General features: G+C 62.2%; 748 protein-coding genes, 53 pseudogenes, 4 riboswitches and 1 other annotated feature. Of the genes and pseudogenes, 430 read left to right on the forward strand and 371 right to left on the reverse strand.

Translation table 11 applies throughout. The annotated features are described in order from the left end of the window. Window positions 1-16: 16 nt before the first annotated feature. Window positions 17-1,897 (reverse strand): ABC transporter ATP-binding protein/permease, encoded by a 1,881-nt coding sequence (locus AC4P1R_RS22450; RefSeq protein WP_492177904.1) that lies wholly within the window; start codon window positions 1,895-1,897, stop codon window positions 17-19. A 1,297-nt stretch (window positions 1,898-3,194) separates the two neighbouring features. Beyond that, window positions 3,195-5,072, reverse strand: a complete 1,878-nt coding sequence (locus tag AC4P1R_RS22455; RefSeq protein ID WP_492177905.1) for an ABC transporter ATP-binding protein/permease — start codon at window positions 5,070-5,072, stop codon at window positions 3,195-3,197. Between the two features lie 290 nt (window positions 5,073-5,362). Continuing rightward, window positions 5,363-5,474, forward strand: a riboswitch (TPP riboswitch). 96 nt (window positions 5,475-5,570) lie between these two features. Between AC4P1R_RS22455 and thiC the strand changes: the two genes are divergently transcribed. Genes thiC through AC4P1R_RS22480 form a run of 5 tightly spaced genes read left to right on the forward strand, consistent with a single transcriptional unit; the run spans window position 5,571 to window position 10,013 of the window. Continuing rightward, on the forward strand, window positions 5,571-7,400 hold the full coding sequence (gene thiC, locus AC4P1R_RS22460; protein ID WP_492177906.1) for a phosphomethylpyrimidine synthase ThiC: 1,830 nt from the start codon (window positions 5,571-5,573) through the stop codon (window positions 7,398-7,400). A gap of 1 nt (window position 7,401) precedes the next feature. Then, window positions 7,402-8,442 (forward strand): glycine oxidase ThiO, encoded by a 1,041-nt coding sequence (gene thiO, locus AC4P1R_RS22465; protein WP_492177907.1) that lies wholly within the window; start codon window positions 7,402-7,404, stop codon window positions 8,440-8,442. Then, entirely contained in the window at window positions 8,439-8,636 is a 198-nt protein-coding gene (gene thiS / locus AC4P1R_RS22470) for a sulfur carrier protein ThiS (protein WP_151612532.1), read from the forward strand. The genes thiO and thiS overlap by 4 nt, the downstream gene beginning before the upstream one ends. 1 nt (window position 8,637) lies before the next feature. Then, a complete protein-coding gene (locus AC4P1R_RS22475; RefSeq protein ID WP_151612534.1) occupies window positions 8,638-9,411 on the forward strand; it encodes a thiazole synthase in 774 nt (257 codons plus the stop codon). Further along, a complete protein-coding gene (locus AC4P1R_RS22480; RefSeq protein WP_151612536.1) occupies window positions 9,408-10,013 on the forward strand; it encodes a thiamine phosphate synthase in 606 nt (201 codons plus the stop codon). The genes AC4P1R_RS22475 and AC4P1R_RS22480 overlap by 4 nt, the downstream gene beginning before the upstream one ends. A gap of 313 nt (window positions 10,014-10,326) precedes the next feature. Here the strand turns inward: AC4P1R_RS22480 and AC4P1R_RS22485 are convergent, their stop codons facing one another. The 6 genes from AC4P1R_RS22485 to AC4P1R_RS22510 all read right to left on the reverse strand — a co-directional run bounded on the left by AC4P1R_RS22485 (window position 10,327) and on the right by AC4P1R_RS22510 (window position 19,351). Further along, entirely contained in the window at window positions 10,327-11,700 is a 1,374-nt protein-coding gene (locus AC4P1R_RS22485) for an alpha-glucosidase/alpha-galactosidase (protein WP_151612538.1), read from the reverse strand. A gap of 22 nt (window positions 11,701-11,722) precedes the next feature. Then, window positions 11,723-13,393 carry an ABC transporter ATP-binding protein gene (locus AC4P1R_RS22490; RefSeq protein ID WP_492177908.1) on the reverse strand — a complete coding sequence of 557 codons (1,671 nt, stop codon included), beginning with the start codon at window positions 13,391-13,393 and terminating at the stop codon, window positions 11,723-11,725. An 11-nt stretch (window positions 13,394-13,404) separates the two neighbouring features. Continuing rightward, a complete protein-coding gene (locus AC4P1R_RS22495) occupies window positions 13,405-14,529 on the reverse strand; it encodes an ABC transporter permease (protein WP_069460950.1) in 1,125 nt (374 codons plus the stop codon). Window positions 14,530-14,531: 2 nt separating this feature from the next. After that, window positions 14,532-15,539: an ABC transporter permease gene (locus AC4P1R_RS22500; RefSeq protein WP_069460949.1), complete on the reverse strand. Its 1,008-nt coding sequence runs from the start codon at window positions 15,537-15,539 to the stop codon at window positions 14,532-14,534. Between the two features lie 107 nt (window positions 15,540-15,646). Next, window positions 15,647-17,728 (reverse strand): ABC transporter substrate-binding protein, encoded by a 2,082-nt coding sequence (locus AC4P1R_RS22505; protein WP_492177909.1) that lies wholly within the window; start codon window positions 17,726-17,728, stop codon window positions 15,647-15,649. A gap of 150 nt (window positions 17,729-17,878) precedes the next feature. Continuing rightward, window positions 17,879-19,351, reverse strand: coding sequence for an alpha-glucosidase/alpha-galactosidase (locus AC4P1R_RS22510; RefSeq protein ID WP_492177910.1), 1,473 nt, complete (start codon window positions 19,349-19,351; stop codon window positions 17,879-17,881). Between the two features lie 184 nt (window positions 19,352-19,535). Between AC4P1R_RS22510 and AC4P1R_RS22515 the strand changes: the two genes are divergently transcribed. The 11 genes from AC4P1R_RS22515 to AC4P1R_RS22565 all read left to right on the forward strand — a co-directional run bounded on the left by AC4P1R_RS22515 (window position 19,536) and on the right by AC4P1R_RS22565 (window position 29,810). Further along, window positions 19,536-20,471, forward strand: coding sequence for a helix-turn-helix domain-containing protein (locus AC4P1R_RS22515; RefSeq protein WP_492177911.1), 936 nt, complete (start codon window positions 19,536-19,538; stop codon window positions 20,469-20,471). A 57-nt stretch (window positions 20,472-20,528) separates the two neighbouring features. Beyond that, window positions 20,529-21,590 (forward strand): LacI family DNA-binding transcriptional regulator, encoded by a 1,062-nt coding sequence (locus AC4P1R_RS22520; protein ID WP_492177912.1) that lies wholly within the window; start codon window positions 20,529-20,531, stop codon window positions 21,588-21,590. Window positions 21,591-21,775: 185 nt separating this feature from the next. Next, window positions 21,776-22,096: a c-type cytochrome gene (locus tag AC4P1R_RS22525; RefSeq protein ID WP_492177913.1), complete on the forward strand. Its 321-nt coding sequence runs from the start codon at window positions 21,776-21,778 to the stop codon at window positions 22,094-22,096. A gap of 105 nt (window positions 22,097-22,201) precedes the next feature. After that, window positions 22,202-23,224 carry an ABC transporter substrate-binding protein gene (locus AC4P1R_RS22530; protein WP_492177914.1) on the forward strand — a complete coding sequence of 341 codons (1,023 nt, stop codon included), beginning with the start codon at window positions 22,202-22,204 and terminating at the stop codon, window positions 23,222-23,224. Between the two features lie 62 nt (window positions 23,225-23,286). After that, complete coding sequence (locus tag AC4P1R_RS22535) at window positions 23,287-24,792, forward strand: sugar ABC transporter ATP-binding protein (protein WP_492177915.1); 1,506 nt, start codon at window positions 23,287-23,289, stop codon at window positions 24,790-24,792. Beyond that, on the forward strand, window positions 24,792-25,784 hold the full coding sequence (locus tag AC4P1R_RS22540) for an ABC transporter permease (protein WP_492177916.1): 993 nt from the start codon (window positions 24,792-24,794) through the stop codon (window positions 25,782-25,784). The genes AC4P1R_RS22535 and AC4P1R_RS22540 overlap by 1 nt, the downstream gene beginning before the upstream one ends. Then, the gene (locus tag AC4P1R_RS22545) at window positions 25,781-26,737 is read left to right on the forward strand and encodes an ABC transporter permease (RefSeq protein ID WP_492177917.1); all 957 of its coding nucleotides are present in this window, start codon (window positions 25,781-25,783) and stop codon (window positions 26,735-26,737) included. The genes AC4P1R_RS22540 and AC4P1R_RS22545 overlap by 4 nt, the downstream gene beginning before the upstream one ends. Then, entirely contained in the window at window positions 26,734-27,750 is a 1,017-nt protein-coding gene (locus AC4P1R_RS22550) for a LacI family DNA-binding transcriptional regulator (RefSeq protein ID WP_151612558.1), read from the forward strand. The genes AC4P1R_RS22545 and AC4P1R_RS22550 overlap by 4 nt, the downstream gene beginning before the upstream one ends. A gap of 17 nt (window positions 27,751-27,767) precedes the next feature. After that, a complete protein-coding gene (locus AC4P1R_RS22555; protein WP_069460938.1) occupies window positions 27,768-29,012 on the forward strand; it encodes a Gfo/Idh/MocA family protein in 1,245 nt (414 codons plus the stop codon). Between the two features lie 124 nt (window positions 29,013-29,136). Next, complete coding sequence (locus AC4P1R_RS22560; RefSeq protein ID WP_151612562.1) at window positions 29,137-29,376, forward strand: type II toxin-antitoxin system VapB family antitoxin; 240 nt, start codon at window positions 29,137-29,139, stop codon at window positions 29,374-29,376. After that, complete coding sequence (locus AC4P1R_RS22565; protein ID WP_151612564.1) at window positions 29,376-29,810, forward strand: type II toxin-antitoxin system VapC family toxin; 435 nt, start codon at window positions 29,376-29,378, stop codon at window positions 29,808-29,810. The genes AC4P1R_RS22560 and AC4P1R_RS22565 overlap by 1 nt, the downstream gene beginning before the upstream one ends. 375 nt (window positions 29,811-30,185) lie before the next feature. Here the strand turns inward: AC4P1R_RS22565 and AC4P1R_RS22570 are convergent, their stop codons facing one another. Further along, window positions 30,186-30,857 carry a hypothetical protein gene (locus AC4P1R_RS22570; RefSeq protein ID WP_492177918.1) on the reverse strand — a complete coding sequence of 224 codons (672 nt, stop codon included), beginning with the start codon at window positions 30,855-30,857 and terminating at the stop codon, window positions 30,186-30,188. Between the two features lie 331 nt (window positions 30,858-31,188). Here AC4P1R_RS22570 and AC4P1R_RS22575 point away from each other — a divergent pair, with 331 nt between their 5' ends. Beyond that, entirely contained in the window at window positions 31,189-31,626 is a 438-nt protein-coding gene (locus tag AC4P1R_RS22575) for a hypothetical protein (protein WP_492177919.1), read from the forward strand. Here AC4P1R_RS22575 and AC4P1R_RS22580 read toward each other — a convergent pair. Both AC4P1R_RS22580 and AC4P1R_RS22585 read right to left on the reverse strand, forming a co-directional pair. After that, window positions 31,616-32,269, reverse strand: a complete 654-nt coding sequence (locus AC4P1R_RS22580) for a response regulator (protein ID WP_151612568.1) — start codon at window positions 32,267-32,269, stop codon at window positions 31,616-31,618. The two genes, AC4P1R_RS22575 and AC4P1R_RS22580, sit on opposite strands and share 11 nt — an antisense overlap. Next, complete coding sequence (locus AC4P1R_RS22585; RefSeq protein WP_151612570.1) at window positions 32,266-33,666, reverse strand: sensor histidine kinase; 1,401 nt, start codon at window positions 33,664-33,666, stop codon at window positions 32,266-32,268. Before AC4P1R_RS22585 ends, AC4P1R_RS22580 begins: the two co-directional genes overlap by 4 nt. Before the next feature lie 275 nt (window positions 33,667-33,941). On the opposite strand from AC4P1R_RS22585, the gene AC4P1R_RS22590 reads away from it, so the two are divergent. The 3 genes from AC4P1R_RS22590 (at window position 33,942) to AC4P1R_RS22600 (ending at window position 36,125) form a co-directional block, all read left to right on the forward strand. Next, the gene (locus tag AC4P1R_RS22590) at window positions 33,942-34,631 is read left to right on the forward strand and encodes a hypothetical protein (protein ID WP_192803841.1); all 690 of its coding nucleotides are present in this window, start codon (window positions 33,942-33,944) and stop codon (window positions 34,629-34,631) included. A 57-nt stretch (window positions 34,632-34,688) separates the two neighbouring features. Continuing rightward, a complete protein-coding gene (locus AC4P1R_RS22595) occupies window positions 34,689-35,546 on the forward strand; it encodes an EAL domain-containing protein (protein ID WP_492177920.1) in 858 nt (285 codons plus the stop codon). A gap of 165 nt (window positions 35,547-35,711) precedes the next feature. Next, window positions 35,712-36,125, forward strand: coding sequence for a hypothetical protein (locus tag AC4P1R_RS22600; RefSeq protein ID WP_273362616.1), 414 nt, complete (start codon window positions 35,712-35,714; stop codon window positions 36,123-36,125). A 23-nt stretch (window positions 36,126-36,148) separates the two neighbouring features. Here AC4P1R_RS22600 and AC4P1R_RS22605 read toward each other — a convergent pair whose 3' ends face one another. After that, window positions 36,149-36,829, reverse strand: a complete 681-nt coding sequence (locus AC4P1R_RS22605; RefSeq protein WP_151612578.1) for a cupin domain-containing protein — start codon at window positions 36,827-36,829, stop codon at window positions 36,149-36,151. Window positions 36,830-37,291: 462 nt separating this feature from the next. Beyond that, window positions 37,292-38,653, reverse strand: a complete 1,362-nt coding sequence (gene hmgA, locus AC4P1R_RS22610; RefSeq protein WP_492177921.1) for a homogentisate 1,2-dioxygenase — start codon at window positions 38,651-38,653, stop codon at window positions 37,292-37,294. Window positions 38,654-38,742: 89 nt separating this feature from the next. Between hmgA and maiA the strand changes: the two genes are divergently transcribed. Together maiA and AC4P1R_RS22620 are read left to right on the forward strand one after the other, a co-directional pair. After that, a complete protein-coding gene (gene maiA, locus AC4P1R_RS22615) occupies window positions 38,743-39,381 on the forward strand; it encodes a maleylacetoacetate isomerase (protein WP_492177922.1) in 639 nt (212 codons plus the stop codon). 51 nt (window positions 39,382-39,432) lie between these two features. Continuing rightward, the gene (locus AC4P1R_RS22620; protein ID WP_151612581.1) at window positions 39,433-39,876 is read left to right on the forward strand and encodes a MarR family winged helix-turn-helix transcriptional regulator; all 444 of its coding nucleotides are present in this window, start codon (window positions 39,433-39,435) and stop codon (window positions 39,874-39,876) included. 124 nt (window positions 39,877-40,000) lie between these two features. On the opposite strand, the gene AC4P1R_RS22625 is transcribed toward AC4P1R_RS22620, so the two are convergent. The 7 genes from AC4P1R_RS22625 to AC4P1R_RS22655 form a co-directional block, all read right to left on the reverse strand. Beyond that, on the reverse strand, window positions 40,001-41,005 hold the full coding sequence (locus AC4P1R_RS22625) for a GlxA family transcriptional regulator (protein ID WP_492177923.1): 1,005 nt from the start codon (window positions 41,003-41,005) through the stop codon (window positions 40,001-40,003). Continuing rightward, window positions 41,002-41,562 carry an isochorismatase family protein gene (locus tag AC4P1R_RS22630; protein WP_151612583.1) on the reverse strand — a complete coding sequence of 187 codons (561 nt, stop codon included), beginning with the start codon at window positions 41,560-41,562 and terminating at the stop codon, window positions 41,002-41,004. Before AC4P1R_RS22630 ends, AC4P1R_RS22625 begins: the two co-directional genes overlap by 4 nt. A 287-nt stretch (window positions 41,563-41,849) precedes the next feature. Further along, on the reverse strand, window positions 41,850-42,884 hold the full coding sequence (locus AC4P1R_RS22635; protein ID WP_151612585.1) for a GlxA family transcriptional regulator: 1,035 nt from the start codon (window positions 42,882-42,884) through the stop codon (window positions 41,850-41,852). Window positions 42,885-43,092: 208 nt separating this feature from the next. Next, entirely contained in the window at window positions 43,093-44,592 is a 1,500-nt protein-coding gene (locus AC4P1R_RS22640) for an NCS1 family transporter (RefSeq protein ID WP_069456462.1), read from the reverse strand. Between the two features lie 71 nt (window positions 44,593-44,663). Beyond that, window positions 44,664-46,466, reverse strand: a complete 1,803-nt coding sequence (locus AC4P1R_RS22645) for a hydantoinase B/oxoprolinase family protein (RefSeq protein WP_492177924.1) — start codon at window positions 46,464-46,466, stop codon at window positions 44,664-44,666. 17 nt (window positions 46,467-46,483) lie between these two features. Next, window positions 46,484-48,565, reverse strand: a complete 2,082-nt coding sequence (locus AC4P1R_RS22650; RefSeq protein ID WP_492177925.1) for a hydantoinase/oxoprolinase family protein — start codon at window positions 48,563-48,565, stop codon at window positions 46,484-46,486. Between the two features lie 57 nt (window positions 48,566-48,622). Continuing rightward, window positions 48,623-49,345: an isochorismatase family protein gene (locus AC4P1R_RS22655; RefSeq protein ID WP_151612589.1), complete on the reverse strand. Its 723-nt coding sequence runs from the start codon at window positions 49,343-49,345 to the stop codon at window positions 48,623-48,625. A gap of 190 nt (window positions 49,346-49,535) precedes the next feature. On the opposite strand from AC4P1R_RS22655, the gene AC4P1R_RS22660 reads away from it, so the two are divergent. The 3 genes from AC4P1R_RS22660 (at window position 49,536) to AC4P1R_RS22670 (ending at window position 51,250) form a co-directional block, all read left to right on the forward strand. Then, window positions 49,536-50,435 (forward strand): LysR family transcriptional regulator, encoded by a 900-nt coding sequence (locus AC4P1R_RS22660; protein WP_151612591.1) that lies wholly within the window; start codon window positions 49,536-49,538, stop codon window positions 50,433-50,435. Between the two features lie 207 nt (window positions 50,436-50,642). Continuing rightward, window positions 50,643-50,897 carry a type II toxin-antitoxin system HicA family toxin gene (locus tag AC4P1R_RS22665; RefSeq protein ID WP_069456457.1) on the forward strand — a complete coding sequence of 85 codons (255 nt, stop codon included), beginning with the start codon at window positions 50,643-50,645 and terminating at the stop codon, window positions 50,895-50,897. Next, window positions 50,894-51,250: a type II toxin-antitoxin system HicB family antitoxin gene (locus AC4P1R_RS22670; RefSeq protein ID WP_069456458.1), complete on the forward strand. Its 357-nt coding sequence runs from the start codon at window positions 50,894-50,896 to the stop codon at window positions 51,248-51,250. Before AC4P1R_RS22665 ends, AC4P1R_RS22670 begins: the two co-directional genes overlap by 4 nt. Window positions 51,251-51,895: 645 nt before the next feature. Here the strand turns inward: AC4P1R_RS22670 and AC4P1R_RS22675 are convergent. Further along, a complete protein-coding gene (locus tag AC4P1R_RS22675; RefSeq protein WP_207543999.1) occupies window positions 51,896-52,267 on the reverse strand; it encodes an ArsR/SmtB family transcription factor in 372 nt (123 codons plus the stop codon). Window positions 52,268-52,576: 309 nt separating this feature from the next. Here AC4P1R_RS22675 and AC4P1R_RS22680 point away from each other — a divergent pair. The 3 genes and pseudogenes from AC4P1R_RS22680 to AC4P1R_RS22690 all read left to right on the forward strand — a co-directional run. Next, window positions 52,577-52,734 (forward strand): annotated as a pseudogene (locus AC4P1R_RS22680) (Y-family DNA polymerase); the annotation flags it as partial. A 94-nt stretch (window positions 52,735-52,828) separates the two neighbouring features. After that, complete coding sequence (locus tag AC4P1R_RS22685) at window positions 52,829-53,410, forward strand: glutathione S-transferase N-terminal domain-containing protein (RefSeq protein WP_151612593.1); 582 nt, start codon at window positions 52,829-52,831, stop codon at window positions 53,408-53,410. Next, window positions 53,407-54,279, forward strand: coding sequence for an alpha/beta fold hydrolase (locus tag AC4P1R_RS22690; RefSeq protein ID WP_069456461.1), 873 nt, complete (start codon window positions 53,407-53,409; stop codon window positions 54,277-54,279). Before AC4P1R_RS22685 ends, AC4P1R_RS22690 begins: the two co-directional genes overlap by 4 nt. A gap of 90 nt (window positions 54,280-54,369) precedes the next feature. Here the strand turns inward: AC4P1R_RS22690 and AC4P1R_RS22695 are convergent, their stop codons facing one another. The 7 genes from AC4P1R_RS22695 to AC4P1R_RS22725 all read right to left on the reverse strand — a co-directional run bounded on the left by AC4P1R_RS22695 (window position 54,370) and on the right by AC4P1R_RS22725 (window position 61,493). After that, the gene (locus tag AC4P1R_RS22695; RefSeq protein ID WP_492178823.1) at window positions 54,370-54,804 is read right to left on the reverse strand and encodes a VOC family protein; all 435 of its coding nucleotides are present in this window, start codon (window positions 54,802-54,804) and stop codon (window positions 54,370-54,372) included. Between the two features lie 440 nt (window positions 54,805-55,244). Continuing rightward, window positions 55,245-56,300 (reverse strand): GlxA family transcriptional regulator, encoded by a 1,056-nt coding sequence (locus tag AC4P1R_RS22700; RefSeq protein WP_492177926.1) that lies wholly within the window; start codon window positions 56,298-56,300, stop codon window positions 55,245-55,247. Between the two features lie 165 nt (window positions 56,301-56,465). After that, window positions 56,466-57,560: an ABC transporter ATP-binding protein gene (locus AC4P1R_RS22705; protein WP_225191617.1), complete on the reverse strand. Its 1,095-nt coding sequence runs from the start codon at window positions 57,558-57,560 to the stop codon at window positions 56,466-56,468. Beyond that, a complete protein-coding gene (locus AC4P1R_RS22710) occupies window positions 57,557-58,393 on the reverse strand; it encodes an ABC transporter permease (protein ID WP_492177927.1) in 837 nt (278 codons plus the stop codon). Before AC4P1R_RS22710 ends, AC4P1R_RS22705 begins: the two co-directional genes overlap by 4 nt. Next, a complete protein-coding gene (locus tag AC4P1R_RS22715; protein WP_492177928.1) occupies window positions 58,390-59,235 on the reverse strand; it encodes an ABC transporter permease in 846 nt (281 codons plus the stop codon). The genes AC4P1R_RS22710 and AC4P1R_RS22715 overlap by 4 nt, the downstream gene beginning before the upstream one ends. Window positions 59,236-59,351: 116 nt before the next feature. Next, the gene (locus tag AC4P1R_RS22720; protein ID WP_492177929.1) at window positions 59,352-60,488 is read right to left on the reverse strand and encodes an extracellular solute-binding protein; all 1,137 of its coding nucleotides are present in this window, start codon (window positions 60,486-60,488) and stop codon (window positions 59,352-59,354) included. A gap of 90 nt (window positions 60,489-60,578) precedes the next feature. Then, window positions 60,579-61,493 (reverse strand): LysR substrate-binding domain-containing protein, encoded by a 915-nt coding sequence (locus AC4P1R_RS22725; protein ID WP_492177930.1) that lies wholly within the window; start codon window positions 61,491-61,493, stop codon window positions 60,579-60,581. 98 nt (window positions 61,494-61,591) lie between these two features. On the opposite strand from AC4P1R_RS22725, the gene AC4P1R_RS22730 reads away from it, so the two are divergent. Continuing rightward, window positions 61,592-62,371, forward strand: a complete 780-nt coding sequence (locus AC4P1R_RS22730; RefSeq protein WP_151612606.1) for a creatininase — start codon at window positions 61,592-61,594, stop codon at window positions 62,369-62,371. Window positions 62,372-62,589: 218 nt separating this feature from the next. Here the strand turns inward: AC4P1R_RS22730 and AC4P1R_RS22735 are convergent, their stop codons facing one another. Continuing rightward, window positions 62,590-63,804 carry a M24 family metallopeptidase gene (locus AC4P1R_RS22735; RefSeq protein WP_069457682.1) on the reverse strand — a complete coding sequence of 405 codons (1,215 nt, stop codon included), beginning with the start codon at window positions 63,802-63,804 and terminating at the stop codon, window positions 62,590-62,592. A 254-nt stretch (window positions 63,805-64,058) separates the two neighbouring features. Here AC4P1R_RS22735 and AC4P1R_RS22740 point away from each other — a divergent pair, with 254 nt between their 5' ends. Then, window positions 64,059-64,988: a complex I NDUFA9 subunit family protein gene (locus AC4P1R_RS22740; RefSeq protein WP_083265272.1), complete on the forward strand. Its 930-nt coding sequence runs from the start codon at window positions 64,059-64,061 to the stop codon at window positions 64,986-64,988. A gap of 23 nt (window positions 64,989-65,011) precedes the next feature. Here the strand turns inward: AC4P1R_RS22740 and AC4P1R_RS22745 are convergent, their stop codons facing one another. The 3 genes from AC4P1R_RS22745 to AC4P1R_RS22755 are packed head-to-tail and all read right to left on the reverse strand — an operon-like array spanning window position 65,012 to window position 66,998. Further along, window positions 65,012-66,250 carry an RNA polymerase sigma factor gene (locus tag AC4P1R_RS22745; RefSeq protein ID WP_151612608.1) on the reverse strand — a complete coding sequence of 413 codons (1,239 nt, stop codon included), beginning with the start codon at window positions 66,248-66,250 and terminating at the stop codon, window positions 65,012-65,014. 18 nt (window positions 66,251-66,268) lie between these two features. After that, entirely contained in the window at window positions 66,269-66,628 is a 360-nt protein-coding gene (locus AC4P1R_RS22750; protein WP_069457680.1) for a YciI family protein, read from the reverse strand. A 10-nt stretch (window positions 66,629-66,638) separates the two neighbouring features. Then, a complete protein-coding gene (locus AC4P1R_RS22755) occupies window positions 66,639-66,998 on the reverse strand; it encodes a YciI family protein (RefSeq protein WP_069457679.1) in 360 nt (119 codons plus the stop codon). A 154-nt stretch (window positions 66,999-67,152) separates the two neighbouring features. On the opposite strand from AC4P1R_RS22755, the gene AC4P1R_RS22760 reads away from it, so the two are divergent. After that, entirely contained in the window at window positions 67,153-67,407 is a 255-nt protein-coding gene (locus AC4P1R_RS22760) for a hypothetical protein (protein WP_131820476.1), read from the forward strand. Here AC4P1R_RS22760 and AC4P1R_RS22765 read toward each other — a convergent pair. Then, a complete protein-coding gene (locus AC4P1R_RS22765) occupies window positions 67,349-67,825 on the reverse strand; it encodes an Lrp/AsnC family transcriptional regulator (RefSeq protein WP_069457678.1) in 477 nt (158 codons plus the stop codon). The genes AC4P1R_RS22760 and AC4P1R_RS22765 overlap by 59 nt on opposite strands. 84 nt (window positions 67,826-67,909) lie before the next feature. Here AC4P1R_RS22765 and AC4P1R_RS22770 point away from each other — a divergent pair, with 84 nt between their 5' ends. Continuing rightward, window positions 67,910-68,923, forward strand: a complete 1,014-nt coding sequence (locus AC4P1R_RS22770) for a threonine ammonia-lyase (protein WP_151612612.1) — start codon at window positions 67,910-67,912, stop codon at window positions 68,921-68,923. Here the strand turns inward: AC4P1R_RS22770 and AC4P1R_RS22775 are convergent. Next, window positions 68,916-70,433: a sulfatase family protein gene (locus AC4P1R_RS22775; protein ID WP_069457701.1), complete on the reverse strand. Its 1,518-nt coding sequence runs from the start codon at window positions 70,431-70,433 to the stop codon at window positions 68,916-68,918. The two genes, AC4P1R_RS22770 and AC4P1R_RS22775, sit on opposite strands and share 8 nt — an antisense overlap. A 269-nt stretch (window positions 70,434-70,702) precedes the next feature. Beyond that, a complete protein-coding gene (locus AC4P1R_RS22780; RefSeq protein ID WP_492177931.1) occupies window positions 70,703-71,512 on the reverse strand; it encodes a glycerophosphodiester phosphodiesterase in 810 nt (269 codons plus the stop codon). A 190-nt stretch (window positions 71,513-71,702) separates the two neighbouring features. Here AC4P1R_RS22780 and AC4P1R_RS22785 point away from each other — a divergent pair, with 190 nt between their 5' ends. The 5 genes from AC4P1R_RS22785 (at window position 71,703) to AC4P1R_RS22805 (ending at window position 77,245) form a co-directional block, all read left to right on the forward strand. Next, window positions 71,703-73,076: an ABC transporter substrate-binding protein gene (locus AC4P1R_RS22785; RefSeq protein WP_492177932.1), complete on the forward strand. Its 1,374-nt coding sequence runs from the start codon at window positions 71,703-71,705 to the stop codon at window positions 73,074-73,076. Window positions 73,077-73,243: 167 nt separating this feature from the next. Then, complete coding sequence (locus tag AC4P1R_RS22790; protein WP_069457676.1) at window positions 73,244-74,197, forward strand: carbohydrate ABC transporter permease; 954 nt, start codon at window positions 73,244-73,246, stop codon at window positions 74,195-74,197. 1 nt (window position 74,198) lies between these two features. Beyond that, window positions 74,199-75,266: a carbohydrate ABC transporter permease gene (locus tag AC4P1R_RS22795; protein ID WP_151612620.1), complete on the forward strand. Its 1,068-nt coding sequence runs from the start codon at window positions 74,199-74,201 to the stop codon at window positions 75,264-75,266. 5 nt (window positions 75,267-75,271) lie between these two features. After that, on the forward strand, window positions 75,272-76,336 hold the full coding sequence (locus tag AC4P1R_RS22800; protein ID WP_492177933.1) for an ABC transporter ATP-binding protein: 1,065 nt from the start codon (window positions 75,272-75,274) through the stop codon (window positions 76,334-76,336). 42 nt (window positions 76,337-76,378) lie between these two features. Then, window positions 76,379-77,245, forward strand: coding sequence for a glycerophosphodiester phosphodiesterase (locus AC4P1R_RS22805; protein ID WP_492177934.1), 867 nt, complete (start codon window positions 76,379-76,381; stop codon window positions 77,243-77,245). A 55-nt stretch (window positions 77,246-77,300) separates the two neighbouring features. Here AC4P1R_RS22805 and greA read toward each other — a convergent pair whose 3' ends face one another. Beyond that, entirely contained in the window at window positions 77,301-77,783 is a 483-nt protein-coding gene (gene greA, locus AC4P1R_RS22810) for a transcription elongation factor GreA (protein ID WP_069457673.1), read from the reverse strand. Between the two features lie 322 nt (window positions 77,784-78,105). Here greA and AC4P1R_RS22815 point away from each other — a divergent pair. The 4 genes and pseudogenes from AC4P1R_RS22815 to AC4P1R_RS22830 all read left to right on the forward strand — a co-directional run. Then, window positions 78,106-78,494: pseudogene (locus AC4P1R_RS22815) on the forward strand (YcnI family copper-binding membrane protein); the annotation flags it as partial. A 55-nt stretch (window positions 78,495-78,549) separates the two neighbouring features. Next, window positions 78,550-78,849: pseudogene (locus AC4P1R_RS22820) on the forward strand (copper resistance CopC family protein); the annotation flags it as partial. A 70-nt stretch (window positions 78,850-78,919) separates the two neighbouring features. Continuing rightward, a complete protein-coding gene (locus AC4P1R_RS22825) occupies window positions 78,920-79,840 on the forward strand; it encodes a copper resistance D family protein (protein ID WP_492178873.1) in 921 nt (306 codons plus the stop codon). Further along, on the forward strand, window positions 79,822-80,112 hold the full coding sequence (locus tag AC4P1R_RS22830) for a hypothetical protein (RefSeq protein ID WP_492177935.1): 291 nt from the start codon (window positions 79,822-79,824) through the stop codon (window positions 80,110-80,112). The genes AC4P1R_RS22825 and AC4P1R_RS22830 overlap by 19 nt, the downstream gene beginning before the upstream one ends. A 172-nt stretch (window positions 80,113-80,284) precedes the next feature. Here AC4P1R_RS22830 and AC4P1R_RS22835 read toward each other — a convergent pair whose 3' ends face one another. Next, on the reverse strand, window positions 80,285-81,439 hold the full coding sequence (locus AC4P1R_RS22835; RefSeq protein WP_492177936.1) for an RHE_PE00001 family protein: 1,155 nt from the start codon (window positions 81,437-81,439) through the stop codon (window positions 80,285-80,287). Window positions 81,440-81,922: 483 nt separating this feature from the next. Here AC4P1R_RS22835 and AC4P1R_RS22840 point away from each other — a divergent pair, with 483 nt between their 5' ends. Further along, window positions 81,923-82,762 carry a glycosyl transferase gene (locus tag AC4P1R_RS22840; protein ID WP_151612648.1) on the forward strand — a complete coding sequence of 280 codons (840 nt, stop codon included), beginning with the start codon at window positions 81,923-81,925 and terminating at the stop codon, window positions 82,760-82,762. Between the two features lie 594 nt (window positions 82,763-83,356). On the opposite strand, the gene repC is transcribed toward AC4P1R_RS22840, so the two are convergent. The 3 genes from repC to repA form a co-directional block, all read right to left on the reverse strand. Further along, on the reverse strand, window positions 83,357-84,652 hold the full coding sequence (gene repC, locus AC4P1R_RS22845) for a plasmid replication protein RepC (protein ID WP_069457668.1): 1,296 nt from the start codon (window positions 84,650-84,652) through the stop codon (window positions 83,357-83,359). 156 nt (window positions 84,653-84,808) lie between these two features. Then, entirely contained in the window at window positions 84,809-85,813 is a 1,005-nt protein-coding gene (gene repB / locus AC4P1R_RS22850; protein ID WP_069457667.1) for a plasmid partitioning protein RepB, read from the reverse strand. Between the two features lie 3 nt (window positions 85,814-85,816). After that, on the reverse strand, window positions 85,817-87,013 hold the full coding sequence (repA, locus tag AC4P1R_RS22855; RefSeq protein WP_069457666.1) for a plasmid partitioning protein RepA: 1,197 nt from the start codon (window positions 87,011-87,013) through the stop codon (window positions 85,817-85,819). 388 nt (window positions 87,014-87,401) lie between these two features. On the opposite strand from repA, the gene hutC reads away from it, so the two are divergent. Beyond that, a complete protein-coding gene (hutC, locus tag AC4P1R_RS22860; protein WP_106407788.1) occupies window positions 87,402-88,103 on the forward strand; it encodes a histidine utilization transcriptional repressor HutC in 702 nt (233 codons plus the stop codon). Window positions 88,104-88,288: 185 nt separating this feature from the next. Continuing rightward, window positions 88,289-90,250 carry an elongation factor G gene (locus tag AC4P1R_RS22865; RefSeq protein WP_492177937.1) on the forward strand — a complete coding sequence of 654 codons (1,962 nt, stop codon included), beginning with the start codon at window positions 88,289-88,291 and terminating at the stop codon, window positions 90,248-90,250. A gap of 82 nt (window positions 90,251-90,332) precedes the next feature. On the opposite strand, the gene AC4P1R_RS22870 is transcribed toward AC4P1R_RS22865, so the two are convergent. From AC4P1R_RS22870 to AC4P1R_RS22885, 4 genes are all read right to left on the reverse strand, one after another. Next, entirely contained in the window at window positions 90,333-91,220 is an 888-nt protein-coding gene (locus tag AC4P1R_RS22870; RefSeq protein ID WP_492177938.1) for a branched-chain amino acid ABC transporter permease, read from the reverse strand. Between the two features lie 131 nt (window positions 91,221-91,351). Beyond that, window positions 91,352-92,089 (reverse strand): ABC transporter ATP-binding protein, encoded by a 738-nt coding sequence (locus tag AC4P1R_RS22875; RefSeq protein ID WP_492177939.1) that lies wholly within the window; start codon window positions 92,087-92,089, stop codon window positions 91,352-91,354. Between the two features lie 72 nt (window positions 92,090-92,161). Beyond that, window positions 92,162-93,325, reverse strand: a complete 1,164-nt coding sequence (locus AC4P1R_RS22880; RefSeq protein ID WP_492177940.1) for an ABC transporter substrate-binding protein — start codon at window positions 93,323-93,325, stop codon at window positions 92,162-92,164. 22 nt (window positions 93,326-93,347) lie between these two features. Then, the gene (locus AC4P1R_RS22885) at window positions 93,348-95,219 is read right to left on the reverse strand and encodes a branched-chain amino acid ABC transporter ATP-binding protein/permease (RefSeq protein ID WP_492177941.1); all 1,872 of its coding nucleotides are present in this window, start codon (window positions 95,217-95,219) and stop codon (window positions 93,348-93,350) included. 193 nt (window positions 95,220-95,412) lie between these two features. Here AC4P1R_RS22885 and AC4P1R_RS22890 point away from each other — a divergent pair, with 193 nt between their 5' ends. The 4 genes from AC4P1R_RS22890 to AC4P1R_RS22905 all read left to right on the forward strand — a co-directional run bounded on the left by AC4P1R_RS22890 (window position 95,413) and on the right by AC4P1R_RS22905 (window position 99,497). Further along, window positions 95,413-96,342, forward strand: coding sequence for a MurR/RpiR family transcriptional regulator (locus tag AC4P1R_RS22890; protein ID WP_492177942.1), 930 nt, complete (start codon window positions 95,413-95,415; stop codon window positions 96,340-96,342). Beyond that, window positions 96,339-97,001: a cysteine hydrolase family protein gene (locus AC4P1R_RS22895; RefSeq protein ID WP_492177943.1), complete on the forward strand. Its 663-nt coding sequence runs from the start codon at window positions 96,339-96,341 to the stop codon at window positions 96,999-97,001. Before AC4P1R_RS22890 ends, AC4P1R_RS22895 begins: the two co-directional genes overlap by 4 nt. A gap of 248 nt (window positions 97,002-97,249) precedes the next feature. Further along, on the forward strand, window positions 97,250-98,596 hold the full coding sequence (locus AC4P1R_RS22900) for a glutamine synthetase family protein (protein WP_492177944.1): 1,347 nt from the start codon (window positions 97,250-97,252) through the stop codon (window positions 98,594-98,596). A gap of 10 nt (window positions 98,597-98,606) precedes the next feature. After that, window positions 98,607-99,497 carry an N-formylglutamate amidohydrolase gene (locus AC4P1R_RS22905; RefSeq protein ID WP_492177945.1) on the forward strand — a complete coding sequence of 297 codons (891 nt, stop codon included), beginning with the start codon at window positions 98,607-98,609 and terminating at the stop codon, window positions 99,495-99,497. On the opposite strand, the gene pepT is transcribed toward AC4P1R_RS22905, so the two are convergent. Then, window positions 99,494-100,726, reverse strand: a complete 1,233-nt coding sequence (gene pepT / locus AC4P1R_RS22910) for a peptidase T (protein WP_492177946.1) — start codon at window positions 100,724-100,726, stop codon at window positions 99,494-99,496. The two genes, AC4P1R_RS22905 and pepT, sit on opposite strands and share 4 nt — an antisense overlap. Window positions 100,727-101,013: 287 nt before the next feature. On the opposite strand from pepT, the gene AC4P1R_RS22915 reads away from it, so the two are divergent. Beyond that, entirely contained in the window at window positions 101,014-101,223 is a 210-nt protein-coding gene (locus AC4P1R_RS22915; protein WP_492177947.1) for a dodecin, read from the forward strand. Window positions 101,224-101,278: 55 nt separating this feature from the next. Here AC4P1R_RS22915 and AC4P1R_RS22920 read toward each other — a convergent pair whose 3' ends face one another. From AC4P1R_RS22920 to AC4P1R_RS22945, 6 genes and pseudogenes are all read right to left on the reverse strand, one after another. Then, window positions 101,279-101,680: a hypothetical protein gene (locus AC4P1R_RS22920; protein WP_273362128.1), complete on the reverse strand. Its 402-nt coding sequence runs from the start codon at window positions 101,678-101,680 to the stop codon at window positions 101,279-101,281. Window positions 101,681-101,804: 124 nt separating this feature from the next. Beyond that, on the reverse strand, window positions 101,805-103,226 hold the full coding sequence (locus AC4P1R_RS22925; RefSeq protein ID WP_492177948.1) for a DUF2254 domain-containing protein: 1,422 nt from the start codon (window positions 103,224-103,226) through the stop codon (window positions 101,805-101,807). Between the two features lie 277 nt (window positions 103,227-103,503). Then, window positions 103,504-103,950: an FKBP-type peptidyl-prolyl cis-trans isomerase gene (locus AC4P1R_RS22930; protein ID WP_492177949.1), complete on the reverse strand. Its 447-nt coding sequence runs from the start codon at window positions 103,948-103,950 to the stop codon at window positions 103,504-103,506. A 225-nt stretch (window positions 103,951-104,175) separates the two neighbouring features. Beyond that, window positions 104,176-104,879 (reverse strand): annotated as a pseudogene (locus tag AC4P1R_RS22935) (IS6 family transposase). A 543-nt stretch (window positions 104,880-105,422) separates the two neighbouring features. Continuing rightward, a complete protein-coding gene (locus AC4P1R_RS22940) occupies window positions 105,423-106,520 on the reverse strand; it encodes a lysophospholipid acyltransferase family protein (protein WP_492177950.1) in 1,098 nt (365 codons plus the stop codon). Window positions 106,521-106,530: 10 nt separating this feature from the next. Then, on the reverse strand, window positions 106,531-108,270 hold the full coding sequence (locus AC4P1R_RS22945) for an AMP-binding protein (RefSeq protein WP_492177951.1): 1,740 nt from the start codon (window positions 108,268-108,270) through the stop codon (window positions 106,531-106,533). Between the two features lie 128 nt (window positions 108,271-108,398). On the opposite strand from AC4P1R_RS22945, the gene AC4P1R_RS22950 reads away from it, so the two are divergent. After that, entirely contained in the window at window positions 108,399-108,527 is a 129-nt protein-coding gene (locus AC4P1R_RS22950) for a hypothetical protein (RefSeq protein ID WP_492177952.1), read from the forward strand. Window positions 108,528-108,674: 147 nt separating this feature from the next. On the opposite strand, the gene AC4P1R_RS22955 is transcribed toward AC4P1R_RS22950, so the two are convergent. Beyond that, on the reverse strand, window positions 108,675-108,998 hold the full coding sequence (locus tag AC4P1R_RS22955) for a hypothetical protein (protein WP_492177953.1): 324 nt from the start codon (window positions 108,996-108,998) through the stop codon (window positions 108,675-108,677). Window positions 108,999-109,682: 684 nt separating this feature from the next. On the opposite strand from AC4P1R_RS22955, the gene AC4P1R_RS22960 reads away from it, so the two are divergent. Together AC4P1R_RS22960 and AC4P1R_RS22965 are read left to right on the forward strand one after the other, a co-directional pair. Next, window positions 109,683-109,991 carry a hypothetical protein gene (locus AC4P1R_RS22960; protein WP_492177954.1) on the forward strand — a complete coding sequence of 103 codons (309 nt, stop codon included), beginning with the start codon at window positions 109,683-109,685 and terminating at the stop codon, window positions 109,989-109,991. A gap of 340 nt (window positions 109,992-110,331) precedes the next feature. Next, window positions 110,332-110,718, forward strand: a complete 387-nt coding sequence (locus tag AC4P1R_RS22965) for a DUF302 domain-containing protein (RefSeq protein ID WP_492177955.1) — start codon at window positions 110,332-110,334, stop codon at window positions 110,716-110,718. A gap of 95 nt (window positions 110,719-110,813) precedes the next feature. On the opposite strand, the gene AC4P1R_RS22970 is transcribed toward AC4P1R_RS22965, so the two are convergent. Then, window positions 110,814-110,984, reverse strand: a complete 171-nt coding sequence (locus AC4P1R_RS22970) for a hypothetical protein (RefSeq protein ID WP_156433236.1) — start codon at window positions 110,982-110,984, stop codon at window positions 110,814-110,816. 473 nt (window positions 110,985-111,457) lie between these two features. On the opposite strand from AC4P1R_RS22970, the gene AC4P1R_RS22975 reads away from it, so the two are divergent. Beyond that, entirely contained in the window at window positions 111,458-112,153 is a 696-nt protein-coding gene (locus AC4P1R_RS22975; RefSeq protein WP_492177956.1) for a VIT1/CCC1 transporter family protein, read from the forward strand. Window positions 112,154-113,166: 1,013 nt separating this feature from the next. On the opposite strand, the gene AC4P1R_RS22980 is transcribed toward AC4P1R_RS22975, so the two are convergent. Continuing rightward, window positions 113,167-113,517, reverse strand: coding sequence for a hypothetical protein (locus AC4P1R_RS22980; RefSeq protein ID WP_492177957.1), 351 nt, complete (start codon window positions 113,515-113,517; stop codon window positions 113,167-113,169). A 140-nt stretch (window positions 113,518-113,657) separates the two neighbouring features. Then, window positions 113,658-113,813: pseudogene (locus AC4P1R_RS22985) on the reverse strand (WGR domain-containing protein); the annotation flags it as partial. A 289-nt stretch (window positions 113,814-114,102) separates the two neighbouring features. On the opposite strand from AC4P1R_RS22985, the gene tnpA reads away from it, so the two are divergent. From tnpA to AC4P1R_RS23030, 9 genes and pseudogenes are all read left to right on the forward strand, one after another. Next, window positions 114,103-114,549 carry an IS66-like element accessory protein TnpA gene (gene tnpA, locus AC4P1R_RS22990; protein ID WP_113133470.1) on the forward strand — a complete coding sequence of 149 codons (447 nt, stop codon included), beginning with the start codon at window positions 114,103-114,105 and terminating at the stop codon, window positions 114,547-114,549. Then, window positions 114,546-114,899, forward strand: a complete 354-nt coding sequence (gene tnpB / locus AC4P1R_RS22995; protein ID WP_159415856.1) for an IS66 family insertion sequence element accessory protein TnpB — start codon at window positions 114,546-114,548, stop codon at window positions 114,897-114,899. The genes tnpA and tnpB overlap by 4 nt, the downstream gene beginning before the upstream one ends. A 64-nt stretch (window positions 114,900-114,963) precedes the next feature. Then, the gene (gene tnpC, locus AC4P1R_RS23000) at window positions 114,964-116,613 is read left to right on the forward strand and encodes an IS66 family transposase (RefSeq protein WP_247961104.1); all 1,650 of its coding nucleotides are present in this window, start codon (window positions 114,964-114,966) and stop codon (window positions 116,611-116,613) included. A gap of 117 nt (window positions 116,614-116,730) precedes the next feature. Next, window positions 116,731-116,919, forward strand: a pseudogene (locus tag AC4P1R_RS23005) (hypothetical protein); the annotation flags it as partial. Between the two features lie 99 nt (window positions 116,920-117,018). Beyond that, a complete protein-coding gene (locus AC4P1R_RS23010) occupies window positions 117,019-117,657 on the forward strand; it encodes a peroxiredoxin-like family protein (RefSeq protein ID WP_492177958.1) in 639 nt (212 codons plus the stop codon). Between the two features lie 210 nt (window positions 117,658-117,867). Then, a pseudogene (locus AC4P1R_RS23015) lies at window positions 117,868-118,086 on the forward strand (IS21 family transposase); the annotation flags it as partial. A gap of 266 nt (window positions 118,087-118,352) precedes the next feature. Then, window positions 118,353-118,826, forward strand: a complete 474-nt coding sequence (locus tag AC4P1R_RS23020) for a nuclear transport factor 2 family protein (RefSeq protein ID WP_492177959.1) — start codon at window positions 118,353-118,355, stop codon at window positions 118,824-118,826. A gap of 3 nt (window positions 118,827-118,829) precedes the next feature. Next, window positions 118,830-119,411 carry a TetR/AcrR family transcriptional regulator gene (locus AC4P1R_RS23025; protein ID WP_492177960.1) on the forward strand — a complete coding sequence of 194 codons (582 nt, stop codon included), beginning with the start codon at window positions 118,830-118,832 and terminating at the stop codon, window positions 119,409-119,411. Further along, a complete protein-coding gene (locus AC4P1R_RS23030) occupies window positions 119,408-119,761 on the forward strand; it encodes a helix-turn-helix domain-containing protein (protein ID WP_492177961.1) in 354 nt (117 codons plus the stop codon). Before AC4P1R_RS23025 ends, AC4P1R_RS23030 begins: the two co-directional genes overlap by 4 nt. 328 nt (window positions 119,762-120,089) lie before the next feature. Here AC4P1R_RS23030 and AC4P1R_RS23035 read toward each other — a convergent pair whose 3' ends face one another. The 3 genes and pseudogenes from AC4P1R_RS23035 to AC4P1R_RS23045 form a co-directional block, all read right to left on the reverse strand. Continuing rightward, window positions 120,090-120,416 (reverse strand): GYD domain-containing protein, encoded by a 327-nt coding sequence (locus AC4P1R_RS23035; protein WP_492177962.1) that lies wholly within the window; start codon window positions 120,414-120,416, stop codon window positions 120,090-120,092. A 626-nt stretch (window positions 120,417-121,042) separates the two neighbouring features. Beyond that, entirely contained in the window at window positions 121,043-121,186 is a 144-nt protein-coding gene (locus AC4P1R_RS23040) for a hypothetical protein (protein WP_492177963.1), read from the reverse strand. Window positions 121,187-121,478: 292 nt separating this feature from the next. Then, window positions 121,479-122,182, reverse strand: a pseudogene (locus AC4P1R_RS23045) (IS6 family transposase). Window positions 122,183-122,341: 159 nt separating this feature from the next. Here AC4P1R_RS23045 and AC4P1R_RS23050 point away from each other — a divergent pair. Continuing rightward, window positions 122,342-123,919, forward strand: a complete 1,578-nt coding sequence (locus AC4P1R_RS23050; RefSeq protein WP_492177964.1) for a phospholipase D-like domain-containing protein — start codon at window positions 122,342-122,344, stop codon at window positions 123,917-123,919. Here AC4P1R_RS23050 and AC4P1R_RS23055 read toward each other — a convergent pair. Further along, window positions 123,817-124,755: a putative bifunctional lysylphosphatidylglycerol flippase/synthetase gene (locus tag AC4P1R_RS23055; protein WP_492177965.1), complete on the reverse strand. Its 939-nt coding sequence runs from the start codon at window positions 124,753-124,755 to the stop codon at window positions 123,817-123,819. The two genes, AC4P1R_RS23050 and AC4P1R_RS23055, sit on opposite strands and share 103 nt — an antisense overlap. Window positions 124,756-124,789: 34 nt before the next feature. Here AC4P1R_RS23055 and AC4P1R_RS23060 point away from each other — a divergent pair, with 34 nt between their 5' ends. Beyond that, complete coding sequence (locus AC4P1R_RS23060) at window positions 124,790-125,626, forward strand: endonuclease/exonuclease/phosphatase family protein (protein WP_492177966.1); 837 nt, start codon at window positions 124,790-124,792, stop codon at window positions 125,624-125,626. Between the two features lie 204 nt (window positions 125,627-125,830). On the opposite strand, the gene AC4P1R_RS23065 is transcribed toward AC4P1R_RS23060, so the two are convergent. From AC4P1R_RS23065 to AC4P1R_RS23085, 5 genes are all read right to left on the reverse strand, one after another. Then, window positions 125,831-126,853, reverse strand: coding sequence for a glycerophosphodiester phosphodiesterase family protein (locus AC4P1R_RS23065; RefSeq protein WP_492177967.1), 1,023 nt, complete (start codon window positions 126,851-126,853; stop codon window positions 125,831-125,833). Between the two features lie 238 nt (window positions 126,854-127,091). Further along, complete coding sequence (locus AC4P1R_RS23070) at window positions 127,092-128,867, reverse strand: SLC13 family permease (RefSeq protein ID WP_492177968.1); 1,776 nt, start codon at window positions 128,865-128,867, stop codon at window positions 127,092-127,094. 498 nt (window positions 128,868-129,365) lie between these two features. Further along, window positions 129,366-130,322 (reverse strand): SDR family oxidoreductase, encoded by a 957-nt coding sequence (locus AC4P1R_RS23075; RefSeq protein ID WP_492177969.1) that lies wholly within the window; start codon window positions 130,320-130,322, stop codon window positions 129,366-129,368. 176 nt (window positions 130,323-130,498) lie between these two features. Next, window positions 130,499-131,725: an NRAMP family divalent metal transporter gene (locus AC4P1R_RS23080; protein WP_492177970.1), complete on the reverse strand. Its 1,227-nt coding sequence runs from the start codon at window positions 131,723-131,725 to the stop codon at window positions 130,499-130,501. Window positions 131,726-132,049: 324 nt separating this feature from the next. Beyond that, window positions 132,050-132,640 (reverse strand): helix-turn-helix domain-containing protein, encoded by a 591-nt coding sequence (locus tag AC4P1R_RS23085; protein WP_492177971.1) that lies wholly within the window; start codon window positions 132,638-132,640, stop codon window positions 132,050-132,052. Between the two features lie 207 nt (window positions 132,641-132,847). Between AC4P1R_RS23085 and AC4P1R_RS23090 the strand changes: the two genes are divergently transcribed. The 3 genes and pseudogenes from AC4P1R_RS23090 to AC4P1R_RS23100 all read left to right on the forward strand — a co-directional run. Next, window positions 132,848-133,303, forward strand: coding sequence for a fasciclin domain-containing protein (locus AC4P1R_RS23090; protein ID WP_492178825.1), 456 nt, complete (start codon window positions 132,848-132,850; stop codon window positions 133,301-133,303). Window positions 133,304-133,354: 51 nt separating this feature from the next. Continuing rightward, a complete protein-coding gene (locus AC4P1R_RS23095; protein WP_151612692.1) occupies window positions 133,355-133,576 on the forward strand; it encodes a DUF378 domain-containing protein in 222 nt (73 codons plus the stop codon). A gap of 79 nt (window positions 133,577-133,655) precedes the next feature. After that, a pseudogene (locus tag AC4P1R_RS23100) lies at window positions 133,656-134,153 on the forward strand (hypothetical protein); the annotation flags it as partial. A 108-nt stretch (window positions 134,154-134,261) separates the two neighbouring features. On the opposite strand, the gene AC4P1R_RS23105 reads toward AC4P1R_RS23100, so the two are convergent. Continuing rightward, the gene (locus AC4P1R_RS23105) at window positions 134,262-135,074 is read right to left on the reverse strand and encodes a Crp/Fnr family transcriptional regulator (RefSeq protein WP_492178826.1); all 813 of its coding nucleotides are present in this window, start codon (window positions 135,072-135,074) and stop codon (window positions 134,262-134,264) included. A 229-nt stretch (window positions 135,075-135,303) separates the two neighbouring features. Here AC4P1R_RS23105 and AC4P1R_RS23110 point away from each other — a divergent pair, with 229 nt between their 5' ends. The 15 genes from AC4P1R_RS23110 to AC4P1R_RS23180 all read left to right on the forward strand — a co-directional run bounded on the left by AC4P1R_RS23110 (window position 135,304) and on the right by AC4P1R_RS23180 (window position 151,038). Beyond that, complete coding sequence (locus AC4P1R_RS23110; protein WP_492177972.1) at window positions 135,304-135,591, forward strand: hypothetical protein; 288 nt, start codon at window positions 135,304-135,306, stop codon at window positions 135,589-135,591. 85 nt (window positions 135,592-135,676) lie between these two features. Next, window positions 135,677-135,904, forward strand: a complete 228-nt coding sequence (locus AC4P1R_RS23115) for a hypothetical protein (RefSeq protein ID WP_492177973.1) — start codon at window positions 135,677-135,679, stop codon at window positions 135,902-135,904. Between the two features lie 132 nt (window positions 135,905-136,036). Further along, window positions 136,037-136,246 (forward strand): hypothetical protein, encoded by a 210-nt coding sequence (locus AC4P1R_RS23120; protein ID WP_492177974.1) that lies wholly within the window; start codon window positions 136,037-136,039, stop codon window positions 136,244-136,246. Window positions 136,247-136,449: 203 nt separating this feature from the next. Beyond that, window positions 136,450-139,320: a cation-translocating P-type ATPase gene (locus tag AC4P1R_RS23125; RefSeq protein ID WP_492177975.1), complete on the forward strand. Its 2,871-nt coding sequence runs from the start codon at window positions 136,450-136,452 to the stop codon at window positions 139,318-139,320. Window positions 139,321-139,650: 330 nt separating this feature from the next. Continuing rightward, window positions 139,651-140,259 (forward strand): nutrient deprivation-induced protein, encoded by a 609-nt coding sequence (locus AC4P1R_RS23130; protein WP_492177976.1) that lies wholly within the window; start codon window positions 139,651-139,653, stop codon window positions 140,257-140,259. Further along, the gene (locus AC4P1R_RS23135; protein WP_492177977.1) at window positions 140,252-140,671 is read left to right on the forward strand and encodes a phage holin family protein; all 420 of its coding nucleotides are present in this window, start codon (window positions 140,252-140,254) and stop codon (window positions 140,669-140,671) included. Before AC4P1R_RS23130 ends, AC4P1R_RS23135 begins: the two co-directional genes overlap by 8 nt. Continuing rightward, window positions 140,668-141,630, forward strand: a complete 963-nt coding sequence (locus AC4P1R_RS23140) for a DUF3618 domain-containing protein (protein ID WP_492177978.1) — start codon at window positions 140,668-140,670, stop codon at window positions 141,628-141,630. The genes AC4P1R_RS23135 and AC4P1R_RS23140 overlap by 4 nt, the downstream gene beginning before the upstream one ends. A 103-nt stretch (window positions 141,631-141,733) precedes the next feature. Further along, a complete protein-coding gene (locus AC4P1R_RS23145; RefSeq protein WP_492177979.1) occupies window positions 141,734-142,690 on the forward strand; it encodes a YihY/virulence factor BrkB family protein in 957 nt (318 codons plus the stop codon). A gap of 76 nt (window positions 142,691-142,766) precedes the next feature. After that, window positions 142,767-144,014, forward strand: coding sequence for an L-2-hydroxyglutarate oxidase (gene lhgO, locus AC4P1R_RS23150; RefSeq protein WP_492177980.1), 1,248 nt, complete (start codon window positions 142,767-142,769; stop codon window positions 144,012-144,014). Window positions 144,015-144,108: 94 nt separating this feature from the next. Beyond that, complete coding sequence (locus tag AC4P1R_RS23155; RefSeq protein ID WP_492177981.1) at window positions 144,109-144,819, forward strand: GntR family transcriptional regulator; 711 nt, start codon at window positions 144,109-144,111, stop codon at window positions 144,817-144,819. A gap of 176 nt (window positions 144,820-144,995) precedes the next feature. After that, entirely contained in the window at window positions 144,996-145,949 is a 954-nt protein-coding gene (locus tag AC4P1R_RS23160; RefSeq protein WP_492177982.1) for a dihydrodipicolinate synthase family protein, read from the forward strand. A 101-nt stretch (window positions 145,950-146,050) separates the two neighbouring features. Further along, a complete protein-coding gene (locus AC4P1R_RS23165) occupies window positions 146,051-147,295 on the forward strand; it encodes an NAD(P)/FAD-dependent oxidoreductase (protein WP_492177983.1) in 1,245 nt (414 codons plus the stop codon). A gap of 14 nt (window positions 147,296-147,309) precedes the next feature. Continuing rightward, a complete protein-coding gene (locus AC4P1R_RS23170; protein WP_492177984.1) occupies window positions 147,310-148,311 on the forward strand; it encodes a 4-hydroxyproline epimerase in 1,002 nt (333 codons plus the stop codon). Further along, window positions 148,308-149,996 carry a cis-3-hydroxy-L-proline dehydratase gene (lhpI, locus tag AC4P1R_RS23175; RefSeq protein ID WP_492177985.1) on the forward strand — a complete coding sequence of 563 codons (1,689 nt, stop codon included), beginning with the start codon at window positions 148,308-148,310 and terminating at the stop codon, window positions 149,994-149,996. The genes AC4P1R_RS23170 and lhpI overlap by 4 nt, the downstream gene beginning before the upstream one ends. A 13-nt stretch (window positions 149,997-150,009) precedes the next feature. Beyond that, entirely contained in the window at window positions 150,010-151,038 is a 1,029-nt protein-coding gene (locus AC4P1R_RS23180; RefSeq protein WP_492177986.1) for a trans-3-hydroxy-L-proline dehydratase, read from the forward strand. A 107-nt stretch (window positions 151,039-151,145) separates the two neighbouring features. On the opposite strand, the pseudogene AC4P1R_RS23185 reads toward AC4P1R_RS23180, so the two are convergent. Together AC4P1R_RS23185 and AC4P1R_RS23190 are read right to left on the reverse strand one after the other, a co-directional pair. Continuing rightward, window positions 151,146-152,164, reverse strand: a pseudogene (locus tag AC4P1R_RS23185) (SDR family oxidoreductase). A 3-nt stretch (window positions 152,165-152,167) separates the two neighbouring features. Continuing rightward, window positions 152,168-152,611, reverse strand: a complete 444-nt coding sequence (locus tag AC4P1R_RS23190; RefSeq protein WP_151612722.1) for a PPC domain-containing DNA-binding protein — start codon at window positions 152,609-152,611, stop codon at window positions 152,168-152,170. 264 nt (window positions 152,612-152,875) lie between these two features. On the opposite strand from AC4P1R_RS23190, the gene AC4P1R_RS23195 reads away from it, so the two are divergent. From AC4P1R_RS23195 to AC4P1R_RS23205, 3 genes and pseudogenes are all read left to right on the forward strand, one after another. Further along, the gene (locus AC4P1R_RS23195; RefSeq protein WP_492177987.1) at window positions 152,876-154,633 is read left to right on the forward strand and encodes a thiamine pyrophosphate-dependent enzyme; all 1,758 of its coding nucleotides are present in this window, start codon (window positions 152,876-152,878) and stop codon (window positions 154,631-154,633) included. A gap of 127 nt (window positions 154,634-154,760) precedes the next feature. Next, window positions 154,761-155,075, forward strand: coding sequence for a DUF2231 domain-containing protein (locus tag AC4P1R_RS23200; protein WP_492177988.1), 315 nt, complete (start codon window positions 154,761-154,763; stop codon window positions 155,073-155,075). Beyond that, a pseudogene (locus AC4P1R_RS23205) lies at window positions 155,012-156,157 on the forward strand (PQQ-dependent sugar dehydrogenase); the annotation flags it as partial. The gene AC4P1R_RS23200 and the pseudogene AC4P1R_RS23205, both read left to right, overlap by 64 nt. Window positions 156,158-156,330: 173 nt before the next feature. Here the strand turns inward: AC4P1R_RS23205 and AC4P1R_RS23210 are convergent. The 3 genes from AC4P1R_RS23210 to coxB are packed head-to-tail and all read right to left on the reverse strand — an operon-like array spanning window position 156,331 to window position 159,841. Then, window positions 156,331-156,675 (reverse strand): hypothetical protein, encoded by a 345-nt coding sequence (locus AC4P1R_RS23210; RefSeq protein WP_069457631.1) that lies wholly within the window; start codon window positions 156,673-156,675, stop codon window positions 156,331-156,333. After that, window positions 156,672-159,185, reverse strand: a complete 2,514-nt coding sequence (gene ctaD / locus AC4P1R_RS23215; protein WP_492177989.1) for a cytochrome c oxidase subunit I — start codon at window positions 159,183-159,185, stop codon at window positions 156,672-156,674. Before ctaD ends, AC4P1R_RS23210 begins: the two co-directional genes overlap by 4 nt. Continuing rightward, window positions 159,182-159,841, reverse strand: coding sequence for a cytochrome c oxidase subunit II (coxB, locus tag AC4P1R_RS23220; protein ID WP_492177990.1), 660 nt, complete (start codon window positions 159,839-159,841; stop codon window positions 159,182-159,184). The genes ctaD and coxB overlap by 4 nt, the downstream gene beginning before the upstream one ends. Before the next feature lie 69 nt (window positions 159,842-159,910). Between coxB and AC4P1R_RS23225 the strand changes: the two genes are divergently transcribed. Continuing rightward, the gene (locus AC4P1R_RS23225; RefSeq protein WP_069457629.1) at window positions 159,911-160,411 is read left to right on the forward strand and encodes a DUF2231 domain-containing protein; all 501 of its coding nucleotides are present in this window, start codon (window positions 159,911-159,913) and stop codon (window positions 160,409-160,411) included. Here AC4P1R_RS23225 and AC4P1R_RS23230 read toward each other — a convergent pair. Both AC4P1R_RS23230 and AC4P1R_RS23235 read right to left on the reverse strand, forming a co-directional pair. Continuing rightward, window positions 160,389-160,889, reverse strand: a complete 501-nt coding sequence (locus AC4P1R_RS23230) for a CopD family protein (protein ID WP_069457628.1) — start codon at window positions 160,887-160,889, stop codon at window positions 160,389-160,391. The two genes, AC4P1R_RS23225 and AC4P1R_RS23230, sit on opposite strands and share 23 nt — an antisense overlap. Window positions 160,890-161,077: 188 nt before the next feature. Continuing rightward, window positions 161,078-161,788, reverse strand: coding sequence for an Hsp20/alpha crystallin family protein (locus AC4P1R_RS23235; RefSeq protein WP_492177991.1), 711 nt, complete (start codon window positions 161,786-161,788; stop codon window positions 161,078-161,080). A 137-nt stretch (window positions 161,789-161,925) separates the two neighbouring features. Here AC4P1R_RS23235 and AC4P1R_RS23240 point away from each other — a divergent pair, with 137 nt between their 5' ends. Then, window positions 161,926-162,729 carry an aldo/keto reductase family protein gene (locus AC4P1R_RS23240; protein WP_225191552.1) on the forward strand — a complete coding sequence of 268 codons (804 nt, stop codon included), beginning with the start codon at window positions 161,926-161,928 and terminating at the stop codon, window positions 162,727-162,729. 77 nt (window positions 162,730-162,806) lie between these two features. Here the strand turns inward: AC4P1R_RS23240 and AC4P1R_RS23245 are convergent, their stop codons facing one another. Next, window positions 162,807-163,199, reverse strand: coding sequence for a VOC family protein (locus AC4P1R_RS23245; RefSeq protein WP_492177992.1), 393 nt, complete (start codon window positions 163,197-163,199; stop codon window positions 162,807-162,809). A 98-nt stretch (window positions 163,200-163,297) separates the two neighbouring features. Beyond that, window positions 163,298-164,338, reverse strand: a complete 1,041-nt coding sequence (locus tag AC4P1R_RS23250) for an extracellular catalytic domain type 1 short-chain-length polyhydroxyalkanoate depolymerase (RefSeq protein ID WP_151612737.1) — start codon at window positions 164,336-164,338, stop codon at window positions 163,298-163,300. A 369-nt stretch (window positions 164,339-164,707) separates the two neighbouring features. On the opposite strand from AC4P1R_RS23250, the gene AC4P1R_RS23255 reads away from it, so the two are divergent. Next, window positions 164,708-165,709: a PQQ-dependent sugar dehydrogenase gene (locus tag AC4P1R_RS23255; protein ID WP_151612739.1), complete on the forward strand. Its 1,002-nt coding sequence runs from the start codon at window positions 164,708-164,710 to the stop codon at window positions 165,707-165,709. Window positions 165,710-165,799: 90 nt separating this feature from the next. Here the strand turns inward: AC4P1R_RS23255 and pdxR are convergent, their stop codons facing one another. Beyond that, window positions 165,800-167,272, reverse strand: a complete 1,473-nt coding sequence (gene pdxR / locus AC4P1R_RS23260) for a MocR-like pyridoxine biosynthesis transcription factor PdxR (RefSeq protein WP_246231956.1) — start codon at window positions 167,270-167,272, stop codon at window positions 165,800-165,802. Between the two features lie 3 nt (window positions 167,273-167,275). Between pdxR and AC4P1R_RS23265 the strand changes: the two genes are divergently transcribed. After that, window positions 167,276-168,031 carry a pyridoxamine 5'-phosphate oxidase family protein gene (locus AC4P1R_RS23265; protein ID WP_151613895.1) on the forward strand — a complete coding sequence of 252 codons (756 nt, stop codon included), beginning with the start codon at window positions 167,276-167,278 and terminating at the stop codon, window positions 168,029-168,031. Window positions 168,032-168,379: 348 nt separating this feature from the next. After that, on the forward strand, window positions 168,380-168,571 hold the full coding sequence (locus AC4P1R_RS23270; protein ID WP_069457621.1) for a DUF6494 family protein: 192 nt from the start codon (window positions 168,380-168,382) through the stop codon (window positions 168,569-168,571). Window positions 168,572-168,893: 322 nt separating this feature from the next. Here AC4P1R_RS23270 and AC4P1R_RS23275 read toward each other — a convergent pair whose 3' ends face one another. The 5 genes from AC4P1R_RS23275 to AC4P1R_RS23295 all read right to left on the reverse strand — a co-directional run bounded on the left by AC4P1R_RS23275 (window position 168,894) and on the right by AC4P1R_RS23295 (window position 178,587). Further along, window positions 168,894-169,721 carry a carbohydrate ABC transporter permease gene (locus AC4P1R_RS23275; RefSeq protein ID WP_151612741.1) on the reverse strand — a complete coding sequence of 276 codons (828 nt, stop codon included), beginning with the start codon at window positions 169,719-169,721 and terminating at the stop codon, window positions 168,894-168,896. Then, window positions 169,718-170,620, reverse strand: a complete 903-nt coding sequence (locus AC4P1R_RS23280) for a carbohydrate ABC transporter permease (protein WP_225191545.1) — start codon at window positions 170,618-170,620, stop codon at window positions 169,718-169,720. The genes AC4P1R_RS23275 and AC4P1R_RS23280 overlap by 4 nt, the downstream gene beginning before the upstream one ends. Window positions 170,621-170,652: 32 nt before the next feature. After that, complete coding sequence (locus AC4P1R_RS23285) at window positions 170,653-171,882, reverse strand: ABC transporter substrate-binding protein (RefSeq protein ID WP_151612745.1); 1,230 nt, start codon at window positions 171,880-171,882, stop codon at window positions 170,653-170,655. A gap of 144 nt (window positions 171,883-172,026) precedes the next feature. Further along, window positions 172,027-177,555 carry a trifunctional serine/threonine-protein kinase/ATP-binding protein/sensor histidine kinase gene (locus AC4P1R_RS23290; RefSeq protein ID WP_492177993.1) on the reverse strand — a complete coding sequence of 1,843 codons (5,529 nt, stop codon included), beginning with the start codon at window positions 177,553-177,555 and terminating at the stop codon, window positions 172,027-172,029. Between the two features lie 405 nt (window positions 177,556-177,960). Beyond that, complete coding sequence (locus AC4P1R_RS23295) at window positions 177,961-178,587, reverse strand: response regulator transcription factor (protein WP_151612749.1); 627 nt, start codon at window positions 178,585-178,587, stop codon at window positions 177,961-177,963. A 622-nt stretch (window positions 178,588-179,209) separates the two neighbouring features. Between AC4P1R_RS23295 and AC4P1R_RS23300 the strand changes: the two genes are divergently transcribed. Beyond that, window positions 179,210-180,646: a polyhydroxyalkanoate depolymerase gene (locus AC4P1R_RS23300; RefSeq protein ID WP_492177994.1), complete on the forward strand. Its 1,437-nt coding sequence runs from the start codon at window positions 179,210-179,212 to the stop codon at window positions 180,644-180,646. 193 nt (window positions 180,647-180,839) lie between these two features. Next, window positions 180,840-181,211 carry a response regulator transcription factor gene (locus AC4P1R_RS23305; RefSeq protein WP_069457693.1) on the forward strand — a complete coding sequence of 124 codons (372 nt, stop codon included), beginning with the start codon at window positions 180,840-180,842 and terminating at the stop codon, window positions 181,209-181,211. Between the two features lie 83 nt (window positions 181,212-181,294). Here AC4P1R_RS23305 and AC4P1R_RS23310 read toward each other — a convergent pair whose 3' ends face one another. Continuing rightward, the gene (locus AC4P1R_RS23310; protein ID WP_151612752.1) at window positions 181,295-182,179 is read right to left on the reverse strand and encodes a helix-turn-helix domain-containing protein; all 885 of its coding nucleotides are present in this window, start codon (window positions 182,177-182,179) and stop codon (window positions 181,295-181,297) included. Between the two features lie 153 nt (window positions 182,180-182,332). Here AC4P1R_RS23310 and pobA point away from each other — a divergent pair, with 153 nt between their 5' ends. The 14 genes from pobA (at window position 182,333) to AC4P1R_RS23380 (ending at window position 196,323) form a co-directional block, all read left to right on the forward strand. Further along, entirely contained in the window at window positions 182,333-183,505 is a 1,173-nt protein-coding gene (gene pobA, locus AC4P1R_RS23315; protein WP_151612754.1) for a 4-hydroxybenzoate 3-monooxygenase, read from the forward strand. A gap of 85 nt (window positions 183,506-183,590) precedes the next feature. Further along, on the forward strand, window positions 183,591-184,352 hold the full coding sequence (locus AC4P1R_RS23320; RefSeq protein ID WP_492177995.1) for an SDR family NAD(P)-dependent oxidoreductase: 762 nt from the start codon (window positions 183,591-183,593) through the stop codon (window positions 184,350-184,352). Window positions 184,353-184,361: 9 nt separating this feature from the next. Further along, window positions 184,362-185,156, forward strand: a complete 795-nt coding sequence (locus AC4P1R_RS23325; protein ID WP_492177996.1) for a crotonase/enoyl-CoA hydratase family protein — start codon at window positions 184,362-184,364, stop codon at window positions 185,154-185,156. Window positions 185,157-185,199: 43 nt separating this feature from the next. Next, window positions 185,200-186,240 (forward strand): TRAP transporter substrate-binding protein, encoded by a 1,041-nt coding sequence (locus tag AC4P1R_RS23330; protein WP_492177997.1) that lies wholly within the window; start codon window positions 185,200-185,202, stop codon window positions 186,238-186,240. A gap of 2 nt (window positions 186,241-186,242) precedes the next feature. Next, window positions 186,243-186,785 (forward strand): TRAP transporter small permease, encoded by a 543-nt coding sequence (locus AC4P1R_RS23335; protein WP_492177998.1) that lies wholly within the window; start codon window positions 186,243-186,245, stop codon window positions 186,783-186,785. Then, window positions 186,782-188,104 carry a TRAP transporter large permease gene (locus tag AC4P1R_RS23340; RefSeq protein WP_492177999.1) on the forward strand — a complete coding sequence of 441 codons (1,323 nt, stop codon included), beginning with the start codon at window positions 186,782-186,784 and terminating at the stop codon, window positions 188,102-188,104. The genes AC4P1R_RS23335 and AC4P1R_RS23340 overlap by 4 nt, the downstream gene beginning before the upstream one ends. Window positions 188,105-188,233: 129 nt before the next feature. Next, window positions 188,234-188,611 (forward strand): MarR family winged helix-turn-helix transcriptional regulator, encoded by a 378-nt coding sequence (locus tag AC4P1R_RS23345; RefSeq protein WP_207544016.1) that lies wholly within the window; start codon window positions 188,234-188,236, stop codon window positions 188,609-188,611. After that, complete coding sequence (locus tag AC4P1R_RS23350) at window positions 188,608-190,422, forward strand: feruloyl-CoA synthase (protein ID WP_083265263.1); 1,815 nt, start codon at window positions 188,608-188,610, stop codon at window positions 190,420-190,422. The genes AC4P1R_RS23345 and AC4P1R_RS23350 overlap by 4 nt, the downstream gene beginning before the upstream one ends. Window positions 190,423-190,433: 11 nt before the next feature. Beyond that, window positions 190,434-191,309: an amidohydrolase family protein gene (locus tag AC4P1R_RS23355; RefSeq protein WP_492178000.1), complete on the forward strand. Its 876-nt coding sequence runs from the start codon at window positions 190,434-190,436 to the stop codon at window positions 191,307-191,309. A gap of 298 nt (window positions 191,310-191,607) precedes the next feature. Next, complete coding sequence (locus AC4P1R_RS23360) at window positions 191,608-192,114, forward strand: Lrp/AsnC family transcriptional regulator (protein ID WP_492178001.1); 507 nt, start codon at window positions 191,608-191,610, stop codon at window positions 192,112-192,114. A 131-nt stretch (window positions 192,115-192,245) separates the two neighbouring features. Beyond that, window positions 192,246-193,388, forward strand: a complete 1,143-nt coding sequence (locus AC4P1R_RS23365; protein ID WP_492178002.1) for a glycine cleavage T C-terminal barrel domain-containing protein — start codon at window positions 192,246-192,248, stop codon at window positions 193,386-193,388. Between the two features lie 23 nt (window positions 193,389-193,411). Beyond that, window positions 193,412-193,861 carry an OsmC family protein gene (locus tag AC4P1R_RS23370; protein ID WP_492178003.1) on the forward strand — a complete coding sequence of 150 codons (450 nt, stop codon included), beginning with the start codon at window positions 193,412-193,414 and terminating at the stop codon, window positions 193,859-193,861. Between the two features lie 21 nt (window positions 193,862-193,882). Next, entirely contained in the window at window positions 193,883-194,683 is an 801-nt protein-coding gene (locus AC4P1R_RS23375; protein WP_492178004.1) for an enoyl-CoA hydratase, read from the forward strand. Between the two features lie 8 nt (window positions 194,684-194,691). Next, on the forward strand, window positions 194,692-196,323 hold the full coding sequence (locus AC4P1R_RS23380; protein ID WP_492178829.1) for an acyl-CoA synthetase: 1,632 nt from the start codon (window positions 194,692-194,694) through the stop codon (window positions 196,321-196,323). 258 nt (window positions 196,324-196,581) lie between these two features. Here AC4P1R_RS23380 and AC4P1R_RS23385 read toward each other — a convergent pair. From AC4P1R_RS23385 to AC4P1R_RS23415, 7 genes and pseudogenes are all read right to left on the reverse strand, one after another. After that, a pseudogene (locus tag AC4P1R_RS23385) lies at window positions 196,582-196,728 on the reverse strand (YeiH family putative sulfate export transporter); the annotation flags it as partial. A 204-nt stretch (window positions 196,729-196,932) separates the two neighbouring features. Then, window positions 196,933-197,199: a DUF2277 domain-containing protein gene (locus AC4P1R_RS23390; protein ID WP_492178005.1), complete on the reverse strand. Its 267-nt coding sequence runs from the start codon at window positions 197,197-197,199 to the stop codon at window positions 196,933-196,935. 78 nt (window positions 197,200-197,277) lie between these two features. Next, on the reverse strand, window positions 197,278-197,787 hold the full coding sequence (gene msrA, locus AC4P1R_RS23395) for a peptide-methionine (S)-S-oxide reductase MsrA (protein ID WP_492178006.1): 510 nt from the start codon (window positions 197,785-197,787) through the stop codon (window positions 197,278-197,280). After that, complete coding sequence (gene msrB, locus AC4P1R_RS23400; protein WP_492178007.1) at window positions 197,788-198,231, reverse strand: peptide-methionine (R)-S-oxide reductase MsrB; 444 nt, start codon at window positions 198,229-198,231, stop codon at window positions 197,788-197,790. Between the two features lie 128 nt (window positions 198,232-198,359). Beyond that, on the reverse strand, window positions 198,360-198,809 hold the full coding sequence (locus AC4P1R_RS23405) for an MgtC/SapB family protein (protein ID WP_492178008.1): 450 nt from the start codon (window positions 198,807-198,809) through the stop codon (window positions 198,360-198,362). 143 nt (window positions 198,810-198,952) lie between these two features. Then, a complete protein-coding gene (locus AC4P1R_RS23410; protein ID WP_492178009.1) occupies window positions 198,953-200,329 on the reverse strand; it encodes an aspartate aminotransferase family protein in 1,377 nt (458 codons plus the stop codon). Between the two features lie 17 nt (window positions 200,330-200,346). After that, entirely contained in the window at window positions 200,347-201,843 is a 1,497-nt protein-coding gene (locus AC4P1R_RS23415) for an NAD-dependent succinate-semialdehyde dehydrogenase (RefSeq protein WP_492178010.1), read from the reverse strand. Between the two features lie 216 nt (window positions 201,844-202,059). Here AC4P1R_RS23415 and AC4P1R_RS23420 point away from each other — a divergent pair, with 216 nt between their 5' ends. Next, a complete protein-coding gene (locus AC4P1R_RS23420) occupies window positions 202,060-202,275 on the forward strand; it encodes a hypothetical protein (RefSeq protein WP_069457600.1) in 216 nt (71 codons plus the stop codon). A gap of 45 nt (window positions 202,276-202,320) precedes the next feature. Here the strand turns inward: AC4P1R_RS23420 and AC4P1R_RS23425 are convergent, their stop codons facing one another. Then, window positions 202,321-202,803, reverse strand: coding sequence for an Lrp/AsnC family transcriptional regulator (locus AC4P1R_RS23425; protein ID WP_069457599.1), 483 nt, complete (start codon window positions 202,801-202,803; stop codon window positions 202,321-202,323). A 104-nt stretch (window positions 202,804-202,907) separates the two neighbouring features. On the opposite strand from AC4P1R_RS23425, the gene ehuR reads away from it, so the two are divergent. The 11 genes from ehuR to AC4P1R_RS23480 all read left to right on the forward strand — a co-directional run bounded on the left by ehuR (window position 202,908) and on the right by AC4P1R_RS23480 (window position 213,021). Then, window positions 202,908-204,293: a MocR-like ectoine utilization transcription factor EhuR gene (gene ehuR, locus AC4P1R_RS23430; RefSeq protein WP_069457598.1), complete on the forward strand. Its 1,386-nt coding sequence runs from the start codon at window positions 202,908-202,910 to the stop codon at window positions 204,291-204,293. 116 nt (window positions 204,294-204,409) lie between these two features. Beyond that, window positions 204,410-205,195, forward strand: coding sequence for an ectoine/hydroxyectoine ABC transporter ATP-binding protein EhuA (gene ehuA / locus AC4P1R_RS23435; protein ID WP_069457597.1), 786 nt, complete (start codon window positions 204,410-204,412; stop codon window positions 205,193-205,195). Between the two features lie 64 nt (window positions 205,196-205,259). Beyond that, window positions 205,260-206,111: an ectoine/hydroxyectoine ABC transporter substrate-binding protein EhuB gene (gene ehuB, locus AC4P1R_RS23440; protein WP_492178011.1), complete on the forward strand. Its 852-nt coding sequence runs from the start codon at window positions 205,260-205,262 to the stop codon at window positions 206,109-206,111. 106 nt (window positions 206,112-206,217) lie between these two features. Continuing rightward, on the forward strand, window positions 206,218-206,877 hold the full coding sequence (ehuC, locus tag AC4P1R_RS23445) for an ectoine/hydroxyectoine ABC transporter permease subunit EhuC (protein ID WP_492178012.1): 660 nt from the start codon (window positions 206,218-206,220) through the stop codon (window positions 206,875-206,877). A 2-nt stretch (window positions 206,878-206,879) separates the two neighbouring features. Further along, window positions 206,880-207,542, forward strand: a complete 663-nt coding sequence (gene ehuD / locus AC4P1R_RS23450; RefSeq protein ID WP_069457594.1) for an ectoine/hydroxyectoine ABC transporter permease subunit EhuD — start codon at window positions 206,880-206,882, stop codon at window positions 207,540-207,542. Continuing rightward, window positions 207,542-208,327 carry an ectoine utilization protein EutA gene (gene eutA, locus AC4P1R_RS23455; protein ID WP_492178013.1) on the forward strand — a complete coding sequence of 262 codons (786 nt, stop codon included), beginning with the start codon at window positions 207,542-207,544 and terminating at the stop codon, window positions 208,325-208,327. Before ehuD ends, eutA begins: the two co-directional genes overlap by 1 nt. Beyond that, a complete protein-coding gene (gene eutB, locus AC4P1R_RS23460; RefSeq protein WP_492178014.1) occupies window positions 208,324-209,328 on the forward strand; it encodes a hydroxyectoine utilization dehydratase EutB in 1,005 nt (334 codons plus the stop codon). Before eutA ends, eutB begins: the two co-directional genes overlap by 4 nt. Beyond that, window positions 209,325-210,314, forward strand: a complete 990-nt coding sequence (eutC, locus tag AC4P1R_RS23465; RefSeq protein WP_069457592.1) for an ectoine utilization protein EutC — start codon at window positions 209,325-209,327, stop codon at window positions 210,312-210,314. Before eutB ends, eutC begins: the two co-directional genes overlap by 4 nt. 32 nt (window positions 210,315-210,346) lie before the next feature. After that, window positions 210,347-211,528: an ectoine hydrolase DoeA gene (doeA, locus tag AC4P1R_RS23470; protein WP_492178015.1), complete on the forward strand. Its 1,182-nt coding sequence runs from the start codon at window positions 210,347-210,349 to the stop codon at window positions 211,526-211,528. Window positions 211,529-211,531: 3 nt separating this feature from the next. Further along, entirely contained in the window at window positions 211,532-212,545 is a 1,014-nt protein-coding gene (doeB, locus tag AC4P1R_RS23475; RefSeq protein WP_492178016.1) for a N(2)-acetyl-L-2,4-diaminobutanoate deacetylase DoeB, read from the forward strand. Between the two features lie 209 nt (window positions 212,546-212,754). Further along, window positions 212,755-213,021 (forward strand): hypothetical protein, encoded by a 267-nt coding sequence (locus AC4P1R_RS23480; protein WP_069457589.1) that lies wholly within the window; start codon window positions 212,755-212,757, stop codon window positions 213,019-213,021. A gap of 21 nt (window positions 213,022-213,042) precedes the next feature. Here AC4P1R_RS23480 and AC4P1R_RS23485 read toward each other — a convergent pair whose 3' ends face one another. Then, window positions 213,043-213,750: a LysM peptidoglycan-binding domain-containing protein gene (locus tag AC4P1R_RS23485; RefSeq protein ID WP_492178017.1), complete on the reverse strand. Its 708-nt coding sequence runs from the start codon at window positions 213,748-213,750 to the stop codon at window positions 213,043-213,045. Between the two features lie 391 nt (window positions 213,751-214,141). Here AC4P1R_RS23485 and AC4P1R_RS23490 point away from each other — a divergent pair, with 391 nt between their 5' ends. The 3 genes from AC4P1R_RS23490 (at window position 214,142) to AC4P1R_RS23500 (ending at window position 218,839) form a co-directional block, all read left to right on the forward strand. Beyond that, entirely contained in the window at window positions 214,142-214,957 is an 816-nt protein-coding gene (locus AC4P1R_RS23490) for an ion transporter (protein ID WP_069457587.1), read from the forward strand. A gap of 142 nt (window positions 214,958-215,099) precedes the next feature. Then, on the forward strand, window positions 215,100-215,711 hold the full coding sequence (locus AC4P1R_RS23495; RefSeq protein ID WP_342585785.1) for a hypothetical protein: 612 nt from the start codon (window positions 215,100-215,102) through the stop codon (window positions 215,709-215,711). Between the two features lie 491 nt (window positions 215,712-216,202). Then, the gene (locus AC4P1R_RS23500) at window positions 216,203-218,839 is read left to right on the forward strand and encodes an outer membrane protein assembly factor BamB family protein (protein ID WP_492178018.1); all 2,637 of its coding nucleotides are present in this window, start codon (window positions 216,203-216,205) and stop codon (window positions 218,837-218,839) included. A gap of 163 nt (window positions 218,840-219,002) precedes the next feature. On the opposite strand, the gene AC4P1R_RS23505 is transcribed toward AC4P1R_RS23500, so the two are convergent. Beyond that, a complete protein-coding gene (locus tag AC4P1R_RS23505) occupies window positions 219,003-219,353 on the reverse strand; it encodes a hypothetical protein (protein ID WP_069457584.1) in 351 nt (116 codons plus the stop codon). Window positions 219,354-220,119: 766 nt separating this feature from the next. Between AC4P1R_RS23505 and AC4P1R_RS23510 the strand changes: the two genes are divergently transcribed. From AC4P1R_RS23510 to nuoG, 7 genes are all read left to right on the forward strand, one after another. Then, window positions 220,120-220,485 (forward strand): NADH-quinone oxidoreductase subunit A, encoded by a 366-nt coding sequence (locus AC4P1R_RS23510; protein ID WP_069457583.1) that lies wholly within the window; start codon window positions 220,120-220,122, stop codon window positions 220,483-220,485. Further along, entirely contained in the window at window positions 220,473-220,976 is a 504-nt protein-coding gene (locus tag AC4P1R_RS23515) for a NuoB/complex I 20 kDa subunit family protein (protein WP_069457582.1), read from the forward strand. The genes AC4P1R_RS23510 and AC4P1R_RS23515 overlap by 13 nt, the downstream gene beginning before the upstream one ends. Further along, window positions 220,973-221,506: an NADH-quinone oxidoreductase subunit C gene (locus AC4P1R_RS23520; protein ID WP_069457581.1), complete on the forward strand. Its 534-nt coding sequence runs from the start codon at window positions 220,973-220,975 to the stop codon at window positions 221,504-221,506. Before AC4P1R_RS23515 ends, AC4P1R_RS23520 begins: the two co-directional genes overlap by 4 nt. Window positions 221,507-221,536: 30 nt before the next feature. Further along, window positions 221,537-222,751 carry an NADH dehydrogenase (quinone) subunit D gene (gene nuoD / locus AC4P1R_RS23525; RefSeq protein ID WP_069457580.1) on the forward strand — a complete coding sequence of 405 codons (1,215 nt, stop codon included), beginning with the start codon at window positions 221,537-221,539 and terminating at the stop codon, window positions 222,749-222,751. Between the two features lie 17 nt (window positions 222,752-222,768). After that, window positions 222,769-223,284, forward strand: a complete 516-nt coding sequence (locus AC4P1R_RS23530; protein WP_492178019.1) for an NADH-quinone oxidoreductase subunit NuoE — start codon at window positions 222,769-222,771, stop codon at window positions 223,282-223,284. A gap of 4 nt (window positions 223,285-223,288) precedes the next feature. Then, complete coding sequence (gene nuoF / locus AC4P1R_RS23535; RefSeq protein ID WP_492178020.1) at window positions 223,289-224,554, forward strand: NADH-quinone oxidoreductase subunit NuoF; 1,266 nt, start codon at window positions 223,289-223,291, stop codon at window positions 224,552-224,554. Between the two features lie 131 nt (window positions 224,555-224,685). Next, window positions 224,686-227,286 (forward strand): NADH-quinone oxidoreductase subunit NuoG, encoded by a 2,601-nt coding sequence (gene nuoG / locus AC4P1R_RS23540; protein ID WP_492178021.1) that lies wholly within the window; start codon window positions 224,686-224,688, stop codon window positions 227,284-227,286. 5 nt (window positions 227,287-227,291) lie between these two features. On the opposite strand, the gene AC4P1R_RS23545 is transcribed toward nuoG, so the two are convergent. The 11 genes from AC4P1R_RS23545 to AC4P1R_RS23595 all read right to left on the reverse strand — a co-directional run bounded on the left by AC4P1R_RS23545 (window position 227,292) and on the right by AC4P1R_RS23595 (window position 238,791). Next, window positions 227,292-227,732, reverse strand: a complete 441-nt coding sequence (locus tag AC4P1R_RS23545) for a CBS domain-containing protein (RefSeq protein ID WP_492178022.1) — start codon at window positions 227,730-227,732, stop codon at window positions 227,292-227,294. Between the two features lie 133 nt (window positions 227,733-227,865). Further along, a complete protein-coding gene (locus tag AC4P1R_RS23550; RefSeq protein WP_492178023.1) occupies window positions 227,866-228,432 on the reverse strand; it encodes an NADH-quinone oxidoreductase subunit I in 567 nt (188 codons plus the stop codon). Window positions 228,433-228,615: 183 nt separating this feature from the next. Beyond that, complete coding sequence (nuoH, locus tag AC4P1R_RS23555) at window positions 228,616-229,602, reverse strand: NADH-quinone oxidoreductase subunit NuoH (protein ID WP_492178831.1); 987 nt, start codon at window positions 229,600-229,602, stop codon at window positions 228,616-228,618. Window positions 229,603-229,717: 115 nt separating this feature from the next. Next, on the reverse strand, window positions 229,718-231,823 hold the full coding sequence (locus AC4P1R_RS23560) for a mechanosensitive ion channel family protein (protein WP_492178024.1): 2,106 nt from the start codon (window positions 231,821-231,823) through the stop codon (window positions 229,718-229,720). Between the two features lie 92 nt (window positions 231,824-231,915). Further along, the gene (locus tag AC4P1R_RS23565; RefSeq protein WP_492178025.1) at window positions 231,916-233,145 is read right to left on the reverse strand and encodes an HlyD family secretion protein; all 1,230 of its coding nucleotides are present in this window, start codon (window positions 233,143-233,145) and stop codon (window positions 231,916-231,918) included. A gap of 3 nt (window positions 233,146-233,148) precedes the next feature. Beyond that, window positions 233,149-233,646, reverse strand: coding sequence for a hypothetical protein (locus AC4P1R_RS23570; protein ID WP_492178026.1), 498 nt, complete (start codon window positions 233,644-233,646; stop codon window positions 233,149-233,151). Window positions 233,647-233,784: 138 nt separating this feature from the next. After that, window positions 233,785-235,722: a DUF3604 domain-containing protein gene (locus AC4P1R_RS23575; protein ID WP_492178027.1), complete on the reverse strand. Its 1,938-nt coding sequence runs from the start codon at window positions 235,720-235,722 to the stop codon at window positions 233,785-233,787. Between the two features lie 25 nt (window positions 235,723-235,747). Beyond that, window positions 235,748-236,419, reverse strand: coding sequence for a hypothetical protein (locus AC4P1R_RS23580; RefSeq protein ID WP_192803847.1), 672 nt, complete (start codon window positions 236,417-236,419; stop codon window positions 235,748-235,750). Window positions 236,420-236,430: 11 nt separating this feature from the next. Further along, window positions 236,431-237,429 (reverse strand): HupE/UreJ family protein, encoded by a 999-nt coding sequence (locus AC4P1R_RS23585; protein WP_492178028.1) that lies wholly within the window; start codon window positions 237,427-237,429, stop codon window positions 236,431-236,433. Next, window positions 237,426-238,295 carry a peptidyl-prolyl cis-trans isomerase gene (locus AC4P1R_RS23590; protein WP_492178029.1) on the reverse strand — a complete coding sequence of 290 codons (870 nt, stop codon included), beginning with the start codon at window positions 238,293-238,295 and terminating at the stop codon, window positions 237,426-237,428. Before AC4P1R_RS23590 ends, AC4P1R_RS23585 begins: the two co-directional genes overlap by 4 nt. Before the next feature lie 196 nt (window positions 238,296-238,491). Further along, window positions 238,492-238,791 carry a hypothetical protein gene (locus AC4P1R_RS23595; protein ID WP_492178030.1) on the reverse strand — a complete coding sequence of 100 codons (300 nt, stop codon included), beginning with the start codon at window positions 238,789-238,791 and terminating at the stop codon, window positions 238,492-238,494. Between the two features lie 141 nt (window positions 238,792-238,932). Here AC4P1R_RS23595 and AC4P1R_RS23600 point away from each other — a divergent pair, with 141 nt between their 5' ends. The 5 genes from AC4P1R_RS23600 (at window position 238,933) to AC4P1R_RS23620 (ending at window position 244,122) form a co-directional block, all read left to right on the forward strand. Continuing rightward, complete coding sequence (locus AC4P1R_RS23600; protein WP_492178031.1) at window positions 238,933-240,693, forward strand: hypothetical protein; 1,761 nt, start codon at window positions 238,933-238,935, stop codon at window positions 240,691-240,693. A 132-nt stretch (window positions 240,694-240,825) separates the two neighbouring features. Beyond that, entirely contained in the window at window positions 240,826-241,641 is an 816-nt protein-coding gene (locus AC4P1R_RS23605) for a DUF2092 domain-containing protein (RefSeq protein ID WP_492178032.1), read from the forward strand. A 2-nt stretch (window positions 241,642-241,643) separates the two neighbouring features. Continuing rightward, window positions 241,644-241,925, forward strand: coding sequence for a hypothetical protein (locus AC4P1R_RS23610; protein ID WP_151612829.1), 282 nt, complete (start codon window positions 241,644-241,646; stop codon window positions 241,923-241,925). Beyond that, window positions 241,916-243,217, forward strand: a complete 1,302-nt coding sequence (locus AC4P1R_RS23615; protein WP_492178033.1) for an alpha/beta hydrolase — start codon at window positions 241,916-241,918, stop codon at window positions 243,215-243,217. Before AC4P1R_RS23610 ends, AC4P1R_RS23615 begins: the two co-directional genes overlap by 10 nt. Before the next feature lie 113 nt (window positions 243,218-243,330). Continuing rightward, window positions 243,331-244,122, forward strand: coding sequence for a hypothetical protein (locus AC4P1R_RS23620; RefSeq protein ID WP_492178034.1), 792 nt, complete (start codon window positions 243,331-243,333; stop codon window positions 244,120-244,122). A gap of 190 nt (window positions 244,123-244,312) precedes the next feature. Here AC4P1R_RS23620 and AC4P1R_RS23625 read toward each other — a convergent pair whose 3' ends face one another. The 6 genes from AC4P1R_RS23625 to AC4P1R_RS23650 all read right to left on the reverse strand — a co-directional run bounded on the left by AC4P1R_RS23625 (window position 244,313) and on the right by AC4P1R_RS23650 (window position 251,430). Then, complete coding sequence (locus AC4P1R_RS23625) at window positions 244,313-244,732, reverse strand: GFA family protein (protein WP_151612833.1); 420 nt, start codon at window positions 244,730-244,732, stop codon at window positions 244,313-244,315. 37 nt (window positions 244,733-244,769) lie between these two features. Continuing rightward, the gene (locus AC4P1R_RS23630) at window positions 244,770-245,216 is read right to left on the reverse strand and encodes an SRPBCC family protein (protein ID WP_069457274.1); all 447 of its coding nucleotides are present in this window, start codon (window positions 245,214-245,216) and stop codon (window positions 244,770-244,772) included. Then, window positions 245,213-245,533 carry an ArsR/SmtB family transcription factor gene (locus AC4P1R_RS23635; protein WP_069457273.1) on the reverse strand — a complete coding sequence of 107 codons (321 nt, stop codon included), beginning with the start codon at window positions 245,531-245,533 and terminating at the stop codon, window positions 245,213-245,215. The genes AC4P1R_RS23630 and AC4P1R_RS23635 overlap by 4 nt, the downstream gene beginning before the upstream one ends. A 416-nt stretch (window positions 245,534-245,949) precedes the next feature. Then, window positions 245,950-248,160, reverse strand: coding sequence for a xanthine dehydrogenase family protein molybdopterin-binding subunit (locus tag AC4P1R_RS23640; protein ID WP_151612837.1), 2,211 nt, complete (start codon window positions 248,158-248,160; stop codon window positions 245,950-245,952). Window positions 248,161-248,163: 3 nt separating this feature from the next. Further along, window positions 248,164-248,622 (reverse strand): (2Fe-2S)-binding protein, encoded by a 459-nt coding sequence (locus AC4P1R_RS23645; protein WP_151612839.1) that lies wholly within the window; start codon window positions 248,620-248,622, stop codon window positions 248,164-248,166. Between the two features lie 477 nt (window positions 248,623-249,099). Further along, the gene (locus tag AC4P1R_RS23650) at window positions 249,100-251,430 is read right to left on the reverse strand and encodes a heavy metal translocating P-type ATPase (RefSeq protein ID WP_492178035.1); all 2,331 of its coding nucleotides are present in this window, start codon (window positions 251,428-251,430) and stop codon (window positions 249,100-249,102) included. Window positions 251,431-251,912: 482 nt separating this feature from the next. Here AC4P1R_RS23650 and AC4P1R_RS23655 point away from each other — a divergent pair, with 482 nt between their 5' ends. Then, a complete protein-coding gene (locus AC4P1R_RS23655; RefSeq protein ID WP_069457268.1) occupies window positions 251,913-252,335 on the forward strand; it encodes a MerR family transcriptional regulator in 423 nt (140 codons plus the stop codon). A 250-nt stretch (window positions 252,336-252,585) separates the two neighbouring features. Here AC4P1R_RS23655 and AC4P1R_RS23660 read toward each other — a convergent pair whose 3' ends face one another. The 3 genes from AC4P1R_RS23660 to AC4P1R_RS23670 form a co-directional block, all read right to left on the reverse strand. Continuing rightward, window positions 252,586-253,563 (reverse strand): threonine/serine dehydratase family protein, encoded by a 978-nt coding sequence (locus AC4P1R_RS23660; RefSeq protein WP_492178036.1) that lies wholly within the window; start codon window positions 253,561-253,563, stop codon window positions 252,586-252,588. Beyond that, entirely contained in the window at window positions 253,563-254,555 is a 993-nt protein-coding gene (locus tag AC4P1R_RS23665; RefSeq protein WP_492178037.1) for an ornithine cyclodeaminase family protein, read from the reverse strand. The genes AC4P1R_RS23660 and AC4P1R_RS23665 overlap by 1 nt, the downstream gene beginning before the upstream one ends. Before the next feature lie 394 nt (window positions 254,556-254,949). Then, complete coding sequence (locus tag AC4P1R_RS23670) at window positions 254,950-255,432, reverse strand: GNAT family N-acetyltransferase (protein WP_492178833.1); 483 nt, start codon at window positions 255,430-255,432, stop codon at window positions 254,950-254,952. Window positions 255,433-255,687: 255 nt separating this feature from the next. Here AC4P1R_RS23670 and AC4P1R_RS23675 point away from each other — a divergent pair. Next, window positions 255,688-255,762, forward strand: a pseudogene (locus AC4P1R_RS23675) (haloacid dehalogenase type II); the annotation flags it as partial. A gap of 40 nt (window positions 255,763-255,802) precedes the next feature. Here AC4P1R_RS23675 and AC4P1R_RS23680 read toward each other — a convergent pair. The 5 genes and pseudogenes from AC4P1R_RS23680 to AC4P1R_RS23700 all read right to left on the reverse strand — a co-directional run bounded on the left by AC4P1R_RS23680 (window position 255,803) and on the right by AC4P1R_RS23700 (window position 260,850). Next, window positions 255,803-256,279 (reverse strand): Lrp/AsnC family transcriptional regulator, encoded by a 477-nt coding sequence (locus AC4P1R_RS23680; RefSeq protein ID WP_492178038.1) that lies wholly within the window; start codon window positions 256,277-256,279, stop codon window positions 255,803-255,805. A gap of 144 nt (window positions 256,280-256,423) precedes the next feature. Continuing rightward, window positions 256,424-257,480, reverse strand: a pseudogene (locus AC4P1R_RS23685) (tartrate dehydrogenase). Window positions 257,481-257,684: 204 nt separating this feature from the next. Beyond that, window positions 257,685-258,368, reverse strand: coding sequence for a GntR family transcriptional regulator (locus AC4P1R_RS23690; RefSeq protein ID WP_492178834.1), 684 nt, complete (start codon window positions 258,366-258,368; stop codon window positions 257,685-257,687). A 101-nt stretch (window positions 258,369-258,469) separates the two neighbouring features. Beyond that, window positions 258,470-259,840 carry an aspartate aminotransferase family protein gene (locus AC4P1R_RS23695; RefSeq protein WP_492178039.1) on the reverse strand — a complete coding sequence of 457 codons (1,371 nt, stop codon included), beginning with the start codon at window positions 259,838-259,840 and terminating at the stop codon, window positions 258,470-258,472. An 8-nt stretch (window positions 259,841-259,848) separates the two neighbouring features. After that, window positions 259,849-260,850: a phosphotransferase gene (locus AC4P1R_RS23700; RefSeq protein WP_492178835.1), complete on the reverse strand. Its 1,002-nt coding sequence runs from the start codon at window positions 260,848-260,850 to the stop codon at window positions 259,849-259,851. 475 nt (window positions 260,851-261,325) lie between these two features. Between AC4P1R_RS23700 and AC4P1R_RS23705 the strand changes: the two genes are divergently transcribed. The 5 genes from AC4P1R_RS23705 (at window position 261,326) to AC4P1R_RS23725 (ending at window position 266,636) form a co-directional block, all read left to right on the forward strand. Further along, entirely contained in the window at window positions 261,326-262,015 is a 690-nt protein-coding gene (locus AC4P1R_RS23705; protein WP_018238777.1) for a haloacid dehalogenase type II, read from the forward strand. A gap of 623 nt (window positions 262,016-262,638) precedes the next feature. Then, window positions 262,639-263,307, forward strand: coding sequence for a haloacid dehalogenase type II (locus AC4P1R_RS23710; RefSeq protein ID WP_492178040.1), 669 nt, complete (start codon window positions 262,639-262,641; stop codon window positions 263,305-263,307). 436 nt (window positions 263,308-263,743) lie between these two features. Then, a complete protein-coding gene (locus AC4P1R_RS23715) occupies window positions 263,744-264,697 on the forward strand; it encodes a phosphotransferase enzyme family protein (RefSeq protein WP_492178041.1) in 954 nt (317 codons plus the stop codon). An 85-nt stretch (window positions 264,698-264,782) separates the two neighbouring features. Further along, entirely contained in the window at window positions 264,783-266,108 is a 1,326-nt protein-coding gene (locus AC4P1R_RS23720) for an aspartate aminotransferase family protein (protein ID WP_492178042.1), read from the forward strand. Between the two features lie 51 nt (window positions 266,109-266,159). Beyond that, complete coding sequence (locus AC4P1R_RS23725) at window positions 266,160-266,636, forward strand: Lrp/AsnC family transcriptional regulator (protein WP_492178043.1); 477 nt, start codon at window positions 266,160-266,162, stop codon at window positions 266,634-266,636. Window positions 266,637-266,672: 36 nt separating this feature from the next. Here the strand turns inward: AC4P1R_RS23725 and AC4P1R_RS23730 are convergent, their stop codons facing one another. Genes AC4P1R_RS23730 through AC4P1R_RS23740 form a run of 3 tightly spaced genes read right to left on the reverse strand, consistent with a single transcriptional unit; the run spans window position 266,673 to window position 269,574 of the window. Then, window positions 266,673-267,404, reverse strand: a complete 732-nt coding sequence (locus tag AC4P1R_RS23730; RefSeq protein WP_492178044.1) for a 4-hydroxythreonine-4-phosphate dehydrogenase — start codon at window positions 267,402-267,404, stop codon at window positions 266,673-266,675. Then, window positions 267,401-268,408: a 4-hydroxythreonine-4-phosphate dehydrogenase PdxA gene (gene pdxA / locus AC4P1R_RS23735; protein ID WP_492178045.1), complete on the reverse strand. Its 1,008-nt coding sequence runs from the start codon at window positions 268,406-268,408 to the stop codon at window positions 267,401-267,403. The genes AC4P1R_RS23730 and pdxA overlap by 4 nt, the downstream gene beginning before the upstream one ends. After that, window positions 268,405-269,574 carry a four-carbon acid sugar kinase family protein gene (locus AC4P1R_RS23740; protein ID WP_492178046.1) on the reverse strand — a complete coding sequence of 390 codons (1,170 nt, stop codon included), beginning with the start codon at window positions 269,572-269,574 and terminating at the stop codon, window positions 268,405-268,407. The genes pdxA and AC4P1R_RS23740 overlap by 4 nt, the downstream gene beginning before the upstream one ends. A 75-nt stretch (window positions 269,575-269,649) precedes the next feature. Here AC4P1R_RS23740 and AC4P1R_RS23745 point away from each other — a divergent pair, with 75 nt between their 5' ends. Then, the gene (locus AC4P1R_RS23745) at window positions 269,650-270,534 is read left to right on the forward strand and encodes a LysR substrate-binding domain-containing protein (RefSeq protein WP_492178047.1); all 885 of its coding nucleotides are present in this window, start codon (window positions 269,650-269,652) and stop codon (window positions 270,532-270,534) included. A gap of 94 nt (window positions 270,535-270,628) precedes the next feature. Here the strand turns inward: AC4P1R_RS23745 and AC4P1R_RS23750 are convergent, their stop codons facing one another. Continuing rightward, on the reverse strand, window positions 270,629-271,297 hold the full coding sequence (locus AC4P1R_RS23750; RefSeq protein ID WP_492178048.1) for a FadR/GntR family transcriptional regulator: 669 nt from the start codon (window positions 271,295-271,297) through the stop codon (window positions 270,629-270,631). Between the two features lie 227 nt (window positions 271,298-271,524). Between AC4P1R_RS23750 and AC4P1R_RS23755 the strand changes: the two genes are divergently transcribed. The 7 genes from AC4P1R_RS23755 (at window position 271,525) to AC4P1R_RS23785 (ending at window position 280,263) form a co-directional block, all read left to right on the forward strand. After that, window positions 271,525-273,189 (forward strand): ABC transporter ATP-binding protein, encoded by a 1,665-nt coding sequence (locus AC4P1R_RS23755; RefSeq protein ID WP_492178049.1) that lies wholly within the window; start codon window positions 271,525-271,527, stop codon window positions 273,187-273,189. 36 nt (window positions 273,190-273,225) lie between these two features. Continuing rightward, complete coding sequence (locus AC4P1R_RS23760; RefSeq protein ID WP_492178050.1) at window positions 273,226-274,890, forward strand: peptide ABC transporter substrate-binding protein; 1,665 nt, start codon at window positions 273,226-273,228, stop codon at window positions 274,888-274,890. A 74-nt stretch (window positions 274,891-274,964) separates the two neighbouring features. Beyond that, entirely contained in the window at window positions 274,965-275,915 is a 951-nt protein-coding gene (locus AC4P1R_RS23765; RefSeq protein WP_492178051.1) for an ABC transporter permease, read from the forward strand. Between the two features lie 34 nt (window positions 275,916-275,949). After that, entirely contained in the window at window positions 275,950-276,828 is an 879-nt protein-coding gene (locus tag AC4P1R_RS23770; RefSeq protein WP_492178052.1) for an ABC transporter permease, read from the forward strand. A gap of 172 nt (window positions 276,829-277,000) precedes the next feature. Next, on the forward strand, window positions 277,001-278,311 hold the full coding sequence (locus AC4P1R_RS23775) for an NAD(P)/FAD-dependent oxidoreductase (RefSeq protein ID WP_492178053.1): 1,311 nt from the start codon (window positions 277,001-277,003) through the stop codon (window positions 278,309-278,311). A gap of 27 nt (window positions 278,312-278,338) precedes the next feature. Further along, window positions 278,339-279,673 carry an NAD(P)/FAD-dependent oxidoreductase gene (locus tag AC4P1R_RS23780; protein ID WP_492178054.1) on the forward strand — a complete coding sequence of 445 codons (1,335 nt, stop codon included), beginning with the start codon at window positions 278,339-278,341 and terminating at the stop codon, window positions 279,671-279,673. A 113-nt stretch (window positions 279,674-279,786) separates the two neighbouring features. After that, window positions 279,787-280,263 carry an Lrp/AsnC family transcriptional regulator gene (locus tag AC4P1R_RS23785; RefSeq protein ID WP_492178055.1) on the forward strand — a complete coding sequence of 159 codons (477 nt, stop codon included), beginning with the start codon at window positions 279,787-279,789 and terminating at the stop codon, window positions 280,261-280,263. A 129-nt stretch (window positions 280,264-280,392) separates the two neighbouring features. Here AC4P1R_RS23785 and AC4P1R_RS23790 read toward each other — a convergent pair. Both AC4P1R_RS23790 and ltaE read right to left on the reverse strand, forming a co-directional pair. Beyond that, window positions 280,393-280,785 (reverse strand): annotated as a pseudogene (locus tag AC4P1R_RS23790) (Lrp/AsnC family transcriptional regulator). Window positions 280,786-280,951: 166 nt separating this feature from the next. Next, window positions 280,952-281,986, reverse strand: a complete 1,035-nt coding sequence (ltaE, locus tag AC4P1R_RS23795; RefSeq protein WP_492178056.1) for a low-specificity L-threonine aldolase — start codon at window positions 281,984-281,986, stop codon at window positions 280,952-280,954. A 350-nt stretch (window positions 281,987-282,336) separates the two neighbouring features. On the opposite strand from ltaE, the gene AC4P1R_RS23800 reads away from it, so the two are divergent. Next, entirely contained in the window at window positions 282,337-283,833 is a 1,497-nt protein-coding gene (locus AC4P1R_RS23800; protein WP_492178057.1) for an NAD-dependent succinate-semialdehyde dehydrogenase, read from the forward strand. Window positions 283,834-283,955: 122 nt separating this feature from the next. Further along, window positions 283,956-284,309 (forward strand): cupin domain-containing protein, encoded by a 354-nt coding sequence (locus AC4P1R_RS23805; protein WP_492178058.1) that lies wholly within the window; start codon window positions 283,956-283,958, stop codon window positions 284,307-284,309. A gap of 183 nt (window positions 284,310-284,492) precedes the next feature. Here the strand turns inward: AC4P1R_RS23805 and AC4P1R_RS23810 are convergent, their stop codons facing one another. The 6 genes from AC4P1R_RS23810 to AC4P1R_RS23835 form a co-directional block, all read right to left on the reverse strand. Then, entirely contained in the window at window positions 284,493-285,332 is an 840-nt protein-coding gene (locus tag AC4P1R_RS23810) for a GNAT family N-acetyltransferase (protein ID WP_492178836.1), read from the reverse strand. 297 nt (window positions 285,333-285,629) lie between these two features. Further along, window positions 285,630-285,983: a cupin domain-containing protein gene (locus tag AC4P1R_RS23815; RefSeq protein WP_492178059.1), complete on the reverse strand. Its 354-nt coding sequence runs from the start codon at window positions 285,981-285,983 to the stop codon at window positions 285,630-285,632. A 135-nt stretch (window positions 285,984-286,118) separates the two neighbouring features. Beyond that, complete coding sequence (locus AC4P1R_RS23820) at window positions 286,119-287,105, reverse strand: threonine dehydratase (RefSeq protein ID WP_492178060.1); 987 nt, start codon at window positions 287,103-287,105, stop codon at window positions 286,119-286,121. Window positions 287,106-287,388: 283 nt separating this feature from the next. Then, the gene (locus AC4P1R_RS23825; RefSeq protein ID WP_492178061.1) at window positions 287,389-288,711 is read right to left on the reverse strand and encodes an NAD(P)/FAD-dependent oxidoreductase; all 1,323 of its coding nucleotides are present in this window, start codon (window positions 288,709-288,711) and stop codon (window positions 287,389-287,391) included. Between the two features lie 32 nt (window positions 288,712-288,743). Continuing rightward, entirely contained in the window at window positions 288,744-289,169 is a 426-nt protein-coding gene (locus tag AC4P1R_RS23830) for a RidA family protein (RefSeq protein WP_492178062.1), read from the reverse strand. Next, window positions 289,169-290,347, reverse strand: coding sequence for a DSD1 family PLP-dependent enzyme (locus tag AC4P1R_RS23835; RefSeq protein ID WP_492178063.1), 1,179 nt, complete (start codon window positions 290,345-290,347; stop codon window positions 289,169-289,171). The genes AC4P1R_RS23830 and AC4P1R_RS23835 overlap by 1 nt, the downstream gene beginning before the upstream one ends. A 91-nt stretch (window positions 290,348-290,438) precedes the next feature. On the opposite strand from AC4P1R_RS23835, the gene AC4P1R_RS23840 reads away from it, so the two are divergent. Further along, the gene (locus tag AC4P1R_RS23840) at window positions 290,439-291,380 is read left to right on the forward strand and encodes a LysR family transcriptional regulator (RefSeq protein WP_492178064.1); all 942 of its coding nucleotides are present in this window, start codon (window positions 290,439-290,441) and stop codon (window positions 291,378-291,380) included. Here the strand turns inward: AC4P1R_RS23840 and AC4P1R_RS23845 are convergent. From AC4P1R_RS23845 to AC4P1R_RS23870, 6 genes are all read right to left on the reverse strand, one after another. Then, window positions 291,364-292,791: an aldehyde dehydrogenase family protein gene (locus AC4P1R_RS23845; RefSeq protein ID WP_492178065.1), complete on the reverse strand. Its 1,428-nt coding sequence runs from the start codon at window positions 292,789-292,791 to the stop codon at window positions 291,364-291,366. The two genes, AC4P1R_RS23840 and AC4P1R_RS23845, sit on opposite strands and share 17 nt — an antisense overlap. Before the next feature lie 171 nt (window positions 292,792-292,962). Continuing rightward, the gene (locus AC4P1R_RS23850; RefSeq protein ID WP_492178066.1) at window positions 292,963-293,406 is read right to left on the reverse strand and encodes an Lrp/AsnC family transcriptional regulator; all 444 of its coding nucleotides are present in this window, start codon (window positions 293,404-293,406) and stop codon (window positions 292,963-292,965) included. Between the two features lie 18 nt (window positions 293,407-293,424). Beyond that, window positions 293,425-294,210, reverse strand: a complete 786-nt coding sequence (locus AC4P1R_RS23855; RefSeq protein ID WP_492178067.1) for a phosphotransferase — start codon at window positions 294,208-294,210, stop codon at window positions 293,425-293,427. Between the two features lie 4 nt (window positions 294,211-294,214). Continuing rightward, window positions 294,215-295,684, reverse strand: coding sequence for an aldehyde dehydrogenase family protein (locus tag AC4P1R_RS23860; protein ID WP_492178838.1), 1,470 nt, complete (start codon window positions 295,682-295,684; stop codon window positions 294,215-294,217). Beyond that, on the reverse strand, window positions 295,684-296,745 hold the full coding sequence (locus AC4P1R_RS23865; RefSeq protein ID WP_492178068.1) for a homoserine dehydrogenase: 1,062 nt from the start codon (window positions 296,743-296,745) through the stop codon (window positions 295,684-295,686). Before AC4P1R_RS23865 ends, AC4P1R_RS23860 begins: the two co-directional genes overlap by 1 nt. A gap of 253 nt (window positions 296,746-296,998) precedes the next feature. Further along, a complete protein-coding gene (locus AC4P1R_RS23870; RefSeq protein ID WP_225192136.1) occupies window positions 296,999-297,205 on the reverse strand; it encodes a hypothetical protein in 207 nt (68 codons plus the stop codon). Window positions 297,206-297,341: 136 nt separating this feature from the next. Between AC4P1R_RS23870 and AC4P1R_RS23875 the strand changes: the two genes are divergently transcribed. Beyond that, a complete protein-coding gene (locus AC4P1R_RS23875; RefSeq protein WP_207544010.1) occupies window positions 297,342-298,409 on the forward strand; it encodes a LacI family DNA-binding transcriptional regulator in 1,068 nt (355 codons plus the stop codon). Window positions 298,410-298,412: 3 nt separating this feature from the next. Here AC4P1R_RS23875 and AC4P1R_RS23880 read toward each other — a convergent pair whose 3' ends face one another. Genes AC4P1R_RS23880 through AC4P1R_RS23905 form a run of 6 tightly spaced genes read right to left on the reverse strand, consistent with a single transcriptional unit; the run spans window position 298,413 to window position 306,532 of the window. Then, on the reverse strand, window positions 298,413-299,471 hold the full coding sequence (locus AC4P1R_RS23880; RefSeq protein WP_225192134.1) for a carbohydrate ABC transporter permease: 1,059 nt from the start codon (window positions 299,469-299,471) through the stop codon (window positions 298,413-298,415). A gap of 2 nt (window positions 299,472-299,473) precedes the next feature. Beyond that, window positions 299,474-300,463 carry a carbohydrate ABC transporter permease gene (locus AC4P1R_RS23885; protein ID WP_492178069.1) on the reverse strand — a complete coding sequence of 330 codons (990 nt, stop codon included), beginning with the start codon at window positions 300,461-300,463 and terminating at the stop codon, window positions 299,474-299,476. Between the two features lies 1 nt (window position 300,464). Beyond that, window positions 300,465-301,562: an ABC transporter ATP-binding protein gene (locus tag AC4P1R_RS23890; RefSeq protein ID WP_492178070.1), complete on the reverse strand. Its 1,098-nt coding sequence runs from the start codon at window positions 301,560-301,562 to the stop codon at window positions 300,465-300,467. Between the two features lie 13 nt (window positions 301,563-301,575). Next, the gene (pglB, locus tag AC4P1R_RS23895) at window positions 301,576-302,904 is read right to left on the reverse strand and encodes a polygalacturonase PglB (protein WP_492178071.1); all 1,329 of its coding nucleotides are present in this window, start codon (window positions 302,902-302,904) and stop codon (window positions 301,576-301,578) included. Next, window positions 302,904-303,995 carry a beta-galactosidase BglB gene (bglB, locus tag AC4P1R_RS23900; protein WP_492178072.1) on the reverse strand — a complete coding sequence of 364 codons (1,092 nt, stop codon included), beginning with the start codon at window positions 303,993-303,995 and terminating at the stop codon, window positions 302,904-302,906. Before bglB (AC4P1R_RS23900) ends, pglB begins: the two co-directional genes overlap by 1 nt. A gap of 14 nt (window positions 303,996-304,009) precedes the next feature. Next, on the reverse strand, window positions 304,010-306,532 hold the full coding sequence (locus AC4P1R_RS23905) for a hypothetical protein (RefSeq protein ID WP_492178073.1): 2,523 nt from the start codon (window positions 306,530-306,532) through the stop codon (window positions 304,010-304,012). A gap of 190 nt (window positions 306,533-306,722) precedes the next feature. Here AC4P1R_RS23905 and AC4P1R_RS23910 point away from each other — a divergent pair, with 190 nt between their 5' ends. Continuing rightward, window positions 306,723-307,994 (forward strand): ABC transporter substrate-binding protein, encoded by a 1,272-nt coding sequence (locus AC4P1R_RS23910; RefSeq protein ID WP_492178074.1) that lies wholly within the window; start codon window positions 306,723-306,725, stop codon window positions 307,992-307,994. 278 nt (window positions 307,995-308,272) lie between these two features. Here AC4P1R_RS23910 and AC4P1R_RS23915 read toward each other — a convergent pair whose 3' ends face one another. Beyond that, window positions 308,273-308,773 carry a hypothetical protein gene (locus AC4P1R_RS23915; RefSeq protein WP_492178075.1) on the reverse strand — a complete coding sequence of 167 codons (501 nt, stop codon included), beginning with the start codon at window positions 308,771-308,773 and terminating at the stop codon, window positions 308,273-308,275. 273 nt (window positions 308,774-309,046) lie between these two features. Next, on the reverse strand, window positions 309,047-309,910 hold the full coding sequence (locus AC4P1R_RS23920) for a DMT family transporter (RefSeq protein WP_069457235.1): 864 nt from the start codon (window positions 309,908-309,910) through the stop codon (window positions 309,047-309,049). Window positions 309,911-309,993: 83 nt separating this feature from the next. Here AC4P1R_RS23920 and AC4P1R_RS23925 point away from each other — a divergent pair, with 83 nt between their 5' ends. Further along, window positions 309,994-311,412: an aminotransferase-like domain-containing protein gene (locus AC4P1R_RS23925; RefSeq protein WP_492178076.1), complete on the forward strand. Its 1,419-nt coding sequence runs from the start codon at window positions 309,994-309,996 to the stop codon at window positions 311,410-311,412. Between the two features lie 74 nt (window positions 311,413-311,486). Here the strand turns inward: AC4P1R_RS23925 and AC4P1R_RS23930 are convergent, their stop codons facing one another. Further along, window positions 311,487-312,275 (reverse strand): pseudouridine synthase, encoded by a 789-nt coding sequence (locus tag AC4P1R_RS23930; RefSeq protein WP_492178077.1) that lies wholly within the window; start codon window positions 312,273-312,275, stop codon window positions 311,487-311,489. A gap of 323 nt (window positions 312,276-312,598) precedes the next feature. Here AC4P1R_RS23930 and AC4P1R_RS23935 point away from each other — a divergent pair, with 323 nt between their 5' ends. The 5 genes from AC4P1R_RS23935 (at window position 312,599) to AC4P1R_RS23955 (ending at window position 319,012) form a co-directional block, all read left to right on the forward strand. After that, window positions 312,599-313,873, forward strand: a complete 1,275-nt coding sequence (locus AC4P1R_RS23935) for an ABC transporter substrate-binding protein (protein WP_492178078.1) — start codon at window positions 312,599-312,601, stop codon at window positions 313,871-313,873. Between the two features lie 81 nt (window positions 313,874-313,954). Further along, window positions 313,955-314,854, forward strand: coding sequence for a carbohydrate ABC transporter permease (locus AC4P1R_RS23940; protein WP_492178079.1), 900 nt, complete (start codon window positions 313,955-313,957; stop codon window positions 314,852-314,854). After that, window positions 314,851-315,672 carry a carbohydrate ABC transporter permease gene (locus AC4P1R_RS23945; protein WP_492178080.1) on the forward strand — a complete coding sequence of 274 codons (822 nt, stop codon included), beginning with the start codon at window positions 314,851-314,853 and terminating at the stop codon, window positions 315,670-315,672. The genes AC4P1R_RS23940 and AC4P1R_RS23945 overlap by 4 nt, the downstream gene beginning before the upstream one ends. A gap of 8 nt (window positions 315,673-315,680) precedes the next feature. Next, window positions 315,681-317,939 carry a glycoside hydrolase family 2 protein gene (locus tag AC4P1R_RS23950; RefSeq protein ID WP_492178081.1) on the forward strand — a complete coding sequence of 753 codons (2,259 nt, stop codon included), beginning with the start codon at window positions 315,681-315,683 and terminating at the stop codon, window positions 317,937-317,939. Further along, window positions 317,936-319,012: an ABC transporter ATP-binding protein gene (locus AC4P1R_RS23955; RefSeq protein ID WP_492178082.1), complete on the forward strand. Its 1,077-nt coding sequence runs from the start codon at window positions 317,936-317,938 to the stop codon at window positions 319,010-319,012. Before AC4P1R_RS23950 ends, AC4P1R_RS23955 begins: the two co-directional genes overlap by 4 nt. Before the next feature lie 169 nt (window positions 319,013-319,181). Here the strand turns inward: AC4P1R_RS23955 and AC4P1R_RS23960 are convergent, their stop codons facing one another. Beyond that, complete coding sequence (locus tag AC4P1R_RS23960; RefSeq protein WP_492178083.1) at window positions 319,182-320,231, reverse strand: LacI family DNA-binding transcriptional regulator; 1,050 nt, start codon at window positions 320,229-320,231, stop codon at window positions 319,182-319,184. A 116-nt stretch (window positions 320,232-320,347) separates the two neighbouring features. Here AC4P1R_RS23960 and bglB (AC4P1R_RS23965) point away from each other — a divergent pair, with 116 nt between their 5' ends. The 16 genes from bglB (AC4P1R_RS23965) to AC4P1R_RS24040 all read left to right on the forward strand — a co-directional run bounded on the left by bglB (AC4P1R_RS23965) (window position 320,348) and on the right by AC4P1R_RS24040 (window position 338,103). Beyond that, window positions 320,348-321,448 (forward strand): beta-galactosidase BglB, encoded by a 1,101-nt coding sequence (gene bglB, locus AC4P1R_RS23965; RefSeq protein WP_492178084.1) that lies wholly within the window; start codon window positions 320,348-320,350, stop codon window positions 321,446-321,448. After that, window positions 321,445-322,281, forward strand: coding sequence for a 5-dehydro-4-deoxy-D-glucuronate isomerase (kduI, locus tag AC4P1R_RS23970; protein ID WP_492178085.1), 837 nt, complete (start codon window positions 321,445-321,447; stop codon window positions 322,279-322,281). Before bglB (AC4P1R_RS23965) ends, kduI begins: the two co-directional genes overlap by 4 nt. After that, entirely contained in the window at window positions 322,278-324,761 is a 2,484-nt protein-coding gene (locus tag AC4P1R_RS23975) for a hypothetical protein (RefSeq protein ID WP_492178086.1), read from the forward strand. The genes kduI and AC4P1R_RS23975 overlap by 4 nt, the downstream gene beginning before the upstream one ends. A 78-nt stretch (window positions 324,762-324,839) precedes the next feature. Continuing rightward, window positions 324,840-326,108 carry an ABC transporter substrate-binding protein gene (locus tag AC4P1R_RS23980; RefSeq protein WP_492178087.1) on the forward strand — a complete coding sequence of 423 codons (1,269 nt, stop codon included), beginning with the start codon at window positions 324,840-324,842 and terminating at the stop codon, window positions 326,106-326,108. 130 nt (window positions 326,109-326,238) lie between these two features. Beyond that, window positions 326,239-327,252, forward strand: coding sequence for a carbohydrate ABC transporter permease (locus AC4P1R_RS23985; protein ID WP_425353218.1), 1,014 nt, complete (start codon window positions 326,239-326,241; stop codon window positions 327,250-327,252). Next, a complete protein-coding gene (locus AC4P1R_RS23990; RefSeq protein WP_151612950.1) occupies window positions 327,249-328,301 on the forward strand; it encodes a carbohydrate ABC transporter permease in 1,053 nt (350 codons plus the stop codon). Before AC4P1R_RS23985 ends, AC4P1R_RS23990 begins: the two co-directional genes overlap by 4 nt. 9 nt (window positions 328,302-328,310) lie before the next feature. Further along, window positions 328,311-329,393 carry an ABC transporter ATP-binding protein gene (locus AC4P1R_RS23995; protein ID WP_492178088.1) on the forward strand — a complete coding sequence of 361 codons (1,083 nt, stop codon included), beginning with the start codon at window positions 328,311-328,313 and terminating at the stop codon, window positions 329,391-329,393. Then, entirely contained in the window at window positions 329,350-330,135 is a 786-nt protein-coding gene (kduD, locus tag AC4P1R_RS24000; RefSeq protein ID WP_492178089.1) for a 2-dehydro-3-deoxy-D-gluconate 5-dehydrogenase KduD, read from the forward strand. Before AC4P1R_RS23995 ends, kduD begins: the two co-directional genes overlap by 44 nt. Before the next feature lie 301 nt (window positions 330,136-330,436). Then, entirely contained in the window at window positions 330,437-330,871 is a 435-nt protein-coding gene (locus AC4P1R_RS24005; RefSeq protein WP_492178090.1) for a curlin, read from the forward strand. Between the two features lie 12 nt (window positions 330,872-330,883). Further along, window positions 330,884-331,279: a curli-like amyloid fiber formation chaperone CsgH gene (gene csgH, locus AC4P1R_RS24010; RefSeq protein WP_492178091.1), complete on the forward strand. Its 396-nt coding sequence runs from the start codon at window positions 330,884-330,886 to the stop codon at window positions 331,277-331,279. Window positions 331,280-331,361: 82 nt separating this feature from the next. Then, window positions 331,362-331,775, forward strand: a complete 414-nt coding sequence (locus tag AC4P1R_RS24015) for a curlin (RefSeq protein ID WP_492178092.1) — start codon at window positions 331,362-331,364, stop codon at window positions 331,773-331,775. Window positions 331,776-332,612: 837 nt separating this feature from the next. Continuing rightward, the gene (locus AC4P1R_RS24020; RefSeq protein WP_492178093.1) at window positions 332,613-333,803 is read left to right on the forward strand and encodes an aminotransferase class V-fold PLP-dependent enzyme; all 1,191 of its coding nucleotides are present in this window, start codon (window positions 332,613-332,615) and stop codon (window positions 333,801-333,803) included. 55 nt (window positions 333,804-333,858) lie between these two features. Next, window positions 333,859-334,824, forward strand: a complete 966-nt coding sequence (locus tag AC4P1R_RS24025; RefSeq protein WP_492178094.1) for an HpcH/HpaI aldolase/citrate lyase family protein — start codon at window positions 333,859-333,861, stop codon at window positions 334,822-334,824. Window positions 334,825-334,837: 13 nt separating this feature from the next. Continuing rightward, window positions 334,838-336,022 carry a malate--CoA ligase subunit beta gene (locus AC4P1R_RS24030; RefSeq protein WP_492178095.1) on the forward strand — a complete coding sequence of 395 codons (1,185 nt, stop codon included), beginning with the start codon at window positions 334,838-334,840 and terminating at the stop codon, window positions 336,020-336,022. 12 nt (window positions 336,023-336,034) lie between these two features. Then, window positions 336,035-336,934, forward strand: a complete 900-nt coding sequence (gene sucD / locus AC4P1R_RS24035; RefSeq protein WP_492178096.1) for a succinate--CoA ligase subunit alpha — start codon at window positions 336,035-336,037, stop codon at window positions 336,932-336,934. 518 nt (window positions 336,935-337,452) lie between these two features. Beyond that, window positions 337,453-338,103: a LuxR C-terminal-related transcriptional regulator gene (locus AC4P1R_RS24040; protein ID WP_492178840.1), complete on the forward strand. Its 651-nt coding sequence runs from the start codon at window positions 337,453-337,455 to the stop codon at window positions 338,101-338,103. Window positions 338,104-338,193: 90 nt separating this feature from the next. Here AC4P1R_RS24040 and AC4P1R_RS24045 read toward each other — a convergent pair whose 3' ends face one another. Further along, entirely contained in the window at window positions 338,194-338,919 is a 726-nt protein-coding gene (locus tag AC4P1R_RS24045) for a pyrroline-5-carboxylate reductase (RefSeq protein ID WP_492178097.1), read from the reverse strand. Between the two features lies 1 nt (window position 338,920). Between AC4P1R_RS24045 and AC4P1R_RS24050 the strand changes: the two are divergent. The 12 genes and pseudogenes from AC4P1R_RS24050 to AC4P1R_RS24105 all read left to right on the forward strand — a co-directional run. Continuing rightward, window positions 338,921-339,061 (forward strand): annotated as a pseudogene (locus tag AC4P1R_RS24050) (SDR family oxidoreductase); the annotation flags it as partial. A gap of 179 nt (window positions 339,062-339,240) precedes the next feature. Continuing rightward, a complete protein-coding gene (locus AC4P1R_RS24055; protein ID WP_492178098.1) occupies window positions 339,241-339,741 on the forward strand; it encodes an NADH-quinone oxidoreductase subunit J in 501 nt (166 codons plus the stop codon). Continuing rightward, window positions 339,741-340,043 carry an NADH-quinone oxidoreductase subunit NuoK gene (nuoK, locus tag AC4P1R_RS24060; protein ID WP_069456738.1) on the forward strand — a complete coding sequence of 101 codons (303 nt, stop codon included), beginning with the start codon at window positions 339,741-339,743 and terminating at the stop codon, window positions 340,041-340,043. The genes AC4P1R_RS24055 and nuoK overlap by 1 nt, the downstream gene beginning before the upstream one ends. A 4-nt stretch (window positions 340,044-340,047) precedes the next feature. Continuing rightward, on the forward strand, window positions 340,048-341,514 hold the full coding sequence (locus AC4P1R_RS24065; RefSeq protein WP_151612988.1) for a monovalent cation/H+ antiporter subunit D family protein: 1,467 nt from the start codon (window positions 340,048-340,050) through the stop codon (window positions 341,512-341,514). After that, on the forward strand, window positions 341,511-341,765 hold the full coding sequence (locus AC4P1R_RS24070; protein WP_151612989.1) for a hypothetical protein: 255 nt from the start codon (window positions 341,511-341,513) through the stop codon (window positions 341,763-341,765). Before AC4P1R_RS24065 ends, AC4P1R_RS24070 begins: the two co-directional genes overlap by 4 nt. Then, window positions 341,758-343,533, forward strand: a complete 1,776-nt coding sequence (locus AC4P1R_RS24075) for a Na(+)/H(+) antiporter subunit D (protein WP_492178099.1) — start codon at window positions 341,758-341,760, stop codon at window positions 343,531-343,533. The genes AC4P1R_RS24070 and AC4P1R_RS24075 overlap by 8 nt, the downstream gene beginning before the upstream one ends. A gap of 8 nt (window positions 343,534-343,541) precedes the next feature. Beyond that, window positions 343,542-345,017: an NADH-quinone oxidoreductase subunit M gene (locus AC4P1R_RS24080; RefSeq protein ID WP_492178100.1), complete on the forward strand. Its 1,476-nt coding sequence runs from the start codon at window positions 343,542-343,544 to the stop codon at window positions 345,015-345,017. Further along, window positions 345,014-346,453, forward strand: a complete 1,440-nt coding sequence (locus AC4P1R_RS24085; protein ID WP_492178101.1) for an NADH-quinone oxidoreductase subunit N — start codon at window positions 345,014-345,016, stop codon at window positions 346,451-346,453. Before AC4P1R_RS24080 ends, AC4P1R_RS24085 begins: the two co-directional genes overlap by 4 nt. Window positions 346,454-346,588: 135 nt before the next feature. Beyond that, window positions 346,589-347,458: a tyrosine-type recombinase/integrase gene (locus AC4P1R_RS24090; RefSeq protein WP_492178102.1), complete on the forward strand. Its 870-nt coding sequence runs from the start codon at window positions 346,589-346,591 to the stop codon at window positions 347,456-347,458. A 9-nt stretch (window positions 347,459-347,467) separates the two neighbouring features. Beyond that, window positions 347,468-348,631, forward strand: coding sequence for an IS91 family transposase (locus AC4P1R_RS24095; RefSeq protein WP_492178103.1), 1,164 nt, complete (start codon window positions 347,468-347,470; stop codon window positions 348,629-348,631). Between the two features lie 406 nt (window positions 348,632-349,037). Next, window positions 349,038-349,506 (forward strand): annotated as a pseudogene (locus AC4P1R_RS24100) (helix-turn-helix domain-containing protein); the annotation flags it as partial. Between the two features lie 528 nt (window positions 349,507-350,034). Continuing rightward, window positions 350,035-350,640 (forward strand): annotated as a pseudogene (locus tag AC4P1R_RS24105) (reverse transcriptase domain-containing protein); the annotation flags it as partial. Between the two features lie 18 nt (window positions 350,641-350,658). Here the strand turns inward: AC4P1R_RS24105 and AC4P1R_RS24110 are convergent. After that, window positions 350,659-351,848, reverse strand: a protein-coding gene (locus AC4P1R_RS24110; protein ID WP_106407708.1) for an IS3 family transposase whose coding sequence is annotated in 2 segments (ribosomal slippage) — window positions 350,659-351,596 and window positions 351,596-351,848 — 1,191 coding nt in all. Because the reading frame shifts where the segments join, the coding sequence is not laid out codon by codon here. Between the two features lie 51 nt (window positions 351,849-351,899). Between AC4P1R_RS24110 and AC4P1R_RS24115 the strand changes: the two genes are divergently transcribed. After that, window positions 351,900-352,568, forward strand: coding sequence for a group II intron maturase-specific domain-containing protein (locus tag AC4P1R_RS24115; protein ID WP_492178104.1), 669 nt, complete (start codon window positions 351,900-351,902; stop codon window positions 352,566-352,568). Between the two features lie 80 nt (window positions 352,569-352,648). After that, window positions 352,649-353,143, forward strand: a pseudogene (locus AC4P1R_RS24120) (IS630 family transposase); the annotation flags it as partial. A gap of 26 nt (window positions 353,144-353,169) precedes the next feature. Here the strand turns inward: AC4P1R_RS24120 and AC4P1R_RS24125 are convergent. From AC4P1R_RS24125 to AC4P1R_RS24135, 3 genes are all read right to left on the reverse strand, one after another. Beyond that, window positions 353,170-354,153 carry a L,D-transpeptidase family protein gene (locus tag AC4P1R_RS24125; RefSeq protein WP_492178105.1) on the reverse strand — a complete coding sequence of 328 codons (984 nt, stop codon included), beginning with the start codon at window positions 354,151-354,153 and terminating at the stop codon, window positions 353,170-353,172. Window positions 354,154-354,277: 124 nt separating this feature from the next. Next, the gene (locus tag AC4P1R_RS24130; protein ID WP_492178106.1) at window positions 354,278-355,528 is read right to left on the reverse strand and encodes an NAD(P)/FAD-dependent oxidoreductase; all 1,251 of its coding nucleotides are present in this window, start codon (window positions 355,526-355,528) and stop codon (window positions 354,278-354,280) included. A gap of 5 nt (window positions 355,529-355,533) precedes the next feature. After that, window positions 355,534-356,916, reverse strand: coding sequence for an aminotransferase-like domain-containing protein (locus tag AC4P1R_RS24135; protein WP_492178107.1), 1,383 nt, complete (start codon window positions 356,914-356,916; stop codon window positions 355,534-355,536). A 260-nt stretch (window positions 356,917-357,176) separates the two neighbouring features. Between AC4P1R_RS24135 and dctP the strand changes: the two genes are divergently transcribed. The 3 genes from dctP to AC4P1R_RS24150 all read left to right on the forward strand — a co-directional run bounded on the left by dctP (window position 357,177) and on the right by AC4P1R_RS24150 (window position 360,134). Beyond that, complete coding sequence (gene dctP / locus AC4P1R_RS24140) at window positions 357,177-358,181, forward strand: TRAP transporter substrate-binding protein DctP (protein WP_492178108.1); 1,005 nt, start codon at window positions 357,177-357,179, stop codon at window positions 358,179-358,181. A gap of 70 nt (window positions 358,182-358,251) precedes the next feature. Next, window positions 358,252-358,830, forward strand: coding sequence for a TRAP transporter small permease (locus tag AC4P1R_RS24145; protein WP_492178109.1), 579 nt, complete (start codon window positions 358,252-358,254; stop codon window positions 358,828-358,830). Beyond that, the gene (locus AC4P1R_RS24150; RefSeq protein ID WP_069456729.1) at window positions 358,827-360,134 is read left to right on the forward strand and encodes a TRAP transporter large permease; all 1,308 of its coding nucleotides are present in this window, start codon (window positions 358,827-358,829) and stop codon (window positions 360,132-360,134) included. The genes AC4P1R_RS24145 and AC4P1R_RS24150 overlap by 4 nt, the downstream gene beginning before the upstream one ends. Window positions 360,135-360,185: 51 nt before the next feature. Here the strand turns inward: AC4P1R_RS24150 and AC4P1R_RS24155 are convergent, their stop codons facing one another. Next, the gene (locus AC4P1R_RS24155) at window positions 360,186-360,359 is read right to left on the reverse strand and encodes a hypothetical protein (RefSeq protein WP_492178110.1); all 174 of its coding nucleotides are present in this window, start codon (window positions 360,357-360,359) and stop codon (window positions 360,186-360,188) included. Then, on the reverse strand, window positions 360,352-361,284 hold the full coding sequence (locus AC4P1R_RS24160) for a LysR family transcriptional regulator (protein WP_492178111.1): 933 nt from the start codon (window positions 361,282-361,284) through the stop codon (window positions 360,352-360,354). Before AC4P1R_RS24160 ends, AC4P1R_RS24155 begins: the two co-directional genes overlap by 8 nt. A 95-nt stretch (window positions 361,285-361,379) precedes the next feature. On the opposite strand from AC4P1R_RS24160, the gene AC4P1R_RS24165 reads away from it, so the two are divergent. The 15 genes from AC4P1R_RS24165 to AC4P1R_RS24235 all read left to right on the forward strand — a co-directional run bounded on the left by AC4P1R_RS24165 (window position 361,380) and on the right by AC4P1R_RS24235 (window position 374,320). Further along, complete coding sequence (locus AC4P1R_RS24165) at window positions 361,380-362,531, forward strand: muconate/chloromuconate family cycloisomerase (RefSeq protein ID WP_151613002.1); 1,152 nt, start codon at window positions 361,380-361,382, stop codon at window positions 362,529-362,531. 4 nt (window positions 362,532-362,535) lie between these two features. Continuing rightward, on the forward strand, window positions 362,536-362,826 hold the full coding sequence (catC, locus tag AC4P1R_RS24170) for a muconolactone Delta-isomerase (RefSeq protein ID WP_069456723.1): 291 nt from the start codon (window positions 362,536-362,538) through the stop codon (window positions 362,824-362,826). 74 nt (window positions 362,827-362,900) lie between these two features. Further along, a complete protein-coding gene (gene catA, locus AC4P1R_RS24175; RefSeq protein ID WP_492178112.1) occupies window positions 362,901-363,839 on the forward strand; it encodes a catechol 1,2-dioxygenase in 939 nt (312 codons plus the stop codon). Window positions 363,840-363,957: 118 nt separating this feature from the next. After that, window positions 363,958-365,316 carry a Rieske 2Fe-2S domain-containing protein gene (locus AC4P1R_RS24180; RefSeq protein WP_225192092.1) on the forward strand — a complete coding sequence of 453 codons (1,359 nt, stop codon included), beginning with the start codon at window positions 363,958-363,960 and terminating at the stop codon, window positions 365,314-365,316. Beyond that, window positions 365,313-365,801 carry a benzoate 1,2-dioxygenase small subunit gene (gene benB, locus AC4P1R_RS24185; RefSeq protein WP_069456721.1) on the forward strand — a complete coding sequence of 163 codons (489 nt, stop codon included), beginning with the start codon at window positions 365,313-365,315 and terminating at the stop codon, window positions 365,799-365,801. The genes AC4P1R_RS24180 and benB overlap by 4 nt, the downstream gene beginning before the upstream one ends. 42 nt (window positions 365,802-365,843) lie before the next feature. Then, window positions 365,844-366,869 carry a benzoate 1,2-dioxygenase electron transfer component BenC gene (gene benC, locus AC4P1R_RS24190; RefSeq protein WP_151613005.1) on the forward strand — a complete coding sequence of 342 codons (1,026 nt, stop codon included), beginning with the start codon at window positions 365,844-365,846 and terminating at the stop codon, window positions 366,867-366,869. After that, window positions 366,866-367,654 (forward strand): benzoate diol dehydrogenase BenD, encoded by a 789-nt coding sequence (gene benD, locus AC4P1R_RS24195; protein WP_151613006.1) that lies wholly within the window; start codon window positions 366,866-366,868, stop codon window positions 367,652-367,654. Before benC ends, benD begins: the two co-directional genes overlap by 4 nt. 34 nt (window positions 367,655-367,688) lie before the next feature. Further along, on the forward strand, window positions 367,689-369,023 hold the full coding sequence (locus tag AC4P1R_RS24200) for an MFS transporter (RefSeq protein ID WP_492178113.1): 1,335 nt from the start codon (window positions 367,689-367,691) through the stop codon (window positions 369,021-369,023). 123 nt (window positions 369,024-369,146) lie between these two features. Then, window positions 369,147-369,977, forward strand: a complete 831-nt coding sequence (gene pcaD / locus AC4P1R_RS24205; protein ID WP_492178114.1) for a 3-oxoadipate enol-lactonase — start codon at window positions 369,147-369,149, stop codon at window positions 369,975-369,977. A gap of 35 nt (window positions 369,978-370,012) precedes the next feature. Further along, the gene (locus AC4P1R_RS24210) at window positions 370,013-370,369 is read left to right on the forward strand and encodes an ArsR/SmtB family transcription factor (RefSeq protein ID WP_069459332.1); all 357 of its coding nucleotides are present in this window, start codon (window positions 370,013-370,015) and stop codon (window positions 370,367-370,369) included. Window positions 370,370-370,388: 19 nt separating this feature from the next. Beyond that, window positions 370,389-370,898, forward strand: a complete 510-nt coding sequence (locus AC4P1R_RS24215) for an arsenate reductase ArsC (protein ID WP_151613009.1) — start codon at window positions 370,389-370,391, stop codon at window positions 370,896-370,898. A gap of 3 nt (window positions 370,899-370,901) precedes the next feature. Further along, window positions 370,902-371,600: an aquaporin gene (locus AC4P1R_RS24220; RefSeq protein ID WP_492178115.1), complete on the forward strand. Its 699-nt coding sequence runs from the start codon at window positions 370,902-370,904 to the stop codon at window positions 371,598-371,600. Between the two features lie 2 nt (window positions 371,601-371,602). Further along, window positions 371,603-372,028, forward strand: coding sequence for an arsenate reductase (glutaredoxin) (arsC, locus tag AC4P1R_RS24225; RefSeq protein ID WP_492178841.1), 426 nt, complete (start codon window positions 371,603-371,605; stop codon window positions 372,026-372,028). Further along, the gene (arsH, locus tag AC4P1R_RS24230) at window positions 372,003-372,728 is read left to right on the forward strand and encodes an arsenical resistance protein ArsH (protein ID WP_492178842.1); all 726 of its coding nucleotides are present in this window, start codon (window positions 372,003-372,005) and stop codon (window positions 372,726-372,728) included. Before arsC ends, arsH begins: the two co-directional genes overlap by 26 nt. Window positions 372,729-373,018: 290 nt before the next feature. Continuing rightward, window positions 373,019-374,320 carry a DUF445 domain-containing protein gene (locus tag AC4P1R_RS24235; RefSeq protein ID WP_492178116.1) on the forward strand — a complete coding sequence of 434 codons (1,302 nt, stop codon included), beginning with the start codon at window positions 373,019-373,021 and terminating at the stop codon, window positions 374,318-374,320. Window positions 374,321-374,396: 76 nt separating this feature from the next. Here AC4P1R_RS24235 and AC4P1R_RS24240 read toward each other — a convergent pair whose 3' ends face one another. The 5 genes from AC4P1R_RS24240 to AC4P1R_RS24260 all read right to left on the reverse strand — a co-directional run bounded on the left by AC4P1R_RS24240 (window position 374,397) and on the right by AC4P1R_RS24260 (window position 380,328). Further along, window positions 374,397-375,941, reverse strand: a complete 1,545-nt coding sequence (locus tag AC4P1R_RS24240; RefSeq protein ID WP_492178117.1) for a malonate--CoA ligase — start codon at window positions 375,939-375,941, stop codon at window positions 374,397-374,399. Then, window positions 375,938-377,377, reverse strand: coding sequence for a malonyl-CoA decarboxylase (locus AC4P1R_RS24245; RefSeq protein WP_492178118.1), 1,440 nt, complete (start codon window positions 377,375-377,377; stop codon window positions 375,938-375,940). Before AC4P1R_RS24245 ends, AC4P1R_RS24240 begins: the two co-directional genes overlap by 4 nt. Continuing rightward, the gene (locus AC4P1R_RS24250) at window positions 377,374-378,690 is read right to left on the reverse strand and encodes a TRAP transporter large permease (RefSeq protein WP_151613015.1); all 1,317 of its coding nucleotides are present in this window, start codon (window positions 378,688-378,690) and stop codon (window positions 377,374-377,376) included. Before AC4P1R_RS24250 ends, AC4P1R_RS24245 begins: the two co-directional genes overlap by 4 nt. After that, complete coding sequence (locus AC4P1R_RS24255) at window positions 378,687-379,256, reverse strand: TRAP transporter small permease subunit (RefSeq protein WP_151613016.1); 570 nt, start codon at window positions 379,254-379,256, stop codon at window positions 378,687-378,689. The genes AC4P1R_RS24250 and AC4P1R_RS24255 overlap by 4 nt, the downstream gene beginning before the upstream one ends. Window positions 379,257-379,323: 67 nt before the next feature. Continuing rightward, window positions 379,324-380,328 carry a TRAP transporter substrate-binding protein gene (locus tag AC4P1R_RS24260; protein ID WP_069459342.1) on the reverse strand — a complete coding sequence of 335 codons (1,005 nt, stop codon included), beginning with the start codon at window positions 380,326-380,328 and terminating at the stop codon, window positions 379,324-379,326. A 123-nt stretch (window positions 380,329-380,451) separates the two neighbouring features. Between AC4P1R_RS24260 and AC4P1R_RS24265 the strand changes: the two genes are divergently transcribed. Continuing rightward, entirely contained in the window at window positions 380,452-381,117 is a 666-nt protein-coding gene (locus AC4P1R_RS24265) for a GntR family transcriptional regulator (RefSeq protein ID WP_069459343.1), read from the forward strand. Between the two features lie 64 nt (window positions 381,118-381,181). Here the strand turns inward: AC4P1R_RS24265 and AC4P1R_RS24270 are convergent, their stop codons facing one another. The 3 genes from AC4P1R_RS24270 to AC4P1R_RS24280 are packed head-to-tail and all read right to left on the reverse strand — an operon-like array spanning window position 381,182 to window position 384,343. Further along, window positions 381,182-382,057 (reverse strand): 3-hydroxybutyryl-CoA dehydrogenase, encoded by an 876-nt coding sequence (locus AC4P1R_RS24270; protein ID WP_069459344.1) that lies wholly within the window; start codon window positions 382,055-382,057, stop codon window positions 381,182-381,184. Window position 382,058: 1 nt separating this feature from the next. Continuing rightward, the gene (locus AC4P1R_RS24275; protein ID WP_151613018.1) at window positions 382,059-383,228 is read right to left on the reverse strand and encodes a CaiB/BaiF CoA transferase family protein; all 1,170 of its coding nucleotides are present in this window, start codon (window positions 383,226-383,228) and stop codon (window positions 382,059-382,061) included. After that, window positions 383,228-384,343, reverse strand: a complete 1,116-nt coding sequence (locus tag AC4P1R_RS24280) for an acyl-CoA dehydrogenase (protein ID WP_492178844.1) — start codon at window positions 384,341-384,343, stop codon at window positions 383,228-383,230. Before AC4P1R_RS24280 ends, AC4P1R_RS24275 begins: the two co-directional genes overlap by 1 nt. Before the next feature lie 230 nt (window positions 384,344-384,573). Here AC4P1R_RS24280 and AC4P1R_RS24285 point away from each other — a divergent pair, with 230 nt between their 5' ends. The 5 genes and pseudogenes from AC4P1R_RS24285 (at window position 384,574) to AC4P1R_RS24305 (ending at window position 389,368) form a co-directional block, all read left to right on the forward strand. After that, window positions 384,574-385,479: a LysR family transcriptional regulator gene (locus AC4P1R_RS24285; RefSeq protein WP_069459347.1), complete on the forward strand. Its 906-nt coding sequence runs from the start codon at window positions 384,574-384,576 to the stop codon at window positions 385,477-385,479. Window positions 385,480-385,526: 47 nt separating this feature from the next. Further along, window positions 385,527-385,759: riboswitch (cobalamin riboswitch) on the forward strand. 262 nt (window positions 385,760-386,021) lie between these two features. Then, a pseudogene (locus AC4P1R_RS24290) lies at window positions 386,022-386,972 on the forward strand (ABC transporter substrate-binding protein); the annotation flags it as partial. Between the two features lie 5 nt (window positions 386,973-386,977). Continuing rightward, complete coding sequence (locus tag AC4P1R_RS24295; protein ID WP_069459348.1) at window positions 386,978-387,997, forward strand: FecCD family ABC transporter permease; 1,020 nt, start codon at window positions 386,978-386,980, stop codon at window positions 387,995-387,997. Then, window positions 387,994-388,797, forward strand: coding sequence for an ABC transporter ATP-binding protein (locus AC4P1R_RS24300; protein ID WP_225191101.1), 804 nt, complete (start codon window positions 387,994-387,996; stop codon window positions 388,795-388,797). Before AC4P1R_RS24295 ends, AC4P1R_RS24300 begins: the two co-directional genes overlap by 4 nt. Before the next feature lie 337 nt (window positions 388,798-389,134). After that, on the forward strand, window positions 389,135-389,368 hold the full coding sequence (locus AC4P1R_RS24305) for a hypothetical protein (RefSeq protein WP_069459350.1): 234 nt from the start codon (window positions 389,135-389,137) through the stop codon (window positions 389,366-389,368). A 45-nt stretch (window positions 389,369-389,413) separates the two neighbouring features. Here AC4P1R_RS24305 and AC4P1R_RS24310 read toward each other — a convergent pair whose 3' ends face one another. Beyond that, window positions 389,414-389,662 carry a hypothetical protein gene (locus AC4P1R_RS24310; RefSeq protein WP_083265360.1) on the reverse strand — a complete coding sequence of 83 codons (249 nt, stop codon included), beginning with the start codon at window positions 389,660-389,662 and terminating at the stop codon, window positions 389,414-389,416. Window positions 389,663-390,358: 696 nt separating this feature from the next. On the opposite strand from AC4P1R_RS24310, the gene AC4P1R_RS24315 reads away from it, so the two are divergent. The 6 genes from AC4P1R_RS24315 to AC4P1R_RS24340 all read left to right on the forward strand — a co-directional run bounded on the left by AC4P1R_RS24315 (window position 390,359) and on the right by AC4P1R_RS24340 (window position 394,195). Then, window positions 390,359-390,481, forward strand: a complete 123-nt coding sequence (locus tag AC4P1R_RS24315) for a hypothetical protein (protein ID WP_097527302.1) — start codon at window positions 390,359-390,361, stop codon at window positions 390,479-390,481. Between the two features lie 312 nt (window positions 390,482-390,793). Continuing rightward, window positions 390,794-391,003: a cold-shock protein gene (locus AC4P1R_RS24320; protein ID WP_069457508.1), complete on the forward strand. Its 210-nt coding sequence runs from the start codon at window positions 390,794-390,796 to the stop codon at window positions 391,001-391,003. Between the two features lie 335 nt (window positions 391,004-391,338). Beyond that, entirely contained in the window at window positions 391,339-391,719 is a 381-nt protein-coding gene (locus AC4P1R_RS24325) for a DUF6481 family protein (protein WP_069459351.1), read from the forward strand. 85 nt (window positions 391,720-391,804) lie between these two features. Continuing rightward, window positions 391,805-392,845: a fatty acid desaturase gene (locus AC4P1R_RS24330; protein WP_492178119.1), complete on the forward strand. Its 1,041-nt coding sequence runs from the start codon at window positions 391,805-391,807 to the stop codon at window positions 392,843-392,845. 63 nt (window positions 392,846-392,908) lie between these two features. Next, window positions 392,909-393,196, forward strand: a complete 288-nt coding sequence (locus AC4P1R_RS24335) for a hypothetical protein (RefSeq protein WP_225191104.1) — start codon at window positions 392,909-392,911, stop codon at window positions 393,194-393,196. Between the two features lie 261 nt (window positions 393,197-393,457). Further along, window positions 393,458-394,195, forward strand: coding sequence for a rhomboid family intramembrane serine protease (locus AC4P1R_RS24340; RefSeq protein ID WP_225191105.1), 738 nt, complete (start codon window positions 393,458-393,460; stop codon window positions 394,193-394,195). A gap of 52 nt (window positions 394,196-394,247) precedes the next feature. On the opposite strand, the gene AC4P1R_RS24345 is transcribed toward AC4P1R_RS24340, so the two are convergent. Continuing rightward, window positions 394,248-395,462, reverse strand: a complete 1,215-nt coding sequence (locus AC4P1R_RS24345) for a TIGR03862 family flavoprotein (protein WP_151613026.1) — start codon at window positions 395,460-395,462, stop codon at window positions 394,248-394,250. A gap of 11 nt (window positions 395,463-395,473) precedes the next feature. Continuing rightward, entirely contained in the window at window positions 395,474-396,502 is a 1,029-nt protein-coding gene (locus AC4P1R_RS24350; RefSeq protein ID WP_492178120.1) for a substrate-binding domain-containing protein, read from the reverse strand. 356 nt (window positions 396,503-396,858) lie between these two features. Between AC4P1R_RS24350 and AC4P1R_RS24355 the strand changes: the two genes are divergently transcribed. The 6 genes from AC4P1R_RS24355 (at window position 396,859) to AC4P1R_RS24380 (ending at window position 403,236) form a co-directional block, all read left to right on the forward strand. Beyond that, window positions 396,859-398,115, forward strand: coding sequence for an ABC transporter substrate-binding protein (locus AC4P1R_RS24355; protein WP_492178845.1), 1,257 nt, complete (start codon window positions 396,859-396,861; stop codon window positions 398,113-398,115). A 146-nt stretch (window positions 398,116-398,261) separates the two neighbouring features. After that, window positions 398,262-399,245: a carbohydrate ABC transporter permease gene (locus AC4P1R_RS24360; protein WP_151613029.1), complete on the forward strand. Its 984-nt coding sequence runs from the start codon at window positions 398,262-398,264 to the stop codon at window positions 399,243-399,245. Continuing rightward, window positions 399,245-400,075 carry a carbohydrate ABC transporter permease gene (locus tag AC4P1R_RS24365; protein WP_151613030.1) on the forward strand — a complete coding sequence of 277 codons (831 nt, stop codon included), beginning with the start codon at window positions 399,245-399,247 and terminating at the stop codon, window positions 400,073-400,075. Before AC4P1R_RS24360 ends, AC4P1R_RS24365 begins: the two co-directional genes overlap by 1 nt. A gap of 101 nt (window positions 400,076-400,176) precedes the next feature. Further along, window positions 400,177-401,205, forward strand: coding sequence for an ABC transporter ATP-binding protein (locus AC4P1R_RS24370; protein ID WP_492178121.1), 1,029 nt, complete (start codon window positions 400,177-400,179; stop codon window positions 401,203-401,205). A 191-nt stretch (window positions 401,206-401,396) separates the two neighbouring features. Then, a complete protein-coding gene (locus tag AC4P1R_RS24375) occupies window positions 401,397-402,182 on the forward strand; it encodes a ThuA domain-containing protein (RefSeq protein ID WP_151613031.1) in 786 nt (261 codons plus the stop codon). A 10-nt stretch (window positions 402,183-402,192) separates the two neighbouring features. Then, entirely contained in the window at window positions 402,193-403,236 is a 1,044-nt protein-coding gene (locus tag AC4P1R_RS24380; protein ID WP_151613032.1) for a Gfo/Idh/MocA family protein, read from the forward strand. A gap of 195 nt (window positions 403,237-403,431) precedes the next feature. On the opposite strand, the gene AC4P1R_RS24385 is transcribed toward AC4P1R_RS24380, so the two are convergent. Next, a complete protein-coding gene (locus AC4P1R_RS24385; protein ID WP_069459360.1) occupies window positions 403,432-403,788 on the reverse strand; it encodes an SPW repeat protein in 357 nt (118 codons plus the stop codon). A gap of 267 nt (window positions 403,789-404,055) precedes the next feature. Further along, a complete protein-coding gene (gene hemN, locus AC4P1R_RS24390; protein ID WP_492178122.1) occupies window positions 404,056-405,408 on the reverse strand; it encodes an oxygen-independent coproporphyrinogen III oxidase in 1,353 nt (450 codons plus the stop codon). Between the two features lie 222 nt (window positions 405,409-405,630). Here hemN and AC4P1R_RS24395 point away from each other — a divergent pair, with 222 nt between their 5' ends. The 4 genes from AC4P1R_RS24395 (at window position 405,631) to AC4P1R_RS24410 (ending at window position 408,185) form a co-directional block, all read left to right on the forward strand. Further along, window positions 405,631-405,906: a DUF2249 domain-containing protein gene (locus tag AC4P1R_RS24395; RefSeq protein ID WP_151613034.1), complete on the forward strand. Its 276-nt coding sequence runs from the start codon at window positions 405,631-405,633 to the stop codon at window positions 405,904-405,906. A gap of 88 nt (window positions 405,907-405,994) precedes the next feature. After that, complete coding sequence (locus AC4P1R_RS24400) at window positions 405,995-407,359, forward strand: hypothetical protein (protein ID WP_492178123.1); 1,365 nt, start codon at window positions 405,995-405,997, stop codon at window positions 407,357-407,359. Beyond that, window positions 407,356-407,892 carry a DUF2249 domain-containing protein gene (locus tag AC4P1R_RS24405; RefSeq protein WP_151613036.1) on the forward strand — a complete coding sequence of 179 codons (537 nt, stop codon included), beginning with the start codon at window positions 407,356-407,358 and terminating at the stop codon, window positions 407,890-407,892. The genes AC4P1R_RS24400 and AC4P1R_RS24405 overlap by 4 nt, the downstream gene beginning before the upstream one ends. After that, on the forward strand, window positions 407,892-408,185 hold the full coding sequence (locus AC4P1R_RS24410) for a metal-sulfur cluster assembly factor (protein ID WP_151613037.1): 294 nt from the start codon (window positions 407,892-407,894) through the stop codon (window positions 408,183-408,185). Before AC4P1R_RS24405 ends, AC4P1R_RS24410 begins: the two co-directional genes overlap by 1 nt. Before the next feature lie 156 nt (window positions 408,186-408,341). Here AC4P1R_RS24410 and AC4P1R_RS24415 read toward each other — a convergent pair whose 3' ends face one another. After that, window positions 408,342-409,556 (reverse strand): NnrS family protein, encoded by a 1,215-nt coding sequence (locus AC4P1R_RS24415; protein WP_492178124.1) that lies wholly within the window; start codon window positions 409,554-409,556, stop codon window positions 408,342-408,344. 243 nt (window positions 409,557-409,799) lie between these two features. On the opposite strand from AC4P1R_RS24415, the gene nirK reads away from it, so the two are divergent. The 4 genes from nirK to AC4P1R_RS24435 all read left to right on the forward strand — a co-directional run bounded on the left by nirK (window position 409,800) and on the right by AC4P1R_RS24435 (window position 413,394). Continuing rightward, window positions 409,800-410,942: a copper-containing nitrite reductase gene (gene nirK / locus AC4P1R_RS24420; RefSeq protein WP_492178125.1), complete on the forward strand. Its 1,143-nt coding sequence runs from the start codon at window positions 409,800-409,802 to the stop codon at window positions 410,940-410,942. A gap of 85 nt (window positions 410,943-411,027) precedes the next feature. Further along, window positions 411,028-411,939, forward strand: coding sequence for an SUMF1/EgtB/PvdO family nonheme iron enzyme (locus AC4P1R_RS24425; RefSeq protein ID WP_151613040.1), 912 nt, complete (start codon window positions 411,028-411,030; stop codon window positions 411,937-411,939). A 99-nt stretch (window positions 411,940-412,038) separates the two neighbouring features. Next, on the forward strand, window positions 412,039-412,734 hold the full coding sequence (locus tag AC4P1R_RS24430) for a Crp/Fnr family transcriptional regulator (protein ID WP_151613041.1): 696 nt from the start codon (window positions 412,039-412,041) through the stop codon (window positions 412,732-412,734). A gap of 216 nt (window positions 412,735-412,950) precedes the next feature. After that, complete coding sequence (locus AC4P1R_RS24435) at window positions 412,951-413,394, forward strand: pseudoazurin (protein WP_151613042.1); 444 nt, start codon at window positions 412,951-412,953, stop codon at window positions 413,392-413,394. A 51-nt stretch (window positions 413,395-413,445) separates the two neighbouring features. Here the strand turns inward: AC4P1R_RS24435 and AC4P1R_RS24440 are convergent, their stop codons facing one another. From AC4P1R_RS24440 to AC4P1R_RS24455, 4 genes are all read right to left on the reverse strand, one after another. After that, the gene (locus AC4P1R_RS24440; RefSeq protein WP_492178126.1) at window positions 413,446-414,678 is read right to left on the reverse strand and encodes an ABC transporter permease; all 1,233 of its coding nucleotides are present in this window, start codon (window positions 414,676-414,678) and stop codon (window positions 413,446-413,448) included. Next, window positions 414,675-415,403 (reverse strand): ABC transporter ATP-binding protein, encoded by a 729-nt coding sequence (locus AC4P1R_RS24445; protein ID WP_492178127.1) that lies wholly within the window; start codon window positions 415,401-415,403, stop codon window positions 414,675-414,677. The genes AC4P1R_RS24440 and AC4P1R_RS24445 overlap by 4 nt, the downstream gene beginning before the upstream one ends. Then, window positions 415,403-416,482 carry an efflux RND transporter periplasmic adaptor subunit gene (locus tag AC4P1R_RS24450; RefSeq protein ID WP_492178128.1) on the reverse strand — a complete coding sequence of 360 codons (1,080 nt, stop codon included), beginning with the start codon at window positions 416,480-416,482 and terminating at the stop codon, window positions 415,403-415,405. The genes AC4P1R_RS24445 and AC4P1R_RS24450 overlap by 1 nt, the downstream gene beginning before the upstream one ends. 211 nt (window positions 416,483-416,693) lie before the next feature. After that, entirely contained in the window at window positions 416,694-417,104 is a 411-nt protein-coding gene (locus tag AC4P1R_RS24455) for a hypothetical protein (protein ID WP_492178129.1), read from the reverse strand. 868 nt (window positions 417,105-417,972) lie between these two features. Between AC4P1R_RS24455 and AC4P1R_RS24460 the strand changes: the two genes are divergently transcribed. The 4 genes from AC4P1R_RS24460 (at window position 417,973) to AC4P1R_RS24475 (ending at window position 422,910) form a co-directional block, all read left to right on the forward strand. Next, complete coding sequence (locus AC4P1R_RS24460) at window positions 417,973-419,523, forward strand: sensor histidine kinase (protein ID WP_492178130.1); 1,551 nt, start codon at window positions 417,973-417,975, stop codon at window positions 419,521-419,523. Next, window positions 419,520-420,221: a response regulator gene (locus AC4P1R_RS24465; protein WP_492178131.1), complete on the forward strand. Its 702-nt coding sequence runs from the start codon at window positions 419,520-419,522 to the stop codon at window positions 420,219-420,221. Before AC4P1R_RS24460 ends, AC4P1R_RS24465 begins: the two co-directional genes overlap by 4 nt. A gap of 150 nt (window positions 420,222-420,371) precedes the next feature. After that, window positions 420,372-422,159, forward strand: coding sequence for an SLC13 family permease (locus AC4P1R_RS24470; RefSeq protein ID WP_151613049.1), 1,788 nt, complete (start codon window positions 420,372-420,374; stop codon window positions 422,157-422,159). A 34-nt stretch (window positions 422,160-422,193) separates the two neighbouring features. Beyond that, a complete protein-coding gene (locus AC4P1R_RS24475; RefSeq protein ID WP_273361015.1) occupies window positions 422,194-422,910 on the forward strand; it encodes a methyltransferase domain-containing protein in 717 nt (238 codons plus the stop codon). A gap of 27 nt (window positions 422,911-422,937) precedes the next feature. Here the strand turns inward: AC4P1R_RS24475 and AC4P1R_RS24480 are convergent, their stop codons facing one another. The 9 genes from AC4P1R_RS24480 to AC4P1R_RS24520 all read right to left on the reverse strand — a co-directional run bounded on the left by AC4P1R_RS24480 (window position 422,938) and on the right by AC4P1R_RS24520 (window position 432,197). Continuing rightward, a complete protein-coding gene (locus tag AC4P1R_RS24480) occupies window positions 422,938-423,873 on the reverse strand; it encodes a sensor domain-containing diguanylate cyclase (RefSeq protein ID WP_069459378.1) in 936 nt (311 codons plus the stop codon). 196 nt (window positions 423,874-424,069) lie between these two features. Further along, the gene (locus AC4P1R_RS24485; protein WP_151613052.1) at window positions 424,070-425,119 is read right to left on the reverse strand and encodes a sn-glycerol-3-phosphate import ATP-binding protein UgpC; all 1,050 of its coding nucleotides are present in this window, start codon (window positions 425,117-425,119) and stop codon (window positions 424,070-424,072) included. Further along, window positions 425,119-425,967, reverse strand: coding sequence for a sn-glycerol-3-phosphate ABC transporter permease UgpE (ugpE, locus tag AC4P1R_RS24490; RefSeq protein WP_069459392.1), 849 nt, complete (start codon window positions 425,965-425,967; stop codon window positions 425,119-425,121). Before ugpE ends, AC4P1R_RS24485 begins: the two co-directional genes overlap by 1 nt. Before the next feature lie 8 nt (window positions 425,968-425,975). Continuing rightward, window positions 425,976-426,857 (reverse strand): sn-glycerol-3-phosphate ABC transporter permease UgpA, encoded by an 882-nt coding sequence (gene ugpA / locus AC4P1R_RS24495; RefSeq protein ID WP_069459380.1) that lies wholly within the window; start codon window positions 426,855-426,857, stop codon window positions 425,976-425,978. Between the two features lie 52 nt (window positions 426,858-426,909). Continuing rightward, a complete protein-coding gene (gene ugpB, locus AC4P1R_RS24500; RefSeq protein ID WP_492178847.1) occupies window positions 426,910-428,217 on the reverse strand; it encodes a sn-glycerol-3-phosphate ABC transporter substrate-binding protein UgpB in 1,308 nt (435 codons plus the stop codon). Window positions 428,218-428,483: 266 nt separating this feature from the next. Further along, window positions 428,484-428,966, reverse strand: a complete 483-nt coding sequence (locus tag AC4P1R_RS24505; protein WP_492178132.1) for a DUF302 domain-containing protein — start codon at window positions 428,964-428,966, stop codon at window positions 428,484-428,486. Window positions 428,967-429,075: 109 nt separating this feature from the next. Continuing rightward, the gene (locus tag AC4P1R_RS24510) at window positions 429,076-430,350 is read right to left on the reverse strand and encodes an MFS transporter (RefSeq protein ID WP_492178133.1); all 1,275 of its coding nucleotides are present in this window, start codon (window positions 430,348-430,350) and stop codon (window positions 429,076-429,078) included. Between the two features lie 267 nt (window positions 430,351-430,617). Further along, window positions 430,618-431,109 carry a cupin domain-containing protein gene (locus AC4P1R_RS24515; protein WP_151613057.1) on the reverse strand — a complete coding sequence of 164 codons (492 nt, stop codon included), beginning with the start codon at window positions 431,107-431,109 and terminating at the stop codon, window positions 430,618-430,620. A 176-nt stretch (window positions 431,110-431,285) separates the two neighbouring features. After that, the gene (locus AC4P1R_RS24520; protein WP_151613058.1) at window positions 431,286-432,197 is read right to left on the reverse strand and encodes a LysR family transcriptional regulator; all 912 of its coding nucleotides are present in this window, start codon (window positions 432,195-432,197) and stop codon (window positions 431,286-431,288) included. Between the two features lie 271 nt (window positions 432,198-432,468). On the opposite strand from AC4P1R_RS24520, the gene AC4P1R_RS24525 reads away from it, so the two are divergent. Beyond that, window positions 432,469-433,296 carry a 3-hydroxybutyrate dehydrogenase gene (locus AC4P1R_RS24525; RefSeq protein ID WP_492178134.1) on the forward strand — a complete coding sequence of 276 codons (828 nt, stop codon included), beginning with the start codon at window positions 432,469-432,471 and terminating at the stop codon, window positions 433,294-433,296. Window positions 433,297-433,313: 17 nt separating this feature from the next. Then, window positions 433,314-434,399 carry a patatin-like phospholipase family protein gene (locus AC4P1R_RS24530; protein ID WP_151613060.1) on the forward strand — a complete coding sequence of 362 codons (1,086 nt, stop codon included), beginning with the start codon at window positions 433,314-433,316 and terminating at the stop codon, window positions 434,397-434,399. A gap of 107 nt (window positions 434,400-434,506) precedes the next feature. Here AC4P1R_RS24530 and AC4P1R_RS24535 read toward each other — a convergent pair whose 3' ends face one another. The 6 genes from AC4P1R_RS24535 to AC4P1R_RS24560 form a co-directional block, all read right to left on the reverse strand. Next, the gene (locus AC4P1R_RS24535; protein ID WP_492178135.1) at window positions 434,507-436,234 is read right to left on the reverse strand and encodes a GH32 C-terminal domain-containing protein; all 1,728 of its coding nucleotides are present in this window, start codon (window positions 436,232-436,234) and stop codon (window positions 434,507-434,509) included. Between the two features lie 57 nt (window positions 436,235-436,291). Further along, window positions 436,292-437,665 carry a NosD domain-containing protein gene (locus AC4P1R_RS24540; protein ID WP_492178848.1) on the reverse strand — a complete coding sequence of 458 codons (1,374 nt, stop codon included), beginning with the start codon at window positions 437,663-437,665 and terminating at the stop codon, window positions 436,292-436,294. Window positions 437,666-437,864: 199 nt separating this feature from the next. Further along, complete coding sequence (locus AC4P1R_RS24545) at window positions 437,865-439,007, reverse strand: ABC transporter ATP-binding protein (RefSeq protein ID WP_151613063.1); 1,143 nt, start codon at window positions 439,005-439,007, stop codon at window positions 437,865-437,867. A 13-nt stretch (window positions 439,008-439,020) separates the two neighbouring features. Beyond that, window positions 439,021-439,857 carry a carbohydrate ABC transporter permease gene (locus AC4P1R_RS24550; protein WP_151613064.1) on the reverse strand — a complete coding sequence of 279 codons (837 nt, stop codon included), beginning with the start codon at window positions 439,855-439,857 and terminating at the stop codon, window positions 439,021-439,023. Next, window positions 439,850-440,731, reverse strand: coding sequence for a carbohydrate ABC transporter permease (locus AC4P1R_RS24555; protein WP_492178136.1), 882 nt, complete (start codon window positions 440,729-440,731; stop codon window positions 439,850-439,852). The genes AC4P1R_RS24550 and AC4P1R_RS24555 overlap by 8 nt, the downstream gene beginning before the upstream one ends. A gap of 65 nt (window positions 440,732-440,796) precedes the next feature. Continuing rightward, window positions 440,797-442,056: an ABC transporter substrate-binding protein gene (locus AC4P1R_RS24560; RefSeq protein WP_492178137.1), complete on the reverse strand. Its 1,260-nt coding sequence runs from the start codon at window positions 442,054-442,056 to the stop codon at window positions 440,797-440,799. Window positions 442,057-442,223: 167 nt separating this feature from the next. Between AC4P1R_RS24560 and AC4P1R_RS24565 the strand changes: the two genes are divergently transcribed. After that, window positions 442,224-443,243: a LacI family DNA-binding transcriptional regulator gene (locus AC4P1R_RS24565; protein WP_151613067.1), complete on the forward strand. Its 1,020-nt coding sequence runs from the start codon at window positions 442,224-442,226 to the stop codon at window positions 443,241-443,243. Between the two features lie 56 nt (window positions 443,244-443,299). On the opposite strand, the pseudogene AC4P1R_RS24570 reads toward AC4P1R_RS24565, so the two are convergent. After that, window positions 443,300-443,540 (reverse strand): annotated as a pseudogene (locus tag AC4P1R_RS24570) (transposase); the annotation flags it as partial. A gap of 217 nt (window positions 443,541-443,757) precedes the next feature. Between AC4P1R_RS24570 and AC4P1R_RS24575 the strand changes: the two are divergent. The 7 genes from AC4P1R_RS24575 to AC4P1R_RS24605 are packed head-to-tail and all read left to right on the forward strand — an operon-like array spanning window position 443,758 to window position 449,883. Beyond that, window positions 443,758-444,027 carry a BufA1 family periplasmic bufferin-type metallophore gene (locus AC4P1R_RS24575; RefSeq protein WP_069457002.1) on the forward strand — a complete coding sequence of 90 codons (270 nt, stop codon included), beginning with the start codon at window positions 443,758-443,760 and terminating at the stop codon, window positions 444,025-444,027. A gap of 41 nt (window positions 444,028-444,068) precedes the next feature. Beyond that, window positions 444,069-445,097 carry an MNIO family bufferin maturase gene (bufB, locus tag AC4P1R_RS24580; RefSeq protein WP_492178138.1) on the forward strand — a complete coding sequence of 343 codons (1,029 nt, stop codon included), beginning with the start codon at window positions 444,069-444,071 and terminating at the stop codon, window positions 445,095-445,097. Beyond that, the gene (locus AC4P1R_RS24585; RefSeq protein WP_492178139.1) at window positions 445,084-445,887 is read left to right on the forward strand and encodes an HvfC/BufC family peptide modification chaperone; all 804 of its coding nucleotides are present in this window, start codon (window positions 445,084-445,086) and stop codon (window positions 445,885-445,887) included. Before bufB ends, AC4P1R_RS24585 begins: the two co-directional genes overlap by 14 nt. Continuing rightward, on the forward strand, window positions 445,884-446,357 hold the full coding sequence (locus AC4P1R_RS24590) for a DoxX family protein (RefSeq protein WP_151613070.1): 474 nt from the start codon (window positions 445,884-445,886) through the stop codon (window positions 446,355-446,357). Before AC4P1R_RS24585 ends, AC4P1R_RS24590 begins: the two co-directional genes overlap by 4 nt. 4 nt (window positions 446,358-446,361) lie before the next feature. Then, window positions 446,362-447,645 (forward strand): NAD(P)/FAD-dependent oxidoreductase, encoded by a 1,284-nt coding sequence (locus AC4P1R_RS24595; RefSeq protein ID WP_492178140.1) that lies wholly within the window; start codon window positions 446,362-446,364, stop codon window positions 447,643-447,645. Window positions 447,646-447,647: 2 nt separating this feature from the next. Beyond that, a complete protein-coding gene (locus AC4P1R_RS24600; RefSeq protein WP_492178141.1) occupies window positions 447,648-449,570 on the forward strand; it encodes an adenylate/guanylate cyclase domain-containing protein in 1,923 nt (640 codons plus the stop codon). Beyond that, window positions 449,506-449,883, forward strand: a complete 378-nt coding sequence (locus AC4P1R_RS24605; RefSeq protein WP_492178142.1) for a DUF3307 domain-containing protein — start codon at window positions 449,506-449,508, stop codon at window positions 449,881-449,883. The genes AC4P1R_RS24600 and AC4P1R_RS24605 overlap by 65 nt, the downstream gene beginning before the upstream one ends. A 4-nt stretch (window positions 449,884-449,887) precedes the next feature. On the opposite strand, the gene AC4P1R_RS24610 is transcribed toward AC4P1R_RS24605, so the two are convergent. The 3 genes and pseudogenes from AC4P1R_RS24610 to AC4P1R_RS24620 form a co-directional block, all read right to left on the reverse strand. After that, window positions 449,888-450,259 (reverse strand): DUF454 family protein, encoded by a 372-nt coding sequence (locus AC4P1R_RS24610; protein WP_225191146.1) that lies wholly within the window; start codon window positions 450,257-450,259, stop codon window positions 449,888-449,890. A 156-nt stretch (window positions 450,260-450,415) separates the two neighbouring features. After that, a pseudogene (locus tag AC4P1R_RS24615) lies at window positions 450,416-451,174 on the reverse strand (sugar phosphate isomerase/epimerase family protein). Then, window positions 451,171-451,313 (reverse strand): annotated as a pseudogene (locus AC4P1R_RS24620) (hydroxyacid dehydrogenase); the annotation flags it as partial. The pseudogenes AC4P1R_RS24615 and AC4P1R_RS24620, both read right to left, overlap by 4 nt. 17 nt (window positions 451,314-451,330) lie before the next feature. On the opposite strand from AC4P1R_RS24620, the pseudogene tssI reads away from it, so the two are divergent. After that, window positions 451,331-452,454, forward strand: a pseudogene (gene tssI / locus AC4P1R_RS24625) (type VI secretion system tip protein TssI/VgrG); the annotation flags it as partial. A 235-nt stretch (window positions 452,455-452,689) separates the two neighbouring features. Here the strand turns inward: tssI and AC4P1R_RS24630 are convergent. The 4 genes and pseudogenes from AC4P1R_RS24630 to AC4P1R_RS24645 form a co-directional block, all read right to left on the reverse strand. Continuing rightward, window positions 452,690-452,953 (reverse strand): annotated as a pseudogene (locus AC4P1R_RS24630) (transposase); the annotation flags it as partial. A gap of 134 nt (window positions 452,954-453,087) precedes the next feature. Further along, a complete protein-coding gene (locus AC4P1R_RS24635; protein WP_151613076.1) occupies window positions 453,088-454,164 on the reverse strand; it encodes an ABC transporter substrate-binding protein in 1,077 nt (358 codons plus the stop codon). Next, window positions 454,161-455,552, reverse strand: coding sequence for a sensor histidine kinase (locus tag AC4P1R_RS24640; protein WP_492178143.1), 1,392 nt, complete (start codon window positions 455,550-455,552; stop codon window positions 454,161-454,163). The genes AC4P1R_RS24635 and AC4P1R_RS24640 overlap by 4 nt, the downstream gene beginning before the upstream one ends. After that, window positions 455,539-456,216, reverse strand: a complete 678-nt coding sequence (locus tag AC4P1R_RS24645) for a response regulator transcription factor (RefSeq protein WP_069457012.1) — start codon at window positions 456,214-456,216, stop codon at window positions 455,539-455,541. Before AC4P1R_RS24645 ends, AC4P1R_RS24640 begins: the two co-directional genes overlap by 14 nt. A 257-nt stretch (window positions 456,217-456,473) precedes the next feature. Between AC4P1R_RS24645 and AC4P1R_RS24650 the strand changes: the two genes are divergently transcribed. The 3 genes from AC4P1R_RS24650 to AC4P1R_RS24660 all read left to right on the forward strand — a co-directional run bounded on the left by AC4P1R_RS24650 (window position 456,474) and on the right by AC4P1R_RS24660 (window position 459,686). After that, window positions 456,474-457,448 carry a Bug family tripartite tricarboxylate transporter substrate binding protein gene (locus AC4P1R_RS24650; protein WP_492178144.1) on the forward strand — a complete coding sequence of 325 codons (975 nt, stop codon included), beginning with the start codon at window positions 456,474-456,476 and terminating at the stop codon, window positions 457,446-457,448. Between the two features lie 218 nt (window positions 457,449-457,666). Further along, window positions 457,667-458,137, forward strand: a complete 471-nt coding sequence (locus tag AC4P1R_RS24655; RefSeq protein WP_225191149.1) for a tripartite tricarboxylate transporter TctB family protein — start codon at window positions 457,667-457,669, stop codon at window positions 458,135-458,137. Window positions 458,138-458,168: 31 nt separating this feature from the next. Continuing rightward, window positions 458,169-459,686, forward strand: a complete 1,518-nt coding sequence (locus AC4P1R_RS24660; RefSeq protein ID WP_492178145.1) for a tripartite tricarboxylate transporter permease — start codon at window positions 458,169-458,171, stop codon at window positions 459,684-459,686. 56 nt (window positions 459,687-459,742) lie between these two features. On the opposite strand, the gene ngg is transcribed toward AC4P1R_RS24660, so the two are convergent. The 8 genes from ngg to AC4P1R_RS24700 form a co-directional block, all read right to left on the reverse strand. After that, a complete protein-coding gene (gene ngg / locus AC4P1R_RS24665; protein WP_492178146.1) occupies window positions 459,743-461,557 on the reverse strand; it encodes an N-acetylglutaminylglutamine synthetase in 1,815 nt (604 codons plus the stop codon). 1 nt (window position 461,558) lies between these two features. Continuing rightward, a complete protein-coding gene (locus tag AC4P1R_RS24670; RefSeq protein WP_492178147.1) occupies window positions 461,559-463,334 on the reverse strand; it encodes an N-acetylglutaminylglutamine amidotransferase in 1,776 nt (591 codons plus the stop codon). Window positions 463,335-463,456: 122 nt separating this feature from the next. Then, window positions 463,457-464,254, reverse strand: coding sequence for a FadR/GntR family transcriptional regulator (locus AC4P1R_RS24675; protein ID WP_151613082.1), 798 nt, complete (start codon window positions 464,252-464,254; stop codon window positions 463,457-463,459). 4 nt (window positions 464,255-464,258) lie between these two features. Next, the gene (locus AC4P1R_RS24680) at window positions 464,259-465,056 is read right to left on the reverse strand and encodes an ATP-binding cassette domain-containing protein (protein WP_151613083.1); all 798 of its coding nucleotides are present in this window, start codon (window positions 465,054-465,056) and stop codon (window positions 464,259-464,261) included. Beyond that, window positions 465,053-466,855, reverse strand: a complete 1,803-nt coding sequence (locus AC4P1R_RS24685) for a dipeptide/oligopeptide/nickel ABC transporter permease/ATP-binding protein (protein WP_492178148.1) — start codon at window positions 466,853-466,855, stop codon at window positions 465,053-465,055. Before AC4P1R_RS24685 ends, AC4P1R_RS24680 begins: the two co-directional genes overlap by 4 nt. After that, window positions 466,852-467,799 (reverse strand): ABC transporter permease, encoded by a 948-nt coding sequence (locus tag AC4P1R_RS24690; RefSeq protein WP_492178149.1) that lies wholly within the window; start codon window positions 467,797-467,799, stop codon window positions 466,852-466,854. Before AC4P1R_RS24690 ends, AC4P1R_RS24685 begins: the two co-directional genes overlap by 4 nt. A gap of 50 nt (window positions 467,800-467,849) precedes the next feature. Continuing rightward, the gene (locus AC4P1R_RS24695; RefSeq protein ID WP_151613086.1) at window positions 467,850-469,412 is read right to left on the reverse strand and encodes an ABC transporter substrate-binding protein; all 1,563 of its coding nucleotides are present in this window, start codon (window positions 469,410-469,412) and stop codon (window positions 467,850-467,852) included. A gap of 270 nt (window positions 469,413-469,682) precedes the next feature. Further along, the gene (locus AC4P1R_RS24700; RefSeq protein WP_151613087.1) at window positions 469,683-470,843 is read right to left on the reverse strand and encodes an osmoprotectant NAGGN system M42 family peptidase; all 1,161 of its coding nucleotides are present in this window, start codon (window positions 470,841-470,843) and stop codon (window positions 469,683-469,685) included. Window positions 470,844-471,282: 439 nt separating this feature from the next. Between AC4P1R_RS24700 and AC4P1R_RS24705 the strand changes: the two genes are divergently transcribed. The 4 genes from AC4P1R_RS24705 (at window position 471,283) to AC4P1R_RS24720 (ending at window position 474,730) form a co-directional block, all read left to right on the forward strand. Then, window positions 471,283-472,797: a GDSL-type esterase/lipase family protein gene (locus tag AC4P1R_RS24705; RefSeq protein ID WP_492178150.1), complete on the forward strand. Its 1,515-nt coding sequence runs from the start codon at window positions 471,283-471,285 to the stop codon at window positions 472,795-472,797. Window positions 472,798-472,915: 118 nt separating this feature from the next. Further along, window positions 472,916-473,959 carry an acyltransferase family protein gene (locus AC4P1R_RS24710; RefSeq protein WP_492178151.1) on the forward strand — a complete coding sequence of 348 codons (1,044 nt, stop codon included), beginning with the start codon at window positions 472,916-472,918 and terminating at the stop codon, window positions 473,957-473,959. Between the two features lie 169 nt (window positions 473,960-474,128). Beyond that, window positions 474,129-474,317 (forward strand): hypothetical protein, encoded by a 189-nt coding sequence (locus AC4P1R_RS24715; protein WP_151613090.1) that lies wholly within the window; start codon window positions 474,129-474,131, stop codon window positions 474,315-474,317. Beyond that, window positions 474,314-474,730: a thiol-disulfide oxidoreductase DCC family protein gene (locus AC4P1R_RS24720; protein ID WP_151613091.1), complete on the forward strand. Its 417-nt coding sequence runs from the start codon at window positions 474,314-474,316 to the stop codon at window positions 474,728-474,730. Before AC4P1R_RS24715 ends, AC4P1R_RS24720 begins: the two co-directional genes overlap by 4 nt. 32 nt (window positions 474,731-474,762) lie before the next feature. Here the strand turns inward: AC4P1R_RS24720 and AC4P1R_RS24725 are convergent, their stop codons facing one another. Beyond that, a complete protein-coding gene (locus tag AC4P1R_RS24725; protein WP_492178152.1) occupies window positions 474,763-475,236 on the reverse strand; it encodes an SH3 domain-containing protein in 474 nt (157 codons plus the stop codon). A gap of 323 nt (window positions 475,237-475,559) precedes the next feature. Beyond that, window positions 475,560-477,038, reverse strand: coding sequence for a thiol-disulfide oxidoreductase (locus AC4P1R_RS24730; protein ID WP_492178153.1), 1,479 nt, complete (start codon window positions 477,036-477,038; stop codon window positions 475,560-475,562). 531 nt (window positions 477,039-477,569) lie between these two features. Here AC4P1R_RS24730 and AC4P1R_RS24735 point away from each other — a divergent pair. Continuing rightward, entirely contained in the window at window positions 477,570-479,051 is a 1,482-nt protein-coding gene (locus AC4P1R_RS24735; protein ID WP_151613093.1) for a lipopolysaccharide biosynthesis protein, read from the forward strand. Window positions 479,052-479,227: 176 nt separating this feature from the next. Here AC4P1R_RS24735 and AC4P1R_RS24740 read toward each other — a convergent pair whose 3' ends face one another. The 4 genes from AC4P1R_RS24740 to AC4P1R_RS24755 all read right to left on the reverse strand — a co-directional run bounded on the left by AC4P1R_RS24740 (window position 479,228) and on the right by AC4P1R_RS24755 (window position 482,860). Continuing rightward, complete coding sequence (locus tag AC4P1R_RS24740) at window positions 479,228-480,223, reverse strand: phosphoribosyltransferase family protein (RefSeq protein WP_069457028.1); 996 nt, start codon at window positions 480,221-480,223, stop codon at window positions 479,228-479,230. Between the two features lie 34 nt (window positions 480,224-480,257). Next, window positions 480,258-480,701: a hypothetical protein gene (locus AC4P1R_RS24745; RefSeq protein ID WP_492178154.1), complete on the reverse strand. Its 444-nt coding sequence runs from the start codon at window positions 480,699-480,701 to the stop codon at window positions 480,258-480,260. 11 nt (window positions 480,702-480,712) lie between these two features. After that, complete coding sequence (locus AC4P1R_RS24750) at window positions 480,713-482,155, reverse strand: GMC oxidoreductase (protein WP_151613096.1); 1,443 nt, start codon at window positions 482,153-482,155, stop codon at window positions 480,713-480,715. Window positions 482,156-482,269: 114 nt separating this feature from the next. Further along, entirely contained in the window at window positions 482,270-482,860 is a 591-nt protein-coding gene (locus AC4P1R_RS24755; protein ID WP_246231976.1) for a sugar transferase, read from the reverse strand. Window positions 482,861-483,192: 332 nt separating this feature from the next. Here AC4P1R_RS24755 and AC4P1R_RS24760 point away from each other — a divergent pair, with 332 nt between their 5' ends. Then, complete coding sequence (locus AC4P1R_RS24760) at window positions 483,193-484,074, forward strand: NAD-dependent epimerase/dehydratase family protein (RefSeq protein ID WP_492178155.1); 882 nt, start codon at window positions 483,193-483,195, stop codon at window positions 484,072-484,074. A gap of 123 nt (window positions 484,075-484,197) precedes the next feature. Beyond that, window positions 484,198-485,004 carry an AraC family transcriptional regulator gene (locus AC4P1R_RS24765; RefSeq protein WP_492178156.1) on the forward strand — a complete coding sequence of 269 codons (807 nt, stop codon included), beginning with the start codon at window positions 484,198-484,200 and terminating at the stop codon, window positions 485,002-485,004. An 11-nt stretch (window positions 485,005-485,015) separates the two neighbouring features. On the opposite strand, the gene AC4P1R_RS24770 is transcribed toward AC4P1R_RS24765, so the two are convergent. The 4 genes from AC4P1R_RS24770 to AC4P1R_RS24785 form a co-directional block, all read right to left on the reverse strand. Next, window positions 485,016-485,612, reverse strand: coding sequence for a LysE family translocator (locus AC4P1R_RS24770; protein ID WP_492178157.1), 597 nt, complete (start codon window positions 485,610-485,612; stop codon window positions 485,016-485,018). A 10-nt stretch (window positions 485,613-485,622) separates the two neighbouring features. After that, window positions 485,623-486,033 carry a DUF2000 domain-containing protein gene (locus AC4P1R_RS24775; RefSeq protein WP_151613101.1) on the reverse strand — a complete coding sequence of 137 codons (411 nt, stop codon included), beginning with the start codon at window positions 486,031-486,033 and terminating at the stop codon, window positions 485,623-485,625. Window positions 486,034-486,408: 375 nt separating this feature from the next. Continuing rightward, a complete protein-coding gene (locus AC4P1R_RS24780; protein ID WP_151613102.1) occupies window positions 486,409-487,131 on the reverse strand; it encodes a substrate-binding periplasmic protein in 723 nt (240 codons plus the stop codon). Then, window positions 487,128-489,494, reverse strand: a complete 2,367-nt coding sequence (locus AC4P1R_RS24785) for a putative bifunctional diguanylate cyclase/phosphodiesterase (protein WP_492178158.1) — start codon at window positions 489,492-489,494, stop codon at window positions 487,128-487,130. The genes AC4P1R_RS24780 and AC4P1R_RS24785 overlap by 4 nt, the downstream gene beginning before the upstream one ends. A 350-nt stretch (window positions 489,495-489,844) precedes the next feature. Between AC4P1R_RS24785 and AC4P1R_RS24790 the strand changes: the two genes are divergently transcribed. Then, window positions 489,845-490,546, forward strand: coding sequence for an SDR family oxidoreductase (locus tag AC4P1R_RS24790; protein ID WP_492178159.1), 702 nt, complete (start codon window positions 489,845-489,847; stop codon window positions 490,544-490,546). Between the two features lie 78 nt (window positions 490,547-490,624). Here the strand turns inward: AC4P1R_RS24790 and AC4P1R_RS24795 are convergent, their stop codons facing one another. After that, complete coding sequence (locus AC4P1R_RS24795) at window positions 490,625-491,452, reverse strand: SIR2 family NAD-dependent protein deacylase (RefSeq protein WP_492178160.1); 828 nt, start codon at window positions 491,450-491,452, stop codon at window positions 490,625-490,627. Window positions 491,453-491,597: 145 nt separating this feature from the next. Between AC4P1R_RS24795 and AC4P1R_RS24800 the strand changes: the two genes are divergently transcribed. The 6 genes from AC4P1R_RS24800 (at window position 491,598) to AC4P1R_RS24825 (ending at window position 499,490) form a co-directional block, all read left to right on the forward strand. After that, window positions 491,598-492,269 carry a DUF1236 domain-containing protein gene (locus AC4P1R_RS24800; RefSeq protein WP_492178161.1) on the forward strand — a complete coding sequence of 224 codons (672 nt, stop codon included), beginning with the start codon at window positions 491,598-491,600 and terminating at the stop codon, window positions 492,267-492,269. 451 nt (window positions 492,270-492,720) lie between these two features. Beyond that, on the forward strand, window positions 492,721-493,665 hold the full coding sequence (locus AC4P1R_RS24805; protein ID WP_069457039.1) for a TAXI family TRAP transporter solute-binding subunit: 945 nt from the start codon (window positions 492,721-492,723) through the stop codon (window positions 493,663-493,665). A gap of 87 nt (window positions 493,666-493,752) precedes the next feature. Then, window positions 493,753-495,870, forward strand: coding sequence for a TRAP transporter permease (locus tag AC4P1R_RS24810; protein ID WP_492178162.1), 2,118 nt, complete (start codon window positions 493,753-493,755; stop codon window positions 495,868-495,870). Beyond that, window positions 495,867-496,229 (forward strand): DUF1850 domain-containing protein, encoded by a 363-nt coding sequence (locus AC4P1R_RS24815; RefSeq protein ID WP_492178163.1) that lies wholly within the window; start codon window positions 495,867-495,869, stop codon window positions 496,227-496,229. The genes AC4P1R_RS24810 and AC4P1R_RS24815 overlap by 4 nt, the downstream gene beginning before the upstream one ends. A 106-nt stretch (window positions 496,230-496,335) precedes the next feature. Then, window positions 496,336-498,144, forward strand: a complete 1,809-nt coding sequence (locus AC4P1R_RS24820; protein ID WP_492178164.1) for an ATP-binding protein — start codon at window positions 496,336-496,338, stop codon at window positions 498,142-498,144. Then, window positions 498,141-499,490, forward strand: a complete 1,350-nt coding sequence (locus AC4P1R_RS24825; RefSeq protein WP_492178165.1) for a sigma-54-dependent transcriptional regulator — start codon at window positions 498,141-498,143, stop codon at window positions 499,488-499,490. The genes AC4P1R_RS24820 and AC4P1R_RS24825 overlap by 4 nt, the downstream gene beginning before the upstream one ends. 18 nt (window positions 499,491-499,508) lie before the next feature. On the opposite strand, the gene crcB is transcribed toward AC4P1R_RS24825, so the two are convergent. Beyond that, window positions 499,509-499,898 carry a fluoride efflux transporter CrcB gene (crcB, locus tag AC4P1R_RS24830; RefSeq protein WP_492178166.1) on the reverse strand — a complete coding sequence of 130 codons (390 nt, stop codon included), beginning with the start codon at window positions 499,896-499,898 and terminating at the stop codon, window positions 499,509-499,511. A 156-nt stretch (window positions 499,899-500,054) separates the two neighbouring features. Then, window positions 500,055-500,129: riboswitch (Fluoride riboswitch) on the reverse strand. Window positions 500,130-500,764: 635 nt separating this feature from the next. On the opposite strand from crcB, the gene AC4P1R_RS24835 reads away from it, so the two are divergent. The 4 genes from AC4P1R_RS24835 (at window position 500,765) to AC4P1R_RS24850 (ending at window position 506,054) form a co-directional block, all read left to right on the forward strand. After that, the gene (locus AC4P1R_RS24835) at window positions 500,765-502,429 is read left to right on the forward strand and encodes a methyl-accepting chemotaxis protein (RefSeq protein ID WP_492178167.1); all 1,665 of its coding nucleotides are present in this window, start codon (window positions 500,765-500,767) and stop codon (window positions 502,427-502,429) included. Then, window positions 502,429-502,599 (forward strand): hypothetical protein, encoded by a 171-nt coding sequence (locus AC4P1R_RS24840; RefSeq protein ID WP_492178168.1) that lies wholly within the window; start codon window positions 502,429-502,431, stop codon window positions 502,597-502,599. Before AC4P1R_RS24835 ends, AC4P1R_RS24840 begins: the two co-directional genes overlap by 1 nt. A 94-nt stretch (window positions 502,600-502,693) precedes the next feature. Beyond that, on the forward strand, window positions 502,694-504,796 hold the full coding sequence (locus AC4P1R_RS24845) for a putative bifunctional diguanylate cyclase/phosphodiesterase (RefSeq protein WP_492178169.1): 2,103 nt from the start codon (window positions 502,694-502,696) through the stop codon (window positions 504,794-504,796). A gap of 19 nt (window positions 504,797-504,815) precedes the next feature. Next, window positions 504,816-506,054 (forward strand): ABC transporter substrate-binding protein, encoded by a 1,239-nt coding sequence (locus AC4P1R_RS24850; protein ID WP_492178170.1) that lies wholly within the window; start codon window positions 504,816-504,818, stop codon window positions 506,052-506,054. Window positions 506,055-506,154: 100 nt separating this feature from the next. Here the strand turns inward: AC4P1R_RS24850 and AC4P1R_RS24855 are convergent, their stop codons facing one another. Beyond that, window positions 506,155-507,372 carry a glycosyltransferase family 4 protein gene (locus tag AC4P1R_RS24855; RefSeq protein ID WP_492178171.1) on the reverse strand — a complete coding sequence of 406 codons (1,218 nt, stop codon included), beginning with the start codon at window positions 507,370-507,372 and terminating at the stop codon, window positions 506,155-506,157. Between the two features lie 189 nt (window positions 507,373-507,561). Here AC4P1R_RS24855 and AC4P1R_RS24860 point away from each other — a divergent pair, with 189 nt between their 5' ends. Continuing rightward, entirely contained in the window at window positions 507,562-508,887 is a 1,326-nt protein-coding gene (locus AC4P1R_RS24860; protein ID WP_492178172.1) for an SPW repeat domain-containing protein, read from the forward strand. Between the two features lie 354 nt (window positions 508,888-509,241). On the opposite strand, the gene ftsH is transcribed toward AC4P1R_RS24860, so the two are convergent. The 7 genes from ftsH to AC4P1R_RS24895 form a co-directional block, all read right to left on the reverse strand. Beyond that, window positions 509,242-511,080, reverse strand: a complete 1,839-nt coding sequence (ftsH, locus tag AC4P1R_RS24865; RefSeq protein WP_492178173.1) for an ATP-dependent zinc metalloprotease FtsH — start codon at window positions 511,078-511,080, stop codon at window positions 509,242-509,244. 134 nt (window positions 511,081-511,214) lie between these two features. Further along, complete coding sequence (locus AC4P1R_RS24870) at window positions 511,215-511,415, reverse strand: DUF2905 domain-containing protein (RefSeq protein WP_492178174.1); 201 nt, start codon at window positions 511,413-511,415, stop codon at window positions 511,215-511,217. A gap of 172 nt (window positions 511,416-511,587) precedes the next feature. Then, entirely contained in the window at window positions 511,588-513,078 is a 1,491-nt protein-coding gene (locus tag AC4P1R_RS24875) for a SulP family inorganic anion transporter (protein ID WP_492178175.1), read from the reverse strand. 68 nt (window positions 513,079-513,146) lie between these two features. Beyond that, window positions 513,147-513,202 (reverse strand) — a sequence feature (sul1 is cis-regulatory element that is thought to sense ions involved in sulfur or methionine metabolism; They are found in Alphaproteobacteria). 104 nt (window positions 513,203-513,306) lie between these two features. Beyond that, complete coding sequence (locus AC4P1R_RS24880) at window positions 513,307-514,353, reverse strand: glycoside hydrolase family 25 protein (protein WP_492178176.1); 1,047 nt, start codon at window positions 514,351-514,353, stop codon at window positions 513,307-513,309. Between the two features lie 317 nt (window positions 514,354-514,670). Further along, window positions 514,671-515,471: a class I SAM-dependent methyltransferase gene (locus AC4P1R_RS24885; RefSeq protein ID WP_492178177.1), complete on the reverse strand. Its 801-nt coding sequence runs from the start codon at window positions 515,469-515,471 to the stop codon at window positions 514,671-514,673. Window positions 515,472-515,574: 103 nt separating this feature from the next. Continuing rightward, window positions 515,575-516,432, reverse strand: coding sequence for a sigma-70 family RNA polymerase sigma factor (locus AC4P1R_RS24890; RefSeq protein WP_492178178.1), 858 nt, complete (start codon window positions 516,430-516,432; stop codon window positions 515,575-515,577). Beyond that, a complete protein-coding gene (locus tag AC4P1R_RS24895) occupies window positions 516,432-516,905 on the reverse strand; it encodes a carboxymuconolactone decarboxylase family protein (protein ID WP_492178179.1) in 474 nt (157 codons plus the stop codon). The genes AC4P1R_RS24890 and AC4P1R_RS24895 overlap by 1 nt, the downstream gene beginning before the upstream one ends. Before the next feature lie 572 nt (window positions 516,906-517,477). Between AC4P1R_RS24895 and AC4P1R_RS24900 the strand changes: the two genes are divergently transcribed. Continuing rightward, on the forward strand, window positions 517,478-518,254 hold the full coding sequence (locus tag AC4P1R_RS24900) for an intradiol ring-cleavage dioxygenase (RefSeq protein WP_492178850.1): 777 nt from the start codon (window positions 517,478-517,480) through the stop codon (window positions 518,252-518,254). 155 nt (window positions 518,255-518,409) lie between these two features. Continuing rightward, a complete protein-coding gene (locus tag AC4P1R_RS24905; RefSeq protein WP_492178180.1) occupies window positions 518,410-519,867 on the forward strand; it encodes a TrkH family potassium uptake protein in 1,458 nt (485 codons plus the stop codon). Between the two features lie 171 nt (window positions 519,868-520,038). Here AC4P1R_RS24905 and AC4P1R_RS24910 read toward each other — a convergent pair whose 3' ends face one another. Further along, window positions 520,039-521,082 carry an NAD-dependent epimerase/dehydratase family protein gene (locus tag AC4P1R_RS24910; RefSeq protein ID WP_492178181.1) on the reverse strand — a complete coding sequence of 348 codons (1,044 nt, stop codon included), beginning with the start codon at window positions 521,080-521,082 and terminating at the stop codon, window positions 520,039-520,041. Between the two features lie 346 nt (window positions 521,083-521,428). Here AC4P1R_RS24910 and AC4P1R_RS24915 point away from each other — a divergent pair, with 346 nt between their 5' ends. Continuing rightward, window positions 521,429-522,580: an AraC family transcriptional regulator gene (locus AC4P1R_RS24915; protein ID WP_492178182.1), complete on the forward strand. Its 1,152-nt coding sequence runs from the start codon at window positions 521,429-521,431 to the stop codon at window positions 522,578-522,580. Between the two features lie 40 nt (window positions 522,581-522,620). Here AC4P1R_RS24915 and AC4P1R_RS24920 read toward each other — a convergent pair whose 3' ends face one another. Genes AC4P1R_RS24920 through AC4P1R_RS24945 form a run of 6 tightly spaced genes read right to left on the reverse strand, consistent with a single transcriptional unit; the run spans window position 522,621 to window position 529,349 of the window. Beyond that, the gene (locus AC4P1R_RS24920) at window positions 522,621-522,959 is read right to left on the reverse strand and encodes a slr1659 superfamily regulator (RefSeq protein ID WP_069456501.1); all 339 of its coding nucleotides are present in this window, start codon (window positions 522,957-522,959) and stop codon (window positions 522,621-522,623) included. Between the two features lie 14 nt (window positions 522,960-522,973). Beyond that, window positions 522,974-523,531 carry a slr1658 superfamily regulator gene (locus tag AC4P1R_RS24925; protein WP_492178183.1) on the reverse strand — a complete coding sequence of 186 codons (558 nt, stop codon included), beginning with the start codon at window positions 523,529-523,531 and terminating at the stop codon, window positions 522,974-522,976. Between the two features lie 4 nt (window positions 523,532-523,535). Further along, the gene (locus AC4P1R_RS24930; protein ID WP_492178184.1) at window positions 523,536-525,896 is read right to left on the reverse strand and encodes a SpoIIE family protein phosphatase; all 2,361 of its coding nucleotides are present in this window, start codon (window positions 525,894-525,896) and stop codon (window positions 523,536-523,538) included. After that, complete coding sequence (locus AC4P1R_RS24935; protein ID WP_069456490.1) at window positions 525,893-527,071, reverse strand: class I SAM-dependent methyltransferase; 1,179 nt, start codon at window positions 527,069-527,071, stop codon at window positions 525,893-525,895. Before AC4P1R_RS24935 ends, AC4P1R_RS24930 begins: the two co-directional genes overlap by 4 nt. After that, entirely contained in the window at window positions 527,068-527,577 is a 510-nt protein-coding gene (locus AC4P1R_RS24940; RefSeq protein WP_225191192.1) for a ubiquinone biosynthesis methyltransferase UbiE, read from the reverse strand. The genes AC4P1R_RS24935 and AC4P1R_RS24940 overlap by 4 nt, the downstream gene beginning before the upstream one ends. 50 nt (window positions 527,578-527,627) lie before the next feature. Continuing rightward, the gene (locus tag AC4P1R_RS24945; RefSeq protein WP_492178185.1) at window positions 527,628-529,349 is read right to left on the reverse strand and encodes a putative bifunctional diguanylate cyclase/phosphodiesterase; all 1,722 of its coding nucleotides are present in this window, start codon (window positions 529,347-529,349) and stop codon (window positions 527,628-527,630) included. A gap of 603 nt (window positions 529,350-529,952) precedes the next feature. Between AC4P1R_RS24945 and AC4P1R_RS24950 the strand changes: the two genes are divergently transcribed. Both AC4P1R_RS24950 and AC4P1R_RS24955 read left to right on the forward strand, forming a co-directional pair. Then, complete coding sequence (locus tag AC4P1R_RS24950) at window positions 529,953-531,185, forward strand: HlyD family secretion protein (RefSeq protein ID WP_492178186.1); 1,233 nt, start codon at window positions 529,953-529,955, stop codon at window positions 531,183-531,185. Continuing rightward, window positions 531,167-533,161 (forward strand): glycosyltransferase family 2 protein, encoded by a 1,995-nt coding sequence (locus AC4P1R_RS24955; RefSeq protein WP_492178187.1) that lies wholly within the window; start codon window positions 531,167-531,169, stop codon window positions 533,159-533,161. Before AC4P1R_RS24950 ends, AC4P1R_RS24955 begins: the two co-directional genes overlap by 19 nt. Window positions 533,162-533,309: 148 nt before the next feature. Here AC4P1R_RS24955 and AC4P1R_RS24960 read toward each other — a convergent pair whose 3' ends face one another. After that, the gene (locus AC4P1R_RS24960) at window positions 533,310-535,349 is read right to left on the reverse strand and encodes a methyl-accepting chemotaxis protein (protein WP_492178188.1); all 2,040 of its coding nucleotides are present in this window, start codon (window positions 535,347-535,349) and stop codon (window positions 533,310-533,312) included. 676 nt (window positions 535,350-536,025) lie between these two features. Between AC4P1R_RS24960 and AC4P1R_RS24965 the strand changes: the two genes are divergently transcribed. Then, complete coding sequence (locus AC4P1R_RS24965; protein ID WP_492178189.1) at window positions 536,026-537,297, forward strand: MFS transporter; 1,272 nt, start codon at window positions 536,026-536,028, stop codon at window positions 537,295-537,297. A 172-nt stretch (window positions 537,298-537,469) separates the two neighbouring features. On the opposite strand, the gene AC4P1R_RS24970 is transcribed toward AC4P1R_RS24965, so the two are convergent. Next, the gene (locus AC4P1R_RS24970) at window positions 537,470-537,670 is read right to left on the reverse strand and encodes a hypothetical protein (RefSeq protein WP_492178190.1); all 201 of its coding nucleotides are present in this window, start codon (window positions 537,668-537,670) and stop codon (window positions 537,470-537,472) included. Window positions 537,671-537,749: 79 nt separating this feature from the next. Then, the gene (locus AC4P1R_RS24975; RefSeq protein WP_492178191.1) at window positions 537,750-539,051 is read right to left on the reverse strand and encodes an amidohydrolase family protein; all 1,302 of its coding nucleotides are present in this window, start codon (window positions 539,049-539,051) and stop codon (window positions 537,750-537,752) included. A gap of 172 nt (window positions 539,052-539,223) precedes the next feature. Here AC4P1R_RS24975 and AC4P1R_RS24980 point away from each other — a divergent pair, with 172 nt between their 5' ends. The 4 genes from AC4P1R_RS24980 to AC4P1R_RS24995 all read left to right on the forward strand — a co-directional run bounded on the left by AC4P1R_RS24980 (window position 539,224) and on the right by AC4P1R_RS24995 (window position 540,656). Continuing rightward, complete coding sequence (locus AC4P1R_RS24980) at window positions 539,224-539,481, forward strand: FitA-like ribbon-helix-helix domain-containing protein (protein WP_492178852.1); 258 nt, start codon at window positions 539,224-539,226, stop codon at window positions 539,479-539,481. Further along, window positions 539,478-539,903, forward strand: coding sequence for a type II toxin-antitoxin system VapC family toxin (locus tag AC4P1R_RS24985; RefSeq protein WP_492178192.1), 426 nt, complete (start codon window positions 539,478-539,480; stop codon window positions 539,901-539,903). Before AC4P1R_RS24980 ends, AC4P1R_RS24985 begins: the two co-directional genes overlap by 4 nt. Window positions 539,904-540,049: 146 nt before the next feature. After that, a complete protein-coding gene (locus AC4P1R_RS24990; RefSeq protein WP_492178193.1) occupies window positions 540,050-540,325 on the forward strand; it encodes a type II toxin-antitoxin system ParD family antitoxin in 276 nt (91 codons plus the stop codon). Next, window positions 540,306-540,656, forward strand: coding sequence for a type II toxin-antitoxin system RelE/ParE family toxin (locus AC4P1R_RS24995; RefSeq protein ID WP_492178853.1), 351 nt, complete (start codon window positions 540,306-540,308; stop codon window positions 540,654-540,656). Before AC4P1R_RS24990 ends, AC4P1R_RS24995 begins: the two co-directional genes overlap by 20 nt. 128 nt (window positions 540,657-540,784) lie before the next feature. On the opposite strand, the gene AC4P1R_RS25000 is transcribed toward AC4P1R_RS24995, so the two are convergent. Next, entirely contained in the window at window positions 540,785-541,816 is a 1,032-nt protein-coding gene (locus tag AC4P1R_RS25000) for a LacI family DNA-binding transcriptional regulator (RefSeq protein ID WP_492178194.1), read from the reverse strand. A 260-nt stretch (window positions 541,817-542,076) separates the two neighbouring features. Between AC4P1R_RS25000 and AC4P1R_RS25005 the strand changes: the two genes are divergently transcribed. The 7 genes and pseudogenes from AC4P1R_RS25005 (at window position 542,077) to AC4P1R_RS25035 (ending at window position 547,918) form a co-directional block, all read left to right on the forward strand. After that, window positions 542,077-543,165 carry a fatty acid desaturase family protein gene (locus AC4P1R_RS25005; RefSeq protein ID WP_492178195.1) on the forward strand — a complete coding sequence of 363 codons (1,089 nt, stop codon included), beginning with the start codon at window positions 542,077-542,079 and terminating at the stop codon, window positions 543,163-543,165. A 44-nt stretch (window positions 543,166-543,209) separates the two neighbouring features. Beyond that, a complete protein-coding gene (locus AC4P1R_RS25010; RefSeq protein ID WP_492178196.1) occupies window positions 543,210-543,527 on the forward strand; it encodes a MocE family 2Fe-2S type ferredoxin in 318 nt (105 codons plus the stop codon). 40 nt (window positions 543,528-543,567) lie between these two features. Then, a complete protein-coding gene (locus tag AC4P1R_RS25015; RefSeq protein WP_492178197.1) occupies window positions 543,568-544,788 on the forward strand; it encodes an NAD(P)/FAD-dependent oxidoreductase in 1,221 nt (406 codons plus the stop codon). A 317-nt stretch (window positions 544,789-545,105) separates the two neighbouring features. Continuing rightward, window positions 545,106-545,897, forward strand: coding sequence for a 3-methyl-2-oxobutanoate hydroxymethyltransferase (locus AC4P1R_RS25020; RefSeq protein ID WP_492178198.1), 792 nt, complete (start codon window positions 545,106-545,108; stop codon window positions 545,895-545,897). A gap of 205 nt (window positions 545,898-546,102) precedes the next feature. After that, window positions 546,103-546,987 (forward strand): formyltetrahydrofolate deformylase, encoded by an 885-nt coding sequence (purU, locus tag AC4P1R_RS25025; protein WP_151613145.1) that lies wholly within the window; start codon window positions 546,103-546,105, stop codon window positions 546,985-546,987. A 437-nt stretch (window positions 546,988-547,424) separates the two neighbouring features. After that, window positions 547,425-547,529 (forward strand): annotated as a pseudogene (locus AC4P1R_RS25030) (OST-HTH/LOTUS domain-containing protein); the annotation flags it as partial. A 182-nt stretch (window positions 547,530-547,711) separates the two neighbouring features. Continuing rightward, window positions 547,712-547,918, forward strand: a complete 207-nt coding sequence (locus AC4P1R_RS25035) for a cold-shock protein (RefSeq protein WP_273363457.1) — start codon at window positions 547,712-547,714, stop codon at window positions 547,916-547,918. Between the two features lie 91 nt (window positions 547,919-548,009). On the opposite strand, the gene AC4P1R_RS25040 is transcribed toward AC4P1R_RS25035, so the two are convergent. After that, window positions 548,010-549,185: a site-specific integrase gene (locus AC4P1R_RS25040; protein WP_492178199.1), complete on the reverse strand. Its 1,176-nt coding sequence runs from the start codon at window positions 549,183-549,185 to the stop codon at window positions 548,010-548,012. Window positions 549,186-549,255: 70 nt separating this feature from the next. Here AC4P1R_RS25040 and AC4P1R_RS25045 point away from each other — a divergent pair. Then, window positions 549,256-549,572 (forward strand): annotated as a pseudogene (locus AC4P1R_RS25045) (type II toxin-antitoxin system Phd/YefM family antitoxin). Between the two features lie 4 nt (window positions 549,573-549,576). On the opposite strand, the gene AC4P1R_RS25050 reads toward AC4P1R_RS25045, so the two are convergent. Next, window positions 549,577-549,963 (reverse strand): type II toxin-antitoxin system VapC family toxin, encoded by a 387-nt coding sequence (locus AC4P1R_RS25050; protein WP_151613148.1) that lies wholly within the window; start codon window positions 549,961-549,963, stop codon window positions 549,577-549,579. Then, entirely contained in the window at window positions 549,963-550,217 is a 255-nt protein-coding gene (locus tag AC4P1R_RS25055; protein WP_151613149.1) for a type II toxin-antitoxin system VapB family antitoxin, read from the reverse strand. Before AC4P1R_RS25055 ends, AC4P1R_RS25050 begins: the two co-directional genes overlap by 1 nt. A gap of 287 nt (window positions 550,218-550,504) precedes the next feature. Between AC4P1R_RS25055 and AC4P1R_RS25060 the strand changes: the two genes are divergently transcribed. The 3 genes and pseudogenes from AC4P1R_RS25060 to AC4P1R_RS25070 all read left to right on the forward strand — a co-directional run. Next, entirely contained in the window at window positions 550,505-551,098 is a 594-nt protein-coding gene (locus AC4P1R_RS25060; protein ID WP_492178200.1) for a DUF6088 family protein, read from the forward strand. After that, window positions 551,091-552,128 carry a nucleotidyl transferase AbiEii/AbiGii toxin family protein gene (locus tag AC4P1R_RS25065; protein WP_492178201.1) on the forward strand — a complete coding sequence of 346 codons (1,038 nt, stop codon included), beginning with the start codon at window positions 551,091-551,093 and terminating at the stop codon, window positions 552,126-552,128. Before AC4P1R_RS25060 ends, AC4P1R_RS25065 begins: the two co-directional genes overlap by 8 nt. 532 nt (window positions 552,129-552,660) lie before the next feature. Beyond that, window positions 552,661-552,995 (forward strand): annotated as a pseudogene (locus AC4P1R_RS25070) (IS5/IS1182 family transposase); the annotation flags it as partial. A gap of 97 nt (window positions 552,996-553,092) precedes the next feature. Here the strand turns inward: AC4P1R_RS25070 and AC4P1R_RS25075 are convergent. Further along, the gene (locus AC4P1R_RS25075) at window positions 553,093-554,877 is read right to left on the reverse strand and encodes an IlvD/Edd family dehydratase (protein ID WP_492178202.1); all 1,785 of its coding nucleotides are present in this window, start codon (window positions 554,875-554,877) and stop codon (window positions 553,093-553,095) included. 202 nt (window positions 554,878-555,079) lie between these two features. Between AC4P1R_RS25075 and AC4P1R_RS25080 the strand changes: the two are divergent. After that, window positions 555,080-555,403, forward strand: a pseudogene (locus AC4P1R_RS25080) (molybdopterin-binding protein); the annotation flags it as partial. A gap of 264 nt (window positions 555,404-555,667) precedes the next feature. Here the strand turns inward: AC4P1R_RS25080 and AC4P1R_RS25085 are convergent. From AC4P1R_RS25085 to AC4P1R_RS25095, 3 genes are read right to left on the reverse strand one after another with little or no spacing between them, the layout of a single operon-like run. Continuing rightward, complete coding sequence (locus AC4P1R_RS25085; protein WP_492178203.1) at window positions 555,668-555,967, reverse strand: DUF6522 family protein; 300 nt, start codon at window positions 555,965-555,967, stop codon at window positions 555,668-555,670. Continuing rightward, on the reverse strand, window positions 555,964-556,431 hold the full coding sequence (locus AC4P1R_RS25090) for a group III truncated hemoglobin (protein ID WP_492178204.1): 468 nt from the start codon (window positions 556,429-556,431) through the stop codon (window positions 555,964-555,966). The genes AC4P1R_RS25085 and AC4P1R_RS25090 overlap by 4 nt, the downstream gene beginning before the upstream one ends. Further along, window positions 556,428-556,634, reverse strand: coding sequence for a hypothetical protein (locus AC4P1R_RS25095; RefSeq protein ID WP_492178205.1), 207 nt, complete (start codon window positions 556,632-556,634; stop codon window positions 556,428-556,430). Before AC4P1R_RS25095 ends, AC4P1R_RS25090 begins: the two co-directional genes overlap by 4 nt. Before the next feature lie 1,074 nt (window positions 556,635-557,708). Here AC4P1R_RS25095 and AC4P1R_RS25100 point away from each other — a divergent pair. Further along, the gene (locus tag AC4P1R_RS25100) at window positions 557,709-559,952 is read left to right on the forward strand and encodes a glycosyltransferase (RefSeq protein ID WP_492178206.1); all 2,244 of its coding nucleotides are present in this window, start codon (window positions 557,709-557,711) and stop codon (window positions 559,950-559,952) included. On the opposite strand, the gene AC4P1R_RS25105 is transcribed toward AC4P1R_RS25100, so the two are convergent. Next, window positions 559,903-560,361, reverse strand: a complete 459-nt coding sequence (locus tag AC4P1R_RS25105) for a hypothetical protein (protein WP_273360847.1) — start codon at window positions 560,359-560,361, stop codon at window positions 559,903-559,905. The genes AC4P1R_RS25100 and AC4P1R_RS25105 overlap by 50 nt on opposite strands. 100 nt (window positions 560,362-560,461) lie before the next feature. Then, window positions 560,462-562,600, reverse strand: a complete 2,139-nt coding sequence (locus tag AC4P1R_RS25110) for a caspase family protein (protein ID WP_492178207.1) — start codon at window positions 562,598-562,600, stop codon at window positions 560,462-560,464. A gap of 327 nt (window positions 562,601-562,927) precedes the next feature. On the opposite strand from AC4P1R_RS25110, the gene AC4P1R_RS25115 reads away from it, so the two are divergent. Genes AC4P1R_RS25115 through AC4P1R_RS25125 form a run of 3 tightly spaced genes read left to right on the forward strand, consistent with a single transcriptional unit; the run spans window position 562,928 to window position 566,018 of the window. After that, a complete protein-coding gene (locus AC4P1R_RS25115) occupies window positions 562,928-565,234 on the forward strand; it encodes a type VI secretion system Vgr family protein (protein ID WP_492178208.1) in 2,307 nt (768 codons plus the stop codon). Window positions 565,235-565,245: 11 nt separating this feature from the next. Further along, entirely contained in the window at window positions 565,246-565,671 is a 426-nt protein-coding gene (locus tag AC4P1R_RS25120) for a DUF6484 domain-containing protein (RefSeq protein ID WP_225191211.1), read from the forward strand. After that, a complete protein-coding gene (locus AC4P1R_RS25125; RefSeq protein ID WP_225191212.1) occupies window positions 565,671-566,018 on the forward strand; it encodes a hypothetical protein in 348 nt (115 codons plus the stop codon). Before AC4P1R_RS25120 ends, AC4P1R_RS25125 begins: the two co-directional genes overlap by 1 nt. Before the next feature lie 8 nt (window positions 566,019-566,026). Here the strand turns inward: AC4P1R_RS25125 and AC4P1R_RS25130 are convergent, their stop codons facing one another. From AC4P1R_RS25130 to AC4P1R_RS25215, 18 genes are all read right to left on the reverse strand, one after another. Further along, window positions 566,027-567,082 carry a hypothetical protein gene (locus AC4P1R_RS25130; protein ID WP_492178209.1) on the reverse strand — a complete coding sequence of 352 codons (1,056 nt, stop codon included), beginning with the start codon at window positions 567,080-567,082 and terminating at the stop codon, window positions 566,027-566,029. Window positions 567,083-567,097: 15 nt separating this feature from the next. Then, entirely contained in the window at window positions 567,098-568,072 is a 975-nt protein-coding gene (locus AC4P1R_RS25135; RefSeq protein ID WP_225191214.1) for a PAAR-like domain-containing protein, read from the reverse strand. Then, window positions 568,069-569,103, reverse strand: coding sequence for a beta-ketoacyl synthase N-terminal-like domain-containing protein (locus tag AC4P1R_RS25140; RefSeq protein ID WP_273360856.1), 1,035 nt, complete (start codon window positions 569,101-569,103; stop codon window positions 568,069-568,071). Before AC4P1R_RS25140 ends, AC4P1R_RS25135 begins: the two co-directional genes overlap by 4 nt. After that, window positions 569,100-570,200, reverse strand: coding sequence for a DUF2169 family type VI secretion system accessory protein (locus AC4P1R_RS25145; RefSeq protein WP_492178210.1), 1,101 nt, complete (start codon window positions 570,198-570,200; stop codon window positions 569,100-569,102). The genes AC4P1R_RS25140 and AC4P1R_RS25145 overlap by 4 nt, the downstream gene beginning before the upstream one ends. After that, window positions 570,200-570,745 carry a type VI secretion system-associated protein TagF gene (gene tagF, locus AC4P1R_RS25150; protein WP_225191217.1) on the reverse strand — a complete coding sequence of 182 codons (546 nt, stop codon included), beginning with the start codon at window positions 570,743-570,745 and terminating at the stop codon, window positions 570,200-570,202. The genes AC4P1R_RS25145 and tagF overlap by 1 nt, the downstream gene beginning before the upstream one ends. Beyond that, on the reverse strand, window positions 570,727-574,251 hold the full coding sequence (gene tssM / locus AC4P1R_RS25155) for a type VI secretion system membrane subunit TssM (RefSeq protein ID WP_492178211.1): 3,525 nt from the start codon (window positions 574,249-574,251) through the stop codon (window positions 570,727-570,729). Before tssM ends, tagF begins: the two co-directional genes overlap by 19 nt. Window position 574,252: 1 nt before the next feature. Further along, window positions 574,253-575,572, reverse strand: coding sequence for a type IVB secretion system protein IcmH/DotU (gene icmH, locus AC4P1R_RS25160; RefSeq protein ID WP_225191219.1), 1,320 nt, complete (start codon window positions 575,570-575,572; stop codon window positions 574,253-574,255). Between the two features lie 4 nt (window positions 575,573-575,576). Next, the gene (tssK, locus tag AC4P1R_RS25165; RefSeq protein ID WP_225191220.1) at window positions 575,577-576,911 is read right to left on the reverse strand and encodes a type VI secretion system baseplate subunit TssK; all 1,335 of its coding nucleotides are present in this window, start codon (window positions 576,909-576,911) and stop codon (window positions 575,577-575,579) included. Window positions 576,912-576,926: 15 nt separating this feature from the next. Then, on the reverse strand, window positions 576,927-577,385 hold the full coding sequence (gene tssJ, locus AC4P1R_RS25170) for a type VI secretion system lipoprotein TssJ (RefSeq protein WP_209600999.1): 459 nt from the start codon (window positions 577,383-577,385) through the stop codon (window positions 576,927-576,929). Further along, window positions 577,385-578,632 (reverse strand): type VI secretion system-associated FHA domain protein TagH, encoded by a 1,248-nt coding sequence (tagH, locus tag AC4P1R_RS25175; RefSeq protein ID WP_273360867.1) that lies wholly within the window; start codon window positions 578,630-578,632, stop codon window positions 577,385-577,387. Before tagH ends, tssJ begins: the two co-directional genes overlap by 1 nt. Continuing rightward, window positions 578,626-579,693 (reverse strand): type VI secretion system baseplate subunit TssG, encoded by a 1,068-nt coding sequence (gene tssG / locus AC4P1R_RS25180; RefSeq protein WP_273360869.1) that lies wholly within the window; start codon window positions 579,691-579,693, stop codon window positions 578,626-578,628. Before tssG ends, tagH begins: the two co-directional genes overlap by 7 nt. Then, on the reverse strand, window positions 579,657-581,531 hold the full coding sequence (tssF, locus tag AC4P1R_RS25185; RefSeq protein WP_273360871.1) for a type VI secretion system baseplate subunit TssF: 1,875 nt from the start codon (window positions 581,529-581,531) through the stop codon (window positions 579,657-579,659). The genes tssG and tssF overlap by 37 nt, the downstream gene beginning before the upstream one ends. Before the next feature lies 1 nt (window position 581,532). Next, window positions 581,533-582,297 carry a type VI secretion system baseplate subunit TssE gene (gene tssE, locus AC4P1R_RS25190; protein ID WP_273360907.1) on the reverse strand — a complete coding sequence of 255 codons (765 nt, stop codon included), beginning with the start codon at window positions 582,295-582,297 and terminating at the stop codon, window positions 581,533-581,535. Further along, entirely contained in the window at window positions 582,284-582,733 is a 450-nt protein-coding gene (locus AC4P1R_RS25195; RefSeq protein ID WP_209601003.1) for an Hcp family type VI secretion system effector, read from the reverse strand. The genes tssE and AC4P1R_RS25195 overlap by 14 nt, the downstream gene beginning before the upstream one ends. 29 nt (window positions 582,734-582,762) lie before the next feature. Beyond that, window positions 582,763-584,271: a type VI secretion system contractile sheath large subunit gene (gene tssC / locus AC4P1R_RS25200; RefSeq protein ID WP_273360873.1), complete on the reverse strand. Its 1,509-nt coding sequence runs from the start codon at window positions 584,269-584,271 to the stop codon at window positions 582,763-582,765. Window positions 584,272-584,274: 3 nt separating this feature from the next. Next, on the reverse strand, window positions 584,275-584,811 hold the full coding sequence (gene tssB / locus AC4P1R_RS25205) for a type VI secretion system contractile sheath small subunit (protein WP_066877017.1): 537 nt from the start codon (window positions 584,809-584,811) through the stop codon (window positions 584,275-584,277). A gap of 3 nt (window positions 584,812-584,814) precedes the next feature. After that, on the reverse strand, window positions 584,815-585,963 hold the full coding sequence (locus tag AC4P1R_RS25210; RefSeq protein WP_273360875.1) for a type VI secretion system ImpA family N-terminal domain-containing protein: 1,149 nt from the start codon (window positions 585,961-585,963) through the stop codon (window positions 584,815-584,817). Between the two features lie 102 nt (window positions 585,964-586,065). Then, window positions 586,066-588,156, reverse strand: coding sequence for a serine/threonine-protein kinase (locus AC4P1R_RS25215; protein WP_273360876.1), 2,091 nt, complete (start codon window positions 588,154-588,156; stop codon window positions 586,066-586,068). A 161-nt stretch (window positions 588,157-588,317) separates the two neighbouring features. On the opposite strand from AC4P1R_RS25215, the gene tssH reads away from it, so the two are divergent. Then, window positions 588,318-591,038: a type VI secretion system ATPase TssH gene (gene tssH, locus AC4P1R_RS25220; RefSeq protein ID WP_273360877.1), complete on the forward strand. Its 2,721-nt coding sequence runs from the start codon at window positions 588,318-588,320 to the stop codon at window positions 591,036-591,038. A 44-nt stretch (window positions 591,039-591,082) separates the two neighbouring features. On the opposite strand, the gene AC4P1R_RS25225 is transcribed toward tssH, so the two are convergent. Next, the gene (locus AC4P1R_RS25225) at window positions 591,083-591,829 is read right to left on the reverse strand and encodes an OmpA family protein (RefSeq protein WP_273360901.1); all 747 of its coding nucleotides are present in this window, start codon (window positions 591,827-591,829) and stop codon (window positions 591,083-591,085) included. A gap of 118 nt (window positions 591,830-591,947) precedes the next feature. Between AC4P1R_RS25225 and AC4P1R_RS25230 the strand changes: the two genes are divergently transcribed. The 6 genes from AC4P1R_RS25230 (at window position 591,948) to AC4P1R_RS25255 (ending at window position 597,859) form a co-directional block, all read left to right on the forward strand. After that, window positions 591,948-592,718 carry a protein phosphatase 2C domain-containing protein gene (locus AC4P1R_RS25230; RefSeq protein ID WP_273360903.1) on the forward strand — a complete coding sequence of 257 codons (771 nt, stop codon included), beginning with the start codon at window positions 591,948-591,950 and terminating at the stop codon, window positions 592,716-592,718. Between the two features lie 5 nt (window positions 592,719-592,723). Next, window positions 592,724-593,599, forward strand: coding sequence for a M15 family metallopeptidase (locus AC4P1R_RS25235; protein ID WP_273360905.1), 876 nt, complete (start codon window positions 592,724-592,726; stop codon window positions 593,597-593,599). After that, complete coding sequence (locus AC4P1R_RS25240) at window positions 593,596-596,067, forward strand: ImcF-related family protein (RefSeq protein ID WP_492178212.1); 2,472 nt, start codon at window positions 593,596-593,598, stop codon at window positions 596,065-596,067. The genes AC4P1R_RS25235 and AC4P1R_RS25240 overlap by 4 nt, the downstream gene beginning before the upstream one ends. Window positions 596,068-596,297: 230 nt before the next feature. Beyond that, window positions 596,298-597,011 (forward strand): transposase, encoded by a 714-nt coding sequence (locus tag AC4P1R_RS25245; RefSeq protein ID WP_492178213.1) that lies wholly within the window; start codon window positions 596,298-596,300, stop codon window positions 597,009-597,011. Between the two features lie 249 nt (window positions 597,012-597,260). Continuing rightward, window positions 597,261-597,536: a type II toxin-antitoxin system ParD family antitoxin gene (locus tag AC4P1R_RS25250; RefSeq protein WP_020479825.1), complete on the forward strand. Its 276-nt coding sequence runs from the start codon at window positions 597,261-597,263 to the stop codon at window positions 597,534-597,536. Next, the gene (locus tag AC4P1R_RS25255) at window positions 597,533-597,859 is read left to right on the forward strand and encodes a type II toxin-antitoxin system RelE/ParE family toxin (protein WP_492178214.1); all 327 of its coding nucleotides are present in this window, start codon (window positions 597,533-597,535) and stop codon (window positions 597,857-597,859) included. Before AC4P1R_RS25250 ends, AC4P1R_RS25255 begins: the two co-directional genes overlap by 4 nt. Window positions 597,860-598,224: 365 nt before the next feature. Here the strand turns inward: AC4P1R_RS25255 and AC4P1R_RS25260 are convergent. Continuing rightward, window positions 598,225-599,387, reverse strand: a pseudogene (locus AC4P1R_RS25260) (IS110 family RNA-guided transposase). 128 nt (window positions 599,388-599,515) lie between these two features. Beyond that, entirely contained in the window at window positions 599,516-600,454 is a 939-nt protein-coding gene (nac, locus tag AC4P1R_RS25265) for a nitrogen assimilation transcriptional regulator NAC (RefSeq protein WP_273361804.1), read from the reverse strand. Between the two features lie 180 nt (window positions 600,455-600,634). Here nac (AC4P1R_RS25265) and AC4P1R_RS25270 point away from each other — a divergent pair, with 180 nt between their 5' ends. The 4 genes from AC4P1R_RS25270 to AC4P1R_RS25285 are packed head-to-tail and all read left to right on the forward strand — an operon-like array spanning window position 600,635 to window position 604,375. Continuing rightward, on the forward strand, window positions 600,635-601,381 hold the full coding sequence (locus tag AC4P1R_RS25270) for an SDR family oxidoreductase (RefSeq protein WP_273361806.1): 747 nt from the start codon (window positions 600,635-600,637) through the stop codon (window positions 601,379-601,381). Window positions 601,382-601,421: 40 nt separating this feature from the next. Then, window positions 601,422-602,423 (forward strand): TRAP transporter substrate-binding protein, encoded by a 1,002-nt coding sequence (locus AC4P1R_RS25275; protein WP_273361808.1) that lies wholly within the window; start codon window positions 601,422-601,424, stop codon window positions 602,421-602,423. A 1-nt stretch (window position 602,424) separates the two neighbouring features. Next, window positions 602,425-603,018 carry a TRAP transporter small permease subunit gene (locus AC4P1R_RS25280; RefSeq protein ID WP_151613159.1) on the forward strand — a complete coding sequence of 198 codons (594 nt, stop codon included), beginning with the start codon at window positions 602,425-602,427 and terminating at the stop codon, window positions 603,016-603,018. Between the two features lie 52 nt (window positions 603,019-603,070). Continuing rightward, window positions 603,071-604,375: a TRAP transporter large permease gene (locus AC4P1R_RS25285; protein ID WP_151613160.1), complete on the forward strand. Its 1,305-nt coding sequence runs from the start codon at window positions 603,071-603,073 to the stop codon at window positions 604,373-604,375. Window positions 604,376-604,452: 77 nt separating this feature from the next. On the opposite strand, the gene AC4P1R_RS25290 is transcribed toward AC4P1R_RS25285, so the two are convergent. After that, window positions 604,453-605,127 carry a 4-carboxy-4-hydroxy-2-oxoadipate aldolase/oxaloacetate decarboxylase gene (locus tag AC4P1R_RS25290; protein WP_151613161.1) on the reverse strand — a complete coding sequence of 225 codons (675 nt, stop codon included), beginning with the start codon at window positions 605,125-605,127 and terminating at the stop codon, window positions 604,453-604,455. Window positions 605,128-605,179: 52 nt separating this feature from the next. Then, window positions 605,180-606,385: an aspartate transaminase gene (locus AC4P1R_RS25295; RefSeq protein ID WP_151613162.1), complete on the reverse strand. Its 1,206-nt coding sequence runs from the start codon at window positions 606,383-606,385 to the stop codon at window positions 605,180-605,182. A gap of 250 nt (window positions 606,386-606,635) precedes the next feature. Here AC4P1R_RS25295 and AC4P1R_RS25300 point away from each other — a divergent pair, with 250 nt between their 5' ends. From AC4P1R_RS25300 to AC4P1R_RS25325, 6 genes are read left to right on the forward strand one after another with little or no spacing between them, the layout of a single operon-like run. Continuing rightward, a complete protein-coding gene (locus AC4P1R_RS25300) occupies window positions 606,636-607,073 on the forward strand; it encodes an acetyl-CoA carboxylase biotin carboxyl carrier protein (RefSeq protein WP_151613163.1) in 438 nt (145 codons plus the stop codon). Next, on the forward strand, window positions 607,070-608,443 hold the full coding sequence (gene accC / locus AC4P1R_RS25305; RefSeq protein WP_151613164.1) for an acetyl-CoA carboxylase biotin carboxylase subunit: 1,374 nt from the start codon (window positions 607,070-607,072) through the stop codon (window positions 608,441-608,443). The genes AC4P1R_RS25300 and accC overlap by 4 nt, the downstream gene beginning before the upstream one ends. Further along, the gene (pxpB, locus tag AC4P1R_RS25310; protein WP_273361813.1) at window positions 608,440-609,114 is read left to right on the forward strand and encodes a 5-oxoprolinase subunit PxpB; all 675 of its coding nucleotides are present in this window, start codon (window positions 608,440-608,442) and stop codon (window positions 609,112-609,114) included. Before accC ends, pxpB begins: the two co-directional genes overlap by 4 nt. Continuing rightward, on the forward strand, window positions 609,111-610,094 hold the full coding sequence (locus AC4P1R_RS25315) for a 5-oxoprolinase subunit C family protein (protein ID WP_151613166.1): 984 nt from the start codon (window positions 609,111-609,113) through the stop codon (window positions 610,092-610,094). Before pxpB ends, AC4P1R_RS25315 begins: the two co-directional genes overlap by 4 nt. After that, the gene (locus AC4P1R_RS25320) at window positions 610,094-610,501 is read left to right on the forward strand and encodes a biotin/lipoyl attachment domain-containing protein (protein WP_151613167.1); all 408 of its coding nucleotides are present in this window, start codon (window positions 610,094-610,096) and stop codon (window positions 610,499-610,501) included. The genes AC4P1R_RS25315 and AC4P1R_RS25320 overlap by 1 nt, the downstream gene beginning before the upstream one ends. Window positions 610,502-610,514: 13 nt before the next feature. After that, the gene (locus tag AC4P1R_RS25325) at window positions 610,515-611,291 is read left to right on the forward strand and encodes a LamB/YcsF family protein (RefSeq protein WP_273361816.1); all 777 of its coding nucleotides are present in this window, start codon (window positions 610,515-610,517) and stop codon (window positions 611,289-611,291) included. A 65-nt stretch (window positions 611,292-611,356) separates the two neighbouring features. Here AC4P1R_RS25325 and AC4P1R_RS25330 read toward each other — a convergent pair whose 3' ends face one another. Together AC4P1R_RS25330 and AC4P1R_RS25335 are read right to left on the reverse strand one after the other, a co-directional pair. After that, on the reverse strand, window positions 611,357-612,091 hold the full coding sequence (locus AC4P1R_RS25330) for a type II toxin-antitoxin system MqsR family toxin (RefSeq protein WP_492178215.1): 735 nt from the start codon (window positions 612,089-612,091) through the stop codon (window positions 611,357-611,359). 549 nt (window positions 612,092-612,640) lie between these two features. Further along, window positions 612,641-613,117 carry an Lrp/AsnC family transcriptional regulator gene (locus AC4P1R_RS25335; RefSeq protein WP_069461355.1) on the reverse strand — a complete coding sequence of 159 codons (477 nt, stop codon included), beginning with the start codon at window positions 613,115-613,117 and terminating at the stop codon, window positions 612,641-612,643. A 144-nt stretch (window positions 613,118-613,261) separates the two neighbouring features. Here AC4P1R_RS25335 and AC4P1R_RS25340 point away from each other — a divergent pair, with 144 nt between their 5' ends. After that, window positions 613,262-614,281: a 1-aminocyclopropane-1-carboxylate deaminase gene (locus tag AC4P1R_RS25340; RefSeq protein WP_151613170.1), complete on the forward strand. Its 1,020-nt coding sequence runs from the start codon at window positions 613,262-613,264 to the stop codon at window positions 614,279-614,281. Window positions 614,282-614,331: 50 nt separating this feature from the next. Beyond that, entirely contained in the window at window positions 614,332-616,716 is a 2,385-nt protein-coding gene (locus AC4P1R_RS25345; protein WP_492178216.1) for a thiamine pyrophosphate-binding protein, read from the forward strand. Window positions 616,717-616,804: 88 nt separating this feature from the next. Here the strand turns inward: AC4P1R_RS25345 and AC4P1R_RS25350 are convergent, their stop codons facing one another. Beyond that, window positions 616,805-617,647, reverse strand: coding sequence for an IclR family transcriptional regulator (locus AC4P1R_RS25350; protein ID WP_492178217.1), 843 nt, complete (start codon window positions 617,645-617,647; stop codon window positions 616,805-616,807). Window positions 617,648-617,751: 104 nt separating this feature from the next. Between AC4P1R_RS25350 and AC4P1R_RS25355 the strand changes: the two genes are divergently transcribed. From AC4P1R_RS25355 to AC4P1R_RS25390, 8 genes are all read left to right on the forward strand, one after another. Next, window positions 617,752-619,266 carry an ABC transporter substrate-binding protein gene (locus AC4P1R_RS25355; protein ID WP_273363242.1) on the forward strand — a complete coding sequence of 505 codons (1,515 nt, stop codon included), beginning with the start codon at window positions 617,752-617,754 and terminating at the stop codon, window positions 619,264-619,266. A 65-nt stretch (window positions 619,267-619,331) separates the two neighbouring features. Beyond that, complete coding sequence (locus AC4P1R_RS25360; RefSeq protein WP_225191235.1) at window positions 619,332-620,249, forward strand: ABC transporter permease; 918 nt, start codon at window positions 619,332-619,334, stop codon at window positions 620,247-620,249. A gap of 1 nt (window position 620,250) precedes the next feature. Then, window positions 620,251-621,150, forward strand: coding sequence for an ABC transporter permease (locus AC4P1R_RS25365; RefSeq protein ID WP_225191236.1), 900 nt, complete (start codon window positions 620,251-620,253; stop codon window positions 621,148-621,150). A gap of 6 nt (window positions 621,151-621,156) precedes the next feature. After that, window positions 621,157-622,143: an ABC transporter ATP-binding protein gene (locus tag AC4P1R_RS25370; RefSeq protein WP_151613176.1), complete on the forward strand. Its 987-nt coding sequence runs from the start codon at window positions 621,157-621,159 to the stop codon at window positions 622,141-622,143. Then, window positions 622,140-623,120, forward strand: coding sequence for an ABC transporter ATP-binding protein (locus AC4P1R_RS25375; RefSeq protein ID WP_207544047.1), 981 nt, complete (start codon window positions 622,140-622,142; stop codon window positions 623,118-623,120). Before AC4P1R_RS25370 ends, AC4P1R_RS25375 begins: the two co-directional genes overlap by 4 nt. A 13-nt stretch (window positions 623,121-623,133) precedes the next feature. Next, entirely contained in the window at window positions 623,134-624,708 is a 1,575-nt protein-coding gene (locus AC4P1R_RS25380) for a gamma-glutamyltransferase (protein WP_151613177.1), read from the forward strand. A 1-nt stretch (window position 624,709) separates the two neighbouring features. Continuing rightward, the gene (locus AC4P1R_RS25385; RefSeq protein WP_492178218.1) at window positions 624,710-626,098 is read left to right on the forward strand and encodes a M20 family metallopeptidase; all 1,389 of its coding nucleotides are present in this window, start codon (window positions 624,710-624,712) and stop codon (window positions 626,096-626,098) included. A 276-nt stretch (window positions 626,099-626,374) separates the two neighbouring features. After that, a complete protein-coding gene (locus tag AC4P1R_RS25390; RefSeq protein ID WP_492178219.1) occupies window positions 626,375-628,288 on the forward strand; it encodes an adenylate/guanylate cyclase domain-containing protein in 1,914 nt (637 codons plus the stop codon). 119 nt (window positions 628,289-628,407) lie between these two features. Here AC4P1R_RS25390 and AC4P1R_RS25395 read toward each other — a convergent pair whose 3' ends face one another. From AC4P1R_RS25395 to AC4P1R_RS25420, 6 genes and pseudogenes are all read right to left on the reverse strand, one after another. Continuing rightward, window positions 628,408-630,696 carry a xanthine dehydrogenase family protein molybdopterin-binding subunit gene (locus AC4P1R_RS25395; RefSeq protein ID WP_492178220.1) on the reverse strand — a complete coding sequence of 763 codons (2,289 nt, stop codon included), beginning with the start codon at window positions 630,694-630,696 and terminating at the stop codon, window positions 628,408-628,410. 9 nt (window positions 630,697-630,705) lie between these two features. Next, a pseudogene (locus AC4P1R_RS25400) lies at window positions 630,706-631,687 on the reverse strand (FAD binding domain-containing protein). 4 nt (window positions 631,688-631,691) lie between these two features. Then, a pseudogene (locus tag AC4P1R_RS25405) lies at window positions 631,692-632,347 on the reverse strand (2Fe-2S iron-sulfur cluster-binding protein). A 134-nt stretch (window positions 632,348-632,481) separates the two neighbouring features. Further along, complete coding sequence (locus tag AC4P1R_RS25410; protein ID WP_273362107.1) at window positions 632,482-633,366, reverse strand: AraC family transcriptional regulator; 885 nt, start codon at window positions 633,364-633,366, stop codon at window positions 632,482-632,484. 607 nt (window positions 633,367-633,973) lie between these two features. Next, window positions 633,974-634,729: pseudogene (locus AC4P1R_RS25415) on the reverse strand (IS110 family RNA-guided transposase); the annotation flags it as partial. Between the two features lie 284 nt (window positions 634,730-635,013). Next, a complete protein-coding gene (locus AC4P1R_RS25420; RefSeq protein WP_492178221.1) occupies window positions 635,014-635,922 on the reverse strand; it encodes a LysR family transcriptional regulator in 909 nt (302 codons plus the stop codon). A gap of 95 nt (window positions 635,923-636,017) precedes the next feature. Between AC4P1R_RS25420 and AC4P1R_RS25425 the strand changes: the two genes are divergently transcribed. After that, window positions 636,018-636,905 carry an aldo/keto reductase family oxidoreductase gene (locus tag AC4P1R_RS25425; RefSeq protein ID WP_492178222.1) on the forward strand — a complete coding sequence of 296 codons (888 nt, stop codon included), beginning with the start codon at window positions 636,018-636,020 and terminating at the stop codon, window positions 636,903-636,905. Window positions 636,906-637,126: 221 nt separating this feature from the next. On the opposite strand, the pseudogene AC4P1R_RS25430 reads toward AC4P1R_RS25425, so the two are convergent. Beyond that, a pseudogene (locus tag AC4P1R_RS25430) lies at window positions 637,127-637,909 on the reverse strand (DUF4158 domain-containing protein); the annotation flags it as partial. 16 nt (window positions 637,910-637,925) lie between these two features. On the opposite strand from AC4P1R_RS25430, the pseudogene AC4P1R_RS25435 reads away from it, so the two are divergent. Continuing rightward, window positions 637,926-639,740, forward strand: a pseudogene (locus AC4P1R_RS25435) (Tn3 family transposase); the annotation flags it as partial. 114 nt (window positions 639,741-639,854) lie between these two features. After that, a pseudogene (locus AC4P1R_RS25440) lies at window positions 639,855-640,610 on the forward strand (IS110 family RNA-guided transposase); the annotation flags it as partial. Between the two features lie 266 nt (window positions 640,611-640,876). Here the strand turns inward: AC4P1R_RS25440 and AC4P1R_RS25445 are convergent. The 8 genes and pseudogenes from AC4P1R_RS25445 to AC4P1R_RS25480 form a co-directional block, all read right to left on the reverse strand. After that, entirely contained in the window at window positions 640,877-641,578 is a 702-nt protein-coding gene (locus AC4P1R_RS25445) for an HpcH/HpaI aldolase family protein (RefSeq protein ID WP_492178223.1), read from the reverse strand. Between the two features lie 10 nt (window positions 641,579-641,588). Continuing rightward, window positions 641,589-642,395 (reverse strand): SDR family oxidoreductase, encoded by an 807-nt coding sequence (locus tag AC4P1R_RS25450; RefSeq protein ID WP_492178224.1) that lies wholly within the window; start codon window positions 642,393-642,395, stop codon window positions 641,589-641,591. 9 nt (window positions 642,396-642,404) lie between these two features. After that, the gene (locus AC4P1R_RS25455; protein ID WP_492178225.1) at window positions 642,405-644,081 is read right to left on the reverse strand and encodes a hydantoinase B/oxoprolinase family protein; all 1,677 of its coding nucleotides are present in this window, start codon (window positions 644,079-644,081) and stop codon (window positions 642,405-642,407) included. Between the two features lie 10 nt (window positions 644,082-644,091). Further along, on the reverse strand, window positions 644,092-646,155 hold the full coding sequence (locus tag AC4P1R_RS25460) for a hydantoinase/oxoprolinase family protein (protein ID WP_492178226.1): 2,064 nt from the start codon (window positions 646,153-646,155) through the stop codon (window positions 644,092-644,094). 248 nt (window positions 646,156-646,403) lie between these two features. Further along, a complete protein-coding gene (nac, locus tag AC4P1R_RS25465) occupies window positions 646,404-647,342 on the reverse strand; it encodes a nitrogen assimilation transcriptional regulator NAC (protein ID WP_492178227.1) in 939 nt (312 codons plus the stop codon). Between the two features lie 75 nt (window positions 647,343-647,417). Further along, complete coding sequence (locus AC4P1R_RS25470) at window positions 647,418-648,626, reverse strand: aspartate transaminase (RefSeq protein WP_492178228.1); 1,209 nt, start codon at window positions 648,624-648,626, stop codon at window positions 647,418-647,420. Between the two features lie 31 nt (window positions 648,627-648,657). Continuing rightward, window positions 648,658-649,317: pseudogene (locus tag AC4P1R_RS25475) on the reverse strand (branched-chain amino acid ABC transporter ATP-binding protein); the annotation flags it as partial. After that, entirely contained in the window at window positions 649,290-649,550 is a 261-nt protein-coding gene (locus AC4P1R_RS25480) for a cytochrome c family protein (RefSeq protein WP_492178229.1), read from the reverse strand. The pseudogene AC4P1R_RS25475 and the gene AC4P1R_RS25480, both read right to left, overlap by 28 nt. 148 nt (window positions 649,551-649,698) lie before the next feature. Between AC4P1R_RS25480 and AC4P1R_RS25485 the strand changes: the two genes are divergently transcribed. From AC4P1R_RS25485 to AC4P1R_RS25500, 4 genes are read left to right on the forward strand one after another with little or no spacing between them, the layout of a single operon-like run. Beyond that, a complete protein-coding gene (locus AC4P1R_RS25485; RefSeq protein WP_492178230.1) occupies window positions 649,699-650,886 on the forward strand; it encodes an ABC transporter substrate-binding protein in 1,188 nt (395 codons plus the stop codon). 1 nt (window position 650,887) lies between these two features. After that, window positions 650,888-651,853, forward strand: coding sequence for a YVTN family beta-propeller repeat protein (locus AC4P1R_RS25490; protein WP_492178231.1), 966 nt, complete (start codon window positions 650,888-650,890; stop codon window positions 651,851-651,853). A 32-nt stretch (window positions 651,854-651,885) separates the two neighbouring features. Continuing rightward, window positions 651,886-652,602 (forward strand): ABC transporter ATP-binding protein, encoded by a 717-nt coding sequence (locus AC4P1R_RS25495; protein ID WP_492178232.1) that lies wholly within the window; start codon window positions 651,886-651,888, stop codon window positions 652,600-652,602. Next, the gene (locus AC4P1R_RS25500) at window positions 652,599-653,504 is read left to right on the forward strand and encodes an ABC transporter permease (RefSeq protein ID WP_492178233.1); all 906 of its coding nucleotides are present in this window, start codon (window positions 652,599-652,601) and stop codon (window positions 653,502-653,504) included. Before AC4P1R_RS25495 ends, AC4P1R_RS25500 begins: the two co-directional genes overlap by 4 nt. 115 nt (window positions 653,505-653,619) lie before the next feature. Here the strand turns inward: AC4P1R_RS25500 and AC4P1R_RS25505 are convergent, their stop codons facing one another. The 5 genes from AC4P1R_RS25505 to AC4P1R_RS25525 all read right to left on the reverse strand — a co-directional run bounded on the left by AC4P1R_RS25505 (window position 653,620) and on the right by AC4P1R_RS25525 (window position 660,290). Next, the gene (locus AC4P1R_RS25505; RefSeq protein WP_492178234.1) at window positions 653,620-654,054 is read right to left on the reverse strand and encodes a pseudoazurin; all 435 of its coding nucleotides are present in this window, start codon (window positions 654,052-654,054) and stop codon (window positions 653,620-653,622) included. 209 nt (window positions 654,055-654,263) lie between these two features. Then, window positions 654,264-656,465 (reverse strand): hybrid sensor histidine kinase/response regulator, encoded by a 2,202-nt coding sequence (locus AC4P1R_RS25510; protein ID WP_492178235.1) that lies wholly within the window; start codon window positions 656,463-656,465, stop codon window positions 654,264-654,266. Beyond that, window positions 656,465-657,643: an FIST N-terminal domain-containing protein gene (locus AC4P1R_RS25515; RefSeq protein ID WP_492178236.1), complete on the reverse strand. Its 1,179-nt coding sequence runs from the start codon at window positions 657,641-657,643 to the stop codon at window positions 656,465-656,467. Before AC4P1R_RS25515 ends, AC4P1R_RS25510 begins: the two co-directional genes overlap by 1 nt. Before the next feature lie 82 nt (window positions 657,644-657,725). Beyond that, on the reverse strand, window positions 657,726-658,448 hold the full coding sequence (locus tag AC4P1R_RS25520) for a response regulator (RefSeq protein ID WP_492178237.1): 723 nt from the start codon (window positions 658,446-658,448) through the stop codon (window positions 657,726-657,728). Window positions 658,449-658,523: 75 nt separating this feature from the next. Further along, complete coding sequence (locus tag AC4P1R_RS25525) at window positions 658,524-660,290, reverse strand: PQQ-dependent methanol/ethanol family dehydrogenase (protein ID WP_151613200.1); 1,767 nt, start codon at window positions 660,288-660,290, stop codon at window positions 658,524-658,526. A 598-nt stretch (window positions 660,291-660,888) separates the two neighbouring features. Between AC4P1R_RS25525 and pqqA the strand changes: the two genes are divergently transcribed. From pqqA to AC4P1R_RS25580, 11 genes are all read left to right on the forward strand, one after another. Beyond that, window positions 660,889-660,984, forward strand: a complete 96-nt coding sequence (gene pqqA / locus AC4P1R_RS25530; RefSeq protein WP_069460988.1) for a pyrroloquinoline quinone precursor peptide PqqA — start codon at window positions 660,889-660,891, stop codon at window positions 660,982-660,984. Between the two features lie 44 nt (window positions 660,985-661,028). Then, window positions 661,029-661,940, forward strand: a complete 912-nt coding sequence (gene pqqB, locus AC4P1R_RS25535) for a pyrroloquinoline quinone biosynthesis protein PqqB (RefSeq protein WP_492178238.1) — start codon at window positions 661,029-661,031, stop codon at window positions 661,938-661,940. Further along, entirely contained in the window at window positions 661,937-662,707 is a 771-nt protein-coding gene (gene pqqC, locus AC4P1R_RS25540) for a pyrroloquinoline-quinone synthase PqqC (protein WP_151613202.1), read from the forward strand. Before pqqB ends, pqqC begins: the two co-directional genes overlap by 4 nt. Continuing rightward, window positions 662,704-663,015, forward strand: a complete 312-nt coding sequence (gene pqqD, locus AC4P1R_RS25545; RefSeq protein WP_151613203.1) for a pyrroloquinoline quinone biosynthesis peptide chaperone PqqD — start codon at window positions 662,704-662,706, stop codon at window positions 663,013-663,015. The genes pqqC and pqqD overlap by 4 nt, the downstream gene beginning before the upstream one ends. Continuing rightward, window positions 663,012-664,136 (forward strand): pyrroloquinoline quinone biosynthesis protein PqqE, encoded by a 1,125-nt coding sequence (pqqE, locus tag AC4P1R_RS25550; RefSeq protein ID WP_273362077.1) that lies wholly within the window; start codon window positions 663,012-663,014, stop codon window positions 664,134-664,136. Before pqqD ends, pqqE begins: the two co-directional genes overlap by 4 nt. A gap of 219 nt (window positions 664,137-664,355) precedes the next feature. Continuing rightward, a complete protein-coding gene (locus tag AC4P1R_RS25555) occupies window positions 664,356-664,937 on the forward strand; it encodes an MFS transporter (protein ID WP_492178239.1) in 582 nt (193 codons plus the stop codon). 508 nt (window positions 664,938-665,445) lie between these two features. Beyond that, entirely contained in the window at window positions 665,446-665,658 is a 213-nt protein-coding gene (locus AC4P1R_RS25560) for a bile acid:sodium symporter (protein WP_492178854.1), read from the forward strand. Window positions 665,659-665,740: 82 nt separating this feature from the next. Then, window positions 665,741-666,601, forward strand: coding sequence for an FAD binding domain-containing protein (locus AC4P1R_RS25565; RefSeq protein ID WP_492178240.1), 861 nt, complete (start codon window positions 665,741-665,743; stop codon window positions 666,599-666,601). Next, window positions 666,601-667,077, forward strand: coding sequence for a (2Fe-2S)-binding protein (locus tag AC4P1R_RS25570; RefSeq protein ID WP_046119627.1), 477 nt, complete (start codon window positions 666,601-666,603; stop codon window positions 667,075-667,077). The genes AC4P1R_RS25565 and AC4P1R_RS25570 overlap by 1 nt, the downstream gene beginning before the upstream one ends. A gap of 2 nt (window positions 667,078-667,079) precedes the next feature. After that, window positions 667,080-669,332, forward strand: coding sequence for a xanthine dehydrogenase family protein molybdopterin-binding subunit (locus tag AC4P1R_RS25575; protein WP_492178241.1), 2,253 nt, complete (start codon window positions 667,080-667,082; stop codon window positions 669,330-669,332). Between the two features lie 9 nt (window positions 669,333-669,341). Further along, window positions 669,342-669,587: a MoaD/ThiS family protein gene (locus AC4P1R_RS25580; protein WP_151613208.1), complete on the forward strand. Its 246-nt coding sequence runs from the start codon at window positions 669,342-669,344 to the stop codon at window positions 669,585-669,587. Window positions 669,588-669,736: 149 nt separating this feature from the next. On the opposite strand, the gene AC4P1R_RS25585 is transcribed toward AC4P1R_RS25580, so the two are convergent. Further along, window positions 669,737-671,116, reverse strand: coding sequence for an enoyl ACP reductase FabMG family protein (locus tag AC4P1R_RS25585; RefSeq protein ID WP_273362069.1), 1,380 nt, complete (start codon window positions 671,114-671,116; stop codon window positions 669,737-669,739). An 829-nt stretch (window positions 671,117-671,945) separates the two neighbouring features. Next, complete coding sequence (locus AC4P1R_RS25590) at window positions 671,946-672,251, reverse strand: hypothetical protein (protein WP_151613912.1); 306 nt, start codon at window positions 672,249-672,251, stop codon at window positions 671,946-671,948. 289 nt (window positions 672,252-672,540) lie between these two features. On the opposite strand from AC4P1R_RS25590, the gene AC4P1R_RS25595 reads away from it, so the two are divergent. From AC4P1R_RS25595 to AC4P1R_RS25640, 10 genes and pseudogenes are all read left to right on the forward strand, one after another. Next, a complete protein-coding gene (locus tag AC4P1R_RS25595) occupies window positions 672,541-673,518 on the forward strand; it encodes a 3'-5' exonuclease (protein WP_151613210.1) in 978 nt (325 codons plus the stop codon). A 130-nt stretch (window positions 673,519-673,648) separates the two neighbouring features. Then, window positions 673,649-674,242: a hypothetical protein gene (locus tag AC4P1R_RS25600; RefSeq protein WP_151613211.1), complete on the forward strand. Its 594-nt coding sequence runs from the start codon at window positions 673,649-673,651 to the stop codon at window positions 674,240-674,242. Between the two features lie 315 nt (window positions 674,243-674,557). Continuing rightward, window positions 674,558-675,010, forward strand: coding sequence for a transposase (locus AC4P1R_RS25605; protein ID WP_151613212.1), 453 nt, complete (start codon window positions 674,558-674,560; stop codon window positions 675,008-675,010). Between the two features lie 253 nt (window positions 675,011-675,263). Beyond that, the gene (locus AC4P1R_RS25610) at window positions 675,264-675,866 is read left to right on the forward strand and encodes a hypothetical protein (RefSeq protein WP_492178242.1); all 603 of its coding nucleotides are present in this window, start codon (window positions 675,264-675,266) and stop codon (window positions 675,864-675,866) included. A 767-nt stretch (window positions 675,867-676,633) separates the two neighbouring features. Further along, a complete protein-coding gene (locus tag AC4P1R_RS25615) occupies window positions 676,634-678,784 on the forward strand; it encodes a ParB/RepB/Spo0J family partition protein (protein ID WP_492178243.1) in 2,151 nt (716 codons plus the stop codon). A gap of 78 nt (window positions 678,785-678,862) precedes the next feature. Continuing rightward, a pseudogene (locus AC4P1R_RS25620) lies at window positions 678,863-679,333 on the forward strand (UCP036055 family protein). Then, complete coding sequence (locus tag AC4P1R_RS25625) at window positions 679,333-679,515, forward strand: hypothetical protein (protein ID WP_492178244.1); 183 nt, start codon at window positions 679,333-679,335, stop codon at window positions 679,513-679,515. Before AC4P1R_RS25620 ends, AC4P1R_RS25625 begins: the two are co-directional and overlap by 1 nt. 80 nt (window positions 679,516-679,595) lie before the next feature. Continuing rightward, complete coding sequence (locus tag AC4P1R_RS25630) at window positions 679,596-679,988, forward strand: hypothetical protein (RefSeq protein WP_151613216.1); 393 nt, start codon at window positions 679,596-679,598, stop codon at window positions 679,986-679,988. A gap of 244 nt (window positions 679,989-680,232) precedes the next feature. Then, window positions 680,233-681,423: a DUF932 domain-containing protein gene (locus AC4P1R_RS25635; protein ID WP_151613217.1), complete on the forward strand. Its 1,191-nt coding sequence runs from the start codon at window positions 680,233-680,235 to the stop codon at window positions 681,421-681,423. A gap of 110 nt (window positions 681,424-681,533) precedes the next feature. Next, the gene (locus tag AC4P1R_RS25640) at window positions 681,534-681,977 is read left to right on the forward strand and encodes a DUF3846 domain-containing protein (RefSeq protein WP_492178245.1); all 444 of its coding nucleotides are present in this window, start codon (window positions 681,534-681,536) and stop codon (window positions 681,975-681,977) included. A 359-nt stretch (window positions 681,978-682,336) separates the two neighbouring features. Here AC4P1R_RS25640 and AC4P1R_RS25645 read toward each other — a convergent pair whose 3' ends face one another. Next, on the reverse strand, window positions 682,337-683,527 hold the full coding sequence (locus AC4P1R_RS25645; RefSeq protein WP_151613219.1) for a DUF1173 domain-containing protein: 1,191 nt from the start codon (window positions 683,525-683,527) through the stop codon (window positions 682,337-682,339). Between the two features lie 238 nt (window positions 683,528-683,765). On the opposite strand from AC4P1R_RS25645, the gene AC4P1R_RS25650 reads away from it, so the two are divergent. The 5 genes from AC4P1R_RS25650 to AC4P1R_RS25670 all read left to right on the forward strand — a co-directional run bounded on the left by AC4P1R_RS25650 (window position 683,766) and on the right by AC4P1R_RS25670 (window position 687,175). Next, on the forward strand, window positions 683,766-683,924 hold the full coding sequence (locus AC4P1R_RS25650; RefSeq protein WP_165614767.1) for a hypothetical protein: 159 nt from the start codon (window positions 683,766-683,768) through the stop codon (window positions 683,922-683,924). Between the two features lie 13 nt (window positions 683,925-683,937). Continuing rightward, window positions 683,938-684,987, forward strand: coding sequence for a DUF7146 domain-containing protein (locus AC4P1R_RS25655; protein WP_151613220.1), 1,050 nt, complete (start codon window positions 683,938-683,940; stop codon window positions 684,985-684,987). A gap of 291 nt (window positions 684,988-685,278) precedes the next feature. Next, window positions 685,279-686,220, forward strand: coding sequence for a DUF2493 domain-containing protein (locus tag AC4P1R_RS25660; protein ID WP_151613221.1), 942 nt, complete (start codon window positions 685,279-685,281; stop codon window positions 686,218-686,220). A gap of 160 nt (window positions 686,221-686,380) precedes the next feature. Then, the gene (locus AC4P1R_RS25665) at window positions 686,381-686,665 is read left to right on the forward strand and encodes a type II toxin-antitoxin system TacA family antitoxin (RefSeq protein WP_069461332.1); all 285 of its coding nucleotides are present in this window, start codon (window positions 686,381-686,383) and stop codon (window positions 686,663-686,665) included. After that, window positions 686,666-687,175: a GNAT family N-acetyltransferase gene (locus AC4P1R_RS25670; protein WP_492178246.1), complete on the forward strand. Its 510-nt coding sequence runs from the start codon at window positions 686,666-686,668 to the stop codon at window positions 687,173-687,175. 116 nt (window positions 687,176-687,291) lie between these two features. Here AC4P1R_RS25670 and AC4P1R_RS25675 read toward each other — a convergent pair. Then, a pseudogene (locus AC4P1R_RS25675) lies at window positions 687,292-687,433 on the reverse strand (AbrB/MazE/SpoVT family DNA-binding domain-containing protein); the annotation flags it as partial. A 71-nt stretch (window positions 687,434-687,504) separates the two neighbouring features. Between AC4P1R_RS25675 and AC4P1R_RS25680 the strand changes: the two are divergent. The 4 genes and pseudogenes from AC4P1R_RS25680 to AC4P1R_RS25695 all read left to right on the forward strand — a co-directional run bounded on the left by AC4P1R_RS25680 (window position 687,505) and on the right by AC4P1R_RS25695 (window position 690,158). Continuing rightward, window positions 687,505-687,765, forward strand: a complete 261-nt coding sequence (locus AC4P1R_RS25680) for a type II toxin-antitoxin system Phd/YefM family antitoxin (protein ID WP_151613223.1) — start codon at window positions 687,505-687,507, stop codon at window positions 687,763-687,765. Between the two features lie 663 nt (window positions 687,766-688,428). Next, the gene (locus tag AC4P1R_RS25685) at window positions 688,429-688,752 is read left to right on the forward strand and encodes a DUF736 domain-containing protein (RefSeq protein ID WP_069461328.1); all 324 of its coding nucleotides are present in this window, start codon (window positions 688,429-688,431) and stop codon (window positions 688,750-688,752) included. 413 nt (window positions 688,753-689,165) lie between these two features. Further along, the gene (locus AC4P1R_RS25690) at window positions 689,166-689,330 is read left to right on the forward strand and encodes a hypothetical protein (protein ID WP_165614766.1); all 165 of its coding nucleotides are present in this window, start codon (window positions 689,166-689,168) and stop codon (window positions 689,328-689,330) included. 460 nt (window positions 689,331-689,790) lie between these two features. Continuing rightward, window positions 689,791-690,158: pseudogene (locus AC4P1R_RS25695) on the forward strand (hypothetical protein). Between the two features lie 42 nt (window positions 690,159-690,200). Here AC4P1R_RS25695 and traG read toward each other — a convergent pair. Genes traG through AC4P1R_RS25710 form a run of 3 tightly spaced genes read right to left on the reverse strand, consistent with a single transcriptional unit; the run spans window position 690,201 to window position 692,627 of the window. Continuing rightward, window positions 690,201-692,120, reverse strand: a complete 1,920-nt coding sequence (gene traG / locus AC4P1R_RS25700) for a Ti-type conjugative transfer system protein TraG (RefSeq protein WP_492178247.1) — start codon at window positions 692,118-692,120, stop codon at window positions 690,201-690,203. Next, the gene (locus AC4P1R_RS25705; protein ID WP_492178248.1) at window positions 692,117-692,350 is read right to left on the reverse strand and encodes a conjugal transfer protein TraD; all 234 of its coding nucleotides are present in this window, start codon (window positions 692,348-692,350) and stop codon (window positions 692,117-692,119) included. The genes traG and AC4P1R_RS25705 overlap by 4 nt, the downstream gene beginning before the upstream one ends. Further along, window positions 692,340-692,627, reverse strand: coding sequence for a TraC family protein (locus AC4P1R_RS25710; protein ID WP_069461322.1), 288 nt, complete (start codon window positions 692,625-692,627; stop codon window positions 692,340-692,342). Before AC4P1R_RS25710 ends, AC4P1R_RS25705 begins: the two co-directional genes overlap by 11 nt. 224 nt (window positions 692,628-692,851) lie before the next feature. Here AC4P1R_RS25710 and traA point away from each other — a divergent pair, with 224 nt between their 5' ends. From traA to AC4P1R_RS25730, 4 genes are all read left to right on the forward strand, one after another. Beyond that, on the forward strand, window positions 692,852-697,471 hold the full coding sequence (traA, locus tag AC4P1R_RS25715; RefSeq protein ID WP_492178249.1) for a Ti-type conjugative transfer relaxase TraA: 4,620 nt from the start codon (window positions 692,852-692,854) through the stop codon (window positions 697,469-697,471). A 495-nt stretch (window positions 697,472-697,966) separates the two neighbouring features. Further along, a complete protein-coding gene (locus tag AC4P1R_RS25720) occupies window positions 697,967-700,795 on the forward strand; it encodes an MFS transporter (RefSeq protein ID WP_069461321.1) in 2,829 nt (942 codons plus the stop codon). Further along, complete coding sequence (locus tag AC4P1R_RS25725; protein WP_069461320.1) at window positions 700,795-701,796, forward strand: ABC transporter substrate-binding protein; 1,002 nt, start codon at window positions 700,795-700,797, stop codon at window positions 701,794-701,796. The genes AC4P1R_RS25720 and AC4P1R_RS25725 overlap by 1 nt, the downstream gene beginning before the upstream one ends. A gap of 330 nt (window positions 701,797-702,126) precedes the next feature. Next, window positions 702,127-702,453 (forward strand): GYD domain-containing protein, encoded by a 327-nt coding sequence (locus AC4P1R_RS25730; RefSeq protein ID WP_225192202.1) that lies wholly within the window; start codon window positions 702,127-702,129, stop codon window positions 702,451-702,453. A 242-nt stretch (window positions 702,454-702,695) separates the two neighbouring features. Here the strand turns inward: AC4P1R_RS25730 and AC4P1R_RS25735 are convergent, their stop codons facing one another. After that, the gene (locus AC4P1R_RS25735) at window positions 702,696-703,946 is read right to left on the reverse strand and encodes a bifunctional alpha/beta hydrolase/OsmC family protein (protein ID WP_273362370.1); all 1,251 of its coding nucleotides are present in this window, start codon (window positions 703,944-703,946) and stop codon (window positions 702,696-702,698) included. A gap of 265 nt (window positions 703,947-704,211) precedes the next feature. Between AC4P1R_RS25735 and AC4P1R_RS25740 the strand changes: the two genes are divergently transcribed. From AC4P1R_RS25740 to AC4P1R_RS25775, 8 genes are all read left to right on the forward strand, one after another. Continuing rightward, window positions 704,212-705,969: a cytochrome c biogenesis protein DipZ gene (locus AC4P1R_RS25740; RefSeq protein ID WP_273362373.1), complete on the forward strand. Its 1,758-nt coding sequence runs from the start codon at window positions 704,212-704,214 to the stop codon at window positions 705,967-705,969. A 412-nt stretch (window positions 705,970-706,381) separates the two neighbouring features. Continuing rightward, a complete protein-coding gene (locus tag AC4P1R_RS25745; protein WP_492178250.1) occupies window positions 706,382-707,185 on the forward strand; it encodes an SDR family NAD(P)-dependent oxidoreductase in 804 nt (267 codons plus the stop codon). A 112-nt stretch (window positions 707,186-707,297) separates the two neighbouring features. After that, window positions 707,298-708,854 carry an MFS transporter gene (locus AC4P1R_RS25750; protein WP_273362958.1) on the forward strand — a complete coding sequence of 519 codons (1,557 nt, stop codon included), beginning with the start codon at window positions 707,298-707,300 and terminating at the stop codon, window positions 708,852-708,854. A gap of 107 nt (window positions 708,855-708,961) precedes the next feature. Further along, window positions 708,962-709,900: a GlxA family transcriptional regulator gene (locus AC4P1R_RS25755; protein ID WP_273362955.1), complete on the forward strand. Its 939-nt coding sequence runs from the start codon at window positions 708,962-708,964 to the stop codon at window positions 709,898-709,900. Window positions 709,901-710,105: 205 nt separating this feature from the next. After that, on the forward strand, window positions 710,106-711,152 hold the full coding sequence (locus AC4P1R_RS25760; RefSeq protein ID WP_069461312.1) for an alpha/beta fold hydrolase: 1,047 nt from the start codon (window positions 710,106-710,108) through the stop codon (window positions 711,150-711,152). 386 nt (window positions 711,153-711,538) lie between these two features. Continuing rightward, the gene (locus AC4P1R_RS25765) at window positions 711,539-711,955 is read left to right on the forward strand and encodes an organic hydroperoxide resistance protein (protein ID WP_273362951.1); all 417 of its coding nucleotides are present in this window, start codon (window positions 711,539-711,541) and stop codon (window positions 711,953-711,955) included. Window positions 711,956-712,167: 212 nt separating this feature from the next. Next, window positions 712,168-712,833, forward strand: coding sequence for a VOC family protein (locus AC4P1R_RS25770; RefSeq protein WP_492178251.1), 666 nt, complete (start codon window positions 712,168-712,170; stop codon window positions 712,831-712,833). A 155-nt stretch (window positions 712,834-712,988) separates the two neighbouring features. Continuing rightward, entirely contained in the window at window positions 712,989-714,209 is a 1,221-nt protein-coding gene (locus AC4P1R_RS25775; protein WP_273362961.1) for an NADH:flavin oxidoreductase/NADH oxidase family protein, read from the forward strand. Between the two features lie 122 nt (window positions 714,210-714,331). On the opposite strand, the gene AC4P1R_RS25780 is transcribed toward AC4P1R_RS25775, so the two are convergent. The 4 genes from AC4P1R_RS25780 to AC4P1R_RS25795 all read right to left on the reverse strand — a co-directional run bounded on the left by AC4P1R_RS25780 (window position 714,332) and on the right by AC4P1R_RS25795 (window position 718,245). Continuing rightward, window positions 714,332-715,651, reverse strand: coding sequence for an ATP-binding protein (locus AC4P1R_RS25780; RefSeq protein WP_492178252.1), 1,320 nt, complete (start codon window positions 715,649-715,651; stop codon window positions 714,332-714,334). After that, entirely contained in the window at window positions 715,651-716,388 is a 738-nt protein-coding gene (locus AC4P1R_RS25785; protein WP_492178253.1) for a response regulator, read from the reverse strand. Before AC4P1R_RS25785 ends, AC4P1R_RS25780 begins: the two co-directional genes overlap by 1 nt. 95 nt (window positions 716,389-716,483) lie before the next feature. Beyond that, the gene (locus AC4P1R_RS25790; RefSeq protein WP_492178254.1) at window positions 716,484-717,800 is read right to left on the reverse strand and encodes an epoxide hydrolase family protein; all 1,317 of its coding nucleotides are present in this window, start codon (window positions 717,798-717,800) and stop codon (window positions 716,484-716,486) included. A 43-nt stretch (window positions 717,801-717,843) separates the two neighbouring features. Continuing rightward, a complete protein-coding gene (locus AC4P1R_RS25795; protein ID WP_151613250.1) occupies window positions 717,844-718,245 on the reverse strand; it encodes a cupin domain-containing protein in 402 nt (133 codons plus the stop codon). A gap of 326 nt (window positions 718,246-718,571) precedes the next feature. On the opposite strand from AC4P1R_RS25795, the gene AC4P1R_RS25800 reads away from it, so the two are divergent. The 3 genes and pseudogenes from AC4P1R_RS25800 (at window position 718,572) to AC4P1R_RS25810 (ending at window position 720,454) form a co-directional block, all read left to right on the forward strand. Next, window positions 718,572-719,219 carry a TetR/AcrR family transcriptional regulator gene (locus tag AC4P1R_RS25800; RefSeq protein WP_492178255.1) on the forward strand — a complete coding sequence of 216 codons (648 nt, stop codon included), beginning with the start codon at window positions 718,572-718,574 and terminating at the stop codon, window positions 719,217-719,219. A gap of 35 nt (window positions 719,220-719,254) precedes the next feature. Then, window positions 719,255-719,476 carry a DUF2798 domain-containing protein gene (locus AC4P1R_RS25805; RefSeq protein ID WP_069461387.1) on the forward strand — a complete coding sequence of 74 codons (222 nt, stop codon included), beginning with the start codon at window positions 719,255-719,257 and terminating at the stop codon, window positions 719,474-719,476. Between the two features lie 31 nt (window positions 719,477-719,507). Next, a pseudogene (locus AC4P1R_RS25810) lies at window positions 719,508-720,454 on the forward strand (alpha/beta fold hydrolase). Window positions 720,455-720,630: 176 nt separating this feature from the next. Here the strand turns inward: AC4P1R_RS25810 and AC4P1R_RS25815 are convergent. From AC4P1R_RS25815 to AC4P1R_RS25835, 5 genes are all read right to left on the reverse strand, one after another. Further along, the gene (locus AC4P1R_RS25815; RefSeq protein WP_192803790.1) at window positions 720,631-721,359 is read right to left on the reverse strand and encodes a hypothetical protein; all 729 of its coding nucleotides are present in this window, start codon (window positions 721,357-721,359) and stop codon (window positions 720,631-720,633) included. Between the two features lie 283 nt (window positions 721,360-721,642). Continuing rightward, the gene (locus AC4P1R_RS25820) at window positions 721,643-722,602 is read right to left on the reverse strand and encodes a YeeE/YedE thiosulfate transporter family protein (RefSeq protein ID WP_492178256.1); all 960 of its coding nucleotides are present in this window, start codon (window positions 722,600-722,602) and stop codon (window positions 721,643-721,645) included. Between the two features lie 140 nt (window positions 722,603-722,742). Continuing rightward, the gene (locus tag AC4P1R_RS25825) at window positions 722,743-723,198 is read right to left on the reverse strand and encodes a carboxymuconolactone decarboxylase family protein (RefSeq protein WP_492178257.1); all 456 of its coding nucleotides are present in this window, start codon (window positions 723,196-723,198) and stop codon (window positions 722,743-722,745) included. 24 nt (window positions 723,199-723,222) lie between these two features. Further along, a complete protein-coding gene (locus AC4P1R_RS25830; RefSeq protein ID WP_151613254.1) occupies window positions 723,223-723,633 on the reverse strand; it encodes a cupin domain-containing protein in 411 nt (136 codons plus the stop codon). Between the two features lie 162 nt (window positions 723,634-723,795). After that, complete coding sequence (locus tag AC4P1R_RS25835; RefSeq protein ID WP_492178258.1) at window positions 723,796-725,004, reverse strand: NAD(P)/FAD-dependent oxidoreductase; 1,209 nt, start codon at window positions 725,002-725,004, stop codon at window positions 723,796-723,798. Window positions 725,005-725,285: 281 nt separating this feature from the next. On the opposite strand from AC4P1R_RS25835, the gene AC4P1R_RS25840 reads away from it, so the two are divergent. Beyond that, the gene (locus tag AC4P1R_RS25840) at window positions 725,286-725,822 is read left to right on the forward strand and encodes an RrF2 family transcriptional regulator (RefSeq protein WP_492178855.1); all 537 of its coding nucleotides are present in this window, start codon (window positions 725,286-725,288) and stop codon (window positions 725,820-725,822) included. A gap of 124 nt (window positions 725,823-725,946) precedes the next feature. Here AC4P1R_RS25840 and msrA (AC4P1R_RS25845) read toward each other — a convergent pair whose 3' ends face one another. From msrA (AC4P1R_RS25845) to AC4P1R_RS25860, 4 genes are all read right to left on the reverse strand, one after another. Continuing rightward, on the reverse strand, window positions 725,947-726,453 hold the full coding sequence (gene msrA / locus AC4P1R_RS25845; RefSeq protein ID WP_492178259.1) for a peptide-methionine (S)-S-oxide reductase MsrA: 507 nt from the start codon (window positions 726,451-726,453) through the stop codon (window positions 725,947-725,949). Continuing rightward, window positions 726,454-726,897: a peptide-methionine (R)-S-oxide reductase MsrB gene (msrB, locus tag AC4P1R_RS25850; protein ID WP_492178260.1), complete on the reverse strand. Its 444-nt coding sequence runs from the start codon at window positions 726,895-726,897 to the stop codon at window positions 726,454-726,456. A 45-nt stretch (window positions 726,898-726,942) separates the two neighbouring features. Further along, a complete protein-coding gene (locus AC4P1R_RS25855; protein WP_492178261.1) occupies window positions 726,943-728,403 on the reverse strand; it encodes an amidase family protein in 1,461 nt (486 codons plus the stop codon). Window positions 728,404-728,503: 100 nt separating this feature from the next. Further along, the gene (locus tag AC4P1R_RS25860) at window positions 728,504-728,968 is read right to left on the reverse strand and encodes a DUF6130 family protein (protein WP_151613259.1); all 465 of its coding nucleotides are present in this window, start codon (window positions 728,966-728,968) and stop codon (window positions 728,504-728,506) included. A 219-nt stretch (window positions 728,969-729,187) separates the two neighbouring features. Between AC4P1R_RS25860 and istA the strand changes: the two genes are divergently transcribed. Both istA and istB read left to right on the forward strand, forming a co-directional pair. After that, the gene (gene istA, locus AC4P1R_RS25865; protein WP_492178262.1) at window positions 729,188-730,477 is read left to right on the forward strand and encodes an IS21-like element ISSme2 family transposase; all 1,290 of its coding nucleotides are present in this window, start codon (window positions 729,188-729,190) and stop codon (window positions 730,475-730,477) included. Then, window positions 730,477-731,277, forward strand: coding sequence for an IS21-like element ISSme2 family helper ATPase IstB (gene istB, locus AC4P1R_RS25870; protein ID WP_225111138.1), 801 nt, complete (start codon window positions 730,477-730,479; stop codon window positions 731,275-731,277). Before istA ends, istB begins: the two co-directional genes overlap by 1 nt. 209 nt (window positions 731,278-731,486) lie before the next feature. On the opposite strand, the gene trxB is transcribed toward istB, so the two are convergent. The 3 genes from trxB to AC4P1R_RS25885 form a co-directional block, all read right to left on the reverse strand. Then, window positions 731,487-732,479 carry a thioredoxin-disulfide reductase gene (gene trxB / locus AC4P1R_RS25875; protein WP_492178263.1) on the reverse strand — a complete coding sequence of 331 codons (993 nt, stop codon included), beginning with the start codon at window positions 732,477-732,479 and terminating at the stop codon, window positions 731,487-731,489. A 56-nt stretch (window positions 732,480-732,535) separates the two neighbouring features. After that, window positions 732,536-732,691, reverse strand: a complete 156-nt coding sequence (locus tag AC4P1R_RS25880) for a DUF1127 domain-containing protein (RefSeq protein ID WP_151613261.1) — start codon at window positions 732,689-732,691, stop codon at window positions 732,536-732,538. 108 nt (window positions 732,692-732,799) lie between these two features. Further along, window positions 732,800-733,330 (reverse strand): YkgB family protein, encoded by a 531-nt coding sequence (locus AC4P1R_RS25885; RefSeq protein ID WP_492178264.1) that lies wholly within the window; start codon window positions 733,328-733,330, stop codon window positions 732,800-732,802. 285 nt (window positions 733,331-733,615) lie between these two features. On the opposite strand from AC4P1R_RS25885, the gene AC4P1R_RS25890 reads away from it, so the two are divergent. Then, window positions 733,616-734,230, forward strand: a complete 615-nt coding sequence (locus AC4P1R_RS25890) for a TetR/AcrR family transcriptional regulator (RefSeq protein ID WP_492178265.1) — start codon at window positions 733,616-733,618, stop codon at window positions 734,228-734,230. A 371-nt stretch (window positions 734,231-734,601) separates the two neighbouring features. Here AC4P1R_RS25890 and AC4P1R_RS25895 read toward each other — a convergent pair whose 3' ends face one another. The 23 genes and pseudogenes from AC4P1R_RS25895 to AC4P1R_RS26005 all read right to left on the reverse strand — a co-directional run. Then, complete coding sequence (locus AC4P1R_RS25895; protein WP_192803893.1) at window positions 734,602-734,748, reverse strand: hypothetical protein; 147 nt, start codon at window positions 734,746-734,748, stop codon at window positions 734,602-734,604. A gap of 66 nt (window positions 734,749-734,814) precedes the next feature. After that, window positions 734,815-736,113: an amidohydrolase family protein gene (locus tag AC4P1R_RS25900; protein WP_492178266.1), complete on the reverse strand. Its 1,299-nt coding sequence runs from the start codon at window positions 736,111-736,113 to the stop codon at window positions 734,815-734,817. 24 nt (window positions 736,114-736,137) lie between these two features. After that, window positions 736,138-737,082, reverse strand: a complete 945-nt coding sequence (locus AC4P1R_RS25905; RefSeq protein WP_492178267.1) for an ABC transporter permease — start codon at window positions 737,080-737,082, stop codon at window positions 736,138-736,140. After that, a complete protein-coding gene (locus AC4P1R_RS25910; protein ID WP_492178268.1) occupies window positions 737,079-738,128 on the reverse strand; it encodes an ABC transporter permease in 1,050 nt (349 codons plus the stop codon). Before AC4P1R_RS25910 ends, AC4P1R_RS25905 begins: the two co-directional genes overlap by 4 nt. Further along, the gene (locus tag AC4P1R_RS25915) at window positions 738,118-739,644 is read right to left on the reverse strand and encodes an ABC transporter ATP-binding protein (protein ID WP_492178269.1); all 1,527 of its coding nucleotides are present in this window, start codon (window positions 739,642-739,644) and stop codon (window positions 738,118-738,120) included. Before AC4P1R_RS25915 ends, AC4P1R_RS25910 begins: the two co-directional genes overlap by 11 nt. Further along, on the reverse strand, window positions 739,641-741,056 hold the full coding sequence (locus AC4P1R_RS25920) for an amidase (protein ID WP_492178270.1): 1,416 nt from the start codon (window positions 741,054-741,056) through the stop codon (window positions 739,641-739,643). Before AC4P1R_RS25920 ends, AC4P1R_RS25915 begins: the two co-directional genes overlap by 4 nt. A gap of 11 nt (window positions 741,057-741,067) precedes the next feature. After that, complete coding sequence (locus AC4P1R_RS25925; protein WP_069461287.1) at window positions 741,068-742,054, reverse strand: BMP family protein; 987 nt, start codon at window positions 742,052-742,054, stop codon at window positions 741,068-741,070. A gap of 270 nt (window positions 742,055-742,324) precedes the next feature. Next, on the reverse strand, window positions 742,325-743,236 hold the full coding sequence (locus AC4P1R_RS25930; protein ID WP_492178271.1) for an ABC transporter permease: 912 nt from the start codon (window positions 743,234-743,236) through the stop codon (window positions 742,325-742,327). Then, window positions 743,233-744,333 (reverse strand): ABC transporter permease, encoded by a 1,101-nt coding sequence (locus tag AC4P1R_RS25935; protein WP_492178272.1) that lies wholly within the window; start codon window positions 744,331-744,333, stop codon window positions 743,233-743,235. Before AC4P1R_RS25935 ends, AC4P1R_RS25930 begins: the two co-directional genes overlap by 4 nt. After that, window positions 744,330-745,856: an ABC transporter ATP-binding protein gene (locus tag AC4P1R_RS25940; protein WP_273361605.1), complete on the reverse strand. Its 1,527-nt coding sequence runs from the start codon at window positions 745,854-745,856 to the stop codon at window positions 744,330-744,332. Before AC4P1R_RS25940 ends, AC4P1R_RS25935 begins: the two co-directional genes overlap by 4 nt. Before the next feature lie 3 nt (window positions 745,857-745,859). After that, window positions 745,860-746,957, reverse strand: coding sequence for a BMP family ABC transporter substrate-binding protein (locus AC4P1R_RS25945; protein ID WP_492178856.1), 1,098 nt, complete (start codon window positions 746,955-746,957; stop codon window positions 745,860-745,862). Window positions 746,958-746,982: 25 nt separating this feature from the next. Further along, complete coding sequence (locus AC4P1R_RS25950) at window positions 746,983-748,362, reverse strand: amidohydrolase (RefSeq protein ID WP_492178273.1); 1,380 nt, start codon at window positions 748,360-748,362, stop codon at window positions 746,983-746,985. Beyond that, window positions 748,363-749,022, reverse strand: coding sequence for a glutathione S-transferase family protein (locus AC4P1R_RS25955; RefSeq protein ID WP_492178274.1), 660 nt, complete (start codon window positions 749,020-749,022; stop codon window positions 748,363-748,365). It abuts the gene before it with no gap. After that, the gene (locus AC4P1R_RS25960; protein ID WP_151613272.1) at window positions 749,019-749,861 is read right to left on the reverse strand and encodes an aromatic ring-hydroxylating oxygenase subunit alpha; all 843 of its coding nucleotides are present in this window, start codon (window positions 749,859-749,861) and stop codon (window positions 749,019-749,021) included. The genes AC4P1R_RS25955 and AC4P1R_RS25960 overlap by 4 nt, the downstream gene beginning before the upstream one ends. Continuing rightward, a complete protein-coding gene (locus tag AC4P1R_RS25965; RefSeq protein ID WP_492178275.1) occupies window positions 749,858-750,511 on the reverse strand; it encodes a Rieske 2Fe-2S domain-containing protein in 654 nt (217 codons plus the stop codon). The genes AC4P1R_RS25960 and AC4P1R_RS25965 overlap by 4 nt, the downstream gene beginning before the upstream one ends. Before the next feature lie 150 nt (window positions 750,512-750,661). After that, window positions 750,662-750,931 (reverse strand): acylphosphatase, encoded by a 270-nt coding sequence (locus tag AC4P1R_RS25970; protein WP_492178276.1) that lies wholly within the window; start codon window positions 750,929-750,931, stop codon window positions 750,662-750,664. Between the two features lie 331 nt (window positions 750,932-751,262). Then, window positions 751,263-751,847: a HupE/UreJ family protein gene (locus AC4P1R_RS25975; protein WP_492178277.1), complete on the reverse strand. Its 585-nt coding sequence runs from the start codon at window positions 751,845-751,847 to the stop codon at window positions 751,263-751,265. Between the two features lie 25 nt (window positions 751,848-751,872). Beyond that, the gene (locus AC4P1R_RS25980) at window positions 751,873-752,400 is read right to left on the reverse strand and encodes a hypothetical protein (RefSeq protein ID WP_492178278.1); all 528 of its coding nucleotides are present in this window, start codon (window positions 752,398-752,400) and stop codon (window positions 751,873-751,875) included. A 10-nt stretch (window positions 752,401-752,410) separates the two neighbouring features. After that, entirely contained in the window at window positions 752,411-753,616 is a 1,206-nt protein-coding gene (locus AC4P1R_RS25985) for an agmatinase family protein (protein WP_492178279.1), read from the reverse strand. Continuing rightward, complete coding sequence (locus AC4P1R_RS25990; protein ID WP_492178280.1) at window positions 753,609-754,415, reverse strand: ABC transporter ATP-binding protein; 807 nt, start codon at window positions 754,413-754,415, stop codon at window positions 753,609-753,611. The genes AC4P1R_RS25985 and AC4P1R_RS25990 overlap by 8 nt, the downstream gene beginning before the upstream one ends. Then, window positions 754,412-755,236 carry an ABC transporter permease subunit gene (locus AC4P1R_RS25995; RefSeq protein WP_225192243.1) on the reverse strand — a complete coding sequence of 275 codons (825 nt, stop codon included), beginning with the start codon at window positions 755,234-755,236 and terminating at the stop codon, window positions 754,412-754,414. Before AC4P1R_RS25995 ends, AC4P1R_RS25990 begins: the two co-directional genes overlap by 4 nt. Window positions 755,237-755,318: 82 nt before the next feature. After that, window positions 755,319-756,401, reverse strand: a complete 1,083-nt coding sequence (locus AC4P1R_RS26000; RefSeq protein ID WP_492178281.1) for a putative urea ABC transporter substrate-binding protein — start codon at window positions 756,399-756,401, stop codon at window positions 755,319-755,321. 94 nt (window positions 756,402-756,495) lie between these two features. Continuing rightward, a riboswitch (guanidine-I (ykkC/yxkD leader) is annotated at window positions 756,496-756,602 on the reverse strand. Window positions 756,603-756,933: 331 nt separating this feature from the next. Then, a pseudogene (locus AC4P1R_RS26005) lies at window positions 756,934-757,458 on the reverse strand (transposase); the annotation flags it as partial. A gap of 828 nt (window positions 757,459-758,286) precedes the next feature. Between AC4P1R_RS26005 and AC4P1R_RS26010 the strand changes: the two are divergent. Beyond that, window positions 758,287-760,353, forward strand: a complete 2,067-nt coding sequence (locus AC4P1R_RS26010; RefSeq protein ID WP_492178282.1) for a hypothetical protein — start codon at window positions 758,287-758,289, stop codon at window positions 760,351-760,353. Between the two features lie 214 nt (window positions 760,354-760,567). Here the strand turns inward: AC4P1R_RS26010 and AC4P1R_RS26015 are convergent. Further along, a pseudogene (locus tag AC4P1R_RS26015) lies at window positions 760,568-760,864 on the reverse strand (ATP-binding protein); the annotation flags it as partial. On the opposite strand from AC4P1R_RS26015, the pseudogene AC4P1R_RS26020 reads away from it, so the two are divergent. Then, window positions 760,864-761,466, forward strand: a pseudogene (locus AC4P1R_RS26020) (NAD(P)/FAD-dependent oxidoreductase); the annotation flags it as partial. The pseudogenes AC4P1R_RS26015 and AC4P1R_RS26020 sit on opposite strands and share 1 nt — an antisense overlap. Window positions 761,467-761,783: 317 nt before the next feature. On the opposite strand, the gene AC4P1R_RS26025 reads toward AC4P1R_RS26020, so the two are convergent. Next, entirely contained in the window at window positions 761,784-761,954 is a 171-nt protein-coding gene (locus AC4P1R_RS26025) for a hypothetical protein (RefSeq protein WP_210249914.1), read from the reverse strand. Window positions 761,955-762,402: 448 nt separating this feature from the next. Here AC4P1R_RS26025 and AC4P1R_RS26030 point away from each other — a divergent pair. Then, window positions 762,403-762,713 (forward strand): annotated as a pseudogene (locus AC4P1R_RS26030) (triose-phosphate isomerase); the annotation flags it as partial. A 64-nt stretch (window positions 762,714-762,777) separates the two neighbouring features. Here AC4P1R_RS26030 and AC4P1R_RS26035 read toward each other — a convergent pair. Genes AC4P1R_RS26035 through AC4P1R_RS26050 form a run of 4 tightly spaced genes read right to left on the reverse strand, consistent with a single transcriptional unit; the run spans window position 762,778 to window position 766,763 of the window. Next, window positions 762,778-763,851, reverse strand: coding sequence for an ABC transporter substrate-binding protein (locus AC4P1R_RS26035; protein ID WP_225192246.1), 1,074 nt, complete (start codon window positions 763,849-763,851; stop codon window positions 762,778-762,780). Window positions 763,852-763,901: 50 nt separating this feature from the next. Next, on the reverse strand, window positions 763,902-764,723 hold the full coding sequence (locus tag AC4P1R_RS26040; protein WP_255642858.1) for an ABC transporter permease: 822 nt from the start codon (window positions 764,721-764,723) through the stop codon (window positions 763,902-763,904). A 34-nt stretch (window positions 764,724-764,757) separates the two neighbouring features. Next, window positions 764,758-765,648 carry an ABC transporter permease gene (locus AC4P1R_RS26045; RefSeq protein WP_151613284.1) on the reverse strand — a complete coding sequence of 297 codons (891 nt, stop codon included), beginning with the start codon at window positions 765,646-765,648 and terminating at the stop codon, window positions 764,758-764,760. Beyond that, window positions 765,645-766,763 (reverse strand): ABC transporter ATP-binding protein, encoded by a 1,119-nt coding sequence (locus tag AC4P1R_RS26050; RefSeq protein ID WP_492178283.1) that lies wholly within the window; start codon window positions 766,761-766,763, stop codon window positions 765,645-765,647. Before AC4P1R_RS26050 ends, AC4P1R_RS26045 begins: the two co-directional genes overlap by 4 nt. A gap of 282 nt (window positions 766,764-767,045) precedes the next feature. Here AC4P1R_RS26050 and AC4P1R_RS26055 point away from each other — a divergent pair, with 282 nt between their 5' ends. From AC4P1R_RS26055 to AC4P1R_RS26075, 5 genes are all read left to right on the forward strand, one after another. Then, entirely contained in the window at window positions 767,046-767,744 is a 699-nt protein-coding gene (locus AC4P1R_RS26055; RefSeq protein WP_151613919.1) for a GntR family transcriptional regulator, read from the forward strand. 102 nt (window positions 767,745-767,846) lie between these two features. Beyond that, window positions 767,847-769,208: an aspartate aminotransferase family protein gene (locus AC4P1R_RS26060; protein WP_151613286.1), complete on the forward strand. Its 1,362-nt coding sequence runs from the start codon at window positions 767,847-767,849 to the stop codon at window positions 769,206-769,208. Continuing rightward, entirely contained in the window at window positions 769,205-770,917 is a 1,713-nt protein-coding gene (locus AC4P1R_RS26065) for an acetolactate synthase catalytic subunit (RefSeq protein WP_151613287.1), read from the forward strand. Before AC4P1R_RS26060 ends, AC4P1R_RS26065 begins: the two co-directional genes overlap by 4 nt. Beyond that, window positions 770,914-771,687 carry an SDR family oxidoreductase gene (locus AC4P1R_RS26070; RefSeq protein ID WP_151613288.1) on the forward strand — a complete coding sequence of 258 codons (774 nt, stop codon included), beginning with the start codon at window positions 770,914-770,916 and terminating at the stop codon, window positions 771,685-771,687. Before AC4P1R_RS26065 ends, AC4P1R_RS26070 begins: the two co-directional genes overlap by 4 nt. A 12-nt stretch (window positions 771,688-771,699) precedes the next feature. Then, window positions 771,700-772,395, forward strand: coding sequence for a response regulator transcription factor (locus AC4P1R_RS26075; RefSeq protein ID WP_151613289.1), 696 nt, complete (start codon window positions 771,700-771,702; stop codon window positions 772,393-772,395). A gap of 405 nt (window positions 772,396-772,800) precedes the next feature. Here the strand turns inward: AC4P1R_RS26075 and AC4P1R_RS26080 are convergent, their stop codons facing one another. The 3 genes from AC4P1R_RS26080 to AC4P1R_RS26090 all read right to left on the reverse strand — a co-directional run bounded on the left by AC4P1R_RS26080 (window position 772,801) and on the right by AC4P1R_RS26090 (window position 774,634). Continuing rightward, entirely contained in the window at window positions 772,801-773,202 is a 402-nt protein-coding gene (locus AC4P1R_RS26080; RefSeq protein WP_492178284.1) for a hypothetical protein, read from the reverse strand. Between the two features lie 115 nt (window positions 773,203-773,317). Beyond that, window positions 773,318-773,548: a Y4oE-related protein gene (locus AC4P1R_RS26085; RefSeq protein WP_151613290.1), complete on the reverse strand. Its 231-nt coding sequence runs from the start codon at window positions 773,546-773,548 to the stop codon at window positions 773,318-773,320. A 150-nt stretch (window positions 773,549-773,698) separates the two neighbouring features. Beyond that, entirely contained in the window at window positions 773,699-774,634 is a 936-nt protein-coding gene (locus AC4P1R_RS26090; protein WP_492178285.1) for a nucleotidyltransferase and HEPN domain-containing protein, read from the reverse strand. Between the two features lie 264 nt (window positions 774,635-774,898). Between AC4P1R_RS26090 and AC4P1R_RS26095 the strand changes: the two genes are divergently transcribed. From AC4P1R_RS26095 to AC4P1R_RS26110, 4 genes and pseudogenes are all read left to right on the forward strand, one after another. Then, on the forward strand, window positions 774,899-775,627 hold the full coding sequence (locus AC4P1R_RS26095; RefSeq protein WP_492178286.1) for a winged helix-turn-helix domain-containing protein: 729 nt from the start codon (window positions 774,899-774,901) through the stop codon (window positions 775,625-775,627). Window positions 775,628-775,812: 185 nt separating this feature from the next. After that, entirely contained in the window at window positions 775,813-777,075 is a 1,263-nt protein-coding gene (locus AC4P1R_RS26100) for an 8-amino-7-oxononanoate synthase family protein (protein WP_151613293.1), read from the forward strand. Window positions 777,076-777,134: 59 nt separating this feature from the next. Then, window positions 777,135-777,437: an SMa0974 family conjugal transfer regulator gene (gene rctB / locus AC4P1R_RS26105; RefSeq protein ID WP_151613294.1), complete on the forward strand. Its 303-nt coding sequence runs from the start codon at window positions 777,135-777,137 to the stop codon at window positions 777,435-777,437. A 447-nt stretch (window positions 777,438-777,884) separates the two neighbouring features. Then, a pseudogene (locus AC4P1R_RS26110) lies at window positions 777,885-778,067 on the forward strand (ISNCY family transposase); the annotation flags it as partial. Here AC4P1R_RS26110 and AC4P1R_RS26115 read toward each other — a convergent pair. From AC4P1R_RS26115 to AC4P1R_RS26130, 4 genes and pseudogenes are all read right to left on the reverse strand, one after another. Further along, a pseudogene (locus AC4P1R_RS26115) lies at window positions 778,065-778,208 on the reverse strand (ISNCY family transposase); the annotation flags it as partial. The pseudogenes AC4P1R_RS26110 and AC4P1R_RS26115 overlap by 3 nt on opposite strands. A 55-nt stretch (window positions 778,209-778,263) precedes the next feature. Next, window positions 778,264-778,560, reverse strand: a complete 297-nt coding sequence (locus tag AC4P1R_RS26120; protein WP_151613295.1) for a type II toxin-antitoxin system RelE/ParE family toxin — start codon at window positions 778,558-778,560, stop codon at window positions 778,264-778,266. After that, window positions 778,557-778,805 (reverse strand): CopG family ribbon-helix-helix protein, encoded by a 249-nt coding sequence (locus AC4P1R_RS26125; RefSeq protein WP_151613296.1) that lies wholly within the window; start codon window positions 778,803-778,805, stop codon window positions 778,557-778,559. Before AC4P1R_RS26125 ends, AC4P1R_RS26120 begins: the two co-directional genes overlap by 4 nt. A 288-nt stretch (window positions 778,806-779,093) precedes the next feature. After that, window positions 779,094-779,237: pseudogene (locus AC4P1R_RS26130) on the reverse strand (ISNCY family transposase); the annotation flags it as partial. Window positions 779,238-779,256: 19 nt separating this feature from the next. Here AC4P1R_RS26130 and AC4P1R_RS26135 point away from each other — a divergent pair. Continuing rightward, window positions 779,257-779,742, forward strand: a complete 486-nt coding sequence (locus AC4P1R_RS26135; RefSeq protein WP_492178287.1) for a ParB/RepB/Spo0J family partition protein — start codon at window positions 779,257-779,259, stop codon at window positions 779,740-779,742. Window positions 779,743-779,946: 204 nt separating this feature from the next. Here the strand turns inward: AC4P1R_RS26135 and rctA are convergent, their stop codons facing one another. Beyond that, complete coding sequence (gene rctA / locus AC4P1R_RS26140) at window positions 779,947-780,315, reverse strand: conjugative transfer repressor RctA (protein WP_151613297.1); 369 nt, start codon at window positions 780,313-780,315, stop codon at window positions 779,947-779,949. A gap of 97 nt (window positions 780,316-780,412) precedes the next feature. Between rctA and AC4P1R_RS26145 the strand changes: the two genes are divergently transcribed. The 16 genes and pseudogenes from AC4P1R_RS26145 (at window position 780,413) to AC4P1R_RS26220 (ending at window position 792,219) form a co-directional block, all read left to right on the forward strand. After that, window positions 780,413-780,931 (forward strand): hypothetical protein, encoded by a 519-nt coding sequence (locus AC4P1R_RS26145; protein ID WP_151613298.1) that lies wholly within the window; start codon window positions 780,413-780,415, stop codon window positions 780,929-780,931. Between the two features lie 3 nt (window positions 780,932-780,934). After that, complete coding sequence (locus AC4P1R_RS26150) at window positions 780,935-781,606, forward strand: lytic transglycosylase domain-containing protein (protein WP_151613299.1); 672 nt, start codon at window positions 780,935-780,937, stop codon at window positions 781,604-781,606. Then, on the forward strand, window positions 781,603-781,902 hold the full coding sequence (locus AC4P1R_RS26155) for a TrbC/VirB2 family protein (RefSeq protein WP_151613300.1): 300 nt from the start codon (window positions 781,603-781,605) through the stop codon (window positions 781,900-781,902). Before AC4P1R_RS26150 ends, AC4P1R_RS26155 begins: the two co-directional genes overlap by 4 nt. 4 nt (window positions 781,903-781,906) lie before the next feature. Further along, window positions 781,907-782,248: a VirB3 family type IV secretion system protein gene (locus AC4P1R_RS26160; protein ID WP_069461258.1), complete on the forward strand. Its 342-nt coding sequence runs from the start codon at window positions 781,907-781,909 to the stop codon at window positions 782,246-782,248. Continuing rightward, window positions 782,241-784,622 carry a VirB4 family type IV secretion/conjugal transfer ATPase gene (locus tag AC4P1R_RS26165; protein WP_151613301.1) on the forward strand — a complete coding sequence of 794 codons (2,382 nt, stop codon included), beginning with the start codon at window positions 782,241-782,243 and terminating at the stop codon, window positions 784,620-784,622. The genes AC4P1R_RS26160 and AC4P1R_RS26165 overlap by 8 nt, the downstream gene beginning before the upstream one ends. Then, window positions 784,622-785,320 carry a P-type DNA transfer protein VirB5 gene (gene virB5, locus AC4P1R_RS26170; RefSeq protein ID WP_151613302.1) on the forward strand — a complete coding sequence of 233 codons (699 nt, stop codon included), beginning with the start codon at window positions 784,622-784,624 and terminating at the stop codon, window positions 785,318-785,320. The genes AC4P1R_RS26165 and virB5 overlap by 1 nt, the downstream gene beginning before the upstream one ends. Further along, window positions 785,317-785,541 (forward strand): EexN family lipoprotein, encoded by a 225-nt coding sequence (locus AC4P1R_RS26175; protein ID WP_151613303.1) that lies wholly within the window; start codon window positions 785,317-785,319, stop codon window positions 785,539-785,541. Before virB5 ends, AC4P1R_RS26175 begins: the two co-directional genes overlap by 4 nt. A gap of 5 nt (window positions 785,542-785,546) precedes the next feature. Continuing rightward, a complete protein-coding gene (locus AC4P1R_RS26180) occupies window positions 785,547-786,482 on the forward strand; it encodes a TrbL/VirB6 family protein (protein ID WP_192803792.1) in 936 nt (311 codons plus the stop codon). After that, complete coding sequence (locus AC4P1R_RS26185; RefSeq protein WP_151613305.1) at window positions 786,479-786,787, forward strand: hypothetical protein; 309 nt, start codon at window positions 786,479-786,481, stop codon at window positions 786,785-786,787. The genes AC4P1R_RS26180 and AC4P1R_RS26185 overlap by 4 nt, the downstream gene beginning before the upstream one ends. A 4-nt stretch (window positions 786,788-786,791) precedes the next feature. Further along, window positions 786,792-787,463: a VirB8 family type IV secretion system protein gene (locus AC4P1R_RS26190; protein WP_069461252.1), complete on the forward strand. Its 672-nt coding sequence runs from the start codon at window positions 786,792-786,794 to the stop codon at window positions 787,461-787,463. Then, window positions 787,463-788,317 carry a P-type conjugative transfer protein VirB9 gene (gene virB9, locus AC4P1R_RS26195; RefSeq protein WP_492178288.1) on the forward strand — a complete coding sequence of 285 codons (855 nt, stop codon included), beginning with the start codon at window positions 787,463-787,465 and terminating at the stop codon, window positions 788,315-788,317. Before AC4P1R_RS26190 ends, virB9 begins: the two co-directional genes overlap by 1 nt. A gap of 9 nt (window positions 788,318-788,326) precedes the next feature. After that, window positions 788,327-789,499 carry a type IV secretion system protein VirB10 gene (gene virB10, locus AC4P1R_RS26200; RefSeq protein WP_492178289.1) on the forward strand — a complete coding sequence of 391 codons (1,173 nt, stop codon included), beginning with the start codon at window positions 788,327-788,329 and terminating at the stop codon, window positions 789,497-789,499. Between the two features lie 9 nt (window positions 789,500-789,508). Continuing rightward, window positions 789,509-790,492 carry a P-type DNA transfer ATPase VirB11 gene (virB11, locus tag AC4P1R_RS26205; protein WP_492178290.1) on the forward strand — a complete coding sequence of 328 codons (984 nt, stop codon included), beginning with the start codon at window positions 789,509-789,511 and terminating at the stop codon, window positions 790,490-790,492. Window positions 790,493-790,766: 274 nt separating this feature from the next. Continuing rightward, a pseudogene (locus AC4P1R_RS26210) lies at window positions 790,767-790,915 on the forward strand (transposase); the annotation flags it as partial. A gap of 251 nt (window positions 790,916-791,166) precedes the next feature. Continuing rightward, on the forward strand, window positions 791,167-791,367 hold the full coding sequence (locus tag AC4P1R_RS26215) for a hypothetical protein (protein ID WP_225192271.1): 201 nt from the start codon (window positions 791,167-791,169) through the stop codon (window positions 791,365-791,367). A gap of 459 nt (window positions 791,368-791,826) precedes the next feature. Further along, complete coding sequence (locus tag AC4P1R_RS26220; RefSeq protein WP_492178291.1) at window positions 791,827-792,219, forward strand: response regulator; 393 nt, start codon at window positions 791,827-791,829, stop codon at window positions 792,217-792,219. On the opposite strand, the gene ligD is transcribed toward AC4P1R_RS26220, so the two are convergent. From ligD to AC4P1R_RS26280, 12 genes and pseudogenes are all read right to left on the reverse strand, one after another. Further along, complete coding sequence (gene ligD / locus AC4P1R_RS26225) at window positions 792,214-793,215, reverse strand: non-homologous end-joining DNA ligase (protein ID WP_225193334.1); 1,002 nt, start codon at window positions 793,213-793,215, stop codon at window positions 792,214-792,216. The genes AC4P1R_RS26220 and ligD overlap by 6 nt on opposite strands. A 1,015-nt stretch (window positions 793,216-794,230) precedes the next feature. Further along, window positions 794,231-794,413: a DUF3102 domain-containing protein gene (locus AC4P1R_RS26230; RefSeq protein ID WP_492178292.1), complete on the reverse strand. Its 183-nt coding sequence runs from the start codon at window positions 794,411-794,413 to the stop codon at window positions 794,231-794,233. Beyond that, window positions 794,410-794,706 (reverse strand): hypothetical protein, encoded by a 297-nt coding sequence (locus tag AC4P1R_RS26235; RefSeq protein ID WP_225193282.1) that lies wholly within the window; start codon window positions 794,704-794,706, stop codon window positions 794,410-794,412. The genes AC4P1R_RS26230 and AC4P1R_RS26235 overlap by 4 nt, the downstream gene beginning before the upstream one ends. 10 nt (window positions 794,707-794,716) lie before the next feature. Continuing rightward, window positions 794,717-795,604 (reverse strand): head maturation protease, ClpP-related, encoded by an 888-nt coding sequence (locus AC4P1R_RS26240; RefSeq protein ID WP_492178293.1) that lies wholly within the window; start codon window positions 795,602-795,604, stop codon window positions 794,717-794,719. Continuing rightward, the gene (locus tag AC4P1R_RS26245; protein ID WP_492178294.1) at window positions 795,592-797,034 is read right to left on the reverse strand and encodes a hypothetical protein; all 1,443 of its coding nucleotides are present in this window, start codon (window positions 797,032-797,034) and stop codon (window positions 795,592-795,594) included. Before AC4P1R_RS26245 ends, AC4P1R_RS26240 begins: the two co-directional genes overlap by 13 nt. 128 nt (window positions 797,035-797,162) lie before the next feature. Then, on the reverse strand, window positions 797,163-797,468 hold the full coding sequence (locus tag AC4P1R_RS26250; RefSeq protein ID WP_492178295.1) for a hypothetical protein: 306 nt from the start codon (window positions 797,466-797,468) through the stop codon (window positions 797,163-797,165). Between the two features lie 3 nt (window positions 797,469-797,471). After that, complete coding sequence (locus AC4P1R_RS26255) at window positions 797,472-798,050, reverse strand: DUF1441 family protein (RefSeq protein ID WP_492178296.1); 579 nt, start codon at window positions 798,048-798,050, stop codon at window positions 797,472-797,474. Between the two features lie 571 nt (window positions 798,051-798,621). Next, entirely contained in the window at window positions 798,622-799,638 is a 1,017-nt protein-coding gene (locus tag AC4P1R_RS26260) for a hypothetical protein (RefSeq protein ID WP_492178297.1), read from the reverse strand. Window positions 799,639-800,066: 428 nt separating this feature from the next. Next, a complete protein-coding gene (locus AC4P1R_RS26265) occupies window positions 800,067-800,273 on the reverse strand; it encodes a helix-turn-helix transcriptional regulator (RefSeq protein WP_492178298.1) in 207 nt (68 codons plus the stop codon). A 558-nt stretch (window positions 800,274-800,831) separates the two neighbouring features. After that, window positions 800,832-800,912 (reverse strand): annotated as a pseudogene (locus tag AC4P1R_RS26270) (4-oxalocrotonate tautomerase); the annotation flags it as partial. A gap of 76 nt (window positions 800,913-800,988) precedes the next feature. Further along, entirely contained in the window at window positions 800,989-801,702 is a 714-nt protein-coding gene (locus tag AC4P1R_RS26275) for an SDR family NAD(P)-dependent oxidoreductase (protein ID WP_492178299.1), read from the reverse strand. Window positions 801,703-801,844: 142 nt separating this feature from the next. Continuing rightward, window positions 801,845-802,777 (reverse strand): LysR family transcriptional regulator, encoded by a 933-nt coding sequence (locus AC4P1R_RS26280; RefSeq protein WP_492178300.1) that lies wholly within the window; start codon window positions 802,775-802,777, stop codon window positions 801,845-801,847. A 179-nt stretch (window positions 802,778-802,956) separates the two neighbouring features. On the opposite strand from AC4P1R_RS26280, the gene AC4P1R_RS26285 reads away from it, so the two are divergent. After that, entirely contained in the window at window positions 802,957-803,631 is a 675-nt protein-coding gene (locus AC4P1R_RS26285; protein WP_492178859.1) for a type 1 glutamine amidotransferase domain-containing protein, read from the forward strand. A 732-nt stretch (window positions 803,632-804,363) separates the two neighbouring features. Here AC4P1R_RS26285 and AC4P1R_RS26290 read toward each other — a convergent pair. Beyond that, window positions 804,364-804,687 (reverse strand): class I SAM-dependent methyltransferase, encoded by a 324-nt coding sequence (locus tag AC4P1R_RS26290; protein WP_492178301.1) that lies wholly within the window; start codon window positions 804,685-804,687, stop codon window positions 804,364-804,366. 306 nt (window positions 804,688-804,993) lie between these two features. Between AC4P1R_RS26290 and AC4P1R_RS26295 the strand changes: the two genes are divergently transcribed. After that, the gene (locus AC4P1R_RS26295; RefSeq protein ID WP_225193014.1) at window positions 804,994-805,272 is read left to right on the forward strand and encodes a hypothetical protein; all 279 of its coding nucleotides are present in this window, start codon (window positions 804,994-804,996) and stop codon (window positions 805,270-805,272) included. Window positions 805,273-805,432: 160 nt separating this feature from the next. Here the strand turns inward: AC4P1R_RS26295 and AC4P1R_RS26300 are convergent, their stop codons facing one another. Both AC4P1R_RS26300 and AC4P1R_RS26305 read right to left on the reverse strand, forming a co-directional pair. Further along, a complete protein-coding gene (locus AC4P1R_RS26300) occupies window positions 805,433-806,044 on the reverse strand; it encodes a class I SAM-dependent methyltransferase (protein WP_492178302.1) in 612 nt (203 codons plus the stop codon). Between the two features lie 39 nt (window positions 806,045-806,083). After that, a complete protein-coding gene (locus AC4P1R_RS26305) occupies window positions 806,084-806,239 on the reverse strand; it encodes a DUF1059 domain-containing protein (RefSeq protein WP_492178860.1) in 156 nt (51 codons plus the stop codon). Window positions 806,240-806,470: 231 nt separating this feature from the next. Between AC4P1R_RS26305 and AC4P1R_RS26310 the strand changes: the two genes are divergently transcribed. From AC4P1R_RS26310 to AC4P1R_RS26345, 8 genes are all read left to right on the forward strand, one after another. After that, window positions 806,471-808,348, forward strand: coding sequence for a sigma-54-dependent Fis family transcriptional regulator (locus AC4P1R_RS26310; RefSeq protein WP_492178303.1), 1,878 nt, complete (start codon window positions 806,471-806,473; stop codon window positions 808,346-808,348). A gap of 168 nt (window positions 808,349-808,516) precedes the next feature. Next, window positions 808,517-809,590: a 2,3-butanediol dehydrogenase gene (locus AC4P1R_RS26315; protein WP_492178304.1), complete on the forward strand. Its 1,074-nt coding sequence runs from the start codon at window positions 808,517-808,519 to the stop codon at window positions 809,588-809,590. Window positions 809,591-809,657: 67 nt separating this feature from the next. Next, window positions 809,658-811,460: a flavin-containing monooxygenase gene (locus AC4P1R_RS26320; protein ID WP_492178305.1), complete on the forward strand. Its 1,803-nt coding sequence runs from the start codon at window positions 809,658-809,660 to the stop codon at window positions 811,458-811,460. Between the two features lie 263 nt (window positions 811,461-811,723). Further along, on the forward strand, window positions 811,724-812,551 hold the full coding sequence (locus AC4P1R_RS26325; RefSeq protein WP_069461236.1) for a transporter substrate-binding domain-containing protein: 828 nt from the start codon (window positions 811,724-811,726) through the stop codon (window positions 812,549-812,551). 136 nt (window positions 812,552-812,687) lie between these two features. Next, window positions 812,688-813,968: an NAD(P)/FAD-dependent oxidoreductase gene (locus AC4P1R_RS26330; protein ID WP_492178306.1), complete on the forward strand. Its 1,281-nt coding sequence runs from the start codon at window positions 812,688-812,690 to the stop codon at window positions 813,966-813,968. Between the two features lie 16 nt (window positions 813,969-813,984). After that, complete coding sequence (locus AC4P1R_RS26335) at window positions 813,985-814,956, forward strand: amino acid ABC transporter permease (RefSeq protein WP_069461234.1); 972 nt, start codon at window positions 813,985-813,987, stop codon at window positions 814,954-814,956. Further along, on the forward strand, window positions 814,946-815,827 hold the full coding sequence (locus AC4P1R_RS26340; protein WP_492178307.1) for a DMT family transporter: 882 nt from the start codon (window positions 814,946-814,948) through the stop codon (window positions 815,825-815,827). Before AC4P1R_RS26335 ends, AC4P1R_RS26340 begins: the two co-directional genes overlap by 11 nt. 16 nt (window positions 815,828-815,843) lie before the next feature. Beyond that, entirely contained in the window at window positions 815,844-816,599 is a 756-nt protein-coding gene (locus AC4P1R_RS26345) for an amino acid ABC transporter ATP-binding protein (RefSeq protein ID WP_492178308.1), read from the forward strand. A 34-nt stretch (window positions 816,600-816,633) separates the two neighbouring features. Here AC4P1R_RS26345 and AC4P1R_RS26350 read toward each other — a convergent pair whose 3' ends face one another. Continuing rightward, window positions 816,634-817,446 carry a PfkB family carbohydrate kinase gene (locus AC4P1R_RS26350; protein ID WP_492178309.1) on the reverse strand — a complete coding sequence of 271 codons (813 nt, stop codon included), beginning with the start codon at window positions 817,444-817,446 and terminating at the stop codon, window positions 816,634-816,636. Window positions 817,447-817,585: 139 nt separating this feature from the next. After that, window positions 817,586-818,599 carry an SIS domain-containing protein gene (locus tag AC4P1R_RS26355; RefSeq protein ID WP_492178310.1) on the reverse strand — a complete coding sequence of 338 codons (1,014 nt, stop codon included), beginning with the start codon at window positions 818,597-818,599 and terminating at the stop codon, window positions 817,586-817,588. Window positions 818,600-818,797: 198 nt separating this feature from the next. On the opposite strand from AC4P1R_RS26355, the gene AC4P1R_RS26360 reads away from it, so the two are divergent. Further along, the gene (locus tag AC4P1R_RS26360) at window positions 818,798-819,529 is read left to right on the forward strand and encodes a GntR family transcriptional regulator (protein WP_492178311.1); all 732 of its coding nucleotides are present in this window, start codon (window positions 818,798-818,800) and stop codon (window positions 819,527-819,529) included. 89 nt (window positions 819,530-819,618) lie between these two features. Here the strand turns inward: AC4P1R_RS26360 and AC4P1R_RS26365 are convergent, their stop codons facing one another. Further along, window positions 819,619-819,810 carry a hypothetical protein gene (locus tag AC4P1R_RS26365; RefSeq protein WP_165614762.1) on the reverse strand — a complete coding sequence of 64 codons (192 nt, stop codon included), beginning with the start codon at window positions 819,808-819,810 and terminating at the stop codon, window positions 819,619-819,621. A gap of 1,091 nt (window positions 819,811-820,901) precedes the next feature. Between AC4P1R_RS26365 and AC4P1R_RS26370 the strand changes: the two genes are divergently transcribed. The 3 genes from AC4P1R_RS26370 (at window position 820,902) to AC4P1R_RS26380 (ending at window position 822,780) form a co-directional block, all read left to right on the forward strand. Next, window positions 820,902-821,300, forward strand: a complete 399-nt coding sequence (locus AC4P1R_RS26370) for a hypothetical protein (protein ID WP_492178312.1) — start codon at window positions 820,902-820,904, stop codon at window positions 821,298-821,300. Next, window positions 821,239-822,051 carry a hypothetical protein gene (locus AC4P1R_RS26375; protein ID WP_492178313.1) on the forward strand — a complete coding sequence of 271 codons (813 nt, stop codon included), beginning with the start codon at window positions 821,239-821,241 and terminating at the stop codon, window positions 822,049-822,051. Before AC4P1R_RS26370 ends, AC4P1R_RS26375 begins: the two co-directional genes overlap by 62 nt. A 204-nt stretch (window positions 822,052-822,255) precedes the next feature. Next, window positions 822,256-822,780 (forward strand): DUF4334 domain-containing protein, encoded by a 525-nt coding sequence (locus tag AC4P1R_RS26380; protein ID WP_492178314.1) that lies wholly within the window; start codon window positions 822,256-822,258, stop codon window positions 822,778-822,780. Window positions 822,781-822,824: 44 nt separating this feature from the next. Here AC4P1R_RS26380 and AC4P1R_RS26385 read toward each other — a convergent pair whose 3' ends face one another. Both AC4P1R_RS26385 and AC4P1R_RS26390 read right to left on the reverse strand, forming a co-directional pair. Beyond that, window positions 822,825-823,052, reverse strand: coding sequence for a PIN domain-containing protein (locus AC4P1R_RS26385; RefSeq protein ID WP_492178315.1), 228 nt, complete (start codon window positions 823,050-823,052; stop codon window positions 822,825-822,827). 216 nt (window positions 823,053-823,268) lie between these two features. Further along, window positions 823,269-823,482, reverse strand: a pseudogene (locus AC4P1R_RS26390) (prevent-host-death protein). A 290-nt stretch (window positions 823,483-823,772) separates the two neighbouring features. On the opposite strand from AC4P1R_RS26390, the pseudogene AC4P1R_RS26395 reads away from it, so the two are divergent. After that, window positions 823,773-823,910: pseudogene (locus AC4P1R_RS26395) on the forward strand (ATP-binding protein); the annotation flags it as partial. 493 nt (window positions 823,911-824,403) lie between these two features. Here the strand turns inward: AC4P1R_RS26395 and AC4P1R_RS26400 are convergent. Next, complete coding sequence (locus tag AC4P1R_RS26400; protein ID WP_492178316.1) at window positions 824,404-825,582, reverse strand: polysaccharide biosynthesis/export family protein; 1,179 nt, start codon at window positions 825,580-825,582, stop codon at window positions 824,404-824,406. 214 nt (window positions 825,583-825,796) lie between these two features. Further along, complete coding sequence (locus AC4P1R_RS26405) at window positions 825,797-826,891, reverse strand: hypothetical protein (RefSeq protein ID WP_492178317.1); 1,095 nt, start codon at window positions 826,889-826,891, stop codon at window positions 825,797-825,799. 223 nt (window positions 826,892-827,114) lie between these two features. Here AC4P1R_RS26405 and rfbB point away from each other — a divergent pair, with 223 nt between their 5' ends. The 4 genes and pseudogenes from rfbB (at window position 827,115) to tnpC (AC4P1R_RS26425) (ending at window position 831,453) form a co-directional block, all read left to right on the forward strand. After that, window positions 827,115-828,176, forward strand: coding sequence for a dTDP-glucose 4,6-dehydratase (gene rfbB, locus AC4P1R_RS26410; protein WP_492178318.1), 1,062 nt, complete (start codon window positions 827,115-827,117; stop codon window positions 828,174-828,176). A 157-nt stretch (window positions 828,177-828,333) separates the two neighbouring features. Continuing rightward, entirely contained in the window at window positions 828,334-829,833 is a 1,500-nt protein-coding gene (locus AC4P1R_RS26415; protein ID WP_492178319.1) for a glycosyltransferase domain-containing protein, read from the forward strand. A 389-nt stretch (window positions 829,834-830,222) separates the two neighbouring features. Continuing rightward, window positions 830,223-830,477, forward strand: a pseudogene (locus AC4P1R_RS26420) (transposase domain-containing protein); the annotation flags it as partial. Window positions 830,478-830,502: 25 nt separating this feature from the next. Next, a complete protein-coding gene (tnpC, locus tag AC4P1R_RS26425) occupies window positions 830,503-831,453 on the forward strand; it encodes an IS66 family transposase (protein WP_492178320.1) in 951 nt (316 codons plus the stop codon). Here tnpC (AC4P1R_RS26425) and AC4P1R_RS26430 read toward each other — a convergent pair. Together AC4P1R_RS26430 and AC4P1R_RS26435 are read right to left on the reverse strand one after the other, a co-directional pair. Next, a complete protein-coding gene (locus tag AC4P1R_RS26430; RefSeq protein WP_492178861.1) occupies window positions 831,433-831,825 on the reverse strand; it encodes a hypothetical protein in 393 nt (130 codons plus the stop codon). The genes tnpC (AC4P1R_RS26425) and AC4P1R_RS26430 overlap by 21 nt on opposite strands. Before the next feature lie 328 nt (window positions 831,826-832,153). Continuing rightward, window positions 832,154-834,058: a glycosyltransferase family 2 protein gene (locus AC4P1R_RS26435; RefSeq protein ID WP_492178321.1), complete on the reverse strand. Its 1,905-nt coding sequence runs from the start codon at window positions 834,056-834,058 to the stop codon at window positions 832,154-832,156. 270 nt (window positions 834,059-834,328) lie between these two features. On the opposite strand from AC4P1R_RS26435, the gene rfbC reads away from it, so the two are divergent. Genes rfbC through rfbA form a run of 3 tightly spaced genes read left to right on the forward strand, consistent with a single transcriptional unit; the run spans window position 834,329 to window position 836,688 of the window. Next, complete coding sequence (gene rfbC / locus AC4P1R_RS26440) at window positions 834,329-834,901, forward strand: dTDP-4-dehydrorhamnose 3,5-epimerase (protein WP_492178862.1); 573 nt, start codon at window positions 834,329-834,331, stop codon at window positions 834,899-834,901. 18 nt (window positions 834,902-834,919) lie between these two features. Next, window positions 834,920-835,795 carry a dTDP-4-dehydrorhamnose reductase gene (gene rfbD / locus AC4P1R_RS26445; protein ID WP_492178322.1) on the forward strand — a complete coding sequence of 292 codons (876 nt, stop codon included), beginning with the start codon at window positions 834,920-834,922 and terminating at the stop codon, window positions 835,793-835,795. Window positions 835,796-835,821: 26 nt separating this feature from the next. Then, window positions 835,822-836,688, forward strand: a complete 867-nt coding sequence (rfbA, locus tag AC4P1R_RS26450; protein ID WP_492178323.1) for a glucose-1-phosphate thymidylyltransferase RfbA — start codon at window positions 835,822-835,824, stop codon at window positions 836,686-836,688. Window positions 836,689-836,755: the final 67 nt, after the last annotated feature.

An 836,755-nucleotide genomic window follows, 5' to 3' on the forward strand; every position in this document is an offset into this window, starting at 1 on the left:
GCGCGGATCGTTGGCCTCACCTTGATCCGGAGCCGACCGCTGTTTCCGCATGCGCCTTTATGCGTGCAGGGCCGACGGGGCCGATTATCAGTCTGGACAGCGGCATCTTGGCCACCCTGCCGTCGGCAATGGCGAGCTTGCTGTCGTAGAATTCCAGGCCCTTCACGGATTTCGGCGGCACGACGTTGTGCATGATACTGATCACCGTTGCGCCGGGGCATTCATCCTTGATCGCCTGGTGAAACGCGACCGTCGCCTCGCTGTCGAGCGCGCTCGTCGGTTCATCGAGGAAGAGCAGCCGCGGGCGGTGCAGCAAGATGCGCGCCAGCACGAGCTTCTGCTTCTGCCCCCCGGAAAGAAGCTGGTCCCAGCTTCCCGTGCCGCGACCCTCCTCGGCAAGGTCGCCGACGAATTCGGCAAGGCCGGCCTTGGAGAGCGCCGCGGCGGCGGCGGCGTCCGAGTAGACGCCGACGAGGCCGGGCAGGCATACCAGCGCCTTCAGCGATACGGGCGGAAGCTTCACGTCCTGCGCGGCAAAGAAGGTCCTGACGTTTCTCGGCAACACGACCGTGCCGCGGCCATGCGGCCAAAAGCCGTTGATGGCCTTGAGCATCGATGTCTTGCCGCTGCCCGACTTGCCGACGAGAAGGGCCCACTCGCCGGGGTCGAGGTGAAGATGGCTGGTCTCGACGAAGGGCAGAACATCACCCGGGTGCATCAGCTCTAGCCGTCTGATCGTCAAGCCGAACTCGGGAGCCTGCTGGGCATAGCGCAATTCCGACCGGCCCGTGCGGGCATAGAAGTCGCGCGGCTGCTGCACGTCCTCGATCGCCTGCGCCAGGTCGGTGATGCGGCGTGCATTCGCCCGGAGCCTTGCTATATTGGGCATGACATGAATGAACCATGAGCAATCGTTGATGATCGCATTGGCAAGCTCCGCCCCGGTGACATAGGACTGCATGCTGATCCTGCTGGCGACATAGGGGAGCAACCCGGGCGCATAGGCGACGATGCGCGAGCCGAAGAAGTTGTAGACGCGCTCGAAGCCCATGTAGCACGCGGCCAGGATGTTGAGGATCGACCAGGTGTGGTCGATGTCGCGATAGCGTCGCCTGTGGATGTCCTTCTGTACTGCCTCGCCATCGGCGACCGCCACATGGTAGCTGCGGTGAAGCAGCGTCGTCAGTTCGCGACGGTAGCTGCCTTCGGCCCATTGCATCCTGACTTCCAGCCTTTGCTGGATCGCCCCGAGCTTCGCCGCAAGGAAGGTGTTGATCGGAACGTAGACGATGACGGCTGCGAGCGTCAGGCAGGCGCTGGCATAACTGCCGAGGAACTCCAAGCCTTCGACCTCGGTCGAGGTTTCGATAATCTTGCGGCCGACGAAGAAGAGCGACAGGATGACGCCGGCAATGCCCATGGCAAGCCCGATGGCGCCGCCGGTCATGCCCTTGATCGATTCCTGGATCCGCTGGTCGATATTGTCCGGGACTGCCGCGTTCGACGCGTTGGCCTTCGCCATACCGTGCTGCAGGTGCAGATGCGTGTGCTTGCGGTCGAGCAGCGCCTCATTGAAGCGATGGTCGAGCCACGCGCGCCATTTGCGGTGCAAGGTCGTCGAGAAGAAGTGGCGGATTGCGATGAATCCGATCTCCTTGAGCACGACGATCCCGGCCAATGTTCCCGCGCTTGCCAGGATGGAGGTGAGCGTCGTCGCGTTTTGTGGATGGTGAAGAAAGGCGATTGCACTGACGAGTTCGCCCGACGCCTCGGCAAACCAGACACTGGCCATTGCCGACAAGGCCGTAAGCACGATGATAACCGCGGCGAGCCCCCATGCTTCCTTCCATCTGTCGGAAAGCCAGTAGGCGCCCATTACCCCCCAAAAGCTGCGCATTGCGGAAACGGGCGTCGATTGCGGCTCCCTTACCCGCCTGCGGCTCCCCCGGTGTAAATTGCGACTCCCCCAGTGCAAATTCACGTCCCCCCCTCCCTTGCCTGTGAGCATCCCTGTTCGGGACCTCAAGCACACAGGGGTCACGCACGGCCGCTTCGCAAGCGCCCGTCTGCCCGCTCATTCCGAATGTCCAACTGCAGTTTCAGCCCTGGCGACCGACCATGACCGGCCGCGATAGGAACCCGCCCCTCTTGGAAATTCGATGACAGCCCCTATGCAATTAACAACAATACCACGCTGGGACGCACGTATTCGTGACGCCCGATAGTGTGCAGCGGTCTGGGTCGACGGCACGCGACGCCCGTTAATGCAATCAATCGCAGCAAGAATAACCGTTGCGGGTTCGCGTCTCAACTACCGCGCAGCCCATCTCTTCAGATGCGATGGATCGTTACAGCACTTTTTATTACAGCCTGTATTACGATTTAAGGAAATATGAGCCGCGGCGCCTTTGTCGCAGGCCGCGGCGCAGCCACATTTGCCCACGAGTGCTGCCGCGGTGGCGCAGCTGCGGGCAGTAATCCCGAATTCTTTCCGCCTGCAGCGTGGTGCGTCTTATCCGCGGTCGCGACGATCGTCCCCGACGGCCTCCAGACAGCGCCCGGTCAGTGCTGTTGCCGCCCGCCGGCTGGTGCGGATGCGCCCGCGGCGCTGCTCGCAAGCTCCGAACGCTCACCAACCGTAGCTGAGGTACCGCCGCTGCCGCCATTGCCGTTCTGCTCGGCGTTGACGGCGGCGGGTCACCCCCTACCAAGCGCATAGACGACGGTACCGAGGAATCAATGTCGGTTCGGTGGGCGGCGCCTCATCTCTTGGGCCCACTGCCAGGATACTCAATACGACAGCGATGAGGGTGAAGATAAGTACCAGGACCGCAATGCCGGCTTGGTCCATTCCCTGTAAAGCGTTTGAATGCGAGGGCAGTGAGTGAAGCAGCCGACCGTTAACTGCTTGCAAGTTCCTGAGCCGTCGCCACGATCTGCACATTCCCCAGAGAATGATCAGCGTATTTGAAGGCAAGTATGCTCAGAACTGAGGCAATCATAGCGACTAGAATGACACGCATCGTGTGCTCTCCTGGTTGGCTGCCCAAATTTAGCAGCCGATCAGGGGAACCCTTGTTACCGAGGGAGCAGGCGGCGCACCCGGTCATTGATAGCGACATGGAGGGGCTCCTGTCGCTTCGCATCCAAATTAATTTAATTAGGGTCTTCCTCAATTCATATGGTGGCGGGCTTCATCTCGATCCTGGCCCCATTGGCTCCGGATGCCGCCTCACGCGCGCGGGACCGACCGGGCCACCTGCCAGTTTCGGCAGCGACCGCTTCGTCACGCGGCCGTCGGCAATGGCGAGCACGCTGTCGTAATAATTCTCGCCTTTTGCAGATTTCGGCGGCACTGCGTCATGCATGATGCTGACGACGGTTGCGCCGGGGCACACATCCTTGATCGCCTGATGGAACGCGACCGTCGCCTCGACGTCGAGCGCGCCGGTCGGTTCGTCAAGGAAGATCAGGCCCGGCCGTTGCAGGAGGATGCGCGCAAGCACCAGCTTCTGCTTCTGCCCTCCGGAAAGGAGCTGGTCCCAGCTTTGCGCACCGCGCCCCTCCGCGGCGAGATCGCCGACGAATTCGGCAAGGCCGGCCATGGAAAGCGCCGCTAAAGCTTCCCGATCCGTAAACGCGTCGCCCGGCTCGGGCAGGCATATCAGTTCCTTCAGCGATATCGGCGGCAGCTTCACGTCCTGGGCGGCAAAGAGCGTGCGCACGTTTCCGGGCAGGGCGACGGTGCCGCGGCCATGCGGCCAGAGACCGTTTATCGCCTTGAGCAGCGACGACTTGCCGCTGCCCGACCTGCCGACGAGAAGCGCCCATTCGCCAGGACTGATGTGGAGATAGCCGGTCGTGATGAAGGGCAGGTCATGGCCAGGATGCATCAGCTCGAGACGGCGGATCGTCACGCCGAATTCGGGATCCTGCCAGACGCGGTTCAACTCCGCGTGACCTGTCCGGGCATAGAAAGCGCGGGGCCGCTGAACGTCCTCGATCGCATTGGCGAGATCGGTGATGCGGCGCGCATTCGCTCTCAGCCTTGCTATGTCCGGCATGACGTGGATGAACCAGGAGCAATCATTGATGATCGCATTGGCAAGCTCCGCCCCGGTGACATAGCCCTGCAGCGTGACCTTGCCGTCGACATAGGGAAGCAGACCTGGAGCATAGGCGACGATGCGCTGGCCGAAGAAATTGTGAACGAGCTCGAAGCCCATATAACACGCCGTCAGGATGTTCAGGTTCGACCAGGTCTGGTCGATGTCGCGATAGCGCCGCCTGTGGATCCGCTTCTGTACCCCTTCCGCTTGCGAGGCCGCGACATGGAAGCTGCGGTGGAGAAGCGTCGTCAGCTCGCGGCGGTAGCTGCCCTCGGCCCATTGCATCCGGACGTCGAGCCGCTGCTGGATCGCGCCGAGCTTGGCGGCGATATAGGTATTGAAGGGCACGTAGGCGGCGACGGCAACAAGCGTCAGAAAGGCGCTGCCATAGCTGCCGAGAAACTCGAGCCCGCTGACCTCCGTCGAGGTCTCGATGATCCTGCCGCCGACGAAGTAGAGCGACAGGGTCACCCCGGCAACGCCCATGGCAAGCCCGATGGCGCCGCCGGTCATGCCCTTGATCGATTCCTGGACGCGTTGGTCTATGTTGTCCGGCACGCCCACCGACGTCGGAATGGCTTCCGCCACGCCGCGCTGCAGGTGAAGATGGGTATGATTGCAGTCGAGCAGTGCGTCATTGAAGCGTCGGTCGAGCCAGGCCCGCCATTTGCGATGCAGGGTCGTCGAGAAGAAGTGGCGCACGGCCGTGAACGCGATGGATTTCAGCACCATGATCGCGGCGAGCGTCCCCGCGATCGTCAGAATGGAGCTGAGCGTCGTCGGATTTTGCGGATGGTGGAGAAAGGCTATCGCGCTGACGAGTTCGCCCGAGGCTTCGGCGAACCAGACGCTCGCAATCGCCGACAGACCCGTGAGCACGACGATGATCGCTGCCAGCCCCCAGGCCTCCTGCCACTTCTCGGAAAACCAATAAGCCCACATCAGCCCCCAGAAGCTGCGCATCGGCGATACGGGAGTCGACCGGGGCTCTCTTCCCCACTTTCGGCTCCACACGTGCAAGGCCTTCTCCCCGAACTTACTGATCAGAACACGCTCCTCATTCCCATCCCATCCACTATCGACAAGGCTGCGCCCGACCGCACTGATCGCGATCAGTTTCCAAAAGAGAATAGTCCCTGTGCCCTGATGTTCCAACCAAGCGGGAGGCGAGAAACGAGACAGTCCACCGCGAGTGCCTCGCTGGGGTCCCAAAAAACCATCTTGACGGCGCGGCGATATCGGTGACTATGGGCGCCATTCACCAGGGGGGTCCCGGCAAGGGGCTGAGATACTGCTGAAGCGCGCAGTGACCCGTTGAACCTGATCCAGTTCATACTGGCGTAGGGACGGTGCAGACGTGCGAAAGCCAGGACTCCGTAGTTTCACGTTCCGTCGGCACAGCGTCTTTTCATCCTTCCGGCTTCAGAACTGGGTCTCCAACGCAAGAATTGGAGCCTCAAGATGAACGTTCTCAAACCTCTTTCCACGCCGCCCTCCGTCACGCAGGGACCTCTCCCCGCCTCGAAAAAAGTCTACAAACCGGGCGAACTCCATCCCGATCTGCGCGTGCCGATGCGCGAGATCGCACTGCATCCGACCTCCGGGGAGCCTCCGGTCACGGTCTACGATTCCTCCGGCCCCTATACGATCGAAGATGCCGGTATCCGCATCGATGCGGGCCTGCCGCGGTTGCGCCACGACTGGATCGTGGCACGCGGCGATGTCGAGCGTTACGAGGGCCGCGCCGTCAAGGCGGAGGACAACGGTTTTGCCACCGGCGAGCGGCTGACGCCGGAATTCCCCATGCTCCATCAGCCGCTGCGCGCCAAGCCGGGCCGGGCCGTCACCCAGCTCGCCTATGCCCGGGCCGGCATCATCACGCCGGAGATGGAGTTCATCGCCATCCGCGAAAACCTCGGGCGCAAGGCGGCGAAAGAGACACTCACACGCGACGGCGAGAGCTTCGGCGCGTCGGTGCCTGATTTCGTCACGCCGGAATTCGTCCGCCAGGAGGTCGCTGGCGGCCGGGCGATCATCCCCGCCAACATCAACCATCCGGAATCCGAACCGATGATCATCGGCCGGAACTTCCTGGTGAAGATCAACGCCAATATCGGCAATTCCGCCGTCACCTCGTCGATGGCCGAGGAAGTCGAGAAGATGGTCTGGGCGACGCGCTGGGGCGCCGACACGGTGATGGACCTTTCGACCGGCCGCAACATCCACAATATTCGCGAATGGATCATCCGCAACTCGCCGGTGCCGATCGGCACGGTGCCGCTCTACCAGGCCTTGGAGAAGGTGAATGGCATCGCCGAGGATCTCACCTGGGAGGTTTTCCGCGACACGCTGATCGAGCAGGCCGAACAGGGGGTCGACTATTTCACCATCCATGCCGGCGTGCGGCTCCATTATATCCCGCTGACCGTCGACCGCGTCACCGGCATCGTCTCGCGTGGCGGCTCGATCATGGCCAAGTGGTGCCTGCACCACCACCGCGAAAGCTTCCTCTACGAGCATTTCGAGGAGATCTGCGACATCTGCCGCGCCTATGACGTCTCCTTCTCGCTCGGCGACGGCCTGCGTCCCGGCTCGATCGCCGACGCCAATGACCGGGCGCAGTTCGCCGAACTCGAAACGCTCGGCGAACTGACGAAAATCGCCTGGGCGAAGGACTGCCAGGTGATGATCGAGGGCCCCGGCCATGTGCCGATGCACAAGATCAAGGAGAACATGGACAAGCAGCTCAAAACCTGCGGCGAGGCCCCCTTCTATACACTCGGGCCGCTGACGACCGACATCGCGCCCGGCTACGACCACATCACCTCCGGGATCGGCGCGGCGATGATCGGCTGGTTCGGCACCGCCATGCTCTGCTACGTGACACCGAAGGAGCATCTGGGGCTGCCCGACCGCAACGACGTCAAGGTGGGCGTCATCACCTACAAGATCGCCGCGCACGCGGCCGACCTCGCCAAGGGGCATCCGGCGGCCCGCATCCGCGACGACGCGCTGTCGCGCGCCCGCTTCGAGTTCCGCTGGGAGGACCAGTTCAACCTCTCGCTCGATCCGGAAACGGCGCGCAATTTCCACGACGAGACGCTGCCTAAGGAAGCGCACAAGGTGGCGCATTTCTGTTCAATGTGCGGCCCGAAATTCTGCTCCATGCGGATCTCCCACGACATCCGCGCCGAAGCGCAGAAGGAGGGGCTGGAGACCATGGCGGCGAAATACCGCGACGGCGGTGATCTCTACATGCCGGTCGCGCCAGAAACGCAGCCGGGAGAATGAGATGCCGGTCCTGATCAAGGGAGCCGGCGTCGCCGGTCTCGCCACCGCCCTCGAGCTCAGCCGCCGCGGCATCGCGGTGGAGGTGGTCGATGCGGCGGAAACCGTCGGAACCGGCGCATCCACCTATGCCGGCGGCATGCTCGCGCCGTTTTGCGAACGCGAAGCGGGCGACGAAGCCGTGTTGACGCTTGGGCTTTCCTCTGCCGACTGGTGGGAGGAGGCCCTCCCTGGCGCGGTATTCCGCAAGGGTACACTTGTCGTCGCGGCTGGCCGCGACAGCGGAGAACTCGATCGCTTCGCCGCCCGCACCCGCGGATATGAATGGGTCGGCGGCAACGCGATCGCAGAGCTCGAACCGGACCTCGCGGGCCGCTTCGAGCGGGCGCTGTTCTTTGCCGAGGAAGCCCATCTCGATCCGCGGAAGGCGATGGCCGGCCTCTACGAGACACTGATTGCGAGCGGCGTCCATTTCCACCTCGGCTGTTCGGACGTGCCCTCCGATCGATCCTATGCCGCCGTGGTCGAATGCACGGGCGCCGCGGCGATCGCCACCACGCCCGGCCTTCGCGGCGTGCGCGGCGAGATGCTTTTTCTGGAAACCCCGGAGATCAGCCTCTCGAGGCCGGTCCGCCTGCTTCATCCGCGCCATCCGCTCTATGTCGTGCCGCGCGAAGACCACCGGTTCATGGTCGGCGCGACCATGATCGAGACCGATGATGACGGACCGATCACCGCTCGCTCGCTGATGGAGCTGCTGAACGCCGCCTACGCGGTACATCCCGCCTTCGGCGAGGCGCGTGTCGTGGAGACTGGCGTCGGCATTCGTCCGGCCTTCGCCGACAACCTGCCCCGCGTCCTCGACCGTGACGACGGGTTCGCGATCGCCGGCATGTACCGCCACGGCTTCCTGCTTGCCCCCACCATGGCGCGGCAGCTGGCGGAAAGGCTCTGTGCCGGGGAACATCCGCCCTTCACTCCCGTCTTCGAGGAACCCGCGGCGGCGGACCGCCACCCATCTTTTCGACACGGAGCAATCCAATGACCTTGATCGTCAATGGCGAGACGCTGGAGAGCGGCGCAGCGACGTTGTCGGAGCTTTTGCTGGCGCTCGAATACGAGGGCGAGTGGCTGGCGACGGCCGTCAACGGGGAACTGGTGCACCGCGAGGATCGCAGCACCTGCCGGCTTTCCGACGGCGACCGGATCGAAGTGCTCTCGCCGATGCAGGGAGGCTGACATGCTCGAACTCTACGGAACCCGAGTCTCCTCGCGCCTCCTCCTCGGGACCGCGCGTTATCCCTCCCCCGCCGTTCTCGCGGAGGCCGTGCGCCGCTCGGGCACGGAGATCGTCACCGTATCGCTCCGCCGCGAGACCGCCGGCGGCAGGAACGGCGGCGCTTTCTTCGAATTGATCCGCGAGCTCGGCGTGCGCGTGCTGCCGAACACCGCCGGCTGCTATTCCGTGTCGGAAGCGGTGCTGACGGCGAAGATGGCGCGGGAGGTCTTTTCGACTAACTGGATCAAGCTGGAGGTGATCGGCCATCACGACACGTTGCAGCCGGACGTCTTCGGCCTGGTCGAGGCGGCGCGCATCCTCGTCGGCGAAGGCTTCGAGGTGTTCCCCTACACGACCGACGACCTCGTCGTCGCGGAACGGCTGCTCAGCGCCGGCTGCAAGGTGCTGATGCCCTGGTGCGCGCCAATCGGCAGCGCCATGGGCCCGCAGAACCTGCCGGCGCTGCGCGCCATGCGGGCGGATTTTCCCGATGTGCCGCTGATCGTCGACGCCGGTATCGGCCGCCCGTCGCATGCCGCAACGGTGATGGAACTCGGCTTCGAGGCGGTGCTGCTCAACACGGCGGTCGCCGGCGCCGGCGACCCGGCCGCAATGGCGGAGGCCTTCGCCAATGCGATCGAAGCCGGTCATGCGGCCTTTCAGGCCGGCATGATCGAGCCGCGCGACATGGCCGTCCCCTCAACCCCGGTCATCGGAAAGGCGGTGTTCTCGTGAAGCTCGACCCCTTCTATCTCATCGTCGACAGCGCCGCCTGGATCGAACGCCTCGTGCCGCTCGGCGTCAAGCTGGTGCAGCTTCGGATCAAGGACTTGAGCGACGAGGACATCCGCGGCGAGATCGGCGCCGCGAAGGCGACCTGCGCGGCGCATGGCTGCCAGTTGATCCTCAACGATTACTGGCGCCTCGCGATCGAGGAGGGTTGTGACTTCGTCCATCTCGGCCAGGAGGATCTCGCCGACGCCGACCTCGGTGCGATCCGCGCCGCCGGGCTGAAGCTTGGGCTCAGCACTCATGACGAGACGGAGCTTGAGGCCGCGCTTGTTGCCGAGCCGGACTATGTGGCACTCGGGCCGATCTACCCGACGATCCTGAAAAAGATGAAATGGGCACCACAGGGGCTCGACCGGCTTTCCAGCTGGCGCGAACGCGTAGGAACGCTGCCGCTCGTGGCGATCGGCGGGCTCAATCCGGAGCGGATCGGCGGGGTGTTTGCCCATGGTGCGGACAGCGCCGCGGTGGTGACGGATATCACGTTGAATGCGGATCCCGAAGGTCGGACCCGGGAGTGGATTCGGAAGACTGAGGCTTGGCGGTGAGGGTCACACTCTGCCCCTCTCCTCGGGTTTAACCCGAGAACTAGCCCTCTCCCCGCAAGCGGGGCGAGGGGACACCGTCGCAATTTGTCGCTACCGGTGAACGCCCACCGTGATCCGCGCCATAGTTGGAGCTGTTATGGGCAATGTGGGCGCCGCGAGTCTCCTTCGCCCCGCTTGCGGGGAGAAGGTGGCCGGCCCACCCTCCGCAGTTGCTGCGGAGGACGGGCAGGCCGGATGAGGGGGAAACCACCATCGAGAAAGGCCCCGGAACCAATGTCCCGGGGCCATCTGGTCGCCTGACCGGGAGAAAGAATCAGGCGGCCTCAACCTTCTTCGACACGCGGGCCCATTCCGGGATCCAGTCGCGGTGGGCGGCGAGCAGGTCGTCGACGAGCGACCAGATCTGGTCGAGGTCGAGCTCTGCGGCCGTGTGCGGGTCCATCATCGCCGCATGGTAGAGATGCTCGCGATTGTCGGTAACGAGAGCCTGGACCGTCAGTTCCTGGACGTTGATATTGGTGCGGATGAGTGCGGTCAATTGCGGCGGCAGCGCGCCGATATAGGTCGGCTGAATGCCGGAGGCGTCGACAAGGCAGGGCACCTCGGCTGCGCAGTTTTCCGGCAGCGAGGTGATGCAGCCATTGTTGCGGAGGTTGCCGTAGATCACCGACGGCTCGCCGGTCCAGACCGAGTTCATGATCGAGGAGGCGTATTCGTGGCTCTCGGCAACCTCGATCGTCTCGGCCTCCCGATATGCAGCCGCCTGGCCCTTCCACCGCTCGATCTGCTCGATGCAGCGCTTCGGATATTCGTCGAGCGGAATGCCGTATTTCTCGATCAGGTCCGGGCGGCCGTCCTTGATGAAATAGGGCGTGTATTCGGCGAAATGCTCCGAGCTTTCGGTGACGAAATAGCCGAGCCGCGTCAGCATTTCGTAGCGCACCTTGTTCGGGCAGCGCGGGTTCCAATGGCTGGGCTTCGGAATGCGTCCCTCGCGATAGCCGCGGATCAGGTCCGGATAAAGATCGCGATAGCTGCCGTCCTTCTGGCGGTGCTCGAACTTGAGATAGAACGCCATGTGGTTGATGCCGGCGGCGCGGTAGCGGATTTCGTCGAGCGGAATATCGAGGTCGCGGGCAAGCTCGAAGGCGGTACCCTGCACCGAGTGGCAAAGGCCGACCTGCTTGATCGTCGGATATTTCTCGGCGATCGCCCAGGTATTGATCGCCATCGGGTTGACGTATTGCAGGAGGATCGCCTCGGGGCAGACCTCGAGCATGTCCTCGCAGATCTTCCAGAGATGCGGCACGGTGCGTAGACCCCGCATGATGCCGCCGACGCCGAGCGTGTCGGCGATCGTCTGGCGCAGCCCGTATTTCTTCGGCACTTCGAAATCGGTCACCGTGCAGGGCTCGTAGCCGCCGATCTGGAAGGCGACGACGACGAAATCAGCGCCTTCGAGCGCCTTCAACTGATTCGAATAGGTCTCGATCTTGGCCTTTGCGCCGAGCGTGCGCACCAGTTTGCCGGCGACGATCTCGCTTTCGGCAAGACGCTCCGGGTTCAAATCCATCAGCGCGATGGTCGCGGCCGAAAGCGCCGGACGCTGCAGCACGTCGCCGATGATGTTCTTCATGAACACGGTCGAGCCGGCGCCGATGAAGGTGATCTTGGGTTGTCGGGTCATGGAGTACCTCTGTTCTGATAGGTCATGCGGCCACTTCGAAGGCGGCTCTTACCAGCCGTTCCGTGTAGGCAGTCTTGGGATTGGAGAGAATTTCGTTGACGGGCCCCTCTTCAACGATCTTGCCGTGCTGCATCACCACCACCCGGTGGCAGAGCGCGCGCACGACCTTGAGATCGTGGGAGATGAAGAGGTAGCTCAAACCCCGTTCGTCCTGCAGCTTACGCAACAGCTCGATGATCTGGGCCTGCACCGAGAGATCGAGCGCCGAGGTCGGTTCGTCGAGCAGGATGAATTCCGGCTCGAGCGCGATGGCGCGGGCGATGGCGATGCGCTGGCGCTGGCCGCCGGAGAATTCGTGCGGAAAGCGCGACAGGATATTGGCCGGCATACCGGCGCTGACGAGCGCATCCTGGACATGTGTCAGCCTGTCCTTACGGTTCTCGCCGATGCCGTTGACGATCAGCCCTTCCTCGATGATTTGGCCGATCGACATGCGCGGATTGAGCGAGGCGAACGGGTCCTGGAAGACGATCTGGATCTTCGAGCGCAGCGGCCGCATGCCCTTTCGGTCTCTGCCGTGGATCGGCTGGCCGTCGAAATAGATTTCACCGGCGTCGGTGTTGATGAGCCGGATTAGGGCCTGGCCGAACGTGGTCTTGCCGGAACCGGACTCGCCGACGAGGCCGAGCGTTTCATGACGGCGGAGATTGAGGCTCAAGCTGTCGACCGCGACGAGCTCCTTGAGTTCCGGCTTGAAGAAGCCACCCTTCTTCAGCATGAAGGAGACGCGCACGCTGCGGCCGTCGAGCACGATCGGCGCAGTGTCCGGCAGCGGATTGGCCGAACCGGAGGGCTCGGAGGCGAGCAGCCGGCGCGTATAGGCATGCTGCGGGTTGGCGAAAAGCGCCGCCGTCGTGTTGTGCTCCTTCACCTCGCCGAACTGCATGACGTAGACATAGTCGGAGAACTGCCGCACCACGGTCAGGTCGTGGGTGATCAGGATCACCGCCATGCCGAGTTCCTGCTGCAACCCGCGAATCAGGTTGAGGATCTGCGCCTGCACGGTGACGTCGAGCGCCGTCGTCGGCTCGTCGGCGATCAAGACGTCGGGATCGTTGGCGAGCGCCATGGCGATCATCACGCGCTGGCGTTGGCCGCCGGAAAGCTGGTGCGGATATTGGTTGAGCCGCGCTTCCGGGTCGGGGATCTGGACGTGGCGAAGCAGTTCCAGCGCCCGCTCTGCGGCGGCGCGGCGACTCACCCGCCGGTGTGCCCGGATCGCCTCGATGATCTGGCTGCCGATCGTGTAGACCGGGTTGAGCGAGCTCATCGGCTCCTGGAAGATCATCGCAATGCGGTCGCCGCGCAGCGCCCGGCGCTGCCTGGCCGAGAATTTCAGGACGTCCCGGCCGTCATATTCGATCCGCGATTGCGAGGCGATCGTCGCGCGCTTCGACAGGAGGCCCATCACGGTGCGCGCGGTCACTGACTTGCCGGAGCCGGATTCGCCGACGATCGCCACCGTCTCTCCGCGATAGAGCTGGAAGGACACGTCCTTCACCGCCTCGACCGTGCCGTTCTCGACCTTGAAGGTAACGGCGACCCGGCGCGCGTCGATGACCGGCCGCGTATCCTTCGTGTGGCGGTCCCGCCGTTCTTCCGGCGCCGGGACAATGCTTTCGATCGTTGCCATCGGCGTGCTCCTCAATAGGGGTCGATTGCGTCGCGGAGCCCATCGCCCAGCGCATTGAAGGCGAAGACGGTGACGAGCACGAAGGCGACGGGCGAAAGGATCCAGGGATAGGAGCCGATGACCGAATAGGTCGCCGTATCCTGCAGCATCAGCCCCCAGGAGATGAGCGGCGGCTTCACGGCGAAGCCCAGGAAGCCGAGGAAGGATTCGAGCAGCACCACCTGTGGGATCGCCAGCGTCACCGCGACGATCACGTGGCTCATCACGTTCGGGAAGATGTGCTGGAAAATGATGCGCCGATCGGTCGCGCCAATCGCGATCGCGGCGCGCACATAGTCGATGCGGGCGAGCGCCAGCGTCTTGCCGCGGACCTCGCGCGACATCTGTGCCCAGCCGAGCGCCGACATCACGATGATGACGAAGGCGAGGAAGACGTTGGTCGGCGCGGTCACCGGGATCAGCGAGGCAAGCGCCAGGTAGAGCGGCAGCTGCGGAAAGGCGAGCACGAGTTCGACGAAGCGCTGCACCCAGGCGTCGAAGCGGCCGCCAAAATAGCCCGACACCATGCCGACGGTCGTGCCGACCACAGTGACGATGGAGACCACGATCAGCGCGATCATAAGCGAGATGCGCGACCCGTAGAGGATGCGCGAGAGGACGTCGCGGCCGAACTTGTCGGTGCCGAGGAAATGCACCGCCGACCCGTCGACGGTACCGAAGAGGTGGCGCTCGGCCGGGATCAGCCCGAGGAGCTTGTAGGGCGCGCCCTTGACGAAAAAGCCGAGGATCTGCGGATTGTCGTAGTCCAAGCCGACGATCGGCTGGAAGGTGATCGGGTCGAGTTCGTCCGTGTCGCCGAGCGGATAGGTCCTCGGCGGGAGGACGAAATTGCCGTCCTTGTCATGGAAGCTGATCGCCTGCGGCGGTGCGAAAGCGACCCCCGTCGCCTTCGGATCGACGGGCGACAGGAAGTCTGCAAAGACCGCCATAAAGATCAGCAGGCCGACGAGAAAGAGGCCGAGCATGCCGGTCCAGGAACGCTTCAAGCGTCGCCAGACGAGGGCCGAATAGCTCTCGTGGTGCTGTTTTTCGTCCGGCTGCGCCACTGGAACCGTGGTCGGAACGTCGATGGTCATGATCAGGCCCCTCCTCCCATGCGCACGCGCGGGTCAAGCGCGGCGAGCATCATGTCGGCGATGATGTTGCCGAGGATCAGCGTTGCCGAGAGGACCAGCATGAAGGTTGCCGTCACATAGACGTCGCCGACCCACATGGACCCGACGATCGCCGGTCCGACGGTCGGCAGCGCGAAGATGATCGCCGTCTCGATCTCGCCGGTCAGCATGTAAGGCAGAACGACGCCCTGATACATGATGAGCGGATGCAGCGCATTGGGAACGGCGTGCCGCATCACGACGGCGCCTTCGCTCAATCCCTTGGCGCGGGCCGTTTCGACATATTGCGCGTTTAGCGTGTCGAGCAGGTTGCCGCGCATGACGCGCATGTTATAGGCGAGCCCGCCGAAGGTCGCGATCGCGATCACCGGCCAGACATGCTTCAGTAGGTCGACGAACTTGCCCCAGGACCAGGGGGCGCCGCCGTAGCGGGCGGAATGGAAGCTGTTGATGTCGCTGACGTTGAAGTGGAACACCAGGACGTAGACGATGATCAGCGCCATCAGGAAGCGCGGCACTGTCATGCCGAGGAAGGAGACGGTCGAGAGCAGGCTGTCGATCCAGGAATATTGCCGGGTGGCGGCAAGGATGCCGAAGCCGATGCCGATGACGGAGGCCAGGATATGGCAGACGAGCGCCAGCGCCAGCGTGCGCGGCAGGCGTTCCCCGACGACGTCGGCGACCGGCTTGTTGTAGTAGAGACTGTGGCCGAAATCGCCGCGCGTCAGGATGCCGGTGACCCAGTTGACGTACTGAACCGGCAGCGGCTTGTCGAGGCCGTGCGCCTTGCGATAGGCCTGCGCCTGGGCGTCGGCCGCCTCGAATGAAGCCCCGCCCTGGTTGATGAGCTGCGAGCGGATGTAGTCGCTATAGTCTCCGGGCGGCGCCTGGATGATGGCGAACGTCACCACGCTCAGGACGAACAGCACGGGTATGGCAGAGGCGGCGCGGACAAGCAGAAATCTGAACATGGCCGTTTCCTTCTGTCGGTTTTCCCTGGACGACGCGAAGATCGCCGCGGACTGAAAGGGCTGCCTCCCGGCCCGGAGCTTCGAATCCGGGAGGCCTGGGTTCAGTTTCAGTTGATCGGCCCACCTTCGCCGGGCTTGCCGGGAAGCTGTTCCGGATAGAGCTCGTAGTCGCCCTGCTTGTCCGCCGCGACGAAGACCCGTTCACGCATGATCGTGTCTTCCGCCCAGTTGAACATGTAGATCGGCGCACCCGGCGGAATGTTCGAGAAGCGCTTGTTGATGATCAGTGCGCCCGGATATTCGGTGAGCCCGACGGTATCGACATTCGTCGTCGACACTTTCTGGAACTGTTTCATCAGCTCCGCCCGCTCGTCATTGTCGTTGGTCGCGATGAATTTGTTGACGATGTCGACGAGTTCCTTCTCGTGCGGCAGGAGATCGACCTCGCCGCTTTCCGGCGCGCGGTGGTGCCAGCTCGTGCGCGGACCGACCGGTGCGAGCTGGGTAGTGTTCTGCACGACAGAGGTCAATTCCTGGTCGTTTCGGCGCACGAGCCAATCGAAGTTGCCGGCATATTGCGTCGCGTCCCGCTTGGTGCCGTCGACCGCGTTGAGGACCACCTTCAGGCCCAACCGCTCCATCTGCCCGACGACGCCTTCCGCAAGGTTGCGGTCGGTATTGTAATCGGAGTTGACGAGCATCACGATCTGCACGTCGCTGCCGCCGGCGGTGCCGGCGGGGAAGTTGACGAAACCGTTGCCGTCGGTGTCCTTGAGGCCGACCTTTTCGAGAAGCGCCTTGGCGCCTTCGAGGTCATAGGGATAGTAGACCGTCGAGCCCCGGTCATAGAAGCTGGTACCGGAGGAGAGCCCACCCGGGTAAATCGCCGTGAAGGGTCCCTTGACCAGAGCTTCGCCGAGCTTCTTGCGATCGACCGCCATGGTTACGGCCTTGCGGAAGTCGAGATTGCGATTGAGCTCGCGGACTGCCTGCGCGCGGTCGTCCGGCTCGCCCCAGCCATTGGCCGAGTAGTTCATGCGCAGATTGTAGCCGATGACACGCGGACCGAAGGCCAGTCGAGCGGGCGCGGATTCATCCGCCGCACGCTTCAGCGATTCCACGAAATTCTCCGGCTGCTCCAGGTTCGAGAAGTCACCGGATCCGGCGATCGCCTGCACGTCGCGATCCGCCCAGGTCGAGAGCTTGTAGTGGACCTCGTTCAGATAGGGCAGCTGGCTGCCGCCCTCGTCGACCTTCCAGTAATAGGGGTTGCGGCGGAGCACGATGATGTCGTCCGACCGATAGGCGACCGGAACCCATGCCCCCATTACCGGAATATTCAGATATTCCGGCGGGAAACCGTTCTTGTACTGGTCGTAGGTGGTATCGGCGAATTTCGGATGCTTGGTCTTGAGGATGTGCGACGGACCGGGGCAGAAGGTGCCGTAGGCCATGGCGTAGAGGTGTTGGCGCGGGAAGGCTTCCTTGAAGGTCCATTCGACCGTGTACTTATCGATCTCTTTCAGCGTCGTGCCCTCACCGAAGGTCTCGGGCGTCGCGCCGTTCAGTGGGGAAACGTTTGGATCGACGACGTTGTTGTCCCAGTAGAACATCACGTCCTCGGCATCGAAGGGATCGCCGTCCGACCATTTCGCGCCTTCGATCAGGTGCATGGTGAGCTTATGGCCGTCCTCGGACCACTCCCAGCTCTTGGCAAGATTCGGGAGCGGCTCGACGTCTTCGGCTTCCACCTGGTAGAGCGGCGCCGTGCGCGTCAGGCATTCGTACATGCCGATGTCGATACCGCCCCAGCCCTGGGTCTGGCCGGCGCTGTAGTTCCAGCCTTCCGGCCGGCCGCCTATGACATGGCGCATGACGTCGCCATAGACGCCGGCACCGTCCGGCATGTTGCCGGTCTTGAAGACCATCGGCTCCTTCGGCAGGCGCTCGGCCACCGGCGGCAGCTTGCCGGACTTGACAAATTTCTCCGTCACCCATTCAGGCTCGTGATATTCGGAGAGCGCCTTGAATTCCACAATGGAATCGCGCGGCACATAGGTGATCTCGCCCTGCGCCGGAAACGGCGGCGGTTCCGGCACGACGGTCGGTTCGGATGCAGCGGCCTGCACCGCAAAGGCGGAAATGCCGATCAGCAGGCTGGCCGCTGTCTTCAGTCGGTACGTTTTCATTGTCTCTCGTTCTCCCTCCTCATTCGCCACGCCGGGTCGGGTGGCACTCCTCCTTGGTCACGAGCACCCGCGTCTCCTCACGCAGATGACCTCGCCGTGATTTCGATGCGCGTGCGGATGCGGCCGGGTTATCCCCTCTGCCCACACAACCTAACCAGCAGCGCGCAACTTTGCGGCTTCCTTTTCCGCGCGGATCTCCTCGATCGAGCGCACATCGCGGCGCGCGGCGCCCTTCCAGTCGCGGGTCTTGACCGTCGCCTTGCTCAGCCGCTCCTTCGCCGCATCGACCGCATGCGCATATTGCGGCAGCCATTTCGCCTGGGTGACGACCATCTCGTCGACCATCTGCCACACCTCCTCCGGCGTGCAGATCGCGCCCACCAGCGGATCATGCAGCACGGCGAGCTTCAGGAGATCGATGTCTCCGGCAATCGCCGCATGCACCGACATGCGCTGGACGTTGATCGACGAGATGCAGGTGGCCGCACAGGCTTCCGGCAGCGTGATGCCGGACACCATGTTGATGCCGAAGCGGTCAACGAAGCCCGGGGATTCGATGATCGCATCGGCCGGCAGGTTAGTGATCACGCCATTGTTCTTGACGTTGAAATGACCGCGATAGACGCGTCCGGTCTCCAGCGCCTCGAGAATATAGCTCGCATGCTCGTTCGAGCGCCTGATCGTGTCCAGCGGCCGGGCCGCCTCCTGGAGGAAGCGCGGAAATTCCGTTTCGAACCAGTTGCGGGTCTCGGTCGAATAGCGCAGATAGCCGCCGGTCTCGCCATGGATCCAATCCGACATGTCGATCCATTTGGCGATCTCGTCCGGACGCTTGCGATACCAAGGAAGATATTCGGAGAGATGGCCGTTGCTTTCCGTCGAATAGACGCCGAAGCGCTTCAACACGTCGATGCGGAGCTTCTCCTGCCTGGAGAAGACCGGATGCGCCTCGAAGGCGGCGACGAGCTCATCCTTGCCGATCCTGCGACCGTTCGCCCGCACATCGATGAACCAGGTCTGGTGATTGATGCCGGAGCAGATGTAATCGAGTTCGCCGTCCGTGGCGCCGAGGATCTCGGCGATCTGCTCGGCCCCGTGTTGGACGCCGTGGCAGAGGCCGACCGTGTCGACCTTGCCGTATTCGATCGCCGCCCAGGTGTTCATCGCCATCGGATTGGCGTAGTTCAGGAATTTCGCGCCCGGCTCGGCAACCTCGCGGATGTCCTTGCAGAAGTCGAGGATCACCGGAATATTGCGCTGGCCATAGAGGATGCCGCCGGCGCAGATCGTGTCGCCGACGCATTGGTCGACGCCGTATTTCAGCGGAATGCGGATGTCGTCGGCATAGGCTTCGAGACCGCCGACGCGCACGCAGCTGATGATATAGCGTGCGCCCTCGAGTGCCTTGCGGCGATCGGTCGTCGCCGTCACCCGCGTCGGCAGCCCGTTCGCCTCGACGACCCGGTCGAGGATCGTCTTGATCATACCGAGATTGTGCTCGCTCAGATCCGTCAGGGCGAATTCAGCGTCCCTGAGCTCCGGCACGGACAAAATATCGGTAAAGAGCTTCTTGGTGAAACCGACGCTGCCGGCGCCGATGATGGCGATCTTGAAGCTGCTCATGGTCTTCTTGTTCCTCCTCGCGGACCGCGATCCTCGCGCCAAAAGGGTAAAATCAATTCATCGAACTGATTTCAGACGCCGAGCACTGCCGCGCCCGCCAAACCCGGCCAAACCGGTTGCCTTGCGTGATCTGCAGCCATTATGTGTATAATCAGTCGCACCGCTAGAGAGGTATTGTGCTTTCATGGGTAATACTGTGCTGCAGCAATTGATCGATAGAGGGCCGGTGATGCGGACCGTTTCACTCCCGCGGGGACGGCAGAGCCTGCACACCATGCCGACGAGCACCGGCTATGAGATCCGGACCGATGCGGGCTATGACTGGGACGGGCGAAAGCGCGGCCAGACGCCGTTCACGGTATTGCAGCACACGATCGGCGGCGCCGGCAATCTGCGCTATGAGAACCGTACCTATCGCCTGCGCGAGGGCGAGACACTGCTGTTGCTCGTGCCGCACAATCATCGCTACTGGCTCGAGGACGGCGGCCGCTGGGAATTCTTCTGGATCTCGATGAACGGCGAGGAGGCGTTGCGCATCCACCGCGCCATTCTCGCGGTCACTGGCCCCGTCGTCAGGCTGCACCCGGAAACGATCGAGCATCTCTCTGACTGCAGCCTGCGGCTGATCACCGGAGCGGAAACGCCTGGCCGCGCCTCGGCAATCGCCTATGAGGCGGCGATGGCGCTTTACGACGACGTCTTCGGCTCGCACCCCGTCCTCAGCGAGGAATATCGCCGGATGCAGCACGTGATCGACCACATCCTCGCCAATCTGGAAAAACCCTTGCCCGTCGAGGAACTGGCCCGTGTCTCAGGCTTGAGCCGCGCCCATTTCTCCCGCGTCTTCGCCGCGAGCGAAGGCATGCCGCCGGCGGAATTCGTGCTGCAGAAGCGGCTGCAACGGGCGGTGAAGCTCCTTACCAAGACCGCGGACCTGCCGGTCAAGGAGGTCGCGATCTTGTCCGGCTTCGAGGATCCCAACTACTTCGCCAAGGTCTTCCGCCGCGTCTTCGGCGCCAGCCCCACCGAGTTCCGCACGACCGGCATGTATGCGAGCGTGGCGCCGAATGGACAAAAAACAAGCGGATCCGTCACCACCTTGGCCGCTGCACGCGATTGAAATCGCGGCGATAAAATTTTACTAAACGAAAGAGGATAGGCACGCGGGAATGTAAAAATGGTGACAATCAAGGAAATCGCTGCGGCCGTCGGCGTTTCATCAGCAACCGTCTCGCGGGTCCTGAACTACGATCCGACGCTCTCGATCTCGACGAAGAAGCGTCAGGCGATCATCGAGACGGCGGAGGCGCTGAATTATGCCACGCCGCGCAACCGCAGCCGCGCAGCCGCTCAAAGCCTCGGTGCCGGGCTGAAGATCGCGCTCGTGCATTTCCTCGACCCCGCCAAGGAACTTGCCGACCCCTATTACGTCGGCGTCCGGCTCGGCATCGAAAGCCGCTGTCAGGCCTTGAAGAGCGAGGTCGTCAAGGTCTTCCTCACGGGAAACGCTCCGGAAGCGACGATCCTCGAGGGCGCCTCGGGCGTGGTGGCCGTCGGGCACTATTATGGCGAGGAACTCGAATGGCTGCGCCGCCATAGCCGCCACCTCGTCTTTGCCGACTATGCGCCGATCGGAGACTTGGACGACAGCGTATTGAGCGACGTCGCCCATGCCATGACCCGGCTCCTGGAAGCTGCCCATGGCATGGGCTATCGCCGGATCGGCTTCGTCGGCTGGGTGGACGCCTTCTACGGGCCCGACAATATCCATGCGGAGCGGCGCTGCCGCACCTTCATCGACTGGATGACGAAGGCAGGGCTCTATGATCCGGATCTGTGCATGGTCGAGCGCCTGACCCCCGACAGCGGCTACATGCTGACAAAGGCGATGCTGTCGAACCCCAATCCGCCGACGCTCCTGATCACCTGCAACGACAACATGGCGCTCGGCGCCTACAGGGCAATCCGGGAATTGGGGCTCAGAATTCCCGAAGACGTCGCGGTGGCCAGCTTCAACGACATTCCGGTCGCGCAGTTCCTTGCTCCGCCGCTGACCACGGTAAAAATTCCGGCAGAACTGATCGGCGAAACCGCGGTCGACCTGCTGCTGGAGCGCCTTTCCGGGCGCGAAGTCGCCAAGAAGGTGATCCTCGCCACCGAGATCATCTGGCGCGGCAGCATGGCTCAGCCGCCGGAAACCGAGGAAACGACCGGGACCCGGCTGGCGGCGCGGAACTGAGCTGCCTCCGTGTCGCACCAGGCGGAATGTATCGTGCTCCTGCGCCGGACCCAAGCAGGCCCCGCAAAGCGACCGCCGCCAGGTCGAGGCGGTTGCGAACTGACCTTGCGCCCGGTTGCACCGAAACGAAAGCAGGCTACCATCGGAAAGATCATGCGTTGGCCGAATGGCGAGGAGTTGCGACGATGCACATATGCGTTCAATGCGTGACGGTGGCGCTGGCTCTCATCGGCCTTTTGGCAGGGCAAAGCGCGGCGGCCGATTGGGCGAATGGCCAGCGGATTGCCGAGCGCTGGTGCGCCGGCTGTCACGTAGTTGCTCCGGGTCAAAGCCGAGGCTCGGACACGGTTCCGACCTTTGCCGAGATCGGCAGTTCGAAGCGGCTCGACGCCGCCGCGCTCACCGCGTTCCTGACGGATCCCACCCATTCCCGCATGCCGCCGCTGTCGCTTGCGCGATCGGAGATCGCCGACCTCGTCGCCTATATCGCGCGTCAGTCGCGATAATCGCGACAGCAGCGCCTGAGCCGCACCGGCGCACAACGACAGATCGTCGTTGAAATCGATTACATTTTCTGGCTTCATAAGCGTCGCATAAGTTGGGAGGATCTTATGAAGAGGTTTATTGCTTTCGCGATGGGTGCGGTCGCATCCATGGCGATTTCGGCATCGGCTTTTGCCGAGACCTTCAAGATCGGTCTTTCGAACGGCTGGGTCGGCAGCGAGTGGCGCACCCAGATGATCGACGAGGCGAAGACGGCGGCCGAGAAATGGAAGGAGCGCGGCGTCGACGTCGAGGTCTCCGTACAGAGCGCCAATGTCGACGTGCCCGGGCAGATTGCCCATGTCCGCAATTTCATCGCGGAGGGCGTGGACGCGATCATCATCAACCCGAACAGCCCGACGGCCTTCGATCCGATCTTTGCTCAGGCGAAGGAAGCCGGCATCCTGGTGATCGCGACGGACGCCGAGGTTTCGTCGCCCGACGCGATCTATGTCGGCATCGACCAGACCGCCTGGGGTGCCGCCGGCGCCGAGTGGCTTACAAAGACACTTGACGGCAAGGGCAAGGTGGTGGCGATCAACGGCGTCGCCGGCCATCCGGCGAACGAGATGCGTGTCGCGGGCTACCGGCAGGTCTTCAAAGATCATCCGGACATCCAGATCGTCAACGAGGTCAATGCCAATTGGGACCAGGCGCAGGGACAGCAGGCGATGCAGAACATCCTTGCCACCTATCCTGACATCAACGGCGTTTTCGTCCAGGACGGCATGGCGGCCGGTGCCTGGAAGTCGATCATGGATGCAGGCAAGAAAGACCAGATCGCCGCGACCGGCGAAATCCGCAAGGACTTCATCGATCTCTGGATAAAGGAGAAGCTGAACTCCGGCGCGACCGTCAATCCGCCCGGTGTCATGGCGAGCGCGCTCAACGTCGCGGTGCTGATGCTGCAGGGAAAGGAACTCAAGGACCCGGCGAAGGCCGGCCAATACGGCAATGCGCTCTACCTGCCGATCCCGTTCATCGATAGCGAGAATGTGGAGGAGGCGGCCAAGCAGCTCGAAGGCAAGCCCGGCTATTACTCCTATACGAGCTCGCTTTCGATCGAAGAGGCGGAAGCTCTCTTCAAATGAGGTCCTCCGAGCGTGGGCCGGTTGCTCGCGCTCGGCCGACGAACCGTGGTGGACGGGTTTCCATGTCGAAACTGAAACTGAACGGCGTGAGCAAGGCTTACGGCGCTACCGTGGCGCTCCGCCGGGGCGATCTCGAAGTCGTAGCCGGCGAGGTCCATGTGCTGATGGGCTCGAACGGGTCCGGCAAGAGCACGCTTTGCAAGATCATTGCCGGCAGCGTTCGGCCGGATGCCGGCAGAATCCTGATCGACGACACGCCTGCCACAATCACCGGACCGCGATCGGCACGGGCGCAAGGAATCGGCATCTTCTATCAGGAACTCAGCCTCGCCGCTCACCGCTCGGTCGAGGAGAACATCTGCCTGGCGGCTCTGCCGGTCAGGGGCGGCCTCTTTGTCGACCGGGCTTCGATGAAAGAGCGGGCGGCACGCTATATAGCGCTGTTCGACGGCGTGTCCGGCGAAGGATTCGCGGCCGACGTGCTTGTCGGCAATCTTCGCCCGGACCAGCGTCAACTCGTCGAGATCATGAAGGCGCTGGCGAGCGAGGCGCCGCTCCTCATCTTCGACGAACCGACTTCGGCGCTCGACCGCGCCCAGGTCGAGCGCTTCTTCGAGATCCTCGGCGATCTCAAGCGCCGCGGACGCGGTATCATTTTCATTTCCCATCGCATGGACGAGATAAAGGCTATCGGTGACCGCGTCACCATCATCCGCGACGGCGAGACGATCACGACCCTCAATCTCGACGAGACCGATGCCGTCACCGTGATCCGGCTGATGGTCGGCGGCGCCGGCGACATGCCGGCCTCGCAATCCTCCGTCCCCGCCGCCGTCGACACCGCGGCGGAAACCGCGCTGACGGTCCGCAATCTTTCCGGCGCCGGCTTCCGCGATGTCAGCTTCGAGGTCGGCCGCGGCGAGATCCTGGGATTCGGCGGCTTGCACGGCCAGGGGCAGTCCGCCCTGCTTCGGGCAATTTTCGGCGCCGGCGCGATCACCTCCGGCGAGATCCGGATCGGCAGCGAGCGCTTCAGGGCTTCGAGCCCGCGCGAGGCGATCCGGCGGGGCTGCGCCTATGTCTCGGGCGATCGCAGCCGCGACGGCGTCATCAGCGGCCGCCCCATCATCGAAAACGTCTCACCGATCCACTATCTGCGCGATCGCGTGATGATCGCGAGCCCGTCCAAGCTACGTGATCGGGTACTGCCCGCACTTCAGAGCATGCATACGAAGTTTGCGAGCCTCTTCGATCCGATCAGCGCGCTTTCGGGCGGCAACCAGCAGAAGGTGATCATCGCCCGCTGGCTGATCGACCGATCGGACGTGCTGCTGCTCGACGACCCGACCAAAGGCATCGATCTTTCGGCGAAGGCCGATCTTTTCGCATTGATCCGGCAATTGGCGGCCGAGGGCCTCGGCATCCTTCTCTATTCCTCGGAGGATGCCGAACTTCTCGGCAACGCCAACCGCATCCTCGTTTTCAACGGTGGGTCCGTCAGCCGGGAACTCACCGGCGCCGAACGCACCCGCTACAATCTCTATCAAGCCGCTTACGAGGCTGCGTAATGGCAGAGATCGCAACCGGCCCGATGTCGCGCCGCGTCGGCAGCATCCGCAGGCTGCTCGAGCGCTATCCCTTCCTGCCGGCGCTCGCCATATTCGCGGCACTTCTTCTTCTGAACGGCTTCTTCTCGCCCGCAAGCCTCAGCTATCGCGCGCTGACGGGCCTCCTCAGCACCTATATGGCGCTGATCCTGCTCTCGATCGCCCAGACCTATGTCGTCTATGCCGGCGATATCGACCTTTCCGTCGGGTCGATCCTCTCGCTCGTCAATGTGACGATCATCGTGTTGATGGAGCGATGGGGCGGGGGCGCCGGCGCCATTCTGCTTTCGCTGGCGCTCGGCCTGCTGCTCGGCCTTGCCTGCGGCCTTGTCAACGGTCTCGTCGTCGCCGTGCTGCGCCTGCAGGCGATCGTTGCGACCTTCGCGACCAGCATCTTCTTTACCGGGCTCGCACTTTATATCCTGCCGGTCGCCGGAACGCCGGCGCCCGCGCTCTTCTGGCGCACCTATGGCGGTCGGCTGTTCGATTTGCCTTTCGTCTTCTACATCCTCGCCGTGCTGCTCGCGCTCCTTTTCATGCTTGCCCGTACGCGCCTTGCCGCCCAGTTGCTTGCCGTCGGCGACGACCGGCAGGCGGCCTACCAGACCGGCCTCCCGGTCGTGTCCATCCGCATCAGGGGCTACATGCTTTGCGGCCTTTTTGCCGCGCTCGCGGCCTTCTGCATCACCGGAGACACGGCAAGCGGCGATCCGCTCGTCGGTGGCAAGATGACGCTTTACAGCGTGGCTGCCGTCGTGCTCGGCGGCAGTGCCCTTGCCGGCGGCTGGGGAACCGTGGTCGGTTCGCTCCTGGGAGCGCTGACGATCGGGCTCATCAATTCGCTCGTCTTCTTCATGGGCACGCCGTCCGAATGGCAGAACTTCATGCAAGGGCTCGCCATCCTCCTCGTGTTGATGGCGGGCGTGCTTGCCGGTCGGAGGGCGCGGTCATGAGTCGGGTGATTTCCTTTATTCGTCAGCCGGTCGTCGTCGCTCTGGTGCTGATCGTAGTGCTTCTCTATCTCGGCCAACTTCTGTCGCCCGGCTTTGCCAGTGGCGGGCAGATCCTGCGGTTGCTGATCGTCGCCGCGCTGCTCGGCATCGTCGCGGCGGGCCAGAACGTCGTCATTCTCGGCGGGCGCGAGGGCATTGACCTCTCGGTGGGCGGGGTCGTGTCGCTCTCGGCGATCATCGCCGGCAATGTCATGAACGGCGCCGACAGCGGCATCCTGCCGGCGATCGCCGCCTGCCTCACCGCCGGCGCCTTCTTCGGCCTCTTGAACGGGCTCGGCGTGACCCTCCTGCGCATTCCGCCGCTCGTCATGACGCTCGGCATGCTGGGCGTGCTGCAAGGGCTGCTGGTCGTCATCCGCATGGGCATTCCCTCCGGCCAGGCCGCCCCTTCCCTGTCGCGCTTCGTGAGCCAGCCGCTCGTCTTCGGCCTGCCCGGCATCATCTGGCTCTGGATAGCGGTCGGGCTGCTGATGGCCTTCATGCTCCACCGCACCGTCTTCGGCCACCGCATCTACGCAATCGGATCGAACGAGCATGCGGCCCATATGGCCGGCGTGCCGGTGCGGCCGATGCGCATCGCGCTCTTCGTTATCTCCGGCATGTTTGCGGCGCTCGCCGGGCTCTGCCTGCTCGGCTATTCCGGCTCCTCATTCGCCAATGTCGGCGAGCAATATACGCTAACCTCCATCATCGCCGTCGTCTTCGGGGGCACCTCGCTCGCCGGCGGCAAAGGCGGTTATACCGGCACGATGGCCGGCGCGGTCCTGCTCGTCATCCTGCAGGGGATACTGACAACGGTGAACATCGACGAGTCCGGCCGGCAGATGGTCTTCGGGGCGACGCTTCTCCTGTTGATGACGTTCTATGGCCGCGGGCGGGCGATGCGGGCATGAGGGAGCGTCCGAAGATCAAGGACATCGCCGTCAAAGCGGGTGTCTCCGTCGCCACCGTCTCGCGCGCGCTTGCCGATTCCAGCCTCGTCACGGCCGAGACACGCCAGCGTATCCGTGAGCTTGCACGCGAGCTCAACTATCGCCCGAATGTCAGCGCCCGCAATCTGAGGACCCGCAAGTCGATGGCGGTGCTGCTCGTCGTACGCGATGTCGGCAATCCGTTCTATCTCGACGTATTGAAGGGCGTTGAGGCGACGGCGCGGGAGGCCGGCTATTCGGTGCTGATGGGCAATACCGAAAACGAACCGGCCCGCGAAACCGAGTATTTCCACATGCTGCGCGACGGCCATGCCGACGGCATGATCCTGATGACCGGCAAGCTGCCGCCCGATGGCGGCACCCGCGCCGGCGGCTGGAGCCGCCTGCCGGTGGTGGTGGCGCTGGAGATGATCAAGGGCTCGAGGCTGCCGCATGTGCAGATCGACAATGTCGGCGCCGCCCGGGCGGCGGTGGAGCACCTGATATCGCTTGGCCATCGGCGGATCGCCCATATCAGCGGCCCCATTCCCGAACCGATGAGCCTTGACCGCCGGGAAGGCTATCGCCTTGCCATGCGCGCTGCGGATCTCGATATCCCCGCGGGCTACGAGGTGCGCGGCAATTTCCTGCTCGAAAGCGGGCAGGAAGCGTGCCGGCGACTTATTGCCCTGCCGGAGCCGCCGACGGCACTCTTCGTCGCCAATGACGAAATGGCCTATGGCGCCGTGCATGAACTCAGAAGGTCGGGATGCGACGTGCCGCGCGACGTTTCCATCGTCGGCTTCGACGATCTCTATCTGAGCAAGGCCTTTTATCCGCCGCTGACGACCGTCAGCCAGCCGCGCGCCGAGATCGGCCGGAAGGCCATGGAGCTGCTGCTGAAGATCCTGTCGGGGGGCCGCACCGATGCGGACGATGCGATCGTGCTGCCGACGGCGTTGAACATAAGGAGCAGCACGGCGCCGCCCCGCTGATATTCTGGGAGGGAGACATGACCATGCTACCGAAGCAGACGCTGCGTGTCGGTTTTGTCGGAACCGGTTTCATCGCCGGCTTCCATCTCAAGTCGATGGTCGGCGTGCGCAACGTCGAGGTGACCGGCGTCTATAGCCGCAGTCCCGAAAACCGCAATCGCTTTGCCGAAGCGGTGAAGGCGCTCGAGCTCGGAGGCTGCCGCGCTCATGACAGTCTCGAGGCGCTCGTCTCCTCCGGCGACGTGGACGCGATCTGGATTCTCTCTCCGAATTACACGCGGATCGACGTCATGCGGGCGCTGCATCGGGAGATCAAGGCGGGACGCAGCAAGATCTTCGCCGTCGCCTGCGAGAAGCCCTTGGCGCGCACGGTCGCGGAAGCCCGGGAAATGCTGCAGCTTGCCGAGGACGCCGGTCTCAATCACGGCTATCTCGAAAATCAGGTATTCGCCACGCCGGTGCAGCGCGGCAAGGAGATCATCTGGCGGCGCGCGGTCTCGACGACGGGCAGGCCCTATCTGGCGCGGGCGGCGGAGGAGCATTCCGGTCCGCACGAGCCCTGGTTCTGGCAGGGCGACAAACAGGGCGGCGGCGTGCTTTCCGACATGATGTGCCACAGCGTCGAGGTGGCGCGTCATCTTCTGACCGCGCCCGGCGCACCGCGCAACTCCCTGAAGGTCCAGGCGGTGAACGGCACGGTCGCCAACCTGAAATGGACGCGGCCTGGCTATGCCGACCAGCTCCGCCACCGCTTCGGCGGCGAGGTCGACTACCGCAACCGCCCTGCCGAGGACTTCGCCCGCGCAACTGTCATGCTCGAGGACGAAAACGGACAGGAGCTGATGATCGAGGCGACGACCTCCTGGGCTTATGTCGGCGCCGGCTTGCGCATCCAGCTCGAGCTGTTGGGACCTGAATATGCACTCGAATACAACTCGCTCGGCGCCGGCCTCAAGATCTTCCTGTCGCGAGCCGTGCAAGGGTCCGAGGGCGAGGACCTCGTCGAAAAACAGAATGCCGAGCAGGGGCTGATGCCGGTACTCGAAGACGAGGCGGGCGTCTATGGCTACACCGACGAAAACCGGCACATGGTCGAGTGTTTCCGCAAAGGGATCAAACCCATCGAGACCTTTGAGGACGGGCTTGCCGTGGTCGAGATCCTGATGGGACTCTATCGCTCCGCCGAAATCGGCGCGACGCTGCACTTTCCGGCAGCGGAGCTCGAGAATTACGTGCCGTTGGTGGCGCGTACCGGCGCGTGATGCGGCGGCCATGGTCGCCGCCGACGAAACGGCGCATTTTCAGCCTGAAAGGCGGACGGCGGGTTTTACATTGCGGGGATATGTAAACGAGCATATTATAATATCCTCGAAAGGATATGCTGCCATGCCCCTCTACATCAAAGACGCTGAGGTGGATAAACTCGCCGAGGAGCTTGTCGGACTCACCAACTCTACCAAGGTTGAGGCTGTCAAAATTGCGCTCAAGCACGAGATCGACAGCCGCAAGTCCAAACTGCATGTTCGCGATCGTCTTGCAAAGACCCTCGCAATGGCTCGCGCAGCTGGCCCAATGGTTCACCTTGACCACAAGAAGGTCACGGACGAACTGTGGGGGGAGGATTGATGCTGTTTATTGATGCGTCGGTTATCGTGGCGATCATCGGCTTGGAAGACGATGCAGACGACCTGATGGATCGATTGACACAGCACGATGGCCAATTTTACGTGTCAGCAGTCGTCCGCATGGAAGCCGTGTTGTCGCTCACACGGCAATTTGCGGAGGTCGAGGGACCAAACAAGGCCGCCACCCCGGCCATGCTCGCAAAAGCGCGGCAATTGGTCGACCAGTTCATTGCCGACTTGGCAGCGAAGGAAACCGTGATTGGCGATGACGTGGGCACCAAGGCGATCGACGCCGCGCAGCGTTATGGCAAAATCGTCAATCACCCTGCCAAGCTCAACATGGGCGATTGCTTCGCTTACGCCTGTGCCCAGGCGAACCGGCTGCGGATCGCATATAAGGGCCACGATTTCAGCGAAACCGATCTGGCTTGGTAGCGCCAAGCCCTGGCCTTTACCCGAAATGGTTGCAACAGAATAGATTGCGGCCGATTTTCGCCGTGTAGTGGCGATAGCAAATGTGAAGACCCGTGGCCTTCGTCTTGGCCGAAGGACCGATACCGCCGCCAAGGGAACGGTCCTGACCGACTGGCGGCGGCAGGCACGGCTTGAGGATCTGTTGGGGCGGTTATGGTCGTCGGCGACGAAACGGCGCAAACCAGCCTGAAAGGGCCTAATGCATGTCGCCCAAGAGTGTGCAGCGGTTTTGGGCCAACGACGTGCATGAAAACAAGAACTAATGCGCGTTGCACGAATACCATGAAGCGCGACGCGCTTAAGTGCCCCACCCTTTCAGGCTGATGAGACCATGGCTCAATCGACGAACACGGTAAGCGTGCCGTCAGCCTCGACCCCCACCGCAACCGCGGCGTCTATCTGGTCATCGGTGAGGTCGTCAAAGTCGAGTTCGGCCAGATCCTGGCGAAGCTGGGCGATTTCTGCCTCCCGGGCCTCGACGGCGTTGTCGAGTGCGGTGCGATTGACCGCGAACTCGTCGACGTCGACAACGGTGACCTCGACATCATCCGCAATCCCGCTTAGATCGGTCTTGCTGGCGCGGATCGTGGAGATCAGCGTGCCCAAATTCGTGTTGTTCACGCTGCCGGTCGTATCATCGTCGTCTCCATCGTCAGCCCGCTTGGTCTGACCCGGCGCGTAAGTTTTGGCACTTTCGTCGTCGCCTTTCACTTGACCGGGTGCAAAGTCCCTGGCGCTCTCGCCTTCGCCCTTGGCATGGCCGGGGGCGCTTTCGGCGGCACTGTTCTCGCTACCACGACCATTGCCCTCGCGATTTCCATTGCCACTTCCATTGCCGTCCTGTGCGAATGCGGGTGTGGCCACGCTCGCGCAGGCAAGCAGTGCGGCAGCTAAACTGCGACAATTCTCGTCATGTGCGTGTTCCTTTCCTTGGTTCGAAGTGCAAGCCTCAGTTAGGCAAGTTCGAATTCGGCGTTCCCGAGATTGTTCCGTGCGCACCCATGACATCGGACCATTGCCTTTTCGTCTGAGCCGTTGGTCCGATCAACAAAGATCCGATCGGCGGTCCCGACGACCGGCATGAAGCAGAGGGAAGTGGATGACGCTTAGGACCTTCGTCTTGGCCGAAGGTCCGACCGGGCCGAGAGAAAGGTCCTAAAGGTGCTGGCGACGGAAGGCGTGGCTTGACGATCTGTTGGGGCGTAAGCAAGGTGATCTCAAGATCACGCGTGCTTTGTGCGAATTTCGAATTTCGTGTCGATATTGCGCGGAACCCGATCCGGGTGACCTTGTTCACCGATAAGCCGGGTTAAACTTTTTTGAGGCGGAAGGTGCGCCAATGATGGTCCTCAAGGAGACGAAGACGACGCGACGGAAGACCATGGCGGTCCTGTTCGTTGCGTTGGTCGGCTTCGTCGCACTTCCCTATAAGGCGACAATTTCCGGTTCGAGCCTTGAAGTCGCACCCCAGTCTGCCCTCGCCAAGAACGAGGGCAAGGGAAATGGCGGGGGGAACGGCAATTCCGGCGGCAACGGCCGGGGGGGCGGTAGCGGCGGCGGCAGCAGCAAGGGCCGCGACAGTTCAACGAGCGGGTCGAGCGCGCGAGGCACGGGCACCGGAAACAAGGGTTCGACCTTGCGAGTACGCCACGCCAAGGGAATAAGCGAAGAGATCAGAAACGGGCGATACATCATGAAGGATGCCCGCGGGCGCATCATCGTCAACCGCAGCGCCACTGAAGACGATCAGAAACGGCTCCTGTCCCTCATTGACTGAGCGGGCGGTCGAGTGCGTCGCGCAGCACCATGGCTGCCTCCGTGCGGTTGGCGACGTCGAGCTTCGCCATGATCTGGGTCATATGGTGCTTGACGGTCTTTTCGTGCAGATTGAGCCGCCTTGCGACCTGCTTGTTGCTCATGCCGGAGGCGACGAGATTGAGAACCTCCTTCTCGCGGATGGTCAGATCCCGGATCAGGTCGGACTTGCGTGCAGGCTCTGGGGCCCGGCTGGACAGCAGCTTCGCCGAGAGCGTCGGCGCCACATAGCTCTCGCCCGAGGCGACGGTCCGGATGATATCCGCCAGTGCTCTCGAGCCAACACCCTTGAGGACATAGCCCCTGGCGCCGTTCTGCAGTGCGGCGGTGACGTCGTCGCCGGCTTCCGAAACCGTGAGCATGACGATCTTCTGCGAGGGGGCGACCTCCATGATCAGCGGGAGGGCTGCCAGCCCGCCACCGGGCATAGAGATGTCGAGAAGCATCACGTCGGGCTTGAGATTCTCGGCGATTCTCAGTGCGTCGTCGTGTGAGTCCCCCTCGGCGACGACTGCGAATCCATCGATCTCCGACAGGCTCCTCGTGACCCCTTCCCTGAACAGAGGGTGATCGTCGATTACAGCAACACGTATTTCAGCCGTCATATCTGCCCTATCTCCCTGATGTCGAGCCACATCCGGACAACGGTGCCCGACGCGGCCGCGTTCAGTTCAAACGTTCCTCCGAGACTCTCCACCCGTTCCCTGAGACCGGCAAGCCCGAGGCTCGTAGAGCTGATCTGGCTTGGATCGAAACCGGGCCCGCCATCCGCCACCTCGATCCGGATCCTTTCGCGTTCAATGGTCTGCGTGACGCGCTGGCCGATGCCTCCTGCGTGCCGATATGCATTGTTCAGCGCTTCCTGCACGAAGCGGTATATGCATATCTTCGCCGACGGGGAAAGGCGCGCAGGCGGGTCGGAGAGCGACAGATCCACAGCCGAACCGGTCCGCTGCCTGTGCGCCGCAACGCAGCGCTCGAGGATCTCGGGCAGATTGGCGGTTTCAATCTGCGGCAGCACCAGCCCGTTGCACAGCGTCCGGATCTCGTGCATCGCCTCTTCGAGACTGGCCTTGATCGCGGCGAGTTCGCGGTCGCGCTTTTCGTTCGAAGTCATAGGGTTCGTCAATAGGTCGCTGTCCAGCCGCAATGACGCATAGGCCAGGAGCTGCGCCGGGCCGTCATGCAGATCCGCTCCAATGCGCCTTAGCATTTTCTCGTTGAGCGCCGTTGCCCGTTGGGAGGCGTGCTGCACGCGCCCACGCAGGGTCTCGTTCTGCAACAGGAGCGCAGAGAGCTCGTCGATGCGCTGCTTGAGCGCGGCACGCTGCTTTTCGATGGTTCTGCTCCCCCGCATGACGATCGCCGAAAGCATGATGAAGAAGGCGAGCGTAAAGCCCGCAACCGCGAGCCAGGTGAGAAACCGCGCCCGACGCAGACTCAGTTGGAAGTCGTGGGCGATTTCGTGGAATTCGGAAACCGCCACGACCTCGCCCGACCAGGGCTGCAGGACCGGATTATAGATTTCAAGGAACGGATTGCCTGCCGGGCGGCCGGTCACATCCTGACTGCCGTCCTGCGACTGCAATTGAGCCACCATCTCGCCGGAAAAGGCCGTGCGCAATTGCGGACTGAGCTCGAACCGCTTTCCGGCTATCTCCGCTTGATTCGAGTAGAGGACGGTACCGTCGGCGCGCCAGAGGCGGAATTCCAGCAGCCGGTTTCCGAGTGCCCCCTGGCCCAAGGTTTCGTCGAGCGCCCGTGCGACGGCATCGTCCAGCACTTCCGTGGTCTGCATGTCAGGCAGGAGCGGAGCGATCACGCTGTCGACATAGAGCGCGGTCGTCGCTGCGGAGTTTCTCGTGACCGCCTCCTCTATGAGGCTGGTCACGAACGCCCCGACCACCAGCATCGCCGCAGCCGCAACTATGCCGCCGGCCAGCAGGAACTGCCTGCTCAGCGCTTGCGCATTCCATCGTGTGATCAAGTCCTTGGTGCGCACGAAAAGTTCTCGGGATCGCCCGCCCGATTCGCTGGCGGCACTGAGGTCGAATTGAAAGCATAAACTATCGCCCGCGAAAAAGCGGTCAATGGCATGCCATGGTTCGCGCCACGGATTGGACCTTTTTCCCGACGGCCGATGCGACCTAAGTCCTACCGACCAGGGCAATGGTCCGGGAGCGGTGGCGCCTTGCCGTCTTGCGAGCTACCGTCGCAGCCGATCGACTGTGCCTGTTCCCTCCGCAGAGAGGGGCAATTGATTCGAAGGAGGCCTGCATGAGTGTGTCCAAGACTATCGGGCGGAGCGTCGTCGTCCTGGCCATCGCGCTTGCTCCAGTGGCGAGCATTGCTTTGGGCACCGCCGAACTTGCTTTTGCCAAAGGCGGCAACGGCGGCGGCGGCAATGGCAACGGCGGAGGAAACGGCAAGGGCGGAGGAAATGGCAATGGAGGGAGCCACGGGAAAGGGCATTCCACCGGCGGCAAACAGGACAAGGCAGGCAAGAGCAATCGAGACGCTGGCGATCTCCTGAAGTCGCTTTTCACGCGGGGCACCAAGACCAAGAAGACGATCAAATCCGCGAAGGTCCCGAAAACGGGAAGCGTTGCAACGATCAAGCCGAAGAGCGTCAAGAGCGACACCGCCGGACTGAGTTCGCTGAAGAGGAATTATCACGCCTATCTCAACTCCAACGATCCGCGCATGGCGGCGATCTCTGCCTATGTGATTTCCTATGCCGAGTTCGAAGCCGAGTTCGGTCCCGACGCCGTTCCGACAGATCCGGCACTCAGCGACGAGGCGCTTCGGGAGGCGCTCGAGAGTTTCACCAAGGGAGGCGTTGTGACCGACGATGCGCTTCTTGAAGCCAAGGAGATCCTCGGCGTTGGACCCGCAGTCGGCAAGATCGACCAGATTCGCGAAACGCTTCCCGAACCTGCGGACACTGAGCTCGAAGCGTCGGAGTGAACCTGACCCATCGACAATTGGGCGCCGCCGGTGAAGCTGAACGAAAGAGGTCGACTGATGAACGTAGAGCAACTCGACCTCGCAGGCGGCGGCGCGTCGCAGGCGATGGGGCAAGAACGGATCGGGTTTTCCCTGCAGCAGATCAACGCGGTCGACGACCCGGCAAAGGTCCTCTATTCGGAGTGCCTGGGCAGGTTCACCGAGCCCGATGGCACGATCCGAACCAGTGACGAGCTATTGGCAATGCCCGAAATTTCGGGCGTTGGCCCGGCCTTCGACCGGTATCTCCTCCAACTTGCATTGGGCTGGCTGGCCCGTCGTCCGTCATGTGCGCTGGGCTGCAACATCCAGGCTTCGGGTCTGGTCGACAAGCACAGCTCGGCGACTTTGTACGCATTGCTCTTCAAGCACCGGGCAGCGGCGCGGCGCATGGTTCTCGAAGTCACGGGAAGCGTTGCATTGAAGGCACATTCGGCAGCGATGCTCCAGAGCGCCCGCGCGCTGGGGTACCGGATTGCGATAGAGGCGTTCGGAACCGAACACGCGACCGCGGGCACGCTCCCGTCCTTCCCCGTCGACATTGTCAAAGTCGATGCATCTTTCGTACGGCATTGCCGGGGCGACGCCGCGCCCATGCTCCGCCACATTATTGCCCGGGCATCCCGCTCGGCATCGATCGTGGTAATCGAAGGTATCGAGACATACGAGCAGCTTGACGCAGCAAGGATCGCCGGGGCGACCCATGTGCAGGGTCTTCTCCTGTCGGAGCCTACCCTGCCGCCCGTATTTTCCGAGCCGTATCGCCCGCTGGTCCAACGCGGGAATCTACTCGCGCATCTGCCCGAAAATCGGAACCGATTGCCGCAAAGCTCGAGGCGCAGTTTCAAAGAGTCACAGCGACCTTTGCGCGTCTGAAAGACGCACGGCGGTATAAGAGATCACGGCTCGACCTACGGCTGTTACCGCGCCTTGCGTCGATCGCGACGACCTTTCCCACAACCGCAGCATGTAGGACCTTGGTCCGATCTTTGCATCCAAAGGTCCTAGTGTCGTTGCCAAACAGCTCGCCCGTTCCATATGGTGCGAATCAGCGCCGAGGGGGCAACGGCCAATGACGAACTGAGGTTCTATCTGGGAGTCCCCGAAATGGCTTTCTCGTTCACCGAACGAAAAAATCGCCCATCCGTTTTCGCCTTTCGGCTGCTGGCCAGCCCGCTCGCATTCGCGGTCTACGTTGCAATCGCCATGGCGATCGCGTTTCTGGCAAGTGCCGGCACAGGTATTCCGGCCTACCTGCTCGTGCCTGTCGGCTTCCTGCTCGTAACCTTCCTCGACCCGCCGGCGAGACTCATGAAACTTCGAGAGGGCCGGAACGGACAGGTTGTAAAAAGGCGGCTTCGACAGATCACCGCGGCCAACAATAATCGCCCGAGCGAATTTGCGCACACCCGGACAAAGGCACGCGAGTCCAGGTCCGATAGCCGTCTTCGCTGACCAGGCAGGGTCATAGCGCCGTTTCAGGCGGGCATCTGCAGCACGTCTGGATGCTGAAGGGGCGCATCCTTGATCCAGATCTGCGTTCCCTCGGAGCCAACACCCGCTTCAAGAGGTTCGCCAGCGGGCATCCGGCCCCAGCTCTGCGGGCCCAGTTGCTCGCTCCCAACCGTAAGGCTGCCGGTGAGCACGAGGAACTCGAGACCGCGCTGGTTTTCAACGATTACCGTCGAACCCGGCCGCCAGTCCTCGATTAAGACGCGCTCCTTCCCATCATCGAACAGCACGCGCGCGGCCTCGGCCCCCTCGCGCAACGGCGCTGCCTCGCCCTCGCCGGGCTGCCGAACGATTTGCGCGTCGTCACCCTCGCGATACTGCCAGAGACGCACAAAGATCGTGCAGCCGTCCTTTGATGCCGGCACATGTGAGGTGCCGGGCGGGTTGCGGAAATAGCACCCCGCCGGGTAGTCGCCATGCTCGTCCTGGAATGTTCCCTCGAGCACGAGAATTTCCTCGCCGCCGCTATGGACATGGCGTGGGAAGGCGCTTCCCGGCACGTAGCGCACGATGGAAGTCGCGCGGGCGACCTCCCCGCCGATGCGGTAAAGCATGCGGCGATCGACGCCCGCTGAAGGGCTTGGAACCCAGTCGAGTTTAGCCGCTTGGACGATCACCGGTCTTGCCAGGTCTTCATTGATGCGCATTGGTCTGGTCCCCCATCGTCAGCACGATCCGAACTTTGCGTCACCGGACCTCATCTTTTGAACAGCATCCTGGGCGCTCTCCAGCGGCATGGTCTCGATCGTCGGCCGCACGGCGGTCGGTACCCTGGAATCCAACGTCTTCTCGAACGCGGAGCCGGTCACCGAGCCTATCACGCCGCGTTCGGCTCCCACCAGATAACCCGCCGACACCGGCAGCGGATCCTTGCCGACGCCGAGCGCGATCAGGCGGGCGGGCCTTGAAGAATTCGCCTCGAGCTTTGGCCCGGCGCTTCAATCCGGAACTGGGCATGAGCTTGCGCTCATGGCGGCGGCTGCGCTCCGGCAAGGGCGATGACACCCTTGCGTTCCGGCGCGGTTGGCGCTTTCCACCCTGCTCAGCTAGGCTTCAGGGGCCTCGTCGATTTCCAGTTTCATTCCGGTATGGCGACCGGCGTCGGGCGATCAGGGCTTGATGCCCGGCGTGCCGTCGAACTTCTTCTCGCAGTCCCAGCAATCGATGTAGTCGTCCTGCAGCGGAGCATTGTTGACCGCCCATTCCGTCAGGTGCTGCGGAAATCTGGTTTCGAACATAAAGCTCATGGTTTCGGCCTGGAACTGCGGCACCATCGGCTCGTTCGATCCATGCTCGAAAGCATTGCGATCCGGTCCATGCGGCAACATGCAATTGTGAAGGCTCATGCCCCCCGGCGCAAAACCCTGCGGCTTGGCGTCATAGACGCCATAGATATTGCCCATGAGCTCCGACATGATGTTCTTGTGATACCATGGCGGGCGGAAGGAGTGCTCGGCGACCATCCATCGATCGCGGAAGAGCACGAAATCAATGTTTGCCGTGCCCTCTTGCCCCGACGGCGCAGTCAGTACGGTGAAGATCGACGGATCGGGATGATCGAACAGGATCGCGCCAACAGGTGCATAGGTGCGCAGATCGTATTTGTATACGCAGTAATTGCCGTGCCATGCCACGATATCGAGCGGCGAATGGCCGATCTTCGTCTCGTGGAATTGGCCACACCATTTGAGAATGACCCGCGAGGGAACCTCGCGATCCTCGAAGGCTGCGACCGGGCATTTGAAATCGCGTGGATTGGCAAGGCAATTTGCCCCGATCGGCCCTCGATTGGGCAGGTCGAACTTCTGGCCATAGTTTTCGCAGACGAAGCCGCGGCAGGGGCCTTCCAGTACCTCGACCCGGTAGACGAGGCCGCGCGGCAGGATGGCGATCTCCTTCGGCTCCAGATCGATGACGCCAAGCTCGGTTGAGAAGCGCAACCGGCCTTCCTGCGGTACGACCAGCAGTTCGCCGTCGGCGGAATAGAAATATTCGTCCACCATGGATCGGGTCACGAGATAGACATGGGCCGCCATGCCGGCCTGGATATTCACATCGCCGGCGGTGGTGACGGTCTTCATGCCCGTGACCCAGGTCAGGTCTTCGTCGGCATACGGGATCGGGTCCCAGCGGTACTGCCCGAGCGAGGTGACATCGGGAAGGATATGCGGCGCCGACTTCCAGTGTGGAATGTCGACCTTGTCGAACCTGGTTGTGTGCTTGACGCTCGGCCGTATGCGATAGCACCAGGTGCGCTCGTTCTGGCCGCGCGGGGCGGTGAAGGCTGTGCCGGACAGCTGCTCCGCATAGAGGCCGTAATTGCATTTCTGCGGTGAATTCTGGCCCTGCGGCAGCGCCCCGGGCAATGCTTCGGTCTCGAAGTCGTTGCCGAAACCGGGCATGTAGCCTTCATGCGGACCGGTGTTGCTGAGGGCCCGGATCATGCCGGGGGCAAGCGGATGGTGAGTCATCGTCTGCTCCGAAAGGCTCTGTCTCAGGAGCCCCGAGTAGATAGTTGCATTCGCAACTTTGTCAAGATAAAGTTTGACGGAGCGCAGGGATGGAATGGAAGATGAGCCACGCCGTGCTTTTTGATTATTGGCGGTCCTCCGCCTCCTATCGCGTCCGCATCGGGCTCAATCTGCTCGGATTGGCTTACGAAAGCCGGCCCATCGATCTCCTTTCCGGTGCGCAACGGAGTGAGGAAAACCTGGCGCGCAATCCCCAGGGTCTGGTGCCGACACTCGCGATCGACGAGGTCGAACTGACCCAGTCCCTGGCAATTCTCGAATATCTCAATGAAACGCGGTCCGCCGGCTGGTTGCCCGCCGATCCGGTCGGAAGGGCAAGGGTGCGAGCGCTGAGCTATGCCATCGCCATGGAAATTCATCCGGTATGCAATCTTCGCGTCGCGCGGCATGCGGTGTCGCTTGGCGGCACGACGATCGAGGACTGGATGAAGCATTTCATCAGCGATGGGCTGGCCGGTTTCGAAGGGATGCTTGGAGACGACCCCGACGATCTCTACTGCCATGGCGACAGCCTGACCCTGGCTGACATCTGCCTGGTGCCGCAGACCTATAACGCCCGTCGCTGGGGCGTGGAGATGGAGCGCTTCCCGAAAACGGACGCTCTTTCATCGCGACTTGAGGATATCCCCGCCTTCATTGCGGCGCATCCCGACCGAGTAGGATCGTGACTTGTTTGCCATCCTGTGGCAGGGTCGCGCCGCAGGACAATGGATGTCGGAATGGTAGAGCGGAACACGGATCCGGATTTCGATCTCGAGCGATTTCTTCCCTATATGCTGAACCAGGCGGCGGAGGCGACCTCGCGCTCCTTTCAGGCGGTCTACCGCAACCTTTACGGCATGACGCGGACCCAGTGGCGGGTGATGGCCAATCTCGGCAAATTTGGTGCGATGACGGCGAAGGACATATGTGTCATCTCGCATGTCGAGAAAACCAAGGTCAGCCGCGCAGTCTCGGCGCTCGAATCCGAGGGCTTCCTCCTGCGCACCCCAAGCGAGGACGACCGGCGCGCGGAGATCCTGAGCCTCACCGAGAAGGGGCAAACAGCCTTTAGAGACCTTGGCCATCGTGCGAACGAGTATGATGAAAAATTGAGAGCCGAACTTGGCGATCGGGTGTCTTCGGAACTCATCCGATCGCTGCAGTTCCTGATGAAGCTCTAGGCCGAAGAACAAGCTCTTTTAAGGTCTTGCCCGGAGCTTTGCCGTCTACAAGGCTTTGCCGCAGCATTTCGCGGGATGAAAGCGATTGCTGCCTGGCGCAATGGCCCCCGCACTCGACGGCGCATTACGCGTCCTCCAATCTCTCCCGGCGATAGCGACTGGGCGGCGCGGCATTGTGCGCGGCCCAGACGCGGCGCAGGTGCCGGGTCGAGGAGAAGCCGGCACGTTCGGCAACGCTCTCCATGTCGAGACGGCTCTGGGTCAGCAGGTCGCGGGCCAATGCGACGCGCATGGCGTTGACATAGACCGTCACCGACAGGCCCGTATGTGCGCGAAAGAGCCGCGTCACGTGACGTTCGCTCAGCGCCCCGAGCCGCGCCAGATCGCCGAGGTTCCAGTCGCGCGCCGGATCGCCCATCACGGCGTCCTGGATGCGGTGGATTGCGGGATGGATGTGATTGCGGCCGGAAAGCCAAGGCGACAATTGCGGATCCGAGCCGCTGCGCCTCAGATAAATCACCATGCGCCGGGCAACGGCAAGCGCAACTTGCGCGGAGGTGAGCCGTCCCACTACATGCAGCATGAGGTCGATGCCGGTGGAAATGCCGGCGCTCGAAAAACGGTTGCCGTCCTCGACATAGAGCCGGTTCTCCAACACCGAGGCGGTCGGCGCAATCGCCCGCAGTTCCTCGATGCAATCCGAATGAGTCGTGCATTGCCGGTTGTCCAACAGCCCGGCTGCAGCGGCGAGCAACGCGCCGGAGCAGATCGTTACCAGCCGGGTATCCGCGGTCACGGCCCTGCGCAGCCAGTCGCGCAAGTGCTGCAACTGAGGACAAGCGCCAAGTTCGGCTCGGCCCACCGAGAGACTGCCGGAAATAACCAGCATCGACCCCGGCGGAAGCCTTTCCGGCAACGTCTCCAGACCGTCCAGCCTGAGCCCGATCGAGGTCGTCTGGCCTGGGGTCGCAGAAATGTAGCGGCAGTCGAAGCGGAGCGATTGCTGTTCGAGATTCGTGTAGCGCAGCACTTCGAGCGGCCCGGCGATATCGATCAGCAGCGCCTCCGGCGGCACCAGCGTGAATACCGGAATGATCTGCGCTTCGTTTGCCGGGCCGGTCCTGATCATGCGGCGAGCGCCTTTCTTTCCAGTGCTTCCTCGACGGTCACGATACGGGCGAAGCGACCGGCGAGCACCAGTTCCGTGCGATTGCGAATCGCTGCGGCATCGAAGGTCTCCCCCGAGGCATGGGTCATCGGGAAGGTCAGCGTCGCTTCCGAGACGAAATCGACATCCCAGCCGAGGTCCGAGGCATGCCGCGTGGTGGTCTCGCAGCACTGCTCGGTGCGGATGCCGGAGACAATCAGGCGGCGAATGCCGTTCTCGACCAGCCAGACGTCAAGACCGGAACCGACCAGCGCCGAATGGCGGTGCTTGTGGAACGTGACGTCGGGTTCGAGCCGCAATTCCTCGAGCGTGCGCACATGGCCGCTTTCGAGCCTGAAGGGCCCATCATCGTCGACATGGAAGATCCGCACGACGGGAATGCCTGCGGCACACGCCCCGTCGATCAGCGCTTGCTGGCGCTCAAGATAGAAAGGCACCTCCGCCGGATCCCAGTACGATCTCTGGCGGAAGGATTCCTGGGCGTCGATGACAAGCAGCGCCGTTTTCTGATCGGACATTTCTCATACTCCCGAGTTTTGAGGATAGCCGAAAATAGCCCTTCCTATACAGGGCAAAAGCACGCCGCTGGACGAATGGCGGACATATCCGGCCATTCTACCCGCGCCCCCGACAAGGCGACGCTTCAACTCGCGATGAACCATTATGTGACTTCGAATCAGGGAATTACAGTCACACTTGCTGCAGGAAGGCTCCTGAACTCCGGATAAAGCGGACCAGATGCAAGGCATCTGGTCACTCGAGTATTGCCGGCACGGAATGCGATAGAACGACCGGCACCAACGACTTACCGCGCATGAGCGGTCTCTCCGGGCGCTTCTCGATTGCGTGCTGCGGAATCTCGGATTTCTGCGGGCGTCGTGCCGTAGGTGCGCCGAAACTCCTTGGTAAAGTGGGACGTGTTCACAAAGCCGACATCGAGCGCAACCTCGATGATCGGCTTCTTGCTCGTCAGCAGAATCTGCCTCGCCCGGTCCAACCGGAGGCGACGGAACGCCAGCGCGGGCGACATCCGCGCCTTTTCGGTGAACAGCCGCTCCAGTTGGCGTCTCGAGAGCCCGACCGAGGCGGCAAGCCCATCAATGGTAATCCCGCCTTCAAGATGCTGCTCCATGGTGATCAGCGCGGCCGCGACACGGGAGTCGTTGAAGTGCTCGCAGAGCGGCTGTCGCGTCTGGATGTCGAACTGGGAACGGGCCTTTTCGATCTGCAGCACTTCGAGCGCATTTCGCTCGGCATCCCGGCTGATATGTCGTCTCACGAGTGCGGCGGCGAGGTCGGCGGCACTGCTTCCCCCTGCACACGAGCCGCGCTTGCGCTCCAGGTTGAACAGCCGGTCCGGCCGCACGTCATGATCGGGAAAACGTTCGCGGAACTCATGAAAGTGAAGCCAGCTCACACAGGTCTCGTGTCCTTTCATCAGGCCGGCTTCGGCGAGAATGAAAGAACCGGTGCACAGACCGAGCAAGGGCACCCCTTTGGAAGCGGTGAGTTTGAGAAACCGAATGGTTTCATGGTCAACTGGCTGCTCGACGGTAAGCAGGCCTCCGACGACTGCAATATAATCGAATTGACGAGGATCGACGAAGTCCGAAGTGGGGGCAACCTGAACGCCGCAGCTCGAGGTGATCAGGTGCCTGGTGCTGCCGAGCACCTGCCAATCCGCGAGCACCCGGCCTGATCGATCAAGCTGGTCGCTCGCCAGTCGCAGGGTGTCGACGAACAGGGCGAAGGCCGACAGCGTGAAGGAACGCGCGAGGACGAAGCCGATCTTCAGACGGTGCGCTTGCGGGGCGGCTCTGGCCGCTTGAACGTGTCCCACTTTACTTTGCTCCTCTGATCCGGCGCCTCCAAGTCAACTCACAGCAGGCGAAAGAATGGCCATCGCGAACGCGTGACTGAACAGCTGTTCGATGGCGTAACCGGCGTGCCGGCGGTCGGTGCAGTCATTGGGCTGCGGAGAAACAACCCCCTGTAGCCAAAAATTCCCACGCCGCCTGAGTGCGGCGTGGGAAGCCGCTCGCAACGGGCTAGAGGTCCTCGCGGCCACCGCTCTTGAGCTCGGCGGTCGCCACGCGCTGGAATTGGCCCTCGCCGAGATGAACCCAGCTCATGCCGACCGAAGTTCCGAGAAAGCGATCTGAATAGCCGCTGGAAAGCTCTTGCTGCGGATTGGAAGGCAGCACAAACGCCTTCATCAGCACGTAGTAGAGCACCAGTCCCAGCGGGAAGCCGATGATGAAGGCATAGTCGGAGTACCAGGCAGCCATGCCGCCCGCTCCGATCCAGGAGACGATACCTGCCCAGTTGACCCCGCCGGCGTAACGAAACTGGCCCTTCATGTTGTAAAGGTCGGGCACGTTCACACGGCGGCGACGGATCAGGTAGTAGTCTGCCGTCATGATGCCACCAATAGCCGACAAGAAAGCGCCGTAGTATCCGAGGAAGACGAAGAGATTATTCAGGATCTGCCACGGAAAGCATAGCGTACCGATGATGCCGGCAAGCACAACGCCAAGCTTGTAGTTGATGTAACGAGGCGACAGATTAACCAGCGTCAGCGCCGACGGTACCAAATTGGCTGCCGTGTTGGTCGACCACTGCGCAAGAACGACCAGCACCAGCAGCAGGATGAGCGAAAAGCCCTGGCTTTGCCCCTGGATCACCTCGATAGGGTTCCAACTGCCGGTGGCGATGAACGACACGCCGCCGATGCCGGCAATCATCGCCTGTGTCACCGGAAGGGCGATGAGTTGCGCGGCGAAGATGTTCTTGTTGCGCTCGAAGAAGGGCCTCGCACCCGACTCGGTCTTCACGAAGCGGGTCAGATTCGGGATATCGATCGCCATCGTCGACCAGAAGCCTAGATTGGCGATGAACAGCACCAGAAGCGACATGCGGCCTTCTGCGTGGAAGTTCCAGATATTCAGGCCTTTCGTCTGGGCGATGCCCTCGAGGGTGAAATACATCCAAACCGAGATGCCGATGATGCACGGAGCGGCGAGGGCCGCGAGGCGTTCGATCGATTTGATCCCGCAGGCCGTGTTGACCACCTGAACGATACCGAAGGCCACATACCAGGCGAACCAGTTGTCGAAGCCGAGGAAATGCGAGCCTATTCCGTTCAGGGCCAATGCGCCGAGGTAGGTCTGGATTCCGAACCACATTGCGGCGACCAGCCCACGCGAGATTGCCGGCAGGTGCGTACCACGTACGCCGAACGGCGCGCGCAGATAGACGGCGAAGGATAGGCCGTGCTCCGTGCCGATATCGGCGGTCAAGAGCATGAACAGGCCGATACCGACATTGGCGAGGAAGATCGTAAACACAACCATCCCAAGGGAAATTCCGCCGCCAATGCCGGTCGCTCCCAATGAGTAGGTGGCGATGATGACGGCAATGCCGACCCAGATCCAGGCGTAGCCGAGCATGCTGATGGGACGCTGGTTGAGTGCCGTCGGCAAAATCGATTCTTCAATGAGCGCATTCCGCTCTTGCGCGGACTGCGTGTATTGCGCAGTAATTGTCATGATGTCCTCCACCATAGATGGCATATCGGGGCGCGCGTTCCCCATGCGCCCCGAATTTCTGATTGCTCTTGCTATGAAGCCCTGGCGAGCGCTGCTCGCTGTCTGGCCGTGGCCTCGACGTCGACCGTCTCATTATCGAGATCAACGACGACGCCGTAGACCTGGCGGGCGTGCTCGGCCGAATAGAAGCCGTCGAGCACGTCCTCGAGCACCTTCTGGGCCGGTCGCTTCAACGGTGAGCCGTAGCCACCGCCATTCGGGCTGTAGTAGGCCATGGTGTCGTTGGCCTTGACCGCCAGCCCCGAAAACTTCGAGTGCATCTCCCGTGCATCCGAAGGCGCCGCCGCGTTGTAAATCAGGCATTTGCCGACTGCGCCGTCGGTGCCGCCAAAGATGCCCCAGGGTGCGTCCTTGTGGCGTTCCGATTCATGGGTGATGAAGCCATCGGTGAGCATACGCTGCGCCTTGACCACGCCAAGACCACCGCGGAACTCGCCGGCACCGGGCGGCACGTCATCGCGAAGCTCGTAGCGGTCGCAGATCATCGGGATATGCATGGCGAGATCCTCGAGCGGGTTATTGCGTGTATTCGCCATGAGGTTGTCGATGCTGTCGGGACCGTCGGATCGCGGTCGGCCACCATAGGCGCCTTCGTTGACTTCGAGGAACACCCAGTAGTCACCGCTCGGGCGCACACCCGAATAGGCGGCGAACGAGATCGAAGCCGAGCTTCCGGCGATCACCGTGTCCGGCATCACCGGCGCGAGCGCGCGGATAATGAGATCGATCATCCGGTTGCACTGGGTGAATCGCGCCTCGGCCGAGGCTGGAGGCTTCGGGTTGAAGATCGAGCCCAGCGGCGCAATCACGTTGATCGGCCGGAAAGAGCCCTCGTTGGAGGGCACTCTGACCTCAGACGTGTAAGCATCGAGCAGCAGCTTGCGGAACGCCGCATAGGCGGCCACCTTGGTCGAGCCTTCGAAGGGCACGTTATAGGCGGTTGGCGTCTGGTCGGCCGAGCCGGTCAGGTCGACGTCGAGTTCGTCGTCCCTCACCCGGACCGTCACCTTGACCCTGAGCCGCTGGTCGCGGTTGCGCCCGTCGTCGTCGAGCCAGCCCTCGGCGACATATTCGCCGTTCGGGATCGCGGCGATGCGCTGCCGCATCATGCGTTCCGCATAATCCATCAGCTGGTTGGCCGCCTGGAAGACCGTGTCCTCGCCGAACTTCTCGATCAGCTCGATGAAGCGTCTGGCGCCGAGGCGGGCGGAGGCGACCTGGGCCTCGATGTCGCTGACCAGTTGCTGCGCCGCGCGGCTGTTGTTGCGGATGAAATTCCACATCGCATTGTTCGGCTGGCCCTTGCGGTAGAGCTTGGTGCCGGCAAACAGCATCCCCTCGGCAAAGACGTCGGGCACGTCAATGATCAGACCCGGTGTCGCGGCGCCGATGTCGACATGGTGCGCCGTGTTGCCGGCGAAGCCGACGAGCCTCCCCCGATAGAAAACCGGGACGACGATGGCCAGGTCGGGCGTGTGGCTCGAACCATGATAGGGGTGGTTGTGGACGACCACATCGCCCTCGAACCATACGCCGTCCTCGAGCGTCGCCTGTATGCCACGCAGATATCCCGGGATGGAGCCAATATGCATCGGCGTGGATTCCGACTCGCAGAGCGTGTTGAAGTCGACGTCGAACAGGCCCGCGCCGAGGTCCTCCGACTCCCGGATGATCGAAGAGAACGACATGCGGTAGAGCACATGCGCCATCTCTTCGGCAATGGTTTCAAACGAGCCGCGGATTACCTGCAGCGTGATCGGGTCGATTTCGGCGGGAACTGCCTTCGCCGCCACGGCGCTTGCCATGCTGTTCATCTGAATTACCTCCCTGATCAGGCAACGCCGGCGCGGTGGACGCGCATGTTGCCGTAGTCGAGCACCTGGGCGACGTAGCCAGGGGGCACGAGCGTGGTTGAATCATGCTGGACAATGATCGCTGGTCCGGGAACCAGGTCGCCGGCAAGAAGCTTCGCCTTGTCATAGCGCGGCGTCTCCAGCGTGCTGCCATCATCGAATGTGGTCGACCGCACGAACTTGAGAGCCCGATCGATATCCAAGCCGTCTGTCGGCCTGAGCTTCGGCACATGCAACCGGTCGACCGAAGCCTTGCCGATGACACGCAGGGTGATCAGTTCCACCTCCGCGTCGCGGTAGCTGTAGCCGTAGTCGAGCTGGTGCTGGTCGTGGAAGCTGGTGACTACCGCAGCCTTGTTGGCTTGGGTCATCGGGCCGTCCGGCATGGTGGCGCGCAGTTCGAAGCCCTGGCCGTGGTAGCGGCACTCGGCGACGACTTCGACATGCTGGCGCTCGCGCGGAATGCCATCGTCGTCGAGCTCGGCCATGACCCGCTCGCGCAGGCGGCTGGCGGCATGATTGATGCGGGCGAGTTGGCTGTCGGTCGCCGCATTGAGTTCAACGATGACCGCTTCGGTGTGCTCATATTGCAGGTCGGTCTTAAGCAGGCCGACGGCCGCGGTGATGCCGGGCGCCACGGGCACGATGACATCCTTGGCGTAGACAGCCTCGGCAAGGGCCACGCCATGCAGCGGGCCGGCCCCCCCGAAGGGCAGGATAGAGAACTCTCGGGGATCGATGCCGCGGGCCACCGAATTGGATCGGATGGCGAGCGCCATGTTCGAGTTGATGATCTTGAGAATGCCGAGTGCTGCGTCCTTGACCGACATGCCGAGCGGCTTGGCAATCTTCTCCTCGATAGCCTTGTGCGAGAGCGCAGGATCAAGCTTGAGATCACCGCCAAGCACGAGGTCAGGGTCGAGGCGGCCGAGCACGATCTGCGCGTCGGTCACCGTTGGCTCGGTGCCGCCGCGGCCGTAGCAGGCAGGTCCCGGCTCAGAGCCCGCCGAGCGCGGCCCGACATTGAAGGCACCCGCCTCGTCGATATAGGCAACCGAACCGCCGCCGGCACCGATCGTCACCAGATCGATCATCGGGGTCAGCACGGGATGTCCCGACACGTAGGTATCGCGCGGGTTCATGATCTTCAAACGACCGTCGGGAATGGTGCTGATGTCGGCCGAAGTACCGCCTATGTCGACAGTAATGATGTTCCTCTCACCAGCCATTTCGCCCTCGGAAGCGCCGCCGATAACGCCGCCCGCCGGGCCCGACATCAGAATCCTGATCGGGCGCGCCGCGCAGGATTCGACCGTTGAGACGCCGCCGTTCGACTGCATGATGCGCAGCTTGGCCGATACGCCCGCCTCGCGCAGCTTGGATTCCAGGTCGCGCAGGTAAAAGGCGGTCTTGGGCCCGACATAGCTGTTCATCGCCGCCGTCGAGAAGCGCTCGTATTCGCGCATCACATTGGCAACCTCGCTCGACAGCGTCACGTAGGCGTCGGGCATCTCCTCGAGAATGATCTCCTTGGCCCGGCGCTCATGTGCGTCGTTAAGGAAGGAGAACATAAAGCCGACAACGATCGAACGGATGCCGCGCCTCTTGAAGAGGCGGGCGGCCGCACGCACTTCGCCCTCGTCGAGCGCGGTTTCGACCTCGCCGTTTGGCGGGACAATACGCTCACTAACCGCGATGCGGTTGCGCCGCTTCACCAGCGGTTGACTCTGCCACGGCACCGTGAAGTGCAGCGAAAAATTATACGGGCGCTTGTGACGCCCGATATGCAAGATGTCGCGGAAACCGCGCGTCGTCAGCATGCCGGTTTCGGCGCCATTATGCTCGATAGTAATGTTCGTTGCGGTGGTCGTGCCATGCACGATGAGATCGACATCGGACGCGCCAATGCCGGCCAGCTCGCAAATGTGCTTCACGCCTTCGACCACGCCGATAGACTGATTCTTCAGCGTGGTTGGAACCTTGTGATAGAACACGCCTTTGGCGCATTCGAGCACCAGATCGGTATTCGTTCCTCCGACGTCTACGCCGATACGGGCCATGATTTTCCTCCCTGTATGTGAATGTGCGCGCCGCTGGCGGGCGCGCACGCTTCTAGGTCACTCGGCCGCCGCGAGGGTGGCTTTGACGGTGTTGAGGTACTGCACGCATTCATCGACGCTGTGGACATCGGCGAACTTTGCGTCGATGTCGTAGAGGTTCCAGGCGACGGCACCCGGTACGCGGTCGCCAATGCACTCACGTACGGCGATCGTACGGAAGCCGTCGGCAAGGCCGTCGCAGATGGTAGTGCGCACGCAGGCCGTCGCGGTCACGCCTGTCACAAGGATGGTGTCGACGCCGGCCGCACGCAGGATGCCGGCGAGGCCGGTTCCATGAAACGAACTCGCGCGCTTCTTCAGAAGCGTATATTCGCCTTCGACCGGAGCGATGCGCGAGTCGATCGCCCACAGCTCCTTGTCCTTGAGGTTGACCACGTCGATCGGGATCTTGCAGTGCCAGAGGCCCATGTCGGTGAAACTGGCGTCGCGGTCGGTGATTTCATAGGCGGTGGTGACATGGATCACCGGGTGACCATTGTCGCGGCAGGCCTTGAGCAGCCGCTGCATGCCCGGGATGATCTCCTTGTCCATCGCCTCCTGGTCGCAGGTGAACGGGTTGCCGGGCCGGGTCCACGCATTGGCGAGATCGACGCTGACCAGCGCGGGACGGCTGCCGAAGCCGACCCGCCGCTGGAAGCCGCGCTCCTGGTAGATCTTGGTGGAAGCGTCGAACGCCTGCTTCAGCATTCGGTCAAGTTCTTTGTTGTCGACATTGCTCATGAGGTTTCCTCTCGACTACGCGGCGCTGGCCGCCTGATCCGGTTTCGATGACCGTCTGCCGTTTTCGGTTCCGGTTATCTACGAGCGAGAATGCCGTTCAGCCGAGAAATTCGGAAATGGTCTTTCGCCAATTATTGTTGCGCGCTATGCATCAATATAAAAACGACCAAAACCCTGAGATTGCTTGGCCATGGATCTCGAAGCCGGACTTGAGCTCACCCAATCCTTCCTAATAGTTGCAGAGGAACTGAACTTCCGCCGCAGCGCTGAACGGCTGAATGTCGATCAGTCGGCGCTTACCCGCCGCATCCAGAAGCTGGAGCATCTCCTGGGTTTCGCTCTCTTTGAGCGCAGCACGCGAGAAGTGTCGCTAACGCCGGCTGGCCGCCGCTTCTACGAGGAGAACGCCCGGCTGATGCACGATTATGCTCGTTCGGTGAAGGCTGCCCGCCTGGTTGCCGAAGGCAAGACCGGTGAGCTGCGCGTTGCCTACATGGCGTTCGCCGCGACCGAACTGATGCCAAATGCGGTGCTGCGCTTCCGCAACGCCTATCCACATGTTGAGGTGAACCTTCGCTACATCCGCACACAGGGGCAGAAGCTTGCCCTGGCCGATGACGAGGTCGACGTCGGCTATATGATCGGGCCGTTCGACCATACCGACTTTCACAGTCTGCTGCTCACCTCGGACCCGCTCTACGTTGTTACTCCGCGGAATCATGCGCTGCTCCACAGACCCGAGATCAGGCCGGCAGACCTCGCCGACTACAACCTCATCCTCGGCGACATGATCGAGTGGGAAGCTTATCGCTGGCGGCTCAACGAGATGTTCTCTGCCGAAGGCGTGCCGCTCAACATCACGCTTGAGGCCTCGAACACCCTAGCGTTGCTGGGGCTGGTAGCCGCAGGTCTCGGCGTCACGGTCTACCCGGAAAGCCTGATCGGCTTCCTCGGTCGCAACGTCGAGGTGCGGCCGATCATGCATCCCGATTTCCGCATCCAGACAATTCTTGTGTGGAAGCGTTCCAACCGGGCGAAGTCGGTCCGTCATTTCGTCGACATTGCCAAGAACCTGCCGCCGCGCATCTGAGAGAACGGCCGCAGATTCAGCGCCAGCAGGTTGAAATGGAGACCGCCGTCCAACGAAGGACGCTCGCCTTGAAGGGGCGCGAATTGTCGGCCGTGATTATTTGCCCCGCCACGGCGACTTCTCCGATCTTGGGAAGGAACCTTCGTTCGCCATCCAGCTGACGATTTTGTGCTTGCATAATCAGCAAGCGTCTTTATATTTGCTAGCATGAACAGCAAGCAGAGAAAGACCCTCGCGGCCGTATTCAAGGACCCGGTCTCGGGAACCATTGAATGGGCCGCTATAGAGAACCTGCTTGTAGCTGTCGGAGCGAACGTAATCGAGGGAAACGGTTCCCGCGTTAAGTTTGAAAAGGACGGCATCATTGCGAGCTTCCATCGACCTCATCCGGACAAGGAAGCAAAGCGCTATCAGGTGCGCGATGCTCGCGAGTTCCTGATGCAGATTGGAGTAACCCCATGAACACCATGACCTACAACGGCTATCACGCTCGCATCGAATACGACGCTGAGGACGAAGTGTTTTTCGGCAAGATTGCAGGTATCTCCGATGTAATCGGCTTTCACGGTGACAGCGTCGCTGAACTCAAGAAAGCCTTCCAAGAGGCAGTCGATGACTACCTCGAGACCTGCAACAAAATCGGCAAAGAGCCTCAACGACCCTATTCTGGGAAGATGATGTTTCGTGTCGCTCCCGAAGTCCATCGCCGAGCAGCTCTCGCCGCTGAGCTTTCGGGAAAGAGTCTCAACCAGTGGGCAGAAGAGGTGCTGGAAAAAGCCGCCGACCACTTTTCCGAGGCACGCCTGTCAGCGTAGTACCGTTGCGGCCATCGTAGAACCGTTCACGATATCGCTCACCGGCGACTCCGATGAACTGATGAACTGGCGTTCCATTCGATACATATGCGACTTTCGCAGCACAGAACGAGAACGCCAGCTGACTCCGCCGCCAACGGAAGGCTGCCATTTGTACTCTGCACAAGCATGGAACCCGGGAAGCAATCAAGAAGAAGAAGACTATTTAGATGGAGCGCATCTCGTAAAGAGCCGTTTCACCCGTGTAGGTGCCAAGGCGGCCGCAAGGCCCGCCTGCCCTGCTCCATTGACCAGTGCATCAGACTTGGAACAGTCGTCATTCGAAATGTGCCTCTTTTGCGGGGAACGTCGCGGTAAGCGTTCTTCAGAATGGAAAGGGGGCGTAGAAATTTCTGATCCCGACCACAGGGTGGTCACATCGGGCGTCGAACTTCCAGAGCGGCTCCACGCGGCGGCAAGACGGATCGGTGCGGTAGGGATGCACCGCCAACTGGCCAGAAGCGATTGGAATGCCTGAGCTTACGCAGCCAACGAGAGTTATTGCGGTGATCAGCATGGCGCTTGCGATCCGTGTCTGCGCCAGAACAATGATTATTACGTGCATCCATGCGTCCTTATGCATATTTATGGTAAAATTCAATCGACCTATCGCGGCTCGGCCGGGCAACATAGCGGCAGCACAGCCTTGAGCTGGCCCAGGATTGCCTCAAAGCGCTGGATGCTGGCGAGAGCGTCAAGTTCATAGAACACATGCCGCCCTTCCTGACTGGCGCACACGATCCCCCCGCGTTCGAGCACTTGAAGGTGCCGCGAGATCACCGAGCGGTCTTGCGGAAGCTCTTCAGCAATGGCACCGACATCCGATCGACCCTTCCGGATGAGGACCAATATAATCTCGATACGGACAGGTTCGCACAGGGCGCGGAAGAACTGCGCATCAAGGATGCCGGCAACTCTGTCGGCCGCAGCTTGGCGAGAAATGCAGGAGCTATCGGGTGCGGTGGAATTCTGCGTCATGATATATGCATATGTGCACATTCAGACACATGTCAAGAGGTTGAAGCGACATCGCTGCCAGATGGTGGCGGGATTTGGAGGGAAGCAGGCCCCGCAGTGATTTCCATTCCTCCTCCATCAGACCGCCTCGCATCTACTGGTCTCCGCTAACTCCGCATGGCAATGGGCTGCGAGCGCATGCAGACGCCGGAGGGTGACAAATGCGGCGCGCACTTCCCTTGTCTGGGCGATATAAGTAGTCCTGATGGAAGCTAGGCTACGACAACCGACGAAGGCAGCGAGCGGCCGCGCAAGATCGTTCACGTGGACATGGATGCCTTCTACGCGTCCGTCGAACAGCGCGACAATCCGGAACTCAGGGGCCTGCCGGTGCCGTCGGTCATCCTGCGGCCCGTGGTGTCGTGGCGGCCCCAGCTACGAGGCACGGAAGTTCGGTGTTCATTCGGCGATCCCTTCGGTGACACCATTCGTCGTCCTTCCAAAACCGCTTGCATTGTCGAAGCGATCTATCTATTTTGCAACCAGTTGTAGTTTGCAATCATTAGCGAAGGAGTCGGATCGATGAAGCTCTACTCAGCGCCCGGTTTCACCAGCTTGGCCGACCATATCGCGATGCTGGAGGCTGGAATTCAGTTCGACTTGGTCAAGGTCGACCTCGAGACTAAACAGATTGAAGGCGGCGGCCGTTACACGGACATCAACCCGACGGGCTATGTGCCTGCCCTTATGTTCGACGATGGTGAGGTACTGACCGAGAATGTCGCGATCCTGGCATTGATCGCCGATCGCGCACCGGAGCTCGCGCCGCATGGTCAACTGGGTCGGTACCGCCTGCTCGAGATGCTGAGCCTCATCGCGACCGAGATTCACAAGCGCTTTCCCACCTACTTGTCGCTTCCGGAGGAAGTCAGGGGGCTGACCGGCCAGCAAATATTGCACTGGTTTGGGTTCCTCGCGGGCCGATTGGATCGGGGTTACCTTTTCGGAGAGACCTTTACGGTTGCGGATGCCTATCTCTTCCAATTGGCGTGGGGTGCGGCGCAACTCGGGTTCCCTCTGCCCGAACCGTTTGGCGATTACATCGCACGGATCGAACAGCGGCCTGCGGTGCAAGCGGCGCTGCGCCGCGAGGGCCTCGCATGAGTGAGCTAGTCATTCGCACTGATGGGGTCGAGCTCGCGACGCAGAACTTCGGCAATCCAACCCATCCACCGCTACTTCTCATCATGGGCGGAATGGCGTCCATGCTGTGGTGGCCAGACGAATTCTGTCATCGGCTTGCCGAGCGGGGCCGGTTCGTCATCCGCTATGACCAGCGTGATTCCGGTCTTTCGACGAAATATCCCCCCGGTCAGCCGGGCTACACCTTCGACGACGCCGTCGATGACGTTTTCCGCGTTCTCGACGGCTACGGGATTTCGAAAGCCCATATCGTCGGCTTTTCCCTGGGCGGCATGGTGGGCCAAGTCGCTGCGCTGAAGAGTCCGCAACGCATGCTTTCCCTGACGGCGGTGAGCACGTCGCCGGTGGGAGTGAACACGTCCGACCTTCCGGCCAGCGGCGAGGCTTGGATGGAACATATGTCCGTGGAGGCGGACTGGTCGGACCGGGCAGACGCGGTCGCGTACCTGGTCGAGGACGCGCGCCTGACTGCCGGGACGGCGCATCCGTTCGACGAAGCCGGGACCCGCGCCTTCATCGAACGGGATTTCGACCGGTCCGGAGGCTATCTCAGCGCCACCAACCACAGCATCCTCTTTGAGGTCGGCGAGAGGTGGCAGGGCCGCCTGAACCAAATAAAAGTGCCCCTTCTCGTCGTTCATGGCACGGCCGATCCGGTTTTTCCAGTTGAACACGGGGAGGCCCTCGCGCGAGCGGTAGCGAATGCGAACTTCATGAAGATCGAAGGTGGCGGCCATGAAATTCATCCCGGAGATTGGGAAGAGATCATTTCTGCTATCGACGAACAAGTCGGGGAACGAAGTCCCTTCAAGCGAGACAAGACCAAGTGAGGGTGGAGATATCGAATCGTGCCGACTTTTATGACGGCGTTCGGGTCCCGCCACCGGACAAGCGCGAGGTCGAGCTTGTCGTAGGGCCGATCAATCACCCAAGCCTTCGGGCGGCAGATTGGCCGGGTTCCACACGACCTCCCACAGATGCCCGTCTGGATCGGTGAAATATCCGGCATATCCACCATAGAATGTCTTTTCGGCAGGTTTTACGATCCGCGCGCCGGCACCGGCTGCCTCTTCCATGACCTCGTCCACTTCGCTTCGGCGGGAGACATTATGGCCGATCGAGAACGACGTCGCGCTGGATGGGGCCTTCGGCAAGCCGCTGTCATGCGCCAGGTCGTCCTTCGCCCAGATTGCCAGTTTCATGCCGCTCGCGAGATCGAAAAACGCCACGGCGCCATGCTCGAATTCGCGGCCGACGATCCCTTGCGTGGGCAGGTTCAGACCGTCGCGATAGAACGCAAGCGACCGTTCCAGGTCGGCGACGCCAAGCGTCAGGACAGATATCCGTGCCTTCATGATCATTCCTCCATCCGATCGAGCTATGCCATGTCGCAGCATTGACTCACTGCCAGCCTAGTGTTGGAAGCAGATTTTTCTTGGGCTCGGAACGAGCCGGTCCCTTCACCGGTCGGCGAGAACAGCCACGAGATCCTTCAAGCCGGTTATCTTGACATTTGCCTGAGACGCCTCGGGCCGCCGCGCAGGCACGAATCCCCAAGGACTGCGAATGAGAGCCACCGCGAACAGCCCGGCCTGCCTTGATGGAAGCACATCATTGTCGCGCCAGCCCCCCAACAGGCGGATGATGCATATGGTCGGCCACGACGCCGCATTTTCAGAGCGCCGCTGCCGCTTCCTCCGGTTGGTTGCCAGCTATACCCTACAGCAGGGCTGCCGTTCATACTCGGCACACACAACAATGCCAATGCGCACTGCATGGCAATCAAGAAGACGACTTAGATGGAACGCATCTCGTATAGAGCGGTCTCTCCGGGCGCTTCTCGATTGCGTGCTGCGGAATCTCGGATTTCTGCGGGCGTCGTGCCGTAGGTGCGCCGAAACTCCTTGGTAAAGTGGGACGTGTTCACAAAGCCGACATCGAGCGCAACCTCGATGATCGGCTTCTTGCTCGTCAGCAGAATCTGCCTCGCCCGGTCCAACCGGAGGCGACGGAACGCCAGCGCGGGCGACATCCGCGCCTTTTCGGTGAACAGCCGCTCCAGTTGGCGTCTCGAGAGCCCGACCGAGGCGGCAAGCCCATCAATGGTAATCCCGCCTTCAAGATGCTGCTCCATGGTGATCAGCGCGGCCGCGACACGGGAGTCGTTGAAGTGCTCGCAAAGCGGCTGTCGCGTCTGGATGTCGAACTGGGAACGGGCCTTTTCGATCTGCAGCACTTCGAGCGCATTTCGCTCGGCATCCCGGCTGATATGTCGTCTCACGAGTGCGGCGGCGAGGTCGGCGGCACTGCTTCCCCCTGCACACGAGCCGCGCTTGCGCTCCAGGTTGAACAGCCGGTCCGGCCGCACGTCATGATCGGGAAAACGTTCGCGGAACTCATGAAAGTGAAGCCAGCTCACACAGGTCTCGTGTCCTTTCATCAGGCCGGCTTCGGCGAGAATGAAAGAACCGGTGCACAGACCGAGCAAGGGCACCCCTTTGGAAGCGGTGAGTTTGAGAAACCGAATGGTTTCATGGTCAACTGGCTGCTCGACGGTAAGCAGGCCTCCGACGACTGCAATATAATCGAATTGACGAGGATCGACGAAGTCCGAAGTGGGGGCAACCTGAACGCCGCAGCTCGAGGTGATCAGGTGCCTGGTGCTGCCGAGCACCTGCCAATCCGCGAGCACCCGGCCTGATCGGTCGAGCTGGTCGCTTGCCAGGCGCAGGGTGTCGACGAACAGGGCGAAAGCTGACAGCGTGAAGGATCGCGCGAGGACGAAGCCGATTCTCAGCCGACGCGGCCGGGGGACGGCCTCCGATGACAACGATTGAACCGAACGTTCCATTTTTTCTGGCCCTTCTACTTATGTGGTGGCGGGCGAACGTGAATAAGGATAGGTAGCCGGCGCGCAGGCCGAGACATGTCGCGAGACCACTGAGGCGGCCAATGAATTTCCGCTCTGACTGTGTTTGCGCTGCCGGCCGGCAGGACCGCACGCGCAGGCGCAAATCTATTCGCACGGCAGAATGTGCGCGGCCTCGGGACGCCAAGACACCCAGATCTTGGCACCCGGCGACAAATTGAGGTGCTCGAGTTCGTCGTGGCTCTTCTGGGCCTTGATCTCGATGCGCCCTGTGCCTTCGAGATGAATTACCGCCGTGGCACCGACGAACTCCTCACCCACCACCGAGGCTTCTATGCCGTTGTATCCATCGGCCGGTGGCTCACAGCCGAGATGCACCCGGTCGCCCGAGACCACGAAGGTCGCCCTTTCCCCCTTGGCGAGGGGCTTGACCATGTCGGGCGCGACGATGAATTCGCCGGCGGGCGTCGCGATCTTCGCCGTCCTGCCGTTAACGCCTGACACGCTGCCGGCGAAGATGTTGGACGAGCCCAGGAATTCTGCGACGAATCTGGTGCGCGGGGCGCGATAGATTTCCTGCGGGTTGCCGATCTGCTCGATCCGCCCACGGCTCATGATGACGACGCGGTCGGCCATCGAGAAAGCTTCCGATTGGCTGTGCGTGACATAAACGAAGGTGATGCCGAGCTCCCGCTGGAGGTTGGAAAGTACCGTTTGCATGCGTACCTTGAGATGCGCGTCGAGCGCCGACAACGGCTCGTCGAGGAGCAGGATTTCCGGCTCCGTCACCAGCGAGCGGGCGAGCGCGACGCGCTGGCGCTGGCCGCCCGAAAGATGCGCCACATTGCGGTCGGCGAATTCGGTGATCTGCATCCGCTCCAGCCACTTGTCGACGCGCTTGCGGCGCCCGGCCTTGTCCACGCCGCGCATGCGAAGGCTGAACTCGACGTTCTCGCGCACGGTCAGGAACGGGAACAGCGCGAGACTTTGCCACACCATCGGCGTATCGCGTCGCCAGGTCGGCAGGTCGTTGATGCGCTTTCCGGCGAGACGGATCTCGCCTTCGCTCGGCGCTTCGAGGCCGGCCAGCATGCGCAGCGTCGTGGTCTTGCCGCAACCGCTGGAGCCCATGATGGCGAGGAACTCGCCCTTGCGGATTTCGAAATCGGTCTTCTCGACGGCAACGAAACTGCCGAACCGTTTGACGACACAGTCGAAGACAACGAGAGCCTTGTCGGTCATGACACCTGTACTCCGGCTAGGTCGGCGGCCGCCTTGGGCGCACCGCTGCGTTTCATGAGGAGGGTCTGAGCAAGCACCACCAGCGTCATCGAGGCGATGAAGACAAAGGTGCCGATGACATTGATGCGTGGACTGACCTGCCCCTGCAGGAAACCGAGCACCTTGACGGGCAGCGTCTCATTGAGGCCCGAGACGAACCAGGCGACGGCGAACTCGTCGAAGGACACTGCCATGGTGATGAACAACGCCGCAAAGATCGCCGGCCGGCAGAAGGGTATGATGACGTGGCGCATCGCCATCCATTCAGACGCGCCGAGGTTCCATGCCGCTGCCTCCAGAGAAGGATCCATCTGCGAAAGCCGCAGCCGCACGATGGCCATGGCGAAAGGGGCGCACATCACCACATGGGCGATAATGACCGAATGGATGGCGCCCGACAGGCTGATGTTGGAAAGGAAGGCGAGCATCGCAAGACCCAGGATGACCACCGGGATGGTTGGCGGTAGCAGCGCCAGCGCCACGTAGAAGGTCTTGCCGAAGAATTTGTAGCGAAAGTCGGTATAGGCGGCGCCGAAGCCGATGGCCGTCGCCAACACCGACACTACCAGACCGGCCGTCAGCGTGTTGCGCAGCCCTTCCCAGACAAGCGGATCGGCGGCCACGGTCTCGTACCAAATGGTCGAGAAGCCGCCGAGCGGAAGCGAGGGGAAACGGTCGACGTTGAAGGAGAAGACGAAGCTTGCGGCGATCGGCGCAAAGATGAAGGCGAAGGCCAGCAACACGTAGAACCTCAGTGCCCAGTCGATCAGGCGGTTGCGGTTGAAGCCACTCATTGTCCGCTCTCCTTGTAGGCATAGCTCACCGCAGCGAAGGCGACCGCGAGCAGCGTTGCGATCATCGTGAGGGCAATCACTGCCGCCCGCGGCCATTGCTGACCCGATTTGGTGGTGTCGGTGATCAGGATGGAAAGCGTCGGCGGGTCGCCGCCGCCCAGGTAGAGGGGGCTGACGAAGTCGCCGAAGGTCAGGATGAAGCAGAACAGAGCGGCGATGACGAGGCCGATCTTGGCCGACGGCACGATGACCTCGAAGACGGTGCGCACGCGCCCGCAGCGCAGGTTGTGCGCCGCCTCGATCAGCGTCCTGTCAACGAAGATCAGGCTGAACAGTTGCAGGAGCACGACCAGCGGGAAACTCAGAGTCAGATAGCCGACCATCGTCCCGAACACCGAATTGAGCATCCCGAACGACCCGAGCCCGACCCGGGCGAACAGGGCGTTGATGATGCCGTTATCGGACAGGAAGATCTGCCAGGAATAGACACGCACCAGATAGCTGGTGAAGAAGGGGATGACCATCAGGAAGATGGCCCAGCGCCGCGCGGTATCCGAAAGCTTGAAGGCGATCGCATAGGCGCAGGGAAAGGCCAGCGCGCTGGAGATGACGGCTGCCGATGTGGCCAGTGCGAAGGTGCGCAGGTAGGCATCCCAGAAGACGCCGCGGCCGAGCATCCTGACCCAGTTGACGGTGTCGAAGTCCGGTTCCATGCGGAAATTCTTGACCGTCCAGAAGCTGAGCGCGATCAGGAACAGCAGCGGCGCGAGGAAGAACATCACCTGCCAGACCAGCATCGGCAGCGAGAAGGTCAATCCGTAGAGAGTGATCGATTTCCGCATCGTGTCGGTTCCATGCTCACACGAGCGCGCGGCCCAGCCCGCGCTGAATTGATTGTCGGAATGACCGGATGGGCGCCCGCAAACGGTTGCGGCATGCAAGCCTTTCGGCGCGCCGCTCAAGAGCCCTTGTATTCCGACCAGAAGTCGTTCCAATCCTCGAGGCTCTGCTGAACCGGTAACTGCCGGTACTTGATGCGGCCGTTGCGGATCAGGTCCATGACGTTGCTCTCACTGAGCATCATACCCTGGCGCTTGGCTTCCTCCGGCGTTTCCTTCGCCAACAATTCCCACCCCTTCTGGTTTGGGATTAGCGCCGGATAGGCCGCCATGTTCGCAGACTTCACCTGGCCTTGAGCCGAGGTGATGTACTGGATCCATTTTCTGGCGAGCTCCGCTTTGGTCGAGCCCTTGCCGATCGAGAAGGATTCGGTCCACTGCAGGCCACCCTCTTCGGGGATGACGCTGCGTACCTTGGCGCCGTTCTTCTCCAGCGTACCGGTGATCCAGTCGCCGATGCCGGCCATGGCCAGCATCTGACCGTTCTGCAGCGACGAGAAGGTGCCGCCATAGTCGAAGAAGCCGCCAATCTGCGGACGCAGCGTCGTCACTTTCTCCTGCAGCTTGCCCCAGGCCGTCTCATCGATGTCGTAGGGCGAGGCGTTGCCTCCGAGCAGGCCGATCTGGCCGAGATTGGGCAGGTGCCAGTCGAAGTGCCCAACCTTGCCCTTCAGCTTCTCGGCCCAATAGACGTTGTACGTAGAGGCTTCCTTTTCGGTCAGCGCCTCGGTGTTATAGGCGACACCCAGAAAGCCGAAGCGGGTGAGCACCGAATAGAGCTTGCCGTCCTGCCAATGGCCGGCGAATTGCTGGAATTCGGGGAAATAGTCGTCGAAGTCATAATCCTTCGGATCGAGCTCCTCGATGTAGCCGGCAGCATTGAGCTGCTGCACATATTCGGCGTCGGAAAGGATGACATCGAAGGTGCCGGGAGGTGACTGCGCGATGAGCCCCAGCATGTTGTCGCCGCCGGTATAGTATTTCGGCTTGAACTTGACGTTGTTTTCAGCCTCGAATTCGGCAACAACATCGGGCTCGGAGTGTCCATACCAAGCGAGCATGTTGAGCTCGACCGGTGCGGCGAAGGCAAGCCTGCCGAGATACGGCGTTGCCAAAAGCCCACCGCCGACAACGGTTGCACTCTTTAAAAATTCGCGTCGCGTCGGACGCCCTGCCGAAGTGCCCTTGTGGGTCATCGCATTCCCCTTTCGTTGTTATTGCCGAAAGGGTATGGAAGGCGAACCCATTTGAAAAATTAATTGTAGTTATTTTCCCATTTGCGTCACTTATTGATAATCAAGCCCCACATGGCCGCGTGCCGGATCCCCGGAGACGCCCGTCTCGTCCAGCCGGGCAATCACGTGGTTGACCAGGCGAATACCCGCCTCCGACAGGCGCGGGTGTTTGTAGAACAGGCCAACCCGGATTTCGTCCAGCGGCGGAAAGCCGTCGGAATCGTCCAATGCCCGCATGCCGGGCAACATAGTGTATCGGGTCAGCGCACTCACACCGAGACCGTTGACCACCGCGTTCTGCAGCCCGGCGATGCCAGAACCGGTATAGGCGACGCGCCAGCGAATGTGAGCCGCATCGAGCGCCTGGATCATCCGCGACCTGTAGGCGCAGCCCTCCGGATGGGCGGCGAGCGGAATGCCAGCCGACGGATCGAAGCTGACGTCTTCCGCGGCGGCCCAGATCGGCCGCTCGATCCACGAGCGGGACAGAAATTGCGCGCGGTCGTTGTTAACCATCGCGACGGCGAGATCGAGCTCGTCCGCCCGCAGCCGCTCCAGGATCTCCACGCTCCAACCGCAATAGATCTCAAGCGAGATGTCAGGATGCTGGCGGGTGTACTCCGTGATGACACCCTGCAGGAAGGCGACGGCATAGTCGTTCGGCAAGCCGACGCGAAGCACGCCCGAGATGGTGGCCCGGTTGAAATAGGATGCGACCTCGTCGTTGAGCCGCAGTATTTCGCGGGCATAGCTCAGCAGCATCTCGCCTTCGCTGGTCAGCATCAGGGTGCGCCCCACCTGCTTGATGATGGGTGCGCCGACCAGTTCCTCAAGTCTGCGTATCTGAAGCGAGATCGCCGGCTGCGTGCGGCCGAGAGCGTCTCCGGCTTTGGTGAAGGCACCGAGATCGACAACCGATACGAAGGTGCGGAGCAGGTCGGTCTGAAAGTTGATTATCTTGCGCATTGATTTCAATTCCTCATACGAGGATGACTATTATAAATTTCCCATATCATGCGAACGGCTTCAAATCATCGGGTGATGAGTCAAATTGGGAGATCACCATGCCTCAGCAGTCTGTCTTTGCCGCCGAGCTTTCCTGGCCCGACTATGACGAACGTGTCCGCAACGGCACCACGCCCATCCTGTTACCGATCGGCTCGATGGAGCAGCATGGCCACCATATGCCGATGAACGTCGACGTGCTGCTGCCGGTCGAATTCGCCCGCCGCGTTGCTGGCCGCATCGGCGCACTGGTGGCGCCGCCGTTCACCTATGGCTATAAGTCGCACCAGAAGTCCGGTGGCGGCAATCATCTGCCCGGCACCACCAGCCTTGACGGTGCGACCTTGGTGGCTGCTTTGCGCGATGTCATCAAGGAGTTCGCGCGCCACGGCGTGCGCCGCATCTGCCTGGTGAACGGCCATTTCGAGAATTCATGGTTCATCGTCGAGGGCATTGACCTGGCCCTGCGCGAGTTGAAATGGGGCGGCATCGAGGACATGAAGATCGTCGTGCTGTCCTATTGGGACTTCGTTGACAAAGCAACGATCGCTCGACTCTATCCAAACGGCTTTGCGGGTTGGGATCTCGAACATGGCGGCGTTCTGGAAACCTCGCTTATGCTGGCCCTTTACCCGAAGCAGGTGAGACTCGAGCGCGCCGTAGACCACGCGCCGGCAAGTTTCCCGCCATACGACGTCTATCCGCCCAAGCCGGAGTGGACGCCCGTCAGCGGCACGCTGTCTTCGCCCAAGGAAGCCTCCGCGGAAAAGGGCGAGATTCTCCTGGAGGTCTGCGTCGACGGCATCGTCAAGGCGCTCGAGAGCGAATTTCCACGCTGACGCCGTGCCCGCCGCTATGCCGCAAGCCCATCCATCAGGATCGGGAAAGGCCTTCCTGGCTTGCAACATGAGACGCGAGACCCACCCTCCCCGCCTCTTGCGCAGGCCGCCGGCTGATCCGGCAAATATCGTAATGAAACACAAAGGGTTCGCGGTGGACCGGCAATGCCGGTCCACCGTATTCAGGATAAATCATGAACTAACCGAACCGAGATCCCTCAGTTCCTGATGATGTTGTGCTCCGGACCGAAGGGAAAGCCGGTGATGTTCTCGGCGCCGTCTTCCTGGATGATCAGGATGTCATGCTCGCGATAGCCGCCAGCGCCCGGCATGCCCTCGGGCAGCATGACCATCGGTTCCATCGACACCACCATGCCCGGCTCGAGCACCGTGTCGATGTCCTCCCGCAGTTCCACGCCCGCCTCGCGCCCATAATAATGGCACAGCACTCCAAAGGAGTGACCATAGCCGAATGAGCGGTACTTCAGCAGATCCCATTCTTGATACATCTCATTGAGTTCGAGCGCGATGTCCTTGCAGCGCGCGCCAGGCTTGATGAGCTCCAGGCCGCGGCGGTGAACCGCCACGTTCTTCTCCCATATATCGAGGCTGGCATCATCGACACGGTCGCAGAACAGTGTGCGCTCGAGCGCCGTATAGTAACCGAAGATCATCGGGAAGGTGTTCAGCGACAGGATATCGCCCGACTGGATCTTGCGATTGGTCACGGGGTTGTGGGCCCCGTCGGTGTTGATACCAGACTGAAACCAGGTCCAGGTGTCCATCAGTTCAACGAAGGGAAACGACTTGGCGATTTCGCGGATCATCGCGTTCGTGGTGGCGATCGCCACCTCATGCTCCGCCACGCCAGCGCGTACCGCTGCCACGCAGGCCGCACCACCCACGTCGCAGACACGAGCTCCCTCACGGATCAGCTTCTGCTCTTCAGCCGACTTGATCGTGCGCATCCACATCGACGGTTGTCCGACGTCAACGAACTCGACGCCAGGCAGAGCCTCCTCGAGCTGACGGCGGAAATCGACCGAGACATGGTCGAACTCAATGCCGATGCGCCTGGCCCCCGTCGTCAGCTGGCGCACGGCACGATAGAAATTGTCGCGGCGCCAATCAGTGTAGGTAATGTTGTCGCCGAAGCTGCGGCGCCAAGGCTGGCCACCGTCGATGCCGGCCGAGATCGTAGTGGCATTGCTATGGTCGATGACCATCCCGTACTTCCGGCCGAAGTAGCAGTAAAGCCAACCGGAGTAATAGTTGATGCAGTGATAGGAGGTGAATAAGGCCGCATCGACGTCGTTCTTGGCCATCCAGCCGCGTACATCATTCTGGCGGCGCGCCATTTCGGCATCCGAGAATGGCGAGAAATCCTTCTCGCCATTGTGCCATTTCATCACGTGCAACATGTTTTCGGTCATTGCGATACTCCCTTGCTGGCAATGAATGACCGTTACGTTAAATCTCGATATTGGATTAATAAAATTTATTCATCTGATGTCGGCATTTGGTATCTTAATGGGCATGGGCGCAGCCCGAACGACTGCGATCGTTCCGCTGCCGCTGCGCGTGGGCGCAGCGTTCGCCGCAAAAGACTGCATTTGTTATCTTGGATCAGCTTTCTTCACGCATAGGTCGGAGTCGGCGCGTATTCTCAAGCTGACGAGGTTAGGCCATGGCAGACATGAGCCACCGCATCTTCACTGTCTTCGGCGGGACCGGGTTTCTCGGGCGCCGCATTGTTCGGCATCTCCGCAGCGGCGGGTGTTCCGTTCGGATTGCAACAAGGCATCCGGATAAAGGCAAGAAGCTGTTTGGTTCCGATGATCCGCAGCTTCAATCGATCGAAGCCGACATCCACCACGAGCGCTCGATCGCCGACGCGCTTGGCGGCGCTCACGGTGTCGTCAATGCCGTCAGCCTTTATGTCGAACGCGGACGGCAGACCTTTCATTCCGTGCACGTCGAGGCGGCCCAGCGGGTAGCAGCTCAAGCACGCCGAGCCGGCGTCGAACGGCTCGTCCACGTTTCCGGAATCGGGGCGGATGCTGCCTCGTCATCGCGCTATATTCGCAAGCGTGGCGAAGGCGAACTGGCGGTTCGCGCCGCGTTTGCAGACGCCATATTGATCCGCCCGGCGGTGATGTTCGGGCCGGATGATGCGTTTCTCACCAACATCCTCAAACTTCTCCGCCGGCTTCCCGTCTATCCGATATTCGGCCGCGGCCTGACGAAATTGCAGCCGGCCTATGCCGACGATGTGGCGGAGGCGATCACGAGAGTGCTGCAGGGGGCCAAACCACATACGATCACATATGAATGCGGCGGTCCTCGCGTCTACTCGTACGCGCAGTTTCTTAAAGCCGTTGCGCACGAAGCCGGTCTTAGACCCATACTGCTTCCCGTGCCATTTGCCGCTTGGCAGGTACTGGCACGGGCGTTGGAATTGCTTCCCAGCCCGCCCGTCACCCGGAACCAGGTGGAACTGATGCAGGTCGACAATGTGTCATCGCCCGAGATGCCCGGATTTGCAGAGCTTGGAGTTTCGCCGCACTCCGTCGAGGAAATTCTCAAGGGCATGTTGCGGGACCCGCTGACTACTTAACTGAGGCCCGAGGCCGCGAGTGGCTACAGCGCGTTTGAGTCCGCAAGCTCTGCAATCCGCTTGCGAAGAAACGCTCTCTCCGGTTGCTGACGGCAGAGATCGAGGGCGGCCTGGTAGGCGAACCGCGCGTCGTGGAAACGCCCGAGCTGGCGAAGGAAATCGGCGCGGGCCGCATAGGCGAGATGATAGGTCCGCAGTTCGCCCCTCGACAAGATCGCTTCCACAATCTCGAGCCCTGCCGCCGGTCCCTTGCACATGGCAATGGCCACGGCACGGTTGAGTTCGACGATGGGAGATGGCCAGGCAAGCAGAAGCAGATCGTAGTGGGCGACGATGCGGCGCCAGTCGGTCTCTTTCGCAGTCCGCGCCCTCGCATGTTCCGCAGCGATGGCCGCCTGCAAGGCATAGTAGCCGATGGTCCGTCCGCGGGATGCCGTCTCGACCAGGGCAAGGCCCTCCCGGATCATTTCCGCATCCCAAAGCGAACGGTCCTGGTCGGCAAGCAGGACGATCTCGCCGGAGTTCCCCCGCCTCGCGGTCCGCCGCGACTCCTGCAACAGCATAAGGGCGAGCAGTCCCGAAACTTCGGCGTCCGGGAGAAGGGCCTGGAGCGTTCGGCAGAGGCGAATGGCCTCGACGGTCAGATCCGCTCTGGTGAACTCTCCTCCGGAGGAGGCCGAGTAGCCCTCGTTGAATACCAGATAGATGACGTGCAGGACGCCCTGAAGCCGGTCAGGCAGTTCGGCCTCATCGGGCACTTCGTAGGGGGTGGCCGCCGAGCGGATGCGGTTCTTCGCGCGAACGATCCGCTGCGCGACCGTGGCTGCGGGCATCAGGAAAGCATGCGCGATCTCTTCGGTCGTCAGCCCGCATATTTCCCTCAAGGACATGGCGATCTGCGCGTCCGCTGGAATGACGGGGTGGCAACAGGTGAAGATCAGGCGCAGCATGTCATCGTCGATAATCTCGAAGTTCCCCACTTCCACGGCGGCGGCCGGATAGAGACTGTCCTCGACATCCTTCGCTCGAGCCTCGAAACGCGAACGTCTCCTCAGATGATCGATGGCCCGGAACCGCCCGGTCGAAACCAGCCATGCAGACGGGTTCGAGGGAACGCCATCGCGTGGCCAGCTTCGCGCCGCTTCGACGAATGCGTCATGCAGCGCCTCCTCCGCCCGATCGAAATCACCGAGCAGCCGGATCAAAGTTGCCAGCACCTTTCGGGATTGCGAACGGTAGATGTCGTCGATCAGCTTCTGCATGAAACATCTTTCGCCTTGTCAGTCCTTCTCCATGATGGAGTAAGCCGGGCGCACCTCCAGAGCGGCGAACCTCGCAAGTGGTGAACGGCTGGCGATGTGGAGGGCTTCGTCCATGCTTTCGGCCTTGAAGAGAATGATGCCACCGAGGAATTCCTTGATCTCGGCGAAGGGCCCGTCGGTGACCGAGACCTTGCCGTCGCGCGTGCGCACTGTTTTTGCGGTTGCCGGTGCCCGCAGAGCCTGAGCAAGGATCAGGTGGCCACCTTCGGCGAGCCCATCGTCGTAGGCCCTGCAGTCCGAGGTGAGCTTTTGCTGCTCCTCCTCGGACAGATCCTCGATTGCCGAGGTTTCGAACCATATCTGGCAAAGATAGTTCATCGCCCCCTCCTTAGGAATGATCGTCGAAATCAAGGATCGGCCGCACCTCTATGCTGCCGAGCTTCGCGAGCGGGATGCCCGCGGCGATGCGGATCGCCTCGTTTAAATCCTTCGCCTCGACGAGGATGAACCCGGCGATCTGCTCCTTGCTTTCGGCGAATGGGCCGTCGGTCACCGAGATTTCGGCCTGACGCACTCGAACCACGACCGAATTCGACGGCGGCTGCAGTGCCTCGGCCGCAACCATATGGCCGCGCCTGGCGAGATCCTCATCGTATGCCAGGGAGTTCCGGTCGAGTTGGACCTGCTCCTCCTTGGACAAAGCCTCGAAGGTCCCCTCTTCGCACCAGACCAGACATAGATATTTCATACTGCGTTCCTCCTGTGGTTGACAGCCTGTTGACGATCAGCCCGGGCAGGTTTCGACAGAGCCCAGAAATTTTTCTGCGATCTGGCGAGCGCATGTCGAAATGCGATGCCGCCCTTCGACCATTGGTCGTCAATCCTCAGAAGGAGCGCCGGCCATGACCATCCTTGATGCCGCACTTTCAATTCAGATCCTCATGCGAGGCCAAGGGCTGAATGACATCAAAAATGGGGAGAGCCGCCGCGTTTTCTGGCGACTATGCGCTTTCGTGGCGATCCTGGCTACCACGGTCGGCGCGCTTGAAATCGCCACGCCGAAATCGCGGCTCGTCGCCGACCATGAGATGCTGCGCCTCATTTCAGCGGCAGTGCCAATCCCCGCTTCAGCGTCTTCAGGACGACATTCGTGGTGAATTTGCGGATGTTGGGGTTTTCGTTCATCAGCCGCTCGGCGAGCAGATCGAATTCCTGGATCGAGCCGCATACGACGACGAGCGTATAGTCGCCGCGGCCGGTGATGCACCAAGCCTCCTGGACTTCGGGCGTTCTCGCGATCCATTGGTGCAGATTGACCATCAGTTCCGGCCGATCCCGCTCGAGCTCGAGTTCCACAAGCAGGGTCGCGCCGAAGCCGAGCTTTTTTGGATCGATGATGGAGACGTCACCAAGAATGATTTTCTCCGCACGCAAGCGCTGCAAGCGCCGCTGCGCCGACGATGTCGACAGGCCAGCCTTCATCGCAATCTCGTCGATCGTAGCCCGGGCATTCTCCTGCACGGTGCGCAGGATGGCCCGGTCGGTTGCCGTGAGCTTTGTGGGTGAAATATTCATTTTTTCATCCAATTAGGGAGATTCACTCGATCCTTGAACACTTCACTGCGACACTTTCCCAAGCAAGGCATCTATGCTGCCGCCATGACTGATTTGCAACATCTCCCCAGCGTCGACGGCATCCTTACCGCCTATGATGCAATCGATCCGCTCTTCCTGAACACGCCCCTGGTGCGGCACGCCGCGGCCGACGAGGCGCTCGGGCTGGAGTTCCATGCTAAGGTGGAAACGCTGAACCCGATCCGCGCCTTCAAGGGACGCGGCACCGACTGGCTTCTCGAGACGATGCCTGCCTCCGAGGCACCGCTCGTCACCGCTTCGGCCGGAAACTTCGGTCAAGGGCTCGCCTATGCCGCCGCCAAGCGGGGTCGCAAAGCGGTCATCTTCGCGGCGACGACCGCCAACCCGCTGAAGATCGTCGCCATGCGGCGCCTCGGCGCCGCGGTGCATCTGCATGGAGACGATTTCGACGCGGCTAAGACGGAGGCACGCCGCTTCGCCGAAGCAAAGACATATGCCTTCGTCGAGGATGGGGCGCATGGAGCAATCGCCGAGGGCGCGGGCACAATTGCGCTTGAGATCACGCGGCAGGCGGAACAGCGCGGCACGGCTTTCGACGCCATCCTCGTGCCGCTCGGCAACGGCGCGCTGCTGACCGGCGTCGGCACGTGGCTCAAGGCGCAGATGCCCTCGTGCCGCGTCATCGGCATCGTCGCCGAGGCCGCCCCTGCCATGCTGCTCTCCTGGCAGCGCGACGCTTTGATCAGCACACCTTCGGCACCGACGATCGCGGACGGTATCGCCGTTCGCGAGCCGATCCGATACGCACTCGCTTCGATGAAGGCAACCGTCGATGACGTCTGGACGGTCGGCGAGAATTCCATTCGCGCTGCCATGCGCTTCTGCCATACGCATTACGGTCTCGTCGTCGAACCGGCTGGCGCTGCCGGCGTGGCCGCGGCGCTCGAACACCGGGAAGAGCTCGCCGGGCAATCCGTGGCGACGATTCTGTGTGGCGGCAATCTGACACCGGAGCAGATGCGCGACTACCTTTGCGACGATCCGGTTGAACTGACCCGTCGCGCTCGTATTACTTAGCCTCGATCCCAATACGGGCGTAGGCTTCGGGCGGGGCATCATTGGCGCGCATGAGATCCTGCATGAGACGGATCATTGCCTCCTCGGCCTCCGGGGAAGAGATGGGCGAATCCTGTCCGGGATCATCGGCGAGGTCGTAGAGCCGGGTTTCGCTCTCAAGGAGCGCGCCGGGACCGTAGTTGTCGAACATCGGCGACCGCTTGATCACCGGTATCTTGAGAATGGGCGCCCCCTTCGTGAAGGGCATCGGCTGTGCCAGCGAAGCTCCGGCGAGTTCCTCCGGCGTGAACGGCTCCCAGATGTGCGTCGGCATCAGTGTGTATTGATAGAGCTCCTGCGCGCGAGGATCGGGTGGAAAGCGATGATAGGTATAGCGCCCATCGGTCACGTTGATCGCACCGCCGAAATAGCCGAATAGCGCGCCGTCCCGCAGCACGCCATCGGCGTCGAGCAGAGGCAGCAGGGAACGTCCCTGCATCTCGGCAGGGGCCGGCACGCCGAACAGATCGAGAAAGGTCGGCGCGAGATCGATGGTCTGGGTCAGGGCCGATCGCCGGACGCCGGCGCTTGCCCGTCGCCGCGGATCGTAGACGAAGAGCGGGATGTGTACGATCTCCTCATACATGTTCATCCGGTTCTTCGCCCAGAAATCATGCTCGCCAAGAAGAAAACCGTGGTCGGTGGTGACGACAAGCGCGGTATCGCGCCAGAGGTCATGCTGATCGAAATAATCGAGAAGCTCTCCGATGAGAACATCGCAGAGCGCAACGACGGCGTAGTAATTGGCGCGCAGTTCCTCGCATTCTTCCGGCAGCTCGTCGACGCGGCCATAGCGCGGCCAATCGCGAACCGGACCGTTCCAGCCCGTGGTGAATGCGTCGCGAAATCGCTGGGGCGCCGTGAAAGGTTCATGCGGATCGAACGTCTCGATCTGCAGGAACCAGTTGTCCGCAGCCCGGTTTCGCTCGAGAAACTCCATACCGGTGGCGAAGCAGCGCACCGACGGGAACTCACTCTCCTCCCTGATGAACTCGCGGTTCGCGATGTTGCGGCGAAACTTGTCGCGTGCCGTCTCGCTGAATTGCCGCTCATGATACATCTGGCGCAGCCGCTCCCATGGTGGCTGCACCATCGCCTTCCAGGGGTCGCCCTCCTGCCCGCGGATGAAATCGTAGCTGTCATACCGGGTGTGATAGGTCGCGCCGCCGTCTTCGAAATAGTGGAAGTGATCGGTGACGAGGTGGCTGTACGCGCCGGCCCGGCACAGCATCTCGGGGAAGGAGTTGTCGAACGGCTCAAGCGGTCCCCAGCTCCTGTGGAGAAAGCTGAGCCGCCCTGTCTGCAGGTCGCGACGCGCCGGCATGCAGGGCAGGCTGCCGACGTAGTGGCGCTCGAACGTGGTCGCGCGCTCTGGCAAGCGGTCGAAATTGGGCGTCGGCAGACGCCTCCCTCCATATGGGGCGAGTACGTGTCGGTTGAGCGAGTCAAAAAGCACGAAAACGGCCTTCATCGTCCCGCGGCCTTCCCAAATAAAGCGGCTGGCGCGAATCCCTGGTCGGCCGACCGTCTGGCGCATCGGCCCGAAAATCGGACCCGATTTTCGGAAAGCTCGATGCGCAGTTTCAAAGAGTTACAGCGACCTTTGCGCGTCTGAATGCGTCTGAAAGACGCGCGGCGCTGTAAAAAGGGCATCTGCTCATTTTCACCGAAAGCGGCGCGGTCGCAACCGGCTTGTGCCTGCGTTCGATCCGATCTGATGAGGCTGCGGCACCCGCGGCCTCAGCCGGCGCGGCCGGCGCGCTTGACGAGCATGGCGATAAACGGCACGTCATCGCCCGAGATCGTGTCGATGAGCCCGTCGGCGATCCATTGCACGAGGTCGGGCAAGGGATCGCGTCCGCCGCGCCAGTACTCGGCGAGGATCTCGGGACGCGGTATGTGTACACGGTTGCCGAAGCCGGCATCATGCAACGCCCTCGCATCGACCGGGTGAAACATGTCGAGTTCGATCGACACCGAGTTCGCGCTGCACGCCCGCAATACCCCGACGAGATCGGCGTGGCGCGCGTGAGTGATGGCTTCCGTCCTGAGGTCCGGATGGCGCTCGACTGCCCGCTTCAGCAGCACATGATCGAAGCAGATCACCATGACCCGGTCGGCGGCGCCCGTCGAGCGCAGCAGTCCCGTCACGAGGTCGACGGCAAGATCCGGCCGCTCCACCTCCTTGATCTCGAGCACAATGCCCACATTGCCGGCTTTCGCCCAATCGAGCACCTCGGCCACCTTCGGTATCTTCACTCCGGCGAAGGTCGAATGGAACCGGACACCCGCGTCCAGCCTGCGGATCTGCTCGAGGCTCAGGTCTGCCGCAAAGCCGTGTCCGTCTGTCGTCCGATCGACGGTCAGGTCGTGCAAAACGATCGGCTCACCGTCCGAGGTCAGGACGACGTCAATCTCGACCGCGGTCGCCCCTGCAGCCTTTGCGGCTTCGAATGCGGGCAATGTATTCTCGGGGTAATGGCGACTATAGCCGCGGTGGCCACAGACATGCACGCGTCCGGCTTCACGGGCAAGAAAGCGGAAGGCCATATCTAACCCCTATCGCGCCGCACGACTTCTTGACCGGCCGGCTCCGAGCGCTTCGCGGATCGACCCACCGGGCCCTCTAATGCGCAATCATAGTTGGACATTCCCCGAAGCGCATTCATAATGCTGTTGCATCATTGCAATAGTCAATGAAAGACACGATGAAATCGTGTCGCGGCTGGGAGAAATCATGATGTTTCACTGGAAAATTGGAACTGCCGCACTTCTGAGCGCGGCACTGGCAGGCGGCACTGCAGCATTCGTTATGGCCACGCCTCTGTTCGCACAGGAAGCCGTGAAGCTCGAACTCTGGTCGCGTCAGGATCCCTCGGGACCCCTGCGCGCAGGCAACGTGGTCAAGGCTGCCGAGCGGCTGAACAAGGAACTCGAAGCGGAGGGCTCCCCCAAGCGCGTCGAGGTTGTCGTCCGCGAGAGCCCCGCCAAGGGCTTCGACGACGACGCGCTGCAACTCCTCAAGGTCTTCGGCATCGGCGAGGGCCCGGATATGTTCATCGCCGCGCACGAATGGATCTGCGCCTTCCAGGAAGATGGCTTCGCTCTCAAACTGGACGACTACATCGCCAAGTATCCGCAGCACTTCGGGACGATATTTCCGTCGCTCTGGTCATCGGCGAAGTGCCCCGACGGCACCTACGCAATTCCGCAGGACGCGGAAGCGAGGATGTTCTTCTACAACAAGAAGCTTCTGCGCGAGGCGGGCTATGACGATGCCTTCATCGACTCCATGCCGGAGCGCACCCTGTCCGGCGACCTGACCATGGAAGAACTGCTGGAGATCGCCAAGCAGGTCGTCGAGAAGACCAATGCGCAATACGGCGTGCTTCATCGGCCGAACAAAGGGCCGGACTACATCATGGCCTTCAACGCCTATGGCAACGACTTCGTCGATCCGGAAACCGGCAATTTGCTCCTCGAGCGCGACAAGCTCGCTGCCGCCTTCGGCTGGTTCGAGCGCGGGGTGAAGGCAGGTGTCATCCCGGCCAACAACACGGCGATGGAATTCGATGCACTGCGCAAGGAATTCTATACCGGCAACGCCGCGTTCTGGATGTACGGCATCTGGGATCTCGGCAGCGTCGCGTTCCCGACCTACGGCTTGCCACAGGAGGAGAAGGCCTTCTTCGAGGATTGGGGCTGGATCGCCGGGCCGGCGGCAGAGAAGGGCGGCTCGCCCGTCAGCCTGACTCACCCGATCGTCTATGTGATCGCGGCCAACACCAAGGAGCCGGAACTGGCCGTCCGCCTGCTTGGCCACGCTTCGGCAGCCGACCTCAACACCGATCACGCGGTCACGACGACACATCTCGGCATCAAGCCGGAGCAACTCGAAGATCCGCGCTATGCTGAGGCCTGGCCGCTCGCCAGGGCGACCGACCTGCTCAAGATCACCAAATTCCTGCCCAACAACGCACAGTTCGGCGAGCTCAACGGCATCATCTATGCCGGCATCCAGGGCGTGGAATCGGGGCGGTTGTCGGCGCAGGAAGCGGCTGATTTCGTCATCGACGAAGCATCGGCTTCCCTCGAGGACGTGATCGTCAAATAGGCCCGATCGGTCTCGCGGCTATCCACCGGGCGGCGCCGGCCGAGGTTGCGAGACCTCCTAAGCAGACATTCATGGGTTTACCCACGAATGTCTGCTTGGGTTTGCCAGGGTCTGATTGCAAAGCCATGGGGCACTTTTGCAGAACCTGCTTAGGTGTGAGTCGAACAATGGCGACGATAGCAGACGAACTCGCGATTGAGCGTCGGGGCCATGCGGCGTCGGCGGCGCGCCGGCGCACGAATTTCGTGATCTTTCTCGGCCCGGCGATCGTGCTCACGATCCTCTTCTTCGTTCTCCCGGTGATCATCGATATCGCAGTGTCGTTCACCGACCTCGGCCGCTCTCTGCGCATCACCGAGTTCACCACCGAGCAATACCAGAAGGTCTTCCGGACCGATCGCCGGCTGACACAGGTGATAGGACTGACCTTCATCTATGTTTTTGGCACGCTGGCGATCTTCAACGTCACCTTTGGCCTGATCCTCGCCATCACCACCACGGCGATCCAGAATGTATCCGGCAGCTTCTTCCGGGGTGTGTGGCTGCTGCCGCGAATGAGCCCGTCGGTCCTCTACATTCTGCTCTGGCTATGGGCGGTGAGCCCCACCGAGGCCGGCCTCGTGAATCAGGTGCTCATGCGGGCTTTCGGACTCGATACGCCGCTCGACCTGCTGACCACGGCGCCAATCGCGCTCATCATCATCTCGAACGGCTTCATCGGTGCTTCGATGGGCATGATCATCTTCACCGCCGCGATCCGCGGGATCCCGGAGCACCTGTTTCACGCTGCGGCAGTAGACGGCGCCGGAACATTCGCAAAGATCCGCTTCATCACCCTGCCGGCGCTGCGTTGGCCGATCAGCTTCGTGACGATCTACCAGACATTGTCGCTGCTGGTCAGCTTCGAATACATCCTGCTCCTCACCAAGGGCGGCCCCTTCTACGACACGACCGTCTATGCACTTTACGTCTACCGTCGCGCCTTCGAGAGCGGCCAATACGGCTACGGGGCGGCGCTGGCGCTTTTTCTCATCGTCATCGGCATAGTCGTCGCTCTCATCGGCTGGCGGTTCTTCGACATGGAGCGTCTGCTGCAGCGCCCGCGTATCGAGGTGCATTGAGATGGTCACGCAAGCCATGGACGATTGGGATGCATTGGCAGCGCGGGCGCGGCGCGCCCGGCGCTCGAAGGCGGTCGTCCTCTACGCCTTCTTGATCGCCGTGTCGCTGCCGATCATCCTCCCCTATTTTTGGCTCGTCACGATCGCTTTCTCCGCCAAGACCGGCGTCGCCGAGACAGCGGTCCTGTGGCGCTCGATGGCTGTGGTCGTGCCGGCCGTCATCGCCTTCTGGCTTGTTGCCGCGCTCGCCCAAAACAGACGCCAATTGTGGATCGGCGTTGCCGCAGTCGCCACGGTCGCTGTCTTCTGCTTCGCTCTCCTGGTCGGGCCCGACCTGCACCTCGGCAATTTCATCTTCCTATGGGAGCCGGACTTCGCCTCGGTGGTGCGTTCGCGAGTGGGTGAAGTCAGAGGCGCGGTCCAGTTTCCCAATGTCTGGCATGCCTTCGGCAACTCGATCCTGATTGCCGGTTCACAGACTGCCATCGTCGTCACCGTCGCCTCCTTGGCGGCCTACTACCTGTCGCGCTTTCAGTTCCCTGGCCGCTCGTCGATGCTTCGCTCGCTTCTAGTGCTCCACGCTTTCCCCGTGTTGACGCTGATCGTGCCGATGTTCCTGATGCTCTACTGGATTGGACTCCTCGACACGCTTTCGGGGGTCATACTCGTGCTTGTCGCCTTCGAGTTGCCGTTTGCGATTTTCATCATGAAGGGCTTCTTCGACGCCGTGCCCTGGGACATCGAGATGAGCGCGCTCACCGACGGCGCGTCACGGCGGCAGGCATTCGTGAGCGTGGTGCTGCCGCAGGTGCGGAACGGCGTCCTTGCGATCGCCGTATTCACCTTCATCCGCGGTTGGGAAGAGTACATCTTCGTATTCACCTTCCTGATCAGAAACAGCAATTGGACGATGAGCCTCTATATGTACTGGGTGCGCGATGACGTCATGGGCGTCGACTACGGCGTCGTCTCCGCGGTCGGCGTCTTCTACCTTGTGCCAAGCCTCATCCTCTACATGGCCGCGCAGCGCTATCTCATGCAGATGTCGATCGGCGGCGTAAAGGGCTGACGAGGATGGCGAAGATCGAATTCCGAAACATCTCGAAGCGCTTCGGTTCCGTCGAAGTGATCCCCGATATGAACCTCGTGATCGAGGACGGCGAGTTCGTCGCGCTTCTCGGCCCCTCTGGCTGCGGCAAGTCGACGAGCCTGTTCATGCTCGCCGGCATCTATCTGCCGAGCGGCGGCGAGCTCCTCTTTGACGGCCATATCGTCAACGAGGTGGAGGCACGCGACCGCAATGTCGGCATCGTCTTTCAATCCTACGCGCTCTACCCGCATATGAGCGTGCGCGACAACATCCTGTTTCCGCTACGCTTCAAGAAGACGCCGCGCGACGAAGCTCTCGATCGGGTGAAGGCGGCTGCGGAGCTTGTTCGGGTCGCAGAGCTTTTGGATCGTCGCCCGAGCGAGCTTTCCGGCGGCCAGCAGCAGCGCGTCGCCCTTGCGCGCGCCCTTGTGAAGAAGCCGCAGTTGCTGCTCCTGGACGAGCCGCTTTCCAACCTAGACGCATCCCTTCGCCTTTCCATGCGCAGCGAGATCAAATCGCTGCACGAACAGCTGGGCGTTACGACCGTTCTCGTCACCCATGACCAGATCGAGGCGACGACCATGGCCGACCGTATCATCTGCATGCGCGCCGGGCGCATCGAACAGGTGGGAACGCCGGACGACCTCTATCTCAGGCCGTCGAGTCTGTTCGTCGCCGGTTTCATCGGCTCGCCGCCGATCAATCTCATCGCCGGCGAAGCCCAGGCCGGCATGGTCACCGTAAATGGCATCCGATTTCCGGTCGTAGGCGCGTCTGGGTTGGTGACGGTCGGGCTGAGGCCGGAGCATCTCCGCTTCGGCGATACCGGCTTTCCCGGCCGTATCGCTCAGGTCGAACCGATGGGACGCGAGGTCCTCTATGTCGTCGAAACCGGTATGGGCGCCGTGCGTGTACTGGAACAGGGTTCGTCCGTCGGACACACGACGGGAAAGCAGGTAAAGATCGGCTTCCAGCCCGAGAATTCGCTTGTGTTCGACACCGAGGGACAAAAGCTCATCGCCGGCGCGCATGTGCGTGCACCGGATTGACAAGATGAGGGCAGTTGCCCCTCAGGGTAGGAGTCCGCGTCGGTGACAGCTTTCGAGACGGGCGACCGGACATCGAACACGCCGGTGGCAGTTGAAGGGCCACATGGCCCTGTTCGACTGAAGTGGCACAAACTGCGCAGGCACCTCACCGAGGCGCCCTTCAAGCGCTCGAACCTCGCCCTCGGCTGGCAGCTCGGCGCGAGCCTCGAGATCGATCTACTCGCGACCGCCGACAGCCGCTTCGCTGTTCTCCACGACGCAACGCTCGGTCCATCGACGACCGGCCGGGGCCATGTTGCGCGCATGCCGATCGCGGCGACGCGAGGGCTTTTCCACCGGGACGCCGCCGGCGCGCCGGATCCCGATGCACCGGTGTTGTCGCTCACCGAACTGGTGGCGCCTCTACGAACGCTGCCGAGGGCGCCGTCGGCCATCCTTCAGCTCGACCTCAAGCTGCTCCAGGGACAAAGGCTACCGGATGCGGCGATCGCCGATGCGGCGGCGGCCGTCGCCGGGCTCGGGGACGCCATCATCGTCGGATCCCATCATCTGGAGGATGCACGTCGTCTCGTCGCCGCCATTCCCGGAGCGAGGCTCGGCTACGATCCGATGCTGGCGGTCTCCCGCCAGCCGACCCTTCGCGACCCTGAGCGACTCCTGCGCCACATCGAGCGGCGCAGGCTGGGCGTGAGCCTCGCCTACCTCCGCTTCGACGCCATCCTCGCCGCCGAGAGGCAAGGCTTCCCGCTCGCCAGGCGTCTTTTGGATCTCGGCATCGAGACAGACGCCTGGACGGTCAACCCGGGCCGGATCGGCATCGACACCATTCTCCGCACACTCATGGAAGCGAATGTGCGCCAGGTCACGACCGACGCTCCGGGTGCGATCTTTGCTGCTGTTTCGTTTTAACCGCCGGCGCCTGCCGGACTTTTCTCTTGCGAGAGCCGCAAGCTTTTGGAGCGCTCTACCCGATGGCGACGATTTCGAGCTCTTGATCGCCTACGCTCACAATGTGCCCTACAGCTCTGCCCATCAGCAGCCTCGCGACCGGGGACACATAGGAAATGGTTCCGCGCTTGGGATCCGCCTCATCCTCCCCAACGATGCGATACGTCTGCACCCGTCCGTCGTCACGGCTGAAGGTTACCGTGCTCCCGAAGCCAACAGTGGCAAGTGAAGTCGGGTCGGGAACGAGCTGAGCCGTGCGAATTCTTTCTGCAAAGTAGCGCAGATCACGCAACGGGCTCGCCGCTTGCCGCCGTCGCTCGTTAACATCTTCGATTGTGCTGATAGCGTCATAGGCTTGGCGCGCCTGTTGGAACTGCAATTTCAGAGCCTTCAATCCCGCTTCCGTGACGAGGTTCGGATGAGGCGAGACGGGACGGTCGGGCAACAGAGTTTCCGCAGCCGTTTCGGCACTTTCTTCCTTGGTGAAGGCGACACTCAATGATCGGACTCCTTATGAGCGCCGTGCGCTCTCCATCGTGTCTCTCGGAACGGTACAGCTGACGGCGATGGTCGCGCACTCTCCAAGATTATGCCGGGAGGACCAGCGTGCCACGGCTGGCAGGCTGATGAGTGGATCATCGCTCATTTGGGTGATGGTTTCCAGCCTCATGTAGCGGGTGCGCTGCGCCGCAATTCTACCGGCGTCATCGATATGCTCATTACCGCTCGCCTTCCCGTTCGGCCATACCGCACAACTGCAGCCCGCTCCGATTCCGCCGTAGTTGATATGGAACAATGAAGTGTGTACCAGTCCCGGGTAGGGCAAGCCTACGATCGCGGTGCGCGTTCAGCCACCGGAAGGTGTCATTGCGGCGAAGCCGATGCCGAAACCGGTTGGACGCTGGAGAAGATCAAGGGGGCTTACGAGAAATCCTACGACTATTACGGCACGCCAATGAATGAGGGCGTGAAGGAGATCGTCTGGAAGGGTGGCAGTCTCGCCGATGAAGACTATGACGAGTTCGTGTTCCGAGCGTTGCTGACCGATAGCCTGCCCGTCGGCAAAACACTTTATCTGTCCGTCGTCCAGGAATGCCAGGATGGCGCCGCCGAGCGGCGGATCGAGACTCCGGCCGAGGGGCAGTCGAGCGATGATCTCGAATATCCGGCGCCGGGAATCAACCTGCTTGAAAAGACGGGCACCCACTGATCAAGCTCGATCGGCAGCTCCGGTAACCGCGATGAGAGGACACTTCACCCTCGCCATGCCAGCGGCCCTCTCTCGCATTGCGAGGGTGGTGACGCTTGCGCTGTTCGGCGTTCTCGCGCAGATCGCCGTCGCTTCCGCGCACGCGTCGTACACCTCGAGCAATCCCGAAGACGGCGACGTCGTCGAGACGGCCCCGTCAAGATATGCCATCGCCTTCAGCGAACCGGTGTCGCCGCTATCGCTGAAGCTGGTGCGGCCGGACGGCTCCTCGATCCCGCTCGAGCGCTTCGAGGTTAAGGATAAGACCGTCGAGATCGTTGCGCCGACCGGCCTCGGCCGCGGGACGCATGTGCTGAGCTGGCGCGTGATTTCGGCGGACGGGCACCCGGTCGGCGGTTCGGTTGTGTTCTCGATCAACGAGGCGGATGCCGCGCCTCCGCCGATCGTGGACGAGATCGACCGGACCGTTCGCGCTGGCGTCCTCGGTTCTCATCGGCGTCTGCGGCGTGTTCGCGTCGGTCTGGCTGCTCGGCGGCTCCCCGCCTGGCCGCAATGTCGCCGGCGGCGCCCTCGGCATCGGCATTCTTGGTGCTCTCGCTTCCGCCGGTTTCCAAGGGCTCGATGCGCTGGCGGCACCCGTGGCGCGCATCGCCGAACCCATTGTCTGGTCCACGGCCATGGCGACAAGCTTCGGCCATACGGTCGCCGTCGCCGTCCTCGCCTTCACCATCGCCGCGGCGGCTCTCCTATCGGGCAAGGGGCCGATTTCGCGCCCTTCTTCGTTCCTCGCCTTCATTCTCGCCGGGCTCGCGTTGTCGCTGAGCGGCCATGCGGCCGCGGCACAGCCACAATGGCTGATGCGCCCGGCGGTCTTCGTTCACGCCGCGGCGATTGCCTTCTGGGTGGGAGCGCTTGCGCCTCTGGGTCTTGCTTTGAAAAGAGCTGACCCGGCGGCGGTCGCCGGATTGCGCCGCTTCTCTGCGATGGTTCCCTTTGCGGTCGCGGCCCTTGTCGGCGCCGGGGTTACGCTGGCCATCGTCATCTCACGCTCTCTTCGATACGGCCCATGGCCGCGTCCTTGTCGTAAAATTGGGGCTCATCGCCGGGCTGTTCCTGCTCGCCGCCATCAATCGCTGGAGCCTTACCGCGCCGGTTTTGGCCGCGATGGCCCCGCCACCACGCGGCTGGTTCGCACGATTGCCATCGAGACGGCGATCGTGCTGCTGATCTTCCGGTCGCGGCGTCCTGGCGTTTCACGCCGCCGCCGCGCGCCTTGGCCGCCGCCGCGGCTCAGCCTGCGACGGTGCATATCCACACCGACAAGGCGATGGCCTTCGTTCAGGTGATGCCCGGACGCGCTGGCAATGTCGGGGTCTCGATCAATGTCCTGACCGGCGAGTTCCAAAGACTTGATGCCAAGGAAGTGACGCTTGTCCTGTCCATGCCCGATTCCGGCATTGAGCCGTTCAGGCGACCGGCCGTGCGGCGCAGCGAAACGGACTGGCGGATCGACCAGATGACCATCCCGCTCCCAGGCGTCTGGCATGTCCGCGTCGAGATCCTGATCAGCGACTTCGACATGGTGCGGCTCGAAGGGCAGCTTAGCATCCGGCCGTGACGCCAATGACCTGAGCGCATCGATCCGCACGCATCGCGTTCGGCTTGGCGCCTGCTTTCAATGACCGAAGACGTGCGCCGATCCCGCATCGAATCTCAGGACGCACGAATAACGCCATTTGCGGTGTGGCAGAATGGATGGTTTCTCCGCCAGCGCGTTGGAACCCGCTGTCTTACAACACACCCCAGCCGCGATAGCGGCCCCTGCCGGTCATCTCGCGTAGTCCGAGCTCGCGCACGAGGTTGAGCGCGCCCCGCGGCGTCACGCCCAGTTGGCGGGAAATCAGCGCGGTCGAGACGATCGGCCGCGACAGAACGAGTTCGATCAGCCCCGGCAGATTGCTGTTAGAGCGCCGGTCCTTGATCCTGATCTCCATCTGCGTCCTTGCGAGCAACAGGCGGTCGAGTTCCTTGAGGCCGAGATCGGCCGTTGCCGCCATCGCCTCGAGGAAGGCATTGAGACGGGTCAGCCTGTCCTTCGAGCGCCGGCGATCATGGCGGATCGTCTTCAGCCCCGTGTTGAAGGCAAGAACATGCGACGCCGCCTTGCCGCGAAACCTGAGATACGCCCCGACGAGAAGCGATCCGAGCCAGTGCTGGCGCCGCAAAGGCTCGATGCGTTCCCAGGCATCGAAAAGGATGGCGGCCCCCAGCGTCGCCGGCACTTGATCGGCCGTCGCCAGGACCGAGCGCCAGGCGTCAAGCCGGCTGGCCTCGTCCCAATCCTCCTCGAAGAGCAGGCCGAGCTGTCCCTTGGCTTCCTGCCTATCCCTGAATGCCGGCTGCGACGCTGGTTCAGCCTCGACGAGGCTCTCCCTGTGGCTTGCCAGCAGCCGCTGCGACCGCGCAAGCGCCGCATCGAGTTCGGCAAACTCGCCGGCGAGCGGGTTTTCCTCCGTAAACTCATCCTCGAACACGGGCGAACCCGTCGCGTCTTGGCGGCAGGCGTCGAAATCCGCGCCTTCCTTTCCCGCGCTGCTGCCCTGCTCTCCCCGCAGCGCATCGAGACCGTTGCCCGACAGCGCCCATCCGGGCTCCGCCAATTCCAGCCGCCGCCGCGCCCGCAGCACGGCATGGGCAATCGTCAGCTCATGGGACGGCGCTCGCGCATCCATATGCGAATCGTGTAGAACGAGATCCTCGACATGCACCAGTTCGCCTGCGACCCAGAGAGCGGCAACGGCATCGAAGAACTGTCCGCGTTCGCGAAAGCCCTCGGCGACCGCATGGCGTGCGGCCCGCTCGTCGAGACGCGCAAGCCCGTCCTCCGCCGCGATCAGGGCAGGAAGGAGGCTTGGATGCAGCGGATCGAGGATTTCGTATCTCATTTGGACAGTTGAGCTTCGGCGGCGAAACGGAAGGTAGCACGCGTTTCCGTTCCGTCACAGGCACTGCGGGAGTTGCCCACCGGAATATCGCGCCGCGCGCATCGCCATCCGGGCGGCAGTGACCCGGAAATGGCGACCGGCCATGTCCGGGTCGATCTCGCCGAAATGCTCCGGGCTTCTAGGCGCCCGGCCCTGCTCGGCACCCAATTGTTGACAGCTGTCAACCGGCAACGCCTCGTCACCTATGGTCAGCGACAACCCCGGGGCTTGGTTACGTCGTCTTGGCCGTCCGTTTCGTCGCACGCCTCGCCACCCCGCTCCTTGCTTGCCAGGTGCCCTGCTTCCTGCTTTAAGACGCACGGAATTGAAACAGCGCATCCAATATCCTTCCGCCGACCTCGCCTCCTGGCGATCTTGCCGGCAAGAACCGCCCGCATTTTTCGGACGGTTTTTAGCGGGCCGGTGGTGTAGAAAGCGACGACGATGACAAGCGTTCTGGCGGCAAGCGGTGGCGTCAAGCAGGTGATCTGCATCAATTGGGGCACAAAATACGGTGCCCCCTTCATCAACAGGCTCTATGCCATGGTGGCCCGCAACATCACGCCGCCCTTTACCTTCACCTGCTTCACTGACAATCGCGACGATCTGCGCGCGGAAATTCTCTGCGAGGATCTGCCGCCGCTCGAGATCGCGAAGATGCCGGAAAACACGAAGGGGATCTGGCCCAAGGCACGGCTCTGGGGAGCGAAGCTCGGAAGCCTCGAAGGACCGGTGTTGTTTCTTGATCTTGACGTCGTGATCGTCGGATCGCTCGACGGCTTCTTCGAGGTCGGCGGACCGGACGATGTGGTTCTTGCCAGAAATCAGACGACGCCGCTGGAGCGGCTCGGCCAGACTTCGGTGTTCCGCTTTCCGGTCGGCAAGCTCGAACCGCTGCAGCACAAATTCCGGGCCGACCCGCAGGGTGTCGCGGACGAATACGAATTCGAGCAGAGATTCGTCACGCGCAATGCTCCGGGTGGTGCGAAGCTCTTTCCCCGGCGCTACGTCCTGCACTTCCGCCAGGACTGCCGCTGGCCGTTTCCGCTGAATTACTGGCTCGCGCCGCGACTGCCGGCCGATGCTCGGGTGGTGCTCTTTCCACGAGGGCTGCTGCCGCAGCACGCCATCGACGGGCGATATGGCCATAAGGGCCGTGCAATGGCGCCGCTCGACCACGTCCGCGGACTGCTTTCGTCGAACCGGCGGGAGAAAAACCCGCTGCGCTATTTGCGGCATTACATTCTACCGACGCCGTGGGTCGCAGAGCATTGGCGCGAATGAAAGGTTGTTGACAGCTGTCAACTGCGCCGGCACCGCCATGTTCCGATAGTCCGATTCAACAAGGATGGGAAATCGCCGCCGATCGCGAGGGCGGGCGTTTTGGCTCCAAAAGGCATACTCCAACCGATCGTTGCAGTGCTTCGGATCGTCGGTTGACAGCTGTCAACACGCTCAGTCCCGACCTCTCCGCGACGTGATAAGACCTGTTCGGGCGCTGCACTTGTAGTCGCCAGCTGCGGTGATTCCGGCAACCCGAAACAGTGGCACCTTGTTGGACCATACGCCGCTGAAGCAACGATCTATTTCAATCGTCCAAGTGACGGAAATTATCGGCGGGATAGCTTCCGCATTGTCGGAACAATGCCCTTTTTCCAATGGTTTAAGATAGTCGCGAAATTGTAAAGAAAGAGATAGCGGGCCGGCAATTCGCGAATCCGACAAGGTCATAGTTTCCGCGATTTCCCGTCGCAAATCAACGTCCGCACGCCAAGCTTGCCCATTCTCCACAGCCGACCTGCAGCGGTGCCCGCATGGCGACGCACGGCGGGACCGAGGCTGCGAGAATGAAAGGACACGTTTGTCGGACGGGGCAGATCAGGTCACCGTCAGCGTTGCCTCCCGTCGGGCGCGGCTGAGTGCGCCGACCATCGGCGCGATCGAAAAGGACTGCAGCCTTGCCCGTCGCGTGAGATCCCTGAGATAGCCGCCGGGCGAATTGATCCGGTCGGCTCGCTCGAGGATGCAGGCAATTACGGCTGCCGTATTCTCGTAGCCGAGTACGGCGCAGGCATCCTCATAGGCGTCGGTGCTCACGTTCAACATGGTTCTGACGACGATGGCCGCCGTCATCAGATCCTTCCAGTTCGAGACGCGACCGGATGGTGCGTAGTCGGCGATCTGCGGACAAGCATGCAGAACGGCTGGCAGGAGAATGTCACGGGCAATCCGCTCGGTCGGCCGGAGCTTCGGCCCCGGGTCATGGCTCGGCCGCGCCGTTGGTGCGGATGCGCCCTCACCACAAGCCGCTGCGGCGCTCTTGGTTTGGTTCTCGTCGCTCGCTGCTCCCTCCCCTCGTCCCAAGCGCTGTTCAGATTCAGATTGGGAATCTGGTTGTGAATTCTGTATGTGGCAGCCATTCTGGCGATCATTGGCATCCGTTTTTGGTAAATTAAGCAATGTTTCCAATCGATTGCTGAGCTCCTCCCGGAGCGACGACAGTTTTGTGAGAACTGTTTCGAGTGTGGCCGCAGAAGCCTTGCGCGGAAGTCCGGCCATGAGCGCCTCGAAACGGTCGCTAAAGGATTGCCAGCCGTCATCGGGGGCGCTCTCAAGCGCGAGTTCGATCAGTTTGAGGACATCGCGGCGGCAGAGGCTCAGGCGCTCGCGCATGAGCCGGAGGTGCTGCTGTTCGGCTGCAATCTCGGCGGCGGCCGCCTTGAACTCCCCTGCCCGCGCCAGGAGCGGCGAAAGATCGAAGCCGAAGGCCTCGCCGATCGATCCGTTGCGGCTCCGGCGGGCATAGCGCTTGCCGTTTGGGCTGTCGCGCCGAATGATCAGCCCGGTTTCCACCAGGCAGGCCAGATGTCGCCGCAGAGTCGTTTCGGCCATACCATGGGTGCGGAGCGAAAGCTGCGCATTCGATGGGAAGACGACGAGACCGCTGTCCCGGGAAAGCTCGGCGCCTGGATAGAAGCTCAAAAGCGCGTTGAGTACGGCAAGCGAGCGATCGGAAACGCCGATCACCATCTTCGCCTCACAGAGAGTCCGAAACAATTTCCATTTGTCGATCGACTGCGCCGGCGGGGCTCGTCCGGCCGTGATCTGACTTGCGAGCATGCCAAACGTCATCGCCCGCCGCCCAAAGGGCGTCGTCACATTTCCACGTTCCATTTTTCTTCACCTTTTTCAAGGCAAAAGAAATCCGTTCGCCGAGACGACGTCAAAAACGCTTGACAGTGATTCGCGGAAATGGGAATCTCAAGTTGCTACACGAGAGAAGGGTTTCCGCAGCGCTAGTCGTTCGGAAGCCTTTTTCTTTTGCTCTGCCTAGTCTCCTGTTTCCTGTTGGTATTCGAGGTAGAGCGCCTCAAGTCTCTGCCTCACGAAATCGCCAAAACCGGGTGCCGCCCTCTTGCTGAAGGCAAGAGTCGTCTCTGCATCGGTTTCGCGGATTCGCACCGCGCGCACACGATCGGGGGCAAGCCAGGTTTCCGTCCTTGTCCGCGCCTTGGCGGCGCTGAGTGACGCGAAGAGCTTCTCGAAGCGCTGATCGCTGTTCAACGCGTGGAACGCCGGCAGCCGCACGTCGGCAAGTGCCTTCGTCCCGTTGCCTTCGCGCTCGAGAAGGTCGGCGAGCTCCATCCAGCGCCTGCGTCCGAACGAGGGCGCTGCACCGATGGCCTCGATGATTTCAAGCGGCAAGCGGCGCACGACCGCAATCATCTTCGACAGCGCCGCCTTGTCGACGCCCAGCGCCGACATGATGGTGTCGCGCAGGAAGCCGCGATCCTCGAGCCGGGTGGCGAAAAGAGCACGCTCGATGAAGGACAGGTCGGTGCGGGCGTTATTTTCCTGGCCCTGGGATATGACGAGCTGTTCGTCGGTCAAATCGCGGATGACCGCCTTGACCCTGCTGCCGATCTCGCGAACCGCCGCAAGCCGCCGATGGCCGTAGGCGACCTGATAGCGGCCCGGTATCGTCGGATGCGGCCTGACGAGGATCGGCACCTGTTGTCCGTGGTCGCGGATCTGCTGAACCAGGGCGGCCTGTGTTTCTGGGTCCACGGCCAGCCGGTCGACGACGAAGGAGGCGTCGATCAGCGATGGGTTGAGTTCGACGATCGCCTGGCCTTCCGCGAGCCGGCGCTCAAGTTCCTGGGCCCGCTCGACTTTTTCGGTGATGTTCGACAGCGAGCGCGTGATGCCGCCGACGAGGCCGTTCGGGCGCTGTGGCGGCTGATGCCCCGCAATCGGCCGCTCGATCGCCGGCCGCTCCGCGCCGATGGGGGCGGCCGCGCTTTCGGAGATCCCGATCAGGTTCTTGCGCGCCATCGCTTACTTCCTCCCCCAGACTTTGCGGATCATCTCTTCGATCTCCGCATTGACGAGCGAAAGCGACTCCATCGCCCGGTCATAAGTGCCGCGGATGAACTGCGAGCGCTCCACCTCGTAGAGCGTCTGTTTTGTCACGCCGGCATCCGAGATGGCGGTCGATTTAACCATGGCGTTCAGAAGCATGCGATTGCCGAAGATCGCGCGCATGAAGCCGGTCATCTGGCTCTGCGGACCGTCGTTCGGCTCGAAACGTGTCACCAGGTAGCGCATCCAGTCGTAGCTCGTGCGCCCGCCGGCCTTTTCGACGACCGCCATGAGCTCGCTCGTCATCGACAGGAACTGCGACATCGACATGACGTCGAGCATCTGTGGATGCACGGTGATGAGCACGGAGGTGGCGGCGCAGAGCGCCGACATGGTGAGAAATCCGAGCTGCGGCGGGCAATCAATGACGACGATGTCGTAGAAGCTCTCGATCGTGGTCAGCACCTCGCCGATACGGGCGAAGAACAATGTTTCGGCCGAGCCGCCGATCATCGCCTTCGGCGTCTCGTGCTCGAACTCCATCAGCTCGAGATTGCCGGGGATCAGATGAAGATTGGTCGTGTAGGTCGAGCGCACGATATCGGCGACAGGACGCGGGTTCTCGTAGCGAATCGCACCGTAAAGGGTTTCCGCCTCGCCGACATCGAGCTCGGGCTGATGGCCGAAGAGGGCGGAGAGCGACGCTTGCGGATCGAGATCGATCGCCAGCACCCGATAGCCACGGAGCGCCAGATATTGGGAGAGGTGCGCCGCCGTCGTCGTCTTGCCCGAGCCGCCCTTGAAATTCATCACCGAGATGACCTGAAGCTTCTCGCCGGCTCTGCGATGGGGGAGGTACTTGCCGGCCTTGCTGCCCTCGTCGAGGACGCGGCGGATGCGCTCGATGTCCTCGACCGCATACATGCGGCGACCGTTTGACAGGGGCTGCGGCCCATGGCCTTCTGAGGCGATCTGGCGCAGATAGCCCTCACCGATTCCGATGAAGGCTGCGGCTTCCGCCGGGCTGAACAGGCGCATGGTTTTCTGCGCCGTCGGGGAGAAGATCTTCTTTTGGTGTTCCTGCAGTTGATGGGCGAGTTCCCGGGCGTCGGCAGCCAGCATGGAGGGCAGATGCTCCTGCTCATCGATACCGTGGATTCTCTGCTGCAACATTTCATTCTCCGGAAAACTGCGCAAAACTCGCCAATACCAACCTATCTGCGCAGTTACACTATGCGCCGATTCGTTGCCATTTTACAAACGCTTAACAAAAGGCCGGATTTATGCTGTCCGCCCGATGCAATCTTGTGAAGTCTCTTGTCCAGAAGTTGTCCGCGGACAACTTCTTTCGAGCGGTTGTCCGCGGACAACTGGCCTCCGATTCGCGGAACTTCGACGTTACTCCAATTGGAGAAATACGGACGCTGCGGCTGCAAGGGCTATCGCGCTCAACGTAAAAAGGTAAGGTGCAGCGAAGGTTTTGAACGAGGATCCGACCATTCCCAACGACCGCCCATCGAATGAAAAGCTCCGGCCCGAGTCCCGGGACCAGCCCCTTTCATTGCACCAGAAGATTCTCAGCGAGGTCGAGGGGCATATCCTGTCGGGGGACTGGCCTCCGGGCCACCGCATTCCCTTCGAGCACGAGCTGACGGAGCAATATGGCTGCTCGCGCATGACGGTGAACAAGGCGCTTTCCGAGCTCGTCAAGCGCGGTCTGATCGAGCGCCGGCGCAAATCCGGGAGTTACGTCACCTTTCCGCAGGTCCAATCGGCGGTGATGGAAATCCACGACGTCAAGCTCGAGGTCGAATCGCTCGGCCTCGATTACGCCTATCGGCGCGACGGACGAATCATACGCAAGATCGGTGCCGGAGACCGCGAACGCATCGATCTGCCGGCCTCGTCGAAACTGCTCGAAATCACCTGCCGGCATTTCGCCGGCGGGCGGCCATTTTGCCTGGAGGAGCGGCTGATCAGCCTTGCGGCCGTGCCGGAAGCCGAGGCCGAGCCGTTCGAGACGGTCGCTCCGGGCTCGTGGCTGCTCGGCAAGGTACCCTGGAGCACGGCCGAGCACCGCATCAGGGCGGTGGCGGCGGGCCGGCTGGCAGCCCAGTCGCTCGACGTCGCGGCCGGCAGCCCTTGCCTCGTCATCGAGCGGCGGACCTGGAGCGGCGGTGCTCCGGTCACGAGCGTGCGGCTGACCTATCCGGGCGACCGGCACGAGCTCGTGGCGGAATTTCAACCGAGTGCAGTCGGCTGATCGAGGGCGGCGGCCGCGCCCTCTCGAACGCAACGCCGCAGCGGCCCTCGCGCGCAGAAGGCCCCGGCAGGCGATTTCGCGCCCGCGATTGGGGCGCTTCGCAAGAAAAGTCAACATTCTCTGGCGCTTTTGCGCTCCGAGGGGCATCCTGTCACAGTGTCATCCAGGCAGAGGGAGGAACGCCGATGCGCTGTTTCACTGTACTCGGTCCTTCGCAGATCGGAAAATCCACGCTCGTGGAAAGATTGAGCTCGCTGGAGGGCGAGCCGAAAAAGTCAGTATCCCCTTATGGTTTAGCAATTACTGAATTCGAATTCGGCGGGGAGCCGTGGTGCGCGCTCGACGTGCCGGGCAACAGCGAGGCGATCCCGCTCGCACAGGATGCTTTGCTCGCAAGCGACGCCTGCGTGCTCCCGATTTCCCCCGTTCTCGAGGAGACCGTGCTGGCCGCGCCTTATCTGCGCGTGATCGAGGCTTCGGGGACGCCTTGCATTCTCTTCGTCAACCGCATGGACGAGCCGCGCGGGCGGCTGAGAGATATCGTCGCGGCGCTGCAGGATTATTGCAGCCGTCCGCTTGTTCTCCGGCAGATTCCCATCCGCGACGGCGACAAGATCATCGGCAGTTGCGATCTCATTTCGGAACGGGCCTGGCGCTATCGCGAAGGCCAGACGTCCGCCCTGTTCGAAATCCCCGAGAGCGCAGCCGAGCGCGAACACGAGGCGCGCGCCGAACTGCTTGAGCATCTTTCCGAGTTCGACGACTGGCTGCTTGAAGAGTTGATCGAGGATCGCGAGCCGGCAAGCGAAACGATCTACCAGATCTCGACGCGGGTGCTCTCAGAAAACAAGATCATTCCGGTGCTCCTGGGGGCGGCAAGCCACAGCAATGGCATCATGCGGCTGATGAAGGCACTTCGTCATGAGTCGCCGCGCGTCGAGGCGCTGCGAAGTCGGTTGGCCGCATCCGCCGGCATCGACGAGTCGACGCTCGCCGCCGTCGGCTTCCACGCCCATCACCGCCAAAGCGTCGGCAAGACCGTCATCGCTCGCGCTCTGCAGAACGGTGTAAAACAGGGAGCGACGCTGGGCGGTGCCGGCCTCGGCGCGTTGCAGGATCCAGCCAATGGCCGGGCCATGTCTTCGGGCATATCGGTTGCCGGACAGGTTTTCGCCGCCGTCAAATCGGACCATCTCGCCGTTCCTTCCCTGCTCACGGCCAATGCGGCGATCGCGCCGCCGGACTGGACGACCCCGCCGCCGCCGATGTTCGAGCGAATCCTGGTGCCGGAAAGCGAGCGCGACGAAAACAAGCTTTCCGAGACGCTGGCGAAGCTTGCCGAAACCGATCGCGGCCTGAAGGTGATGCAGGAGGAGGGGACCGGCGCTCAGATGGTTTGCGCCCAGGGGCCGGTGCATCTGCGCGATGTCTGCCGCATGCTTGCCGATGTCTTCCACGTCACGGTGACCGATCGCGCGCCGAGCCCGGTCTATCGCGAAACCATATCGAAATCCGCCGACGTTCACTACCGCCACCGCAAGCAGACAGGCGGCGCCGGCCAATTCGCCGACGTCAAGCTGAGCGTCCATCCGAACGGGCGAGGGGAGGGGTTCTCCTTCGCCGAAACCATCAAGGGCGGCGCCGTTCCGCGCAATTTCATACCGGCGGTCGAAGCCGGCGCGCGCGAGGCCATGGACAAGGGGCCGCTCGGCTTCAAGGCGATCGATATCGGCGTTGTCCTCACGGACGGCCAGCACCATTCGGTCGACAGTTCCGAACACGCTTTCCGGACGGCCGGAAAGCTCGGCGTGCGTCAGGCGCTTTCGCAAGCGGCCTCCGTTCTGTTGCAGCCGATCTTCCGGGTCGAGATCCACGTGCCCTCGATCCATTCCGGCGGTCTCGTGCCGATCGTCTCCACCCTCAAGGGGCAAATCCTCGGCTTCGACCGGGACGACGCGGCGAAGGGATGGGATATCTTTCGCGCCCTCGTTCCCGGCGGCGCCCTTGAAGATCTGGCGCGTTCGCTCAGATCGGCGACGCAGGGCATCGGCTATTTCTCGAAGAGCTTCGACCATTTCGAGGAGCTCTACGGCAAGGAGGCGCAGGCGATCATCACCGCGCACAGTGCCCAGGCGAACGAGCATTAGGCTTTTCATGATCTTGGACCGATAATGGTCCAAGATCATAAAACCCATATATTTCAATTATTTGACGTGAGTCTCGCCCGCGTCAGAGCTTGACGATCGTCTTGCGGGCCATCAGTCCCTGTGGTGCGAAGAGCAGGACCCCGATGACGAGCAGAATCGTGACGGCGTCACGATAGCTGAGCAGGCTCTCGGGCAGATAGGCCTGCAGGAAGACCTCGATGAAGCCAAGCAGGAAGCCGCCGGCAACGGCGCCGGAGAGACTGCCGAGGCCGCCGATGATCGCGGCGATGAAGGCCTTGAGGACGGGCAGGAAGCCCATCAGCGGATCGACGCTGCCGCGTTGCGCTACCCAGAGAATGCCGGCGACACCGGCAAGCAGGCCGGAGATCGCAAAGGCGGTTGCGACGACGGCATTGGCGCGGATGCCCATCAGCCGCACGATGGCGAAATCCTCCGCGGCCGCACGCATGGCGCGGCCGAGCACAGTCGCGCGCAGGAACTGGTTCAATCCGGTCAGCATGAGGACCGTCACGAGAATGGAAGTTGCCTGGATGATGCCGATATGTAGGCCGACGATCTCGATCGTTCCCGAGAGGCTCTCGGGCATCGGCACCGGTTTCGGCCGGGCGGAGATGAAGTTCTGGAACGCGACGCGCAGGATGGCGCTGACGGCGAAGCTCGTCAATAGCAGCGTGGTGCCGCTCGCGCCGCGCACCGGTCGGAAGGCAATCCGCTCCATCAGCATCGCAAGCGCGATCGCCACAACCAGTGCACAGGCGATGGCGAGCGGGAAGGGCAGGCCGGAAATGATGGCGAAACAGAGACCGTAACCGGCGGCGGTCATCAGCTCGCCATGGGCGAAATTGATCAGCCCCATGATCGAGAAGACGACGGCAAGTCCAAGCGCCAGAAGCGCATAAGTACCGCCGAGGCTGAGCGCGTTGACGAGCTGTTGCAGGAACATGTCCATCGATGTGACCTCTTGGTTTGCCTACAGCGCCGCGCGTCTTTTTAGACGCGCAAAGGTCGCTGTAACTCTTTGAATCTGCGCATCGAGCTTTCCGAGAATCGGTTCCGATCTTCGGCCGACGCGCCAATGTCTCAAGCGCCGAGATAGGCGCCCTGGATTTCGGATGAATTGCGAAGATCGGCCGCCGTGCCTGAGAGCACGATCCGGCCGTTGGCCATCACATAGCCGGCATCGGCGATCTCGAGTGAAAGCTGGACGTTCTGCTCGACCAGCAGGATGGTAAGTCCGCGCTGACGCAGACCGGCGATCAGATCGAAGATCAGATCCACGACCTGCGGCGCCAGACCAAGCGAGGGTTCGTCGAGCAGCAGGAGGTCGGGCGACGACATCAGCGAGCGCGCGATCGCCAGCATCTGCTGTTCGCCGCCGGAAAGCGAGCCGGCCCTCTGGTCGAGCCTTTCTTTCAGGATCGGGAAGCGCGCCAGCATGTCTTCCCTGACTTCCGCAACATTGCCGCGGCCCTTGTGCATGGCACCACCGAGGAGCAGGTGCTCGTCAACGGTCAGGCTCGGGAAAATGCGCCGGCCCTCCGGTGTCAGCGTCATGCCGAGCCGGACGATCTGTTCCGGGGCCATTGCTGAAATGTCCTGTCCGTCGAAGACGACCCGGCCGGCCTTCTTGCCGGCAAGGCCGACCAGCGCGTTCAGGGTCGAGCTCTTGCCTGCCCCGTTTGCGCCGAGCAGGGTCACGATCCGGCCCTTGGCGACCGAAAGATCGATGCCTTTCAGCGCTTCGACGGCTCCATAGGCAACCTTGAGCCCGCTGACCTCGAGCAAGGGCCGGGCGGTGGGAATTTGACTGTGCATCATAAGGGCAATCCTGCCATACCTGTTGGAAACCGGAATGCTCTCCGGCGGATTGCCGGAGAGCATCGGCGCTTCTCAAGGTGCGGGAATATCGGCTGGATCCGGAACGCTCTGGCTGATCAGTTGCCGATCGCCGCCTTGAATTTCGACGAGCGATACCGATCGCAGCGGCATGCCCTGCGTGCCGGCATAGCTGATCGGACCGGTCACGCCTTCAACATTCTCCAACGAGGCAATCGCGTCGCGAATGGCGACCGGATCGGTGCTTCCGGCGGCGGTGACGGCAGCGTCGATGACCTTGCCGAGATCATAGCCGTTGGCAATGTAGACCGTATCCGGCGCCTGACCGAACTTCTTCTGATATTTGTTGTTGAACTCGGCGAGCGGCGTACCTTCGACGGCAAAGCCGGCGGTGGTGAAGGCGACACCATCGACCAGGGTGCCGAGGCCGAAAGTCGTCGGCGAGTCGATGCCGTCGCTGCCGAGGATAGGTGTCGTGACGCCGGCGCCGCGCAATTGGCGGATGAAGGCGGGGAAGTCGGGCTCATAGGCCGAGGTCATGATGACGTCCGGCGCCGGGTTCATTGCCTTGATCTTGGTGACCTCGGCCCCGAAATCCTGCTGGCCCATGCTATAGGTGCCTTCGCCGACGACTTCACCGCCCTTGGCCTTGAACGCCTCAGCGAAGTATTCGGGCAATTTCAGCGTGTAGGCGCTGTCGGGCGATTTGAGTATGTAGGCCCTTCTGTAGCCCTTCTCGGCCGCGAAGCCGGCGAGCACGGCCGCCTGGACGTTATCGGCCGGATAGTTGCCGAACATGAAATCGCCGACGGCGAACGGCATGGTCGGCGTCGTGGCGCAGAAGGAGAAGGCCGGAATCTGGGCGGCCTGCGTCACCTGGCCGGCGGCGATCGAGGGATCGGCGTCGCAGGGCGTGATCATGATCTTGACGCCCTCGTCGACAAGTTCCTGGGCGATGAGCGCCGTTTGGGCGGCATCCGAGCGCGTGTCCATCGTGACCAGCTTGATCGGAAACGTGCCCGCCGCGCCGCCGGCGGCGTTGATCTCCTCGACGGCCATTTCGAAGCCCTTCAGCGACGGTTGGTCGTAGGGTGCAAGACCGCCGGTCTGGGCGGTCGCGATCCCGATCAGCAGGTCTTCCGCAAAGGCCGGCAGCGGCGACAGAATGACGCCGCCAAGCATGGTCGTGAGGCACAGGGTCTTGAAGTTCGATGTCATCCGAAAGCTCCCTCTTTTCTCGTTAGGTTGGATTGTGAAGACCGGCGGCACCGGGGTTGAGGCCGGCGGCCTCGAGTGGACCGGGTTGCGCCGGCTTCGGCGTGCGGCGGCGGCCGATATAGGCCTCGATCACGACGGGATCGGACTGGACTTCCGCCGGCGAGCCCATGGCGATCTGCTGGCCTTTGTTGAGCACGACGACCCTGTCGCAGAGCCGCATGATGAGCTTCAGGTCGTGCTCGACGACGAGCAGCCCCAGCCGATGTTTCGTGCGGATGCGGTCGAGCACACGCATCAGCTCCTGTGTTTCGGCCGGATTCATGCCTGCGGCGGGCTCGTCCAGCAGCAGATAGCGGGGCTTCAACGCCAGCGCGCGGGCGATTTCGAGCCGCCGCTGTGCGCCGTAGGAGAGCGTTCCGGCGAGCCGGTCGGCGAATTCATCGAGGCCGACTTCGGCAAGAACCTGGCGCGCGCGCTCCCGGGGATCGGTCTTGTCCTTGAGGGTGCTTGCCGCGACCGTGACGTTTTCAAGCACCGTCAGGTTTCTGAAAAGGCGGATGTTCTGGAAGGTGCGGGCGAGGCCCGCGGCGGGCACGGCGTAGACGGGCAGGGAGGCTATCTCCGTACCGTCGATCACGACGCGGCCGGTCGACGGCGGGACGACGCCCGAGACGCTGTTGATCAGCGTCGACTTGCCGGCTCCGTTCGGCCCGATGAGGCCGATGACGAGACCCGGCGTTATCTCGAAGTCCGCCTTTTCCAACGCCACGAGACCGGAAAAGCTCTTGCCGAGATTTTCAATACGGAGCGTGCCGGCCGTCGTCACCGGGGTGCCGGCACCATCGGACTCAAGACGCGGGGTTCTGGCTCCGAAGCCTTTGAGCCAGGGCAGGCGCTCGTCCAGCTCGCGCACGCCGAAGAGGCCGTCCTGCAGGCGGTACATGACGACGAGGATCGCGACGCCGATACCGATGTCGGTGAGGCCGAAGACGGTCGGCAGCGAGAAGACTCCGAAATCGGCGCCGCCCTCGAGTTTACGCAGCAGTTCGACGATCACCATGATGGCGGCGGTGCCGCCGACCGCGCCGGATACCGTGGTGATGCCGCCGAGAATCAGCATGGCAAGCAGCACGAAGGTGAGATTGAAATAGAAGTCCTTGGGCGAGAAGGCGCCGAGGAAATGCGCCAGCAGCGCACCCGCCGTGCCGGCAAGGGCGGCGCCGATCACCCAGGCTATGAAGCGATGCAGCCTGACATTGACGCCGACGGCGATGGAAGCGATCTCGTCTTCGCGCGAGGCCCGGAGTTTCAGGCCGGCGCTCGAGTCCCGATAGATGCGCGCGATGGCGATCGCCGCGATCGCGAAGGGGAGCGCCATCCAGAGATTGACGGCGCGCGGAATGCCGAAGAAGGTCTGGCTGCCGCGGGTGAAATCGGCCGACGCCACGAGCACGACATGCACGATCACCAGGAAGCCGAGCGTGGCGATCGAGGCGGAGGAGCCGCTAAGACGCGCCACGGGGATGCCGATCAACACGGCGACGGCAATGACCACCAGAAGCGCGACCGCAAGCGCCGGCAGGAAGGGCAGGCCGATGCCCGCCAACCATTCCGGCAGGTGCGGCAGTGCCGTCTTTTGGACGATCGGGTTGATCGTCAGAAGCCCTGACGCATAGGCGCCGATCGCCATGAAGCCGACATGGCCGAAGGAAACGATCCCAGAATTGCCGGCATAGATGCCGATGCCGAGCACGGCGATGACATTGATCATGAAGAGCGCCACGAGCCGCTCGCCGCCGCCCGGAAAGAACAGCGACGCGCCGATCGCCGCTACGAGCAGAGGTAGCGATGTCAAAAGGATACCGATGACGGTTTCTCGCCTGAAGCGCACCATCCTGCATTCTCCCCAGATTGTTTCGGCCCGTACTGTTCTTCTCAAGCCAGCTCTTCAAGGGCCGGTTCCCGATCGTCAGGTTATCGCAACTCGACCGAATGTCAATCTTGTTTCAAAAAACATTCTTCTCTTGCAATTCTGAAACAAAAGTTAGATTGTGAAGCCGCACCATTGTTGTTGGGAGGCAGAAATCGTGGCGATCCGGGATCGGTTGACGGACGGAGCAATCACCTTCACGCGGTCGGAGTTGAAGATCGTGCGGCAGCTCCTGTCGAATTATCCGGCGGCGGGGCTGAACACCGTCGCGCATCTTGCGTCGTCTGCCGGCGTCAGCAATCCGACCGTCGTGCGTTTCGCCAACAAGCTCGGCTTCGAGGGTTATCCCGAATTCCAGCAGGCGCTGCTCGACGAAGTGCAGGAGCGGATGAGTTCGCCGCTCACGATGCTGGACGAGCGTCGGCCCTCGCCGGAGCAGGAGAATTTCTATCAGCATTTCTTGCGCGCCAGCGTGCACGCGCTCGAAACCTCCATGCAGATGCTGCCGTCGGAGGACTTCGAAGCGGCGGTCGCGGCCGCGGCCGACCCGAGCGCCCGCATCCATTGTCTTGGCGGCCGCTTCAGCGGCTTTCTCGCCGGGCTGCTCTGGTCGCATATGAAGCAGTTGCGCGGCGATACCCGCTGGATCAACGGCAGCCGCGCGGACCAGGTCGACCACCTCGTCGATCTCGGCAAGCGCGACGTGCTCTTCGTCTATGATTATCGCCGTTACCAGAACGACACGATCCGGTTCGCGCGGCAGGCATCGGTGCAGGGCGCGCGTATCGTGCTCTTCACCGACCGCTGGCTATCCCCGATCGCCGATTTCGCCGATGTCACGTTGACGGTGCCGGTCGATACCGTTTCGCCCTACGACACGATGGTGCCGGCGGTCGCCCAGACCGAGGCGCTGGTCGCGGCGCTGACCGGGCGTCTCGCCGGCCAGTCGCGCGCCCGCATCGAAAAGATGGAAGAGCTCAGGCGCAGCCACGCCATCACCGAGGACGCCCTCAACCGCACGCCTCAGAAGAGCGATGGACTTCGGCTGGCGGGAAAGGAAACTGAAAGCATAGGAGAAATCGAATGAGTGCCGTCACGGCGAGGATCGGGGATGACATTTTGAGGCGCGACAGCAAGTACGAGCAGGGCCGCACGGCACTGCTCTTCGTCGACATGCAGCGCATCTGGTGCGAGCCCAATCTCGACCCGACACATCCGCAGGGCGCCGAAAGCTATTACCATCGCCGGCTCCGCGAGACCGTAGTCCCGAACCAGGTGCGCATTCTTGAGGCGGCCCGCGCAGCCGGCTGCAACGTTCTGCATACCATCATCGAGAGCCTGACGCTCGACGGGCGCGACCGTTCGCTCGACCACAAGCTCTCCAACATGCACGTCCCGAAGGGCGCGCCTGAGGGGGAAATCATTGCCGCGCTTCATCCGGTGGCGAACGAGATCGTGCTGCCGAAGACCTCCTCCGGAGTCTTCAATTCGACCAATATCGACTACGTGCTGCGCAACCTCGATACGCGCTACCTGATCATCGCCGGCGTCATCACCGACCAGTGCGTTGATATGGCGGTTCGCGATGCGGCCGATCGTGGCTATCTCGTCACGGTGGTCGAGGACGCCTGCGCGACCTATAGCCAGGAGCGCCACGACGCGGCACTTCGCGCCTATGCCGGCTATTGCTGGACGACCGACGCGCAAACCGTCGTCGACCGGCTTCTGGCCCTGCGCCGCGCCTAGATCACGATGATTTAGGTCGAATCGACCTAAAATCATAAAACGTGATCGATTCTAAAGACTTAGAGCGGGATACGGGCGGAAAACCGCGCACGCTTTTCCTCATCCCGCTCTAGCGCTTCGGCGCGAAGCCGGACCCGGTTGTCGGATCGCACGATGCATGGATTCAAAGATCTGCTGCGTCCTTTGCACGTCCCGAAGGACGCAGGGCGCTGCAAGACGGCCATCAATACAAGAGGAGAGGGGACCCCATGACCGAGACCGCGACAGGCAAGGCGCCATTCGCTCTCACGGAGCTCGCGACGTTCGTGACCACCGATATCGCCGGCATCACCCGCGGCCGCAGCTTCGCCGCCAGTGAGCTCGACGATTACATGAGGAAGGGCGTCGGCTGGGTGCCGGCCAATCTGGCGCTGACACCATTCGACGAGATCGCCGAGGCGAACCCCTGGGGCTCGGCCGGCGACCTTAGGCTCATGGCCGAGCCCGAGAGCCAGGTGCGCGTCACCTGTCTGCCGGATGGGACGCCGCTGCATTTCTACCATGCGGACATTACCGACCTTGGCGGAAATCCATGGGACTGCTGCGTCCGCAGCTTCCTGAAGCGGACGCTCGAAGAATTCGAGCGCGAGGCCGGGCTCAAAGTCGTTGCCGCAGTCGAGCAGGAGTTCCAGCTTCTCGGCGTGGACTGGCCGGAGGCGCCGTCCTTCAGCCTGCGCGCACAGCGCCGCACCGATCCGTTCGGGCCGCTTTTGATGACGGCGCTCGAGGAGGCCGGCGCGGAGCCGGAAATGTTCCTGCCGGAATATGGCAAGGACCAGTTCGAAATCACCTGTCGCGCGGCCGATGCGCTCAGCGCCGCCGACCGCGGCGCGACGATCCGGATCGTCGCCAGGGAGGTCGCGGCGCTCTTCGGCTGGCATGCGAGTTTCGCGCCGAAGACGAGTCCTGAGGGAGTCGGCAACGGCGTCCACCTGCATGTGAGTTTCACCGATCTCGATGGCAATCCGGCGACCTTCGATCCATCGCGGCCCGGGCGTCTATCGGCGGTCGCTGGCGCCTTCGCCGCCGGGGTCATTCGCCACCTGCCGGCGATCGCCGCCTTCACGGCGCCGTCTGTGCTTTCCTACCGGCGGCTTGTCCCGCATCACTGGAGCGCGGCCTATACGTGCCTCGGCGAGAAGAACCGCGAGGCGACGCTCAGGATCTGCCCGACGCTCGATCTCGCCGGCAGCAATCCAGCGCGTCAGTTCAACATGGAATTCCGGGCCGCGGATGCCTGCGCGAGCCCGCATCTGTCGCTCGCCGTCGTGCTCAAGGCGGGCCTCGAAGGCATCAGGGCCGGCCTCGATCAGCCGCCGCTGGTCAACTTGGATCCGTCCGAGCTTTCGGCGGAAGAACAGCAGAGGCTCGGCATCCGCCGTCTGCCGGAAAGCCTCGCGGAAGCGCTCGATACGCTGGCTGCGGACGAGGTCGTTACGGGCTGGTTCGCCAAGGAATTTCTCGATTGCTACGTCGCGATGAAGCGCAAAGAGATCGGGATCGTCGAGGACTTGTCCGCGGACGAACTCTGCAGCCGCTACGCGGCCGTCTATTGAGGATTGTTCGATGACTTCGCCAATGGCCATCAAAGATATCGATCGACCGCGCCACGATCCGAGCCAACCGCTGCTGGCGATCGACGAGCCGCCGCCCTATGCCGTCTTCAATCCGGACGGTGCCGCGCCGATCCTGCTCCTCTGCGAGCATGCCTCCAACCGCATTCCCCGCGCGCTCGGCGACATGGGCCTGTCGCTCCACGACCGCCAGCGACACATCGCCTGGGATATCGGCGCGCTGGCGCTGGCGCAGCATTTGAGCCTCAGCCTCGACGCTCCTCTCTTCTTCACCAACTATTCGCGGCTCGTCATCGACTGCAACCGGCCGCTCTCGGCGCCCTCCTTCATTCCCGAGGTCAGCGAGACGACGGAAATTCCGGCGAACCGCGATTTGAGCCAGGCGGAACGGCAGCAGCGGATAGACACGCTCTTCACGCCGTTTGCGGAGGCGGTTACGCGTCGGCTCGACCTCTTCGAAGCCAGGCGCGAGCGACCCTTTGTGGTCGGGGTCCACAGCTTCACGCCAGTCTATTTCGGTGGGCAGCGCCCCTGGAAGGCCGGCATCCTCTACGGCGAGGCCGTCGAATTTGCGCGGTCGCTGATCCGGGCCCTTGGCAGCGAAAGCGGACTGACGATCGGCGACAACGAGCCCTATACCATCCACCCGGACGAGGACTACACGGTTCCCGTCCATGCCGACGCGCGCAAGCTGCCGGGCGTGCTCCTCGAGGTGCGACACGACCTGATCGGCGACGCGGCCGGCGTCGCCGCCTGGGGGGAACGGCTGACGCGGCACCTGAAGGCCAGTGTCGGGGAGGCGGTTCGTCGGGGAGGCGGTTCTGGTCTCGAACCCCGAACGATCACCGGCGCAGGGCGAGAAGCAGCGCTAGAGTCAGACTAGCTCCGCTCCGCCCAGATCTTCGCCAGTTCGACGATCGTCTTCACCGCTTTCTCCATGTCCTGCCGGCTGATCCATTCGAGCGGCGAATGAAAGGCATGGCCGCCGGCGAAGAGGTTGGCCGACGGCAGGCCCATGAAGGAGAGGCGTGAACCGTCGGTGCCGCCGCGGATGCTGCCGCGCAACGGCACCATGCTGGCGCGACGGATCGCCTCCATGGCATTGTCGACGACCTCCGGATGGCGGTCGAGGATCAACTTCATGTTGCGATATTGCTCCTTCACCTCGAAGGCATAGGTGGAGCCGGGATAGTCCAGCATCACGCTTCTGGTCAGGTCCCGCAGCATCTCTTCCTTGGCGGCAAGGCCCTCCTCCTCGAAATCGCGGACGATGAAGCTCAACAGCGCCTTTTCCATCGAGCCGGTGAGGCCGGTCGGATGGACGAAGCCCTCGCGGCCTTCGGTCGTCTCCGGCGCCATGGTCGCCGGCAGCCGCGCCACGATCGCCGCGGCGATCTTGACGGCGTTTTCCATCTTGTCCTTGGCAAAGCCCGGATGGATCGCGACGCCGTGGACGGTGATGTCGACGCGGTCGGCCGAGAAGGTCTCGTCCTCGATGTGGCCGGCGGTCTCGCCGTCGACCGTGTAGGCGAAATCGGCGCCGAGCTTCTGAACGTCCACCTTGTCGACGCCGCGCCCGATCTCCTCGTCGGTGGTGAAGAGCAGCTTGATCGTGCCGTGCGGGATTTCGGGGTTGGAGACAAGAATCTCGGCCGCCGTCACGATTTCGGCGATGCCGGCCTTGTCGTCGGCGCCGAGCAGGGTCGTGCCGTCGGTCGTTATGATGTCGTTGCCGATCTGGTCGGCGAGTGCCGGATTGTCACGCACCCGGATCACCTGCTGTGGGTCGCCGGGAAGCGGAATGTCGCCGCCGGCATAGTGGCGGACGACCTGCGGCCTGACATTCGTGCCGGTGTAGTCGGGCGCCGTATCCATATGCGAGCAGAAGCAGATGGCCGGCACCGGCCTGTCGACATTGGACGGGATCGTTGCGTGGACATAGCCGTGCTCATCCATATGTGCGTCGGCTAGACCGATCGCCAGCAGCTCCTCGACCAGCAGGCGGCCCAGATTTTTCTGCTTTTCCGTGGAGGGCTGGGTCAGCGACAGGGGGTCGGATTGGGTGTCGATGACGACGTAGCGCAGGAAGCGCTCGGTAACGGTATCGATCATGGGCGGTTCCACTGCATTGTTGTTCTGGCGGCTATTGCCTGTGCCGTTGCCGAGGTAAATGGGAGAACGCCTCCGCCGCGGAGCATCGCCGTTCTCGCGCGCTTTTGCTGGCACTTCAATACCAAGCAGCGCGTGATCCACCAACGGTGACGGCGAAGACTGCCCGACCCGCAATGCGATGCTGGCTTCCAACGAGGCGAGCGGACCCTAATTCAAGGAGTTGCAGCGCTTTTATGCATCCCGCACGGCGCTGTGGAAGCGCAACCAGCAACCTTGAGGAGGATAAGGTGAGCGGACACGTTTACAAGAAGGTGGAACTGATCGGCAGTTCACCGGTCTCGATTGACAAGGCCATCGAAGCGGCGATCTCCCGAGCCTCACAGTCGATGCGAAACCTCGACTGGTTCGAAGTCGACCAGGTCCGGGGCCAGATCGTCAACGGCAAGGTGGCGCACTACCAAGTGGTGATGAAGGTCGGATTCCGCATCGAGGAATAGGCTATGGGTTTGGCGATCCGCGAGCAATCTGCTCGCGGATCGCATTAATGCAAAGTCAGCGCCAGGCACCCGACCAGTAGCGGTCCTTCAGATCGCCGAGGCGATCTTCGATATTGGCGATGATGTCCTCCATGCGCGAGGACCGCCGCGAAGGCCAGTAGGGGCGGGCGGTGGCCGCCAGGACCAGGGCGACGAGCCCGACAACCGCAAGCGCGGTCCAGGCGGGATGCTCGCGTGCCATGGCGCCGGCCCGGCGGCTCGCATCCACGGCGGTGTTGGCAACCGCCCTGCCGGACGTAAGGCCCATTTCGGTGAGCGTGTCCTTCAGGGCGTTGACCTGTTCGCGAAGCGAGCGGACTTGCTCCTCGACGCTCTGTTCCGGCACGCCGACCTTTCCGGTTTTTGTGTCGACGACGCCGCGCGGAACGGCGGAACCGAGCGATCTGTTCTGTGCCATTTGCTAATCCTCCATCTCTTGCATGTTCGGTTGGGCGACAGTCCGGGAGAGAAACGGCAGGTTGCCTCGGTGAGTTCCGTTGTCCGGCAATCCTCGCGCGGACCAGTGTTCAAAAAGCGCCGCGTCACGTCTCGCCGGGATTTGCGGCTAAGCGGTCATAGAGATGCGGGGCGAGGGCATTCTCCGTCTTCTGCTCGGACGCCATTGCCTCCAGATAGGCCGCGGGCCCGGAACGCTTCATGGCCGCGAAGCCGCGATATCTCTTCTGAACATCGCCAAGGTCGTCCGGATTGGCGATAGTGCGGCAGGCATCGCCCATCACGAGATCGGCGTGGCGCTCAAGCGTGGCGACGCGTTTCGGCTGGCGTTCACAACTGACGGCTGCCGTCAGCACATCGAGAATCCTGATCAGCACTGCGGTACTGCCCGACCCGCTTTGCCGGATCATGTGAAACATGACGTCGACAAGCCCGTCATACTCAACTGCCGGCATGACCAGGCCAGGCTTGCCCTCGTGGAGCACGACGCCGTTCGGCAGACGCAATGGCGCCAGATCGCACAGCGCTGCGCCGAGGCGGTCGATAACGCTGATCGCCGTGTGAGGGTCGTTCACGCCCGGCGAGAGGGCGCGAATCGCGACTTCGACAAGCTGCCTTATCGCGAATTCGATGTCGTCGGCACCGCTGCGGTCCCAGCCGAGCGCGGTGGCGTTGCGGATTGCCTGTTCGACACCATCGACCGGCGGTTTCACGAGTGCGATCGGTGCGCCGGGGAATACGCGATCACCCGGCCCGACGAGCAGGCGGATGACCGTGTGCCTGTCTGCGGCCCATTTCGCAAGGCTGGCGGCATCGAGTTGCTGGAGGTAGCCGCGCCGCTGATCGACGACGGGGACGGCATCGCGCCAGAATACCGGCGGTGGAGGTCGAGACTGCGGCCCATCGGCGGACAGGCCGTCGATCGCACGCCTGACATCCTTGCTCACCAGGTCGATCACCGTGTCGACGTTGATCCGCCCCGCCATGTGGCCGACGAAATACACCAGCATCGCGACGCAGACGAAAGCGAGGCTGATGCCGACCGTAAGGGCGAGATGCGGAACGAAGGCACCCTCGGCCTCGGTGCGGACCGTCCGCAGCACCATCAGCGCGTAGGAGAAGGTGCCGAGAAATGCCCCCAGGACCGTCTGGTTGCCGCGGTCTCTCGTGAAGTTGTGCAACAGCCGCGGGCCCATCTGCTGGGCCGCCAGTGAAAGTGCCGCGATGGTAATGGTAAAGACGGTGCCGGCAATGCCGATCGTCGTGGAGGCGACCGCACCCAGCAGCGTGCGGGCGCCTTCCGCCCCGCCATTGTAGAGCCAGGCGCTTTCCACCATCCAATCAGGAACGGCGCCGGCCTGGTCGAGACGGACCAGCATCAAAGCAAAAAGAACTCCCCCGGCGGTGAGGATCGCCGGGAGGATCCAAAAGCTCTCGTCGATCGCCGCGAGAGCCTGGTTGAGGCGTGCCTTCACAAGAACCTCCACGGAGCCTCGGACGACGGGCATGCGATGATCTCGCAAAGCTAACCCCCAAGACGGTCTGGTGGTTCCCCTGCGGGCCCTGCGGTCGGGTGCCGCCGGTGCCAAGCGCCGGCGGCCGCTCGCGCCTTGATGACGCAAGGCAGACCCGCTTCGTGGTCCCGTCGCTCACGGACGGGGCCGTTCCGCCACTGTCTTGTCCAGCGCCGTGGTCGGTCTCGCTTGCAAGTGGCCCGCGACGACCTCCTATGGCAAAGCGATGCCGGCGGGGGGCCGTCCACCCCAACGCGTTTGCGGAATCCGCTCAGTCATTGACGACTTCGACGACGGTGACGTCGAAGACGAGGTCCTGCCCCGCGAGCGGGTGATTGGCATCCAGCGTCACCTGGTTCTCGTCGATGCCGATAACGGTAACGGCCATCTGCTGGCCGTCCGGGCCGGTCCCCTGCAGTCTCGTTCCGACCGCGACGCCTTCGGGCACGACCGAACGCGGCATCGTCTGCACCTTGGCGTCGTCATGCGGGCCGTAGGCTTCTGCTGCCGGAACGGTGACGGTATTCGTTTCTCCGACTTCCATTCCGCTGATTTCGCGGTCGAGCCCGGGAATGATCTGACCCGCGCCGACTTTGAGTTCCAGCGGCTCCCGGCCTTGCGAAGAGTCGACCGCGGAGCCGTCCGCCAGCGTGGCGGTGTAGTCGGTCGCGGGCCCATGAGCCCTTTGCGCCGGGCGAGATGCCGATCCTGCCGGCATCCAGCGCATCGCCCGAAAATCGTAACCGATCTTCGGAAAGCTCGATGCGCAGATTCAAAGTGTGACAGCGACCTTTGCGCGTCTGAAAAGACGCGCGGCGCTGTAATGTCAGCGGGAATCTAGGGCGCCGACGACAGATTTAAACCGCTGGCGATAGGGAAGGTGACGCGATCCCGGTGATGTCAGGTTAAATCCGCCAGAGAACACTTTTGCGAGATACCTGAATCAGGCTGCTGCGCCGGTAACGGCCTTCCAATGCGCGATCGCCCTGAGGCGATGCAGATGGATGGCCATGGCTGAGTGTTTCGAGTAAGGCGGAACGAAGAGATTTCGGACTGCCGAGAAGACGGACAGGAAGCGTTGCAATCCGCCTGGCGACCGAAATCCTTGCATGGCCCGCTCTCGTTTTCGCAAAGGCAGATGCGAGTTCTCGGCGCGATTGTTCAGGCCCTTATGCGATCGATGCTCGACAGCCGACATGACCTGGCGTCGTGCCGCGCCATAGGAGCGAAGCTTGTCAGTGACGATGCGCTTCGGCAGGCATCCCTGCTTCTTCATCAACCTGATCAGGAGACGCTTGGCAGCCTTGGTGTTGCGCCGGCTCTGGACGATCTCGTCGAGAACGTAGCCGTCCTGATCGACCGCGCGCCACACCCAGTGCTTCCTCCCCCAATCGTCATGACCACTTCATCCAGATGCCACACATCGCTGGCCCTTGACGGTTTCCGCCGCAAACGGCCAGCATAATCCGGGCCGAACTTCTTCGCCCAGCACCGGACCGTTTCGTAAGAAACAACGATGCCGCGCTCCAGCAGCATCTCTTCCACCAGACGCAGGCTCAGCGGAAATCGAACGTACAGCCAGACCGCATGGGCAATGACAGCGGGCGGAAAACGATGACGCTTATAACTGACAGTGGCTCGGATCATGGCTACCGATTATCAGCCAAGGGCTTCAGCTACCGTTAACCTGACATCACCGCCTGGCCTGCACCTCCCAAGCGTCTGGAATACCGACCGGACGTGGATACGTGCGGTGACGAATCACAACATCGACACACCTGGTTGGGTAATGGCACACGGCTGACCTTTACCTCGGGACTGAAGAATGAGGGGTTCCTCACGGCGGGTACAAGCTCTCTTACGGAAAAGCGCTCGCGGTCATCCGCGTCATGCGGCTGCGCGGGGGCGAGAGCAGACCTCGAGCAACAATACTTGGGCAGAATGAGCGGCGTGCCGCTCCAGCCTGGTTTGCGGAAAGCATCCCTGTCATCCTCGGCCCGACAGTGCCCATCGCAAATGAGCGCTTCGCCAACGGGGGAGAGCCAGTGATCGCTGTCGACGCGGCGCAAGCCTTAATCCTGACCGCGCCTGGCTGTCCCACACGGATCGCCGAGGGAGGATTATTGAACTGCCGCGAAGCATCCGCAGGAATTCCCTCGGTCATGGATTGAGATCACTCTGCGGGCGTCTCTAGGGCTCGGGCTTTGCCAACCCGCCGAGATCGGGTTCTCCACAGCGAGCCAGGATCGCGCGGCGCACCACGTCGCGCAGCCGCAGAATGGACTCGAAATCCGCGCCTGACGGCGTGATAGGTTCGCCGACCTCGAGGCTCAAGGGCGTCCGCCTCGGGAACCATTGATCGCTGCGAAGCATCGATCGTGTTCCGCGGATGACGCCGGGGAAGATCGGCAGACCCGCTTCCGCTGCCACCCTGAACGCCCCGAGATAGAACCCTGAAACGCCGGATCTGCGGGTGAACGTACCCTCGGGAAAGAAGACCAACACGCGGCCCTGACGTGCTAGGCGCGTCAATGCCTCGGCATCCCGTAGGCTGCCGGAAACGTCGTAGCGTTCGACGAACGGAATGCCGAGGCGCCGCAGCAGCGTGCCTGCGGCGTATTGGTCCGCCAGCTCCCGCTTCGCGACAATCGCGGGTTCGCCTGGAAGGACGGCGGCGAGAACGAGCGCATCCGCATAACTCGAGTGATTGAAGACGAGCATCGCGCCACTCTTCGGAACGCGCTCCACGCCGTCCACGGAAACCTGCACGCCCATAGCTGCAAGCGCCGCGCGAGCAATCTTCCGAACGGCATGCCAACGCCAGGCGAGACTCGGGATGGCAAGCACGGCGCTCGATCCGATCACAAATGCGACGCCGAGAACGGTCCACCACCAGACCGCATACAGCGTCTCGCGCAAGAGCCGTGCAAGGCGTCTCGTCCGCGGGCCGACACCCAAGAGGATCAGGCGCAGCAATTGCAGTGCAACGCTGTGCCGAGCAGAGCCCATGCGCCCGCTCTCATAAAGCGCTTTCGCTGCGCTGCGCCGGATCTTGCCGCTCGATGTCTTGGGTACCGATCGCGGCGGCACCAGGACGACCTCGTCGGCCGGCGCGCCTGCAACATCTACGGTGACGGCGATCACGCGCGCCTGCAGCGACGCGCGTGAAACCGGGTCGCTCCCGACCGTCTCGGCAACGACGATCACGCGCTCCGTGCCCGACGTCCGGTCGGATGTGCCGAAGACGGCGACTCCGCCCTTGCGGACTCCCGGGACAGTCGCGACCACTTCCTCGATTTCATGCGGATAGAGGACCGGCCCGGATGATGATGTCCTTGATGCGACCGGTGACGAAGACATCACCGCCTGCCACATACGCGCGATCGCCACTGTCGAGCCAACCGTCATGGAAGAGCGCGCGGGTCTTCTCCTCGTTGCGGAAATAGCCGGCCGTCGTCGAGGGGCCGCGGAATTCGAGTCTTCCTTCCTGCCGTTCGCCGAGTTCATGGCCTGCTTCATCGACAATGCGGATCTCGTGGCCGGGCAACGGTTGACCGCAGGCCACGATGTCCAGCGCCGTGGTATCCTCTTGCCTGGCCACCTGTGCGACGCCGCCGGAGCTCAAGCGATCGCGGTCGACCCGATCGATAAGGGGCGCGCGCCCCAGCGGGGGAAACGCAAGACCGACCGAGCTCTCCGCAAGCCCATAGACCGGGGCCATCGCATGCGCGGGAAAGCCATAGGGAGCAAACCGCTCTATGAATCGGCGCAGAGTTGTCGCGCTCACCGGCTCCGCACCATTCGCAACCATGCGCAACGAACTCAGATCAAGGCCCTCAAGATCGGCATCGGCGATCTTGTTGAGGCAGATTTCGAAGCCGAAATTGGGAGAAGCGGAAAAAGTCGCCCGAAAGTTGTGGATCGCCCAGAGCCAGGTTGCCGGCCTTGCGAGGAAACTCAGGGGCGACATCGCGTAGAGCGGCGCGCCATAATAGAGACACCCCAACCACGCACCGATCAGGCCCATGTCGTGATAAAGCGGCAGCCAGCTCACGAAGATGTCTGTCGAACTCGCCTGCATGACGCCGCCGATCGCGCGAATGTTGGCAAGCAGATTGGTGTGGCTCAGGGTGACGCCTTTCGGGTCGCCGGTGCTACCGGATGTGTATTGTATAAGCGCGATGGCATATGGGTCGTCGGGTCGAGGAAGCTCCGTCCGTGACTTCGCGCCCTCCAGGTCCGCCACGCACGCGACCGCACTCAACGTGTCCAGGAGCACTTTCAGCAATCCGGCGAGCCGCCGCCCTTCCGGCATCGTTATCAGCAGGCGGGCACCGGCGTTCGCGAGAATGCCGGCCTGGCGGCGAATATGTTCCTCGAGCTGCGCAAGCCGCGTCGGGGGATAAACCGGGACCGGGATAGCGCGGGCGTAGAGGATGCCGAAGAAGGCGACGAAAAAATCCAAGCCCGTGGGAAGCATCAACGCGACACGATCACCCGGAACGATACCGCGGACAATCAGGCCGTCGGCGATCCGACGCGCTCTGTCGGCGAGCTCACGATAAGTGAGGGCGCCGAGGCTGGTCACCTCATCCTGCAATACGGTCAGATGAAGGCGTTCGGGGTGGCGCGTCACATGCCACTCCAGGGCTTCGACCAACGTGCGCGCCTCCGTCGCGGCCGGGACGGACGGCAGAGCCGCGACCGGCCGGACACCCGCGACCGGCCGCGCCCCCGCTGGCTGAGCCCGCTCCATTGCTCGAACAAGGTCAGAGACGGTTTCAGCCTCTGCAACCGCCTGAGCCGGCAGCCGGACATGGAACGCGCGCTCGATCCGCAATGCCAGTTCGGTCCGGCCGAGGCTGTCGATGCCAAGATCGCGTTCGATCCGGCTTGACGGGACGACGTCGATAAAGCGGGCTCGCTGGGGATGCAGCTCGCGCGAAAGGTCCGTCACGATCGCAATCACGTCGTGACCGCACACGCCCGGCCCTTCAACTGAAGTGGGCAAGCTCGGCGTCTCAGTTTCTTCTGACATGGCCACATACAATAGCGCTGTACCTCGAATCCGTATTGATGCGTCTCAATGTCGGACGTTGACTCGACCTTGCCGATCTCCACTGCCGCCAGGCCAAGCAGCCGGCGCAAAACTAGCGATCTCGACGGATGCGCACGACCATGGGCCACAGGGCCATCCGCTACGGCGTCGACCAGGCGCGGCGAGGATGGATCGAGCCCGAGGACGTGCTCAACGCACGCCCTTGGAGGGAACTCAAGGTGCTTTTCTCTCGCTGACGTCTCACCGCCGCGGCAAGTCTCTGAGGGGCGAAAGCAAATAGACGCTCAGAATACTCGGCGCGGCGCCGGCTTAGAAATCGAGCCTCCAATTGCTACTCGCAAAGGCCGAGTGGCTGAACTGCGGTCTGGCAGCGAAGCAAGTCATCACGCCGGCAAAACCTTGACCTCTGCCGCGGCGAGGCGGCGATAGAGCCGGCGGCGGCGCACGATCGGCCACCAGCCGTAAAGGAAGATTTCCAGCGCGCGCCAGTTGGCGACCCAGCCGAAGATGACCAGACTTTCGGCGACGACACGCGAATATGCGGCAGTTCCCGCGGCATCACTGACCAATTGACTGGCGACGAGGCTGAAGGCGAGAATCGGTATACCGACGAAAAGCGCTCGCCGACCCTCCCTGAGGAGTTCGCGCAATTCCCGGTGTGCCTGATTGGCGCGGCCCTCGAAATTGTATCGCACAGCCTGCTGCACGGCGATGTCAGGACGGGGGCAGATCTTTGGCCGCCAGCGACGCACAGCATATCAGTCTCACCGGCGACTACATCTGGACCCCAGCGGACAGCATCGAATCTCAGGCCACTGCGGCGCGAAACATCCATCCTCGCAGCGTGAAGTATGTTCTCAAGAGTCGGACAGATTCATCACTTTCGTGTCGTGATGCCTAACTGGGATGCTGGCTTGTCCTGGCCGCGCCTCGACGAGCGCATTGCCCGCTCGACGGTAGCGCAGGGATGGAATCGAACGCATGCATCTCGCCGACGCCTGCGCTTCGCTTTGAACCGACATCGACCTCGTTCATCTCGAAGATGTGGTGCTGCACGAGCCGGCCACGACATCCGCACCCTGATCCCATTGATCGGAATCAAAGCGTAGCACGCCTCACGGAGTAAAATTACCCAATAGCGCAATCCGGATGAGAATCAGCATCATGAAAAGAAACAAGGAAGCCGCCTTACGCCGTGGAGGGCGTTGTGATGATCTCTTCACGGCGGTTCTGTATGTCAGGTATCGATGTGGGTGACGAACTGCGCTCCAATGGGCATCGAGCTAGGCGCGCTGACTGTGATACCCGTAATCTATCTAGGGCTGATGTATCTGACCTTTGTCAGTCAGGAATGATTAAGGCCTGCCATGCTTTTTCGGGGCGAGGTGATCATGTCAGTTGAATTCGAGAAGGCGGTTCAGGATCCTGCCTCGGTCTTTGACAAGCCCGAGGACGTCCTTCGAGATGCTTCACTCACGCGGGAGCAGAAGATCGAAATCCTAAACCGCTGGGAATACAACGCCTCGGAGGAGGCGGTGGCCCTTGAAGAAGGCATGCCGGGAGATGAAACCGGGATATTGAAGCGGATCCTGATAGCGCTCGGCGAGGTCGCTGGTCCCATCAATCTCGACCTGACCGCGCCTATCAAGCAGCACGGTCTATCCCGGAAGGCAGTGGGACTGCCGAACACCAGGAGGTAGAGGTCGCCGCAGCCAACAAAGCCGGCCGATGTGTACAAATGACCTACAAGTGGATCATGAATCCTGATGCCGATCTGGCCGGTGAAGACGACATGGCTCGAACGACGAAACCGAAGCGACCGAGCAATGGGAGGTGGATGCGGACACTGAGCTCGTGCGGTTTCGGCCGCACCATGTCGAAGCGAGCCTGCGGCCTATGTTCGGGGTGATGAAACTGCGCCCCTTTTGCCTGGTCAAGTGCAAGGCTGTCCCCCGAGATCGGGCTTAGATCCAGGCGTGACATCCCGGTCTTTGCATGGCGAAATGGGCTGTTATGGGCACGAACAGAAGGAGATGTCCGATGAGCTATTATTTTGCCAAGACGCTCTCCTGCGGGTTTGACGAGGCGGTGCACCGCACCACGGAAGCGTTGAAAAATGCCGGTTTCGGCATCATCACCGAAATCGATGTCAAGGAGACGCTGAAAAAGAAGATCGATGTGGACTTCCGGCATTACGTCATTCTTGGCGCCTGCAACCCGCGCATGGCGTACGAAGCATTGAAGATCGAGGACAAGGTTGGGACGATGCTGCCGTGCAACGTCATTGTTCAGGATGCTGAGGCCGGCAAAACGGAGATCGCAGCGATCGATCCCGTCGCCTCCATGCAAGCCATTGACAATCCGGGACTTCTGGAGACGGCAAAGCAGGTGCGATCCATGCTGGAGACGGTTGTCAAGGCGCTCTGAGTATGCCCGCATCGCATTTGGGAGCGGGCTGCCGTTGACTTCGGTCAATGCCCTGGCTGAGCGTGCGACACCTGCCACTTTATGGCGGCTTGACCCTACTCGCCATCGCGAACCCTCTGGATGTATCGCTGCCTGTCTTCCTCGGTGGCGCCGGTGGACAAGTCCTGACCAAGTTCGGCCCGATGGGCAACAGGGTACCAAGGACGCCCTGGGTTCTCTTGTTGCCAGAGCTTCTTCGCGCGCTGTTCGATTTCGCGATCGTCCACCTGCATCTCCTTCGTGTCCGGATCGGAGCATACCAGGACGATGGGCGCAAAGCGACGCGGCCTTGATGGAGCCTTTAAACGGCGTGCAGGCTCTTGCTGTTTCGATAGCCCGGTGTTGTCGCCAAATCGGTCAAGCCGGAGTCGACGTCGTCATCAGTCTTCAAGCTGTTCGGCTTCGCGCAGTTGGTGACCCCGCACGTTCGGCGATGTGTGCGAATGGCCGCCACAGCGGCCGGTATTAATCCCCAGGGCAAGGGAGGGCTCGACGTGAATGCAGGAGTAGTGATGTTCACCGACTCCAAAGTCACCTCCATGCAACACGAAAGCGTACTGTCGCACGGTCATCTCGGTCGATCACGGCCTCATCGTTGACACTGAAGAGAGCGGCCATCGGTTTGAGCTGCTGCGCCAGGCACGAGCTCGAACGCCATCGGGTGGGAAGCCTATTTTGAACGCTCGATCAGGAGAAGGCCATGAGCCGATTGCACTCGGAAAATCACCTCGTCTCCCGCATCGGCTGGCTAAGGGCGGCCGTACTGGGCGCGAACGACGGCATCGTTTCGACGGCCAGCCTCATCATGGGGGTCGCTACGGCGTCAGCAGAACCCTCGCAAGTCCTGGTCGCGGGCGCGGCCGGTTTGGTCGCAGGCGCGATGTCCATGGCAGCCGGCGAATATGTTTCCGTAAGCTCACAGTCGGACACCGAGGAGGCCGATCTCGCCCGAGAGCGCACGGAATTGGAAACCCAGCCGGACGCTGAGCTTGAAGAACTGACGCGAATCTACGTCAAGCGCGGACTGGCCCGCGATCTGGCAAGGCTAGTTGCGGTCGAACTCACCGCCAGCGGCTCTCTGTCGGCGCATTCACGCGACGAACTCGGAATTGTAGAACACATGTCGGCCCGCCCGGTGGAAGCCGCGCTGACATCCGCTGCCACCTTCGCCGTGGGCGCCGCGCTGCCGCTGATGATGGTCGTCCTTTCGCCCGCATCGAAGCTCGTCTACGTTGTTGCAGTGGCCTCACTGGCTTTCCTGGCCTTGCTCGGCGCGATCGGAGCAAAGGCCGGCGGCGCAAATGTCCTGAGGGCCACAACCCGCGTAACCCTGTGGGGAGCTGTTGCAATGACGCTTACTGCGGGTATAGGCGCACTGGTGGGGACAGCAGTGTGAAGGACGGCCGTAGCGCCACTGGGAATCCCCGCAGAACTACCAGTTGATGGCTGCCGACAGTCCTGCCTCGTCTTATCTGCAGGACGAATTGACCGCAAACGGCTGGCAGGACTATCATATTTGCGCCAAAACTAAGCGTCAGGGTCTCGGCGCTGGCGGGCGAAGCCGTCGGCATGGTTGCAGCGGCAAGCAGCGCGCGAATGAAAAAGTTCCACATTCAGTCCTCCTAATTGGCCGGTCAACCTCGTCGCTGACCGAAGTGTGAGACCCTGATCGTATGCGAAGGCCATTACCGTAGAGGTTCCTTCACCTGCCGCCGATGGTGACGCCTTTAGCCTGAATGGCCTCCGCCTTCTCTATCGTCCGGTTCCAGGCTTTGACCCGAAAGAGGTAGACGTCAAAGCGACGAGCGGCAAGTGGTGGCATGTGGAGGGAAAGCCGCTACGAATTCGCGTTAGACAAGCATCCAAGAAGAAAGCTTGAGCGCAGCATGGATGCCACTCTTCTGCGGTGACTGACGAAGCCAGCACATTCAGTCGACGCGGATCGGTCAAGCTCCTTGATCGCAGCGTCCTGTACGGCGGGGTCGCCAATCACGTAGCTGTCGTGCCTCACGGCGATGACGTCGCAACTCCGCTACCTGGGTGGGCGGTGGCGCATGTTCGGGAGAGTGTCTAGCCTTGGCTTTTGGGCACGCCGGTTTTCCGCAGGCCTGCCCGATCTCTGCCCTCTCGTGTCGCCGCAACTTGGGTGTCGCCGGTTGAGGCGTCCCTTACTGCTGGTGGAATGCGGGCAGTACCGAACCAGATAGCGCATTCGAGAAGGGAGGCTTCATCCTTGTTCCCGAACCGGAATTCATCGGTGATGAACTTTGCTAGTCGGTCGGCGTCTCGGCTGAGACGGGGAGTGCGAGTTTTGGAACAGGCCGCTTCGAAGACCTTCCGTATCAACGCGAGATCACGCGGACCAAGATGTTGGACTGCCAATTTGGGCGGTATGTGCACTGACACCTCCTATGAAAGAAGCGGGGTGCGGGCCATATCGGGCTTCGAGGAATGCTCAAAAGGTTGGCGTGCGATTACGCCACCTTCATTCTCCCATCGATTAATGGTTTCCGTTTTCGTTTGAACTGGAGTCTGATTTTGTCCGCCTGGCGCGTCGCCGCGCTTACAAAGAGCGGCGGTCAGTTGCGCCTTGGTCCAGACGCCCCGCTGAATAGTATCGGTCAGGAAGCGCGCCGCAGCAAGCTTTTCGGCGCTTTCATCTTCTGCTGTTGGTTCGGAATAACCAGCGACTTTTAGTATTTCCACCAAAAGGTTGATGTCTTCAGAGTCTAAATATTGATCTGGATTTTTGGAAGACATGCGGTCCTCGGCTCTCTAAGGCGCGTGCCAACTATATGATGCGCGCAAAGTTTCCCTTGTTCCATAGGCTCCCGGTAGCAGGCGGACGAGGTCGCAACTTTTTGGCAATGCCGACGGCGTGGCAAACAAGGGCCTGAGCGCACGCGCTCTTTGCCGCGAGTGCCGATCCGGCCCCAACGGCGGACGAGCGAAGCGCCGCCGAAGAGATCCGGCTCGATCGACATTGTATAATAGCGGGCCACGTTCTTGGTCGCGTCAATTCGCTGAACATACAGGCGGAACCAGTGCTGGGTCATGCCTGCGAGCTTGGCCTGTCGAGGACTGGCCGTCCAATGAGATTTATGAATCGGTCAGCGCTGACCGATTCAAGAATTTGATTGCAAGATCTGAGAGTCCGCCGCCACTCGGGAAGCATTGCAACCAAGCACGCTCTGCGCGTCTGTTAAGGCGTCGCGCGGCGCTGTGGTAACTTTGTTTGCGAATGTTGTGCTGAATTGTATGCGCCGCCTACATCCCATTGATTCCGTGTGTTTCTGAGCATTGAGGTTTCTGCCACAAGGTTTTCGGCAAGGCTGGAGATTTGGCATGGCGGATGGTGAAGGATTTGTCGGGCGATGCGAAGTTGTGGAGCCTCGTCGTGGAAACCGACGATGGCCCGATGCTGTGAAGGCGCGGATTGTTGCGGAGAGCCTTCAGCCTGGAGTTCGGGTCGCTGACGTTGCGCGTCGTCATGATCTCGTTGCGCATCAACTTTCTTGCTGGCGACGACAAGCACGTCAGGGTCTTCTGGCGCTGCCTGCCGAACTGATGCCAGCCATTGAGGACGGGCCTATCGAACCCGCTTTTGTGCCACTTGCGATTACGACGGAGCCGAAGACGGCTACCGATGCTTTGCCGATCCCGGATCCGGTCGCGGCCGCTTCGCAGATCGTGACGGTAGAAATAGGCGCAGACCTCGTGGTGAGGGTTCCCGGCGATGTGCCGGTTGATCGGGTTGCAGCCTTGGTGCGTGCGATGCGAGGGACGGCGTGATCGTCGCGGGCCAACGATTACCGATCCTGATCGCGACGCGGCCGGTGGACTTCCGCTGTGGCCATCAGGCGCTGGCATTGATGGTGCAGACCGAGTTGAAGCTTGATCCGCATTCCGGGGTGACGGTGATCTTCCGGTCGAAGCGCGGGGATCGCCTAAAAATCCTGGTATGGGATGGCACCGGAATGGTGCTGATCTACAAGGTTTTGGAGCAGGGAAACTTTGCCTGGCCCAAGGTGCAGGATGGAACGATGCGTCTTTCTCGGGCTCAATACGAAGCCTTGTTCGAAGGGCTTGATTGGCGACGGGTTATGGCGCAGCGGGTGACAGCGCCGACTGCGGCAGGATGACTCACCTGTTCGGTTTTGGCATTGTTTTATTGGGCTTTTCTGCTTCGATTTGCTATGAAGCTGCATGTCGCAGCCCATCGATCTCAGCCAGTTCCCGGACCTTCCCGTCGAGGTATTGAACGCCTTTGCGGCGGTGCAGTTCGAGCTGTCGGTGGAGCGTGCGGCACGTCAGCATGAGCAGGCGGTGGTGGCCGAAAAGGACGCCTTCATCACCGAGCTGAAGGAACTGATCGAGAGGCTTGAGGGCCAAGTTCAGGACTACCGCCGCACGAAGTTCGGGCCGAAATCGGAAAAGCTGGATCCGACGCAGATGGAACTGGCGCTGGAGGACCTGGAGACGGCCATTGCCGAAACACAGGCAAAGATCGCCGTCGTCGAGGAAAAGATCGCGGCGAGCGGACCCGATATCGGCAAGGACGTCCCTCGCAAACAGCGTAAGACGCGCGCGCTGCCGCAGGGCCTGCCGCGGGTCGAGCGGGTGATCGAGCCCGACAGCATTGCTTGCCCCTGTGGTTGCGGCAAAATGGTTCGGATCGGCGAAGATCGGACGGAACGGCTCGATCAAATTCCGGCGTGCTACCAGGTGATCGTCACGATCCGCCCGAAATACGCTTGTCCCAAGGGCCGCACGGGCGTGGTTCAGGCCAGAGCGCCGGCGCATTTGCTGGAAGGTAGCTGGCCGACCGAAGCCCTGTTGGCCCAGGTCGCCGTGTCGAAGCATTCCGAACATATGCCGCTCAACCGTCAGGCGACAGTCATGGCCCGGCACGGAGTGCCGATCGACCGCACCGTCCTGGCAGATTGGATGGGCAGGACGGGTGCTGCGATCGCGCCGGTGGTAGACCACATGGCCATGATCCTGAAACAGGGCAGCTCAAGACTCTATGTCGACGAGACCACGGCCCCGGTGTTGGATCCGGGAGGCGGCAAGACCAAAACCGGCTATCTCTGGGCGGTTCTGCGCGACGATCGCGGCTGGAACGGCTCTGCGCCGACTGGTGTGGTCTTCCACTACCGGCCTGGGCGTAAAGGCGAATATGCCGCAGAAATCCTCGACGGCTTCAACGGCACGATCCAAGTCGATGCCTATGGTGGTTACTCGCACCTCGCCACGCCGGACCGCACGGGCGGCGATCCGTTGAAGCTGGCCTTCTGCTGGGCGCATGGCCGCAGAAAACTGATCAAGGCCAAGCCGAAGAAGGGTTCGCCCATCGTCGACGAGGCGTTGCTGCGTATCGCCGCTCTCTACAAAATCGAGGACAGCATCCGAGGCCGTGATCCCGGACACCGCCAGACTGTGCGCCAGAACCTGTCCCGTCCGCTAGTCGATGAGTTCTTCACCTGGTTGTCCGCGCAGGCCGCGCGCGTCTCGCGCAAGTCCGACCTCGGCGTGGCCATGGCCTATATGCTGAGACGACAAGACGGCTTCCGGCTGTTCCTCGATGACGGCTGCGTCGACATCGATTCAAACCTGGTCGAAAACGCCATACGCAGCCCGGCCATGAACCGCCGCAACGCGCTGTTTGCAGGCCATGACGAGGGTGGCCGAAATTGGGCCCGCTTTGCCAGCCTGATCGGCAGCTGCAAAATGAATGGCGTCGAACCCTACGCCTACCTGCGAGATCTCTTCATCAGCCTGGCCAATGGTCATCTCGCGAAAGATATCGACGCCCTCATGCCATGGGCCTACGCGCAACGGACCAGCGCCTCATAGTGAGCTCGTCAGGGACTCTTCGATGAGCTCACGGGACATCCGCAAGCGATAGACCTGACCGTTGCAACCGCAAAATCAATGGGGTGGAGACGCCGCATACGCTGAATTGCTTGTAATGCCGTCGGAGATCGCGATGAAAACACGGACCACATCGGCCAGACGGTGCGTGACGCGAAGCTGGTGATCCTCAAGGACGTCAGCCACTTTGCGATGCTGCAGGATCCACAGGGTTACGGCTATCCGGGCCTTCCTCGACATGCACTAAACACCATCCCAGCCGGCCGCTTACTGCGCAGCGAAACCTGACTTCTGATCATATTTTGACCGTGAGTGCGTTCGTTTAGAGGATTAATATGATGAGGAGCCACTATTGTTTGCTCATGATCTGGGGCGAGGAGCTTGTCCATGTCCACGAACAATCGCGACCGTCCACTGCAACTCGGCGACCGAGCACCGAACGTGGTACTCGATGCGATCTCGCGGGAAGGCAAGATTGCGCTCAATGATTTTCGAGGCCGTAGCCCGTTACTGATCGGTTTGTTTCGAGGCCTACACTGTCCGTTCTGCCGGCGCCATGTCGCGGCGATGGCGCAACTCAAACCGGCCCTGCATGAGAAAGGCGTCGAATGCCTGGCGGTGGTCAACACGCCGGTTGAACGCGCGCGGCTCTATTTCCGGTACCACCCGACACCAGATCTTCTCGCGGCGTCCGACCCGGAGCGGGCCTCGCACCGTGCTTTCGGCTTGCGAGAGGTCGGTATGGACAAGGTCATGGCGATACGGGTCCATCTCCCGGGCGACTTGCCCGAGCCTATGGACGTAATGGCAATGAACGAGTTACTCAACAAGAAGGAAGGATATGAGATTACGGAAGCCGATCAGCAGATGATGGCTTCCGCCCAGGCGCAGCTTGTCGGTCAGTTCCTACTGGACCGGGCGGGGATCGTACGCTGGAGCTTCACTGAAGTCTTGGAGGTTGGCTATACGTTCAGGGCGCCGAATCCCGAGGAACTGATGTCGGCGGCTTCCGAACTTGCACACTAATAGATAGCCAAAAACTCGGCGGCAGGGCAGGGAGCTCACGCAACCTTACGCGGCTCGTACACCGGCTCGTCGATAGCCATTGAAATCGCTACGATTTCCGGGTGGGGGTACTCGCGTATCGTACCTCCGCTACCTGTCGGGCGAAATGAAAAACTGACCCCCTAACGAAGCGAAGAACTGACCCCCTCGTGTCAAAACGAGGAGGAATGGATGACTAGGGCGATTTCATCGCATCCTGCATTGTCGCGAACGATGCAGGGCGGGGATATGCTTCAGACTGACGAGGTGGTGGCAATGCTGCGGCTGCACGAGCTTGGTTGGGGTAGCAAACGTCTATCGAAAGAATTTGGATGCGCGCGGAATACCGTTCGCCGATATCTTCGAGAGGGCGGATCTGCACCGTTTAAACAGCCGCCTCGCGAGGGCTCTACTTCTATCCGCGCGAGAGCTTGGGTCAGTCTTTCGTGAGCTCATGCTCTGGGCGGACAAACATCTCGCAAACGGCTCCAAACACGACATTTAAGATCTCAATTCCTGGCCGGGCGCACTCGTCAGCCTGCGGCGCAACCTTTCAATTCGCACGGCAAAACGACCAGCGCCGAGCTTTGACCCTTGACGCCACGCGCAGGCGCATGTACCGATTGACACACTGTTTACCGATCGGTACAGTATGACGGCATCAGGAGATCAAGACCATGTCTGAACAGCGCCCGCCATTACCTCCCTTCACCCGCGAATCCGCGGCAGCCAAGGTCCGCGCCGCCGAGGATGGATGGAACAGTTGCGATCCGCATCGGGTATCCCTCGCCTATAGCGTGGACAGCTATTGGCGTAACCGCGCAGAGTTTGTCCAAGGTCGCGATAAGATCGTCGAATTCCTCACCAGGAAGTGGCGGAAGGAACTCGAGTATCGGCTGATCAAGGAACTTTGGGCCCATGACGGCGACCGCATCGGCGTCCGTTTTGCGTACGAATATCGCGATGACTCCGGAAACTGGTACCGGGCGTACGGGAACGAGAACTGGGAGTTCGACGAAAATGGTCTAATGCACCACCGTTACGCCTGCATCAACGACATGCCGATTGCGGAATCAGAACGCAAATTCTTCTGGGACCGGTCTGGGCCACGGCCTGCCGACCACCCGAGCCTTTCGGAACTAGGACTTTAGAACATGCCAAAGATCGTCGCCGAACGCTCGGACGTAATCCCATCCCTGGCCGAGATCTTTCGGGAATTTGGTTTCGATGGAGCGAGTCTTTCAACCATCACCGAAAAGACCGGCCTCGGAAAGGGAAGTCTCTATCACTTCTTTCCCGGCGGGAAGGAGGAAATGGCGGCCGCCGTGCTCGGCGAGATCGACCATTGGTTCGCGACAAAGGTCTTCGAACCGTTGCGGAGCGCGGATGATCCGCGCTCCGCCATCGTCAACATGTGTCACTTGGTTTCGGAGTATTTTCGCTCCGGCCGCCGTGTGTGCCTCGTTGGCGCGTTTGCGTTGGACAACGTCCGGAACAAGTTCAGCGATCAGGTCAGGGATTACTTCAGCGAATGGCGGAGTGCGCTCACCGAGGCAATCGAGAAGGCTGGATGCTCGCACCGAGATGCACTTGCGATCGCCGAAGAGACGATAGTTGCCGTTCAGGGGGCCTTGGTGCTCGCCAGAGCACTCGACGAACCGGAAGTCTTCGAACGAACGCTTGATAGGGTCCAGTCCAGACTTGTTGCTGCGACCCAGAGGGGAGACCAAAGATGAGGAAGCGCGAGACCAGTTCTGTCGTGCTTGCACCGTGGCGGATCAAGCGTGCCGTGGATTTCATCGAAACAAACCTCGCGAGTCCGCTTCACCTCGCTGACGTCGCCCGCGCGGCAGGCCTCAGCCCCATGCACTTCGCCGCCGGATTCCGCTCGGCGACGGGCCTCAGTCCGCATGCCTATGTTCGCGACCGTCGAATAGAGCGGGCAAAAACGAAGCTGAGGAGCGATGAGATGCGCATCGACGAAATCGCCATCGACGTTGGATTTCGCTCGCAGACCCATTTCATTACAGTATTCCGGCGGCAGACGGGACAGCCTCCCGCACGTTGGCGGCGATGCAGTGCCTGACTACGCCGGCCGGGCCCTTAGGCCCCCTACGAAGTTGCTGCAACACTAGCGTGTGTGAAGGACGGCTTGGAGACCGATACAGAGCACTGGATGCTCCTGATTAAGTCGCTGCGTCCAATGGAAGGCCGCTAAGTCTGCACTGCAGACGCTCATCGCCATCCCGTGAACTTCCGCCCTCCACCTTCTGCGACGGTGGGTCAACGTGAAAAAATCGACTCATTGCGGGCTTTTCTTGCCTCCGGCGAAATTCACAGAGAGCTTTCGCCGGGAACGGAGATACGCACGAAGCACGGATCTTCAACAAGGATGGGAAGCAGTGGGTGGCCGCCTACGCTGCCGGTGGACGATACCGAATCGACTTTGCCTTTCCCAAGGCTTCCATCGTATCCTCGACGCTGAGGAGGACAGTGGTCTCAATAGAGCTGAGCGCGCCTCCTGCGCCGATAGCAAGCGCGACAGCCGCCATCGATACGTTATCAGGCGCCTCCCACAGATTCCAACCATCATGCTCGCCAAAGGCGTACCAGAACCCATGGAGCTTTCCGCCGACGGATTCAATGTAAGTACGTGCCGCCTCTCGGCGATCCTCGGGGTTTTCGATCATGCGGGCCCACGTCTCGGGCGTGTAGCTGAAGCGCGTGAGATACATGGCCATGTTTTGCCTCCTCCTCCGTCAGAACAACACAGTTAACGCTCAAGCCGGGGAGAACGCGAGTCATTTCCAATGTGCGGACTTGTCGTGGTGAATGGTTTCAACTTCGCCGTTTTTGGGGCGCGGCGGGAAGCCCAGATAGCCTGTGCCACAATCCGCAGACGGCAGAACCACCTATTGCCGTCCTTCCAGATCGACGGGATGTGGGCAGCTTCGGCCAACAGCGGCCCGCCTTCATGCAGCAAAACGCCCGAAGGCATATTGGGGGGATCGGTTGAGTCGGTCCTCCACAACCAATTTATCTCCGAGTTGCGCGGTGGACCGGTTCCGCGGCACATGCCCGGAATGGGACACCACCCCCTCTGTCCCCGATGTGCTTCTCATGAGTCCGCTTTTCGCCAACAGCAGTCGCACGACAGTTTCCGATGGGTGGCTGGAATCGACCCAAATCCAGCATTCCCACTGGCCCGCCCGAAGGTCCGAATTGCGATCCAAAACACGACTTGGCGGTGAGCCGACCAATCCGTTCACGAGGGTGCGCCACTCGCCTTGGCGGAAGGTTAAACGCAGCTTAGGCTGGCGGCGGAACGCTCTGCTCATCAAAGGCGGGTACGGGACATCCTGCCAGGTTACCTGCGCCGACAGACCATCTCGACCGGGGCAATGAGCCCGCGTTCCAGGTTCTCGATCATGTTGGCGATCTTCTCCGACGCGTTTTGTCCCATATGGAGGTGTATCCCGAGTGGCGGCGGGCCGCTTTCGATGATGCGCATCCGTATCCGACGGAAAAAATCGAGAGCGAATTCCCTCCGATTTTCTTCCGCTGCGACAACAAAGCCGCTCCGCTCCAGAGCTTGTCGGAAAGTAGTGGGAGTTGCGAGAAACGAGAGGGCTGCCGTTTCGGCCCAGGGAACCGGATAGGACAGATCGCCGTCGCTGGTCCGCATCACTTCGTAGGCCCCAAAGACCCCGTCAGTCCTGAGCACGCGGGCGACTTCGGTGCAGAGCTTCTCCTGGTGATGTCAGGTTAAATCCGCCAGAGAACACTTTTGCGAGATACCTGAATCAGGCTGCTGCGCCGGTAACGGCCTTCCAATGCGCGATCGCCCTGAGGCGATGCAGATGGATGGCCATGGCTGAGTGTTTCGAGTAAGGCGGAACGAAGAGATTTCGGACTGCCGAGAAGACGGACAGGAAGCGTTGCAATCCGCCTGGCGACCGAAATCCTTGCATGGCCCGCTCTCGTTTTCGCAAAGGCAGATGCGAGTTCTCGGCGCGATTGTTCAGGCCCTTATGCGATCGATGCTCGACAGCCGACATGACCTGGCGTCGTGCCGCGCCATAGGAGCGAAGCTTGTCAGTGACGATGCGCTTCGGCAGGCATCCCTGCTTCTTCATCAACCTGATCAGGAGACGCTTGGCAGCCTTGGTGTTGCGCCGGCTCTGGACGATCTCGTCGAGAACGTAGCCGTCCTGATCGACCGCGCGCCACACCCAGTGCTTCCTCCCCCAATCGTCATGACCACTTCATCCAGATGCCACACATCGCTGGCCCTTGACGGTTTCCGCCGCAAACGGCCAGCATAATCCGGGCCGAACTTCTTCGCCCAGCACCGGACCGTTTCGTAAGAAACAACGATGCCGCGCTCCAGCAGCATCTCTTCCACCAGACGCAGGCTCAGCGGAAATCGAACGTACACACAGACCGCACGGGCAATGACAGCGGGCGGAAAACGATGACGCTTATAACTGACAGTGGCTCGGATCATGGCTACCGATTATCAGCCAAGGGCTTCAGCTACCGTTAACCTGACATCACCGCGATCCCCACTGGGCGGACCGCCTCTCGCGTTCGGGTCGGGCGGCCGCGGGAACAATTTTCGACCGAAACGGATTCCTCCGCCAGTTGCCACCTGGGACATGAAAGCTTGGCTTGGAAAACGATATTTGCCGGAAAGTCGCGGCCATGGCGGCGCGCAGGCCGGCCGATCATCAAGGAAGCGGAGAACGTCTGGCGCAGCGTGGCTGCAGAGCGCGTGGGCTTCCTCATCGATGCCGCCGCCTATTATGCATGCGTCGCGCGCGTCATGGAGCAGGCGGAGGAGCAGATCTGGATCACCGGATGGGACTTCGATCCTCGCATTAGGCTGCGACCCGAAGATCCGCAATCGGAGACGCTCGGGGCATTCCTGGAGCGGCTCTCTGGGCAAAGCCCGAAGGTGAGAATCCGGATTCTCATCTGGGCGATGGGACCGATCTATTCGGGAAAGTCCTTTCGGCTGTTTCGCCGGCAGAAGTGGGCGGCACATCCGCAGATCGAACTCCGCTTTGCAAACCACCGGGCATTTCGCGGCTCGCACCATCAGAAGCTCGTTTCGATTGACGACCGCATCGCCTTCGTCGGCGGCATCGACCTTACGGCGCGCCGCTGGGACAGGCCGGATCATCTGGCAGAAAACGATCTCAGACGCGATCCGGATGGAAAGCCCTACGACCCGGTGCATGATATCCAGATGGTGCTGGAGGGTCCGGCGAGCCGAGCCATCGGGGATCTCTGCCGCGCGCGCTGGAAATCGTCGGTCGGGGAAGAGATAAGCCCTCCGACGCGGCAGGCCGCCGCGTGGCCGGCCGGCACCGTGCCGATCCTGACGGATTGCCGGATCGCGATTGCGCGCACCGAGCCGGAATACGGCGACCGCCGGGGGCGGCAGGAGGCCGTAAGGCTAACCCTGGATGCGCTGTGCAGCGCGAGCCGCCACATCTATATCGAGAACCAGTATTTCGCCTCGAAAAGGATCGGCGCGCTGCTCTGCCGGCGCCTGCAGGAGCCGGCCGGCCCGGAAATCGTCGTGGTCACCACCTTCAGTTCGCACGGCATTCTGGAAAGACTGATCATGGGGAACAATCGCGACCGCCTTGTCCGGCGGCTGAAGCAGGCCGACCGCCATGGCAGGCTGCGGGTAGTTTATCCTGTCGTCCCTGCAGCGGATGGCTCCGAACAGGAAGTGATCATCCATTCCAAGCTGGTCGTCATCGACGAGCGGTTCCTTCGCGTCGGCTCGTCGAATTTCAACAACCGCTCGGAAGGGCTTGATACGGAATGCGACGTTGCCGTCGAAGCCGCGAGCGATCAGCAATGCGCGGCAATTCGGGAAATACGCAACGGCCTTCTGGCGGAACATCTCGACGTCGACCCGGCGGAAGTCGACGCCACGGTGCGGGAGACCGGTTCGCTCGCCGCCGTCATCGACAGGCTGAACGTGAACAGGCGCGGTCTGCGGCCCTTCGACGGGCTCAAGGAGGACGGGGCGACTTCGCTTGTCTGGGGCACGGACATCGTCGACCCACGCCGGCCGGTCAGGCCGCTTCACGATACGCTCGTCCTCGTGCGGCGCTGGGGCGGTCAGCTTTTCGCTTTGCTGGCGAGGCTTTTCGCCCCGTCGAAACGAAGAAACTCCGCGATCGACAACGAGATTAACCCGAGCGGCAGCGGCAGAAAAAAGTAGATCGCCCGGAATGCGATCAGCGCCCCGATATTGGCGGTCTGGCCGAGCAGAAAGGCAATCGTCGCTTCGAGCACGCCGATTCCGCCTGGGACGTGGCTGACAAGGGCCGCGACATTGGCGCCGACATAGGCGGTCGCGGTCTCGAGGAAAGCCGGCGTCCCGAATGCCAGCACCAACTGATGCAGGCACGCGCTGACGCAGAGGAAATTGGCCGTGCCGACGACCACCTGACCGGCTGCAAGCGGCAGGGAGGGCATTTCGAAGGTCCATTGGAAAAGACGCACCGATCCCCGGAGCAAGCCCGCAAGCATCACATAGCTGAGCGACCCCGCCAGGCAGGTGATGCCGAGCAGAAGGGCCCCGGTTCGCGACAGCCCGATGATCCGCGCCGCGCTCTCCGGCACGGCGAGACAGGAAAGGCCGGCCAGGGTGGCAAGGCCCAGGCCGACGGTAACGGCGCAGAACAGGATGATCTTTGCCACTTCCTCGCCGCTGAAACCCCAGCGTGAATAGAAGCGGTACCGAATGGCTCCGCTGCTCAAGGCCGCCACGCCTACATTGTGGCCGATCGCGAGGCTGGTGAAGGAGGTGATGGCCACGCGGCGATAGGCGAGCCTTTGCCCGACATAGCGAACCGCAAGCGTGTCGAACAGCGTCAGACAGAAATAGGAGAGGCAGACGAAACCGATACCGGCGAGCAGATGGCCGAGGGGGATCTGCAGGATCACACCCAGGATTTCGCCGAACGTGTATCGGCTGAGCGCCCGGTATATCAGCCAGCCGGCGACGCCGATGGCGGTGAATATGAACAGACGTGCAATAATCTTCTTTGACAAGGTCCCGTTCCTCGGTCGCGTCCATCGGAACGAAATGCAGGTCCCGCGTGTTCCCGGATGCGAAAGGGCTGCACAGGGAATGCCTCGAGCGATACGCCTGCTGACCTACAACGTTCACAGCTGCTTCGGCACCGACCGCAAGCTCGACCCTGCGCGCATCGGCGAGGTCATCCGCGAATGCGGCCCCGACATTATCGCGCTCCAGGAGGTCGACGTCGGCCGCGCGCGCAGCGGCGGGATGGACCAGGCGCAGATGATCGCCGCACATCTGCGCATGGAGTCTCAGTTTCATCCGGCCCTCCACCTGGAGGAAGAGCGATATGGCGATGCGGTGCTGACCGCCCTGCCGATGCGCCTCGTCAAGGCGGAGTCTCTGCCGTCGTCCGGCGAGCCCAGAGGCGCGCTCTGGGTCGAGGTCGATATCGGCCATCTCAAACTTCAGGTCATCGTCACCCATCTCGGATTGCGCGGCGCGGAACGGATTCGTCAGGCGACGGCGCTTCTGGGTCCCGGCTGGCTTGGAGGAATACGGCAATCGGAATCGCGCGTGGTTCTCGCAGGCGACCTCAACGCGGTTGCGCGCTCGTCCGCCTACAGGGCACTTGCCGGACATCTCAGGGACGCCCAGCTTCTTTCGAATGCCAGGCCGCGGCCGACCTTTCCGTCGCGATTGCCGCTTCTGCGCCTCGATCATGTCTTCGTCGGCGACGGAATAGGCGTGAAGGCCTGCCGGGTGCACGACAGCCCGCTGGCGCGCTCGGCCTCCGATCATCTGCCGTTGCTGGTCGAGTTGGAACTGGAACCTCACAGGCGGTCTATCGAAAAGGATAACCTGCCCACCTACGGAAGCGGAGCTCCGCCGCTCCCTTGACCTCCCGGCCGGCTGGCGATGCGTTTGGCGATCAGCCCCGGGCGAGCGGCACTGCCCATCCGTGCAAAGTTGATTGTACGTCCTCTATAGCGCCGGCGGCCGTCCTCGCGGGCGCTTGATGCAATGGCTCGATATGCGGCCGGCGACGACGCCATCCTCCGACGGCTGAACCGGGATGCCGTGCTTGCGAAAGACGGCCGTCGCTCAGTTCATCAGATCGTAGGGGATGCGGTAGCCGTTCTCTTCCAGCCAGCCGATCAAAGCCTTTGGCTCGTCGGTCTGGATGATGGTGGCGCCGCGGTCGATCCAGAAGCCCCAGCTTTCCTGCGGCAGGCCGTCGAGCACGGCACGCTCGTCGCCGCGCCCCCCCGCCAACATGCCCGGCGGGCGGTTGACGATCGGATAGGTGTTGACCCAGAGGTGCCAGTTGCCGCGGATAGCCTCGGCGCGAGCCTTGGCGGAAAACAGCACGCCGCCGTCCTTCGTCATGGGCGTGCCGTCGGCATGCCAGTGGACGAGCTCGGCCGCCGGCGCGCCGAAGGTATCGGTCGCCTGGGCCATGAAGCGGGCATCATGCACCGCGTCGTCGGCGAGGATCGGCATGAAGGTGACATCGGGTCCGATCGCAGCCATCAGCGTCCGGGTGTCGGCGATGCGGCGCTCGTTCCAGAGGTTTTCCTTGATAAGGACCTGGTCGGCCATTCCGAGGGCGCGCGCCTCGGCGGCGATCTCGGGCAGGACCGCCGCCGTCAGCTTGTTGTCGATATTGACGAGGATTCTGTCCTTCGCCACCAGAAGCGCCTCCTTGAGGGTCGGCACGGTCTCGTCGGTCACGATGCCCCGGCCCTCGACGATCAGCCGGCAGTTCTTCAGCTCGGCCACCGTCCGGGTCTTGGTTTCGCCGCGGCAGGTCGTCGTGCGATCGAGGAAGTCGTCATGCATAAGGACGAAAGTGCCGTCCGCGGATTTGCGCACATCGAGTTCGATCATCTCGGCGCCGAGGGCGATGGCATTGCGGATGGCCTCGAGCGAGTTCTCCGCCCGGACCATCCGGCCCTGATCCTTCCAGCCGGTGCGGTGGGCGACGACCATGACGTGGCGCCGCCAGTCGTTCGCGTGTTTCAGCCGGTCGAGGATCTGGGTCGCGCGCGTCGTCTCGGCAGAGAATGCCGGCGGGCAAACGAAGGCGAAAACGAGGGCGGAGAAGAAGAGAGCTGTCCAGCGCATGCGATTCGCTCCTGAGCCGATTTCGGTTCTGAAGCGACTAGGGGCCGGGCGTGACAGCGCCGTGAATCAGCGATGACAGCTCGATGAACCCTTTGTATCAGGACGATGACGATCCAAGGAGGCAGAGGGGCCGATCAGGCGCCTGGCGGCGGCAGTCGCGTCCCGAAGCCGTTGAGGTCGGGACCGGCCGCAGCCTTGGCTGTGGGCCCGGAAGATCGTGACCCGCGAGCGAGCCACCTCAAAGGGGAAAGAGCAGATAGATCGCCACGCACGTGGCCGCGCCGACGATGATGTTCATCGGAATGCCGACCTTGAGGAAATCGGAGAAGCGGTAATTGCCCGCGCCGTAGACCAGCGTATTGGTCTGGTAACCGATCGGCGTGGCGAAGCTGGCGCTGGCTCCCAGCATCACAGCCACCAGGAACGCCCGGGGGTCCACGCCGAGCTGATTTGCCAGGCCAATGGCCAAGGGGGTGATCAACACGGCGACGGCGTTGTTGGTCACCACTTCGGTCAAAATTGAGGTGAGCGCATAAAGTGCGACGAGCGTCACGAACGGCGGCAGGCCGGCTATCCAGGGAGTGAGGCTGTCGACAATGAGCGCGACAGCGCCGGTGCTGGCAAGACCTTGGCCGACAATCAGCATGGCGATGATCAGGATCAGGATCGAACCGTCGATCGAGCTCCAGGCCTCGTCGGCATCGATACAGCGCAACAGAAGCATGGCCGCGACCGCCAGCATGGCCAATATGCCGATGTCCATCAGGCCGAGCGCCGCGATGGCCACAACCGCCGCAAGCGCGAGGACGGCGATGGGGGCCTTGCCGCGGCGGTAAGGCCTGCCGCTCGCCCGAGTTACCGAGACGAGGTCGGCATCGTCCATGAGCGCATCGAGATTGGCCGCCGGTCCTTCAAGCAAAAGCTTGTCTGCCGGGCGCAGCCTGACATTCTCAAGGTCCGGACCGGGTATATGCTGATGGCGGTGGGCCCCGAGCACACGAATGCCATAGCGGCGGCCGAGCGCCAGATCCACGAGTCGCTCACCGGCGCTCGCGCGATGCGGCGCGACCACGGCTTCCACCGGCACGGCATCCTGGGCACGTTCCACGCCGCGGCGCAGCCCGACACGCAACTCCGGCTTCTCGTTCAATGTCAAAAGCTCCGAGGTCGTCCCGAAGACGATCAGCGAATCGCCCTTCTTGAGTATCCGCTCGCCGAGATCGGTGCGGATCACCTCGCCGGCGCTGCGCAGCGCCTGGATCCTGAGGCCGGGCCGATTGAAGTCGGGAATCGCGCGGATCTTCCTGCCGACATATTTGTCGTCGCCGCGGATGGTGATCTCGGACAGGAATTCTCCCTCGGCGCTTGGCGCGGCTTCGTTCACGCGACGGTCCGGCAGGAGATAACGCCCGAGCAGCAACATCGTTATCGTGCCCGCCGTGGCCGCCACCATACCGATCGGCGTTATCTCGAAGATGGAGAAGGGCGCGAGTCCTGAAGACCTCGCCACGCCGTCGACCAGGATGTTGGTCGAGGTGCCGATCAGCGTGCATGTGCCTCCGAGTATCGCGGCGTAGGAGAGGGGAATGAGCAGCCGGGTGGCGGCGATGTCGAGCGATCGCGCGAGTCGCATCACGATCGGCATAAGGATGAGAACAACCGGCGTGTTGTTCATGAAGGCGGAGGCTGTGACGGTCGCGAGGAGAAAGATCGCCACCGCGAATGTGGGCTGATGGGCCGCACGTGCGATCACCATGCCTGTCAGGCTCTCGAGCACACCGGTCCTCACCAGCGCACCGGAAAGGACGAAGAGCGCTCCAATCGTGATTGGCGCGGAATTCGAGAACGCGCTCATTGCGTCGGTTGCCGGAACGAAGCCGAACAGCAGGAACAATGCCGCGCCGCCGACCGCCGTAACTTCGGGAGGATAACGTTCCACAACGAAACCGATGAGCAGAAGCAATATGATCGCCAGGGCGACATAGGCTTCATAGCCGGCGAGGAAATTTGCCATTCATCACCCCTGGATGAGCCACATCGGGCCGCGCCATTCTCCTCCTCTGTCGCCATTTTGAACCGGCGCAGGGCACAAGGAGTGTGAGAAATGCGGGCTAGTTCGGCTGGGATCTGCCCAGGCGGCTGAGCGCGTGGCGAATGTTGGAAACCTCATGCAGACACCACAGGGCCTATACCAGCGAGAATTGACTCCGTCTTGTGCCAAATGGAGGTTTGGCATGACGGCAGCGATTTCGCTACGTGTAGACTTTGACGGACCTGCGCTCAAGAGGCCGGCGAAGACGGCAAGGCGCGCCGCTCGGGTTCACGGCGGAGAACATGGCGGAGGCAGCGGAATCCTGGATGACGCCGGCAAGCCCTTCCGGCCTTCCGACTGGCTTGCGTGGCCAGTCGAGACCTTGTTCAAAGGTCTCGAACGCAGGATCCAAGGGTCGCACAGCGCCCGCGCGTCAGAACAGACGTGAAGCGCCGCATGTGACGCGAAGCCGCTGTCCGCTCAATAGCCGCCCACGATCGGCAGGATTTCGCCGGTGATGTAGCTGGAGCAATGCGGTGAAGCGAGGAAGACGTAGGCGGGCGCGATCTCCTCCGGCTGGGCCGCCCGTTTCATCGGCGTGTTCGAGCCGAATTTCTCGACCGCTTCGGCCGGCTTGTCGGAGGGATTGAGCGGCGTCCAGACCGGGCCGGGTGCGACCGCGTTGACGCGGATGCCTTTCGGCACGAGCTGACCGGACAGAGCGCGCGTGAAGGCGTGAATGCCGCCCTTGGTCATCGAATAGTCCAAAAGGTCCTTCGATCCCTCGAGCCCCGTCACCGAACCGGTATTGATGATCGCCGATCCGTTCGGCATGTGCGGGATCGCGGCCTTCGCCATGTAGAAATAGCCGTAGAGATTGGTCTTCAGCGTCTCGTCGAAATGCTCCTCGCTCAGGTCCTCGATGTCATAGGTATGAACCTGGAAGGCCGCATTGTTCACGAGAACATCGAGATGGCCGAACGTCTTCACCGTTTCTTCCACCGCCCGGCGGCAGAAGGCGGGGTCCTTCACGTCGCCGCGGATGGTAAGGCACCGCCGGCCTTCCTTCTCGACGGCTCTCCGGGTGTCGCTTGCGTCCTCGGTCTCGTCGAGATGCACGATCGCCACATCCGCGCCTTCGCGCCCGAAGAGCACGGCGACCGAGCGGCCGATTCCGGAATCGCCGCCGGTGATCAGGGCGACCTTGTCCTTCAGCTTGTCGGACCCCTTGTAGAAGGGCGCATCATACATTGGCTGAAGCGGCAGTTCGGCCTCGCTGCCGGGCTTTGCCTGGTGAACCTTCGGAAGCGGCGGTTCGGGATAGCGCCGGGCGCCGGCCTGCATCGAACCCTTGCTTTCAGGCTTGCCCTTCTTGTCGGCGGCCGCCACTTCGGACTGGATCTCGCGTTGTTTCCTGGCGGTTGCTGAAGATTTCATGGGGAGGCTCCTTTCGGTTCTGGCTCTAGAACTCGTGCGGCGGGCAAAAGTTGCGCGACAGCGGTCGCTTCGGCACACGTCGACCTCCTGAAACTTGCGACGCTCACGTAGTTCCGGGCACGTCGAATGGCAGGTGTTGTCTCCCTGAGCCATGACTGGCGCGGGGGGCGGGCGCGTCAGAGTACGAGCATAGCGATGGTGCCCGCGGCCATCACTATCGCGGTGAGGCCGCCGCCGGCCGCCATCCACCAGGGCGCGGTCAGTTTCCCCATGATGCGCGGATTGACGGCCATCATGGTAATGGCCGCGATCAACGGGGCAGCGAGCATACCGTTGATGACCGCACTCCAATAGAGCATCAGGAACGGATCGAGGCCTGCAAGGAATACGGCGACGCTGCCGAGCGTCGCTGCGGCTATGGTCCCGTAAAATGCCTTGGCCCTTTTGAGCGGCTTGTTCAAGCCCTGCGGCCACTGGAAGAGTTCGGCAACGGCATAGGCAGCGGATCCGGCCAGGACGGGGACTGCCAGCATTCCGGTGCCGATGATTCCGGCGGAGAATACGACGAAGGCAAACTCGCCGGCGATCGGCCGGAGAGCCTCCGCCGCCTCGGCCGACGTTTCGATGTGGGTCACGCCGTTCTGGTGAAGCGTGGCCGCCGTCGCCAGGATGATGAACAGCGCCACGAGATTGGAAAAGCCCATGCCGACAAGCGTGTCGAGGCGGATACGCGCCAGTTCCGGTGCGGCTGCTGCGGGCTCCGCCTTCAGCCTTGGCTGCTGCCGACGGCTGAGCTCCTCGATTTCCTGCGCCGCCTGCCAGAAAAACAGGTAGGGGCTGATCGTAGTGCCCAGAATCGCAAGCAGCGCCATTGCGTGCCGAGCATCCAGGGAAAACTGCGGGAGGAAAATGCCACGCAGTGCCTCCAGCCGGGGGACCTCAACGGCAAGGACGACGGCAACATAGGCAAAAAGCGAGAGGGTCAGCCACTTGAGAAAAAGCGCATACCGCCGGTAGGGAACAAACACTTCGAGGCAAACGCAGATTATTGCAAAGAGCGCCGCGTAGAGGACCTGTGGGCCGTCGATCAGGAGGTAAAGGGCTGCGCCCATGGCTGCAAGATTGGCGCCAATATTTATGAAGTTTGCCGCAAACAGCATCGACACGGCTGTCCTTGCCAGCCACAGGGGATAGTGCCGGCGCAGGTTCTCGGCAACGCCACGGCCGGTAACGGCACCGATGCCGGCGCTCAATCCCTGGACCGTCACCATGAGGGGGTAGGTGAGGATCATCGTCCAGCCGAGGGTGAAGCCGAATTGCGCGCCGACTTGGCTGTAGGTGGCGATGCCGCTCGGGTCGTCATCGGCGGCCCCGGTCACGAGACCTGCGCGCAGACCTTTCAAAATGTGCAGCGCCTTCGGTTTCGCGGGTGTGTGGGGTTTCGCGGGTGTTTGGGGAGACGAGGTTTCCGTCATATCAGGCCACCCCAGGCGTCCGATCGCCGACGACCGCAACGAACGTGCCGCTTCCCCGCCAGCAGCGGAACTGCGCATGTTCACTTGAAGACTTCCATCTGCGAGCGGTCATCCAGGCTTTCCGACGCAATTCCTTCCCTACGGTCCCGCCTTGCAAGCGAGCGCGGGAATAATGCCGCGGCCATCATCTTGTTCCGCCTTCCAGGCGATCAGCCACACCCCCTCCCACCTTCCAGAGCCTTGTGGAAACACTCAGGGCACCGTGACGACGATCGCGGAACACCGTCCGCTTCCCCTTCGGCAATAGCCGTGGCTCACGCTGGAATCGAAATAGGCGGCGTCCCCTTTTCCAAGCAACACGGTCTCCTCGCCCACCGTCAGTTCGAGCTCGCCCTCGATTATGAAGACCAACTCGGCACTTCCGTGCTGGTGCGGGTCGGACGGTCGCGAATCCATCGGGAATTCCGCATAGTAGCTCTCCATCCGGCGATCCGGAGCCGGGTAGTCGAGGCTCTCGAAGAGGTAGGCAGGCGGCCCCTTCGCCGGCGGCTCCGGCAGGCGCAGGCGTTCACTTGCCCGAACGACCGAGACCAGCGGTCGCTGCCGGTCGCGGCTGAAGAAGTGATCGAGGCCGACGCCGAATACCAATGCGATGCGCACGAGAGTGGGAAGCGTGGGGAAGAGCCGCCCCCGTTCGATCTTGGACAGCATCGCGGTGGAAAGCCCCGTATGCGCCGCGAGCTGTGTCAGGGCGAGCTGCTTCTTGAGGCGCAGCGCGCGGATCCGCGGTCCGATCTGATAGCGCTCCAGTTCCGTTTCAAGCGTCTTTGAGAGTCCGTCCATATCAACTTGTTTTCTTCTCATGCCCTGTCGATGCGGCATCTTATCATTTCATGAAAACAAATGTAACTATCACGAAAACTTGAGTGGAATGAAAATAAGATTTCTCTAAATGAAAAGGTGGCCGCAGGCATGACGCCGACGGTTCTGACCAGGAGTTGAAGCATGAGGTTCAAGTTTGCACAGAGAGCGGCCATCGCCGCCGCAACCATGGGATTGGTTCTCGGGGTAAAGGCGGGCGTTGCCGCGGAAAAGGACATCGTCGACACGGCCGCCGCGGCCGGGCAGTTTCAGACGCTTGCTGCGGCTATCGACGCGGCAGGTCTCACCGAGACGCTGAAGGGAGCCGGTCCCTTTACGGTTTTCGCCCCGACCGACGACGCCTTTTCGAAACTGCCCACAGGCACGGTCGAGAGCCTTCTGAAGCCGGAGAACAAGGAAAAGCTCGTTAGCGTGCTCACCTATCACGTGGTCCCGGGCAGGGTCCTGGCGGCGGACGTCGTGAAGCTGAACGAGGCAAGGACCGTCAATGGCAAGGCGGTTTCAATCAAGAGCTCCGGCGACGGCGTAATGGTCAACGACGCTCATGTGACGGCGGCCGACGTTGACGCGTCTAACGGTGTCATCCACGTCATCGACAAGGTGATCCTGCCGCCGGAAGGCTGATAAGGGGTGCTGGAGGGGTGCGCCGTCGGCGCCCCCTCGATGGAGGAAACCATGAAGACTGTGAATCTGATCACGCTCGCGCTCATTGTGGTGGGGGGATTGAACTGGGGTCTTGTCGGCCTTTTCGGACTAGATCTTGTGGCTGCCCTGTTCGGCGCCGGCTCGGCACTGTCCCGCATCGTCTATGTCGCGGTTGGTGTTGCCGCCGCGGCGCAGCTCGTGCCGCTCTTCTCCGGCTTCGGTGGCGGCAAATTCACCGCCGAACGGGGCTGATGATCAGAGGCAATCGGACGCAAAGGTCGCTGGAGCACTGGCTGCCTCCCGACGCGGGCATCACCAAAGGCGAAGGATCATGTCTGTCAAATGGGTGGAAGTGAACGACCGCATGCAGCAGGGCTACCATTATGCCTTGACCGCGACCGCCGGGGAAAACTTTCATGAGGACTTCACGCCGGAGCTCACACCTGCCGAGATGCTGGCCCTTGGGGTGTTCGGCGGGAAATATATGACGGATTGCCTGGACGAGTTCCCGGAAGAGTGGTTCGTGGGCGCGCGGCTGTCGCCGCGACGAGACCCGGAACTCAACTACTTCGGAGTCGATGCCGGTCAGCCGCTCAGCGTGTGGCGTGCCAAAGGGTGGATCCATCCCGATGATCCGCGCGGCTGGTTCCAGTGGTACTGCCGCTATTTCCTGGGTCGGCGGTGGCCGGGTGAAGACGACCGCCAGATCGGGCGATGGAATGCCATGCGGCGCCATCTGGCCCAGCTTCGCCGCCATTGCGAGCCGTGCGAATGGCGCTGCCGCCCGCGGCAGCGCCAGGCGCTGCTTCAATGGGCTTATGACAGCCGTGGATTTGAAGGGCCGCAGCCAAGCCTGCGACGTCATCGCCAAGGAGAATCGGCGAACAAACCCACGGCCGCCCTGGGACCTGGATCGCACGCCGGCCCTTCGCCGGCTCTAACCCTTGTTTGCCGCTCTTTTCGAGCCCTCCCGATCCGAAGCGCGATCCCGGACTTTCATAATCGACGGGCCCTCTTCGCGCCCGCGACTTGCCGAAACGGGTTGCGGCGCCGCCTCGGCGCCGGGATGCAGATAGCCGGGATCGAATTCGGCAAGTCGCGCGAGGCCCGCCGGATCCCGGATTATGATGCCGTTGCGGTGTTGCTCGATCAGCCCCATCGCCTTGAGTTTGCCGATTGTGCGGCTGACATGTTCCGTCGTCAGGCCCAGGAAGTCACCGATCCACCGCTGCGGCAGCAGGATGCGCCTCGCACGCGAAGGCGAGACGCCCGCGAGCTCCCGGCGCAGGCGGAATTCGGTCAGCAGATGCGCCAGCCGCCGGATCGCGGGGCGTCGCCCGACGCTCAGCAGCCGCTCGAACAGGATGGAACGGTTACGCGTTTCCTGATGCAGGAGCAGGATGGGTATCTGCGGATAGCGTGCAAACAGGTCGAGAACCCTGCTGGCCGAGATCTCCACGATCTCGATGCCCGTCAGCGCGGCAAGAAAATGGTCCGACTCGCCGAAAAGGATGCAGCCGAGGTCACAGAACCTCGTCGGAAAGACCAGATCCGCACTCTGCCTCTCACCGTTCCGCAGAATCCGGTACTGAACCGCCAGTCCCTCCACGAGTATCCTCGCGACGTCGGCGGGTTCTTCCGGCCTGTATATCGTATCACCTCGCTGGAACCGGCGGATTTCTCTCGGGGTATTCAGGATCGCCTGCTTTTCCGATTCAGCGAGAGGAAGATGACGGACAAATCGTATCATAGGCCCCTCGTTCGTGATCGTCTCCTGTCGACCTGAGGGTGCACGGCCTGCGGGAGCGCTCGAATGGGCTTTACGGCGCCGTGCGTCCTCATCCACGCATACTGCAGGTTTGCGTTAGGCAGGCAAGGGCCATTGATGATGGCTGTCCATGATCTGGATCAATGATCGCTATTTTAGCAAGGCTTAAAACAACAATCGCCTGGCCGTGCTGACAGATTGGGAGAAGACGATGAGTGAATACTCGATACACCGTTTTCACCGGGTGGAGCGTCAGGAACAGACCGCACCCGGGCCGGATTTCCGCGTGACCTACTCCAGAAGCTCGGGATGGCAGATCCAGATCGTTTCACGGCAAGCGCATGAATGGGCCAGGGCAAATGCGAGCTCGGCACTCTTCAACTATGATGGCGGTCGCATCACGACCGACCTCGCTGGCGTCAATCTCCTCGTGTACAACGCGCGAACGGACGGACTGAAGACCGAGTATATCGGCCCACGTCGTATCCTCACATTTTGACCGCGTTGACCGCGCACCTTTTTCGGAACGACACCGTCGCTGGCTTCCAGGAGGGACCGCCGACGTCCCAACGGAGGCAACGGTCATGAACCGGCACGTTGAAGTGTCGATAGAGGTGCGGGCCGCGATTGCCACTTATCTGCGCGACAGGCGGGGAACGCTCGTGGAGATCAGCGATGCGGTCCGGGTCGTCCGGCGCGGAGTTCCGCATGTCAGGCTGAGCGATCGGCAACTCGGCGATGCCATCGCAGCCGAGGCGGTGAAAATCAACTGTGCTGTCTTCTTCGACGGTTGCTATCGGAAAGACGGTTGACCGCACCCCGGGGGCGAGCCGTCAAGACAACTGCAGCGGCCCCGGGGGGCGGATGCGGTTTGACGGTGCTCAATGCCCCTCGACGCGTCTGGGTGCAAGAGTATTTCTCTATTGCACCGGGAGTCGATCGCGATGAAACGCAACCGCCTTTTTCCCTGGATCGTCACAACCGTCATTGTTTTCGCCGCCGTTCTTTTTGTCGGCTACCGGATGGCGGCCAGCAACTGCGCCCCGCTCGCCATCGACCATCGGCGTACTGGCGATCATTCCGATTACCTACCTGACGCTGATATATCTGGCTTTCGTGAGCCAGGAGTAATTCCGCTCCGCAACGCCTGCTGAGGCGCAGCGGCGGCTCGCCCAACTCTTTCCGAATGGCTGGCCGGGCATATCTCCTTTTAAGGTTCTGCCTGGTTAAGGTTCTGTCTGGCGGTGCCGCCGGCATTTTGACGAAAGTGCCGGATGCGCAGCCTCAACGATGGACAACGTCCTTTGTGCGTCCCGGGGACGCTGGGCGCCGTAATTTTCAGCGGAAGGCGATAATCATGCCGCGCAATGCAGATCGGGCGCCAGCCCTTGAAAAGGCCGCCGAGGGCGGCCCGATCCGCAAGGACGAGCCCTATCGCCAGACTGTCGAGCAGGTGGTTGCGGCCCTTAAATCCGATAGGGAAACCGGTCTTGGCGCCGAGGAGGCCGCACGGCGGCTGTCCCGGTGCGGGCGCAACGAATTGACGCAAGAAAAGCCACCCCCGCGCTGGCGGCGATTTCTCTCCCAATTCCGCGACGTTCTCGTGCTGCTCCTGATTGCGGCGGCGGTGATTTCCGCCTTGCTGTGGCTGGTCGAACGGGACACGCAACTGCCCTACGAGGCCATCGCAATCCTTGCCATCGTCTTGCTCAACGCCGCCATCGGTTACCTGCAGGAGGCACGGGCGACCGAAGCCGTTTCTGCGCTGCGGCAGATGACGGCCGTTCAATCGACGGTTCTGCGCGACAGTGAGCAGCTGGAGATCGCCATTGCCGAGCTGGTGCCTGGAGACGTCCTTCTGCTCGAGGAGGGCGATGTCGTTTCGGCGGATGCGCGGCTGGTCGGGGCTGCGGGGCTCAGCGCAATCGAGGCGGCGCTCACCGGAGAAAGCCAGCCGGTCGCCAAGGACACCGAGCCGCTCGCGCGGGCGGCATCGCTCGGCGACCGCAGCAACATGGTCTTCAGCGGAACCTCCGTGGCCCGTGGTCGCGGCCGCGCGATCGTCACGGCCACCGGCATGCGGACGGAGATCGGGCGGATCGCCGGACTGCTCGAGAAGACGCACGACGAGCGGACGCCGCTGCAGCGCGAGCTCGACCGAGTTGGCCGGCTTCTCGGCGCGGCGGTGGTCGTCACCGCCACCGTCATTATCGCGATGATCCTGTTGATTGAAGAGATCAACGGGATCACTGCGGTCTTCGACGTCCTGATCTTCGGCGTCGCGATCGCCGTTGCCGCGGTGCCGGAAGGGCTTCCTGCGATCATCACGGCCGTGCTCGCCGTCGGGGTGCAGCGCATGGCGGCCCGCAACGCGATCATCCGGCACTTGGCGGCCGTCGAGACGCTCGGCTCCGCCGACGTGATCGCCTCCGATAAGACCGGCACGCTGACCCGCAACGAAATGACCGTCCGGCGGGTGGTGACGGCGAGCGGCGCCGTCGAATTCGAAGGGACGGGCTATACGCCGCAGGGCGCCATGCGCCGGCCCGGAGGCGAGGCGGTCGAGGGAGCGCTCAAGGAGGAGGTACTGCTTGCACTGGCCGCCGGCGCCCGCGCCAACAATGCGCGGATCGAGAAAGAGGAAGGGCGCTGGACGGTAAAGGGCGACCCGACGGAGGGGGCGCTAGTGGTCGCCGCATGCAGGGCGGGCCTCGGCGAGGAGGTCGCCGAACGTTTCGCGCGGGTGCATGAAATCCCATTCTCCTCCGAGCGCAAGCTGATGAGCACGATCCATGTGGACGGCGATTCGGGATCCTTTCGCCTCTTCACCAAGGGGGCGCCGGAAGTCCTCCTGTCGCGCGCGACGCAGGAACTGGTCGGCACGGAGCCCCGACCGCTTTCCGAGGAACGCCGTTCGGCAATCCAGTCCGCGAATGACGAACTCGCGGGGCAGGCCCTCAGGACACTTGCGACGGCCTATCGTCCGCTGCCCTCCGGCGAGCCGGGCGGAGCGGACAGCAAGTGGGCGGAACGGGATCTCATCTTCCTCGGTCTCTTCGGCATCATGGATCCGCCGCGCGAGGAGGCGAAGCGGGCGGTCGCGCGCGCCCGGTCGGCCGGCATCCGGCCGGTCATGGTCACAGGGGACCATCCCCGAACCGCGGCCGTGATCGCGCGCGAACTCGGCATCGCCGAGGGCGAGCGCGCCGTGGCCGGCATCGAACTCGAGACCATGTCCGATGTGGAGCTCGACCGCGTCGTTGCAGAAACCTCGGTCTTTGCCCGCGTCGACCCGGAGCACAAGCTGCGCATCGTCGAGGCCTTCCGGCGGGCGGGCCTTACCGTCGCCATGACCGGCGACGGCGTCAACGACGCGCCGGCGCTGAGGGCCTCGGACATCGGCATCGCCATGGGCATCACCGGCACGGATGTCTCCAAGGAAGCCTCGGACATGGTGCTGGCGGACGACAATTTCGCGACGATAGTCGCAGCCGTCGAGGAGGGGCGGACCATCTTTGCCAACATCCGGAAGTTCCTGCGCTACCTGCTCTCCTCGAACATCGGCGAGGTCATGACCATGTTCCTCGGGGTGCTCCTGGCAGAAGCGATCGGGCTTCGGGCGGCGGGAAGCGGCGGCATCGTCCTGCCGCTGCTTGCCACGCAGATCCTCTGGATCAACCTGGTCACGGATGGGGCGCCCGCCCTGGCGCTCGGGGGCGACCCGGCCGATCCCGATGCGATGAACAGGCCGCCGCGCTCGCGCAAGGAGGGGGCGGTCACGGCGCGCATGTGGAGGGGGATCGCCTTCGTCGGGGTCGTCATGGCGGCAGGCACGATCCTCGTGCTCGACGCCTCGCTGCCGGGCGGCTTCATCGAGGGCTGGGGCACGCTCGCCTATGGCCGGACCATGGCGTTTACCACCTTGATGCTGTTCCAGCTCTTTAACGTCTTCAATGCGCGCTCCGACGAGCAGAGCGCATTTGTCGGCCTGTTCGCCAACCGATGGCTCTGGGCCGCGGTGGGGCTTTCGCTCGCCTTGCATGCCGCCGTCATCTATGTGCCGTTCTTGCAGGCGGCATTCTCCACCGTCGCGATCGGCACCGGCGACTGGGCGCTCTGCGCCGCAGCGGCGAGTTCCGTGTTGTGGGTGCGCGAGATCGAGAAGTTCCTCACCCGCCGGCTGGCCGGCCGACATCGGCGCCGCGACGACGGATTGGGCGCCATCTAATGCTTGTCGCCCAAAAAAGTGTGCAGCGGTTTTGGGGCAACGACATGCATGAAAACAAAGAACTAAAGCGCGTTGCACGAATACGATTGAAGGCGACGCGCTTTAGCGCATCGGCGCGAAAATCGGAGCCGATTTTTCGGAAAGCTCGATGCGCAGGTTCAAAGAGTCTGAAAAGACGCGCGGCGCTGTAGACGAGCCCGCCGTCTACCGGGATTCTCGTGATCCAAACCCATTGGAAGTTTCGTTGTTTCCGCTCCGAGGGAACAAGGCTGCGCGTTGATTGTTGGGGTCAAATCAGGAATCGGCCAACTCATCTCGGGAGGAACCAACATGAACAACGAAGACAATTCCCGCGCGCCGAATGATCCATCCGGCCAGTTCAAAACGTCACCGGGCGCCAACGCTCCACAGAACGCACCCATCGAGAGATCGGGTGAGAGCGGGGCGGAACGCGACCTGCAGAAAGCGCTCTGGGAAGATCTGGATGAAGGACGGCGGTTCGCGAAGGAGCAGGTCGAGCAGGTCAAGACGGACGTCACCCGCAAGGCGGAACGCCAGAAGAACGTGGCGGCACGCCAATTGAGCGGCGTCGGAACGGCCATCGAGAAAGTCGGCACCGAGCTCGAGCAATCCGATCAACCGGCGCTTGGCCGCTATGCCAAACAGATCGGCAGTTCGCTTCGCAAATATGCCCGCGACGTGGAGGGTCGAAGCCTTGGCGAGATCGCTGCCGTGGCTGAAGATTTCGGCCGAAGGCAGCCGCTCGCCTTTCTCGGCCTTGCGGCAATCGCGGGTTTGAGCGCCAGCCGCTTCCTCGTCGCCTCTTCGGAACGCCGTACCCGACGGGCGGCTTCCGGACAAGCGCCCGGACAAGCGCCCGGACAGTCGCCCTCGCCGGATCGGCCGCGTCAAATCCAGGAGGACCTACGCCATGGTTAATCAACGAGACGATCGCCCGTTGACCGAGCTCCTGACGGGGCTGGTATCGGACATATCCGGGCTCTTCCGCAAGGAAATCGATCTTGCGAAGGCCGAGGCATCGGAAAACCTCAATCGTGCGGTGGGCAGCATCGAAACGCTTCTCATCGGGCTGGTCTTCGCCATCGGCGCCATCGGAGTGCTGCTGGCGGCGGTCGTGCACGGCCTGGCGGCATTTCTCGTCGCCCAAGGCATGACCGAGCCGAATGCCGACGCGCTGTCCGCCGCCGTCGTCGGTGCCGTCGTCGCCTTGCTCGCCTGGGCAATGGTATCGCGCGGCCTTTCGACCTTGCGGGACAGTAGTTTCAAGTTCGACAGAACGGCAGCATCGTTGCGGCGTGATGTCGACGTCGTGAAGGAGACAGTGCAATGAACGCTTACGCGCACTCGGCTGCCGAGCTGCAGCGGGAGATCGCGGCCGACCGCGAGAAAATCGAAGCACGGCTCCATGCGATCCAGGATCGCATGTCGCCCGGCCAGCTGATGGATGAGGTGATCCACTACGCCAGGGCGAGCGGCGGCAACGACTATCTGCGCAATCTCGGCGTGGCCCTGCGGGCGAATCCCATTCCGGTCGCGCTTGCAGGGATCAGCATTGCATGGCTGATCGCCAACCCAGGCTCCCGGGCGCCCAAATACAACGAACCCGAGCCTGACCACTATCCGCTGGCAACGGTCAACGGCCCGATCAGGCGCACCGGCCCCGTGGAAGAGAGCTTCGGCGAACGCTACAGCCACTTTGCCGATGAAACGGGCAACCGCTTCCGGGCGCTCACCGATGCCACCGGTCGCCGCGCAGGGCACTTCGTCGACCAAGGCGGCAAGATGTATCGTGGCTTCGCCGACGCCGCGGGCAAGCAGATCGACGACATACGCGACGAAACCGGCGCTCTTTTCGAAGAGGCCACCGGCTGGACATCGCGGACATGGCGGCAGGTGAGCGAATCGACGAGCCGCATGGCCCACTCCATCGCCGAAACCGGCAGATCCGTCGCCGGTAGCGTACGCACCGCCGGCGGGTCGGTGGGAGAGGAGACTGCCCGCCTGAACGCAGCCATCCTCAAGCATTTTCGCGATCAGCCCCTGGTCGGCGGGGCGCTGGCATTCGCCGTCGGCGCTGCCATCGGAGCCGCGCTGCCCCGTACAGAGACCGAGGACGAGGCGATGGGCGAAGTGTCGGACCGGATGCGCGAAGAGCTCGGCGACAGGGCGAGCGAGGCGGCCGGCGAGGCGGTGGCCGCGGCCGAGGACGTCATGCAGAAATCCAGCGATGCCGCTCTCGAAGCGCACGACGCCGCCCTCGAGCGCCTGCGGGACACGCTTCGGGAGTGATCGGTGCCGTCGGTCCGGCAGCGCCCCGCGTCTGAAACGACGAGGGGCGCTGCAAAGCGAAGGGCTTCGACAGGCTGATCGGCAAACGAGCGGGAATCGTCAGATGATCCTTCGCGAAGAAGCAAACGAGGCGACGAAAGGCACGCGCCAGGAGGCGGAGGGGGCACGAAATCCGATCTCGCTCAATGACCTGCGCGACGTTTTCTGGCGTCTCGTTGCCCAGATCAGGGACGACCGCGTAACGCTGGTGGCGGCGGGCGTCACCTTCTACCTCATTCTCTCTCTTTTTCCAGCGCTGACCACGCTCGTCTCGATTTATGGCCTCGTCTCGGATCCGGCCACCATTGCCAATCAGATCGCCTTCCTTTCGGCGGTGCTGCCGTCCGAGTCGCTCGAAATCGTCACGGACCAGTTGAATACATTGGTCTCGCAGAGGGCATCGAGCCTCAGCATCGGTTTCCTAGTGGGATTGCTCGTCGCGCTCTGGAGCGCGCGCAACGGGATTTCGGCGTTGTTCGAGGCGATGAACATCGCCTATGACGAGGAAGAGGAGCGCGGCATCGTTCGGCTGACGCTGTTGAGCCTCGGTTTCACATTGGGCGGCCTCCTGCTCATTGCCGTCCTCATCGCGGCAATCGCGATCCTGCCTGCCTTCTTTGCTCTGTTCCCCGGTGAGCTTTGGCTGGAAAACTTGGCAAAGCTCGTGCGGTGGCCCGTGCTGCTCCTGGTCGTCGGCGCGGGAATCATGGTGCTTTATCGCTACGGTCCGAGCCGCGACCCGGGCAAGCTCAAGTGGCTGGCCTGGGGCGTGGGTTTCAGCCTGGTCGCGTGGCTGGCCGCTTCGGTGCTGTTCTCCTATTACATCGACAACTTCGCCAACTACAATGCGACCTACGGCACGTTGGGTGCCGCGATCGGCTTCATGCTCTGGACCTGGCTCTCCACCTTGATTGTGATCGTCGGGGCGGAACTCAACGCCGTTCTGGAAAAGACGGCGCGGGAATCTGGACAAGCCGGCCAAGGCGCCGGCACGGACAGGGCCGGCGGCGCGAAGGATTAGCGATGGCGGCCCTTTCTCTCCGCCGCCCATTCCTCCTATAGTAGCGGTGCGGAATTCCACAGCGAAGGCGGTCGCAATGTTGAAGCGCGCGATGGTTGCTCGGAACGACTATGACTACTGCGTGATCGGTGGCGGGATCATCGGCCTGGCAACGGCCGGTGAACTAATCCGGCGGGAGCCCGGAGCGCGGCTGCTCGTGCTGGAAAAGGAGGATCGGCCGGGCCTTCATCAAACCGGTCACAACAGTGGCGTCATTCATGCCGGCATCTACTATCAGCCCGGGTCCCTGAAGGCGCGGCTCTGCCGGGAGGGAGCGCGGGCGACGAAGGAGTTCTGTTCGCGCAACCGGATCGCCTTCGAGGAGTGCGGCAAGCTTCTCGTCGCCACGAACGATCTCGAAATGGAACGCATGGAGACGCTGGCCACCCGTGCCGTGCAGAACGGAATCGGGTTCGAACATTTCGATCATGGTCGGCTGCGGGCTGCCGAACCGTCGATCACGGGACTTGGCGCATTGCTTGTGCCGTCCACCGGCATTGTCGACTATGGCGCCGTCTGCGCGGCCATGGCCGCGGAGATCGTCGAGAGGGGCGGCCAAGTCGCGTTCAAGGCGCGGGTGACCGCAATCGACGAGCGGGAGAGCGGCGTCACGGTCGAGGCGGGCGGCGAGACGTTCCGCGCCGCTCGGCTCGTCGCCTGTGCCGGCCTGCAATCGGACCGGTTGGCGCTTGTCGCCGGATTGGCGATCGATCACCGGATCGTACCCTTCAGGGGCGAATATTACACGCTGCCGGCGAGCCGCGCGACGATCGTGCGGCACCTGATCTATCCGATCCCGGATCCGGACCTGCCCTTTCTCGGCGTGCATCTGACGCGCATGATCGATGGCAGCGTCACGGTCGGGCCGAATGCCGTGCTCGGCTTCGCCCGCGAAGGCTATGAAAAGGGCAGCGTCGACTGGAAGGACATTGGCGACATGACCGGCTTTGCCGGCTTCTGGCGGGTGTTGGCCAAGAACTGGCGCTCCGGTCTCGACGAGTTCGGTGGTTCTCTGTCGAGGCGGCGCTATCTCGAAAAGTGCCGCAAATATTGTCCGTCGCTGACGCTTGCCGATCTGACGCGGCCGGGCGCCGGCATCCGGGCGCAGGCGGTCATGCGCGACGGGACCCTCGTGCACGACTTTCTGTTCGTGGCCTCCGAGCGCATGCTGCATGTCTGCAACGCCCCGTCGCCGGCGGCCACCTCCGCCATCCCCATTGCAAGCATGATCGTCGATCGCCTGCTCGAAAGCCGGGTGATCGCCGAGACCGAGGACCAATCCTGAAACCGATTGAGCGGCAGAGCTCGTAAGACCGGCGAACGGTGTTGCTCCCACGGGGGCGGCAACGTATTTCTCTTGTCGACAAGAGGAATGCCAGATGACCCGAAACGACACCGACGCCAATTTCACTCCGGAGCGCAAGCGCGGCTCCGGCGTCAAGATGGTCTATGACACCCTGCGCGATGAGATTCTCGATCTCGTGCTGCCTCCCGGCAGCCCCGTCGACGAGGTGCAGCTCGCCGAACGTTTCAAGCTGTCGCGCACACCGATCCGCGAGGCCCTTGTCCGGCTCGCGGGCGAAGGGCTGATCGACACGCTTCCGAACCGGTCGACGATGGTATCGAACATCGACTTCCTCAATCTGCACACCTATTTCGACGCGTTGGTGCTGATGTATCGGGTGACGGCGCGACTGGCGGCCGAGCACCACCGCATTGAGGACCTGGAGGTGATCCGCGCCCGCCAGGCGGAGTTCAAGGCCGCTGTCGAGGCACAGGACGCGCTGGCGATGATCGCCACCAATGCCGCCTTCCACTCGGCCATCGCCGAGGCCGGACGCAATGCCTATTTCACCGGTCTCTTCAACCGGTTGCTCGACGAGGGACGGCGCATCCTTCGGCTCTATTACCAGTCCTATGACGACCGGCTGCCGCAGCGCTTCGTGGACGAGCACGAGGAGATGATCGCCGCCATTACAGCACGCGACGTCGAGACCGCCGACCGGCTGGCCCGCACGCATGCCGAGCAGATCGTCGATCAGATACGGACGCTCTTCGCCCGCAAGGGGCGGCTGAATATCAGCCTGTGATCCGGATTTCTGTCGACAAATAAAATACAAAGTGTATTATCTCTCCTGGAACGGTCGGAAGACGTGCCAGTGGCGGCGCCTTTTCCCGCTGCAAGTCTTTGAACCAGCGCACCGGGGTTCCCGAAAATCGGTTCTGATCGTCGAGCCGATGCGCGACAGCCAACAGGAGTTCGCACATGAAGGCGAAGATTTTTTCCGGCGTCATTCCGGCGCTGATGACGCCCTGCAAGGAAGACCGCAGCCCGGACTTTGATGCCCTTGTCCGCAAGGGCAAGGAGCTGATCGGAGAAGGCATGTCCGCCGTCGTCTATTGCGGCTCGATGGGCGACTGGCCGCTGCTGACGGACGCGCAGCGCATGGAAGGTGTCGAACGGCTGGTGCAGGCGGGCGTGCCCGTCATCGTCGGCACCGGTGCCGCCAACAGCGCCTCGGCCGTCGCGCATGCGGCGCATGCGGAGAAGGTGGGCGCCGAGGGTCTCATGGTGATCCCACGGGTCCTCTCCCGCGGGCCTTCGCTCGCCGCGCAGAAGGCGCATTTCAAGGCGATTCTTTCTGCCGCCCCGAACACCCCGGCGGTGATCTACAACAGCCCCTATTACGGTTTCGCCACCCGAGCCGATCTCTTCTTCGCGCTGCGTGCCAAGCATCCGAACCTCGTCGGCTTCAAGGAATTCGGCGGGCCTGCCGACTTGCGCTATGCGGCCGAACACATCACCAGCCGTGACGACGGCGTTTCGCTGATGATCGGCGTCGACACCGCCGTCTTCCACGGCTACGTGAATTGCGGCGCGACCGGTGCGATCACCGGCATCGGCAACGTCCTGCCGAAGGAGGTGATCCACCTCTGCAAGCTGTCGGAGGCTGCCGCCCGCGGCGATGTGGAGGCACGCCGGCGCGCACTGGAACTGGAGCAGGCGCTGGCAGTCCTCTCCTCCTTCGACGAAGGCCCGGACCTCGTCCTCTATTTCAAGCACATGATGGTGCTGAAAGGGGAGAAGGAATATATCCTCCATTTCAACGAAACCGATGTGCTGACCGATAGCCAGCGCGGCTATGTCGAGGCACAGTTCAAGCTGTTCAACAGCTGGTATGCCGAGTGGAGCAAGCGCTCCGCCACCGTGGAGGCCTAGCGCGTGACGCCGAAGTTGGACGCTCCACGCTAGACGGTTTTGACAAAGGGAACGCGAATGGCGGTCATCTCGAAGCGCGACCACCGCGCTGTTCGCCGCCGATGACGGGCGAAGCAGACGTCATCGTGATCGGTGCCGGGGTCATCGGGCTCTCCGCGGCGATTGCCGCGCAGGCGCGCGGACTGTCGGTCACCGTGCTCGACCGGGTGGGGCCTGCCGCCGGCGCATCCGCCGGCAATGCCGGCGCCTTCGCCTTTACCGACATCCTGCCGCTCGCCTCGCCGGGCATCCTGAGGCAGGCACCGAAATGGTTACTCGATCCGCTCGGGCCGCTGACGGTGCCGCCCGCCTATGCGCTCCAGATCGCGCCGTGGATGTTCCGTTTCTGGCGCGCCTGCGCGCCCGGGCGCGTCGCTCTTTCGACCGCGGCGCAAACGGCCCTGATGGATCTCTCGAAGTCCGAACTGGAGCCGTTCCTGACGCAGACCGGCACGATGCCGATGCTGCGCAAGGAGGGCAACCTCCAGGTCTATGAGGGCGAAGCGGAGTTCAAGGCTTCGCTTGGCGGCTGGAGGGCGCGGGCGGAGCACGGCATCGCGTTCCGCCACCTCGACGCGGCCGGCATGGCCGAGATCCAGCCGGGCCTCGCGCCGCGCTTCACCCACGGGACCTTCACGCCCGGTTGGTATTCCATAGCCGACCCAAAGCTCTTTGCGCTGGCGCTGGCGGATCACCTCCGCGCCAAAGATGGCGCGGCCGAGCGGGCGGAAGTCACGGCGCTACGTCCTGTCGAGGACGGCGTAGAGGTGCTCGCCGCGGACGGTACGGCGCGGAGGGCGGCACAGGTGGTGCTTGCGGCGGGGGCCTTCTCCCACCGGATCGCCCGAACGATCGGCGAGCGCATCCCGCTCGAGACCGAGCGCGGCTACAACACCACGCTTCCCTCCGATGCTTTCGATCTGCGCACCCAGATCACCTTCGGCGGCCACGGCTTCGTCGCCACGCGGCTCTCGACAGGCATCCGCGTCGGCGGTGCCGTGGAACTCGGCGGTCTCGAACTGCCGCCGAATTTCCGTCGGTCGGAGGCCATGCTGAAGAAGGCGAGTGCCTTCCTGCCGGGGCTGAAGTCCGAGGGCGGCGTCCAGTGGATGGGATTCCGCCCCTCGCTGCCGGACAGCCTACCGGCGATCGGCCGCGCCCGTGCGACGCCGCGGGTGATTTATGCTTTCGGCCATGGTCATCTCGGTCTCACCCAATCCGCCGGCACCGCCCGCATCGTCGCCGATCTGCTGACCGGCGCGACACCCGCTATCGACATCGCATCCTTTTCGCCGCAAAGATTCTGACAGAGGTTTCGAGCATGACCACCCACACCTTCTCGTGCATCGACGGGCATACCTGCGGGAATCCCGTCCGCCTCGTTTCCGGCGGCGGCCCGCGTCTTGAGGGCGCCACCATGCTGGAAAAGCGGGCGCATTTCCTGCGCGAGTTCGACTGGATCCGCACCGGCCTGATGTTCGAACCGCGCGGCCATGACATGATGTCCGGCTCCATCCTCTATCCGCCGACGCGGCCGGATTGCGACGTGGCGGTGCTTTTCATCGAGACCTCAGGCTGCCTGCCGATGTGCGGGCACGGAACGATCGGCACGATCACCATGGGGATCGAAAACGGCCTGATCACCCCGCGCGAGCCCGGGAAGCTGTCGATCGACGCGCCGGCCGGCAAGGTAGACATCACCTACCGGCAGGAAGGACGCTTCGTCGAGGAGGTGCGGCTTACCAATGTGCCCGGCTTCCTTCATGCGGAAGGGCTGACCGCGGAGGTCGAGGGGCTCGGCGAAATCGTCGTCGACGTCGCCTATGGCGGCAACTTCTATGCCATCGTCGAGCCGCAGAAGAACTTCCGCGACATGGCCGACCATACGGCGGGGGAACTTGTCGGCTGGAGCCCGAAGCTGCGGGCCGCCCTCAACGCCAAGTACGATTTCATCCACCCCGAACATCCGGAAATCCGGGGCCTGAGCCATGTCCAGTGGACGGGCAAGCCGACGCAGCCGGGCGCCCATGCCCGCAACGCGGTGTTCTATGGGGAGAAGGCCATCGACCGTTCGCCCTGCGGCACCGGCACCTCCGCCCGGATGGCGCAGCTCGCCGCCAAGGGCAAGCTCAAGGTCGGCGACGAATTCGTGCATGAATCGATCATCGGCTCTCTGTTCAAAGGCCGGGTCGAGGCGGCGACCGAGGTCGCGGGTCGAGATGCGATCATCCCGTCCATCGCCGGCTGGGCGCGGATGACCGGCTACAACACCATCTTCATCGACGACCGCGATCCCTTCGCGCATGGCTTCGTGGTGAAATGACCGAGCAACAACCCGCGCGCGGCATTCTCGGGGGCCCGGCCGAGGGGCCGGTCATCGTCGCGCGCGAGGCGCTGAGCTTCTGGGGCGGGGTCGATCCCGCGAGCGGGCGTGTGATCGACGTGCACCACCCTTTGCATGGCGCCTCGCTCGGCGGGTCCATTCTCATGATGCCGTCGAGCCGCGGGTCCTGTTCGGGGTCGGGTGTGCTCTTGGACCTCGTGCTGACCGGTCGTGCCCCCGCCGCGCTCATATTTTCGGAGGCCGAGGACGTGCTGACGCTCGGCGCGCTGATCGCGTCCGAGATGTTCAGAAAAACGGTGCCGGTCCTGCGCCTGGCGCCGGATGCCTTCGCGGCCCTTTCGCGGGCGAAGTCCGCCCGCATCGGCGACGATGCGATAGAAGCCGACGGCCGGACGATCCCGGTCTCCCCGCCCGCCACCGCCGCGCTCGACCTCTCGGATGCCGACCGGGCGATGCTGGACGGGCGCGAGGGCATCGCGGTGCAGCAGGCAATGCGCATCGTCTGCGCCATGGCGGTCGCGCAGGGCGCGCGCGATCTCGTGGACGTGACCCGCGGCCATATCGACGGCTGCATCTATGCGAGCCCCGCGAACTTGACCTTTGCCGAGAAGATGGCCGAACTCGGTGCCAAGGTCCGAGTGCCGACCACCATGAACGCCATCTCCGTCGACTACGCCAACTGGCCGCAGCAGGGCGTTCCGCCGGCCTTCGGCAAGGCGGCGGCGCGCCTTGCCGACGCCTATGTCCGCATGGGATGCCGGCCGACCTTCACCTGCGCGCCCTATCTGCTCGACGATGCGCCCGAGGCCGGCGACGTGATCGCCTGGGCGGAATCGAACGCCGTGATCTTCGCCAACAGCGTGCTCGGCGCGCGCACCGCCAAGCATCCCGATTTCCTCGATCTCTGCATCGCCCTCACCGGACGGGCGCCACGCTCCGGTGTCTATCTCGATCACCATCGCCAGGCCCGGCGCGTCATTGACGTGGACTTGCCCGACGGCGTGGACGACGCATTCTGGCCGCTGATCGGCTACCTCGCCGGTCGGGTCGCCCCCGATCGCATTCCGCTTCTCAACGGTCTCGCTCCGGCAAAGCCGTCGCGCGATGATCTGAAGGCGCTCTGCGCCGCCTTCGGAACGACGTCGGCTGCGCCGATGCTGCATATCGAGGGCGTGACGCCCGAGGCGGACGGCGCCGCTGCCGACGCGGACAGGGCGAGGATCGGCCGTGCCGACATGATCGCGGCCTGGTCGCTCCTGAACGAAGGGCCGGAGGAGGTGCAACTCGTCGCCATCGGCAGCCCGCACGCCTCGCTGCCGGAATGTCGCGCGCTGGCTGCGGCCTTTTCAGGCCGCAGGAGGGACCCGGGCGTCGCCGTGCTGGTCACGGCGGGGCAGGAGGTGATCGCGGCGGCACGCAGCGATGGCACGCTCGCACGGCTCGAGGCAAGCGGCGTGGAGGTCCTGCCCGATCTCTGCTGGTGCTCGATCTCGGAACCGGTGTTCCCGGTGACGACCCGCGCGGTGATGACGAATTCCGGCAAATACGCCCATTACGGTCCCGCACTCTCCGCTCGCGCGGTCCGTTTCGGCAGCCTCGCCGATTGCGTCGAGGCGGCTTTGACCGGGCGTGTCCCCGCGCGGCTGCCGGATTGGCTTTTCTGAGAGGGAGATTTCGATGCGCAGCACCAAAACCATCCATGTGATCTCTGCCCATGCGGAAGGTGAGGTCGGCGACGTGATCGTCGGCGGCGTCGCGCCTCCGCCCGGCGAGACGATCTGGGAGCAGAGCCGCTGGATCGCCCGCGACCAGAGCCTGCGCAACTTCGTGCTCAACGAGCCGCGCGGCGGTGTTTTCCGCCACGTCAATCTTCTGGTGCCGCCGAAGCACCCGGAGGCCGACGCGGCCTTCATCATCATGGAGCCGGAAGACACGCCGCCTATGTCGGGTTCCAATTCGATCTGCGTTTCGACGGTGCTGCTCGACAGCGGCATTCTGCCGATGAAGGAGCCGGTGACGGAGATCACGCTCGAAGCGCCCGGCGGGCTCGTCCGGGTGCGTGCCGAGTGCCGCGACGGCAAGGCCGAACGGATTTTCGTCCGAAACCTGCCGAGCTTTGTGGATCGGCTGGACGCAAAGCTCGAGGTTGATGGGATCGGCACGCTCACCGTCGACACCGCCTATGGCGGCGACAGCTTCGTAATCGTCGATGCGCCCTCGATAGGTTTCCGCCTCACTGCGGGCGAGGCGCATGACATTGCCCGCCTTGGCGTCCGGATCACCAACGCCGCCAATGCGCGACTAGGCTTCCATCACCCGGAAAATCCCGACTGGAAGCATTTCTCTTTTTGCCTCTTTGCCGGCGCCATCGAGCGCGGCGAAGAGGGCCTTCGCACCGGTTCGGCCGTGGCGATCCAGCCGGGCAAGGTCGACCGATCGCCGACAGGCACGGCGTTATCGGCACGGATGGCCGTGCTCACGGCGCGCGGCGAAATGGGCGAGGCAGAGCAACTGACGGCGGTGTCGCTGATCGGCTCGACCTTTTCCGGCCGTATCGTCGGCACGACTACGGTCGGCGACCGGCCGGCGATCCTGCCGGAAATCTCTGGCCGCGCCTGGATAACCGGAATCCACCAGCACATGCTCGATCCGTCGGATCCGTGGCCGGAGGGTTATCGTCTGACCGACACCTGGGGTGCGCGTTGAATGAGCAGGCTAGCGCATGATCCGACCGGAGTGAAACGAGGATCGATAAGATCATGCGTCAAAAAGAAAGCGTTAGAGCGCCGATCTGATACAGGGAGATCGGCGCTCTAACGCGGCGCCGATCGCCGCGTCGCGAGCCAACTACCGGCGGCGATCAGCCCGAGAAAGAGCGAAGCGGCGCCAACGCGTGCGGCCCGGCCGAAGACGACGGGCGCGAAGGTGCTGGCCCCGGTGCCGAAGGACCCGCGCGTGCGGTGCAGACCCCGCACGGGCGTTTCGAGATTGTCCTTCCGCTCGGCCGGCAAAAGTCGTTGCGTCTCTTGCGCCTCGAAAGCCTGCCTTGACAGGAGGCGGTCAAGAAAGCCTGGAGCAACGATGTTTCCGAGGATGACCTTGACGGTGCTGAATCCGACCCAGATCTCGCGATCGTGCTGGTGCGCGGCCCTGAAGATGGCCGCCGCCGCCGTTTCCGGCTGTATGACCGGAGGAACCGGACGGGGGCATGGTCGAGATGGCTGCGGGCCCAGTCGAATTGCGGCGTGTTGACAGCTGGCAACTGCACCATTGTGTGGCGAATGTCGCTACTCTCGTGCAGAAGCTCGCAGCGCAAGGAATCCGTGAATCCGCGGATGGCGTGCTTTGCCCCGCAATAGGCCGCCTGGAGCGGAATGCCGCGATAGGCAAGCGCGGATCCGACCTGCACAATCACCCCGCGGTTGCGGCGGCGCATCTGTCGCAGCGCCGCCATGGTCCCGTAGACGTAGCCGAGATAGGTGACCTCCGTCACGCGCCGGAACTCCTCAGGCGTCGCGTCCGCGACCGGTGCAAAGACTGTTGCCATTGCGTTGTTCACCCAGACATCAATGGGACCGAGTTTTTCTTCTACCTCTTCAGCAGCTGCAAAGACGGCGTCGGCGTCGGCGACGTCGGCCGGGATCGCCAGAGCTTTCGCGCCGGCAGCCTCCATCTCCGCCGCCGTTTCCTCAAGCGAGGCGGCATCGCGGGCGATCAGGGCCACGGCGGCACCGGCGCGAGCGAAGCGGCGCGCGGTGGCGCGGCCGACGCCGGCCGAAGCTCCGGTCACGACGACGACATTTCCTCTGGTTTTGAAAGCGCGTCCGGTCATGGTTCATGCCTCCGGATGGATCAGCGTCAATCCTGTCTCCGGGTCGTGCTTCTTGCGCAGATGTGCCGGGGATTCCGTGAGCACGATCTCAAGCGTGGGCCTGACGTGCGCTTCAGCGAGATGGCCGGCAATGGCGCTGCCGTCGCGTCTCCCGAGCACGGCATGGATGTGGATGGCGCGTTTTCCGTCCGGAGCGAGCGCCACGTCGCCGTTGAGAGTGGCGACCTCCACCTGCTCGTTCACGGGAATTTGAAGATAGGTCTTTGCCTCCCAGTCGAAGTAGCGCATTTCCGCGTCGCTGAAGGCGCCGATCGCCGAAAACTGCGATGCCGACAGCTGCTCGCGCTCGGCGAAATCCGAAAGGCACGCCATCACCCTGTCGCCCGTTTCCAGCACGAGGGCAAAGGTGCGCTGGCCGTCGTTCCCGGCGAGAAGTTTGCTCTGCATGATTTGACCTCCACGGCTCGGAGCCGCCGGCGCGGTGGCCCGTGCGGCAGTTGACGAATTTGCCCGCCGCGGCGCGCAGTTTCGTTCGGCAAACCCGAGCGGAGGGCCTTTGTTCCGTGACCGGGACCGTGGCGGCATCCTCGGGGAACATAAGCTTTTGTGCTCGGTTTAATCTCAACGGGGAGCGACCGGCGGGGGGCGACCGGCGGATGCCGAGCGATCGAGCCGACAGCAATTTGTTCCATAGAAATCCGGAGAATCGCGATGGCCAAACCAACTGCAGCCGACATCCTCGTCGACACATTGATCGATTGGAACGTCGATACGATCTTCGGCATTCCGGGCGACGGGATCAACGGTATCATCGAGGCACTGCGCACTCGGCAGGACCAGATCCGCTTCATTCAGGTGCGGCACGAGGAGGCGGCGGCACTTGCGGCCTGCGCCTATGCCAAGTGGACCGGCAGGCTCGGCGTTTGTATCGCCACATCGGGTCCCGGCGGCATCCACCTCTTGAACGGGCTTTATGACGCCAAGCTCGATCACCAGCCGGTGCTTGCCATTACCGGCCTGCAGTTCCACGACCTTTTGCACACCTATACCCAGCAGGACGTGGAGCTCGACAAGCTGTTTGTCGACGTGTGCGTCTACAATACCAGGGCCATGGGGACGAACCATGTCGAGAACACCGTCGAGCTCGCCTGCCGCACGGCACTTGCCTATCGCGGCGTGGCGCACGTCACCATGCCGGTCGACGTGCAATCCATGCCGGTCGATGCGAGCCATCGCTCCAAGCGCAAGGTGGCCGAGCATGTTTCCGATCTGATGGCCGTCTCGGCGCAGCTGCCAAGCGACGAGCAAGTCGCCCGCGCCGCTTCCATCCTCAATGGCGGTAAAAAGACGGTGATCCTTGCCGGCCGTGGCGCGCTCGGCGCCCGGGATGAAATCGCCGCGCTGGCCGAGCGGCTCGGCGCGCCCGTCGTCAAACCGCTGCTCGGCAAGGCCGTCCTGCCGGACGACAGCCCCTATTCCACCGGCGGCATCGGTTTGCTCGGCACCAAGCCCTCCCAGGAGGCGCTCGAACAATGCGATACGCTGCTGATCGCCGGCAGCAACTTTCCCTATATCGAATATTATCCGGAGCCGGGGCAGGCGCGCGCCGTGCAGATCGAGCTCGATCCGCAGCGCGTCGGCTTGCGCTACCCCGTCGAGGCGGCGCTTATCGGCGATACCGCGAAGGTGCTGGCGGCGCTGCTGCCGCGGCTCGACTACCGCGAGGACCGCTCCTTCCTCGAAACGGCGCAGGCCGGCATGGAGGAGTGGCGCGACCTGTTGACTGAACGCGGTACCCGCCAGGACATGCCGTTGAAGCCCCAGGTGGTGGCGCACGAGCTCAACAAACCCCTGACGGACGACGCCATCATTGCCGCAGACTCCGGCACCATCACCACCTGGGCCGCCCGGCACCTGATGATCCGGGGCACCATGCAGTTTTCCTGCTCGGGCAATCTCGCCACCATGGCCTGCGGCCTGCCTTACGCGATCGCCGCAGCCACGGCCTATCCCGGTCGGCAGGTCATCTGCTTCATCGGCGATGGCGGGCTGACCATGCTGATGGGCGAACTTGCAACCTGTATGAAATACGGCCTCGACGTGAAGATCGTCGTCATCAAGAACAATACGCTCGGTCAGATCAAATGGGAGCAGATGGTCTTTCTCGGCAATCCGGAATATGTCTGCGATCTGCAGCCGATCGACTTCGCCACCGTGGCCAGGGGGTTCGGGCTGAAGAGCTTCGTGATCGAGGATCCGGCCGAATGCGCCGAAACCCTGCGTGAGGCGCTTGCAACGCCAGGCCCAGTGCTCGTCGAGGCGGTCGTCGACCCGCATGAGCCGCCGATGCCGCCGAAGGCAACGCTGAAACAGGCGGCACGCCTCGCCGAGTCGCTTGCCCGCGGCACGCCGGCACGGGGCAAGATCGCGCTCACCATCGCCTCGGATACGGTGCGGGAGCTTGTGTGATGGGCGAAGACGCAAGCAGGCGGGAAGCGCGGCTTCATGTGGCCGCCTGGCATGAGGAACAAATGCGCAAGCATGAGGTTTCGGCCCTAGTGCCCGGCTTTCGAAAGACATGCAGCAGGAGTTTCCGATGACCCTGGAGGACTCTCGACCCGCCGTAATCGTTGTAACCCCGTTCCATTTGCTGTTCGCGCAGTTTCCGGTCGTCTGCTTCACGCTGACGCTCTTGACCGACATTGCTTACTGGCAGACCGGATTCCTCATGTGGCAGAACTTCTCCGAGTGGCTGTTGCTCGCCGGCTTGGTCTTCGGCGTTATCGCGGCGGTGGTCGGCGCGGTGGAATTCCTGATTCGCCCGGCCCGTTTTGAAGGGCGGACGGTTTGGCCCCGCTGCTGCGGGACACCAACCGGGACGGCCAGGTGGATGATCGACGCGATCTCCTGACCGGGCTCAACTCTCCCTTCGGCGTCGCATGGACCGACGGAACGCTCTATGTGGCGGCGGCGGACGCTATCCTCGCCTATCCCTATGAGCTCGGCCAGGCGGAGATCACGGAAGTGCCGAGGGTGCTGACGCCGCTTCCCGGCGGACCGATCAATCACCATTGGACCAAGGACCTGGCCCTCAGCCCCGACGGGCGCTTCCTCTATGCTTCGGTCGGCTCCAACTCCAATGTCGGCGAGCGTGGGCTGGAGGCTGAAAAGGGGCGCGCCGCCATATGGCAGGTGGACCGCGAAACGGGCGCTGCCCGCGTCTTCGCTTCGGGTCTGCGCAATCCCAACGGCCTGACCTTTCACGCCGAAACCGGCGCCCTCTGGACCGTTGTCAACGAGCGGGACGAACTCGGGCCCAATCTCGTCCCCGACTACATGACCTCGGTGCAGGAGGGGGGTTTCTACGGCTGGCCGTGGAGCTATTTCGGCGATTACGTGGATAAGCGGGTCCACCCGCCGCGGCCGGAGATGGTCGAAAGGGCGATCGTGCCCGATTATTCCCTGTCCAGCCATGTGGCTGCGCTCGGACTCGCCTTCACCAACGGCTCCGCCATGCCGGAACACTATGCCAATGGCGCCTTCGTCGGGATGCACGGCAGCTGGAACCGCGATACCTTCAACGGCTACAAGGTCGTCTACATCCCGTTCGAGAATGGCCGGCCGGCCGGCATGGCGGAGGACGTGGTGACCGGTTTCCTCGACGGCGACCAGGCGCGCGGCCGGCCGGTTGGCGTTGGCATCGACGGCACCGGCGCGCTTCTGATCGCCGATGACGCCGGCAATACGGTCTGGCGCGTCGCGGCCGCCGACGGCTCGGTGACGCCGCTGCCCGTCGGATCTGACGGACAGGAAGGGGATTCGCTCACCAGCGACGTCGGAGAAGAGACCGACGCCACCGCGACGGGCGCGACCGAGCCTCAACCGGCCGAACCGCTGCAAGCCAAGCCGGCGGCCGAAGGCGGGCGTGCTCAGCCCCCGAGACCGGCGCAGATGGAGACTGCTCCGGCGACGTCCCCGGAGGGCGCGCAATAGGGCGGGAGAAAACAAGTCACCGGCGCAGGTAGTCGGTCGCTTGAACCTGCGGAATCGCCAACAGCTCTGAGCCGATGCCGATATCTTCCGCGTCCCCGAGTTCCTCACCTTGAACGCATTGGTGCGAGCGCCCGACCGTATTGCTCGGAGACGAGGCGACTGACGTGATTAGATTACGTGCCGCAGAGCGACAGCCAGACGACACCGCCGAAACAGAACGGCGTCGCTATGGCGGCGGCCAGCCATACATGCATTGCAACCTCGCGTCTGAAAGCTTCCGTGCCGGTGTCGGGGCGCCGATGCCTCCGCCTCGCCAAAAAATAGAATAGTACGACGGCTGCAAATGAGACGAGAAACAACGCCGTGAGAGTTGCGCGAAGTCCCGGCCAATCGCCGAGCGCCGACACCTTGTCTTCGGCGAGATGGCAGCCGGTCGCCTGAACGCCATAGAGCACCACAAACACGACGCTCCAGAGCAGAAAACCAGCCATGATCGACATGAGGGGATTGTTGATCATCGAGAAAGCTCACCGGCGAGGCTTGCCATGACGAATGGGAAACCCGCGGCGGCTAAGCCCGCCACGGCGCTGTAGTCGTGCCAGAGCACTCCTAGGCGAAGATCTACATTGCGCCTTTCAGAGACGTAGCCGCGCCGAATCCGCCAGATGCCGTAGCCGGAGATGACCATGCCAAGCCCGCTGCGTAGGCCAGCATAGGCCAGAACGACAAAGACGCTCGACACGGCCGCATGGCTGCGCGGATCCGGCAAGGCAGCCACCGCAAGCCACGTCAGGGTGGCCGCAGCGACGAGCTGGGCGAAGCCGGTCAGCGCGAGCCAGCCGATCGCATCCGGGCTACGGGCCGCTGCGGATCGGCCCGCCCAGGCTGCCACGAGCAATGCGATGGCCGCGATGGCCGGACCCGCCAACGCGACCTGAGGGAGTTGCTGCGGTGGCCAGTTCGGTGCGGATACCCAAAGAAAAAGACACCCAAACAACAGCGATATGAAGGCCGTCGCATCAGCGACCAATGCAAACACCATAGCCCACCAGGAGGGCGGACGCGCTGTCTCGCCATGCGGCGGAAGCTTTAGTCCGCCCCCGACCGGGAGACCCCCGCAATCGGTCTTTTCGGCTGTATCCCCGCTCCACAGCAGAAACAGCAGGATGACGGATGCGAAGGTGATTGGCGTCAGCCAATAAAGCTTGAAAAGCAGGGACAGGAAGAAACATCCTGTGGCGGCGGCTGTCCAGATGGGGAGGAAAGTCCGCCTCGGCAGGCGCACGACGTGCTCCGGGTTGCCGGAAATCATCTCGACAGCCAGCAACTCCATGCGGCCACGGTTAGGCGCGCCGAGATAGCCCTTGCCCGACGCCAGTTGCGAGCCCAATCGGTCCGGGTCGAGCAGATCGGCGCGACGTTCGATCGAAGGAAGCGATGCGAAGTTGTAGGACGGAGGCGGCGTCGCCATCGCCCACTCCAGCGTACCGGCTCCCCACGGGTTGCGACGACGACGCCGACCGAAGCGGAAGAGCAAAATAAAATCGAGAGCGACGAGCGCGAGGCCCATGGCCATCACGAAGCTTCCCATCGAGGAGATGAAATTTAGCGTCTCCCAGCCGGATTCGATCGGATACTCGAAGATGCGCCTCGGCATGCCTCGCAACCCGGTCAGGTGCATCGCGAAGAACGTCACGTTGAAACCGACGAACACCATCCAGAAAGCCGCGTATGAAAGATGCTGCACGGTTTGGCGGCCACTCAGATGCGGCAGCCAGTAATAAGTGGCGGCGAGCATCGGGAAGACGAAACCGCCAATGAGCACATAGTGGAGGTGCGCCACCACAAAATGCGTGTCGTGGGCCTGCAAGTCGAACGGGACCATGGCCAGCATCACGCCGGTCAGTCCACCGATCACGAAGGTGCACAGAAAGCCGAACATGTGCAGCATCGGTACGGAGAAGCGCGCGCTCCCTTGGGCGAGGGTGGCGAGCCACGCAAAGATCTGAATGCCCGTCGGCACCGCGACGAGCGCGCTGGCGGCCGAAAAGAAGGACAGCGCCACGTGCGGGATCCCGGCTGCGTACATGTGATGAACCCATAGCCCGAAAGACAGGAATGCCATGGCGACAAGAGCAGCCACGATCATCCGGTAGCCGGCGAGCGGGGCCCCGGCGAGGGGAGGCAGGATGGTTGAGATCGCCCCTGCCGCCGGCAGGAAGATGATATACACCTCCGGATGTCCGAACAGCCAGAACAGGTGCTGCCACAAAAGAGGATCGCCGCCGCGGCTCGGGTCGAAGAAGGGCAGGTGAAACGCACGTTCCAACTCGAGCAACACCGAGCCGATGATGAGCGGCGGGAAGCCCACCAGCATCATCGCGGCGACAACGAGCATGTACCAAGCGAAAATGGGCATTTTGTCCAGTGACATGCCGGCTGCCCTTAGCTTCAATACAGTCACCATGATCTCGATCGCGGCAGAAAGGGCCGAAATCTCGACGAAGGTGATGGCCAGCAGCCAGACGTCGGAGTTGATACCCGGAGAATAACTGTTCGATGACAGCGGAGGGTACATGAACCAACCACTGTTCGGCGCAACGCCGCCGAGCAGAGCGGCAATGAGCATGCCGCCACCGAAAAGGTAGCACCAGTAGCCGTAGGCCGTCAGCCGCGGAAAAGCGAGATCGCGGGTTCCCAGAAGCTTCGGCAGCAGATAGATCGCGACACCTTCGAAAAACGGAATCGCGAATAGAAACATCATGATGGAGCCATGCATGGTAAAGCTCTGTGCATACTGCTCCGCATCCATGAAGGCGCTTTCGGACGAGGCCAGCTGTGTCCTGATCAGCATCGCCAGCAGCCCCCCGACCGCGAAGAACACAAGCGCCGTCAGCATGAAGCGTTTGCCGAGGATGTTGTGGTTGACGGCGGCCAGGCGAGCGAGGCCCGGTGGCGTGCCCCAAACGCGCTCCAGGGCTTTGTGAAGGGCGACGGGCGACGGTTGCTTCATGTCCTCCTCAATCATTGGCGCTGCTCGTCGTTCAAGGCAGCCGAGTAGTCCTCGGGCGAATGGGCAAGCACTTCGAAGCGCATCCCCGCATGGCCGGTGCCGCAATATTCCGAGCATTGGCCGCCGTAGCGGCCGGGCGTATCGGCTCTCAGACGAACATAGGTCGTATGGCCGGGCACCGCGTCGATCTTGCCGCCCAGGCGCGGAACCCAGAGGCTGTGGACGACGTCGTCACTGGTCACGGCAATTTCCACGGTCCGCCCCGCGGGAATATGCACGGTCCCGAGGGTTGTCGGTGCTCCCGGAAGATCCGGATACTCAAACCGCCAGTTCCATTGGGTGGCGAGCGCCTCTATGCGGATCATTTCCGACGGTAGCCTGCCTCCGCCTCTCAACTGATGTTCGCCCAGCCAGAAAGCATAAACCGTCAGCGCGACCAGGATCGGCAGCGGAAGCGCAAGACCGCCTCCCACGATCCAGGACTCCGGTGAGATCCTTCTGCCGATCCCGGGAGCAAAAGCGATGGCCAGGAACAGGCCGACCACCAGAAGAAACAGGATGAGCGCCGCCATCAGCATTATCCACCACAGACGCGCGACGGCACTGGCGGAAGGACCTGCTGGCTCAAGTGTCGACAGGTCCCCGGCGCACCCGGCGGCAATGGCAATCACTGCGAAGCTCGCGATTTTCGGGAACCAACGGCGGGAGAGAAGAATTGAGCGCGAAAGGGGAATTCGGCGGTGAACGAAACAGGTGACAGTGCCAACCCGGTGGTTGCCGAGCTCGAGGAGAAGGACGCGAGCTCTGCGATCGCCGTCGCCGGCCACCCGTTGCATGCGATGAGCGTTCATTTTCCGATCGCGCTGGTGTTCGTCACTCTCGCTATAGACGTTCTGTTCTGGTGGTCGGCCGATCCTTTTTGGCTCCGGGCGGGACTCTGGTCCTCCGGGGGTGCCTTCTTCATGGGGATTGCCGCGGGTGCCGTCGGGACGGTTGAGCTTATTTCCGTAGCGGGGATCAGAGAGCGTGTGGCCAGTTGGGCCCATGCGATAGCCGCCATGATGTTGATCGCACTCACCGGGCTGAACTGGGGACTGCGCGTGACCGACGGTGATGTGGTCCTGCCGCACGGCCTTCTCGTCTCCATTCTCACGGCGGGTATGACGGGAATGGCCGGCTGGCACGGTGGCAAGCTCATTTTCCATCATGGCGTCGGGCTCATGGTATCGTCCAAGGACTGACCGCCCGGGCGAGCCTGTGCAGTCCGCCCGGTTCGAACACCGCCAGCGAACCCCCGGCGTGGATGGATGGCTTTGCCAGAACCATAAACATTATTGCCAGGACGACAGCGCTCGTGGCGGCGGTCGTCAACACAAACTGCCACTGCGGGTATGTCTCACCTTGGCGAAACAACCGAATGATGACTAGCCCGGCAAGGACGTGGAGGACGACCAGCGCCGAAACGAAAAAGAGCTTGATTGAAAACCAGCCTGCAAATGTCTGCTGACCAAAGATCAAAACGGTGCCGGTCGCAATGGCGATGAATGCGGCCGGCGAGATGACGGCGACGTATGCAAAACGGACCATCATCTGTAGCCGGTAGAGCGACTCTTCGTCTCGCACGCTCGCCCTTTGGGCATACAGCCCGGGCAAGCTTATGAGGCCACCCGCCCATAGTGCGATAGCCGCGATGTGGAAGAATTTGAGAGTGGTCATCATTCTTCGCGTCCAATCGCTCCGGCACAAGCTTACGTGTTGAGGTTGGGTCCCATGGCGCGGGAATTCACCTCCTGGATGGGAGCACACATAGGGCAAGCCAGTGGCCGGTCTAGCGCATCGGCCCGAGAAGCGTGCCCGATTTTTGAGCCCGGTGCGCCAAGCACCCGGAGCCATCGGCGCCACTCCCTCTAACCTTTTCCGGATTTCCCGCCTCGCTGTCCTTCGGACTGCTTGCCCGACTGCGAGCCTTCGGCTGAGATCGACTCCTGCCGCTTACCGCGCTGCACCTGGATTTTCCGGCTTCTTTCCTGCTCGGCACCCTTGGGCAGGGTCACGGTGAGCACGCCGTCGGCAAAGTCCGCCTCGACCTTGTCCGGATCGACCGAATAGGGCAGCCGCAACGAGCGCTGGAATGTGCCGTATGAGCGTTCCATGAAGTGGTAGTTCTCCTTGTCGTCCTTGCGCTCGAACTTCTTCTCGCCCCGGATGGTGAGCGTATCGTCGTTCAGCGACACGTCGATGTCCTCCTCTCGGACCCCGGGCAACTCGGCACATATGCGGACCTGGTTCTCGGTTTCGCTCACGTCGATGTCCGGCATGATCATGCTGCCGGCCTCCGAGCCGCGCTGGGAAGGGCCGCCGAACCTGCCGCGGAAGGCATCGTCGAACAGACGATTCATCTCCTCGTGCAGAGAGAGGAACGGATCGCCCAAGCCACGCGAGGTCAGGCCACGGAACGGAAGGGAGATAAAGGATTTCGTGCCATGATGTCCTCCTTGGGCTGGGTTCGGGGCGTCGGAGATTGCATCCGGCGCGCCCGTTTGGGTGCGCACTCCGAACTCCGGATGAGAGTTTAGGTTCCCTTGGGGAGGTCGCTGTAACTCTTTGAAATTGCGCATCGCGCTTTCCGAACTTCGGGTACGATTTTCGCGATACGCTGTCGGCCGGAACACTTCGTCCCTCCCGATGTTTGGACCCCGAGAGCAGGACGCCGCGTCAGGGGCAAGCCGTTGCTCAAAATCCGAGGGCGAAAATCATGGATCCGAGGACCGAGATAGCGTTGCGCACCGGCAACAGGATGCCGGTGATGGGCGTCGGCACATGGCAATTGACGAACGACACGGCCGGCGCGATCGAAGCGGCCCTGGAGCTTGGTTATCGCATGATCGACACGTCGGGCGATTACGGGACCCAACTGGGCATCGCCGAGGGCATCAAGAGGAGCGGCATCGAACGCGGTGAGTTCTATCTGGTCACCAAGGTCGAGGAAGTGGATGACGCCTACCAGGCGACCCGCAAGAATCTCGACGAGTTGCAGTTGGACCACGTCGATCTCATGCTGATACATCGCCCGCCAAAAACCGGGGCGGGAGAAGACTTGTGGCGCGGCCTGATGCGGGCGAAAGAGGAAGGGCTGACGCGGGATATCGGGGTCAGCAACTATTCGACGGACCTGATCGATGCGCTGATCGAGGCGACGGGGGTAGTACCCACCGTCAACCAGATCGAATGGAGCCCGTTCGGCTACAGCGAGGACATGCTGCGCTACGCCACGGAAAGGCATATCGTCATTCAGGCCTATAGCCCGCTTACGCGCACGAAGCGGCTGCGGGACGAGGCGCTTGCCGAGATCGCCGCCAGATACAACAAATCGCCGGCGCAGGTGCTTATTCGCTGGAACCTGCGGCGCGCCACGGTTCCTATTCCCAAGGCCAACCAGCGCCGGCACCTCGAAGAGAACATCGATGTGTTCGATTTCGAGATCAGCGAGGGAGACATGGAAATCCTCAACGGCTTGAACGAGCGCTACTCCTCGCTCGGAACGCTCCCATACTTTTAGGCAAGGCAAAGGAGGAGATGATTGAAGAAGGCGGAGGAGGGGCCCCGATCGCGGCCCGGCAGCGCTTCCCGGTCAGCTCACGGATTCCAGCCGCCGCTGCCATAGGGACGTGTGATGATCTCGAGCAGATGCCCGTTCGGATCCTCGAAATAGAGCCCGCGCCCGCCGTCGTGATCATTGATCTCGCCCGGCTTTTTCTGGGCGGGGTCCGCCCAGTAATCCAGCCTCCGCTCGTGAATTCGATCGAAAATCGCGTCGAATTCGGCGTCGCCGACGAGAAAGGCGTAGTGCTGCCGCACAATCTTGCCTTCCGCTTCCATATAATCGAGATTGGCGTCGTTGTCGGTCGTGACCATGTGGAACGGTCCCCAGCGCCGCGGTGCAGGCAGACCCAGCATCTCAGCCAGGAAATTGGCCGAGGCCTTGGCGTCGTGCGCCGACAGGATCGTATGGTTGAAGTGGATAGCCATGTTTGATCTCACGGTGACGAGGGCATCGATTCGCGTAGTTTCGACCGGTTAACACGCCCGCACGCCTCCGGTTCCGATTCCGGAGACGCGTTCGCGCGCTAGGATCGGGGCCGAGGAATAAGGCCTGTCCAGCGCAAGGCACTCGCAGCCGCTGCCTGGATGCCGTCGACCGAATAGGTTGGCAGCTTCGACCCGCCCAGGCCCCAGGCCCTTGCGGTCTCGACAGTCGAGGAGACCCCCACATCGAGAAAGAAGGCTCCACTCCTGCCGTAGCCTCCGGCCGGATCGAGCGGGGCGCCGTGAGCCATGCCCGACAGTGTATGAAGTTCTATGACGCGACGCCCGCTTGCATTTTTCCAGATCTGCAGCGTTCGACTGCCGCGCCGCTTCGTCGACGACGGATGGCGGCCGCTTCCGTGCACGCCGCGCCACTGCTCGACGATCGCCATCGCATTGGCGGGCACCACCGTGTCATCCTTGGTGCCATGCCAGACGGAAATCCTCGGCCAGGGCCCCTGATGGTCGAAGACGCCACGGATCTTGGCTTGCAGTGCATCGGTACTCGGAAGGCCATATCCCCGCATCCGATCGAAGGCCTCGGGTATCGTCGACGCCGCCATGTATGGCAGGCCCGAGAGAATGGCGCCGGCGGCGAACACGTCCGGATAGGCGGCGAGCATCACGTTCGCCATCGCCCCGCCCGCGGAGAGGCCGGTGATAAAAACACGACTCCGGTCCACATTGCAGCGCTCGATCATGTGCTCGACCATCTGGCGGATGGACAGAGCTTCTCCCGAGTTTCGTCTGACGTCGGCCGGATTGAACCAGTTGAAGCAGAGGTTGCTGTTATTGGAGCGAACCTGTTCCGGAAGAAGAAGCGCAAAGCCGCAATCGTCGGCGAGACGCGACCATCCCGAGCAAGCGTCGTAGACGGCGGCCGTCTGCGTGCATCCGTGCAAGACCACGACGAGGGCGGGGGAGGGTGCTATGCTACCGGGCGTGTACCACCAGCCCTGAAGCTCGCCGGGATTAGATCCAAAGCGCTCCAGGGGCCTGAGCGGAGTGGGGATGGTTTCCGTAAATTCGCTGGCGTGGCGCCGCCGGGATAGCCGCTTCACTGTGTCCGAAAGAGATCTCATGCTGCCTCCATTGACGGCCGCGCGCCGGTGGCGAGGGGCCGCTCTGGCCCTTTTAAATGCTGCGTTCTTATCCGCAGATCGAATACGGCTTTGTGAAACATGCTGAAGGAAACGCTGAATTGCGGCAAATGGTTGCTGCGGTGCACAATAAATTTGCCGGCACAACGATCGGGCGGATCACTTCTGCGTGAGGCGCGGCCGCCGGCTTGAAACGGCGGAAGGCCGCTCCAATTCCTTGAAGTGCTGCGCGTCTTTTCAGACGTGCAAAGCTGTAACTCTTTGCATCTGCATCGGGCTTTCCCGACATCGGGTACCGTGTTCGGCCCGATGCGCTCGCAAAACTCAGCTATATCTGCGGAGGGCGCGCCGATGGATGTCTTTTCCTCCAAAGCCGGTTTTCTCCTCGCCAGAACCGCCTTCCTCGCACTCGCCTCGGTTGCGGCGTTTGCCTCCGGTGAGGTGCGCGCCGAGCTCTTCGCGCGCGTTCCGGCGGCGCGGGCAATGGCGGTCTGCGGCGACACTTTGTTCGTCGGAACCAAAGGGTCATCGGTCTATGCCGTCCCCCTGTCCGGTGGCCGCGCCCGCCGGGTCGCCTCCGGATTTTCCGCCCCGAACGGCGTCGCGTGCTCTCGCGGCCGTCTGTTCGTCGCTTCCAGGGACAGGATAACCGCCTTCGAGATCGGAAGCGGGGGCTCTCTGAGCGGCAGGCGGGATATTCGGCGCGGATTGCCGAATTCGGGAGCCCACAGCCTTCGTTACATCGCTGTCGGCCCCGATTCCCGGCTTTATGTCTCGTTCGGATCGCCCTGCAACATCTGTCTGCCGCGGGGCCTGCAAGGCACAATCGTACGCATGAACCAGGACGGGTCCGGTCTTCGGCGCGTCGCCTGGGGCGTGCGCAATTCCGTCGGCTTCGACTGGCGCGGGGGCACCATGTACTTTACCGATAACGGCGCCGACCGCATGGGCGACGACATCCCACCCGACGAGCTGAACGTGCTTCGGCCGGGCGGCTTTTATGGCTTCCCCTATTTCGGAGGGCAAATCCGGCTCAGAGGTTTCGAGGACGCCACGCCGCCCGCAAGGCAGATTCCACCGGTTTTCGACTTCCAGGCCCATGTCGCGGCGCTCGGCATTCACTTCTTCCGCAGCCTCGGAGGCGATGCGCTTGTCGCCCAGCACGGCAGCTGGGACCGGTCGGTTCCGGTCGGCTATCAGGTCGTGCGGGTGCGCTTCCGCGGCGGCCGCCCGGTCTCGGCAACGCCGTTCATCGGAAATGTCGGCCGGCCCGTGGATGTCAAGGAAGCGCCGGACGGCTCCATTCTAGTCTCCGACGATGCCGGAGGCGCAATTCACATATTCAGGCGGTGACGCCGAATGGCTGCGGCAACGAATAACCGGTCAGCAGGATCGCACCGGTTCTGCAAGCTCATTGGTGGCCCTCCCGCGGGCAGGACGGAATCACCGCATAATTTCCGCAAGGCTCCTGCCGGCCCGATGCAGTTCCTGCGGCTCGAAACCGGAATAGCCGAGGATCAGCCCTCTTCGTTTCGGGGCGGCAAGGCAATGGGTCGAAAGCGGCGACGCGCCGATGCCCAGCTTCAGGGCCGCTGCTGCCAGAGCCTCGTCGTCGCTATCGTCGGCAAGGCCGGCGATCAGGTGCAGCCCCTGCTCCGGCGCGGACGCTTTGTCTCGGAGCCCCTCGACCAGGGCATTCCGACAGGCTTCCGCGCGCTTGCGCACCCGCCGCAGATGGGCCGCGAAGTGGCCCTCGTTCAAGAGATCGGCAATTGCGCCCTGCGGCAAGCTCGGCGGCTGGCGGTCCATCTGCCGGCGCTGCGCCAATACGGGCTCGACCAGCGGTTCCGGCAGGATCGCGTAGCCGACGCGAAGTCCTGGAAAGAGCACTTTCGAGAAACTGCCGAGATAGATCACCCGCCCGGCATCGTCCATGCCTTGGATTGAGGCGAGCGGCGGGCCGGAAAACCGAAACTCGCTGTCATAGTCGTCCTCGAAGATCCACGCTCCGTTGCGCTTGGCCCAGTCGATCAGGGCGAGCCGGCGGCGCATGGTCATGGTCACGCCGAGCGGAAATTGGTGCGATGGCGTGCAATAGACGGCCGCAGCCTTTCCGCCGACTGCTTCGCCGGCGGCAACATCGATGCCCTCCCGGTCAACCGGCACCGGCACGATGGCAAGGCCCAGGCCCGCAACGGTCGCGTGAGCCGAAAGGTAGCAGGGATCTTCCAGCCAGACCGCGTCGCCGGGCCGTAAAATGGCACGCATCACGAGGTCCAGCCCGTGGCGGATGCCTGATGTCACGATGATCTGACCGGGATGGCAGCGGACGCCGCGCGCCACTTTTGCGTAGTCGGCGATCGCCTGCCGCAATTCGCGCTCACCTCTCGGATCGCCGTAGTCGTAGAAGTTGGGCTGGGGCCGCTCCAGGCGGCGATGCAGAAGCTGGCGAAACAGCTGCCGGGTGCGCTCATCCGCCATGGCGATGCCGAGGGTGCAAGGGTGCGGCGGTCCGGAATAGTGCGGCTCATCTCCGGCGGTTTTCGGCATGTCCGGACTGAGCCGAGGCACCTTGGCCGCCACGAAGGTGCCGGCGCCGACGCGCGCCTCGGCAAAGCCTTCTGCAACCAGTACTTCATAGGCCTCCACTGCCGCCCCGCGCGAAAGGCTGAGGCGGCGGGCGAGATCGCGCGTCGTCGGAAGCTTGGCGCCTGCCGGCAATTGGCCCGTCTCGATCAGCCGGCGAATGGCCGTGTAAAGCGCACGCGATCGCTTGCCGGCCTCCGGCATCACAGGAATCAGCGCCGACAGGTCCGGCAAAATGGTCTGATTTTTTCCCATTGAATTGGCTCTAGTTTGGACCAATTGGATGGTCCAGTCATGAACCAACAGGCTCATGAACACAAGGCGCAGCATTCGATGCCCGGCGATACGACCCTTCCTCCCCGCGAAAACGAAACGAGTCGAGGCTCCTATCCCGTTTCCGAGCGCAACAAGCTGCGCCGGGTGCACGAGCGTGGCCGCTATGACCGCGAGGCGGTTCATGCAGTGCTCGACGCGGCGATGCTCTGCCATGTCGCCTATTCGATCGAGGGCGAGCCCTATTGCACGCCGACGATCCACTGGCGCGAGGGTGACCGTCTTTACTGGCACGGTTCATCGGCAAGCCGCATGCTGCGTCAGCTCAAGGCCGGCGCGCACGTGTGCCTGACGGTCAGCCATCTCGACGGCCTCGTTCTGGCCCGCTCCGGCTTTCACCATTCGGTGAATTACCGCTCGGCGATGTGCTTCGGTACGGCGCGGATCGTCGATGACCGGCATGAAAAGGAGCATGCGCTCGAGACGCTCATCGAGCGCTTCTATCCGGGACGCGCGCGCCTTCTTCGCCCATTGGAGCCTCAGGAAATCAAGGCGACGATGGTGATCGGCATGGAGATAGAGGAGGCTTCGGCCAAGATGCGCGCGGCAGGCGTTGGCGATGACGAGGACGACTATGCGCTGCCGATCTGGGCGGGCGTTATTCCCGTCCGCACGGTCGTCGACCCGCTCAAGGCCTGTTCGCGGCTGTTGTCGGATGTGCCGGTGCCGGAGGGGCTTTCGGGCTTTGCGCCGGGTCGCGGGCTCGACGAGGTTCTGCTGGAAAACCAGCGGCTCTACGAGATGAGCGCCGGCTGACGTTGGTCCCGTGCCCTGTAGCCTGTCTCGGCCGCTTCCTTCCGCACGCCGCGCTACTGTCGGCACGCCCACGGGCGGTCGGATCACGCTTTGTAAGGAAGCGATGTAACCCAGGGCACATTTTCCTGCGGAGAATGCTCTATTCTCACCTTCGTTAATGCGCAGCAACTCCTCCCAACTGCGCGAGACGTCGATCGGTTGCACGCCCCTCCCGGGACCGATCGGACCAAAGACCCCGACGCCTTCGCCAGGCTCGGGGTCTTCTTCTACGGCACTACACGTCACGTCCCGCTTTCATGGCCGCATGCCTTCCCTTACAATCCCATGCGGACACAAAGGAGTTCTGCCATGAGCGAAGACGCCTTCAACATGTCGGTCCGCAAGTTCCTGAAGGAGGTCGGTGTCACCTCGCAGCGCAAAATCGAGGAGACGGTGCGCGAAGGGCGGATCGGCGGCAAGACGCTGAAGGTCCGCATGACGCTGACGGCGGAAGGCACCGGCCTCAACCACGTCGTTGACGGCGAGATCGAGCTTCCATAGGCCCGGCCGGCGAGCCGGCATTAAATCGGCGTATAGGCCAGAAAATGCTGCCGGATTTTCGGGAAAGCTGGTTGGTCAGGCTCGATTCCGACAGAGCAACACAGCAACGTCGCGGCGATTGATTGAAGGCCTGCTTCATGCTGCCATTGTCGGCCGTTCTGGTCAGTCGTGCGGATCGCGGCAGGATGGACAGCCTGCTACAGCGCCGCGCGTTTTATTAGAATCAGACGCGCAAAGGTCGCTGTAGCACTTTGTATTGCTGCATGTCTTTGTCCTTAAATCGAGGAGGATTAAAGGAGACATGCATTAGTCCCAAGGCTGATCATTTCAGGGCTCCCGAGGTGAGGCCGGAGACGATGCCGCGCTGCAGGAGCACGAAGACAGCGAGCAGGGGGGTCATATAGATGGCCGCATAGGCCATTATGCTGTTCCATTCGTTGGCGTTCGGCGCCATGAAGCTGTAGAGCCCGACGCTGGCCGGCTGCAGTTCGACCCTCTGGATCATGGACCTCGAATAAACGAACTCGCCGAAGGCCTGCATGAAGATCAGCATGCCGCTGACGAGGATGCCCTTGCGCGCGAGCGGCAGGGCGATGCGGAAAAAGGCGCCGCTACGGGAATCGCCGTCCACGAGCGCCGCCTCCTCCAACTCCCGCGGAACGTTCATGAAGGTCGCGCGCACCAGCACGATGAAGAAGGGCATGCCCTTGGCGGCGATCGCGATAATGACCGCCAGGCGCGGATAGTGGAGCAGCCCGACTTGTGAGAAGCCGACGAAGATCGGCGTGATCATCAGCGATGCGGGCAGGACCTGCAGCATGAGGACGAGGAAGAGTCCGGCATCCACCCAGATATTGCGGTAGCGCGCCAGCACATAGGCGCAGCCGACACCGAGAACCGAGACGATGGCGACGGCACCCGAGGCGATGACCAGCGAATTCAAGATATAGCGGCCCATGTTGCGGCTGTGCCAGACGTGGCCGTAGATCTGCCACTGCGGGTCGGTTGGCCAGAAAGCCGGGGGGCTGGCAAATATAGCCGAGCCGGACTTGAGCGTGGTGATGTACATCCAGTAAAGCGGGAACAGATAGACGGTCGTGAGCACCAGCGCCGCGGCCAGCATCAGCCTTTCGCGAAGAGTGTGTCTCATCCCCGAATCTCGTGGCGCGTCGATCGGACATAGACGAAAGCGGCGACCATAACGAAGACGATCATGATGACCGAGATGGTCGCGCCTTTGGCGAAATCATATTGGCGGAAGGACAGTTCCCAGGCCCAGTACTGGGCCACATTCGACGAGTCGTTCGGCCCGCCGGAGGTAATGGCCGCGAAGAGGTCGAACTGCTGCAGCGTAAGGATGATACCGAGCGCGATGACTGCACCAATCGAGGAACGCATCATCGGCAGGGTGATGGTCCAGAAACGCTGCCACGCATTCGCGCCGTCGAGCTCGGCTGCTTCGTAGAGGTCGGCTGGAATGGCCGACAGACCGACCGACAGGAGGATCATATTGAAGGAGATCCCAAGCCAGATATTGGCGATGATCACCCCCAACAACGAGTAGTTCGGGTCGGAACGCCAGAAGATATTGCCGTTGATCAGGCCACTTTCGCGCAAGAGGTAATTCAGGACGCCGAAGTCGCCGGAAAGAATCCAGCTCCAGATCGCCCCCACGACGAGACCCGGCATCACCCACGAGACCAGGAAGAGGCCGCGCAGCCAGGAGGCACCTGGAAAATTCGTCGAGAACATCAGTGCCAGCCCGAAACCGATCAGGAACTGACCGACAATGGATGCGGCGACGAATATCGCGGTATTGGCCAGAATCGGCCAGGTCTCCTGCTGCGCGAAGAGCTCGGAGTAGTTCTTGAAGCCGACGAAGGGCCGCCAGAAGGTTCCGAGGCTGAACAGGTCCACCTGCTGCAAGCTCATCAGCACGTTATAGATGAGCGGCACGCCGGAAAGGGCGAGCAGGAAGGTGAGCGGCAGCGCAACGAGCGCAATGTCGAAGCCCTTGCCGTCCACGATGCTGGACCAGCGGCCCTTCATGTGCGGCACCTCCGCTCGCAACGCTTCTCCTTTCAGCCGAGCACGGCCTTGATTTTCTTCGCCGCCTGGTCAAGCGCTTCTCTGGACGACATCCGCCCGGTGAGCGCCGCCTGGATGGCATCCTGGATCGCCTTGGAGATCTTCGGCCATTCAGGGTGCGGGCCGCGAGGCTTGGCGTATTTGAGCTGCTCGAGAAAGACGTGGAGCGCCGCATCCTTGAGCGGTTGGCCGGTCTCTCCAATATCGATATCGGCTCGAGCCGGAAGCAGGCCGAAGTCGCCGAACATGCGGTCATCCTGAGAGACGAAAAATTCGAGCACCTTGAAGGCCTCTTCGGGGTGAGCCGTGCTTGAGAAGATCGCCCAGTTGTAGTCGCCCATGGACGAGGATCGTTCTGCACCCTCTTCCGGCACCGGCAGCAATGCCACGCCCCAGTCGAACTTGGCTTCAGCGACCATGCGGTCGAGCTCCCAGGGCCCGGAAATGGCCATGGCCGCGTTCCCGGAATTGAAGGTGCCGGTCGAGTCCCATTGGCTGCGCGTCAGCGTATCCCGGGAAGCGAGCCCCTCGTCGAGAAGCGTTTTCCAGATATCGAGCGCCTTGACCGCACCATCGGTGTTGATGTTTTCGTAACTGGCACCGGCCATCTGCGCCCAGGGCAGGAACTGGAAGGTGCCCTCTTCGTTTCCCTTGGCCGAAAACGCTATGCCATAAACGTTGGCGGCCGGATCGGTCAGCTTTCGGGCAGCGTCCACCAATTCGGCCCAGGTCCGCGGCGGCTTGTCGGGATCAAGGCCCTTCGCCTTGAACATATCCTTGTTGTAGTAAAGTGCGATCGTGTTCGTCGCCTTGGGAACGCCGTACTGCCGGCCTTCCCACATCGTGGAGGCGAGCGGGCCGGGGAAGTAGTTTTTCGGCTCGATTACCGTAGACTTCGCGATCATGTCAGTCAGATCGAGAAAGGCACCGCGCGAGGCGAACAGGGCATGTTCCGGATTGTCAATCGCGATGATATCCGGAGCCTGGCCCGTCGAGTGGGCGCGTAGGGCCTCGCTGACCAGGTCATCGAACGGGACCTCTCGGTACTCGATCTTGATGCCCGTATCGAGCTTGTTGTAGTCGGCGACCAGACTAGAAGCCGGCCGGTCGTTGTCGTGGGACCAGACCGAGATCGTCACATCCTCGGCGATGGCCGGAACACAGAAGCCCAGGACGCTACCCATCACGAGAGCGCTGAGCATGGCGCATTTGCGGATATTCATGGTCTCCTCCTCTTTGTGATCCGACGACCCCGCTATAAGGGCGAATCAAACCCGATCACCCTCTCTTGCCGTCCCTAGCTGAAACATGCACCGCATGCGAGAGCTTCATCCAGCCGCTCGTGCCGTTACAGCGCCGCCGCTGCGCTAGTTTCCCAGTACCGCCATTGGGGCGGTATCTTCTGCGCCACCGGTGTCCTCCCGTTCGATCGGCAGAGTGAACTGAAACACTGCCCCACGAGGTTCGTTCCCGGCAGCCCACAGCCGCCCTCCGTGAGCCTCGATGATCGAACGGCAGATTGCCAGGCCCATGCCCATGCCGCTGGACTTGGTCGTGTAGAAAGCCTCGAACAGGCGGTCCATGCACTGCGGGTCCAGGCCAGGGCCCGAGTCGCGCACGCCGACGGTCACGCCTCCCGAGGCCGCTGTCTCGGTGCTGATCAGCAACTCCCGCTCGCCCTCGTCAACGCTGCTCATCGCCTCGATGGCATTCATGATCAGGTTCAAGACGACCTGTTGCAGCTGGACGCGATCTCCTTCCACGGGGCGCAGGTTCTTCGCGAACTCGCTCCGCAGCGACACGCCTTGCCGCAGCACTTCGCTGCGGGTCAAGGCAATCACATGACGAACGGCTTCATTGAGGTCGAACTGCACCTTGCGAGGGGGGGCCTTCTTGACCAGGGCACGGATCCTGTCGATTACCTCGCCGGCACGGTTGGCGTTCTCGACGATCCGGCGGAGCGCCTGAACCCCTTCCTCCAGGTTGGGCGCAGGGGCTCCCAGCCAGCGCAAGGCAGCCTGGGCATTCGTGAGCGATGCGGCGATCGGCTGGTTGACTTCATGCGCGATGGAGGCTGTGAGCTGGCCCATGGTGGCGACGCGGTTTGCGTGGGCCAAGTGCCCCTGAGCCTCGCGCAAGGCTTCCTCGCTCTCCCGCAGCGCCTCTTCGGCGCGCTTGCGTTCGGTCAGATCGAGCACGAAGGCGACCCCTTGGTTCCGGGTTTCTTCGAACGACGCCCGGCCGACCAGCACGGGCACACGGCTGCCGTCCTTGCGGATATATTCCTTCTCGTAAGGGGGCGGGCTCCCGGCCGGTTCGTAATCTTGCGCTCCTCCTGCCGGGCGATCGAGCCATTCCGGCGGCGTCAGGTCCGTCCAGCGGAGGCGACCCGAGACGAGATCATCGCGCTCGTAGCCCACGATATGGAGGAAGGCGTCATTGGCCTCGAGAATGCGGCCTTCGAGATCCCAGATGATGATTCCGATGATATTGGCTTCGACGAGACGCCGTATCTTTGCCTCGCGCTCGACGAGATCGCGGTACAACCGGGTATTCTCGAGCGAGATGGCTGCCTGAGAGGCGAGCAGCTTCAGTACTGCGATGCGGGCCGGCGCGAAGACACGAGCCGCAAGGTTGTTCTCGAGGTAGAGCACGCCCGTCAACTGACCCTGGTTCAGCAACGGCAGGCAAAGCACGGAACGGGCTTGGTGCTGACGGATGTATGGATCTGCGGAAAACGAGCTCCGAGCCGCGGCGTCGCCGAGAATCACGCTCTCCTTTGTGCGCAGAACATGTTGCAGGATCGATTCCGGTAGCGTGATCGCGCTTGGCACCTCGTCGCGGAGCTGCACTACGACCGCGTCTCCGCGGGTCATGGCCTCCGTCATGATCCGTGGCTCACCGCCCGCGATCAACAGGCCGCGTTCCGCCCCCGCCTGCTCGATGGCAGTGCGCATGAGCGTGTTCAGCAGCTTTTCGAAAACGATCTCGCCGGAGATGGCTTGCGACACCTTGATCACGGTGGCGAGGTCGAGATGTTCGATCGACGCCCCGATCGTCCCCGTCTGGCGGCGCACCGGCGCGTCATCCGGCATATCGGGATATAAAGTATCGAGTTGCTGCACTTTGCCAACAGCCCCCCAACTTCGGTAGCAGTGTCGCGCGCTTCGCAAATGGGCGTGGAAATTCGTCTCGAAGCCACGCGCCGCGTAGAAGCGCGCGGCCAGTTCGTGGGCGAGCGCCTCGTGGTGGACAAGGCCGTTGTCTCGAGCCGAGCGGATCGCCTGCTCGTAGAGACGCTGCGCGTCGAGCTCCCGCCCCTTGAGGCGGGCGATCTCGGCTTCCACCAGCGCGGCGCGACTTGCGAAGTTTTCAGGACAGTTCTCGGCCCACTCCCGGAGTCGGCGGCGGTGGGCGGTCAGGGCGTCCCGGTGAAGGGCTCGCTCCTCGACGGAGGCGGTGTCGCAGAGCGCGGCCCGCGCCAGCGCAGAATAGAGATGATATTCCGCCCGCTCGAAGATGGCCGGCGACATCCACAGGAGGCTTTCTGCCTTCGTCGCCGCCAGAACGGCGGCGGGATGGTCGCCAGCGAGGAAGCGGGCCTGCAGCTTGCGGATCCAGTACAACCATGCGGCGACCGACAGGCGCGGATCTTCCTCCAGATGCTGCTCGAACCGATCCTCATCGAAGCGCGCATCATTGAAAGAGCCGAAGATGGCAGTTTGGCCGCGGAGAGTTCGAACAAGGCGGAGCTGTGCGGTGATGAGGTCGACGACAAGACCGAACCGGGCCTGGCGCGCGAAGTCGAGCCCGGCTTCAGCCTCGCGCTGCACCTCGGTGAGCGGATCACCGCCGGCGAGGAGTTGCGTGAGGATGTTGTTGCAACTGAAGGCCGCGTAGGTCAGGTCACCTACCTGATGCGCCGCATCGAAGGCGTGCCGTGCGATCGGCCGGCCCGGCTGGAAGTGCCGTGCCGACGGCATTGCGAGGTTTCCAAAGGCGAGATAGACGCGGGCCTTCAGGCGATCGATCCCACGCTGCTGAACCAGGTCAAGACCGAGCTGGCCGAATCGGAGTCCGGCCTTGTAGTCACCGAAAAACAGCCCCAGCACATTGCCGACCGTGGCGTAGGCGTAGCACGATGCGTCGCTATTGCCGTGTTCAAGGCTCAGAGTCACCATGCGCCCGATGACGAGCGGGCGCAGGTTCTCGTCGGTGAACAAGGCAGGGGACACGAGCGAGGTAAGAACGTTCATCGTGGCGGATGCGACCGGATCGGCCATCGGGGGCAGTTCGAGCAGTGCCTCGATCGGGCGATCCCCGAGCAGTCGCCACATGCGCGCATATTCCCGCCGGACGTGTTCTTTCGTCGGATGCGCGGACCACGTGATGCCGACCCGGCGGAGATAGTCGAGGCCCACCGAGACGGCGCGGTCGCTTCGGCCGAGGGTCATGAAGAGGTCCACTTGCAACTGGGTTATGGTCGCCAGTTCGGGGAGGCTGACAGTGCGGTTTGCCAGTCCGGCGAGGTGCGCCTCCGCTTCCCGCGGCGCTCCCGTGAGGAACTCGCACTCGGCCCGGTGCAGCTCGAGCGCGAAGGTCAGCTCGTGCCGGCGCTCCCAGCTGTCGTCCGGCAATATTGCCAGCCCCGCGGTGAAATACGTCAGCGCCGAGGCGTATGCGGTCGAAGCTCTGGCGCGCCGCCCGGCAATCAAATTCAGCTCGGCAGCTCGCTCCTGCTCCTCGGCCGAGGCGATCAGTGCGACGCCGCGGTTGAGTTGGCCGACGATCTCGAAGACATGCTCCTCGACAGCTTCCGGCGGCGCGTGGGCGGCCAGCCGCCGGCCAATGGAAAGGTGCGCCGCAGCCCGCTCGGCTTCGGGGATCAGCGCATAGGCCGCCTCTTGGACGCGGTCGTGCAGGAATTGATAGGCTCCATCCCTCCGGAATACCAAGCCGGCTCGTTCCGCCTCCGATAGTGCTGCGTTCAGTGCAACCTCGGTCTCGCCCCGCATGAGGCCGAGGGTGGCGCTCTCGCCAGCGTTGCCCAGGCAGGCCAACTGCTGCAGGGCGTCCTGAGTCGCACCGGGGAGGCGGCGCAACCTCCCCAACAAAAGATCCACGACATTATCCGTGTAACCCTTTGCCTGAATGCGATTCAGGTCCCAGGACCAGCGTCCCTGCTCATGATCGAAGGCGACCAGTCCTTCTTCGGCCAGTGCAGTGAGGAACTGGATGCCGAAGAAGGGATTGCCAGCGGTCTTTTCATGCACCAGCCGGGCCAGCGGCGCGGCACAGGCTGGCGTGCTATGCAGGGCATCGGCAACGAGCCCGCCGATATCTTCCAGCCTGAGCGGCGTCAGCACAATCTCCTGTACCGACGCGCCGGCGCCGCGGACCGCCGCCAGCCGCCGCATCAGCGGGTGCGCTGCCGTGACTTCGTTATCCCGGTAGGCGCCGACCAGCAGTACGTGGCGCAGCTCGGGCCGGGTCAGCAGGTGCTCAAGCAGGTCGAGCGTCGCAGCATCAAGCCACTGCAGGTCATCGAGGAACAGCGCGAGCGGATGCTGCGGCCGAGCGAACACACCGAGCAGCCGGCAGAACACCGTTTGGAAGCGGCGCTGCGCGTCCTGTGCCGGCAGCTCCGGCAGCGGCGGCTGTGGGCCTGTGATGAGTTCGAGCTCAGGGACGAGTGTCACCATGAGCTGTCCACTCGGGCCAAGCGCCTCGCCGAGGGCTTCGCGCCAGGGCGCCAGCTCGGCCTCGCTCTTGCCCAGCAGCGGCTGGATCAGCTCCTGCAGCGCCTGCGCCAGGCTCGCATAGGGGATGTCGCGCTTGTACAGGTCGAATTTGCCAGAGGCGAACAGCCCGCGCGGCCCGAGCACCTTATGCAGTTCGTCGACGACGGCGGATTTGCCGATACCGGAATAGCCGGATACCAGCACCAGTTCCGGCGCGCCACCCTGGACGATGCGGTCGAAGGCGGCGAACAGGATCTTGATCTCGCGCTCGCGCCCGTACAGTTTCTCCGGAATGAGGATTCGGTCCGGCGTGTCGTGTTCGCCGAGCGGGAAGTCATGGATGCGGCCCAGAGCGTCCCAGGCCGTGAGGCAGCGCCGCAGGTCGTGCTCCAGGCCGGCGGCGGTCTGGTAGCGCTGCTCGGCGGTTTTCGCGAGCAGCTTCATGATGATCGCTGAGATGACGCCGGGCACCTCCTTCCGCCGCTCTTGGGGCGGCAACGGCTTCCTGGCGAGGTGGCAGTGCACCCATTCCATCGGATCGGCAGCCGCAAACGGCAATACACCCGTGAGCATTTGGTAAAAGGTGACGCCGAGCGCGTAGAAATCGCTGCGATGGTCGACCGATCGGTTCATGCGGCCGGTCTGCTCCGGTGCCATGTAGGCGAGCGTCCCGGCGATGGTCTCGGGCGGCTCGGGTGCCTGACGTTCGCGGGAGAGGCGCGAGGCAATGCCGAAGCCGATCAGCCGCACCTCTTCACTCGCGCCGCTCACCAGAATATTGGCAGGCTTGATGTCCTTGTGGACGAGGCCGCGCCGGTGGACCTTGCACAGGGTCGAGGCGACGCCGATAGCGATTCGTAAGAAGTCTCCGACCTCCATGGGGCCGTCGAGCAGCCGGGCGAGCGGCTCGCCGCCGGGGTCGTCGAGAACCAGCATCGTCCGGCTGCCTTTGCGCACGAACTCCAGTGGCTGCGCGGCCCATGCACCGTCCAGATCGTCCTTCAGTTCATATTCGTGGGCGAGGCGATCGAGGCTCGAGGGTGTCGGGTGCTCGCCGGCGGGAAGGATGATCAGCGCAGTGTTCCACCGCCCGCCGGCACCCCGACGTCGTCCGCGGCACAGCACGCGTTCGCCATCCTCCCACAGGACCTCCAAGGTGCCATCTCCATCAGCGCCGAACGATAGGTTCAACTGCCGGACCCGGTCGACAACTTAGCGTTTCTCGACAGGCTGACAGCAACTTTGAGCGCCAAGATTCGTCCTCCAAGGTTAGCCAGAGCGAGCTTAAACGAGGACTTTTACCACACACGACATGGTGTGACGATGTCTTTTCCACCAGATTTCTTCGTGCGTTAGAGCGGATGCGTCTTCAGCACGGGCACGTGGACATGCAGCAGCCGACCCCCTCGCAGGGAGCCGTCGGGAGAGCTTCAAGGGGCCCACTGTCGGAAGAGGGTCGGCCCCTGGTACGCTGCGGCACCTGACTATTGGCAGGAAGGAAGGATCGGAAACCAAAGAGGGAAAACCTGTCCGCGCGCCCAAAAGCTCCTGTACCCCACCTTACGGCTTTTCCTGCGCGAGCTCCAGCTTGTCCGCCATGCGGGCAAGTTCAGGCAAGGACCTGGCACGCATCTTGTGCATGACTTGGCTGCGGTGAACTTTCACGGTAATCTCGCTCACACCCAGATCGCCTGCGATTTGCTTGTTGAGCCGTCCGGTTACCACCAAGGCCATCACCTCGCGCTCCCGCGGGGTCAGGCTATCGAAACGCCTGCGCAACTCCGCCAATGCCTTTTCATTTTCAAGCCACACGCGGTCGCGTGCGAGGCCGAGGTGAACGGCGTCTAGCAGATCCTGATCGCGAAACGGTTTCGTCAGGAACTCGACCGCGCCCCCTTTCATCGCTTGGACGGACATGGGAATGTCGCCGTGCCCGGTGATGAAGACGATCGGCAGCTGAATGTTTTCCCGCGATAACTCGAGCTGAAAGTCGAGACCGCTTTGCCCCGGCAGCCGGACATCGAGCACGAGACAGGTCGGTCCGTTGGGCCTCCCAGACCTAAGGAAGTCGCCCACCGAAGCGAGGAGCTTTACGTCGAAGCCAACGGACCGCAGCAGGCTGCCAAGCGCCTCGCGTATCGCCTGATCATCATCGATGACGATGACGGTTTCTGGTGCCTCGGCCATCGTCAGCCTCCCCCGAAATGAAACTGCCTCTTTTGGACGTGCGCTGTCTGAACGCGCTGCGGCAACGCCCGACCAGCAGAGCACCATTCACGCCACGCGCACACTCCTTGTTCTCTCCTCCCTTGCTGCATGTCTTTGTCCTCAAATCGATATCGATTCAATAACAAAGACATGCAGCAATTCAAAGTGCTGCAGCGACCTTTGCGCGTCTGATTAGACGCGCGGCGCCGTAGTCCCGGCACCGAGTGCCAGAATGCGCATCAAGCGCTTCGGAAACAAGGCCAGACGTCTCCGCGAGAACGTTCGCCATCCGCCTTCCGTCTTCGGTGGCGTGCCAGGGCCGCAGCAAGGCCGGCCACGTTCGCGACCCAGAACCATGAGGCAGGAACAGGCGAAGTACTTGCCGGGGATCGCCGCGAAGGCTGAACGTCGGTAGACGTCTGTATAAGTATTACGAACCGTTTGGCTGCTCCGCCGGCCTATATGTATAATCGAAAAGAGGGTCTCCCCCACACTATCATCGGGTCCAGCAGCAAGTCTGGCCGCCAGTGGCAGGCTGCTTCGAAACGGCAGTGGATGCCAGAGCCGTCGGGCATCACGCAGGCTGCACCAGGAGACCCCGATGAATCTCGCCTTCGCCAACCCCGCCTATTTCTGGTACGAAACGGCTCATCGGATGCTCACCCCGGCACGGGCAACGACGCGGGGAATGAAGGTCATATTCGGGAACCCGAGCAACCCCATCAGCCGCACGGTGTACGGCCGGACCATTGCAGCCGCCTGCGAACTTTTCGAGAACGCGACGCAGCGCTACGGCAAACCGACGTTCGGATTCTCCACCACTCTCGTCGACGGCCAACAGTGCTGTGTGAGCGAACGCGTCGTCTGGGAACGGCCCTTCGGCCGGCTGATCGCATTCGATCGAGATCTCGGGCAGCCAAGGCCGAAACCGAATGCTCCGATCGGGCAGATGATCCCGTTCGACCAGGCGCGGCACCGCGCGAAGCCGCAGCCAAAGCTGATGATGATCGCCCCCCTATCCGGCCATTTCGCCACCCTCCTGCGTGGCACAGTGGAAGCCTTTCTCCCAACCCACCAGGTCTTCATCACAGACTGGACCGACGCACGTATGGTGCCGCTTTCGCAGGGGCGGTTCGATCTCGACGATTACATCGACTACCTCATCGCCATGTTCCGGGCGCTCGGGCCTGATCTCCACATCTTGGCGGTCTGCCAAAGCTCGGTGCCGGTGATCGCCGCCATTGCCTCTATGGAGGCAGAGAACGACCCGCTCACGCCACGTTCCGTGACCCTCATCGCAGGCCCGATCGACGCCCGCCGTTCCCCGACGGCGGTGAACCGTTTCGCTGAGAAGCGCAGCATCGAGTGGTTCAGGAAACATTGCATCGCAAAGGTGCCCTCTGACTATCCGGGATCTCTGCGCGATGTCTATCCGGGCTTCATGCAGCTCTCCAGTTTCATGGCGATGAATATCGACCGGCATCTCACTGCGCATTGCAAGATGCTCAAGCATCTCGTCAATGGCGACGGAGAAGCGGCTGAGAAGCACCGGGACTTCTACGACGAATATCTGGCCGTCATGGACATGACTGCCGAATTCTACCTGCAGACGGTCGAACAGGTCTTCCTCCGCCATGATCTGCCCAAGGGCGCGATGATCCATCGCGGGAAACGGGTGGACCTGGGCGCGATCCGGCGATGCGCGATCATGGTCGTGGAGGGCGAGAAGGATGATATCACCGGCGTCGGCCAGACACGCGCGGCGCTCGAACTCACCCCCAATCTGCCGCGGGACAAAAAGGTCTACCATCTCCAGAAGGGGGCCGGCCATTACGGGGTGTTCAACGGCTCCCGCTTTCGTGCCGAGATCGCGCCCCGTATCACCCATTTCATCCTGGAACAGCAGATGCACGCAGGTTCCGAACGGGACATCGATCCGGGCGGCATGTCCGAGCGACGGCTGGACACCCCGGTCGCAGCGGCCACCGCAAGTCATGGCGAGGGTCAGGACCCTGCTGCAGGTTTCCTTGGATCCTAGCTGATTCAAGCATAAAAACATGCAGCATTTTCAACTTTCTACCTCGACCTTTGTGCGTCTGAAAAACGCACGGCGCTGCAGTCTATACCATCGTATAGCTTTCGATGCCGTGGTCGGCATATTAGGGTGATCCTACAACGTGGCCATGAAAATGGAATTTTGCACAACCCTGGCCGCGAATTGGGAGGCGGCGGTGCTGACCAACAAGCCTCTGATTGCGATTGTCGACGACGATGAGTCGATGCGGGAGGCTACAAAGGGTCTCATAAGATCGCTGGGTTTTGACGCCGATGTCTTTTCATCCGCAGAAGATTTCTTGAGGTCCCCCCATATCTCCTGCACGGCCTGCCTGGTGACGGACATCCATATGCCCGGAATGAGCGGGCTCGATCTGCACCGCCGACTCATTTCGTTGGGCGAGAATATTCCGACCGTTCTGATCACCGCCTTTCCGGATGAAAACGTGCACGCGCGTGAGTTGGGTCCGGGTATCGTGGGCCATTTAACAAAGCCGTTCGGCGAGCAGGACCTGCTGAACTGCATCCGTTCTGCGCTGGCGCGGTAGCTGTCGCTATCCAGTCAGGGCCAGCGGTCATTCTAGGTCGCGGGATGCTCACAGTGGGGGTCGCAGGTCCTCGCTTTAAGGTTTCACGCGCCAAGCCTCAGCCGCTCGGCGATGCGCCAAGCGCGCGGCGTCATGCCGTTGTGGCGGACGAAGAAGCGCGAGAAATAGGCCGGGTCGGAAAAGCCCAGGCGGAAACTGATTTCCTGCACGCTTGCGCGGGTAAAGACAAGCTCGCGCCGGGCGGCTGTGAGGAGCCTTGCGGCAATGATTTCCTGCACGCTTTTTCCTGTCATCGCTCGGGTGATGCGGTTGAGATGCGTCGGCGACAGGCTGAGTTCTCGCGCATAGAAGGCGGCCGGCTGGTGCGTGAGATAATGCTGCTGAAGGAGCGCGTCGAAGAGCTCCATCCGCCGCTCATTATTGGTTTCCCCCAGCCCCTTCTCGTTCGGCGGCGCTTGTGCAAGCCGCTCCGTCAAGGTCAAAACGGTCATCAGATAGCTGTCGAGGAGTACGGTGCGGTGGCTGCGCCGCCCCTCCCATTCTGCCGCAAGACGCTTCAATGTGTCGGCGATATATCGCCCGTCTTCTCCATCACCGAGCGGCGTCAGGCGCGGTGCGGCCAGCCATGCACCCAGCCTGCTTCGTCCGCCCGAAGCCGGCAGATGGGATGCGAGAACCGTGAAGACGAAGCCGTCCACGTCGCGAGAGAAACGAAAGCCGTGACTGGCGCCCGCCGGGACGGTGACGATCGCCGGCGGCAAGATCGCCTCTGACCGGCCGCCGAAGGTCGCATCGCCGGAGCCGCCGGCGATGTACAGGATCTGAAAGAAGTTCTCGTGTCGGTGCAGTCCGATCTCCCAATGGTGAAGGCTGCTGCGCGACGGGATCGTCTCGCAATGCAGCCAAAATTCCGGCCGTTCTCCGAATTCTTCGCCATAGAGCTCATAGGTCGGGACGGGGCGCTTCATCGGACTCTCTCGGGATCAATGTTCGATTTGTGCAATTTATTGGCGGAAAAGTCCATTGAGGCGCGTGCCGACGATGCGCAGAATTTGACAAGTGTCAGGCCCCGATGGCGGCAGGACATCGACCGGGCCGACAGGCCGGTAAGGGAGGAAAGCATGCGTACACGGGTCGCCGTCATCGGCTCCGGGCCGTCAGGCCTGCTGCTCGGGCAATTGCTCACCCGGGCGGGGATCGACAACGTCGTTCTCGACCGTGCGAGCAAGGACTACATTCTCGGCCGGGTACGGGCCGGCGTGCTCGAGGAGGGCACGGTTCGGCTGATGGACGAGGCGCATTCCGGCGCCCGCATGCATGCGGAAGGCCTGCCGCATGACGGCTTCTCGCTCGCCTTCGATGGCCGCGATCACCGCATCGACCTCGTCGGCCTGACCGGCGGAAAGCGAGTGATGATCTATGGCCAGACCGAACTCACGCACGACCTGATGGACCATCGCGAAAAGGCGGGAGCGTTGTCGATCTACGAGGCGGCGAACGTGACGCCGTGCGACTTCGAAGGACATGCCCCCTACGTCACCTATGAAAAGGACGGCGTCACCCACCGCATCGACTGCGATTTCGTTGCCGGATGCGACGGCTTTCATGGAGTGAGCCGCAAGTCGGTACCGGAGAAGGCGATCCGCACTTTCGAGAAGGTCTACCCCTTTGGCTGGCTCGGCATTCTCGCCGACGTGCCGCCGGTGAGCCACGAACTGATTTACGCCAATCACCCACGCGGCTTCGCACTCTGCTCGATGCGATCGACGAGCCGCAGCCGCTATTACATCCAGTGCTCGCTCGATGAGCACATCGATGAATGGACCGACCAGCGCTTCTGGGACGAATTGCGGCGCCGGCTGCCGGCTCACCATGCCGAGCGCATGGTCACCGGGCCCTCCTTTGAAAAATCGATAGCGCCGCTACGCTCCTTCGTCGCCGAGCCGATGCGGTTCAACCGGCTGTTTCTCGTCGGCGATGCCGCCCATATCGTGCCGCCTACCGGTGCCAAGGGGCTGAACCTTGCAGCGAGCGACGTGCACTACCTGTTCGAGGCCCTGCTCGAGCACTATCAGGACCGCTCCAATGCCGGTCTGGATGCCTATTCGGCGAAAGCCCTGGCGCGCATCTGGAAGGCGGTTCGCTTTTCCTGGTGGATGACGACGATGATGCACCGCTTCCCCGACACCAGCGATTTCGACCAGAAGATCCAGGAAGCCGAGCTCGACTATCTCACCCATTCGCGGGCTGCGGCGACGGCATTGGCGGAAAACTACGTGGGCTTGCCGTTCTGAAGGGGAAGACAGTTGGTTATGGAAAAATATTGTTCATTGAGATAACAATATCCCTGCATAACAAATTGATGAGGGAGGAAGTGCGATGATCGAAGGGCATGTGGCCGTGGTGACGGGAGCGGGCAGCGGCCTTGGGGCGGCGACAGCGCGGCACCTTGCCGGGCTCGGCGCCAAGGTCGCCTGCATCGATTTGATCGAGGATGCGGCGGCGGCTGTTGCGGCCGATATCGGCGGATTGGCCTTGGGCGCGGACGTGTCCGACGCGGCGGCAGTGGAGGCTGCATTCGATCGTATCTTGGGCACGCTCGGCGTGCCGCGCGTCGCCGTCTCATGCGCCGGCATCGGAACGGCGGCCCGCATTCTGCCGCGGAACGGCAGCCTCACCGTGGGCCAGTTCGAGCGCACGCTCCGGGTCAATCTCGTGGGTACCTACACCGTGATGAGCATTGCTGCGCGGGCAATGGCGGCGGCCGAGCCGCTCGACAGGGATGGAGCAAGGGGTGTCATCGTCAATACCGCCTCGATCGCCTATCAAGACGGACAGATCGGGCAGGCCGCCTATTCCGCCTCAAAGGGCGGAGTGGCGTCGATGACGCTGCCGGCCGCCCGCGAGCTGGCGCGCTTCGGTATCCGGGTCATGACCATCGCTCCGGGACTGTTCGAAACCGCCATGAGCGCGGGTCTGCCCGACGACGCCCGTGCAGAAATCCTCAAGGCGGTGCCGTTCCCTGCAAGGATGGGCGACGCGAACGAATTCGCCCGGCTGGTGCAATGCATCGTCGAAAATCCAATGCTGAACGGCTCGGTGATCCGCCTGGATGCGGCCGTGCGCATGCCCATCAAATAGGAGATGCACTTGTCACAGGCGCATGTCACACCCAAGGACGCAGCACCGATCCTGACCGTCGAGATCGAGGGTCCGCTGGCCATCCTGACCATGAACCGGCCCGAGAAGCGCAATGCAATGTGCGACGCGCTGCTCGATGCGATCGACGCATTTTTTTCCAGGCCGCCCCAGGGGGTCCGTGTCGTCATTCTGACCGGCACGGCGGGACACTTCTGTTCGGGGCTCGATCTCAGCGAGCATGTGGCCCGCGATGCCGAGGGCACGATGCGACATTCGCGCAATTGGCACCGGGTGATGGATCTCGTTCAGTTTTCGGGCCTGCCGGTCGTTTCGGCCATGTCCGGCGCCGTCATCGGCGGCGGACTGGAGCTTGCGGCCTCGACGCATGTGCGGATTGCCGAACCCTCCACCATCTTCCAGCTGCCGGAGGGGCGGCGCGGCATCTATGTCGGCGGCGGCGCCAGCGTCCGCATCGGCCGCATCCTCGGCTCCGACCGGATGTGCGAGATGATGCTGACCGGTCGTAAATACGGCGCCGAGGAAGCACTGGCATTGGGCCTCGCCCATTATGCGGTGGGCGAAGGCGAGGCGATGTCGCTCGCGCGCGAGCTGGCCCTGAAGATCGCGGAAAATGCCCAGCTATCGAATTTCATGATGATCCAGGCGATCAGCCGGATTTCCGACATGTCGCGCAGCGACGGCCTCTTTACCGAAAGCCTGGCGGCCGCCGTATCGCAGACCAGTGCGGATGCACAGGAAGGCCTGCGGGCCTTCCTAGAAAAGCGGAAGCCGGAGTTCCGGTAGATCGCGGGACAGAGTGAAAGGTCGAGATAGAGGAGGAATATCGATGACCAGCTTTACAAGACGGACAATCTTGGCCTCGATCGGGGCGGCTCTGACCGCGCCCGCAATCCTGACGCGGGCGCATGCCGCCGAAGTGACCCTTCGGCTGCATCATTTCCTGCCGGGCGTCGCCCCGATGCAGACGAAGTTCTTCGAGCCATGGGCCGCCGAACTGACCGCCGCCTCGAACGGGGCGATCGAGGTCCAGATTTTCCCGGCCATGCAGCTTGGCGGCAAGCCGCCGCAGCTTGCCGACCAGACGCGGCAGGGCATTTGCGACATCGCCTGGACGCTGCCGGTCTATACGCCCGGCCGGTTTCCGGTTGCCGAGACCATGGCGAATCCCTTCATGGTGACCAACGCCGAGAAAACCTCGGTGGCCATGCACAAGCTCATGGACGAGTTCGGGCAGAACGAATACCGCGGTATGAAGGTTCTGGCCTTCCACACCCACGATGGCGGCAAGCTGCACACCCGCAACGCGCCGGTGCGGAGCAAGGCCGATCTGAAGGGCCTGAAGCTCAGGGCGCCGAACCAGTCGACCGGCGATCTCTTGACCAATCTCGGTGCGGAGGTGGTCTTCTTCCCGGTGACGGAAATGGTGGTGGGTCTCTCGAACGGCGTGATCGACGGTTGTTGCCTGCCCTATGAAGTCGTCCCCGCCTTCAAGCTGCAGGAACTGACCTCCTACAGCGCGGCGCCGGCGCCGGCGGCACGCGGGCTCTATGCCAATACCTTTGCACTGGTCATGAACCAGGCCAAATACGAAAGCCTTTCGGACGATCTGCGCGGCGTCATCGACGCTGCCTCCGGCATGACGCTGTCGCATCGGCTCGGCAAGCAGTTCGATGAATTCGAGGCCTTCGGCAAGTCGGTGGTCGAGAAGCAGGGCAATCAGATCGCCGAGATTCCCACAGAGGAAATCGCGGCCTGGCGCGAGGCCGCCGCGCCGATCTATGACGCCTGGATCGCCAAGCTCAACGATGCGGGCCACGATGGCGCCGCCATCATGGCCCGTGCGAACGAACTGCTCGACGAGGGCTGACCATGGCGGAACGCTTTCGCATCGAGGGCGAGCAGGGGGGAGATTCCCTCCTGTTCCGGCTGCTCTATGTCGCCTGTACCGCGCTCGCAGGTCTTGGCGGGCTGGTCGTTCTCGGCGCCGCCTTGATGGTGACCCTGTCGGTTGCCAGTGCGACCCTGGGCCTCGGCGCCATTCGCGGCGAGTTCGAACTGGTGGAGCTCTCCTGCGCGGCCTGCGCCTCCTTGTTTCTGCCGCTGTGTCAGCTGGTGAAGGGACATGTCATGGTTGACGTGTTCACCAACTGGTTGCCCGGCGCGACCAACCGCACCATCGACGCGATCTGGACGGCGATCTTCGCGCTCGCCTGGTCCTTCCTGTGCTGGCGGCTCCTTGAAGGCCTGGTCGAAGTGCGTGGCTATGGTGACCGGACGATGCTCCTCAGCGCCCCGATCTGGTGGGTCTACACTCCGGCGGTCCTGGGCACCGGACTGTCGGCCGTCGTTGCGACCCTGCAGGGACTTTCAACGCTGTTCCCTCGCACTTTCCGGATAAGGACTGCTGCATGACTCCTTTTGCCATCGCGATCATCCTGGTCGTCGCGTTATTCCTTCTGATCTTCATTCGCATGCCGATCGCCCTCGCCATGGGACTGGTGGGCGCGGTGGGCTACGTCCAGCTGAGCTCGACGGCGAGCCTGTTGGCATATCTGAATACGGCCTGGGTCGACAAATTCATGTCCTACGACTTCGCCGTCGTTCCGCTCTTCATCCTGATGGGGCATCTGGCGACGAATTCCGGCATCTCCGCATCGATCTTCGCGGCGGCGCGCGCCTGGATCGGGCATCTGAACGGAGGCCTTGCGATGGCGGCGGTCGCGGGTTGCGCACTTTTCGGCTCGATCTCAGGCTCGTCGCTCGCAACTGCCTCGACCATGACGCGCGTGGCCATGCCGGAGATGCGCAAACACGGCTTTTCCAGCGCACTTTCCTCCGGAGCGCTGGCGGCGGGGGGAACGCTGGGCATCCTCATCCCGCCTTCCGTGGTTCTGATCATCTATGCACTGCTGACCGAGCAGAACATCGTCAAACTGTTCCTCGCCGCAACCGTTCCCGGCATATTGGCCGTCATCGGCTTCATGCTCGCCATTTCGGTCTATGTGCGGCTCTATCCCGAAGAGGGGCCGACCAGCGAGCGCGCAGACCTGCGTCAGCGGCTGCGGTCGCTGCGCGGCATCTGGCACGTGGTCCTGATCTTCGCGATCGTGCTCGGCGGCATCTATGGCGGCTTCTTCACCCCGGCGCAGGGAGCGGCGGTGGGAGTCGTGCTGACCCTGATCCTCGGGCGTCTGAAGGGCAAGCTCACTGCCCTGTCGGTCATCGACAGCCTGATCGACACCGCCGGATCGACCGCGATGATCTTCGCGATCGTCTTCGGGGCCGATCTGTTCAACGTGGCGCTGGCGCTCAGCCGCATGCCGGTCGAGGTGGCCGGGTTCTTTGCCGGCTCGGGCATTCCGCCGATGCTGGTCCTGCTCTCGATGGTCGTCTTCTATCTCGTCATGGGCTGCCTGATGGACAGCCTGTCGATGATCCTTTTGACCGTACCCGTCTTCTTCCCGACGATCATGGCCCTCGATTTCGGTCTGACCCCCGAGCACCTGGCAATGTGGTTCGGAATCCTCTCCCTCATCGTCGTCGAGATGGGCCTGATCACGCCGCCGGTGGGCATGAACCTCTTCGTCATCTCGGCCCTGGCCAAGGACATCCCGATGACCGAGATCTTCCGAGGCACGCTGCCGTTCATCATTGCCGAATTCACCCGCATTGCCGTCATCATCAGCTTTCCGGCCCTGAGCTACTGGCTCGTTGATGTCGTCGCGAACTGAGGAGGCCCGACCATTCCTGCGACCGCCAATTCTGATCCAGTCACGGATGCCGTGGAGCCGGACGACAGGCTGCTCCGCCAGTTCGTGGGATACAGTATCAAGCGAGCGTTCATTCCGGTCCAGGAGGACGTGAGCGACACCCTCGCACCGCTGGGACTGCGGGTCGGTACGTTCTCGGCGCTTGCGGTCGTCGTCGCGAGCCCCGGCATCTCTCAGACCCAGCTTTCCCAGATCCTGAATATCAAGCGTTCCGGCGTCGTGCTCGTCGTGGACGAACTGGAGGGAATGGGTGCCGTGGAGCGAATGCCGGTCGAATCCGACCGGCGCGCCTATGCGCTGCAGGTAACGGCGGAAGGACGGGAACTGTGGCAACGGGCCGAATTCGCCGTTCGGGCGCACGAGGCGGCACTTTTTTCCGAACTCAACCCGGAGGAACTGCGTGTCCTTCGGGGCTTGCTTGACCGCGCCGCCCGCGGGGCGCGGCGCCGACGGGGGGAAAGGCAATGATCGACGCGATGACCGGGCTGCGGACTGTCCCGCATTCCGTTTCCATGCGCCAGCTCCCGGGGCATCTGCTCCTGACCTCGAACCTGCCGCTCGATCCGGTCGCAAGGCGTACCGCCGACTGGCTGCACCGCTGGGCCGAGCAGGCGCCCCAACGGGTGTTTCTTTCCGAGCGTGCCGGCGAAGGCTGGCGCGACATCACCTACGCCGAGACGCTCGGGCATGTGCGGGCCATTGCCGCCGCGCTTATCGCACGCGGTCTCGGCCAGGAAACGCCCATCGCGATCCTCTCCGGCAACTCCGTCGACCACGCGCTGCTTTCCTTCGCTGCACAATATGCCGGCGTGCCGACGGTGCCGCTCGCCGAGCAGTATTCGCTGATCCCGGAGGCCCATGCGCGGCTCGTCTACGTCATCGAGAAGGTCCGGCCGAGGCTCGTCTTCGCCGACGATGCGGGGCGTTATGCCGGCGCGCTGGCCCTGCCGCAGTTCGACGGCATCGAGATCGTCGCGACCAGAACCGAAGGCGCCTCCAGGCCCGTCACTCCCTTCGCGGAGCTGCTCGAAGGAGACACGGCGGCCGATATCGACGGGCGCCTTGCCACGGTCGGCCCGGATACGGTCGCCAAGATACTCTTCACCTCCGGATCTTCATCCGACCCGAAGGGAGTGCTGACCACCCAGCGCATGCTGTGCGCAAACCAGTCGCAGATGGCCTCCGTCCTGCCCTTTCTCAAGGACCGGCCGCCGCGCATCTGCGATTGGCTGCCCTGGAACCATGTCTTCGGCGGCTCGCACAACGTCAACATGATGCTGGCGCATGGCGGAACGCTGACCATCGACAACGGCAAGCCGACCGGGACGCTGTTCAGCGAGACGGTACGCAACATCATTGCAAGAGCCGGAACGCTCTCTTTCAACGTGCCGGTCGGCTTCTCCATGCTGGTACGCGAAATGGAAACCAACGATGCCCTTCGCCAAGCCTATTTCCGCGATCTCGACATGATCTTCTATGCCGGCGCGTCGCTGCCGCAGGACGTCTGGACCCGCCTGGAGACGATGGCCATGGAGGTTCGCGGGCGCCTCCCGCTTATGATCTCGAGCTGGGGCATGACCGAGACGGCGCCGGCCACCATCATGGTGCACGAGCCCATCGGGCGTTCGGGCGTCGTCGGCGTGCCGCTGCCGGGAACCGAGGTCAAGCTGATCCCCGACGGCGACATGCGTTGCGAGTTGCGCGTGAAGGGACCGAACATCATGCCGGGATATTTCGGCGACCCGGCCAAGACCGCCGAGGCCTTCGACGAGGAGGGCTTTCTGCGGACCGGGGACGCGGTCCGGTTCGTCAGCAACGACGATCCCGACCGCGGCCTCACTTTCGACGGCCGCGTTTCGGAGGATTTCAAGCTCCAGACCGGCACCTGGGTCCAGGCTGGCAAGCTACGGCTGCAAGCACTGGAGGCCCTGCGGGGGCTGGTTCAGGATGTGGTGGTCTGCGGCCATGACCGCGATGCGATCGGACTTTTCATCTTTCCGCGCCCCGATCAGCTGCGCGGCGAGAACAGTTCGGATGGCGCCGTTATCGATGCGGCGCTGCAGGCCAGGATCGAGGCGCGGCTGCGCGACATGGCCGCGGCGGCCACCGGATCGGGCCGGCGCATCAGCCGCGCGATCATCCTTTCAGAGCCGCCTTCGCTGAAGGATGCGGAGATCACCGACAAGGGCTCGCTCAACGTCCGCAAGATCATCATGCGCAGGGCCACACTGCTCGAGCGCCTCTATGACAACGAAGACCCGGCGCTGATACGCGTCTGACGGAGGTTAGAATGGTGGATTTTGCCAAGGTCCGCGCGATCGACATCCATACCCACGCCGAAGAGCCCTGCGGCTGTCACGCGGATGATGGTTATGATGAGCTGCAGTCAACGATGGCGAGCTATTTCGGCGCTCCATGGAAGCACCCTCCGACCATTCCGGAGACGGCCGCGCACTACCGCGCCATGAACATCGCCGCGGTGATCTTCCCGGTCGACGCCGAACGTGAAACGGGCTATCGCCGTTACTCCAACGACGAGGTGCTCGAACTCGTCAAAGAGAACGATGACGTCCTGATCCCCTTCGCCTCGATCGACCCCTGGAAGGGGAAGATGGCCGTGCGCGAGGCGCGCCGGCTGATCGAGCAGCACGGCATCAGGGGGTTCAAGTTTCACCCCACCATGCAGGGCTTCTATCCGAATGACCGGATGGCCTATCCCTTCTACGAGGTGCTGGCCGAACACGGCTGCGTCGCACTTTTCCACACCGGACAAACGGGTGTGGGGTCCGGCATGCGCAGCGGCAACGGGATGCGCCTCAAATACTCCAACCCGATGTACCTCGATGACGTCGCGGTCGATTTTCCCGACATGAACATCATCGCGGCCCATCCGAGCTTTCCCTGGCAGGAAGAGGCAATTGCCGTCGCGCAACACAAGCCGAATGTCTATATCGACCTCTCGGGATGGTCGCCGAAATATTTCCCGCCGATCTTGGTGCGCTACGCCAACAGCCTTTTGAAGAAGAAGATGCTTTTCGGCTCGGACTGGCCGATGATTGCGCCCGAGAAATGGCTCGATGCCTTCGACAAGGCGGATTTCAAGGACGAGGTGCGGCCGCTCATTCTCAAGGAGAATGCGATGCGGCTCCTCGGTGTCGGCAGGTGATTCCCTTCACCGCGCCGGTCGAAGGCGCGACTGACCCGGCCACGTTTTCCTGCAGCGGATTTTGCGCGTCTTATTGGACGCGCAAAGGCCGCTGCAGCACTTTGAATTGCCCCTAGACTATCTTACCAAGTGGGACGTTCAAACTTGTCGATGGTGTCGGCGGTGATCTTGTCGATGGCGATCTCTTGCACGTCCGGCGCTCATCGATCCGGTGCGCTGGATAACCGGCAATGCGGTGAAGCAAGTGGGCGAGCCAGGCCTGCGGATTTTTTTGTAGCTCGTTGAAAGATCAAAGTGGATGAAAAAGCTCAGCCTCGACGCGACCGATATTCGCATCCTCAGTGCGGTACAGAAACATGGGCAGCTCAGCAAAACCAAACTGGCCGAGATCGTCAACTTGTCGGCGACGCCGTGCTGGGCGCGTTTGGCCAGGCTGAAAGGGGCTGGATACATCCGGGGTTACCACGCCGATGTTGCCCTTGAGCGCATCGTCGATTTTACCCAGGTCGTCGTCACCGTCTCGCTGACACAGCACCGAAAGGTCGATTTCGACAGGTTCGAGGACCGCATTCGGAAGCAGGACGAGATCGTCGAATGCATCGCGACTGGCGGCGGCATGGATTATGTTCTGAAGATCTTCACCCCGACCCTGTCCGCTTTTCAGGAGTTGATGGAAACCCTGCTTGCCGAGGAACTGGGGATCGGTCGGTACATGACCTATATCGTCACGCGCGAGGTCAAATTCACGCAGCCCAACCTGACGGATCTGGCGACAAGAAGCGGTCATTTGAAAGCAAGAGACTGAACGGTCTTTCCGGCGCCCGCACAAAAGCCCTTTTGGTCTTTCCGGGACGTGTTTTCAGTCCGCAAGTCCACCACATCCCAAGCTAATTGTTCTTCCACGGCAGCAGGCCGCTGGTGCAGAAGGGTGATACCATGACACAATCGAACGACTTTGGGTTCGGCACGCAGATCCGCAAATCCCCCTATTTCGATGCAACCGTCCGCTGGGGCGCCAAGGGATTCTCGGTCTATAATCACATGTACATCCCGCGTGATTTCGGTGACCCGGAACAGAATTTCTGGAACCTTGTGAATGACGCGATCCTGTGTGACGTGGCGGTCGAGCGCCAGGTCGAGATCGCCGGTCCAGATGCCGCCAAATTCGCGCAAATGCTGACGCCGCGCGATCTGTCGAAAATGGCCGTCGGGCAGTGCAAGTACATCCTGATCACCAATGCCGATGGCGGCATCCTGAACGATCCGATCCTCCTGCGTCTGGGCGAAAACCACTTCTGGATCTCGCTGGCCGACAGCGATATTCTGCTTTGGGCTCAAGGCGTTGCCGTGCACTCCGGCATGGATGTCACGATCCGCGAGCCTGATGTGTCGCCCCTGCAATTGCAGGGCCCGAAATCGGGCGAGATCATGAAGGCGCTCTTTGGCGACAGCATCATGGACCTGAAATACTACTGGCTGCGCGAGGTCGATCTGGACGGCATCCCGCTGATCGTGTCGCGCACCGGCTGGTCGAGCGAACTGGGCTACGAGCTCTACCTGCGGGACGGGTCGCGCGGGGACGAGCTGTGGGAGAAGATCATGGCGGCAGGCGCCCCCTTCGGTCTGAAGCCGGGCCACACCTCTACGATCCGCCGGATCGAAGGCGGCATGCTCTCGTATCATGCCGATGCCGATATCCACACCAACCCGTTCGAGCTAGGGCTTGATCGATTGGTGAACCTCGACATGGAGGCCGATTTCATCGGCAAGGCCGCGCTGCGCCGCATCGAGGACGAGGGTGTTCGCCGCAAGCAGGTGGGTCTTGTCATCGACGGCGCACCGCTGAAGGGACCCAACACCACCTCCTGGACGATCAACAAGGACGGTGCCGTGGTCGGCAAGGTCACCTCGGCTATCTATTCGCCGCGACTGAAGCAGAACATCGCCCTCGCAATGGTCTCGGTTGAGATCCCCGGGATGGGAGCCGATCTTGAGGTGATGGCGCCGTCTGGCCCGACGCGCGCAGTGGTCGTTGATATCCCCTTTTTCGACCCCAAGAAATCGCTTGCAGCCGCGTGACAGCCGGAAGGGAGCTTCGCCACATGTCCGAACTTTCGATCCAGCTGCATTGGCAGCGCATTGAGCCGGAACTGAAACCCGGCGCCTATTCGGCCGAACATACCGTTCAGTACAACAACAAATTTCACGTTCAGGTGGACGCCGCCCCGGATTGGGGCGGCGACCCCGCCAACACCAACCCCGAACAGGCCCTCGCCTCGGCGCTTTCGAGTTGCCACATGATGACCTTTCTTGCCCTCGCGGCCAAGGCCGGCTGGCCGGTGGCCACCTATCACGACTACGCGGTCGCACATCTTGGCAAGAACTCCAAGGGACAGATGTCGGTGACCCGTATCGATCTGCATCCGGTGGTGCGCTTCGACACCGGCTTTCAGGTCAGTGCAGCGGAAATGGAGCAGATGCAGGACCGCGCGCATCGCTATTGCTTCATCGCCAACACGCTGGCCGACAGCGTCGGTGTCAACATCCTGTAACAGCCGTAAAGGAACGGACCCGTGCAAGACAGCGATATCCTGCTGCGTGATCTTGATGACAGTGGCATCCTGCGCCTGACGCTGAACGATGCCGGTCGGCGCAACGCTTTGTCCGAGGCAATGCTGTCCGAACTGGGCGCCGCTTTTGCGCAAGCGGGGACCGACCCGGCGGTGCGTGTGATCATTCTGGCCGCGAACGGGCCAGCCTTCTGCGCCGGCCACGACCTGAAGGAAATGACCGCCGCGCGCGCGAATCCGGATCGCGGACGGGCTTATTTCAGTAAGGTCATGCCCATGTGTTCGGGCGTCATGCAGACAATTGTCAACTGCCCCAAGCCCGTCATCGCCGAGGTTGCAGGCATTGCAGCGGCGGCGGGCTGCCAGTTGGTCGCCAGTTGCGATCTGGCGGTTGCGGCGGACACCGCCCGGTTCAGCACGCCGGGCGTTCATATCGGTCTGTTCTGCTCGACCCCGATGGTCGCCCTCTCACGCAACGTGGCTAACAAGCACGCAATGGAAATGCTGCTGACGGGCGAAATAACCGGGGCCGCCCGCGCGGCCGAAATCGGGCTGGTCAACCGAACCGTGGCGCCTGAAGCCTTGCGCGACGCAACCACTGAAATGGCGCGCAAGATCGCGTCCAAGTCGAGCATGACGCTGGCCATCGGCAAACGCGCTTTCTATGCACAGCGCGAGATGCCGCTGTCCGAGGCATATGATTACGCCTCGCAGGTGATGGTCGAAAACATGCTCGCCCGGGACGCCGAAGAAGGCATCGGCGCTTTCATCGAAAAACGCGCGCCCCAATGGCAGGATCAGTGAGGTCCGGCATGGCAAACTCGTACAAAACCGATCTGGACCGTACGCCGGCCAATTTTCAGCCGCTGACCCCGCTGGGCTTCCTCGAACGCGCGGCCAGCGTCTTTCCGGATCACACTGCGATCGTGCATGGCGCGCTGCGCCGCACCTATGCCGAATTCTATGCGCGCTCGCGGATGCTTGCCTCGGCATTGGCCGGACATGGGATCGGGCGCGGCGACACGGTGTCGGTGCTGCTTCCCAACACGCCGCCGATGCTCGAATGCCACTACGGCGTGCCGATGTGCGGCGCGGTTCTGCATTCGATCAACACCCGCCTGGATGCGGCGATCATCGCATTCCAGCTTGATCACGCGATGTCCAGGTTCGTGATCGTGGACAGGGAGTTCATGCCGCTGATGCAAGAGGCGCTTGCCATTGCCAGTGTCGAGCCCGTGTTGATCCAATGCGACGATCCGGAATATGCTGGGCCGGCGCCCACCACCGAAGCGGCCGATTACGAGGCGTTCCTGTCAGAGGGCGACCCCGACTTTGCCTGGCTGATGCCCGAGGACGAATGGGATGCGATCTCGATCAACTACACCTCGGGCACGACCGGCGACCCCAAGGGTGTGGTATCCCATCACCGGGGGGCCTACCTGCTTGCTCAGGGCAATGCGCTGACCACCTCTATGCAGAAACACGCGGTCTATCTTTGGACCCTGCCGATGTTTCATTGCAACGGCTGGTGCTTCCCCTGGACAATGTCGGCCATCGTCGGCACCCATGTCTGCCTGCGGCAGGTGCGGCCTGAACCGATCTGGAACGCGCTGGCCTGCGAAGGTGTCACCCATCTGTGCGGCGCGCCCGTCGTGATGTCGCTACTGATCTCGGCCCCGGACGCGGTGAAACGCGATCTGGACCGATCCGTGCGGTTCTTTACCGCCGCCGCTCCGCCGCCAGAGTCGGTGCTGACCGAGATGAAGGATGCAGGGTTCGATGTGACGCACCTGTATGGGCTGACGGAAACCTATGGGCCTGCGGTCGTCAACGACTGGCATCAAGGCTGGTCAGATCTGGACCCGGCCAGGCAGGCTGCGCTGAAGGCCCGCCAAGGTGTGCGCTACCTGCCGCTGGAACAGCTTGACGTGCTTGATCCCGACACGATGCTGCCCGTGCCACGCGACGGCCAGACGATGGGAGAGGTCATGTTCCGCGGCAACGTCGTGATGAAGGGCTATTTCCGCAATCCCGCGGCTACGCAGAAAGCCTTTGCCGGCGGCTGGTTCCATTCTGGTGATCTGGGTGTCATGCATCCCGACGGGTATATCCAACTCAAGGACCGGTCAAAGGATGTCATCATTTCGGGCGGCGAGAACATATCTTCGATCGAGGTCGAGGAAGTGCTCTACCGCCATCCCGCGGTTGCCGTTGTCGCCGTCGTGGCGATGCCACATGACAAATGGGGCGAGGTGCCCTGCGCCTTTGTCGAGCTGAAAACGAATTCGACGGTCGACGAGGCCACGCTGATCGGCTTTTGCCGCCAGAACCTGGCCGGGTTCAAGGCGCCGAAACGCGTGGTCTTCCAGGAGCTTCCCAGAACATCGACAGGGAAGATCCAGAAATTCGCCCTGCGCGAGCAAGCCCGCGGGCTCGCCGCCTGAACGCCACGTCCGAGGACCGCGAGGTGGCAGGCACGGCAAGTGCTGAGGGATGTGCAGACGGGGACGGAATGACGATCCTGCGGTTGGGCTACGACCACCAGCCCATGCTCTCTTCAAGCCGCACCGACCAGGTAAATCAGGGTGAGGCTGAGCGTCGAGATAAACAGCCAGGCCACCGCGCCCAGAACAAGAGGAAATCCCCTTGAGCCGCAGTTTCCGTATATCCGTTTCCAGCCCCATTGCCGCCAGCGCCACAGCCAGCAGGAAGGCAGTCGCGGTTACGATCCGGCAGTGCCATTCGGTCGGCACCTGCACCGCCGAGTTCAGCAGCATTACGCCGATAAAGCCGAAAACGAACCATGGCACAGGCGGTTTTGTAGCGGCCTGATCATTTGCGCGCCGCATAGCGTAGCGAGTGCGCCCAATGCCAGGATCGCCGGGGCAAGCAGGATTACCCGGCTCAGCTTGGTGATGGTGCCCATCTGGCCGGCGACCTCGCCTTGCGCGAAAGCTCTCCGACAGCCTGCGCAACTTCGTGAACTCTGGAACCGATCCATAGTCTAAATCGAGGTCGATTGAAGGAGAGATGCAGCGCGCCCCGCCCGCAGGTCACGCGAACCGCACGGCGCTTTTCGCGCGCGCTTTCGCGGCTTCTTCCTCACGGTTGCGTGGCGGTTGGGATGTCTCCAGAGAACCGAGCAGCTCGCGGGCGCATTCCGCGATTGAACGCACGGCGTGATCGAACGCCGCTTCATTACGCTTCGACGGCCTGATCGTACCGGATAGCTTGCGCACGAACTGGAGCGCAGCATCGTGGATCTCCTGGTCAGTCGCCGGCGGTTCGAAATTGAACAGCGTTCTTATGTTTCTGCACATGCCTTGCTCCCGGTCATCCTCGTCTTCAAATAGTTTGCGGTGGACCGCGGCCGGTAAAGCCCAATCCCGGCAGCCGGCCTATTCGGCGGCAGTCCTCCGTCGCGGCAACACCCAGTCGGGGCGCGGATAATGGCAGGTGTAACCGTTGGGATAGCGCTGCAGATAATCCTGATGCTCCGGCTCCGCCTCCCAGAAGTCCCCGATCGGGCAGACTTCGGTCACGACCTTGCCCGGCCAAAGTCCCGACGCCTCGACGTCTGCGATGGTGTCCTCGGCTATTCGCTTCTGCTCATCGTCGGCATAGTAGATCGCGGAGCGGTAGGAGAGGCCGATGTCATTGCCCTGCCGATTTCTGGTGGTCGGATCATGAATCTGGAAGAAGAACTCCAGAATCTGCCTGTAGCTGATGGTTTCAGGATCGAAGACGATTTCGATCGCCTCGGCATGGGTGCCGTGATTGCGATAGGTCGCGTTCGGCACGTCGCCGCCGGTGTAGCCGACGCGGGTCGATATAACCCCCGGGAGCTTGCGGATCAGATCCTGCATCCCCCAGAAGCAGCCGCCGGCCAAAACAGCTTTCTCGGTCATTCAGATTTCCTCCACCTGGTCGATGAACGCGCCATAGCCCTCGGCTTCCATTTCCTCGCGTGGAATAAAGCGCAGGGCAGCGGAATTGATGCAATAGCGAAGTCCGCCGCGGTCTGGCGGGCCATCGGGAAACACATGGCCGAGGTGACTGTCGCCATGCGCGGAGCGCACCTCGGTGCGGATCATACCATGGGAGCTATCCCGCAATTCGTTGATGTTTGCCGGTACGATCGGCTTGGTGAAACTCGGCCAGCCGCAGCCGGAATCGAACTTGTCGGACGAAGCGAACAGCGGTTCGCCGGAAACGACGTCGACATAGATCCCCGGCCTTTTGTTGTCGCAATATTCCCCCGTGAAAGGGCGTTCGGTGCCGTTCTGCTGCGTCACACGATATTGCTCGGGCGAAAGCTTCCTGATGGCCTCGTCGGTCTTTGCATAGTTCATTGCCTATCTCCGTCCTCGCATCTGCTTCCTGAATATGGCGATTGCCCACGAGGATTTCCAATGCGGGACGTGCATGGATTCAATGCCCCCGGGAGAAGGCCTTCCGATCTTTGCCGATCTGGTCTGGCTCATTGGCTGCTCTCATCTTCACCGCCGTCGACATTGAGATAAGCGAGGACCACGAGACTGCTCAGATTGATGACGCTCAGAACGACCGCGACGTTCAGGTTTCCCAGTCCGACGGCCGCGCCGATGGCGCCGGCATTCCAGATGCTGGCGGCGGTAACAAGTCCCTTCACATTGTGCCGCAGCTTGACGATCGCACCGCCTCCTATGAAACCCACGCCGGTCACGACGCCCTGGAGCACGCGCGCCTGAGCTTCCGCACTCCCCGGAAAGTCGGTGTTGACGACGAGCGCGAAGCCGCAGGCCGCCACGGCGACGATCGGAAGGGTCCTGAAGCCGACGCTGTAGCGGCCGCGTCCCCTTTCCCATCCGATCGGAAGGGCCAACGTGAAGGCAATCAGGATCTTGGTCAGATCCTGAATCAGGCGGTCGAGATCAAAACCCAGCTCCATTTTCGCTGCACCCACCCGGAAACGGCCTATGGCGCCGCCGCGTTATGCGGAGGCCGAACCAGCTCCAACCGGAGTGCGCCGGATAGGTTCCCAGGACGCGCCCGCATGCACGCCTTCTCTGCCGCGCACTGTATGCCCGCCCCTCAGCGGCCGAGGACGGAATGGATCGCATCGGCTGCTGCCTCGACCACGATATCGGCTTCCTCGCGCGTCAGGCAGAGCGGCGGCGCGAAACCGAGGATGTCGCCCTGCGGCATGGCGCGGCCGAGGACGCCGCGCTCGGCGAGCGCCGTTGCAACCTGCGGCCCGATCTTGCGCCCGGGATCGAAGAACCTGCGATCGTCGCGGTCCTCGACGAATTCGACCGCTGCCATCAGGCCGTCGCCGCGCACCTCGCCGACATGGGCGTGGTCGCCAACCGCCTTTTGCAGTTCGGCTCGGAAATAGGTCCCCGTCGAACCCGCATTCTCGACGATGCCGAGCTCATCGATCAGCTCGAGATTGGCGATGCCGGCGGCGGCACAAATCGGGTGCGCCGAATAGGTCCAGCCATGGCCGATCGGACCGAGCTCGTCCGAGCCCTTCACCAGCACCTGCCAGACGCCGTCGGAGACGATCGAGCCGGAAAGCGGCGCGTAGGCCGAGGTCAGCCCCTTGGCAATGGTGATCAGGTCCGGCTTGATGCCGTAGTGATCGGCGCCGAACATCGTGCCGAGGCGGCCGAAACCGGTCACGACCTCGTCGGCGACGAGCAGGATATCGTATTTCCGGAGCACCGCCTGGATCTTCTGCCAATAGCCCTTTGGCGGCGGCACGATGCCGCCGGTGCCGAGGATCGGCTCGCCGATGAAGGCGGCGACCGTCTCCGGCCCTTCGGCGACGATCATCTCCTCGAGCTTATCGGCGCAATATTGCGAGAACTGCTCTTCGCTCATCGCGCGATCGGGACGGCGGAAATAATAGGGCGCCTCCGTGTGCAGGATCGGCGCACGCGGCAGGTCGAAGGCGTTGTGGAAGAGGTGAAGGCCTGTCAGCGATCCGGTCATCACGCCCGAGCCGTGATAGCCGCGCCAGCGCGAGATGATCTTCTTTTTCTCCGGCCGGCCGAGAATGTTGTTGTAGTACCAGATGAGCTTGATGTTGGTCTCGTTGGCGTCCGAGCCGGAAAGCCCGAAATAAACGCGGGACATCCCTTCCGGCGCCCGCTCGATGATCATCTTGGAAAGCCGGATCGAAGCTTCCGTGCCGTGGCCGACATAGGCGTGATAATAAGCGAGATTCTTTGCCTGTTCGGCAATCGCCTCGGCAATCTTCTGGCGGCCATAGCCGACATTGACACAGTAGAGGCCGGCAAAAGCGTCGAGGCTACGCTTGCCGGCAATATCGGTGATGTAGACGCCTTCGCCGCCAGCGATCACGCGGCTTGCACTCTCGCCGCGCGCGTGCATGCCCATATGGGTGGAGGGATGGAAAAAGTGGTCGCGATCCCAGGCGGTGAGTTCGTTGCTTCTTTCGAGCATGGTCTTTCCTTTCGCGGTCAGGCAGCGGTGTCGATGCAGAGATATTTGAGCTCGGTGAAGGCCTCCATGCCGTGACGGGAGCCCTCGCGGCCCAGGCCGGATTGCTTCCAGCCGCCGAAGGGGATCGGTCCGCCGGTGATCTTCACCCGGTTGATCGCGACCATCCCGTATTCCAGCGCCCGGGCGAGCCGCATCTGGCGGGCGCCGTTTTCGGTGACGACATAGGCGACGAGCCCGTACTCGGTGTCGTTGGCACGATCGATCACTTCGTCCTCGCTGTCGAAGCCGGTGACGGCCGCGACCGGGCCGAATGTCTCCTCACGCATGATCAGCGCCTCGTCGGGCACGTCGGCCAGCAGCGTCGGCTGGAAGAACAACGGCCCTGCCGGGTGGCGCCGGCCGCCGGCGACGAGCCTTGCTCCCCGCTTCAAGGCGTCGGCCACGTGCTCTTCGACCTTGGCGATGGCCCGCGCATGCATCAGGGGTCCAATGTCGGTGCCGGGCTCGAGGCCGGGGCCCGTCTTCAGGCGCGCGATCCGCGCTGCGAAAGCCTCCTCAAAGGCGTTGAGGATCGGTCGTTCGACGTAGATGCGATTGGCTGCGAGACAGTCCTGCCCGGAGGTCGCGAACTTCGCCGCGACCGCAATGTCGGCTGCCTTCCCGACATCGGCGTCGGCAAAGACGATCAGCGGGGCCTGGCCGCCGAGCTCCATCACCAGCCGCTTCATCGTCGGCGCGGAGCTCGCCGCGATGAGCCGACCGATCTCAGTCGACCCGGTGAAGCTCATCGCGCGGACGCGGGCGTCTTCGCACATGTGCCCGACGACCGTCGACGCCTTTCCCGGAACGACATTGAATACGCCCGGCGGGAGACCGGCGCGTTCGCCGAGTTCGGCAAGGGCCAGAGCCGAAAGAGGCGTTTCGGAAGAGGGGTGCGAAATGACGGTGCAACCGGCCGCAAGTGCGGCAGCCGCCTTGCGGGTGACCATGGCGGAGGGAAAGTTCCAGGGCGTGACGATGCCGACGACGCCAAGCGCTTCGCGGCGCACGATCATCTCCGCGCCCGGCAGATGGCTCGTCACGCTTTCGGCGTTGAGACGCTTGCCTTCCTCGGCATACCACTCGATGAACGAGGCGGCGTAGTCGATTTCGCCACGCGATTCCGCAAGCGGCTTGCCCTGCTCCAGCGTCATCAGCAGGGCAAGGTCCTCCTTGGCGGCAAGCATCAGTTCGTACCACTTGCGCAGAATGGCGGCCCGTGCTTGCGGCAGCATGCTGCGCCATGCGGGGAATGCCTTGGCAGCGGCATCGATGGCCTCGGCCGTCTGGGCCTCATCGACCGAAGCGACGAAGGCGAGCGCCGCGCCGCTGGCCGGATCGTCCACTTCGATACACTTGCCGTCGCGTCCGCCAACCCAACGGCCGCCGACATAGGCGAGCTCACGCAGCAATTGCCGGTCGTTCAGCTGCTTCAGGGCTTCGTGAAACGCGGTTCGGGCAAAGACTGCGGTCATGGCGGGTCTCCTCGGTCTGGTCTCCACAAGTTTGCCAGCCTTGCCGCGAGAGATTGACCAAACACCCGGTGCGAGCCGGAGACTTTGACCAAAGTAGCGGCGGTCGCGAGAGAGATTGTCTCCGCGTCCAGGAAAATCGCTTCAGGTTGTGGAACAGAAGCTCTCCTCGGCCGTTGTGCGAAACACGTCTCCGCGTGAACGAGGGAGGATTGCGCCATGAATCCGTCATTGCCCCATCGCCCCGCCGCCACGGCTGATGAGCACATCCTGACCGTGCAGGAGGCGCTGGAGCCGCTGTATGTCGAGCTAGAGCAAGAGGTGGAAGCCGCGCTCATCGAGGCGGCGATTTCCGCCGGCTGGTCCGCCGACGAAGCGCTCGAGGCGATCGACGAATTGAAGCGGCACGACATTTTGGACGATCACACAAGCTAGCGCAAAGCCCCCGGGTCATCGGCGGGCTGCCTGGCTCCATCCTTTTCAATTCACCTGAGGCAAGAGCGAGTCGAGCGGCAGCACGGCCTCTTCCTTGACCGTTTTGGTGACGATGTAGGTGAAATAGCGGTCGATGCCGATGTCCCGGCCGAGCAGCTCGTCGACAAGTCGCTGATAAGCATCGATGTCGGCCGTCACCACCTTGAGCATATAGTCCACCCCGCCGCCGACCGACCAACAGGCGACGATCTCGGGAGTGGAGGCGATCGCGCGCTCGAAGCGGTCGAAATCCGCCTGGCGATGGTTGCCCAGCGTCACCTCGACGAAGACGCTCGCAACCGGTGCAACACGGCGGAGCGCCAGCCGGGCGTGATAACCGGTGACGATGCCGGCCTTTTCGAGCTTCCTGAGCCGCACCCAGCACGGTGTCGGCGACAGGCCGGCTTTCTCGGCGAGCGCCAGCTTGGTAATGCGCCCGTCGGCCTGAATCGCCTCCAGGATGCGCAGATCGATGGCGTCGAGTTTCATTGGCTGGCTTTCGAGGCTTGATTGTTCAAGTGACAAGTCGAGAAAAGAGATTGGAGTCTCACTTTTGCATTGTCAATTGAGATGAATTTTATCAGTGTCAAATCATGACAAGTTGGACCCCCGACATCACGCTCCTCAGCCGTCCGGCCTATCTCTCTCTGGCCGACCAATTCTCCCGCGCCATTCAGGAGGGCAAACTTCAGACCGGGGCGCGCCTGCCTACGCATCGAAAGCTCGCGGAGGAGCTGCAGCTCTCGGTACAAACGGTAAGCCGCGCCTATGAGGAGCTTATCCGCCGGGGTCTCGTCACGGGCGAGGTCGGCCGCGGCAGCTTCGTTCAGACGAGCCCGCGCGAGCCGGACCCTCCCTATCTGCCGGAGCGCCTCGGCGAATTGATCGATCTTTCGATCCTCAAGCCTGTCTGCGAGCAGCTTCATCTTGAAAAGCTGCGTCAGGCCTTTGCCTGGCTCGCGGAGAACCTTCCCGCCAGTTCGGCACTGTCCTTCCGGCCGAACATGGTGTTCCCGCGTCACCGCAATGTCGCCGCCGAGTGGCTGTCACGCTGTGGGCTCGCCGTGTCACCGCTCAATGTCAATCTTACCAACGGTGCGACCTCGGCGATGACCGTGGCGCTGATGAGCGTCGCCCCGCCGGGTTCGACGGTTGCGACGGAAGCCGTCAGCCATCACACGCTCGTGCCGCTTTCCAGCTATCTCGGCATTCACCTACAGGGCCTGGCGATCGACGACGACGGCATGATTCCGGATGCATTGGACGAGGCCTGCCGCAAAGGCGTCGTGCGTGCCGTGTTCCTGCAGCCGTCGGTGATCAATCCGACCGCGACCCTGATGAGTGCCGAACGGCGGGGCGCGCTCGCAGAGGTGGCGCGACGGCACGACGTTGCGATAATCGAAAACGACATCCTGGGCCCCCTGGTGGAAGGCCGGTTGCCGCCGGTGGCGGCCCTCGCGCCGGAGCGAACCCTTTATGTCACCAGCTTCACCAAGATTACGGTGCCGGGTTTGAGGATCGGTTATCTCGTGGCGCCGGACCGCTACGTCGCGGCCGTCGCCAACCGGCATCTCGTGTCGAGCTGGATGGCCACGCCCTCGATTGCGGAGATCGCAACGCGCTGGGTGAGCGACGGCACGGCACTCGAGCTCGTGAATTGGCAGCGCCGCGCACTCGCCGCGCGCCAGCGGATTGCCGCGCAGGCGCTTGCCGGGCTTGCCTATCGCAGCCACCCCCAAAGCCTCCATGCCTGGTTGCCGCTGCCCGAGGGGCATCAGGAAGATGCCTTCGTCTCACAGGCGCGGCTGCGCGGGGTGGCGATCGCCCCGGGCGCTTCTTTCCGCACGGCCGATAGCGGTTGGCGCCCGGCGGTGCGGATATCGCTCGGTTCGACGACGGAAGAGGAGCTCAAGACGGGGCTCGGTACCGTCGCCTCCCTGGCACTGGGCGATCCGGAGGCGCTATTGCTGGCGATCTGAGTGGGATCGCGAGATTTTTGGCTCTGCCAGCGCAATTGTCATGATATTATTATTGGGATTGACATGATTTCGGATGCGTCCCATCGTTAGCGCGTGAATGCCTCGGAGGGACACGCATGACCGAGCCGATCATCCGCATAGACAACATCGTCAAGAGATACGGTCCTCTGACCGTTCTCGACGGCCTGTCGATGGAGGTGATGCCGGGGGAGAAGCTTGCGCTGATTGGCCCGTCGGGCTCGGGCAAGACGACAATCCTTCGCATCTTGATGACCCTGGAGACGATCAGCGAGGGCTTCATCCAGATCGATGGCGAGCAGCTCTACCACATGAAAAAGGCGGGAAGCCTCGTTCCGGCCGACGAGCGGCATCTGCACAGGATGCGCGAGAAGATCGGCATGGTCTTCCAGCACTTCAACCTGTTCCCCCACAAATGCGTGCTCGACAACATTACCCTGGCGCCGATGCTGACCAAGGGCATGGACCGGGCGGCCGCCGAAAAGCGGGGGATGGAGCTTCTCGACATGGTCGGCCTCGCCGATAAGGCGAAAAGCATGCCGGCGCAGCTTTCCGGCGGCCAGAAACAGCGCGTGGCGATTGCCCGGGCGCTGGCGCTCTCCCCGAAGATCATGCTGTTCGACGAGGTGACCTCGGCGCTTGATCCCGAACTTGTCGAGGAAGTGCTGAGCGTCATGCGCAAGCTTGCCGCCGAGACGGACATGACCATGCTGCTCGTCACGCACGAAATGGGCTTTGCCCATGATTTCGCCGACCGGGTGCTGTTCTTCGACCGCGGCAAGATCGTCGAGGAGGGGAAGCCTGGGGACATCTTCCGGCACCCGAAACAGGAACGCACGCAGATCTTCCTGCGCAAGATCATAGCGGCAGGGCACCGCGTCTAAGCCTGAAGGCGCCGACATTGCCTCAGACAAAAACATCGAGAGAACAACAGAGGAGTTGGGAACCATGAAACTGAGAGACTTGATGGCAATGGCGGCAGGGGCCACCGCGCTGATGGCAGTGGCCGCGGATGCGCCGGCCGCAGCGGACGAAACCAAACTGGAGGAACTCAAGGAACAGGGATTTGCGCGCGTGGCGATCGCGAACGAACCGCCTTTCACGGCAGTCGGTGCCGACGGCAAGGTCTCCGGTGCAGCGCCCGACGTCGCCCGCGAAATCTTCAAGCGCCTCGGCGTTCCGGAAATCGTCGCTTCGATCTCCGAATACGGCGCGATGATCCCGGGACTCCAGGCCGGACGCCATGACGCGATCACCGCCGGTCTCTTCATGAAGCCGGAGCGTTGCGCGGCGGTTGCCTATTCCGAGCCGATCCTGTGCGATGCCGAGGCCTTTGCGCTCAAGAAGGGCAACCCGCTGGGACTGAAAAGCTACAAGGATATCGCCGACAACCCGGATGCGAAGATCGGCGCGCCGGGCGGCGGCACCGAAGAAAAACTGGCGCTCGAAGCCGGCGTGCCGCGCGATCGCGTCATCGTCGTGCCGGACGGTCAAAGTGGGATGAAAATGCTGCAGGACGGTCGCATCGACGTCTATTCGTTGCCGGTGCTGTCGATCAACGACCTCATCTCGAAGGCGAACGATCCTAATCTCGAAGTCGTAGCGCCCGTCGAGGGTGCCCCGGTTTATTGCGATGGCGCCGCCTTCAGGAAAGGCGACGAGGCCTTGCGCGACGCCTTCGACGTCGAGCTCGCCAAGATGAAGGAGTCGGGCGAGTTCGCCAAGATCATCGAGCCCTACGGCTTCTCGGCCAAGGCCGCGATGTCGACGTCTCGCGAAAAGCTCTGCTCCGCCCAGTAAGCCTGAGCGCCACCGCTTCCAATGCCTTTCCGCCGGTTTGCCGGCGGGAAGGCGGCAGCAGCCGGCCGCATGAACGAGCCGAATTCTCAGGGGAAACGACACGGGTATGATCGACTGGTCCGGCTATATCGGATTGATTCTGCAAGGCGCGTGGGTGACCGTCCAGCTCACCCTGATGGGCTCGGCGCTGGCCGTCGTCGCCGCCTTTGCGGCAGGCCTCGGGCGCGTCAGCCGTTTCGGGTCGGTACGCGCGCTAGCCACGGTCTATATCGAGTTCTTCCGCGGCACCTCGATTTTCGTTCAGCTCTTCTGGGCCTATTTCGTGCTGCCCTTCGTCGGCATCACGCTGACGCCGCTGCAGGCAGGCGTGCTCGCGCTGGGCTTGAATGTCGGCGCCTATGGTGCGGAAGTGGTGCGGGGCGCGGTGAAGGCGATCGGCCGCGAGCAACGGGAAGCCTGCGTCGCGCTCAATCTCACGCGCTATCAAGCGATGCGCCACATCATCCTGCCGCAGGCATTGCCGCTGATGCTGCCGACCTTCGGCAACAACGCCATCGAGCTCTTGAAGGGGACCGCCGTCGTCTCGCTGATCTCTCTTACCGATATGACGTTTCAGGCCCAGGTGGTCCGGGCGCAAACGGGCAGCACGCTGATCCCGTTCGCCACGATCCTGGTGCTTTACTTCATCATGGCCTGGCTGATCTCGCTCGGCATGCGCTGGCTGGAGCGGCGCGTGACCCGTGGCCTCGATGGCGTGAGGGTTTGACCATGGAATGGGACTGGGAATTCGTTCGCCAGATCATGCCGACCCTCATCGAGGGACTGAAGATCACCATCCTCGCCACCATTCTCGGCGCCGGCGTCGCCGCGGCGATCGGCCTCGTCTTCGCCATCCTGCGCATGGTGGCGCCGGCGCCGATCGCGCGGGCGACGAGTTTTGCGGTGGAGTTTATCCGCGGCACGCCCTTGCTCGTGCAACTCTACTTCATCTTCTACGTGCTGCCGGATGTCGGCATCCGTCTGCCTGCCCTCGTCGCCGGCGTCATCGGCCTCGGCATCCACTACGGCACCTATGCCGCCGAAGTTTATCGCGCCGGCATCGAGAATGTTCCGCGCGGGCAATGGGAGGCCGCCAAGGCGACAAACCTCACGGCGCGCCAGACCTGGATTCATGTGATCCTGCCGCAGGCGATCCCGCCGATGATCCCGGCGCTCGCCAACTATCTGATCGCCATGTTCAAGGAGACGCCGCTGCTTTCGGCAATCACGGTGCTCGAACTCATGAACCAGGCAAAGAGCATCGCCAACAGCAACTACCGCTACATCGAACCGATGACGCTGGTCGGCGTGTTCTTCCTGATCATGAGCCTGATTTCGGTCGTCTTCCTGCGTTGGCTGGAAGAGCGCTACGCCCGGGTGGACGAACGCTGATGCAAAGAAACAACGCCCTCTCCATGACAGCGCGCGCGCCGCGCCTCGACGACCGGCCTTTCGGAAAGCGCATTGGGCTCGTCGTCCTTGCCACGGATCACACGACGGAGATGGACTTCACGCGTCTGGTGGCCTCGGAGCGGATCGGCGTCTACGTCGCGCGCATCGCCTATGCCAATCCGGTGACGCCGGAAAACCTCAGGGCAATGCAGCCGTCGCTTGCGGCGGCGGCCGCATTGATCCTGCCGAACGAGCCGCTCGACGCCGTCGTCTATTCCTGCACCTCGGCCTCCGTGGTCATCGGGGACAAGGAGATCGCCGCGGCTATCCACGCGGCCAAGCCGGAAGCGACCGTGGTGACGCCGACGGCGGCGGCGGTCAATGGTTTGCGGGCCCTGGGCGCCAGGCGGATTTCGGTGCTCGCGCCCTATACGATCGAGACCAGCCGGCCGATGGCGGATTATTTCGCTGATCTGGATTTCGAGATCGACAGGTTCACCTGCCTGGGACTTACCGACGACCGGGAAATGGCGCGGATCGCCCCCGAGGAGATCGTGGCCTTCGCGAGGGAAGCGGCGGCGGCGGAATCGGACGCACTCTTTATCTCCTGCACGGCAGTGCGCGCGGCGGGCGTCCTTGCCGAAATCGAGGCGGCGATCGGCAAGCCGGTTGTCAGCAGCAATTACGCCACGGCCTGGGCCTGTCTCCGGCTTTGCGGTGACGAGGAGACGCGGCCGGAACGCGGCCGATTGATGGCGCTGCCGCTCAAAGGGGAATGGCCATGAGCGGTTCTCTCCCGGTGACGATCGAGGATATCGAAACGGCGGCACACCGAATCTCCGGCCGTGTGCTGACGACGCCGCTCGTCCCGTCGGCATCGCTCGGCAAGCTCTGCGGCGTCACCGTCGGGTTGAAGCTGGAGCACCACCAGACGACCGGCAGCTTCAAGCTGCGCGGTGCGACCAATGCGGTGCTTTCGCTGCCCGCCGACGAGAGGGCCCGTGGCGTGGTCGCCGCCTCGACCGGCAATCACGGCCGCGCGCTCGCCCATGCGGCCAAGGCGGAGGGCTCGGTCGCGACGATCTGCATGTCGCGCCTCGTGCCGGAGAACAAGGTTTCCGAGATCCGTCGCCTCGGTGCCGATGTGCGGATTGTCGGCAAGTCACAGGACGAGGCGCAGGAGGAGGTCGAGCGGCTCGTTGCGGACAAGGGGCTCGTCATGGTGCCGCCCTTCGATCACCCGGCGGTGGTCGCAGGACAGGGGACGCTCGGGCTCGAGATCGTCGAACAGATGCCTGACGTTGCCATGGTGCTCGTGCCGGTCTCGGGTGGCGGTCTTGCCGCCGGGGTGGCTGCCGCAATCAAGGCGCGCAAGCCCGCAACGCGGGTGATCGGACTGACGATGGAGCGTGGTGCGGCGATGAAGGCGAGTTTCGACGCCGGCAAGCCCGTGCCCGTCGAGGAATATCCAAGCCTGGCGGATTCGCTTGGCGGCGGCATCGGACTCGACAATCACGTGACCTTCCGCATGTGCCGCGAGCTCATCGACGACGTCGTTCTTCTGACGGAAGCGGAAATCGCCGCAGGCATGCGCCACGCCTATGCCGAGGAGCGCGAGGTGGTGGAAGGCGCGGGCGCCGTCGGCATTGCGGCGCTCATCGCCGGCAAGATCAAGAACATCGACGGACCGATCGCGGTCATTCTCTCCGGCCATAATGTCGACATGGGCCTGCATCTGCGGGTGATGAACGGCGAAATGGATCCGTTTCGCGAGGAGACGGCATGACAGGGATGAAAATTCTGACCGAGCGGGAACTGCGCCGTATCGTTCCGCTCGACCGCGAGGCGGTCGCCTGCGTCGAGGAGGCATTCCATGCGCTCGCCACGAAAGCCGTGGCGATGCCGCCGATCCTCAGGCTCGATATTCCGGAGCACCGCGGCGAGGTCGACGTGAAGACCGCCTACGTGCCCGGCCTCGACGGCTTCGCGATCAAGATCAGCCCGGGCTTCTTCGACAATCCGAAGATCGGCCTGCCGAGCACCAACGGCATGATGGTGCTTCTGTCGAGCCGGACGGGTCTCGTGCAGGCGCTTCTGCTCGATAATGGTTATCTCACCGATGTGCGCACCGCAGCGGCCGGTGCGGTCGCGGCGAAGCATCTATCGCGGGAAGACGCTTGCGTGGCGGCGATCTTCGGCGCCGGCGTGCAGGCGAGGCTGCAGCTCGAAGCGCTGACGCTCGTGCGCCCCATCCGCGAGGCGCGCCTGTGGGCCCGCGATGCGGCAAAGGCCGAAGCGACGGCGCAAGCACTCTCCGAGAAGCTGGGTTTCCCGGCCAAGGCCGTCATCGACCCAAAGGCGGCCGTCACAGGTGCCGACATCATCGTGACCACTACACCGGCCGAGGCGCCGATCCTAAAGGCCGAGTGGCTGCAGCCGGGCCAGCACGTCACCGCCATGGGATCCGACGCCGAACACAAGAACGAGCTCGACCCGCAGGCGATCCTTCGCGGCACCTACGTCGCCGACAGTTTGAAACAGACGCGCCGGCTCGGCGAGCTGCATCACGCGATAGCCGCTGGGCTCGTGACACAGGACGCCGAGTTCGCGGAGATCGGCGAGGTGATTGCGGGTGTGAAAGCCGGACGAACCACCGCCGAAGAGATCACTATTGCCGACCTGACGGGCACCGGCATCCAGGACACGGCCATCGCCACGCTCGCTGTCGGGCAGGCGAACGCCGCAGACGCGGGAACCACATTCGAGAATTGAGACCGGCACCGCCGGAAAACGAGGGAAGAGACATGACCCAACCCAACCTCAAATTCTCCCTTGGGGAATATGAAGCCCGGCTCGGGAAGACCCGCCAGGCCATGGAGGCAAAGGGCGTGGACCTGCTGATCGTCAGCGATCCGTCCAACATGGCTTGGCTCACCGGCTATGATGGTTGGTCGTTCTACGTGCATCAGGCGGTGATCGTGCCGCCATCGGGCGAGCCGATCTGGTTCGGCCGCGGCCAGGATGCCAACGGCGCCAAGCTCACCGCCTATCTCGGCCATGAGAACATCGTCGGCTATCCCGATCACTACGTACAGTCGACGGAGCGCCACCCGATGGACTACCTGTCGAGCATTCTCACGGACCGCGGCTGGGGGGCGCTGCGGATCGGCGTCGAGATGGACAACTACTGGTTCTCCGCGGCCGCCTTCGCGTCGCTCACGAAACACCTGCCGAACGCCCGCTTCATCGACGCCACGGCGCTCGTCAACTGGCAGCGCGCGGTCAAGAGCGAGATGGAAATCAAGTACATGCGCAATGCCGCGCGAATCGTCGAGGCGATGCATCAGCGCATCTTCGACAAGATCGAGGTCGGCATGCGCAAATGTGATCTGGTCGCCGAGATCTACGATGCCGGAACGCGCGGGGTCGACGGCATAGGCGGTGACTATCCGGCCATCGTGCCGCTCCTGCCTTCAGGCGTGGAGGCATCCGCGCCGCACTTGACCTGGGACGACCGGCCGCTGAAGAGGGGCGAGGGCACCTTCTTCGAGATTGCCGGCTGTTACAACCGATATCACGTCCCGCTGTCGCGAACGGTTTTCCTCGGCAGGCCGACGCCTGCCTTCCTCGACGCCGAGAAGGCGACGCTCGAGGGCATGGAGGCAGGTCTTGCGGTGGCAAAGCCCGGCAACACCTGCGAGGACATCGCCAAGGCTTTCTTCGCGGTCTTGAAGAAATACGGGATCGTCAAGGACAATCGCACCGGTTATCCGATCGGCCTTTCCTATCCGCCCGATTGGGGCGAGCGCACCATGAGCCTGCGGCCGGGCGACAGGACGGAACTGAAGCCCGGAATGACCTTCCACTTCATGACGGGACTTTGGCTCGAGGACATGGGATTCGAGACGACGGAAAGCATTCTGATAACCGAGACCGGCGTCGAATGTCTTGCATCGGTGTCGCGCAAACTGATGGTCAAGAACTGAGACATGAGAGAGCAGCCTATGCGGCCATCGCCGATCAGCGCCACGGTCGATTTCGAAACCGACGGCATCCAGCACGGCTTTCTGCGCCTCCCCTATAGCCGCGACGATTCGGCCTGGGGTTCGGTGATGATACCGATCACCGTCGTCAAGAACGGGCGGGGCCCGACCGCCCTCTTGACCGGCGGCAATCACGGTGACGAATACGAGGGCCCCATCGCACTGTTCGAGCTGGCGCGAAGCCTCGATCCGGCTGAAGTTCAGGGCAGGGTGATCATCGTGCCGGCTATGAATTATCCGGCGTTCCTGGCGGGAACCCGCACCTCGCCGATCGACAAGGGCAATTTGAACCGCAGCTTTCCCGGCCGGCCGGATGGCACCGTGACGGAGAAAATTGCCGATTATTTTCAGCGGGTTCTGCTGCCACTCGCCGACGTCGTTCTCGACTTCCATTCCGGAGGCAGGAGTCTCGACTTCCTGCCGTTTTGCGCGGCCCATATTCTTGCCGACAAGGCGCAGGAGGAGAGAGCCTTCGACTTCGTCAAGGCCTTTGCCGCGCCCTATTCGATGAGAATGCTGGAGATCGACTCCGTCGGGATGTTCGACACGGCGGCGGAGGAGATGGGCAAGATCTTCATCACGACGGAGATCGGCGGCGGCGGCTCGGCGACCGCCGGAAGCGTGGCGATCGCCCGACGCGGAGCCATGAACGTCCTGCGGAATGCGGGCATCGTCGAGGGAGAGCCCGAGATATTGCCGACGGTGTGGCTGGACATGCCGGATGCTCGCTGCTTTGCCTTCGCAGAGGATGTGGGTCTCGTCGAGTTCATGGCAGACCTCGGCGAACCCGTGGAGTCCGGAGCCGTGGTCGCGCGCATTCACCCGACCGGGCGCACCGGTGCAAAACCGCTCGAAATACGCGCCGGGATGGACGGCATTCTCATCGCGCGACATCACCCGGGGCTGATCAAACCCGGCGATTGCTGCGCGGTGCTTGCGGTCAGGATCGAGGAGCAGTAGGCGTCTGCAGCCGGCCGGCTTCGAATCCGGCTCCGGTATTGACTCCGGCACCAGAGCCGACCGAGTGATATGGTCTGTGGATTCGGAACATTCCGGATCTCCGGTGATTGGGGTATGATCAAGGGGGGGCCGTCCGATCGAATGCAATCAGGCGCAGGAAGAGGCGCCTTCCGTATGCCTCGGGCATACTCAAGACTCGAGCGAATCTTATGCTGCGAGAAAGCTTCATCCTTTCCCTGCTGTTAGCGGCTGCATCGCCGGGCGGCACCGGCGCGACAACCGTCGGCGATGTTTGCGCCGACGCCGTCGACAGTGCATTGTCGCAGACCAATGGACAGCTTCTCTCCGTTCGTTTGCACGAGGATCAGTGTCGTTTGACGGTTCTCATTCGACAACCTGGGGAGCGTCCAACAAGGAAAGTCATCGAAATCCAGATCAGAGAGCTGGAGCCTGTCGAAGCACGCCCGCCGCGCTGAATTGCCCGGCGAGATTGCCGCCTACTGACGTGCGCCAACGCTGAACGGCTCGGACACCACACGGACTCGGCCGTTCGCCGTCTCGACGGCAAAAGCAATCTCCTGTCCCTTTTGCGCCTGTTCCGGAACAGGAACCATGACCTGCAGCGTTCCAGCTCGGCTGGTCTGCGCGTGTGATATAGTTCGGAAAGGCGCCCCGTTGCCGACGCGAACCCCGATCAATACCTCTACCCCACCCGGAAGTCCGCTCGCATTCAGGGTCACTTCTTCACCCGGGCGGGCGCTCCTCGTCGTCACCGTCACGTCAGCGCCCCGGCTCTCTTTCGTGGAAACACCAGGCAGTCCGAGCCGCTCGCCGAATTCCAGAATATCCCGGTTGAGGTCCGGCTGATCGGAAAGATAATCCGAGACGGACCTGCCTGCGGCTTCCGCCGCCTGATTCACCCGCTCGCCGGCGTCCCGCACCGCATCTCGTGCGCGACCCAGCCAATCTCCGTCGACGTCTGCAGGCATCTTCAACTGAAGCCCTGCGTGGATTTCGCTGCGGTCGAGTGAAGGATTAGCGGAAAGGATCGCTTCAGCGGTCGTGTTACACCGGGTAGCCAGCTGCTCCAGCGTCTCACCTTGCGCCACCGCCTCGGTATTCCCGCACCCCTGAGCAAGGGCAAAAGACATGGGAGTGCAAAGCGTGACAGCCAATACAAACATCGTCGCTTCGAGATGACGCATCCGTCGCCTCCGTTTTAGTGGTTCTCATCGAATTAATAGAGCTTGTGTCCTCTGGTTCCTGAATCACGCCGTTGTGACTGGCCCATCGAGGGCCGGGCCCATGAGAACCGCGACGGTGCCGTGTCGCTGTCGGGCCATAGTCGGAACCAATCCGGCGAGCTCGGGTTTGGACGCCGAGTCCCTCGCCGGGCAATCGCCTCCAACCCGCAAGTCCCCCGGCGTCGCTTTGGCGGTGGAGGTCGTCAAACAGAAGGGAAGCGTAAGGGACTGTTTACGGCTGCGAGCATCTGGATCGAAGCGGCCGTGTGCTTCGTGCTCGAAACAGGCGGCTCCTGAAGTGTGGTGCCTCACGACATCTCCAGCTCTGCTACGCACTGAAGGAGAGCAAAAAATGCCATTACAGCCGGAACTGCTGCAGGATCAGGCTCCCGATCAAAAGGAGCGCTGGAAAACCCTTCGCCAGCTGGAAGAGTCGCTCGAGACGCCGATGCGGGTCCTGTCTTTCATCTGGCTGGCGCTTGTGCTCGTCGAGCTTGGGTGGGCCACGTCGGGTGTGTTCCAACTGCTCGGCACCCTTATCTGGATCATATTCGTCCTGGAGTTCATTCTGCGCTTCTGGCTCGCGCCGCGTAAATGGCCATTCCTGCGGCGCAATCCCGTGACGGTGATCGCGCTGATCGCGCCGGCGTTTCGATTCCTCAATGCGCTTCGCTTCCTGCGTCTCGCCCGCGGCCTGCGTTTGGTCCGCATAGTCGGCACCGCCAACCGGGGGTTGATGGCATTGCGCAAGAGCTTCGACCGCAGGGGACTGGGCTATGTGCTCCTCGCGACAGCGGTCGTCGTTCTGCTCGGTGCCGGCGGAATGCTCGCTTTCGAGCCGTCAAGAGAGGTGGAGGGCGGCTTCAACGGCTATGGGGACGCGCTCTGGTGGACCGCGATGCTGGTCACGACAATGGGATCGGGCTTCTGGCCGGAAACACCCGAAGGAAGAGTGCTGGCGCTGCTCCTCTCGATGTACGGCCTGGCCATGTTCGGCTACATCACCGCCAGCTTTGCCACGTTCTTCGTCGGCCAGGAAGCGCAGGCGAGGGACGGAGAGATCGCCGGTTCCGTCGAGATCGACAAGCTTCGGCGGGAAATTGCGCGCCTGCGAAGGGAGCTGAGGGCACAGGGTACGGTGAATGAGGAAAGCGGCGCCAACGACTGAGCAGCACCGAGATCCGCCGGCCACACGCCTCCCAGCTGGGTCGCCGGGAACCAATGGGACTCAGCACGGGTTAACTACCCAGTTCAAACGAATTCTACGGAAGAGCGGCGCTTCCTGCTGAAGCTGGTGGAGGTATTTCCAGATGAGGCACAGGCAACTCGGAGAATCTGCCGCGGTAACATTGCTCACGTTCATGTTCGCGACATCGGCCCTGTCCGAAGATCCCGACGCCGATCGCTGTCGCGTTGCTCCCGGCACAGACGAAAGGACCCTCTCCGAAAAGCTGGACGACTGCAATGGCGTGCTGAAGCCGCCTAAGGTCGGCGATACCGAACTCGTTGAACCAGCGCCCGATGTCGGGAAAACACGTGTGATCCGCCCGGGAGAACTTCCCGCGCAGCAAAGCGGCCCGAATGCAGGAAAAACGACCGCGGGAGAGGATTGGAACGGCTCCTATGACGTCCGAGAACTCGTCGACGCGATCGGCCGCTCAAAAGCCACCGCCCGGACGCTGTCGTCCCTTACCGCTCCGCAAGTACGGGTGCTCGACGTCTCGCATATGTTCAGCGGGGCGAAGGCAGCGGCCCTCAATACCTCGTTGGCCGAACACGCGCAGGCGCTGGATGCATTGCGGGAGACGATCGCCAATAGCGATCCACTGTCGCAAGCCTTGAACAGCAAGGGACTGTCGGCCACGAATGTCGTTGCGGCGAAGGTCGAGCAGTCAGGAGCGGTCACGATTTTTGCAAGGTGACCACAAGCCGACCTGGGCAGTTGGCATGCTGGTCGCTTCTGCATGTCCGCAGACCAGCCGGGGGAACACCGAGGAACGGAGGGCTGCCCATTTCGTCAGCCCTCCGTTGGACCGACTATGCCATGGGTATGGCAGAGCAGAGCGCAGGGAAGCAGGCCCTCCCCACTTGAGCTGATCGGAGACGGCTATTGCGTCGCTCCCTTGGGCAGCGTGCACGTGGCGAGATCCGTAACAGGCGGCTGATTGCCGGACCTTCGACCGTCGTGGATGGAACGAGTTGAGTTTTTTCTGGTTACTGAAGGGAATGCTCCGATGGTCCCGAGGAAGGATGCCCTTTTGCGTTGCGACCCTGACCGGGTGAAGCCCTGTCCCGGCTGACTATCGGAGACTCCGGCGAGGTCGCGTCGGACCAGCGGCCATGGGCTGAAAGCTTGCAGTCCTACTCGCGCCCGAGGAGGGCCCGTTCGAAGTTCGATATAGGGAGCGTCAGCATGTACAGGCTCGTGGTTTCTGTCCTCGTCCTCCTGATAGGCATGGTGCTCGCCGCCGGCGGTGTCTGGCTGGCAGCTTGGGGCGGGTCATGGTTCTACATTCTTCTCGGCGCAATGATCGCGGTGTCGGGTGCGCTGCTGACGATGCGCAATGCCATTGGCCTCGGGCTTTACGGGCTCGCTGTTCTGGTGACGCTTGCATGGAGCCTGTGGGAAGTCGGGTTCGACTGGTGGGCGCTCGCTCCGCGCGGTGGCTTGCTGCTTGTCATCGCCGTCCTGCTGCTGCTTCCGCCGATGGTTCATGCGATGCACCGGCCCGGCGAGGCTCGCGCCGGCTACGGGGCTAACAGCCTAGTCCTCGCAGCCGCGGTCGTGATTGCCGCCGCCGTCGGCGTCTACTCCATGTTCCGCGATCCACACGACCTTGCGGGCGCCTTCACCGAAGCCCGGATGGCGGTGGAACCGAGAGAGCAGGCCGTCCCCGCGGGCGAATGGACGGCATATGGCCGCACTCCGCTGGGGCAGCGCTATTCGCCCCTTGCCGAGATCACACCCGAAAACGTGTCACGGCTCAAGGTCGCCTGGACCTATCACACGGGCGAGGTGCGCGACGAGAATGATCCCGTCGAGACCACCTATGAAGTCACACCATTGATGGTGGACGATACCGTTTACATCTGCACGCCGTTCAGCACGGTCATCGCTCTCGATCCGGTTACCGGCGAGGAAAAGTGGCGTTTCGATCCGAAGCTGAAGCAGCCCCCGACCGCGACCACCCAGCATATGACCTGCCGCGGCCTTTCCTATCATGAGGCCTCGCCCGAAGATCTTCCGGCACAACCCTCCGGGCCCTCTTCGCCGCAGGCGGCCGCAGAGCCGCCGATGGGCGCCGGGTCCGCACGTGCAGCAGGGGTGCAGGCTGGTCCGGCCGAGGTCTCGAAGCAAGCCGAGTCGACCATTGCTGGCTCATCCGAAGCGGGCGGGCTCGTCGACGAAAGTGCTGCCGAAGTAACCACAGAGGCTGCTCCCGTGCCGCAAAACATTGTCACTGGGGCAGTGCGAGCGGATGCACCGACCCCCGTCGTCGAGCGCGAGAAACCTCCTGCGGAACCCGTGACCCTAAGCGAAGCGTGCATGAAGCGGCTCTTCGTCTCCACGTCCGATGGCAGGCTGATCTCGATCAGCGCGGAAACGGGCGACATCTGCCCCGGATTCGGTGGAGAGGACGGCACTGTCAATCTATGGGCGAACATGCCCAACATTACCCCCGGTTCGGTTTATTCGACGTCGCCGCCGGTCATCACCAAGGACAACCTCGTCGTGGTCGGCGGTGCGGTCAACGACAATGTCGCGACCACGTCGCCTTCCGGAGTCATCCGCGCTTATGACGCCTTTACCGGCACGTTGGTCTGGAATTTCGACAGCAAGAATCCCGGCGCCACCGAACCGATCCAGGACGGGCAAACCTACAGTCAGAACGCGCCGAACTCCTGGAGCGTGGCAAGCTACGATCCTGAGCTCGGGCTCATCTACCTGCCGATGGGCAACGAGTCGCCGGATCAGTTCGGCGGGAACCGGGGCGCGAACACCGAGCGGTATTCCGCCTCTATTCTGGCCCTGCATGCGGATACCGGCCAGGTCGCATGGGTTTTCCAGACGGTGCACCACGACCTGTGGGACTACGATGTCCCAGCCCAGCCGAGTCTCGTCGACTTGACAATAGGCGGTAAGGCGGTGCCGGCGCTGGTAGCGCCGACGAAACAGGGTGAGGTTTTCGTGATCAATCGCGAAACCGGCGAGCCGGTGTTGCCGGTCCGCGAGGAGCCGGTGCCGCAAGGTGCGGTGGAAGGGGATCGCACTGCCGCCACGCAGCCGCGCTCCGCTGTGTCCTTCCGGCCCGAGCCGCTGGCGGAGTCGGACATGTGGGGCGCAACGCCGATCGATCAGCTCTATTGCCGCATCCGCTTCCGCCAGCTCCGTTACGAGGGCGCGTTCACACCGCCTTCCCTGGGGGGGAGCATCGTCTATCCTGGCAACTTCGGCACTTTCAATTGGGGCGCTGTGGCGGTCGATCCGGATCGCGACGTGATGTTTGCGATGCCCGTCTATCTTGCCTTTACCGTCAAGATGATCCCGCGCGATAGTACGGGACGCGTCGTCACCAAGGAGGGCCAGCCCGTCTTCAATGAAAACTTCGGCGCGCCCTATGCGGCGAGAATGGGCCCGTTTTACTCGCCCCTGAACCTGCCATGTCAGCAGCCGCCATGGGGTTATGTGGTCGGCGTCGATCTGACAACCGGCGAGACGGTTTACAGGCACGTCAACGGCACGGTGCGTGATCTCGCCGGACCGATTCCCCTGCCCTTCGAAATGGGTGTGCCAGGCATTGGCGGTCCGATTGTGACGGCGGGCGGCGTGGCATTCCTGAGCGGGACGCTGGACAACTATGTTCGCGGCTACGACCTGCAAAACGGAAAGGAGATCTGGCGCGCGCGCCTGCCCGCTGGTGGTCAGGCGACACCATCCACCTACCGGGGCGCAGACGGACGACAGTATCTCGTGGTCGTCGCCGGAGGACACGGATCGACCGGCACCAAGGCAGGCGACTCGATCATCGCTTATGCATTGCCGCGCTAGAGTAACGCATCGCCTCGAAGACCGGCCGCGATTTTCGGAAAGCTCGATGCGGAGATTCAAAAAGTTGCAGCGACCTTAGCGCGTCTGAAAGACACGCGGCGCTGCAGGCGCTTGCCTTCTCGCGGCCTGTTCGAGTCGCGCCTCGGCCGGGGGCGATTTTCCTTCAATGAATGGTCCGGGAATACTCCTGAGGACAAAACTCCTCGAAATCCTCCAGGACGCGTACAAGCTCGAACGAGTAGAGGGAAAGACCGAACAACTGTCCTGTCACGTACAGCGTAAATGCGGATTGCTTGAATTGCAGAACTTGCCTGCCCGCGGGTCGCGCCGTCTCTCGTGGGGTGACCGAAAACGCCATCAGATGCTCCTCGGAGCCGAAATTCGGCCGTGAGGAGTAGTCTGGCGAATTTTGGACCGGATTGCCGGGTACCATTCTCCAGCCCTCCGACGCGCTCTCGGAAAACACCTCCAATGGGACCAGATTGATTTCGATGCGGTTGAGTTCCTGTATCATGGCGGCAATCCTCAGAAGGAACGTGGGGGAACGAAGAGACAGATGGTGCGGCCCTCGGGCTCGCCTCCCACCGTGCAGTGGTGAAACTGCCCGTCCGGACTGTTCTTTATGCGCGTGTCTCGCGGCGTAATGAGCTCTCCGGTAAGCTTGATGACATAACCGCGGGGTCCTTCGAGAACGGCTTGGCTCCCGACTTCGCGGCAGTCCATCCCGCTGCAACATGAAAACGGATAGGTCCATCCATTCGGCTGTACCGCTGTCGGCGCCGCGTCATGCGCTGCTGCGGGCGCAGCGAAAACGAGTGCAAAAAGAGTAGCCTTTGGTCTGCCCATGACCCGCACCTCGATGGTGAAAAGGGCCGCTTCGGCTTCGAAGCTTCCGTTCGATCGAGTTCCCGAGACGCTGCAACAAGCATCTCCGCATCCCCGGCGAATTCCGCACCTGATTTGGAAACGGCTCCCACGGGGAGATTATGCTCACGATAGCAGCCGGCCTCCCGGCCTGACTATTGAGCAGGAGGAACGATCGGGTACCAACGAGCAGGGGATGACCTATACGGAGGTTCAGGTGTGCCATCACAGCAGGCTGCTGCTTGCACGCGAGAAACGGGCTTGGTCGATTGGATTTGCAATGCCCCGCACGACGGAATAGAGTCCTAGCCAGAGAAAGGATTGCCCAGCCGCCTCCCGAGGCGATGGCATTTCGGCCCCGAATGGGAGCGATCGCGGCCTGAGCAAAGCCCCTCGCGGATTGCGGGGCGAGTGCTATGACGGCAATGGAATTCCTGCCTGTTCTTTTTATGGTCGCCGGAATCGTTCTGGTGGCGGCAGGGACGCTTTTCGTCTCTTCGCTACTGCGGCCGTCCAATCCCTATCCCGAGAAGAACATGCCCTATGAGTGCGGCATGGACCCGGCGGGCGAGGCTGCCGGGGGGCGCTTCCGGGTGCCATTCTTCATCGTGGCGATCCTGCTGGTGGTCTTCGATGTCGAGGCGATGTTCCTCTTTCCCTGGGCTGTCGTGCTCAAGGACATCGGCATCGTCGGCTATGTCGAGATGTTCGTCTTCATAGCGCTGCTTCTTGTGGGCTTTGCCTATGCCTGGCTGAAGGGAGCGTTGGAATGGGAGGAGTAGGCAACGCGATCCGCGACAGCGTGCTGTTCACCACGGCCGACAGCGTCATCAGCTGGAGCCGGCGGTCGGCGCTGTGGCCGGAGACCTTCGGCATCGCCTGCTGCGCCATCGAGATGATCTCCGCCGGCTGTGCGCGCTACGACCTCGACCGGTTCGGCGTGGTGTTCCGCCCGTCGCCGCGGCAATCGGACGTGATGATCATCGCCGGGACCGTGACCCGGAAATTCGCGCCGGTGGTACGGCGGCTCTACGATCAGATGCCGGAGCCGCGCTGGGTGATCGCAATGGGCACCTGTGCGATTTCCGGAGGGGTCTACAACACCTATGCGGTGGTGCAGGGATCGGAAACCTTCGTGCCCGTCGACGTGCATGTGCCGGGTTGTCCGCCGCGCCCCGAGGCGCTGATGCACGGCTTCCTCATGCTGCAGGAGAAGATCAAGAGAACCCGCGCCTTGGCAGGGACGCCTCTCGATCGGGTTGTGGCGTCATGAGCGGCGATCCCCTCGACCGCGCCCTGATCATGAAGCGCTTCGAGGGAGCAATCGAGGATCTCGGCACCGCACACGGCATTTACGCCTTTGCCGTTCCACCGGAGACGATCGTCGAAGTCTGCCGCTTCCTGAAAGACGATCCCGCGCTTCGGTTCAATTTTCTTTCGGATATTTGCGGGGTCGATCACCATCCCGAAACGCCTCGTTTCGAGGCGGTGTATCATCTCTATTCGCTGCCGAACAAATGGCGGGTCCGCATCAAGTGCCGGCTCGGCGATCCGCCCGAGATTTCCTCGGTCACCGGCGTCTGGCGCACCGCCAATTGGCACGAGCGCGAGGCCTGGGACATGTATGGCATTCGCTTCACGGGACATCCGGACCTGCGCCGGATCTACATGTGGGAAGGCTTCGAGGGCTTTCCGCAGCGCAAGGATTTCCCGTTGCGGGGCTACAAGGACAAGCTGAACCCCTTTGGTGCCGAAGGCCCGCCCCCGACGCAGCCCGATCTCGCCACCAAGGAAATTCCATGAGGGAGGCCGCTTTCGGATTGGACCGTTGAGATGACCGAAGTCACCGAGCTCATCAGGCCGGAGGGCGAAGCGCTCGATACCAAGGAAGTGCTTCTCAACCTCGGACCCCAGCACCCCAGCACTCATGGGGTTCTTCGGCTCGTCCTCGAACTGGACGGCGAGTATGTCGAGCGCGTCGACCCGCATATCGGCTACCTCCACCGCGGCACCGAGAAACTGGCGGAGAGCTTCACCTATACGCAAATCTTTCCACTGACCGACCGGCTCGACTATCTCTGTCCGCCTTCGAACAATCTCGCCTTCGCAATCGCCGTGGAGAAACTCCTCGGCATAGAGGCGCCGGTGCGGGCGCAATATATCCGCGTATTGATGGCGGAGCTGGCGCGGATCTCCGGCCATCTCCTGATCACCGGCGCTTTGCCGATGGATCTTGGCGCCATGACCGCGCTGCTCTACGCCATGCGCGAACGCGAGATGATCATGGATCTCCTGGAAATGGTCACCGGCGCGCGCATGCACACCTCTTACTGCAGGGTCGGCGGCGTGCGCGAGGACTTGCCGGATGGATTTATCGACAAGATCCGCGAGTTCTGCGAAATCTTCCCGAACCGGATCCGCGACTATGAGCGGCTCATGGAGAAGAACCGCGTGTTCCTCAAACGTACGCAGGGGATCGGCGTGATCTCCGGGGAGGACGCCATCGATCTCGGTTTGAGTGGCCCGAACCTGCGCGCTTCCGGTGTCGACTGGGACATCCGACGCGACGAACCCTACGAAATCTACGACCGGTTGGCGTTCGACGTCATCACGCGCGGCGAAGGCGATTGCTACGCACGTTGGCAGTGCCGGGTGGATGAGATGCGCGAAAGCCTCCGGATCATCGAACAATGCGTCGAGGGGCTGCCGGATGGGCCGTTCCAGATCGACATGCCGACCATCGCCTTCCCGGTGGACAAGGAGAAGGTGCACTGCTCGATGGAGGCGCTGATCCAGCACTTCGATCTCTCGGCCTACGGCTTCAACGTCCCCAAGGGAGAGGTCTATTCGGCGATCGAGGCGCCGAAGGGTGAACTCGGGTTCTACATCCTCAGCGACGGGTCGCCGAAGCCGTTCCGCATGAAGGTCAGGGCACCCTCCTTCGTCAATCTTCAGGCGCTGTTTGGCGTCAGCAATGCGCGATACCTCGCCGACATGATCGCCGTTCTCGGCAGCCTCGATCCGGTGATGGCCGAGGTGGACAAGTAGCAGGAGGCTCGGATGCGATGACGATGCGCGAAGAGATCGAAGCGGCGGCGGCGCGCTATCCGAGCCGGCGCTCGGCGATCATGCCCGCGCTGCTGATTGCGCAGAAGGAGCACGGCCACCTGCCGGGCCCGGTGCTGGAAGAGGTCGCCGATATTCTCGGCGTCGAGCGGATCTGGGTTTATGAGCTCGCGACTTTCTACACGCTCTTCCATACGGAGCCGGTCGGCCTTTTTCATCTGCAACTCTGCGACAATGTTTCCTGCATGCTTTGCGGTGCGGAAGCATTGCTCGGGCATCTGGAGGCGACGCTCGGCATCGGGAAGGGCGTGACCACTGCGGACGGATTGTTTACGCTGTCCACCGTCGAGTGTCTCGGCGCTTGCGAGATGGCCCCGGTGATGCAGGTCGGCGACGAGTACTACGGCAATCTCGACGCGATGCGGCTGGAGGCCTTGTTGGAAGGCTTCCGGGCGATGGCGGCCGGGCGCGCGGCAAGCCCCGAACCTGCTTCCGTGCGGCCCCGGGGAGAGTAGCGCGATGTTCGAGCCGGTCCTCCTGAAGAATGTCGATCTGCCGGACGGCCATTTGCTGCGGTCCTACGAAGCCGGCGGCGGCTATGGGGCGCTGGCGAAAGTCCTTCGCGAGCATACGCCCGAGGAGATCGTCGAACTCGTCAAGCAATCGAACTTACGCGGCCGCGGCGGCGCCGGCTTCCCGACTGGGATGAAATGGAGTTTCGTGCCGAAACAAACGGCGAAGCCGAAATATCTGTGCTGCAACGCCGACGAGGGCGAGCCCGGCACCTTCAAGGACCGGATCATCATGGAGCGCGACCCGCACCAGCTCATTGAGGGGCTGGCGGTCAGCGGCTATGCGATCGGAGCGGAAATCGCCTATGTCTATGTCCGCGGGGAATACGTGACGGCGATCCGCCGGCTGGAACAGGCGATCGCCGAGGCCCGGAATGCGGGTTATCTCGGAAGGGGCGTCCTCGGTTCGGACTTCGATTTCGATGTGCATATTCACTGCGGCGCCGGCGCCTATATCTGCGGCGAAGAGACCGCGATGCTGGAATCGCTCGAGGGCAGGCGGGCGCAACCGCGGCTGAAACCGCCGTTTCCGGCCGTGGCCGGGCTCTATGCCAGCCCGACGGTGATCAACAATGTCGAGACGCTTGCCTGCGTGCCGCATATCGTTACGCGGGGGGCGGACTGGTTTCGCGGCATCGGGCCGGACAAGAGCCCCGGCCCGAAGCTCTACTGCGTGAGCGGTCAGGTGCGCAGACCCGGCCTTTACGAGTTGCCGATGGGCATCGCCTTGCGCGAACTGGTGGAGGAGCATGCCGGCGGGCCGCTGCCGGGCCGAAAGGTCAAGGCGGTGATCCCGGGCGGCGTCTCGGCGCCGGTCATCCCGGAGACCGGGCTGGATGTCGGGATGGATTTCGACTCGCTCGCCGCCGTGGGCTCCATGCTCGGCTCGGCGGGGGTGATCGTGGTCGACGATACCACCTGCATGGTCAAGGTCGCGACCCGGATCGTCGAGTTCTTCCACCATGAGTCCTGCGGCAAGTGCACGCCGTGCCGGGAGGGGTTGAACTGGGCCGTCAAGGTTCTGCGCAGGATCGAGGCCGGGGAGGGCACGGCCGGCGACCTGGAGCAATTGGACATGCTCTGCAAGGGCATATTCGGCAACACGTTCTGTGCCCTTGGCGACGGCGCGGCAATGGGGCTGCGAGCAGCACTCAAGCATTTCAGCGACGAGTTCGTCGCTCATATCGAGGAGCGCAGGTGCCCGTTCCACTGACGAGGCGGCGCGGGCTCTACAGCGCCGCGCGTCTTATCAGACGCGCAAAGGTCGCTGTAGCACTTTGAATAGCTGCATGTCTTTGTCCCTAAATCGAGGTCGATTTAAGGAGACATGCAGTAGGAGGAAGCATGGTCAGCATTACGATCGACGGACAGGTTCTCGAAGTTGCGGCCGGCTCCACGGTGCTCCAGGCTGCCGAGCGTCTGGGCATTGAGATTCCGACCTTCTGCTACTGGAAGCGGCTGCCGCCGCTTGCCTCCTGCCGCATGTGCCTGGTGGAGATCGAGGGGCTGCGGCGGCTGCAGCCGTCCTGCGCCACGGTGGTCGCGGACGGCATGGTGGTGCGGGCGAACACGCCTCTGATCGAGGAAACGCGCTCGTCCATGCTCGACATGCTGCTCGCCAACCACCCGCTCGACTGCCCGATCTGCGACAAGGGCGGTGAATGTGAGCTTCAGGACATGGTGATGGCCTACGGGCCGCGTGAAAGCCAGTTTCGCGACCCGAAACGCGTGTTCCACTCGAAGGACCTTCGCCTGAGCCCCGTCATCATCATGAATGTCAACCGCTGCATCCAGTGCCAGCGCTGCGTGCGCATGTGCGAGGAGGTCGTCGGTGCGGTGGCGCTCGGCACGGTCGAAAAGGGCATGGATACCGCCGTCACCGGCTTCGAGGGCAGTCTCGCGAACTGCGACCAGTGCGGCAATTGCGTCGAGGTCTGTCCGGTCGGCGCGCTGATGAGCTTTCCCTACCGCTACAAGGCGCGGCCCTGGGACCTCAAGGAGACCGATACGATCTGCCCGCATTGCGGCACCGGCTGCCAGCTCACCGTGGGCGCCCGCAAGGGCGAGTTCCTGCGGGTCCGGTCGGACTGGGAGCACGGCGTCAACCGTGAAACGCTTTGCGTGCGCGGCCGTTTCGGGCTCGATTTCATCGAGAGCCGCGACCGTATCAAGCGCCCGATGATCCGCCGGGACGGCACGCTCACGCCGGTTTCCTGGCTGGAGGTGGACGATTATCTGCGCCGGCGCCTCTCGGCTCTCAACGGCAAGGCAGCAGGCGGACTCATTTCGCCGCGTCTGCCGAACGAGGTGCTCTATCGGTTTCAGAAGCTGATGCGGACCGCGTTCCGTACCAATAATGTCGACTGCTCGTCGCGCTGGTCCACCCCGGTCGACGCCCTGGTCCCGCTGATGGCGGGCTTCTACAGCCGCGCGTCGCTCGAAGAGGTGATCGGCAACGACACGGTACTTGTGATCGGCGGCAATGTTACCGAGGAAAACCCGGTCACCGAATACCTGCTGCGCGACGCCGCGCGGCGGCGGCGCACCAGATTGCTGATGCTTTCGGCGCGGCCATCGCGGCTGGACGCCGATGCCCAGGCGGTCGTTCGGCTGCGGCCGGGCGCTGAGGCCCAGAGTCTCGCCGCCTTGGCGGCGGCGCTCGCAGGGGGTGAAAGCTTGCCGGGCGAGGGTTTTGCCGAGATCCGTGCGGCAATCGGCGGGCCCGCGGAGGATGCCGGCGGTGCGGGGATCGACCGGATGGCAAGCGCGCTTGCGCAAGGCCGCAGCGTCGCCGTGCTCGTGAGCGTCGACCTGCTGCGATCCCCGGAGGCGCGCGCGATACTTGAGCAGCTTGCCAATCTGCTGCAGCTTCTCCGCCTGCTCGGCAAAGGCCCGGCGATGCAGTTCCTCTTCGATCGTGCCAACCAGCTGGGCGCCTGGGACATGGGGGTTCTGCCGAAGGTGCTGCCGGGGCTGCAGGCGCTCGCCGATGGTCAGGCGCGCACAACGTTCGAACGGGCCTGGGGATCGGAGATCCCGCGTGAACCGGGCGTGGATTTCGACGCGATGCTGGAACTTTGTGCCGGCGGGAGCATGGGCGCCCTCTATATCGTCGGAACCGACCCGCTGATTTCCTATCCGGACCGGGAATTCGTGCGGCGGGCCCTTGATGCCGCCGGTCTCCTGATCGTGCAGGACGCCTTCCTGACCGAGACCGTGGGCCTTGCCGATGTGGTGCTGCCGGCGGCGGGTTACGGCGAGGAAGCGGGCACCTTCACCAACAACGAAGGCCGAACCCAGAGCGTCCGCAAATTCCGCGAGCCCGCCTTCGAGGCGCGGAACAACCTCGCAATCTTCGATTTCGTCGCCGCGCTCGGCAATCGGCCGCTGCAGCCCTCGACCGAGGACGAGGTCTTTGGCGAGATCGCCCGGCTGGTTCCAGCCTATGCGGGACTGACGCAGGACGGGCTCGGCGCCGACGGTGCATTCTCCAGACCGGCCCCGCCGCCGCCGGCCACATTCTTTGCGGCGCCGCCTGCCCCGGCGACGGCCGACCGGCTGATGTTGATCACCGGCAATTGCCTGTTCCACAATGGCTATGATTCCGAGCGCTCGGAGATCCTGAACACGGTTGCGGATGATCCCTATGTCGAGATGAGTGCAGAGGACGCTGCCGAGCTCGGCCTTTCGGATTGCGGTCCGGCGGTGGTGCAATCCGCTCGGGGCGAATTGACGGCGAAACTGAAGGTCAACAGGCGCTTTCCGCGGGGCCTCGTGTTTGTTCCCGAGAATTATCGGGCGCTGCGCCTCAACAGCCTGATGCGGCGGGGTGAATACCCGTGCCCGGTGGAGGTCCGCGCCGCCGGCGCCAGCGATGAGATCGCGCCTATCGCCGGCTCTGCAAAACCTGACGACCTCGGCGGCGGCGCGGCCGGCTCGCCTTGATCCTGTCAGCGAAAATTCGTGCCGCAGATGTAGTCGTGCAGGTCCTGCTCCGTGCGCAGCGCCTCATCGAGCCTGTGTTTGACCACGTCGCCGATGCTGACGACGCCGACAACGTCCTCGCCATCCCTGACCAGCACATGGCGCGTGCGCCGCTCGGTCATGATCGCCATCACGAAAGGCAGCTGATCGTTTGTCGAACAGGTCGCCACGCTGCGGGTCATGATGTCGGCGGCGCGCATCAGGACCGCCTCCGCCCCGTGCGCCGCCACCGCGTTGCAGCAATCGCGTTCCGACAGCGTGCCCAGATATTGTCCGGGCCCGCCGCTGACGACGACGAAGCCGATATTCATATCGCGAAACAGCCGCAGGACCTCCACCATCGACTGATCGGGCGTGACCGAGATCACTCCGGATCCCTTGCCCTTCACGATTTCACCGACAAACATCTCCAAGCCTCCTCTCCTGCAGCGCCATGCGTCGCCCTCGAACACAGCCCTTCCAATCGCCGCATGTTTCCTTAAATCGCGCCGATCTAAGGAAACATGCGCGGAGCGCTCCGGTTTGACAGCTCGCGCGCGTTCATGTCCGCCGGATATTGCGCCACCAGTTGTATCCCCTCGGCTCGTTTGCCTCGACCAGTACAGTCTTCTCCGTATCCAGGCGGGCGCCGACCACGCCACCGCCCGTCGCGGCCTTGCCCGGTTTCAGCAGCAGATCGTCGCGGCCGATCACCAGGTCGCGCGAGGAGAAACTTGAGAATTCGTATTGCTGGCCAAGCGCGATCGCGTCCGCCGGGCAGGCGTCCTCGCAGAGCCCGCAGAACAGGCAACGCGCCGTGTCGATTTCGAATTTTGCCGGGCGGCGGTTACCCTTCTCGTCCTCATAGGGAACGACTTCGATACAGTCGCAGGGGCAAATCCGAGCGCAGAGCTCACAGGCGACGCATTTGATCTCGCCCTCCGCGTCCCGCTTCAGGAAATGATGCCCGCGATAGCGCGCATAGGGCAGCCACTTCTCCTTGTCCGGATATTGCATGGTCACGGATCTGGAGAACATGTAGCCGAAGGTCAGGCCGAGCGCGCTCGCGAGATCGGCGAAGAACGCCCATCCGACCCATGTTCCAACTCTGTCCAATGCGCGCGACATCGCCGCCTCGCTCTACCGCGCCCCTCGCGTCTATCCCAGAGGCGCAAAGGCCGCTGAAATGCTTCCGTTGCTGCATGTCATTTAAACCGAGTTCGATTCAAGAAGACACGCAGCAAAAGCGCGCCGCTTCAACGTATCCGCGCAGCGCGCTCCACGTTCCGGTCTTTCCCGGCCAGCGACCTGCTAGGAAACAATAATCCCGGTTATGATTATGTTCGCCAACGACAGAGGAAGCAAGACTTTCCAGCCGATCGTCATCAGCTGGTCGTAGCGGTAGCGGGGGAAGGTGAAGCGGAACCACATGAACATATAGACGAAGAATGCGACCTTCAGGAGAAACCAGAGCAGCGGCGGCAGGGGGATCAGCACGCCGTTCCAGCCGCCAAAGAAGAGGATCACCACCAGCACCGAGACCAGCACCATGATCACGTATTCGCTGACCATGAAGAAGGCGAAGCGGATGCCGCTGTATTCGGTGTGAAACCCGGCGCCCAGATCGCCTTCCGCCTCCGCGAGATCGAAGGGAATGCGCTGCGCTTCGGCAAGCCCGGCGACGAAGAACACGAAGAAGCCGACCGGCTGGTAGACGATGAACCAGAGATCCGCTTGCGCCCGCACGATGTCAACGAGGCTCAAGGATTGCGCCAGGATGACGACACCGATTACCGCAAACCCCATCGGGATCTCGTAGCTGATCATCTGCGCGCAGGTCCGCAGGCTGCCGAGGAGCGCATATTTGCTGTTGGCGGCCCAGCCGCCGAAGATGACGCCATAGACCTCGAGTCCAACCACCGCGAAGACGAAGAGCAGCGCCACATTCATGTTGGAGACGTAGAGCGTAATCTCGGCGCCGAGGACCGAGACGGTCTCGCCGAAGGGTATCGCGACGAAGACCACGAAGGGAGGGACCATAGCCAGGATCGGTGCCAGCTTGAACAGGAAGCGGTCGGCCTCGGCCGGAATGTGGTCCTCTTTGGTCAGCAGCTTTATTCCGTCCGCCATCGGCTGCAGCAGCCCGTGCCAGCCGACGCGCATCGGCCCCATCCGCTGCTGCATATGCCCAGCGATCTTCCGTTCCATCCAGGTCAGCGGCAAAGGTAATAGCAGCAGGATCGCGATCAGCAACGCGACCTTGAAGGCAATCAGGCCGAGGGCGACGACAAGTTCCATGTTCACGGCCACTCATGCAAGGGATTGAAACACCGAGCACTTCGCGCAGCTGTCCGTAACCACAACGGTACAGCGGCGACGTGTTTCTTGCAATGCGCGCGGGCTCCTGCGCCCGCTATTCCGCAGCGGCTTCCCCGCTCTCCTGCGCCGCGGCGGCGTTCTTCCTGGCCATCGCATCCCGATTTGCGGCGGCGGCGGCCATCGCCTGTTTGTCGTCGCCGGCCACTTGAACGGTGGGCGACGCGAAATGCAGGCCGTTGGCGGCGAAGGCCTCCTTGATCAGCGCCTGGGCTCGGCGCCTCACCTGCGTCTGTGTCCCAGGCTTGGTCTTCATGGCGAAGCTAAGGGTGATGCCGTAGTCGCCGAATTGCTCGACGCCCTTCATCTTGACGGTTTCGAGGATCAGGGGTCCCAGTTCCGGGTCTTCGAGAAGCGTGGCCCCGACTCCCTTCACCACCTTCTTCACCTTGGCGACATCGGTGTCGTAAGCGACGTTGATCCTGAACTTGTCGATCACCCAGTCGCGGCTCATGTTCTGGACGGCGCCAAGCGATCCGAAGGGCACGGTGAACACGGGCCCGCGGTGATGGCGCAGTTTGACGGAGCGGATGCTGAAGGATTCAACCGTGCCCATGTAGCTGCCGCTCTGGATATATTCGCCCACCCGGAAGGCGTCATCCATCATGTAGAAGATGCCGCTGATGATGTCCTTCACCAGCGTTTGCGAGCCGAAGCCGATGGCAACGCCGAAAACACCGGCACCTGCGATCAACGGGCCGACCTCGACGCCGAGCCCGGAGAGCACCATCATGACCGCGACCACGGCAATGAAGGCCGCGAGAAAGTTGCGCAGAATTGGCAGCAAGGTGTGCAGGCGCATGTTGCGGGCGATCTCAGCCGGATCCGCGACGTCGACGGTGGCCCGCTTGAGGTGAAGATTGATGAACGCTTTCGTCAGTTGCCAGATCAGATCCGCCGCGAGCAGGATGACGACGCCGGCGAGAGCACCGCGGAACAGGCGGTTGAAGGCGTCGTCCTGCATCATCGTGCTGCCACGGACCTGGAATACGAGTGCAAGCCAGGCGGCGGCGAGCGCAATGATCACGAAGCGCGCGCCTCGGTCGACCAGAACGTTGCGCACGATCTGCATGTGGCTTGCCACATCACTGTCCTGCATCGATCTCGTCGCGGCACTCGTGAAGCGCAGCAGCGGCGGCAAGGTAAGCACATAGACGCCGAGCCAGAACAGCACCTTCATGCCCGCGACCCAGACGAGCCACATGAGGACGAGAAGCGCAATGAGCAAGGCGCTGCGCAACATCCGCCGCCCGGGCGCTATTGCCGGAGCGGGCCGTCTGATTGTTGTGTCGATCGCCAAGACCAGAACAATAAGGCCAAAGCCGGCGGCTGTGAGATCACTGACATCGCTGGGGACCGCGAGCGCATGCATCATGTCGACCACGGCCCACATGAAGGCCAATGCACCGATAAACAGCACCAGGCGCCGATGCCAGAAGCGCGCCGCCTCCGGCGCAATCGAGACCCCTCCTTCCTGAGGCCCTGCTCCATCCTCATATGCCGGCTTCAACGCGGTCGAAACGACCGCGATCAGCAGACGAGCGACGATCCAGGCGATGAGCAGCGGCGCCACCGCCGCCTCCAGCTGCCTCGGCCAGTCGGCAAGCACGAAGGCGGCGACGACTGCAATCGCAAAGACAAGGAGCGGCGCGATGCGGTCGAACACGGCAAGGCCACGTTCTCTGGGGTGGCGACGTGCACCACGCCGCAAGATATAGCGCAGCAGGAACTCGGCGCCGTAGCCGACGAGGAGCATGAGAGCGAAACCCCTGAGGATGGGCATCTGCCCGTGGCCCTGAACGTCCGTCGCGACGCGGCCTTTTGCCGCCTGCCACTCGGGGCCCAACCGAGGCACCGCATTGCGCAGTCCGGTGAGGTGACTCTTGATCGCAGCGATCCAGCGGGACGCATCGCTCGCCGATGCAGCTGCAACCGCCGGGGACGCGGGCGGGCGGGCAGCGAGCCATTGCCGCACTTCCGGATCGTCCAGCAGCTCGATCAATTGCTGGACCTTGTCCGGCGGCGCGGCCATGCCTGGCTCCTGTGCCGCGAGCGGAGTTGCCAGCGCGAGGAAGAGCTGCAGAACCAGAAGCAGTGCAGCGTGATCGCAGCCTCTGCACGCGTATCTCAAGACGGCCCCCATGCGATATCCCCCATTGTCTGCGCGAGGTCCCGACGGCGTCGAAACCCACGGTAAGGGCCGGGCATCGCCGAGGACATCCGGCGGCCCTCCATTCAATGTCCGGTCAGGACAAGCGTCTGCACCGGCAGCAGCAGCGCCTGCAGCCTGAGGATCATGGCGTGCACCAATCCCACGGCATCGATCATGTGCAGGTACAGCCAGCGCGCCGTGCTGATGCCGGGCGACTGCAGTTCGTCATGGTTGCTGGTATAGGCATTGGCGATGCAGCTGCTGCCGGGCGGAATGCCGGTGAATTGCCCCTCGTAGAGCGGCTCCAGGAACGTCGTCAGGGTCCCGGGGTGGGCGAACTGCTGCGCGTCGGCGAGCTGATCCGTCGGGCGCACCTGGCCGGTGGCGATCACCTCCTGGACCTCGGTGACGACCATCGGGATGACGGCGAAGGGTTTGCCGACGCAGGTCGCCTCGGCGATCATGCCGGGCTTCATGACCTGCGCCTCGATCTGGCCGAAGCCGGCGACGAGGCCGATGCGGCGATCGTCCGGCACGAGGATGCCGGCCGAGCGGATCATCGGGTTGACGATGTCGCCGGGCCTGAGCGAAAACTGCTGGACCATGCCGTGGGTGCCGGCGCGGATGACGGTCTTGTCGAGCTCGACCTGCGCCTGGGCCAACGCGGCCTCGGCGCTCGCCTTCTGTGCCGGCAGCAGCGAGGCGATCTTCGTCTCGAGCGTCTGCTTGTTGGAGACGGCGGCGTCGCGGGCACCCTTGCGGCCGTCGGCCGCCACCTGGCGCCGCTCGATCTCGCGCCTGGCCACCACGTTCGGATTGAGGCGGTTGAGTTCGACCTGCGTCTCGAGCTCGTCAACGGCCTGCCGGTAGGCGCCCTCGGCCTGCGCGATCAGCCCGTCGGCGGCCGCCAGTTCGGTCTCGGCAACCGCCGTTTCGGCGTCGATCTCGGCGACGCGGCGGCGGGCGGTCTCGAGCGCTGCCCGCTGTTCGGTGTCGTCCAGCCGGAACAGCGGATCGCCTGCCGCGACCTTGTCGTTCATGCCGACGAACACCTCGGCCACCCGCCCGGTAGCCTCGGGCAGGATGGTGACGGTGCGGAACGCCGCCGTGACGGTCTTCGTCGAGGGGTGGAAATAGAAGATCAGCGTGATCAGCGACAGCGTGAGAATAACGCAGGCGGTGATGCCCCAGCGGAGCTCGAACCACATGGAATAGAGATTGATCTCCCGGCCGATCCGCTTGCCCTGGACGTAGCGGCGGAAGAGGAAGTCCGGAAAGATCGTCAGCAGCGAGCAGATCATGAATTCCAGCATGGCTCAGCCCCTCCGCTCCGACCGGGTTTCGCCGGCCGGCACCTCCGGCGCGAGCGGTGCCCGTGGCGCTCCGGTCTCGACCGGCTGCGGCTTCGCCGCGACCACATGAATATCGTCATGAATGTCGTCCGGCGCCGGTTCGGGGAGCGGCCGCTCTTCCCGATCGGCAATCTTGCGCAGCGAGTCGGCCATCGAACTCACCGGCGTGGAAAAGTCCGGGAACTCGATCAGCGCCAGCAGCAGGGCCGCGATCCAGAAGAGATGATTGTGGGTGAAGAGCGCGATCAGCGACAGCACCGCCACCAGCTGCAGCTGAACCTTGCTGGCGCCGTGCGCCATATGCTCCGGCAGGGCGTGCAGGCGCAGATAGAGAACGCCGACGAGCAGGACGAGGAGCAGCACGAAGACGATCATCACGTTCATCAGAACGTCCGTCTCCCCCGGAGCCGTGATAAACGCCGGCACGTGGGCAACTGCGGCCGGATGCAAGGATTCTGGCATATCGAGGCCCCCCACGATACGTCGTGTTGCCGACGCATCACTCGCTAACAATACTCCACTTCTCGTCCGGACCGAAGCGATCGATGCGGGCACCATCGCCTCTGGCCGGCGTCCCGGCTCGCGCGTGGGCGAAAGCGTTCAGGGCGCCGGCGTGTACCAGATCGGCGACGTATAGGCGCGCTCCTGCAATGTCATCGTCGTGCCGGGCGCCGGCGTGACGCCGAAGCGCTTGGCGTCGTAGGTGGTCCAGCGCGGCGTCGGGATTTCGATCACGCGGCCGTAATAGAAGGCCGGTTGGCTGGGATCGAAATCGGGGTCCTGCCACACGGCAATAAGCTCCGGCGTGCCGATCGAGTTCGACCAGGTGGCCGCGACCAGGTCCACCGTGTCGCCGACGGGTGGCAGTTTGCCGTCATTTCCGGGCTTGCGCTCACCCGACCAGGCGACGTCGTAGAGTTTCTCCTGCAGGTTGCCGTCCTTGTCGAGCCAACCCTTGATGATCTGGTAGCGGTCGAGATTGGCGCCGATCGGATCCTTCAGCGCGGCGACGAGGAAGGTCGGTGCTTTGTCCTGCGGGGCCTTGCCGAGGTCAGCGCCCATCGGGACGCCCTTGGCGTAGCCGACGATGGCCGGAGCGCGTGTTTCCGCGTCAGCCGGCGCGAAATCCCAGCCGCCGAAGAAGCGCACGATCATGCGCGGACCGGTCGTCGCGTAGGTTTCCTTACGTTGCATGGCGTCCCAGAGCGAGGCGCGCGTGTTCTCCCTGGCCCAGACGGCGGCGTAGCCGGACGACGACACCTCCCAGTCCATGATCTTCACGCCCGTCTCGGCGTTGTTGATGAAGGTGGCGGTCATGCGGTGGGGGCTGGGCTCCTGGGGTGTCGTCTTGCCGAAGAAGTTCTCCTCCTCCATTGCGGAGAGCCCGGTATGGGCATCGCTGCTGCCGACCAGGCCGAACTTGTACGGGTTCGTCCCGAGCTCCTTTTCGAGCTTCAGACCGTTCTTGTAAGCCGAGCGCGCATATTCGAATTCCAGCATGTCTCTTTTCTTGGCGACGCTTCCGTCGAGATTGCCCTTGTCCCAGCGTTCGAAATTGGCGAACTCGTCATTGGGTGAGAGATAGGGGTGTGCTTCGCTGTCGCCCTTGGTCTGGGTTGCCTCGTAGAGGCGCTCCCACCTTGCCCGCGTCTCGACGTATACGCGGTCGAGTTTCTTGCCGAAGGCTTCCACGACCGGAAACATCAAACCGTTGCTCAAATTGCCGTTGTGCGCGATCGCGAGCACGCTGCCGCCCGTCTTCTCTTCGTAGGCCTCCATCCATTTCCAGAGATCGGCGGGGTTGTCGCTGCCGTAAGGCGGATAGACGGTGAAGGGCTCGACCTGGCTTGCCTTGTCGCCATTGTCGCGAAAGATCACATTGCGGTGCAAATTGTTGCCGCCCGTGTTCGACGTCCACTCGTAGCCGATGAAGGCCGTGAACCGGCCCGGTTCGTTATGTTGTTCGGCGGCGGCGATCGTCTCCTTCCAGGCACTGCGGTAGGCGGTGGTTCCCGGGAAGTACATCAGATCCTTGGGGAATGTCCCGTGCGAAAAGGCGATGATGATTTCCGTCGCAGCGTCCGCTCCTTTGCCGGACCGGATCATGTCATACCACTTGCGGCCGGTGGGATCGGAGACGAGATTCGGTTTGCCCGCGAAGAGATCCGGGAAGAAGCCCATATTGTCCGAGTGATCGGCCACGACGAGAAAATCGAGCGGTCGGGAGAGTCTCACTGGCTGTCCGGTGGAGGAGACGACCTCTTCGCCCTTGGCAAATCGATATGCGTCCATCGGTCCAAGACGGGCGCCAAAGGCGCCGGCGTCCATGGAAAAGGACGTGTGCAGATGCGTGTCGCCGAAGTACGGGCGGGCCGGGAAGTCGCGGCCGACATAGGGCGAATAGGCCGGGGGTCGCTGGTGTACGCGCTCGGCGTCTTCCTTGCTGAGCGTGCCGGCGTCCTGTGCCGATGCCGGCAGCCCCAGCCCCGATAGCACGAGACTGGCCAGCGCCGTGCCGTAGAAGAAGGTCTTTGCCATGATTTCCTCCTGAAGATTGATTGATTCAACGGTCGCGGCCGATGTCGGTCTTGCGCTGCGACGGGATGTCCGGGATTGCGGCCTCCGTCACTGGCGCCGCGGGTGTCATCGGTTTTGATTGGCGAGCCTCAGTCGGGGCACAGGCAAGCAGGAACAGCGCCCGTTTTGCAGCCGGCCCATAGAGGCGGACGAGGCCGAGTTCGCGGGCTTTGCCGAAAGTCAGGCGTCCGCTCGCAATCTCACCGATGACCGCCTCGCCGGAGACGAGAACGACATCCTCCGGTTCGGGCCCCGTCACGTGCACGCGCATGTGCAGCCCGCTCGTATCCATCTCGAAGCGCGTCCACAGCATGGGCTCGATGAGAACGAGAGAGACGGACGGGAGCGGCGTCTCGCCGGAGACGGAAGGCAATTTTCGGCCAAAGTGCTCAAGGGATCGCACAGTCTTGCGATAATTCGCGCCGAACAGGTCCGGGCCCGCGCCCGTGGGTTCAGGAGGCGGTAGCCGCCGCTCGGCGACAGCCGCTGAGATGGAGCCGAGCACATGCAGCGCGTCTGGATAGATCCAATTCAGGAGCCCACGAGCCATCATGACGTCGTCGTGATAGCCGCACGCAGAGCTTGCCGATGGCGACAGAATTGCGGCCAGAAGCGATAGCGGTAGGAGCAGCCGGGAAATGCAAGCCTTTCTGTGCATGGTCGCTTCCTCTAGAACATCGCCAGTCGCTGCACGGTCCAGAACATGGCAACGGAGCCGATCGCATAGGCCGGAACACGGTACCCCCACGTCGGGAGCGGCAGGGGAATACGGCGGACCGCAGCCGCGAGCGCCAGTGCCGCTGCCACGAAGAGAAGCTGTCCGATTTCCACGCCGCCATTGAAGAACAGCAGCGCCGGAGGGACGTGTCCTGCAGGCAGGCCGGCCTCGCTCAGCGCACCCGCAAAACCGAAGCCGTGCAGCAGGCCGAAGCCGAAGGCCACGAGCCATGGCGCCCGCGCCGCCATGCCCTCGCGCCCCTGGTCCCGATGGACGATCTCGACAGCGACGAAGACGATGGAAAGTGCAATCACCGCCTCGACCGGGGCGAGCGGCACGTTCACGAGCCCGAGGGTGGCCAGCGCGAGCGTGATGGAATGGGCGAGGGTGAAGGCCGTAATCGTCTTCACCAGCAGCCCGATACCCCGCGTCAGCATCAGAAGCGTGAAGACGAAGAGCAGGTGATCGATGCCGAAGAGGATGTGCTCGATCCCGAGCAGCAGGTAGATGCCGGCAACGTGGAGGACGGTGTCCCGGGCCGGTATCGTCGCCGAGGGCTCGTTCGGCGTCAGGCGTTGCGTCCAGGTGCTGCCGTCAGCATATTCGATGTGCGCGAGCACATCGGTCATCGTTGCCGCAAGCCCGGCGATTGTCAGGGTCTGACCGCGCAAAGCCGGGGCTTGCAGGGACCAGGTTTCGATCGCCGCACCCGGAAGGATGCGGACGGCCGGCAGCGACGGATGGGTCTCTCCGGAGAATTCGGGCTTCAGCGCGAGCCTCATATCGCCGCGCATCGGCACCTTCCACAAGACGGAGAACATACCCGGCTCCTGCTCACGCAGTTCGAGATAGGCGGGCCGCACCTCGTGCGCCAATGCAGCCGCGGCGACCAGCAGCGGCAAAAGGCAGGCCGTCAGCGCTGCCAAGCGGACGATGGCGCGCCACATCATCGGATACCCTCCTGCGCCAGATGGCCGATGAAGGGCTCGACGCTTGGCTCCGCCACGATTTCGTATTTCTCTAACAATTCCGCGAAGTAACGTTCCTGGTGCCGGCGCCGCTCTTCGTCCTGCCATTGCGCGAGCACTTCGCTCTTGACCTCGGCGAAGGGCCTGATCGCGGGAGGGGCAATCTCGGATACGTGGACGAGATGCTGTCCGAAGGCGGACTCGATCGGGCCGCTCCATTCTCCCGCCTTGAGTGCAACGACCTCCTGTGAAAATTCAGGTCCGAACTGTGCGGCGATGTCGCTTTGCGTGTCATCCTCCAGTCGTGCCTCAGCCAGCCACTGGTCCCCTTGTTCGATGATCGCCGTCTCCCCAAGGCCGTCGGATGCGGCAAGCACGCGTCGCGCGTCGGCCGCCGCATCCTGGCGCTTCGAACCGCTGAAAAAGACGTGGACGAAAGACACCCGTGCCTCCTGGCGGAACCGGTCCGGATGCGCATCATAGAACTGGTGAAGGTCGCCTTCGGTCGGCTCGGCGAGGCGCGCGGTATCCTCGATCAGGAATGCCACCTTTTGTGCCAGCCTGCGCCGGATGATCGTATCGTCCTGGTCGAGTCCCAAGGCGCGGGCCTCGTTGGCAAGCAGTTCTTCCTTGACCAGCTCCGCGATGAGACCGCGCAGTTCCTCCTCGGAGGGCGCGCGCCCCCATTGGCCGGTCCATGTCTCAGTGATCCAGCGCAGGTGCCCGTCGTCGAGCCGGATTTCCGGCCGGTCGCCTGTCCCGGCGTTGCTGTTGAGCCAGGCATGGGCGACAAACAGGGCGGCGCCGGCGATGGCGAAGTGGACGAGGGGTTCCTTCAGTAACCTCATGGCGAGTCATCCCGCTTGAGTATCTCCCGGTCAGGCGGAATTGCCCGAAACGCGATACGAAAAAACTGACATGGCGGTCGTGAATGCCTTTGAGCACCCGCCCTGAAGCAGGTTTCGGAGCGTCCGACGCTCCGATAAACTGCGGCGATCAAATCCTGAGCAGATGAAGCGCGGGAGAGCGACACGCGAACCTGCTTCAATGCTTCGGCAATCGCGGCATCGTGACGACATTTGCCCGCTCCAGCGCCTCGGCGATCTCCCCGGCAAGATCCGTGACGATCTCGTCGTATTCCAGGCGCCGCACCGCACGAAGGCTTTCCGGCAAGTGCTCGACCGCAGCGAGCGCCTCTTCGGCGGCTGCAAGATCGTCGCAGATGCAACGGAAATTCTCGTCCCGCGCAAGCAACGCTTCGATCTGGGCACCTCGCGTCGGAAAGCGGCAAGTGGCCGCTTGCAGTCCCCTTTTCCCTACAGTGCCGTCCGACCGCGCACCCATGTTCGAGTAGCCTTCGCAATGCTGAAAACTCTGTCAGGGAGAGTATATTGCGCTAAGTCAATGCAGGGATGTAACTTACGTGGGCAAACAGGCGTATGCGGTAGGCAATGCGCCTGCGGCGGCCTGTGAAGGGGGCGAGGCATGGTCCAGACCCGTTCTGTCCGAGTGGATCAGGCGGCAAAGCCGATGCCGCCGGAGCCGGAGATCCGCCTACAATTGCAGCGAATCCTGTCGAGCCTGGAATTTGACGTGCCGGAACGGGCGCGGAGGTTTCTCTCCTATGTCGTCGAGGAGGCCATCGCGGGCCGAGGGGATCGGATCAAGGCCTACTCGATTGCGGTGGCGGTTTTCGGCCGCGACTCCTCGTTCGACGCACAGACCGATCCCGTCGTTCGGATTGAAGCAGGGCGAATAAGACGGGCGCTCGAGCGCTATTACCTCGTTGCGGGACAATGCGATCTGATCACGATCGACATACCCAAAGGCGGATACGTTCCAGTCTTCAGCCGGAACGATGGCGGCGCGGAGCTGGACGGAAATGCAGAGCATACTGCGGAAGAGCGCAGCGAGACTGGCGAGCGCCCGGCGACGCGCTGGCGGCCGATCCTTGTCGCCGCCGCCGGATTTCTTCTTCTCGGATCCATTCTTCTCTTCGGCATCTCGCGAACGGATCACGTGCCCAACGCGTCCTCGACCCTGGCGCAGACCGTGCCGGACGTGCCACGTCTGATCGTCCTGCCTTTCGAGGACCTGTCCGGAAGTGACAGCTCGGTGGCGAGGGGCTTGACCGACAAGGTCATCGAACAGATCTCGAAGTTCAAGGAAATCGTCGTGGTCGCGGGCGACCCGCCTGATGCGTCGAGCGAGACGCCGGCAGGCGCCGTAGTGCAGAATGCACGCTATGCGCTTTCAGGCGGCGTGCGGTTCGACGGTTATCGGCTGCGGCTGACTAGCCGCCTCGTCAACCGCGCCGACGGATCGGTCCTGTGGGCCGAAAGCTACAATGAGAGCCTGAAGGTCCGTAGTCTTATCGAGCTCGAAACCAAGATAGCGCGCTCCGTGGCCACGGCACTGGCGCAGCCCTACGGCGCCATATTCAGGGCGGATGCCTCGTCGGCGGCAAACATGCCGCCGAAAGATTGGGAAGCCTATCGATGCACTCTGGCCTATTATGGCTATCGCGCCAGCCTTAATCCGCAGACCCATGCCTCGGTTCAGGGCTGCCTCAAGCGGGCGGTAGAGAAATTCCCGGGCTATGCCACCGCCTGGGCGCTGCTTTCGCTGACCTACATCGATCAGCTCCGGTTCCGCTACCGCCTCGATGCTCCCGCTTCGCCGCCGGTCGATCTCGCCATCGCGGCTGCAAGGCGCGCCGTCGAACTCGATCCGCAGAACGTTCGCGGCCTTCAGGCGGAAATGCTTGCTTTTTTCCTGCGCGGCGACGTCGATACGGCACTGAAGATCGGCGAGCGCGCACTGGCCATGAATCCGAACGACCCGGAACTGAGCGGGGAATATGGGCTTCGGCTAGCGCTGTCGGGCGAGTGGGCGCGCGGGTGTCACCTCGTCGCGGAAGCGGTCAGCAGGAACCCCGGGCCTCTCGGCTATTTCGAGGCATCGCTCGCGCTTTGCGCCTACATGCAACAGGACTATGCCGCCGCCGAGCAATGGATCAGGGCAGCCGATGTGCAGGCCAATCCGCTTTACCATTTCATCGCTGCCGCCATCCTCGGGCAACTTGTGAAGTCGGAGGAAGCGGCCAGGGAAAGAGAATGGATCGAGAAGAACGCACCGGGCATTCTCCAGAACATTCGCCAGGAGGTGGCGCTGCGCATCCACCGGCCGGACGACCAGAGCCATTTCCTCGAAGGCTTGGCGAAGGCGGGTCTGGCGGTCCCGTAAATCCGCAGCCTTCCGCCGCCGGCGGATGCGCAAGTCGATAGACGTTACGCGATGTTACATGCGTCCAGCGCGCCGCCATAATAGAAGAAAGAATAGCCTGCGAGGGCAGTCCCAGAGGAAAGGGAGGCGTGCATGAACAGTCTTCCGTCGCATGACACACCATGCAAGGTCCGGCGGATGAGGCGATGGGTCGCGTCATTGGCATTCCCGCTTGCCCTGTCGGTGTCGTCGCCGGTTCTCGCTCAAGACGAAGAGGCGAAGAGAATCCTGAAGGCGATGGCCGACTACGTCACGGCGCAGCAGCAGATCCAGTTGACCTATGACGTGGACATCGAGGTGATCACGCCGCATCTGGAAAAGCTGCAGTTCGCGTCCTCGGGCGATCTCAAGCTCGCCCGGCCCGACAAGTTGCAGGCAACGCGGAGCGGGGGCTACGCGCATGTCGAACTCTTTTTCGACGGAAAGACCGCGACCGTCTACGGAGAGGACAGCAACGCCTTCGCGCAGGTGGAGATGCCGGGCTCGCTCGACCAGATGATCGACCGGCTGAGAGCCGAGCACCACATCGAGATGCCCGGCGCGGACCTGCTTCTGTCCGACCTCTACGAGGAACTGGTCGCCGGTGTCATAGAGGCCAAGTATATCGGCCGCGGCGTCGTGGATGGCGTCGAGTGCGAGCACCTGGCCTTCCGCAACCGGGAAACCGACTGGCAGCTCTGGGTGGAACCCGGAGCCGCGCCCATTCCGCGAAAATACGTCATCACCAGCAAGACCCTTGCGGCTGCCCCGCAATACAGCTTGCGGATCAAGTCATGGGACACGAAGACGTCGCTCGACGCGGGGGCTTTCGCCTTCAAGCCGCCTGAAGGCGCGAAATCGGTCGAGTTCACGGCCTTGACCGATATCGGCGAACTGCCACCGCCTGCGGAAGCACCGAAGGAGCAATGACCATGGACAGGGGTCGAACAGCCATATTTGCGGTTGCCATGCTGGGCGGCATCCTCTGCCTCTTCTGGAGCGGCTCCTTCATTCCGGAGCGGGCGGGCGGCCTGGTATCGCAAGCGCAGGCGAGGGTCGGCAGGCCGGCGACGCCGATAAGCTATGCCGGTGTCGCGCGCCGCACGACGCGGCGAGCCGTCTATGCCGGCGCCGCCGCTGCAACATACTACGGTCCCGCATGTGTGGAAATTCGGGATGCATACGGCAATGTAGTGGGTTACCGATGCCCCTGAAGTGGTTGCCGACCAAGCGGTTGAGCCTGCCCCTCGCCTTCGGCCTGCTTGCGACGGTCCTGGCGGCATGCGCCAGCCGTCCGACCGGCGTACTCGAACCCGTGGCCGCCTCGCCATCGACCAGCCAGGTGGAGATGCTCGTTGCGACCACACGCGGCCGGGCGGAGAAGCGCGGCGAGATGTTCAGCGGCGAACGTGCGCGCAGCCCGACCTTCGCGAACATTACGGTGTCGATTCCGCCTGAAAGTGTGCGCAAGGAAGGCGAAGTGGCATGGCCGCGTCGGCTTCCGCCCAATCCGGCCACGGATTTCGCCACCCTCAAGGCCGAGGAAATCGACCGGCCGGCGGCCGAAAAATGGTTGAGCTCATCCGTGCGCAGGAGCCCGGATCGCAGCGTCCTCGTCTTCATCCACGGCTTCAACAATCATTTCGAGGATGCGGTCTTCCGTTTTGCGCAGATCGTTCACGATTCGGGTGCTCACAGCGCCCCGGTGCTGGCGACCTGGCCCTCGCGCGGCAGCCTGCTCGCCTATGGCTATGATCGCGAAAGCACCAACTATACGCGCAATGCGGTGGAGCGACTGTTCCAGTACCTGGCTCGCGATTCGGAGGTAAAGGAAGTATCGATCCTCGCCCATTCGATGGGCAACTGGCTGGCTCTGGAATCACTTCGTCAGATGGCCATCCGCAATGGCGGGCTGCCCGCGAAGTTCAAGAATGTCATGCTGGCGGCGCCCGACGTCGATGTGGACGTCTTTCGCTCGCAGATCGCGGATATGGGCAGGCAGCTTCCGCGCTTCACGCTTTTCGTCTCGCGCGACGATCGTGCGCTCGCCGCTTCCAGGCGTGTCTGGGGCAATGTGTCCCGGTTGGGTGCGATCGATCCGGAGCAGTCGCCCTACAAGGAAGAATTGTCCGCGAACAACATAGCGGTCATCGACATGACCAAGGTCAAATCCGGCGACAGGCTGCACCACACCAAGTTTGCAGAATCGCCGGAAATCGTCCAGTTGATCGGCACCCGCCTGTCGGCCGGACAGGCATTGACCGACAGCCGGTTGGGGCTGGGCGATCACATCGTTGCGGCGACGGCCGGAGCCGCGCACACGGTCGGTACGGCAACCGCCTTGGCCGTTGCCGCTCCGATTGCCGTGGTGGACCAGAACACCCGGGAAAACTACGCCCGCTATATCGAGGCCCTGACCGGGCCTTCCGGCCAGTCGACACAAGATACGACGGTTCCCGACTGCAGCAATCGAAGCCAGGCGAGGACTGGAAGTTGCAGCCGGTGATGAAAATCCAGCGAAGAGTGCCAGAAAGTGCTTGGTCGAACGACCGCGCTCCGTCATCATCCGCGCCGGGGTGAATCGATCGATCACGGAAGCTATTGTTACCGGGGGAAACGATGAAGTCTTGCCTTTTTCCAGCATTGGCGGCCGTAGGAAACTTGCTCGCTTTCGGCGGCGCGATGGCCGCGGACATCTATTCTCCGCTGACGCCGGCGGTTCAGGAGGCCACGACCGAGAGCGGTTGGACCTTCTCCTTTGCGCCCTATTTCTGGGCGGCGGGGCTCTCGGGAGACGTAGCGGCGTTCGGGCTGCCGGAGGCCAATGTCGACGCGAGCTTCAGCGATATCTTCGAACACCTGGATTTCGGGGCGATGGCGATCGGGGAAGCCCGCAACGGCCCCTACAGCATCTTTGGCGACGTGATGTATACGAAGATTTCGGGGCAGGCCGGCACGCCCCGGGGCATCCTCGCCACCGACGTCGAACTCTCTTCCGAGACATTCGGCGGACTGCTTGGGGCCGGTTATTCGGTCTTTGAAGACAGTTCAACGCGGCTGGATATCGTCGGCGGCCTGCGCGTCTGGCACGCCAAGACGGAGCTTTCCTTCAGTGGCGGCGTTCTCGACGGGGTCTCCCGAAGCGATGATGCGACCTGGGTGGACGGCGTGGCCGGTTTCCGCGGCACCTATTCGTTCACGCCGGAAATCTACCTGACCGGCTGGGGCCTCATCGGGGCGGGCGGCGCCGATCTCGATTGGGACGTCGCCGCGGCGATTGGCTACCGCTTCAGCGACACCATCTCGGCCGTCGCCGGCTACCGCGCCCTGGGGGTCGACTACAGCGATGACGGCTTCGTCTTCGACGTCGTTCAGCAGGGGCCGGTCCTGGGGCTCGTCGTGCGGTTTTAGGGCCAAGGCAATCGAGCCGCTCAATCGAACGGAACGGACCTCGCTTCCTTGCAGAAAGGTTCCAGCATTCTGCCCCTCTCATAAATGGTCAGAGTCGGGTGAAAGCGGTGGTCGGGATCGTTTGGACGGCAATCGGCGTCGAATAAGTGGATCGCCGTGATCTCGATCGTTTGCATGAGTCTTGCGGAATTCAGTCGGGCACCATCCGCTCGAATTTCTGCAAAGAGGGATCGATCGGGTCCCATGCCTGGCCGCGGATGCTGTATGTAAGCGCTTGCGGGTTGAATTGGCTCGGATCGTCGAGGCTGGTCGCGTGGACGGCGATCAGTTCCGGCATGGCCGCAAATGTCAGATAGACCGGTGTTCCGCAGGTGGGGCAGAAGGCGTGGGTCTTGTGGTTCCCACTATCCGCGGCCACGCTCCACCGTGACGCTTCACCAGTCATTCTTACGTCGGCCTTCTGCGGAAAGGTCAAATAAGATCCGTGGCCGGTGCCGCTTCGTTTCTGGCAATCTCTGCATTGGCAGTGGTTCTCGAAGATGGGTTCACTGCTCGTTTCATAACGGATGGCGCCGCACGCGCAGCCTCCTGTGTAGGTCTTCCTGTTCATCGGGTCACTCCCGTTTTCCTGATGTGCCGGCGTGCGGTCAGAGGTCCATGCCCCGACCGGTTTCAAGGAAGGACTTCATGCTGGACAGCACGTACGGCCAGCCTTTGCTGATCCCGTTCAGCATGCTGCTGCCGGGCTGCAGGTCGTCATGCATGACGGTCAGCTTGACGATCTCACCCTGCGGCTCGATGTCGAAGGTGACACGACTGTATTGGTCGGGATCGTCCTTTTGGCTCTCATTCGCCCAGCTGATGACGAGCCGCTTCGGCGGGTCGCTTTCGATGACCTCGCCCACCAGGTCGACGGTTCGCGCCTCATCTGTGCGGATATGCTGCCATGCGGAGCCGGGCCGCCAGTCCTCCGAGACATTCTCATGGCCCCAGTAGCGGCGAGCGATTTCCGGCCGCGTGATCGCTTCGAACACCTTTTCGGGTGTCGTGCGGATAAAAGTGACGTAAACGAAACTGGCTGATTTGTCGGTCATGTCTTCTTCCTCTCAAGTTCCTGTTTGAGGTCGTGGAGAAGGCTCAGGCGTCCTTCCTCGAACTTCCGGATCCAGCGCTCGTAGACCTCGTAGAGCGGGACTGGGTTGATGAAGTGCAGCTTCTCGCGCCCGCGGCGCACCGTGCTGATTAGATTGGCCTGTTCCAGGAGGCCGAGATGCTGGGTCACGGATTGGCGTTTCATGTCCATGGCCTCGCAGAGCTGCCCGAGCGTCTGGCCATTCTGGGCGCAAAGACGGTCCAGCAGCATCCTGCGGCCGGGATCGGCCAGAGCCTTGAACACCTTGTCGTCATCCATTGATATCTCCGTATGCGATGACAGTCATGTATGCAGGTATTTGCCTGCATGTCAACAGATGCAGGCAAATACCTGCATAATTGAAGTGAGAACAATCGAGGGGGGCTTCATCCTGGCGATCGTCGCATCCAGGGCGAACGGCTGCTCCGGGAAACTTTGCGCATCGGGCTTTGCGGAAATCGGGTACGATTTTCGGGCCGATGCGCTATGTGGTCGGCGGACCCACTTCGAGGACCCGCAATTCCTGGAAGTGGTTCATATCCTCGAAACAGCAGAACGCCGGAGGTCGGGTGGGATGGCTTCGGCGTCGATGATGCTTCGTCCAGGATCGGGGGAATTGCAGACCTGCATAGGCAGGTTTCAAGAACGCTGTATGAAAATGCCCGGCCGGCGTTGCAGCCGGCCGGGCAGAAGAGTCAGGCGTTGATCGACCGCGCGAAAGGCAGGACGCGGATGCGCTTGCCGAGCGCCTTATAGGCGGCGTTGGCGACGGCCGGGCCGATCGGCGGGACGCCCGGCTCACCGATGCCGGAGGGCGGGTTGGCGGAGGGGACGATATGCACCTCGACCCGCGGCATGGCGTCGATCCTGAGCGGTGTGTACAGGTCGAAATTGCCCTGGTCGACCTGACCGTCGGTAAGCGTGATTTCCTCGCCGAGAATGGCGCCCAGACCAAAGCCGATACCGCCTTCCACCTGCGCGCGGACCTGATCGGGATTGACCGCCAGGCCGCAATCGACGGCCGCTACCACGCGCTCGACCTTGATTCCACCATTGCCGTCGGCCGACACCTCGGCGATCTCGGCGACGACGGAGCCGAAGCTCTCGGCAATCGCGACGCCGCGGAAGCGGCCCTCGGGAAGAGGCTTGTCCCAGCCGGCCTTTTCCGCCGCGAGCTTCAGGACGGTCGCATGGCGCGAATCCGGTTCGAGCATGGAGAGGCGGAATTCGACCGGATCGCGCCCCGCCGCCTCGGCGATCTCGTCGAGGAAGGTTTCGGCCGCGAAGGCGGTATGGGTCGAACCGACGGAACGCCACCACAGAACCGGCACGCCGAAATCAGTGGTCGTCAGGCCGACCGTCTGGTTCGGGATGGCGTAGGGCAGGTTGCTTGCCCCCTCGACCGAGGTCGGGTCGACGCCGTTCTGAATCATCCCTTGCAGAGCCGTCCTTGCCACGATCGACTGGCCGACGATGTGATCGTCCCAGGCGACGAGTTTCCCGCTCTCGTCGAGGGCGGCCTTGAGGCTGTGGACATAGGCGGGTCGGTAGCGTCCGGCGCGCATATCGTCCTCGCGCGTCCATTGCACCTTCACCGGTGCACGGAAACCAATCGCCTTGGCCGCATAGACGGACTCGACGACGATATCGCCGTCGGAGACGGCCCGACGGCCGAAGCTGCCGCCGGACTTCATGACGTGGAGGCGCACCTTGTCGGGGGTGATGCCTGCGATCTCGCCCGCGAGCTTCTGGTAGATGTCCGGGAACTGGTGTCCGCCCCAGATCTCCAGCGTCCCGTCTTCGTTCATGCGCGCAACCGCATTCAGCGGCTCCATCGCCGCATGGGCGAGATAGGGGAAGTCGAAGCTTGCTTCAAGGACCTTGGTGGCCCCGGCGAAGGCTGCCTCCGTGTCGCCGTCCTTGCGCGCCATCGCAGCGGGGGGCTTCTTTGCCAGATCGCGATACATCGCCATCTGCTCGTCCGTGCCGCGTTTCTCCGCCACCGTCTCGTCCCACTCGACCGTGACCGCATCGCGCCCCTTGACCGCCGCCCACATGTGTTCGCCGATGATGGCGATGCCGCGCGGCGTCTCGACGACGTCGACCACGCCCTTGAGAGCCTTTGCGGCCGAAGCATCAAAGGACTTCACCTTCGCCCCGAACAGCGGCGGATGGATCATCACCGCCGTCAGCATGCCGGGCAGCTTGACGTCGATCGTGTATTGCTCCGTTCCGTTCGTCTTGCGGGCGCTGTCGAAACGCTTCAGCTTGTCATTGCCGATCAGCTTCCACTCGCCCGGCTGCTTCAGCGTCACATCGCCCGGCACCGGCATCGTCGCCGCCCTGGCGGCAAAGTCGCCGAAACCGCCGCTCTTGCCGGAGGGGTGGGCGAGACGGCCGTTCTCGACGGTGATCTCCGCCGCATCGACGCCCCATTCCTCGGCGGCAGCGACAACCAGCATCGCGCGCGCGGCCGCACCCGCCTTGCGATAGCGCTCCCACGATGTGGACATCGAGGTCGAGCCGCCCGTTCCCTGGATGGCGCCGCCGAAGGCGATATTGCCATAGGCCTGCACATTGCCAGCGGCACCCTTCACCTCGATCGCCGACCAGTCGGCATCGAGTTCCTCGGCCACCAGCGTGGCGATGCCGTTATAGGAGCCCTGGCCCATCTCGAACTGCGAGGAAAGCACGGTCACCTTGCCGTCGCCGTCGATCGTCACGTAGGGGGAAAAGGCGTGCGAGCCTGTCGCGTTCTCGCTGGCGGCCGCCGGCGCGGCGGCAAGCAGGCGGAAGCCGACGGCGATGCCGGTGCCGGCGGCAAGCGCGCCGATGAGGAACTGCCGCCGAGAGGCTTCGATCCGCAGGGACGGAAGGGAAACCGATTGCATCAGTCTCGGGATCATGACTTACGCCTCCAAACGTTTTGCGGCTTCGTGGATACCGGCACGGATCCGGTGATAGGTGGCGCAGCGACAGAGATTGCCCGACATCGCCGCGTCGATATCCGCGTCGCTCGGCTTCGGATTGCTGCTCAGAAGGTCCGTCGCCGACATGATCTGCCCGGATTGGCAATAGCCGCATTGCGGCACGTCGAGGTCGGCCCAGACCGCCTGCACCGTTTCGGCGACCTTGCCGTTCAGGCCCTCGATGGTCGTCACCTGAGCGCCTTCGATGTCACCGATGAAGGTCTGGCAGGAACGGACCGGCGAACCATCGACATAGACGGTGCAGGCGCCGCATTGGGCCATGCCGCAGCCGAATTTCGTCCCGGTCAGCCCGACAAGATCGCGGATGACCCAGAGCAGCGGCATGTCCGGTTCGGCGTCGACGGAGCGTTCGACGCCGTTGATCGTTACAATCACCATGGTGTTCTCCTCGCGTTGTGGCGCATGGCTGCACGGGGCGCAGCTCCGGAGCGTACCGGTTTGTGCCCCCAGGCCAAGGCCGACTGCGGCGGAAGCTTAAAAGACCGTCCCGGTGGCCGGTATACTCAATCCTGCCGGATTATTGCCTATTCCTGTCGACTTAAACGAATGTCCTATGGCGTTGAACGGCCACCTTCAGGTGGCCCATGGAAGCAGGGGCCGCGTCAGGCAGTTCGTGCTTAAGGGCACGCAACGTGCAAGCTGGGCCTAGCCCGCTTCCCTCAACTGCTGGCCCGTGCCCATGAAGCCACCGACGAGCAGATGTCCAAACATCAGCCAGGCGGGATGTGGTGCGATGGCCGAAACGAAACCGGCAAACTCAAGATCCATCCCAGACCAGGTGAAACAGCACCACGCCGGCGAAGGCCAGGCCATGAACCATGTTGACTGCGACAAGTTTCGACATCGAACTGACGCTCAATGATCGTGTGTCAGGGCACCGGCCGCCATTCGGTCGCCGGAAGACGACAGCACGTCTGAAAAAGCAGGCGCCCCAACGAGAAGCCGAAGGGCGTTTGCCGTGACCAGAACCGTTGCGCCCGTGTCGGCAAGGATGGCTGGCCACAGGCCGGTGATCCCCATGACCGTCGTCACCAGAAACACCGCCTTGAGACCCAGCGCGATTGTGATGTTCTGCCGGATATTCGCCATTGTCCGCTTCGACAGCGCGATCATCTCGGCGACGTCGTCGACGCGCCCATGCAGGCTGGCGGCATCGCCGGTTTCGAGCGCTACGTCCGTCCCGCCGCCCATCGCGACTCCGACATCGGCGGCGGCGAGCGCGGGAGCGTCGTTGATACCGTCGCCGACCTTGGCCACGCGAACGCCTTCGGCCTGCAATTGAGCGACAATCCGCTGTTTGTCCTGCGGTAGAAGGTCCGCGTGCACCTCGATGCCGAGCTCCCGACCGACGGCTTGGGCGGTGCGCGCGTTGTCGCCGGTCAGCATGATCGTGCGCAGACCGTCACCGGCCAGGCGCTTCAGGGCGGAGACGGCATCGGATCGGGGCTCATCCCGCATCGCCAGCGCACCGAAGGCCTTGTTGTCGGCCACCAGCACAGAGACGCTCTTGCCCTCGTCACGAAGCCCCTGCAGCCGCAATTCGCTTTTGGCATCAAGCGACGCGAGTTCTGCCGCCGCCTTTACGGACCCCAGGAAGAGATCCCGCCCTTCGACGCGGCCGGTGACGCCCTTGCCGCCAAGGGCCTTGGCATTCTCGGCGGGTGGCAGACTGATCGAGAGGTCCGCCGCTCTTTCCAGGATAGCCTTCGCCAAGGGATGGTTCGATCCGGCTTCGAGCGCCGCGGCAAGCCGCAAGACTTCAGCTTCGTCGGCTCCGAAGCCGACGATGTCCGTCACCTTCGGCCGCCCTTCGGTAAGCGTGCCGGTCTTGTCGAAGGCAACCGCTCCGATACGGCCAAACATCTCTAGCGCAGCGCCGCCCTTGATAAGGAGGCCGCGGCGGGCGCCTGAGGCGAGTGACGCCGCGACGGCAGCCGGTGTCGAGATCACCAGCGCACAGGGGCAGCCGATCAGGAGGATGGCGAGGCCCTTGTAGATCCATTCGCCCCAAGGTGCTCCGAAGGCGAGCGGCGGCAGGACCGCAACAATTGCCGCTACGAGAACGACGCCCGGCGTGTAGTAGCGCGAGAAACGATCGATGAAGCGCTCCGTGGGTGCCTTCGATTCCTGTGCCTGTTCGACGAGTTGCACCACGCGGGCGATCGTATTGTCCGCCGCCGCGGCGGTGACCCGGATACGAAGAACGGCTTCTCCGTTGATCGTCCCGGCAAATACCTGCGAGCCTGGCTGCTTTTGAACGGGTACGCTTTCGCCGGTGACCGGCGCCTCGTCCACGCCGCTTTCACCACTCTCGATGATCCCGTCGGCCGGAATGCGGTCGCCGGGCCTGACGAGGACAAGCGATTCCTTTTTCAGACTTTTCGCCGGCACCTCGCGCGTTACGTCCCCCTCCACTAGCAAGGTGGTCTTCGGCACGAGGTCGCTGAGCGCGGAGATCGAGGCACGGGCGCGGCCAGCAGCAAAGCCTTCCAGCAGTTCGCCGATGAGGAACAGAAAGACGACGACTGCGGCCTCATGTGTCGCACCGATGACCACCGCGCCTATCGCTGCGATCGTCATCAGGGTTTCGATCGAAAACGGCGCTCCGGCAAGCACCGCTCCCATAACGGCCCGGCGCGCAATCGGAACCAGGCCGACGAGCATCGCGACGGAGAAGAACCAGAAGCCGTAGGCCGGAAACGCCCGCGCCAGACCCCAGGCGGCAAGGAGTGCCAGACCATTGGCGATGACGCGCCTTAATTTGGGATCACGATACCATGGTCCTTCACCGGGACCGTGCACGTGATCGTGTGCATGCTTGTGAACGAGGCCCTCCGCGTGGCCGCCGCAGCATCCCTCGCTATCATGTGCGTGGGCGTGCCCACGTCCTGCATGATTATGATCATGTGGGTCGCTGCAGCCGGCAGTGTCCGCCGTCTCAGAACCAGAAAGCGTCTCGCCCGCCGATAGCGGCTTCGTGCCATAGCCCAGCGCGCGCACCCGCTTTTCGAGATTCTTCAGATCGGCATCGGCCTTATGACTGATCGTCATGCTGCGCGTCGCGACAGAAACAGCGACATTATCGATGCCTGCAACCCGACGCGCGGCACCTTCGATCTTGGCGGCGCAGCTTGCGCAGTCCATGCCTTCAAGCCGGTAGCGACTCTGGATCGCTTGCTTTTCCATGATACATCCCTTCGGATCCGAATTCATAACGCCCAAAGAAGCCTACATGCTCTAACCGCTAGAGGATCAAGCCCCGAACGGGATGATCTTTATGCTTACGGATATTTAATCCTGGATCTCGGGCTAATCTTGGCCGTCGCCATGCCCGGGCCGCTGTGCCGCCCACTTCCGGGCTCCTGGAAGTGCAACGAAGCCGGTGTGAAGTCGCCGTTCAAGTTCAGGAGGGTGAGTTGAGACGCGCTGTCATTGAAGAACGTGATATCGGCCGCACCGGTCGATCGATGGCGTCCCTACGAGAATGTCGGCATGTTCGACCGTGATTTTTGGAGGGGTCCGCTCCGGCCTCATAGCAGGCGGCGCCGCCACAGCTTCCTGTGTTCTCACTTTAGCCTCAAGCAGCCCATCAACGACTGTGGATCGGGTTGAAATCAGAACACCCTAGCCTACATTCTCTAGTCGCTGGAGAATTAAGAGGCAAAGCGATGCGCACCATATCGATTGGCAAAGCCGCCAGGGAAAGCGGCGTGAAGGTTCCGACGATCCGCTATTACGAACAGATCGGACTGCTCGCTGCGCCGGAGCGCACCGAAAGCAATCGGCGAACGTACACGGATGATGACATTCGCAGACTGGCCTTCATACGGCACTCACGGGAACTGGGATTCGAGATCGATGCGATCCGGACCCTGATCGAACTCCAGGAACATCCGGCCGCCCCTTGTGCGGCGGCTGACGCGATTGCCAGGAGACGCCTCGAGGATGTCCAGGCGCGAATCCGAAAGCTCCGAGCTCTGGAGCAGGAACTGGAGCGGATGCTGGCTTCCGGCGTACACGGTCGCGTCCATAACTGCCGGGTCATCGAGGTCCTCGCCGACCATTATAAATGCGTCCACGAGGAGCATTGACGGCAGAAGGTTCTGCCGTGGCGTTCTGGTAGCCATGGACCAGTGCCTGTCTGCCGCGCCCCCATCGTGGGGGCCAGGATCGGAGTGAACGTCATCCAAAGGGAAGTGCGCCTATCAACGCGGGACGGAACACACCCGTGGCAGCCGTCACATCGCGGCCCGCATCCCGGACCGGCAGATTCTTTGGCGACGCGAAATTGCGGACGTTCAACTGCGATCAGGGTGGTGAACGGACCGAAACTGAAACTGATTACCCCGCTATACTGTATATCTCGGCAAGGTCGCGTAGGTCCCAGTTTCCGCCGGACAACACCGCGCAGACTTTTTCGTCGGGTTTGACGTCTATGCTACCCGCCAGCAGTGCTCCGACCCCGATCGAGGCGGCTGGTTCAGCGATTAATTTCGCATCCTTGGCAAGAGCACGCATTCCGGCGATGATGTGCTCGTCGTCAACAAGAACAATCTCGTCCACATATTTTTCGATAATCGGATACGGGTTTTGACCCGGAACGCTTATCCTCAAGCCATCCGCAATCGTGTTCTTCAAGGGAAGCGATGTGCGCTCCTTGTTTATCCGGCTTTGAAAATACTTCGGGGTCAGGGCGGGCTCTGCCCCGATAACGCGCACGGTTGGTTTCGTTTCCTTTATGGCGGTAGCGATTCCCGAAATCAGGCCTCCTCCGCCTACGGGAACGATGACCGTATCTACATCGTCCAAGTCCTCGAGTATTTCACACCCGATCGTTCCTTGACCGGCCATGACGATGGGGTCCTCAAAGGCGTGAACAGGCGCGTATTTGTTTCCTTCTGCGATTTCATACACCCTTTTCCATCTGGCGGCGGTATCGCCATCGAAAAGAATGACTTCTGCCCCGAGTGCTTTTGTATTTTCGATCTTGATTTTGGGCGTGGTGACCGGAAGCACCAATATCGCTTTTACCCCCAGCATCCTGGCGGCATAGGCAAGCCCCTGAGCATGATTGCCCGACGACGTCGCGATAATGCCGTTTGCGATCTCTTCTCTCGAGAGCGAGAGAGCCTTGTTCAGGGCGCCGCGAATTTTGAAGGCGCCAGTAATCTGCAGGGTTTCGGGTTTGAGATAGAGCTGACAACCAACGGACTTCTCGATTTTGTCCGCACGCAAGAGTGGCGTGTGCCTGACGTGCGGTTTCAGCCGTTCCCGGGCTTCACGAATGTCCTGAATGGTGGGGTAATTGCGCATGGTCATCACTCGAAAAATTGAAAGAAGGTGCCGACGTTATTGGCGATGGCGTTCTGATAGATTTTGCTGGCTGTCGTATTGTCTTGTATGGCCATGCCCGTGGAATCAAAAATCGTGATTTCGTCATCGCTTTCCCGTCCCGGCTTCCTTCCCAACAAGACCTCGCCGATTTCGCCATGGATGTCGTCTTTGGCGATGATGTTTTTATTCAGCGGGTGCCAGGTCTCGCCCTTTTCGGCGCACTGCGCAATTGAGTCGACGACTATTTTTGCGTTCCTGAATATCTCCGGATCCAGTTCTTGTTTGCCGCGTTGATCCGTGCCGATTGCAACGATGTGGGTGCCGGTCTTCACCCAATCCGCTTCCACAAGCGACCCTTTCCCGCGGGTCGTCGTGATCAGGATATCGGCCTGCTCAACGGCTTCTTTCTTGGAGTTGGCCACGATTACAGGAATGCCATACTCGCTTTCGATATCCGTCTTGTATTTGAAGAGCGTATCCCGGTTATTGTCCCATGCATGGATCTCTTCGATCTTCATGATCTCATTGATCGCCCGGATTTGCATCCGTGCCTGGTTTCCTGTCCCGACCGATGTAACTTTCCTGGCGTCTTTCCTCGCCAGTGCCTTCACGGAAACGGCTCCAGATGCACCGGTTCTGAGGCCAAGGATCAAGCTTCCGTCCATGACGCAAATCAACGCACCGCTCCTGGCATCAAACAGGAAAATGGTCGCCATGCCATTGGGTACCCCGTGTGCTGTCGGGTTATCAATGAACCCTCCAGAAGAGGCTTTCATGGAGATCACTTCATTGGCTTTGTAGTAACCGAGCTTGAAGTCGATTTCCCCACGAGGCGACGGGAGATCGATTCCGATATAGTCGGGTTGTTCGACCTGATCGCTGTTAAAGGCCCTGTATGCCTCTTCCACCGCGCCGATGACTTCCGTCATGCCGATCAGCCGTCTTACTTCATCCTTTTTTAGGAGCAGCGTTTTCATGCATGACCTTTCTATTTTTTGGCATCGGTACAGCACCGCCCAGCACCGCAATCACGATAATGGGAGTGCGGGGAGATTAGTGGCCGGATGCGCCTCGACCGGAAGCAGATTGTTCTGTATCGTATAAGGGCTTTGGCAGAGAGTTGCAGCCGGCGCCTTTCCGAGGAACGGCGTATAGATTCCGTCACGGTCGGCATAAGATGCGGCACAGGCGATAAAGCTTGGCCCGGACGCGTGCGCATGTCCGTACGTCGGGCGGAACTGCTGGCTTATGCGGCTTACCTTGAAGACACAGGCCGGAACCGCATCATGACCAACCGAGCGATCATTCTCGAGAAGATGACACCAAAGCATCTGGACAGGGCATTGGAACTGTCCCGAACGCCAACTGCCTTTATAGCGCTTGAAACATAACGAAGGCGTCAACGTAGCCATGCGTCGGGTGCCTGAACGCACCGGGTAATGTGCCCACGACTTCAAAACCCATATTCTGCCATAGCGAAATGGCCCGCCGGTTGGTGCTCACGACGAAGTTGAATTGCATTGCCCGATACCCGCGGGCGCGGGCAGTTGCCATTGAGTGTTCGCACATGCGGCGTGCGACGCCTCTACCCGTCGCATCAGGCGCTGTGACGTATCCACAGTTGCAAACATGCCGACCACCGCCAGCCTGATTGGGACGCATGTAATAGGTACCGAGGATGGCGCCCGCTTGCTCGGCAACGAAGACATCCTTGTCTGCTCCCATCCAGTACGCGAGAGCCTCTGCCTGGCTCAGGTTGGGATCGAGCGCATAGGTTTCTCCCGCTCTGATCACGGGCTCGATGATTGACCAGACGGCGGGAGTGTCTGCGGATGAGACGGGGCGAATATGCATGGCGGCATGATTAGCCTTTGCGGCAGGTGCTGAAAAGCGGGTCATGGTGTTTTTAGCCTTTGCTGACTGGGAAATGGCGGCTCCGCCCTCGGCGTCTCGAGGTTGCATCCCTACGCGCGAAATCGAGAGAGCCGACCTGACCTTTAGTCCAGAATTTTCTGCTGACGATTGGAGGAATCCGGCCGGTACAGCGGCTGAGGCGCGGCCTACGATTGCTCATAATGGAAACAGATTCCGCCAAAAAGGGCGAAGCGCATGACCGCTTTCCGCCCGAAATACATCACCTTCTGCAGGCTCATCAACTTTCAGACAGCGGAGGCGGCACGGGACTTTATGACAATCGAATGAGGGAATCGAGGTCTGCACGAGGTTACTGCTGGAACAGGCTTGCCAGCGGCAAATGCGCTTTGACCAGGGGCGATTTCAGCACGACGAAGCTGAAGTACTTGTCGATGCCGATCTCCGAATCGAGAAGCCGCTCCATTAGCGTTTGATACTCTTCGATTCCTGTGGTGACGAACTTTACGAGATAATCGTAGCCTCCCGAAACCAGATGGCACTCGATGACCTGGTCGACCTTCTCGATCGCAGCAAGAAATCTCGCGAAGTCAATTTGACGGTGGTTCTTCAGCGTGATTTCGGTGAACACCGTCAACGTCTGCCCCAGTTTTCCGATATTGATCTGCGCAGAATAGCCCTCGATATAGCCCTCCGCCTGCAGCTTTTTCACTCGCAGCAAACAGGGACTTGGCGACAGATTGACCAGTTCCGCAAGCTCGACATTCGTCATTCGGCCATTCTTCTGCAATGCGTTGAGTATCTTGACGTCGATCCGGTCAAATTTCATTGGCTTGCTCCCGCTGATGAGGATGGCGCGGATGTCGTTGATGTCGGTGAGAGTAGGGCCGCACTGCCGACAGCAGCGTCAAAGATCCGGCGCGATGCCATTCTTGCTTTCTGATCGTCCCACATCATCGTCTGTCACGTGTCCCTAGACGTTGGATGAAAGAATCGCGTCGCAGACGGCCTCGGTAACCTCCCGGGTCGTGGCGGTGCCGCCTACGTCGGGGGTAAGGATTCTGGCACCAGTCACCCACTCGACAGCGCGCATGAGGCGGGCCGAAGCGTCCTGCTCGCCGAGGTGGTCAAGCATCTGGGCAGCCGTCCAGAAGGTGGCGACCGGATTGGCGATGCCCTTACCGGTAATGTCGAAGGCGGAGCCATGGATCGGCTCGAACATCGACGGGAAGCGACGCTCCGGATCGATATTCGCCGTCGGTGCAACCCCGAGGCTGCCAGAAAGGGCGCCAGCGAGATCGGAGAGGACGTCGGCGTGCAGGTTGGTTGCCACGATGGTGTCGAGGCTCTGCGGCTTGAGCGTCATCCGGACTGTCATCGCATCGACCAGCATCTTGTCCCAGGTCACGTCCGGGAATTCCTCCGCTATCTCAGCAGCGATCTCGTCCCACATGACCATGCCATGTCGCTGGGCATTCGACTTCGTAACGACCGTGAGCAACTTGCGCGGGCGGGATTGGGCCAACCTGAAGGCGTAGCGCATGATGCGGGAGACGCCGACGCGGGTGAAGATGGCGACCTCCGTGCCAACCTCTTCGGGCAGGCCGCGGTGGGCGCGGCCGCCATGGCCAGAATATTCGCCTTCGGAGTTCTCACGCACGATCGGCGCCGCAATTGCGCAGCGGGGGGGTTATGCCAGGCAGGATCTTGGTTGGTCGGACATTGGCGTACTGGTCGAAACCCTGGCAGATCGGCAATCTGAGCCCCCAAAGGGTGATATGGTCCGGAACATCCGGTGCTCCGACCGCGCCGAAATAGATAGCGTCGAATTTCTTGAGCTGCTCCAGCCCGTCCGAGGGCATCATCACGCCATGTTTCTTGTAGTAGTCAGATCCCCAGTCGAAATTTTCGACGGTAAATTTTACGTCGCCGAGTCGCTTCTCGAGGGTTGCAAGAACCGTCCGGCCGGCGGCGATCACCTCAGGTCCGATGCCGTCGGCGGGTATGGTTGCGATGGAGTATTCACGCATCAAACTTCTCCGCACGTTATTCGCTCATGTTGGTTGGCAGCGGCCGTTACTGCGCCTTCACCGCATGCGATTGCGTCGACGTCGCGACTCCGCCGCAAATCAGGCTCTGGCGGAGCCGAGAGGAAGCACCGCGATAGTGCCTCCACCGCGCTGAAACCGGGGCACCGGCATCCTCAGCGCCGCCTGGCAGGCTATGAGCGCTGGTCAGCGTTGATCGAGCAATTTGATCTGGAGATCTTCCCAGTGCTCCTGGAACGCCTCTCGCGCCGTATCGTAGTGGCGGCTTCTCAAGCTGTTGATGAGCCGCTCGTGTTCTTCCGCCATTTCTTCGGCAGTGGCGTAGAAATCCTGCCGCTGTGCGAGGAGAAGCTCGATCTCGCCCTCGAGGTCTGAATAGGTTCGCTTCAGCCGAGGGCTGCCGCTAGCGGCAATGATCGCGCGGTGGAAGTCACGGTCCGCGGCAACCAGCAGGGATCTGTCGGAGGATAGAGTCGACGTGTGCATAACCTCGACCGCCTCCAGCGCCAGAGGCGGGATGACCCCCGTGAGGACGATCAGACGAATGGCCTCGCCCTCAATGGCGCCGCGCACGCGTGTGATATCGACAATATCGTCGGGCCCGAATTCGGGCACCACGAAGCCTCGGTTCGGTATCTGACGCAGCAAACCCTGCGTGACGAGCACCTGGGCTGCTGTACGGAATGTGTGCCGCGAGGTCGAATGCTCCTCGCACATCTTCACGTCGCGAAGGAACTCGCCCGGTTGGAAATCTCCCGACAAGATGCGCCGTCGCAAGGCCTGGGTCAGGATTTCCACCGCGCTAACGGGCAAGGGCTCGACATTCATCTCAAGATCTTCGGCTTGGTTCTTGGTGTGCGGCGTCGGCATGGCTTTGGCTTTGCTCGTTGATTTTTGCATACCTACGCCATATGCGGCGGCGTAGGGCAAGGGAGATGATATTGTGCCGCCCGGCTGCATGGTGGCGGGTCCTAGATCTGCACGGACCGAAGCGCCTCGTCGACGCCCTCGAGCAGACGCGCCGCGTTGGCCGATGTGAAGATGAGCGGGGGCCTGATCTTCAGGATATGCGCGTCCGCTCCCGTCGCGGAAATGAGGATGCGCCGGTCGCGCAGGGCATTGACGGCTGCAAGCGCACGGTCCATGTCCGGCGTTTTCCGGTCTCGATCCTTGACGAGTTCGACGCCGAAATAGAGGCCGGCCCCGCGAACGTCGCCGACAAATTCATATTTCGTCTGTAGATCCCGGAGACCTTCGAGGATTTCGCCGCCGACCTTGGCGGCGTTGTCTAACAGGCCCTCTTCGAGGATCGTGTCGAGCACGGCCCTTGCAGCGGCGATAGCGACGGAGTTGCCGCCAAATGTGTTGAAGTACCGCATGTTGGATCCGAATTCGGCGACGAGTTCGGGCCGCAGGACTACGCCGGCAACGGGATAGCCGTTGCCCATGGGCTTGCCCATGGTTACGATGTCCGGATCGACCTTGTGACGGGAGTGACCCCAAAAATGGGTACCGGTCCGCCCGAATCCGGATTGCACCTCGTCGGCGATGAACAGGCCACCCGCCTTGCGCACCACTTCCGCCACGGGCGCCAATACGTCCGTCGGATCGACATAGAGACCATCGGAAGAGAAGACGGAGTCGGCGATGAAGGCCGCTAGGCCGCCGCCATGCCGCTCCATGTCGGCGATCTGCCGCGCGACATCCTCCGCCATCCGCCGGCCGATTTCTTCGACGGGCAGGCGGTAGGAATCCGGCGCGGCGACCGTGCGAAGATAGGGATCTAGGGCCGACTTCTTGCCGAGCGAAGGCGAGATTGCCGCCACCGCGCCGCTGTTGCCGTGATAGGCTTCGGCCGTGACGATGACGCCGGTCTTGCGTGTGTGGTAACGCGCGATACGCAAGGCGAGATCGTTGGCTTCCGAGCCCGTGCATGTGAACATCGCGCATCCGGTCCGGCCGAGTTCGCCACCGAACGTATTGATCAGGGCTTCGGCATAGTCCAGCAGCGGTTCCTGCATGTAACGCGTGTGGGTACAGAGTAACTCGAGCTGCTTCTGGATCGCCTCGACGACACGCGGATGAGAGTGACCCAGCGATACAACGTTGTTGTAGGCGTCGAGATATTCGTTGCCGTGCTTGTCATAGAGGAAGAGGCCCTTGGCACGCGAGATCTCAACCGGCGACTTGTAGAAGAGCCGATAAGCAGGCCCGAGCAGCCTTTGCCGCCTGGTGATATGCGCCAGATCTTCACTTGTGAGATGAGACGTGTCCTGAGGATTGAAGCCATTGGGCATGTCACCACGGAAGCCCTTGGGCAGGGTAGTCGCTTGCTTGGACATTACGGTTCCTATCGTGTCAGAAGATCGGAAATCTGTGCGGCGGAAATCGAGTGGAACCATTCGAGATGGGCCCAGCCGGCTTCGGTATTGCGCAGGATATAGCGGCTATTCTCGGGGAAGATTTCGGCGCGCCAGCACGTCAGCAGCGCACGGACCGCAAGACGGCCCATTGACAGGAAGGGGATGAGCCGGAGTTCCTCGTCCGTCAGTTCGGCATGGCGGAGATAGCCGCGCAGAACGTCGCGCGGTTCGTCGAACAGGTCACGCCGGTTCCCATGATCGGAGGTTTTTGGCATCTGATTCATCAACGCCGTGGAGACATCGACGGCAATGGCGGTACGGACCGCATCGCCGAAATCGATGACGCCGGTCAGGAACTGCGGGCTGGCGTGATCGACGACTAGGTTCGACGTATTGAAGTCGTTGTGGAGCACCTGCCGCCGGCACAGGTCGAGCCTCGGCTTGACTTCGGCAAACCGCTCGAGCGCGCGGACGGTCCAGGCCCGCTTGTCGGCCGCGGGGACGAAGCGCAACAGATCTGCAAAATCGAGCAGATGGGTCACGTCCCATGCCACCGCCCGGCCGTCTGCAGGATGCGAAAAATCGGCCATGGAATGACGCAGCTTTGCCAGGATTTCGCCGATCCGTTCGCGCTGTGGGGCTGTGCAAGACGTCCGGTCGAGCGGAGTACCGGGAAGGAAGGTAATGAGCCGTACCACTCGCCGCTCGCCGGCTCTCGTAGTGACGACGGGCAAATCCGCGCCGTCGACATCGCGAAGGGCACGGGGGATGGGTAGATCAGGGGCCTGCTGCTCGAGATGACGCATCAGCGCGACCTGGAAATCGAGCTCCTCCATCCGCTCGGAAGGATGAGCGATCTTCAGCACGAACTTCCCTTGGGCCGCACAGTCGAGGAGGAACGTGTCGTCTTTCTCGGTTTCAAAGCGCGTGGCCGAGCCACGCGCGCCATATAGTCGCTCGGCGATTTCTTCGGCTTCCGCAGCGCCCACGGGATGGCACGCCTCGGAAAGCTCAGGGGCGCGGGCTGGCCCGTACTGACTCTTGTGATCCATCTTCAACTCATTCAGATCCTGCCTCGGGAATGGGCAGCTCGATGGCCCCACTATCGCACATCCCAATTTTTGTACAACAATTTTATTTTTTGGCGGAGATTTCTTGCCGCTGGGATGGATCTCTGTCGGCCGAATGATGGTCGACGGCAGCGCAGGGGCATCCCAATGAAATTCTTACGTAACTTGGAAATTCGGGGCGCTTTAGCTATATTTTCGCGTCAGTTTGCTGTTGTTTGGATGCGGCGCACGCAAGCTGTGGGCAAGCGCCAGGGCGACCGGCCAACGGAAAAAATTGTTGTACAATATGTTGCTATCGCCGAAAAGTTATGCCAGTGTGCTCGCACTGACCGGAATGCAGTTACCATGATTGGATAGGCACACTGTGCCGTGAAAATTGGAAGGAATACACGCCATGACTCAATTTCGACCGAAGTACGTCACCTTCGACTGCTACGGCACGCTCACCAATTTCGATATGGCCGGCGCTGCGCGACGCGTCTATGGCGAGCGTCTCTCCCCAGAAGCGATGGCCGGCTTCGTCGAGGCTTTTCGAGGCTATCGCCTTGATGAAGTGTTAGGGCCGTGGAAACCTTTCCTCGAAGTGGTGCACAATTCCATCGAACGCAGTTGCAAACGCATCGGTATCCCGTTCAAACCGGAAGACGCACAACGCATCTATGACGAAGTGCCAACATGGGGTCCGCACCCGGACGTTCCGGCTGGCCTGTCCAGGGTGGCCGAGGAAATTCCGCTGGTCATCCTGTCGAACTCCATGAACAGCCTGATCATGTCGAACGTGGAAAAGCTGGGCGCCCCCATCCATATGGTCATCACGGCAGAAGAAGTTGGGGCATACAAACCTCTGATGAAGGGCTTCGAATACATGCTCGACAAGCTCGGCTGCGGGCCCGAAGACATTACCCACGTGTCCTCATCCTTCCGCTACGACCTGATGACCGCCTATGACCTGGGCATTAAGAGCAAGGTCTGGGTCAACCGCGGCCATGAGCCGGCCAATCCCTATTACGAATACACCGAGATCAAGGATATCGGCGGGTTAGCCGCCGCCGTTGGCCTGGAGCCAGCCCTCAAGCGCGCCTGAAAAATTAGCGCTCAGCCGCTGTTGCTACGATGAGTCCGGGGCGGTTCATTCGCCCCTTCTCTTTATTGTTCGATAGGCGAGCAAAACATGGCCCTTCCGGCGACCCTTCCGCACCAGTGACCTGCTGGCGTTAGAGGATGGTGTGATCCGAATGTAACGCAACGGCAGGTCGGGCTCGGGAGGCGTCTTTTACGCGGCCGCTATCGATGTCCGCTTTCGAGCAAGCGGGGCTGTTCCTCAAAGACCAATTTGGGCGCAGTGACTGGACCGGGTGGATCCTTCCGGTTCCCATCCATTCTGACAGCCCGACGGGCTCGCGGGTCGTTGATGCGTAATGCCCGGCAGGACAGCATCGTCATCCACCCCGAACCCGAACGCCAACTCGTGTATAGCGCTCTCAGGCGGCGGGAGCGTCAGTCGATGTGGCGGGCGGATCTGCATGGCGCCGCCTATCGACGTCCCGACGTTCGGATCACCGTTCACGCGCAATCGAAAGGTCCAACCGGACCTCTAGGGCAGAATTTTCTGCTAACGAGGCGAGGAATACGGCCGGTATAGCGGCTGAGCCGGGCCTATCATTGCTCACGACGGAAACAGATCCCCGCCAAAAAAGGACGAAGCGCATGACCACTTTCCGCCCGAAATACATCACCTTCGACTGCCACGGCACGCTGATCAACTTTCAGATGGCGGAGGCGGCACGCGATCTTTACGGCGACCGCATGAGCGAGCAGAAAATGCTGCAGTTCATCGCAGACTTCTCCGCGTACCGGCTCGATGAGGTCATGGCCGACTGGAAGCCCTATGCGGAGGTGGTCCATAACGCACTGGCGAGGACCTGCAAACGCAACGGCATCGACTTCAAGGACGAAGATGCCCAGATGGTATACGAACGCGTTCCCACCTGGGGGCCGCATCCGGACGTTCCCGCTGGTCTTGCCAAGGTCGCCAAGGAGATTCCGCTGGTCATTTTGTCAAATGCGATGAACTCGCAGATCATGTCCAACGTCGAGAAGCTCGGCGCGCCGTTCCACAAGGTCTATACCGCCGAACAGGCACAGGCCTACAAGCCGCACTTCCGGGCCTTTGAATACATGCTCGACATGCTTGGCTGCGGTCCGGAGGACATTCTGCATTGCTCCTCCTCCTTCCGCTACGATCTGATGTCGGCCCATGACCTCGGGATCAAGAACAAGGTGTGGGTCAATCGCGGTCACGAACCGGCCAATCCCTATTACGGCTATACCGAGATCGCCGGCATCTCGGAACTGCCGGGCGTTGTCGGGCTCTGAAAGTCTCTCTTCCGGCGGCCGACAACGACACTCGGTTCGCCGGGCGTCGCGGGCCGATGGAGGGCAATCGCGGTGGAGCCGTGTTCGGCAGCGGCATCACGGTCCCGCGCGGGCGAGGTAATGCCAAAGCGGGGACCGAGACAATCGTGCTGGAGGCGGGGAGAGTGGTTCCGGCGCCTTCAGCAGCAAACCCCGACTTTTTATCGAGGCTGGCGCCGCGGACTGAATGCCATCTCGACGGTCACTTTTCGGATGAGCATGCCGCCCGGCTCCAAACAGTGCGAGGGTCTCAATCTTGGGTGCTTGCAACGATGCAGTTCCAGACGGCGGGGGTCATCTCGACGGCACGCAGTCGGCCTGTGGGCCTTTCACCGAGGCATATTTTGGGGCCGCTGCCGCTATTCTGGCGACAAAGCCAAGCCCCGGAGAAGCACGAGTGTCGGGTGAGTTGCTACTACGCCACTACGGTTTGACGGGAACGATCATGGTCCTGTCCTCGGAAGTTGAGTGTACGGCGGACGTCACCCTGGTGAACGGCGATCGGTTGATTCTCAAAACGTCATCGCGGCCGGAAGGAAGAGACAGTTTCCGCTTCCAGGTTGCGGCCCTCGCAGGGCTGGAAGGCGCTTCCGGTTTTGCAGCACCTCATATCGTGCGTACCAGCGTCGGCACGCTGATGTTCGAAGAAGAGGAGCTTTGCGGTTACCTGCAGACCCGAGTTTCGGGGGTGCCGTTGCACCAGGCGAACGCAGCTCCGGAGGTCCTTTACCGGGTCGGCCGGGCGCTTGGCAGGCTTAGTTTGGCTCTCGAGCCTCTGAAGGTGCCCGCCATGCACCGCCCAATCCTTTGGCATGTCGGATGCTGGCCGAGGCTGATGGAACTGGAGGAGCATCTGCCTTCGGGGCCCGTTGCAGATTCCGTGCGTGTTGCCATGAGCAATTATGTCGAGCTTATCGCGCCGCAATTGCGGGAGGTCGCATGGCAGGTGACGCACAATGACCCAAGCCCGTTCAACACGCTCCTGACCGATAATGGTATCGCCTTCATCGACTTCGGCGACGGCTGCTGGGGCCCACGGATCGAGGATCTCGCGATTGCGGCAAGCCACGTGGTGACGGATCCGACTTCGGCTCTCGGCGGCGCAGAGCATCTCATCGCCGGTTATGCTTCGGTGCTTCCGCTTTCCGCGCTTGAGGCAAAACTGCTCGTCGGGCTGATAAAGGCGCGGCAAAGCGCACTCATCCTGATCAACTACTGGCGCGCCGGGCTGTTTCCCTCCGAGGCGACATACATCAAGAAGAACGTGGCCCGAGCCGAACGCGGGCTTTCTATCCTATCGGCATTAGGCGTCGGGGAGGCCGAAATGGCTGTGCGTCGCGCGGTGCCTTAGCCCGGCGCTCCTGGAGGCACTCCGAGCGTCTCGTCAATCACTCGCGATTTTTCTCGCGGATGGAACCCTAAGCAGGATCAAAGCTATGTCCACGGATCTCATGCCCAACCGCTTTACTCCCGGGGAAGCCACGATTCCCCCACGTGAATCTGAGTTGATCGCCCGGCGCGACAGCGTGCTTGGGGCCTCCTACAGGCTCCAGTACCGCCGACCGGTACATTTCGTGCGCGGCGAGGGCATGTGGCTCTACGACCCCAACGGACGTGGCTATCTGGATTTCTATAACAATGTGCCCTCCCTTGGGCATTGCAATCCAGAGATCAACGCTGCCATGGCGGAACAAGCCGGCCGAATCAGCGCAAATACGCGCTATCTCGAACCGAGGCTTGTCGATTATGCCGAACGGCTCGTGGCCACTTTTCCCCATGAGTTGAACCGCGTCGTCTTCACCTGCACGGGTAGCGAATCGAATGACCTGGCGCTCCGGATCGCCCGGCTGGCCAGCGGCAGCGAGGGCGTGATCGTCTCTTCCCATGCCTATCACGGCACCAGCGCGGCCACGTCGATGGTGTCGCCCAATCTCGGCGACGCCGTCAAGCTCAGTGCTGCCGTGCGGATGGTGTCGCTGCACGGGCCCGCGGGCGTGCCGGACGGGCAAGCTACGGCGTTCTTCGAAGCACAGGTTCGCTCCGCCATCGCCGATTTGAATCGGCGTGGGATCGGCGTCGCGGCCCTCCTCATCGACAGCATTTTCTCCAGCGACGGCGTCTGGGTGGACCCTGCCGGCTTCATCGCCGGCGGCGCCCGGGCGGTGCGCGAGGCGGGTGGCCTCGTGATCGCCGATGAAGTGCAACCGGGATTCGGACGCACGGGCACACATATGTGGGGTTTCGAGCGGCACGACATCGTTCCGGACCTCGTCACACTCGGCAAGCCGATGGGTAATGGGTTTCCCATCGGCGCGGTCGTCGGCCGTAAGGCCCCGATGGATCGCTTCGGCGCTACTGCCCGGTACTCGAACACCTTCGGCGGCAATACAGTCGGAATCGCGGCGGCCGACGCCGTCCTGACAATTCTGCACAGGGATAGGATCCCCGAGCATGCGCTCGCCATGAGCGAGCGCATGAGGTCGGGGTTGGAGCATCTTGCCAAGCAACACCCCCGCATTCGCGGCATTCGAAATGCCGGGCTGTTCTTCGGCATCGACATCGGGTTGGATGGAACTGGAGAGGCCGGCCGGCGCGCCATGGCATTGGATATCGTAAACCTGATGCGCGAGGATGGTGTACTTATCAGTACGACGGGCGCCAACGAGGATACGCTGAAGGTGCGCCCCCCACTGGTTTGCCAGGCGGAGCATGTGGATCGCTTCCTCGAAGCCATCGAATGCGCGCTCAAGAAGGCCGTTTGAGTAGGCACAGCATCGGCTGCCTCGGAATTTTCATCAGCGAAAGCCAAGACCATGAAACTCGATCGGATCGACATTAAGATCCTCCAGGTGCTGCAGCAGAACGGCCGCATGACCAATGTGGAGCTTTCGGAGGTGGTGAATCTATCGCCGAGCCCCTGCCTCATGCGCGTGAAGAAGCTGCAGTCGGAGGGCTATATCGAGGGCTATTCGGCGCAGATCAATGTTGCCAAGCTGGGGCAGACGCTGACGGTATTCACCGAGGTCACGCTGAAGAACCACCGACAGACCGATTTTGCACGCTTCCTTGCCGCCGTCGAAAAGATCGATCAATTGATCCAATGCCATGTGGTCTCCGGCGGCTACGACTACCTCCTGAAATTCGTGACCGCCGGGATCGGCGAATATCAGGAGATCATGGAACGGCTGGTCGAGTTGGACGTCGGCATCGATAAATATTTCAGCTTCGTCGTGCTGAAATCGCCGATCGTGAAGGGGCACCTGCCGCTGACGGACCTGTTTCGGCCATAGAATCTCGTCAACACTTTGTCCCTTGATCGAGGTCGATTAAAGGAGACATGCAGTAGCGCCCTGGCCAAGGCTGCGCTCGATTAACGCATTCGCCTGGTTCTTCATGGAAGTGATCGCCAGGAGCTGATGCGTCAAGCCTGGAACGCTTGCAGGGAAGCGGCCTTCCAGAGCGGCGGTGCCGACCGTGAAGCCGGCGGCGCGGCCGCTGACGACGGCATGGATGCGTTCAGCGCGGTCGATCGAGCCTGCGATGATGACAGGCTTGGCGACGGCGTCGCAGACGGCCCGGATGAGGTTTGCGACATCGACGTCGGCGCGATAGGCAAGGAGATCGAGGCCGTGGACGCCCTCGCGGCCGGCAAGGTCTTTTGCGCTTGCAACGATCTCCGTCGTGGACCCCTCCAGAACGCTGGGATGACCCACAATGCGGCCGGGGAAGGGGTAGTAGCGGATTCCACTTCCCTTAAGGAGGGGAAGGACGTCGTCGACATGGGTGCCGCCAAGCAGATAGTCGACGCCGAGCGTGAGGGCGGCCCGCACCGAGGCGATTTCGCTGGCGCGGTCGAGTGAAACCACTTCGAGATAACTCTTCGCGCCCGCGGCCCGGATTTCCCGATTAAGCTCGGAAAGCACCTCGAAGGGGAGGCCGATATCCTTGAAGCCGATATGGCGGACACCCGCAGAAAGCACCAAGGGAAGCTGCGCCAGAGCATCCGGGATCGTCCGGTCGTTGCGGGTCAGCATGAAGATGAAATCGATGGGGGTCATGTCAATCCTCCTGGTCGTACGGTGCCTTCGCCCAGTCGGCGGGCGTAGTCGATCGCTGTTTCGAGACTCCTCGGATCGGCGATGCCACGGCCGGCGATATCGAAGGCGGTGCCGTGGTCGGGGCTTGTGCGCACGAAGGGCAGGCCGAGCGTGATGTTCACGCCCCTCTCCAAACCGAGATATTTGACCGGTATCAGCCCCTGGTCGTGATACTGCGCGACGACCACATCGAAGCGGCCGTTTCGCGCCTGCATGAAAACCGTGTCACCGGGCCAAGGGCCGCTGGCGTCTATGCCTTCCGCGCGGGCTGCCGCGATAGCGGGCGCGATGATGCGGACTTCCTCATCTCCGAAGAGACCCCCTTCGCCCGCATGCGGATTGAGCCCTGCAACGGCGATGCGGGGGCGGGCGATTCCCAATGCGCGTCCCCCCTGGTGGGCCAGGCGTATCGCGGACATCTGTGCCGGAAAATCCGCCCGGCGGATCGCGTCTGCCAGCGAACAGTGGATCGTCACGAGAACGGAGCGAATATCGTCATTAGCGAGCATCATCGCCACGCGCCCCGCGCCACCTTTTGCCGCGAGGATTTCCGTGTGGCCGGGGTATGGAAGCCCCGCAGCGGCCAGCGCCTCCTTGTGGATCGGCGCCGTCACGATGCCGGCGACTTTGCCCGTCCTGGCGAGTTCGATCGCCGCAACGATGGCATCATAGGCCATGCGGCCGCTGGCGGCGCTCACCTTGCCGATTGCAGGTGGGGTCTCGACGCGGGACGCGGCGAGGATATTCAGGGCGCCATCCGGTTTCGCGTCGGCGACGTCATGGATCTCGTTCAGGTGCAGACCGCCGCCGAGGCCGGCGATGGCCTTCGCCATCACGGCCGGATCGCCGACGACGACACTGCGACGGAGGTCGGTGCGGGCAAGCATTGTCTTTGCCACGATCTCCGGCCCGATGCCGGAGGGATCGCCCATGGTAACGGCAAGCGGCGTCAGGGAAGTGTTCATGCGGGCTCCTTTCCCGTCCGGCGAATAGTGTCGGTGGCATTGCGCAGCGTCATGTCGGAACCGAAGCCGCCTGCTTTCATGGCAAGGAGCATCATTCGTCCATCGGCAAGGCGAGCGCAGCCGAGGGGAAAGCCGGGCTCGAGTTCGCGGATCAAATCGAAGGCGTGAATGGTGAGGCGTTCCAAAAGGGCTTGCATCGTTTCTCCACCCGTTGCGACGATGGCGTCGTATCGATGTCGGGATAAAGCGATCTCTGCCTCGTCCACCAGGGTGGCGAGAGCCTTCGCGGGATCGCTGGTTCGGATGTGCGGTGTACGGATACAGACAACCGAAGCCGCCTCGTCGAGATCCGTCGCACGCATTGCGACCGAAGCGCCTGTCGCGGCCAACCTCTCGCACTGCGAACGGCTGACATGGTTCGCGCTGCCGACAAGCACGAGTACACGGTTCGGCGTGGCTTCTGGCGTGAAGGTGTCCTGGCCTGTGCGCCGCTCGACTACCGTGGCCAACGCCTCCGCCATGCCTGGCGAGCCGACCCACAACGCTGGCCCGTGCTTCTGAATCTCCGCAATCCGACGATTCAGCATCACCTGCTCGCATGCATCGACGATAACCACAGGAGCGTCGCCAATCGCCTTGCCGATCTCACCGAACTCGGTGTGCGCGGAAATTTTGGCGATCCGGCCGAGGCTGGGCTCGATCAAGTCTTCGATGCGCGACGTGTGGGCGGGATGGACAGGGTCGCGGTTGTACGCCGTTTGTGCAACCGGCTCGCCATGCAGCAGTTGAATACCGTCGATGGTCGTTCGCCCGGCAGCGGGAAAAGCAGGTGCGATGACCAGACGTGGCCGGCCGCTGGCCTGGAATGCGGCGGCAATTTCCACGCGGATGTGGCCACGTAGGGTCGAGTCAATCGTCTTATAGAGGAGCGGCCTGTCTGCAAGCGTGGTTATCGCCTGGCGCGTCACATGCGCTGCATCGCCCTCATCGAGTGTGCGGCTGCCGGTGTCGATTGAGACGAGACTGGCATGGGTATCGTCCGATCCTACTCTGCAGATGCGAGGGATATAGCCGCGTTCCAGAAAAGCGATTGCCCCGTCCGCCGCGCTTGTCAGGTCGTCTGCGACGACGCCAATGTGTTTGAGTCTGTCAATGGTTTCTGCCATGACCTCAAGCTATCGCCCAAATTTCGGGAGGAATATCGATATGATTTCACGCGTATTGGTGATACATTGTCACCAATGAAGCGTTCGGACTTTCCTTCCCTCGATGATCTGCGTGCCTTTGAGGTCGTTGCGCGCCTGGGTTCCGTACGTGCGGCCGCGTCTGAGTTGAACTTGACGCATGGTGCCGTCAGCCGGCGCGTTTCGAAACTCTCCGAACATCTCGATATCCGGTTGCTAGAACCGGATGGGCGCGGCCTAAGGCTGACGGGAGAGGGCACGCGCCTCGCGCAGGCGACGACGAATGCGCTGGCGCTCGTTGCGTCGGCGTTGGAGGATATCCGCAAAGTCGACGTGTCACCGCCGGTCGTCGTTTCCTGCGAGCGGTCGGTCGCCATGCGCTGGCTGATCCCGCGGCTCTCGGAGTTCCAGGATCGTCATCCCGAGATCGACCTTCACCTTTCCGTCGGTGGTGGTGGCTTCGATTTTGCGCGCGACCGTATCACGCTCGCGATCCGAAGGCTGGATTTCGCGCTCGATGCGCACTGGCAGGTCGAGCGGTTGGTCGAAGAGCAAGTCGGTCCCGTCATGCATCCCGCCATGACGGATCGGTTCGCGGCCGGTGATTATATCGCGCTTGCAGCAAAGACCCGGCCTGATGGCTGGCAGAAGTGGTCCGCCGCCCATCCGGAGGCGCCGAAGCCGCGCTCGACGCGCTTTCTTGACCATCATTTCCTGATGGCGGAGGCCGCAGCCGGCGGTCTGGGCGTGGCCATGTGCCCCAAGATCATTGCCATCGACGATATCCGCAAAGGCCGCCTAGTCGCGCCACTCGGCTTTCAGCCTGATGGCTCACATTACGGCATCATCCGTTCGGCGCTGGCGAAGAAGACGGCTGGGATCGAACAATTTGTGTCGTGGCTTCTCGCCACCATTCAAGAAGATTTCTATGCTGCGTCTTGAGTCAACACACCGTCGCGGTGCCCAACCTGACGTGAAACCGGTTAAGCATTGGAAGTGCAACAACACGCTTCAATACCAGACCGCTATGAGGTGCTCAGGTATTCGGGCCAAGGATATTTGTTCTGGCTTCGACGATGTGGTCGTACATGTTTCGCTCGGCCTCTCTGCTGTCGCGATCTTTGATGGCGTCAAGAGTGGCCTGATGCTTTGCGATATAGGCCTTCATGCGCTCAGGGGTTAGTGACTGTTCCTTCATTTTCCCCCAGAGATTTCCTGCCCGTACCGTGTGAATGCCTTCATAGATCGAGGCGAGCAAACCATTACGGGCGGCTCCGACGATGATGCGGTGAAAGACAGCGTCCCATTTCTCGAATTCGACCAGGGTTTCTGCCTCGCTCCCCCGATCAATCGATTTCTGCATTTCGTCGATCTCCTGCCTGGTTGCGCGTAACGCCGCCAACGCCGCGATCTTGGGCTCCATGATCAGCCGAGCCTCGAAGACTTCGGCCGGATAGGTGCGCAACGCATCTCCCGTGCTGCCTGGTGGGCGACGCAGCGCCGTCGAGGTAACCCCGCTGCCAGCGATGAATGTCCCCCTGCCCACATGCCTGATGAGCCGACCCTCCTTTTCGAGATTAGCGAGCATCCGTCGAAGTGCGGTGCGGGGCAGCCCGAGTTTGAGCGCCAGGTCGCGCTCAGGCGGTAACCGATCTCCGGGCTCCAGACCTTCGGCTTCGATGAAATCCTTCAAGACCACGCTCATGAGTCCTCCCAAATTATTTTCCGCAACCAAATTGATCTATATTGACACCAATAGCAAGACCAATCTTATATTGATCGCGGTTCAGGTCACGATTGGTAGCGAATGGCGCTGACCCACAGGGAATGCGTGCTGAGCACTGCTGGCAGAATGATCGTCGGATGGCAGCACGCAGAGAGCAGCGACTAACATCGCAACGTGACGGCTCCGTTGAAATGGGAGGAATCTCAATGGCCGCTAGAACAGAGGCTGTTTCTGGACACGAGGCAGCGCTTTCGGTGCGTGGCCTGACGGTCGACCTGCCGAAAGGCATGGAACGGGCCCATGCCGTCGAGAACATCTCGTTTGATCTCAAGCGGGGGCAGATCCTGTGCATTATCGGCGAGTCCGGTTCAGGTAAGTCGGTCACGGCCAACACGATCATGGGGCTCTTGCCGAAGCTGATCCCCGTCTCGTCCGGCGCCATTCATCTCGACGGCACGGCCATCATCGGCGCACCGGCGAAAAAACTGCGAGGACTGCGCGGCCGCGTCGTATCGATGATTTTCCAGGATCCGCTCTCGGCGCTCAACCCGCTGATGACGGTCGGCGAGCAGATTACCGAAGTCCTGATGGCGCATGGCGTGGGCACGAAGGCGTCGCGGCGCAGCCGCGCCGTGGAGCTGCTGACCGAAGTCGGTCTGCCCGATCCGGAGCTCATGTACTACCAGTATCCGTTCCGGCTGTCGGGCGGGCAACGCCAGCGCGTGATGATCGCCATGGCGCTGGCGCTCGAACCCACGGTCCTGATCGCGGACGAGCCGACCACGGCCCTCGACGTGACGACGCAGGCACAGATCCTCAAGCTGATCCGGGACATTCAGCGCCGCAAGGGCATGAGCGTGATGTTCATCACCCATGACTTCGGCGTCGTTGCGGAGATCGCCGATAGCGTCGTGGTGATGGAGAAAGGCCGCATTGTCGAGCAAGGCAGCGCCGAGCAGGTTCTCAAATCCCCCACCCACCCCTATACGCAACGCCTGATCGCGGCCGTTCCGCACCTGACGGGAGAGGATCGCACAAGTCAGGCGGAGGCGAGCAACGAGACGATCCTGAAGGTGGAAGAGCTGTCCAAGACCTATCGCAGCGGCAGTACCCTGTTCGGCAGCCAGCGTATCGTGCCTGCGGTCAAGGATGTTTCGTTCGAATTGGCTCAAGGGCGCACGCTGGGTGTGGTCGGCGAAAGCGGCTCCGGCAAGTCGTCGCTGGGACGGCTTCTGATCAAGCTGCAGGACAGCGATGGCGGTCGCATTCTGTTCGAAGGCCGCGACATCGCCAAGCTTTCGGAATCCGAATTTCGGCCGCTGCGGCCGCGGATCCAGATGATCTTTCAGGATCCCTTCGCGTCGCTGAACCCGCGTTCGACCATTGGGCAAATCCTGACCGTTGGTCCCGTCGCGCATGGCATGCCGTATCACCAGGCGCGTGAGGAGGCGCGAGCCTTGCTGTCCCATGTCGGCCTCGATGCCGGTGCTTTCGGCCGCTATCCGCACGAGTTCTCCGGTGGGCAACGCCAGCGCATCGGCATCGCCCGGGCTCTCATGTTCAAGCCGAAGCTGCTGATTGCCGACGAGGCGGTCTCTGCGCTCGACGTGTCCATTCAAGCGCAGATCCTCGAGCTGCTCGACCGGATCCAGCGGGAAACCGGCGTATCGATGATCTTCATCACCCATGATCTGCGCGTCGCCAGCCAGATCTGCGACGAAATCGCGGTGATGCAGAAGGGGCGGATCGTCGAGCGCGGCCCGCCATCCCAGATCTTTCTCGACCCGCAATCGGCCTACACGCGTGAGCTGGTGGCCGCGATTCCCGGGGAGCGACCGAGGGACACTCGACCGATTGCCGTTAACTCTTGAGAGCTACGGCCGAAATATCACTAGGGAGGAAATATCATGACGAAAGATTCTACACCGAAATCGGGCTATTCGCGACGCGATGCGCTCCGCCTCATGGCGGCCGGCGGCCTTGCGTGCTTTGCCGCACCCAACCTGCTCGGCAAGCCTGCCTTTGCCGATATCGCCGACCCGACCGGCCGCGTCGTCGTCGGGCTTTCGCAAGAACCCACTGTCTTCCATCCGCTGATGGCGCATATCGAGGTCGACGACGCGGTCCATTTCTCTGTCTTCGACGCCCTCTTCCGCATGGATCCGAAGGGTGTTCTCCAGCCCAATCTTGCGGCCGAAGTGCCCACACAGAAGAATGGCGGCATTTCGGAGGACGGCCTGAACTGGCGCATCCGGCTGCGTGATGACGTCCGCTGGCACGACGGCGAGCCCTTCACCGCCGAGGATGTGAAGTTCACTCTCGAGCTGATCACCAATCCGAACTTCCGCGCGTGGCGCACGGGCGGGCATTCCTTGGTGCGGGACATCACGGTGGTCTCGCCGACTGAGCTGACCTGGCGCATGGAGGAGACTTTCGCCCCTTATCTCTCGTTCCTCGCCGAAACCTTCATGGTGCCCAAGCACATTCTCGAGAAGGAGGCCGATCCCAACACCGCCGCCTTCAATCAGGCGCCCGTCGGCACCGGTGCCTTCAAGTGGGCGCAACGAGTTGCCGGCGACCATCTCGAACTCGTCGCGAACCCGCAATATTTCGGCGACGGCCCCTATATCGAGCGGCTGATCTTCAAGTACATTCCCGACATGACGGTGCTCTATACTCAGTTCAAGAGCGGCGACATCGACCTTACAGACCAGGCGTACATCACCGCCGACCACTACGAGGAGGCCAAGACATTGCCGGGCCGTGTGGTGACACTGGAGCCGGGGGCTTCGCTCGAGTCGATCTTTCTCAATCTCGAGAAGCCGCAATTCAAGGACCCGGCTGTCCGCCAGGCGCTCTATGCCGCAATGGACAGAAACGCCATTATCGACGCGATCTACTATGGCGTGGGCACGCTCACCGAGACGTTCATGCCGAAGCAGTCCTACTATCACAATCCCAACCTGCCGGCGCAGGAGTTCAACCTCGACCGGGCTCGCAAAATCCTCGACGAGGCGGGCTGGGTTCCGGGACCGGATGGCATACGTGCCAAGGACGGAATCCGACTTTCGTTCGCCAATTCGACGACTTCGGGCAATAATCTGCGGGAACAGGTGCAGCAGTTCCTGCAGCAGACGTTCGCGGAGATCGGCGTCGAGATGACCATCTCGAATATGCCGGCGGCCGTCATGTGGGGCGATTTCTGGCTCAAGTCGCAGTTCGACTCGGCGATGGCGGGTGTCACCTATCTCATCGCCGCGGACCCGGACGCCACCAACCGCCTCCACACCAGCGCCATTGGCGCGAAGGGCGGGAAGGGCTCGAACACCGCCCAATACTCCAACCCGGAAGTCGATGCGCTGCTCGACAAAGGTGCCCGCACCTTCGATCCGGAGGCACGCCGCGAGATCTACTACCGCGTGCAGGAGATCGTCCGCGAGGACCTGCCGTTCCTGCCGCTGTTTGCCCCAACCAATGTGGTCGGGCGCAAGGAGGGTCTCGAGGGCTTCGAGGCCAATGCCAACACCCGCACGGCTTCCTGGCATGCTGCAGGATGGCGCTGGCAGGGCTGACCTACGTGTGACATACGCGGCCGCCGCGTCAGGCGGCGGCCATTCTTTGACGCTGTCATGAAGGAGGAGAGCCAATGCGCGGCTTCCTGCTCAATCGCCTTTCACAGAGCCTCGTCCTGCTGCTGATCGTTTCCGTCATCGGGTTCGTCGTGCTCAACCTCCTTCCCGGCGGCCCGCTGGCGCAATTCGGGCTCGATCCCAGCATGACCCAGGACGATCTCAATCGCCTGAAGGAGCAGCTGGGGCTCAACCGTCCGCTGTGGATGCAATATCTGGACTGGGCCTGGCGCCTCGTCCAGGGTGACTGGGGTCACTCCTTCCGCGACGGTGCTCCGGTGCTGGACGTGATTGGTCGCCACCTTGTTGCGACGCTGTTGTTGATGGGGTCCTCCACAGTCATCGCCATTGCCATCGGCACCTGGATCGGCATCCGCGGCGCCACGCACCGCTATTCGGCTTTTGACTATCTGGCGACGGTCGGTGCCATGGTGGCGTTGTCGATCCCGACATTCTGGTTCGGGCTGGTCGGCATCTATGTGTTTTCGCTGCGGCTCGGCTGGCTGCCGGCCGGCAACATGTACACGATCGGCGACGGCTCGGCCCTGAACTACCTTCATCACCTGATCATGCCGAGCATCGTGCTGGCGCTGGTGCATGTCGCCATCTGGAGCCGCTACATGCGATCCGCGACGCTTGACGTCATCAGCCAGGAGTTCGTCAAGACGGCCCGTGCCAAAGGGCTAAGCGAGCGCCGGATCCTGATGAAGCATGTCGTCGGTAACGCGCTTCTGCCGATGATCACGCTGGCGGGGATGCAGCTTCCGAGCGTCCTGACAGGTGCTCTGGTCACCGAGACTGTGTTTACCTGGCCGGGAATGGGCCGGCTGTTCCTCGATAGTCTGGGCTACAGCGACTACCCGGTGGTGATGGGACTGCTGATGTTCTCGGCGATCCTCGTCGTGCTCTGCAACCTGATCGCCGACATCGTCGTCGCCATCATCGATCCCCGTATCCGTCTGAGTTAAGCGCCTCATGGACGCTCAACAGGAGACCGCCAACATGACCGCCATTGTTGCAAATTCACGCCAGGAGCGTTGGTGGAACAGCCGAACCGCACACCGCTTCATGAGCCATCATCTGGCCCTGATCGGGATCGTGATGATCGCCTTGCTGACGCTGGCGTGCGTTCTGGGGCCGTACCTGCTGCCCTATGATTCGCTCTATATCGACCTGCGCGCCCGCTTTGCTCCGCCGTTCACCGGCCACCACTATCTCGGAACCGATCCGCTGGGCCGGGACCTGGCGGCGCGGCTCTTCATGGCGGGGCGGGTTTCCCTGCTGGTTGGCTTCTCCGCCATGCTGCTGTCGACGCTGATCGGCACCCTTGTCGGCGTGCTCGCGGGCTACCGGGGCGGCTGGATCGGCACGACGCTGATGCGGACGGTGGACGGATTCCTGTCGTTTCCGTCGATTTTCCTGGTGCTGGCGCTTGCCGCAGCGCTGAAGCCAAGCCCAATGATGATTACGGTTGTCATCGCTGCCACGAGCTGGATGGAGGTTGCGCGGATCGTCGAGGCCGAGGTCCGCTCTCTTCGCGAGCGGGAATTCGTCCAGGCCGGTCGCATGCTGGGCTTGAGCGGAACCCATATCATGTTCCGCGAAATCCTTCCCAATGCCATTGGTCCGATCATCGTCGCGGCCACTTTGACCGTGGCCCGCGCGATCCTCATGGAGGCCTATATCAGCTTCCTCGGCTATGGGATTCAGCCGCCGCTGCCGAGCTGGGGAAACATGTTGAACGGCGCGCAACAGTATCTGGGTAGCGCCCCGTGGTTGGCGATCATTCCGGGTGCCGCCATTACCATCGCCGTAACCAGCTTCAACTTCATCGGCGACGGCCTCAGGGATGCGCTCGATGTTCGCGGTGATCACACCTGAGGGAAATGGGTCCGGCCGATGGCGCCAGCTTCGTGGAAAGGCTCCGCTGTTGGAGGGGTTTGAAAAGGGCGAAGCGTAGCTGCCGCACTTGATCGAACCATACGGGCGAACGCCGCCTGTTTTCCCAGAAATCTCAGAAAGCCTTGGCCGAACGCAACGAGAAGTCAGTCTAATGGAAGACTCCAGAATCGCAGACAAGAATACGCCCTACTGGTGGGAAGAGGCACCCGTCAAACCGCTGCCGCGACAGCCGTTGGCCAAGAAGCTCGACGTGGCGATCATAGGCGCCGGATACACCGGTCTGTCGGCGGGTCTCGTTCTGGCGCGCGAGGGCCGTTCGGTCGCGGCCTTCGATGCGATGAAGCCGGGCGAGGGGGCCTCGACGCGCAACGGCGGAATCACCAGCGGAAGCATTCGGCTGGATTACGCCACGATTAGCCGGCGCTTCGGCGAAGAGAAGGCGAATGCAATCGAGGCGGAGGGCAAGATCGCCCGCGAGTTCCTTTATGACTTCATCAGGACCGAAGGGCTCGACTGCGACTTTCAGCTGGTTGGCCAGTTCAAGGGCGTTATCGGATATGACGATTACGAGATGACGGCCCGGAGCGCCGAAGTGCTGGCGAAGAGACTGGGGATCGAGGCCTATGCAGTGCCATACGCCGAACAGCGTAACTACATCGGCACGGATTTCTATCGCGGCGGCATGGCGCGGATGGATATCGGTGGGCTGCACCCGGCCAAGTTCCATGCCGAGCTCCTGCGTGTCGCTCTCGCTTCGGGACTGACGGTCCATTCGGAGACCCATGTTAACTCTATAGAGAAAGACAGCTCCGGGTTTCGGGTCGTGACTTCGGCCGGAACGGTTCAGGCGCGGCAGGTCCTTGTCTGCACGAACGGTTATACCGACGGCGCGGTTCCCTTCTTGCGCCGCCGGCTGGTCCCGGTTCGCAGCCGGATCATTGTCACCCAGGAACTCGCACCGGAGGTGATGGACCGGCTGATGCCGAAGCGGATGATGATGATCGAGGGCCGGCAGCTTGGGTTCTATTACCGGCCGACGCCCGACGGCAAACGCATCCTGCTGGGCGGGCGCGACAGTTCTCGTTTCGGCGATCCCGCCGCGCCGAAGCTGTTCCTGCGCCGGGGCCTGGTGAATCTTTTCCCGGAACTGGAAAACGTCCGCCTTTCGCACACCTGGTTTGGCAATGTGGCGATGCACCGCCACATGCTGCCCCGCATCTTCGAGAAGGACGGCGTCGTATATGCAACCGGCTTCTGCGGTTCGGGCGTAGTATGGGCGCCATGGATCGGAACGCGTGCGGCGTATAAGCTGCTGGGACATGGCGAGCAGGCGCGCACAGCCTTCGACTTCCGGCCGCCTCAGTTCATCCCCCTTTACCGTGGCAATCCTTGGTTCATGCCGGCCATCATCCAGGGCTATCGGATGCAGGACCGCATCGCCCTGTACCGCGCCCGCCGATAGAGCTTAACCGTTTGAGGAATTCAGATCATGCCGGTCGAGGTTCAGAAAGTCCGTGACAGCGCCTCTTTCCCAACCCAGGTGGATGTCGTCGTCATCGGGGCAGGGATCGTCGGTACATGCACGGCCTATGAACTCTCCCGCCAAGGGGTCTCCGTTGCTCTGCTCGAAAAGGGCATCGTTGGCGGCGAACAGTCAAGCCGCAACTGGGGATGGGTCCGTCAGCAGAACCGCGACCTCCATGAGCTCGCCCTTGCGATGTACAGTCTGCGGCGCTGGGAGGAGTTGGGCACCGAGATCGGCCGCGATCTCGGGTTCCGTCGAAGCGGGATACTCTACTGCTCCAAGAACGAGGCGGATGTCGCCCGTTGGGAAAAGTGGGGCCGTGCCGCACGCGTCCAGGGATTTCACAGCGAGATCCTCACGGCTTCCGAGGCGAAGGAGCGGGCCTCGGGCGGTACGTCGTCCTGGGTCGGCGGGGTCTGGTCTCCGAGCGACGGGAGAGCGGAACCGAGCCTTGCCGTGCCTGCCATCGCCGAGGCTGCCAAGGAAAGGGGCGTGTCGCTCCATCAGAACTGCGCCGTTCGAGGCCTCGACATTACCAATGGCCGGGTAACGGGGGTGTGGACGGAGCGGGGAATTGTGAAAGCGAGCACGGTTGTTTGCGCCGGCGGGGCATGGGCTTCCCGCTTTTCTCATCGCTATGGCATCGAACTTCCGGTCGCCAACATCGCCGGGACGGCGATCAAGACAACTCCGGCGCCCGAAATCGTTCAAGCAGGGTGCCTATCGGCTTCGAACTTCGTGTTGCGGCGTCGGATTGACGGCTCGTACACCATTGCCGTACCCGGACACGGTACGCTCGACATCACGCCGCGAGGAATGCGATATGCGTTCAAATTCTATGAGATGTATCGCAGCAAGATCGGCAAGAAGCTCAAATACCGCCTCAACAGCAGCTTCTGGAATGGTCCCGATGCCTTCGGCAGCTGGGAGAACGACGAGATTTCGCCTTTTGAAAGGAGCCGCATTCTGGATCCGGCGCCTGACGCCGAGCTCGTCAAACTCGCAGTGAAGAACCTTGAAAGCGAGTACCCGGCGCTGAAAGGGATCGGCGTCGAGCGTGCTTGGGGCGGGCTCATCGATACCTCTCCGGACCTAGTGCCGGTTATCTCCAGAGTGGAGGAACTCCCCGGCTATGTTATCGCCGCGGGCTTCAGCGGACACGGTTTCGCGATCGGACCGGGGGCCGGCCGGCTGGTGAGCGAGATCGTCATGAATGAAGAGCCACTGACCGACATTTCGCCTTACAGGCTGAGCCGGTTCAGCGATGGCTCGGCTATCCGAAGGCCGGAAATGATGTAGCCGTTAGATCGGCTGCCGTTTGGAACCCAAGGGATTATTGTCACCGAGCCTCGTCCACTGACGAGACTCCGACCGCTCATGCAAAGGTCGTGGCAACAATCGGGTGGGCGCACATGAAACTGGACAGAATTGACATCAAGATCCTCTCCGAGCTCCAGAAGAACGGACGCATGACTTATGTCGAGCTCGCTGAGCTGGTTAACCTATCCGCCACCCCTTGCCTCGTTCGAGTGAAGAAGCTGCAGGCGGAAGGCTATATCGGCGGCTACTCTGCGATGATCAACATGGGAAAGCTCGGCCAGGTTCTGACCGTCTTTGCAGAGATAACCCTGAGGAACCATCGCCAGGCCGACATCGCCCGCTTCATGTCGGCCATCCAGAATATAGAGCAGGTTATCGAATGCCACGTCGTCTCGGGCGATTACGACTATCTCGTCAAGTTCGTGGCGAGCAGCATAGGGGAATACCAGTCGCTGATGGAGCGGCTGGTAGAAATGGACATCGGAATCGAAAAATACTTCAGTTTCGTCGTGCTCAAATCGCCGATCACGAAATACCACATTCCGCTCGCGAGCCTGTTCGACCTTTAGTAAGCCGTGGCTGGGCTAGACAGCTCAGAAGCTGGCGCAGGTTCGGAAGGCGAAACAGCCGCAGTGCCGGGCCAGCAGAGCTGTCTACGCTGATTGAAACAGAACTCAAAGTTCGGTAAGGTCGATTGGCTATGCAAAGCCGATCTTCACTCTGTCCATTATCACCATTGTCTTAAATCCTCTGATATCCGGTTTCTCATAGAAGAACTTGCGCGTGAAGATTTCGTAGTCTTCCATGCATCGTGCCGTGAGATCAAACGAAGTCCGAATCGCCGGTCACATAATAGCCGTTCATGACCCCCGGTGTATGGCGGATGGATTGCGTGAAGCGGTCCACTATGTCGGCGCGTTCCCGCTCCAAGGACACAAGCACCAGCATGGCGATCACTCGATGACCCCCTGCTCCCTCAGGCGTTTCGCACGCCTCTGCATGGCCGTCGGCGACAGCCCCACAAGTTGATTAAGCTCCTCATAGCTGTGGCGGTTGTTTGTCTGCAAAACACCAGCGGGCGGAATCGACAATCCTGCGGGCGAGCTTGCGGCGGCCCTCGGCCTGCGTTGCGCCTTCGGTCCGATATATCACCCCTTCGGACGCGGCGCAGGCAAGGGGCCATGACGGCGTAGGGGCTGTTTGGTGCGACAGTGGCGACTGTTATTCCGACGATCAATTGTGGATCGATGACGCCTCTCACCTCCGGCCCTCAGTGATCTCGCGCACTGCCGCGATGACCTCGTCGACAGCGGCACGGTTCACATCGAGATGGGTGACCCAGCGCATGCGCCCGCCGGGCCAGAAACTCGCCGCGATGCCGAGCTCACGTAGCGCCTCGGACAGCCGGGTCGCCAGATCGGGCGCGAGCTCGACAAAGACCACGTTGGACTGCGGCGGGGTCACCTTCAACCCCTCGATTCCCGCAAATGCTTGCGCGAGCACCTGAGCATTGGCGTGATCCTCGACCAGCCGGTCGACATGATGGTCGAGCGCGTACAGCCCCGCCGCCGCAATTATTCCTGCCTGCCGCATCCCTCCGCCGAGCATCTTGCGCCACCGGCGGGCGCGCGCGATCAAGAGGGCATCCCCGACCAGCACCGATCCGAGCGGCGCACCGAGTCCCTTCGACAGGCACAGCGACACGCTGTCGTAGCCTTCGGCCAGGCACCCGACGTCAACGCCGAGCGCCGCGGCCGCGTTGAACAGCCGCGCACCATCGAGATGGGTGGCGAGATTCCGCTCCCGCGCAAAGTCGGCAACCTCGGCCAGATGATCGCGCGGCAGGACGCGTCCGGCGAACGTGTTCTCAATGGTCACCAGTCGCGTGATCGCAAAATGCGGATCGTCGTCCTTCACCGCAGCGTGAAGGTCCTCGAGGGGGATCGTGCCGTCGGCGTGCACCGGCAAGGGCTGCGGCTGGACCGAGCCCAGCACCGCAGCGCCTCCGGCTTCCCACAGATAGGTATGAGCTCCGGTTGCGCAGAGAAATTCCTCGCCGCGCTGGCAATGGCTCATGATCGCAGCGAGATTGGACATGGTGCCGGTTGGCACGAACAGTCCCGCTTCCTTGCCGAGCATTGCGGCAAGTCGGGCCTCGAGCGCCTTGACCGTGGGGTCGTCGCCAAGGACATCGTCGCCCACCTCGGCGGCAGCCATCGCCGCACGCATGCCAAGGGTCGGACGAGTGACCGTATCGGAACGGAAATCAAGGCGGATAACAGGGGTTTGCATAGTCCAGGTCCATTGATGAGGGCTTTCTTGGTGATACAGCCAAACGACCCGGCCGGACTATCGAATTTTGCTGACGGCTTATGGTGATGCAGGATCACCAATACGGCGATCAATATTTCCTCGATTGATGGTTGGCGCGACGGTTTATTATTATCGAGGACTGATAGCGAGGCGCATACATTCCGGTCGGGTCATGCTTTGGTCGACGAGCCTAGTGTTTCGTGGGGGTAGGGCGTTCATGAGCGTCGCAAATTATTGCCGCAACCAATTTGATCTATATTGACACCAATTGCAAAACCAATCTTATATTGATCGCGTGACAAACCTGATTGGTAGCGAAGGTGCTGAACGTGAACCCAACTCCCGCGCAAAAAACAACCCCGCTTGTCTCTCCCGCCTCGGCTGCCGTAGTTCGAGATGCTCCTACGCAACTGTTTATTGGCGGCGATTGGGTTTCTGCAAAAGAAGACCGCACCTTTGAAGTGGTCGATCCCTCGACCGGAGATGTGATCGCCACCGTCTCCGATGGCGACATCGCCGATGGAATATCTGCGGTCGACGCAGCGGAAAAGGCGTCCGAGGCTTGGAAAGCAACCCCGCCGCGGCGTCGTTCGGACGTTTTGATGAAGTGTTTTCACCTCGTGCTCGAACAGGCGGAATGGCTCGCGCAACTGATCACCGTGGAAAACGGCAAGGCACTCGCGGACGCCAGGTCGGAGGTCTCCTATGCCGCCGAATTTTTCCGCTGGTATGCGGAAGAAGCTGTACGGGCACCGGGCGAATTCGGACCTGCACCTTCCGGCGCCAATCAGATCATCGTGAACCACGAGCCGATTGGTATCGCCGTATTGGTGACGCCCTGGAACTTCCCGGCCGCAATGGCGACCCGAAAGATGGCACCCGCACTGGCGGCGGGCTGCACATGCATCCTGAAGCCCGCAGCGGAGACCCCGCTTACGGCGCTGGCGATCGGCGAAATCATGCGCCAGGCCGGCGTTCCGGCCGGCGTGGTCAACATCGTGACAACGAAGAAGGCCGGCCCCGTGGTCAGCGCCATGCTGCATGACAAGCGGGTACGGAAGCTATCGTTTACCGGCTCGACAGGTGTCGGCCGGACACTGCTCCGCGAGGCTGCGGACCAGGTCGTCAGTTGCTCAATGGAACTCGGCGGCAATGCGCCTTTCATTGTGTTCGACGATGCCGACCTGGAGACGGCTGTCGCCGGAGCAATGGTTGCCAAGATGCGCAATGGCGGCGAGGCCTGCACTGCCGCGAACCGCTTCTATGTGCAGAAGGGGATTCTGGCGGACTTTACGCGGCGCTTCGCGGAAGAGATGGCGGCACTCAAGGTCGGACCAGGACTGGCCGCGGACACGCAGCTTGGGCCACTGATCACCGAGGCCGCTGTCGCCAAGGTGGAACGCCTGGTGGACGACGCCGTTGCCAAGGGAGCCCGACTGGTTACCGGCGGCAGCCGGTGGAACGGCGATGGCTTCTACTATCCGCCTACCGTACTGGCAGACGTTTCTCCCGGTGCGGAGATCCTTCGCGAAGAAATCTTCGGGCCCGTTGCGCCAGTCATTGCATTTGAAAACGAGGACGAGGTTGTCCAGATGGCGAACGACACTGAATACGGGCTGGTGTCCTATGTGTTCAGCAGCGACCTCAAACGCGCGCTGGCGGTTGCCGGACGGCTGGAAAGTGGCATGGTCGGAATTAACCGGGGGGTCGTCTCGGACGCTGCGGCACCGTTCGGCGGCATGAAGCAGAGTGGCCTCGGCCGCGAGGGAAGCCACCACGGCATGCTCGAATATCTCGAAACAAAATACATCGCCGCAAGCTGGTAGGCACCCGGCGATTCTGACCGCTTCGTCCTGCTACCGTAATGACAATCTCCTAACGAGGTCGGAGGCATCTCACAACGACCTTGTCGGATATTGCTTTCACACAGGCACAAATGGAGAACCAGATGTCACTACTCAAAACGATCGACCCGAATCCTTCGTTCGAACCGAAGCACGCGACCCCCGCGCCGGATCGCCTTATCGCGGGTTCACCCGCCTTTAAAACCTGGGCGCAGGACAGCGACAAAGAGGGCACGGTTAACACCGGCGTCTGGGAGGCCACTCCCGGCGAGACGCACTCAATCAAGGGCGAGACCTTTGAATTCTGCCATATCCTGCAGGGTGTGGTCGAGCTGACAGAGAAGGGCAAGGAGCCGGTCATTTATCGCGCAGGCGACAGCTTCGTGATGAAACCCGGCTATGTCGGGGTCTGGAAGACGATCGAGACGGTGCGGAAAATCTACGTCACCGTCACTTAGTCGTTGCATCAAAGAAGCCCTGTCCGACGCACCCTACCTCCTATTTTTAAGGCGGCGCCGGGGGGACCTGGCAGAGGAGGTCTGCCGGGTCGGCAATGCCCAAAATGCTTGGGCGGATTGTTCGCCCAAGCGTCTCTTTAAACCCAGCTCGCGCTTCCAGCAGTAACCCCAGGAGATCTTCAGTCAGCCGAGAGCCTGGCTGGCCAGGACGAAAGTTCGAACCTCCGGCGTTCTCGGCTCGCCTGTTGCACCTCGAGCCATCGCAACGACTCCGCCCTCGTGAGGCAGCCCCCAGCGTGCGAGCAGCGACGAAAGGCGGCTCTGTTCAGGGATGTCTATGCGCACGAAACGACCTTCCTTCCCGGAGAGGATAAAGGCAATCAGATCCCTCGCCTGCTCGGCGTTTTCTGCCACGACTGGCCCGATGACTTCGCCCATTCCGAAAGATCGCGTGGCCGCGAAGGCGACGATATTGTCACCCTTCCGGACAACGGCAAACGGCCCCTCCTTCGCCAGGGCATCGTGGAGCGCGTCGCGATCGGCGCCGAAAGCCGCGCGGTCGAGCGCTTTGATTGCCGGCATGGCGTCGCCGGGCCTGACCCACCCGACATTTTCAGGTGTATCGACCTGACCAACAACACCCTGGTGGCGGACGATTTGGTGAGTCGCAACGAAGCCCAGCTTTTCATAAAGAGGCAAGCCGTCTTTCGTTGCCGTCAAGCGGCATTCCCGATCTCCGGCGAGTTCGATCACGGCGCTGGTCAATTTTCTTCCAAGTCCCCGGCCGCGCTGGCTTTCGTCGACAATAATCATGTTGATGGCTGAGCAGGTATTGCCAAAGGGAGTCATGAGAGCCGTGCCCACCACGCGATCGCTCGCGAGGGCAACGCGCCCCTCGCTTAGCGACCATATCATTTCCCAGTCTTCCCTCCTGTGCGCCCAGCCCGCTGCCCGCGACAGCGCTACGGCACCATCCAGATGGTGAGCCTCGAAAGGCGCGAGAGTAACCGTTTCCGTTTGCATGGGTTGATCCATTTCGTTGGTCTCTAAGCTCACCTTGGAACAGCGGCGGCGGTTGTCGCGATACCGGGTGAAGTATTGAAGTTTCAGGCTGTATCCCGCGACGACAGCGATGCACGAGCCCTTGAAGGGGTTTTGGCTGCGCGCGCGAGCCGGGTTTGCAAGACGGCATGGGCGGATAAACCGCCCATCCAATTTCGGGATTGAGCCGATCGAAGGGCCGTGTCTGCCGGATCGCTCCGTTCCTGCCCTGAAATTAGGAACAATGCACGTCGAACCAGCATTCCCTCGCTCAAAGGATCAGGTAACTGTGACGAAGATTTTCCGCACCGTCTCAATTGTCTTCCAAACCCCGACATAGCCGGGCTTCATGACGAAGCTGTCGCCCGCGCGATAGATGACCGGCTCCTTACCCTTCTCGGTCAACTCGATCACACCATGGACGAGGTGGCAAAATTCAAACGTTTCGCCCTTGATGGAGTGCGTCTCACCGGGCGTCGCCTCGAAAACGCCGGTGTTGACTCTGCCCTCCTTGGCGGTGTCCTGCAACCAGGTCTTGAAAGCGGGGCTGCCGGCGATCAGGAGATCCGGCTCGGCAGTCCTATGCTTCGGTTCAAATGATGGATTCGGGTCGATGGTTTTCAGTAGTGACATCTAGTTCTCCGTTTTTTACCTGAGTGAAAGTGATATCCGCGTCGTTGTTAGAAACGGATGCATGACGGCTATCGCATCGGCTTCGACGAGAGCCATAGTGAAAACTCTGCCTGGAAGCTCTCGTGTCGCCGACTGTCACTTGCTTACCGTCACCGTCGGGGTCTCCCCGGCCAGTACTTTCACGAAGATCTCGGCGTCCACATTTGCGCCGCTGAGGATTAGCCCGACCTTTTTGCCGCGCATGGCAGAGGCTTCCTTGAGGAGAGCCGCAAGTGGTGCGGCGCCGGCACCCTCGGCGACATTGTGGGTGGCGCGGTAGATGAGGCGCATCGCTTCGGCGACCTCCTCGTCGCTGACGGCGACGATCCGCGAGGCGCCCTTCGAGTAGATTGCGAAAGCGTCTTCGACGGGTATGCGCACGGCCATGCCGTCGGCGAAAGTCAGCGCCGTTTCGGTTTCGATCAGCCGTCCGGCCTCGAAGGAGAGCTTCGCGGCCGGCGCGTGCTCCGAAACGACGCCGATCACTTCCGTCTTCAGACCCAGGGCCTCGCGCGCGGCGATGACGCCGCAAATCCCCGAACCGCAGCCGATGGGCACATAGACGACATCGAGATCGGGCACCGCGGTAAAGAGTTCCAACCCGTAGGTCGCGACACCCCGGACGATCTCCTCATGAAAGGGCGGTACCAGGAAGAGACCGGTTTCGGCGGCAAGGCGCCGGGCTTCGGCACGGGCCTCGTCGAAGTCGCGGCCGTACTCGATGACCTCGCCGCCAAAGCCCCGCATGGCTGCGTTCTTCTCGACTGAATTGCCGTGCGGGACCACGATTTTGGCGGCAAGACCGGCTGCCCGCGCAGCACGGGCCTGGCTCTGGCCATGATTGCCGCGCGTCGCCGTGACGATCCCTCTGGTCGAACGCCCGCTGCGGCGGAGCCACTCCATGAAGGTGATTCCGCCGCGGACCTTGAAAGCGCCGGCCGGCGTATGGTTCTCGTGCTTGATCCAGACCGCGGCCCCTGCCTTTTCCGAAATCTGCGGCCATGCATATTGCGGAGTGGGTGACATATACCGATAGACGAGTGCGGCGGCTTCTTCGAGGTCCTTGCTTGCGAACAGATGCATGCCTTGCTTCCCTGTTTGTTCGACGCGTAACCAGCGTCGTTTAGCAGCCAATAGCGGTGGTGAAGGTCTCTGCCACCTACGGCATCTCCACCATGATCCGCCCGAACGTCTACTCTTGCCTTGGCAGTCTTTCCGTCGGTCCCAACCGCCCATTCCGGTCTGCATGCTCCCCCGCTGGCAATATTCGAATTGGCCCGCGTCGCGGGGGAACAGGTGACGCATCGGGCCTCCTCGCCTAGGCGAAATCTGTTGCGCCGACCTCACACGCGCTTCATCTACACCATCAAATTCCGCCCACCTTGATTCTGGAGCCGTCAAAGAAGCGCGACAGCCGGAAGGGCGTGGGGTCGACACAGGGTGTATCATTGGCAACCAGGTCGGCTGCCAGGCGGCCGATGCCCGGCCCGAGCCCGAAGCCGTGGCCGGAACCGCCCGCGGCCAGGTAAAGGCCTTTCACACCATCGGCCGGCGAGATGACCGGTACCGCGTCCGGCGTGCAATCCACATAGGCTCCCCAACTGTCGGCGACTTCGATGCCCGTCAGTGCAGGGAACTGCTTTGTGACACCTTTCAGAATAGCCGCTATCGCACGGCGGCTCGGCGCCGGGTCAAGAACGCGCATCCGCTCGAACGGCGACGTCGTGTCGCTATTCCAGTTGGCGAATGCCTCCGGACCACGAAAGAAGGACCCGCCGATGCCTATTTGCACCGCTTTCAGTCGCATCAGGAACATCGGCATGAACCATCGGGCGTAGCGAAGGCCTTGTGGGGTGATATCCAGTGTAGCCCTGCCGCTGATCGCAAGCGTGTAGCTGCCATCCAACCGGCGGGTCAACGCGCACTCCGGCGTATAGATCGCCTCACCCAGATCCGTTGTGGGTCGCGTACGAAGCGCTGTCTGGCGCACGCTCGCCTGCGGAAACAGAACTCCGTACTGGCGACAGAACATCGACGTCCAGGCACCGCCGGCGCAAAGAACGGCTTGCGTCCGGATGAGCCCCTTTTCGGTGATCACCCCAGCCACCGCTCCATTGACCAGATCGAGGCCTCGCGCCGCGCATTCCTGGTGGATCGTCGCCCCAAATTTGCGAGCGCCGTTCGCGATCGTCGGCGCGGCGATGGCGGGTTCGCCCTTGCCGTCATCGATCGAATGGACCCCGCCAAGCCATTGGCGGCCTTTCGCCGGAACCGCGGCAGCCGCTTCCTTGGCACTCAGCATCTTCGTATTGACGTTGAACGGGCGGGCCGACTCACGCCATGCTTCCCATTCTGCCAGCTGCTGGGGATTGTCCGTGGCGTAGAGCAAACCGCAGCGGCGGAAGCCGACGTCCTCACCGATCTCCGCCGCAAATTCATCCCAAGCTTGCAAAGCGATGCCCGAGAGCGGCAACTCGCGGGCATCCCGATTTTGCCGCCGGCACCAACCCCAGTTGCGGCTCGACTGCTCGCCTCCGACACGGCCCTTTTCGACCAGAGCGACGGACAGTCCCCGTTCCGCGAGAAAGAACGCCGCCGTTGCACCAACAATGCCGCCGCCGATGACGACGACATCCGCCTTGCCGGGAAGCTCTTGATCGTTCTGTATGCGCTTGACAATTGGAGACATGGGGCTGACCTGAACTGATTTTGACGGCCGATCTATACGGCACTGTTTCCTGCCTCTCCGACAGGAGCATCTGAGGCAATGACGGCGATGGCATCGACTTCGACGAGATAGCCATAGTGAAGTTCCGGCACTGGGACGACGGTGCGAGCCGGGCGGGAATCCCCTAGACGCGCCGCATAAACCTCGTTGAAGCGGGGCCAATTGGCCGCGCCGACGATATAGGCGGTCACCCTGACGAGATCCGCCGGGGTTCCGCCGGCGGCTTCCAGGATCGCCAGCAGGTTGTCGAGGGCCTGCGCCGCCTGTGTCTCGAAGCTGTCGTCCGTCAGGGCCTCTCCACCCGGTCGCATCGGTAGCTGGCCCGAAATGTAGAGGTGCTGACCGACGAGCTCCGCTTGTGAGTAGTGGCCCGCCGGGCTTGGTGCTCGATCGGTATTCACTGTCATGGATTTGGGCATCACCAGCCTCCAAAGCGGGTCCAACGGGCCTCGACAGCGTGCGAGCGGTCGCGGACCACGTGATAGGTTTCATGCTGCGCAGCGGTCGCACAGGCGTGATTCGGCAGGATCCGCACCCGGTCTCCGACCGCCAGTTCCGGGAGTCGTGCATTCGATCCGGGGCGCACCGCTATGATTCCATGTTCCTGGTTCGCGTCGGCAACGATGATGTCATGATAGGGCGTGCCATCCACGTCACAGACCAGCCCATGGCCCTGGTCGACGGCCTGCTTGCCAGTGCCACGATCCCGCGACAGCGACATCCATCCGCCATCTGTTATGATCCAGCCTTTCTCGCGTTGGTGTCCGATGACGGTCGCGAGCACGCTGAGCGCGATGTCGTCGATTTGGCAAACACCAAGCCCCGCCATCACCAGGTCGAAGAAGACGAACACGCCCGCGCGGACTTCCGTCACTCCCGCAAGATCCGTCGCGTGATGGGCCGTCGGTGTCGAGCCGACGCTGACGACCGGGCACGGTAGCCCCGCGGTCCGCAGAATGCGCGCGGCCTCCACGACGGCCAATCTTTCCGCCTCCGCGTAGAGCCGCAGCGCCTCGACGCCTCCGCCCTTATAGCTGTCGCCGGCATGGGTGAGAACGCCACGCAGCTCGGCACCTTCCGTCAGCGCCTGGCCGATTTCCACCAGCTGCGCCTGATCAGTGGGTCGCACACCGGAGCGGTGGCCGTCGCAATCGATTTCGATCATGGCCGGGATGCGCGTCCCGGTCCGCCGAGACGCCGCGGCCACCGCTTGTGCCTGCTGAACAGTATCCAGAGTGACTACGAGATCGACGCCGTTCGCCCGCAGCTCCGCGACCCGCGTGAGCTTCGCTGGGGCGATGCCTACCGCATAGATCATGTCCCGGACGCCTGCCGCCGCGAACTGTTCAGCCTCCTTCAGGGTAGAGACGGTCGCAGGCCCCTCCGGCGAGCTCATCACCCGCCGTGCCACTTCGATCGACTTAGCGGTCTTCAAATGAGGCCGGAGTGACACGCCCATGGCGTCAAGTCGGCTCCTGAGCCGCTGAACATTCCTGTCCATTCGGTCGGCGTCCAGGACCAAACAGGGTGTTTCCAGGTCCTCAAGGCTGGTCGAGGCGGCCAGCCAGGTGGTCGGGTCGATCGTCGCTAGGACCATGATCTAATCTCCAATTCGGGATTTCACCTTGCGGTCAAATCATAAAGATGACAATTAATGACAAGTGAATGTTAGCTTCAGATTCTGATTAATGTTGACGTCCGACGATCTTGCCTTCTTTTCAGTGCTGACAGGCTCGAAATCTCTCGCGGAAAGCGCGAGAAAGCTGAACGTGACGCCTCCGGCCGTGACACAGCGCCTGCGTGCGCTGGAGGAGAAAGTCGGGGTGCGGCTGATCGACCGATCCGGACGGCGGCTGCGGCTTACGGAAGAGGGCTCGTTGGTCGCTTCTCACAGCGTTATCGTCAGCGAGGCCATCGATTCGCTTGCCGAAGCCCTAGCTGATCGCAAGGGTGCGGTTCGCGGACACCTCAGGGTCGCCGCACCACACGGGTTTGGACGGCTCTATGTGGCCCCGGTCGTGGAAGCGTTCGCACGAGAGCACGGCGGCGCGACCGCTACCCTGCAGCTGTCCGACCATCCGGCGGCTCTGCTCGTCGAAAGCTATGATGTCGTTGTTCACATTGGGGCGCCAGGTCATCTGGACCAGGTCGTCACGACATTGGCGCCCAACCCTCGAATACTCTGCGCAAGTCCGAGGTACCTCGACTCGGCACCGCCCGTTTCAGCGCCTGCCGATCTTGCTCAACATCGCTGTCTCGCCGTTCGCGAGAACGACGAGGACGTGACGCTGTGGCGGTTCAAGGGACCGCGGCAGGAGATTGCCACGGTGCGCGTCAATCCAGTCATGTCGAGCAATGATGGTGCCGTCATCCGGGAGTGGGCGCTTGCCGGTCAGGGCATCATGATCCGTTCCGAGTGGAACGTGGCAGAAGATCTCGCTGAAGGACGGCTGCGGCAGGTGCTGCCCAACTGGAAACTCCCACCGGCCGACATTGTCGCGATGCTCGGCTCGCGGCACGGGCGAAGCGCCCGGACTGCCGCCTTCCTGACGATGCTTCGACAGGCGCTGAAGCCGCCGCCCTGGCAACCCGGGCGCCCGGAACCGGGTCTCGTCAATAGCCCAGGATAGCCTTCGTCTCGAGATACTCTTCGAGCCCGTGCACGCCATATTCGCGGCCATTGCCCGAGCGCTTGTAGCCACCGAATGCGGCCGCCCCGTCCCACGCCGGATAGTTGATATGAACCTGCCCGGCGCGGATCCGGGAGGCAACCCTCCGTGCCCGATCCGGATCCGAGGACTGGACATGGGCTCCCAGTCCATAATCGGTGTCGTTTGCGATCGCGATTGCCTCTTCTTCGTCCCCGTAGGGCATGATCGCCAGCACCGGCCCGAAGATCTCCTCGCGAGCAATGCGCATGTCCGGCCGTACCTCGGAAAAGATCGTCGGTTGCGTGAAGAAGCCTCGATCGAGACCTGCTGGACGTCCCAGTCCGCCGCACAGGAGCTTCGCGCCGTCGTCGATACCCGTTCGGATCATCGCCTGCACCCGCTCATACTGGGCGCGATTGGCGATCGGCCCCATGGCGGTCTCGGAATTGCGCGGGTCGCCGACGCGGATGACTCGCGCGGTTTTGCTAGCCAGATTCTCGACCTCGGCGAGCCGATGGGCGGGTACGAGCATGCGTGTCGGGGCGCTGCATGACTGGCCGACATTGCGCATGCCGGCAAGGACGCCTTTCGGTACCGCCTCGGCGAAATCAGCGTCGTCCAGCAGGATGTTCGGTGACTTGCCGCCAAGTTCCTGGACCACCCGCTTGACCGTCGGGGCCGCCGCCTGGGCGACGAGTACCCCCGCACGTGTTGAGCCGGTGATCGAGATCATATCGACATCTGGATGGCTGGAGAGAGCTGCACCAACACTTTCTCCAGTGCCATTGACCAGGTTGAACACGCCTGGCGGAGTACCGGCGTCGTGCATCAGTTCGGCGAAGAGCAAGGCGCTGTAGGGAGACAGCTCACTGGGTTTGAGGACGACGGTGCAACCCGCCGCGATCGCTGGGGCAAGCTTGGCGGTGATCTGGTAGAGTGGCCAGTTCCACGGGGTGATCAAAGCACAAACGCCGATCGGCTCCTTGGCCGTTGCGGTGCGCCCATTAATCGCCAGGAACGGGTAGTGCTGAAGGACCTGCATCTGGACGCGAACGTGCTCGGCAGCGAAAAAAACCTGCGAGGCTCGCGCGAAGCTGATCGCCGCACCCATCTCCATGACGAGGGTCTCGGCGAAGAGTTCCGCTCTCTCCTTCAGCAGCGCATGCACCCTGCCGAGCAGCTCGAGCCTCTCGGGCACAGATGATTGAGAGAAGGCGGGGAAGGCTTTGCGCGCTGCCGCAACCGCGAGATCGACGTGGTTTGCGTCTCCGGCGGCAATATGCCCGATAACCCGTTCCGAGGCGGGATCAACGACGGGCAGACTCGTTGCGTCCGCGTGTTCTTGCCACTCCCCGCCAATATAGAACTGGCTTCCTCGTTCGGTTATCATGTTTGAACCTTTCGACAGTGCAATGCGGCCGGGGCGCGCCAATGTCAGGAGCATGCCCCATTCCACTTGAAGGCGACAATTCATGTCGCCTGAATGTCGGCTTAAGAGGGGCGTTAACAAAAGAGTCCACGGCAAGCTCAAAACGTAGATGCGCCTTTGCTTTGCGGCACTCTATTTTCGGATCACAGAGGAGAGCGCAAAGGCGGTCAGCGTATCGCGTACCCCGGGCATCTCGGCTATGAGCTGCCAAATCTGCCGGATGCGGTCAGCCTCGGGAGACTCAACCCTGACGAGGAGATCGAAGTCACCAGTCATAACGTCGCAAGCCACGACTTCCGGGATTCTCCGCAACGCCTGAATAACGTCGCCACCCCTCATGCGATCGTGCCGATAGACGAAGATCAGCGCGGTCGTCACGTGTTGGTTACTCCCTCCATCGCCGGTAACGATCGTATATCCTTTGATGAAGCCTTCTCGCTCAAGTCGTTCGATCCGTACTCGCACGGCGTTACGCGAGAGATTCACCTTCGCCGACAACTCCGCATGCGAGATCCGGGCGTTTGCCTTCAATTCGACGATGATCTGTTCGTCAGTTCGATCGAGAAGATATTTCATGGGGTCGGTGCCGGTCGATTAGCCTGTGATTTCGGGCGTTACCGACCGATAAGCTACCACGGCGACTTCCGGTAGGGAGGTTCTTTCCTTCTGACTGGCAAATCGCCTCGATGTCGAAGACATTATGAGGCCTGGCAAAGCTTCCTTTTCCGCGCCGCTCAGGCTTCGAACCTCTTCATAACCCTGCAGTAGCGCGCGTGCCCGCTCCCTGTTCAGTTCTCCGTTGGGTTCCCCCGCCCAACCGACAAGCACATCGGCAACCTCCGAGACCAGCACATCATCGTGCCGCAGCCTGAAGTTAATGACGCCGCTTACTTCCTCTCCAAGAAAAAAGACATTCTCTGGGGCCAGCGCGCCATGAACTGCCCCGGTTGGAAGATCCGATGCTGTGCGTTTTACCTTTCGTTCCAAGACCGCGTGGATTTGAGCCATCACACGACCCAGGCTTCGGCATTTTGCCGCGCCCGCAACGGTGCATGAGGAGCCCGGTACGAAGCTGACGACGGCAACCAATCGACCGGCGGCCCGGCACGTGGCGTGGCCCTCGACGGTGCGCAGCGGTTTGGGGCAGGGGACGCCCTTTTGGTAGAGCTCTTCCATGGTTTCGAAGGCTCTTTCCAGATCTAAAGGCTGGGCTCCGTTCTCGAAAAGGGTAACGATGAATTCGCCTTCCTGGGCGCGAAACAGGTAGGTCGTCTCGCTGTCGCCGTCAGCGATCCCAATCACTGACGAAAGCGACGTAAAGCCATGGGCTGCAGTGATCGATTGGCGATCTTCGTCAGAAAGCTCGGTGAAAACAGCCATTTCCCTACCCTTGTGAGAGATGGAGTGAGATGGAGTGAGATGGAGGAAGCGGCGCCCGTGACCGCTTCAGCCGATTGATGCAGACGACCTTCGGCTGTGTCATGTCTTCGTAGGCAAACCGAACGCCTTCACGTCCCATGCTGCCGAATTTGAATCCGCCAAAAGGCATTGCGTCGAACCGATAGTCGGACGAGTCATTGATCATGATACCGCCGGCGTCAATTTGGTTGGCGGCATCAAGGGCCTCCTCCAGATCGTTGGTGAAAATACCAGCGTGGAGGCTGTATTCCGGGCTGTTCGCCAGCTGGATTGCCTCATCCAGTCCATCGAACGGCTGCAGGATGACAATCGGTGCAAAGACCTCCTCATTCCACAGGTCGCAAGTTGCTGGCACGTTCTCCAGCACTGTTGGGGGGTAGAGAGTGCCGGATGGCCTATGCCCGCAAAGGAGAGTGGCGCCAGCGGCGATTGCGCGCTCGACCATGGCAGCAGCTCGACTGACCGCCTTTTCGGAAATCATCGGCCCCACGTCCGTATCCGCCTCCATCGGATTGCCGGTCTTGAGCTTGGCAGTCCGAGCGACGAACTCTGCCTTGAACCGTTCGTAAATCGGTCTCTGAACCAGAATCCGCTGCGTGCCGATGCAGTTTTGGCCCGCCGCCCAGTAGGCACCCGATACGCACCCTTCAACCGCCGCGTCAAAGTCGCTGTTTTCCATGACGATAACCGGTGCATTTCCGCCGAGGTCCATCGCGAGCTTCTTGATGCCGGCACTCTTCGCGATGGCCTCGCCGGTTGTAAAACCCCCTGTGAAGGAGATCATCCGAACGTCCTTGGCCGAAACGAGCGCCTTGCCCAGGTCCGCCCCGCCGATAGCTACCGTGATGACTTCCTCGGGCAACCCGCTTTCGATCAACGCTTCAACCAGCTTGATGGCCGAAAGAGGCGCAAGCTCCGAGGGCTTCAGGAGTATCGCATTGCCGCCGGCGATCGCGGGGCCGAGCTTGTGGGCCACGAGATTGAGCGGGTCATTGTACGGCGTGATCGCAGTGATGATGCCGAGCGGCTCCCGTGTGTACCAGCCTTGACGGGATTCCGAGCCGGGATAGGAATCAAAGGGGATCACCTCGCCCGCATTCCGCTTGGCTTCGTCCGCCGATAGCTTCAAAGTATTGACGCACCGCGTAGCCTCCTTGCGGGCCTGGTTGATTGTCTTCCCCGCTTCCCGCACGATAAGGAGTGCAAATTCCTCCTTGCGGGCTTCAATGGTCGCTGCCGCCTTTTCCAGGACTGCGGAGCGCTTATAACGGGGCAGGGACCGTGCGATCTGCGCACCACGATTGGCGCGCTCAAGTAGCAGGTTCACACTGTCGGCACTGGTCACAGAGACTGTTCCGACAAAGCTGCCGTCGAAGGGATTGCTGATAATGATCTCGTCTATGGACGTCTTCTTGCTGAGGGCGAGGCTCTGCATCATGCGGCCACCTTCGTAGCGACGGCCGTCTGGGCTCTATGGATGGCGACAATATCGGACAGCAGCGCATACGCGGTCTCAACCCGGCCGGCGCCCGGGCCGGTGATGGTGACAGAGCCAAGCAGTTCAGTGTTGAGCGATACGGCATTGGTCGCGCCGTTTACACCGGCGAGTGGATGTTCGAAGCGAAGCTGCTTCGGAGAAACACTGCCTGTTACCGTCCCGTCAGCATTCCGAACCGCCGATCCGATCAACTTCCAGCGGCTGTTTGCCGCTGCAGCGGTCTGGATATCGGAAGGAGAAAGCCCAGAGATGCCCGTGCACGTGACCTCTTCGCACTTGAGGCTTGCACCCAGCAATTCGTTTGCCAGGATCACCACCTTGAGACGAACGTCAAAACCTTCGACATCGGCGGTTGGATCGGCTTCCGCATAGCCGAGTATCTGGGCCTCCTTGACCGCGGTGGCGAAGTCAAGGCCAGCTTCCATACGGCCGAGGACAAAGTTCGAAGTGCCATTCAAGATCCCCTCAAAACCCTTCACCTCTGCGCCGGCGAGCGTCTTTTCCGCCATGCGGATAACAGGGGTGCCACTCATGACGGAACCTTCATATTCGAAACGAACGCCGTTCGCCTTTGCAAGAGCCTTCAGTTCCTGAGCAGCGGTCGCGACCGGCCCTTTGTTCGTGGTGACGACATGCTTGCCGGATTGCAGGGCCCAGCGGCAGTGCGAAACAGCCGGCTCGCCGTCCTTAGGGTTTGTAAACGTCGCTTCCGCGATGATGTCAGCAGGCGCCGTCTTGATGATTGTTTCGTTGTCGGCTTCCGCTCTGCCGCCGGAGAGCTGGCCAAAGCCGCCTTTCGCGAAGTTCGCTTCAACGAGGGTTTTGGCATCGAGCCCGTTTGGCGAAATGACGGAACCGAGATAGAGATCGCTGACAGCAACGATGTTTAGGCGGAAGCCGAGGTCTCGTTCCCACAGAGCGTTCTTCGTCGCGATGAGTTCGGCCAAAGCGCGATTGACGCCACCAAACCCGATTAGAGCAATGTTGTAGATTGGCATTTGGATCCTCCGGTGAAGCATTGTGTTCCGCCATGATGAGATGCGGATCGCTCAGTCGGAACGGCACAAATAGACCAATCTGCAGTGCGTTTTGCTCGTATCACCGCCGTCGTGGCTGGTGGCCCGGGGTTGAACCGTCGGCAACCGTGTCCAACGCCGCAGCGTGCGGGCAGACAGAACTCGGATCAATGGATGGATTCGGCTGAGGACGGATTATTGACGCCCTGCGTTCCAGCGAAGACAGCGAGTTTCGTCAGTGGCCGGCCGGCGCATCGTCGCGCGCTGGTCGGCCGCCGAGCTTCAGGGAAAGCTGTAGGCCACGTTTCGGCATCGGCAGGGGCGGGCTCAATTGAATGCGACCGAAGGTCTGTCTGCGCCGCTCCTGATCGCGTTCCCGCTGACGGCGGGCTGCGGCCACGGCCGCCATTGCGCGCTCGATGACTTGCTCTGCATGAGTCATGGATGTCTCCATTTGTTCTTGTTATGTTCTCATTTGCTGTGCGCCGTGTCAACCGGCCGGAAAACGCTGTCGCCGTGGTGGTTTATGCTTGCGGATCGCCGGGGTGCTATGGTTTGTGATGGGATAGGGATCAGACATGCGGCGTGAGGTGAACGGCCCGATCGTGGAGCGGAAAACGAATCTCAAGGATGTGGCGCGGGAGGCGGGGGTTTCCCTCAGTACGGCATCGCATGCACTCAATGGAACCGCGCCGCTGACCGTCGAAGTGCGTGAGCGGGTGCTCGAATCCGCCCGCCGGCTCGGCTATCTCGAAATCAGGCGGAAGAAGGCGACGATCGCGACCTTGCACGTCGTCCTGCTGGCGCTCACCAGCGACGCCGCGCCGCAGAGCGACGTCAACATGGTGAGCTGGACGATCCTCAATGGCCTGCGGCGGGAATGCGAAAGGCGCGGAATTCGCATCGTGCCCTTCGTCAGCGCGACCATGCGGCTCGATGCAGCGCAAGTGCGCGATGCGGCCGAGAGCGAAAAGGCCGACGGCATCGTAATCCTGAACGACGACAGGCCGGAACTCATCCGGGCTCTTTCCGCACTCAACCGCTCGATGGTGATTCTCAATGGCGAGGACCCTTCGATGCTGGTCGATACGGTCACGGTCGAAAACCGCTTCGGCGCCCGGCTCGGCACCGAGCATCTTCTTTCGCTCGGACACCGTCGCATCCTGCATCTTACCTGGCAGGGGCGCACCACCATCCGCCGGCGCTATGACGGCTATGTCGATGCCCATCTGGTCACGGGCCTGCCGGTGCCGGAAAATATGGTCGTGGTCGCGGAAAGCTACGAACCGCGTCATGGAAAACAGGTGATGCGGGCTCTTCTGAAGGCGGATCGCAGCCTGCGTGGCGCGACCGCGATCTTCTGTGCTGCCGACAATCTGGCGCTGGGCTGCCTGGAGGCGTTCGCCGAGGCCGGCATCAGCGTGCCGGAGGAGGTCTCGGTGCTCGGCTTCGACGATATCGTGCCGGGCGAATTCAGCACGCCGGCCTTAAGCACCATCCAGATGCCGGCCGACCGGCTCGGCGCCGCCGCGCTTTCACTGCTGGAGCAGCGTCTGATCGCCAACGATCCGCTGCGCCCGGCCCATCGGCTCGAGCTCGGATGCCGGCTGATCCTGAGAGGCAGCGTCGCGCCGCCCCCGAGATAGTTATTACTTCATGCCGGTTCCGGCGATTCCCGTAGTGATGTAGCGCTGCAGGAACAGGAACACGATCGTCACCGGGACGAGACTGAGGAAGGTCATGGCAAGGATATAGTGCCATTGCACCGAGAACTCGCCCTGGAACGCATTGAGGCCGACCTGAAGGGTGAAGTTCTCGCGGCTGCTGAGCACGATCAAAGGCCAGAGGAAGTCGTTCCACCGCCAGAGCACGGAGAAGATTGCCAGCACCGCGAGCGCAGGCGCGGTCAGCGGCAGGATAATGCGCCAGAAGATGCGAAACTCGCTGGCCGCATCCACCCGCGCCGCCTCGATCAGCTCGTCGGGGATCGTCAGCATATATTGCCGGAGCAGGAACACGCCGGTCGGCGTCGCCACGGTCGGGATGATGACGCCCCAGAGATTGTCGACGAGGCCGACCCCGACGACGACGAGATAGGCCGGCACCATGACGACGGTGAGCGGGATCATCAAGGTCGAGATGATCAGCACGAAGATCGCCTTCTCGCCGCGGAAGCGGTACTTGGAGAGTGCGAATGCCGCAAGCGCGTTGACGATCAAGGTCAGGATCGTCGCGACCAAGGTGACGAAGACCGAATTCTTCAGGAAGGTCAGGAAGCTGAAGCGGGTCAGCGGATCCGTGTAGTTCTGCGTTGCGACCGTCAGCCGCTGGGCCGGCGAAATGCTCTTGGTGTCGACGCTGACGACCTTGGCGGGGTTGTCGGGATCGACCAGTTGCGCCTTGAGTCCGATGCGGCGAACCATCGCCATTTCGCGGGTTTCGCCGTCGATCGTCGTGGTCCAGAGGCTTAACGGCTTGTCGTAACCCCGAACCTCCACCTGCACCGTCGCGACGGGCAGCAAGGTCGGCGGAAAGCGGGTGATCTCCGCCTCCGGTTTTAGCGAAGACAGGCCCGCCCAGGCGACGGGAACGAGAACGGCGAGCGTGCCGCCGATCAGCCACAGCCAGGAGAGGACATCGGTGATGTCGATCCGGCCGGGGCGGCGGGTGCGGGTCAGGAAGCCGATGGCGTTGAAGGTGCCGTGCATGATCAGGACTCCACCTTGCGGCTCAGGCGCAGTTGCCCGAGGGTCAGGATGAGAAGAACCAGCCCCATGAGGACGGAGGCGGCGGACGCGAGCCCGTAGAGCCTCAAATCCCCGGCAAAGGCCATCTGGTAGATATACTGGACGAGGAAGGTGTTGGCCGTGCCCGGACCGCCGCCATTGGTCAGCACCCATGCCTCGTCGAAGATCTGCACCGAGCGGATCATCAGGAGAATCAGTACGACCAGCAGGTTCGGCCGGAGCAACGGCAGGGTGATCCGGAACAGGGTGCGGGTCGGCGAGGCGGCGTCGATCGCCGCCGCCTCGTAAAGATCCTTCGGGATCGCCTGCAGACCGGCGAGCAGGATCAGCGTGTAGAAGCCCATGTGGAACCAGACGGAGACCACGACGACGAAGAAGCGCGACCAGCCGACATCGAGAAGGAAGATTTCCGGCGGCACGCCGAGCATCTGGAGGAAGGCGTTCAGCAGGCCGTTGCGGTCGAGAAACCATTTCCAGATCAGACCGATGACGACCGGCGACAGAAGCACCGGGTAGAAGAACATGGCCCGGAAGAAGCCGCGCGCGGAGATCGCGCGATTGAGGATCAGTGCGGTAACCAGCGCGACGAGCAGCGTGGCGACGACATTGAAGCCGACGAACCAGAGCGTGTTCCAGATCGCCGTCCAGAAGAGCGATTCCTCGCAGCTTCCCGGCGCGAGATAATCGGCGCAGGAGAGAAGCTTGCGGAAATTGTCGAGCCCGACAAAGGGGCGGTTGGAGATAAGGAGATCGGTGCCGCCGGTGAAGGCATAGCCGATGGCGATGGCGATCGGCAGGAAGGTGAAGATGCCGAAGAGCACGAGGTTCGGCGCAAGGAAGACATAGGGCATCCGCCGCTTGCCGATCAGCCGCTCGACGGCGTTGATCGGCGCTTCCACCACGGCCATGGCACCGTCGAGCGCCCGGTCCGCAAGTCCTGCCGGCCCGGCCATATCAGGTCCTCCCGTGGCGGCGGGCGAGAGCCAATTCGCTCGCCGGGTCGAAGACATGCAGGCGCTGCTGCTCCGGCATGATCTTGAGAATGCTGCCTGGCGCAGGCGCGAAATGGCCGGGCTGATGGATGATCACCGGCTCCGACTGTCCCTGAAGATTGCCGTAGACATAGGTCTCGGTGCCGAGGCTCTCGTGATACTGCACCTCGAAGGGCAAGCCTTCGTCGGAGAGCATGAAATGCGCCGGGCGGATACCGGCCACCACCTCCTGTCCGGCGGAAACCGCGCCCGGATCGGCATCGCTCGCAAGCAGGGCCGGATGGCCGACGTCGACGAGCACGCGGCAATCGTCGCTGACGACGGCACGGCCTTTCAAAATGTTCATGCGTGGCGAGCCGAGGAAGCCGGCGACGAAGAGGTTGCGCGGATGATCGAAGAGCTCGAGCGGCGTGCCGACCTGTTCGACGCGACCAGCCCGGAGCACGACGATCTTGTCGGCCATGGTCATCGCCTCGACCTGATCGTGGGTGACATAGATCATCGTCGTCTTCATCTGGCGATGCAGCCTGGTGATCTCGGCCCGCGTCTGGACGCGCAACGCCGCGTCGAGGTTCGAAAGCGGCTCGTCGAAGAGGAAGATCGCCGGTTCGCGCACGATCGCCCGGCCGATCGCCACGCGCTGGCGCTGGCCGCCGGAGAGTTGCCGCGGCTTGCGGTCGAGATAGGGCTCGATCGCCAGCATCCGCGCAGCCTCCGCGATCCGCGCCTCGATCTCGTCCCGCTTGAACTTGAGGTTTTCGAGGCCGAAGGCGAGGTTCTTGCGCACGCTCATATGCGGGTAGAGCGCGTAGGACTGGAAGACCATGGCGATCTTGCGCTCGGCCGGCGACAGCGCGGCGACATCGCGCCCGCCGATCGCGATCCCGCCGGAGGTGATATCCTCGAGCCCGGCGATGATGCGGAGCAGCGTGGACTTGCCGCAACCGGATGGGCCGACGAAGACGACAAAGTCACCATCCTCGACGTCAAGGTTCACGTCGTTGAGCGCGGCAACCGAACCGAACGATTTGTTAAGGTTGGAAAGTTTGAGATCTCCCATCGCCCTGCTCCCATCAGGTCAAATCTTCGATGATATCCGTCGGGTTCCAGCCCTCCGGCAGTCGCGTCGGACGCGTGACCGCCACTTGGTGAGCGGAAAAGCCGCGCACGCCCTTGAGGTATATTGCCGGCACGCCGCCGGGATAGTCGCAAAGTCCGACGATCTTGCCGTCGGCGCCGCGCGTCCAGGCATTCGGCCGCCCCTCCGCTTCCGCGCGCGGGGCGATATCCGCGAATGTAGGCCTGAGATCGAAGCTTCGCCCCGTGCCGAGCGGCCCCGGCCCTTGTGCCAGCGTGATGCCGCGAAGCGCGACGTTGTGAATGCCAGCCTTCGAGGTGGAGACGAGATTGATCGCACCTTCCATTCGGCCGCCGATCTCCTCGACGAGCAAATTCTCGACCGCACCGGCCATCTGTTCCGGCCGTCTGTCGACCACCGTCACGGTCAGCGCTTCGCCGGAGCCCCAGAAGCCGTCCGGCGTCTCGCGGCAATCGACATCAATCCGCGAGAAGCGGATGTTGCGCATGTGGCCGCCGTCGCGGGAGAAAAGGCCAAGTCCGCGGTTGGACCGGACGACCTTGCAATCCTCGAAGACGACATTGGTGAAGTCGCCGAAGGATTCCGTCCCGAGCTTGAGCGCGCAACTGAGGCTCGAAACGGTCGAGCGGCGGACGATGACATTCTCGCAAATGCCGATCGCCTTTCCGTCCGGTCCGGCGCTGGTCTTGAGGCAGATGCCGTCGTCGGCGGTCGATATCGTGCAATCCTCGACCAACACGCGACGGCAGGCATCGAGCACCAGGCCGTCGGTGTTCGGCAGGCGCCGGTCATTGGCAATCGAGACATTGCGGATGGTAGCATCCTCGCAGTCCACGAGGTGCAGGGTCCACATCGGCGAGCCGGTCACGTGAAAGCCGTCGAGCAGAACGTTGACGCAGCCTTCGAGGACGACGACGCGCGGGCGGAACTCCGCCGGAACGAAGGTGCCGACCGTCGCATCATCGCCGATGATGAAATGCTCGCCGCCCGCCTCGATCCTGCCGGGCCCGGTGATCCCGATGTTCTCCGCATCGCGGGCGACGATCATGCCGCGGTTCGATTTCTCCGCGATGACGCGGACCGTCGTGGCGCGATAGGCCTCATAGTCCGGGATCGGCCGGAGCAGGGCGCCCTCCGCGAGGTGCAGTTCGACGCCGCTCTTCAGGGTCAGCCCACCCGTCACATGCTCGCCGGCGACAAGCGTGACGCGACCGCCATGCGCGGACGCCACGTCGATCGCCTCCTGAATAGCGGCCGTGGCGTCGCGGCCCGTCGCCTCAATGCGGATGTGCGGGCCCGCCATTAATTCGTGCCGTCCTTGAGAAGCACGTCGATCAGCAAGAGCATCGTCAACGCTTGCCCGTACGGCGTCGGCAGGTTGGGGATCCGCCGATAGAAATCGAGGTCGTGGCCCATCGGCGTTCCGTCCGAGACGCCGTGGACGACGCCCTCCTGGTCGATCTGACGCAACACCGCCATCAACGCCAGATCGGCATGGACCCGATCCGCCTCGGGGAGAATGCCGGCCTCGATGCCGCGCAGGATGCCATAGGCGATCCCCGCCGTGGCGGAGGTCTCCAGCGGCGAGGTCGGATCATTGACGAGGGTGTGGAACATGCCGTCGTCGCGCTGGTGGCGCTTCAGCGAGCTGACCTGACTCTTGAGCACATTCGAGAGGAAGCGCTTGTCCTTCGAGGAAAGCGACGGTACGAGCTCGAAGAACTCGGGGATCGCCACCGTGATCCATGCATTGCCGCGGGCCCAGAAGGCCCTGGCGAAGTTGTGGCGGCCGTTGAAAGTCCAGCCGTGATACCAGAGGCCGGTGATGGGATCGGAAAGATAGCGGGTATGGACCAGAAATTGGTAGACCGCCTCATCGATCCAGTCCCGGCGGTTCGAGATCACGCCGGCCCGGCCAAGAAAGAGGCCGGCCATGAACAGCGTATCGTCCCACAGCTCGCCGTCGTTAAGACGCTCCTTTACCACATGCTGGAAGCCGCCATCCTCGGTCTTCGGCAGCTGATGCACGAGCCAGTCGGCCCAGTCCTCGACCAGGGCGCGGAAATCCGGCCGGTCGACATGCTCGGTCAGGATGGCAAGCGCCAGCATCGGCGCCGTGCTGTTGATTTGTCGCGCCGGCAGCCCGCGCTGGATCTGCCAGGCATACCAGGCGACGAGTTCATCGAGCGCCCTGCGGTCACCGGTGGCGAGCGCTCGGCGCAGGAAACCATAGAGGCCGACGCCGACCTCCCAGTCCCATTCGTCGAACTGGATGCCGCTGGGCTGATCCGCGCCGACAAGGCCTTCCTTTATCCCCTTCAGGCGGCTGAACGCGGCCGCCACCTTGTCGATCGTGATCTTGAGCGACGCTCGCTCGATGGAGATCTGGTTCATCTGCATGCTTTCACTCATGAATAGAAGAGAGGCGCCGGATCCCTGCCGGGAGCGGCACTGTCGAAAGTGATTTCCGGTCTCGGTTGCGTGTGATCGAATGTCATCGGCTGCCCGCCCACCGAGAACGTGCCCTCGTAGGCGAGGCGCAATTCCGGTCGATCGGGTGGCGTCACCGAGAGCATCAGTCGATCGGCGTCGAAGTCGACGGCGGTCGCGATGATCCGCTCGCGGAAGCGCTCGAAATCGGCTGGATCGCCGCAGCTGACTGCGGCGATCCAGCCGGAACGTCGTCCTTCCGAGCGGATCTCCCGTCCGGCGGTCGCGCCCTTCTCCATCATTTCCAGGCCGTTGGTGGCGTGAAGGGCGGCGAAGCCGGCACCGGAGCGAACGAGCAGCCATTTGTCCTCGATCAGCACCTCGTCGAGGCCGTCCCGACCGAGATAAGCATGTGTCCAGCCGTTGCGATGATCTTGCGTATCGAAGATCATCAGTGCGAGATCCCGATGTTGAGCCACGCGCGGGAGCATGCCACTTCCCGCCCAGTAGGAGGGGCGCTGCGTGCCCCAGGGATCGTCTTCACCCGGATGGTTCACCCAGAGCCGCGCCATCGGATGCCCCGAGAGGCGGATGTCGATCACATGCTGCTGATGACCCTTGCGGCCGGTCTTGTGATCGACGACGGTCGAGAGCTGTGCCGACTGGTTCTTGAAGAGGACGAGCTTGCCGGCATCGAGCCCCTGGGCGTAGCGGGCTTCGATGGCACGGCCGGGTTCGAGCCGTGCAAACCCCTTGAGATGCGCCGGCGGGGCGTAATTCGAACAGCAGAACATCGGCAGCGACGCCACGCCCCCGTTCAGCCAGCCCTCTCCAAAGGCGACTTCGGCGAAGGGGGCGAGTTCGGTCAGCGGACCTGCGCGCAATTCCTTGTCATAGGCGCGGCCCTGGGACCCCGCCGGCACGCCGGCAAGCGTGTGGAGCGCGATCATCTCGAAGATCAGGTCGAGCTGGTGGCTGGCGCGCGCTGCAAGGTCAGGTTCCGCCCAATGTTCGAGCGCCATGAGGCCGATGAAGTCGATCGGGTAATAGGCGGCCGAGTTCCACTCGGCGAGCCCATGCGCCTCGACGGCGTCGAACCAGCGGGAGAGGCGCGCCGTGGCGAGTTCCGCCTGTTGACGCCCGGTCCTGCCCGAGGCCGTGAAGAGGGCGTCCGGCAGGCATTCGCCGGCAAGCAGCTGGCTCACATGGAAGCAGAGCACGTGGTTTTCGCTCCAGAACCACATGACGTCGTTGCCGGGCTCGTCTATCCAGTATCGATAGCCGAGCACGGTTTGCCGGATTTTCTCTGCGGTCTCCGGCGCGAGCCGACGGCCGTAGCCACGAAGAAGCCAGAGGAGCGGCACCATGACGAAATCGGAGCAATCCTCGCGCCGGCCGATCGCGTGGAGCGTTGCCGCGAAGATCCGGTCGATCGTCGGCTTGTCGTCATCGCCCGCAGCCAGCATGGCGAGGGCCCGGCCGATGCGTTCGGCGCCGAAGCGAGCACTGTAAGCGAGGGCCGTCCGCTTTCGCACCTCGATTGAGGAAGCCCCCGCACCTGGCGAGGTCTGGCTGAGGAATGCTGCATCGATGACACGGGTGACGGTGCCCGCGCCCGATCCGATCGTCAGCCGCACCGCATGATAGCCGTCGGGAAGCCCGCGCGTTCCCGGGATCGAAAGACGGGTTTCGCGCGCACCGAGCAATACCTCGGCCCGCGCGAGAACGGCGCTGTCACGGCCATGGCTGACGACCTCGACAAGGACAGGAAGGTCACGGCCGGGCGGGGTGTCGAAGATGATTTCCAGCGCCTCGTCGACGAAGACGTCTTGGCTAGGACGGACGTCGCGGGCAAGCGCGGCAAGACGGCCGACTTCCTCTTGGTCGAGGGCAATCGGCAGCACGACCGTCAGCGGCGCCTCGTCCAGGAGTTCGAGTTCGAAGAACCAGATCGTGTCCCGCTCGGCGAGATCCTCCGTGTGCAGCAATACTTCGTTATCGCCCGTCTCAAGCGCGAGCGTCAGATCGCATGCGCTATCGACATTGCGCTGGAATGGCTCGAAGCGGACCTGCTCGGTGCCGTTCACCCAGATGCGCACGCCGCCGCAGGTGCTGAGCCTGAGGTTCAGCTTCCGCGCTGTCTGACATCGGAACGTGCCCTTGAGCCAGCGGCGGACATGGGTCGGGGTGTGCCAGAAACCGGTGAATTCGACGCGGCGGTTTGCGCCCGGCAGGTTCAGGCGGGCCTCCGGCCAATTGCGTTCCGGCTCGATCGCGCGGCCGACCATCTCCGCCCAGAAGGCCTTGCGGCAGGGCAGGTCCCCGACATCGACGAAACCGTTGAGGAAGCGATAATCGACGCGATCCTCGGCCGGTGCAGCCACGCCCGGAAAGTCCGCGCTGATAAGTGCGGACACGATCCAGGCGGTGATCGTCTCGCCCTTTGAAACCCGATAGGTCGGCTCGGACGAGGCCGCGATCGTCGTGGGATTGCTCTCCATAGATCGCCTCCCGCGGATCCAATGAAAACTTTTTCATTACTGTCTCGAGCTGTAGCGCGACGTCGCTCGAGCGGTGTCGCAAAATAAACGGCTTGACCTTTGCTCTGTCAAGTCGCAAAAAAGAGAAAACCGACCACGGATGAGGAGTTCCGGCTCGGCCAATGAAATTATTTTCACGGAGGAGGTGTGTATGTCGAAGCTTTTTTCGGGTGTAAGTGCCCTGGTATTCCTCGTCGCGGCCGGCGCGGCGCAGGCCGAAACCAAGACGATCACATTCGTGTTCACCGATGACGACCAGGGCTATGTCGAGCGCATGGCGGAACTCAGCCAGGAGTTCGAGGCCGCCCATCCGGACGTGAAGGTCAACTTCGTTTCGTCCGGATACGATGCCGTGGTCAAGCAATTGCCTGTGCAGCTTGCCGTCGGCGAGGGTCCCGACGTGGCGAAGATCGCCGATTGGCAGCTCGCGCCCTATTATCTCGACATGCGTCCGTACATGAAGGACCCGGAGGCCTTCGCCAAACTGCATGGAGGAAGCCTCGACCAACTGCGCCTGCCGGGCATCAACGATCCGAATTCCATAAACGGCTATGTGGCGTCGCAGACCCTCAATCTGCCCTTCGTCAACAAGACCCTGTTCGAGCAGGCCGGCGAGCCTCTGCCCGGACCGAAGGCAAGTTTGAAGGAAATCGTCGAAGCCTCGGCACGGGTCGCCAAGGCGACGGGCGTGCAGATACCCTTCACCATGGACCGCTCGGGTCATCGCTTCTCGGGTGGGGCCTTCTCCTACGGCGCAACCTATGTGAAGGACGGCAAGTTCAGCTTCCCGGACGAGGCGGCGAAGAAATATATCGCCGATCTCTACGCCTGGGCCGAGGACGGCAGCTTCCCCAAGGAGATGTGGGGCGCGGCCGGCGGCTCTCAGTACAAGAACATGGGCGACGAATTCGTCAACGGCAATGTGGTGACCTATCTTGCCGGCAACTGGATGGTGAACCCGTTCCAGACCAAAATCGGTGACGGCTTCGACTGGACCGCGATCAATGCGCCCTGCGGCGAAGCCGGCTGCTTCGCCATGCCGGGCGGCACCGCGATCGTCGGCTTCAAGCGCACCAAGCATCCCGAGGTCGTGGCCGAGTTCATCGAGTATCTCGGCTCCGAGAAGATCCAGCGCGAGATCGCCGAAAATTACGTCATCTTGACGGGCGCGGACATCAAGGACCCGCAATATAAGCTTTCGAGCGAAGACGCCAAAGCATCGATGGCGGTCTTCCTCGACAATAAAAAGAATGTGCCGGAGGCCGCGCGCGAATTCGAGCGCTTGAAAGGCGGCACCGCCCTTTACCAGCAGATCGTGCAGCGCATGAGCCAGCTGATCGTCGGCGAATTGTCGCTCGATGAAACCTACAAGGTGCTGGAGGACGACGTCCGCAAGATCAACGAGGCCGTCTCGACGCAGTAGACGGCGCGCCGGATCTGTCCGGCGGCTGGGGAAGCTCTTCCTTCCGGTCCGGCGGCTCGACAGGCTCTCCTTCGGGAAGCTCGTCGGGCCGCGGTTCCTTGACGGGCGGGTCCGGAATGCCGAGCGGGGGAACCGGGTTCGGGGGGATGATCCCGGGTCCAGGACCTGGGCCTGGCCCTGGACCTGGACCTGGGCCGATCGGGTCGGGTGCCATCATCGAACTCCTTCGCTATTTTATATCGCCTAAGCGCGCAGCGGTTCCGGGGCGGGCGGATCCGTCATCTCCGTCGAAGGTCTATGTCGCTGGTAGCCACGCGGTTTCCCGTATTCGGATCGACGTCGATGGTCGTAAGCTGCATGCCGTTCTCTCCCACTTTTCGCAGAACCATGTTCGCGCGATGATCGCCATTCACCGGTTCCGCCCAGCGGACGGCAAGATTGATCGCATTCCCCTGGCGCGCGCCCGTCAGCCTCGACCGGCCGCCCTTCGGTCCGACATAGGTGCCGCGATAGCGCCTGCCGTCAAACCTGAGATCCGCGCTGATCGCGCGCGAGACCACGATCAGGCCGCGGCAGCTGCCTCGCATGGAAAGGGCAGGACCGGCACTTTCCGTGTCGAAGCTGCAGGAAACGTTGATCGGGGCGGAGTCGGCGCGAAGCCGCACGGAACCACGTCCCGTCCAGTCGCCCTCGAGCGAAGCCAGGAAGGCCTGTTCGTCAGCCCGCGCGGCGCCCGCCGGGACGGTCAAGATGGCTGCAAGCAGAAGTCTCCGGATCATTCTCCTACCTCCCATTTGCAGCACTGTGCCGCGAGGATCCCCAGATGAGATGCGCGCGCTGTGGTCCAGCCGGCATCGGGCAAACGCGCGGCCACCGTCGAGGTTCCCGCCGGACGGAGCCAGCGACTTCCAGGGGTGAAACTCTGACGCATCGGGCCGAAATCGTATCGGATATTCGGAAAGCTCGACGCGCGGATCAAAGAGCTACAGCGGCCTTTGCGCGTGTGAAAAGACGCCCGGTGCCGTGGAGGCATCTTGCGTCCGTTTAGCGGTCTATCTTGCGAATTTCTTCGCACCGGCAACACAGGCGACGATCGCGAGCGTAGCGGCAAGCATGGTCCAGCTCACGCTTTCGCCGAGGAAGATCGCCGCGAGAGCAAGGCCGAAAAACGGCTGCAGCAATTGCAGCTGTCCGACGGCGACGATACCGCCTTGCGCAAGGCCACGGTACCAGAAGACAAAACCGACCAGCATGCTGAAGATCGAGACATAGCCGAGACCGATCCAGGAGGCCGCGCTTGATTGTGCGAGGCTCACGGGCATGGTCAGGAGCATCAGCATGGTCATGGCCGGAAGCGAGAGCACGAGCGCCCAGGAGATCACCTGCCAGCCGCCGAGCTTGCGCGACAGGCTCGCACCTTCGGCATAGCCGAACCCGCAGGCAAGGATGGCGGCCAGCATCAGGAGGTCGCCCGCCGGCGACGCTGCGAAGCCTTGCCTCAAGGCGAAGCCGACGACGATGGCGCTGCCCAGGCCGGAGAACAGCCAGAAGGCCGGCCGCGGCCGCTCGCCGCCGCGGACGACGCCAAAGACGGCTGTCGTTACCGGCAGGAGCCCGACGAACACAATCGAGTGGGCGGAGGTGACCTGTTTGAGCGCGAGCGCCGTCAGAAGCGGAAATCCGACCACGACGCCCAGCGATACCAGAAAAAGCGACAGGAGATCGCCACGCTCCGGTCGCCGTTCCCGGAACGCGAGGAGGAGTAAGCCGGCAAGTGCCCCGGCGATCACTGCGCGAGCGACGGTCAGAAACAGCGGATCGAACTCCATCACCGCCACACGCGTCGCCGGCAACGAGCCGCTGAAGACCAGAACGCCCAGAAATCCGTTGACGAAACCGCTCGTCGTCTTTTCCATGCAACTCTCCTTTTTCCTGTCGGGTATCGGGCGAAGTCGTTGGCACTTCCAGATACAATCCGGTACAGTTTCTCCAAACTGTTATGGTCATGGAAACGGTACGGATGGTTGTCGTGACGCTGAACGCAGAGGGCGAGAGCTTGATCGACAGGGTGATGGCGACCGTCAGGAATCGCATTTCCAGCCGCGTCTTGACGCCCGGTGCCAGGCTGCCGTCCATCCGCGCCTTCGCGACGAGCATGAAAGTGTCGAAGTCGACGGTGGTGGAGGCCTATGAAAGGCTTGCGGCCGAGGGGCTGATCCGCTCGCGGCCGGGCTCCGGTTTCTTCGTCGCTGCGCCGCTCGCGCCCTTGTCGCTTGCCGAGATCGGCCCGAAACTGGACCGCGAGGTCGATCCCCTCTGGATTTCACGGCAGGCGCTCGAGGCCGACGATGCCGTCTTGATGCCGGGCTGCGGCTGGCTGCCTCCAGGCTGGATGCCGGCGGACGGCTTGAGGCGTGGCCTGCGCGCGCTTGCCCGCGGCAACGCCGCGACCCTCGTCGATTACGGACCGCCACTCGGATTGCTGCCACTGCGTCAGCTTCTCGCCCGCCGCCTGGCGCCGCGCGGCATCGAGGCCTCGCCCGAGCAGATCCTTTTGACGGAATCCGGCACGCAGGCGATCGATCTTCTCTGCCGCTTCCTCCTGAAGCCGGGTGACGTCGTGCTCGTCGACGACCCGTGCTACTTCAATTTCCTGGCGCTCTTGAGGGCGCATCAGGCGGAAATCGTCGCAATTCCCTATCAGCCGTCCGGACCGGATATCGGTGCATTCGCCGAGGCGCTTTCCGTGCACCGGCCGCGCCTCTACATCACCAATTCAGCCCTTCACAACCCGACCGGTGCGACGCTGGCGCCGCTGGTCGCCCACCGTCTGCTGAAGCTTGCGGACCAGTCGGGCCTGACGATCATCGAGGACGACATCTTCGCCGATTTCGAAGAGACGCCGGCGCCGCGGCTGGCGGCCTTCGACGGGCTTGAGCGGGTCGTGCATATCGGCAGCTTCTCGAAGTCGCTGTCGGCGGCCCTGCGCTGCGGCTTCATCGTGGCGCCGCGCGGCTGGATCGAACCGCTCACGGATCTCAAGATCGCCACAAGCTTCGGCGGAACGGGATTTTCCGCGCCGCTCATGCTGACGCTCCTGAAGGACGGCAGCTACCGCAAGCATATGGAAGCCGTGCGCGGCCGGTTGGCCAAGGCGATGGCGGAGACAGCGTTAAAACTCGAGCGGATCGGCATAACCCCTTGGCTGGAGCCGCAGGCAGGGATGTTCCTGTGGTGCAGGCTGCCGGACGGCGTCGATGCGGCCGAACTCGCGAGAAATGCGCTTGCGAGAAACATCGTGCTCGCGCCCGGCAACGCTTTCAGCCATGCGCAGACGGCCGGCGGTTTCCTGCGCTTCAACGTCGCCCAGTGCGTGGATGAGCGGCTGTTCAGGGAAATTGCTGAGCTTATGGGCTGAGGCGGCTCCAGGCCTTCGAAATGCCGTGGAACGCGCCTGCCAGACGCGATTGCGTGGGCGAACCATCCCCGCGGTCAGGTCCCGGTGCGGCGTTTAAGATACCCTATTTCCGCATTCGTCAGCGGGCGGCTTGCCCCTTTGGGCAGGTCACCGAGGATGATATCGCCGATCGACACTCGCAGGAGGCGAAGGCATTCGAAGCCGAGTGCCTCGAGCATGCGGCGAATCTGACGATTGCGCCCTTCCTTGAGTTCTACCTCGATCCAACTGTTGCGATCGCCGCATCTCAAGCGCCGGACCCGTGTGGCCCTCAGCAATTCGCCGCCCTCGCTCACCCCCTCCATCATCGCCCCGGCCGTTGCCTCGTCGAACTGGCCGCGCACTTTAACGTGGTAGACCTTGCCGAGATGGGTCTCGGGATCGAGCAGGCGCTGCGCCAGCACCGTGTCGTTCGTGAAAAGCAGAAGGCCCTCGCTCGCCTTGTCGAGCCGCCCGACGGGGGAGAGGAAGTGGGTGCCGCGCTGGTCCAGGCAGTCGAACACTGTCGGCCGCCCCTCCGGGTCGTCTCGGGTCGTCACGATCCCGCGCGGCTTGTTCAGCATCAGATAGACCTTGGCCTCCGCCGCGATCACCACCCCGTCGACGGCGATCCTGTCCTTCTCGATGTCCACCCAGCGGGACAGGTCCGTGGTGCCGTGGCCACCTACGCTGACGCGGCCCTCTTCGATCAGCCTCTCGGCCTGGGTGCGGGAGCAATAGCCGAGTTTTGAGATCGCCCGCGCGAGCGTCACGCGCTGGCCGGCCCGATCACCGTCCTGTGCGTCTCTGCCGCGCTTCAGCGCAGATGGGCGGCGCCCTTTCACCCGTTCATCCTCCACCATTCGTCGGTCTGTGCATCGAGCCTTCCGAACATCGGCTCCGATTTTCGGGACGATGCGCCAGCGCATCTGATACGACGCGAGGCACTGTGGTTCATCTGGCATAATCCATGATCGGGGGCCAAGAGGAAATCGCTCCGCCGAGCAGGCGCACGCCGCCGTCTGCGCTGGAAATACGCCCTTCCAGCCGAGCGCAAAAAATCTCTAGTAAAAATTTACTGAAAATATTGCCTCCGCCGAGTTTTTGAGAAATACTCCGCCTCCGAGACGTGAGGATCGTCTCGGGACCGTAATCTTGGGAGGAGTTAATGGACAAACTGGTGCGTACCCATCTGCCGCGTATCGCCGGCCTCGCCGTTGCGGGCGCGAGCCTCTTGGCCGTGAGCGCGGCGCAAGCGAAGGAAATCACCATCTGGTGCTGGGATCCGAACTTCAACGTCGCCATCATGAAGGAAGCCGGTGCGCGCTACACCAAGATGCACCCGGACGTGACCTTCAATGTCGTTGATTTCGCCAAGGCCGACGTCGAGCAGAAGCTGCAGACAGGTCTTGCCTCCGGTACGGCCGACGCGCTGCCCGACATCGTGCTCATCGAGGACTACGGCGCGCAGAAATATCTCCAATCCTTCCCGGGCGCCTTTGCGCCCCTCTCCGGTACCGTCGACTACTCTGGTTTCGCACCCTACAAGGTCGAGGTGATGACCCTCGACGGTCAGGTCTACGGCATGCCCTTCGATTCCGGGGTCACCGGACTTTACTACCGCAAGGATTATCTCGAGCAGGCCGGCTTCAAGCCGGAGGACATGCAGAACATCACCTGGGACCGCTTCATCGAGATCGGCCAGGAAGTCGAGGCCAAGACCGGCAAGAAGATGATGGGCCTCGACCCGAACGATGCCGGCCTCGTCCGCATCATGATGCAGTCGGCCGGGCAATGGTACTTCGACAAGGAGGGCAAGCCGAACATTACCGGCAACGCCGCGCTGACGGCGGCTCTGGAGACGATCGGCAAGATCATGTCCGCCAACATATACAAGCCGGCCAATGGCTGGTCCGACTGGGTCGGCACCTTCACCTCCGGCGACGTCGCTTCGGTCGTCACCGGCGTGTGGATCACCGGCACCGTCAAGGCACAGCCGGATCAGGCCGGCAAATGGGGCGTCGCGCCGATTCCGGCTCTTTCCATCGAGGGCGCCACCCATGCTTCGAACCTCGGCGGATCGAGCTGGTACGTGCTTGAAAGCTCCGAGGAAAGGGCCGAGGCCATCGACTTCCTCAATGAAATCTATGGCAAGGACATCGATTTCTACCAGACGATCCTGCAGGATCGCGGTGCCGTCGGCTCACTGCTTGCGGCTCGCGGCGGCGCGGCCTACGTGGAGGCCGATGCCTTCTTCGGAGGCGAGAAGGTCTGGCAGAACTTCTCGAACTGGCTGGCGAAGGTGCCCTCGGTAAATTATGGCATCTTCACCAACGAGGCCGATCTCGCGGTAACTGCGCAATTGCCCGCCCTGACCCAAGGCACCCCGGTCGATGAGGTGCTGCAGGCGATCGACGCCGAGATCGCCGGGCAGATCCAGTAATCGCGCCGGTCGGATTGCGACCGCTCCCGGCCGTGGCGCTCGAGCCACGGCCAATGACTTCCCATGTTCATGAGGTTGACGATGGTTCAGGCGCGCCGCGGCGGCACCGGCCGGTATTATGACGTCAATGGCTGGCTCTTTGTCGCGCCGGCGCTCGGGCTGATCGCCATTTTCATGGTATACCCGATCCTGTGGTCGCTCTGGATGTCCTTCCAGGCCGGCCGCGGCATGACGATGCAGTTCGCAGGCTTCGCCAACATCGTCCGCCTCTGGAACGATCCCATCTTCATCAAGGCGCTTACCAACACCATGACATATTTTGTGGTGCAGGTGCCGATCATGATCCTTTTGGCGCTGATCCTGGCGTCGCTTCTCAACAATCCGCGCCTCGTCGGCCGCGGCCTGTTCCGGACCGCGATTTTCCTGCCCTGCGTCACCTCGCTGGTGGCCTATTCCGTGCTCTTCAAGGGCATGTTCGCCCCCGATGGCATCGTCAATTCGACGCTCCAGGCGATCGGAGTGATTGCCTCGCCCATTCCGTGGCTGACGCATCCTTTCTGGGCGAAGACGCTCGTCATCATCGCGATCACCTGGCGCTGGACCGGCTACAACATGATTTTCTATCTCGCCGCCCTGCAGAATATCGATAGATCGATCTACGAGGTTGCCCGCATCGACGGCGTTCCGGCCTGGGCGCGCTTCACCCACATCACCATTCCGCTGCTGAAACCGGTGATCCTCTTCACCACGGTGATCTCGACAATCGGCACGCTGCAGCTCTTCGACGAGGTGTACAACCTGACCGAGGGCAAGGGCGGCCCCTCCAACGCGACGTTGACGCTCTCGCTCTACATCTACAATCTGACCTTCCGCTTCATGCCGAGTTTCGGTTATGCGGCGACGGTCTCCTACGTCATCGTCGTGCTCGTGGCCCTTCTTGCCTTCCTGCAGTTCTTCCTGGCACGGGAGCGCGACCGATGAGGACGAAACCCACGAACATACTCCCGGCGGTTCTCACCTATGGCTTCGTCGGGCTGATGGCTTTCCTCTCCGTCTTCCCGTTCATCTGGATGGTGCTCGGTGCCACCAATGCGTCGATCGACATCATCAAGGGCAAGATGTTGCCGGGTGAAGCGCTGGCGACCAATGTCGCCAATTTCTTCACGCTGGTGAACGTGCCGCTCGTCTTCTGGAATTCGGCGAAGGTCACCATTCTCGCGACGGTGCTAACGCTCGCCGTCTCGTCGCTTGCCGGTTACGGCTTCGAGATCTTCCGCTCGCGCCAGCGCGAACGGCTCTACAGCGCCATGCTGCTGACGCTGATGATCCCGTTCGCGGCGCTGATGATCCCGCTCTTCATCATGATGGGTAAGGCCGGCCTCATCAACACCCATATCGCCGTCGTGCTGCCGACGATTGGCTCTGCCTTCGTCGTCTTCTATTTCCGGCAGAGCACCAAGGCGTTCCCCTCGGAGCTGCGAGATGCCGCGAAGGTTGACGGGCTCAAGGAGTGGCAGATCTTCCTTTATATCTACGTGCCGGTGATGCGCTCCACCTATGCGGCGGCCTTCATCATCGTGTTCATGACCGCATGGAACAATTATCTCTGGCCGCTGATCGTCCTGCAGTCCAACGAGACCAAGACGATCACCCTGGTCATCTCCTCGCTCGCCTCCGCCTACTATCCCGATTACGGCGTCGTCATGGTCGGCACGATCCTCGCGACGCTGCCGACGCTTGCCGTCTTCTTCTTCATGCAACGACAGTTCGTCCAGGGCATGCTGGGCTCAGTCAAATAGGAACGATGATGCGCTCTGTTATCTCCTTCAACGATAAATGGGTCTTCTCGGAAGGCTTCGCAGATGCCGGCACGCTGAGGAGCGGTGAGCCGGTAAGCCTGCCGCACAATGCGGTCGAACTGCCCTTCAACTATTTCGACGAAACGTGCTACCAGCGCGCCTTCACCTATCAGAAGGTGCTTGCCTGGCGCCCGGAATTCGAGGCCCGGGAAGTCTCGCTCGTCTTCGACGCCGCGATGGCGGACGCTGTCGTCTATCTCAACGGTGAGGAGGTCGTCGCCCACAGGGACGGCTATACGCCTTTCGAGGCGCGGCTGACCGGACGGCTGCGCACCGGCGACAATCTGATCACCGTCCAGATCGACGGAAGCGAGAATCCGGAGATCCCGCCCTTCGGCGGACGGATCGACTATCTCACCTATGCCGGCATCTACCGCGACGTGTGGCTCAAGGTCACCGACGCGGTGTCGATCGCCAATATCAAGGTCGAAACCCGCGACGTCTTGAACGACACCAAGTCCGTCGGCGTTCGCTGCGATCTGGCAAACCCGCAGAGACTCAGCGTTGCGGGCACGGTGACGGCGCTCCTCAGGGACGCCCAGGGTGAATTGCTGGCCGAAGCGGTCGGCGAAACACACGGCGAGGGTGTTACGCTTGAGATGACGGGCCTTACGGGCATTTCGCTCTGGGACATAGACAATCCTGTGCTCTACCGGATGGAGATCCAGCTCCGGACCGATCACGGCCGCGACCTTCATTCCGCGCATTTCGGTTTCCGCACGGCGCAATTCTCTGCGGAAGGCTTCCGCCTCAATGGGCGGTCGCTGAAGATACGCGGCCTCAACCGCCACCAGGCCTTTCCCTATGTCGGCTACGCTATGGGCCGCACGGCGCAGGAGCGCGACGCGGAGATCCTCAAGCACACGCTTCACTGCAATCTGGTGCGCACATCGCACTACCCGCAGTCGAAATGGTTCCTCGACCATTGCGACCGCATCGGCCTCTTGGTCCTCGAGGAAATCCCCGGCTGGCAGCACATCGGCGGCGAGGAATGGAAAGAAGAGGCGATCCTGAACGTCCGCCGTATGATCGAGCGCGACTGGAACCATCCATCGATCGTCATATGGGGCGTGCGCATCAACGAATCCCAGGATTCCCACGATTTCTACACCGAGACCAATCGGCTTGCGCGCGAGCTCGACCCGACCCGCCAGACGGGAGGCGTACGTTACATCACCGACAGCGAGTTCCTCGAAGACGTCTATACGATGAACGACTTCATCCTCGGCAATGAGGAACTGCCCGGCTCGAACCGTCCGCGCACGCCCTTGCGCCCACAGCAGGAATGCACCGGACTTCCGCGCAAGGTGCCGTACCTCATCACGGAATTCGGCGGCCACATGTATCCGACGAAGATCTACGACCAGGAGCAACGGCAGGCCGAGCATGTGCGCCGCCACCTCGAGGTGCTGAACGCTGCCCATGGCGATGCGAGCATTTCCGGCGCCATCGGCTGGTGCATGTTCGACTACAATACCCACAAGGATTTCGGTTCCGGCGACCGGATCTGCTATCACGGCGTGATGGACATGTTTCGCGAACCGAAATTCGCGGCTTACGTTTATGCGAGCCAGTGCGACCCGTCGGAGGAAGTGGTGATGAAGCCCGTGACCTTCTGGGCGCGCGGCGAACGCAATATTGGCGGGGTGCTGCCCTTGATCGTGCTCACCAACTGCGACAAGGTCGAACTGAAATATGGCGCGCTCACGAAGCGCGTCGGCCCGGACCGCGAGAATTTTCCACACCTGCCGCATCCGCCCGTCATCATCGATCATCGCCACTTCACCAAGGACGAGCTCGGCGTCTGGGGCATGACGTGGGAGAGTGCGGAATTCACCGGTTTCCTGGCCGGCGAAGCGGTCGCCCACCTCCGGATTGCCGCCGATCCGGTGCCGATGACGCTGAAGCTTCAAGCGGACAGTGGCACGATCCGCGCCGAAGGTCGCGACAGCGTCCGCGTGATCGTCCGCGCCCTCGACCAGGTCGGCAATGTCCTGCCCTTCCTGAATGACGCCGTCGATGTCTCCGTGCAGGGGCCGGCACGCCTAATCGGTCCGAGCCGGCTCGTCTTTCAGGGCGGCTCTACCGGCTTCTGGTTGGAATCGACGGGAACCGCGGGCGAAATTTTGGTGACCGTCGCGTCGTCACGGCTCGGCACCACGAAGCTCAAGCTGTCCGCCGAGGCGGAAGGAGCAGCCGAGGCATGAGCGAGCTGCAACTCACCGGTGTCCGCAAGGCCTATGGCGGCCTCGAAGTCATCAAGGGTGTCGACCTCGACATCAAGACGGGCGAGTTCGTCGTCTTCGTTGGGCCGTCCGGCTGCGGCAAGTCGACCCTGCTCCGCATGATTGCCGGGCTTGAGGATATCACCTCCGGCGATCTCACCATCGACGATATCCTCGTGAACGATGTCGACCCGTCGAAGCGCGGGATCGCCATGGTCTTCCAGTCCTATGCGCTCTATCCGCATATGACGGTGCGGGAGAATATGGGCTTTGCCTTGCGTTTTGCCGGTGTCCCCAGGCCTGAGATCGAGAAGCGGGTGAAGGAAGCCGCCAACATCCTGGAGCTCGAGCCGCTGCTGGACCGCAAGCCGAAGCAGCTCTCCGGCGGCCAGCGCCAGCGCGTGGCGATCGGCCGCGCGATCGTCCGCCACCCGAAGATCTTCCTCTTCGACGAGCCGCTTTCGAATCTCGATGCGGAATTGCGCGTGCACATGCGCATCGAGATCGCAAGACTGCACAAGCAGCTTGCCGCCACCATCGTTTACGTCACGCATGACCAGGTCGAGGCGATGACGCTGGCCGACAAGATCGTCGTTTTGCGCAGCGGTGTGGTGGAGCAGGTGGGCTCGCCCCTGGAACTCTATGACGACCCCGCCAATCTCTTCGTTGCGGGCTTCATCGGCTCGCCAAAGATGAATTTCCTGAAGGGCATGATCGAGATCAGCGGGGATGGGCGGGCCTATGCACGACTGCCGGACCATGGCAATGAGAAGATCACCGTTAACCCCAAGGGTCTCAAAGAGGGGATGCCGGTGACGATCGGCATCCGGCCCGAGCATTTCAAGGAGGATGGTTCGGCGAGCCTCGATCTGACGATCGACATGCTCGAGCATCTTGGCGGCGAAACCTTCGCCTATGCCCGCCATGGCAGCGGCGAATTGATCGTGATTGAGACGAAGAACGGCCGAGGCCTCAAATCCGGCGATCGCATCGCGGCACGATTTGACCCGGCTTGCGCGCTTGTGTTCGACGAGCGCGGAAAGAGGATGCGGTAGCGGACGGGTCGGCGGCCGCGCCGACCGCGAGACGGGGAACGCGGCAGCTTCTTTCACCGCAGCAGCCGGCGTTCAAGCAGGGTTGCATGTCGCGCCGACCATCGAGAAGGGCCAGAGTGCATCAATCGGCCGCCATTCGTCTCGACGGGCAGGTCCGGGCTTGGATCATTCAGACACGAGCTGGCCCCGTGGACGAGCGTTCGACCAGATGGCAGGCGAGTTCCAGCCGGCGGGGCGGAAACGGCAGGTTGGAAAGGCTGTCGCGCAGGAGGTCGAGGGCAGCCGAGCCGATCTCGCGCATCGGAATGTGCATCGTCGTCAGCGGCGGATTGAGGAAGGCGGCCTGCGGCAGGTCGTCCATGCCCATGACCGATACATCGCGCGGCACATTGTAGCCCATTTGCTGGATGCCAAGCATGGCGCCGACGGCGAGGCTGTCGCCGGCTGCGAGGACGGCAGTGAAATCCAGCCCGCGCTTCTCGATGCGCGAAATAATGGCCTGCGTCGCGAGTTCCGGCAGCCAGTCATCAACCGGGACGACAAGGTCCGGGTCGGCCGGAAGACCGCGGTGGAGCAATGCATCCCGCCAGCCCTCATAGCGACGCTCGATGGTGCGGCGGCCGGGTCGCATGAGGAAGAGGATGCGCTCGTGACCGAGGCCCATCAAGTGATCGGCCGCAAGCCGCGCGCTCGAGCGGTTGCATGGTGTGACGCTCGACAGCCGCATGAACGGGTCGTCGCCGTTGAGCAGCACGACCGGCTTCTCGAAGTCGCGCGTCGCGGCCAGGAGCGCCTCGTCGTCGATGGTGAGGAAAAGGAGTCCGGCGATCTCCGGGTCGCCCTTTGCCTCCATGAGCAGGGTGAGTTCTTCGGTCTTGTCGGCAATGGGCCGGGTAATGATCTCGAGACCGAGGGCCTGCGCCCGCTCCTTCAACCCGTCCAGCACGTAGAGTGTGAACTGGTTGCGCACGTAGTCGATCATCGCGGCGCTTGAGGCGGCGAGAATAACCTTCTGGCCCGCGACAGCGGTCGGAATGACGTAGTTCGCGATTCTCGCTGCCTCGAGCACCTGCTGGCGGATGTCGGGACGCACGCCCTTTTCTCCGGCCAGGGCTCGCGAGGCGGTACTCAACGAAACGCCGCAGGCCGCGGCGATATCCTCCAGCCGCACGCGGCGGCTCTTCCTGCCTCGTTTGCCCGGCAGCGGTCTTACAGCCATCGCACCATCTCCAGTACCGCAATCATGAGAAAAATTTTCAGATTGCGCAAGAGAAAACATCATGCATTATTTTCTTATGGAGACGCCCACCGGCATGGGCGAATGGGAGGAATGCCATGGCCCCGAACGGCCGCGATATTCGGGAGGGCCTCGACCGCCTTGTGATCGGCATGACCGGCCTCAAGCATGACGGCCGCTTCCACGAGCCGAACCTCGACGGCACGGCCGGCGACTACATCAGCTTCGATAGCTGGGAATGGCCGCAGGGCGTCGGACTTTACGGCCTCATCCGGCTGTGGCTCTTCACCGGGCGCGACGACCTGCGCCAGCTGGTGGAAGAATGGTACTCCGACCGGCTCGGCGCCGGGCTTCCCGAGCTCAACGTCAACACGACGGCGCCGATGCTCGGGCTGTCGGTTCTCTGGGAACGGACGCGCGACCCCCGCTGGCAGCCTGTGCTCGACGACTGGGCAAACCGCGTGATTTCGCAAATGGGTCGCACCCAGGAAGGCGGGTTCGAGCATCACGTCTCCGACAAGATTAACGACAAAGAACTCTGGGACGATACGCTCTACATGGTGGCGCTGTTCCTCGCCTCCTATGGCCAGGCAAGCGGTCGCCAGGAACTGGTCGATGAGGCGTCGCGGCAGTTCCTCGTTCATGCCCGCTATCTCGCCGACACCCGCACAGGCCTGTGGTTCCATGGCTGGACCTTCGATGGCCGGCACAATTTCGCCGAAGCCCGTTGGGCGCGCGGCAACGCCTGGATCACGGCCGGCATACTCGACCTCTTCGATCTGGCGGAGATAGCAAAGCCGGTGAAGGACTACCTGTTGGGCGTGCTCACGGCCCAGGTCGATGCCTTGCTGCCGCTTCAGACGACGTCCGGCGCTTGGCGCACCCTGCTTGACGATGCCACCTCCTATGAGGAGATCTCCGCCACGGCCGGCATCGGCTACGGCCTCCTGAAGGGGTATCGTCTCGGCCTCGGTACGCCGGCATGGCGAAGCGCCGGACTAAAGGCGCTGCAGGCGGTAATGAACAACATCGACGAGACCGGCACGGTGCTCAATGTCTCCTATGGCACCCGCATGGGCCACGACCTGCAATTCTACAAGGACATACCAATCCAACCGACGGGCTACGGACAGGCCCTGGCGATCCTGTGCCTTTCCGAGGCGTTGCAGCACGTCGGAGCAGAGGGACAATCGGCATGACGATGAAGGTTTTGTATGGAGCGTCCCCCGAGGATGTCAAAGGCTATGACACGGAGCGCCTTCGCAGCGCATTCCTTATCGCCGATCTCTTTGCGGCGGATGCGGTCAACTTCGCCTACACCCACGTCGATCGCCTGATCCTCGTCGGCGCGATGCCGGTCGAAAAGAGCCTGACCTTCGGATCGGGCGTGGAGATCGGCACGCCCTATCTGCTCTCTGCGAGAGAAATGGGCATTGCCAATCTCGGCGGCAAGGGGACCGTGACCATCGACGGCAAGGCCTTCACGCTGCAAAACCGCGATATTCTCTACGTCGGCCGTGGTGCGAAGGAAATCACTGTAGCGAGTGCTTCCGCGGAGGCCCCTGCACGGTTCTACATGAACTCCGTTCCTGCCGGGGCGGATTTCCCCCATCGCCTGATAACCAAGGCCGAAGCAAAGCCGCTCGACCTTGGCGAGGCGCGCCGGTCAAACAAGCGCCGGCTGGCGATGTATATTCATCCCGAGGTGGCACCGTCTTGCCTGCTTCTCATGGGCATCACCGACCTTGCCGAGGGCAGCGTCTGGAACACCATGCCCCCGCATGTCCATGAACGGCGGATGGAGGCCTATTGCTACTTCGACATGGCCGACACAGACCGGGTGATTCACCTGATGGGCAAACCGGAGGAGACGCGCCATCTCCTCATCGCAAACGGCGATGCCGTGCTTTCGCCGGCCTGGTCGATCCACATGGGTGCGGGCACCGGACCTTACGCCTTCGTCTGGGGCATGACCGGCGAAAACCAGGAATATAACGACGTGGCCCCGGTGGCTCTGGCGGAACTGAAATGACCAAAACGACATCATATATCAAAAAGGTGCTGAAGCCGGGCGAGGCGGTCCGCTACTGGCAGCTCGGTGCTGTCGCTGAAGAACGTTTCGACGTGCCGGACGCCCCGATGAAAGGGGAAATGGACCCGTTCTTCTTCCTGACGAAGCACAAGAACTTCATTCCGCACGAATATCCCTGCCGCACGATCTTTGCCGAACGCCACCGCGGAAACCGACCCGACATACGTGGCGCATTCCATGCCGCGCGGTGGTGGTTGCCCTTCGGTTCGCCGCGGCTTGACCTCTCGGGCTTCTGGTTCCGTCCGACGCGTCTTGCCAACTGGGCGCGCACCTTCATCGAAGCGGACGCGGCCGGAGAGGCGAAGGTTCGCCTCGGCACCTGCGGCGGCGCTGTCCTGTGGCTGAACGGCTCCGAAATCGGCTGGATGGCGCCCTACAGCCGCAATCTCGAGGCAAAAGCGGAATTCGACCTTCCCTTGAACGCGGGCCTCAACGAGATCACCCTGTTCTTCGACGATCTTGCCGAGCGCGACGCCCGCTATTTCATCCAGCTCGACTATCTCTCGGGCCCGAGCGCCGCCGTCGCGGTGCCGGTTCCCTGCACCGGGGAGGCTGCGGATGCGGTCGAAGCCGCGCTCGACGGCATGCATTTCGACCGGCCGGCCTATTTCGACGGCGACATGACGCTGATCTTCGCCGCCCCCTTACCGATGGACGTCAAGGTCGACGTCGCGGTGGAGGGCGACTTCATGTCTACGGAACGTTTCGATTACGGCTTCGTGCTCAAGGCGGGCGAAACCCGCCTCGTCGTCGGCCCCTCGCGCGACATGCCAGCCGACTTCCGCCATTTCCGGGTGACGCTCGACGCGGAAGGTTTCGTCGCCTCCCGCTCGATTGGCGTCGAAATCTGCGATTCCGTCCGCCAAGGCAATGCACCCGCGTCACTTGCGGCACGGATCGACGAGACGCTCGACGAGATTTCTGAGTTCTCCGAGCGCGACACGGTGCGCGCCTTCGCGCGGCTGGCAAGCGGGCGCGGCGGTGCGGACACGGACGCGATGATCGAGGAAATCCTGCCCTCGATCGAGGACTGCCACGACTGCGCCGACTTCTCCCTCGTGCCGCTCATCTGGTCGCGCACCGCCTGGGGCGCGGAGATTGGCGCGGCGACCCGCACGCGCATAGACCGCGCCATCCTCGGCTTCCGCTACTGGATGGACGAGCCGGGCAACGACGTGCAGTGGTATTTCTCCGAGAACCACGCGCTGCTCTTCCACACCTCGGCCTATCTCGCCGGCAACCTGCTGACGGACAAGACCTTCCTGCGTTCCGGTCGCAAGGGCGCCGAGCAGCGCGCCGTCGGTGCCGCCCGCGTGCGGGCCTGGCTCGACCATTTCGAAGCCTGGGAAATGGCGGAGTTCAATTCCGCCCCTTATTTCCCGATCGACCTCAAGGGTCTGACGGCGCTCGCCGCGCTGGCGCCTGATGCCGACATTGCCGAGCGCGCCAAGAAAGGCATCGTCCGGCTCTGCGAGATCGTCGCGCGCTGCGCCCATCACGGCATGGTGACGGCGGCGCAGGGGCGCTCCTATGAGCACACGCTCTGCGCCGGCCGGTCGCTCGAGCTTTCGGGCGTTGCCCGCCTGCTCTGGGGCAAGGGCTGGTACGGCCGGCGCGTGCACGCGCTGCCGCAGCTTGCCGTCTGCCTGCGCGACCACGGCCTGGTGATTCCGGAAGCCTTCGAGGCCGTCGCGAACCATCGCGCCGATGCGCATCAGGAATGGTGCTTCTCTCAAGGCGAAAATCGCTTTGCCGCGCTCTATCACTACAAGAGCCGCGCCTTCGCCATGGGCTCGGCCGCCCACTACCGCTGGAACGAGTGGGGATACCAGGAGACCGTGCTGCATCTTCGCATCGGCGAGCGGCCGGAGGCCGCCGTCTGGATCAACCACCCCGGCGAGACGATCCAGTTCGGCTACGGCCGTCCGTCCTATTGGGGCGGTTGCGGCTCGCTGCCGCGCGCCCATCAGTATCGCGGTCTGGCGGTGCTGGACTTCACGACGGTCGACGAACAGGCCGACTTCACCCATGCCTGGTTCCCGGTCGCGGAGTTCGACGAAAGCAGCGTCAAAGGCAATCTCGCTCTTGCCCGCAGCGGGTTCGGTGCCGTCCTTCTCAGTGGCAGCGCCCCGTTCGAGAGCGTGACCGTAGGCCCGTCCGCCAATGTCGAACTGCGCCAACGGGGCCGCAGGACCCGCTGGATCGTCCGCGTCTGCGAGTCACCAAGCCTTGCGGAGGTCGAGGCACGCTTCGCGGCTCTTTCCGTTGAAGAAGAGGCCGACGGAACGCTTGTCGTCAACGATCCCGATTATGGGCCGGTGCGGTTCCGAGCGGATGGCTCGGCAGAAGCGGAAGGACGCATCATCGTACCGAAGGCATTCACCGTCGCCGGCGAGGCGACGATGCTATCGGCAGCATAGCCGGCATGCGCCGCCTGTATGGGGCAGGCGGTTTTGAACGCAGCGGGCGGGAGGCCCGCTTCAGGGAGGAGAACGATCATGACGAAGACCAAGACCATTCTGGCGGCGCTCGCCGTCGGGCTTCTGGCATCCACGTCGGCCCTTGCGGGCGACGTTCGCATTATGTGGTATTCGGACGGCGTCGAAGGTGAGGTTCTGAAGGACCTGCTCGATCGCTTCATGAAGGAGAATCCCGGGATCAACGTCATCCTCGACAACGTCTCCTACAGCGTCGTGCGCGAACAGCTTCCGGTGCAGCTCGAGGCCGGCGACGGGCCGGATATCGCTCGCGTGACGAACCTCAAGGCGCAGAGCCAGCATTGGCTCGACCTGCGCCCTTTGGTCGCCGATGCGGCCTACTGGGATGAAAACTTCGGCGCGCAGGCCGATTGGATGCGGCCGGACGGCTCTAACCAGATCTCCGGCTTCATGACGCAGATTACACTGACTGGCGGCTTTGCCAACAAGACCCTGTTCGATCAAGCGGGCGTCGCCATTCCGGGCAAGGACGCGACCTGGGACGACTGGGCGAAGGCTGCCAGCGAAGTGGCGCAGAATCAGCAGGTCCCCTTCGCGATGGCGCTCGACCGCTCCGGCCACCGCCTGACCGGTCCGGTCCTCTCTTTCGGCGCGAACTTCATCGGCGCGGACGGCAAGCCCGCTCCGCTCGATCAGGGCTCCAAGGATTTCCTCACCAAGTTCATCGGCTGGATCGAAGACGGGACGATGAGCAAGGACGTCTGGGTCTCGGCCGCGGGCTCCACCTACCGGGCGGCTGCCGACGACTTCATCAACGGCCAGCTCGTCTACTATTATTCCGGGTCGTGGCAGGTGCCGAACTTCTCGACGAAGATCGGCTCGAACTTCGACTGGGTCGCGACCGGCAGCCCCTGCGGCCCGGTCAATTGCACCGGCATGCCGGGCGGCGCAGGCCTCGTCGCGATCAAGTACACGAAGAACCCGAAGGAAGTCGCGAAGGTGATGGACTATCTCGCCCGCGAAGACATCGTGAAGGAGTTTTCCGAGCGCACGCTGTTCCTGCCCGCGCACAAGGGTCTTCTGGCGAAGGGCCTCGACTTCAAGACCGATGACGCCCAGGCGAAGGAAGCTCTCAACGTCTTTGTCTCCTCAACCGGCTCCCTGTCCGATCTCGCCCAGAAGCTGCCGGGCTGGTTCTGGTCCGATACCTTCTACGGCGCCATGGTCACCCGTGTCAGCCAGGCCGCTGCCGGGGAAATGTCGGCCGACGAAGCCTTCTCACGCATCGACGCGGACATCGCGGCCAAGGTGAAGGACTCCGGCCTCTGACCAGGCCGATCCGCGAGGCGAACCAACCTCGGACATCCGCCGGCGGCATGACGCTGCCGACGGCACCGGGATGCGGTCACGGTCGCCCGCCGCCGCTATCGGCGGGCCTGGGAGGGAAACCGACATGAGAATGGACGAATCCGGCAGATCCGGTTTGGGCCAGATCGCCATGATGCCGATACACTTCCTTATGGGCGTTCTGGACGCGCCGTTGCGCTGGCTGCAGCGGGCTACCGGCATCAATGGCATGGCGGCGTTCTTCCTGCTGCCGAACATGATGATCTTCGGCGTCTTCGTGCTGCTGCCATTCTTCATCAACTTCGCCTATTCGATGACCGGCGGCACCGCCCTCTTCCTGCCGGACCGCAGCTTCGTCGGCGCGGACCAGTATGCGCGGCTCTTCGACTGCGGAAGCTATATCGATCCGGGAAGCTGCGCGGAGGACACGTTCTGGACCGCGGTGCGCAACACCGGCTGGTTCGTCGTGCTCCAGGTCACGCTGATGATCCTCGTCTCGCTCGTCACCGCGCTGATTCTCAACCGCGAGCTGATGGCGCGCAGCTTCTGGCGTGCGGTCTTCTTCTTCCCGGTCCTCCTGTCGCCGGTCGTTGTCGGCCTCATCTGGAAGTGGATCCTCCAGCGCCAGGGCCTCCTCAATTTCGGCCTTTATAGCCTCGGCTTTGACCCCTATGTCTGGCTCAACGACCGCAACTGGTCGTTTGCCGCGACCATCGGCGTGTCGATCTGGGCGCATATGGGCTTCTACACGCTGATCCTGCTTGCCGGTCTTCAGGCAATCCCGAAGGACCTCTACGAGGCCGCGGAAATGGACGGTACGCGCCCGGCGCGCGCCTTCTGGCGCATCACCCTGCCGCTGCTCATGCCCAACCTGCTCGTCGTCGTCGTGCTCGTGCTCATCCGCGCGGTGCAGATCTTCGACGAGGTCTACGTGCTGACTGGCGGCGGTCCTGGCACCAGCACGCTCTATCTCACGCAATATATCTACGAGACCGGCTTCGCGGCGCAGCTGCGCAATCCCGGCCTTGCCGCCGCCGCCTCCATCCTCATGGGCGCCGTGCTCGTCGTGCTCACATTGCTTCAGCTCGGCCTCGGCCGCTCGGAAAAGAAGGGAGGCCGCAAATGAGCGCGATCGTACGCTTCCTCACTCGCCGCCGGGGCGGCAAGGGCTGGCACTGGACCGATATCGTCACCTGGGCCTGGCTGGTGGGCGGTCTCCTCATCATGTTCGGCCCGGCCGTCTGGCTGGTCGGCTCGTCCTTCAAGTCGCCGGCAGCGCTTGCCGAATTCCCGCCGACGATCCTGCCCTATGTCACGCAGAAGGTGACGGTGGAGGGTTACGACAAGCCGCTCGACCTCTACGAGGCGACGCTCGAGGACGGCAGCACGGTGGTACTTGCCGAAGTGCGCCGCATCGGCGTGACGAGCCAGATGGTCGATCCGGCAAAGCCCGGCGAGATCATCAAGGTCAACATCGCCAAGCGCACGCCGGTGCGTGAAATGTCCTTCGCGACGGCAAATTATACCGAACCCTTCACCCATTTCGACTTCGTGCGCTACCTCTGGAACTCCGTCTTCGTAACGGTAACGGCGACGCTAATCACGCTCATCGTCAACTCCATGGCCGCCTTCGCGCTCAGCAAATACGAGTTCCGCGGTCGAACGGTGGCGATGCTCGTGATCCTCGCCACGCTGATGGTGCCGCTCTCCGTCATCATGGTACCGCTTTATTCGATCGTCTCGGCGCTCGGCCTCTTCAACAATCTCTGGGGAGTAATCCTCCCGACGGTAGCGACGCCGACCGGCGTCTTCATCCTGCGCCAGTACATGCTGACCATTCCGGACGAGCTCGTCGATGCCGCGCGCATGGACAAGGCGTCGGAATGGCAGATCTACTGGCGCATCATCCTGCCGCTGACGGCGCCAGCGTTGGCCGTGCTTGCGATTTTTTCCGTCGTCTGGCGCTGGAACGACTTCCTGTGGCCGCTGATCGTTCTATCGCGCAAGGAGCTCTACACGCTGCAGGTCGGTCTCAGCATCTATTCCGGTGAGCTGAACGTGCAGTGGCACTTCATCCTCGCCATGACCGTCGTGACAATGATTCCGGTCGTGCTGGTCTTCATCTTCCTGCAGCGCTTCATCACCACCGGCATTGCCGGCACCGGACTGAAATAGGGGGGCATCATGGGCCATATCAAGCTCACCAATGTGAAGAAGTCGTTCGGCGCCGTCGACGTCATCCACGACATCAATCTGGAGATCGAGGACGGCGAGTTCGTCGTCTTCGTCGGCCCGTCGGGCTGTGGCAAGTCCACGCTGCTGCGCATGATCGCCGGCCTCGACCGGCCGTCGAGCGGTGATCTTGCCATCGACGGCAAGGTGGTCAACACCGTGCCGGCCGCCGACCGCGGACTTGCCATGGTCTTCCAGTCCTATGCGCTTTATCCGCATATGAGCGTGCGCCAGAACCTCGCCTTCGGCCTCGAGAACACCCGCATGCCGAAGGACGAGATCGCCGCACGCATCGCCGAAGCGGCACGCATGCTGGAGATCGACAGCTATCTCGACCGCCGCCCGGGCCAGCTTTCGGGCGGTCAGCGCCAGCGCGTCGCCATCGGCCGCGCCATCGTGCGTCGGCCCGTCGCGTTCCTGCTCGATGAGCCGCTGTCGAATCTCGACGCGGAACTGCGCGGCTCCACCCGCGCCGAGCTTGCCGCGCTTCACGCGCGCCTTGCCGCGACGATGATCTACGTGACGCACGATCAGGTCGAGGCGATGACGCTGGCCGACCGCATCGTCGTGCTGCGCGCCGGGCGCATCGAGCAGGTCGGCACGCCGCTTGAACTCTATAACCGCCCCGCCAACCGCTTCGTCGCCGGCTTCATCGGCTCGCCGCACATGAACTTCCTCGAAGGCACCGTGGAATCGACGCACTCGACGCGGGCAATCACCATGCTTGCCGGCGGCCATCGGCTGGAAGTTCCGGTTGGCAGCGCTGCGGTGACGAAGGGCGCGCGCATCGCTCTCGGCGTACGACCGCACCACATCGCGCTCGGCGGCGAGGCCAGCATCCCCGCGAAGATCCGGCTGGTAGAATCGCTCGGCGCGGAAACCGTACTGCATGCTGACGTCGCCGGGCAGAAGGTCCTTGTCGTTGCTCCGGGCCAGCATCATCTGGAGCCGGGCGCCGACATCGGCCTGTCCTTATCTGCGGCACCCATCCATGTCTTCGACGATAAGGGGCTTCGCCTTGACCACGCTATTTGACCTTGCCGGCAAGACCGCGCTCGTGACGGGCGCCAGAACCGGCCTTGGCAGGGGAATGGCGCTCGCGCTGGCGCGAGCGGGCGCCGACATCGCCGCGATCGGCTCCACGGAAATGCCCGAGACGGAAACGCTTGTCCGCGAGGCGGGCAGGCGTTTCCACGTCCAGAAGGTCGAACTCTCGAAACCGTTTGATGCCGCCGCCGTCATCGGCAATGTGGTTGGCGCCTTTGGCGGCATCGACATCCTCGTCAACAATGCCGGCATCATCCGCCGCGCTGATCTGCTCGACTACAAGGAGAGTGATTGGGACGACGTTCTCGACGTCAACCTGAAGGCTGTGTTCCTGCTGTCGCAGGCCGCCGCCCGTCACATGGTCGCGACGAAGCGGCCCGGCCGCATCGTCAACGTGGCCTCTATGTTGACCTTCCAGGGCGGCATACGCGTGCCGGCCTATGCCGCCTCCAAGCACGGTATCGCAGGCCTGACCAAGGCGATGGCAAACGAGCTTGCACCGCACGGCATCACCGTCAACGCCATTGCGCCAGGCTATATGGAAACGGACAATACCGAGGCACTGCGCCATGATCCCGATCGCAACGCGCAGATTTCCGCGCGCATTCCGATAGGACGCTGGGGGACGCCAGACGATCTGGCCACCGCAGTGCTGTTCTTCGCGGCGCCCGCCTCGTCCTACGTGACCGGCACCGTGCTGCCGGTCGACGGCGGTTGGATGGTGCGGTAATGAATATCCCAAAACCTTCGAGGTTTCGACCGGGGTGATCTACACTTGGCGGCGGCAAGCTTGGTCCGGCAGGCCGAGCCGGCCTTTCTGCCGGTCAAGCTCGTCGACTCTGCCGGATGGGCGCTCACCTTTGTTGCGCTGGCGGGGTCCTGGACAGGCTGAAAGGGCTGGCCAGCATTGCGCAGCAGCCGCGAACATCACCTGAACCCCGACTGAACGGCGCCTTCAGCCTCCGTTCGAACGGCGTGATCTACAAAGAAGCCGTTCAACACGCGGCCCGCCCGCCAAAGGAGACGCTGTCATGATCCGCAATTCCATCGCATCCGCCCTTTTCGTTCTCGGCAGCATTGCCGCTGCTGTTCCCGCGTCGGCGAACGACGTGCGCATCGAGCAATATGGCTGGTCGAACTCGGCCGGCGGCGCCCAGGGCGGCTACAGAAACCGTATCCGCGTCTATCAGAACGGCCGCTACAACACGGCGATCGGCCAGCAGGACGGCCGCCGCAATCTGTCCGCCATCGGTCAGGAAGGCAATCGCAACTACGGCGCCACCTACCAGACCGGCAATCGCAACGTCGCGGGCGTCGGCCAGTTCGGCTCCAACCACACCGCGATCCTGACCCAGGACGGCAACGGTAATATCGCTGCCGGTGTGCAGGTGGGCCGTGGCTGCGACGCCAATGTCAGCCAGGGCGGCCGTGGCAATGTCGCCGCCTTCGTTCAAACCTGCCCGTGAGGGGGACGAACCATGCCCCGCATCGCCGATCATCCTCGCCGCGCCACGGCGGCACTCGCTCTGGTCCTGCTCCCGGCCGCCGCCTTGGCGGCCATGGGAGCCGCAGGACAGGCCGACGGGCCGGTGCGCTGCGAGATCCGTGCCGCTCCTGAAGGAGCCCTGCTGACGCTGGAGGCGCTGGTCCACGCCGATAAGAACGTGAGCGGCACCTATTCCTTCCGCGTCGAAAGTGCCGGCCGTATGGGCGGCACCCATATCGAGCAGGCCGGCGCTTTCGATGCCGCGCCCGGCCGGTCCGTCGTGCTCGGCACCGTCGCGCTCAGTGCAAACGGTGCCGCCTATGACGCCGCGCTCGACGTGACCGTCGGTGGCAGCAATGTCCGCTGCGCCGAGCGCGTCGGAGGCTAGATGTGACTGCAGCAATTCAAAGTATCACAGCGGCCTTCAAGCGTCTGACAGGACGCGGCGGCCCGTGGGAAGCGGAGTTCCGATGACCCGTAACATGTTCAAGACCCTGATCGCCGCCTTGCTCGCGGGCGGTCTCTGCCAACCACTATTGTCTGCGCCGGCCCATGCCGGAGGCTCGGTGTCGCTCACCTATGCCTCGGCGAACGCCCAAAATGCCGGTGTCCTGGCGACGGGCCTGCGCGCCTATTCGCTCTATCGCGGCTGGCGAAGCGCCAGCATCCGCCAGTCGGGCGACGGCAATGCCGCCGGGATCGGCCAGAACGGCCGCGGCCATCTCGGCATCATTCGGCAAAAGGGGAGCGGTCATTCGGCCATCCTGCAGCAGAACGGCGACGATAATGCCTACGGCATTTTCCAATACGGCAAACGCAACGCCGCCAATATCGAGCAGAACGGCAATGGCGGCAGCGGCGTCACCCTCAGCTACGGTTGGTGAGCGTTCGGAGCTTGCGAGCAGCGCTTTGGGCGCACCCGCACCAGCGCGCCGGCGGCAACGGCCCGGCCGCAATTACCGCTCCAGAACAACGAGATCCCCGTGCAGCCCAGTTGAGGAAAATTTCGTCGCCAAGCCGAATGGCGTCTGCCTCCTTGTCGCGCGTTTTTGCAACGATGTCCTGGTGGCCGATCGTTACCATATAGCATGTGGCCTCCCCAAGAAGATGACCTCCTTGAGACGGCCGGCAAGCGCGCCAGTCGCCGGGTCGCGCGAGAGGTGATGTATTCCGGGCGGATCATGTTGGGCAGATCCCGTCTTTCGCGGCCACCTCCGGGATCCTTTCGTGCCTTAGCCGACTCCCTCTACGCCGACGGCGCCAAGCTCGTCATGCCTCTCTGCGTCGAACGCCTGCTGCACCGGCCGTCATCGGCGGTGCAACTGCGCAAAGCCGGCGTCGGGGCATAATATCGTTTCGACCCCGCAGACAGGATCGCCGCCGCTGAGTGCCATGCATTTGCCTGTACGGCATCGATCCTTCCAAGATGTTCCCAGTCGCGCGCAAGTTTGCCATGGGCACCCTGACGCGGATGTCAGAGACATTTGCCGCGCACAGAATGCATGACGGCCGGACCTGGCGCCTTGGGAATACGTCCGCGGGTGGGTTTCATCCTATCCGATAGGACGTCAGCACCACTGAAAGGGTGGGCTTAGCCCAACGCCCAAGGGTCCGCGTTTCTATCCCGACAGGTGTTGTGGGTCGGCGACCGTGAACCGATCATCCTCGCGAAAGCCACAGAAAGGGCACGGCGCCCTGAGCAATCTTCGGGAGGACTTTACATGGCCGGCTTCACCCAGCTTTTCGTTCCAGGACCGACCAATATTCCGGAGATCGTCCGGCAGGCGATGAACATGCCGATGGAGGACATGCGCGCTCCGGACTACCCGACTTTCACGCGCGCCCTGTTCACCGACTTGATGAAGGTGTTCCGCAACGAGACCGGCCGCGTCTTCATCTTCCCGTCCTCGGGCACCGGCGCATGGGAATCGGCGATCGCCAACACCCTTAGTCCCGGCGACCGCGTGCTGATGTCGCGCTTCGGCCAGTTCTCGCATCTGTGGGTCGACATGTGCGAGCGCTTCGGCCTCGACGTCGATGTCGTTGATGTCGAGTGGGGCGCGGGCTGCCCGGTCGAGATCTATGCCGAGCGGTTTGCTCAGGACAAGGAGCATCGTATCAAGGCGGTGTTTGTCACCCACAACGAAACCGCAACCGGCGTAACCAGCGATGTCGGCGCCGTGCGCGCCGCCCTTGACGCCGCCAGGCACCCGGCCCTGCTCTTCGTCGATGGCGTCTCCTCGATCGGCTCGATCGACTTCCGTCAAGAGGAGTGGGGCGTAGACTGCGCCGTCTCCGGCTCGCAGAAGGGTCTCATGCTGCCGCCGGGGCTTGGCTTTCTGTCGGTCAGCCAAAAGGCGCTCGCCACCGCCCGGACCGCCAAGCACAACCGCTGCTACTTCTCTTTCGAGGATCAGATCCGCGCCAACGACACCGGCTACTTCCCCTACACACCGGCTGTACAGCTGCTGCGCGGCCTGCGCGCGGCCCTCGACCTTATCCAGCAAGAAGGCCTTGATAACGTCTTCGAGCGCCACAACCGGTTGGCGACCGGTGTCCGCAAGGCGGTCGAAGCCTGGGGTCTGAAGCTCTGCGCCAAGGAAGCCAAGTGGCACTCCGACACGGTCAGCGCGGTCTTGGTGCCGGAGGGTGTCGACAGCGCCGAGGTCGTCCGCCGGGCCTATTACGGCTACCAGACCTCGCTCGGGGTCGGCCTCAGTAAGGTCGCGGGCAAGGTGTTTCGCATCGGCCATCTCGGCTGGGTCAACGAAGTGATGATGTGCGGCGCGATCTCAGCGGCCGAGATGGCTTTGCGCGATTGCGGCGTGAAGGTGCTGCCCGGTTCCGGCGTGGGCGCTGCGCTCGAGTACTACCGGCTGTCTGCGCAACCGGCGATTGCCAAAGTAGCCTGAGACGCCAGCGTCGCGCGTCCCTTCGATGCGCGGCACTCCAGAAGGAGGAGACAACATGAGCCACACAATTCACCACCTGCGCAAGTTGCGCCTTCAGCGCAGCGAGCTCGCAGTGCCGGGCTCCAACCCGGAAATGATCCGCAAGGCCGCCGACGGCGCTGCCGACTACATCTTCCTCGATATCGAGGACGCGGTCGCGCCGCCTGACAAGGAGCGAGCGCGAAAGAACATCATCGAGGCGCTCAACGAGATCGACTGGCGCGCCCGTGGCAAAACCATTTCGGTGCGCATCAACGGCCTCGATACCCACTATATGTACCGCGACGTAGTCGACGTGATGGAGCAGGCCGGCGACCGGCTCGACACCATCCTGGTGCCCAAGGTAGGTGTTCCGGCCGACCTCTACACGGTCGAGGCCATGGTCAACCAGATCGAGACCGCTAAAGGCTTCGAGACCCGTGTGGGCCTCGAGGCGCTGATCGAAACCGCCCTTGGGATGGCCAATGTTGAAGCCATCGCCGCCTATGGCGGCCGGCTCGAGGCGCTTCATTTCGGCGTCGCCGACTATGCCGCGAGCTTGAAGGCGCGCACCGTCAACATCGGCGGCCTCAATCCCGACTATCCGGGCGACCAGTGGCACGCGGCACTCTCGCGCATGACGGTCGCCTGCCGGGCCTATGGCCTGCGCGCCATCGACGGACCGTTCGGCGACTTTTCCGACCCAGACGGCTACATTGCCGCCGCCAAGCGCGCGGCCGCACTCGGCATCGAGGGCAAGTGGGCGATCCATCCTTCGCAGATCGAGCTCGCCAATGCCGTATTCTCACCGCCGGAGAAGGAAGTCACTCGCGCGCGCCGCATCATCGAAGTGCTGAAGGAGGCCGAGGAAAACGGCAAGGGTGCCGCTGCCCTCGACGGCAAGATGATCGATGCCGCATCCGAACGTATGGCCCGGAACGTGCTCGTCATGCACGAGACAATCGAACGGTCGGCGCGGTCGCGCACGAGCCCGGAAAACTGAGGAGGAACCCCATATGGATATTCATGAATACCAGGCGAAGGAACTGCTCTCGCGCTACTCGGTGCATATCCCGCGTGGTGGCCTTGCCTACAGCCCGGAGCAGGCGACCTACCGCGCCAGTGAGATCGGGGGTGACAAGTGGGTAGTCAAGGCGCAGATCCATTCCGGTGCTCGGGGCAAAGCCGGCGGCGTCCGCATCTGCAAGTCCGACGGCGAAGTGTCGGACGCCGCCGAATACATGCTCGGCCGCAAGCTGGTAACCCACCAGACCGGCCCGAAGGGCAAGCTGGTTTCGCGCCTTTACGTCGAGGAAACGGTCGACATCCGCCAAGAGCTTTATCTCGGGATTGTACTCGACCGCAAATCGGAGCGCGTCATGATCGTGGCCTCCGCGTCGGGCGGCATGGAGATCGAAGAGATTGCCGAGAAGCAACCTGACTCGATCATTCGTGCGGTCGTCGACCCGGGTGTTGGCATGCAGGACTTCCAGGCGCGCGAGATCGCCTTCGGCCTCGGACTGGAGAACAGCTTGATCGGCAAGGCTGTGGACACGCTGCTCGGCTGCTACCGCGTGTTCCGCGACTTTGACGCCTCGATGCTGGAGATCAACCCGCTGGTCGTCACCCGCGACGGCAATCTGATCGCCCTGGACGCCAAAATGTCCTTCGACGAAAACGCCCTCTATCGGCGTCCGGAGATCTCGGAGCTGCGTGACAAATCGCAGGAAGACCCGCGCGAGACCTTCGCCAGCGACCGCGGTCTCTCCTATGTCGGCCTCGACGGCAACATCGGCTGCATCATCAACGGCGCCGGCCTGGCGATGGCAACCATGGACATGATCAAGATTGCCGGCGGCGAGCCCGCCAACTTTCTCGACATCGGCGGCGGGGCCTCACCCGACCGGGTGTCGAAGGCCTTTCGGGCCGTTCTCGCCGACAAGAATATCGAAACGATCCTGGTCAACATCTTCGCCGGCATCAACCGCTGCGACTGGGTGGCCGAGGGGGTCATCAAGGCCATCCGCGAGGTCGGCGTGCATGTGCCGCTGGTCGTGCGCCTGGCCGGAACCAATGTCGAGGAAGGCCGCCGCATCCTCGCCGAGTCCGGAGAAAAGGTAATCGTGGCCGACACTCTGGCCGAAGCGGCCGAGAAATCGGTAGAGGCGATGCGCGCTTTTGGCGAGCGGAAAACGCACTGACAGGAGGTCGAAATGGCAGTTCTCTTGAATCGCAGGACGCGCGTCATCGTCCAGGGCCTGACCGGCAAGATCGGTTCCTTCCACGCCGAGGACATGAAGCGCTACGGCACAAACGTCGTCGGCGGTGTCACCCCCGGCAAAGGCGGACAGGTCCACCATGGCATCCCGGTGTTCAACACGGTCAAAGGTGCAGTGCGCGAGACCGGTGCGGAAGCCTCTGTCGTCTTCGTGCCGCCGCCCTTCGCCGCCGACTCGATCATGGAGGCGGCCGAGGCGGGCGTGAAGCTCTGCGTCTGCATCACCGACGGCATACCTTCGCAAGACATGATGCGGGTCAAGCGCTATATGCGCCGCTTCCGCTATGAAGACCGCATGCGCCTGGTCGGTCCGAACTGTGCCGGCGTCATCACTCCCGGCCAGGCCCTGATGGGTATCATGCCGGGCCACATCTATCTGCCCGGCCGCGTCGGCATCGTGGGGCGCTCGGGAACCCTTGGCTACGAAGCAGCCTCTCAGATGAAGGCGCTTGGCATTGGCGTTTCGACCAGCGTCGGCATCGGTGGCGACCCGATCAACGGCTCATCTTTCAAGGACATCCTCAAACTGTTCGAGGAAGACCCCGACACCGACGCCGTGGTCATGATCGGCGAGATCGGCGGCCCACAGGAAGCGGAAGCTGCGGAATGGGCCAAGCACCACATGCGCAAGCCGTTGATCGCCTACATCGCCGGCCTTTCGGCGCCAAAGGGCAGGCGCATGGGCCATGCGGGCGCCATCATCTCCGCCTTCGGCGAATCCGCCCAGGAAAAGGTCGAGATCCTGCGCGATGCAGGCGTGACGATCGTGCCGACGCCCGCTGCCTTCGGCCCGACCGTCGCAGGCGTGCTCGAGCAGGGCATGAGGGCTGCCTGACCCGGCCTTCAGGGGAGCCGGCATCGCCGGTTCCCTCCTCGCCCCGAACGCAAGGTCCTGTGTCGATTTTCGCTATGGCCGATGCGCACGCTCGCCAAGCGTTCGACGACACTCGCGTGGCCTTTTGGACCAAGATCAGGCCACACGCATGGATGCCGCGCACCGGCCGTCGCAGTCTTTGTCGCACCGTGCTCCCTTCTTTGATCTGAAAATGCGCATCGAAAGTCGGTGTTTGGCTGGGAAATAGCGCCGTCGGGCAGACTTGATGCCGATGGCGGCGATAGATTTCGGCCGTCGTCGCCTACGTTCACATCGAGAATATACCGAAATGAAAAGTTAATTCTTGATTTGAAGAGCCATGCCGAGCGCGCCGGACTTGACAGTGGGGACGGAGGCCCGCCGGGACGCGTAAAATGAACCAATCGGGAGAAGTCGGGAAAGAGGTGGCACGCGCCGCAATCGGGAGGCACATGAACGCGGAACGGACAAGTCAGCGTCAGGGAAACGCAATCGAAAGAATGCCGACTGCCCTGGAGAGCAAGTTTAGAGTCCTGGTAGCCGAAGGCAATCCGTTGGTGATTGCCGCGCTCGGCGACATGATCAAGAACGACTCCCGCTTCGATCTGGTCGGCAGCATCCAGACCGGGGAGACGTTTCTCCGGGCGGCTGCCGCTTCAGAGCCGGATTTCGATCTCGCGGTGCTCGGCTGGAGGCTTTCCGATATGGACAGTGGCGAAGTGCTTGCCGAGATGCAACGGCGTGGCCTCCATGCGCGCATCGTCATCTTTTCTAACGACCATGACGTGGGCATCCTCAAGCGGTGTGTGCGCCTTGGGGTGCAGGGTTATTGCTATCAGTTCGACGATCCGTCGATTCTGTTCGATACGCTGGTAGCGGTCGCGCACGGGCGTATCTGCATTCCATACATCGACGTGTCTAAGATAAATGATACCCCGCTTTCACGCCTGACGACGCGCGAACGCGAGTTGCTGTCAGTGCTTGCCGACGGCTGGACAAATCTCCAGATCGCTGCGCGTACCGGGATTTCCGAGAACACCGTGAAGTACCACCTCAAGAATCTCTATGACAAGCTCGACGTCCGCAACCGTGCCATGGCTGTTGCTCTCTACGCCAGAGAGAAGAATCGCGGCCCGCATGCGAGTTCGTAGTCCATAGGCTCGCGGCTCCGTAAGCGCCCCTGGTACAGCGGCCTTTGCGCTCGGCGCGGCTCCGTGCTGCAGAACAGCGGTCGTCGATGGTTATCCCCGCACGCGTGCAAGCACGCGCTCGAGCGCATCCGTCAATGCCCTACTTCCACCATCGCGGTCGAAATCCTCGAAAACCTGCTCGTTCAGGCCGCCCGGCGTCGAAAACTCGCGTCGGAGGACATCGAGCGCGGTTTGGTCCGCCGCGGCCGCCTTCTGCGCCAGACTGGAAAAGAGCGGTGCCAGATAGGCGCGTGCCTTCTCCCGCGCTATGCCCTTCTCAGTCAGCCAGCCGGTTGCCCGCTCGAGAATGCCGAAATAGGTGCCCATCAGTGCACTGGCGACCGCAAGCAGGTCGTATTCGTCCTTCGTTTCGCATTCGACGGCGCTGCCAATGGCATCAAAGATGGCCGCGATTTCGGCGTTGGGCGGGTAGATGGCGGTCACGCCCTCACAATCGGCGACAAAGGGCAGGGGGATGGCCTGGGTGAGTTGCACGTCTTCGCGAATCCAGCTCTTGAGCCTCGTTCGGTCGGTCGCGGCGACGACGCTGACGATCGTCTTGCCCTTTCGAAATGCCAGTTCACTGATCACTTCTTCCGCGATCTGCGGCCGAATGGCGAGAAACAGGATATCGGACGCATCGACCACCTGCTGATTGTTCGTCGCGATCCGCACCGAAGGAAACCGGCTCGCGAGCCGCGCCGCGATTTTCGCATTCCGCGGTGAAACGACGATCGCTGCGACATCGAGCCCCGAGCCGACGATGCCGGTCACCATCGATCTCGACAGGCTCGTTCCTTTCGGCCGGATCGGAAGGCCGGCGGAGGTGGCGGCCCTCGTCGCCTTTCTCGCCTCCGACGAGGCGGCGTTCATGTGCGGCTCGCCCGTTGAGATCACCGGCGCCCAGGCGGTAGCCTGAGGGAGCGCCGAGGGCCCCGGCTGCCGCGATGGGAGAGGGCCGGCCCGGCACCTCCGTCGACAATAATCTTGTGAAAAAACCGATACTAGGGCACAATTTTTGAATGCACCTGATGTGCGGAACTATCGCAAATCCGGTCGATTCCGGCCGGGCGATCGTTCATGTGGGGGGCGGCGTCAATGGCCCAGGGGTTCTTCCTTCTGTTCGCTGCGGTGTCCGTGATCACGGCCCTGATGGTGGTGCTGGCCCGCAATCCCATCCACAGCGCCCTGGCGCTGATGGCCTGTTTCCTGCAGGTTTCCGCGATTTTCGTCCTGCTCGGCGCGCCACTGCTCGCGGTCATCCAGATATTCGTCTATGTCGGCGCGATCATGGTCCTGTTCCTGTTCGTGATCATGATGATCGACGTGCGCGAGGCGGTGTTGCAGCGCTTCGTGCCCGGCGGCAACCTGCCGGCCCTGGTGCTGCTCGGCCTGCTTGGCATCGAGATGCTGGCGCTCGTGCTCTGGAGCGACCGGTTTTCGGTCACCGAGCCGGTTGCAGCGAGCGGCGGCGATGAGATCCGCCAGCTCGGCACGACGCTTTTTGCCGATTATCTCCTGCCGTTCGAGGTCGCCTCCGTGATTTTGCTGGCGGCCCTTGTCGGCGCCATCGTGCTGGCGCGGAGGGAGTCGGGCTGATGGTTCCGCTCTCCTGGTATATCCTGCTCGGAGTCGTCCTGTTCGTCATCGGGGCGGCGGGCGTACTGCTGAGGCGGAACATTCTCGTGGTGTTGATGTCGCTGGAACTGCTGCTCAACTCCGTCAACATCAATTTCATCGCCTTCGGACACTATCACGGCGATCTCCGCGGGCGGATCTTCGCGATCTTCGTCATTGCCATCACCGCGGCGGAGGTCGCCGTCGCCCTGGGCATCCTCGTCGCCCTCGTGAGGAACAAATCCACCCTCAAGGTCGACGACGTGACCATGATGAAAGGATAGCGGCTTGGACCCCGTCATATCGATCCGGCCGCTCATCGCCATTGCCATTGCAGGCCTGGCCGCCCTCGCCATCCTCCTTTTGCACAAGCAGGAGAAGCTGCGCGATCTCGTTTCGCCCGTGGCCGCGCTCGCCATGTTCGTAATCGTCATGTCGATGGCACCGACGGTGCTTTCGGGCGGGAGCGTCGAATTGCGCCTGTTCGAAATCCTGCCGGGGGTCGACTTCGCCTTCCGCGCCGATGCGCTCGGCATGGTTTTCGCGACCGTCTCTTCGCTTCTGTGGATCCTGGCCGCATTCTATTCGATCGGCTACATGCGGCATTTGCATGAGCACGCGCAGACGCGGTTCTTCGCCTGTTTCGCCACAAGCCTCGCCGCGGCAGTCGGCGGCGCTTTCGCCGCTAACCTGTTCACGCTGGTCATATTCTACGAACTGCTCAGCCTCGTCACCTATCCACTCGTCTACCACCACGAGGACGAAGAGGCGTGGAAGGGAAGCCGCAAATATCTCGTCTATCTGATGGGCGCCTCGAAAAGCGCTCTTCTCGCCGCGCTGGCGCTCACCTACCACATAGCGGGCTCGCTCGATTTCATGGCCGAGGGGATGCTGACCTCAGGCGATGCCTCTGCGGCGCTGCTGACGGTCGTCTATTTCTGCTATCTCTTCGGCTTCGCCAAGGCGGCGGTCATGCCCATGCACGCCTGGCTGCCGGCCGCGATGGTGGCGCCGACACCGGTCAGCGCGCTGCTGCATGCAGTGGCTGTCGTCAAAATGGGCGTCTTCTGCGTGCTCCGGGTGGTGTTTCACGTTTTCGGCGTCGGGCTCGTTGGGGAGCTCGGCCTCGGCGTCGTGACGGCCTATCTGGTGTCCTTCACCATCGTCGTCGCTTCGGTCTACGCGCTGACGCGGGACGACTTGAAGGCCAGGCTCGCCTATTCGACCGTCAGCCAACTCTCCTATATCGTGCTGGGCGCGGTCCTGTTGTCGCCGGTTGCGATCACCGGCGGCATCATCCACATCGCCGCGCATGCCTTCTCCAAGATTACGCTCTTCTTCTGCGCCGGCTCGATCTATTGCGCCTCCGGCAAGCGCAACATCAGCGACATGGCCGGAATCGGCCGCAGGCTGCCCTGGACCATGGGGGCGTTTTTCGTCGCTTCGCTCTCCATGATCGGCGTGCCGCCGACCGCGGGCTTCGTCAGCAAGTGGTATCTGGCGCAGGGATCGGTAGAGGCGGGGGAGATGGCGTTTCTCGCAGTGCTGCTGGTGAGCTCGGTGCTGAACGCCGCCTATTTCCTGCCGGTCAGCTATGTCGCCTTTTTCGGTGAAGCGGCCGCAGGGGAGGGCGCCGCGACGGTCCGTGAAATACCGCTGGTCACGATTCCGCTGGTCGTGACCGCAATCCTGTCGGTGCTGATGGGCATCTTCCCCGGCTATTTTCTCGCGCTCGCGCAGGGAGTGACCCGATGATCAAGCGTGTTGTCGGCTTCTTTGGTGACAAGGAAAATGCAGGGCTGCGCCGCCGGCTGTTTTATCTGATCCTCGTGCTGATCGTCGTTGCCGATTTCCTCGTGCCGCGCGAGCACGCCGAATTCCTCTGGGACCGCCTCCCCGGCTGGTCGGCTCTTTACGGCTTCGGCTCCTGCGTGCTGCTCATCTTCGTTTCCAAATTCCTCGGCCATCGTGGGGGCCTGATGCGGCGCGAGGACTATTATGACTGATTTCATCCATCCAGCCCTCCTCTTCATCCTCGGCGCTCTGCCGATCCCCTTCCTCAACGGACTGATCCGCAAGATCTATCTCGTACTAATCCCGGCACTGGCGATCCTCGCCGTCGTCGCAATGTCCCCGGGCAGCTACGGCGAGGCGCAATTCATCGGTCAGGGCATTCTGGTCGCGAAGGTCGACAGGCTCAGCATCGTGTTCGCGACCGTCTTCACGATCATGGCGCTGATCGGCATGGTCTATGCACTGCATCTGCCACGCGCCGGTCAGCATGTGGCCGCTTTCGTCTATGTCGGCAGCGCGCTCGGCGTGGTCTTCGCCGGTGACTACCTGACCCTCTATCTTTTCTGGGAGGGCATGGCCTTTGCCTCCGCCTACCTGATTTTCGCGGGACAGGGAAACCGCGCGATCCGCGCCGCGTTCCGCTATCTGATGGTACACGTCACCGGCGGCGTTGTCCTGCTCGGCGGCATCCTTCTCCACGGGGCGGCCACGGGCTCGCTGTCGTTCGGCCCGATCGCCGGGGCGGAGATCGACGGGGACCTGGATCCCGGCGCCTATCTGATCCTTTGCGGTTTCCTGCTCAATGCCGCGGTGCCGCCGCTCAATGCCTGGCTGACCGACGCCTATCCGGAGGCGTCCGTTACGGGCGCGGTGTTCCTGAGCGCCTTTACCACCAAGACTGCCATCTATGTGCTGGCACGCGTGTTTCCGGGTGTCGAACTTCTGGTGTGGCTCGGCACCGTGATGGCGCTTTACGGCGTCATCTACGCCGTTCTGGAGAACGACTGCCGGCGGCTGCTCGCCTACCACATCGTCAGTCAGGTCGGCTACATGGTCGCGGGCGTAGGCATCGGCACCGAGCTGGCGGTGAACGGCGCTGCCAGCCATGCCTTCGCCCACATCCTCTATAAGTCGCTGCTGTTCATGGGCGCCGGCGCGGTGATCTACGTCACCGGCCGCCGCAAGCTTACCGAGCTCGGCGGGCTCTACAGGACCATGCCGGTGACTGTGGCGCTCTACATGGTCGGCGCCCTTGCAATCTCGGCCTTTCCGTTCTTCTCCGGCTTCGTCACCAAGTCCATGGTGGTGGCGGCCGCCGGCGAGGATCACCGGGCGCTGGTGGTGCTGGCACTGACCATGGCCTCGTCGGGAACCTTCCTGCACACGGGGCTCAAGCTTCCCTATTACATGTTCTTCGGCACCGACCGGGGGATCGAGGCGCGGGAGCCGCCCCGCAACATGCTGGTTGCCATGGGCATGGCAGCCGTGCTCTGTATCGCAATCGGGGCTTTCCCGGCGCCGCTTTACGCCCTTCTGCCCTATCCAGTCGACTTCGAGCCCTATACGGGCCAGCACGTCACCGAGAGCCTCGGCATTCTGATGTTCACGGCTCTCGGCTTCGTCATCTTCTTGAGGGCTCTCGATCCGGAAAATACCATCAGCATCGACACCGACTGGTTTTACCGCAAGGGTGCCCGCTACTTCATGTGGTTCGCCGAAAGGCCGCTTGCGCGCTATGAGAAGGCGGTAAGCGACGTGTCCGAGACGGCGGTATTGCCCTTCCTGCACAGGTCTGCGCGTGCGGGACTGCGGCTCGATCTCTATGGTGTCGACGGTGTGGTAAACGGCATTGCCCATTCGATCTTCAGCGGCGGAGGCGTGCTCCGGCGGCTGCAAACCGGGCTGGTCACCCATTACGCGCTGGCAATGGTCGCCGGCCTGATCGCGGCCATTCTCGTCTTCGCCGTGGTATGGCGGTAGGGGGTGCGATGGGATTTCCGCTCCTCAGCCTTATCATACTCACACCGGCCACCGGCGCAGCGGTGCTGATATTTCTGCGCAGCGACGATGCGGTGCGGTGGACGGCGCTCGGCGTTACCCTCGTCGACCTTGCGCTCACGGTGGTCCTGCTCGCCGGCTTCGATACCGCGACGCATGAGATGCAGTTTACCGAGGCTCGCCCCTGGGTTCCGGCGCTCGGGATCACCTATGCCCTTGGCGTCGACGGGATAAGCGCGCTCTTCGTATTCCTGACCGCGCTGTTGGGCTCGGTTTCAGTGCTTGCCTCCTGGCTCGCGATCGAGCGCCGGGTGAAGGCATTCATGATCAGCTTGCTCGCCATGCAGGCGCTGATGCTGGGGGTCTTCACAGCGCTCGACCTGTTCCTGTTCTACGTCTGCTGGGAGGCGATGCTGATCCCGATGTACCTGATCATCGGGGTGTGGGGCGGCGAAGGCCGGGTTTATGCGGCGCTCAAGTTCTTCCTCTACACGCTGGCCGGCAGCCTTCTTTTCCTGGTCGGCGTCGTCGTGCTCTATTTCCAGGGCGGCGAGACCTTCGACATGCTCGTGCTGATGCAGCAGGATCTGCCGTTCGGTGTACAGTCCTGGCTGTTCTTCGCTTTCCTGGTCGCCTTCGCCGTCAAGGTGCCGATGGTCCCGGTCCATACCTGGCTGCCGGACGCGCATGTGCAAGCGCCGACGGCGGGAAGCATCATTCTCGCAGGCGTGCTCTTGAAGATGGGCGCCTATGGATTCCTGCGGTTCTCGCTGCCGATGCTGCCGGAAGCCACGCTCTATTATTCGACGCTGATGCTGGCGATCTCGGCTCTTGCGATCGTCTATGGCGGCTTCCTGGCGCTGGCGCAGGACGATCTGAAGAAGCTGGTGGCCTATTCCAGTATCAGCCATATGGGTTTCGTGACACTCGGGATCTTCGCGCTGAACGCCCGCGGACTCGAGGGCAGTATCCTGCAGATGTTCAACCACGGCATAACGACAGGCGCGTTGTTCCTGTTCGTCGGCCTGATCTATGAGCGGACCCACACGCGCAGCATTGCGGAATATGGCGGACTGATGAAAGTGGCGCCGGTCTATACCGCCTTCCTCGCCCTGTTCACCCTCTCGTCGATGGCGTTGCCGGGAACGAACGCCTTCGTCGGCGAGTTGCTGGTGCTTTCGGGCGCCTTCGGGGCGAATCTCGCCTTCGGCGCGGTCGCCATTCTGGGTGCGACGCTGAGCGCGGCCTATCTGCTCGGCATGTACAGGAAAGTCGCGCTCGGTCCAGTCCGTGTCCGCGCCGGGCCGACGCTGCGCGACGTCAACGCCCGCGAAATGGCGGCGATCCTGCCGCTTGCCGCCTTCGTGCTTTGGGTCGGGCTCTATCCGAAACCCTTCCTCGACATCATCGACACATCGGTGACGCATCTGCTGGTCGAGGTGCAAAGCAGGGGGAGGAGCCAATGAGCGCTGCCGTGTTCTACCAGTGGGTGCTGGCGAGCCTGCCCGAGATAGTGGTGGTCACCGGCGCGTGCATCCTGTTGATCTTGGGACAGCTCATCCGCAGGGGACAGGAACATCTGATCGTCTGGGCTTCCGTAGCGGTCGTGCTGATTGCCGCTTTGGCAACATTCCTGCTGGCGGGCGAGGTGCGGCCGGCCTATTCGGGCATGTTCATCGTCGACCGCTTCGCGGTCTTCTTCAAATTCGTATTTTACCTCGCCACCGTGCTCACATTCCTGCTTTCGCGGAAATATGCCGACATCGAGGGGATCGGGATCAGCGAATACTACGTGCTGCTGCTCTTTTCGCTCTCGGGCATGATGATCATGGCCTCGGCGACCGACCTCCTGTCAATCTATGTCGGCCTGGAACTGATGGTGCTCTGCACCTATGTGCTGACCGGCTTCCTGCGGCGGGAGCGACGATCGAACGAGGCAGCGCTGAAATATGTGATCCTCGGCGCCGTCTCGACCGGCATGTTCCTTTACGGCGTTTCGCTGGTCTACGGGCTCACCGGCACGACGGCACTTGACGGGATGGCCGCGGCGGTGACCGGCGGCCGGCGCGATCCCGCGCTTCTGCTTGCGGTGGTCTTCGTCGTCGCCGGGCTCGTCTTCAAGATCGGCGCGGTGCCGTTCCATATGTGGTTGCCGGACGTCTATGAAGGCGCGCCCACCACGGTGACCGCCTTCATGTCGGTGGCGCCCAAGGCCGCAGGCTTTGCGGTGATCCTCAGGGTATTCCTCAATCCGCTGGTGGCCGCCTCGGATGTCTGGATCATCGTCGCGGCGATCGGTGTCGTGACCATGGCGCTTGGCAGTTTTGCCGCGCTCGTGCAGGACAATTTCAAGCGGCTTCTAGCCTATTCCAGCATCGCCCATGCCGGCTTCGCCATCCTCGGCGTGGTGGCCGGCGGCCCGGCCGGGATCGCCAGCGTCATGCTCTACCTGCTGATATACGCGTTCATGACCCTCGGCATCTTTGCCGTTGTGGTGATGATGCGCAACGGCGACTTCTCCGGCGAGGCGATTCCGGACTATGCGGGCTTCGCCAAGTCGCATCCGGGGCTTGCGTTCCTGATGCTGCTTTTTCTCTTCTCGCTGGCCGGCATTCCGCCGACGGCAGGGTTCTTCGCCAAGTTCTACGTTCTGGTCGCGCTCGTCGAACAGGGCTTCGTCGCGCTGGCGGTGGTCGCGGTGCTGTTGAGCGCCGTCGCCGCCTATTTCTATATCCGGGTCGTGATGGTGATCTACATGCGCGAGCCGGAGCGGTCCTTTGATCCGGCGCTGACGCCCTCGGTGCGCGCCACGCTCGCCCTGACCGCCGCCGGCACCATCGGCATCGGCCTGTTTCCCGCGTGGTTTCTGAGGCTTGCACAGACGTCGGTGTTCGGCGGCTAGAGCGGTTCCGGTTTTGACGGAATCGGAGGGGGATTGAACTAACCCGCTGACGCGGGAGAGGTGGGCATTGGAGGCGCGGTCTCCTGATGGGATGTTGGGGTGTTGAGAACCAACCCCTGACCAGGAGACCGACCGATGACCGACGCCCCGGCAGCGGTGAACCCGCTGCGCCGCCGCATGATCGACGACATGACGCTCCGCAACCTGTCGCCGGCCACGCAACGATCCTACCTGCATGCCGTGACAAAGTTCAGCCGTTATTTTGGCCGTTCACCGGATCGACTGGGGCTGGAGGATGTGCGCGCCTACCAGGTGTACCTGGTGTCGCAGGGCATCTCCTGGCCGGCGCTCAACCAGACGGTTTGCGCATTGCGCTTCTTCTACGGCGTGACGCTGGACCGGGCCGAGATTCCCGAGCGGATTGCCTATGCGCGCACGCCGCGCAAGCTGCCGGCGATCTTGAGCGCCGACGAGGTCGTGCGGTTTCTCGAAGCGGTACCATCCCTGAAGGCGCGCACGGCGCTGACGGCCGCCTATGCCGCGGGCCTGCGCGCTTCGGAGGTGGTGAGCCTGAAGGTCGCCGATATAGACAGCCAGCGCATGGTGATCCAGGTCCGGCACGGCAAGGGCGCCAAGGATCGCACGGTGATGCTCTCGTCGCAGCTGCTTGGCATCCTGCGCGTCTATTGGCGGCTGGCGCGCCCCGGGGACTGGCTGTTTCCCGGACGCGGCGACAAGCCGATCGATGTGCAGGTGCTTTATGCCGCCTGCCGTTCGGCGACCAAGGCGGCGGGATTGACCAAGCGGGTCAGCGTGCACACGCTGCGGCACAGCTTTGCCACCCATCTGCTCGAGAGCGGCGTCGATATCCGGATCATCCAGGTGCTGCTCGGCCACACCCACCTGTCGACGACGGCGCGCTACACGCAGGTGGCGACAACCACGATCGCCCGGACCGAGAGCCCGCTCGATCGGTTGCGCCTCGAGGTGGTGCCGCCGGCCTGAGATCGCGCCATGCGGCCAGCGCTGGAGGTGGCGGAGATCTTCCGCCGCCATGGCCTCGCCTATCGTCGTGTCCATGACGGTCATCTCGGCCGGGGGGAGCGCCGCGTCATGGCGGCGATCGAGCTGTGCCGAACGGCGGCGCTCGGCGGCCATGTCGAGACCTGCGACGACTGCGCCTTGAGCCGCGTCGCCTATAATTCGTGCCGCAACCGCCACTGCCCCAAATGCCAGGGTGCCGCGCGCGAGCGCTGGCTCGCCGACCGAGAGGCCGATCTGTTGCCGGTGCCGTACTTCCATGTCGTGTTCACCATGCCGGCCGAGATCGCCGCGATCGCCTATCAGAACAAGCGGCAGGTCTATACAATCCTGTTCGAGGCTACCGCCGAGACGCTCAAGACCATTGCCGCCGATCCCAAGCATCTCGGTGGCGAACTCGGCTTCCTTGCCATCCTCCACACCTGGGGGCAGACGCTGACTCATCACCCGCATCTCCACTGCCTCGTACCCGGCGGCGCCTTGTCCGCCGACGGCGGACGCTGGATCGCCTGTCGCCGCCGCCGTTTCTTCCTGCCGGTCCGGGTGCTCTCCCGACTGTTCCGCCGCCTGTTCCTCGAGCGCTTGCAGGCGGCACAGGCGGCCGGAGGCCTGCATTTCTTCGGCGCCCTCGAACCGCTTGGCGACGGCAATGCCCTGGCCCGGGCGCTGCGTCCGCTGCGCAAGAAGCGCTGGGTCGTCTATGCCAAGCCGCCGTTCGGATCGCCCGAACAGGTCCTTTCCTATCTCGGCCGCTATACCCACCGCGTCGCCATCGCCAACAGCCGTCTCGTGAGCGCCGACGACACCGGCGTGACCTTCCGCTGGCGCGATTATCGCCATGGCAATGCACCGCGCTCCATGACGATGGCGCCGCACGAGTTCATCCGCCGTTTCCTGCTCCACTGTCTGCCCGACGGCTTCCACCGCATCCGCCACTACGGTTTCCTCGCCAACGGCATTCGCCGCACCCGGCTCGCAATCATCAGGCGATTGCTGGCCGATGCCCCGCCGGAGCGCCGCCGGGCCGAAGGTTGCCAGCGCGCGCCCTTCGATCCGACCGTCTGTCCCTGCTGCGGCGGCATCCTGCGCATCACCGCCAGGCTGCCGCCAGCGCGGTTATGGCCCGATACGTCATGAATAGCCGCCGCGCCCATCGCTTCCGACAGCCTTGCCGCACCGGCCCTCGTCGAGGCAAGGCGGAGCTGTGCCCCCTGCGCCATCCCGGGCGGGATCGGGGCTGTCACCAGCGCGCCCAAGCCCCCGGGCAGCCCCGCCGCGCCAGCGCAGGACGCCGCCCCACTGCGGCATCACCCTTGCCGCAACGGCGCGCACCATCAATACCGGCGCGCCAAGCTCAAACGCCGCAGCACTAAATCCATAGCGCCGTGCCAGCGTCAGCGGGCCAGTTCAATCCGGCTTCAATGAGGTCGCGCATCGCGTCCGGTCGCCAGCGCATCCCAGCGCGACCTCACAGAACCCTCCAGATTCCGTTTTAGTCCGTTTTGTGATTCAAGATGCTGGCTGGAGAGGAGGCCAGCATCGGATGACGCGACCTCTATCCAATGATCTTCGTGAACGAGTTGTTGGCGCCATTTCAGCGGGCGAAAGCTGCCGATCGGTGGCGGCTCGTTTCGGCATTGCCGTATCGTCGGCGGTGAAGTGGTCTCAGCGCTACCGTTCGAGCGGGTCCGTGGTGCCCGGCAAGATGGGCGGTCACCGCAAGCATGTGCTGGAGCCGCACCGTGCGTTCATCGCGGAGCGGATCAACCAGACGCCGCATTTGTCGCTGCATAGGCTTAAGGAAGAGCTGGCGGCACGTGGGGTGAAGGTGTCGCACGATACGGTCTGGCGGTTCCTGCGCCGCGAGGGGCTGCGGTTTAAAAAAAACCCTGTTCGCCCTTGAGCAGGCCCGTGCCGATATTGCCCGCCGGCGGCAACGCTGGCGCTCCTGGCAGGCCGGACTCGATCCGAGACGGCTGGTGTTCATTGACGAAAGTGTGCTGCAGAGCAGCGGAAGGAGTTCAATATGAACTGAGACCGTGGCGTAAAGCTGCGTAAATGATGGGGGACGGCCCCCCGAGATCGGCTTTCAGGAGCGGGTCTCAAACCAGTCCGAGCTGCTGCGGTAAAGAGCCGTGGTGGTGAGCGTCGGATGAAAAGTTCGGACGAGATCCGAGCAGGTACGTGTCCGAAAGACGAACGAAAGTGAACCCTCCGAAGACGCGCCGTTATGAATTTAAGCGTCGTCGAAACCAGGACTGTTTCGTCATCCTGGGACAAGTCCGCCGGGTGCCTGATGACTGGGCGGGCGGCGACCGGCGTAGAGGGGGCGTGAGTCGGATACAGGCTTTTACGCGGAACTGCAGGAACCAGGCTCCTGATGCCAAGGGAGAAGCCCAAGCGGAGAAACCGCAAGGCGAGAGTACCGATGCAGGAGACTGGGGCGGACCGATCCGTATGAGCGTTGAGGGCTCTGTAATGGGGCCGGAGCAAAGGGATCGGATCAGGTGGTCGTATTGCTTGGAACAACTGGAAACAGGATGACTTCGATAGGTACGACAGACAAGCCGTTTCGAATTGAGAAACGGCGAGTGTACGAGGCTTACAAAGCGGTCAAAACCAACCGTGGCGCAGCCGGGGTGGACGGTGAGACCTTGGAGATGTTCGAGAAAGACCTTGCAGGAAACCTCTACAAGATCTGGAATCGGATGTCTTCGGGGACTTACTTTCCGCCGCCGGTGCGCGCCGTCTCCATTTCGAGGAAGACTGGAGGGGAAAGGATTTTGGGTGTGCCGACGGTCAGCGATCGGATCGCGCAGATGGTGGTCAAGCAGATGATTGAGCCGGATTTGGATTCCCTCTTTCTTCCGGACTCCTACGGGTACAGGCCGGGAAAATCGGCTCTGGATGCCGTTGGGGTGACGCGTCAGCGGTGCTGGAAGTACGATTGGGTTCTGGAATTCGACATCAAAGGGCTGTTTGACAACCTTCCGCATGATCTCTTGCTGAAGGCGGTCAGAAAGCACGTTAAATGCAACTGGGCTCTGCTCTACATCGAAAGATGGCTGGCCGCGCCTATGGAAAAGAACGGAGAAGTCATTGAGCGAACGCGCGGTACCCCGCAAGGGGGCGTGGTTAGCCCGATCTGACCTGCCACCGAAGTTTCATCCAGCGGCGACTAGAGCCCCGGCGGTTTTGAATACGCCAAGTGGCGCGGTGGGAGCAACCGGCGGAAACGCGTAGCCTTCATCTTGCGCAGCGTTGGAGCCGGTTGCGGCGATGGTCCCGGCAAAGTCTGCCGGGGTTTTGTATCCGAGCGAGGAGTGCGGCCGGAAATGGTTATAATCCTCAGCCCATTCAGCAATGGCGCTTCGGGCATGATCGAGGCCAAAGAACAGGCTTTCGTTGAGTAGCTCGTCGCGCATGCGCCCGTTGAAACTCTCGACATAGCCATTCTGCATCGGCTTTCCTGGCGCGATGTAGTGCCATTCGACCTTGTGATCTTTCGACCAGGCAAGGATGGCATTCGACGTGAGTTCGGTGCCGTTGTCGGAGACAATCATTCCTGGCTTGCCGCGTCGTTCGATCAGCGTCGTCAGTTCTCGGGCGACACGCCGACCAGAGATAGACGTGTCCGGGATCGCTGCCAGGCATTCGCGCGTCACATCGTCGACGACGTTGAGAACTCGGAAGCGTCTGCCGCAGGCAAACTGGTCATGCACGAAGTCCAGCGACCAGCGGGCGTTGGCCTTCGCCTCGACCAGGATCGGTGCACGCGTGCCGACGGCACGCCGCCGGGCTTTCCGCTTGCGAACGGAAAGACCTTCCTCCCGATAGAGCCGGTAGATGCGGTTGACGCCGGACGGCTCTCCGTCCCGCCGAAGCAGGACGAACAGTCGCCGGTAGCCGAAACGCCGTCGCTCATTGGCGAGGTCGCGCAGCTTCGCCCGCAATTCTACCTCCGGCGGTCGACTTGACCGATAACGGATCGTCTTGCGGTCGGCGGATATGATCTGGCAGGCCCGCCGCTCCGAGAGGCCCATGACGGCCTTCAGATGCGTGACGGCTTCACGCTTGGCGGCAGGCCCTACCATTTTTTTGCAAGAAGCTCGCGAAGTGCGGCTGCATCCAGCATCTGTTCGGCCAGCAGCTTCTTCAGTCTCGCGTTCTCGTCCTCAAGCGCCTTCAGCCGCTTCGCCTCGGAGACTTCCATGCCGCCGTATTTGGCTTTCCAATTATAAAACGTCGCTTCTGAAATTCCGTGCTTGCGGCAGAGGTCGGCCACCTTCGCGCCAGCCTCCTGCTCCTTCAGCACCGCAATAATCTGCTCTTCCGTAAATCTCTGCTTCTTCATACGTCCGTCCTCAGTGGGCCGGACTCTAATCCATTCTGGAGGAAATTCTCGGTGGCAGGTCAGATCTTGTCGAATCTCTTCCTGCATTATGCGTTTGACGTCTGGATGACCCGGACACATCTGGATCTTCCATGGTGTCGGTATGCGGACGATGGTCTGGTGCACTGCCGGACCGAGCAAGAAGCAGAGGCCCTCAAGGCCGAGCTTCAAGCCCGGCTGGCAGCATGTGGACTTGAGATGCATCCGACCAAGACCCACATCGTCTACTGCAAAGATAATCGGCGCCGAGCGATGTATCCGGCTGTCAAATTTGACTTCCTTGGATACCAGTTCCGGCCGCGACAGGTGGCGACGTCACAGCGGAATGAGTTCTTCTGTGGCTATACCCCAGCGGCCAGTCCGACGGCGCTCAAGTCGATGCGGGCCACGATCAAAAGCTTGAACATTCCGCGGCAAACGCCGGGGACGCTGGCTGAAATCGCCAAACAGATCAATCCGCTCCTCCGGGGATGGATTGCCTATTATGGGCGGTTCAGTCGTTCGGCTCTGTTCTCTCTGGCTGACTACGTCAATCGGAAGCTCAAGGCCTGGATCATGCGAAAGTACAAGCGCTTTCGGTTCCACAAGACTCGGGCGTCGCAGTTCCTGCGGCAACTTGCCCGAGACAGGCGGGACCTCTTCGTACACTGGCAGGCGTTCGGAACGAACACGTTTACCTGATGGGAGCGGTGTGAATCGAGAGGTTCACGCACCGTTCTGCGAGAGGCCGGCAGGTGAAATCCCTCCGGCCTACTCACCCCTGGATCAAGACCAACATGGCGCCGCTCTATGGCTGGGGGCCACGCGGCAGGCGCCTGCGCGGCTTTGCCCCGCACGGCCACTGGCGCACGCTGACCTTTGTCGGCGCTTTGCGCCACGACCGGTTGGCAGCGCCTTGCGTCTTCGACGGACCGATCAATGGTCGGTGTTTCCGCGCCTATGTCGAACAGCAGCTCGTGCCCGTGCTCGAACCAGGCGACATCGTCATCATGGACAATCTCGGCTCGCACAAGTCGGCGGCCATCCGGCAGATGATCCGAGCCGCCGGCGCAAGGCTCTGGTATCTGCCGCCATACTCGCCCGATCTCAATCCGATCGAGCAGGCCTTCGCCAAAATCAAACACTGGATGCGGGCGGCTCAGAAGCGAACCGTCGAGGAGAAATGGCAATACCTCGGCAGCCTTGTCCCCTCACTCCAGCCCGACGAATGCAGCAACTACTTCGCCAACGCCGGATATGCTTCCGTCAAAACCTGAAACGCTCTAAGCAGGTTCACGCATCTCTACTCGACGAACTCGACGGCGACTCCCGGCTTGACCATAGCAGCCAGTTCCTCGGCATCCCAGTTCGTCAGACGAACGCATCCATGTGATCCGGCCTTGCCGATGAGGGACGGTTCCGGCGTGCCGTGAATCCCGTAGGTCGGCTGCGTCAGGTCGATCCACACGCTTCCTACCGGGTTGTTCGGCCCAGGGGGCAGCGTCAGGCGCTCGCTGTTGTCGCCCTGCTGGAAGTTGACCGTGGGATTGTAGACGTAAGGGGGCATCCGGGCGACTCCCTTGACTTTGTGGATGCCCGACGGTGAAGGCGTTTCGTCGCTGCCAATCGTTGCGGGATAGGCGGTCAGCAGCGAACCGTCGCCCGCATACGCCAGGACTTGGCCCGCCCTCTTGCGAACTTCTATACGTTCGACCGAGCCCTCCTTGGCAAGCCCGGGCAGAACGACCGAAACCGTGTCTCCGACGGCAAATGACGAGCCGGGATTAAGGGCCTTGAGAAGGTCGATGTCCATGTGAAAACGCTCGGACAGTTTCTCCGCTACGCTTGTATATTCAAGGCGATCCATCTTGGCTTGCGTCGAATAGTCTTCGGGAATGCTGTCGACGAGATCCCTGGCATCTTCGTCCGAAACGACGTGGCTCCCGACGCTGGCCGCGTCATCCGACAGGCGGGCGAGGACGTCCTGGTCCAGCGTTCCGTCGACGGGCAGACCTTGCATGGCTTCGAATGCCTTGACGGCTTTGGTGACATTGGCGCCGTCGTAGCCGTCGATCACGCCGGGAGATGAACCCGTACGATCCAGGAGAACCTGGAGACGAATGATGGACGGATCGGGGCGTGGTGAACCATTCGACGGTCGCTCCGACTGGGCAGAGGCGATGGGCGCATTGTTGATGTCTTCCGGACGAAGCTCCTGAGCACTGGCCGTGGTGCAGAGGGCCAGCATCAGGGATGCGGCGGGCGAGATCATGTTCTTCATGAACATGAAATCTCTTGCGACCGAGCTTTGTTCCACCGCGCTGCTGCATGTCTCCTTACTGTGGGCGCTTGATACGACGCGCAGCGCTGTAGTGGAGACTACGCCGCTCGGGCCCAGGTTGACGAGAACGTCAATGGAACCGACAAGGCGAGATGCCTGCCTGAGGCCCGGACGGATTTTGGCCGGCCAGAATGCGTTCTACGAGATTGGCCGTTACCGGTGCCAGCGTCAGGCCGAGATGACCATGGCCGAAGGCATAGATGACATCGTTGCCCTGCTTCGACGCCCCGATGACCGGGATCGAATCCGGCATGGACGGGCGGAAGCCGAGCCATTGGCGATCGGGTTTGCCGAGATCGGGGAACACCGCCTTCGCGCCGCGTTCGAGCAGCGCAATGCGTCGCGGATTGAGCGGCGCGGCGAGGCCGCCGAGTTCGACCGTGCCGGCGACGCGCAGACGTCCGGCCATCGGGACGAGGTAGAAACCGCGGGCGGTGGGGCAGACCGGTCGGGAAAGAGGCGGGGTCTCCATATCGTATTCGACGTGATAGCCACGTTCGGTATCGAGCGGGACAGGATCGCCGGCCTGAGCCGCGAAGCGTCGCGAATAGGCACCGGCAGCGACAACGACTGACCGGGCGCGGCGGCGCCTGCCGTCCGCGCATGAGACATGCACGCCTCCGGTCTCTCGCGTGATCGCCGTCGCCTCCGTGCGGATGATCTCGACGCCGGCCGCCTTCACCGCCTCGGTCAGCCGCCGCATCATGGCGGCGGGGTCCGTCAGGTTGACGGCGTCCGGGAAGAAAACGCCGCCACCCTCGAAAGGTGGCAGAGCGGGCTCGAGCCGGCGCACATCATCCGGCGAAAGCGTCTCCTGCACGATGCCGAACCGCTTCCGCACGGCGATTTCGCCCATCGCGCCGGCAAGGGCTGCCGGACTGTCGTAGAGATAGAGGCAGCCGTTCTGCCGGAGGAGATCCTCTGCGCCGATCTCGGCAGCGAGATCGAGCCAGGCGGACAGCGAATCTGCGAGCAGGGCGGCGATGACGGTGGCGTTGCGTGCCGCATTGCCTGGCAGGGATTGCCAGGCGAACCGGAGCAGCCACGGCATGAGGGCGGGGATCGCCGTATGCCGTATCGCAAGAGGGCTGTCGCGATCGATCAGGAGTCGCGGCAGGTTTTTCAGGACCGAAGGCGTGCCAACGGGCATGACGGCATAGTTGGCGATCGTCCCGGCATTGCCGTAGGATGCGCCGGAACCGGGCTCGTGCAGGTCGAGGATCGCGATATCGCGCCCGTCGGCGGCGAGTTGCAGCGCCGTGGCGAGGCCGACGACGCCCGCGCCGATGATGATGATCTCACGCTGCGTCGTCTCGGCCATCGGCGTCAGATCATCGTATCGAAGAGACGGCGCCCGCCCGACAGGACTTCACGCAGTGCCTCAAGCGCATGGCGAAGGCTTGCGCGCGACCGGGCGGCGCCGACATTGATGCGGACGGCATGGGCGATGGAGTCCCGGCCGACCGCGAAGACCTCGCCCGCGAGCACGCCGACGCCCACCTGGCTTGCGGCGCGCGCGAAAGCATTTCCATGCCAGGGGTCGGGAAGCTGCAGCCAGAAATGGGTGGCAACGTCGTCGGTCATGAGGTCGAAGTCGGCCAGAACCTCGCGCACGATCGCCTGGCGTGCGACGAATTCGGCACGCTGCCCCGCGATCACGCTCGAGACCAGTCCGTCCTCGATCATCCGGGTTGCCACGAGCGCATTCAGCGGGCTGGTGCTCCAGCAATTGATGCGCAACATGGCCGCGATATCGCTGACCATGGGCTTGGGTGCGATGACGGCGCCCAGGCGAAGACCCGGCGCCACGCATTTCGACAGGCCTCCGACATGGATGGTGATGTCGGGATCCGACAGCACGAAGGCGGGCGGCGCATCCTCCTTCAGTGGACGATAGACATCGTCCTCGATGATCAGCAGCCGGTGCTTGCGGGCGATCGCGGCGAGTTGGGCTCGCCGTTCGGCAGCAAGCGTGATGGTGGTGGGGTTGTGCAGGGTCGGCACGAGGAAGACGGCACTCGGATTGTGCGCGACGCAGGCCTCCTCGAAGGCGTCCGGTCGCATGCCGCCGGCATCCATGGCGACCGGCCGCAAGGTCAGGTCCAGCGAGCGGCAGAGCGCTCCGATCCCCTGATAGGTGATGGCGTCGGCCAGAATGCTGTCGCCCGGCCGGGCGAAGGCACCAAGCACGCAGGCCAGCCCATGCTGCGCGCCATTGGTCATGATGACCTGCGCCGGGTCGTTCGTGCCGGAAACCGGCGCCAACCAGGCGGCGAGCGCCTCACGCGCCCATGCCGGCCCTTCGGGCGCGTGGAAATCCTGAAGCGCCGGGTAGCGCCGGTCATCGGCCAGGTGCGGCATCAGGGCCGCGAGGGCTTCGAGATAGCCCGCCGTCGCAGGGCGGTTCACCGAAAGATCGATGAAACCCTGCTCCTCGACCGGCGAGGACTTGAAGCTCGCAGTGATCGACGGATCGGCAATGATCGAGCCGCGCCCCGGTCGGCTTTCGACCAGGCCGCGCTGCTGCAGGTCGGCGAAGGCGCGCGTGACCGTGGTCAGATTGACGCCTGCCATGCGAGCGATGTCGCGCTGCGGCGGCAGCCGGTCGCCGATCGAGAGTCGCCCCTCATTGATCTCGCTTGCGATACGGTCGGCGATCTGTCGGTAGATCGGCACATCGCCGGGCGCAAATTTGAGTTTTTCGAACATTGCTCGTCAGAAGCCTTTCCCGCTTTGTATGACTTGTGCCACATGTCGACTGTTGATGCAATGCCATACAACAAGAGCATTTCCGGCTATTTTAGGATAGAATTCACCTGTCCGGCATTAAATCAATCGTTTTCCCTGATTGACGATCGGACAAATACAGTGTTAGCTCTAAAAAAAATACGGATTGTATGACCATACAATAAGGGGCCAATCGTTCGGCCGGCTGGTCTGCCGGCCACGCAAACGGAGGAGTAACTATGATGTCTGATGCCATGAAACCGTCGGTGCGGGTTTCGTCCCTTGCCGCGGCGTTGATGTTCGCCAGCGTTGCGCATGCCGAAACGATACGGCTGTCGACGCTGAAGCAGCCCGGGTCCGAGGGCGAGGCGGCCGCTCTGAAATTCGCCAAGCTCGTGGCGGAGCGCACGGAGGGGCGGATAGAGGTAAAGGTCTATCCGGCAAGCCAGCTCGGGGATTGGACCGAGGTGTACGAGCAGGTCATGCAGGGTGCGGTGGACATGGCGATGCAGCCGCTGGCGACTGCCGACGACAAGCGGCTGGCAATTACCTGGTTCCCGTACGCCTTCACCAACTACGAAACAGCCAAGGTATCGCTCTCGCCAGGCGGCGCAGTGTTCAAGATTGTCAATGAGGCCATCTCCGCCAAGGGACTGACGCCGCTCGGCGTCTATGGCGAAGGCATGGGCGGCGCGGGCTTCGCCAAGGCCGTCGAGAACCCGGCCGATCCGGATGCCAAGCACAATCTCAAGGTCCGCGTCTGGCCGGGCGGCACCACGCACAAGGTGCTTCTGGAGCGCTTCGGCTACAACACGGCGACCCTGCCCTGGGCCGAACTCTATACCGGCATGCAGACCGGCGTCGTCGACGGTCAGATCGGCGGTACGGCGAATATGGCGTTGGAATCCTTCAAGGACATCACAAAGACCTGGATCCAGTACAACGACCATTTCGAGGGTGACTGGTTCATCGTCAATTCGGACCGCTATGCAGCGCTGCCCGAGGCTGACCAGAAAATTCTCCTTGAGGCCGCGCAGGAGGTCAGCGCCGAACGGTTCGAGCAGGTGAAGGCGGCGGACGCCAAGGCACTCGAATCAATGCGGGCCGCCGGTATCGACGTCGTGACCTTCGACGACGCGACCTTGGAAAAGCTCGCCGGAGTCGCCCGCGCGGACGTATGGCCGCAGATTGCCGACGAACTCGGCCAGGAAACGCTCGACCAGCTCAAGGCGTCGCTCGGCATGTGATATATGCACAGGGCCCGCCCACGCGCGGCGGGCCCATATCTTCACGGGGTCCTACGGGAGAGGCAGGCTGATGAAGGAAGACGAGGCCAGCGTCGCCGTTGCCGTGCCCGGCAGCATCCACAGCGGCGTGAACACACCTGCATTTCTGTCCGGCCTCGGCTTGAGGCTGTGGAACTCCAAGCTGAAACTTCAGCGCTTCCTGCTGCTTGCCTGCGGCGCCGTCGTGACCGCTTTGATCGCGGTGCAGGTCTTCACGCGCTATGTGCTCGGCATCTCGATCTTCGGCATCGAGGAGCTTGCGAGCTTCGTCGCGGTGTACATGTATTTCATCGGCGCTGCGCATGGCGCCTGGGAGCGCGGCCACATCTCGGCAAGCCTCATCGAGCTCCTCGTGCCCGAAGGGCGTGTCAGGCATGCGATTGCACTTGTCGCCAGCGCCACCACCGTTGTCCTTAGCGGCTGGATGAGCCTGTGGGCCTGGCAATATCTCGCCTTTACGCTGAAGCGCGGCACCATGTCCCTCGAAGTCGGCATCCACATGGGTTGGGTGCACGGCATCATGCCGGTCTGCCTGTCGCTGATGACGCTCTATTTCGCCGTCGAGTTGCTTGAAAATTTTACCCGCATGTTCAAGGGCAGCCGGAAATGAACAGTCTGATCGTCCTCGATGCCCTGCTCTTGACCGTGCTTCTCGTCATCGGCGTTCCCGTCCCGCTCTGCTTTGCCGGTGCCGTGCTCGTGCTGATGCTGTTCGGCGACCTCGGGGCGGCGACTTTTCTCATCGGCGCGGGCTACTCGAAAATGTCGTCGCTCGTGATCATCGCCATTCCGCTCTATATCCTGGCTGGCGGCATCATGAGCCAGGGCGGCATCGCGACCCGGCTGGTCATTCTCGCCGATTCCGTCTTCGGGCGCCTGCGCGGCGGCCTCGGCATCGTCGTTATCATGGCCACGGCCGTATTCGGCGCCATTTCAGGCATGGCCTCGTCCGCCGTGGCGGCGATCGGCACGATCATGATCCCGCGCATGGAAGAGCGAGGATACAGTCGCGGCTATGCGACAGCGCTTGTCTCCGCCTCGGCAGTGCTGGCGTTGCTCATTCCGCCGAGCGCCTCGATGATCCTGTTCGGCTGGGTGACGGGAACCTCGATTCTCGCCTGCTTCCTGGCGCCTGTCGTGCCGGGCCTTCTGCTGTGCGGCCTGCTCGCCTTCTGGAACTTCGTCTTGACGCGGAACATGCCGATCTCCGTTCCGCCGCCTCTTCCGGCACGGGCGGTCGCGCGCGAGGTGGCGCTGTGCACGAAGAAGGCGGCCTTCGGGCTTGCCATGCCCCTGATCATCCTCGGCTTCATCTATGGCGGCGTGACCACGCCGACGGAGGCCGCCGCCGTTGCCGTGGTCTACGCCATCCCGGTTTCGATCTATCTCTACAAGGACATAGGCTGGCGGGATCTCGCAGAGGTCTTCTGGCGGGCCGGACAGACGACTGGCGTCCTTCTCGTCCTCATCTTCTTCGCGGCCATGCTCGCCCGCGTCTGGACGCTCGAAAATGTGCCCCAGCAGATTCTCGACGGCTTCATGAGTGTCAGCGACAACCCGATCGTGCTGCTGCTGCTCGCCAATCTCTTCCTGATGGTCATCGGCATGTTCATGGAGGACGTCAGCGGTATCCTGCTGGCCTCGCCCCTGCTCATGCCGGTCATGCAGCAGGCCGGGGTCGACCCGGTCCAGTTTGCGGCAATCATCGCAACCAATCTCGGCATGGGACTGATCACGCCGCCGACGGCGCCGATCCTGTATTTTGCTGCGCTGATCGGCAAGACGCCGCTTGGCCCGATGCTGAAGCCCACCCTGGTTTTCGTCTTTCTTGCCTATCTTCCCGTGGTGCTGCTGACGACCTTCGTGCCCGAGCTGTCGCTTGCCCTGCCGCGGCTCGTTCTGGGGGCCCCATGAGGCGTCGGGGCCATGTCCGACACCTTGATAGAGGCGCGAGCGCTGCCCCGATCAGGCGGCGATGGGCAAGACAAGCTCGAACCCGGCGCCTCGGCCACCGGTATCCACGAGCCTGATCGCGCCGCCATGAGAGGCGAGCATGGCTTGCGTGATCGCAAGGCCCATGCCGAGCGTCGCTCCCGCGCGCCAGCGCAGAACGGACGAGGCGATCCGAGTCTCACGCACCGTCGAGTTGCACGTTGGACAGTTGCAGCCAAGGGGGGTTGTCGGCGTACATCTCGCGAATAAGCTGTTTGATCTCCTCGATCCTGCCCTTCGCATCGTCGCGCCGGAAGCTCATGATGATCGGCGACGTGGCGTTCTCGTCCTTGATAGTGCGATAGCACACGTCGTCCGGCCTTTGCCGCTGCGACGCCGCGGGAATGACGCACAAGCTCATCCCGGCCGCGACGATACCCAATGCCGTCTGAATTTCGCGGACCTCTTCCACGCTGCCGGGAGAAACGCCTTGCTCGGTCAACATGTTGAGGATCTCGTCGGCAAAGCTCGGCCGCGGCGCCGACGGATAGACGATCAGCGGTTCGCCCTCCAGTTCGGAAAGCGCGATCGGGTCGGCGGAGAGCGATTTCGGATGTCCTTTTGGGATTGCGACGACCAGTCGCTCCTCGCGCAGAGTGAGTCTCTCGACCTCCCTGTCGTTGAAGCGAACCCGGCCGAAGCCGAGATCTATCCGCCTCTCCTTGAGAGCGGTGACCTGCTCGGTCGACATCATCTCCCGGATTTCTATGTCGAGATCCGGCCAGCGCCTGAGCATGCGGCGGACGAGGTCCGGTATGCCGCCATAAAGCGTCGAGCCGACGCAGCCGATGACGTAACGCTCCCGTTTCGACAAACCGATCTTGCGCGTCTGCTCGCGGATGTGTTCGATCCGGGCCATGATCTGGCCGGACTGCTCGTAGAAAAAGCGGCCAGCCTCCGTCAGGTCGAGCGGACGGCTCGATCGGTCGATAAGCAGGACGCCGAGTTCGTCTTCCAATTGTTGTATCTGCCGGCTGAGGGGCGGCTGCGCGATGTGCAGGATTTCCGCGGCGCGCGAGAAGTTCCGCTCGCGCGCGACGGCAAGAAAATAGCGCAGCTGCCTCAGCTCCATTACTATACCTTTCAGGTATCAATTCCAACTTATATAGTTTTGGACGGATTTTAAAGTGGACGCTAATTTCCTTGCAATCAAGGGAGGAAAGCCCAGTGTCTATGGAAAGCCGCATCAGCGCGATCGAAACGATTATACTCGATCTGCCCACCATCCGACCGCACCGGCTGTCGATGGTGACCATGAACCGGCAAAGCATGACGATCGTCCGCGTCCGTTGCTCCGACGGCTTCGAGGGACTCGGGGAGGGGACAACGATCGGCGGTCTCGCCTACGGGCCGGAAAGTCCGGAAGGCATGAAATTGACGATCGACGAGTACATCGCGCCGTTGCTGATCGGCCGTGACGCGACGCGCATCCAGGCAGCCATGGACCTCGTGCTCAAGGCGGTAAAGGGCAATCACTTCGCCAAATGCGCGGTCGAGGCGGCGCTCCTCGATTGCCATGCGCGCCGTCTTGGTCTGCCGATATCGGAACTGCTTGGGGGCCGGCGGCGCGAAAGCCTCCCGATCGCCTGGACGCTCGCCTCCGGCGACACTGCCAAGGACATCGATGAGGCACAAGCCATGCTCGACCTGCGGCGCCACAAGGACTTCAAGCTGAAGATCGGCGTCAAATCGATCGAAGAGGATATCCGGCATGTGGGCGCCATCCGCAAGGCATTGCCGGACTTGGCCTCCATCCGGGTCGACGTGAACATGGCGTGGCGGGAGCGGGAGGCGCGCAATGCGATCGCGGCTCTGGCCGATGTTGGCTGCGTGCTCGTGGAGCAGCCGGTGCAGGGGATCACGGCGCTCGCCCGGCTGCGCCGCACTTCCCCGATCGCCATCATGGCCGACGAGGTCCTGGTCGGACCTGAAAGCGCGCTCGAGGCGGCAACTGCGCGCGCCGCCGACGTGTTCTCGGTCAAGATCGAACAGGCGGGCGGGTTGTTTGCCGCCGCCCGGGTGATCGCCATCGCGGAAGCCGCGGGCGTCGGCATCTATGGCGGCACCATGCTGGAGGGACCGATCGGCACGATTGCCGCCTCCCAGTTGATGGCAGGCGTCAAGGAACTGGAATGGGGCACCGAGTTCTTCGGCCCCCTGCTTTTGACCGAGGAGATCCTGGAGGAGCCGCTTCGCTTCGAGAGCTTCGAGCTGCAATTGCCAAAGGGACCGGGGCTCGGCGTGGCTCTTTCGGAGGAAGCCGTCAATCGTTTCCGCAGGGACGGCAAGCACGCTTCGACCCTGCGCGTGGTGGGGTGAGATCATGTTGTTTCATGTCGAGATGACCGTCAGTCTGCCGCACGATCTGTCCTCGGACGTCGCTGCGGAGCTCAAGGCCACGGAACGCGAGCGGGCGCAGGACCTGCAGCGCTCCGGCAAATGGCGCCACCTGTGGCGCGTGGCCGGCCGCTACGCGAATGTGAGCATTTTCGATGTGAGCGGGCCGGGCGAGTTGCACGAGATTCTGTCCACGTTGCCGCTCTTTCCCTTCATGGACGTCAAGGTGGTGCCGCTCTGTCGGCACCCTTCATCGATCCGCGAGGACAACATCTAGGACCTTAATCAGCGGTGATCCCGGGAGGACGGGAACCGCGTCAGTTCACAAAAGCAATCCGAGGAGGAATTAAGATGAACGTGAAAATTTTCGACAGGCCGGACATTCAGGACTTTCTGAAGGCCCTCAGCGGTTTGGAGAAGGCGGACGGCAACCCCCGCGTCAAACAGATCGTCCACCGCATCGTCTCAGACCTTTTCAAAGCGATCGACGATCTCGACATCACCCCCGACGAATACTGGGCCGGCATTGCCTGGCTCAATGATCTCGGCGCCGCCGGCCAGGCGGGCCTAATCTCCCCCGGCCTCGGCCTCGACCATTTCCTCGACGAGCGTCTCGACGCGATCGATGCGGCACTCGGCATCGACAATCCGACCCCGCGCACCATCGAAGGTCCGCTCTACGTGGCGGGCGCGCCGGTCTCGCACGGCTTTGCCCGTCTTGACGACGGTGCCGACGAAAACGGGCACACGCTCATCATGCACGGCACTGTAAACGGCGCGGACGGTAAACCGCTGCCGGGTGCCAAAGTCGAAGTCTGGCACTGTGATACGCGCGGCTTCTATTCGCACTTCGACCCAACGGGCAAGCAGGCGCCGTTCAACATGCGCCGCACGATCATCACCGACGAGAACGGCTGTTACAAGTTCCAGAGCATCGTGCCGCACGGCTACGGCGTGCCGCCGGGAAGCCCGACCGAGCAGCTGCTTTCCGCGCTCGGGCGCCACGGCCAGCGTCCGGCGCATATTCACTTCTTCATCAGCGCGGACGACCACCGCAAACTGACGACCCAGATCAATATCGAAGGCGACCCGCTGGTTAATGACGACTTCGCCTATGCGACGCGCGACGGTCTGGTTCCGGCCGTCGTCGAGCGGACCGACGAGGCCAGCATCAAAGCCAACGGCTTGAGCGGTCCCTTTGCGGAGATCAAGTTCGACATTCACCTTACAGCCCTGGTGAACGGCGTCGACAACCAGATCAACGAACTGCGCAAGCGCGCGGCCGCTTAAGCGGCGAGGCCGGCGGTCCGCTGGGCCGCCAGCCCGCCAGCCCTCTGAACCACCGTCATCAACGACTTTGTTGCAAAGGCTGCGCCGCCGACAGCGCAATCTTTGCGGGAGGAAGATCATGTCTGCGATCACCGACAAAGCCCGGGATCTCGATCAGTTGCTCGCCACCGCCGTGCAGGACGACAAGGAGGCCGGCATCTTCCGTTGCCGCCGCGACATATTCACCAATGAAGCCCTGTTCGAACTGGAGATGAAGCACATCTTCGAAAGCAACTGGGTCTATCTGGCCCATGAAAGCCAGATTCCGGGGAACAACGACTACTACACGACCTATATCGGCCGCCAGCCGGTGGTCGTGACCCGCGACAAGAACGGCGACCTCAACGCGGTCATCAATGCCTGCGCCCATCGCGGCGCGATGCTGTGCCGGCGCAAGCACGGCAACAAGGGCAGCTTCACCTGCCCCTTCCACGGCTGGACCTTCTCCAACACCGGCAAGCTGCTCAAGGTCAAGGACGAGAAGACGACGCAGTATCCACCCCAGTTTGCGAAAGACGGATCGCATGACCTGAAGCGCGTTCCGCGTTTCGAAAGCTATCGCGGCTTCCTTTTCGGCAGCCTGAAGGAGGACGTGGCGCCGCTCGAGGATTTCCTCGGCGAGACGAAGGTCATCATCGACCAGATCGTCGACCAGGCGCCAAACGGGCTGGAGGTGCTGCGCGGCAATTCGTCCTACATCTACGACGGCAACTGGAAGCTGCAGATGGAGAACGGCTGCGACGGCTATCATGTCAGTTCCGTGCACTGGAACTACGCCGCGACGATGGGCCGGCGCAAGGAGGAGGGCACAAAGGCGGTCGACGCCAATAGCTGGAGCCGCTCGGTCGCGGGCGTCTACGGTTTCGACAACGGCCACATCCTCCTGTGGACCAACACGATGAATCCGGAGGTTCGCCCAGTCTACCGCCGCCGCGACGAGATCAAGGCCCGTGTCGGCGAGGACAAGGCGGATTTCATCGTCAACCAGACCCGCAATCTCTGCATCTATCCGAATGTATTCCTGATGGATCAGTTCTCGACGCAGATCCGCGTGACGCGGCCGATCAGCGTCGACAAGACCGAGATCAGCATCTTCTGCTTCGCGCCGAAGGGTGAAGGTGCCGAAGACCGCGCGCTGCGCATCCGCCAGTACGAGGACTTCTTCAACGTATCTGGCATGGGCACGGCCGACGACCTGGAAGAATTCCGTGCCTGCCAGGCGGGTTATGCCGGCACTGCCGCGCTCTGGAACGACCTTTCGCGGGGCGCACCGCTCTGGATCGACGGTCCTGACGAAAACGCAAGGCGCATGGGCATCGCGCCGCTCCTGTCCGGCGAGCGCAGCGAGGACGAGGGCCTGTTCGTCCGCCAGCACGAATACTGGGCCAAGACGATGCGCGAGGCGCTCGTCGCCGAGAAGAATGGAGCCGTCGCATGAGTATTTCGCACGAGGCCATCTGCGCGTTCCTCTACCGGGAAGCGCGTCTTCTGGACGATCGCGAGTGGGACGAATGGCTCACCTGCTATGCGCCGGACGTGACCTACTGGATGCCGGCCTGGGACGACGACGACCAGCTGACCGAAGATCCGCAGTCGCAGATATCGCTGATCTACTACGCGAACAGCGACGGTCTCGAAGACCGGGTGTTCCGCATCAAGACCGAGCGTTCCGGTGCTTCCACACCGGAACCGCGCACCAGCCATAGCGTGACCAATGTCGAGGTGCTGGAGGATCGCGGCGATGAGGTCGACGTTCGCTACAACTTCCACACGTTGAGCCATCGCTACAAGGTCACCGACCAGTTCTTCGGCACCATGTTCGTCACGCTGCGCAAGAGCGGCGACGGCCTGCTGATCTCGAACAAGAAGATCGTGCTGAAGAACGACTACATCCGCCAGGTCATCGACGTCTACCACATCTGAGGGGCGTCGCCGGCCGGCTTAGGGAGCGATGAGGAGGGTTCCATGGCCTGCTACAAGATCGCATTGAACTTCGAGGATGGGGTGACCCGCTTCATCGAATGCAAGGACGGCGAGAAGGTTCTCGATGCCGCCTTCCGCAGCAAGATCAACTTGCCGATGGACTGTTCCGACGGCGTGTGCGGCACCTGCAAGTGCCGCGCCGAGAGCGGCAGCTACGACCTCGGCGACGACTTCATCGACGATGCGCTGACCGCCGACGAGGCCGAAAGCGGCCTTGTACTGACCTGCCAAATGAAGCCGGCCTCCGACTGCGTCATCGCCGTGCCGACGACATCGGTGGCCTGCAAGACCGGGCAGCAGAAATTCGCCGCTACGGTCGCAGGGGTGACGCCGCACAAGGATGCGGCGGTCGTCCTGGAGCTGGAGGTCGAAGCCGCCGCGCCCGCCTTCCTGCCCGGTCAGTACGTCAACATCGCCGTGCCGGGCAGTGGCCAAAGCCGATCCTATTCGTTCAGCTCGGCGCCGGGCGAGCAGCGGATCGGCTTCCTCATCAAGAAAATACCCGGCGGCCTGATGAGCGGCTGGCTGGAGCGCGCCGAGGTTGGCACGAAACTCGAACTGACGGGGCCGCTGGGGAGCTTCTATCTTCGCGATGTCCAGAGGCCGCTTCTGTTCCTCGCCGGAGGCACGGGCCTTGCGCCGTTCCTGTCGATGCTTGAGGTTCTGGCGCGCACGGGGTCGGAGCAGAAAATCCACCTGATTTATGGCGTGACGCGCGATCTCGATCTGGTTCTGGTCGACGAAATCCAAGCCTATGCGGCGCGCCTGCCAAACTTCAGCTTCACGACGGTGGTCGCCGACGAGGCTTCCAGCCATCCGCAAAAGGGCTGGGTTACCCAGCACATGCCGGCCGAGATGCTCAATGGCGGCGAGGTCGACGTCTATCTCTGCGGCCCACCGCCGATGGTCGATGCCGTGCGCAGGCATTTCGACGACAACGGCGTGAAGCCCAACAGCTTCCACTACGAGAAGTTCACGCCCAATGCGGTCGTGAAGGAGGCCGCATGAGCGCGGTGCGCTTCAAAGGCCGCTTTGCCGGCAGGGTGCTGGTGGTGACCGGTGCGGCGCAGGGAATCGGCCGCGCGGTGGCGATCCGTGCCGCGGAGGAGGGCGGTAAGGTGCTGTTCATAGACCGTGCCGATTTCACCGGGGCGGTTGCGGCCGAGGCCAGGGACGCCGAAACCGCCTCCTTCAACGCCGACCTCGAAACCTATGATGGGGCCGCGGCGGCGATGCGCTTTGCCGTCGAGAGGTTCGGCGGGATCGACATCCTGATCAACAATGTCGGCGGTGCGATCCGCATGCGTCCTTACGCGGAATTCGAGCCGCAGCACATCGACGCGGAGATCCACCGTTCGCTGATGCCGACGCTCTACTGCTGCCATGCGGTCTTGCCGCATCTCTTCGCGCGCGGCGGAGGCACCATCGTCAACGTGTCGTCGAACGCCACGCGCGGCATCCATCGCGTACCCTATTCGGCGGCCAAGGGCGGCGTGAACGCCGTTACCCAGGCGCTTGCGATGGAACTGGCGGAGCGCAACATCCGTGTGGTTGCCACCGCACCGGGCGGCACGGAAGCGCCTCCGCGCCGGATCCCGCGAAATGCCGCCGGCGACACGGCGGAGGAGGAGGCCTGGATGGGCAATGTCGTCCACCAGGTGAAGCAATCCAGCTTCATGAAGCGATACGGGACCATCGAGGAACAGGTGGCGCCGATCCTGTTCCTGGCCTCCGACGAGGCGTCCTACATCACCGGCAGCGTTCTGCCCGTAGCCGGGGGTGATACCGGCTGAAGTTTCAACATGCGTAGCAACTCGGGGAGGAGCGATGATGCGCACTATCGATGTGAATGAAGCAATCGACAACAATCCATTCGGCGGATTCCAATGGCTGGTGGTGGGGCTCTGCGCCTCACTGTTGATCGTCGACGGCTATGATGTATTCGTTGCGGGCACCGTTCTGCCGACGCTGATCGCGGAATGGGGGCTGAGCAAGCCGCAGGCCGGCGCGCTGCAGGCATGGGCTCTGTTCGGCATGATGTTCGGCGCGCTTGTTTTCGGACCTCTCGCGGACAAGATCGGACGAAAGAAGGGCATCGCGATCAGCTTCATGCTGTTTACCGTTTCTACCCTTCTCACCGGCTTCGCCAACTCACCGGATCAATTCAAGATCTTTCGCTTCGTCGCCGGTCTCGGCTGCGGTGGTTTGATGCCGAACGCCGTGGCGCTGATGAACGAGTACGCACCCAAGCGCCTTCGCGGCACAATGGTCGCCCTGATGTTCTCGGGCTATTCGGTCGGCGGCATGGTTGCAGCGGGTCTCGGCATCGGCCTCATCCCGCAATACGGCTGGAAGCCGATGTTCTTTGTGGCCGCCCTGCCGCTGGCTCTGCTTCCAGTCGTTCTGTGGAAATTGCCGGAATCGCTCGGCTTCCTCATCCGCCAGGGTCAGCAGGAAAAGGCGAAGCGGATCTATGGCAAGATCGATCCCTCGGCATGCCTTGGTGACGATGACAGACTGGTATTCGCCGGAGCCAAGGGCGCCTCGGCGTCGGTTGCTGAACTGTTCCGCCACCAGCGCACGCTGCGTACCCTCATGCTGTGGGTCGCCTTCTTCTGCTGCCTGCTGCTCGTCTATCTCCTGTCGTCCTGGCTGCCGAAAGTGCTGCAGGAAGCCGGCTATGCCGAAAAGGCGAGCCTCTTGAGCCTCTTTTCGCTCAATTTCGGTGGCATGGTCGGCGCGATTGCGGGCGGCTGGCTGGGCGACCGGTTCGGCTTGCCGAAGGTGGTCGTCGGCTTCTTCATGGCGGCTGCCGCATCGATTGCACTGATCGGCTTCAATCTACCCGCAGGGCTGCTTTTCCTGATCGTATTCGTTGCCGGCGCGACCACCATCGGCACGCAGATCCTGCTCTATGCCAGCGTTGCGCAGCTCTATAACCTCTCCGTCCGCTCCACAGGACTGGGCTGGGCATCGGGCGTCGGCCGCATCGGCGCCATCGTCGGCCCCACCCTGGGCGGCATGCTGCTGGCGATGGACTTTCCGCTCCAGCAGAACTTCCTGATCTTTTCCATCCCTGCAGCGGCCTCGGCTCTGGCGATGCTGGTATTCGCGGTCAGCAACGCGCGCCGGGTCGGCACCGTGCAGCTTGCCGCCGCATGAGCAAGCACGGCCGATCGCATGAGTCGGTCGGCCGGTCTTCCATATTCAAAAGCAGCGCCGGGTCGAACCCGGCGCCGCCGATCACCCCATCTGCCGAGAGTCGATTTCCTGAGTCCTTGAAACATGCCCTTCCTCGATCTTCCCAGTTATCGCCTCCACTACCGTATCGACGGCGATGCGGACGGGTGCCAGAGCAAGCCATGGCTTATGTTCTGCAATTCGCTCGGCGCAGACCTACACATGTGGGACGCGCAGGTGGCTGGACTTGGGCCGCATTTCCGCACGCTGCGATATGATCGCCGCGGCCATGGTCTGTCCTCGGCGCCGCCACCGCCATACGCTCTGTCGGATCTCGGCAAGGATGCGCTCGCGCTGCTCGATGCGCTTGAAATAGAGCGCGTGCATTTCTGCGGCCTGTCCATCGGCGGCCTCACAGGGCAGTGGCTGGGCATTCATGCCGGACATCGCCTTGGCAAAATCGCCGTCTGCGCGACGTCCGCCAAGATCGGTACCGCCGAAAGCTGGATCGCGCGAATGGAGACCGTGCGGGAGAGCGGTCTTGAGGCACTGACCGCCGCCACCGTCGAACGCTGGTTCACGCCGGGGTTCGGCGCCCTCGAACCCGGCACTGTCGAAAACGTGCTCGACAGCTTTGTCGCGACGTCGATCGATGGCTATATCGGATGCTGTGCGGCTCTGGCCGGGGGCGACTTGCGTGATGATATCGAACGGATCGCCAACCCTCTTCTCGCCGTTTCCGGCGATAACGATCCGGTGTGCCCGCCATCCGACCTGGCAGATATCGCCGCGCGTGTGCAGCAGGGCCGGCATCTGTCGCTGCCGGGCCGCCATATCGTAAACGTCGAGTCGGCACAGGCTTTCAACGGCGCGCTTTTGGAGTTTCTCGGTGCGGAAGCTTCTTCCCCATCGAATCGTGCCAGATGCAGTGATTGACTTGACTCGTAAGATATATCCAATATTCTAGATATATGGATGAAACTCAGACAATCACCGCTCTTGCCGCCCTTGCCCAGCCCACCCGCTTGAGGACGTTCAGGCTGCTCGTCGAGCGGGAACCCGACGGCATTGCCGCCGGCGAGCTGGCCAGGCTGGTCGATGTGCCGCAGAACACCATGTCGGCGCATCTCGCGACGCTGGCCCAGGCCGCGCTGGTCCGGGGCGAGCGTCAAAGCCGTTCCATTATCTATCGCGCCGATCTCGATCGCTTTCGCTCCGTTATGCTCTACCTGCTGCAAGACTGCTGCGGCGGCAATGCGAGTCTCTGTGCGCCATTGATTTCAGATTTGTCCCCATGCTGCGCTCCGACGGAGACGCAGGTAAGTTGAACCGACCGGGAGAGCGCTCATGAGCGGCAAAGCCTATAACGTCCTCTTTCTGTGCACGGGCAATTCGGCACGCTCGATCATCGCCGAAGCCATACTGAACCGGCTCGGCAGGGGTCGGTTCCGCGCCTATTCGGCCGGGTCCTATCCAAAAGGTGAAGTGCATCCATTCACCTTGCAGCTTCTCAAGGGGCTGAACTACGACACGTCGTCCGCACGCTCGAAGTCCTGGGACGAGTTCGCCGCGCCCGACGCGCCGCAGATGGATTTTGTCTTCACAGTCTGCGATGACGCGGCCGGAGAGGCCTGTCCCGCCTGGCCGGGCCAGCCGATGACCGCGCACTGGGGCGTGCCCGATCCGGCCGCGGCGGAAGGCAGCGAGACTGAGCGGCATTTCGCCTTTGCCGAGACCCACCGAATGCTGAGCAACCGCCTCTCGATATTCATCAGCCTGCCGATGACCAGCCTGGACAGGCTTGCCTTGCAGAGGCGACTTGATGAGATCGGGCGCAATGTTCCGAAGGCGGGCTGACACATGGCGTTCGATCTGAAGCGCCGGATCGCGGCGGAGTTTCTTGGGACGGCCATCCTGGTCGCCACCGTCGTCGGCTCCGGCGTCATGGCCGATCGCCTTTCCGATGACGTGGCGGTGTCCCTGCTCGGCAACACCATACCGACGGGTGCTATCCTCATCGTCCTGATCAGCATTCTCGGCCCGGTATCCGGTGCGCATTTCAATCCTGCGGTGACGATCGTGTTCTCCGCCAGGCGGGAGATCGAGCCGCCCGCCGCGGCGCTCTACATCCTGTCCCAAGTCGCGGGCGGCCTTGCAGGAATGTTTGTCGCCCATGCCATGTTCGAGTTGGACATCTTTCAGGCGTCACAAACGGTTCGCACCGGCGCCGGCCAATGGCTTGCCGAGACGGTAGCGACTTTCGGCCTGGTCTTCACGATCCTGGCGGGATTGCGCTTCCGCGGCGATGCCATTCCGTGGCTGGTCGGCCTCTATATCACAGCGGCCTACTGGTTTACCGCCTCGACATCCTTTGCGAACCCCGCGGTCGCGATCGCCCGGGCATTCACGAACACCTTTTCGGGCATTCGCCCCGGGGATTTGCCCGGCTTCGTCATGGCCGAAGTGCTGGGGGCGCTGCTGGCAGCCGCCGTTGCCGGTTGGATGCTCGCCGGGCGGAACGCCTCGATTTCACCAATTGCGGTCAAGGGAGTCGAATGACCATGGACGTCACCATCTACCACAATCCTGCTTGCGGCACGTCCCGCAATACATTGGCGCTGATCCGCCACGCCGGCATCGAACCGAAGGTGATCGAATATCTGAAGACCCCGCCCGACCGCGAGGAGCTTGCCGGCATGATCCGCGACGCCGGCCTTTCGGTCCGCGAGGCGATCCGCGAGAAGGGGACACCCTATGCGGAACTCGGGCTCGGCGATCCGTCGCTTTCCGACGACCAGCTCCTGACGGCAATGATCGAGCATCCGATCCTCATCAATCGGCCGTTCGTCGTCACCCCCTTGGGTACCCGGCTGGCGCGGCCGTCGGAAGCGGTTCTCGATATCCTGCCAGCGGATGCCTTCAAAGGGCCGTTCGTCAAGGAGGATGGCGAAGCGGTTCTCGATGGGGAGGGGCGACGCCTTGTCTGAACTTTCCGCCGCCGATCCGCGGCATCTGCGCAAGCCCGCCGCCGAGGCGCTGCGGCCGCCTTTCTCGACGCATCCGCCGCGCATCCTGATCCTTTACGGCTCGCTTCGCCAGGTGTCCTATTCGCGGCTTCTGGCGGAGGAGGCCGGGCGGTTGCTGGAGTATTTCGGGGCGGAAGTGCGCTTTTTCGACCCGTCGGGTCTGCCGCTGCCGGACGACGCGCCGGCAAGCCACCCAAAGGTCCAGGAGCTCCGGGAACTCTCCGAATGGTCGGAAGGCCAGGTCTGGGTGAGTCCGGAGCGCCATGGGGCAATCACCGGCATCATGAAGGCGCAGATCGACTGGATACCACTTGCGATCGGGTCGATCCGGCCGACCCAGGGGAAAACCCTCGCCGTCATGCAGGTGTCGGGCGGCTCGCAGTCCTTCAATGCGGTGAACACGCTGCGCCTGCTCGGACGCTGGATGCGCATGATCACCATCCCCAACCAGTCCTCGGTCGCCAAGGCCTACCAGGAATTCGACGCGAATGGACGCATGAAGCCGTCTTCCTACTATGATCGGGTCGTCGATGTCTGCGAGGAGCTCGTGAAGTTCACGCTGCTGACCCGCGACGTTTCGCACTACCTCGTCGACCGATACAGCGAACGCAAGGAAGACGCCGAGAAGCTGGAACAGCGGGTCAGACTGAAGTCTGTCTGAACCCCGGACCCGTCCATAACCCATCTGGCGCCGCCTCCCGGCCATCTCCACTACAGCGCCGCGCGTCCTATAGGACGCGCAAAGGTCGCTGTAGCACTTTGAATTGCTGCATGTCCTTGAATCGAGGTCGCTTCAAGGAGACATGCAGTAGTCATACGTCTCGCAAGGGGTGTCTTGTCGACGGTCCGTGATCATAATGGTCCGGCCGTGCCTGTTGACGGCGGCCGTCATGAGCAGGAGCGGCTCCTGCTGCAGGCAAGGACCGAACCCGGATGCGAGGAGGTTGAGCCATGTCACCGGACCGTTCCCGCGCGTTTGATGCTCCCGTCCCGTCCCAGCCTTCAGCGCCTGTTCCGAATTCCGCCGAGGATCGTCAGCGCCGCCGCCTGAAGCGCAATCGCCTGCTGGCGACATCCCTCTTGATCGCCATGGCGGCGGTTTTTCTTGGAACCCACTTGGTTCCCGATCCCGGCTTCGCGGTCCAGCTCTTGCGCGCCGCCGCGGAAGCGGGAATCGTCGGCGGGCTCGCTGACTGGTTCGCAGTGACCGCGCTCTTCCGTCACCCGCTTGGCCTACCGATCCCGCATACGGCTATTGTGACAACCAACAAGGAGCGCATCGGTCAATCCCTGGGTCGCTTCCTGGAACGGCACTTCCTGACCGAGGAGGTGATGCTGCGAAAATTGCGGAGCGCCCATGTGGCCCAGCGGTTTTCGGCATGGCTTGCGGCTCCGGCGACGGCGCCGCTGCTCGCCGAAGCCGTTGCTTCGGCGCTTCCTTATGTCATTCGCACGCTCGACAACAAGGACCTGCAGGACTTCGCCCGCCGGAGCCTCGGCAGACAGGTACGGCAAGCCGACGTCGCGCCGATTCTCGGCCGTGCCATTGATATCTTGACGGCGAGCGGGGAGACGGACGTTCTGTTTGAGCGCGCCCTCGGCGTTGCCGCCCAATGGCTGGAGGAAAACCGCGAGCAGATCTTCCAATTGGTCCGCGAGCGCAGTCGCTGGTGGATTCCCCGGACCATCGATCGAAGGATCGCGGAGGCGATCGTCTCGGGCGTAGCCGACCTCCTCAACAAATTGCGTGAGCCGGAGAGCGAAGTCCGGCTGAAGTTCCGCGAGGCGCTCTACCGTCTCATCGATGACCTGAACACATCACCGGCCCAGCGCGAGCAGGTAAACGCCATCAAGAACCGCGTCCTGGAACACCCGGAGGTTCAGGCCTGGGTCGCAGCCGTATGGAATGGGACCGCACGCATGATGCTGGACGACCTGGCTCGGCCGAACTCGAAGGTGCGTCTGGCTGTCGAGAAATTGTGTCTGCTCGTCGGCCGGGCATTGGCGAGCGACCAGGCCATGTTGGCCCATATCGACTCGTTTCTGGAGAAGCTTGCTGCCTATGTCGTTTCGTGGCGGCACGAGATCGGCGCGTTCGTGTCGGAAGTGGTCAGAAGCTGGGATACGCCCACGCTCGTGGACCGCCTGGAGTTGGTCGTCGGCAGCGATCTCCAGTACATCCGCATGAACGGCACGATCGTCGGCGCCTTTGCGGGCTGCCTGATCTTCCTGGTTTCCCGATCCTTCGGTTGATCGCAACCTGTGAGTACCGGAGCCGGGCTGCTTGCGCCACCAATCGCCAAACTAACGTCACGTAGCGGGCGAAGCCTCACACCCGCGCTTGCACGCTCGTCTCGTTCCCTGTGTGGACATAAAGATCGGCATACCTGTCGCGGAGCACGTTCTTCTGGACCTTGCCCATCGTGTTGCGTGGTAGGTCTTCCACGAAGATCACCCGCTTCGGCTGCTTGTAGCGTGCCAGGCGGTCCTTCAGCCCGTCGAGAACGGTACGCTCGTCGATTGCTGCATCCGGCTTCCTGACGACGACGGCCGTGACGCCTTCGCCGAAATCTGGATGCGGCACGCCGATGACGGCGCTTTCGACCACTCCCGGCATCCGGTCGATCTCCGTTTCGACCTCTTTGGGATAGATATTATAGCCGCCGGAAATCACGAGATCCTTGCCGCGGCCGACGATGTGGACGTAGCCGCGCTCGTCGATCCTGCCGAGATCGCCCGTGATGAAGAAACCGTCGGCACGGAACTCGGCCTGCGTTTTCTCGGGCATGCGCCAATACCCCTTGAAAACATTCGGTCCCTTCACCTCGATCATGCCGGTCTCGCCTTTTGGAAGCGGCTTGCCGCTCTCCGGATCGGTCACACGAAGCGAGATGCCGGGCAGCGGAAAGCCGACCGTTCCGGCGATGCGATCCCCATCATAGGGGTTCGACGTATTCATGTTGGTTTCCGTCATCCCGTAACGCTCGAGAATGGCGTGCCCGGTCATTTCTTCAAACGTCCTGTGGGTCTCGGCGAGCAGCGGAGCCGAGCCCGAAACGAACAGCCGCATTCCAGCCGTCACCTCCCGCGTCAGCCCCAGATGCTGGACGAGGCGGACGTAGAAGGTCGGAACCCCCATCATCGCCGTCGCCTGAGGCATCAGCCGCAGCACCTCGTCGGCGTCGAACTTCGGCAGAAAATACATCGATGCACCGGCAAGAAGGATCACGTTCGACGCGACGAAGAGGCCGTGCGTGTGGAAAATCGGCAAGGCGTGGATCAGCCTGTCGTCGGCGGTAAAGCGCCAGTAGTCTCGCAGCGTGGAGGCGTTTGACAGGAGATTGTCATGGGTCAGCATGGCGCCTTTCGAGCGCCCCGTCGTTCCCGACGTATAGAGGATCGCGGCAAGATCGTCGGGCCCGCGATGGGCATCCGGGAAGTCGGGCGACTCGCCGCGTGCGAGCTCGGTCAGCGAACCGCCGCCTTTCTCGTCCAGCGATTCGATATGGGCCCCGTGGCTTGCGGCGAGCCTGGCAACTCCCTCCTCGGCCGACGGGGCGCAGACGACGAGCCGTGGCTCGGCATCTCCGATGAAATAGTCGAGCTCGGCCAGCGTATAGGCCGTATTAAGCGGAAGATAGACGGCTCCTATGCGCAGGCAGGCGAGATAGAGCATCAGCGCGGCGGGGCTCTTCTCCACCTGCACGGCCACCCGGTCGCCCGGCCGTACGCCGAGGGCATCGAGCGCCGATGCGATGCGGCCCGAATGATCCAGCATGTCGCTATAAGTCCAGGAGCGGCCACCGGCTTCCAGGATGAAGCCGGCGCGGGGGCGCGCGGCCCGGCGGATGGCATCGAACAGATGATTGCTCATGAGGTGAACTCCTTGCTGCCTCTCTTCTTTGCGGCACCGCCTGATTGGACGTCCGGAGGAAGGACGCCCGGAACGGGAACCAGACTGCGGGGGCCCTTGTGGGCGGGCACCAGCCGCCGGATGGCCGGTGCGGCGACGACCTGGCCGCGGGTGGCAAAAGTCTCGTGGTTCGTCTCTATGTCGTCGAGTTTGTAGAGATAGTTGACCATCAGTCCGTGCGCCTGGCGCATGGCACGAGCGGAGCGATCTGCGAGGAAATTGATCCGCTCGAGCCGTGCGCCATTGCCGAGATGGAAGCGCGCGACGGGGTCCACGACTTTGCCGTTGCGGTCGCGGGCCCTCAGGAAATACCAGGCGGCAGCGGCCGTCATGGTCGGCTGGATGCTTGCCAGCAATTCCGGCTGGTCGGCCCATTCCGGCTCATCGAGCGCCGCAAGCTTGCTGCGGTCCGCGGCGGAAAGGGCATCGGAGACTTCGGCACGCCGCTCGCGAGACAGCCATTCGGCAAAGCCTGGCACCGGCGACAAGGTCGCGAAGCTGTCGAGCCGAGGAAACTCGCGGCGCAGATCCTCGACCACCTGTTTGATGAGGAAGTTGCCGAAGGAAATGCCCCTCAGGCCCTCTTGGCAGTTCGAGATCGAATAGAAGACCGCCATCGTCGCATCTGCAGCGCGGATCGGCGCGCGGTCTTCCGTCAACAGGCCCGCAATATTCGAAGGCATCTCCCGCGTCAGCGCCACTTCCACGAAAATCAGCGGATCGTCGACGAGTTGCGGATGGAAGAACGCGAAACAGCGCCGGTCTTCCGGCGCAAGGCGCAGGCGCAGCTCGTCCCAGCCGCCGATATGGTGGACGGCCTCGTAGCGAATGATCTTTTCGAGAATATTGGCCGGCGTCGACCAGTTGATCGGCCGCAATACGAGGAAGCCGCGGTTGAACCACGATCCGAAAAGGTGGGCGAAGTCCGCGTCGACGGCCGTAAGGTCGGGGTTCTCGGCCTTGAGCTTGATGAGATCTTCCCGCATTCGCACGAGCGTGGCGATGCCGTTTGGCGCCAGATTGAGCCTGCGGATCAGTTCCTGCCGGCGAGGCTCGGCCGCCACGCTCAATTCCAGTAGGGCCCTTGGATTGGGTTCGGCGCGATAGGCGTCGATCGCCTGCTCCAGCCGCTCGCTATCGGGCCCGAAGCGCGAGAGCAGCACCATCATGAAGTCACGCCGCTGCTGCGGATCGAAGCTTTGCCAGCGGTCGAGAATGTTCTTCGCAAGCGCCATGCCCGACGCTTCACCCCGGCTCGACAACAGCGTTTCGCAGAGCGCTTCCATCTTGTCCACGGCATCGGCTTCGCCTTCGCGTGCAGGTCCTAACGACAGGAAACGGCGGCCGCGGTCGGTGATGGTCTGCAACATGTCGCTGAAGAAAGACGTCCTGCTCATTGGATTGCCCCCAACATCTGGTTCGGCAGCCACGTCGCAATTCCCGGAAAGAGGCAGAGGATGATGATCGCCAGGAACATCACCAGCACGTAGGGCAGGGAACCCCAGAGAATCTCCTTCGTCGGGATCTGCGGCGCGATGGCGTTGATGACGAAAAGGTTGAGCCCGATCGGCGGCGTGATCAAGCCGACTTCCATGTTGATCGTCAGGACGATCGCAAACCAGTAGGGGTCAAATCCCGCCTGGGTGACGATCGGAAAGAGCATCGGCGCGGTCATCACGATTACGGCGACGGGCGGCAGGAACATGCCGCAGATCAAGAGAAAGACGTTGATGATCAACATCAACAGCCATCGGTTGACTTCCATGTCGGCGATTGCCGTTGCGACGGTCTGGGTGATGAACAGCGAGGACAGCGCGAAGGCGAAGAGCTCGGCGGCTGCCATGATCATCATGATCATGACGCTTTCCTTCATCGCCGATCCAAGAATGCCGGCGACGGGCCGAAAGCGGAACAGCCGGTAGGCGATGATCACCACGAGCAGCGTGAGGAAGGCACCGGCGCCGGCCGCCTCGGACGGCGTGGCGATCCCTCCGTAAAGCACGTACAGCGTACCGGCGATGATCAGCAGGAAGGGCAGGATGCGCGGAAGGCCCGCCAGCCGGTCCCTGATCGAGTAGCGGATGAAACGCGCATCGAATTCATAGCCCTTGCGTTTGCAATCGATGATCGCCCAAGCCATGAACAGGGACGTCAGCAGGATGCCGGGAAGGATGCCGGCCATGAACAGCCGTCCGATGGAGGTCTCGGTCGCAATTCCGTAGACGATCAACGTCACGGATGGGGGAATGAGAATGCCGAGCGTGCCGCCGGCCGCGATCGAGCCGCTTGCGACCGAGGTCGGATAGCCCCGTCGCAGCATCTCCGGAATGCCCATCTTGCCGATCGCCGCGCAGGTCGCCGGCGAGGAACCGGTCATGCCGGAGAAGATGGCACAGGCGCCGATATTGGACAGGATGAGGCCGCCCGGGATGCGGTTCAGCCACCGGTCCAACGAGGTGTAGAGGTCCGATCCCGCCGGGGATGAGGCGACCGCCGCGCCCATCAGGACGAACATCGGGATGGACACATAGGCCAGATTGGCGATACCGGAGAACATCGTATCCCCCAGGACGTAGAAGATGGCGGCGCCGCTCTGCAAATAGAGGGCCGCAAAGGCGGAAAGCCCCAGGGCGAATGCGATGGGCATGCCGGTCGCCAGCAGGGCGAAGAGACAGGCAACGATCATCAGTCCGGAAACGGTCGGGCTCATTGGATGATCTCCCGGGAATGAGGATTGGCGCTTGGCGTCGAACCCGATTCGACGCCGCCATCGCTGATGGTTGCCGGCCCCGCCGACGCAGTCAGCAGCGTCAGGACCTGTGCGACATACTGCAGACACAGCATGGCAAAGCTGACAGGAAGTGCGGCGAGTGGCACCCAAAGCGGCGGCGCCCATACGCTGGAATGTTTCCAGTTGCCTGCCCATGCGTCGTGAAACTGAATCCACGTCGCGATGAGCATGATTGTGCAGAAGAGGAGGCCGAGAAGGCTCGCGATCACGCGTAGAACCGATCGCGTGCGGTCGCCGACCATGACTTCGACGACATCCACCCCGACATGGCCGCCCTTGAGCAAAACATAGGGTGCGCCGAGAAACATGGCTGCGGTTGCTGAAAACACGACGAAGTCCGTTTGCCAGATCGTCGGTTGGCGAAACACATAGCGCATCAGGATCATCTGGCAGACGACGAGCATCGACGCGATGATCAGGGCCGTCGCAACGATCGCGAGCCCGCGCGAAGCATTGCCGACAGCCTCGATATAGGCCTTGAGCATGCATTTATCCTCAGGTTGCGGGACAGACGGCACGGCGCGTCGACGCGCGCCGATCTTTTCGTTCGCCTCACTCGACGGCCAGCGCCTTTTCGATCAGCTTGTCCCCGCCGGGGACGTTGGCGGCAAAGTTCTTGTAGGACGACTCTTTTGCGACTTCGAGCCAGGCGTTGTAGTCCTCCTTCGTCATCTCGACCACTTCCACACCGGCCTTCTTGTAGGTGTCGACCATGACCTGGTCGCCCTTGCGGACCTCCTCATTGAAATAGGCCTCCGCCTTTTCGCCCGCGGCCAGGATCGCCTTTTGCTGTTCTTCCGTCAGGCCCTCAAAGACGCGCTTCGACACCAGCACCGGCTCGTACATGAACCACAGGGCGTTTTCGCCCGGCGCGGTCAGGCACTTGGCCTGTTCGAACAGGCGGTAGGAAACGAAGCTCGCCGACGAGGTATTGGCCGCGTCGAGCACGCCGGTCTGCATGCCCGTGTAGATCTCCGACGACGGCATCGACGAAATCGAAGCGCCCGCTTCCACTAGCATCTCCTCGAAGGCGGGCCCGGCGGCGCGGATCACCTGGCCCTTGATCGTGTCGGGCGAGGTGATGCAATCCCTCTTGGAAGCGAAGGCGCCGGACAGCCAGGCGTCGGCGATCACGATAGCGCCGGCATCCTCGATGACCTTCTTGATGTCCTGCATGAATTCGGAATCGTTGAGCCGCATGGCACGGTCGAAATTGCCGACGAGCCCAGGCATCAGCGTTGCGGAGAATTCCGGATGGCGACCCGACGCATAGTCGAGCGGAAACGACGTCATGTCGAGCAGGCCCCGGGTAACCGCGTTCCACTGGTCGTTCGGCTTATAGAGCGAGGCACCGGGGAAAACCTGGATCTCAAGGCCGACATTCGCCGCACTGACTTCGCGGGCGATCAACTGCACCATCTCGTCGCGAATGTCGCCCTTGCCGCCCGGGAACTGATGCGAAGCCTTCAAGATGGTCTGGGCGGACGCCGTCGAGACGATCAAGCTGCCGAGGGCTGCGACAGCGCAAGCTCCCAGCTTCCGTCGAAAACTGCTCATTTTCTTCCTCCCTGATATTCCGGCCCTCCCGCCGGTCTGGTATAAGAGTGTCTCTATCTTGCGTACCGTGTCAAGATTTTTGTATACAAGAAGCGACAAACTGCATATCAGGGCCGAAATGGAATGACCGATAATATTTTCCACAAGCTGCGCGACGACATTGAAAACGGCATTGTCACCGGCGAGTTCGAACCGGGTGAACGCCTGGACGAAACGCAACTGGCGAAGCGCTTCGGGGTATCGCGAACGCCGATTCGCGAGGCCTTGATGCAGTTGAGCGCGACCGGGCTCGTCGAGATCCGGCCGCGGCGCGGAGCCGTTGTGGTCGATCCGGCGCCGCAGCGCGTCTTCGAGATGTTCGAGGTCATGGCCGAACTGGAGGGCATGGCGGGCGCTCTTGCCGCCCGGCGCCATACTGAGGAGGACCGGTCAGCACTTATGGCTGCCCACGACAAGTGCAAGGAGGCGGTCGCCAGCGAGGACACGGACCGCTACTACTATGAAAACGAGATCTTCCACCGCGCGATCTACGCGGCAAGCCATAGCGGCTTCCTGGAGGATCAATGCACGGCTCTGCATCGCCGCCTTCGTCCCTACCGCCGCCTGCAACTTAGGGTCCGCAACCGGATGAAGGTGTCCTTCAAGGAGCACGGGGAGATAGTCGAGGCCATTCTTGCCGGCGATGCGGATGGGGCGCGGGAGCGCCTGCGCGGCCACGTGGCGGTCCAGGGCGACCGATTCGGCGATCTGATCGCCAATCTTTCGAGCCGTGAACGCCGGCTTGGATAGGAGGCGACGTCGCCACGCCACGACCGAGCATGGCGACATCGCCTGCTGTTGCTCAGGCGCTTCCTCAGCGGCTCGGGACCGGCACTTCGCCGCGATAGTCGTAGAAACCTCTGCCGACCTTCCGTCCAAGCCAGCCGGCTTCGACATATTTGACCAGCAGCGGGCACGGCCGGTACTTGGTATCGGCCAGTCCGCTATGCAGCACGCTCATGATGGCGAGGCAGGTGTCGAGGCCGATGAAATCGGCAAGTTCGAGCGGGCCCATCGGATGGTTGGCACCAAGCTTCATGCTCTGGTCGATATCGACGACCGAACCGACCCCCTCATGGAGCGTGTAGATCGCCTCGTTGATCATCGGGATCAGAATGCGGTTGACGATGAAGGCCGGATAATCCTCCGCCACCACCGCACTCTTGCCGAGCCGCTGCACCAGCGCCTGCACCGCCTCGAAGGTTTCCCTGCTCGTCGCGATTCCCCGGATCAGCTCGACGAGTTGCATGACCGGAACCGGATTCATGAAATGCAGTCCCATGAATTGTTCCGGCCGGCTCGTCCGCCCCGCGAGGCGGGTGATCGATAACGACGAAGTGTTGGTGGTGAGGATCGTCTTCGGCTTCAGGCTCGGCGCGAGCTCATCGAAGATCTTCTGCTTGACCGATTCCCGCTCCGTCGCCGCCTCGATGATGAGGTCGCTCGCCCCGAGATCCTGAAGCGCCACTGTCGTTCGAATGCGCCCGAGGGCAAGGCGCTTTGCCTCCTCCGACGTCTTTCCGCGCGCCACCTGCCGACCCAGGTTCGCGCCGATCCTGGCGAGGCCCGCCTCCAGCCTTTGCGCATCGACGTCCATCAGCGTGACGTCGTATCCTGCAACGGCAAGCACATGGGCGATGCCGTTGCCCATCTGCCCGGCGCCGACGACGCCAACCGTCTCGATCGTCATTTTATTCTTCCTCGGCTTTTTTCGAGAATTGCCACCGTCCAGCCCCCAGAACCGGCGCGGCTTTATCGAGCGCCAAGGTGCTGCGTGACAGAATGATGGGCGTGCGTAATCCGGGCAAGCCCTCGGGATCGATGCGCAACTCCCGTGCCTGGATTTGCGGCTCGTCGATCGCTTCCGCCACCGTATTGATCGGGCCCCCCGGTACGCCCGCTTTCTCCAATGCCGCAATCAGCTCAGCCTTTGGCCGCAGCCTGGTCTTTTCCGCAAGCAGCGAACTGAGCGCTTCCCGGTTCGCCACCCTCGCCGGATTGGTAGCATAGGCCGGGTCGTCCGAGACGCCTTCGAGACCGAGCATGCTGCAAAGGGTCGCGAACTGCCGGTCGTTGCCGCAAGCGATGATCAGATGCCCGTCGGAGGCCGGAAACACCTGGTATGGCACGATGTTGGGGTGCGCGTTGCCCATGCGGCGCGGAACCTTGCCGCCTGCAAGATAGTTCATCGCTTGGTTGGCGAGCACCGCAACGCCGACATCGAGCAGTGCCAGATCGACGTGCTGGCCGAGGCCGGAACGTTCCCGTTCGGCCAATGCGGCCTGGATGCCGATGACCCCGTAGAGGCCGGTAAAGACGTCGATCCAGGCGACGCCCACTTTCTGCGGTTCGCCGTCGGGTTCGCCGGTCAGGTCCATGATGCCGCACATGCCCTGGATCAAGAAATCGTAGCCCGGCTGTTGCGCCCGTGGGCCCGCCTGGCCAAAACCGGTCACGGAGGCGTAGACGATGCGCGGGTTGATCGCGGCGAGGCTTTCAAAGTCGAGGCCGAATTTCTTTAATCCTCCGACCTTGAAGTTCTCGATCACCACATCCGCTTCCGAGACCAAGGATTTGACGCGGGCGAGGTCATCGGGGTCGCCGAAATCGCAGGTGACCGATGTCTTGCCGCGATTTGCCGCGTGGAAATAGGCGGCCACCTTTTCGGTGCCGCCCTTGCCGTCCGGCTGTTCGATAAATGGAGGGCCCCATGTGCGGGTGTCGTCGCCTTGCGGGCTCTCGACCTTGATGACTTCGGCGCCGAGGTCGGCGAGCGTCTGCCCGATCCACGGCCCGGCGAGGATGCGGGCAAGCTCGACGACCTTCAAGCCGGCGAGCGGAGCGCTGTTCGGCGCGGCCATCAGAAGAACGCCTGAATGCCGGTCTGGGCGCGGCCGAGGATCAGCGCATGGACATCGTGCGTGCCCTCGTAAGTGTTGACCGTCTCGAGGTTCTGCGCGTGGCGCATGACGTGGTACTCGATCTGAATGCCGTTGCCGCCATGCATGTCGCGGGCCTGTCTCGCAATGTCGAGCGCCTTGCCGCAATTGTTGCGCTTGACGAGGGAAATCATCTCCGGCGCAAACCTGCCTTCATCCATCAGCCGCCCGACGCGGAGCGAGGCCTGCAGGCCGAGCGTGATCTCCGTCTGCATGTCGGCGAGCTTTTTCTGGAAGAGCTGCGTGCCGGCGAGCGGCTTGCCGAACTGGATGCGATCGAGACCGTATTGGCGCGAGCGGAACCAGCAATCCTCGGCAGCCCCGAGCACCCCCCAGGAGATGCCGTAGCGGGCACGGTTGAGGCAGCCGAATGGTCCCTTGAGCCCAGAGACATTCGGCAACAGCGCGTCCTCGCCGACTTCGACGCCATCCATGACGATCTCGCCGGTGACAGAAGCGCGCAGCGACAGCTTGCCGCCGATCTTCGGCGCCGACAGGCCCGTCATACCCTTGTCGAGGATGAAGCCGCGGATCTGACCGCCATGCGCTTCCGACTTCGCCCAGACGACGAACACGTCGGCGATCGGTGCGTTGGAGATCCACATCTTCGAGCCCCGCAGACGATAGCCGCCCTCGATCTTCTCGGCGCGCGACTTCATCGAACCCGGATCGGATCCGGCATCCGGCTCGGTAAGCCCGAAGCAGCCGATCAGCTCGCCCGAAACGAGACCGGGCAGGTATTTGTCGCGCTGCTCTTCGGAGCCATAGGCGTAGATGGGATAGATCACCAGCGACGACTGCACGCTCATCATTGAGCGGTAGCCCGAATCGATGCGCTCCACTTCGCGCGCCACGAGACCGTAGGAAACGTAATTGGCGCCGGCCGCGCCATATTTGTCCGGCAGCGTCACGCCGAGAAGACCCGCTTGGCCCATCAGCCGGAAGAGGCCCGGATCGGTCTTCTCTTCGAGATAGGCCACCTCGACGCGCGGCAGGAGTTCTGCTTCCGCGAAGGTCCTGGCCGCATCACGGATCATGCGCTCGTCCTCGGCAAGCTGGTCGTCGAGGAGAAGGGGATCGTCCCAGGCGAAAGCGCTGCCTTGTGATGAATGCACGGATGGGTTTGTGGTCACGGATTCTCTCCCGATATCTTTTACGCCCCGATGATCTCGAACGGTAAGCCGATTTTCCCATGTAAGTACCGCTTGTTGCCGTGCGGAAAAAGCCGTATTTGCGTGTAATATCATTCATGGAATGCATAGCTGAGATGCGCCCGCGCCGGTTCCTCCCCTCGATAAGCCTTTTGGCCGCCTTCGAGGCCGTCCTGAAGACCGGCTCGACAGCGGCGGCAGCGCGCGAGCTCGATCTGACGCAGAGCACGGTGAGCCGTCTCGTCCAGAATCTGGAGCAGCAGCTCGGCCGCCAGCTTTTCGAGCGGCACAGGCAGAAGCTGATCCCGACGCAAGCCGCCCACGCCTATGGCCGGGACGTGACCCGCGCGCTCGATCTCATCCAGCGCGGCAGCATGGAACTAGCCGCAAATCCGGGTGGCGGCACGCTGTCGCTCGCCATCCTGCCGGCCTTCGGCACGCGATGGCTGGCGCCGCGGCTTGGCAGGTTCCTGGTCAAACATCCCGGCATCACGATCAATCTGGCAACGCGTCTCAAGCGCTTCAACTTTGCCGTCGAAGGCTTCGATGCCGCCATCCATTTCGGGGCGGACGATTGGCGCGACGCCGGCCACATGAAGCTGTTCGAGGAGCGACTGACGGCCTGCATCTCGCCAGCGCTGCTCAAGGACCATCCGGTTGCCGACGTTGATGGGATGGCCGGGCTGCCGCTTCTTCAACTGGAGACGAGGCCGAACGCCTGGCGAATCTGGTTTGCCGCCCATGGCGCGGAACCAACAAGCGTTACCGGAATGCTCTTCGACCAGTTCGCGACCATGACGCAGGCTGCGATCTCCGGCCTCGGCGTGGCGCTTCTTCCGGATTATCTGGCAGACGCCGAGATAGCGGAGAAACGCCTCGTTCCGCTCTTGAAGAGGGGGGTGCCAGGCTCGGGATCCTATTGGCTGGTCTGGCCGCAATCGCGGGCCAGTTACCCGCCACTCGAATCCTTCCGCGCCTGGCTTGCCGCGGAATTGAAGCCGCAAGCAACGTCGGCTTCCTGACCGCGGACGCGCGGCAGGGCCTACCCTTGACCAGTCGGGCTCAACTATCTATGGAGTCTCTCGACGGTTCCCCGACGGTGAAGCGAAGGGGATTAATAGGGAACACGGTGCGGACGACCCAACAGGGACCAAAACCGTGGCTGCCCCCGCAACTGTGAGCGGATTGCCGTCCATCCTCGTGGCGCCTCGAGCGCCGTGCCACTGTGCCAACCGGCACGGGAAGGCAGATGGACGACAGATATCCGTAAGCCAGGAGACCTGCCGTCATGCGTTCGCTCCAATGTCCACGGGCGGGGATGCCCGGAACAGGATATGCCATGACACATTTTCGCGCCTGGCTGCGCCTTCCTGAATTCGTTCCTTCCCGTTCGAGCCGCTCGCTCGAAACCGCTGACTGACGCGGCGCGACAGTTCCCGCCGTCCGCGCCGTGCGGCCGGTATTCTACAATCGGGGAGATCGATCCGTGACCATCATTCCTAACAGTCGCGGCAGCCTTATTGCCGTCGCTACGCTGATGTCGACTTTCGCCTTCGAGGCTCAGGCCGCCGAAACCACCTATCCGCTGACTATCACCAATTGCGGCCGCCCGATTACCTTCGATAAGGCGCCCGAACGCGCCGTCTCGATCGGCCAGAGCAGCACGGAGATCATGTATCTGCTTGGCCTGCAGCACCGGATGGTCGGCACCGCCGTCTGGCTCGGCCCGGTCATCGAGGGTTACGAGGAGGCCAATGCCAAGGTCGAGCGTCTTGCGGACAACGATCCGAGTTTCGAGAGCGTCGTTGCCAAGAAGCCCGACATCGTCACCGCGCAGTTCCAGTGGCACGTCGGGTCCGAGGGCATCGTTGCCAAACCGGAGCAGTTCGAGGAACTCGGCATTCCGGTTTACACCTCGCCGGCCGATTGCGTCGGCAAGGACAATACGGGTGGAGGCGATGGCGTTCGCCACGCGGTCTTCACCATGGACCTGATCTATCAGGAGATCGCTGAACTGGCGCAGATCTTCAACGTCCAGGAGCGCGGCGAGGCGCTGGTTGCAGAGCTGAAGGCCCGCGAGGATGCTGCCAAGCAGAAGATCGTGTCGGCGAACGGCAAGCTCTCGGCCGTGTTCTGGTTCTCGAGCGCGGAGCTCGACATCGACCCCTATGTCGCCGGCAAGAACGGTGCTCCCGGCTACATCATGCGGGCGCTTGGCATCCGCAATGTCATCGACAGCGAGGAGGAATGGCCGACCGTCGGCTGGGAAGCCATCGCCAGGTCCGAGCCGACGATCATCGTCGCGGGCAAGATGGAGCGTCGCCGTTTCCCCGCAGACGACATCGCCGTCAAGCACCAGTTCCTCAAGTCCGACCCGGTGACCAGTCTCATGCCGGCCGTCAAGGAGGGCCGCGTCGTCGAAATGGACGCCCAGGCGATGAACCCAACGATCCGGACCATCGAAGGGATCGAGGCCCTGGCCGAGGCTATCGAAAAAGCCGGCCTGACCCAGTGAACAGGATGGTGGGCTCCCTATCGAGGACAGGCGCCACAGTGCTGGCGCTTGTCCTGCTGTTCTCGGCGCTCTGGCTGGGTGCGGCGATCGGCGAGACGGCGATCCCGATGGATGTCGTCGCCCGGACGATCGCCAATCGGCTATGGCAGGCGGGCTATCCGCTCGATCCGATCAACGAGGGCATCGTCTGGAACTACCGTTTGAGCCGCGCCGTGGTGGCGGCGTGCTGCGGCTCGGCGCTGGCACTTTCCGGCGTCGTGCTGCAGTCGCTTCTGCGCAACCCGCTCGCCGATCCGTATATTCTCGGGATCTCGGCGGGAGCATCGACGGGCGCGGTCGCCGTTGCCATCCTGGGTTTCGGTGCCGGTCTGTTGACGCTGCCGCTGGGGGCCTTCCTCGGCGCACTTCTCGCATTCGGGCTCGTCAGCCTGCTCGCAATGCGCGCGGGCAGGGGGCATGGTGCCATCATACTCGCCGGTGTCGCCGGCTCGCAGCTCTTCAACGCGCTCACCTCCTTCATCGTCACCAAGGCGGCCAACGCGGAGCAGTCGCGCGCGATCATGTTTTGGCTGCTCGGCAATCTGTCTGGCGTCCGTTGGCCGGATGTCTGGCTTGCTCTGCCTGCCGCTGTGGTTGGCCTTCTTGCCTGTCTCTGGCATGCACGCGCCCTCGATGCATTCACCTTCGGCTCCGAGTCCGCCGCTTCGCTCGGCATACCCGTGCGCCGCGTCTGTGTCGTGCTGATCGGCGCATCGGCCATGATGACGGCGGCCATGGTCAGCATCGTCGGGTCGATCGGCTTCGTCGGGCTCGTCATCCCGCATGCGGCACGGATGCTGGTGGGCGTCCGGCACGGGCTGCTGTTGCCGGCATCCGCTTTGACCGGGGCAATCTTCATGGTCGCCGCCGACGTGGTTTCCCGCGTGATCATTCCGGGCCAGGTGCTGCCGATCGGCGTGGTGACGGCGCTTGTCGGAGCGCCTGCCTTCGCGATTATCCTTGGCCAGCGGGGAGCGGTTCGATGATGCTTTCGGCATGCAACGTCTCATGGTCCACGGGCGGAATTTCCATTCTCGAGAACGTCTCGCTCGACGTCGTCCCGGGAGAATTTCTCGGCATCGTTGGACCGAACGGTTCCGGAAAGACGAGCCTGATGTCGCTTCTTGCGGGTCTCCGGCGACCGAAGTCGGGTCGTGTGCTGCTGGACGGCCGGCCGATAGACGGGCTCGGACGCCGTGAGGTCGCCAGGTGCATAGCCCTCGTCGAACAGCAGGCCGAGACGAGCGAGCGCATATCGGCGCGCCAGGCCGTGGAGCTCGGCCGCACCCCACATCTCGGACCGCTCGCACCATGGTCGGCGGAGGATGACGAGATTGTCGGCGCGGCGATCCGCAACGTCGACATGGAGCCATTGGCGGCGCGGCAGTGGCACACGCTCTCGGGGGGAGAACGCCAGCGTTTGCACATCGCCCGTGCCCTCGCGCAGCAGCCGGAAATCCTGCTTCTGGACGAGCCGACGAACCACCTCGATATCGGCCACCAGATCGGCCTGCTGCATCTCGTCCGCCAGCAGCAACTGACAGCCGTGGCGGCGCTTCACGATCTCAACCACGCAGCGATGTTCTGCGACCGAATTGCCTTGATGAGCGGCGGCCGCATCGTTGCGCTGGGCCGCCCATCCGAGGTCCTCAGCGCAGAGCGGATCTGTTCCGTCTTCGGGGTGGTGGTCGATGTCCAGCATGAGGGCGAGGGGCGCTGTTACATCCGCTACTGCGCGCCCGGTTCGCCGGCCGCCGAAAGACCGAAGCTCAGGAGGATCTCATGATCCTTGCCCAGACGCGTGATTGCGACCATCGTGGCAAACTCGACACCGGCTATGCGGCGGTGGTTTCTTTTCGACCGAAAAGACGGCAAGTGCGGTAGTGTCGTGCTCCCGCGGCCGCTGCCAGTCGTTATGGCGCGGGACAAACTTTGTGCCGATTTCGGCTCGCGCCGCCGCAATCTTCCGGGCAAGCGCCTCACATGCCGGCGCCTTGCGAACATAAGCAAAAGAGGGCAGGGTTCGACATGGTGCGAGCCCGTCGCTGGGCGTTCCACCGGGTGGGAATGCTCCCGCTATATCGGCGAGCGCCGATAAAATGGGGCCGTAGGGCGGGCGAAAAATGAATAACTCCAAACCTGACAGGCTTCACCTGACCTTGGCCGAGCTGATCAGCGACCAGATCGAGAAGCGCCATGCAAGTGAGCTTAGAGCAGTACTCTCAACCGGTAACGAGATCACGATGCATGGAACGTTCACGGTGGGCAGTGACTTCATCATCTACAGAACGACGAAAGACGCCAGCGGGAAATGGGCAATGACGCCGTTCGCGCATATCGTACAATTGGTCATCTGATTTCCAAGCTGCGCGGCTACCGCCGGGACGACACCGAATGTCAGCCTATCCAGGTGCATCCCCGGGCGTGTTAAGAATACGCAGCGCCCGCACCGCATTCTTGGGGCTGAGCCCTTCCATCTTCCAAGGGCCGATCTCTGCTGTATCCCCGGTTAGGAGATAATAGATCGTATAGGTTCCGTCTCCATCGAAACGGCGGCCATATTGATCGCGTCGTTCGGATCTGTTCGGCGGGCCCCCCGCGGATTCCCATGCGCTGATGGTGAGCGCGTGTTCTTCGTGTTTGCTTCTCATCTGCGGCTCTCTTCGCGCCGGTCGCCTGCGCCACGGCGCTCCTCAGTCAACGGAAGCCAGGCCCCGTTCAGTCGGCTTGGGCCAAGCCCGCAACGGTGGCCTCGCGCTTGGATGTTCGGGAAGCGAGATCAGCGAGTTTGGTCCATTTCCTCTTGCTAAGCTGAGACCAGCATAAAAAGAGCATAACGCCATATGCGTCGACTGTGGCTTTACTATGAAAGTCGGTGAAAATCTGGTCTTTGAAAAGATTTATTCCTGGGTCCAGCAAAGATAAAAGTGAAACAAATCGAGCATTGTTATTCTCAGTAAGTGTGCGGCGAGCACCAGTTGCAATTAGGATAAACAAGCGGAATTCGTTGTTTACTTTACGTCTTTTATGGCGCACTTTAAAAAATCCGGATTGGCATTGGCTCCTGGTCGGAGCAGGGGCCTGCAAAGATCCCCCTAATCGACCCGATTAGAGGGAATGAACTCATGACACTCGGCCAAATCGCAGAGTGGACAAGACGCAGCGCGATCGGTCAGCCGCAGGAATTTGCGAAGTGCGCCGAGCTTGTGGCAACCATCATCGTCCACATCGGGTCCGACCGCAGGTCCTCGGCCAGGTCAGAACGAGGTTGCCGTCGCTCACTTCGTGAAGCGCAGCGGAAGCCGCGCTCTGGGCATCTAGAGCAAACGAAAACTGGGAAAATCGCTATGAAAAACCTCATCCCCGCCCGCTTCTACACCTACGATTTCACACGCCTCTTCGTATCGCTTGCCTTTACGCTGGCGATTGCTGTGATTGTCTATTCGGTCCTGTTCGGACGCATCCTGTAGACATCTGAGCATGGGTCGTGTCCGTGCCCCGTCTGGTGATGGTCCTGACCCTAAGCTCTGAACGCTGCCAGTTCGCGGGGAAGGGAGGCGACTCGCTCACGTTCTGCAGCCTAACATTGCATTTGGCCATTCCGAAAACAAAAAGTTGACGTGGCCGCCGCTCTCGTCTATGGGAGGACATCGATACTTTGTTTGCCGATATTTGTTTTTGCCGCGCCTTGCGCGTCTCTTGACGAACTTCCCTCTCTCAAAAGTCGAAACCCCGCTGTGCGCCGCCCAGCGGTGATCAATGTTGCTAAGAAAGGGTTCGTTATGACCACTGGCACAGTTAAATGGTTCAATTCCACCAAGGGCTTCGGCTTCATTCAACCTGACGACGGCAGTGCCGATGTGTTCGTTCACATCTCTGCTGTTGAACGCGCGGGCCTGAATTCGATCGTCGAAGGTCAGAAACTCGGCTTCGAGCTCGAGCGCGACAACAAGTCGGGCAAGATGTCCGCAGGCCAGCTCCGCGCTGCCTGACGCTTTTCGCCGCTAATGACCACGGATGTACTGGCATGGCGGCAAGACGTTTGAAAAGGCCAGGCGCATGTCTGGCCTTTTTCCGTACAAGGCGTCGATAGCTGGCGTGAGGCAATCCTCTGGCTGCTTGAAAGGCGACCTTCGTGACTACAGCGCCTTGCGCGTCTTATTAGACGCGCAAGGCGCTGTAGCACTTTGAAGTGCTGCATGTCTTTGTCCTCAAATCGAGCTCGATTAGAGGAGACATGCAGTAGAGCGGGATGAGGAAAAGTTTTCGCGGTTTTTCACCCGCATCCCGCTCTAACTCTTTAGGATGGAAGTCAAAGGAATAACGATTGAGACACCCGAGCGACAACGGCTTTGCCGAACGGCGGAATGCCGCGGCAGATGCAAAGCGCCAGCTTCTGCAAAAATTCGCATCCGCTCCAAAGGCGACCGACCCTGAAATGCAGGAAAAGCGGGCGGCTCGTGAGGCGGTTAGCCGTGCCAGGGAAGCCCGGCGCGCCGAGCGCGAAACGCTGAAGCTAGCCGAGAATGCGCGGATTTTGGCAGAAGCCGCTCAACTGGCGGCGGCAGCCGAGGCCGAGGAAAGGGCACAAGCCGAAGCCCGCGAGGTAGAAATTGCCGATCGGGTCGCGCGGGTCGTCGCGGACGAGGCAGCCCGCAAGGCCGAACGCGACCGCCGCTATGCGGCCCGCAAGGCCCGTCGAGCCTGACACCTCAACACCTGCGCCCACAACACGGGCGCCGGTATTGCCCTGACAGATGACAGTGGGGCGAGCGAAAAACGGACCGGTTATCATGAACGCACACGCCTATCCAGCCGCCTCACTCGTTGAAGACAATGCTCGAGAGTGGCTGAAGACACTGGCGAAATACCGACAGCCCCGCCTCGGGCGTAGCGCCTTCGAACTTTTCATTACTCTGACCCCTTTCACCATCTTCTGGGCCGCTGCCTGCTTTTCGCTAGCCAACAGCTTCTGGCCCGGGCTCATCGCGGTCTTTCCTGCCAGCGCCTTCCTGCTCAGGCTGTTCATGATCCAGCACGATTGCGGCCACGGCTCGTTCTTCGCCCGTCGCGAACTCGATGACTGGACCGGCCGCCTGCTTGGGGTCCTGACGCTGACCCCCTATGACTATTGGAGGCGTGCCCACGCCGCCCATCATGCGAGTGCGGGCAATCTCGACGAACGTGGGGTCGGTGATATCACCACGCTGACGATTGCCGAATACCGTGCTCTTTCGCCGACAAAGCGTCTCGGCTACCGCTTGTACCGGCACCCGCTTGTCATGTTCGGAATCGGCCCGGCCTGGCTCTTCCTATTCAAGCAGCGCCTGCCGTTCGGAATGATGAACTCGGGTGCTCTGCCTTGGATTTCGACGATGGCGACGAATGGAGCAATCGCCACGCTGGCCGCCCTGATGGCGTGGACCGTCGGTTTGCAGAGTCTTCTCCTGATCCATCTTCCGGTCGTGCTGATCGCCGGTTCAGCCGGCGTTTGGCTCTTCTATGTCCAGCACCAATTCGAAGAGACCCACTGGTCGGAAGGCCAGAACTGGCGATTTCCCCAGGCGGCGCTGCATGGTGCTTCGCATTACGATCTTCCGCCGGTGCTGCGGTGGCTCACCGGCAATATCGGCATCCATCACGTTCATCATCTGTCCAGCCGGATACCCTACTACCGCCTGCCGGAAGTGCTGCGCGACCATCCGCAACTCGCCGACATCGGTCGTATCACCCTTTGGGATAGCCTCAAATGCGTGAGGCTCGTGCTTTGGGACGACCAACGCCGGCGGCTGGTTTCATTCCGTGACGCCGCTGGTGCGGGTGATTGCCCTTGACCGGCGTTCCTCTCCGGGATCGCTGTACCGCTCTCTTGCCGAAGATCGATGAAAGACTAAGACATGATTGAATTAACGCCAACCCAGATCCGCGGCCTGAAGCTCGTCAGGGATGGTGATGTCTATCCCCAGGGCGGGAAGAGGTGGACGCACCTGAATGCCCAGGTCACCTATGCAAAACACGACCGGTTCAAGGAGCGGCCGCAGAAGGTCAAGTTCCTGACTACCGCAACCCTCAACGACCTGCGCGAGCACAGCCTTGTGAAAGCGCTGAATACGGATGTTCCGCCCGAGGAGTCGGCTCATGGCATCACCATGGCCGGCAAGATCCTGCTTCTGAAGATCAAGTAGTCCGGCAGGCCCTTCGCCGGACAGAGCTCCGGCAACCAATCGCTCCAATTTCGCGCCGATTTTGATCCGCCTGCTCTTGGGTTCCGAAAGCTCGGCCCCATCCGCAAAGCCACCAGTTCGAGTCCAAGAACCTCGCCTCGGATAAAACTCGCGCATCCACGGCGGTCCGTGCCGGTCCTGCGGTCCGGATATCAGCGTAACTTGAATCGCTGGTGCACGGGCCTAACTAGACGGAGACCGGATTGCAGGGCCAGCCGTCTCATGATCCCGATTTACGATACCGCTCCGCGCGCCCGCCGTCCCGTCGTCGTCTACGCGATCATCGGGTTGAACTTCCTGATATTTCTCTGGATGATCGCTCTCCCGGAACCGGGCCTCTATTGGGTCCTGGCCCACTTTGCACTCATCCCCCTTCGCTATTCGGACCCGCAACTCGCCATGGCCGCGGGTCTGGATCCGTACGATTACTGGCCGCTGCTCACCAACACCTTTCTCCATGGCGGCTGGCTTCACATCATCTTGAACATGTGGAGCCTCTGGATCTTCGGCCCGGCAATCGAGGCGCGTTGCGGGCGCCCGGGATTCATTCTCCTCTATCTCGCAGGCGCGGTGGCGGCGAGCGCGGCGCATCTCCTTGCCAACTGGAACTCGCCGGTGCCGGCGCTCGGCGCATCCGGGGCAATCGCGGCGATCATTGCCGCCTACGCGGTGACCTACCCGCGCGCAAAGGTCATCCTGCTCGTGCCGGTGCTCTTCCTGCCGCTTTTTGTTCCGGTATCGGCGCTGTTCTTCGCGGCATTCTGGTTTGCGATCCAGATTCTCCAGGGGACCCAGGACCTGTTCGCCAGTTCGATGGGCGCAGGCGTCGCCTGGTGGGCCCATATCGGCGGGTTTGTATTGGGATTCATCTTTGCGAAAGCGGCCCACGCGCTGGGGCTCGGCCGCGACATCGAAACGCGGCAATGGACCGGGTCGGTGCCGAGAATCCCGCGGCGCTGAGCAGACTCCTCTCCCGAAAATCGAACCAGATGTTGGCAGGCAACGCGTGGAGTCAAAGAGTAGCGGCGAGCCAGGCTTCTATGCCCTGCGCCGCGGCGCAGCCCGTGGCCAGGCAGGCGGTCAGCAGATAACCACCGGTCGGCGCTTCCCAATCGAGCATTTCGCCGGCGGCGAATAGGCCGGGCAGCGCCTTCAGCATGAAATGATCGTCGACGGCATCTAGGTGTATGCCGCCCGCAACAGAAATCGCCTCGGCGATCGGACGCGGCCGCTCGAGGGGGATTGCGAGTGCCTTGATCTCGGCCGCAAGGCTTTCGGGCCGGGCCTTTGCCGCTTGCGGCGCGATCTCGCGCAGCAGTGCCGCCTTGGCGCCGCTGAGCCCGGCGCCCTTGCGCAGGCGGTTGGAGAAACTAGCCTTGCCGTCCTGGCGGGCAAGGTCGCGGACAAGGCGCGCGAATGATCGTCCGGGCGCAAGGTCGACGATGAGCTCCGCCTTGCCCTCGCGCTCCAGCCGATCGCGCAGCGCTGCCGCATGCGCATAGACGAGGCTCCCCTCGATGCCGTGACGGCTCACCACGAACTCACCGGGAAAGACGCCCGCTTCGGAGGAGGCGACCACCGATTTCAGCGGCTCGCCGGCGAAGCGATTGCGAAAGCCCTCGCTCCAGGCGACATCGAAGCCGCAATTGGCGGGGCGGAAGTCCCTGACGGTGACGCCTTTGGCGCCGAGCCAAGGCACCCAGGCGGCGTCGGAGCCGAGCCTCGGCCAGCTTGCGCCGCCGAGTGCGATGAGTGCCGCAGCGGGGCGAACGATTTTCCGCCCCTCCGGCGTCTCAAAGCCGTAGCCGTCGTCAACAAAGCCCGACCAGCGGTGGCGGGTGAGGAGCCGAGCGCCTTGCGCTTCCAGGCGTCTGAGCCAGGCCCGCAGCAGCGGCGAGGCCTTCATGGCCTTCGGAAAGACGCGGCCCGACGAGCCGACGAATGTTTCCGTTCCGAGCCCTGCCGCCCAGGCGCGCAGATCATCCGGCGTGAACGCGTCGAGCGCCGGGCGCAGCCGATCGGCGGCGAACCCGAAACGGGCGATGAAGCGGTGATACTCTTCGGCATGGGTGATGTTGAGACCCGATTTGCCGGCGAGCAGGAACTTGCGGGCGGCGGTCGGCATCGCCTCATAGATCGTCACGGCATGGCCCCTGGCCGAGAGGACCTCGGCGGCCATCAGTCCGGCAGGGCCCCCGCCGATGACGGCGATTTCCTTCGGTGCCAATAGGGGTCCCCTCAAGACCTTGCTTCCGCTGGAGCCGGTCCGGTGGATTCGCGCAGGATGAGTTCGACGGGCCAGAGCTCTTGAATCTCGGCCGCGGGCCGTCCGCCAAGCAATTGCAGCACGAGGTCTGCCGCCCGCGCCCCGGCCGCACGCATGGAGGAACGGGTCGCCGATAATGACGGAACCATGTTCTCGGCGGTCAGATAGGGAAAGACGTCGTCATGGGCGATGACGGAGGTATCGCGGCCGACGACGAGCCCGCGCGAACGCACTGCCCGGTAGACCCCGAGCGCCGTCATCATCGAGCCTGCGACGAAAGCGGTGGGGCGTGGCGATTGCTCGAGCAAAGACCGCGCAAAGCGGAAGCCGAGTTCATCGGTGAAATGGCCGTGAACGACAAGGCGCGGGTCGAAGGCAATTCCGCGTTCTTCCAGTGCGTCGCGGTAGCCCTTGTCGCGATGGATCGAGAAGGTGTAGCCAGCGCCGCCATTGATCATCGCGATCCGCCGATGGCCGAGGTCGAGGAGATGCGACGTCGCCCTGCGAATGGCTCCCTCATTATCGATGTCGAGCCACGCATGCGGCACCTCGGTCTCCGACCTGCCGTGGACCAGGAATGGAATGCCGAGCTTGTGAAGGAGGCGGATGCGCTCGTCGTCCGGCCTCGGCGAATGAACGATGATGGCATCGACACGGCCGCTCGTCACGAGCCTGCTGTAGATCTGAATCTCGTCGCGCGTCTCCTGCTCGGCCATCGGGCTCACAAGGATGTCGATGTCCTCGCCGTCCAGCCGTTCGGCCATGCCAATCATGAATTCCGAAAACTGGAACTCGCCCTTTCGCCCCATGACGGCGCCGATGGCGCCGGCCCGGCCGGTCACGAGCCGCACGGCATTGATGTTCGGACGGTAGCCGAGCCGCACGGCCTCTTCCGCTACCCGTTGCCGGGTCTTTTCGCTCACCTCCGGATAGCCGCTGAGCGCGCGGCTCACGGTCGTCGGCGAAAGACCCAGTTGGTGTGCGAACTCCTTGAGCTTCATGCGAGCTTGTCTGATCCCTGACCCCTGTTCCCGTGAGGAATATACGTCTTTGTTTCGCGGAACAACCGACCGTACGCCATTCGACGTCAAGTGGTTCTAGTCAAAGCGATTTAAATTTTGTGCAGTGAACGCACCGGTTGGATGGCAAAGTCTAGAATTCTCCACCAGTGTCGTTGAAGTGTTAAACCACTAAAAACTATATGTATTTGCGTGGTAGCGAGCGAAGCTCACCTCCTGCATCGTTTGTTGTATTGACACGCACAACGGCTTCTGACAGTTTTCTGTGGCCAAACCGATTTCGAATTCCGAGGAGTGATCGAGCGGTTTGAGTTTTGGAGGAGCCATCGAACATGACAATGCTTCTGAGGACGTTGACCTTTTGCGCCGCGTTCGGCGCTGCCGAACTGGCTGCTGCCGCCGAGCTGTCGCTTGCGGCCAACACCACCGGCAAGAACGTGAATTTCATGCGCGAGCAGCTCGACCTGTTCGAGAAGCGGACGGGCCACAAGGTCAGTCTCGTCACCATGCCGCCCTCGAGCAGCGAACAATTCAGCCAGTATCGTCTGTGGCTCGCCGCCGGGAACAAGGATGTTGACGTCTACCAGACGGACGTCATCTGGGCGCCGCAGCTCGCCGACCAGTTCATTGACCTGACGGACGCGGCGAAGGATGTCGTCGGCGATCATTTCCAATCGATCATTCGATCGCAGACCGTCAACGGCAAGCTCGTCGCGCTGCCGATCTTCACCGATGCGCCGGCACTCTACTACCGCAAGGACCTGCTCGAGAAATACGGCAGGACGCCCCCGAAGACCTGGAGCGAGCTGGCGGCGACCGCCATGGAAATTCAGGAGAAGGAGCGTGCTGCCGGGCAGGCGGATCTCTGGGGCTTCGTGTTCCAGGCGAATGCCTATGAGGGGCTGACCTGCAACGCGCTCGAATGGATCAAGTCGTTCGGTGGTGGGCAGATCGTCGAGCCGGACGGCACGATCTCCGTCAACAACGAACGCGCGGCCGCGGCGATCGAAGGGGCCAAGGCGTGGATCGGCACGATCGCGCCCCAAGGCGTGCTCGCCTACCAGGAAGAAGAAGCGCGCGGCGTCTGGCAGACCGGCAATGCCGTGTTCATGCGCAACTGGCCCTATGCCTATGCGCTCGGCAACGGAGACGACAGCGCCGTCAAGGGCAGGTTCGACGTCATGCCGCTTCCGACCGCCGGCGCCGGAGAGGAGCCGTCGTCGACGCTTGGCGGCTGGAATCTCGCGGTGTCGAAATACTCCGACGAGCAGCAGGCCGCGATCGAGCTGGTGAGGTTCCTCGCTTCCAAGGAAGTGCAGAAGCAACGCGCCGTGCAGCTGTCGCAACTGCCGACGATCGCCGCTCTTTATGACGATCCGGAGGTCGCCGCGGCGCAGCCCTTCATGCCGAACTGGAAGCCGATCTTCGAGAGCGCCGTGCCGCGGCCTTCTGCGGCCACCAAGGTGAAATATAACGAGGTCTCCTCGAAGTTCTGGAGCGCGGTGCACAACACGCTCTCCGGCAACGGAACGGCAGCCGAGAATCTCGAACTGCTGGAGATCGAACTGACCGAGCTCAAGGGCGATAGCTGGTAGCCTCCCCTGCATGTGTCCTCAAATCGGCGTCCGATCTTGAGGACAAGAACATGTTGCAGCCGTCGCCCGGGATGGCGGTCCACCGCGGCCGCCATCCCTCCAGTCAAACCTTCGGCGAAAAGCCGGATGGCAAAGGGGACAACGTCATGACCGATCTGACCGTTGCGGATCCGCCGGCCGCCCTCGCGAGCAACGCGCACATCAATTCAGACCTTCGGACACAGCGGGTGCGCTCCGCCTGGGTGTTCCTGGCGCCCACGCTTCTGGTTCTGGCGCTTGTCGCCGGCTGGCCGCTCGTCAGGACCGTCTATTTCAGCCTCACCAACGCATCGCTGACTAACCTTGCAGGCGCCGAGTTCATTGGCTTCGACAATTATCTCACCTGGATCACGCTGAAGAGCGGCCGAACCATTTACCGGGGTCTGCTCGCCGATCCCGCCTGGTGGAACGCTGTGTGGAACACGCTGAAATTCACGCTGATTTCCGTGAGCGTGGAGACGGTCCTGGGGCTGGTTGTCGCTCTGGTGCTGAACGCGCATTTTCCGGGTCGCGGCCTGGTCCGCGCCGCCATCCTTGTTCCCTGGGCGATCCCCACGATCGTTTCGGCAAAGATGTGGGCCTGGATGCTCAACGACCAGTTCGGCATCCTTAACGATATCCTGCTCGGCCTCGGGCTGATCGGCCAGAAGGTCGCCTGGACCGCCAATCCCGATACGGCGATGGTCGCCGTGCTGATCGTCGACGTCTGGAAGACGACGCCCTTCATGGCGCTCCTCATCCTCGCCGGGTTGCAGATGGTGCCGGGAGACATCTATGAGGCCGCTAAGATCGACGGCATCCATCCGGTCAAGGTGTTCTGGCGGCTGACCCTGCCGCTCATCCGGCCCGCGCTGATGGTTGCGGTCATCTTCCGCATGCTCGATGCCCTGCGCATCTTCGACCTGATCTACGTGCTGACGCCGAACAACGCCCAGACGAAGACCATGTCCGTGCTGGCGCGCGAGAACCTGTTCGATTTCGACAAGTTCGCCTACGGCGCCGCCGCTTCGACCATGCTGTTCCTGATCATCGCCGGAATCACGGTCCTTTACATGTGGTTCGGCCGCGTCAATTTCGAAGGAGAGCGCTGATGGTCGCGACAATTTCGAAGCGAGCCGCCTTCTACGCGCTTGTCGCCGTCATCATTGTGGTCGCGGTCTTCCCCTTCTATTACGCGATCCTGACCAGTTTCAAATCCGGGACTGCCCTGTTCCGCATCGACTATTGGCCAAGCGAGATTTCGCTTGCCAATTACACGAGCGTCGTCTCGCATGGCAGCTTCCTGCGTAACCTCGCAAACTCGCTCCTGGTCGCAACTTCGGTCGTCGCCATTTCGCTCCTGTTTGCGGTGACCGCGGCCTACGCCCTCGGACGCGTTCGTTTCCGCGGGCGCTCTCTACTGCTGTTGACAATCCTGTCGGTCTCGATGTTTCCGCAGATCGCCGTGCTTGCCGGGCTTTTCGAGCTCATCCGCGGCGTCGGCATTTTCAACACGCCTCTGGCGCTTATCTTTTCCTATATGATCTTCACCCTGCCTTTCACGGTCTGGGTGCTGACCACCTTCATGCGCGACCTGCCGGTGGAGATCGAGGAAGCGGCGATCGTCGACGGCGCATCGCCCTGGGTCATCATCACCCGCGTCTTCATGCCGCTGATGTGGCCGGCGCTGGTGACGACCGGTCTGCTTGCCTTCATCGCCGCCTGGAACGAATTCCTCTTCGCGCTGACATTCACCTCGTCGAACACCCAGCGCACAGTGCCGGTCGCGATCGCGCTTCTTTCGGGCAGTAGCAACTTCGAAATTCCCTGGGGCAACATCATGGCGGCGTCGGTCATCGTCACGGTGCCGCTCGTCGTCCTGGTGCTGATCTTCCAGCGGCGGATCATTTCCGGACTCACGGCGGGCGGCGTGAAAGGCTGAGCATTTTCCGTCCGGTCAATCGCGGGACGGCTGAGAAATCCGGAGAAACGAACTGGAGAGCGGTGCGCACGTCTGCGAGCGCATCCGCGAAGGAGAGCAAAATGGCAGAGCTTCAACTGCGTGATATCCGCAAGTCCTTCGGCGCCTACGAGGTCATCAAGGGCGTCAGCATGGACATAAGAGCAGGCGAGTTCATGGTCTTCGTCGGCCCTTCCGGCTGCGGCAAGTCCACGCTCTTGCGGCTGATTGCGGGGCTTGAGGAGATCACCTCGGGCACGCTCTCCTTCGACGGGCGGGTCGTCAACCATCTCGTACCGTCGAAACGCGGCATCGCCATGGTCTTCCAGTCCTATGCGCTTTATCCGCACATGACGGTCTTCGAGAATATGGCATTCGGCATGCAGCTTGCCGGCAAGGACAAGCAGCAATGCAGGAAACGGGTAGAGGCCGCGGCGGAAATGCTGCAGCTGACGCCCTATCTCGAGCGCCTGCCGCGCCAGCTTTCCGGCGGCCAGCGCCAGCGCGTGGCGATCGGCCGTGCGATCGTGCGCGATCCGACGGTCTTCCTTTTCGACGAGCCGCTTTCCAATCTCGACGCGGCACTGCGCGTGGCGACCCGCATCGAGATCGCCAGGCTCCATCGCAGCATGCACAACACGACCATGGTCTATGTGACCCACGACCAAGTGGAAGCGATGACGCTCGCCGACCGGATCTGCGTCCTGCGCGACGGGCGGGTGGAGCAGATCGGCACGCCGCTCGAACTCTACGAGCACCCCAACTCCACCTTCGTCGCAGGCTTCATCGGCTCGCCGAAGATGAACTTCCTTTCCGAGGCCTTCGCCACGCCCTTTGAGGCGGACATGGTCGGGATCCGCGCCGAGCACCTGGCGATCGACCAGGAGGGCGGACTCTGGCAGGGAAGTGTCGTTCACTCGGAGATGCTCGGCTCCGACAGCTATATCTATCTCGACATCGGCGCCGCCGAGCCGCTCATTGTCCGGGAAGGGGGAACTTCCAACCACAAACCGGGAGAGACTGTGCGCATTTCGCCGGTCGCCGGCCAGATCCATCGCTTCGACGCGGCCGGTCGATCGATCGGACGCAAGGAGATGCGGGGGGCCGCCTAAAAGCAAGGTTTCGTAAATGCGCCGAAGACAAGGCGTCGGCGAAGCCACGCAAGTCTGCTTGGACCCAGGTATTGAGGATCATTTCCAACCGCCAAACGTTAGACCGGAATGGGTGCTACGCCAGCCCCAGTTCCGCGTTGACAAAGTCAAACAGGGCACCTTCGGGTGCCCGAGCCACGAGGAGAACGACCTTGTCTATCAACGCCATCGTGTGGGGCGAGAACGTCCACGAACAAAAGAATGCTACCGTCCAGGAAATCTATCCCGACGGCATGCACAATACGATTGCCGCAGCGCTGAATGCGGATGCCGCCATCGAGGCGACGACGGCGACGTTGCAGGAGCCGGAACACGGGCTGAGCGAAGATCGGCTCGCCGCGGCCGACGTGCTCCTTTGGTGGGGCCACGCCGCCCATGGAGACGTCGACGACGAGATCGTGGAGCGGGTCGCCCGGAGGGTCTGGGAAGGCATGGGGCTGATCGTGCTCCACTCCGGCCACTTCTCGAAGATTTTCAAGCGTCTCATGGGCACGCCCTGCGCGCTGAAATGGCGTGAGGCGGGCGAACGCGAGCGCGTCTGGGTGGTCAATCCGCGTCATCCGATCGCCGAAGGTCTCGGCGAAAACTTCGTGATCGAGTACGAGGAGATGTATGGGGAAGCGTTTTCAGTGCCGGAACCACTCGAGACCGTGTTCATCTCCTGGTTCGCCGGCGGCGAGGTCTTCCGCTCCGGGCTCACCTGGCGGCGCGGCGCGGGCAACATCTTTTATTTCCGCCCCGGGCATGAGACCTACCCGACCTACCACGATGCCACGGTGCACAAGGTACTGCGCAACGCAGTGAAATGGGCCTACAACCCGCAAGGCACCTATAAGGCGATCCACGGTGCGCCGAACGTGCCCGTCGAAAAAGCGCCGGAGCCGATCGTCGAACGCGGGCCGACGCTGCATCGCGCCGGCGAAGCGGGCTACCGCTAAGGGGGTTGCGATGCGTCTCCTGATACTCGGAACCGGCGGCATGGGAAACAGCCATGCCAATGCCTTTGCCAAGATAGACGGCGTCCAGATGGTCGGTGCCGTCGATGTCGATCCGGCGCGCGCCAGGGCCTTTGCCGCCCGGCATGGCATCGAGCACGCCTTTACCTCGCTCGAGGAGGCGATCGCCTGGGGCGAATTCGACGCGGCGACCAACGTCACGCCGGACAAGGCACACCACCCGACGACGCTGGCGCTGATCGCCGCCGGCAAGCACGTGCTCTGCGAAAAGCCGCTGGCGGAGAATTACGATAAGGCCGCGGAGATGGCCGAAGCCGCCGAACGCTCCGGCCTCGTCACCATGGTCAACCTCACCTACCGCAATGTCGCGCCGCTGCAGAAGGCGCGGGAACTGGTGCTCGCCGGCGAGATCGGCCGGCTTCGGCATCTGGAAGCCTCCTATCTGCAGAGCTGGCTCGTATCGAAGGCCTGGGGCGATTGGGCGAGCGAGTCCACATGGCTGTGGCGGCTGTCGACCAAGCATGGCTCGAATGGCGTACTGGGTGATGTCGGCATCCACATTCTCGATTTTGCAGGCTATGGCACTGGCAGTTCTGTGGAACGGGTGTTCGCGCGATTGAAGTCCTTCGAAAAGGCGCCGGACAACCGGATCGGCGAGTACGATCTCGACGCCAATGACAGCTTTGCCATGACGGTGGAACTGGAGAATGGCGCCATGGGCGTGATCCATGCCAGCCGCTGGGCGACCGGCCATCTGAACGAGCTGAGATTGAGGCTTCACGGCGACCACGGCGCGCTGGAGGTGATTCATACGCCGCAGGGGTCGAGCCTGCGGGCCTGCCTTGGCGAGGACGTGGAAACGGCGCTTTGGCGGGATATCGACGCCGGTTCGGTGGCCACCAATTACGAACGCTTCGTGGCCGCGGTCGAGAAGGGGGAGATGGTCGAGCCCGGCTTCCGCCATGCCGCAAACCTGCAGAAGGTTCTGGATATGGCAATGGAAACCGAAGCGGGGCGCTGCGAACTCGCCGTATAGCGCCTCTACCGCATCGGCTCGAAAATCGTATCCGATTTTCGGAAAGCTCGATGCGCAGATTCAAAGGCTCGATGCTGCCCGGCGGGGATACACTCCATCCTCCCCAAATCGACCAGCGAGCTTGGGACACCAGAGACGCAAAACCCTGAAGCGCGCGCCCGGATCGGATCCGCTGTCTCGCGCTTCAGGGCTACTTCAGGCGTGTGAGTGATGGCGATAGTCCCAGACCGCCCAGGCTGCGAGTGCGGCGACGAGCAGACCCAGAATGACGTGGGTCCACATCGCATTCACGTTCGCCATGAAGCCGAGGAGCCAGGGAGATACGATCAACCACAGGCCGATCACCATATTGGCCCATTCCTCCCATTCGGCGAACGCCGAAAGGGTTGCTACCGCGAGGGCGCCGAGCACGATGCCGACGATCCAGGCGTTCCAGGTCGGAGCAGCCTCGGATGCGAAGCCGATGACCCAAGGAGAAACGAACAGGCACACCGCCAGGACCAGGTTCGCCCAGTCCTGGGCTCTTTTTCCTGCCATAAGAGTGCTGGGCATGACAACCTCCACATGAAGTTGGCCAAAGCGTCACCACTCGCTGGAATGAACGTCCCAACTCCGCTCGACCGAGATCGAGCAGTCGCTGTAACGCTTTGAATTGCCGGTGATTTTATCCAAAAAACGCCGCAAATACAAGAAATCCGTTGCCGAGGAGCTTTATGGCTGTTCGCCCGATGCACGGATCATCAGCCTTTCCCGAGTGGGCAGAGTGGCTTCCGCGTCGCGCGTCGTGTCATACATGCACTTTTCAGGGGCGCCTGACCTTCAGGCCGCCTTGCTGTGCGCACGCGCCGATGGCGTAAGATAGGCGTCGAAGGCGGCTGCAACGGTGCGGATGAGAAAGCGACCATCCCCGCGAAGCCGGATCACGCCCCCGTTGTTTTCCAGGACTCCGTCGCTCTCGAGCATTGCAAGCCGACTATTGCCGTCCAGGAGCATGCCGGGGTCGAGTCCGTGCTCGGCGGCGACGGCGGGAACGTCCACGTGAAAGTCGCACATCAGCCGCTCTATGATCTTCCCGCGCAGACGGTCCTCCCCGGTCAGCCGGTAGCCTTTCGTCGTGGCGAGCTGACCATCGGCGATCTTCTGGGCATAAAGGCCAGGCGGGATTTCGTTCTGCACATAGCCCTCCGGAAGTCGCCCGATCGCGGAAGCGCCGAGGCCGATCAGGGTTTCCGCCGCATCGGTTGTGTAGCCTTGAAAATTGCGCCGTAGCCGGCCCTCTTGCTGGGCCTGCGCCAAGCTGTCGTCGGGCCTGGCGAAATGATCGAGGCCGATGCGGCGGTAGCCGGCGGCCGCAAGGGTGGTAGCGATCGCCTCGGCCTGGGCATGACGGCCTTCCGCATCGGCAAGCGCTTTCTCGTTGATCAGGCGCTGGTGCTTCTTGAACTCGGGCACATGGGCGTAACCAAAGACCGCGAACCGTTCGGGTCGCATGCCGATCGCGGCGCGAGCCGTCTCGATACAGGATTCCACCGTCTGGTGCGGCAGGCCGTAGATCAGATCGAAATTGATGCTTTCGACGCCGGCCCGCCGCAGCCGCGAGACCGCTTCCATCGTCTGTTCCTCGCTCTGGACGCGGTTGATCGCCTTTTGCACGACGGGATCGAAGCTCTGTACGCCGAGGCTCGCACGGCGGACGCCGGCTTCGCCGAGCACCGCCGCCATCTCCGGCTCAAGCGTTCGCGGGTCGATCTCGACTGCGACCTCGGCACCGCCTGGAAGAGCGAAATGTTGCCGCAACAGCCCCATAAGGTCGACAAATTCCTCCGGCTTGATGATCGTCGGGGTACCGCCGCCGAAATGGACGTGATCGATGGTGAGTGTCTTGCTCGCCATTTCGGAAACGAGCCGGATCTCCTGACGCAACACGTCGAGATAATCGAGGATTGGCTGGTCGCGCTGGGTGATTGTGGTGTGGCAGCCGCAATACCAGCACATCGAGCGGCAGAAGGGTATGTGCAGGTAGAGAGAGGCGGCCTTCTCCGCCGATGCGGCGGCAAGCCAGTCGCCGTAGCTGTCCGCTCCGACGGCTGGCGAAAAGCGCGGTGCGGTCGGGTAGCTCGTGTAGCGGGGCAGGCGCGCCTCGCCATATTTCGCGACGAGAGTCGATTGCATGGAGATGTCCTTATTCAGGCGGAATGACACGTGCCGCATTCTAGGGGAATGCCCGTGCGCCTCTTTGCGCCAAGGCAAGGACGAAAGGTGCGTTCTGTAGATTTTGTTTGCTCGCGGTCAAAGTGGTTGGTGGGGGCAGGAGCTAGGGTCGGGCGTATTCCGGTCCGGTCGAGCCGCCGCCGCATCGGAAATGTCACGATGGGCGGTCAAGACGAGAACGACATGACAGAGACCAAGCCCTCCATCGACGTACGCACCGTTCCGCCGCGGGAGCGGCATCCGCGCATCTTCGGCATGCTCGATGCACTTCTGCCAGGAAGTTCGCTGCTGATTACCAGCGATCACGATCCGCGCCCGCTTCACTACCAGCTGGAGACGAATTTCCCCGGGCAGTTCGGCTGGGACTATCTGGAAGCGGGGCCGGAGGTCTGGCGCGTTGAAATCGCCAGGATCGAGGACGGCGCGGGCTGCGAATGCTGCTGCGGGTCGGATCACTGATCCGCCCTCGCATCTGCGACCTCGCCGCCGGACTCCGTCGCGCTTTCCGGAGGCAGAGGTCGCAACCGCTCACTTTTGGATAAGACAAATGCCGGGCGCCACGCTTTCCCGATGGACGATGTCCTATTTCGCCGCCGCCTGCCTGTTCCTTGTGATCGGCGAATGTATGCTCGCGGCGGGCTACGGCTATCCCTTCGCCGAGGTGGGTGCTCCCGAGACACTGGCGCTCGTGCATCTTGTTGCCATTGGCTGGCTTGGCCTCCTGATGGTGGGAGCGCTCCTGCAATTCGTGCCGGTTCTGGTGGCCGCGCCGCTGCGGGGAGGACGGCTTGCGGCCCCGGCGCTGCTTCTCATCATTGCCGGGCTTCTCCTGCTCCTCGGCGGTTTTGGGGCGCTTGCGGGCGGGCCGCCGCTTTCGCCGAATCTGCTGCCCCTGGGCGCCGTGGTGATCGTCGCCGGTTTCGTACTTGTGGCCGGCATGCTCGCGGCCACCCTTCTTGCCGCGCGCCCGCTGCCGCATCCGGCCCGCTTCGTCGCGGCCGGCCTCCTTGCGCTGGTGGCGACGGTATTGATTGGCGCTTGCTTTGCCGTGCTGCTTTCGGGCGCGATCGAATGCGATCTTCTCACCGCCCTTGTCGTTCACGGGGTGCCGCTGCATGCCGCCCTCGGCCTCGGTGGTTGGCTCAGCTTCACGGCCATCGGCGTCAGTTACCGTCTGCTGCCGATGTTCATGCTCGCACCCGACAATGTTCGGACGACCACGAAGGTCGCCTGGTGGGCGGGCACCGCCGCGCTGGGGCTGGTTGCGGCCTCGGTCGGGCTTGCCGTCATCGAGCCTTCGGCCATGACTGGCCTGCTCGTGCTAGCGATGCTCCTTACCCTCGGTCTCACCGTTCTTTACGGAGCAGACGCGGTGCGGTTCTATCGCGAGCGCCGGCGCAAGGCCGTGGAACTCAACATCCGAGCAAGCTATGCCGCCTTTGCAGCCCTCATCGCCTCCGTTGCGATGTTCGCGCTCCCTGCCATGCGGGCCGCCGCCGGGGAGGGGGCTGCCGCGCTCGTCTATCTCTTCGTCTTTGGCTGGCTCAGCGGGCTTGGCCTCGCGCAGCTCTACAAGATCGTGCCATTCCTGACCTGGCTCGAATGTTATGGTCCCGTGCTTGGCCGCGTTCCGGTTCCGCGCGTGCAGGATCTCGTCAGCGAAAGGCGCGCACGCCTCTGGTTCTACCTCTATTATGCGGCCGTGAGCGCGGCCACGTTTTCGCTGTTCATGGGCAGCAACCCGTCGTTTCGCATCGCGGCGCTGGCACAGCTCGCCGCAACCATCGCGCTGATCGTGGAATTCGCGCGCGCCCGAAATCTCTCCGCCGTCGCCGCCGCTTCGCGCTTTCCCGTTGGCGTGCCGCGTCCGCATCTCTTTTTGCCCCCGTTTCGTCACAGGAGTGAGCCATGAACCCCGCGTCCGCAAACAGCCCCGCACCAAGGGAACTCGACGTCCGGCCAATTCTCAGGAGCGGCGGCGAACCGTTCCAGGCAATCATGGAGGCGGTGAGCGGGCTGAAGCCCGGGCAGGCACTGCGTTTGCTCGCGCCCTTCCGTCCGCAGCCGCTCTTCAAGGTGATGGCAGGCCGCGGCTTTGCCCATGCAGCGCGGGAGATCGGTGGTGGCGATTGGGAGGTGCTGTTCACGCCGGAAGAGGCGGGCTCTCCGGTCGCGTTCTCCGCCGATGCCGAGGATCCTGAGGTGTGGCCGGACCCGACCGTCAATCTCGATTTGACCGAGCTCGACCCGCCGGAGCCGATGGTCCGCATCCTTTCGGCTGCCGAAAGCATGCAGGCGGGCGAGGTGCTGTTTGCGCTGCTGTCACGCGAACCGCTTTTCCTCTATCCGGAACTTGCAAAACGCGGACATCAGTGGGCCGGCAATTTCGACGAGACACGCACGACATTCCGCATCTTCGTCCGCGTCGGTAAGGTCAAGGCGTGATGGAAGTGGCAACGAACGAAGCGCTCGCCGGCGCGATCCGCGAGGCGCTGCGCATGATCATCGATCCCGAACTCGGGCGCAGCATGATCGATCTCGGCCTGATCTATGACGTGCGCGTCGAGGATGGCGGCATCGCCCATGTGACGATGACGACGACCACGAGAGGCTGTCCCGCCAGCGAATATCTGAAGGAGGCCGTGAGCAACTGCGTCTGGCACGTCCCGGGCGTCGAATATGCAGAAGTCCGGCTGACCTACGAACCGGCCTGGACGCCGGAGATGATGGCGGACTGACCTTGAAGACCCCTCGCCACAGGTGGCATGGCTTAGCCTGCCCCACCCGCCTCTGGCGCTCACACGTCGCAGGAAGGTCGAGACGGGCACCAAAGCCCCTCCGACCTGCGGTCGGGAGGGGCCTTTTCCACGAATTGCAGAGCGGCCAAGTCTTCGCTAGCGCAGCACCCGACGCTGGCGCAGGAGCATCGGTCCATATTCGAGGCAGAAGAGCCCGAATGCGGCGATCCAGAGCCCTCCGGAGGCGGCATAGAGCGTGCTGGCGGTTTCCGGGAACGTCTCCGCAAGCGGGCGCAGCAATCCTGCGAGTACGATCGCCGCGAAGGAAGCGACGGTGAGCCGCGAGGCGGTCAGCGGACGTCCCGTATGCCCGCGGCTGGCGCGCGTCATTACTGCGAGCATCATGGAGGCGATGGCGCCGACGGTGAGCACATGCATGACGGAATGTTCCTGGACGTGGCCGGCCGCGCCGAGCGCGATCGCGGCGAAGCCCAAGGCAACGAAGGCGTAGGCGATGTGCAGCACGACGAGTAGCATTTCGGGCCAGGTGGACCAGCCTTTCCAGCGCGCCAGCCGGATCGTGTGCAGCGTTGCTGCGATTAAACCGACGGCGGCCGTGACGGCATGATCCGGAACAAGCGTCCAAAGGGAGAGTGCGGCAATGCCCGAGAGGATGGCAACAGTATCGAAGCGGTTGTAGGGGACCGGGAAGTCGGTGCGCCCGAGTCGGTTCAGCCAATTGCGGGTGAAGCTCGGCAGGATGCGGCCTCCGACGATCGTGATGAGCGCCACATAGGCGGAAATGCCGAGGCGCATCGCTCGATGAAGGTCGTAATCGCTCTCGATGACCGCCACGTGGAAGCAGGCATTGGCGAGCGACAACGCCAGCAGACCGCCGAGCACTTTCAGGTCCTTCCACTTCCGCCCGGCGATCACCTCGCGCGCGCAGATGAAGAGGAGAGTCGGCAGGAAGAGACTGTCGATCGCTGCGGCGGCGGGCAGGCCGATGGTGTCCGGCGAAATGAGGGCGGCGCGTCCGGCGAGCCACAGCGCGAACAGGCCGGCGAGCGGCCACCCGGAAACCGGCAGCCGGCCCGTCCAGTTCGGCACCGCGGTCAACAGGAAGCCCGCAAGCACGGCGGAGGCGAAGCCGAACAGCATCTCATGCGCGTGCCAGGCAGGGGCGCCATAGGTGCCGGCGAGATCGGCACGGCCGGTGAGGGCCGCGATCCACAGGGCCATGGCGATGACGGCCCAAAGCGCCGCGCCGAGAAAGAACGGCCGGAACCCGTAGGAAAAAAGCACCGGCCCGGTGCGGGCAAGGCCCCGCGGCACATGACCTGCGCGCTCGGCCAGTTTCGATCCAGTCATGATTGCACTCCGGTGTTTGGTCGGAAACTGGGTAGCGGAGATACCGAGGCGCTTCTTTGATAATTGGCAAATACGCGGCCAGATCGTGCGGACTGCGGCCGTCCATCTGGTCGCTCTCGCTCGCCAAAATGTCGCACCGAGTGCAATCTGTCTGTTTGTTCCACCTCAAAGAGTACCGCACCGACCCTCCTAGGATGAAAACGACCGGGCGATGTTCGTTCCGTTCTTTCAAGGAGAGGTTCGATGACAGAGAAATTTCAAATGACCCGCCGCAGCATGCTGGCCGGCGCCGCCATCGCGGGCGCGCTGACGCCGCTCATCGGCGCGATGTCCGCCCATGCCGAAGACGCCGCCCCTTCTGCCCTGCGCACAGCCGTTCCGGTTGATCTCGCATCGCTACCGCGGGTGAAGGTCGATCTGGTCAGGCCGCCCTTTGTTCACGCCCACACGCAAAAAGCCGAGGGTGGGCCGAAGATCGTCGAATTCACGCTGACGATCGAGGAGAAGAAGCTGGTCATCGACGACCAGGGTACCGAGCTCCACGCAATGACCTTCGACGGATCGGTCCCCGGTCCTTTGATGGTGGTCCACCAGGACGACTATGTCGAGGTGACGCTCAACAATCCGGAAACCAACCAGCTGCAGCACAATATCGACTTTCATTCGGCGACTGGCGGGCTCGGCGGCGGTGCGTTGACAGTTGTCAACCCGGGCGAAAGCGCGGTGTTGCGCTTCAAGGCGACGAAGGCGGGCGTCTTCGTATACCATTGCGCACCTCCCGGCATGGTGCCGTGGCACGTCACCTCCGGCATGAACGGCGCGATCATGGTTCTGCCGCGCGAGGGTCTGAGCGACGGCAAGGGCAATGCGCTCACCTATGACAAGGTTTATTACATCGGCGAGCAGGACTTTTATGTCCCTCGCGACGAGAACGGTAACTTCAAGAAATACGAGAGCGCTGGCGATTCCTATGCCGATACGCTCGAAGTGATGCGCACTTTGACCCCGAGCCACATCGTCTTCAACGGTGCGGTCGGCGCCCTCACCGGTGAGAATGCGCTGAAGGCGCAGGTTGGCGACAAGGTGCTGATCGTCCATTCGCAGGCGAACCGCGACACCCGCCCGCATCTGATCGGCGGTCACGGCGACTATGTCTGGGCGACCGGCAAGTTCCGCAACGCCCCGGATGTCGACCAGGAAACCTGGTTCATCCCCGGCGGCACGGCAGGCGCGGCCTTCTACACCTTCGAGCAGCCCGGCATCTATGCCTATGTGAACCATAATCTGATCGAAGCCTTCGAGCTCGGCGCGGCCGCCCATTTCGCCGTCACCGGCGAGTGGAACAACGATTTGATGACCTCGGTCAGGGCGCCTTCGGGCAGCTGAGCCATGAGCGGCCCGGCCGGCGATTTCCGCCGGTCGGGCCGCTGCTTAAGCAGGTTCCGCAAAAGTGGATCGCAAGGAGGCCGTAATGGCCGCGCTTTCAGAAAAGAGTCAGACTGCCGTTTCGCTTGCGCTCCCGTCGGTGCTTTTCCTTCTCCTTGCAGGTCTCCTCGCACGGGAGACGGGGCTTGTCGGCGACACGGCGGCGGGCGCCGCGCTCGACGAACCGCCAATCGTTCTCGTCACGCCGCGGGAATTCAGCTACCGTGTCTCCGGAGAATTCTTCAAGGGCGGCTATGCCGTCGACGGGCCGATGGTTTCGCTTCACATGGATGGCCCTCTCGCGATCATGAAATACCAGGTGACTGCCGCGGATTATGCCCGCTGTGTCGGAGAGGGGGTCTGTCCACCCGCCGAACCGGAACACCCACCCGCCGACCCCGAACGCATGCCCGCAACGGGCATCAGTTACGATGACGCGCAGGCCTATGCTTCCTGGCTGAGCCGGCGGACTGGCGCGGTTTGGGTGCTGCCGACCGATGAGCAACTTGCCTTTGCCGCCGGCAGCCGCTTTCCCGACGATGCGCTCGGCGTCGACGAGGACAGCGACAATCCGGCCGTGCGCTGGCTTGCCGACTATTACCGCGAGACGGCGCGCAAGGCCTCCCGGGTACCCGAGCCGCAACCGCAAGGCGCTTTCGGCGAGAGCGAGTCCGGGCTTGCCGATTTCGCCGGCAATGTCTGGGAGTGGACGACGACCTGCAGCCGCCGGGTCAGCCTCGACCGGTCCGGAGCGGTGGTGAACGACGCCTCATCCTGCGGAATCTACATCGCCACCGGAAAGCACCGCGCCGCGCTCAGCTCCTTCGTCCGCAATCCGAAGGGTGGCGGTTGCGCCGTCGGGGCACCGCCGGACAATGTCGGCTTCCGCCTGGTGAAGGACACGCGCTGGTACGCGCCGCTTCTGCAAAGGCTCAGAGCCAAAGGGTTCAGCGTTTGACGCGTTTGGCAGGCCTCATCGGCTTTTTTCCTTCTTCGCGGCATGCTAGGAGTCCGGCGGCGATGGACGCATGAAGCGCCGCCTGCGAAGGAAGCTGGAATGAAGATCGACCGGAGTGTCGTACGGTCGCTCTCCCTGTTCGACAGGATGAGTGACGGGGATCTGGACAGGCTGCTCGGCCACGCCACATCGCGGCGCGTGGCGCCGGGCGACAGCGTCTTTGAGCAGGGCCAGTCGGCCACTCATTTCTTCCTCCTCCTGCACGGACGGCTGAAGGTCACCCAGGTGACGGAGGACGGGCAGCAGATCATCGTGCGCGTCGTCCATCCGGGCGACCTCTTTGGTTTTGCAAAGGCGCTGCAGCGCTCCGACTATCCGGGCACCGCGATGGCGGTGGCGGAGAGTGTTGCACTCTCCTGGCCGACGGATCTTTGGCCACACTTCGTCGAGCAGAACCCCTTGCTGGCCGTCGGCGCCATGCAGACGATCGGCAAGCGTCTCGAAGAGGCGCACACGCGCATCCGCGAAATGTCGACGCAGGAGGTCGAACGCCGCGTTGCGCATGCCGTGCTGCGGCTGTCGAGCCAGGCGGGGAAGAAGGAGGAGGGCGGCATCCGTATCGATTTTCCCATTTCCCGCCAGGATATCGCCGAGATGACCGGAACCACGCTTCACACTGTCTCGCGCATCCTGAGCGCGTGGGAGGCCAAGGGGCTGGTAGAGGGCGGGCGCCAGAAGCTCATGATCTGCGACCTCGCCGGCCTGACGCAGCTTGCCGAGGCCGGCAAGGATTGACGGCTGAGCCGACCTTGCAGCGCCGCGCGTCATTTCAGACGCGCAAGGGCCGCAGTAACTCTTTGACTCTGCGCGCATCGAGCTTTCTGAAAATCGAGTGTGATTTTCGGGCCAGTGCTTAGCGGTTTTGTTTGACAGGCATCAAAGAGACGGTGCCGTTTCTGGCCTATCTCCTTATCGAACCGGACAGGGTTCCGAAACGTAAGGAGAATTTCAGTGCGCACAACCGTAAAGAGCCTCGCCGTCGCAGCCATCCTCACCGCCCTTGGCGGGACCGCCTTCGCCGCCGATTTCGAGGTCCACATGCTGAACAAGGGCGCCGATGGCGTGATGGTTTTCGAGCCGGCCTTCGTCAAGCTCAACCCCGGCGATACCGTGACTTTCATTCCCACCGACAAGGGGCATAATGTCGAGACGATCAAGGACATGATCCCCGACGGCGCCGAGCCGTTCAAGAGCAAAATGAGCGAGACCTATAAGGTGAGCTTCGACGTGCCGGGCGTCTACGGCGTCAAGTGCACCCCGCATGTGGGCATGGGCATGGTCGGCGTGGTTGTCGTCGGCGATGCCCCCGCCAATGTCGAGAAGGTGAATGCAGTGAAGTTGCCGAAGAAAGCGCGGGAGCGCCTCGACGCAGCCCTTGCCGCAGCCCTGCAGTAAACCGGGACGAACGCCATTTCCTGATCCCGGCGCGGCTGGTCCGCGCCGGGATTACTCGTAGCGCAAGGCCTCCATGGGCGACTTCTGCGCCGCGCGCATGGCCGGGTAGAGGCCGAAGACAAGTCCAACGAGCGCGGAAAAGACAAAGGCGAGGACGACCGGTTCACCGGTCAATTCGACGCGCATCTCGAAATAGGATTCGGCGACGATGGCGCCGGCGAAGCCCGCCGCGGCCCCGGCAATGCCGCCGGCGACCGAAAGGATCGTCGCCTCGGCGAGGAATTGAGCCAGGACCGTCGAGGGCCTCGCGCCGATCGCCATGCGGACGCCGATCTCGCGGGTACGCTCGGTCACCGAAACGAGCATTATGTTCATGATGCCGATGCCGCCGACGAGGAGCGAGATGGAGGCGATTGCGGCGAGGAGCTGTGTCAGGGCCGCGGATGACTCTTCCTGGAGCCTCGCGCTCTCGGCCACATTGTTGATCCTGAAATCGTCGGCTTGCCCGGGCGTAAGGCGATGCTGAAACCGCAGCACCTCGCGGACTTCGGCTATCGCTTCTTCTATTTGTTGCTCGGTTTCAGCTTTAACGGTGATCATCGATACAGAGCGTGCCTTCGCGGTACTGCGCCCGAAGAGCTGATCGCGCGCCGTGCTCAGGGGGACGAGGCCGACGTCGTCGAGATCGGAGCCGTCCATCGTCTGCCCCTTCCGTGCCAGCAAGCCGATCACCTCCATGGGCAATTGATTAACCCGGATCATCTGACCAATCGGATCGGTCCCGCCGAAGACCTTTTCCGCTGTGGTAGCGCCGAGCACCACGACCTTGGCTCCGGTCGCGACATCCTGATCGTCGATCAGGCGACCAGCAGCCAATTGCCAGTCGCGAGCGACGAAATAGTCCTCGGTGATGCCGTAGACGCCGGACGACCAATTGTCGATCGCCGTCGCCAAGTGCGCGACACCGGCGACGCTCGGAGCCGCCGCGACGATGCCGCTCGCATCGCCCCTGATCGCCGCGGCGTCCTCGTCGGAGAGGGTCGGACGCGTTCCGGCACCGAGCCGGGCGCCCGCCGCATTGGCCGATCCCGGGATGACCATGATGACGCTCGCGCCGAGCTTCTCGATTTCGTCCTTGATAGCCGCCTGCGTTCCCGTACCGACCGCAACCATCACCACGACCGAGGCCACGCCGATAATGATCCCGAGCGTGGTGAGCGCGCTCCTCAGTTGATTGCCGCGCAAAGCCCTCGCGGCGGTACGCAAGATATCCGGCGCTCTCATGGGAAACCCGCCCAGATAGGTGATTTGCTGTCCGGGTGGGGTTCGGCTCGTAGATCCGATGTGATCCGGCCGTCGGTGAGGGTGATCGTACGGCGCATCGTTTCAGCAATGTCGCGGTCGTGGGTGACGATGACAACGGTCGTGCCGGCGGCGTTGACCTCATCAAGAAGAGAAAGTATTTCGCGGCCCGTCATGGTGTCCAATGCGCCGGTCGGCTCGTCCGCGAGGATCAGGTCCGGTTCATTGACGAGCGCCCGCGCAATTGCCACACGCTGCTGCTGCCCGCCGGACAATTGGTTCGGATAGTGCGACATTCGGTCGGCCAGTCCGACGCGCCGCAGCGCGGTGGTGGCCTTCGCGCGCCGAAGGCCGGGCCGTTGCCGGGCATAGGCGAGCGGCAATTCGACGTTTTCCAACGCCGTCAGCCGCGGCAGCAGGTTGAAGTTCTGGAAGACGAAGCCGAAGCGGCGACAGCGCAGCTCCGCGAGCTCCGGCTTCGACATTCTGCCGACCTCTTCCTCCCGCAGGAAGTAGCTGCCACTGCTCGGGGTATCGAGACAGCCCAGAATACCAAGCAGCGTCGACTTTCCGGACCCCGAGGGTCCCATGATCGCGACGGAGTCGCCAGCGACGATCTCGAGGGAGACGTCGCTTAGCGCCTGGACGGGCGCGTCACTCCCGCCGTAGCACCTGCCGATCCGATCGAGGCGGATGAGCGGCATCATTACATCTCGGGCTGGCGGGGCCGGCCGGACACCGCAGCCTGTCCGCCTGCGATCGCCAATCCGGTTATCGCCCTATCGCCCTCCTTGAGCCCATCGCTCGTGATCGCCGTGAACGAGCTGTCGGTTGCACCCGGGCGCACATGAATCGCGACCGGCAGGCCGTCTCGCTCGACGAAGATCCTGGTTTCGAGGCTTCTCGGTTCACCGGGCGGGCGAAAACGCAGTGCCGCTGTGGGCACTGAGAGCTTCTCGCCACTGTCATCAATGATGATTCGGGCCGTGGCGGTCATCCCTGGCAGCAGTCGAAGTTCGAGATTCGGCGCGCTGGCAACGACCGTATATGTCACCACATTCTGGGTCATCTGCGGCTGCTTTCGGATCTGGACGACTTCGCCGCGAAAGACATTGCCGGGATAGGAATCCACCGTGAACTCCAGCCGCTGTCCCACACGGATGCGGCCGATTTCCGCCTCGGGGATCGAGGCATTGACCTGCATCTCGCGGAGGTTCTGTGCGATCGTGAACAGAACCGGGGCCTGAAGGCTGACCGCCACGGTCTGGCCGACTTCGATGCCGCGCTGAATGATCGTGCCGTCGACCGGCGAGCGGATGACGGTACGATCGAGATCGGCGCGCGCCTGCTTCAGCGTGGCCTCGGCCCCGAGCAAGGCGTGCGTGGCGTTGTCGAGTTCGGCAGAGGCGAGGTCGCGCACGGCCGTGGCCTTGCTCTCCTCCAGCTTGGAGCCAGTCCCATTTATGGCGAGCGCGTGCTTGCGTTCAAGATCGGCTTCCGCGTCGCGCAGGGCCACTTCGGCCTTCTGCACTCCGGCCCTGGCAATGCCCACCTGCGCTTCCGCCTGCTCGACGGCGATTTCAAAGGAGAGCGGGTCGATCAGCGCAATCGCGTCGCCACGACTGACCTCGCCATTGAAGTCCGCATAGATTTCCTTGATCTGTCCCGAGACCTGGGAGCTGACCGAAACAAGCGCGACGGGAACGACGGAACCGGTGACCTGGACGCTCTCGACGATCTGGCGCCGTTCGACGGCGGCGATCCGGTAGCTGGCCCCGTTGGACATGCCATGCGCCTCGCCAGTTCCGGCAATATTCAGCCTATTCCCCAACCCCCACTCGACCGTGAACCAGCAGAGGAGTGCCAGGGCAGCCGATGACAACAACCAAAACCGGATCTTTTGCACGGGCCTATTTCCAAGTGCTCGCAGAACGCATTCACATCACACGCGGTAAAAGGCGGGAGGGGGACGTTGTCCGCCTCCCTATCAGCACGCCTTAGAGCGGGCAGTTCGGCAGGCTGCTGCCCGGATTGCACACGACCTCATTCATGGTGCTGCTGCCGCCCGGATCAAGGGTCGTGACTTGCTCTACTGTCGTCGAGTGGTCAGCATTGACCTTTCCGGCCGGATTCAGAGCCGTGCAGGCGACCGTGACGGTCGAGATCGTCGGAGCGGTAGTGATCGTCACGTCGGCCTTCCCGACGTTGCCTGCAGAGTTGTAGCTGACGTCACCGAGCGTCGTGGTCTGCTCGCCGCCCGAAATCACGGGTTGGCTGTAGCTGATGGCCCAGCTCCACTTTGCATTCGGCAGTTCGCCGCAGATGTCAGAGCCATCGACGACCGCAGCAAAAGCACCCGAGGTCATTCCCATCACGGTCGCAGCTGTCAAAATCGCAATTTTACGCATTAAATATCTCCTATCGATGCGGTACATCTCACTCGCGGCATTGGCGCCGCGCCCCCACAGCATCTACGGCCTGAGTGCCCCATCCGCTGCCGTGTTGAGACACCTCTGTGCTCGCGGAGCGGGAAATTCAATATATCTCGGAGATATACCATTCCTTAACCATGTGCCGATTTCCTCAGGGTTCAGGCGTCGTGAAGAAGCGGCCGGAGAGGCAGTGAAAACTTAAAAATGGCATTTATTTCAATTGTATGTCGCAAAATGGCGGTCAGCAGGACGGCTGTGCGATGAGCGCAGTGTTGCCCTTAACCAAACGTTAAAAAACTGCGGTTCGATGCCGATGCCATCGGATCGCGCCCGATTGCCGAAGAGCCGTCACTTTCAAGCACGGGCGTTCGCGAGATATCTACGGCCTGGCGAAGCACCGGTGCCGCGCCGGCGCGACACTGGTGCTTCGCCGGGGGAATAGAAGAAGCGCTGCAACTGTTCTTCCGCGATCTGGCCTTACCGTTGTGATGTTAAATATGCTGTGAAATAACAGTTGATTCCATATGCCGCGAAGATATAATCTCAAGTTGTAACTGTTTAAGGCGCTCTCTACTCCTTTGTAGGTAGGAATAATGAAGAATACTTAAGGCGATCGGTTTGCTCTGGCGATCGTCACGAAGTTCAAGTTTCAGTTTTTTCTGGATAATTTCAGCAGGAATTTTCATCAAAGCTATTAACATCCGGCCGCTCTGGCCTGGGTAGGGGGATTTAAATGAACTATATGCAAAATATAGAGCGCGCTTCGTATGCGGAAGCGGCGAACAAATATTTTGACCAGGCATCTTGGCCTCATCGGATGAAGGCAATTAGTGCATGGAGACTGGTGGCCGTCTCGCGCCTTGTCCTGGCGATGTTTGCGCTGCTGGCAATCTATGTCGATCCGACGCAGCCGGCCCGCAGCAGCGAGCTTGCCTACTTCATTTTAGCGGCCTACGTCATCTATTCGGGCGCGCTGGCGGTGATCCTGGAGCGATTTGTGGTGAGCCGCCCGGCCGCGCATCTGGTCCATGGCATCGACATTCTCACCTTCGGCGTGGTGCTCCACCTGACCGATGGGCCGACCAGTCCTTTCTTCGTACTCCTCACCTTTGCGCTGTTTGCCGCGACCATTCGCTGGGGCTGGCGCGGGGCCGTTTTCACGACGATGGCGACAGTCGCCATTTACGGCATCCTGGCTGTCTCGTCCGAGGACCTGATGGACGACCTGAACCGCGTGGTAATGCGCGGCATCTATTTGGTCGTGGCGGGTGTCCTGTTCGCCTATTTCGGCGGCATTATCGAACGCATGCGGCACAACGTCGCCAGCCTGGCAGGATCGTCGGCGCAGGCTTGGCTCGGGGGTGACACGCCGATCGCCTCCGTCCTGCGCCGGGCAGCCGCGATCACCAGAGCTACACGGGCACTGGCCGTGTGGCGGGACGAAGCGGGGTCGGTCCTCAGGGTCGTTGAGTTCGACCGTGGTGTCATCAAGTACAGCGAAAGCGCAAACAAGCTGCCGGCTGTGGACGGAAAGGTGCGTACCGGTGCCGAATTCTGGCGCGGCGGCTCACAGAAGCTGCCGGACTGGCTCATTGGTGGCAAGGCGGAAAGCATAGTCATGGCTCCGCTTCCCGGCGGCTCGGCGGAAGGCTTTGTGCTCTTCGTCGACTGCGAGGAAACGGGAGAGGACCTGCTGCCGCTGGCAGGCGTCGCGGCAGCACGCATCGGCTGTGAAATCGCAGAGCAGGATTTGAGGCATCAGCTGATCGAGGCCGCGAAGGCCGAGGAACGCGAAAAGCTGGCACGGGACATCCACGACGACCTGCTGCAAAGCATGGCGGCCGTGGCGATACAATTGGCCTCGCTTCCGAAGAAGAGCGGGGGCGAAACGGAGGGGCTCGCCCAGATACGCGCCATTATCGGCGAGCAGCAGGACAAGCTCAGAACCCTCGTACGAGAGGCTACCGGCGAGCGGTCGGCGCAGAAGACATGCCGCGTTGCTGGGCGTCTTAGGAAATTGCTTGTGGAGTTGCAGGCGCAATGGGCCTGCAGCATCGCCCTTTCGGTTGCGCCTCTCGATCTCGTTATGTCGGAGAAGGCGATGAAAGGTGTTTTCATGCTGGTCTCCGAGGCGATCGCCAATGGGGTTCGGCACGGTCGCGCCAGTCGTTTTGAAGTGCACCTCGAAAGCACGCGCACGCTGTTTACGTTGACGATCCGGGACGATGGGGTGGGGCTCCAGGAGCCTGCGAGCATATTCGAATATGAAACCGTGCTTACCGAGGAGATCGGGTCGATCTCGCTCAGTCGGCGCGTGCAGGCACTCGGCTGGCGGCTCTCGCTTGACAATTCCCCTCGGGGCTTGTCGGTGACGATCAGGGGAGCCCTGGAATGAGCGGAGCGGCTATGGAGAAGAGGAGAATGGCGGACAGCCGGCCGACGACGATCCTGTTTGCGGACGACCATCCACTCGTCCTCAATGCGCTGAAGGGGCTGGTTGGCGCCGACGAGACGCTGCGACCGATCCATTTCGTCTGCGATGGTCTGGCGGCCATTTCGGCCCTCGAGAAGGAGGCGCCGGACGTGGCGGTGGTCGACATGAGGATGCCTGGTCTTTCCGGACTGAAATTTCTCGAAGAGGTCCGAAGTCGGAACCTGCCGGTGCGGGTCATCCTTTTCACGGCCGAAATGAACGACGAGGAGATTTCCGACGCGGTGTCGCTCGGGGTGGACGGCATCCTGTTCAAACGATCCGCGCCCGAACACCTGCTCGACTGCATCCGCAAGGTGGTGGCGGGGAGCCGCTGCTTTCCCGATGCAAGCATCGCGGCCGCGGTCGATCGGCAAAGGCAACAGCGCGACAGAATGGATCAATTGCTTCCGCGGCTGAGCCGCAGGGAGACGGACATCGCCATGATGGCGGCGAAGCGCATGTCCAATAAGGAGATTGCCAAAGCCCTGGACATCACCGAAGGAACGGTCAAGGTCCACCTCCACAACATCTTCCTGAAGCTTGGCCTCTCCGATCGGTCGGCACTGAGAACATTGCTGTCACCCGTCGTCGATCCATCCCGGCCGCTTTCGGACGGCTGACCGGGACCTATCGACGCGACCTGGCGTCGGAAAACCAATTCATTTTCGTCCCCAGCCTGCGCCCCTCCCATATGCTGGCACCGTCACATACGCTACGTTAAAAAAGGATGGGTGCGTTTCCAGCAACTTCGACAACTCGTGTTGGGAAAGATGGATTGGAACTCGGTACAGATCGCTATCGTCCTGGTCCTCGTCGCCGTGGTGTTCTTCGGCTTTATCCGGGAGTTGGTGCCGCCCGACGTGGTCGCGATGAGCGCTGTGGCTCTCTTACTCGCGCTCGGCATTCTCAACACTGACGACATCCTGGGCGTTTTCGGCAACAGCGCGCCGGTGACGGTCGGGGCCATGTTCGTCCTCAGTGCGGCCTTGGAGAGGACCGGCGTCATCGACGGTTTGGGACGCGTCGTCTCCCGTGCGGCAAAGTGGTCGCCGCTGGTGGCACTCGGGACGATGATGGTGAGCGTAATGCTCATGTCCGCCTTCATCAACAACACGCCTGTTGTCGTCATTCTCACCCCGGTGGTGATCGGTCTGGCTACCACGGTCCAGCTGCCCGCCTCCAAGTTCCTGATTCCGCTGTCTTTCGCCAGCATCTTCGGAGGCACGACGACTCTTATCGGCACGTCGACGAACATCCTCGTCGACGGCGTCGCGCAGAAGCAGGGGCTCGCACCTTTCGGGATGTTTGAAATCACGGCCGCCGGCCTCATCATGGCCGTCGTCGGTGTCGTCTACCTGGTTGTTGCCGGGCGATGGCTCCTGCCGGACCGCGACAGCCTCGCCGCGCTGCTTCCAAAATCGGAGGATCGGAAGTTCCTGGCCGAAGTGCTCGTGCCGGTCGGGTCGACGCTCACCGGGAAGAAGCTGAAAGAGGCCGGATTCACGGCGGAGCGTGGCTTTCGGGTCGTCGACCTGGTGCGAAACGACGTTTCCTACCGCTGGAGCCTCGACACTGTCGAGCTGAAAGCGGGCGATCGGGTCGTGGTGCGCAGCAAGATCGGCGACATGCTCGCCCTGCGCGAAGCAAGTGACGTCGCCTTTGGCGGTGGTGCGATCCATGCCGTGGAACCGATCGGTACCCAGGAAACCGTCGTCATGGAAGGCGTGGTGGGGCCGCAATCACGCTTTATCGGCCGCCGAGCAGCTGACCTCAACCTGCGGCGCCTTTATGGCGCCTACGTGCTTGCCTTGCATCGCCAGGGCGAAAACATCAGGGGAAACTTCAACGACGTACGGCTGCAGATGGGCGATACGATCCTGCTCGAAGGGCCGGCTGAGAGCATGCGCCGAATGTTCGACTATCGGGAACTGGTCAACCTCATCCAGCCGAGTGAGAAGCCGCTCAGGCGCAACAAGGCTCCCATCGCGATCGGCGCCGTCCTGCTGGTGATGGGGCTGGCGGCTTTCGAGGTCCTTCCAATCGCTGCGCTCGCCCTGATGGCGGCGATCATCGTCGTGGCTTTCGGATGCCTCGAGGCCGAGGACGCCTATACCTCGATCCGCTGGAACATCCTGTTCCTGATCTTCGGTATGCTGGCTCTTGGCATCGCGATGGAGCGAACGGGTGCCGCACGTCTCGTCGTCGATGCCTTTGCCGGTCTCATCAGCTCTTTCGGACCGCTTGCGGTTCTTTCGGCGGTCTACCTGATCACGTCGCTTCTGACCGAGATGATGAGCAACAACGCGGCCGCGATCTTGCTGACGCCGATAGCGGTGGGGCTTGCCCAAGCGCTCGGCGTCGATCCCAGACCTTTCGTCGTGGCGGTCATGTTTGCGGCAAGCGCCAGCTTTGCCACCCCAATCGGTTATCAGACGAACACCTTCGTCTACAATGCCGGCGGGTATCGGTTCGCCGATTTCCTCCGGATCGGGGTCCCGTTGAACCTGGTGATGTGGGTGACGGCAACGATCGTGATCCCGATCTTCTGGCCGCTGTGACGAAGGAAACCGTGAAGGACCGATGAGAGAAGACATGACGGAAGCCGAGCGGCACCCACGCTGTCCAATCTGCGGCGGCACGAGCTTCGAGCCGGGGCCGCGCGGCCGCATGGCCCTAACCGGCGTCCTGCCCCGCTGCAGCGGATGCAAATCGCTGGAACGCCACCGTGCAGCCCGCGTCCTGTTTGACAGGCTCGGCCCCGCACGTTTCGCCGGCTGGTCGGCAATCCAGTTCAGTCCCGATCCAACGGTCGATCCGGCATGGTTCGGCTCCTTCGAACTGTCGGTCTATGGCCCCCCGGATGGGATCGACATCCAACAGATCGACCGCCCCGACGGCGCTTATGACTACGTCGGCTGCTCGCATGTCCTCGAGCATGTCGGCAACGACCGGGCGGCGCTCTGCGAGCTGTTACGGATCACCTCCCCGCGCGGTTTCGTCTATCTCAATATTCCGGATCCGTTTGCCGAGGAGGTGACGCGGGATTGGGGCTTTCCCAAACCGGAAAAGCATGGTCACTGGCGTGTCTACGGTCGAGACGTGGCCCTCCGCTTCGCTCGCTACATCCCGCGGCAGCCGGTCTTGGCCTATCGCGGAACCGATCCGGTCACGGGCGAGGCAACCGGCGCGTTCCTGCTGCCGAGGTCGGCGGAACCCTATCGATGGATCGTCGATCGGCTGGGAAAGGACGTGGAGCTCTTTTCCGGCCCTTCTCTCCAATCAGCGCATCGGTCCGACAATCGGAACTGATTCTCGGCTTTTGTCGTTCCGGGTGGCTCAGCCGGCGAGGGCCGAGCGATCGGACGACGACTCCTCCAAATGAATTCGATCGCGGCCCGCAAGCTTCGCCCGGTAGAGAGCGGCGTCGGCGCGGGCATAGAGGCTAAGGGCGGTATCGCTCGCCCGGGCCGAGGCGATGCCGGCAGAGAAGGTGTAGCGAAAGTCCGGATGCTCCTGCAGAGGCCTGGACATACGCACGGAGGCGAGCATCCTTTCGACGATCAACTGCGCCTGCTCGAGCGAGGTGGCGGGAAGGGTGAGCACGAACTCCTCGCCGCCGACCCGACCGAAGCAGTCCGTGCGCCGGACCAGGTCGTGGATCCGCTTCGCGAAATCCCGCAGCACCACATCGCCGACCTGATGGCCGAACTGATCGTTGATGGACTTGAAGCGGTCGATGTCGAGAACGCAGAGGCAACCGAAAGACGCCTCCTTGCTACCTTGGGGCTGCAACATGTCCTCGACCCGGGCGGTCACGAAGCGGCGGTTGGCGACCCCGGTGAGTTCGTCGGTATAGGAGGCCTTGATCGCCAGGTCCCGGTCCTGCCGGACCGCCCGGGTCTTCGCCTTGAGGCCGGTCACGTCGGTGGCGACGCACAGCATCCAGCCGTCCTTCCGCATCGTTTCGGTCATCCATAGCCACCGGCCGTCGTGAAGATCGGTTTCCATAGCCCTGAAGCCAACCTTGCCGCGGCGCGACTGCGTGGATCGCAGCCACTCTTCGAAATCGGTCGCATTGATCACGGTGCCGCGGCGCTCATGGAAATTCCGCCGCATCAGGTCCGGCCAGAGCGGCGTCTCGTCCGGCTCGATGAAGTAGGCCGAGCGAAAGGCCGGATTGGCGTAGCGCAGCCTGTCGAACTCGTCATAGGCGGCGACGAGGACAGGGGAAGACTCGAACAATTCGTATAGCCGGCTGATGTCCTTCTCCATGGCCCGACTTTAACCGATCTTCGTTATGCAAGCGTTAGACTGGCGGCGAGACTTCAGGGCTGTCTGCACCATCATCATGTCGAGAAAACGGCTGTAATGTGCGGAAGGAATGCCCTCATAGCGTGCGGAATTCCGAGCGGAGCCGGTTCGTTTGTTTGGTGTTTGCCAATGTGCGGCGATGCCATCCGGCTGCAAACTACAGCCGCCGGCCTTGCTTGTCGAAACCATGCAGGGTTTCCGGTCTTGCGACGACTTCGACCTCATCGTCTATGGCCATGCGCGAGCGGCCGGGTACGCGGAAAATGAGTGGCTCGCCATTGGCCAGAGTGCCGTGAACGTAGCTCTCTGCGCCGACGAGCTCGACGGCCCCTACGCGCACCTTTCCCCGGAAATGGTCGCCGCCCGCCCTCTCATCGGCGAGCGTGATATCCTCCGGCCGAATGCCGAGTGTCGCAATGTCGGGACGTCCGACGACAGCGTCCGGTGCCGACCAGACCACATGGTCGTCGGCCATCTCGAGCAGATTCATTGAGGGCGAGCCGATGAAGGTAGCGACGAAAGCGGTCGCCGGCTTCTCGTAAAGCTCGATCGGCGTGCCGACCTGTTCGATCCTGCCGCCGTTCAGAACGACGAGCCGGTCGGCAAGCGTCATGGCTTCCAGTTGGTCGTGGGTGACATAGACGCTCGTCGTGCCGAGGGTGCGCTGCAGGCGCTTGATTTCCACGCGCATCTGGACCCTGAGTTTTGCGTCGAGATTCGAGAGCGGTTCGTCGAACAGGAATGCCGCCGGTTCGCGAACGATGGCCCGACCCATGGCGACGCGCTGGCGCTGACCACCGGAAAGCTGCCGCGGCTTGCGATCCAGAAAGGCCTCGATCTCCAGCGACTGCGCCGCCTTGGCAATCCGACTCTCAATTTCCTCTTTCGGTGTGTTCCGGTTCTTCAGCCCATAGGCAAGATTCTGCCGGACGGTCATGTGCGGATATAGGGCGTAGTTCTGGAAAACCATGGCTATGTCGCGCTCGGAAGGCTCCAGCGCATTGACGACGCGGTTCCCGATCGCGATCTCGCCGGATGTGATGCTCTCCAGCCCGGCGATCATCCTGAGCAGCGTCGATTTCCCGCAGCCGGAGGGCCCCACGAGGACGATGAACTCGCCGTCGGCGATGTCGAGCGAAACGCCACGAATGGCGTCGATATTGCCGTGATAGGTTTTCCGAACCTCATTGAGAGTGATCGTTGCCATTATTTCTCCGTCTCAACCAGGCCTTTGACGAACCACCGCTGCATCACCACCACCACCATGACCGGGGGGATGATTGCAAGGATTGCGGTCACCATGACGTAGTTCCAGGGGGTGGATGCATCCGCGAAGTCCACCATCTTCCTGAGGCCGATGATGATGGTATTCATCCGGCTGTCGTTGGTGACCAGGAGCGGCCAGAGATATTGGGTCCAGCCATAGATGAAGAGGATGACGAACAGGGCGGCGATGTTGGTCTTCGAAAGCGGCAGCAGGATATCGCGCATGAAGCGGAGGGGCCCAGCATTGTCGATGCGGGCGGCCTCCACGAGTTCGCCCGGAATTGTCAGGAAAAACTGCCGGAAGAGGAAGGTCGCCGTTGCCGACGCCATCAAGGGCAGCGTGAGCCCGGCATAGGTATCGATCAGTCCGAGATCGACGATCACCTTATAGGTTGGCAGAATCCGGACCTCCACCGGCAGCATGAGGGTGATGAAGATCATCCAGAAGAAAGCCATGCGCAGCGGAAACCGGAAGAACACAATCGCGAAGGCCGAGAGAAAGGAAATGACGATCTTGCCGACCGCGATCGCTATGGCGACGACGAAGGTATTGAACAGAAGCCGCTCAAGGCTGACACCGACCACGCGTTCGACGCCGCCCGAAAGAGATTCGCCATAGTTCTCCGTCAGACGCCCGCCCGGGGCAAGTGGCATCGGCGGCCGGACGATCTCGGCTGACGTCATGCTCGAGGCAACAAAGGTGTAGTAGATCGGAAAGACGACGACGATGATGCCGATAATCAGCATCAAGTGTCCGATCAGGTTGGAGATGGGGCGCTTTTCAATCATCGGCGACATCAACCATAGTGGACCCGGCGTTCCACGAAGCGGAACTGGAACGCGGTGAGGGCGACAACGATCGCCATTAGGATGACCGACTGCGCGGCCGACGAGCCGAGGTTCAGATTGACGAAACCGTCATTATAGACCTTGTAGACGAGGGTTTCCGTCGCCTTTGCCGGACCGCCTCCGGTGACCGAGTGGATGATGCCGAACGTATCGAAAAAGGCGTAGACGGTATTGACCACCAGCAGGAAGAACGTGGTCGGTGCGAGCAGGGGAAACACGATCGTCCAGAAGCGCCGCGTTCCGCGCGCGCCGTCTATCGCCGCGGCCTCGATCAGGGATCTCGGGATGGCCTGAAGACCGGCAACGAAGAAGATGAAATTGTAGCTGATCTGCTTCCAGGCCGCGGCAATGACGATCAGCGTCATGGCGTGATTGCCGTTGAGCAGCGGGTCCCAGTGAAAGCCGTTTCGCCGCAATAGAAAGGCAAAGGTCCCCATCGCCGGACTGAACATGAATAGCCACAGCATGCCGGCGACCGCCGGCGCAACGGCATAGGGCCAGATCAGCAGGGTCCGGTAGAAGGTCTGGCCGCGCACGACCCGATCGGCGGCTGTCGCCAGGAGCAGGGCGGCTCCCATCGACACCAGCGCCGTCAGCAGACTGAAGATCACCGTGACCTTCAGCGAGTTCAGATAGCTCGGGTCCGAGAGCACCGTGCTGAAATTGGCAATCCCGACGAAGCCGCTCTTCAGGCCGAAGGGATCCTCGCGCATGACCGACTGGTAGAGGGCCTGGCTGGCCGGCCAGAAGAAGAAGACGATCGTCAGTACGATCTGTGGGGCGACGAGGAGATAGGGAAGGATCCTGTTGGGGAAAGTGACTCGCTGCAAAGCAATCTCCAGAACGTTGGCCGGCTCGCGATCGCGAACCGGCCATGATCAGTCAGTTGCTAATTGCTGCCGCGATGGCAGCGTTGCCGCGCTCGACGGCTTTGTCGAGGGTCGTCTTGGCATCCTGCTGTCCCGCCAGCATCGCCTCGAACTCCTCATTGAGGATGTCGCGCACTTGCGGCAGGTTGACGAGGCGAACGCCCTTCGAATTCTCGGTCGGCGCCTTGCCCATCATCTGCAGGATCGGCGTTTCCCGGCCCGGGTTCTTCTCGTAGAAGTCCGACTTCTTGGTTTCTTCGTAGGCCGCCATCGTCACCGGCAGGTAGCCGGAGATCTGGTGTAGCTTGGCCTGAATATTCGTCTGGGAGAGGAAGTTGAAGAATTCGGCGACGCCCTTGTATTCCTCGTCGGACTTGCCCCCGAAGACCCAGAGGCTTGCCCCGCCCGGGATCGTGTTCTGGGGGCCATGTCCCTCGTAATAGGGAAGTTGGCCGATGCCGTAGTTGATGCCGCTCTTGACGATATCGCCGAGGCCACCTGACGATTCCGTCATGATGGCGCATTCACCGGAGGTGAAGAGCTGCTTGGCTTCCGACGTGCGCCCGCCATAGCGGAACACGCCGTCCTTGGCGAGATCGGCGATAGCCTGAAAATGCTCCACATAAAGGGGTGCATTGATCTGGAGCTGGACGTCCAGGCCGGCGAGGCCGTTTTCATTGGTGCCGTAGGGCACGTCGTTCCACGCGGCGAAATTCTCGGTCTGGATCCACGTGAGCCAGGTCGAGGTCAGACCGCAAGGCGCAGCCTCGCTCTCCTTGATCTTCTTTGCCGCCTCGAACACTTCCGGCCAGGTCTTGGGCGGATTGTCGACATCGAGACCCGCCTTCTGGAACGCATCCTTGTTGTAATAAAGGATCGGCGAAGACGAATTGTAGGGGAAGGACAGCATCGTCCCGTCCGGCTTGGAATAATAGGCGACGATCCCAGGCAGATACTGCGACTTGTCGAAGGTGTAGCCGCCTTTCTCAAGTACCTCCATGGCCGGCACGATCGCGCCCTCGGCCGCCATCATCGTGCCGCTGCCGGCATCGAAAACCTGAATGATCGCCGGCGGCTGCTTCGCGCGGAAAGCCGCGATCCCTGCATTCAACGTCTCCGGATAACTGCCTTTGAATACTGGCACGACCTTGTAGTCGCTCTGGCTATCGTTGAACTCCTTGGCGAGTTCTTCGACCATTTCATTGTTGGCGCCTGTCATTGCATGCCACCACTGCAACTCCGTGGCAGCCTGGGCCTGCGACGTGACGGCGCCGAAAATGGCAACGACAGTCGTGGAAACGGAAATCAATCGCATGGAAATCTCCTCCCTGGACGCGGCCGGACCCGAATGGATGCGATACGCGCCGACACCCTGCCGCTCCTCCCGTGAGCGGCGGACCTACTTCTAAAGTGGTCAAGTATCCAAACCACCGCTGGTCAAACATAGCGCCCCGAACACTCCTGTCGAGTGCCTCTTTCTTGCCATTTTGTCGATGCGGATGGGTCGGCGGAACGGGCGAGCTTGTGCCGCAGTAGCGCTCGCCGAATCCGCAAGGAACCGGCGAGCGCTGACAGATCTTGCTGTTGCTACTTTCTCACGCCATCGGTGACGGCTTCGATGACCTGCGTGGCCATGGCGAATTCCCGGCCCCTGTTCTGGATGCTATGGCGTTTTGCGATCCAGCCGAAGTCCGTATAGGCGGCATAGACCGAGCCATCCTTCGCCTGATAGACGAGAACGCGCACGGGCCAGTCGAGGCCGGCGAGCGGATTGGCGGTGATGAACGTCGTGCCGAGCGCCGGATTGCCGAACAACACAAGGCGCGACGGCCGCACCTTGTTGCCGGCGTCGTTGCCGAGGCGCGCCTGGTCGATGACGCCGAAGAAGGTGATGCCCTTTTCTTCGACGCTGCGCTTGATCCGGTTCACCGTCTCGCTCACGGTGTAGCGACTTTTAACGGTGACGATTCCGTCTCTGTCTCCGGCATCAGCCGTCGAGAAGTGAGCCGACGCCGCGATTGCGGTAGCGATCAGGGCGGCCGATCGGATTGCATTGCTGACCTTCATCATCAGAAGCTCCTCTTTGTTGCCACGAGACCGCGCATTCTTTGGTGCCGGGTCGCTGTAGCGATTTGAATTGCTGCATGTTGTGTCCGAAGCCATGCAGTGGTGGTGCATCTCAAACATGCGGTTGGCCGGCTGATTTTGATAATGCCGTCTCTTGTCCGTTTCGATGATCGGACCTTATGGCGACCGGGTCGGTGCGCAGCGCCAAGGCAAACAGCATGGCTAGCGCCAGGGTGACGATGAGCGCCAGCACGCAGGCATTCCATCCAAGATGATCATAGAGTTGCCCAACCAGCAGGCTGCCGAGGAGACCGCCGGTGTAATAGGAGGCGAGATAGGCCCCGCTGGCTGCTGCCTTCTCCGTGTCAGCGATGCGGCCGACCTGGCTGGTTGCAAGCGCCTGGGCGAGAAAGGTGCCGATTGCGATCAAGGCAAGACCTGCAAGCACCACGCCGAGGCCGCTACTCAGGAGGGCGATGAGTCCGAGGACGGCGAGGAAGAGGGTGACAATGATGCCAGCTCCGGCGCCGAGCCGACGCGCGATCAAACCGCCAAGCGGTGTGGTGAACAGGGACGGCAGGAAAACGAAATAGACGAGGCCGAGCTGCATCGGCGAAAGCCCGAGCTCGACGAGACGAAAGTTGACATAGGTGTATGTCCCTATGAACACGAAAAGGATCAGGAAGCCGATGGCGAGCACGCTCTGATGGCGTCGGTTGTCGAGTGCCGAGCGCCAGCTCCCGCTTATCCCCCGTCCGCGCCGGTCCGCCATCATCCGCTCCGTCCGCTTCAATGTGGTCCAGACGAGGGCCGCGCCGGCGAGGTTGAGAAGCGCGAAGGTCTGGAAGTTGATCGACAATCCGCCGAGATCGGCAACCGCAGCCGAGAGAATGCGGCCAAAGAGGTTGCTGGCGACATTGCCGGTGACATAGGCCGCAAGCGCGCCCGTTATCCGCTCCGCCGGGAAGCGCTCCGCAAGATAGGCCATGGTGAGGGTGAAGGCGGTCGCCATGCAGAGGCCCTGCGCCACCCGCAGGCCGGCAAAGAGCGCGATGTCCCGGGTCGTCGAGAGCAGCGCGGTCGGGACTGCGAGCAGTGCGAGACTGACCCAGATTCCGTTTCGCCGATCCACGTTGCGCCCGAACACGCCGACCACAAGACTGGCGAGCGCCATGCCGAAGGTGCTGGCATTGACCGCGAAGCCCATGGTGGCCCGGCTCACATCGAATTCGCGTTGCAGTGACGGCAGGATCGCCTGGGCGGCGAAGAGGTCGACGAGGGTCAGGAATGCGATGAGGGCAATTATGCCGAAATGCCAGCGGTCGGCCGCCGGGCTTGCCAAGACGGACTCGGATGTCGGCAGCGAGACGCGATCGAGCTTCTCCATCACCTATGCTCCTTGGAAACGGACGCTTCCCGCCAGCGGCCGGAAACGTCCTGGGTGGGTGCGTTGCGACCTACAGCGCCGCGTCTTTTAAGACGCGCAAAGATCGCTGTAGGTCTTTGACTTGGCGCATCGGTTCCAATCTCGGGCCGAGAACGGCGGACGAAGAGAAGTGTGCGCAGTCCCCGCCCGCATCCCGAACTAACGCCCTCAAAACCGATCACGTGTATGTTTCAGCTCATCCTGAAATCATCGTGATCCGGCTGCGGCTCACATGGTGTGGTCGTCGTCCTGCATTGGCGGGAGGATGTCGGCCGAGTAAAGGAGGGCCGGCTTCGAGCCGTTGTTCTTCCACCAATGGGCAAGTTCGCCGAACTCGGCAGTTGTTTCGCCAGCCTTGTGTTCGATCGGGACCTTGCAGCTGCTGCGATATTCGGTGATCGAGCCCTCGACGATCAGAATGTTGGCTGGACGTGCCTCATGCGAATGCCATGGCACCACGCCGCCCGGCTGGACGACGAGCTTGCGCAGACGCAAGGTGCTGCCCTTCCAATCACCGCCCTTTGGCGAAAGGTCGATCGAGGCGAGGACGTCGTCGGTGACGCCTTCCGGTGCGGTTGCACCCGGAGCCATGGCATCGGTCGCGACCTGGTCGGCCGGGCAATCCCCGGCGAAGGCTGGCATTGTGGTGAAGGTCGGGGCGAAAAGGCCAAGCGTTACAGCAAGGAGGGTCAGGCGGCCTGCGGTGAACTTCAAGGTCATGTCGGATTCTCCTTTGTGGGATCGCCGGAGATATTCCGGCGGCACGAGAAGAGTGCGGGAGATTTCGCCGACAAAGAAATGCCGCCTGTTTTTGAATTCCATAGCCCAGGGCTATCGCAGAAGAGAGGGCGCGCAGCCGCTTTTGCGGCCGAAGAACTGATCGTGTTCCGGTAGGATCAGGCGATACGCCGCATATCGATCCCGGAGTGCGGGGCGGCCCAGCCATAGGACTTCACCGATCCGACGAAGGTCGCGACGGCCGGCGAAAACCGCCGACCGGCAACAGTCACGAGACACACATCGCGCGTCACTTCGGGATCGGTAACCGGTCGCACCTGCAGCCCTGGAATGACCGCACTGTATTCGGGGATGAAGCAGATGCCCAGGCCACCGGCTACCATATTCTGGATCCAGTCCTCCCGCTCGCTCGAATAGGATATCCGCGTCTTGACACCAACGGACTCGCAAAGATCGGTAAGATAATCCCAGTATTCGCAATTCACACGCCGGAGATAGATTTCGCCGTCTATAGCCGTAATTGGTATGGCATCGTACTGGCAAAGGCGATGGCCGGGGGGAAACGCCAGCATGAATCTCTCGCGGAAAAGCGGCGTCACGTCGAAACGTTCGGGGAAGCGGTCGCTGCTTGCCATGATGGCGACGTCGATTTCACCGGACTCGAGCAGTTCCGACAGCCGGGCGGGCACGCCTTCCACAAGCTGAAGCTGAATGCCGCGGTGGCGCATGTTGAAGTCGGTGAGCAGGCCGGTAAAGCGGCGCGGCCCGATCGTGCACATGATTCCGACTTTGACATGTGCATCTTCGAGACAGAGAAAACGCGTAGCCTCCTGCCGGACGCCGGACAATTCGTCCAGAATCGACTGGAAGCGCGGCCTCAGCAGGTTTCCAAGATCGGTCAGATGGGTAAGGTTGCGCTCGCGTCGGAACAAAAGGCCGCCGACCTCGTCCTCGAGTTGCTGAATGGCGCGGCTCAAGGCCGGCTGGGTGACATTGCATTTCTCCGCCGCGCGCGTGAAGTTGCGGGTATCGCATACCGCCAGGAAATAACGAACGTGGTGAATGTCCATACCTGCCCCCCGAAAAGCCTTTTTGGCATGTTCTTCGGATCGGATCCGGTCCAAAATGTATGATTTCAGATACTGTGGCGATCCGCCCTTGAGTCTCGATTAATGCGAAGCGCCGCAGTCGAGGCGATGAATTTCCTTTGTGCGCGCCGCCTTCGCCAATGCAATTCACCTATCGAATTCATAGCACAGTGGCATTTCAGTTGAAATGAATAGAGCGCCATTCTCTTCCCCGGAAAAAGGCCCTTCGGCCCAAATGTGAGGAGACGTGGACATGCTGAAAAGTACCGCAGAAACCGACTCGATGCTCGGGCGCAGAGCGCTCGAGGGCCGCAGCGCCATCGTCACCGGTTCCACCAGCGGCATTGGTCTTGGCATCGCTCAGGCGCTTGCCAAGGCGGGCGCGGCGGTGATGCTCAATGGCTTCGGCGACCCGGCCGAGATCGAACGGCAGCGGGCCGAAATGGCGGAGGAAAACGATGTCGACATTGCCTATGACAGCGCCGACATGTCGAGCTCCGCGGCAATCCGGATGATGGTCGAGCGCGCCAGCGCCCGCTTCGGGCAGGTGGATATCGTTGTAAACAATGCCGGCATCCAGCACGTCGCACCGATTGCCGAATTCCCGGCGGGGAAGTGGGACGCGATCCTCTCGATCAATCTGTCCGCCGCCTTCCATCTCGTCCAGGCGACCTATGGCGAGATGCGCGCCCGTGGTTTCGGGCGCATCATCAACGTCGCCTCGGCCCACGGCCTCGTCGCCTCGCCCTTCAAATCGGCTTATGTTGCTGCCAAGCACGGCCTCGTCGGATTCACCAAGGTGGTGGCTCTCGAGGGCGCGGAATTCGGTATTACCGCCAATGCGATCTGTCCCGGTTATGTCTGGACGCCGCTCGTCGAACAACAGATCGAAGACCAGGCAAAATCGCATGGCATCGCTCGCGATGCGGTCATCCGCGACGTGTTCTTGAAGAACCAGCCCACGAAGCGCTTCGCAACGGTCGAGGAGATGGGCGCGCTCAGCGTCTTTCTCTGCAGCAGCGCAGCCGCGTCGATTACCGGGACTGCCATCCCGGTCGACGGTGGCTGGACGGCCCACTGAGCGAGAGGAAGAGAGCGATGAACAAGCACGCCACCATGAACATGCCCGTAGTTCAGGACGAGGAGATATCCTCCAGGGTTGCGGCGCGACCGCCGCGAACCCTCAATCTGGCGCTGCAGGGAGGTGGCGCGCACGGCGCTTTCACCTGGGGCGTGCTCGACCGGCTGCTCGACGAGCCGAGCCTTTCCTTCGAAGGCGTCGTCGCAACGAGCGCCGGAGCCATGAATGCCGCGGTCCTTGCCTATGGGCTGGCAGAGGGAGGGCGCAGCGGCGCGCAGAAGGCGCTTGCCAATTTCTGGCGCCGTATCAGCCATGCGGCCGCCTTCAGCCCGCTTCAGCCGAGCTTTCTCGATCGCATGACGGGCTCGAAATCATTGGAGCACTCGCCAGCCTTCGTCATCTTCGACATGGTGACGCGACTGCTGTCGCCCTACCAGTTCAATCCGTTGAACTACAATCCGCTGCGTCGGGTGCTTGAGCAGTCCATCGAGCTCGATGCGATCCGCATGGCGCGTTGTCCGGTCAAGCTCAATATCTGCGCAACCAATGTGCGTACCGGCAAGGTCAAGGTGTTTTCGAATGACGAGATTTCGATCGATGCCGTCATGGCATCAGCCTGTCTGCCCTTCCTGTTCCAGGCCGTCGAGATCGACGGCGAGGCCTATTGGGACGGCGGCTATATGGGGAATCCCGCGATCTTTCCGTTGATCTATAGCTGCGACACGCCGGACGTGCTGGTGGTCCATATCAATCCCCTGGAGCGAACGGAACTGCCGCGAACGGCAGGGGAGATCCTCAACAGGATCAACGAAATCAGCTTCAACTCCTCGCTGCTCCGCGAGATGCGGGCGATTGCCTTCGTGACGCAACTGATCGATTCCAAGGCCGGCGATGGCCTCGATCTGAAGCGCATCTTCGTGCACGGCATTTCCGACGACGAGACGATGAGAAACTTAAGCGTCTCGAGCAAGCTCAATGCCGAATGGGGCGCCCTCGTCGACCTGCGCGACCGCGGCCGAGAATGCGCCGAGGCGTGGCTCGAGGAAAACTATGACGCGATCGGCAATCGCTCCAGCGTCGACATCAGCACGCGCTATCTCTAGAGCGCGTTTCGATCTGACTGGATCAGATCGGCGCTCTAACGCTTGAGGCATGATCTTATCGATCCTCGTTTCACTCCGGTCGGATCATGCTCTAACTTAAGCTAAAGCTAGTTGCTCCAAGCGGAATCATAGCTCCATGCCTCATACGTTTCGATACGGCCCCCGTCGGTGGACTTCACTTCAAGCGAGGTCAGGTCTGTGATCTTATAGGTACGGCGCGTCCCGCAGACCGCGCCCCCATTGGCGAAGACCTCGACGACGCCGCGATCGAAGAACAACGTCAACCGTTCGAGCGTCAGCGGCGCTGAGCGGTACTCGATGTCACCATTATCCTCCGCCACGGCCAGCTCAAGCCGGCGGGCGCTGTGAGCCAACCTAAAGCTCTCCCCGTCGCTGCCCCGCGCGATGATCTGAACTCCATCCAGATCGCCTGCCAAAGACAACTCGATGGGACGCCCCGGTTCGCATGCGAATTGAAAAGGTGCAGACTGGGGAAGAGTGCGGGCGCGCAGGCGCTGGCAACCCTTCTCCGGCATCATTGTCAAATTGCGTTGGGCGTCGAGGCCGAGCACGCGCGGGAGCGACAGCTCCCCGCTATACGGCGAACCTCCTGGCTTGCGGAATTCCCAATTGAAGAGCCAGGCAAAAGCGATCTGGCGGTCCTTTGCCAGGAAGCTCTGCATCGCGTAAAAATCCGTGCCGAAATCCAACTCCTGCAAAGTGGGAGTCGCGGGCATGAAGCGGTCGCCCTCGAACGTGCCGACCTGTGCGTAAAGCAGGTTATGACGGCCGGTTTCCGGCTCAGTGTATCCTACAAAGCCGATCACCAGCACATGATGACAATCGAGCTCGAAAAAATCCGGGCACTCCACGCAGCGTGCGCCGTGCCGGCGAAAATGCTCGGGAGCGCGATAGAGGACGGACAAGAATTTCCAGTCCTCGCCGTCCTCGGACCCATAGAGCAGGACGGCCGGATCACCGTCGATCGCCGCGCCGAGGACCATCCGAAATGTGCCGCGGGCCGCATCGTACCACACCTTGGGGTCACGGAAGTCGTGGGCACTACCATCGGGACCGTTGACAAGCACCAACTTATCGGCATCCGGACGCAGGAGATCGGCCGATGGCAGCACTCGCTTCTGCACCTCCTTGTAGTCCTTGAACAGGTCGTAGGCCGGCAGTCGTTCTGTGTAGTAGAAGCTGAGCTTGCCCTCGGGGCCAACGAAGGCACTTCCCGAGAAGGCGCCGCCGGTGGCGCCTAGCGACCAAAGATTCTGTTCCGGATGCAGGAAGATCGGCAGATGGATCCAACGGTAGAGATCATCGCTGACGGCATGGCCCCAGTGCATGGGTCCCCATTCGGATTCAACGGGGTGGAACTGGTAAAAGAGGTGATAGCGGCCGTCGACGAAACACAGCCCGTTCGGATCGTTCATCCAGGCCTGAAACGGCGAGAATCTGAGCTGCGGGCGATTTGCATCGCTCTCGTACCACTCCGGCCAGGATGTCCTCGGTCGAGCGATGACGCGGCCATCGCGCAACTCCAAGAAAGTCACGCCTTTCTCAGCAACGTCGTCCGGGTTGAAGCTGTAAAGCAGTGGAATTTCAATGGCGCCATGGTCCCATTCTAGCGTGAGCGGACCGGCCGCATAATGAGTATAGGAATAGAATTGAAAATAGGGCGGCAGCCGCGCGATCCGGTAAACGACCCGATCGCCGGCACGCAGAACGAAGGCATCGGCGTCATCCTCCGGAGCTGATTTTCCAGGCTTCTTCCGAGCCCAGATCTCGAACCGCACGCCGCGCTCAGCATCCAATTGCGCCCTGTTCTTCATTCGATGGCCTTATTGATGATTCTTTCCGACACTGAATTTCGAGAGTCAGCGTTTGATTTATATTGAAAGTTCCCCATTTTTCCCGGGAACTGGGGTGCCCCTAAATGCATTCTTTGTTTTGTCCATCTCAACCTGTTCGTCATTCCCTGAATCTAGGACTATATTACGTACAGACCCTTTTTGAACTAGTACAGACGTTACTTCAAGCTCCTTCAAATTGCTAATTGAAAGCAACGCTCCCACTTGTGTTGAAAAACAGGCACTGTTTGGTGCATCATTGGTGTGCGATATTTCGGTTGTGGCCACGATATGATTATTGGCTATGTAATTGCCGATACCGGAGACAACGTTGATTATCACCGGCTTTACGCCGGCAGGCTTGACATATTCGGTATCTATTGTTTCCGAGATGTGGTTCGCAATTATCGAATTGTTGCTGCCGTCGATTTGCAAAAGTCCGAACAGATCATCCAAGCCGTTATCGTACTTCTGCATCGGTGCCCACGGCTCGCGATCTCGCAAAAAGTGATTTGAGGAAACCAAATTTTCGCAACAGTTGGCAGCAAAAACCAACATTCCGGGATAAAACGAATGGAATCTATTTCCTGTGAGCGAGGAACGCACCACGCCGGAAAAATAGACACTGCTGGCACCTCGAGGGAATACGTTGTTTGAGGATACTAGAATGCCTCCGTAATTTTCGGCATAAATGGAATGCCCTCTATATCCGGCTCCGACAAAATTATTCGCAATTCTTGAGGCCTGCCCCATACCTTTCAGTTCGATACAGTTCCCGCACTCGGCAATGAAGTTGTTGTCTATCGCCAGCGCATCTGCATCATAAACAATAACTCCATGCTCCAGATAGATGAGACCCATTCCCGTTATTCGGAATGAGTCATTGGCGCTACCTACATATATTCCCGTTTTGCCATTCTTGTATGTATTTTCCGGATCATTTTGCTCCGAACCATCACTAATGAAGTGCAAGCCATCGATGCAAAAGTCGGCAAACTCCACAGAGCTTATGCGAGGATTCCCAGTTCGCTTGACATAAAATGCAGCTCCGGCAGCCTCACCGTCGGCGGCATCTGGAGAAATGTCCACAAGCATGCGACTTCCGCCCGGCCACACTTCGTGCCAGCGTGCCGCCTCGTGTGCGGGTGTGTTGAAACGGATGCTCGAAGACGTAAAACCGTGTCCGGAGCCCACAATTTTCAGATAGCTCACGTCTATAACGACTTGAGTGGCAAGACGGTAATCGCCCGGCGGTACATAGATTACTGCTCCAGGTTTCCCGCCGTCATTTTGATCGGAAACAGTTTGCCTGCTTTTAATATCCGCAATGATGCTATTGATGACCGCTCCAATATCCTCATAGGGATTACCCACCGGATACTTTGTCACGTCGTAACAGTTTTCGCTAAGTATTGTTAATGTCTTCTCGGACATTTCTTACTCCAGAGCGGTAGTAGACTGATGTTCTTGATCGGCTTGTTACTTGCAAACTGACCGGGTAACGCGTTCAACCAGCTCTCCCACTGGGTTTCCTAGCTGGAGACCCGAAGGAGCCACAGGCGATGGGTGGCGACACAGGGCTCGTCACTCTTGTTTTCTCCCGGCTATTCCATCACCAGATGCTGGTGCGGGTGACCGGTTCAAAGAAGTGAAGTTCTTCGGCATCGACAGCGACGCGCGCGATGTCACCTGCGCGTACTGTGCTCTTCGGAGAAAAACGGGCTACAGCAGCTCTTTCGTCGCCAATATCGGCGACGGCGTCCGAGTCGCCAGCATCCACCCAAGGTGCGCCGATATTCAGATGCACCATGGATTCAGAGCCTAACGCCTCAACAAGAGTGACTGGGGCCGAGATCTCGGCCGAAGAAGGGCGGATTGCCGCGTCGTTCATGTGCTCGGGCCGGACTCCGACAATGACCTGACGGTTAGACGCACCGTTGAGAGAGGGGCGATATTCGAAGACCCGCTCAGGGACTTCGAAACTGTTGCTGCCCAGCGTGAGGGTCCTTCCATTCAGAACGGCCTCGTACAAGTTCATCGAGGGGGATCCGATAAAGGCGGCGACAAATACATTGCCAGGGCGTTTGTACAGGTTTTGCGGTGTATCGACTTGCTGCAGCACGCCGCCTTTCATGACAGCTACGCGGTCGCCCATCGTCATCGCCTCGACCTGGTCGTGTGTCACGTAAACCGTGGTGACATTCAGTTTTCTTTGGAGGCTGGCGATCTCGGCGCGCATCTGCACGCGCAGCTTGGCATCCAGGTTCGACAACGGTTCATCCATGAGGAAGGCCGCCGGTTTGCGGACGATCGCTCGTCCCATGGCGACACGCTGTCGCTGACCTCCTGAAAGGAGTGCCGGCCTACGGTCGAGCAAAGTCGTCAATTCAAGGGTGCGTGCGGCTTCGTCTACGCGGCTCGCGACTTCGGCCTTCGGCAGCCCGGCCATCTGCAGGGGAAAGGCGATATTTTCGCGCACTGTCTTGTGGGGATAAAGCGCATAGGACTGGAACACCATGGCGATGTCGCGATCCTTGGGATCGACATCGTTAACTAACCTGCCACCAATCCTGAGTTCACCGCTAGTAATGCTCTCCAGGCCAGCGATCATCCTGAGCGCCGTTGACTTTCCACATCCTGACGGACCGACGAAAACCATGAACTCGCCATCCCTGATGTCGAAGCTCAGATCGTGCAGAGCGTGAAAGCTGTTTCCGTAGACCTTGTTGATATTGCACAGCTCTATGGCGGACATGCTTCTGCCTCCCTCATCCCTTTACAGCGCCGAATGTCAGGCCGCCGACGATCTGTTTTTGAAGTGCGAGCGTTACGACGATTACGGGAAGCGAATAGAGCACCGCGGCTGCGGTCATCGCTCCCCAGGCAAGCCCGTAGACCGAGTTATATTCGGCGATGACGATCGGAGCCGTTTTCGTAGCCTCCGAAGTCAGCAGCAACGCGTAGAGGAACTCGTTCCAACTCGTGATGAAGGTGAAGAGCGCAGTCACTGCGATCCCACCGATCATGACCGGAAGGACAATCTTCCGGAATGCCTGGAAACGTGTGCAGCCATCCATGCGTGCTGCTTCTTCGAGTTCCTTCGGCACGCCTTCGAAGAAGGCGGACATGAGCAACAACGCCAGCGGGACGGCAGCCGAGGTGTGGGCGAGAACCAGACCCGGAATCGTATCGAGCAGTCCCAGAGACTTTAGTAGCTGAAACAGTGGCACACCGAGGGACACCGACGGCACCATGCGCGTGACCAGCGCAAACAGCAGGAACAGGGTGGTGATCCTACGCCGGTACTGCGTTGCGACGTAGGCTGCGGGGACTGCCACCGCCAGCGACAGTACGGTTGTGAGCACCGCCACCGTGAGCGAGCTTGCGAACGCCTTCGGCAGAGCCGACGATTGCAGCACTTCGCGAAAGTTTTCGAGCGAGACCACGGCAGGCAGGAAGCTCGGCGGAATCTGCTGGACATCCGCCGCCGGCTTGATCGAGGTCATGAGCAGGTAGACGTATGGCAGCGCATAGGACAGAACGAGCACGAGGGCTGCCGCGTTGACCAGGATGCCATTGATATTGAAGCGGCGTGCCCTACGCATGAGCCGGCCTCCATATCTTCCAATATGCGGCTGCAGCGAGAAGCATCATGACGATCAGGAACAGGGCCCCGGATGCCGAAGCCTCGCCAAGATCGCCGAACCGAACCATGCGCTGATAGATGTTCATCGAGAACACCTCCGATGCGTGATTGGGGCCCCCTTGCGTCTGTATCCAGATGAGGTCGAAGGTCTTGGCCGCATCTACAGCGCGGACGATGACAATGACGGCGATAACCGGACGCATCAGAGGCAAGGTGACGTGCCAAAACCGATTGAACGCATTCGCGCCATCGATCCGGGCAGCTTCGAGCAAGTCTTTCGGAATGTTCGTCAATCCGGCGTAGGACACGAGCGCGACAAAGGAGGTCGTCAGCCAGATATCGGCGAAGGAAACGGAATAGATGACGATGTCCTCGTCGGACAGCCAGGCGATCGCATCGGGGTCTGTGATAATGCCAAGATGAACGAGCCCATAATTGAGAATGCCAATGTTGCCGACGAGCAGGAAGCGCCACAGCAGGCCGGCGACGATCGGCGGCACCATCAGCGGCAGGGTGAAGACCGTGCGATGCCAGCGCGATCGGCCAGGAAGTGCCGAAAACAAGAGAGCGGCGCAAAACCCGAAGGCAAACTCGAAGAACAGGGCAAAGACCGAATATTGAATCGTTCTCAATGCGCTTTCGGCGACGCGCTTGGAGGTTAGCGCGTCGATATAGTTCTTGAGCCCGACCCACTCCCTTATGTGGGGGGTGATGGTGTCGACCTTGAAAAAGGAATCAAACACCAGGAGCCCCACCGGGTATGCGACCAGCAACCCCAGGATGGCGAACGCCGGCGCAAGCATGCAGAGCACAAATCGGTCTTCACCCGACATGGCTGTCTCCGAAAGCTGATGATAGGCGGAGGATTTTCTCCTCCGCCGGCGATGCGGATATAGAGTTAGTTGAGGATGTCCTCGATCGTTTCCTTGGCATCCGTCAGCACCTCGCCGACATCCGCCTTACAGGTCAGGGCCTGTTGCACGGCGGGAAGGACAGCTTCATCGACGATTTCCTGATATTTTTCGTTCATCGGCCGCCCTTGGGTCGCCGGCGCACTCAACGTCTCGAGCAGCGGCGTGAAATGCTCATATCCCGGCTTGCCGGAATAGCTGCGATAGGCGGAGTTCGTCGCGGCGAGGCCGAGTGGCGCTTCGATGCCCAATGCATTGTTGGCGATCGCGAAGGCTATGAATTTCTTGGCTGCGTCCTTGTGCTGCGACGTCGAAGGAACAACATTGTACCAGGGCCCCGGAATGGCGGCGATTCCGGCATCGCCCGCCAGCATCGGTGCAACGCCGACCTTGCCGCTGACCTTGGAATCCGCAGGCGTCATCTTGTAGGCGTGGGCCCAGAATTTCATCATGGCTGTCTTGCCCTGATAGAACAGGTTCTGAGCCTCTCCCCAACCGATCTCATTCACATTCGCCGGCACCGATTGATCGGTGCAGCGCGGGGCGATGTAGAATTCGAGCGCCTTCTTGTGCGCTTCGTTGTCGATGATGACTTTGCCATCCTTGTCGAGGATCACACCGGGTGAACCCGCCTGAAGCACATGCGCCATCCACTCTTCGGAAAAGGTGCCGATGGTGTCAGTGCCCCAGAAGTCGGTTTTGCCGTCGCCGTCCGTGTCGCGGGTGAAGAACTTTGCCATGTCGCGCCATTGTTGCCAGGTCTTCGGCGGAGCAAGGGGATAGCCATACTTGTCCTGGAACGCCTTCTGCTCCTCCGGTTTTTCAAAGAGGTCCTTGCGAAAAAAAACGATCTCCGCATTCGCCCAAGCGGGCATTCCGATCATTTTGCCTCCAACCTCGGCGTCGGCGAGCAAAGCTGGTGGCAGATCCTTGCGAACCGCGTCGGTGAAAAGGGGTGAGAGATCCTCGACATGGCCCGCGAATTTGGCATTCCAGACAACATCGATCGTAACAACATCGAACGCCGATGAACCGGAGGCGATCTCGGCCGAGAACTTGTCAAATACGCCCTGGTAGGGGACGACCGTGAACTTCACCTCAATGCCGGTCTCGGCGGTGAACTTATCGGCTACGGCCTTCTGCAGCATCTCGCCGCCGCCTTCGACCAGGATATTGATGGTTTCGGCATTCGCCGGCGCCGCCATGAAGATGAGCGCAAGCGCGCTGGCTGAAAGCAAATTCTTCATAGAGATCCTCCTCTCTTTCAGTGAGGCTCTCACTCCAGCCTCCGATGAAGGCCACCATAATCGGCGCATGACGACGTTGTCAACGCCGATTGTCGACGTTGTCATGAAAGTTGTCGACGTTGTCATTCCCTTGGTGTAAAACTGCTTTCGGATGGAAGGATTCCCATATGGTCAGCATCGTCAGTGTCGCTAAAGCGGCAGGGGTCTCGAACAAGACCGTGTCCCGTGTAATCAACGGCGAACCGCATGTGACCGAGGACACGCGAGAAAGAGTGGAAAAGGCCATTCGGGATCTCGGCTACATTCCCAACATGGCCGCGCGCCAAATACGCTCAAGCCGCTCCAACACGTTCGGGATCATCACGGACTATGTTTCCACGACGCCCTATTCGGTGGATATCGTGCGCGGGATCCAGGATTGGGCCAATACGCATGGAAAAAGCATCCTGATGGCAAACTCCGGCGGGTTACCGGGAAGGGAGGCGGAAATCTGGAAGATGTTCCAGTCCCACCGTATCGACGGGGTGCTTTATGTGACGATGTACCATCGCGTCGTGGATCCCGAGGCCGGCGATGTGAGCATACCGACAGTAATGATCAACTGCCGGCCGCAGACGAGCGAACTCTTGCCATCCATCGAGCCTGACGACTTCCAGGGCGCCCGGGACCTCACCCGATATTTGCTTGAACGGGGACATCGAAGGATAGGCTACATCAGGCTCAACCCGATTCTGCTCGGCGCAGAACTGCGCCTCGATGCCTTCCGCCGCACTGCAAAGGAATTCGGCCTTGCGGAGAGCGACCTCTCCATTCGTCTTGGAATGGAAGGTCCGGTCGGAGCGGAGGAGAATTACGTGTTTGCGGCAGCCTCCGAAATACTGCAGCAAAAGGATCGTCCGACCGCGATCATGAGCGGCAATGATGAAATGGCGATCCAGATCTATATTGCAGCTTTGACGTTGGGACTGAGAATCCCGCAAGACGTCAGCATTGTTGGCTTTGACGATTTCAGAACGGTATCGTTGTCGCTGAAGCCCGAACTGACCACCGCGGCATTGCCGTACTATGATCTCGGTTTCCAGGGTGCCGATTGGTTGAACAACGTCATTTCTGAAGAAAAGGTGCGCGCGAGTCGTCGTGTCATCTCGTGCAAACTTGTCGAGCGTACATCTGTGTGTGCTCTGTAAAACTGATGGAGCGATGCCGCCCGCGATCAATCCAGACGACTAGATTCGGGTCTTCCTCAATCTGCGTAGTGATGAGAGTTGTTGAGTGGCAGCAAGCGTGCTCCGTGGAGCTCCGGGCCTGCTCTGCCATTCACGTTTGATCGTCTTCAGGCGGATCATCTGGCCTTCTGCCTGGCCGTTGCTCCAGGGGAGTTCGATGGCGTTGCGGACGGCGCCGATGTCACGGCGCAGGACCCGCGCGAACCGGACGATCGGCGTGAGCCCGGAGCTGACGGCATCCTCGATCCAAGCGTCTAACTAACCCGTTCCATGCCCCTCCCACGGCAGCCTCGCCCCCCGATCCGGGGGGCTTTTTCGTAGGCAGGGTCCGCGCGTGGCCGCCTCTCTCAACGGATAGGCCGGACCTATCGAAACGATGCCCGAACAGCATTTCAAAGAGCGCGAGCCGTCTGCGAAGCTTGTCTGCATCAGGCCGATACCCGGTCTGAACAATGTCAGATCCAGGAGATGTTTCATGATCAACAATCGCACGCTCATCGGCTCGGCGCTTGCGGCCATCGCATCGCTGTCGGCCTCCACGGTATCCGCCGGGCCGGCTGCCCAGCCCGAGTTCTCGTTCGAGAAATGTTACGGCGTCGTCAAGGCCGGGCAGAACGATTGCCAGACCGCAACCCATTCCTGTGCGGGCACCTCGACGATGGACGATCAGGCCGATGCCTGGATCTACCTGCCGGCCGGCACCTGCTCAAAGATCGCCGGCGGCAACAACGCGCCGAAGGCCTGACGGCCGGCGTCTTCAGCAAGACTCTAGAAGGGAGTAGACCGATGCCCAAGACGTTTCCAACCCACCCGGTGCCGTGCGCTGCGGGCATCGGCCTCCGTTCCATTCACATCGCAGAAGTGCTCGCCCGCAGACCGTCTGCGGGGTGGCTCGAGGTGCATGCCGAAAACTACATGGGTCAGTCGGCGGCCGTCGACGCGCTGGAAAAGCTGCGGGAGGTCTATCCGCTATCGGTGCACGGCGTCGGCCTGTCGCTCGGAAGTGCATCAGGGCTTGACCTGGACCATCTCGAGCGGCTGCGGCTTGTCTGTCAGCGCTTCCAGCCCGCGCTCGTCTCCGAGCACCTCGCCTGGAGCGTCGCCGACGGCGATTATCTCAACGATCTCCTGCCGCTTCGCTATGACGAGGAGGCCCTTTCCGTCGTCTCTCGCAACATCGGGCTGCTGCAGGAAACGCTGAAACGGCGGGTCTATATCGAAAATCTGTCCGCCTATCTCTCCTTTGAAGGCTCCATCATGAGCGAGGCCGAGTTCCTGGCCGAGCTCGTCCGCCGCACGGGCTGCGGATTGCTGCTCGATGTCAACAATGTCTATGTCTCGGCGAACAATCTCGACTTCGATGCTGCGGCATTTATCGATGCTCTGCCGGCCGATGCGGTCGGTGAGATTCATCTCGCCGGCCATGCGGTGAACGAGGCCGATGGCGACGTCATTCTCATCGACGATCACGGCTCGCGCGTACCACCCGCCGTCTGGTCGCTCTATGCCCATGCCATCCGCAGGATCGGGCCCCGGCCGACGCTGATCGAATGGGATACGGACGTGCCGCCGCTCGACGTGCTGCTCGGCGAAGCCATGTGGGCGGACATGCTTGCGCGCAGCATCGCCTTCGACGCCCGCCCGGAGGAGCGAAAAGCCGCGCCCGACAGCCGTTTCGCAGCAATGACGCTGCCTCGCCGCGACGACGCGACAGGCATCCGCTTTCCGGCACTTGCCGCGATCGCAGCCCTGCAGGCGGCCTGCCGCGGCTGCGGCGCTGAGGAATGCAGGAGGGCTCGCCATGTCCTCCATTGAGACGATGCAGAGCATTGTCGCGCGCGCGGTGCTCGCGGCCGAACCCGCCGATGTGCTTCCGCTGCTCGCGCCGGGACGTTTCGATCCCGCAAGGCGACTCGCCATCTATCGCAACAATACGCGCGCTTCGTTGATCGCAACTCTGAAGGTCGTGTTTCCAGTGACGGTGCGGCTCATCGACGAACGCTGCTTCAATTACGTCGCGGGTCGCTTCATCCGAAGCAACCCGCCGAGGGAACCGCGGCTATCGCGTTACGGGGCAGATTTTCCGGCCTTTCTCGCTGGTTTCGAGGCAACCGCCGGCATGCCCTTTGTCGCCGAGACCGCGCGGCTGGAGTGGTTGATCGCCGAGGCGCTCGACGCACCGCTCCAGCGGCCATGCCGGCTGATCGAGCTCTATGACGGGCTTTCGAACAGCTCGATCGGGTTGACCCTGCAGCCGTCGCTGCGGCTTCTCCTGTGCCGCTGGCCGGCCTTGAACATATGGGCTTCGCACCAGCCCGGCGCGGATGTCGACCGGCTCGGTGAACTCCAGCGCAAAGCGGAGCGGATCGCGCTCTGGCGACACGGCGAAACCATCCGCTTCATGCGGCTTGACCCCGCGAATTTCGCTTTCTGGCGCGCGCTGGTGCGCGGGCTTGGACTGGAGGCCGCGGTCTCTCGCGCCTGCCGCCATGCGCCGTCCTTCGATATCGCCCGCGCGCTGACGGGTCTCTTCGTCGGCGAGCTCGTCACCGCCGTCAACCATCATCTGAAGGCATTTTCCAAAGAGGAGGAGAGAGTGTCATGACTACAATGCGCATCACCGGGGCCGGTGGCTCCAGATCCATCGTCAAGCTCCACAACCTTTTTGCGGAGCGGGCGACCGCCCTCCCACTGTCGATTGTTCAGCTGGCCGCCCGCATCGCCGTCGCCGAGGTGTTCTGGCAATCCGCCCAGACGAAACTCGCCTCCTGGCCGGTAACGCTTCAGCTCTTCGCCTTCGAATATCGCGTGCCGCTGATCGATCCCGGTCTTGCGGCGGTCCTTGCGACGGCGGCGGAACTGTCGGGAGCCGTGATGGTGGCGCTCGGCGTGCTCTCGCGGCTGGCGGCTCTGATGCTGCTCGGCGTCGTAGCCACAATCCAGATCTTCGTCTATCCCGGCCATTGGGCCGAGCATCTGATGTGGGCGAGCCTTCTCCTGCTCATTCTGTCGCGTGGGGCCGGGTTCCTCTCCGTCGACCACCTCGTCGCCCGCCGTATTCGTGCCGGGAGATGAGGCGATGGACGCGAAGCGAGATCAACGTGGCGACCCGGAGCGTCGACCGCATGTAGTCATTCTCGGAGCCGGCTTTGGCGGCTTGAACGCGGCGATGTCGCTTCGCCGCGCGCCGGTCGATATCACAGTCGTCGACCGGCGCAACTATCATCTCTTCCAGCCCCTGCTCTACCAGGTGGCGACCGCCGGGCTTTCGCCGGCACAGATCGCCATGCCGATCCGCCGGATACTGTCGCAGCACTCGAACGCGACGGTGCTGATGGACAGGGTCGAGTCGGTGGACACGGCGGCAAGATGCGTCGTAACCGGCGCTCGGCGCATAGCCTATGATTATCTGATCGTCGCGACTGGAGCCCGCCACACCTATTTCGGCAACGATGCCTGGGCCGAGCATGCGCCGGGCCTCAAGACGATTGCCGACGCCACGGCGATCCGAGGACGCATTCTCGCCGCCTTCGAGATGGCGGAGGTGACTGACGACGTCGCCCTACGTAAGCGCTTGCTGACCTTCGTCGTCGTTGGTGGCGGGCCGACGGGCGTTGAGCTTGCCGGAGCGATCGCCGAGCTGGCTCGCAACACGGTCGTGCGCGACTTCCGGCGCATCGATTCCTCGACGGCCCGTGTCGTGCTGGTGGAAGCGGGGCCGCTGATTCTCCCAACCATGCCGTCATGTCTCTCGAAAAAGGCCCAGAGACAACTCGAAAAGCTTGACGTCGAGGTCGTATGCGGCAATGCCGTCGCCGACTGTGACGAAAGCGGCGTGCGGCTCGCGAATGGAACGGAGATCGGTTCTGCTTGCGTGGTCTGGGCGGCCGGCGTCATGGCCTCGCTCGCCGCCAAGTGGATCCGCGCGCCCGCCGACCGGGCCGGGCGGGTTCTGGTCAACGCGCGCCTCAACCCGCCGGGGCACGGGGAGATTTTCGTGATCGGCGACACGGCTTCGGTGGTCGATGGGGCCGGGCGGCCGGTACCGGGCGTGGCGCCGGCGGCCAAGCAGATGGGTCGTTACGCGGCCCGGGCCATTTTCGACGACATGGCAGGACGGCAATCGGCGCCCTTCCGTTATCGCGACTACGGCAATCTGGCGACGATAGGCCGCAAGGCAGCGGTCGCGGATTTCGGCAGGGCTCGACTCTCGGGCTATCCGGCGTGGCTCGTCTGGAATTTCGCCCATCTCTGGTTCCTCGTCGGATTCCGCAATCGCCTCGTTGTCTTTCTCGACTGGGCGGTTGCCTATTTCCGCAACGATCGCGCCGCGCGGCTGATCACCGGGCAACATGAGGCCTAGCGATGTATCGCCCGAAGCTGGCCCAAGTCGTCGCCGTTCTCCTGTTGCTGGCAGTGCTGTCCACTGCGGCGATGATTCATCTCATTTGGCAGCGCGCGGCCGGCGAGAGCATCGAAGAGATCGTCGCGAGCCTTGATACCCAGACGGCGGGCTCCGTCAGGAACGACCTGTCGCAGACGCTGGCGCTTGTTTCGAGCTCGGCGGAAATCGTCCGTACCATCCTCTTCCAGGGAGCGATCAGCCCCGAGGATGAGGTCAAGCGCGAGTTCCTCTTCCTGTCGCTGCTGCGTGAGCAGCCGGCGATCGCCTGGATCGGCTTCGGATTTCCCGACGGGCGCTTCTTCGGTTCGCACGCGACGGCTGACGGGCGGATCGAGATGGTGGAGATCGGCGCTGCGCAACCCGGTGAACACCGCCCGCTGCGGCGCGACCTCTACCGACCGATCCCGGGTGACATCTTTTTCGAAGAGCGCATCAAGGCGGAGAGCGCCTATGTGGCGCTCGGTGCACCCTGGTTTCGGTTGGGCAAGGAAAGCGCAGGATCCGTCTGGACGGTCACCAATGTGCTGCCGAACGGTTTCGAGCCAGCAATCGTGCTGTCGAAGCGCGTCGAGAGCTTCGGAACGTTCACCGGTGTGGTGATGGCGGCCGTCAGCCTCCGCCGTCTGTCCGAGGCGCTGCAGGCGCTCGACATTCCCGCTGAAAGCAAAGCCTTCGTGCTGGACGAGCGCGGACGGGTACTTGCGACCTCGCAGCCGTCGGACGGGGTGATGGCGGCGCATTTTTCAGATTTCCCCGCATCCGATGCCATTGCCAGAGCTGCGGCGGAGGCAGTGGCGGCGAACGGCGGTGACGCGTTTCGCGTCCTGGCGCCAAGCGTTGCCCTGGGACCTGTCTTCATATCGTCGTCAACGCTGCCATTTGAAAACTGGCGGCTGATCATTGCCACGCCCCGCTCGACCTTCGCCGGCGGCATCGACAAGAATATCCGGCGCATTGCCATCGTCGTGCTTGCCATCGCGGTGCTTGCGGCAGTGACGGCCGTAGTGGTTGCCAATTTCCTCTTCGCGCAGCCGCTCGCGCGGCTGGCAGTGCAATTGCGCGCGATCGAGCGCTTCGCGCTAGGGAGCGTTTGCCATCATCCGACCTTTCTCTCCGAGCTCAACGACTTGTCCCAGGCTTTGAAGCGCATGTCGGTCGGACTTTCCGCTTTCGCCCGCTATATGCCGCTCGACGTCGTGCGGCCGCTGGTAGAAGGCAGCATCGAGCCGAAGCCCGGCGGTGAGCTCTGTGAGGTGACCGTGATGTTCGCCGACCTGCCCGGTTTCACCGAACTGACCGAAAGGCTTGGACCGGACGTCGAGCCGCATCTGACGCGCTTCCTGACGATTGCGGTGGCAGCGATCCATGCCGAGGGCGGCACTGTCGACAAGTTTATCGGAGATGCCGTCATGGCGATCTGGAACGCGCCGGGAAGGCAGGCGGATCATGCCGCCCGCGCTTGCCGCACGGCCATCGCAATCCGGAACGCGATGCACGAGGAGCCGACGGCGGCAGTCGGCGAAAGTGCGATCCGCGTGCGCATAGGCATCAACAGCGGCACGGCGCTGATCGGCAATATCGGCTCCGCGGAACGGCTCAGCTACACTGCTATCGGCGATACGGTCAATCTCGCCAGCCGGCTCGTGAATGTGGCCAAGGAGCGCGGCGTCGAGATCGTGCTCAGCGACGCGACCGCGCGGGAACTCGGCGCAGAGCCGATGACGAGGCCGCTCGGGCTTGTGACGGTGCGCGGCAAGGCCAGGCCCGTCGGCGTGCATACGATCGACCAGCCAAAAGCTCGGTCTACGGGAGGAAGCGATGGAGATGGCGATCACGACGGTGGCGATGCTCGCGTGCCTGCAGCTCAAGCATTTCCTTGCTGACTATGTGCTGCAGCCGCTCTGGATCCTGCGCGGCAAGGGCGATTTCCGCAGGATCGGCGGTTATGTTCATGCGGGCGGGCACGCGGTCGGGACCGTGCCGGCATTGATGTTCGCCGGCACCGGCCCGACGCGCATCGCGATTCTCGTGCTCGCTGAATTCGTTCTTCACTATCTCATCGACTATGGAAAGGCGCTTTTGTCGCGGCGTTGTCGCGCCGACGCGACAACGCGTGCCTACTGGGCCATGCATGGCGCCGATCAATTGATGCACCAGCTGACCTATGCGGCACTGATCCTGGCTGCGCTGGCATAGTATTTCAGAATGGTTCCGGCCGCGAGACGATGAACAGGCCTGCCGCGATCATGATCATCGCAACAATGGCTGCCGCCGGCACGGACGGCTCCACCCGGAGCCAGAAGATGAGGAAACCCACGGCCATGAGCGCAATTGCAAGGAACTTGGCGCCCCGCGATATGGCGCCGGACTCGCGCCAATCCCTGAGCGGACGCCCGAACATCGGGTGATCGAACAGCCATTGTTCGAGACGCGGCGAGGAGCGGGAGAACAGCCAAGCCGCTAATAGCAGAAAGGGCGTGGTCGGCAAGAGCGGAAGAAAGATGCCGGCGATACCAAGGCCGACCATCGCCCAGCCGAGGCCGAGAAGAATGAGGCGCATGGGTAGGTTCATCTGCCTTTCCTTGGGTGAGAACCAATGAAGTTGCGTCAGGCTCCCCCCTGAAGGTCCGCTCGAGCTGGACGGAGTGCCACCCCTTATCACGGAGGCGAGATCCTGGTCGAGATAGTGACCGCGGGCGCGGAAACAAGAGCATTGCCCGCGTGACACTCAGCCCTTCAGGATATGCCTGAGCGTCACGGCATCTTCGAGAAACGCTGTCGGGTCGTCATTCGCAACGAATTCCAGCATCGCAAAGCGTCGGCCGTTCCAGCGCGAGGCGGGCATGGCGGCGAGAGTTGTCCGGCCGATGCCAGCGGGAAGCGGTTGCGATCGCGGTCCCAGGCGAAAACATGCACGTGGGAAACATGCGGACCGATTTCGCCGATCTCGGCGAGCGCTTCTTCAAGCGGAAGCCTGGGCCGCGGCTGCCAATAGAGATAGACGTTTTCATGGGCGATCGCCTCGATCAGGCGGCGCGCCGATTGCGTGGTGTCGGTTAAGGACTGCGGATGATATTCGAGCGACACGCCTATCCTGTGTCGGGCCGCCTCGGCGCGCATCTTGCGGATCGCGTCTGCCGTCGCGCGCCGTTCGGCGGCACTGTAGTCCTCTGAATCGCGCCCGCGGGTACCGGACCAGATACGGATATTGGTGGCGCCAATCGCAATCCCGCTCTGCAGGGCTTTTGAAAAGCCCCGGCATGTCGTCTGTCGGCGGGGCGACATAGGATCCGTAGGAGGTTGCAAATCCCGCGACCTGGGACAGCCGCGCGACCTCTCTGGCGATCGGCTCCTCGCCGGGGGGACATGGATGTCGCCGGCCCATTCGACCGCGACAAGCCCGGCCCCGGCGGCCAGCGCCACGATCTGCTCCGCAGGCAGCTTCCGGAAAGTGACGGTGCAGAGCCCCCGGTTCGAAACCGGTCACGCCATTCGCTCCAGTTCTCCCTTTCGGACCTCGAAGAGCAGCGGCTGCCCTTCGACGAAGCGGGCGATCTCGTCGAGCGCCATCTCGCCGAGGGCTCAAGCCCGACGGCGCCGGCAATGTGCGGCGTCAGAAACACGTTGGAACGAGACCGATCTCAACTATCTTATGCGCCGCTTCGAAGAGGACGGGCTTTATTTCTGGTTCAGCCACGAAAAGGGCAGCCATCGCCTCCATGTCGCCGACAGCGCCATCTCCTGGGCGAAGCCCGCCGCCTCGGCGCAAGGGGAGGGTCGGGTGCGGCTGGCGCAAGGATCCTCCGACCGCAACCACATCAACGAATGGGCGCGGCGCTTCTCCTATGTGCCGGGCCAGCGCGCCGGCGCCGACTGGAATTTCGAGACACCGCGTATGGTGCCGGGCAACGCCACGCCGTCGCTCGTGCAGATGCCGGAGGCGATGAAGCGCGAGCTCTACGAATATCCCGAATCTCGACCGTCGCCGAGGCCGAGCGGGCGCAGAAGCTCAGGATGCAGGCCGTCGAGGCCGACCACGACCGCGTCTTCGGCAACTCCACCTCCCGCGTCATCGAGGTCGGCCGCCGCTTCACCCCCTACGAGGTCGCCCATCCCGAGCATGCTTACGAGGAGCACGTCATCGTCTCGATGCGCCAGACGGTGGTCGACCGCTCCTATGAGACGAATTCCAACGATCCGGAATATATGAATGGCTTCGAGGCGGTGCCCGCACGGGTGCCGCTGACGTCGCACCGCCAGACGAAGCGGCCGCGCATCGAGGGCACGCAAGTGGCGATCGTCGCCGGTCCGCCCGGCGAGGAGATCCACCCGGACAAATACGGCCGCATCAAGCTCTGGTTCCCCTGGGACCGCAAGGCGAAGAAAGACGGTTCGGATACCTGCTGGGTGCGCGTCGCACAAAGCTCGGGCGGCGGCACCTGGGGCGCCCAGGTGATCCCCCGCGTCGGCATGGAGGTGATGATCGCCTTCGTCGACGGCGAACCGGACCGGCCGCTGGTGACGGGCGTCGTGCCGAACCCGGCCAATCCGGTGCCCTACGACCTGCCGGCCAACAAGACGCGCATGGTGCTGCGCTCGAATACCCACAAGGGCCAGGGCTTCGACGAAATCACCTTCGAGGACGAGGCCGGCCGCGAGAACCAGTTCTTCCACGCCCAGAAGGACCAGACGACGCGAGTCCTGAACGACCGCACCAAGCGCATCGATCGCCACGAGGTCGCCTCGATCGGCGCCAACCGCGCCGTCGAAGTCGGCGGCAACCAGAAGCACGAGATCGGCGATTCTATGAACACGGTGGTGGGCGGCACAGGCCCGATGGCGATGGCGCTGATGGGCGCCGTCCAGGGGCTCTCCGGCCACACCGCCGGACTGCTCTCCCAGGCTGGCCAGATCGCCGGCGGCGGCGGGCCGGCGCTTGCCGCCTTCGCCGGCACGCTCGCCTCTACGGCGTCGCGACCCCTTGCACGGACGGGGCGGACCATACATTTTTTGCAAGAAGCTCGCGGAGTGCGGCGGCGTCCAGCATCTGCTCGGCGAGCAGCTTCTTCAGCTTGGCGTTCTCTTCTTCGAAAGCCTTCAGGCGCTTCGCCTCGGAGACCTCCATGCCGCCGTATTTGGCTTTCCAGTTGTAAAAGGTCGCGTCCGAAATCCCGTGCTTGCGGCAGAGCTCGGCCACCTTCGCGCCGGCCTCCTGCTCCTTCAGCACCGCAATAATCTGCTCTTCCGTAAATCTCTGCTTCTTCATGCGTCCGTCCTTCAATAGGCCGGACTCTAATCCAATCTGGAGGAAATTACCCGTGGCAGGTCAAAGGCAGAGGCAAGTACACCATCGAATCGTAGAGTAATCTTTTTGGAAATTGCTGCCCTGACGGTCCTCCTTCATCGCCCCTCGATCAACCTCTTCCAGTCCTCAATAAAGCTCCGCCGCTGGATCTCGTCCTGCGCTGCGAGCAGGGCGGGTCCTATGCGGATCGGGCGGGCGATGCCGGATTCCATCAGCGATGCGGGGCCGTCGACGCCGGCGGGAAGGGGGCCGGTTTCGGAGAAGAAGAAGGAATTGTCGCGGGCGACCGCCCGACCGCGCGGCGACAGGAGATAATCCAGGAACTGCTTGCCGAGTGCCGGTTTGCGGGCATTGGAGGGGATCATCGCACCGCGCGAAAGCACCAGCGTGTAGTCGCCGGGCACCACGATACCGAGGTCCGGATTTGCCTTGGCCGCGGCATAGGCATAGGAGCCGAGCACGTTGTAGGCGAGATGCACATTGCCGGCCGCGATTTCCCCCAGCACCTCGTTGTTGCAGCAGCGTATCACCGTTTTGGTGCGGCTCAGGCTTTCGATCAGCCGGCCGTAGGTGGTCGGCGCCTGGCGGGAATCGTTGAAGGCGAGCAGGTAGCCGACGCCGGAGGCCTCGATGTCGTAGGTGCCGATGCGGTTGCGATATTCCTCGGGCTTCCGGCGCAGCAGGTCGGCGAGTTCTTCGTGGCTGCGCGGCACCTCCTCAGCAGGAAGGGCGCGGCGGTCGTAGACGAAGACCACGGGCTCGAAGGTGAAACCGAAAATCTCGTCGCGCCAGTTGGCCCAGGCCGGTGCTGCCGATGTCTCGTACGAAGTGTGAGCCTCTGCGCAGCCGTCATTGGCAAGCCGCACCAGCTGGTCGACGGAGGAGGAGAGCAGTATGTCCGCACTGCGGCTCTTGCCGGCGCAGGCGTCGACGGCTTGCCGGAAGAGATCGTTGGTGACGTAGTCGACGAAATCCACCGCGACACCGGGCCTCAGTCCCTGGAAATCCCGGATCAGCGGACGCATGGCTTCGAGATCGGTGGCCGCGTGGATGGTCAGCCGTTCCGTCTCCTTGCCGCTTGACGGAAAGAACGCCCTCTGTCCCTCGAGCGCGGCGGCAGCCGACGGCAGCAGCCAGACGAAGATTGCGAACGATCGGAGAAGCAGCCTCATACCCGTTCCTCCGTCGCAAGCGGCACCTCGATGAAGACGCAGAAGTCCTGCCCCTCGGCTTTCTCGCGGAAGCCGATCCGGCCACCCAAGACGGACGCAACTTCGGAGGCTATGGCAAAGCCGAGACCCGATGCGCCTTTGTCGGGACGGGTCGAATAGAAGCGCTTGGTCACGTTTCCCCATTCCTCCACCGGAATGCCCGGGCCGTCGTCCGAGACCTCGATACGCCCGTATCCGCCATCGCGCGTGACGCGCACATCGAGTCGCGAGGAGGCGCCGTGACGCAGTGCATTGTCGATAACGTTTGCGATCGCCTCGCGCAGGCTGAGCATATCCCCCATGATGACAGGATCGTCTTCCGCCGCTTCGAAGGAAACGACCATGTCCGGGTCGACGGTGATCGGGATCGCCGCGCGGAAGGCCTTGCGTGCAACGTCGTTCAAGGAAACAGCCGCAAGCTGGGTTGAATCGAATCGATGGATGACCATTGCGTGGTTCAGCAACTGATTGGTGAAACGCGCAAGTTCTGCTGTCCGGTTGCGCACCCGTTCGAGATGGCGGCGATCGTCCGGCGTGAGCTTGTCCTCGTTGATCAGGCTCACCTGAGCGGTGAGCGCGGTGAGCGGCGTACGAATCTGGTGCGCACTGTCGGCCACATAACGCTGGAGCAGCTTCACACGCTCATCGAGGCGATTGATGAAGTGGTTTATCGAGGTCATGAAGGGGATGAGCTCACGCGGCACGTCGGCGCTCATCGGCGTCAGGTCCTGGGGGTCGCGCTGGCGCAAGGCATCGCCCAGGACGTCAACCGGTCGCAGCGAGTAGCGAACGGCAAGCGCCGTGCCGCCAAGTGCGAGCAGGCTCATGACCGTGACGAGAAAGGTGGCGCGCGTGGTCAACTCGGAGGCAAGCGCCTGACGGGCTTCGACCGTCTGGGCGACGACGACATAGGTCCAGCCGGTGCCATCGTTGAGGGTCATCGCCCGGGAAAGGGTGACGGTGCGTACGGCAGCGCCGCGATACTCGGTATTTCCGAATACCGGACCATTGCGGCTTTGCGAGAGTGACGTTTTCGGCTCGAGATCGGCATAGCCCGTGAGCGTCGAACCGGCCGGGTCTATCACGCGGTAGAAAATCCGGTCCCGCTGAGCGAGGCCGAGGAGTTCGAAGGCGGAGGGAGGCAGGACGAAGCGGAGTGCGCCGTCGGCCACGGTCAGGCTCTCCGACATCTGGAAGGCGGCGCCGAGAAGCAGTCTGTCATAGGCTTCGTCGGCCGCCGTACGGGCATAGAACCAGGCGGCGGTGATCAGCGATGCGGCGCCGAGCATGAGCACGATCGCCACGCGGCGCACGAGGCGCGCGAAAAGCGAGCTTCTATGCGTTGTCATCCGCCACCAGCTGATAGCCGACGCCCCTCAGCGTCACGATGCGAGCCTTTGCGCGCTCGAGCTTCTTGCGAAGGCGGCCGATATAGAGCTCGATCGCGTTCGGGCCGGCGGCCTCTTCGAAGCCGAAGAGCTGGTCGAGAAGCTCCTCCTTGCTGAACACCTTGCCGGGGCGGGAGGCGAGAATCTCGAGCAGCGTCATCTCGCGGCGCTTGAGCTGGATCTCGCGCTTGCCGACCTTGACGCTGCGATTGGCCCGGTCAAGGCTGACATCGCCGCAGACGATGATGTTCGTCGCATCGCCGCCGGTCCTGCGGCGCAAGAGCACGCGGGCTCTCGCTTCGAGCTCGCGGAAATCGAAAGGCTTGACCAGGTAATCATCGGCGCCGAGATCGAGCGCGCCGACGCGGTCGTCGATTTCCGAGCGCGCCGTCAGCACGAGAACGGGCACATTGCTTTTCGACTGGCGCAACTCGCGCAGGATGGCGAAGCCGTCGAGGCCCGGCAGCATGACGTCGAGGATGACGAGGTCGTATTCGGTGAAGCTCAGAATATCCGCTGCCGCCGATCCGTCGGTCTGCCAGTCGACGGTATGACCCGTCAGCTGGAACCGGCGACAGATCGCCTCGCCCACATCGATAGTGTCTTCGACCAAGAGAATACGCACGTTTTAATGATCGCATGCGCTTACGGGCCGATCAAGCGGGCTTCTTTGAGGGTGATCATCAATGTGGCGGGAGGATGACAGGATGGTGACAGAAACGTCCCTTAGAGTGGCGTGGTCGGTCTAAGGGAGAGAGCTGTGGACCGGCCCGGGAGGGAAGCCCGAAAAAAATTGCGTCACGCCTCTGGTCCCGAGCGGGACCGGCCGGTGATCGTTGTCGCTGCTTCCGACCGGCAGCTTCAGAACAAACGGGAGAGATCATGAACTCTGTGTTCACCAAGACCCTGTGTGGTGCCGCCTTCGCGGCTCTTATGATGTCAGCTTCCGCCCATGCGGAGCCGGCAAAGCCCGAATGCATCGCCGGCGCGAAACCGGGTGGCGGCTTCGACCTGACCTGCCGACTGGCCGCCAATGCCCTGCTCGAGGCCAAGCAGATTTCCAAGCCCATGGCCGTCACCTACATGGAAGGCGGGGTCGGCGCAGTCGCCTACAACCACGTCATCGCGAAGCGCGGTTCCGACCCCAATGTCATCACCGCCGCTTCCTCCGGCTCGGCACTGCTCATCGCGCAGGGCAAGTTCGGCCAGTATGACGAGACGGCCGTGCATTGGCTTGGTGCGCTCGGCGCCGACTATGGCGTTCTCGTGGTCTCCGCCGATTCCCCCTACAAGACGCTCGGCGAACTGGTCGAAGCCTACAAGGCCTCGCCGGAAGACTTCGCGATCGGCGGTGGCGGTGCCGTCGGCTCGCAGGACTGGATGAAGGGTTCGCTTCTTGCCAAGGCCGCCGGCCAGGATCCGAAGAAGATGCGCTATGCCGCTCTCGAGGGCGGCGGTGCGGTGCTGACCGCGCTCGAGGGCGGTCATGTGAAGGTCGGATCCGGCGATGCTGCCGAGATGGTCAAGCACCACGTTGCCGGCAAGGTCCGCATTCTTGCGGTCATGGCTGCGGAGCGCCTGCCCGGTGAGCTTGCCGATGTTCCGACCGCAAAGGAACAGGGTTTCGATATCGAATGGCCGATCTGGCGTGGCTACTATGTGGGCAAGGACGTATCCGATGCCGACTATGAATGGTGGGTCAAAGCCTTCGAGACAGCCTCGAAGACGCCGGAATTCGCCAAGGAGCTTGAAGCGCGCGGGCTTTTCGAATTCACCCTGCTCGGCAAGGACTTCGAAGATCGCGTGAAGGCCGATGTCGAGCGCTTCAAGATCCTCGCCAAGGAAGCCGGCATGTAATCGCGTTCCCCTCGCAAGATCCTCCCGAGACAACGAGGCGGACCCCTTCCGCCACCGGCCAACCGGTGGCGGAAGGCGCGAGGGAAGCAACGACCAGGGTGCGCGAAACCGGCCTTAGGTCACGATGATATCTAAGCAACAGGGGATGCGGGATGCGGGCGGAGAAGCGCGCGACCGCTCTCACTTGACCAAACGAAACGTCGGGGGGAGAGACATCCATGTCCGAAGTCCACCATCCTACTTCCATGACCGTCCGATTGATTGGACGCGTCTCGGCGATCTGCCTTCTCGTCTTCGCCATTGCCTATGGCGTCGGGGGCAGCGTCATCGAGTACTCCTTCGCGTCCGACCCGCTCGGGCCGAGGGTCTTTCCCGTCGCACTTGCCGTCATTCTCGGCCTGCTGAGCATCTGGTATTGGTTCTCGCCCGGCTTCGCCGAAGGCTTCCCCACGGGGCCGCTGCTCGCGCGCGTCCTCGCCGTGCCGGTGGTGATGGTCGTTGCCGTCGCACTATTCGAGCCGGCGGGCTTTGCCGCCTCCATCTTCATCCTCACCCTCGGCGCCGCCATTGTTTTCGGCGCCCCGCCGGCAAAGGCGCTGATCGGCGCCGTCGGTCACGCCGCCCTATGGTGGTTCGTCTTCTCCTATCTTCTGGAAGTCTATCTGCCGGCCGGCGCGCTGTTCGGCTGATCGCGAGACTAAAACCGGAAAGGTCACGTCCATGAATCTCGAATATCTCTGGCAAGGCTTTGCCGTCGCCTTGACCTGGCAAAATCTCCTGATCGGTTTCGTCGGCTGTTTCATCGGCACCATGGTCGGTGCCTTGCCGGCGATCGGCCCGATCAACGGCATCGCGCTTCTGCTTCCGATCGCCTACACAATGGGACTGCCGGCGGAAAGCACGATGATCCTGCTGGCCGCCATCTACTGCGGCGCCGAATATGGCGGGCGCATCTCCTCCATCCTGCTAAACGTCCCGGGCGACGCCGGCGCCGTCATGACGGCTCTCGACGGCTATCCGATGGCGAGGCAGGGCCGGGCGGGTGAGGCGCTTGCGCTTTCGGGGCTCGCTTCCTTCGTCGGCGGCATTCTTGGCTCGATCGGTCTTGCCCTCTTCGCGCCGCTCCTCTCCGGTCTGGCGATCGGCTTCGGTCCGGCTGAATATTTCGTGTTGATGTTGTTCGCCTTTGCGACGCTCGGTTCCATGGTCGGCGGCCAGCCTGCCAAGACGCTGATCGGCTGCGTGCTCGGCCTCATGCTGGCAACGGTCGGCCTCGACGCGACTTCGGGGGCCTATCGCTTCACCTTCAACGAACCGGAACTCGGCGACGGCATCGAATTCGTTGTGCTCGTCATCGGCCTTTTCTCGATTTCCGAAGCGCTGATCATCCTGGAACATCAGGGCAGGGGCATGACCGTGATCCGCGAACTCGGCCGCATGACGGCGCGGATGTCGGATGTCGTCAAGAGCATCGGCACCACGTTGCGCAGTTCGGTGCTCGGCTTCGTCGTCGGCGTGCTCCCGGGAACGGGCGCTTCGGTTTCGAGCGCCATCGCCTACACGACCGCCAAGCGGATTTCCGATACCGAAGGCACGTTCGGCAAGGGCGACGTGCGCGGGCTTGCGGCACCCGAGGCAGCCAACAACGCGACCGCCTGCGGCGCCTTCGTGCCGATGCTCACTCTCGGCGTTCCGGGCTCCGGCACGACCGCCGTCATGCTCGGTGCGCTGATGCTCTACAACATCCAGCCCGGCCCGATGCTGCTTGTCGAGCGTCCGGAGATCGTCGGCGGCCTGGTTGCCTCGCTCTTCGTCGGCAACCTGATCCTGCTGGCGCTCAACCTGCCGCTGGTGCAGATCTTCGCCCGCGTCCTGACGGTGCCGAACTGGCTCCTGGTGCCGGGCATCCTGGTGCTGTCGATCGTCGGCGTCTACTCCGCCCACTCCTCGGTCTTTTCGATCTATCTGATGATGAGTATCGGATTGGTTGGCTGGCTTCTGCGCAAGGCCGGTTTCGACATGGCGCCGATCATTCTCGGCTTCGTGCTCGGCCGGGTCATGGAGGTCAACCTGCGCAATGCGCTGGCGATCAGCGGCGGCGAACTGTCGATCCTGTTCAGCAGCACCATCTGCATCGTCCTGTGGTGCATGGCGCTGCTGGTAGCGATCCTGCCCCTCTATCTTTCGCGTCGCGCCAAGCGTCGCATCGCTGCAAAGAATCTTGCGATCGCGGAATAGGGCAGCCACCGCCAGAATTTCGAACGGCCGGGCTTTGCGCCCGGCCGTTGCTTGTTTCAGGGCCGTGACTGGCCGTCAGGCCATGCGCGGCTGCCCGGAAATAAGAGGTCCACGAATCGCTCGGCGGTCGGCTGCGGCTCGTGGTTGGCAAGTCCCGGCCGTTCGTTCGCCTCGATGAACACATAGTCCGACTTCTCAGGATCGCGCACGATGAAGTCGACGCCGACGACCGGTATTCTGATGGCTTCCGCCGCACGGCAGGCAGCGGCGACGAGTTCCGGATGCACCTTGGCCGTCACGTCGTGGATCGTACCGCCGGTATGGAGATTCGCCGCCTTGCGCACGGTGATCTCCCGCCCTTCCGCCGGCACGGTGTCGAGATCGAGATTCTGCTCGGCCAGGAAACGCTCGGTCTCTCCGTCGACGGGGATGCGGCTTTCGCCGCCGGTGGCCGCCGCGCGGCGGCGCGACTGGATATCGATGAGCTTGCGGATCGGCGACTCGCCGTCGCCGATAATGCGCGGCGGTCTGCGTATGGCGGCGGCGGCGAGCTTGTAGTCGATCACCACCAGGCGCAGGTCCTCGCCGTCGAAATAGGCCTCCAGCAGCACCCGCTCCGAGACCGTCTTCGCCTGCTCGATCGCCGCGTGCAGCGTCTTCATCGACGCCACGCCGACCGAGATGCCGCGACCCTGCTCACCACGGGCGGGCTTGACCACCAGTTTGCCGTGCGTTTCGAGAAATGCCCGCTTCTCATCGTCGCCGACGTCGGCCGAAATCTGCTCGGGTACGACTAGGCCGGCGGTGGATACGAGGCGGCGCGTCACCGCCTTGTCGTCGCAGATCGACATGGCGACGGCCGATGTCAGATCGGAGAGGCTTTCGCGGCAGTGGATCGTCCGGCCGCCATGTGAAAGCCTGAAGAAGCCGCCCTCGGCATCCGTCACCTCAACATGGATGCCGCGCCTGAGTGCCTCGTCAACGATCAGCCGCGCATAGGGATTGAGCCCCTCGTAGAACGGGATCGGCTGGGCAAAGAACTTCTCGTTGATTGCATTCTTGCGCTTCAAAGCGAAGATCGGCACGCGACGGAACCCCAGCTTTTCATAGAGACTGATCGCATGCTCGTTGTCGTGCATGACCGAGAGGTCCACATAGGCGAGCCCGCGCACCTGGAAGTGTTCGGCTAGCTTGCGAACCAGCCGCTCGCCGATGCCGGGCTGACGGGCCTGGGGATGGACCGCGAGGCACCAGAGCGATGCCCCATCTTCCGGATCGCTGAAGAGATGCCGGTGATCGATACCGGTCACCGCGCCGACGATCTGGCCGCTCGTATCGTCCTGCGCGACGAAATAGGTGACCGCGCGATTGTCGCGTTCGCTTGAAAAGAAGTCCGAGCGCACCTGCACCATACCGCAGGCGGCATAGACGGCATTGATGCCTTCGGCATCCGCCTCCGAGGCTACTCGGCGGATGGTGATGCCTCTCAGGCGCCGTCCGCCACCGCCGCGATAGTTCGACAGTTGGAGGCGAAAAGTGTGCGATGGATCGAGGAAGATTTCCTGCGGGGCGAGCGACAGGAGTACGTGCGGGTCGCGAACGTAAAAGGCGATGTCGCGGCTCTGGGGCGCTTCCTCGCGCAACTCCCCGACCAGGGCCTCGTCGCTGTCGAAGGTCTGCGCAAAGAGCAGTCGTCCCCAGCCGCAGTCGAGCGTCACGTTGCGGTTTTCCGTCTCCGGCTCTTGTCTGCGGTCGCGCGGTGCGCCGGCCTCGGGGCCGCCCGGCGCCCGCAGGCGCGTCAGGCGGTGGGAGACGGCCCGGTTCCCTCTCGGCTTTTGCCGAGGGGTAGGGGCTTGGTCGAGTTTCTTCATCTTACACCTCCTGGGCCTGCAACCACATCTCCAGCAGCCCGACCTGCCACAGTTCTGATCCCTTGAGCGGCGTGATGTGTTCGAGCGGACTGTCCAGCAGACTTTCGAGATAGGCCCGCTGAAAGAGCCCGCGTTCGCGGGCCGCCTGGGAAGACAGGGTGTCGCGCAACATATCGAGATAGGGGCCGGCGATATATTTGAGCTGCGGCACGGGGAAATAGCCTTTCTTGCGGTCGATCACCGCGCTCGGGATCACTTTCCGCGCGACATCCTTCAGGATTCCCTTGCCTTCGTCGCGAAGCTTCTCTTCCGGGGGAATGCGCGCCGCCAATTCCACCAGTTCGTGATCGAGGAAGGGTACGCGCGCCTCCAGTCCCCAGGCCATGGTCATATTGTCGACGCGCTTGACCGGGTCGTCGACCAGCATGACGGTGCTGTCGAGCCTCAGCGCCTGGTCGACCGCGGTGTCGGCGCCGTCGCGCAAGAGGTGCGCCTCGAGGAGCTCGCCGCTGACATCGCGGTCCGGCATCCACTCGGGCGAAAGCTGGGCTGCCAAGGTTTCGTGCGAACGGTCGCGGAAGGCGCCGGCATAGTCGGCGACGACATTGTTGGAACTCATCAGTGGCGGGTACCAGTGATAGCCCCCGAAGACCTCGTCCGCTCCCTGTCCCGACTGCACCACCTTGACGTGCTGCGAGACCTTCTTGGATAGCAGGTAGAAGCCCACATTGTCGTAGGAGACCATTGGCTCGGACATGGCCGCGATGGTTCCCGGCAGGGCCTCCATCAGATCGGCGGAGGGCACGAAGATCTTGTGATGATCGGTCCCGAAATGTTCCGCGATCAGATCGGAATAGACGAACTCGTCGCCCTTTTCCCCGTTCGCCTCCTCGAAGCCGACGGAGAAGCTCATGAGACCGCGTTGCCCGGCTTCGGCCAGCAGTCCGACGATCAGGCTGGAATCGACGCCGCCGGAAAGCAGCACGCCAACCGGAACGTCGGCGATCATGCGCCGCTTGACGGCGAGCCGCAGCGCCGAGAGAAGCCGCTCCTGCCATTCCCCGCGACTGATGGCCGCGTCGCCTGTCTGGCGCCGGTAGGGCGGATCCCAATAGCGGCGCTCCTTGAAGCTGCCGTTCTTCTCGTAAACGCGGATTGTGGCCGGCGCCAGCTTGCGCACGCCCCGGAAGATGGTGCGCGGTGGGGGCACGACGGCATGAAAAGTCATGTAATTGTGGAGGGCGTCCCGGTCGATGGCGGTGACGACGCCACCCGCCTTGACGACCGCCGGCAGCGACGAGGCGAAGCGCAATGCGCCGTCGACATCGGCGAGATAAAGCGGCTTGATGCCGAAGCGGTCTCGCGCCATGACGAGCCTGCCGCTGTCACGCTCGTGGATGACGAAGGCGAACATGCCATGGAAGCGCGATACACAATCCTCGCCCCAGGCGTGCCAGGCTTTCAGGATCACTTCGGTGTCGCCGTCGGAGAAGAAGCGGTAACCCCTCTCTTCGAGTTCGGCCCTCAGTTCGCGGAAGTTGTAGATGCAGCCGTTGAAGACGATCGAGAGGCCGAGTGCGGCGTCGACCATCGGCTGCTGGGATTTGTCGGAAAGGTCGAGAATCCTCAATCGTCGATGCCCCAACCCGACATTGGCGTGCACCACCAGCCCGGCCGCGTCCGGCCCTCTCGGGCTGAGCGCGTCGGCCATGACCGAAACTGCCGAAACCGACGGCAAACCGCCGCCGAACCTGACTTCACCGCAAATTCCACACATGAATTGGGTCGAAACCTCCTTTGTTGGTACTCTTACAAGATCAGGGCCGCGGTGATCTCCGCGGCCCTGATGTCGCACGTCTTTGATAATGCGCGGGGCCGCCGATCGTTCCCGATCGGAGCTCATTCGTTTTCCTCATTGGCAAGCGCTTCCGCGCGCGCGAGCATGTAGCGTTCCGCGAAGTCCATGTGCTCGCGGGCGATCGCGCGGGCCTCCTCGCTTCTCCCGTCCTTCAGCGCCGCCATCAGGCGGTACTGGAAGAGCAATCCCTCCTCGCGCGAGGTCGGCTTTGGATCCGCATAGATCCGGCGTGCGAGCGGCAGATCGCGCAGGAGATTGTGCATCAGCCCGCACAGGAAGCCGAGCAGCCGGTTCGGGCAGAGCTGTGCGAGTTGCGAATGGAAGTCGAGCTCTGCGACGCGCTGGCGATACTGTTCGTCGACATTTTCCGGTGTTTGGTCGTAGATTCTGATCGTGCTTTCGAGTTCCGCAAGCTGTGCAGGCCGAAGGTGGCCGGCAAGCAGCCCAGCGATTTCCGGCTCTAGCGCCTTGCGGATTGCGTAGATCTCGGAAAGGTTCGGCTGGTCGAAGAAGAAATAGGCACCAAGCAGTTCCATGGCGTGCTGGGCCGAAGGCTGGGCGACGAAGGCCCCGCCGCCGGGTCCGCTGCGGGTGTAGATCAGGCCCTGCGTTTCGAGCGTCTTCATCGCTTCGCGCACGGTGCCCTTGGCGGCCTTGAATTCTTCGATCAGCGTTTTTTCCTGCGGCAGTCGATCGCCGGGCAGGAGTCTTTCCGTGCGGATGAAGTCCTTAATCCGCTCGGCGATCGCCTCCGGCCTGCGGCGGGTCCGCTCCGCCGGCACGTAGAGGCGCTTTTCGTCCTCGCTGATGGGTTTCGTCTTTTCGATTGTGGCGGTCATGCCGTTATTCTTTCCTGATCCGGGGCGCACTGGCGATGAGCCGCTTGGTATAGGCGTGTTGCGGATCGGCAAAAAGCCGGGCCGCCGGCCCGATCTCGACGGTCTGTCCGCGATACATGACCGCAATGCGGTCGGCGATCGCCTCGACGACGGCGAGATCATGGCTGATGAAGAGATAGGAGAGGCCGAAGCGCCGTTTCAGGTCACGCAACAGCAACAGGATCTGCGCCTGCACGGAGACGTCGAGCGCGCTGACGGGTTCGTCGAGCACGAAAATCTCCGCTTCCGCGGCGAGCGCCCGGGCAATCGCGATCCGCTGCGCCTGGCCGCCGGAGAATTCGTGCGGATAGCGCCGCAGCGTGTCGCCGGGCATCTGCACTGCGTCCAGCAGTTCCGCCACGCGGTGTCGTCGCTCCGCGCCACTATACCCGCAGAGCAACTTCAGCGGCGTATCGAGGATCTGCCCGATGGTCTTGCGGGGATTGAGCGAGGCGATCGGGTCCTGGAATACATATTGGATCATCTTGCCGAAGCCCCGCGCACCGGCACGCCGAAGCTCGGCGGCATCGCGACCACCGATCCGCAAGGTCCCGGAGGTCGGCTCCTCCAGGCCGACGAGCATACGGGCAAGCGTGCTCTTGCCCGACCCGCTCTCGCCGACGACGGCAAGCGTTTCGCCGCGGCCGACCGCAAGCGAGACCTGGTTGACGGCGGTCACCGCGTGAGGCGACCGCCCGAGAAGCGTGTGTCCGCCACCGAAGACCTTGGTCACGTCGTTTATTTCGATCGCGGCGGCACTCATGCCGTGCCCTCCCGCTGGCGCGCGGCGAAGAGGCCGGACACCCGGTCGAGGAAGTCCGCTCCCGTGCCTAGTTCCGGCACGCAGGCGATAAGCCGCTTCGTATAGGCGTGCTGCGGATTGGAGAGCACCCGCCGCGTCTCTCCCGTCTCGACGATCTCGCCATCCTTCATCACGGCGACCCGGTCGCAGAGTCCCGAGACTACGCCGAAATCATGGGTGATGAAAAGCAGTGCCATGCCGCGCTCGCGCTGCAACTGGCGCAAGAGGTCGAGGATATGCGCCTGAACGGTCACGTCGAGCGCGGTGGTCGGCTCGTCGGCGATGATGATGTCCGGATCATTTGCGAGCGCGATCGAAATGCCGACGCGCTGGCGCTGCCCGCCGGAGAACTGGTGCGGAAACTGAGCCGCCCGTTCACGCGCGTCCGGTAGGCCGACCTTCTCCAGAAGCGCTATCGCCCTTTCCCGCCGTTCAGAGGCGCCGATCGGCTGATGCGCCGCAATAGCCTCTTCTACCTGGCGGCCGACTGGAAGAAGCGGGTGAAGCGACATGAGAGGATCCTGGAACACATAAGCGACGCGAGCGCCGCGACAGGACCTGAGCCTTTCCTCGGACATGGAGAGCACGTCCTCCCCATGGAGATAGATCGCGCCGTTGCGGATAAGGGCCGGCGGCGAGGCGACGAGGCCCATGATGGAAAGCGCGGTCACGCTCTTGCCGGAGCCGCTTTCGCCGACGATGCCGAGGCACTCGCCGCGTCCCAGTTGAAGCGACACGCCGTTCACGGCGGGCGTGAAGGCGTCTCCCCCGCTAAAGCCCGTCTCCAGTCCTTCAATCGCGAGCGCGGCATCCGGCGCCGAATTGGCTGGCGCCAGTCGATCCTTTGCGATCGCGGGCTTCGAGCCGGGGCGGGCGAGAGTACCGGATCTGAGGCGCGGATCGAGCACGTCGCGGATGCCGTCGCCAAGCAAGTTGAGGCTGATGACGATGAGGAAGATCGTCATGCCTGGCACGATAGAGACATGCGGCGCGGTGAAGAGCTGGGCACGTCCTTCCCCGAGCATCGAGCCGAGATCGGCCTGCGGCGGCTGGGCGCCAAGGCCAAGGAAGCTCAAGCCCGCAGTTTCCAGGATCATCCAGCCTGCGGTCGTCGATATGGTGATGACGATAACCGGCAGCACGTTCGGCAGCACCTCGGTCAAGACGGTCGAGAGCTGTCCCTTGCCGGAAAGGCGCGCCGCGTCGATGAACTCGGCATGGGCAAGCCCCACAGTCGCGCCACGGATATTGCGCGCGAAGAATGGGATATTGACGATGGCGATGGCATAGAGGGCGTTCAGCAGCCCCGGCCCGAGTGCGGCCACGATCGCAAGGGCCAGGAGCATATAGGGAAAGGCCATCAGCATGTCGATCGCGCGCATCATCAGGTTGTCCGCGCGCCCGCCGGCATAGCCGGCGACGATGCCGATCGTGGACCCGATCACGGCGGCGATCAGCGTAGCGGTGAAGCCCAGAGCAAGCGAGACGCGCGTGCCCCACAGCAGTCGGCTCAGGATATCGCGGCCGAGCTGGTCGGTCCCGAGAAGGTGGCCGGCGGTCGCCACCGGCTTCAGCCGGTTGGCCGGCGCCGTCGCATCCGGGTCCGGCAGCGGCAAAAGCGGCACGAGCAGGATGATGAATGCGATCGCCAGCAGTAGGAAGAAGCCGGCGGCGGCGAGCCTGTTGTTCATGAGGAGCCGCCAGGACGTGAACCGCGCCGCGCCCGCCGGCCGTGGCGTCATCTCCGCAAGCGCACTCATGTGCGGATCCTCGGATCGAGAATGGATTGGACCACGTCCGCCATGAGGTTGAACAAGACATAGCTGGCCGCGACGATCAGCACGCCGCCCTGCACGAGCAGGACGTCGCGCGTCGAAATGGCTTTGACAAGCATCGCGCCGATGCCGGGCCACTGAAAAACGGTCTCGATATAAACGGCTCCGCCGAGCACGAAGCCGGCCTGTATGCCGATCACCGGTATGACGCTGACAAGGGCCGCGCGGAAGGCATGGCCGCAGACGACGCGGCGTTCGGGAAGCCCCTTGGCACGCGCCGTGCGCACGAAATCCTGGCGCAGCACCTCCAGCATCGCGCCGCGCGTAAGCCGTGCAATCACGCCCGCAGCCACCACCGCGAGCGTCGCTGCAGGCAGGATCAGATGGATGAGAAGGTCCTTGAGATCGCCGCCACCATAGACCGCGTACATGCCGGAGGCCGGCAGGATGCGCCAGTGGACGGCGAAGAGATAGATGAGCAGCAGACCGAGCCAGAAGGACGGCGTGGAGATGCCGGCGAGAACGACGAAGGTGATCGCGCGATCCGCCCAGCCGAACTGCCGGACGGCGGAAAGGACGCCTGCAAGAAGTCCGAGGACGGAGGCAAGTACGAGTGATACGCCCGCAAGGATCAGCGTCGCCTGAAACCGCTCCAGCACCTCGTCGAGAACGGGTCGGTTGAGTGCGAAGGATCGGCCGAAATCGCCCTGCAGCACATTGCCGATCCAGATCAGGTACTGCTGTAGCAGCGGCTTGTCGAGCCCGAGGTCGCGGTTGATACGTTCGACGTTCTCCGGCGTCGCATAGGGGCCGAGGATCGCCGTCGCCGCATCTCCCGGGATCATCGCCATGACGAGGAAGACGATGACCGAGAGGCCGATGAGTACCGGAACGACAGCGATCAGCCGCTTCAGGATGTAGGTCTGCATGAAGCTCCTCCGCCGCCGGCATCGCTGCCGGCAACCGGTTGCCTTCAATCCTACTGCTTGGACACGCCGTGCAGATGCAGGAGGAAGGACGGCTGTAGCTTGAAGCCCGCGACGGCCGCGGTCGTCACCGCATTCTGCTTCCAGTTGGCGACGAAGAGCCAGGGAGCGTCCTCATGCACAATCGCCTGCACCTCGCCGTAGAGCCTGCCGCGCTCTGCCTGGTCCGTGGAGGCGCGGGCCTTCTCCAGAAGTTCGTCGACTTTCGGATTGGAGTAATAGCCGGAATTGAAGCCGCCCTTGTCGGGCATGGCGTCGCTCCTGAGCGTTAGATAGGGAACCGTGTCCGGATCATTGGTCATCCAGGCCATTTCCGCCATATCCGCCTTGGCTTCGAGCCCCGGATTGACCCGGCCGAGAAAGCTGTTCCATTCATAGGTTTCGATCTTCACGTCGAAGCCGACAGCTTCAAGGTCTGCCTGGATGGCTGCGCCCATGGTGACCGGATCGAGCATCCCGGACCCTCCTTCGGTCACGTAGAAGGTGACAGCGGGACTTTCGGCTCCGGCTTCCTTCAGCAACGATTTCGCCTTTTCCGGGTCGTAGGGATAGGGTTCGACCGTGCTTTCGACCCAGTTGAAGGCCGGCGGGATCGGGCCGGCCGCGACCGTTGCCGTGCCCTGCAGCACGTCGTTGACCAGCGTCTCCTTGTTGACAGCGTAATTGGCGGCCTGGCGCACGCGCTTGTCGGCGAAGGGGCCTTCCTTGGCGTTCAAAATGGCAAACCAGACATGCGGCCCCGCCTGCTCGACGACTGCGAAATTGTCGTCCTCCTTGAAGGTGGCGAGATTGTCCGGCGGTACCTCGACCATGACGTCGATGCCACCCGCCATCATTTCAGCGACCCGCGTATTGGCGTCGGTGATCGGCCGGAAGACGGCCGCCTCCAGGCGCGCCGGGCCGTCCCAATAGTCCGGATTGCGCTCGGCGACGACGCGCTGGTTGGAGACCCATTCGACGAATTTGAAGGGACCGGTGCCCGACGGATGGCGACCGTAGTCCTTTCCATACTTCTCGACTGCCGCCGGAGAGACGATCAGGCCGGTCGGGTAGGCGAGATTGGAAAGGAAGGGGGCGAAGGCTCCGTCGAGCTTGAACTCGACTGTGCGATCGTCGACGACATTCACCGCTTGGATCGAGGAGAAGTTGAAGGACAGCGGGAACGGACCGGTGTCGTAGAAGGCGTGATCCTCCTTCAACATGCGGTCGAAATTGAACTTGACGGTGTCGGCATTGAAGGGCGTTCCGTCATGGAATTTGACGTCTTCGCGCAGCTTGAATGTGTAGGTCTTCCCGTCCTCGGAAATCGTCCAGCTCTCTGCCAGTGCCGGCTCCACCTCCAATGTCCCGTCCTTGAACCGCACAAGCCCGTCATAGACATTGACGAGAATGCGGAAATCATTGGTGGCGGTGACCGTATGCGGATCGAGCGATTGCGGCTCCGCGATCTGACCGACGACCAGGACATTGGGGGGAGTCTGCGCCTTAACCGGCGTGGCCGCGGCGGCAAGAATTACGGCAGCCGCCACTATGGCGCTCCGAAGTAGCCTCTTCATGGGGAAGATCCTTTCGATTTGGCTGAATTCGTGAGAGGGCGATTAATACTGATAAATGCCACAGAAGCAAGAATTTATCATCATTAATCCGCGCGAGGGAGTGATGCGCCTACGGGGCGATGACGGGAGGTACTTCCTGCATCAGCCTAAAAAACGTGCGCGTTTTCGGAGCGCGATGCGCCGCTTCAACGAGCTACAGCGCCTTTGCGCGTCTGAAATGGTGCGCGGGGCTGTAGGCTTGGAAATCAGAGCGTAAGCAGCAGCGGCCTTCTACCCCTCCTGCCCATCCTCCGGCGTCAGGTCTTGTTCGGCCTCGGGCACCTTCTGGTGCGTGAAGCCCTTGAGGCCGACCGCGGTTTCTTCGGCGTCCCGTTCGATCTCGATCGGGCTCGCGAGATAGTGCACCACCAGCTTGGCGACGGAGATCAGCGCGTGCAGATGGATGCGCTCGTAGCCGTGCGAAGCGTCCACGCCGAAGGCGAGGAGGCCGGTGCGCACGTCGTGGCCCGCCTCGACGGCGGACGCGGCATCGGAACGGTAGTAGCGGAACACGTCCTTCTGGACGCGAATGCCGTTCGTGCCGCAAAGCTCGAACAGCTTCTTGCACAGATGGTAGTCGAACGGGCCGGTTTGGTCGGCCATGACGAGCGTGACGCCGAACTCCGAGGAGTTCTGGCCCGGCGCCGTGGTGCCGTTGTCGACGGCAACGAGCGAAGCGATGTCGGGCGTGACTACGGCCGAGGCGCCGACGCCGACTTCCTCGCCGATGGTGAAGAGCCAATAGGTGTCGACCGGCGTCTCCACCTTTTCCCTGTTCATCGCTTCCAGCGCCGCCAGCATCACCGCGACGCCCGCCTTGTCGTCGAGGTGCCGTGAGACGATGAAGCCGTTTTCCAGGAATTCCGGCGCCGGATCGATTGCCACGATATCGCCGACGTCGATGCCAAGCTGGGTGAGGTCGTGTTGATTGCGCGCCAGCGCGTCGACGCGCAATTCCACATGGCGCCAGCCGCTCGGCTGGGTGTCTACCTCTTCGTTGAAGGTGTGGCCGGAGGCCTTCAGCGGCAGGATCGAGCCGCGATAGGTGCCCTTGACGGAAAAGATCGAGGCCCGGGCGCCCTCGGCAAAGCGTGCCGACCAATGGCCGATCGGCACCAGTTCGAGGCGCCCGTTCGGTTTGAGCAGCTTGACCTGTGCGCCGAGCGTGTCGAGATGCGAGACGATGCCGCGTGCCGGCCGCCTTGCCGCGCCGGGGCGGCGGGCACGAATGGCGCCACGCCGTGTCAGCACCACTTCCAATCCCAACCGCTCGAGCTCGCGGGCGGTGTGGCGAACCGCCTCGTCGGTAAACCCGGTGGGACTCGCGATCGCCAGCAGCGCCTTCAGGCGAGCGACCAGATAGTGAGGGTCGATCGATATGGCCGAACTCATGCCGCCTTTGTCGCAAGATGCGGCGGAGGCGTCAACCTTGGGTGCCGCCGCCGAAAGCAGGTTGCTCAAGTCGACCGTCGTCTTTCCCGTCGAAACCGCGACTGACCCCGGATTGCGTCGCAACCAAACGCCAGTACTGTTTTGGCGTGTATAGACTGCGCTTATCTCCTAATGCGTGCAGGAAATTCTTGCGATGCGGCATTTCTCTGATAAGCTGCATGATAAGTCGATATGCGCCTAATGGATGTATTCGGACCTGCTTGCTGCACCGACCGGCGTCGTGCCTCGCGTTCCGACGATGGCACGGCATCGCGCCGTTGAAGGCCAGCAGCTTCGTTCCGGCGCATGAATTGCCTGCTCGTCGCTTTCAAGCGGTTCCAATGATTCCGTGGAGAATTCATCGCGCCCCCAGTTGTCCTGCTTCCAGAGGAGAGAGACCATGGCAGAAAGCCTGTTCTTCGGCGGTCCGGGCCGGGACGTTTTCTATGACGATGATGGGCCAAACTCATTCGATGGTGGCGGGGGTGCTGATGCGGTTAGCTATGCTCGCTCGTCGCGCGGGGTCGTTGCCGATCTTCAATCCGGACGAGCTTACAAATTGCTCTCGATATTGCCCTTCGGCGATTCCATCACCTACGGCGTGATCAGCAGCACGACCGATACCGAGAGTGGCGGATACCGGAAATTCATGCTGGATCATCTGCGCGCGCTCAATATCCACGTCGATTTCGTCGGGTCGCTCGCAAACGGCCCCGCCGCCATGGAGGACCGCGACCATGAGGGGCATCGCGGTTGGACGCTCAATCAGTTGAATGGCATCGATGAAGGCGTCCTCGCCACGACGGCGCCCGACGCCGTGCTTTTGATCGCAGGCACTAATGACAGCAAGACCGACAGCGTGCAGACGATGATTCAGGACCTGCGCGACCTTCTGCTTAGTGTGGCAGCCGCGGATCCCGAGGTGACCGTTTTCGTCGGTTCTGTCCCACCCGTGCGGGTGGGGCAGCAGTCGCAGGCGCGGGCCGACAAGGTCGACGCCTATAACGACGCGATGCCCGCGCTCATCGAAGAACTGGCGGCGCTGGGGCTTGATGTGGTCTTCGTCGACATGCGCGGCCTGACGCAAGACGACATCACGGCGCCTCCGCTCGACAGCGGCTTGCATCCGACGGCCGAAGGCTACGAGAAAATCGCCGCTTACTGGCTGCAGGCGCTGGAGGAGCATTTCGGCCTGGACGGAGAGGGCATCGGCAGCGACCGCGACACCTTCATCAGTATCGAAAACCTGATCGGCTCGGCGTTTGACGATCGGCTGGCCGGAACTGATGGGGCCAACACCCTGGAAGGCCGCGATGGGAACGACGTCCTCGAGGGACGCGGCGGCGCTGACGTGCTGATCGGCGGAACCGGCGCTGACGTGATGATCGGCGGCGCGGGCAACGACGTCTACTATGTCGACAATTCCGGCGACAGCACGATCGAGGAGGCTGGCGGCGGTGTGGACGAGGTTCACGCCTATGTCGATTGGACGTTCGCGGAGCACGTCGAAAACCTGTTCCTGCGATCGGCGGCCGGTCTAGCCGGCATCGGCAATGCCGCAGCCAATAGGATCATCGGCAACAGCGGGGCGAACAGGATTGAAGGGCGCGATGGAGATGACAATATCGACGGTCGCGGCGGCGCGGACCGTATCATCGGCGGCGCTGGCAACGATACCCTGACGGGTGACACCGGCAACGACACTTTCGTCTTCGCGATCGGCGATGGCCAGGACGTCATCACAGATTTCAGCGTTTCCGGCTACGATCTCCTGGAGGTCTCCGGTTATCAAAGCTATAGCGAACTCCGCCAGATCGGTGCCGACACGCTGGTCGTCTTTTCCGCGACCGATACTGTGCTCTTGAAGGGCACTCTTGTCGCGAGCCTGTCTACAAGCGATTTCTTCTTTGCATAGCCACGGCTGAATTCCCCAAAAAATGAGGGTTGCTAACCCTTTTGGGCTACGCACAATCGGGCTGGTCTTAAAATTGTCCGTCGAGAGAGCTATTCGATCGGAGCACTGGAGGCTAGCAATGCGCCAGACTTGGCTCGATGTGGCCAAGGGCGTGGGCATCGTTCTCGTCGTCCTGGCCCACGTCCTGACCCACAGCAAATGGCATTTGGCACCGGAGGTCTCTTTCACGATCTCGCTGTTCTACATGCCTTTTTTCTTCGTCATATCGGGTTATCTCTTCACTGCCTCCGACCGGCAGGCCCTGCTCTCAAAGCGAGTGCGTGGTCTCATGGTCCCGTATGTCGCCTTTCTCTGCCTCCTCATCGCGGGCATGCTGCTCGTCGACCTTCTCCACGGTGACATACCGGCTCCCTGGCAAATCAGGGAACTGGTGACCAACGCCGCTTGGGGCGGACGAAACCTTACCCGTGAACTCGGTGTCTTCTGGTTCGTGAGCTGCCTCTTTGCGACCCAGCTTCTCTACAACGAGGTTGCGCTGCTGACCAAAGGGCCAACCGATCCCGTCATGCTGACCTTCGTGGCAGGCTCTGTCGTCCTCGCTTATCTCATCCAGGCCTCCTGGCCGGATATCCGCTCGCCTCTTGCCCTCAGCAATGTACCTCTCGCCATCGGCGCCTTCTGGTTTGGGCACCTGCTGCGCGAAGAGAAGCTGGGCGTCAAGGCGCTTGCCCTGGCGGCACTTGCCGTTGTCGGCATCTCGATTGCCGCTGCCTCGGCAGGGTCCGACTTTACGTTCAGCATGAAGAACACCAAATTCGGACCACCGATCCTCGGCTTGCTGCTTGCGCTTTCCATTTCAGCTGCTGTGCTCAGTCTCGCCCGCCTGGTCACGTGTGGTCTCCCTGAGCGGATGGCTCCGCTCGCCGAGCTCGGCAAGGCTTCACTGGTCATCATGTTCGCCCATCAGTTCGTGCATTTCACGCTGCGAGAAACGGGTATGACTTCGGATATTCCGCTGATTGTCCTCTCTGTCGGTTTGCCCTATCTCCTCTATCGGCTGCTGAACTCGTCGGCAGTTCTGTCGCCCTGGTTTCTGGGGCACGGATCGCTGTCGCTCAGCATCGACCGGATGCGGCGGACGCTCGCCAGTCGCGCGAGATGAGATTGGTGGCGACGCAGTCGCAGGGACAATGATCGCAACCCTGGGGTGGATTTCTCTTGATCTTCTCCCCTTTTTAAGAGAGATTGTGCAGTGCACAAGGTCGGCGGCCGGCGCTTGGCTGCCGTCGCCTCCGATAGATGCCTCGAACCCAGCAAGGGGACGAACCGGAATGTTTCGCGACATGCATGTTTACAAGAAACTGATCGCGCTCGGTGCTGTCGTCGTCGCCTTCGTCGGCGTTCTCGATGCGCTCGCCAATCTGCCCGTCGTCTCCGGCTGTTCGTTCTATGGCAATTGCGCTCTGGCCGACGCCTCGACGCCGCCGACGGACCTCGGCAACGATCCGGTGGCGCAATGAGCAACTCCGAAAAAGCGGCACTCATCGTTTATGACGGCGATTGCGTGTTCTGTCAGAACTATGTCCGTTTCATGCGGCTGCGCGACACCGTGGGCCCGGTCGAACTGCTCGATGCCCGCTCGGGTGATCCGCGCGTCGCGGCTTTTCAACATGCGGGCTATGACCTGAACGAAGGCATGCTCTTCGTCTTCGACGATCGCGTCTATCACGGAGACGAGGCCGTCAATCTGTTGGCGATTCTCAGTTCGCCATCTTCGCTGTTCGGCTGGCTCAATCGTGCGATCCTTTCGAGCCGGCTGGCTGCGCGGCTGATCTACCCCGCGCTTAAGCTCGGGCGCCGCATCACGCTACGCCTGCGCGGCCGGCCGCTCATCCCCGCTGATCTCGACCACTCGCCCGAACGGGGCTGGTGACCCGAGACGGTCTTCGGGCGCATGCATCGGAGTCATGGCAGCACTTCGCCGGGATAAACTCCCCAAATGTTCTGCTGTCTGACATAGCCGCTCCACCCGCCGTCCTTTCCTGTCACACGGCACCAAGTGCCACTGCAGGACCGCAGGCGAACGACAAGCCCCGTCCCCAGTCGAGCGGCGACGGGCGCAATAGACGATGCATGATCGCGCATGGGAACGTAGCCCTCTTTCCAAGGAGCGATCGCACCGGTCCGGCGACCCGACAGAAGTCCGTGATACATCCACCCGACCGTGCCGTCCTGATCTCTTACTTTTCGCCAGTTTCCATATTCGGCGAAGATCTCCAGCGGCAAGCCGGGCGAAAGGTACACCCATTTCACCATATAGTCCGTTCCGGGCCCGACACGCATGTTTGCGCGCTGGGCACCGAGCGAGATGTAGCGAGGGATGGGCAGACCCGTTACGCGGCCGTTGATGGGAGCGGCACTGGCAGGTACGGCGGACATGGCCGCAAGGAATAGACAAACAAACGTTCTGAGCAAGGCTATTACTGGGCAATCAGAATCCAGGATTAGATCGTACCGTCAGGCAATGGGCATGTCCCCAAAGCGGGACGAGGAGGCGGCCAGCTAGATGGATGCCGTGCGTGGCTTCAAAACACGGCCGATGACAGGATGTCAATGCGACACAGAGGTGTCAGCTCGGAGGCGCCGCGGTTGGTCCTGGAGCGGGTAATCCTAAAGCTCCAAGCCGGTCGGGCAAGCCTGCCTGCACCGGGTCTGGTCCAGGCGGAGGCGTGTGCAAGTGCCCGGCCGTCGGGGGACGAACCTCAATGCGTGCAAACCTTCGGCCGCGAGAAGTCCACCAGCTTAAAGATCAAGAGCTTGCGTTCCAGGAGGTTCGGCATTTCGTCGGCGAGGCTGGCCGCGGTCGCCCGTGTGACGGTCACGCCGTCCCTTTCGTAGGTCACCCAGGCATCCGGCTTCCAGCGGAGCCACAGCTTCAGGTCATGCAGAATGTGATAGTAGCCGGCCTGCGACTGGCGTATCCAAAGTTCCCTCGAGGAATCGACGACCTTCACGACCTCGTTCTGGTAGTTGAAGAGATAGGGCGGCTTGGAAAAGAGCAGGTGGTTGGTCTGGCCAGCCTCCGTGTGCAGGTTGCTGAACATGTTGATCGAGCTTTCCGTCTTCAGCCCGACATAGGGGGAAAGGCAGGAAAGGAAGAACAGGCCGGGCACCACATAAACCCAGGCTGGCGCCCGCGGCGCGGCGGTATTTTCGCAAGGCAGGTTTTCGAGCGCCACATAGGTGAGCACGACCAGGGCCGCGCCGCCCGCGACCGCCCAGACGAGGATCCAGACGGAATGGACGACCATGTCGAAGGAGCGCTCCGGGAAGACAAGCGTCAGGAGCATGACGACGGCGACGGTAACGAGTGTGAGAGCCAGGCCGGGGAAGAGGGTACCGATGCGCCCGTAGTTCTCGCGCAACCGGTTCGCCACGTTCAGCGAAATGCCATAGAGCATCTGGCTCGCGGGCTTCGGAATGCTCAGCACGTAGAGCGCGAAGACAAGGCTGGAAAAGTCCATATACCAGGAATAGGCGGAAATAGGGATGATGTAGTGGAAGAGCAGCGCCAGTATGAAGCCCACGGCGAAATAGCGCTTCCAGTACAGGCACAGGATGGCGATCCCTTCGATGATGAAGGTCGAGTAAATCGCCAGATAGCGGCCGAACAGATTGTCCTCCAGACCGAAGGGCCGGGCGAGCGGCACATAGAGGCCCACTGCGCAGCTGACGGTGGGGTCGAGAAAATCCGTGTTGATCTTGTGGAAGATGCCGTAGAAATACATGATCGCGAGCAGGGCGCGCGCAACGACGCGCACCTGGTCGTAAAGGGCCACGCGATCGATCGGGCCGCGGCCGGACTTCAGGTAGAGAAGCGCCGCACTGAGCAGCATCGCGCCGTCCATGACGGTGGTAATCGTCTTGTTGTTGGAGGCAACCGGTAGGCGCACGGCATAGAGCGCCACCGAGACACCGGCAAGAGCCAGGAGGAGCCAGGTGCGCCGCGGGTATAGGAAGAGCAACAGGCTGAACAGGATGATCGCCCAACCGAGCGTCATGTAGATTGCACCCTTGTAGCCGATCAGGCCGTAGGTATCGCCGGCAATGCTGAAGATCGCCGCTAAGGCCCAGAAAGGCGTGAATGCCGTCAGACCGTCGTAGCTGTAGGCCAGTTCCCTGATCCTGGTGGCCTTCCTGCGGCCCATATTCCAGAAAGGTATCGCATCTGCCGTCATCATGAATTCCACTCCAAGTGACCGGTGGTTGTCCGAACGGGGAATGCCGCAAAGTGCTTGGCAAATCCGTCTGAAGGCATATGCAGCCAAGCGGTGCTTCGCGACGACGTCACATTCTTGCGGCGCCGCGGCCTGCAATCTTGGGAGAAATGCCCGCCTACGTCTCCTCGCTCTCCGTGCTTGCCACTGACGGGGATCTCGCCGGGAGCTGTACTCCCGATATTCCGCCCTCGCGTGACTCTAATGAGCAACTCTAGTTTGTAAACTTCCTCTATTACAACAAATTCGTGCACCGTTTCCATTGCCTCTTGCTCGATGCGGGCACAGGGCATGGGATGGCCACGCCGAGTTCCCAAGAGGCGCTGCACCGCCAGGCCGTACGACCTATGGTTCAGTTGTAGCGAACTTACTACGCATGATGCTGTGTTGCAATATTCAGTGTGCAGCGCAGCATAGGTTGCAGTCTCTGTTGCGCCGCAAAAGATATCTCGGTATTGCAATGCTCATGGAAACCCTGAAGGAGAGTAGGGAGACTTGGACGCCAGCCCATTCGATCCGCCCGAGGGTTCGCTTCGCAGGTCCGTTGGCCGCGGCGCTGTCGCGACCGGCCTCGCCCAGGCCGTCAAGGTTGCCACCCAGATCCTTTCGGTCATCGTCCTTTCCCGCCTGCTTTCGCCTGAAGATTTCGGCATCGTGGCCATGTGCGCACCGGTGCTCGCCTTCATCGCGCTCTTTCAGGATTTCGGCCTGACGCAGGCGACCGTGCAGAAGAACGCAATCACGCATGACGAGGTGAATTACCTCTTCTGGGTCAACGTCGCCGTTAGCGCGGCGCTCGCCTGCCTGATGGTGGGTGTGGCGCCGTTGATCGCCAGCTTCTATGGCGAGCCGCGGGTCGGCCCGCTGATTGCCGCCATGGCCGCGCAGATCGTTGCGTACGGCCTGGGCGCGCAGCACCTCGCCCTCCTCAACCGCCGCATGGCCTTCGGTCGCCTCGCGCTGGTTGAAGTCACAAGCGCTGTCGCCGGCCTTCTGGCCGCGGTCTCCTGGACGCTGGTCGACCGGTCCTATTGGGCGCTTTATGCAGGCACGCTCACGAGTGCCGTCCTGCCCAGTCTCTGCTATTGGGTGAATTCGCATTGGCGCCCGGGCTTTCCGCGAAAGGTGCAGGGTATCGGCGCTCTGCTCAATTTCGGCGCCGGAATCACCGGGTTCAACTTCGCGAACTTCTTTGCCCGAAATCTCGACAACATCCTGATCGGGCGCTACTGGGGCAATGCGGAGCTCGGCCTTTACGACCGCGCCTACAAGCTTCTCCTGTTCCCCTTGAGCCAGATCGCCAACCCGCTCTCGAAAGTGATGGTGCCGGCGCTCTCACGGCTTGCCGGCGAGCCCCATCGTTACCGCAGCGCCTACTTGCGCGTGATCCCCCTGATGCTGGTTGTTGCGCTGCCGGGGGTGGCGACTGCGGTGGCGACTGCCGACCGGCTCATTCCTTTCGTGCTCGGCGAACAATGGCGGGAAAGCGCCGACATTTTCCGAGCGCTCGGTTTTGCCGGCCTGCTTCAACCGCTTAACAACCCGGCGGGCTGGCTGTTCATCAGCCAGGGTCGCTCCGGCGACTTCATGCGCTGGGGGATCATCACCGCCGCAAGCTCCGCCATGGCTTTCATCATCGGCCTTCCTTACGGCGCGCTCGGAGTTGCGGTCGCCTATGCCACGAGCGAATATCTGCGGACGCCGGTCCTATGGCTCTATATTGGAAGAAAGGGCCCATTGACCGCCGGCGACATGGTCCGCGCCGCCGGTCCTTTCGTGCTTGGGGCGCACGTCGCGCTCGCCATCCTGTGGCTGGTGCGGCCGCATCTGCCGGACCAGACGATCGTCGCTCTCGCGGGCGCTGCAATTCTTTCCTATGCCGTGACGGTTGCCGTCGCGCTTGTCTTCCCTTTCGGCCGCCGGTCGCTACGCGAGGCGCTCGATCTGCTGCCGAAGAGACGAAGCGGGCAAAGCTGAGAGAAACGACCGCATGTCTCCTATCGTGGATCTCAGTTTGATTATTGAGGGCGACACATGCAGCAGTGCGGAGGTCGCTGACGGCCCGTGGCCGGGTGCCGGAGACCGGATTGACGGGTGTCGCACCCGTGCCCGCCAGCGCACCGGCCCTACTCGGCGGCCAAATTTCGCGCCAATCAGGCCGGCTTTCTGACCTTGCTTTTCAGTGCCTCGTAGCCTCGCTCACCCAGCATGGCCCGGGCCGCTGCTTTCAGCAGCGCATGCCTTCCCTCTGCCGTTTTTGCCAGGTTCAGGCGCTCGCGCACCAGGGCCGATGCGGGTGTGATGATCTCGTGCGTTTCCACGCAGAGGACCGGCTTGCCCGAGAGTTTCGCAATGTTGACGGCCTGGCCGTGTTCGCTCTCGATGAACAGGACGGCATTGGAGCGTCGGTAGACCTCCGCCTTGAAGCGGCCGTGAGCGGCAAGACGCTGGCGCTCTTCCTTGCTCGGCAGGTCGAGCATAACGAGCTCGTCGTATTCGATGCCCCGCCTGGCCAGCCAGTCCTCCGTCTCGGAGCGATATTTCTCCAGCCGGCTGGTCACCAGGGAGGCGATCTTGCGCGTCGGCACGTAGAGCGGGTGTGCTTCGGCGAGAAAGCGAAGATAGGCGGGACCGTCATCGTTTTCGTCGTTCGTCGGGTCGAGGCACAGCACGCCGTCGATGTCGACGCAGCTCTGCCCAAGGAACTTGTGATGCATGAAGTTCCATTGGAACAGTCGTGGCTGCTGGACGACCTCGAGCACGAAGTCCGTCTCCTCGTAGCGTTCGTAGCTGCCGTAAACGGCGGCGAAGATCAGCCGGTCGCGCGGTATGCCCGCGGCCGCCGCCTTCACCCTGGCCTCTCTCATGGCACTGCCGCCATTGATGCTGTCGTCGAGGATCAGAATCCTGCGCATTTCGGCCATGCTACGTCCGAGCGCCGCGGAGCGCTTGGTAATCCCGCTCGAGAAAATCTTGCCGGCGACGAAGCTGTCGAGATCGGTCATCTGGATGTTTGCCGTCAGGCTGAGGAGATTGGCGGCCAGCATGCCGCTGCGCGGGATTCCGACGACCAGATCGATATCGCCGGGCAGGCGATGCAGGTTTCTGGCAATCGTGGCATTCATGTCGGCGATCGATCGATACTGCATCTTGTTGCACCTCTGAGTGGTGTTTGCGACCGCGCTAAGCCGCTTCAAAATTTGCGAACGGGTTTACGCAGAGTTGGCTTCCGGAATAGGTGATCGGATCGTCCGGCCCGCGCCGCCAGACATAGTCGGTGAGAAGATGGAAATCTGCGAGCAACAAGCGCTCGAACCGCTCCAGCCGGTGCGCGGGATCCTCGGGCAGGAGCGGGCGCGCCATGTCTCCGATGCGAAGCTTCTCGAAAAGCGTCGTCGCGTCTGCCAGCTTGCCAGTGGGAAAGTCCCACGGATTGCGCCTACGGAACTCCAGAACGAAGGCGCGCAGGTGATCGTCCGAGATGTTGAGATTGCCGAGATATCTCTCGAGCGTCGCGCGCACCATCTCCAGCTCCGAAAAGGATCGCACGGCGGCATAGGCAAGGCCGGTCGACGCGAGCCCGCCTGCCGCCAGCGCGAGCACGGTGCGCCTCGAAACTCCCTTCATGCTTGCCTCCTTCACGAGATGCGCATGGCGGCTCTCAGCGAAAGCGCCGCCGCCGTCAGGCTGGGATTGGCACAGGAGCAACTGGGAAATGTGCTCGTGCCGACAATCGCAAGATTGCGGAATTCGTGATGGATCAGATCCCGGTCGATGACGGAGTCGCTTCGATCTTTGCCCATGCGAAGCGTGCCCTGGACATGCGATTCCGTGCCGCGAACGCCGCGGTCCATGATCTCCTCCACCGGCAGCGGCGCAAGAATATCGGGCAGCTTCTCCAGCGCCCGCGCCATGCCCTCGACCGCATAACCGGCCGGCCCCTTGTAGTTGATCAAGGCGTTTTCGTTCTCGTCGAGACCGACGAAGTTCTCCGGTTCCAACAGGTCCTCGGTGACGATGACAAGCGGTAGGGTCTGGCGCAGCCGGCCCTTTTCGGCACGCAGCCCATGCTGCCAGCGGTTCTCGAAATAGACGAGCGCGGCAGCCTGCTCCGAGCGGTGCTGCCCGTCATAGAGGCCATAATTCAGCCCCGTGGTGATCGTGCTGCCATCGAAATTATCGATGCCGTCGAGATATGCTTCGACGTTGCGGCCGTAAGATTCGTGCAGTCCGCGCCCGACGAATTCGCCGCCAAGACCGGACCTGAGCATGATGGCGGCACTCTGGATCCCATTGGCGCCGAGCACGAAGAGATCGCCGCTGGCGGTGTATTCCCTGCCGCCATGGCGAAACGTCACTGCCCGGATGGAACCGGCGGCATGATCCAGCCGGCGCACTTCCGAGCCGAGACACACCGATATATCTGGGTGCTCGAACACATGCATCAGGCCGTTGTTCGCGGTGAACTTCGCATCAGCCGGGCAAAGCCAGCACCGAAGCGAAGCGCAGCAGGCCGACCGCGTCTCCGTTGCGACACGGGCACGCGCCGTCGGCATGACGAAGTGCTGGTCTGGTTGAGCTGCCTTCATCAGGCGATCCGGCGTGGACATGCGATGCGGTGGCTGCGGGAAGGGCTTTGAACGCGGCATGATCGCCGCCATGTCGGGATCGCCCGATATGGCCATGACCGTTTCGGCCTCACAATAGAACGGCTCGAGCTCGTCGTAGCTGATCGGCCAATCATGGCCGATCCCGTAAAGGCTCTTCAGCCGAAAATCGTTCGGATGCAGCCGGGGCGTCTGCGCGAACCAACAGTTTGTTCCGCCGCCAAGTCCGATCGTATAATTCCACGGCTTGGTCGCGTTGCTGCTGTAGGTCTGCTCGTCCTTGAGATCGGTATTAGCCCCATGTTCGAGCTGCCAAGCATGCGAATTGTGGCGCCCCCATTCAAGGAGGAGAATGCGCGCTTTGCGCCGTTGGAGAAAGCCGTGCAGGAAAAAGGCCGAGCCAAAGCCGGAGCCGATCACCACAATGTCGAAATGTTCTCCGGCGATCTTGTCTGGGCGGATATCCAGGACCATCGACTAGCCTTCTCTCACGAAAACGGGGTGGACGCACTCGGACGCTGGGATCAATCCAGCTTCGGTCATGCGGGCAAGCCCGGGATCGGGCTCGCAGCTTCACATCCGGCGATTTCAACTGCTCCGTGTCAAGCAGGCTGCCGTGACTGACTTGGCGATGATGCGCAAATCGTTGAAAAACGACCAGTTCTCAACGTAACGCCGGGCGAGGGCCGGCCGATGCGTGTGGGCGCTCTCCTCGCTCGCGCCCGCTCGCCATGGCCCCGTCATTCCCGGGCGCGACTCCAGGTAAAGCTCCCCGGCGCTCCCGAGGAGCTCGGGCGCCCCCGGCGCAACCGGGCGTGGCCCGACGAAGCTCATGTCCCCCCGCAGCACATTGAGGAACTGCGGCAATTCGACCAGGCCGAGCTTTGTAAGCACTGCACCGATCGGCGTGAGGTGCGGATCGTGCTCCGACTGCTCAGCCGGAAGCCGTGAAGGCGGTGACTGCAGGCTCGTCAGTCTGCCTTCCCCCTCGGCCGTCGTGCGGAACGTCAGGCAGGTGAAAAGTGAGCCGCCGCGCCCAATCCGGATATGTCTTTGAAACGCGGGCCCACCGTCGGAGAACGCGACGAGGCATGCAAGCAGAACCAGCAGGGGCCCAAGGAGGGCAAGTCCCAGGGAAGCGGCGCCGATGTCGAACCCACGCTTCGCAAGTCCGCCCACAGGGCGCTTTGCTCTCACTGCGCGTTGAAAATTCCGGCTGCTTGACCAGACAAAGTCCTTCATGGCACAACCTCAGGAGGCAATAAATCGAAGCTTGCACCTTAACAAAATACTGCCGCATTGCAACATACGAGTGAAGGTTTTTGCAATTGCACGGAGTCGCCTGCGCCAGCCGATCGTTAGAAACGCCATGCCGGCTTAGTTGTTCCCTACTGCATGTCTCCCTTATCGACCTCCGTTAAGGACAAAGACATGCAGCAATTCAAAGTGCTACAGCGGCCTTTGCGCGTCTAAGTGCGTCTATGACACGCGGCGCTCTAGGGAGATGGTAAATGCAGGTGTTCGTAATGGGTGGGACCGGCACTATCGGCCTGGCGGTCGTACGTGAACTCGTCGAGAGGGGTCATGAGGTGGTCGGCCTTGCACGCTCTTCCTCATCGGCCGCGGCGCTGGAAGAAGTCGGAGCATCGGCGCTTGCGGGGGATATCCGGATGCCGGGGGTCTGGCTGAAAGATCTGCCGAAGATCGAGGCTGTCATTCATGCGGCCACCGATTTTGCCGCCGACATGGGCGACGTCGATTCACAGCTGCTCGACGCGCTCCTTCCGGTCCTAGCCAAGATGGGGAAGCCTCGTTTCGTATACACCGGCGGCTGCTGGCTTTATGGTGCCACGGGCTCCGAACCGGCCGTTGAGACCAGCCCTTTTGATCCCTTGCCCGCCTTTGCCTGGATGGTTCCACAATTGCGACGCGTGCTCGCCGCCACGGAGATTCGCGGGACCGTCGTGCATCCGGCGATGGTCTACAATCGAAGCGGCGGCGTATTCCTCTCCTTCCTCGATCACGCCCGCAAGGGTGGGCCTGTACCTGTCGTTGACGGCGGCCATGTGCGTTGGCCCCTGGTGCATGCCGACGATCTCGCCGTACTCTACGCCCTGGTTCTCGAGTGCGCAGAGGCAGGTCAGTCCTACAACGGCGCCGCCTTGACCGGTTTGCCGGTGGGGCCGCTTGCCTCGGCGATTGCCACAGTCTTCGGCGGTGCGGACTGCAATACCCGGATCATCAGCGCCGATGAGGTGGCAAAGCTGCGCGGCGAATGGGCGCGGGGCTATGCGCTTGACCAGTCGATGAGCGGCGAAAAGGCCCGCTCTGCGCTCGGTTGGCGGCCCGTGCATCTAGATCCCTTGGCCGATCTGCTCCTCCCGTGGTCGTGACGACGGGACCAAAGCAGCCAGCCCAACCCCGGATACGAGCGCCTGGAATTCCTTGCCAATGCCGCTGGCCAGGGATCATTGTGCGGGTCAACTGAACGACGTTAGCGAAACGCGAGAGCATGCATGAGCCGCCGGCCCTTCGATCCGCATCACTTCTGGCGCGATCAGGCGCTTCCCTTTCTGGAGGCGCGCCAAGTCGCCGATGGGCGCAATGCCTGCTACGGCTTGCACAGCCATCGTACCTTTTCGATCGGCGTGGTGAGCACCGGACGGAGCAGCTACCGAAATGGACGCCTGCGGCACGAGATCAAGGCGGGCACGGTTGTACTCGTGAATCCGGAAGAGGCGCATGCCTGCAATCCGCTCAAGGGATCTCCCTGGGTCTATCGCATGCTCTATGTGGATCCAGCCTGGCTCAGCGATCAAAGCGAGAGTGCGGAGTTTCGCCCCTACGCTGCGGCGGCGAGCGACGACCCTGATGTTTATCGCCGCCTCGACGGCTTGTTCGACGTGCTCTTCGACGCAAATGCCGAGGCACTCGCCAAGGACTGTGCGGCGACTGCCTTCTTTGCTGGGCTGCACGATCGCCTGGAGCGGATCGATGGCCGCGTGATTGCGGCAAATCCAAATCTGGCGCGTGCCGCCGCCTTCATCAGCGACAATTGCACCCGCCGGCTGCGGCTGACGGAGATCGCCGACACCTCCGGACTTTCGCCGAGTTACCTGGTCCGCGCCTTCAAAGTCCGCTATGGGATGACGCCGCACGCCTATCAGGTCAACCGCCGCATCCAGTTCGGCCAGAGCGAATTGCGCCGCGGCCGACCGATTGTCGACGTGGCGCTGTCGGCGGGCTTTGCCGATCAGGCGCATTTCCAGCGTGTTTTCAAACGGCACGTGGCGACGACGCCGCGCCGATATATGCAGCCGTAGCGCTCATCTATTCATCCTGCGAGAACCAGATAGGCGGCGCTGAGCGCGAGCAGCGCTGCCATTGTCCGATTGAAGGCCCGCACGCGCCGTTTATCGTCGAGATGCTGGCGCAGGCGGGCGCCGGCATAGGCCCAAGCGGCGATCGAGGCATAGCAGATCGCGAAATAAAGCGCGGCGAACAGCCAGATGCGCAGGGTGCCGCCGCCCGTTCCATAGGCGCCCATTCCGGCAATCGCCGCGATCCAGGCTTTCGGGTTGAGCCATTGTTGAGTGAGGCCGGCTGTGACCGACGGCGGCCGTGTCGCAAGGCCCGCCGACACCCTCCCGTCGGAGGCCCACAGGCTCCATGCCAGATACAGAAGGAAAACCACGCCGGCGCCGCTGATGAGACGGATTGCGCCCGGCCATCGCAGAAGCAATTCGGCGATGCCGAAACCGGCGAGGAGCAGGAGCGCGGTGAAGCCGACCGTCGCGCCGGTGACATGTCGCAGGCTTGCGCGGAAACCGTGGCGCAGGCCGCTCGTGAGTGCAACGATATTGACCGGCCCGGGCGAAATCGAGGCGGCAAGGGCGAAAGAGGACATCGATAGAAAGAGCGCAAGGGACATGGGCGCGCACCTATCGCAACAGCGGCAGGTCGCCCGTCAGCGAGCGCACCAGCGCAGCCGGCCCGTGAAGGCAGACGCCGAGATAGCGCAGATCGTCCTGCCGCATACGACCGATGCGGATTTCATAGGCCTGATAGTCCTTCGCCCGCTGCGCCGCCTCCGTGACATCGACGAGGCCCAGACCGGCGGTTTCGTGCGGAGTGGCGCGGCCACGCAGCGCTGCCAGGCCATCGGCATCGGACATCAGGATCGGCATGACGATTCTCGTGATCCCCTCATGGCGAACCCCATCGGCGTCGTGGACCGCATGCCCCACCAGATCGGGCCGGTCGCGGCCGAGCGTCATTGCCAAAATGGCGGCGGTATTGGCGATCAGCCCGCGGGGCAGGCTCTGGTCGATCACGAAAGCGCAACGTGTCACGGATGGTCCTCGAGCATTGTTCTTGGGACCGCAGGGATAAAGATGAAGGCCGGCGCGGTATTGAAGGAAATTGCCCTTAAGGGTTTCAAGCTTCCTTGGTCGGCCACCCTTGGTACTTTCGAGCGATTTCTTAACGTGCACGTCGAGGGTCGCCGGATTGCGGTGTGCAGGGGCCGGATTGCCTGCCTCAGGCCGGCCGAAGATCATCGGCGGGCGGTGGACTCATCCTACCGCGCCGCTCGTCTCATTAGATGCGCAATGGTCGCTGTCGCACTCTGAATTGCTGCAAGTCTTTGCTCTTGAATCGAGGTCGACTAAAGGTTGCATGCAGTAGACGTTGGCAGCGCGCCGCGGAGCTACGGCAACCGGCGCCGCTTATTCTTGCTGATCGCTCGCCAAGCCGTATTTTTCGAAAAGACGCTGCTGCGTGCCGTCTGCGATGATCTCGTCGAGGCTCTTTTGCATCCTGCCAATCAACTCGTCGGGGACCGAGGGGTTGCATGCAATCGAATAGATGTCCTCGGCAAGAATCAAGGTGGCCTCGATCGGCTGACCGTCGCGCCTGAGACTGACATAATACTTCTCAGAGATCGGCATCAGGTCGATCCGGCCCGTCATCAGCTTCTTGAGTGTCAGTTGGAGATCCGCGGCGAGATCGATACGCGGAAAGCCGTTCCGCTCGAGGATGGTCTGGGTGAAATCGTCACGCTGGGTTCCAACCCGGAAAGCCTTCGCCTCTTCCAGGCTTTTCGGATTGGCCGTTGAGCCGGACTTGCGGATGAGGACGGTACGGCTCGTCAGCAAAGGCTCGACCCATTTGAAGCGCCGGTCACGCTCCTGATTATGAACGGTTGTGAAGACGCAATGCATCTCGTGATTTTCGGCGAGAAAGAGTGCCCGTGCCCACGGCATCATTTCCATGGTGTGGTCGATGCCCGAGTCCTCCATCAATAGTCGAACCTGCTCGACGGACGCGCCCTTGTAAGTGTCACCCTCCCGAAAGTTGAAGGGCGGATAGGATTCTGTCACCATTTTCAGTTCGGCGGCTTGCGCCGCGAATGGAAGGAGAGCCGCAAGCAGGGGGAGAATCCGTTTCATACTGTACTCCTGGGAAAAGCGCGTTGCAGTTCGGCTTTGATGGTGTCGACGGGCTGGGGCCGCCCGAGATAGAATCCCTGTCCGAAGCCCACGCCCATGGAGCGAAGTTCCTTCAGTTGCTCTTCCGTCTCGATCCCCTCGGCGATGATCCGGCAGTGCAATTCGTGTGCTACGGTGTTGATGCCCGTCACCAGCATGCGAACCCTTTTGCGAATTGCTTCGTCCTTGTCGGTCAGCGAACGGGTGAAAGACTGGTCGATCTTGATCGTGTCGACGGGGAAATGGAGCAGGTAGCTAAGCGATGAGTAGCCCGTGCCGAAATCGTCGAGCGCGATTTTGAGACCCGAGGCACTCATTGCCTCCAGGACCTCCCGCACGTCCGGACTGTGGTGCATCAGCACGGCTTCCGTGATTTCGATCACGATGCGCGAGGGGGTGATACCCCATTGCATTAATACGGCAAATGTCGTCGCCGGCAGTTCCGCGGAGAACTGCAGCGGCGAGACATTGACGGCCAGATAGGTGTCTTCCAAACCGGGCAGTGCGGAAAGACGGGCGAGGTGGGCCACCGCCTTTTCGAACACGCGCGCGCCGATCTTCTTGATCGAGCCGGTCTCCTCGGCGACGCGTATAATGTCTGCCGGCGGCAAAAGACCGTGGTCTGGATGATTGAGGCGCATCAGCGCTTCGAAACCCGCTACCCGTCCGGAATCGAGATCGAAGATCGGCTGGAGATAAGCCTCGAACCAGTCTTCGCTGAGCCCCGTCTCGATATATCTCTCGATCTTGAGCCGCTCCTGCGCGAGGCTCGCCATGACCGGATCGAACAATTTCGTTCCGTTCTTGCCGTTGTGCTTGCGAGCATACATGGCCAGGTCGGATTTTTGCAGCAGTTCGGCACCGGTTTTAGCCTGCGACGGGTAGAGGGAAATGCCGATGCTGGCGCTCAGCGAAAGCCGATTGCCGTCGACGAAAATGGGCTCCGCACAGACCGAGGCGATGCGTTTCGAGGTTTGAAGCGCAGCTTTCTTCGCGTTGGCAGCGAGAATGAGTACGACAAATTCGTCGCCGCCAAGGCGCCCCACCTTGTCTTCCGAACGCACCTGCGCCCGAATTCGGCCGGCGATCTGCCGCAGCACGTCGTCGCCGACGGCATGGCCGAGATTGTCGTTGATCGGCTTGAAACGGTCGAGGTCGATCAGGAGGCAGGCGAGTTCACCGCCATTCTCGGCGGTTTGACGGATGGCATGGTCGAGCGCCGTCTCGAAGCCCGGGCGGTTCAGGAGCCCGGTCAGATGATCCGTGATCGCCTGAACGTGGTTGCGCTCTTCCGCCGTCTTCAGTTCCGTGACATCCGTCATGACGGCGAGCGAGAGCGTTTCGCCCGCTTCCACCGCCTGCACCTCCTTGATCAGGACGTCGATCAGGCGGCCATCGGCGCAGCGGAATTTGACCGTGACATTGCCCGACTCCACACCCACCGTCGCGTCTCGCCCGCGGCTTTCGTAGATGCCCCGCGTCGTTTCATCGAGAAAGTCGGCGAAGGGCCGGCCGATAACGCTCGAGCGGTCATATCCGGTTGCGTGCAGCCAATAGTCGCTCACCGCCGTCAGGCGATCGTCGTCATCGACGGAATAGAGTTTCGCGGGCGTGAGATTGTAGATCCGCGTCGTCCTGGCATGGGCGCGCTTCAGGTCGTTCTCCTCCTGGGCGAGCCGCGCCTGCATCTCGTTGAAATTGGCCGCGAGGGTGCCCATTTCGTCGGCAGACACCCAGTCGACCAGATGGCGCGAACCCAGCCGCCGGGTCGCCTCTATCGCATGGGTGAGCCGGAGCAACGGCCGTGTCACCATCAAGCGATTGCCGACAATGGCTGCCGCAGTGATGATCAGGATGGAAAACAGGAAGATGCCGATATAGACGGCGTCGTCGATCCCGAAATAGGCGAGCAACTCGCGGCGTCGGATGGTAATTTCTAGGCTTCCGACCGTCTTTATGCCGTCGACCGAGTGGTAAAGGATGGGCGTGGAGAGAAGCAATCCCTCCGGGTCCGTGCCACCAACGCTGTCCGGCAGCCTGACCTCAAGCCCTCCGGAAATCTCGTGCACGCGCACCGCGCCGACCGAGCGGTCCGCGAGAATAGTGTTGGCGATCTGCCGGACGCTTTCTTGGTCGAAATCCCAGAGCGGCTTTCCAAGCGCGAGCGAGTTGGCCTTGAGCAAGGCCCGTCCGTGGTCGACGACGTCCCGATAGGCACGTTCGTTGGAAAGATAGAAGAAGAGCACGAAGAGAGGCGCAATCAACAGCAGCAGGGTGCTGGCGACGATCAGTATGAAGCGGCTCTCTACCGAATGCGTGTTCATCAAATCGCCCTGGACCCCCGTCCCGTCGTCGCGGTTCCGCACAGCCGCCGTGGCCGCTGCCGGCTGAGCAGCGCACCCACCCGGACACGACCCATGGCAGAAACCGAAGGCGATCCTTCACAAAAAAACATTAGTAGCGGGTAAATGACCCGCCGACACTGCTAGCCTGATTGCGCTGCGCTATCCGGATTGCGCAGCAAGCCTGCAATGGCGAGGCGGCAGGCTCGCATTCTCGCGCCTATGCGATTGTGAAATGCGTGAAGCCTCGGTCTGGCGTTTTTCGCCTACACTCGGTCGGCGCGCCGTGCCAAACTCGCCCACAGAATTCCGAATCGACCAAAGGAGATGAGATGGCAAGCAAAGTCGCGATCGTGACGGCAGGTGGCAGCGGCATGGGTGCGGCCGCGGCACGCAGGCTCGCCGCCGAAGGCTACCGAGTGGCGATCCTGTCGTCCTCCGGCAAGGGAGAAACGCTTGCCAGGGAACTGGGCGGTCTCGGCGTCACCGGCTCGAACCAGTCGAACGAAGACCTGAAGAGGCTCATTGATATTGCCCATTCAAACTGGGGTCGGATCGATGTCCTCGTCAACAGCGCCGGCCATGGACCGCGCGCGCCGATCGTCGAGATCAGTGACGAAGACTGGCACAGGGGACTGGATACCTATCTGATGAACGTCGTCCGCCCGGTTCGGCTGGTCACTCCAATCATGCAGGCCCAGCGGTCGGGCTCGATCATCAACATCTCGACCGCTTGGGCGTTCGAGCCCTCGGAGATGTTTCCGACCTCCGCCGTCTTTCGCGCCGGTCTCGCCGCCTACACCAAAATTTATGCGGACGCATATGCAAAGGACAATATCCGCATCAACAACATCCTTCCAGGCTGGATCGACAGCCTGCCGGCGACCGAGTTCCGCCGACAGAGCGTTCCGATGCAGCGCTACGGTACAAGCGAGGAGATCGCCGCGACGGTGGCTTTCCTCGCTTCCGAAGGGGCGGGCTATATCACTGGCCAAAACATACGCGTCGACGGGGGGCTGATGCGTTCCGTCTGATCAGAATCGATCGCACTCCGTCTCTCGTCAGCTGTCCAAAGTCGCCGTAGTGCAAGAAACGCATGAGGCATGGCGGGATCACTCCCCCTTGCAGCCGTTCTTGTCAGAGAGAGCGCGCATGAAGGCGACAAGTGCATCCTGCGCATCCCGGCCCTCGCCCCTAATCACGCTCACGCCCCAATTGGTAAGGACGGCCTCCTGGACGGGATTGGGCCGGAACATGAAGACATATGAATGCGGCCGGTCCTTCTCGTATCCGGACCCTTGCCAGGTGCTCCAGATGCGGTGAAGCAGAAGGCGTATATTGATATCCGACATGCTGTAGCCGACGAAGAGTACCGTGGCGCCGAGAGCATCGCTTCGGAAGCGAACATCGAGAGGCGAGTCGAAGGAAAGCCTGTTGAAATAGTCCGTTTCGGTCAGCACGAGCGTGTCAGGGTCATCGAAATCGCCGTGATATTTGACGATCTGCGTCGCCCCCGACGGCGCAGAAGCGATATCGCGCGCATGACTGATTTTCGTGTAGGGCTTGCCGTGGACCTCGTAGGCGGTTTCGAGATTGGCGTCGTAGTTGGTCGTGTAGATCACCGGAAAATCCAGATCCACAATCAGCCGATGCAATTCGGAGTCTCCTATGCGCTCCGGCAATACACGCCACCTCTCGCGCATCCATTCGCAAAGGGCTTCGATGCTGCCGTTTTCGAGGCGGTAGCACTCGGCGATCGCCTGATAGGTGATGTTCGGGTCCTGCATCAGGGATGCGTCGATGTGCAGGTCCTTCAACATGTGGTCGATCAAGGTTTTCCAGGAGGGCAGTCCGACACTCATCGATATGCCCGCGCCGGCAAAAAGTACCGCATGCCGGCGCTTCAAGGCGGTCGCGATGGCCTCGATGTGCTTTTCCATGGTCGCTCCTGCTGGAGCGCTCAACCCGCCGCGCAGCAAGATGTTCCGCGGGATGGCGCCGAACGGTACCGCCGCCGAGGAGGGAACAAAGCTCATGTCCGCCGGTTGGGATGGGGAAGGGACATTCGAACCGGAGAAAGTTTCCATGACAAATATTCTCGTCAGAAGTGCGATCGCCTTGAGTCTCGGTGTCGCCTGTGGGCCCGCTCTCGCGCAAACGGAGCAGGGGCAATCGGCCGAGTGTCCCGCCGGAACGGAATGCCCGCAGCCCGGCGCGCAGCAGGGCGTGCAGCCGGACGCACAAGGCGGCGCAGCCGGCCAGGAGAGCCAACAGGCGCAGCAGCCCGGGACCGACGCAGCGCAGCAGGAGGGCCAAGCTGGAGCCGAAACTCAGCAAGAGGGGCAGGTGGAAGCCGAGACGCAGCAGCAGCCTGAGGGCGAAGCGCAGCAGCAGCAGGAGGGTCAGGCCGGCGCCGAGGAGCAACAGCAGCCCGGGGCCGACTCTCAGCAGACCGAGGAAAGCCAGGGAACGGAGCAAACGACAGAGCAGAAGACCGATGTCGACGTGACGGTGGAGCAGAAGACCGAAATCACTCAGGTCATCAAGGAACAGAACGTCGAGCCGATCGATGTCGACTTCGATGTCTCGGTGGGCACAGCCGTTCCGGAGACAATCAAGGTCAAGCTGCAGCCGGTGCCGCAGCGCATCGTGCAGATCGTGCCGGCCTACGAAGGCTATCTGTTCTTCGTGCTGGCGGACGGCCGGATCGTTATCGTCAATCCCTCGACGCTCCAGATCGTGCTGATCATCGCGTGATCGATGCCCGGTGGAGACGCCTCTGCTACAGCGTCTTTTCAGGCGCGAAGGGCGCTGTGGCATGACCGCGAACACCGGAGAGTTTGCGCGTATTCGGGACCTTCAGATTGAGAACTGCTTGGCTTCGATTTCCAGTGGAGCAGAGCGCGCCAGCAACTAAATCCCGATACGCCCACTCGATCCGGTGCGTCTCTCCGGCAAGCACCTTCAGAAACACGCGGCCGTCCAAGCGCCGAGACTTCCTGAAACGATCTGGCGGATTCTTGCCGGCGATCGACGCGAGGCTGGCAAGAATCCGCCAGATGCCCGGACGCGTTTTCTTTCCGCCCTTGCAAATTCAAGCATTTAGACTTGGCCCGCCTCTTGCTACTCTAGGGGTGCGCGGTGCGCCTTCGGGAGAAGTGTTCCGCGCGGTCGTATATGAACGGGAGGATTCTCTGTGAATCGGAAATTGAAACGCGCCGCCATCGCGGCGATTGCAAGCACATCCATCGCGCTTTCCGCAGCTTCCGCGAAGGCGGACGAATTCATCAACGTGCTGACGGGCGGCACTTCCGGCGTCTATTATCCGCTCGGCGTCGCACTTTCCAAGATCTATGGCGACAAGATCGAAGGTGCGCGCACGCAGGTGCAGGCGACGAAGGCCTCTGTCGAGAACCTCAACCTGCTGCAGCAGGGTCGCGGAGAGATCGCCTTTGCATTGGGCGATTCCGTAAAGCTCGCCTGGGATGGCGATAGTGAAGCCGGCTTCAAGGCGCCGCTCGACAAATTGCGCGGCATCGCCGCCATCTACCCGAATTACATCCAGATCATGGCCTCGAAGGACTCCGGCATCACGACGGTCGCGGATCTCAAGGGCAAGAGCCTCTCTGTCGGCGCACCCAAGTCCGGAACGGAGCTGAATGCGCGCGCGATCTTAGCCGCGGCCGGCATGAGCTACGACGATCTCGGCAAGACGGAATACCTGCCCTTCGCCGAATCCGTCGAGCTGATGAAGAACCGGCAGCTCGATGCGACGCTGCAGTCCGCAGGCCTCGGCGTGTCGTCTTTCAAAGACCTCGCAACCTCACTAGACGTGCAGATGGTTGCAGTCCCGGAAGAAATTGCCGGCAAACTCGGTGCGCCCTATATCGCTGCCACCGTTCCCGCCGGCACCTACCAGGGTCAGGACAGCGACGTGCCGACGGTCGCCGTCGTCAACTTCCTCGTCACCCACTCGGATGTGTCCGACGAGACCGCCTACCAGATGACAAAGCAGCTCTTCGAGAACCTGCCGGCGCTCGTGGCGGCTCATAAGGCGGCGGAGCAAATCCGTATCGAGGATGCGCTGAAGGGCATGCCGGTGCCTCTCCATCCTGGAGCAGAGCGTTACTACAAGGAAAAGGGCCTGCTCTGATTGCAGAACGGGCGGCGTCATCCAGTGGCCGTAAAGCCGCTGCGGAAATGGCGCCGCCGCGCATGCTCGGATTTTCGGGAGGGATCCATGCACGACGACATCAAGACACATGAACAGGCAACGGCCGCGGAGCTCAGCAAGCATGATGCCCTGACGCAGGCCTTTCCGAAGACCTGGGACGGGCGGATTCTGTTTGCAATCGCGCTCGCCTTTTCCATTTTCCAGATTGCGACCGCCGCACATCTCGTCGACATGCCGAGCCAGATCGTGCGCGCGGTTCACGTCGGTTTTGTTACCGTTCTTGTCTTTCCCCTACTGGCGGCGATGGCGGGCCGTGGCGGCTTCGCGAAGGCAATCGCCTGGGGACTCGCACTCCTCGGCGCGGCGGTCGCCTTCTATCAATGCTATGAATATGCCGACCTGCTCGTGCGCGCCGGCGATCCTCTCCCGCGTGACATCGCCTTCGGCGTCGTCGCTCTCGGCGTGGTCTTCGCCGCTGCCTGGGCGCTGATGGGTCCAGCGCTTCCGATTATTTCCGGCCTGTTCCTCGCTTACAGTCTGTTCGGCGAATATCTTCCGCCACCGCTCGATCACCGCGGCTATGATTTCTCCCAGGTGATCGACCATATGGCCTATGGTACGGAAGGGATCTACGGCATCCCGACCTTCGTTTCATCCACCTATATTTTCCTCTTCATCCTGTTCGGCGCCTTTCTCGAAAAGGCCGGCATGATCCGCCTATTCACCGACGTCTCGCTGAGCTTCGTCGGCAGCCGGCGCGGCGGCGCAGCCAAGGTGGCGATCGTCTCGTCCGGCCTCATGGGCACCATTTCCGGATCCGGTGTCGCGAATGTGGTGACCACCGGTCAGTTCACCATTCCGCTGATGAAGAGGTTCGGTTACCGGCCAGCCTTCGCCGGCGGCGTCGAGGCGACGGCATCGATGGGCGGCCAGCTCATGCCGCCAGTCATGGGCGCGGTGGCCTTCATCATGGCGGAGACGCTCGGGGTCGAGTATCACGAGATCGTCAAGGCGGCGATCATCCCGGCTGTCCTCTATTTCGCCTCGGCCTTCTGGATGGTGCATCTGGAAGCGGGCAAATATGGCCTGCTTGGCCTGCCCAAGGCCGATCTGCCATCCGCCAGGGCAGCGATCGCCGAACAATGGTATCTTCTCCTCCCGCTGGCAGCGCTGGTCTGGCTGTTGTTCTCGGGTTACACGCCGCTTTTCGCCGGAACGGTCGGCCTTGCCTTTACGGCGTTGTTGATCCTTGGCAGCTCCATTGCCCTCGGCCTCCCCTCGAACGTCATCCGGATCCTGTTCTGGATCGGCCTCGGCCTGGTGGCGGCCGCATTCTTTCGGTTCGGCATTGGCGTGGTCGTCGGCGCGATGGCGCTGCTGATCGCGTTCAACGCGCTCTCGAAGGGTGGCCGGGAGACGCTGGCGATGTGCCGCGACGCCCTTGCCGAAGGCGCCAAGACCGCCTTGCCCGTGGCTGTAGCCTGCGCGCTGGTCGGCGTCATCATCGGTACGATGACGCTCACGGGTGCAGCCAATACCTTCGGGCAGTTCATCGTCTCCGTCGGCGGCAAGAGCCTGTTCCTGTCGCTGCTCCTCACCATGGTAACCTGTCTCGTGCTTGGCATGGGCATACCGACCATTCCGAACTATATCATCACCTCCTCGATCGCCGGACCGGCGCTCCTCGAGCTCGGTGTGCCGCTGATCGTCAGCCACATGTTCGTCTTCTATTTCGGCATACTGGCCGACCTGACGCCGCCGGTCGCGCTTGCCTGCTTCGCGGCGGCGCCGATCGCGCGCGAAAGCGGGCTGAAGATTGCAATCCAGGCCATCAAGGTGGCGGCGGCAGGCTTCGTCATTCCCTTCATGGCCGTCTATTCCCCGGCCCTCATGCTGCAGGACGGCGGTGCCACGGCGATCGCCATCGGTTATCCGGCTGCCGTCGTCTACACCATTTTGAAGACGGGGCTTGCGATCGGCCTCTGGGGGGCAGCGGTGATCGGCTTCGTCGCTATCCGCCTCGGCGCGGTCGAGCGGCTTCTTGCCGCCGCCGCCGCCTTCACATTGCTGGCGGCACTGCCGCTCACTGATGAGATCGGCTTTGCGCTTGCGGCCGTATTCGGGGGGATGGTCTGGCGGCGGGCCCGAACGACGGGAGAGAAGCCGTCGGCGAAGGTCGCATGAGCGCGCTCGTCTGCATCGTCAGCGGCAAGGCGGTTGCCGTGGCCGCCGGGCTCTTCACCCTTGGCTGGACCCACTCGGTCGAAAGGACCGAGTGGCAAGAGCGCTGGGAGGTCACGCCTGAGGGTCTCGTTCTCAAGGAGGCTCGGGTGCAGGGCTCGGGTGCGGGCATGGATCCGGGCGATGGCGCCCGCCGGGTCGGGGCCTGGTGGGTATGGACCCCGGATCTGCCGCCGCTTCCCGAGTTGGTGCTCGCCGCATCCGGGGCGACGACCTCCGGGTGGAGGCTTTGTGACCGGGACGAGTGCCGCGAACTGGGTGGGCGGAGCGGGGATCCGATCACTCTGAGGCCGTGCGGCTGAGTACGGTTGAGCTCTCATGTTCTCCCCGCCGCCAAGAGGCGCTACAGTCGACGCTTCGGACCGGAACCGGTTCAAGACAACAGGTGGCAGGCAGGTCGGCCCGGTAATGATGCGCAACATCGGCAGAATGACGATCCTCATACTGGTCGTGACCTGTATAGCGCCGTTTGTCGCCTATCATCTGGCGCGCGGTTCGGCGATCGGCGGACTGGAAGGGCAGCTTCAGCGAAGCCTCGTGCTGACGAACCGGGCGATTGCGACGGAGATCGAACGGTTCCGCTACCTGCCGCTGGTTCTCGGCGAGGATGCCCGCATACGCGCGCTTGCTGGGCGCGAGCGGAGCCCGGCCGTGCTCGAAGCTGCGAACCGCTACCTGCAGACCGTGGTAAGGCAGGCGGGCGCGGCCGAACTCTATGTACTCGACCACCGTGGCATTGCCCTCGCATCGAGCAATTTCGATACGGCCGAGAGCTTCGTCGGCCACGACTACAGCTTCCGCCCTTATTTCCAGGATGCGCTCCATTCAGGTGAAGGACGCTATTATGCGATCGGCGTCACAACGCGAAAGCCCGGCTATTTCCTGACGTCGAGAATCGACGTCGCGGGTCAATCTCCGATCATCGTCGTCGTCAAGGCCGACCTGCTGCCGCTCGAGGCGACCTGGAAGGCCGCGGGCGTGCAGACCGCTATTGCCGACCGTTGGGGTATCGTCTTTCTTTCCGGCAACCCGGACTGGAAATATCGGCCACTTGCAGCGCTTTCGGCCGAAGCCGTCGAGCAGCTTGCGCGGGAGCGAACCTATGAAGGCGCAGATCTCGCCGCGACGAAGCCGATCCTGCCGGAGGGCGTCGCGCCGCCGATCGGCGAGGCGGACGCGCCGGCGCTTCATGTCGAGGAAGGTGGCCGACAGCTCCTGGCGAAGTTCTCGGTCGTCGAGCCCGACGGCTGGCTGGTGCTGGCGGCGACGAGTACCGCCGATATCGGCAAGCTCGCGGGCTTCTGGGCGCTCTCCGCGCTGATTGCCGGGCTGCTTTTGACCGGCACACTCTATTTTTTCCATCAGCGGGCGCTTCTGATCCGAATGCGCCTGCGCCAAAGCGAAGTCCTGGAGCGCAAAGTTGTCGAGAGGACACAGGACCTTGCTCATGAGATCGACATGCGCAAGCGCACGGAGGAGGAACTCCGCCACGCCCAAGAGGGGCTCATCCATTCCGAGAAGATGGCAGCACTCGGTCGCATGTCGACGGCGATCGTGCATGAGGTGAGCCAGCCGCTCGCGGCGCTGGAAGCGACCTTGGCGACTGCAGGGCTGCTGGCGGAGAAGGGGCGCGCGGAAAAGGTCGGCGAACGGGTGCTCGACGCGCGCACTCTGGTGAAGCGGATGCAGCGAACGGTCAAGCACCTGAAGACCTTCGGCCGCAAGGGGGCCTCTGAACTCGAAAAGGTCGACATCGACGCGGTCATCCGCAACGCGCTGGATCTTGCTGCACCCCGGGCAAAGACACTCGGCGTCGCTCCGCTCCTTGAGGCAAGCGCTCCCACTCCCATCGTTATTGCCGTCGCGGTGAAACTGGAGCAGGTGATTTTGAACCTGCTCTTGAACGCGCTCGACGCGGTCGAGGGCAGGAAGGACCCCGCAATAACCATCCGGCGGACCGTGGAAGCGGGGCGCGTGTGCATCACCGTCATCGACAACGGATCGGGTATCGCGCCGGAACACCGCGAGCGCGTCGCAGAGCCCTTCTTCACGACGAAGCTCACGGGCGAGGGGCTTGGCCTAGGTCTTTCCATTGCGACCGCCATCGTCCGCGAGTTCGGCGGTGAGATCACCTTTGCGGAAGCCACGGGCGGCGGCACCATGGCGACTGTTGCGATGCCCCTGGGTGAACACGCACTCAGCGAGGCAGCACAATGAACCGCGGACACATCCTTCTCGTCGATGATGATCGCGACCTCCTGAAGGCGGCGACAGATTGGCTGGAGATCAACGATTTCTCCGTCCGCGCCTTTCATCGGCCGGAGGAAGCATATCAGCAGGTGATGCGCGAGGAGCCGGACGTCGTGGTGAGTGACATCCGCATGCCGGGGATCGACGGCATGACGCTGCTCACCTCGATCGTCAGGCAGCGCAGCGATGTGCCGGTGATCCTGATGACCGGTCATGGTGATGTCACGCTGGCGGTCAAGTCAATGAAAGAGGGCGCAGAGGATTTCATCGAAAAGCCCTATGACGCCGACCATCTGCTCTCCATCCTGGACAAGGCCGTCGAGAAACGGCGCATGAAGAAGGAAATCGCGCGGCTACAGGGTCTGGTGCAGGCGGGCGAAGGCGTTGAGATCGTCGGCGACAGTCCGGCAATCCGGGACCTCAGAAATCGTGTCCAGATGCTGGCGGAGGTCGATATCGACGTCCTCATTATCGGAGAGACAGGAACCGGCAAGGAACTCGTCGCGCAGGCGCTTCATCGGCAAAGCCGTCGTGCCGCTGGTCCTTTCGTGGCGATCAACTGCGCAGCGCTGCCCGAAAGCATCTTCGAGAGCGAGGTCTTTGGCCACGCGAAGGGCGCCTTCACGGGCGCGCTCTCCGACCGGCAGGGAAAGTTCGAGCATGCGGCGGGCGGAACCGTATTTCTCGATGAGATCGAGTCCATGCCCTTGGGCCTGCAGGCGAAGATCCTACGTGTTCTGCAGGAGCGGATGGTCGAACGGCTTGGCGAAAACCGTGTGAGGCCGATCGACGTTCGCATTGTCGCCGCCGCCAAGAGCGATCTTTCCGCCGAAATCGCTGCCGGGCGCTTCCGCGAGGACCTCTTCTACCGCCTTGCGGCTGTGGACGTGCGCATTCCGCCGCTGAGGCAGCGCAGGCAAGATATCGGCCTGCTCTTCGGTCACTTCGCGTCGCTCGCCGCCCGTCGCCATGGTCGCCCGGAGCGAAGCGTCTCCGCCGACCTCCTTGCGAGACTGGGGCAGGAGGAGTGGCGCGGCAATGTTCGCGAACTCAAGGCGCGTGCCGAACGCTTTGCCCTCGGTTTAGACGCCGCGGGGTCAGCGGATGGCGGCCTCGTATCCGCCGACCTGCCGACCCTGCCTGAGCAGGTGGCGGCCTTCGAAGCCGATGTGATCCGCCGGGCCATCGAGGAGAATGACGGAAGCACGGCGAGGGCCGCCACAAGGCTCGGGATTCCTCATCGCACGCTGAACGAAAAAATCGCCCGCCTCGGATTGCGAGCGAGGCGCGTGAAGGACGAAGCAGCGAAATGAATTTCGCTGGAGATCCCGTTACGCCGGCTGTCCGTGGGCGACGAGGCGAATGAGCATAAGGCCGGCGAAAAGGCCGGCAAGCGCCAAGGCCAGCGATGCCACGACATAGATCGCGGCTGCCATCCATTGCCCGCGTTCCCACAGGCTGATCGTGTCGAGCGAGAAGGTGGAGAAGGTTGTGAAGCCGCCAAGCACGCCCGTCGTCAGGAACAGGCGCGCCTCCTGCGAAAGCTCGCCGCGAAAAGCGAAGTATCCGGCGAGAACACCCATCAAGAGGGAACCGATGATGTTCACCGTCAGGGTGCCGAAGGGAAAGGCGACGCCGAAAAGATAGGCGGCGAACCGGTTGACGCCGTGGCGCATCGCGCCGCCCAATCCCGCGCCGAGAAAAACGATCAGGTAGCCCATCAACTATACCTTCTCAGGATGTTGCTTTCGTTGACGCCCGTTGCGGCCGCGTTGCGTCGCGTCCCGAAGAGATTGAACAGACGAGGAATTCAAAATGACAGGGTCGAAGGCAACTCGGCTCGATTCGGGCATGGCTCTACTCTCTCGCGCGGGCGATCATGAGCAGGAGTCATCAGCTTCGTGGGAAGCGGTTCGGCTCGATGCCTGGCAGAATCCATTGCCGACGTGCCAATTACAAGTAGCCGAGGGCCCTGTCAACACACTCTTCAAGCTGATGGTCGGGCGCATCGCGGCCACGGCGATGGCTGGTCGCGGCGAAGCGCCTCGCCGTCCCGTGTATCCACGATACGGCCGATGCCCGCTGCCAGAATACGGCGAAAGACATGTTCGCACGGCTCGGCCTCATTGGCGAAGTCGTTGCGTTTGGCTCCGGTCGACAGCCAGTCAGCGTGACGATTCTCGGCTGCGAACGCGGTACAGGCGTGATGATAAAGCGCTGAGGGTGAGACGGGGGCGGGCCGCTGCTGGGCTGCCGGCAATGCCAAGATCGAGTTGAACGTCTTCACTCTACAGCGCAGCGCGTCTTCAGGAGACGTGCAGGCTTGCGCGAAGAGGGGCGGACATGGCCGGAAATCTCCGCTGCGATTAGACGCAATGCGTGTCCTATCGGTTCCATTGAACAATCATGAGTCTATCCAAAAACCGCAGGGCGGGCCCGAAAAACGCTGAAGATTTTAGAGGTAATCGTGGGGGCCCCGGCTGTTAAACCTCCGTTAAGCCTCGTGGTGAGACTGGTCGTATATTAGCAAACCGGCGAAGTGTATCCCTTGCCAACACGGCGGCACCTCGGCCGCGAGGAGGTAATCATGACGTCCAGCCGTCGCATAAAAATGTTTAATCCCGTCACCGATCGGGGCGGGCAAAAGCAGCAGGATATTGGCGCCAGGCTCCAGTTCATGCAGCTTGACGCGGCAAGCTGCGAAAGCATCCGCACCCTGAAGACTGTGGTAGAACGCGAACTGCCGATCGGCCTCGACAAGTTTTATGCACAGCTGCGCCAAAGCCCCGAAGTCAAGCGGTTCTTCTCGTCAGAGGAGCACATCGCCCGCGCCAAAGGGGCGCAAACGGGGCATTGGACGAATATTTCCAATGGCGACTTCGGCGCCGATTACGTCCAGAAGGTCCGCACCATTGGCACGGTTCATGCCCGCATCGGGCTCGAACCGCAGTGGTATATCGGCGGCTACGCCATCATTCTCGACCATCTGATTACAGCAGCCGTCGAGGCGAATTACGCCAAGGCCGGTCTCTTCTCGAAGCCAAGGTTGAAGACCGACGACTTCGCAAAGTCCCTGGCGAGCCTTGTCAAGGCGGTCATGCTGGACATGGATCTCGCGATCTCCGTCTATATAGACGAGGCGGAAATTACGAAGAGGAAAGCTCAGGAAGAGGCGATCGAGTCCGAGCGCCGACTGGTTTCAGACAGTTTCGGCAAGGCGATGGCGGCGATCGCCGCCAAGGATGTGAGCCACCGCATCGCCGACGATCTGCCCACCGCCTATCACGCCCTGCGCGACGACTTCAACAGAGCGCTGGAGCAACTGTCCGGCACTATCGACCAGATCAGCGGTGCCGCCGCGCAGATCCATGACGGTTCGCAGGAGATCAGTTCCGCGGCGGACGAACTCGCCAAGCGCACCGAGCGGCAGGCCGCTTCCCTCGAGGAGACGGCTGCTGCCCTTGAGGAGATCACAACGACCGTCAGGGATTCCAGCCGGCGTGCGGAAGAAGCCGGGCAACTGGTGAGGAAAGCGCGGACCGGAGCAGAGAAATCCGGCGAGATCGTCCGTCAGGCTATCGCCGCGATGGGAGCCATCGACGCCTCGTCGCGCGAAATCTCCAACATCATCGGTGTAATCGACGAAATCGCCTTCCAGACCAATCTTCTCGCTCTCAATGCCGGCGTCGAAGCCGCGCGCGCCGGCGAGGCCGGAAAAGGCTTTGCCGTGGTGGCGCAAGAGGTCCGCGAACTTGCCCAGCGCTCCGCTAAGGCGGCGAAGGAGATCAAGGAACTGATCAACAACTCAGGCCAGCAGGTCAAATCCGGCGTTTCGCTGGTCGGCGAAACCGGCGAGGCGCTGACGGACATCGTCGACGAGGTGAAGGCGATTGACAGTCACATCGGCGCCATCGTCGAGGCTGCTCGCGAGCAGGCCACCGCGCTCCAGGAGATCAACACCGCCGTTAACGGCATGGACCAGAGTACCCAGCAAAATGCCGCCATGGTGGAGGAGTCCACGGCCGCTAGCCATGCACTGGCCAGGGAAGTCAATCGCATCGCCGGCATGCTCCGGGAGTTCAATACCGCGGGCGGCGGCACGGATCGCATTGCCCGTGCCGGTGCTGCGGTTGTTTCCACTCCTGCCGTGCCATCGCGTCGCGCGTCGCCCGTCGGCCAGATGACCGCCAGACCTGCAAAAGCCTTCCACGGCAATGCGGCGGTTGCCGACAACGATTGGGAAGAGTTCTGATGGGTGAAGCCGCCTTTCCATCCGCAACGCCCGAGGACCGCGCACACACGGCCGAATTGCAGCTGCATCGCATGCTGATCATTGCAGCGGAGCTCGACAAGATGCGCGTCGCGCTGGTGGGCAAGGGCGAAGAGACATCGAAAACAGAGGCCACGAGAGCCAGGAAGTAACAAAGAGGGCCGAAATTTGAGGGGGCGAATTTGGCGAGCGTGATTGGGGGGCCGGCTGCGAGGCAGCCGTTCCGTTGGACGACGGAGCGTTAGGATGCTTAGGCGAATAGAGTCGCGGATCAAGCCGCAGCGATCCGTCGAGAAGTATATTCGCTCGATTGGTCGGCACTACTTGAATGCCGTCATCGTCATGACCCTGCTCATCGGAGCCACCTACCTGACAGTGGTTGTGGCGCTCGACCGCCATTCGTTGCAGCAGAATATCGGCTTTTTGACCAGCAACCAGTTCATTCGTTTTCAGCAGCTTGCCAATCAGACGCGAGCCCTGATGCGCGCTTCGGCCGATCCCAACCTGCCCGACTATATCGTCCGCCCGATGCGGGACGATGTTCACCGGGCGATCGGCGAGGTCCGCGCGATGAGCCGGCAACTTTCTGCACTCCATGGCGAGATTGGCCGCAATTTCCTCGAGAAGCTCAATCCGCGCGACGACCTTTCCGAGCAGTTGCGCCTCGAGCTCGACGCTCGACTTGAGGACTTCCTCGCGCGCGCAGAGAGGATCGCCAATGCCGGCGCGAAAGAACGGCGCGAACGCTATTCCTTCTGGGGTCCGATCGACTTCGCCGTTTCGTCGGACAGCGTTTTGATGCGGCAGTTCGGTGATCTCATCCGCCGGGCGCATGAGCGCAGCGGCATCAGCATCGACAACGCCAAGCTGATTGGTTCCGGGCTGTTGGCGCTGATTGCGGCGACCGTCATCTTGGCGAGCATTTTTCTCTTCAGCCCGCTTCTGAAGAAACTGCGCAACGAGCATCGCCGGACCATGGACTTCGAGAAACGGCTGACGCAGCTTGCGCACACAGACGCACTTACCGGTCTCGCCAACCGTTCCTCCTTCAATCACGCTCTTGCCAATCTTTTCTCCGACTTCGAGCGGACCGGAACCGGCTTTGCCATGCTGCTCGTCGATCTCGATCGCTTTAAAGCCATCAATGATAGCCTCGGCCACCCTGCCGGGGATGCGGTTCTGGACCATGTCGCCCGCGTCTTGCAAAGGACATTTCGCTCGACGGACATTGCCGCCCGCTTGGGCGGGGACGAATTCGCCGTGCTTCTGCCAGGGATGTCGGATGCCGCGCTGCTCGCCACGATCGCCAATCGGGCTGTCGCGGCGATTGCGGCAGAGATTCCCTTCGAGGGGCGCGCGCTTCAAGCCTCCGCGAGCATCGGCGGAGCTGTCGTGCCAAGCCATGCGAACGACGAAGCGAGCCTCATGCGCGTCGTAGATCTTGCGCTCTATACGGCGAAGAGCAGCCGCAATACCGCCTTCATCTTCGACGAGGCGGCACTCGCGCGCAGGCTGGAGCAAAACCAGCTGTCGCTGGCACTGGTCCTTGCCGCCGACCGCAATGAATTCGTGGTGCACTACCAGCCGAAGGTCGATCTAGCGACCGGAACGCATCTGGGCTTCGAGGCGCTGGTGCGCTGGCAGCATCCCGAACTCGGCCTGCTGCCGCCTGGGCGGTTCCTGCCGCTCATGGAGGGGACCCAGCTCATTCGCGGTATGACCCGCGCGGTGGTCGCGACCGTCGGCCGCGACCTTGGCGACTGGAAGCGGGCAGGACTCGTTCCTGGGACCATCTCGATCAATCTCCCCGAGGTGCTCCTCGTCAACGAAGAAGGCTACACCCTTTTTGCGGAGACCATTGAGGCAAACCGCCTTGAATGGCGCGATTTCGCGGTCGAGATCACCGAGGACGTGTTCCTCAATCGCAGCGCCGACCAGATCCTCGACACGGTGACACGCTTCCGGGAGCATGGCCTCTCGGTCTCGCTCGACGATTTCGGCACCGGCTTTGCCTCGCTCGTGCATTTGCGCGACTTCCCTTTCGACGAGTTGAAGATCGATCGCAGCTTTATTGACGGAATCGGTGGCGATGCCCGCTCGGAGCAGATCATCCGCGCCATGGTCGATCTGTCGCGCAATCTCGGCAAACGCTGCGTGGCGGAAGGCATAGAGACGGCTGCGCAGCGCCGCTTTCTGCTGGAGGCCGGTTGCGAGGTGGGGCAGGGCTACCTGTTCGGCAAGCCGGAGCCCATGGACCAGGCGGGCGAGTGGCTGCCGAGGCGGCACGGGGGCGTAAAGCGGCTTTCGGCCGTCGGCAGGGGGCGGCGCGCCCTAGACGGCACGCAGTAGTATAAGGGAGAGTGGGGACATGAAAGTAAAAACTGCACTATTTGCAGCGGCACTGATGCTGGCGAACCCGTTGAATGTTGCCGCCGATTCGCCGGGCGCGGTCGATGTCGTGCATTTCTGGGTGTCGAATAGCGAGTCGCAAGCCCTTGACGTCTTCCGGCAGGCATGGACGAGGGCAGGTAATCAGTGGGCGGACCTGCCGGCGGAGAACAAGGCGGCCGTGCAGAGGGTCGTCAGCGACCGTGTCGCCAACGGCTATGCGCCTGCCGTGATGCAGTGGAATGCCAATGAAGGTTCGCGCGAGTTGCCGGAAATGGGCATCGTGCTCGATATCGGAGAGGTGGCCACGGCTGATCGCTGGCGCGATGTGTTGCCCGCAACCGTGCTCGATCGTATCAGCTACAAAGGCAAGATCTATTTCGCCCCTACCAACATCCATGCGGAGAACTGGCTCTGGACAAGTGAAGCCATCTTCCTGAAGGCTGGCCTGAGGGCGCCGCAGAGCTGGGATGATATCTTCGTGGCGGCCGAAAGGATCAAGGAGGAGGGACGCCTGCCCATTGCGCTTGGCGGCGGGAATTGGGAGATCTCACTGATCTTCAACAATATCATGCATTACAAGCTGGGTTCCGAAGGATATGTCCGCATCATCAGCGGAGATGCGGCGGTGGTGCAGGATCCCCGCATGGCCGAGGCGCTCGGGATGCTGCGGCGTCTCTCTCGCTATGCCGAACCTCCGGCGGTTCGCGCCCCCAAGACCTGGGCGGATGCCACGGACGCAGTCGGGCGGGGTGAGGCCGGCATGCAGTTCATGGGGGATTGGGCGAAAGGTGAACTGGTTGCTCGGGGCTATGCCGTCGACCGCGATTTCGGCTGTAGCCTGGTGCCCGGAACCGAGATCGCTTATTTCATGGTCATAGACGCCTTCGCCTTCCCGATCACCAATCGTCCGGATGCTGCCGCGGCGCAGCAGGCCTTTGCACGCATGCTGCTTGATCGGGACAATCAGGTCGCCTTCAGCCGCATCAAGGGCTCACTTCCTGTCCGCACGGACGTCGATCCGAGCGGGCTAGACCGCTGCGGGCGGCTCGGCCTGGAGATGATTGCTGAGAAGAGCGGAGTGAGTGCGCAATCCATGGCGATGCCGATACAAATGTCGGACGGCTTCATTGCCGTGCTCGCGGAGTTCTTCAATGACCAAAGCATGTCTGTCGAAACGGCGCAGCGGCGACTGTACGAAGTCCTGCAACAGAACTGAACGGGACCGGCTCGATCGTCCCGCTCAGTGGCTCCATGCGGGTGGTCGCATCACCTAACCATCTCCGCGGTGGCGCAAGGGCATGTGAGCGAGTTGAGCTCTATCGTCGGCTCGCCGGACCGGGATGCCTCGGCGGGAAACCGTTGGGTGCTTCTACGGGCGGACATATGCCTCCGCCCGACTGGGTTGCCCAGATCGGCGGCTTGGCGGCTGGTCTTTCGCCGTTGACGCGCAAGCGCGCAGCCAGGTCCGCTTTTCGGGCGGATTCCTGCATACGGTCGCGCCCATGGAGGCCAGGAAGCGCATGGTAGATGTCCATATAGTCGTGCGTCATACGTTCCACAGTGAAGCGGCGCTCGAAGACCGCCCGCACTTTGCTCCTATCAAGCAGGAGGGCGCGGTCCAGCTCCGTGACCGCCTCGGCAACCGAGTCGACCAGCACGCCCGACACGCCATTTTCGATGACCTCCGGCGCCGACCCGTAACGGAAGGCAAGCACGGGCGTGCCGCACGCCATGGCTTCGATCATCACTAGGCCGAAGGGCTCCGGCCAATCGATCGGAAACAGCAGTGCCGCTGCATCACCGAGGAACTCCGCCTTCCGGTTCTCGTCGATTTCGCCTATGAATTCCACGTTTGGATGGCTCGCAACGAGAGGTTCGATGACCGCCTCCCAATAGGCACGGTCCTTGGCATCGACCTTTGCCGCGATCTTCAGTTGCCTGCCGACCCTGGTCGCGATCTCGATCGCCCGGTCCGGTCCTTTCTCCGGCGAAATGCGCCCTAGGAACGCCAGATAGTTGCCGCCGGGCTTTTCCTTGAATGGCAACAGCTTGGGGTCCAACCCGTGGTAAACGGTGCCGCGCCAGTTGGCCACCGGGATTGGCCGGCGCTGGTCGTTCGAGATGGAAACCAGGGGGATGTCGGAGAAAGCGCGATAGAACGGCTGCAGATCCGGCTCGTCGAGCCGCGTGTGCAGGGTCGTCACGGTTCGCTCGGCGAAATCGCGGATCAGCGGAAAATGCAGAAGATCGATGTGGAAGTGCAGCACATCGAACTGGTGCGCCCGCCGCCGCACCTCTTCCAGCATGACCATATTATGGGGAAGAAAATCGCGGACCGCCGCATTGAGCCTGAGCGCCACCTCGCAGCAGGGCACCAGTTTCGATGTGGTGATCGAGTCTCCACTTGCAAAGAGCGTGACGTCGTGGCCGAGCCTTACGAGTTCTTCCGTCAAGCAGCCGACGATCCGCTCGGTCCCGCCGTAAAGCTTCGGGGGAACCCTTTCTGCAAGAGGGGCGATTTGCGCAATTTTCATTGCAGTACTCCTGTTGTCGGGCCGCGGCGAAGGCGGGATGCCTTCGCTCGAAGGGCAGCGCGAGCTCACCTGCAACAATTGCCGAAACTGCCACTTGTTCCCGCAAGCGAGCTGCTGCGACCCCGGGGGGAAGGGAACATTCCCGTCTGATGCGACGTTTGCGAAAGGTACTCCCGCGAAGGTTTGGATATGCCCGAAGAGACCAATCGTCCGACCGTCCTCACTACGGGCTCGAGCGGCTTTCTTGGACAGGCGATAGCTCGCGGCTTGCGCGACAGATACCAGGTGATCGGGCTCGACGTCGACGTGCCCAAGCGGCCGTCGGAGACGATCGAGACAATCAGGATCGACCTGACCTCGGACGAAAGCGTGAGGGCGGCACTGGAAGAGGTGCGCCGGCGCGGCGGCGAGCGCGTCGCCTCCGTCATTCACCTCGCTGCCTATTACGACACGACCGGCAAGAGCGATCCCAGATATGACGCGGTCAATGTCGAGGGAACACGCCGGCTGCTCGCTGGCTTACAGAGCCTCGACACGGAGCAGTTCATCTTCTCCGCCCTGCTCGGAGTCCTGTTGATCGCAACGCCGCTGGTCTTCGGCACCGAGCCGCCGCTCTATTACAGCGACCATGTCGTCGGCTGCCTCGTCGTGATGATCGCCGTCACCGCGATGGCGGAAGTCGTCCGACCGTTGCGTTTTTTCAATGCGGGCCTCGGTGTCTGGATCGCCGCATCCCCGTTCCTGCTTTCGGGCGGCAGCACGATCGGCGTCATCGCGGATGTGGTGGTAGGCCTTGGACTTATCGCGTTGAGCCTGCCGCGCGGCACGCGCAGCGAAGAGCACTATGGCGGCTGGGACCGGGCCATTGTCGGAGCGGGACCATGGAACTCACGACAGTTCCGACAGTATCTCCACGCGGCGCACGCCATACCAGCCGCCGAGCCAGGCCGCTACGGCTCCGAGGACCAGCGAAAAGAAGCCGAAGAAGGCGGCGGTCGAGACGACAGCCGCAGTCGCCGCAGCCATTTCCTCACCCTGTTTACGGGCCGTCTCGATCGCGGACCTGTAGGCGCGTTCATACGCCTCGACGCGCGGCCGGGCCTCCGTGACCGGAATGTCGCGAGCCAGCGCGAGTGCATCGACGGCGCGCGCACGGTCGTTCTCGGCCCCCGTCCCCTTGCTGGTGACAAGGGCGCGCACCGCTGCCACCGTCGCGTCCCTCATCGCCGCAGGATCGTTGCCGCCGATCGAATCGCGGATCTGGTGCTCGATATCGGCGAATGGGTCGGCGACAATGGTTGGAGCGGGGGCCGCAATGCGCCCGCCGACCGCGGAGGAGAGGCCGCCCAGTGCTCCGCCGATCAACGCGCCGGCGGAAGTCGTCAGGAGATAGACGACGACCAGTGTCGTGACCGCCCAGCACGTCAGGCCGTGATACACGCCTGTTGTCGTGCCCCCGCGGCCCGACAGCCGGCTCGCCACATAGCCGCCGGCAAAACCCGCGATCACCCCTGAAAACGCAAACCAGAGGCCGCTCGCGATCGCTCCGGGTCCTGCGTACGCGTCGCCGCGCGGAGCGAAGGCGGCTGCGCCGATCCCGACGCCAAGCAGATGCAGCAGGAGTTGTACGGTCAGCGCCAACGCCGCCCCGGCGAAGACTGCGGCCCAGGAAATCCCTGCGGCTGCTACGAGCACGGTCGGTCCGGCGGTCGTCGCCGGAGATGGCGTGTGCACCGTTTCGCTCATCGGTCGCTCCGTCGATCAGGCGTCGCTGTCACAACTTTGCGGGGCCAAATTCGTTCCCCGGCAACGCGACTAACGGGTCTTCAATGGGCGGGCTCCACGTGGGGGAGGTTCAGTGGGCGAGGTTCAGACGTGGCGGGCGGCGCTCTTCCTCACCGGTTCCCCCTGGGTGACGGCACGCAACTCGTCCTCGCTGATCGTCTCCCGCTCGAGGAGCAGCTTCGCCGAGCGCTCGAGGAGCGGGCGCCGCTCCTTCAACAGCGCCTCCGTCCGCTCGAAGGCACCATCGATGATCCGACGGACCTCCTCGTCAATGATGGCGGCGGTCTTTTCGGAGTAGTCACGTTCGCTGGCGCCCTGGTAGATCGGGTCCGGCGTCAGCAGCGAACGGCGGTCTCGCTCCAGGGCGACATGACCGAGCCGTTCCGTCATGCCGTAGCGTGCGACGATGGCACGCGCGATGTCGGTCACCTTGACCAGATCGTCGGAAGCGCCCGTCGAGAGATGGCCGAAAACGATCCACTCGGCGGCACGCCCGCCGAGCAGTACCGCCATCTTGTTTTCCAGTTCCTCCTTTGTCATCAGGAACCGGTCCTCCGTCGGCCGCTGGATCGTGTAGCCGAGCGAGCCGATGCCGCGCGGGATGATCGAGACCTTGTGCACGGGATCGACGCCCGGCAGTGCCATTGCGACGAGGGCGTGGCCCATTTCGTGATAGGCGACCACTTCGCGTTCTCGCGGATTGAGCAGCCGGTTGCGCTTCTCAAGTCCGGCGATGATACGTTCGACGGCGTTGTTGAAATCGCCCATGGTAACGGCGTCGGCCTTGCGGCGCGTGGCAAGCAGGGCTGCCTCGTTGACGAGGTTGGCGAGGTCGGCCCCGGTGAAGCCGGGCGTCAGTGCCGCGATCTTCTCCGGCTCGACGTCGGCAGCGAGCTTCGCCTTCCTCAGATGCACGTTGAGAATTTGAACGCGGCCTTGCTTGTCGGGGCGGTCGACGAGAACCTGGCGGTCGAAACGCCCGGCGCGCAGGAGCGCCGGATCAAGGATTTCGGGCCGGTTCGTGGCCGCAAGGAGCACGAGCCCCTGCGATGGATCGAAGCCGTCGAGTTCGACCAGCAACTGGTTGAGCGTCTGCTCCTTCTCATCGTGACCGCCGGCCATCGGACCGATGCCGCGTGCGCGGCCGAGCGCATCGAGCTCATCGATGAAGATGATGGCCGGCGCTTTCGATCGGGCCTGCTCGAACAGGTCGCGCACCCGCGCGGCGCCGACGCCTACGAACATCTCCACGAATTCCGAACCGGAAATGGAGAAGAAGGGCACTCCGGCTTCGCCTGCGACGGCTCTCGCCAGCAGCGTCTTGCCGGTGCCGGGCGGGCCGACCAGCAGGACCCCCTTCGGCATCCGCCCACCAAGACGTCCATAGCCCTTCGGATCCTTGAGGAAATCGATGATCTCCTTCAACTCGTCCTTCGCCTCGTCGACGCCGGCGACGTCGTCGAAGGTCACGCCGGTGTTGGTCTGGACATAGACCCTCGCCTTCGATTTGCCGATCTGCATCAGACCGCCGCCCATTCCCCCCGCCATGCGGCGCAGCATGAACATCCAGATGCCGATGAAGAGGACGACAGGAAGTATCCAGGACAGGAGGTCGCGCAGGAAGGTGCTCTCGACTCTGCCGGTAACAACGACTCCGCGCTCCTGCAGTTGGCGTGCAATATCAGGCTCGACGCGGGTGGTGATGAACATCGGCTTGCCGTCCTGCGGGGTCTTGAACGAGCCCTGGATATATTGGTCGGAGACGGCAACCTCGGCGATCTTGCCCTCATCGAGATAGGTTTGAAACTCACTGTAGGGAATCTGCGCCACCTGCGTGGTGGTCGTGAAAATGTATTGAAACAGCATCAAGGCAAAGATTGCCGCGACCCAGTACCAGATATTGAACTTCATCTGCTTGTCCATTTCGCGGGCTCCTGGGCTGGTGGCGCGTCCACATGAGTTCGGAAAAGCGGCATCGCCGTCGCATCCGAAACGCGGCGGGAAGGAGGCGGTTCCCGCTCGACCTCACGGGGCGGGGGTCGCCGTCCGACACTCTCTCATCGGTTCAACAACCACAAGAGGACAGAGAGAAGGATGCTGAGGAGCAGCCCGGTGGTGATCGGGATATAAAGCGTGAAGTTGCCGCGCTCGATCATGATGTCCCCCGGCAGCCGTCCAAGGCCGACGCGCTTCAGCCACGGCCAGAGAAGTCCGGCCGCGAGTATGAGGAGACCGATGATGATTAGAAGCCGCGACATAACGGCTCTATCCTACCGCACGCTGGGCGACAATTTCTACTCTGCATGTGCGAGGTTGCGAGCTATGCCGTCCCTGGGCACGAAGCGGCTACAAAGTGCTACAGCGCCGCGCGTCTGATAAGATGCGTGGCGCTGTAGGTCGAGTTCATTCAACCCAGGATCATCATCGGTCTCAGTGCGCGGACACAGCCAGCACCGCTCCGTCCTCTTTGTCGTGGACGGCGAAACGGTCGAGCATATGGGCGCTCGCTGCGTTGAGGCCGATGACCTCGACGGCGACGCCATGGCGGCGGTATCTCAGGACGACCTTGTCGAGGGCGCCGACAGCGGTGATGTCCCAAAGGTGCGCCTCGCTGACGTCAATGACGACCTTTTCCAGCGACTCGGCGAAATCGAAGGCGGCGATGAAAGCCTCCGTCGATGCGAAGAATATCTCGCCGTCGACGATATAAGTGCGTGCCTTGCCGCTGTCGTCGAGCCGAGACCGGACATGGAAGAGGCGGGCGACCTTGCCGGCGAAGAAGACGCCGGAAAGGAGCACGCCGACCAGTACGCCCTTTGCAAGATCGTGCGTGCCGACCGTGGTGACGACCGTTGCCAGCATGACGACGGAGGAGGGCAGGGGATTGCGACTGAGATCGAGGATCGAGCGCCAGGAGAAGGTGCCGATCGACACCATGATCATCACGGCGACGAGGGCGGCCATCGGAATGATCCGCACGAGGTCGTCCAGGACGAGGATGAGGAACAGAAGGAAGGCGCCGGCGACGAAGGTCGAGAGCCGTCCGCGGCCGCCGGACGTGACGTTGATGACCGATTGTCCGATCATGGCGCAGCCGCCCATGCCGCCAATGAGGCCGGAGGCGATGTTGCTCGCGCCCTGGCCGATACATTCCTGGCTCTTGTTGCTCGTCGTATCCGTCATGTCGTCGACGATCTGCGCCGTCAGCAGCGATTCCAGGAGGCCGACGGCGGCTAGCGCCGCCGAGTATGGGAAGATGATCTGCAGCGTCTCGAAGGTCAGCGGTACCTGCGGCAAAGCAAAGATCGGTAGGCTCGAAGGCAACTCGCCGAGATCGCCGACGGTGCGGATGTCCATGCCCGTCCAGTAAGCGATTCCGGTCAGAACGGCGATGGCGACGAGCGGCGAGGGAACGGCCTTGGTGACGTAAGGAAAGAGATAGATGATCGCGAGGCCCGCGGCGATCATCGCATAGGTCGCATGCGGCACGCCGATCAGTTCCGGTAGCTGCGCCATGAAGATCAGGATCGCGAGCGCGTTGACGAAGCCGGTGATGACCGAACGGGAGACGAAACGCATGACCCGGCCGAGCTTCAGGAAGCCTGCGGCGATCTGGATGAGGCCCATCAGAAGCGTCGCGGCGAAGAGGTATTCGAGGCCGTGTTCCTTGACGAGAGTGACCATGAGTACGGCCGTGGCGGCGGTCGCCGCGGAGATCATGCCTGGACGTCCGCCCGCAAAGGCGGAGACGCAGGCGATCGCGAAGGAGGCGAACAGCCCCACCTTCGGATCGACGCCGGCGATGACCGAGAAGCCAATTGCCTCCGGGATCAGGGCAAGCGCCACGACGATGCCCGACAGGACATCGGCGCGGATGTTGGAGAACCATTCGCGTTTATAGCTCGCAATTGTCAATTTCATGATTTTCTTCGCAAAAGTAGCGCACCAGGCCGGCGGGAGGTCCGGCATGTCTTGGTTTGATGCTGTTGCGTTGTCTGGCGGATCGGCGGCCAGAAGAGCCACCCGGAGTTTCACCGGGTCCGGGGTGAATGTCGCCCTTATAGGAAACGGTCCAGCCGGACGCAACGGTCCATTGTGCCGCAATTTGCACTCATGCCGCCCGCAACGGCGGCTTCTGTGCCCCTCAGGCTAAATCGACCGTGCCGCCACGAAGTTCTGCCATTCCTCCTCGCTCCCATGGAATACATTGAGGTCGATCCTGCCGTCGACTCCGTGCGAGAGGCCGGATCCCGAATATTGCCAGAAGAGCCATTTGCGGCCGGGATAGACCTTGGACGGGTGCGCGGCGACCGAACGCAGCCAGAAGGGATGGCTCGGAAAGGCGTTCTCGAGATTATCGCGATAGAAATCCGGTGCGGTATAGATGATCGGGCGCTGCCCGTAGTGCCGCTCCAGCTTGTCCATGAAGACCTGCATTTTCTCCCGCACGCGCGCGGGCGACGGACGCCGCTTGCAACTCGACTCGCCGTTCCACTCGACATCGATCACCGGCGGCAGGGCATCGACTTCGCGCGGCACGTTGCGGATGAACCAGTCGGCCTGCTCCCCGGCCGTGCGGCACCAGTAGAAAAAGTGATAGGCGCCGCGCTTCAGGCCGGCCGCCTGGGCGCGGCGCCAGTTCTTCTTGAACATCGGGTCGAGATGGTCGCCACCATCGGTCGCCTTGATATAGGCGAAGTTCGCGCCCTGCGTCCGCAGTTTCTGCCAGTCGATCTCGCCCTGCCAGCGTGAGACGTCGACGCCGTGGACGGCAAGACTGTGCGGTGATCTCTTGCCGAAGTTGATCGGCTTGGCATCGCGGAAACGATGGCTGTAGACATGTGAACGCGTGCGGGGCACCGCGCCGATTGCGGGATTTTCCGGCGCGATGAATGCGACCGGCCTTTCCATCGGGACCGGCATGCCGGCTTCCCGTTCCATCTGAGCAAAGGCCCCCGCGTCTGGGGCGGGGCCGGCCCAGGCGAGCGCTTCCTGCGGCTCGGCCGGCGTCGTAGCAGGCCTGGCGGCGGCGGGCCCGACGGCGGTGGCGGGTACGGGCGCCGACGGCCGGACGACGGAACTGGTTGTTTCACCGGAAGGCCGCGGCGCAAGCACACTCTCCGGACCGGAACTGGATGCGCAGCCCGCAAGCGTCAGGCAGGCGAGGATGAGGGCTGGCACGGCTGGAAAACGCATGGGAACCCGTACGCAAAACGACTGTTGAAGATGGGAGGCGATGCCGTCGCACTCCACGAGAGCAAATCCTAACGGCAGCTTACCAACAAAGGTTGAATCCGATCTTAACGGCAGTCGGATTTCGAGGTTTGATCCGTCGTTGGCAGCCGCCGGAGCGCTGAAAGGACTGCAGTGGTCGTGACGCTAGATCACTTAGTCAGGAGAGCGAGCGGTGGCCTCGTTTTCGCCTGTCAATGACTCTCGGGTACCGGCCATGTGTGGAGACTGAAGACAGTGAAGTCGCGGCCGTCCCACGGGAAAGCAAACTGCCTGTTCACTCAGACGACGGTACCCCGACAGGCCCAGGCAATATTCGCAAACGACCTCGGTCCGTCGGCTCGCCCGGCCTGATAGGCGTCGCGAACGGCGGCATCGACGCGCGCCCGCTCCGCAGGGTCGAGAGTGGCAACATATTTGCCGAGTGGCCCTTCGCCCGCGGCAATCGGTGCCCAGTAGTCGTCGAAGCTCTGGTAGTCCATGCGGATCACCAGCTCGGTTTCCACGACTCCCGTCAGGCCCTGTGCGACGAAGGCGTGCTTCATCTCGCCCGGCTGCATCATCGGCTGCCAACAATAGCGCTCCCGCAGCTGGCGCCCGCCTTCGCTTAAGGCGGCCACCGTATCGACCATCATGCGCATGCCGGGCATGCCGCCGAAGTGATCCCAAACGGCGGCCGCTACCACGCCGCCGGGCCGGACGACCCGGCGCATTTCGGCCACGGCCCGGCCGGCCTCGGGCACGAAATGCAGCACGAGCAACGCCAGCGCGCGGTCGAACGTGCCGTCCTCGAAGGGCATGGCACAGGCATCCGCCTGCCGGATCGTTATGCGCTGGTCGTCGTTGCGCCGCTTAGCCGCTTCCACGAAGACGGGCGAATAATCAATGGCGGCGATCTCGGCGAGGTCCGCGCTCTCGGCAAGGGCAAAGGTCAGGCTGCCAGTTCCGCAGCCCACATCGACGACCTTTTCGCCGTCGGCAAGCCCCGCAAAATCGATGAAAAGCGGCGCGAGCCTTCGGCTCCAACGGCCCATGAGCTGCTCATAGCCGGAGGCGTCGTGGACATTGAAGCTTGAGGTCATCCAAGGTCTCCATACGCTCGCACCTATGCTAGTCCTGTGAGCCCTGGCTGCCAAGGAGCGGGCGACAGCATGGGCCTAATCTCGATAACTCGATCGCAGGACGCTAATGCAAGTGCCGCAGCTTGTCCGGATTGCGTACGATATAGATCGCGGTGACTTTGCCTTCCTCGATTTCGAGTGCGGTCGTCTGGAATTCGCCATCGGCTTCCAGCGTGACGAAGCCGGGCAGGCCGTTGATGAAGCCGGTCCGAACGAGTTTCGAACCATGCTCCCTGAACAGCTTCGCGAGATGCGTCTGTACTTTCATCACTTCATCGAAGCCGATCAGCGGCCGGAGCGCCGCCGAGCGCTTGCCGCCCCCGTCGGCATGGACACTGACGTCGGCCGCCAGCATCGCGCCGAGTGCCTTCATGTCGCCGCTGCGGGATGCGTTGAAGAAGGCTGCCGCAAGCTCGAGCCCGCGGTCCTTCTCGACCCGGAAGCGCGGTCGCGCCTCGCGGACATGGGTGCGTGCGCGGGCCGCCAATTGGCGACAGGCAGCGGGGTCTCGCTGGATGGTTGCGGCGATCTCATCGAAGGCCAGTCCGAATACGTCATGCAGCAGGAAGGCCGCACGTTCGAGGGGCGAGAGGCGTTCGAGCGCAAGCATCAGCGGCAAGGTGACGTCTTCCTCCTCCTGTTCTTCAACGATCGGATCGGGAAGCCAGGGGCCGATATAAGTCTCGCGCTGGCGGCGTGCCGATTTGAGCTGATCGAGGCAGAGCCGGGTGACCGTGCGGCGCAGGAAGGCTTCCGGCTCGCGCACGGCCTTGCGGTCGGCCCCCATCCAGCGGATGAAGGCCTCCTGAACCATGTCTTCGGCGTCGGCCACGGAGCCCAGCATGCGATAGGCAACGCGGATCAGCTTTGGGCGCAGCGGGTCGAAACTCGCCGCAGCATCCCCGTTGGCCGCGCCCGACATCAGGCGACCGCCTTGGCGGCGGTTCTTGCCGCCAGCGCCGGATCGACCCAGAGGCCGAAGCCGACGGCAATCCGGTTCCAGCCGTTGATGACGTTGATCATGAGCGTAAGCTTCACCTGTTCCTCCTCGCTGAACTGGTCGTTCAAGGATTGATAGGCACTTTCATGCGCATGTCCTTCCGAAAGGCGCGTCAGGGCTTCCGTCCAGGCAAGTGCGGCGCGTTCGCGATCGGTATAGCAGGGCGCCTCGCGCCAGGCCGACAGCAGGTATATGCGCTGCTCGGTCTCACCTTTAGCACGCGCCTCCACGGTATGCATGTTGATGCAATTAGCGCAGCCGTTGATCTGCGAGGCGCGGATCTTGACGAGTTCGATGAGGGAGGGTTCAAGGCTTGAAGCGACGGCGACGGAGGTGCCGGTCCAGCTCTTCATGAGGGCAGGGGCAGCGGTAAACGGATCGAGTTTGGCGGTCATGGTTTGCTTTCCTCTTGTTGGTTACGCCACAATGACGAGAGAGGACCTGCCGGTGTGACATGGGCGCCGTTTTTTTTGTCTGTGCGCAAACCGAAGCGCAGGTCCGAGAAAATCCCGCCGCCTAGCGACGGGGCGGTTATCATCGGCAACAATGGCCGAAATCGATATGTCTTTCGGTGCCGAGGCCGGTCGCCGGATGGCACTGGTCCGGGCATTTTGCTCTGCCTGTGGCGGTGCAGAGTCTCGCCGGCATTGCTCTCGTATCCGACCGTGCCGCATAGAGGCGATCGGTACGCATGACTGGCGCTCATTGATCGGCACGTGCCCTTGAGTAGCTTTCCGGTGCGTCGGGCATGGTGCGCCTTGCAGGCGCAATTTGCGCAAGCGCTTCGCCAGCGGCGTTGAGCGAGCGCGGCCTATGAAATGGTCATATTGCCGACCTCCATTTCGGCGACTGTTTCGCTTATGCTTGTGCCAAGGCGCTTGGCGAGCCTTGCTCTACAGTGGCAACGATTTCGCCGATAGACCTTGCTTGGCTGAAAGTCGCGCGACAACGGAGTGATCCGATGCAGATGAAACGCAGAACCATTATCCTTGGCGGCGGGGCACTCCTTGCCGGGGCCGGGACCGCCTTCATCGCCCTCGGCCGTGGCGGCGAGCCGATATCGCGGCATAGCTTCGACTGGAAGGCGTCCGACTTTCGCGCGGGCGGGACCGCGGCAGTTCCGGCCGATCTGCCGGAGCCGATTTTCCGAGCCGAACCGCAATGCGTCGTGACCTCCGCAAAGACGCTGGGACCCTGTCATACGAGCGATGTGCCGGTCCGCAAGGACGTGACCGAGGGTGTCGCGGGGTTGCCGACTCGTATCAGCCTGCGACTGGTTGAGGCAGAGAACTGTGACCCCATCCAAGGCGCCGACGTAGAGATCTGGCACACGAACGCCGACGGCGTCTATTCCGGACGGGCGGCGCCGATGTGCAATCGGGATGACGCCGATGCCATAAGCGCGAGTTTTCTCAGGGGCCGGCAGATCAGCGACGAGAATGGCGTCGTCAGCTTCCTGACGGTCTATCCCGGCTGGTATTCAGGCCGCACGGTCCACGTTCACCTGCGCATAATCGTGGACGATCGGGAACTGCTCGTCAGCCAGCTTCTCTTCGACGACGCACTGAGCGACCTCGTCTATGAGGGGCATCCGGATTATGCCGGCCGCCCCCAACGCAACACGATGAACGGCGGCGACAGCGTCTTTTCCTCCAGCGAGGCGGCACAGTTCATCCTTGACTTCGAAAGGCTCGATCCCGGTGTGCTGCAGGCAAGCTATACGATCGGCCTCGTGCGGTCATAGGGGCAGTTCGTTCTATTCGAGCCGGACGCGAGCGGAGAGGCATTCCAGCCACACCAGGCCAGCAAAGTATCGGTTTACCGCAGGTTGCCGGGCTAGCGCTACGCCGGCGCCTGTAGTACTCGCGTTCTGGCCAAATCCAACGGGCAGGAATCGAGATGACCGCCGACCGCCTCCGCTTTGTCCTCTTCCTCAACGGTGTGTTCATATTGGCCTTGTCATTGGCGATGCTAATACCGGCGATCGTTGATTTGGCAGTAGACAATGGCCGCGACGCGATTACGTTCTTGAGCAGTGCCGGGGTCAGCGGTGGACTGGGGGCGCTGCTCGTCGCCGCGTTTCGGCAGGAGGAGATCGAACTCACCGACCGCCGGACAGGCCTTCTCATTACCGTCAGTGCCTGGCTTTCTGTCTCCTTTGTAGGCGCCATTCCGCTCTTCAATTCGGGGCTTGGGCTCAGTTGGACCGATGCGGTCTTTGAGACGGCCTCAGCCCTGACGACGACCGGCTCCACCATTCTGGTGGGCCTCGATAACATGCCGCAGGGGCTGCTGATGTGGCGCTCGCTCCTGCAATGGCTCGGCGGCATTGGCATCATCGTCATGGCGCTCAGCGTGCTTCCCGCATTGCGGGTGGGCGGCATGCAACTCTTTCGTTCCGAGTCGTCGGATATCTCCGAAAAGCCCTTCCCGAAGGTGCGACAGATCGCCCGCAACATCCTGATTGTATACGTGTCGCTCACCTTGGCTTGCGCCGTGTGCCTGGATCTGGCCGGCATGTCGACGTTCGACGCCGTCAATCACGCGATGACGACTATCGCGACCGGCGGCCTTTCGACCAGAGACGCCTCGATTGGCTACTACAATTCCCTGGCGATCGAGCTCGTGACGATCGTGTTCATGATCTCCGGTGCGTTACCGCTCGCCTTCTACGCGGTATTCCTCTTGAGTCGCGGCAAGCGCAGCGCCATTGAGGGACAGATAGCGCCGTTTCTGTTCATCCTCATGGCCGCGATCCTTGCCTGCACCGCCTGGAACATCAGCCAAGGCATGTCGCCACCCGTTGCCCTGCGACTGTCCGCCTTCAACGTCACGTCGATCATGACCGACACCGGCTTTGCCACCGCCGATTTCTCCGCATGGGGGAGTTTTGCAATGGGGCTCTTCTTCATGCTTTATCTCGTCGGCGGCTGTGCCGGTTCGACGGCGGGGGCCATCAAGATATTCCGCTGGCAAATCCTCTTCGCCGGCACCGGGAGAGCGCTTCGCGGCATGCTTTACCCCCAGGCGATCGTACCGGTGCGCTTCCAGGGCAAGTCCGTCGATGACGTGGCAATCAGCAATGTTCGCAATTTCTTTTTCCTCTACATCATGACCTTGCTATTGATGTCGCTCCTCGTCATGGCAACCGGCCTGGATTTTCTGTCGTCCATCTCTTCAGTGGCGCAGGCGATGGCGAACGCAGGTCCGGGCCTCGGCCCTGTCGTGGGGCCGGCAGCGAATTTCGCCTTGATTCCGGATGCGGCCAAGTGGTTGATCGCGATCTCGATGTTCGTCGGTCGATTGGAACTTGTGACGTTCCTCATTGTGCTGCAGCCGTGGTTCTGGCGGCGCTGACTGCGCATGGCTTCAAAAAAAGGTGGAGCTGCGCACCGATGCCGGGCTCGTCTGCGGAACCTTTTCTGGCATCAAGATGCGCAACTCCTTCCGGTGACGGTCACGCTGTACTCCGACCGTGCCGGACCTTGCCTCTGGTTCTGCCGAAGGGCGCGACCGAGGCAACGGTGTTCAGGCGGGTTCAGGAACCGCCTGCTTCGATCCGGTGAGAAGGCGATCGAAGTAGCCGATCGTCTGCAGCAGTCCACCCGAGAGGTCCATTTTCGGGCGCCAGCCGAACTCCTGCATGGCAAGCGAGATGTCCGGGCGGTGCTGGTGAGGTGCGATGGTCGCCCCCGGGCGCAGGATGAGGCTCGATCGTGCACCGGTGAGCTCGATCACCTGCTCCGCCACCTCGCCGATCGAGAATTCCATCGGATTGCCGAGGTCGATCGGGACCGGCAGCGATGCCGGCGATGCCATGATGCGGACGAAGCCATCGATCAGGTCATCGGCAAACGAGAAGGAGCGGGAAGCGTCCCCGTAAATCGTGATGTCTTTTCCTGTCAGGGCCTTGAGAACGAAGTTCGAGATGATTCGGCTTTCGTCCGCGCGCATCCGGGGACCGTAAGCATTGAAGATGCGGACGAGGCGAACATCGACGTCGTAGAGCCTGTGGAAGTCGGAGAACAGCGCTTCCGCGCAGCGCCTGCCTTCTTGGTACGAGGAGCGTCGGCCGATGAATGCGGAGTCGCTCCAATCGCCTTCCGTACGAGGATGGAGTTGCAGATCGTCATGAGTGTCGGCGACCGAAACCTGGAGGATACGCGCGCCGCGATGCGCCGCGAGCTCCAGCAGGTTCAGTGACCCCGTCACGTAGGTTCGCATCGCCTGGATCGGGTCGGCCTGATAATGCGGCGGCAAGGCCGGGTGAGCGAGATGATAGATTTCGTCGACATCGAGATCGATCGGTTCGGCGATGTCCTGGGCTATGACGCTGAAGCCGTCGAAGCGCAAGAGCGGCGCGATGTTGCGCTCCAGCCCCGTCGTGAAATTGTCAACGCAATAGACCTGGTGACCGGCTTGCAGAAGGCGTTCGCAAAGATGTGAACCCAGAAAACCCGCGCCACCGGCCACCAGGATGATTTTATGTTCATCACATTTTCGCAAAGCATTGCGTTTGACACCGGAAGCCGCACCCAAATAACGCGCGTGAAACTTTCGCAGATAGCTCACGACTACCTCCATCTAACGAGATACACGATTGTCGTTTGATATCGATGACACTTCACGGCGGCCGGATAGGGCGGCAGGAGCGTCGGTCTTTATTGGTCATTTCGCCGAAATTGATCTGGCGATAGCGACGGTTATTTAAATACAAACATAGGTCGCAAATGTCATTATCGCTACATCCTGAAAGTTATCCCCCCGTCCATTTCTACCGAAAAAGAGGTATAATCGCTGGGGTGGTGCTTATCCGCCTCGACTTGTAGACCCGAGTGTGGAGCCCACTCGGCGGAGTATCAGCAAGCGAACCCCCGGCGATTGTGGGTTCGACAAATCCCGGCACTGGAGGCATTCGATGACGAGTGAGTCCGGATCAGGAGACGACCCGACAGATGCCCCGTCCTGGCCGGAGGCGAAGGAAAGACGGCGCTGGCCCCGCGAACCGACGGCCGGGAAGGAAAGCCATCCGAGCGGTCCGCCAGCGCTTGTACCCTTGCACTTCTCGACGGGCGAACTGCCGGCCGCGGCACAGTTCCCCGCATGGCGTGCGCACATGGCGCCGCTGCTCGAAGTTCGCTTGCCTGATGGCGTGCCTCCAGATCAAGGCTTTCCTGCCGAACAGACCGGCTGGCGTCTCGACGGTTTACTGATCGTTCAACAGCGCACACCGGCGCATAGCTATACCCGTTCCCGCGCCATGCTGCGCTCGAGTCCGATCGATCACTGGAGCTTAGGCATTTTACGAAGCGGACGGGCCTGGACGGAGGTCGACCGACGCGTCACGGAGACCGCTCCAGGCGACCTCTTTCTGCGCTCCCTTGGCTATCCCTATCGGGGACGAACGACTGAGGCCGCGGGCGTGTTTCTGTTCATGCCTTATGAGTTGCTGGCCGACGATGCCGGTATTCTGGAAGCCGCAAACAATTCGGTGCTTTCGGGCAGTCTCGCCGATCTGCTGCTGAACTTTATCAACGGTATCGAGGCGAGCCTCGGCGTTCTCAGGGCCGAAGAGCTTCCGCGGATCGTGCAGACAATGCGCGACATGGTGGTTTCGTGCGTCGCCGCGTCGGTGACGCCGAGTCCCGTCGGAGTCGAGACGAACAAGGGGATGATGGAGCGCGCGCATCGGTATATTCATCTCCATCTCAACTCAGCCGAACTCACGCCCGACGCCATCTGCCGAGCGGTCGGCATATCGCGAACGCGGCTCTACCAATTGTTCGAGCAGAGTGGCGGTGTGCTGAACTATATTCGCAAGCGTCGGCTCCAGCACGCATACGCGGCCCTAAGTGACCCGACCGATAGCCGGTCGATTGCCGAAATCGCGGAAGCCGCCGGCTTCGACGTGGCGGCCAATTTCACGCGTGCCTTCAGTCACGAATTCGGGTTGAGCCCGCGCGAAATCCGAAAGGCAGCCGCCACCCACCGGCCGATCTTGGCCGTCACTCCTACCAGGCAAAACCGTGGCGCAACAATCGGCGACTGGCTTGATCCCCCTGGAAGGTGAAATCCGCAACGCCGGGCGATCCCGCGCGGCGCTGCAGTCTTCAAGCAAGCCTGAGATCGACCCCCGGGTGCAACTTCTTGAGATTGGGCAGGGACTTCGTCTGCCAGGGATATTCCGAGCTCCCGCGGACGGTGAATTGCACGTTCGGTCGCTTGCGCGCCTCGATGGTGAGCTTTGCGAGCAAGTTGATGCCGGACGAATTGAGGAACTGCAACCCCGTAAGATCGACGGTCAGTCGTTCCGGCTCGGATTCAAGAATGCCCAGCACCAGCGCAAAGATCGGCGCATAGGCCTCCGTGCTGGGCAGGCGCATCGTCCCGTCGAAGTAGACGTCCTTGCCCTCTGACCAAACGCGATATTCTTCTTCTTTAATTTCCATATGATCACCGCCCATCAATTCGTCAAATCTGGAACTGCAATGGACGCGTAGGTCTCCAGCGGGATTCTGCGGTCCTCATCGCTGGATCCAAAAACCCAAGCAAAGTGAGCACCATAATCGCTCATGAGCGTCAGAAGTCCAAGCCCCGAACCGCCGGCGCCCGTAGCGGCGTTCGCTTCGATCCTTTCGATCAGCAGGTCGCCCGGGTCCCCGGCCGTAATCTCGGACAAGAGATGCTGAAACCGCTCCGCAGCGTCCTTGTCGACGAAATTGGTGACCTTGGTCCGGAAGGCACTGTCGGTGACGGATGCCTCCACGATGATCTCGCCCGATGCGCGGAACTTCACGGCATTTTCGATCAGTTCATTGGTGAGGTAGCCGACATTGTGCCGCACGTCCTTGTAGAGCTTACGCGACGCGCGATAGCGCAGCGCCACGAACTCCGCCACGAAATCCGAGGTCATGGCGCAGTGCTTCCAGCTCAAGTCGAGCGGCCCCTCGAACAGCCGAAGCGTGGTCACGTCATCGCCGTTGCCGATCGCGAGATCGGCCAATCCATATAGGGTCGTCATCCGCTTACCTGTGTCTCATCACTACCAACGTTATGTCGTCGTGGATCTTCTGCGCACCGATATGTGCCATCAGATCTTCGATGATCCCGATCTTGACCTCCTCGGCGTTTCGGCCATAGCGGCGGCGGGCGCTCTCGCAGAGCCGCTCTATGCCGAAAAGCTCGCCGCTCCGATCTTCCGCCTCGGTCACGCCGTCCGTGTGGAGGATAATCATGTCGCCGCAACCGAAGGGAATTTCCCGAGTCGCCACGAAGGGCGAGATATCCGGCTCGAGCCCGATCGGCAGGCCCAGATCGAGCGTGTCGATACGTTCGACATCCCCCGGGTCGCGGATCACGATCAGTTCCTCGTGCTGACCGGACAGCGTCAGGCGCCCGCCTTCGTAATCGAGGAAGGAGAGGGAGAGATGCTTGTTGGTGCTGGTCCTGGTGATGTTTTTGTAAATGGCGCGGTTCACCCGATTGAGGAACAGCGAAGGATCCATCTCGCCCGCTTCCTGCAGCGCCCGCGCGACGGACTGGACCATGAGCATCAGCACGCCGCTTTCGAGCCCATGCCCGGTGACGTCTCCGATCCCGATCTTCAGTCGCGACCCGTCCTTCAGGACGTCATAGTAATCGCCGCCGACCTCGTCGGCCGGGCGCATATAGGCCGCGATCTCCAGGTCTTTGATCTCCTCGAGCTCGCCGGCCTTCGGCAGCACCATCATCTGAATGCGGCGGGCAACAGCCAGTTCGGCGCCGAGACGCAGGTTCTCGCTGCGCAATTGCTCGTTGAGGGCGGAGATCTGCAGGTTCGCGTCTTCGATCTCCCTGGTGCGATCCTCGACGAGCTGTTCGAGGTTTTCGGTGTGGTAACTGATCTGTTCGGCCATGCGATTGAAGGCCGCGCCGGCTTCGCCAACCTCGTCGCGGGTCGGGATCGCCACCCGGACGGAATAGTCCTTGACCTGAATGCGCTTGGCGGCCTCGGCAAGCGCGCTGATGCCGCTCGTAATCCGCTTGGATATGGCGAACACCGCAGTGATGACGAAGAGCAGCGATACGAGCAGCGCCAGGACCTGATAGATCAGGATCCTGTTCGTCGCTTCAGAGATACCGGCCTGGGCGGCAAAGAGCGACGCATAAATCTCCCGCTCGGGAACCACGATGCCGAGCTGCATCGTCTCGCGGCGAACCGGCCCGGAAACCCAGAGATTGCTCGGCTGCAACTGCTTCAGGAGGATCAGGTAGGGCACCTTCTCGCCGTTGTCATTGAGATAGACGTGCTGCAAAAGGCCGTCGCGATCGAGCGGCAGGTTGGCGATAGCAGATTGGGCGCTTCTGCGCAGTGACCGATCCAGGCCGGTGACGCCCTGGCTCCCCGTCTCGTTCGCCGCCCGGAGGCCCATCACCTTTTCCCCGTTCGGATTGATCGCCACGACGTTGCCGTCCGACATGGCCAGGAAACCGAAGCCGCTGTCGGCGACACGGACGTTTTCGACGATCTCGGCCAACTGGTCGAGCGTGATGTCTGCGCCCGCGACGCCTGCGACCCGTTGGCGGTCCCGCGACCACAGCGGCTCGAAGAAACTGACGATGAGCTTGCCGGTGATCGCATCCGTGTAGGGTGCCGTCTGGGTGATGTCTTCCTTCACCGGACGCGATTGCGGATCCTGCGGCCATTGCTCCCAGGACTCGTAGAGTCCCGGAAAGAAAAAGGTCCAGAAATTCTCGCTGTTGTGCCCCGGATAGAGCTCATCGAATGTCTGCGCCTGGTCCGTATAGGGCGCCGTTCTGAAGATCGGCCGCTCCTTGGGGCCGATATAATACATCTGCAGCTTCGGCTGGCCGTTTGCCAGAAGGCTCGGTGCGACGAGATCGAGCACGGCACTGTTCTCGATCTCTGTCTGGACTTCCGGAAGCGGATTGTGGCCCGCATCGAGAAGATAGCCCCAGACGCTGACGACCGACAGCGGTCCGGGCAGGTTCTGCGCCCATCCGCCCTTCTCGTTGTATACGACGTTCACGGTGCCCGGCACGCCGCGGGCCATCGCCTCGCCGATCTGGGATTTTCTCACCGGACGGTCGATCTGTGCCTGAAGAACGCCCGCCAGCGTGCCCACATCGGAATGGACCTGGCTCAGAAGCAGGTTCACGCGAGCCGCCGTCGATTCGGCATAGGAGCGGATATAGTCCTGGTTTGCCTGCTCCAGGCCCTGGCCGACCTCGGTGGCGGCATCGCGCGACAGCCTCTGCACGTTCCAAAGCGCAAGACCGCCGGTGACGAGCAGGTCGAAGAGCACCGCCCCGCCGACGACCAGGACGAATTTGGCGCGGAATGAACGCAAGCCGATGCCCGGGGTCTCTTGCGCGTCCCCCTTCATAGCGGTTTGCGTCCGGAGGCCGCCCAGATCGGCCAGCCGGCGTAGCCCTTGGGGTGCAGGGCGGCGAAGATATGATCCTGGAATCCCTGGCGGAAGCGCCGGATGAATTCAGGCGAGTCGCCGCGTTTCACCGCCATTTCGCCGGCATAGACGTTCTCCCAGGCGGCGATTATGTCGGCGAAGTCCTGCGGGTCGCCATCGAGGTTGCTGACCATGAAGGATTCGACGCGAATGTCTTCGAAGCCGGCATCGGCCAGATAGCGCCGGCTCTTCGGCCCCAGCTCCACGTCCATCTCGAAATGACCGAAGAGCTTGGCGACCTCTTCATAGGTCCATTGGATGCTCTGCGACCGGGGCTCGCCGAGACAGTGAGAATTCTTCTCGTTGGTGACGTAGACGCGGCCGCCTGGCTTGCAGATCCGGTAGAGCTCCTTCAGCAAGACGTCCGGCTGGTTGAAGATCTGCAGCGAATGACGGCAGGTCACGAGGTCGAACTGGTCGGACTCGAGCAGCATTTCGGACGCGTCGCCATAGGTATATTCGATATCTGTGATTCCGAACTCAGCCGCGACGTTGCGCGCATAGGCCAGACTCGCCCTCGAATGGTCCAGCGCCACGATCCGGGCCGGGTGGAATTCCTTGCGTACGAGCGCGGCGAAGTCTCCGATGCCGCAGCAGATGTCGGCCATCGCGATGCCTGCGCGCATACCATGGCGCGGGAGAATCGTGCGCTCATGCCGCCAGGTCATCTTCGTCTGTGTGCGCAGGATCGGAATGAAGCTCGTATCCTCGACGAAATCCTGGCCGGGATAGAACTTCGAGTCGTAGACCTCGACGCTGATCTGCGGCTCAATCTTGCCGAGATGCCGGAACATGCGTTCGGTCCAGCCGACGACGCTGGAAGTGACGACGACGAAGCGCAGGTCCGTCCGCGCCCGGCACGCATCGAGCACCACGCGCGAAAAAGCGTGGAAGGCGGTGTTGTTCATCTGCGCAAGCCGCTTGACATTGATGTAGAGCACGCCGCGCGCGCCATCGACCGCGTGCCTGAGAGCCGTAACGGTTGCCGCGATCTCATCGACGGTACGTGGACGGATCACGCCTGCAAGGGAAAACTCCTGGCTGTTGGCGTCGAACTCCGCCTGATAGGGGGTGGAAAGGACGGCGGTATTCAACTGACTATTCCTTCGAGTGGCAGATCGACGACAAGCGTGATGGAAGGGGAAGTCTTTTCGTCCAGGCTGATCTCGGCCTCGAAGTTGATCGCAAGATCCAGAAGAATGACCTCGCGGCTCGGGGAGAGATCGTTGGAAATGGCGTCGAGATAGCGGTCGTAGGCATCCTGCTTATGCGTCTTGGACACCGCTTCGCGGTAAAATTGTCGCTGGCTGGGCGGACAGGGAAAGGTGAGCTTTACCCGCTCCTTCGGACCTTGGCGATAGACAGTACAGCCGATCCGGCCCTCGGGCGAGCCGCCGCGGAACGAGACTTCCAGAAGCTCGTTGAGCGCGGAGGAGAAGAAGTTCGAATGTCGAACGGGATCCGTTCGGTTGTGGCTGATCATCCGCGCCATGAAAGACGACAGGTGATCGCAATGATCCCAATCGGACAGGAAGGTCCCCATCTCCATTTCGAGCTCGATGAGAGGTTCGAAATGCGCTTTCGCTTGGGCTGCATTCATGCCGCATCCTCCTTTCCGTAGGTCCGGCCTCTTTTCGGCTTCCTCCGCTGTCATCGCGTCCCGGGACGCAAGCCCTGATTCCGGTCTGCGCCAAGCCCCGGAAAATCGGCGGGCGCTGTCGACGTGTTGCGAAGGAAGTCTCCGATCGCCTCCGCGGGCAGAGGAAAGCCAAGGAAATATCCCTGCAGCCGATCGCATCCTTCTTTGCGCAGCCAGTTCATCTGTCCCTCCGTCTCCACGCCCTCGGCGGTCACATGCATACCAAGCCCGTGGGCAAGCGCAATGATCGATCGAACGATCGTCTGGCCTTTTTTGTCGTGCTCCAGGTCCTTGATGAAGTACTGGTCGATCTTGATCGTATCGAAGGGGAAATTCTTCAAATAGCTGAGGGAGGAGTAATAGGTGCCGAAGTCGTCGAGCGAGATCTGCACCCCGAGCACATTCAACGTGTTGAGTGTATCAAGATTATTCGTCGTTCGCTCCAGGAGTACGGACTCGGTGATTTCCAGCTCCAGGCGTTCGGCGCGGATGCCGACCAGATCGAGGACGCGGGCCACCCGATCGGTAAGGCCCGCGTGCAGGAACTCCGCCGGAGACAGATTGACCGCGACGGTGAAATGGGGCGGCCATGTCATCGCGGTTCGGCAGACCTGCTCCAGAAGCCATTGGCCGATCCCGCTCATGAGGCCATCCGCCTCCGCCATGGGGATAAAGACGCTCGGCGGTATGATGCCGATCAAAGGGTGCCGCCAACGCAGCAATGCCTCGAAGCCGACGACCGCGCGGGAAGGGCTGACCAGCGGTTGGTATTCGATGAAGAACTGGTCCTCCTCAAGGGCGGTGCGCAGGCTGCGGCGGAGCATTTCCCGTTGCTCCAGCACGATGAGCATGGAGCGCGTGAAGGTCCGTGCGCGATTGCGGCCATCCGTCTTCGCCGCATAAAGCGCGATGTCGGCTGCTTTCATCAGTTGCTCGATCTCGTTGCCGTCCGCCGGGGCTACCGCTATTCCGACGCTCGCGCCGACGAAGGCGTTGATGCCGTCGACGGTAAATGGCGGTCTGAAGGCCCCGATAATCGCCTCCGCGAGTTGCTCGGCCTCCCTGGGCTGGTCTGCCCGCCACTGGATCACCGCGAATTCGTCGCCGGCCAGCCGGTAGGCGATTTCGTGTTCCCCCAGCACGCCCCTGATGCGGTCGGCGGCCATCTTGAGAACGATGTCGCCGGCGCCGTGGCCGAGCGTGTCGTTGATCGGCTTGAAGTCGTCGAGATCGATCTGCATGAGCGCCAGGCTCGCGCCGCTCGGCACCGGCAGGGCGCTGCGCAACTGATCGCTGAAGTGCCGGCGATTGGGCAAGCCGGTCAGGACATCATGGGTCGCCTGGTGCAGGAGCAGCGCGCGGTCGCTCTCTCCTTGGGTCGACGTCTCGCGGCAGACGGCGCTGCCTTGCGCTTCGACGACCCCAAGGCCACTGCCGGTGCGGAAGACGATCAGGGTGAGGCGTGTGTTGCGGGTCGTATCCGCGATCTCGAAGCTTCGGGGCAGGCCGTGTGCGACGACGAAGTCGACGGCGGCCCTCGGCCCAGGAGCCAGCAGCTCCGGATAGACATGCCACAGGGACGCTTCGATCAGGCCGTCGATCGCATGAGTCTCCTCGTGCTTGGCAGAGGCATCGACCAGGTTGAAGCTCTCGTCATAGAAGGAAACGATCTCGTCGGTATCGGCGAGGAATTGTCGGTCGATAGCGGGCATCCTCGCACCAACGTCGGGCATTCTTTCCTCCAATCTCCGTCGCCTGCCGCTTGCATCGCCCTTCCAGCCGGCACGCGACCACACGCCCGTGACCCAACTCAGTGTTGTTTTCCGGCGCAGCCTTACCCCTCAAAAGTTACCGCGTAAGATGTCGTGGTCAATGCTGTTCGAGCATTAGAGGTATCGAATTTCGAAACACTTGGCCACACCTGTGTCTTTCAGGGGCAGGGGATGATTTTCGACCGGTGGCCCGAAAGCCCGCAGTTTTGAGGGTTGTCCCGCGCCGAATACCGATGAATCCTGTTGCAGAGTGGCGCGCGGGCAAGGTCGAGGAGGCGAGCCCGCGCACGGATCACGATGATCCCGGGTGACGCGACCCGGGATCATCGTGATCGCTCCCGCATAGGCGCGGCAGATTGGAGCGCTGACGTAACCTTTTGAATTGCGGCATAATTCCTCGTGATCTCCGGCCGAAGAACGATGCAGCGGCCCGGACGCCAGGCGGAAGGTCCGCATGGAGTTATTCGCATCCGGCGGGCAGGTCGGCCGGAGCCGCTTATATCTGGCGAGAAGGCTGGCCTCGTCGTAGAGCTTGCCACTGTTTGGAGTACGGACAAACGCTCGATGATCCTGAACCACCGCATTACGCGCATCACGATCGGCGTTCTGCTGCTGGTGCTTGTGGCGGTCGTGCTGCTGCCCGGCTTGACCGGGTTTACAAGTCTGGATGGTACCGTCAATGCGCGCCTCGCAGTCATCAACGCGCCGATCGACGGCGAGATTGCCGGGCCGCCTGCGCGACTCGGGACGCCGGTCAGCGAGGGCGAGGCGATCGCGGCCATTCGCAATTCGCGCGTCAGTCGATCGGTTCTTGCTTCCCTGCGCGCCGAACACGGAACCGCGCTGAGGCGCATAGCGGCGCTCGAGCGCGAGCGTGACGCGCTGGTCCGGCTGCGCGATCAGCTCGCAAATCGGCTGGAAGTCTTCAAGAGCGCGACGATCGCCAGCCTGGAGAGGGAGCTCGAGATCCTACGCAAACGGGTCGAGGTGGCCGAAGCGCAGGATACGGTCGCCCAGGTCGAGTTGGACCGTCGCCAGCAGTTGGAAACCAGAGGCATATTCACCCGCAAGATGGTGGAAGCGGCTCAGGCCGCCGGTGCCGCCGCGGGGGGTGAGGTGGAGATCAACAATCTCACCGCCGAATTGCTCGAGCAGCGCCTCGACGCCGTGCGCAAGGGCATATTCGTGCTCGGCGACGGACAGAACGACGTGCCGTATTCCCGCCAGCGCCAGGACGAGGTGATCGTTCGCATCAACGACCTCAATTCGCGGATCGCGGAAAACAGGACGCGGGCGAGCCAGATCGGAGTGCAGATCGCCGAGGAGGACCGGCGTGTGCGAAACCTGGAAGCGGCAACGGTGACATCGCCCTTCGATGGGGTCGTATGGAGCAGGAACATCGTCAGCGGCTCGAACGTCGTATTGAACAACGAGATGATGCGCATTCTCGACTGCCGCGACCTTTACGTCGATATCCTCGTTCCGGAAGTCGACTATGACGAGATCTATCCGGGGCGCGAGGCGGAGATTCGGCTCCTCGGGCGCAGCGACGTGTTCAAGGGCCAGGTGCAAGCGGTGAAGGGCAGCTCCGCCGTCGTGGAAAAGGATCTGGTTGCCGCCACCATACCGGAAGCCGACGAGCGCAACGCGCGGATCCGGATCCTGCTTGCACCATCTGCGCTCAATACCGACTTCGCCAATTTCTGCCAGGTCGGCCGGACGGTACACGTGCGCATTTCGAAGCGCACGGTCCGGTTCTCGCAATGGATTGAAAGCCTGTGGTTCAGTCTCTTCTAGCGCTGGTGTCGACCCTTGCGGTCATCGCCTTCTTCCTGATCGGACCCTTTAACTGGTCGCGTCATCGAAGCTGGGCGCGCACGGTCACCTGCGCCTTCGTCGGACTGGTCGCCCTGCGCTACATGGCCTGGCGTCTCACCGAGACCGTACTTCCCTATCCCCGGGATGGTGCGAATTTTTATTGGGTGTGGTTCGTCTTCATCGTCGAAGCGCTCGCCTTCATGGAGGTCGTGCTCTTCCTGATCCTGATGAGCCGCTACGTCGACCGCAGCGCCGAGGCGGACCGGCTCGGGCGAGCGTTCTTCAAGCGCCAACAGAGCGCACTGCCCGCGGTCGACGTTTTCATCCCGAGCTACAACGAGCCGCTCGACGTTCTCGAAAGAACGATCGTCGGCGCGCTGGCGCTCGACTACCCGAAGGACAAGCTGAAGGTCTATGTGCTCGACGACGGACGTCGCGACTGGCTCAAGGCCTTCTGCGAGGGCCGCGGCGCGATCCATGTGACCCGAAGCGACAATGCGCATGCCAAGGCCGGCAACATGAACAACGGCCTGAAGGTGAGTTCCGGCGACTTCGTCGCCATCTTCGACGCGGACTTCGTGCCCTATCGGAATTTCCTCAGGCGGACCCTGCCATTCTTTTCGGACGAGGCGGTCGGCATCGTGCAGACGCCCCAGCACTTCTTCAACGTCGATCCGGTACAATCCAATCTCGGCCTCGAGAACATCTGGCCCGACGAGCAGCGGCTGTTCTTCGACGAGATCGCGCCGAGCCGCGACGGCTGGGACGTGAGCTTCTGCTGCGGCTCCTGCTCGATCGCGCGACGCAAGGCCGTGGACGCGATCGGCGGCTTTCCGACCGAATCGATCACCGAGGACCTGCTCACCACGCTGTCGATGCTGAACAAGGGATACAAGACCCGCTACCTGAACGAGCGCCTGTCCATGGGGCTCGCGGCCGAAAACCTGACCGGCTATTTCGTGCAGCGGGAACGCTGGTGCCAGGGGGGCATCCAGACGCTCTACCTGCACAACGGGCCGCTCCGCGGACCGGGACTTTCTCTCTTCCAAAGAATCATGTTCCTGCCGCTCTCCTGGCTCGTTCAATATCTCGTCCGCTTCGTCGTCCTCCTGGTGCCGGTCATCTATCTCTGGTTTGGGGCGCTGCCGCTCTATTTCACCGGCGTTGAGGACTATGTGTCCCACCAGGTGCCGCTGCTTGCGGCCTATTTCCTGTTGATGCAGTGGATCACGCCGACCCGCTACCTGCCGGTGGTCTCCAGCGCAGTCGGGACCTTCGCGGCCTTCCGCATGCTGCCGACGGTGATATCGAGCGTGGTGCGGCCGTTCGGCAAGCCGTTCAAGGTGACGCCGAAGGGCAGCGGCAATGAGGAAAATGTCTTCGACGCCTACACCTTTACCTGGATCGCCGGCTTCATCATCGTGACCGCGGTCGGCCTCGTGATCAACATCGTTCCGGAAACGGCGCGCATCGAGGGCGCCTTTTCGGTGATCGCGGCGCTGTGGGCCGGGATCAACATCGTCGTGCTCGTCATCGCTTCGCTGATCTGTTTCGAGAAGCCGCGGCGCCTCTTTCAGGCATTCAAGCTGGACGAGTCCGTCAGCATCGACGGCTCGCAGGGCCGCCTCGTCAGCCTTTCCCTCGAAAAGGCGGTGGTCGCGGTTCCGACCGAGACGCGATTCAAATCCACACAGGTGCGGCTCGACATCGCCGGCTTTGCGCCGATCGGGTCCCAACTCAGGCAGGTGACGCAGCGGCGCGGCGACATAAGCCGCTCCGGCGACAAGCGGCGCTACTACCTCCATCTCCATTTCGAGCTTGAAGGCGCGGAGCGGGACAAGATGATCGTCAAGCTCTACACTGGACGCTATTCGCAGGAGATTCCCGATATCGACAAGGTTGCCGTCTCCGTGAACCTGTTGCTGCGCGCCTTCGGGCGCACGCGCACCGCCTGATGCATGTCGAGCGCGCGGCGCCGTCGTCACAATGGAAGACAGACGACCGGCCCCGGATGCGCGCCGGGGCCGGCCGTGATGCTTCAGGTCGCCTCGGTTTCGAGGCCCGGAGTGGTACAGCCGCCGCAGGCCGAAGCTGACGCCGGCATCAGAATTCCTCCCAATCGGAGGCAACCGCCGCTGCGGCTGTGCCGCGGCCGCCGAAGGCGCCGGCGAGCTTGCGGGAAAGCGCGCGGGCGGGTGAGGTGACCGGTTTGCTGTCCGGGGCGGCGATGCGCGGTGCCGCCGTGCCGGCGTCGATCCTGAAGCGGGCGATCAGCCGCGCGAGGTTCGCCGCCTCGTCGGCGAGCCGGTTGGTCGCCGCCGTCGATTCCTCCACCATCGCCGCGTTCTGCTGCGTCGTCTGGTCCATCTGGTTGACCGCGGTCGAGACTTCGGAAAGCCCCGTCGACTGCTCGCGGGCGGCGGTGGCGATCGAATGCACATGCTCGTTGATCTTGACGACATGGCCCTGGATCAGGCCGAGCGCCTCGCCGGTCGCCGTCACCAGCTTCACTCCGGAATGGACCTCGTCGCCCGAGCGCGAGATCAAGGCCTTGATGTCCTTGGCGGCATTGGCCGAGCGCTGGGCGAGCTCGCGCACCTCCTGGGCGACGACGGCAAAGCCCTTGCCGGCGTCTCCGGCGCGGGCCGCCTCGACACCGGCGTTGAGCGCCAGCAGGTTCGTCTGGAAGGCGATCTCGTCGATGACGTTGATGATCTGGCCGATCTCGCCGGAGGCCTGCTCGATCTTGCCCATCGCCGAGACCGCATCCTTGACGACGGCGCTCGACTGTTCGGTGCTTTTGCGCGCCTCGTCCACCATGTGGCTGGCTTCCGTCGCCCGCTCGGTCGAGCTCTTCACCGCCGCGGTGATCTCCTCGAGTGCCGAGGAGGTTTCCTCCAGCGAGGCGGCCTGCTGCTCGGTGCGCTTGGAAAGATCGCCCGAGGCGACGCGCATCTCGCCGGCCCCGCCATTAATCGTGTCGATCGCCGCGCGCACCTCGCCGAGCACGTCGCGCAGGTTGGCCATCGTCTGGTTGACGTTCTGCTGCAGTTCGCCGAAGGCGCCCTGGAAGTCTCCGCGCATGGTTTCCGTCAAGTCGCCCTCGGCCAGCGCCGAGATCACCCGGCGGGTTTCGGCGACGCCCTTGTCGACCGAGGTCACCAGTTCGTTCACCTGGGCGGCGAAGCGGTTGAGGTCGGCATTGTCGTAGTCCCTGGTGATGCGCCTGGTGAAATCGCCGGCAACCGCCGCCTGGACCACCTGGCCGATGTTCGACTGCAGATCGGCGCTCTTTGCCTGCAGTGCGGCTTCGTGGGCGTTCAGGTCACGCACCTTGATGCCGTTCGCCTTGAACACCTCGACGGCGCGGGCCATCTCGCCGATTTCGTCTTGGCGCTCGGTGAAGGGAACGTCCGCCTCGAGATTGCCCTCGGCAAGCACGCTCATGCTGCCGGTCAGCCTGCCGATCGGACGTGCGATCGACCGTGCGCCGAAGATTGCGGATCCGATCAACAGCAGCACCATCACCAATGCCATGGCATTGTTGACCAGGCTGGCAGTCGATTGGATCTGCCGGCGCTCTTCGATTGCCGCCGCGGTGTTGGCCTTGGCAGTTTCGACCCCGACGTCGACCGTCTTCGTCATGACTTCCGCCGTCGAGTCGAGCGAGAAGCGAAGCTCCTTTTCCTTGGCTTCGAGGCTGGCATCGGCGGACGCCGTGCCAAGCTTGGCTTCGATCACCTTGGCCAGTTCCTGACCCGCGCCAAAATACGATTCGGCTTCTTGCTTGATCGACTTCACCCGGTCCTGGTTGGCCCGGATTGTCAGCTGAGCGAACGCCTCGTCGAGATATTTCTGCACGGAAGCGTAGCGCTCCTGCAGGGCGATCTTCGCCGTGGCTACCTCTCCCGCCGTCTGGGCCAGACGCAGGTCGCGCGTGGCGATCTGCATGCCGCGCACGGAGGCCTTGGCGTCGACCAGGCTGCGGGCGATGTCTGCCTGGACACGTCCACGCGTGATCGCATCATTGACTTTCTGCTCCAGGTACCAGCTCGCAATGGTGATGATGACCATTGCGAGTATGCCCGCTCCGGACATGAGTGCGAGCTTGGCGGTGATGCGTGTGAAAATTTTGGAAAGCATTGCAACCGTCCTTCTGGATCGCTGCAAAAAGGTCTTCATGGCTTCTGGCAGGCGAGTGGGAAAGAGGGCCGATCGAGTCATTCGCCCGGCTGGGGTCGTGCCCGTTTACCGTGGAAAAGCGTCGCCGCAGCGCCGCAACCCGAGGTCGCACGTTTTCGACCTGCTCGCATACATTGGCTGCAATGGTTACTAATTTACTCTTTTCTCTTGTATAAATTTTCTATTGTCGCGCTGTACGGATAGGGATGCGCAGGCGGGATAGTCCGGATTGGCTCAAGCAGTCGGAATGAGCGCCTATTAAGTGGGCACTTATGCCAATAGTTGCCAATTTTTGAGCAGCTCGGCCGGGGCCGTCACCTGCGCCGTTCGAATTCGTTAGCGCATCGGTCCGAAAAATCGGAGCCGATTCTCCCAAAGCTCGATGCGCAGTTTCAAAGAGTTACAGCGCCATTGCGCGTCTGAAACGACGCGCGGAACTGTAGGTGTTGTCGCTTTGGCATGCTCCTTGCTTCCGTTTTGACGAGCCCGGGCAGAAGCCGCCGGTGGCGCCCAATGGCGGGCGCCAGGAGCAGAGTCGCTGGTGAGGTCAGGCGCCGATGCGTGCAGACCGCTGTTCGAGGCATCCCCAGTAGTCAACGAGTTGAATGGCGCGATATGCGACGCGCCGGGAGAAGCGATGTCCGCTCTGCACCAGACCCATAAGATCTCTCTGAACGACCAGGCCCGTGCCCTGTGGATCTCCACGGCCGCTTTCACCATCTGTTTTGCCGTCTGGACGATCTTTTCCATCATCGGCCTGCGTATCAAGGACGAGCTTGGTCTGAGCGAAGCGCAGTTCGGGCTGTTGATCGGCATGCCGATTCTCACCGGCTCCTTGGTGCGGATCGTCCTCGGCATCTGGACCGGTCGCTTCGGCGGCCGCCTCGTCTATACCGTCACTATGGCCGCGGCGGCGTTGGCCACCTTTCTGCTCGCCCATGCCACGACCTATCCGCAGATGCTTCTTGCCGGGCTGGGCGTCGGACTGGCTGGCGGTTCCTTTGCCGTCGGCGTCGCCTATGTCTCACCCTTCTTCCCGCCGGAAAGGCAGGGCACGGCGCTCGGCATATTCGGTGCGGGCAATGTCGGCGCGGCCGTGACCAAGTTCCTGGCGCCGCTCCTCCTCGTTCCCTTCGGGTGGGAGGTGGTAGCCGAGGTCTGGGCTGCCGTATTGCTGCTGACTGCGATTGTCTTCTGGTTCACGACGGAGGACGACCCGCAATTCCGCGCCCGCTGCACCCAGCGCGCTCCGCGCAAGAGTTTGGCAGCCGAATTCGAGCCGCTCAGGAACATGCAGGTCTGGCGCTTTGCGCTCTACTATTTCTTTGCCTTCGGCGGCTTCGTCGCCCTTGCGCTGTGGCTGCCGCGCTATCTTGTCGGCGTCTATGACTTTCGTATCGAGACGGCGGGCATGATCGCTGCCGCCTATTCGATCCCGGGCAGCATCTTCCGCGCCTATGGCGGCGCGCTATCCGACAGGATCGGTGCGCGCAGGATCATGTATGCGGTGTTTGCCGTATCCGCCGTCGCGACGCTCATCCTCTCCGTCCCGGCAGGCCATGGCCGCGGGGCGGTCCCGATCGGCGTCACGCCGGCTCTCTTCGTCGTCACCATCTTCGTGCTCGGCTTCGTCATGAGCCTCGGAAAGGCGGCCGTCTACAAGCACATCCCCGCCTATTATCCCAAGCATGTGGGCGCGGTCGGCGGCGTCGTCGGCATGATGGGAGGGCTCGGCGGCTTCGTCCTGCCGATCGCCTTCGGCGTCCTCAAGGACATGACCGGCCTCTGGTCGAGCTGCTTCATGCTGCTCTTCGCCATCGTCGCAATCTCGCTCCTCTGGATGGATGCTTCGATCCGGCAGTTCAAGCGGAACGCGGAGGCAGCCCCGGCCGGCGCCTTCGCTCGATAGGCTGTTTGGAACGCGTCCAGCCCGCCGCGGCCGCACAGGCGGCCGCCGCGTCAGCACGCAATCCTTCTCGTCTTCCCCGCAGGGACACGCCAAATTCCCTGCCATCTGCCCGGCCCCTTCGGGGAGCCGGGCTTTTTTCGACCTCTCGGCACCGTCCCCCCACGAAGACCGGTCAGACGGTCCGGATCATATCCCAGATCTTCTCGCGATCCCTGATGCCCGCTTGGTATAGCTCGATGACTTTTCTGGCGAGCTGGTCGGCCTCTTCGCTGCCGATCGCCAGGTTGCGCTCCCGCAGGGCCCTGTCGAGCACCTCCTCGAGGATCACCAGTTCGTCCGGGTGTATGCGATAGTCGCGAAAACTATTGAACACGGCCGGTCTCCTCTCCCTGCGGAGCGAGCTTGGGCGTAATACTAACATGCGAGCGCCCTCGATCCCGCTTTTTCGCCGCCTATTCCGCATCCGCCGAAAGGACCGGCGCGTAGTCGGAGCCATCCACGAGCCGAGGCCGCCCGTCGAGCATGAGTTCGCTGATGCGTGCCGGCGTGCGGGCGATGAGCTTGCCGCGGCGGATCACGGCGAGGCGGCTGGGTCTCAGGCGCAGTGCCTCCAACGGGTCGCGCGCCTCGAGGATGATGAGGTCGGCGTTGCAGCCCCTGTCGAGGCCGTAGCCCACGATCCCCATGGTCCTTGCCGAATTCACGGTCAGCGCATCGAAGATCTTCTTGCGGTCCTCGATGCCGGCCATCTGGGCGACGTGGATCGCCATATGGCCGACCTCCAGCATGTCGGCCGAGCCCATCGCGTACCAGGGGTCCATTACGCAATCGTGGCCGAAGGAGACGTTGAGGCCCGCCTCCATCAGCTCGCGCACGCGGGTGAGGCCGCGCCGCTTCGGATAGGTGTCGTGGCGGCCCTGCAGCATGATGTTGATCAGCGGATTGGCAATGACGTTGATCGCAGCCTCCGCCATCAGCGGAATGAGCTTGGAGACATAGTAATTATCCATGGAATGCATGGAGGTCAGATGCGATCCGGCAACGCGGCCGTGAAGCCCGAAGCGGATCGTCTCTTTCGCCAGCGATTCGATGTGGCGCGACATCGGGTCGTCGGTCTCGTCGCAATGCATGTCGACCGGCAGCCCGCGCTCGGCGGCAATGCGGCAGAGCGCTTCGACGGAAGCCGCTCCGTCGCTCATCGTGCGTTCGAAATGCGGGATGCCGCCGACGACGTCGACACCCATGTCGAGCGCCCGGTTCAGGGCCTCGACGGCGCCGGGCGAGCGGTAGTAGCCATCCTGCGGAAAGGCGACGAGCTGCAGGTCGATATAGGGGGCGACCCTGTCGCGGACTTCGAGCAGCGCCTCGACCGTCACCAGCCGCGGGTCGCTCGTGTCGACGTGGCTGCGGATATGGAGAAGCCCCTGCGCGACCGCGAGGTCGCAATAGCGGAGCGCCCGCTCGACCACCGCCTCGCGCGTCAGCGTCGGCCGGAGCTCGCCCCAAAGCGCGATGCCCTCGAGAAGCGTGCCGGAGCGGTTCAGCCGCGGCCGCCCGAGCGACAGCGTCGCGTCCATGTGGAAATGGGGATCGACGAGGGGCGGCGAAACGAGCCGGCCGGTCGCATCGATTTCCTCCCGCGCGGCCGCTTCGATCGCAGGTGCCACTTCGGCGATCTTGCCGCCCTCAATCCCGATATCGACGCAGCTGCGGCCATCGGGGAGATTTGCGTTCCGAATGATGAGGTCGAACATGGCGGTCCCGATTGAAAGAGGGGAATACGAGGTCAGAAACAGTTCTGCGGCGCCGGCGGGCAGTTCCATCTCGGAAACAAACAACCGCATTTTGACCGCTTCCACTATTGCTTTCAATGCTTGCGATGTCGTAAAATGCAAGCAACGCAATCAAACTAAGGAGTGCGTAGCAATGCCCTCTATCACCATCCGTAACGTCCCGGACGACGTGCATCGCGCGATCCGGGTGCGAGCAGCGATGCATGGCCGCAGCGCAGAAGCCGAAATCCGCGACATTCTGGAAAAGGCCGCAAAGCCGGAAGGACGTTTAAAGCTCGGTTCGTTGCTGACGTCTATCGCCCGCGAAGCGGGCGGACTGACCGACGCGGAAGCCGAGCACTTCAACCAGCTCCGCGACAAAACCCCGGCCGATCCGGTGAGCTTTGAATGATCGTTCTCGACACCAACGTAATTTCCGAGTTGTGGAAGGTTGCGCCGGACGCCAACGTGCTGGCCTGGATAGACGCGCAGATGGTCGAAACCCTCTATCTGTCGGCCATTACCGTTGCCGAGTTGCGCTTCGGCTTGGCGACGATGCCGGAGGGCCAGCGGCGCACGATCTATCAGGATCGTTTGGAGCATGACGTTTTGCCGGTCTTCTCCGGTCGGGTCCTGTCCTTCGACCTGGACGCCTCGCGGGCGTATGCCGATCTGATGGCGCGCGCGAGGACGACCGGTAAGGCCATCGGCAAGGCGGACGGCTATATTGCCGCCACGGCCGCCGCTCGCGGCTTGGTGGTCGCCACGCGCGACACCCGTCCCTTCGAGGCTGCCGGGCTGACCATCATCAACCCTTGGGGGATAGCGAGATGAGCAGCCGCGGCACCCCCACGCATGGACCGGCGGGCTGCCCGACATCGCTCAGTGCATTGGCGAGTGGTCATCCGCGTTGCGCCGGGGTTCCGGCAGATCGAGAAATGTGCTACTGAGTAGCAAATTCTGCTCAAAGGAGATACCCGATGAGTGTCAAATCGTCCATCTCGCTGACCGACCAGCAGGACGCGTTTGCCCGTTCGCTGGTGGAGAGCGGCCGGTATTCCAGCATGAGTTCCGTTCTTCAGCAGGGTTTGGAACTGCTCCGCCAAAAGACGGAAGCTGAGGCCGCCGAAACGGCAGCGCTCCGCGAAATGGTCCAGCGGCGGTTGAAAGGCCCGATGATTTCCACGACGGAAATGGAAAGCCGCCTCGAGGCAATGATCGAGCGGAAGCGGCGGACTGTTCGTGTGGACACTTGAATATTCCGAGGATGCCGAACACGATTTCGAGTTGATTTTCGATCATCTCTTCGGTGCCTATGTCGAACTCGGAGACTCGGCTGACGAGGCTTTGGAACGCACCGTTGAACGGATCCGTAAATTGCGTGTCGAAATCGACCGGCTCGTCGATACGCCTCTTATCGGGACATTGCGGGCCGATATCTACCCAGGGATCCGGTTTCTTCGGCGGGACAAGGCGGCTATTTGGTTTTTGCCGGCAGAGGGTAGTCACACAATCATTGTCGCGGCAATCTTCTACGGCGCACAGGATCACATCAGACATATGCTCGCCCGTATGCTGGTGGGATAAGGTCCCTGCAGCCCTCGGGGGCCGTCGGCGTACGATCTATCAGAATCGTTTGGAACGAGAAGTTTTGCCTGCCTTCTCCGGCCGGGTCCTGTCCTTCGACCTGGAGGCTTCGCGACGCCGCGAGCCGGTCAGACGCTTTCAGGCGTATGGATGTCGAACGGCAGGATCGTTTGCCCCGGCACGCCGGCGTGTCCCCGGTCGATCGCGCCGATCATCAGATTGATCGTCTCTCTCGCGAGCGCCTGGATCGGCGTTGCGATCGCCATGATCACCACCTCGTCGGCAAGTGCCGCGCGTGAGTCCGGTGTCAGCTCGTTGACGACGACGAGCAGCCTGCCCTCGAGCTTCTCCTCGCGGATTGCCGAGATCGCCCCCTCCATGCCGCCGCCGCAGACATAGAAGCCGAGCAGGTCCGGGTGGCGCTGCAGCAGGTCGAGCGTCGCCTCGTGGGTGATCTCGGCCGTTTCGAGATTGACCATCGTGTCCAGAACTTCGAACTCCGGCGCCTTCTCGCGGAAATAGGAGCGAAAGGCGATCTCGCGCAATTCGTGGCCATGATAGCGATGGCTGCCGATGAAGGCGGCGACCTTGCCGGGCCGCTTCGCCGCCTTGACGATCATCCAGGCGGCCGTGCGCCCGACCTTGTGATTGTTGAGGCCGATATAGCCCTCGCGCACGCCGCTGGCAAAATCGGAAAGAAGCGCGAAGCAGGGAATGCCGCGCTCCCGCAATTCCTCGACGGCAGCGGCGACGGCCGGATAGTCCGGCGCGACGAAGGCAATCGCCTGGTTGCGCGCGGCCATCGCCTTCAGCTTTTCCGTGATGGCTGCCGGCGTCGAACTGGCGACGAAATCGACCTGCGGTACGGCGCGGACATGGGTGAGCGACAGCGCCGCATTCTCGATTTCCATCGCAACCGCCTGATAGAAGGCCTGGTCGGGCTTCTGCAGCAGAAAGCCCAGGCGGTATTGCGGCAGGTCCTCGAAGATGCGTTGGCGGAGCAGGCCGACGGCATGATAGCCGATCGCCTTTGCCGCATCATAGACCCGGCGCGCGGTTTCCTCCCGCACCGGATGGCGGCTGTTCAGCACCCGGTCCACGGTCGCGACGCTCACGCCGGCGGCGCGCGCGAGATCGGCGATTGTCGGCCTGCTGGCCATGATCCTCCTCCTTGACAGTATTCCCTCATGCATGAGGTGCGCATTCTGATGCAATTTGAGAGAATATATCATGACTGCATTGTGGGCTGGCAGAAGTCAAATTATTCTTCCTGCATCGAACAGGAGGCGCAGCCGGGAGCGCCTACAGCGCCGTGCGTCCTTCAGGACGCACAAAGGACGCTGCAAGTTTATGAGTCCACGCATCGTGCTTTCCGAAAGTCGGTTCCGATTTTTGGGCCGATGCGCCAGGGAGGCAGGCAATGACGATTGCGACGAAACGAGATTACAGCCTGCTTGGCCGCAACGCCCAGGCGGCGGTCGAGAGCGGCCTTGCCGCGGCCGAGTGGTACCACACCGAAATCCCCCGCAAGCAGATGAAGGAGCTGATGAAGCGCGAGGACGGTCCCGCCATCCGCGACACGATCATCTGGCTCGGCAGCATGGTGGTCTTCGGCGGTCTCGGCATCGCCCTCTGGGGCAGCTGGTTAGCGGTTCCGTTCTTCCTTGCCTATGGCGTGCTCTACGGCTCGGCATCCGACAGCCGCTGGCACGAATGCGGCCACGGCACCGCCTTCAAGACGATGTGGATGAATGACGTCGTCTACCAGATCGCGTGCTTCATGATCATGCGCAATCCGGTGACCTGGCGCTGGAGCCACACCCGCCACCACACGGACACGGTGATCGTCGGCCGTGACCCGGAAATCGCCGTCATGCGGCCGCCGGATCTCGTCCGCCTGATCCTCAATTTCTTCGGCATTCTCGACGTCTGGCACGCGCTCGTCGATATGCTGCGCAACGCCTTCGGTGTGATCGGCGCTGAGGAAAAGACCTTCATTCCGGAAATGGAACGGTCCAACGCGATCCTAGTCGCCCGCATCTGGCTTGCAATCTATCTCGCGACGATCGGGCTTGCCGCCTATCTCGGCTCGATCCTGCCCCTGATGCTGATCGGCCTGCCGCGTCTCTACGGCGCCTGGCATCACGTGCTGACCGGGCTCCTGCAGCATGGCGGCCTTGCCGACGACGTCATCGACCACCGGCTGAACAGCCGCACCGTCCACATGAACCCGATAAGCCGCTTCATCTACTGGAACATGAACTATCATGTCGAGCACCACATGTTCCCGATGGTGCCCTATCACGCGCTGCCGAAGCTGCACGCGATGATCAGGCACGACCTGCCCGCGCCGAACCCGTCGATCCTTCACGGCTACCGCGAGATGATCCCGGCCTTCCTCCGGCAATTGCGCAACGAGGACTATTTCCTGAGGCGCGAACTGCCGCCGACGGCGAAGCCCTATCGCGAAGAGTTTCACGGCGGCCGGGCCGCAGAGGCCGCCGCGTAAGGCGAGCCGGCAATCGGAACACCCACATTGGAATGGAGGAAACCATGAGCTCGAACTGGATCGAGGTCTGCGCGGCCGACGAGATCGACGAGGAAGACGTCATCCGTTTCGATCACGAGGGCCGCACCTTCGCCGTCTATCGCAGCCCCGAGGACGAATATTTCGCGACGGACGGGCTCTGCACCCATGAGCAGATCCACCTCGCCGACGGGCTGGTGATGGACGACATCATCGAATGTCCCAAGCACAACGGCCGCTTCAACTACAAGACCGGCCAGGCCAAGGGCGCACCCGTCTGCGTCAATCTCCGGACCTATCCGGTGAAGGTCGAAGACGGGTCCGTCTTCATTTCGATTTCCTGAGGAAACCCGCTTCCACCGGAGGCGAGGGGAGGAGGCTAGCATGCATATCGTGATCGTCGGCGCCGGCGAGTGCGGCGCGAGGGCGGCCTTTGCCCTCAGGGAAAAGGGCTTCGACGGCCAAGTCACGCTGGTCGGCGCGGAGCCGCATCCCCCTTATGAGCGGCCGCCGCTTTCCAAGGACGGGCTTGCCGCTGCCGCGCCGCCGAAATACGTGGCTGGGGCCGAGCGCTACGCCGAGGCGGGCATTTCCGTGCTGACCAACGCCCCGGTCGCAGGAATCGACCGGGGGTGCAAGGCGGTCGTCCTCGCAGCCGGCGGGGTGATCGGCTACGACCGGCTGCTGCTTGCAACCGGTGCGCGGCCGCGGGCATTTCCCGGCGTGCCGGACAACGCCCGGTGCATCCGGATGCTGCGGACCCATGCGGATGCCGCGGCGATTCGCTCGGCGCTTCTCCCCGGGCGCAGGCTCGTGATCATCGGCGGCGGCTTCATCGGTCTCGAACTGGCCGCGACCGCGCGCAAGCTCGGGACCGAGGTCGTGCTCCTCGAAGGGCTGCCGCGGGTGCTCTCCCGCGGTGTGCCGGAGGAGATTGCCGAGATCATCGCTGAACGTCACGGGCGCGAAGGGGTGGAAATTCTCTGCAGCGCGCGGATCTCGGCGATCGAGGAGGACGAGGACGGTGCCGCCGCGCTGCTCGCCGATGGCGGCCGCGTCGCGGCCGATCTCGTCGTCGTCGGCATCGGCGCGGTGCCGAATCTCGAACTTGCCGAGACTGCGGGGCTGGCGATCGCAAACGGCATCGCCGTCGACGAGACGCTGCGCACATCCGATCCCGACATCTTCGCCGCCGGTGATTGCTGCTCGTTCCCGCTCTCCCATTACGGCGGACGACGGGTGCGGCTCGAGGCCTGGCGCAATGCGCAGGAGCAGGGAACACTCGCCGCCGCCAATCTGCTCGGAGCCGCCGAGCCGATTACGGCAGTGCCGTGGTTCTGGTCGGACCAGTACGAGCTGACGCTGCAGATCGCCGGGCTCGCCGACGGCGCGGAGACGACCACCCGGCGCGATCTCGGCGACGCCCTCATCCTCTTCCATCTTGACGGTGAGGGACGGCTGATCGCCGCGAGCGGCATCGGCCCCGGCAACATGGTCGCCCGCGACATCCGCCTCGCAGAAATGCTGATCGCCGCCGGTGCGAGGCCGGATCCGGCCGCGCTCGCCTCGCCGGATACCAAGCTCAAGAAGCTGCTCGCGGCTTGAGGTTGGTGGAGAGCGGCAGGATGACGACACCCCCTCGGTCTGAGCGTTTGGAGCGGTGGACAAGACCCCTCCCCAACCCCTCCCCACAAGGGGGAGGGGCTGCATCGCGGCACCGCTCTGCCCTTCTCGACCAGTCCACAAGTGGTTGGCGCAAAGGCAATGTGCGGAGGGCGCGGCAAGTTAAGTCCCTCCCCCTTGTGGGGAGGGGTTGGGGAGGGGTCTTCGCAGGTTTCAAAGAGCTGCAGCTCCCCTTGCGCATCTGAAAGGACGCGCAAGCCCGTAACCTCTCACTCATTTCAGATTTCCAGGAGACCTTCGTGAAACACAGCCGCCCGACCGTAGCCGATCTGTTGTCTATGAAGGGAGAGAGGCAGCTCACCATGCTGCGCGTCGTCACCCTTGAGGAGGCTCAAGCCGCCGAGGCGGCGGGGATCGATCTCGTCTCGGTGCCGCCGGCGCTGCTCGGGCCGGAATTCCGCGAGGCGGCCCCTTCCGTCTTCGCCTTTCCCGGGCTCGAATATGGCGACTGCGTCACGGCCGAGGAGTATCTGCGCGCCGCCTTCAAGGCGATGCGCGCCGGCGGTGATGCCGTCTATTGCGCGGCCGGCCTGTCGACCGTGCGGCGGCTGCGTGAGGAGGGCATTCCGGTCTGCGGTCATGTCGGGCTGATCCCCTCGAAGGCGACCTGGACCGGCGGCTTCCGCGCCGTCGGCAAGACCGCCGCAAGCGCGCTGGAGATCTGGCGTCAGGTCCAGGCGCTGGAAGAGGCCGGCGCCTTTGCGGCCGAGATCGAGGTCGTGCCCGGCGGCGTGGCGGCGGCGATCTCGAAGCGCACGTCGCTGCTGATGCTCTCCATGGGCGCCGGCAGCGGCTGCGATGCGCAATATCTCTTCGCGGATGACGTGCTCGGGCAGAATCGCGGCCACATGCCGCGCCACGCCAAGGTTTACCGCAACTTTGCCGCCGAATTCGATCGGCTGCAGCAGGAGCGGATCGCCGCCTTCCGCGAATATGCCGAGGATGTGCGCTCCGGCGCCTATCCGGAGAAGGCGCATGGGGTCGCCATCGCGCCCGAGGAACTGGAGGTCTTCCTGGCGACGATCGCGTGACCGACATGTCGCGTTTGGCGCATCTGGTGAGATGCACGGCGCTTTGGGAGCGGACAGCTTCCTCAGGAAGGTGTTAAGCCTGAGCCCTCGTGAGTCTGGCGAGGCGCACAAAAATTGCGGCATGTCTTTGTCCTTGATCGACGTCGATCAGGAATGACATGCGGGGGGCCCGCGGGTCGGAAAGAAGAGACGAGTAAGGACAGCCATGAACGCTTATGTATTGACGGTAACCTGCAAATCGACGCGCGGCATCGTCGCCGCCATTTCCGGCTATCTGGCCGAACAGGGCTGCAACATCATCGACAGCTCCCAGTTCGACGACCTCGAAACCGGGCTTTTCTTCATGCGCGTCTCCTTCATCTCGGAGGAGGGGATCAACCGAGCGGCGCTTGAGGAAGGGCTGAAGCCGGTCGCCGGCAAATTCGGCATGGAGATCTCGCTCCATGACCAGGAGGAGCGGATGAAGGTGCTGCTGATGGTCTCGCGCTTCGGCCATTGCCTCAACGACCTGCTCTACCGCTGGAAGATCGGCGCGCTGCCGATCGACATCGTCGGCGTCGTCTCCAATCACTTCGATTACCAGAAGGTCGTCGTCAACCACGACATCCCCTTCCACTGCATCAAGGTGACGAAGGAGAACAAACCGAAGGCCGAAGCGCAGCTGATGGAGATCGTCGAGCAGACCGGGGCCGAACTGATCGTGCTCGCCCGCTACATGCAGGTGCTCTCGGACGCACTCTGCAAGAAGATGTCGGGCAAGATCATCAACATCCACCACTCCTTCCTGCCGTCGTTCAAGGGCGCCAATCCCTACAAGCAGGCCTATGAGCGCGGCGTCAAGCTGATCGGCGCGACGGCGCATTACGTCACCGCCGACCTCGACGAGGGACCGATCATCGAGCAGGACATCGCCCGCATCACCCATGCGCAGTCGGCCGAGGACTATGTCTCGATCGGCCGCGACGTCGAGAGCCAGGTGCTGGCGCGCGCCATCCACGCCCATATCCACCACCGCACCTTCATCAACGGCAACCGCGTCGTCGTCTTCCCGCCGAGCCCGGGAAGCTATGCGTCCGAGCGGATGGGCTGAGGACGCGCCCCAATAGTCACCGGCGCCGTCGCTTCCAATGTCCGGACAGCGGCGGCATCTGTAATACAACGTCCAAGTTTGCGGCCGTAGGGTACAGGTGAACAACATCGTCCCGGTCGGTGGCCCCGGGCCATGCAATACCGATGTCCAGAACCTTCTTGAGAACCGGTTTGTTGGCCATCCTGCGGACGTTCGCGCCGTTTGTCCGCCGGTGCTGCGGTCCGTTTTGAAGGAGCGGCTCCAGCCGCGCTAATCACTCGTTGCTCAGTCTGGCGTTAGTCTCGAATCATCAACGGCTTCCGTTCGGAAGCCGTGAGTCATAATGCAACTGTTGACGAAACCCCTTTATGGTCGAACCTAGAACTCCAGGGCCGCTGCGTATATCAACTCTTTCATGACGAAGAATGTCCGGGTTTGGCGCACGCGGGCAGGGCGAGAGCCTGGCACCGGATTTCCAGCCCTGCACCTTCGACTTCCGAAAACTCAGCGATCTTATCCGCAAGACGAACCAATTCGAAGTTCGCCAGGCCGAGGGGCGGTCCCATCAGCACTCCGGGTGAAACAATGAAACAAGCGCTACCGCCGCAGCGGTTGCGGAGGCGGGAATGCGGCCACAGATCGTTCGGCTTTCCCCTGAGGTCAGAAGCGTCTATCAGTGCTGGCGCAAGGAAAAGCGTCAGCCGAGCTCCGAGGCTCTGCAAGACAATGATCAAAGGAAGACGTTATGGCGACCGGTACGGTAAAGTGGTTCAACGCAACGAAGGGCTTCGGCTTCATCCAGCCGGACGACGGCAGCGCCGATGTCTTCGTTCACATTTCCGCAGTCGAACGGGCAGGATTGCGCGGTCTGAGCGACGGCCAGAAGATCACCTATGAGCTGGTAAAGGATCGCAGATCGGGCAAGATGTCGGCGGATAACCTGCGGGCCTGAGCCTGATTGCGTGCGATCGCGGGAGGGCCGGGTTCGCCCGGCCGTTTGCAGCGCGAGATGTACGAGAGCGGTGCCCGGCGCGTAGCCACACCTAGACGATCAGCCGGGCCGCTCGTCCATTCTTTCGTTCCGCGTTGTTGTAGTAGCTCGCCGCTTGGGTCACCGATTTGTGCAGTGACTGCTGCATCGCTTCCGGCAGCGGAATGCCGCGGTTGGCTGCCTCGGTCAGATAGCCAGATCTTAAGCCGTGCGCGGAAAACAGCGCCGGATCGAGGCCGGCCTGTTTGGCGCGAGCCTTCAGGACCAGATTAACCGATTGTGGCGTCAGCGCCCGCCGGTCGACGTTGCCCCACTGGTCGATGCGTCGAAACACTGGCCCCTCCTTAATCCCAGCTTCGGCGAGCCAGCGCTTCAATACGGTCACCGGTCGGCCGATCAAGAGTACATGCTCGATATCGTCGTTCGTTGTGGTTTTGGTGCGGCCGAGATGAATACTGAGACAGGGCAGGGGAGGGGAGGACTTGTCGGCCGGATCGGCGTGCACAGGCTCCTCGTCGATGAGATCCTCGACGCGCAGCGCCGCCACTTCCGAGCGTCGACGACCGCCGGAGGCAAATGCGGTCAGCAGCAGCGCCCGGTCACGCAGGTCGACCAGTCGATCGCCGGCACAGGCCTGAAGCAGTTTCGTCAGGATATCGACGGTCACCGCCTTCTTGCTCTTGCGCTGGCGCGGCCGCGCACTGGCGCGCACGGCAATGCGCAGGGCGGATTTGAGCGACGGTGCGCCGAAGGCGCCGGTGAGGCCACGCCAGCGGGTGAGGATCGACCAGGAGGTCAGCCGCCGTTGCACCGTGCCCGGCGCGTGCGGACCTGAGGCCCTGAGCAGGCGCTCGGCACGCAGCCCCGCCTCGACCGCCGCCGGCATGCCGTGGCCCGGATCCTCGGCGCGCTTCACCGGATCCCAAAGGTGATGGGCGACGAATTTCAACAACAGCGCTTCCGGCGCCGGCCAGGGGAGGGGGGAGCCGGTCGCGAATTGGCACCAGGCCTCGAGGTAGCCGAGGTCGGAGGCCAACGCCCTGAGCGTGTTTTCGCCCATACCTTCGCTGGCGAGATGCTTCAGTGTCGCGACGTCGTCATCGGTCAAAAGCGCCGCGAGTTGGTCTCGCCGGTCGAACGGCAGGATGGCGTTGAGCGCATCGAGCTCTTCGGCGCGGCGGTGGAGCGCTTGGCTGTCCGATTCGGCGGCGCTATGATTGTCGATCATGGGTTTAGTCTCCGACGCTCTTGTGAGCATTCCGGAAAATCCGTGTATTCCGGAAGGGGGAAGTGTTGAAATGGCGTCGATCGTCACCGCCGCGGCGGTTTCAGGAATTTCGAAACCTATCAGGATGCCGCCGTGCGCGAGCCGTTGATCATCACCGAGAACGGCCGGCCGCGCACCGTGCTCCTCGTCTATGAGGACTATCTGCGGTTGTCGCGGCGCGACAGTCGCGTCGAGGCAACGCCCGACCTGAGCGATGCCGATCTCGCCGCGGTCGAGCAGTCCGAAATGGAGCCGGGCCTCGATCATCTCAATGCCGAGCTGCTGACGGACAAGCATGCTGCCGACTCGAATCTCGAGCTTGTAACGGCTGCCGGGTGCAACGGATGAAATCTCATGCCGCCTCGATGTCCGTGCGCGAGAAATCATTGCCTTTGTAGAGCAGCGGTTCATTGCGCATCTTGGCCAGCGCATAGGAGAAACAATCGCCATAGTTCAGACTGGCCGGATGTCGGCCCTTGCCATAGCTGCGCCAGGCTCGCCTTGCCACCGCGATCTGTTCCGCGTCGACGGCGACGATTTCGACTCCCGCCTTGTAAAGCCATAGATCGAGCTCTGCGGCACCTGCCTCGCCGAGGCGCGCCTCGATGACGATGGCGAGTTCAAGGACTGTCGCCGCCGAGATGAAGCGCCGTGGAGCGTCGACGACTTTTTGTTCGTAGGTTTCTGCTTCCGGCTCGTTGAAGGCGATCGCGACGATGGCGGAGGTGTCGATGACCATCAGCTGGGGAGCCCGTTTTCGTCATACCCCAAGATCTCGTCGGCGGAGCGGTTGTCGACAACCGGCAGCCTGGCCCAGCGCTTCCGGCTGGCGGCAAGCTCGTCGAGTAGGACATCGCGATTTCCGGCGTTTGCCAGGCGCCGCAGCCGTTCTTCGAGTGCCCGGCGAGTCGCCATGGTAATGGTTTCACCAGTTTTCTCGGCCAACGCCTTGGCGAGGCGTTCCGTCTCGACGTCTTTGATGCTGAGCGCCATTTTCGTGGTTCCTTGGTTCCTGATCGTCTATATTCTACCTCGTCCTGGCGCCGGCGCAAGCGCCTGGACCTCGAATCTAGGAGCCAAAGTCGGACCACCTGACATTTGCGCGCGGGAACTCAGTTTCAACGATCTCGGCTGCGGTTTGGCGCGAACATAGGCGATTTCCGACTGGAAGGTTTTCGCTTCGCTTGGAGTCGCGCAACATTCCGACCTTGAATGTCAGAAAAAGAAGGCCTATTTTCTGACACATGAAAGCCATTGTGACACCAGTCCCGGATCAGATCATGCGGCGCGCCCGTGCACGCGGGCGTGGTGGGGTTTTCACGCCTAGCGACTTCCTGGATGTGGCTGAACGCGCGGCTGTCGACCAGGCGCTCTCCCGACTGGTCAAGGCTGGAAAGCTTCGGCGCCTAGCGCGAGGCCTGTATGACTTCCCGAAGGTCCATCCGCAACTTGGTCCCCTTTCGCCGACTCCCGACGATGTCGCGCAAGCATTGGCGCGGGAGACCGGATCCCAGGTGCAGATCGCGGGTGCGCGTGCAGCGAACGCGCTCGGTCTTTCCACTCAGGTTCCGGCAAAGAGCATCTATCTGACCGATGGCCCCTCCCGCCGCGTCGTACTGGGCAAGCGCGTGGTCGATCTGCGTCACGCCTCGCCCAAGCATCTGATCGCTCCGGGCAGCGCGGCTGGCACAGTCGTACAGGCCCTTCGTCACGTGGGGGCGGTACGTGCTCGCGACGTCGCGCAGGTCGCGGCGCGTCGTCTTTCGGTCAGCGACAAGAAGACGCTCGCATCGACTGCGGTCCAAGCTCCCGCCTGGATGCGGCCGACGCTCGTTTCGATAGCCAATGCAGCGTCGGGTGAGATCGATGGATAAGGTAGCTCTTCTTCCAGCCGGCGATCGGGCAGCCCTCTTTGGCGAAACAGGCGCTGACCGAGGAGTCGCCAATACGATCATCGAAAAGGACTTCTGGGTCTGCTGGACCTTGAAGCGGCTTTTCGGCCTGCCTGAGAAGGATACCGCCACCCTTGTCTTCAAGGGTGGCACGTCCCTTTCCAAGGCGTTCGGCGCAATCCGCCGCTTTTCCGAAGATATCGACCTATCTTTCGATCGAGCGGATCTCGGCTATACGGGCGAACGCGATCCCGAGAAGGAAGGCATCAGCAAGAAGCAGGCGAACAAACTTATTGAAGCCCTGGTGAGCGATGTCGAGAAGCATATTGCGGAGAAGCTGTTTCCGACTCTTCGATTCGCCATCGTCGAGCAACTCGGCGAGCCGACCAAAGGCGAGTGGTCGTTGGAAATCGACGCCAGCGACGCGCAGACGGTGAACTTCCACTATCCGACTGTGCTGCCCACCTCCGAATACGAAGGCATGGCCTACATCACCCCACGGGTGAAGCTCGAACTCGGCGCGCGCGGCGATCCATGGCCCACTGAACAGAGGATCATTCGCCCATATGCGGCGGAGGACTATCCCGACTTCTTTGAAGAGCCTGAAAGCACCGTCACCGTCCTCTCCGCCCGCCGCACCTTCTGGGAGAAGGCGACTGCATTACATGCGGAGGCGCATCGCCCCGCCGAGTCTCCGACGCCGCAATATCTTTCGCGGCACTACTACGATCTGGCGATGCTCGTCGGCACGGACGAGGGCAAAGCCGCCGCCACCGATTTCGAGCTTCTCGCTCAGGTCGCCAAGCACAAGGCAACCTTCTTTCGTTCCGGCTGGGCCAGTTACGACACCGCCCGTCCAGGCGCGCTACGGCTCTTGCCGGACGAGAGGCGGATCAAGGTTCTCCGCGCCGACTACAGGGCAATGGCCCCCATGATGTTCGATGAGAGCCCGCCATCCCTCGACGAAATACTTGCGAAACTCGCGGCTCTCCAAGAAACGACAAACAAATAGCACAAGGCGACCCGGTGGGGAGAAAAGTCCATTAGTTCGTTACGATCCATTGACCTGCGCCTGATTGACGACCTCGTCGACTTCGCTCGAGGGCGCGGCTACGTGCTGGATTTCTCGGATTCAAGTTTCTCGGAATTCTTCGCCGCCGAGTTGGACATCGATATCGATGATTCGATCTATGCCGAGCACGGCGCTCGAAGGGAAAGCGACTGCGCTGCTTCCTTCTGAAGGTGGACGACGCCACAGCCATCCACACCCTACAGGCCCTGTGGGAACATCGTACGGAATTCCTGGCGCGCACCCGCCAGCAGGTTCCCGTACTAAACGCCGAGGGACGCTATCTAGGGCTTCTGGCCCGGCTGACAGGGCAGCCGACGAACGCCGGTGGGACGCCACCACGAGCAGCTTTCGATTGGCGCCTGCTCGCCGCGCTGCGGGACGAACTCGTGTGTGTCGCATCACTGCAAACCCATGAGCGAGGCTATGCCTTTGAGAGCGAGAGGGGTACGTGGGGCAGATTTGCCGACGCCGCTACCGCGGCCACAATGCAGCCGAAAGCCATCGGTTCCTGGTCTTCACCAGCGGCCAGAAACGCCGAGTCGCTCCGGCGATCAAGCGCGAGATGCGGCGGCACTCGGTGATCGAGCCGGTCATCGGTCATCTCAAGGCCGAGCACCGCATGGGCCGCAACTATCTCGCCGGCGAACACGGCGACGCCATCAACGCCGACTGGCCGCCGCCGGCTACAACTTCTCGCTCCTCCTCGACTGGCTGAGGATGCCTTTGTGGCTGCTGCTGGCTTGCCTCCACAGCGGAACAAAAGCCGCGCCGTTTAAGCCCGCTTATTGTTCACGGCCGACTCATTAGATGCCAAATAACAGTTGATGGGGGTGTCCACCGGCCAAATCAAACAGGAGAAGGCTCTCGATTAGCGATCGCACGGAGTGGTGGCTCAGTGCGATCATCAGTGGTTGTGGCGCGGCGGCGTCTTGGAAATCTGACGGAACTCGTCCGCCTCCCTAATCGTCGCGCCGTCAGCGAGCTGGGTCACGGTCTGGCGGTAGATCATCTGCCACGGAGTGGCGTCACCCGGTACCTTCGGAATACCTTCGGCCTTGCGGCGCACGATCTCGGCATCGTCCACCAACATGTCGCAGAGGCCTTCGTTGAAGTCGATGCGGATCGTGTCGCCGGTGCGTACCCAGGCAAGGCCGCCGCCGGCCGCGCTTTCGGGCGAGGCGTTCAGGATCGACGGGCTGTCGGCCGTGCCGGATTGGCGGCCGTCGCCGATCGTCGGAAGGCTCATGATGCCGCGCTTCAGCAGGTGATCCGGCGGCTGCATGTTGACCACTTCGGCCGAGCCCGGCCAACCCTTGGGACCGGCGCCGCGCATCACCATGATGCAGTTCTCGTCAATGTCGAGCGAGGGATCGTTGATCCGCTTGTGATAGTCCTCAGACCCGTCGAAGACAATGGCGCGACCTTCGAACACCCCCTCGCGTCCCGGCTCCTGCAGATAGCGATTGCGGAAGCCGTCGGAAACGACGCTCATCTTCATGATGGCGAAGTCGAAGAGATTGCCCTTGAGGACGAGGAAGCCCGCGCGTTCACGCAGCGGCTCGGCAAAAGGCCTGATCACTTCGCGGTCGTCGGATTCGCGGCCTTCGAGGTTTTCTGCCATGGTCCTGCCGGTCACCGTCGGACAGCCGCCGTCGATCTTGCCGGCCTTGAGCAGTTCCCACATGATGGCGGGCACACCTCCGGCACGGTGGAAACGTTCGCCGAGATAGGCACCCGCCGGTTGGACATTGGCGAGCAGGGGTATGTCGTAGCCATGAACCTGCCAATCGTCGGGGTTGAGCGTCACTCCTGCGTGCTTGGCCATTGCCATCAGGTGCGGCTGGGCATTGGTCGAGCCGCCGATGGCGGAGTTGACCTTGATCGCGTTCAGGAATGCCTCGCGCGTCAGGATGTCGGACGGCTTGATGTCTTCCAGTACGACCTCAACGGCGCGGCGGCCGGTGCGATAGGCCATCTGACCGCGTTCGCGGTAGGCTGCCGGGATCGCCGCGCAGCCGGTTAGCGACATGCCGAGCGCTTCGGCCATGGCGTTCATCGTGGACGCCGTGCCCATGGTGTTGCAATGGCCGACCGAGGGAGCGGAATCGAGGGCGGCTTCTAGGAACTGCTCGCGGGTTATTTCGCCGGCGGCATACTTGCGGCGCGAACGCCAGATCACGGTGCCGGAGCCGACGAGGTCGCCGTCGTTCCAGCCGTCGAGCATCGGTCCGCCGGAGAAGACGATGGCTGGAATGTCGACAGTCGAGGCGGCCATCAGTGCCGAAGGGGTGGTCTTGTCGCACCCGGTGGTCAGGATCACGCCGTCGAGCGGATAGCCGTAAAGGATCTCGACCAATCCGAGATAGGCGAGGTTACGGTCGAGCGCCGCCGTCGGCCTCTTGCAGTTCTCGAACAGCGGATGGGTCGGGAACTCGATCGGAATGCCGCCCGCATCGCGGATCCCATCGCGCAGGCGCTGCGCGAGCTCCAGATGGTGGCGGTTGCAGGGGTTGAGGTCGCTGCCCGACTGGGCGATGCCGATGATCGGTTTGCCGGACCGCAGCTCTTCCGGTGTGGTGCCGTAGTTCATGAAGCGCTCCAGGTAGAGAGCGGTCAGGTCCAGGTGCTCGGGGTTGTCGAACCAGTTCTGCGAGCGCAGCCGCCGGATGGCCTTCTTGTCGTCGGTCATTGATCTTCCTCCCGTTCGCTCCCGTTGACCTTCTCCAGTTGCAACAGAAGCGCGCTGCGTCTCCGTAGAGCTCGTCTTGATTGCAGTAAGCTATGCGGCAGTGATGATCTTTGTCTAGGCTGCCGTTTAGGTGGGGCGAGATGGCGACGTGATCTACGAGGCCGGCGCCACCCGCATGCGTCCCGCCGGATCAAGGCATGTCGATCTGATCCTCACGACCGGTGGGACGGACCGGCGCCCCGCGTCGGCACACCGGAAGCCACGCGTGAGGTCATGATCAGGGAACTGCCGGGCTTCGGCGTGTACCTCAGGCGCGCGCCGACCGCAATTCTCTCCCGGCATCTCCGGCAAGCATGGCAAGACGCTGATCGTCAAGCTACCCGGAAAACCGGGTTCAATCCGTTGCAGTCTTGATGCCCTATTTGCAGCGGTGCCTTATTGCCTCGATCTGATCGGCGCGGGCAGGATCGAGACCAATCCCACCCGCCTGAAGGCACTCCGGCCCGCCTCGCCGTCCCGAAGCTGAGCGGCTTGTGGACTTCCTCCGGCTCAGAGAAAGGCACTGGAAACTTTCTCCATTCTTTCAGTTTCGAGGTTGGCTGCTCCCTTTTTCCGTACAAATGGAACGACGAGTCCGATCTGCACGGCGCGAAGGAGCAGATCATGAACTCGCCCTTGGCTCCTCGGCATCGTTGCGCTTATCGCCGTCGCAATGGCATCGAAGCCCGCCGCCACCTCCAAGACGTCAAATTGACCTCGGCGCACTCGTTTTCGAGTTTGCGGCCTGTTTTTACTGCCGCGTGATGCGTGTGCTTGTGGGAACAACCTCCACGCGCTGCGTCCCGACCGTGCCGTCCGCCTCGACGATTGCCTGCCAGCGCCGATTGCCGCAGCGCACGGAAAGGCGCCAGCGGCCGGCATCCTCTCCTTCGCCGCGTTCCACGCGGGAGGCGACGAGGCCGCGGCGCATGTAGTCGTGCAGGGTTCGCGTCGGCCAGCCGAAGCGTTCGGCAAGCATCTCTGCCGGCAGCAGGAATTCGCCTGCGGCATCGTGGGCAAGAAGCAGCGCCCCGGTTTCGGTTTCGGTCATGACAGCGCCTCGCGCAAAATCGGTGTGATACGCATGGAATCCTCGCCGCGGCGGAAGGCGATCGCAAGACGGAACGAATGGGCGATGCGTAGCGCCCGGTCGAGGAAGAGATCGGCGATCTCCGGCGGGCAGTGCGTTTCGACGGTGGCGCGGAACAGTGAAAGCCACCGATGAAAATGCACCTCCTCAAGCTCCGGAATGGCGAGATGTGGCGGAAGCGGACGCCCCTCGTAACGGTCGGTGCGCAGCAGCGTCGCCGACCAGAAATCACACATCTTGGCCAGGTGCACCGGCCATTCCTCGGGCGCAATTGCGCCGTTGAAGATGGGGCCGAGCAGGTTGTCCTTGCGGATCTTGCCGTAGAAACCGTGCACGATGGCATGGATCTTTGTCTCATTGAGTATGTCCGGCAGCAGCTTGCCGTCGATGACGATGGTGCGTTCGGGCGCGGGACGGCTTATCATCGGATTGCCCTGTAGCTTTGCCAGGTGCCGTGGCCGAGCGGCGGGACGGTGACCATCAGGCCAAGGAGCCCCGTCGCGATGCCGAGCACCATGGCGAGCGGATCACCACGCCCGGCGCGCGCGATGGCTAGCCCGACGAGCACAAAGGCGCCGACCACGAGAAGCGCCGTGTGCCTCCCCGAAACCGTCAATCCCCATACCATCCTTCCTCCTTTTTCTCACGCGGCGTTCGCGTCGATGCCGAGCAGCGGGCCAAGCGTTGCCCGATTCTGCACGCAGCATGTCTCCGCACAGAGGACAAGTGATGCACCAAGCCATCAAACGGCTTCACCAGGTTAGCGCCGGTTCTAGACGGAGTGAGACGGAGGCCACAGGTATTGTTGGCCTGCGGCGATGCCCCGCACACCGCCGGCAATCCTGCAGGCTGACATGCTGAATGCGCTATCCCAACGCGGCACAGGTCGCCGCGTGACGTGAACAAAAGTTGACGTTCAGCGCAACCAGCGTCGATGAATCGACGTTGCTGCTCGTGTTGGCGCTCTCGCGGTCGTGGTCGCGTGGAGAGTTCAGGCGTTGATCTGAACGCGGTGCACGACCGGAACTTTTGGTGTATTCTTTTTGCCGTTACCATTAGGATGGTGGTGCTTTGAATACACGGAGCGGGATAACCTTGGCGGAGCTAGGCGGGGCTCGAGAGACCGGGGTTGAACTGCGCTAAGCTCTGCTATCGCAAAGAGATCTATGGCGGCGTTACTTATGATTTGGCGCTTGTTATCCAGATGAATATTCTCTACTATCAGCAGTAAAGTCTTAATTTACTAGTATCGGAAGGAGGCGCTCTCGTGTTGCTGAACCGTGTTTCCGTCCTCCTCTCGGTCCTTTTGACGGCGTGTGTGCCGTCCTGGCGGGGTCCGGCACCTTCCCCGCCGGAAGCCAGCAACTGTCAGAACACGCCTCCGAGTGCCGCCGAAGCTGCAGACTGGCGCCGCGCACAAAGGTTAAATACACGCGAATCCTACAGGGCTTTCCTCGCCAGGTACCCTCGCAGTTGCTACGCCGCCTCGGCCGTGAGCAGGATGAAGACGACGGTTCAAAAGCAACCTGTCGCCATACGAAACTTGCCGGTTCAAACTCGGCGGACTTGGTCCGGACGAGCAGCCTACCAGTAATGTAATTGCGGCGCTCTTTGCTACTTCTGTGCGAGCGATGCCTGGCGACAATGGAGAGGGCATGATCTTGCGAGTTTCAGGGTTGAAAAACGTCTTCTGGGTTGGTTGATGCACTTTGATGTGGTTCATGCCGCTGACCCACGATTTCATGGCGGTACGTCGAGTGCATTAAGAACCGAACTGAAGGCGGCGAGACTTTGGGGTTTGAGCTGCGGATTGCTGCCATTCCTGGGGCATCAGCAGTTTCCAGTCGGCGTCTTCGACAGCCGTTTAGCAGCAGAGATCGAGCAATCGAACATCGTTTGGCTGACCGGATCGGAACAGGCGACCTGCGACGTTCTTCTGGCGCACCACCCTGCCGTCTTTGAGCGGATGCCGCTTTCACCGATGCGTTTGCGGCCTAGTCGTGTCGTGTGTGTGGTTCACCATCCGCTGTTCGACGGTCGACGCGTTCAGCAATACGATCTCGCGGTGGTCGAGCGCGTTCTGGATCGCCTCTTCGGCGTTCCGGTCGTATTTGCTCCTGTCGGTCCGAGAGTCAGATCTCAGTTCGAAGGTCTCGGCACGCGAGGGCCCACGCTTCTGCGGAACGATCTATGGAACATGGTCGACCTCACCGAATGGCCCCAGCACCTGAGAAAGGCTCCAAAAGACTGCGTAAAATTGGGGCGGCACACGAGAGGGGACCCCAAGAAATGGCCTGATTGTGCGGCTGATCTGCGGTCAGCCTATCCCGACCGGGCTGATTTCAACATTAAAGTGCTCGGCGGTGTCCCCGACCCAGTCCAGGACTGGATAGGCTCGAACTGGGAAATTCGTCCTTTCTCGGAGAACGACGTAGCCGACTTTCTCAGCGGCCTGGATTTTTACGTTTATTTCCACAGCAGGCAGTGGATTGAGGCATTTGGCATTTGCGTTGCGGAAGCAATGGCCAGCGGTTTGGTAACGGTGCTTAATCCTTCATTTAAGAGCCTCTTCGAAGATGGGGCTGTCTATTGCGACATTGCTGAAACGGGGAACGTCATCGAGCGGTTCCTTGCTTCGCCTCAGGCTTATGTCCAACAATCAAATGCCGCGCGAGAACTTGTCCGAAGGAAATTTGCGATCGATCAATATCCGCAACGCATGGCCCGCCTGTACGACGATCTGGAACTGCCAACGGCTTCGGTCTTTAAAAGCAGTCGAACGAGGGGCAGTGGTTACCCAATCGACAAGTCGGCCTCACCACCGAGGCGTATGAGCCAAAGGCGACGCATTCTTTTCGTCGCCACAAACGGCATCGGGCTGGGACACATCACTCGTCTGATGGCTGTCGCTGAGCGTATGTCTGATGACGTGGATCCCATTTTCTTCACGAGATCGGCCGGAGCCGCCTTGGTTTTTGGGCGAGGTCACGCTGTCGACTATATCCCTTGCGGCCTGGCGATGGGCGTTACGGACGCAAGCTGGAACAGGGCATATGCTCAAGAGCTGCTCAGCGCGGTGGAAGCCTTTGATGTTTCGGCCGTGGTGTTTGATGGGAACAAACCCTTTCCGGGACTGATTGCAGTTGCTCAAAGTCGGCGTGATCTGGCCTGGATCTGGATACGTCGTGCGCTGTGGCGTGTCGATCATGCGTTCAATCCGGATGCCCAGGACGCATTCGACATGGTGATAGAGCCGGGCGAATTCGCTCATGACGAGGACCATGGGCCGACACGCGATTTGCCCGGCGCGGTTGCCGTCTCGCCCTTGCTCCTCCTGGACCCGGGCTCGGGCTTCCCCCGGAGCGAAGCCGCCGCCAAGCTGGGCGTCGATCCAAAGCGCTTCACTGTCGCAGTACAATTGGGCTCGCAGCGCAATTTCGACTTTGCGACGCTGCCAGAGCTCATTTTCGCCGGGCTGGGAAGGCGTGGGGTACAGACGGTCCAGATCCGCAATCCGCTTGCCAGGCCCTCCGAAGAGGATAGGTGGAGGGTTCCAAGCAGGGGCCTTTATCCTCTCGCGGAGTATTTCTCGGCGATCGATCTCCTGGTGACCAACGCCGGATACAACAGCCTCCATGAAAGCGTCTTTGGGGGAATCCCCTCGATCTTTGTGCCCAATGAAGCGCCGGAAATGGACGACCAGCATCTTCGCGCCGTCTATGCCCAGTCGGCGGGTTTGGGCCTGTGCTTGCGGCACTCCGAATTGAACAGAGTGGAGGCAACCCTCGACCTGGCGCTGTCTGAATCCTTCCAGGCCGAGGTTCGCCGGCGATCAGGGCGGTTGGGCTTTGTCAATGGCGCGGTCGATGCCGCAAAGGCGATCGAGCAGCTCGTCTTCAGTATTCGGGCCGACCGTCCTTTGCATGCCGCGATTGCTCGCACGTGAGCTGCTGTGCGATGTCGGCGCCGATCTGTGCGGCAAGAAATTCATCGATGCTCAGCGACAGCGCAATTTCCTGGGAGACGTCCCATTTTGCCATGATCAGCGACCAGCGCCGGCGAACATATCTGCCGTAGCTTACCTCAGGGACCGACGGCAGGTGCCGGCGCGTTGGAATGAATTCCAAAGGAGCTGAACGTGCGGCCATCAAATCCAGGCGCAGTTCGGACAGGACAACAACCGGAAGTTCGCCATCGGTCCGGCAAGCCTGCACAGCAGTATCAAGAATCTCGGCAAGATTGGCGGGGATTGTGCCGAGGACGGAGATCAGGCTTCTGGGTTTTGCCTGAAGGGTGGCGTCGTTGAAGACGTAATTCAGGCTCGTCTCTTCCGCGGCCCAATCGATGGCGCCCATGTCTCCCTTGGGCGTGACAAGCGAAAGGTACCATGGCGCTCCGTCGACAATCCCGCGCACTGCCACCCCCTCGGTGTTTTTGCGAACCTAAGTCACAATCTCAGAGCCCGTTTTGCTGAACAAACAGTTCGACCTCTCCTTCGACCGCTTTTCGTGCGGTGGCATCAAGTTTCTCGCCAATCGAGGTCAGTGTCTGTTCCGCTTTTTCGACCTTAAAGCGGGTCGCCAGCAATGCATTGAAATAGGCCCGCCGCAGGTCCGGCTTTCCACGGGTAAAGGAACCCTGGGTGTAACCTTTCGCGAGTTCAAGATAGGCGTCTTCAAACCCGCGGCGCGCTGACAATTCGAACAGAGCAAGTGCGCGACTCGTGTCGCGCGACACCTTGCCATCGCCCTTCAGGAGCAGGCGAGCGGCGTAGAACGGTGCATACTGGTTGCCCATCTCCGTCGCGCGGAGCATCAGATCGAGACCCCGTTTGACGTCCTTCGGCACACCCTGGCCGCTGACATAGGCACGACCGAGATTATTGATCGCATCGATTTGCCCGGCATCGGCCGCGGCGGCATAAAGCTTTGCCGCCTCGACATCATCCTGCTTCACACCTGTGCCGCGGCGGAAGCTGTCGCCCAGTGCATTGATTGCATTCGACCAGCCGCTTGATGCTGCAAGTTTGTACCATAGAATCCCCTCCTCGGGGATTTTCGGCACGCCCTGGCCGCGTATGTAGGCCGATCCGACGTTCGTCCTCGCCCTGAGATTTCCAAGAGACGCCGCCTTCATGTACAGATCGAAGGCGCGCTTGAAATCGACCTCGCGGCCCATCCCGACGCGCGCCATATATCCGAGATTGACGAGTGCGGCGCTGTATTGCTGCTCGCCGGAGAGCTCGTAGAAGTGTTCTGCCCATTCATAGCGCCGGGCAATTTCCAGAACCCGGCCGAACTGGTACTGCAGGCGCGGATTTGTGGGATCTGCAGCAAGCGCGAAGCCACAGGCGCGCAGCCCGTCGCGGACATTGACGAGCCCGTTCGTGACGCCAGGGACAACACGTTGCGGGTCATTCGGATCGGCTGCGTAGAGGTCGCAATCCGTCACCAGCATTTTCATTCCGCTTTGTGTCGCCGGCATTTCGCGCGGCCAGATACGAAACGTCTCGGTTACGGCGCGCTCGCCGGCTTGCTGAAACACAAACTCCTTACCCGCCGCTGCAGTCTCTGCGCTCAACGACGCCTCGGTGGAAATCGGCGTGGCAGCGAGTGCGCCGGTGACAAAGAGCCCGCGCTCATGCAGGGCGGCAATCTGGAGTTTGCTGCGTTCAAGTGCTTCCGCCGCAAGCGCGCTCTTGGGAAATGCCTTCACGAAGCGTTCGAAATCCTTCGGGTCGGGACTGTCCTGAATGAAGTGCCAGAGCACCCGATCGAGCGTCAGCTCCCCATTGCCAGCCGGGCCCTCCGCTGGCGATTTGACGTCGCCAGGGCGAAAGACGAACCTGGTCTCGATCGAGCCGGTGATCCAGGGTATCTGCGATCCGTTCGTGGCGAGGCGCACATCTCCGCGCACTGTCCTGAATGTATCGTAGACGTCGAGGCCTGGCTGCTGGAGCGCATTCGCGAGCGCCGACGAATAGGGGCTGTTCACGCCTGTGCCGTCATAAGCCACTTCGCCGGCGCCTGTGGCGAAGGCGATGAGCACCTGGCCTGCGCCGGCCTCTGTATTCGCCAGGCCTTCCTCCAGTCCTTTCTGGGCGGTAAGGGGATTGTTGCGGCAGGCGTCGAGGATGATCAGTTTGACGCCGACCGGATCGTCTTTGACGATGTCGATGAGGGAATTGAGCGCAATGGCGTCATCAATGACCTCCTTGGCCGATCCGGTTCTTACATCGACGGGCAGCAGCAGGTTCCGCCCTTCATGCTGCACGGCGTGTCCCGCATAGTAGAAAATAGCCATGTCGGCGCCTATGAGGTGCGTACGGATGGCACTCTCGAGGTCGTCGACGGCTGCTTTCCTGATGTCGTAGAAGAGCAGGACATCGAACCCAAGCTCCGTCAGCGTCGCGGCAATCAGCTTTGAATCGTTTTTCGGATTTGGGAGAGGCGCAAACTCGTATTCGCCGTTCCCAACGACGATCGCCGCTCGCCGTTCCGCGTAGGCCACCGATGAGAACGCCGCAAAGAAAAGCGCCACCAGCGGGATCAGGAAAGTCCAATTCAGCCGAAAGGAAGAAATATCCTGTGCCATTGGCCGGTCAGCCTGATTGCTGCTTCGTTGGATTGATCAGCGAGAATATTGCATGGCCATAGTAATGCAGAATCTGGAATTTCGCAGCCGGGAAAAAAGGGGGGGCGTTTCCAATGTGCATGGTTGCTCCCGCCGCATTTCCGGGTGGATTTCGAAGGGAAATGAATCCATGGACGACGTCAATTCTGGCGGCAGAAATTCGAGTTCGATACTTCAACCGAGGAGTATAGACCCATGCAACGACATGCGTCTTTCGAGGCGGCTGGTGTTTATGATAGGTTGATTGTCGAAGACTGCCGGCGTCACGAGACAGGGGGCACTCTCCGCATGGCCGAAGACCGCAAGACAATCGTCCGGACGCCACTAGACCCCGCGACGCTGACCTTCACCCATCTCATCGGCTATGACGAAATCAGCCGCTGCTTTGCTTTCACCGTCGGATTTGTCAGCTCCGATGAGAACGTCGACCCGTTGAAACTTCTCGGAAAACCGGTTTCGGTCGAGGGGGAGTCCGGGGATCCCAAACGCTGGTTCAGTGGGCTGGTGACGGATTTTCGCCTGATCCGCATACAGGAAGGCTTCGCCTATTACGAAGCGGAGGTGCGGCCGTGGCTTTGGCTGCTGGGCAATACAACCGATTGTCGCATTTTCCAGAACATGAGTGTTCCGGAAATCGCCGAGGAGATCTTCTCGAAGTACAAGCCGGCGAAGTTCGAAAAGCGGTTGCAGGGTTCCTACGAGGCCCGGGAATACTGCGTTCAGTATGACGAAACCGACCTGGACTTCGTGCAACGCCTGCTCGAGCATGAAGGCATCATGTATTTCTTCGAATATGGCGAAGGCGAACACACCCTTATTCTTGCCGACGCCATGAACAAGCTGAAGCCTGCGCCCGGTTATGCGACGGTCAAGTTCCGCGCGGAAGGCGAACCGATGCGACGGGACCAGGAATATATCACCGAATGGGTGGCGACAGCCTCCGTCCACCCGGGTAGCTATGCTCACACGGACTACGATTTCACCAAGCCCGCCGCCGATCTGATGGCGCAATCGGCGCAGCCCTTCAGTCACTCGGAATCACAGGGAGAATACTACCGTCATCCCGGCGCGCACCTGACCGTCGGTCGCGGCGATGCCGTTGCCGTCGTAAGGCGCGAGGAGATTCAGGCTGCGCACAAGCGGATCGCAGCCGCGGGCACCGTGCGCGGGCTCGCTTCGGGTTGCACGTTCAAACTGGAAGACTTCCCGCGCAAGGATCAAAACGCCGAATATATCGTGCTTCGCGCCGACTACCGCCTTTTTGATCCCGGCTACCGGCCCGCCGCCTATGCGGAAGAGGAGACCTTCCGCGCGAGCCTGAAGGTTGCGCCCACATCGCTGATTTACCGGCCGCCGCGCATCACGCCTCGGCCGATCATGCGTGGCCCGCAGACAGCGACCGTCGTCGGCCCGAAGGGTGAGGAAATCTTCACGGACAAATACGCGCGGGTGAAGGTGCAGTTCCACTGGGACCGTCTCGGCAAGAAAGACCAGAATAGCTCCTGTTTCGTGCGGGTCTCCCAGACCTGGGCAGGTGCGGGCTGGGGGTTCATCCAGATCCCACGCATTGGCCAGGAGGTTATCATCGACTTCCTCGAGGGGGACCCCGACCGGCCGATCATCACCGGCAGGGTCTATAACGGCAAGGAAATGCCTCCTTATGAGCTGCCGGGCAATGCAACGCAATCGGGGCTGAAAACGAATTCCTCGCCCGGCGGCGGAGGCTGGAACGAGCTGCGCTTTGAAGACAAGGCCGGATCGGAGGAGGTCTACTTCCAGGCCCAGAAGGACCACAACCTCTTGATCAAGAACGACCGCAGCAAGCTTGTCCAGCACGACCAGTCGGACCGCATCGACAACAATGCCAAGCATTCGGTTGGCGTGAACCTCGACGAGGATGTCGGCAACAACAAGACGACGAAGGTCGGCGTCGACCGAACAGTCAATATCGGCTCCAACGATACCGAGACGGTCGGGCTCAACCGCTCACTCAGCGTCGGAGTTGATGAAACGATCAGCATCGGCTCGAATTCCACCGAGACGATCGGCTCCAACCACACCCAGACGATCGGCATCGTCCAGACGGTGAGCGTGGGCGCGTCCCGCGTCGACTCGGTCGGGGCGACGGAAACCAGATCGGTCGGGGCGGCACAGATGAACACCATCGGCGCGACGCGGTCGGTGAGCGTGGGCAGCAGCCAAAGCCATGACATCGGTACCTCCGACAGCTGGGACATCGGCAGCGACCAGAACGTGCAGATCGGCGGCGGACAGACGAGCGAGATCGGCAAGGGCCGCAGCGCGAAAATTGGTGAGGACGATTCGACGCAGATCGGCGGAGCAAGATCGGTAAAGGTAGCCAAGAGCAGCCTGGTCGAAATTGGTCAAGATGGTGGTGTGAACGTCGGGAAGAAGCTGGTGATCGAGGCCGGCGAAGCAATTACCATCAAGACCGGTTCAGCAATGATCGTCATGAAAAAGGACGGCACGGTCACGATCGAAGGCAAGGATGTTTCCGTCAACGCCAAAGGCAAGTTCGTCGGCAAGGCTTCCGGCGAGGTCACTTGGAAGGGCAGCAAGATCAATCAAAACTAGAGGGCAATCAGATGTCCGACACTCGGGAACGTATCGAGGGCGTGGTGATCGGGATTTTGCTGGGCTTTGAGGCGGGCGCGCCGCTGGTGGTCTTTCCAGGCAATCCCAGCGAAACCGCACTGCCTGCGCGCAGCCTTGCCGACCTGACGTCCGTGGTGATCGGAGCCGAGGTCGCGCTGCTCTTCGAAGGCGGGGACCCGACACGGCCGCTCGTCGTTGGGCGGATCGTCGAGCCGGCGCGCAAGGCTTCGACGCCAAATGTCATTCGCGACGGCGAGCGCGTGCGCATCACCGGCGAGGAGCGCATCGAGCTTCGCTGCGGCAAGGCGACGATCATTATGGAAAAGGATGGTCACATCACCATCCGCGGCACCTATGTGACAAGCCACGCCAGCGTCGCAAACCGCATTCGTGGCGGATCGGTGAACCTCAACTGATGCCTCGCGCACCCATCCTCCGCGAAATTGTTCGGCAGCATGCAGAAATGGCCGCATTCCTGTGGACGGTCTACGACTGGCATCTGCTGCATCCGGATGAGAATCCGGACATGGACGAGGAGCGGCTCGAACGGTTGATCGAGCGATTGGAGGCGCATCTCGACGGTCTTCGCGTGGCGGGGGAGGCCGGGATGGAGATCGCGAAGGAGCGCTACGCCGAATATCCGGAGGCTGGCGAGTTGTTCGTGATCCGAATGCTCAAGGCAGCTGAGCCTATCCCGATCAGGCAATTGGACCTGGAGAAAGTCCGGGAATATCTCCGGGTGAACGGGGCCTTGTCCCGCTGAGAGCGGCGCTATTCGCTGGCGAGGTCCCACATGTCGTCGGGGATCGGTATGCGCTCCCAACGATCCTCCTTGAATACGGCGACGCCGCCATAGTCGAAGAGAATGATATCGCGTCCGATGACGTCCATGCGGTTTGGGGTGCGAAGATCAGCGGGCAGGTCTATCGATCGCCTGTAGGCGAGCGCTGCGTCGAAGATATGGATACCCGCCCGACCCAGGATCGCGATTTCACCCTGCCAAGGGCTGATGGTGTAGAAATCGTCGGTCAGGCCGATGGAGGACAGGTCCTCTGTTGCATTGACACTGCTTGCGCGCAGGATGATCCCGTGGTCACCAACGGCAACGATGTCACCGCCGGGCATGACGATACAGTCGTTCAGACCGCCGCGTGCGTCCGTCGGCGCCTCGATCCACCCACCATCGCGAAGGTATAGTGCGGTTGACGGCGGCACACGGATCGTCCGGAACCTCTGTTGGAGAGCATCGGCGCCCTCGGCATCGCCGCTCCTGCGCGCGCGGTCGATCTGCGCCTTTTGCTCGGCCGTAGGATCGTTGTACTGGACCCGCTTCTGGCCGCAAAGCGCCAAGGGACCGCTGCCAGGACGGATTGCCATCCCGAAGAAGGCGCAGTCCTCAACCCCCGGCATCTCGGAATGGCACAACCGCACCCAGTCGTCCTTCTGCCGGCGCTCATAAAGCTGTGAACCGTACCCGCAGGCATAGAGCCTGCCATTGTCGCTTGCGATCCGCGACATTGCTCCATAGCCTTCGGCGTCGTCGCTCAGCACGCCGGCGCCCTCTATTTTTTCGACCGGGATGTCGCCGATCAGGAAATACACGTCTCCCTCATTGCTCATCGGGATGAAGGCCGGCTTGCCGTCGCCAGGGTCGATGATGGAGGTGATCGACTTGATCGTGCGCGGCAGCTCCGCGTAACCCCACAAGATCTCGTGGCCTTCGTTGTACATGAGGACGATGCTCTGAGGGTCTTCGTCCCTGAGCTCGCCAATCGAAATCGCGAACTGCTGTCGCGACACGGCGTGCCCCGCCCATATCCTGATCATCAGCTGCGCTCCTTCCTATCGGTTCATCATGCGGCCTTTGGCGGCCCGGCTGGGCAGCGCGTTTGACGTCCGCAGCGTCTGGTCGCCGTCGAGCATCTTGGATTGCTTGGTGACAGCCCGCTTTGCCTTCCGGATGCATTCCGGCGAGAGATCGAGTTCGTCGAGTGTGGACTTGGCCACGTCGTGGACCTCCTCCGAGGTGCCGGTGCCCCATTCGCCGGATTTCTTCAGCTGCTCCTTTTTCTTCTTTAGCGCTTCGCCTTTGAGCGGCTTGCCCTTAGCGTCGACCGCCCCCGCCTTGCCGATCGCGTCCATGCCCTCGCGTTCGGCTTCATGGATCTTGTCGTGGTTCTTTGGCGATAGACAGATGCAGACGCCTTCGCCCAGTGTCGGCGCGCCGGCCACTCGCTTCTTCGGGTCGTCGGCCTGGTCCCTGGTGCCAGTGCGGTAGGCCTTGTCGGGCACGATGTGATGTGCCTCGCCGCCGGCCTCGTTGCACTTTTCGGCGATGTCGTCGTAGCTGCCGACCATGCATTCAATGCCCGCGTTAGGCTTTTTTCCCGGCCTGCCTGCGCGGATCATTGGTGGTCCGCCACCTTGCGGGGAGGTGTGGTCGTTCGAGGCGATGTCCGAGAAGCGGTTGACCGGCTCCCCATCCATCTTCACGTCATTCGACCAGGCGTGCGCGTATTCCTTGCCGGTAATCTTCGAGGTTATGATGTTCTTTTTCGGCGCGCAGCCCGCTTCGTCTCCGGTGCACTTTGAATAGTAGGATTTATTCTTCTGGTTGACGGTTTCTCCCCCGATCTTGACCGTGCTCGTACCCTTGTCGGTGTCCGAGTCCATGCCGAACGTCGGGTAGGGCACGGGCACGCCGGGCGGGGTGGCCGGGGTCTGCGGCGGCGTGAAAGCGACATAGGGAAACGCCGCGATCACCTTGTTTGCTTGCGCCTTGCAGGACACCTCCAGCCCGTTCGCGAAAACCGTCATTTGTCTCCGCCTCTCTTGCCGGTGGTGAACACGGCCGCGCCGCAGGCGCCATCGTCGCCCGAGGCTTCGATCAGGACCGGTTCGCCGGCATCGTAGCCCTTGCGCGCTGCGGTCATTGCCATTCCCGCCATCATCGGGACTACGGCGGCACCCACATTGCCGACGCTCTCGGTGGGGCTCCAGAAATCCTGGAAGCCGTGATGGCCCCTGACCAGGCGCAGCGACGCAAGTGCTGACTGTTTGAAGAAGTAACTTTCGCCGATGACGTCGGATATCCGGTAGCCGATGCCGTTCATCTCTATGCCTGCCTCGGCGAGGGCGGCGCGGTAGGCGTTGGTCATGCCATCGCCGCGAAAGGGCAGGTCCGCGTGGTTGTAGAGGTAGGCAGCCTCACGGGCAAGGCCAAGGCCGAGAAGGCGCATGAGACCGGCCCCCGGGCGGGCGCAGAGGACAGCGGCGGCGGCCTCGCCGGGAATAAAGCCATTCGGATTGTCCGGGGTCAGCAGGCGATTGTCCGCAAGATAGTGCGTAACGGCCCCTGCCGTCAGATAACTGTCCACGCCGGCGATCATCACATAAGGTGCCTCGCCGGCCGCGAGCGTCCTTCGCGCCTGCTCGAGGGCAACATGTCCCGAGGGACGCCCGTGGGCAACGATCCTCGAGCGTCCGTGCGGTGGGCATTCCGCGATCTCCGCAATCCAGTTAAGGAGGCGCCCCCCGTCGGGGGCAGGGCGGCCGGGGCGGTTTTCCTCGGCAAGGCAGAGGATGAGCGCGGTCTTGCCGCGGGCTTCCGGCGCTGCCTCGAAGGCTTCGCAGATGGCCCCTGCCGCCAGATGGGCTATGCGCTTTTCGCCGATCCAGTTGCGCGGCAGGGGCACCGGAGCGCCGATCAGCCAATCGCCGCCAGATCCGAGAAAGCGCGTCTCCTGGAAGCCGTCCAGGCGCGCCCGCATCGCCGCGCAGGCGGAAGGAGCGTCGAGCCCGACGGCTGTCACCATGCCGATGGAGACGATGTCGATCGGCGCGCTCAAACCTCTTCTTCCTCTATTTCTTCTATCCCATTGGCGCGGATGTAGCGTCGACCTGTGGCACGCGCCCGCAGCATGGATTCGGTCGGCGGCCCAACCCAGCATTCGCTGAAGTCCAGGATCGTCCGGTGAATCCGCTGCGAGACCCGCCACACCAGCGAAAAGCGCCGGTGCTCCGGATCGAACAAGACGGTGTCGGGCAGTATCGAGCCCTCGAGGGCCGCCTCAATTCCCCTGAACAGCGTCATCGGCAAGCTGGTGCCGGGGAGACGAAAGCTTTCGCGGCCCGCAGGGGTGAGGTTCACAAGCACCACCTCTTCGCCACCCTTCGGTGAGTCTGTCTGCTGATCCGCCGGCGCCATCTGGAAATAGTGCTCGTCGAAATCCGGCGGCAGGAAGGGAAAGATATTTTCAGTCCAGTTGTCGTCATAGGTTCCGCCATGCTCGATGCGGCCCGGCCAGCCGCGCCCATACGGCCCGAAGCTCATTGGCCGGTAGTCGCCGAAAGGCGAGCGGATCTCCTCGCCGATGGCTTGCGTGTTGGGCAATTTCAGTCCGGGAACAAGATGCTGGTTCTTTGGCCGCGCCCATCCCGTGCCGACGGGGTTGAGGTGGTAGCTCGCCGGAAGAGTGTCATCGGGATCGAGGCGGTCGGTGCCGCCCCAGGCCGTATCATAGGAGAACGGCTGGCGAAGGAAGGGCAGCGGTGCCGTTGCGGCAAAGAGCGGCCCGCGCGCGCGCCATTCGCGATCACCCACCACGTCGAAGGCCTTTGACCAGTCACCAAGCTTGATGCCGACCCTGACACGCTCGGCGGGACGTCCGCCCGGCGCATAGGCGCAGCCATTGGCGATCACGTCGCAGCGCGGCTTGCGGAAGGCGAAGTCCGTCTCCCAGAGAGTGGCCGAAAAACCGGGTTTTCCGGTATGAGTGTCGGCCATCACCAGCGGCATCTGCTCGGATGATTTGCGCACAGGACCGCCCGGCGTCTCGGGAAAGTCGAATGTGCCCTTGACGACGACGACGATGTACTCGTGCCCGGCCTTGTCCATGGCCATGGTGAATTCGGTCGGGAAGCCGGTCTGGTTCCAGATCTGCATCAGCCGGACCTCAGATCTTCGCCAAGGAGCTCGCGGAGCATCGGTTCGGGTTCGTCCGGATTGACCTCGATCGGTTCGGACCGTCCAAGCCAGAGCGCCATGCGTCGGACGGGGCTACCCTCCGCTGCGACTGCGGGAAAGGGAAGCGAACGCAGGCGGGCGGCGAGCCCGTCGCCGTCGAGTTGACCCGCGCACGCCGATGTTCCGGTTGCCTCCAATGCCTCGAACCAGTCCCCGGCCGCAATCGCAATATCGATTGTTGCAACCGGAGGCACAGCGGCAATCGTCAGCGGAAACGGCCGGCCGGCACGGTCGGCGCTGGCCATCACAATGCCGGTCATGGGTCCGAAGGCCTCGCGCCCGATGAGAAATCGCAGAACGGGGTGCCCCTGCGGTGAATTGGACGAAAATCGGTGAACCAGATGTCGGCTGATCCAGCGATCCCACGCGCCAACGAACGAGGTGGGCAGGCCGCGCGTAACGAAATCCCCCGTCGCCGGCAGTTTTCCGAAGAAGCCCGGCAGGATCAAAGTCGCGGCGGACACGTGAACCTCGCGAACATCTTCAGGTCATAGGGATTGGCAACGCTCGCGGCCCGAAGCTCGAAGTCCGCGTAATGACCTTGAGCGGCAAGCCGCAGGCGGTAGAGTTCCGGAAGTTCGGTTTTGCTCAAGCGCCCGGCACGCAGCATTCGCAGCAATGCCCAGCTTCCCGTCTCGCTGACCATAACCTCGGGCGACCCGTCGATCGGCTGGAAGGCAAGGGTGATCACGCCCGTGCCGTCCTTGCCCGGCCAGGTCATCGGCTGGGGTCGCGTTGGGTTGTTGTAGTAGGAGAGACTTTGGCCGTCGACGTTCAACGTGACGCGGCCGACGGTCGGCGAAAGGTCCTTGGCCTCGAGCGTAAAGGTCAGGATTGGTCCGGCGCCTCCCGGGAACAGGCTGTCGCGGATCAGTCGACTCTGCTCCAGCGCCGCCAGAGCCGACGAATCAAGCCGGATGTCCGCGCGCCACTTCCAGGGGCGTCGGGTCACGTCGATGTAGTCGATCAGGTGGTTGTTGATGAAGCTGTCGATCAGCCCGCCCGGACCGAAGATACGGGAAAAGTCGACGACGTTGACATCGATTGCGCTCTCGGGAACGAACGGATAGCGGTTGGTGAGCGCAGCCTGGCAGAAGGGCAGGACGTCGGCGCGCCAGATGGCGTTGAGTTCCGAGGTCACCGCTCCCGTTGTAAGGCCGCTCGTGTCCCCGGCGATGCCCGCCAGCCAATCGTCCAGCGGGTCTGGCAGGGTCGTGGCCTGCTTTGCGACAGCCCCCGTCAGTTCGGCCAGGCCGCCTTGCCGCTTGATTGCATCCTGGGCATCGGGGCTTGCCGATACGGTCTGCAGCATGTTCGAAAGCGCAGTAAGCGCTGCGACTGCATCATTTAGTGCTGGAGGTTGGCCGTCGACCTCGGCGATTGCGCCTTTGATCGGCTTGAAATGCTCGGCAACCAATGCGCCCGTGAGATCCACTTCCGACTTCGAGCCGGCGGGCATCAGCTTCACGCCTTTTTTTGCGAGCTTGCCGATCTTGCCGAGCTTCGACAAGAGCTTGGATGCTCCGGCCGGAGGCTTGCCGCCGCCGTCGGACTCGGAACGGGTCAGTTCCGTCTCATGCACGATCGCGTCCAGCAGCCGCTTCATTGAAGAATCCGCGCTGGAGAGATCTTTGAGGTTCTCGCTGGCCGTCTGCAGATCCTTGAGCGGCGCGAGCCGGACATCGCGGAGGAAGCTGTCCCACTGCGAGACGTAGTCGTCGTAATAGAGCTTGAGAATGTCCTGGGCGAGTGAAGCGACCGATGGGCTGGCGCTTTCCGAGCAGCCGCCCGCAAATACGGAACGATCGAGTGCCGCCTGCGCGGCCACCTCCTCGAGCCGGGCAAGGATCACGTTATGGAAGCCCTCATAGGTGAAGGCCCCGTTGATCCCCACCCTGAAGGTCTTCTCCGAGCGACGGGCAAGAACCTTCGGACCGTTCGGGCCGACATGATCCGCGGGGATCCATTCCTTCAACGTCCTGACCTCCGGATCGGAGAGCAGTGCATTATAGGCGCGGACCGGCAGCGGAATCGAGCAGATGCTGCGCAAGGCTTCGCCAACCAACGCCTCGTCGGGAGCGATTAGACTTTGATCCGAAGCCATGTTGGCGATCGCGGCCAGTTGATGATCGGCAGCCATGTCGGTTCGGAATGGCGGCACGGGCGCGAATTCAGGTAGCTGCTCCGTCCACCATTGCTCGGCGAAGTCCGGGTCCATCGGCGACAGCCCGGTCATCATGCGATAGGTCTTGAGCGCGCCGAGCTGGAACTCCGGGTCGCGGATCTGGCGCCACATCGTTGCCTCGAGCAGGGCGATCATGCGGGGTTCCAGTATGTTCCGTAATGCGCGGTCATAGGCATCGGTCTGAGCCTGCCGGATCTCGGTCGCGGCGGAAGGGCCGATCAGGGCTGCAATTCCGGCCGGCGGCTCGCTACGGGCGTTCGAGACCTCGGTGACGGCCTCGAGCGCCATGTCGAGATCGAGGGGCTCGAGGGGCGCCTGACGTGCGGCAACCGGGGTGAGCGGCAGTTGCAAGGCCTCGAGCTGCTCTGCCTGAGCAGCCAGCACCGCGTAATTCTTGCGATAGGAGATCGTGAAGATCAGACCGGCGACAAGCACCAGTCCGGCTGCGGCCACAACGGCGCCGCGCCATATCCAGATGCGCCGTTCTTCTGCGGCGGGATCGAAAGTGCCGAGACCCGCTTCCTTGAAGATTACTTTCGAAAGCAAGTCCTTCAGGAAAAAGCTGCGCTTCTCCGCCCGCGGAATGGGGGTGACCGGCTGCGCTGGCAGGCCGAAGGACGAAGCGAGCGCGGCCGTCAGTCGATCGATTGCCGTCCCTTCCTGCGTTGCGGAGGTAAGATAGATACCGCGCAACCAGGCGCTTTCCGCATAGCGGCTTTCACCGAAAACGGTTTCGACCAGAACGCGAATAGGCTCGGTAAGGGTCTCGACCTGAGCAGGGAAGCGGAAGATCTCCGCCCGGGCGGCAAGGTTCTCTTGGTCTTCGAGGCGGGGAACGAGGCGCCGTTCCAGGACACCGGTCAGCGCCGCGAGTTCCCGTGAGACGTCACTGCCGTCGATGCGAGCCCCAGGCGGGAAGGTCGCGCCCCACACCTGCTCGCGATCGGAGGTCGAGAGCCCCCCGAAGAAGGTCTCAAAGCCCTTGATCAGATCCGCTTTGGTCAGCATCAGGTAGACTGGCAAGCGGATCTTCAGGTGCTCCTGAAGCTCGGTCAACCGTTTGCGGACCTGGCGACCATGTGCACGGATGGCGGCATCGCCTTCGGAAAGCGTCTCGACGGAGAGCGCCACGATGACGCCGTTCAGGGCGCGGCGGCCTCGATGCTTCTTCAGAAGATCGAGGAAGCCCAGCCATTCGGCTGCGTCGACCTCCGGCTGGCTCTCCTGTAGAACGTAGCGCCCGGCGGTATCGATCAGTACGGCCTCTTCCGTGAAGAACCAGTCGCAGTTGCGGGTCCCACCGACCCCGTGCAGATCGTCGGTAAGGTCGATTGGAAAACTCAGTCCCGACTGCCGCAGCGCCGTGGTCTTGCCGGTCGCCGGCGGGCCTATGATCACGTACCAGGGCATTTCCCGGAGGAACTTCCGGCCCCCCACTTTGCGACGCTTCAGTTCGCTCATCACCTCCCGAAATTTTGCGCCCACCGCGGCGACGCCTTCTTCTGCCGGGCTCGGCGGCGCTTCCGCCTGCGGCGCGATTTCCGATACGAAGATACGATTGGCGCGGATTGCCCGGCGCTGCGCCGCGATCCACCAGATGAGAAAGAGAAAGAGCAGAACGCCGATCACGATCAGCCGCACCATCTCCGATGCTAACGGGGCGTTTTCTCCAACACTGACGATCGGGCCGAATATCCAGATGATCAGGGATAGCAGGATCAGGCCGATAAAGGTCCAGAGCCAGCGCGAGGTAAGGATAGCCCAGAGGAACCGGAAGAACTTCATCTCAGAGCCTCTTTGTGATCAGAAGCTCGATCCTGCGGTTGGCGGCTCGACCTTCGCGCGTATCGTTCTTCGCCAGGGGCTGTGTCGCCGAACGTCCCTCCGAACGCAGGCTTTCGGCCGGCACGCCACTCGCCACCAGCAAGGCAGCGATCGTCGCGGCACGGGCTTCGGACAGGCGCTGGTTGTTTGCCAAGGGATTGGTAGCCTGCAGTGGAACATTGTCGGTGTGACCGACGATGGTGACGCTTCCGATCAATTCAGCATTGTCCTTGAGGACAGCAGCGATCGAGGCGACGAGCGGTTCGAAGCTTTTCGTCAGTTCGGCCCGCGCAGACTGAAAAAGCTCCGGATTGCTCGATTGCAGCAGGAGTGTCACCGAAGAGGCGGTTTCATTCCCCTTTAGGGCAGGCCGCAGCGCGGCGGGCGCCGCGGTCCGGAACTCGGGCAGGAGTTCGAAGATGACCGGTTGCACAGGTGGCGCATCCGGCGCCGGCGAGCGCTTGTTCGGCCGGTAGATTTCGGCCCGTTCGGGCGGCGGCAGTGCCCGAACGAGCGTTGCCAGTTCCTCCGCCTTGGCACCCAGCCGCATCGACAGCGGCACGTAAATTGCGGTCGCAAGCATCACCGCCACGACTGCGAGCACCCAGATCGGAATGGCATAACGGGAAGGTTCGTCGGCTGCCAAGACGCCCTCCCACCTGGGCGACAGCTTCGAACTCTCGCCATCGGCGTCCCGCAGGAAGCGGGCGGCTGCGGCGCGCACGGCGTTGAGAGAACGATCACCGGCGCGCCCTGGCACTCGATATTTGCCCCGGAAGCCGAGCGCCAGGCAGAAGTAGTGCAGCTCGAGCAGTTCACGGTCTCGGCCGGGATGGCGTTCCAGTTCCTCCAAGCGGGCGAAGAACTGTGCGCCCGCATCCACGTCGCCGCGGAGCATGACGACGAGAGGCTGGCGCGGCCACGCGCTGGAGCCGCCCCACGGGGTGTTGAGCGCCAGATCATCGAGGAGCGAGGCGACGGCCCAGGCGGCCGCGTCTGCCCGTGCGAGGTTCGCCCCGGAGGCAACGGCAGCATCACGCGCAGTGACCAGCTCCTCCATCAGCCTTGTTCTGAGCGCCTCGGGATTGCCCGGCGGCAAGGCATTCTCAAGCTCCGGCGCAAATTCCAGCAGCATGGCGAAGGCATTGATCAACGCGTTGGGATGATAGCGCGCGCGCCTCGTCAAGGGGCCGGTCGGAACGGTCCGCATTGCCGCCGGCGGCGGGCGGATGCGCGTGCGGCCCTGATCTTCCGAAAGGCCGAATGGGTCCTCGCTTGCCATGGCGCTACCTGCTTACCGAATAGCAGTCGACTTGCGGCTCGCTAGGCAAAATACCCGAGACGCCAATCACGAATCCCGGCGAGCGCAGAAGTGATTCCCAATGCTCGCTGCGCTGATCCAGCTCCAGGCAGAGCCGGTCCCCGTCATAGGGAATTTCCCGCGGCTGCGAGTGGAGGGGCTTGAGGCGAATGCCAGGGAGCCGGGACTTCCACAGCGCCTCGAATTCGTCCGCAGCACCGACGGTCACCTGGTCGACAAAGATCTTGCGCAGCGTTTCCTCTGAGACATCGCATCCGACGCGTATAACGATGCGGCTCGTCGTCAGCAGTTCGGGGTTGTCGATGCGCACCTTCCAAACATTGGTCGCATGCTTCACGACGGGCAGCGCCCGCGACTTCGGCTCGACATAACGCAAGCTCAGGATAAGGGAGCGCAAGGTGTCTGCCAGCGCGGCAAAGGCCAGTCCAGGCGCCATATGCTCGTAAGTGGGAAGCTCCGTCAGTCGCCTTGAGCCTGATCCGTATGTGGCCATCCGGCCAGCCAGACCGCTGAGCTCGAGAAAGAGCTCGGCTGGATGGAAGACCTCCTGTGGAAGCATGTGGGCCAATCGGGGTCGAGCCGTATTGGCGAGATCGAGCACCAGCAGATTTTCCACGCTGCGGCCGGCGCCGCCAAGCACCATCTTTCCATGCGCTTCCGCAATGCGGTCGAGTCCGGTAATCACCTCCTGCAGGAGCTTGCCGTAGAAGGGCACAGCACCGGTCGTCAGCGCCGGCGGCAGGAAATTCTCGGCGACCGCAACGCTTCCATCGGCGAGCAGTCCGTTGACGCTCGTGACAGGCATTGCGGTGTAGCCGCCCGTCGTCTGAGCCGGCGATAGAAGCAGCGCTTGCGGCCGGGCGATCTCGATCTCTTCAGGATCGGCGCCGCCATGGATGGCGTCGCGGACCCACTCGATCCGCCCGCGATATCGCGCGCCGGTCGGTTCCCGATGAGCAGGATCGAAGCTGGCTTCGCCAGGAGGTTCCAGCGGCAAAGCGAGCTGCACCGCACCGGCGCCCATGTCGCGCGTTATTGCCAGCGGTGTGGGGGCATCCATCGTTTCAGGAATCGCGAAGGGGGTGCCATCCGGGAAAATGCCCCGCGCGGATGACACGGCGACCCGTCCGGCCTCGAGTTGTGTGGCATCGAGCGTCAGAGACCTGAAACCGAAGGTCTGCAGCCGACCGGCCTGCAGCGCGCCTCGCATCAAGGCTTCGGTATAACGATCCTGCTGCTGGAAATGCTGCGTGCGGAGGAAAAGTCCCTCCAGCCATACCACCTTGTTCGCGTCCGTCATGCTGCACGCCTCCATTCAGGCGAGCGCGAGCGTCATACCGCCGCGGTTGAGGATCACTTTCGCCGTCACAGTCGATTCGGGTTTGATCGGGGCGGTCCTTCGCCAGGTGCGACCACCAGGTTCGCGGAACAGAGCCACGACACCGAGATAGGTGGCCTCGGGCGGAAAGGTGACCGTCTTCGAGGCGGTCTTGCCGGGGGCGATCGTCAGTTGATCGGACCCCACGAGATCTGCGCCGAGTGCGGTAGCCGGGTCTTGAAGAGCGAAGCTATCCGCAGCATTGAATTTCCCGACATCCTTGAGCCTGAGGATCAAGAGAGTGACCGGACGCTCCCCGCCGTCGGCGGCAAGGTTCATGCCCGCCTGTCCCACCGCCGCGACGGTCACGTTTGAGGATTTCGGCGGACCGCCCATGCAGCCCGATATCAGGCCTGTCGCGCCGATCACCATGAGAAAGTCGCGTCGATGCAGCATCAGTCGTTCTCCCTCTCTTCATAACCGTCCCGAAAGTCGCTGCCGATCTCGCCGAGGAAGCGCGTCGTCGCGCTCTTGGCGATTTCTCGATAGCGGTTCTCATAAAGCTCCCAGAGTTTCGCCCGCCGTCCGCCGGCGAGCAGCGCTTCCAACGCCGAGCGCGACTTCAATTCGTTTTCGAGCGCCGCCGGATCGAAGCGCTCGATCATTCTCGCAAGCGCCGCCTGGACGCCGCGCCACGTTCTCACATGGTGGTGGGCGAGGTCGCGGATGGAACCGCTGATCGCGGCCTGCGGAGGAAGGAAGCCGACACTGCGCTGGGCCAGAAACGTTGCGATAACGTCGTCCACGGTGGGCAGGAATTTGAGAGGGTTTACATCGGATGCCCCGACCACCGTCTGAACGACCCGCGCCTCGTTCTTCTCCTCGGCACGCTTGCGCAGGAGATGCATCAGCCCTTCAAGCATCATCCGATATTCCCGGCCGAGATTCTCCATCTGGGCGGCGGGGTCGATGGCCGGAAACTCGTCGGCACTCAGTCCCAGCCCGCGCAGGAAGGCTTCGCGCAGATCGGTCTCGCGGGAAGCCACCACCCTCGGGCCGGGCTTCGCCTGCTCTTCCGGGACCGGTGTCGCGGCGGCCTTGGTTTCTGAGACGAGCGGCTGTGGTGCCGGGCTCGGCCAGGAAAAATCCCAGGACTGCTCCTGTTGGCCCGATGTCGGCACCGGGTCGAGGCTGAATGGATCGTCAAACATCGGTGGGCGTTTGACCGCATCGCCTTCGTCTGGTGTATCGGCCGGTTGTTCAAATGGATCCGGCAGCCCGGCCGGTCGTGGGGAAGGTGGCGGCGGCTCGCTGCGCTCCGAGAAGAACGTGTCCCTCTCGAAGCCGATGGGCGGCGACGCCCTCTGTTCAGGAATCCGCTCGGCGGGGGCTGCCTGGAAGTCGACGCGGATGATGTAATTGCCGAGTTGCAGCCGTGCGCCATCATGGAGCGGGGCGGAATTCCCGGCCCCGAGCGGTGTTCGCGAGCCGTCGATGAACAGCCCGCCGCTTGACGTGTCGGTCACGAGATACTGACCGCGAACGCATGCGATCGTGCAATGAGCCCGCGAGACATACATGTCGGGATCGTCAAGCCGCCAATCGGCCTCGGCGCTGCGGCCGATGACAAGCTCGCCCTCGACGAGGCTCATCTGGCGAACAGCCTGCATTTGCGGCGATTGCTCGAGAGTGAGGATCAGCATTCGGCAGCCTCCAGCATTTCGGGCCGCCAGCCATTGACCGTGCGCATGCAAAGGTCTTCTGCGTCACTGCGATCTTTCCGTGGAGCGACCCACGCCGTGTGCCCGATCCGCGCTTCTCCCAGGCGTGCCGAAGGAACCGCGTCTCGCTTGAGCACGAGCCTGACGTCGACGTCGAGCCCGTGTCCCACCAGGTCGCCGATCGCCGTTTTCAAGGTCTCGCGCCGTTCGCTGCCGGGGAGAAAGGCCATGTAGTCGGGAAGCGTCAGCGGCCCCAGGGCGAGCTCCATTCTCTGCTGGCGCTGGAATATGCGCGGGCCGATCGTGGCACTTCGGCCAAGTCGAACATGGGCGACGGCAAGCCGGGACTGAAGCCTTGCCGGTATCGGGTTCCAGCTGCCGATAAATTCCCGAAGGCGAACCGGGACCTTCAGGAGGTCGGCAAGAAACCGCGTGAGTCTCTCAGGCCCTTCTATCTGATTGGCGAGCGCAGGCGCATGGCGGAGCTTCGTTTCATCGATCAAGGAGGGCGCCGTCTGCCCTTGATCACTGAGTCCAAGCCCCGCCAAGGCCGCCCGGAACGCACGAATGCGACCGCCGCCCGGGCGCGCGACCTGCACCGCCGGATGAGCATCCGCCCAGGCGCGGTAAAAAAGCGCGATCATTCGATGCTGAAGAATGTTCACGAAGTCGATGAAGGTCGTATCGCTGATCTCACGCATGTCGGTCGTTGCGAACCAGCGTTGCGAAAGGCGATCCAGTACCCAGCGGGTCAGGTAAAGGGGCATCGGACCTTCTGGCCCGAGGAGCCCGATAGTCGTCACCGTAACCCGGGCCGGCGCCTTGTCGGTCGCCGTCTCGACGCTCGTGACGTCCTGCACCGCGAAGCCGAGCCGCACATGCTGTCCGAGCCGCGCCGGCTCACGATCCGGTCGGCCGGCCTGGCCGAAGAATCTTCCGCCTTCTTCCAGGCACCTGAGGAGCTCGAAAAAGTCGAACTCCGTCGGGAGCGGATTGGCGTCCTTGGTCAGATCAGGTTGCGATTGCCCGGCGTCATGGGCCATGGCACATCCTCCTGCTTCTGGATCACGCGCGCGCGGGTTCGCACGAACGCATTGATCGACGCATAGCGGGAAAAAAGCTTCGAGAGCAGGCCTGAGAGTAACAGCGCGCTGTGCCCGGCAAGCACAGACTGGTCGATATGAAGGGTAATCTCGGTGCCCCGCCCGAAGCACATCGGTCCCGGTATGGGCAGGCGTTCGATCACCGACCGCGACTCGACCTTTTGAATCGCGCGTACATGCCGGCTGAGGCCCGGATCCCCGCGCTGCGCGTAGAGCTCAAGAATGGCGTGAAGCGGGTCCACCCCGCGGCCTTCTTCTGCCAGGCTGAGAAAATTCAGTGAGAGCTGCGCCACAAGCCTCCAGGCCAGTTCATCGGCCCGCGTGGCATCCACGGCTCCAGCCGGAAGTGTTGCCGGAATCGAAGGCACCGGGGACCGAACGGCTCCGAGAAGCCGGATTGTTTCGACCGGATCGCCGCTTTCGAGGGAGAGCGACGGTGTGTCGTCCAATATAGGCAGGTCGCGATTTGTGCAGAGCGCCGCCACTTCAATTCGTTTCGGTGCCCGTGCAGCTTTCGAGTGGGCGGGACGCGAAAGCGACACGAAGACATCGTCACCACTATAGGAAGTGCGGGTTTGTCCCAGGCGCAGCTCGTTCTCGTTCGGTCGCCGCGGGCGACGTTCGGTGAAATAGACAAAGCCGTTGCCACGATCCTGGCCCAGGCTGAAGAGCGCCGGTATCTCGGCGTCCGGTCCCCCAATGTCGGCATCTTCGACACGGATCGGGCGATAGATTTCGAAATCGCTCGGGCGGGTTCGATCGGCATGGAGCACCTGCCGTGTGCGCCTCGGATCGAGTTCGATGACGTTGCAGCTTCGCTCGAACAAATTGATGATCGGCGTCGTGAAAAGCGCGAGATCGGTTGCTGCCATATTGGCGAGCTCGGGGGCGGGACGCCGCAGGAGAAACACCAGTTCGAGCCCAGTCTCACAGCGACGAACGATCGGCTGCAGCCCTCCGACCCGCACGTAGTGGAATCGCTCTGGCGCGACGAAGTATTCGCGCAAGAGCCTGTAGCCCTCGAAAGTCTCGCGCGTGCGCGGCAGCAGCGCCTCCTCGTCCGAGATCCCGACCATCTCCGGCTCGGCGAGCCGGCTCAGCGGATGATCGCGGCCTTCCGGGCGAGCGCCCGTGGCACAACAGGCCCCGAAGAGCGTATCGAAGAGCGAGGCTGCCTTGCTCTTCTCAGCGAAATAGAAATCGAGGCGATCGAGCGCCAAATCGCCGAGCCGGCCTTTACCGGTCCGACTGACGACGATGCTCAACGCGGCCACGCCGGATTGTCCGCCGATCGGGCCTATTCCCGCCGCCGCGAGTGCGCTTCGATCCTGCATGTAGGTGGCCGAGCTGATCGTGAGCGGCCACAGCACCACGTCCTGTGCGGTGGTATAGATGCACCGGGTCGAAATCCCGGGCCGGGCGCTCGAAACCAGCCGTGTCCCACGCTTCACCAGGTGCCCCGCGGCCATTGTTTGAACCTGCTGGCCGGGCTTCAGCAAAGCCATGCCGATTGCCGGCGCCGGGCAGACGAGATCGGGATAGAAGTTCTCGAGCACGCTTCTCGAGAAACGTGCGCTCTCCGCATCCACTTTCTGGCGGGTGCGAGCGGCGAGATAGGCCACACCGTCGAGCAGGCGTTCGACATAAGGATCCGGGCAGGGGACAGTATCCAGGGAAAGATTACGAGCGATCGAAGGATGCATGGCGGCAAACTCTGCGGCGAGAGCGCGGATATGTGTGAGTTCTTCCTCATAATATTCCAGGAAGACTCGGTCCATGTCAGGTGTCCTTGAGCTCGGTGCGTGCCGAACCGTTCTCGAGATCGAGCACGGTTCGAAGCCGTAACCGTTCAGGCGCTGGCGCGGTGAGCAGCAGCGCGTCGATGTCGATCCTCAGACCGATCGACCTGTCGCCGAGACTGACGGTCACCTTTGTCGCGCTTTCCTTCAGTCGAGGTTCAAATGCCGCAAGCACGTTCCTGATTTCCTTGGCCAATTCGTCGCGGTCGAAATCGCGAGACGAGCGGCCGGAGAAGGGCGGTACGCCATAATTGACCACGCTGCGGCGAACCTCCGGGAAATCCTCGAGCGAGGGCTGGTTGTCACCGGCCTGGTCGACCTCGAAGTCCGTCAGGAGCGGCGAGGACTCGAAGCGCTGTGCATTGAAGAGCGCCTCGATGTCCCGTCGAACGGCTTCACGCAGCACATCGGCCGAGACGACGACGCCGCGGCTTTCCAGTTCCGCCCGGCGTCGGTCGAGCGAGACCAGCCGGTGCAGGCTCTTCTTTTGGTCGACGCCTATATCCGTCGCTGCGTCGATCTGGCGAATGCCGCCGGCAATCAGCGCATCGAGCCGTTCGGCCTCTATTTCGTTCTGCAAGGCCTGCCGAAGCTGCTTGATTTCCGAGCTTAGCCCCGGCAGGTCATTGACCAGCCGATCCCACAAGGATGGCTGGATCGCCTCGCGCGTCGCCCGCAGGTTCCCCCCGGGCGGTCTCGCTTCCCTTCCAAATCCTTTCTTTTGCCAGCTTTCACTTGCCGACATAGACATCCATCTCGACCTCGTCCTTATCGTCGTAGTTGAAAGTGATGTTCTTGTAAGCGAAGCCGACGCGCTCTTCGATGAGGTCTGGCTCGTCCTCACTCGGCTTCATGATATAGCTGGTTACCGATGCGTCTTTTAAGGTGATGACCAGGTAGTCGCTTGTCTCGCCTTCGATTGTTCTTCTCGCCGAAAACTTGACTTCGTCGAGGAGCGTGTTGTCGAAGAGAGCCTTCTTCAGATAGGGCGAAGACTTGTCGTAGTGTTTGATAAAATTCACCATGCCCAGGCTGACACGGCCCCTCCTGGACAACGAATTGGGATCGAAGGGAGCCTGCATTTCAAACTCTACGCCATGCACTTCAATCTCTTCTTCGTGGCCATCGCGGATGCTCGGCCCGGTAATGTCGGGGACCTTGAGAAATCCATCAATTTTCATGAACAACCTCCATCGGCTCTCTGGTGTATTCACGACTTCATAGACGGCAGCTCCGAAACGAGCCGGAGCGAAGCATTGATGCCCTCCAACTGGTAATGTGGCCTGAGATAGAAGCGGGCGTTGTACCAGCCCGGCCGGCCCTCGACGCTGTCAACCTGGACTTCGGCTGCCGCGAGCGGCCGCTTTGCGCGGGCCTTTTCATCGGCAAAGGCAGGATTGGCGAGAACGTAGCGGTTGATCCACTCCGTCAGCCAGATCTGCATGTCGGCGCGTTCCTTGAATGAGCCGATCTTGTCCCTGGCGATCGCCTTCAGGTAATGAGCGAAACGGGAAACCGGGAACAGATAGGGCAGGTTGGCGCTCAACCTTTCATTGGCCTGGGCGTCCGGATCGACTAGCCGGCCGGCTCGTGTCTCATCGTCCTGCAGCGAATGGGCACCGATGAAGGCGGCAATATCGGTGTTCTTGCGATGCAGGATCGGCATCAGCCCGAGCTTGGCGAGTTCGGCCTCGCGCCGATCGTCGATCGCGACCTCGGTCGGGCACTTCATTGCTACCGTGCCGTCGTCGGTCGGAAAGGTGTGGACCGGGAGATTGATGACGGCGCCGCCGTTTTCGACACCGCGAATCTGGGTGCCCCAGCCGAAGAGCTTATGGCTGCGGTTTATGTTCACTCCCATCGGGAAGGCCGCGTTCATCCAGACATAGCGATGATGGTCGCCCTGGACCTCTTCTTCGAACGCAAACCCCTTCACGGGGACCGTTTCAGCTCCATAAGGCAGTCTTGCCAGCACCCGGGGCATGGTCAGCCCGATATAGCGCGCGTCCTCGCTCTCGCGCAGCGACTGCCATGAGGCATAGGCTGGAGACGATACGATCTGTTGCAGATCCTGCGGGTTCGGCAGTTCCTGCCAGCTCTCCATGCGAAACAGGCGCGGGGAGGCGGCTGCTATGAAGGGCGTGTGAGCCGACGCGCAGATCCCGGACATATTGCGAAGGAGAGCGACGTCCTTCGGGTGATTTGAGAACTCGTAGGCGCCGATTAGGCATCCATACGGATTGCCACCAAGCATCGAGTATTCGTCGGTGTAGACTTTCTTGAAGATGGGACTTTGATCCCACATCTGGCCTTCGTAATCCTCAAGCGTATCGGCCAGTTCCTCCTTCGAAATGTTCATGACGCGGATCTTCAGCTTCTGATCCGTCTCGGTGTTATTCACGAGATACCACAATCCGCGCCACGTCCCTTCCATCTGGAGCACTTCGGGCGCATGGAGGATCTCGTTGACCTGCTCGGTCAGAAGCTTGTCGATGCCGGAGATCAGGGATTTGATCGACTTGATCGCGTTCGACGAGATGACAGCCGATTCCGAGCGCGACCGCGCAGCAAGGGCGAGATTTCGAACGAGGGCCTGAAGCTTCTCGCTGTCATCCTTCTTGACCTTGAAGTCCTTTTCCAAGAGCTCGCTGAATTCGCCGAGATCCACTCCTTCCGCTTCTGCGACACCGGCAATGGCGGCTTTTTCCTGTTCGGCCATGGCTCAGACCTCCGACTTGCTGCTGTCTTCGATCGCCTGGTCAGCGATCTTTCCCAGGAGGGGCTCATTGTTCAAAAGCTGGGCGATGCGTTTTTCCGCGTCGATGCGACCGTCCATGAAGCCGAGCAATTCCTCAAGCTGGCGGCGCATCCTCAGAAGCTCGGCGAGTTGAGGGACTTGTTCTGCAACACGATCCGGCGCGAAATCGGCCATGCTCGTAAAGGTCAGGTCTACCGCAAGCTCTTCATCGCGTTCTTCGCCGGGAGGCTGGGGAAGAGTGTTCTTCACGCGCGCCTTGACGCGCGGGCTGAGGGCTTCCATGAAACGGCCAAACCGGTTTGCGTCGGTCTCGACAAAAGCGCGGTCCCGTATGGATTTGCGCGCCTCAGGCGTCTCGGAGGCGCCGGCAAGGTCGGCCATCACGCCCATCACAAACGGCAATTCGATCGTTGTCGGGCTGCCGTATGTTTCCACCTCATAGGCGATCTGGACGCGAGGCGCCCGGTTTCGTTCAATTACCTTCGCCTTGGTTTCGCTCATAGGTCACCTTTCGTCCCGAGATTTCTTGTTTTCTGGCACCCCGGCCAGGAGCCGGAACTCCTTCAAGCCGGAGGGCGCCAAGTCCTCCATCAGTTCCAGAAAATTCATCGGCACCATGCGTTTGATCCTGCGCGCCAGATGAGGAATAGGGCTCGACGGCTCGGTGCGGTCGTAGAAGTCGATGACGAGGTCGATGCACCTCGTGACCTCCTCGCGCGAGGCAAGGCGCGCCGGAAAGGCTGCAGCCGGTCCGTTGTAGGTCGAATCCGCGCCGAAGCTCGTTTGCCGAAGCGTCGTGTCACGAACGACGATTTCCTCGCTAGCGACCTCCTGTCGGGAGTCTGGTTGCGCCCGCTCGAGCGTCGAAATCACCCGTTGAAGGAACCGGCCCAAGTCGGACAATGCGAAGCGCACGTCACCGCCCATCTGCCGGTTGAGCGATGCTTCGAGGTCTGCCAATGCAGCCGCCGCGGCACGTGCATTGGCGATAAGCTCGATCGCTTCCGCCGAGGATTGCTCCGCAAATGCGGCGCAGCCTATTCTCATGCGATCCAATAAGCGGTCATGCTCGCTGACGAGTGACGATTTCTCTGTCTCGCTCAGTCCCGGTGCCGCCTCGGCAAGGGCCGTTCGGGTGTCGATCGATCCGCGCTCCAAATCCCTGCCGGTGAACGGGCCGACACCATGGGGCGCAAAGAAGGTCATCTTCCGAAGGTCGCCCAATAAGCCATCCTTGTCGTTTTGCAGTTGGAGAAGTGCATTCGTCCGGCGCAGGGCCGCATCCCGAGGAGGGGAATCCCGCCGAAGCTCTGGGTGCATCGTCTCCCAATGCGCGTCGAAAGTCCGAGCGATCAGGTTAAGCCCCGAGGCCAGGCCGGCAAGACCCTGTTCATTTGCAAGGGCTCGAGTCACGATCACCAGGAGCCGCAGGTCCCGCCCGTGCTGACGCAACTCCTCAGATTTCTGCAGAACGGTTGTCCAGTCAACGGGTACTTCGGCCCTTGCTACGGGATTGTTCCGTTCGTCTCGGCTGATCTCGATCTGGGGTTGCATGAGGCGTTCCAGTTCGTGGAATCGCCCATCGTTCCGCAAGCTTTCGCCAGAGGGGTTACTGCCATTCAGTGGACTTAGCCAGAGAGCGGAGTCGAACAACAGATCCCCCCGTTTACTAACTAACGTTCTCCTCTCGACGTACTTTTACCACAGTTTTTCAAGCTGTTCTATTTCCACCTCACTTCGTTCGCGATTAAGTTTCTAGTTCCGGGTATCGATCAGTCGGGTGGTCATAGAGAGGACCGAAACATGCCCGGCGGCTATCACCGCACGCAAATCTTCGGCAAAAGACTTGGTGGACTCGGTTGTGGGGCGAAGATCAGGGAAAAGCGGTTGGTTGGTCTGCATGACGATAACCAGACTTCTGCCGAACGTGCTGTCGACGGCGAAGGAGAGCTTCGCAGGATCGACTGCACCCTCGGCCGTCGGATAGGCAACCCGGATGGTTCGCATTCCCTCGGAAACGGTTCCGAGGGAGGCAAGCGCATGATCGGGTCTTTTGATATTCGGAAGAACGTTGAAGAGATTACCAGTGACGTCGGCGATGGCGACCCACAAGTAGCCCTCGTCCAGCGTGGCCGGCGCCAGCACGTCGATAACCGGATTATCGCCTACGGAGTAGATTCCGGACATGTTCGGTTCGGACTTGTCGCCGTATCCGAGAACGATTGTCATCGGACCCTGCCTTGCATCCGGCAGCAATTCCTGAACAACGCATAGCTGGCTGTTGAGCACTGTGGCGTCGAAGCGCAGCTCGCGGTCCCCAAGATGCGGGGCAAGCGCCTGCTGAACGGTCTGGATGTCCTTGCTGGAAGCGACGTTTCCTCGGACCGAGACGATGGCTCCAAGAGGATAGGTACCTGTCTCCGGACGTGGAAGAAGGAGTGGCCCGCAGGTCTCCAGCGGCACTAGAAGCGATTTCAGTTGATCCGGCGACAAATCGCGCGGCCCAGCGGCGATCCGCACGACAGGTTCATAGCCGATCCCTTTGGCCGCCTCAGCAAATCGGGTCGACGCAGCCTCCCGCCCGTTCGTATCGGGTGCAAGTCCGGTGAGGCGAACCGTTCGATCGGCAACTTCCAGCTTCCACTCATCTAATGGAGCGGCGAGCGCAAGAAAGCCAGCTATGTCCTCAGACCAGTGTTCGGACGGTGCACCGCCAGCAAGAGTGAGCTTGCCCGCGGACGAGGGCACGCCGACCGCTTCGGCAAATTTAGTGATGATTGACTCTCGTTGGTCGGCATCGGGAGCAAAACCGGTGAGCGTGGCTCGCCCCTGTCCGTCCACCCCGGCAACGAGCTTGTAAGGCGTAGCTATTGGAAGCCTTGTCGTCGACAAGTCCTCATACGCCCAGAATAGCAAAAGCCCTGCGATTGCAACCAGCGCCCCGATGGGCAAGGCGAGCCATGGTCGCCAATTGGCCTTCGTGAAGCGCCCGCTTCGCTGCGCACCGCCGACACCGGGCTGCAGCAACCGCGAAATTTCCTTGACGACGGCGGCGGCGCTTGGCGGCCGGTGGGCAGGGTCGGGCTGAGTGAGATCGTCAATCAAGGTCTTGAGCGGTTCTGGGACGGCAGACGTGTCAAGCCGGCATTCCTTACGACGAATGATTTCGCCCGGGCTCTGTCCGACGTCCGGGATACTCCCCCGAAAAGTGGCGAGCAGCGATGCTCCCAGGGCATAAAGGTCAGAGCGCGGCTCCGCCCGACCATGCATCTGCTCCGGCGCGGCATATTCGTACTTGCCGGCAAACTCGTTGCCAACGATCGTGCGGGCACCTGTGGTGCTGTCCTTCGCGATGCCAAAGTCGATTATGACGGCTTCCTCCGGTCTGCCGTCACGCAGGATGATATTGTCCGGTGAAAGATCGCGATGGACGATCTTTCGCTCGTGGGTCGCGACCAGTCCTTCGGCCACTCTGTGTGCCACCACCAGCAGATCTCGCGGGGAAGCCCCGCCGCGCTCGAGCCACTCGCTGAGCGGGGTGCCTGCTATATGGTCCATAACCAGGTATACGTGCCCGTCGCCCGTCTGACCGCAGTCGGTGTAGCGAACGACTGCGTCGTGGGAGATGCTGCGCATCTCTTCTTCTCGCTTCATGAGCTCGAGGTAACTGGCATTTGCCGACAGCTCGCGCTTCAGTGCCTTGATCGCCACCACACGGCCGGTAATGCGATTGCTTGCTCTGTAGACTTCGCCCGTTCCGCCGCGACCCAGGACACCCTCGATCTCGTAGGTGTTGTTGAGCACCTGGCCTTTGCGAAAGATATCCCCGGGTAGTGAATCGAGCATATGGAGTCTCCAAACGCACCCAATGGAAACCACACTACCACAATATTCATCAAGAACGCGCTGCTGATTATTTGTCAAGAATACTGTAATGTGGCACGCTGTGACTAGTGATCCCAGACTAGAGGCGCCCATTCAAAAACAATGGCAGGAGCCCGACCGACATGCAGCAGAACATGTCTTCTCCAAGCTTCAAGCGCAAGGAACTGGTCGGCAAGCTCAACCCCGCGTGCCTGCGTGCATTCAAGGCGGCGGCGGACGCGGCGAAGCTTCGTGGCAACCCTTACGTCGAGCTCGTACACTGGATTGAACAACTGACGCTTGTCGACCGCGCTGATTTTCAGTTGATCCTGAGGGATGCCGGCGTAGATCTCGGCCGTCTTGCCGCCGACATGGCGAGGGCGATAGACAGGCTACCCTATGGTGCAACTTCCATCGAGGAGTTTTCCGATCACATCTTTCACGCCATCCAGGAGGCGTGGAGCCTGGCCAGTCTGCAGTTCGGATCAGAAGAGGTGCGTGGAGCCTTTGTCCTCATAGCGTGCAGGAAGGTGCCCGTGCTTGACGGGCTTTTATCGAAGATCAGCGGTGAATTCGATCGGATCGATGCGGACTCCATTATCGCCCGGTTTGACGACGTCCTCGCTGGGTCACTTGAAAGCGCCGGCAACAAAGAGACTCCGGAACCATCCCGGAAAAGACGCCAGGCAGGTGGTGACTCTGCATTGGCGAAATATGCCGTGGATCTCACTCGACGTGCACGCGACGGAAAAATTGACCCGGTTCTGGGTCGCGATCCAGAGATACGGCAGATCGTCGACATCCTCATGCGTCGGCGACAGAACAACCCGATCCTGACGGGTGAAGCCGGTGTGGGTAAAACCGCAGTGGTCGAAGGCTTTGCTCTTCGCCTTGCAGCAGACGATGTGCCGCCGCCTCTGAAAGGAGTGTCGCTCCACATGCTCGACATCGGCTTGATGCAGGCCGGGGCGAGCGTCAAGGGTGAGTTCGAAAGGCGGCTGAAGACAATCATCGATGAAGTTCAGGCATCAGAAACGCCCATTATTCTCTTCATCGACGAAGCTCACACGTTGATCGGGGCAGGCGGTGCAGCGGGGACAGGAGATGCTGCAAATCTTCTTAAGCCTGTCCTGGCACGCGGTGAGCTTCGCACGGTCGCCGCAACGACCTGGGCCGAATACAAGCAATACATCGAGAAAGACCCCGCTTTGACGCGACGTTTCCAGGTGGTCAAGGTCGAAGAGCCCGATGAAGAGGGGGCCGTCTTGATGCTACGCGGTGTGGCAGGCGTGTTGGAGAAGCATCATCAGGTGCAGATTCTGGACGAGGCGATCGAGACGGCCGTCAGCCTTTCGCATCGCTATATCCCGGCACGCCAACTGCCCGACAAGGCGGTCAGCCTCCTGGACACCGCCTGCGCGCGCGTGGCTGTATCGCAGCACGCAACACCGGCGGAAGTCGAAGATCTTCTGCGACGCAAGCAATCTCTCGAGATCGAAGAGGGGATCATCCGGCGCGAAGGCGCGATCGGCATCGAAACGCAGGACCGTCTGCCCAAGGTTGCAGCCACTCTCGCCGAAACCGAATCCGCTTTGCAAGCGGCAAAGGCTCGCTGGGAAGAAGAACAGTCGATGGTCTGCGAAATTCTCGACCTGCGAGCGCGGCTGCGCGAAAAGGGAGTTGAACTCGACCATGCATTGGCCAACGGTGCGGCAGGCGAGAACATCGCGGTGGATCAGCCCGCGCCGGGAGTCAGCAATGGAGAAATCGCGGACCGGGACGCAGACCTTATACGACTCAAGGCGCTGATGGCGGAACTTGCCGAATTGCAGGGTGAAACGCCGCTCATCCTGCTCTCCGTTGACAGGAATGCCGTAGCCTCAGTGGTACAGGACTGGACAGGTATACCGGTCGGCCGAATGCTGACGAGCCAAACGGAAAAGGCACTACAGCTAGCGAACGTCCTGGCGGAGCGTGTCGTCGGTCAGGACCTTGCAATGGAAGCGATCGCTCGGCGCGTGCAGACCAGCCGAGCCGGATTGGGCTCTGCCGAAAAGCCGGTCGGCGTTTTTCTGCTCTGCGGCCCGTCCGGGGTCGGTAAGACCGAAACTGCACTGGCTCTCGCCGAGGCGCTCTACGGAGGCGAACAGAACCTGATTACCATCAACATGTCGGAATTTCAGGAGGCGCACACAGTCTCCACCCTCAAGGGCGCGCCTCCCGGCTATGTCGGCTATGGCAAGGGGGGTGTTCTGACCGAAGCTGTCAGGCGACGGCCCTATTCCGTCATTTTGCTCGATGAAGTTGAGAAGGCGCATCCGGATGTCCACGAGATCTTTTTCCAGGTTTTCGACAAAGGAATGATGGATGACAGCGAGGGCCGAAGGATCGACTTCCGAAACACGCTCATCCTGCTGACTTCGAACGTCGGGTCAGAAGCCATCATGAAGCTTACCGACGGCGGCCGGATGCGGCCACCGTTTGAGGAGATGGAGGCCGTGCTGAGGCCGCAATTGCTGAAGGTGTTCCCGCCGGCATTTCTGGGACGGGTCATCGTTGTTCCCTATTACCCGCTCTCCGACGCAATGATTGAAGCAATCACACGGCATCACTTCGGCAAGATCGCCCGCCGGTTACGCGGCAGCCACGACGCTGAGCTCATCATCGAAGACGGAGTTCTGGAATTGGTCAGGGCGCGTTGTATCGAGGTTGAGTCGGGTGGCCGCATGATCGACGCGATCCTGACCAACACGCTTCTGCCTGCTTTGAGCAAGGGCGTTCTGAATAGGGCGCTCGAAGGCAAACGCCTGACCAAGGTCACGGTCGGCGCATCTGCGGAAGGCTTCACCTTCGCGTTCGAATAGGCGGCAGCCCTGCAGTCGTCCTGTTTCGGCCGCATCCTTGACCCTTAACTAATTGCCTGAAACTCCACGCGCCGGTTCTCGTCAGCCTTCGGGTTATCCGGGTTGAGAAGAAACTGCTCGCCTGCGCCGACCGCCTCGAGACGTTCGAGAGCGATGTGGCACTCGTCCACGAAGAACCGCGTGACTTCCTTCGCGCGCAGCATTGACAGCTTCTGATTGTAGGTTGCGCCTCCGACGGCATCCGTATGCCCTATGACTCGCACGAGTTTGATGTCCATTTCATTCATGACTCTGCAAAGCTGACGCAGTGTCGCTTTTTGATCCGGGGCGATGGCAGCGGAATCGAAGGCAAAATTGACGCGCACATTTATCTGGTCAGATGGCGGCAGCTTCCAATAGGTCTGCGGATCGGTGGTCGTCTCGGCGGACACTGCCGTCATCGTCGACGCCCCCGTTGCGGAGGGCGTCGAGGGCTGAACCAGATCGCTGCTGTCTGGGGAGGACTGGACGCTTTGGGTCTGAGGGGAGGGAGGGGACGCCGGAGCAATTTTCGCTTCGTCGGTCGCTTCGATTGTAAACGGCGTGGCTTCTGCCGCTGCCCCGGGATTGGTAAGGACCAGGCCGCGCGCTGCTCCGAGCTTCGGGTCCCGTGCGGCCTTGAACAACTCGATTTGTCGCTGAAAGCGCTCTTTGAGCGTGGAATCGGTCAGTTCCTGTGCCTTCACGTCACTTTGCTGGCCGAAGAATAGAGCAAGAAACACCGTCAGATTCGCGGTCAACAGGCGCATCATCTTAGGCTCCCTTTGGCGAAGAGGTTTCGCCTTCTACAAAATTACTATAGGATAACTTTAGGGGCAACCGTCCAGAGAGCGGCTTCGCGATGGAGCGAATTGGAGGGTTCATCTGTCCATGAGCCAGAATTCGCGGGACAGTTCATCGACGCGCGTGCCGAAGCGGCTGGGCAGGCCGGAAGGGGCGGGACTGAGCCACACCGGTCACGTGCGCAAGAGCAATGAGGACGCGATTCTCACTGATCCTTCAGGCGCACTTTGGGCTGTTGCCGACGGAATGGGCGGCTACGGCCATGGCGACGTCGCGGCTGACATGGTCATCGAGCAGCTTGCACTTCTCCCGCACGCACCGATTTCGTGTGCTCACCTCGTTGGAGCGATCCAGGCAGCAAATTCCGCCATACGGCGCTGGGCAGCCTCGGCCAATGTCGAGCAGATGGGCGCAACAGCAGTGGCCGCGCTTATCGACGGCGAGGTCGCGACAATCGCATGGGTGGGAGACAGCCGGGCCTACCGTTTGCGAGGAGGGGAGTTGTCTCAGCTTACACGCGATCACTCGGTTGTGCAGGAACTTCTCGATGGCGGGCACCTCACGCCCTCCGCAGTGTGGCAGCACCCGCAAGCTCACGTTGTAACTCGCGCAATTGGAGCGGCCGATCGGCTGGATGTGGACACGACCGAGGTCGCGCTGGAGCCGGGGGACGTTTTGATTCTTTGCTCCGACGGTTTGACCGACTGCGTTGCAGAGCCCGAGATCACCTCATTGATGAAAGCGGAATCGACACCCGCGGCCGCCTGTCGGCGACTGGTCGCCGCCGCTCTTGACCACGGTGCTCCGGATAACATCTCTGTTGTTGTGGTTCGGATAAACGGAGCCGCAGCGCCTTGAGGCCATTGAACCCGATCGCGGCCGTCGTCATTGGCATGAGCATCATTCTTGCTGCGGCGACCTTTGCGTTCGTCGCAGACCTGCTTCGCAACACAGAGCCGAATCCGAATGAGGCAAGAATCGACCGACTCGCGCAACAGCTTGCCAAACAGGAAGGAGAAATTCAGGCGCTGCGTGCCGAACTGAGCGCTCTCAAGAGAGAGCTTTCAGAACTGGCGTCGGCTCCCCGCCCTGAACCCGTTCCGCCCACCCAGGAAGTGCCGCCGCTCGACCAACCTGACACCGAACAGTCATTCTCGGTGGACCAATTCGGTGGCATGGCGCCGCCACAGGAAACCGAAAACCTGACTGAACCGATGCAGTTGGCAAAGAAGCGCTTTAACGACGGCATCGTCCGTCCGAAGCCGGGGGTGCTCCGCGAAATCCTTGGCGAGCCGCGAACCACCTATTCCACGAGCTGCCAGCCGGTCACCAATGCGAAATTGGTGAGAACCCTGGAGACCCGCAATTTCGGGAACTTCCGCCTGACGATGATCAGGCCTGCGCTCGAATCGCTGAGCCAGGTGTTGGAGCGCCTGAAAAAGGAGGAGCCGGACATCTACGCTGCGATCGGGACAGCTGGTGCGCTTTGCGCGCGCTACGTGCGTGGTTCTGCAAAGTCCGTATCCTCGCACGCTTGGGGGGCCGCCGTCGACCTGACGCTCAAGAAGGACCTCGACAGGATGGGGGATGGCAGCACGCAATTCGGACTTGTGGTGCTCGCAGAGTTTTTCAACGATGCCGGCTGGTACTGGGGTGCGGGCTATAGTCGCGAAGATTCCATGCATTTCGAGGTCGGCGAAGCGCTGCTTCGCAAATGGGCCGCGGAGGGCAAGCTGTGAAAGACCTTACCCGATCTCCCGGTCACGAAGGAATGCGAGCGGACATTCTTCCTGCACTGGCACAGCCACTGCTTGCCCTGGCAAAGCGGGCCGAAAGCGAAAAACGGCCCGACCCGAATGAGTTGGCCGCAACTTGCCGCACACTCGTGGCTGCGTTCGAGACCGAAGCGCGTCGCAAGAACGTTCCGCCGGACTGGCTTCTGGATGCACGCGACGCGCTCGTCACTTTGCTTGATGCCCGTGCACGCAATAATCCGGCGCTGCCAGTTCGACGATGGGAGCGGGCGCTGGCGGCCGCGCTTCCGATCAGTCGCTTTGACCCAAGACGTCTCGCCGAACGGGCGGCCGAGGCGGCGCGAGGCGGTCCGGCGCGGCGTGATCTCGCCCGTTTCCTCGGCCACTGCAATGAAGCTGTTCAAGCTGCCCATTCGGCCGGTGAGAAGCATAGAACGCGGGCAGATCGCGGCCTGGTTTACTTTGCGGTCGCCTGCTTCTTCTCGATAATGGCGGCTTGGGCAATATGGGCCGAGTGGCGGTTTCGCGAGCAGCTGTTGGCGCAATTGCCTGACGTGGACCAGGTCATCGAAGCGGGCATCACTGCAACCCCTTCCGCGCGCGCGGCCCAGCTCGATGCCTTCGCCGCAGCGGTTCGCCTCATTGAGCAGGACGCTGACAGGTCACCGCTCGGCCTTGTTCGTTATCTCGAGAGCGTAGATCCCGGTGCAACTGCGCACCGCCGCTACAGCGAGGCGGCGAACGCACTTATTGCGGAGCCTCTCGCCGAGGCACTTGGGATTGCCCTGGCCACGGAAGGGGAGGCGAATGCGCTTTACGATTCCCTGCGGGCATGGTCGATACTGAAGGGAACCTCGGACTGGCAGCCACGCTTTCTGGCGGGGTGGGTCGTCGATCGGGCCCGGACCTTCCCCGAACTGGCATATCTCGCCGACCATGTTGCCGCTATGTCCAAGGCCACGCCCGCCATTCCATCTCCGGATCCCGAGACGATTGCCCAGGCCCGCCAGTTCGCTTCTGAAGGCTCGGCGAGCGAGCGCGCCTTGCTGGAACTGACGCGCGGCGAGGAAGCGGCAGCACTCCCGTCATGGTCCTTTAACAACGCTATCCCTGGCCTTGACGCGATTTTGATCCACAGTTCAGGTCTGGCGATCGAACGTGAGATCCAGGGCATCTATACGGAGGCTGGATGGAATTATGCGCGGTCAGGCGGCGCAAAGCAGGCGATCCGGCGGGCAATTTCGGAGGCTGCAACGCTTCTCACGGCTAAGGGCACGACGACGACCGAGGCCGTAATGGATCTTCTTCAAAAACACACATTGGAGGAATGGTCGCGCTACTTGGGTGACCTTCGCGTCCGGCCGTTCTCCGATCAACCCACCGCCGTAATAATCAGCGGTGCGCTGAGCGCTAGCAATTCGCCGCTTGCGGCGCTTATTCGGGAGGCCTGGCGCCAGTCCGGCGGCACCGACCGCAACCGGAGCCACGCCAACCAGCTTCGCATTGCAGCCGCATTGGGACCGGCCATACAGTTCGTCGAACAGGGGCGGATGTCGGAAATCACCCATCTCTTCGTATCGTTGAATGTCGCCCTCTCGGTTCTCGATGCAGACGCCGAGCCTGGAAAGAAATCCCTCATGGACGCGCAGGAGCGCGCCAACTCGATTGTAGCATTGCAGCAAGCCCCCCTTCTTGTGGTGCAGATCGTCGAGGATGTGATTGCCCAGACGGTTGCGCCAAGAGAGCCCGAAGCTCCTGCGGATCCTGTCCCACAGTCAAGACCACAGACACCGTGGGGGGCCGAGATCGCGACCGCCTGTCGGGCGACCGTGAATGGCCGGTACCCCTTCTTTGATGGCCCCGACGCGGATCTTTCCGCGGTGGCTCGAATTTTCGCGCCGAACGGCTCTGTGGGGAGCTATTATCGTGCGCAATTGGCGCAATTGATGGACACGTCGACGACCCCGTGGCGCTGGAAGCCGGAAGCGCGTCTTTCCGGCTACACACCGGAAAGCGCTGCCTTTTTCCAAAAAGCGCTTGCCGTGGGCGACGCTCTTTTCGAGCAGGGGGCGACTCCTCACGCTCCGGTAACGCTGGAGGCACTCGCTCAAAGAGGAGCGGCAACCATCTCGATCGGTGGTGCTCATGCTCCGGTCGTCACGTCCGGGGACGCGGTCAAGTTGACCTGGCCAGGGCCCTCGCCCACGCGCGGCTTCGAGATTTCCTTCGACAACGGCACGGTGGTCGAGAAGAAGAGCGCACGCGGTCCGTGGGGGCTTTTGCGGTTCCTGGACGGAACACGTTTGCGGCCGCGTGAGGGCGGCCGACGCTTCCTGATTGATGTGCGTGGGAAGGGCGCCCGGGCCTATCTTCAGATGTCTTTCACCAAACCCGCAAATCCCATAGCTGCGCGTGCACTGCTGCGGGGCCTAACCTGCCCACTCGCTCTCTAACCTCGGGTTTCCTGAGACATGCGGTCCGGCTTGGATCACGCTCGAGGATTGCGGAGAACACGGCGTTCCCGCGGTCCGGGTGAAGCAGGTTGACGGAAACGGTGCTCTCAAAATCGGGTCGTGGCATCCGACCAATCTGACTCAACTCGGCTGGGGCAGCAATCCCGACCTCCCGTCGGCAACCCGCAATCCGTCTGCTGCCGCGGGTGACTTCCTAGCAGATTCCTTACTTGCGCGAATGGGCCCTGCAGCGCGACAGCCAAGATGTGATCTCATCCAGATTGTCCCTCTACAGCTTCGGCCTGAAGGTAGGGGCGACGACGCGGCGCACTTACGCGGGGCGCATGCGCGAACTGATTGCCGGCCATTCGACCCTGGAGGCGATCGGGACGGCACTATTGAAGGTGCGCGACGCGCTTGTGCATGAATTTGCAGGTTTTGAGCGCAAGCTGCGCGCCATCGCCCGCCACGCACAGCGGTTGATGACGACGCCCGGCGTTGGTGTCCTGGTGGCGCTGACGTTTGTGGCGGCCGTCGATGCGTCGGAGCGATTCGGCTCATCCGGCGCGGTGGGGCCGCACTTCGGATTGACGCCGAAGAAGTATCAATCGGGCGAAACCGATCATAGCGGTCGCATCTCGAAGATCGGCGATGGCAGCGTGCGGACCGCGCTCTACGAGGCGGCCAACGTCATCCTGACGCGACCGGTCAAAGGTTCCGATCTGAAGGGCTGGGCATTGGCGGTCGCAAGGCGTGCCGGTCCCAGAAGGCGCGCGTGGCGCTGGCCCGCAAGCTGGCGGTGGTGTTGCATTGCCTGCTCAGGGACAGGACCAACTTCATTGCTCATAAGGCAGCGCCAGCCCTGGCGGCTTGATCGGAGGGACTACAAGACAGGCTTTCGGACGGGGCCCTCCGCAGCAAGGTCCCTTCGCCGGATGGGTTAGGCCGCTATGCGATCAGCAGCACGCGGTGACTGCGCCTCTAAAAGATTGGCCAACCGGTCCTCAGCAGACCCCATAGAGCAGCGGCAAAGCTCCGACTGCGGACAGAAGCAAGCACTCGGCGAGGGATTAAGTGCACAAGGGATTCACGCAACGCCCGTTACAGGAGATCGCATAATGGATCAACGGGAACGTGCTACGGCTTCCCGTCTTCCCTGCGGCGTAGGAGTTAAATGGGAAAGCGATCCATTCTTGCCAATTTTTGCCATTGCCGTTATGGTCTCTCGTATGGGCACGATGAACATTTCTCTACCGGACCACTTGAAGAGCTTCGTCGATGAGCAGGTTGCGGGGCGGGGCTACGGGACGAGCAGCGAGTATATCCGCGAACTGATCCGTCGAGATCAGGACCGTCTTGTTCTGCGCCGGCTTCTGCTTGACGGAGCATCGTCCGCACGGTCCGAACCGGTCGACGGGCATTACTTCAGCAGTCTTCGCGATCGAGCACGTGGTCGGCACAGCAAGTGAATAAATCGATTATTCCCCGAGAGCTTGCTCGCAGTGATGTCGAGGCAGCCGTCGATTACTATGCTCGCGAAGCTGGATCCGAAGTCGCTCCCGGCTTCATCGACGCCCTTGAAGATGCTTATGATCTGATCGCAAGCCATCCGGAGGCCGGATCATTGCGTTATGCATACGAGTTGGGGTTGCCTGATCTGCGGAGCGTTTCGCTGAAGCGATATCCCTATCTAATCTTTTATCGTGACCAGCCAGATCATGTCGACGTCTGGCGTGTGCTTCATGCCAAACGCGACATTCCGCAGGGGATGCAGGAGCCAGATAATCATTGAATGCAACTTTTCCGCAGCCGTGGGGCCTTGAAAGATTGTGGGGCTGCGGTTCGAATCCACTCACATCAGGTCTTTTGTCAATTGTTCATCCGAGTGGCATCGAATTTCTCCTGGGTGAGCGGATCCGCGGTCTGAGCCCATAGCAATACCGGCCCGTTCCCGGGCCTATACAACCTCACATCCGGTCGCCGCTCTCACGCGGCTGCACCATTATCCCGCATTCGACGGGCACGGGCTCAGGAGAACGGGACCAAACTCAAGATCGGCATTTAAAGGCCAAAAGGATTCCCGGTCCGTTCACCTGGATCCGTCAGGGCTGATCAGGCCCTGCGGATTAGAAACTGTGTTTCGCAGCAGTTTGTGTTTCAGGCGGTTTTCATGATCACACCTTCGATCACGACGCCGGAGCTCACATACTTCCAGAGGGCCACGAGCAGCTTACGCGCGAGCGCCACGATCATTGGGGTCTTTAAGCGGCCTGCGTTCCGAGCGATGCGTTCTTTGAACCATAACGTCAGCGTCGATTTTGGTTGATGCCGCAACCATAGCCAGGCGAGCTCGACCATGGTGGCTCGCAAACGCGGATTTCCCGCCTTGGATACACCCTGTTCGCGGTTGACGTTACCGCTTTGCCAGGGGGAGGGGCAAGGCCTGCGTACGAGGCGATTTGGCGTCGATTGTCGAAGTGTCGGAACAGCCCTTCGGTGTAGAGTATAGTAGCGAATTCTGGCCCTATTCCCTTGATGCCCAAAAGGGCGGTCGCTTCCTTCGGTGTCTCCGACGTCTCGCGGACGATCAAGGCATCTCGCTCGGCTTCTACAGCCTTGATTTGTGTGAGCAGCAATTCGAGGCGATCGAGTTCTCTGCAGATTTCTGCTTTCAAATGTTTCGAGAGCGGCCGACCATCGCCAGTCTGAAGCTCGTCCAGACGCTCGCGGCGATCTCGATTGACAGGTTGGTAATCCCGAATTCCTTGCGTGAAGAGCAGCCCCTTTATGCGATTGACGTGGAAGACACGTTCCGCAATCAGAGTTTTCCGCTCCCGTCCAATCCGTCGGTTGTCGTCTTCCTCGGGCGAGAGAAGTTTGACCATTGAGCACGCACGGGGCTCGCCACGTTTCCATGCCATCAATGCGCGGATCAGCGTTTCGCCGTCGATACGGTCCTTCGCCCGGCGATGCCGGCGCGGCATGGCAATCGATGCGGCCTCTACGATGTGGGTTTCTATCCAAGCTTCCTTGCTCAGCATTCGTCCCAGCCAGAAGCCATCCAGTCCTGCCTCTTGAATCACCACCATTGGGTAAAGTGTGTTCTTTCGCCATTTGGCCTTCTGGCGAAGCGCGGCAAAACACGAAAACGGGCCAGCAATGTCGCCTCCGGTGATGGTGTGTCGGGAAATCTTCTCGCTGCAAGGTGACAGAGCTGTCACCAGCCAGGTCGATTTGCTCAATTCCAACGAGACGAAAATTGCGCCAAGATCGACGAGAGTAGCGGTTTGCGCTTGAGATTGATCTGCTGTCATCGGCATGGTTGGCCTCCAGAGAGTTTTCTAGCGACCTCACTCTGCCACGGTGCAGGCCGCTACTCACCCCTGATGGGATCTCAAGGCGACCGTTCGTCAGCGTTGCTCCCGCAATCTATGCCAAAAGATTAAAGCTACACCCGTTGCACACCTTGTGCGTCGTCACTGGCGGCGAACAGATGCGCCAATTCGGTCAGAATATCGTTGACAGCCAATGCCGGCTCGGACAGCGGAAACTGATCCGAGACGCAAAGTGAAATTCTTACATTCATCAATGGCTTGGTGATCCGGAGAACCGCCACGTCTTCATCGGAATCGCGGGTGGCATTGGCGGCCGACCATGGCAGGATCGTCGAGCCCATGCCCGCGCTGATCGCCTTTGCCATGGTTGGTAAGGACTCGATCTCGGCAATCAATTTAGGAACCAGGCCGACGCGTCGGAAGGTCGTGTCGACGACCTTCCTTACCGTGTGGATGTTGGTCGGCAGCATCAGTTCGAGATCCGCCAGTTGCTGAACCGTGATCTCTTCCTTTCCGCTCAGGAATTCGATCCGGCTGCGTGGTGCGACCAGGAAGAGGTTCTCGTTCAAGAGCGGCTCGAAGGTCACCCCGCGAATGGGACCGGGATCGTAGATGAATGCGACGTCGAGCTTTCCGGTCATGATCATCTCGCTGATGACGCCGCCAAAATTCTCGTTGATATGGAGGAGAATGTTTGGGTAACGCGCGCGAACGGTCTGCAGCAGGGGAAGGGCGAGGACCGAAGCCGTACTGAAGGGAGCTAGCCCCACCGATACGCGTCCCGCTACCACGTTGCCGGACGACCTGATGTCGGCCTGTGCCTGATCGAGCTGACGCAGGATTATCTGTGCGTGGCGGTAGAGCGCGCGGCCTGCTTCCGTCGGCACGACCCCCTGTTTCGAGCGGATCAACAGCTTCTTTCCGAACTGGCTTTCCAGCGCAATGATCTGCTGGCTGAGCGCGGGCTGTGCGACGTGCAGGATATCGGACGCCCGTGTGAGGCTACCGATATCGACGATTTTCACGAATGCCTGTAGGCGGCGTGTATCCAACAGCGAAGTTCCTCCGACACCAAAGCATCATAGCAATCGTGGTCACCGACGAACATGCCAACAGCCTGTTTTATTGGAAGTATAACAAATACCGATCACCCCATATTCAAGTGATCTTTTGCACGGAGATGGGCGAGGTTTAGCCTTACCTTCAGCGAAAATGCGAAGGACAGGCACTCAATGGCATTCTCCGACTATAATACCGCACTTGTAACCGGGGCATCCACCGGCATGGGAGCAGTCATCGTCGAGCGGCTCCAGCGCGAAGGGTTGACGGTTCATGCCCTGGCGCGCAATGCGCAGCGTCTGAACGCCCTTTCCGAGCGATGTGGCTGCATCCCGCATGTGGTCGATATATCGGACACCAAGGCGCTCACCGCTGCGGTCGGCGGTCTCGAAATTGATGTTCTCGTCAACAATGCCGGCGTTTCCCGCACTGGCAATATTTTGACGGCGGACGAGTTCGCGGTCGACGAGCAGGTCGAGGTCAACATCCAGGCGGTGCTGCATCTCATCCGGCTGCTGATGCCAGGCATGGTCGAGCGCGACCTCGGCCATATCATCAACATCAGTTCCATTGCAGGAACCTACAATTTCGGCGGCAACACGATCTACCACGCGACGAAGGCGGCCGTTCACCAGCTTTCGCGTCAGTTGCGGGTCGATGCCTATGGGAAGCGCGTTCGCGTCACCGAAATCTGTCCGGGTCGGGTGGAAACCGAGATTTTCGGCAGACTTCTTGGCGACATGGAAGAGGCGCAGCGTCGCTTCTACGACGGTTATGAGTCACTGAAACCGGAAGACATTTCCGATGCGATCGCTTTTGCAATCGCTGCTCCGCGGCACGTCAACATCGGTCATATCGAAATTCTTCCAACGTTCCAGGTCCCAGGCGGCCTGAATTTCGAAAGGCGATCCGGCGACTGACAGAGCCGGAAAGCACCAATCAAAACAAGGGGAACACAAGATGTTCATCAGCAAACGCAATCTTCTGAAATCCGCCGCCGCTGCGGCGCTTCTTACTGCTACCGCATTCCCTGCTCTAGCGGAAATGCGTATCAATCTGGCAGACGTTCTGCCCGAAAGCAATTTCATGGTGCGCAACGCGGCGAAGTTCGCTGATGCCGTGAAGCAGGCAACCAATGGTGAGGTGGTGATTTCCGTCAAGGCGGGTGGGTCTCTCGGCTTCAAGGGTCCGGACCAACTCACGGCCGTGCGCGACGGCCTCGTCGAGATGGCCGACATCAACATCTCCCAGCAGGTCGGCGTCAATCCGCTGTTCGGTGTGGAAGGTATCCCGTTTCTGATCGGTTCGATGGAGGAACTGAAGCAATATCATGCGGTCATCCGCCCCGTGTTCGAGAAGCTCGCGGAGCAGAATAACCAGAAGATTCTCTACATGGTGCCGTCGCCGGCCCAGTACATCTATCTGAAAGTGGAAGTCGACAATCTGGAGGGGTTCAAGGGCATTCCCGTCCGTGGTGCGGACAAGAACACGGTCGACATTGTCAACGCACTGGGATTGGCCGGTGTGGCCATGCCATGGGGCGAGCTCATCCCTGCGCTTGCCTCCGGCCGAGTCGAGGGCGTTGCGACATCAGCGACTTCTGGGGTCGATGGCAAGTTCTGGGAGTTCCTGGAATATATCTATCCTACGAACCACACGTGGGGTTCGAACATGGTAACGATCAACCTCGACGTCTGGAACCAGATTCCGGCCGAACAACAATCCGCCATCGAGAAGGCGGCGCGCGACCTCGAACCCGAATTCTGGGGCGTCTCACGCCAGGGCGACGTGGACAGCATCACGGCCATGACCGAAAAGGGCATGAAGCTCGTCGAAATCTCGCCGGAGATGAGGACCGAGATGGTGGCGCGAGCAGAAGCGCTGCAGAAGGAGTTTCTGGAGCGTGTTCCCGACGCAGCACCGCTCGTCGAGCAGTACAAAGCCTCCATGAAGGCGCAGTGACATGGCGAAGGCGCCTTCATCCGCGTTCGGGGCGATAAATCACACGGGACCGGTGGCCGCGCTCCAGCGCGCGGCCGACATGCTCTCGATTGCCGGCGGACTAATCGCCGCCGGCTGTATTGCCGCCTTGACGCTTCTGGTGCTGTCCGAAATCGCCGTAGCGACGCTTTCGAAGATTATGCCCGTCGTTCCGAACAGCATTCATGTCGGTTGGGAGTATAGCGCCTATCTGATGGGTGCGTCCTTCCTGCTCGGCGCTGGCATGACGTTGCGTGCCGGTCTCCAGATCCGGGTCGAGATGCTGATGCGTGCGGGTCACGGCCGCTTTGCGCGTCTGCTCGAAATTTTCTCCAGCGCGCTCGGCTCCGCCGTATCGGCTTTCCTGGCCTACGCGCTGATCCAGTTGTCGCTGCGAACCTATCGCTTCGGCGAGGTCTCACAGGACAGCTTCACGCCCCTCTGGATCCCTCAGGCCGTGCTGGCATTCGGCGCGCTGATCCTGGCGCTGCAGATGATTGCTCGCACGCTGAGCTGTCTCGTGGGACAGCCGGTGGACCGGCCGGAACTCGGCGCTGCGACGGCTATCGAGGGATAGATGCCGTCTCGCCGCCAATGCCCAGGCGGGCGGCAACATGGAGTACATCGACATGACTGCAATCATGGGCAGCCTTTTTGCTTTTCTATTCGGCTTCCTTGCAATTGGGGCGTGGATCGGCGTTGCGCTTCTCGCGACCGCCCTCGGCCTCGGCTACCTCTTCCTGACCGCGCCAATGGACAGGCTGCTGCCGCAATACGCGTTCAATATTCTGACAACACCCGATCTGGTCGCCCTGCCGCTCTTCGTGCTGATGGGAGAGTTTCTCTTCCGCACCAAGTTGTCGAAGGCGCTGTTCTCCGGCCTGGCTCCCTGGGCGGGATTGCTCCCGGGCCGGCTCCTGCATGTGAACATTGTCGGTTGTTCGATTTTCGCCGCCATTTCCGGGTCGTCGGCGGCGACGACCCAGGTCGTCGGCCGCATGACGTTGACCGAACTGCTGCGTCGCGGCTACTCGCCGGACATAGCGATCGGCAGCCTCGCCGGAGCCGGTACGCTGGGCTTCCTCATCCCCCCGTCCACTGTGATGATCATCTACGGTGTGCTGGCGGAGGAATCTGTGCTGCGCCTGTTTACGGCCGGGTTCATTCCCGGGGTGCTGCTCGCCGGGACGTTCAGTGCCTGGATCATGCTGCACACCGCGATGCGCAAGGATCTCGTGCCGGAAAGTGAGCGGGCTCTGCGCCACATGCCATTCTCGCAGCGACTGGGGGCGCTAAGGGAGCTCGGGCCGGCCCTGTTCCTCATCGTCTGTGTGCTGGGCTCAATGTATGCCGGCATTGCCACGCCGACGGAAGCGGCAGCGCTTGGCGTGCTCGGCGCGTTCATCCTCTCCTGGTCACAGAAAGCGCTGTCGATCGGAGTGTTGCGCGACATTGCCCTCGGCGCCGTTCAGACCTGTTCTGTGATGGGGATCATCATTCTCGGTGCAACCGTTCTCGGCAATATCAGCGCGACGCTCGGTATTCCCGATGCGGTGGCTGCGACGGTTTCGGCCTGGCAACTGTCACCGATCACGCTGATTATCGCACTGATGGTGCTCTACCTGATCCTCGGCACCGCCCTCGAAGGCTTCTCGATGATCGCCACGACATTGCCGGTCGTCCTGCCGATCGTGGAGCAGGCCGGCTTCGACAAGGTGTGGTTCGGCGTTTTTATCGTGCTCGTCGTCGAGATGGCCCAGATCACGCCGCCCGTCGCATTCAATTTCGCAGTGATCCAGAACATCACCGGGCGGGGCACGGGCTATATCGCTCGGGTAACGATGCCCTATCTTCTGATCATGATGGGCTTTGTCGTCTTCCTTGCACTCTTTCCGCAGATCGTGACATTCCTGCCGGACCTGATCTTGGGATAATCGCTCACGACTGCACAAACAGAATGGGCGGGTCCAAGACCCGCCCATCGTGATTCCAGGGTCTGTCTGACAGGCGATCACTCGTCGGTCGTGAGGCCCTTGGCGGCGAGCACAGCTGCAAGATTGCTGACTTCAATCACGCTCTTTCCCGCCTTGTAGGCAGCGATATAGCCTGCTTCGGCTTCCTCGCGTTCCTTCGATTTGACCGCGACGGCGTCGGCTTGCTCCCGCCGAACGACGACCACGCCGTCGGCATCGCCCCGGATGACATCGCCCGGGCGGATGAGTTCGCCTCCGACGATCACGTCGGCGTTGATCTGGCCCAGCGTCTCCTTGACCGTTCCCTTGACGCAAAGACTGAGCGAGAACACGGGCAGGCCGAGCTTGATGAGGTCGGCGCTGTCGCGAACGCCGGTGTCGGTGACGACACCGGCAATGCCCTTGGCCAGGCAGGCATTGGCGAGCACGTCGCCAAACGAACCGGCTTCCTCGTATTCGCCGGCTGAAACGACGATCACGTCTCCTGGCTTCGCATAGGCGATCGCCACCTGCAGCATGATGTTGTCGCGCGGCGCACATTTGACCGTAAAAGCCGGTCCGCAGACCGACATGGCGCGATCCACCGGCTTGATGCGCGAGTTGAGCGCGCCGAGCCGCCCCTGCGCCTCATGGATGGTGGCAACGCTATGGCGCGACAGCACCTCCACGCTTTCGGGAGACGCGCGCTCGATTTTTGTCCGGACATGGACCATGGGATTCCTCCTTGGAAAAAGCGGCGCTGGCCGCATCGGGTCATTCGAAACGTCAGGAGAGCGAGGCGCACGCCTTGGCGATGCGGTCACATGCCTCGTTGATTTGTGCCTTGGATGTAGCGATCGACAGCCGGAAATAGGGTGACAGCCCGTAGGCCGCGCCATGGATGGCAGCAACGCCGCAATCCAGAAGATAAAGGACAAAGTCGAGGTCGTTGGCGATCGTCCGGCCATCCGGCGCGGACATCCCGATGACACCGCTGCAATTGACGAACAGGTAGAAAGCGCCGCTCGGGGCGGTGCAGGAAATGCCCTCGATGGCGTTCAATCGCTCGACGGCGAGATCCCGACGCTTGCGATACGCTGCGACGCTCTCCGCAACGAAGCTCTGGTTCCCTTCGAGCGCAGTTGTGGCCGCGGCCTGGCTGATCGAAGAGGGGCACGAGGAGATCTGCGACTGGAGCTTGTTGATGGCGGCGACGAGCGCTGCGGGTCCCGCGCCGTATCCGATGCGCCATCCGGTCATGGCGTAGCTTTTCGATACACCGTTCACGAGGAAAATTCGGTCGGCGAGGTGCGGGGCGGCTTCTACGAGGCTGACGGCCTTGCCGTCGCCGAACCAGATTTCGTCATAGATTTCGTCCGTCAGCACCCAGACATGCGGATGGCGCTCCAGGACGGCCGCGAGCGCCGCCAGCTCCGCGCGCGAATAGGTGGCACCCGTCGGGTTGGAAGGCGCATTGAGGATGAGCCAGCGCGTCTTCGCCGTGATCGCCGCTTCGAGCGCCTCCGGCCTCAGCTTGAAGCCGTCCGCTTCGGTGCAGGGGACGATGACGGGCTTGCCCTCATTTGCCAGCACCATGTCGGGATAGGACACCCAGTAGGGCGCCGGAATGATGACTTCGGCGCCATTGTCGACCGATGCCATCAGGGCCAGAAAAAGGATCTGCTTGCCGCCGCCGCCGACGGTGATCGCGTCGAGCGGATAGACCTGGCCCGTATGGCGCTCGAGCCGTGCGGCGATTGCCCGCCGCAGGGCCTGGGTGCCATTGACGGGTGTGTACTTGGTGTCGCCGGCGCGAATTGCGGCGATACCCGCCTCCTTGACGGCTGCCGGCGTATCGAAATCCGGCTCGCCGACCGTCATGTCGACGATGTCACGGCCAGCCGCCTTCAGGTCGCGTGCGCGGGCTGCTGCCGCGGTGCTCGGGGAGGGTTTGATGCGCTCGACTCGCGCGGCGGGCTGGAAGTCGGCCATGGGTCACCTCATTACCGGTTCTTTGCGTGTGGAAAGGTCACGCGGAATCATAGGATGCGCAGGAGGTGAGGGCTAAGACGGATTCGGTCTGGCGTAATAGCCACGGGCAATGGCGCGGCTGCGGTTCACCGTCATCAAAAGTTGATCTGACCCCATCGTCCGAGGCTTATGATAGCGTTTCTCAATCCTCGGTTCGTCCTGCAACGCCACCCGCCGCTGTTGGACCGACCGGCAGCAGCGCAGGTTGAGAATGGACATCGAAAAGCTCAAGACCGTGATGCAGTGGATGGCGGCTTCCCCGCTGGTGGAGCTGGAACTCACCGAGGGTGACCAGCATATCAAGCTGGTCAGGGCGGGTGGCACGCCTTCCCGGGCGATGCCGCCAATAAGAGATCCAGGCACTGGCTCGGCCCTGACGACGCCGCAGCCCGAAAGTGTTTCCAGGAAGTTCGTCGATGCCCCTGTCTTTGGCATCGTCCACCTGTCGACCTCGGCGAGCGAGCCTGCCTTTGTCGGGGTGGGGCGCTCGGTAAAGTCTGGCGACACGCTTTGCCTCATCGAAGCAATGAAGGTCTTTACAACCATCGAGGCACCCTGCGACGGCGTGATATCCGACATCCTCGTCAAGGCAGGCGGCGAAGTGGCGATGGGACAACCGCTCTTCCTCATCGAATCGGAAGCGCAATGACTCGGGATCCGCAGACCAGGCCGTTCGAAACCGTCCTCATCGCCAACCGCGGCGAGATTGCGCTTCGTATCCAGCGCGCCTGCCACACGCTCGGCTTGCGCTGCGTCTGCGCCTATTCCGAGGCCGACAGAGACGCCCCGTACCTTCGGAGCGCCGACGCAGCGATCTGCATCGGCCCGGCGCCGGCGACGAAGAGCTATCTGAATGTAGAGGCTATCCTCATTGCGGCCGAAATCACCGGCGCTGAGGCCATTCATCCCGGCTATGGCTTCCTGTCCGAAAATGCCGACTTCGCCGACGCGGTCGCTCGCTCGGGCCGCGTCTTCGTCGGTCCTGCGGCATCGGCGATTCGAACCATGGGCAACAAGGTCGCCGCGAAGAAGGCGATGATCGCCGCCGGCGTGCCCTGTGTGCCCGGCTCCAGCGAGGCGCTCGGCGACGACGCGGTGATCGCGCGCATCGCCGAAGAAGTCGGTTATCCGATTATCCTCAAGGCGGCCGGTGGCGGCGGCGGGCGCGGCATGCGAGTCGTTCGATCGCAAGCCGAGCTCGCCAAGGCGGCCGCCATAACCCGCGAGGAGGCTCAGCGTTTCTTCGCTAATCCCGATATCTACATCGAGAAATTCCTGGAGCGGCCGCGCCACGTAGAGATCCAGGTGCTGTGCGACGGCCATGGAGAAGCCGTCTGGCTCAGCGACCGCGACTGCTCGCTGCAGCGGCGTCACCAGAAGGTCATAGAGGAGGCGCCGGCGCCCGGTATCGACCGCGAGGCGATCGCCGCCATCGGCGAGCGCTGTGCGAAAGCGTGCCGGCAGATCGGCTATGTCGGGGCGGGCACCTTCGAGTTTCTCTATGAGGATGGCGCGTTCTACTTCATCGAGATGAACACGCGCGTGCAGGTCGAGCATCCTGTGACGGAAATGATTACCGGCATCGACATCGTTGCCGCACAGTTGCGCATCGCCCGCGGCGAACCCTTGGGCTTTCGCCAGCAAGACATCCGCATCTGCGGCCATTCGCTCGAATGCCGAATCAACGCGGAGGATCCCTTCAACTTTGCGCCGCAGCCCGGCCGGATCGACGAGCTTGTCTTGCCCGGCGGCCCCGGCGTGCGAGTCGATACCCATGTCACGCGCGGTTACACTATCCCCTCAAGCTACGATTCCATGATCGCCAAACTGATCGTGCACGGCAGCACCCGAGACGAGGCGCTGGCGCGCATGCGCCGTGCCCTCTCCGAGCTGGTCATCGATGGCCCCGCCTGCAACGCAGCGCTGCACATGGAGTTACTCAACGAGGAGAACTTCGTCGCCGGTGGCGTGGATATCCATCACCTGGAAAGACTGCTGTCGGAGAGGAGTGCTGCATGAGTGCCGCGGCCGTGAACCTGGAGAAGCCACGCATAACGCCGCTCGGCTCCTGCGCCATCCTGTTCGAGGCACCGGGTGCCTTCGACATCGAGCACCAGCGCCGGATCTGGGCGCTCGCCGATGCCGCTGTCACCTGGGGTTCAGTGGTTGAGGCCGTGCCCGGCATGACCAATCTCATGCTCATCCTCTCCCGTCCACCGGGCGACCTTGATAAATTCAGGACGCTGCTCCTGGCGGCCTGGGAGACCGGCGCGGAAAAGCACGTCGAGCCGACCGTGCTGACGATCCCGATCGTCTATGGGGGCGAGGGCGGTCCTCATCTTCACGAAGTCGCGGACAGAACCGGGCTCTCCGTCGACGAGGTCGTCCGCATCCACACCGAACCGGATTACACGGTCTATGCCGTCGGCAGCCATGCAGGCTACTGCTATCTTGGCGGCCTCGATGCGCGACTCTTCATGCCGCGTCGCAAGGTGCCGCTGGCCAGCATTCCGGCCGGCTCGCTCTCGGTTGCCGGCATGCAGACAGGCGTTTCCGCCTCGCCGGGGCCGAGCGGCTGGCACACCATCGGTCGTGCCGAGATCAGCTTCTTCGATCCCGAGCGTCGGCCGCCAGCACTGTTAAAACCGGGTGACGTCATCCGGTTCAGGCGGGAGCGGGTCGTCGGATGATCGAGATTCTCTCCACACCATCGCTGGTTACAGTGCAGGATCTCGGCCGGAGCGGCTTCTACCGCTACGGCGTCTGCCGGTCGGGCGCCATGGACCGGTTGTCACTTGCCATCGGCAACCTGCTGCTCGGCAACGACCGAAACGCCGCTGGGTTGGAAATTCCCATCCTGCCGCTTCGGCTGCGCTTCGAGGCGGACGTGAACTTTGCGGTGACAGGCGCAGACTGCTCCGCCGAACTCGACGGCCGCCCGCTGCCGCCCTTCTGGGCCGCCCGGGCCCGCGCCGGGGAGGTGCTGACGCTCGCCGCGCCGCGCGCCGGCTGCCGTGCCTATCTCTGCCTGGCCGGAGGCGTCGACGTGCCGGAGGTGCTGTCCTCGCGCAGCACGCAATTGCGCGAGACGTTCGGCGGCCTGGATGGACGCGCACTCGTCAAGGGCGACCGCATCAAGGAAGTGGGCAATGACGTTGTCTTGCCAGAGGGCGGTCTCGGAGCCGTGCCGCCGGCCGCGGCTCTGGCCGACGCAGATGCTCCGGCAACCACAGTGCGCGTGATCCCAGCCGCGGAACACGCTGACTACGACGAACCTTCGAGGGCGGCCTTTTGGGCCGCGGACTGGAAGGTGACGGTGCAAAGCAACCGGGCCGGCTATCGGCTCAAGGGACCGGAACTGCAACTGCGGCGCCCGATCGAGTTGCGGTCTCATGGCGTGGTGCCCGGGGTAATCCAGGTGCCTGCCGGCGGGCAGCCGATAATCCAACTGGCGGACGCGGCCACTATGGGCGGCTATCCGAAGATTGGTGTGGTGATCGACGCGGATCTCTGGCGAATAGCGCAGGCGCGACCAGGGGACAGCCTGCGCTTCATCGAAACGGACGTGGCGGGCGCCGCGCTCGTCCACGAGGAGACGGAAGCCTACCTCGACGGCCTCGAACACGATGCGGGCCGGCAGCACCGGCTTTCAGCGGCATGGAGGACCTGATGACTGCAGAGGCGCTGAACGAAATTCTGGACCTGATGCTCAAATATGGGTTTGCAGAGGGTTCCTTTTCTGACGGCAAGGATAGCGTCGCGATGCGGCTGGGGCCGGCCGCAGAGACGCATCAGGCGGAAGAAAAGGGGCCGGTCGCCGACGCCGCGCCGGAGACGCTCTCTACAGTCTCTATTGGATGGCTCAGCTTCGTGCATCCGGCACGGCCGGGAGAAAGCTGCTCCGAGGGAGACGCGGTCGGAGCAGGGGCAAAGGTTGCCTATGTGACTACGGGCGCCACCATCACATCGGTAACGGCGGACCGCCGGGGCGTGCTTGGCCGCAAGCTCCGCAAGGAAGGCGACGTCGTGGGATACGGCACGCCGGTCTTCGAGTTCAGGTCACATGAGGACGGCTAGCGGAGATTCTACAATGCGGATCGACATTAATGCGGATCTCGGCGAGGGTTTCGGCCCCTATACGATCGCCGACGATGCGGCGCTCATGCCGCTCATCACTTCTGCGAATGTCGCTTGCGGCTATCATGCCGGAGATCCGGTCATCATGGACCGGACGGTGCGGCTCGCAAAAGAGCACGGGGTCGATATTGGCGCCCATGTCAGCTATCCGGACCGTATGGGCTTCGGGCGGCGTGTCATACCGATGGATGCCAACGAGCTAGAGAAGCACGTGTTGTTCCAATTGGGAGCGCTACATGCGATCGCTAGGGCTGCTGGACACCGCATCACCCATCTCAATCCTCATGGTGCGCTCGGCAATCAGGCGTCGGCTGATGCGGGTATTGCCGAAACGCTGGTGAAGGCGGCATACGCTTTCGATCCGGACATCCGCTTTCTCGTGCTCCCCGGGTCCTCCCTGGAACGGGCCGCGTCGGCCGCCGGCATGAAGTGTCACCGCCTCTTCCTGGCGGATCGCGCCTACACTCAAGACCGTCAACTGGCGCCGCGCTCGCTCCCCGGCGCGGTGATCAAGGATAGAGACCTGGTGGTTGCGCGGCTTCTCCGACTCCTGCGGGATCAAACCGTCGAAACCATCGATGGCCAAACCATCAATATGGATGTGCAGTCTATCCTGGTGCATTCCGACACCCCGGGCGCGGTTGATTTGGCTAGGGAAATCCTCCGCGCCCTACAAGCCCGGGGCACGGACATCGTTTCGCTGTCGCAGCTTGGGGATAATTGCGCTTAAGCGCTCGAAAAATCGCATAATGTATCAAGGGGAACCGCGTTGCTCCACACCGGCATCATGAACGACTAGGCTGCGCCTTGACGGAGTTCCTCGATCAGTTCGGGATGGTGATCGAGTAGACGTAACAACTGGCTGGTCGGGCCGCTTGGCTCGACCAACCCCCGCTCGTACTTGTCGAAGGCATTTTCCCCCACCTTGAGCAGGCCGCCAGCCTCGCGCTGAGACAGTTTCAGTTTCTTGCGTACCCTTTTTATGGTGGCAGGCGAGGGAATGCCTTCGACCTCCTCCTTCAACGCCCTTAAGGCCGCGTCGGTAACGGCCATGTCATCACCGAAATGAACGCCTTCATCACCGTTTTCCGGATAGTAGCCCGGAAGTTCGACGGTTTTGCTCTTGCCCTTGTAGATAACCACGAAGGGGCGCACCCCGCGACGTAGCGTCTCGCCGGTCTCTGGGGAGACCATCGTGTCGGGCAGATCCCTTTTCGATACTGCCATGCTCATTTCTCCTTGAACGACATGACGACAAACTCGGTGATGACGTCCGCCTGGAACTTCACGTAAAGAACCATGCCGCGTGCTGGCACATGATAAACGTCCTGCCAAGCGCGATGATCCGCAAAGGTCGTCATCGTAAAACATCCGCCGCTCGATCCCGGCGATCGCTTCCACAACACCTGCCCGGTCGAAGCCCAATGTGGTGGCATCGCGTAGCGCGGTTGAGGTCATCGCAAGCGTCTCGACCGATCCGAGCGCTGCCTTGATTGCCTCGAGATCGTAGGTCGGGCGCAATTTCTCCATGCCCTATATGCCACCTTAATGGGGCGTTTCAAGAGAGGCTTGTGGAAGTGCACGATTGGCGCATGTGCGGCTCGCCGCGAAGGTAGCTCTCATCACGCCAAGGGACCGAGTCTTGTCATCGTTCGCACGAGAAATCGTAATTTGCGAAGGCCTGTCACGCGTTCTTTTTCGACGTGAACGGGTATTCGGTTCGATCCCCATCAATGCGAGGGATGCTCAATCGACTGCACCAAAGTGACGGCCTCTGGAGTGTGCACCCCTTGGGGCAGACTGACCCATGTCCACCCCAAGGGGCGCACTCCACTCGGCGGGATGTTTGGGTCCGAACTGTGTCGTTAGCGACGGGGGGTCGTGTGAGGAATGTCTCTATCACTCTCGCCATCTCCGGTCCCTGGCGAGGTTGTGGTGCAAATAACCCGGAATGATTGTCAGTCGCGTGCTTGAGAACTCGATGCAATCCATTCCGGTCCGAAAAATTCAGCGATATGCAGCACGGAGCCGGAAACGTGATCGGCAAAGATCAGCAACACGGCACCCGTCGTTAATCGTTCAGAACGGCAATCGCGCGCTTTCCTTGACTTCCTTCATGACAAAGAACGTTCGCGTCTGCCGGACGCCCGGCAGCGCAATCAGCTTCTCGCCATGCAACTTGTTGAAATCCCCCATATCGCGAACGCGGATCTTCAGCAGATAGTCGAAGTCACCGGCGACCAGATTGCAATCAAGAACTTCTTTCAACTCCATCACGGCGCCTTCAAAGGCCGCGAAACTCTCCGGCGTCGAGCGATCGAGCACCACGCCGACCATGACCAAGGCGCCAAGCCCGACTGCTGCGGGTGCCACCTCCGCCCGCACGCCGGTGATGTAGCCCTCATCGAATAGCCGTTGCGTCCGCCTGTGGCAGGTCGCGGCGCTGACATTTACGCGCTGCGCCAGATCGGCATTGGTGAGGCGGCCGTCGGATTGCAGGGCGCGCAGGATCTTGAGATCGATCCTGTCAAATTCGCCTGTGGAAGATTCTTTCACAATGTCACCTACCAACAGAAGAAATGCATCATTCTGCTAGAAACCTATTCCATATAGGTAAGTTCGGCAACGAATTTAGAGAGCACCTTTCAAGCCTTTTCTCCTATCCTCCGGCCTCGAAAATCGGCACGGAGGCCATGATCGATGTCACTGCTTGAGAAGTTCGAACGTTACCCACTCACTTTCGGCCCGACGCCGATCGAGCATCTGCCGCGGTTGACGGCGGCGCTCGGCGGCAAGGTGCAGATCTACGCCAAGCGCGAGGACTGCAATTCCGGCCTCGCCATGGGCGGTAACAAACTCAGAAAGCTCGAATATATCGTGCCGGATGCGATCGCCTCCGGCGCCGATACGCTGGTGTCGATCGGCGGCGTGCAATCAAACCATACTCGCATGGTTGCGGCCACCGCCGCCAAGATCGGCATGAAATGCGTTGTCATTCAGGAAAAATGGGTGCCGCATTACGATTCGGTCTATGATCGCGTCGGCAATATCCTGATGACGCGGCTGATGGGAGCGGACAGCCGGCTGGTTGACGACGGCTTCGACATCGGCATCCGCAAGAGCTGGGAGGATGCGATCCAGTCGGTGAAGGACGCCGGCGGCAAACCCTATCCGATCCCGGCCGGCGCCTCGGTGCACAAATACGGCGCACTCGGCTACGTCGGTTTCGCCGAGGAAGTCGCCGCACAGGAGAAAGAGCTCGGCTTCATCTTCGACTACATTATCGTCTGCGTCGTCACCGGCTCGACCCAAGGCGGCATGATCGTGGGCTTCGCCGCACACGACCGGGCCGAGCGGGTGATCGGCATCGATGCATCGGGGACGCTCGAGCAGACCCGCGCGCAGGTGCGCAAGATCGTCGATTCCACTGCCGACCTGGTTGGCCTCAACCGAGCGATCCGCGAAAACGAGATCGTCATCAATCCCGATTATGCCTATCCCGCCTATGGCGTACCATCGGAGGAAACCAATGCGGCGATCCGGCTTGCCGCCCGCACCGAGGCGATGATCACCGATCCGGTCTATGAGGGCAAATCCATGCAGGGACTGATCGACCTGACGCGCAAGGGTTTCTTCCCGGAGGGGTCTCGGGTTCTCTACGCCCATCTCGGCGGCGCGCCGGCGCTGAACGGCTACAGCTACTACTACAAGGACGGCTGAGCCCTTGCCGAATTCTGTCCCCTTTCGTCCTTCTCCATCGGAACACGGCGATGACCGACACCAGCCAACTCAAGACCATTGAAAAGCGCCTGCTCTGGCTCTCCCACTGGATGATCCATCACGCGAACCACCTTCGGCCGAAGGTCGACGGCATCAAGACCGGCGGGCACCAGGCGAGTTCGGCCTCGATCGTATCGATCATGACCGCGCTCTATTTCTCGGCGCTCCGGCCGGAAGACCGCGTCGCCGTCAAGCCGCAAGCGTCGCCGGTCTTTCATGCGATGCAATATCTCATGGGCCGGCAAACGCGCGAGAAGCTCATGAACTTCCGTGGGTTTGGCGGCGCGCAGAGCTATCCGAGCCGGACCAAGGATGTCGACGACGTCGATTTCTCGACCGGTTCCGTCGGCCTCGGCGTCGGCATCACCGCACTCGCCTCGATCGTGCAGGATTTCGTTCGAGCCAAGGAATGGGGCCGCGGCAAACTCGGCCGCATGGTAGCACTCGTCGGCGACGCCGAACTCGACGAGGGCAATGTCTACGAGACGCTGCAGGAGGGTTGGAAGAACGACCTCAGGAACTGCTGGTGGATCATCGACTACAACCGCCAATCGCTCGACGGCATCGTGCGCGAGGGGCTGTTCGAGCGCGTCGAGAGGATCTTTGAGGCTTTCGGCTGGGATGTGGTGCGTGTCAAATACGGAGTATTGCAGCGCGCGGCCTTCGCCGAGCCGGGCGGCGAGAAGCTTCGCGAATGGATCGACCGTTGCTCCAACCAAGATTATGCAGCGCTTACCTTCATGGGTGGCGCGGTATGGCGCAAGCGCCTGACCGACGATCTCGGCGACCAGGGCGACGTCTCCGCCCTCGTTGACCGGCGAAGCGATGCCGAACTCGCGGCGTTGATGGAGAATCTCGGCGGCAACTGCGTCGAGACCATGGCTGAGACCTTTGCCGCGATCGATCACGACAGGCCGACCTGCTTCCTTGCCTATACGGTGAAAGGTTGGAGCACGCCGATCGCCGGTCACAAGGACAATCACGGCGGTCTGATGACGATCGCGCAGTTCGCCGAATGGCAGGCGCATATGGGTGTCGCGCCCGGCGAGGAGTGGGAGCCCTTCGCCGGCGTGCCTGATCGCGAGGCGATGAAGAAATTCCTCGCCTCGGTCCCATTTTTCACCGAGGGTGCGCGCCGTCATGCCGATCGCCGGCTGGAGGTGCCAAGCATTGCATTCGACACACAGCGGGAGATATCGACGCAGATGGCCTTCGGCAAGATCCTCGACGATCTCGCCAAAAACAAATCCGAGCTCGCCGAGCGCATCCTGACAACATCACCCGATGTGACCGGTACCACCAGCCTTGGCGCCTGGGTGAACCGGCGGAAACTCTTCGCACGCCAGCCGCTCGCCGATGCATTCATCGAACACCGCATCGCCTCGACGGCAAAATGGGAGTTCAGGCCGGAAGGGCAGCATATCGAACTCGGTATCGCCGAGATGAATCTCTTCTTGCTGCTGGGCGCCGCCGGCCTCAGCCATTCGCTGTTCGGCAAACGGCTGATCCCGATCGGCACGGTCTATGATCCCTTCGTCTGCCGGGGCCTCGATGCCCTGAATTATGCCTGCTATCAGGATGCCCGCTTCATGATCGTCGGCACGCCCTCGGGCGTGACGCTGGCGCCCGAAGGCGGCGCGCATCAGTCGATCGGCACGCCGCTGATCGGCATGAGCCAGGATGGTCTGGCGGCTTTCGAACCCGCCTTCGCCGACGAACTCGTGGTGATTATGGAATGGGCCTTCGACTACATGCAGCGCGACGGCGAAAACGATCCGGACGAACGCACGTGGTTGCGCGACGAAACGGGCGGTTCGGTCTATTTGAGGCTCACGACCAAGCCGCTCGAACAGCCCCTGAAGCGCGTTGACGACGATTTCCGCCAAGGGGCCATCGACGGCGCCTACTGGCTTCGGAAACCGGGACCGAACTGCGCGGTCGTGATCGCCTACCAAGGAGCGGTGGCCGACGAGGCAATTGCCGCGGCCGGCATGATCGCGGAGGTCCGGCGCGACATCGGCGTGCTCGCCGTCACTTCGGCCGACCGGCTGAACGCCGGCTGGTCGGCGGCACAACGCGAGCGCGCCCGCGGAAATCCGAAGGCCACGAGCCATATCGAGCGGCTGCTCGATCCGCTGCCCAGCCATAGCGCCATCGTCACCGTCCTCGACGGCCATCCGGCCACGCTCTCCTGGCTCGGCGCCGTCGCCGGCCACCGGACCATTCCGCATGGCGTGGAGCACTTCGGCCAGACCGGCACGGTCGGCGATCTATACCGGCATTTCCGGCTCGAACGCAACGCGATTGCGGCATCGGTCATGGCGCTTACTGAGGGACGACGAGCGATGGAGCTGGCGTCATTGGTCTTCCCTTAGCGGCTCCGCGCTTCAGCACAGATCAAAACCGCGTCGCGGTTTAGACCGGCGCAAAGGTCGAGCGAAGGAAAAGCTCTGAGCCAGCTCCCTACGGCAGATGAATGGAGTTTGCCACTTCCATGAGGTGCGGAGCGATTTCGCTGCGCACCTTTTCGATGCTCCATTTCAGGCTGGACACCGAGCATTGCACGGTCGCCACCGGGCGGCGGTCGCCTGCCAAAATGGGGGCGGCGATGCCGATCTCGTTGAGGATATTCTCGCTCTGCGTCAGCCCGTAGCCGCAAGCCGCCGCCTCTTCAATGGCGGCGGCGATTTTCGCCCGGTCGAGCGTCGTCTTCGATGTCAGGGCGGTGATCGGCCAGGTCTCTACGGCCTTTTTGCGCTCTTCCGGGGCGAAGCAGGCGATCATGGCGCGTCCGCTGGACGTGGTGAGCGCCGAAAGGCGCCGGCCCGCGATCATCGCGCCGAAGCTCGTCAATTGCGTCGGTATGCGGATCACATAGACGATTTCGTGTCCGTCGAGGCGCGCCACATTCACCCGCTCGCCCAGCTTGCGCCCAAGCTCGATCAGCTTGGGCATGGCAAGCTGCACCAGCGGGTCGGACCAAAGGTAGGCGTTGCCAAGTTCCAGGAACTTCAGGGAGGGGCTGTAGCGCCGCGATTCCGGATCCTTATTGAGATAACCGATCTTGTGCAGCGTGTTGGTCAGCCTTTGTGCCGCGCTCTTGTCGAGCCCGGTGAGCGCGGCGATTTCCGTCAGCCCCAACGCGCTGTGCCTCTCGTCGAAAACGCTCAGAATACGCATCCCTTTTTCGAGCGATCCGACAAACAGTGTGTCCTGTTTTTCCTTGATCAATTCCGTGTCTCTTCTTTCATCGCTATCCAGATTTTGCGCGCCCGCTGGAGTTTCCGGCGTTTGGTTTCTTGACAAGCAGAAATCTGATTAATACGCTGAACCATAATACAGTTGTAAGTATTAATATATAATAATAACAAGTCAACCAGAGGGGCCGGTTCGCGCCGGTTTAAAAGCAGATGAAAACACGTCTTTTGATGAGTTCCGTCGCGCTGGCCGCCGCGCTGGCGAGCGGCCAAGCCATGGCGGACAAGGCCAGCGACACGCTCAACGCCGCCTTCACGAAGGAACTGGAGTCGGTCGACAGTTATTTCAATTCGGCCCGCGAGGGCGTCATCCTTCAGCGTTCCATCTGGGATGGGCTGATCTATAGCAACCCCCAGACCGGGGAATACCAGGGCAATCTCGCCACCTCCTGGAAGTGGGTCGACGATACCACGCTGGAGTTCAAACTGCGCGAGGGCGTCAAGTTCCACAATGGCGAGGAGTTCGACGCCGAAGATGTGGTCTATACGGTCAACTTTGTCGCCAATCCGGAAAACGGCGTCGTCGTCCAGCGCAACGTCAACTGGATGAAGTCGGCGGAAAAGGTCGACAAATACACGGTGCGTATCACCACCAACGGTCCGTTCCCGGCGGCGCTCGAATATCTGGCCGGCCCCGTTTCCATCTATCCGAACGAATATTACGCCAAGGTCGGTCCCGCCGGCATGGCGCTGAAGCCGGTCGGCACCGGTCCCTATCAGGTGGAAAGCGTCGAGCCCGGCAAGCATTTCGTCCTGAAGAAGTTCGACGGCTATCACGACGGGCCGAAGGGCAAGGCGGCGATCGGCACGGTCGACATCCGCACCATTCCCGACGTCAACACCCAGCTTGCGGAACTCTTCAGCGGCGGTCTCGATTTCGTCTGGGGCGTGCCGTCCGACCAGGCGGAGAAGCTCGCGGCCATGGGCCGATTCAACGTCGTCAACGAAAGCACGATGCGCATCGGTTATCTGGAGCTCGACGCCGCCGGCCGCAGCGGCAAGGACAATCCGATGACCAAGTCCGCCGTGCGCCGGGCTATCGCCCACGCGATCGACCGGCAGGCCATCGTCGACAATCTGCTCAAGGGCAAGTCCAAGGTGGTCAACTCCGCCTGTTTCCCCTCGCAGCTCGGTTGCGAGCAGGATGTGACGGTCTATGACTACGACCCGGAAAAGGCGAAGTCGCTGCTCACCGAGGCCGGTTATCCGGAGGGCTTCGCGATCGATTTCTATGCCTATCGCGACCGTGGATACGCCGAGGCGATGCTGGCCTATCTCGCCGAAGTCGGGATCACCGCGAACCTCAAATATCTGCAGTACTCGGCCCTGCGCGACCTGCGCCGCAATGGCGAGACCAGCCTGGGCTTCCAGACCTGGGGCTCCTATTCGGTGAACGACGCCTCCGCCATTACCAGCGAGTTCTTCAAGCACGGTGCTGAGGACTTCGCCCGCGACGACGAAGTCAAGGGCTGGCTCGATGTGGCCGATACGTCGGTCGATACGGGCGTGCGCAAGGAGAACTACTCAAAGGCGTTGAAGAAGATCGCGGACGAGGCTTACTGGATCCCGCTGTTCTCCTACAATTCCAACTACGTCTTCACCGCTGACGCGGAATATACGCCCACCCCCGACGAGGTGGTCCGCTTCTTCCAGATGCGTTGGAAATAGCAATCCTCGCGGCGCGTCGGGCGATTGCCGTCTGGCGCGCCGGTCTTTGCGGATCGGGGTCAAACATGCTTGCTTTCGCATTGAAACGGCTGGGGCTTGCGGTGCTGGTGACGTTTACCGTGTCGCTCGTGAGCTTCAGCCTTCTCTTCATGGCCGGCGATCCGGCCTCGGCCATCGCGGGCGAAAACGCCAGCGCCTCCGACATCGAGGCCATTCGCGCGCTCTACGGTTTCGACCGGTCGTTCCTCGTGCAATATGCGGATTGGCTGACCGGTGCTCTTCGCGGCGATTTCGGCCAGAGCTATTATTTCAAGCTGCCCGTTTCGACGCTCATAGCCGACCGACTGTCAATCACCATGCTGCTCGGCGTTTGCGGTATCACGTTTGCGCTTTTGACCGCTGTGCCGCTCGGCGTGGCGGCAGCGATGCGACCCAATTCCTTCATCGACCGGGCAGCGTTGTTCCTGTCGGTGCTCGGCCAGGCGATGCCGAGCTTCTGGTTCGGCCTGGTGCTGATCGTCATCTTCTCCATCTGGCTCAACTGGCTGCCACCCTCGGGCTCCGGCGGCTGGCAGAATTTCGTCATGCCGACCGTCGTACTTGGCTATTACGCCATGCCGGCCATCATGCGGCTTACAAGGGCCGGAATGCTGGAGGTGCTGAATGCCGACTATATCCGCACCGCGCGCGCCAAGGGAGCAAGCGAGATGCGCGTCATGTTCAAGCACGCGTTGCGCAATGCCGTGGTGCCGGTCGTCAGCCTCGCCGCCGTGCAGATGGGCTTCATGCTGGGCGGCTCCATCGTGGTGGAATCGATCTTCGCGCTCCACGGCGCGGGCTTTCTCGCCTGGGAATCCATCGCCCGCAACGACTTGCCGACGGTGCAGGCGCTGATCCTGATCTTTTCCTGCTTCTACATCGTCTTCACCTTCCTGTCGGACCTCGCCAATGCCTGGCTCGACCCGCGTATCAGGGTGGGCTGACATGGCACGCACAATCGATACGGCTTTTGACGAAATCCACGCGCCGAGTCCCGCTGCCCAGCTGCGCCGGCGCATCTTCGGCCATTACGGGCTGGTCTTCGGCATCGTCGTTCTCGCCCTCATCGTCCTGATCGCGCTCTTCGCACCGCTGCTTGCGGGTCATGATCCCTACACGCAGGACCTGATGGCGCGCATGAAGCCGCCCTTCTGGATGGCGGGGAGCGACCCCAACCACATTCTCGGCACGGACCAACTTGGCCGCGATTATCTCGCCCGGCTCCTATACGGTGCGCGCATCTCGCTTTCCATCGGCGCCATCGCGGCCCTGATCTCCGGCCTGATCGGGACGGCCATGGGCGTCGCCGCCGGCTATTTTGGCGGTCGCGTCGATCTCGTGGTGACCTTCCTCATCAATGTCAGGCTGGCGATGCCCGTGGTGCTGGTGGCGCTTGCGGTGGTGGCCGTTCTCGGCGGATCGCTGCAAGTGGTGGTGACGGTGCTTGGGCTTCTCCTGTGGGACCGCTTCGCCGTCGTCATGCGCTCTTCCGTGCTACAGGTGCGCGACCTCGAATATGTCAACGCCGCCAAGGCTATCGGCTGCTCGACGCAGCGCATCATCCTGTCCGAGATCATGCCCAACATCGTCAACAACCTGATCGTCGTGGCGACGCTCGAAATGGCCCATGCAATCCTGCTCGAAGCCGCGCTTTCCTTCCTTGGCCTCGGTGTCCAGCCGCCGACGCCCTCTTGGGGCCTGATGATATCGGAGGGCAAGCAGATGATGCTGTTCGAGCCGTGGCTGATCGCCATTCCCGGCGTAGCCCTGTTCGTGCTCGTCCTCGCCATCAATCTCCTCGGCGACGGCCTGCGCGACGTCACCGCGCCAGAGAACAGAGGGTAGACTGTGATGAACGCGCCCCTTCTCAGCGTCCGCGACCTCACCATCGACATACCGATTGCGCAGGGCACGCTCCATGCCGTGCGCGGCATCGGCTTCGATCTGAAACGCGGCGAAACGCTTTGCATCGTCGGCGAGTCCGGCAGCGGTAAGTCGCTCACGTCGCTGGCGATCATGGGCCTCCTGTCGAAGAAGTTCAAACGCGACGCAGCGCGGCTCGACTTTGCCGGCATAGACCTTATGAGCCGGAAGCAGCGAGAGATGCGCGATCTGCGCGGCAATCGCATCGCCATGATCTTCCAGGAGCCGATGACCTCGCTCAACCCCGCTTATACGATCGGCGACCAGTTGGCGGAGGCTTATCTCCTGCACAACAAGGCGAGCAAGGCGGAGGCGCGCGCCCGCGCCGTGGAGCTTCTGGGCAAGGTCGGCATCACCGCCGCCGAAAGCCGGCTCACCCAATATCCGCACCAGCTTTCCGGCGGTCTGCGCCAGCGCGTCATGATCGCCATGGCGCTGATGTGCTCGCCCGAGCTGATTATTGCCGACGAGCCGACGACGGCGCTCGATGTCACCATCCAGGCGCAGATCCTGCGGCTTCTCGCCGACCTGCAGCGCGAGATGAACATGGCGATGATCCTTGTCACCCACGATCTCGGTGTCGTGGCGCGCATTGCCGACAAGGTGGCGGTCATGTATGCCGGCGAGGTGGTGGAGCAGGGCACGGCGCGGGAGATTTTCGAGCACCCGCGTCATCCTTACACGAGGGGGCTTCTGCGCTGCATCCCGGTGCCTGGCAAGACGAGGCCGGGCGAGCATCTGGGCTCCATTCCCGGCATCGTGCCTTCGCTCGTCGGTCGGGTGGAGGGCTGCGCCTTCCGCGACCGGTGCGATGTGTCGGAGGCGGCTTGCGCCGCCGCCATACCCGAAAGGCGGCTGGAAAGCGGGCACGTCTGGCGCTGCGTCCATGCGAGCGGGGAAGGGGCGTCGGCATGACGAAGGAAACCATGCCGCCCGTTCTGGAACTTGCCGCCGTCACCAAGACCTATCAGGTCAAGCAGGGCATCTTCGCCAGGCCGAAGCCGCTTCATGCGCTGGGCGGCGTCTCGCTCCGCATCAATAAAAAGGATGTGCTGGGCCTTGTCGGCGAATCCGGCTGCGGCAAGTCGACGCTCGCGAAAATCCTGCTCGGTCTCGAAGCGCCCACATCCGGCCAGGTGCTGGTGGATGGCAGGGAGATCGGCGCGCGGGAACGCCGGCTTCTGGCGCGACGTATCCAGCCAATTTTCCAGGACCCCTATTCCTCGCTCAATCCGCGCAAGAGCATCGAGGATATCATCGCGCTGCCGCTGGTGGTGCATGGCGTCGGCGACAGCGCGTCGCGGGCCGAGGCGGTGACGAAGATGCTCGATCTCGTCGGGCTTCCGGCGCGCCTCAGGCGCGGCTATCCGAATCAGCTTTCCGGCGGCCAGCGCCAGCGCGTGGCAATCGCCCGTGCGCTCATCATGAAGCCCGAGATCGTCATCTGCGACGAGCCGACTTCAGCGCTCGATGTGTCGGTCCAGTCGCAGATTCTCAATCTCCTGGGCGATCTGCGCGAGGAGCTGGGTCTCACCTATCTCTTCATCAGCCATAATCTGGCAGTGGTGGAGCATCTGGCGACGCGGGTAGCGGTGATGTATCTCGGCCAGATTGTCGAAGAGGCCCCGGCGGCGGAGCTTTTCGCCGGTCCGCGCCATCCCTACACGCGGGCGCTTCTGGAATCGGTGTTGACCCCCGACCCCTCTCTTTCTCTGCCCGACACGCATCTCGGCGCATCGTATCCGAACCCGATTTCGCCACCCTCGGGCTGCCGCTTCCACCCGCGCTGCGCCGAGCTCCGCGACATCTGCAAGACCGCGCCGCCGCCGCGTGTCGGCGGGGAAGGGGGCCATGTGGACTGTCATCTCTACGGCAGTTCTGCCGCACACTAGTCAGGATCAGGCGATGAGCAACTTTTCGCGGACGCAGACCGTACGCAAACATGTGGCTGCCACAAAGAACGGTGTCGTTGCGGCGCAGCACCGAATGGCGGCTGTGGCCGGCGCCGCCGTGCTCGAGGCCGGCGGAGACGCCATCGACGCGGCCGTTGCCACGTCCTTCGCCATCGGCGTGGTCGAACCCTGGATGAGTGGTCCGGCGGGCGGTGGAGCCATGGTCGTGTGGCGCGAAAGAGAGAGGCAGGCCCGCACCATCCAGTTCGGCATGCGCTCGCCCTCGACCCTCGACCCAGCGGACTATCCGCTATCCGGCAATGGCAAATCCCCCGACCTCTTCCCATGGGCCGCTGTGGTGGACGATCGCAATGTGCAAGGCGCCACCGCCATCGCCGTGCCCGGAACGGTGGCGGGCATGGAGCTTGCGCACCGGACCTACGGCACGCTCCCCTGGCGCGACCTGCTCATGCCGGCTGTGGGCCTTGCGCGGAAAGGCATGCTGGTCGACTGGTACGCCTCGCTGCTGATCGCTTCGACCGCTCGGGAACTGGCGAAGGACGCGGATGCGGCGGCGCTGTTCCTCGATGAGGGGCAATGGCCGAAAGTCGCCGGCTGGACGTCGCTTGCCACCACAAGGCTCGACCAGAGCCTAATGGTGGAAACCCTGTCGCGGCTGGCAGAGGCTGGACCGCGCGACTTCTACGAGGGCGAAATCGCCACGGCGCTGGTTGCCGACATTCGGGCCAAGGGCGGTTGCATTTCCCGCGAAGACCTGGCCGCCTACCGCGCGAGGCTCACATCCACCATCGATGTGCCTTATCGCGGCGGCGTGGTCCATGCCGCCGAGGGGATGACCGCCGGCGCCAATCTGGCCGAATGTCTGGCGATGATGGAGAATGCCTTCACGCCGGGCGGTAGGCCGGACGGCACGAGCTTCGCGGAAATGGTCCGCGCGCTCGGCCGGACCTACGAACGCCGTCTGCGCGAAATGGGCGATGCGGAAGTCTCTCATGCCCCTTCCTGTACGACCCATTTCAGCGTCGTTGACCGCCACGGCAATATGTGCGCCGTAACGCAGACATTGCTGTCCATCTTCGGCTCGCGCGTGGTTTCGCCTTCTACTGGCCTTTTGATGAACAACGGCATCATGTGGTTCGACCCGGAGCCCGGCAAGCCCAATTCGTTGGCTCCGGACAAGGCGTGCCTGATGAATGTCTGCCCGACCATCGGCGAGAAGGACGGGCGGCGCTTCGCCATCGGCGCCTCGGGCGGGCGGAAGATCCTGCCGGCGGTGCTCAACCTCACTTCCTTCCTCATGGACTTCGGCATGTCGCTGGAAGACGCCTTCCACCATCCGCGCGTCGACAACAGCGGCGGCGGAACGATCGTCGCCGACGAAACCCTGCCGCGGCCGATCATCGAAGCGCTGGAAGGCGTCCTGCCGGTGGTGACGGCCAGAAGAACCGTCTTCCCCTATGCCTTCGCCTGTCCGGCCGGCGTCATGCGGGAGAACGGCATCAATATGGGCTGCACGGAAATCATGTCGCCGTGGGGCGACGCCGTACACGAGAAGGAAGGAGCCTGACTTGGCCACCCGCGACAGCGCTATCGCGCGCATCAACGACTATCTTGCCTCCGGCGGTTACGAGGAGGAGCTTGGCCGCATGGTGGCCTTCGAAACGGAAAGCCAGGAGCCGGCGAAGCGGCCGGAACTCAGGCGCTATCTGCTTGACGAGATGGCACCCAAACTCGCCGGACTCGGCTTCACTCATCGCATTCTGGAAAACCCCGCCGACGCGCGGGTGCCGTTCCTTTTTGCCGAGCGCATCGAGAATCCCGCCTTCGAGACGATCCTCGTCTATGGCCATGGCGATGTGATCCGCGCCCAGGCCGACCAATGGCGCGAGGGCTTGCATCCCTTCAAGCTGGTGCGCGAAGGCGACCGTCTCTATGGACGCGGGACCGCCGACAACAAGGGCCAGCATTGCATCAATATCGCTGCGCTGCGGGCCATAATTGCCGAAAGAGGCGATCTCGGCTTCAACTGCAAGATCGTCATAGAGATGGGCGAGGAATGCGGCTCGCCCGGACTGGCAGAGCTTTTCCGGCAGAACCGCAATCTCTTTTCCGCCGATGTCCTGATTGCTTCCGACGGTCCGAGGCTGCATCCGGATCGTCCGACCCTGTTCATGGGATCGCGCGGCGCCGTCAATTTCGACCTCCGCGTCGATCTGAGGGAAGGCGCGCATCATTCGGGCAATTGGGGCGGGCTTTTGCGCGATCCGGCCATCGTGCTGGCCCATGCGATTGCAAGCATCGTCGATAGGCGCGGCCAGATCAAGGTTCCCGAATGGCGGCCGACGAGCCTGACGCCCGCCGTGCGCGAGGCCCTGAAAGACTGCCCGGTGGGCGGCTACGACGGTCCCGCCATCGACGCCGACTGGGGCGAGGAGAGCCTGACGCCTTCCGAGCGTGTCTTCGGGTGGAACAGTTTTGCCGTGCTGGCGCAGACGAGCGGCGTGCCGGAAGCGCCTGTTAATGCTATTTCCGCCAAGGCCCGCGCCCATTGCCAGCTGCGCTATGTGGTGGGCACCGACCCGGACGACATTCTGCCAGCATTGCACCGGTATCTCGACAGCCAGGGCTTTGCGGAGGTGAAGATTGTTCCGGCCGATCGCGGCTTCTTCCATGCCACCCGGCTCGACCCCGACCATCCGTGGGTGACGCGGGTGAAGCAGTCAATTGTCGTAACCACGGGCAAGAAACCCGCCATCCTGCCCAATCTCGCGGGCTCGCTACCCAACGAGACCTTCGCCGATATCCTCGGGCTTCCGACCGTCTGGGTGCCGCACTCCTATCCCGGCTGCTCCCAGCACGCGCCGAACGAGCACGCGCTCATTTCGATGACAGGGGAGGCGCTGGCGATGATGGCAGGGCTTTTCTGGGATATTGGAGAAAGAGCCGCGGCCGTGTAGGTCATCCATCGGAATTCCCGATGATGCTACCAGTTTCTTCCGTTTCCCTTGTTTCGGCCAAGCTGCGATTTCTTGGCGGAAACAAGGGAAACCGAAGACATGGCATCAAGGATTGTGAGCTTACGCTGGTGCGACGGGTAATCGTTTCAGTTTTCGTGTTACGGCGCAGTATCGCGAATGCGTCCGCAAAGCGGGGAGTGCACACACACAGAGTTTTGAGTGGACGGGCAGGGGTGGTGTCGGGAAGATGCTTGCGAAAACTGCCGAGGCCTCGTGATGGAACGTAAACTCGCAGCAATCGTAGCGGGCGATATCGTCGGCTATACGCGACTGATGTCCGAGGATGAATCCTCGACCTACGCGGCCCTGCGCGCTGCCTTCAGCGAGCTGATCAACCCTTTGGTCAAGAAGCATGGTGGCCGCACCTTCAAGACCACCGGCGACGGCTTCCTGGCGACCTTCCCGAGCGTTAACGAGGCGCTCGATGCGGCAATCGAAATCCAGAACGGATTCGTCGAGCGGCCGTTCAGCCTGCGTGTCGGCATCAACCTCGGCGACGTCATAGAAGACAATGGCGACATGTTCGGTGATGGTGTCAACGTCGCGTCCAGACTGGAAGCCATGGCAGCGCCGGCCAGCATTTTCGTGAGCGAGGCCGTGGTCCGCAGTGCCGACCGGAGCCGCAGCAAGCTTTTCTACAGTATCGGGCGAAGGCAGGCCAAGAACATAGCCGAGCCGCTCGCCGTCTATGCCGTGCGGCTCGAGCGGGAGCCGGCGCCCGGCCGGGGCTGGCTACGGCGGATGGTGCTCCGCCGGGGTGCCGCTTTGCCTGTCGCGGTCGGGACTGCGGGACTGGTCGTCGTCGCCGCTTTCACCCAGGTGCCCGCGTTGCGGGCGATCGGCGCGGATCTGACCAACGGCCTCGTGCATCTCACGGGCGGTGAGCCCGCGGCCGGCCGGCCGGCCGTTGCGGTGCTCCCCTTTGACAATATGAGTGGCGAGGCCGATCAGGCCTATTTCGCCGACGGGTTGACCGAGGACATCATTGCCAACCTGGCGCGGAACCCCGAGCTTCAGGTGATCGCGCGCAACTCGACCTTTGCGCTCCGCGGCCAGGCGGAGGACATCCGTAGGATCGGCGAACGACTTGGGGCCGGCTATGTGGTGGAAGGCAGTGCCAGACGCGCCGGCGACCAGCTTCGGGTAGTGGCGCAGCTCATCGATGCGCGCAGCGGCGCCCACCTCTGGTCGCGCACCTACGACCGGCGGGTCGAGGACGTCTTTGCGCTTCAGACAGATTTGACGGCCGAAATCGTCTCGCATCTGGTGTCTTATGTGCGCCAATCGGAGGTATCGAACGCGGCCGAACGCCCGACGGAAAACCTTCAGGCCTACGACCTCGTGCTTAAGGCGCGTGACCGCTACAAGCACGGCTCGAACGATGCCGAGGCGCTGATGGCCGCGCGTGCGCTGCTTCATCGTGCCCTTGAGCTCGATCCCGGCTACGCCGCGGCGCGCGCCAATCTCGGCATGACCTATATTGTCGACTTCCTGCAGAATGTCAGCGGCAGGGCGACCCGTACCGACGTGGAAACCGGTCTCAGCGAGGCGCGGCAGGCCGTTCGCCTCGATTCCAATCTCGCGGTCGGCTATCAGGTCCTGAGCTTCGGGCTTTCGGCCGCTGGCGACTACGCTGGCGCCATGCAGGCCGCTGGGCGTGCCGTCGAGCTCAATCCGAACGACCCGGACAGCCTGATGGCGTTGGCAAAGGCTCAGGTCCGGTTCGGCAGCTATGATGAGGCTGTCCGAAACGCCGAGCGGGCGCGGCGGCTCCACCCGATGGCGCCGGAATACTACACCTATGTCTACGGCCAGGCACTTTATGCTGCCGGCCGCCTCGATGAGGCCGACCGGGTCTTGCGGGAATGCCTGATCCGCGCGCCGCGCGAGGCGGATTGCCTACTGATCCACACGGCAGTCCTCACACAGCGTGGAGACGTGCAGGGCGCGCGGCGCGCGATGGCACAGCTCACCCAGGTCGAACCCCAGTTCTCACTTGCCACGGAGCGCGCCAATCGTCGCTTTGGCAATTCTCCGCTCATGGATGAATTTCTCTCTCAGCTCGCGGAAGCCAGGGCTCCTGACGTCACAAGCGGCGTCCGGCAGCGGCACTTCAGACCCTATCTGTAGAAGGAGCGAACCGTTCGCTCGCGCGCTGCGATGCAGCGGCGGGCATTGGCCCCATCGTTTCCAATGGCCAATGCGCGGCTTCGTGGCGGACGCGGAGGATAGGGTACAGATTGGCGGGCTCAAATGGCAGTCAGCGGCAGGCCGGGCAAGAGTTTGTCCAGGGTGATCGGGAACTCGCGCACACGCACACCGGTCGCATTGTAGATGGCGTTGGCGATGGCGGCGCCTGAGCCGCAGACGCCGAGTTCACCGAGCCCCTTGGCGCCGAGCGGGTTGGCTTTGTCGTCGTATTCCTCAAGAAAGACGACCTCCATCTCCGCAACGTCACCGTTGACGGGGACATGATACTCGGCCAGATCGTGGTTGACGAAATGGCCGTAGCGGGGATCGAGCACGGTTTCCTCCATCAGTGCAGCACCCATGCCCCAAGTCATTCCGCCGAGGATCTGCGAGCGTGCGGTCTTGGGGTTGAGGATGCGGCCCGCACCGATCACCGACAGCATGCGGCGCATGCGGATCTCGCCCGTGTCGGTGTCTACCGCGACTTCCGCGAAGTGCGCTCCATAGGAGTGCTGCGAGTAGGCTCTGTAGCTTTCCGTGTCGCGCGCGGCGGCGACCGAACCGGTGGCCTCCATGCCGTTGGGAGCAATTCTGCCGATGAGATCGGCCAAGCTTACGGAACGGTCGCCGACCCGGATCTCCCCGCCGACGAAGATCGGAGTGACGTCGTTCGCACCCCGAAGCGGGGAGCGGTCGCTAGATCGGGCCGCCTCCATGACCCTCTCCTTGAGGGTGCTGCAGGCGTGGTGCAGTGCAGAACCCGCGCTCGCCGCGCCCCAGGAACCGCCGGAGCCGGCCGTGCGCGGGAAGCGGCTGTCGCCGAGTTCGACCTTGACCGCGGTGATCGGCACCCCGAGGCTTTCGGCCGCGATCTGGGTGAGGATGGTGTAGGTGCCGGTTCCGATATCGGTCATGTCGAGACGAGCCGTGACGCGGCCGGTCGCATCGATCGCCACCTTGGCCGTCCCCGCGCCGATATAGTTCGGCCGGATGGCGGCCGCCATGCCGTAGCCGATAAGCTTGCGGCCCTCGCGGATGCGTCTCGGGCTCGGGTTGCGGCGTTCCCAGCCGAAGCGCCGCGCGCCCTCCTGCATACAGGCGACGAGGTTACGCGTTGAAAACGGCACGCCTTGTTCCGGATCCACGATCGGCTCGTTGCGGATCCTGAGTTCGATCGGATCGAGGCCGAGTTTGTCGGCGAGCTCATCCATCGCCGATTCCAAGGCGAGCATGCCTGGCGCCTCGCCCGGCGAACGCATCCATTCGCCGCGATTGAGGTCGACGGGGACGAGGCGGTGGCGGGTCAACCGGTTCGGCGCGGCATAGAGCGAGCGGCCGAAGACCGCGGTCTGCTCGCAAAACTCCTCGAAGCCGGAGGTCGCGGACCAGACGTCATGGCCGATCGACGTCAGCCGCCCGTCCCGGTCCGCGCCGAGGCGCACCTGTTGGACCATCTCCGCCCGATGGCCGGCATTGGCGAACATCTGCTGCCGCGTCAGTGCGACCTTGACAGGGCGGCGCAGCACCCTTGCGGCGAGCGCCGCGAGCACGGTGTCGGCATGGACGATCAACTTGGAGCCGAAACCACCGCCGATAAACGGGCTGACGATGCGAACACGCTCTCGCGGAATGCCGAGCGTGCTGGCGAGGCCGGCCTGGAAGTTGGCAAGCGTCTGTGCGGACGTGTAGATCGTCACCTCGTCGGCTGACCAGACGGCGAGCGTCGCATGCGGCTCCATCGGGTTGTGGTGCTCGTAAGGAGTCCGATAGGTCGCGTCGACCTTGACCGGAGCGGCGGCGAAAGCGCCTCCGAAGTCGCCGATCGCGCTGTCCGTCTCGAAGCCGGCATTGGTGCGCCGGGGCGTGTAGGCGTCGGCGAGACGCGCCGGCACATCGAAGACGCCGCGCTCCTCTCGATAGCGCACCCTGATGAGCCCCGCCGCGGCACTCGCCGCCTCGAATGTTTCCGCCACGACAATCGCGACGGGCTCGTCGTAGAATCGAACCCGGTCGCTGTTGAGCACGGGGCGCGCACGAGTGAAGGCCTCCGGCACGGTAGGCGTCACCGCTGGGCCGAAATCCGGCTGAGCCGGTGCGTTCCGATAGGTCATAACATGAAGGACGCCCGGCACCTGCTCGGCTTCCGCGCTGTCGATCGCGACGATACGGCCCTTGGCGATCGCGGCGCCGAGGATGTAGCCATACGCCGCCTTCTTCACGGCATGCTCATAGGCGTAGGTCGCGCGGCCGGTGACCTTGAGCGGCCCATCGACGCGCGCGATCGGCTGGCCGACAAGGCCGTTGCTGCTTTCAGAAGAACGGTTTTCCGGGATCATGGTATCTGTCATCATCGCACCTCATGCACCTTCGACAGCCGCGGCGAGTGTCTGCCGTAGCGTGCGTTTTGCCAGCGGGATCTTGAAATCATTGCCGCCGTGCCCGATGGCTCCGGCGAGTGCGCTCTCGGCGGCCTCGGTAAAGGCGGCGTCGGCGGCGGCCGCCCCGGCAAGCACGTACTCCGCGTCCATCGGGCGCCAGGGCTTTGGTGCAATGCCGCCGATCGCGATGCGGGCGCTCTGTATGCGGTCGCCGCTCTTTTTGACAACGGTCGCGACCGAGACGAGCGCAAAGGCGTAGGAAGCGCGGTCGCGCACCTTGCGGTAGAGCTGCCGGCCGAGAGGCGGAGGCGGCAGGATCACGGCGGTAATCAACTCGCCGTGGCCGAGGTCCGTCTCGACATGCGGCGTCGAGCCCGGCAACCGGTGGAGGTCGCCGACGGGAATCGTACGGACCGTGCCGTCGGGCAGGGTGGTCTCGACCTGGGCGTCGAGTGCGGCCATGGCCACGGCCATATCCGAGGGATGCACGGCGATGCAGTCGTCGCTGGCGCCGAGCACGGCGTGCATCCGGTTGAAGCCCCCGAGGGCCGCGCAGCCCGATCCGGGTGCGCGCTTGTTGCAAGGCATGTTGCGATCAATAGGGGCAGCGCGTGCGCTGGAGGAGATTGCCGGCGGTCGAGGCCTTGTTGCGGATCTGGCCGGACGCGCCGGCGAGAAGCGCTTGGCTGAGCATGGGATAGCGTGATCGCACCCGCGGCTCGGCGGCGAGATCGCTGTTGCGGACCTGTGCCCCGATCCTGAGGCCGCTCTCCAGCGTCTCCTCAATGCTGTCGAGCGGCAGCCGGCTGATGTCGACGACATGTGTTGGCCGCTCGATCTCCAGTTTCATCAGATCGAGAAGATTGGTGCCGCCGCTGATGAACTTCGCTTCGGGCCGGGCTGCTACGGCGGCCGCCGCCGCCGTCGCGTTGCTGGCGCGCTCGTAGGTAAAGGGTCGCATGGGCTCACACCTCTTCGGCTGCGTCGCGGATGGCGGCGACGATGTTGGGATAGGCGGCACAGCGGCAGATGTTGCCGCTCATGCGCTCGCGGATCTCCGCGTCGGTCAGCGCCGCGGGCCCGGCCGCCACATCGCTGCTTGCATGGCTTGGCCAGCCGGCCCGAACTTCCTTAAGCATTCCCACGGCCGAACAGATCTGTCCCGGTGTGCAATAGCCGCACTGGAAGCCATCATGGGCGACGAAAGCCGCCTGCACCGGGTGCAGTCGGTCGCCATCGGCAAGCCCTCGATGGTGGTGATCTCGTCGCCGTCGTGCTGGGCGGCGAGCGAGAGGCAGGCATTGATCCGCCGGCCGTTGACGAGAACCGTGCAGGCGCCACACTGGCCGTGGTCACAGCCCTTTTTCGAGCCGGTCAGGCCGAGATGGTTTCGCAAGGCATCAAGCAGGGTCGTGCGTGGATCGAGCTTCAAGGCATGCTCCTCGGCGTTGATCCTGAAGCGCATCGGTATTCTCGATATCGGCGCCGCGGCGGGCCCGGCCGTAATGGGGGCGCCAGTCTCCGCGGCATCGACGGGCAAGCCGGATGCGAGGGCGAGGCAGGTTGCCGCCCCGCCTTCCAAAACCGCCCGGCGGGTAATCCTGTAGTCCTTTTCAGCCATGAATGATCTCCTGGTCGCAGCGGCAGGAGCCGGGAGGGGCTTCTGCCCTCCGGCGAGCCGGCCCCTTGCTATCTTCGACAGGCGGGATTTGGGTGCGCGGGGGATCGCTTTCTTTCAGGAATCCGGAGGTCCTGTCAGGATTCCGGAGAAAACTGCAGCCGGTAGGCGCGCGGGGTGATGCCCTTCAGCCGACGAAACGTCGTGGTGAAATGGCTCTGGCTGGAGAAGCCTAGGCGGAATGCAATGGCGCCGATGGCCATGCCGGTCTCGCGCAGGAGCAATTCCGCCCGTCTTATACGTTCCTCGAGAATATAGGCGTAGGGCGGCCGCCCGGTCGTCTCCTTGAAACGCCGTGCGAAGGTATCGAGGGGCATGCCGGCAATGGCTGCCACCTCGCTCAGCGAGATATCGGAGGCGATGTTGGCTTCGATGTAGTCGCGCACTCGCTCGAATTTCCGGCGGCTGAGGCGGCCTCGGCTTGCGGCCAGACGCGGACTTCCCTCCAGGCTGGTCATTCGCAGACCAATAAGGGCAACCAGGTGCTCGACATAGACGGTTTCCGGCACGTGGCCGAGCGACATCTCGGTGCGAAGCGATCGCAATAGCGTGCCGATGACCGCGTCGCTCCGGTTCACCAGTACCGGCATGTCGCGCAGCAACTCCAATCCCGGAAGCGCGAGCTCGGGATCGATCCACACGGCGGAGTAGGAGAGGTCGACGTCGCGGTAGAAGCCGACGCGTTCTGCGCCCGCAGGAACAAAGGTGAGGACTCCGGGTCGGTCCTGGCCGTCATAAAGGGTCTTGCCATCGGTGCGGATCGATGTCCGGGACGTGCTGCCCCCGTCTGTCAGCACGATCAGATGATGCGGTGCCGTCCAGCGAATTTCCGCTTCCTGGCACGCCCAGCGCCGACTGTCGAATACGACCGACGAGCCGATCCACGACGCAGTCTGCAGCGACGCCGTTTCTTCGTTCCGGGCCCGAATACGTCCGTCGCCAAGCAAGGGTTTGAATGACATCGCGGCATTCCGTTGATTCGCATCTGGAGCCCGGGCAGGCTATGACACAAGGGCATAAGGCATCGGTGCGGTCCGTCGCCGACCCATTGCGAGTCATAGGAACAACAGTCCGACCTTGATAGCCCCCACTTGTTCAAGGATGTTCAATGATTGGTGACCGCTCGTTGCGGTGCGTTGTTAGGGCCGCTTCGACGTTCGCGGGCTCGCGGCCGAATTGTACAGCGTCACCGTCCCTTCCGCATGGCGCGTGGGCGTGAGATTGTGGACTTGTGGTTCGATTCCTATCAAGGCGAGGGGCGACCTCCCGGGCTGGGCGGCATGTTGCCGCTTTCCGATCGTCTCAGTCGGGTGGGGAGCAGCCGTTGCAGAGCAAATCGCCGAGTGACAGCAATGCGCGCAAGCAGCCGACGGTCGATCCATCCTTCTTTGAAGGGTTTCTATGGCAATTTGGCCCCCGAACATCTGTGGACACCCCCGTAAGTGCAAGAGGATTTTTCGGTGGTGGTAATCTACGCGTAGTCGGGTGCTGACATCTGTCCGGCCTCTGTTGCGACCATCTGGATGCCGCGGGCCCGTATGGGAGTTCGCTCAAATCATTAAAGCGTGCTCTGGGCACTCCGTTCAGGCCAGCGGCAAAATCACGTCCTCTTTTGAAGGTCGACGCCGCCGGAGCCAAAGCTATCAATGCCGTCGCTGTAATCGGTCCTACACCTGGGATCGTCGCAAGCCGCCGAGCGTCCGCGTCTTCCCGGGCGCGACGTGCGATCTCGTGGTCAAGCCGCCTGATCCGGTCCTCGAGCGATCGCAGAGTATCGACCAACAGGGCGAGCGCCAGACGAGCTGCGTCCGGCAGAGTGTTCTTATCATCCATCACGCATTCTATGAGCCCGGCAACGTGCGCTGGACCCTGAGCGGTGACGAAGCCGTATTCGGCGAGGTGGCCGCGGAGCGAGTTGATAACTTGCGTTCGCTGTCGCACCAGCAAGTCCCGAGCTCGAAACACAACGGCGCTTGCCTGAGCATCCTCACTCTTTACAGCGACGAAACGCATCGTCGGACGCTGGGCAGCCTCGCAAATTGCCTCAGCGTCGGCCGCGTCGTTCTTCTGTCGCTTCACGAACGGTTTGACGTAGGCCGGCGGGATCAGTCTAACAGTGTGACCAAATCTACCAATCTCCCTCGCCCAATAATGCGCACCGGCACATGCCTCCATGGCAACCATGCACACCGGCTGCTTGGCGAAGAATTCGAGCACATTCTTCCGGCGCAATTGTTTGCGGAAAACGACGCCCCCGGAGGCGTCCGCCCCATGGGCCTGAAACACGTTCTTCGCCAAATCCAGGCCGATTGTGCTAACTTCCATCGTGGACACTCCTTCTCTCCGGTGGCTGCAACAACCACCATTCTGGCACATCGATGCCGTCGAGGGGGGGTGTCCACCCCATCATTAAAGGGGCACAGATATACAATAGAGGGATCAAAGGGTGAACACCAAGTCGCTTGGCGCGCAACCGGCAAGGCCCCAATCGGGTGGAGGGCCGACGCGCAACGTGTACGCACCTGACAGCCACCTTTTGGGTACAGCGACATTCAGGACCATGACGGCACCCGGGAGTGGCCGTTCACTCGCTGCTCGTCCATCGAATGTCAGGATTGGCCGTTCGACGCTTTGACAAAGTCGATGAACGCCCTTAGCGGCGTGGGTACCAGTCGTCGTCCCGGATAGTAGAGGAACGGCCCAGAGAAGCGATCCCACCATGACTCGAGAACGGGCTCGAGGGCGCCGCTGTCAAAATGCGGACGCAGCCAGTCTTCGAACAGGCGGACGATGCCGAGACCGGCGATCGCCGCATCAACGGCGAGGTCGCTTGCTCCGCCGGCCGTCACGACCAGGGGACCAGTCGGATCGATCCGCACCTCCTCGCCGTCGCGCTCGAATTCCCATGGCGGCATCACGCCGCTGGGAAAGCGGTGGCGCAGACAGGCATGGCCAAGCAGATCACGCGGATGCTCGGGCCGGCCGTGCCGGTCGAGATAGGTGGGAGAGGCGGCAGCGGCAAACCGCTGTACGCGCGGGCCGATCGGCACCGCGATCATGTCCTGCTCCAGCCGCTCGTCGTAGCGGATTCCGGCATCGCACCCAGCCGCGAGCACGTCGACAAAGCTTTCCTCGGTGATCACCTCCAGCCGGATATCGGGATAGGCGGCGAGGAATGTCGGGACGATATGCGGCAGCACCAGCCGCGCCGCGCTGACCGCCACATTGAGCTTCAGCGTCCCCGCCGGCCTGTCACGAAAGCCGTTCACCACGTCGAGCGCCGATTCCATTTCGCGCAAGGCGGGGCCAAGCTGTTCGAGCAGGCGCGCTCCGGCCTCGGTCGGCACGACGCTGCGTGTAGTCCGGTGCAGCAGCCTGACCCCGAGCTGGCCTTCCAGACGCCGCACCGCTTCGCTGAAGCCCGACGCGCTTGCGCCGCTTTGGCGCGCCGCCTCGCGGAACCCACGGGTGCGCGCCACCGCCACAAAAGCATTCAGATCACTTAGGTCAACCTTCATCGTTCGCTAATCCGTACAGCCTGTGCGGATTGTACTGGCTTATCATGCATTTCGGCAACGCTTATCTGTGCTCCGTGAGATAAGGAGAAAAGATCATGACAAGTTCTCGCCTTGGCGGCACGTTCACTCTTCCCGGTACGTCGTTACAGATCAAGCGCATGGGCTATGGCACGATGCAGCTTCCTGGCCCGCACGTATGGGGCCCGCCGCGCGACAAGGATGCCGCGTTGGCCGTGCTGCGCGAAGCCATTGCGCTCGGGGCCAACCATATCGATACTGCCGAGTTCTATGGCCCCCACGTATCAAACCAGCTCATCCGCGAAGCCCTCACGCCATATCCAAGCGACCTGGCCCTTGTCACCAAGATTGGATTCGAGCGCGGAGAGGACGGCTCGTGGTTTCCGGATCGCACGCCGGAGACCCTCAGGCGCGCGGTGCACGAAAACTTGTCAAGCCTCGGCCTGGAAGCGCTTGATGTGGTCAACCTTCGCTTGGGGGGCCCGCATGGGCCCGATGAGAACTCGGTCGCCGAGCCCTTGGGTGTTCTGGTCGAACTGCAACGAAAGGGTCTGGTCCGCCACATCGGCTTGAGCACTGTTTCGCCTGCGCAGTTTGCAGAGGCGGAAAAAATGGCCCCGATCGTCTGCGTGCAGAACGAGTACAACCTGGTACGTCGCGGCGATGACGCCTTTATCGACGAATTGGCTGCAAAAGGCGTGGCTTACGTCCCGTATTTCCCGCTAGGCGGATTTACACCGCTGCAATCTTCGCTCTTGTCGAGCGTTGCCGACGAGCTCGGCGCCAGCCCCAAGCAGGTGGCATTGGCGTGGCTGTTGCAGCGGTCGCCCAATATCCTGGTGATCGCTGGCACATCGTCCGTGGATCATTTGCGCCAGAATTTTGCGGCAGCTGATTTGGTGCTGTCGCCCGCGCAGGTGGCCACTCTCGACGGGATCGCCAGCGGGGTGGCTTCCGAGGGCTGATACTGTCTTGATGAAATGAACCTGTACCCCTTTCCCTTCGGGGGAGGGGGAAGGGCTCTCCCCCGGGCGCTGCGCCCTCGGAATACCTTAGCGCCGCTGCGGCCATGCGCACTCGCGACGACAGCAACGGGTCGAGAGCGGCCGGAGAAGGCACGAAGCTCTCTACCTGCATAACTCAGATTCCGCGCTTGTGACGGGCGAGCAATTTTTCACCGTCGGTTCGCAGTTCGCAAGCTGGCAAAGAAATCCAGGGCGGAGGACGCGGTCGTGGCGGTTTCCAGCATCTTCTGGTCGCGCAAGGATTCCGCCTGACGGAAGCTCTTGCCGATCAGCGTCTCGAACATGGCGATCGCCGCATCGGTGAGCGCGATCTCGGTCTCGAGGAGAAAGGTTGCCAGTGTCGCATGCCGGCGACCGGGCCGCATCTGCTCGAAGTTCTGCGCCGTTAGGCGGCGGCCTTCTTGCGCCATCTGTCGGACGCGGTACACGGGCACGGCCTGAAGCACCTGGCCGGAGATGCCGACATGACGCACGGCCTCAAGTCGATCGATCAGTCCTCGCATAGCCGATGCCCCGGCCTTTCCGCGCAACCACGATATGCCGCTTTGCCGCGACCGGGGCCCCATACCGAGCAACGCTTCCATCCGAACGACGAGATCCGGCGTCAAGCGTCTGGCGACATCGGCGAACAAGGCCTCTTCGGCTTCGGTGCAAGCTTACCCGGCCAGCCGTTCGAGCACCGTGATACCGGGAATGACGATGCGGCGTCGGCGCATCTCGTCGGCAAGGGCCGCGGAGACGTACTTGTCCTTCGTCGAAGCCACCGCCACGCCGCGCGCGAAGGCAAGCAGATCGGCGCGCAGCGGATGGGACATTTCGCTGACCCCGTAACGTTGTCGAAGGACGGAGAGTTGCTCGTAGCGGGTTGGCGCTCTCCGTGCAAAAGTTGCCAGCGCTCCAGGATTGACCCCGAGTTGCTCGGCCAGAAACGCAAGCGACCCCTCTACCTTCCGGCTCAATATTTTCCGCATCCGGCGGTTCACTGCCCCATTCCTGGCGTCCTTCACCTTCGAAGGGAACCGTCTAAACGCCCATTTTATCGATGCCGTCGTACAAATGGGAACGGCATGGACGAGCGGCCGCAGATCGCTGGAGCAGCCGTGGGCCCAGAAAGCGCTATTGCTGGCGGACAAACGCTGGGCAAAGAAATCGTCGCTGCGGACGGCACGATCGACTGGAAGATGCTGGAACTCTTTCTCGTCGTCGAACTGAAGAACCGGATCGCTGCTGGCGAAATATGGATCAAGGGTTCACGTAACTACCGTGCGCTCGACGAGCACATGATCTCGCAGCAGACATACGCCGTCATCAAGGCCGAGGCCCGTATTCCCGTCGCCATTCCGGTCGATGTTGAGACCTATTTCGCCCAAAAAGCCGAAGCGCTGGATCAGAAGCTCAGCGAGGCGGCTCGCCGGCTCGAAACAGGTCGGGGCGACACCCGGATCGGTGCGAAAGGCCTGCGGGTCCCGGCGGTCAGTACAGTCGAAACCGAGGCCGCGATCGCATTCGCAAAACGGATCACCACCTGCATGCCACCGATCAGGTTGACGGATCTCGTCGCTGATATCGACCGGATGACCGGCTTCAACTCCCTGTTCGAGCATCTTCAGACAGGAAAGGCCGCCGTCTGACCTGCGGGTCGTCTATGCGGCGCTCATCGCCGAAGCCACGAATCTCGGCTTTTCGAAAATGGCGCTTGCCTGCCCCGGCATTACCCGACGCCAACTGCAACAGATGGCGATCTGGCACTTCAGGGAAGAGACATTCACCTTAGCGCTAGCCCGCTTGGTCGAGGCCCAGCACGCGGCTCCCTTCTCGGCGGTGTTCGGATCACATACCGTTTCCTCATCCGACGGTCAGCATATCCATCTCGGCGACGGCGGCGAAGTCGCCGGCGGCGTCAATGGCCGCTACGGCACCAACCTGATCATCAAGCTCTACACCGCGATCTCCGGCCGATACGCACCCTTCCACGTGAAGATCATCGCAGCGACGGCAAGCGAGGCGGTTCATGTCCTCGATGCGCTGCTGGAAACTGACGCGGGCCTCGACATTACCCGGCACCATGTCGATGGAGGTGGTGTCAGCGATCTCGTCTTCGCGTTCTGCCATGCGCTCGGCTTCGCGTTTGTCCCCCGTATCCCCGATCTCGACGGGCGATGCCTCTATGGCTTTAGTCCCGCAAAGCAATATGGCGTTCCTCAGAATATCATGGGCGACCGTATCGACGCCGATCTGATCCGCAGCCATTTGGACGACATCCTGCGTCTGATGACTTCGTTGCGCACGCACACCGTCAGCGCATCGCTTATGCTGAAACGACTCTCGGCGACCACACGGCAGAGCGGTCCTCGCCCAGGCACTACTCCAGATGGGCCGGATCGAAAGAACCCTTTTTACCCTCGACTGGATCAACGACGAGCAGCTTCGCAAGACCACGACCGCCGAGTTGAACAAGGGCGAAAGTCGCAACAGCCTCGTGCGTGCGGTCAATCTTCACCGGCTTGGTCGCTGCCGCGATCGGAGCCAGGAAAACCTCTCCATCCGGGCTTCCGCCCTCAACTTCGTGGTGACCGCGATCATTCACTGGAACACGATCTATACCGGCCGCGCCGTCGATGTTCTACGCGACGCCGGCCAGATCATTCCCGAGCACCTGCTTCCAGCCTGTCCCCGCTCTCATGGGAGCATGTGAACCTGACCGGCGACTATCTTTGGGAGGACAAACCTGCTGTCGATGAAAACGGCTTCCGCGCCATCCCGTTCGCCCTTTGATCTTCCTACCGTATATCTGTGCCCCTTTAATGATGGGGTGGACACCCCCCCTCGACGGCATCGATGTGCCAGAATGGTGGTTGTTGCAGCCACCGGAGAGAAGGAGTGTCCACGATGGAAGTTAGCACAATCGGCCTGGATTTGGCGAAGAACGTGTTTCAGGCCCATGGGGCGGACGCCTCCGGGGGCGTCGTTTTCCGCAAACAATTGCGCCGGAAGAATGTGCTCGAATTCTTCGCCAAGCAGCCGGTGTGCATGGTTGCCATGGAGGCATGTGCCGGTGCGCATTATTGGGCGAGGGAGATTGGTAGATTTGGTCACACTGTTAGACTGATCCCGCCGGCCTACGTCAAACCGTTCGTGAAGCGACAGAAGAACGACGCGGCCGACGCTGAGGCAATTTGCGAGGCTGCCCAGCGTCCGACGATGCGTTTCGTCGCTGTAAAGAGTGAGGATGCTCAGGCAAGCGCCGTTGTGTTTCGAGCTCGGGACTTGCTGGTGCGACAGCGAACGCAAGTTATCAACTCGCTCCGCGGCCACCTCGCCGAATACGGCTTCGTCACCGCTCAGGGTCCAGCGCACGTTGCCGGGCTCATAGAATGCGTGATGGATGATAAGAACACTCTGCCGGACGCAGCTCGTCTGGCGCTCGCCCTGTTGGTCGATACTCTGCGATCGCTCGAGGACCGGATCAGGCGGCTTGACCACGAGATCGCACGTCGCGCCCGGGAAGACGCGGACGCTCGGCGGCTTGCGACGATCCCAGGTGTAGGACCGATTACAGCGACGGCATTGATAGCTTTGGCTCCGGCGGCGTCGACCTTCAAAAGAGGACGTGATTTTGCCGCTGGCCTGAACGGAGTGCCCAGAGCACGCTTTAATGATTTGAGCGAACTCCCATACGGGCCCGCGGCATCCAGATGGTCGCAACAGAGGCCGGACAGATGTCAGCACCCGACTACGCGTAGATTACCACCACCGAAAAATCCTCTTGCACTTACGGGGGTGTCCACAGATGTTCGGGGGCCAATTTTCGAAGTCCTTAAGTTGAGAACCTCCGCGCTCGCTTCAGCCGCAAGACAATCCGCCGAAATTCTCTCACCAGCCAGCCATCGCAGGCATCGGCAGGCGCGAGCTCAGCGACCAAGCGCTGTCTGGATACCGGCAAGACCACGCCGCAAGAACGGATCGGAATGGATGTAGAAGAACTGGACGCCTCGCTTCAGCCAATGCGGGAGCTCTTCCGCCGTCACGAGCGTGCCGGCGATCCTCCCGGCGCCCCGGATCGCTTCAACCGCATGGGCGACCTTCTCCATGACTTCGGCCGGACGAGGTTCGCCGAACCGGGGAGCCGGGGGATAGCCCATGTTCTGCGACAGGTCGCCGGGGCCGATGAAGAAGACGTCGATGCCATCCACGGCGAGCATCTCATCGAGATTGTCGATCGCCCCCAGCGTCTCGATCATGCCGATGACCAGCCGCTTCTCGTGGTCGGCAGGCAGTGCGTAGCGAACCGCATCGACGATGGCGCGCGCCTGTTCGGCCGTATCGACCATCGGCACCATCAGACCGTCGGCGCCCGCGTTCAGATAGCGGATCAGGACCGGCCGCTCATGGGAATGCGGCCGGACGATCGCCGCACCGCCGACGGAGCGGACGATCTGCGACGTCATCCGGACGTCCTCGAAGCTCCAGGTGCCGTGCTCGCAATCGACGAAGATCGAGTCGGCGCCGAGTTCCACCAGGCGCGCCGCAAGCCCGGACGATGCGTGGTGCGGCGTGAACATGGTTATGGGTTCGCCGGCTTGAAGCCGGGCGCGCAGTTTCGCGCCGTTCATGGTGCTCCTCCTATTTGTTCTTCGGCAGATCCGGCGTATCCGCGGGCGCTCCCACCCAGCGCGCGGTCTCGATGTCTGCGGACGTGTCGCGCATGAAGGTCGGGCAGATGTGGAGTTCTGGGATCATGGCACCCTTCTGCAGGGTCGCGCAGAGTGCGATCGCCCTCGCAACGTCATGCGGATCGAGCATGACGGCACGCTCCTCGGCGACAGGAGGCCGCGCGCGGTTCTCCATTATCGGAGTGTTCGTCTCGCCCGGCAGGATCGTCGTCGCGCGAATGCCCTGGTTGCGATAGGTGTTATGCAGGAACGCCATGAGGTTCTTCACGCCCGCCTTCGCCGCGCCGTAGGCTGCGCCGCCCAAGAGGTTCGGGTTGAGCGCTGCGAGGGAAGACACGGTGATCACGGTCCCTTCGCCCTTGGCGATCATGTCGGGGAGTACGGCCTGGGTCAGATTGAAGACCGCAGTCAGGTTGACGTTCACTGTGGAGTTCCACTCCTCCTCGCTGATGAACCGCGCGTTCAGCACCTTGCTGGCGCTGCCGGCATTGTTCACGAGGATGTCGACCGGACCGATTTCACCCTTCACCCATTTCACTGCAGCGAAGATCGCCTGGCGGGATTCGATGTCGAGTGTGCGGGGTACGGCCCTGCCGCCCTTCTTCTCGATCAGGGCAGCCACCTCCTGAAGCGGTTCCGGGCGACGGCCGGTCAGGATCACACACGCACCTTCTTCTGCGAGAAGCAACGCGGCCTCGCGGCCGATCCCCGTCCCTGCTCCCGTCACCAGCGCGATCTTACCGTCGATGAGACCCATGTCCCTCTCCTATTCCGCAGCCACGGCCGATCGGCCATTGTAGCCGTAAATCTCCCGGGCAGCCTTCGGAGTGATCAAGCCTTCGGCGAGGTCCTGCTCGATGAGATCTCGGGAGCGTTCGGCTGCACGGCCCCAGCCGCCGCCGCCGGGCGTCTCGACCTCCAGCCGCTCGCCGGTCTTGAGAACGACCTTGCCCTTCGGGAAGTGCGGCTTGCCTTCGCGGGTCACCTTCCCCGGCGTGCCGCTCTGCCCCTCCACGACGCCGAAGCAGGGATGGCGCACGCGCTCGGAAGCCATGTAGATGCTCATCGGCGCCTTGCCGAGATTTCGAAGGACGACACGCTGGCCGAGACCGCCGCGGTGCTTTCCAGCGCCGCCGGAGTCGGCAATCAGTTCCTTGCGCTCGGTCAGGGCAGGCACAGCGATCTCGAACATCTCGATCGCCGTGACCTTGCAATTCGATGGGAAACTCAACGTATCGAGGCCATCGAACTCGGCGCGCGCACCCTGGCCACCATGGAAATTCTGGACGGAACCGTATTGGGTGCCATCATCGCGTTGGCCGACGCAGTTGGCAGCCCAGATGGGAGCGCCACCACTGTCGCCCATGACCTTCTCCGGAACGACTCCTTCCAGCGCCTTGAAGATCAACGATGGGATGACGTGGCCGATCAGATTGCGGGAGTTGCCGGCCGTCCAAGGTTGCGGGTTCAGGATGCTGCCGAGCGGCGCCTCGTCCGTGATCGGCACGATGCAGCCTTCGTTGTTCGGCGTTTCCGGGTCGAGCAGGCATTTTAAGGCATAGACCGAGTGCGCATAGCGATAGTTCGTGCGGCAATTGATCGAATGCAGCACCTGATCGGAGGTCCCGGTATAGTCGACATGGATGGAATCGTCCTTGACGATAACGCTCGCCGCCAGCTTGACGTCGACGTCGTAGCCGTCGAGAAGCACTTCGGCGCCGTAGGTGCCGTTCGGCCATTCACGGATCGCCTTGCGCGTCTGCGCTTCCGAGCGCGAGTGGATGGCGTCGGCCAGCCCGTCGACTTCGTCCAGGCCGTACTCGTCGAGGAACTTTAGCAACTCGCGGCCCATGACGTTATTGGCGGCGATCATCGATTCCAGATCACCCTGCACTTCGGTCGGCAGGCGCACGGAAGCGGCGATGATGTCAAAGACGTCCTGGTTGGGGACGCCGGCCTTCATCAGCTTCACGATCGGGAAGCGGATGCCTTCCTCGAAGATGTCGCTCGCCTCGGAGTGCAGCGGCGCGCCGCCGATGTCCGGAAGGTGGGCAATGGAGCCGGCATAGGCCACAACCCGGCCGTTCTTGAAGATCGGCGTGATCATCGTGACGTCCGGAAGATGCCCGGTGCCGATCTCGGGATCGTTGGTGGCGAGAACATCGCCCTCCTGCAACCCCTCGGCCGGGAACTTGCGCAGGAAGTATTTCTGGGCGGCAGCCGGCAACGAGGTGATGAACACGGGGATCGACCAGGTGCATTGGGCGAGCGCCCGACCGCGGCTGTCCAGGAGGACCGTGACGTAATCGTGGTTCTCGCGAACGATCGGCGAGAAGGCCGTCTTGCCGAGGACGTTGTCTGCCTGGTCGGCGATGAAGATCAGGCGATTCCACATCACCTGGAGATTGATCGGATCGTGGAAATCGATAGCGGGCTTCGACATCGTGGTCTCCCTATTGAATGTTGATCACGAGGTTGCCGCTCGCGTCGGCGTGGAAAACGCCGCTGGGGCCGACGACCGCGGTCGATTCTCGCTGTTCGACGATCGCCGGGCCCTTGATCTGTTGCTGGACCGGCAGCTTGTAGTGGTCGTAGACCGGCGTCTCCGTGAAGCTGCCGACTTCCTGAAAATAGACCTGACGGCTCCCCTTTTTCGCGTCGGCCACTTCCGCCTCGTGCGGTCGCGTGACCTGATCTTTTTCGCCGCTTGCCCTGAGCCGCCAGGTGATGACTTCGACGGATGCGGCCACGGTACGACCGAAGAGCTCGCGATAGAGCGTGGTGAAGTTAGCGAGAAGCTGCTTCAGGAACTCCTCCTGGGGCAGGTTGCGGTCCGGAAGCGCCACGGTGATCTCGTGGCCCTGGCCGACATAACGCATGTCGACGGTATAGCGGTTGGCGATGGTCTCCTTGGCCACACCCGCCGCGGCGACGACTTCGGCGCCCTGGACCGCGAGGTCGGCCAGGAGGCAATTCATCGCGTCCATGTCCCATGCGTCGACCGCCATCGGATGGCTGGCGGAGAGATCGACCGCAACCGGGGCGATCAGGAGGCCGATTGCCGAGGTCACGCCGGCACCGGTCGGGCAGATGATCCGCTTGATGCCGAGCTTACGGGCGATGCCATAGGCATGGACCGGACCCGCGCCTCCGAAGGCAACCATCGGCAGCGATCTCGGGTCGACGCCGAGGTCCGTCGCGTGCATCGCCGCCGCCTTGCTCATCGATTCATTAACGAGATCGTGGATCCCCCAAGCGCAGCGATCGACGCCGACACCGAGGGAACTCGCCAGTTTCGCCATCGCGTCGAGGGCGGCATCCTTGGAGACCTTGAAGGTGCCGCCAACGAAGGATTCAGTGCCCATGTAGCCGAGCAGGATGTCGGCGTCGGTGACCGTCGGCTCGGTGCCGCCGCGCTGGTAGGCCGCCGGGCCGGGAAGCGCGCCGGCCGAACGCGGGCCGACGTCGAGGAGCCCGAGCGGGTTCTTCGCGGCGATGGAACCGCCGCCGGCACCGATCTCGATCATCTGGATCGACTGGATCTTGAGCGGGAAACCGGAGCCCTTGCGGAAGCGCTGGTAGTGGGCGACTTCGAGGTCGGTTCCGACCGTCGGCTCGCCGTTCGGGATCAGGCAGAGCTTGGCGGTCGTGCCGCCCATGTCGAAGGACAGCACGCTGCCCTCGCCGGCGATGCGGCCGAACTCGGCGGCGGCCACCGCTCCGGCGGCCGGACCGGACTCGATCAGCCGAACCGGAAGCTCGGCGGCGCGGCGGCTCGGGACCAGGCCCCCCGACGAGGTCATCCAGAGGACCTGGCGGTCGATGCCCTTCTTGGCGAACTCACGCTGCAGATGGGCGACGTGGCCGGCCATCTGTGGCCTTGTATAGGCGTTGACGACCGTCGTCGAGGCGCGGTCGAACTCGCGGACTTCCGGGCAGACCTCTGAGGACAACGATACGAAGATATCCGGGTCCTCGTCGCGCAGCAGCGCCGCAACGCGCTGTTCGTGCTGGGGATATTTGTAGGCGTGCAGCAGGCAGACGGCGACGGAGCGGATGCCCTTCTCCTTCAGGCGCCCGGCGATCTCGCGCACCGTCTCTTCCTTGAGCTCGGTCATCACCGAACCATCGGCGGCGATGCGCTCGGCGGCGCCGAAACTGTTGGCGCGCGTCACCAGCGGATCGGGATATTTGATGTTCAGGTCATAGAGATCGTAGCGGCCCTCGTTGCGGATGCGCAGCATGTCCTGGAAACCATCCGTGGTGACGAAGCCGGTCTCGACGCCCTTGCGTTCGAGGACGGCATTGGTGACGACCGTCGTCGCGCCGAGCACCTGCAGGTCTTCGATTGCGATCGAGCCGGAAAACTCTTCCAGGAGCTCGGAGACGCCCTGGACGACCGCCTCGGCCGGGTTCTTCGGCGTGCTCAGCACCTTGTGCAGATGGAGATCGCCGTTGTCATCCAGGAGAGCGAAGTCCGTGAAGGTACCGCCCGTGTCGAAAGCCAGTTTTGCCATGTTTCCCTCGAAGCGACTGTTCGGCGCGGGGAGCGCCGTTGTAGGCGGATCCGATGCTTCGGACCCGATGTCTGCTTCAAAGGTTAGGGGAACGGCCGCCGCGTTGGCCAACACAACTACAGTCTGCCGCTATAGGGTTTGCTTATGGCAGACACCTGAATCGATCTTGACCTGTGCGTGGGACCGGCTGCAGATGTCCGGCGAGGAGCAGACCACAGTGCGATGGTCGTGCATCGGTCGAGGATTGCTTAGGCTGGCTTGATTCCCGGGTGTTCGCTGCTCATGAGCTTTCCGACCACATCTAGCAGCACGGACCGTGCGGCAATCGCAGGCTCCGATAGTGGCAGATGATCGGCCACGCAGAGCGAGACGGTCGCATCGATGACAGGCTTCGTCAGCGCCCTCACCTGCGCTCCGGAAAAGCTCGCCGTTTCCGTCACCACCGAGGCCGGGAGAATGGTCGATCCAAGCCCCTCGAGCACCGCTGCGCTGAGGGCGGGAACGGATTCGATTTCTGAGACGACGTCCGGCGTTGCCCTTGCCCTTGCCAAGGCGTCATCGATCAACCGTCGGAGCAGATGTGCCTTGCTTGGAAGAAGCAACGGTATCTCTTGGAGCGCCGAGAGAGGAAGGGGCATGTTGCTCTCGCCGGGCAGTTCGATACTTGCTGGCGAGACCAGAAACATTTCCTCGCGGAACAGCGGCTGCAGGGTCACGCCTTTGATGGGTTCGGCGGCATAGATCAGCGCCATGTCCATCTTCCCGGTCATGATCAGTTCACTCAGGATCTGGCCGAAACTGTCATTGATATGGACGACAATGTGGGGATGCCGCGCCTTCATCTCCCTCAAGATCGGCAGCGACAGTGCGCTTGAAGAGGAATAGGTCGCGAGCCCGATCGAGACGCGGCCCGCGACCGATTTGGCTGCCTGGTCGATATCGATCTGCGCCTGCTCGATCTGCTTCAACATCAGTTGAGCGTGCCGGTAGAGGATCAATCCCGCCTCGGTGGGGGTAATGCCGACATTGCTGCGGATGAGGAGCTTGTGCTTGAAGTACGCTTCCAGGGAGGCGATCTGTTGCGAGAGCGCCGGCTGAGCCGTTCTAAGGATGCCGGCAGCTCGCGAAACGCTGCCCGTGTCGACGATCTTGACGAAGCTTTTCAGTTTTCGGAAATCGACACTCATGGCTACCGGCTTCTGGTTTCATGGAAACGTAAAGCCTGCGGCCGGAAGAACGCAAGTCCCACCGGCCTAACCGGGTCAGCGCAGGGCGGCGATGGCCCGTTCGATCCGATCACATGCTTCGGTGATCGCCTCCATCGAAGTCGCAATCGATAGGCGGAAGTAAGGCGACAGGCCATAGGCTGCGCCCTGCAGCGCCGCTACCCCGACGCCGTCCAGCAGATAGAGCACGAAATCGAGGTCGGTCTCGATCGTCTTGCCGTCGGGCGTCTTCCTGCCGATCACGCCGGCGCAGTTCGGAAACAGATAGAAGGCCCCGTCCGGCACCAGGCAGGAAAGGCCCGGCACCGTATTGAGCCGGGCGCAAGCATAATCGCGGCGCTCTTTGTAGACCTTCACGCTCTCGGAGACGAAGGATTGGTCCGACGATAGGGCGTGCGCGGCCGCGGCCTGGCTCACCGAGGACGGGCAGGACGACATCTGCGACTGGAGCTTGTTGATCGCCGCAATGAGCGACGCCGGGCCGGCCCCATAACCGATGCGCCAGCCGGTCATCGCGTAGGACTTCGAGACGCCGTTCGTCAGCAGCACGCGATCCTTCAACTCAGGCACCGCAGCGACGAGCGTCGTCATCGGCTCTTCGCGGAACCAGACTTGGTCGTAGATGTCATCGGAGAGAACGAGGACGTGCGGATGCCTGAGCAACACTTGGCCAAGCGCTTCGAGCTCAGCCCGGCTATAGGCCGCGCCCGTCGGATTGGAAGGCGCATTGAGGACGAGCCAGAGCGTCCTCGGTGTTATCGCGGCCTCGAGGGCTTCGGGAGTGAGCTTGAATCCCTGCTCCTGCGGGCACTTAACGATAACCGGCTTGCCCTCATTGGCGAGGACCATATCAGGATAGGAAACCCAATAGGGTGCCGGGATGATCACCTCCGCGTCGCCCTCGACGCTTGCCATCAATGCGAGGAAGAGGATCTGCTTGGCGCCGCCGCCGACGCAGATCTCATTGTCGGCATAATGCAGACGGAGGCGACGTTCAAAGTCGCCGATGATTGCCTTTCGCAGTGCCGGCGTGCCGTTCACGGGGGTATATTTCGTCTCTCCGCGGTCGATCGCGGCATGGGCGGCCGCCTTCACGCTGTCGGGGGTGTCGAAGTCCGGCTCGCCGACGGTCATGTCGACGATGTCGCGGCCGGCCGCCTTCAGCTCGCGTGCACGGGCTGCCGCTGCGGTGCTTGGCGACACCTTGATCCTGGACACGCGTGATGCAGGCACGAAAGTGCTCATCGGAGTTTCCTCAGTTCAGAATAATGAGGCCCTAATGGACCGCCTCGTTTTCGCCGCGCATTTTCCCGGTCAGGAACAGCTCGCCGAGTTCGTCATGGGTGATGTCGCTCGGCAAGCCATCCCAGATGACTTTGCCGAGACGCAGGATCACCGCACGTTCGGCGACCTCCATGGCCTTCTTGGTATTCTGTTCGACGAGGAGGATGGTCTGCCCGGCGGCATGGAGGCGCAGCAGTTCGTCGAACACGACGTGGATGGCGGCGGGCGAGAGCCCAACGGATGGCTCATCGACCAACAGCACCTTCGGACGCTGAAGGACCGCCATGGCCACCTCGAGAAGCTGCTGCTCGCCGCCGGACATGTTTCCCGCAAGGGTCGACCGGCGGGTCTTCAGAATCGGGAAGAGATCGTAGACATAGTCCCGGTCCGCCTTCACCCTGCTGTCGCGGATCGTGTAAGCGGCCATCTGCAGGTTTTCGTCGACGGTCATGACCGGGAAGTTGCAGCGGCCCTGCGGCACGAAGGAGATCCCCGCGCCCAGGATTGCCCGCGACTTGTAGCCCGCAATGTTCTTGCCCTGCCAGTTGATGCTGCCCCCCTTGATGGTGGTCATGCCGTAGAGCGTCTTCAAGAGCGTCGACTTCCCCGCACCGTTCGGCCCCATCAGCGCGACGAGCTGCCCCGCCGGCAGCGGGCACAGTTCTGGTTGAAGCCGGATGCACCGATCTCGACCGCCTTCAGCCACACATCGTGCCCGACCTTGGCCTCCCGATAGGGGTTCTCCGTCAGCCACTCCTCGCCTATTTCCGGCAACGCGTCGGTGTTGACGGGCTGGGGCGCGACATCGCCATGCGCGACGACCATCGTTGCTGTTGCCAACAGTGCGAGCCCCGCAAGCCCCGCTCGGATATGGTTTCTGGACATCTTTCCTCCTCCACGATCTCACTGAGGTTTTTTAACGCTCGTCGCCCGTGCCGCGGAATACGACCTAGGTCGCGGCCCGGCATGGTACCTAGGTCGTATTCCGCCCTCCGCGGCGCCGCTTTAACGTCTTCGGCGGGAGGAGTGTCCAATGCCGCAGATCCGCATCAGACGGACAATGTCCGCATGCCTCCTGGTCGCGCTTCTCGGCGCTGCCGGGCCGGTTCAGGCGGAGGTCACCGTTGCCGTGACCTATCTGCGCCAGGAGCAGAAGGCGCCGCCGGTGCTTTCCAATCTCGATCCGATCCCAGCGGACCTGGGAATCGCAGGAGCGAAGGTCGCTCTGGCCGATAGCGAGACGACCGGCCGCTTCCTCGGCCATCACTACAGGCTACAGGTCATCTCCGTCGAGCCGGGAGGCGACCTTGCGGCGGCAGCGAAAACGGCGCTCGCTGCCTCGCCGGTACTTCTCCTCGATGCGCCCTCCGAAAGCATCCTGATCGTCGCCGACCTGCCCGAGGCGAGGGACGCAATGATCTTCAACGTCGCATCCGGCGAACGCCGCCTGCGCGACCGCGACTGTCGTGCCAATCTCCTGCACACGATCGCGGAGGATGCGATGCGCGCCGATGCGTTGATGCAGGTGTTGAGGGCGCGCCGCTGGACGCGCACGGCCCTGATCGTCGGCCCCAGACCAGAGGATGAGGACTTCGCGGCAACTTTGCGAGCCGCGGCGGCGAAGTTCGGCGTCGAAATCCTCGCCGAGAAGGCCTGGACCTTCGACACTGACCTGAGGCGCGCAGCCGGCAAGGAGGTGCCGCTGTTCACGCAGGACCTTCCCGACCACGACGTGCTACTGATTGCCGACGCTGCCGACGATTTTGCTCGTTATGTCGCCGATAATACCTGGCTGCCGCGTCCGGTCGCCGGCTCGGACGGCTTAAGCGGCGAGGGATGGGCGCCCGTTCTGGAACAATGGGGGGCCGTGCAGTTGCAGAACCGCTTCGAGGCCTCGGCAAAGCGGAAGATGCGGCCGCGCGACTACGCCGCCTGGACGGCGTTGCGCGCGGTGGGCGAGGCGGTGACACGGACGAACTCGGCCGACCCGGTGAAGCTGCGGACTTACATGCTGTCGGATGCCTTTGCCCTCGACGGCTTCAAGGGCCGCTCGCTCAGCTACCGCGATTGGAACGGGCAATTGCGTCAGCCGATGCCGGTGGTGAACGCCCGCGCTCTCGTCGAGCTCGCGCCGCTCGATGGATATCTGCACCAGGACAACGACATGGACACGCTCGGCCTCGACCGTGCGGAAAGCGCCTGCCGGGCGTTCGGAGGATGAGATGAGACGAGTCTTTCTTTTCCTAGCGCTTCCCATCGCCGCGTTTCCGATCGCCGCCTCCGCCGGCGAAATCTGGGTTACGAATGAGAAGGACGACAACATCTCGGTGATAGACACCGCGACGCTCGAAGTCGTGCGCACAATCGCCACGGGCGAACGCCCGCGCGGCATCACGTTCAATTCCGACCATTCGCGTGCCTACATCTGTGCATCCGACAGCGACGCGGTCGAGGTAATGGACGCCCGAACCGGTGAAATCCTTCATGAGCTTCCTTCGGGCGAGGATCCGGAGCAGTTCGTGCTCGCACCCGACGACAAGCACCTGTGGATCGCTAACGAAGATGACGCAGTGACGACAGTGGTCGACGTTGATACCCGCAGCGTCGTTGCGCAGATCAATGTCGGCATCGAGCCCGAGGGCATGGCTGTTTCGCCGGACGGCAAGATCGTCGTGACGACTTCCGAAACGACAAACATGGCCCATTGGATCGATACGGCGACGATGACGATTTTCGCCAATACACTGGTCGACAGCCGGCCTCGGCATGCGGAGTTCACCGCGGACGGCCGCGAGCTTTGGGTATCCTCCGAGATCGGCGGAACGGTCACCGTCTTCGACGTCGCGACCCAGGCGGAGAAGGGCAAGATCGCGTTCGGCATCACCGGGATCAATGCAGACCTTATTCAGCCCGTCGGCTTTGAATTCGCGCCCGACGGCAAAACGGCGTTCGTCGCGCTCGGCCCATCGAACCACGTGGCCGTGATCGACATGCAGACATTGGCGGTCGAGGAATACATCCTCGTCGGTCGACGCGTCTGGCATATGGCCTTCTCGCCAGACCACAAGCAGCTCTTCACCACGAATGGTGTTTCCGGCGACGTCACGGTGATCGATGTGGCAGCGCGCGAACCGGTCAAGTCGATCAAGGTCGGCCGCTTTCCTTGGGGGGCTGCTGCTCGCCCGTGACGGACAGGAAACCATCGGACATGGGGGCGGGCATGAGCGGACTGGCGATCGAGTCGATAACCCATATGTGGGGGGCGAAGCGGGCACTCGAAGACGTGAGCTTCTCCGTCGGCCGCGGTGAGTTCTGCGCTCTCCTCGGGCCGAACGGCGCTGGCAAGTCGACGCTGTTCGGCCTGATGACGCGGCTTTTCACGCCGCAGGCAGGAGCGATCTCGATCGCCGGTCATGATCTCGCGCGCGAACCGCACGGCGCCCTTCGGCACATCGGCGTCGTCTTCCAGCAGCCGACCGTCGACCTCGATCTCACCGTCCGGCGCAATCTTCTTTATTTCGCCGCCCTCCACGGCCTTTTCGGCCGCCGCGCCGAGGCGCGAGTGATGGCGGTGCTCGAGCGACTTGGCATGGCGGAACGCTCCGGCGAAAGGGCCGGAGCGCTCAACGGCGGCCATCGGCGACGGATGGAGATTGCCCGTGCCTTGATGCACTGCCCTTCGGTCCTGCTCCTCGACGAGCCTACGGTCGGCCTTGATGCCGCCGCTCGCGTCGCCATCATCGACCACGTGCACCGGCTTGCTGCGGACGATGGCCTGACCGTGCTTTGGGCTACTCACCTCGTCGATGAGATCCGCCCGCCGGACCGACTCATCATTCTTCACTGCGGCCGCGTTCTTGCCTCCGGCGAAGCAGGTGAGATCGGCGGTGCAGATCTCAGCGGGCGGTTCATTGCGTTAACCGGAGCTGTGTCATGAACGCTGTGCCAGATCTGGATGCTTTCGCGCCGACCCCCCCAAAGACCCTGAACGTCGTCGATACCGACGGGCTGGATCGGGATGCGCAGGGGAGAGCTGCGCTCGCCTTTTTTCATTGCGCCATTGTCGCCCTCAGCGCCATCTTGCAGCGGGAAGCGCTGCGCTTTCTCGGCCAGCGGGGTCGGCTTCTCGCGGCGCTCGTGCGCCCGCTGGTATGGCTGATCGTCTTCGCCGCCGGTTTTCGCGCCGCGCTCGGCCTTTCGATCACGCCGCCCTACCAGACTTACATCACCTACGAGATATACATCGTCCCTGGCCTCGTCGGCATGATCCTCCTGTTCAACGGCATGCAGTCCTCGCTGAGCCTAGTCTACGACCGCGAGATGGGCTCGATGCGCCTTTTGCTGACGGCCCCGCTGCCGCGTTGGTGGCTGCTGACGTGCAAGCTCGTCGCCGGCAGCCTGATCTCGGTGCTGCAGGCCTATGTCTTTCTCGCTGTCGCAGCGGCCTGGGGCGTCCGCTTCTCACCCGGCGGCTACCTTGCTGCTTTTCCTGCCATCATGCTCGGCGCGCTGATGGTGGGAGCGCTCGGGCTTGTTCTTTCCTCGTTCATCCGGCAGCTGGAAAACTTCGCTGGCGTGATGAACTTCGTCATCTTCCCCGTCTTCTTTCTTTCGTCCGCCCTCTATCCGCTGTGGAAGATGGCGGAAGCGTCGCCGCGCCTGCGCGACATCTGCGCCATCAATCCGTTCACGCATGCAGTCGAGCTGATCCGCTTTGCCCTTTATACGAAACTCGACCCGCTCGGACTTGCCGTCACGATCGCCGCCCTTGCCGTCTTCGGCGCCGCGGCTATTTGGGGCTACGACCCGGCGCGTGGACTGGCGGCGCGGAGGACCTAGTTAGACCACGATTGTTTCGCGCAGGACTGACCAATCGCTAATCGCTTTGGCGCCATGCAAGATGCAACCGCGCCACGCACCTGAACAGGCGTGCGGCGCGGCAATTTCCGGATCGCTAAGGGGCAAGTGCCGCGAGCGCCGCCTTCATGCGTTCGTCCGCCTTCGCCGGCAGCTTCACGGCCTTTGCCAATTCGACATTGGTCGGCACGTCGCCCACCTGGATCAATGCCACCATGCCCATGGAGAAGTGCGGCGAGCACTTGACGCCGTAGAGGCCCGGCACGGTGACGATCATCACGTATTCTTCGTTGACCTTGCTTTTAAACTTGCCCACGCCGTCGGGCAGCATGCCTTTTATCGACTCGACATTGTGGCCCTTGTCCGCCGGCACGAAGCGGATCGTGTCACCGGGCGCGGCTTTGACTAAGGCCGGCTCGAAGACCATCGCCCCGCTCTCGCCTTTGTTCAACATCTTTACTTCGTGTTCCTCGGCAAGGGCCCCGCCGGCAACGAGCACGGTTGCGGCCATGATACCCATTCTTCTCAGCATTCATCTCTCCCTGCGGTTTGAAGCTGACAAAATCAAATATCGAAAGGGCAGGGCGATACAATGCGACCTTGGTGCCGGTCGAAGCGACCGTCCGCACGAGTGTGTTCAATTTCAATAAGTTGAGGGGGAGATGGCGATCGGAAACGCGAGCCATGCCCCGGAGGAGGCCTGAGGTGGGTACCTGTGGAGCTCGGGACGGCGGCCGTTCGTCATGCGCTGGTAACGAAGGCTTCGAGCACCTCGAGGTCGATGGGCTTGTAGATCATCTCGATCTCGGCTGCAGCGCAGGCGTCGCGCAAACTCGGTGATCGATCGGCGGTGATGATCCTCGCCGGGCGCTCGCCGTGGCGTATCTTGAGCGCGGTCAGAGTCTCGACGCCGGTCAATCCCTCCCCGAGCTGCTGGTCGACCAGATAGAGATCGGGCACGATGCCCATCTCATCGACCAGTTCCAGCGCTTCCTCGCCGCTTCCCGCTTCCAGGACCGTGATTCCGCGCCGCTCCAGGAGCAGACTCATCGCGTGCCGCAGTTCCTCGTCGTTCTCGATGAGAAGCGCGATGCGGTCGCCGCAGTCGTTCGACGGGTCGGCATCTGCAGCGTCGGCGCCAGGGTAACTCGCCGAGGTACGCGAGGGTGCCTGCTCCAGCTCGATCGCAAAACATGTGCCGCGCCCCGGCGTCGAGCGCAGCGTAAGTCGGTGATTGAGCAGCGTGCAGGCGCGCTCCACGATGGCGAGGCCAAGCCCCAAGCCCTCCGAAGCGGAAGCGGTGGCATTGAGCCGATGGAACTCACGAAAGATCGCCTGCTGCTCCTCGGCCGGAATGCCGGGACCAGTATCGTGCACCTCGATGCGTACGCCGCCCGGTATGCGCCGCGGACCCACGAGCACGCGGCCGGTGCGGGTATAGCGGATGGCATTGCCGATGAGGTTTTGCAGGATGCGTCTGAGATAGGCCGGATCGCTGAAGACCGTCATCGCACAGGGCAGGATGGCGAGTTTCAGACCCTTGCGCTCGGCGATCGGCGCAAATTCGTCGGTGAGTTGCGCGATCAGCGATGCGAGGCGCACCGGCGAAATCTCGACTACCGCCTCATCCAGCCGCGAGATATCGAGCAGCGCCCCGAGGATCGCTTCAACGCTTGCCAGCGCCTTGTGGGCCTTGTCGAGTGTGCTGCCGGCGTGATCGTCATGCGTTTCGTCGCGGGCCGAGGCTACGAAGAGCTTCGCGGCGGAGAGCGGCTGCAAGAGATCGTGGCTGGCCGCTGCAACGAAACGCGTGCGCGTGGAATTGGCCCGTTCCGCATCGGCCAACGCGGCGCGCAAGTCTTCCGTGCGGGCGGCCACCCGCGCCTCAAGAGAGGCGTTGGCGCGCTGCATTGCCTGGATCGCCTGCCGTTCGCGCGTCACGTCGCTGAACGACATCACGAAGCCTCGATCCGGCGTCTCCTCTGCAAACACGACGAGAATCATTCCCGAAGTGCGGCGGATCTCCAGGAACAAGGGGGGCCGCGTTGTCGTTTGGGCTGCCCAGGCGGAAAGGGCCGAAGGAGCGAGGGCGCTGACCAGTTCGCTGTCGCGACGGATCCAGCGCTGCAGCGTGTCGAAGCCGATGCCGGTGCGCAGGACTGTCACGGGAATATCGAGCAGCAGGCGGAGCCGCTCGTTCCAGCCCACCAGCCGGCCGGCCGCGTCGAAGATGCAGATTCCCTGGTTGATATGTTCCAGCGTCGCGCGAATCAGCCGGGCCTGATCATCCAGCATTCTTCCGCGCTCGGTTCGCTCCATGCGAATGATCTCGGTGACATCCGTCTGGAGCACGACCGTACCGCCGTCGGATGTGGGCTGCTCGCTCACCTGGAGCCAGCGGTCACCGGCAAGCGCCACCTGGAACACGCTGCGCGCGTGATGGCGCTGCATTCTCGTTGCCATCCAGCCGGCCGGCGCCTCGCCCTCCGGCAGCGCCAGAAAGCGCGAACGGCTGCAGGCTTCGATATAATCCGCAAACGGCAGGCCGGGATGAAGGACGGCTCGCACGTCCTGAAGATCGCAGCAAAATCTCGAATTGTACATCACCAGGATTTCGCCGGCATCGAAGAGGGCAAACCCTTCCTCCACAGCCTCGATGGCATCCGCGAGGTTGCGGCGAGCGCGCTCGGTCGCATGTTTGGCCTCAGCCAGCCGCGCGTTCGTATCGTTGAGCACCTTCAGCGTCGCCTCGAGGTCGGATGTGCGTTGCCGCACCCGCTCTTCCAGCTGGGCGGAGCGCTGGAACTGCTCGTAGGCGATTCCACGTTCGCCAGATGCCTGCTCGACCTGACGCATCAGCACTTCGGCGATGGTCAGAAGCTTCTCGGTGTTGCGCTCGGGACGGCCGTCGGGATCAATCAGCCAGTCAGAGATGCGGGCCATTACGGAACCTTTTCGGGTAGCACGGTGCCTGGCGGATAGATGGCGACGCCGGTCATCGTCTGGTTCACGTGCATCGGGCCGAACTGCTCGCCATAGGTGCAGAAGCCGATTACCCTGTGGCGGCGCAAGAGCTCGGAGACGCGGCCAACGATCTGCTTTTCCTCGGCCTCCAACCGGCGCAGGATACAGTCGAAGGCAAGGATCGCTGTCGGACGCTCGGGCAAAGAGAGGCGTGTGAGCTCGCGGTTGAGCTGGCCGATCATGTCACCGGGCTCGGTGATCGTCAGCACCACACCCTCGTCGATAGCCGAGAAGAAAATAAGGTCGCCGTTTTCCATCACCTGACGGATGGCGCGCACGTGATGCCGCATTCCCATGCGGACCGCGACGGGATGGGCGGCAAACGTAAACGTACTGAGCTGCTCGGGATCCATGCCGACGAGACGCGCGTATTCTCGTGCGGCGGGCTCCGCGTTGATCTGGCGGACGATGCGGTGGCGGGGATCGGCCTCGGTGACCACCATTCGTCTTTCGGTCGGCACGAGGTGATCGAAATTGAAAACGCGCACCGGACACTCCGTGCGCACCAACGCCAGCACGGCCGCGTTCTCCGATAGCCGGTGGCCGTCGAGCACGAAGGTCCGGGTAAAGCGCGTCCCGTCGCCGGCCGAACCGCCGAGCATCGGCGTTGCTCCCATGCCTGCCGCAAGTGCCGAGATCAGTTCGTCTTCCTTCTGCGAAAGCCCATCCACCAGGAGGATGGCGAACTCATGCGCAAGCTCGGGATGGCGCTCAGCCATCGCCGTGCGCGTTCGGACGAGGGCGGCGGCGAGAGCGGGCGGGTCAAGCCGCAACAGGTCGGGGATCGTCAGCGTATCGACGCGGAAGTACGCTGCGGGGAGGGCGATCGCGACGATGGAGTCCTCGTTGTACCCAGCGTCGGAAATTTCGCCTGCGGTGGTGCAACCGACGATCGGGATGTCACCGAAGACCCGCGCTGCTTGGCTGGGCAGACGCTCCAGGTCGGCCGCCGGCGAAACGAAAAGCATGATCAGCGAAAAAGGTCCCGGCCCCAGTTGCCGTGCCAATGTCTCCAAGGCGTTCGGATCGCGCGCCGAAACGCTGCCGCGCGGGACGATCGCCTCGCATGCGATGCCGCTCCCAGCGAATATCCTCATTCCCTCTTCCTCCCGACACTACAGTAAAACCGTAATCGGTCCGGAATCCAGCGAACTTTCGAGGGCGGCAGACCGGGGGGCGTCATTCCTCCGGCGTCAGTGCCGTGAAACTAGCCTCGTGTGCGAACAATACCGCCTGCATCCGCGTCTGGACGCCGAGTTTGCGCATAATCGCGGTGACATGCGCTTTCACCGTGGTTTCGGCGATGGAAAGCTCATAGGCGATCTGCTTGTTCATCAGGCCGGCGCAGACGAGCTGCAGAATCTTCGCCTGTTGGCGCGTCAGCAGCCCCAGCCGGGCAATTGCTTCGTCCGACAAGGAAGGGCTGCCCGGCTCCAACGCCATCTGGGGGGCATAGATTTCGCCTCGAGAAATCGCTGCGAAGGCGGCACGAAACTCGTCTCGAACCGCATGCTTCGGCACGAAGCCGTTGATCCCCGCCTTGAGCAAGGCCCGGATGATCTTCAATTCGTCCAGCGACGAGACAACGACGATCGGGACCCCGGGAACCGCCTGTCTCAGCCGGACGACGCCGTCAAGTCCATTGACGTCCGGCAGATTGAGATCGAGCACCACGACATCCGGCGGTGTATCGCCGTCCAGCCGTGCAAGGGCGGCGTCCAGCGTCCCCACGGAATCGATGGATCCGATGCCGACAAGACCGGTCAATGTCATCGCTAGGGCATCGCAGAACAAGGGGTGATCGTCCACGATCAGCGCCGATCGCAACTCGACCGGTTTGAGTAGAGGTGGCACCGCCAGGTTCGGACGCGGTGTATGGAAGGAATTGCGGATGATGATCATGTGCGAGCGCTCCGCATTATTCTGCCGTAGTCACGGCGTTCGAGGGCCGGGCTGCCAAAGCCCGACCCCTTGTGCCTATTGTGCCAAAGCCAACTGTTTTGGCAAACGGAAGGTCCACACCATGCCACCCTGGTTGAGGTAATTGACCTTCTTGGCGACTTCGCCGCCCCAGAGCGGAACGGCACCGCCCCAGCCGGAAATGACCGACACATATTGCTCTCCGTCCTGTTCCCAGGTGATGGGCTGGCCGACGATCCCGGAACCGGTTTGGAAAGTCCAGAGGACCTCGCCGGTCTCATCGTCGAGAGCCTTGAATTCACCCTCGGGCGTCCCGACGAAGACAAGCCCGCCCGCCGTTGCCATCACCCCGCCCCAGAGCGGAGCGCTATTCTTGTATTCCCACTTGACCTCGCCGCTGTTGGGATCGATCGCTTTCAGCGAGCCTATATAGTCCTCGAAAAGCGGCTTGATGGTGAAGCCGGCACCGAGATAGGCCGCGCCCTTCTTATAGGAGATCGGCTCGTTCCAGATGTCCATGCCCCATTCGTTTGAGGGCACATAGAAGAGCTCGGTCTTCTGGCTATAGGCCATCGGCATCCAGTTCTTGCCACCGAGGAACGACGGTACCGCGAAAACCTGCTGTCCCTTGCCACCGTCGGCCGCCGCGGTAGGATCGCCGGGACGGTTTTCTTCCACATAGATCGGGCGACCGTTCTTATCGATGCCCTTGGCCCAGGTTATGTTCTTAACGAAAGGATAGGCGGCGACGAACTTCCCGTCCTCGCGATCGAGAATGTAGAAGAAGCCGTTTCGGTCGGCGGTTGCGAACCGCTTCTTGCCATCCCTGGAGATGAAGGGAACAACCTCGTTGACGCCGTCGAAGTCCCATCCTTCGCGGGGCGTTGTCTGGAAGTGCCACTTGATCTCGCCATTCTCGGGATTGATGCCGAGTCGACTTGCGGCGTAGAGGTTGTCGCCGTTGTTGCCCTCGACCGGCTTGCCGGCGCCACGCAGGTGGCTGTTCCAGGGGGCGGGGTTGCCGGCGCCGAAGACAAGCGTGTCGGTATCGGCGTCGTAGGAGCCACCGAGCCAGGTGGCACCGCCCCCGGTCTTCCACAGGTCGCCGGGCCAAGTCGCGTTCAACGTCCCGGTCATGGTGCTTTCCTTGCCCTTGTAGGTGCCCATGTGCCCTTCTATGACGGGCCGAGTCCAGACAAGCTCGCCGTTCTTGGTGTCGCGCGCCTGCACCTCGCCGACGACGCCGAACTCGCCGCCGGAATTGCCGGTGATTACCAGGCCGTTCACGATCAGCGGCGCGGCGGTGTAGCTGTAGCCCTCCTTGTAATTGGCGATCTTCTTGTTCCAGACCACATCGCCCGTCTTGCGGTTCAGTGCGACGAGGCGGGCGTCGAGTGTTCCGAAGTAGATATTGTCGCCATAGATCGCGGCACCGCGGTTCACCACGTCACAGCAGGGCAGGATGCCTTCCGGCAGGCGGGCATCGAACTGCCAGAGCTCCTTGCCGGTCTTGATATCGATGGCGAAAAGGCGGCTGTAGGAGGCCGTGATATACATGATCCCGTCGTAGACAATCGGCTGGCTTTCCTGCCCCCGCTGCTTTTCGCCGCCGAGGCTGAATGCCCAGGCGGGCACAAGGTTCTTGACGTTGTTCTTGTTGAGCGTCTCGAGCGGGGAGAAGCGCTGCAGACCCCTCCCCATGCCGTTTGTCAGTACATCGCCGACCGTAGTGGCGTCCTTGGCGAGGTCTTCCTCCGTCACCTCCGCCTGGGCCAGTCCCGCCAGTGACAGGACCGTCACGGCAGTCAGCATCAATCTGTTCATATTGATCTCCTTCCCTCACAATGGTCGCGTGAGGCGCAACCGTCTAGCGGCACTGATCATCCTCCTGCGACAAAGCTACGGGCTATTGCACCTTGGTCGTAGTGTCGGCGACCTCGCAGCTCCGCGCGTTACCCGCGGCAGGCCCGATGTCGATTGTCCGTAGGTCGTATTGCGGAGATCTGCGTGGTCGTTACCATTTGCTTACGGAAGGGGAGGTTCCGTGATGTTCGTCAGACCGATCTCAGAAGGCGACCAGCCAAGAGCTTTCATTTACCGCTTCAGGTGAGGAGCGCGTTAAAGCGCTGAAATGACGCTCTGCGATCGGCAACTTTCGCCGGGAATATTCCGGAGAAGCGGGCGGATGCGCGAAGTCCTCACGGGCTCCGTCGGTGCACGCCCTCAGGCGGCGCAGGAAACGATTTGCGAAAAGTCCAGCGATAGCGCGGTCGCCGGGCCTTGCCGGTGCAGCAAACAGCCGTTCCGGCTCTTCACCCGAGCAGAGCTCTTACGGGCAAGCTCGTCTCGTGTTCGACCGGCCGCGAGCGCGCATGTGGATACCGGATCGAGCACACCAACTGGTCATGGCAGAGGAGAAAACATGTCCTGGCATAAACCGAAATTCATCGACGTAAGCTGCGCTATGGAAATCAACCGCTACGTTCCCGCGGACGGGGACGAGCCGGTCCTTTTTTGACACGCCGCCCTACGATGGTCGGCTCACAGTACGGAGGTGCTCCGGTGGCAGAGACGTCCGATCTTCGTATCATCGTTCTGGGGGCCGCCGCTGGCGGCGGCCTTCCGCAGTGGAATTGCGGCTGCCTGAACTGCACGCTGGCGCGTGATCCGGGCTCCGGCCTCAAGTCGCAAAGCCAATCATCGCTGGCCGTCAGCCGCGATGGCGAAGCCTGGGCGGTCTTCAATGCCTCGCCCGACATCCGCCAGCAGATTGAGCACAATCGTCCGTTGCAGCCGCGCCGCCTGCGCCACAGTCCGATCGAGAGCGTGGTGCTGACCAACGGCGACATCGATCATCTGGCCGGACTGCTGGTCCTCAGGGAAAAGCAGCCGTTCATGCTGTTTTCCACCGGTTCGGTCGGCGAAATCATCGCCGAAAATCCGGTCTTCGGCGTGCTCGATCCGGACCTGGTTGCACGGCGGAGCGTCGCGATCGAGGAAGTTTTCTTTCCACTTCCCGACCTCGAGGCGCGGTTCTTTTCCGTTCCCGGCAAGGTGCCGCTGTTTCTCGAGGACGACGAACCGGATCTCAACGTCGAGGGCGAAAATACCGTCGGGGTCGAGCTCAGAGCTGGCAGCAAGCGCGTTTATTATATCCCGGGCTGCGGCCTGATGAATTCCGGTCTCGGCGGGCGCCTCGCGGGTGCCGACGCGCTGTTCTTCGACGGCACGCTCTTTACTGACCGTGAGATGATTGCGACCGGCACGGGGCGCAAGACGGGCCGTCGCATGGGCCACATGCCGATCGCCGGCGAGGGCGGCAGCCTCGACGCATTGGACGGCCTGAACATTCGCCGAAAGATCTATGTCCACATCAACAACACGAACCCGATCTGGCGGCCTGGCCCCGAGCGCACCACGGTGGAAAGCCGTGGCTTCGAAGTCGGGTTCGACGGCATGGAGGTCAGCCTGTGACGACGGCAACTGACAAGCAAGCTTTTCACGCTCGCCTTTTGGCGATCGGGGAGGAACGCTATCACGACAAGCATCCTTTCCACGCGATGCTCCACGGCGGCCGCGCAACGATGACGCAGGTCCGCGCCTGGGTGATCAACCGCTACTATTACCAGAGCCGCATTCCGATGAAGGACGCGGCCTTTCTGTCGCGCTGCGACGACTCGGACCTGCGCCGGGCCTGGCGTTCCCGGATTGAAGACCACGACGGCGGTATCGACGGGGGCGGCGGCATCCGCCGTTGGCTGCGTCTCGCGGAAGCGGTCGGACTCGACCCGGCCCATGTCGCTTCGACGCGGGGCGTCCTGCCTGCGACCCGATTTGCCGTCGACGCCTATGTGTCGTTCGTGCGGGAGAAGCCGCTACTCGAGGCGGTGGCCTCATCACTCACGGAGCTTTTTGCGCCCAAAATCCATTCGGAGCGCATTGCAGGGTTGCTGGCGCACTATGCGTTCGCAGACCAGGCGGCGCTCGCTTACTTCCGCCAAAGACTGGCGGAGGCGCCGCGCGACGTCGAATTCGGCCTTGCTTATGTGCTCGATCACGCCGACACGGTTGAAAAGCAGGATGCCGCCGCCGCGGCGCTGACCTTCAAGACCGACGTTCTGTGGTCGCAGCTCGACGCGCTTTATTCCGCCTATGTGACGCCCGGGCTGATCCCGCCGGGCGGCTGGGACGGCGAGCAAGGTGTCGTCGTTAACCCGACGGCGCGGGAGGCAGCTGAATGAGCGCCGATGCGGCGATGACTTCAGGGGCGGGGATTTCAGGGACGAGCGTCGTCAGACTGGCCCGCGGCGTGCGCCTGCACGAGGATCCGGTTCGCGGCCAGGCGGTGCTGTTGGCCCCGGAGCGGGCGATGGCGCTCGACGATATTGCCGTTGCCATCGTCGAGGCGCTCGACGGCCAGCGCAGCCTCGACCGGATCGTCGACAATTTTGCCCAAAAGTTCGACGCCCCGGCCGCCGATATCGCCGCCGACGTCAGGGCTTTCGTCGAGGAACTCGCCAATCGCCGCCTGCTGGAGATCGTCGCATGAGCAGCGCCATCGCCGCCACAAACCATGCCGGCGCCGCTGTCGCGCGCGTGCCGCCGCCGATGGCGATGCTGGCGGAGCTGACGCATCGCTGTCCGTTGGCCTGCCCCTATTGCTCCAACCCGATCGCCCTGACACCGGGGGACGAAGAACTGTCGACCGAAGAATGGATCAACGTCTTCAGCCAGGCGGCCGCTCTCGGCGTACTGCATCTGCACCTGTCCGGCGGCGAGCCGGCGGCGCGGCGCGATCTCGTCGACCTGACGCGGGCGGCGGTTTCGCTCGGGCTTTACAGCAATCTGATCACCTCGGGCGTCGGTTTGACGGAGGGGAGGATCAACGACCTGGCCGATGCCGGTCTCGACCACGTTCAGTTGTCGATCCAGGGTGTTTCCCCCGAAGGCGCCGACCGGATCGCCGGCTACAAGGGCGGTTATGAGCGAAAGATGGCCGTTGCAAACTGGATCGCGGCCACCGGCATTCCGCTGACGGTCAACGCCGTCTGCCACCGGCAGAACATGGGCGAGATCGACGCCATGATCGCGCTGGCGATCCGGCTTGGGGCGCGCCGCATCGAGATCGCGACGGTGCAGTTTCACGGCTGGGCCGAGCGCAACAAGGCGGCGCTGCTGCCGACGCGCGAACAGGTCGAGCACGCGACGCGCACCGTCGCTGCAGCCCGGGAGAAATATCAGGGCATCCTGGTGATCGACTATGTACCGGCCGATTATTATTCCCAATACCCGAAGGCTTGCATGGGTGGCTGGGGCCGCGTCGGCCTCAATATCACCCCGTCCGGCCGAGTGCTTCCGTGCCACGCGGCCGAAACGATCCCGGGCCTCACCTTCAAGACCATCCGCGACGACACGCTTTCTGAGATCTGGTACGCGAGCGACGCCTTCAACGCCTATCGGGGCGAGGCCTGGATGCCGGAGCTCTGCCGCAGCTGCGAGCGCAAACAGATCGACTTCGGCGGCTGCCGTTGCCAGGCGATGGCGCTTGCTGGCGATGCGCGCGCAACCGATCCGGTTTGCATCCGATCGCCGCTGCGCGACCGCTTGACGCGGGAAACGGACCGGCTTTCGGCGATGTCATCGGCCACTTTGAGCTACCGCGGACGGTAGAGCCATTCAGGCCTGGTATGGGCACGTGACGCCGCCCGCAAAAGGTGCTAACCCCGTCGTCAAACCAAGTGAACATAAGCGCCTTTGGAGGAGCCGCGGCTGCATCGTCGCTCGCCGATCTTTGAGCATTCAAAGCAGCGGAACCCGGTGAATTGTGCCACCGTTGCCCAGCAGATCGTCCCCATGGCTGCGGCGCTTGCCTAGCCCGAGCGGCGCGGTGTGGCAATTGGTACGGTCATGGCCGGCGTCCTTTCCGGCATCCTGCTCAGCCGCACTGTGTCCGGCTTCGTCGGTGAGCATTTGAGCTGGCGCGACATGTTCTGGGTCAGCGCGCCACTCGCGCTGGTCGGCGCGGCCATGATGTATATGGCTCTGCCGGACCTCGGTGCCGTCGGCGTGCTTGCCGCGCCCCTGGCTGGGACGATGACGCCGATGAGAAGTCCTGGTATCGAGGCCCAGAAGCCGAGCACTGCCCACGCGAACAGTGTCAGCGCAGCCCCCAGCCCCACGCCCGAATGGGGGCCACGCCGATCGGCTATCGTTCTCGATGTCGGCATTCAGGTCGCCCTGATTGCCAATCAGCACATTATCTACGCGCTCGATCCGCAGGCCCGCAGCCGCATCAACACTATCTTCATGACGAGCATGTTTCTTGGCGCCGCGGCTGGATCGGCGCTAGCCGTGGCTCTATGGAGCTACGACGCCTGGAGCGGCGTCAGCCTGCTTGGCTTTGCTCTCGCTTCGATCGCGCTCGCCATCAGGCTCCGCCGGCGCGACTTCGGCGCTCACCGTTTCCCCTGATGGCCCGGGCTTCGCGAGATGGGGGTGCGCTCCCTGCTTCTCGCCGGGCTGGCGGTTCAAATACAGGTGACTGTCCGTTCGGAAACACCGGGGCAGGAGGCTCGTTTTTGCGATGAATCGATTGGCTGCAATGCCGTACCTGCGCTTGTTCCGAAATTCCGGAAAGGGTCAAAAGGCAGCCGTTCTTCACGAGTCCCGTGCATGGCTTGGTGCGAGGATGTTCACGTTCTGAGTCAAGAAGATGGTGTAACGGGCGGAACCCGGCCCGCCAGGTTTGAAGGGCCGGTGGTCGTCCCTCACAATGATGGTGTCGCGGAGTCAGGAGTGGCCTGCTCCACACTCTATTGGGTCGATCCAATCCACAAACATCCAGGCTACTGATCGTCTATTCCGCCTTCTCGGCCGGTGTTGTCGCCGGAATCTGGAATTGTCTTTCTTGGTCCGTCATAACGCTTCTGATCGCTCTTTGCATTCTAACCGTCGTCCTTACGGCGGGCCGTTGGCTGGTATGCCAAGGTCTGATCGCCTGGGGCTACTGTTTTGTGGCTCGATCAAGAGCCTCGCGACCGGGCTGCCTACGGCTGGCATTCTTTTCGATTCTGCCGAAATAGCCATTATTATACTCCCATTGATGCTATTTCATTTGATTCAGCTGTTGGTGCTGGCCGTCGCTTCCCAGCGCAACACGGCTTGCAACCAAACAGCGCAGCTCATAGCGTGAAAAGGAAGATCATGCTGGAGCTCGACACAGTTGGGTCTGCGGGTTTAGCGTCTCGGCCCGATGCATAAAGAGGAGGGTTCTTTTGCGCTATATTCGTCCTAGTTCAATCGAAGATGCCGTTGCTCTCTTGGCGGAAGCGGCAGGCAAGGCAGCCGTTCTGGGCGGCGGAAGTGATCTGCTCGTGAGAATGAAGGGGGGCTTCATCGAACCCGAGCTCATCATCGACATCAAAGCTATAGACGTCCTGAGACTCATAACTGAAAGCGAGGATGGCTTCGTCATCGGCGCTGCGGTGCCTTGCGCGGTCCTCGGCGAGAATGCAGCGCTCCGGCGGGCGTGGCCCGGCGTATTGGAAGGGGCCAATCTCATCGGTTCCAAGCAAGTGCAGGGGCGTTGCACCATCGTCGGAAATCTCTGCAACGCATCGCCTGCGGCCGACAGCGTGCCCGCGCTGGTGACTGCCGGTGCAAAGGCTCTGATCAGGGGGCCGGCCGGCTCCCGCACAATCGCTGTCGAAATGGTGCCGGTCGGGCCGGGCAAGACGTCGCTTGCGCCCGGAGAGATCATCGAGGCCATTCTGCTCGACAAGCGCCAGCCGCGTTCGGGCGACGCCTATCAACGGTTCACCCCACGCACCGAGATGGATATTGCGGTCGTCAGTGCCGCGGTGAATCTCACTCTTGATGATCAGGGCGTCATCCAGTCGGCGCGCGTCGCGCTTGGCGCGGCGGCGCCGACGGTGTTTCTGGTCAAGGAAGCGGCCGAAATCCTCACTGGTTCCCGCGTCGACGACAAGACGCTTGACCGCCTGGCCGCGGCCTGTTCAGGCGCCTGTCGTCCCATAGACGACAAGCGAGGCACTGTAGAATTCCGAAGGAAAGTCGCGGGAGTGCTGGCCAAGCGGGTCGCGCTGGCCGCCTATCAGCGTGCAGGACAGAAATGATGGCAGGCATAGCGGTTTCAACGAACATCAATGGCGACAACGCCGAGTTTCTCTGCCACGCCGACGAGACGCTGCTTGACGTGTTGCGTGATCGCCTCGGGCTCATGGGAGCGAAAGAAGGCTGCGGCACGGGTGACTGCGGCGCCTGCAGCATCATTCTCGACGATCGCCTGGTCTGCTCCTGTCTCGTGCTTGGGGCAGAGGCGGAAGGCCGGCGCATCGAAACCGTCGAGGGCATGGCACAGGGTGACCAGCTTCATCCGCTGCAACAAAAGTTTCTCGAGCATGCCGCCTTGCAATGTGGCATCTGCACACCCGGCTTCCTCATTGCCGCAAAGGATCTGCTGGCGAAGAATCCGGATCCGACCGAAGAGGAAATACGCTTCGGTCTTGCCGGAAATCTGTGTCGTTGCACCGGCTACGACAAGATCGTGCGCGCCGTTCAGGACGCAGCAGGCGTGATGAGAGGAGCTTGACCATGAATTTTGATCCGAGCCACTCGAAACGCAGCTTCTCCTCCGTGGGTACCCGTCCCATCCGGCCGGATGGAGTCGACAAGGTGACGGGCCGCGCGCGCTACGGCGCGGACTTCAACATGCCCGGCCAGTTGGTCGGACGGATTTTGCGCAGCCCGCACGCTCATGCCATCATTCGCAAGATCGACACGTCGAAGGCCGCGCGACTTCCTGGCGTCAAGGCGGTTTTGACGGCGGCGGACCTGCCCGACCTCACCGATGGTGACGCGGCGATGTATGACATTCTCGACAACTGCATGGCGCGCAAGAAGGCGCTCTACGACGGTCACGCTGTGGCCGCCGTGGCGGCAATCGATGCGCGAACCGCCAAGCAGGCGCTCAAGCTCATCGAGGTCGAGTATGAACTCCTGCCGCACGTTACCGATGTTGACCAGGCGTTCGCGCCGGATGCTCCGCTCGTCAACGACACGATCATCACAACAGGCGTTGACCCCAAGCCCGATCGCCCTTCGAATGTCTCGATGCGGAGCCAGTTCGGGCATGGCGACGTCGATGCCGGCATGGCAAGGGCCGACTTCGTTGTCGAGCGGACATTCAAGACCGAGCAGACCCACCAGGGCTATATTGAGCCTCACGCCTGCGTCGCCAATGTCAATTCGGACGGCACAGCGGACCTTTGGGTTTGCACCCAGGGCCACTTTGTCTATCGCCAGCACTGCGCACAACTGCTCGGCATGGATGCTTCCAAGCTGCGCGTCACGTCTTCGGAAATCGGCGGCGGTTTTGGCGGCAAGACCCATGTCTGGGCTGAGCCGGTCGCGCTGGCGTTGTCGCGCAAGGCCGGCAGGCCGGTCAAGCTGGTCATGTCGCGCGACGAAGTGTTTCGCGCGTCCGGCCCGACCAGCGCCACGTCGATCGACGTAAGGATCGGCGCATTGAAGGACGGAACGATCATCGCCGCCGAAGCGACACTTCGCTATTCCTGCGGCCCCTATGCCGGATCATGGGCCGAGATCGGTGCCATGACCGCATTCGCGTGCTACAAGCTCGAGAATGTCAGGACGGTTGGCTACGAAGTGCTGGTAAACCGGCCGAAGACCGCGGCATACCGTGCGCCTTCGGCGCCGATGGCGGCGTTCGCAGTGGAAAGCGCCGTCGATGAACTTGCCAAGAAAGTCGGCATGGATCCGGTCGATTTCCGGATCCGGAACGCGGCACAGGAAGGGACCAAGGCATCCTACGGTCCAGTCTACGGCCCGATCGGCATCGGCCCGACACTGGAGGCCGTGAAGAACCATCCTCACATGAAGGCACCTCTTGGCAAGAACCAGGGGCGCGGCATGGCATGCGGGTTCTGGTTCAACTTCGGGGGCCAGACTTGCACCGATCTGAACATCGGGATGGATGGGACGGTCTCGCTCGCGGTTGGCACGGTGGATGTGGGCGGTTCGCGCGCATCGCTGTCGCTGGTGGCCGCAGAGGAGCTCGGGATCGACTACGCGCTTGTTCGGACGGTGATCGCCGACACGTCTAGTCTCGGCTACAACGACATGACCGATGGCAGCCGGGGAACGTTCTCGTCCTCGATGGCCACGATTTCTGCTGCCCGCAACGCGATCAAGATTCTCCGAGAGCGTGCGGCGCAGATGTGGGACATTCTGGTCGAGGACGTGACCTGGGAAAAGGGCCATGCCGTCGCCAAGGGCGAGACGCACGGAAACCTTCCGAAACTGTCTCTGAAGGAGATTGCGGCGGCATCGGGCACCACGGGCGGCCCGATTGCGGGGCACAGTGAGATCGTCGCCGACGGCGCCGGCGTATCCTTCGCCACCCATATCTGCGATATCGAGGTCGACCCCGAAACGGGGGCCACCAAGGTGCTGCGCTACACCGTGGTGCAGGATGCCGGCAAAGCCGTGCATCCGACCTATGTCGAAGGACAGTACCAGGGCGGCGCCGCGCAGGGCATCGGCTGGGCACTCAACGAAGAATATATCTACGGCAAAGACGGCAGGCTGCAGAATGCGGGCTTCCTCGACTACCGTATCCCGGTGTGCTCGGATCTGCCTATGATAGACACGCAGATCCTGGAGATACCCAACCCCAACCACCCCTATGGGGTTCGCGGCGTCGGGGAAACGTCCATCGTCCCTCCGCTTGCAGCGGTGGCCAATGCCGTGTCCAATGCGGTCGGCGTGCGAATGCTGCATATTCCCATGTCGCCGCCGCGGATCCTGGCAGCACTTGACGCCTGAGGAGGTCCCATGGTCGAGGTGACGCTCTGGGGCTCTCTCGCCGCGGCAGCTGAGGGTAACAGCAAGATCGAGATCGAGGCAAAGAATATCAGGGAACTGTTTGAGAGGTTGCGCGAACGGTTTCCTCAGCTCGAGCCACTCATGGATCGAGGCATTGCGGTTGCAATCGACGGAACGATCTATCGCGACACCTGGTCGAAGGAACTGCCGCCGGGAGCGGAAATCTATCTACTGCCGAGGTTGGCGGGCGGCTAAGAGCGGGCGGCGAGACCGCCGGTGTAGACCCACTTGCGGTGCGCCTGTCTGCCCGCAGCTTTTCTTCCCGCTCGCCGCCTTCAGCAAACGGACCTTGAGTCGGAGCGAGCTAGGCCGAGGCTACTGGAGCGAGCTATATTGGGAGGCTGTCAGGCCAACTCAAGTTGAGAGTCTTTCGCCCCTTTTGCGATCAACGGCGCGGGAGACTTCCTTTGTAGGTGGGAAGCGTTCAGTCGGCGCGCCACGATATCGTGGTTGAGCCACTGGACGGGCCCGGAGGGATCTGAGGACGCGCCAAAAATTAGCTGCCCGGTCGCCTCCACCACGAGAGCACTCAGGAGGTCGCTGATCATCGCCTTGCTGTCCCGATGCATCAGCGTGATCTCGTTGGACGTGCCGATGGTCAGATCGGCCTGTGCTTGGCTGTTTGCCATGGGCCACGCCGAGAAGTCGTAAAACGGACGCATGACCTTGTTGGCCTGCATATCGGTAATTTTTTGGAACACATCCTTCATCGTGTAGCCGTCTGCCAGAAGCTCCTGGCATGCCTGCCATTGGTCCTCTGCCCATTGGCCACCGTTCTCTTTCTTCAAGGCGAGCAGCAGCGGTATCAGGGGAAGTTCGATACCCGTAAATACGTCGGACGAATTGGTTCGGATTTCGGGACAGTTATAGACGGTTGCCTTGACACCCGCTGCCCAGGATTCTTGCGCGATGCATTCGAGCCGCATTTTGGCGTAACCTTGGGTGTAGTTCGTGTAGGTCTGCCAACGATAGCTCCCGTCAATCAGGACTGCTGTTCCATGGTAACCGTAGGCCGTGTACCGCACCTGAGCACCCGAAGCCTCTACGCGCTCACGGATCGCCGCGCTGAAGTCGATAAGATGTCGAAAGGTGATTGCGGAGACTTCATCGAAATTCTGCAAGATGAGCTTGCCCATATCGCTATCGAGCAGCGCTTGCGAAGACATGTGGCGGTGACCGCGTCCCTTGTAGATACGATTGGCAACAACCAGGAATACCTTCGCTTTCGGGATGCCTCCGGCCATTGTATGGGCGAAGAAGACATTGCGGCCGTCGGCAATCATTCCGTCGAGAACGGCCATGACCTGTGAAAGCGAAGCCGTGAACCGTGAGGTGGCGATCTCCCGGCACTGCTCAATGTAGTCCCAGTCGAGCTTGTCATGTTCCCAGCTCTCCAGCGTCATCGTTGCGAGGAGATCCGTCGGAGTGGGGCCTCCTGTCGGAGCGTCGAGATCGAAGCCAGCCATAAGAGGTATGTTGATAATCCTGCCGCCCAGGCGGTCCTCGGCGGCAGAGAGTTCCTCGGCGTCCAGAGGCCGCAGTGCGTTGTTCTCGTCGCGCCGCCCGACCGTGATGCCCACGATGTCCATTCCAGCCCGCCGGGCCTCGGCGAGCAAACCAGTCGCATATCCGCGACCGAATAGTTCGCCGAAGAGGACGAAAACATCACCTTTACGAAAGACGCTGTTTTCGGCGATGCGAGTCAATGCGACCGGGTTTTCCATGCAGTCAGCTCTTTGGTCCGTTAGCCGTCGAGCGGTGGCTCAGACAGGCTTCGATAATCACATGGCCGTACTGACCCGGAATGGGAAGTCATTTTAAGTGACCGTTCATTTCAAAGCGTGAAGTCCCCATAAGGACTTTTCGGTATCTGAACCGGATAAAGCAGACCTAGGGCTGAGCAGCTGGGCCTACACTCTCGATTTCCAAGGGTCTCCACGAGCTGGAGTGGCCTCGATGACCCGTACGAGATTCCTAATCTTCATACTGATACCCGTTGCTGGCTCTAGCCTCCCCACGGTTGGCAACGCCCACCATACCCAAAGACAATGGAAATACCCGCCCGCGTGCTGCAGAGGGAATGAGGTGGGCGGGGATTGCGAACCGATACCTGGCGCCGAGATCAAGAAAGGGCGGAAAGGGTTTTCGGTTCACCTCCATCCCGGTGACCATCACGCGGCGACGAGAGAGCACTTGTTCTTCGTACCCTACGGAAACGAGCTTCCATCCGGAGACAGCGACTTTCACATTTGCCTTCACCCGAACGAAGACTACCTGGACTGTTTCTTTGCTCCGCCGGCCGACATTCGATTGCCTCCCGTTTCCTATGCCCAATCGCTGCAACGTTGCGGTGTTCCGCGCGCGGTGCAGTCAGCTTCGGGGCGTTCTGAAACGTCAAGTGCGACCGGTTGTGCCATTGGAGCTAAAAGATCCATAATGTCCCGCCTTGAACCCTGAAGCGCTGAGTGCAAGCCGCGACGCGGCGCACGCTGTCGTCGCCTCGGATTTTGCCACTCGCTGCGTATCCTCTTCGCAACATGGCGGAGCGCGTCCTTAAATCCCCGACCCATCGAGCTCTTGCTCGTCGTCGCCTTCCCAGGGTGAGGGCATCGAGGTGCGATTGAGATTGGCCGAGGGCATGGGCATCCAGCACTTCAATTCTGGCTCGGCGTATTCGATGATGCGGCCGGGCGAGGAATCAGCGGCGCGCCACCCTTCTGGGCCGAACTGATCGCCATTCGACCAATACGCGAGGTCAACTTCTGCCGCACCCTGTTCGGACGGGCGGATCGTGACGAGAATCCGACTGCCGTTTCTTGGCGCGCTCGCCATGTGGCGCCAGTGGTCTGGCTCGGCCATCATCTTTCCTCCTGCCTTGCTGCAGAAGTGTCGCCTTGCTATCGAAAACGGTCAACTCCAACCTTGCACAACCCACCGTCAATCGACCGATAGGGTCGTGTCCCCACAGCAGGTGTAGCCGGGTGGCGGCGCCGAATGGTCGGTGTCTTTTCGACAGATTTTTTGGCATTCAGACTCGTGTGTCCTGTACTGCCGAGCTCATTCGTGTTGCCAGAGTCTCACTCGGTTTCTATCCTGACGCATCATCCGCACCGCACTGGTGCGCCAAGCCCGAGGACCCAAAAGCCCAATGGCATCTCAGCTGGATATGTTTGCCTCGCCGCCTGAGCCAGGGGATGACGTGGTCGTAAAGCTGCGAGGACCCTTGAAGCTGCGGCGGCAGACGCAACTCGATGACGAGGGTATGGCCCGGCTTTTGGAGGAGAGCGGCAGCTATCGCGTGCTGCGCAAGCTTATCGGCCGTCAGATTGTCGATATACCGCGGCCGGGATTTCCTCGCATTGGAGTGATCGTCGACACCGAGACGACGGGCCTCGACCACACGAAGGACGAAATCATCGAAATTGGGGCAGTCGCGTTCACGTTTGACGACGATGGCCATATCGGCGACGTCACGGGAGTTTTCGGCGGCCTGCAGCAGCCAACCGTCCCAATACCCCCTGAAATCACCCGCCTGACCGGAATCACCGACGAGATGGTTGCGGGACAGATGATCGATGTCGGGTCGCTTCGGGCGTTGCTCGACCCGGCCGACCTGGTGATCGCCCACAATGCCGGCTTTGATCGTCCGTTCTGCGAGGCGTTCTCAAGCATGTTTTCCGGAAAGGCATGGGCCTGTTCCGTCAGGGAAGTCGATTGGGCGGCGCGTGGTTTCGAGGGCACGAAGCTCGGCTATCTGATTGGCCAAAGTGGCTATTTCCACGATGGCCATCGCGCCGCCGAGGACTGTTTTGCTCTGCTCGAGGTGCTAGCCGGCGCCGACGGGGTGACGGGCCCAAGCGCTTTTGCGGAACTTCTCAAGTCAAGTCAGCGCTCGCGCGTGCGCATCTTCGCCGAGCACAGCCCCTTCGACATGAAAGATCATCTGAAGGCTCGGGGATACCGCTGGTCGGATGGCAGCGACGGCCGCCCGAAATCCTGGTGGATTGAAATCGACGAGGAGCAGCTCGCCGCGGAGCTCGCTTTCCTGAGGTCAGAGATCTACCGGTGGGAAGAGGCCGATCCACCGGTCAAGAGGCTGACGGCGTTTGATCGGTACAAGGCTTGACGCGATGGCCTTGCCGCGCAGGGGCCGTGGCATGCAGGTTGCACAGGCTCGTTACCGCGACGGTGTCGCCGTTGTGAGGAAGCAATAGCTGCAGCGGGACCACAGTCCGGCTCCTCAAAGGTTGGAACATATGAAATCACCGTGGAAATTCCTTGCTCGATTGGCGTCGCTGCGACCGTCCGCGAAAGCGCAAGAGAGTTCGGTTGGGACCGATGCCGATTCCAAGGCTCTCGAAAGCGAAGTGGAGCCTAGGTCCGCAATTCCGCACGGTTCGACGGTAACCGCCAGCCCACCTGCAGACAATGAGGACGTCTCGGTTAATCAAGGCTCGGTCACATCGGATAAGGCGAAAGGCGACGACGATGTCGCACAGGCGCTAAAACCGCTGATCGATGCTGAGGAGACTCCGGCAACTGCGCGTCATGAAGCCGAACAGTCGGGTGCCGAAGATCCGAAAAGCGAGGCAATCGCAAACTCGCAAAACAAACCGCTGCTGAAGGGTCGAGAACGTGGGAAGGGAGCCAACGGCCGCCGGACTGCGCAGAGCGCTGTCGCGATAAAGAATCGGCAAAACCTGCAACCCTCGTCTCCACGTGACTTGTTCTTCCACGAAGTGGCGATACTCGATGAAGAAATCAAAATGCTGAGGACTCAACTCGCTCAAAAGCTCCATCTGCAGAACGTCCAGCTCAAGAAGATGCTTGACCGATTCGACGTTTCGTGAGCTTGGCGGCGAAGCCCCCGCCGACTCCTTAGTCGTGACGGCTGTGTTCTCGAGAAGGCCGTGCCCTGCGGTATCATACTGCGTGCCCGATCCGAACCTGCTCTCCCAATCTATGGGGGGGTCGCCACGATTAAGTTGGGGGATTGTGGCAGGCAGGGTAGCGTTTATTTCAGGTGAGAGTTGGGAGCCTCTCACCGTCGCCTGTCAGTGCACAGGCCAGGTCTCAACAATCGGTAAAGCAGGACTCTCATGGTTGTGTTGACTCTGTGGAACACTCCGCCGAAAACAGACGATCACTAAAGGAGGGAATTGCTGATGGCTGACGAGAGTAATGCGGGACCAGTAGCCGGGGCTGTATCGGCGGAAGCAGAAGTGAAAGCACCAACGGCTGAGAAGCGGCGGTCGCCACGACCTCGGAAGGCGGCTTCCGGACCGGAACAATCAAAGCCGGCCGCTAAACGCAGGGGGTATACCGAGCAAGAGAAGAGCGAGAAGCTCAAGGCGATCGCGGCGCAGGTCACCGGAGGCAGCACTCTCAAGGATGCTATCAAGACCGCCGGCATATCAGAGCAAACCTACTACCATTGGAAAGGTGCTGCGAAACCTGTCGAGCAGAAGGACACGAAGAGCACCAAACCCCTACCGGCCGGCGATGACTTGGCAGATCTTGTCCAGCTCGAAGAGGAAAATCAGAGGCTCCGCAAGCTGCTGGCGGAAAAGCTGAGAGCTGAAAATGCCGACCTGCGCAAGAGGCTCGGTCTGGACTAACCAGGATCGAGAATGCAGGCTACAGTTTTAGCGTCCTCCGTGTTACGCCAGAAGCTTGTATTCTGCTCCCCATTGGCATCGCCGCTGCAAACAACGCTCTGCTGTTTGCCGCTCTCGCCGGTGAAAGGCGTGGCAGCTCCCGAGGTTGGCGAAGAGTTGATGCGGGCAAGCAGAGGTTATATTGCTGCGCCAGCAGGATGCAGCGGCGCCAATCGGTGTTGCATTTTTTATGATTGCTTGGGATCAAAAGTAGATGAAGACGCCACAACGGAGATTCGTTGTCGAATTCAAGTCGGGGCGACGCCGGCCAAAAGCCCAGACGACCTCAATTTGGGGAGACACAGATCTCAAGGCTTTGACCCGCGAAGTGGAATATGCGGCGTCGCATCTGTTCAACTCAAATCCTGCGCCCGACCCAGGTGAAACCAGGCGGGCTGATCCGATCAATGCAAAGTCTGTCAACGAGCGCGCCGACGATGTCGACGTTGCACTAGCAGCGATACCATTTGCCAACAGTGAAGACGTTGACATTGTGAAGCAACGCGAGGCCAATCATCCAGCCGAAGCAGTTGGGCAGGTGCAGGAGAGCCAACTTGCATCGCAGCCTCGAACAACATCAACTGCCACTCCTCGAAAGCGCGCCAAGCACATCGCCACTCAGAGGATCACGCTCAGCTCGAAGGTGAGGCACGAGGATCTAACTGCGCAGATCGGGACTGTCGACAATCGGATCTCCGCGGACGAGCTTGTCGCCCTCGAGGCAGACAACAGGCGCCTGAAGAGATTGCTGGCTGAACAGCTTAGTGCACAGAACCTTTGGCTCAAGAAGATGCTTGAACGATTTGGTGCCGAATAGCGAGGTCGCACCGCTGGCGTGGGGCATTGAAACGGCTGAGTCTATCGTGCCGTCGCAACGGCGACGGCATTGTCATCGCCATCGGAAATGCCAGGTTTTCCGGCCCGACTGAAGGGTTGAAGGCGGAATGCATCGCCGCCGGCCTTTAGTGATAGATAGAATTGACCTGGAATTCGAGCTCGTTGCCCGGGGTGACCTAGTGGTCGCCTTCGCCTCGGTCCCGATCCCCAGCCCTAGCCCCATCGTCATCCGCTCCGCGACGCTGCTTCAGCCTGTGCCGCTGCCGGCGCCGAGATCTGGAATTTGCCGGATAGCGTCACCGATGCTTGGAAGGTAAACCAAGCGGTCCAAAGCGCCCGGTTATTGCTCCGGCTCGACACGACCTGGTCCCTGGTCCTGCCTGAGATAAAAAATCGGGCCGCGGGAAGACCGAGGCCGTTTGAGATGTGAAGGTATATAACCTCCAGAGGGGAACAGCCGACGCGGTGGCACTGGGAAGAAAAGCCATCACCCTGCATCAGCCGCAGTCAATATGCTCATTTCGTGTGCGATCGTGCGATCGGCAATCTTTTATCGTGCAGGGTAGCTATGCCTTTTTCGCTGGCGCTAACTGTTGGCGGAAGCCGCGGCGTGGCCGCCGCGGCCGGAGGGGATGGCAAGCGAGGGATGGTAAATGGAGGGCGGCAGAGGGAGAGGAGGGAGGGGAGACCGTGACGGGTTGAAAGGTTCGGAGAGAGGCTCCGGCCGGCCCGCCACGGAGAAGCGATATGGCAAAGGCCATTCAGAAAATCACCCTCGACCGGTCGGAAGATATTCCCTTCGACAAGCTCGAACTCTCGCAGAAGAACGTGCGCAACATCAAGGCGGGCGTTTCCATCGAGGATCTCGCCAGCGATATCGCCCTACGTGGGCTCCTCATGAGCCTGAACGTCCGGCCGATCATCGGCGAGAATGATGAGGAAAGCGGTCGGTACGAGGTCCCCGCCGGCGGCCGCCGCTACCGTGCGCTCGAACTGCTGATCAAGCAAAAGCGCATGGCGAAGACGGAACCGATCCCCTGCATCGTCAAGCGCGGCGGCGCGACCTCGGTCGAAGACGATTCGCTTGCCGAAAACGTCCATCGCCTCCAGCTCCACCCGCTCGACCAATTCCGGGCGTTCCAGACCCTGCACCTCCAGGGCCTTGGCGAGGAGGAAATCGCTGCCCGCTATTTCGTCTCGGTCTCGACGGTGCGCCAGCGCCTGCGGCTCGCTTCGGTCTCGCCGCGGCTGCTCGAGCTCTATGCGAACGACGAGATGAAACTCGAGCAGGTGATGGCTTTCTCGATCACCAACGACCATGTTCGCCAGGAGCAGGTCTGGGATACGGTGTCGCGGTCAACTGTCCAGGAACCGTATTACATCCGCCGGCTGCTCACCGAATCCGCGGTGCGCGCCGCCGACCGCCGCGCTGTCTATGTCCGTCTCGAAACCTACGAGGCTGCCGGTGGCGTCGTCATGCGCGACCTCTTCGATGAGGACCAGGGAGGATGGCTCCAGGATCCGGCACTGCTCGAGCAGCTCGTGTTCGAGAAGCTGAAGACCGACGCCGAACAATTGCAGGCCGGAGAGGGCTGGAAGTGGGTTGATGCTGCAATCGACTTTCCCTACGGCCACACGTCGGGCCTGCGCCGGTTCTACGGTGAGCGGGCGGAATTCACCGAAGAAGAACTCGCTCGCCATGATGCAGTGAAGGCGGAGTACGACAAGCTCGACGCGGAATATGCTGAAGCGGCAGACTATTGCGAGGAAACGGAAACCCGCCTGGAGGAACTCGGCAACGAGCTCGATCGGCTGAACGACCGTACCTATGTCTTCGACAGGGACGAGGTCGCACGCGGTGGTGCCTTCATCTCGCTCGGCGCCAGCGGCGAGCTGAAGATCGAACGCGGCTTTGTTAGGCCCGAGGACGAGCCTGTCGTCGAGACCGAAGAAACTGACGCGGATGGTCACGATGGCGAGGGCGATGATGCGGACGCGGCTTCCACGGCCGGCGGAGTGTCGATCAACGGCAAGCCGGTCGCCGTCGAGCCGCCGGAGGAGGACGATGACAGGATTCGTCCGCTGTCCGACCGCGTCATCGAAGACCTGACGGCGGCGCGCACCGTGGCGCTCCGCAACGCCCTCGCCAACGATCCGGTCATGGCCTTCGTTGCCGTCCTGCATATCTTCGTCCTGAAGACGTACTTCGCCTACGGCTACGGCTCGGACTCCTGCCTGGAGGTCACGCTTCAGAGTGCGAAGTTCACTCAGACGCAGGGACTGGGCGATACGGCCTGGGCGAAGGAGATCGAGCAGCGCCATGAGGCGTGGGGCCACGATCTTCCGAAGAATGCCAGCGAGGTCTGGGACTATCTGATCGCGCTCGATGAGGTCAGCCAGGAGGCGTTGTTCGCACATTGCGTCTCGCTGTCCCTCAATGCCGTCGTCCAGCCGTGGAACCGGCGGCCTGCGGCGATTGTGCATGCCGAGCAGGTCGCCCGCTCGATCGGCTTCGACATGGTCGGGGCCGGCTGGTCGCCAACGGTCGACAACTACCTCGGTCGCGTCACGAAGGCCCATATCCTGCAGGCGGTACGCGAAGCAAAGGGCGAGCAGACGGCGCAGCTCATCGATCACCTGAAGAAACAGGACATGGCGCGCGAAGCCGCCCGGCTGCTGGAAGGCAGCGGATGGCTCCCCGAGCCGCTGCGGCTCGTGGTCGATGAAGCTCCAGCCGAGGACGGCAACAACGGCGCGGATGAGGTCATCGAGGACAACCCGACCGAAGGCGCCGGCGTCGACCCACCGGCATTCCTGACCGAGGGCGCCGAAGGCGCTGACACGGCTCCCGAGGATTCCGATCACGAAGAGCATCGCCAGCTCGACGCTGCGGAGTGACCCCGTCCTCAAACCACTCCACCCAAGGCCCGGAACCGCGCCGGGCCTTCTTGCTTTTCCGGACTAGGAGAAAACTGTATGTCCGCATCACTCATTTTCGACATTGCAGCGCTCGGTTCGTTGGCCCGCCGGTTCCGACGGGCAGCCCAAAGCGCCCGCCCGCTTCACGAAGAAGCTCGCCGCGTGGGAACGACGCAATGGCGTCGGCCGCATCGTGCGCAAGGAGCCTCGTCGGGAGCGGCCGACCTACAGCAGCTCGCCATGCTTTAGCCTGCATGAAGGAAACTTCGGCGAGGGCGGCGTCCTGGTGCCGGTCATGCGCACCTATGGGATCGAAAGCGATTTGAGCTTCCGGGTGCTGGAACGCCTCAGACCCGGTCAGGTCTGCGTCGTTCAGGTAGTCGGCGATAACGTCGAGTTGCTGCATCTGGCCGATAATCGCGACGCCGCCGAACGTTGGCTCGCCAGGCCGGCTATCGCCGCGCTCGTCTTGAAGAGGTCGCGGCCGACGAGGTCAGCGCGGATGCCGTCGAAGGACGAGCCACGTGATGCACAACGACACGCATGAGGAAATCGAGCGCAACGCCGGCGAAGCCGGCTGGGACAGCTTCCCGCTGCTGATTAGTCTGGGGGCCGAGGAGAAAGACCTTTCCCGCAGCCTGATTGACCATCTCTCGGGTCTTGCCGCCGACGAGGACGAAACCGACGACGAACAACAAAGCGGCGATTGAGCCACTTTCCACCATGCTTTCAATCACATGGCCCGGCTCCGACAGGAGACCGGGCCGTCGCCATTTCGAGGAGCATCGAGATGATTCAATGGGCAAAATCCTGCTCATACGACGACGAGCAGAAGTGTCGCTTCCATTCCACCACCCGGTCCCGGCTGAAGAAGCTGGCGGCCGAACATCTTGCAGCCGGTTCCTACGAGATCCGGTCCAACAAGGCGGGGATCGCCGCCAGTGGCGAGATCACGCTGCACCACGAGCAATTCTACCTGCAGGTCGGGCAGTTCGACCTGTCGCCCGGCCACGGCATCCTCATCCGCACCTGCAAGGGGCGGAAGGATTTCACCGGTGGCCCCAACCACTTCGTCGGGCTCCAGCTGCTCGACGACATACCCGCGCTTGCCGCCAGCGTCCGCATTATTACCGGCGTTGGGCGATCATCCGACGCGACCGCGGCGCGCAGTCACGCCGCCTGAGATCATCACGCACCCATCCCGAACCAGTGACTGCGAAGCTGCAAACCCGCGCATCCTCCGATGCCGAGAGAGGGGGAGGAGGGCAGGTGACAGATGCGGCTTCGGGAGACCCGAGAGAGAGTCTTCCGCCTTCGCTTGCGTTGCCGCGCCGATCCGGTGCCGCGGCGCCGATCCTGCATCCACCTCACCAGCCCGGGTGGCGCAAGTGCGGCAACCGGGCTCTTTCGTTTCAGGAGACTTCATCATGAACACTATGGTTTCCAGTTCCCGGTCCGTATCCGGCGGCTTCAAGGTCGACATGTCGCGCGGCGAGCGCATTGGCCGCGTCTCATCCGAGTGGTTCTCGCGCCCCGACGACGAGCGCTTCCTGTCGCTCTCCGACCTTCATCGCGCGGTCAGCGCCCGAACCGAGCGCGCCCGGGTTCGAACGGTCGAAAGCGCGGAGATCCGCGTGGAAGCGACCCGCGACAATGCCGAGAGCATCTCCCTCATCGTCCCAGGCGAACGTCAGCCGCTGGCGCCCACGCACTGGAGCTACGGGCAGCTTTGCAGCCTGGTCGGTGCGCCGGCAAGCTATATGCGCCAGTTGCCCGCGCCGCTCGCCGCCATCAACCTCCAGCACGGCCTCCTCAACAACCGCTCAGAACTGGTGAAAACATTGGAGATGGATGACGGCCACGTCGAACTGCGGGCAGTGACCAGCCCCGAATACGGCCGCATTTGGGACCATGAACTGATCGCGGCCATCATGAACATCGCCGGCAACGGCACCGGGGATTCGATCTGGAAGGTGCCCGGTGTCCTCGACTGGTCGACGATGACCCACAATCCCTTCGTCGACATCACCAAGGCCACGACGACGCTCTATGCCAGCGACCGCGATGTCTTCGTCTTCCTGGTCGACGACACGCACCCGATCGAGGCCGGTCGCCTGCCGAACGGCGAACCGGATCTCTACTTCCGCGGATTTTATGCGTGGAACTCCGAAGTCGGTTCGAAAACGCTTGGGATTGCAAGCTTTTACCTGCGCGCTGTCTGTGCCAACAGGAATCTATGGGGCACCGAAAATTTCGAGGAAATCACCATCCGGCACTCGAAGTTCGCGGCGCAGCGCTTTGCCCACGAGGCAGCACCCGCGCTGGCGAATTTCGCCAATTCCTCGCCGGCGCCCTTCATCGCCGGCATACGCGCGGCGCGCGAACGGGTCGTTGCGCGCAACGACGAGGACCGCTCGGATTTCCTGCGCAAGCGCGGCTTCTCGAAGGCCGAGACCGGCAAGATCATCGAAACGGTGCTTTCCGAAGAAGGACGTCCGCCGGAATCCATCTTCGATTTCGTCCAGGGCATCACGGCGCTCGCCCGCGGAAAGGCCCACCAGGACACACGGCTGGAACTCGAAGGCAAGGCACGAAAGCTGCTCAAAAGCGCCGCCTGATTGCGGTCCGCTCACCAGCACGTCCCCATCCTCCTTCATCGCCCGGCCGTTGCGCCGGGTTTTCGCATTCACGGAAAGACAATGCCATGACCAATCTCGGGAGACACACCATGAGAACCGCCAAGACCTATCTCGTAGAACCGCTGATCGGCACGATCCGCATCGTATCGATACCCGCCGAAAACCGGTTGGGCGTCATCCGCAGCCTGATCGAATGCGACCTTATCGACATGGTCCGTATCGACGAACGCCACGCCATCGTCGTCGACGATAGCGGTCTCAGCGAAACCCTGCCCTGCGTGGCGGAACTTGAGGGCTATGCGTCTCCGCTGGCCGGCAATCTCCTGATCATCGGTACGGACGACAACGGCGAGACCATCGATGTCGAAACCGAGATCGACGAGATTGCCGCCCGTCTTACCATCGTCAGGCCGGTGCTGCATCCGGTCTTCGAAACACTGAGCGGCCCGCTTATCTTCGGCTCGCGGCTGGCCGCCATGGAGGTGAGAATCGAGCGCAACTCGCCCAAGGTCGTCAGCGAAAACAGCAACTGATCGTCGCGCCCCAATTACGTTTGTCCCGATCGAATGTGCTGGACGCAGGTCCAAAGCGATTATCCAATGATATCCGTGGGCTTCTGCTTTGCTACTGATCCAGACGACATCGGCCTCATCGTGCCGTCGTCATCCTGGCCGGCGTGTTCGCTCGCGACCTGATCGATGGCCACATTCAGGTCGATCTTTCCCCCAAGTGGGGCGCTCCTTTCGGGACAGACTGCGCCGGTTCTTAATCTCGACGATGAACGGTTTTTCTCAGGTTTCATGAAGCACCGCGGGAGAGAGGGGGCTTCGACAGGGATGAGGTGCTCTTGTTCGCCTCGCTCTGTCAACGCCCCGAGCCGTTCCTGCAGATATCAGGGGAGTTTCGGCATTTCGCCCTCGGCCACCCGCCAGATCCAGGGTGCGATCTCCGGTCTAGTGTCGATCATACCGGTGAGTGCGTGCTCGTATTCAACTCCGGCGCTCGCCGGCACGATGAACATTGCGATGGGGGCGGGCTTCTGCTCCGGCAATGTCACCGACACGATCGGCGCATCGCGCGGCAGGTTGAAGCGCAGCCCCTTGACGCTCTTTCGCTTGAGATGTCCGAGCTTTTCCAGCAATCGCAATTCGTGGATGTCCTCGAATGGCAGCCAGTGCTCGTTGACCACCATCAGGGCGACCTCTTCGACCGACGCGATGCCGGCGGTCGAGATGCCGAAGGTGGCGATCACGATCAGATGGAACGCCTCGTTCGATCGCCACAGTTCGAGTTCGGTCTCATAGCGGGCTGCAAGCCGTCGCCATGCGCCGTCCTCGATCATCAGAGGGAAGGGCATGTGCCGCACGACGATCCTCTGTCCCTCGCGCGCCGGGGAAAACTCCTTCACCTCGGCCACGATGATCATCAGCTTGCGCGGTCCCGAACCCGTCGCTTGCACAGCCTTGAGCGCCGCGGCGCGCCGAGCGGCGATTCCGTCCTTGTCCTCCGGCTGGAACAGCTCCGGCACGTAGAGCATATCGCTCAGGGGAACGCCCCTTGTAGTCATCTGCGAGGCGGCATTGATAAGGCTGGTGCGCACCCGGCCCCAGCCGCGACGGCCGGCCCAGGTAGAGCGCCATTCCGTCAGTTCGCCCGCCTCCCACAGATAATGCAGCATCGCCTTGAGTGACAGTTTTTTGGGCTCGCTGCGAATGCCTGGCTCCGATGGCTCTGTCGGTGCGGTCGGCGCCGAGCGTGGCCCGCGTTTCGTCAAGGAAAAATCGAGCTTCAGGCCGGCCTTGCCGCTGGCGTCGATCTGGATCGCGGTGCCGATCAGGGGACCGAGACCGGAGAGCTCGTAGGGCGGCTCATAGGAGGGGCAGGCAGGATCGTGGTCACGTCCAGACAACGGCATGCGTTTGATGAGATACTGGTCGTCCATCCGTGCGATATACATCGGAACCGGTGACACCGTGCACATGCACATCGGTCGAAGCCGCTGGTCGTAAGCGTGCGGAAGCAGCGTCTGGAGTTCCCGGTCGCGCTCATCCAGCACTCGGTCGCCGATCACAAACTTGCGCATGCCTCTCCTCCTCGTCGTCTCGCTGGAAGGCAAAACCCTTCGGTCATCCTCGGAAGTATGTACACGAACACCGCCCCCTATACTATCTCAAATCTGATAGTATCTGGGGCGTGCCTGCGGTCGGCTGCGAAAGGCGGGGGCGGCACGGTCTGCGCCAGAGGAAGAGAGTGGCCGGCCGGGAGTGGGCGGGAGAGGAGCTGGAGGGGAGGTCTCCGGCGGCCCGCTCTGGAGTCTATCGATGATGATCTATCGCCTGCAGTCGCTCATGCCTTCACTGGGCAACCTGTTTCTCGACTTTCCAGCCCGCTTCTTCGTGCCGACGACCGAGGACCGCCCGGCGATCCTCTCGAAACTGATGCAGCGCTACCGCCTGCTCGACATCGTTAGCCGGTCGTGATGGAGGTCACCTCATGCTCTCCGCCTCGGATCTGGCGGATCGTCTCGCACATCATGCCGAGGCGGTCTGCCGACATTACCTGTCCGCCGGCCGGCGAGCCGGCAATTACTGGATTGTTGGCGACGTCGCCAACAACAACGGCCGCTCGCTCTATGTGCGTCTGACCGGCCCGCGCGCCGGCCGCTGGGCAGACAGCGCGACCGGCCAATATGGCGACCTGCTCGATCTGGTGCGCGAAACCTGCGGGCTTGTCGATTTTCGCGATGTCGCCGATGAGGCGCGACACTTCCTCACGCTTTCGCAACCCGACCCGGTGTCGTGCCGCAGGGGCGGTGCCGGCGACCATCCGCCGGTTGATAGGCCGGCTGCGGAGCGCGCGAGACGATTACTTCGTATGACACAGCCCCTCGCGGGAACGCTTGCCGACAGTTATCTGCGCCAGCGCGCCGTCCTGCGAGGGTCCCTGCACCCGGCCCTGCGTTTCCACCCGTCCTGCTATTACCGGGATCTTGTGACCGGCTGGACGGCGAGCTTTCCGGCGCTGATCGCCGCCGTGACTGATGGGTTCGGCGCGGTCACCGCCGTCCATCGTACCTACCTTGATCTGGACGGCGTCGGCAAGGCGAAGGTCGATACCCCCCGCCGTGCCCTTGGCGACCTGCTCGGCAATGCCGTCCGCTTCCACTTTCCCGGTAATGCGCCCGTGCCGGTGATGGCCGCCGGCGAGGGGATCGAGAGCATTCTGTCGCTGTCGCACGTGATGCCAGGCATGCCGATGGTCTCGGCGCTGACGGCCAATCACCTCACCGCCTTCCGCCTTCCGGCCGGATGCCTGCGCCTCTACATCGCCGCTGACGCCGACGCCGCCGGCAGGCATGGCATCGAGGGATTGAGCCGCCGCGCGCAGGCGCTCGGGATCCTGCCGCTCGTGCTCGCCCCGGAACTAGGCGATTTCAACGAGGACCTGCGCCGGCTCGGCCCCGACCGGCTCACCGCCAGCCTCCGGGTGCAACTCGTGCCAGAAGACAAGCAGGCCTTCCTGCCTTCCGTGAACCGGCCGTGAGGTACGTTGCAGGCGAGGCAGGTCCTTGCCGGTCGCCGTTCTGGTTGGCGCGCCCGCGGGCCTGCCGGGAGGCGACCCTTACCATGTGGCTGTCGGGCCTTCAGCGGGTCAGTCGGGTTTCTTCCCCGCGCCGGCTGAGCCGGCGCTCCTCGCGGGCCAAGAAACCCTCTTCCGCCGCCCGGCGCTTCGCTGGGCCGCGGCGCTCAAGCGCCGCGGTTCCGGCCCGCCACCCCATGGAGAGGGATCGCCGTCAGGCCGCGAGAGGCGCGGCCGCAACCGACGGAGACCATCATGAACCTTACCCTTCCCCTCGACGACGCCTTCGAACCCCACCATGCGTCTTCCCCGACCGACCGCTTCATCTACGAGATCCAGATCTACGGCCATCGCCCCTTCCAGGACGAGCCGGACCCGAGGCCGCTGCCCGAAGAGCCGGTTGTCCAGTCGGCGCTGACTGCAGTCTTCGACGCCATGTTCGAGATGCTTGGCGACACGCGGCTGGAGCCCGATCTCGAAGACCTGCTCTGGTCGACGGTCAACCTCTTCCACCGTGCCGGCGAGCGCATCCAGCGGGAGCTTCAGCGCAATGAGGACGCGCAGCGCGCCGGCCAGCGCGAGCAGGACGGCAGCGAAGTGAAGAGCGTCGAGTTGGAGCGCCACATCGCCGAGGGCATCACGCTTCTGGAGCGCCGCAACGCCTTCGAGTTCATGCGCGACTATGCGGCCGATCTCTTCGAAGCCCAGACCGGCTCGGCATGGCGGCCGCGCACCGGCTCGAAGGTCAGCCACGCCAACATGACCGCAGCTATGATCGAGTCCAGAGACTTCCTCTCCGCGCGCCGCCGCGCCGAGACCGAAGTGCTGATCCCCGGCGGCACGAAGATCGCCTTCGGCGGCGGCATCGACTACAACGATCACGAACGGATCTGGGCGAAGCTCGACCAGGCCCTTGCCAAATATCCCGACATGGTGCTGCTGCATGGCGGCTCGCCGAAGGGGGCCGAACGCATCGCCGCCTGCTGGGCGGAAGCGCGCAAGGTGACGCAGATCGCCTTCAAGCCGAACTGGACCAAGCACGCCAAGGCCGCGCCCTTCCGACGCAATGACGACATGCTGTCGGTCATGCCAGCCGGCGTCGTCATTTTCCCTGGCTCCGGCATCACCGGCAATCTCGCCGACAAGGCGCGTCGCTTTGGTATCCCGGTCTGGCAGGTTTCAGGAGACGGAGCGTGAGCGCCGTTTTCCCTCTGTTCTTGGGACGACGATCGTCGGGTTCGTCGCGCGCATGCGTGCTGGAAACCCGCCGCGCGAAGCGCGGCGGCACGCTGCTGAATCGAAGTATTGCAATCCGCATTACGGAATTGTATATATGCTCGCAACACAGGAGCGAGCCATGGCCACGACAACGCCCAGGAAGGAAACACCCGTCTCGATGCGGTTCCGTGACGATGATCTGACGATCATCGATCGTGGCGCGGAGTTGCTCGGCCTGTCGCGCACGGAGTTCATGCGCCGTGCGGCATTGCATGAGGCCCAGGCGGCGATCCTCAACGAAACCGTCATCCGCCTCTCGCCCGACGCCTATGACGCCTTCATCCAGGCGATCTCCGCCCCGCCGGCTTCTCCGCCGCCGAAGGCGGCCGAGCGGCTGCGCCGGTCAGCGCCCTGGGAGCGCTAGGTGGCGCTTTCAGGTGTCGAACTCCTTGACGACACGCATCGGCTCGACGCTTTCGACTGCGGCAAGCCGGCCCTCAATGCGTGGCTGAGCGGCTTTGCCCGGGCCAATCAGGCGCGCGACTTCACCCGTGTTCTCGTCGTTCACGACGATGGCACCGTCGTCGGCTATTACGGGCTCGCCCCAAGCGTGATCCAGCCAAACAGCGCGCCGCGCGCAATCCGCACCGGGCGCCCCCCAGACCCCATTCCCTGCCTCCTCATCGGGCAGCTTGCCGTCGATCAACGCTATGCCGGACAAGGCATCGGCAGCGGACTGGTCAAGGATGCGCTACGCCGCTGCGTCGCCGGAGCCGAGATCGTCGGCGGCCGCGCCGTCGTCGTCCGGGCGATCGACGCCGAAGCCGAACGCTACTGGCAGGGCTGGGGCTTCATCGCCTCGCGGGGCAATCCATCGGTCCTCATGCGCTCCATTCAGGACGTCCGCCTCTGGCTGGCGGACACGACGCACTAGATTCTCGGACGGCACTGGCGCGAGCGAGCCAAAGCTTATAGCGACCACTCCTCCACCGGCAGGCTTTCAAACCCGGTTGAACTCGTCCGCAGTTGGTGAGGAGAAGAGACACGAGATCACTGAAACACCGTGTCCGGCCGATCCTGCTGTTCCGGCTGCTCGCGTCCGCTCTCCATGAAGTCTTCACTCATGCCACGCGCCAGCGCTGCCCGACGAGCACGGCTCGCCCGCCTCGACATGCGGGCGGAGAATGAGGGCGCTCGACCCTTCGGGGTTCCTGTACATCGGGAAAATCTGGATAGTGTGGAGGATCAACAGAGGAGTGGGCAATGCGGCAGTTTACGACACGCGACCTCAGCAAGCATATTAGCGATGTTACCTCCGCCGCCGGCCGCGAACCCGTCGTGCTCACCCGGCATGGGAAACCCCGGTTCGTGCTGATGAGCTACGAGCATTACGAGCGAATGCGAGCCGGGGGAGATCCTCGACGCGGCCATCGTGTCTCCGAGATGCCGGAAGAACACAAGGAACTCTTCGCCGCGGCGATCGACCGGCTGGCGAACGGCGAGGGGTATGACGCCGAACCGTGAGCTCCTGCTCGCGCGAATTCACCGACGTCCAGCGAGGCTAGCCCCAATTGCTTAGGACCGACGGATCGGAGTAGGCGGGTGTTTGTCGAGGTGACCGCGGTCGTGCCCAGACCGGACGGCGGGCGGATCGTTGAAGACCGCCTGGCCGATGTCGGCGGGGGCAGCGTCGCGAGATGTTGCGGCGCCGTATGCTGGCGATATGGTCACCGCGGTCGTCTCAACGTGCGCCCGAGAGATGTGGCGGCCAGTCGACACTCCTTGTTGACTGCGCTTGGCCGGGGCGAGGGAACATCGCGCCGGCTGGTGTGTCCGCAATGGAAGGTGCTGGCAGTCTCCTGCTGTGCCGGACCGGGTGGCCTCAATGGTTTGTCGCCGGCGTCGGTTGCACGAGACCATTCCCGTTTCTATGTCGCCCTTTAGCCGACCGCCCGCTTTTGCGGTCAACCCCTGAAGGGGTACGTCTCGGCGAAAATTCCGCAAAATTCGATTTCGGTTCTTCATGCGGGCGCCTGGTGCTTTCCACCCGCAAGCTGGGTGGAAGCGCGCCCGCTTCTTGGCGGAAAATAGAATTTTACAGAATTTTCGCCGAGATGACCGCAGCAGATCGGCCGTCTCTTCGCGCGCCATCGGGAATGGTCCCGAGCAACCGAAGGAGACAGTACCATGGCCACCACGATCGCAACCCTGACGCAGAAGACCGACGGCACCCTCGAAGGCATCTTCGCTACCATCCGGGTCAACGCTCCGATCGCCATCGTCCCGAACGCCGGCAAGGCAACCGAAGAAGCGCCCGACTACCGCGTCATCCACCGCCGCACGGGCTTCGAGATCGGCGCAGGCTGGAACCGCATCGCCCGGCAGACCGGCGAGGAATACCTCTCGGTGAAGCTGGAAGCCCCGGAGATCGGCGTGATCTTCGGCAACCTCGCTCCGGCCCCAGGCGGCGATCCGAACCGCAAGGTGATCCTCTGGAACAACCCGAACTGAGCCCCAACCGCCGGTCCCGAGCAATCGGGGCCGGCCACCCCCTCCGACAGCGGCGAATTCAGCGGGAGGTCGGACGAGTACGAAATCGTCAAGCTCGAAGCCGTCGAGCGCTTGCGCGAACTTGGTATCGCTGACGAGCTTGATCTTTACTCCAATACCCCGTCCGGGCGGTCGCCATCGGCCGGCGGGCGGTTCTGGTGCCACACGAAACGAGGGACTGTCTGCTCAGATCGCCAATTGTGCCATGAACGTTCGCGCCGCCTCAAGGACGAGCGGTTCCCCCAATTTTGGCGCAAGCGACAAAATCGGCTCCCCCACTCGCCGCCGTTGGCGGTCGCTACGCGATCCTTGACCCGGCACGATCCCTCACGACCCCGGGCGTCATCTTTCACATCAGAATGGAGATGACGACGATGACGATCGATCAACACATCGAGGAACTGCGCGCGGAACTGCGGAACGCCGCATACCTCACCGAGCGCCGCGAGATCGTGGCCGAACTGGAACTGGCGCTTGCCGAACGCGAGTTGATCTGGGCCGAACAGGAAGGACGTGTCAGTGCAGAGCCTCCCTTCTGAGGGAGGCTTTCGCCCCCTCGCCCTGGCCCAACACGCCGGATCGACCGGCGCGTTGGGTCCGAAGCTCCACTTCCGGCCGTCTCGCCCGTTACCGTCGATCAACATAGGCTCTCTCGCTCCGCCTACGATCTCGCTCTATATACTCGGGCCCGTTTCGCAGCAGATCGAGGAACACAAGGACCGCGTCCTCTTCGCCGTCGCAATGATGCACCATCGACGCCACGCCGCCCTTCTGGGGCGGCGTTTGCCGCGTCGCCAAGCTTCACCCGCGGATCGACCGGCAGGCCAGGCTGGAAGCTCAGCTTCGCGCCATGATCACAACTGTGGATCAGCGAGGGCGCCTCGAGCAGACGTCACGCCATTGGGCCACGCCGGAAATCTGCGTTTGGTCTGTAACCGCGCGCCCGTTTCAGCCGCAGAAGATCGAGGAACATGCCCACTCGATCATCAGCGATGCACCATGGCCTGGGCGCGAGAGGCTGGGAGCGGAGAGACGGAGGACGCAAGGAGCGGCCGGTTGCCGTCGGCGTGAGAATGCCGCGGTCCGATGGTGAACTGGTTCTCTTCTTTCCTATCACCACCAAGCAGCCGGAGGCGTTACGGTTTGCCGTGGAAATACCGGCGATCGAAAAGCGCCGCGCCGGCCTCGATGTCGATCGCAGGGTTTGGATCATCATCGATGAGTTCAATACCGACATAATCGGCAGCTCATTCTATCTTGAGCCCGAGCCGCCAACGGGCCGCTTTAGCAAGGCGTTCTTCCTGCCGCCGCTGCGCGAGTTCATCAATCGCCGCAGGTCGGCCAAGGAGGTCATCCGATTCCGCTGACCTCCCGCTCGCGATAGCCTCATTGCCCGTCAGTTGCTCGAGTCACTGGAACGGTTTGACGAAGCGGTTCGGCTTGGTCGCCGCGTTCATGTCCTTCCGCCGGAAGTAGATTGCCCGCCCGCAGCGGATCGGGCTGTGCCCCTGGACGATGATGATCTGCTCGTCCTTGCGCATCGATTGCGTGATCTCGTGCGGCATGATCAGTGGTCGGCGCTGGAAGTTGATGCTCTCCGATTTCCGCGAGGCGCTGCTCTTCGTGTCCCAGCCAATATTGCGGGAGCTTCCCTTCACCTCCACCGTCATCTCGCCGCATTGAGCCGAGACGTTGCGCGCCGTGTCGAGCGCCTTGATCGCCGCATAGCTCGCGAAGGCGCAACCGTCGATCCATGAGGTCGCGCCATCCTTCCCGAAATGCCGCTCGAGCTGCCCGACCGACTGGTACATCAGCATCATCGAGATGCCGTACTTGCGGCCGCGGTCGCGCGCTTCTTCCAGAACACGCATGTAGCCGAGCAGATCGACCTCATCGAGCATGAACAGTGCCCGCCGCTGGAATGCGCCGTCGGCCTGCACCATCGCGTTGATCAGCGACCCGATGATCACGCGGCCGATGCCCGGATAAGAGCGCAAGATCGGCGCCGGGATATTGAGGAAGACGTCCTTCTTGCCGGTCACGATGTCGCTCGACCTGAACACATTGCCGCAGACGAGTGCAGCATAGCTGTCGAGGGAAAGCCATTGTGTGTCCTTCGATGCGGTCGAATAGACGCCGCTGAAGGTCTGTTCGGTCATATTCGTGAACACGCCAAGTGTCTCCCGGATGAAAGCGGATTGCGAGTGCTCCTGAATGTCGCGCAGCCTCGCGAGCACGGAAGGCTCCGGCTCAGATACGATTTCCCGAAGACTGCGCAAATTGCGTCGCCCCTCATATTCCGGCGAGAACATCACATGCGCCAGAAGGCCGGTCAGCAGGTTGTGTGCCTGGTTCTGGAAATAGGCACCGCTTGAGGATTCGAAGCGCACGCTTTCTGACAGCAGCATGTGGGCGATGCCGACGATATTTTCCTCCTTTTGATTCGAGGCTTCGATCCCGTCGAGCACGTTGAAGCCCATGATTGGATTCGTCGGGTCGAGCACCATGACCTCACGCCCCAGCACGCGGGTGCGGTGTTCGACCACCATCGGCGCGACCTCGGTCGAGGGATCAAGGCAGATCAGCGGTCCGGTATAGCGCAGCGCCGTCGGCACGACGTTACTGGTCGTCTTGTAGCCACCTGAACCCGCGAAAAAGAGCATATGGGTGGAATCGAAGTCTTGGCTGTAGGTGAGCAAACGCGCCTTGCCGCCCTGTCCCCACGTACCGCAATCGTTCGGATCGAAGGGCAGTTCATGGACGATTTCCTTGTCGACGCGGTAGCGCTCGCCGACGACGATATCGCCGTTCGGCGGAAAGAGCTTTCCCGCCGCCGCCATCGGAAGCCAGTCCGCGTCCCCGAAGATTCCGCGCTTGGCGCGCTTCACCGGTTCAGGCACGACGGTGGAAATGCGCGCGGCCACCGCCACCGCCATGAAGCCGACAACCGCACCGATAACGGCGACCATATCAAGATAGGACAGTGCACGGTCCCATGTCACCGCTCCGCTTTCCACGGATGGGGCGAGCCGGCCGAACTCCCGCAAGCCATAGAAGCCGGCCACAGCCAGAAAGCAGACGAGGTTTGCCATCGCGACAGGTCTTCGCCGGTGCAATGGCAGCGCCCACACGCTCAACAGCCCCGCCAGCGGTCCGAACAAAAGCGCCGGTAAGGGTGAGGCCCGCAGAAACCAATATTCCGCCTTCCCGGACAGGCTGGCGGCGAGCGCCAGCCAGCGCCAGCCGACGACGTAGACGGCAAAGGCGGTGACGACGATCGGCACCAAGACGAGCAGCAGGCTCGGATGCAGTTTCGCTCGCACGGTCAATCCGCGGCCTGCGTCATGCGCGTGGAAGGACCGTCAAGCGCCGCTGCCTTGAACGCTTCTTCGCCGATATCGCGCAGGCGCCGATGCTCGGAGGAGCCCGGAGCGACTCTTGCCAATTCCAGCAAACCGCCGAGCAGGAATGCGCGGTCTGCCTTCGACAGTCCTGCCCTGACGACGATGCCGCCGAGCAGGAATTTCTCCCGCGCGTCACGCTTGCGATCAGCTGTCATGATATACCTCCGCCGGCGCTCCAGTCCCGCCAATTGCTGGTCGACGCGGCGAAGCAGTTGCGTGATCCACCCCCTTCTTCTCTCCTTTGCGAAATCGCGCGGCGATCTCTTCGAAAATCCGATCGACCTCCTCGTCGGCGATTTCCAGTTCCGCCAGCCCCGATTTCGTCGCCGCCCGCGCAAAGCGCTCGGCGGACTTTGCGATCATCGAGCGTTTGCGCTCGCGCAGCTTCTCGATCTGGGCGTCGATGTCGGTGATCGAAGATTTTACAGCCATTCCAGCGTCCTTCCTTGTTGGAGCAATCAGAACGGTGGCGATTATACTATCTGTTATATGATAGTAAAATAGGCTAGGTTGCATTATCCGGAAAACGTCGCAGCCGGAATTCCGGCAAATGGCCGTCTTCCGGAGAAGCGGCATCGGCCTTGGCAGACCGATCGATTTGAGGGCGCAATATACGTCGCTGGCGCGACGTGCTTTGGAGAGGTCTGGAGGCAGTCGTGGCGATTATGTTCGTCAGAGCGCAGGTGATCAGCAGGGGATCGGGACGCAGCATCGTCTCGGCCGCCGCCTATCGTCACCGCGCCCGGATGATGGACGAGCAGGCCGGCAGGTCGTTCAGCTATCGCGGCGGGTCGCGGGAACTGGTGCATGAGGAGCTAGCGCTGCCCGACCAGATCCCGGCCTGGCTCAAGATGGCAATTCAGGGGCAATCCGTCGCTAAGGCCAGCGAGGCGCTCTGGAATGCGCTCGACGCCTTCGAGACGCGGGTGGACGCGCAGCTGGCCCGCGAGCTCATCATCGCGCTGCCGGAGGAACTGACGCGGGCGGAGAACATCGCTCTGGTTCGCGAGTTCGTGCGGGACAATTTCACGTCCAAGGGAATGGTCGCCGATTGGGTCTATCACGACAAGGACGGCAATCCGCATATCCATCTGATGACCACGCTGCGTCCCCTGGCGGAGGAGGGGTTCGGGCCGAAGAAGGTTCCGGTGCTTGGCGAAGACGGCGAGCCGTTGCGCGTCGTCACGCCGGACAGGCCGAACGGCAAGATCGTCTACAAGCTCTGGGCTGGCGACAAGGAAACCATGAAGGCGTGGAAGATTGCCTGGGCGGAAACCGCCAACCGGCATTTGGCGCTCGCCGGTCATGAGATCCGCCTCGACGGGCGGCCCTCAGCCGAGCAGTGCCTCGACGGCATCGCGCAAAAACATCTCGGCCCCGAGAAAGCGGCGCTCGCCCGCAAGGGCATCGAGATGTATTTCGCGCCGGCCGATCTGGCGCGGCGGCAGGAGATGGCCGACCGGCTGCTTGCTGATCCCGAGCTTCTGCTGAAGCAACTCGGCAACGAACGCTCCACCTTCGACGAAAAGGATATCGCCAAGGCGCTGCATCGCTACGTCGATGATCCCGTCGACTTCGGCAATATAACAGCACGACTAATGGCCTCGGACGATCTGGTGCTGCTCAAGCCGCAGCAGGTTGATACCCATACCGGCAAGGCAACGGAACCAGCGGTCTTTACCACGCGGGAGATCCTGCGCATCGAATATGACATGGCGCAGTCGGCTGAGGTCCTGTCGAAACGCAAGGGCTTTGGCATCTCCGGTGCCCAAGTCGCCGCAGCCGTAAAGAGTATCGAAACGGCCGATACCGCAAAAACCTTCAAGCTCGATACGGAACAGGTTGATGCCGTTCGGCACGTCACGCGCGACAATGGCATTGCCGCTGTGGTTGGTCTTGCCGGCGCCGGCAAGTCGACGCTGCTGGCGGCGGCCCGCGTCGCATGGGAAGGTGAAGGCCGCCGGGTGATCGGCGCAGCACTTGCCGGCAAGGCGGCCGAAGGTCTGGAGGACAGTTCCGGCATGAGGTCGCGCACGCTGGCTTCATGGGAACTGGCGTGGGCCGGTGGGCGTGAACGGCTCAATCGCGGCGATGTGCTGGTGATCGATGAGGCCGGCATGATCTCGTCGCAGCAGATGGCGCGCGTCCTGAAGATCGCCGAGGAGGCGGAGGCGAAGGTCGTGCTCGTCGGTGACGCGATGCAGTTGCAGCCGATCCAGGCGGGCGCCGCGTTCAGGGCAATCACCGAACGGATAGGGTTTGCCGAACTTGCCGGTGTGCGCCGCCAGCGTGATGAGTGGGCGCGCGATGCATCCCGTCTCTTCGCCCGCGGCGAGATCGAGAAAGGCCTCGACGCCTATGCCTCGCATAGCCGGCTGGTCGAGACGGAGACGCGGGACGAGATCATCGCTCGCATCGTTGCCGATTGGGCGGGTGCGCGCCGTGCGTTTTTTCAGAAATCCATCGTTGGCGAGGAAGCGCGTCGGCTTCGTGGCGATGAGCTGCTCGTGCTCGCCCACACCAATGACGACGTCCGGAAGCTGAACGAGGCCTTGCGCCAGGTGATGGCGGACGAGGGTGCGCTGGCAGGCGCACGCCAATTCCAGACGGCGCGAGGCCTGCGCGAGTTCGCCGCCGGCGACCGCATCATCTTCCTCGAAAACGCCCGCTTCCTGGAACCGCGCGCGCGGCATCTCGGCCCACAATACGTCAAGAACGGCATGCTCGGCACGGTCGTTTCCACCGGCAACAAACGGGGCGATGCGCGGCTCGCGGTCCGCCTCGACAATGGCCGTGACGTCGTCATCAGCGAGGAGAGCTATCGCAATGTCGATCATGGCTATGCCGCGACCATCCACAAGTCCCAAGGGTCGACGGTCGACCGGACCTTCGTGCTGGCTACCGGCATGATGGACCAGCATCTGACCTATGTGGCGATGACCCGCCATCGCGACCGCGCCGATCTCTATGCGGCGAAAGAGGACTTCGAGGCAAAGCCGGAATGGGGTCGCAAGCCGCGCGTCGATCATGCCGCGGGCGTCACCGGCGAGCTCGTGGAAACCGGGCAGGCCAAGTTCCGGCCCGATGACGAGGATGCGGACGAGAGCCCCTATGCCGACGTGAAGACGGACGATGGAACCGTCCATCGTCTCTGGGGCGTGTGCCTGCCGAAGGCGCTCGAGGAAGGGGGCGTCTCCGAGGGCGATACGGTGATCCTGCGCAAGGACGGAGTGGAGCGGGTCAAGGTCCAGGTTCCTATTGTCGATGAGAAAACCGGGCAGAAGCGCTTCGAGGAAAGAGAGGTCGATCGAAACGTCTGGACGGCCAAGCAGATCGAAACCGCCGATGCACGCCAAGAGAGGATCGAGCGGGAAAGCCATCGGCCGGAACTGTTCAAGCAGCTTGTCGAGCGCCTTGGGCGATCCGGCGCCAAGACGACGACGCTCGATTTCGCGAGCGAGGAAGGCTACCAGGCGCACGCCTGCGATTTCGCGCGGCGGCGCGGTATCGATACGCTCGCCGAGGTTGCGGCCGGGATGGAGAAGGGCGGTTCCCGGCGGATGGCGTGGAATGCGGAAAAGCGCGGGCAGGTGGCCAAGCTCTGGGAGCGGGCGAGTGTGGCGCTCGGCTTTGCGATCGAGCGCGAAAGGCGTGTCTCGTACAACGAGGAACGGACCGCATCTTTCTCAGCCGGAAGCCCGTCGGATGGGAAGTATCTGATCCCGCCCGCCACCGCGTTCGCCCGCAGCGTCGAGGAGGATGCACGCCTTACTCAGCTCTCCTCGGAACGGTGGAAGGAGCGGGAGGAAGTCCTCCAGCCGCTGCTCAAGAAGATCTACCGCGATCCCGACGCGGCGCTTGTCCACTTGAATGCGCTCGCCTCGGATGCCGCCATCGAACCCCGCAAACTCGCTGATGATCTCGCCAAAGCACCAGGCCGCCTTAGTCGCCTGCGAGGGTCCGACCTCATGGTCGATGGCCGCGCGGCGCGCGACGAGCGCAGCGTCGCCACGGCGGCATTGAAGGAATTGCTTCCACTGGCCCGGGCGCACGCGACCGAATTCCGCCGGAACGCCGAACGCTTCCGCGAGCGCGAGCAGACGCGCCGTGCCCATATGTCCCTGTCGATCCCGGCGATTTCGAAGCAAGCCATGACGCGCCTCGTCGAAATCGAGGCTGTGCGCAGGCAGGGTGGTGACGACGCCTGGAAGGCCGCCTTTTCCTTTGCAGCCGAGGATCGCTCGCTCGTGCAGGAGGTGAAGGCCGTGAGCGATGCACTGACCGCCCGCTTCGGCTGGAGCGCCTTCACCGCGAGGGCCGATGCGATTGCCGAGCGCAATATCGAAGAGCGCATGCCGGAAGATCTCAAGGATGAACGGCGCGGGAAGCTGACGCGGCTCTTCCAGGTTGTCCGTCGTTTCACCGAGGAGCAGCACCTTGCTGAAAAGAAGGACCGTTCGAAGATCGTTGCCGGTGCAAGTGTCGAGTTCGAGAAGGAGGAAAAAGCCGTGCTGCCGATGCTTGCCGCAATGACAGAGTTCAAAACGCCGGTGGACGAGGAGGCGCGAACACGGGGGCTCACCGTGGCGCACTATCGCCATCAACGCGCGTCGCTCGCCGAGACTGCCACACGCATCTGGCGCGATCCGGCTGGCGCCGTCGACAAGATTGAGCACTTGATCGTCAACGGCTTTGCGGCCGAGCGGATCGCGGCCGCTGTGACCAATGACCCGGCAGCCTATGGTGTGCTGCGCGGCTCAGATCGCCTGATGGACCGGATGCTCGCCTCCGGAAGGGAACGGAAGGAGGCGCTGCAAGCCGTGCCCGAGGCGTCCGTTCGTTTGCGCTCGCTCGGCGCGGCTTATGTCAGCGCCTTCGATGGCGAGCGCCAGGCTATCATGGAAGAGCGCCGCCGCATGGCAGTCGCCATTCCCGGATTGTCGGACGCCGCCGAAGATGCCCTCCACCGACTGGCAGCGGAGATGAAAAAGAAGGGCAGCAAGCTCGACGTTGCCGCGGGCTCGCTCGATCCGCGCGTCCGTCAGGAATTCGCCGCGGTCAGCCGGGCGCTCGACGAGCGCTTCGGCAGAAACGCCATCCTGCGCGGCGAGAAGGACGTCATCAATCGCGTGTCGGCGGCGCAGCGGCGTGCCTTTGAGGCGATGCACGAGCGGCTGAAGGTGCTGCAGCAGACCGTCCGCATGCAGGCGAGCCAGCAAATCATATCGGAGCGTCAGCAGCGCATCATCGATCGCGCGCGCGGCGTCACCCATTGAGAGTTTGCGGAAATGCTGACCTGACAGTGAGCCAAAACGAACTCGCACAGTACGGGGCGACCATCCGCATTGTGGGCGACAATCTTCCTGTCATTCGCGGGAGGCCGAAGCTATCGCTGGATCGCACGCGATCTGGCCATCAGCAAGAGGACGATTGCTGATGTTGTCGCACGCGATCGCGCGGGTGCCGAATGACGTAGTGGCGCAGATTTCTGCCATTCGGCGGTCCGATGCTAAAGGCCGTAGCGGGTGGAAGACCGTCGTTCGTCTCGATCAGCGGAAAGACCAGGATATGCATTTTGCTGACATTCGATTCAGTTCTCTTCAGCCGACATAAAAGGGGCGCCAGCAGGGCGCCTGACCTCGCTTTGTGAAGCTGTGCCATCAGCCCCTGGAAGTAATGATCTACATATCCTGCGTAATCGACAGCACGCGAAATCCGCGTTAGGGTGTTCTGTCAAAACAAAGGGCATTCGTGCTTGGCGGGGGCGTCAGGTGTCTCTGATTGTGCGGATTTGGATAGCGCTGATCGGGGTCATCGCAGCGACGCTTGGGGTTCTTTCGATCCTCTCCATCCTGCAGCATGATGCGATCCTCTCGCAGCTCATCCGCCAGCGTCTCGCGGTGACCGTGGAGGCAACTGCGCGCCCGTTCCGCTCGGTCGTTGATCTCGGACTTCCGGTTTCCATGATGCGCAATAAGCTGGCGCTCCTCGAACGGGCACGGGCATCCGATGCGGCAATCAGCGACGTCGTTCTCTTCAATCCAACCGGAACTGTTGTCGAGCAGAGCGGTAGTGGCAAGGTCGAGCGGGTCGCGCAGGAGGTGATCGACGTCCAAGCCAAGGACGTCGCCGGACGCTGGGGCTTTGAAACCGACCGCAACCTGATCAGCGGGACCTCGATCCTGGGCGAGGATGGGGTGGTGGTCGGGGGAATTCTCGCGGTGTATCCGAAGTCCGAACTGGACGCGCGAAGCGCCAGCGTCGCGCAGCAGATCGTTGTGGGGGCTATTGGACTCTTCGTCCTCTTCACCGGCATCGCCTACCTGATGGTCCGAGCCCGCGTCGATGCCGTCGGCGGCGGACTGAGGCGCCTAGAAGGCACACTTGCCGCGTTTGGCGGGACCTCGACCGAGACGCTTGCGGCAGCGGGCCGGCATAAGGGTCGCGTTCTCCCCGAACAGATCACGCTTGCGCTCGCCAAGCTGCAGGAGCAGTTGGACGACGCCACGGAGAAGTACCGCCAAGCGCTGCAGGCGCTGGGATCCGAAGAAGTCGATGCATCGGCACACGCCTCCACCGGTCCGCGCGAGACGGTGCTGGTTGGCGTTCCCGAGCGTGCGGCAACCCGCAGCTTTGCCCGCCGCCTCACGCCAGCCATTGCCGTTCTTACCCTCGGCAGTGCGCTCGCGCTTGGCTATCTTGTCTATCTCAGCATCAGCGATTCCTTTCGCCCGGAAATTGCCCGGCGCACCCAACTGATAGGCTCGATCGCTACAGCCGACATCCAGCGCTCGGTCGAGGCGGGCGTTCCGGTCGACGGACTGGTTGGGGCGGCGGAGTATTTCAGCCATCTGCTGACTGATTTTCCTGAAATCTCCTATTTCGCCGTGTTGACGGACAGGCCAGTGATCGAGGTCGGCCAGGCCCAGGTCAGTGGTGGCGCCGATCGCACGGTATTCCCGATCCTGGTCGACGGGGTGCGGATCGGGGAACTCGTGACCGAGACTAACCTTGACTACATCGCTGCCCAGTTCCGCGATGTGGTTCTGGATCTCGGCGTTGTCGTGCTGGTGATCCTGCTGTTCGCATTCGAACTGATGGTGGTGATGATGAGCCGATCGGTGACAGGGCCTCTCGACCGGCTGCAGCACTTAGCCGAACTACAGGCGGCCGGCGATTTCTCAAAGCGGCTGGTCGCAACCGGTCGCAACGTTGTCGAAAGGCTGGGAAACCTGCTTTCCGAGCGGGCGGAACGGCTGAACGTTCTGGCAGCGGCAGCCGTCCGCAGAAGCGCCGCTGGTGTGGATAGATCGCACGCGGTCGCACCCGAACCCGGGTTCCGGCTTTCGGGGTGCCGGCCGGCACTGATGCGGTTCTGCAGCCTGACCGACGTGCGCCTGCCGCTATTCCTGTTTGCGATGGCGGACGAATTGCCTCTTTCTTTCTTTTCGCTCTATGCGAGGGCGCAGGCAAACCCCTTCACCTCGCTCGGCGTGGGGGTGGTGATCGGGCTTCCGCTGGCGGCCTATCTCGGCGCCGCACTTCTGGGTGCACCGCTCGCGCGACCATTCGGCCAACGAATAGGCTATCGTCGACTGTTCATCGCTGCGGCACTGGCGACCTTCTTCGCAAAGCTCGGTCTCTACCTCGCCGGCAACATCGTCGAAGTGATTGTCTGCCATGGGGTCAATGGCCTCGCCTTTGCACTCGCCTCGCTCGCCTGCCAGGACTACGCGCTCGACATGCTGCCGAAGGAGGCAAGATCGCGTTCGATCAGCCTCTTCCGGGCGACGCTCTTTAGCGGCGTCTTCGCGGCGACCGCGCTCGGTGGCATCCTCGCCGACCGCTTGGGCCAGCGACCGGTCTTCGCCGTCTGCGCAATCCTGTCCGTCGTCTCCGCGTTGTTGATATGGCGGATGCTGCCGGTCGGCGGGTCGACGCCGAATGCTGAACAAAGCAGCGAGGCGGAGGACAAGCTCTCGTTCAATATCCTGGCGCCGATGCGGAGCCCCATCTTCGCTGCGGTGGCACTCGGCAGCGTGATCCCGCTGGCGATCGTCGACCACGTCTTTATCTCCTACCTGCTGGCGTTGCAGATGGACGCTCTGGGCGCATCGATTTCCGAAATCGCGCGCGTGATGATGTTCTTCTTTCTGGCACTGATACTCGGCGGCTATGCCGAGGGACGGCTGCCCGCCAAGCTCGCCGCGCCGACCCCGCTGCTTACCGCGTGCTCGATCATAGCGGGCCTGAGCTTGCTCATTGCCGGGCTATTCCCCTCAACTTGGTCGACGGCCGCCGCTTCGATTGGTGCCGGCTTTGCGCTCGGCTTGGCCGGCGGGCCGCAGACTGCGCTGGTCATGGATGCGGCGGAAGGTCCTCTGGCGCATCTCGGCACGAGCGCCGTGCTCGGAACCATCAGGGTAATTGAACGCGGCGGAGCCATTACCGGGCTGCTGGTGATCGGGTCGATGACCGACACGGCCGGCTACTCTGGCGCTGTCGGAACCATCGGAATGACCGCGCTGGCGGGCGCGGGGCTGTTTGTCATTCTCCGCCTGGCGGGAAGCGAGGCGGCCATTTCAGGGAGGAGTGGATAATGAGCCTTTCGAGACTGTGCCTGGCGGCACTCGCCGCAGCCCTTGGCCTCTTCTCGACCTCGGGTGCCGAGGCGAAGATGAAGATCGGTATGGTCGTCTGGATCGGCTGCGAGGACGTCTGCCGCGGCGTACGGGATTCGTTCGCGAAAAACGGGATCGATGCGGAGTTCGTGCTAATGGACGCGGCCCAGGACCAGTCCAGACTGCCCGGCTTTGTCGAGCAGGCGCGGACCGAGAAAATGGACCTGGTGCTGACATGGGGCACCAAGACGACACTCGGCGTCCTCGGCACATTGGCCGACAGGACAGATCCGAAATACCTGAACGAAATCCCGGTCGTCTTCACCGTGGTTGCCGACCCGGTGGGTTCGGGCATCATCGAGAGCTACGAGAAGATCGGTCGCGATAACGTCACGGGCACGCGCAACCGAGTGCCGGAGACAGTCAATATCAAGAGCATACGGCGCTATATGCCGTCGTTCGACCACCTGGGCATGCTTTATGAGGCGGCGACGCCCAACTCGGTGGGTAAGGTTGAAGAGGTTAAAGGCCTGACGGGGGCGCTGAACTTCACCCTCGACGCCGTGCCACTGGACACGCTGGCAGATGGCAGCCCGGACCCGGAGTCGATCGAGCCCGGAATCGCAGCGCTGAAATCAAAGGGAGTGCAGTTCATCTACCTCGGCTCCAGCGCTTTTCTCGAGAAGGAGACCGACCGCTTCACTGGAGCGGCCGTTGCTGCGGGCATTCCAGTGCTCACGCCTTACGAACATATGGTTTCGGATTCGCAGGCGCTGATGTCTGTCGCCGCGCGCGACTACGACGTGGGCAAGCTCGCCGGTGAGCAGGTACGTCGAATCCTTGTGGAAGGCCGGCGCGCTGGCGACATCCCCGTGCTGGCGATGGAGGAATTCGCCTATCTCGTGAACATGAAGGTCGCCAAGGCGCTGAACCTTTACCCCCCTGTCGAGTTCCTGCAGTTCGTGGAGAAGGTCGAGTAACTCCGTCCTTCAGGTGAGGCCGAGGAGTGCCCGCCATTTTGGGCAACGGATTGCTGCCGGATTTCGGAATGAAACCGGGGAGCGGAAGTCGGCAATGCGGCCGACTTGCGCCATCGGGCGTCCGAACCTGTACTTCTGGAACGGGTCGATCTTTCCGGTTCGATCCGCCGCGGACGGGGTGATTTCTACAGTCTTCTGTCTCGGGGCCAGGCAGGGATTGCCGCCGCGGCAGAGAAGCGGCAAGGTTGAAACCATGCGCAGGATGAATCCGGTCTCGCGTTCTTCCCGGCTTGGGCATTGACTGCATTGTTCTGACAGAGGAGGCAAACCATGGCCATGTATCTCACGCGCTTCAGCTACACGCCCGAGACATGGGCGCGCATGATCGAAAACCCCGAGGATCGGCGTGGGGCGGCGCGTACGTATATAGAGTCGGTAGGCGGAAAGCTCCATGGGTTCTGGTACGCCTTCGGCGAGCATGATGGTTGGAATCTGTGGGAGGCGCCTGACAACGTTTCGATGGCGGCGGTCGCGCTTGCAATCGGCGCAGGAGGCGCGCTCAGCTCCATCGAAACCACTGTCCTCCTCAGCGTCGAGGATACGATCGAAGCCCTGGGAAAGGCAAAGTCGATTCGGTATCGTCCGCCGGCGGCGTAGGCGCCAAGCCAAATGAACTTCATGAGTATGTCGGTTTCCCGCGCGCAGTCCCTTTGACTTGCGCCAGAGGCGTAGAATGTCCGCAACGGTGGAGGGCGGAAGTTGGTGAGTAGCTTGCTGGGCGACAGCAATGCACGCCTGAAGCCGACACTTCGACCTGACGGGATCGTTCTCTTTCTGTGGAGACCGCACAAGATATTCATAACATATCGGTAAAACGTCCTTAGCCAACGCCGTCGAGGCTATCGTTCTGTCACTCGGGATTCTGATTTCACCACAGTTTTTATCTTCGCCACAGCTTCGAGCGTGCGATGCACAGGGCACTTGCCGGCAATCTCGGCAATCTTGTCGCGAAGCTCCTCGGAGACCTCGCCATCGACGAAAATGACGCGCTCGAAACGATCGATCCGGGCGCCACTGCTGCGTTCCGATTCGGCACACTCTTCGCAGTCCCTGGCATGGATCTTCGCGTGCGAGACGTCGACCCCGATTCGCCCGAGAGTCAACTTTTTGTGGTCGGCATATAGACGCAACGTCATCGACGTGCAGGCGCCAAGTGCGATTGACAGGAAGTCATAAGGCGATGGTCCGGAATCGAGCCCGCCCACGCTTTCGGGTTCGTCCGCGAATAGCCGATGGCTGCCGGCCTGGACCGCGTTTTGAAACCTGCCTTCGCCTGTTTCCGTCACGCGCACGTGTTCGATAGACGCAGTCCCTTGCGGCGCGTCGGTGGCCAGATAACGCGTCAGCCACCCCGAAATGATCCGACCGGCGAAGGCCGCATCCTCGGAATTCGTGAGCAGGTGGTCGGCCTTGTCCAACGAAACAAAGCTCTTTGGATGTTTGGCCGCGAGGAAGATTTCAGTTGCGTTTTCGATACCGACCGTCTGATCCAGCGGTGCGTGAAGGATGAGGAGCGGCTTTTTCAAACGCGCAACCGCATCCTTGATGCGCTGTGCACGCGCGTCCTCGACAAATTGCTTTCTAATAAGGAACTTGCGTCCGGCAAGATCGACTTCGGCCGCACCGCTCCTCTCGATCTCCTCGAGGCTCGTTCCGAATTTCTTCAGCACGTGGCCCACGTCTGCCGGCGCCCCGATTGTTGCCACGGCGCGCACTTCAGGAATGTCCTTGGCGACGGCCAGGACCGCTGCGCCGCCGAGCGAGTGGCCGATCAGCAACGACGGTGCCTGATAGCGGTGGCGTAAATAGTCGGCGGCTGACAGAAGGTCGGCAACATTGGAGGAGAAATTCGTCGAGGCGAATTCACCTTCGCTCGATCCCAGCCCCGTGAAATCAAAACGCAGGACAGCGATGCCTTCGCGCCCAAGCTCCGCTGCAATCCGGCGCGCTGCCGCCAGGTCCTTGGAACAGGTGAAGCAATGGGCAAACAATGCGTAGGCCCGCAAAGGTCCGTTGGGGAGGTCGAGGCGGGCGGCGAGGGTTGCGCCGGAATGGCCGGCAAATTGGAGCCGTTGCGTATCGAAAGCCATGGGGCCACTCCTTCACTTCAAGGAAATGACAGTCAGGCGACCGATTTTATCGGTGTTATTGGACGGCTCTGTGGCCGCTCATACAGGCGCAGGTCCACGAATACGGCCGGCATGATTCCATTTCTCGTCGATGCTCAGTCTGCATTCTGGTACAGATCCGCTTGGGAGACGACACAAGCGGGATACTTCCCTCTGGTCCCATGCTGCACGTGTCAAGTGCGACCGGTGTCGGATTGAGGCATCGGTCCTCTGCAGAGGGACGACGATGATCCTGTTCATTATTGCCTATCTTGCCGGCGTGCTGACGATTGTCAGCCCCTGCATCCTTCCGGTCTTGCCTTTCGTGTTTTCTCGAGCTGGTCAGCCATTCGCGAGAAGCATTCTTCCCATGCTCCTAGGCAAAGTGGCGACATTCGCGGGTGTGGCAACGCTTGCCGCTATTGGTGGGGATTGGGCGGTGCAGGCGAACGAATCCGGCCGATATGCAGCAATCGTTGTGCTCGCGGTTTTCGGCTTAATGCTGCTTTCGCCGCGGATCGCGGCGGTGGTCACTCGTCCGGCAGTCGCGCTTGGCAACCGCCTCTCCCAAAGGGCGGCCGCGAAGGCGAGCGTCGGAGCATCCCTGCTTCTCGGTGTCGCAACCGGACTTCTTTGGGCGCCCTGCGCCGGCCCGATTCTGGGGCTGGTGCTGACCGGCGCCGCGCTCCATGGGGCGAACGTTGGGACGACACTTCTGCTGGCGGCCTACGCTGCGGGCGCGGCTACTTCGCTGGCACTGGCTGTACTCGTCGGCGGCAAGGTATTCGCCTCGATGAAGTGGTCGCTCGGTCTCGGCGAGCGTCTTCGCCAAGGCCTCGGTATCGCTGTGCTGGCGGGCGTCATGGCAATTGCGCTCGGCCTCGACACGGGGCTGCTTGCGCGCCTGTCCTATGCGGGCACGACGAGCCTCGAGCAGTCGCTCCTGAACCGGCTCCGCGGCCGCTCCTCCAAAGCGACGGCGAGCCATCGTGCCGCACCAGCCACGGATTTTCAGCAGCAGACCTATCGTAGCAACCTACCGGTCGAAGGGGCCTTCCCGCCGCTGGAGGGCGCCGTAACGTGGCTCAACTCCGAGCCGCTAGCGGTCGAGCAGCTGCGCGGCAAGGTCGTGCTCGTTGATTTCTGGACATACTCCTGCATCAACTGCATCCGAACAGTGCCCTATGTTCGAGCCTGGGCTGAGAAGTACCGGAATCAGGGGCTGGTGGTGATCGGTGTGCATGCACCTGAATTCGCCTTTGAAAAGCGCATCGACAACGTCAAGCGGGCAGTCCGCGACTTCGGGATCAGCTATCCCGTCGCGATCGACAACAACTATGCGATCTGGCGCGCCTTCGGGAACAGTTACTGGCCGGCGCACTATTTCATCGATGCGGAAGGACGGATCAGGCACCATCACTTCGGGGAGGGTGATTACGCGCAGTCGGAGCGCGTCCTTCAGGAATTACTGGCGGAAGCAGCAGGCAGCCGCAGGGGTGATGGCGGCCTTGTGACGCCCGATGCTAAGGGCGCCGAAGCAGCCCCCGATTTCGCCAACCTCCAGTCCGGCGAGGACTATGTCGGCTACATGCGCGCCGGCAATTTCGTGTCGCCCGAGGGTATAGCAGCCGATGAGGCGCGCGACTACACAGTCGGAAAGCCGCGCCTCAATCAGTGGGGCCTCGCTGGCAACTGGACCGTCGGCGCCGAGCAGGCGACACTCAATCGCTCTGGAGGATCGGTCACCTACAGGTTCAGCGCGCGCGACCTGCACCTCGTCCTCGGCCCAGGGGTGAGAGGCAGGCAGGTCCGTTTTCAGGTGACGGTCGACGGCGGCGCTCCGGGTCCACATCACGGTTCGGATATCGGCCCCGACGGCAGCGGAACGGTGAGCGAGACGCGCCTCTACCAGCTCGTGCGCCAGTCGGGTGAAGTGCGGGAGCGCACTTTCGAGATCCGCTTCCTCGATCCCGGCGCGGAAGTCTTCGTTTTCACGTTCGGATGAGCGACAGGAAACTCGAACAGTGAAGAATGAGGCCCGTGGGTCGATCCGGAACTTCGTGAACATCACAATCACTATGGTCAGTAAAAGAGGAGAGGTCTGATGCGCAAATTTGTGATGATCATTGCAATCATCGGGCTCGCTGCCGCGCCTTGTGCCTGGGACACCGATCCGCGAAAGCCGTCCGCAGTCGCGACGCTATTCGCCAGGCCGATGTCGCCGGCAGATGCGAGTGCGGTGCCGGCAAAACCTGAAACCAACCGCAACAGTCCCCCTGATGCCTGGCCAGATAATAAAGGGCCCGCTACCCCCCCTTGGTGAGAGTATGGCCTAAAATGCCGGATATATGACATTTGAGACATTGCACTTTGCCCCTACTATGGCGGCTCCAAACTCAAAACGAATGGAGCCTGTCATGACCCAGCATTCGAAAGGCACCGCGCTGATCACCGGCGCTTCCTCCGGCATCGGCGCGATTTATGCCAATCGCCTCGCGCGGAGGGGATATGATCTGATCCTCGTCGCCCGCAGCCATGCCCGCCTCGATGAACTGGCCAAGCGCCTGACCGGCGAGACCGGCCGCGCCATCGAGGTGATTGCGGCAGACCTCGGCAACAGGGCTGACCTGGGCCGCGTCGAGAAGGTGCTTCACGACGACGCCAGCATCACCCTACTCGTCAACAATGCCGGCGTCGGTGCGACCGCGCCGCTGCTCGCATCCGATGTCGACAAGATGGAAGAGATGATCACGCTCAACGTCAATGCGCTCACGCGGCTGACCTATGCAGCGGTCCCCGGTTTCGTTGAACGTGGCGGCGGCGCCATCATCAATATTGCTTCGATTGTCGGCATCGCGCCGGAGGTGCTGAACGGCGTCTACGGCGGCAGCAAGGCTTTCGTGCTTGCCTTCACCCTGTCGCTCCAGAAGGAACTTGCCGACAGAAATATCCGCGTACAGGCAGTACTCCCGGGCGCAACGGCGACCGATTTCTGGGGCATAGCCGGCACGCCCTTGGAGCACGTGCCGAGCGAGATCGTCATGCCCGCAGAGGACATGGTGGATGCCGCGCTCGCCGGTTTCGATTTCGGCGAGCGGATCACCATTCCTTCACTGCCCGGTGCCGCCGATTGGGATGCCTACGAAGCGGCGCGCCAGAAGCTTATCCCGAACCTTTCCCTGAACGTGCCTGCAACCCGCTACCGAGCCGGGATCAGTTAAAGCTCAGTCCGAGAGCAACGGGCCGGCACGTGCGTTCCGACGTCCTTCCAGGCGTCTGACCTGCCGGCTCGATAATCGGGCGGCGCTGCGGCGGCGGTAAGGGAGATCTGAAATGAGCACGCCAGCTTCGACGGTTAGAAATGCGCTGTTCCTTGCCACGGGTTTGGCGGGATCATTCCTGGTGAACCTGTCAGCGCAGTTCGCATCGACCAACATCGCCGATATTCAGGGAGGTCTTTCTTCCACCGCGGACGAGGGCTCCTGGATACTCACCTCCTATATCATGGGCAGTTGCGTCGGGGTCGTAACGTCTGGCCTGTTGATTGGGGCATTGAGCATCGGCCGTTATCTGGTTGTAAGTTCAATTTTGTTCGCAGCTGCGGCGATCGCCTGTGCGATAACGACCGACGTCGGCACCATGATTGCTTTCCGTTGTGTGCAGGGCTTCGCAGCGGGCGGGTTCGGGCCTGCGGCGTTCGTGGCAATCTTTATGGTCGCCGGCGGCCCGCGACTGCCCTATGCAGTCATCATCCTGGCATTTGCGCTCCTCTTTGCCGGAACGGCAGGGCCTGTGGTCTCCGGTTTCGTCGAGGACAGTTTCGGCTGGAGAGCTCTATTCCTGATTCAGGGGGCTATCGGCGCGCTGCTGGCGTTTGCCGCCCGTCTATGGGTACCGCACAAAGCGTCCAGCTGGTCGGCGCTCAAGGCCGATTGGGTGACCATTACGCTGTTGTCGCTTGGCCTGACGAGCCTGGTGCTGGTCCTCAATCAAGGCACGCGCCGGTTCTGGTTCGACAGCGAAATCATCGTTTGGGGCACGCTCGTATCCGTCGCGGCCTGGGTCGGGTTAATATTCGCGATCCGCTTTTCCCAGCTGCCGTTTATAACGCCGAGGTTGCTTGTCACTCGGAGTTTCGGCATTCCGATAGGACTCAATTTCCTGTTGCGTGCCGGCCTGGTGGTAAGCTCCTATCTGGTGCCGCAGTTCCTTGGGATCGTGCAAGGCTATCGTCCGCTCGAAGTCGCCGAACTGATGCTGTGGGCGGCGGCGGCGCAGTTGATCGTTCTCCCGCTGGTCTGGTGGTTCCTGCATCTGTTCGATCTGCGCGTGACAATGGGACTGGGCGTCGCCCTGCTGGCCATCGGTACAATGCTCATGGTGAATGGCACGGCGTTCTCTGCCGGTGAACAGTTTTGGCAGGCGCTCGCCATCTATTCGGCGGGCCAGCTCTTGCTCTTGGCCCCGGCCATGGTTGTCGGCACGGCGAGCCTTAAGCCTGCGGACCTCCCGACGGCATCGCTCGTATTCAATGCAAGCAATCTGGTCGGAACGACGCTCGGCATCGGCTTCATTTCGAACTTCGTCATCGAGCGTCAGAAGTCCCATTCCAGCGCCCTTGCCGAAAGCGCGTCGCTCGACGACGCCCTCGGGGCAGATCGGATCTCCAGTCTCGGACCTCTTGCGAGCCGAGCGGCCGACAATGTTGGCGCCTGGGCGGCCTCGCAAATTGCTTCCGCAGCACAACGGCAGGCATGGGCGCACGCTTTTGCAGATGGCTTTCTTCTCGTCGCCATCATGTTGATGCTCGGCACCGTTGCGGTCTTTGCGATAGGCCGTTCGCCGCCACTACGCCGCGCCATCAAGATCTCTCTGGATGAAGCGCCGTGAAGCAGCAAGCGCCGCATGGGAAAGTCTGCTCGTGACCTCCTGTTATAGTGGTTTATGCCATGTCGCAAATATCGTATATCCCGCAATTCGAGACAGGGAATTGCACCATGCATCGGATCGGCTTTGTTGTCTTTCCAAGATTCCAGCTCATGGGCTTCGCGGCGGTCACTGCCTTCGAGATGGCGAATGTCGCCCTTGGTGAGCCGGTCTATCAGATAGAGCTGCTTTCGGAGAGGGGCGGAGAGGTCAAGTCGTCAGCCGGCTTCGGCGTCCTCACGAAATCGTTTGACCATACCCCCTATGACACCGTGATGTTCGGCGCCGGGACGACTATCGAGCCGATCACGCCGGGACTGATCGAGTTCGCGCGTCACGCGCTGGAGACGGCGCGGAGGGTGGCAGCGCCATGTACCGGCGCCTTCGTGCTTGGGGAGTCGGGCCTGTTGGATGGGCGCCGTGCAACGACGCACTGGGCCTTTGCGCGCCAGTTGCAGGAGCGCTTCCCGGCAGTAAAGGTCGAAGAGGACCGCATCTTCATCGTCGACGGCAGCATATGGACGTCTGCCGGGATGACCGCCAGCATCGATCTCGCGCTCGCGATGATCGAGAAGGACCACGGCCAGGAGGTCGCTCGCTCGGTCGCGCGCAAGCTTGTCGTCTATCATCGGCGTGCCGGCGGCCAGTCGCAGTTCTCGGCGCTGCTCGAGCTCGACCCGAAGTCTGACCGGATTCAGCGATCGATCGACTACGCCAAGGCAAACCTCAGCAGCGTCCTGTCGGTGGAAGAACTGGCGGATGCGGCGGGATTGAGTGCGCGCCAGTTCAGCCGTGCGTTTCGGGCCGAGACAGGACAGTCGCCCGCCAAGGCCGTGGAGAATCTCCGGGTGGAGGCGGCCCGGCTGATGATGGAGCAGGGCCGGCATTCCATGGACGTGATCGCCGAGGAAACCGGCTTTGCCGATCGCGATCGCATGCGCCGGGCCTTTCTTCGCGCGCTTGGCCAGCCGCCCCAAACGATCCGACGGAATGCGCGTGAGAGCGCATAGGCAGCCAGGAAGCTGCCGAATGAATGCTTGGATGGGAAGCTTCACCCGGACCTCGGCGGGCGCAGACGCGCGGCATGAGATTGTATCTCAATGTGTCTGCCCGCCTGATTTCGACATTGGCTTTCAAGTTACACCGACGGCGGACACAGTGGAGGTAAGTCGGTGCCCGTATCTGCTGCTGTCTTCATTCAGTCGGGGAAAATCGATGACAGAGGAAATCAACCGCCCGCGGCGGCATTTCGTCGGGATAGCGACACTGGCCGTTGCTGCCGTGCAGCTCGGCATGACGAGTATCGCCCAAGCGCACTCAGCGAGCCAGGTCCGCATTCCCGCGACCGCGCCTGGGACGAGCACGTCCTTCGCCTCGCTCAAGCAGATCCACGCCGGCGTCCTGAATGTCGGCTATGCCGAGCTCGGTGCGGGTGAAGCGCCGGCGGTCATTCTTCTGCATGGCTGGCCCTACGACATCCACACCTATTTCGATGTGGCGCCGCTGCTGGCGGCGGCCGGCTATCGGGTGATCGTCCCCTATCTGCGCGGCTACGGGACGACGCGTTTCCTGTCGCCCGACACGCCGCGCAATGGCCAGCAATCGGCGATTGCCGCCGACATCGTCGCCTTGATGGATGCGCTAGGGATCGAGAAGGCGATCATCGCCGGATGTGACTGGGGAGCGCGGACCGCCAACATTATCGCCGCGCTCTGGCCGGAGCGCTGCAAGGCCCTGGTTTCCGTGAGCGGCTATCTGATCGGCAGCCGTGAAGCCAACAAGATGCCGCTGCCGCCCGGCGCCGAGCATGCCTGGTGGTACCAGTTCTACTTCGCCACCGAACGCGGGCGCGCCGGCTACGAGAGAAACCGGAAGGAATTCGCGCGCCTCATCTGGCAGCTCGCATCGCCGAAATGGAGTTTCGACGATGCCACCTTCAACCGCAGCGCGGCGGCGTTCGAGAACCCGGATCACGTCGATATCACGATCCACAATTACCGCTGGCGGATCAGCCTCGCCGACGGCGAGCGGAAATATGACGTTCTGGAAGAACGGCTCGCCAAATTCCCGTTGATCGGCGTTCCGACGATCACGTTGGAGGGCGATGCCAACGGCGCCCCGCATCCCGAGCCCGGCGCCTATGCCAAGAAGTTCCCGGGCAAGTACGAGCATCGGCTGATTACGGGCGGAATCGGCCATAACCTGCCGCAGGAAGCACCGCAGGCCTTTGCCCAGGCCGTTGTTGACGTCGATCGTTTCTGATCACTTTCGCCCGTGTGTCTTCCAGGCGCACAAAGGTCGCTGTAAACTTCTCGGAGCCCTTCCAGTTAATCGGGAAGCGCTCCAGTTGCTGCGCGCTTCTGCGTGTCGCTTCCAACAGCGTTTCCAGGAAAAATGCGTAGCGGTTTTTTCGTACGGAATTCGCGTAGTTCCAAAGAGCGGATCATTTCACTCTTTCAACTGCACGGAAACGATCTAGCACCGGTTTCGTATCGCAGTGTGTCCATTCCGCGTTCTGCCAGCATTCGCTTACTTTTCGGCCGCATCACGAAACATGCCATACACGTGCGCAGCGGCATATGTGCCTCGACAGTCGGACAAGGCAATCGCGCCTCGGCGTCATCAACTCTGTCGCAAGGAAGGACACTATGACCGCGATCGAAAGGGTACTTTACACCGGCAAGACGCACACCACCGGTGGTCGTGACGGCGCATCCCGCAGTAATGATGGACGCCTGGACGTCAAGCTCTCGTCACCCGGCAGTTCGCGGCCGGGGACCAATCCGGAGCAGCTTTTCGCCGCCGGTTGGTCGGCCTGCTTCATCGGGGCGATAGGGAAGGCTGCAAGCGAGCGGAAGGTGACGCTGCCGGCCGATCTGGCGGTGGATGCCGAAGTGGATCTTGGCAACGGCGCCGGCGGCTATTTCCTGGGGGCACGCCTCAATGTGAGCATGCCCGGCATCGACCGCGACACTGCTCAGGCGCTGGTCGACAGGGCGCATCAGACCTGCCCTTATTCCAAGGCCACGCGCGGCAATATCGAGGTCGCGATCAACATCGTCTGAGGTGAAGAGGATGCTCCCGACCGGAGAGCCTCTGATCGGGGGCGCCATCGTCGAGATACCCCGAGTTCCAAGGAGGGACTCGGGCGATTTAGCCATATCGGCGCTTCGGAACAGCCACAGGCGTTCACCGAGGAGCTCCTAAGCCTGAGCCAATGCACGAGTGAAACACTGGGGGCGCTGTGCGCGTCCACCAAAACAGAAGGAGAAAAGCCATGGTCACTGACAACGAGAGCGAGAGAGCGCGGCCGCTCGACATGAAGCTCGAGGTCATCGTTGTCCCCGTATCGGACTTCGATCGGGCAAAGGAATTCTACGGTAGCCTCGGCTGGCGGCTCGATGCCGAATTCGCCGACCGCGACGACTACCGGGTGATTCAGTTCACCCCGCCCGGATCCGGCGCCTCGGTCATCTTCGGGAAGAATATCACCGACGCGGAACCCGGCTCCGCCCAGGGACTGTACCTCATCGTCTCAGACATCGAGGCCGCCCGCGAGGACTTCCGTCATCGCGGCGTCGACATCAGCGAAGTGTTCCACGCGGGCAACGAGCATGCCGGGGACGACGAGCCCTATCTGTTCGGGCGGCTCCGGGTCGACGGTACTGATCCCGACCGCCGCAGCTACCGCTCCTACGCCTCCTTCAGGGATCCGGATGGTAATGGCTGGCTCCTCCAAGAGGTCACCGCGCGGTTGCCCGGACGCATCGATGCGGCCGCCACGACATTCGCCTCGGTCGCTGATCTTGCGAGCGCGTTCCGCCGTGCCGAGGCCGCCCACGGAGAATACGAAAAGCAGCTCGGCCATCGGGACGAGGACTGGCCTAGCTGGTACGCCGACTACATGGTCCGAGAGCAAACTGGCGCGCCGGAGCCGTCATGATCGGCTGGCGGCTGATGAAGAGTTGCAGCAGCAGGGCGGGCTCGGCCGCCCTGCTGTCTTGGGACTACGCCGTCGACTCATAAACCCGGAACCAGAGCCGGATGACGATGGGTGGTGCCGAGAGACTTCGCGGATAAAAATGAAAGCCTTTGGTCGTGGAAATTCAAATGCAACGCTGTGGAAATCTGTTCGAACCGCTGCAACTGCCTTGCGGGCTAATCCTGAAAAATCGGATTGCGAAATCAGCGATGTCGGATTCCTTAGGCGACGGGACCGGCCATCCGACTGCCGAACAGATCAGGCTGTATCAGCGCTGGGCCGCAGGTGGGTTGGCCGTATCCATAATCGGTGAGGTGCAGCTCACCGCCGGTTACGCCGAGAACCCCGGCAATCTGGTACTTGATGGGGCCTCCGAGCTTGACCGGTTCCGCGAACTTGCCCGACATGGCGGCGCAAACGGCACCAAGCTTTGGCTGCAACTCGGTCACGCCGGAGCGCTAGCGTACGCGCCGACGAGTAACCCCAAGGGCCCGAGTGCCCTCGATCTGCCGGGTCTGCGCTGCGCGGAAATGACATTGGACGAAATGCGTCAACTGCCGTCGGAGTTCGCGAGGACAGCCTGGTTGGCACAGCGGGCCGGTTTTGGCGGCGTGCAAATTCATGCGGCGCACGGATTCTTGCTCAGCCAATTCCTTTCGCCATTGTTCAACAAGCGCAGCGACGAATACGGAGGGGCAATCGCCAATCGCATGCGTCCTCTGCTGGAAGCTATCGAAGCAACCCGCGCAGCTGTCGGCCCGGATTTTCCCATCGCCGTGAAACTCAATTCCTCAGACCAGCTTGAGGGCGGGTTCGACAAGGAAGACGCGCTTGAGGTGGTGGCGGCGCTGGACCGGTCTTCGGTCGACCTGATCGACATTAGCGGCGGGACTTACTTCCCCGGAGCAAAGTCTGCCTCCGACGGAACGGGACGCGGACCCTACTTCCTCGAATTTGCAAAGCGCGCCCGCGCGGTAACGACCAAGCCCCTTATGCTGACAGGCGGTTTCAAGACGCGCGCGCAAGCCGAGGACGCTGTGGCAAGTGGTGCGGTTGATATTGTCGGTCTTGCGCGCGCGCTCGTGCTTGAGCCTTCGCTTCCCGACCTCTGGAAAGCAGATCGGAAGGCTGAACCGTTCTTTCCCAGATTCTCAGATGCCCCGGAGGGTGGGATCACCGCGTGGTACACGATGCGGCTGACCGAGATCGGCGCTGACAAAGAAACACCAGTTTTCGGCGATCTCGGGCAGGCAATCCGAGACTATGAAGCGCGCAACAAATCTCGAACAAAAATTTGGTTGCGTCACTTTGCCAATAATGTCGTTGGACAACCCTGAATGGTGATCCGCAGCTATGCCATCGTTGTCCAGATCCCGGCTTCTTGGTCACATCGATCAGCCTTGGGGTCCCTGTCGATTACGGTCATCGGCTAAGATCGTTTTCGAGTACATGGCCTAGTCTACTGGAGGAGGGCGATTTCCGCCGCCAAGCCGCCACCTTGGCGGTTGCGCAGAGTGAGTGTTGCGCCGATCGCGGTCGCGAGCTGTTGGGCAATTGCAAGGCCGAGGCCGGTCCCACCCGTGTCGCGGCTGCGGGACTGCTCCAAGCGGAAGAAGGGCTTCAGGACAGCTTCCAGCTGACTTTCCGGAATGCCGGGGCCGCGATCGAGCACTTTGATGACCACGGCGTCGTCGCGGCGCTGCACCTCGATATCGGCATTGCCCGCAAATTTCAGCGCATTGTCGATGAGGTTCGTGAGAATGCGTTTCAAAGCCTGCGGCCGGGTCACGATTGCGCCGTCTGCCAAATCGCCGAGCATAACCGCCTTGCCGATGTCCTGATAGTCATAGGCGATACTCTCGACGAACGAGGCGAGATCGATGCGTGAGGCTTTTTCCTCCTTGCCGTGGGCGCTGCGCGCATAGGCGACCCCTTCCTTGACAAGGCGTTCGACTTCGCCGAGGTCCTGAATGAGCTTGTCTTTGTCGGCGGAATCCTCGGCCATTTCGGCGCGGAGCTTCATGCGGGTGATCGGCGTTTGCAAATCATGCGAGATCGCCGCGAGAATCTGCACCCGCTCCTCAAGATATTGGGCGATGCGATCGCGCATCGCGTTGAAGGCCGTGGCCGCATAAGCCACTTCCGTCGGCCCCGCCTCGCTGAGGCGCGGCGTATTCCTGTTCGGGTCCAGAGTGTCGGCGGCTCTCGCCAGGTTGGCAAGAGGACGGATAGCCTGGCGCATGGCGAGCCAGCTGCACAATACCAGGAGGGAAAGCTGCGCGAGGAGCACGTAAGGCAGCCAGTCGGCCACAGGCATGACGCCCCTTGGGGTGACGTCTATCGTCAGCGGTTCGCCGTCGCTCAAGCGCAGATGCGCCTGAAGACGGCGGCCTGCCCCCGGGATCGATTCGACCTTGATCGGGTATTTTGCACCTATTGCACCCCGTATCTTCGACGCCACCTCGGCGTCGTCCGGCTTAAGTACAGGGGTGCCGGGGATGCCCGGTCCCAGAACGAACCGATAGGAGCCGCGAGCGAGTTGATCGAGCCAGCCGGCGCGTTCAGCCGCAGGCAGCCGATCGAGGATAGCGATCGATGTCGCGACGTCATTCTCGAGCGTATTGAACATCACCGACCTCGCGGCGACGTAGCGCTCCGAAAACAGCACCGCAAACGACATGGCGTGAGCGATCGCCAGGCCCGCAAGAAGAATAATGAAGAGCCGCGCCCTGAGCGTGCGCGGCCATACACGAATTCCTTTGAGAACCGCAGGCGGCATCAACGCGGCTCCAGGATTTCGACCGGCGTTGAGAAAACATAGCCTTCGCTGCGGACGGTTTTGATATAGGTAGGCTCGCGGGCATCGTCGCCAAGGCGCTGGCGAACGCGGCTGACCAGGAGATCAATGGAGCGGTCGAAGAGTTCGGCCTCGCGTCCCTGTGTCAGATTGAGCAGTTGGTCACGGTTGAGGACGCGTTGCGGGTGGTCGACGAAGACGCGCAGCAGCCGGTATTCGGCGCCGCTCAGCGCAATGGCCGTGCCGTCGGCATCGATGAGGTGCCTTGCGGTCGTATCAAGCTTCCAATGACCGAAACGCAGTACCTGGCCGGCCTCCGAGATCTGCAGGTTTGGAGGCAGCATGCGCGCACGCCGCAGGACCGCCTTGATGCGGGCAAGCAACTCGCGCGCCGAGAACGGCTTGGCAAGGTAGTCATCCGCGCCCATTTCCAGCCCGATGATGCGATCCATCTCGTCGGAGCGGGCGGTCAGCATGACAATCGGTGTCGCTTTGTGTTTTCCCACCCGCAGCTCGCGGCTTAGAACGAGCCCATCGTCGCCTGGCATCATGAGGTCGAGAACAATGAGATCGACCGTGTTGGCCTCGAGGAACGCGCGCATCTGGCGCCCGTCGGCGACGGCGGTAACGCGCAGACCGTTCTTCTTCAGGTAGCTCGACACGAGCTCCCGGATTTCTCGATCGTCATCGACGACCAAGATGTGATCGATGTGCTCCATGACGCAATCTCCACCGTTCGACTGCCATTTCTTATCAAACTGAGAACGCCGTGGTAGCAGTATTCACCGGTTCGCTGCCTGTCACGAAGCAAAGTCTAGGGTCGACGCAATGGACGGAAAGCGGCGCGGAGTTCGGCGCTGAATAGCTCCGGCTCTTCCCAGGCGGCGAAGTGGCCGCCTTTGTCCACGCGGTTGTAGTAAATCAGCTTGGTGTAGACCCGTTCCGCCCAGCTCTTCGGCGGTCTGTAAACTTCGCCGGGAAAAATCGTCACCGCCGCCGGGATCGCGATAGGGGCCAACTTGCTGTTGCCGGCGCTGTTCTCCCAATAAATCCGGCCGCTCGAGGTCCCGGTGTTCGTCAGCCAGTAAAGCGTGATGTTGTCGAGGATCTCGTCGCGGCTCAACGCGCGTTCCGGTTCTCCGCGGGTGAACACCCAGTCAGCGAGCTTGTCATAGAACCACGCCGCCAGTCCGACCGGCGAGTCGGCAAGGCCGTAACCGATGGTTTGCGGACGCGTCCCCATGATTGCCGCATAGCCAAAGCCTTTACTAAGGAATGCCATGGCCTCATCAAACACTGCTCGTTCCTCGACCGTCAAATCCGCCGGTGCAGGATCACCGCTTCTCAGGGCCTTGGCAATATCCGGCGGGATGGTGGTCGCGCGCTCAATCCTGTTGACGTGGATCCCAAGCAAACCCGGAGGAGCCTGGCGGCCCATGGCATCAGAAATGATGGCACCCCAATCACCGCCCTGTGACACGTACTCCCAGTACCCTAGGCGCTTCATGAGTACGTCCCAGGCGCGGGCAATACGGCCCGGGTTCCAGCCAGTGCCCTTCGGTTTCTCGGAAAAGCCGAAGCCGGGAATGGACGGAAGCACGAGATGGAAGGCCTCCTCCGCGTTCCCTCCATGAGCCGTGGGATCGGTCAGCGGACCGACGACTTTCAGCAGTTCGAAGACCGAACCGGGCCAGCCATGGGTCATGATGAGGGGCAAGGCATTTGCATGACGCGAGCGAACATGGACGTAGTGAATGTCGAGGCCGTCGATATTCGTCAGAAACTGTGGAAAGGCATTCAGTTTCGCTTCTGCCTTGCGCCAGTCGTAGCCCGTTTCCCAGTAGCGGACGAGTGACTGAAGCTTCGCAAGCTGCACGCCCTGAGCGCGGTCATCGACCGTCTCCGGATCCGGCCAGCGTGTGGCGGCCAGGCGCTGGCGGAGGTCGAGGAGCGCTGCCGCCGGGATCTCTACGCGGAAGGGGTGAATGTCATCGACCTCCAAAGTCGTTGCGTCCGCTTGGGCGAGGGCCGTCGCAGGCCCAAGCACCGCAAAGGCTGCCACCGCGGCTCCGTTCAGGAGCAGTGCGCGGCGGGACAGTGCGGACGCGTTGGCGGTTTCCTCTGCCGTCATTCTCGTACTTCCTTCCATCTGGTTCGCACTTTTGTTGGAAGATTCATTTGGCCGGAACGACGAGCGGGGTGTCTTTCTCGACGATGTATGTCGCAAGCTCCGATGCCTTGCCGCTGCCGACATTCTTCGCCACGTGCGCCACTCCGTCCGGAATGAACAAAGCTTCGCCGGCATGAAGCGTGACCGGCGCTCTGCCCTCGAGCCGATATTCCAGCGAGCCTTCGAGGACATAGGCCACTTCTTCGCCCGGATGAGAGTGCTTGATGGAGACTGCGCCGGGTTCGAAGTCGACCCGCACCTGGATCGCCTCGCGGCCAGGCGTACCGAGATCGTGCTGCACGAGATCAGTGCGCTGTATTCCCGCTTGCTGCGCCCTGGCCGCTTGCAGCGCCAATCCGCTTCCAACGATCAGCAGCGCAGCCGCCATGATCCGAGACGTTTTCATATGGTCATCCTTTCGTGCACTTGGTCGAGGCTCGTTCGGAGCCAGTGCAGCCATTTGAGCGCCTATGTGTATTAACGCTGTGTCCGCCCGGCCGGACTTTTGTAACGGCATGTATCACGGAACAACGGAGCGAACTCGGCGCCCGATCGGCACGCATTACTTTGGGGAAGAGGGCGCGTGACACGTGAAGGCGCGGCCTCTGATGGCGGGAGGCGCACGGGCTCCCACCCAGCGAGCGGGGCGGCCGGCGCGCTCAACGAGGCAAGGTATCGCGGCAGCGATCACCCGCTTGAGACAAAGCCCCTGTCCTTCGCATCGGGAACAGTTTGCGAGGTGCCGGCAGCACCGGCATTGACAAAAAATACCGACCGGTATATTTCTGGATCATGAAAAAATCTGAGAGAACCCGACAGTTCATCGTGGAAAAGACAGCCCCCATCTTCAACGTGAAGGGCTACGCCGGGACGTCGATCGCCGACATGACGGAAGCCACGGGACTTACAAAAGGCAGCATCTATGGCAACTTCGCCAACAAGGACGAGGTCGCCTTGGCTGCCTTCGAGCATAACTGGCAACGGGTGAAAACGACAGTGCGCGCGGAAATGGACAAGCGCAGCACCAGCAAAGACAGACTGCTCGCCCTCGTGGGCGTGTATCAAGACCTCCAGTCCCACGATTTCCCCCAGGGAGGTTGCCCTCTGCTGAACACGGCAGTGGAGGCTGATGGCACTCATCCTGATCTCCGGGAAAAGGCGATGGACGCCTTCAACGGCTGGCTGAAGAACATCGTCACGGTCATTGAGACGGGCGTTGCGGCCGGGGAGTTCCGGGCGAGCGTTGACGCGGAACAGACCGCCCTTACGCTGATCGCCCTGATCGAAGGGGGGCTGATGATTTCCCAACTGACGGGCAATGTCGGTCACCGCACTGCCGTTATGCCTGCGGTGGAAAGAACGATCCTCGACCTCACGTGATGGCGGCCGAGTTCCTTGCGCAATTGGAGAAACCAATGAACATGCACCTGAAACGGAAAATCGCCTTCGCCCTGTTGATGGGCATCGTGACGACCGGGATCATCTCGTTCGTACTTCTCGCCCTTAACGTGGGTTTTTCTCAAACGTTCGCCGGCGCATGGCTGCGGTCCTGGGCTATCGGATACGCCATCGTCATTCCTGCGATCCTTCTGGTCGGACCCCGGCTGCAAGCTTTGGTCGACCGCGTGGTTCAATGAGTCAGCACACGGCACAGGCGAGGAGACTGCCATGATCAGACCATCGCTATCTGCGTTCTTTGCCCTGATTTTCAGTTCTTCGATTGCCTGGGCATGTGAGGATCCTTCTGCGCAATCGAAGAACATGGACATCGGGTACATCGAGATAAGCCCGGACATCACCCTTAGAAGGATGGTGATGCAAAACTCCAATCCGAAGGGGACGGTGCTCTTCCTCCATGGATTTCCAGAGACCCTGTGCGCCTGGAAGGATATCTCCCTTGCGCTCGCAGATGACTATGAAGTCCACGCCTTCGATTGGCCCGGCTACGGCCTTTCCTCGAGGCCTCCGGCCGAAAGATTCTCCTACGCGCCGAAAGAATACGCCCGCGTCCTGCACGACTACATCGAGAAGGCGAAGGTCGACGAGTCCAAGCTCACGATCTACGCGACGGACATCGGAGCGTTGCCGGCACTCCTTCTGGCGCTGGAAAAACCGGACATCGCCAAAAAAATCATTGTCGGCGATTTCGCGCCGTTCAACAGGCCGCAGTACATGTACGAGAGCTTACAAAGCCTGAAGTCAGAGCCATCGGCAGGCAAGACACGCGCCTACATGAACCAGACACGCGCGGAAATCCTGGAAAATGCCTACAGGAGAGGTTTACCTGAAGAGGCACAATTCGATCTTTCCCCGGACGTCAAGGAAGACATGTTCAGAGGATGGGACCATGGCGGGCTAACGTCAGCGGACGCCTTCTATTACTATTATTCCAACTTCACGCGAGACGAAAACTACTTCGAGGCCAACACAGACAAGCTGGCGACTCCCGTTAAAGTGATCTGGGGCGAGAAAGACATTACATCAAAAAAGAAATGGGCATCGAGTTAGCCGAAAAGATCAAGGCACAGCTTCGGCTTCTTCCGAACGTCGGTCACTACCCCCACCTGCAAAGCCCGAACGAGACGATAAAAGTGATCCGTGACTCGTTCCAATGAGATGGCTCTGCCGTTTCTCTGTCAGGGCGCCTTCGATCGGCACGTATGGTCCAGTCGATAACACTGCTGAACTGCGCTTTGGCCTCAACCATCCTTTTGACCGAGCAGCGTTCGTCGCGTTCCATCTGGCGGACTGGAAGGTTGTCGCTGCACGGGACGCCACAGTACCGGAGGCGTCAGAACAGCGCGTAATCCGACAGCTCGATTGTGACGGCGTTGAAATCGCGGTCGAGACTGCCATCCGGCTTGAGTGTGAACACGCTGCGGCGGGTCGGGTACTTCAGCCCTTCAACGTCGACGTAATCAGATATAAAGTGCGCAGCCGGCGTTTCCGCCCACACGTCAACCTCATAATCGTGACGGCACAGCAGGCCGTCCGGGTCGAAGTAGAAGCGCTGTTCTTGCGTGTGGCTGTGTACGCCCTCGGGAAAGCGCACCGCTACTCCGCGAAGCGTCTCACCATCGTTTTCGATCGGGGCAACATCGCGAGCTTCATAGCCGGGCTCGCAGAAAACAAACGGCGTCGCATGGTACGTCCACATGGCATAGCCGTTGAAGTAGGCGAGGTTCAGCGGGTCCCATTGTCCGTTGAAACTGCGATCGAACGCTTCACGTCCGTTGTCTCGCTCGGCGATAATCGAGCCGTCTCCGGCGCTGATCTCCACATGCTCGGGAGTCCAGATCATCGTCCAATCTGGTTCTCCAAAGGGAGTAACCCGGGTCCATTGGCGGCGAAACTCGCTTGTTGCACGCCGCGGCACAGGAATCAAAGGAGCGCCTTTCAGCTCCCATAGCTTTCCACCGGTCCGTATGGTTGAGGCAATACCCTTAAACTTGCGCCAGCGGTCGTACCCGCCATGCGCTTCCAGCGCCTCTTCCAGCAGCGGGTGCAACTTGCCACGCATCGATCTTCTCCTCAATTGGACCCAGTACGATTAAATTTATCGCTCCTGACCTTGGCCTCGTATCTCATATACCACCTTAAGGGACGCATCGCTTCAATCACCGATCCAAGCCAGGTGGGGAGGCGACGATGTTGCGACCGCGCCGCAAGTCCACGTTGACTGCAAGCCCTCCGGGTACATTGCTCCAGGCATTTCATCGGCCACCTTGCGGGCCGGCGGAGAAATCGGGTTCCGAGTGATGGCCCCGACATGGCTCACTATCATTTTCGCCAGCGGAACAGCGTCATGACCAAGGTCTTGCCATTGAACCGAATTTGACAATGAGTGCGGCCAGCGTCGCAACGAATATCACGTAGGCGAGCGCCGCCTGCCAGGCCCCAATGGGGAAACCAATTAGCAGCAGCGTGTCGTTCCCACCGGGAATGAGGAGCGCACCCAATCCCATGAGGATGCCCGCAAGCGTTCTCTTGAGTATGGTCGCCGCCGTCGGCCATTTCAGCATGAATCCTTGCTTGCTAAGTCTTGCGGAGGCAATACTGCCGCCGAACATGCAGACTGAAATCAAGACGCCCGCGACCGGTATCGAAGCGATCGGTCCAACGGATGCAGTGATCGAGAACCCAGGCGCAAGTACCGCCAGGATCGTAGAGGTTATGCCGATCGCCCCCATCACCAGCGTCAACTGCCGGAAATTTGACTCGGATCTGCGTGAGAAACCGAGCCTCAGAGCTACGATGGCCAACAATACAAGCGCGAGCAGCGCCGCCTCTAGCGACGGGGGAGTGCTTGTCGGTGGCTGATGTGAAAGCAGATCAAACAGGGATTCAATGTATAGGACAGCATAGATGCCGAAAAACGTGAATGCGAATCCGATTTCGCCATTTCCGATATGCCCAACAGACCCGAATACACAAGCGCCATTCACATAACTGCCGAGCCCAAGCAAAATGGCAGCGGGAATCAGGTAGCCGAGTGGCGACCAACCCTCCTGCATCATCGGTGCCGTTTCGAGGATGGCGTAGACGAGGGCCGCCCAGGCGGCGCATTCGATCAAAGCGATGAAACGTGCCGGCCTCCTCTCCGATACCAACTCCCTCGTGGCGATGACGGTGCAGATCGATCCCCGATTCATCGCGAAACCGAGAACAAATCCCAGCGCTGCGGCCAAAGCCATACTCGCCCAGGTCTCCAAGCTAGCGGCGACAGGTCCCATGCCTGATATGTTAATGAGAAATTCGCTCATTCGGCAAACGGCCTCGCGCACCGCTCCAGTTTCAGACACATTCAAGCATTCATTACTGATGGCCGTCGCTGCGATTTCGGCGGCTGCTGGCCAGCCTGCGGACGCGCGACGACCGCGCGTCCGCAAAGAGTTGCTGCCTTTTATTTTTCGAGCCCAGCTTGTGGCGTATTTCGGAAACTGATCGCCATTCGGTTGTAGGCGTTCATCAGGCCGATCGCGATCGTCAGATCGACGAGTTCGCGCTCGTCGAAGACTGCGCGCGCTACCTCATAGGCTTCATCGGGAACGCCAGTCTCGGCGACGCGCGTCACCGATTCGGCCCAGGCAAGGGCGGCTCGCTCGCGCTCGTCGAAGAGATTGCCGGCCTCCCTCCACGCCTGCGCCAGCGCGATCTTCTCGATCTGTTGCCCTTTCTTCAGCAGGTCGCGGGTGTGCATGTCGAGGCAGTAGGCGCAGTTGTTGATCTGCGAGATACGAAGATAGACAAGTTCGACCAGCTCCGAAGGTAGGCCGCTCTGCATGATGTAGCCGTAGACCCCGCCGAGGGCTTTGACGCCGGCCGGCGCGATCTGGTTGTAGTCGAGACGCTTGCTCATTTGTTTGTTCCTTGAAGGGCGGTTTTACTCAATGGGGGTGGTCAGTGCCTTTTCGTCGCTATCGAGGACGAATACGGCGAGGAGCTTTGCGGGCTTGGCCTTGCTCGCATTACGGCTGACGAGATGCTTGGAGGCCGGCGGTTCGTGCCAGCTCTCGCCGGCGCGGTAGACCTGCCCCGGACCGTCATTCACCTTCGACTCGATTTCTCCAGAGAGGACATAGGCGAAGATGAACGACGAGTCCGCGTGCGCGTGCGGTACCGAAGCCCCGCCCGGCGGATAGTCGACGATTACGGCCTTCAGCGTCTTGTCCGGTATGTTGGGTATGGTCTTTTCGAAATGTGGCGTGACAACTTCGGCGGGCTCATGCGCTGCGGCAGGCATGGCGGTGACGATGGCGGCGCAGGTCGCGCCTATGATGAATCGTGAATTCATGACGACACTTCTCCTTTTATGACGTCCCTGTGGGAAAGCGAGCCCGTATCCTCTCGGAAGGAGGAGTTCGGACGGGCTCGCTTGCGGCAGCCAGTGCAGTGCAGAAGGATGAGTGCATTGGCTGCCTCGAACGATCGTTGGCTTCTTCATGCCCACGCAGGATCAGGCGACGACGATGCGCAAAGGGTCTGCAGCCGCAAGAGCCGCGGCCCGTTCGGCACTCGGCGGATAGATCCATTCGGTGTTGATCCTGGTTTTCAGCCTTTTTGCTTCGGCACCGGAAAGCTTTATCTGGCGGTCCCATCCTTCGGTATAAACTGCGCCCCATGGACCCAGATCGAGGCACGTGACGTACTTCTCCTGGCTGTAGGGTATCGGATCCACCCCGAGCAAATCCGCCGCGACGTTGTGTCCAGCGGAGCGCCCGAGATTCTGGGCGTGCTGGCAGCTCATCATGGTGCGGTTGCCGTCATCATCCGTCGCGGCATAGGCAACATCACCGGTCGCATAGACGTTCGAGTGACCGATGACCTTAAGGTTCCGATCGACATGGAGACGTCCGAAAGCATCTTTTTCCGCGTCGATCTGCTTCGTTATGGGGTTGGCGCGGGCGCCTGCCGTCCAGACCACGGTGGCCGCGTCGATCCGTTCGCCGGACGCCAGCGTCACGCCCTCGGGGTCAATGGCGATAATCCCTTCGCCGAGACGGGTCTCCACCCCGAGTTCCGCGAACGCCTGCTCGATGACCGGGCGAGGGCCTGGTCCGAGATCCGGTCCAATCGCATCGTTACGCTCGACGACGACGACGCGGACGTCGGCGTCCTTTCCGAGTGCGGCACGAAGACGATGCGGCATCTCTGCGGCCGTCTCGATCCCGGTGAAACCGCCGCCGGCGACGACCACCGTGTTGCGGGAACGGCTTTCCGGAAGGCGCCGTAGTTCAGAAATATGTTCCTCGAGCACCGCGGCGTCGGCAAGCTGGTCTACATTGAAGGCGTGGGCCAGCCCCGGGATGTCGGGACGGAACAACACGCTGCCAGTCGCCAGAACAAGCTTGCTATAGCTTATTGTCGTCTCGTGGCCCTCGTCGTCCGAATAGCTCACGGAATTCTTTGCCGTTGAGACAGCCGTCGCATAGCCTTTGATGAAGCGCACGCCTGCATTGGCGAATATCTCCGACAAGGGTGCCTTCATCATGGACGCGTTTTTCTCGTAAAGGCGTGGGCGGATGTGCAGTTCGGGCTGCGGGGCGATTACCGCAACCTCGACAGATCCCTCCGCCTTTCCCTGCTGGTCAAGCAGCCGCATGGCACCAAGTGCCGACCACATTCCGGCAAAGCCGGCGCCGATGATCAGAATTCGTTCGCTCATTTCGGTTCCTCTAAGACAAGGCTTCGCTTTCGGCGGGACGACGTCCAGCCGGTCAGACGGTTGCCGTTCAGTTAGCTGTCTCCGGAGCGGAGACGGGTTCCGCGACGATCTTCATGGCGTCGCACTAACTACGACTAATGTAATCGGAGTTAATGCGCAACGACAATTCCGGCCGCTTCTGGAGACGCTTTGTCAACAGGAGGGAGACGGGGCAGGCATTGCACAAACGGATCACCAATAGTATCTACGACTACATTTGTCGTTGTTTAAGTGGTGATTCCATGGCGCATGTAAGTGCAGGCGTTGAATACGCTCTTCACTGTCTCCTTTACCTCATCGATGCGGAGGAGTTGGGTCAGCCGGCAAGCGCGCGCGATCTTGCCGAGTTGCAAAAGGTCCCTGCCGAATTTGTTGCGAAGCTTTTCACCAAACTCCAGAAAGCGGGCATCGTCGTCGCCCGTGAGGGAATTGGCGGCGGCTTTGCGCTCGCGCGTCCTGCGACAGACATCACCGCACTCGATGTCATCGAGGCCGTCGATGGGCGTAAAGCGCTGTTCGAATGCAAGGAAATCCGTGCTCAGTGCGCGCTTTTCGCAGACCGCACGCCCGCCTGGGCGATGGACGGCGTCTGCTCCATTCACGCGGTCATGATCGAGGCTGAGAAGCGGACAAGAGAAGTGCTGGCCGGTCACACGCTGGCAAGCATCGCCGGACGCGCAGCGGCGAAGGCACCCAAGGATCATGCGGACCGCGTAAAAGAATGGTTGGCGGCGCGCACGCCGCGGCGTCGCCGCCGCGGCAATCCAGCAAAAGGTTGATTGATATGCGGTCCTCTGCGTAGAGAAGTGCGTTCAGTCTGAACGCGCTTCCCTGGCTGCACGCCTCGATGAGCAGGCATGAACGCGAGGACAGACGCCGCGGCCAGAGATTAGCGCTGGCCGGCTATTCGGCCGCCGCGCGCCGGGGCAGCACCCAGTTGGGGCGCGGGAAGTGGCAGGTGTAGCCGCTGGGGTAGTTCTGCAGGTAATCCTGGTGCTCCGGCTCCGCCTCCCAGAAGTCTCCCACTGGCTCGACTTCGGTCACGACCTTGCCCGGCCACAGGCTCGAGGCCTCGACGTCTGCAATCGTGTCCTCGGCAATTCGCTTCTGCTCGTCGTCGACATAGTAGATCGCCGAGCGGTAGGAGGTGCCGATGTCATTGCCCTGTCGGTTCTTCGTGGTCGGATCGTGGATCTGGAAGAAGAACTCCAGAATCCGCCTGTAGCTGATCTTCTCGGGATCGAAGATGATTTCGATACCCTCGGCGTGGGTACCGTGATTGCGGTAGGTCGCATTCGGTACGTCGCCGCCGGTGTAGCCCACGCGGGTCGCGATGACGCCGGGGAACTTGCGGATCAAGTCCTGCATCCCCCAGAAGCAGCCACCGGCCAAAACAGCTCTCTCGGTCATTCAGATATCCTCTACCTGGTTGATATAGGCGCCGTAGCCTTCGGCCTCCATTTCCTCACGCGGAATGAAGCGCAGTGAGGCGGAATTGATGCAGTAACGCAAGCCTCCCCGGTCCCGGGGACCATCCGGAAATACGTGGCCGAGGTGACTGTCGCCGTGTGCAGAGCGCACCTCGGTGCGGATCATGCCATAGGAGTCGTCCCTGAGTTCGCTGACGTTTGCCGGTACGATCGGCTTGGTGAAGCTCGGCCACCCGCAGCCGGAATCGAACTTGTCGGCCGAGGCGAAGAGCGGTTCGCCGGAAACGATATCGACATAGATCCCCGGCCTTTTGTTGTCATTATACTCCCCCGTGAAGGGGCGCTCGGTGCCATTCTGCTGGGTTACCCGAAACTGCTCGGGGGTCAGCTTCCTGACCGCTTCGTCGGTCTTCTTGTAGGTCATTGCCTGTCTCCGTTGTTTAGATCTTGATCGAGTAGCGCCGATCGTTCAGACGGGTGATGTCGTCGTCCCGACGGTCGCTTCCACACGACGTGCGAGTTCGAGGAGGCTACTGTCACGCCCGTGCGCACCGTCAATCTCAAGCCCCATCGGAAGCCCGTTTTTAGACAGGCCCGTAGGAATGCTTATACCTGGCAAATCGGCTAGGCTCGCAGCGATGGTGTTCTTTGCCAGAACCAGATCGCTGACCTCCTGATCCGCGATTGCGAACTTCGACTGCTGCTCGATCAATGGTGCCGTGCAGGGAGTCGTTGGAAAGAGAAGTGCAACAGCCCCGCTGCGAGTAAAGGCTTCGCTGAATCGGCGCTGAATTTCCGGTCGATCGAGCGATAGCGCTGCCTCATATGTCTCGCGAGAATATCCGGGTCCGCTCGGCAGGACTACGTGCCCCCAAGCTTCTCTTAGACCGGGTTTCAAGCCGTTATAGATCGCGTCGAATGAAGCAGGAACGCCGTTGCGATGAAGAAATCCAGAGATCGCTTCCATCGTCTCATGGAAAAAGATGTTCCACGTTGCCCTTTCGGTGATCGAGGCGAAGTCTTCTCCAAGATCTATCGAGACAATCTCGGCACCAGCCTCGCGTAGCCGCCGAACCGTGTCGTTGAAATGCGCCTCGATGTCAGGCTCAACCAGATCAAGATATTGCCGAGGCGCATAGGCTAACCTGACACCCTTGAGGTCAGACCGATCGGAGCGTGCGCTCGCTTCAGCCTTCGTGACGATTTGATCGATCAGGGCGCAGTCTTCAACGTTTCGCGCAAGCACGCCTGTTGTATCGAGGGTATGAGAGATCGGGGCGACCCCATTACCTGGCCACCGCCCCGTCGTCGGCTTGAAGCCGACCACGCCACACAGCGACGCAGGCACTCGGATCGAACCTACCGTATCGCCCCCTAGGGCCGCGGGCACGATGCGAGCCGCCACGGACGCACCAGCCCCGCTGGACGAGCCCCCAGAGACATGATTGCGGTTATGCGGGTTTTTCACCTGACCATAGGGGCTGTTGTTGCCGGTCAAGCCGTAGGACATCTCAACGAGGTTATTTTTGCCAAAGATGATGCCGCCAGCATCCTTGATCGCGCCAACGACCTCGGCGTTCTTTTCCGGCACGAAACCTTCCAGATTCCGCACCCCAAGCGTCGTTCGCAGTCCTTGAGTCAGATAGCTGTCCTTGACCGCCAACGGAACGCCGAGAAGGGGAGCAGTGGAACCAGCGGCGCGGGCCTTGTCCGCATTTCTGGCCGCCGCCAGCACAGCGCCCTCATCTATCGTGATGAACGCATTTAGATCGGAGTGCGTCCGGGCGCGCTGGAGGAGCGCGGCCGTATAGGACTCCGACGAGATGTCGCCATCACGAATGGCAGCAGCCGCCGCGACGATGCCAAGCCCGGTGAGCCCTTCCGCTTCCGGCTCAGAGGCTGTTCTAACGAATACTTCGTTCTCGTGCATGATAACCTCACTTTGGCCCAGGACGGCCAACGTGCCGTTGGCCGTCACGTTCAGGGCCGCGCAGTTGTCAACTGCGCGGCAGCGCGTCGGAGAGCGATCCTCAGTGCGTGTGAGGAGCCGCCGTGTCGGGGACGGTGAACGTATGCGTCACCTCCTGCCCGGGGATCACGTTGTGATTGGCGTCGACCAACCGGATATTCACCTTGTGCGGGCCGGGCGGGAAATTGGCTATATCGACGGTGTTGTTGTCGCTCGCGTCTGCCCACCACCACGGCAGGTCATCGACGATAACGTGGAGATGCCCGATGCGTGGAGACACGTCGACGGCGCCGGCTCCGAACACCGGTACGATGCGCAGGTTCTCTACCCGGTACTGGGCCCAGTAGACACCCTGGGCAATCCCTTCGGGAAGCGGGGGGTCGACGATCAGCTTAGGCGCGGGCTCGTTCTCGACGGCGACATAGGGTGAAGGGCCGCGGATCTCCCGCGCGCTCTGGGCGAATGCGCCGGTTGCGAGCACAGTAGCGGCGGTGGCGGCGGCAAGGGTCTTGATGAGCAGGATCATTTCAATCGTTCCTTTGGTTCAGAGAGATCCATCTCATGCCGGACATCAACATGAGCCCGGCAAGCGAAAGACCGAATAGCCATGTCGCGGGATGCTCTCTTTCAGACTGTGAGCGAACGATCCCAGTTCATGCCTCGGTCTCACTGTCGGGCGAAATGAAAAACTGACCCCCTAACGAAGCGAAGAACTGACCCCTCGTGTCAAAACGAGGAGTGATGGATGACGAGCGCGATTTTATCGCATCCTGCATTGTCGCGAACGATGCAGGGCGGGGACATGCTTCAGGCTGATGAGGTGGTGGCAATGCTGCGGCTGCACGAGCTTGGTTGGGGTAGCAAACGTTTATCGAGGGAATTTGGATGCGCGCGGAATACGGTTCGCCGATATCTTCGAGAGGGCGGAGCTGCACCGTTTAAACAGCCTGCCCGGCGCAGTGCGTTCGACGGGCTTGATGATTGGCTTCGCGAGCGCTTTTTCCGGCATGACGGTAATGCGGATGTAATCCGCCAAGAGTTGGCGAGCGAGCACGGAATTGTCATCGGTCTGCGTTCTGTGGAGCTTCGCGTACGGCAGTGGCGGCGAGAGCTAAAGGCACAGAAGCGGGCGACGGTCCGCTTCGAGACGGCGCCGGGCCATCAGATGCAGATCGACTTCGGTGACACGAAGGTGTGGATCGGCGACGAGCGGGTTCGGATTCACCTGTTCGTGGGGACGCTGGGTTATTCGCGGCGGATGCATGCTCGCGCGTCACTCAGGGAGCGCCAGGCAGACTGGTTTGAAGGCATGGAAGGCGCTTTCCTGCGGTTCGGCGGGGTTCCGGCGGAAGTGCTGATCGACAATGCGAAGGCCCTGGTCGAGCATCATGATGCGGTGACGCGGGAGGTAAGATTCAACGCGCGACTGCATGCTTTTGCCCGTTACTGGGGCTTCACGCCGCGGGCCTGCGCACCGTATCGGGCGAGAACGAAAGGCAAGGACGAGCGCGGGGTCGGCTACGTCAAAAAGAACGCGATCGCCGGGCGCCGCTTCGAGAGCTGGGCCGAGTTTGAAGCGCATCTGGATCGATGGACACGCGAAGTTGCCGACCAGCGTGAACACGGCACCACCGGTGTCAAACCGGCGGAACGCTTTGCCGACGAAGCCAGGGAGTTGCGCCCGCTGGCCGGACGGGCACCCTTCGGGCAATTGCGGGATCTGGTTCGCAAGGTTCAAGCCGATTGCGCGATCGACCTCGACACCAACAGCTACTCGGTGCCCTGGCGCCTGATCGGCGAGAGTGTTCAGGTCGTGGTGTTGGCGGGTCGCGTCATCATCCGGCATGCGGGCCAGGTGGTGGCCGATCATGCCCTGTGCGATGGACGACGACAACGGATCGTGGACCGGGCGCATTTTGTCGGTGTTGCCGGCGCCGAGGGTCTGGTGCGAGCCGCCGCACCCATCGAGCTCCCCCCTCCCACCCTGTTGCGCCCGCTTGCGGAATACGAGGCGGTTGTCGGAGGAGGCTGGTGATGACGAACGTGGATCATGACGTGCTGATTGCAACGCTCGATCGGCTGAAGCTGACGGCGATCCGCGACCAGCTCGACACGCTGCTGGACGAGGCGGCTCGTTCGAAGATGACCTTGCGCGAGGCGCTGGCTTTCCTTGTGTCGCGCGAGATTGCTCGGCGCGACGAGCGGCGGATATCAATGTCGAGCAAGCTGGCGCAGTTCCCGTTCGTGCGCGAATTGGACGGCTTCGACTTCGAGGCGCAGCCCTCGCTGGATCAGGGGCAGATCAGGGAGCTTGCGACCTGCCGCTGGATCGCTCACGGTGACACCGTACTCTTCCTTGGACCGCCCGGTACAGGCAAGACGCATCTGGCTGTGGGCCTCGGCCGCGAGGCCATCCGCCAGAATTACAACGTCCAGTTCGTCACGGCGGCCACGTTGGTGGCGATGCTGGCGAAGGCTCACAACGACGGTTCGCTCGACAAACAGTTGACGATCCTGTCGCGGCCGAAATTGTTGATCATCGACGAGCTGGGTTACTTGCCCTTCGAGGCCAATGCCGCCCACCTGTTCTTCCAACTGGTGTCCCGGCGCTACGAGAAGGGCTCGATCCTGATCACCTCAAATCGTTCCGTCGGCGAATGGGGAAGTGTTTTTGGGGACCCTGTCGTCGCTACGGCAATATTGGACCGGCTGCTTCACCACTCGACGGTGATCACCATCCGGGGCGACAGCTACCGGCTTCGTGAAAAGCGCCGCTCCGGCCTTCTGCAGAAGGCCGGAGCGGCGCTCGAATCCAACGAAACCGCAAACCAATGAGGGGGTCAGTTCTTCAATTCGGCAAAGGGGTCAATTCCTCGATTCGCTTGACACTCACGGCTCGCTCTCGGTCCGAACCGTTGGGCGAGACTGACGCATGCTCGTATCTTGAATGTGTTCGGATGCCCGCAAACTGTATCGCTATGTAGGAGCAGGGGCGATCCAACACCATCGAGCACTGCGGCCGGAGTCTCCTCTCGTCGCCGACCTTAGGCTCCAACCATCTCCCTTTCACGCGCCTCGATCCGGACTGGATCTGGCGACTGCTCGGCCAGAAACTTCTCGGCTTCAAGGGCCGCCATGCAACCCATGCCGGCGGCGCTGATCGCCTGACGGAATATCGGGTCGATGACATCGCCGGCGGCCAGCACCCCGGGGACGGTTGTTTTCGTCGACCACGAGCCGACCTTGATGTAGCCGTCCGCATCCATGTCGAGCTGGCCGCGAAACAACGCGGTTGCAGGATCGTGTCCGATCGCGACGAAAAGGCCGTGCGTGGACAGCTCCGTCACGTCGCCCGTCTTCACGTTGCGGATCCGAACGCCGGTCACCGACTTCCTCGGCTCGTGCTCGCCAATGACCTCGTCGATGACGTGGTTCCAGACGACTTCGACATTCGGCTTCGCTAGGAGACGGTCCTGCAGGATCGACTCCGCGCGGAAATCATCGCGGCGATGAACGACCGTGACCTTGGAGGCAAGGTTCGACAGGTAGAGCGCTTCCTGCACAGCTGTGTTACCGCCGCCGACAACGACCACTTCCTTGTTTCGGTAGAAAAAGCCGTCACAGGTCGCGCAAGCCGAGACGCCGAAACCATTGAATGTCTTCTCAGAGGGAAGACCAAGCCAGCGGGCCTGGGCTCCCGTCGCGATGATCAGTGCATCGGCGATGTACGTGTCGCCGGAGTCGCCCTTGAGACGGAACGGGCGCTCGGAGAGATCGACGGAGGTGATGATATCGTACACCACCTCGGTGCCGACATTCTCCGCCTGCTGCCGCATCTGCTCCATGAGCCACGGGCCTTGAACGGGTTCGGCAAAGCCGGGGTAGTTCTCGACATCCGTCGTGATGGTGAGCTGGCCGCCCGCCTGCAGTCCGGTCACAAGGAGCGGTTTCAGGTTGGCCCGGGCAGCGTAGATGGCGGCGGTATAGCCGGCCGGTCCGGCCCCGATGATCAGGACCCTGGCGTGATGCGTGTTCATGAGGTGATCTCCTTCTGCGCAACGGTCCGAGATCAGCCGTGACGCAGTCTCGGGGTTCATTGGTCGTATTGCCGGCGCGCGACTACCTCGATTTCGTTGCGGGTAATGCCGACATCCTCAAGCAAGTGATCGTTCAATTGCGTGAACGCGCGAAGGGTCCGGCGATAGCGCTGATGGGCGCGGATCTTAGACAGAACATAGGTCAAATACATGGGACGTTCCTTTCGTTGAACCGACCGGCAAGGCCGATCTGGGAATGGTGTTTTCTTTCACTGCAATTTCGGGATGCGGGCGGAGGCGGGGCGTCGCCCTCTTTTTGGTCAGGCCTTGGTTGAGCGGAGCGCCGCAAGCGAGTCGACGGCAATCCAGAGGGAGAGGGCGAGCAGGCCGATGTCCTTGAGCAGGAACTGACCGGCAGCGACCGAAATCGCCGGAAAGCCGAGCTCCGGCACGGTAACTCCCGGGGTCGTCACCATGAAGCTGAGCGTGGTCGCGAACAGCCCGGCCGAGAGCAAACCGCCGACGAGCGAGTAAACCGGGTTGACGAGCCGTGCCGCGATCAGGGCGCCGATGCCGAGTTCGAGGAAGCCGAGAAGGCTTGAGAAGTCCCTTACGCTGAAGAGCGAATAGGTCCAGCTCAACAACGGACTGTTGCCGACCAGGCCGATCAGCCCTTCCGCTTCATAAGCGGTGAACTTCATACCGCCGAACCAGCCATAGATCACGACCAGCGATATATAGAGCCCGGCCGCACTGACGGTCCGGCCGTGGTGCTCGGCCAGATCGAGGGAAACGGCGCGAGCCTGCGCGCGCGGATGGGACGCGGCGCTGCGGTCAGGAACATGAGGCATTGTCTTCTCCTTGGGTTGTCCGCGGTGGGCGATCCGCCCGGCTGATGCGGATTAAACGATACCGATCAGTATCGAATGACGGAAGAAGTATACGGATCTGTATCGTTTTGCAAGGGCGAGTTCTGAAAGGATCCCGGGCTTGTTCCTTGGGGAACTCTTGTTCCTCGGGGTTGCCGTGAGCCGAAGGAGGTGCTCGCTGCAGGGAACGCCGCAGAAAGCCCTTGTATTTGCCTCCCGTGACCGCTAAGCAAAGATACAGATCTGTTACGTATTGCGAGGACGATAATGCGCCGTTCGGAAATCCGGGACCACCTGCTCGAAACCGCACTGCGGCTGTTCAACCAGCACGGCTATCACGCGACGGGTGTCGACCTGATCATCGCCGAGGCGGGGGTGGCCAAGACGACGCTTTACCGGCACTTCGAAACCAAGGAAGACCTGATCCTGGCCGCGCTTGAACGGCGCGACGAGGAGGACCGCAATGCTATGCGTGCCTTCGTCGAGCAGCATGCGAGCGATCCGGTCGAGCGCCTTCTGGTGACGTTCGATTTCCTCGAAACTACGGTCCGCGACAAGCAGTTCCGCGGCTGCATCTTCGTGAGCGCTGCGGGGGAGCATAAGGACACGGTCAATGCCGTGTTCCGCGCTGCAGTGATGCACAAGCGCCTGGTAATCGCCTATTTTGAGGAACTCGCCCATGCGGCGCGGTTTGCGGAGCCGAAGCGGATCGCGACCGAGATCAACCTGCTGCACGAGGGCGCGATGGCCGTCGCACAGATGACCCGCATCGCCGAGCCTGCGCGGCAGGCCAAACGCATGGCAGGCCAGTTGCTCGCGGCGGAAGAGCGGTCTCTGTCAGCCCGGGGAGAGGACGCAGGCCGGCGAACGCAAGCCTCCTGAAATCTCCCTCCGGCGCTGCATCGCCACGTCGCATAATGGATTAAAGGACCTGCGCCACTGCCACGGCGCCCCATCCGGCATTCACCTCCGACTGTGGTTGAAGGACCGTTCGGGCAAGTTCAGTATTCCGACGGCTCCAAGGCTGTTTCCGATCCTGACCTGCTGAGAGGAATAAGAAGTGCCCACTAATCGGGAAACACCGGAAATTCGGGGCCTGCGCCGCGAATGACCGCCTGGGGTCGACCTTTGACGTTCGCAAAGGGGCGAAGAACCGGCATTTGCATCCTCACTGCCGAAGCGAGGGTCGCGTCTACCCCGCCGCCGTGGCGGCGCAAATCTCCCAACTTCCGGGGACGTCACGCAGGATCGCTTCAGCCCTTGAACGCGACACCGGAGCCGACGACGAAGTCCTTCACTGTGCCGGAGACGATGACGTCTCCTGGCCCGGCGTAATCGAGTAGACGCGAGGCAAGGTGTACGGCGATCCCGCTCAAGTTCGCCGGATGCTTACGATTCACATAGCCGATGTCGATAAGCTTGGTGGTGTCCGCAACGGCTTCGCGAACTATCTGGATCGGTTCCGGTCAGCGCTGCTGCACCTGGGGAACATAATCGCGCGCCATCTCGACCGAGACGGGGCGCCCGGCGAGGAAAAGCTCCCCGACGCGCGGCGCAGTCCTGGCAATGACCTTGCCCGCCTTTATGACGAATAGGCGGTTCGGCTTCAGCCTCAACGCCTCGGTGACGTCGCCCGCCTGCAGCACGACGAGATCTGCCTTGCAGCCGACGTGGAGGCCGTAGCCCGCGAGCCCCATGGTCTTCGCTGAATTGACGGTGATCGCGTCGAAGATCTTGCGCTTATCTTCGACGCCGGCCATCTGCGCGACATGGATTGCCATATGGGCGACCTCCAGCATGTCACCCGAGCCCATCGAGTACCAAGGATCCATGACGCAGTCATGCCCGAAGGAGACGTTGAGGCCGGCCGCCATGAGCTCCCGAACCCGCGTCATGCCGCGGCGTTTCGGATAGGTGTCATGCCGGCCCTGCAGCATGATGTTGATCAGCGGATTGGGGATCACGTTGATCTCCGCCTCGGCCATTAGCGGGATGAGCTTCGAGACGTAGTAATTGTCCATGGAATGCATTGAGGTGAGATGCGAACCTGCCACGCGTCCCTTGAGGCCGAAACGTACCGTCTGGGCCGCCAGCGTTTCGATGTGGCGCGACATCGGATCGTCGGTTTCGTCACAGTGCATGTCGACCGGCACGCCACGGTCGGCGGCGATCCGGCACAGCGCCTCGACTGAGCGGGCGCCGTCTTCCATTGTCCGCTCGAAATGCGGAATGCCGCCGACGATGCCGACGCCCATGTCGAGCGCACGCTCGAGCGAGGCGACGCCGTCCGGCGCGCGGTAATAGCCGTCCTGGGGGAAGGCGACGAGCTGCAGCTCGATGTAGGGAGCGACCTTTTCCTTGACCTCGAGCAGCGCTTCGGCCGTAACCAGGCGCGGATCGGAGGTGTCCACATGGCTGCGAATGTAGAGAAGGCCCTGGGTGACGGCGAGGTCGCAATAGCGCAGGGCCCGTTCGATGAGAGCTTCCTTCGTCAGTAGCGGGCGCAACTCGCCCCAGAGCGCGATACCCTCAAGCAGCGTCCCAGAGACGTTCATCCGCGGTATGCCGAGCGATAGCGTTGCGTCCATATGGAAATGCGGATCGCAGAAGGGCGGGCTGACGAGCCGGCCGGTCGCGTCGATCGTCTCGCCGGCGGTCGCGGCGATGGATTTCTCGATGGCTGCGATCTTGCCGCCGGCTATGCCGATATCGAAGCTTTCGCGGCCCTCCGGAAGATTCGCATTGCGGATGATCAGGTCGAACATGGGTGAGGCTTTCCGGGGTTTCGCTCAGCGCTCGCCGCGCCGGTAGGGTTGCATCAGGGCCTGCGGGACGCGGGCGCGCCGCGCCATCAGTGCCAGCGCCGCGATCGACAATAGATAGGGGATCATCAGGAAGATCTGGTACGGGACAACTCCGTTCAGCACCGTCTGTAGGCGAAGTTGAAAGCCGTCGAACAACGCGAACAGCAACGCGCCGATCAGAGCGCGTCCCGGTCGCCAGGAGGCGAAAACGACGAGCGCGATGCAGATCCAGCCGCGTCCTTGCACCATCGTCGGGAAGAAGCTGTTGAAGGCCGACAGCGTCAGGAAGGCGCCGGCGACACCCATTAGCGCGCTGCCGCCGATGACGGCGCCGTAGCGCATCATCATCGGGTTGATCCCCTGTGACTCGGCGGCATGCGGATTTTCCCCCGTCATACGGATTGCCAGCCCAAGCGGGGTGCGGAAGAGCACGTAGCCGAGCACCAGCGCGAGCATGATCGCCACATAGGTCGGCGGCGTCTGCGTGAAGAGCGCCGGACCGATGAATGGGAGAGAGGAAAGCGCCGGCACGACAATCGGCTGGAACGGATCGATCGTGGGCGGCGTGCCTGCCACCGGCACCAGCAGCCGGAAGACGTAATAGCTGAAGCTCGAAGCGAAAAGCGTGACGCCGAGGCCGGAAACATGCTGAGACAGACCGAGTGTGACGGTCAGCGCCGCATGCAGCAGGCCGAAGACTCCGCCGGAGAGGGCCGCGACCAGCAGGCCGGTCCACAGATCGGCGCCATTATAGACGGCGAGCCAGCCGATCATCGCGCCGAAGGTCATGATGCCCTCTATGCCGAGATTGAGGACGCCCGAGCGCTCACACAAGAGCGCGCCAAGCGTGCCGAGGACCAGCGGCGTGGCGATGCGCAAGACGGCAGCCCAGAGACCTGCGGAAGCGAAGATGTCGATCACGACGTTCATCGGCGAATCCTGTACTGGGTGAAGAAGACACCGACCAGCATGCTGATAAGCGACAGCGCCACCGTGACATCGGCTATATAGGAGGGGATACCCATGCTGCGGCTCATCCCGTCGGCCCCCACGAACATGATCGCAGTGAAGAGGGCTGCCAGCACCACGCCTAGCGGATGAAGATTGGCGAGCATGGCGACGACAATGCCGGAGTAGCCGTAGCCCGGCGAGAGATCCTTCGTCACGTAGCCTTGTACGCCCATGACCTCGAGAGCCCCGGCAAGTCCGGCGAGCCCGCCCGAAATGCAGGCCACCTTCACCAGGGTCCGGCCGAGCGGTACGCCCGCGAAGACCGCCCCGGTAGGATTGAGACCGGCTGCACGCGACTGCATGCCGAATACAGTGCGCGACTGCAGGAGGTGGACGGCGGCGGCGAGTACGAGCGCGATCACAAGGCCGATATGCAGGCGGGATCGGGCGAGAAGCTTCGGCAGGATGGCGGCGTCGGCGACCGGTTGGGACTGCGGCCAGCCGAAAGCCATCGGGTCCTTCAGCACGCCGTCGATCAGCATGGAGACGAAGAGCACTGCGACGAAATTGAGGAGAAGCGTGGTCACCACTTCGTCGACGGAAAAACGCAGCCGCAGCCACAGCGGCACGAGCAGCAACACAATGCCAGCCGCCGCAGCCACGACCAAGAGCAATGGAATCTGCACGGCCGGGGCAAGGCCGCCGAGGAGATGCGAACTGGCTGCGGCGACCGCGATCGCACCGAGATAGAACTGACCCTCACCGCCGATGTTCCAGAGCCGCGCCCGGAACGCGACGGCCGCGGCGAGGCCGGTCAGAATGAGCGGAGTCGCGCGCGTCAGGGTCTCGGTCGCCGAAAGCCGTGACCCGAAAGCGCCGACGAAAATGCGCCAATAGGCTTCCATGACGGGCGCGCCGGCAATGGCGATGAGGACGCCCGACAGAGCCAGCGCACAGAGAACGGCAAGGACGGGCGTCGCGATCACCAGTGCGACCGAACGATGTTCGCGTCGTTCAAAGCGCATGGGAAATCTCGTGCTCCTCGCTCCATTCGCCGGCCATCATCAGACCGAGTTTCGTGGCGTTGACCTTGTCCGCCGCGACTGCAGGCGAAAGCCGGCCGCTAACGATGGCGTGAATGCGGTCGGCGAGCGCCATCACTTCCTCCAGGTCCTCGGAGACCAAGAGCACCGCGGTCCCGTCGCGTCTTGCTTGGATCAGGCGGTCGTGCACCGTGGCGACCGCCCCCTCGTCGAGACCTCGCGCCGGCTGCGCCGCCAGCAGGATGCGCGGGCGGTCGATCAGATTGCGGCCGAGGATGAGCTTCTGCATGTTGCCGCCCGAAAGCACGCGGGTGCGCGTCGAAGGCTTGCCTCCGCGCACATCGAAGGCATCGATGATCTTGCGGGCGAATGCCTGGCCTGCCGACCTGTCGACGAGACCATGGCGCGAAAACCATGGAAGGCGCTCGAGCACCGCGTTCTCCCATATGGCCATTTCGCCGATCACACCGTCCTTGTTGCGGTCTTCCGGAATGCGGCCGATCCCTGCCTGGACTGCGTCTTGCACCGACAGGTCGCCGACAGGCTCGCCGAACAAAACGAGGTCGCCCGTGTCGCGCCGGACCGTACCTGACAGCAGATGCGCCAGTGTCGCCTGGCCGTTGCCGGATACACCGATGACGCCGAGGATCTCGCCGGCGCGTAGGCTGAAATTGATCGATTTCAACCGCTCCACTCCGTTGATACTGACGCTGACGTCAGTGACCCTGAGCACGACATCCCCGGGCGTCGACGGCTCGCGCACCGGCCGGGCGACCTTGCGGCCGATCATCAGTTCGGCAAGCTCGGCCTTGTTCGTCTCCTTCGCCAGACGCTCGGCGACCTTGCGGCCGCCGCGCAACACGATGATCCTGTCGGCGGCGGCCATGACCTCGTCGAGCTTGTGCGAGATGAAGATCAACGAAAGGCCCTCGCGCGCCATGCCCTTCAGCGTGCGGAAAAGCCGCTCGGCCTCCAGATTGGTCAGTACAGCCGTCGGCTCGTCGAGCACCAGGATGCGCGCATCATTGTAGAGTGCCTTCAGGATCTCGACGCGTTGCTGTTCGCCGACCGAGAGGTCGCCAAGGCGCGCGTCCGGGTCCACGATCAGGCCGAACCGCGTGCTGATGCCCTCAAGCTTCTGTCGCGCCGCGTCCGTGTCGGATCGAAGGCGCCATAGGCGTTCTGTGCCGGCCATGACGTTTTCCAGCACCGTCAGGTTGGCGGCGAGCGAGAAATGCTGGTGAACCATGCCGATGCCGGCGCGGATCGCAGCGCGCGGCTTGCCGGGTGGCAATTCCTGTCCGTCGATCAGCACTTTGCCACTGTCCGGCACATAATGGCCGAACAGGATGCTCATCAGTGTGGTTTTGCCGGCGCCGTTTTCCCCGAGGAGGGCGACGATCTCACCCCTTCCAAGGCTCAACGAGATGTCGTCATTGGCCAGATTGTCGCCGAAGCGCTTGCTGACGCCCGAGATGTCGAGAACGGCGTTGGTCATTGCAAAAGTCCCGCGACGGCAAAGCGATGCTGCCAGCGGCCTTGCCTTTCGAGACGTGCCGCAAGGCTGAGGAGGAGGCGATCGCCCCCCATCGGCGCCATGATCTGCACCGGCAGCGGCAATCCATCGCGATCAACGCCGAAGGGAAGTGTGAGCGCCGGAAAACCGGTGACGTTGGCGAGCGCGGCAAGCGGCGCAAAGGCCGTCATGCGCCGAATCTGCAGGTCGATGTCGTCGTGGTCGAAGGGGAAGGCGCCGATCGGCAGGGGTGCCGACGCAAGCATCGGAGCCAAGATGCAGTCCACCTGGCCGAAGAGGCACCAGATCGCATGGCTTGCATGGACGGCGGCCTCGAGCGTGGCCCAAAGGGCGGTCGCCTCGAGCCGCGATCCATGGCTGACGAAAGCGTGCGTCAGCCGTTCGGCACGCCCGGCATCGAGACCAGCGGAGCTGACGAAACTGGCAAGGTTGACGGCGATGATGTCACGCAGCGCTTGGCCGCTCGCGCCGACGGCTGCGGCAAAGGCGCGCCAATGCATCGAGACGACGCTGTGGCCTTCCGCCTCAAGCACGCGGGCAGCCGCTTCGACGGCCTCGCTGCGTGCCGGATCGGTCGGGTAGTCCTCGCCGGTCTCGGCGAGAAGGCCGACACGCAGGGGGCCGGACGGGGCGGGCGCAAGCGAAGGATCGGCAAACGGTCCCCGGGCGTGCCCGGCCGCGGCGTCGAAGATTTCTGCAAGATCGCGGGCGGAGCGGCATAGCGCCAGTTCGCTGGCAATGCCGCCGAGATGATTACCGAAGGACGGCCCCGCCGGTATGGCACCGCGAGTGGCCTTAAGACCGAAGAGGCCGCAGCAGGCCGCGGGCACGCGAATCGATCCGCCGGCGTCGGTCGCATGGGCGATCGCCACGATGCCGGCCGCAACGGCGGCCGCGGCCCCGCCGGAGGAACCGCCAGGCGTTCGGGCGGCATCAAGGGGATTGCGGCAGACGGGGCCTGTCGCCGGCTCGCTTGCCAGCGCCAAGCCCATTTCCGGAACCGTGGTCAGCCCGAAGAAGCAAAGACCGGCGGCACGAAACCGGGCCGCCAGCGCGCTGTCATCCGCCACGGCAGGACTGCGATCGAGCAGGTTCGAGCCGGCGGCAACCGGAAGCCCGGCGAAGGGACCGCCGAGGTCCTTGGCGAGACTCGGAACACCGAGAAACGGCGCAATTTGCCTGCCGCTAGGCGCCTGGCGCAGGCGTATGTCGGCATCTTCCGCCGCCGCCCGTCCGAGCGTTGGGTCGAGATGGGCGATAGCGCCTATTTTTGCCCACCGGCCGGCCGCAGCCAGGGATGCTTCCATGGCTTCGCCAGCGGTGAGGCGGCCCTCTCGGATCGCCTTTGCCAGAGAGGTTGCATCGCCGGCCATCGTCAAGCCGGTTACTTCGGCTCGTCCGTGATGCGCGGAACCTCGAAGGCGCCGGATTTGATCTCGGCACGTTTGGCTTCCATGGCCGACTCGGCCTCCGCCGGGGCTACGCCCTTCACATAGGCCACGTCACTGCCGCCTTCCCTGAGTAGGCCGAAGGCGGTGTAGTCCTTGCCGACCGGCTTGCCGGCGGCCACGTCGGCGATCGCGGCGCTGAGGATTGGGCGGAAGCCCCACAGAGCATTGGCGAAGACCGTATCGGGATAGCGCGGCGTGTAGTCGATCAGCGAGCCCACGGACTTGATGTTGCGTTCCTTGGCCGCGTCAGCCGTGCCGATGCGCTCGCCGAAGAGGATGTCGGCGCCGGCGTCAATCTGGGCGAGGCCGGCTTCGCGCGCCTTCGGGGGGTCGAAGAAGGTGCCAATGAAGGTGACAAGGTGCTTGGCGTTCGGATTGACGGCCTTCACGCCTGCGGCGAAGGCATTGATCAGCATGTTGACTTCGGGGATGGGCATGGCGCCGACGGAGCCGACGACGTTCGACTTCGTCATCTTGCCGGCGAGCATGCCGGCCAGATAGGCGCCGTCATGGTTCCAAGTGCCGAAAACGCCGAAGTTGTCGCCGGATTCCTTGCCGCTCGAACCGAGGACGAAGGAGGTCTCCGGATAGTCGACGGCCACTTCGCGGGCCTGTTTCTCGACGGCATAGGCTTCACCGATGATGAGTTTTGCGCCCTGTTCGGCATATTCGCGCATCGCGCGGGGATAGTCCGTGCCCGAAACGCCCTCGGAGAAGACATATTCGATCACGCCTTCGGCGGCCGCATCCTGCAGTGCCTTATGCAAGACCGAGTTCCAGGCGTTCTCGACCGGGGAGGCGTGGATACCAGCCACCTTTATCGGCGCGCTGGCGCGGACGGCCGGCGCGAAAGCGCTCACGCCTAGCGCCAAGCCCGACGCAAGCACATTGCGCCGGCTCATCATCAGATCTCTCGTCATGGATGCTGTTCCCCTTTTTTACCAATTGGTAGAATTTTTATTGTGTCTAAAGTTTTGTCAAGCGGCGCGACTGACTAAAAATGCGGCAGCGAGCGACGTGTCCGGAATCTCGCGGAATTTGGATGTCGATACTTGCCTGTATCGGTCGTGAGCGGCGGCCTGAGGATATTGTAAGTGAGCAAGACGGAAATGTCATTTGAGGAGCCACTTCGTTCATTGCCGGTGGACGCCTGCTTCTCGGAGGCGATCAGAGCTCGCCTCACGTCACCTCTAGCGTTCGAACGGTTCGCCGAGCGATGCGACGCCGTTCAACTTCAGCAGGCGCCGGTCTGCCGAAATGATGCCGAGTACGATGATCGTGACGAGATAGGGCAGGCTCGCAAGCACTTGTGATGGAACATCGAGTCCGGTCGCCTGGGCTGCGAGGCCCATGAGCGATACGGCCCCGAACAGGCATGCCCCCAGGAAGATCCGGCCGGTGAGCCATGTCCCGAAGACGACGAGTGCAATTGCGATCCAGCCGCGCCCGGCAATCATCCCGTCGGCCCAAAGAGGCGTGTAGACAACGGCCGCATAGGCTCCGGCAAAGCCCGCCATCGTTCCGCCAAAGGCAACGGCGGCGAAGCGTATGGCAGTGACCGAATAGCCGATGGCGTGAGCCGCTTTCGGGTTCTCGCCGGTCGCGCGGAGGACGAGGCCGACCTTCGTGTAGGCAAACATCACCCAGATGGCGAGGGTCGCGGCAAGGGACAGCCAGACGACAATGTCCTGAGTGAACAGGCGGCCGACCAGCGGGAATTCCGAAAGCCATGGCAATGCAAGCCTGGGAAGCCCCTTGACCGTAAGGCTTTCATAGGTCTTCCCGAACAGCGCCGAGAGACCCTGGCCGAGGATACCTATGGCAAGGCCTGTCGCCACCTGGTTCGCGCGAAATCCGAGCGCGATGAGAGCAAAAACGAGAGAGAGGACGGCACTGCCAAGACCTGCGGCGACGAAACCCAGGAGGTGCCCCCCGCCATGATAGACGACAATGAAGGCGAGCACTGCGCCGAACGCCATCAAGCCCTCGACGCCGAGGTTGAGAACCCCGGCCCGCTCGACGACCAGCTCTCCGAGAGCAGCAAGCAGAAACGGTGTCGCAGCCGCGAGCATTCCGGCGAGAATGAACTCGATGGCGTTCATGGCTGGCTCCGGTAGACGGGACGGTGCCATTCGAGACGGTATCGCACGAAGGCGATTGCGATGAGATAGGCGAGCAGCAGGCTGCCCTGAAAGACGCGGACCGCGGCGATCGGCAGATTTGCCGACACCATGGCATTATCCCCCCCGATGTAGAGGGCCGCCATGAACAGGGCGGAAGCAATGATGCCGATCGGATGCAAGCCGCCGAGATAGGCAACGATAATGGCTGCATAACCATAACCAGTCGAGATCGAGCGCTGCAACTGGCCGAGGGGACCGGCAACCTCGGCTGCACCAGCGAGGCCGGCGGCGCCGCCGCCGATGAGAAGGGAAAGCCAGATCGCCCAGCCTTCGCTGAATCCGGCGTAGCCGGCGGCACGCGGCGCAAGGCCGCCAACCTGGAGCTTGTAGCCGAGGAAGCTCTTCTGCATGAAGAGCCATGCCGCAATCGACAGGGCGAGTGTCAGGGGAAGCGAGACGTTGACACGGGTGCCTGCGATCAGAACCGGCACCATTGCATCATACTGGAACATCACCGACTGGGGGAAATTGAAGCCGTTGGGATCCTTCCAGGGGCCGAGGAGCAGGTAGTTGAGAAGCTGCGCGGCAACGAGGCTCAGCATCAGGGATACGAGGATTTCGTTTGCATTGAGCCTCACGCGCCAGATGGCCGTGATGGATGCCCAGAGGGCGCCGCCGAGGACACCCAGCAACAGCATCATCGGCCAGATCCACTGGCCTGTCGCCTGCGGAAACCAGATGGGAATGGCCGAGGCGAAAATCGCGCCCAGGATGAACTGGCCCTCGGCGCCGATGTTGAAGACCTTCGCGCGAAAGCCGATCGCGAGCCCCTGTGCGATGAGGAGGAGGGGGCCCGTCTTAAGCAGCACCTCCGAGAAGGACGCCGAGGACAGGAACGGCTCGAAAAGCATGGCATAGACGACGGCGACGGGATCGCGGCCCATCAGGACGTAGAGCCCGATATTGAGTACGGTCGCCACGGCCAGGGCGACGGGAGGCGCAAGCAGTGTCGCGGCAAGCGAGGCGCGCTCGCGGCGGACGAGAGTGGGAAGGAAGGCCGCGGAGAAAGCGCTCATGCCAGGACCTTGGGGGCTGCAGCAGTATGTGCGCCGATCATGTGTCGTCCTATATCCTCGGGTCGCGTGTCCCGTGTCTCGAGCGGCGGGCTTAGTGTGCCGTGGTGCAGCACCTGGATGGAATCGCAGAGTTCGAAAAGCTCCTCGAGTTCTTCCGAAATGACGAGGATGGCCATGCCCTCATTGCGCAGCGCGACAAGCCGCCTGCGGATGGCGGACGCGGCACCGACGTCGACGCCCCAGGTCGGCTGCGCCACGAAGAGCAGTTTCGGAGAGAGCATAATCTCGCGGCCGACGATAAATTTCTGCAGATTGCCCCCGGAAAGCGCGCCCGCTTCCGTCTCCGGGCCGGGCGTGCGGACATCGTATTGACGGATGCACTCGTTGGTAAACGCCTTCGCCCTCGCCTTGTCGACGAGACCGTACCTGAGAAGGCCGAGCGGATGTGCCGTCAGCAGGCTGTTGAGGACGAGCGACATTTCGGGCACGGCGCCCCGTCCAAGTCGGTCCTCGGGCACGAAGGCAAATCCAAGCTTCCGGCGGGCGGCGGCACCGAGCGTGCCCACGTCCTTTCCCATCATGTGGATCCGGTCGCGCTTTTCCCGCGGCAGCACCGTTTCGCCGGATATCAGCGCGGCAAGCCCGCTTTGTCCGTTGCCCGAAATCCCCGCTATTCCGAGGATCTCGCCGGCACGCACCGTGAGGCTGATCCCGGAGAGCGCCACGGCAAAGGGGTCTTCCGGCCGATGGTCGAGGCCGATGATCTCCAGCCGCTTTTCCCTTCCAGACTGCGATACGGCCGGCATCGACTCCGGCATGTCGCGGCCGATCATCAGGCGGGCAAGGTCATGGGCATCGTGTTCGCGTGGGTCTATATGTCCCGTGACGCGACCGTCGCGCAGGATGGTCGCCTTATCGCAGATGGCCCGAATTTCCTCCAGCTTGTGGGAAATGAACAGGATGGAAACGCCGCCGTCGCGCAGCCGCCGCAAGGTGTCGAAGAGCTTGTCGACCGACTGCGGCGGCAGGACTGAGGTTGGTTCGTCGAGGATCAAGAGCCTCGGCTTGGTCATCAGGCATCGGATGATCTCCACCCGCTGCCGCTCGCCGACCGAAAGCGCGTGCACAGGGGCGAGCGGATCGACTTCGAGGCCGAAGTCACGCCCAAGCGCCCGGATGCGTTCTGTGAGATCGGCTTTCCGGCCGGGCACCACCAGTCGAATATTCTCCACGACCGTCAGCGTTTCAAAGAGCGAGAAGTGCTGGAAGACCATGCTGATGCCCTTGCGCCTCGCCTCCGCGGGCGAGGCAAGGTTCAAGGGTTCTCCGTCCCAGACGATGCTTCCCTGGTCCGGCTGCTCGACGCCGTAGACCAGCTTCATCAGCGTCGATTTGCCCGCCCCGTTTTCACCGAGCACCGCATGGATCGACTGTGGGGCTACGTCCAAGTCGATGCCCTGATTGGCATGGATCTGGCCGTAGCTCTTGGAAATGCCGCGAAGCGACAGGAGCGGGGAGGTCATGGCTCACTTCGGCAGAGGCGTGGTGACACCTTTCACGTGCCAGTCCATCGCGACGATCTCGCCATCACTGAGCGTTGCACCGGAGGCGACGCCTTCGCTGCCGTCGGCCTTGGCGATCGGCCCGGCGAAGGGCGAGAAGCTGCCGTCGGCGATCTTCGTTTCGATTTCCTTGATTTTCGTCATGACCTCAGCTGGTACGTCCGTGCTCCAATCAACGACCTTTACGACTTCATCGGTGACGCCGAGGAAGGCATTTGCACCTTCGAAGGTGCCCGCAATGTGGGCGTCAACCGAGGCCTTGAAGAACGGCGACCAGTCCGTCGCGACACAGCCGAGATAGGTCTTCGGAGCGTAGCTCTTCATGGAAGAGTTGAGATTGAACGCGTAGATGCCGGCCTCCTCACAGGCCGAGATGACGGAAGGCGTGTCCTGCGCGTTGGAAAAGATCACGTCGCATTTCTGGGCCATCAGAGCCTTGGCGGCCTCCTGCTCCTTGGCCGGATCGAACCACGAGTTCACCCAGACGACCGCCACCTCGATATCGGGTCTCACAGCTTGCGCACCGAGCGTGAAGGCGTTGACGGAGGTGATCAGCTCTGGAATCGCAAAGGCGGAGACCGAGCCAAGTTTGCCGGTCTTGGAGAGCGCCGCGGCCGCCATGCCGAGCAGGTAGGTCCCCTGGAAGTATTTCGCCGCGAAGGGCGAGAAGTTCGGCGCCACCTGGAAGCCGGACGCATGCAGCACGGTGACGCTAGGATCGCGACGGGCGATCTGCAGTGCGCCGTTCTGATAGCCGAAGGAGCCGGCGATCAGGAACTTGTTTCCGTCTGCAACTGTCTTGTTCATGATCCGGTCGGCGTCCGGCCCTTCGGCGATGTTCTCGATGACGGTGACCTTCACCTTGTCGCCATAGGCGGCCTTGACCGGCTCGAGGCCCGCGGCAAGCGCGCGGCCCCAGCCGACGTCGCCGACCGGCGAGGGGATCACAAGGGTGATTCCGAGCGGTTCGTCGGCGGCAAAGGCGGCTCGGCTGCCGAGCGCGCCGGCGAGGCCGGTGGCGGCGATTCCCTTCATTAATGTCCTGCGGGTGAGATTTGTCAGCATGTCGGTTCCCCTGTTTTGTGTCTCAGAATTCCACTGCCGCGAGAGCAGCCCCGGCCTCGGTGAAGAGCCGCGCCTCATCGAGACCGATGAACTCGCCCTTCGCCCAGACGATGCGGCCGTTGATCATCGTCATGTCGGTCGGCATGCCGACGCCCACCTTGGCGATCAGGCTCAATGGATCGTGCCGTGTGCCGACGTAGTCCATGCGTCGCGTATCGATCGCGAAAAGGTCGGCGGCCATGCCGGGGGCAAGCCGGCCGATGTCGCGGCGGCCGAGGAGGGCAGCACCGCCAGCCGTGGCATAGCCGAGGAAATCGACCGGGGGCGGAACGGGATGCGCGCGCCTCGACGCCGTCAGGCACTGCAGCATGTAGGCGGAGTGCACGCAATGCATCAGGTTTGAATTGTCGTTCGAGGCAGCTCCGTCGCAGCCGAGACCCACCCGGAGACCGAAGGCCGACATGGCAGGAATATCCGTCACCTCGGCGCCGACGAGGTAGACCGGTTCGGGGCAGTGAGAAACACCCGTGCCACTTGCTGCCATCGTTTGAAGTTCGTGGTGGGTCAGTTCCCAGCAATGGGCGTAGAAGGTATCGGGGCCGGCAAAACCGAGCTCGGCGCAGTAGTCCACCGTCCGCATGCCGTGTCGCGCCTCGATGACCGGGCTCTCGCCTTCGCCCACATGCGTGTGCAACTGCACGCCGCGATCGCGCGCCAGCGCCGCCGACTCCACGAAGGTCTCGCGGTAGCAGTTGACCGGCTGGCAGGGCGCGACCACGACCTGCCGCATGCTGAAAGGGCTGGCATTGTGATAGGTGTCGATCAGCCGCGCGCAATCGGCGATGAATTCGTCGGTCGTTTCCAGCATGGCGTCCGGGATGGTCGAGCCTTCGGACTTCGGCAGCGTGTTGCCGCCGCGGCCTGCATGAAACCGCATGCCGAAAAGATCGGCAGCTTCGAATTGCCGGTCGATCAGCCGTTTGCCGGCGTGCCGGGGGAAGCAATACTGATGGTCGAACGCCGTCGTGCAGCCGTGTTTGATCAACTCGGCCATTGCTGTCAGCGAGGCATGATAGAAGCAGTCCTCGGTCAGCCGCGAGAAGATCGGATAGATACGGTCAAGCCATTCGATGACCGACAGCTTCGTCCAATCGAGATCCGCGCGGTTGCGCACGAAGCACTGGAAGAAGTGGTGATGCGTGTTGACGAGGCCGGGATATACGAACCAGCCGGTGGCGTCGTGCGTGATCGTCCCGGCTGGCAATTCTTCCTTTTGAAGGTCTTCGCGGATTGCAACTATCGCAGGACCATTCGTCAGCAAATCGACGTTGCGGTAGACGGTCGGGCCGTTGCCCTCGTCCGCGATGACCGACGCACAGTTCCGTAGCAAATGGCCGCCCAACTACTCCTCCCCCTGCTCGACATAAGGTTCAGGCTTGAGCTCATGCAGCCGGTGAATGCCAGGCATCTCGATGAAGTGTTCGATGCCGCGGATTGCGCGGGACCAGAGCCTGATGGCGGGATAAGGATCGAGCGGAACACCACCGTCGGGCGCGAGTGCGACGTAGGGAAAGCAGGCGATATCGGCAACGGTCGGCCGATCAGTCGCGAGGAACCGCATGCCGCGCAGGCCCTGCTCGACCAGGCCAGCCTCGAGCTCGCGAAGCGCCGCAATGCCCTGCGCTTGAAGTTTGGCGATGTCCCGCGGACGCAGCAGCATTTCATGAAGCCGCGCTCCTCCAAGGCTCGCCGTCAGACGGTGCGAGAACGAAAGCCACTGCTGGACGCGCGCGCTTTCCTCCGGTGAGCCGTTGCCGAGCCATTCCGGCCCCGCCTGTGCGGCTAGGTAGACGAGCATGGCGGCGGATTCGGTAAGGATGAGATCGCCCTCTTCAAGGATCGGGATGGAACCCGCCGGATTGAGCGCCATGAGCTCAGGGCCGCGATGCTCGGCGCCGGGATGGAAGTCCACCGGCCGGATTTCCAGCTTCACGCCGATGAGTGCTGCCATCAGGCGCACCTTGTAGCAGCTGGGCGAAAGGACGTAATCGTAGAGCTTCATTGTGCCACCAGCTGTGCGCCATATCTGTAGTTGTGGCGTTTCAGCCAGCGCCGGTAGGCGACCGACGTCAAGTCGGCTCTCGTGGGGATTTCCATCCCTGGGTCGAGAGGCAGGAGCCGGGGGATCTGGTTTTCGAGAATCGACCGGTCCTGCAGGAAGATGGTCTGCTGGAAGTGGATGAGGTCGGTCATCGGCGTGACATCGTCGAAAAGAGCCATCCAGGGCCAAACGTCGCACAGGTCTTCGGCTAGCGGCTGGACGAAGAGGGCGATGACGTCCCATTCTCCGGGTCGAGGCGGGCACGTCTTGTAAAGGACGGAACAAGTCGGTGCCGGCACACGGTACATGTATTCGGTGGTGATGCCGCCGGTTGCCGATTTCGCCGCTTGCGGCTGATAGAATTTCACCTGGGTTGCCCAGACCTCGTCCTCATCCTGGCGAATTTCGACCTTGTAGTCCTGCACCTCCGTATGCGGCTCGGCGCCAAGGATATCGGTGTGCACGAAAGGGAAATGCGCGATGTCGAGGAAGTTCTCCACTGCGCGGAGCGGTGAGCAGCGGACCCGGACCACGCCGACTTCGACAAATCGTCGCCCGGGCTGGTCAGCTTCGGGAATCGCAAAAAGGTCTTTCCGCGGTTTGCCGAGCGACGACCAGACGTGACCGTAGCGGACGCGAACGGGGAGCGTTCGCCCATCTTCAGATGTTACCTTGACTTCGGCCCCGGGGGCGATTGCCACCTCGATCGGCTCTCCCATCAGGGCCGTTTTCCATCCATCCTCGATCTGGCTGAAGAGGCCGACGGGATACCACTCGTCGATCATGGCGTCCTCGGTCATGACGCGATGCCTTTCGCCTGAAGATATTCGGCCGTCCGTCGCAAGCTCTCGGTGGCACGGGAGGCCGCGACGCGCTGGGACGCACTGCTTTTGTCGTCCAGCAGAACATGGATCAGTGTTTGGTCGTCCTCCTGCGAGGCAAGCAGCAGCCGGATCTCTCGCGAATTCGGCGCCACCTGCCAGGCAAGCCCCTCAGGACCGGCCTTTGCGCCCGCCACAGCCTCAAGCACGGCGATGCTGGCATGCGCCGTCAGCGAACGCAACGGAGCAAGGCCTTCGAGTCGCGGCGGCTGTTTTGTGGGTTCTCCGACCGCCACCCATATGACCCCGCCGGACTCTTTGACCTCATGCGTTTCTACGCGGATCGTTTCCGGCGGCGTGAGAGCTGGATGGGCCGGGATGCGCAGACAGTTTCCGGTCCGGGCATAACTCCAGCCGTGATAGATGCAGGACAGAGCCTCGCCACGAACGAAGCCGTGAGACAGGCGCATACCGCGATGCGGGCAGCGGTCCGCCGAGGCCGCCGCATGCCCGGATTGACTCCGCCAGAGGGCAATCGGGCCGGCGGGTGTCCGTGCCGGCATGACGCTTCCTGCTGGCAAATCCGCGGAAAGAGCGACTGGCGTCCAGCCCGACGTATCGGATAGCATAATTAAACTTTCTGAACGATACCAATGCTTTACTGGTGCAAATCCAAAGTGTACGCGGACGGCTTGCTGCTCAGTGTCATCACGTTTGCATAATTATTCTGCACTGGCAATATTGATGAAATAAAAGGCAGTGGATGATCGAGCGGCGCGTTAGTCGCTTCCGCGGTCGATCGGTATGCGGTCAATCGTTTCGACCCAGACGTCGATGGGGCCGAGCAAGCATCCCATCTCCATCATGTCGATCAGATCCGCTGGTCCGGCGATCTCAAGTTCGATCCGATCCGGCTCGGCATGGGATACGGCCTGCGAGAGCCCGAGCTTGGTTGCATGGCGGCGGATCCAGGGAACGAATGAGGCCGCATCAACATCGCCACGGATCGTCATGCGTTCTCGGAGGTGGCTCTGTTGTCGCTCCGCCATGAAAGGCCTCGCAGTTTGAGTCTCTGGTCAGGACAACATATCGCGTGGATGCGCTTGCGGAAGCGTTTTCTACGAGCGAGGTGTCGCGGCGGTACCGGCCAAGGAAGTCGGCGGTGCGCAGCCCGCCTCGACATATGCGGCCTTCGCACTTGCCTTTATCACGTTTGCGCAGTGCTTTTTTCAACTTCGCCCTGCGCGTCGGTTGTCGGCCGGGGCGAGGCTGGATGCAGGCTTTGCAGACCAGCGAAGCGGGAAGCCAAACCCGCGAAGATGACCTGTCGCCAGCAAATCAACAAATCGGCTATTGGGCGCATATTCATCTCCTCGCGCGTTATGCAACGTAGGCGAGCCCGACACCGGCGCCCATGATCACCGTGCCAGTGAGGCGAAGCGCCGCCGCTGCGGCCACATCATACCGGGCAGCCCCACGGTAAGCGGCGATGCCGGTCATGTGCAGGATCGCCGTGCCCCCGATAAAACCGAGGATATAGCCGAGGGGGGCGGCAGCCGGTCCCTCGGCTCCATGGGCCACGCCATGAAAGAAGGCGAAGGCGGCGGTGCCCGTAACGGCCAGAGTGACCGGCACGTTCGCGTCTATGATCAGCGCTGCGCCGCAGATGATCACGGAGGCGAGGATCGCCGCCTCGACGAGCGGCACGGTCATGCCGATCATGGCAACGGCTGCGCCCGCGACCATGGCCGAGATGAAGGCGACTGGCAAATGCCAGAGCGCCGAGCCGCCAAGCCGCGCGGCAATCAGTCCGACGGCGACCATGGCGAGCAGGTGATCAAGACCTGAGAAGGGGTGGAGAAAGCCGCTTTCGATGCCGCGGACATGGTCGCCGATATGGGCCAGGGCCTGACCGGGCAGAGTGATTAGGAGGGCGGCGAGCGCAGCGATGGTCCGGAAAATCATGGAGTTGCCTTTCTGAAGGAAGAATTCATTCGGCCGGTCCGATGTCGAAATGCGAGGCGTCGGTCCGGTCCTCGAGCTTGTGTGCCTCGGCGAAAGAAAGCCGGACGACCGCTTTGCCGTCGTGATAGAGGAACCGCAGGTCGTGGCGGCGTGAGGTCATGCGCGCGGGCAGCACGTCGTAGCGTACGCCGTTGCCGCCGAGGAGCGGCACGACCGCGCCGATATCCGTACGATCCGCAGTCTCGACACGAAGCAGATGCAGGGCGTTCCCGGAAGCGTCGACGCCGACGAAGGGAATGCCCGCAAGCCTCAGAAAACTCGTCGGATCACTCGCCCGGGCGAAGTTCTCGACGAAACTCGCCTCGACGAGATCGAGATCACGCTCGTGCGGCGGCGACAGGTCCTTGCTTTCGCGGCGATGCGGCACCTGCCATTGTACGGTGTCACGCTGCCTGTTATGGCCGGGACCTGCATGGTGGTCGTGATCGTGATCATGATCATGATCATGGTGGTGCGAGTGCGCGCCGTGGTGGTGATGATGTCCGCCGTGCATGGCCATCCCCTCAGAAGCTCACCGGCTTGTCGATCAGGTGCTTGTGGGAGCCGAGCTTGCCATGCGCTACGAGCGAACCAAGCGCTTCCACCACCACCCGCACGCCGAAAAGCGCCGTGATGTCGGAGGTGTCGTAGGGCGGGCTGACCTCGACGACCTCGAGACCGCAGAGCCCCTCTGCCGCAACCAGCCCTAGGATCTTCAGCGCCTCGCGCGGCAGGAAGCCGCCCGGTTCCGGCCAGCCCGTGCCCGGCACGAAACCGCAATCGATACTGTCGACGTCGAAAGAGATGTAGACGGCGTCGGCGTCCTTCCAGGCGAGCTCGAGCGCAATCTCTGCGGTCTTCTCGGGACCGAGCTTTTCGATGTCGTCGATCGTCAGCACATTGGTGCCGCGCTCGCGCGCCACCTTCACGCCGTCGCGCGGCACCTGCCAGCCGCCGATACCGAGCTGGACGAGATTTTTCGGCGAGACGTTCGGAAGATTGGTCGCCCAGAACCACGGCGTCGTGTGCATGCGCTCGTCGAGATCCTTTTCCTGGATATCGATGTGGCGATCGAAATGGATGATGCCAATGCGTTTCGAGGTACATTCGGCAATGCCGCGCACGCAGGGAAAGCCGATCGAGTGGTCGCCGCCGAGCATGATCGGCAGCGCGCCGGAGGAAAAGACATGGGCGACGCCGCGGGTGATCTGGTCGAAGCTCTTTTCCAGATTGGCTGGAATGGTGAAGACGTCGCCGGCATCGCAGAGCGTCATCTGTTCGCGCAGGTCGACTCCCATTTCGTAGTTGTAAGGCGTGTAGAGCGCCGAGATGCGGCGGATACCCTGCGGTCCGAAGCGCGTGCCCGGACGATAGGTCGTTCCACTGTCGAAGGGGATGCCGAGCACGGCCGCATCGTATTTGCCGACATCGCGCACGTTTTCGACGTAGGGAGCCTTCAGGAACGTGTTGATGCCGGCGAAATGCGGCAATTCGCCCCGCGCAAAGGTCGGGATCGACTTGTCCGTCAGGCTCTCCGATCCTGGCAGGCCCATTTCGAGCGCCCACTGCTTTTCCCGCCCCCAGCCTTTGCCGGAGAGCTTCGCCTCTGCCTCGAGCGCCTTCCAGCCCTGGCTGTCGAGCATGTTGAAGTCGGGGTGGTGCCGGCGCTCGCGAACGGGCGTCCCGATCGCGCCGGCGCGGCGGGATTGGCGGCTTCGGGGTTCACGCATGGGGCATGCTCCTTTTCGTTTCCAGAGACGTGGTGCTGGGCTCGATTGGCCGCGAAAAGCCGAGAACCGGGACGGGCCCGTCGCGGCTCAAATCGAGATCGTAGATGATGCGAGCGCCATAGCGCTCAGGCGCTTGCGGATCGATGCGCGGCCTATCGAAGGCGAGCAGCCGCGTCCCGAGACCGAAGGCCTCCTTGAGATCGTGGGTCACCATGATGACCGTCATGCCACGCTCGCGCCAGAGCGGCTTGAGGAGCGCGTGCATCTGCGCCCTTGTGCCGGGGTCGAGCGCGCCGAAGGGCTCGTCGAGCAGCAGCACTTTCGGCTTCCTGGCGAGCGCCTGGGCGATCGCCAGCCGCTGCTGCTGCCCGCCCGAAAGCGCGCTCGGATACTTCCGAGCGTGCGCGCTGAGCCCAACCGCTTCAAGAAGCGCTTCCGCCTTCTCGCTGGCCGCCTTTCGCTTCGCTCCAAACAGCTTGGCCGTGAACGGGCTATCGGCGAATTCGAAGGCGATCAGGACATTTTGCAGAACGTTCAGGTGGGGAAAAACTGAATAGCGCTGGAAGACCACGCCGCGGTCCGGACCCGGCTCGTCCGGCAGCGCCGCGCCATCAAGCGTGATGACGCCGCGCGTCGGCCGCTCCTGCCCGAGGATCATCCGGAGAAAGGTGGATTTGCCGCAGCCCGAGGGGCCGACGACGGAGACAAAGGCGCCGGAGGCGATGTCGAGCGAGATGCTTTCGAGCACGATCTGGTCGCCATATTCCATCCAGACATTGTGGACACGGATCTCGCTCATCGGCGCGCCTCCTGGACATAGCCCCAGGGGAAGGCGTGTCGGGCTACACGCGCCAGCAGCCAGTCGATGAGATAGGCGATGAGGGTGATCCAGGCGACGTAGGGCAGGATCACGTCCATGGCGAGGTAGCGCCGGACGAGGAAGATGCGGTAGCCGAGGCCGCTCTCGGCGGCGATCGCTTCCGCCGAGATCAAGAAGAGGAAGGCTGGGCCGAGTGAGAGCCTGAGCGCCTCGATGAGCCGCGGCATCGCTTGTGGCAGTGCAACGCGCAACAGCAGTTGCCAGGTGGAGGCGCCGAGCGTCTGCGCCTTGACGATCTGCTCGCTCGGGATGGCGGCGACGGTCATGGCGAGGTCGCGAACGAGAAACGGTGCAATGCCGATTACAATCAGCACGACCTTGGAGAGTTCACCAAGACCGAAGACGATGAAGAGCACCGGCAGGATCGCCATCGGCGGGATCATCGACATAACGGCGACCAGCGGCGACAGCCCGGCGCTTGCCACCGGAAGCAGCCCGAGCGCCAGCCCGAGCACCAAGCCGATGGCGGCGGCCGCCCCGAGGCCGATGAACAGTCGCTGGAGGCTCGCCGCGGTATCCGACCAGAGGGTCAAGTCTCCCGACCGGCGGTCGGGCTCGGTCGCCAGCCGGTCCATGCTCGTCGCCATTTCCGTGATCGGTGGCAGCAGCTTGTCGCCCGGATTTGCTGCCCGCCGTTCCGCCGAGACGACGACATAGAGGCAGGCGATCAACAGGAAGGGCAGGAGGGCAAGCAGAATCCGAGTTCCCGATCCCGGGACGATATTGACGGCACGTCGCATGAAGCCTTCCCATCATCTGGAGAATATCTCGGGCTGAAGTCGGCAGGGCAGGGGCAGCGTCAATCCATGCCCCGCAGCGGCGTCAGAGGGAGCCTTCGGCAGCACGCTTCATGTAGTTGGAGTCGAAGCGCAGCTTCACGTTGTCGGTCGAGCCGAGGACCTGCCCGCCCGGGAAGGCGATGCCGACGACGTCCTTGTCCGCGGCGCCGTCGCCGAGCAGGCCATGGTCGAAGGAGAAGCTTCTGACGAGGTCCATCGTCTTGATGAGGTCCTCGCTCTCGGTGAAGGCGACCGCCTCCTGAGGCGTCGCGAACAGCTTGGTCGCCGCAAGTTGGGCCTCGAAGCCGGCAAGGTCCGTGCCGGACATCGCGCCCATCGCGGCGCGTGCCGTCTTGCCCTTCTCGCCCGGGTCCGTCAGGACCGACATCGTCTCGTACCAGATGCCGGCGAGTGCCTTGCCGAAGTCGGGATTGTCCTTGAGCACCTCGGTGTTGACCATCAACGTGTCGATGATCTCGCCGGGGATCTGCGTAGAATCGAACAGCGCGACGGAACCGGGTTCGGCTTTGACCTCGGCGAGCAGCGGGTTCCAGGTCACCACCGTCGAGGTCTCCGGCGACTTGAAGGCGGCGACCATGTCGGCATCCGAGGTGTTGACGATCGTCACGTCCCTTTCGGAGAGCCCCGCCGCTTCGAGCGCGCGCGCAAGAAGGTAGTGCGAGACCGACAGCTCGACGAGGTTGATGCTCTCACCCTTGAGTTCGGCGGGCGTCTTCGCCGTCTTGGAGACGATGCCGTCATTGCCGTTCGAGAAATCGCCGATGATCAGAATCGTCGTGTCGACGCCGCCGGCGGCCGGAATGGTCAGCCCATCCATGTTCGTCGCCGTCACGCCGTCGAAGCCGCCGGCGGTGTACTGATTGATCGACTCGACGTAATCGTTGATCTGCTTGACGTTGATGGTGATGCCGTACTTGTCGGCCCATTTCTTCACGATCCCGGCATCCGCCGCATAGGGCCATGGCATCCAGCCGACATAGATCGTCCAGGCGATATTGAATTCCTTCTTCGGCTCCGCCTGCGTCCCGCCCGCCAGAAGCGTGAGCGAGAGGCCGAGAGCGGCCGAGAGGGCGCGAAAACCGAATCTGCCATTTCCGAAACGCATCGTCTTTTCCCCTTGTTCGACTTGGGGCTCAGGCTGCGCTCATCTCTCGGAAATCACGAGGCGGGATTCCCAAAGCAACGACGTCGCTGCATGAGCCTCCCGGGCTTTTATCCCGCCGTGGACCCGGTGGATGTCTCCCCACCGGAGGTTTCTCTCGGTCCAGCCATGCTTTATCGCATCGGAACCCTAGAAACATTTGCCAGTATAGTTTGAAGCTCTCTAAAGTAAAGCAGAAGTTTTGAGAATTTGTGCTCATAATTTGTGCGTTGATGCTTATAAATTAATCAAGTAGACTAATAATTATTAGGGCGCATTTGTGGCGACCTTACCGGAACCGACCCGCATCGGCGATGCGCGCAGCGGCGAGGCTGCAGGGGACGATGTGCCCGAGGGCGGCTCGGCGAAATGGGGGGTAGGGAGGGGACAGCTTCGAGCCCGGAACGGCAGCCGGTTGGGGCCCATGTGCCGGAAGACATGGCAGCGGTCAAAGGCTCGAAGATCGGTCCGTCAACCGGATCGAACACCACCCCGAATGCCTCACCCGTTCCGCAATCAACACTTGGCGCTCCCGGCAGATCCGCCGCCGATCTTCGTCTTCTGGGCTCGGCGCTTTAACCATTGCGCATACACGGGGCTCGCCGCGCTTGAACGCGAGCAGTGCCCGGACCAGGGCCTCACCATCAATCTTGTCGGTCTTCGCACGCCGACGTCGGCGTGAAGTCGCGATCGAAGCCGCATCGACAACGTAACTCTCGATGCCGTTCGCTTCCAGGACGCGATGTATCCAAAAGCCGTCCAATCCGGTCTCTCGGATCGTCACGATGGGAAACGACTTTCCTGTTCGTAACCGTGCCTTCTGCTGTAGCTCCCCAAACCGATCCAGCAGTTTGGCAATATCGCCGCCGTCCACGACATGCTTCGACATCTTCTCGCCGCCGCCCGGCGACAACGAAGTGACCAGCCAAGTCGAGCGGCTGAGTTCCAAAGATACAAAAATTGCGCCAAGATCAGTACGGACAGCGGTCGGCGCTTCTGATTGAACGGGCGTGGTTCCCATAACCTACTCCTCCTGAGCGAGTGCTTTGATGCAGCCTCACTCTGCCAGAGCGCCGACCGCTGTTCACTCCTCATGGGATCTAAAGTTTATCTCGCAGCTGGAGCCAGCCGCCGCCGACCGGGCTGCGCAACCCTGACCAGCTCCACCCGGCCGGCGGCTTGCGTCTACGTACTTTGTAAATATATCAACTTGCAAACGCAGTAGTAAGGAATAGCATGGCGTCGTATTTCTAAGTTGACTACTTTGTCTCATCTTTAAATACGTGTGACAGGTATAACATAACAGTTGCCATTCGCCCGCGCCGCACGCGGCCCCTCCGAAACAGCGGCTCGCAGGGCGAAACAGAAGCTTCGGCAGTGCCTGTCGGGGCTTTTTTGCGCGCTCATATCTGCCGACTGATCTGCACTGTCACTTGGTGTTTCGTTGACGATACATTTCCTCGATGGCAAAAAATCAGCGTCGGGAATTTTCTGCCTGCAAATTTCGCCCGCGCGCACCCACAGCCCCGCCGAAACGGTTGCGGGGCGAAATACTCGAGAAAGCCTCAGCTCTCCCTTAACCGGGGCTTTTTCGCGCGGGGTTGCGCCGCTAATGACGGCAGCCCGCATATCCAGGGGTGTGAGTTGCCGCCGAGGCAGATTCAGTCCACCAGGAGCAGGATAGGGTATCGGATCGCTTCTATTGTCTGCGTTCTGCACGTCGTAGCGGCGTCAAAATCGGCGTGCAACGGTAAGCCCGGCTTATCGGACGCGACACATCCTTCTGCTGGAACTGCCTCGGTGGCATACAAGTCCATATTTCGATCTCGCAATGGTTGTACCCTAAAAAATGCAGGTTGCATTTTCCGTCGGTCAGATCAAGATAGCCGGCGTCAACACATCATTGCATTCCAAAGAAAAACAGAAGTTCTGCCATCGGTTGCTTGCTATTCATTTTGGCCAAGCGGACCCGATGCACCCGCTTTTGGTTGAAGTTTTTCTCAACCCAGTGATCCTCATTTTTGAAGCGGACGCGATTGAATTCGTGTGGCCGATAGAAAGGTGCGCTCTCATGAAGAACTTTCTGCTTGTTCACGTCTCGGGGACTGACGGATCTTCCGGACATTTGGTCGGCGGCTTAACGAATAGGCCAGGGATAGCGTTTACGCCGGCTGATGCGATCCATGGTCAAAGGCTCGCGATCTGGCGACTGACCGATGATAACGCGCTTGAGCTCGGGCAGCGGCCGGGAACCGTGCTTGGGTTATCGCCGCAGGGAACTCTCGAATTTCACCATCTCGCAAACGGCCGCAAGCCTGCCGAGCAGGATTGCTGGACGATCGACACGAAGAACAGGCTTATCCATCAGGTGACCGGAAAGCGGGTAAAGGTTAGTCGTTCGGATGGAGCGCCAGTTTCTCTCGTGCTCGGCGATGCAGCGGATGATAATCAAGACACCCCCACGATTCAGGAATGGGCCGACCAAATAGACAGCTGCCTTAAGCCGCCACTCCCGAATCCGGCGTTCCCTCCGTTTGGCGACGGCGGTCCCGGCTACAACGCCGCCTATCAGTGGATCGAGCAGCAGCTTCTGGGGAGTACGTCGGTCGATCTCCGATCAAAGTACCTGCAGGCCGGCAACCTTGTTGCAAATCTCAAGTCCGACCTGCTCAATCTCACCTGCCCGACGAATCCCTCTGGCTTCACCAGTGCGGAATTCTCAACTGTCCAGACGACCCTGGAAGCGGAAATGACGGACGTTCTGAACGTCAATTCACTCTACGCCATCAGCCAAAGCTTTTATAATGCTGTGATGGGCCAAGAAACCGCGGAATTGACTACCCTCGGAACGGCTCTTCAGGAGGCGGCCCAGCAGGCACCTGGCAATCCCACGCTCGTCGCAGCGACCTTCTTCGAAAATATACTATACGCAGTGTTCTCCCTTTTCGGCACAGGAGGAGGCTTTATTGCCAACGTAATGGCGACTGCATTCAACACCGCCGTCGCTGCTGGTGCACTGAACGGGAATCCAAAAACCTTTAACTTTACGGCGCTCCAACAGCAATTAATGAACCAGCTCGAGGCGATACAGAGTACGATGGCGCAGCAGCAGGACACGATCCTCTCGTATCGTTCCATGATGGAGGCTGTCAGCAACCTCTACCGCGATTGTACCTACACAAACACGATGCAAATTCAGGCGGAGCAAGCAGGAACCTGGAGCTATCTGCAACAAATTCTCCAAGGGGTACTGCCAAATCTCTGCCAGATCTGCGTCATCTATTTCACCTCTGATACCAGCACGAACTCGGCTCCTTCTTACGCCCAGTACGCCTATAACAACGGCAGTGCCGGTTTCATCTACTATGTCCAGATGCAGAACGGAGCGGACTTCCCAGAGGCCGTAGCCAGCCAGCTTTTCAGCGGCCCGGTCATCCAGCAGGACCCCCAGGAGTTCTATTTCGGGATGAACGGCTGGAATTGGGCAGATATCCAGTCTCCTTCGCAGAGTTTCGACTCCGGCAACGATATGGTCGTCAGCATTTATAATGCGACCAACAAAACGGTCCGGATGAAGGTTGAGCAGATTGAAGGCGCTCTGTTGGCGCCGGGATCGACATCACCCTGCGATATTCACCTGGAGCCGGGTGCGCTTGGAGTGACGATTGGTCAATACAATGCGAATGCAATTGTCGGTCCCATCGGCCTCTTGACGAAGGTCAAGCTGAAGGACAGCTCGAGCAACACGATCGCGAAAATAAAGGCGCATCAGCACCTCCTCGCCACCGGCGGATGCTGGGCCGACCCGCCCAAGATAGACAATTCCAATTACATGGTACCCCAGCCGCATTCCCTTAACAACGCATCCGGCACACCGGGCCAAGTGCTCGCCGTACTGCTACCGTCCTCATCGTGAAAGCAAGAGTGGCGCAGCGACGAACGGGCACAGCGTCACCGCCAGGGTTCTTGCGGCCTGACGCCCGATCGATGCTGCGCCCTTTGTCTGCCGATTCCGATGAAGCCGACCCTTTGTTCCGAGATAATTGCGCCCCCGGTTTCCGGGATGATCTCGCCCCCTGTTTAGTGGGGTCTACAGGCGATGATTGTTGTCAGTTCGTTCAGGCGAGGTGTCAAGCTTTTCGGGGTAAGTTTCGGCGTAGGCTCTCGCCGTTTAGTTCGATGCGATGGGCGTTGTGAACGAGACGATCCAAGATGGCATCGGCGTAAGTTGGGTCGCCTATAACGCCGTGCCACGCCGATACGGGAAGTTGGCTGGTGATGATCGTTGATCGACGGCCATAGCGATCTTCGAGGATTTCGAGCAGGTCGTGACGCGCCTGTTCGTTGAGTGGTTCGAGGCCCCAGTCGTCCATGATCAGGACCTGAACGTGGCCCAAAGTTCGTTGCAGGCGGGCGTAGCGGCCATCAGAGCTACTATTCGAAAAACCAGATCGATCTCCGTCTTAGGACGCAAGCGGTTCGCATCGAGCCGCGTGCCCGCGAGGCCATCCTCGCTGGCGGAGACTCCGTCCCTTATGACACGTTGCTGCTGGCGACTGATGCAGAGCCGAAACGCCTGATCATTCCGGGTGCCGACCAGCCCCATGTTCATGCGCTACGCTCATTCGCTGATTGCCGGGCCATAATAGAGCGGGCTGCGCCAGCGCCCTGCGCCGTCGTGCTTGGAGCGAGTTTCATCGGCCTCGAAGTCGCCACTGCCCTGCGCGCTCGCGGGATCGAAGTCCATGTCGTCGCCCCCGGCACGCGCCCGATGGGGCGGGTTCTGGGTCCGCAGATGGGCGAATTCATCCGGACTCTTCATGAGAAGAATGGCGTCGTTTTCCATCTCGAGGAGACTGTAAGCAGTATCCATGGCCGCGAGGTGAAACTTCGCGGCGGCGACATTCTGGCCGCCGACCTTGTTGTCACCGGCATCGGCGTGCGGCCCCGGACGGAGCTCGCCGAAACGGCAGTGCTGACAACGGACCGCGGCGTCGTCGTGAACGATTTTCTCGAAACCAGCGTACCCCGTTTGAGCCCATCTGCACCGGGGTAGTGGCGGCAGCATGTATACAAGGAAAGCGCACGCAACACGGAAAGCCCCAGGGACGTGGTCAGGGATGACCAACCGGATGCCCGCGAGGGACAGGCCGGGCGCCCTGGGGTGGCGGAGAGGCTCGTAGTACCGGGGAAGCCGGGTAATGCCAGTGGAGGGAAAGGGGCCTCAGTTCAAGACGAACGCAGCAAGTGGAGAGGGACCGGAGATTGGGAAACCTAGCAACTCCGACAAGCCCGTATGCCTCGATGTCGCAAAATCCTGACCGTCCATTCCCGGTGCGCCCTTGTTCAGCGGCACAGAGCATAGGCATGGGCCAGAACATCTTCCCGGCTGATCTTGTCGTACAGGGCATAGAAGCGATAGCCGGCTTCTGCCTTCGCTTTCGCGTGTAACGCCGTCTGCAGTTTCTGGACACTTTCGGTAGGTCTCCTTTCTGAGCGCAAGCGCCAGTTCACCAAGCCACCGCTCCATGGAGGAGTTGATATTCCGTGGTCATCCGGAAGTCGTCGATGCCGACCTCGCGGACTACTTCGGGAGCATTCCGCAATCAGAACTGATGAAAGTCGCTGGCGCGCCGGATCGTTGATCGGCGGGTGCTGCACTTGATGAAGATGTGGCTGGAATGTCCCGTCGAAGAAACCGATGATCGAGGCCGGAAGACACGGACGACGGAGGCGCGGGACAAGCGGCGCAGCATTCCGCAAGTTTCACCCATCTCACCCTTGCGGCGGAAACAGATATGCTCGACCTACAGCCACGCGCGCCACACCTCGACTCTACCGAACTTTCACGTTCGCAAAGGGGCGCAGAACCGACATTTGCAGCCACACTACAGATCCGAGGGGTCGGGTCTACCCCGCCTCTGTGGCGGCGTAAATCTGCCAGTCGGAAAGCGGCGGGCCAGTCATGAGCAAGTCGGGACTGTGGGTCGGCACCAGTTGGAAGATGCACAAGACCTTGGCGGAGGCGCTGGCCTTCGCAGGGGTCTCGCTGCCGCCGATGCGGAGCACGACATCCGCGTCCAGCGCTTGGTCATTCCGCCGTTCACGGCGGTCCGGCAAGTGAAAGAGAAGCTGAGGGCGACGAGCGTCAAGGTCGGCGGACAAAACATGCACTGGGAGGATGCCGGCGCCTAGACCGGCGAAATCTGGCCCCTGATGTTGAAGGACTGTGGCCTTGACATCGTCGAACTAGGCCACAGTGCCCATGACCGCCACAAGCGGATAGCCGAGGTTGCAGAGGCGAGGCTCCACCTCCATGCACAAGGGGCGCTGCACGCAGTCAGCGAATCCACTCGTTCCAGCGCTGCAACATCATCGCAGAATTGGCGTTGATCCATTCCGCATCAGGAACGATCACGTAATCCCGAATGTCGTCACCCTGCGGCATCGTCTTGCGCGCCTCATCCGACATCATCGCGATCGCCTCGCTGCTCGGGGGAGTGCAGGAAAGAGCTTCGCACGCCTTGGCCTGGACCGCCGGAGAATTCAGCCAGAAGGCCATCAACTTGAGCGCATTCTCGCGGTGCGGCGCGCCCTTGAGCAGCGCTATCCGGTCTCCGACGAGGAAGGAGGCCTGGTAGGACCAGGCTATCGGCAGTCCCTCGTTGTGCATCGCCTTGGCGCGCGTCAGCCAGATTTGCCCAAGTGAATACTCGCCATTGCGGAACCCTTGCACGCTCTGATCGCCAGTCTTCCACCACAGCGAGACGGAAGGCCTGATCTGGTCGAGCTTGGCCAGCGCGCGATCGATGTCGAGCGGGAACAGTTCGTCGCGCTTGACACCGTCGGCGAGCAGCGCTGCCGCCATGACGCGCCAGGGATCATCGAAATTCGGAAAAGCGCGTTCGCCCGGAAACTTCCCCGTGTCCCACATGTCTGCCCAGGTTTCGGGAACAGGCCCGCCGGGTTTCCCGGTCCTGTAGGCGAGCAGCGTGGCCGTGGACTGAAGCAGCGTCCCGCCGGCCGAGCAGGCACTGGCTCCGAGGTCCTTGCGATCGGCAAACTGCCGGCAGAACTCCGTCAGGTCCTCGGTGACCTCCCGATGCTCCTTTGACGCGGCCTGGATCTCGCCATCGAGATAGAGGTCCCAACTGACGTTTCCGGTTTTCACCATCGCTGCAGCCTTGGCGCGCATTTCGGCGTTCGTCGCTGCGACGGTGACCACCTCGATGCCCGTTTCCTTCGTGAATGGATCGAACCAGGCCTCCCTCAGGGCCTTGTCATAGGCGCCCCCGGTCGATGCGATGATGACTTGCTCGCCAGCGAAGGTCGGGTGCGACAAGGTCATCAAGGACAGGAGCCCGGCGATGGTCGGCTTCATGACTGCTGTGGAACGTGAAAGAAGAGAGGTCATGAAAGATTCCCTTTGTTAGTTGAGAAGGTGAGAAGTGGAGGTCCTCGGTTTCACGAGTGGGGCTTACGGGCGTTCAGTAGGTGAACCGTGCCCATGAGCAGAAGGGAAGTGGCGACGAGGACCGTCGAGACCGCGGCAATGACCGGCGTCAGGTTGAAGTCGATATCCTCGAACATCTTCCGCCCGATCGTTTTGCCACCGATGTCCGATATGAAAAACGCGACAGTCGCTTCATCGAATGAGGCGAGAAAGGCGAACACGGCCGCGGCTGCGACACCAGGCACGATGTTCGGCAGCACGACCAGGAAGAACGCCTGCAGCCTGTTCGCCCCGCAGTTCAGTGCCGCCAGCTCGAGCGTCGGATCGAAGCGCTGCAGCGACGCGGTGACGGTGATGATCACGTAAGGCACTGCCAGCACGGTGTGGGCGACTAGGAATCCGAAAAAACTGCCGGTGAGCCGCAGTGGCGCAAAGGCGAGGTAGAGTGCCACGCCGAGGATAATATGGGGCACGATCATCGGGCCGAGCGCGAGCGCCTGCAATGTCGATCTAAACGGAAGAGATCCGCGTACGATCCCGAGCGCCGCCATGGTACCCGTGACCGTCGCTGTCGCGGTTGTCGCTAGGGCGATCTTGAGACTGAACCACGTCGCTGCCATCCAGTCCGGATCATTGAAATAGGCGCTGTACCATTTGAGCGTCAGGCCTTGGGGCGGGAACTCAATGTAGTCGGTTTCGCTGAGCGACATCGGCAGGACGATCAGCGTCGGCAGCAGCAGGAAGAAGAGAATGCATCCGATCCCCGCGCCGGCGGCGATGATCCCTGCCGCCCTCGAATAGGCGCGGATTGTCGGAGAGGCGAAGATATCCATGACCGCAGGAACTCGGTCCGGCAGCCGTGCGTGATCAATAGACACTGTTCAATCCCTTGCTGAGCGACAACGTCCTGCGGAACAGGAGAACAAAAAGGAGCGTAACGGCGAGGAGCACGGTCGAAAGTGCCGCCGCGAATGGCCAATCGAGCAGGACTGTTGTCTGCTGACCGATGAGCGTCGCCATCAGCATCGAGCCGGGTCCGCCGACCAGCGCCGGGGTGATGTAGAAGCCGAGCGCCAGCACGAAGCACATGACGCTGCCGGCAAAGACGCCCGGCAGGCTGAGCGGCAGCGTCACGGCCACGAAGGCGCGGATGGGACCGGCGCCGAGATTGCGGGCGGCACGCACGTAATCGGGGGGCAGGGCGCGCAGTGCCGAATAGATCGGCAAGATCATGAAGGGCATCAGCACGTGCGTCATCGCGAGGATGACAGCGCCCTGGGTGTAGATCAGCTTCAGCGGCCCTTCGGTCGCACCCGTGTCGATCAGCAGCTTATTGATGACGCCGTTGCGCTGGAGCAGGACCACCCACGCATAGGAGCGGATGAGAACGGAGGTCCACAGCGGGATAAAAACACAGGCAGCCACCACCATGGCCAAGCCCTTGCTGAGCCGTGCCATGAGATAGGCGACCGGGAAACCCAAGAGCAGGCTTGCAACCGTCACCACAAACGCGACCTCGATCGTACTGAACAGTACGTCGAGATGAAGCGGCTCGGCGAAAATACGCCGATAGTGGCTGAGCGTTCCCCCGGAAAAGCTCAGTGCGACCAGCCGCGCGACCGGATACAGGAATCCGGCCATCAGTGCCGCCAGGAGCGGCATGACCAATGCCAGGGAGGCGGTTAGCGAATAAAAGCGTGCGGAGCTCGAGCGGCGGAGCGACAGAGAAGATGATAGTGTTGCGAGTGAACGCTTCATGCCGCGCACCTCTCCGTCACGGGAAAGACATGCGCGGCTGCGCCGTCAACGACAATGTCCACCTGGTCGTTCCTTTGGAATTGCGTGACGCCGTCAGCGGGGACCTGTACCTGCAGGCTTGCTTGTGGGCGGTCGGCAAGGCGAACGAGATAGATGTATGTCGAGCCGATGAACATGGCGGCATCGACGACGCCTGCTAGGGAGTCCGTCCCGCCATCGCCGCGCTTCATAAGACGAATCCGCTCCGGACGGATTGCCACGCGCAGAGCCGTTCCGGCATCGTATTTGCGTGTGCGCTCGCTCGTCGTAGAACGGAGGGTAAGCACCGTTCTCTCCGATAAACGAACAACCGTTTGCTCAGCCGTGCTGCCGAGGCAATCGCCATCGATAAAATTCATCCGGCCGATGAAGTCCGCGACGAATGCGGTCTTCGGCTGCCGATAGAGTTCCGTTGGCGCACCGAACTGCATCAGCCGGCCGTCGGACATGATGGCGACGCGATCCGACATCGTCAGCGCTTCGTCCTGATCGTGGGTCACGTAGACGACCGTGGCGCCAAGTCGCTCCTGCAGCCGCTTGATCTCGAACTGCATCGCCTCTCGCAATTTCTTGTCGAGTGCGCCAAGTGGTTCGTCCATCAGCAGGACGGGTGGTTCAAAGGCCAAAGCACGCGCTACTGCGACGCGTTGCTGCTGGCCACCCGAAAGCTGATTGGGATACCGCTCCGCGTAGCCGGAGAGCTGGACGAGCTCCAGCATCTCCTCGACGCGCCGCGCGATCGCGGTCTTCTGCATCCGCCCGCGCATCCTGAGCGGGAATGCGATGTTCTGACGGATCGTCAGGTGCGGAAAGAGCGCATACTTCTGGAACACCATTCCGATGTTCCGGTGATTGGGCGCAAGAAAGGTTACGTCCCGGCCGCCGATGGCGATCCTGCCGGCGCTCGGAGCCTCGAAGCCGGCTATCATCGTCAAGGCTGTTGTCTTGCCGGAGCCGGAGGGCCCCAACAGCGAGACAAACTCCCCGGCTGCGATGTCGAGCGACAGCTCGCGAACCGCGAGGGCTTCGCCATATCGTTTTTGAAGTCCCGCAAGGGACAGAGATTGACCGATCAAATCCGCCTTTCCTTTCAGCTGCTGCACGCTCTTCGGCGTCTTCCCCTGGATGCGGCCGCTTTCTGGCCGCAATAAAGAGCCTTCTTCCGACCCGGGGACGAGTCAGGACGATGCCCTTATTGCTGAGGTTCTGGTGTCACGCGGGCCGCTTGTCGCCGGTCCGCGTGACGGAGCATGGGAAAGCTGCTAATAGCCGCTGATGCGACAAAAACTTTGCAAAACCTTCACACTTTATTTTTGTTGCATCAAAAATTCGCAGTGTCAACCGATCGAGAGAGTGAAATGGCGGAAAATCTGAGCGAATCGCCAGATCTTGAGAGAACACCGGAAAAGCTGGGGGATACCGCCTATCGGCAAATGAAAGAGCGCATCATCCGTGGCGTCTACAGACCGGGCCATAAGTTGACGGTGCGTGCCGTCGCCCAGGATCTCGACGTCAGCACAACGCCCGCGCGCGATGCCATCAATCGTCTGACGAGCGAGGGCGCTCTGGTTTACACAGGTCCCAAGACGGTTGTCGTTCCGATTCTCGACGCGACCGCGATTCGAGAGATAACGCTCACACGCCTGGCGCTCGAGGGGCTGGCTTCGGAGCAGGCCGCCCAGTACGGCACGCTTGCTGATGTAAAGGAACTGAAGTCCTTACAAAAGCTTATCAATTCCGCCCTCGCTGAAAAGCGCTATGCGGAGGCGCTGTGGCACAACAAAGAATTCCACTTTACGATCTATCGTCTCTCGGGTCTTCCCCAGCTCGTTTCGATGATCGAAAGTCTGTGGCTGAGGATCGGTCCCTCCTTGCACGATCTCTACCCAGAGTTTGCCGAGGAGAAGTATGGGGTTCGCAACCACGAGATCGCCATGGAGGCGCTCGAGGAGCGCGACGCGGCGAGCCTCAGGGCGGCGATGGAGAATGATATTCGCGATGGATATCGGCGGCTGAAGCGCGCCAACTCGGAGAGGGGTGCCGGTTCATCGGGCTAAGATTTTGTTGCATGGACTTGACGAGCTACATTTTTGTTGCAACAAAATTGTGTAGCTCGTGCAAAGCGAGCGGTCGATTTCTCACCTCAGGAAGCCGGAACTATGCTCGTTCAAGCAACAAACAGGCTGCGGCAGGCGTCTGCGCGCAGTAGGTCCAAACGTTTATTCAGCCGCGCCAAGGCCGTCTTTCCGGATGGAACGACCCGCGCCACGGTGGAGCGCGACCCGTTTCCGATCTATGTCCAGCGTGGAGAGGGGGCCTATCTCATCGACGTCGACGGGAACCGGTTCCTCGATCTGAACAACAACTTCACCACGCTCATTCACGGGCACGGCTTCGCGCCGGTCGCGGAGGCAGTCGTCGATCTGCTGCGCTCGGGGACCTGTTTCGCCAATCCGACAGAGCATGAGATCGCGCTCGCGGAACTGCTGACGACCCGCATCCCCGCAATGGAGCGGGTCCGCTTCGTCAACAGCGGAACGGAGGCGGTGATGTTCGCGATCAAGGCGGCGCGCGCCTTCACCGGCAGGCCCGCAATCGCACGCATCGAAGGCGCCTATCACGGCGCCTATGACTGGGCAGAGGCGGGGCAGGGTGTCTCACCCGGGAAGGATGGCTGGGAGCCGGTTTCCATCGCCACGCCGACCTATCGCGGCACTCCCTCGAGCGTCGCCGAGGAGGTCCATCTTCTGCGCTTCAACGATGTCGAGAGTCTCGAAGCACGCTTGAGGGCAGTGAGCGACCGCATCGCCTGTGTAATCATCGATCCAATGCCCAGCCGGGCGGGCCTCATGCACCCGGAGCCGGACTTCATCGAGGCGTTGTCGCAAACGGCGCGCAAGTACGGAATCCTGATCATCGCCGACGAGGTGCTCAATCTTCGGCAAGGCTATGCGGGGGCTTCAGCACGCTATGGCCTGAACCCCGATCTGATCACGGCCGGAAAAATCATCGGAGGCGGCTTTCCGATCGGCGCCATAGGCGGCCGCGAGGAGGTGATGCGCGTTTTCGGTATCGAAGATGCAAAACCGTTGCTGTCGCAGGGCGGCACTTTTTCCGCAAATCCCGTTTCCATGGCTGCCGGCCTGGCGGCCATGGCGGCGATGACGCCGGATACCTTCGATCACCTTGAAGCGATGGGTGACAGATTGCGCGCGGGCTTGAGTGCGAGCATTGCCAGGCGAGACGCGCGATTCTCGGTGACCGGCGCCGCTTCGCTCTTCCGTATCCACCCGAAGCGTGTCGCGCCGGTCGAATATCGCGATGCCTATCTGAGCGCCGAAGAGGCCTCGCTCATGCGACGAATGAGCCGCCATTTCCTGGAGCTGAGCATTTTGCTCCCCTATGGAGCCGCGGGCTGCCTCTCGACAGCGATGGTCGACAGCGACATCGACCTCGTCCTGACCGCATTTGACGATTTTCTCAAGGCCGAAATCCAATCCGGAAAGGAGCGCGCGCAATGACGCAGCAGAATCCAAACGAAACCGTTGCGCAGCATATCGCGAAGATACTTCGCCGCCACGATGTGGAGTTCATCTTCGGCCAAAGCCTGCCTTCGGCGGTCATCCTCGCGGCGGAAGCGATCGGCATTCGCCAGATTGCCTACAGGCAGGAGAACATGGGTGGCGCGATGGCCGACGGCTACGCCCGGGTTTCCGGCAAGGTCGGTGTCGTCGCCGCGCAAAATGGTCCCGCGGCAACGTTGCTTGTGCCGCCGCTGGCCGAGGCGTTGAAGGCCAGCGTGCCGGTCGTCGCACTCGTGCAGGATGTCGAGCGGGATCAAACCGACCGGAACGCCTTCCAGGACCTTGATCAGATCGCCCTCTTCCAGTCCTGCACCAAGTGGGTGCGGCGCGTGACTGTCGCGGAACGCATCGACGACTATGTGGATGCCGCGTTCACGGCGGCGACGTCGGGCCGCGCCGGGCCAGCCGCTTTGCTGCTTCCAGCCGACCTCCTGCGGTCAGAAGCGCGGGCTCCGGGAGTCGTGCGTTCAAGAAACCTGGGCCATTGGCCGCTGGATCGCATCCGGCCGTCCGATGATGCACTGGCAGAGGTCGCCTCTCTGATCGCCGTGGCGAAAGCGCCAATCATCATCGCTGGCGGAGGCGTTCACTGCGGCGGCGCCGTGGCGGAACTTGCGGGTCTACAGCAGGAAGCAAGCCTGCCGGTCTTCACCACGAATATGGGGAAGGGGGCGGTTGACGAGTACCATCCGCTGTCCACCGGCGTGCTCGGCTCGATGGTCGGTCCGCGCTCACTTGGACGTCACTCGTCCGCTCTGGTCGAAGCTGCGGATCTGGTCCTTCTGATCGGAACGCGGACCAACCAGAACGGCACCGACAATTGGCGCCAAATTCCCCGCAGCGCGACAGTCGTGCACATTGATGTCGATCCGGTGGAAATCGGGCGCAACTATGAATCGGTTCGGCTTGTCGGCGATGCGCGGGAAACACTCGCGGCCCTGCGAGCGGCACTCACCCGGATCGACCTCACGCGGCGGCATGCGGATCGTGCGCGGCTGGAGGAGTGCATCGCCACATGCTGGAAACGGTTCGAGCTTGACCGGCAAGAGGTCGCGACATCGCGCTCCCGTCCGATCCGCCCAGAACGGGTGATGGCGGAACTCCAGGATCTGCTGACCGACGACGTAGCGGTCGTTGCCGACGCGAGCTACTCGTCGATGTGGGTTCTGGGCCAACTGCGGGCGCCAATGAGCGGGATGCGCTTTATCACGCCACGCGGCCTGGCGGGGCTCGGTTGGGGGGTGCCGCTTGCGATCGGTGCCAAGGTTGCCCGGCCGGACAAGCCGGTTGTCGCCATCGTCGGCGACGGCGGCTTCGCGCACAGTTGGGCGGAGCTCGAGACTATGGTGCGCATGAAGCTTCCTATCACGATCGTCGTCCTCAACAACGGCATTCTCGGTTTCCAACGCGATGCGGAGACGGTGAAGTTCGGCAGCTATACGTCGGCATGCCACTTCGCCGAGGTCGACCACGCCAAACTGGCGGAGGCCTGCGGCTGCCCGGCCGTTCGTGTCGAGGATCCGAGCGAACTTGCCTATCATTTGCAGCGCGGGTTGGAAGAGGGGCCGCTTCTAATCGAAGTGATGACCGATCCAGCGGCGCATCCTCCACTCTCGCTATTCGCCAAGATGGATGAAGCCGCATGAGGAGCCACACGCCAAGAATTGCCGTCGTGACCGGCGGCACTGCGGGAATCGGGCTGGCAACGGCCCGACACCTGCTCGCTCGTGGATGCCGAGTCGCCGTCTTCGGTCAGAGACCTGTCAATGTCGAAAATGCCGCCCGGGTGTTTTCGCGGGAGTTCGGCGCCGAGCGCGTGTTTGCGCGCGTCGTCGATCTGGCGGAGCCGGCGCAGATATCCTCCTTCTTTCGGGAGCTGGATGAGCGTTGGGGTAAGGCCGAGATTCTGGTTTGCAACGCCGGAATATCACCGAAGGGGCCAGACGGCCCCACCCCATTCCAGGAGATTACGCTCGATGAATGGAACGCCGTTCTTTCCGTCAACCTGACCGGCACAATGCTGTGCTCCCAGACCGCCTTGCCGGGCATGGTCGAAAGTGGCTTTGGCCGGATCGTGTTCGTCGGCTCCATCGCCGGGCGCGCCATGCCCAGGATTGCCGGCACGGCCTATGTCGCTTCGAAAGCCGCGCTTGCAGGTCTCGCCCGCTCGCTGGTTGCCAGATACGCCGCGCAGGGCATCACGATAAATGTGGTTGCGCCCGGCAGGATCGCCACCGAGATGGCCGGACCGCGCGACAGCGCGCTCAATCGCGCCGCCGTCGCCCGCATTCCCGCGGGCCGTATGGGCGAACCGGAGGAAGTCGCGGCCGCCATCGGCTTCCTGACCTCCGACGAAGCGGCGTTCATCAACGGTGCGACCATCGACGTCAATGGCGGAGAGTATGCGCCGCTCTGAGGTGGAAGCCACATGCACGCGGGTGTGCTGATCTATACAGGTGACGCGGAGCTCTTCCTTCTCCTGGAGTATATTCTCGAGGCCGAAGGTTTTCCCGTCCGGCTGTGCGTTGATGAGAGCGAGCTGCTTGCTGCGACCCGGACCGAGAAGCCGCTGGCTGTCCTGATCGATTGCTCCGACTCTCGCCCGGGGGAATTTAGCCTTTGCCGCCGCATCAGGAAGGCGAGTGGGGATCGCGTCCCCGTCGCCGCGTTGACAAACGCGGCGGGAGCAGAATTCAACTGTGATGCTCCCGGAATCGACACCATTATTTCCAGTCCATTCGATCCGCGTCGGCTGCTCGCCTTCCTCGAGGGCATTCGAACAAACTTGTCGCAATGGTCTCGCCCAGGCACCGCGCCCGAGCGGATCTACAGGCACGCGGACATTGAGATGAACGTGCCGAGCGTTCGGGTCATTCGGAACGGTCACGCCGTGCACCTCTCCGCGCTCCAGTTCAGGCTGCTTCTGCATCTCATGAAGATGCCCGAAGTCGTGCACAGTCGCGACGACCTGATCGCGGCATGCTGGCCGCGCGAAGCCGAAGTCGAGCCGCGCACCGTCGACATCCATATCGGCCACATCAGGCGCGCGCTCAACAGATTTGGGCCCGACGTAATTCGCACCGTGCGATCCGTCGGCTACGCGCTCGGCCCTCTCAGTCAGTAGGAGCTGCGCGGAAGCGGCAAAGAAAGCGCTTCGTAGAGAACGCCCTAGCCTCACCGGCGCGGGTTACGAGATCGATCTGGCGGTGACCTTCACGCCCTGCGGCGCGGTTTTCCTGCTGGAACACGCGCTCTATGGGTTCGATGAGGCGATGAGGAGCGAGAATGGTACCGTCACCGGCGGGAAGAATATCAGCGGCGGCTGGCCTCGTACCAGTCGCTGCAGGGTGGCGCTTTCGCCTTCGCCGACGAGTCGGCGGAGAAGCGCCAGCAGTTGCGGGAGGCCGAGGAGGTATTAGCTGCTGTGGGGCGCGAGCGGGCCGGGAGAGCCTGGACGAGGCGGCCTGATACCTCCATCGCGATCGTCCCCTGCAACCCCGGCAGGGACGATATTCATCGCAATGTTTTTTTAGAAGGTCGATGCCTCGAAATCACGGCGCAGCATTTCTGCCTTCTCTTGGCTGTGTCGCAGTCGCTGAAGGTAGAAAGCGAAAAGAGATTTCCTGAAGCGCGTTGTCGCAGAAGGGTCGACACGGTAGGCGGCCGCGTCAAGGATTTCGACCTCTGGAAAGGGAATGCTGACTTCAAGAGAAATCTCGGCCGCGTCCCGCGCACGCCGAAAGGCTGGAGTCGATTGTGCCGGGATCGCAATCACGTTCTGGCATTCGTCACAAACTGCTGCCAGGATCCCCTTGACCACGGCGGATCCGTCCACGAAAGGCACGTCACGATAGGCGAAGGTCGTGGAAACAAGCTTGCCGCAATGTGGGCAAATTGCCCTGCTCGTGTCACCTAGTTGATAGAGTTTCATGTGTCACCTCATTGATGCACGCCTGATGAACACCGTGTCCGGGTCAACAAAGTAGAATTTGAGCTGTATTCGGAGAATCTCGACCCAAAGGGTCTCGATGTTTTGATGAATACCGTTATATTACGCGGCCTCTGAGCCGCAGGAACACCTCGAACCAGAAGCCGTAGTCGCTGTGTCGGCGTTCGGTCCAGGCCTCGAGCGCGCAATAGGCCGCCGCCGTTGCGGCTTCGCTGCCGTAGAGGTGGATCGCCGCCTCCACCATTTCCTCCTGTTGGTGCTTTTGCCAGAAGCCATCCTGCCGGGGGCATTGCTCCCCGGAGGCGGGATTACGAAGAATTTTGGACACGCTGAACCTCCTGCTGTCCGGCGCAGGGGTCAAGGGGGGTGCCGGACGTTGGAACTCAGCTTTCGCGAGCCACAGAACCGGACGCTCGGTTCTCATCGTGCCGTCCCTGGCACACGTGTCCTATTAGAGGGGTGTGGAAAACGGGCAAACTCAACCGCCCTTGTTTTCCGCCTCCATGCGCAGTCGTTCGAGGTGATCCTTACATATGGTCTCCACTTGAGTGATCAGGTCGCTGACCCTTCCCGCGAGCCAGTCGAGTGCCTCCTGGCTGATTTCGTAGTGATCGGAGTACCTGGCTTTCACATAGGCTTCGTTGATGATGTTGAACCAGGCGTTGTAGCGTTGCCTGTCACGCGGCCAGACATCGATGAGAAGTTGGTTCCTGTCCTCTGCCAGTCTGCGCAAGGAGTTTAGATTGTGCGAGGGAGGCGAGTAGTTCGTAAGTGTTAGCAGGAGGACCGAATACGACCGTTCAATCGCTTGATGGAGAGTGAACGCTGCATGTTTGCGCCATTCTGCGTCCTGCCTCGACCGTTCGATTTGGAAAGCCGCTGTTTCCAGGAGTAAACGGAGATCTGGCGACCGGCTGGCAAAGTATTTTCTCGACACCTCATGGGCGTCATATGGGCCAAGGGGCTTGGGTATCGCCAAGGGTTCATCGTCCAACTCGTACAGAAGGATCCCTTCCCTTCGGATGTCGACGAAGAAATATCGTCCCTCTCGCAAGGCGGTGTTCACCTCGCGGCGAGAGTGGACAATGAAATTGACCGGCGTATCCACCCCATGGAGCCGAAGCAAGCGATCCTGCGCCTTGTGCCAGTAGGCCGCGAAGTCCGTAAGCTTCCGGTTGTTTACGATGATCAGCAGGTCGAAATCCGACTTGTATCCCTTCCTCGTATGCGGCTCGTCGACCCATGTTCCTCGGGCGTAAGATCCAAAGAGGATAATCTTCAGAATGCGGCCGCGCTTCTTGAAATCGGCCGTTCCCTCCTTGAGGGCGTCCTCGAACTCCTCGTGCAACACCTCGACGATGCGCGCGAGCTCGCGCTGCTTTCGATGCGGAAGGTGGTCGAGGCTGGTCTTCATCGGTTCTGAGGTGCTTTCTAAAATCATTGTGCATGCATAGCGAACCCGGTTCGCTGAATCCACAGAGTGCCTATTGCGCGCCGAAATTCAATAAAAATGTTGCAACAAAAATAAGGGGAAAACGCAAATTTTTCGCATCATTGTCGCCGTGAAATGCGGATGCAATAAAATCATGGGGGTTACAAGGCAACGGCGAGCGTATTAATCCCGATTTTTGTGACATCAAAGCTCGGGACGAGAGCAGCGACGAGGATGACTTGACTGATGAAGGCTCAGCATACGAAACCGTTGGTCCTGATTTGCTCGGACGATGCCAATTTCTATGTGTTGCTCGCCTATATCCTCGCGCGGGAAGGCTTCCAGGCGGCCCTGGTTAGCGAAGACGAGGTGGCGGACCAGGCCGCGATGAGACCCGTCACTGCAATCATCTTGGTTACGGAAGAGGATTCTGGCCCGACGTTGAGAGCGTGTGCGGCGATCAAGGCCTCCGACACGACCGCGCATATCCCGACGATCGCAGTCGTTTCGTCGGGGGACGAGCGGTACTATCTGGCATTGCTCAAGGCGGGAGCGGACGAAAACTTCGTGCGCCCGATCTCGCCGGCGCGGCTGCTGGCCTATCTTGGTTCTCTGCCAAAGAACGACGCGAATGATGCCCGGCTGCCCGATGCGGATCTGGAAGAGGCAAGAACCTTCGGGCAACTGAGAATAGAGCCCGGGCGCCGTATCGTCGGGTATGGAGATCAAGAAGCTCAATTCGGCCCCATCGAATTCAATCTGCTGCGGTGCTTGCTGGAGGCGCCTGGCCGGGTGCGCAGCCGCTCGGAGCTGATAGAGGCGGCGTGGCCGGCTGATTGCTACGTGCAGCCGCGCACCGTGGATGTGCATGTCGGTCGCTTGCGCCGGTCGCTCGAGCGCCTGACCGGCCGCACCTTAATTCGCACGGTCCGGGCCACGGGCTATGCCATCGAAGTGGACGAAAGTTCGGATTGACCTGGAGCGAGTTCACAAACCGCGTGTTTGAATTGCAATTCATAACAATGAAGTTTAAGTTGTGAAAAGTCTCGCCAATTTGCAAAATTGCGCTTGGATAAAATTTGCATATACTTTGTTGAATTTGGCGAGAAACGAAATAAACCTCCCGATTATTCACGTTCAAGCAGCGGGAGATATTTCGGATGGAAGGCAAAGCATCAGGGCAAGGGAGTATTGCGGGCAGCGGTGCTCAAAGGAACACCAGCAGCTTGATCCAGTACGCCCAAAGCCATTTCGATGCCGCACATTTCGAAGGGCTGATGGCGGTTTATGGGCGTCCGCTCGCGGGCCGTGCCGTGGCACTTCCCCATGACCGCGGGCGCCAGGTGGTCGATTTCGTGCGGTGCTCCTATCTCGGCCTGGACAACCATCCGAAGATCGTTGCAGGTGCCGTCGAAGCGCTCAACAAATACGGGACGGTACATTGGTCTTGCGCGAGAACGCGTCTCAATTTCTCAATCCTTGGCGATCTGGAGGTGGCGCTGTCGGAATTGTTCGCCGCGCGAGTGATCACCTATACGACGGTCCTCGCGGCAAATATGAGCGCTCTGCCGCTGATCGCATCGGGGCACCTTACCGGCGGCGTCAAGCCGCTGATGGTGTTCGATCGCTTTGCCCACGCGACGCTCGCCTTCCACAAGGGGACCATCGCCTCTGAAACCCGGGTCGAGACCATCGGGCACAATGATCTCGATGCCCTCGAGAAACTCTGCCACGTCAACAAGTCCGTCGCCTTCATTTGTGATGGCGTCTATTCGATGGGAGGGAGCGCCGACATCGAGCGCCTGCGGCGCCTGCAGGACCGCTACGGCCTCTTTCTCTATATCGATGACGCACATGGCATATCGATCTTCGGCAACCACGGCGAAGGCTTTGCCAGATCACAGATCGACGGCGCTTTGCGCGAGCGAACCATCATCGCGGCCTCCCTCGGAAAAGGCTTCGGTGCCTCGGGTGGCCTCCTCATGCTCGGCACGGCGCGGCAGGAGGAACTGTTTCGAAGATTCGCGGTGGCGCACGCGTTTTCGGCGTCGCTGAACGTCGCCGCAATCGGCGCGGCGCTTGCGTCGCAGCGACTGCATCTGACGAACGAACTCGCGGAGCTACAGGCGACGCTTCGAAGCAGAACCGCCTTGTTCGACAGCCTCGTTCCGACAGAGCAGCGAGGCTCACCGTTGCCGATCCGGACGGTGGAGTTGGGCGACGAATTGACCGCCATCGGAGCCGCGAGAAGCTTGCTAGACCGCGGATTTTACACGTCGGCAATCTTCTTTCCTACGGTCGCACGGGGGAAGGCAGGGCTGCGGCTTTGCCCAACGGCCGGTCACTCGGAAGATGATCTCCTGGCGTTGGGCCACGCGATCAAGGACGTGCTGACAGAAATCTCGGACAGTCGGCTGCGGTAAGCGCCTGTCGATACGCCAAGACCTCCGGCCCCGCCGCCGACCTCGTATTAGGAGCGACCATGTACGAGTACCTCTCGGAGTGCTGTGTTTCCCTCCCAGGTTCAAGGAACCTCATCGAAAACGTTTCCCTTCGGGTTGCGGAGTTATGCGTGTCGATCGTTGACAACGGGATGGAAAAGATCTTCCTGTTCGTCGATGGCGAGGCCGTCGTGAGAACCATCGACAAGGGGATTCTGATGCGGGTCGTCGCGACAGACGTCCTCTCTTACTATGGTATAAGAACGGCATTAGAGGGCAGCATTCTTGAATTGGCGGCGTTAGCGCCGAAGGGATTCGCCTGGCATCCAGCCGATCAATCCTGAAGACGCCCGCTCGGAACAGATGGCGAGTGGCGTCAGGAGAGTGTCGGCCGACAGTATCGCCAGCTCTCTTTGCTTTTCGACCCCAGTGATATCGGACATTCAGCGCTTGCCGGAGCGCAGCATCGCCCATTTATCCCCATTCTGAAGGACCAATTCCAGCCATCCTTCGGGCGACAGCGAGAGAATGAAAGGCGGCAGCTTCCCGGGCGTGGTTTGCCTGATCAGCGGTGGTCCGCTCTCGTCAGTTGGCCGTCAGCGCCATCCGAAGCCATCGTGTATGAGGTTTCCGATGGGCCGAGCATACGGGCATACCACGCGGACATCAATGGATGCCAACTGTCGCGCTCTTCAGGTACGAGAAAGTTTTATTTCCGCCAGCGGATCATGCTGGAAGAGGACGAGGTGACGCGTGGGCTGGTCGGACGAAAGCGTAGGTCTCGACATAGCGTGGACGACGGCAACGCTTTCCTGCCTCGGTTCACGGAGCGCTATAACCGGCAGATTGCCATTACCCCTGCCCCACCTGATGATCTGCATCGGTCGCTGAATCTTGCCCCGGATCGGCTGTGCGACGTCCTGTGCAAACGTGAGCAGCGCTATGTCGGTGCCCAGTTGACGTTCTCCTACGAGAGTCCGGTTCATCCGCTCGACACGCCCCTTCTCCTGGCTCGAATTCGCGCAAAGGATCTCGATGTTTAGTTCTGAAAGCGCACGCCCGAACTGGATCATGCCCTGACCGCCCCTGGCGTCTTTCTTCGCCACCCGGAGCACCGGTGGATGATGATGTGGCGGCGATCGCGATCAGACAAGCTCTGTAGACGGCCGATTAGTCCAACTTAAGCGGCCATCGTTGAGCCGCATGAAGAACGCTCACAATTTCGACGACGTCGGGTCTCACCCTGTATGCGACAATATACGGAATATCCGCAAAGACGTACTCGCGGGTACCCTTGATACGCCCGACACGTCCCATGGCCGGCTGACTCGCTAGATTGTCCGCGGCCGAAACGATGCGTGCGACGACGCGGGCGGCAGCCTCGGGATCGTCCGTCGCGATATAGCTACCGGTTTGGTCGAGCCTTCGGACAGCTCTGCGCGTCCAGCGCAACGGGTGGCTGCTCATGCTTTGCGAGCGGCCTTTACGTACTTTGCTACCACACTGGCCAACTCGTTCGCGCTGGCAAACTCGCCGCGATCGGCCTCATCTAGCCCAGCTTGGATCTCGGCCAACTGCCATTCCTCTCTTGACACATAATCCTCGATGGCCTGGGCGGCTAAATAGGCACGGGAGCGATCAGAAAGCGCGGCTATCCTATCAAGCTTTTCAGCAATTTCGTCTTGCACGCGCACAGTGAAAGCAGCGGTCATTGTCTTAACCTCATTGGTTCACGGTTAATATTGGTGAACCATCTTGGTTCGTCAAGGGTAAGGACAACGCGGCCGGTCGTCTACATGGTGATCAAACAGGACATAACCGGCTCCGACCGCCCATAGTCTCAACCAAGCTGAAGGCCGTCATCCTTGCGCTCAACGTTGACGTTTGGCCAGCATCCCGAGAGGCGACGACTGTCGCGTCTCTAACCGGCCTATGTGTCGCATCTCTAAAATGTACCCGTGATGATGATGCGGCGGCCAGGTTGAAATGTCCGTTCCGGCGCCGTCGGCGAAAGTGTAGGTCTCGACATAGCGGCCGACCAGACCGCGTGTCACCTCGTTCTCCTCGAGGATGATCCGCTTGCGCTCAAAGGAGAACGTCAGTTGCTTGCCGACATAACGCTGCTCGCGCTTGCAGAGGATGTCTTTGAAGCAAGGCCAGTAAGTGCCGATCCTGGTACGACCGCATCCCGAGAAGCCCGACAGCTATCATGTCGCTTTCGGGTACAGACGCCTAAGAGCTGCATTGGAACTCAATACGCCGGTCAAGGCGATCGTTCGCAACCTCAGCGACCAGGAATTCGTGGTTGCCCAAGGTCAAGAGAACAATGAGCGGCGGGATCCCTCCTACATTGAGAAGGTCCGAGTCGCCCAAAAGCTGGCGGAGCGCTTTACGCGCGACGCCATCATGTCCGCTCTCCCAGTCTGCAAGAGCGATCTGTCTAACATGCTTGCTGTCGCGGCCAAGATCCCGACAGAGCTCGTCGACGCGATCGGCCCGGCCCGCGGCGTCGGCTGGCGCAATTGGCGCGCTTGCAGAGGCACTGACGGCTGGGAAGGGGCGGGCACAAAAGGCGCTCAGCGTACTCACCAAGCCCGAAGTCGCAATGCTCCCCTCGAAGGAACGCTTCGAGGCATCAACGAGATCTGATGAATGGCTCGCTACCAACAAGAGGCTTTACTCGTACTCTCGTATTTCAGCCAATGGGGATCGAAAGGTTCGCCGCGATTCGGCAACGACCTAGCGTGACCGGCGCTCTCAAGAGCGCACCCAAGATCGGGCCGGCCACATGTCACCACAGGGGTTGGTCTGAGCGGCGACGCCGCGCCGCTTTTATTATCCGCAAAGCCGCCACTACGTTCCTGCCTTTCGCTGCTCAGCTCCCAACCTTAGTCGGTCGAAAATCTCCGGAGAGAATTCGAACTGCCGCGCAGTTCCGCGCCCCATGGAGTTCTTCACGATTGTCTCTGTAAGTATGCCGCGCTCAATGAGAGGGTCGACCGACTCCGCCACAGCATTGCGTGTCAGCCCGGTAATTTTGCATATATTAGAAAGAGTTAGCTTCTCGTGGCTCTGATGCATCATGTAGAGGACCGTCATCATCCCGACCTGCTTTAAACGCGATTGGGGCGTCTCTCCGTCAATGGGGTTGTCGAGAACTTCCTGCAAGGCGTAGGCGGCAAATAGCTGGCTCTGCCAATGTACATTAAGGGGGCTTGTCATCTTTTATACTGTCAGATATATGATCGTAAAACGGGTCGCGAAGTGGGCAAATCCTGCTGGGCTTCGAATAAGCTCGCGTCGGTGAAGGGTAATGGTCATGAGCAAGTCTCTCGCACGGGCATTCGTCGCTGCAGCCAGCTTAGCGGCATTCTATCTCGTTTTCGACGGTAAAGCGCGAGCGGATGACTGGGGATGCCAGGTTATCCTGTGCCTTTCCAATCCCGGCGGCCCGGCGCAATATGCCGAGTGCCGACCGCCGATTCAGAAGCTCTGGCGCGAGCTTGCGAAAGGACACTCTTTTCCAACTTGCAGCGGTGTCGGGTTCCACGCCTCGCGCCCCAGCTATGAGCCCTATTACTGCAACGACGGCTACCGGCTGACGACGCGGTATGGAGATCGCGGGCTCGAGGCGAGCTGCATCTCGACCACGCCACAGACCGTCTCAAGTGATGAATGCTATTCCGGCAATGATCGGATCACCACGGCAACGTGGCGCCGCAGCGAAAGCCGCTCGGGGTGCCAGCGCTATGTGACGACGCGGCCGAACGTCCGCTCGCAGCCCCACTATATCGACGTGACCATCGACGGCGTCGGCAAACAAAGGGTGTGGTACTGAGCGATGCCTGTTGCGTTCTACCATCTAGCGCAGGCGTGCGCACCCATAGTTGAGGCCGAGACACTCGCCGGCGTTGTCAGTCTTGAAAGCAGGTTCGAGCCGTTGGCCATCCGGATCAACAGCGGCGCCCCAATTTCGGAGCAGCCCGCAACCAAGGCGGAAGCGATCGAGATCGCCACGTCGCTGGCGGCCGAGCGCCAAGACATCCAGCTCGGCCTCGGCGGCATCGGCATGGACGAACTCGGGAAACTGAAGCTCTCGATCTCCGACGCCTTCGATCCGTGCCTCAACCTTCAGGCCACCGCGACGCTGCTCGACGGGTATTACCGGCTCGCGGTGAAGGCCGGCGCGGATCCCGACCATGCCGAACAGGTGATGCTGCAATCCTACTATGGGCGAGACGATCCCTCCGTCGGCGCCATAGTCAAGTACGACCAGCAGGTCCGCCAGGAAGTGAAGCGGCTCGGCAAAAGTCTAGCCGCTCTCGTGATCGGAGATGGCGGACAGGGGAGGGGGATAACCGAAGAGAGCCCTGTCGATGTGGCGGCAGAGAAGCCGCCGGACGATCGGCCTGCCGACGAGAGGGCATCGGTGCCGTCCTGGGACGTTTTCAGTTCGCGACGGAGATCTTCCGTCCTCGTGTTTCAGAACAGTCAAATGGAGCAGAGTGAATGACCTTCAGTTCCCGTATCCGTCCCGTAGCTGCATCCACTGTTATGGCAACGGCCATTGTGGTGATCATGGTCGAGCCCGCCTTCGCGCAAGCCGCCGGCATCGAGACCGTGCTGCAGAACATCGTTGACATGCTGACCGGCAACATCGCGAAGCTGCTGGCTGTGATCGCGATAATCGTGATCTGCATTGCCTGGATGTTCGGCTACATGGATCTGAGACGGGCAGGGTTCTGGATCATCGGCATAGGCGGCATTTTCGGTGCCACCGAACTCGTCAACACCATCGTCGGAAGCTGACACCATGGCGGACTCACGGCCGGCACTCGAGGAGGACACGCTATTCATCGCCTGCACCCGGCCGGCGATGATCGCCGGCGTGACGATGGAAGCCATGGGCATGAATATCATGCTGACGACCATTCTTTACATCGTCGCCGGCTCGGTCGCCTACGCGCTCGTCGGCGTCGTCTTTCATCTGGTGTTCCGCGCGCTCGTCAAACACGACCACAACATGTTTCGCATCCTGCTGGCCTGGGTGGAGACACGCGGCCGATCCCGCAACAGCGCCTATTGGGGCGGGGCGACGCTTAGCCCCCTGAAGCTCGCCCGCAAATACGATGAAAGGGACCTCGGATTTGCTTGAGCGTACCACAGTCAGATATCGCGAACTCGGTCCGGAGACCTTCATCCCCTGCGTTCGCCACGTCGACGACTCGACGATCGCGCTCGATTCCCGGGCGTTGATGGTGATGATCGCGCTCGAAGGCGTCTCCTTCGAGACCGCGGATGTTCTCGACCTGAATGCCCTCCATCGCGATCTCAATACCCTCTACCGCAACATCGCCGACGAGCGGCTTGCCTTGTGGACGCATCTGATCCGTCGTCGCGACAACAGTTATCCGGAAGGCACGTTCACCACACCGTTCTCGGCGGCGCTCAACGACAAGTACCGCACGCGAATGGTGGGCGAGGACCTGTTTCGCAACGACCTCTATCTGACGATCCTCTGGTCTCCGGCGCGCGATCCCGCCGACAAGGCGGCAAAGCTGCTGTCGCGCCTGCGTCGGGCCCGCCGGGCGGAGGCCGAACTCGACGAGGAAGCCTTGAAGCAGCTTCGCGACAAGATCGTGGACGTCACGGCGGCGTTGAAGCGCTTCGAGCCGCGCGTGTTGTCCCTTTACGAGCACGACGGCCTCATATTCTCGGAGCCGAGCGAAGTGCTTCATCAACTCGTCGGCGGACGACGCGAGCCGATCCCGCTGACTGAGGGCAGCATTGCCTCGGCGATCTACTCGGATCGTGTCATCGTCGGCCGCGAAACGATCGAAATCCGGCACGAGGCTGAAAGCCGCTTTGCGGGCGTGCTGAGTTTCAAGGAATATCCGGCCCGCACCAGGACCGGCATGCTCGATAGCGTGCTTACCAGTCCTTTCGAACTGATCCTGGCGCAATCCTTCTCCTTCGTCTCGAAGGCGGACGCCCGCGTCATCATGGGTCGAAAGCAGAACCAGATGGTCAGCAGCGGCGACAAGGCGGCCTCGCAGATCGAGGAGCTCGACGAAGCGATGGACGATCTGGAGTCCAACCGATTCGTGCTCGGCGAGCACCACCTGACGCTGTCCGTCTTTGCCCCCTCAGTGAAGGAACTGACCGACAATCTTGCCAAGGCCCGCGCCAGCCTGACGAGCGGCGGTGCCGTCGTCGCGCGCGAGGATCTCGGCCTTGAGGCGGCCTGGTGGGCGCAGTTGCCGGGTAACTTCCGCTACCGCGCCCGGTCCGGCGCGATCACGTCGCGGAACTTCGCCGCTCTATCACCCTTCCACTCCTATCCGGTTGGCCAGAAGGACGACAATGAATGGGGGCCAGCCGTCGCCCTGCTCAAGACCGCATCCGGGTCACCATACTACTTCAATTTCCACTACGGCGATCTCGGTAACACCTTTGTCTGCGGGCCGTCGGGCGCCGGCAAGACCGTGCTTCTCAATTTCATGTTGTCGCAGCTCGAGAAGCACGACCCTCATGTGGTGTTCTTCGACAAGGACAGGGGCGCCGATCTCTACGTGCGCGCCGCCGGTGGCACTTATCTGCCCCTTAAGAATGGCGTGCCGACCGGCTGCGCCCCCATGAGGGTCCTCGAACTCACGCCGGAGAACAAGGTGTTCCTGACTCGCTGGGTCGGCAAGCTTGTCGGCTCGGCGACGCGGGAACTGAGCGTGACCGAACTCCGTGACATAGCGTCCGCCATCGACGGCCTTGCCGATCTTCCGGTGGAGCGCCGGACGATTGGCGCGCTCAGGACCTATCTCGACAACACCGATCCCGAAGGCATTGCTGCGAGGCTGCGGCGGTGGGAGAGGGGAGGGCCTCTCGGCTGGGTCTTCGATAACGCCATTGAGGACATCGGCTTCGGTGAATTCGGCGTCGGCGGCAAGTTCGTCGGATACGACATGACTGACTTCCTCGATAACGAGGAAATTCGCTCACCGTTGATGGCCTATCTCTTCCATCGCGTCGAGCAACTGATCGACGGCCGCAGGATCATCATCGTCATCGACGAGTTCTGGAAGGCGCTCCAGGACGAAGGCTTCCGCGATCTCGCCCAGAACAAGCTGAAGACGATCCGCAAGCAGAACGGCCTGATGCTCTTCGCGACGCAGAGTCCGCGCGACGCGATCGTCTCGCCGATCGCCCACACCATCATCGAACAATGCCCGACGCAGATCTTTCTGCCGAACTCGCGCGGCGACCGCGGCGACTACGTCGATGGTTTCAAGCTCACCGAGCGCGAGTTTGAGCTGATCGCGCGCGAACTCTCCGTCGAGAGCCGACGGTTCGTGTTGAAGCAGGGCCACAACAGCGTCGTCGCCGAATTGAGCCTCAGCGGCTTCGATGACGAACTCGCCATCCTTTCCGGCCGGACCGCCAATGTCGAGCTAGCCGAGGCGATCCGCGCTGAGGTTGGCAACCGGCTTGAGGATTGGCTTCCCGTTTTCCAGCAAAGAAGGAGTGCGAGCTAATGGATTCCTATCGACTTCACGGCGCGGCGCTTGCGGCAGCGCTCATCGTTTCCGCTGGCACTGCGGCAGGGCAGGGGATTCCGGTGATCGACCAGACGGCGATCGGCAAGCACATAGAGACGATCGCTGAGCTGAAGTCGCAGCTCGACGCCCTCAATCAGCAGATTGAGCAAGCCCAGCAGCTCTATGGCTCGCTCAACAAACTGACCGAAATGGCGGATATCGCAGGCGTCCTCAACGATCCGGCCATCCGCAAGGCGCTGCCGGCAGACTTCAATGCCATCGAGGGATTGTTCACGGGCACTGACACCGGTCTCTTCGGGAACTCCGCCTCGAAGTTCCTCGAGGGTAATTCGATCTATCGCACCAGTGCCGACGATTTTTACGCGCAGGAGCTTTCCCGCATCCAGAACAAGAATGCCGGGCAGATGAGCCTCGGGCAGCAAATTTATGATGCGGCGACCAAGCGCATCGATGGCATCGACCAGTTGCGCGAGAGGATTTCGACGGCGAGCGATGCCAAGGATATCGCCGACCTGCAGGCGCGACTTCAGGCCGAACAGGCGTTCCTTCAAACGGATGTGTTGCGGATGGAGGGGCTCCGCATGGTGCAACAAGCGCAGGTTCAGGTCGATGAACAGCGCAAGGCCGAGGACTGGCGCCAGCGCATGGATGCGATGAAGGCAGCACTGCAATGAGGAGATTTTCCCTTATCCTCGCGATCCTCAGCCTGACGGGCTGCTCGGAGCGGACGTACACTGTCGACGAGTTGGTCGCGGACGAAGCGCTACTTGCTGACCTCGTCACCAAGTGCCGCAACAATCCGGGCGAGCTTCGCGACACCCCAAACTGCAGGAACGCGGAAAGTGCCGATGTTAAGCTGCGGTTCCAGCGCATGCGTCGGTCGCTTGGAGGCTGATGCTCATGTATGAGGTGTTCGCCTTCGTCGACGAGCAATTCAAGACGCCGTTGGAAGACTTCGTCTCCACTGGAACGTCGAACATCGCCGAGTGGGTCTCAGGCCCACTGACGGCGGCGATCACCCTCTATATCGTGCTCTTTGGCTATCTTGTTCTTCGCGGGTCGGTCCAGGGGCCGATCCTCGACTTCGCTTACCGCGCAATTAGGCTCGCCATCATCGTCATGCTGGTGAAGAACGCCAGTGAATACCAGACTTACGTCACCGACATCTTCTTCGAGTCCTTGCCGCGCGAGATCTCGCAGGCGCTGAACACCGGCTCTGCGCCGAGCGCCTCGACGTTCGACAGTCTGCTCGACAAGGGGCAGGCGTCCGCCACCGATATCTGGTCGCACGCATCCTGGCCTGGCGATATCGTCACCGGCGTCGGCGGCATGATGGTCATCGGCGCAAGTTTCATCGTAGCGTCGATCGGCTACATCGTCTCGCTCTACGCCCGGTTGGCGCTCGCCATTGTTCTGGCAATCGGGCCGGTCTTCGTGGTGCTCGCCATGTTCCAGTCGACGCGACGCTTCACCGAGGCATGGATCGGCCAGCTTGCGAACTTCGTGATCCTCCAGGTCCTCGTCGTCGCCGTCGGCTCGCTGCTGATCACCTGCATCAACACGACCTTCACGGCCATCGAGGGATACAGTGATATGCTGATGCGGCCGATCGCGCTTTGCGCCATCTGTCTTGCCGCTGTCTACGTCTTCTACCAGCTTCCCAACATTGCCTCTGCTCTGGCTTCCGGCGGGGCATCGTTGACCTACGGCTACGGTGCGGCCCGAGAGGCACACGAGAGTATGCTCGCTAGGGTTGCCTCACGCGGCTTTCGCGCCGCCGGCCGCGGGGTTCGCGCGGTCGGGCGGACATTGAGATCGAAAGACGCCAGCTCATGACGCCCATGGCACGAACAAGAAAAAGGCCATCCTGGATCAGACCAATCCTGCTACTGTTTATGACGGCGATCTTGAGCGGTTGCGCCTCAATGAACTATCCGCTCCCAAAATGTGACGGCTATTCCCGCCGGCCGCTCAATCGCGCCTTGTGGCAGTGGGAGGGCTATAGCGATCTCGACCGGAGGCATTCCGACACGAATGTAGTAAACGCGCTGCGCATTGCCTCCTATTTCGACGCAAGTAAGGGGCCTCTGGCCATCGCCCATCGTGACGTCGACGCATCCTATCGTCCTTGCGAGGGGTAGTGCGATGGTTTCGACCGACCAACTCAAGACATATTTCGAAAAGGCGCGGCGCTTCGATCAGGACCGGATGATCCAGGTTGAGCGCTCAGCGCGCATCGCTTGGTCCATTGCCGTCGTGGCCAGCACCCTTGCCGGCGCTTCGATTTTCGCCGTTGCCGGCCTCACACCGCTGAAAACGGTGGAACCTTTTGTCGTGCGGGTCGACAACTCGACCGGGATTGTCGATGTCGTCTCGGCGCTGACCTCGACCGCTGGCACTTACGACGAGGCCGTGACCAAATACTTCGCCGCAAAATATGTCCGCGCCCGGGAGGGTTATGTCTGGAGCGAGGCGGAGGAGAACTTCCGCACTGTCGCCTTGCTGTCGACGCAGCCGGAGCAGGCGCGGTTTTCGGCCATCTATCGCGGCAGCAATCCCGAGTCGCCGCAGAATACCTATGGGCGCGGCGTCACCGCGCGCATCAGCATCGCCTCGATCTCGCTGATCAATCCGCATGTTGTATCCGTCCGCTACATGCGCACGATTACCCGCGGCGAAGAGGTTCGGACAACCCATTGGGTTGCGACGCTCACCTTCTCCTATGCAAACGCGCCGATGTCGTCGACGGATCGGCTGGTGAACCCTCTCGGTTTTGCGGTCAGCGAATACCGGGCCGATCCGGAGGCCATCAACTGATGCGGACTGCTTTCGTCGCAACCCTCCTTCTTACAGCCTCCGCCTCGAAGGCGCTTGCCCTCGAAATCCCACGCGGCGCGTCGCAGGACAGCCGTGTGCGTTTCGTCGACTACCAGCCGTACAACATCACCCGGGTTATCGGCTCGCTACGTTCGTCGGTGCAGGTGGAGTTCGCCGCCGACGAGGAGATCGCGCACGTAGCGCTTGGCAACAGTGTCGCTTGGGAGGTGGCACCGGCCGGTAGCATCTTGTTCCTGAAGCCGCGCGAGAACCAGCCGGTCACCAATATCTCCGTGGTGACCACGCGCCGCGACGGCTCCACGCGAAGCTACCAGATGGAGCTGACGGTGCGTGACGGAACGGTGGAGGTTGGTCAGAACACCTACTTCTACGTCAAGTACCGATATCCGGCCGATGAGGCCGAGCGCCGCCGCCAGGCGGCCGCAGCTCGTGCGATCGCGGCGAAGGCCAAGCAAGCAGACAACATTCTGGCGATGCACGAGGCCTATGGACCTCGGAACTGGCGTTACTCCGCACAAGGCGCTGAGCAACTGGAGCCACAGTCGGTCTACGACAATGGCAAGATCACGACCTTTGCCTTCATCGGCAATCAGGAGATGCCCGCCATCTACATTGAGAACTCGGACGGCAGCGAGAGTCTGGTGCCCAAGTCCGTCGACGGCAACCTGGTCCTCGTCCACGCGATCGGCCGGAAGTTCATCCTGCGAAGGGGAGGTGATGTGCTTTGCGTCTTCAATGAGGCCTATGACCGGATCGGCATCAATCCGGACACCAATACGACCTCGCCGTCGGTTGAGCGGGTTGTTCGGACCAACACCGATACGGCGCAGTAGGGATTTGTCATGGTTCAGGAAGACGAAGGCCGGATACCGGGCGAGCGGGCCGAAACAGTTCCTGGCAGGAGGATCGACAACAATCCCGTCCTAAAGCGCGGTGCCGTTGCGCTGGCCGTCGTCGCCTTTGTCGCCTTCGCTCTGTGGTCGATGAGCGGGGAAGGGAAACGGCAGGAAAACGTCCGGCCGGAGCGGGTGGTCATCCGACAGACGACGAACTTCGAACCGGCCAAGGAGAAAATCGAACCGGTTCAGCCGCTACCGAAAGTGAAGTTGCCAACCCCTGTCGTGACTGCGGAGGTAAAAGAGGAAGATCCGCTGCTCGACTCGGCGCGGCGGGCGCCCGTCATGGCCTATAGTGGCGGACAGAAAAACGCGACATCGCGCCGTAATAACGAGGATCCCGCCATGTCGACGGACGGCAATTTCCTGCCGCTCGATGCAAACATGATGGGCCAGAATACGGCTGATGCCGATGAACAAAGGTTCAACGGGTTGCTGCGGCCGACGAAGCTGGAGGGTTCGCGTGCCGGCACGCTCGGTAATCGAAACTTCATCGTTGCAATGGGTACCTCGATCCCTTGCGTCCTGGAAACCGCCATGGCGTCGGAACAGCCCGGCTTCACCAGTTGCGTGATCAACCGTGACGTCCTTTCTGACAATGGTCGAGTCGTGCTGATGGAGAAAGGAACCCAGATCGTTGGCGAGTATCGCGGCGGCCTTCAGCGAGGACAGAAGCGGCTGTTCGTGCTCTGGAACCGGGCAAAGACGCCGAAAGGTATCATCGTTACCTTGGCCTCGCCCGCGACGGATGCGCTAGGCCGCGCCGGCGTCGACGGCTATGTCGACACCCATTGGGGGGAGCGGTTCGGAAGTGCGCTTCTCCTTTCGATCGTGGGCGACGCCACGACCTATGCCGGCAGCCGCCTGCAGGACAGCGACGTCGACGCTGAGCGCACCACCAGCGCCGGCCAGCAAGCGGCCGCAATCGCTGTCGAGCAGTCGATCAACATCCCGCCAACGCTCAACAAACATCAGGGCGAGCTGGTCTCTATCTTCGTGGCGCGCGATCTCGACTTTTCCGGCATCTATGGATTGCGGGTGACCGAGCCGAGGAACAGGGTCCTAGGCCGGGCGGTGCTGGGGGATTTCAGCCCACGCTCGACGCTGGTGACGAAGTAGCGTCGAGAGATGATCGAGGGCCCTGACGCTACAGTCGTCCGCGAGTTGCTCGCCCCATTATCGCAGTTCTTGAAAGACGAGTCGCTTTACGAAGTGATCGTCAATCGGCCCGGGGAGGTGCTGACGGAAGGCGCCGGTGGTTGGCGGACCCATGATCTGCCGGAGCTTACCTTCGAAAGACTTATCCGCCTTGCCCGGGCCGTGGCCAGTTTCTCCCATCAGTCCATCGATGAAACGCGGCCGATCCTGTCGGCAACACTGCCCGGGGACGAACGGATCCAGATCGTCGTTCCTCCCGCCACCACCAGGAACACGGTTAGCGTCACCATCCGAAAGCCGTCCTCGGTCACTTTCACGCTCGACGATCTGGAAGAGAGAGAGTTTTTCGCCGAGACGCGAGCAGCCAACGATGGCTCCTCGACGCAGGACCAGGATCTTCAGACATTATACCGGGCCGGCCGCTTTAAGGATTTTCTGCGGCAAGCCGTGATCGCTCGGAAGAATATCATTATCTCAGGCGCAACCGGATCGGCGAAGACGACGCTTTCGAAAGCGCTGATCAAGCACATTCCGGAGCACGAGCGGATCATTTCGATTGAGGACACCCCAGAACTAGTCATTTCGCAGCCGAACCACGTGCGCCTGTTCCATTCGAAGGGCGGCCAGGGGCTCTCAAGCGCAGGCCCGAAGGAACTGCTGGAATCATGTCTTAGGATGCGGCCGGACCGCATTCTTCTGCAGGAGTTGCGCGATGGCACTGCCTTCTATTACATCCGCAATGTTAACTCCGGTCACCCCGGATCGATAACCACCGTGCACGCGGATTCGGCCGAGCTTGCCTTCCAACAGTTGACGCTGCTCGTAAAAGAATCGGAGGGCGGACGAAACCTGGCTCGCGATGACATAGACAGATTGTTGAGGGTCTCGATCGACGTCATTGTTCAGTGCAAGCGAATGAACGGACAGTTCCGCGCAACAGAAATCTACTTTTGAGGCTGAATTTGTGGGCGCTGCGGATTCTCCTTAAGTAGAGGGATTCGCAGTCGGCTTCCCGCTGCGTCGCGATAAGTGCTGATCGTCCCGAACGGGTGGAGGGACTAAGCCGCTCGCGCGGCAGGGGCGCTTGTGGAGTGCGTCGTGCACCGACGCAAACGGCGTGCATTTGAGAACGGGCAAGGCTGCCTGACGATTGGGCCTTCTCAATCCTCAGACAGGAGGTTGCCATGACGGAGGAGAGGACGACCCCGCTGCGCGCGGATGATCGAAGACATGCGCATCCGCGCTGACCCATGACCCGCATGTGCACATCGTCGTGCCGGTGGTGGGCTGTCGCTGTGTGGAACGCGCTGGATCTCATGTCGCCCCGGGTTCTTCCTGTCTGTTCGAGTGCTGTCTCGTCTGTTCGGCGGCTGTTTGTCGAAGGACTGATGGCACTGCATCAATCCTGCGATCTCGCCTTCTTCGGGGGTCTGGCCGGGCTCGGCGAGGCGGATGCCTTCGCCTTTCTTCGAGAAGCTGCGCTTCCTCCGGTGTGGTGGCGGTACCGATCAGCTTCATGCCGGCCTTTCGAGCAGCGCGCATATGCTCGGACGCTAACAGCCCGAAGACGAAACTTAAGACAGCCGGCCTGACCCTTAGGGCCGCCTCGGGTCGTCTTCGACGATGGCGTGACGCCCATCTACGCGGATTTCGTGACGGAAGCTGTCGAGCGGAATGGAATCGTCCGGCTATCCTTCGCGGCGATCACGCAAGACGGCGATGGCATCCCCAAGGCTGACATCATGCTGCGGCTGCGGCTACCGAAAGAAGCCGCATCGAACCTGCGCCGGTCGCTGGAGGTGATCGAGGGCACCAATCGCGGAAGTTGATTAAAACTCAATCAGCGCCTATATTACGGGCAATCGTCCCTCATGACCACGGATGTACTGGCACGAGGTGACGTCGGAAAGGTCGGGGAAGCCCGGCCTTTTTTGTTGCCTCTCGCAAGAGAATTTCCCGGCCCCTCATGTGCGATTCCAAGATCTGTTGAAAGGTGATTAGCAACTCTCTCGCTAGTCGCCCGTCATGCCCTCGGCTTTCAAGCGCGTCGATGATTTGGCGTTGGCGAGCGATGTGCTCTTCGCATCTCGAAGTGCGCGCTTCGGATTCTATGAGGAGTTCCTCGATGCGTTTCAGACTACCCATGTCGTTAAAATAATACACTCAATCCGGCGATACTGCGCCCCGTCAGGGGGATGGGGATCAGGTAAACTCAAAAAATTGGGGGCGGGAACGAATTCGCCACCTCCCGCGTTCGGCAACATCGGACTTGACGGGGGCATGATGAGGTGGGACCAGTAACCATATTGCTGGCCGACGACGAGGCGGTACTCCTTCTGGATTTTGAAGACGCTCTCACACAGGCCGGGTTCAACGTCGTAACGGTGGCAAGCGGCAGGAAAGCGGTAGAGCGTTTGAATGCCGCAGATCCAGCCATAGACGGCTTGGTCACTGACATTCATTTCCACGAGCCTCCAGACGGCTGGGATGTCGGACGTGTAGCAAGAGAAATTGACCCAGACATGCCGGTCGTCTATGTCAGCGGCGACGGCGGTCCGGATTGGGCGTCAAAAGGCGTTCCGAACAGCATCATGCTCGAAAAGCCCTTCGCCATAGCACAGTTGGTCACGGCGATAGCTCAACTGCTCAACGCCAGGACATCGGGGCCACTGTGCTCATGAGCTTTGCGGCGTGAACCCACCGATAAAGTCGAACACCGTCGCATCGTCCGCCCGCTCCCTTATCCCCTTAAATGACGGATGCCGCAGCTTTCCCTCGTCGGTCCAGGCGCGATACTCCACCTCAGCGACGAGGAACGGCTCGGTAAAGACCGCGCCTTTCCGCTTCAGGTTCACCGCTGGCGAATCCGTCTGGATCTCCTCGAGGAGCTCGCGAAGCTTCACGGACTCTTCGCGCGTCCATCCGGTTCCGCAGCCGCCGACATAGACGAGATCCCCGCCCTTGCGCGCTGCCAGGAGCAACCGGCCGATCGCGCCTGGAACGGTTGACGGCTCAAAACCGACAATCACGAAACTGTCGCGGCGACTGCAGGTGATCTTGAGCCAGTCCGGGCGCCGGCCAGAGCGATAAGGCCTTTCGCGATGCTTGGCGATGATGCCTTCGAGGCCATGTGCGCAGGAGACGCGGAGGAGTTCGTCTCCCTCCGCCTGGACCTCCTCTGAAAGCCGGATAGCACCGTCACGGCCGGCAAAGACGATTTGCTCGAGCAGCCGCCGTCTTTCCCGTTTCGGTAGCCGGCGCAAGTCGCAACCGTCGAGATAGAGGATATCGAAGGCAAAGAGGATGATTTCGCCAAGCTCATGTGCGGCCGGCCGGCGGCCAATCGCCCGTTGCAGCATCCCGAAGTCCGATCGGCCTTGCTCGTCCAGCACAACGGCTTCACCATCAAGGATAGCCGTCTTCACCTTCAGCTGCGGCGCCTCGGCAGCGATCGCCGGGAAACGATCGGTCCAATCATAGCCGCCGCGGGTGATCAGCCGGACGCGATTGGGCTCGATATGGACGGCAAGCCGGTAGCCATCCCATTTGACCTCAAACGCCCAATCGGGGCCCGTCGGCGGCTTGTCGACGAGCGTTGCGAGGCAAGGGTCGACACGCGCCGGCATGGGGTCCGGGGGAGACGTGTCGGGCGGCTTTCTCGACGATGCTTTCGCCATACGACCAATAACGCGCAAGGGCGCCGAAAGTCACCGAGGGGCGGTCTGGCAGTTCCTACGCCGCCTTCACCATCTCGCGCAAAGCATCTTCGGTTCTCACCCCAGCTTGAAACAGCGCTATGAGCCTTCGCGCAAGGTCATCTGCTTCGTCGCTGTCACTTGAGATATGTCTCGTTGCCAGCTCTCGGTCGAAAATTCGTTGCAGAACTTCGAGGTCATCTGGCGAGAGGGAAAGCGAGTGAAAGTCTACACCGGGACACATAACCGCAAACTCCCTATGGGGAGGGGCCAAAGCGCTCGTGTCTTTTAGTCAGCAGCGCCCGTATCAATTGCCGCTGATGGAAAGAACTATACACGAAAACCTTGCAAGTACTGTGGCACAGGCTGCCAGGCCGGAACGGGGACACTCTCGCTATCGAGCCCCGCATACGCCCGCGCGGTGCCGTAATGGAGCGCGTTTTCGGGCTTGGCGGCTAATACCCTACCCGCCGATGCCGGAACCTCTGGAAACCGCCTCCTATGGGCCTCTCACGCGGAAAGAGAGGCATCCCGTAGGCGTCAGCGGGGCGGACATGGGCCGGAAGCTTGGCCTTCTTTCAAAATCCGTCCGGTGGGGCAAAGAAACAGTTCACATGGTCTTCGGTCGGGTGAAGGCAAATGTGAAAGTCGCCGTCTCCCGAAGGAAGCTCGTTACCGTAGGGGACGAAGAACAAGTGCTCTCTCGTCGCTGCATGATGATCGCCAGGGCGAAGGTAAACCGAAAATCCCTTCGGCCCCTTCTTGATTTCGGCGCCGGGAATTGGTTCGCAATCCCCCCGCACCTCGTTCCCTTTGCAGCACCCGGGCGGGTATCTCCACTGTGTTTGGGTCTGGTGGGCATTGCCAACCGTGAGGAGGCCGGAGCCGGCGGCGGCGATCAGCATAAAAATGATGGATCTCGTAGGGGTCATCGTAGCCACTCCAAAGTCGGTGGAGACCCTTGGAAACCAAGATTGTAGGCCTAGGTGGTCGTCAATCACATTAGCCCGTTTGGGCGATCCTTGGCCGCAGCTTCTTGTCTGTCAGCCTCTTTTGCAGCACGCATGAAGCGCATGGCGGCGGTGTAGGTGATGCCGGATTTCTCCTCGATCCACGGCATGAAATGACCTTTGGGTAAGCGAGCCTTGATCGCCAGGAGTTCGCGGCCGAGTTCAATCATTCGCTCCTCGGGCACGCGCTCATTCTTCCTGGGAATGCGGCGGCGGGCACCTTCCGGTCGGACCTCGGGGATGGGCGGCTCGTCAGCTTGTAATAGGCCTGGATCGCTTCCCGCTGTTTCTCGGCCGGCAACCGTTTGAACTGTCGGATCGTCATGCCGAGTCCGAAGGCCGCCGGCGCAATCGCCTTGTTGGGGCCGCGTGGCATCGCTTTGATGCGTTCCCAATGCCACATGCTCGGCAGCCGCATGATCCCGACGCCTTCGACCTCAATTTCAGTCAAGTCTTGCGACATGGCCGGCCCCTCACTTGCCGACCGCGGAATGCAGCGCGAAGAAACCGTTCCGCTGGTTGACCTCGTCGACGACGTCGCGCCAAGGGCCATCGACGACATTCGCCGGCCGGCTTAGGGCCCGCTCGATTGCCTCGGGAAAACTCTTGCGGAGATGCTCCACCGACTCACGCACACTGGGGTCATTCTTGCAGCGGTGATAATTGGCGCGGATCAGTGACTCGATGGCTTCCTCGGCCTTCGCGCGCTCGGCTCGAGCCATTGCAGCCTTGAAGCCGGCGGAGAGTGTCGCCGTTCCGGCCATAGCGGCAATCTGTGTCGGCGCCCGTCGATAGTTGCCCCAGGCAAAGGCAGCGTGAGCGGATGCCTTCGCGGCACTGCTGCCATCGGCAACGCGGGTCGCATAGCGCTTGGCGACGGATTCCGTGGCTGTCATCCAAGTTTCAGCCGCCATTTCCTTGCGGATCTCCGCATTCGGCCGGCGAGTTTGCTTCACATAGATGTCCGCCATCGACTTGTTGACGGTTTCCAGCGCTTCCATCGTCTTCGCGTAATCCTTGGCATCGCCGACCGTGAAGCCGCTCGCCTCATGCACCATAAGATAGGCGCCCGGCCGCATGATGATCTCCTGGTCGGCCATCGCCAGGACAGAGGCGGCTGAAGCGGCGACGCCCTCAACGATCACCGTGACCTTGCCGCGGTGCGCCTTCAACTGATTGTAGATCGCCACGCCTTCATGGCTCCAGCCGCCGCCGGAATTGACGCGAACGGTTGCGTCCTGGTCGCCCAGCTTGGCGAGTGCATCCCTCACGTCGAGGGCGGTAAATCCTTCTTCACCCTGAACAACTCCGGCGCCGACCGTGCCGTAAAGATAGAGCTCTCCGTTCTTCAAAACGTCCATTGGGCTACCGCCTTTCTATCGCGCCGGGCGCGGAATTGGAAAGCCCCTGCCAAGGCCGTGAAATGCTTGAGAAAACCGGCTTGGCAGGGGCTCGCTGACCGGCAGGAGATGGCCGGGATGAAATGGGAGTCCGGTCGCCGAGCTCGCCCGGTTCCATCAAGGTGAAGAACTCGGCGACCGGGGTTTTGAGCCCGCCCAGACCCCAGGGCGAACTCAAAGGCTGCGCAGTTTTGATCGATCGGCGAATTCGCCCGCCGGAACGAATCCCGACGGGCGCCCTCTTTCCACCGACCAACCGACCGCCCATGGAACTTAGTCCTCCCCCGCCGCGGCGACGGCACGTCGACACCGAGAACGGCGAGCGGAGAGATATCTTCGCGGTGATCGATAGAGCCGCCGGAAGCTGCCACAAGCGCCGCCTCGATCCGTTCGGCGCCCAAAATGCGGAGATCGAGCGCGGCAAGGTTGGCGGCCCGTTCCTCGATCGACAGTGCGTTTTCGGCTTCTGCAACTGCGTCGATTTCGGCTTCAATCGCCTGAACAAGTGCATCGCGATGCAGCCACGCAAGAACGGCGAGCCCGGAGCCATCGAGTTCCGTGAAGGCGCGGACTTCATCGCCTGGCAGATGAAGACCCATCCCATGGTTACGCGATTGCGTGATCAAATGCGGCCACGTCAGGCCAGACCGAGGGCCGTGGTCTATCAGGTCGAGAACCCGCGGCCGGCCTTTTTCGGCTAACGCTTCGATCTCGGCGCGTGCCCGGGCTTTTGCTTCGATGGACGTGAATGCGGCAGAGTCGACCGGGTGCTTTTCGGCTACCAACTCGGCGATCTCGGCGCGGACTCTCTCGACTTCGGCGGCCAGGCGATCAACGGCGGGCATTTTCAATTTCAAGGCCGGCGAGGCCATAAGATCGCCGGCAACGCGAATGTAGCTTTCGATTTTGTCGAGCAAGCGCCGCTGGGCTTGCCAGCGGGCGTCAACGGCGTCGTATTTGTCGGCGAGTTCCTGCGCGATGCGGGCGGCTTTGTCCCATTTCGCCTTGGCGGCGACGGCCTGGGGATGGTCCGCGCTGTAGATGTGCGAGCGGCCATTGCGAACGGCGATCTCGGCATTTGTCAGCATCTTGTAGGCGCCCTCGGCTTCGCCGCGGGCGTGCCACGCCTCTTGCTTCTTTTCGGAGATCGTCATCAACGATGCGTAAAGATCGTCGACACGTTCGCGCAGGTCTGCGAACACACTCTGCGCTTCAGCCGGGAGTCTGTCGATCGGGTCGGCGGTTTCACCAACGCGCGGCGCTCCCTGCGGCGGGCGAATAACCTCTGGCGATGCGCCGCCGAATGCTGAGAATTGATTGGAAAACACGGGCGATGCCCCTTTCTCAAGATCACTGTTGATCTGAGAATCGCCCGTCTTCTGGCCAATCAATAGGGGGGTAGCTCGTTAGCCAGGATCTGCCGAATGCGGGATGCTCCGAGCGGTTGGTCCCTCAGCTTTAGGGCGCTCCAAAGCTTGGCCTTGATGCCTGAGAATGGACACGTCGCCGCGGTGCGAGTTCATCGCCAGTCGCCCTGGAAGCGCGTGAACCATTGGGCGATCGCTTCCGCGGCTTGCCGATCGGATCGTTCCGGGAAGAACTCCGATCTGATCCGCCTGATTAGGTCGTCGCGTTGATCCTGGGCTGTGATCGTGCGCCAGTGCCTGCCGCCTGGGGGAGGAAGCAACCCGAATGCCGCGTCCAAACTGTCCTCATCGCCGGCAATAACGCGATCGACCGCAGACCGCAGCGCCGCCGCCTCGTCGCCGGACGCTTCCGCCAGGACGAGGCTCAGAGCATGCAAGAGCGGCGGCGCGGCGTTCATAGACTATTCGTCCGCATTGTCCGCATCGGCGGCGACGAATCCGAAGCCCGGGGGAAGGAGACGCCCAAGGTCGGCGAAACCGCGAATAACAATCCCGCGCTTGCGCGCTTCGGCTGCTGCCGCTTTAAGTTTTTCCGCCGCCTCGGCATGGCATCCGATGAACCATCCTTCGACCGTGCCGGCGATTACTCGCTCCTCCTTGACGCCGCGGCTGCGAAGCTCCTCAAACAGCCAGGTCGCGATCGGGCGTAATCTCAGGTGGTAGTACGTCGCCATCGCCTGAATCGCCGCATCCTGCCAAGCAAACTCGGCCTCGGCGCCTTCGCGGCGTTCGTTGGAAAGCTCGAGCGATCGTCTCTTGGCGCGCATAATCGCAAGCTTTTCGACCTCCATTGGATCAGGCTCGGAACCTTGGCTTTTGCCGAAGACGGCATCGATCGCTGTCCGCATCTTCCATGCGGGATTTCCACGCTGCTCTCCATCGGGCTCAACGCCGGAAAGCTTCTTCGCCAAGGTGCGCCGATCAATGTCCAGTTCCGTCGCCAGGCCGTTTACCGACCAGAGTTTCGCTGTCATCGCCATTATCAATTTTCCTTATCTTGTGGTGGAGCATGATAATTTTTGTTTATGCCTAGAGACGCGAGACGCTCAGCACGTACCCGTAATACGCTACGGTTTTCCAAGGACCCCTCGACTGCTCCCTCGGTCGCCTCCGCCTCGTCGTCGACGTCGCCCGGCTTGCCGGTGATATTCTCTTCGATGTACCGGACGAACCGCTCGAGGACAGGCGCGATGCTTTCGCGTGCGTGGCGCTCCGATGGTAGGCGCGTGGCTTACGGCCCAGGCAAGGGCGGCGCGGTGCTCGTCGGTCATGCCGTACCTCCGAGAATCTTGCCGATGAGCCGGGGAACCTTGGGGCCATCTCCCCGTTGATCATTCAACACGCGAGGAGCGTATTCGCTATGAACGTCAAGATGCTGATGCACATTTACGCTCGGGCGGGAGGTTCCGGCACCGAAAATCCCCCGTACCTGCGAATGCCAAGCAGGCAAGCCGAAAAGCTGGCATACGCCGTAGAGCGCGCGAGAGCCGCCAAGAGAATCGCAGAGTTGCGCCGGCACGATAAGGCGCCCGCATCCTAGATCGACGGCAGTCATGCGGCATCCCCGTCGCACGCGCGCGCAGCGTCATACTCGGAGCTTGATTCATGGGCTTGCAGCCCAAACCCGCCCAAGGACGGGGTCCTTGGAACCCCCGATCGGTCTTCGACCGATCCGTAACCATGCTGAGTCGTTTTCGAGTGCGGCGTCAGAGAGAAAATCACCGCCTCGGTTTTGATTTGCTTTGGAAAATGAGGATCAGCCTCAATGTACGCGATGTGCGCGCGGATCGTACGGATCAGGTCATCGGCGATCTTCTCCGCCCTATCCTCTCCGATAAGGATCGCCATGCGCTTCCTCGTGCTCACACGGAGGCTGTTGAGCCGGCCGGTTCTCTTCGGTTTTTCAAGAGCCCAAATCTCCCTCGCGACACCCGCCGTCGCCCCATGGGATCGATGGACAGGGAACGGCAGAATCTCAGCCGGCGGCTTCCATGCGAGGAGATCCAGTTGCTGCTCAGACATCGCGGCGTTCTCCTTGATCAAGAGTATCCACGTATGGGGGTACGTGGAGACGACTTCGGTCATGTCAGAATGGGGGATACGTGGAGACTTCTTCGGCCCTGCCGGAATGGCCAGTTTCAGCAGCCGCTCACGTCTTTGGCGGCCCCTTCCTGGCTTATATTCCGCGATCAGCAAACCGAGTCGCTTCAGCCTGTCGATGTCTCGCTTTGTTGATGCGAGCGATCGGCCAGATCGAGACGCCATCGCCCTGTCTTTCAAGTTACATGTTCCGTCACGCCTGGAAACGTGTGAAGCGATGCATTCCAACGTGTCCTTGGAGAGCCGCAGTCTTTCCAGTGCCTTAGAGGCCATGTCGCGCCAGTCAGAGATATACTCGTTTGCAAGCGCCGCTGTGGCAGGCCAGCGCCACGGAATGGCCTCGACGGGCTCAATCGTCCGTCGCTTGCCGGAGAACTTGAACTCGCCGGCCGCTTCGGTCGCGATTTGCTGATGTAGAGTCAAGCCATCGCCCCCCGGATCATTCGGAACCGCTGCGCCATCGCGCACGCCTCTGTCGCCTCCAGGGCGCTTAGATTGAAGCGCTGGCGCAATGCCGGAATGATCGGCTGCGGCGGATTCGCTTGGTTTGAGAGCCACTGCGCCGCGGTTTCGACTAGGGCGCTCCGCTCATGGCAAAGCCCGGTCGTACCGCCAATGGGAGGAGTGTCGGTCATGCCGCCTCGCTTTCCTGAAAATTCGCTTCCTGGGAGGCGGTTTTCATCTTCGCGGACGTGAACGGATGCTGACCACTGCGGAACGGCCATAGGGCACAATTCACGCTCTCACACGAGCGGATCTCGCTCGGCTGGCCGGCGCAGCAATCGAGGCACTTTTCGCGGATCGCCTTCATCGGCGACTTGCGTCATGGCCGGCGGACTTTGCGACGGCGGCGGTCGGCGGCCAGGTTGCGGCCAGGTCGGCTCGAGAAGGCGCCGTCACGCGTTCGCCTCCACACGTGCTGCGATGCGGTCGCGAATCCATTGCTCAACTTCCGAACGTACGAATGCGATGCGCTTGTCGCCTAGAGGGACGGCCCTAGGAAACGTGCTGGCGGCCCGGCGTTGGTTGATTGCTGTTCGGGAAAGCGAAGTCATGACGCAGACTTCGCGGAGGCTGACAAGATTAGGCGTTTGCTCGTGCATGTGCCGTTCCTTCTGCTGGGAACGGCTAGTCGATAAAATCGTCTATGCCGTCCCTATTGGTGACGGCTTCCTATAAAAAGCATATTCGAGCGCCTGTCGTCCGAAGCAGGCCGTCTATTTCAAGCCGCTGCTTCGGATAAGCCGCCCGGCAATTTCATCGGCCTGTCGCTGGAAATCGTCGGCTACGTCGATCATGCCGAGGCGACGACAGTTCCGAGCCGCGTTTTCGAGATCGCGCACAACTTCTCGGTCACGGTGTCTCTGAAAGTCAGGCACGACTTTCGCTAGGTCGTCGGCAATGCCTTCGGCTGATCTCCAACGGCCCATTGCCAACACAGGTCGACGAACTGGTGCAGCTTTCCTTCTCTGGTGGTGCTAAGGACATCGGGGCGATGCGCGGCGCAGACTGAAACCAGATCCGAAACGAAACGCCGCTTAGGAGTACCATCAAGCCGCATTGCAAGGTCGGCGCCGTTCCTGTCCGGATAATCGGGATTGCCGCGGCCATAGTCGCGGATCAGATCGCCGCGGGCGGCAAGACAGTAGAAACGGCGGAGGCGCGGTCTTCTTCTCCGCCGTGACGGAGTTGCGGTCCGGAGTGCTTCCCACGCGGGTGACCTGTACGGTGACGATAGGCATCTGCAGTCTCCATTGGATTTGCTGGGCTTGGACAGGCGCCGCACGGTTGCAGCGCGTCCGCCGTGTGCTGCGGCAATTACCAACGACCGGCGTTCTGTCCGCCGTCGACGTGCAGGATCTCGCCGGTGACGAAGGCTGCAGTCTCTAGGTAGAGAACGGCATCTATAATGTCGCGAATTTCACCCATGTGGCCGATGGGATGCAGTTCGGCGAATGCCGAATGCGTCTCGGGCGGGTGCATCGGCGTCTTAATGATGCCTGGAGAGACCGCGTTGACCCGTATGCCGCTCTTGGAGAATTCCATCGCCAGCGACCGCGTCACAGCGTTCAGACCGCCTTTGGTTAGAGAGGCGAGCGCGGAGGGCACGCCGACGATCGGCTGATCGGCGAGACTCGTGGTAATGCTGACGATATGGCCCGAGCTCTGCTTCAGCATCTCCGCCGCCGCGCGCTGGGTGATGTGGAAGAAACCCGCGACATTGACGCCGAGATTATGCTCGTACTCATCCTGCGTCATTTCAATGAAGGGCTTGGCGAGGAAAACGCCCGCATTGTTCACCAGCGAGTCGATTCGGCCAAAGCGATCGAGGCCCTCGCGCACGACCCGCTCGGCGGTATCCGGCTTGCTGATGTCGCCGGCTACCGTGTGAATATTAGGGTCGGCGCTCTCTTTGATCGACCGCGACGTGGCTACGACGCGGTAGTTACGGTCGCGATAGGCGCGTACCAATCCGGCGCCGATGCCTTGCGACGCGCCGGTGATGATGACGACTTTCTGTTCGGTGCTCATGGGTAAGATCCCTGTTTCGATTGCAGCGGTCGCCCCTTGCGTCCGCCCTCCGCCATCGGCGTCGGTGCAATGAAATTAGGTCCATCCGATCTTTGGGAGAATAGTCTCTGTTCGGCAGTCACTCGACCGAACACCGGCATAATCATCCGAGCGCATCGGCTTCCGCCGAGAGGTGGGCGAACTCGGAGCGCAGGCGCGGGGCGGCGAAATCGACGAAGGTACGGACCTTCGGGACTGACATCCGGCCCTGCGGTGAGATGAGATGCGCCGGCAAGGGCGGGTGCTCGGCCTCCGCAAGCACGATCTTGAGGCGTCCGTCGCGCACATATTCCGCAACGTGATAGGAATAGAGCCTGGTGACACCGTGACCTGCGGCGGCGGAAGCGGCCGCAGCGCGCACGCTGTTGAAGATGCACCGCGGGGTGAACTGCACTGTTCTTGGAATGGACGACCCCTTCACCGGCGTAAAATTCCATGAGTCCAGGCCGAAATTGGTAAAGGCGATGATCCGGTGTTTCGCGAGATCTGCCGGCTCGTCAATCCGCGGATGAGTGGCGAGGTAGCGAGGAGAGGCGACCACCACCCGCCTGACATCCCCGCCAACCCGGGTGGAGATGAGTGACGAGTCCGCCAATTGCCCGATGCGCAGGGCAATGTCGATGCCCTCATCCACCAGGTTGGCGAACCGATCGAGCAGGAGCAGTTGTGCCGACACGGCGGGATAGAGATCGAGGAAATCATCGAGGATGGGGCGGAACACCTCCTCCCCCAGGATCGGCGGCGCCGAAATCGTCAATCTTCCGCGAGGAGCCGACCGCTCGCCGCCAGCGAGCATGTCGGCTTCCTCGAGGTCGACCAGCACCCTGCGGCAGGCGGCGGCATAGCGCTGGCCGGCTTCGCTGAGTTTCAACGTGCGGGTAGTCCGGTGCAATAGCTCGACGCCGACATGTGTCTCCAGTAAACTCAGCGCCCGGCTGACCGCCGTCGACGAACGCTTCAGCCGCCGCGCGGCACCGGCGAGACTGCCTTCGTCGATCGCCGTCACGAACACTTTCATTGCATCGATGCGATCCATCTATTCTGCCGCCCTTCGGGATAGTGACTGCCAGACAACAACTATTCACCTGGAAACGGCATCAGGTAAATAATGGCACCAGGCCGAAGCCGCGATCGAAGTGCGAAGGCCGGGGAGACGGGCATATTTTCCTCGGTGAGCCCGCGTTGGGACACGCCTCAAAGAGAAGGAGAATGGCTATGAAAATCCTGATGGTTCTGACCTCGCATGACCAACTGGGGAATACCGGCAAGCCGACGGGCTTCTGGCTCGAGGAGTTCGCGGCGCCCTACTATGTGTTCAGGGATGCCGGCGCGGAGGTCACGCTCGCATCGCCAAAGGGTGGCCAACCGCCGATCGATCCGAAAAGCGATGAACCGGGCAGCCAGACCGAGGCGATGGAACGTTTCAAGAAGGACTCCGCCGCTCAGGAGGAACTCGCCAACACCAGGCGGCTCGCCGAAGTCAAGATGGACGGCTTCGACGCGATCTTCTATCCAGGAGGTCACGGCCCACTTTGGGACCTTGCCGAGGACGAAGACTCGATCGCGCTCATCGAAGAATTCTACAATGCCGGAAAACCGGTTGCTGCCGTCTGCCATGGCCCGGCTGTCCTGCTCAAGGTCACCTCTCAGGGAGAGCCCGTCGTCAAGGGAAAGCGCGTCACCGGCTTTACCAATTCCGAGGAGGAGGCGGTGCAACTGACCGATGTCGTGCCATTCCTTGTCGAAGACGAACTGAAGCGCCTTGGCGCCCGCTTTGAAAAGGCCGCTGATTGGGCCGATTTCACGGTTGTGGACGGCCGGCTGATCACGGGCCAGAACCCGACTTCGTCCACCTCGGCGGCAAAGGAACTACTCAAGCTTCTCCAGTAGTCGACGACCTGGCTCGCCGGCTCCTTTTTTCAGATATCAGGAGGACCGCAAGGAGCCTCCTGCACTTTTGCAGGCTAACCGCCCCGCCGCCCAGGGCGGCGGGGCGTCCGCTTTTCGATGCGGGCTGCGACGGCTGCCACCGGGTGTGTTCCGGCCCGCGTAAAAAACTTTGGAAGGATGAATACCAATCCGACTACGCCGGCGGTCGCCTTACCCGATAGCCGACATTAGCCGCACGCCTTCAGTGACATCGGCGCTATCTCCGGAGTCGAACCTTAGAAGCCAGCAGGCATCAGTGGCCGCCCCATCAAGTGCTGGGATGACCACAAACTGAATGCATCAAATTGACCGCGCGGTCACTTGGTCCCGATGCCAATATTGACGGGGTTTCTCAGGATGGCCGAGCCGTAACCGCCTGCCCGTCCGCGAACCATGCGATCGAGCGTCTGGTGAATAACCCCACGCTCGCCGTTGCTCAACGCCAGGCTGCAAAGCACTTCCTCGACAATCGGATTGCTCCATGCGATCCAGTCCCATAGCTCGGCGCCTGACCTGAACGCCGTGCTCTCGGTGATCGTCTCGACATTGATGTCCTTCAGTCCGGCCTTCGTCGGTTCGCGGACAAGCCGCTGCGGATCTCTGAGCTGAAACGGCAGCGGCGGGGGGCCATCGGCGGACCATTAAACTCCGGGCGCACCGATTGAACGGCCCCGACCAGGAAAGCGAGGAAGTCTATCCGAGGCGGGTCTCAATAGGCGATGACAGCACCCGCCCTCCAGGTTTGACAACCCGTGTCATCTCCCGAATACGCCTTGGCACGTCGGGAAAGAGCATTACCCCAAACTGAGATCCCGCCATGTCGAAGCTGTCGTCGTCAAAGGTGAGCGCGTGCTCGTCCATTACGCAGGTATCGATTTGCATGTTTTCCCGGCCGGCACGTTCTCGCAGCAGCCGGAGCATGATGGGCGACTGGTCGACGGCGACCACCTCGGCACCGATACGTGCTGCCGGGATACTGAGCGCGCCGCTGCAGGATGCAATGTCGAGAAAGCACACACCGGGGGCGGAGCCCTGCCCTGATCAGACTCTCGAGCCACATCTGCGTTTCTGTATTCGTCCGATCGTAGCCAGGGGCAATTCGATCCCAAGCCTCACGAGTGTCGGGCAGCGCCTGGGTAGCGGCGGCTTCGATCTCTATAAGCGCGGTACGGATCGCGTCCATGAATGCCACTGGCTGCTCGATCGGCGGATCGTCGGCGGCACCATCGATGACATGGAGCGGCCAGCCGAAGCGGGCGCTTGCGGACTCGGCCATCGGCAGCGGCGTCGCGAGATCGTGCCGCCCCCAGACCAGGAATGTCAGTGGGCGCGATCGTCACCTGCCTGTGGTTGGTCTGGTTTGGCCTGTCCCTGGCGCGGCTCCAGGCCGGCCGCCTGACCGGGACCGGCTTCGGGTCTTTCGCCGCAGCGCTGGTGCTCCTCGGGATCGGCTGGAATTTTCTCTACATCGGCGGCACGACGCTCCTGACTACGACCGACACGCCGCGCGCAAGCTGTCACGACATGACGATCTTTGCGGTCGGACTCGCGTGTTCTTTCGGAGCCGGCGCGTTGCTGAAGCGCCTTGGTGGCAGATGCTGAATCTTGCGCCTTTGCCGAAGTTGGCCGTCGCCGCCGCTACCTTGGCTTGACTGGTCACCGTCAGCGCCGACATATCGAGCCTGCCCATGCAGCTTGACGCCACGACCCTCGCCTCGCGGGAACAGCCCTCGCAAATGAAGACTCGCTTCCCGGAAAAGTGTCAATTTCGCCGTGCGCTGCCCTCGTAGGTAAAAGTCATCGGCTTCGGCCCTTGCATGTACCCCGTCTCAATCCGGTCGATTTGGAATCCTGCCGTTTCTATCATCGACCTGATCGGTCGGTTTAGATGGCAGCCGCCGCTGATGCGCCGCCAGATAGGCGTGAGGTGATTCTGCCACCAGCGCACTCCACGGTCAGGCGAGAGTCCATGCTCGACGAACAGCAGCTTGCCGTCCGGCCTGAGTACGCGGCGCATTTCCGACAGTGCTGCCGCACCTCCCGGGATCGTGCATAGGGTCCAGGTGGTGACCACCGTGTCGACGCTCTTGTCGTCAAGCGGAATGGTTTCCGCCGAGGCCTCGATAAAGGTGACCGGCATTTCCGAATGCGGGACGCGGCGCGCCATCGCGAGGAGGGTTGGGTCGGGTTCAAGGGCGAGAATTTCCCGTATAGACCCCCGGTAAAAGGGCAGGTTCAGGCCCGAGCCGCTGCCTATCTCCAGGACGCGACCTTCCGCAGCGCCGATCACGCGCTCGCGATAGGGATGCAGGCGCTCGTTGCGCATTGAGAGATCGCAGAGCTTCGGCAGGATCACATCGCTGTAGATGCCCATGCGCGGTTCCTTAGCGGTGACGAAACGGTGCGCGTCGTCCTACGTTTCGCGGATTAGGTTTTTGATCTGTTGCCGATCTTCTGAGGACCATTTCTCAGGCTCCTCCTGATGAGCGGTCGATCCGTGGATTTCGATGTGTTTCCAGAGTTCCGCTTCAGTTTCGGCCGTAAACGACGCCGGACACGCCCATTCCAGGGTAGTCCTTGCAGCGGTACGAGTAGGTCATCGCTTCACCCTCCTACGCTGCCATCACAGTAGCACAGAATTGTGCGGCGGAGACGCTGACCAAGGCGTGCGATCCTTGTCCTTCTGACGGAATGCGCGGGGCCGATGGCCTGGCGCTCGCCCCTTCGCTTCCTTTACTTTCGCCGTCGGCTTCAGCACACTCCATGCTAGGAGCGAGCGCGGGTCCGTTGGGAGGCGGTCATGTTTTCTTATTCCGACCATGTCCGGGAAATCGAGCGGGCGGGCCGCGGCCTCCCCGTCAGTCGTGACGATATGGTCGTGAAATCCTGGTTGCGCTGCCTCGAGCATCACCGGCTCGACCCGGCGCAGACCTGCGAGGCCTATATCGTTCCGGAGCCGCGGCTCAAGGAGCACCGCCAGCAATCGGAAGACCTGATCAACATCGCTCGCTCCGGGCTCGAGCATCTGTTCCGGCAGGTGGCGGGGCAGAACTACGTGCTGCTGCTCTCCGATCGGCAGGGCGTGACCGTCGAGTTCCTCGGTGATCCGCTCTTTAACAACAACCTGCGCAAGGCCGGACTTTATCTCGGTGCGGAATGGTCGGAGTGGCGCGCCGGCACCTGTGCCGTCGGCGCCTGCATTGAGGCGGGCGAGGCGCTGACGATCCATCAGACCGACCATTTCGACAACACCCATACGCCGCTCTCCTGCACCGCGGCGCCGATCTACGACATGCATGGCGAACTCTCCGCGGTCCTCGACATTTCGCTCCTGAGTTCGCCGATCGCGAAGGCGAGCCAGAACCTTGCGCTGCATCTGGTCAACGCTACCGCAAGGCGCATCGAGCTTGCCAACCTCATGGCGCAAGCACGTCACGAATGGGTACTGCGGTTCTCGCGCTCACCGGAATTCCTCGATGTCGATCCTGAGGCGGCGATATCGATCGACGGGCGCGGACGTATCGTCGGCATGACGCACGGCGGCGCGAAGATCCTGGCGCGCGCGGCCGGACTCGACTGGCGGGATCCGCGCCAGCTTCTCGGCGAACCGGTGTCGCGCTTCCTCGACGTGGAGATCGACGATCTTCCCGACCTCACGCGCCAGCGTCCGACGCAGGACCGGCTCGTCTTCGCCCGCGATGGAGATGCACTTTTCGCCCATGCCATCGAGCCGCATTCGCGCATCCGCGCGCCGGCCATCTCGCGCGAGCAGATCCCGCCGCCATTGCGCCGGCTCGGTGGCGATGCACCCGAGATCGTCGCGCTGCAGGCGAGGGCCGCGAAGCTTGCCCGCACGAGCCTGCCGATCCTCATCCAGGGCGAAACGGGAACCGGCAAGGAGCATCTGGCCCGCGCCATTCACGAAGGCAGCGGCCTCAACGGCCAGTTCGTCGCCATCAACTGTGCGGCGATCCCCGAACAACTGATCGAGAGCGAGCTCTTCGGCTATCTGCCCGGCGCCTTCACCGGCGCCTCCGCCAAGGGCCGCAAGGGCCTGATCGAGCAGGCCGACGGCGGCACTCTCTTCCTCGACGAGATCGGCGACATGCCGCTTGTCCTGCAGAGCCGGTTGCTGCGCGTGCTTGCCGAGGGCGAGGTCTTGCCCGTCGGAGCCAGCGTTCCGCGCCCGGTTCAGATCCGGGTCGTCTCCGCCTCGCATCGGCCGCTGCAAGCGCTTGTCTCACAAGGTGCGTTCCGCGAGGATCTCTATTACCGCCTGAATGCCGCGACGCTCTCGCTACCTGCGCTCAGGGACAGATCCGATTTCGATTGGGTTCTGGAGGAGATCCTGAAGCGGCATTCCGGCGGCAGGCTCACGTTGTCCGCGGCTGCCGTCATGGCGCTCAAGGCCCATGATTGGCCGGGAAACATCCGCGAACTCGACAACGCGGTCGCCGTCGCCTCGGCGCTTGCCGAAAACGGCGTCGTCGAGATCGGCGACCTGCCGGAAGTTCTCGTGGGCAAGGCCGGCGCTGGTGGATGTGAGGCGGGTGCGGCTCTGGACCTGATGCTCGTCGCCTGCAACTGGAACATCTCCGAGGCCGCCCGTCGCCTGGGTCTCGACCGCTCCACCGTGCATCGGCAGATCAAGCGTTATCGGCTAAAGCCGAAGCACTGAGCGGATGCTGCAACAGGTCGGCCGCCACAGCTGTGGCGACCACACCGCTCGGCGCAACACACCTGTCCCTCCTGCCTCCTGAAAACATTGCATTTTCCTCGCTGTGACAGTTTGGCACGGCCATTGCAGCTCGCTGCTCAACCACAACGGCAGCGATGAGGAGGAAACATGCAAGCCCTCAGGTTCCATGCAGCGAAGGATCTCAGGATCGAGGATGTTCCGGCGCCGAGCGGGCCGGCCGCGGGACAGGTGTTGGTCCGCAACCGGTTCGTCGGCATTTGCGGTACCGATCTGCACGAATATGCCTACGGTCCGATCTTCGTTCCCAAGGAGCCGCATCCATTCACTGGCGCCCATGGGCCGCAGGTTCTGGGCCACGAATTCGGCGGCGTGATCGAGGCTGTCGGCGAAGGAGTGACATCGGTGCGCGCCGGCGACCGGGTCTCGGTGCAGCCGCTGATCATGCCGCGCGCCGGCGACTATTTCGCCGATCGGGGCCTCTTTCACTTAAGCACCGATCTGGCGCTCGCGGGCTTGAGCTGGCACTCCGGCGGCATGGCGGAATACGCGCTGCTCAACGCGTATAATGTCGAGAAAATTCCCGACGAGATGACGGACGAGGAGGCCGCACTGGTCGAGCCGAGCGCGGTTGCGGTCTACGCCTGCGATCGCGGTGGGGTGACGGCCGGCAGCAGCGTGCTCGTCACCGGCGCCGGCCCCATCGGCGTTCTGACGCTGCTTGCTGCACGCGCCGCCGGCGCCGCGCAGCTTTTCGTTTCCGACATCAACGATGCTCGCCTCGAGTTCGCGGCTTCGATCCTGCCGGAAATCACCACGATCAACCCGCGACGAGAAAACCCGGGCGAGCTTGTACGCGCCAGGACGGAAGGCATGGTCGGCTGCGACGTCGCCATCGAATGCGTCGGAAACGAGCTTGCGCTCAAGGCCTGCGTAGATGCCGTGCGCAAGCAGGGCGTCGTCGTGCAAACGGGGCTGCATCCGCACGAAAACCCCCTCGACTGGTTCCAGGTTACCTTCAAGGACATCGATCTGCGCGGCTCCTGGGCCTATCCGACTCACTATTGGCCGCGCGTCATCCGCTTGATCGCGTCGGGCCTGTTGCCGGCGAAGCGGGTCGTCACCGGGCGCATTCCCCTCGACCAAGCCGTGGCAGATGGGTTCGATGCGCTTCTCGACCCGGCCGGCAAACACCTGAAGATCCTGATTGACCTCACGAAGTGATTACCCGCATTCGCGCGGGCGGATGAGGAGCCGCCAGCGCACCATTCAAGCGAAAAGGAGGATACCCATGCTTGAAGAAAGTCCCAACACTCGCATCGATACCGCGCTTGCGAAGCTCGGCAAGGCCCTGGAACAGGGCAACATCGATGGCGTCGTCAACCTGTTCCAGGCCGATTGCTACTGGCGCGATCTCGTCGCCTTTACCTGGAACCTCAAAACCATGGAGGGGCAGGACCAGATCCGCGACATGCTGACGAGCCAACTTGCGGCGATCAAGCCGGCACGGTTGCGGCAGGACGAGAAGGAGCCGGCGACGGGCGCCGACGGTGTGACCGAAGGCTGGTTCGAATTCGAAACCGAGGTGGCACGCGGCTACGGCCATATGCGTCTCAAGAACGGGCTGATCTGGACGCTGCTGACGACGATGACGGAGCTGAAGGGGCATGAGGAACCGAAGGGCTTGAGGCGGCCGCTCGGCGCCGAGCACGGCCATGACCCCGAGCGCAAGACCTGGAAGGAAAAGCGCGACGCGGAAGCCGCCGAACTCGGCCATGGGACCCAGCCCTATGTCGTCGTCATCGGCGGCGGCCAGGGCGGGATAGCGCTCGGCGCTCGGCTTCGCCAGCTCGGCGTCCCGACGATCATCATCGAGAGGAACGAACGGCCCGGCGATAGCTGGCGCAAGCGCTACAAGTCGCTCTGCCTGCACGACCCGGTTTGGTATGATCATCTGCCCTATATCCCGTTTCCGGAAAACTGGCCGGTCTTCGCGCCGAAGGACAAGATCGGGGATTGGCTGGAAATGTACACCAAGGTGATGGAGCTCAACTACTGGAGCTCGACCACGTGCAAGTCGGCGCAATACGACGAGGCGGCCAAGGAATGGACGGTCGTCGTCGATCGCAACGGGGAGGAGGTCGTCCTCAGGCCGAAACAGCTCGTTCTCGCAACCGGCATGTCCGGCAAGCCGAACATTCCGAAACTCGAAGGCCAGGACATTTTCAAGGGCGAACAGCAGCATTCGTCGCAGCATCCCGGCCCCGATGCCTATCGCGGCAAGAAGGTGGTGGTGATCGGCTCCAACAATTCCGCGCACGACATCTGCGCGGCCCTCTGGGAAGGCGGCGCCGACGTGACGATGGTGCAGCGCTCATCGACGCACATCGTGCGATCGGACACGTTGATGGAGATCGGGCTCGGCGACCTCTACTCCGAACGGGCGGTCGCCGCCGGCATGACGACGCGCAAGGCGGACCTGATCTTCGCCTCGCTGCCGTACCGGATCATGCACGAGTTCCAAATCCCGCTCTACGAGAAGATGCGCGAGCGCGACGCGAAGTTTTACGCAGACCTGGAGAAAGCGGGTTTCCTGCTCGATTGGGGCGCCGACGGTTCCGGCTTGTTCCTGAAATATCTGCGTCGCGGCTCCGGCTACTACATCGACGTCGGGGCCTGCGACCTCGTCATCGACGGCAGCATCAAGCTCAAATCCGGATCCGATGTGAGCCACCTCACCGAAGATGCGGTCGTTCTGAAAGACGGCACGGTCCTACCCGCCGATCTCGTCGTTTATGCGACCGGCTATGGCTCGATGAACGGCTGGGCCGCCGACCTCATCTCCAGGCAAGTCGCCGACAAGGTCGGCAAGGTCTGGGGGCTCGGTTCCGACACACCGAAGGACCCCGGCCCCTGGGAGGGCGAGCAGCGAAACATGTGGAAGCCGACGCAGCAGGAGGCGCTCTGGTTCCATGGTGGCAACCTGCACCAGTCGCGTCACTATTCACAGTATCTCTCGCTGCAACTGAAGGCCCGCGCAGAGGGTATTCCCACCCCCGTGTACGGCTTGCAGGAGCGTCACCATCTTTCCTGATCGGGAAACGCCAGCCGAGAACAATCTCGGCTGGCGTGCCAACCGGGGCTGGCAGTTCGCTTCTCCCGCGACACCGGAGCGGGCGGGAAATCGGAGCGGCGCAGCCCCCGGCCGCCATCACAAATCCGCATGGTCTCATCATTTCGTTTCATGGGCGCAGTGACGATCCTGGCTTGACAGGCGGGTCGTGCGATTTACAGTCCCAGTTGTCAGACATCTTACACGGCTGCGAACTTGTCGCTGACGGAGAACGGGAGGAATTCGTGAAAAAACTGTTTGCACAGCTTGCCATCGGCGTCGCCGCTTTGGCCCTTGCGACGGCGGCACAGGCGGGCGAAACGCTCGACCGGGTCATGGACAAGAAGGCCATGGTGGTTGCCACCAACAGCGGCTGGCCGCCCCAGAGCTATCTCGACGACAGCAATCAGCTCGTCGGTTTCGACATCGACGTCTCGCGGGAAATCGCCAAACGGCTCGGGGTCGAGGTCAGTTTCGAGACGCCCGATTGGGCCACGCTGACCGGCGGTCGCTGGCAGGGACGCTACGATCTCGGCGTCGGCTCCGTCACCCCGACGAAAGCGCGCGCCCAGGTGATCGACTTCGCCGGCGTCTATTACTACAGCCCGTACGTCTACGTGCTGCACAAGGACAGTCAGGCGAAATCCGTTGCCGACCTCAATGGCAAGATCATCGGTGTCGAGACCGCGACGACGTCGGAGGATTACATCCGCCGTCAGCTGGAAATCGACGCGCCCGGCCTTCCGCCGGTCGAATATAAGGTGGACCCGGGCGAAGTCCGCACCTTCGCCGACTCCATGCTGCCCTTCGACGATCTGCGCCTCGGCGACGGCGTGCGCCTGGATGCGGTCATTGCCCCGGAGCAAACCGCGCTCAACGCCATCAAGAATGGCTATCCGCTGCGCGTCCTCGATGGGGAATATGCCTTCAAGGAGCCATTGGTGGTGATTGCCGAGAAGGTCGACGCGGACTGGACGAAGAAGGTCGGCGCCATCATCGGCGAAATGAAGGAGGACGGTACGCTCGCAGCCCTCACCACCAAGTGGTATGGAAAGGATTATAGCGCCGACTGATATTGCAGGATCGTGATCTGGGTCTCACCAGATCACGATCCGCTCCGTTCCAATGACCTGTGGGCGACGCGGCGGGCAGCGACCGCCATGCCTGTGTCGCGCCGGCACCGTTCCAGCGACCTTTGCGCGAGAGAAGATGTCCTATCCCGAGACCTATTACAAACGGACCTTGGCCGATGCGAAGGTCAGACCAGTTCTGTCGGAAGCGATCGAATGTGACACCGTTATCGTCGGAGGAGGGCTGGCAGGTCTGACAACCGCACTGCAGCTCGTACGCGCCGGCCAATCGGTCGTCGTGCTCGAGGCGGAAAGCGTCGGGTTCGGCGCTTCCGGCCGCAATGGAGGCTTCGTCAGCCCGGGCTTTGCTACCGGCAGCGCCGAGATCGCCCGCAGGGCGGGCGGCGAGGCGGCCTGGCAATTGCATCGCCTTTCGATCGAAGGCGTCGATTTCGTGCGGGAAACGATCGATGCCCTCAGAATCGACGGCGCCGGACCGCAGCCCGGCATCATCAGCGTCGTGCGCCATGACGACGGAGGCAGGCTCAAGGCCCACGCGGACGAACTGAAACGCAGCTATGGCTACGAGCTCGACTATCTCGACACGGAAGAGGTCCGCTCCATTCTCAAGTCGAAGCGCTATTTCCAGGGGCTGCGCGACCGTCGGGCCTTCCATATGCATCCGCTCAATTACCTGCGCGGGCTTGCCGACGAAGTGGAGCGTTTGGGCGGGCGGATCTATGAGGGATCGGCTGCGACGAAATGTGCGCTCGGCGGCGCCGAAAAGCTGGTGTCCACCGCTTGCGGCCGGGTCAAGGCACGCCGGGTCGTCTTCACCACGGGCGGCTATACGGGCTCCCTCAACGGCCGGCTGAAGCGCTCTTTCCTGCCGATCGCGACCTATGTGATGGTGAGCGAGGGGGCGCCCGAGCTCCTGCGCAGCGCCATCGCCACCACGGACGCGGTTGGCGACAACCGCCGTGCCGGCGACTACTACCGCCTGGTCGACGGCGGAAGGCGGCTGTTGTGGGGAGGAAGGATCACCACGCGCGCTGCCTCGCCGGCCACGCTTGCGAAGGAACTGCGGCGCGAGATGGTCGGCACATATCCGCAGTTGAAGGATCTGAAGACGGAGCTCGCCTGGTCGGGCCTGATGTCCTATGCGCGGCACCTGATGCCCCAGATCGGCGAAATGCAGCCGGGTGTCTGGTATTGCACGGCCTTCGGCGGCCATGGCCTCAACACGACGGCGATCGGCGGAAAGCTGGTGGCCGAGGGTATTTTGGGCGAGTCCCATCGCTACACGCTTTTCAAGCCCTTCGGGCTCGTCTGGACCGGCGGTTATGCGGGGCGCGCCGTCGCGCAGCTCACGTATTGGAAATTGCAGGCACAGGACTGGTGGCGCGAGCGCGCGGCCTGAACGCCGGAGGGAACGAATGATCGGCCGTCTGATACTGACTTATCCAGATGCCGCGCGGCGCACGGGGGTGTTCGTCATCCTCGCGCTCATCACCGTCGCGATCTACGGAATGGGGGTAAGCCCCGCCTGGCTCGGGCATGTGCTACCGACCGCATCGGACTGGCTCGCCGCCAACCCTGCGCCGGCACGGCTATTGGGCGCGACCATTATCGCCGCGATTGCGGTCGTGAACTGGCAGGCGCTCAGGCAACTGCCGCGCAGATTCCAGGTGGTCGGCGTCTGGATAGAGCTTTTCGTGCTGCTTATGCTGTTCTTCTATTCCTTCAATCTTTCCTTTGCTTTCATCGGGAAAAAGGTCGGCTTTCTGATTTCACAGGGCGTCGTCACGACGCTCTATATCTCGGTGATCTCGATTGCCGCCGCGACCGTCATCGCGCTTGCCGGGGCAATCGCGAAGCTTTCCAGGAACGGCGTCGTCTACGGACTTGCGACCTTCTATACCTCCCTTTTCCGCGGCCTGCCGCTCCTGATGCAGATCTACATCATCTATCTCGGCCTGCCGCAGGTGGGTTATGTGATCAGCGCGGTGCCGGCGGGCATCCTCGCTCTCTCGCTTTGCTATGGCGCCTACATGACGGAGATCTTCCGCGCCGGCATAGAGAGCATTCCGCGGGGGCAGACGGAAGGGGCGACCGCGCTCGGCTTGAGCCCGAGCCAGACGATGGGACTGGTGATCCTGCCGCAGGCGATGCGCGTCATCATTCCGCCGACCGGCAACCAGTTCATCGCGATGCTGAAGGATTCCTCGCTCGTTTCCGTGGTTGGCGTCTGGGAACTCATGTATCTCGCCCGCACGCAAGGGCAGACCGAGTTCCGCCACATCGAAATGCTGATCACCGCCTCGATGATCTACTGGCTTCTTTCGGTCGGGCTGGAATTCCTGCAGTCCCGCATCGAAGCCCGGTTCGGACGCTCCAATGTCCGTTGACGCGAACGTGGCGGCGGCAGGGGCCGGCATGCGGCGGAACATGCGTGCGGCCACGCTCGGCTTCATGGCCTTCGCCGTCTTCTCCGGCGCCGACGTCATGGTGAAGCTTCTGGCGGAGCGTTTCCCGGTGCCGCAGGTGACGTTCATGATCACGATCGCGGCGCTGACGCTCCTTGGCGCCTACGCCGGCGCGACCGGCAACGGCGGATCGCTGCTGCCGCGCCACCCGCGTCTCGCCCTCATGCGCGCACTCCTGCTCGCCGTCGATACGCTCCTCATTCATTACGCGTTTTCGATGCTGCCGCTCGCCGAAGCCTACCTGCTGGCGTTCCTGACGCCGCTTCTGGTGGCGATCCTCGCCTTTGTGCTCCTTGGCGAAAGACTGTCGCCACTGGCCTGGAGCGGGGTGGTGATCGGTTTCGTCGGCGTCGCCGTCGCGCTCCGGCCGGGAATTGCGCCGCTCAATCTCGGCCATGCCGCGGCCGCGGCCTCGGCTCTCGCCTTTGCGCTTTCCCTTGTTCTCCTCAGGCGCGCGAAGGCGAGCGAAAGCGACCTGGCTCTCGTCGCGACGTTGCTGGTCGTGCTTGCCGCCACCGCCTTGATCGCCTCCGAGATCGGCGGCGGACTGAAGGCGGCGACGCTAACCGATCTTCTCGGCGCCGGTGCAGCCGGTCTGTTGCTGCTGGGCGGCCATTTCCTTCTGGTGCGCGCTTTCCGTGTCGGCGATGCGTCGGTCGTGGCGCCGTTCCAATACAGTCAGATCGTCTGGGGCGGCCTCTACGGGGCGCTCGTATTTTCCGCTCCGATCGAGCTGCACACGATAATCGGCGCCCTCGTTATCGTGTTCTCCGCATGGCTCGTGCTGAAATGAAACTCCGGAGGTAAGAATGCCCACTTCGATCGACATCGCCACCTCGGAGATCGCGCTGCGCGGTGTCCACAAATGGTATGGCCGCTATCACGCGCTTGACGGCATCAACCTTTCGATCGCGCCGCGTGAGAAGGTGGTCATTTGCGGCCCGTCGGGCTCCGGCAAGTCGACGCTGATCCGCTGCATCAACCGCCTCGAGGCGCACGAGCAGGGCGACATCACGGTCGGCGGCGTCGAACTCGGCCAGGACGAGCGCAAGGTGGACGCCGTCCGCCGTGAGGTCGGCATGGTCTTTCAGCAGTTCAATCTGTTTCCGCACCTGACCATCCTCGAGAATTGCATCCTCGCGCCGATGTGGGTGAAGAAGATGCCGCGCAAGCAGGCGATCGAGATCGCCATGCACATTCTCGGCCGGGTGCGCATTCCGGAGCAGGCGAACAAATATCCGGGCCAGCTTTCGGGCGGTCAGCAGCAGCGGGTGGCGATCGCCAGGGCGCTCTGCATGAATCCAAAGGTCATGCTCTTCGACGAGCCGACATCCGCCCTCGATCCGGAAATGGTCAAGGAAGTGCTCGACACGATGGTGGCGCTGGCAAATGACGGCATGACCATGATCTGCGTGACGCACGAAATGGGTTTTGCACGGCAGGTTGCGGACCGGGTGATCTTCATGGACCGCGGCCGCATCGTCGAAGAGGGCGAGCCGGAAGCGTTCTTCGCACGCCCGAAGACGGAGCGCGCCGGTCTGTTCCTGAGCCAGTTGCTGCATTGAAAGCCGCAGGCGGTGCGGCGACAGTTGGCATAAGTCAGAGCGGCTGCGGATCCTGGGGAAAGCCGCCGACATGGGTGCAGGTCAGTGCCGCCAGATCGCGCCCGGCGTGCAGGCATTCGGCGAGTGGCCGACCTGCAATGTGGGCGGCCAGGAAGCCGGCGATGAAACTGTCGCCGGCGCCGGTCGTGTCGACCACCTGTACCGGCCGGATGCCCGCCGTGGCATATGCCGCGCCATCGCTTGCAAGCGAACCCTTGCCGCCGCGCGTCACCACCGCAAGGCGCGCGCCGTCCATAAGAAAATCATGGACGAGGCTTTCGGCCCTGGCACTGTCCTCGCCGGCCGAGCCGAAGGCGATCGATAGCCCCGTGACGCCGAGATCGGCGGCCGCGGCATTCACCGAGACGTCCTGCGAGACGCTCACTCCCGCCCGGCAAAGCGCTCGCCGGAGCGCGCCGCCATCGTCGAGCCAGCCGATGTGCACGTGGTCCATCGTTTTCAGCGCCTCGATATCGGCTGGCCCCGGCCGGTATCCTGCACAGACCCCAAAATCCTCGTGAACGAATATCCGGTCGCCCGCGGGCGTGACCTCGACGTCGGTATGGGCGGTGTTGCCCTCGCGCTCGCGCAGGTAGTTAACGTGCACTCCATTGTCGCGCAGCCGGCCGCGAACCTTTGCGCCGTCGTCGTCGCGGCCTACGGCGCCGAAGTAGAAGGCCTCATGGCCGAGCCGCGCGAGTTGAACGGCGACATTGATGGCGTTGCCGCCAACATAGGATCTTGCCAGAGGAGGGAGGAAGCGATCGATGCAATTGTCGCCGACGGCGGCGAAACGAAAAGCGGCCATGGCTGGCTCCGGGCGTGGTGACGAGGCCGAGGACGGAAGCTGCGTCCTTGGCCTTCGGTGTTTTGCAGTCTGCACGGTTACAGCGCCGCGTGCCTTTTCAGACGCGCAACGGTCGCTGCAACTTTGCAAGCCCGATGCGTCAATACGCAACGCGTTTGTAGTAGCGACGCGTCGTCAGCGGGTGATTGCGCATGACTTCGAGATGGGCGCTGATGCGTTCGAGCACGGTCGCAAGAACGATCGGCGAGACGAGGCCGCGTACTTCGGCCGAAATGCCGGGCAGCGCGAACTCCGCGGTATCGAGCACCGTCAGCCTGTCGGTGTAGTTGCGCGCGAAGGCCTCCAGGCGGTCGGCGAGCGGCTGCAGGCTGTCCTCGCCCTTGAAGAGAACTACGCTGACGTCCTTTTCGACGAGCTCCAGCGTGCCGTGGAAGAAATCGGAGGCGTGGACGGGACGGGTGCGGATCCATTGCATTTCTTCGAGGATGCACATGCCGTAATAGAAGGCCTCGGGCCAGGCATTCCCTGCGCCGGTGATGATATGATAGTCTGCGCCGGCAAGGATTCTCGCGAAATCCTTGGCCTTCTCCTCGTAGCTGCGCTTCACCTCGAGCAGGAGTCGCGGAAGCGCCTCGAGCTCGCTGGCGACCTGGTCGTAGTTCTCGATCTCACCGCGGTGGCGCATGATCGAAAGCGCGATGAAGAGCGATTGCAAGTAAAAGGACTCGCAGGATGTGTCGTCCTCGGCGAAATTGACGAAGGCGTGATCGCCGTCTTTGCCGAGCGGCGTTTCTCCATGCCCGACCAGCGTCAGGACAGTCGCGCCCACCTCCTTCGCCTTGGCGAGGAAGGCGACGCTCTCCTTCGTCGTGCCGGAAAGGGAGGGGATGACTATGATCGACCTCGCCGTGAGGTTGGCCGATCCGGTGACGACGAGCTCCGCCGGCAGGTCGATGAAGACCGGGAAGCGCGACCGGCGCTGCAGCAGCTGGGCCGCGGGCTGCATCAGAATGGCGGCGCCACCGGTTCCGAGAAAGAAGATGTTCTCCGCGCCTTTTTCTAGGCAGGACGCAATGACTTCGTCCAGGCGCTGTCTGAGGGCGACCGCGCCCGACTGGATCCGAAGGAATCTCGGTTCGTCAAAATTCAGCATGTGTTTTCTCTCGTTTTGTCCCTACAGCAAAGTTGTAAGACAACTGACAACATTGCCCAGGAGTGTCAAGGGGCGGTTTCTTGCGCAATCAGGATAAGGTGATGCCTGGAAGGAATTGCACCCCGCTTGGCAAAGTCTTGACCTGTCCGAATTTGTCAGACAAGAAGAAACTCATATCTTTTCACCCGGAGCGACGAATTGGACGAGCCCCTTCGCGACACGCGCACACTGGTGATCCAGCTTCGCGACCGCATTGCCGACCTGATCCGGGACGAGGGGCTCAATCCAGGCGACAAGCTGCCGACCGAAGCCCAGCTAACCCAACGCTTCAAGATTTCGCGTCCGGCCTTGCGCGAGGCGCTGAAGCTGCTCGAGCAGGACGGGATCATCTATGTCGAGCACGGCCGCGGCAGATTTGTTTCCCCGATGTCGGCCGTCCGGGTCGACCGGCCGATCACCGTCTTCGAAAGCGTCACCGACATGACGCGACACTACGGCTACGACACGGTAAGCAAGGTGCTGTCGATCGCGGAGGAAATGCCCGATCCGGCCACGGCCGAACAATTGCGGCTCGGGCGAGGCGAGCGCGTCATTCGGCTCGAGCGACTGCGATTGCAGGGTGACACGCCAATTCTCTATTGCCTCGACTACCTGCCGCGCAGCATCGTCCCGGCCCGGCTTTACGACGTCGACTGGAGCGGTTCGCTCCTGGATCTGCTCGACAAATACAAGCATCGCCCGCGCATGTCCGCAGCGACCGTCTCGGCGGTGATGCTGCCGGAAGACGTGGTCGAGCGGCATGATCTCAGGGATTTCGGGCCGGCACTGCTGATCCGCGAGACCTGTTACAGCCCCGCCGGCAAGCCCGTCATCTACGCCATCGACTACCATCGTGGCAGCCACTTCACCTTCAGCTTCGCGCGCAAATAACTACAGCGCGCAGCGGTTTTGGGATAACGACATGCAAAGCAACGCGCCTTAGTTCGGGCGCCTTGAGACCGGTCCGGCGTCTCTCCCGATCACCCGTGTCTCCTATTGAAGTCGCGTTTGCCCCTGTTGCGCATGAGGATTTCTGACAGGACCCTACGGTCATCCTCGGACATGGCGGCAATCCACTTATTGGTGAAATAGCCCAATTCGTGGGTGGAGAAGGGTGCCGGGTTTCTCGCGTGGGGAACGAGCGTGTCGACAAGCGTTTGCCCCAGCAGCAAGCGGTCCCACTCCTCCTTGCTAATGGGCTCTGCCTCCTTCGGCGCGACCGCGGCCACCCGTGGCACCGTCTTGATCGGGGCCCCGGTCAGAACCGGCCTGCCCTCTACGGCGCCGCGCGTCTTTTCAGACGCGCAAAGGTCGCTGTAGCTCTTTGAATCTGCGCATCGAGCTTTCCGAAATCGGGTACGATTTTCGGGCCGATGCGCTAGGACCCTCACGTTCCTGGAAGTCTCCGGCCTGCCGAACAGCCATTCCATCAGGCTCATCGCTTGCTCCACCATTTCGACCATTGTCGTCGCCCCGACACCACGCGGCGTCACAGGGCGGGACGGATCTCTTCCGTTTTCCGCCGGTGCCCTGCCGCCGATATAGACGTCATTCAACCTTTTGATCCATTCGGCCAGTTGGCCGATGTGTCCCGGAGAGGATCACCCGATTGGTCTAGAACGACGGCTGGCGTTTGGCGTCTTCCTCTTCCGTCATCCTCGGCCCTGAGCTGCTCGAGGCCGAGGATCCACGCACAAGCCCCTGGAAAGGATAACAATCCAGTGGACCAAGCTGGCAAATACATCGATATCTGGAAAAAGGGAGCGGACGGCGCCTGGCACCTGTACCGGGACATCTGGAACGCTGACCCTGCCACGCAGCAGTGACCGAAGCGGACTGGCGTGCCCAGCCGTCTTGCCCGTCCACCTGCGATGATCGACAAGGGGCAGCCCCGACGGTATCCGGACAGACACGGCAGGCGATGCCTGGTCAAGTGCCGGCGAAGACGTGCATTGTTTCGCCCCGGACGGTATTGCCCATCGGCAAGATTTTCGCACCATAAACGGTTGCAAACCTCACCTTCGGCGATCCACGCAGCAAGCGCCTGTTCATTGCCGGACCACGTCGCTCCACCCGATCTGTATTTGCCGCACCGGCCCCCGTTTAGAGGTGGGGCAGCGGAAATCGAATCCCGATGGGCGGGTGCATTGGTGCGACTAGGTAGGCAGCAATCGCCGCCAGACGTCGATCCATTGAGCCAATAAGGTGAACCTTGATCCGTATCCCGGATACGCCTATATTGCCCCTGTGGGAGTTCGTGTCCATGTCTGTAAAAGAGCGCATCAAAAAATATCGGAAGAGCGGGGGAGCAGCCGATCTCGTGAGGGTGGAAGTTCTCGTGCCAAGAGCGCGTCGAGATGAGATCGTGAATATTGCCTCAGAATTTCGCTCCGAGCATCGGGCCGAGAAGGGTCGTCTGGCGGAATTCATCAGGATGGCGACCGAGCGATACGGTCTGAGAGTGTTCGACAACATCGATCTCGACAAGTTGAATGATCTTCGGCAGAAGGCGCGGGTTGTTGCCAATGCTCTTATGGAGCGCGGTGATGCGCGAGCTTATGCAATGGGGCGAAAAATGCTTTCCCAACTCGGAGAAGCTGATGGCACTGACGCAGATCCAAAAGGACATCATGGCCTCGATCGCCTCAAACAGGTCCGATAGCAGCTACATTGCTGGCGGCTTGGTCTTGAACATGGACTGGCCACGCCTATCCGACATCCATATCTTTCATGACACCGACGAGGAAATCGGATCTGCCGCGGATGCGGACATCGAGAAACTGAGGGCTGACGGTTTCAAGGTCTCTGTCGAAATCAATATCTACGGCTGCGTCGAGGCAAGTGTCATGCGCGCTGGGGAATACACTCTTGTCCAATGGATGAGCGAGACGCGAACGCGCTTCTTTCCGCTCGTCAGGGATGACGAATGGGGAGCACGTCTGCACCGATCCGACCTTGCCGTGAACAAGGTGATTGCCGCCTCTACGCGGACGAAGGCTCGAGACTACGTCGATCAGCTGATGATTGATACCCACATGTGCCCACTAGGGCCAGTGATTATGGCCGCGGCAGGCAAACCTCCGCACTTCTCGCCATTGCGTACAGTGGATGAGATCCGGCGCAGGGCGCTCTCCGTCACAAATGGGGACTATACGACGGTTCGTGGCCTACCTTCCGACTGGACCGCGGCAAGTATCCGGGACGAACTCGTTGCTGCTCTGAATCGCGCAGAAAACTACCTGCGCAACGCGCCCCTCGAACTCGTCGGAATACTGGCCGTGAATTCAGGGGGAATTCCGATGGAGGTCCATGATCTCAACGCCGGTGGGATCGAATATCGCAAAGCGACCTCGGAGCCCGAAGTTACACCAGACTTGCCCGACACGGCAAGCCGCTGGGGCGACGCCGTCTGATGTACCCAAAACGGTGCAACAGTTTTGGGGCAACGGCATGCGCCGACCCGAAGCGCGTCGCACGGGTACGTTTGATGGCGACGCGCTTTAGTTCACCCGGCGATTCGCGCTTGGCCCGCCAGACCGGCTGCAGCAGTTCCAGGTCCAGCCCGTCGGCCGCTGGCGCTGCATACCCGGAAAGAATCTAACTAACCGGATCACGCCGTGATAGAACGACTGACCTTCCCATCCGAAGGCGACGCCTTCGCCTTTTTCGACAGGCTGGAGCCGGTAGCCACCGGGGAGCTCGTCGGGCTCTGGCAGGGACGCGGTGTCGCCACAGGGCACCCGCTGGACGGCGTTCTCGAAAATCTCGGCTGGTACGGCAAGCGCTTCCGCGCCGACGGGCGCGCCGATCCGCTGTTGTTTCGCGTCGGCGGCAACCGGCTCCTGCCGATCGATCCCGCGCCCATCCCGCTCGGGCTCGCCCTTCGCTTTCACCGCTTCGCGCGCACCGAAGCGGCAAGAAACCTGTTCTCGCATCTGGCGCGGTACCTGCGTGCGAAAGGCCCGGTCGCCTCCTTGCGCGCGATGCCTTTCCGCGGGGCCATAAGCGCGGCAATGGTCTATGATCGGAAACCGATCATCGATCATTTCCGCAAGATCGACCGCGATCGGCTGCTGGGCGTGATGCAGATCGAAGGGGACGACCGGCACTATTTCTTCGAGCTCGACCGCGTGGAGGAGTGAGCGGCGGAGGCGAGATGAGACGGATACAACTCGACAAGATGATGTCAGCGCGCCACTTGAGCCGGTGATTTCACCTGGATCCCGTAGGCACGAAAATGTTTCAGCTTGGCGGTGATGACCGTCAGGCGGTGAAAGCTGGCGGTTCCCGCAATCATCGCATCCGACGCGCCGGGATTGTGACCGGCTGCAATGGCCCTGGCTTTCAATTTGCCGCTTTCCCGTGCAACATCCGCATCTACGGGCAATATCCTGTCGCCGTAACCGGCGATCAAGCCCTTCAAGAATAGCTCTATTCCTGCCGCTTTTGGCCTTTGCGCCTCTGGCTTCGAGAAGCCGTACGCCCTTTTCAATCTCGTGGACGGTAACGGCCGACAGGCAGACGGCGGAAACCTTCTCCTGTTCTTCCAGCCAGGCTGCAAATTCGGGCGTGGCCGCGGCTCGGGAGGGCGAGAACAAGGAAATTGCGTTCGTATCGATAAGGTAGCCGGTCACAGATCGACCTCACGCGAGGGAGCCGGATTTCGGGGCGAACACATCGTCGTCGAGATCGAGGTCGGCGGGGAAGGATCTCAGATATGGGGCGAGCCTAGGGCGTTCCTTATGTAGCGCTTTCTTTGCCGCTTCTGAGGCTCCCACAGAGACGAGCACGGCAGCAGCGCGGCCGTGCCGCGTGATCGTGACAAACTCACCAGCGGCCACGATGTTCGAAAAACCGGGTTTGGCTGATTGTGGACATTCTGGCCTGCCCTGATGTGATCACATAGGGCCTTTTAGAGATTGCGGCTGGGGAAATCAAGGAATCAAGGCCGAACCGGTGATCGATCCGGCGGCTTTAAGAGTCGCATAGGGCCACACACGAACATCCTTGCGCTCCTGGCCGGCGGGATCAAGATTGGGCGAACGATGGCGAGGGCGCTTCAGCGGTATCCGGTAGGCCGCAGGCGCGGTTTACCGATTACTTGAGCCGCCTCCAGTTCATAATCCTCGACGATCTCGCTTGCGGAGGATGGCCGAACCTCTTCGGCGACGCCAAGATGACCACCGCCCTTCTTGGCCGACTGAAGCGTCATAGCGAGATCGCCAAAACCGGAGACGAGTCTTTGCGCTTCAAGAACCGTTCGCAAATCTGAAGCCGGATTCCTTACAGCACCCGCACTTGATCCTCTGCATCCTCTGCGACCGCCCATAACCTGGCCGGGCGGGCGAAGTGCTGATCCGCAAAGCGCCTGGGGGGTCAATATTGATGCAGGTAGGGGTCAAAGTTCAGCGCCGATTGACAGTTCCATCGGAGGCGTCTTGCCGCCCACCGCCCAAATGGCGCTTCAGGCGCTCTCCAACGTCCCCAAGTCAGGTCATCTCTTGGCCCAATCTGATCATGATTAATTACCAGCAGACCAAGCTGCAGGTCGGACAACTTGCCGGACCCCTGCACCGGCCAAGCCCGGAGTTCAACTCATCGACGGCAGCTAGAAAGCTGCAAAAGCACTGCTGCGGACAATGCGAGCGCTTGGACAACTCTGGGAATTTGTCGTAGCAGTCATGAAGTCATTCGAGTCTCATATACGCAGATTAGTTGGCGAGCGAAAGCCATACGGCGGTGTCGAGTCTTCTGATGAGTCTTTTCTAGTCGGTCATTATCCTCGTAATGCTGACGCCAGAGCTTGCCACTCCAATAGGCTGAGCGATGAAATCGAGGAACTTTGCTATGTCGACGGAGGGATGACGCGAAGCGTAGATCACGTCTCGGCTCTTGATCGGGAAGGTCTGGCCGACGATCAGGCTGTCCGGATTCGTCATGTTGAAACGGTAGACGATCGGATAACGGCCGATGCTATCAGGCTTCATGCCTTTTTTGAGCATCGCGTGGAACCGTTCCTGCCCCAGCAGGCTCATGACGATGTCAGGTTCTTCGTAGCGGAAGACGAAATAGCCCTTTGCATCGACGCTAGTGTCATCGCCTCCGCCGGCGAGCGCCACGGCTTCGAGCAGGTTGAGGTCGTTGGCGCCGAACTCGACGCGCTGATTGGCCTGGATCTGGCCGAGAATCGTGAAGGTGCGCGGATCGCGGGTGACGAAGATCTGGTCGCCCGGCTTGACGTGGATGTTCTCCGATGGGCTCTCGATGATCGACTTCAAGAGCACCGTTCCGGTCTTCTTGCCGCGCACGAGCGTGACATAGGTCTCGTAGGGCTGCGCCGCCGGCCCGCCCGCCTTGGCAATGACTTCGTTGATCGACTCGCTGACGAGATTGAGCGGCACGACCGACGGACGACCAACCGCACCGGAAACAGTGACGATGCGCGAGGCCGTCGAGGTGCTCGTCACGATGACGTCCGGTTCCACCGCTTTCTGCCTGAGGGCCTCGAGAATCGCCTGACGCGCCTGCTCGAGCGTCAGGCCGACGAACCGGACCGAGCCGACATACGGAATGGCAGCCTTGCCGTCCGGCTGGACGACGAGATCGATGCTCGTCTGCTTCGATTCGGTTGTGGAAAACAGGCCGTCGCTGCCCGCCTCGAAGATTGTGACCTTCAGCTGATCGCCGACACCGATGACGACCTGACCGACGCCGCCGCCTATTCCAAAGCGGCGGCTGAGCGTCGTCGCCACATAGTCGGAAACGAGCCGCGCGGACTGGCCGTCGACGTCAACGATATCGAAGACGGTGGCATTCTTCCTGCCGACCTGTGCCCCGGACTGGCCGGCTTCCGCTACGATATCACTTGCCAGGGGGCCCTCGCCCGGTACGGCCTGACAACCCGCAAGCGCGGTACAAAGCAGAAGGGCAGTCACACGTTTCACTACGACACTCCAGTATTCGGCAATGATTCCATTCGGATATCTGCGCCGCATCTTTCCCGGCAGGGAACCCGCCGGTCCCTGAAAAGCACAATCGCCGTCCCACAACAAGCCACCTAATTATCCCCGAACTCTCACCAAAGTCTTGCTCTGGCGATGCGGTGAGAAGAGTGGCGGCTCCTGTGTCAAGTTCTACAGAGTGGGGCGGTCGTGCAGGCTAGTCATGCGGCGGCTTTAAGGAAAGATCGAGTCCGGCTTCCGCCTCGCGCCTCATGGTTTCCACGAGGCTGCGTGTCGCCGCCGCCGCATTCTTTCTCTTCTCCGCGTTATCGATTAATACAAGTATCGTATCGCGCCACTGCTTTCTGTCATAGGCAAGGCGGATTTCGCCGCCGCCGTCCGGTTGCCCATAGGCCTCGGAGGCTGAAAAGATGCCGGCCGCGCAGGTCCGTGCTACGTCGATCCGCTTGGTCGGCGAGCGGCAGTCGTTCACAGGCGAGGGGCTGAGCGGGACCAGCATAATATCAATGATGCGCTTAGAGGTCTCGGCCAGATAGTCTGGCCAGGAAAGGGGCGCGCGCACCGTCACCCGCTCCATGCCCTGCCACAGGTGTGCCGTCCCACGTCCCGCGACGACCTCGAAGTGGGCGTTCGGGCGCGAGGCCAACACGTCGCAAAGGATCGGTTTTAGGAAGCGATGTTCTTCGACATGCACGGCGGTCGCATGATAGGCAATCAGCAGACGGTCATGTTTTGATGGCAAGCTCGTTTGGTGCCCGCTCGCGAGACCTTCAGGAGGTGCGGGCGGTAGTACGCGCGCCTGCGCGGCGCTAAGTCGTTGCGCCAGCCGCGGTGTTGAAGCCCAGACGATATCGAGATGCCGGTTGAGGCGTCCGAGCGGCAGAAGCGCCCTCGCGAAAAGCTTGATTCGATAGCGTAAGGGGGCATCTTTGCCCGTGATTACGGCCGGAATGTCATCATCGAGGAAGAGCCCGACGCCGGCAAGCCGCGTGCTTTCTCTCTCAATCCAGGCGAGCGTAGCGGCGGATGCGTATCGGCACAGGATGACGAAGGCGCCATGCGGATCGAGAGCGCTGAAGTCGCCGTGTCGAATGTCAGCCACGTGGAATTCTGGCATGTTGGGCGCTGCAAGGCGAGCGGCGAAGTAGTAGTCGGATGTGGGGTTCGGGTGGCATCCGAAGAGAATGATGCGCTTAACTGGATGGCGCGCGCTGCCCGTTGCACCTGCGCGAAGTTGCGGCACTGGTAGGATGCGGGCTAGACGAGTACGTAAATTGTCGCCGAATGTCATGGCCGGTCCGCTTTCCATCGCTTCAGTCTGCCGATAACGCCCTACCGGCATGTCACAGGAAAGTCACCCTGTATTCGTATCCGGACCATCCACATTCCTGGTGAGGCTCAGCACCGAGTCGGCACAAGATAACAACGAACGAGGCTTGACGAATGCCGGATGGATTCCTTTTATGCCGTGAAATGATCGGTCATGAAGATTCAACAACGGAGATATCTTTCATATGCGCGTGCTGGTAACCGGCGGAGCGGGTTTCATCGGATCGGCTGTAGTCCGGCATCTTGTTCTGGAAAAAGGCTACGACGTCCTGAATGTCGACAAGCTGACCTACGCAGGCACTCTTAGTTCCCTGGAAGCCGTGGAAGGAAATTCTCGATACCGGCTCCTGAAAGCGGATATCTGCGACGGTCAGGCGATGGCCGGGGCATTCGCAAGTTTCAAGCCTGATCGTGTCATGCATCTGGCAGCGGAAAGCCATGTCGATCGCTCGATCACGGGCTCGCGGGAATTCGTCGAAACCAACGTACTCGGGTCATTCACCATGCTGGAGTGCGCACGCGACTACTGGCAGTCGCTTGCGCCGGAAAAAAAGGAAGAGTTCCGTTTCCTGCATGTTTCGACCGATGAGGTTTACGGGTCGCTCGGCGAGGACGGGCTGTTTTTGGAGACGACCCCCTACGATCCGAGTTCTCCTTATTCGGCTTCGAAAGCGGCTTCCGACCATCTCGCAAAGGCTTGGGAGCGCACCTATGGTTTGCCGGTAGTAGTGTCGAATTGCTCCAATAATTACGGGCCGTTCCACTTCCCGGAGAAGCTTATTCCGCTGATGATCATTAGCGCGCTTCACGGTAAGCCTCTGCCGGTTTACGGGAACGGTGCCAACATTCGCGATTGGCTGTTCGTGGAGGATCATGCCCGCGCGCTGGATATCATCTCTGAGCGCGGCCGTGTCGGCGAGACATATAATGTCGGCGGTCGCAACGAGAGGCGCAACATCGATGTGGTAAAGCGGATCTGTGCGCTGATGGATGAACTGCGTCCCGCAGGAAAGCCGCACAGCCGTCTCATCACCTATGTGCAGGACCGCCCCGGCCACGACGCGCGTTACGCAATCGACGCCACCAAGCTCGAAACTGAACTGGGGTGGAGGGCAAAGGAAACCTTTGACACGGGCATCAAAAAGACCGTGAGATGGTATCTCGAAAACGAACGGTGGTGGAGGCCGCTGCGTGAGAATTATGACGGCGGCCGTCTGGGCCTTTTGAACTTGGGCGGCGGGAAGTAATGGCCGTTGCTGTGCGCGGTTACAGCTTCGTTAGAACGCTGGAGGCACATTTCTGTGACGCGGCAGCCACTGCTGCCGCGTCACGAAAGAAAGCTGAGGGCACAGAGGTTGTCTTGACCATCGCATCGCGCATAATTCTTTGAAAGAAGGTAATTCGATGCCCATTTCCAGTGAAGCGCGTAAGCGAGTGGTTTATACATGCCTGTTCGGGAACTACGAGGTCCTGAACGAAGTCGCGCGACCCGAAGCTGACAAAGGCATTCATTACATCTGTTTTACTGATAACCCCGACCTTCGATCGGAAAGCTGGGATATTCGCTTCGTCGGTACGAAGTTCTTGGGCAATGCGCGCGAAAGCCGAGCCCCGAAGCTATGTCCGCACCGTTATCTGTCCGACTTCGATGAGTCGCTTTACATCGACAATACTGTACAGCTACTGGTTTCCGCAGCCGAGCTCTTCGACCGCTACCTTGGCCACACCAGTGTCAGTTTCGCCTGTCTGCGCCATCCTTGGCGCGATTGTCTCTATGACGAAGGCGAAGAAGTTATTCGATCATCGATCGATGATGAGGAGAGAGTGCGCGAGCAGATGGAGGTCTATCGGGCGGCAGGGCACCCGTGCAAAGCCGGGCTTTACGCCGGCACGTTCCTTTTGCGCCGCCACAACGATCCTCGTGTGCGGGTGGCCGGAAACCTTTGGTATGAGCATGTGCTTCGTTATTCGGCGCGCGACCAGATTTCCCTACCTTTCTGTCTCGGCAAGCTTGGGTTGCCCGTGCTGCAAATAGATGAAGCCCTGGACGACAACCGACTGTTCCGCTGGCCGGTGGTGGACAGGCGCATACCGTATGGGTTCAACGAGCAGCAATACCTGTGGCTGAACCGTGATGTGCGAGAGGCGGGTGTCGCGGCACGCCAGCACATGTTCGAGCATGGTTATAAGGAAAACAGAGCCTATCGGTATCATCCACCGCTAGCAATGGAGTTTCTCGCCAACAAATACAAGTCCGACAAGGGGAGGCTATACTACAACCGGCACTTCTACACGAGAATATACGAGCATTATTTGTCACGCCTTAGGAACGAGGAATTCACCTTAGTAGAAATTGGTCTCTTGCGCCACGATATGCAGGAGCACGGGCAATCCGGAAAGTATGAAAATGCGCCATCACTCTTGATGTGGAACGAGTATTTCTCGCGCGCGCAAATCCACGGGATCGATATCGCGGATTTTTCTGCGGTGCAAAAAGAGCGTATCACCTTCGCCCGGGCGGACCAGTCCAGGCCGGAACAGCTTTTGGCAGCGCTCGCGCCCTGCCGGCATGATATCCGCGTCATCATTGACGATGGCAGCCATGCCTCGCAGCACCAGCAGATCACACTAGGCTGCCTTTTCCCGAAACTAGCAAGCGGCGGCCTCTATTTCATCGAGGATCTGCATTATCAGCCGCCGCAATGGGAAGATACCGCTGAGCCAAAAACACGTGATCTTCTGCGTTCACTCCAGCACGGCGACCTGCCAGAAACGGCCTTCATAGCTCCGGAACTGATGAAGGAAATCCGTGAGAATATCGCCGAGATTCATATGTTCGACTCGATGGATTATTCGCTAGGGGCGAACTGTTCAGATGCGCTGGCAGTTATCGTCAAAAGATGACGGAGGCGCGAGTGTAGCTTCCAAAGAAGTTGTTCCGCTTGCCCATGGGCTGTCGCCGGACCCCACGGTCGCGACGGCAAATTGATCCGGTCGGCCGTGAACTAAGCGCAAGCCACTGATACCAGTTGCCATTAATTAAAACTCATTGGCGCATTCTGTGACCGATGGACATGTCCTCCGATCCTCCAAGGTTGTTGCTGGGGCTTGCGCCACGCGTGGCAGCAATGATCAACGATGTCTTCGTAGGATTTAAAGTAAGCGTCCGGTGAAGCAGCCTTTGAGATTTCGCCCATTGCACTGAAGTTACGTCGCTAATTCCGTAGTTAGTGACGTAGCCAAGGGTGAACTTATGGGGCGGGTTGAGATTCTGACGGGCGTCGAGCGCCGCCGTGTCTGGACGGACGAGGACAAGCTTCGGATTCTGGAGGAGGTTGAGGCGAGCGGCTCTGGCGGACGCGGAGATCGAGGTCTCTGCGCATTCCGTCTCGGGCACTCGCGAGAAGGCGCGGCCGAGCCGTCAGCCCTTGCCGGATCATCTGCCGCGACAGGAGGTCGTTCACCCGGCGGCTTGTGCCTGCCCGGTCTGCGGTGGTTCCGACTTCATCCGCAGCGGCGAGGCCATCACCGAGGTGCTCGATTATATTCCGGCCTCCTTCCGGGTCGTGCGGCATGTGCAACCGCGCTTCACCTGCAAGGGCTGCGACACCGACATCAAAGCGGATGCCGTCGCTGCCGATCGAGCGTGGCAAGCCGGGAGCTGGTCTTGTCGCGCATGTGCTCACCGCCAAATATTGCGATCATCTTCCGCTCTATCGGCAATCAGAGATTTATGCGCGGGAAGGCGTCGATCTTTCTCGTTCGACCATGGCCGATTGGGTCGGCAAGGCCAGTGCGCTGCTCGAGCCGCTCGTCGCGAAACTGCGCGCGCACGTCTTCGCCGGCAGCCGCCTGCATGGCGACGACACGCCGGTTCCGGTGCTGGAGCCCGGCAAGGGCAAGACGAAGACCGGGCGGCTGTGGACTTACGTCCGCGATGGTCGGTCCCGGGGCGATGAGACGCCGCCCGCCGTCTGCTACTTCTACAGCCCGGATCGCAAGGGTGAGCATCCGAAAGCTCACCTTGCAGACTTCTCGGGCATCTTGCATGCCGATGGCTATGCCGGGTTCCGCGACCTCTATGAAGCAACGCAACACGGCAAACCGGCCGCCATCCAGGAGGCGGCCTGCTGGGCGCATGTCCGCCGCAAGTTCTTCGATCTGACCACCAGCCTCGGAACGCACCCGATCGCCGAGGAAACGCTTGTCCGGATCGGCGAACTCTACGACATCGAGAATGCCATCCGCGGAGCGCCGCCGGACAGGCGCAAGACCATCCGCCAGAGCCAGGCCAAACCGAAGATCGAGGCGCTCCGGCGGTGGGACAAGATGCTTACGGAACTGCCGCGCTCGAGCAGCACGGCGGAGGCGATCCGCTATGCGATTACCCGCTGGGCGTCGCTTTGCCGCTTCCTCGACGACGGCACCATCGAGATCGACAACAACGCCGCCGAGCGGGCAATCCGGCCGATAGCAAGCGCTGATTCATTGTACCCCTCTTCTTCAAGTGTCGGGAAACATTGATATTTGTTTTTGGAGTTCGGCGCGACACGGACCATTTCTGTTGCGTATTGCTTTGATCACTTCCTGGTTTTGAAGATGACACGCTTCGATTTGCCATGGGGCACCGGGGACGACCTGCTCAGCAGGCAAAATACGATCAACAATAAGGCGGCGAATGACGTGGCTGGTCACTTCCAAGCATTTAGCGGCCTCTTTCATGGTCAGCCATTGCCCATCTTTCTCGGCCGACCGAAAAGCATGGATGCCCTGAACCCTGCGAATGGAGCTGACACGGTGCGCAGTCCAGGTTTTGTTTTGACCCGTTCGAATGCCCATTCGGTTCAACGTTGCAGCGATATCGTCGTCGGAATAACGGGTCGCCATTTGCTTCATAACGGCAAGCGCCTGGTTGAGGTGATTGGCTACACCACCGCCAGGCTCGTGTTGCCGCTCATCACCCTCGGGAAGGTGCGCGTGCAATCCATATCCTCGACCGAAATAGGATTTAACTGGCTGGGATTTAAACGCGTTCCCGATGGCTCACTGATCTGCCAAGCTCCTATGGCAGGATGGATCGGTTTGATCCCGTGGGTGCTTGTGGTCGTCGTTCTTATCGCCACAATTGCATAACCGTCCCCACGACCGGACGCTTACGATTTAAAGACGCTGTTGGAGAGCCAGTTATCGCGCATGAACTGCCAGAGGTTTTCGATCGGGTCTACTACCGCATGCCGGCGAGCCTCGGTGAGAGATCGCGCGGCTGTGCTTCGAGGACACGATCGCCGGCAGTTAGCGAGAGGTTGGGATTGTAGAACGGGTCGTTTTGTAGCACAGCGCCCCAACGCTCGTGCATATACTTTTCCTCGGCTGCGAAGCGTGCGAGTTTTTCGGGCGTGTTGTCCGAGCCGCGCGATACCGATTCGCGGTGAACGAGCCGTGCGTGCGGTGTCCACATAACGCCCTTACCGAGTTCCCGTAGCTTCAGGCAGTAGTCAACATCGTTGAAGGCGACGGGCAGTTGGTCTTCATTCATTCCGCCGACCGCTGCCCACAGGCTACGCCGCGTCAGAAGGCACGCTGCGGTCACGGCGCTCACCTCCTGCCGTTGGGCAAGCAGACCAAAATCCTCGCCTGCTCCCGGTTTACGAAAGTGAAAGCTGTGGCGCGCAACCGAACCAGAGCCGAGAGTCACGCCGGCATGCTGTACATAACCATCCGGAAAGAGAAGCAGCGCACCGGCAGCGCCGATACGCGAGTCGTCTAGTTCGGCGACCATCTGATCGAGCCATCCTGGATCGAGGGGTTCGACGTCGTTGTTCAATAGCAGGACTAGTTCGTGTCGGGCATTCGCCGCGCCAAGATTGCAAGCTCGCGCGAAATTGAATGAGCCGGGCAGGATTATGCGGTTTATGCGTCTGTTAGCCTCGTACTGCGCAAATAGTGCGAGCGTCTCGGGTTCACGGCTGTCGTTGTCGATTGCGATGACGTCCAGATCGTTCGCTCGGGTTCCTTCGAAAAGGCCACGAAGGCAAGCCGAAAGCAAATCTGCGCGATCACGGGTCGGGATAACAATGCTCACCTTTGTTTTCGCCCTGGCAATCCTCGGCATGGAGGGCGAAGCCGGGCTGCGTGGTGCGGTGCGGTGAAGGAGGACGTGCGGAACGTGCACAATCGGTCCGTGGCGCGCAGCTGCGAGCAAAAGAGAACCAGAGCCGGTGTGCTCGAGATCCACATCGCTGCCAAGGGCGCTCAGCCGAATGAGTGCCCCGTCCGCGGATAGCCAGCCGGTCTCCGCGAGGGGGGAATTCCAGGCTGGCTTGAAAAATGGCGCGAACCGCCTGCCACGTCCGTCGATCCGGTCCTCGTCGCAATAGGCTGCCGCGAGGCTCGCGTCCGCTGCGAGCGGCTGGATCAATCTTTCGATTGCAGTGTGGTGAAGCTGTGTTCCGGCCTGCAAACGCATCCATAACGTAGGCACTTGCGACCTTGCAGCGATCATCCGGACAAGGCCAACCGGCACCTCCTGAACATTGGGATAGGATTGCCGGACAATGGATTGATGCGTTGCGGCAGCAAGCCTCGGGTCGCCGACAATCGAAACGAAGACTGGCAGCGTCGGGGTTGCCGAATGTCCGGAGACGGACCGCTCCATCTCCAATCTGGAACTTGTCCACGCCGCGTAAGAGGGCTCGTTCAGGCTATCGTAAAGCCGCGCAAAGCGAAAATTGAAACCTTTCAAGTTCCTGGTGAGTAAGAGTTTGAGTGACTGCGAGGTCGCTTTCGGTGATTTCAATGCGACAAGAATGGCGAGCGTGGCGAGAGTTACTTTGCGGACACGGATTTCTGGTTTGCAACCTGCAGAGGCGGCCTGATCGCCCGGTCGTATTTCAAGCCCGCAGAGGCTTGCGGGCGTCCAGCCATAAAAACGCCCTCTACCATTGCGATCGAGAAGCACGGAACGCGTGAGTTCGGACGGCGCCCGCCCGCTTCGTCGAAGGCAGATCATAGGAATGCGGCCGAGCACACCGTCCGGGTCCGCGATCTCCACGACAATCGGACAGTCCGCATAAACGCGGGCGTCCTCGTCGTTGAGAACAACGAAAAGACCATTCGAATGCTGCGTCATGCCAAACTGCTCCCGGCCACTCCAATGCACCCCGCCTGGACGAGAATGCGTCTAAGCGGGTTCCGCAAAAGTGCTCTACGGTTTTGCGGTCAGAACCTACGGCAAACAACGGAACCTAAGCAGACCCTCGAGGGCTGCCCCGCGATTGGTCGCTTAGGTACGAGCAGGCGCGTTTCTGGCATAGTTCGGACGATGCTGCAATCGACACTGGACCAGCTCAAAGGCTTCGTGCTAGTCGTCACCCATGAACAGTTAGTATTGGGATCTTGCATGCCGTCGAAAGTTTTGTTGATCAGGCCGAGGCGTTTCGGTGACGATCGCGGTTGGTTTACTGAAGTCTACAGCAAGAAAAAGTTCTTGGAATTCGGTCTTGATGACGAATTTGTGCAGGATAATCATTCGCTTTCCCTGCCTGTGGGGACGCTGCGGGGGCTTCATTTCCAGACGCCTCCGTTTGCTCAGGCGAAGCTCGTCCGTTGCATTCGGGGAAAGATCTTTGATGTAGCCGTCGATGTCCGGCGTGGATCGCCGACCTTTGGTCAATGGGTCGGTGCGGAGCTTTCGGCGGAGAATGGTCGTCAGCTTTATATTCCGGTGGGTTTTGCACATGGTTTCGTGACCCTCGAGGCGTCGACCGAAGTGACTTACAAGGTAACCGATTTCTACGCGCCAGCGAATGACGGCGGTATCCTCTGGAGCGATCCGCAAGTAAATGTCCCCTGGCCGTTGCCGGCAGGTGTCCAACCGCTTCTTAGCCCCAAGGACGAGATGCAGCCGCTTCTCTCCGAGTTTGAAAGTCCTTTCTCCTATGACGGAACGCCCCTGTCTCTGGTGGAAGTCTAAGGTCGACGGAGCAGGATTGTGCGAATTCTGGTGACCGGTGCAACCGGACAGGTTGGCAAGGAGCTTTCCCTTTTGGCCTGGCCGGACGGGGTTGATGTCCTCATGGCCTCGCGCTCTGAGCTCGATCTTGTCGATGCCGATGCAATCGGCGCCTTCATTGAGGCAGGCGGCTTCGATGTCGTTATCAATCCAGCCGCCTATACCGCAGTTGACAAGGCTGAAAACGACGTGACGACGGCCTGGAAGGTGAATGCCCTGGCTGCGGCGGCGATGGCCGAGGCCACCCGAAAAGCCGGCATCCCGTTGCTTCATGTCTCCACGGATTATGTCTTCGACGGTGCGAAGAGCGAAGCCTACGTCGAGGAGGATTCAATCAATCCCGTAGGTGTTTACGGCGCGTCAAAGGCTGCCGGTGAACTGGCAGTTCGGAGCGGTAATCCGCGCCACGTCATTTTGCGGACGTCATGGGTTTTTTCCGCACATGGAAACAATTTCGTGAAAACAATGTTGCGGCTGGCGGTCGAAAAGCCACTCCTGCGGGTTGTCGACGACCAGCGCGGCTGCCCGACGTCCGCCCGGGACATTGCCGCGGCCCTCGCGACCGTCGCCTCGCGGATGGTCAAGGATCCGGCCGCTCCTGCGGGGACCTATCATTTTTCCAACGACGGCGCGGTGACTTGGTGCGGATTTGCGCGTGAGATCTTCCGCCAGCAGGCGCTTGCGGGTTACAGGGTGCCTGAAGTGCAGGCGATCACGACGGCGGACTATCCAACACCCGCCAAGCGTCCGGCAAATTCGGTTCTGAACGCCAGCAGGATCACGAGGGATTATGCGATCCGCCCGCGTTCTTGGGTGGATGCTCTTGCCGAGACGTTGACCGAACTCAATCAATGAGAAATCAATACTGCGGAGAAACCTGAATGAAGGGAATCATTCTTGCTGGCGGGTCCGGCACGCGTCTTCATCCGGCGACGGTTGCCGTAAACAAGCAGCTTATTCCGATCTACGACAAGCCAATGATCTATTATCCCTTGTCCGTGCTTATGCTAGCCAATATCCGGGATATTCTGATCATTTCCTCCCCGGAATATATTGGCAGTTACGAGCGTCTGTTCCAGAATGGTTCTGGCTGGGGTCTGAAAATTTCCTATGCGGTTCAACCGAGTCCGGACGGCTTGGCGCAGGCGTTCACTATCGGCGCTGATTTCATCGGAAACGATAATGTTGCGCTGGTATTGGGAGATAACATTTTCTACGGTGCCGGCATGCAAGACCTGCTCGCTCACGCGCTGAACCGCAGGAGCGGCGCGACCATATTCGGTTATGAGGTGGAGGATCCGGAGCGGTACGGCGTCGTCGAACTCGATGGTGAGGGCCGGGCGCTTTCGCTCGAGGAAAAGCCGAGCCAGCCGAAATCCCGCATGGCGGTCACCGGTCTTTATTTTTACGACAACAAAGTCGTGAAATATGCGCGCGACCTCAAACCTTCGGCGCGCGGTGAATACGAGATTACGGATATAAACCGGCTCTACATGGAGGCAGGCAGCCTTCACGTGGAGCGCATGTCGCGCGGCTACGCCTGGCTTGACACGGGAACGCACGACAGCTTGCTCGAGGCATCCGAATTTGTCCGTACCATCCAGCACCGGCAAGGAACGAGCGTCGCCTGCATCGAAGAAATCGCCTATCTGAATGGCTGGATTTCCCGTGAAAAGCTTCAGGAATACGGTACGCTTTATTCGAAAACCGCCTATGGCAAGTCACTGCTGAAGCTGGCAGATGGCTAAGAAGCCAGCGGAACCGTCATCAGATGGGGATTGGCACTGATTAGCGCTTCTGGTTAGGGAGTCAAAG

Source organism: Sinorhizobium sp. Y406, assembly GCF_058732025.1.

Coding starts and splice junctions, on each gene's coding strand:
- AC4P1R_RS22450 (WP_492177904.1), bottom strand. CDS start 1,897: ATGCGCAGCTTTTGGGGGGTAATGGGCGCCTACTGGCTTTCCGACAGA.
- AC4P1R_RS22455 (WP_492177905.1), bottom strand. CDS start 5,072: ATGCGCAGCTTCTGGGGGCTGATGTGGGCTTATTGGTTTTCCGAGAAG.
- thiC (WP_492177906.1), top strand. CDS start 5,571: ATGAACGTTCTCAAACCTCTTTCCACGCCGCCCTCCGTCACGCAGGGA.
- thiO (WP_492177907.1), top strand. CDS start 7,402: ATGCCGGTCCTGATCAAGGGAGCCGGCGTCGCCGGTCTCGCCACCGCC.
- thiS (WP_151612532.1), top strand. CDS start 8,439: ATGACCTTGATCGTCAATGGCGAGACGCTGGAGAGCGGCGCAGCGACG.
- AC4P1R_RS22475 (WP_151612534.1), top strand. CDS start 8,638: ATGCTCGAACTCTACGGAACCCGAGTCTCCTCGCGCCTCCTCCTCGGG.
- AC4P1R_RS22485 (WP_151612538.1), bottom strand. CDS start 11,700: ATGACCCGACAACCCAAGATCACCTTCATCGGCGCCGGCTCGACCGTG.
- AC4P1R_RS22490 (WP_492177908.1), bottom strand. CDS start 13,393: ATGGCAACGATCGAAAGCATTGTCCCGGCGCCGGAAGAACGGCGGGAC.
- AC4P1R_RS22495 (WP_069460950.1), bottom strand. CDS start 14,529: ATGACCATCGACGTTCCGACCACGGTTCCAGTGGCGCAGCCGGACGAA.
- AC4P1R_RS22500 (WP_069460949.1), bottom strand. CDS start 15,539: ATGTTCAGATTTCTGCTTGTCCGCGCCGCCTCTGCCATACCCGTGCTG.
- AC4P1R_RS22505 (WP_492177909.1), bottom strand. CDS start 17,728: ATGAAAACGTACCGACTGAAGACAGCGGCCAGCCTGCTGATCGGCATT.
- AC4P1R_RS22510 (WP_492177910.1), bottom strand. CDS start 19,351: ATGAGCAGCTTCAAGATCGCCATCATCGGCGCCGGCAGCGTCGGTTTC.
- AC4P1R_RS22515 (WP_492177911.1), top strand. CDS start 19,536: ATGGGTAATACTGTGCTGCAGCAATTGATCGATAGAGGGCCGGTGATG.
- AC4P1R_RS22520 (WP_492177912.1), top strand. CDS start 20,529: ATGGTGACAATCAAGGAAATCGCTGCGGCCGTCGGCGTTTCATCAGCA.
- AC4P1R_RS22525 (WP_492177913.1), top strand. CDS start 21,776: ATGCACATATGCGTTCAATGCGTGACGGTGGCGCTGGCTCTCATCGGC.
- AC4P1R_RS22530 (WP_492177914.1), top strand. CDS start 22,202: ATGAAGAGGTTTATTGCTTTCGCGATGGGTGCGGTCGCATCCATGGCG.
- AC4P1R_RS22535 (WP_492177915.1), top strand. CDS start 23,287: ATGTCGAAACTGAAACTGAACGGCGTGAGCAAGGCTTACGGCGCTACC.
- AC4P1R_RS22540 (WP_492177916.1), top strand. CDS start 24,792: ATGGCAGAGATCGCAACCGGCCCGATGTCGCGCCGCGTCGGCAGCATC.
- AC4P1R_RS22545 (WP_492177917.1), top strand. CDS start 25,781: ATGAGTCGGGTGATTTCCTTTATTCGTCAGCCGGTCGTCGTCGCTCTG.
- AC4P1R_RS22550 (WP_151612558.1), top strand. CDS start 26,734: ATGAGGGAGCGTCCGAAGATCAAGGACATCGCCGTCAAAGCGGGTGTC.
- AC4P1R_RS22555 (WP_069460938.1), top strand. CDS start 27,768: ATGACCATGCTACCGAAGCAGACGCTGCGTGTCGGTTTTGTCGGAACC.
- AC4P1R_RS22560 (WP_151612562.1), top strand. CDS start 29,137: ATGCCCCTCTACATCAAAGACGCTGAGGTGGATAAACTCGCCGAGGAG.
- AC4P1R_RS22565 (WP_151612564.1), top strand. CDS start 29,376: ATGCTGTTTATTGATGCGTCGGTTATCGTGGCGATCATCGGCTTGGAA.
- AC4P1R_RS22570 (WP_492177918.1), bottom strand. CDS start 30,857: ATGTCATGGGTGCGCACGGAACAATCTCGGGAACGCCGAATTCGAACT.
- AC4P1R_RS22575 (WP_492177919.1), top strand. CDS start 31,189: ATGATGGTCCTCAAGGAGACGAAGACGACGCGACGGAAGACCATGGCG.
- AC4P1R_RS22580 (WP_151612568.1), bottom strand. CDS start 32,269: ATGACGGCTGAAATACGTGTTGCTGTAATCGACGATCACCCTCTGTTC.
- AC4P1R_RS22590 (WP_192803841.1), top strand. CDS start 33,942: ATGAGTGTGTCCAAGACTATCGGGCGGAGCGTCGTCGTCCTGGCCATC.
- AC4P1R_RS22595 (WP_492177920.1), top strand. CDS start 34,689: ATGAACGTAGAGCAACTCGACCTCGCAGGCGGCGGCGCGTCGCAGGCG.
- AC4P1R_RS22605 (WP_151612578.1), bottom strand. CDS start 36,829: ATGCGCATCAATGAAGACCTGGCAAGACCGGTGATCGTCCAAGCGGCT.
- hmgA (WP_492177921.1), bottom strand. CDS start 38,653: ATGACTCACCATCCGCTTGCCCCCGGCATGATCCGGGCCCTCAGCAAC.
- maiA (WP_492177922.1), top strand. CDS start 38,743: ATGGAATGGAAGATGAGCCACGCCGTGCTTTTTGATTATTGGCGGTCC.
- AC4P1R_RS22620 (WP_151612581.1), top strand. CDS start 39,433: ATGGTAGAGCGGAACACGGATCCGGATTTCGATCTCGAGCGATTTCTT.
- AC4P1R_RS22625 (WP_492177923.1), bottom strand. CDS start 41,005: ATGATCAGGACCGGCCCGGCAAACGAAGCGCAGATCATTCCGGTATTC.
- AC4P1R_RS22630 (WP_151612583.1), bottom strand. CDS start 41,562: ATGTCCGATCAGAAAACGGCGCTGCTTGTCATCGACGCCCAGGAATCC.
- AC4P1R_RS22640 (WP_069456462.1), bottom strand. CDS start 44,592: ATGACAATTACTGCGCAATACACGCAGTCCGCGCAAGAGCGGAATGCG.
- AC4P1R_RS22645 (WP_492177924.1), bottom strand. CDS start 46,466: ATGAACAGCATGGCAAGCGCCGTGGCGGCGAAGGCAGTTCCCGCCGAA.
- AC4P1R_RS22650 (WP_492177925.1), bottom strand. CDS start 48,565: ATGGCCCGTATCGGCGTAGACGTCGGAGGAACGAATACCGATCTGGTG.
- AC4P1R_RS22655 (WP_151612589.1), bottom strand. CDS start 49,345: ATGAGCAATGTCGACAACAAAGAACTTGACCGAATGCTGAAGCAGGCG.
- AC4P1R_RS22660 (WP_151612591.1), top strand. CDS start 49,536: ATGGATCTCGAAGCCGGACTTGAGCTCACCCAATCCTTCCTAATAGTT.
- AC4P1R_RS22665 (WP_069456457.1), top strand. CDS start 50,643: ATGAACAGCAAGCAGAGAAAGACCCTCGCGGCCGTATTCAAGGACCCG.
- AC4P1R_RS22670 (WP_069456458.1), top strand. CDS start 50,894: ATGAACACCATGACCTACAACGGCTATCACGCTCGCATCGAATACGAC.
- AC4P1R_RS22675 (WP_207543999.1), bottom strand. CDS start 52,267: ATGACGCAGAATTCCACCGCACCCGATAGCTCCTGCATTTCTCGCCAA.
- AC4P1R_RS22685 (WP_151612593.1), top strand. CDS start 52,829: ATGAAGCTCTACTCAGCGCCCGGTTTCACCAGCTTGGCCGACCATATC.
- AC4P1R_RS22690 (WP_069456461.1), top strand. CDS start 53,407: ATGAGTGAGCTAGTCATTCGCACTGATGGGGTCGAGCTCGCGACGCAG.
- AC4P1R_RS22695 (WP_492178823.1), bottom strand. CDS start 54,804: ATGAAGGCACGGATATCTGTCCTGACGCTTGGCGTCGCCGACCTGGAA.
- AC4P1R_RS22700 (WP_492177926.1), bottom strand. CDS start 56,300: ATGGAACGTTCGGTTCAATCGTTGTCATCGGAGGCCGTCCCCCGGCCG.
- AC4P1R_RS22705 (WP_225191617.1), bottom strand. CDS start 57,560: ATGACCGACAAGGCTCTCGTTGTCTTCGACTGTGTCGTCAAACGGTTC.
- AC4P1R_RS22710 (WP_492177927.1), bottom strand. CDS start 58,393: ATGAGTGGCTTCAACCGCAACCGCCTGATCGACTGGGCACTGAGGTTC.
- AC4P1R_RS22715 (WP_492177928.1), bottom strand. CDS start 59,235: ATGCGGAAATCGATCACTCTCTACGGATTGACCTTCTCGCTGCCGATG.
- AC4P1R_RS22720 (WP_492177929.1), bottom strand. CDS start 60,488: ATGACCCACAAGGGCACTTCGGCAGGGCGTCCGACGCGACGCGAATTT.
- AC4P1R_RS22725 (WP_492177930.1), bottom strand. CDS start 61,493: ATGCGCAAGATAATCAACTTTCAGACCGACCTGCTCCGCACCTTCGTA.
- AC4P1R_RS22730 (WP_151612606.1), top strand. CDS start 61,592: ATGCCTCAGCAGTCTGTCTTTGCCGCCGAGCTTTCCTGGCCCGACTAT.
- AC4P1R_RS22735 (WP_069457682.1), bottom strand. CDS start 63,804: ATGACCGAAAACATGTTGCACGTGATGAAATGGCACAATGGCGAGAAG.
- AC4P1R_RS22740 (WP_083265272.1), top strand. CDS start 64,059: ATGGCAGACATGAGCCACCGCATCTTCACTGTCTTCGGCGGGACCGGG.
- AC4P1R_RS22745 (WP_151612608.1), bottom strand. CDS start 66,250: ATGCAGAAGCTGATCGACGACATCTACCGTTCGCAATCCCGAAAGGTG.
- AC4P1R_RS22750 (WP_069457680.1), bottom strand. CDS start 66,628: ATGAACTATCTTTGCCAGATATGGTTCGAAACCTCGGCAATCGAGGAT.
- AC4P1R_RS22755 (WP_069457679.1), bottom strand. CDS start 66,998: ATGAAATATCTATGTCTGGTCTGGTGCGAAGAGGGGACCTTCGAGGCT.
- AC4P1R_RS22760 (WP_131820476.1), top strand. CDS start 67,153: ATGACCATCCTTGATGCCGCACTTTCAATTCAGATCCTCATGCGAGGC.
- AC4P1R_RS22765 (WP_069457678.1), bottom strand. CDS start 67,825: ATGAATATTTCACCCACAAAGCTCACGGCAACCGACCGGGCCATCCTG.
- AC4P1R_RS22770 (WP_151612612.1), top strand. CDS start 67,910: ATGACTGATTTGCAACATCTCCCCAGCGTCGACGGCATCCTTACCGCC.
- AC4P1R_RS22775 (WP_069457701.1), bottom strand. CDS start 70,433: ATGAAGGCCGTTTTCGTGCTTTTTGACTCGCTCAACCGACACGTACTC.
- AC4P1R_RS22780 (WP_492177931.1), bottom strand. CDS start 71,512: ATGGCCTTCCGCTTTCTTGCCCGTGAAGCCGGACGCGTGCATGTCTGT.
- AC4P1R_RS22785 (WP_492177932.1), top strand. CDS start 71,703: ATGTTTCACTGGAAAATTGGAACTGCCGCACTTCTGAGCGCGGCACTG.
- AC4P1R_RS22790 (WP_069457676.1), top strand. CDS start 73,244: ATGGCGACGATAGCAGACGAACTCGCGATTGAGCGTCGGGGCCATGCG.
- AC4P1R_RS22795 (WP_151612620.1), top strand. CDS start 74,199: ATGGTCACGCAAGCCATGGACGATTGGGATGCATTGGCAGCGCGGGCG.
- AC4P1R_RS22800 (WP_492177933.1), top strand. CDS start 75,272: ATGGCGAAGATCGAATTCCGAAACATCTCGAAGCGCTTCGGTTCCGTC.
- AC4P1R_RS22825 (WP_492178873.1), top strand. CDS start 78,920: ATGCCGCGCCTCCGCCGATCGTGGACGAGATCGACCGGACCGTTCGCG.
- AC4P1R_RS22830 (WP_492177935.1), top strand. CDS start 79,822: ATGGCCTTCGTTCAGGTGATGCCCGGACGCGCTGGCAATGTCGGGGTC.
- AC4P1R_RS22835 (WP_492177936.1), bottom strand. CDS start 81,439: ATGAGATACGAAATCCTCGATCCGCTGCATCCAAGCCTCCTTCCTGCC.
- AC4P1R_RS22840 (WP_151612648.1), top strand. CDS start 81,923: ATGACAAGCGTTCTGGCGGCAAGCGGTGGCGTCAAGCAGGTGATCTGC.
- repC (WP_069457668.1), bottom strand. CDS start 84,652: ATGGAACGTGGAAATGTGACGACGCCCTTTGGGCGGCGGGCGATGACG.
- repB (WP_069457667.1), bottom strand. CDS start 85,813: ATGGCGCGCAAGAACCTGATCGGGATCTCCGAAAGCGCGGCCGCCCCC.
- repA (WP_069457666.1), bottom strand. CDS start 87,013: ATGTTGCAGCAGAGAATCCACGGTATCGATGAGCAGGAGCATCTGCCC.
- AC4P1R_RS22865 (WP_492177937.1), top strand. CDS start 88,289: ATGCGCTGTTTCACTGTACTCGGTCCTTCGCAGATCGGAAAATCCACG.
- AC4P1R_RS22870 (WP_492177938.1), bottom strand. CDS start 91,220: ATGGACATGTTCCTGCAACAGCTCGTCAACGCGCTCAGCCTCGGCGGT.
- AC4P1R_RS22875 (WP_492177939.1), bottom strand. CDS start 92,089: ATGATGCACAGTCAAATTCCCACCGCCCGGCCCTTGCTCGAGGTCAGC.
- AC4P1R_RS22880 (WP_492177940.1), bottom strand. CDS start 93,325: ATGACATCGAACTTCAAGACCCTGTGCCTCACGACCATGCTTGGCGGC.
- AC4P1R_RS22885 (WP_492177941.1), bottom strand. CDS start 95,219: ATGGTGCGCTTCAGGCGAGAAACCGTCATCGGTATCCTTTTGACATCG.
- AC4P1R_RS22895 (WP_492177943.1), top strand. CDS start 96,339: ATGAGTGCCGTCACGGCGAGGATCGGGGATGACATTTTGAGGCGCGAC.
- AC4P1R_RS22900 (WP_492177944.1), top strand. CDS start 97,250: ATGACCGAGACCGCGACAGGCAAGGCGCCATTCGCTCTCACGGAGCTC.
- AC4P1R_RS22905 (WP_492177945.1), top strand. CDS start 98,607: ATGACTTCGCCAATGGCCATCAAAGATATCGATCGACCGCGCCACGAT.
- pepT (WP_492177946.1), bottom strand. CDS start 100,726: ATGATCGATACCGTTACCGAGCGCTTCCTGCGCTACGTCGTCATCGAC.
- AC4P1R_RS22920 (WP_273362128.1), bottom strand. CDS start 101,680: ATGGCACAGAACAGATCGCTCGGTTCCGCCGTTCCGCGCGGCGTCGTC.
- AC4P1R_RS22925 (WP_492177948.1), bottom strand. CDS start 103,226: ATGCCCGTCGTCCGAGGCTCCGTGGAGGTTCTTGTGAAGGCACGCCTC.
- AC4P1R_RS22930 (WP_492177949.1), bottom strand. CDS start 103,950: ATGCCGGCAGGATCGGCATCTCGCCCGGCGCAAAGGGCTCATGGGCCC.
- AC4P1R_RS22945 (WP_492177951.1), bottom strand. CDS start 108,270: ATGTCAGAAGAAACTGAGACGCCGAGCTTGCCCACTTCAGTTGAAGGG.
- AC4P1R_RS22950 (WP_492177952.1), top strand. CDS start 108,399: ATGCGCACGACCATGGGCCACAGGGCCATCCGCTACGGCGTCGACCAG.
- AC4P1R_RS22960 (WP_492177954.1), top strand. CDS start 109,683: ATGTCAGTTGAATTCGAGAAGGCGGTTCAGGATCCTGCCTCGGTCTTT.
- AC4P1R_RS22965 (WP_492177955.1), top strand. CDS start 110,332: ATGAGCTATTATTTTGCCAAGACGCTCTCCTGCGGGTTTGACGAGGCG.
- AC4P1R_RS22975 (WP_492177956.1), top strand. CDS start 111,458: ATGAGCCGATTGCACTCGGAAAATCACCTCGTCTCCCGCATCGGCTGG.
- AC4P1R_RS22980 (WP_492177957.1), bottom strand. CDS start 113,517: ATGTCTTCCAAAAATCCAGATCAATATTTAGACTCTGAAGACATCAAC.
- tnpA (WP_113133470.1), top strand. CDS start 114,103: ATGGCGGATGGTGAAGGATTTGTCGGGCGATGCGAAGTTGTGGAGCCT.
- tnpC (WP_247961104.1), top strand. CDS start 114,964: ATGTCGCAGCCCATCGATCTCAGCCAGTTCCCGGACCTTCCCGTCGAG.
- AC4P1R_RS23010 (WP_492177958.1), top strand. CDS start 117,019: ATGTCCACGAACAATCGCGACCGTCCACTGCAACTCGGCGACCGAGCA.
- AC4P1R_RS23020 (WP_492177959.1), top strand. CDS start 118,353: ATGTCTGAACAGCGCCCGCCATTACCTCCCTTCACCCGCGAATCCGCG.
- AC4P1R_RS23025 (WP_492177960.1), top strand. CDS start 118,830: ATGCCAAAGATCGTCGCCGAACGCTCGGACGTAATCCCATCCCTGGCC.
- AC4P1R_RS23030 (WP_492177961.1), top strand. CDS start 119,408: ATGAGGAAGCGCGAGACCAGTTCTGTCGTGCTTGCACCGTGGCGGATC.
- AC4P1R_RS23035 (WP_492177962.1), bottom strand. CDS start 120,416: ATGGCCATGTATCTCACGCGCTTCAGCTACACGCCCGAGACGTGGGCC.
- AC4P1R_RS23040 (WP_492177963.1), bottom strand. CDS start 121,186: ATGCGCATCATCGAAAGCGGCCCGCCGCCACTCGGGATACACCTCCAT.
- AC4P1R_RS23060 (WP_492177966.1), top strand. CDS start 124,790: ATGCAGGTCCCGCGTGTTCCCGGATGCGAAAGGGCTGCACAGGGAATG.
- AC4P1R_RS23065 (WP_492177967.1), bottom strand. CDS start 126,853: ATGCGCTGGACAGCTCTCTTCTTCTCCGCCCTCGTTTTCGCCTTCGTT.
- AC4P1R_RS23070 (WP_492177968.1), bottom strand. CDS start 128,867: ATGGCAAATTTCCTCGCCGGCTATGAAGCCTATGTCGCCCTGGCGATC.
- AC4P1R_RS23075 (WP_492177969.1), bottom strand. CDS start 130,322: ATGAAATCTTCAGCAACCGCCAGGAAACAACGCGAGATCCAGTCCGAA.
- AC4P1R_RS23085 (WP_492177971.1), bottom strand. CDS start 132,640: ATGGACGGACTCTCAAAGACGCTTGAAACGGAACTGGAGCGCTATCAG.
- AC4P1R_RS23090 (WP_492178825.1), top strand. CDS start 132,848: ATGGGATTGGTTCTCGGGGTAAAGGCGGGCGTTGCCGCGGAAAAGGAC.
- AC4P1R_RS23095 (WP_151612692.1), top strand. CDS start 133,355: ATGAAGACTGTGAATCTGATCACGCTCGCGCTCATTGTGGTGGGGGGA.
- AC4P1R_RS23105 (WP_492178826.1), bottom strand. CDS start 135,074: ATGATACGATTTGTCCGTCATCTTCCTCTCGCTGAATCGGAAAAGCAG.
- AC4P1R_RS23110 (WP_492177972.1), top strand. CDS start 135,304: ATGAGTGAATACTCGATACACCGTTTTCACCGGGTGGAGCGTCAGGAA.
- AC4P1R_RS23115 (WP_492177973.1), top strand. CDS start 135,677: ATGAACCGGCACGTTGAAGTGTCGATAGAGGTGCGGGCCGCGATTGCC.
- AC4P1R_RS23120 (WP_492177974.1), top strand. CDS start 136,037: ATGAAACGCAACCGCCTTTTTCCCTGGATCGTCACAACCGTCATTGTT.
- AC4P1R_RS23125 (WP_492177975.1), top strand. CDS start 136,450: ATGCCGCGCAATGCAGATCGGGCGCCAGCCCTTGAAAAGGCCGCCGAG.
- AC4P1R_RS23130 (WP_492177976.1), top strand. CDS start 139,651: ATGAACAACGAAGACAATTCCCGCGCGCCGAATGATCCATCCGGCCAG.
- AC4P1R_RS23135 (WP_492177977.1), top strand. CDS start 140,252: ATGGTTAATCAACGAGACGATCGCCCGTTGACCGAGCTCCTGACGGGG.
- AC4P1R_RS23140 (WP_492177978.1), top strand. CDS start 140,668: ATGAACGCTTACGCGCACTCGGCTGCCGAGCTGCAGCGGGAGATCGCG.
- AC4P1R_RS23145 (WP_492177979.1), top strand. CDS start 141,734: ATGATCCTTCGCGAAGAAGCAAACGAGGCGACGAAAGGCACGCGCCAG.
- lhgO (WP_492177980.1), top strand. CDS start 142,767: ATGTTGAAGCGCGCGATGGTTGCTCGGAACGACTATGACTACTGCGTG.
- AC4P1R_RS23155 (WP_492177981.1), top strand. CDS start 144,109: ATGACCCGAAACGACACCGACGCCAATTTCACTCCGGAGCGCAAGCGC.
- AC4P1R_RS23160 (WP_492177982.1), top strand. CDS start 144,996: ATGAAGGCGAAGATTTTTTCCGGCGTCATTCCGGCGCTGATGACGCCC.
- AC4P1R_RS23165 (WP_492177983.1), top strand. CDS start 146,051: ATGACGGGCGAAGCAGACGTCATCGTGATCGGTGCCGGGGTCATCGGG.
- AC4P1R_RS23170 (WP_492177984.1), top strand. CDS start 147,310: ATGACCACCCACACCTTCTCGTGCATCGACGGGCATACCTGCGGGAAT.
- lhpI (WP_492177985.1), top strand. CDS start 148,308: ATGACCGAGCAACAACCCGCGCGCGGCATTCTCGGGGGCCCGGCCGAG.
- AC4P1R_RS23180 (WP_492177986.1), top strand. CDS start 150,010: ATGCGCAGCACCAAAACCATCCATGTGATCTCTGCCCATGCGGAAGGT.
- AC4P1R_RS23190 (WP_151612722.1), bottom strand. CDS start 152,611: ATGCAGAGCAAACTTCTCGCCGGGAACGACGGCCAGCGCACCTTTGCC.
- AC4P1R_RS23195 (WP_492177987.1), top strand. CDS start 152,876: ATGGCCAAACCAACTGCAGCCGACATCCTCGTCGACACATTGATCGAT.
- AC4P1R_RS23200 (WP_492177988.1), top strand. CDS start 154,761: ATGACCCTGGAGGACTCTCGACCCGCCGTAATCGTTGTAACCCCGTTC.
- AC4P1R_RS23210 (WP_069457631.1), bottom strand. CDS start 156,675: ATGATCAACAATCCCCTCATGTCGATCATGGCTGGTTTTCTGCTCTGG.
- ctaD (WP_492177989.1), bottom strand. CDS start 159,185: ATGATTGAGGAGGACATGAAGCAACCGTCGCCCGTCGCCCTTCACAAA.
- AC4P1R_RS23230 (WP_069457628.1), bottom strand. CDS start 160,889: ATGATGACCACTCTCAAATTCTTCCACATCGCGGCTATCGCACTATGG.
- AC4P1R_RS23235 (WP_492177991.1), bottom strand. CDS start 161,788: ATGCGCAATTTCAAAGAGTTACAGCGACCTCCCCAAGGGAACCTAAAC.
- AC4P1R_RS23240 (WP_225191552.1), top strand. CDS start 161,926: ATGGATCCGAGGACCGAGATAGCGTTGCGCACCGGCAACAGGATGCCG.
- AC4P1R_RS23245 (WP_492177992.1), bottom strand. CDS start 163,199: ATGGCTATCCACTTCAACCATACGATCCTGTCGGCGCACGACGCCAAG.
- AC4P1R_RS23250 (WP_151612737.1), bottom strand. CDS start 164,338: ATGAGATCTCTTTCGGACACAGTGAAGCGGCTATCCCGGCGGCGCCAC.
- AC4P1R_RS23255 (WP_151612739.1), top strand. CDS start 164,708: ATGGATGTCTTTTCCTCCAAAGCCGGTTTTCTCCTCGCCAGAACCGCC.
- pdxR (WP_246231956.1), bottom strand. CDS start 167,272: ATGCTGCGCCTTGTGTTCATGAGCCTGTTGGTTCATGACTGGACCATC.
- AC4P1R_RS23265 (WP_151613895.1), top strand. CDS start 167,276: ATGCCCGGCGATACGACCCTTCCTCCCCGCGAAAACGAAACGAGTCGA.
- AC4P1R_RS23270 (WP_069457621.1), top strand. CDS start 168,380: ATGAGCGAAGACGCCTTCAACATGTCGGTCCGCAAGTTCCTGAAGGAG.
- AC4P1R_RS23275 (WP_151612741.1), bottom strand. CDS start 169,721: ATGAGACACACTCTTCGCGAAAGGCTGATGCTGGCCGCGGCGCTGGTG.
- AC4P1R_RS23280 (WP_225191545.1), bottom strand. CDS start 170,620: ATGAAGGGCCGCTGGTCCAGCATCGTGGACGGCAAGGGCTTCGACATT.
- AC4P1R_RS23285 (WP_151612745.1), bottom strand. CDS start 171,882: ATGAATATCCGCAAATGCGCCATGCTCAGCGCTCTCGTGATGGGTAGC.
- AC4P1R_RS23295 (WP_151612749.1), bottom strand. CDS start 178,587: ATGGCCGAGGCACCAGAAACCGTCATCGTCATCGATGATGATCAGGCG.
- AC4P1R_RS23300 (WP_492177994.1), top strand. CDS start 179,210: ATGAATCTCGCCTTCGCCAACCCCGCCTATTTCTGGTACGAAACGGCT.
- AC4P1R_RS23310 (WP_151612752.1), bottom strand. CDS start 182,179: ATGAAGCGCCCCGTCCCGACCTATGAGCTCTATGGCGAAGAATTCGGA.
- pobA (WP_151612754.1), top strand. CDS start 182,333: ATGCGTACACGGGTCGCCGTCATCGGCTCCGGGCCGTCAGGCCTGCTG.
- AC4P1R_RS23320 (WP_492177995.1), top strand. CDS start 183,591: ATGATCGAAGGGCATGTGGCCGTGGTGACGGGAGCGGGCAGCGGCCTT.
- AC4P1R_RS23330 (WP_492177997.1), top strand. CDS start 185,200: ATGACCAGCTTTACAAGACGGACAATCTTGGCCTCGATCGGGGCGGCT.
- AC4P1R_RS23335 (WP_492177998.1), top strand. CDS start 186,243: ATGGCGGAACGCTTTCGCATCGAGGGCGAGCAGGGGGGAGATTCCCTC.
- AC4P1R_RS23340 (WP_492177999.1), top strand. CDS start 186,782: ATGACTCCTTTTGCCATCGCGATCATCCTGGTCGTCGCGTTATTCCTT.
- AC4P1R_RS23350 (WP_083265263.1), top strand. CDS start 188,608: ATGATCGACGCGATGACCGGGCTGCGGACTGTCCCGCATTCCGTTTCC.
- AC4P1R_RS23355 (WP_492178000.1), top strand. CDS start 190,434: ATGGTGGATTTTGCCAAGGTCCGCGCGATCGACATCCATACCCACGCC.
- AC4P1R_RS23360 (WP_492178001.1), top strand. CDS start 191,608: ATGAAAAAGCTCAGCCTCGACGCGACCGATATTCGCATCCTCAGTGCG.
- AC4P1R_RS23365 (WP_492178002.1), top strand. CDS start 192,246: ATGACACAATCGAACGACTTTGGGTTCGGCACGCAGATCCGCAAATCC.
- AC4P1R_RS23370 (WP_492178003.1), top strand. CDS start 193,412: ATGTCCGAACTTTCGATCCAGCTGCATTGGCAGCGCATTGAGCCGGAA.
- AC4P1R_RS23380 (WP_492178829.1), top strand. CDS start 194,692: ATGGCAAACTCGTACAAAACCGATCTGGACCGTACGCCGGCCAATTTT.
- AC4P1R_RS23390 (WP_492178005.1), bottom strand. CDS start 197,199: ATGTGCAGAAACATAAGAACGCTGTTCAATTTCGAACCGCCGGCGACT.
- msrA (WP_492178006.1), bottom strand. CDS start 197,787: ATGACCGAGAAAGCTGTTTTGGCCGGCGGCTGCTTCTGGGGGATGCAG.
- msrB (WP_492178007.1), bottom strand. CDS start 198,231: ATGAACTATGCAAAGACCGACGAGGCCATCAGGAAGCTTTCGCCCGAG.
- AC4P1R_RS23405 (WP_492178008.1), bottom strand. CDS start 198,809: ATGGAGCTGGGTTTTGATCTCGACCGCCTGATTCAGGATCTGACCAAG.
- AC4P1R_RS23410 (WP_492178009.1), bottom strand. CDS start 200,329: ATGCTCGAAAGAAGCAACGAACTCACCGCCTGGGATCGCGACCACTTT.
- AC4P1R_RS23415 (WP_492178010.1), bottom strand. CDS start 201,843: ATGACCGCAGTCTTTGCCCGAACCGCGTTTCACGAAGCCCTGAAGCAG.
- AC4P1R_RS23420 (WP_069457600.1), top strand. CDS start 202,060: ATGAATCCGTCATTGCCCCATCGCCCCGCCGCCACGGCTGATGAGCAC.
- AC4P1R_RS23425 (WP_069457599.1), bottom strand. CDS start 202,803: ATGAAACTCGACGCCATCGATCTGCGCATCCTGGAGGCGATTCAGGCC.
- ehuR (WP_069457598.1), top strand. CDS start 202,908: ATGACAAGTTGGACCCCCGACATCACGCTCCTCAGCCGTCCGGCCTAT.
- ehuA (WP_069457597.1), top strand. CDS start 204,410: ATGACCGAGCCGATCATCCGCATAGACAACATCGTCAAGAGATACGGT.
- ehuB (WP_492178011.1), top strand. CDS start 205,260: ATGAAACTGAGAGACTTGATGGCAATGGCGGCAGGGGCCACCGCGCTG.
- ehuC (WP_492178012.1), top strand. CDS start 206,218: ATGATCGACTGGTCCGGCTATATCGGATTGATTCTGCAAGGCGCGTGG.
- ehuD (WP_069457594.1), top strand. CDS start 206,880: ATGGAATGGGACTGGGAATTCGTTCGCCAGATCATGCCGACCCTCATC.
- eutA (WP_492178013.1), top strand. CDS start 207,542: ATGCAAAGAAACAACGCCCTCTCCATGACAGCGCGCGCGCCGCGCCTC.
- eutB (WP_492178014.1), top strand. CDS start 208,324: ATGAGCGGTTCTCTCCCGGTGACGATCGAGGATATCGAAACGGCGGCA.
- eutC (WP_069457592.1), top strand. CDS start 209,325: ATGACAGGGATGAAAATTCTGACCGAGCGGGAACTGCGCCGTATCGTT.
- doeA (WP_492178015.1), top strand. CDS start 210,347: ATGACCCAACCCAACCTCAAATTCTCCCTTGGGGAATATGAAGCCCGG.
- doeB (WP_492178016.1), top strand. CDS start 211,532: ATGAGAGAGCAGCCTATGCGGCCATCGCCGATCAGCGCCACGGTCGAT.
- AC4P1R_RS23480 (WP_069457589.1), top strand. CDS start 212,755: ATGCTGCGAGAAAGCTTCATCCTTTCCCTGCTGTTAGCGGCTGCATCG.
- AC4P1R_RS23485 (WP_492178017.1), bottom strand. CDS start 213,750: ATGCGTCATCTCGAAGCGACGATGTTTGTATTGGCTGTCACGCTTTGC.
- AC4P1R_RS23490 (WP_069457587.1), top strand. CDS start 214,142: ATGCCATTACAGCCGGAACTGCTGCAGGATCAGGCTCCCGATCAAAAG.
- AC4P1R_RS23495 (WP_342585785.1), top strand. CDS start 215,100: ATGAGGCACAGGCAACTCGGAGAATCTGCCGCGGTAACATTGCTCACG.
- AC4P1R_RS23500 (WP_492178018.1), top strand. CDS start 216,203: ATGTACAGGCTCGTGGTTTCTGTCCTCGTCCTCCTGATAGGCATGGTG.
- AC4P1R_RS23505 (WP_069457584.1), bottom strand. CDS start 219,353: ATGATACAGGAACTCAACCGCATCGAAATCAATCTGGTCCCATTGGAG.
- AC4P1R_RS23510 (WP_069457583.1), top strand. CDS start 220,120: ATGACGGCAATGGAATTCCTGCCTGTTCTTTTTATGGTCGCCGGAATC.
- AC4P1R_RS23515 (WP_069457582.1), top strand. CDS start 220,473: ATGGGAGGAGTAGGCAACGCGATCCGCGACAGCGTGCTGTTCACCACG.
- AC4P1R_RS23520 (WP_069457581.1), top strand. CDS start 220,973: ATGAGCGGCGATCCCCTCGACCGCGCCCTGATCATGAAGCGCTTCGAG.
- nuoD (WP_069457580.1), top strand. CDS start 221,537: ATGACCGAAGTCACCGAGCTCATCAGGCCGGAGGGCGAAGCGCTCGAT.
- AC4P1R_RS23530 (WP_492178019.1), top strand. CDS start 222,769: ATGACGATGCGCGAAGAGATCGAAGCGGCGGCGGCGCGCTATCCGAGC.
- nuoF (WP_492178020.1), top strand. CDS start 223,289: ATGTTCGAGCCGGTCCTCCTGAAGAATGTCGATCTGCCGGACGGCCAT.
- nuoG (WP_492178021.1), top strand. CDS start 224,686: ATGGTCAGCATTACGATCGACGGACAGGTTCTCGAAGTTGCGGCCGGC.
- AC4P1R_RS23545 (WP_492178022.1), bottom strand. CDS start 227,732: ATGTTTGTCGGTGAAATCGTGAAGGGCAAGGGATCCGGAGTGATCTCG.
- AC4P1R_RS23550 (WP_492178023.1), bottom strand. CDS start 228,432: ATGTCGCGCGCATTGGACAGAGTTGGAACATGGGTCGGATGGGCGTTC.
- nuoH (WP_492178831.1), bottom strand. CDS start 229,602: ATGGAACTTGTCGTCGCCCTCGGCCTGATTGCCTTCAAGGTCGCGTTG.
- AC4P1R_RS23560 (WP_492178024.1), bottom strand. CDS start 231,823: ATGGGGGCCGTCTTGAGATACGCGTGCAGAGGCTGCGATCACGCTGCA.
- AC4P1R_RS23565 (WP_492178025.1), bottom strand. CDS start 233,145: ATGCTGGAATTCATGATCTGCTCGCTGCTGACGATCTTTCCGGACTTC.
- AC4P1R_RS23570 (WP_492178026.1), bottom strand. CDS start 233,646: ATGCCAGAATCCTTGCATCCGGCCGCAGTTGCCCACGTGCCGGCGTTT.
- AC4P1R_RS23575 (WP_492178027.1), bottom strand. CDS start 235,722: ATGGCAAAGACCTTCTTCTACGGCACGGCGCTGGCCAGTCTCGTGCTA.
- AC4P1R_RS23580 (WP_192803847.1), bottom strand. CDS start 236,419: ATGCACAGAAAGGCTTGCATTTCCCGGCTGCTCCTACCGCTATCGCTT.
- AC4P1R_RS23585 (WP_492178028.1), bottom strand. CDS start 237,429: ATGATGTGGCGCGCCATCGTCCGCTTGGCAGCGCTGACGGCCTGCCTT.
- AC4P1R_RS23590 (WP_492178029.1), bottom strand. CDS start 238,295: ATGAGGTTACTGAAGGAACCCCTCGTCCACTTCGCCATCGCCGGCGCC.
- AC4P1R_RS23595 (WP_492178030.1), bottom strand. CDS start 238,791: ATGGGTGCGCGGTCGGACGGCACTGTAGGGAAAAGGGGACTGCAAGCG.
- AC4P1R_RS23600 (WP_492178031.1), top strand. CDS start 238,933: ATGGTCCAGACCCGTTCTGTCCGAGTGGATCAGGCGGCAAAGCCGATG.
- AC4P1R_RS23605 (WP_492178032.1), top strand. CDS start 240,826: ATGAACAGTCTTCCGTCGCATGACACACCATGCAAGGTCCGGCGGATG.
- AC4P1R_RS23610 (WP_151612829.1), top strand. CDS start 241,644: ATGGACAGGGGTCGAACAGCCATATTTGCGGTTGCCATGCTGGGCGGC.
- AC4P1R_RS23615 (WP_492178033.1), top strand. CDS start 241,916: ATGCCCCTGAAGTGGTTGCCGACCAAGCGGTTGAGCCTGCCCCTCGCC.
- AC4P1R_RS23620 (WP_492178034.1), top strand. CDS start 243,331: ATGAAGTCTTGCCTTTTTCCAGCATTGGCGGCCGTAGGAAACTTGCTC.
- AC4P1R_RS23625 (WP_151612833.1), bottom strand. CDS start 244,732: ATGAACAGGAAGACCTACACAGGAGGCTGCGCGTGCGGCGCCATCCGT.
- AC4P1R_RS23630 (WP_069457274.1), bottom strand. CDS start 245,216: ATGACCGACAAATCAGCCAGTTTCGTTTACGTCACTTTTATCCGCACG.
- AC4P1R_RS23635 (WP_069457273.1), bottom strand. CDS start 245,533: ATGGATGACGACAAGGTGTTCAAGGCTCTGGCCGATCCCGGCCGCAGG.
- AC4P1R_RS23640 (WP_151612837.1), bottom strand. CDS start 248,160: ATGATCCCGAGACTGATGCAATCGGTTTCCCTTCCGTCCCTGCGGATC.
- AC4P1R_RS23645 (WP_151612839.1), bottom strand. CDS start 248,622: ATGGTGATTGTAACGATCAACGGCGTCGAACGCTCCGTCGACGCCGAA.
- AC4P1R_RS23650 (WP_492178035.1), bottom strand. CDS start 251,430: ATGGAAAAGCAAGCGATCCAGAGTCGCTACCGGCTTGAAGGCATGGAC.
- AC4P1R_RS23655 (WP_069457268.1), top strand. CDS start 251,913: ATGCGCACCATATCGATTGGCAAAGCCGCCAGGGAAAGCGGCGTGAAG.
- AC4P1R_RS23660 (WP_492178036.1), bottom strand. CDS start 253,563: ATGACCATGCGCAATTACCCCACCATTCAGGACATTCGTGAAGCCCGG.
- AC4P1R_RS23665 (WP_492178037.1), bottom strand. CDS start 254,555: ATGAAAACGCTGCTCCTAAAAAAGGATGAAGTAAGACGGCTGATCGGC.
- AC4P1R_RS23670 (WP_492178833.1), bottom strand. CDS start 255,432: ATGCATATTCGCCCCGTCTCATCCGCAGACACTCCCGCCGTCTGGTCA.
- AC4P1R_RS23680 (WP_492178038.1), bottom strand. CDS start 256,279: ATGAAATTTGACCGGATCGACGTCAAGATACTCAACGCATTGCAGAAG.
- AC4P1R_RS23690 (WP_492178834.1), bottom strand. CDS start 258,368: ATGCCGACGCCGCACACCAAGAACCAAGCCGAAGATCTTGAGATGAAT.
- AC4P1R_RS23695 (WP_492178039.1), bottom strand. CDS start 259,840: ATGTCCAAGCAAGCGACTACCCTGCCCAAGGGCTTCCGTGGTGACATG.
- AC4P1R_RS23705 (WP_018238777.1), top strand. CDS start 261,326: ATGACTCAATTTCGACCGAAGTACGTCACCTTCGACTGCTACGGCACG.
- AC4P1R_RS23710 (WP_492178040.1), top strand. CDS start 262,639: ATGACCACTTTCCGCCCGAAATACATCACCTTCGACTGCCACGGCACG.
- AC4P1R_RS23720 (WP_492178042.1), top strand. CDS start 264,783: ATGTCCACGGATCTCATGCCCAACCGCTTTACTCCCGGGGAAGCCACG.
- AC4P1R_RS23725 (WP_492178043.1), top strand. CDS start 266,160: ATGAAACTCGATCGGATCGACATTAAGATCCTCCAGGTGCTGCAGCAG.
- AC4P1R_RS23730 (WP_492178044.1), bottom strand. CDS start 267,404: ATGACCCCCATCGATTTCATCTTCATGCTGACCCGCAACGACCGGACG.
- pdxA (WP_492178045.1), bottom strand. CDS start 268,408: ATGAACACTTCCCTGACGCCGCTTGCCGTTACCATGGGCGATCCCTCC.
- AC4P1R_RS23740 (WP_492178046.1), bottom strand. CDS start 269,574: ATGGCAGAAACCATTGACAGACTCAAACACATTGGCGTCGTCGCAGAC.
- AC4P1R_RS23745 (WP_492178047.1), top strand. CDS start 269,650: ATGAAGCGTTCGGACTTTCCTTCCCTCGATGATCTGCGTGCCTTTGAG.
- AC4P1R_RS23750 (WP_492178048.1), bottom strand. CDS start 271,297: ATGAGCGTGGTCTTGAAGGATTTCATCGAAGCCGAAGGTCTGGAGCCC.
- AC4P1R_RS23755 (WP_492178049.1), top strand. CDS start 271,525: ATGGCCGCTAGAACAGAGGCTGTTTCTGGACACGAGGCAGCGCTTTCG.
- AC4P1R_RS23760 (WP_492178050.1), top strand. CDS start 273,226: ATGACGAAAGATTCTACACCGAAATCGGGCTATTCGCGACGCGATGCG.
- AC4P1R_RS23765 (WP_492178051.1), top strand. CDS start 274,965: ATGCGCGGCTTCCTGCTCAATCGCCTTTCACAGAGCCTCGTCCTGCTG.
- AC4P1R_RS23770 (WP_492178052.1), top strand. CDS start 275,950: ATGACCGCCATTGTTGCAAATTCACGCCAGGAGCGTTGGTGGAACAGC.
- AC4P1R_RS23775 (WP_492178053.1), top strand. CDS start 277,001: ATGGAAGACTCCAGAATCGCAGACAAGAATACGCCCTACTGGTGGGAA.
- AC4P1R_RS23780 (WP_492178054.1), top strand. CDS start 278,339: ATGCCGGTCGAGGTTCAGAAAGTCCGTGACAGCGCCTCTTTCCCAACC.
- AC4P1R_RS23785 (WP_492178055.1), top strand. CDS start 279,787: ATGAAACTGGACAGAATTGACATCAAGATCCTCTCCGAGCTCCAGAAG.
- ltaE (WP_492178056.1), bottom strand. CDS start 281,986: ATGCAAACCCCTGTTATCCGCCTTGATTTCCGTTCCGATACGGTCACT.
- AC4P1R_RS23805 (WP_492178058.1), top strand. CDS start 283,956: ATGTCACTACTCAAAACGATCGACCCGAATCCTTCGTTCGAACCGAAG.
- AC4P1R_RS23810 (WP_492178836.1), bottom strand. CDS start 285,332: ATGCAAACGGAAACGGTTACTCTCGCGCCTTTCGAGGCTCACCATCTG.
- AC4P1R_RS23815 (WP_492178059.1), bottom strand. CDS start 285,983: ATGTCACTACTGAAAACCATCGACCCGAATCCATCATTTGAACCGAAG.
- AC4P1R_RS23820 (WP_492178060.1), bottom strand. CDS start 287,105: ATGCATCTGTTCGCAAGCAAGGACCTCGAAGAAGCCGCCGCACTCGTC.
- AC4P1R_RS23825 (WP_492178061.1), bottom strand. CDS start 288,711: ATGTCTCCAATTGTCAAGCGCATACAGAACGATCAAGAGCTTCCCGGC.
- AC4P1R_RS23830 (WP_492178062.1), bottom strand. CDS start 289,169: ATGCCCAAATCCATGACAGTGAATACCGATCGAGCACCAAGCCCGGCG.
- AC4P1R_RS23835 (WP_492178063.1), bottom strand. CDS start 290,347: ATGGTCCTAGCGACGATCGACCCGACCACCTGGCTGGCCGCCTCGACC.
- AC4P1R_RS23840 (WP_492178064.1), top strand. CDS start 290,439: ATGTTGACGTCCGACGATCTTGCCTTCTTTTCAGTGCTGACAGGCTCG.
- AC4P1R_RS23845 (WP_492178065.1), bottom strand. CDS start 292,791: ATGATAACCGAACGAGGAAGCCAGTTCTATATTGGCGGGGAGTGGCAA.
- AC4P1R_RS23850 (WP_492178066.1), bottom strand. CDS start 293,406: ATGAAATATCTTCTCGATCGAACTGACGAACAGATCATCGTCGAATTG.
- AC4P1R_RS23855 (WP_492178067.1), bottom strand. CDS start 294,210: ATGGCTGTTTTCACCGAGCTTTCTGACGAAGATCGCCAATCGATCACT.
- AC4P1R_RS23860 (WP_492178838.1), bottom strand. CDS start 295,684: ATGCAGAGCCTCGCCCTCAGCAAGAAGACGTCCATAGACGAGATCATT.
- AC4P1R_RS23865 (WP_492178068.1), bottom strand. CDS start 296,745: ATGCCAATCTACAACATTGCTCTAATCGGGTTTGGTGGCGTCAATCGC.
- AC4P1R_RS23870 (WP_225192136.1), bottom strand. CDS start 297,205: ATGACTCATGCAGAGCAAGTCATCGAGCGCGCAATGGCGGCCGTGGCC.
- AC4P1R_RS23875 (WP_207544010.1), top strand. CDS start 297,342: ATGCGGCGTGAGGTGAACGGCCCGATCGTGGAGCGGAAAACGAATCTC.
- AC4P1R_RS23880 (WP_225192134.1), bottom strand. CDS start 299,471: ATGCACGGCACCTTCAACGCCATCGGCTTCCTGACCCGCACCCGCCGC.
- AC4P1R_RS23885 (WP_492178069.1), bottom strand. CDS start 300,463: ATGGCCGGGCCGGCAGGACTTGCGGACCGGGCGCTCGACGGTGCCATG.
- AC4P1R_RS23890 (WP_492178070.1), bottom strand. CDS start 301,562: ATGGGAGATCTCAAACTTTCCAACCTTAACAAATCGTTCGGTTCGGTT.
- pglB (WP_492178071.1), bottom strand. CDS start 302,904: ATGGCGGGCCCGCACATCCGCATTGAGGCGACGGGCCGCGACGCCACG.
- bglB (WP_492178072.1), bottom strand. CDS start 303,995: ATGAACCAGATCTCCATCGAGCGAGCGTCGCTCAAGATCACGATCGAC.
- AC4P1R_RS23905 (WP_492178073.1), bottom strand. CDS start 306,532: ATGGAGAGCAATCCCACGACGATCGCGGCCTCGTCCGAGCCGACCTAT.
- AC4P1R_RS23910 (WP_492178074.1), top strand. CDS start 306,723: ATGTCGAAGCTTTTTTCGGGTGTAAGTGCCCTGGTATTCCTCGTCGCG.
- AC4P1R_RS23915 (WP_492178075.1), bottom strand. CDS start 308,773: ATGATCCGGAGACTTCTGCTTGCAGCCATCTTGACCGTCCCGGCGGGC.
- AC4P1R_RS23920 (WP_069457235.1), bottom strand. CDS start 309,910: ATGGAAAAGACGACGAGCGGTTTCGTCAACGGATTTCTGGGCGTTCTG.
- AC4P1R_RS23925 (WP_492178076.1), top strand. CDS start 309,994: ATGGTCATGGAAACGGTACGGATGGTTGTCGTGACGCTGAACGCAGAG.
- AC4P1R_RS23935 (WP_492178078.1), top strand. CDS start 312,599: ATGGACAAACTGGTGCGTACCCATCTGCCGCGTATCGCCGGCCTCGCC.
- AC4P1R_RS23940 (WP_492178079.1), top strand. CDS start 313,955: ATGGTTCAGGCGCGCCGCGGCGGCACCGGCCGGTATTATGACGTCAAT.
- AC4P1R_RS23945 (WP_492178080.1), top strand. CDS start 314,851: ATGAGGACGAAACCCACGAACATACTCCCGGCGGTTCTCACCTATGGC.
- AC4P1R_RS23950 (WP_492178081.1), top strand. CDS start 315,681: ATGCGCTCTGTTATCTCCTTCAACGATAAATGGGTCTTCTCGGAAGGC.
- AC4P1R_RS23955 (WP_492178082.1), top strand. CDS start 317,936: ATGAGCGAGCTGCAACTCACCGGTGTCCGCAAGGCCTATGGCGGCCTC.
- AC4P1R_RS23960 (WP_492178083.1), bottom strand. CDS start 320,231: ATGGCTGTAAGACCGCTGCCGGGCAAACGAGGCAGGAAGAGCCGCCGC.
- bglB (WP_492178084.1), top strand. CDS start 320,348: ATGGCCCCGAACGGCCGCGATATTCGGGAGGGCCTCGACCGCCTTGTG.
- kduI (WP_492178085.1), top strand. CDS start 321,445: ATGACGATGAAGGTTTTGTATGGAGCGTCCCCCGAGGATGTCAAAGGC.
- AC4P1R_RS23975 (WP_492178086.1), top strand. CDS start 322,278: ATGACCAAAACGACATCATATATCAAAAAGGTGCTGAAGCCGGGCGAG.
- AC4P1R_RS23980 (WP_492178087.1), top strand. CDS start 324,840: ATGACGAAGACCAAGACCATTCTGGCGGCGCTCGCCGTCGGGCTTCTG.
- AC4P1R_RS23985 (WP_425353218.1), top strand. CDS start 326,239: ATGGACGAATCCGGCAGATCCGGTTTGGGCCAGATCGCCATGATGCCG.
- AC4P1R_RS23990 (WP_151612950.1), top strand. CDS start 327,249: ATGAGCGCGATCGTACGCTTCCTCACTCGCCGCCGGGGCGGCAAGGGC.
- AC4P1R_RS23995 (WP_492178088.1), top strand. CDS start 328,311: ATGGGCCATATCAAGCTCACCAATGTGAAGAAGTCGTTCGGCGCCGTC.
- kduD (WP_492178089.1), top strand. CDS start 329,350: ATGTCTTCGACGATAAGGGGCTTCGCCTTGACCACGCTATTTGACCTT.
- AC4P1R_RS24005 (WP_492178090.1), top strand. CDS start 330,437: ATGATCCGCAATTCCATCGCATCCGCCCTTTTCGTTCTCGGCAGCATT.
- csgH (WP_492178091.1), top strand. CDS start 330,884: ATGCCCCGCATCGCCGATCATCCTCGCCGCGCCACGGCGGCACTCGCT.
- AC4P1R_RS24015 (WP_492178092.1), top strand. CDS start 331,362: ATGACCCGTAACATGTTCAAGACCCTGATCGCCGCCTTGCTCGCGGGC.
- AC4P1R_RS24020 (WP_492178093.1), top strand. CDS start 332,613: ATGGCCGGCTTCACCCAGCTTTTCGTTCCAGGACCGACCAATATTCCG.
- AC4P1R_RS24025 (WP_492178094.1), top strand. CDS start 333,859: ATGAGCCACACAATTCACCACCTGCGCAAGTTGCGCCTTCAGCGCAGC.
- AC4P1R_RS24030 (WP_492178095.1), top strand. CDS start 334,838: ATGGATATTCATGAATACCAGGCGAAGGAACTGCTCTCGCGCTACTCG.
- sucD (WP_492178096.1), top strand. CDS start 336,035: ATGGCAGTTCTCTTGAATCGCAGGACGCGCGTCATCGTCCAGGGCCTG.
- AC4P1R_RS24040 (WP_492178840.1), top strand. CDS start 337,453: ATGCCGACTGCCCTGGAGAGCAAGTTTAGAGTCCTGGTAGCCGAAGGC.
- AC4P1R_RS24045 (WP_492178097.1), bottom strand. CDS start 338,919: ATGGTGACCGGCATCGTCGGCTCGGGGCTCGATGTCGCAGCGATCGTC.
- AC4P1R_RS24055 (WP_492178098.1), top strand. CDS start 339,241: ATGGCCCAGGGGTTCTTCCTTCTGTTCGCTGCGGTGTCCGTGATCACG.
- nuoK (WP_069456738.1), top strand. CDS start 339,741: ATGGTTCCGCTCTCCTGGTATATCCTGCTCGGAGTCGTCCTGTTCGTC.
- AC4P1R_RS24070 (WP_151612989.1), top strand. CDS start 341,511: ATGATCAAGCGTGTTGTCGGCTTCTTTGGTGACAAGGAAAATGCAGGG.
- AC4P1R_RS24075 (WP_492178099.1), top strand. CDS start 341,758: ATGACTGATTTCATCCATCCAGCCCTCCTCTTCATCCTCGGCGCTCTG.
- AC4P1R_RS24080 (WP_492178100.1), top strand. CDS start 343,542: ATGGGATTTCCGCTCCTCAGCCTTATCATACTCACACCGGCCACCGGC.
- AC4P1R_RS24085 (WP_492178101.1), top strand. CDS start 345,014: ATGAGCGCTGCCGTGTTCTACCAGTGGGTGCTGGCGAGCCTGCCCGAG.
- AC4P1R_RS24090 (WP_492178102.1), top strand. CDS start 346,589: ATGACCGACGCCCCGGCAGCGGTGAACCCGCTGCGCCGCCGCATGATC.
- AC4P1R_RS24095 (WP_492178103.1), top strand. CDS start 347,468: ATGCGGCCAGCGCTGGAGGTGGCGGAGATCTTCCGCCGCCATGGCCTC.
- AC4P1R_RS24125 (WP_492178105.1), bottom strand. CDS start 354,153: ATGTTCATGAAGAACATGATCTCGCCCGCCGCATCCCTGATGCTGGCC.
- AC4P1R_RS24130 (WP_492178106.1), bottom strand. CDS start 355,528: ATGGCCGAGACGACGCAGCGTGAGATCATCATCATCGGCGCGGGCGTC.
- AC4P1R_RS24135 (WP_492178107.1), bottom strand. CDS start 356,916: ATGTTCGAAAAACTCAAATTTGCGCCCGGCGATGTGCCGATCTACCGA.
- dctP (WP_492178108.1), top strand. CDS start 357,177: ATGTCTGATGCCATGAAACCGTCGGTGCGGGTTTCGTCCCTTGCCGCG.
- AC4P1R_RS24145 (WP_492178109.1), top strand. CDS start 358,252: ATGAAGGAAGACGAGGCCAGCGTCGCCGTTGCCGTGCCCGGCAGCATC.
- AC4P1R_RS24150 (WP_069456729.1), top strand. CDS start 358,827: ATGAACAGTCTGATCGTCCTCGATGCCCTGCTCTTGACCGTGCTTCTC.
- AC4P1R_RS24160 (WP_492178111.1), bottom strand. CDS start 361,284: ATGGAGCTGAGGCAGCTGCGCTATTTTCTTGCCGTCGCGCGCGAGCGG.
- catC (WP_069456723.1), top strand. CDS start 362,536: ATGTTGTTTCATGTCGAGATGACCGTCAGTCTGCCGCACGATCTGTCC.
- catA (WP_492178112.1), top strand. CDS start 362,901: ATGAACGTGAAAATTTTCGACAGGCCGGACATTCAGGACTTTCTGAAG.
- AC4P1R_RS24180 (WP_225192092.1), top strand. CDS start 363,958: ATGTCTGCGATCACCGACAAAGCCCGGGATCTCGATCAGTTGCTCGCC.
- benB (WP_069456721.1), top strand. CDS start 365,313: ATGAGTATTTCGCACGAGGCCATCTGCGCGTTCCTCTACCGGGAAGCG.
- benC (WP_151613005.1), top strand. CDS start 365,844: ATGGCCTGCTACAAGATCGCATTGAACTTCGAGGATGGGGTGACCCGC.
- benD (WP_151613006.1), top strand. CDS start 366,866: ATGAGCGCGGTGCGCTTCAAAGGCCGCTTTGCCGGCAGGGTGCTGGTG.
- AC4P1R_RS24200 (WP_492178113.1), top strand. CDS start 367,689: ATGATGCGCACTATCGATGTGAATGAAGCAATCGACAACAATCCATTC.
- pcaD (WP_492178114.1), top strand. CDS start 369,147: ATGCCCTTCCTCGATCTTCCCAGTTATCGCCTCCACTACCGTATCGAC.
- AC4P1R_RS24210 (WP_069459332.1), top strand. CDS start 370,013: ATGGATGAAACTCAGACAATCACCGCTCTTGCCGCCCTTGCCCAGCCC.
- AC4P1R_RS24215 (WP_151613009.1), top strand. CDS start 370,389: ATGAGCGGCAAAGCCTATAACGTCCTCTTTCTGTGCACGGGCAATTCG.
- AC4P1R_RS24220 (WP_492178115.1), top strand. CDS start 370,902: ATGGCGTTCGATCTGAAGCGCCGGATCGCGGCGGAGTTTCTTGGGACG.
- arsC (WP_492178841.1), top strand. CDS start 371,603: ATGGACGTCACCATCTACCACAATCCTGCTTGCGGCACGTCCCGCAAT.
- arsH (WP_492178842.1), top strand. CDS start 372,003: ATGGGGAGGGGCGACGCCTTGTCTGAACTTTCCGCCGCCGATCCGCGG.
- AC4P1R_RS24235 (WP_492178116.1), top strand. CDS start 373,019: ATGTCACCGGACCGTTCCCGCGCGTTTGATGCTCCCGTCCCGTCCCAG.
- AC4P1R_RS24240 (WP_492178117.1), bottom strand. CDS start 375,941: ATGAGCAATCATCTGTTCGATGCCATCCGCCGGGCCGCGCGCCCCCGC.
- AC4P1R_RS24245 (WP_492178118.1), bottom strand. CDS start 377,377: ATGAGCAGGACGTCTTTCTTCAGCGACATGTTGCAGACCATCACCGAC.
- AC4P1R_RS24250 (WP_151613015.1), bottom strand. CDS start 378,690: ATGAGCCCGACCGTTTCCGGACTGATGATCGTTGCCTGTCTCTTCGCC.
- AC4P1R_RS24255 (WP_151613016.1), bottom strand. CDS start 379,256: ATGCTCAAGGCCTATATCGAGGCTGTCGGCAATGCTTCGCGCGGGCTC.
- AC4P1R_RS24260 (WP_069459342.1), bottom strand. CDS start 380,328: ATGAGCAGTTTTCGACGGAAGCTGGGAGCTTGCGCTGTCGCAGCCCTC.
- AC4P1R_RS24265 (WP_069459343.1), top strand. CDS start 380,452: ATGACCGATAATATTTTCCACAAGCTGCGCGACGACATTGAAAACGGC.
- AC4P1R_RS24270 (WP_069459344.1), bottom strand. CDS start 382,057: ATGACGATCGAGACGGTTGGCGTCGTCGGCGCCGGGCAGATGGGCAAC.
- AC4P1R_RS24275 (WP_151613018.1), bottom strand. CDS start 383,228: ATGGCCGCGCCGAACAGCGCTCCGCTCGCCGGCTTGAAGGTCGTCGAG.
- AC4P1R_RS24280 (WP_492178844.1), bottom strand. CDS start 384,343: ATGATCCGTGATGCGGCCAGGACCTTCGCGGAAGCAGAACTCCTGCCG.
- AC4P1R_RS24285 (WP_069459347.1), top strand. CDS start 384,574: ATGCGCCCGCGCCGGTTCCTCCCCTCGATAAGCCTTTTGGCCGCCTTC.
- AC4P1R_RS24295 (WP_069459348.1), top strand. CDS start 386,978: ATGGTGGGCTCCCTATCGAGGACAGGCGCCACAGTGCTGGCGCTTGTC.
- AC4P1R_RS24300 (WP_225191101.1), top strand. CDS start 387,994: ATGATGCTTTCGGCATGCAACGTCTCATGGTCCACGGGCGGAATTTCC.
- AC4P1R_RS24305 (WP_069459350.1), top strand. CDS start 389,135: ATGAATAACTCCAAACCTGACAGGCTTCACCTGACCTTGGCCGAGCTG.
- AC4P1R_RS24310 (WP_083265360.1), bottom strand. CDS start 389,662: ATGAGAAGCAAACACGAAGAACACGCGCTCACCATCAGCGCATGGGAA.
- AC4P1R_RS24315 (WP_097527302.1), top strand. CDS start 390,359: ATGAAAAACCTCATCCCCGCCCGCTTCTACACCTACGATTTCACACGC.
- AC4P1R_RS24320 (WP_069457508.1), top strand. CDS start 390,794: ATGACCACTGGCACAGTTAAATGGTTCAATTCCACCAAGGGCTTCGGC.
- AC4P1R_RS24330 (WP_492178119.1), top strand. CDS start 391,805: ATGAACGCACACGCCTATCCAGCCGCCTCACTCGTTGAAGACAATGCT.
- AC4P1R_RS24335 (WP_225191104.1), top strand. CDS start 392,909: ATGATTGAATTAACGCCAACCCAGATCCGCGGCCTGAAGCTCGTCAGG.
- AC4P1R_RS24340 (WP_225191105.1), top strand. CDS start 393,458: ATGATCCCGATTTACGATACCGCTCCGCGCGCCCGCCGTCCCGTCGTC.
- AC4P1R_RS24350 (WP_492178120.1), bottom strand. CDS start 396,502: ATGAAGCTCAAGGAGTTCGCACACCAACTGGGTCTTTCGCCGACGACC.
- AC4P1R_RS24355 (WP_492178845.1), top strand. CDS start 396,859: ATGCTTCTGAGGACGTTGACCTTTTGCGCCGCGTTCGGCGCTGCCGAA.
- AC4P1R_RS24360 (WP_151613029.1), top strand. CDS start 398,262: ATGACCGATCTGACCGTTGCGGATCCGCCGGCCGCCCTCGCGAGCAAC.
- AC4P1R_RS24365 (WP_151613030.1), top strand. CDS start 399,245: ATGGTCGCGACAATTTCGAAGCGAGCCGCCTTCTACGCGCTTGTCGCC.
- AC4P1R_RS24370 (WP_492178121.1), top strand. CDS start 400,177: ATGGCAGAGCTTCAACTGCGTGATATCCGCAAGTCCTTCGGCGCCTAC.
- AC4P1R_RS24380 (WP_151613032.1), top strand. CDS start 402,193: ATGCGTCTCCTGATACTCGGAACCGGCGGCATGGGAAACAGCCATGCC.
- AC4P1R_RS24385 (WP_069459360.1), bottom strand. CDS start 403,788: ATGCCCAGCACTCTTATGGCAGGAAAAAGAGCCCAGGACTGGGCGAAC.
- hemN (WP_492178122.1), bottom strand. CDS start 405,408: ATGCAATCGACTCTCGTCGCGAAATATGGCGAGGCGCGCCTGCCCCGC.
- AC4P1R_RS24395 (WP_151613034.1), top strand. CDS start 405,631: ATGACAGAGACCAAGCCCTCCATCGACGTACGCACCGTTCCGCCGCGG.
- AC4P1R_RS24400 (WP_492178123.1), top strand. CDS start 405,995: ATGCCGGGCGCCACGCTTTCCCGATGGACGATGTCCTATTTCGCCGCC.
- AC4P1R_RS24405 (WP_151613036.1), top strand. CDS start 407,356: ATGAACCCCGCGTCCGCAAACAGCCCCGCACCAAGGGAACTCGACGTC.
- AC4P1R_RS24410 (WP_151613037.1), top strand. CDS start 407,892: ATGGAAGTGGCAACGAACGAAGCGCTCGCCGGCGCGATCCGCGAGGCG.
- AC4P1R_RS24415 (WP_492178124.1), bottom strand. CDS start 409,556: ATGACTGGATCGAAACTGGCCGAGCGCGCAGGTCATGTGCCGCGGGGC.
- nirK (WP_492178125.1), top strand. CDS start 409,800: ATGACAGAGAAATTTCAAATGACCCGCCGCAGCATGCTGGCCGGCGCC.
- AC4P1R_RS24425 (WP_151613040.1), top strand. CDS start 411,028: ATGGCCGCGCTTTCAGAAAAGAGTCAGACTGCCGTTTCGCTTGCGCTC.
- AC4P1R_RS24430 (WP_151613041.1), top strand. CDS start 412,039: ATGAAGATCGACCGGAGTGTCGTACGGTCGCTCTCCCTGTTCGACAGG.
- AC4P1R_RS24440 (WP_492178126.1), bottom strand. CDS start 414,678: ATGAGAGCGCCGGATATCTTGCGTACCGCCGCGAGGGCTTTGCGCGGC.
- AC4P1R_RS24445 (WP_492178127.1), bottom strand. CDS start 415,403: ATGATGCCGCTCATCCGCCTCGATCGGATCGGCAGGTGCTACGGCGGG.
- AC4P1R_RS24450 (WP_492178128.1), bottom strand. CDS start 416,482: ATGTCCAACGGGGCCAGCTACCGGATCGCCGCCGTCGAACGGCGCCAG.
- AC4P1R_RS24455 (WP_492178129.1), bottom strand. CDS start 417,104: ATGCGTAAAATTGCGATTTTGACAGCTGCGACCGTGATGGGAATGACC.
- AC4P1R_RS24465 (WP_492178131.1), top strand. CDS start 419,520: ATGAGCGGAGCGGCTATGGAGAAGAGGAGAATGGCGGACAGCCGGCCG.
- AC4P1R_RS24470 (WP_151613049.1), top strand. CDS start 420,372: ATGGATTGGAACTCGGTACAGATCGCTATCGTCCTGGTCCTCGTCGCC.
- AC4P1R_RS24475 (WP_273361015.1), top strand. CDS start 422,194: ATGACGGAAGCCGAGCGGCACCCACGCTGTCCAATCTGCGGCGGCACG.
- AC4P1R_RS24480 (WP_069459378.1), bottom strand. CDS start 423,873: ATGGAGAAGGACATCAGCCGGCTATACGAATTGTTCGAGTCTTCCCCT.
- AC4P1R_RS24485 (WP_151613052.1), bottom strand. CDS start 425,119: ATGGCAACGATCACTCTCAATGAGGTTCGGAAAACCTATCACGGCAAT.
- ugpE (WP_069459392.1), bottom strand. CDS start 425,967: ATGATTGAAAAGCGCCCCATCTCCAACCTGATCGGACACTTGATGCTG.
- AC4P1R_RS24505 (WP_492178132.1), bottom strand. CDS start 428,966: ATGATGAAGGTCAGCAATGCAATCCGATCGGCCGCCCTGATCGCTACC.
- AC4P1R_RS24510 (WP_492178133.1), bottom strand. CDS start 430,350: ATGGAGAAGCTCGATCGCGTCTCGCTGCCGACATCCGAGTCCGTCTTG.
- AC4P1R_RS24515 (WP_151613057.1), bottom strand. CDS start 431,109: ATGACCTTGAAGTTCACCGCAGGCCGCCTGACCCTCCTTGCTGTAACG.
- AC4P1R_RS24520 (WP_151613058.1), bottom strand. CDS start 432,197: ATGGACATTCACCACGTTCGTTATTTCCTGGCGGTATGCGATACCCGC.
- AC4P1R_RS24525 (WP_492178134.1), top strand. CDS start 432,469: ATGCTGAAAAGTACCGCAGAAACCGACTCGATGCTCGGGCGCAGAGCG.
- AC4P1R_RS24530 (WP_151613060.1), top strand. CDS start 433,314: ATGAACAAGCACGCCACCATGAACATGCCCGTAGTTCAGGACGAGGAG.
- AC4P1R_RS24535 (WP_492178135.1), bottom strand. CDS start 436,234: ATGAAGAACAGGGCGCAATTGGATGCTGAGCGCGGCGTGCGGTTCGAG.
- AC4P1R_RS24545 (WP_151613063.1), bottom strand. CDS start 439,007: ATGTCCGCCATAGAGCTGTGCAATATCAACAAGGTCTACGGAAACAGC.
- AC4P1R_RS24550 (WP_151613064.1), bottom strand. CDS start 439,857: ATGCGTAGGGCACGCCGCTTCAATATCAATGGCATCCTGGTCAACGCG.
- AC4P1R_RS24555 (WP_492178136.1), bottom strand. CDS start 440,731: ATGTCGGGTGAAGACCGATTTGTGCTCTGCATGCTTGCGCCGGCGTTC.
- AC4P1R_RS24560 (WP_492178137.1), bottom strand. CDS start 442,056: ATGAAGAATTTGCTTTCAGCCAGCGCGCTTGCGCTCATCTTCATGGCG.
- AC4P1R_RS24565 (WP_151613067.1), top strand. CDS start 442,224: ATGGTCAGCATCGTCAGTGTCGCTAAAGCGGCAGGGGTCTCGAACAAG.
- AC4P1R_RS24575 (WP_069457002.1), top strand. CDS start 443,758: ATGATCAACAATCGCACGCTCATCGGCTCGGCGCTTGCGGCCATCGCA.
- bufB (WP_492178138.1), top strand. CDS start 444,069: ATGCCCAAGACGTTTCCAACCCACCCGGTGCCGTGCGCTGCGGGCATC.
- AC4P1R_RS24585 (WP_492178139.1), top strand. CDS start 445,084: ATGTCCTCCATTGAGACGATGCAGAGCATTGTCGCGCGCGCGGTGCTC.
- AC4P1R_RS24590 (WP_151613070.1), top strand. CDS start 445,884: ATGACTACAATGCGCATCACCGGGGCCGGTGGCTCCAGATCCATCGTC.
- AC4P1R_RS24595 (WP_492178140.1), top strand. CDS start 446,362: ATGGACGCGAAGCGAGATCAACGTGGCGACCCGGAGCGTCGACCGCAT.
- AC4P1R_RS24600 (WP_492178141.1), top strand. CDS start 447,648: ATGTATCGCCCGAAGCTGGCCCAAGTCGTCGCCGTTCTCCTGTTGCTG.
- AC4P1R_RS24605 (WP_492178142.1), top strand. CDS start 449,506: ATGGAGATGGCGATCACGACGGTGGCGATGCTCGCGTGCCTGCAGCTC.
- AC4P1R_RS24610 (WP_225191146.1), bottom strand. CDS start 450,259: ATGAACCTACCCATGCGCCTCATTCTTCTCGGCCTCGGCTGGGCGATG.
- AC4P1R_RS24635 (WP_151613076.1), bottom strand. CDS start 454,164: ATGAGGCTGCTTCTCCGATCGTTCGCAATCTTCGTCTGGCTGCTGCCG.
- AC4P1R_RS24640 (WP_492178143.1), bottom strand. CDS start 455,552: ATGACAACGCATAGAAGCTCGCTTTTCGCGCGCCTCGTGCGCCGCGTG.
- AC4P1R_RS24650 (WP_492178144.1), top strand. CDS start 456,474: ATGAACTCTGTGTTCACCAAGACCCTGTGTGGTGCCGCCTTCGCGGCT.
- AC4P1R_RS24655 (WP_225191149.1), top strand. CDS start 457,667: ATGTCCGAAGTCCACCATCCTACTTCCATGACCGTCCGATTGATTGGA.
- AC4P1R_RS24660 (WP_492178145.1), top strand. CDS start 458,169: ATGAATCTCGAATATCTCTGGCAAGGCTTTGCCGTCGCCTTGACCTGG.
- ngg (WP_492178146.1), bottom strand. CDS start 461,557: ATGAAGAAACTCGACCAAGCCCCTACCCCTCGGCAAAAGCCGAGAGGG.
- AC4P1R_RS24670 (WP_492178147.1), bottom strand. CDS start 463,334: ATGTGTGGAATTTGCGGTGAAGTCAGGTTCGGCGGCGGTTTGCCGTCG.
- AC4P1R_RS24675 (WP_151613082.1), bottom strand. CDS start 464,254: ATGACCGCCACAATCGAAAAGACGAAACCCATCAGCGAGGACGAAAAG.
- AC4P1R_RS24680 (WP_151613083.1), bottom strand. CDS start 465,056: ATGAGTGCCGCCGCGATCGAAATAAACGACGTGACCAAGGTCTTCGGT.
- AC4P1R_RS24685 (WP_492178148.1), bottom strand. CDS start 466,855: ATGAGTGCGCTTGCGGAGATGACGCCACGGCCGGCGGGCGCGGCGCGG.
- AC4P1R_RS24690 (WP_492178149.1), bottom strand. CDS start 467,799: ATGCAGACCTACATCCTGAAGCGGCTGATCGCTGTCGTTCCGGTACTC.
- AC4P1R_RS24695 (WP_151613086.1), bottom strand. CDS start 469,412: ATGAAGAGGCTACTTCGGAGCGCCATAGTGGCGGCTGCCGTAATTCTT.
- AC4P1R_RS24700 (WP_151613087.1), bottom strand. CDS start 470,843: ATGAGTTCGGCCATATCGATCGACCCTCACTATCTGGTCGCTCGCCTG.
- AC4P1R_RS24705 (WP_492178150.1), top strand. CDS start 471,283: ATGGCAGAAAGCCTGTTCTTCGGCGGTCCGGGCCGGGACGTTTTCTAT.
- AC4P1R_RS24710 (WP_492178151.1), top strand. CDS start 472,916: ATGCGCCAGACTTGGCTCGATGTGGCCAAGGGCGTGGGCATCGTTCTC.
- AC4P1R_RS24715 (WP_151613090.1), top strand. CDS start 474,129: ATGTTTCGCGACATGCATGTTTACAAGAAACTGATCGCGCTCGGTGCT.
- AC4P1R_RS24720 (WP_151613091.1), top strand. CDS start 474,314: ATGAGCAACTCCGAAAAAGCGGCACTCATCGTTTATGACGGCGATTGC.
- AC4P1R_RS24725 (WP_492178152.1), bottom strand. CDS start 475,236: ATGTCCGCCGTACCTGCCAGTGCCGCTCCCATCAACGGCCGCGTAACG.
- AC4P1R_RS24730 (WP_492178153.1), bottom strand. CDS start 477,038: ATGATGACGGCAGATGCGATACCTTTCTGGAATATGGGCCGCAGGAAG.
- AC4P1R_RS24740 (WP_069457028.1), bottom strand. CDS start 480,223: ATGCAGTATCGATCGATCGCCGACATGAATGCCACGATTGCCAGAAAC.
- AC4P1R_RS24745 (WP_492178154.1), bottom strand. CDS start 480,701: ATGAAGGGAGTTTCGAGGCGCACCGTGCTCGCGCTGGCGGCAGGCGGG.
- AC4P1R_RS24750 (WP_151613096.1), bottom strand. CDS start 482,155: ATGGTCCTGGATATCCGCCCAGACAAGATCGCCGGAGAACATTTCGAC.
- AC4P1R_RS24760 (WP_492178155.1), top strand. CDS start 483,193: ATGCAGGTGTTCGTAATGGGTGGGACCGGCACTATCGGCCTGGCGGTC.
- AC4P1R_RS24765 (WP_492178156.1), top strand. CDS start 484,198: ATGAGCCGCCGGCCCTTCGATCCGCATCACTTCTGGCGCGATCAGGCG.
- AC4P1R_RS24770 (WP_492178157.1), bottom strand. CDS start 485,612: ATGTCCCTTGCGCTCTTTCTATCGATGTCCTCTTTCGCCCTTGCCGCC.
- AC4P1R_RS24780 (WP_151613102.1), bottom strand. CDS start 487,131: ATGAAACGGATTCTCCCCCTGCTTGCGGCTCTCCTTCCATTCGCGGCG.
- AC4P1R_RS24785 (WP_492178158.1), bottom strand. CDS start 489,494: ATGAACACGCATTCGGTAGAGAGCCGCTTCATACTGATCGTCGCCAGC.
- AC4P1R_RS24790 (WP_492178159.1), top strand. CDS start 489,845: ATGGCAAGCAAAGTCGCGATCGTGACGGCAGGTGGCAGCGGCATGGGT.
- AC4P1R_RS24795 (WP_492178160.1), bottom strand. CDS start 491,452: ATGGAAAAGCACATCGAGGCCATCGCGACCGCCTTGAAGCGCCGGCAT.
- AC4P1R_RS24800 (WP_492178161.1), top strand. CDS start 491,598: ATGACAAATATTCTCGTCAGAAGTGCGATCGCCTTGAGTCTCGGTGTC.
- AC4P1R_RS24810 (WP_492178162.1), top strand. CDS start 493,753: ATGCACGACGACATCAAGACACATGAACAGGCAACGGCCGCGGAGCTC.
- AC4P1R_RS24815 (WP_492178163.1), top strand. CDS start 495,867: ATGAGCGCGCTCGTCTGCATCGTCAGCGGCAAGGCGGTTGCCGTGGCC.
- AC4P1R_RS24820 (WP_492178164.1), top strand. CDS start 496,336: ATGATGCGCAACATCGGCAGAATGACGATCCTCATACTGGTCGTGACC.
- AC4P1R_RS24825 (WP_492178165.1), top strand. CDS start 498,141: ATGAACCGCGGACACATCCTTCTCGTCGATGATGATCGCGACCTCCTG.
- crcB (WP_492178166.1), bottom strand. CDS start 499,898: ATGGGCTACCTGATCGTTTTTCTCGGCGCGGGATTGGGCGGCGCGATG.
- AC4P1R_RS24835 (WP_492178167.1), top strand. CDS start 500,765: ATGACGTCCAGCCGTCGCATAAAAATGTTTAATCCCGTCACCGATCGG.
- AC4P1R_RS24840 (WP_492178168.1), top strand. CDS start 502,429: ATGGGTGAAGCCGCCTTTCCATCCGCAACGCCCGAGGACCGCGCACAC.
- AC4P1R_RS24845 (WP_492178169.1), top strand. CDS start 502,694: ATGCTTAGGCGAATAGAGTCGCGGATCAAGCCGCAGCGATCCGTCGAG.
- AC4P1R_RS24850 (WP_492178170.1), top strand. CDS start 504,816: ATGAAAGTAAAAACTGCACTATTTGCAGCGGCACTGATGCTGGCGAAC.
- AC4P1R_RS24855 (WP_492178171.1), bottom strand. CDS start 507,372: ATGAAAATTGCGCAAATCGCCCCTCTTGCAGAAAGGGTTCCCCCGAAG.
- AC4P1R_RS24860 (WP_492178172.1), top strand. CDS start 507,562: ATGCCCGAAGAGACCAATCGTCCGACCGTCCTCACTACGGGCTCGAGC.
- ftsH (WP_492178173.1), bottom strand. CDS start 511,080: ATGGACAAGCAGATGAAGTTCAATATCTGGTACTGGGTCGCGGCAATC.
- AC4P1R_RS24870 (WP_492178174.1), bottom strand. CDS start 511,415: ATGTCGCGGCTTCTAATCATCATCGGTCTCCTCATACTCGCGGCCGGA.
- AC4P1R_RS24875 (WP_492178175.1), bottom strand. CDS start 513,078: ATGAAATTGACAATTGCGAGCTATAAACGCGAATGGTTCTCCAACATC.
- AC4P1R_RS24880 (WP_492178176.1), bottom strand. CDS start 514,353: ATGCGTTTTCCAGCCGTGCCAGCCCTCATCCTCGCCTGCCTGACGCTT.
- AC4P1R_RS24885 (WP_492178177.1), bottom strand. CDS start 515,471: ATGACCTCAAGCTTCAATGTCCACGACGCCTCCGGCTATGAGCAGCTC.
- AC4P1R_RS24890 (WP_492178178.1), bottom strand. CDS start 516,432: ATGTCGGGCGCGGCCAACGGGGATGCTGCGGCGAGTTTCGACCCGCTG.
- AC4P1R_RS24895 (WP_492178179.1), bottom strand. CDS start 516,905: ATGACCGCCAAACTCGATCCGTTTACCGCTGCCCCTGCCCTCATGAAG.
- AC4P1R_RS24900 (WP_492178850.1), top strand. CDS start 517,478: ATGAAACGCAGAACCATTATCCTTGGCGGCGGGGCACTCCTTGCCGGG.
- AC4P1R_RS24905 (WP_492178180.1), top strand. CDS start 518,410: ATGACCGCCGACCGCCTCCGCTTTGTCCTCTTCCTCAACGGTGTGTTC.
- AC4P1R_RS24915 (WP_492178182.1), top strand. CDS start 521,429: ATGACGAGTGAGTCCGGATCAGGAGACGACCCGACAGATGCCCCGTCC.
- AC4P1R_RS24920 (WP_069456501.1), bottom strand. CDS start 522,959: ATGGAAATTAAAGAAGAAGAATATCGCGTTTGGTCAGAGGGCAAGGAC.
- AC4P1R_RS24925 (WP_492178183.1), bottom strand. CDS start 523,531: ATGACGACCCTATATGGATTGGCCGATCTCGCGATCGGCAACGGCGAT.
- AC4P1R_RS24930 (WP_492178184.1), bottom strand. CDS start 525,896: ATGAAGGGGGACGCGCAAGAGACCCCGGGCATCGGCTTGCGTTCATTC.
- AC4P1R_RS24940 (WP_225191192.1), bottom strand. CDS start 527,577: ATGAATGCAGCCCAAGCGAAAGCGCATTTCGAACCTCTCATCGAGCTC.
- AC4P1R_RS24945 (WP_492178185.1), bottom strand. CDS start 529,349: ATGCCCGACGTTGGTGCGAGGATGCCCGCTATCGACCGACAATTCCTC.
- AC4P1R_RS24950 (WP_492178186.1), top strand. CDS start 529,953: ATGATCCTGAACCACCGCATTACGCGCATCACGATCGGCGTTCTGCTG.
- AC4P1R_RS24960 (WP_492178188.1), bottom strand. CDS start 535,349: ATGCTTTCCAAAATTTTCACACGCATCACCGCCAAGCTCGCACTCATG.
- AC4P1R_RS24965 (WP_492178189.1), top strand. CDS start 536,026: ATGTCCGCTCTGCACCAGACCCATAAGATCTCTCTGAACGACCAGGCC.
- AC4P1R_RS24975 (WP_492178191.1), bottom strand. CDS start 539,051: ATGTTCGACCTCATCATTCGGAACGCAAATCTCCCCGATGGCCGCAGC.
- AC4P1R_RS24980 (WP_492178852.1), top strand. CDS start 539,224: ATGCCCTCTATCACCATCCGTAACGTCCCGGACGACGTGCATCGCGCG.
- AC4P1R_RS24985 (WP_492178192.1), top strand. CDS start 539,478: ATGATCGTTCTCGACACCAACGTAATTTCCGAGTTGTGGAAGGTTGCG.
- AC4P1R_RS24990 (WP_492178193.1), top strand. CDS start 540,050: ATGAGTGTCAAATCGTCCATCTCGCTGACCGACCAGCAGGACGCGTTT.
- AC4P1R_RS25000 (WP_492178194.1), bottom strand. CDS start 541,816: ATGGCCAGCAGGCCGACAATCGCCGATCTCGCGCGCGCCGCCGGCGTG.
- AC4P1R_RS25005 (WP_492178195.1), top strand. CDS start 542,077: ATGACGATTGCGACGAAACGAGATTACAGCCTGCTTGGCCGCAACGCC.
- AC4P1R_RS25010 (WP_492178196.1), top strand. CDS start 543,210: ATGAGCTCGAACTGGATCGAGGTCTGCGCGGCCGACGAGATCGACGAG.
- AC4P1R_RS25015 (WP_492178197.1), top strand. CDS start 543,568: ATGCATATCGTGATCGTCGGCGCCGGCGAGTGCGGCGCGAGGGCGGCC.
- purU (WP_151613145.1), top strand. CDS start 546,103: ATGAACGCTTATGTATTGACGGTAACCTGCAAATCGACGCGCGGCATC.
- AC4P1R_RS25035 (WP_273363457.1), top strand. CDS start 547,712: ATGGCGACCGGTACGGTAAAGTGGTTCAACGCAACGAAGGGCTTCGGC.
- AC4P1R_RS25040 (WP_492178199.1), bottom strand. CDS start 549,185: ATGATCGACAATCATAGCGCCGCCGAATCGGACAGCCAAGCGCTCCAC.
- AC4P1R_RS25050 (WP_151613148.1), bottom strand. CDS start 549,963: ATGGTCATCGACACCTCCGCCATCGTCGCGATCGCCTTCAACGAGCCG.
- AC4P1R_RS25055 (WP_151613149.1), bottom strand. CDS start 550,217: ATGGCGCTCAGCATCAAAGACGTCGAGACGGAACGCCTCGCCAAGGCG.
- AC4P1R_RS25060 (WP_492178200.1), top strand. CDS start 550,505: ATGCGGCGCGCCCGTGCACGCGGGCGTGGTGGGGTTTTCACGCCTAGC.
- AC4P1R_RS25065 (WP_492178201.1), top strand. CDS start 551,091: ATGGATAAGGTAGCTCTTCTTCCAGCCGGCGATCGGGCAGCCCTCTTT.
- AC4P1R_RS25075 (WP_492178202.1), bottom strand. CDS start 554,877: ATGACCGACGACAAGAAGGCCATCCGGCGGCTGCGCTCGCAGAACTGG.
- AC4P1R_RS25085 (WP_492178203.1), bottom strand. CDS start 555,967: ATGACCGAAACCGAAACCGGGGCGCTGCTTCTTGCCCACGATGCCGCA.
- AC4P1R_RS25090 (WP_492178204.1), bottom strand. CDS start 556,431: ATGATAAGCCGTCCCGCGCCCGAACGCACCATCGTCATCGACGGCAAG.
- AC4P1R_RS25095 (WP_492178205.1), bottom strand. CDS start 556,634: ATGGTATGGGGATTGACGGTTTCGGGGAGGCACACGGCGCTTCTCGTG.
- AC4P1R_RS25100 (WP_492178206.1), top strand. CDS start 557,709: ATGCACTTTGATGTGGTTCATGCCGCTGACCCACGATTTCATGGCGGT.
- AC4P1R_RS25105 (WP_273360847.1), bottom strand. CDS start 560,361: ATGGGCGCCATCGATTGGGCCGCGGAAGAGACGAGCCTGAATTACGTC.
- AC4P1R_RS25110 (WP_492178207.1), bottom strand. CDS start 562,600: ATGGCACAGGATATTTCTTCCTTTCGGCTGAATTGGACTTTCCTGATC.
- AC4P1R_RS25115 (WP_492178208.1), top strand. CDS start 562,928: ATGGCCGAAGACCGCAAGACAATCGTCCGGACGCCACTAGACCCCGCG.
- AC4P1R_RS25120 (WP_225191211.1), top strand. CDS start 565,246: ATGTCCGACACTCGGGAACGTATCGAGGGCGTGGTGATCGGGATTTTG.
- AC4P1R_RS25125 (WP_225191212.1), top strand. CDS start 565,671: ATGCCTCGCGCACCCATCCTCCGCGAAATTGTTCGGCAGCATGCAGAA.
- AC4P1R_RS25130 (WP_492178209.1), bottom strand. CDS start 567,082: ATGATCAGGATATGGGCGGGGCACGCCGTGTCGCGACAGCAGTTCGCG.
- AC4P1R_RS25135 (WP_225191214.1), bottom strand. CDS start 568,072: ATGACGGTTTTCGCGAACGGGCTGGAGGTGTCCTGCAAGGCGCAAGCA.
- AC4P1R_RS25145 (WP_492178210.1), bottom strand. CDS start 570,200: ATGCAGATCTGGAACCAGACCGGCTTCCCGACCGAATTCACCATGGCC.
- tssM (WP_492178211.1), bottom strand. CDS start 574,251: ATGAAGTTCTTCCGGTTCCTCTGGGCTATCCTTACCTCGCGCTGGCTC.
- icmH (WP_225191219.1), bottom strand. CDS start 575,572: ATGGCAAGCGAGGACCCATTCGGCCTTTCGGAAGATCAGGGCCGCACG.
- tssK (WP_225191220.1), bottom strand. CDS start 576,911: ATGACGGACGCGAACAAGGTGGTATGGCTGGAGGGACTTTTCCTCCGC.
- tssJ (WP_209600999.1), bottom strand. CDS start 577,385: ATGCTGCATCGACGCGACTTTCTCATGGTGATCGGCGCGACAGGCCTG.
- tagH (WP_273360867.1), bottom strand. CDS start 578,632: ATGCTGATCCTCACTCTCGAGCAATCGCCGCAAATGCAGGCTGTTCGC.
- tssG (WP_273360869.1), bottom strand. CDS start 579,693: ATGGCCCATGACGCCGGGCAATCGCAACCTGATCTGACCAAGGACGCC.
- tssF (WP_273360871.1), bottom strand. CDS start 581,531: ATGGACCGAGTCTTCCTGGAATATTATGAGGAAGAACTCACACATATC.
- tssE (WP_273360907.1), bottom strand. CDS start 582,297: ATGTCGGCAAGTGAAAGCTGGCAAAAGAAAGGATTTGGAAGGGAAGCG.
- AC4P1R_RS25195 (WP_209601003.1), bottom strand. CDS start 582,733: ATGAAAATTGATGGATTTCTCAAGGTCCCCGACATTACCGGGCCGAGC.
- tssC (WP_273360873.1), bottom strand. CDS start 584,271: ATGGCCGAACAGGAAAAAGCCGCCATTGCCGGTGTCGCAGAAGCGGAA.
- tssB (WP_066877017.1), bottom strand. CDS start 584,811: ATGAGCGAAACCAAGGCGAAGGTAATTGAACGAAACCGGGCGCCTCGC.
- AC4P1R_RS25215 (WP_273360876.1), bottom strand. CDS start 588,156: ATGCTCGATTCACTACCCGGGGATATCTTTCGCAAAGGCCAGGTGCTC.
- tssH (WP_273360877.1), top strand. CDS start 588,318: ATGCAGCAGAACATGTCTTCTCCAAGCTTCAAGCGCAAGGAACTGGTC.
- AC4P1R_RS25225 (WP_273360901.1), bottom strand. CDS start 591,829: ATGATGCGCCTGTTGACCGCGAATCTGACGGTGTTTCTTGCTCTATTC.
- AC4P1R_RS25230 (WP_273360903.1), top strand. CDS start 591,948: ATGAGCCAGAATTCGCGGGACAGTTCATCGACGCGCGTGCCGAAGCGG.
- AC4P1R_RS25270 (WP_273361806.1), top strand. CDS start 600,635: ATGGCATTCTCCGACTATAATACCGCACTTGTAACCGGGGCATCCACC.
- AC4P1R_RS25275 (WP_273361808.1), top strand. CDS start 601,422: ATGTTCATCAGCAAACGCAATCTTCTGAAATCCGCCGCCGCTGCGGCG.
- AC4P1R_RS25280 (WP_151613159.1), top strand. CDS start 602,425: ATGGCGAAGGCGCCTTCATCCGCGTTCGGGGCGATAAATCACACGGGA.
- AC4P1R_RS25285 (WP_151613160.1), top strand. CDS start 603,071: ATGACTGCAATCATGGGCAGCCTTTTTGCTTTTCTATTCGGCTTCCTT.
- AC4P1R_RS25290 (WP_151613161.1), bottom strand. CDS start 605,127: ATGGTCCATGTCCGGACAAAAATCGAGCGCGCGTCTCCCGAAAGCGTG.
- AC4P1R_RS25295 (WP_151613162.1), bottom strand. CDS start 606,385: ATGGCCGACTTCCAGCCCGCCGCGCGAGTCGAGCGCATCAAACCCTCC.
- AC4P1R_RS25300 (WP_151613163.1), top strand. CDS start 606,636: ATGGACATCGAAAAGCTCAAGACCGTGATGCAGTGGATGGCGGCTTCC.
- accC (WP_151613164.1), top strand. CDS start 607,070: ATGACTCGGGATCCGCAGACCAGGCCGTTCGAAACCGTCCTCATCGCC.
- pxpB (WP_273361813.1), top strand. CDS start 608,440: ATGAGTGCCGCGGCCGTGAACCTGGAGAAGCCACGCATAACGCCGCTC.
- AC4P1R_RS25315 (WP_151613166.1), top strand. CDS start 609,111: ATGATCGAGATTCTCTCCACACCATCGCTGGTTACAGTGCAGGATCTC.
- AC4P1R_RS25320 (WP_151613167.1), top strand. CDS start 610,094: ATGACTGCAGAGGCGCTGAACGAAATTCTGGACCTGATGCTCAAATAT.
- AC4P1R_RS25325 (WP_273361816.1), top strand. CDS start 610,515: ATGCGGATCGACATTAATGCGGATCTCGGCGAGGGTTTCGGCCCCTAT.
- AC4P1R_RS25330 (WP_492178215.1), bottom strand. CDS start 612,091: ATGGAGAAATTGCGCCCGACCTACGATCTCGAGGCAATCAAGGCAGCG.
- AC4P1R_RS25340 (WP_151613170.1), top strand. CDS start 613,262: ATGTCACTGCTTGAGAAGTTCGAACGTTACCCACTCACTTTCGGCCCG.
- AC4P1R_RS25345 (WP_492178216.1), top strand. CDS start 614,332: ATGACCGACACCAGCCAACTCAAGACCATTGAAAAGCGCCTGCTCTGG.
- AC4P1R_RS25355 (WP_273363242.1), top strand. CDS start 617,752: ATGAAAACACGTCTTTTGATGAGTTCCGTCGCGCTGGCCGCCGCGCTG.
- AC4P1R_RS25360 (WP_225191235.1), top strand. CDS start 619,332: ATGCTTGCTTTCGCATTGAAACGGCTGGGGCTTGCGGTGCTGGTGACG.
- AC4P1R_RS25365 (WP_225191236.1), top strand. CDS start 620,251: ATGGCACGCACAATCGATACGGCTTTTGACGAAATCCACGCGCCGAGT.
- AC4P1R_RS25370 (WP_151613176.1), top strand. CDS start 621,157: ATGAACGCGCCCCTTCTCAGCGTCCGCGACCTCACCATCGACATACCG.
- AC4P1R_RS25375 (WP_207544047.1), top strand. CDS start 622,140: ATGACGAAGGAAACCATGCCGCCCGTTCTGGAACTTGCCGCCGTCACC.
- AC4P1R_RS25380 (WP_151613177.1), top strand. CDS start 623,134: ATGAGCAACTTTTCGCGGACGCAGACCGTACGCAAACATGTGGCTGCC.
- AC4P1R_RS25390 (WP_492178219.1), top strand. CDS start 626,375: ATGGAACGTAAACTCGCAGCAATCGTAGCGGGCGATATCGTCGGCTAT.
- AC4P1R_RS25395 (WP_492178220.1), bottom strand. CDS start 630,696: ATGACAGATACCATGATCCCGGAAAACCGTTCTTCTGAAAGCAGCAAC.
- AC4P1R_RS25410 (WP_273362107.1), bottom strand. CDS start 633,366: ATGTCATTCAAACCCTTGCTTGGCGACGGACGTATTCGGGCCCGGAAC.
- AC4P1R_RS25420 (WP_492178221.1), bottom strand. CDS start 635,922: ATGAAGGTTGACCTAAGTGATCTGAATGCTTTTGTGGCGGTGGCGCGC.
- AC4P1R_RS25425 (WP_492178222.1), top strand. CDS start 636,018: ATGACAAGTTCTCGCCTTGGCGGCACGTTCACTCTTCCCGGTACGTCG.
- AC4P1R_RS25445 (WP_492178223.1), bottom strand. CDS start 641,578: ATGAACGGCGCGAAACTGCGCGCCCGGCTTCAAGCCGGCGAACCCATA.
- AC4P1R_RS25450 (WP_492178224.1), bottom strand. CDS start 642,395: ATGGGTCTCATCGACGGTAAGATCGCGCTGGTGACGGGAGCAGGGACG.
- AC4P1R_RS25455 (WP_492178225.1), bottom strand. CDS start 644,081: ATGTCGAAGCCCGCTATCGATTTCCACGATCCGATCAATCTCCAGGTG.
- AC4P1R_RS25460 (WP_492178226.1), bottom strand. CDS start 646,155: ATGGCAAAACTGGCTTTCGACACGGGCGGTACCTTCACGGACTTCGCT.
- nac (WP_492178227.1), bottom strand. CDS start 647,342: ATGAGTGTCGATTTCCGAAAACTGAAAAGCTTCGTCAAGATCGTCGAC.
- AC4P1R_RS25470 (WP_492178228.1), bottom strand. CDS start 648,626: ATGAGCACTTTCGTGCCTGCATCACGCGTGTCCAGGATCAAGGTGTCG.
- AC4P1R_RS25480 (WP_492178229.1), bottom strand. CDS start 649,550: ATGTCCAGAAACCATATCCGAGCGGGGCTTGCGGGGCTCGCACTGTTG.
- AC4P1R_RS25485 (WP_492178230.1), top strand. CDS start 649,699: ATGCCGCAGATCCGCATCAGACGGACAATGTCCGCATGCCTCCTGGTC.
- AC4P1R_RS25490 (WP_492178231.1), top strand. CDS start 650,888: ATGAGACGAGTCTTTCTTTTCCTAGCGCTTCCCATCGCCGCGTTTCCG.
- AC4P1R_RS25495 (WP_492178232.1), top strand. CDS start 651,886: ATGAGCGGACTGGCGATCGAGTCGATAACCCATATGTGGGGGGCGAAG.
- AC4P1R_RS25500 (WP_492178233.1), top strand. CDS start 652,599: ATGAACGCTGTGCCAGATCTGGATGCTTTCGCGCCGACCCCCCCAAAG.
- AC4P1R_RS25505 (WP_492178234.1), bottom strand. CDS start 654,054: ATGCTGAGAAGAATGGGTATCATGGCCGCAACCGTGCTCGTTGCCGGC.
- AC4P1R_RS25510 (WP_492178235.1), bottom strand. CDS start 656,465: ATGGCCCGCATCTCTGACTGGCTGATTGATCCCGACGGCCGTCCCGAG.
- AC4P1R_RS25515 (WP_492178236.1), bottom strand. CDS start 657,643: ATGAGGATATTCGCTGGGAGCGGCATCGCATGCGAGGCGATCGTCCCG.
- AC4P1R_RS25520 (WP_492178237.1), bottom strand. CDS start 658,448: ATGATCATCATCCGCAATTCCTTCCATACACCGCGTCCGAACCTGGCG.
- AC4P1R_RS25525 (WP_151613200.1), bottom strand. CDS start 660,290: ATGAACAGATTGATGCTGACTGCCGTGACGGTCCTGTCACTGGCGGGA.
- pqqA (WP_069460988.1), top strand. CDS start 660,889: ATGTCCTGGCATAAACCGAAATTCATCGACGTAAGCTGCGCTATGGAA.
- pqqD (WP_151613203.1), top strand. CDS start 662,704: ATGAGCGCCGATGCGGCGATGACTTCAGGGGCGGGGATTTCAGGGACG.
- pqqE (WP_273362077.1), top strand. CDS start 663,012: ATGAGCAGCGCCATCGCCGCCACAAACCATGCCGGCGCCGCTGTCGCG.
- AC4P1R_RS25560 (WP_492178854.1), top strand. CDS start 665,446: ATGCCAAGGTCTGATCGCCTGGGGCTACTGTTTTGTGGCTCGATCAAG.
- AC4P1R_RS25570 (WP_046119627.1), top strand. CDS start 666,601: ATGGCAGGCATAGCGGTTTCAACGAACATCAATGGCGACAACGCCGAG.
- AC4P1R_RS25575 (WP_492178241.1), top strand. CDS start 667,080: ATGAATTTTGATCCGAGCCACTCGAAACGCAGCTTCTCCTCCGTGGGT.
- AC4P1R_RS25580 (WP_151613208.1), top strand. CDS start 669,342: ATGGTCGAGGTGACGCTCTGGGGCTCTCTCGCCGCGGCAGCTGAGGGT.
- AC4P1R_RS25585 (WP_273362069.1), bottom strand. CDS start 671,116: ATGGAAAACCCGGTCGCATTGACTCGCATCGCCGAAAACAGCGTCTTT.
- AC4P1R_RS25590 (WP_151613912.1), bottom strand. CDS start 672,251: ATGGCCGAGCCAGACCACTGGCGCCACATGGCGAGCGCGCCAAGAAAC.
- AC4P1R_RS25595 (WP_151613210.1), top strand. CDS start 672,541: ATGGCATCTCAGCTGGATATGTTTGCCTCGCCGCCTGAGCCAGGGGAT.
- AC4P1R_RS25600 (WP_151613211.1), top strand. CDS start 673,649: ATGAAATCACCGTGGAAATTCCTTGCTCGATTGGCGTCGCTGCGACCG.
- AC4P1R_RS25605 (WP_151613212.1), top strand. CDS start 674,558: ATGGCTGACGAGAGTAATGCGGGACCAGTAGCCGGGGCTGTATCGGCG.
- AC4P1R_RS25610 (WP_492178242.1), top strand. CDS start 675,264: ATGAAGACGCCACAACGGAGATTCGTTGTCGAATTCAAGTCGGGGCGA.
- AC4P1R_RS25615 (WP_492178243.1), top strand. CDS start 676,634: ATGGCAAAGGCCATTCAGAAAATCACCCTCGACCGGTCGGAAGATATT.
- AC4P1R_RS25625 (WP_492178244.1), top strand. CDS start 679,333: ATGCACAACGACACGCATGAGGAAATCGAGCGCAACGCCGGCGAAGCC.
- AC4P1R_RS25630 (WP_151613216.1), top strand. CDS start 679,596: ATGATTCAATGGGCAAAATCCTGCTCATACGACGACGAGCAGAAGTGT.
- AC4P1R_RS25635 (WP_151613217.1), top strand. CDS start 680,233: ATGAACACTATGGTTTCCAGTTCCCGGTCCGTATCCGGCGGCTTCAAG.
- AC4P1R_RS25640 (WP_492178245.1), top strand. CDS start 681,534: ATGAGAACCGCCAAGACCTATCTCGTAGAACCGCTGATCGGCACGATC.
- AC4P1R_RS25645 (WP_151613219.1), bottom strand. CDS start 683,527: ATGCGCAAGTTTGTGATCGGCGACCGAGTGCTGGATGAGCGCGACCGG.
- AC4P1R_RS25650 (WP_165614767.1), top strand. CDS start 683,766: ATGATGATCTATCGCCTGCAGTCGCTCATGCCTTCACTGGGCAACCTG.
- AC4P1R_RS25655 (WP_151613220.1), top strand. CDS start 683,938: ATGCTCTCCGCCTCGGATCTGGCGGATCGTCTCGCACATCATGCCGAG.
- AC4P1R_RS25660 (WP_151613221.1), top strand. CDS start 685,279: ATGAACCTTACCCTTCCCCTCGACGACGCCTTCGAACCCCACCATGCG.
- AC4P1R_RS25665 (WP_069461332.1), top strand. CDS start 686,381: ATGGCCACGACAACGCCCAGGAAGGAAACACCCGTCTCGATGCGGTTC.
- AC4P1R_RS25680 (WP_151613223.1), top strand. CDS start 687,505: ATGCGGCAGTTTACGACACGCGACCTCAGCAAGCATATTAGCGATGTT.
- AC4P1R_RS25685 (WP_069461328.1), top strand. CDS start 688,429: ATGGCCACCACGATCGCAACCCTGACGCAGAAGACCGACGGCACCCTC.
- AC4P1R_RS25690 (WP_165614766.1), top strand. CDS start 689,166: ATGACGATCGATCAACACATCGAGGAACTGCGCGCGGAACTGCGGAAC.
- AC4P1R_RS25705 (WP_492178248.1), bottom strand. CDS start 692,350: ATGACAGCTGATCGCAAGCGTGACGCGCGGGAGAAATTCCTGCTCGGC.
- AC4P1R_RS25710 (WP_069461322.1), bottom strand. CDS start 692,627: ATGGCTGTAAAATCTTCGATCACCGACATCGACGCCCAGATCGAGAAG.
- AC4P1R_RS25725 (WP_069461320.1), top strand. CDS start 700,795: ATGAGCCTTTCGAGACTGTGCCTGGCGGCACTCGCCGCAGCCCTTGGC.
- AC4P1R_RS25730 (WP_225192202.1), top strand. CDS start 702,127: ATGGCCATGTATCTCACGCGCTTCAGCTACACGCCCGAGACATGGGCG.
- AC4P1R_RS25735 (WP_273362370.1), bottom strand. CDS start 703,946: ATGGCTTTCGATACGCAACGGCTCCAATTTGCCGGCCATTCCGGCGCA.
- AC4P1R_RS25740 (WP_273362373.1), top strand. CDS start 704,212: ATGATCCTGTTCATTATTGCCTATCTTGCCGGCGTGCTGACGATTGTC.
- AC4P1R_RS25745 (WP_492178250.1), top strand. CDS start 706,382: ATGACCCAGCATTCGAAAGGCACCGCGCTGATCACCGGCGCTTCCTCC.
- AC4P1R_RS25750 (WP_273362958.1), top strand. CDS start 707,298: ATGAGCACGCCAGCTTCGACGGTTAGAAATGCGCTGTTCCTTGCCACG.
- AC4P1R_RS25755 (WP_273362955.1), top strand. CDS start 708,962: ATGCATCGGATCGGCTTTGTTGTCTTTCCAAGATTCCAGCTCATGGGC.
- AC4P1R_RS25760 (WP_069461312.1), top strand. CDS start 710,106: ATGACAGAGGAAATCAACCGCCCGCGGCGGCATTTCGTCGGGATAGCG.
- AC4P1R_RS25765 (WP_273362951.1), top strand. CDS start 711,539: ATGACCGCGATCGAAAGGGTACTTTACACCGGCAAGACGCACACCACC.
- AC4P1R_RS25770 (WP_492178251.1), top strand. CDS start 712,168: ATGGTCACTGACAACGAGAGCGAGAGAGCGCGGCCGCTCGACATGAAG.
- AC4P1R_RS25780 (WP_492178252.1), bottom strand. CDS start 715,651: ATGCCGCCTGCGGTTCTCAAAGGAATTCGTGTATGGCCGCGCACGCTC.
- AC4P1R_RS25785 (WP_492178253.1), bottom strand. CDS start 716,388: ATGGAGCACATCGATCACATCTTGGTCGTCGATGACGATCGAGAAATC.
- AC4P1R_RS25790 (WP_492178254.1), bottom strand. CDS start 717,800: ATGACGGCAGAGGAAACCGCCAACGCGTCCGCACTGTCCCGCCGCGCA.
- AC4P1R_RS25795 (WP_151613250.1), bottom strand. CDS start 718,245: ATGAAAACGTCTCGGATCATGGCGGCTGCGCTGCTGATCGTTGGAAGC.
- AC4P1R_RS25805 (WP_069461387.1), top strand. CDS start 719,255: ATGAACATGCACCTGAAACGGAAAATCGCCTTCGCCCTGTTGATGGGC.
- AC4P1R_RS25815 (WP_192803790.1), bottom strand. CDS start 721,359: ATGCGTGGCAAGTTGCACCCGCTGCTGGAAGAGGCGCTGGAAGCGCAT.
- AC4P1R_RS25820 (WP_492178256.1), bottom strand. CDS start 722,602: ATGAGCGAATTTCTCATTAACATATCAGGCATGGGACCTGTCGCCGCT.
- AC4P1R_RS25825 (WP_492178257.1), bottom strand. CDS start 723,198: ATGAGCAAGCGTCTCGACTACAACCAGATCGCGCCGGCCGGCGTCAAA.
- AC4P1R_RS25830 (WP_151613254.1), bottom strand. CDS start 723,633: ATGAATTCACGATTCATCATAGGCGCGACCTGCGCCGCCATCGTCACC.
- AC4P1R_RS25835 (WP_492178258.1), bottom strand. CDS start 725,004: ATGAGCGAACGAATTCTGATCATCGGCGCCGGCTTTGCCGGAATGTGG.
- AC4P1R_RS25840 (WP_492178855.1), top strand. CDS start 725,286: ATGGCGCATGTAAGTGCAGGCGTTGAATACGCTCTTCACTGTCTCCTT.
- msrA (WP_492178259.1), bottom strand. CDS start 726,453: ATGACCGAGAGAGCTGTTTTGGCCGGTGGCTGCTTCTGGGGGATGCAG.
- msrB (WP_492178260.1), bottom strand. CDS start 726,897: ATGACCTACAAGAAGACCGACGAAGCGGTCAGGAAGCTGACCCCCGAG.
- AC4P1R_RS25855 (WP_492178261.1), bottom strand. CDS start 728,403: ATGCACGAGAACGAAGTATTCGTTAGAACAGCCTCTGAGCCGGAAGCG.
- AC4P1R_RS25860 (WP_151613259.1), bottom strand. CDS start 728,968: ATGATCCTGCTCATCAAGACCCTTGCCGCCGCCACCGCCGCTACTGTG.
- istA (WP_492178262.1), top strand. CDS start 729,188: ATGACGAGCGCGATTTTATCGCATCCTGCATTGTCGCGAACGATGCAG.
- istB (WP_225111138.1), top strand. CDS start 730,477: ATGACGAACGTGGATCATGACGTGCTGATTGCAACGCTCGATCGGCTG.
- trxB (WP_492178263.1), bottom strand. CDS start 732,479: ATGAACACGCATCACGCCAGGGTCCTGATCATCGGGGCCGGACCGGCC.
- AC4P1R_RS25880 (WP_151613261.1), bottom strand. CDS start 732,691: ATGTATTTGACCTATGTTCTGTCTAAGATCCGCGCCCATCAGCGCTAT.
- AC4P1R_RS25885 (WP_492178264.1), bottom strand. CDS start 733,330: ATGCCTCATGTTCCTGACCGCAGCGCCGCGTCCCATCCGCGCGCGCAG.
- AC4P1R_RS25890 (WP_492178265.1), top strand. CDS start 733,616: ATGCGCCGTTCGGAAATCCGGGACCACCTGCTCGAAACCGCACTGCGG.
- AC4P1R_RS25900 (WP_492178266.1), bottom strand. CDS start 736,113: ATGTTCGACCTGATCATCCGCAATGCGAATCTTCCGGAGGGCCGCGAA.
- AC4P1R_RS25905 (WP_492178267.1), bottom strand. CDS start 737,082: ATGAACGTCGTGATCGACATCTTCGCTTCCGCAGGTCTCTGGGCTGCC.
- AC4P1R_RS25910 (WP_492178268.1), bottom strand. CDS start 738,128: ATGCGCTTTGAACGACGCGAACATCGTTCGGTCGCACTGGTGATCGCG.
- AC4P1R_RS25915 (WP_492178269.1), bottom strand. CDS start 739,644: ATGACCAACGCCGTTCTCGACATCTCGGGCGTCAGCAAGCGCTTCGGC.
- AC4P1R_RS25920 (WP_492178270.1), bottom strand. CDS start 741,056: ATGGCCGGCGATGCAACCTCTCTGGCAAAGGCGATCCGAGAGGGCCGC.
- AC4P1R_RS25925 (WP_069461287.1), bottom strand. CDS start 742,054: ATGACGAGAGATCTGATGATGAGCCGGCGCAATGTGCTTGCGTCGGGC.
- AC4P1R_RS25930 (WP_492178271.1), bottom strand. CDS start 743,236: ATGAACGCCATCGAGTTCATTCTCGCCGGAATGCTCGCGGCTGCGACA.
- AC4P1R_RS25935 (WP_492178272.1), bottom strand. CDS start 744,333: ATGAGCGCTTTCTCCGCGGCCTTCCTTCCCACTCTCGTCCGCCGCGAG.
- AC4P1R_RS25940 (WP_273361605.1), bottom strand. CDS start 745,856: ATGACCTCCCCGCTCCTGTCGCTTCGCGGCATTTCCAAGAGCTACGGC.
- AC4P1R_RS25955 (WP_492178274.1), bottom strand. CDS start 749,022: ATGAAGCTCTACGATTACGTCCTTTCGCCCAGCTGCTACAAGGTGCGC.
- AC4P1R_RS25960 (WP_151613272.1), bottom strand. CDS start 749,861: ATGACCGAGGACGCCATGATCGACGAGTGGTATCCCGTCGGCCTCTTC.
- AC4P1R_RS25965 (WP_492178275.1), bottom strand. CDS start 750,511: ATGCTATCCGATACGTCGGGCTGGACGCCAGTCGCTCTTTCCGCGGAT.
- AC4P1R_RS25970 (WP_492178276.1), bottom strand. CDS start 750,931: ATGGCGGAGCGACAACAGAGCCACCTCCGAGAACGCATGACGATCCGT.
- AC4P1R_RS25975 (WP_492178277.1), bottom strand. CDS start 751,847: ATGATTTTCCGGACCATCGCTGCGCTCGCCGCCCTCCTAATCACTCTG.
- AC4P1R_RS25980 (WP_492178278.1), bottom strand. CDS start 752,400: ATGCACGGCGGACATCATCACCACCACGGCGCGCACTCGCACCACCAT.
- AC4P1R_RS25985 (WP_492178279.1), bottom strand. CDS start 753,616: ATGCGTGAACCCCGAAGCCGCCAATCCCGCCGCGCCGGCGCGATCGGG.
- AC4P1R_RS25990 (WP_492178280.1), bottom strand. CDS start 754,415: ATGAGCGAGATCCGTGTCCACAATGTCTGGATGGAATATGGCGACCAG.
- AC4P1R_RS25995 (WP_225192243.1), bottom strand. CDS start 755,236: ATGCGACGTGCCGTCAATATCGTCCCGGGATCGGGAACTCGGATTCTG.
- AC4P1R_RS26000 (WP_492178281.1), bottom strand. CDS start 756,401: ATGCGTTTCGGAAATGGCAGATTCGGTTTTCGCGCCCTCTCGGCCGCT.
- AC4P1R_RS26010 (WP_492178282.1), top strand. CDS start 758,287: ATGCAGGTTGCATTTTCCGTCGGTCAGATCAAGATAGCCGGCGTCAAC.
- AC4P1R_RS26035 (WP_225192246.1), bottom strand. CDS start 763,851: ATGACCTCTCTTCTTTCACGTTCCACAGCAGTCATGAAGCCGACCATC.
- AC4P1R_RS26040 (WP_255642858.1), bottom strand. CDS start 764,723: ATGGATATCTTCGCCTCTCCGACAATCCGCGCCTATTCGAGGGCGGCA.
- AC4P1R_RS26045 (WP_151613284.1), bottom strand. CDS start 765,648: ATGAAGCGTTCACTCGCAACACTATCATCTTCTCTGTCGCTCCGCCGC.
- AC4P1R_RS26055 (WP_151613919.1), top strand. CDS start 767,046: ATGGCGGAAAATCTGAGCGAATCGCCAGATCTTGAGAGAACACCGGAA.
- AC4P1R_RS26060 (WP_151613286.1), top strand. CDS start 767,847: ATGCTCGTTCAAGCAACAAACAGGCTGCGGCAGGCGTCTGCGCGCAGT.
- AC4P1R_RS26065 (WP_151613287.1), top strand. CDS start 769,205: ATGACGCAGCAGAATCCAAACGAAACCGTTGCGCAGCATATCGCGAAG.
- AC4P1R_RS26070 (WP_151613288.1), top strand. CDS start 770,914: ATGAGGAGCCACACGCCAAGAATTGCCGTCGTGACCGGCGGCACTGCG.
- AC4P1R_RS26075 (WP_151613289.1), top strand. CDS start 771,700: ATGCACGCGGGTGTGCTGATCTATACAGGTGACGCGGAGCTCTTCCTT.
- AC4P1R_RS26080 (WP_492178284.1), bottom strand. CDS start 773,202: ATGAAACTCTATCAACTAGGTGACACGAGCAGGGCAATTTGCCCACAT.
- AC4P1R_RS26090 (WP_492178285.1), bottom strand. CDS start 774,634: ATGAAGACCAGCCTCGACCACCTTCCGCATCGAAAGCAGCGCGAGCTC.
- AC4P1R_RS26095 (WP_492178286.1), top strand. CDS start 774,899: ATGAAGGCTCAGCATACGAAACCGTTGGTCCTGATTTGCTCGGACGAT.
- AC4P1R_RS26100 (WP_151613293.1), top strand. CDS start 775,813: ATGGAAGGCAAAGCATCAGGGCAAGGGAGTATTGCGGGCAGCGGTGCT.
- rctB (WP_151613294.1), top strand. CDS start 777,135: ATGTACGAGTACCTCTCGGAGTGCTGTGTTTCCCTCCCAGGTTCAAGG.
- AC4P1R_RS26120 (WP_151613295.1), bottom strand. CDS start 778,560: ATGAGCAGCCACCCGTTGCGCTGGACGCGCAGAGCTGTCCGAAGGCTC.
- AC4P1R_RS26125 (WP_151613296.1), bottom strand. CDS start 778,805: ATGACCGCTGCTTTCACTGTGCGCGTGCAAGACGAAATTGCTGAAAAG.
- rctA (WP_151613297.1), bottom strand. CDS start 780,315: ATGACAAGCCCCCTTAATGTACATTGGCAGAGCCAGCTATTTGCCGCC.
- AC4P1R_RS26145 (WP_151613298.1), top strand. CDS start 780,413: ATGAGCAAGTCTCTCGCACGGGCATTCGTCGCTGCAGCCAGCTTAGCG.
- AC4P1R_RS26150 (WP_151613299.1), top strand. CDS start 780,935: ATGCCTGTTGCGTTCTACCATCTAGCGCAGGCGTGCGCACCCATAGTT.
- AC4P1R_RS26155 (WP_151613300.1), top strand. CDS start 781,603: ATGACCTTCAGTTCCCGTATCCGTCCCGTAGCTGCATCCACTGTTATG.
- AC4P1R_RS26160 (WP_069461258.1), top strand. CDS start 781,907: ATGGCGGACTCACGGCCGGCACTCGAGGAGGACACGCTATTCATCGCC.
- virB5 (WP_151613302.1), top strand. CDS start 784,622: ATGGATTCCTATCGACTTCACGGCGCGGCGCTTGCGGCAGCGCTCATC.
- AC4P1R_RS26175 (WP_151613303.1), top strand. CDS start 785,317: ATGAGGAGATTTTCCCTTATCCTCGCGATCCTCAGCCTGACGGGCTGC.
- AC4P1R_RS26180 (WP_192803792.1), top strand. CDS start 785,547: ATGTATGAGGTGTTCGCCTTCGTCGACGAGCAATTCAAGACGCCGTTG.
- AC4P1R_RS26185 (WP_151613305.1), top strand. CDS start 786,479: ATGACGCCCATGGCACGAACAAGAAAAAGGCCATCCTGGATCAGACCA.
- AC4P1R_RS26190 (WP_069461252.1), top strand. CDS start 786,792: ATGGTTTCGACCGACCAACTCAAGACATATTTCGAAAAGGCGCGGCGC.
- virB9 (WP_492178288.1), top strand. CDS start 787,463: ATGCGGACTGCTTTCGTCGCAACCCTCCTTCTTACAGCCTCCGCCTCG.
- virB10 (WP_492178289.1), top strand. CDS start 788,327: ATGGTTCAGGAAGACGAAGGCCGGATACCGGGCGAGCGGGCCGAAACA.
- virB11 (WP_492178290.1), top strand. CDS start 789,509: ATGATCGAGGGCCCTGACGCTACAGTCGTCCGCGAGTTGCTCGCCCCA.
- ligD (WP_225193334.1), bottom strand. CDS start 793,215: ATGGCGAAAGCATCGTCGAGAAAGCCGCCCGACACGTCTCCCCCGGAC.
- AC4P1R_RS26230 (WP_492178292.1), bottom strand. CDS start 794,413: ATGATTGAACTCGGCCGCGAACTCCTGGCGATCAAGGCTCGCTTACCC.
- AC4P1R_RS26235 (WP_225193282.1), bottom strand. CDS start 794,706: ATGTCGCAAGACTTGACTGAAATTGAGGTCGAAGGCGTCGGGATCATG.
- AC4P1R_RS26240 (WP_492178293.1), bottom strand. CDS start 795,604: ATGGACGTTTTGAAGAACGGAGAGCTCTATCTTTACGGCACGGTCGGC.
- AC4P1R_RS26250 (WP_492178295.1), bottom strand. CDS start 797,468: ATGAACGCCGCGCCGCCGCTCTTGCATGCTCTGAGCCTCGTCCTGGCG.
- AC4P1R_RS26255 (WP_492178296.1), bottom strand. CDS start 798,050: ATGGCGATGACAGCGAAACTCTGGTCGGTAAACGGCCTGGCGACGGAA.
- AC4P1R_RS26265 (WP_492178298.1), bottom strand. CDS start 800,273: ATGCACGAGCAAACGCCTAATCTTGTCAGCCTCCGCGAAGTCTGCGTC.
- AC4P1R_RS26275 (WP_492178299.1), bottom strand. CDS start 801,702: ATGAGCACCGAACAGAAAGTCGTCATCATCACCGGCGCGTCGCAAGGC.
- AC4P1R_RS26280 (WP_492178300.1), bottom strand. CDS start 802,777: ATGGATCGCATCGATGCAATGAAAGTGTTCGTGACGGCGATCGACGAA.
- AC4P1R_RS26285 (WP_492178859.1), top strand. CDS start 802,957: ATGAAAATCCTGATGGTTCTGACCTCGCATGACCAACTGGGGAATACC.
- AC4P1R_RS26300 (WP_492178302.1), bottom strand. CDS start 806,044: ATGGGCATCTACAGCGATGTGATCCTGCCGAAGCTCTGCGATCTCTCA.
- AC4P1R_RS26310 (WP_492178303.1), top strand. CDS start 806,471: ATGTTTTCTTATTCCGACCATGTCCGGGAAATCGAGCGGGCGGGCCGC.
- AC4P1R_RS26315 (WP_492178304.1), top strand. CDS start 808,517: ATGCAAGCCCTCAGGTTCCATGCAGCGAAGGATCTCAGGATCGAGGAT.
- AC4P1R_RS26320 (WP_492178305.1), top strand. CDS start 809,658: ATGCTTGAAGAAAGTCCCAACACTCGCATCGATACCGCGCTTGCGAAG.
- AC4P1R_RS26330 (WP_492178306.1), top strand. CDS start 812,688: ATGTCCTATCCCGAGACCTATTACAAACGGACCTTGGCCGATGCGAAG.
- AC4P1R_RS26335 (WP_069461234.1), top strand. CDS start 813,985: ATGATCGGCCGTCTGATACTGACTTATCCAGATGCCGCGCGGCGCACG.
- AC4P1R_RS26340 (WP_492178307.1), top strand. CDS start 814,946: ATGTCCGTTGACGCGAACGTGGCGGCGGCAGGGGCCGGCATGCGGCGG.
- AC4P1R_RS26345 (WP_492178308.1), top strand. CDS start 815,844: ATGCCCACTTCGATCGACATCGCCACCTCGGAGATCGCGCTGCGCGGT.
- AC4P1R_RS26350 (WP_492178309.1), bottom strand. CDS start 817,446: ATGGCCGCTTTTCGTTTCGCCGCCGTCGGCGACAATTGCATCGATCGC.
- AC4P1R_RS26355 (WP_492178310.1), bottom strand. CDS start 818,599: ATGCTGAATTTTGACGAACCGAGATTCCTTCGGATCCAGTCGGGCGCG.
- AC4P1R_RS26370 (WP_492178312.1), top strand. CDS start 820,902: ATGTCTGTAAAAGAGCGCATCAAAAAATATCGGAAGAGCGGGGGAGCA.
- AC4P1R_RS26375 (WP_492178313.1), top strand. CDS start 821,239: ATGGCACTGACGCAGATCCAAAAGGACATCATGGCCTCGATCGCCTCA.
- AC4P1R_RS26405 (WP_492178317.1), bottom strand. CDS start 826,891: ATGACATTCGGCGACAATTTACGTACTCGTCTAGCCCGCATCCTACCA.
- rfbB (WP_492178318.1), top strand. CDS start 827,115: ATGCGCGTGCTGGTAACCGGCGGAGCGGGTTTCATCGGATCGGCTGTA.
- AC4P1R_RS26415 (WP_492178319.1), top strand. CDS start 828,334: ATGCCCATTTCCAGTGAAGCGCGTAAGCGAGTGGTTTATACATGCCTG.
- tnpC (WP_492178320.1), top strand. CDS start 830,503: ATGTGCAACCGCGCTTCACCTGCAAGGGCTGCGACACCGACATCAAAG.
- AC4P1R_RS26430 (WP_492178861.1), bottom strand. CDS start 831,825: ATGAAGCAAATGGCGACCCGTTATTCCGACGACGATATCGCTGCAACG.
- AC4P1R_RS26435 (WP_492178321.1), bottom strand. CDS start 834,058: ATGACGCAGCATTCGAATGGTCTTTTCGTTGTTCTCAACGACGAGGAC.
- rfbC (WP_492178862.1), top strand. CDS start 834,329: ATGCCGTCGAAAGTTTTGTTGATCAGGCCGAGGCGTTTCGGTGACGAT.
- rfbA (WP_492178323.1), top strand. CDS start 835,822: ATGAAGGGAATCATTCTTGCTGGCGGGTCCGGCACGCGTCTTCATCCG.